Annotated in this window: 797 protein-coding genes, 9 tRNA genes and 2 riboswitches (2 of these 808 only partly in view); of the genes, 369 read left to right on the top strand and 437 right to left on the bottom strand. The window is 42.2% G+C overall.

The genetic code is table 11. From position 1 onward, the window contains the following. The 16 genes from metH to metK all read right to left on the bottom strand — a co-directional run. Positions 1–1,724: the 5' portion of a methionine synthase gene (gene metH, locus FG28_RS10830; protein ID WP_036382700.1), read on the bottom strand. It extends 994 nt beyond the left edge of the window; 1,724 of the gene's 2,718 nt are visible here — the first part of the coding sequence; the start codon lies at positions 1,722–1,724; its stop codon lies off the left edge, out of view. Positions 1,725–1,726: 2 nt separating this feature from the next. Continuing rightward, complete coding sequence (locus tag FG28_RS10825; protein WP_036382698.1) at positions 1,727–2,740, bottom strand: homocysteine S-methyltransferase family protein; 1,014 nt, start codon at positions 2,738–2,740, stop codon at positions 1,727–1,729. A gap of 73 nt (positions 2,741–2,813) precedes the next feature. Continuing rightward, positions 2,814–2,912: riboswitch (SAM riboswitch) on the bottom strand. Positions 2,913–3,026: 114 nt separating this feature from the next. Continuing rightward, complete coding sequence (locus FG28_RS10815) at positions 3,027–3,788, bottom strand: SDR family NAD(P)-dependent oxidoreductase (protein ID WP_036386484.1); 762 nt, start codon at positions 3,786–3,788, stop codon at positions 3,027–3,029. Positions 3,789–3,905: 117 nt separating this feature from the next. Next, positions 3,906–4,667, bottom strand: coding sequence for an SDR family oxidoreductase (locus tag FG28_RS10810; RefSeq protein ID WP_036382694.1), 762 nt, complete (start codon positions 4,665–4,667; stop codon positions 3,906–3,908). 18 nt (positions 4,668–4,685) lie between these two features. Next, positions 4,686–5,603 carry an AraC family transcriptional regulator gene (locus tag FG28_RS10805; RefSeq protein WP_036382692.1) on the bottom strand — a complete coding sequence of 306 codons (918 nt, stop codon included), beginning with the start codon at positions 5,601–5,603 and terminating at the stop codon, positions 4,686–4,688. A gap of 87 nt (positions 5,604–5,690) precedes the next feature. Beyond that, positions 5,691–6,752, bottom strand: a complete 1,062-nt coding sequence (locus tag FG28_RS10800) for an NAD(P)/FAD-dependent oxidoreductase (RefSeq protein WP_036382690.1) — start codon at positions 6,750–6,752, stop codon at positions 5,691–5,693. A 54-nt stretch (positions 6,753–6,806) separates the two neighbouring features. Then, on the bottom strand, positions 6,807–7,583 hold the full coding sequence (gene cobA, locus FG28_RS10795) for a uroporphyrinogen-III C-methyltransferase (protein ID WP_036382688.1): 777 nt from the start codon (positions 7,581–7,583) through the stop codon (positions 6,807–6,809). Next, positions 7,576–9,666 (bottom strand): HEPN domain-containing protein, encoded by a 2,091-nt coding sequence (locus tag FG28_RS10790; protein ID WP_036382686.1) that lies wholly within the window; start codon positions 9,664–9,666, stop codon positions 7,576–7,578. Before FG28_RS10790 ends, cobA begins: the two co-directional genes overlap by 8 nt. Positions 9,667–9,745: 79 nt before the next feature. Further along, positions 9,746–10,369, bottom strand: coding sequence for a phosphoadenosine phosphosulfate reductase family protein (locus FG28_RS10785; protein WP_036382684.1), 624 nt, complete (start codon positions 10,367–10,369; stop codon positions 9,746–9,748). A gap of 163 nt (positions 10,370–10,532) precedes the next feature. Further along, complete coding sequence (locus FG28_RS10780) at positions 10,533–10,943, bottom strand: Rrf2 family transcriptional regulator (protein WP_036382682.1); 411 nt, start codon at positions 10,941–10,943, stop codon at positions 10,533–10,535. Positions 10,944–11,001: 58 nt separating this feature from the next. Then, entirely contained in the window at positions 11,002–12,162 is a 1,161-nt protein-coding gene (locus FG28_RS10775; RefSeq protein ID WP_036382680.1) for a PLP-dependent aspartate aminotransferase family protein, read from the bottom strand. Between the two features lie 39 nt (positions 12,163–12,201). Continuing rightward, entirely contained in the window at positions 12,202–12,516 is a 315-nt protein-coding gene (locus FG28_RS10770; protein WP_036382678.1) for a GIY-YIG nuclease family protein, read from the bottom strand. 71 nt (positions 12,517–12,587) lie between these two features. Continuing rightward, on the bottom strand, positions 12,588–15,974 hold the full coding sequence (thrA, locus tag FG28_RS10765; protein WP_036382676.1) for a bifunctional aspartate kinase/homoserine dehydrogenase I: 3,387 nt from the start codon (positions 15,972–15,974) through the stop codon (positions 12,588–12,590). Positions 15,975–16,010: 36 nt separating this feature from the next. Continuing rightward, positions 16,011–17,285, bottom strand: a complete 1,275-nt coding sequence (locus FG28_RS10760; protein ID WP_036382674.1) for an O-acetylhomoserine aminocarboxypropyltransferase/cysteine synthase family protein — start codon at positions 17,283–17,285, stop codon at positions 16,011–16,013. Positions 17,286–17,401: 116 nt separating this feature from the next. Beyond that, positions 17,402–17,509: riboswitch (SAM riboswitch) on the bottom strand. Positions 17,510–17,606: 97 nt separating this feature from the next. Beyond that, on the bottom strand, positions 17,607–19,541 hold the full coding sequence (locus tag FG28_RS10755) for a CocE/NonD family hydrolase (RefSeq protein WP_036382672.1): 1,935 nt from the start codon (positions 19,539–19,541) through the stop codon (positions 17,607–17,609). Positions 19,542–19,753: 212 nt separating this feature from the next. Further along, complete coding sequence (metK, locus tag FG28_RS10750; protein WP_036382670.1) at positions 19,754–21,007, bottom strand: methionine adenosyltransferase; 1,254 nt, start codon at positions 21,005–21,007, stop codon at positions 19,754–19,756. Between the two features lie 305 nt (positions 21,008–21,312). On the opposite strand from metK, the gene FG28_RS10745 reads away from it, so the two are divergent. From FG28_RS10745 to FG28_RS10720, 6 genes are all read left to right on the top strand, one after another. Then, a complete protein-coding gene (locus FG28_RS10745) occupies positions 21,313–21,930 on the top strand; it encodes a deoxynucleoside kinase (RefSeq protein WP_036382668.1) in 618 nt (205 codons plus the stop codon). A gap of 98 nt (positions 21,931–22,028) precedes the next feature. Next, positions 22,029–23,069, top strand: a complete 1,041-nt coding sequence (locus tag FG28_RS10740; RefSeq protein ID WP_036382666.1) for a zinc-dependent alcohol dehydrogenase family protein — start codon at positions 22,029–22,031, stop codon at positions 23,067–23,069. Between the two features lie 18 nt (positions 23,070–23,087). Then, on the top strand, positions 23,088–24,353 hold the full coding sequence (locus FG28_RS10735) for a serine hydrolase (RefSeq protein ID WP_036382664.1): 1,266 nt from the start codon (positions 23,088–23,090) through the stop codon (positions 24,351–24,353). 122 nt (positions 24,354–24,475) lie between these two features. After that, positions 24,476–25,189 (top strand): energy transducer TonB, encoded by a 714-nt coding sequence (locus FG28_RS10730; RefSeq protein ID WP_036386482.1) that lies wholly within the window; start codon positions 24,476–24,478, stop codon positions 25,187–25,189. Between the two features lie 11 nt (positions 25,190–25,200). Continuing rightward, positions 25,201–25,842, top strand: a complete 642-nt coding sequence (locus FG28_RS10725; RefSeq protein ID WP_036382663.1) for a hypothetical protein — start codon at positions 25,201–25,203, stop codon at positions 25,840–25,842. Between the two features lie 133 nt (positions 25,843–25,975). Further along, positions 25,976–28,084, top strand: a complete 2,109-nt coding sequence (locus FG28_RS10720; protein WP_051947275.1) for a PQQ-binding-like beta-propeller repeat protein — start codon at positions 25,976–25,978, stop codon at positions 28,082–28,084. 70 nt (positions 28,085–28,154) lie between these two features. Here FG28_RS10720 and FG28_RS10715 read toward each other — a convergent pair whose 3' ends face one another. The 4 genes from FG28_RS10715 to FG28_RS10700 all read right to left on the bottom strand — a co-directional run bounded on the left by FG28_RS10715 (position 28,155) and on the right by FG28_RS10700 (position 34,906). Then, a complete protein-coding gene (locus tag FG28_RS10715; protein ID WP_036382658.1) occupies positions 28,155–30,545 on the bottom strand; it encodes a sodium-translocating pyrophosphatase in 2,391 nt (796 codons plus the stop codon). A gap of 113 nt (positions 30,546–30,658) precedes the next feature. Further along, positions 30,659–31,186 carry an inorganic diphosphatase gene (locus FG28_RS10710; protein WP_036382656.1) on the bottom strand — a complete coding sequence of 176 codons (528 nt, stop codon included), beginning with the start codon at positions 31,184–31,186 and terminating at the stop codon, positions 30,659–30,661. A gap of 74 nt (positions 31,187–31,260) precedes the next feature. Then, entirely contained in the window at positions 31,261–33,756 is a 2,496-nt protein-coding gene (locus tag FG28_RS10705) for a DUF5686 family protein (protein WP_036382655.1), read from the bottom strand. 157 nt (positions 33,757–33,913) lie between these two features. Then, positions 33,914–34,906: a pyruvate dehydrogenase complex E1 component subunit beta gene (locus FG28_RS10700; RefSeq protein ID WP_262491882.1), complete on the bottom strand. Its 993-nt coding sequence runs from the start codon at positions 34,904–34,906 to the stop codon at positions 33,914–33,916. A 156-nt stretch (positions 34,907–35,062) separates the two neighbouring features. Here FG28_RS10700 and FG28_RS10695 point away from each other — a divergent pair, with 156 nt between their 5' ends. The 14 genes from FG28_RS10695 to FG28_RS20140 all read left to right on the top strand — a co-directional run bounded on the left by FG28_RS10695 (position 35,063) and on the right by FG28_RS20140 (position 46,892). Next, on the top strand, positions 35,063–35,809 hold the full coding sequence (locus tag FG28_RS10695) for an electron transfer flavoprotein subunit beta/FixA family protein (protein WP_036382651.1): 747 nt from the start codon (positions 35,063–35,065) through the stop codon (positions 35,807–35,809). A 76-nt stretch (positions 35,810–35,885) separates the two neighbouring features. After that, positions 35,886–36,854: an electron transfer flavoprotein subunit alpha/FixB family protein gene (locus FG28_RS10690; protein WP_036382649.1), complete on the top strand. Its 969-nt coding sequence runs from the start codon at positions 35,886–35,888 to the stop codon at positions 36,852–36,854. Between the two features lie 89 nt (positions 36,855–36,943). Continuing rightward, the gene (locus tag FG28_RS10685) at positions 36,944–37,576 is read left to right on the top strand and encodes a bifunctional nuclease family protein (RefSeq protein ID WP_036382647.1); all 633 of its coding nucleotides are present in this window, start codon (positions 36,944–36,946) and stop codon (positions 37,574–37,576) included. A 9-nt stretch (positions 37,577–37,585) separates the two neighbouring features. Beyond that, entirely contained in the window at positions 37,586–39,046 is a 1,461-nt protein-coding gene (locus FG28_RS10680; protein WP_036382645.1) for a NupC/NupG family nucleoside CNT transporter, read from the top strand. Positions 39,047–39,123: 77 nt separating this feature from the next. Beyond that, positions 39,124–39,483 (top strand): four helix bundle protein, encoded by a 360-nt coding sequence (locus tag FG28_RS10675; protein ID WP_036382643.1) that lies wholly within the window; start codon positions 39,124–39,126, stop codon positions 39,481–39,483. A 43-nt stretch (positions 39,484–39,526) separates the two neighbouring features. Beyond that, a complete protein-coding gene (locus FG28_RS10670) occupies positions 39,527–40,351 on the top strand; it encodes a thymidylate synthase (RefSeq protein WP_036382641.1) in 825 nt (274 codons plus the stop codon). Between the two features lie 228 nt (positions 40,352–40,579). Continuing rightward, entirely contained in the window at positions 40,580–41,182 is a 603-nt protein-coding gene (locus FG28_RS10665) for a short chain dehydrogenase (protein WP_036382639.1), read from the top strand. A 181-nt stretch (positions 41,183–41,363) separates the two neighbouring features. Then, positions 41,364–42,134 carry a HEAT repeat domain-containing protein gene (locus FG28_RS10660; RefSeq protein ID WP_036382637.1) on the top strand — a complete coding sequence of 257 codons (771 nt, stop codon included), beginning with the start codon at positions 41,364–41,366 and terminating at the stop codon, positions 42,132–42,134. A gap of 62 nt (positions 42,135–42,196) precedes the next feature. Further along, complete coding sequence (locus tag FG28_RS10655) at positions 42,197–43,225, top strand: alpha/beta hydrolase (RefSeq protein ID WP_051947274.1); 1,029 nt, start codon at positions 42,197–42,199, stop codon at positions 43,223–43,225. Positions 43,226–43,318: 93 nt separating this feature from the next. After that, positions 43,319–44,002, top strand: a complete 684-nt coding sequence (locus FG28_RS10650; RefSeq protein ID WP_036382635.1) for a hypothetical protein — start codon at positions 43,319–43,321, stop codon at positions 44,000–44,002. A gap of 137 nt (positions 44,003–44,139) precedes the next feature. After that, positions 44,140–44,628 (top strand): hypothetical protein, encoded by a 489-nt coding sequence (locus FG28_RS10645; protein WP_156102259.1) that lies wholly within the window; start codon positions 44,140–44,142, stop codon positions 44,626–44,628. A 223-nt stretch (positions 44,629–44,851) separates the two neighbouring features. Next, complete coding sequence (locus FG28_RS10640) at positions 44,852–45,604, top strand: type 1 glutamine amidotransferase domain-containing protein (RefSeq protein WP_036382632.1); 753 nt, start codon at positions 44,852–44,854, stop codon at positions 45,602–45,604. 169 nt (positions 45,605–45,773) lie between these two features. Beyond that, a complete protein-coding gene (locus tag FG28_RS10635; RefSeq protein WP_036382631.1) occupies positions 45,774–45,995 on the top strand; it encodes a hypothetical protein in 222 nt (73 codons plus the stop codon). A gap of 9 nt (positions 45,996–46,004) precedes the next feature. Continuing rightward, positions 46,005–46,892 (top strand): hypothetical protein, encoded by an 888-nt coding sequence (locus tag FG28_RS20140; RefSeq protein ID WP_051947273.1) that lies wholly within the window; start codon positions 46,005–46,007, stop codon positions 46,890–46,892. A gap of 129 nt (positions 46,893–47,021) precedes the next feature. Here FG28_RS20140 and FG28_RS10625 read toward each other — a convergent pair whose 3' ends face one another. Continuing rightward, a complete protein-coding gene (locus tag FG28_RS10625) occupies positions 47,022–47,264 on the bottom strand; it encodes a hypothetical protein (protein WP_231562617.1) in 243 nt (80 codons plus the stop codon). Between the two features lie 89 nt (positions 47,265–47,353). Between FG28_RS10625 and FG28_RS10620 the strand changes: the two genes are divergently transcribed. The 8 genes from FG28_RS10620 to FG28_RS10585 all read left to right on the top strand — a co-directional run bounded on the left by FG28_RS10620 (position 47,354) and on the right by FG28_RS10585 (position 52,764). Beyond that, complete coding sequence (locus FG28_RS10620; RefSeq protein WP_036382629.1) at positions 47,354–47,572, top strand: helix-turn-helix domain-containing protein; 219 nt, start codon at positions 47,354–47,356, stop codon at positions 47,570–47,572. Positions 47,573–47,621: 49 nt separating this feature from the next. Further along, entirely contained in the window at positions 47,622–48,050 is a 429-nt protein-coding gene (locus FG28_RS10615; RefSeq protein WP_036382628.1) for a Dabb family protein, read from the top strand. A 144-nt stretch (positions 48,051–48,194) separates the two neighbouring features. Beyond that, on the top strand, positions 48,195–48,467 hold the full coding sequence (locus FG28_RS10610) for a DUF4242 domain-containing protein (RefSeq protein ID WP_036382626.1): 273 nt from the start codon (positions 48,195–48,197) through the stop codon (positions 48,465–48,467). A gap of 89 nt (positions 48,468–48,556) precedes the next feature. Beyond that, positions 48,557–49,048 (top strand): DinB family protein, encoded by a 492-nt coding sequence (locus tag FG28_RS10605; RefSeq protein WP_197062587.1) that lies wholly within the window; start codon positions 48,557–48,559, stop codon positions 49,046–49,048. Positions 49,049–49,232: 184 nt separating this feature from the next. Next, a complete protein-coding gene (locus FG28_RS10600; protein WP_036382623.1) occupies positions 49,233–49,595 on the top strand; it encodes a DUF2200 domain-containing protein in 363 nt (120 codons plus the stop codon). Between the two features lie 61 nt (positions 49,596–49,656). After that, entirely contained in the window at positions 49,657–50,532 is an 876-nt protein-coding gene (locus tag FG28_RS10595) for a DUF5694 domain-containing protein (RefSeq protein ID WP_036382622.1), read from the top strand. Positions 50,533–50,621: 89 nt separating this feature from the next. After that, positions 50,622–51,782 (top strand): ergothioneine biosynthesis protein EgtB, encoded by a 1,161-nt coding sequence (egtB, locus tag FG28_RS10590; protein WP_036382620.1) that lies wholly within the window; start codon positions 50,622–50,624, stop codon positions 51,780–51,782. Positions 51,783–51,798: 16 nt separating this feature from the next. Beyond that, a complete protein-coding gene (locus FG28_RS10585; RefSeq protein ID WP_036382618.1) occupies positions 51,799–52,764 on the top strand; it encodes an L-histidine N(alpha)-methyltransferase in 966 nt (321 codons plus the stop codon). A gap of 51 nt (positions 52,765–52,815) precedes the next feature. Here the strand turns inward: FG28_RS10585 and FG28_RS10580 are convergent, their stop codons facing one another. Together FG28_RS10580 and FG28_RS10575 are read right to left on the bottom strand one after the other, a co-directional pair. Then, positions 52,816–53,112 carry an isoamylase early set domain-containing protein gene (locus FG28_RS10580; protein WP_036382616.1) on the bottom strand — a complete coding sequence of 99 codons (297 nt, stop codon included), beginning with the start codon at positions 53,110–53,112 and terminating at the stop codon, positions 52,816–52,818. Between the two features lie 141 nt (positions 53,113–53,253). Then, entirely contained in the window at positions 53,254–54,348 is a 1,095-nt protein-coding gene (locus FG28_RS10575) for an aminotransferase class V-fold PLP-dependent enzyme (RefSeq protein WP_036382614.1), read from the bottom strand. Positions 54,349–54,402: 54 nt separating this feature from the next. Between FG28_RS10575 and FG28_RS10570 the strand changes: the two genes are divergently transcribed. After that, a complete protein-coding gene (locus FG28_RS10570) occupies positions 54,403–54,795 on the top strand; it encodes a 2TM domain-containing protein (RefSeq protein ID WP_036382612.1) in 393 nt (130 codons plus the stop codon). Next, positions 54,792–55,283 (top strand): dihydrofolate reductase, encoded by a 492-nt coding sequence (locus tag FG28_RS10565; protein ID WP_036382610.1) that lies wholly within the window; start codon positions 54,792–54,794, stop codon positions 55,281–55,283. The genes FG28_RS10570 and FG28_RS10565 overlap by 4 nt, the downstream gene beginning before the upstream one ends. A gap of 3 nt (positions 55,284–55,286) precedes the next feature. Here the strand turns inward: FG28_RS10565 and murI are convergent, their stop codons facing one another. The 8 genes from murI to FG28_RS10525 all read right to left on the bottom strand — a co-directional run bounded on the left by murI (position 55,287) and on the right by FG28_RS10525 (position 63,361). After that, positions 55,287–56,066, bottom strand: a complete 780-nt coding sequence (gene murI / locus FG28_RS10560; RefSeq protein WP_036382608.1) for a glutamate racemase — start codon at positions 56,064–56,066, stop codon at positions 55,287–55,289. 90 nt (positions 56,067–56,156) lie between these two features. After that, positions 56,157–56,666: an OmpH family outer membrane protein gene (locus tag FG28_RS10555; RefSeq protein ID WP_036382606.1), complete on the bottom strand. Its 510-nt coding sequence runs from the start codon at positions 56,664–56,666 to the stop codon at positions 56,157–56,159. A gap of 44 nt (positions 56,667–56,710) precedes the next feature. Next, complete coding sequence (locus FG28_RS10550; protein WP_036382604.1) at positions 56,711–57,544, bottom strand: OmpH family outer membrane protein; 834 nt, start codon at positions 57,542–57,544, stop codon at positions 56,711–56,713. Positions 57,545–57,639: 95 nt separating this feature from the next. Further along, positions 57,640–60,312 (bottom strand): outer membrane protein assembly factor BamA, encoded by a 2,673-nt coding sequence (bamA, locus tag FG28_RS10545; protein ID WP_036382602.1) that lies wholly within the window; start codon positions 60,310–60,312, stop codon positions 57,640–57,642. Then, positions 60,284–61,024 carry an isoprenyl transferase gene (locus FG28_RS10540; protein WP_036382600.1) on the bottom strand — a complete coding sequence of 247 codons (741 nt, stop codon included), beginning with the start codon at positions 61,022–61,024 and terminating at the stop codon, positions 60,284–60,286. The genes bamA and FG28_RS10540 overlap by 29 nt, the downstream gene beginning before the upstream one ends. 1 nt (position 61,025) lies before the next feature. Then, entirely contained in the window at positions 61,026–61,709 is a 684-nt protein-coding gene (locus tag FG28_RS10535) for a DUF6089 family protein (RefSeq protein ID WP_036382598.1), read from the bottom strand. 112 nt (positions 61,710–61,821) lie between these two features. Further along, positions 61,822–62,703, bottom strand: a complete 882-nt coding sequence (locus FG28_RS10530; RefSeq protein ID WP_036382596.1) for an NAD kinase — start codon at positions 62,701–62,703, stop codon at positions 61,822–61,824. 1 nt (position 62,704) lies between these two features. Then, complete coding sequence (locus tag FG28_RS10525; protein WP_036382594.1) at positions 62,705–63,361, bottom strand: CBS domain-containing protein; 657 nt, start codon at positions 63,359–63,361, stop codon at positions 62,705–62,707. Between the two features lie 86 nt (positions 63,362–63,447). On the opposite strand from FG28_RS10525, the gene FG28_RS10520 reads away from it, so the two are divergent. From FG28_RS10520 to clpX, 7 genes are all read left to right on the top strand, one after another. Further along, positions 63,448–64,164 carry a pyridoxine 5'-phosphate synthase gene (locus tag FG28_RS10520; RefSeq protein ID WP_036382592.1) on the top strand — a complete coding sequence of 239 codons (717 nt, stop codon included), beginning with the start codon at positions 63,448–63,450 and terminating at the stop codon, positions 64,162–64,164. Positions 64,165–64,167: 3 nt separating this feature from the next. Continuing rightward, the gene (locus FG28_RS10515; protein ID WP_036382590.1) at positions 64,168–64,938 is read left to right on the top strand and encodes an alpha/beta fold hydrolase; all 771 of its coding nucleotides are present in this window, start codon (positions 64,168–64,170) and stop codon (positions 64,936–64,938) included. A gap of 137 nt (positions 64,939–65,075) precedes the next feature. Beyond that, positions 65,076–66,590 (top strand): lipase, encoded by a 1,515-nt coding sequence (locus FG28_RS10510; RefSeq protein ID WP_036382588.1) that lies wholly within the window; start codon positions 65,076–65,078, stop codon positions 66,588–66,590. An 80-nt stretch (positions 66,591–66,670) separates the two neighbouring features. Then, a complete protein-coding gene (locus tag FG28_RS10505) occupies positions 66,671–67,015 on the top strand; it encodes a phage holin family protein (protein ID WP_036382586.1) in 345 nt (114 codons plus the stop codon). 100 nt (positions 67,016–67,115) lie between these two features. Then, on the top strand, positions 67,116–68,438 hold the full coding sequence (gene tig / locus FG28_RS10500; RefSeq protein WP_036382584.1) for a trigger factor: 1,323 nt from the start codon (positions 67,116–67,118) through the stop codon (positions 68,436–68,438). Positions 68,439–68,529: 91 nt separating this feature from the next. Further along, the gene (gene clpP, locus FG28_RS10495; RefSeq protein WP_036382582.1) at positions 68,530–69,210 is read left to right on the top strand and encodes an ATP-dependent Clp endopeptidase proteolytic subunit ClpP; all 681 of its coding nucleotides are present in this window, start codon (positions 68,530–68,532) and stop codon (positions 69,208–69,210) included. Positions 69,211–69,302: 92 nt separating this feature from the next. Further along, entirely contained in the window at positions 69,303–70,538 is a 1,236-nt protein-coding gene (clpX, locus tag FG28_RS10490; RefSeq protein ID WP_036382580.1) for an ATP-dependent Clp protease ATP-binding subunit ClpX, read from the top strand. A gap of 11 nt (positions 70,539–70,549) precedes the next feature. Here clpX and FG28_RS10485 read toward each other — a convergent pair whose 3' ends face one another. Together FG28_RS10485 and FG28_RS10480 are read right to left on the bottom strand one after the other, a co-directional pair. Further along, the gene (locus FG28_RS10485; RefSeq protein WP_036386475.1) at positions 70,550–71,089 is read right to left on the bottom strand and encodes a hypothetical protein; all 540 of its coding nucleotides are present in this window, start codon (positions 71,087–71,089) and stop codon (positions 70,550–70,552) included. Between the two features lie 218 nt (positions 71,090–71,307). Next, complete coding sequence (locus tag FG28_RS10480) at positions 71,308–72,816, bottom strand: GH3 auxin-responsive promoter family protein (protein WP_036382578.1); 1,509 nt, start codon at positions 72,814–72,816, stop codon at positions 71,308–71,310. Between the two features lie 96 nt (positions 72,817–72,912). Here FG28_RS10480 and FG28_RS10475 point away from each other — a divergent pair, with 96 nt between their 5' ends. The 3 genes from FG28_RS10475 (at position 72,913) to FG28_RS10465 (ending at position 75,958) form a co-directional block, all read left to right on the top strand. Next, complete coding sequence (locus FG28_RS10475) at positions 72,913–73,707, top strand: DUF2797 domain-containing protein (protein WP_036382575.1); 795 nt, start codon at positions 72,913–72,915, stop codon at positions 73,705–73,707. A 76-nt stretch (positions 73,708–73,783) separates the two neighbouring features. Then, positions 73,784–75,118 carry a YfcC family protein gene (locus FG28_RS10470; RefSeq protein ID WP_036382574.1) on the top strand — a complete coding sequence of 445 codons (1,335 nt, stop codon included), beginning with the start codon at positions 73,784–73,786 and terminating at the stop codon, positions 75,116–75,118. A 75-nt stretch (positions 75,119–75,193) separates the two neighbouring features. Continuing rightward, positions 75,194–75,958, top strand: coding sequence for a DUF6090 family protein (locus tag FG28_RS10465; protein WP_036382572.1), 765 nt, complete (start codon positions 75,194–75,196; stop codon positions 75,956–75,958). Positions 75,959–76,099: 141 nt separating this feature from the next. Here FG28_RS10465 and FG28_RS10460 read toward each other — a convergent pair whose 3' ends face one another. The 3 genes from FG28_RS10460 to sppA are packed head-to-tail and all read right to left on the bottom strand — an operon-like array spanning position 76,100 to position 81,291. After that, a complete protein-coding gene (locus tag FG28_RS10460) occupies positions 76,100–78,784 on the bottom strand; it encodes an AsmA family protein (protein WP_036382570.1) in 2,685 nt (894 codons plus the stop codon). A 36-nt stretch (positions 78,785–78,820) separates the two neighbouring features. Beyond that, positions 78,821–79,528 carry a queuosine precursor transporter gene (locus FG28_RS10455; protein ID WP_036382568.1) on the bottom strand — a complete coding sequence of 236 codons (708 nt, stop codon included), beginning with the start codon at positions 79,526–79,528 and terminating at the stop codon, positions 78,821–78,823. Positions 79,529–79,530: 2 nt separating this feature from the next. Beyond that, the gene (sppA, locus tag FG28_RS10450) at positions 79,531–81,291 is read right to left on the bottom strand and encodes a signal peptide peptidase SppA (RefSeq protein ID WP_036386474.1); all 1,761 of its coding nucleotides are present in this window, start codon (positions 81,289–81,291) and stop codon (positions 79,531–79,533) included. Between the two features lie 69 nt (positions 81,292–81,360). Here sppA and folK point away from each other — a divergent pair, with 69 nt between their 5' ends. Beyond that, positions 81,361–82,506, top strand: coding sequence for a 2-amino-4-hydroxy-6-hydroxymethyldihydropteridine diphosphokinase (gene folK / locus FG28_RS10445; RefSeq protein ID WP_036382566.1), 1,146 nt, complete (start codon positions 81,361–81,363; stop codon positions 82,504–82,506). A gap of 116 nt (positions 82,507–82,622) precedes the next feature. Here folK and FG28_RS10440 read toward each other — a convergent pair whose 3' ends face one another. Continuing rightward, positions 82,623–83,162: an RNA methyltransferase gene (locus FG28_RS10440; protein ID WP_036386473.1), complete on the bottom strand. Its 540-nt coding sequence runs from the start codon at positions 83,160–83,162 to the stop codon at positions 82,623–82,625. A gap of 148 nt (positions 83,163–83,310) precedes the next feature. Between FG28_RS10440 and mutS the strand changes: the two genes are divergently transcribed. Further along, the gene (gene mutS / locus FG28_RS10435) at positions 83,311–85,893 is read left to right on the top strand and encodes a DNA mismatch repair protein MutS (protein ID WP_036386472.1); all 2,583 of its coding nucleotides are present in this window, start codon (positions 83,311–83,313) and stop codon (positions 85,891–85,893) included. Here the strand turns inward: mutS and FG28_RS10430 are convergent. Then, entirely contained in the window at positions 85,890–88,334 is a 2,445-nt protein-coding gene (locus tag FG28_RS10430) for an outer membrane beta-barrel family protein (RefSeq protein ID WP_036382564.1), read from the bottom strand. The two genes, mutS and FG28_RS10430, sit on opposite strands and share 4 nt — an antisense overlap. Positions 88,335–88,545: 211 nt before the next feature. Here FG28_RS10430 and FG28_RS10425 point away from each other — a divergent pair, with 211 nt between their 5' ends. From FG28_RS10425 to FG28_RS10395, 7 genes are all read left to right on the top strand, one after another. Beyond that, positions 88,546–89,643 carry a sensor histidine kinase gene (locus FG28_RS10425; protein WP_051947271.1) on the top strand — a complete coding sequence of 366 codons (1,098 nt, stop codon included), beginning with the start codon at positions 88,546–88,548 and terminating at the stop codon, positions 89,641–89,643. Next, entirely contained in the window at positions 89,628–90,371 is a 744-nt protein-coding gene (locus tag FG28_RS10420) for a LytTR family DNA-binding domain-containing protein (protein ID WP_036382560.1), read from the top strand. The genes FG28_RS10425 and FG28_RS10420 overlap by 16 nt, the downstream gene beginning before the upstream one ends. 115 nt (positions 90,372–90,486) lie before the next feature. Continuing rightward, positions 90,487–90,559: transfer RNA gene (locus tag FG28_RS10415), tRNA-Gly, on the top strand. Between the two features lie 38 nt (positions 90,560–90,597). Further along, a tRNA-Leu gene (locus tag FG28_RS10410) sits at positions 90,598–90,682 on the top strand. A gap of 276 nt (positions 90,683–90,958) precedes the next feature. Next, positions 90,959–92,020, top strand: coding sequence for a pyridoxal-phosphate dependent enzyme (locus tag FG28_RS10405; RefSeq protein WP_036382558.1), 1,062 nt, complete (start codon positions 90,959–90,961; stop codon positions 92,018–92,020). A gap of 5 nt (positions 92,021–92,025) precedes the next feature. Next, positions 92,026–93,099, top strand: coding sequence for a DUF1611 domain-containing protein (locus tag FG28_RS10400; RefSeq protein ID WP_036382556.1), 1,074 nt, complete (start codon positions 92,026–92,028; stop codon positions 93,097–93,099). Then, on the top strand, positions 93,096–94,157 hold the full coding sequence (locus FG28_RS10395; protein WP_036382554.1) for a mandelate racemase/muconate lactonizing enzyme family protein: 1,062 nt from the start codon (positions 93,096–93,098) through the stop codon (positions 94,155–94,157). The genes FG28_RS10400 and FG28_RS10395 overlap by 4 nt, the downstream gene beginning before the upstream one ends. Before the next feature lie 5 nt (positions 94,158–94,162). Here the strand turns inward: FG28_RS10395 and FG28_RS10390 are convergent, their stop codons facing one another. The 5 genes from FG28_RS10390 to FG28_RS10370 all read right to left on the bottom strand — a co-directional run bounded on the left by FG28_RS10390 (position 94,163) and on the right by FG28_RS10370 (position 100,482). Further along, a complete protein-coding gene (locus FG28_RS10390) occupies positions 94,163–95,107 on the bottom strand; it encodes a TerC/Alx family metal homeostasis membrane protein (protein ID WP_036382552.1) in 945 nt (314 codons plus the stop codon). 99 nt (positions 95,108–95,206) lie between these two features. Next, complete coding sequence (locus FG28_RS10385) at positions 95,207–96,415, bottom strand: hypothetical protein (protein ID WP_036382550.1); 1,209 nt, start codon at positions 96,413–96,415, stop codon at positions 95,207–95,209. 119 nt (positions 96,416–96,534) lie between these two features. Beyond that, entirely contained in the window at positions 96,535–97,317 is a 783-nt protein-coding gene (locus tag FG28_RS10380) for an outer membrane lipoprotein-sorting protein (protein ID WP_036382548.1), read from the bottom strand. A gap of 27 nt (positions 97,318–97,344) precedes the next feature. After that, entirely contained in the window at positions 97,345–99,723 is a 2,379-nt protein-coding gene (locus tag FG28_RS10375; protein ID WP_036382546.1) for an RND family transporter, read from the bottom strand. A gap of 159 nt (positions 99,724–99,882) precedes the next feature. After that, positions 99,883–100,482: a TetR/AcrR family transcriptional regulator gene (locus FG28_RS10370; protein WP_036382545.1), complete on the bottom strand. Its 600-nt coding sequence runs from the start codon at positions 100,480–100,482 to the stop codon at positions 99,883–99,885. 236 nt (positions 100,483–100,718) lie between these two features. Between FG28_RS10370 and FG28_RS10365 the strand changes: the two genes are divergently transcribed. Beyond that, on the top strand, positions 100,719–101,972 hold the full coding sequence (locus tag FG28_RS10365; protein ID WP_036382544.1) for an NRAMP family divalent metal transporter: 1,254 nt from the start codon (positions 100,719–100,721) through the stop codon (positions 101,970–101,972). A gap of 7 nt (positions 101,973–101,979) precedes the next feature. Here FG28_RS10365 and FG28_RS10360 read toward each other — a convergent pair whose 3' ends face one another. The 7 genes from FG28_RS10360 to FG28_RS10325 all read right to left on the bottom strand — a co-directional run bounded on the left by FG28_RS10360 (position 101,980) and on the right by FG28_RS10325 (position 115,131). Next, entirely contained in the window at positions 101,980–103,923 is a 1,944-nt protein-coding gene (locus FG28_RS10360; protein ID WP_036382542.1) for an OmpA family protein, read from the bottom strand. A gap of 1 nt (position 103,924) precedes the next feature. Further along, entirely contained in the window at positions 103,925–104,920 is a 996-nt protein-coding gene (locus FG28_RS10355; RefSeq protein WP_036382541.1) for a type IX secretion system membrane protein PorP/SprF, read from the bottom strand. 1 nt (position 104,921) lies between these two features. Next, on the bottom strand, positions 104,922–110,510 hold the full coding sequence (locus FG28_RS20135; protein WP_197062586.1) for a Calx-beta domain-containing protein: 5,589 nt from the start codon (positions 110,508–110,510) through the stop codon (positions 104,922–104,924). A 183-nt stretch (positions 110,511–110,693) separates the two neighbouring features. Further along, positions 110,694–111,578 carry an ACP S-malonyltransferase gene (gene fabD / locus FG28_RS10340; RefSeq protein ID WP_036382540.1) on the bottom strand — a complete coding sequence of 295 codons (885 nt, stop codon included), beginning with the start codon at positions 111,576–111,578 and terminating at the stop codon, positions 110,694–110,696. An 81-nt stretch (positions 111,579–111,659) separates the two neighbouring features. After that, positions 111,660–112,175: a gamma carbonic anhydrase family protein gene (locus FG28_RS10335; RefSeq protein WP_036382539.1), complete on the bottom strand. Its 516-nt coding sequence runs from the start codon at positions 112,173–112,175 to the stop codon at positions 111,660–111,662. A gap of 8 nt (positions 112,176–112,183) precedes the next feature. After that, entirely contained in the window at positions 112,184–112,915 is a 732-nt protein-coding gene (locus FG28_RS10330; RefSeq protein ID WP_036382537.1) for a LytTR family DNA-binding domain-containing protein, read from the bottom strand. Next, complete coding sequence (locus FG28_RS10325) at positions 112,915–115,131, bottom strand: histidine kinase (protein WP_036382534.1); 2,217 nt, start codon at positions 115,129–115,131, stop codon at positions 112,915–112,917. Before FG28_RS10325 ends, FG28_RS10330 begins: the two co-directional genes overlap by 1 nt. Before the next feature lie 208 nt (positions 115,132–115,339). Here FG28_RS10325 and FG28_RS10320 point away from each other — a divergent pair, with 208 nt between their 5' ends. Beyond that, positions 115,340–116,509 carry a VWA domain-containing protein gene (locus FG28_RS10320; RefSeq protein ID WP_036382532.1) on the top strand — a complete coding sequence of 390 codons (1,170 nt, stop codon included), beginning with the start codon at positions 115,340–115,342 and terminating at the stop codon, positions 116,507–116,509. A gap of 58 nt (positions 116,510–116,567) precedes the next feature. On the opposite strand, the gene FG28_RS10315 is transcribed toward FG28_RS10320, so the two are convergent. Beyond that, complete coding sequence (locus tag FG28_RS10315) at positions 116,568–117,563, bottom strand: type IX secretion system membrane protein PorP/SprF (RefSeq protein ID WP_036382530.1); 996 nt, start codon at positions 117,561–117,563, stop codon at positions 116,568–116,570. A 126-nt stretch (positions 117,564–117,689) separates the two neighbouring features. Here FG28_RS10315 and FG28_RS10310 point away from each other — a divergent pair, with 126 nt between their 5' ends. From FG28_RS10310 to FG28_RS10295, 4 genes are all read left to right on the top strand, one after another. Then, positions 117,690–118,586 carry a NifU family protein gene (locus FG28_RS10310; protein ID WP_036386469.1) on the top strand — a complete coding sequence of 299 codons (897 nt, stop codon included), beginning with the start codon at positions 117,690–117,692 and terminating at the stop codon, positions 118,584–118,586. A 70-nt stretch (positions 118,587–118,656) separates the two neighbouring features. Next, positions 118,657–118,857 (top strand): dodecin family protein, encoded by a 201-nt coding sequence (locus FG28_RS10305; protein WP_036382528.1) that lies wholly within the window; start codon positions 118,657–118,659, stop codon positions 118,855–118,857. A gap of 65 nt (positions 118,858–118,922) precedes the next feature. Then, on the top strand, positions 118,923–121,037 hold the full coding sequence (locus FG28_RS10300) for a thioredoxin domain-containing protein (RefSeq protein WP_051947595.1): 2,115 nt from the start codon (positions 118,923–118,925) through the stop codon (positions 121,035–121,037). 79 nt (positions 121,038–121,116) lie between these two features. Beyond that, positions 121,117–121,944 (top strand): mechanosensitive ion channel family protein, encoded by an 828-nt coding sequence (locus FG28_RS10295; protein WP_036382526.1) that lies wholly within the window; start codon positions 121,117–121,119, stop codon positions 121,942–121,944. Here the strand turns inward: FG28_RS10295 and tsaB are convergent. The 17 genes from tsaB to cyoE all read right to left on the bottom strand — a co-directional run bounded on the left by tsaB (position 121,941) and on the right by cyoE (position 137,481). Next, positions 121,941–122,618 (bottom strand): tRNA (adenosine(37)-N6)-threonylcarbamoyltransferase complex dimerization subunit type 1 TsaB, encoded by a 678-nt coding sequence (tsaB, locus tag FG28_RS10290; RefSeq protein ID WP_036382524.1) that lies wholly within the window; start codon positions 122,616–122,618, stop codon positions 121,941–121,943. The genes FG28_RS10295 and tsaB overlap by 4 nt on opposite strands. Positions 122,619–122,769: 151 nt before the next feature. Then, positions 122,770–124,119, bottom strand: a complete 1,350-nt coding sequence (locus tag FG28_RS10285) for a TolC family protein (RefSeq protein WP_036382523.1) — start codon at positions 124,117–124,119, stop codon at positions 122,770–122,772. Between the two features lie 24 nt (positions 124,120–124,143). Then, positions 124,144–125,280 carry an efflux RND transporter periplasmic adaptor subunit gene (locus tag FG28_RS10280; RefSeq protein WP_036382521.1) on the bottom strand — a complete coding sequence of 379 codons (1,137 nt, stop codon included), beginning with the start codon at positions 125,278–125,280 and terminating at the stop codon, positions 124,144–124,146. Positions 125,281–125,303: 23 nt separating this feature from the next. Then, a complete protein-coding gene (locus tag FG28_RS10275) occupies positions 125,304–126,566 on the bottom strand; it encodes an ABC transporter permease (RefSeq protein ID WP_036382518.1) in 1,263 nt (420 codons plus the stop codon). Position 126,567: 1 nt separating this feature from the next. Then, a complete protein-coding gene (locus FG28_RS10270; RefSeq protein ID WP_036382516.1) occupies positions 126,568–127,797 on the bottom strand; it encodes an ABC transporter permease in 1,230 nt (409 codons plus the stop codon). After that, the gene (locus FG28_RS10265; RefSeq protein WP_036382514.1) at positions 127,790–128,491 is read right to left on the bottom strand and encodes an ABC transporter ATP-binding protein; all 702 of its coding nucleotides are present in this window, start codon (positions 128,489–128,491) and stop codon (positions 127,790–127,792) included. The genes FG28_RS10270 and FG28_RS10265 overlap by 8 nt, the downstream gene beginning before the upstream one ends. Before the next feature lie 101 nt (positions 128,492–128,592). After that, positions 128,593–129,702 carry an efflux RND transporter periplasmic adaptor subunit gene (locus FG28_RS10260; RefSeq protein ID WP_036382512.1) on the bottom strand — a complete coding sequence of 370 codons (1,110 nt, stop codon included), beginning with the start codon at positions 129,700–129,702 and terminating at the stop codon, positions 128,593–128,595. A gap of 28 nt (positions 129,703–129,730) precedes the next feature. Then, positions 129,731–130,987 carry an ABC transporter permease gene (locus FG28_RS10255; protein WP_036382510.1) on the bottom strand — a complete coding sequence of 419 codons (1,257 nt, stop codon included), beginning with the start codon at positions 130,985–130,987 and terminating at the stop codon, positions 129,731–129,733. A 14-nt stretch (positions 130,988–131,001) separates the two neighbouring features. Beyond that, positions 131,002–132,246, bottom strand: a complete 1,245-nt coding sequence (locus FG28_RS10250; protein ID WP_036382509.1) for an ABC transporter permease — start codon at positions 132,244–132,246, stop codon at positions 131,002–131,004. Positions 132,247–132,348: 102 nt separating this feature from the next. After that, the gene (locus tag FG28_RS10245) at positions 132,349–132,561 is read right to left on the bottom strand and encodes a hypothetical protein (RefSeq protein WP_036382507.1); all 213 of its coding nucleotides are present in this window, start codon (positions 132,559–132,561) and stop codon (positions 132,349–132,351) included. Between the two features lie 10 nt (positions 132,562–132,571). Further along, a complete protein-coding gene (locus FG28_RS10240; protein ID WP_036382505.1) occupies positions 132,572–133,099 on the bottom strand; it encodes a DUF420 domain-containing protein in 528 nt (175 codons plus the stop codon). Beyond that, complete coding sequence (locus tag FG28_RS10235) at positions 133,099–133,842, bottom strand: SCO family protein (RefSeq protein ID WP_036382504.1); 744 nt, start codon at positions 133,840–133,842, stop codon at positions 133,099–133,101. Before FG28_RS10235 ends, FG28_RS10240 begins: the two co-directional genes overlap by 1 nt. Continuing rightward, positions 133,823–134,455, bottom strand: a complete 633-nt coding sequence (locus FG28_RS10230) for a hypothetical protein (protein WP_036382502.1) — start codon at positions 134,453–134,455, stop codon at positions 133,823–133,825. Before FG28_RS10230 ends, FG28_RS10235 begins: the two co-directional genes overlap by 20 nt. Before the next feature lie 71 nt (positions 134,456–134,526). Continuing rightward, positions 134,527–134,910 carry a cytochrome C oxidase subunit IV family protein gene (locus tag FG28_RS10225; RefSeq protein ID WP_036382500.1) on the bottom strand — a complete coding sequence of 128 codons (384 nt, stop codon included), beginning with the start codon at positions 134,908–134,910 and terminating at the stop codon, positions 134,527–134,529. Between the two features lie 16 nt (positions 134,911–134,926). Continuing rightward, positions 134,927–135,901: a cytochrome c oxidase subunit 3 gene (locus tag FG28_RS10220; protein ID WP_036382498.1), complete on the bottom strand. Its 975-nt coding sequence runs from the start codon at positions 135,899–135,901 to the stop codon at positions 134,927–134,929. Between the two features lie 93 nt (positions 135,902–135,994). Then, entirely contained in the window at positions 135,995–136,576 is a 582-nt protein-coding gene (locus FG28_RS10215; RefSeq protein WP_036382495.1) for a cytochrome c oxidase subunit 3, read from the bottom strand. A 2-nt stretch (positions 136,577–136,578) separates the two neighbouring features. Continuing rightward, complete coding sequence (cyoE, locus tag FG28_RS10210) at positions 136,579–137,481, bottom strand: heme o synthase (protein ID WP_036382493.1); 903 nt, start codon at positions 137,479–137,481, stop codon at positions 136,579–136,581. A gap of 123 nt (positions 137,482–137,604) precedes the next feature. On the opposite strand from cyoE, the gene FG28_RS10205 reads away from it, so the two are divergent. Continuing rightward, positions 137,605–138,498: an MBL fold metallo-hydrolase gene (locus tag FG28_RS10205; RefSeq protein WP_036382491.1), complete on the top strand. Its 894-nt coding sequence runs from the start codon at positions 137,605–137,607 to the stop codon at positions 138,496–138,498. A 74-nt stretch (positions 138,499–138,572) separates the two neighbouring features. On the opposite strand, the gene FG28_RS10200 is transcribed toward FG28_RS10205, so the two are convergent. The 10 genes from FG28_RS10200 to ruvB all read right to left on the bottom strand — a co-directional run bounded on the left by FG28_RS10200 (position 138,573) and on the right by ruvB (position 154,976). After that, complete coding sequence (locus FG28_RS10200) at positions 138,573–139,277, bottom strand: energy transducer TonB (RefSeq protein ID WP_036382489.1); 705 nt, start codon at positions 139,275–139,277, stop codon at positions 138,573–138,575. 52 nt (positions 139,278–139,329) lie between these two features. After that, positions 139,330–139,680, bottom strand: coding sequence for a VanZ family protein (locus tag FG28_RS10195; RefSeq protein WP_051947269.1), 351 nt, complete (start codon positions 139,678–139,680; stop codon positions 139,330–139,332). Positions 139,681–139,729: 49 nt separating this feature from the next. Then, positions 139,730–140,110 (bottom strand): glycine cleavage system protein GcvH, encoded by a 381-nt coding sequence (gcvH, locus tag FG28_RS10190; RefSeq protein ID WP_036382488.1) that lies wholly within the window; start codon positions 140,108–140,110, stop codon positions 139,730–139,732. 104 nt (positions 140,111–140,214) lie between these two features. Further along, positions 140,215–147,363: a cell surface protein SprA gene (gene sprA / locus FG28_RS10185; protein WP_036382485.1), complete on the bottom strand. Its 7,149-nt coding sequence runs from the start codon at positions 147,361–147,363 to the stop codon at positions 140,215–140,217. 5 nt (positions 147,364–147,368) lie between these two features. Continuing rightward, entirely contained in the window at positions 147,369–147,950 is a 582-nt protein-coding gene (gene ruvA, locus FG28_RS10180; protein ID WP_036382483.1) for a Holliday junction branch migration protein RuvA, read from the bottom strand. Between the two features lie 33 nt (positions 147,951–147,983). Beyond that, positions 147,984–150,284: an NADP-dependent malic enzyme gene (locus tag FG28_RS10175; protein ID WP_036386463.1), complete on the bottom strand. Its 2,301-nt coding sequence runs from the start codon at positions 150,282–150,284 to the stop codon at positions 147,984–147,986. 126 nt (positions 150,285–150,410) lie between these two features. Beyond that, positions 150,411–152,084 (bottom strand): MFS transporter, encoded by a 1,674-nt coding sequence (locus FG28_RS20965; protein WP_081894324.1) that lies wholly within the window; start codon positions 152,082–152,084, stop codon positions 150,411–150,413. Positions 152,085–152,205: 121 nt separating this feature from the next. Next, a complete protein-coding gene (gene queG / locus FG28_RS10160) occupies positions 152,206–153,126 on the bottom strand; it encodes a tRNA epoxyqueuosine(34) reductase QueG (protein WP_036382482.1) in 921 nt (306 codons plus the stop codon). 137 nt (positions 153,127–153,263) lie between these two features. Further along, the gene (locus FG28_RS10155; RefSeq protein WP_036382480.1) at positions 153,264–153,854 is read right to left on the bottom strand and encodes a c-type cytochrome; all 591 of its coding nucleotides are present in this window, start codon (positions 153,852–153,854) and stop codon (positions 153,264–153,266) included. A gap of 99 nt (positions 153,855–153,953) precedes the next feature. Beyond that, a complete protein-coding gene (gene ruvB / locus FG28_RS10150) occupies positions 153,954–154,976 on the bottom strand; it encodes a Holliday junction branch migration DNA helicase RuvB (protein WP_036382478.1) in 1,023 nt (340 codons plus the stop codon). Positions 154,977–155,111: 135 nt separating this feature from the next. Here ruvB and FG28_RS10145 point away from each other — a divergent pair, with 135 nt between their 5' ends. Next, entirely contained in the window at positions 155,112–157,376 is a 2,265-nt protein-coding gene (locus FG28_RS10145; protein ID WP_036382477.1) for an acyl-CoA dehydrogenase, read from the top strand. Between the two features lies 1 nt (position 157,377). On the opposite strand, the gene FG28_RS10140 is transcribed toward FG28_RS10145, so the two are convergent. The 9 genes from FG28_RS10140 to FG28_RS10100 all read right to left on the bottom strand — a co-directional run bounded on the left by FG28_RS10140 (position 157,378) and on the right by FG28_RS10100 (position 170,035). Further along, the gene (locus FG28_RS10140; RefSeq protein WP_051947268.1) at positions 157,378–158,202 is read right to left on the bottom strand and encodes a GIN domain-containing protein; all 825 of its coding nucleotides are present in this window, start codon (positions 158,200–158,202) and stop codon (positions 157,378–157,380) included. A 124-nt stretch (positions 158,203–158,326) separates the two neighbouring features. After that, entirely contained in the window at positions 158,327–160,141 is a 1,815-nt protein-coding gene (locus FG28_RS10135) for a cbb3-type cytochrome c oxidase subunit I (protein ID WP_036382475.1), read from the bottom strand. Between the two features lie 42 nt (positions 160,142–160,183). Further along, positions 160,184–161,242: a cytochrome c oxidase subunit II gene (locus tag FG28_RS10130; protein WP_036382473.1), complete on the bottom strand. Its 1,059-nt coding sequence runs from the start codon at positions 161,240–161,242 to the stop codon at positions 160,184–160,186. Positions 161,243–161,270: 28 nt separating this feature from the next. After that, positions 161,271–162,626: a hypothetical protein gene (locus tag FG28_RS10125; RefSeq protein ID WP_036382471.1), complete on the bottom strand. Its 1,356-nt coding sequence runs from the start codon at positions 162,624–162,626 to the stop codon at positions 161,271–161,273. A gap of 17 nt (positions 162,627–162,643) precedes the next feature. Further along, positions 162,644–163,213, bottom strand: coding sequence for a c-type cytochrome (locus FG28_RS10120; RefSeq protein WP_036386455.1), 570 nt, complete (start codon positions 163,211–163,213; stop codon positions 162,644–162,646). Positions 163,214–163,217: 4 nt separating this feature from the next. Continuing rightward, a complete protein-coding gene (locus FG28_RS10115; protein WP_036382470.1) occupies positions 163,218–163,745 on the bottom strand; it encodes a DUF3341 domain-containing protein in 528 nt (175 codons plus the stop codon). A gap of 2 nt (positions 163,746–163,747) precedes the next feature. Continuing rightward, positions 163,748–165,466: an NrfD/PsrC family molybdoenzyme membrane anchor subunit gene (nrfD, locus tag FG28_RS10110; protein WP_081894320.1), complete on the bottom strand. Its 1,719-nt coding sequence runs from the start codon at positions 165,464–165,466 to the stop codon at positions 163,748–163,750. A gap of 31 nt (positions 165,467–165,497) precedes the next feature. Further along, positions 165,498–168,629, bottom strand: coding sequence for a TAT-variant-translocated molybdopterin oxidoreductase (locus tag FG28_RS10105; protein WP_036382468.1), 3,132 nt, complete (start codon positions 168,627–168,629; stop codon positions 165,498–165,500). A 32-nt stretch (positions 168,630–168,661) separates the two neighbouring features. After that, positions 168,662–170,035, bottom strand: a complete 1,374-nt coding sequence (locus tag FG28_RS10100) for a cytochrome c3 family protein (protein WP_036382466.1) — start codon at positions 170,033–170,035, stop codon at positions 168,662–168,664. Between the two features lie 233 nt (positions 170,036–170,268). On the opposite strand from FG28_RS10100, the gene FG28_RS10095 reads away from it, so the two are divergent. Next, complete coding sequence (locus FG28_RS10095) at positions 170,269–170,640, top strand: SPOR domain-containing protein (protein WP_036382465.1); 372 nt, start codon at positions 170,269–170,271, stop codon at positions 170,638–170,640. 57 nt (positions 170,641–170,697) lie between these two features. On the opposite strand, the gene infB is transcribed toward FG28_RS10095, so the two are convergent. Genes infB through rimP form a run of 3 tightly spaced genes read right to left on the bottom strand, consistent with a single transcriptional unit; the run spans position 170,698 to position 175,147 of the window. Next, positions 170,698–173,397: a translation initiation factor IF-2 gene (gene infB, locus FG28_RS10090; RefSeq protein ID WP_036382462.1), complete on the bottom strand. Its 2,700-nt coding sequence runs from the start codon at positions 173,395–173,397 to the stop codon at positions 170,698–170,700. Between the two features lie 42 nt (positions 173,398–173,439). Beyond that, positions 173,440–174,672, bottom strand: a complete 1,233-nt coding sequence (gene nusA, locus FG28_RS10085) for a transcription termination factor NusA (RefSeq protein WP_036382460.1) — start codon at positions 174,670–174,672, stop codon at positions 173,440–173,442. A 13-nt stretch (positions 174,673–174,685) separates the two neighbouring features. Continuing rightward, positions 174,686–175,147, bottom strand: coding sequence for a ribosome assembly cofactor RimP (rimP, locus tag FG28_RS10080; RefSeq protein WP_036382458.1), 462 nt, complete (start codon positions 175,145–175,147; stop codon positions 174,686–174,688). A 323-nt stretch (positions 175,148–175,470) separates the two neighbouring features. On the opposite strand from rimP, the gene FG28_RS20130 reads away from it, so the two are divergent. Then, a complete protein-coding gene (locus tag FG28_RS20130) occupies positions 175,471–178,902 on the top strand; it encodes a PA14 domain-containing protein (protein WP_051947267.1) in 3,432 nt (1,143 codons plus the stop codon). Between the two features lie 94 nt (positions 178,903–178,996). On the opposite strand, the gene FG28_RS10070 is transcribed toward FG28_RS20130, so the two are convergent. Then, the gene (locus tag FG28_RS10070) at positions 178,997–179,578 is read right to left on the bottom strand and encodes a TetR/AcrR family transcriptional regulator (RefSeq protein WP_036386449.1); all 582 of its coding nucleotides are present in this window, start codon (positions 179,576–179,578) and stop codon (positions 178,997–178,999) included. 81 nt (positions 179,579–179,659) lie between these two features. Continuing rightward, the gene (locus tag FG28_RS10065; RefSeq protein WP_036382457.1) at positions 179,660–180,418 is read right to left on the bottom strand and encodes an SDR family NAD(P)-dependent oxidoreductase; all 759 of its coding nucleotides are present in this window, start codon (positions 180,416–180,418) and stop codon (positions 179,660–179,662) included. 272 nt (positions 180,419–180,690) lie between these two features. Between FG28_RS10065 and FG28_RS10060 the strand changes: the two genes are divergently transcribed. The 3 genes from FG28_RS10060 to FG28_RS20125 are packed head-to-tail and all read left to right on the top strand — an operon-like array spanning position 180,691 to position 182,551. Then, complete coding sequence (locus tag FG28_RS10060) at positions 180,691–181,620, top strand: PD40 domain-containing protein (protein WP_051947593.1); 930 nt, start codon at positions 180,691–180,693, stop codon at positions 181,618–181,620. 32 nt (positions 181,621–181,652) lie between these two features. Continuing rightward, positions 181,653–181,991, top strand: coding sequence for a cupin domain-containing protein (locus FG28_RS10055; RefSeq protein WP_036382456.1), 339 nt, complete (start codon positions 181,653–181,655; stop codon positions 181,989–181,991). Between the two features lie 5 nt (positions 181,992–181,996). After that, positions 181,997–182,551: an SMI1/KNR4 family protein gene (locus FG28_RS20125; protein WP_051947266.1), complete on the top strand. Its 555-nt coding sequence runs from the start codon at positions 181,997–181,999 to the stop codon at positions 182,549–182,551. A 151-nt stretch (positions 182,552–182,702) separates the two neighbouring features. On the opposite strand, the gene FG28_RS10045 is transcribed toward FG28_RS20125, so the two are convergent. Further along, on the bottom strand, positions 182,703–183,275 hold the full coding sequence (locus FG28_RS10045) for a hypothetical protein (RefSeq protein WP_036382455.1): 573 nt from the start codon (positions 183,273–183,275) through the stop codon (positions 182,703–182,705). Between the two features lie 10 nt (positions 183,276–183,285). Next, positions 183,286–183,894 carry a hypothetical protein gene (locus FG28_RS10040; RefSeq protein ID WP_036382453.1) on the bottom strand — a complete coding sequence of 203 codons (609 nt, stop codon included), beginning with the start codon at positions 183,892–183,894 and terminating at the stop codon, positions 183,286–183,288. A gap of 224 nt (positions 183,895–184,118) precedes the next feature. Between FG28_RS10040 and FG28_RS10035 the strand changes: the two genes are divergently transcribed. Then, positions 184,119–184,667: a hypothetical protein gene (locus FG28_RS10035; RefSeq protein ID WP_156102258.1), complete on the top strand. Its 549-nt coding sequence runs from the start codon at positions 184,119–184,121 to the stop codon at positions 184,665–184,667. A gap of 145 nt (positions 184,668–184,812) precedes the next feature. Here the strand turns inward: FG28_RS10035 and FG28_RS10030 are convergent. Continuing rightward, positions 184,813–184,884 (bottom strand) — tRNA-Gln (locus tag FG28_RS10030). A gap of 169 nt (positions 184,885–185,053) precedes the next feature. Between FG28_RS10030 and FG28_RS10025 the strand changes: the two genes are divergently transcribed. Next, positions 185,054–188,386: a DUF2723 domain-containing protein gene (locus FG28_RS10025; RefSeq protein ID WP_036382450.1), complete on the top strand. Its 3,333-nt coding sequence runs from the start codon at positions 185,054–185,056 to the stop codon at positions 188,384–188,386. Between the two features lie 23 nt (positions 188,387–188,409). On the opposite strand, the gene FG28_RS10020 is transcribed toward FG28_RS10025, so the two are convergent. Beyond that, on the bottom strand, positions 188,410–188,706 hold the full coding sequence (locus tag FG28_RS10020) for a co-chaperone YbbN (protein WP_036382448.1): 297 nt from the start codon (positions 188,704–188,706) through the stop codon (positions 188,410–188,412). Between the two features lie 342 nt (positions 188,707–189,048). On the opposite strand from FG28_RS10020, the gene FG28_RS10015 reads away from it, so the two are divergent. The 3 genes from FG28_RS10015 (at position 189,049) to FG28_RS10005 (ending at position 191,888) form a co-directional block, all read left to right on the top strand. Then, the gene (locus tag FG28_RS10015; RefSeq protein ID WP_036382446.1) at positions 189,049–190,353 is read left to right on the top strand and encodes an OmpP1/FadL family transporter; all 1,305 of its coding nucleotides are present in this window, start codon (positions 189,049–189,051) and stop codon (positions 190,351–190,353) included. 203 nt (positions 190,354–190,556) lie between these two features. Next, positions 190,557–191,024, top strand: coding sequence for a CBS domain-containing protein (locus tag FG28_RS10010; protein WP_036382444.1), 468 nt, complete (start codon positions 190,557–190,559; stop codon positions 191,022–191,024). A gap of 201 nt (positions 191,025–191,225) precedes the next feature. Next, entirely contained in the window at positions 191,226–191,888 is a 663-nt protein-coding gene (locus FG28_RS10005) for an SAM-dependent methyltransferase (protein ID WP_051947265.1), read from the top strand. A 51-nt stretch (positions 191,889–191,939) separates the two neighbouring features. Here FG28_RS10005 and FG28_RS10000 read toward each other — a convergent pair whose 3' ends face one another. After that, on the bottom strand, positions 191,940–192,713 hold the full coding sequence (locus FG28_RS10000; protein ID WP_197062585.1) for an FkbM family methyltransferase: 774 nt from the start codon (positions 192,711–192,713) through the stop codon (positions 191,940–191,942). A 292-nt stretch (positions 192,714–193,005) separates the two neighbouring features. On the opposite strand from FG28_RS10000, the gene FG28_RS09995 reads away from it, so the two are divergent. Next, positions 193,006–195,405: a T9SS type B sorting domain-containing protein gene (locus tag FG28_RS09995; protein ID WP_036382440.1), complete on the top strand. Its 2,400-nt coding sequence runs from the start codon at positions 193,006–193,008 to the stop codon at positions 195,403–195,405. A gap of 16 nt (positions 195,406–195,421) precedes the next feature. On the opposite strand, the gene FG28_RS09990 is transcribed toward FG28_RS09995, so the two are convergent. Together FG28_RS09990 and FG28_RS09985 are read right to left on the bottom strand one after the other, a co-directional pair. Continuing rightward, positions 195,422–196,660, bottom strand: a complete 1,239-nt coding sequence (locus FG28_RS09990) for a metallophosphoesterase (RefSeq protein WP_036382438.1) — start codon at positions 196,658–196,660, stop codon at positions 195,422–195,424. Positions 196,661–196,714: 54 nt separating this feature from the next. Continuing rightward, the gene (locus tag FG28_RS09985) at positions 196,715–197,434 is read right to left on the bottom strand and encodes a copper homeostasis protein CutC (protein WP_036386441.1); all 720 of its coding nucleotides are present in this window, start codon (positions 197,432–197,434) and stop codon (positions 196,715–196,717) included. 41 nt (positions 197,435–197,475) lie between these two features. Between FG28_RS09985 and FG28_RS09980 the strand changes: the two genes are divergently transcribed. From FG28_RS09980 to FG28_RS09955, 6 genes are all read left to right on the top strand, one after another. Further along, positions 197,476–198,468 (top strand): isoaspartyl peptidase/L-asparaginase family protein, encoded by a 993-nt coding sequence (locus tag FG28_RS09980; RefSeq protein ID WP_036382437.1) that lies wholly within the window; start codon positions 197,476–197,478, stop codon positions 198,466–198,468. A gap of 224 nt (positions 198,469–198,692) precedes the next feature. Beyond that, positions 198,693–201,527 carry a DNA polymerase I gene (gene polA, locus FG28_RS09975; protein WP_036382436.1) on the top strand — a complete coding sequence of 945 codons (2,835 nt, stop codon included), beginning with the start codon at positions 198,693–198,695 and terminating at the stop codon, positions 201,525–201,527. Positions 201,528–201,579: 52 nt separating this feature from the next. Next, on the top strand, positions 201,580–202,590 hold the full coding sequence (locus tag FG28_RS09970; RefSeq protein ID WP_036382434.1) for a lipocalin family protein: 1,011 nt from the start codon (positions 201,580–201,582) through the stop codon (positions 202,588–202,590). A 22-nt stretch (positions 202,591–202,612) separates the two neighbouring features. After that, a complete protein-coding gene (locus FG28_RS09965) occupies positions 202,613–203,794 on the top strand; it encodes a nitrate/nitrite transporter (protein ID WP_036382431.1) in 1,182 nt (393 codons plus the stop codon). 209 nt (positions 203,795–204,003) lie between these two features. Then, positions 204,004–204,450 carry a DUF1572 family protein gene (locus tag FG28_RS09960; protein WP_036386440.1) on the top strand — a complete coding sequence of 149 codons (447 nt, stop codon included), beginning with the start codon at positions 204,004–204,006 and terminating at the stop codon, positions 204,448–204,450. Between the two features lie 132 nt (positions 204,451–204,582). Beyond that, positions 204,583–205,176 carry an SET domain-containing protein gene (locus FG28_RS09955; RefSeq protein WP_036382429.1) on the top strand — a complete coding sequence of 198 codons (594 nt, stop codon included), beginning with the start codon at positions 204,583–204,585 and terminating at the stop codon, positions 205,174–205,176. 74 nt (positions 205,177–205,250) lie between these two features. Here the strand turns inward: FG28_RS09955 and FG28_RS09950 are convergent, their stop codons facing one another. Then, on the bottom strand, positions 205,251–205,814 hold the full coding sequence (locus tag FG28_RS09950) for a hypothetical protein (RefSeq protein ID WP_036382427.1): 564 nt from the start codon (positions 205,812–205,814) through the stop codon (positions 205,251–205,253). Positions 205,815–206,023: 209 nt separating this feature from the next. Between FG28_RS09950 and FG28_RS09945 the strand changes: the two genes are divergently transcribed. After that, positions 206,024–206,773, top strand: a complete 750-nt coding sequence (locus FG28_RS09945) for a sulfite exporter TauE/SafE family protein (protein ID WP_036382425.1) — start codon at positions 206,024–206,026, stop codon at positions 206,771–206,773. Here FG28_RS09945 and FG28_RS09940 read toward each other — a convergent pair. Continuing rightward, positions 206,758–207,204, bottom strand: a complete 447-nt coding sequence (locus tag FG28_RS09940) for a MarR family winged helix-turn-helix transcriptional regulator (RefSeq protein ID WP_036382423.1) — start codon at positions 207,202–207,204, stop codon at positions 206,758–206,760. The genes FG28_RS09945 and FG28_RS09940 overlap by 16 nt on opposite strands. A 176-nt stretch (positions 207,205–207,380) precedes the next feature. On the opposite strand from FG28_RS09940, the gene hppD reads away from it, so the two are divergent. The 7 genes from hppD (at position 207,381) to hisC (ending at position 213,803) form a co-directional block, all read left to right on the top strand. Next, positions 207,381–208,514: a 4-hydroxyphenylpyruvate dioxygenase gene (gene hppD / locus FG28_RS09935; RefSeq protein WP_036382421.1), complete on the top strand. Its 1,134-nt coding sequence runs from the start codon at positions 207,381–207,383 to the stop codon at positions 208,512–208,514. Positions 208,515–208,576: 62 nt separating this feature from the next. Beyond that, positions 208,577–209,734: a homogentisate 1,2-dioxygenase gene (locus FG28_RS09930; RefSeq protein ID WP_036382419.1), complete on the top strand. Its 1,158-nt coding sequence runs from the start codon at positions 208,577–208,579 to the stop codon at positions 209,732–209,734. Positions 209,735–209,876: 142 nt separating this feature from the next. Further along, positions 209,877–211,097 carry a fumarylacetoacetase gene (gene fahA / locus FG28_RS09925; protein WP_036382417.1) on the top strand — a complete coding sequence of 407 codons (1,221 nt, stop codon included), beginning with the start codon at positions 209,877–209,879 and terminating at the stop codon, positions 211,095–211,097. Between the two features lie 120 nt (positions 211,098–211,217). Further along, the gene (locus tag FG28_RS09920) at positions 211,218–212,087 is read left to right on the top strand and encodes a flavin reductase family protein (RefSeq protein WP_036382415.1); all 870 of its coding nucleotides are present in this window, start codon (positions 211,218–211,220) and stop codon (positions 212,085–212,087) included. 85 nt (positions 212,088–212,172) lie between these two features. Next, positions 212,173–212,397, top strand: coding sequence for a type II toxin-antitoxin system ParD family antitoxin (locus FG28_RS09915; protein WP_036382413.1), 225 nt, complete (start codon positions 212,173–212,175; stop codon positions 212,395–212,397). Next, positions 212,394–212,690: a type II toxin-antitoxin system RelE/ParE family toxin gene (locus FG28_RS09910; protein WP_036382411.1), complete on the top strand. Its 297-nt coding sequence runs from the start codon at positions 212,394–212,396 to the stop codon at positions 212,688–212,690. The genes FG28_RS09915 and FG28_RS09910 overlap by 4 nt, the downstream gene beginning before the upstream one ends. A gap of 6 nt (positions 212,691–212,696) precedes the next feature. Continuing rightward, entirely contained in the window at positions 212,697–213,803 is a 1,107-nt protein-coding gene (gene hisC, locus FG28_RS09905) for a histidinol-phosphate transaminase (protein WP_036382409.1), read from the top strand. 201 nt (positions 213,804–214,004) lie between these two features. On the opposite strand, the gene FG28_RS09900 is transcribed toward hisC, so the two are convergent. Continuing rightward, entirely contained in the window at positions 214,005–216,563 is a 2,559-nt protein-coding gene (locus tag FG28_RS09900) for a DUF5916 domain-containing protein (protein WP_081894316.1), read from the bottom strand. Positions 216,564–216,926: 363 nt separating this feature from the next. On the opposite strand from FG28_RS09900, the gene rplM reads away from it, so the two are divergent. The 4 genes from rplM to tsf all read left to right on the top strand — a co-directional run bounded on the left by rplM (position 216,927) and on the right by tsf (position 220,055). Then, a complete protein-coding gene (gene rplM / locus FG28_RS09895) occupies positions 216,927–217,382 on the top strand; it encodes a 50S ribosomal protein L13 (RefSeq protein WP_036382407.1) in 456 nt (151 codons plus the stop codon). After that, positions 217,382–217,768: a 30S ribosomal protein S9 gene (gene rpsI, locus FG28_RS09890; protein ID WP_036382405.1), complete on the top strand. Its 387-nt coding sequence runs from the start codon at positions 217,382–217,384 to the stop codon at positions 217,766–217,768. The genes rplM and rpsI overlap by 1 nt, the downstream gene beginning before the upstream one ends. 210 nt (positions 217,769–217,978) lie before the next feature. Beyond that, positions 217,979–219,154, top strand: coding sequence for a 30S ribosomal protein S2 (gene rpsB / locus FG28_RS09885; protein WP_036382403.1), 1,176 nt, complete (start codon positions 217,979–217,981; stop codon positions 219,152–219,154). Between the two features lie 76 nt (positions 219,155–219,230). After that, complete coding sequence (gene tsf, locus FG28_RS09880) at positions 219,231–220,055, top strand: translation elongation factor Ts (protein ID WP_036382401.1); 825 nt, start codon at positions 219,231–219,233, stop codon at positions 220,053–220,055. 69 nt (positions 220,056–220,124) lie between these two features. Here the strand turns inward: tsf and FG28_RS09875 are convergent, their stop codons facing one another. The 4 genes from FG28_RS09875 to FG28_RS09860 form a co-directional block, all read right to left on the bottom strand. Next, a complete protein-coding gene (locus FG28_RS09875) occupies positions 220,125–220,931 on the bottom strand; it encodes a DUF4097 family beta strand repeat-containing protein (protein ID WP_036386437.1) in 807 nt (268 codons plus the stop codon). A gap of 4 nt (positions 220,932–220,935) precedes the next feature. Then, the gene (locus tag FG28_RS09870) at positions 220,936–221,799 is read right to left on the bottom strand and encodes a DUF4097 family beta strand repeat-containing protein (protein WP_156102255.1); all 864 of its coding nucleotides are present in this window, start codon (positions 221,797–221,799) and stop codon (positions 220,936–220,938) included. A 62-nt stretch (positions 221,800–221,861) separates the two neighbouring features. Further along, positions 221,862–222,659, bottom strand: coding sequence for a HEAT repeat domain-containing protein (locus FG28_RS20120; RefSeq protein ID WP_051947262.1), 798 nt, complete (start codon positions 222,657–222,659; stop codon positions 221,862–221,864). Further along, positions 222,656–223,210: an RNA polymerase sigma factor gene (locus FG28_RS09860; protein WP_156102254.1), complete on the bottom strand. Its 555-nt coding sequence runs from the start codon at positions 223,208–223,210 to the stop codon at positions 222,656–222,658. The genes FG28_RS20120 and FG28_RS09860 overlap by 4 nt, the downstream gene beginning before the upstream one ends. Before the next feature lie 161 nt (positions 223,211–223,371). Between FG28_RS09860 and pyrH the strand changes: the two genes are divergently transcribed. The 5 genes from pyrH (at position 223,372) to rpoN (ending at position 230,175) form a co-directional block, all read left to right on the top strand. Further along, the gene (pyrH, locus tag FG28_RS09855) at positions 223,372–224,079 is read left to right on the top strand and encodes a UMP kinase (protein ID WP_036382399.1); all 708 of its coding nucleotides are present in this window, start codon (positions 223,372–223,374) and stop codon (positions 224,077–224,079) included. A gap of 42 nt (positions 224,080–224,121) precedes the next feature. Beyond that, positions 224,122–224,676, top strand: coding sequence for a ribosome recycling factor (frr, locus tag FG28_RS09850; RefSeq protein ID WP_036382398.1), 555 nt, complete (start codon positions 224,122–224,124; stop codon positions 224,674–224,676). A 74-nt stretch (positions 224,677–224,750) separates the two neighbouring features. Next, positions 224,751–227,147 carry an RND family transporter gene (locus tag FG28_RS09845; protein ID WP_036382397.1) on the top strand — a complete coding sequence of 799 codons (2,397 nt, stop codon included), beginning with the start codon at positions 224,751–224,753 and terminating at the stop codon, positions 227,145–227,147. Between the two features lie 90 nt (positions 227,148–227,237). Next, positions 227,238–228,671, top strand: a complete 1,434-nt coding sequence (gene asnS, locus FG28_RS09840) for an asparagine--tRNA ligase (protein ID WP_036382395.1) — start codon at positions 227,238–227,240, stop codon at positions 228,669–228,671. A 46-nt stretch (positions 228,672–228,717) separates the two neighbouring features. Further along, the gene (gene rpoN, locus FG28_RS09835; RefSeq protein WP_036382392.1) at positions 228,718–230,175 is read left to right on the top strand and encodes an RNA polymerase factor sigma-54; all 1,458 of its coding nucleotides are present in this window, start codon (positions 228,718–228,720) and stop codon (positions 230,173–230,175) included. Here rpoN and FG28_RS20960 read toward each other — a convergent pair. After that, positions 230,172–230,372 (bottom strand): hypothetical protein, encoded by a 201-nt coding sequence (locus tag FG28_RS20960; protein ID WP_231562616.1) that lies wholly within the window; start codon positions 230,370–230,372, stop codon positions 230,172–230,174. The genes rpoN and FG28_RS20960 overlap by 4 nt on opposite strands. Positions 230,373–230,438: 66 nt before the next feature. Between FG28_RS20960 and FG28_RS20955 the strand changes: the two genes are divergently transcribed. Beyond that, positions 230,439–230,777 carry a hypothetical protein gene (locus FG28_RS20955; protein WP_231562615.1) on the top strand — a complete coding sequence of 113 codons (339 nt, stop codon included), beginning with the start codon at positions 230,439–230,441 and terminating at the stop codon, positions 230,775–230,777. Here FG28_RS20955 and FG28_RS09825 read toward each other — a convergent pair. The 10 genes from FG28_RS09825 to FG28_RS09780 all read right to left on the bottom strand — a co-directional run bounded on the left by FG28_RS09825 (position 230,772) and on the right by FG28_RS09780 (position 237,170). Then, the gene (locus FG28_RS09825) at positions 230,772–231,464 is read right to left on the bottom strand and encodes a porin family protein (RefSeq protein WP_036382388.1); all 693 of its coding nucleotides are present in this window, start codon (positions 231,462–231,464) and stop codon (positions 230,772–230,774) included. The two genes, FG28_RS20955 and FG28_RS09825, sit on opposite strands and share 6 nt — an antisense overlap. Positions 231,465–231,542: 78 nt before the next feature. Beyond that, the gene (locus FG28_RS09820) at positions 231,543–232,016 is read right to left on the bottom strand and encodes a biopolymer transporter ExbD (protein WP_036382386.1); all 474 of its coding nucleotides are present in this window, start codon (positions 232,014–232,016) and stop codon (positions 231,543–231,545) included. A gap of 12 nt (positions 232,017–232,028) precedes the next feature. Then, positions 232,029–232,649 carry a biopolymer transporter ExbD gene (locus FG28_RS09815; protein ID WP_036382384.1) on the bottom strand — a complete coding sequence of 207 codons (621 nt, stop codon included), beginning with the start codon at positions 232,647–232,649 and terminating at the stop codon, positions 232,029–232,031. Positions 232,650–232,814: 165 nt separating this feature from the next. Beyond that, positions 232,815–233,297, bottom strand: a complete 483-nt coding sequence (locus FG28_RS09810) for a biopolymer transporter ExbD (RefSeq protein WP_036382383.1) — start codon at positions 233,295–233,297, stop codon at positions 232,815–232,817. 14 nt (positions 233,298–233,311) lie between these two features. Beyond that, positions 233,312–233,917, bottom strand: a complete 606-nt coding sequence (locus FG28_RS09805; protein ID WP_036382381.1) for a biopolymer transporter ExbD — start codon at positions 233,915–233,917, stop codon at positions 233,312–233,314. Positions 233,918–233,930: 13 nt separating this feature from the next. Beyond that, positions 233,931–234,383: a hypothetical protein gene (locus FG28_RS09800; RefSeq protein ID WP_036382379.1), complete on the bottom strand. Its 453-nt coding sequence runs from the start codon at positions 234,381–234,383 to the stop codon at positions 233,931–233,933. A gap of 26 nt (positions 234,384–234,409) precedes the next feature. Further along, on the bottom strand, positions 234,410–235,135 hold the full coding sequence (locus FG28_RS09795) for a MotA/TolQ/ExbB proton channel family protein (protein WP_036382377.1): 726 nt from the start codon (positions 235,133–235,135) through the stop codon (positions 234,410–234,412). Positions 235,136–235,213: 78 nt separating this feature from the next. After that, a tRNA-Ser gene (locus tag FG28_RS09790) sits at positions 235,214–235,301 on the bottom strand. Positions 235,302–235,368: 67 nt separating this feature from the next. Further along, positions 235,369–236,400, bottom strand: a complete 1,032-nt coding sequence (locus tag FG28_RS09785) for an asparaginase (RefSeq protein WP_036382374.1) — start codon at positions 236,398–236,400, stop codon at positions 235,369–235,371. 2 nt (positions 236,401–236,402) lie between these two features. Then, positions 236,403–237,170: a TatD family hydrolase gene (locus FG28_RS09780; RefSeq protein WP_036382372.1), complete on the bottom strand. Its 768-nt coding sequence runs from the start codon at positions 237,168–237,170 to the stop codon at positions 236,403–236,405. 87 nt (positions 237,171–237,257) lie between these two features. Here FG28_RS09780 and FG28_RS09775 point away from each other — a divergent pair, with 87 nt between their 5' ends. Beyond that, positions 237,258–237,698 (top strand): retropepsin-like aspartic protease, encoded by a 441-nt coding sequence (locus tag FG28_RS09775; RefSeq protein ID WP_036386433.1) that lies wholly within the window; start codon positions 237,258–237,260, stop codon positions 237,696–237,698. A gap of 119 nt (positions 237,699–237,817) precedes the next feature. On the opposite strand, the gene odhB is transcribed toward FG28_RS09775, so the two are convergent. Further along, positions 237,818–239,038, bottom strand: coding sequence for a 2-oxoglutarate dehydrogenase complex dihydrolipoyllysine-residue succinyltransferase (odhB, locus tag FG28_RS09770; RefSeq protein WP_036382370.1), 1,221 nt, complete (start codon positions 239,036–239,038; stop codon positions 237,818–237,820). 22 nt (positions 239,039–239,060) lie between these two features. Then, positions 239,061–241,859 (bottom strand): 2-oxoglutarate dehydrogenase E1 component, encoded by a 2,799-nt coding sequence (locus tag FG28_RS09765; RefSeq protein ID WP_036382368.1) that lies wholly within the window; start codon positions 241,857–241,859, stop codon positions 239,061–239,063. Between the two features lie 209 nt (positions 241,860–242,068). On the opposite strand from FG28_RS09765, the gene FG28_RS09760 reads away from it, so the two are divergent. Next, positions 242,069–243,169, top strand: coding sequence for an acyltransferase family protein (locus FG28_RS09760; RefSeq protein WP_036382366.1), 1,101 nt, complete (start codon positions 242,069–242,071; stop codon positions 243,167–243,169). 8 nt (positions 243,170–243,177) lie between these two features. Here FG28_RS09760 and FG28_RS09755 read toward each other — a convergent pair whose 3' ends face one another. The 3 genes from FG28_RS09755 to FG28_RS09745 form a co-directional block, all read right to left on the bottom strand. Then, positions 243,178–243,534, bottom strand: a complete 357-nt coding sequence (locus tag FG28_RS09755; RefSeq protein ID WP_036382364.1) for a hypothetical protein — start codon at positions 243,532–243,534, stop codon at positions 243,178–243,180. A gap of 103 nt (positions 243,535–243,637) precedes the next feature. Further along, positions 243,638–244,654, bottom strand: coding sequence for a UDP-glucose 4-epimerase GalE (gene galE / locus FG28_RS09750; RefSeq protein ID WP_036382362.1), 1,017 nt, complete (start codon positions 244,652–244,654; stop codon positions 243,638–243,640). A gap of 2 nt (positions 244,655–244,656) precedes the next feature. After that, positions 244,657–245,811 (bottom strand): DegT/DnrJ/EryC1/StrS aminotransferase family protein, encoded by a 1,155-nt coding sequence (locus tag FG28_RS09745; protein WP_036382360.1) that lies wholly within the window; start codon positions 245,809–245,811, stop codon positions 244,657–244,659. A gap of 80 nt (positions 245,812–245,891) precedes the next feature. Between FG28_RS09745 and FG28_RS09740 the strand changes: the two genes are divergently transcribed. Both FG28_RS09740 and FG28_RS09735 read left to right on the top strand, forming a co-directional pair. Then, positions 245,892–247,136: a glycosyltransferase N-terminal domain-containing protein gene (locus tag FG28_RS09740; RefSeq protein ID WP_316930857.1), complete on the top strand. Its 1,245-nt coding sequence runs from the start codon at positions 245,892–245,894 to the stop codon at positions 247,134–247,136. Positions 247,137–247,168: 32 nt separating this feature from the next. Further along, on the top strand, positions 247,169–248,560 hold the full coding sequence (locus FG28_RS09735) for a sugar porter family MFS transporter (RefSeq protein WP_036382357.1): 1,392 nt from the start codon (positions 247,169–247,171) through the stop codon (positions 248,558–248,560). Between the two features lie 247 nt (positions 248,561–248,807). Here FG28_RS09735 and FG28_RS09730 read toward each other — a convergent pair whose 3' ends face one another. From FG28_RS09730 to FG28_RS09705, 6 genes are all read right to left on the bottom strand, one after another. Then, positions 248,808–249,437 (bottom strand): hypothetical protein, encoded by a 630-nt coding sequence (locus tag FG28_RS09730; protein ID WP_036382356.1) that lies wholly within the window; start codon positions 249,435–249,437, stop codon positions 248,808–248,810. Positions 249,438–249,477: 40 nt separating this feature from the next. After that, entirely contained in the window at positions 249,478–249,777 is a 300-nt protein-coding gene (locus FG28_RS09725; RefSeq protein ID WP_036382353.1) for an HPF/RaiA family ribosome-associated protein, read from the bottom strand. A gap of 77 nt (positions 249,778–249,854) precedes the next feature. Then, on the bottom strand, positions 249,855–251,174 hold the full coding sequence (locus FG28_RS09720; protein WP_036382351.1) for an ATP-dependent 6-phosphofructokinase: 1,320 nt from the start codon (positions 251,172–251,174) through the stop codon (positions 249,855–249,857). 12 nt (positions 251,175–251,186) lie between these two features. Further along, positions 251,187–252,803 (bottom strand): phosphoenolpyruvate carboxykinase (ATP), encoded by a 1,617-nt coding sequence (gene pckA, locus FG28_RS09715; RefSeq protein ID WP_036382348.1) that lies wholly within the window; start codon positions 252,801–252,803, stop codon positions 251,187–251,189. 18 nt (positions 252,804–252,821) lie between these two features. After that, complete coding sequence (locus FG28_RS09710) at positions 252,822–254,657, bottom strand: SLC13 family permease (protein ID WP_036382346.1); 1,836 nt, start codon at positions 254,655–254,657, stop codon at positions 252,822–252,824. Between the two features lie 28 nt (positions 254,658–254,685). Further along, entirely contained in the window at positions 254,686–255,477 is a 792-nt protein-coding gene (locus FG28_RS09705) for a universal stress protein (protein ID WP_036382345.1), read from the bottom strand. Positions 255,478–255,671: 194 nt separating this feature from the next. On the opposite strand from FG28_RS09705, the gene FG28_RS09700 reads away from it, so the two are divergent. Then, positions 255,672–256,628, top strand: a complete 957-nt coding sequence (locus FG28_RS09700) for an ROK family protein (protein ID WP_036382343.1) — start codon at positions 255,672–255,674, stop codon at positions 256,626–256,628. A gap of 153 nt (positions 256,629–256,781) precedes the next feature. Continuing rightward, complete coding sequence (locus tag FG28_RS09695) at positions 256,782–257,507, top strand: energy transducer TonB (RefSeq protein ID WP_036382341.1); 726 nt, start codon at positions 256,782–256,784, stop codon at positions 257,505–257,507. A gap of 57 nt (positions 257,508–257,564) precedes the next feature. Here FG28_RS09695 and FG28_RS09690 read toward each other — a convergent pair whose 3' ends face one another. After that, positions 257,565–258,740, bottom strand: coding sequence for a succinylglutamate desuccinylase/aspartoacylase family protein (locus FG28_RS09690; protein WP_036382339.1), 1,176 nt, complete (start codon positions 258,738–258,740; stop codon positions 257,565–257,567). A 2-nt stretch (positions 258,741–258,742) separates the two neighbouring features. Next, entirely contained in the window at positions 258,743–260,587 is a 1,845-nt protein-coding gene (locus tag FG28_RS09685; protein WP_036382337.1) for a CBS domain-containing protein, read from the bottom strand. Between the two features lie 160 nt (positions 260,588–260,747). Here FG28_RS09685 and hemN point away from each other — a divergent pair, with 160 nt between their 5' ends. Next, positions 260,748–262,106, top strand: coding sequence for an oxygen-independent coproporphyrinogen III oxidase (gene hemN, locus FG28_RS09680; RefSeq protein WP_036382335.1), 1,359 nt, complete (start codon positions 260,748–260,750; stop codon positions 262,104–262,106). Between the two features lie 16 nt (positions 262,107–262,122). Beyond that, positions 262,123–262,944 (top strand): universal stress protein, encoded by an 822-nt coding sequence (locus tag FG28_RS09675; RefSeq protein WP_036386431.1) that lies wholly within the window; start codon positions 262,123–262,125, stop codon positions 262,942–262,944. Between the two features lie 93 nt (positions 262,945–263,037). Here FG28_RS09675 and FG28_RS09670 read toward each other — a convergent pair whose 3' ends face one another. From FG28_RS09670 to FG28_RS09630, 9 genes are all read right to left on the bottom strand, one after another. After that, positions 263,038–264,306: an acetyl-CoA hydrolase/transferase family protein gene (locus tag FG28_RS09670; RefSeq protein WP_036382334.1), complete on the bottom strand. Its 1,269-nt coding sequence runs from the start codon at positions 264,304–264,306 to the stop codon at positions 263,038–263,040. A 13-nt stretch (positions 264,307–264,319) separates the two neighbouring features. Then, positions 264,320–265,030 carry a sulfite exporter TauE/SafE family protein gene (locus FG28_RS09665; protein WP_036382332.1) on the bottom strand — a complete coding sequence of 237 codons (711 nt, stop codon included), beginning with the start codon at positions 265,028–265,030 and terminating at the stop codon, positions 264,320–264,322. A gap of 2 nt (positions 265,031–265,032) precedes the next feature. Continuing rightward, positions 265,033–265,479, bottom strand: a complete 447-nt coding sequence (locus FG28_RS09660; protein WP_036382330.1) for a FixH family protein — start codon at positions 265,477–265,479, stop codon at positions 265,033–265,035. Positions 265,480–265,576: 97 nt separating this feature from the next. Continuing rightward, positions 265,577–266,986: a cytochrome c oxidase accessory protein CcoG gene (gene ccoG / locus FG28_RS09655; RefSeq protein ID WP_036382328.1), complete on the bottom strand. Its 1,410-nt coding sequence runs from the start codon at positions 266,984–266,986 to the stop codon at positions 265,577–265,579. A gap of 52 nt (positions 266,987–267,038) precedes the next feature. After that, entirely contained in the window at positions 267,039–267,998 is a 960-nt protein-coding gene (locus FG28_RS09650; RefSeq protein ID WP_036382326.1) for a cbb3-type cytochrome c oxidase N-terminal domain-containing protein, read from the bottom strand. A gap of 4 nt (positions 267,999–268,002) precedes the next feature. Beyond that, positions 268,003–268,191: a cytochrome c oxidase subunit IV gene (locus FG28_RS09645; protein WP_036382324.1), complete on the bottom strand. Its 189-nt coding sequence runs from the start codon at positions 268,189–268,191 to the stop codon at positions 268,003–268,005. 2 nt (positions 268,192–268,193) lie between these two features. Continuing rightward, the gene (gene ccoN / locus FG28_RS09640) at positions 268,194–270,395 is read right to left on the bottom strand and encodes a cytochrome-c oxidase, cbb3-type subunit I (RefSeq protein ID WP_036382322.1); all 2,202 of its coding nucleotides are present in this window, start codon (positions 270,393–270,395) and stop codon (positions 268,194–268,196) included. A 2-nt stretch (positions 270,396–270,397) separates the two neighbouring features. Then, the gene (gene ccoS, locus FG28_RS09635) at positions 270,398–270,607 is read right to left on the bottom strand and encodes a cbb3-type cytochrome oxidase assembly protein CcoS (RefSeq protein ID WP_036382321.1); all 210 of its coding nucleotides are present in this window, start codon (positions 270,605–270,607) and stop codon (positions 270,398–270,400) included. A 59-nt stretch (positions 270,608–270,666) separates the two neighbouring features. Further along, a complete protein-coding gene (locus tag FG28_RS09630) occupies positions 270,667–273,051 on the bottom strand; it encodes a heavy metal translocating P-type ATPase metal-binding domain-containing protein (RefSeq protein WP_036382320.1) in 2,385 nt (794 codons plus the stop codon). A gap of 119 nt (positions 273,052–273,170) precedes the next feature. Between FG28_RS09630 and FG28_RS09625 the strand changes: the two genes are divergently transcribed. The 3 genes from FG28_RS09625 (at position 273,171) to FG28_RS09615 (ending at position 275,836) form a co-directional block, all read left to right on the top strand. Then, entirely contained in the window at positions 273,171–273,860 is a 690-nt protein-coding gene (locus tag FG28_RS09625) for a Crp/Fnr family transcriptional regulator (protein WP_036382319.1), read from the top strand. A gap of 82 nt (positions 273,861–273,942) precedes the next feature. Beyond that, a complete protein-coding gene (locus tag FG28_RS09620; RefSeq protein ID WP_036382317.1) occupies positions 273,943–274,848 on the top strand; it encodes a universal stress protein in 906 nt (301 codons plus the stop codon). A 52-nt stretch (positions 274,849–274,900) separates the two neighbouring features. Further along, complete coding sequence (locus tag FG28_RS09615; RefSeq protein ID WP_036382315.1) at positions 274,901–275,836, top strand: threonine/serine dehydratase; 936 nt, start codon at positions 274,901–274,903, stop codon at positions 275,834–275,836. 36 nt (positions 275,837–275,872) lie between these two features. On the opposite strand, the gene FG28_RS20115 is transcribed toward FG28_RS09615, so the two are convergent. From FG28_RS20115 to FG28_RS09580, 7 genes are all read right to left on the bottom strand, one after another. Beyond that, entirely contained in the window at positions 275,873–277,324 is a 1,452-nt protein-coding gene (locus FG28_RS20115; RefSeq protein ID WP_051947261.1) for an ATP-binding protein, read from the bottom strand. Positions 277,325–277,533: 209 nt separating this feature from the next. Then, the gene (locus FG28_RS09605) at positions 277,534–277,923 is read right to left on the bottom strand and encodes a response regulator (RefSeq protein WP_036382313.1); all 390 of its coding nucleotides are present in this window, start codon (positions 277,921–277,923) and stop codon (positions 277,534–277,536) included. Positions 277,924–278,429: 506 nt separating this feature from the next. Then, positions 278,430–278,915 carry a hypothetical protein gene (locus FG28_RS09600; protein ID WP_156102253.1) on the bottom strand — a complete coding sequence of 162 codons (486 nt, stop codon included), beginning with the start codon at positions 278,913–278,915 and terminating at the stop codon, positions 278,430–278,432. Continuing rightward, on the bottom strand, positions 278,912–280,219 hold the full coding sequence (locus FG28_RS09595) for a sialidase family protein (protein WP_156102252.1): 1,308 nt from the start codon (positions 280,217–280,219) through the stop codon (positions 278,912–278,914). Before FG28_RS09595 ends, FG28_RS09600 begins: the two co-directional genes overlap by 4 nt. A 135-nt stretch (positions 280,220–280,354) precedes the next feature. Continuing rightward, a complete protein-coding gene (locus FG28_RS09590) occupies positions 280,355–281,815 on the bottom strand; it encodes an amidohydrolase family protein (protein WP_197062584.1) in 1,461 nt (486 codons plus the stop codon). Positions 281,816–281,820: 5 nt separating this feature from the next. Further along, positions 281,821–283,347, bottom strand: a complete 1,527-nt coding sequence (locus tag FG28_RS09585) for a serine hydrolase domain-containing protein (RefSeq protein WP_036382308.1) — start codon at positions 283,345–283,347, stop codon at positions 281,821–281,823. A gap of 100 nt (positions 283,348–283,447) precedes the next feature. Continuing rightward, the gene (locus FG28_RS09580; protein ID WP_036382306.1) at positions 283,448–284,296 is read right to left on the bottom strand and encodes a helix-turn-helix domain-containing protein; all 849 of its coding nucleotides are present in this window, start codon (positions 284,294–284,296) and stop codon (positions 283,448–283,450) included. A gap of 90 nt (positions 284,297–284,386) precedes the next feature. On the opposite strand from FG28_RS09580, the gene FG28_RS09575 reads away from it, so the two are divergent. The 3 genes from FG28_RS09575 to FG28_RS09565 all read left to right on the top strand — a co-directional run bounded on the left by FG28_RS09575 (position 284,387) and on the right by FG28_RS09565 (position 287,959). Next, complete coding sequence (locus FG28_RS09575; protein WP_036382304.1) at positions 284,387–285,190, top strand: hypothetical protein; 804 nt, start codon at positions 284,387–284,389, stop codon at positions 285,188–285,190. An 86-nt stretch (positions 285,191–285,276) separates the two neighbouring features. After that, positions 285,277–287,037: a hypothetical protein gene (locus tag FG28_RS09570; protein WP_051947260.1), complete on the top strand. Its 1,761-nt coding sequence runs from the start codon at positions 285,277–285,279 to the stop codon at positions 287,035–287,037. 25 nt (positions 287,038–287,062) lie between these two features. Then, positions 287,063–287,959: a hypothetical protein gene (locus FG28_RS09565; RefSeq protein WP_156102251.1), complete on the top strand. Its 897-nt coding sequence runs from the start codon at positions 287,063–287,065 to the stop codon at positions 287,957–287,959. 8 nt (positions 287,960–287,967) lie between these two features. On the opposite strand, the gene FG28_RS09560 is transcribed toward FG28_RS09565, so the two are convergent. The 20 genes from FG28_RS09560 to FG28_RS09465 all read right to left on the bottom strand — a co-directional run bounded on the left by FG28_RS09560 (position 287,968) and on the right by FG28_RS09465 (position 318,787). Next, entirely contained in the window at positions 287,968–288,639 is a 672-nt protein-coding gene (locus tag FG28_RS09560) for a bifunctional 4-hydroxy-2-oxoglutarate aldolase/2-dehydro-3-deoxy-phosphogluconate aldolase (RefSeq protein ID WP_036382300.1), read from the bottom strand. A 12-nt stretch (positions 288,640–288,651) separates the two neighbouring features. Beyond that, the gene (locus FG28_RS09555; protein WP_036382298.1) at positions 288,652–289,698 is read right to left on the bottom strand and encodes a sugar kinase; all 1,047 of its coding nucleotides are present in this window, start codon (positions 289,696–289,698) and stop codon (positions 288,652–288,654) included. Between the two features lie 125 nt (positions 289,699–289,823). Further along, entirely contained in the window at positions 289,824–290,933 is a 1,110-nt protein-coding gene (locus tag FG28_RS09550; protein WP_036382296.1) for a bile acid:sodium symporter family protein, read from the bottom strand. 19 nt (positions 290,934–290,952) lie between these two features. Continuing rightward, positions 290,953–292,233 carry a mandelate racemase/muconate lactonizing enzyme family protein gene (locus FG28_RS09545; protein ID WP_036382295.1) on the bottom strand — a complete coding sequence of 427 codons (1,281 nt, stop codon included), beginning with the start codon at positions 292,231–292,233 and terminating at the stop codon, positions 290,953–290,955. 16 nt (positions 292,234–292,249) lie between these two features. After that, positions 292,250–293,185 (bottom strand): RraA family protein, encoded by a 936-nt coding sequence (locus FG28_RS09540; RefSeq protein WP_036382293.1) that lies wholly within the window; start codon positions 293,183–293,185, stop codon positions 292,250–292,252. 67 nt (positions 293,186–293,252) lie between these two features. Beyond that, positions 293,253–293,699: a nuclear transport factor 2 family protein gene (locus FG28_RS09535; RefSeq protein ID WP_036386421.1), complete on the bottom strand. Its 447-nt coding sequence runs from the start codon at positions 293,697–293,699 to the stop codon at positions 293,253–293,255. A 5-nt stretch (positions 293,700–293,704) separates the two neighbouring features. Next, positions 293,705–294,658 carry an RraA family protein gene (locus FG28_RS09530; protein ID WP_036382291.1) on the bottom strand — a complete coding sequence of 318 codons (954 nt, stop codon included), beginning with the start codon at positions 294,656–294,658 and terminating at the stop codon, positions 293,705–293,707. A 115-nt stretch (positions 294,659–294,773) separates the two neighbouring features. After that, positions 294,774–296,273: a mandelate racemase/muconate lactonizing enzyme family protein gene (locus tag FG28_RS09525; RefSeq protein ID WP_036382289.1), complete on the bottom strand. Its 1,500-nt coding sequence runs from the start codon at positions 296,271–296,273 to the stop codon at positions 294,774–294,776. 31 nt (positions 296,274–296,304) lie between these two features. Continuing rightward, complete coding sequence (locus FG28_RS09520; protein ID WP_036382287.1) at positions 296,305–297,840, bottom strand: SusD/RagB family nutrient-binding outer membrane lipoprotein; 1,536 nt, start codon at positions 297,838–297,840, stop codon at positions 296,305–296,307. 10 nt (positions 297,841–297,850) lie between these two features. Next, positions 297,851–301,213, bottom strand: a complete 3,363-nt coding sequence (locus tag FG28_RS09515; protein ID WP_197062583.1) for a SusC/RagA family TonB-linked outer membrane protein — start codon at positions 301,211–301,213, stop codon at positions 297,851–297,853. A 273-nt stretch (positions 301,214–301,486) separates the two neighbouring features. Continuing rightward, a complete protein-coding gene (locus FG28_RS09510; RefSeq protein ID WP_197062582.1) occupies positions 301,487–302,596 on the bottom strand; it encodes a FecR family protein in 1,110 nt (369 codons plus the stop codon). A gap of 155 nt (positions 302,597–302,751) precedes the next feature. Beyond that, positions 302,752–303,285 carry a sigma-70 family RNA polymerase sigma factor gene (locus tag FG28_RS09505; protein ID WP_036382283.1) on the bottom strand — a complete coding sequence of 178 codons (534 nt, stop codon included), beginning with the start codon at positions 303,283–303,285 and terminating at the stop codon, positions 302,752–302,754. Positions 303,286–303,654: 369 nt separating this feature from the next. Further along, positions 303,655–304,920, bottom strand: coding sequence for a proline dehydrogenase family protein (locus FG28_RS09500; RefSeq protein WP_316930856.1), 1,266 nt, complete (start codon positions 304,918–304,920; stop codon positions 303,655–303,657). A 55-nt stretch (positions 304,921–304,975) separates the two neighbouring features. Next, positions 304,976–306,574, bottom strand: a complete 1,599-nt coding sequence (locus FG28_RS09495) for an amidohydrolase family protein (RefSeq protein WP_036382281.1) — start codon at positions 306,572–306,574, stop codon at positions 304,976–304,978. Between the two features lie 70 nt (positions 306,575–306,644). Then, a complete protein-coding gene (locus FG28_RS09490; RefSeq protein WP_394297347.1) occupies positions 306,645–308,132 on the bottom strand; it encodes a S10 family peptidase in 1,488 nt (495 codons plus the stop codon). A gap of 45 nt (positions 308,133–308,177) precedes the next feature. Then, a complete protein-coding gene (locus FG28_RS09485) occupies positions 308,178–310,514 on the bottom strand; it encodes a prolyl oligopeptidase family serine peptidase (protein WP_036386415.1) in 2,337 nt (778 codons plus the stop codon). Positions 310,515–310,765: 251 nt separating this feature from the next. After that, positions 310,766–312,184, bottom strand: coding sequence for a SusD/RagB family nutrient-binding outer membrane lipoprotein (locus tag FG28_RS09480; RefSeq protein ID WP_036382277.1), 1,419 nt, complete (start codon positions 312,182–312,184; stop codon positions 310,766–310,768). Between the two features lie 17 nt (positions 312,185–312,201). After that, positions 312,202–315,708, bottom strand: a complete 3,507-nt coding sequence (locus tag FG28_RS09475; RefSeq protein WP_231562614.1) for a SusC/RagA family TonB-linked outer membrane protein — start codon at positions 315,706–315,708, stop codon at positions 312,202–312,204. Positions 315,709–315,891: 183 nt separating this feature from the next. Next, positions 315,892–317,055, bottom strand: a complete 1,164-nt coding sequence (locus FG28_RS09470) for a FecR family protein (protein WP_051947257.1) — start codon at positions 317,053–317,055, stop codon at positions 315,892–315,894. A gap of 148 nt (positions 317,056–317,203) precedes the next feature. Further along, complete coding sequence (locus FG28_RS09465; protein ID WP_036382273.1) at positions 317,204–318,787, bottom strand: amidohydrolase family protein; 1,584 nt, start codon at positions 318,785–318,787, stop codon at positions 317,204–317,206. A gap of 468 nt (positions 318,788–319,255) precedes the next feature. Here FG28_RS09465 and FG28_RS09455 point away from each other — a divergent pair, with 468 nt between their 5' ends. The 4 genes from FG28_RS09455 (at position 319,256) to FG28_RS09445 (ending at position 322,739) form a co-directional block, all read left to right on the top strand. Continuing rightward, on the top strand, positions 319,256–319,798 hold the full coding sequence (locus FG28_RS09455) for an RNA polymerase sigma factor (protein WP_036382269.1): 543 nt from the start codon (positions 319,256–319,258) through the stop codon (positions 319,796–319,798). 241 nt (positions 319,799–320,039) lie between these two features. Then, positions 320,040–320,303, top strand: a complete 264-nt coding sequence (locus tag FG28_RS20785; RefSeq protein WP_197062581.1) for a hypothetical protein — start codon at positions 320,040–320,042, stop codon at positions 320,301–320,303. Between the two features lies 1 nt (position 320,304). Then, a complete protein-coding gene (locus FG28_RS09450; RefSeq protein ID WP_197062580.1) occupies positions 320,305–321,183 on the top strand; it encodes a DUF3179 domain-containing (seleno)protein in 879 nt (292 codons plus the stop codon). A gap of 341 nt (positions 321,184–321,524) precedes the next feature. Then, positions 321,525–322,739 (top strand): site-specific integrase, encoded by a 1,215-nt coding sequence (locus tag FG28_RS09445; RefSeq protein WP_036382267.1) that lies wholly within the window; start codon positions 321,525–321,527, stop codon positions 322,737–322,739. Positions 322,740–322,910: 171 nt separating this feature from the next. On the opposite strand, the gene FG28_RS09440 is transcribed toward FG28_RS09445, so the two are convergent. The 6 genes from FG28_RS09440 to FG28_RS09415 all read right to left on the bottom strand — a co-directional run bounded on the left by FG28_RS09440 (position 322,911) and on the right by FG28_RS09415 (position 331,249). Then, positions 322,911–324,584, bottom strand: coding sequence for a ribulokinase (locus FG28_RS09440; RefSeq protein WP_036382265.1), 1,674 nt, complete (start codon positions 324,582–324,584; stop codon positions 322,911–322,913). Between the two features lie 14 nt (positions 324,585–324,598). Then, the gene (gene fucP / locus FG28_RS09435; protein ID WP_051947256.1) at positions 324,599–325,894 is read right to left on the bottom strand and encodes an L-fucose:H+ symporter permease; all 1,296 of its coding nucleotides are present in this window, start codon (positions 325,892–325,894) and stop codon (positions 324,599–324,601) included. An 8-nt stretch (positions 325,895–325,902) separates the two neighbouring features. Further along, on the bottom strand, positions 325,903–327,681 hold the full coding sequence (locus tag FG28_RS09430) for an L-fucose isomerase (protein ID WP_036382263.1): 1,779 nt from the start codon (positions 327,679–327,681) through the stop codon (positions 325,903–325,905). A 12-nt stretch (positions 327,682–327,693) separates the two neighbouring features. Beyond that, on the bottom strand, positions 327,694–328,833 hold the full coding sequence (locus FG28_RS09425; protein WP_197062579.1) for a DUF6786 family protein: 1,140 nt from the start codon (positions 328,831–328,833) through the stop codon (positions 327,694–327,696). A 98-nt stretch (positions 328,834–328,931) separates the two neighbouring features. Further along, positions 328,932–330,089 (bottom strand): glycoside hydrolase family 172 protein, encoded by a 1,158-nt coding sequence (locus FG28_RS09420; protein WP_081894308.1) that lies wholly within the window; start codon positions 330,087–330,089, stop codon positions 328,932–328,934. Positions 330,090–330,241: 152 nt separating this feature from the next. Continuing rightward, positions 330,242–331,249 carry a LacI family DNA-binding transcriptional regulator gene (locus tag FG28_RS09415; RefSeq protein WP_036382257.1) on the bottom strand — a complete coding sequence of 336 codons (1,008 nt, stop codon included), beginning with the start codon at positions 331,247–331,249 and terminating at the stop codon, positions 330,242–330,244. A 415-nt stretch (positions 331,250–331,664) separates the two neighbouring features. Here FG28_RS09415 and FG28_RS09410 point away from each other — a divergent pair, with 415 nt between their 5' ends. The 6 genes from FG28_RS09410 (at position 331,665) to FG28_RS09385 (ending at position 346,137) form a co-directional block, all read left to right on the top strand. Next, complete coding sequence (locus FG28_RS09410; RefSeq protein ID WP_081894306.1) at positions 331,665–333,686, top strand: glycoside hydrolase family 97 protein; 2,022 nt, start codon at positions 331,665–331,667, stop codon at positions 333,684–333,686. Positions 333,687–334,209: 523 nt separating this feature from the next. Continuing rightward, entirely contained in the window at positions 334,210–337,299 is a 3,090-nt protein-coding gene (locus tag FG28_RS09405; protein WP_197062578.1) for a TonB-dependent receptor, read from the top strand. Between the two features lie 34 nt (positions 337,300–337,333). Further along, positions 337,334–339,193, top strand: coding sequence for a RagB/SusD family nutrient uptake outer membrane protein (locus FG28_RS09400; protein WP_197062577.1), 1,860 nt, complete (start codon positions 337,334–337,336; stop codon positions 339,191–339,193). A 240-nt stretch (positions 339,194–339,433) separates the two neighbouring features. Continuing rightward, positions 339,434–342,676, top strand: coding sequence for a VCBS repeat-containing protein (locus FG28_RS09395; RefSeq protein ID WP_197062576.1), 3,243 nt, complete (start codon positions 339,434–339,436; stop codon positions 342,674–342,676). A 65-nt stretch (positions 342,677–342,741) separates the two neighbouring features. Next, on the top strand, positions 342,742–343,914 hold the full coding sequence (locus FG28_RS09390) for a DUF4185 domain-containing protein (RefSeq protein ID WP_051947252.1): 1,173 nt from the start codon (positions 342,742–342,744) through the stop codon (positions 343,912–343,914). A 90-nt stretch (positions 343,915–344,004) separates the two neighbouring features. After that, positions 344,005–346,137: a pectate lyase gene (locus tag FG28_RS09385; RefSeq protein ID WP_231562613.1), complete on the top strand. Its 2,133-nt coding sequence runs from the start codon at positions 344,005–344,007 to the stop codon at positions 346,135–346,137. Between the two features lie 60 nt (positions 346,138–346,197). Here the strand turns inward: FG28_RS09385 and FG28_RS09380 are convergent, their stop codons facing one another. The 5 genes from FG28_RS09380 to FG28_RS09350 form a co-directional block, all read right to left on the bottom strand. Continuing rightward, positions 346,198–346,542: a LacI family DNA-binding transcriptional regulator gene (locus tag FG28_RS09380; RefSeq protein WP_231562612.1), complete on the bottom strand. Its 345-nt coding sequence runs from the start codon at positions 346,540–346,542 to the stop codon at positions 346,198–346,200. 333 nt (positions 346,543–346,875) lie between these two features. Beyond that, positions 346,876–347,931: a hypothetical protein gene (locus FG28_RS09375; RefSeq protein WP_156102250.1), complete on the bottom strand. Its 1,056-nt coding sequence runs from the start codon at positions 347,929–347,931 to the stop codon at positions 346,876–346,878. Between the two features lie 75 nt (positions 347,932–348,006). Next, positions 348,007–349,068, bottom strand: a complete 1,062-nt coding sequence (locus FG28_RS09370; RefSeq protein ID WP_197062575.1) for a glycoside hydrolase family 172 protein — start codon at positions 349,066–349,068, stop codon at positions 348,007–348,009. 1,257 nt (positions 349,069–350,325) lie between these two features. Further along, positions 350,326–350,796, bottom strand: coding sequence for a hypothetical protein (locus FG28_RS09355; protein WP_036382248.1), 471 nt, complete (start codon positions 350,794–350,796; stop codon positions 350,326–350,328). A gap of 272 nt (positions 350,797–351,068) precedes the next feature. Further along, the gene (locus tag FG28_RS09350; protein ID WP_036382246.1) at positions 351,069–351,518 is read right to left on the bottom strand and encodes a hypothetical protein; all 450 of its coding nucleotides are present in this window, start codon (positions 351,516–351,518) and stop codon (positions 351,069–351,071) included. A gap of 697 nt (positions 351,519–352,215) precedes the next feature. Between FG28_RS09350 and FG28_RS09345 the strand changes: the two genes are divergently transcribed. From FG28_RS09345 to FG28_RS09335, 3 genes are all read left to right on the top strand, one after another. After that, on the top strand, positions 352,216–352,584 hold the full coding sequence (locus FG28_RS09345) for a single-stranded DNA-binding protein (RefSeq protein WP_051947249.1): 369 nt from the start codon (positions 352,216–352,218) through the stop codon (positions 352,582–352,584). 37 nt (positions 352,585–352,621) lie between these two features. After that, entirely contained in the window at positions 352,622–353,071 is a 450-nt protein-coding gene (locus tag FG28_RS09340) for a RadC family protein (protein WP_036382244.1), read from the top strand. Between the two features lie 419 nt (positions 353,072–353,490). Further along, on the top strand, positions 353,491–353,877 hold the full coding sequence (locus FG28_RS09335) for a BfmA/BtgA family mobilization protein (protein ID WP_051947248.1): 387 nt from the start codon (positions 353,491–353,493) through the stop codon (positions 353,875–353,877). A gap of 11 nt (positions 353,878–353,888) precedes the next feature. On the opposite strand, the gene FG28_RS09330 is transcribed toward FG28_RS09335, so the two are convergent. Further along, positions 353,889–355,027, bottom strand: a protein-coding gene (locus FG28_RS09330) for an IS3 family transposase (protein ID WP_231562584.1) whose coding sequence is annotated in 2 segments (ribosomal slippage) — positions 353,889–354,766 and positions 354,766–355,027 — 1,140 coding nt in all. Because the reading frame shifts where the segments join, the coding sequence is not laid out codon by codon here. A gap of 82 nt (positions 355,028–355,109) precedes the next feature. On the opposite strand from FG28_RS09330, the gene FG28_RS09320 reads away from it, so the two are divergent. The 3 genes from FG28_RS09320 to FG28_RS09310 all read left to right on the top strand — a co-directional run bounded on the left by FG28_RS09320 (position 355,110) and on the right by FG28_RS09310 (position 357,216). Further along, the gene (locus FG28_RS09320; RefSeq protein WP_036382242.1) at positions 355,110–355,304 is read left to right on the top strand and encodes a hypothetical protein; all 195 of its coding nucleotides are present in this window, start codon (positions 355,110–355,112) and stop codon (positions 355,302–355,304) included. 231 nt (positions 355,305–355,535) lie between these two features. Continuing rightward, positions 355,536–356,012 (top strand): hypothetical protein, encoded by a 477-nt coding sequence (locus FG28_RS09315; RefSeq protein WP_036382240.1) that lies wholly within the window; start codon positions 355,536–355,538, stop codon positions 356,010–356,012. A 337-nt stretch (positions 356,013–356,349) separates the two neighbouring features. Continuing rightward, complete coding sequence (locus tag FG28_RS09310) at positions 356,350–357,216, top strand: hypothetical protein (RefSeq protein WP_197062574.1); 867 nt, start codon at positions 356,350–356,352, stop codon at positions 357,214–357,216. Positions 357,217–357,457: 241 nt separating this feature from the next. Here the strand turns inward: FG28_RS09310 and FG28_RS09305 are convergent. Beyond that, positions 357,458–357,539 (bottom strand) — tRNA-Leu (locus tag FG28_RS09305). Between the two features lie 171 nt (positions 357,540–357,710). Between FG28_RS09305 and FG28_RS09300 the strand changes: the two genes are divergently transcribed. Further along, positions 357,711–359,099 (top strand): dipeptidase, encoded by a 1,389-nt coding sequence (locus FG28_RS09300; protein WP_036382237.1) that lies wholly within the window; start codon positions 357,711–357,713, stop codon positions 359,097–359,099. On the opposite strand, the gene FG28_RS09295 is transcribed toward FG28_RS09300, so the two are convergent. After that, positions 359,096–359,674 (bottom strand): alkylphosphonate utilization protein, encoded by a 579-nt coding sequence (locus FG28_RS09295; protein ID WP_036382235.1) that lies wholly within the window; start codon positions 359,672–359,674, stop codon positions 359,096–359,098. The two genes, FG28_RS09300 and FG28_RS09295, sit on opposite strands and share 4 nt — an antisense overlap. A 122-nt stretch (positions 359,675–359,796) precedes the next feature. Next, complete coding sequence (locus tag FG28_RS09290; RefSeq protein WP_036382233.1) at positions 359,797–360,999, bottom strand: NAD(P)/FAD-dependent oxidoreductase; 1,203 nt, start codon at positions 360,997–360,999, stop codon at positions 359,797–359,799. A 198-nt stretch (positions 361,000–361,197) separates the two neighbouring features. Between FG28_RS09290 and FG28_RS09285 the strand changes: the two genes are divergently transcribed. Beyond that, positions 361,198–362,298, top strand: a complete 1,101-nt coding sequence (locus FG28_RS09285) for a DUF4407 domain-containing protein (RefSeq protein WP_036382231.1) — start codon at positions 361,198–361,200, stop codon at positions 362,296–362,298. On the opposite strand, the gene FG28_RS09280 is transcribed toward FG28_RS09285, so the two are convergent. Genes FG28_RS09280 through FG28_RS09255 form a run of 6 tightly spaced genes read right to left on the bottom strand, consistent with a single transcriptional unit; the run spans position 362,295 to position 366,556 of the window. Further along, entirely contained in the window at positions 362,295–364,064 is a 1,770-nt protein-coding gene (locus FG28_RS09280; RefSeq protein WP_036382230.1) for a DNA mismatch repair protein MutS, read from the bottom strand. The two genes, FG28_RS09285 and FG28_RS09280, sit on opposite strands and share 4 nt — an antisense overlap. Then, positions 364,065–364,430, bottom strand: a complete 366-nt coding sequence (locus FG28_RS09275; RefSeq protein WP_036382228.1) for an MmcQ/YjbR family DNA-binding protein — start codon at positions 364,428–364,430, stop codon at positions 364,065–364,067. It lies immediately after the preceding gene. Between the two features lie 2 nt (positions 364,431–364,432). After that, a complete protein-coding gene (locus FG28_RS09270) occupies positions 364,433–364,828 on the bottom strand; it encodes a Dabb family protein (protein ID WP_036382226.1) in 396 nt (131 codons plus the stop codon). 6 nt (positions 364,829–364,834) lie between these two features. Next, entirely contained in the window at positions 364,835–365,458 is a 624-nt protein-coding gene (locus FG28_RS09265; RefSeq protein ID WP_036382224.1) for a DUF4230 domain-containing protein, read from the bottom strand. Further along, positions 365,451–365,807 carry a DUF4260 domain-containing protein gene (locus FG28_RS09260; RefSeq protein ID WP_036382222.1) on the bottom strand — a complete coding sequence of 119 codons (357 nt, stop codon included), beginning with the start codon at positions 365,805–365,807 and terminating at the stop codon, positions 365,451–365,453. The genes FG28_RS09265 and FG28_RS09260 overlap by 8 nt, the downstream gene beginning before the upstream one ends. Beyond that, positions 365,804–366,556: a cyclase family protein gene (locus FG28_RS09255; RefSeq protein WP_036382221.1), complete on the bottom strand. Its 753-nt coding sequence runs from the start codon at positions 366,554–366,556 to the stop codon at positions 365,804–365,806. Before FG28_RS09255 ends, FG28_RS09260 begins: the two co-directional genes overlap by 4 nt. 259 nt (positions 366,557–366,815) lie before the next feature. Between FG28_RS09255 and FG28_RS09250 the strand changes: the two genes are divergently transcribed. Further along, positions 366,816–367,400: a hypothetical protein gene (locus FG28_RS09250; protein ID WP_036382220.1), complete on the top strand. Its 585-nt coding sequence runs from the start codon at positions 366,816–366,818 to the stop codon at positions 367,398–367,400. A 134-nt stretch (positions 367,401–367,534) separates the two neighbouring features. Here the strand turns inward: FG28_RS09250 and hemW are convergent, their stop codons facing one another. The 5 genes from hemW to FG28_RS09225 all read right to left on the bottom strand — a co-directional run bounded on the left by hemW (position 367,535) and on the right by FG28_RS09225 (position 372,544). Then, positions 367,535–368,680, bottom strand: coding sequence for a radical SAM family heme chaperone HemW (gene hemW, locus FG28_RS09245; RefSeq protein WP_036382219.1), 1,146 nt, complete (start codon positions 368,678–368,680; stop codon positions 367,535–367,537). 2 nt (positions 368,681–368,682) lie between these two features. Next, positions 368,683–369,234, bottom strand: coding sequence for a crossover junction endodeoxyribonuclease RuvC (ruvC, locus tag FG28_RS09240; protein WP_036382218.1), 552 nt, complete (start codon positions 369,232–369,234; stop codon positions 368,683–368,685). Positions 369,235–369,238: 4 nt separating this feature from the next. Continuing rightward, complete coding sequence (locus tag FG28_RS09235; protein ID WP_036382217.1) at positions 369,239–369,715, bottom strand: hypothetical protein; 477 nt, start codon at positions 369,713–369,715, stop codon at positions 369,239–369,241. A 115-nt stretch (positions 369,716–369,830) separates the two neighbouring features. Continuing rightward, on the bottom strand, positions 369,831–372,056 hold the full coding sequence (locus FG28_RS09230; protein ID WP_036382215.1) for a TonB-dependent receptor plug domain-containing protein: 2,226 nt from the start codon (positions 372,054–372,056) through the stop codon (positions 369,831–369,833). Between the two features lie 107 nt (positions 372,057–372,163). Then, on the bottom strand, positions 372,164–372,544 hold the full coding sequence (locus FG28_RS09225; protein WP_156102248.1) for a hypothetical protein: 381 nt from the start codon (positions 372,542–372,544) through the stop codon (positions 372,164–372,166). A 177-nt stretch (positions 372,545–372,721) separates the two neighbouring features. On the opposite strand from FG28_RS09225, the gene FG28_RS09220 reads away from it, so the two are divergent. Further along, positions 372,722–373,234: a DUF456 domain-containing protein gene (locus FG28_RS09220; RefSeq protein ID WP_036382211.1), complete on the top strand. Its 513-nt coding sequence runs from the start codon at positions 372,722–372,724 to the stop codon at positions 373,232–373,234. Here the strand turns inward: FG28_RS09220 and FG28_RS09215 are convergent. Together FG28_RS09215 and FG28_RS09210 are read right to left on the bottom strand one after the other, a co-directional pair. Next, positions 373,231–373,785, bottom strand: coding sequence for a nitroreductase (locus FG28_RS09215; protein ID WP_036382209.1), 555 nt, complete (start codon positions 373,783–373,785; stop codon positions 373,231–373,233). The genes FG28_RS09220 and FG28_RS09215 overlap by 4 nt on opposite strands. A gap of 48 nt (positions 373,786–373,833) precedes the next feature. Then, positions 373,834–374,721 carry a LysR family transcriptional regulator gene (locus FG28_RS09210; protein WP_036382207.1) on the bottom strand — a complete coding sequence of 296 codons (888 nt, stop codon included), beginning with the start codon at positions 374,719–374,721 and terminating at the stop codon, positions 373,834–373,836. 75 nt (positions 374,722–374,796) lie between these two features. On the opposite strand from FG28_RS09210, the gene hutH reads away from it, so the two are divergent. The 8 genes from hutH (at position 374,797) to FG28_RS09175 (ending at position 387,711) form a co-directional block, all read left to right on the top strand. After that, the gene (gene hutH / locus FG28_RS09205) at positions 374,797–376,374 is read left to right on the top strand and encodes a histidine ammonia-lyase (protein ID WP_036382206.1); all 1,578 of its coding nucleotides are present in this window, start codon (positions 374,797–374,799) and stop codon (positions 376,372–376,374) included. Position 376,375: 1 nt separating this feature from the next. Beyond that, positions 376,376–377,602: an imidazolonepropionase gene (hutI, locus tag FG28_RS09200; protein WP_036386391.1), complete on the top strand. Its 1,227-nt coding sequence runs from the start codon at positions 376,376–376,378 to the stop codon at positions 377,600–377,602. An 11-nt stretch (positions 377,603–377,613) separates the two neighbouring features. Next, positions 377,614–379,617, top strand: a complete 2,004-nt coding sequence (locus FG28_RS09195) for a urocanate hydratase (RefSeq protein WP_036382204.1) — start codon at positions 377,614–377,616, stop codon at positions 379,615–379,617. Between the two features lie 4 nt (positions 379,618–379,621). Continuing rightward, entirely contained in the window at positions 379,622–380,593 is a 972-nt protein-coding gene (gene hutG / locus FG28_RS09190; RefSeq protein ID WP_036382202.1) for a formimidoylglutamase, read from the top strand. Positions 380,594–380,688: 95 nt separating this feature from the next. Continuing rightward, complete coding sequence (locus FG28_RS20615) at positions 380,689–380,922, top strand: hypothetical protein (RefSeq protein WP_156102247.1); 234 nt, start codon at positions 380,689–380,691, stop codon at positions 380,920–380,922. A gap of 85 nt (positions 380,923–381,007) precedes the next feature. Beyond that, positions 381,008–382,222 (top strand): DNA polymerase IV, encoded by a 1,215-nt coding sequence (gene dinB / locus FG28_RS09185; RefSeq protein ID WP_036382200.1) that lies wholly within the window; start codon positions 381,008–381,010, stop codon positions 382,220–382,222. A 140-nt stretch (positions 382,223–382,362) separates the two neighbouring features. Further along, complete coding sequence (locus tag FG28_RS09180; protein ID WP_036382198.1) at positions 382,363–385,362, top strand: DNA polymerase III subunit alpha; 3,000 nt, start codon at positions 382,363–382,365, stop codon at positions 385,360–385,362. A 48-nt stretch (positions 385,363–385,410) separates the two neighbouring features. Next, positions 385,411–387,711 carry an FdhF/YdeP family oxidoreductase gene (locus FG28_RS09175; RefSeq protein WP_036386389.1) on the top strand — a complete coding sequence of 767 codons (2,301 nt, stop codon included), beginning with the start codon at positions 385,411–385,413 and terminating at the stop codon, positions 387,709–387,711. 3 nt (positions 387,712–387,714) lie between these two features. Here the strand turns inward: FG28_RS09175 and FG28_RS09170 are convergent, their stop codons facing one another. Then, complete coding sequence (locus FG28_RS09170) at positions 387,715–388,893, bottom strand: acyl-CoA dehydrogenase family protein (protein WP_036382196.1); 1,179 nt, start codon at positions 388,891–388,893, stop codon at positions 387,715–387,717. A 46-nt stretch (positions 388,894–388,939) separates the two neighbouring features. Next, positions 388,940–389,650: a tRNA1(Val) (adenine(37)-N6)-methyltransferase gene (locus FG28_RS09165; RefSeq protein ID WP_036382194.1), complete on the bottom strand. Its 711-nt coding sequence runs from the start codon at positions 389,648–389,650 to the stop codon at positions 388,940–388,942. 170 nt (positions 389,651–389,820) lie between these two features. On the opposite strand from FG28_RS09165, the gene FG28_RS09160 reads away from it, so the two are divergent. After that, entirely contained in the window at positions 389,821–390,393 is a 573-nt protein-coding gene (locus tag FG28_RS09160) for a hypothetical protein (RefSeq protein WP_036386387.1), read from the top strand. 60 nt (positions 390,394–390,453) lie between these two features. Here FG28_RS09160 and rimM read toward each other — a convergent pair whose 3' ends face one another. Both rimM and FG28_RS09150 read right to left on the bottom strand, forming a co-directional pair. Continuing rightward, positions 390,454–390,981 (bottom strand): ribosome maturation factor RimM, encoded by a 528-nt coding sequence (rimM, locus tag FG28_RS09155; protein WP_036382192.1) that lies wholly within the window; start codon positions 390,979–390,981, stop codon positions 390,454–390,456. 11 nt (positions 390,982–390,992) lie between these two features. Then, complete coding sequence (locus tag FG28_RS09150; RefSeq protein WP_036382190.1) at positions 390,993–391,574, bottom strand: 30S ribosomal protein S16; 582 nt, start codon at positions 391,572–391,574, stop codon at positions 390,993–390,995. Positions 391,575–391,871: 297 nt separating this feature from the next. Here FG28_RS09150 and FG28_RS09145 point away from each other — a divergent pair, with 297 nt between their 5' ends. From FG28_RS09145 to FG28_RS09120, 6 genes are all read left to right on the top strand, one after another. Continuing rightward, a complete protein-coding gene (locus FG28_RS09145) occupies positions 391,872–392,327 on the top strand; it encodes a PA2169 family four-helix-bundle protein (protein WP_036386384.1) in 456 nt (151 codons plus the stop codon). A 138-nt stretch (positions 392,328–392,465) separates the two neighbouring features. Then, a complete protein-coding gene (dnaE, locus tag FG28_RS09140) occupies positions 392,466–396,851 on the top strand; it encodes a DNA polymerase III subunit alpha (protein WP_036382188.1) in 4,386 nt (1,461 codons plus the stop codon). A gap of 103 nt (positions 396,852–396,954) precedes the next feature. After that, complete coding sequence (trxA, locus tag FG28_RS09135) at positions 396,955–397,272, top strand: thioredoxin (protein WP_036382186.1); 318 nt, start codon at positions 396,955–396,957, stop codon at positions 397,270–397,272. 80 nt (positions 397,273–397,352) lie between these two features. After that, positions 397,353–398,282, top strand: coding sequence for a DUF58 domain-containing protein (locus FG28_RS09130; RefSeq protein WP_036382184.1), 930 nt, complete (start codon positions 397,353–397,355; stop codon positions 398,280–398,282). A 126-nt stretch (positions 398,283–398,408) separates the two neighbouring features. Beyond that, positions 398,409–398,482 (top strand) — tRNA-Asp (locus FG28_RS09125). Between the two features lie 235 nt (positions 398,483–398,717). Continuing rightward, positions 398,718–399,227 carry a metallophosphoesterase gene (locus FG28_RS09120; protein WP_197062573.1) on the top strand — a complete coding sequence of 170 codons (510 nt, stop codon included), beginning with the start codon at positions 398,718–398,720 and terminating at the stop codon, positions 399,225–399,227. Here FG28_RS09120 and FG28_RS09115 read toward each other — a convergent pair. Both FG28_RS09115 and FG28_RS20780 read right to left on the bottom strand, forming a co-directional pair. Continuing rightward, a complete protein-coding gene (locus tag FG28_RS09115; RefSeq protein WP_231562676.1) occupies positions 399,206–399,997 on the bottom strand; it encodes an IS3 family transposase in 792 nt (263 codons plus the stop codon). The genes FG28_RS09120 and FG28_RS09115 overlap by 22 nt on opposite strands. A gap of 35 nt (positions 399,998–400,032) precedes the next feature. Further along, on the bottom strand, positions 400,033–400,299 hold the full coding sequence (locus FG28_RS20780; protein WP_036382181.1) for a transposase: 267 nt from the start codon (positions 400,297–400,299) through the stop codon (positions 400,033–400,035). Between FG28_RS20780 and FG28_RS21120 the strand changes: the two genes are divergently transcribed. Further along, the gene (locus tag FG28_RS21120; protein ID WP_197062571.1) at positions 400,252–400,680 is read left to right on the top strand and encodes a metallophosphoesterase; all 429 of its coding nucleotides are present in this window, start codon (positions 400,252–400,254) and stop codon (positions 400,678–400,680) included. The genes FG28_RS20780 and FG28_RS21120 overlap by 48 nt on opposite strands. A gap of 153 nt (positions 400,681–400,833) precedes the next feature. Here the strand turns inward: FG28_RS21120 and FG28_RS09105 are convergent, their stop codons facing one another. From FG28_RS09105 to FG28_RS09090, 4 genes are read right to left on the bottom strand one after another with little or no spacing between them, the layout of a single operon-like run. Next, entirely contained in the window at positions 400,834–401,364 is a 531-nt protein-coding gene (locus FG28_RS09105; protein ID WP_141673427.1) for a hypothetical protein, read from the bottom strand. Positions 401,365–401,388: 24 nt separating this feature from the next. Further along, the gene (locus tag FG28_RS09100) at positions 401,389–405,099 is read right to left on the bottom strand and encodes a hypothetical protein (RefSeq protein ID WP_036382176.1); all 3,711 of its coding nucleotides are present in this window, start codon (positions 405,097–405,099) and stop codon (positions 401,389–401,391) included. 29 nt (positions 405,100–405,128) lie between these two features. After that, positions 405,129–405,917, bottom strand: coding sequence for a nucleotidyl transferase AbiEii/AbiGii toxin family protein (locus tag FG28_RS09095; protein ID WP_036382173.1), 789 nt, complete (start codon positions 405,915–405,917; stop codon positions 405,129–405,131). Next, entirely contained in the window at positions 405,914–406,705 is a 792-nt protein-coding gene (locus FG28_RS09090; protein ID WP_036382170.1) for a type IV toxin-antitoxin system AbiEi family antitoxin, read from the bottom strand. Before FG28_RS09090 ends, FG28_RS09095 begins: the two co-directional genes overlap by 4 nt. Positions 406,706–406,944: 239 nt before the next feature. Here FG28_RS09090 and FG28_RS09085 point away from each other — a divergent pair, with 239 nt between their 5' ends. The 3 genes from FG28_RS09085 (at position 406,945) to FG28_RS09075 (ending at position 409,453) form a co-directional block, all read left to right on the top strand. Beyond that, the gene (locus tag FG28_RS09085) at positions 406,945–407,643 is read left to right on the top strand and encodes a hypothetical protein (protein WP_141673437.1); all 699 of its coding nucleotides are present in this window, start codon (positions 406,945–406,947) and stop codon (positions 407,641–407,643) included. A 121-nt stretch (positions 407,644–407,764) separates the two neighbouring features. Beyond that, complete coding sequence (locus FG28_RS09080; protein WP_036382166.1) at positions 407,765–408,400, top strand: transglutaminase family protein; 636 nt, start codon at positions 407,765–407,767, stop codon at positions 408,398–408,400. A gap of 348 nt (positions 408,401–408,748) precedes the next feature. Continuing rightward, positions 408,749–409,453, top strand: coding sequence for a sulfite exporter TauE/SafE family protein (locus FG28_RS09075; protein WP_177190035.1), 705 nt, complete (start codon positions 408,749–408,751; stop codon positions 409,451–409,453). Here FG28_RS09075 and FG28_RS09070 read toward each other — a convergent pair. From FG28_RS09070 to FG28_RS09010, 13 genes are all read right to left on the bottom strand, one after another. Further along, a complete protein-coding gene (locus FG28_RS09070) occupies positions 409,450–410,544 on the bottom strand; it encodes a hypothetical protein (RefSeq protein ID WP_036382160.1) in 1,095 nt (364 codons plus the stop codon). The two genes, FG28_RS09075 and FG28_RS09070, sit on opposite strands and share 4 nt — an antisense overlap. A 1-nt stretch (position 410,545) precedes the next feature. Then, complete coding sequence (hypE, locus tag FG28_RS09065; RefSeq protein ID WP_229702477.1) at positions 410,546–411,607, bottom strand: hydrogenase expression/formation protein HypE; 1,062 nt, start codon at positions 411,605–411,607, stop codon at positions 410,546–410,548. Positions 411,608–411,617: 10 nt separating this feature from the next. Then, entirely contained in the window at positions 411,618–412,712 is a 1,095-nt protein-coding gene (hypD, locus tag FG28_RS09060) for a hydrogenase formation protein HypD (protein WP_036382157.1), read from the bottom strand. 97 nt (positions 412,713–412,809) lie between these two features. Continuing rightward, the gene (locus tag FG28_RS09055) at positions 412,810–413,085 is read right to left on the bottom strand and encodes a HypC/HybG/HupF family hydrogenase formation chaperone (RefSeq protein ID WP_036382153.1); all 276 of its coding nucleotides are present in this window, start codon (positions 413,083–413,085) and stop codon (positions 412,810–412,812) included. Between the two features lie 3 nt (positions 413,086–413,088). Next, entirely contained in the window at positions 413,089–415,350 is a 2,262-nt protein-coding gene (gene hypF / locus FG28_RS09050; protein WP_036382150.1) for a carbamoyltransferase HypF, read from the bottom strand. A 7-nt stretch (positions 415,351–415,357) separates the two neighbouring features. Next, positions 415,358–416,056 carry a hydrogenase nickel incorporation protein HypB gene (gene hypB, locus FG28_RS09045; RefSeq protein WP_072878679.1) on the bottom strand — a complete coding sequence of 233 codons (699 nt, stop codon included), beginning with the start codon at positions 416,054–416,056 and terminating at the stop codon, positions 415,358–415,360. 31 nt (positions 416,057–416,087) lie between these two features. After that, positions 416,088–416,435 (bottom strand): hydrogenase maturation nickel metallochaperone HypA, encoded by a 348-nt coding sequence (locus FG28_RS09040; RefSeq protein ID WP_036382147.1) that lies wholly within the window; start codon positions 416,433–416,435, stop codon positions 416,088–416,090. A 7-nt stretch (positions 416,436–416,442) separates the two neighbouring features. Further along, positions 416,443–417,924 (bottom strand): hypothetical protein, encoded by a 1,482-nt coding sequence (locus FG28_RS09035; RefSeq protein ID WP_072877979.1) that lies wholly within the window; start codon positions 417,922–417,924, stop codon positions 416,443–416,445. After that, the gene (locus tag FG28_RS09030) at positions 417,899–418,156 is read right to left on the bottom strand and encodes a hypothetical protein (RefSeq protein WP_036382140.1); all 258 of its coding nucleotides are present in this window, start codon (positions 418,154–418,156) and stop codon (positions 417,899–417,901) included. The genes FG28_RS09035 and FG28_RS09030 overlap by 26 nt, the downstream gene beginning before the upstream one ends. Continuing rightward, the gene (locus tag FG28_RS09025; protein WP_051947244.1) at positions 418,153–418,473 is read right to left on the bottom strand and encodes a hypothetical protein; all 321 of its coding nucleotides are present in this window, start codon (positions 418,471–418,473) and stop codon (positions 418,153–418,155) included. Before FG28_RS09025 ends, FG28_RS09030 begins: the two co-directional genes overlap by 4 nt. Positions 418,474–418,481: 8 nt before the next feature. Next, on the bottom strand, positions 418,482–418,949 hold the full coding sequence (locus FG28_RS09020; RefSeq protein ID WP_036382137.1) for a hydrogenase maturation protease: 468 nt from the start codon (positions 418,947–418,949) through the stop codon (positions 418,482–418,484). Positions 418,950–419,028: 79 nt separating this feature from the next. Next, positions 419,029–420,621 (bottom strand): nickel-dependent hydrogenase large subunit, encoded by a 1,593-nt coding sequence (locus FG28_RS09015; RefSeq protein ID WP_036382135.1) that lies wholly within the window; start codon positions 420,619–420,621, stop codon positions 419,029–419,031. Positions 420,622–420,642: 21 nt separating this feature from the next. Beyond that, positions 420,643–421,605 carry a hydrogenase gene (locus FG28_RS09010; RefSeq protein ID WP_036382133.1) on the bottom strand — a complete coding sequence of 321 codons (963 nt, stop codon included), beginning with the start codon at positions 421,603–421,605 and terminating at the stop codon, positions 420,643–420,645. Positions 421,606–421,851: 246 nt separating this feature from the next. Here FG28_RS09010 and FG28_RS20455 point away from each other — a divergent pair, with 246 nt between their 5' ends. Both FG28_RS20455 and FG28_RS08995 read left to right on the top strand, forming a co-directional pair. Then, a complete protein-coding gene (locus FG28_RS20455; protein WP_081894298.1) occupies positions 421,852–422,727 on the top strand; it encodes a restriction endonuclease in 876 nt (291 codons plus the stop codon). Positions 422,728–422,810: 83 nt separating this feature from the next. Further along, a protein-coding gene (locus FG28_RS08995) for an IS3 family transposase (RefSeq protein WP_156102245.1) occupies positions 422,811–423,940 on the top strand; the annotation gives its coding sequence in 2 pieces (ribosomal slippage) (positions 422,811–423,072 and positions 423,072–423,940; 1,131 coding nt in all). A 62-nt stretch (positions 423,941–424,002) separates the two neighbouring features. Here FG28_RS08995 and FG28_RS08990 read toward each other — a convergent pair. Then, positions 424,003–424,401, bottom strand: a complete 399-nt coding sequence (locus FG28_RS08990; protein WP_036382123.1) for a hypothetical protein — start codon at positions 424,399–424,401, stop codon at positions 424,003–424,005. Between the two features lie 205 nt (positions 424,402–424,606). Between FG28_RS08990 and FG28_RS08985 the strand changes: the two genes are divergently transcribed. Both FG28_RS08985 and FG28_RS08980 read left to right on the top strand, forming a co-directional pair. Further along, on the top strand, positions 424,607–425,188 hold the full coding sequence (locus FG28_RS08985; RefSeq protein ID WP_036382120.1) for a GNAT family N-acetyltransferase: 582 nt from the start codon (positions 424,607–424,609) through the stop codon (positions 425,186–425,188). A 161-nt stretch (positions 425,189–425,349) separates the two neighbouring features. Then, positions 425,350–425,943, top strand: coding sequence for a GNAT family N-acetyltransferase (locus tag FG28_RS08980; protein ID WP_036382117.1), 594 nt, complete (start codon positions 425,350–425,352; stop codon positions 425,941–425,943). A 135-nt stretch (positions 425,944–426,078) separates the two neighbouring features. Here the strand turns inward: FG28_RS08980 and FG28_RS08975 are convergent, their stop codons facing one another. Beyond that, positions 426,079–426,357 (bottom strand): hypothetical protein, encoded by a 279-nt coding sequence (locus FG28_RS08975; protein WP_156102244.1) that lies wholly within the window; start codon positions 426,355–426,357, stop codon positions 426,079–426,081. A 110-nt stretch (positions 426,358–426,467) separates the two neighbouring features. Here FG28_RS08975 and FG28_RS08970 point away from each other — a divergent pair, with 110 nt between their 5' ends. After that, a complete protein-coding gene (locus FG28_RS08970) occupies positions 426,468–426,698 on the top strand; it encodes a helix-turn-helix domain-containing protein (RefSeq protein ID WP_036382112.1) in 231 nt (76 codons plus the stop codon). A 151-nt stretch (positions 426,699–426,849) separates the two neighbouring features. On the opposite strand, the gene FG28_RS08965 is transcribed toward FG28_RS08970, so the two are convergent. The 12 genes from FG28_RS08965 to FG28_RS08910 all read right to left on the bottom strand — a co-directional run bounded on the left by FG28_RS08965 (position 426,850) and on the right by FG28_RS08910 (position 439,908). Beyond that, positions 426,850–427,587 (bottom strand): PP2C family serine/threonine-protein phosphatase, encoded by a 738-nt coding sequence (locus tag FG28_RS08965; RefSeq protein ID WP_036386376.1) that lies wholly within the window; start codon positions 427,585–427,587, stop codon positions 426,850–426,852. 5 nt (positions 427,588–427,592) lie between these two features. Next, positions 427,593–430,364: a serine/threonine-protein kinase gene (locus FG28_RS08960; RefSeq protein WP_036382108.1), complete on the bottom strand. Its 2,772-nt coding sequence runs from the start codon at positions 430,362–430,364 to the stop codon at positions 427,593–427,595. A gap of 47 nt (positions 430,365–430,411) precedes the next feature. Further along, positions 430,412–431,185, bottom strand: a complete 774-nt coding sequence (locus tag FG28_RS20110) for a tetratricopeptide repeat protein (protein ID WP_051947243.1) — start codon at positions 431,183–431,185, stop codon at positions 430,412–430,414. A 177-nt stretch (positions 431,186–431,362) separates the two neighbouring features. Continuing rightward, complete coding sequence (locus tag FG28_RS08950; protein ID WP_036382105.1) at positions 431,363–431,881, bottom strand: hypothetical protein; 519 nt, start codon at positions 431,879–431,881, stop codon at positions 431,363–431,365. A 76-nt stretch (positions 431,882–431,957) separates the two neighbouring features. Further along, the gene (locus tag FG28_RS08945; protein WP_036382102.1) at positions 431,958–433,073 is read right to left on the bottom strand and encodes a hypothetical protein; all 1,116 of its coding nucleotides are present in this window, start codon (positions 433,071–433,073) and stop codon (positions 431,958–431,960) included. Positions 433,074–433,075: 2 nt separating this feature from the next. Next, complete coding sequence (locus FG28_RS08940; RefSeq protein ID WP_036382099.1) at positions 433,076–433,624, bottom strand: RNA polymerase sigma factor; 549 nt, start codon at positions 433,622–433,624, stop codon at positions 433,076–433,078. A 19-nt stretch (positions 433,625–433,643) separates the two neighbouring features. After that, positions 433,644–434,498, bottom strand: a complete 855-nt coding sequence (locus FG28_RS08935) for an LEA type 2 family protein (RefSeq protein WP_197062570.1) — start codon at positions 434,496–434,498, stop codon at positions 433,644–433,646. A gap of 10 nt (positions 434,499–434,508) precedes the next feature. Then, entirely contained in the window at positions 434,509–436,851 is a 2,343-nt protein-coding gene (locus FG28_RS08930; protein WP_197062569.1) for an FHA domain-containing protein, read from the bottom strand. Between the two features lie 13 nt (positions 436,852–436,864). Continuing rightward, positions 436,865–437,695 (bottom strand): M48 family metallopeptidase, encoded by an 831-nt coding sequence (locus FG28_RS08925; RefSeq protein ID WP_036382091.1) that lies wholly within the window; start codon positions 437,693–437,695, stop codon positions 436,865–436,867. 400 nt (positions 437,696–438,095) lie between these two features. Then, complete coding sequence (locus tag FG28_RS08920) at positions 438,096–439,142, bottom strand: relaxase/mobilization nuclease domain-containing protein (RefSeq protein ID WP_036382087.1); 1,047 nt, start codon at positions 439,140–439,142, stop codon at positions 438,096–438,098. Then, positions 439,123–439,479 (bottom strand): plasmid mobilization protein, encoded by a 357-nt coding sequence (locus FG28_RS08915; protein WP_036382084.1) that lies wholly within the window; start codon positions 439,477–439,479, stop codon positions 439,123–439,125. The genes FG28_RS08920 and FG28_RS08915 overlap by 20 nt, the downstream gene beginning before the upstream one ends. Before the next feature lie 138 nt (positions 439,480–439,617). Beyond that, the gene (locus FG28_RS08910; RefSeq protein WP_072877973.1) at positions 439,618–439,908 is read right to left on the bottom strand and encodes a helix-turn-helix domain-containing protein; all 291 of its coding nucleotides are present in this window, start codon (positions 439,906–439,908) and stop codon (positions 439,618–439,620) included. Between the two features lie 759 nt (positions 439,909–440,667). Here FG28_RS08910 and FG28_RS08905 point away from each other — a divergent pair. Next, the gene (locus FG28_RS08905; protein WP_036382079.1) at positions 440,668–441,258 is read left to right on the top strand and encodes a Crp/Fnr family transcriptional regulator; all 591 of its coding nucleotides are present in this window, start codon (positions 440,668–440,670) and stop codon (positions 441,256–441,258) included. Between the two features lie 83 nt (positions 441,259–441,341). On the opposite strand, the gene FG28_RS20605 is transcribed toward FG28_RS08905, so the two are convergent. After that, a complete protein-coding gene (locus FG28_RS20605) occupies positions 441,342–441,506 on the bottom strand; it encodes a hypothetical protein (RefSeq protein ID WP_156102242.1) in 165 nt (54 codons plus the stop codon). 143 nt (positions 441,507–441,649) lie between these two features. Here FG28_RS20605 and FG28_RS20100 point away from each other — a divergent pair, with 143 nt between their 5' ends. From FG28_RS20100 to FG28_RS20095, 4 genes are all read left to right on the top strand, one after another. Next, positions 441,650–442,633, top strand: a complete 984-nt coding sequence (locus FG28_RS20100; RefSeq protein WP_081894296.1) for a M20/M25/M40 family metallo-hydrolase — start codon at positions 441,650–441,652, stop codon at positions 442,631–442,633. 44 nt (positions 442,634–442,677) lie between these two features. Further along, complete coding sequence (locus tag FG28_RS08895; protein ID WP_231562611.1) at positions 442,678–443,262, top strand: hypothetical protein; 585 nt, start codon at positions 442,678–442,680, stop codon at positions 443,260–443,262. A 94-nt stretch (positions 443,263–443,356) separates the two neighbouring features. Beyond that, complete coding sequence (locus FG28_RS08890; RefSeq protein ID WP_036382076.1) at positions 443,357–444,337, top strand: hypothetical protein; 981 nt, start codon at positions 443,357–443,359, stop codon at positions 444,335–444,337. A gap of 161 nt (positions 444,338–444,498) precedes the next feature. Beyond that, positions 444,499–445,299 (top strand): nuclear transport factor 2 family protein, encoded by an 801-nt coding sequence (locus tag FG28_RS20095; protein WP_081894294.1) that lies wholly within the window; start codon positions 444,499–444,501, stop codon positions 445,297–445,299. 168 nt (positions 445,300–445,467) lie between these two features. Here the strand turns inward: FG28_RS20095 and FG28_RS08880 are convergent, their stop codons facing one another. The 4 genes from FG28_RS08880 to FG28_RS08865 form a co-directional block, all read right to left on the bottom strand. Continuing rightward, complete coding sequence (locus FG28_RS08880; RefSeq protein ID WP_081894292.1) at positions 445,468–446,169, bottom strand: DUF4386 domain-containing protein; 702 nt, start codon at positions 446,167–446,169, stop codon at positions 445,468–445,470. Continuing rightward, positions 446,162–446,575 (bottom strand): DUF6326 family protein, encoded by a 414-nt coding sequence (locus tag FG28_RS08875; RefSeq protein ID WP_036382072.1) that lies wholly within the window; start codon positions 446,573–446,575, stop codon positions 446,162–446,164. The genes FG28_RS08880 and FG28_RS08875 overlap by 8 nt, the downstream gene beginning before the upstream one ends. A 454-nt stretch (positions 446,576–447,029) precedes the next feature. Continuing rightward, a complete protein-coding gene (locus FG28_RS08870; protein ID WP_081894290.1) occupies positions 447,030–448,292 on the bottom strand; it encodes a site-specific integrase in 1,263 nt (420 codons plus the stop codon). Between the two features lie 239 nt (positions 448,293–448,531). Then, positions 448,532–450,751 carry a carbohydrate binding family 9 domain-containing protein gene (locus FG28_RS08865; protein ID WP_036382069.1) on the bottom strand — a complete coding sequence of 740 codons (2,220 nt, stop codon included), beginning with the start codon at positions 450,749–450,751 and terminating at the stop codon, positions 448,532–448,534. A gap of 253 nt (positions 450,752–451,004) precedes the next feature. On the opposite strand from FG28_RS08865, the gene FG28_RS08860 reads away from it, so the two are divergent. Genes FG28_RS08860 through FG28_RS20090 form a run of 6 tightly spaced genes read left to right on the top strand, consistent with a single transcriptional unit; the run spans position 451,005 to position 455,575 of the window. Beyond that, positions 451,005–452,108, top strand: coding sequence for a DUF2911 domain-containing protein (locus FG28_RS08860; RefSeq protein WP_036382067.1), 1,104 nt, complete (start codon positions 451,005–451,007; stop codon positions 452,106–452,108). A gap of 6 nt (positions 452,109–452,114) precedes the next feature. Continuing rightward, on the top strand, positions 452,115–452,465 hold the full coding sequence (locus FG28_RS08855) for a DHCW motif cupin fold protein (RefSeq protein ID WP_036382064.1): 351 nt from the start codon (positions 452,115–452,117) through the stop codon (positions 452,463–452,465). Between the two features lie 3 nt (positions 452,466–452,468). Next, a complete protein-coding gene (locus tag FG28_RS08850) occupies positions 452,469–453,236 on the top strand; it encodes a hypothetical protein (protein WP_197062568.1) in 768 nt (255 codons plus the stop codon). 57 nt (positions 453,237–453,293) lie between these two features. Next, positions 453,294–454,418 carry a serine hydrolase gene (locus FG28_RS08845; RefSeq protein ID WP_036382059.1) on the top strand — a complete coding sequence of 375 codons (1,125 nt, stop codon included), beginning with the start codon at positions 453,294–453,296 and terminating at the stop codon, positions 454,416–454,418. Positions 454,419–454,440: 22 nt separating this feature from the next. Then, a complete protein-coding gene (locus FG28_RS08840) occupies positions 454,441–454,911 on the top strand; it encodes a GNAT family N-acetyltransferase (protein WP_036382056.1) in 471 nt (156 codons plus the stop codon). 4 nt (positions 454,912–454,915) lie between these two features. Then, on the top strand, positions 454,916–455,575 hold the full coding sequence (locus FG28_RS20090; RefSeq protein ID WP_051947238.1) for a CPBP family intramembrane glutamic endopeptidase: 660 nt from the start codon (positions 454,916–454,918) through the stop codon (positions 455,573–455,575). A gap of 16 nt (positions 455,576–455,591) precedes the next feature. Here the strand turns inward: FG28_RS20090 and FG28_RS08830 are convergent, their stop codons facing one another. Both FG28_RS08830 and FG28_RS08825 read right to left on the bottom strand, forming a co-directional pair. Next, positions 455,592–456,581, bottom strand: coding sequence for a helix-turn-helix domain-containing protein (locus FG28_RS08830; RefSeq protein ID WP_036382053.1), 990 nt, complete (start codon positions 456,579–456,581; stop codon positions 455,592–455,594). 164 nt (positions 456,582–456,745) lie between these two features. Next, complete coding sequence (locus FG28_RS08825; protein ID WP_156102241.1) at positions 456,746–458,983, bottom strand: xanthine dehydrogenase family protein molybdopterin-binding subunit; 2,238 nt, start codon at positions 458,981–458,983, stop codon at positions 456,746–456,748. Positions 458,984–459,468: 485 nt separating this feature from the next. Between FG28_RS08825 and FG28_RS08820 the strand changes: the two genes are divergently transcribed. The 14 genes from FG28_RS08820 (at position 459,469) to FG28_RS08745 (ending at position 480,603) form a co-directional block, all read left to right on the top strand. Continuing rightward, positions 459,469–459,912 (top strand): GNAT family N-acetyltransferase, encoded by a 444-nt coding sequence (locus FG28_RS08820; RefSeq protein ID WP_051947237.1) that lies wholly within the window; start codon positions 459,469–459,471, stop codon positions 459,910–459,912. Between the two features lie 8 nt (positions 459,913–459,920). Beyond that, positions 459,921–460,118, top strand: a complete 198-nt coding sequence (gene rpsU / locus FG28_RS08815) for a 30S ribosomal protein S21 (protein ID WP_036382048.1) — start codon at positions 459,921–459,923, stop codon at positions 460,116–460,118. Between the two features lie 35 nt (positions 460,119–460,153). Then, positions 460,154–460,345: a hypothetical protein gene (locus FG28_RS08810; protein ID WP_036382046.1), complete on the top strand. Its 192-nt coding sequence runs from the start codon at positions 460,154–460,156 to the stop codon at positions 460,343–460,345. A gap of 29 nt (positions 460,346–460,374) precedes the next feature. Beyond that, positions 460,375–461,181 carry a pyrroline-5-carboxylate reductase gene (gene proC / locus FG28_RS08805; RefSeq protein WP_036382044.1) on the top strand — a complete coding sequence of 269 codons (807 nt, stop codon included), beginning with the start codon at positions 460,375–460,377 and terminating at the stop codon, positions 461,179–461,181. A 3-nt stretch (positions 461,182–461,184) separates the two neighbouring features. Beyond that, the gene (gene proB, locus FG28_RS08800) at positions 461,185–461,955 is read left to right on the top strand and encodes a glutamate 5-kinase (protein WP_036382042.1); all 771 of its coding nucleotides are present in this window, start codon (positions 461,185–461,187) and stop codon (positions 461,953–461,955) included. 13 nt (positions 461,956–461,968) lie between these two features. After that, positions 461,969–463,168 carry a glutamate-5-semialdehyde dehydrogenase gene (locus tag FG28_RS08795; RefSeq protein WP_036382040.1) on the top strand — a complete coding sequence of 400 codons (1,200 nt, stop codon included), beginning with the start codon at positions 461,969–461,971 and terminating at the stop codon, positions 463,166–463,168. A 167-nt stretch (positions 463,169–463,335) separates the two neighbouring features. Continuing rightward, positions 463,336–463,668: a YegP family protein gene (locus FG28_RS08790; protein WP_036382037.1), complete on the top strand. Its 333-nt coding sequence runs from the start codon at positions 463,336–463,338 to the stop codon at positions 463,666–463,668. A gap of 637 nt (positions 463,669–464,305) precedes the next feature. Further along, the gene (locus FG28_RS08785; protein ID WP_036386360.1) at positions 464,306–466,453 is read left to right on the top strand and encodes a DUF5723 family protein; all 2,148 of its coding nucleotides are present in this window, start codon (positions 464,306–464,308) and stop codon (positions 466,451–466,453) included. Between the two features lie 354 nt (positions 466,454–466,807). After that, on the top strand, positions 466,808–475,084 hold the full coding sequence (locus FG28_RS08780) for a T9SS type B sorting domain-containing protein (protein WP_156102240.1): 8,277 nt from the start codon (positions 466,808–466,810) through the stop codon (positions 475,082–475,084). 14 nt (positions 475,085–475,098) lie between these two features. Beyond that, a complete protein-coding gene (locus FG28_RS08775) occupies positions 475,099–476,043 on the top strand; it encodes a type IX secretion system membrane protein PorP/SprF (RefSeq protein ID WP_036382032.1) in 945 nt (314 codons plus the stop codon). A 23-nt stretch (positions 476,044–476,066) separates the two neighbouring features. Beyond that, on the top strand, positions 476,067–477,077 hold the full coding sequence (locus FG28_RS08770) for a dienelactone hydrolase family protein (protein ID WP_036382028.1): 1,011 nt from the start codon (positions 476,067–476,069) through the stop codon (positions 477,075–477,077). Positions 477,078–477,348: 271 nt separating this feature from the next. Beyond that, positions 477,349–477,741 (top strand): hypothetical protein, encoded by a 393-nt coding sequence (locus FG28_RS08760; protein ID WP_036382022.1) that lies wholly within the window; start codon positions 477,349–477,351, stop codon positions 477,739–477,741. A 300-nt stretch (positions 477,742–478,041) separates the two neighbouring features. Then, positions 478,042–478,710, top strand: a complete 669-nt coding sequence (locus FG28_RS08755; RefSeq protein WP_036382020.1) for a hypothetical protein — start codon at positions 478,042–478,044, stop codon at positions 478,708–478,710. Between the two features lie 1,140 nt (positions 478,711–479,850). Then, entirely contained in the window at positions 479,851–480,603 is a 753-nt protein-coding gene (locus FG28_RS08745) for a LytTR family DNA-binding domain-containing protein (protein ID WP_036382015.1), read from the top strand. Positions 480,604–480,627: 24 nt separating this feature from the next. Here the strand turns inward: FG28_RS08745 and FG28_RS08740 are convergent, their stop codons facing one another. The 22 genes from FG28_RS08740 to FG28_RS08635 all read right to left on the bottom strand — a co-directional run bounded on the left by FG28_RS08740 (position 480,628) and on the right by FG28_RS08635 (position 506,640). Beyond that, on the bottom strand, positions 480,628–481,224 hold the full coding sequence (locus tag FG28_RS08740) for a bifunctional precorrin-2 dehydrogenase/sirohydrochlorin ferrochelatase (RefSeq protein ID WP_036382012.1): 597 nt from the start codon (positions 481,222–481,224) through the stop codon (positions 480,628–480,630). A gap of 82 nt (positions 481,225–481,306) precedes the next feature. Next, positions 481,307–482,140 carry a GIN domain-containing protein gene (locus FG28_RS08735; protein ID WP_036382008.1) on the bottom strand — a complete coding sequence of 278 codons (834 nt, stop codon included), beginning with the start codon at positions 482,138–482,140 and terminating at the stop codon, positions 481,307–481,309. Positions 482,141–482,169: 29 nt separating this feature from the next. Then, positions 482,170–482,349 (bottom strand): hypothetical protein, encoded by a 180-nt coding sequence (locus tag FG28_RS08730; protein WP_036382005.1) that lies wholly within the window; start codon positions 482,347–482,349, stop codon positions 482,170–482,172. Further along, positions 482,339–482,998 (bottom strand): hypothetical protein, encoded by a 660-nt coding sequence (locus FG28_RS08725; RefSeq protein WP_156102239.1) that lies wholly within the window; start codon positions 482,996–482,998, stop codon positions 482,339–482,341. Before FG28_RS08725 ends, FG28_RS08730 begins: the two co-directional genes overlap by 11 nt. Before the next feature lie 88 nt (positions 482,999–483,086). Continuing rightward, complete coding sequence (locus FG28_RS08720) at positions 483,087–484,175, bottom strand: hypothetical protein (protein WP_036381999.1); 1,089 nt, start codon at positions 484,173–484,175, stop codon at positions 483,087–483,089. Then, a complete protein-coding gene (locus FG28_RS08715; RefSeq protein WP_036381997.1) occupies positions 484,156–484,701 on the bottom strand; it encodes a hypothetical protein in 546 nt (181 codons plus the stop codon). Before FG28_RS08715 ends, FG28_RS08720 begins: the two co-directional genes overlap by 20 nt. Beyond that, positions 484,698–485,237 carry an RNA polymerase sigma factor gene (locus FG28_RS08710; protein WP_036386358.1) on the bottom strand — a complete coding sequence of 180 codons (540 nt, stop codon included), beginning with the start codon at positions 485,235–485,237 and terminating at the stop codon, positions 484,698–484,700. The genes FG28_RS08715 and FG28_RS08710 overlap by 4 nt, the downstream gene beginning before the upstream one ends. 184 nt (positions 485,238–485,421) lie before the next feature. Continuing rightward, a complete protein-coding gene (locus FG28_RS08705) occupies positions 485,422–486,333 on the bottom strand; it encodes a type IX secretion system membrane protein PorP/SprF (protein ID WP_036381994.1) in 912 nt (303 codons plus the stop codon). Between the two features lie 34 nt (positions 486,334–486,367). After that, positions 486,368–490,510, bottom strand: a complete 4,143-nt coding sequence (locus FG28_RS08700; RefSeq protein WP_051947236.1) for a gliding motility-associated C-terminal domain-containing protein — start codon at positions 490,508–490,510, stop codon at positions 486,368–486,370. Positions 490,511–490,951: 441 nt separating this feature from the next. Beyond that, positions 490,952–491,314 carry an Ig-like domain-containing protein gene (locus FG28_RS08695; protein WP_036381992.1) on the bottom strand — a complete coding sequence of 121 codons (363 nt, stop codon included), beginning with the start codon at positions 491,312–491,314 and terminating at the stop codon, positions 490,952–490,954. 174 nt (positions 491,315–491,488) lie between these two features. Continuing rightward, on the bottom strand, positions 491,489–492,691 hold the full coding sequence (locus FG28_RS08690; RefSeq protein ID WP_036381990.1) for an ammonium transporter: 1,203 nt from the start codon (positions 492,689–492,691) through the stop codon (positions 491,489–491,491). 11 nt (positions 492,692–492,702) lie between these two features. Then, entirely contained in the window at positions 492,703–494,298 is a 1,596-nt protein-coding gene (gene glsA / locus FG28_RS08685; RefSeq protein WP_051947235.1) for a glutaminase A, read from the bottom strand. A gap of 282 nt (positions 494,299–494,580) precedes the next feature. Continuing rightward, positions 494,581–494,892, bottom strand: a complete 312-nt coding sequence (locus tag FG28_RS08680) for a hypothetical protein (RefSeq protein ID WP_036381987.1) — start codon at positions 494,890–494,892, stop codon at positions 494,581–494,583. A 282-nt stretch (positions 494,893–495,174) separates the two neighbouring features. Further along, on the bottom strand, positions 495,175–496,845 hold the full coding sequence (locus tag FG28_RS20085; RefSeq protein WP_081894288.1) for an alpha/beta fold hydrolase: 1,671 nt from the start codon (positions 496,843–496,845) through the stop codon (positions 495,175–495,177). 291 nt (positions 496,846–497,136) lie between these two features. Continuing rightward, positions 497,137–498,930: a ribonucleoside-diphosphate reductase subunit alpha gene (locus FG28_RS08670; protein WP_051947233.1), complete on the bottom strand. Its 1,794-nt coding sequence runs from the start codon at positions 498,928–498,930 to the stop codon at positions 497,137–497,139. A 3-nt stretch (positions 498,931–498,933) separates the two neighbouring features. Further along, positions 498,934–500,208, bottom strand: coding sequence for a ribonucleotide-diphosphate reductase subunit beta (locus FG28_RS08665; protein WP_036381985.1), 1,275 nt, complete (start codon positions 500,206–500,208; stop codon positions 498,934–498,936). Positions 500,209–500,531: 323 nt separating this feature from the next. Further along, positions 500,532–501,419, bottom strand: a complete 888-nt coding sequence (locus FG28_RS08655; protein ID WP_036381979.1) for a diacylglycerol kinase family protein — start codon at positions 501,417–501,419, stop codon at positions 500,532–500,534. Further along, positions 501,416–503,383, bottom strand: a complete 1,968-nt coding sequence (locus FG28_RS08650) for an LTA synthase family protein (protein WP_036381976.1) — start codon at positions 503,381–503,383, stop codon at positions 501,416–501,418. The genes FG28_RS08655 and FG28_RS08650 overlap by 4 nt, the downstream gene beginning before the upstream one ends. A gap of 55 nt (positions 503,384–503,438) precedes the next feature. After that, positions 503,439–504,929 (bottom strand): DUF3570 domain-containing protein, encoded by a 1,491-nt coding sequence (locus FG28_RS08645; RefSeq protein WP_036386347.1) that lies wholly within the window; start codon positions 504,927–504,929, stop codon positions 503,439–503,441. A 7-nt stretch (positions 504,930–504,936) separates the two neighbouring features. Next, positions 504,937–505,146: a DUF4266 domain-containing protein gene (locus FG28_RS20450; RefSeq protein ID WP_081894286.1), complete on the bottom strand. Its 210-nt coding sequence runs from the start codon at positions 505,144–505,146 to the stop codon at positions 504,937–504,939. Between the two features lie 8 nt (positions 505,147–505,154). Beyond that, positions 505,155–506,186, bottom strand: a complete 1,032-nt coding sequence (locus FG28_RS08640) for an FAD:protein FMN transferase (RefSeq protein WP_036381973.1) — start codon at positions 506,184–506,186, stop codon at positions 505,155–505,157. A gap of 10 nt (positions 506,187–506,196) precedes the next feature. Beyond that, positions 506,197–506,640, bottom strand: a complete 444-nt coding sequence (locus FG28_RS08635; protein WP_081894284.1) for a thioredoxin family protein — start codon at positions 506,638–506,640, stop codon at positions 506,197–506,199. Between the two features lie 107 nt (positions 506,641–506,747). Between FG28_RS08635 and FG28_RS08630 the strand changes: the two genes are divergently transcribed. From FG28_RS08630 to FG28_RS08610, 5 genes are all read left to right on the top strand, one after another. Beyond that, the gene (locus FG28_RS08630; protein ID WP_036381970.1) at positions 506,748–507,269 is read left to right on the top strand and encodes an RNA polymerase sigma factor; all 522 of its coding nucleotides are present in this window, start codon (positions 506,748–506,750) and stop codon (positions 507,267–507,269) included. 49 nt (positions 507,270–507,318) lie between these two features. Continuing rightward, a complete protein-coding gene (locus tag FG28_RS08625) occupies positions 507,319–508,230 on the top strand; it encodes a FecR family protein (RefSeq protein WP_036381967.1) in 912 nt (303 codons plus the stop codon). After that, entirely contained in the window at positions 508,231–510,798 is a 2,568-nt protein-coding gene (locus FG28_RS08620) for a TonB-dependent receptor plug domain-containing protein (protein ID WP_081894282.1), read from the top strand. A 150-nt stretch (positions 510,799–510,948) separates the two neighbouring features. Beyond that, positions 510,949–511,632 (top strand): DUF6799 domain-containing protein, encoded by a 684-nt coding sequence (locus tag FG28_RS08615; RefSeq protein WP_036386344.1) that lies wholly within the window; start codon positions 510,949–510,951, stop codon positions 511,630–511,632. Between the two features lie 69 nt (positions 511,633–511,701). Then, positions 511,702–512,592, top strand: a complete 891-nt coding sequence (locus tag FG28_RS08610; RefSeq protein ID WP_036381960.1) for a hypothetical protein — start codon at positions 511,702–511,704, stop codon at positions 512,590–512,592. A gap of 91 nt (positions 512,593–512,683) precedes the next feature. Here FG28_RS08610 and FG28_RS08605 read toward each other — a convergent pair whose 3' ends face one another. The 5 genes from FG28_RS08605 to FG28_RS08585 form a co-directional block, all read right to left on the bottom strand. Continuing rightward, positions 512,684–514,861 carry a TonB-dependent receptor gene (locus tag FG28_RS08605; RefSeq protein WP_036386343.1) on the bottom strand — a complete coding sequence of 726 codons (2,178 nt, stop codon included), beginning with the start codon at positions 514,859–514,861 and terminating at the stop codon, positions 512,684–512,686. A 67-nt stretch (positions 514,862–514,928) separates the two neighbouring features. Continuing rightward, entirely contained in the window at positions 514,929–515,255 is a 327-nt protein-coding gene (locus FG28_RS08600) for a hypothetical protein (protein ID WP_036381957.1), read from the bottom strand. Positions 515,256–515,450: 195 nt separating this feature from the next. Further along, the gene (locus FG28_RS08595) at positions 515,451–516,317 is read right to left on the bottom strand and encodes an RNA polymerase sigma factor RpoD/SigA (RefSeq protein WP_036381955.1); all 867 of its coding nucleotides are present in this window, start codon (positions 516,315–516,317) and stop codon (positions 515,451–515,453) included. Between the two features lie 12 nt (positions 516,318–516,329). Beyond that, complete coding sequence (locus FG28_RS08590; protein ID WP_036386341.1) at positions 516,330–517,067, bottom strand: NYN domain-containing protein; 738 nt, start codon at positions 517,065–517,067, stop codon at positions 516,330–516,332. A 4-nt stretch (positions 517,068–517,071) separates the two neighbouring features. Next, positions 517,072–517,266, bottom strand: coding sequence for a 30S ribosomal protein S21 (locus FG28_RS08585; protein WP_036381952.1), 195 nt, complete (start codon positions 517,264–517,266; stop codon positions 517,072–517,074). Positions 517,267–518,072: 806 nt separating this feature from the next. Here FG28_RS08585 and FG28_RS08580 point away from each other — a divergent pair. After that, positions 518,073–519,056 (top strand): acyl-CoA desaturase, encoded by a 984-nt coding sequence (locus FG28_RS08580; protein ID WP_231562673.1) that lies wholly within the window; start codon positions 518,073–518,075, stop codon positions 519,054–519,056. A gap of 56 nt (positions 519,057–519,112) precedes the next feature. After that, positions 519,113–519,310, top strand: coding sequence for a cold-shock protein (locus FG28_RS08575; RefSeq protein ID WP_036381949.1), 198 nt, complete (start codon positions 519,113–519,115; stop codon positions 519,308–519,310). A 353-nt stretch (positions 519,311–519,663) separates the two neighbouring features. On the opposite strand, the gene FG28_RS08570 is transcribed toward FG28_RS08575, so the two are convergent. From FG28_RS08570 to FG28_RS08555, 4 genes are all read right to left on the bottom strand, one after another. After that, positions 519,664–519,996, bottom strand: a complete 333-nt coding sequence (locus tag FG28_RS08570) for a cupin domain-containing protein (protein ID WP_036381947.1) — start codon at positions 519,994–519,996, stop codon at positions 519,664–519,666. 720 nt (positions 519,997–520,716) lie between these two features. Beyond that, positions 520,717–521,277, bottom strand: a complete 561-nt coding sequence (locus FG28_RS08565; RefSeq protein WP_081894278.1) for an AraC family transcriptional regulator — start codon at positions 521,275–521,277, stop codon at positions 520,717–520,719. Positions 521,278–521,337: 60 nt separating this feature from the next. Further along, positions 521,338–522,243, bottom strand: coding sequence for a cyclopropane-fatty-acyl-phospholipid synthase family protein (locus FG28_RS08560; RefSeq protein ID WP_036381942.1), 906 nt, complete (start codon positions 522,241–522,243; stop codon positions 521,338–521,340). 566 nt (positions 522,244–522,809) lie between these two features. Continuing rightward, positions 522,810–522,891 (bottom strand) — tRNA-Leu (locus FG28_RS08555). 167 nt (positions 522,892–523,058) lie between these two features. Here FG28_RS08555 and FG28_RS08550 point away from each other — a divergent pair. The 3 genes from FG28_RS08550 (at position 523,059) to pth (ending at position 525,399) form a co-directional block, all read left to right on the top strand. After that, positions 523,059–524,000 (top strand): ribose-phosphate pyrophosphokinase, encoded by a 942-nt coding sequence (locus FG28_RS08550; RefSeq protein ID WP_036381939.1) that lies wholly within the window; start codon positions 523,059–523,061, stop codon positions 523,998–524,000. A 19-nt stretch (positions 524,001–524,019) separates the two neighbouring features. Then, positions 524,020–524,679 (top strand): 50S ribosomal protein L25/general stress protein Ctc, encoded by a 660-nt coding sequence (locus FG28_RS08545; protein WP_036381936.1) that lies wholly within the window; start codon positions 524,020–524,022, stop codon positions 524,677–524,679. 87 nt (positions 524,680–524,766) lie between these two features. Continuing rightward, positions 524,767–525,399: an aminoacyl-tRNA hydrolase gene (gene pth, locus FG28_RS08540; protein WP_081894276.1), complete on the top strand. Its 633-nt coding sequence runs from the start codon at positions 524,767–524,769 to the stop codon at positions 525,397–525,399. Here pth and FG28_RS08535 read toward each other — a convergent pair whose 3' ends face one another. After that, entirely contained in the window at positions 525,400–526,086 is a 687-nt protein-coding gene (locus FG28_RS08535) for a hypothetical protein (protein WP_036381933.1), read from the bottom strand. After that, complete coding sequence (locus FG28_RS08530) at positions 526,083–529,880, bottom strand: reprolysin-like metallopeptidase (protein ID WP_036381931.1); 3,798 nt, start codon at positions 529,878–529,880, stop codon at positions 526,083–526,085. The genes FG28_RS08535 and FG28_RS08530 overlap by 4 nt, the downstream gene beginning before the upstream one ends. A 57-nt stretch (positions 529,881–529,937) precedes the next feature. Between FG28_RS08530 and FG28_RS08525 the strand changes: the two genes are divergently transcribed. After that, on the top strand, positions 529,938–530,867 hold the full coding sequence (locus FG28_RS08525) for a bifunctional riboflavin kinase/FAD synthetase (protein WP_036381929.1): 930 nt from the start codon (positions 529,938–529,940) through the stop codon (positions 530,865–530,867). Continuing rightward, positions 530,868–532,205, top strand: coding sequence for an HTTM domain-containing protein (locus FG28_RS08520; RefSeq protein ID WP_036381927.1), 1,338 nt, complete (start codon positions 530,868–530,870; stop codon positions 532,203–532,205). On the opposite strand, the gene FG28_RS08515 is transcribed toward FG28_RS08520, so the two are convergent. Continuing rightward, the gene (locus FG28_RS08515) at positions 532,202–532,582 is read right to left on the bottom strand and encodes a VOC family protein (protein WP_036381925.1); all 381 of its coding nucleotides are present in this window, start codon (positions 532,580–532,582) and stop codon (positions 532,202–532,204) included. The two genes, FG28_RS08520 and FG28_RS08515, sit on opposite strands and share 4 nt — an antisense overlap. A 93-nt stretch (positions 532,583–532,675) precedes the next feature. On the opposite strand from FG28_RS08515, the gene serS reads away from it, so the two are divergent. From serS to FG28_RS08430, 17 genes are all read left to right on the top strand, one after another. Beyond that, positions 532,676–533,947, top strand: coding sequence for a serine--tRNA ligase (gene serS / locus FG28_RS08510; RefSeq protein ID WP_036386337.1), 1,272 nt, complete (start codon positions 532,676–532,678; stop codon positions 533,945–533,947). 77 nt (positions 533,948–534,024) lie between these two features. Then, positions 534,025–535,812, top strand: coding sequence for a tetratricopeptide repeat protein (locus FG28_RS08505; RefSeq protein WP_036381922.1), 1,788 nt, complete (start codon positions 534,025–534,027; stop codon positions 535,810–535,812). A gap of 164 nt (positions 535,813–535,976) precedes the next feature. Beyond that, the gene (locus tag FG28_RS08500; protein ID WP_036386336.1) at positions 535,977–536,294 is read left to right on the top strand and encodes a DUF4286 family protein; all 318 of its coding nucleotides are present in this window, start codon (positions 535,977–535,979) and stop codon (positions 536,292–536,294) included. A gap of 4 nt (positions 536,295–536,298) precedes the next feature. Next, positions 536,299–536,607 (top strand): gamma-glutamylcyclotransferase family protein, encoded by a 309-nt coding sequence (locus FG28_RS08495; RefSeq protein WP_036381920.1) that lies wholly within the window; start codon positions 536,299–536,301, stop codon positions 536,605–536,607. Between the two features lie 18 nt (positions 536,608–536,625). Continuing rightward, the gene (rsmA, locus tag FG28_RS08490; RefSeq protein ID WP_036381917.1) at positions 536,626–537,498 is read left to right on the top strand and encodes a 16S rRNA (adenine(1518)-N(6)/adenine(1519)-N(6))-dimethyltransferase RsmA; all 873 of its coding nucleotides are present in this window, start codon (positions 536,626–536,628) and stop codon (positions 537,496–537,498) included. Continuing rightward, the gene (gene mgtE / locus FG28_RS08485) at positions 537,485–538,837 is read left to right on the top strand and encodes a magnesium transporter (RefSeq protein ID WP_036381913.1); all 1,353 of its coding nucleotides are present in this window, start codon (positions 537,485–537,487) and stop codon (positions 538,835–538,837) included. Before rsmA ends, mgtE begins: the two co-directional genes overlap by 14 nt. Positions 538,838–538,865: 28 nt before the next feature. Next, entirely contained in the window at positions 538,866–539,225 is a 360-nt protein-coding gene (locus FG28_RS08480) for a nuclear transport factor 2 family protein (protein WP_036381911.1), read from the top strand. Positions 539,226–539,235: 10 nt separating this feature from the next. Beyond that, a complete protein-coding gene (locus FG28_RS08475) occupies positions 539,236–539,601 on the top strand; it encodes a cupin domain-containing protein (protein ID WP_036381909.1) in 366 nt (121 codons plus the stop codon). Positions 539,602–539,619: 18 nt separating this feature from the next. Continuing rightward, a complete protein-coding gene (locus tag FG28_RS08470; RefSeq protein WP_036381905.1) occupies positions 539,620–540,552 on the top strand; it encodes a 2-hydroxyacid dehydrogenase in 933 nt (310 codons plus the stop codon). Positions 540,553–540,561: 9 nt separating this feature from the next. After that, entirely contained in the window at positions 540,562–540,978 is a 417-nt protein-coding gene (locus FG28_RS21095; protein WP_036381903.1) for a response regulator transcription factor, read from the top strand. Between the two features lie 98 nt (positions 540,979–541,076). Further along, positions 541,077–541,610, top strand: a complete 534-nt coding sequence (locus FG28_RS08460; RefSeq protein ID WP_036381898.1) for a DUF4199 domain-containing protein — start codon at positions 541,077–541,079, stop codon at positions 541,608–541,610. Next, the gene (locus FG28_RS08455) at positions 541,607–541,993 is read left to right on the top strand and encodes a VOC family protein (RefSeq protein WP_036381897.1); all 387 of its coding nucleotides are present in this window, start codon (positions 541,607–541,609) and stop codon (positions 541,991–541,993) included. Before FG28_RS08460 ends, FG28_RS08455 begins: the two co-directional genes overlap by 4 nt. 53 nt (positions 541,994–542,046) lie before the next feature. Next, the gene (locus tag FG28_RS08450) at positions 542,047–542,415 is read left to right on the top strand and encodes a TM2 domain-containing protein (protein WP_036381895.1); all 369 of its coding nucleotides are present in this window, start codon (positions 542,047–542,049) and stop codon (positions 542,413–542,415) included. Between the two features lie 97 nt (positions 542,416–542,512). After that, entirely contained in the window at positions 542,513–542,836 is a 324-nt protein-coding gene (locus FG28_RS08445) for a helix-turn-helix transcriptional regulator (protein ID WP_036381893.1), read from the top strand. A gap of 2 nt (positions 542,837–542,838) precedes the next feature. Further along, the gene (locus FG28_RS08440; RefSeq protein WP_036381891.1) at positions 542,839–543,333 is read left to right on the top strand and encodes a DUF6428 family protein; all 495 of its coding nucleotides are present in this window, start codon (positions 542,839–542,841) and stop codon (positions 543,331–543,333) included. A 9-nt stretch (positions 543,334–543,342) separates the two neighbouring features. Beyond that, complete coding sequence (locus FG28_RS08435; RefSeq protein ID WP_036381888.1) at positions 543,343–543,834, top strand: GNAT family N-acetyltransferase; 492 nt, start codon at positions 543,343–543,345, stop codon at positions 543,832–543,834. 13 nt (positions 543,835–543,847) lie between these two features. Then, positions 543,848–544,270, top strand: coding sequence for an arsenate reductase ArsC (locus FG28_RS08430; RefSeq protein ID WP_036381885.1), 423 nt, complete (start codon positions 543,848–543,850; stop codon positions 544,268–544,270). A gap of 14 nt (positions 544,271–544,284) precedes the next feature. Here FG28_RS08430 and FG28_RS08425 read toward each other — a convergent pair whose 3' ends face one another. The 4 genes from FG28_RS08425 to FG28_RS08410 form a co-directional block, all read right to left on the bottom strand. Further along, entirely contained in the window at positions 544,285–545,292 is a 1,008-nt protein-coding gene (locus FG28_RS08425) for a carboxypeptidase-like regulatory domain-containing protein (RefSeq protein WP_036381882.1), read from the bottom strand. Positions 545,293–545,309: 17 nt separating this feature from the next. Next, a complete protein-coding gene (locus FG28_RS08420) occupies positions 545,310–547,130 on the bottom strand; it encodes a lysophospholipid acyltransferase family protein (RefSeq protein WP_036381880.1) in 1,821 nt (606 codons plus the stop codon). A gap of 83 nt (positions 547,131–547,213) precedes the next feature. Further along, positions 547,214–548,464 (bottom strand): aspartate kinase, encoded by a 1,251-nt coding sequence (locus FG28_RS08415; RefSeq protein ID WP_036381878.1) that lies wholly within the window; start codon positions 548,462–548,464, stop codon positions 547,214–547,216. Between the two features lie 22 nt (positions 548,465–548,486). After that, a complete protein-coding gene (locus FG28_RS08410) occupies positions 548,487–548,969 on the bottom strand; it encodes a GNAT family N-acetyltransferase (RefSeq protein WP_036381875.1) in 483 nt (160 codons plus the stop codon). A gap of 110 nt (positions 548,970–549,079) precedes the next feature. Here FG28_RS08410 and fbp point away from each other — a divergent pair, with 110 nt between their 5' ends. After that, on the top strand, positions 549,080–550,093 hold the full coding sequence (fbp, locus tag FG28_RS08405) for a class 1 fructose-bisphosphatase (protein ID WP_036381873.1): 1,014 nt from the start codon (positions 549,080–549,082) through the stop codon (positions 550,091–550,093). On the opposite strand, the gene FG28_RS08400 is transcribed toward fbp, so the two are convergent. Next, entirely contained in the window at positions 550,090–550,518 is a 429-nt protein-coding gene (locus tag FG28_RS08400) for a TerB family tellurite resistance protein (RefSeq protein ID WP_036381869.1), read from the bottom strand. The genes fbp and FG28_RS08400 overlap by 4 nt on opposite strands. 105 nt (positions 550,519–550,623) lie before the next feature. On the opposite strand from FG28_RS08400, the gene FG28_RS08395 reads away from it, so the two are divergent. The 3 genes from FG28_RS08395 to mfd all read left to right on the top strand — a co-directional run bounded on the left by FG28_RS08395 (position 550,624) and on the right by mfd (position 557,307). Then, positions 550,624–553,095 carry a ligase-associated DNA damage response DEXH box helicase gene (locus FG28_RS08395; protein ID WP_036381866.1) on the top strand — a complete coding sequence of 824 codons (2,472 nt, stop codon included), beginning with the start codon at positions 550,624–550,626 and terminating at the stop codon, positions 553,093–553,095. Next, entirely contained in the window at positions 553,092–553,724 is a 633-nt protein-coding gene (gene pdeM, locus FG28_RS08390; RefSeq protein WP_036381863.1) for a ligase-associated DNA damage response endonuclease PdeM, read from the top strand. Before FG28_RS08395 ends, pdeM begins: the two co-directional genes overlap by 4 nt. Positions 553,725–553,932: 208 nt before the next feature. Further along, complete coding sequence (gene mfd / locus FG28_RS08385) at positions 553,933–557,307, top strand: transcription-repair coupling factor (RefSeq protein ID WP_036381861.1); 3,375 nt, start codon at positions 553,933–553,935, stop codon at positions 557,305–557,307. 172 nt (positions 557,308–557,479) lie between these two features. Here mfd and FG28_RS08380 read toward each other — a convergent pair whose 3' ends face one another. Further along, the gene (locus FG28_RS08380) at positions 557,480–558,637 is read right to left on the bottom strand and encodes a serine hydrolase (protein WP_036381859.1); all 1,158 of its coding nucleotides are present in this window, start codon (positions 558,635–558,637) and stop codon (positions 557,480–557,482) included. An 85-nt stretch (positions 558,638–558,722) separates the two neighbouring features. On the opposite strand from FG28_RS08380, the gene FG28_RS08375 reads away from it, so the two are divergent. Continuing rightward, positions 558,723–559,226 (top strand): VOC family protein, encoded by a 504-nt coding sequence (locus FG28_RS08375; RefSeq protein WP_036381856.1) that lies wholly within the window; start codon positions 558,723–558,725, stop codon positions 559,224–559,226. Here the strand turns inward: FG28_RS08375 and FG28_RS08370 are convergent. The 3 genes from FG28_RS08370 to FG28_RS08360 all read right to left on the bottom strand — a co-directional run bounded on the left by FG28_RS08370 (position 559,223) and on the right by FG28_RS08360 (position 562,349). After that, positions 559,223–561,199 carry a DUF3352 domain-containing protein gene (locus FG28_RS08370; protein WP_036381853.1) on the bottom strand — a complete coding sequence of 659 codons (1,977 nt, stop codon included), beginning with the start codon at positions 561,197–561,199 and terminating at the stop codon, positions 559,223–559,225. The genes FG28_RS08375 and FG28_RS08370 overlap by 4 nt on opposite strands. A 73-nt stretch (positions 561,200–561,272) precedes the next feature. After that, complete coding sequence (locus tag FG28_RS08365; protein WP_036381850.1) at positions 561,273–561,932, bottom strand: aspartate kinase; 660 nt, start codon at positions 561,930–561,932, stop codon at positions 561,273–561,275. A gap of 57 nt (positions 561,933–561,989) precedes the next feature. Beyond that, positions 561,990–562,349 (bottom strand): YraN family protein, encoded by a 360-nt coding sequence (locus tag FG28_RS08360; RefSeq protein ID WP_036381847.1) that lies wholly within the window; start codon positions 562,347–562,349, stop codon positions 561,990–561,992. A 170-nt stretch (positions 562,350–562,519) separates the two neighbouring features. Here FG28_RS08360 and FG28_RS08355 point away from each other — a divergent pair, with 170 nt between their 5' ends. The 6 genes from FG28_RS08355 to FG28_RS08330 all read left to right on the top strand — a co-directional run bounded on the left by FG28_RS08355 (position 562,520) and on the right by FG28_RS08330 (position 572,035). Then, entirely contained in the window at positions 562,520–564,031 is a 1,512-nt protein-coding gene (locus FG28_RS08355) for a DUF1800 family protein (protein WP_036381844.1), read from the top strand. Positions 564,032–564,041: 10 nt separating this feature from the next. Next, positions 564,042–565,766, top strand: a complete 1,725-nt coding sequence (locus tag FG28_RS08350) for a DUF1501 domain-containing protein (protein ID WP_036381842.1) — start codon at positions 564,042–564,044, stop codon at positions 565,764–565,766. A gap of 161 nt (positions 565,767–565,927) precedes the next feature. Beyond that, the gene (metG, locus tag FG28_RS08345) at positions 565,928–568,024 is read left to right on the top strand and encodes a methionine--tRNA ligase (RefSeq protein WP_036381839.1); all 2,097 of its coding nucleotides are present in this window, start codon (positions 565,928–565,930) and stop codon (positions 568,022–568,024) included. A 111-nt stretch (positions 568,025–568,135) separates the two neighbouring features. Next, a complete protein-coding gene (locus FG28_RS08340; protein WP_036381835.1) occupies positions 568,136–570,268 on the top strand; it encodes a Tex family protein in 2,133 nt (710 codons plus the stop codon). Beyond that, entirely contained in the window at positions 570,261–571,163 is a 903-nt protein-coding gene (locus FG28_RS08335) for a histone deacetylase (RefSeq protein WP_036381832.1), read from the top strand. Before FG28_RS08340 ends, FG28_RS08335 begins: the two co-directional genes overlap by 8 nt. Before the next feature lie 29 nt (positions 571,164–571,192). Then, positions 571,193–572,035, top strand: a complete 843-nt coding sequence (locus tag FG28_RS08330) for a phosphatase PAP2 family protein (RefSeq protein WP_036381828.1) — start codon at positions 571,193–571,195, stop codon at positions 572,033–572,035. A gap of 287 nt (positions 572,036–572,322) precedes the next feature. Here the strand turns inward: FG28_RS08330 and FG28_RS08325 are convergent, their stop codons facing one another. From FG28_RS08325 to FG28_RS08300, 6 genes are all read right to left on the bottom strand, one after another. Then, positions 572,323–572,766, bottom strand: a complete 444-nt coding sequence (locus FG28_RS08325; RefSeq protein ID WP_051947232.1) for a hypothetical protein — start codon at positions 572,764–572,766, stop codon at positions 572,323–572,325. A gap of 121 nt (positions 572,767–572,887) precedes the next feature. Then, the gene (locus tag FG28_RS08320; RefSeq protein WP_036381825.1) at positions 572,888–573,310 is read right to left on the bottom strand and encodes a hypothetical protein; all 423 of its coding nucleotides are present in this window, start codon (positions 573,308–573,310) and stop codon (positions 572,888–572,890) included. Positions 573,311–573,441: 131 nt separating this feature from the next. Next, positions 573,442–573,774 (bottom strand): single-stranded DNA-binding protein, encoded by a 333-nt coding sequence (locus tag FG28_RS08315; RefSeq protein WP_036386334.1) that lies wholly within the window; start codon positions 573,772–573,774, stop codon positions 573,442–573,444. Positions 573,775–573,930: 156 nt separating this feature from the next. Beyond that, the gene (locus FG28_RS20080; protein WP_197062566.1) at positions 573,931–576,126 is read right to left on the bottom strand and encodes a molybdopterin cofactor-binding domain-containing protein; all 2,196 of its coding nucleotides are present in this window, start codon (positions 576,124–576,126) and stop codon (positions 573,931–573,933) included. Next, positions 576,119–577,618: a CRTAC1 family protein gene (locus FG28_RS08305; RefSeq protein WP_081894268.1), complete on the bottom strand. Its 1,500-nt coding sequence runs from the start codon at positions 577,616–577,618 to the stop codon at positions 576,119–576,121. The genes FG28_RS20080 and FG28_RS08305 overlap by 8 nt, the downstream gene beginning before the upstream one ends. 106 nt (positions 577,619–577,724) lie before the next feature. Next, positions 577,725–578,486 carry a LytTR family DNA-binding domain-containing protein gene (locus tag FG28_RS08300; protein WP_036381820.1) on the bottom strand — a complete coding sequence of 254 codons (762 nt, stop codon included), beginning with the start codon at positions 578,484–578,486 and terminating at the stop codon, positions 577,725–577,727. 162 nt (positions 578,487–578,648) lie between these two features. Here FG28_RS08300 and FG28_RS08295 point away from each other — a divergent pair, with 162 nt between their 5' ends. From FG28_RS08295 to FG28_RS08280, 4 genes are all read left to right on the top strand, one after another. Beyond that, positions 578,649–578,873, top strand: a complete 225-nt coding sequence (locus FG28_RS08295; protein WP_036381817.1) for a hypothetical protein — start codon at positions 578,649–578,651, stop codon at positions 578,871–578,873. Between the two features lie 146 nt (positions 578,874–579,019). Next, the gene (locus FG28_RS08290; RefSeq protein ID WP_036381814.1) at positions 579,020–579,514 is read left to right on the top strand and encodes a Dps family protein; all 495 of its coding nucleotides are present in this window, start codon (positions 579,020–579,022) and stop codon (positions 579,512–579,514) included. A gap of 47 nt (positions 579,515–579,561) precedes the next feature. After that, positions 579,562–580,026, top strand: coding sequence for a hypothetical protein (locus tag FG28_RS08285; RefSeq protein WP_036381811.1), 465 nt, complete (start codon positions 579,562–579,564; stop codon positions 580,024–580,026). A 122-nt stretch (positions 580,027–580,148) separates the two neighbouring features. Next, a complete protein-coding gene (locus FG28_RS08280) occupies positions 580,149–580,751 on the top strand; it encodes a GNAT family N-acetyltransferase (RefSeq protein WP_036381809.1) in 603 nt (200 codons plus the stop codon). A gap of 13 nt (positions 580,752–580,764) precedes the next feature. Here the strand turns inward: FG28_RS08280 and FG28_RS08275 are convergent, their stop codons facing one another. After that, the gene (locus FG28_RS08275; RefSeq protein WP_036386332.1) at positions 580,765–581,901 is read right to left on the bottom strand and encodes a glycerate kinase; all 1,137 of its coding nucleotides are present in this window, start codon (positions 581,899–581,901) and stop codon (positions 580,765–580,767) included. A gap of 127 nt (positions 581,902–582,028) precedes the next feature. Between FG28_RS08275 and FG28_RS08270 the strand changes: the two genes are divergently transcribed. The 5 genes from FG28_RS08270 (at position 582,029) to FG28_RS08250 (ending at position 587,423) form a co-directional block, all read left to right on the top strand. After that, a complete protein-coding gene (locus FG28_RS08270; protein ID WP_036381807.1) occupies positions 582,029–582,730 on the top strand; it encodes an SIMPL domain-containing protein in 702 nt (233 codons plus the stop codon). Positions 582,731–582,767: 37 nt separating this feature from the next. Continuing rightward, a complete protein-coding gene (locus FG28_RS08265; protein WP_036381805.1) occupies positions 582,768–583,259 on the top strand; it encodes a DUF6265 family protein in 492 nt (163 codons plus the stop codon). Between the two features lie 79 nt (positions 583,260–583,338). Continuing rightward, positions 583,339–586,488 carry a glycosyl hydrolase gene (locus FG28_RS08260; RefSeq protein ID WP_036386330.1) on the top strand — a complete coding sequence of 1,050 codons (3,150 nt, stop codon included), beginning with the start codon at positions 583,339–583,341 and terminating at the stop codon, positions 586,486–586,488. Continuing rightward, entirely contained in the window at positions 586,488–587,060 is a 573-nt protein-coding gene (locus tag FG28_RS08255) for a pentapeptide repeat-containing protein (RefSeq protein WP_036381803.1), read from the top strand. The genes FG28_RS08260 and FG28_RS08255 overlap by 1 nt, the downstream gene beginning before the upstream one ends. 9 nt (positions 587,061–587,069) lie before the next feature. Then, positions 587,070–587,423, top strand: a complete 354-nt coding sequence (locus FG28_RS08250; protein WP_036381800.1) for a hypothetical protein — start codon at positions 587,070–587,072, stop codon at positions 587,421–587,423. Between the two features lie 10 nt (positions 587,424–587,433). On the opposite strand, the gene FG28_RS08245 is transcribed toward FG28_RS08250, so the two are convergent. After that, a complete protein-coding gene (locus FG28_RS08245) occupies positions 587,434–587,904 on the bottom strand; it encodes a CBS domain-containing protein (RefSeq protein ID WP_036386328.1) in 471 nt (156 codons plus the stop codon). Between the two features lie 122 nt (positions 587,905–588,026). Here FG28_RS08245 and FG28_RS08240 point away from each other — a divergent pair, with 122 nt between their 5' ends. From FG28_RS08240 to FG28_RS08230, 3 genes are all read left to right on the top strand, one after another. After that, positions 588,027–590,306, top strand: coding sequence for a M28 family peptidase (locus FG28_RS08240; protein WP_036381797.1), 2,280 nt, complete (start codon positions 588,027–588,029; stop codon positions 590,304–590,306). After that, a complete protein-coding gene (locus tag FG28_RS08235; RefSeq protein ID WP_036381794.1) occupies positions 590,299–591,108 on the top strand; it encodes an SDR family oxidoreductase in 810 nt (269 codons plus the stop codon). The genes FG28_RS08240 and FG28_RS08235 overlap by 8 nt, the downstream gene beginning before the upstream one ends. A 69-nt stretch (positions 591,109–591,177) precedes the next feature. After that, positions 591,178–591,882, top strand: coding sequence for a hypothetical protein (locus FG28_RS08230; protein WP_036381791.1), 705 nt, complete (start codon positions 591,178–591,180; stop codon positions 591,880–591,882). A gap of 3 nt (positions 591,883–591,885) precedes the next feature. On the opposite strand, the gene FG28_RS08225 is transcribed toward FG28_RS08230, so the two are convergent. Further along, positions 591,886–592,386 carry a nuclear transport factor 2 family protein gene (locus FG28_RS08225; RefSeq protein WP_036381787.1) on the bottom strand — a complete coding sequence of 167 codons (501 nt, stop codon included), beginning with the start codon at positions 592,384–592,386 and terminating at the stop codon, positions 591,886–591,888. Beyond that, positions 592,376–592,759 (bottom strand): hypothetical protein, encoded by a 384-nt coding sequence (locus FG28_RS08220; RefSeq protein ID WP_156102236.1) that lies wholly within the window; start codon positions 592,757–592,759, stop codon positions 592,376–592,378. Before FG28_RS08220 ends, FG28_RS08225 begins: the two co-directional genes overlap by 11 nt. A gap of 177 nt (positions 592,760–592,936) precedes the next feature. Here FG28_RS08220 and FG28_RS08215 point away from each other — a divergent pair, with 177 nt between their 5' ends. Next, on the top strand, positions 592,937–593,884 hold the full coding sequence (locus FG28_RS08215; protein WP_036381782.1) for an NAD-dependent epimerase/dehydratase family protein: 948 nt from the start codon (positions 592,937–592,939) through the stop codon (positions 593,882–593,884). A 1-nt stretch (position 593,885) separates the two neighbouring features. On the opposite strand, the gene FG28_RS08210 is transcribed toward FG28_RS08215, so the two are convergent. The 4 genes from FG28_RS08210 to FG28_RS08195 all read right to left on the bottom strand — a co-directional run bounded on the left by FG28_RS08210 (position 593,886) and on the right by FG28_RS08195 (position 595,820). Next, entirely contained in the window at positions 593,886–594,200 is a 315-nt protein-coding gene (locus FG28_RS08210; protein ID WP_036381778.1) for a hypothetical protein, read from the bottom strand. Between the two features lie 72 nt (positions 594,201–594,272). Continuing rightward, on the bottom strand, positions 594,273–594,701 hold the full coding sequence (gene moaC / locus FG28_RS08205; protein WP_036381776.1) for a cyclic pyranopterin monophosphate synthase MoaC: 429 nt from the start codon (positions 594,699–594,701) through the stop codon (positions 594,273–594,275). A 3-nt stretch (positions 594,702–594,704) separates the two neighbouring features. Next, a complete protein-coding gene (locus FG28_RS08200; protein WP_197062565.1) occupies positions 594,705–595,145 on the bottom strand; it encodes a molybdenum cofactor biosynthesis protein MoaE in 441 nt (146 codons plus the stop codon). A gap of 81 nt (positions 595,146–595,226) precedes the next feature. Further along, on the bottom strand, positions 595,227–595,820 hold the full coding sequence (locus tag FG28_RS08195) for an outer membrane beta-barrel protein (RefSeq protein WP_036381773.1): 594 nt from the start codon (positions 595,818–595,820) through the stop codon (positions 595,227–595,229). Between the two features lie 342 nt (positions 595,821–596,162). Here FG28_RS08195 and FG28_RS08190 point away from each other — a divergent pair, with 342 nt between their 5' ends. Beyond that, positions 596,163–597,065: a serine hydrolase gene (locus FG28_RS08190; protein WP_036381770.1), complete on the top strand. Its 903-nt coding sequence runs from the start codon at positions 596,163–596,165 to the stop codon at positions 597,063–597,065. A gap of 89 nt (positions 597,066–597,154) precedes the next feature. Further along, complete coding sequence (locus FG28_RS08185) at positions 597,155–599,890, top strand: hypothetical protein (RefSeq protein WP_156102235.1); 2,736 nt, start codon at positions 597,155–597,157, stop codon at positions 599,888–599,890. On the opposite strand, the gene FG28_RS08180 is transcribed toward FG28_RS08185, so the two are convergent. Both FG28_RS08180 and FG28_RS08175 read right to left on the bottom strand, forming a co-directional pair. Then, entirely contained in the window at positions 599,877–601,142 is a 1,266-nt protein-coding gene (locus tag FG28_RS08180; protein WP_036381768.1) for a serine hydrolase, read from the bottom strand. The genes FG28_RS08185 and FG28_RS08180 overlap by 14 nt on opposite strands. Then, positions 601,143–604,052, bottom strand: a complete 2,910-nt coding sequence (locus FG28_RS08175) for a PEP/pyruvate-binding domain-containing protein (RefSeq protein WP_036381765.1) — start codon at positions 604,050–604,052, stop codon at positions 601,143–601,145. A 408-nt stretch (positions 604,053–604,460) separates the two neighbouring features. Here FG28_RS08175 and FG28_RS08170 point away from each other — a divergent pair, with 408 nt between their 5' ends. Next, positions 604,461–606,653, top strand: coding sequence for a DUF5916 domain-containing protein (locus tag FG28_RS08170; protein ID WP_051947229.1), 2,193 nt, complete (start codon positions 604,461–604,463; stop codon positions 606,651–606,653). Here the strand turns inward: FG28_RS08170 and FG28_RS08165 are convergent. Genes FG28_RS08165 through FG28_RS08150 form a run of 4 tightly spaced genes read right to left on the bottom strand, consistent with a single transcriptional unit; the run spans position 606,650 to position 609,486 of the window. Next, positions 606,650–607,060 (bottom strand): hypothetical protein, encoded by a 411-nt coding sequence (locus FG28_RS08165; protein WP_036381763.1) that lies wholly within the window; start codon positions 607,058–607,060, stop codon positions 606,650–606,652. The two genes, FG28_RS08170 and FG28_RS08165, sit on opposite strands and share 4 nt — an antisense overlap. Positions 607,061–607,065: 5 nt before the next feature. Then, complete coding sequence (locus FG28_RS20775; RefSeq protein ID WP_051947228.1) at positions 607,066–607,935, bottom strand: hypothetical protein; 870 nt, start codon at positions 607,933–607,935, stop codon at positions 607,066–607,068. Further along, positions 607,932–608,489 carry a hypothetical protein gene (locus FG28_RS08155; protein WP_231562610.1) on the bottom strand — a complete coding sequence of 186 codons (558 nt, stop codon included), beginning with the start codon at positions 608,487–608,489 and terminating at the stop codon, positions 607,932–607,934. The genes FG28_RS20775 and FG28_RS08155 overlap by 4 nt, the downstream gene beginning before the upstream one ends. Beyond that, positions 608,476–609,486, bottom strand: coding sequence for an SMP-30/gluconolactonase/LRE family protein (locus tag FG28_RS08150; protein ID WP_036381758.1), 1,011 nt, complete (start codon positions 609,484–609,486; stop codon positions 608,476–608,478). Before FG28_RS08150 ends, FG28_RS08155 begins: the two co-directional genes overlap by 14 nt. Before the next feature lie 197 nt (positions 609,487–609,683). On the opposite strand from FG28_RS08150, the gene FG28_RS08145 reads away from it, so the two are divergent. Together FG28_RS08145 and FG28_RS08140 are read left to right on the top strand one after the other, a co-directional pair. Beyond that, entirely contained in the window at positions 609,684–610,736 is a 1,053-nt protein-coding gene (locus FG28_RS08145; protein ID WP_156102233.1) for a sensor histidine kinase, read from the top strand. After that, complete coding sequence (locus tag FG28_RS08140) at positions 610,729–611,442, top strand: LytTR family DNA-binding domain-containing protein (RefSeq protein ID WP_036381755.1); 714 nt, start codon at positions 610,729–610,731, stop codon at positions 611,440–611,442. Before FG28_RS08145 ends, FG28_RS08140 begins: the two co-directional genes overlap by 8 nt. A 204-nt stretch (positions 611,443–611,646) precedes the next feature. Here FG28_RS08140 and FG28_RS08135 read toward each other — a convergent pair whose 3' ends face one another. From FG28_RS08135 to FG28_RS08125, 3 genes are all read right to left on the bottom strand, one after another. Beyond that, positions 611,647–613,734, bottom strand: coding sequence for a carbohydrate binding family 9 domain-containing protein (locus FG28_RS08135; protein ID WP_197062564.1), 2,088 nt, complete (start codon positions 613,732–613,734; stop codon positions 611,647–611,649). Positions 613,735–613,809: 75 nt separating this feature from the next. Further along, positions 613,810–614,340 (bottom strand): cytochrome c, encoded by a 531-nt coding sequence (locus FG28_RS20070; RefSeq protein WP_051947226.1) that lies wholly within the window; start codon positions 614,338–614,340, stop codon positions 613,810–613,812. Between the two features lie 85 nt (positions 614,341–614,425). Next, positions 614,426–615,385: an AraC family transcriptional regulator gene (locus tag FG28_RS08125; RefSeq protein ID WP_036381751.1), complete on the bottom strand. Its 960-nt coding sequence runs from the start codon at positions 615,383–615,385 to the stop codon at positions 614,426–614,428. Positions 615,386–615,784: 399 nt separating this feature from the next. Between FG28_RS08125 and FG28_RS08120 the strand changes: the two genes are divergently transcribed. Both FG28_RS08120 and FG28_RS08115 read left to right on the top strand, forming a co-directional pair. Beyond that, the gene (locus tag FG28_RS08120; protein ID WP_036381747.1) at positions 615,785–617,305 is read left to right on the top strand and encodes a serine hydrolase; all 1,521 of its coding nucleotides are present in this window, start codon (positions 615,785–615,787) and stop codon (positions 617,303–617,305) included. A 16-nt stretch (positions 617,306–617,321) separates the two neighbouring features. Then, positions 617,322–618,191, top strand: coding sequence for a carboxypeptidase-like regulatory domain-containing protein (locus FG28_RS08115; protein ID WP_156102232.1), 870 nt, complete (start codon positions 617,322–617,324; stop codon positions 618,189–618,191). Between the two features lie 40 nt (positions 618,192–618,231). Here the strand turns inward: FG28_RS08115 and FG28_RS08110 are convergent, their stop codons facing one another. The 5 genes from FG28_RS08110 to FG28_RS08090 form a co-directional block, all read right to left on the bottom strand. Beyond that, positions 618,232–620,148, bottom strand: a complete 1,917-nt coding sequence (locus FG28_RS08110; protein ID WP_197062563.1) for an Ig-like domain-containing protein — start codon at positions 620,146–620,148, stop codon at positions 618,232–618,234. Positions 620,149–620,306: 158 nt separating this feature from the next. Further along, a complete protein-coding gene (locus FG28_RS08105) occupies positions 620,307–621,188 on the bottom strand; it encodes an AraC family transcriptional regulator (protein WP_036381740.1) in 882 nt (293 codons plus the stop codon). A 15-nt stretch (positions 621,189–621,203) separates the two neighbouring features. Then, positions 621,204–622,553, bottom strand: a complete 1,350-nt coding sequence (locus tag FG28_RS20065; protein WP_051947225.1) for a serine hydrolase — start codon at positions 622,551–622,553, stop codon at positions 621,204–621,206. 63 nt (positions 622,554–622,616) lie between these two features. Beyond that, positions 622,617–623,051: an anti-sigma factor gene (locus FG28_RS08095; protein ID WP_036381738.1), complete on the bottom strand. Its 435-nt coding sequence runs from the start codon at positions 623,049–623,051 to the stop codon at positions 622,617–622,619. Beyond that, positions 623,041–623,598: an RNA polymerase sigma factor gene (locus FG28_RS08090; RefSeq protein ID WP_036381736.1), complete on the bottom strand. Its 558-nt coding sequence runs from the start codon at positions 623,596–623,598 to the stop codon at positions 623,041–623,043. Before FG28_RS08090 ends, FG28_RS08095 begins: the two co-directional genes overlap by 11 nt. Positions 623,599–623,704: 106 nt before the next feature. On the opposite strand from FG28_RS08090, the gene FG28_RS08085 reads away from it, so the two are divergent. Then, positions 623,705–624,040, top strand: a complete 336-nt coding sequence (locus tag FG28_RS08085; RefSeq protein WP_156102231.1) for a DUF6249 domain-containing protein — start codon at positions 623,705–623,707, stop codon at positions 624,038–624,040. Between the two features lie 186 nt (positions 624,041–624,226). On the opposite strand, the gene FG28_RS08080 is transcribed toward FG28_RS08085, so the two are convergent. From FG28_RS08080 to FG28_RS08035, 11 genes are all read right to left on the bottom strand, one after another. Next, positions 624,227–624,298: transfer RNA gene (locus FG28_RS08080), tRNA-Arg, on the bottom strand. Between the two features lie 97 nt (positions 624,299–624,395). Beyond that, positions 624,396–624,803, bottom strand: coding sequence for a response regulator (locus tag FG28_RS08075; protein WP_036381730.1), 408 nt, complete (start codon positions 624,801–624,803; stop codon positions 624,396–624,398). Between the two features lie 103 nt (positions 624,804–624,906). Next, the gene (locus tag FG28_RS08070) at positions 624,907–625,320 is read right to left on the bottom strand and encodes a YeeE/YedE family protein (RefSeq protein WP_036381727.1); all 414 of its coding nucleotides are present in this window, start codon (positions 625,318–625,320) and stop codon (positions 624,907–624,909) included. Further along, on the bottom strand, positions 625,317–625,874 hold the full coding sequence (locus FG28_RS08065; protein ID WP_036386310.1) for a YeeE/YedE family protein: 558 nt from the start codon (positions 625,872–625,874) through the stop codon (positions 625,317–625,319). Before FG28_RS08065 ends, FG28_RS08070 begins: the two co-directional genes overlap by 4 nt. 64 nt (positions 625,875–625,938) lie before the next feature. Continuing rightward, complete coding sequence (locus FG28_RS08060; protein WP_036381725.1) at positions 625,939–626,124, bottom strand: DUF2892 domain-containing protein; 186 nt, start codon at positions 626,122–626,124, stop codon at positions 625,939–625,941. A gap of 10 nt (positions 626,125–626,134) precedes the next feature. After that, positions 626,135–626,440 (bottom strand): hypothetical protein, encoded by a 306-nt coding sequence (locus tag FG28_RS08055; protein WP_036381722.1) that lies wholly within the window; start codon positions 626,438–626,440, stop codon positions 626,135–626,137. A 1-nt stretch (position 626,441) separates the two neighbouring features. Beyond that, the gene (locus tag FG28_RS08050; protein WP_036381719.1) at positions 626,442–629,636 is read right to left on the bottom strand and encodes an efflux RND transporter permease subunit; all 3,195 of its coding nucleotides are present in this window, start codon (positions 629,634–629,636) and stop codon (positions 626,442–626,444) included. 16 nt (positions 629,637–629,652) lie between these two features. Continuing rightward, positions 629,653–630,741, bottom strand: coding sequence for an efflux RND transporter periplasmic adaptor subunit (locus FG28_RS08045; RefSeq protein ID WP_036381716.1), 1,089 nt, complete (start codon positions 630,739–630,741; stop codon positions 629,653–629,655). Between the two features lie 7 nt (positions 630,742–630,748). Next, positions 630,749–632,053 carry a TolC family protein gene (locus tag FG28_RS08040; protein WP_036381713.1) on the bottom strand — a complete coding sequence of 435 codons (1,305 nt, stop codon included), beginning with the start codon at positions 632,051–632,053 and terminating at the stop codon, positions 630,749–630,751. A gap of 360 nt (positions 632,054–632,413) precedes the next feature. Next, positions 632,414–632,542: a hypothetical protein gene (locus tag FG28_RS21045; RefSeq protein WP_262491873.1), complete on the bottom strand. Its 129-nt coding sequence runs from the start codon at positions 632,540–632,542 to the stop codon at positions 632,414–632,416. A gap of 159 nt (positions 632,543–632,701) precedes the next feature. Then, positions 632,702–632,908: a DUF2892 domain-containing protein gene (locus tag FG28_RS08035; protein WP_036386308.1), complete on the bottom strand. Its 207-nt coding sequence runs from the start codon at positions 632,906–632,908 to the stop codon at positions 632,702–632,704. Positions 632,909–633,098: 190 nt separating this feature from the next. Here FG28_RS08035 and FG28_RS08030 point away from each other — a divergent pair, with 190 nt between their 5' ends. From FG28_RS08030 to FG28_RS08020, 3 genes are read left to right on the top strand one after another with little or no spacing between them, the layout of a single operon-like run. After that, on the top strand, positions 633,099–634,319 hold the full coding sequence (locus FG28_RS08030) for a sulfite oxidase (RefSeq protein ID WP_036381710.1): 1,221 nt from the start codon (positions 633,099–633,101) through the stop codon (positions 634,317–634,319). 1 nt (position 634,320) lies between these two features. After that, the gene (locus FG28_RS08025; protein ID WP_036381707.1) at positions 634,321–634,773 is read left to right on the top strand and encodes a hypothetical protein; all 453 of its coding nucleotides are present in this window, start codon (positions 634,321–634,323) and stop codon (positions 634,771–634,773) included. 2 nt (positions 634,774–634,775) lie between these two features. Continuing rightward, positions 634,776–635,654, top strand: coding sequence for a sterol desaturase family protein (locus FG28_RS08020; RefSeq protein WP_036381704.1), 879 nt, complete (start codon positions 634,776–634,778; stop codon positions 635,652–635,654). Positions 635,655–635,665: 11 nt separating this feature from the next. Here FG28_RS08020 and FG28_RS08015 read toward each other — a convergent pair whose 3' ends face one another. The 13 genes from FG28_RS08015 to FG28_RS07955 all read right to left on the bottom strand — a co-directional run bounded on the left by FG28_RS08015 (position 635,666) and on the right by FG28_RS07955 (position 651,590). Further along, positions 635,666–636,259, bottom strand: a complete 594-nt coding sequence (locus FG28_RS08015) for a DUF3365 domain-containing protein (RefSeq protein WP_051947224.1) — start codon at positions 636,257–636,259, stop codon at positions 635,666–635,668. Further along, positions 636,259–636,528: a heavy-metal-associated domain-containing protein gene (locus tag FG28_RS08010; protein WP_036381701.1), complete on the bottom strand. Its 270-nt coding sequence runs from the start codon at positions 636,526–636,528 to the stop codon at positions 636,259–636,261. Before FG28_RS08010 ends, FG28_RS08015 begins: the two co-directional genes overlap by 1 nt. A gap of 16 nt (positions 636,529–636,544) precedes the next feature. Beyond that, positions 636,545–636,889: a rhodanese-like domain-containing protein gene (locus FG28_RS08005; protein ID WP_036381698.1), complete on the bottom strand. Its 345-nt coding sequence runs from the start codon at positions 636,887–636,889 to the stop codon at positions 636,545–636,547. Positions 636,890–636,981: 92 nt separating this feature from the next. Next, entirely contained in the window at positions 636,982–637,362 is a 381-nt protein-coding gene (locus FG28_RS08000; RefSeq protein ID WP_036381695.1) for a rhodanese-like domain-containing protein, read from the bottom strand. Positions 637,363–637,366: 4 nt separating this feature from the next. After that, a complete protein-coding gene (locus tag FG28_RS07995; protein WP_036381693.1) occupies positions 637,367–638,776 on the bottom strand; it encodes a rhodanese-like domain-containing protein in 1,410 nt (469 codons plus the stop codon). Between the two features lie 57 nt (positions 638,777–638,833). Then, complete coding sequence (locus tag FG28_RS07990; RefSeq protein ID WP_036381690.1) at positions 638,834–640,567, bottom strand: SulP family inorganic anion transporter; 1,734 nt, start codon at positions 640,565–640,567, stop codon at positions 638,834–638,836. Between the two features lie 63 nt (positions 640,568–640,630). Continuing rightward, entirely contained in the window at positions 640,631–641,263 is a 633-nt protein-coding gene (locus tag FG28_RS07985; RefSeq protein WP_036381687.1) for a Crp/Fnr family transcriptional regulator, read from the bottom strand. A 149-nt stretch (positions 641,264–641,412) separates the two neighbouring features. Beyond that, positions 641,413–642,498, bottom strand: a complete 1,086-nt coding sequence (locus FG28_RS07980) for an alkaline phosphatase family protein (protein ID WP_036381684.1) — start codon at positions 642,496–642,498, stop codon at positions 641,413–641,415. Then, the gene (locus tag FG28_RS07975) at positions 642,498–643,859 is read right to left on the bottom strand and encodes an aspartate aminotransferase family protein (RefSeq protein ID WP_051947223.1); all 1,362 of its coding nucleotides are present in this window, start codon (positions 643,857–643,859) and stop codon (positions 642,498–642,500) included. Before FG28_RS07975 ends, FG28_RS07980 begins: the two co-directional genes overlap by 1 nt. Continuing rightward, positions 643,837–645,081, bottom strand: coding sequence for a hypothetical protein (locus FG28_RS07970; RefSeq protein WP_231562609.1), 1,245 nt, complete (start codon positions 645,079–645,081; stop codon positions 643,837–643,839). The genes FG28_RS07975 and FG28_RS07970 overlap by 23 nt, the downstream gene beginning before the upstream one ends. A gap of 34 nt (positions 645,082–645,115) precedes the next feature. After that, a complete protein-coding gene (locus FG28_RS07965; protein WP_051947222.1) occupies positions 645,116–646,789 on the bottom strand; it encodes an alkaline phosphatase family protein in 1,674 nt (557 codons plus the stop codon). Positions 646,790–646,793: 4 nt separating this feature from the next. Continuing rightward, on the bottom strand, positions 646,794–648,257 hold the full coding sequence (locus tag FG28_RS07960) for a SusD/RagB family nutrient-binding outer membrane lipoprotein (protein WP_036381678.1): 1,464 nt from the start codon (positions 648,255–648,257) through the stop codon (positions 646,794–646,796). A 39-nt stretch (positions 648,258–648,296) separates the two neighbouring features. Further along, positions 648,297–651,590, bottom strand: a complete 3,294-nt coding sequence (locus tag FG28_RS07955; RefSeq protein WP_036381676.1) for a SusC/RagA family TonB-linked outer membrane protein — start codon at positions 651,588–651,590, stop codon at positions 648,297–648,299. A 285-nt stretch (positions 651,591–651,875) separates the two neighbouring features. Here FG28_RS07955 and FG28_RS07950 point away from each other — a divergent pair, with 285 nt between their 5' ends. Continuing rightward, a complete protein-coding gene (locus FG28_RS07950) occupies positions 651,876–652,442 on the top strand; it encodes an XRE family transcriptional regulator (protein WP_036381674.1) in 567 nt (188 codons plus the stop codon). On the opposite strand, the gene FG28_RS07945 is transcribed toward FG28_RS07950, so the two are convergent. The 4 genes from FG28_RS07945 to FG28_RS07930 all read right to left on the bottom strand — a co-directional run bounded on the left by FG28_RS07945 (position 652,443) and on the right by FG28_RS07930 (position 656,870). After that, positions 652,443–653,126 carry a phosphonatase-like hydrolase gene (locus tag FG28_RS07945; protein ID WP_036381671.1) on the bottom strand — a complete coding sequence of 228 codons (684 nt, stop codon included), beginning with the start codon at positions 653,124–653,126 and terminating at the stop codon, positions 652,443–652,445. A gap of 9 nt (positions 653,127–653,135) precedes the next feature. After that, the gene (locus FG28_RS07940; protein ID WP_036381669.1) at positions 653,136–654,293 is read right to left on the bottom strand and encodes a TIGR03364 family FAD-dependent oxidoreductase; all 1,158 of its coding nucleotides are present in this window, start codon (positions 654,291–654,293) and stop codon (positions 653,136–653,138) included. Beyond that, complete coding sequence (locus FG28_RS07935) at positions 654,283–655,563, bottom strand: DUF5690 family protein (RefSeq protein WP_081894266.1); 1,281 nt, start codon at positions 655,561–655,563, stop codon at positions 654,283–654,285. The genes FG28_RS07940 and FG28_RS07935 overlap by 11 nt, the downstream gene beginning before the upstream one ends. Positions 655,564–655,721: 158 nt before the next feature. Then, a complete protein-coding gene (locus FG28_RS07930; protein WP_081894264.1) occupies positions 655,722–656,870 on the bottom strand; it encodes a glycoside hydrolase family 43 protein in 1,149 nt (382 codons plus the stop codon). A 350-nt stretch (positions 656,871–657,220) separates the two neighbouring features. Between FG28_RS07930 and FG28_RS07925 the strand changes: the two genes are divergently transcribed. The 5 genes from FG28_RS07925 to FG28_RS07905 all read left to right on the top strand — a co-directional run bounded on the left by FG28_RS07925 (position 657,221) and on the right by FG28_RS07905 (position 670,939). After that, positions 657,221–660,289: a TonB-dependent receptor gene (locus tag FG28_RS07925; RefSeq protein WP_231562608.1), complete on the top strand. Its 3,069-nt coding sequence runs from the start codon at positions 657,221–657,223 to the stop codon at positions 660,287–660,289. A gap of 18 nt (positions 660,290–660,307) precedes the next feature. Beyond that, on the top strand, positions 660,308–662,218 hold the full coding sequence (locus tag FG28_RS07920) for a RagB/SusD family nutrient uptake outer membrane protein (RefSeq protein ID WP_036381663.1): 1,911 nt from the start codon (positions 660,308–660,310) through the stop codon (positions 662,216–662,218). A gap of 216 nt (positions 662,219–662,434) precedes the next feature. Then, positions 662,435–665,728 carry a VCBS repeat-containing protein gene (locus FG28_RS07915; RefSeq protein ID WP_036381660.1) on the top strand — a complete coding sequence of 1,098 codons (3,294 nt, stop codon included), beginning with the start codon at positions 662,435–662,437 and terminating at the stop codon, positions 665,726–665,728. Positions 665,729–666,010: 282 nt separating this feature from the next. After that, positions 666,011–667,522 carry a carbohydrate binding domain-containing protein gene (locus FG28_RS20060; RefSeq protein WP_051947221.1) on the top strand — a complete coding sequence of 504 codons (1,512 nt, stop codon included), beginning with the start codon at positions 666,011–666,013 and terminating at the stop codon, positions 667,520–667,522. A 126-nt stretch (positions 667,523–667,648) separates the two neighbouring features. Continuing rightward, positions 667,649–670,939, top strand: coding sequence for an FG-GAP-like repeat-containing protein (locus FG28_RS07905; protein WP_036381657.1), 3,291 nt, complete (start codon positions 667,649–667,651; stop codon positions 670,937–670,939). Here FG28_RS07905 and FG28_RS07900 read toward each other — a convergent pair. Together FG28_RS07900 and FG28_RS07895 are read right to left on the bottom strand one after the other, a co-directional pair. Next, the gene (locus FG28_RS07900) at positions 670,936–673,065 is read right to left on the bottom strand and encodes a CRTAC1 family protein (protein WP_197062562.1); all 2,130 of its coding nucleotides are present in this window, start codon (positions 673,063–673,065) and stop codon (positions 670,936–670,938) included. The genes FG28_RS07905 and FG28_RS07900 overlap by 4 nt on opposite strands. Positions 673,066–673,289: 224 nt before the next feature. Then, a complete protein-coding gene (locus tag FG28_RS07895) occupies positions 673,290–674,597 on the bottom strand; it encodes a glycoside hydrolase family 30 beta sandwich domain-containing protein (RefSeq protein ID WP_036381654.1) in 1,308 nt (435 codons plus the stop codon). 359 nt (positions 674,598–674,956) lie between these two features. Between FG28_RS07895 and galB the strand changes: the two genes are divergently transcribed. Continuing rightward, positions 674,957–677,683: a beta-galactosidase GalB gene (gene galB, locus FG28_RS07890; RefSeq protein ID WP_036386290.1), complete on the top strand. Its 2,727-nt coding sequence runs from the start codon at positions 674,957–674,959 to the stop codon at positions 677,681–677,683. Between the two features lie 12 nt (positions 677,684–677,695). Here the strand turns inward: galB and FG28_RS07885 are convergent, their stop codons facing one another. The 6 genes from FG28_RS07885 to FG28_RS07860 all read right to left on the bottom strand — a co-directional run bounded on the left by FG28_RS07885 (position 677,696) and on the right by FG28_RS07860 (position 687,358). Then, positions 677,696–679,237 carry a hypothetical protein gene (locus tag FG28_RS07885; RefSeq protein ID WP_036386289.1) on the bottom strand — a complete coding sequence of 514 codons (1,542 nt, stop codon included), beginning with the start codon at positions 679,235–679,237 and terminating at the stop codon, positions 677,696–677,698. Between the two features lies 1 nt (position 679,238). Beyond that, positions 679,239–681,923 carry a sialate O-acetylesterase gene (locus FG28_RS07880; RefSeq protein WP_036381653.1) on the bottom strand — a complete coding sequence of 895 codons (2,685 nt, stop codon included), beginning with the start codon at positions 681,921–681,923 and terminating at the stop codon, positions 679,239–679,241. An 86-nt stretch (positions 681,924–682,009) separates the two neighbouring features. Further along, positions 682,010–683,200: an endo-1,4-beta-xylanase gene (locus FG28_RS07875; protein WP_081894262.1), complete on the bottom strand. Its 1,191-nt coding sequence runs from the start codon at positions 683,198–683,200 to the stop codon at positions 682,010–682,012. Positions 683,201–683,230: 30 nt separating this feature from the next. Beyond that, a complete protein-coding gene (gene uxuA, locus FG28_RS07870) occupies positions 683,231–684,415 on the bottom strand; it encodes a mannonate dehydratase (RefSeq protein ID WP_036381650.1) in 1,185 nt (394 codons plus the stop codon). 17 nt (positions 684,416–684,432) lie between these two features. Further along, positions 684,433–685,173: an SDR family NAD(P)-dependent oxidoreductase gene (locus FG28_RS07865; RefSeq protein WP_036386285.1), complete on the bottom strand. Its 741-nt coding sequence runs from the start codon at positions 685,171–685,173 to the stop codon at positions 684,433–684,435. 16 nt (positions 685,174–685,189) lie between these two features. Continuing rightward, a complete protein-coding gene (locus FG28_RS07860; RefSeq protein ID WP_036381647.1) occupies positions 685,190–687,358 on the bottom strand; it encodes an alpha-glucuronidase family glycosyl hydrolase in 2,169 nt (722 codons plus the stop codon). A gap of 188 nt (positions 687,359–687,546) precedes the next feature. On the opposite strand from FG28_RS07860, the gene FG28_RS07855 reads away from it, so the two are divergent. From FG28_RS07855 to FG28_RS07835, 5 genes are read left to right on the top strand one after another with little or no spacing between them, the layout of a single operon-like run. Continuing rightward, positions 687,547–687,816, top strand: a complete 270-nt coding sequence (locus tag FG28_RS07855) for a hypothetical protein (RefSeq protein WP_036381644.1) — start codon at positions 687,547–687,549, stop codon at positions 687,814–687,816. A 17-nt stretch (positions 687,817–687,833) separates the two neighbouring features. Then, on the top strand, positions 687,834–689,264 hold the full coding sequence (gene uxaC, locus FG28_RS07850; protein ID WP_036381641.1) for a glucuronate isomerase: 1,431 nt from the start codon (positions 687,834–687,836) through the stop codon (positions 689,262–689,264). A 3-nt stretch (positions 689,265–689,267) separates the two neighbouring features. Further along, positions 689,268–690,242, top strand: a complete 975-nt coding sequence (locus FG28_RS07845; protein WP_036381638.1) for a TRAP transporter substrate-binding protein — start codon at positions 689,268–689,270, stop codon at positions 690,240–690,242. Next, positions 690,239–690,718, top strand: a complete 480-nt coding sequence (locus FG28_RS07840; protein ID WP_036381635.1) for a TRAP transporter small permease — start codon at positions 690,239–690,241, stop codon at positions 690,716–690,718. The genes FG28_RS07845 and FG28_RS07840 overlap by 4 nt, the downstream gene beginning before the upstream one ends. Then, entirely contained in the window at positions 690,708–691,994 is a 1,287-nt protein-coding gene (locus FG28_RS07835; RefSeq protein WP_036381632.1) for a TRAP transporter large permease, read from the top strand. The genes FG28_RS07840 and FG28_RS07835 overlap by 11 nt, the downstream gene beginning before the upstream one ends. On the opposite strand, the gene FG28_RS07830 is transcribed toward FG28_RS07835, so the two are convergent. After that, positions 691,980–693,029 carry a LacI family DNA-binding transcriptional regulator gene (locus tag FG28_RS07830; RefSeq protein ID WP_036381629.1) on the bottom strand — a complete coding sequence of 350 codons (1,050 nt, stop codon included), beginning with the start codon at positions 693,027–693,029 and terminating at the stop codon, positions 691,980–691,982. The two genes, FG28_RS07835 and FG28_RS07830, sit on opposite strands and share 15 nt — an antisense overlap. A 255-nt stretch (positions 693,030–693,284) precedes the next feature. Between FG28_RS07830 and FG28_RS07825 the strand changes: the two genes are divergently transcribed. The 3 genes from FG28_RS07825 to FG28_RS07815 are packed head-to-tail and all read left to right on the top strand — an operon-like array spanning position 693,285 to position 697,795. Continuing rightward, on the top strand, positions 693,285–694,769 hold the full coding sequence (locus FG28_RS07825; RefSeq protein ID WP_036381626.1) for a xylulokinase: 1,485 nt from the start codon (positions 693,285–693,287) through the stop codon (positions 694,767–694,769). Between the two features lie 13 nt (positions 694,770–694,782). After that, the gene (xylA, locus tag FG28_RS07820) at positions 694,783–696,108 is read left to right on the top strand and encodes a xylose isomerase (RefSeq protein ID WP_036381623.1); all 1,326 of its coding nucleotides are present in this window, start codon (positions 694,783–694,785) and stop codon (positions 696,106–696,108) included. Between the two features lie 34 nt (positions 696,109–696,142). Then, entirely contained in the window at positions 696,143–697,795 is a 1,653-nt protein-coding gene (locus FG28_RS07815; RefSeq protein WP_036381620.1) for a sodium:solute symporter, read from the top strand. Between the two features lie 70 nt (positions 697,796–697,865). On the opposite strand, the gene FG28_RS07810 is transcribed toward FG28_RS07815, so the two are convergent. The 3 genes from FG28_RS07810 to FG28_RS07800 all read right to left on the bottom strand — a co-directional run bounded on the left by FG28_RS07810 (position 697,866) and on the right by FG28_RS07800 (position 700,786). Next, positions 697,866–698,978 carry an endo-1,4-beta-xylanase gene (locus FG28_RS07810; protein ID WP_036386283.1) on the bottom strand — a complete coding sequence of 371 codons (1,113 nt, stop codon included), beginning with the start codon at positions 698,976–698,978 and terminating at the stop codon, positions 697,866–697,868. Positions 698,979–699,092: 114 nt separating this feature from the next. Then, positions 699,093–699,782, bottom strand: a complete 690-nt coding sequence (locus FG28_RS07805) for a LytTR family DNA-binding domain-containing protein (protein WP_036381617.1) — start codon at positions 699,780–699,782, stop codon at positions 699,093–699,095. A 5-nt stretch (positions 699,783–699,787) separates the two neighbouring features. Next, a complete protein-coding gene (locus FG28_RS07800; protein WP_036381614.1) occupies positions 699,788–700,786 on the bottom strand; it encodes a sensor histidine kinase in 999 nt (332 codons plus the stop codon). Positions 700,787–701,074: 288 nt separating this feature from the next. Here FG28_RS07800 and FG28_RS07795 point away from each other — a divergent pair, with 288 nt between their 5' ends. The 3 genes from FG28_RS07795 to FG28_RS07785 all read left to right on the top strand — a co-directional run bounded on the left by FG28_RS07795 (position 701,075) and on the right by FG28_RS07785 (position 704,276). Next, positions 701,075–701,635 carry a YceI family protein gene (locus tag FG28_RS07795; RefSeq protein WP_036381611.1) on the top strand — a complete coding sequence of 187 codons (561 nt, stop codon included), beginning with the start codon at positions 701,075–701,077 and terminating at the stop codon, positions 701,633–701,635. 101 nt (positions 701,636–701,736) lie between these two features. Next, on the top strand, positions 701,737–702,246 hold the full coding sequence (locus FG28_RS07790; RefSeq protein WP_036381608.1) for a PepSY domain-containing protein: 510 nt from the start codon (positions 701,737–701,739) through the stop codon (positions 702,244–702,246). 242 nt (positions 702,247–702,488) lie between these two features. Beyond that, on the top strand, positions 702,489–704,276 hold the full coding sequence (locus tag FG28_RS07785; RefSeq protein ID WP_036381605.1) for a carboxypeptidase-like regulatory domain-containing protein: 1,788 nt from the start codon (positions 702,489–702,491) through the stop codon (positions 704,274–704,276). Between the two features lie 45 nt (positions 704,277–704,321). Here the strand turns inward: FG28_RS07785 and FG28_RS07780 are convergent, their stop codons facing one another. Continuing rightward, on the bottom strand, positions 704,322–705,329 hold the full coding sequence (locus tag FG28_RS07780; RefSeq protein WP_036381602.1) for a DUF4421 family protein: 1,008 nt from the start codon (positions 705,327–705,329) through the stop codon (positions 704,322–704,324). Between the two features lie 423 nt (positions 705,330–705,752). Between FG28_RS07780 and FG28_RS07775 the strand changes: the two genes are divergently transcribed. Then, positions 705,753–707,078 (top strand): phage integrase SAM-like domain-containing protein, encoded by a 1,326-nt coding sequence (locus FG28_RS07775; RefSeq protein WP_036381599.1) that lies wholly within the window; start codon positions 705,753–705,755, stop codon positions 707,076–707,078. Between the two features lie 167 nt (positions 707,079–707,245). On the opposite strand, the gene FG28_RS07770 is transcribed toward FG28_RS07775, so the two are convergent. From FG28_RS07770 to FG28_RS07750, 4 genes are all read right to left on the bottom strand, one after another. Next, positions 707,246–707,461 carry a DUF6922 domain-containing protein gene (locus tag FG28_RS07770; RefSeq protein ID WP_036381596.1) on the bottom strand — a complete coding sequence of 72 codons (216 nt, stop codon included), beginning with the start codon at positions 707,459–707,461 and terminating at the stop codon, positions 707,246–707,248. 266 nt (positions 707,462–707,727) lie between these two features. Next, positions 707,728–708,033 (bottom strand): hypothetical protein, encoded by a 306-nt coding sequence (locus FG28_RS07765; RefSeq protein WP_036381593.1) that lies wholly within the window; start codon positions 708,031–708,033, stop codon positions 707,728–707,730. Next, positions 708,023–708,241 (bottom strand): addiction module protein, encoded by a 219-nt coding sequence (locus FG28_RS07760; protein ID WP_081894260.1) that lies wholly within the window; start codon positions 708,239–708,241, stop codon positions 708,023–708,025. Before FG28_RS07760 ends, FG28_RS07765 begins: the two co-directional genes overlap by 11 nt. Positions 708,242–708,822: 581 nt before the next feature. Further along, positions 708,823–709,338: a hypothetical protein gene (locus tag FG28_RS07750; RefSeq protein ID WP_156102228.1), complete on the bottom strand. Its 516-nt coding sequence runs from the start codon at positions 709,336–709,338 to the stop codon at positions 708,823–708,825. A 224-nt stretch (positions 709,339–709,562) separates the two neighbouring features. Between FG28_RS07750 and FG28_RS20055 the strand changes: the two genes are divergently transcribed. The 12 genes from FG28_RS20055 to FG28_RS20590 all read left to right on the top strand — a co-directional run bounded on the left by FG28_RS20055 (position 709,563) and on the right by FG28_RS20590 (position 724,437). After that, on the top strand, positions 709,563–712,739 hold the full coding sequence (locus FG28_RS20055; RefSeq protein ID WP_156102227.1) for a tetratricopeptide repeat protein: 3,177 nt from the start codon (positions 709,563–709,565) through the stop codon (positions 712,737–712,739). Positions 712,740–714,029: 1,290 nt separating this feature from the next. Beyond that, positions 714,030–716,942: a response regulator gene (locus FG28_RS07730; RefSeq protein ID WP_036381578.1), complete on the top strand. Its 2,913-nt coding sequence runs from the start codon at positions 714,030–714,032 to the stop codon at positions 716,940–716,942. A gap of 125 nt (positions 716,943–717,067) precedes the next feature. Then, the gene (locus tag FG28_RS20595; protein ID WP_156102226.1) at positions 717,068–717,232 is read left to right on the top strand and encodes a hypothetical protein; all 165 of its coding nucleotides are present in this window, start codon (positions 717,068–717,070) and stop codon (positions 717,230–717,232) included. A 7-nt stretch (positions 717,233–717,239) separates the two neighbouring features. After that, positions 717,240–717,674, top strand: a complete 435-nt coding sequence (locus FG28_RS07725) for a lipocalin family protein (RefSeq protein ID WP_036381576.1) — start codon at positions 717,240–717,242, stop codon at positions 717,672–717,674. Between the two features lie 42 nt (positions 717,675–717,716). Continuing rightward, positions 717,717–718,295, top strand: coding sequence for a lipocalin family protein (locus FG28_RS07720; protein ID WP_081894258.1), 579 nt, complete (start codon positions 717,717–717,719; stop codon positions 718,293–718,295). Positions 718,296–718,310: 15 nt separating this feature from the next. Then, positions 718,311–718,931: a hypothetical protein gene (locus FG28_RS07715; RefSeq protein ID WP_036381571.1), complete on the top strand. Its 621-nt coding sequence runs from the start codon at positions 718,311–718,313 to the stop codon at positions 718,929–718,931. Between the two features lie 4 nt (positions 718,932–718,935). Next, the gene (locus FG28_RS07710; RefSeq protein WP_036381569.1) at positions 718,936–720,345 is read left to right on the top strand and encodes a hypothetical protein; all 1,410 of its coding nucleotides are present in this window, start codon (positions 718,936–718,938) and stop codon (positions 720,343–720,345) included. A gap of 3 nt (positions 720,346–720,348) precedes the next feature. After that, positions 720,349–720,753, top strand: a complete 405-nt coding sequence (locus tag FG28_RS07705; RefSeq protein WP_036381566.1) for a hypothetical protein — start codon at positions 720,349–720,351, stop codon at positions 720,751–720,753. After that, complete coding sequence (locus tag FG28_RS20050; protein WP_051947217.1) at positions 720,753–722,492, top strand: OmpA family protein; 1,740 nt, start codon at positions 720,753–720,755, stop codon at positions 722,490–722,492. Before FG28_RS07705 ends, FG28_RS20050 begins: the two co-directional genes overlap by 1 nt. Positions 722,493–722,536: 44 nt before the next feature. Continuing rightward, entirely contained in the window at positions 722,537–723,223 is a 687-nt protein-coding gene (locus FG28_RS07695) for a hypothetical protein (RefSeq protein ID WP_036381563.1), read from the top strand. A gap of 106 nt (positions 723,224–723,329) precedes the next feature. Further along, a complete protein-coding gene (locus tag FG28_RS07690; protein ID WP_156102225.1) occupies positions 723,330–724,169 on the top strand; it encodes a hypothetical protein in 840 nt (279 codons plus the stop codon). A gap of 76 nt (positions 724,170–724,245) precedes the next feature. Next, positions 724,246–724,437, top strand: coding sequence for a DUF6922 domain-containing protein (locus tag FG28_RS20590; protein WP_156102224.1), 192 nt, complete (start codon positions 724,246–724,248; stop codon positions 724,435–724,437). 1,161 nt (positions 724,438–725,598) lie between these two features. Here the strand turns inward: FG28_RS20590 and FG28_RS07685 are convergent. Further along, on the bottom strand, positions 725,599–725,784 hold the full coding sequence (locus FG28_RS07685) for a hypothetical protein (RefSeq protein WP_036381557.1): 186 nt from the start codon (positions 725,782–725,784) through the stop codon (positions 725,599–725,601). A gap of 397 nt (positions 725,785–726,181) precedes the next feature. Here FG28_RS07685 and FG28_RS07680 point away from each other — a divergent pair, with 397 nt between their 5' ends. The 8 genes from FG28_RS07680 to FG28_RS07650 all read left to right on the top strand — a co-directional run bounded on the left by FG28_RS07680 (position 726,182) and on the right by FG28_RS07650 (position 736,555). Then, positions 726,182–727,948 carry an alkaline phosphatase gene (locus tag FG28_RS07680; RefSeq protein WP_036381554.1) on the top strand — a complete coding sequence of 589 codons (1,767 nt, stop codon included), beginning with the start codon at positions 726,182–726,184 and terminating at the stop codon, positions 727,946–727,948. A 253-nt stretch (positions 727,949–728,201) separates the two neighbouring features. Continuing rightward, positions 728,202–731,288 (top strand): TonB-dependent receptor, encoded by a 3,087-nt coding sequence (locus tag FG28_RS07675; RefSeq protein ID WP_036381551.1) that lies wholly within the window; start codon positions 728,202–728,204, stop codon positions 731,286–731,288. Positions 731,289–731,316: 28 nt separating this feature from the next. Next, entirely contained in the window at positions 731,317–733,062 is a 1,746-nt protein-coding gene (locus FG28_RS07670; protein WP_036381547.1) for a RagB/SusD family nutrient uptake outer membrane protein, read from the top strand. A gap of 92 nt (positions 733,063–733,154) precedes the next feature. Then, a complete protein-coding gene (locus FG28_RS07665) occupies positions 733,155–734,237 on the top strand; it encodes a phosphatidylinositol-specific phospholipase C1-like protein (protein WP_036381546.1) in 1,083 nt (360 codons plus the stop codon). A gap of 95 nt (positions 734,238–734,332) precedes the next feature. After that, positions 734,333–734,512 (top strand): hypothetical protein, encoded by a 180-nt coding sequence (locus tag FG28_RS07660; protein ID WP_036381544.1) that lies wholly within the window; start codon positions 734,333–734,335, stop codon positions 734,510–734,512. Between the two features lie 131 nt (positions 734,513–734,643). Beyond that, positions 734,644–735,042, top strand: coding sequence for a helix-turn-helix domain-containing protein (locus FG28_RS20945; protein WP_051947215.1), 399 nt, complete (start codon positions 734,644–734,646; stop codon positions 735,040–735,042). Further along, on the top strand, positions 735,018–735,494 hold the full coding sequence (locus tag FG28_RS20940) for a DDE-type integrase/transposase/recombinase (RefSeq protein ID WP_081894256.1): 477 nt from the start codon (positions 735,018–735,020) through the stop codon (positions 735,492–735,494). Before FG28_RS20945 ends, FG28_RS20940 begins: the two co-directional genes overlap by 25 nt. Before the next feature lie 845 nt (positions 735,495–736,339). Next, positions 736,340–736,555, top strand: a complete 216-nt coding sequence (locus FG28_RS07650) for a hypothetical protein (protein WP_036381541.1) — start codon at positions 736,340–736,342, stop codon at positions 736,553–736,555. 109 nt (positions 736,556–736,664) lie between these two features. Here FG28_RS07650 and FG28_RS07645 read toward each other — a convergent pair whose 3' ends face one another. Together FG28_RS07645 and FG28_RS20035 are read right to left on the bottom strand one after the other, a co-directional pair. Beyond that, positions 736,665–737,306 (bottom strand): response regulator transcription factor, encoded by a 642-nt coding sequence (locus tag FG28_RS07645; RefSeq protein ID WP_036381539.1) that lies wholly within the window; start codon positions 737,304–737,306, stop codon positions 736,665–736,667. Next, positions 737,296–740,727 carry a two-component regulator propeller domain-containing protein gene (locus tag FG28_RS20035; protein ID WP_051947213.1) on the bottom strand — a complete coding sequence of 1,144 codons (3,432 nt, stop codon included), beginning with the start codon at positions 740,725–740,727 and terminating at the stop codon, positions 737,296–737,298. The genes FG28_RS07645 and FG28_RS20035 overlap by 11 nt, the downstream gene beginning before the upstream one ends. Positions 740,728–740,941: 214 nt before the next feature. Between FG28_RS20035 and FG28_RS07635 the strand changes: the two genes are divergently transcribed. From FG28_RS07635 to FG28_RS07615, 5 genes are read left to right on the top strand one after another with little or no spacing between them, the layout of a single operon-like run. After that, positions 740,942–741,937, top strand: a complete 996-nt coding sequence (locus FG28_RS07635) for a hypothetical protein (protein ID WP_036381537.1) — start codon at positions 740,942–740,944, stop codon at positions 741,935–741,937. A gap of 59 nt (positions 741,938–741,996) precedes the next feature. Beyond that, positions 741,997–743,361: a fibronectin type III domain-containing protein gene (locus FG28_RS07630; protein WP_156102223.1), complete on the top strand. Its 1,365-nt coding sequence runs from the start codon at positions 741,997–741,999 to the stop codon at positions 743,359–743,361. Continuing rightward, on the top strand, positions 743,283–744,872 hold the full coding sequence (locus tag FG28_RS07625; protein ID WP_081894252.1) for a serine hydrolase: 1,590 nt from the start codon (positions 743,283–743,285) through the stop codon (positions 744,870–744,872). Before FG28_RS07630 ends, FG28_RS07625 begins: the two co-directional genes overlap by 79 nt. Then, complete coding sequence (locus tag FG28_RS07620) at positions 744,869–745,714, top strand: serine hydrolase (protein ID WP_036381528.1); 846 nt, start codon at positions 744,869–744,871, stop codon at positions 745,712–745,714. Before FG28_RS07625 ends, FG28_RS07620 begins: the two co-directional genes overlap by 4 nt. Beyond that, a complete protein-coding gene (locus FG28_RS07615; protein ID WP_156102222.1) occupies positions 745,680–746,279 on the top strand; it encodes a hypothetical protein in 600 nt (199 codons plus the stop codon). The genes FG28_RS07620 and FG28_RS07615 overlap by 35 nt, the downstream gene beginning before the upstream one ends. 17 nt (positions 746,280–746,296) lie before the next feature. On the opposite strand, the gene FG28_RS07610 is transcribed toward FG28_RS07615, so the two are convergent. From FG28_RS07610 to rseP, 4 genes are all read right to left on the bottom strand, one after another. Then, complete coding sequence (locus FG28_RS07610) at positions 746,297–746,566, bottom strand: hypothetical protein (protein WP_036381520.1); 270 nt, start codon at positions 746,564–746,566, stop codon at positions 746,297–746,299. Positions 746,567–746,568: 2 nt separating this feature from the next. Next, positions 746,569–746,838, bottom strand: a complete 270-nt coding sequence (locus FG28_RS07605) for a helix-turn-helix domain-containing protein (protein WP_036381517.1) — start codon at positions 746,836–746,838, stop codon at positions 746,569–746,571. A gap of 181 nt (positions 746,839–747,019) precedes the next feature. Beyond that, positions 747,020–747,093 (bottom strand) — tRNA-Asn (locus FG28_RS07600). 68 nt (positions 747,094–747,161) lie between these two features. Continuing rightward, positions 747,162–748,517: an RIP metalloprotease RseP gene (gene rseP, locus FG28_RS07595; RefSeq protein WP_036381515.1), complete on the bottom strand. Its 1,356-nt coding sequence runs from the start codon at positions 748,515–748,517 to the stop codon at positions 747,162–747,164. Positions 748,518–748,667: 150 nt separating this feature from the next. Between rseP and FG28_RS07590 the strand changes: the two genes are divergently transcribed. The 3 genes from FG28_RS07590 to feoB all read left to right on the top strand — a co-directional run bounded on the left by FG28_RS07590 (position 748,668) and on the right by feoB (position 751,890). Then, complete coding sequence (locus tag FG28_RS07590; RefSeq protein WP_036381512.1) at positions 748,668–749,342, top strand: SCO family protein; 675 nt, start codon at positions 748,668–748,670, stop codon at positions 749,340–749,342. A gap of 86 nt (positions 749,343–749,428) precedes the next feature. Further along, positions 749,429–749,671 carry a FeoA domain-containing protein gene (locus tag FG28_RS07585; RefSeq protein ID WP_036381510.1) on the top strand — a complete coding sequence of 81 codons (243 nt, stop codon included), beginning with the start codon at positions 749,429–749,431 and terminating at the stop codon, positions 749,669–749,671. Next, on the top strand, positions 749,668–751,890 hold the full coding sequence (gene feoB / locus FG28_RS07580; RefSeq protein WP_036381507.1) for a ferrous iron transport protein B: 2,223 nt from the start codon (positions 749,668–749,670) through the stop codon (positions 751,888–751,890). Before FG28_RS07585 ends, feoB begins: the two co-directional genes overlap by 4 nt. Positions 751,891–752,075: 185 nt before the next feature. Here feoB and FG28_RS07575 read toward each other — a convergent pair whose 3' ends face one another. From FG28_RS07575 to FG28_RS07560, 4 genes are read right to left on the bottom strand one after another with little or no spacing between them, the layout of a single operon-like run. Further along, the gene (locus FG28_RS07575; RefSeq protein WP_036381504.1) at positions 752,076–752,468 is read right to left on the bottom strand and encodes a DUF423 domain-containing protein; all 393 of its coding nucleotides are present in this window, start codon (positions 752,466–752,468) and stop codon (positions 752,076–752,078) included. Positions 752,469–752,483: 15 nt separating this feature from the next. After that, a complete protein-coding gene (locus tag FG28_RS07570; protein ID WP_036381501.1) occupies positions 752,484–752,891 on the bottom strand; it encodes a DUF2141 domain-containing protein in 408 nt (135 codons plus the stop codon). 22 nt (positions 752,892–752,913) lie between these two features. Continuing rightward, entirely contained in the window at positions 752,914–753,348 is a 435-nt protein-coding gene (locus FG28_RS07565; protein WP_036381498.1) for a hypothetical protein, read from the bottom strand. After that, positions 753,341–755,380, bottom strand: coding sequence for a S9 family peptidase (locus tag FG28_RS07560; RefSeq protein WP_036381495.1), 2,040 nt, complete (start codon positions 755,378–755,380; stop codon positions 753,341–753,343). Before FG28_RS07560 ends, FG28_RS07565 begins: the two co-directional genes overlap by 8 nt. Before the next feature lie 94 nt (positions 755,381–755,474). Between FG28_RS07560 and FG28_RS07555 the strand changes: the two genes are divergently transcribed. Then, positions 755,475–756,233 carry an SDR family NAD(P)-dependent oxidoreductase gene (locus FG28_RS07555; RefSeq protein ID WP_036381492.1) on the top strand — a complete coding sequence of 253 codons (759 nt, stop codon included), beginning with the start codon at positions 755,475–755,477 and terminating at the stop codon, positions 756,231–756,233. 3 nt (positions 756,234–756,236) lie between these two features. After that, entirely contained in the window at positions 756,237–756,710 is a 474-nt protein-coding gene (locus FG28_RS07550) for a hypothetical protein (protein WP_036381489.1), read from the top strand. A 9-nt stretch (positions 756,711–756,719) separates the two neighbouring features. On the opposite strand, the gene FG28_RS07545 is transcribed toward FG28_RS07550, so the two are convergent. Next, positions 756,720–757,961 carry a hypothetical protein gene (locus FG28_RS07545; protein WP_036381487.1) on the bottom strand — a complete coding sequence of 414 codons (1,242 nt, stop codon included), beginning with the start codon at positions 757,959–757,961 and terminating at the stop codon, positions 756,720–756,722. A gap of 162 nt (positions 757,962–758,123) precedes the next feature. On the opposite strand from FG28_RS07545, the gene FG28_RS07540 reads away from it, so the two are divergent. The 6 genes from FG28_RS07540 to FG28_RS07515 all read left to right on the top strand — a co-directional run bounded on the left by FG28_RS07540 (position 758,124) and on the right by FG28_RS07515 (position 770,451). Then, complete coding sequence (locus FG28_RS07540; RefSeq protein ID WP_036381484.1) at positions 758,124–759,302, top strand: hypothetical protein; 1,179 nt, start codon at positions 758,124–758,126, stop codon at positions 759,300–759,302. Between the two features lie 161 nt (positions 759,303–759,463). Further along, the gene (locus tag FG28_RS07535; RefSeq protein WP_036381481.1) at positions 759,464–762,589 is read left to right on the top strand and encodes a glycosyl hydrolase; all 3,126 of its coding nucleotides are present in this window, start codon (positions 759,464–759,466) and stop codon (positions 762,587–762,589) included. Positions 762,590–762,662: 73 nt separating this feature from the next. After that, the gene (locus FG28_RS07530; RefSeq protein ID WP_081894250.1) at positions 762,663–764,411 is read left to right on the top strand and encodes an alpha-glucosidase; all 1,749 of its coding nucleotides are present in this window, start codon (positions 762,663–762,665) and stop codon (positions 764,409–764,411) included. An 84-nt stretch (positions 764,412–764,495) separates the two neighbouring features. Then, the gene (locus tag FG28_RS07525) at positions 764,496–764,903 is read left to right on the top strand and encodes a hypothetical protein (RefSeq protein WP_036381480.1); all 408 of its coding nucleotides are present in this window, start codon (positions 764,496–764,498) and stop codon (positions 764,901–764,903) included. A 71-nt stretch (positions 764,904–764,974) separates the two neighbouring features. Continuing rightward, positions 764,975–769,321: a CusA/CzcA family heavy metal efflux RND transporter gene (locus FG28_RS07520; RefSeq protein ID WP_036381479.1), complete on the top strand. Its 4,347-nt coding sequence runs from the start codon at positions 764,975–764,977 to the stop codon at positions 769,319–769,321. Between the two features lie 2 nt (positions 769,322–769,323). Further along, entirely contained in the window at positions 769,324–770,451 is a 1,128-nt protein-coding gene (locus FG28_RS07515; protein ID WP_036381477.1) for an efflux RND transporter periplasmic adaptor subunit, read from the top strand. A 2-nt stretch (positions 770,452–770,453) separates the two neighbouring features. Here the strand turns inward: FG28_RS07515 and FG28_RS07510 are convergent, their stop codons facing one another. Both FG28_RS07510 and FG28_RS07505 read right to left on the bottom strand, forming a co-directional pair. Then, positions 770,454–771,275 (bottom strand): ZIP family metal transporter, encoded by an 822-nt coding sequence (locus tag FG28_RS07510; RefSeq protein ID WP_036381474.1) that lies wholly within the window; start codon positions 771,273–771,275, stop codon positions 770,454–770,456. Continuing rightward, on the bottom strand, positions 771,275–771,931 hold the full coding sequence (locus tag FG28_RS07505) for a metal-dependent transcriptional regulator (protein WP_036386274.1): 657 nt from the start codon (positions 771,929–771,931) through the stop codon (positions 771,275–771,277). Before FG28_RS07505 ends, FG28_RS07510 begins: the two co-directional genes overlap by 1 nt. 79 nt (positions 771,932–772,010) lie before the next feature. Here FG28_RS07505 and FG28_RS07500 point away from each other — a divergent pair, with 79 nt between their 5' ends. The 5 genes from FG28_RS07500 (at position 772,011) to FG28_RS07480 (ending at position 778,426) form a co-directional block, all read left to right on the top strand. Next, entirely contained in the window at positions 772,011–774,281 is a 2,271-nt protein-coding gene (locus tag FG28_RS07500) for a TonB-dependent receptor (protein WP_036381471.1), read from the top strand. 62 nt (positions 774,282–774,343) lie between these two features. Further along, the gene (locus tag FG28_RS07495) at positions 774,344–775,210 is read left to right on the top strand and encodes an inositol oxygenase family protein (protein ID WP_081894248.1); all 867 of its coding nucleotides are present in this window, start codon (positions 774,344–774,346) and stop codon (positions 775,208–775,210) included. Between the two features lie 3 nt (positions 775,211–775,213). Next, the gene (locus tag FG28_RS07490; protein ID WP_036381468.1) at positions 775,214–776,818 is read left to right on the top strand and encodes a solute:sodium symporter family transporter; all 1,605 of its coding nucleotides are present in this window, start codon (positions 775,214–775,216) and stop codon (positions 776,816–776,818) included. A 77-nt stretch (positions 776,819–776,895) separates the two neighbouring features. Continuing rightward, complete coding sequence (locus tag FG28_RS07485) at positions 776,896–777,249, top strand: nuclear transport factor 2 family protein (protein ID WP_036381465.1); 354 nt, start codon at positions 776,896–776,898, stop codon at positions 777,247–777,249. A 34-nt stretch (positions 777,250–777,283) separates the two neighbouring features. Then, entirely contained in the window at positions 777,284–778,426 is a 1,143-nt protein-coding gene (locus FG28_RS07480) for a lycopene cyclase family protein (protein ID WP_036381463.1), read from the top strand. On the opposite strand, the gene FG28_RS07475 is transcribed toward FG28_RS07480, so the two are convergent. Then, the gene (locus tag FG28_RS07475) at positions 778,423–779,406 is read right to left on the bottom strand and encodes a polyprenyl synthetase family protein (protein WP_036386270.1); all 984 of its coding nucleotides are present in this window, start codon (positions 779,404–779,406) and stop codon (positions 778,423–778,425) included. The two genes, FG28_RS07480 and FG28_RS07475, sit on opposite strands and share 4 nt — an antisense overlap. 170 nt (positions 779,407–779,576) lie before the next feature. Between FG28_RS07475 and FG28_RS07470 the strand changes: the two genes are divergently transcribed. From FG28_RS07470 to FG28_RS07445, 6 genes are all read left to right on the top strand, one after another. Continuing rightward, complete coding sequence (locus tag FG28_RS07470) at positions 779,577–780,122, top strand: RNA polymerase sigma factor (protein ID WP_036381460.1); 546 nt, start codon at positions 779,577–779,579, stop codon at positions 780,120–780,122. A 2-nt stretch (positions 780,123–780,124) separates the two neighbouring features. Further along, on the top strand, positions 780,125–780,550 hold the full coding sequence (locus FG28_RS20030; RefSeq protein WP_051947212.1) for a hypothetical protein: 426 nt from the start codon (positions 780,125–780,127) through the stop codon (positions 780,548–780,550). A gap of 221 nt (positions 780,551–780,771) precedes the next feature. Further along, positions 780,772–781,377: a TetR/AcrR family transcriptional regulator gene (locus FG28_RS07460; protein ID WP_036381458.1), complete on the top strand. Its 606-nt coding sequence runs from the start codon at positions 780,772–780,774 to the stop codon at positions 781,375–781,377. Continuing rightward, positions 781,378–782,709, top strand: a complete 1,332-nt coding sequence (locus FG28_RS07455; protein WP_036381455.1) for a TolC family protein — start codon at positions 781,378–781,380, stop codon at positions 782,707–782,709. A gap of 23 nt (positions 782,710–782,732) precedes the next feature. Further along, positions 782,733–783,917 carry an efflux RND transporter periplasmic adaptor subunit gene (locus tag FG28_RS07450; RefSeq protein WP_036381451.1) on the top strand — a complete coding sequence of 395 codons (1,185 nt, stop codon included), beginning with the start codon at positions 782,733–782,735 and terminating at the stop codon, positions 783,915–783,917. 9 nt (positions 783,918–783,926) lie between these two features. Continuing rightward, positions 783,927–787,421, top strand: a complete 3,495-nt coding sequence (locus tag FG28_RS07445; protein WP_036381448.1) for an efflux RND transporter permease subunit — start codon at positions 783,927–783,929, stop codon at positions 787,419–787,421. Between the two features lie 68 nt (positions 787,422–787,489). Here FG28_RS07445 and FG28_RS07440 read toward each other — a convergent pair whose 3' ends face one another. Continuing rightward, the gene (locus tag FG28_RS07440) at positions 787,490–787,840 is read right to left on the bottom strand and encodes a toxin-antitoxin system YwqK family antitoxin (RefSeq protein WP_036381445.1); all 351 of its coding nucleotides are present in this window, start codon (positions 787,838–787,840) and stop codon (positions 787,490–787,492) included. 378 nt (positions 787,841–788,218) lie between these two features. On the opposite strand from FG28_RS07440, the gene aspS reads away from it, so the two are divergent. From aspS to FG28_RS07420, 4 genes are all read left to right on the top strand, one after another. Further along, on the top strand, positions 788,219–789,967 hold the full coding sequence (aspS, locus tag FG28_RS07435) for an aspartate--tRNA ligase (protein ID WP_036381443.1): 1,749 nt from the start codon (positions 788,219–788,221) through the stop codon (positions 789,965–789,967). A 61-nt stretch (positions 789,968–790,028) separates the two neighbouring features. Next, on the top strand, positions 790,029–791,813 hold the full coding sequence (locus tag FG28_RS07430; protein WP_036381441.1) for a chloride channel protein: 1,785 nt from the start codon (positions 790,029–790,031) through the stop codon (positions 791,811–791,813). After that, complete coding sequence (locus FG28_RS07425; protein WP_036381439.1) at positions 791,810–792,073, top strand: hypothetical protein; 264 nt, start codon at positions 791,810–791,812, stop codon at positions 792,071–792,073. The genes FG28_RS07430 and FG28_RS07425 overlap by 4 nt, the downstream gene beginning before the upstream one ends. An 80-nt stretch (positions 792,074–792,153) precedes the next feature. Continuing rightward, positions 792,154–792,348: a cold-shock protein gene (locus tag FG28_RS07420; RefSeq protein ID WP_036381438.1), complete on the top strand. Its 195-nt coding sequence runs from the start codon at positions 792,154–792,156 to the stop codon at positions 792,346–792,348. Positions 792,349–792,402: 54 nt separating this feature from the next. Here FG28_RS07420 and FG28_RS07415 read toward each other — a convergent pair whose 3' ends face one another. Continuing rightward, positions 792,403–792,852 carry a nucleoside deaminase gene (locus tag FG28_RS07415; RefSeq protein WP_036381436.1) on the bottom strand — a complete coding sequence of 150 codons (450 nt, stop codon included), beginning with the start codon at positions 792,850–792,852 and terminating at the stop codon, positions 792,403–792,405. Between the two features lie 83 nt (positions 792,853–792,935). On the opposite strand from FG28_RS07415, the gene dxs reads away from it, so the two are divergent. Both dxs and FG28_RS07405 read left to right on the top strand, forming a co-directional pair. Further along, entirely contained in the window at positions 792,936–794,714 is a 1,779-nt protein-coding gene (gene dxs, locus FG28_RS07410; protein WP_036381433.1) for a 1-deoxy-D-xylulose-5-phosphate synthase, read from the top strand. After that, positions 794,705–795,769: a DUF3078 domain-containing protein gene (locus FG28_RS07405; protein ID WP_036381430.1), complete on the top strand. Its 1,065-nt coding sequence runs from the start codon at positions 794,705–794,707 to the stop codon at positions 795,767–795,769. The genes dxs and FG28_RS07405 overlap by 10 nt, the downstream gene beginning before the upstream one ends. On the opposite strand, the gene dgt is transcribed toward FG28_RS07405, so the two are convergent. After that, positions 795,766–797,124 (bottom strand): dGTP triphosphohydrolase, encoded by a 1,359-nt coding sequence (gene dgt / locus FG28_RS07400; RefSeq protein WP_036381427.1) that lies wholly within the window; start codon positions 797,122–797,124, stop codon positions 795,766–795,768. The two genes, FG28_RS07405 and dgt, sit on opposite strands and share 4 nt — an antisense overlap. A gap of 330 nt (positions 797,125–797,454) precedes the next feature. On the opposite strand from dgt, the gene FG28_RS07395 reads away from it, so the two are divergent. The 3 genes from FG28_RS07395 to FG28_RS07385 all read left to right on the top strand — a co-directional run bounded on the left by FG28_RS07395 (position 797,455) and on the right by FG28_RS07385 (position 801,749). Further along, positions 797,455–798,666 (top strand): porin, encoded by a 1,212-nt coding sequence (locus tag FG28_RS07395; RefSeq protein WP_081894246.1) that lies wholly within the window; start codon positions 797,455–797,457, stop codon positions 798,664–798,666. Positions 798,667–798,739: 73 nt separating this feature from the next. After that, positions 798,740–801,022: an inorganic phosphate transporter gene (locus FG28_RS07390; RefSeq protein ID WP_036381421.1), complete on the top strand. Its 2,283-nt coding sequence runs from the start codon at positions 798,740–798,742 to the stop codon at positions 801,020–801,022. Then, positions 801,012–801,749 carry a DUF6503 family protein gene (locus FG28_RS07385; protein WP_231562607.1) on the top strand — a complete coding sequence of 246 codons (738 nt, stop codon included), beginning with the start codon at positions 801,012–801,014 and terminating at the stop codon, positions 801,747–801,749. Before FG28_RS07390 ends, FG28_RS07385 begins: the two co-directional genes overlap by 11 nt. A 14-nt stretch (positions 801,750–801,763) precedes the next feature. Here the strand turns inward: FG28_RS07385 and nadD are convergent, their stop codons facing one another. From nadD to FG28_RS07355, 6 genes are all read right to left on the bottom strand, one after another. Then, positions 801,764–802,348 carry a nicotinate (nicotinamide) nucleotide adenylyltransferase gene (nadD, locus tag FG28_RS07380; RefSeq protein WP_036381415.1) on the bottom strand — a complete coding sequence of 195 codons (585 nt, stop codon included), beginning with the start codon at positions 802,346–802,348 and terminating at the stop codon, positions 801,764–801,766. 4 nt (positions 802,349–802,352) lie between these two features. Then, a complete protein-coding gene (gene gmk / locus FG28_RS07375) occupies positions 802,353–802,952 on the bottom strand; it encodes a guanylate kinase (RefSeq protein WP_036381412.1) in 600 nt (199 codons plus the stop codon). Further along, entirely contained in the window at positions 802,949–803,806 is an 858-nt protein-coding gene (locus tag FG28_RS07370; RefSeq protein WP_036381409.1) for a YicC/YloC family endoribonuclease, read from the bottom strand. Before FG28_RS07370 ends, gmk begins: the two co-directional genes overlap by 4 nt. An 85-nt stretch (positions 803,807–803,891) precedes the next feature. After that, a complete protein-coding gene (locus FG28_RS07365) occupies positions 803,892–804,650 on the bottom strand; it encodes a DUF1080 domain-containing protein (RefSeq protein ID WP_036381406.1) in 759 nt (252 codons plus the stop codon). Between the two features lies 1 nt (position 804,651). Beyond that, positions 804,652–805,401 (bottom strand): DUF1080 domain-containing protein, encoded by a 750-nt coding sequence (locus FG28_RS07360; protein ID WP_036381403.1) that lies wholly within the window; start codon positions 805,399–805,401, stop codon positions 804,652–804,654. Beyond that, positions 805,398–806,450, bottom strand: a complete 1,053-nt coding sequence (locus FG28_RS07355; RefSeq protein WP_036381400.1) for a sugar phosphate isomerase/epimerase — start codon at positions 806,448–806,450, stop codon at positions 805,398–805,400. Before FG28_RS07355 ends, FG28_RS07360 begins: the two co-directional genes overlap by 4 nt. A gap of 158 nt (positions 806,451–806,608) precedes the next feature. Between FG28_RS07355 and FG28_RS07350 the strand changes: the two genes are divergently transcribed. Further along, a complete protein-coding gene (locus FG28_RS07350; RefSeq protein ID WP_036381397.1) occupies positions 806,609–807,073 on the top strand; it encodes an ASCH domain-containing protein in 465 nt (154 codons plus the stop codon). A 52-nt stretch (positions 807,074–807,125) separates the two neighbouring features. Here FG28_RS07350 and FG28_RS07345 read toward each other — a convergent pair whose 3' ends face one another. From FG28_RS07345 to FG28_RS07325, 5 genes are read right to left on the bottom strand one after another with little or no spacing between them, the layout of a single operon-like run. Beyond that, a complete protein-coding gene (locus FG28_RS07345) occupies positions 807,126–808,262 on the bottom strand; it encodes a Gfo/Idh/MocA family protein (protein WP_036381395.1) in 1,137 nt (378 codons plus the stop codon). A 30-nt stretch (positions 808,263–808,292) separates the two neighbouring features. Further along, positions 808,293–809,465 (bottom strand): sugar MFS transporter, encoded by a 1,173-nt coding sequence (locus FG28_RS07340; protein WP_036381393.1) that lies wholly within the window; start codon positions 809,463–809,465, stop codon positions 808,293–808,295. Between the two features lie 22 nt (positions 809,466–809,487). Then, positions 809,488–810,717, bottom strand: a complete 1,230-nt coding sequence (locus tag FG28_RS07335; RefSeq protein ID WP_036381390.1) for a nucleoside permease — start codon at positions 810,715–810,717, stop codon at positions 809,488–809,490. A gap of 7 nt (positions 810,718–810,724) precedes the next feature. After that, positions 810,725–811,168: a DinB family protein gene (locus FG28_RS07330; protein WP_036381387.1), complete on the bottom strand. Its 444-nt coding sequence runs from the start codon at positions 811,166–811,168 to the stop codon at positions 810,725–810,727. Between the two features lie 25 nt (positions 811,169–811,193). After that, complete coding sequence (locus tag FG28_RS07325; RefSeq protein ID WP_036381384.1) at positions 811,194–812,189, bottom strand: sugar phosphate isomerase/epimerase; 996 nt, start codon at positions 812,187–812,189, stop codon at positions 811,194–811,196. A 136-nt stretch (positions 812,190–812,325) separates the two neighbouring features. Between FG28_RS07325 and FG28_RS07320 the strand changes: the two genes are divergently transcribed. Together FG28_RS07320 and FG28_RS07315 are read left to right on the top strand one after the other, a co-directional pair. Next, on the top strand, positions 812,326–814,044 hold the full coding sequence (locus tag FG28_RS07320; protein ID WP_036381381.1) for a GMC oxidoreductase: 1,719 nt from the start codon (positions 812,326–812,328) through the stop codon (positions 814,042–814,044). Next, positions 814,044–814,697: a gluconate 2-dehydrogenase subunit 3 family protein gene (locus FG28_RS07315; protein ID WP_036381378.1), complete on the top strand. Its 654-nt coding sequence runs from the start codon at positions 814,044–814,046 to the stop codon at positions 814,695–814,697. Before FG28_RS07320 ends, FG28_RS07315 begins: the two co-directional genes overlap by 1 nt. 114 nt (positions 814,698–814,811) lie before the next feature. Here FG28_RS07315 and FG28_RS07310 read toward each other — a convergent pair whose 3' ends face one another. The 3 genes from FG28_RS07310 to FG28_RS21040 form a co-directional block, all read right to left on the bottom strand. Continuing rightward, positions 814,812–817,283 carry a ribonucleoside-diphosphate reductase subunit alpha gene (locus FG28_RS07310; protein WP_036381374.1) on the bottom strand — a complete coding sequence of 824 codons (2,472 nt, stop codon included), beginning with the start codon at positions 817,281–817,283 and terminating at the stop codon, positions 814,812–814,814. A gap of 119 nt (positions 817,284–817,402) precedes the next feature. Further along, positions 817,403–818,389, bottom strand: a complete 987-nt coding sequence (locus FG28_RS07305; protein WP_036381371.1) for a ribonucleotide-diphosphate reductase subunit beta — start codon at positions 818,387–818,389, stop codon at positions 817,403–817,405. 485 nt (positions 818,390–818,874) lie between these two features. Further along, complete coding sequence (locus tag FG28_RS21040; protein WP_262491871.1) at positions 818,875–819,009, bottom strand: hypothetical protein; 135 nt, start codon at positions 819,007–819,009, stop codon at positions 818,875–818,877. A gap of 297 nt (positions 819,010–819,306) precedes the next feature. On the opposite strand from FG28_RS21040, the gene FG28_RS07300 reads away from it, so the two are divergent. Genes FG28_RS07300 through FG28_RS21090 form a run of 3 tightly spaced genes read left to right on the top strand, consistent with a single transcriptional unit; the run spans position 819,307 to position 822,023 of the window. Further along, complete coding sequence (locus tag FG28_RS07300; protein ID WP_036381368.1) at positions 819,307–820,041, top strand: LytTR family DNA-binding domain-containing protein; 735 nt, start codon at positions 819,307–819,309, stop codon at positions 820,039–820,041. A gap of 15 nt (positions 820,042–820,056) precedes the next feature. After that, positions 820,057–820,854: a tetratricopeptide repeat protein gene (locus tag FG28_RS20935; protein ID WP_231562606.1), complete on the top strand. Its 798-nt coding sequence runs from the start codon at positions 820,057–820,059 to the stop codon at positions 820,852–820,854. Between the two features lie 8 nt (positions 820,855–820,862). Further along, the gene (locus tag FG28_RS21090; RefSeq protein WP_316930879.1) at positions 820,863–822,023 is read left to right on the top strand and encodes a histidine kinase; all 1,161 of its coding nucleotides are present in this window, start codon (positions 820,863–820,865) and stop codon (positions 822,021–822,023) included. On the opposite strand, the gene FG28_RS07290 is transcribed toward FG28_RS21090, so the two are convergent. After that, complete coding sequence (locus FG28_RS07290; protein ID WP_036381365.1) at positions 822,013–822,585, bottom strand: DUF3109 family protein; 573 nt, start codon at positions 822,583–822,585, stop codon at positions 822,013–822,015. The two genes, FG28_RS21090 and FG28_RS07290, sit on opposite strands and share 11 nt — an antisense overlap. Before the next feature lie 121 nt (positions 822,586–822,706). Between FG28_RS07290 and FG28_RS07285 the strand changes: the two genes are divergently transcribed. Together FG28_RS07285 and FG28_RS07280 are read left to right on the top strand one after the other, a co-directional pair. Continuing rightward, a complete protein-coding gene (locus tag FG28_RS07285; RefSeq protein ID WP_036386266.1) occupies positions 822,707–823,288 on the top strand; it encodes a MarC family protein in 582 nt (193 codons plus the stop codon). Positions 823,289–823,297: 9 nt separating this feature from the next. Further along, positions 823,298–823,501 (top strand): hypothetical protein, encoded by a 204-nt coding sequence (locus FG28_RS07280; protein WP_036381362.1) that lies wholly within the window; start codon positions 823,298–823,300, stop codon positions 823,499–823,501. Here the strand turns inward: FG28_RS07280 and FG28_RS07275 are convergent. The 4 genes from FG28_RS07275 to FG28_RS07260 all read right to left on the bottom strand — a co-directional run bounded on the left by FG28_RS07275 (position 823,498) and on the right by FG28_RS07260 (position 827,093). After that, positions 823,498–825,126, bottom strand: a complete 1,629-nt coding sequence (locus tag FG28_RS07275; protein ID WP_036381359.1) for a S41 family peptidase — start codon at positions 825,124–825,126, stop codon at positions 823,498–823,500. The genes FG28_RS07280 and FG28_RS07275 overlap by 4 nt on opposite strands. A gap of 16 nt (positions 825,127–825,142) precedes the next feature. After that, positions 825,143–825,580, bottom strand: a complete 438-nt coding sequence (locus FG28_RS07270) for a dCMP deaminase family protein (RefSeq protein WP_036381356.1) — start codon at positions 825,578–825,580, stop codon at positions 825,143–825,145. 86 nt (positions 825,581–825,666) lie between these two features. Then, positions 825,667–826,251: a HupE/UreJ family protein gene (locus FG28_RS07265; RefSeq protein ID WP_036381354.1), complete on the bottom strand. Its 585-nt coding sequence runs from the start codon at positions 826,249–826,251 to the stop codon at positions 825,667–825,669. 104 nt (positions 826,252–826,355) lie between these two features. After that, a complete protein-coding gene (locus FG28_RS07260) occupies positions 826,356–827,093 on the bottom strand; it encodes a TerB family tellurite resistance protein (RefSeq protein WP_036381351.1) in 738 nt (245 codons plus the stop codon). Between the two features lie 124 nt (positions 827,094–827,217). Here FG28_RS07260 and FG28_RS07255 point away from each other — a divergent pair, with 124 nt between their 5' ends. The 5 genes from FG28_RS07255 (at position 827,218) to FG28_RS07235 (ending at position 832,174) form a co-directional block, all read left to right on the top strand. Next, positions 827,218–827,628: a BrxA/BrxB family bacilliredoxin gene (locus FG28_RS07255; RefSeq protein ID WP_036381348.1), complete on the top strand. Its 411-nt coding sequence runs from the start codon at positions 827,218–827,220 to the stop codon at positions 827,626–827,628. Between the two features lie 126 nt (positions 827,629–827,754). Then, positions 827,755–828,492, top strand: coding sequence for a 1-acyl-sn-glycerol-3-phosphate acyltransferase (locus FG28_RS07250; RefSeq protein WP_036381346.1), 738 nt, complete (start codon positions 827,755–827,757; stop codon positions 828,490–828,492). Then, on the top strand, positions 828,489–829,145 hold the full coding sequence (locus tag FG28_RS07245; protein ID WP_036381343.1) for an HD domain-containing protein: 657 nt from the start codon (positions 828,489–828,491) through the stop codon (positions 829,143–829,145). Before FG28_RS07250 ends, FG28_RS07245 begins: the two co-directional genes overlap by 4 nt. Before the next feature lie 57 nt (positions 829,146–829,202). Continuing rightward, positions 829,203–830,627: a Gfo/Idh/MocA family protein gene (locus tag FG28_RS07240; RefSeq protein WP_036386265.1), complete on the top strand. Its 1,425-nt coding sequence runs from the start codon at positions 829,203–829,205 to the stop codon at positions 830,625–830,627. Positions 830,628–830,704: 77 nt separating this feature from the next. Next, positions 830,705–832,174 carry a vanadium-dependent haloperoxidase gene (locus tag FG28_RS07235; protein ID WP_036381341.1) on the top strand — a complete coding sequence of 490 codons (1,470 nt, stop codon included), beginning with the start codon at positions 830,705–830,707 and terminating at the stop codon, positions 832,172–832,174. Between the two features lie 8 nt (positions 832,175–832,182). Here the strand turns inward: FG28_RS07235 and FG28_RS07230 are convergent, their stop codons facing one another. The 9 genes from FG28_RS07230 to FG28_RS07190 all read right to left on the bottom strand — a co-directional run bounded on the left by FG28_RS07230 (position 832,183) and on the right by FG28_RS07190 (position 846,120). Further along, a complete protein-coding gene (locus FG28_RS07230) occupies positions 832,183–833,433 on the bottom strand; it encodes an RNA polymerase sigma factor (RefSeq protein WP_036381338.1) in 1,251 nt (416 codons plus the stop codon). Between the two features lie 117 nt (positions 833,434–833,550). Next, complete coding sequence (locus FG28_RS07225) at positions 833,551–833,901, bottom strand: YciI family protein (RefSeq protein WP_036381336.1); 351 nt, start codon at positions 833,899–833,901, stop codon at positions 833,551–833,553. 207 nt (positions 833,902–834,108) lie between these two features. Beyond that, the gene (locus tag FG28_RS07220; protein ID WP_036381335.1) at positions 834,109–835,182 is read right to left on the bottom strand and encodes a PA0069 family radical SAM protein; all 1,074 of its coding nucleotides are present in this window, start codon (positions 835,180–835,182) and stop codon (positions 834,109–834,111) included. A gap of 79 nt (positions 835,183–835,261) precedes the next feature. After that, positions 835,262–836,812 (bottom strand): hypothetical protein, encoded by a 1,551-nt coding sequence (locus tag FG28_RS07215; protein ID WP_036386263.1) that lies wholly within the window; start codon positions 836,810–836,812, stop codon positions 835,262–835,264. A 26-nt stretch (positions 836,813–836,838) separates the two neighbouring features. Then, a complete protein-coding gene (locus FG28_RS07210; RefSeq protein WP_036381333.1) occupies positions 836,839–837,621 on the bottom strand; it encodes an enoyl-CoA hydratase/isomerase family protein in 783 nt (260 codons plus the stop codon). A gap of 71 nt (positions 837,622–837,692) precedes the next feature. Continuing rightward, positions 837,693–839,099 (bottom strand): PAS domain-containing sensor histidine kinase, encoded by a 1,407-nt coding sequence (locus tag FG28_RS07205; RefSeq protein WP_036381331.1) that lies wholly within the window; start codon positions 839,097–839,099, stop codon positions 837,693–837,695. 182 nt (positions 839,100–839,281) lie between these two features. Beyond that, positions 839,282–839,827: a CopD family protein gene (locus FG28_RS07200; RefSeq protein WP_036381328.1), complete on the bottom strand. Its 546-nt coding sequence runs from the start codon at positions 839,825–839,827 to the stop codon at positions 839,282–839,284. 17 nt (positions 839,828–839,844) lie between these two features. Further along, entirely contained in the window at positions 839,845–842,967 is a 3,123-nt protein-coding gene (locus tag FG28_RS07195) for a glycosyl hydrolase (protein ID WP_036381325.1), read from the bottom strand. Between the two features lie 18 nt (positions 842,968–842,985). Beyond that, positions 842,986–846,120, bottom strand: coding sequence for a glycosyl hydrolase (locus FG28_RS07190; RefSeq protein ID WP_036381322.1), 3,135 nt, complete (start codon positions 846,118–846,120; stop codon positions 842,986–842,988). A 104-nt stretch (positions 846,121–846,224) separates the two neighbouring features. On the opposite strand from FG28_RS07190, the gene FG28_RS07185 reads away from it, so the two are divergent. The 3 genes from FG28_RS07185 to FG28_RS07175 are packed head-to-tail and all read left to right on the top strand — an operon-like array spanning position 846,225 to position 848,983. After that, positions 846,225–847,019, top strand: a complete 795-nt coding sequence (locus FG28_RS07185) for a DUF1080 domain-containing protein (RefSeq protein WP_036381319.1) — start codon at positions 846,225–846,227, stop codon at positions 847,017–847,019. Positions 847,020–847,036: 17 nt separating this feature from the next. After that, on the top strand, positions 847,037–848,461 hold the full coding sequence (locus FG28_RS07180) for a Gfo/Idh/MocA family protein (protein WP_036381316.1): 1,425 nt from the start codon (positions 847,037–847,039) through the stop codon (positions 848,459–848,461). Positions 848,462–848,479: 18 nt separating this feature from the next. Continuing rightward, positions 848,480–848,983 (top strand): DinB family protein, encoded by a 504-nt coding sequence (locus FG28_RS07175; RefSeq protein WP_036381314.1) that lies wholly within the window; start codon positions 848,480–848,482, stop codon positions 848,981–848,983. 11 nt (positions 848,984–848,994) lie between these two features. On the opposite strand, the gene FG28_RS07170 is transcribed toward FG28_RS07175, so the two are convergent. Continuing rightward, positions 848,995–850,125: a DUF2891 domain-containing protein gene (locus tag FG28_RS07170; RefSeq protein WP_036381312.1), complete on the bottom strand. Its 1,131-nt coding sequence runs from the start codon at positions 850,123–850,125 to the stop codon at positions 848,995–848,997. A 121-nt stretch (positions 850,126–850,246) separates the two neighbouring features. Between FG28_RS07170 and FG28_RS07165 the strand changes: the two genes are divergently transcribed. From FG28_RS07165 to FG28_RS07155, 3 genes are all read left to right on the top strand, one after another. After that, positions 850,247–850,687, top strand: a complete 441-nt coding sequence (locus tag FG28_RS07165; protein ID WP_036381310.1) for a DUF4440 domain-containing protein — start codon at positions 850,247–850,249, stop codon at positions 850,685–850,687. Positions 850,688–850,720: 33 nt separating this feature from the next. Continuing rightward, positions 850,721–851,857 (top strand): SPFH domain-containing protein, encoded by a 1,137-nt coding sequence (locus tag FG28_RS07160; RefSeq protein WP_036381308.1) that lies wholly within the window; start codon positions 850,721–850,723, stop codon positions 851,855–851,857. A gap of 163 nt (positions 851,858–852,020) precedes the next feature. After that, positions 852,021–853,115 (top strand): hypothetical protein, encoded by a 1,095-nt coding sequence (locus tag FG28_RS07155; protein ID WP_036381306.1) that lies wholly within the window; start codon positions 852,021–852,023, stop codon positions 853,113–853,115. 115 nt (positions 853,116–853,230) lie between these two features. On the opposite strand, the gene FG28_RS07150 is transcribed toward FG28_RS07155, so the two are convergent. After that, positions 853,231–853,917 carry a helix-turn-helix transcriptional regulator gene (locus FG28_RS07150; protein WP_036381303.1) on the bottom strand — a complete coding sequence of 229 codons (687 nt, stop codon included), beginning with the start codon at positions 853,915–853,917 and terminating at the stop codon, positions 853,231–853,233. Positions 853,918–853,986: 69 nt separating this feature from the next. On the opposite strand from FG28_RS07150, the gene FG28_RS07145 reads away from it, so the two are divergent. From FG28_RS07145 to FG28_RS07100, 10 genes are all read left to right on the top strand, one after another. Then, positions 853,987–854,295: an antibiotic biosynthesis monooxygenase gene (locus FG28_RS07145; protein ID WP_036381300.1), complete on the top strand. Its 309-nt coding sequence runs from the start codon at positions 853,987–853,989 to the stop codon at positions 854,293–854,295. Positions 854,296–854,335: 40 nt separating this feature from the next. After that, positions 854,336–854,749 carry an amino acid-binding ACT domain-containing protein gene (locus tag FG28_RS07140; protein ID WP_036381297.1) on the top strand — a complete coding sequence of 138 codons (414 nt, stop codon included), beginning with the start codon at positions 854,336–854,338 and terminating at the stop codon, positions 854,747–854,749. Further along, positions 854,707–855,228: an OsmC family protein gene (locus FG28_RS07135; RefSeq protein ID WP_231562605.1), complete on the top strand. Its 522-nt coding sequence runs from the start codon at positions 854,707–854,709 to the stop codon at positions 855,226–855,228. The genes FG28_RS07140 and FG28_RS07135 overlap by 43 nt, the downstream gene beginning before the upstream one ends. An 88-nt stretch (positions 855,229–855,316) precedes the next feature. Further along, complete coding sequence (locus FG28_RS07130) at positions 855,317–856,219, top strand: glycoside hydrolase family 43 protein (protein WP_036381291.1); 903 nt, start codon at positions 855,317–855,319, stop codon at positions 856,217–856,219. Between the two features lie 130 nt (positions 856,220–856,349). Beyond that, on the top strand, positions 856,350–856,778 hold the full coding sequence (locus FG28_RS07125; RefSeq protein WP_036381288.1) for a MarR family winged helix-turn-helix transcriptional regulator: 429 nt from the start codon (positions 856,350–856,352) through the stop codon (positions 856,776–856,778). Positions 856,779–856,785: 7 nt separating this feature from the next. Then, the gene (locus FG28_RS07120; protein WP_036381285.1) at positions 856,786–857,280 is read left to right on the top strand and encodes a GNAT family N-acetyltransferase; all 495 of its coding nucleotides are present in this window, start codon (positions 856,786–856,788) and stop codon (positions 857,278–857,280) included. 182 nt (positions 857,281–857,462) lie between these two features. Next, entirely contained in the window at positions 857,463–857,861 is a 399-nt protein-coding gene (locus tag FG28_RS07115; protein WP_036381282.1) for an NUDIX domain-containing protein, read from the top strand. A gap of 135 nt (positions 857,862–857,996) precedes the next feature. Further along, positions 857,997–858,764 carry a LytTR family DNA-binding domain-containing protein gene (locus FG28_RS07110; protein ID WP_036381279.1) on the top strand — a complete coding sequence of 256 codons (768 nt, stop codon included), beginning with the start codon at positions 857,997–857,999 and terminating at the stop codon, positions 858,762–858,764. Positions 858,765–858,839: 75 nt separating this feature from the next. Further along, the gene (locus tag FG28_RS07105; RefSeq protein ID WP_156102221.1) at positions 858,840–859,301 is read left to right on the top strand and encodes a nuclear transport factor 2 family protein; all 462 of its coding nucleotides are present in this window, start codon (positions 858,840–858,842) and stop codon (positions 859,299–859,301) included. 61 nt (positions 859,302–859,362) lie between these two features. Continuing rightward, a complete protein-coding gene (locus tag FG28_RS07100) occupies positions 859,363–860,292 on the top strand; it encodes an SMP-30/gluconolactonase/LRE family protein (protein WP_036381273.1) in 930 nt (309 codons plus the stop codon). On the opposite strand, the gene FG28_RS07095 is transcribed toward FG28_RS07100, so the two are convergent. Then, positions 860,289–861,386, bottom strand: coding sequence for a lactonase family protein (locus FG28_RS07095; protein WP_036381270.1), 1,098 nt, complete (start codon positions 861,384–861,386; stop codon positions 860,289–860,291). The genes FG28_RS07100 and FG28_RS07095 overlap by 4 nt on opposite strands. Positions 861,387–861,605: 219 nt before the next feature. On the opposite strand from FG28_RS07095, the gene FG28_RS07090 reads away from it, so the two are divergent. Continuing rightward, on the top strand, positions 861,606–863,102 hold the full coding sequence (locus tag FG28_RS07090) for a hypothetical protein (RefSeq protein ID WP_036381267.1): 1,497 nt from the start codon (positions 861,606–861,608) through the stop codon (positions 863,100–863,102). Positions 863,103–863,122: 20 nt separating this feature from the next. On the opposite strand, the gene FG28_RS07085 is transcribed toward FG28_RS07090, so the two are convergent. Together FG28_RS07085 and hemH are read right to left on the bottom strand one after the other, a co-directional pair. Further along, a complete protein-coding gene (locus FG28_RS07085; RefSeq protein WP_036381264.1) occupies positions 863,123–864,502 on the bottom strand; it encodes an MATE family efflux transporter in 1,380 nt (459 codons plus the stop codon). A 105-nt stretch (positions 864,503–864,607) separates the two neighbouring features. After that, positions 864,608–865,654: a ferrochelatase gene (gene hemH, locus FG28_RS07080; RefSeq protein WP_036381261.1), complete on the bottom strand. Its 1,047-nt coding sequence runs from the start codon at positions 865,652–865,654 to the stop codon at positions 864,608–864,610. A gap of 153 nt (positions 865,655–865,807) precedes the next feature. Here hemH and FG28_RS07075 point away from each other — a divergent pair, with 153 nt between their 5' ends. The 3 genes from FG28_RS07075 (at position 865,808) to FG28_RS07065 (ending at position 869,127) form a co-directional block, all read left to right on the top strand. Continuing rightward, entirely contained in the window at positions 865,808–866,881 is a 1,074-nt protein-coding gene (locus FG28_RS07075) for a mechanosensitive ion channel family protein (RefSeq protein ID WP_036381258.1), read from the top strand. Between the two features lie 76 nt (positions 866,882–866,957). Next, positions 866,958–868,265, top strand: a complete 1,308-nt coding sequence (locus FG28_RS07070; protein ID WP_036381255.1) for a hypothetical protein — start codon at positions 866,958–866,960, stop codon at positions 868,263–868,265. Further along, positions 868,240–869,127 (top strand): N-acetylmuramoyl-L-alanine amidase-like domain-containing protein, encoded by an 888-nt coding sequence (locus tag FG28_RS07065; RefSeq protein ID WP_051947211.1) that lies wholly within the window; start codon positions 868,240–868,242, stop codon positions 869,125–869,127. The genes FG28_RS07070 and FG28_RS07065 overlap by 26 nt, the downstream gene beginning before the upstream one ends. On the opposite strand, the gene FG28_RS07060 is transcribed toward FG28_RS07065, so the two are convergent. Beyond that, entirely contained in the window at positions 869,113–869,874 is a 762-nt protein-coding gene (locus tag FG28_RS07060) for a ThuA domain-containing protein (RefSeq protein ID WP_036381252.1), read from the bottom strand. The two genes, FG28_RS07065 and FG28_RS07060, sit on opposite strands and share 15 nt — an antisense overlap. An 11-nt stretch (positions 869,875–869,885) precedes the next feature. Continuing rightward, positions 869,886–870,782, bottom strand: coding sequence for an AraC family transcriptional regulator (locus tag FG28_RS07055; RefSeq protein ID WP_036381249.1), 897 nt, complete (start codon positions 870,780–870,782; stop codon positions 869,886–869,888). Between the two features lie 192 nt (positions 870,783–870,974). On the opposite strand from FG28_RS07055, the gene hemA reads away from it, so the two are divergent. The 15 genes from hemA (at position 870,975) to FG28_RS06980 (ending at position 883,929) form a co-directional block, all read left to right on the top strand. Then, positions 870,975–872,231, top strand: coding sequence for a glutamyl-tRNA reductase (gene hemA, locus FG28_RS07050; RefSeq protein WP_036381247.1), 1,257 nt, complete (start codon positions 870,975–870,977; stop codon positions 872,229–872,231). Next, positions 872,228–873,154, top strand: coding sequence for a hydroxymethylbilane synthase (gene hemC, locus FG28_RS07045; RefSeq protein WP_036381244.1), 927 nt, complete (start codon positions 872,228–872,230; stop codon positions 873,152–873,154). Before hemA ends, hemC begins: the two co-directional genes overlap by 4 nt. Continuing rightward, positions 873,132–873,794: a uroporphyrinogen-III synthase gene (locus FG28_RS07040; protein ID WP_036381242.1), complete on the top strand. Its 663-nt coding sequence runs from the start codon at positions 873,132–873,134 to the stop codon at positions 873,792–873,794. Before hemC ends, FG28_RS07040 begins: the two co-directional genes overlap by 23 nt. Continuing rightward, entirely contained in the window at positions 873,791–874,816 is a 1,026-nt protein-coding gene (gene hemE / locus FG28_RS07035; RefSeq protein WP_036381239.1) for a uroporphyrinogen decarboxylase, read from the top strand. The genes FG28_RS07040 and hemE overlap by 4 nt, the downstream gene beginning before the upstream one ends. Further along, the gene (locus FG28_RS20025; protein WP_051947210.1) at positions 874,813–875,298 is read left to right on the top strand and encodes a DUF6973 domain-containing protein; all 486 of its coding nucleotides are present in this window, start codon (positions 874,813–874,815) and stop codon (positions 875,296–875,298) included. The genes hemE and FG28_RS20025 overlap by 4 nt, the downstream gene beginning before the upstream one ends. Positions 875,299–875,312: 14 nt before the next feature. Beyond that, positions 875,313–875,840, top strand: coding sequence for a GNAT family N-acetyltransferase (locus FG28_RS07025; RefSeq protein WP_036381236.1), 528 nt, complete (start codon positions 875,313–875,315; stop codon positions 875,838–875,840). Next, positions 875,830–876,732: an oxygen-dependent coproporphyrinogen oxidase gene (hemF, locus tag FG28_RS07020; protein WP_036381233.1), complete on the top strand. Its 903-nt coding sequence runs from the start codon at positions 875,830–875,832 to the stop codon at positions 876,730–876,732. The genes FG28_RS07025 and hemF overlap by 11 nt, the downstream gene beginning before the upstream one ends. A 28-nt stretch (positions 876,733–876,760) precedes the next feature. Then, positions 876,761–877,549, top strand: coding sequence for a PhzF family phenazine biosynthesis protein (locus FG28_RS07015; RefSeq protein ID WP_036381230.1), 789 nt, complete (start codon positions 876,761–876,763; stop codon positions 877,547–877,549). A 29-nt stretch (positions 877,550–877,578) separates the two neighbouring features. Continuing rightward, on the top strand, positions 877,579–878,568 hold the full coding sequence (gene hemB / locus FG28_RS07010) for a porphobilinogen synthase (RefSeq protein ID WP_036381228.1): 990 nt from the start codon (positions 877,579–877,581) through the stop codon (positions 878,566–878,568). Positions 878,569–878,581: 13 nt separating this feature from the next. Next, positions 878,582–879,883 carry a serine hydrolase gene (locus FG28_RS07005; protein WP_036381225.1) on the top strand — a complete coding sequence of 434 codons (1,302 nt, stop codon included), beginning with the start codon at positions 878,582–878,584 and terminating at the stop codon, positions 879,881–879,883. Between the two features lie 124 nt (positions 879,884–880,007). After that, positions 880,008–880,661, top strand: a complete 654-nt coding sequence (locus tag FG28_RS07000) for an Ig-like domain-containing protein (RefSeq protein ID WP_156102220.1) — start codon at positions 880,008–880,010, stop codon at positions 880,659–880,661. An 18-nt stretch (positions 880,662–880,679) separates the two neighbouring features. Beyond that, positions 880,680–881,537: a hypothetical protein gene (locus FG28_RS06995; protein WP_036381218.1), complete on the top strand. Its 858-nt coding sequence runs from the start codon at positions 880,680–880,682 to the stop codon at positions 881,535–881,537. A 77-nt stretch (positions 881,538–881,614) separates the two neighbouring features. After that, a complete protein-coding gene (locus FG28_RS06990) occupies positions 881,615–882,736 on the top strand; it encodes a CNNM domain-containing protein (protein ID WP_036381214.1) in 1,122 nt (373 codons plus the stop codon). Then, positions 882,736–883,206: a methylated-DNA--[protein]-cysteine S-methyltransferase gene (locus FG28_RS06985; protein WP_036381211.1), complete on the top strand. Its 471-nt coding sequence runs from the start codon at positions 882,736–882,738 to the stop codon at positions 883,204–883,206. Before FG28_RS06990 ends, FG28_RS06985 begins: the two co-directional genes overlap by 1 nt. Before the next feature lie 9 nt (positions 883,207–883,215). Beyond that, positions 883,216–883,929 carry a 3'-5' exonuclease gene (locus FG28_RS06980; protein WP_036381208.1) on the top strand — a complete coding sequence of 238 codons (714 nt, stop codon included), beginning with the start codon at positions 883,216–883,218 and terminating at the stop codon, positions 883,927–883,929. A gap of 124 nt (positions 883,930–884,053) precedes the next feature. Here FG28_RS06980 and FG28_RS06975 read toward each other — a convergent pair whose 3' ends face one another. Beyond that, positions 884,054–886,249 (bottom strand): S8 family serine peptidase, encoded by a 2,196-nt coding sequence (locus tag FG28_RS06975; RefSeq protein WP_036381205.1) that lies wholly within the window; start codon positions 886,247–886,249, stop codon positions 884,054–884,056. Between the two features lie 324 nt (positions 886,250–886,573). Here FG28_RS06975 and hflX point away from each other — a divergent pair, with 324 nt between their 5' ends. Further along, positions 886,574–887,785: a GTPase HflX gene (gene hflX, locus FG28_RS06970; RefSeq protein WP_036381203.1), complete on the top strand. Its 1,212-nt coding sequence runs from the start codon at positions 886,574–886,576 to the stop codon at positions 887,783–887,785. A gap of 110 nt (positions 887,786–887,895) precedes the next feature. On the opposite strand, the gene FG28_RS06965 is transcribed toward hflX, so the two are convergent. The 3 genes from FG28_RS06965 to FG28_RS06955 form a co-directional block, all read right to left on the bottom strand. Further along, positions 887,896–888,462 (bottom strand): porin family protein, encoded by a 567-nt coding sequence (locus tag FG28_RS06965; RefSeq protein ID WP_036386257.1) that lies wholly within the window; start codon positions 888,460–888,462, stop codon positions 887,896–887,898. A 136-nt stretch (positions 888,463–888,598) separates the two neighbouring features. Further along, positions 888,599–891,316, bottom strand: a complete 2,718-nt coding sequence (locus FG28_RS20020; protein ID WP_197062561.1) for an ATP-binding protein — start codon at positions 891,314–891,316, stop codon at positions 888,599–888,601. Between the two features lie 608 nt (positions 891,317–891,924). Further along, positions 891,925–892,857, bottom strand: coding sequence for a DUF3078 domain-containing protein (locus tag FG28_RS06955; RefSeq protein WP_036381200.1), 933 nt, complete (start codon positions 892,855–892,857; stop codon positions 891,925–891,927). A gap of 240 nt (positions 892,858–893,097) precedes the next feature. Between FG28_RS06955 and FG28_RS06950 the strand changes: the two genes are divergently transcribed. Beyond that, positions 893,098–894,654, top strand: a complete 1,557-nt coding sequence (locus tag FG28_RS06950) for an Ig-like domain-containing protein (RefSeq protein WP_081894243.1) — start codon at positions 893,098–893,100, stop codon at positions 894,652–894,654. 190 nt (positions 894,655–894,844) lie between these two features. Continuing rightward, on the top strand, positions 894,845–896,392 hold the full coding sequence (locus FG28_RS06945) for an IPT/TIG domain-containing protein (protein WP_036381195.1): 1,548 nt from the start codon (positions 894,845–894,847) through the stop codon (positions 896,390–896,392). 56 nt (positions 896,393–896,448) lie between these two features. Here FG28_RS06945 and FG28_RS06940 read toward each other — a convergent pair whose 3' ends face one another. From FG28_RS06940 to FG28_RS06895, 10 genes are all read right to left on the bottom strand, one after another. After that, positions 896,449–896,952: a DUF2480 family protein gene (locus tag FG28_RS06940; RefSeq protein WP_036381193.1), complete on the bottom strand. Its 504-nt coding sequence runs from the start codon at positions 896,950–896,952 to the stop codon at positions 896,449–896,451. Positions 896,953–897,021: 69 nt separating this feature from the next. Continuing rightward, positions 897,022–897,351 (bottom strand): SUF system Fe-S cluster assembly protein, encoded by a 330-nt coding sequence (locus tag FG28_RS06935; protein ID WP_036381191.1) that lies wholly within the window; start codon positions 897,349–897,351, stop codon positions 897,022–897,024. Positions 897,352–897,356: 5 nt separating this feature from the next. Continuing rightward, the gene (locus FG28_RS06930) at positions 897,357–897,779 is read right to left on the bottom strand and encodes a SufE family protein (RefSeq protein WP_036381188.1); all 423 of its coding nucleotides are present in this window, start codon (positions 897,777–897,779) and stop codon (positions 897,357–897,359) included. A 72-nt stretch (positions 897,780–897,851) separates the two neighbouring features. Further along, positions 897,852–899,078 (bottom strand): aminotransferase class V-fold PLP-dependent enzyme, encoded by a 1,227-nt coding sequence (locus tag FG28_RS06925; protein ID WP_036381185.1) that lies wholly within the window; start codon positions 899,076–899,078, stop codon positions 897,852–897,854. 26 nt (positions 899,079–899,104) lie between these two features. Next, positions 899,105–900,421 carry a Fe-S cluster assembly protein SufD gene (sufD, locus tag FG28_RS06920; RefSeq protein ID WP_036381182.1) on the bottom strand — a complete coding sequence of 439 codons (1,317 nt, stop codon included), beginning with the start codon at positions 900,419–900,421 and terminating at the stop codon, positions 899,105–899,107. An 81-nt stretch (positions 900,422–900,502) separates the two neighbouring features. Next, positions 900,503–901,255, bottom strand: coding sequence for a Fe-S cluster assembly ATPase SufC (gene sufC / locus FG28_RS06915; protein ID WP_036381179.1), 753 nt, complete (start codon positions 901,253–901,255; stop codon positions 900,503–900,505). 86 nt (positions 901,256–901,341) lie between these two features. After that, the gene (gene sufB / locus FG28_RS06910) at positions 901,342–902,787 is read right to left on the bottom strand and encodes a Fe-S cluster assembly protein SufB (RefSeq protein ID WP_036381177.1); all 1,446 of its coding nucleotides are present in this window, start codon (positions 902,785–902,787) and stop codon (positions 901,342–901,344) included. A gap of 39 nt (positions 902,788–902,826) precedes the next feature. Beyond that, positions 902,827–903,156, bottom strand: coding sequence for an iron-sulfur cluster assembly accessory protein (locus tag FG28_RS06905; RefSeq protein ID WP_036381175.1), 330 nt, complete (start codon positions 903,154–903,156; stop codon positions 902,827–902,829). A gap of 117 nt (positions 903,157–903,273) precedes the next feature. Beyond that, positions 903,274–904,617, bottom strand: coding sequence for a hypothetical protein (locus FG28_RS06900; RefSeq protein WP_036381172.1), 1,344 nt, complete (start codon positions 904,615–904,617; stop codon positions 903,274–903,276). Between the two features lie 3 nt (positions 904,618–904,620). Then, positions 904,621–905,886, bottom strand: coding sequence for a choice-of-anchor B family protein (locus FG28_RS06895; RefSeq protein ID WP_036381169.1), 1,266 nt, complete (start codon positions 905,884–905,886; stop codon positions 904,621–904,623). 69 nt (positions 905,887–905,955) lie between these two features. On the opposite strand from FG28_RS06895, the gene thiL reads away from it, so the two are divergent. Next, on the top strand, positions 905,956–907,002 hold the full coding sequence (gene thiL / locus FG28_RS06890) for a thiamine-phosphate kinase (RefSeq protein WP_036381166.1): 1,047 nt from the start codon (positions 905,956–905,958) through the stop codon (positions 907,000–907,002). A 121-nt stretch (positions 907,003–907,123) separates the two neighbouring features. Here the strand turns inward: thiL and FG28_RS06885 are convergent, their stop codons facing one another. Then, on the bottom strand, positions 907,124–907,378 hold the full coding sequence (locus FG28_RS06885) for a hypothetical protein (RefSeq protein ID WP_036386255.1): 255 nt from the start codon (positions 907,376–907,378) through the stop codon (positions 907,124–907,126). 264 nt (positions 907,379–907,642) lie between these two features. On the opposite strand from FG28_RS06885, the gene brnQ reads away from it, so the two are divergent. The 3 genes from brnQ (at position 907,643) to FG28_RS06870 (ending at position 910,751) form a co-directional block, all read left to right on the top strand. After that, positions 907,643–908,914, top strand: a complete 1,272-nt coding sequence (gene brnQ / locus FG28_RS06880; RefSeq protein WP_036381163.1) for a branched-chain amino acid transport system II carrier protein — start codon at positions 907,643–907,645, stop codon at positions 908,912–908,914. A gap of 246 nt (positions 908,915–909,160) precedes the next feature. Further along, complete coding sequence (locus FG28_RS06875) at positions 909,161–910,240, top strand: nickel-binding protein (RefSeq protein ID WP_197062560.1); 1,080 nt, start codon at positions 909,161–909,163, stop codon at positions 910,238–910,240. A gap of 136 nt (positions 910,241–910,376) precedes the next feature. Further along, positions 910,377–910,751, top strand: a complete 375-nt coding sequence (locus FG28_RS06870) for a group 1 truncated hemoglobin (protein ID WP_036381158.1) — start codon at positions 910,377–910,379, stop codon at positions 910,749–910,751. A 272-nt stretch (positions 910,752–911,023) separates the two neighbouring features. On the opposite strand, the gene FG28_RS06865 is transcribed toward FG28_RS06870, so the two are convergent. The 15 genes from FG28_RS06865 to FG28_RS06795 all read right to left on the bottom strand — a co-directional run. Beyond that, positions 911,024–911,692 carry an ankyrin repeat domain-containing protein gene (locus FG28_RS06865; RefSeq protein WP_197062559.1) on the bottom strand — a complete coding sequence of 223 codons (669 nt, stop codon included), beginning with the start codon at positions 911,690–911,692 and terminating at the stop codon, positions 911,024–911,026. A 67-nt stretch (positions 911,693–911,759) separates the two neighbouring features. Continuing rightward, complete coding sequence (locus FG28_RS06860) at positions 911,760–912,104, bottom strand: hypothetical protein (RefSeq protein ID WP_036381155.1); 345 nt, start codon at positions 912,102–912,104, stop codon at positions 911,760–911,762. Positions 912,105–912,120: 16 nt separating this feature from the next. Continuing rightward, positions 912,121–913,035, bottom strand: coding sequence for a ketopantoate reductase family protein (locus tag FG28_RS06855; RefSeq protein WP_036381153.1), 915 nt, complete (start codon positions 913,033–913,035; stop codon positions 912,121–912,123). Positions 913,036–913,108: 73 nt separating this feature from the next. Beyond that, positions 913,109–914,101, bottom strand: coding sequence for a GlxA family transcriptional regulator (locus tag FG28_RS06850; RefSeq protein ID WP_051947206.1), 993 nt, complete (start codon positions 914,099–914,101; stop codon positions 913,109–913,111). A 92-nt stretch (positions 914,102–914,193) separates the two neighbouring features. Continuing rightward, the gene (locus FG28_RS20015) at positions 914,194–915,438 is read right to left on the bottom strand and encodes a nuclear transport factor 2 family protein (protein ID WP_051947205.1); all 1,245 of its coding nucleotides are present in this window, start codon (positions 915,436–915,438) and stop codon (positions 914,194–914,196) included. Positions 915,439–915,704: 266 nt separating this feature from the next. Continuing rightward, positions 915,705–916,646 carry a proline dehydrogenase family protein gene (locus FG28_RS06840; protein WP_036381150.1) on the bottom strand — a complete coding sequence of 314 codons (942 nt, stop codon included), beginning with the start codon at positions 916,644–916,646 and terminating at the stop codon, positions 915,705–915,707. Between the two features lie 302 nt (positions 916,647–916,948). After that, the gene (locus FG28_RS06830) at positions 916,949–917,251 is read right to left on the bottom strand and encodes a helix-turn-helix transcriptional regulator (protein ID WP_036381147.1); all 303 of its coding nucleotides are present in this window, start codon (positions 917,249–917,251) and stop codon (positions 916,949–916,951) included. A 164-nt stretch (positions 917,252–917,415) separates the two neighbouring features. Then, a complete protein-coding gene (locus FG28_RS06825; RefSeq protein WP_036381145.1) occupies positions 917,416–918,234 on the bottom strand; it encodes an AraC family transcriptional regulator in 819 nt (272 codons plus the stop codon). A gap of 28 nt (positions 918,235–918,262) precedes the next feature. Next, positions 918,263–919,258 carry an SDR family NAD(P)-dependent oxidoreductase gene (locus FG28_RS06820; RefSeq protein WP_036381142.1) on the bottom strand — a complete coding sequence of 332 codons (996 nt, stop codon included), beginning with the start codon at positions 919,256–919,258 and terminating at the stop codon, positions 918,263–918,265. A gap of 122 nt (positions 919,259–919,380) precedes the next feature. Continuing rightward, positions 919,381–919,551: a hypothetical protein gene (locus FG28_RS20765; RefSeq protein ID WP_197062674.1), complete on the bottom strand. Its 171-nt coding sequence runs from the start codon at positions 919,549–919,551 to the stop codon at positions 919,381–919,383. A gap of 86 nt (positions 919,552–919,637) precedes the next feature. After that, complete coding sequence (locus tag FG28_RS06815) at positions 919,638–920,006, bottom strand: nuclear transport factor 2 family protein (RefSeq protein ID WP_036381139.1); 369 nt, start codon at positions 920,004–920,006, stop codon at positions 919,638–919,640. Between the two features lie 10 nt (positions 920,007–920,016). Beyond that, positions 920,017–920,760 carry an SDR family NAD(P)-dependent oxidoreductase gene (locus FG28_RS06810; RefSeq protein WP_036381136.1) on the bottom strand — a complete coding sequence of 248 codons (744 nt, stop codon included), beginning with the start codon at positions 920,758–920,760 and terminating at the stop codon, positions 920,017–920,019. Continuing rightward, positions 920,757–920,960, bottom strand: a complete 204-nt coding sequence (locus FG28_RS06805; RefSeq protein WP_036381134.1) for a 4-oxalocrotonate tautomerase family protein — start codon at positions 920,958–920,960, stop codon at positions 920,757–920,759. Before FG28_RS06805 ends, FG28_RS06810 begins: the two co-directional genes overlap by 4 nt. A 106-nt stretch (positions 920,961–921,066) precedes the next feature. Next, on the bottom strand, positions 921,067–921,627 hold the full coding sequence (locus FG28_RS06800; RefSeq protein WP_036381133.1) for a Crp/Fnr family transcriptional regulator: 561 nt from the start codon (positions 921,625–921,627) through the stop codon (positions 921,067–921,069). Continuing rightward, a protein-coding gene (locus FG28_RS06795; protein ID WP_036381131.1) for an aminopeptidase P family protein crosses the window boundary here: on the bottom strand, positions 921,627–922,746 show its 3' portion. The gene runs 173 nt beyond the window's last position; the window shows 1,120 of its 1,293 coding nt (coding positions 174–1,293); its start codon lies beyond the right edge, outside the window; it ends in the stop codon at positions 921,627–921,629. The genes FG28_RS06800 and FG28_RS06795 overlap by 1 nt, the downstream gene beginning before the upstream one ends.

Raw genomic sequence — 922,746 nt, 5'->3', positions numbered from 1 at the left:
TTTTGCTTACCACGCTTCAAAAACTTGTCCCGAAAACTCTCGTAATCCAGTTTGATGGATTTTTTATACTTGACAGAGGTTTCGTCCTGAAGCAAATCACCCACCACCGTCACCGCCCGGGAAGCATCGTTGACATGCACCACGGCTTGACTGTATTGTGGGTCAATTTTAACGGCTGTATGGGCCTTGCTCGTGGTAGCACCTCCAATCAACAGGGGCACATCAAAATTTTGACGCTCCATTTCCTTAGCCAAGAACACCATTTCATCCAAAGAGGGCGTGATCAATCCGCTCAGACCTATAATATCCACTTGCTCTTCCTTGGCCTTGTTGATGATTTTCTCTGGCGGTACCATCACCCCCAAATCCACAATTTCGTAATTGTTACAGGCCAATACTACACTCACGATATTCTTTCCGATATCGTGCACATCACCTTTTACGGTGGCCATTAAAATCTTGCCCGCCGGTTTGGATTTTTCATCTTTTGCTGCTTCAATAAAAGGCGTGAGATAGGCCACGGCCTTCTTCATCACTCTGGCCGATTTCACTACTTGGGGCAAAAACATTTTTCCGTCACCAAATAAATCTCCCACCACGTTCATTCCTGTCATGAGATTTCCTTCAATGACCTCAAGGGGTTTAGTTACATTTTGACGGGCTTCTTCAACATCTTCAATAATATATTGATCAATCCCCTTGACCAAGGCCCGGGTAATGCGATCTTGAAGTGGCTCTTCTCTCCAAGACAAATCAACCTTGCTTTCTTTTGCAGTTCCAACAACAGTCTCCGCGAATTCCAATAATCTTTCCGTAGCATCGTCCCGCCTATCCAACAGCACATCTTCCACATATTCCAATAAGTCCTTGGGAATGTCATCGTAGACCTCCAACATAGTAGGGTTTACGATGCCTATGTTCATCCCAGCTTTTATGGCATGGTACAAAAAAGCCGAGTTGATGGCTTCCCGTACAGGATTATTCCCCCTAAATGAAAAGGAAACATTGCTCACTCCACCGCTAACACTGCAATAGGGAAGATTTTCCTTTACCCAACGAGTCGCTTCAATAAAATCAACGGCATTGCGTCGGTGTTCTTCCATTCCCGTGGCCACGGGAAAAATATTCAGGTCGAAAATGATGTCTTCCGGAGGAAACTTCACCTTGTTGACCAAAACATCGTAGGATCGTTTTGCAATCTCAATCCGGCGTTCCAAGTTATCAGCCTGACCCACTTCGTCAAAAGCCATAACAATCACCGCAGCACCATAGCGCTTGATCAATTTGGCATGACGGATAAATTCTTCCTCTCCTTCTTTCAAGCTAATGGAATTCACCACGCATTTACCTTGCACTACTTGCAATCCAGCCTCAATAATTTCCCATTTGGAACTATCGATCATGATGGGCACACGGGCAATATCGGGCTCGGAAACGATCAAGTTCAAAAATTTGATCATGGCTTCCTTACCATCGATCAGGCCATCATCCATGTTCACGTCAATGATCTGGGCGCCACCGTCCACTTGATCTCGGGCAACATCCAAAGCTTCATCGAACTTTTCTTCTTTGATGAGCCTTAAAAATCGTTTAGATCCAGCCACATTGGTCCGCTCTCCCACATTGATGAAATTGCTTTCGGGGGTTATTACCAAGGGTTCCAGGCCACTCAAACGCAAAAAGCGTTGTTTGTTGTTCGTTATTTGTTGTTCGTTTATTTCCATGACTAAACCTTCGATAAACGATTAATGACCAACGGTCTAGGTTCATAATCTTTGACCACATCAGCAATGGCCTTTATGTGTTCTGGCGTTGTTCCACAACAACCGCCAACAATGTTTACCAAGCCTTTATCTACATATTCCTTAATCTGTGCGGCCATTTGCTCCGGGGTTTCATCGTATTCCCCAAAGGCATTTGGCAATCCCGCATTGGGATGCGCTGAAGTAGCAAATTCCGACTTTGCCGAAACCACCTCCAAATGGGGCACCAATTGTTTGGCTCCCAAAGCACAGTTGAAACCAACCGATAGTATGGGGATATGGGAAATGGAAATCAAAAAAGCCTCCGCCGTTTGCCCTGACAAGGTTCTTCCTGAAGCATCGGTAATGGTGCCGCTGACCATAACAGGTACTTCACTATTACGCTCGTCCTTTACTTCCTCAATGGCAAAAAGGGCCGCTTTGGCATTCAGGGTATCAAAAATGGTTTCTACCAATAAAATATCAACACCACCATCCAATAATGCTTCCACTTGCTGTTTGTAAGCAATGCGAAGTTCATCAAAAGAAATGGCACGGAAACCAGGGTCGTTCACATCTGGTGACATGCTGGCCGTTTTGTTGGTTGGACCAATGCTTCCAGCTACAAATCGCGGTTTGTTCGGATACTTCTTGGTAAATTCATCAGCCACTTGCTTTGCAATCTTGGCAGATTCAAAATTCAGTTCGTACACCAATTCTTCCATACCGTAATCTGCCATGGCAATGGTTGTACTTGAAAACGTATTGGTCTCGAGAATGTCCGCCCCAGCTTCCAAAAATTTCCGGTGAACTTCTTTCACGGCATTGGGTTGGGTCAAGGACAGCAAATCGTTGTTGCCCTGCAAATCGCTGGGCCAATCCTTAAACCGTTCACCCCTAAAATCATCTTCATTGAATTTATAGCGCTGTAACATGGTGCCCATGGCGCCATCCAGTACCAAAATCCGTTTCTTCAATATGTCTCCAATTTTTTCCATAGTACAATCTCCCTTAACAAGGGGTATGGTTATATCAAGAAAATGTGGAAAAATACGGTTGGAATGTATTCTTTTGTTATCCTTCCCAATAGGGTAGAATGTAGCACCTTCTCGAAGTCGAGGGTTGCTAAGGCTTCACAGGGTCCAGTCCCTCCACCTTTCTTGATAACCATTTCAAGTTTTACATGAACTGAGGTGCAAATTAACGGCACTCCAATATGAAAAGCAAAAAAAGAGCCGCTAATTTTCATTTTAGCGGCCCATTTGTAAGATATATAACAGAAGACTAAATCATCATGCCTCCTGAGACTTCAATACGTTGTGCATTGACCCATTTAGCATCATCAGTACATAGAAAAGCAACCACACCACCAACATCACTTGGAATACCCACACGGCCCAAGGCCGTAAAATTGGCAATGGCGGTTCTTTTGCCTTCATCATTTTTGTTGGTTCCTCCGCCAAAGTCCGTTTCAATGGCACCAGGTGCCACAACATTTGACCTGATTTTACGAGCTCCCAATTCTTTGGCTTGATATCGGGTAAGTGCCTCTACTGCCGCTTTCATGGAACCATATACGGCATATCCCGGGAATGAAAAACGGGCCAACCCACTGGAAATATTTACGATTCCCCCACCATCAGCAAGAGTTGGTAATAATTTTTGGGTGAGGAAAAACGTCCCTTTAAAATGAATGTCCACAAGGGCATCAAATTGTTCTTCAGTAGTTTCAGTGATAGGAGCATTGATTCCGATTCCGGCATTGTTGATCAAGAAATCTATCCTTTCTGCCCCAAAATGGGAGCTCACTACTTTTTTAACCTCATCCACAAATCCGTCAAAACTTTGGCTTTCAGCTACATCCAGTTGCAATGCGTAAGCTTTTTGACCTATTTTTTCGATTTCACTTACCGTTTTATCAGCTTCTTCTTTATTACTGCGGTAGGTCAGTAATATGTTCAATCCCTTTTGGGCCAAATTGATGGCCATGTCCTCGCCAAGTCCACGGCTACCACCCGTTACCAATGCTATTTTCTCTTTGCTCATTGTATTTGATTTTTGATTACGGAGCAAAACTAGCTCGACATGCTTGGGTTGGGTTGCAAGCATCAAACGGTTTTTTGTAAAAATCAAATAAAAGTAAAATTAGAAGGCCGTATCGAATCAAATCATGGCACCGCCAGTGACCTCAATGCGTTGTGCATTCACCCACTTGGCATCTTCAGTGCATAAAAAAGTAACGACACCACCAATGTCATCGGGCCGTCCCACACGACCCAAGGCAGTTCCTTGAATGATGAATCCTCGTTTTGTTTCATTGGTTTTGTTCTCTCCACCGCCAAAATCAGTCTCAATGGCGCCGGGCGCTACTGTATTGGCCGTAATTTTTCGAGGTGCCAATTCCTTGGCCAAATAGCGAGTAAAAACCTCAACGGCTCCTTTCATGGCGGTGTAGGCCGAAGCTGTTGGGAATGCGTACCGAACCAATCCGGATGAAATATTAATGATTCGTCCACCGTCATTGAGATAGGGAAGCGCTTTTTGCGTGAAGAAATAAACACCCTTTAAGTGAATATTGCACATCTCATCAAACTGCTCTTCCGTTGTGGTAGCAATGGGTTCATAAACCCCGGTTCCGGCATTATTAACTAAAAAATCGAAATTCGGGCTGCCCTTCTCCTTCTCCAAAACGTTGCCCAACTCCTTAAAAAAATCATCAAAGGTTTTGATTTTCAAGGTATCCAACTGTAGCGCACAGCCCCACTGACCTTGATTTTCAACTTGGGATACCACCTCATCCGCACTAGCTTTGTCGGTGTGATAGGTAATCACCACATCAATTCCTTTTTTAGCCAGATTAATGGCCATATCGGCGCCAAGACCCCTACTGCCACCAGTGACCAATGCTATTTTGCTGTCTGTCATTTTTCATTTTTTTGAAAGTCAAACCAATGCCTTGTTCCTGAAATTCAAAGGCGATAGTGATGCACGCTTTTTGAAGAAATTGGAAAAATGGGCCACTTCCTCAAAGCCTAGGCTAAATGCTATTTCCGAAATATTCCAATCTGTGTTGTTTAGGAGAATCTTGGCCTCTTCAAAGATTCTTGAATGGATAATCGCCGTGGTGGTACTCCCCGTAGTTTCTTTGAGCACCTTGTTCAAGTGATTGGCATGTACCGCCAATCGTTCCGCAAAATCGTTGGCCGTTTTCAATCCCAATTGTTGTGCCGGAGAATTTATTGGAAATTGACGTTCCAACAACTCAACGAACAAATCGGTAATTCTTGTTGCCGCGTTTTTCCCATTTTCAAGGGGCTCTGCTGGGTTCAATTTTTGGCCCAAGTGCAAGAGTTCGATCACATATGCCCGGATCAAATCAAATTTATACGGATAGTCTGAAGAAAGTTCCTTGTCTATTTTCTTGAACAACTGCTCCAATTCAGCGTAGTCTTCATCCGAAATAGTAAAAATAGGATAGCCTCCTGGTTGAAAAAGCGGCAAGTTGTCCAAAATCACCCCACTTTTGTCCTTGGATAAAAAAGTATCGGTGAACACACAGAAATACCCGGATTGATTACCATCCAGAGGGACATAACGGTACGGAATCTTCGGTGAAGCAAATAAAAGTGCTTTGTCCTCAATATGGATGGACTTATCGGCATACTCAGCTTTGTTCCTCCCATTGATCAAACTAATCTTAAAGTAGGATCGCTGATCGTAGCGCATTTCACCTTTGTCCAACTGTGTACGGTATTCATCAATCTTAAAAACATTGAAATGTCCCACATCCTTTCCAATATTGTCTGGAATGGGAAGGCTGAGCTTGCTGTAAAAATCGCGTAAGGTGAACAGACTCTGCATAAAATTGTAAAATTCAAATATAAAGCATAAAAAAACACCTTCCTAAATTGCTTCGGGAAGGTGTCTTGATCAGCATATGATTTTACACTAATTGATGCTTTGCACCACTTCTTTTTTGGCTTCTTTTTTGGAACCATCAAATCCTTCAACACCTCCAACTGTGGTATATTTCATCACATAACGCTTATCTGGGTTAATGATTTGGTAGGCAAACTGACACATTACCGCCGCCTCGTGGAATCCAGACAATATCAATTTTAGTTTTCCTGGATAGGTGTTTACGTCTCCAATGGCAAATACGCCAGGAATATTGGTCTGATAATCCTTGGCATTGTTCACCTTAATGGCGTTTTTCTCAATTTCCAAGCCCCAACTACCTATTGGGCCCAATTTTGGCGACAACCCAAACAATGGAATAAAGAAATCGGTCTCCACATAGGTTTGTTCCTTTTCTTCATCGTTGTATTTAATCACCACTGCGTGGAGCTCATCCTTACCATGGATTTCTTTTACTTCGGCTTCGGTAAATAACTGGATTTTGCCCAATTTGGCCAATTCCCGTGCCTTTTCCACGGAATCCAATGCTCCCCTGAACTCATTTCTCCTGTGCACTAAGGAAACTTCTGAAGCCACATCGGCCAAGAAAATGGCCCAATCCAAAGCAGAGTCACCTCCACCGGAAATCACCACTTTTTTGTCGCGGAATTGCTCTGGATCCTTAACCATGTATTCCACACCCTTACTTTCAAAGAGTCCAATATTGGGAATCATTGGTTTTCTGGGTTCAAAAGAACCCAATCCACCTGCAATGACCACTACAGGGGCATGGTGCTGCGTACCTTTGGTCGTAGTTACGATGAATGAGCCATCTTCCTGCTTTTCCAAAGTTTCAGCCCGTTCACCCAAAGTAAATCCTGGCTCAAAAGGTTTTATTTGTTCCATCAACTTATCTACCAAATCTCCAGCTAAAATCTCTGGATAAGCTGGAATGTCATAAATGGGCTTTTTGGGATAAATTTCTGAACATTGACCTCCAGGTTGCGCCAAAGCATCAATTAAATGGCATTTTAACTTTAACAATCCTGCTTCAAAAACGGTGAACAATCCTGTTGGTCCTGCTCCAATAATTAGTATGTCTGTTTTAATCATAATCTTACTTTTAATCGACACCCCTAAAGTCCCCTCAAGGGGACATTCAGGATTTTATACATTTTCAAACAATTTTTTTCCTTTGGTTTGATATTCTTTTTGAATATCCAATATATGTTGACGGTGGTTGACCACCTCTCCTATAATGATTATGGCAGGATTGGCCAACTGCTGCTCCTTTGCCTTGTACTCAATAGAAGCAACAGTACCAATTCCCACTTTTTCATTGTCCGTAGTACCATTTTGGATAATGGCTACAGGGGTATGTTGTTTTCCCTCTTCTTTGAAGAGTTCCATAATCTCTCCCAATTTTGACATCCCCATAAGGATGACCACCGTAGCGTTGGATTTTGCAGCCAAGGCCACATCTTTGGATAATTTATGCTCTTTTGTAGTGCCGGTTATTACCCAAAAACTTTCGGCTGCACCTCTTTTGGTCACAGGAATATGCTGTGCAGCAGGTACTGATACCGAAGATGAAATCCCAGGTACCACAGCCACTTCAATGCCATGATTTGCGGCAAACTCCATTTCTTCCGCTCCTCGACCGAATACAAAGGGGTCGCCACCTTTTAAGCGTACCACATGTACACCTTGGGAAGCTCTTTGAACAATCAATTCATTGATTTGCTCTTGTTGATATCGATAACATCCTTTTCGCTTGCCCACAAAAATATGTTCTGCATTGGGTGCATATTCCAATAAGGCTGGGTCCACCAGAGCATCATACAGCACAACATCCGCACTCTCCAAGGCTTTGATACCCTTTAGGGTAATCAATTCCAAATCCCCGGGGCCGGCCCCTACTACTGTTAATTTTCCGTTATGCATGTTCCAACTCCAATTTTCTATAGCTCTCCAAACGTTCCAAAACACTTTTGGCATCTTCCAAATAACTTTTGGCAAATGCTTCGGATGGTTCATTTTTATTCAGCTGAAGGGCCAAACTTTCAAAACTTCCATCAAATGATACTTTTCCAGATGATACATAAAGCTCATCAAAATCTTTAATGATGCTTGAATGGGTGTTGGTCTTCACTTTTTCCGCCGTCAACAAAGCTTTGGCAGAATTGACAATGGACTGGTAAGAATAGTAGATACTGGCCGCCCACTTTCCTTCCTTAAGGGCCTCCTCAGCATTTTCAATTTTTTCTTGGCTTTCCAAGAACAGGGTGGCCACCAAATCAACAATAACGCCGGCACATTCTCCAACACCAATCTCCTTTTTATATTTTTCCTCATTTCCCCAGTCGATAAAATCCTCAGGGGTAAGGTTGTCCACATCGGTAAGTGGTTTTAGGAAATCATAAAAATAGTGCTGACCTTGTTCCGCATAATACTCAGTGAAAGATGCTCCATTGCCATTGGCCTCGAAATCGTCCAAAATTAAACGTAATGCCTGAGGGCCTCTTTTACTTGGTATTTTAGCCACTTTATCGGCAAACACACCTTTACCGTCTCCTAAATTTCCTCCACCCAACAACACTTGCAGTGCAGGGGCCACCAATTTATCCTTGGTACGAACGGACATTCCTTGAAACCCAATATGGGCCATGTTGTGTTGCCCACAGGCATTCATGCACCCACTGATCTTAATGACCACATCAGGATTGTTGATGTACTGTGGATATTCTGCCTTGATCACGCGTTCCAACTCATCAGCAATTCCCGTACTGCTGGCAATTCCTAAATTACAGGTATCTGTTCCCGGACATGCGGTGATGTCCAAGGCCTTGTTATAGCCAGCTTCGGCGAAGCCCAAACGCTTTAATTCCTGATAGAAAAAAGGAACCAATTCCTCTTTTACGAAAGGAATCAATATGTTTTGTCTGAGGGACAAACGAATCTCTCCAGCCGCATAATCCTGTACCAATTTGGCCAGTTCACGAGCTTTATCGGTATAGAAATCACCCAAAAGCACCTTAATTCCGATGGCAACATAGCCTTCTTGTTTTTGGGGTACCAGATTGGTGGATTTCCATTGTTCGAAAGCTTCTTTGTCCTCAACGGTAACCTCGGGTATTTCCACCTCAGCTACCTTTATCTCTGGATAATTTTCTATGTTGATGGGATAAGTTTGATGTGGAATGGCTGTTTGCTCTTCTTCCAACAACTCTTTGAAGCCATCCAATCCGATATCCTTCAACAAAAACTTCATACGGGCCTTGGCACGACTTTTCCGTTCCCCATATCGGTCAAACACCCGGATTACTCCTTCCATCAACGGGATAATCTTGTCCGTTGGCAAAAAGCTGTACAGTTCGTCCGCATGGCGGGGCTGGGAGCCCAAACCACCGGCCAACATGACTTTAAAGCCTCTTTCCCCATTTTCAATCTTGGCAATAAAGCCCAAATCGTGCATGTAGGAAAGCCCGGTATCTTCATCACTGGCAGAAAAGGAAACCTTGAACTTCCGTCCCATTTCCTGTCCGATGGGGTTTCGCAAAAAATATTCAAATACGGCATGGGCGTAAGGGGAAACATCAAAAGGTTCGTTGACATCGATACCTGCTGTTTCACTGGCAGTAACATTTCTAACCGTATTTCCACAGGCTTCACGAATGGTTACCTCGTCTTTTTCCAATTGTGCCCACAGTTCTGGTGTACGTTCCAAATCCACATAGTGAATCTGAATATCCTGTCGAGTAGTGATATGCAAACGACCTCTTGAATATTCATCAGAAACATCACTTATACGCAGAAGCTGATTGGAGGTCACCTTACCATATGGCAATTTGATCCGCACCATTTGAACTCCGGGTTGTCGTTGTCCATAGACGCCTCGGGCCAAACGAAGACTTCTGAACTTTTCCTCGTCCACTTCACCGCCCTTAAACTGGCGGATTTTCTTTTCCAGTTCTATGATGTCCCTTTCAACTACGGGGTTTTCTATTTCTGTTCTAAAACTCTTCATATTTCTATTTTTCCTATATATTTAATAGGTTTAATAATGTCGTAAATCAATAAACACCCTTACTTATGGTTGGGCAATCTTATTGCAAATGGATTCCACATTCCCTGGTTTCCAAAGCTTTTACTGGATCAAAATAGGTGCTGTTCTTTGGTAGGTTATGTTCTTCCAAATACGCATCCAATTCGTCATCAGTCCAATAATAAAAAGGGCTTACTTTAAGGATACCGTCCTTGCTAAAACTCAAAATGTCTTTGGAACTCCTTAATTCTGTTTGGCGTATCCTAATATTGGTGAACCAAATATCCGGGTTATGTTCTGCCAAAGCTCTTCTAAACGGTTCCAGTTTAACAATGTCCGAGAACTCGGCATGCTCTGGTTGGTCAATTGTAGGGAACCCCAAACGATGCTCGGTATATGCTTTTGTCTCCCTTGGAACATAAGTGTTCAAATTGAGGTTGAGCAAAGAGGTCAGATACGAAGCATGCTCATAGGTTTCGGGCAAATTATAGCCCGTATCACACCAAACCACATTTATTCCCGGGTCTATAGTACTGAATGTATTGAGGAGCACCGCAGAGTATTTTCCAAAGCTGGTGGTAACAATTCTTTTTTGGGACAGTTGCAATGCCCAACTGATAATTTCCTCTGGAGGTATCCCCCTAAATTGCTTGTTATAGTAATCTAAATCTATATTGAGCGCCATATTATATAATGTCTATCGTTTTAGTAGGAATTTCAAAAATAGAATTAATTCTTGAAACAAAAAGCAAAATGAATCTTAAAATTACTTTTAGCCTATAGTTTTAATAGATTATAACAAATCAATCCTGTCTGTTAAAAAATCTGTACTGAAATCAATATATATTTTAGGATATTAAATCGGCCAAAGTATTGTTCCGATACACCTCCAGAGCGCTATCCCTAACTTGAAGCATTAATTTGTGGACAGAGCATTCGGTTTCATCCGGGCAGTCATCGCATTTTTCGTAGAAATTCAAGCTAACGCAGGGTACCATGGCTATAGGACCCTCCAAAACCCGCATCACAGCTGTCATGGGAATTTCATTGGGTTCCTTGATCAGGTAATAACCTCCTCCCTTCCCTTTTTTGGAACCCAGGAATCCATTTCGCCTGAGGGTGAGCAGAATACTTTCCAAAAACTTTTGGGAAATGTTCTCATGCTTGGCAATCTCAGCAATTTGAACAGGTTCCTTTGTTCCTACGGATGCGAGATAGGTAAGTGCTTTTAAACCATATTTTGTCTTCTTGGAGAGCATCCCACGAATATAGGGAAAATTAACAATCCGCCTTTAAAATATCGTAGGTTCCAAAATGCTATTCCAAAGCCTGCTCAATATCAGCAATAATATCTTTAATATGCTCCAGCCCTACTGAAACCCGAACCATTCCGTCTGAAATCCCCACAGATGCCCGATCTTCCTTGCTTAGTTTACTGTGTGTGGTGGATGCGGGGTGGGTAACAATGCTTCTGGAATCTCCCAAATTGGCTGAAAGTGATAACAATTCAATATTATCAAAGAATTTTCGTCCAGCTTCAAGACCACCTTTAACCTCAAAAGCCACTACACAACCGCCGGCTTTCATCTGTTTTTTGGCCAGTTCGTATTGGGGATGCGATTCTAAAAAGGGGTATTTTACCCATTCAATTTTATCATGGCCTTCCAAATAGGTGGCCAATTCCAGCGCATTGGCACAATGCCTGTCCACCCGAAGGGCCAGAGTCTCCAAACTTTTGGACAACACCCAGGCATTAAAAGGCGAAAGTGCAGGTCCGGTGATACGTGAAAAACGATATACTTTATCCACCAACTCGTTACTTCCGACGGTTATTCCGGCCAATACCCGACCTTGACCATCCATCAACTTTGTACCTGAATGGATGACCAAATCAGCTCCAAATTTTATGGGCTGCTGTAGATAGGGAGATGCAAAACAGTTGTCAATAATAAAAATAAGCCCGTGTTTTTTGGCAATGTTCCCCAAACGCTCCAAATCCAGTACATCAACACCCGGGTTGGTGGGCGATTCCACAAAAATAATTTTGGTGTTGGGAGTGATCAAACCTTCCACAATATCCAAATCATTGGCACCAAAGTAACTGGTGGTGATGTTCCATTTTGGAAAAAACTGGGTGAACAGTGTATGTGTAGATCCAAAAACACTTTTGCAGGACACAATATGGTCCCCACTCTCCAACAAGGCTGCAAAGGTAGAATAAACGGCTGCCATTCCCGAAGCAAAGGCAAAACCGTTTTCCGCTCCTTCCATTTTGCAGACCTTATCTATAAACTCTGACGAGTTGGGATTGGAGTACCTTGAATAAATATTCCTGTCTTTTTCCTCGGCAAAAGAAGCCCGCATATCCTCTGCATCCTCAAATACAAAACTGGAGGTCAAATACATGGGACTGGAGTGCTCCAAAAATTGGGTACGCTCCATTTGTGTTCGTATCGCTTCTGTTTCAAACTGTTTCATTATTCTTCTTGTTTGGTGGCTGAGCGTAGTCGAAGCCACTTATTTATTCTCTTTAAAGTATTTATAATTTGTTTCGTTCTTGCATTCGGCCAAATAGGGCAAAGTTTGAAATTCACCATTAATAAGCGCTTCTTTTTTCGCCTTGGACCAGCCTTGGATTTGTTTTTCCCGCTCAAAAGCGGTTGCTATACTTAAATACTCTTCAACATATACCAATTCTACAGGTAATCTCTTTTTGGTATGATTTGCCCCTCTACCATCTTGATGCTCCATAAACCGTTTATTCAAGTCTATCGTACTACCAGTATAATAACTTCCGTCCGAGCATTCCAATATGTACACATAACCTTTCATCTTAATTATTGTGGCTTCGACTACGCTCAGCCACCAAGTCTCTTAAATTCGGTAGCTGAGCGAAGTCGAAGCTATATCTTTTCTGCTATTCGTAATACATCACCAAATACCCCGCGTGCGGTAACTGCAGCACCCGCCCCCGCACCTTGGATCACCAAGGGGTTTTCTCCGTAGGATTCGGTATAAATCTCAATAATGGAATCTGAACCTTTTACCTGTCCCAAGGCACTTTCTTTCGGTACTGAAATCAACTTAACTTCCAAGATACCTTTATCCTGTTGCAAATCGCCATGTAGGTCTCCCACATATCTCAGCACATGACCTTCCGCTTGTTCGTTCTTGATTTTTGCGTAAACTTCATCCATCTCGCCAATACGAGCCGTAAAATCTTCAAATGATAGTGTGCGCAATTCCTCTGGAATCAGATTTTCTACCGAAATGTCCGAAAACTCGTTCTGAAGATCCAACTCACGGGCCAAAATCAACAATTTTCTGCCCACATCATTTCCAGACAAATCTTCTCTTGGGTCTGGCTCGGTAAATCCTTTTTCCATCGCTTCTTTTATGATGGATGAAAAAGAGGTTTCCGCTTCCGAAAATGTATTGAAAATATAACTCAAAGACCCAGAGAACACCCCTTTTATTCGGGTGATGTTCTCACCGGACAAGTGCAAAAGCTTAATGGTATCGATAAGGGGGAGCCCAGCACCAACATTGGTTTCGTACAGGTATTGTTTTTGGTTTTTATCCAAACATCTACGGATGGACTTGTACTTTTCAAAACTGAGGGTGTTTGCTATCTTGTTGGAAGAAACCAAATCAAAACCGTGCTTGATCAACGGTTCATAGTTTTCAACAAACGGTTTGCTCGCCGTGTTATCCACCGCGATCAGGTTTTCCAAATGATGGGTTTTGGCAAAGGCGATAATGTCCTCGATTTGATAAGGTTTTCCTTCCTTTTCCAGCCGTTTAGCCCAGTTGGACCCAATTCCCTTCGCATCCAAGAGCACCTTTTTGGAATTGGCAACGGCAAAGACCTTTAGGTCAATCCCTTTTCGGGCCTCAATATTTTTGTTGGAATTCAACAGCTGCTCAATCAAGGTGCCGCCCACATTACCATGTCCAAACAGCGCCAAGTTGATTTTCTTGGCTATTCCAAAAATCTGTCCATGAATCACATTAATGGCCTTGTGCAAATCCACATTTTTGACCACCATGCTCACATTTTTACCGGTCACAGTATTGTTGAAAAGCAAGGGAATCACCTGATTTTTCACCAAGGCGTTGAACGGTTTGTGAAAGCTGCTCAAATCCATCCCCACAATGGAAATCACGGAGACATCTTTCACCACGGTAATTTGGTTGATGTCGTGCGATGAATAATCGGTTTCAAACTCTTGGTCCAACACTTTTTTGGCTTTTTCTGCCTTGGAAGCATCCACCACCAAACCTATGCCTCGCTCCGAAGAACCTTGGGAAATAATTCCCACACTGATGCCATTTAGACCCAAGGCCCTAAAAATTCGGGCATCAATACCCACTTTGCCCAATAAGCCTCGGCCTTCCAAATTGATCAAGGCCATGTGGTCCAAAACGGACAAGGATTTGATACCTCCATTCTCTGTTCTAGGTCCAATCAAAGTCCCCTGACTGTCATCGTTAAAGGTGTTGCAGATACGCAAAGGGATGTTCTTTTCAATCAATGGGATGATTGTCTTGGCATGTAAGATGTTGGCCCCAAAATTGGCCAGCTCGTTGGCCTCGTCATAGGAGATGACATCAATCAGTTTCGCATCGGTTACCAAATCGGGATTTGCGGTGAAAATACCGTCCACATGGGTATAATTGATCAATTCCGAAGCATCCAAAAAGTTGGCCAAAAGCGCCGCAGAATAGTTGGTGCCATTCCTGCCCAACGTCGTTGTAACCCCTTCTTTGGTAGAGCCAATGAAACCCGTCACCACAGCAATGGTATCTGCATCCAGTTCGTGGAAACAACGTATTACATTTTCCTTGGAAATGCTTTGGTCCACCTCGGCATTGTTGTGGGCATCATCGGTTTTGATCAAACTTCTGGAATCTACCAAATGTGCTTTTAATCCCAATTGGTTCAACAGAGCTGTGACGGTTTTGCCCGAAATCAATTCCCCAAAAGACAATAGTTCATCCTTGGTTCGCAGACTATAATCGCCGGTTAATGAGACGCCACTCAATATCTTTTCTATGGCTTTAAGTTCGACTGAAAGGTCAACCCCATCAAAATCATTTTCTTGATAAATGGAAAACGCCTTTAAATCTTCAGATAAACTTTCCCCTTTCGCCGCCTTTTCCAACATATTTTCAAGCTGGTCCGTAGCCTTTCCACGGGCTGATACGACTACCGCAAAATGTTCATTGTTTTTAGCTCTCTTGTTTATGATCTTCAAGACACGCCCTATCCCTTCTCCATTGGCCAAGGATTTTCCGCCAAATTTTAGAATTTTGATGCGTTCATGTTTTCCATTTTTCTGAAAAACGGTTTCCAACAATTTTTCCAATTGCTCAAATTCCATCAAAAAGGCATCGTGCCCATGTACCGATTGCACCTCACCGTAGGTGACATTGGTATTGGCCTGGGCCAATCGCCTAAAGGTTTCCTTGTTTTCCTCGGCCGTGAAGAACAAATCGGAATTGACCCCAACAATATGGATCTTGGTCTCGCTATCCTGAAGGGCCTTGAAGGCATCCTCCCCATTTCGTGTTATATCGATGGTCTTCAATAGCTGGTTCATCAACTTGTAGGCAGACAATTGGAAGCGCTCCTGCAGTTTCTTCCCGTGGTGCATCAACCAACTTTCCACATTAAAGACCTGAAGCTCTTCATTGGTACTGCGCTTGAAACGTTCCTTAAAGGATTCAGGGGTCCGATAACACAACATGGCATGCATACGGGCATCATGAACGGGCTGTTTGGAATTCACCAAGAACTGCTCCTGAATCTGGCAGTTGGCAATCAACCAATCGGTGGACTTCCAATCGGAGGCCACTGGAATCAAATGTTCCGTGATTGCAGGATTCAACGCTGCCATCTCCCATGCAATTCCACCTCCCAAAGAACCGCCAATAATGGCGAACAATCGGTGAATTTGCAACTGTTCCAATCCCAAAAGGAAGATTCGGGCAATATCACCAGCCACAAAATCTTTGTAATTTTCAATAATAAAGCCATCGTAACCATTACCGGGAATGTTAAAGGACAAAATGGTATAGGTATCGGTATTTATACACTTACCCTCCCCTATCAAATCGGACCACCAGCCGTCCTCACCAGCCACATTGGAGTTTCCGGTTAGCGCATGGTTCACCAACACTATTGGTGCGGAATGCAAGGGTTGGCCAAAAAGTTGGTATGATAACTTAAGGTCTTGGCTAACACCACTTTGAGCAGTAAATTGTTCTATGTTCAGATGCTTCAGCATAGCTGTTCTACGTCATTAATCTATTAATCAAAACATTTAGATAGTGGCAAAAGCCTGCTCCAAATCTGCTTTTAAATCGGATAAATCCTCTAATCCTACCGAGAGGCGAATCAAATCCTTTGTCACCCCAGTAGACTCTTGGTCTTCATCACTCAATTGTTGATGGGTGGTACTTGCGGGATGGATAATCAAGGATTTGGTATCCCCAATATTGGCCAAAAGCGAGAAGATTTTGGTTTCATCAGCAATCTTTTTGGCTGATTCAAACCCTCCTTTTACTCCAAATGTAACAATACTACTTTGCCCTTTAGGTAAGTATTCATCAGCTAATTTCTTGTATTTACTAGATTCTAATCCCGGATAATTTACCCAAGTGACCTCATCCCTATCCTCCAGCCATTTTGCTAAGTCCAGGGCATTTTCACTGTGTTTTTTCATACGCACCTCCAAGGTTTCCAATCCTTGGATGATCTGGAACGCGTTGAACGGACTTAAACATGCACCATGATCACGCAGACCTTCTATCCGAACCTTTGCTATAAATGCGGCAGGCCCCAAAGCATCATGATAAACCAATCCATGATATCCAGGAGAGGGTGAAGTAAACTCTGGGAACTTTCCATTGGCCCAATCAAAAGTCCCAGCATCGATAATGGCACCGCCCAAGGCAGTTCCATTTCCGTTGATGTATTTGGTCAAAGAGTGAATGACAATATTTGCCCCATGCTCAATCGGGTTCAGCAATGCTGGGGACGCCACGGTATTATCCACAATAAATGGAACTTTTGCCGCTTTAGCTTCTTTGGAAATGGCCTTCAAATCCAATACATCCAATTTTGGATTTCCCAATGATTCTACAAAAAATGCTTTGGTATTTTCCTGAACAGCTTTTGCGAAATTGGCTGGGTCAGAAGGATCCACAAAGGTTGTAGTGATACCCAAACGAGGCAGGGTTACACTGAACAAGTTGTAAGTCCCGCCATACAAACTGTTGGAAGATACGATATGGTCTCCCGCTTTTAACAATACCAACAATGCGGTGTTAATCGCTCCGGTTCCTGAGGCAGTGACCACAGAAGCAATCCCACCTTCAAGGGCTGCCAAGCGCTGCTCCAAAATATCATTGGTGGGGTTGTTGATTCGGGTGTAAATGTTGCCAAACTCGGCCAATGAAAATAGATTGGCGGCATGGTCTGAATTGTTGAATACATAGGCGGTGCTCTGGTAAATCGGCACAGCTCTGGTCCCTCCATTTAAAGAAACATCGTGCCCTGCATGTAGGGCATTGGTTGAAAATTTTTGATCGCTCATGACTTTTGTTTGTTTAATTCGTACATCGATAAAATATAAAAGTCAAACCCTGTGGGCACGTCCCATAGGAATAATCAAAAAGTTATAAGAAAGTGAAATCGAAAAAATGTCGATTGTCGTTATCTATTCCCATATGGGATAGAATGTAGCACCTTCATGACACAAGGGGTCAAGGGTTGCTAAGGCTTCACAGGGTCTATTCCCTCCACCTTTCTTGATAACTATTCAATACGTGTTTGAACTTTGAGCGACAAATATACAGATGGAAAAATGGATTTTCCTAATCTTTTTGGAAAAATTCACAGAAGAACCATATTCCAACTATTTTAAAACCGAAAACTCAATATTGGAATCGGTAAACACCGTATGGGTCTGGGTTTTAAAATCCGATTCGTCCGCCTTAAAGATATTTTCTACATAAGTCTGCGGATTCAAATCAATCAACGGGAACCAAGTACTTTGTACCTGAACCTGTAATTTATGCCCTTTTTTAAAAGTATGGAAGACATCTTGGAGTTTGATGTTCACATCTGTTTTCTGATTGGGCGTAAAGGGTTCTGGATTGGAAAAGCTGTTCCGAAACCGACCTCGTAAAACTTCGCTGCGCACCATGAGGTGATAGTTGCTCATTCTGAGGTGGTCCTGCATCTCTTCATTGGTCTCCGCATCCGCTGGATGGACATCAATGATCTTTACAATCCAATCCGCGGCCGTACCTGTGGTAGCCACCTTTAAATGGGCCATGATATCACCCGCCAAAGTCAAATCCTCATCTAAAACATCCGTTTCATAAACTAAAACATCGGAACGACGGGCTGCAAAACGCTGGTCGTCGGTCATGTATTTTCTGGGGGTGAAAACCGTCTTCACATCTTCGGAATAAGGCACCGGCTTTTTAATATCACTTATAAATTGAATTGCTTCTACTCCCTTTTGTTCCGAGGTCAACTCTTGGTTTTCGGAAAGATACATGGTCTGTTTTGCCATATTTGCTGGCGGCCATGTATTGTATTTTTTCCATTCCTTTTTGCCAGTGTCAAAAACGTAGGCTTCGGGAAGACCAGAATTCATATCGCCATCCCCTTTCAAAAAATGGTTGAAGAACTTGGTCTCGATATTATCTTGGAAAAATTCAGCGATGGAGTCACCAAAATAGTAGTTGCCTACTAAGCTACGGCCATCCCTTTGAGACCAACGTCCATGGTCCCAGGGGCCAAAAACCATGGTGTTGTAGTTTCCATCGTTGTATTTCTCAATGTTTTTATAGGTTTCCAAAGGTCCGTACAAATCCTCGGCATCAAACCATCCGCCTACAATCATGGTGGCCACACTGCTCTTCACATCCTTCAAATGTTGAATAAGTCCACGGCTTTGCCATAGCTCGTCATAATTGGGGTGCTCTTTTAGCTCGTTCCAGAAAAAGTCATCGGTAACACCCTCGGGTCGCATTTTGGGTGTATCCGCTGTTTCATATTCGTAGAAATAGTCCAAATTTTTAAGCGGGCCAGCATCCAAAAAAAACTGATACTGGTCTTCCGTAGGAAGTTCAGGTAGCACATACCAAGCTGTATCAATAGGCTGGTCACCATTGGGGCGTGGGGTGCCAAAAAGGGAGGTGGCTCTAAAATAACTCAACAAATAGGCACCGTTATGGTGAAAATCATCAAAAAAGAAATCCCCTATACAGGCTTGTGGTGAAGCTGCTTTCAAAGCTGGATGCGCATCAACCGTGGCATAGGTAGCATAAAATCCAGGGTACGAAATACCCCAAACTCCAACTCTGCCATTGTTGTTCTCCACATTGTTCACCAACCATTCAATGGTATCGTAGGTGTCCGAGCTTTCGTCCACCTGATCATCCGAAGTCTTGTTGGGGATATAAGCCCGCATATTTTCATAGTGTCCCTCACTCAACCATCTTCCGCGAACATCTTGGTAAACAATGATGTTGCCCTCCTTCATCAAATTTTCGTTGGGACCGATCTGTGGCCTAAAATTCCCTTCGCCATAAGGCTGGGAACTATACGGAGTACGCTGCATGATTATGGGGTATTCTTGGGAGGTATCTTTTGGAGAATATATAGTGGTATGCAATTTTATACCATCTCTCATCTCAATATCAACTTCTTGTTTGGTATAGTGGTCAGCCACGTAAGTGTCAACAACCGCAACTTCGGTTTTTGTGACTTTTTTACAACTTAATACAACAAATGATAAACAAAGACCCAAGAACAGGATGCGAACTGAAGTTTTCATGCTTTCGAATTTTGATTGTCTAAAACTACTAAAGTTCGGGGGAGTATGCCAACAAAAAAAAGCCACCTTAAAGATATAGAAATGGGTCGTTCTGAATTCATTTCAGAATCTCATCATATCAACACAAAAAAACGACATGGGAACCTGAATCAAGTTCAGGTTGACGCTAGTCTACATTTTAAACTGTCTCGTATGGTATTTGGTGAAATAATTTAAAGTCCGAATGCCTCTTTCACTTGGTCCACCATATCCAGTTTTTCCCAAGTGAACAGTTCCACTTCTTTCCGGATTCTTCCATTATAGGGTGATTCGAATACCTTGGTCACCGTTTGCGGTTCTTTTCCCAAATGGCCGTAGGCTGCAGTTTCCAAATAAATAGGATTGCGAAGCTTTAACCGATCTTCAATGGCAAAAGGCCGCATATCAAAAAGTTCGGAAGCTTTTCTCGCGATTTCACCATCGGACATCCCCACATTTGATGTGCCATAAGTTTCTACAAAAAGGGACGTGGGTTCCACCACACCAATGGCATAACTCACCTGCACCAAAATCTCATCAGCGACCCCGGCTGCCACTAAATTTTTGGCTATATGCCGTGCGGCATAGGCAGCGCTTCGGTCTACTTTGCTAGGGTCTTTACCACTGAAAGCACCACCACCGTGGGCTCCTTTTCCACCGTAGGTGTCCACAATAATCTTTCGACCTGTTAGACCCGTATCCCCATGAGGACCACCGATTACAAATTTTCCGGTGGGATTGATATGGTATTTTATCTTATCATTAAAAAGTTTCTGAATGCTTTCGGGCAACAATTTTGTCACTTCAGGAATCAAAATTTCAATTACATCCTTTTTGATTTTGGCCAACATGGCATCATCACCGTCAAATTCATCATGCTGTGTTGATACCACTATAGTGTCAATTCGCTGCGGAATGTTATCATCGGAATATTCTATGGTGACCTGCGCTTTGGCATCGGGACGTAAATAGCTTATTTTATCACCTTGTCTTCGCAACTCGGCCAACACCTGAAGAATTTTGTGCGAAATATCCAAGGCCAAAGGCATATAGTTATCGGTTTCCTTAGTGGCGTACCCGAACATCATCCCCTGATCACCTGCGCCCTGTTCCTCCTTGCTGCCCCGATCTACACCTTGGTTGATTTCTTGTGATTGTTCATGAATCAATGAAATCACCCCGCAGGAATCACCACTGAATTTATATTCCCCTTTTGTGTAACCAATTTGATTGATCACATCACGGGCAATGCTTTGTAAATCCACATAGGTATGGCTCTTCACCTCACCCGCCAGCACCACTTGACCCGTGGTGACCAAGGTTTCACAAGCCACTTTGCTATCTGGGTCAAAGGCCAAAAAATTATCCAAAAGCGCATCACTGATCTGATCCGCAATTTTATCCGGGTGTCCTTCACTAACGGACTCTGAAGTAAACAAATATGCCATCGTTCTAAATTATTGGGATAAACTTGACCAATGCCGCAAAAAGAAGTTCCAAACCCTGTTGAAGAGATACCAAATAGCATTTGGCACGAACTGCTTTAGCATTTTTAGAGGTTGCAATCAGTCAAATCTGTCCTCATTTTGAAGGGCAAAAGTACATATTTGGAACATATTTTAAAACTTTGTTTTATCCCGATTGCCATTGTTCCATTTCAAAGAGTTTTTTTTCTTTGACTGGATATACTTTGTATATTGCGACACTCGTTAGCTTAATCATTAAACACCAACCACAAAAACACTAACACCCTATGCATATTGCGGTAGCAGGAAACATTGGCGCCGGAAAGACCACCCTGACCAACTTATTGGCAAAGCATTACAAATGGGAAGCCCATTTTGAAGATGTAGTGGACAATCCGTATTTGGATGATTTCTATACCCAGATGGCACGTTGGAGTTTCAACTTGCAGATCTACTTTTTGAACAGCCGCTATCGCCAAATCCTAAAAATCAGGGAAACGGGGAAGAATGTGATCCAGGATCGGACCATTTACGAGGATGCCCACATCTTTGCCCCCAACCTGCACGCCATGGGGTTGATGACCAACCGCGATTACGAAAATTACAAAGGGCTGTTTGAATTGATGGAAAGTTTGGTGCAACCGCCAGATCTCTTGATCTATTTGCGCAGTTCCATTCCCAATTTGGTGAACCAAATCCACAAGCGGGGGCGGGATTATGAAAATTCTATCTCCATTGACTACCTCAGCCGGTTGAACGAACGCTACGAAGCATGGGCCAACACTTATGAAAAGGGCAAGTTGCTAATCTTTGACGTGGATGACATCAATTTTGTGGATGAACCGGAAGATTTGGGCAAAGTGATCAACCGTATTGATGCGGAGATTCACGGGTTGTTTGAGTAATTTCAAACCAAAACCTCCCCTGTTACCATTTCCCCATCTTTATTCCATAGATATCGGTATATTTAATTGCTGATTAAATTTCCAGTGGTGATAAATTCATGAAAGCTTTAGTGTACGAAAACTTTGAAGGTGCCTTGCGCATTCAATCCGTGCCTGATCCCACACCCAGTGATTATGGTGTGGTGGTAAAAGTGGAAGCTACGGGACTCTGCTTAAGCGATTGGCACGGCTGGATGGGCCATGACCCCGACATTAAACTCCCCCATGTTCCCGGTCACGAGTTGGCGGGCACTGTGGCTGCCATCGGAAAAAATGTGGTGAACTTTAACATTGGAGACCGTGTTACCGTACCTTTTGTCTGCGGTTGTGGCACCTGTGGTGAATGCAAATCGGGCAACCACCAGGTGTGCGACCATCAATCCCAACCGGGTTTTACCCACTGGGGTTCCTTTGCCGAATATGTGGCCTTGGATTATGCCGACACCAATTTGGTGAAAATTCCCGACGAAATCACTTATGAAACTGCCGCTATTTTAGGCTGCCGATTTATAACTGCGTTTCGAGCTGTTGTGGAACAGGGCAAGGTCACTGGCGGACAATATGTGGCCGTGCACGGTTGTGGTGGCGTTGGACTTTCGGCCATTATGATTGCGAATGCGCTGGGAGCACATGTTATCGCGGTTGACATCAATGAAAATACCTTATCCCTTGCCAAAGCATTGGGAGCCATGGACACCATCAATGCCCAAAAAAGTGCTGATGTTGTTGCGGAGATAAAAGCATTGACCTTTGGTGGCGCACATGTATCGCTTGATGCCTTGGGAAATCCAACCACCTGCTTCAACTCCATTGCCAATCTTAAAAAAAGGGGCAAACATGTTCAGGTGGGGTTAATGGCAGGAGACCATAAACACCCAAAAATTCCTATGGATATGGTCATCGCCAATGAACTGGAAATTCTCGGAAGCCATGGCATGCAAGCTTTTAAATACCCAGAAATGCTAAAAATGATTCAACTGGGGAAACTCCAACCACAAAAATTGATAGAAAGAACCATCTCTCTGGAGAATGCCATCACTGCGCTTCCAAATATGCATAAATTTGAAAATAAAGGTGTACTGGTCATCAATTCATTTTAAATCAATAAACCCAACCACATGAAAACAAAACACTTCAACAAACTTCTACTTGCACTTGCCTTTTTGGCCTACATCAATCTTCCTGCCCAGCAGTTGGAAAAAGTTAATTCGGAAGATGTCGGCCTATCTTCGGAACGACTGAACCTACTTACCGAAACTTTTCAGGATTACGTGGATAATGAAAAACTTTCAGGAGCCGTTGTTCTTGTGGCCCGAAAAGGAAAAGTCGCCTATTTTGAATCCTTTGGAAAGAATGATGTGGAAAACAATGTACCAATGGCAAAGAATTCCATCTTTCGGATTGCTTCGCAGACCAAGGCCATTGTAAGTGTTGGGGCAATGATTCTCCAAGAAAGGGGCAAGCTGCTCATCACCGACCCCGTCGGAAAATATTTGCCCGCTTTTATGAAAACTAAGGTTGCTGTGGCAAAAGATGACGGTTCCTATGACATTGTTGATGCTGAACGACCTATAACTATTCGTGATTTGCTCACCCATACCTCTGGGGTTTCCTATGGCAACGGTATTGCCAAGGACCTGTGGGAAGAAGCCAACATCCAAGGTTGGTATTTTGCGGACAGGGACGAGCCCATTCAGGCTACCGTAAACCGCATGGCGGAACTTCCGTTTGAGTCACAACCCAGAGAAAAATTTGTTTATGGCTATAACACGGATATTCTCGGGGCATTGATTGAAGTGGCTTCGGGTGAACCTTTGGATGTCTTTCTTAAAAAGAACATCCTTGACCCCATTGGCATGACCGATACCCATTTCTATCTACCAAAAGATAAAAGAGAACGTTTGGCCACGGTGTATTCCACCACTGAAAATGGACTGGAACGCGCTCCCAATCCCGGTGGCATGGTTGGCCAAGGTGCTTATGTGGATGGGCCACGTAAAAGCTTCTCGGGGGGTGCCGGGTTTTTAAGTACGGCAATGGATTACGCCAAATTCTTGCAAATGATGCTCAACAAAGGAGAATTTAATGGTAATCGCATTATTTCACGAAAAACTGTGGAATTGATGACGACAAACCACCTGCCTTTTCCACTGAACGAAGGACAGGGCTTTGGATTGGGTTTTTCCACAGTGGAAGATTTGGGACTTCGTGGAACTTTGGGTTCCAAAGGTGAATTTGCTTGGGGCGGTGCCTACCATTCCACCTATTGGGCCGACCCCAAAGAGGAAATGCTGGTAGTGTATTTCACCCAATTGATTCCGGCGCGAAACATTGACGACCATGGTAAATTACGGGCTTTGGTATACCAAGCAATAACTGACTAACATACATTGAGGGTCATTCCCTCACCCAAACTGGCTGTTCCCTCATTGTGGGTTTCATTCAGTTGATTTTCAACCTAATTTTCAAATAATAACTCGCCCAAGTGGCCCAAAATTTGAAAATTATGGAACTCAAGAAAAATCCAAATCTGGAATTGAAACGGAACAACTCCCTTTATTTTTTTATTGGGATGGCGGTAATATTGCTCCTAGCCTATTTGGCTTTGGAATGGAAAACCTACTATCCAGTTTCAGAATGGGAAATTGGACAGATAGATCCTAAGGTATTGTCTGAAGAAGAACCTCCCATTACCATTCAAAAACTGAAGACCCCACTACCAAAAATCCAAACGCCACCAGTGATTGAAATCGTGCCCGATGACCCTGACATTATTGATACACCCATTAAATCAACAGAATCAGACCCAAATACTGAAATCCCATCGATTGATGATATAGAAGTTGCCAAGACGGATGAACCTGAGATAGTACCATGGATAACCATTGAAAACGCTCCTGTTTTTCCGGGGTGTGAGGTCATCTCCGATGAAGATGGAAAGAAAGCATGTTTTCAGCAGATGATGCAGAAACATATCCAAAAACACTTCCAATACCCTGAGCCAGCCCAAGAAATGGGCTTACAAGGTAGGGTCAATATAATTTTCACCATTCAAAAGGATGGTAGCATAGGTGATGTAAAAATGCGAGGACCCCATGAAATTTTGGAGACCGAAGCCGCTCGAATCATCTCCAAATTGCCCAAAATGATCCCTGGAAAGCAACGTGGAACACCTGTAAAAGTACCTTTTTCCATTCCTATTACTTTTAAGTTACAGTAAATCCAAAACTTATGAAAAAACTATTGCTGTTCCTATTATGCTTTGGAGTGCTCGACACATCATTTGGACAAACCTGTTTGGATGTGGGCTATAAATTACGCGGTTATTTTTATGTGGGCACAAGTCAAGTCGATACAACCGCATTGGGTGGCTACTACGCAGACAATAATACCCCTAAACCGATTAATTCGATGATGGAAAAGATATCAAGACCGAATGCATTCCAAGTTATTGTACAAACGGATTCCATTGTTACGTTTGTGGAGAAAGCGGCAGGGTTCAAGGTTTTCATTGTCAACACTTCCGATTCAATTGTGAAGCTTCCCGCGCAAGACAGCAGAATCTATCTTAAGCGTCAAGTTTTCTATAAAAATGAATGGCAAGACATCGAATATCTTCCGAGCAGTTGGTGTGGAAACAGTTATCATTCGGTTTTCATTGGTCCAAATGAATATTGGGACTTGGAGGCCCCTTGTATCAGGGGGGAAATTCAAGCCAAATTTCGGTTTCAATTGTTAGTCGATAATACTTCAACATTGTATGACGAGCCAAATATTTATTCGAATGAATTTAATGGGAGTTTCAACAAAAGTCAATTAATAAAGGAAGAAGGACATCAACCTATGGGGATTATGGACCCTTATGACAATTAGACCTTCCTTCGAATTTCAGCCTTTGAAAAACCACATCCGAGATGTGGTTTTTTCTCTTCAACTCAACACTGTCACCCAATTATTTGGCTATTTTTAGTAGTTTAGAAGGCACTACATTTTAAACCTAACAAACTTGAAAACGTTCCGATTTTTCCTATTGCTACCCCTAGGGCTATTTTTTTTTGGTTGTGAACTCTCAGAGGAGCAACCCAAAAAAGACTATACCACTTGGTCATCCTATCTGGGTGGTCCGGACCGAAACCACTACTCCACTTTGTCACAAATCAATAAGGAGAACGTAAAAAACCTTAAACTGGCATGGTCCTATTCCACGAGGGATAGCGGTCAAATGCAAATGAACCCCATTGTGGTTGATACCATCATGTACGGCGTTACCGCAGCACTTCGGGCCGTGGCCATCCATGCGGGAACTGGAAAAGAGTTATGGCGCTTCGGCGATTCCCTTCGGCTGAATTTATCCACCAGTAGGGGCGTTTCCTATTGGTCCAAAGACGATGACAAGCGAATTCTGTACACGGCCGGACCCAATCTGTATGCCATCAATGCCTTAACGGGCAAACCCATTTCCACTTTTGGTGATAACGGAAAAATTGACCTTCATACCGGCATGCCCAATTCGGCCAAAAATAAGTTTTTGATTTCCAACACCCCCGGAACCATTTACAAGGACCTAATTATTATGCCTATTCGCTTGGGTGAGGATGTAGGCTCTGCCCCGGGGAATGTTATGGCCTTTAATGTCATCACAGGTGATGTGGAATGGGTTTTTCACACAATCCCACATCCCAATGAACAAGGCTATGACACATGGAAAAACAAAAATGCATACAAAAGTGATATCGTTGGGGCGGCCAACAATTGGTCTGGAATGACCCTTGATGAAGAAACAGGAATAATTTATATTCCAACAGGTTCTGCTTCTCCAGATTTTTATGGAGGAAAACGAAATGGCTCCAACTTATTTGCCAATACCTTGTTGGCCTTAAATGCCAAGACTGGTGAGCGAATTTGGCATTTTCAATTGGTTCATCACGACATTTGGGACCGGGACCTCCCTGCTCCACCCAACCTCATTACTGTTAAAAGGGATGGAAAGAAGATAAAGGCCGTGGCCCAAGTTACCAAGCAAGGCTATGTTTATGTATTTGATCGCGCTACGGGTGAACCGCTTTTTGATATTGAGGAAGTTCCTGTCCCTGCTTCCACTTTGAATGGTGAGGAAGCATGGCCCACCCAACCCATTCCCGTAAAACCGAAGCCTTTTGCCAGATTGGCCAAAGATTTAACAGAGGCTGATATAAGTCCGTATGCGGAAAATAAAGAAGAACTTCAAGAGATCATACGCAATATGGATAAACGGGAATTTGCTCCTCCTAGCTTGGAACCCAATGTACTTTTTCCCGGGCTTGATGGTGCCGCAGAATGGGGAGGTACTGGTGCCGACCCAGAGGACGGTATCATTTATGTGAATTCCAATGAGATTCCATGGTACCTTCAGATGGTAGAAAATGAAGAAATAGCTGAAGATACGTCCTTGGGTGAAATCGTTTATAACAGGTACTGTGTGATCTGCCATCAGAAAGACCGAAAAGGAATGGCTTCCAGCGGTTATCCTTCCCTTATCAATATAAAAGAATCTAAGACCAAAATGGAAGTTTCCGAATTGATTGCCAACGGAAAAGGAATGATGACCGGGTTTCCTCAGATTCCCGAGGATGAAAAAGAGGCCTTGCTTCAATTTCTTTTTGATGAAAAAAGTGAGGCTGTCGCTGAAGGAACTTCACAAGGATACCCCTTGCCATATAAATTTAAAGGGTATTCCCGATTTCAGGACAATAAAGGTTTTCCGGCAATAAGCCCGCCTTGGGGAACCATGCATGCCATAGATTTGAATTCGGGTGACTTTTTATGGTCCATTACCTTGGGTGATATGCCCGAAGTAAGAGCAGAGGATGACCCCATTACGGGAAGTGCCAACTACGGAGGCCCTGTGGTCACTGAAAATGGACTCCTATTCATTGCTGGGACTGTGGATGGCCATTTAAGGGCTTTTGATAAAAATACCGGAGCATTACTTTGGAAATATAAATTACCTGCTCCCGCCTTTGCCACGCCTGCCATGTATGAGGTTGACGGCAAACAGTACATCGCCATTGCCTGTGGCGGTGAAAAATTGGGCACAAAACCGGGTGATCAAATTGTGGCATTTGCGTTGGAATAATGTTGATGCTGAAATAAAAAAACCACGCCAAGGCGTGGTTTTTTCAGCTTTTGATGTTTAAAAGCAAGCGCTAATTCTTTGCCTTAGCACTTTTATATTCTTCAATCATTTGCTCCAATTCTTCTTTGGAATTAGCTTCAAACTCTTTTACTTCATCCATTACTTCTCCATCATCCTCAAAGCTTGATGTTACGATAGCTTTGTAAGTTCCATCAGCCGTATTACTGATTTCCACGGTAAACTTTTTCTCGATGGTCTTGGTTTCCTTCATGCCTTCCTCAGAAATGGTGATAACGGTTCCATTTTCTTTAACCATGCTCAATTCATCTCCTGGTGATAAGCTTACCAAACTTGGCGCGATTACCAAGGCCACAACGGACATCAATTTCAACAAGATGTTCAAGGAAGGTCCAGAAGTATCTTTGAAAGGATCTCCAACCGTATCACCAACTACAGCAGCTTTATGGGCATCTGTACCCTTTCGACCATCGGCTTCGATCATTTTCTTTGCATTGTCCCATGCTCCACCGGCATTGGATTGGAAAATTGCCATCAACACTCCACAAGTGGTCACACCGGCCAGCAATCCGCCCAACATTTCCGCTTTTCCAATAAAGCCCACGGCAACAGGTACCGCTATGGCCAACAATCCTGGTAAAACCATTTCCTTGATAGAGGCTTTCGTGGAAATTTCTACACATTTTTGGTAATCGGCATGTCCATCAGCGGCATCAAAAATAGCTCTATCCTCGGTAGTTGCCTTAGACATGTCCGAATCATACTTTCTCATTACGGTCAAAGCAGCCTTCAGCTGTGGAATATCTTTAAATTGCCTACGGACTTCTTCTATCATGGCCATTGCGGCGCGTCCCACAGCATTCATTGATAAGGCTGAAAATACAAAAGGAAGCATTCCACCAATCAACAGACCGGCCATTACCTTCGGTTTTGAAACATCAATGGACGAAACGTGTGCAACCTGCATAAATGCGGCAAACAATGCCAAAGCGGTCAAAGCAGCCGAAGCAATGGCAAAACCCTTACCAATGGCTGCGGTCGTATTCCCAACGGCATCCAATTTATCGGTACGTTCACGAACTTCGTGTGGCAATTCTGCCATTTCTGCAATTCCGCCAGCGTTATCTGAAATGGGTCCATAGGCATCAACGGCCAATTGGATACCTGTATTTGCCAACATTCCCACGGCAGCAATCGCAATTCCGTAAAGGCCTGCAAAATGGTGCGAAACCAAAATAGCGATTGCAATCAACAAAATTGGAACCATGGTTGACATCATACCTACTCCAAGACCTGCAATAATATTTGTTGCGGCTCCAGTTTCTGATTGACGCACAATTGAACTCACTGGTTTAGTTCCAGTACCTGTGTAATATTCGGTTATTTTACCAACACCCAAACCGGCAACAAGACCTGCAATGGTTGCCCAAAAAATTCCCATTGCCCCGTATGGCAAGCCATCAACAGCTTCAGGAATCATGGCATTAATTATAAAATAAGAAGCGATAACCATTAAAATGGCCGAACCAAACTCACCAATATTCAAGGCGGTCTGTGGATTTCCTCCATCTTTTACTTTTACAAAGAAAGATCCAATGATTGACATGACGATACCAACAGCGGCCAATACCAATGGAAGATATACGGCACCCAATCCTTCAAAATCAGGGGTTATGATAAATGCTCCCAAAACCATTGTACCGATAATGGAGCCCACGTATGATTCAAAAAGGTCGGCACCCATACCTGCAACATCACCTACGTTATCTCCTACGTTATCAGCAATGGTTGCAGGGTTCAATGGATGATCTTCAGGTATTCCTGCTTCTACTTTTCCAACCAAATCTGCTCCTACATCAGCAGCTTTGGTATAAATACCGCCGCCAACACGGGCAAACAAGGCTATGGATGAAGCTCCCATGGAAAATCCTGTAAGTACGTTTAAGACCATTGATAAATTATCTGCACCTGGCCACATTTCCTGATACAACCAAAATAAGCTACTCAAACCAAGAACACCAAGACCAACAACACCAAGCCCCATAACAGCACCACCAGCAAAGGCTACTTCCAATGCTTTGCCCAAAGAGGTTCTAGCGGCATTTGTAGTTCTTACATTGGCTTTTGTGGCCACTTTCATTCCAATGAAACCAGCCAAAGCCGAACAAATGGCTCCAACAATAAAGGAAAAGGCAACCATACCGTTTGAACCTGCTTCATTGCTTCCTTTAAAGAACAATAAAACGGCTACGCAGATGACGAAAATGCTAAGAATCTTATATTCAGCCTTTAGAAATGACATTGCCCCATCCGCAATGTTCTTGGCAATTTTTGCCATCTTTTCATCCCCGACTTCCTGTTTAGAAATCCATACGTTCTTTACAATCACATACAGCAAGCCCAGAATACCAAATACGGGCAAAAATTTTATGATCAAATCCATAGTTTGTAGTTATTTAAGAATTTTTTAATGGCAGCTAATGTAGTAAAATACGAAGTAATAAAAAAAATGCGCTTTTGATTGTTAAAAGCGCATAAATTCTAGGCCTATGTTATCTATATGGTATAGGTTCGTTTCTTTTTGTGCTCACTTTCCTCATAGCGTTTCACACATTCGTGATAAATGGCTATGGCTTCATTGACATCGCCCCAACCGCCGGTATCGACCTTCTTTTTTTCCAAGTCTTTGTACACTTGAAAAAAGTGCTCTATTTCCTTTAATCTGTGTGGGTTGAGTTCACTAATATCATCCCTTTTGCTCCAAATGGGGTCCGAAACGGGCACACAAATCAATTTTTCGTCTGGCCCTTTTTCATCAGTCATGTGGAAGACCCCCACGGGCTTCACCTCGGCAACCACCATAGGATAGGTTGGCTCGGTACATAGGACCAAAACATCCAACGGATCCCCATCCAATGCGAGTGTTTCTGGAATAAAGCCATAATCACCGGGATACATCATGGAAGAAAAGAGGGTACGATCAAACCTGATCTTATGTAGTGTAAAATCGTATTCGTATTTGTTTCGGCTACCTTTTGGAATTTCAATCAATACATCAAAAGTAAGAGGTTCTTTTTTGGACATTTTTGAAGTTTTGTTTTTGCAAAAATAGCCCGTATTACTGGAATTGGGTAAGGAAATTGGTCTTTTTCCTTTAATTAAAAATTAAATCCGAAGGTTCCTGTAATCCCAAATGGTCGGGCATCTGGGTTATCCAAGTAGTTTCCCCTAAAATTGAAATCGATTCTAAAAATCTTGAAGATATTGCCCACTCCGAAGGAATACTCCCAATAAATTTGATCTTCTGGCGCCATAAGAGGGATATTGCTAGGTGCACTAAGGGCTTTATTTTCATCGGAGAGCTGCCCCCAGGCTCCACGTAATCCCACAATTTCCCTAAGGTTGAAGTTACGGAGCACTGGAATCCTTGAAAACAGCCTTCCATTAAAGTTATGCTCCAAGTGTACGGTGGCATACGTATCTGTCACGAACTCATAAAAATCTAAATTGGGGAAGGCATTGTACAACGAAAACAGAGTCTGGTTCCCGGGAATTACACTCAAAAGAGAAAGTGGTACCGCCCCAAAAGTCTTGCCCAATTCCACGCTACTGGTAAGTCGTCCAAAACCGCCTACCTGCCATGGTTGTCGGTATGAAAACTGGATTCGCTCGTAATCAAAATCACTTTCCAAAAAACCGTTGATACCTTTGGTATAGTTGAGCACTAGCGTGCTGTGGTCGTCGTTTATATTCACCCGTTCCACCCCATAGCCAATAGTTCGCCTGCCCGGTGTATAAATCAGCGTTGTATTGAGGTCAAATTGCCTTACTTCTGATGATATCCCGGTAGGGGATTCCAAATCAACATAATCCAAACTGAACGCATCGGGCAAGGCCGAACTCAATGTTCGGAATGACCCTCCCAAACTGATCCTAAAATTCTTGGCCGGTTCCATCTCAAAGTTAAGGGTAGACAGATTAATATTGGTCAAACGATTGTTCGAACCCACCGTTACCAATGAAGAGGAAGCAATACTTCGTCCCAAAACATCATTGGTACTGGTCAGACTAAGTCCCAATTGTTCAATGTCCCTCCGGTTTCCGCCAGAGACAATAAGACGGGTTTTTCTATCCAGCAGAAATTTCCCTGAAAACCCGTGCTTAAACTTTTGATCATCAAATCCATAGGCCATATAACCCTCCAAGCGCCAAGGATCGTTCTGACCAAAATAGGTCCGGGCTCCTCCCCTAAGCCGAATTCCTTCGGCATCATTGTAACCAAATGTGCTATAAATATCCCCAATGTCCAGGTTCCACTTGTCTATTTCAACATAGCCCGAACCCAAAATACTCACAATGTCATAATAGGTCCGGAACTTGGGTACGGTTTTTAGGGTATCAAGCAGTTTAAAAATCCCAGATTCATCATCATTAAGGGTTTCCAATCGGGCATTTTTCCAAAAGGTGCTGTCCCGTGCAAAGACCCTTGGGTCATAGGGGTCCGATTCCGACTTGTAAAACTCTTCGGGATGGTTGGTATTGAACTTGTAATTATCGAAGACCGTAGTTCGTTTTCCATACACTCCACGTGATTTTTCCTTTTTGGAAAAGGCAAAATCGCTCAGCATGTAATCTCTTTTCAATAGAAAAACCGAATCATTCACCACATCAAAATCCTGTTCAATATAGATCTCCTTTACCCAGTTGATGTTGGCACTTTTGGTGACCTGCATATTTATCTTCTTGATCGCAAAGGTGGAATCGTTTACCCAAAAATCCCCTTTAAAGGTAAGTTCGTTCTTTCGTCTGGGGTAATAGATGATGTTATAACACCATTTATTATCAATGAAAGTACTATCCGAAAGTACATAGTTATAGGTGTCGATCCCGGTTTTGGACAGTGGACTGGTAAAGCTTTTATCAAAAAACCGTAGGTAGTTGTCGTAAATATTGTAATCTGTATAGAGGTCTTCCACAAAAGCGGTTATGGCCTGGTTGCCTTCGAAACCGGAACTCTTGTTCCCTAATACATCTTCTTTTTCCTTGTTTATGGTGTTATCACCATAGACTCTGGAAAAGTTCTCGTTCAAGAAAAAAGGCAGGTAGGTTTTTCCGGTAACCCGGGAGGTATCCAAATCCTCGAACATAAATTCCAGTCCTTTGAACAACTTACTTTGAATTAGGGCACTGTCAATGGTATTGAGGTCAAACTCTATTTTTTCGTATTTGTCATACTCATATTGTCTGAACATCCGAACCCCGTTCTCCCGCTTTTTTTCCCAAATTTTCCGGAGAATATCTATGGCCGGATTGTCCTTTTTGGATTGTTTTCCCGTATACACCACCACTTCCTTTAATTGCTCCATGGATTCGGTCAGCACTATTTCCAGACCGTAGTTTACTTTTTGAGGTAAGGTCACTTCCATGGTCTCATAGCCTATAAAGGAAACGGTAACAGCTTCGTATGTCTCATCGGATTCCAGATAAAAACGTCCGTTATCGTTGGTGATCGTACCTTCAGATGAGTTTTTAAAAATGATATTGGCAAAGGCAACGGGCTCGCCCGATTCATCCAAAACAATGCCTCCAACCTTGGTTTGGGCAGAAAGAGCCAAAAAAGACAGGAAAAAGAATACGGCAAGGAATCTCTTCATGTTTTGATATATGGGACACTTGAAAAACCATGAGGTCTTTCTGTTTTACTTCGGTTAAATTTGACTAAAAGTAATTTTTTATCAAAAGCTGTTTCCTTAAAAAAGCCCCATCAACGAAAGTCGATGAGGCCCAAATACCTTACAAATATAACCAAGTTTATTTATATAAAACCTTTTTAACAGCTTTGATCACATCCTCGTGATTGGGCAACCATTCCGCCAAAAGCACCGGGGAATAGGGCGCAGGGGTATCTGCTGTGTTGAGTTTTACGATGGGTGCATCCAAATAATCGAATGCTTTATCCTGAACTTGATATATAATTTCGGTGGCCACATTGCCAAAAGGCCATGCTTCCTCCAAAATTACCATTCTATTGGTTTTCTTTACTGATGTAAGAATGGCGTCGTGATCCATGGGACGCACGGTACGCAAATCGATGATTTCACAGCTAATGCCTTCTTTCTCCAATTCATCGGCTGCTTTGTACGCTTCTTTAATAATCTTCCCAAAGGAAACAATGGTCACATCGGTGCCTTCTCTTTTGATATCGGCCACACCCAATGGAATGGTATACTCTCCTTCCGGAACTTCACCTTTGTCACCGTACATCTGCTCCGATTCCATAAAGATAACAGGGTCGTCATCACGAATGGCTGATTTCAACAAACCTTTGGCATCAGCAGGATTGGAGGGCACCACCACCTTTAATCCAGGACAGTTGGCGAACCAACTTTCAAAAGCTTGGGAGTGCGTTGCTGCCAATTGTCCAGCAGAAGCAGTAGGACCCCTAAAAACAATGGGGCATGGAAACTGACCAGCAGACATTTGCCTGATTTTAGCCGCATTGTTGATGATCTGATCTATTCCCACCAATGAGAAGTTGAAGGTCATAAATTCTATGATGGGTCTGTTACCGTTCATGGCAGAACCCACACCGATACCGGCAAATCCCAACTCAGAAATGGGGGTGTCCAAAACGCGTTCAGGTCCAAATTCATCCAACATTCCTTTTGAAGCTTTGTAGGCCCCATTGTATTCGGCCACTTCCTCTCCCATCAAATAAATGGTATCATCCCTTCGCATTTCCTCAGTCATCGCCTCTGCAATGGCTTCCCTAAACTGTAGTGTTTTCATTAACTGGTGATAAATAGATTCGTTAGTGTGCTTAAAAACGCAAGCAAAAATAGCAAAAACTACACGAACAATCCTTTGACTTCAATCAAAAAAAAGAACAAAATTTATTATGCATGCATAATAAATTTAGAATTTAATAGCTATCTTTGAAACCATAAACCTAAAGTATATATGAAGATTTTAGTTTGCATAAGCAACGTACCGGATACTACTTCCAAAATCAATTTTACGGAAGGCGATACTAAGTTTGACACCAATGGGGTGCAATTTGTTATAAATCCCAATGATGAGTTTGGACTGACGCGTGCCATGTGGTTCAAGGAAAAACAGGGCGCCGAGGTTCATGTGGCCACCGTGGGTGGTGCACAGACCGAGCCCACCATCCGAAAGGCATTGGCCATTGGTGCCGATGAGGCCATTCGGGTTAACGCCGAACCCACTGATGGTTTCTTCGTGGCCCAACAATTGGCCGAAGTGGTAAAAAATGGCAGTTACGACCTCATTATAGCGGGCAGGGAATCCATCGATTATAACGGGGGCATGGTTCCTGGCATCTTGGCCACTTTGTTGGATATGAACTTTGTAAATACCTGCATCAGTTTAGAGGTCGATGGCACAAACGCTACCGCCATTCGTGAGATTGATGGTGGAAAGGAAAAAATAAGCACTTCGTTGCCACTGGTGATCGGTGGCCAAAAAGGATTGGTTGAGGAAAGCGACCTTCGTATTCCCAACATGCGCGGCATAATGATGGCCCGAAAGAAGGCCTTAAATGTGGTTGAGCCTGTGGATGCATCCCAGCCTACCCAAGACCAAAAGTTTGAAAAACCGGCACCCAAAGGTCCAGTTAAATTAGTGGATGCGGACAATGTTGGGGAATTGGTCGATTTATTGCACAACGAAGCTAAAGTGATTTAATCAAAACTCAAATGCAAAGCACCAAATACCAAGCTTATGGAATTTGGGATTTGAAAAATTGAAATTTTAGAAAATTATGTCAGTACTAGTATATACCGAATCAGAAAAAGGAAAATTCAAAAAAAATGCTTTTGAAGTGGCTTCCTATGCCCATAAAGTGGCCCAAGACTTGGGAACCAGCGTTACCGCGGTTACTTTCAATGTGGAGGACAATGCATCACTGGGCGATTATGGAGTCTCCAAAGTTTTAAAAATATCCAACGACCAATTGGCCACCTTCAATGCCAAAGCCTATGCCAGTGCCTTAGCACAGGCCGCAGAAGCCGAAGGGGCCAAGGTCATTATTGTTAGTTCCAGTGCCGACAGCAAATTCTTGGCGCCCATCCTTACGGCAAAATTAAACGGAGGATATGTGCCCAACGTGGTGGCGGCCCCCGATAGCACCTCACCTTTTGTAGTGAAACGGACCGCTTTCAGTAACAAAGGGTTTGCCCATACCGAAATTACCGCCGATGTAAAGGTCATCGGGGTTTCCAACAACGCCTTTGGAGCTGTGGAGAACAACACCTCAGCAACGGTTGAGGATTTTAGTCCGTCTTTGGCAGATGATGCTTTCTCTACCAAGTCCATTGAAGTGGACAAAGTGGCTGGAAAGGTTTCCATTGCCGATGCTGACATTGTGGTTTCGGGAGGACGTGGACTCAAAGGTCCTGAGAATTGGGGCATGATCGAGGAATTGGCAAAAGTATTGGGAGCGGCAACGGCCTGCTCCAAGCCTGTCTCCGATATGGGGTGGCGTCCACACGGCGAACACGTGGGGCAAACCGGAAAACCCGTAGCCAGCAATTTGTACATTGCCATTGGTATCTCAGGGGCCATTCAACACTTGGCTGGGGTGAGTGCCTCTAAAACCAAAGTGGTCATCAACAACGACCCTGAGGCTCCTTTCTTTAAGGCCGCTGATTACGGAATTGTTGGGGATGCCTTTGAAGTAGTACCCAAACTCATCGAAAAATTAAAGGAATTTAAAGCCCAAAACGCTTAAATTTTGTTAATTTGCCCTTAACAAGGGGCTGTTCAGATAACGGTTAAAGCCACTTATTTGAACAGCCCTTTTTGGTTTAGGAGGAGATTATGAGCTTAGTACGGTTAAAAATAAAGGGAATATCATACAGTCAAACCCAGAATGGTGCTTACGCCCTTATTTTGAATGAGGTTGAAGGGGACAGAAAGCTTCCCATTGTTATAGGTGCATTTGAGGCGCAGTCCATTGCCATTGCATTGGAAAAAGAAATAAAACCGCCCAGACCCCTTACCCATGATTTGTTCAAGAATTTTGCGGACCGGTTTAAAATTGTGGTAAAGCAAGTCATTATCCATAAATTGGTGGATGGGGTATTTTATTCCAGCATCATCTGTGAGCGTGATAAGGAAGAGGAAATCATAGATGCACGCACCAGTGATGCCATTGCATTGGCGCTACGGTTTGATGCACCCATATTTACGTACAGGACCATTTTGGACAAAGCAGGAATCTTTCTCAAATTTTCTTCCAAAGAAGATGAAAATGAGGATGACGACAACAGTATAGTGGTTGATGAAATCCTTCAGGAAGGTGAAGCAGTAGAGATTGAATCCGGACCAGGTTCCCATGGCTATCGTGAAATGTCGCTGGAGGAGCTCCACAAAGAATTGGACAAGGCAGTGGCCAGCGAGGACTACGAAAAAGCTGCCAAATTACGGGACGAAATTTCCAAGCGTAAATAAATCAAATACATGGGGAAAAAGACCTTGAGTTTCCTGACACTAGTATTCGTTTGTACGGTTGCCCTCAGCCAAAATACACTCCCCACCGATTCCCTCAACACCGCCATTGGCACCACTATCATCAATGACATTTCGGTTCAGAATGCCCCAGAGATGATTCCCAACCAAGGATTTTCCGTCAACACCCTCTGGAGAGGCGCTTTGGGCATGGCCGTTTTAATTCTGATTTCTTTTTTGTTTAGTTCCAATAGAAGGGCCATCAATTGGAAAACCGTGGGCATTGGTCTTGCTCTTCAATTGTTGATTGCCATTGGTGTTCTCAAAGTCCCTTTTGTACAATATATTTTTGAAAAAATCGGCGAAGTCTTTGTCAGTATCCTTGATTTTACCCGGGCAGGAAGTCAATTCCTGTTTGAAGGGCTGGTCGTTGATATGGACACCTTCGGGTACATTTTTGCCTTTCAAGTATTGCCTACCATAATTTTCTTTTCCGCTTTGACTTCGGTGCTGTTCTATTTGGGCATCATTCAAAAAGTGGTAAAGGGCATGGCTTGGTTGCTATCCAAATCACTCGGAATATCCGGAGCGGAAAGTTTATCCGTGGCTGGAAATATTTTTTTGGGTCAGACGGAGGCCCCATTGCTCATCAAGGCCTATTTGGAAAAAATGAACAAGTCCGAAATCCTTTTGGTGATGATCGGGGGGATGGCCACTGTAGCCGGAGCTGTACTGGCCGCCTACATTGGATTTTTGGGCGGTGATGACCCTGTATTGCGTTTGGTCTTTGCAAAACACCTTTTGGCCGCTTCTGTGATGGCAGCACCAGGAGCCATTGTCATTTCAAAAATATTATATCCCCAGACTGAGGCTGTAAATACCGACGTAAAGGTGTCCTCAGAAAAAATTGGTGCCAACATCTTGGACGCCATTGCCAATGGTACCACCGAAGGTTTAAAGCTTGCCCTTAATGTGGGTGCTATGCTCTTGGTATTTGTCGCCTTTATTGCAATGATCAACGGTATTTTGGGCTGGTTGGGCGATTTGACCACTTTCAACAGCTGGATTGCCGCCAACTCCCCTTACGACAGCTTTTCGTTGGAAGCTATTTTGGGAACCATTTTCGCTCCACTGATGTGGCTCATCGGTGTGGCCAATGAAGATGTTATGCTTATGGGACAATTGCTCGGTATAAAGCTCGCCGCCAGTGAATTTGTGGGCTACATTCAATTGGCTGAACTGAAAGCTGTGACCAGTGATCTTCATTTTGCCTACAATAAATCAGTAATCATGGCCACCTATATGCTGTGTGGATTTGCCAACTTTGCTTCCATTGGTATACAGATTGGAGGAATCGGCTCCTTGGCACCCGGTCAGCGTAAAGTATTGTCAGAATTTGGCATGAAAGCCGTTTTGGGCGGTTCTTTGGCTTCTTTATTGTCTGCTACCATTGCGGGGATGATTTTAGGGTAGTAGGGTGAATGGTTAAAGGTATAAGCCGTTAACCAAAGTATATAAATCGACCTTGAGAATTAAAAGCGGTTATTGCTATGAGAAATTTTCGAGAGTTGAAGGTTTGGCAGGAAGCCAGAATTTTGGTTAAGCAAGTTTACCAAATAACAAAAGTACTTCCGAAGTCAGAAAAGTTTGGTTTAACGGCCCAAATCAATAGATGCGTAATCTCAGTTCCGGCCAATATAGCTGAAGGCTGTGCCAAATATTCCGATAAAGATTTTGTTCGATTTCTTCAAATCAGTTTAGGTTCTGCCTACGAGCTTGAAACCCATTTGCTACTTTGTGAAGATTTAGAGTTTGTTACAAGTGATGAAATCAGTATTGTTCTAGAAAAAACACAACGGTTACAAAAACGTATCTCATCGTTAATAAAATATAATAAGTCAAACCATTGACCTATTGCCCCTTTACGCATAACCCTTTAACTTTAACCCCACTATGAAACAATACCACGACCTTCTTAAACATGTGTTGGAACACGGAAACGCCAAGGGCGACCGCACCGGAACCGGAACTTTGAGCGTTTTTGGGTATCAGATGCGATTTGACCTCTCTGAGGGATTTCCAATGGTGACCACCAAAAAATTACACCTCAAATCCATCATCCATGAGTTGTTGTGGTTCTTAAAAGGGGACACGAACATTGAATACCTTCAAGAAAACGGAGTCCGAATCTGGAACGAATGGGCCGATGATAATGGTGATTTAGGCCCGGTTTATGGTCACCAATGGCGCAATTGGAACAGTGAGGAAATTGACCAAATCAAGGAAGTAGTGGAAACTTTAAAAACCAACCCCAACAGTCGTCGAATGTTGGTCTCTGCTTGGAATCCCAGTGTTTTGCCGGATACTTCAGTTTCCTTTGCACAAAATGTGGCCAATGGAAAGGCCGCACTCCCCCCCTGCCACGCCTTTTTTCAATTTTATGTGGCCGATGGCAAACTTTCATGCCAACTGTATCAACGTAGTGCCGATATCTTTTTGGGTGTACCGTTCAACATTGCCTCCTACGCATTGTTCACCCTAATGATGGCCCAAGTTTGCGGCTATTTACCCGGAGAATTTATCCACACTTTTGGAGATGCCCATATCTACAACAACCATTTGGAGCAAGTGCACCTGCAATTGGGTCGGGAACCACGCCCCTTGCCTACCATGAAACTAAACCCTGAGGCAAAAGACATTTTTGCCTTTACTTTTAACGATTTTGAGCTGTTGAACTACGACCCACACCCACACATCAAAGGGGTTGTAGCGGTCTAGAATTCTGATAAATCATTGCTTTAGTACTGGTTAAGACATTCAAATAGGTATTCCGCAATATTTATTTTTACATATCTAGAATTATAGATATATTTGTCTTGGACTTTTAATTAAACAATTCTATAATTCTCTATATATAAATATAATGGGATAACCTCAGCGTGAGTTCTATTTCATAAGTGATTACAGTTTTGGATTTCACGTTGGACACAACTTAAAGCAAATACTATGAAAATACTGATTATTGGAGGTGCTGGAACCATAGGAAGAGTCATTGTCTCTCACTTTTCACAGAACAATGAGGTTTTGGTAGCAGGAAGAACCAAGGGCGATGTTACGGTTGATATTGTTAATAGCCAATCTATAAAAGAAATGTTTGAAAAAATAGGAAAGGTTGATGCTATCCTATGTATTGCTGGAGAAGCCAAATGGGCCCCATTTGATCAACTCACCGAAGACGATTTTCATATTGGGCTAAACAGCAAATTAATGGGACAGGTAAATTTGGTAAGAATAGGGCAAAATTATTTAAACCCTGGGGGATCCTTAACATTGACCACGGGTATTTTGGCAGACGAGCCCGTCGTAAAAACAGCAAGTGCATCCATGGTCAATGGTGGAATACATAGTTTTGTAAAGGCCGTCGCTCTTGAAATTAAAAACGGCATCAGGGTCAACGTGGTTTCATCTGGAATGGTTGAGGATGCATACGATAAATACAAGGACTATTTTCCCGGACACAACCCCGTACCCATGAAAAAGGTGGTCAATGGGTATGTGAGAAGCGTTCTTGGCAAAGGAAATGGTGAAATTATTAGAGTTTATGAATGAGCATCTTTTGACAGTGATTGGCATAATTTACTGATTTCCATTACCCAACATTATATTTCCCATTTGGAAAATATGTTAAAAATTAAGTGGTATCTTCTTTGACCTCCATCATCTGTAACTTCATGGTTAGAGGTAAATCGATGATTTTGACTTCTTTGCGAACAAATTAGATAATCATTCTATGGGATTCTACGATTTATCAAAGGAAGAACGTGTTAAACGGGTTGAAAAAATCAAAAACAATATTCTATCCGACATTTCAGCGAACGAAGAAAATTATATTCTCGATTATTTTTCGGATGAGGATACCTACATCCGTAAAACAGCCTATTTATCCATTGGCAAACTGTTTAAGGCACACCCTAAACTTCAGTCCGCTATCATTGATAAGCTTAAAAATTTCATTGAATCAGATTCGGAAAAAGTCCGACAAACCACTATCAATGCGGCTGGGGAATTGGGAATAACCGACTTTGGCTTGGTCAGCAACTTTTTTGACCAAGGATTATTTGACCCCCATCATTCTGTAAGAAATGCAGTGATAGGATCTATTAAGAAAATGTCCGATAAAAACCCAATACCCACTTTAGAATGGGCCAAACGGTATCTTCATCACCCCAACAAGGAAATACGGCGAGAAATTTGTCACGGCATTGAGTTAAGAGGCCGAAAACACCCTCAAGACATTCTCCCATTGCTCAAAGAGTTGCAGTATGACCAAACCGCAAGGGTTAGAAATACCTTAATCCATGTGTTAGGTCAAATCGCCTATAAAAAAGGATGTTTGGAGACGGTAATAAAGGAACTCAATACTTGGGATAACCAAGAACTTGTGGAAAAGGCCATTGACGAGATTGTTGATGTACATGAACGCTACAAAAACTTTGCTGCCCTAACGCAACAAGAGGCCATCGTGTATATTGAAAAACATTATCGTCCTTTTGATACCTAACCCTATCTTTTTGTATTTCAATACTTTTACCTAATTTTTGAGAAATTTTTAAATAAAATAACGTGAAAAAATATACAAAACTACTGTTTGCTTTGTCGTGCTTTGCGTGCTTCTCCCAAGAAAAAAGTATCGATGAAGCCATGTATGTCAATATTGGAGGGATAGAGCAGTGGGTCACCATACAAGGAGACGATACAGAAAATCCCGTGGTCCTCTTCGTTCATGGCGGCCCAGGCAGCACCATGAGTCAATTTGAAAACAGCATGTTCAAAGGTTGGGAAAAGGAATTTGTTCTCGTGAATTGGGATCAACGGGGAGCCGGAAGGACCTATGGGAAAAACGCCCCTTCAGAAAATATCGAGGAGTTTTGGATGGAAAACCCGCTCACCGTGGAACTGATGGCGGAAGACGGTATAGCACTCACAAAATACCTTCTCAAATATCTAAACAAGGAGAAAATCATAGTGGTGGGTACGTCTTGGGGCTCCATTCTGGGCACCAAAATGGTTCATAAAAACCCGGAATTGTTCCAAGCGTATGTAGGACATTCACAATTTGTAAACTTTTCGGACAATATTTCCGCTGCCTATGAAAAAGTACAAGAGTTGGCCCAAAAAGAAAACGATACCGAAAATTTGGACATGCTCAACGCCATTGGCCCGCCACCGTACGAAAGCGCCAAAACGTTGGGGCAATTGCTACGGGTAATAAAAAAATACGAAGCCAAAAACTCCGCGGCCCCACCGAATGGTTGGTTCAACGTTGCTTCGGAGTATGACAATGAGGAAGATGCCAAGCATAGGTATGAAGGTGATGATTATTCCTTCATTCATTTTGCAGGCCATAAAAAACTTAACATAGCATCCATGGCAGCCGCTATTGATTTCAATACCAATGCGACCCACTTTGAAATTCCGGTGTACTACGTACAGGGAGAGGAGGACATTTTAACCTCAAAAGAAGTCAGTAAGCCCTATTTTGAAAAAATAGAAGCCCCAAAAAAGGATTATTTTCTGATACCCAATGCTGCCCATGGATTTAATGAAGCAGTAGTGGATAAACTGTACCAAATTTTGACCAAACACTTATAAGACAGTGCAAAAGGTGCTCACCATTAAAAATTTAGTGGTATCTTTTAAAAACAATCGTAATGATGCCAATTACGGATTATTAAATCCTAAAAAATGAAACGAATCATAGTCGCAGTTGCTTTAGCCGGAGTTTTAATTTCCTGTAATTCTTCTGGTAAAAACAAAAACGAAAACAGCGAAACCACAGCAACCGAAACCGTAAAGGACAGCACCGCAACACAAGCCAAAACCAACTACGTGGCCATTGATACAGAAGAAGCCTTGATTGCAACCTCCCTAATGGCCGCCCCTGAAGCAAGTCGGGCTGGATGCAAAGTTATTGGCTACAATATGGATGGGGAGTTTGTAACACTCCGGGAAGGGGATAACGAATTTATAGTACTTGCAGACGACCCTAAAAAATCGGGTTTCAATGCAGCGTGTTACCACAAAAGCCTGGAACCTTTTATGGCAAGAGGTCGGGAACTGCGTGCCGAGGGAAAAACAGGGCCCGAAATTTTCGATATTCGGGAGGAAGAGGCAAAATCAGGTCAATTGGATATGGGGATACCAGGGGCCACCCTTCACATCTATTATGGCCCCAATGATCGCTATGATCCTGAAACCCATAAAGTGGAAGGCGCAAAATACCGCTATGTCGTCTATTTACCCTTTGCCACTGCCGAATCCACAGGACTTCCCGAAAACCCGGTTGGACCCAACCATCCTTGGATCATGAATCCCGGAACGCATCGAGCTCACATTATGATCTCACCTTTGGCGGATGAGAAAGAATAGAGCACAAATCTTTCCGCAATACTTATACCTGACTTTACCTCTTTAATTGCCATACAGTAAGGTATTAAAGTCATCTTTTTGATTTGTTGTATTTTACACTTGCAACAAACATGTTTTGCACAATTAAACCGACCGACATGAAAAATTTAAAATTACATTTACCCCTACTGGTCCTAATGCTCAGTGTTCTCATTGGATGCGAAAAGGATAAAGAAACAGCGCCTGAAACAAAAACTCCCGACTCCGAATTAACGGCTCTGATAGCAAAACAAGTTGACAGTCTTTATGCGGTTTATGAGAGATTTGATTACGATTGGATTGAATTCTACGCTGACAACTATACTGCGATTTATCCCGATTCACCAATTCAACATCTAACCAAAGATTCCTTAAGAGCACAATGGGAGCAGATTTACGATAAATACGATGTGAAACTCATTGATCGTGGAAGACCCACCATCATACCGTCGGAAGATATGGCCATCTCGTATAACACCTTTAATGAAATATTCATCAATAAAGAAAGCTCAGATACCATTAAAAATGTGGGGACCTATATTATCAATTGGAAAAGACAACCGGATGATTCCTGGAAAATAGTGTTTGAAACTTTACAAAATCATTAACCCTGACAGCCACGGGATAATCATTGTCGGAACCACTTACCAATGCCTTTAAGTGTCTCCACCGCGCTTTGCACTTCCTTATGAGAAAAGGTGAAGACTAAATTTAGTGGTATCTTGTAATAGCGGCTAGCTCCAAATTGGACGTATATAAGCGTCGACATTAATTTAGAAAAACTGTAACATTCTCCTCCTTTGAGTGACCTACTGTAAAATCAATCAAAAAATGAAAAAAGGTTTCTTGGCCTTATGGGCATTATTAATTTTTATTTCCTGTAACAACGACAATGGTGAAAAGGGAAAAATATTGATTATCGTTTCAAATACAGAAGATATGGGTGACCCTGAAAAGCACTTTGCCGGGAACAATCTTTGGGAGGTAGCTCCCCCCTACCATATTTTTGTTTCCCACGGTTACCAAGTGGATTTTGTTTCGCCAACAGGTGGAAGAGTACCGTTTTCCATGGACACCCTAGGTATTAGTAGTTACACCATTAAGTATGAGAATTTTGGTAAGGTCGAAAATTCATTAACGCCCGATCAAGTGGACTATAAAAACTACAAAGCCGTTTTTATTGGTGGTGGGTACGGACCTTTATTTGATGTGGCCAACAATGAAGCTATATTGCCACTCATAGCCAAAATTTATGAAAATGGCGGCGTAGTGGGTGGTTGCGGACATGGACCCGGTGCTTTTGCAAATGTTAAGTTGAGCAATGGGAATTATATGGTTAAGGATGTGAAATTAACCGGGTTTCCGAATTCCACGGAGGTTACTAAAAGTTGGGCTGCTGAAGGAACGTTATTGCCCATCATGTTGGAGGATCAACTACGACAAAATGGAGCGTTGTTCCAGACCAAAAATGACCTGGCGGATAAACACGATGTGGTCATTGACGAGCGAATTGTAACGACCATGTTTCTTCCCTCCTCCACTTTAGTGGCCAAAGAAATGATAAATGAGATTGAAAAAAACTAATTTCTTAGCTACGTAACTACCGCAACCACTCCGCTTTACATCGCACTTCCCTACTGGAAAAGGTAATCACTGAAAATTTAGTGGTATCTTTTAACATCGTTTAGCGCCTAATTGAGGTGTATATAGATGTAAAACATATCTATATAAATAAGTTGCCAACAATTTTAAAATGACCGATAATAAAAAAATAGAAACTCTTGAGAAAGCAATTTCGAGTCTCGAAGTCTACAAAAAAGGCTTAAAGAAAGGAAATCTTCAAAGCTTTGAAAATTTAAAATCAAAAGTGCTTGGGGTTTTGACTGAAAATGAAAGAATAAGGTTTTCTCAAATCGAATTTTATTCAGAGCAAGATGACTTTGATGACATTATGAACGATGATTTACCATTTTAATTCAAACCAATGGCAATTGAAACAAATATTAGCGGGTTTGAACAAGCAAAAACACTTCTTTCAGATATCATTTTCAAATTAAAATCTGACAAGAAAAGTGAATCAGATTTACAGAAATTAAAACTACTTCAAGCTAGACATAACAATCCAGAGTTTGAAATGGAAATTGCGGAATTAATTTGTGGCGACAACAATAGTTTTCCTTATCGAAGTTCTTTTTTCCTAACAAAGTTTTTTAAAGATTTAGGATTTCCGTTTGAACACGATGGAACTACTAGAAGATTTTGGGTGAGAGATACTTTATTACTTCTAGATATTCACGACTTATCTTTAGTTTTCAGAAAAGGCCTTTTTAACAAAAGAGATTTTAAAAAGTATACGAAAGAGAACAAACTAGACTTTGATTCTGAATATCAAAAAGCTATTAAGGAATTTAAAGAAATACTTAATGATAGCTTGCAAATTGATGACGGTATGGATTTATCATACCTATTGGACTTAAATGTCAATGTTGAGTTACTTTTTGATAGAAAGACTAAAACTAATGACCAAGAATTGGACTCTCTAATAAACGAAGCCAAAGACAGGTTTTTTATTCCAAAAGACAAACAAATTGCTCTAGAAAAACTATGGGATGCTTTTGAGAGAATTAAAACCTATTTTGGTTCAAATAAGAAAAAATCATCTTCCGAATTAGTATCAATCGCATCTGATGGTTTCAATTTTGAAATCATAGAAAGTGAATTTAAGCTATTGACTAAAATTGGAAACGAATATAAAATACGACACCACGAAACAGACAAATTGGAAGTGTCAAAGTCGAAACATATTGACTATTTATTCTTTAGAATGTTATCATTAATCGACTTATGTATAAAAAGTATAAATGAAAAATAAAAACTATTGGCAGCAATGGCTATAAGTAATTGCTTGTTCTCGCCTACTTCTGAAAATCCTTGGGGATTTTCAGTTTTGTGTGTACCTGCCGGCAGGCAGGCTTGCTAAGTTTAACGCTAAACCACGCAACTACTCATAGCCGAAACCGTTACCCCGCAACCACTCTCCAATGCCCTTTAACGCCTCTACTACACTTTGCACTTCCCTACGGGAAAAGGTGTCTTCTTCCAAATAAAACAGCATCACCACCCCCAAGTCCAAAATTTTGGCCAGTTCTTCGGGTGAGCCATAGCTGTCCTTGACAACTCCTTTTAAATCTATTTTTGGTTGGCTTTTATTCGAATCACCCATCGTCACAACTAAATATGACATAAATATATCTTTTTATTTCAAATAGTCATAATATATTATGACGTTCTTTCTTTTTAATCTGTCCAATTTTGTTTTGTTAGTTCATTTTAATGTTGACAAAGCAAGAATTATCCATAAAAATTGGCAATCGAATTAAAGAACTCAGAAAGCAAAAGAACATTTCGCAAGCTGAGCTAGGAAGATTGTGTGGGCGGGACAAACAACATATAGAGCTTATTGAAAACCATAAAGTTTCTGCCAATGTTTTTACGCTCTACACCATTGCACTTGCACTTGAAGTTGAACTTAGCCAATTGTTCAAGTTTTAATTTTATCTTACCTTATTCCGCCATAAACCAATTTTAAAACCACATCCTTATGAAAAATCGTATCATCTCTATTTTTGCGGTAATTTTACTGTTTGGTTGTGGCCAAAAAACCCAAGAATCAACAAAAGAAGAAGTTGTGGAAAAGACTGAAGTAGCAACCGAAGCGGTTACCCAACCGCAATTGCGCCATGTGGTCCTGTTCAAATTTAAAGAGACCTCCTCTGAAGAAGATGTGGAAAAGGTAAAACAAGCCTTTAACGCACTGCCCTCTAAAATATCAGAGATCAAAGGCTACGAATGGGGCCTCAACAACAGCCCGGAAAATTTGAACAAAGAGCTTACCCATTGCTATTTATTGACCTTTACCAGTGAGGCAGATAGGGATGCCTACCTCATCCACCCAGACCATAAGGCTTTTGGAGAAGTGGCAGGCCCACATATTGCCGATGTGCTTGTAGTGGACTACTGGGCCAACTAATTTAGCTTTCATATCCATATAAAATCACCTACCGGAATTCTGCTAATCACCACTTTATTTAATACCTTTAAGTGGAGTCCAGAAACCACACAAAACGGGGCGTAACCCAAAAGCCAAACGAGTAGGAAACTAAATTGTAACGTCATGCCAAAATATGTCATTGAGCGGGAAATACCCGGTGCCGGTAATTTAACCGCTGAGCAGCTCAAAGGAGTATCACAGACTTCCTGTGGTGTTCTTCGCTACATGGGCCCAGAGATTCAATGGGTACAAAGCTATGTTACCGGAGACAAGATCTATTGCGTGTACATTTCCCCTAATAAGGAAATGGTGTTGGAACATGCCAAACAGGGAGGTTTCCCTGCCAATTTGGTCAGTGAGGTGGCCACCATTATAGACCCCACTACCGCTGAATAGGCCAATGCCACGATAGTTAATACTTAAAGTCACGACCAAATATTGGTACATGGCCAGATTGATTTATGGTCAAAATCACCCCGATAAATATGAGATATACGCCCCAAGACGGTTTTCCCTATTATTTTGAATTGGCCCAAGAGCAGGAACTCTCCGCACTTTTTGCATCAGTGAAGACCAATGCTTTGTTGGCGTCCATAGATGAAGAAAAAGCTGCGCATAGGTATGCTCCTGGTAAATGGAGCATTAAACAAATTGTAGGGCATATTACTGACCATGAGCGTATAAAAATGTTCCGTGCCTTTCAATTGAGTCGAAACCAAGAAGTGGAATTATGGGGGTATAATCAGGAGTCTTTGGTCAAAAACAGTCGATTTGATAAACTCACCCTGCAACAATTACTGACAGATTATGTGAATGTGAGGAAGGCCTCCCAAAGTTTTGTGGATACACTTTCCACCAATAAACTGCAACGAAAAGGGTGGGCTAAACAACATGAGGTTCGATTGGAAGACTTCCTAAAGTCGGTGATTGGACATGAAATTCATCATCTTAATATCATCAAAGAAAGGTATCTATAGCTACAACCCGACTGTAACAATCCCGAGGCGGCTAATCCAAAACAGAATGCTAATAGAGAAGTGCGGGTTTCCATATTTCGGATGAGCTTGTTGTGGATTATTGGACCAACTAAACCACATACGTTACGATAAACCCTAAGGTGAAATTTGTTACTTTTAATCAACTTTAGTTCAACGTTTTATCATGAAAGCCACACCAGAACACAATCAGCGAATCGCAAGAATGACCTTTGCATCGGTTTATCCCCATTATGTGACAAAAGTGGAAAAGAAAGGTCGAACAAAAGAGGAACTGCACCAAGTAATAACATGGTTGACCGGCTTTACGGAAAAGGACATCCAAAAATTGATTGATGAAAAAGTAACCTTTGAAACCTTCTTTGAAAAAGCTGATCTAAATCCCAATGCCCACCTCATAAAAGGAGTGATATGCGGTTATCGAATTGAAGAAATTGAAAACCCATTGACCCAACAAGTACGCTATTTGGACAAATTGGTAGATGAATTGGCCAAAGGCCGAAAAATGGAGAAAATCCTAAGATCCTAAAACATACCCTTTCAACTGTAACATATACTTTCTTGAAAGGTCTTTGTACAAAACAACTTCCATGATCAAAAAAATTCAATTTTCCCTGATTACGCTGCTTGTTTTTGCAAGCTGTACCTCCCCCACCGAAAAACCGGAAATTCAACAACCCGAAACCACAAAGCAAGCTTTGCTTGTGGGCACTTTCCACTATCACAACCCTGGTGCGGATGTGGCCAAAACCAAAAGTTTTGATGTCATGAGCGATGCCTCTCAGGCCCAGCTGGAGGTGATTTCAGAAAAAATAAAGGAGTTTAAGCCAGACCAAGTGTTGGTGGAATGGCCCTATGACCAGCAACAGGAACTGGATTCGTTGTACCAACTGTATTTGAAGGACAACTATTTTGCCAACGACAGCCTTTCCGACTTTTACCTAAAAAACGAAATCTTCCAGTTGGCATTCCGAGTCGCCAAAAAAGCAGGTTTAACCTCTGTGAAGGCCGTGGATTATCGCGATACCGATTTTCCTTTTGATAGTTTAATGACCGTTGCGGCCAAACAAAAGCAAATAGACCTGCAAAACTATTTTACAGATGGCATAGAGCGTTTTACACAAGAGTTTGATGAAAAAATTGAATCGGGAGCCTCTCTACTTGATATTACCTACTATCTCAATTCGGAGGAACTTAGAAACTTTAGCAACGAGCTACAGACCCAAGTGCCGCTCCTGGTAGGTGACCGGGATAATTTTGTTGGGGCGTACCTTGCTTCGGAATGGTATCGCCGAAATTTGTACATGTGGTCTTTGGCGCAAAAAGCCACTGAACCCAATGACAAACGGATAATGCTGCTTCTAGGTTCCAGCCATATTGCACTGATCAAGGATTTTATTGATACAAATGGGGATTGGAGTACAGTGGAATTAAAGGAAATTATGGAAAAGCGGTACAATCCTTAGCCTTTGTTCCCAGGTAAGGATTTCTTCAAAAAATCGACCGAAATAGCGTCAATTCAATAATCCTTATCTTTAAAGAGCAAACGTTTACCATGATTCTTACCGATTCCCTTTTGGATTTCTTTTTGGAAACCAGAAAACATTCCGAAACCATTTGCCAACCTTTGGAAATTGAAGACTATGTGGTGCAGCCCATTGTGGATGTGAGTCCACCCAAATGGCATTTGGGGCACACCACTTGGTTTTTTGAGGAATTCATTCTAAAACCGCATGCCAAGGGTTACCAACAGTTCAATGCCGATTTCTCGTTTGTCTTCAACAGCTACTACGAAACCGTGGGCAAACGGGTGGTCCGTTCGGATCGGGGGAATCTGTCGCGTCCCTCGGTGAAAAAAGTATACGAATATCGAAACTATGTCACCGAAGCCATCAAGGACTTCTTTTCGGAACCTCAGAGTGAAGAGCTCCAAAATGTTTTGGAAATTGGAATCCATCATGAAAAGCAGCATCAGGAACTCCTGCTCACGGACATCAAATATATTTTAGGAAACAATCCGCTTTTGCCCACTTATTCGGATGCATTTGAAGACCATCCGAAAGAGACGCACACCCAAGATTGGATTTCCATGGATGAAGGCGTGTATGAGGTTGGACATAATTCGCAGGAATTTTGCTACGACAATGAATTGGGAAGGCATAAAGTATATCTGCAACCCTATAAAATTTCCAACAAGTTGGTCACCAACGGGGAATTTATTGAATTTATTGAAGCCGGTGGCTACCAACGCTTTGAAATTTGGCATGCCGAAGGCTGGGATTGGGTGAACCAAAACAACATCAACGCGCCCCTATATTGGCATAAAATTGACGGTTCATGGTGGCATTATACCGCAAAGGGACTCCAAAAAGTGGATTTGGAAACCCCTGTGACCCACATCTCCTATTATGAGGCCTTTGCCTATGCCCAATGGAAAGGGTTTCGGTTGCCCACAGAGTTTGAATGGGAAGCTGCCCAACAGTTTTTTCCGTGGGGCAAGCGCTGGGAATGGACCGAAAGTGCCTACTTGCCCTACCCCAACTATACAAAACCCAATGGTGCCTTGGGTGAGTACAATGGGAAATTCATGGTGAGCCAGAAAGTGCTCCGTGGTGGTTCCGTGGCAACGCCCACAAAGCATACACGGCATACCTATCGTAATTTTTTCCATCCGCAGCTACGTTGGCAATTTACTGGATTAAGGTTGGCACAATAATCCCGACTTAACTGTTATGCGATCAAAAACCACCACATTTACATCCGTCTTTGAACAAGAGGTGTATGAAGGACTTACAGCCCATCCCAAATACCTATCCTCCAAATATTTTTACGACGAGGTAGGCGATAAACTTTTTCAGGACATCATGGCTATGCCTGAATATTACCTCACGGATTGTGAATTCAATATTCTGGAAGCGAACAAAGCCGAAATCGTTGACCTATTTTCTGGTGGTGGAGAACCATTCAGCCTATTTGAATTAGGGGCAGGTGATGGTAAAAAAACGAAGATTTTACTGCGGCATTTGGTGGAACGGAACCTTCCATTTGATTATAGGCCCATTGATATCAGCCAAAATGCATTGAATGAACTGGAAACCTCACTGCACAAAGAAATTCCGGAAGTGGTCATAAATCCGCTGCAGGGCACTTATTTTGATACGCTGCGCAACATTGGGGAGAGCAATGGACGGAGAAAAGTGATTTTGTTCCTAGGTTCCAATATTGGCAATCTGTTGCATCCACAGGCGGTGGAATTTCTCAAAAATATGAGGAGCGCCATCAACCCTGACGACCTTATTTTTATGGGATTCGACCAAAAGAAAAACCCGCAGACCATCTTAGATGCCTATAACGACAAAGCGGGAATTACCGAAGCCTTCAACAAGAACATCCTAACCCGTATCAACAAAGAAATGGGTGGTAATTTTGATCTAGACAAATTTTTACATTGGGAAGTCTATGACCCCCAAACTGGAACGGCGAAAAGCTATTTGGTTTCCAAAGAAAGACAAATGGCCCATATAGAAAGTTTGGATTTAGAAGTCCCGTTCAAACAATGGGAGACCATCCACACCGAAATTTCACAAAAATATGATGATGCCGTGGTAAAATGGTTGGCCGGAGAGGCTGGGCTAGAGATTGCCACCTCCTTTTCGGACCAGGAAGAAAACTACAAAAATTACGTGTTCACCAAATGAACCAAAACCGCCATTGAAGTTGGGGAGCTCCAATGACGATTGATTTTTTTTTTACACTTCCAGAACGGCGTTCTCGGTTCCGGCGTAATCGTTCCATTGAAAACGGTCTGCCTCTTCATCGTTGGTATAACTACCGTCAATAAGGTATCTGAATTCGTAGGTGTTCTCTTTGGGAAGTTCAAAGGTTCCTTTGAAAGTTCCGTTTTTTAGCTTCTTCAAAGTGCTCCCTTTAGGGTTCCAATTGTTAAAATCGCCCACTACGGCCACTTTGTCCGCCTCTTCTGCCGGAACGGTAAAAGTCACCTTGCAAACAGGCTTGCTTTTTAGGTATTGTTTTTTTATTGCCATGGTACTAAAAATTTTAATTCCGGTACAAAGCAATACATAAAACTGCTTATTTACAATTCGTTAAGTTCGATTTATCATATTGATAAAATGCGCCTAACAATTGGGTTACTTTTATCAATTTAATTCCATGTTTTTTACCAATTATCCTTTTGAGGCCCAACGCTTTAAAAGTGTTTCAACAACATCTATCTCCTCTTCTGTATTGTAAAAATGAAAGCTCAAACGTATACCCCCTCCCCGCGGTGAGGCGACTACATTTTCCTCCGTTAATTTATTGAACAGTTTCTCGTCTCCCTTTATATTGAATATGGTGCTGTGCTGCTTTCTTTCCAGTACACTTTGTTCCAAAAGTCCCAATTCTGAAAAAGCATTTTTTGCTTTGTTGGACAGTTTTTGTAAATGTGCCTGAATATCCTCCAAGCCGATCTCATCCAAAAAGTTGAGTGCAAATTCCAGGCTTCCAAAATTGAAGGAATCCAAATGACCCGGTTCCAAATATTTGCAAAATGGAATACTGTCCCTCTTGGACAGATCATTGTTCACGGAGCCATTACCGATACCTTTAAGTTCAAATTGGTCCATAACGGCATCTTTCACCAGAAAAAAGGCGTTACCATAACCGGCCAATAGCCATTTGTAGGTGCTCGTGCCTAAAATATCGAACCCAGATTTGTCAAAATTGAAGGTCTCCGTACCACAAAACTGGGTGCCATCACCAATAATCACTAGGTCGGGGAAATCATTTTTCAATTGCCTTATAAAATCAAGGTCTATTTTTAACCCGTTCACCCATTGCACCACGCTTAGAGCCAACACATCAATGCTTCCGGTTTTTACCTTTTTATAGATGTTTTCCTCCATGTGCTCATCGATGTCCACATACTCCCTATTGAAATTTCGGGTCTCAAAGGGCCAGTTTACGGAAGGGTAATCGTTTTGGAGCAATAAGACTTTTTTCTCCTTGGAAAGTCCTTCCAGAAGCATATTCATCCCCAAACTAAAATTGGGCACCAAGGCCACATTAGTTGGTTTGCAATGAAAAAAGTTACCAACGGTTTTCTTGATCTCAGGCATGTGGGCAAAGCCTTTGGCCTTCATTTCGCTACCACCAATAAGAAAATCAAGATCGTGGCCTTGTCGCCATTCCATTAAATCTTCACTCAAAAGGCCTGCAGAAGCTGTATTGGCATATAAACATTGATTTAGGACAGGAAATTTTTTTCTTAGACTTTGCATTGCAGAGGTTTTGGGAACAATTCAATTATCTTTGTTGTTAAAGATAGCCATTCCATGTTGTCCTTTGGTAAAAAGAAAAAGACAGAAATAGATTTAAAGCAGCACGAACTTCTGGAAAATGCCCAAAAGCGCATCAAACGGAAGAAACGACTGTTTTCCCATTTGGTCATTTTTTTGATTGGAAGCCTTTTTTTGGTACTGGCCAACAAAATCCTGAAGTACGGTGAAGCTTACGACTGGTCCATTTGGGTGATTATTTTCTGGGCATTTTTATTGGTCTTGCACACCTTTAACGTATTTGTAACCCACAAGTTCATGGGGCAGGATTGGGAACGCAAGCAGCGTGAACGTTTGGTGGAACAACAGAAAAAGCGCATTGCCGAAATCCAAAAAGAAATCGATACGGACTTTCCACTTTCCAAAATAAATAAAAAAAAAGAGCTGTGAAGCGACTGATTATTATAGCCGCTGCCGCAGAGAACAATGCTTTGGGGAAGGACAACGATTTGGTCTGGCACCTTCCCGATGATTTTAAGCGGTTTAAGGCCCTTACCACAGGCCATAAGATCATTATGGGCAGAAAGACGCTGGAAAGCTTTCCCAAGCCTTTACCAAACCGTGAGCATATTGTGGTTACCCGAGATAAAGACTACACGCCTAAGTTTCCGTGTACCATAGTACATTCTCTTGAAGATGCCATTGATTTGGTGGGTAATAATGAAACCGCTTTTATTATTGGTGGTGGTGAAATTTATAGGCAATCCATGTCTTTTGCCACTGATATGGAACTCACCCGGGTCCACGGCACTTTTGAAGCGGATACCTTTTTTCCTGAAATCAATCCCAATGAATGGGAGTTGGTGAAAGAGGAACATCATCCAAAAGATGATCGACACCAATACAGTTTTACCTATCTCACCTACACAAAAAAATAAGGCTCAGAAATCCAAATAGGAAATTTGGGCGTTGTCATCATCCACTAGGTTCCTCAAGACTTCAATACCTTTATTGGAACAAAACAGGTGTTCCCCAGGTTGGCCTTTGGTGTTCAATAGTTGGTTTTTCTCCAAAACCGCTTTGGTCTGCCGTGCCACGGCCTCACCAGAATCAATAATGCTGATATGGTCTGGAAGTATATCTTGTAACAAAGGGATTAAATACGGATAATGGGTGCAACCCAAGACCAAACAGTCGATATCCTGCTCCAACATGGGCCTTAAAAAGGAAAGGAGCAATCCGCGGGTAACCACCGAATTGATTTGACCGCTCTCAATGAGTTCCACTAAACCCTTTCCCTCTTGCTCCACCACTGTAATACCTTCAGCAAATAGCTTTGAGGTGTTGTGGAATAGACTACTGGATAAAGTACCCTGGGTGGCCAACACCCCAACCTTCTTGGTTTTTGTATGAAGTGCCGCGGGTTTAATGGCCGGTTCAATACCTATAAACGGAACGTTGTAATGCGTCCGTAAGTAATCAATGGCATTGGTTGTAGCGGTATTGCAGGCCACAACAATGAGCTTACAATCTTGCTGCAATAAGAATTCTGTGTTCTTTATGCTAAGCTGAAGGATTTCTTCTTTTGATTTTTCACCGTAGGGAGCGTTGGCACTATCGGCCAAATAGATGGTATTTTCATGGGGCAACATTTTTTTGATTTCCTTCCAAATGGAGGTGCCCCCAACACCTGAATCGAAAATGCCAATGGGTCCGTGCATATCCAAAAATAGATACTTAAAGTTTTATAAAAACAAAAAAACCGCTTTTCCTTTTAGAAAAAGCGGCTTATAAAATTTTATACATTGTGCTTAGAAGCCCAATTCCTGCTTAACAGCGGGCAATAAGTCCTTTCCTTTAGCTACGATCAAGCTCAAGCCCGGGCTGGCATCGATTACATAATCGAATCCTTGGGCTGCTGCCACTTTCTCAATGGCATTCTTTGCTTTTTCTGAAATAGGGGCGAACAATTCTTGTTGTTTCTTCTGCAATTCTTGCATAGCAGCTTGTTCGGCTTCTTGAATATTCCTTTCAAAACCTTGAAGCTCCAATGCTCTTTCTTCATTTTCCTCCTTGGTCTTGGCAGTGGCTTCGTTGGAGTATTGGGTATACTTATTTTTAAGTTCGGTCATGGAACTTTCAATGTCCGCTCTGTAAGTTTCCTGCAATTTTTTCAACTCGGCTTGGGCAGCCTTCATCTCCGGCATTTCAGACAATAGTTGCTGTACATTGACGTGTGCAACCTTGCTCTGTGCATTTACAAAACCCGTAGCCGCCACAAACAATACTAGGGCCACAGCGATTCTTTTTACATTTTTCATGATTCTACGTTACTATTTTGATGTTAAATTTAGTGCTCCACTATTTACTGTTGTATGGAATCCTTTTGTTGTTCTTGCGCTTTTTCACGCTCTTCCAATCTGGCTTTGCGTTTGGCCTCGCGCTCTTCCAATAATTTTTTTCTTCGCTCCTCGTAGGCTTTTTTGCGTTCTTCCCTGAGCCTTAACTGTTCGGCTCTTCTATCTTCCACTGCTTGGGCATTGGCCTGTTGAATGGAATCGGTTCTTTCTTGTCTTTCTCTTAGGGCATCACTGATTTCATCTTCTCCTTCTTCTTCTTCAATAAACTGCTCCAACCTATTTTGTTCTTCTTGTTTTCTGTTGGAGGCGCTTATTTTTCTAGTGCGTCCTATCTCTCTTAAAACCAAGTCACTAATATCGTGCCTTTTTTCGGAGTACAACATTACAACATCTGCTGATTTATCAAAAATAAAATCGTATCTTTTATTGCCTCCGATTTTTTGGACTTCATTGAACACTTGGTCCTGAATAGGCTGAATCAACAGCTTTTTTTGCAGCACCAAATCCCCTTGTGGACCAAAACGGTCTTGTTGATAGTCCAACATTTCCTTCTCCAAAATCTGAATTTCCTCTTCACGTTCGGTGATGAGTTCATCTGTCAATAGCACTTTTTCGGCCATTAAATCTTTTTTCATCTGCTCAATGACGCTTTGCTTCAGCTCAATCTCTTTCTTCCACTTTTGCGCCTTGGCTTCCAACTGCTCGGTGGCATCCCTATATTCTTCCACATTTTCTAGGATATATTCCATATCCACATATCCTATGCGCACTCCCCTTTGGGAAAAGCCATAAAAGGATGACATCAAAACAAGTAATGACAAAAGAACTTTGGTATTCATCTTTATCCGTTTTTACATAGAAAATATCGTGCCAAAATAACTAATTAATTTAAAATGAGCTATTTATAAATTACAAAGCGCCTATTTTCCTTTAATTAAAACTGCTGCCCGATGATGAAGTGCGTTTGCCAGCCACTTGGCCCTATTGATCCTGGTTGGGCATCTGTATCGAAACCGTAACCGAAATCAATTCCCAAGAGACCGAATGCCGGCATAAAAATACGCAGCCCCACTCCGGCAGATCTTTTTAATTCAAACGGATTAAACTCACTAAAATTGTTGAAAGCGTTCCCTGCCTCCAAAAAAGACAATGCATAAATGGATGCGGAAGGCTTAAGGGTTAGCGGATAGCGCAATTCCAAAGAGAATTTATTGTAAATGGTTCCCCCATCTCTTTCTAGGTTACCCGTAATTGGGTTGGTACTAAACGGCGTTAGGGAACTGTTTTCATAGCCTCTTAACTGAATTACATCCCTACCGTCCAAGGTAAAGTTTCCTAGACCATCACCTCCCACAAAGAAGCGTTCAAAGGGAACCGCTCCAATATCGTGGTTGTAAGCTCCAAGGAACCCAAATTCTGCATTGGTGCGCAATACCAGTTTGTCCACCAAATTGGTGTACCAATCTCCCTTAAATTTTATTTTGTAGAACTCCAATAGTTTAAAGCGCTCTTCCTCCATTTGTTCTAAATTGTCACTCAATTGCGCAAACTCCAATTGCTCGTCTATATCTGTTGGATTGGAACCAATTTCCAAAAGTCTTTCAGTGGTTGTCCTGATATCCTCTCTAATTTGCTTATAGTCCTTTGAACTGAAAAGCGAATACGGCGGTGTAAATTTGGCCGTAACCTCAAAATTAGATCCAGACATCGGGAATATCCTATTAGGTCCTTGGGAACTACGTGAAATCCCCAAAGTATAACTCAATGAATTTGAACTTCCATTACCAAAATTGAAAAGTCCATTACGATATTCCTTGAAATCATATAACTGATAGCTCAAGGCGTGGGAAACGGTAAAATAATCATCGGGCCACTGCACCCTTTTTGCCAATCCAGCCGAAACCCCGGTAATGGAAAACCCTCTGCTCTTGTCAACTTCAATTCTACCCCGACTACTAAAGTCGGTGGCAAATTGCTGGGTTCTTGAGAGTGAAAGATTAAAACGTACCGGTTTTTTACCCCCTAACCATGGTTCCGCAAAATTTAAACTGTACACACGGAAGGTTCTGCTGGCCTGTAAGCGAAGCGCAAAGGTTTGCCCGTCACCCATAGGAACTGGTTTGTAGGCCTCTCCATTAAAAATATTCTTTAATGAGAAGTTACTGAAGGAAAGCCCCAGGGTTCCAATAAAACCGCCACCACCAAAACCGCCTTGTAGCTCTATCTGGCTAGAGCCTGCTTCCACAAGGCTGTAATTTACGTCTACAGTTCCCTCATTTGGGTTGGGGTTTTGAATATCCGGTTTTATCTGCTCGGCATCAAAGAAGCCCAATTGTCCCAATTCCCTGATACTCCGTACCAAATCATCCTTGCTGTATTTTTGACCGGGCCTGGTGCGTAACTCCCTGAAAATTACGTGATCATTGGTTTTATCGTTCCCAGTTACGGTCACATGGTTCAGAAAGGTTTCTTTTCCTTCTATGATTCGGATTTCAAAATCTATAGTATCATTAACCGCAGATACCTCAACTGGGTTGATACTGGAAAACAAATACCCATTGTTCTGGTAAAGGTTCGTCAGGTCGTTGGCATCTGGTTTGGAGTCATCCGCTACCCGTTCCTTGAGCAATACGCCATTATACGTTTGTCCTTTTCGAATCCCCAGGACTTGGCTCAATTGCCTATCGGTGTATACTGTGTTCCCAACAAAATCAATGTCCCCAAAATAGTATTTGTCCCCTTCCTCGACCTTTATTTTTAAATCGATGTTCTTTTCATTGACTCGAACAAAAGTATCAGAGAGCACCCGGGCATCCCTGTATCCTCTTTCGGCATAGGTGTCCACCAAATTGGAAAGGTCTTCCTCATAGTCTTCTGCTATGTACTTGGACTTCTTCCAAAAACGGTAGAATTTTTTCTTTTTGGTGTTTTTGAGTGATTTTCTAAGTCGTTTGTTTGATAGCTTTTCGTTGCCCTCAAAAGTGATTTTTCGAATTTTTACCTTATCGCCCTTATTAACATTGATCACCATATTCTCCGTATTGGTGGCCGAAGTATCGGGCGCAGTGGCTATGTTCACTTTGGCATTGAGGTAGCCTTGCTTTTTATATTTGTTTTGAAGGTAGTTTCTGGTATTGGCAATCAAGCTTTCGGTAATTTTCTTGCCTTTTTTAAGGTCTGTATCGTTGATGATTTCCTCTACCTTACGCTTTTTAACCCCGTATACCGTTACATTGGCCAAGGTTGGACGTTCGGTGATGTTCAATTCCAAGAAGATCTTGTCGTCCTCAATCTTGGTGTAGTACATCTCCACATTGCTGAACAGTTCCAATCCCCACAATTTCTTGATCACAGCACTGATCTCATCACCGGGCACGGTAATGGGTTGACCCACACGAAGGCCCGTATAGGTTTTTACCGTCTGCTCATTATAACTTTGCAGACCAGTGACCGTAAGTCCTCCCAAAATATATTGCTTTCCGTCCTCAAAAGGGATATCCTGGGCAAAGCCCTGGCCGGAAAAAAGTAATAAGGGGAGAAGTAATTTAAGGTATGGTTTTATGCAGTTTTTTATACCTTTAATTGAGTTGTTCGCTAGTTTTTCCAAATCGTCGTTCTCTATTTTGGTAACTTAATATTGCCTCTACCAAATGATGCTCTCTAAAATCAGGCCAAAATACATCAATAAAATATAATTCGGCATAAGCAATTTGCCAGAGTAAAAAATTGCTTATCCTATGTTCACCACTGGTACGGATAAGCAAGTCCACATCTGGCAAGAAATGCGTGTAAAGATGTGTATTTATAACGGTTTCATCAATATTTTCGGGTGAAATTATATTATTTTTAACTTTGGTACTTATCTCTTTTACAGCGCTTTTTATCTCATCCCTAGAGCCATAGCTCAACGCCAACGTAAGGATCATACCGGTATTTTTTGATGTTTTTGAAATGACTTCGGAAAGTTCTTTCTGGGCTTTTTGGGGCAGGGAATCAATTTTGCCAATAGCCTTTAGTTTAATGTTGTTCTTGTTAAGAGTTTCCAACTCCTTGCGCAATGAGGCCACCAAAAGTTTCATCAAGGTCTGCACTTCCACTTTTGGTCGATTCCAGTTTTCTGTGGAAAAAGCATAGAGGGTTAAACATTGGATTTGCAGTTTGGCACAGTTCTCCACGGTGTTACGCACTGCCTCCACTCCATTTTCATGACCAAAGACACGGAGTTTGCCGCGTTGTTTGGCCCATCTGCCATTGCCGTCCATAATGATGGCAATGTGTTTTGGCAGTTTCTCTTTGTTAACCTCGTCTAGCGTGTGCATTTTATTGAAAACAATCCTGGCAGGGCTTGCGTCCAAAGGTATACGTTAATGTAAAACCTGTGAAAACATACCAGTCATCGCTCAATATATTGCCGAATCTAAATTGCTCAAAATTGGAACCCTCGGGGTTACTTGCGTCCAAATTGTCCGTAAATGTATACCTGGCTCCAATTTCGGCGCCAAGAATCAGGAATTGATTTAACCGATACTTTGCCCCAACCGTCATTGGAATTGCAAAACTACCTTCTTTTTGGTTAATATCCTGCACTTGAAGGGCATCAAAATACATAAAATCATACCTAAAGTAGGTAAAACCCGTGTAAAGATAGGGTGTGAAGGCCGGTCCGAGCTTATGAAGATTATACTCCACAAAGTTAAATTCCAACCCTAAAGAAGCCTCAAGGATGGAATTATCCATTACATAACCACGCTGTTGACGGGATTGCATGTGGGATTTTGCATCGTCTGCAGTAAAGTCGCCATACAAAACACTGGCTCGCCATGCATATCGTTTGCTCTTGTTCCATTTAAAGATTCCACCGAATGCCGGGCCGGATGGCAAGATGTAATTGGTCCTTCCCACATCCCCAATCATATTGACTCCACCAGCAAAGACTCCTATCTCATAGGTTTGCGCACTTACCTTGAGTATACAGCACAAAAAAATAGCCAAAACTATTCGCATACTATCCAAAAAATTTCATGTATTAAGAGTAAAGGAAGGTCAATACGTATACTGTTAAGATTGTTCTCCTTTGTTAAACAGTTTTTAGTGCCATTTATTGTTTGTGAACCGTTCAATTCCTCCGATCTTCCCCCCAGAGCAATTTGTTGCGAAGTGTTTTCCAAAAACTTTCCGATGTGTATTCAATCATCTTAATGGTAAAATTGGACTTTTTTATTTTGATTTCCTTGCCATTGGGAATATCGGCAATTCTTGAATCCAAGGAAACCAAATGGGTCTGTTCCCTTCCCGAAACCCGTAACCGTATTTCGGTATCGTCCGAAATGACCAAAGGCCGCGCGTTAAGATTATGTGGAGCAATCGGGGTAAGCACCAAAGCTTTGGCTGATGGGGCAATAACAGGTCCGCCACAACTCAACGAATAGCCGGTAGAGCCGGTCGGTGTGGAAACAATGAGACCATCAGACCAATACGATGTGAGATACTCATTGTTCAAATAGGTTTCAACGGTAATCATGGAGGTAGTATCCTTACGGCTTACGGTGACCTCGTTCAGGGCAAAATTGAGTCCCTTGAACTCATCCAAATCGGAATTGAGCTCCACCTCTACCAAGGTGCGCTCTTCAACGGTGTAGTGACCAGCCATAAACTCGGTGACCAGCTTGCGGACACTTTCTTTTTTAAAGGTGGATAAAAACCCAAGTCGGCCCGTATTTACTCCCACAATGGGAATTCCATAGTCCTTTATATAAGTGACCGCGCGCAACATGGTGCCGTCCCCACCAAAACTCACGAACATATCAAAGGTGGAATCCAATCCTTCGGATTGCGAAAAAGTACCTTTAAAAAGGTCTTTTGAAAAACCGGAAACCAATTGAACAAATTTTTGTTCGATGTAAACCTCAGCGGTTATCTTTTGCAGCTCATCCAAAAGTTCCAACATACAAGTTCTGTCCTCGTCCAGAAAAGTTTGACCGTAAATAGCGACCTTCATGTTAAACGTTAAGGTATTTTTCCAAATAATCAGACCGCTTTTTTAAATCCTCCAAAAACTGGTCGTCACTATTTCCAAAGACAATGGTGTAGTTGTATCGCCTAAAGGTCTGGGCCACTTCATTCAAGTTTTGGGCACCAATCTTCAAGGTAATTTCCACAATATCATTTTCCAATTTGGTAATAAAGGCTCCCAACAAACGAGCATTGTTGCTCTCCACTATTTGGGCGATCTCACTAAAGGAATAATCCTTGATTCCGATGGATATTACAAGAATGGCCCCCGGTTCCTTAAAAAAGGGAGTGTCTATGAACATGCCCACAATATCCTCTAGGTCGTAGTACCCTGTAATCACTTGGTTTTCATCCAAAATGGGCAAGATATTGGCTTCGTTTCTGGAGAACATCTCCAAAACATCCAACCAGGAAGTGTCCTTGGTCACAAAAAAACTTTCCATCTCAAACCGAAATTCCTCAATCTTCTTGTCCGGTTCAAAACAGGCAAGGTCATTTTCAGACAACAATCCCAAATAGCTGCCATTTTCCGTAATGGCCACATGGGAATAGGTAGTCTCTTCAAAAAATTGAATGACATCCTTCAAGGTCTCCGCTACCTCAAAAACGGGAATAGTGGTTATAATTTGGTTTTGAATCTGCATAGCATCGCTGTTAGGTGCAAAATACTAATTTTAAATCGCAAAAGGCATGCCTAATTCTTATTTTTGACAATCTAAAAAAGAACTTCATGACAAAGTTGAGTGTCAACATAAATAAACTGGCAACTTTACGAAATTCGAGGGGCGGCAATGTGCCCAACCTTATAACTTCAACCCAAGACATTGAGTCGTTTGGGGCACAGGGCATTACCATCCACCCAAGGCCAGATGAACGCCATATTCGCTACCAAGATGCCCGTGATTTAAAACAAGTGGTCACAACGGAATTCAATATTGAAGGTAATCCCATCCCCAACTTTATAGATTTAGTGCTAGAAGTAAGACCCACCCAAGTGACCTTGGTGCCCGATGCAGAGGATGCCATTACCTCCAATGCCGGTTGGGATACCCTAAAACACAAAGATTTTTTGGTGGATGTGATCAAAACTTTCAAGGAAAACGGCATTCGAACGTCCATATTTGTAGACCCTGACGTAGCCATGGTGGAAGGTGCTGCCGAAACTGGTACGGATAGAATTGAACTTTACACAGAAAGCTTTGCACATGGGTATGGTTTAGGCAAAAAAGAACAGAGCATTCAACCTTTTATTGATGCCGCCAATAGGGCACATGAGGTGGGTTTGGGCATCAATGCGGGACATGACCTAAGTTTGGACAACATTAAATTCTTTAAGGAGAACATTCCAAATTTATTGGAGGTGTCCATTGGGCACGCCCTTATCTGTGAGTCTATTTATTTGGGGATTGAAAACGTAATCAATATGTACCTACACCGACTAAAGTAACTTATGAAAGTATTGCATTCAAAAATAGTTGGAGAAGGAAAACCATTCATCATTCTACATGGATTTTTGGGCATGTCGGACAATTGGAAGACCCTGGGCACCCAATATTCGGAGAATGGTTTCCAAGTGCATTTGGTGGACCAGCGAAACCATGGTAAAAGTTTTCATTCTTCTGAATTCAATTATGATCTTTTGAGTGAAGATGTCATTAATTACATGAATCATCACAATATAGATTCCGCTTTTGTATTGGGACATTCCATGGGCGGGAAAACCGCAATGCAATTGGCCACTTCACATCCTGAGCGGGTCACTAAACTGATTGTGGCCGATATTGCTCCAAAGTTTTATCCGCCCCATCATCAATTTATATTTGATGGGCTCTCGCATTTGGATTTTGCTGTCATATCAGATCGCAGGGAAGCGGATGAAGAACTTTCAAAATACATCAAGGAGAGAGGAATTCGCCAGTTCTTATTGAAAAACCTCTATTGGGTTGAAAAAGAAAAATTGGGATTCCGTTTCAATTTTGAGGTACTCAAAGACCGAATGGAAGAGATAGGTGAGAATATTATCCCCAACGCTATCTATGAGGGCCCTACCCTTTTTGTCCGGGGAGACCGATCCGAATATATACAGCCCAGCGACTTTTCGGAAATCAAAAGACATTTTCCAAAAGCCGAAATTGAAACCGTGGATAAAGCCGGACATTGGCTTCACGCAGAAAATCCCAAACAGTTTTTTGAAAAGACCTTCAACTTTTTAAATTCATAAAATTTGACCCTTTTTATTATGCATGCATAATTTTTTTGCCCATTTTATTGCCTGTATAACAATTTTGACCTAGTTTTGGTTAACTCTGGTTTAACCATAAGTTTTAATCATGAACTAACTCAAAACAGATTTTGGATATGAAAAAGTTGTATGCCTTACTTCCCTTTTTAGGCCTATTCTTGATTGCATGTGAAGAAGATACTACCCCAATTGACGACACACCAGACCCCATTGAATACACTGCAGGAACAGCAGATTTCTCAAATTATGTTGCCGTAGGAAACTCCCTAACGGCAGGCTTTTCAGACAATGCCCTTTTTAGAGCAGGCCAAGAGGCCTCTTTTCCCAATATGCTGGCGGCTAATTTTGCGCTGGTGGGCGGAGGTGCATTTGAAATCCCCTATATGGCGGATAATCTGGGTGGAGCAACCATTGGTGGCGAAACAGACGCCAACATGGATGGCTCTCCGGATATCGGCAACCGATTGATTTTATCCTTTGCCGCTGGACCCGCTCCGGTCCCTGTGGCAGGACAGGGAAGCACTGAAATTACCAACAAACTCTCAGGGTCTTTTAACAATATGGGCGTTCCAGGTTCCAAAAGTTACGAGCTTCTGGCACCTGGCTATGGTAGCTTGGCAGGTTTGGCCGTAGGAGCCGCTAACCCATACTTTGTACGCTTTTCTTCCTCAGAAAGCGCTACTGTAATTGGAGATGCTGTTGCCCAAAGTCCTACATTTTTCTCGCTTTGGACGGGCGCGAACGATGTCCTTCTCTATGCCACTGGAGGTGGCACAGGAACGGACCAGACCGGAAACCTAGACCCAAGCAGCTATGCCAGAAATGATCTTACAGACCCCATGGTTTTTGCAGGCTCACTTGATGCTATACTCCAAGCTATGACCGCCAACGGGGCAGATGGCGTTATCGCCAATTTGCCAAACGTAACGGATATACCCTATTTTACAACGGTTCCACACAATCCTGTTCCCTTGGATGAGGCTACCGCTACGCTTTTGAACGGTGCCTACAATGCCTACAATCAAGGTTTGCTCCTTGCACAAAGTTTTAGTCTCATTACCGCTGATGAAGTGGCAAAAAGAACCATTTCCTTTTCCCCGGGAGAAGGAAACGCTGTTGTTATTTTGGATGAGGATTTAACCGATTTAACAGGGGTTGACCCCGGACTGATCAATATGCGACAAGCTACTGAAGAAGATTTATTGGTATTGACATCACGTACCTTTATCGGTACTTTGGCCAATCCTGCAGACCCAACTTCCATAAACGGGGTTGCAGTTCCACTGGCCGATAAATGGGTGTTGACCCCAGATGAGCAAGAACTTGTTGAAAATGCGTTGGCCGCCTACAATCAGACCATTGCTGGCTTGGCAACGGCTTATGATTTGGCTTTCGTTGATGCCAATGCATTGTTGAACGAATTAAAAACAGATGGTTTTCAACAAGCTGATGGAAGCATAGTCACCGCAACTTTTGCCACTGGAGGTGGATTCTCGCTAGATGGTGTGCACCCCTCACCAAGAGGTTATGCCATACTTGCCAACGCCTTTATTAAGGCCATAAACGAAAAATACGGTTCCAATTTACCTGGGGTAAACCCCTTGGATTATACTGGGCTGTACATTAACTAAACAACGTTTTATTTCATTATCTTAAAGGCACCGTTTGCAACGGTGCTTTTTTTATTTTAAAAAATCTAAAACATCACTTTATGAAACTGATCTTAAGACTTCTACTGAACGCACTTGCCGTTGTTGTGCTATCCTACATCCTTCCAGGGGTTGGTGTGGATTCCATGGTCACAGCTATTATAGTTGCGGTGGTATTGAGCCTCCTCAACTTCATTGTAAAACCAATCTTGGTAATCTTAACCCTTCCCATAACCATTGTTACCCTTGGGCTCTTTCTATTGATTATTAATGCAGTCATCATACTTATTGCCGCTAATGTCATTGATGGCTTTCAGGTAGTAAACATCTGGTGGGCCCTAATTTTTAGTCTTTTGCTGTCCTTTTTACAGTCCATCTTGCATTCAATTCTAAAGGAAGATGTCTAGAATGTATTTTAGTTTGACATTCAACGCTTTAAAAAGTTGCTGCCAAACCAAAAATGCATTACTTTTGCCACCCATTTTTGAATAGCAAATTAGGTAGGAGATGAACATTACTAAAGAACAGATTGACGATCTTAATGCAGTTGTAAAAGTCGCCATCAGTAAAGAGGACTATCAGGACAAAGTAGAAAAAATCCTGAAAGACTATAGAAAACAGGCCAATATCCCAGGATTCCGGAAAGGCCAAGTACCCATGGGGCTTATCAAAAAACAGTATGGAAAAGCTGTTTTGGTGGATGAGGTGAACAAACTATTGCAGGACAATCTGAACAAATACCTTACCGAGGAAAAATTGGACGTTCTTGGCAATCCACTACCCAAACAACAGGAAAACTTTGATTGGGACAACGAAAATCTGGACTTTGAGTTTGAATTGGGATTGGCACCCGACTTTGATGTTAACTTGAAGACCAAGAAAGCGGTTACCCAATATAAAATTGTAGCCGACAAAAAAATGATTGAGGAGCAAGTGGAACGCATCCAAAAACAATATGGCAAACTGGTTTCGAAAGAGGAAGTTGGCAAAAAAGACGAAGTAACTGGTTTCTTTGCCAATGAAGAAGAGGATATTGACCACAAGACCACCATTGAGATCAGCAATGTTAAAAGCAAAAAGGCCGTTGATGCCCTAGTTGGAAAAAAAGTGGGAGACTCCGTTACCCTTTCCACAAAAGGTCTTTTTAAAGAAGACTATCTTTTGTCCAGTGCTTTGGGAATTGCCCGTGACAAGGCGGACAAGTTGAATATCGATGTAACGTTCACCATTGAGGAAATCAATGAAAGGGAGCCTGCCAAACTGGACCAAGAATTGTTTGACAAGCTTTTTGGCGAAGGCAAGGTAACTTCAGAAAAAGAATTGAAAGATCGCATCAAGGAAGATTCCGAAAAACAGTTTGAGCAACAATCCGACCAGAAATTGTTGAACGATATCACAGAAAAACTTATTGATGATACCAAATTTGAGCTTCCAGCTGAATTCTTGAAAAAATGGATTCAGATCAGTGGTGAAAATGTACTTTCTGAGGATGAGGCCAAAGAAGAGTATGAAAAATCAGAAAAAGGACTTCGTTACCAACTTATTGAAGGTAAAATCATCCAAGAAAACAACCTTCAGGTACAATTTGATGAATTGAAGGAGTTTGCCAAAGGTTTCATCAAATCCCAAATGGCCCAATATGGCCACATGGATCCACAAGAAGAAGAACTGGAAAACATTGCCACACGGGTTTTGGGCAATCAAGATGAGGTAAAAAGACTATCGGAACAATTGATGAGCCAAAAACTGTTGGACCTTTACAAAGAGAAGGCCAATCTTAAGGTAAAAGAGGTCACTTATGATGACTTTGTCAAAGAGGCATATAGCTAGTCTTGGGCCAAAAGAAATATTAAGTATCTTTACGGTGCCGAAAAGCTAATTTTTCGGCACCTTTTTTTTAAGAAAAATTGAGAGAAATCCTATGGATTACGGTAAAGAATTCAAAAAATATGCTACCCAGCACCATGGCATAAACAGCATGTACTATGATAAGATCATGAGTACCATGTATCCCATGAACATGACCCCCAATATTATTGAGGAAAGACAGTTGAACGCCATAGCCATGGATGTTTTTTCCAGATTGATGATGGATCGCATTATCTTTTTGGGAACGGGCATCAATGACCAGGTAGCCAACATTGTACAGGCCCAATTATTGTTTCTGGAAAGTTCCGATGCCACAAAGGACATCCAAATATACATTAACTCTCCAGGGGGGAGTGTGTATGCCGGATTAGGCATTTATGATACTATGCAGTTCATAAAACCCGATGTGGCCACTATCTGTACCGGTATTGCAGCCTCTATGGCCGCGGTATTGCTTTGCGCTGGGGAAAAGGGAAAACGAAGTGGACTGACCCATTCACGGGTGATGATCCACCAACCTCTTTCTGGAGCGCAAGGCCAGGCCAGTGATATAGAAATTGCTGCCAAAGAGGTCATTAAGATCAAAGAGGAATTATATCAGATCATATCGAAACATTCGGGTCAATCTTACGACAAAGTGTACGATGACAGTGACCGTGATTACTGGATGAAGGCAGAAGAGGCCAAAAAATATGGTATGATCGATGAAATTTTGGTCAGGGAAAAATCGTAAAACAATTACAATTAATTACATATCAACTACTTGAATTAGAACAAATTCATTTTTTTTACGTTATTAGTGGTTGAATCATGAGCTAGAGATATATGGCAAAGGAAAACTTGGAATGTTCATTTTGTGGGAGAAAAAAGCCAGAGACCAATTTATTGATTGCAGGTCTTGATGCCCATATCTGTGACAGATGTATTGAACAAGCCCATAGCATTGTTGCTGAAGAGTCCAAACAATCTAAAAATCAAGATCTTTCTTCAGAGTTGGTACTCAAGAAACCCATAGAGATCAGGGATTTTCTGGACACTTTCGTAATCGGACAGGAACGCACCAAAAAAGTGATGTCCGTTGCAGTGTACAATCATTACAAAAGACTTTTGCAGCCCAAAAGCAAGGAAGACGATGTAGAGATTCAAAAAAGCAACATTATAATGGTTGGGCAAACAGGAACAGGAAAGACTCTGATTGCCAAAACCATAGCTCGAATGCTCAATGTTCCTTTGGCCATTGTGGATGCCACTGTGCTCACCGAAGCAGGTTATGTAGGAGAGGATGTGGAAAGTATCCTGACCCGATTGCTACAAGCCGCCGACTACAATTTGGAGAAAGCGGAAAGAGGGATTGTTTTTATTGATGAAATTGACAAGATTGCCCGCAAAAGCGATAACCCATCCATAACCCGTGATGTTTCCGGTGAAGGGGTTCAACAAGGTCTTCTTAAATTGTTGGAGGGAACCACCGTGAATGTTCCACCAAAAGGGGGACGTAAGCACCCCGATCAAAAATTCATCGAGGTCAACACAGAAAATATTCTTTTTGTGGCCGGGGGCGCCTTTGACGGTATTGAACGTATCATCACCAAACGTTTGAACATGCAGGCCGTGGGCTATGCTGCATCCAAAGCCGAGGATAAATTGGATAACCAGAACATCCTTCAATATATTATCCCAAAAGACCTAAAGGAATTTGGGCTTATTCCAGAAATCATTGGTAGGCTTCCTGTGCTTACGCACATGGATCCATTGGATGCCAAGACGTTGCGCGCCATCCTCACCGAGCCTAAAAATGCCATCATTAAGCAGTATGAAAAGCTTTTTGCCATGGACGACATCACCTTTACCATTACAGAGCAGGCTTTGAACTATATTGTTGAAAAGGCCGTGGAGTATAAACTGGGAGCTCGTGGACTTCGCTCACTCTGTGAGGCTGTTTTCACGGACGCCATGTATGAACTCCCTAGTAGTGATGAAAATGAATTCAAGGTCACCAAGGCTTATGCCGAGGAAAAACTCTCCTATGAGACCATCAAAAAATTAAAGGTAGTATCGTAGTATCCTAAACCTTAAACTGCCTTTTTGGTCACCTGCTCCAATAGTCCCAAACTAACTTGGGAGATGATTTTCTCATCAGAGTACAAGTGATGTCCAAAATTTGGGATAATGGTAAGGTCCACACCCAAGGATTTTGACCACTTGGCATCCGGTTTGAATTCATCCAACTCGCCATAAATCAAGTTTAATGATGTTTTTGGCTTTTGGTCTTCCAACCGTATTCTGGTGGCCGAAATAGCCGTCAGGGATTTCATGGGCAAACCTTTCAAAGCAGCCTTGTATGCTATGGTTCCTCCTGTGCTAAAAGCCAAATAGTGGCTGGGTACCGATTCTTTTTTGAGCAAATGGGCCACTGCGGTATCAATTCCTCCTTCCACAAAGGCCTTGTGGACGTTTTCTTCCGTGGATACGGGAACATCTATGTCCCCCAATTGTTGACAATCGTAAAAAACAATGTCATAGTACTGTTGCAAGTACCCAAAATAAGACGCTATCCAAAGGCCTCTTTTGGTTCCCCACATGTCTGAGATAACAACTAGTCTTTCTGCCATCATGTTATTGGTTTAGTGTTTATATAAAAGATTTGATAAGGGAAATTTCAGTAATAATGATAGAATCACCACTTTTTTTTGTTTAAAGGAAACGTTTGTTCGATAAAACGTTCAAACTTACGAAAACGTTTTCGTAAAACGTGATTTAAATGTACAAGTTGCGTATTAGTCTTTATAAATGACTGATTTTTAAGGTGTAAACAATACACTAACTGCAGTTAATTCATTTGAAGCAGCTCATCGATATAGTCCCGATTGTTGGACAATCTTGGGATCTTATGCTGCCCCCCTAATTTGTTCTTGGATTTTAACCAGTCGTGAAAAAGATTCTTTCGTGCTACATGTACTTTGGGCATTCTTAGGGTAATGTTGTTATAACGTTTGGCCTCATAATCAGAATTGAGCGATTTTAGCGCATTGTCCAAAAATTCCGTAAAATATGCCACGTCTTCTGGTGGTTTCCTAAATTCAATGATCCACTCATGCCCGCCCTTTTCGCTTCCGTTCATAAAAATGGGTGCAGCCGTATAATCCATGATTTCGGAATCGGTCTTCTGGCATATCTGTTTTAAGGCCTCCTCGGCATTTTCAATAATCAACTCCTCACCAAATACATTGATATGGTGCTTGGTCCTGCCCGTAATGCGAATTCGATAGGGGTTTTTTGAGGTAAAGCGAATGGTATCCCCAATTTTGTATCGCCACAATCCAGCGTTGGTGGTTATTACCATGGCATAGTTGACTCCGGTCTGCACTTCCCAAAGTGGGATAGCATCTTTTTCACCCCCTTGGGAATCCATGGGGATAAATTCATAAAAAATACCGTAATCCAACATCAATAATAATTCATCGGAATCATTCCTATCCTGAATTCCAAAAAAACCTTCCGAAGCATTATAGGTCTCGTAATAATTGAACCGTTTTCTGGGCAGCAACTTTTTATATTGATTCTTATACGGCGTAAAACTCACTCCCCCATGAAAATACACCTCCAAATTTTCCCAAATCTCAAAAAGGTGGTTCTTTCCGGTTTTTTCCAATACTTGGTTCAATAACACCAACATCCAAGAGGGAACTCCAGCCAAACTGGTCACGTTCTCACGGATGCTCTCCTCAATAATGGCCTCCAATTTGGACTCCCATTCACTCATCAAGGAAACTTTATTGCTAGGGGTGCTGCTATATTCCGCCCAAAGCGGCATATTATCAATCAAAATAGCGGAAAGATCGCCAAAAAAAGTGCCATTGTCCTCGTAGAGTTCCTTGCTCCCACCCAATCGAAGACTTTTTCCCGTGAATAATTGGGAATTTTCATTATTGTTCAGGTATAGGCACAACAAATCTTTACTCGATTTATAATGGCAATCCTCCAAGGCCTCCATGCTCACAGGAATAAACTTGCTCTTGGCATTGGTGGTACCGCTGCTTTTGGCAAACCACTTTATGGTCGTGGGCCAAAATAGGTTCTGCTCGCCCCTGCGGGTGCGCTCTATCAAGGGTGCAATATCTTCATAGCTTACTATGGGCACGCGGTTTCGGAACTCCTCGTATTTAGGGTTATCCTGAAAGCCATATTGCTTACCGATCATGGTGTCCTTTGAAAAATCCACCAAATGCCGCAACACCTCATCCTGAACGTCCAAAGGATACTTCAGAAAAAGCTCTATTTGATGATATCGCTTCCGTAAAAGCCAAGAAGCGATGGAATTGAATAATGGTATTGGCATTTTAGGTATATTTAACCAAGGAATTTAGTTTGGTGCAATAGCTAAAATAGCTTTTCTCGCATTCATTTTCAAATCGATAAAAACATTCATTCCAATATGCTATACGAAGGAGTCCTGCGCAAGATGCAAACTGAAAATGGGAAGCCCATCCAGTACTATTTGATCTTTGACACCGGTTTCCTGAATGTGAACCAAGCCTTGGACAAGGAACTCCAAATTGATTTTATCAAATACCAATGCCTTAATTGCGGGGAAGACAGACCAATATATCGACAGGGGTTCTGCAAAACCTGCTTCTACGAAACCCCACATGCCGGCGATTGGATCATGAAACCTGAGTTGAGTACGGCCCACTTGGACAAGGAAGACCGCGATTTGGAGTTTGAAAAGAAAATGCAATTGCAACCCCATATTGTGTATTTGGCCAACTCCAGTAATGTAAAAGTGGGGGTAACCCGAAAATCCCAGGTACCCACCCGATGGATAGATCAAGGTGCCCACGAGGCCATTGAAATTGTGGAAGTGCCCAACCGGTATTTGGCCGGAATCACCGAGGTTGCCCTAAAAGATCATGTGAGCGACAAGACCAGTTGGCAAAAAATGTTGAAAAATGATATTGAGGACCTGGACCTTATTGAATGGAGAGCCAAACTAAAGCCCTACATTCCGGAAGAAGCCGCCAACTATTTTATTGAGGATAATTCGGAGACCAATTTGGAGTTCCCGGTTTTGAAATACCCTGAAAAAGTAAAAAGCCTGAACCTGAGCAAAACGCCAAGTTACAAAGGGGTACTTAAGGGCATTAAAGGACAATATTTGATTTTTGAGGACAATACGGTTTTTAATGTTCGTGGTAGTGAAGGCTATTATGTAGGGATAGACATCCATTAAGACCTAAACCAGTCTTGACAGTAAAAAGGACCTCGGAAGGTCTTTGCTTTTAAATAACCAACCAAAACCAAACTGGATGAAAAAATTTCCCAATGCTTTCGTCATACTCATTGCTGTCATCATTTTTGCCTGGATTCTTACGTACGTTGTTCCGCAAGGAAGCTATCAACGCCTGATTGATGAGGTCACTGGAACAACAAAAGTCCTTAACGATTCCTACCAATCGGTCACTTCAGAACATCTTTCTGTATTGGATTTGATTCTCTCCATCCCAAGGGGAATCATTGGGCGGGCAGATGCCATTGTTCTTATCCTTTTGATAGGCGGATGTTTTTATGTTATAGAAAAAACGGGGGCACTTAACCAAGGATTGGTAAAACTAGTAAATGTTTTGGAAGGAAAGGAGACCTTGGCCCTAATCCTAGTTTCGGCCCTCTTTACCGCTGGAGGGGTAACCATTGGTATGCAGGAAGAAGTCATTGCCATGATTCCCATTTTGCTTTTGTTTGGAAAAAGTCTAGGGTACAACACATTTACTGTCATTTTAATGAGCTATGGGTCTACGGTGATTGGGAGCTCTTTTAGCCCATCAAATCCCTTTGCTGTCTTGATCGCTCAAAAAGAAGCTGGGCTTCCATTGCTTTCCGGAAGTGGGTTTAGACTTGTGGTCTTACTGGTGGTTTTTGTGACTTGGACAAGCTATCTCATTCGATATGCCAATAAGCACAGGATTGAGAAAATAAAAATGCCCTCAGCCCACGAATCCATGACCACCAGCAGCAAAATCATTTTGCTGCTGCTCTGTGGAACATTTTGTGGTGTCATCTACGGCCTCATCTATCTGGATTGGGGCTTTAACCAGATGTCTGCTTCCTTCTTTGCTTTGGGTATTGTGGCCGGTCTTATTGGCAAACTGGGCGTCAACGGTACTGGAGAAAACTATATTGAAGGGTTTAAGGAAATGATGTTTGCCAGTATCATTTTAGGGTTGGCCAATAGCATTTCATTGCTATTAAAAGAAGGTATGATTATGGATACCATTGTATATGGCCTTTTTGGGCCTTTAAAATACCTTTCGCCTTCGGTCTCTGCTGTCTCCATGATGGTTGCCCATTCATTTTTGCACTTCCCGGTACCCAGTTACTCGGGGCAAGCGGTGTTGACCATGCCTATTTTGGTCCCACTTTCCGATTTGATAGGACTTTCTCGACAGGTTTGTGTATTGGCCTATCAATATGGTGCTGTTATGGCTGATATGATCGTACCCACCAACGGCGCGCTGATGGCAGTTTTGGCTCTTTGCAATATTCCCTATAACAAATGGTTGAAATTTGCACTTAAACCTACATTACTCATTTTATTGATTGCTGCTATTGCTTTGATTACAGCCGTGGCCATAGATTACCAGTAGCCTTAATTCAAAGGGATGTTCAAAAAATAGTTAGATTAGTTTCCTAAAACCAGCTAGAATAACCACCGAACACTTATGTTAAAGCTCTTTAGAAAAGTTAGAAAACAACTGATTGCCGAAAAAAAATTCAGCAACTACCTCCTTTACGCCATTGGTGAAATTTTTCTGGTGGTCATCGGAATCTTAATTGCTCTGGCCATTGATAACGCCAACGACAACAGAATCAAACGAGAAAAAGAGCAGGTCTATCTTAAAGGTTTAAAGGAAGAATTTGAGACCAGTAAAATAAAACTCGAAGAATTAATTGGTTATAACAAAGATAGCTATGAAGCCGCTATTACTATTGTTGACCTCATGGACAAGCAGGAACCTCCTTCCGAAGAAAAGTTATCCGAATTGTTTGTTACTGCTTTTGCGTATGATATTTTCTTCAACCCTAACAATTCCCTGCTTAATGAAATGATCAACTCGGGTAGTCTCAAGGATATTTCCAACGACACCCTGCGGATTCAACTGACCAATTGGATTTCTTTCATTGATGATATTGCCAATCAAGAAAAAATGCTTGGCGAAGAACGCAATAATACCGTCAATGTGTTTCGGAATGAGGGCTATAGCATCCGTACCATATTGGATCATACCGGCATGTCCACAAAATTAGGAATTACCCCGAGCAAAAATCCTGTTAGTAATTTAGGTGCCTTGGAGTCCATTGCCTTTGAAAACAACATTCTATTGTTCATCATTACAAGTCAATCTACAGAAACGGAACATTACAATCCTTTGATGTATAGCTTGAATTCCATTTTGGAGACTATCAACAACGAGTTGGAACAATAAAAAAGAGGCTATCTGAAAAGTACAGAAACATGTCATTCTGAATTCATTTCAGAATCTCATAGCACTTAAATCAAAAGTTTATGTGAACCTGAAACAAGTTCAGGTTGACGAAAACCATCTTTTCAGACAACCTCTAATTTTTTAGTTCACCGTATCTTTTTTCTTGCCCAATAAACCACCCAGAATTTTCTTAGCAGCACTTTTCACAGGCTCTTCTTCGGTTTTGGTCGCAGTAGTGTCTTTCTCTTTATTTCCTCCCAGCAAACCACCGATAGCTTCCTTCACCCCATCGGACTTGGTGGAGGTGGAATCTTTTTCATCCTTTTTAAACACATCGGACAACAAATCCTTGGCTTTGTCCTTACCTTGGTTCACCAATTTTTGTTTTTGGATTTCCACCAACTGGGTCGTTAAGGTTTTCACCCCAGAAGTCAAATCCGTGGTCACGGTAGGATTGGTGTAATTCCCCCCAATGTTTGCAGTTACGGGAATGGTAAGGTCCTTAAGACTGTCATCATTCATTTGAGCGATAAGCTTGTTCACCTCAGCACCAAGGTATTTGGCTGGGACGTCCAAGGTAGCCTTGTACTGCATTTGCTTGTCAAAAGTGTGGCTGCCATCCACATTAATGGCGATGTCCTTATACTTTACGGTAAATGGTTTCACACTTACCTTACCATTATCAAAACTCAATGCTGTTTTCAAATCATTCAAATTGATGTCCTTGGTGTCCAAAAAGTTCAGCTTGCTATCCAATGCGGAAAGTAAAGGTGCTTTTTCTGTGGTCACCTTGGTAGAGAGCAGTTCGGCTAAGAGATTTCCCGAAATTGTGGTCAGATTCGGTGTAAAATCATCCTTCAAATTCCCAGAAATCTTTACGGTGGAATTCAATTTTCCCTGCAGCGCATTGGCCAACGGAGCCAAGGCTTGGAACATTTCCAAAGCGGCAAAGGATTCACTGATTCCAAAATTGCTCATGCCCAGATCCATATCAAAAGTAGAGGCTGCCCCTTTCGTGGAAACCGAACCCGTTAGTCCCAAAGTTCCCCCGAAAAGGTCCGAAGTCAAGTTTTTCACCGTGGCCGTTTCATCTTTGATGGTCAAGGTGCCTTTTACGTTTTTTAAGGTTAAATTATCATACAACACCGTGCCGGCGGCGGCCTCAATGGTGCAATCCAAAAAGGACGGAATCTTGATGCGTTCCTCCCCTCCTGAGGTTTGGGCCTCTCCATTTTCTGCTTCAGCAGTCTCTTCCATCATAAAATCGTTCAATGCAAAAGTGTTGGAGGTCAATGAAAAGTTCCCTTCCACATTTTCATTGTTGAACATGAATCCGAGTAAATTGGTGAGGGTTCCTTTAGCATCGAAGTCTGTATTTCCTGTTTTTCCTTTAAAGGAATCCAGGGTAACCGTGTTGGGATTAAAAGAGACCGCCGCCGTATTGATGGCCACTGGATTCTTCATCTCCTCCGAAGCATATTCAAAACCAGAAACAGATGCCTTACCCGTGGTTTTGGTTTTCTGATACTGTTTTTTCTCCAAGGATTCCATGTCAAAGGAAGTGGTGATATCAGCATTCAAAATTCCTTTAAGATTGTAATCATCTGGCACCGGATACGCTTTTGATATGTTGGCCAGATTGATACGTCCATCCATATCCGCATCTACCTTGGTGTTGCCCATTAAATCCCGAATTCTGGAGGTAAGGTTGAATTTATCCTGATCAATGGTAAACGAAAGTCGTTTGATGTCCACAAAAGTATCTTCCGTGATTCCGGTAGTATTGTTGATTTCGGTGTCGATGTACACATTTTGCACCGATTTGGGCAGATCCGGATACTTGAAAGAAGCATTTTCTGAGTTGATAGCAATATGAAAGGCTGGAATGTGTTCATCATCCACAATTCCTTTAAACGCACCACTGACCTCAAAATTACCTGTGGTCTGCACCGTTTCAATATTTTTGGAATAGGCTTCGGGAATCACCGCCAAAAAGTTCTTGAAATCTGAGGACGGTGTTTTAAAAGTGATGTCCACTTCTTGATTGTCCTCGTTGACCTTCACAAATCCATCAAATACCAAAGGTAATTGGTTGATCAGGGCTTTGTTCTCTAAAAAAGTGTATTTATTCTCTTTCAGGTCGATGCCGATGAGTGCATCCAAGGAAATCTTATTGTTGTTCAAATACTTGGTACTGTCCATCTCAAAGGAAACCAACGCATCGGTCAATGTCTTTAATTCCGATTGCTCCAAAGAAAGATCTCCCGTTCCGGAATGGTTCATTTCGTCAAGTGAAAAGCGCATCTTGCTAGATCGATCATCGTAGATAATTTCTGAATTGGTAATGGCATAGGAATCCATGTTCAGGGTAAAATTGTCGCTGGACTCTTCTGTGGTTTCAGGCGTAGTAGCAACATCATCCGCTTTAGCGATATCGTAATTGGCATTTTCGTTTTCATCCACCAAAATGTGCAGTTTTGCACGGTCAATGTTCAACTTTTGAATCACAATAGGCTCATCGGCTGATTTAAAAAGCTCTTTGATAGACATCGCAAGCTCAATATTCGAGGACGAGAACAAGGTATCTCCCTCAAAAGGAGCTTTATTTACCAAGGATAGGTTCGTAAGTTCCACATTGGCATTCGGGAAACTTTTGAGCAAGCTCAGGTTGGCATCCTCAAAATCCAATGTGGCATTGATGCTGTTGTTCACCTTGTTCTTAATGATTTCTTCAATCTTACCTTGAAGAAACAAAGGAATCGCAACAATTAGGGCAATAAGTACAAGTAGGGTTATTCCAGTAATCTTTAGGACTTTTTTCTTCATAAATAGATGTTTTACAACAAATTAAAGGAGAAGTTGTCAATCCAAAGCTATTTCTTCCCCTATTTTTAAGTTAAATCTTCTACGTATTAGATATACGAAAAGATAGAGTAATGGGGTGTCGAGAAGCGCAATAATTATCTTAAAAATAAAACCACTGATGACCAATCCGTAGAATTTATCCCAGGGTAATACTCCAAATATACATAATAGACTTACTACGGTAAGGGTGTCCACAAATTGTGAGGAAAAAGTGGAAAAGTTGTTACGGAGCCATAGCATTTTCCCCTTGGTGACCCGCTTCCAAAAGTGATAGATGGAAATATCGATATACTGTGCGGCCAAATACGCCAGCATGGAAGCCAGTACGCCCAACGGTGACAGTCCAAATACCTTGGTAAAGGTGATATCATCCACGGGTGATGAGGCAATTGCTGGTGAGTAATTGGCCAAAAGAATAATGCCCATAGAGAAAAATGAGGCAAAAATACCTGCGGTAACGACTTGATTGGCCTTTTTCTTTCCAAAGATTTCTGAAATAAGATCCGTGATCAAAAAGGTGATGGGATAGGGCAAAATCCCCACGGAAAGTTCAAAAAGGGGTGCCCCAAAAACCGTGGTATCCCCAAAAGGGTTCCAATAAAAGAATTTTTGGAAAATGAGATTAGATACTACCAAGGAGGTGATGAACAGCGCACCCATGTACAGATAAATGGAAAACGCTTTTTTTCTGTCGTTTTGCGTCATCCTTATTTAATGTTTAGCCTAAAGGGCATCTTGGCCTGTATTCCTTTTTGTTTGGACAACTGTTTGAACTCGGAGAACAACTGATAGGCCTCAGCTCCTATTTGTTCCTTAATGGCCTCCTCTCCTATTTTGGATTTTACACCACCCAAATCTTCCATAAACCGTTCAAAATCTGACTTGTACTTGGGGTATTTCCGGATGCTATACCCGTCCAATCCGGCCATTTCAGCGGCTGCGTTTATGGCATCGTCCAAGTTGCCCAACTCGTCCACCAAGCCATTGGCTTGGGCATCCACTCCACTCCATACCCTTCCTTGGGCAAGGACATCCACTTGGTCCACGCTCATGTTTCGCCCAGCGGCCACACGTTCCAAAAAGGTCTGGTAGGCTTCTTCAATACCTTCCTCAATAGTGTTCCTAAAGGTATCGCTCATAGGCTCAAACAGCGAGTAATCCACCGAGTTCTTATTGGTACCCACTTGTTCCGCATTGATACCGATGTTCCCTGCCAATTCATTTACATTGGGAATCGTTCCAAAAACACCAATAGACCCGGTAATTGTGGTAGGCTCGGCAAAAATTTTATCTCCCCCAACACCAATGTAATATCCCCCTGATGTTGCCATATTTCCAAAGGAAACCACCACAGGTTTTTCTTCCTTGGTCAATTCCATTTCACGCCAGATGATATCCGAAACCAAAGCGCTCCCTCCAGGAGAATCAACCCGTAATACAATGGCTTTTATGTTTTCATCGTCCTTAGCTTTACGCAAAGCATCCACCATTAACCCCTGACCAATATAATCCTTGCCCCCTTCTCCGTAAAAAATTTCACCTTGGGCATAGATCACTGCAATTTTATCCACTCCCGTATGAATTCGTTGGCGATTGGCGGTTAGGGCATAGTCCTCAAACCTAATGTAATTAAGATCTTCATTTTGATCAATATATACCTTTTCCCGAAGCAAGTCCTCATACTCATCAAAATGTAAATTTCCATCCACAAGTCCAGATGCCAAGGCATATTTTGGTGTTCGTCCGCCAAGGGTATCGGCAATCACATTCAAATTATCTGGTGTAATGTTGCGAGATGCGGAAACATCGTCAACAATCACGTTCCAAATAGAGGATATCAATTCTTGTATCTGCAAGCGATTTTCTTCACTCATGGTATTGGAAAGGAAAGGTTCCACCGCACTTTTATATTTTCCATGGCGAATCACCTCCATCTTCACCCCGGTTTTTTCCTGAAAATCCTTGAAATAGAGTACTTCTGTGGAAAGTCCTTTAAAGTCCATGGCCCCAACGGGGTTTAGGTAAACTTCGTCAGCCACACTGGCCAGGTAATAATCCTTTTGGGAATAAAAATCGGAATAGGCGTACACAAATTTGTCCGAGGATTTAAAATCCAACAATGCCTCCCGTATTTCGCGTGTCTGTGCAATGCCCGCTTGCAAAAAATTGGTGGTCAGGCTAATACCCTCAATATTGGAATCCTCTTTGGCAATCCTAATGGCGTGGACAACTTCGTCCAAACCGATTTCATTGTTCCAAAGGCCCAAAAACGGATCAGTATCATCCTTGCCCGTATAATCCACAACCACAGGCATAAAACCAAACTCCAAGATGGAGTTGCGCTTTACCACAACGCCATCATCCACATTACTCACCAAGGCGATGAAAATAAAGAACATGCCCACCAGTATTCCAAAGGCCATTAAACTTCCTAAAATGGAGGCCAAAAGGTTTCTCAAAAAATTCATCCAATAAAAATTTATTCCGTGCCAAAGATAACCATTGTTGCATTGTTTTGTTACTTTGTCCTTTTCATTATGGGCCAATCTCAACATGTATATCTTTCCCTGGGCAGCAATTTGGGAAATCGGCATGCCACACTCCAAAAGGCTATTTTTCGTATTGAAAAAAAGGTGGGCAAGGTTCTGTCTGTATCCAATGTATATGAAAATCCTGCAGTGGGGTTTGAGGGAGATGATTTTCTCAACATTTGCTTGGCTACCTTGACCAAACTCTCCCCAACAGATTTATTGGAGGCGATTTTGGAGATTGAAAGGCATTTTGGTAGAGATCGTTCCGGGGGCGAAGGCTTTAAATCCCGTACCTTGGACATAGACATCATTTTCTATGGGAAGGAAGTCATAGACCTCTCCCACCTGAAGATTCCCCACCCGCAAATGCAGCACCGGAACTTTGTACTGAAACCCCTGGCCAATATTGCTCCACAATTTTATCACCCTGTGCTGCAGAAGGACATTCGAAATCTATTGCAGGAATGCAAGGATCGTAGTAAAATGGAAAAGACCAAATACAAACTGTTCCGAAACCGGGCCGAGCTTTTTTCCAAATTACAGTTCATTGCCATTGAGGGTAACATTGGCGCTGGGAAGACCACCCTGTCCAAAATGATTGCTGAGGATTTTAATGCCAAATTGGTATTGGAACGCTTTGCAGACAACCCTTTTCTACCCAAATTTTATGAAGATCAGTCCCGCTATGCCTTTCCGTTGGAAATGTCCTTTTTAGCGGATCGCTACCAGCAGTTTACAGATGACACCTCACAGTTTGACCTGTTCAAAAACTTTATGGTGAGTGATTACGACATTTTTAAATCGCTCATTTTTGCGAAGATCACCTTACAGAACGATGAGTTTAATTTGTACCGAAAGGTTTTCAATTTCATGTACAAAGAGGTAAAAAAACCTGAGATTTACCTCTATCTCTATCAAAATACAGAGCGGTTGCTGCTAAATATCAAGAAACGGGGAAGGGATTACGAACAAAAGATTCCACCTGAATATTTGGAGAAAATTAACCGTGGTTATCTGGATTTTATCAAGGATCATCCCGAACAAAACAGTATAATTTTGGATATGAGCGAGTTAGATTTTGTAAACAATCCCAAAGATTATGAAACCATTTTAGAGCAGTTGGAAGACACTATTATTTTGGCTGATTTTTAAGAGAATTTTCACAAAATGTTTGGATATAACGAATGGTTTTATTTTATTAGAGCCCTCTAATCGAGGAACTAACTAACTCAAACTATATATCCAGCCCTGTTTTTACAGGGCTTTTTTTACTTTTTGGGGTTGCATTTGGTCCAGATGTCCCAAACCACTACACCCGCACTTACCGAGATATTCAACGAATGTTTAGTTCCAAACTGGGGAATCTCCACAACCACGTCACTGGCAGTGACCACTTCTTGGGAAACGCCTTTTACCTCATTTCCAAAAATCAAGGCGATGGTCTCTTTGGTATCAACCGTAAAATCATTGAGCATGATGGCGTTTTCGGCCTGTTCCACTGCCACGGTTCGAATACCACGTTGTTTTAGTTCCCCAACAAGTTCCAAAGTATCCTTTCGGTATTCCCATTCCACACTTTCCGTAGCACCCAAAGCCGTTTTCCGGATGTCTTTGTGCGGTGGTGTGGCCGCAATGCCGCAGAGATAGATTTTTTGGATCAGAAAGGCATCAGCTGTGCGAAACACGGAACCAATATTGTTCAAGCTTCGGATGTTGTCCAAAACGATAATAATGGGCGATTTATCCGTTTGCTTGAATGCCTCCACATCCAAGCGCTCCAATTCGCTATTTTCCAGTTTCCGGTTCATTTTTTTAACCATTGGGCCTAAAATATCAACAATCGTTCTGCGTGTATGGGGAAAACGATATATTCGTCTTCCTCCCATTTTGGGACAAAAGTAAAAGAATAAAATCGCTTTGGCAGCCAATAAAAAAACAAAGAAAGTAACCCCGTTGATGCAACAGTACAATGCCATCAAGACCAAACATCCTGATGCCTTGTTGTTGTTCCGTGTTGGGGATTTTTATGAAACTTTTGGGGACGATGCCGTGAAGGCCGCCAAGATTTTGGGCATCATCCTTACCCACCGAAATAATGGGGGCGATAAGACCGAACTGGCGGGATTCCCGCATCACTCCCTCAACACTTACCTGCCCAAATTGGTGAAGGCTGGTCAGCGGGTAGCCATTTGCGATCAATTGGAGGACCCCAAACAGACCAAAAGTATTGTAAAGCGAGGCGTAACGGAACTCGTAACACCTGGTGTAGCCCTTAATGATGACATCCTTTCCGCCAAGAGCAATAACTTTTTGTGTGCTGTCCATTTTGGACGAAATAAACTGGGGATTTCCTTCTTGGATATTTCCACAGGTGAATTTTTGACTTCGGAAGGTTCTTCGGAGCAAATGGACAAGCTGCTCCAAAATTTTGGACCGAATGAAGTCTTGGTTTCAAAAAGTCATAAAAAAGAATTTACTGAGCTTTTTGGCAACCAATTCCATAGCTTCTTTTTAGAGGATTGGATTTTTCAGGAGGACTATGCCGATGAAAGCTTGAACAGTCATTTTGGCACCAAAACCCTAAAAGGGTTTGGGATAGAACATTTAGCGCATGGCATTGTCGCTTCAGGAGCGGTACTGCATTATCTGTCGGAAACACAACACAGCCGGTTGCAGCATATCAACAAAATCCAACGCATTGCCGAAGAGGAATATGTGTGGATGGACCGATTTACCATCCGAAATCTGGAACTGTACCATTCGCCCCATCAAAATGCAGTGACCCTGCTAGACATTATTGATAAAACCCTGTCCCCCATGGGCGGGCGGTTGTTGAAACGATGGCTGGCGCTTCCGTTGAAAAATATCGAAAAAATCCAGCAACGCCATCAGGTGGTTTCTTATTTGAAGGATGCAACCGAGCAATTGGAAAAGACCCAACACTGGATCAAACAGATGGGCGACCTGGAGCGACTTATCTCCAAACTGGCCACGGGTAAAATCAACCCGAAGGAAGTCATCCAACTGAAAAATTCACTGGAAGCGATAATTCCCATTAAGCAATTGGCGCAAGAAAGTTCCAATGCTTCGTTGCAATCCATCGGTGAGCGATTGGATGCCTGCGATGCGCTTCGAAACAAAATCAAGGAAACACTAAACGAAGAAGCTCCGGTCAACCTTGCCAAAGGCAACACCATTGCTGAGGGCTACTCGGAGGAATTGGACGAACTCCGAAACCTCGCCTTTTCCGGGAAGGATTATCTCGATAAAATGCTGGAGCGCGAAACTGAAATTACGGGTATCACCTCGCTCAAAATTGCCTCCAACAATGTGTTCGGCTATTATATTGAGGTGCGCAACACCCATAAAGACAAAGTTCCCGACACTTGGATTCGCAAGCAGACCCTCGTCAATGCGGAACGCTATATTACCGAAGAGCTTAAGGAATACGAAGCTAAAATCTTAGGGGCAGAAGAACGCATTCACCTGCTGGAACAGCAATTGTTTGAGCAGTTGTTGGTCTGGATGCAGGAATACATTGCTCCTGTACAACAAAATGCCTATCTCATTGCTCAATTGGACTGCCTCTGCGGATTTGCCCAACTTGCTAAAGAAAACCACTACGTGGAACCTCTAATGGAGGAATCCACCCAATTGGACATCAAGGAGGGACGGCATCCGGTGATTGAAAAGCAATTGTCCCTGGGCGATAGTTATGTGACCAATGACGTACTTCTGAATCGGGAGGAACAGCAGATTATCATGATCACAGGGCCGAATATGAGTGGTAAATCGGCTTTGTTGCGGCAAACCGCCCTCATTGTACTCTTGGCCCAGATGGGCAGTTTGGTGCCTGCATCGGAAGCCAAAATTGGAGTGGTGGACAAGATTTTTACCCGGGTTGGAGCCAGCGACAATATTTCTATGGGGGAATCCACGTTTATGGTGGAAATGAACGAAACGGCCTCCATTCTCAACAACCTTTCTGAACGTAGTTTGGTATTATTGGATGAAATTGGTCGTGGAACCAGTACCTATGATGGGATTTCCATTGCGTGGGCCATTTCGGAATACCTGCATGAGCATCCAGCAAGGGCCAAAACCCTTTTTGCCACGCATTACCATGAGCTCAATGAAATGACCACGACCTTTCCGCGGATTAAAAACTACAATGTTTCGGTGAAGGAATTGGAAGATAACGTGCTTTTCCTAAGGAAACTTGTGCCCGGTGGTAGTGAGCATAGTTTTGGAATCCATGTGGCAAAAATGGCGGGAATGCCCCAACAGGTCATCCAAAAGGCAAACAAAATCCTTAAAAAGCTGGAAAAGTCGCATTCAAGCGAAGAGATGACAGGCAAATTGCAATCCTCACAAAACGAGATGCAGCTCAGCTTCTTTAATCTGGATGACCCATTACTAGAAGAAATCAAGGAAGAAATCTTGCATTTGGACATCGACACCCTTACTCCGGTGGAGGCTTTGATGAAGCTCAATGAAATCAAACGTTTGCTGAGCAAAAAGAAAAAAGCGACCTCCTAATCTACCCTGCGAAACTCTTCTTTTTCCAAATTTCGGGAGGATTTGTTGCCGTTACCACCAAAACTTCGGGTATAGGTAATCCTAAAAATCCGGGTAAATGCAGATTCATCGCGGTATCGCGAACGGGTATCAATATCAAAAACAATGGGGGCCATCCCGCTGATGTGCGTATCAATATCCAAGGATTTGAATAAGTCTGTAACACTAAACTGCAATGTACCCCAATTCTTTTTGAACTGTTTGGACAAGCCAAAATTGACCATCCCAAAGCCCTCAGTGAAGTTGGTGCCGTTATAATGGTCAAAATTGTACCATCCCGAAAATTCCATGTCCATCTCCCAGGGCAGTTGAAAGGTTTGTGTAAAATTCAGACTTTGGTAGAAATAGGTTTTTCCCTTAGGCTCTGGGTTATAGGAAATGTGATAATCCCGGATGGCCGAAGTTGTGGACAGATTCAGTTTGGCCCAACGAGCCCATTGCACGGGAAGGTTCAAGAATAAGTTCAAACTTTTTTGGTAATCTGCATTTTGGGGCGATACTACCAAGATATCGTTCTGCGGTGTGGAAGTCAACTGATAGCGAATAATCGGATTGGTCTCTTTTTGATAGGACAACCCTGCGCTGAAACCATTCTTTACATACTCCAATTGCAACGTGTTCGTGATGCTGGGCTTCAACAGCGGATTCCCCGTAAAAATGGCAGTGGGGTCATTGTAATATAAGCTGGTGACCAAATCGGAATAAACTGGCCTGCTAATACGCTTATGATAATTAAAGTTTACATTTTGATTTTCAGTCAGGGCATACTGATACGAAAATGAAGGGAAAAATTGCTGAATGACGAAGTCATCCTCCGCCGTGGTCAAAGTACGTTTCCAATCTTCATACCGTAGACCTGCATTGATTTTTGATTTTTCACCCAATGCAAGTCGAAACTGTCCATAGGCTGCCCATAATTTTTCCTCGCTTTCAATACGACTTTGGGAACGGGGATCCACTTCCCAGACCCCATCGAAATTGGTTTCAATTTTGCTGTCGTTGGTATTGGTGGAATAGCTACCCTTAACTCCAAATTCGGTCTCCAAATTGTCGCTGATCTTTAGCGCATAATCCACCTTGGCCACCCCCAATCGGATGGCGGATTCACTGGCACCCCGGTTCCCATCCGTAAAAACCTCATTTTCTGGAACGACAGGGTCGTCATTGGCATCAAAATACTCACTTTGGGTTAAGGCGGGACTGTCATTTTTATAGGTGAGGTACCCGATATCCACATTGATGTTTGAGCGTTCAGAAAACTTCCGGGTCACATAAAGCGATGAGATGAGATTGTTTTTTTGGGTGGTTCCCGAGGTAACCAAATGCGATCTAAAAAAATCCTGTCCTTCAATGGTTCTCCGGTTATTCACATCGGATATGGAGTGATTTTTCGCCAAGGAAAGGGAAAGCTCTCCTCCTATCTCCGTTTTGGAATCCAACTGATACCCCGAACCTAAATTAATAGTGTGGGAATTGTTGCTGTAATCAAAATAGGTGGAAAAATCGGTCTGGCTGAAGGCATCAAAAATAGGACTGTTACTGGTGCCCGAACCTTCAAAACCGTTTTTACCATGGTCATGGAATACCGAATATCCCAGATTAAACCGAAAATTTTCCCTGCCATATGCATAGTTCAAGGAGGTACTGGCCTTTTCACGATAGCCATACCCCAGACTTCCGCTAAAATTGAGTTGGTCGCCAGTATCCACATCATTTTTGAACACAATATTGATGATGCCCGCCCCACCATCGGCATCGTATTTGGCCGTGGGCGATGTAATCAGTTCCACTTTTTCAATGTTGTCCGCCAAGGTACTCTCCAAAAGAGCCATAACATCTTCCATGGACATCGGCATTCTTCGGCCATTGAACATGACCGTCACCCCACTTTGTCCATTCATGGTAAATTGATTGTTTCGTCGGTCCAAAATGACCCCCGGAACCCGTTCCAAAACCTGTAGGGCATTGCTCCCTTTGGTCATGACACTGCTCTGTACGTTGATTACCTGCCCTTCCGGGGTACGTTGAATAATATTTTTCTTTGCAGCCAAAACCACCTCATCCAACTCGTTGAACGCCTCTTCAAGGAATAATGTTCCTAAATTGTATACCTCAGATGATGAATTCACAGTGATAGGAGTATGGCTATCAGCATAGCCTAGATTGCTGATTCGAACCAAAAAATCACCTTCTTTTTCGGGAAGTAGGGAAAAATTGCCCTCATCATTAGTAATAGTCCCTGTAACCAAAGTGGTATCCACCGTTTGGTAGAGTACTACATTGGCAAAAGGCACTGGTTCACCATTACTGTCCATTATTTTACCTTGAATCTGCCCATGAACAAAGGTCATTCCCATTCCAAAGAGTAGAAAGAGAAACAGTTGGGCTTTAGCTTTTTTCATTTGGATTGTTTGAATGTTCTTCCAAATGAAGTTTGCTTTCAACCGTGACTAAAATGATATTGACAATGGGTTCCAAAAGATTGACAATGAGTCATAAACCTTTTTCTGTGTAAAATCAGGTCACTCATCAATTATTCAAGACCGAACGTCAATTTGCCGCGAACCCATCGGCAAAAACAATAACTTGTACTGTTATTGCATGACTATTTTGATGAATTACGACCGTTTTAAGGATTTTATATTAAAATACAAACTCTATCATATCCCCTTTTGGTTGGGGTATCATTTGGTGTGGCTCACCATTAATATTGGGAGTCTTTCAGAAGTTTATGACTATTTGCGATACAGTGATTCTTCGCCGAAATTTTACTTCTATGTAATCTTCCAGCTTATCGGAGTCTATTTTAATCTGTATTATCTTATCCCAAAGCTGCTCTATGTGGGGCGTTACTTCAGCTATGTTTTGGCCGTTCTGGGCACTATCTTGGTCTGTAATGCCTTTATCACTAGCGGCTATTTTTTTGCCACCTTGACCTCAGGAAAAACCTTGTTTGAACTCTTCGGGGTGTATCCCAATCAGGTTTCCAAAATCTATTTTGTTTGGGCTCTCCCTTCAACCGTGGCCAGTATGACCTTGGCCATGAGCATTAAATTGGGCAAGAATTGGCTTCAAACCGAAAAAAAGAGGCTTCGCTTGGAAAAAGAGCATCTAGAAACCGAGCTCAAGTACCTTAAATCGCAGATCAATCCCCACTTTTTGTTCAATACCATCAACTCGATTTTTGCCCTTATCCACAAAAATCCTGATCTGGCTTCGGAATCCTTGGCCAATTTTTCGGACATGCTTCGGTACCAACTCTACGAATGCAATGATGAAAAAATTGTGTTGGACAAGGAGTTGGATTTTATTGAGAATTTTGTCGATTTGGAAAAATTACGTTTGGACCAAGGACATACCACGATGCAGTTTGATATTCAAAACCATACCACCCAAAAGAAAACCATTGCTCCTTTTATCCTTATCCCGTTCATCGAAAATGCCTTTAAACACGTTTCCAAGGGAAAAGGGCAGCAAAATTTTATTCAAATGGAGTTGGAAGCCAATGACAGATTACTGCAATTGAACATTATCAATAGTAAAAGTGTAAATGGTCAACCTTCCAAGGATGTCTCGGAGTCAAGTGGCATTGGACTCAAAAACGTAAGTCGAAGGCTCAAATTGCTCTATCCCGAATCACACTCCTTAGCTATTGAAGACCAAAACGATAGGTTTTCCGTAATATTGAAATTGGAATGGCAGAAAAACTAAACTGCATAATTGTAGATGATGAGCCGTTGGCCAGAGGTATACTTGAAGAGTACATTCAAGTAGTGGACCATCTGGAACTGGTCTGTACTTCGGAAAATGCCTTGGAGTTGGACCAGCAGTTGGTACAACATGCTGTTGACTTAATATTTTTGGATATTCAAATGCCCTTTTTAACCGGTTTGGATTTCCTAAAGGTACGTTCGGACCTTCCCATGGTCATCATTACTACGGCCTATCCCAATTATGCCTTAGAAGGTTTTGCGTTCGATGTGATGGATTACCTGCTTAAACCCATCACCTTTAATCGGTTTTTTAAAGCAATAAGCAAGGCTTGCGAATACCACAGATTAAAGAATGGTACTGTGGAAACCACTGAGAAACCCAAGGAAGAGTCTTACTTTTTTGTAAAATGCGATGGTAAATATCAAAAAATAGTCCCTACAGAAATCCTTTTTGTAAAGGCCTTGGAAAACTATGTCCTTATCCAGACCATTGCAGATAAACATATGTCTTTAATGCCCTTAAAGATCGTTGAGGAAAATTTGGACCCATTGGAATTTGTGCGGGTACACAAGAGCTATATTGTGCCCATATCTAAAATACAGACCTTGGAAAACCATGAATTGGTTTTGGAACACGGTCACCAAATCCCCGTAAGCCGAAATTATCGGAAACTAGTACAAGAACGTGTACTCAAGGATAAAATCATGAAAAAAAAGGAGCCCTAAACCAAATGGTATAGAAATTTGGGGATGATCCATATTTTTCCGAAAACCCTTTACATTTTAAAGAAATGTTTTAAATTTGCATCCGCACTCGAAAAAAGTGTTGGTTCTTTAAAATGCGAAAATAGCTCAGTTGGTAGAGCATCACCTTGCCAAGGTGGAGGTCGCGGGTTCGAATCCCGTTTTTCGCTCAAAACGCTGCTTGCCAGCGTTTTTTTGTTTAAGTCCTGCTCGAGTGGTGGAATTGGTAGACACGCCGGACTTAAAATCCTGTGGGCATTTTGCCCGTGCGGGTTCAAGTCCCGCCTCGAGTACTTGATGCAAAAGCCGAATCTTTCGATTCGGCTTTTTTGTTTGTAAACGTTGCGGAAAGTTTCTTTTTGCAAGGTGAACAAACAAAAAAAACAGGCCGAATAGGCCTTTGGCATTTATTTCCAATAGTGCTCAACGGGACTCACCGAAGGTAATTCCCGCCTCGAGTACAAAAACCCCTGTTTTCACGGGGGTTTTTCTTTTGTATATAAATTTATTATTCCACTTTCCAAAAAATACTATAAAACAATACCTTTAGTCCATTCGAACAAGATGGTATGAATCTGATTGACGGTGTTAAAACAGCTGAACTTAAAGTCTCCTCCGAAACCAAGGAACTCAGTGCCTTTGTTAAGGACAAAAGCAAATCCTTGGTGGATCGGTTGGAAAGTTTTGAGGATATCATCAATATAGAGGTGGGCGATACCGCAATGACCCGGGCCAAATCTCTGGAACGCGAATTTGACATTCGTCAGCTTTACATCAAATATGAAGGGGACAATCCCTCGGGCACCCAAAAAGACCGAATTGCCTTTGCCCAAGTGTATGATGCCCTCAGACGTGGGTTCAGCACCATCAGCTTGGCTACTTGTGGAAATTATGGGGTTGCTGTGGCCCTGGCTGCGGATTTGGCAGGTTTGGAATGTATCATTGCCATTCCCTCCAGTTACCATACCGAACGTATCAAGGAAATGGAATCCCTCTCAGCCAACATCATGAGGATTGATGGAAGCTATGAGGATGTAGTGACCAAAGTAAGTGAAATGGCTGTGGAACACGAATGGTACGATGCCAATCCCGGAGGTGCAAACACGCCCCTTCAGATTGCCTCCTATGCCCAAATCGCCACCGAAATTGTGGACGACCTAGGCGACGCCCCTGAATACTGTGCTGTTCCCGTATCCAACGGAACACTCTTGGCAGGAATCTATCGAGGGTTTGCCAGCCTGTACAAACGGGGAAAAACCTCCAAGATTCCAAAAATGATCGCGGCCTCATCCACCCATAAAAATCCGATTATCCAATCGTTTAAAAAAGGGCTGGACCATTGTCAGGACCTTCAACCCGAGAAAGTAAAAGAGACCAAATACAATGAACCGCTCATCAATTGGCACAGCTTTGATGGGGAAGAAGCACTATACGCGTTGCTGCAATCCAAGGGTGAGGCATTCAACATCAGTGACAAAAAAATGCGGGATATGAGCACACTGTTGCTCAAAAAAGAAGGGCTACGGATTCTACCGGCTTCTACCGCTGGATTAATCGCTCTTTTGGAACTGGATGAAAAAATGAATTTTGAACCCAATCGGTTTGTTGCCGTGCTCACTGCCAAATATTGAAACTTATGAAAAAAATTGACGGAAAGGCTTTGGTGTATTGCGAAGGAGCGTTCAACACCCCCAACGGAAAAACAGCGCACGGACTCGTTCGCTTCACAGAAAGGTATAAGGTAGTCGGCGTTTTGGACAGTACCTATTTAGGTGAAGATGCCGGAAGGGTATTGGATGGTAAGCCTAACGGTATTCCCCTATTTTCAACCATTGAAGAAGCTGTCCAAACCTTATCCACCAACAATCTAACCCCAGATTATTTGGTCATTGGACTCGCACCAGATGGTGGACGTTTGCCAAAAATTGCCAAGGAAACTATTAAAAAAGCGTTGCAACTGGGCTGGAATGTGGACAGTGGCCTTCACGATTTCCTGACCAACGACCCAGAATTGGTACAACTGGCCAAGGAAAATAACTGTACGATCAGGGATGTTCGGAAAACCCCGGACCGGGATAAGCTTCATTTCTTTACTGGTGATATTGAACAGGTGGATTGCCTAAAATTGGCGGTTTTGGGAACAGATTCCGCTTTGGGCAAACGAACCACTTCGTGGTTTGTGGTGCATGGATTTCGAGATGCTGGATATAAAGCGGAAATGATTGGGACAGGACAAACCGCTTGGATGCAGGGCGCCAAATACAGTATGATCATGGACAGCTGTATCAATGATTTTGTATCGGGGGAGATTGAAAACGCCGTGGTCAGTGCCTATCGCAACGAAAAGCCAGATGTTATTGTCATTGAAGGACAAGGTAGTTTAATGAACCCTGCCTACCCCGGTGGATTTGAGATTTTGGCCGCAGGCCGACCTGACTACGTCATTCTACAACATGCCCCAAAACGGTTGGAATATGATGGCTTTCCAGGATACAAAATGCATTCCATCCAAGAGCAAATCAATGCCATTCAAGTGATTTCTGGGAAAGAAGTAATCGCCATAACTGTCAACCATGAGAATATGGAACCTTCTGAAATTCTTCCAGCCTGCAAAGCACTGGAAAATGAAACGGGGTTACCCACTTTTGATGTTTTGGCCCACGGTGCCCAAGACCTTATTGCGTTGCTCAAAACCAAGATAAAACCATGATCATCACCAATATTGGGTACGAACGCTTGGAACTGGAACTCCTGATTCCCTATACCATTGCTTATGAGGAAATTTCCAAAGCCACCAATTTTATCCTCAAAATTGAAACAGACGGACCTATCGTTGGATTTGGTTGTGCGGCCCCGGACATAACCGTTACCCATGAATCACCTGAGGATGTTGAGCATGACATTCAAAATAGCATCATCCCTATTTTAAAGGGAAAGAATCCTTTTATGGTTTCGCAGATTTTAGAGGAACTTTCACATCAACTTCCCCAAAAATCATCGGCATTGGCCATGGTTGACATGGCTCTCTTGGACATTTCCGCCAAGAAAATGCAAGTACCCCTCTATCAATTTTTGGGAGGGTATCGGCATGAAATCGCAACCAGTATTACCATTGGAATTCTTCCTTTGGAAGAAACCCTAAAACTGACCGAAGAATATGTAAGGCAAGGGTTTTTTATTCTAAAAATAAAGGGAGGGCTTTCCTTGGAAGAGGATATTGAAAAATTGCAAAAAATACGGGAACAGTTCCCCAAAATACAACTTCGGTTTGATGGTAACCAAGGCTACTCTGTTGATGAAACCGTGGCTTTTGATAATGCGGTAAAGGATGTGAACATTGAAATCTTGGAGCAACCTACAAAACCGTTACTCGACAAGTATCTAGGAGAGGTTAAAAACACGCTTGACCTGCCCATAATGGCGGATGAAAGTTTAAAATCCGTTAAGGATGCATTCCGATTGGCCAAAAATCAGCGAATTGATATGGTAAACATTAAACTGATGAAGGTTGGCGGCATACATGAAGGAATGCGCGTGAACACCATAGCCAAAGCGGCCCATTTGGAAGCCATGGTGGGTTGTTTGGATGAATGCAGTCTAGGTATCTCTGCGGGACTGCATTTTGCCTTGTCTCGATCTAACGTGAAATACGCTGATCTGGACGGCCATTTGGAATTTAAAAATGATCCTTTTTCGGATTTGCTCCAACTAAAGAATGGAATCCTAAAACCCAGCAAAAATTATGGGTTGGGACTTAAAGATTGGTAGTCCAATCAATTCTGGTATTCTTCTTTGTTTTTCAATGAAAATAGTACTCCCAAGCCTAAAGCCACTGCTATAAAAGTCAAAGAAACCCACTCGGGCAACTCAATATGATGGGAAAGTATCAATTTTATCCCAACAAAGAACAAAATAGCGGAAAGGCTATACTTTAAATATTTGAATCGCGATACCATGTGACTCAAAAAGAAATAGATGGACCGAAGGCCCATAACCGCCAAAATGTTGGAACTGAACACCAAAAATGTATCCGAAGTAATGCCCAATACAGCTGGGATACTGTCCAAAGCAAAAAGGATGTCCGTAAATTCAATCACCACCAAGGCCACTAAAAGCGGAGTGGCCATCAATACTTCATTCTTTCTGATGAAGAATTTTTGCGATTCAATGGTGTGCGAAACAGGAACGATCATGTTCACCCATCGAAACACAAGTGAATCTTTGGGATTAAAAACTTTTTGATGTGCCCGTAAGAGCCTTAATGCCGTGAATACCAGAAATCCACCAAAAATATAGGTGATCCAAAAAAACTTTTTCAGCAGGGCCACTCCCAGATAAATAGCGGTTATCCGAAACAGGATTGCCCCCACTATTCCCCAAAAAAGTACTCTATGCTGATATTTCTCTGGAATGGCAAAGGATGAGAAAATCACGGCAATGACAAAAATGTTGTCCATGCTCAACGACAATTCAACCAGATACCCCGTTATGTATTTGATTGTAGCATTCCAAGCGTTGAGGGCGTTGGGGTTTCCTATCCATCCATTTTTGTAGATAAAATACACCACTATTGAAAATCCTAGTCCCAAACCTATCCAAAACGTGCTCCAAACAGTGGCTTCCTTCAGTGAAATGGCATGAGCTTTTCTGTTGAGAACACCCAAATCAAAAGCCAATAAGAGTGCCACTACTGAAATAAAAATTATCCAAACGGTCATGAAGAAAAGAGATTATTCCAAAGGTACAAAGCTGTAAAAAACCTTTTAACATGCAACAATCATTAGGAAATAATTAAGGAATTGGCAAACCCATAGCTCTTAAAAGAATCTGGAAATGGTCAATCGTAAAAAGCTATCGTCACTAAAGTTTCCAAGAATCAATTCCTCTTCGGCGATGGAGCTAAAAATCCTACCTTCAACCTCAACCGTCCAATTGGACCCAAAACGTCTGGAAGCTTCCAAACTGAAAATTTTACTGCTGGACTCCAAGTCGGATATGCCTCCAATTAAAATTGAAGTATCCTGAATGTCGTTGAAAGCCAATCTGCTCCCAAAAAAGATATCATTTTGTAGGGCATTCAACGAAAGTTCATCCCTTTCATCATACAGATACTCCCCTAACAAACCTAGGTCCAGGCCATTTCCATCAATGTTACTGAAGGTATATTCCAGCCCAACAACCAAAGCGACAAAATCTTGGGCATCGGCATTCCTGTATATGGATTCGAACTTCCAAAGGAAAGCATCATGGGTAATCTGCAAATCCAATCCAGTTTGATTGATTACGGGGTAAAAGGGATTGATGTTTCCAAACTCATCAAACACAAACAAGGGTTCGCGGCCATTTCCATAGAAATGGGAAATCCCCACATCAAAGATTCCAAAATAGTGTTTCCATCGCAAGGCAACATCCTGCCGCCATTCCTCGGCACCACTCTCATAACCTATATCATCCTTATCGATAACCGTTCCAAACCGAAGTCTTCCCTTTTCTCCTGGAAAGGTACGTTTTCTGTGATAGGGCAGATAAAACACACTGAAGGTACCCAAACCATTGGTAATGTAATTAAACTGTACCATGGGCTGACCCAGTTTCTCTTCTCCGTCAAAGGTTTCCACGGCATCGGTCTGGTTAATGATATCCACCAAATGATTGCTTTCCGCCACGCCCCAATACACTTTTTTCAGGCCAATACTCAACTCCCAATTGTTCTTGGCTTTTTGGTAGTACAGCTCCCTAATATCCCAATGGGTACGTTCATCATCACGATCCAACCTAAAAAAACCAGTAAAGTTGATACTTTCATAACCATCGTTCCACTCTAGGGAATACTCTGGTCTGATTGCCATGGCCGGATAGTGATCCAACTGTTCCGGAAATTGTGCTTCCTCTAAAAAATATCGGTACTCTGCTTCCAGTTCCAGTTCAAAATCTTGGGTAAGGGTGTTATTGGATTCATCTTTTTGGGCCCAAACAAAGCCATGGCACAAAAGAATTGCAGTTACAATGAAAAAAAAGTTTTGCATGTAAAATATGGGTAAAGGTTGTTAGAAAAAAACCAGGGCATGGGCAAGCATAGCACACAACTTGTTAGACACAAATACTTGTCAAAAAAGAGAGTACATGCCCTGGATAAATTGTTTTATTAGCTTCCGGCACGTTTTAAGGCCACCTCTGTAAAATCTTCATCGGAAAGTTGTGTCCCAAAATCGTATTCGCTAAACTTTAACACGGTTTCCTTATTACTTTGATGGTTGACCATAGTGAAGGTCAATGCCCTCCAAAACTTGTTTTTGTACAGTTTGTAGTCATCATAGGTCAGCGTCTTTAAAAGGGCATCCTTTCTATCGTAAAACTCTATTTTCTCCAACCGATACCCTTTACCCTTGTTGTATATGGCAATTCTTCGGGTGTATCCTGATTTAGGGTCCACAGGATCCTGTTCCACAATCAACAAATCTCCTTCCTGCTTTAGGAACTTGTACTCATATTTTTCAACCTCTTGGGATGAAAGATCCTCATAGGCAAACTCGCTCCCCACAAAAGGTCCGGATTTGTTGTTGGAAGATATCCGCTTTACCCTTTTAATGGAGGGAAGATACAACCATTGGTCATCTGCCCCCACTTTGTGGGTAAACGTTAAGGTAGCTGTACCTTTTACGTCTTTTGGGCTTTCAAAAACAATGAGGGATTTATCTCCATCCTCGGTCAATTCCAAGGTTTGGGTCGTTAAAAAACGTTCACTGGTCTGCCCATTTTTGTTCTTCAAGGTCATTTTGAGTTCAACTACTGAACTTCCAAAACCCTCATCCGCCTTTTCAGCCTCTTGCGCAACTTGCAAGCCACGTTGTTCAGCAGTTTGTGCCGAAGCTGTAGACAGGGTAAAACCGAAAATCAATATTGAGATATTAGAATTTATTTTCTTCATGATACTATAATTAATTGTGTTTAATATTTATTTATCGAATTGTACTTGTGTCTGGGATTTTTGAGCAACCGCTTCCTTTTCCTTGCTGACCAAGACCAACAGAGCCGGAAGTAGAATAAAATCAATAATCAATGCCGCAATAATGATGATTACGGTTATCCTCGCCATATAGCTATTTAGTGCGAATGAGGAGGTGGAAAGAACCACAAACCCACACAATAACACTACGGTAGTGGTCACCAATGCTTTACCTACGGTTTCAAAGGCATAGATGATGGCTGCTCTGGCATCATACCCCAATTCCCTACGGGCGCGTAAAAATTTGCTCATAAAGTGAACGGTATCGTCCACGATAATCCCCAACGTCATTCCAAAAACAATGACCATCCCGGTGTTGATGGTTCCTTTTAGGAGATACCACAGCCCAAATCCCACCAAAACAGGAGCCACATTGGGGATGATGCTCAACAGTCCCAGTTTTACGTTCCTCAAGGCAATCATCAGCACTAAGGAAATCAGTAGAAGCGCAATAATATTCCCCTTGAACATACTTTCTGCCTGCCTGAAGCCCAACTTGGAGAACATAAGCGTTGGACTTACCCCAAGGGCATGCATGGGTTCCGGGGTGTTGTTTCGCAACCAACTTTCTGCCCTTTCAGCAAAAGCGATCATCTCTGCGCTGGAATTGTTCTGCAAAGTGACGGTCACCCGTGATTCGGATTTATCCACATTGATTTGATTGTTGAGGTCAAGTCCGAATGGCAACGACAACTCATAGAGCAGAAGATATTGTGCCGCCTCTTCCCTATCATTTGGCACTTTATAGCAACTTTCGTTATCACCATGCATGGAACGGTTCACGCGTCTTGCCACCTCGCTGAAGGCATTCACATGGACCACCTCGGGCTGTTTCTCCAACCAATCTTCAAATTCATTGAGTTTCTGAAGATATTCTGGGTTATTGATTCCTCCGCTTTCACCACTACCTACGGAAAACTCCACATTGTAGAAACCGGTCAGATTTTCATTGATGAAATCACTATCATTTCTAAACTGTACCGAAGTATCAAAATATTCCACAAACTCGTCGTTGAACACATTCTTGGTCGCCAAAAACGTGAGTATGGCTATGATTCCCACGGAAATCAAGGTGAGTTTTACCGGCTGCTTTACCACAAACATGCCCAATTTGGCATATCCGCCAATTTTTTCTTCTTTCTTCTGCACCACTTTCTTGGATTTCCAGATAGGAAATATGGCCATGAGCGCTGGCAAGGTGGTTGTTGAAAATAGAAAGGCCATGCACATTCCAAAGGCAACAATGTTCCCTAAGTCCCAGAATGGAGGCACGTCGCCATAATTCAGGGTCAAGAATCCGATAACGGTAGTTAAACTGGTGATAAAGACAGGCATGAAATTCAATCGCATAGATTCCACCAGGGCCGCTCTCTTTTCCATACCATCTTTGCGTACTTTTTGGAGGTAAGTAATAAGGATATGGATACTATCAGCAACTGCCAAGGTCAATATCATGGTAGGAAAAACGGATGAAGGCGGTGTCAGTTTAATCCCCGTCAAACCGATAAAACCTACTGCACTTACAATGGAAAACAGTACCACGATCAAGGTTGCGATGGTTGCAAATGCGTTGCGTGTCAGTACCAAGGTCACTATAACAACAATCAGCAACATAACCATGGTAAGCATTAGATCTTTCTGTGATGATTCAAAAAAAGCGGTGTTCAATGGAACCAATCCTGTGGTGTACACATCAAAATTTGGATGTTGCTCCTTAAACTTTGAGACCATATCGCGAGTGGCCACTGTAACTTCGGGAATCTCAGCTGCACTGTTTTCCCCGGGGAGCCTGACCGTAATATTGATGGCCGTAACACTTCCCGCTTCATTGATGATTCTATGAATCAGCAAAGGTTCCTTCAGTGCAATTTCCCGAATCTCCTTGATTTCGGCCTCTGTCTTGTTTGCCGAATCGTATGAAAGGTCATCCACATACAAATCATCTCCATTGGCACTGGTGTGCTGAAAGTTGGTCACGGCATCCACTCTAGAAGAATAGGGTGTGTTCCAAGCTTCAGCGGTCAACTCTTCTATGGCGACCAAATTATCTTTGGTAAAGACATCGCCATTTTTGGGAGCGAGTACAATAATAATATTATCGTCTTTTGTGTACTTTTCCTGAAGTGCATCAAAGGCTTCCAATTCTGGATTGGATTCACTGAAAAACACGTGATAATCCCCATCAAACTCCATTTTACCCTGAGATGCCAGCCCTACGGCCAACAAAATGGTAAGGAGTAGGACCGGCCATCTAAATTTGATGACAAAATTGGCCCAGTTCTTGGCAAATGCATTGGTTGCATTTTTGGTTTTCTTGATTGCGTTCATTTATTTCTAGGTTTAGTTTAATTGTTCGTTTCTATTTAGACAATTTCGGTTTGTTGTATGTGACATATTTTTAATTACTAACTGACTGGTCAACTATAAATTGATATTGAATTAACTTTGACTTAATTGACCAGTCAACTAGTATTTTGGTTAAAAAAATTATTTGAACATTATTTTTTGCACCATATTCAAGTAGTTATCTATCGGATAACTACTCTGCAATTCCTTCATGGTGGTCATTACACCTTTGCCTGCATCTTCAAAAAAGGCCACCATATCGGCGGCATTTAGGCTATCATCAATTTCTCCCTGTGCCTGTCCCTCTTCCACAACCTTCACAAGAAGCTCTTGTAGCCATTGTTCCTTGACAACAATAGCTTTTCTTATTTTTTCGCTATGCTCAGCCATTTCACTGCCAATGTTACAAGCCAAACATCCCATTTTACAATCAAGCTCATTTTTTAACTTGGATGCTCGGTGCTGGTGAAAACCTAAAAGTCGTTCCTTAGGCGACTTTGATGTATCCGAAAGTAACTCCTTTAGGGGCTCCATACAGGTTTCAAAATAGGTTTCAATGGCCTTTACTGTAAAGTCCTCCTTACTTTCAAAATAAAAATAAAAGGAGCCTTTAGGAACATCAGCAGCCTTTGCGATATCATTAACACTGGTGGCATTGTAACCTTTAGACCATAGAATCTCCATGCCCTTTTCAATAAGGGTATCCCTCTTAATTTCGCCTTTTAAAGTTTTGTGTTCCATACTTTGCGATGCAAATATATGACCAGTCGTCTAGTATGCAAAAGAAGTAAGCAAATTTAACATTCTTTATGGTTTATATCTCCCTCTCAACAACGTTTGCCTGCATAGGCAATATGCCCTTTATCAATCTTAAGCATTAGTTTATGAGAATTCTTTTATATCAGTTTACTGTGATGCAGCTTTTTACGGACTCCCATAAATGTACTATTTTTAGCGCCATGCACTATTGACCACTAATGACACAACTGAAAGCACTTCTAAAAGTCCTTGGTCCCGGTTTGCTCTTTGCCAGCATGGCCATTGGAACTTCCCACCTGGTGTTGTCCACTAAGGCCGGAGCACAATATGGATGGATCATGATTATTCCCATTGTACTGGCCAACCTTTTAAAATATCCATTTTTCGAGTTTGGGGTGCGATATACCACCGTTACCGAAAAAAGTTTGATACAAGGATATCTGAATTTGGGAAAAACCTATTTGTGGATCTATGCTTTCGTAACCTTAATCTCCACATTCACCATTTTAGCGGCTTTGTATGTGGTCACCGCCGGACTTTTTATGAACCTGTTCCAAATTTCGAGTATGGGTGCCGGTGGAATTGCCCTATGCCTTTTCATCTTTATCAGTTTACTCTTAATTATAGGGAAGTACCGATTTTTGGAAAACTCTTTAAAAGCGGTCATCACCATATTATTTGTGGCACTTTTGGTAACTACGGTACTGGTGATTCAAAAAGGACCCGTTCCCAATGCTGAATCGTACCAACGCCCCGAGATCTTCAATGAAGTCGGCATCCTATTTTTGATCGGGCTTATTGGTTGGATGCCCACTGCGGTGGAGGCTTCGGGCTGGGTAAGTATGTGGAGCATAGAAAATTTAAAGACCATGAAGGAAAAACCTTCTTTGAAATTGGCGCTGCAAGAATTTAATGTGGGGTATTTTTTAACAGCTATCTTGGCCGTTTTCTTTTTGATCATTGGTTGGCTGACCCTTTATGGCACAGGAACCGAACTCAGTGGCAGTGCTGTGGTATTTGCCGACCAATTGGTTACCCTGTTCACAGTACATATTGGGGATTGGGCTTACTTTTTCATCGCTATAGCAGCCTTTGCCACCATGTTCAGTACGTGTATGACCGCCCATGATGCCGTGTCACGGGTCAGTATTGATGTACTTGATAAATTGTACCCCAACAAAAGAGCTTTTAAGAGCAAGAATGCCTTTGCCATTACTGTGATCATCATGGCTGTAATCAACTGGTTGGTCATCACGGTTTTTAGTGCCAACATGGCCAATCTGGTCGCCTTGGCCACCTTTGTCTCTTTTGTATTGGCGCCTTTATTGGGATGGATGAACCTTAAGACGGTTATGGGCAAGGATATTCCCCTAGAACATAAGCCCAATTTTGGGCTGCGGATACTTACTTGGTGCGGAATGGTTTTCCTATCGCTGTTTGCCTTGTATTATTGTTGGATGATTTGGCGCTAGATTCAAATCAATCAAAAAGAATATTGTCATTAAGTACAACCACCAAAGATCGCTGATTTTGCTGATGGAGCATTTCAAGACAAAAAACACCATTGGTACAGTTGTTCAGAATCTTATCTTCTCCATACCCAACAGAATATAGGATGTTGGAAGAGGGAACCCCTTGTTCAATTAAATATTGTTTAATGGCATCGGAGCGACTCTGTGTCAACCTAAAGTTGGTGGAACTTCCCCCCCTACTATCGGTGTAGGTCTCTATCCGAAGCTGTGCCGATGGAAATCCTTTTATGAACTCCACCACCTTGTCCAGTTCAGCTTCAATCTCAGGTGTCAGTTGGGTACGGTTATTTCCAAAGAGGAATTTTTTCATTTTTACGACCATTTGGCCTTCTTTTTCTTCCACCAGATCATCGTAAAGGGATATGCCAATATCAAAATCCAAGGTTTCCTTTCCCTCCAAGTCACTTTGGGTAAAACGTTTGGTAAATTGGGAATACCGATCTTTACTGGATTCCAAGACCACTTCTTCCACCCAAGGGATTTCAATCCTATAATTGCCTTCCTCATCTGAATAGGTCACCGCCAAAAGTTCGCCGTTTACATCCCATAATTGAACAGCGACCTTATCCACAACTTCAGAGGTATTGTACGGTTTTACCACTTTTCCCCGGAAGGTGATTGTTTTCAGGCCGGGTTTTTCATCCAACTGAAATCCATAAATATCATCCTTGCCCTTGCCTCCCGGTCTATTTGAAGCAAAATAACCCAACAGACCTTCACCTTCATTACGCATGATCAAGCCAAAATCATCCTCCGTAGAATTAATGCCCTTGCCCAAATTGATGGGAATGCTGAAACTCTCGCCTTCCATGTTCGATTTGTACACATCCATCCCCCCATATCCATAGAACACATCCGAGGCAAAGTAAAAACTGCCTTCAAAGATGAAGGGTGCTATCTCGTTCCCCGGTGAATTGATTCGAGGGCCCAAATTAATGGGAGCCGACATCACCTGACCGCTATTGGTGTACACATAGTAGATATCGGTACCGCCATACCCGTTCTCAAAATTGGCCGAGAAATACAATTTTCCACTGGCCTCATCATAAAAGGGATAGTAAAAAGATGTGCTCAGGTCCTTTAATAATAATTGAAACGAATCTCCAATGACCTGCTTTCCTATCGCCAGGGCATTTTTTCCATTTGCGTCGAAAGCAAGTTCACCATCTTCCGTATTGGACAATACATAAAAAACACTCTCCAACCCTTCTGAATAATACGGAGTTGCCTTATGGTAGTTGGAGCTTGGCAGCTCTGCAAAGGTTTGAATATCCGAAATTTGCCCATCAGGCTGCAAACGGGCTCCATAAATATTAAAATAATCCTCGTTACCCGGTTCGTATCTATTCCCCTTCTGTCGTAACCGACCACTGGTGAACAAAAGTTGGTCTTTATAGAATGAAGGGGCAAAATCTGTCTGTGGACTATTTTCGGCCAAGTTAAAAATCTGATAATCCAAGCTGGATTCTTCAGCATTATTTCCCAACAGTTGCTGATTGAACTCCATATTTTCCATGAGCTCTTTTGGGAAACTAGAGGACATCGTGGTCAAAAAAGCGTTCTTTCGTTCCGTGTTGGATGTTTTTGAGATGCTTTGCAACATTTTGTTGAAATGGTGCCCACCCATCAAGGTGTCTTTTTTGTAGAGTTCCAAGTAGGCTTCCGATGCTTTCTCAAAATTATTGGTCTCAAAATACGAATCGGCCAAGTTCAAAAACTGCTGTTCGGACAAGGTTCCCTCGGTCATTTGCGCCTCATACGCCGTTATGGCCTGCGGGTATTTGTATTGAAAAAAGAAATCGTCTCCTTTGGACTTTTTCTGACCAAAGCAGAAAACCGTGCCCAAAAGGGCTGCCAAAAATGCTAGCTGAATTTTTTTTGCCTTGTTCATGTTAGAAAAATCTTGGGGAATCTATCTGCTTACCTTTATTGTTTGTTTTTTTGTTTTTATTCTTTGACTTGGATCCTCCAGAACCAAAGCCACCCCGACCAATATAAAATTTTAAAATGGCCTCATGCGAACCTCCGCTGTATTCTCCCAATAAATTGGTATTGTAATCGTATGAATAGCCAATAAACATGGCATTGGATATTTGAAAACCGGCCAGACCACTCACCGCATTGTCAAATCGGTAGGAAGCCCCAACGGTTAAAGCATCAATAAACTGGAAATTGGCCGATAGGTTCACATTTACCGGGGCTCCTTGCAGGTAATTTACCAAAAAAGCAGGTTTAAACTTGGTCTGGTCCGAAATCTGGAACACGTACCCTCCAATAATATTGAACTGCATATTGTCCTCCACAATGGTGGCCACTTCATCATTATAAAGGGCATTGGTTAAAAAATTGGGTACGGAAAGTCCCAAATACCAATCTTCTTCGTGGTACATAAAAAGCCCAGCCCCTACCGTTGGATAGAAGTTGGTGTATTCTCCACCTATAACCGATGGGTCTGAAGGGTTATTGATTGTACCTTTGGAATAATCAATATTCAACGAAGACCCCCCGGCATTGAGCCCGAATGACAGTTTGGTATCCTCCGATAGTTGTACTTGATAGGAATAGGCCACGTCAAAATAAGTTTGGGTGGAAGGCCCCAGTTGATCACTGACAATATTGATTCCCAATCCCATTTTTTCATTGCTGAAAGGAATGTTCGCCCCTGCTCTAATAGTGGTGGGTGCCCCCTCTATATCTACCCATTGTGCCCTGTATAGACCGATAATTTCAGGACTCTCCACGGTACCGGAATATGCCGCATTAAAACTCCCGATGTTGTACATGTACTGGGTATATTGAGGTTCTTTTTGGGCATGGGAAACACCTATGACCATTAGGACTACCGCTAGAACAATTCTGTATTTGGACAAATCTATTTTATCTGGCATTTTAGTTGTTCCTTACAATTTGAATCCAACCTTTCACTACTTCCGTACCATCGCCATTGAGGTCCAGAATATAGAAATAGGTTCCTTTGGGCAAATCGCCATTCTTTCCTGTTCCGTCCCATGAACTATCATAACCATCCATTTGGAAGACACTGTTTCCGTAGCGATCAAAAACCTCAAAAGTATTGCTTGAAAATTGTTCATGACCCACCAATATCAATCTGTCATTCTTGCCATCACCGTTAGGTGAAAATATATTGCAAATGGTTCCCGGGTCTTCACATTCACTTCGATTTACTTGAACAGAAACTGAGGCTGTATTGTTTGAGGCAACTCCATCTGCTGGAAAAGAAGATGTAATTGTTGCTGTGTTCTGAACTGATCCAGCCGTATTGACATTCACCGTGATTCTCAATGTTACTAATTCTGTTGTTGCTACCAATTCAGGAATGGACCATTCACCGGTAGTTTGATCATACGTTCCCAAGGAAGCATCGCTCGAAACAAATTCAAAGGCATCATCCAACATATCAGTTACCACAATGTCCAAGACCCTTGTCATGTCCACATTTTCCAAAGTGATGGTAAACGTAATCTGCTCGCCCAAAAGCGGTTCATCTTCATTTACCTGTTTTGTGATGGCCAAATCAATATCCATGGGGTTACAATCTGGTGTTAGGAATGGATCACAGGCATCCAAGGGATCAGTGGCATTTTCCGGAACCGCTGTTGTGCTGGGGTCGTCAACCACCAATACTTCCTCGCCATCGGTCAATCCATCGCCATCCGTATCGGGATTGTTAATGTTGGTTCCCAGAGTATTTTCTTCGGCATCGGTAAGCCCATCCCCATCAGTATCCACGTTACAAGCACTAACGGTTATGGTCACTTGTTCGGTATCATTGGTACAAGGCGCTACGGCTCCCGTTGTGGTATATTCAAATACATAGTCCCCTACAGGCAGACCATCAAAATCAACCGTATTATCGCCACCAATGGTCAATGTACCTCCTGAAGGGTCGGTAATAATGGCCCAAGTCCCGGCATCCGCACCGGTCAAGGTACCGTCCAAATCTATACTATTGGGGCCTCCATTGCCCACCATATTACAGGCTTCAGTATCAGTAGCAGTTCCTGCGGAAGGCGTATCGTTTATGGTAGCAACCACTTCCACCCGTTCCGATGCACAACCGCTGGCCGAAGCCTCCACATAATAGGAGGTTGTGGTTGCGATGGAAGGTGTGATAAACGTATTTCCAGTTGCCAATGCGGTTCCTCCTGTGGGGGCGGCATACCAATTTAAAACCCCATTGCTAGCCGTCGCCGACAAGGTCAATGAGCCTTCCCCGCAACGTTCGTCCCCTTCCGTATTGGTAATGGTGGGTGTTGGGAAAAGTTCCAAGGTAACCGTTAGTACCGGACTGGCACAACCATTTACCTCGTCATAAAAGAAACCAAAATAGGACGCAGGATTATTGACCATACTGCTACGATGCCCATCAGTTTGTAAAGGGTCTGGGTCGGTACTCCAAGTCAAAACACTTCCGGCAGGTGCTGTATTGGTCACATAATCGTTTAAATCTGCCATAACCTCGTCACAGAAAACCGTAGGTTGACTGGTATCCAAGGCCGGAGCTGAATCTCCTGCATCGCAAGGTAGGGAGCAATCTTCCACCGTAACCGTTAAATCCACACTCTGGTCAGTACACGGTGCTGTGGCCCCTGTGGTGGTATAGGTAAAAACGTAAGCACCTTCGGGTTGCCCATCAAAATCGACGCTATTATCACCATTAATGATAACGGACGCACCTCCTGGTGATGATGTCAGCGCCCAAGTTCCAGGATCGGCTCCTGTTAATGTATTATCCAAAAGCAATATGCTAACGCCATCACCCGAGTTGCTACATCTTGAAACATTGGTAGCCGTTCCGGGATCTGGAGTTGTATTTAGCGTTAATGTGATTTCCAAGGTTGGACTTGCACAATTGTTGACTGAATCATAAAAGAATCCATAGTACGTTCCCGGCGCAGTGGCGGTACTTCCGCCCAAGAAATCTCCTGTTACAGAAGTATCACTATTGGTACTCCAGCGCAACATGGCCCCAGAAGGTGCCACACTTGAGGTATAGGCATTTAAATCTTGGCTGACCACATCACAAAAAGCGGTGGGTGTACTATTACCCACAGGTGCAGTACTGCCTGCAAAGCAGGTTTCTTTTGCTACGGTATCCGTTACATCGGGACCATCACCATTGACATTCTCCAAATACACCGTAAGTGTAATGGTGCCATTGGACAATCCGCTTATATCTATATTGTCAATTTGGTCTGTGGGCGTCTGTACCGTTCCATTCCCTGTAACCGGGCTACCACCTCCACTACTGGTAAAGGAATAGTAGTAAAAAGCATCTACTTCTGCATTGCTAAAGGTAAAGCTTACATCTTCCTCATTGGTTTGGTCTATGGGATCTTGATCAATGTTTACTGAATATCCCGAAGGAAGTGTAGTAAGTTTTATAGCGGTATCCGTGGTTTCAGGGCCTTCGGTTCCTAAAATATTTGATACGGTGACTGTAAGTGTAATCAAACCATCGGGCAAGCTGCTTAAATCAATATTATTTACTGTTCGATTTGAAGTCAACACTGCCCCACTCCCGGTTACTTCGGCTACATTTCCATCGCCATCACTGGTAAACGTGTAATCGAAGGAAGTTAAAAAGGTGGGGGCTCCTGAGAATGAGAAACTCACATTATCTTGATTATCAGAATCAATAGGGTCATCATTAATGGTTACGGTATACCCAGATGGTTGCTCGTCATCTTCACTGGAAATGGTCACCGTGGCATTATCGGGTGTACCCACTGAATAGCCTGTACCTGAATCAAGGGTTACAATCACTGTCTCATCTAGTTCTGTAAGCCCATCGTCAATGGGAGTCACCAAAATTGTTTCCGACTGCTGCCCGTCAGGTATGCTGACACTTCCTGAAAGTGTATTGTAATCACTACCTGGGGTCGCATCTCCTGTAACTGTGTATCCTACTGTAATTGATGAGCCTGTGCTATTGACGGCGCCTAAGTTGACCGTAAACTGACCTGTATTGACCGGGCTCTCCGCCGCAGCCGCATCATTGGCTGTAATGGTAGCAACCGCACCGTCGTCGTTGGTGATCGTGCCCAGTCCAGTGCCATCGTTTATGTTTCCGTAGTTGCTCAGCACCACCGTGAAGTCCTCGTCGCCCTCAACGTCGGTGTCCCCGTTAACAACCACTGTGACCGTAGTGCTCGAAGTGCCAGCGGTGATCGTCCCGCTGCCGCCGGATATGGCCACGTAGTCCGTGCCCGCCGTGGCCGTGCCATCGGAGGTGTCAACGTCGAAGTCTATCTGTGAGGCTGCGTTACCGCCGCCGTCAACGCTCACCGTGAAGATGAAGTTGCTCGTGCCAGCGTTCCCCTCGACCTGGGTCACGTCGCTGATGCTGATCGCATCCGTATCGTCGTTGGTGATCGTGCCCAGTCCAGTGCCATCGTTTATGTTTCCGTAGTTGCTCAGCACCACCGTGAAGTCCTCGTCGCCCTCAACGTCGGTGTCCCCGTTAACAACCACTGTGACCGTAGTGCTCGAAGTGCCAGCGGTGATCGTCCCGCTGCCGCCGGATATGGCCACGTAGTCCGTGCCCGCCGTGGCCGTGCCATCGGAGGTGTCAACGTCGAAGTCTATCTGTGAGGCTGCGTTACCGCCGCCGTCAACGCTCACCGTGAAGATGAAGTTGCTCGTGCCAGCATTCCCCTCGACCTGGGTCACGTCGCTGATGCTGATCGCATCCGTATCGTCGTTGGTGATCGTGCCCAGTCCAGTGCCATCGTTTATGTTTCCGTAGTTGCTCAGCACCACCGTGAAGTCCTCGTCGCCCTCAACGTCGGTGTCCCCGTTAACAACCACTGTGACCGTAGTGCTCGAAGTGCCAGCGGTGATCGTCCCGCTGCCGCCGGATATGGCCACGTAGTCCGTGCCCGCCGTGGCCGTGCCATCGGAGGTGTCAACGTCGAAGTCTATCTGTGAGGCTGCGTTACCGCCGCCGTCAACGCTCACCGTGAAGATGAAGTTGCTCGTGCCAGCGTTCCCCTCGACCTGGGTCACGTCGCTGATGCTGATCGCATCCGTATCGTCGTTGGTGATCGTGCCCAGTCCAGTGCCATCGTTTATGTTTCCGTAGTTGCTCAGCACCACCGTGAAGTCCTCGTCGCCCTCAACGTCGGTGTCCCCGTTAACAACCACTGTGACCGTAGTGCTCGAAGTGCCAGCGGTGATCGTCCCGCTGCCGCCGGATATGGCCACGTAGTCCGTGCCCGCCGTGGCCGTGCCATTTGAGGTGTCAACATCGAAGTCTATCTGCGAGGCGGCGTTGCCCCCACCGTCAACACTGACGGTGAAGACAAAGTTGCTCGTGCCAGCGTTCCCCTCAACTTGGGTCACGTCGCTGATGCTGATCGCATCCGTATCGTCGTTGGTGATCGTGCCCAGCCCAGTGTCGTCGGTTATCGTCGCGTTGGTCGGGTTGCTCAGAACGACCGTGAAGTCCTCGTCGCCCTCAACATCGGTGTCACCGTTCACCACAACCGTGACCGTAGTGCTCGCAGTGCCAGCGGTGATCGTGCCGCTACCACCGGATATGGCCACGTAGTCCGTGCCCGCGATGGCAGTGCCATTTGAGGTGTCAACATCGAAGTCTATCTGCGAGGCGGCGTTGCCCCCACCGTCAACACTGACGGTGAAGACAAAGTTGCTCGTGCCAGCGTTCCCCTCGACCTGGGTCACGTCGCTGATGCTGATCGCATCCGTATCGTCGTTGGTGATCGTGCCCAGTCCAGTGCCATCGTTTATGTTTCCGTAGTTGCTCAGCACCACCGTGAAGTCCTCGTCGCCCTCAACGTCGGTGTCCCCGTTAACAACCACTGTGACCGTAGTGCTCGAAGTGCCAGCGGTGATCGTCCCGCTGCCGCCGGATATGGCCACGTAGTCCGTGCCCGCCGTGGCCGTGCCATTTGAGGTGTCAACATCGAAGTCTATCTGCGAGGCGGCGTTGCCCCCACCGTCAACACTGACGGTGAAGACAAAGTTGCTCGTGCCAGCGTTCCCCTCAACTTGGGTCACGTCGCTGATGCTGATCGCATCCGTATCGTCGTTGGTGATCGTGCCCAGCCCAGTGTCGTCGGTTATCGTCGCGTTGGTCGGGTTGCTCAGAACGACCGTGAAGTCCTCGTCGCCCTCAACATCGGTGTCACCGTTCACCACAACCGTGACCGTAGTGCTCGCAGTGCCAGCGGTGATCGTGCCGCTACCACCGGATATGGCCACGTAGTCCGTGCCCGCGATGGCAGTGCCATTTGAGGTGTCAACATCGAAGTCTATCTGCGAGGCGGCGTTGCCCCCACCGTCAACACTGACGGTGAAGACAAAGTTGCTCGTGCCAGCGTTCCCCTCAACTTGGGTCACGTCGTTGATGCTGATAGGATCTTGCCCAAAACTAGTTGCAACACCAAATAGCACAAAAGCTACAAAAAGGAGCATTCCTTTTCCAAAGCCCATAATAGATTGTGTTGAGGTTTTTTGATGGGAGGTTACCATTACCTGATCAATGCGTTTCAGTTTCGTTCGTAAATGCCACTTTAGGTTGGTTGATTGGGAATCTCAATATTACAAAAAACGCATTTAACCCCCATACCCAATCGGTTCAAATCTGTGTTTAATCGGATAAACGGCTACACGTATCTAGGAAACTTCTGCAGAACTGGTTTCAGAATTTGGATTGATTTTTTTTACCAAGCCTTGCAACACTTTGCCCGGGCCTACTTCCACAAAGGATTTGGCACCGTCTTTTACCATCTGTTGCACACTTTGCGTCCATTTAACGGGAGCTGTTAATTGCAGAATCAGATTCTTTTTGATTTCATCCGCATTGGAAACGGCAGTGGTGGTCACATTTTGATAAATGGGACAGCTGGGCTCACTAAATTGGGTAGCCTCAATGGCCGCGGCCAGTTCTTCACGGGCGGGTTCCATTAAAGGGGAATGAAAAGCCCCTCCCACAGGGAGCAACAAGGCTCTTCTTGCCCCGGCTTCCTTTAATTTTTCACAGGCGATGTTCACGGCATCCACTTCCCCCGAAATCACCAATTGACCGGGACAGTTGTAATTGGCCGGAACCACAATGCCTTCCACCTCTTCACAGATTTTCTCCACAACGGCATCGTCCAATCCCAAAACAGCTGCCATGGTGCTGGGTTTTATTTCGCATGCTTTTTGCATGGCCAGAGCACGTTGGGAAACCAATTTTAGGCCATCTTCAAAGTTTAGGGTACCGTTGGCCACCAAGGCGGAAAATTCCCCCAAGGAATGTCCTGCGACCATATCGGACTTAAAACTGTCGCCCAAAACCTTGCTTAGAACCACAGAATGCAGAAAAATGGCAGGCTGGGTCACTTTGGTCTGTTTTAAATCTTCGGGAGTGCCCTCAAACATGGTATCCGTAATGGAAAATCCTAAAATTTCGTTGGCCTGCTCGAAGAGTTCTTGCGCTTGGGAGTGATTTTCATAGAGATCTAATCCCATACCCACAAATTGTGCACCTTGTCCTGGAAAAATATATGCGTTCATAGTAGTCGAGTTTTTTGAGTGGCGTAAAAATAGGGATATTTTAGACTTTTAGTTGTTTGGACTACTTGGATTATTGGATTCTTAGTCTTCTTTGAACCAACTGGAATAGGTCACATAATTATTGGCAATACGATCTATCTCCCCCGAGCTCAATTCTGGACTGATATCCTTGATTTTTTTGGCGGGCATGCCCGCATAAATGCTGCCCGTCTCCACATGGGTGCCTTTGGTCACCACCGCTCCGGCCGCGATGATGGAATTGCTCTCCACCACACAATCGTCCATAATAATACTGCCCATGCCCACCAGAACATTGTCCTTGAGGGTACAGCCGTGCACAATGGCGTTGTGGCCTATGGAAACGTTATTGCCAATGTTGGTGGGTGATTTTTGATAGGTACAATGGATTACGGCACCATCCTGCACATTGACCTTGTTTCCCATTTTTATGTAATGTACATCGCCACGGATCACGGCATTGAACCATACACTGCATTGGTCGCCCATGGTTACTTCGCCCACAATGGTAGCGTTTTCAGCTATAAAACAGTCTTTTCCTATTTCTGGGGATTTCCCCCTGACGGGTTTGAGTATCATTTGATTTTTTATTGAAAATACGATAAAAGTTCAGCCTTTTTGGAAGCAGAAACAGACAGCTCCTTGCCATTGGAAAGGATTACACTGCCCCCTTTCCCTTTTTTGTACTTGACCACTTCGGCCACATTTACCAAATAGGATTTATGGATTCTGGCAAAAGCATACTGCTGGAGGGCCTCTTCAAAATACTTAAGGGTCTTGCTCACCACAATCTTCTTGTGCTCCAGATAGATTTCGGTATAATTATCGTCGGCTTTACAGAAAAAGATATCGCCCACTTCCAAAACCTGAAATCCATCTTGTTGTGGTAAGGTAATCTTTCCCTCCGCCTTCATCGAAGTAATTTTCAGCACCTGCCCTTCCAAGGCATTCTCTTTTTCCTTAATTACCCTTACATATTCCACCGCCTTCACCAATTCATCAATGTTAATGGGTTTCATTAAATAATAGGCGGCATGATGATTAAGGGCATCCATGGCATATTGGTTGTAGGCTGTGACAAAAATGGCCTCAAAGCTGCGGTCCGGAATCTTGTCCAACAGGTCGAATGCATTGCCAAAGGGCATTTCCACATCCAAAAAAACCACATCGGGTTGGTGCTTTTGAATCAGGGTAATTCCTTCTTCAATATGGGCCGCTTCACCCAACAACTTTATGTTTTCACAGTATTTGGCGAGATAATTCCGAAGGATCTCGCGGCTATTCGCCTCATCCTCAACTATGATTGCCTGTAGCTCCATTAGTCTCTTTTTAGCTTTAAGGTCACTTTGGTCCCGGTTTGGTCCTCATTTAGGTTTGAAATGGACACCTCCACCTTGTTTTTATACATGTCATTAAGGATTTGAATACGTTTTTTGATGTTTCCCATTCCTTTTGATTTTTGTTTCTTCTGATTCTGGGTCTTCAGTTCGGCTGACCTTTTCCTGCCAATGCCGTTATCGGCAATGGTAATTTCCAATAAATTTGGTGTAAGCTGCTGCAAGGCTATTTTCAGGAATCCTTTTTCTTCCTTGTACCGCAATCCGTGCCAAATGGCATTTTCTATGTAGGGTTGCAGCAACATGGGTGGAATTTGAAACGCATCCACATCCACCTGTTTATCCACCTCAATGTGGTAATCAAACTTATCCGAAAAACGAGAATGCTCCAATTTCACATACAGTTCCAGCAATTCCAATTCTTTGGAGAGCGGTATAAAATCTTCTTCTGAATTCTCCAACACACTGCGCATCAAAACCGAGAATTCGCTCAAAAATCGATTGGCGCTGCGCTCATCGTTCTTGGCAATATAGTTGTTCACCGAATTGAGCGCATTAAAGATAAAATGTGGGTTCATTTGGGTACGCAATGACTTCAATGCCAGAAGATTATTGGCCAGCTTCTGCTGCTTGCTGGTCCGATAGTATAGAAAAGCAGTCAGCGCGGTGAGGAGGATTCCAAAAATCAAGGAATAAATGATCCATTTTTGTCGCTTGCTGGTCTCCTCGAACAGTTGCTGTTCCGTAACCGCCAAACTGTACTTGCTTTGGGAAAGTTCGCGTTCTTGCTCCAAACTGGAAATCCGGTTTTGGGTGTTGGCAATCTCTCGATTGAATCGAGCGGCCTGCGAAATTTCCTGTTCTTTTCGGATATAGAGACTGTCTACCACAGCCACATAATCTTGATAGGATTCCAATGCCTTGGAGAAATCCCCTTTGTAGCGGTAGACTTCGGAGAGTTTTCGGGTGGCATCCTTTTGCACCACCAAATCGTCCTCTTGATCAGCTTCCACGATACTTTTTTCCAAATAGGGTATGGCTTCGTCCAATTTGTCCTGTGCGATATAGGCACTGGCGATCTTATAGTTGATACGCTGGGACGTAATGGTATCTGCCCCTGAAAATCCACGACTCTCTGTACTTACTTTGGACTGTGGCAGTTGCTGGAGTTCGTTCAAACTTTTTTTGCGCAATTGAATCTCATCCTCATACCGGTTCTTTTGATTGTAGAAATCCGCTACACGTTCACTTTCCTGAATTAATCGCTCCGGCGCGACCTGTCTTGAGAGGTTAAGGCTATTTTGATAAAAACCCTCTGCCTCGACCACCCTATTTTCACTGGCATAGGTTTCGGCTATTTTTGAATTTAAGTCGATGACTTTGGGCGATATTTGGTTCTTCTCGGCCACTTGAAGCCCTTCCCGATAAAAATCTTGGGCTTTTTTTGGATTGGATAGGCCTTTATGGGCATCACCCAATGCTTCATAAAGTTCAACACGCTGGTAGGGCACCATATTTTTTATGTCCAATAAAGGGGATAATGTGGACTCTGCATCTTCAAAATCCCCATTCAATATGTAGGCTTTTCCCAATAAGAGCCTTGTTTTGTTGGAAGGTCTGGCCGCAAGGGCATCCTTAAAATTGGCAATGGCCAGATCGTATTGTTTGTGGTACATATAGACTTCTCCCAAAGTGCTCAATGATTCGGACAGTTCGACTTTGTTGCCCAATGCGCCCAAAGGCTCCATGGACCGGGCAATAAAATCGATACTTTTTTCCAGGTTCGTTTTTTTGTAGCTATTGGCAGAGTCCAAAAATCGCCGATGGTCACTAATATCTGCTCTAGTACCAGAAACTGACCTTTTCTCTTTTCTTGCTGTTCTTGAAACGGCATATCCCTCTACCAAAACATCTACATCTTCATTGGACCGGATGCGATGCCGTACGGTTTCAAACTCAGGACTCTCAAAAATGAGCATGTCCCCAATGGCAGCTTTGATGGTAAACTCGCCCAATGCATCGGTTCTAGTATATCTGCCATGATCTGTGGAGACCTGCACCCCCGAAATTGGGGAGAAATTTTCCTTTCCCTTCACGGAGCCTTCAATTTCAATTTCATTCCGGGCATTGCCCACTTGGGCATGACCCATTGTTGAGATCACCAACAGAAGAAATAGTATGTGTGCTTTTTTGATCATTTACAAAGTAATACCAAGTAAACTTAGTTCATCCCAAGCGTATTAAAAAATGGTGTTGGCGCAAAAAATGGGCGAAAAATCCTCTTTTTTATGCTTTTACACATCCATTTGCGTCGCACACTCATTAAAGGTGACCGTTCCCTCATTTTGGATTTTTATTGAAAAATGTTGCTCCTACTTTTAGGGCATCATTGTAAAAAAAAGAATCATGAAATATTTGAAACATCTATTCGGAACAGTACTTTTTATAACGGTGGTAGGAACATCCTACGGCTGTAATCTTAAGATCAAAGAACCTGCGAACACCACCTTGATCGCAAAATCCATTGTTGAAAAACCAGCCAAGCAATATGTAAAGATCGCCCTGTTGCTGGACACCAGCAATAGCATGGACGGTCTTATCAATCAGGCCAAGGCCCAACTTTGGGACATTGTAAATGAATTTACCCATGCCAAATGCGGAAACGATAGCAGACCTTCACTTCAGATTGCCCTTTATGAATATGGAAACGACAACTTATCTTCCAGAGAAGGTTACATAAGACAGGTCCTAGGGTTCAGCAATGATTTGGATGAGATTTCCGAAAAATTGTTCTCCTTGACCACGAACGGTGGTGAAGAATATTGTGGTGAGGTAATCCAAACCTCTTTGAAGCAGTTGGATTGGGGCAAAAATGCCGATGACCTTAAGATGATTTTCATTGCTGGAAACGAGCCTTTCACCCAAGGTAAGCTGAACTATAAGGATGCGGCCTATAATGCCAAGGAAAAGGATGTCATTGTCAACACCATCTTCTGCGGCAATTACGAGCAAGGTATTTCCACAAAGTGGAAAAATGGCGCCACATTGACCGGAGGGGATTATATGGCCATTGACCATAACCGGCAAGTGGTGCATATTGCTACCCCATACGATGATGTCATCATCCGTTTGAACTCAAAATTGAACAACACCTATATTTCTTATGGAAGCTTGGGCAGACAAAAAAAGGCAATGCAAAGTGCACAGGACGGCAATGCTGCCGAAATGGAGGCCGCAGTAGCTGTAAAACGCTCGGTGAGCAAAAGTTCACGATTATACAAGAATTCGCAATGGGATTTGGTGGATGCGGTTGAGGAAGACGAGGAAATTATTTTGGAATTGAAAGAAGAAGAACTTCCTCCAGCGCTTAAAGGGAAATCTGAAAGCGAAATCAAGAACTATGTGAATGAGAAAAAAGCAGAGCGCGAAAAAATTCAAAAAGAAATCCAGGAACTGAATGCCAAACGTGAGGCCTATATTGCCGAACATCAAAAAGAAGAAACAGGGGAGTTGGAAAATGCCTTGCTGAGCGCGATTAAAACTCAGGCTTCCAAAAAGAACTATACTTGGGATTAGGCTTAAGTCATAGTGCTGAACAGTGAAAAATGGTCTATCCTAAACCGATAGGCCATTTTTAGTTATTGGCCGCCGGACAGTAACAGTCGTATCGTTTACCTTGATCACTTTGCCCAAAGTCATATCCCAAAGTAATCTGATGGAAACCACCATTATCAAAACGAATATCACCAGATTGGTAAGAATAATTATAAGAGAATAAAAACCGGTTCACATTTACACCGATAATTGGAGTGAACAACTGCAATCGCTGTTCCCCAAAACCACCGTTGGTCTGAAATTGGGCACCATCAAAACTTCTTCGGTACGACAATCCGGCCCAAATGGTCCCAAAACTTACATCTTTATACACTTTGGCATTCAAGTCGATGGTCTTTTCTTTGGTAAAATCGGTCATCTGGAACAAGATGGAAGGTTCAATTCGGGTGCTCCTTCCAAAAACATACCCTACGGACAATAAATACCTCCTTAAATTGTCAAATTCCGCAGCGGTATACAAATCTCGACCACTACCCAAAATATTCAAGATTGCGGCATGGGCATAAAATTCGAAAAGATTGTAGGATGCCCCTAGGTCAACATTAAAATAACTTGTGGTATTCTTTACCCCCGTAATCACCGGGTCGGGAATAACCGATCTAAACTCAGTTTCGTCCAAACTGCTCAATATCACCCCAGCACTCAAACCAAAGGACAATTGGTTCAGTGTCCTAAAATCCCCGGCCAATTGTAAGTGATGCGCATAAGTGGCCTTAAAACCGGTTTGGGAGTGATAGCCATTGGCATCATTGAAGATAATCCCGCCAACACCACTTCGTGAACCCACTCTGGAATTTATGTTGAACGTTTGCAAACTGGGCGCTTCATCCACATTAAACCATTGCTTTCTGGCCGTAAGGCGTATTTTGGTTCCCTCGGCAATACCCGCCATGGATGGATATACCAAATAATAGTTGTCCGCGAGATAATCAAAATAAACCGGGATACCTTCTTGTGCCTTGGCTGCTAGCCCAAAAAACAGGCTGATGATGATTGGGGTTAGGTAGCGTCTCATGTGACGATTTTGGGCTAAAATGAGGTTTAAATATAATTAAACATTAAAATAACGGTGGATACTGTACATTATTATATTTTTTGCAACACAACCTAACTATTGGTACTTTTGCAGGAAAGATTTGCCATGAAAGAATACAACATCACCATAGTTGCCACAAACAACCCAAAGATCATTAAATTGGAAGCCAACCATTTCTTGGTCAAGGGCAATTACGAATACAAAAACATAGATGAAGCCAAGGATTCTCCCTTGGCACAACAACTCTTCTATCTTCCATTTATTAAAACGGTCTACATTTCCGGAAACTTCATTGCTCTGGAGCGCTATGACATTGTAGAGTGGGATGATGTTAAGGATGAAGTGGCCCAACAATTGGTGGAATACCTTAATGCTGGGGAACCAGTGGTACATGAAGAATTGACCCAGAAAAAAGAGCCCGTCACCGTTTATGCGGAGGTAACGCCCAATCCAGCAGCGATGAAGTTTGTTAGCAACAAACGCCTTGTACCCACAACGTTCGAGTTTAAAAATATTGATGAGGCCAAAGATTCCCCTTTAGCGCGGGAACTTTTTCAATTTCCTTTTGTGAAAGAGGTCTTTTTTGATGAGAATTATGTTTCCGTCATAAAATACGAAGTTGCCGATTGGGAAGAAATCACCATGCAACTCCGCGAGTTTATCCGGGACTTTTTAGGGGATGGCAAGGAAGTAATTTCTGCTGAGGCCATTCAAAAAACAAAGGAAAATGCCGATCAAAATGCTGCCCGGACCCAGTATGATGACACTTCACAACAGATTATCGACATATTGGAAGAATACGTAAAGCCAGCGGTTGCCAGCGATGGTGGAAACATCATGTTCCAATCGTATGAAGAAGAGAGCCGAACGGTAAGTGTCATCCTTCAAGGTGCGTGCAGTGGTTGTCCTTCTTCCACCTTTACCCTTAAAAATGGTATCGAGACCATGTTGAAGAATATGATGGGGGACAAAATCCGGGAAGTTGTGGCGCTCAACGGCTGATTTTTAAGGTATTCTTACCACAATTGTGGTCAATTTTTGTTAAATTGAATAAATTTAAAAATCACTACCCATGGCAGTTTTAAAAGTAATTGAAGTATTAGCAAATTCCGATAAAAGTTGGGAAGATGCAACCAAAAATGCATTGGACCAGGCTACTAAATCGGTGAAGAATATTCGTTCCGTCTATATCAACGAGCAAAGTGCCACGGTTAAGGACGGAAAAATCGATAATTATAGAGTCAACGTTAAAATTACCTTTGAGGTGCAATAACCCTAAGGGCAATTTACCAAATAGCGCCCGAAATGGGCGCTTTTTTTATGTTCAAAAAGAATCCTATGCTAAAAAGAATCGCCATTGTATTGGTTTTACCCTTTTTCTTCTTTGGTTGTAAGCAAAAATCCGACAAAGTGACCCACAAACATACCAACGCCCTAATCAACGAGACCAGTCCGTACCTATTGCAACATGCCCACAATCCCGTGAATTGGGAAGCGTGGCACCCAGAAGTTTTGGAACGTGCCCAAAAAGAAGATAAACCCTTGCTCATCAGCATTGGTTACGCCGCCTGTCATTGGTGCCATGTCATGGAAAAGGAATGCTTTGAGGATGAAGAAGTGGCCCAACTAATGAACGAGAACTTCATCAACATTAAAATAGATCGTGAGGAGCGACCCGATGTGGACCAAATCTATATGGATGCCATCCAAATGATGTCCGGCAACGGTGGATGGCCCCTCAACATTGTGGCACTGCCCGATGGAAGACCATTCTGGGGCGCCACCTACGTTCCCAAAGATAATTGGATAAAATCCCTCCAACAACTTACAGAACTCTACAAAAACGACAAATCCAGGGTCACACAATATGCCGCTGACCTTGCCAATGGTATCCACGCCATCAATCTAGTTGAAAATGCTTCGGAATCTGATTTGTACAGTCTGGACCAATTGGATGCCGCAGTGAGTAACTGGTCGCAATATTTCGATTCTTTTTTGGGCGGATACAAACGTGCCCCAAAATTTATGATGCCCAACAATTGGGATTTTCTGCTGCACTATGCCACTGCAAACAACAAACCTGAGCTCTTGGAGCAGGTAAACACCACACTTCGAAGAATGGCCTACGGAGGTGTCTATGACCATGTGGGCGGGGGATTTTCCAGATATGCGGTGGACACGACATGGCATGTACCCCATTTTGAGAAAATGCTCTATGACAATGGGCAATTGGCCAGTCTGTACGCCAAAGCCTATGCTGTCACCAAAAATGAAATGTACAAAGAGGTGGTGGATGAGACCGTTGGTTTTGTACAAGAAGAACTTTGGGATGAAAACGGAGGTTTTTATTCGTCTTTGGATGCGGATAGCCTGAACGAAGAAGGCGAATTGGAAGAAGGCGCCTATTATGTCTGGACAAAGGAAGAATTAAAGCAGCTCTTAGCAGAGGATTATAGCATTTTTGAAGCGTATTTCAACATTAATTCCTATGGCTTGTGGGAAGAAGGGAATTATGTGCTCATCAAGGACAAACCGGATGAGGAAATTGCAGAAAAATTCAATATTTCGGTTGCAGAGCTGAAAACCAAAATGGACAATGCCTTGAATATCTTGAAAACTGAAAGGGAAAAACGTTCCAAACCCAGGTTGGATGATAAAATATTGACCTCCTGGAATGGATTGATGTTAAAGGGCTTGGTGGACGCTTATCGTTATTTGGGCAACGATACCTATCTGGAAATGGCCCTTAAAAATGCCAAATTCATTGAATCGGAAATGATCAAGGATGATTATTCGCTCTTTAGGAACCATAAAGAGGGGAAAAGTAGCATAAATGCCTTTTTAGAGGATTATGCTTCCGTAATTGAGGCGTATTTGGCCCTTTATGAGGTAACTTTTGATGAGAAATGGCTCAATCACTCCAAAAAATTGTTGGATTACACCAAGGTCCATTTTAAAGACAAGGAATCCGGCATGTTCTTCTTTACTTCGGATGAAGACCATTCGCTGATACGCAGAAGTATTGAAACCAGTGACAATGTTATTTCGGCCTCCAATTCCATCATGGCCAAAAACCTTCTCAAATTTCATAAACTGTATCCAAAAGAAGGTTATGGGGATATTGCCAAGCAAATGGTTCTAAATGTGCAAAAAGATTTTGACACCAGTGCACAAGGTTTTGCCAATTGGTTGCACGTGGTTTTGTATGAAAACCAAAACTTCTTTGAAATAGCCCTTGTCGGTGAGGATCATAAAGCCTTGGGCAAGAAAGTAGCCAGCAATTATCTGCCAAACAGCATTTTGGTGGGGTCCGAACAAGAAGGAAATCTTGAACTTTTGGAAAATAGACATGTTGATGGTGAAACTTTGGCCTATGTATGTATTGAAGGAACCTGCAAATTGCCCGTGACCACTTCAGAGGAGATTTTAGAGCAAATCAAATCCTTCAAATAAAGGTTAACATTTGTTTAAAAAGGGCATTCTTGAATATTATAAATTTTTCAATTAGGTTGTCGTGAAACAAAACATAATTATGGACGAAATTAAAAATTACCAAGAGTATATTGACAGAGGTGTTGAATTGGCCATTGGGGTTTTGCCCAATCTGGTTTTGGCTGTCCTTACCTTTTTCATTGGTTTGTGGATCATTCGGTTCATAAACAAACTCATCAGGCGGTTTTTTGAGAAAAAGGATTATGATGAAACCTTGGAAACCTTCTTGCAAAGCTTTTTCAGTATAGCATTAAAAGCATTGCTCTTTGTGCTTGTAATTACCCAATTGGGTGTAAAAACCTCATCCTTGGTAGCCATTGTAGGTGCTGCCGGTTTGGCCATTGGTCTGGCTTTACAGGGTTCCTTGGCCAATTTTGCCGGAGGGGTTCTCATTCTCATCTTTAAACCTTTTAAAGTTGGGGATTGGATATCGGCCCAAGGTGTGGATGGAACCGTGAAGGAAATCTCCATCTTCAACACCAAACTGAACACTTTTGGCAATCAAGTGGCCATTATTCCAAACGGACAATTATCCAACGGTAACATTGTCAACTACAACATGGAAAATAACCGAAGGGACAAGATTGATGTGGGCATTGGCTATGGTTCCAATATTAAGGAAGCCAAAGACATTCTGCTTCAAATCTGTGCGGAAAACGAAAATATCCTCAAAGAACCTGCCCCTGAAGTATATGTTGGTGCTTTGGCTGATAGTTCCGTGAACTTAACGTTGCGTTTTTGGGCTGCCAACGAAGTATTTTGGCCAGCGCACTTTTATGTAATCGAACAGGCAAAACTACGTTTTGATGCCGCTGGAATTGAGATTCCTTTCCCACAACGGGTTATGCACCAAGCTCCAAAAGATTAAGGCTTCTTTTTGGACTGAATCACGAAATCCTTGAGGTAATACGGTTCAAAATACGCTATATCTTCACACTGGCCCTTCTTGTACTTTTCAAAGGCAATAGGGGCCATTTCTTTTGCTGAAGGTACTATGGATGCATCAAACTGAAAATTGGAATGCCCTAAAACATCCTTACATTTTTCGGCACCGCTTCCCACTACATAAACTTTAGGCTCGGAAACGTAGTCAGCAAAGGAACTTTCATCAATGATTTCTGCACGCGTCTCCCGTATCTCTTTATACTGATGATTGAACACAGCGGAATATACCTCCATGCGCCGCGCATCCAAAACCGGAATAGCCAACTCTCCTTCCCCAAGTTGCACCTGGTGGGCCATACTTTCCAAGGTTGGAACGGAAATCAAAGGCAGATCCAACGAAAAACACAATCCCTTGGCCGCGGAAACACCAATACGAAGCCCAGTGTAGGAACCAGGTCCTTTACTGATAGCAATTGCATTTAGGTCCGAAAATGACAAAGAAACCTCATCCAAGGCTTCTTTGATAAATACGTGCAATTGTTCAGAATGGGAGTAGCTCACCGCATTGTTTTCCTTTAGGAAAATCACCTCATTTCCTTTGGAAATGCTTACAGAGCAATTGGTCGTTGCTGTTTCTAAATTGAGTATAATGGCCATAGCGGCCACAAAGATACTGGTTTGCCCCCAGCCGACTTAAAAAATATCCCTCTTCTTACGGAGCGTCACCCTGAACTTGGTTCAGGGTCTCATCTTACACTCCAAGAAGTGAGATGCTGAATCGAGTTCAGAATGACGTATTCAACATAATTTAGTTTAAAGAAATGGGCAAACCAAAGTAGAACTCCAATATTTTCAATCGGAAGATATAATCGTATTTGGTGCGAATTACATCGGCCTGTGCATTGTCTACCCTTGCTTGCGCTTGACTAAAATCGAAGGCGTTCATCAAGCCCACATCATAGCGCTCCTTGGCATATTCATAGGCCAATCGGCGTGCTTCCAATGTTTTTTCTGCAGCTTCATAGGCTTTTTCAAAGGTACTCACATCCACATACGCTTGTTGGATATTGGTTTCCAAGTCCAATTTGTTTTGTTCCAACTGCAATTTGGCCCTTTCCAAACTGATTTGGGAACGTTTTACATTGTTCTTGGTGCTCCATCCGTTAAAAATGGGCACATTTAACTGTGCTCCGTAAGAGATACCATCAAAAATCCAAAGTTGGTCCGTGAAATTGGGTGTGTACGGAACTCCATTTCCATCAGGAATCTGGGTTACATCTGAATATCTTGTTCCGTACTGAAAAAAGGCTGATAGTGTTGGGTAGTAGGCTCCTTTGGCAATTTTCAAGTCTTCCTCGGCCAATTCCACATTGGATTCAGAAAATTTGATGTCATTCCTGAATGACAACGCTTTGTCAAAAATTACTTTTGCGGAATTGTCCAAGATATCAGAAGGTGGAATCAAAAACTCCTCTTCGGCAATATCAAAATTTTCGTAATCTGTGATTTGAAGCAATTGGGCCAAATTTACTCGGGAAATCAATACCATTCCTTCACCATTTACAATTTGCTGTTGTTGGGTGGCAGCAGTAGCCTCTATCTCCAATAAATCTCCTCTGGGCACAACACCAGATTCCACCAATTCTTTGGTTCGGTTCAGGTCCTGCTCCGTAACCGCATATTGGGCTCTGAACGTCTTCAATTGTTCTTTGCTGGAAAGCACCTGTAAATAGGCATTGGCCACGCTCAACCGTATATCGTCCTTAAGGTCATCCAATCGATATTGATTGGCAATGGCGTTGATTTTGGCCCTACTCATCTGGTGAATGTTCCGTAAACCGTCAAAAAGGGTCACATTGGAGCTAAAACCGGCATTCACGTTGAACGCTGTACTGTTCGTGGGAAGGTTGTTGGTTGGATTAATGGAAAAACCCGTGTTGCTGGACATGGATGTTGATCCATTCAGATTGGGAAGCATATTCCCCAATGCATCCGATTTGTCAATCGTGGCGTTTTCCAAATCCAGTTCGTACTGTTCTATGGTCAAGTTGTTCTCCAGTGCATACTCCACACATTCTTGCAGGGTCCATTTGCGCATTTGTGCCAAGGAAGTACCCGCTACCAATAGCAGCAGCATTATGGTTATTTTATACTTCATTTTTATTTTGATTGATGATAATTATTATTCTGTCTCTGATTCATCCTCGCCTTTTTTAATAGGCTCTGTTTTATTCCAATGTTTGACTTTATCTTCTTTGGTTAATCCGGATATAATTTCAACATTTATCCCATCAGAGATACCTGTTTCAATATCCCTTCTTTCAAATTTTTGCTCTTCAACTGAACCGACGGCTACTTCGACATAGGGTTTATCCGTTTCCTTATCAAATTGCAATACAGCTTCTGGAATTACAAGGATGCTATCCTTTTTTTCCAAAACAATGGAAGCGTTGGCACTATACCCTGCACGGATGAACACATCTTCCTTTTCCTCCACATCACCTTCTATCTTAAATTGAACGGCACCTGTTTCCTCAATACCCTTTGGTGCAATAAACTTTAGATTAGCATCCAACTCCACATCTTCGACTGCTCCTAGACTTATTTTTAAAGGTGTTCCAACTTTAAGTTTGCCAACCTCTCCTTCATCTACCTTTCCTTCGAAAATCATTTTACCCAAATCTGCAATTGAAGCAATGGTCGTACCATCATTGAAGTTATTACTTTGAATTACCTGATCTCCTTCCTCAACTGGAATCTCTAAAATGGTACCGTCAACAGTAGCTCTAATATTGGTATTGGCACTTGAAGAACCACCGGCCGAACCCCTGCGGATAATCTGATAGTCCGCTCTGGCATTTTCCAATTCCTGTTGCGCCTGGTTATAAGTCAACTGTAGATTATTAAAATCCTGATTGGATATAACGCCTTTATCAAAAAGTGCCTTATTTCTATCATACTCAATTTTAGCATTATTAAGGGCCAACTCGGCATTCCGTACCCTACCACTAGCCTGATTCAACGATTGTTCGTTGGGAACCACCTTAATTACGGCAATGAGGTCACCCGCCTTAACTTTTGCCCCTTCTTCCAAATAAATCTTTTCTATAATTCCTGAAATTTGAGGTTTGATTTCAATTTCATCTTCTGGGACAACCTTACCAGTAGCAACTGTTTTCTTTTCAATGCTGGAAACAAACGGTTGACTGGTCTCATATGTAATAGCAGATTTACTGTTTGATTTAATAAAGAAAACAGCGGCCCAAAGTGCACCTAGCACCAATACTCCTATTAAAATATATTTTACGATTTTGTTCATTTTACGTATTTATTAAATGGTTGTCATTCTTCTCTTAATGCATCAATTGGTTTTATACTAACTGCACGTTGTGCCGGAATCAACCCGATCAATGTTCCAAGTACCACCATTATCAATAGTGCTCCCAGAACGTAAGGAATGGGCACTGTGGGATTGGTATATGGGAAATCCAAATCCTTGGTTAGGTTATTTATTATAGATAATACACCTGCGCCTAAAATTATACCCATGACACCTGCAACCATGGTTAGGAAAACAGATTCCAATATAATTTGGGAACGTACTTCTCTTGGAGTCGCTCCAAGAGCTCTTCTTACACCCAGCTCTTTGGTTCGCTCTTTTACTGATATCAGCAAGATATTTCCAATACCGATTACCCCAGCCAATATGGTTGCAATACCTACAATCAAGCTCAAAAATGTCATTCCCTTGGCAAAACCTGAAACTCTGGTGAACATCTCCCCCAAATTAAAGGAACCAAATGCCCTTTCGTCCTCTGGATTTACTCTATGAATGTTTCTAAGCAAAGTCTTTACATCTTTCTCCACTTGAACCACATCTACATCATCATAGGCGGCTATACAGAAATAATCCACATTGTCCCCTGTATTGTAAAGTTTCCTAAAGGTTGTGAAAGGAATAAAAATGGCAGCATCACTATCAAAACTTACACCTTGTGAAAGTTTATGAATTCCGACCACTTGAAAATAAACATCCCCAATTCTAATGAACTGACCAATGGGGTCTTCATCTTTTTCAAAAAGTTCCTGAACGTTTCGTTCTCCAATAACACAGATTTTCCTAGCTTGCTTAATATCTTCGTCATTAATGAACCTTCCTCCATCAAAAATTTGCTTCGTGGCTATTCTTGTATAAACGGGATAATCACCATTAATCGGATATGAACCAGACTTTTGCCCTCGTACTGTAAGTACGGGATCTGTACCAAAATTCCCTAAGGTAATCCTAGGTGCTACATTATTGATTTCGGGTATCCTGTTCTTCAGCTTGGCAACGTCTCCCAGTTTTAACTGCATAGGACGGCCTGTCTTAAACCCTTCATAAGGCATACTTGTACTTTGGCCCCAAACGAACATACTGTTCATGGAAACACTTTCGAAGACTTTTTCGAAACCATTATCCATTCCTTTGGCGGCTCCAGACAATGCTATATAAATAAAGATTCCCCATAATACACCCACAATGGTGATAATGGTCCTTGTCTTATTCTTGCTGATAGAACCGAATATTTCTTGCCAAGTATTTCTGTCGAAAATAAATCTCATCTTATTCGTCCCTTAATGCCACAATTGGTTTTATTCTAGCTGCCCTTCTGGCAGGTATGTATCCGGCCAATCCACCAAAGAAAATCAAAACAATGGTAGCAAATACGGCAGTTCCCATATTGATGAAAGGATTGGAAATAAAGTAATCCTTGAGGGTATCCCCGAGCGAACTCAACATAGCTACTCCTATAATCATTCCCAACACCCCGGATACCGTTGTTATAAATATCGACTCTAGAAGAATAGTACCAATCACAGCCTTAGGAGTAGCTCCCAATGCTTTTCTTATACCTATCTCTTTAGTGCGCTCCTTCACAACAAATACCATGATATTACTGATGCCAATAATACCTGCTATTATGGTACCAAATGCCACAAATGCCACAATTATCTGCAACACTCCGGCAAATTGTTGGTTTTGCTTTAGCTGATCGGCCACATTTCGAATAAAGAAACCGCCTTGATCACTTGGGTCAATAAATTTCTTTTCCCGGATAAAGTTTCCAAGCTTTCTCTCAAAAGCCATAGCCCCACTATATCCAATTTCGGGTTTAAACCCTATTACGATTTGATTTACCTTATCTGTATTCTTTTCTATTAATTGTCTTGTTGTATAGGGAATATAGATTCTTCGTTCCTCATCATCACCGGCATCATCTTGAAATACACCAATAACCTTAAAGGCACTACCGGTAATATCTATGTATTTGCCCAATGCATTTTCATTCTTGAACAAATCCTTTTCCACTAGTCTCCCTATTACTGCATATTTTGCCTTTTCTTTGACATCTTCCTGATTAAGATACCTACCTTTCATAATCATGGTCTTCTCCGCAAATTGGTAGGACTCACTAACTCCTCTAGTGGTATAATTATTAAATTCATTTTTATACTTAACCACTCCACTTCGGTCTACCCTAGGAGAAATATATTCTAAAAACAGGGGGAAAGATTCCTCGATATCGACCAAATCAGAATTATCAAATTCAATTTGCCTATTGGATTTATATCCTTTATAGGGTTTGGACGTTCTACCTGGAAAAACAAAAAAGGTATTGGTGGCATCGTCCTCAAAAAATTCGTTAAACGTATTTATGAGTCCATTCCCAAAACCATAGAGAACAACAAATATCAGGATACCCAAAGCCACCGTAAAACCAGAAAGAAAGGTCCTTAACTTGTTTTTCTGAATGGTTTCGAATATCTCTTTCCAGTTGTCCCTATTAAACATATTGGTTAGCCCTAACTTGTTCTACTTTTTTATCCTCCACAATCACACCATCCTTTAGGTGTACAATACGTTTACACATGTGGGCGATATCTTCTTCGTGGGTCACCACTAAAATGGTATTACCTTCATCGTTGATTTTCTGAATCAAGTCCATGACCTCATACGAAGTTGTGCTGTCCAAAGCACCCGTAGGTTCATCTGCTAATAGTACTTTGGGTTCGGCTGCCATGGCCCGAGCAATGGCCACCCGTTGTTTTTGCCCTCCAGATAATTCGCTCGGCAAATGATTGGCCCATGGTTTAAGACCAACCCGATCTAAATATTGCATGGCTTTCTCCTGACGCTCTTTTCGCGGCACTTTTTGGTAGTATAGTGGAAGTGCCACATTCTCCAGGGCACTTTTATAATTGATCAAATTGAAAGATTGAAAAACAAATCCTAAAAATTTATTTCGGTACTGTGCGGCTTTGGTTTCGCTAAGATTTTTAATTGGCACACCATCAAGCGTATAGGTTCCTTCATCGAGTTCATCTAACATTCCCAATATGTTCAACAAAGTTGATTTTCCAGATCCAGAAGATCCCATTATGGCCACAAGTTCACCTTCAGCTACGGTAAAGTTTATCCCTTTTAAAACGTGAAGGGAATTACTTCCCATTTTATAGGATTTATGAAGATCTTTGATTTCTATCATGGTTGGTAATGTTAGCTATCCTGCATTTGATTTCTGCTTGTAAGACATACAAGTTGTTAAATTGTTACAAGATTGTATTGAAATTTTATGTTAAATGATTATTAATTGGAGGGGTCCTCCTCAATCGCGTTCCAGACTTTTACCTTATCCTCTGCATTGATTCCAGATTTGACTTCGACATAAATACCGTCACTCACGCCAAGTTCCACATCCCTGCGTTCAAATTTTTGTTCAGAAGTTTCTACTTCCACAAAAGGCTTTTTGGTATCATCGTCAAATTGAATCAAAGCTTCCTTTACGGCCAAAACGCTATCTGCCCTTGCCAAAATAATCGAAGCGTTCGCACTAAGACCTGCCCTAATAAAAGTAGTGTCCAGTTTTTTAAGACTACCTTTGATTTCAAACTGAATGGCACCGTTTTCTTCTTTCCCTTTGGGAGCGATATAATCCAAAACCGCATCAAAAACCTTATTCTCGATGGCCCCAACCGTGATTTCCAAGGGTAAATCTTCTATTATTTTACCCACTTCAGATTCGTCCACCTTGCCTTCAAAAATCATTTTGTCAACATCTGCAATGGCCGCTATGGTAGTTCCTTCGTTGAAATTATTGGCTTCAATAACCTGGTTCCCCACCTCTACGGGAACTTCCAAGACCATACCGCTCACCGTGGCCCTGATCATGGTATTGGCGGCGTTGCTGAGACCACTTGTGGTTCCGGTCTGTACAATATCATAGCGTTTGTTGGCTGCACCGTATGCTTGTTTTGCTTGGTCGTAGGAGACTTGGGCCCGCTCCAAATCGGTTTTGGAGATAACCCCTTTGTTGAAAAGCGTTAACTGGCGTTCGTAATTTCTTTTTTGATCGTCCAGGTTGATTTTGGCCTCATCAATGGCATTCTTGGCATCATTTAACGCGGAAAGGTTAGGAACCACTTTTATTTTGGCTAGAAGGTCACCTGATTTTACGTAATCACCCCCCTCCACATAAATTTCTTCGATCACACCGGAAATATTGGGTTTGATCAATACTTCTTCCAACGGAAGAATACTACCTGTGGCCACTGCCTTTTTAACAATGGTCTGCTTGGATGGGGTTTCGGTCTCGTACACCACGGGATCTTCCGCATTTTTTGAGTACAAATAGTACATGGAGCCCCCGAATACAATAACGATGAGCAACAGGATGATAATGGTTACCGACTTTTTCATGTTTTTTTACCTTATTTTGATTGATATTTTATTCTGTCCGCAATGCTTCAATGGGCCGTACCCTGATGGCACTTTGGGCCGGAATAAACCCTGCCAAAAGTCCTGATATCATAAGAATGAGCAACGCCCCGCTTACAACCCCAACGCTTACACTGGGGTTCATGAACATATCTACAGGCCCCACACTGTCCAACAAGGAGTTGATTCCATAAATGACCAGGGAACCAAAAATAATCCCTACCATTCCTGAGATAATGGTCAAGAAAATGGATTCCATGAGTATCTGTTTTTTAATCGACCATGGTTGTTCACCCAAAGCCCTGCGTATGCCAATTTCCTTAGTGCGTTCCTTCACCACAATGAGCATAATATTACTCACCCCAATGATTCCCGAAAGCAGCACCATGAATCCCACAATGTAGGCCACTCCCTTTAAAGCCCCAAAAAGACTCTCCACCCGGTTGTACTGCTCGTAAAGGTCAAAATACCCTATGGCACGAGTATCCTCAGGGTGTACTTCATGCCTTTCCTTCATTACTTTGACAATCTTGTCCTTCAGTTGGGATATGGAACTTCCATCTTTTGCGGTAATGGCCATCCACCCTACATTTTCACCTCTATTAAACGCTTGGGAAAATGAGGTAAAGGGCACAAAAATTTCCTTCTGTCCTTCTTCACCATTTCCACTATTGTTCTTTTTATACGTTCCGATGACCATAAAATTGACCCCTTGAATCTTGATATAGGTGCCTAAAACCTCTTCATCTTGGTCATACAAATCATTTTTAACCCCTTGCCCAATAATGGCCACTTTTCGTTTATCCTGAATGTCATTGAAGTTTAAAAAGCGACCCGAGGTAACCGTCATAGGATCTTGGTTGATAATTTCCGGGTAATCCCCGTACACATTATAGGCTCCTGTTCTTATTCCACGAACTACGTTGTTAGATCCCCGAAATCCACCTAACTGGTTTCTGGGTGATATAAAGCGCATATTGGGAACATTATCCTGAATGGCCTGCACATCACTGATCTTAAATTCAAAACTTCTGCCTTTCGGCAACCCTTCGTAGGGTTTGGTGGTGGCCCTTGTCCACATAAACATGGTGTTGGTGGCTATATCCCCAAAATCTTGTTTAATGCCATTCTCGAGACCTTTGCCTGCAGCCAACAACACAATGAGGATAAAGATGCCCCAGCAGACCCCAAAAGCAGTAAATATGGTACGCCACACATTAGTGGTGAGCACTTCCAATATTTCGCGCCATCTGTCTCTATTGAACATGGTACAAACTTTTTTTATTCATCTCGCAATGATTCGATGACCTGGACCTTTGCCGCTCTCCAAGCGGGCACAAACCCCGCCAAAGTTCCTGCCAAAATCAAGACAAGAACGGTTGAAAAGGCCACATTAAAGTTCACGGATGGGTTCATAACATAATCTACCTCAATGTGTGGACCTACCAATTCCAATAAAGCCATACTAAAAATGAGCCCGCTAAAACCGGAAATGGCCGTCACAAAAATGGATTCGTGTAATATCATGGCAATAATAGACCAAGGTTTGGCTCCCAGTGCTTTTCTAATTCCAATTTCCCTGGTACGTTCTTTGACTACGATCAGCATAATATTGCTCACCCCCACTACTCCGGCAATAATGGTACAAATGCCCACGAACCAAAAAAACAGCTTAATATTGTTGGTGAGTCCGTAGTAGCGTTTGGCTTCTTCCAGGGCACTCCACACTTCAATGGCCCCTGTATCATCTGGAGCGATGGTATGGGCTTGTTGCAAATATTGCCTAAGATAATTTTTAAAGGTGATGGACTGTGCCACAGCCTCATCAAAATTTTCAACGGGTGGAAGCGTATACGACATATTGCTTACCCTATCCCCACCATTAAAGACACGCTGGGCGGTTGTAATTGGGATATAGATCACTTCCTCCTCGCGGTCTTCCATTTCATTGAATACACCAACAATCTTGAAGGGAATTCCCGAAATATCTATAAACTCCCCAAGAGGGGAATCCACTTCGGTAAAAACATCTTTCTTGATCTTATTGCCGATAATGGCCACTTTTCCCGTGGAGACCTCATCTTGATAATTGATAAATCGGCCTTCTACCATTGAGGCATTATCAATAAACTGAAAATCCGAACCTACCCCCTGAATGCCATACACCAAGGCTTCCTTACCATAGTTTACACTGACCCCGCCAACAAATATTCGAGCGGATTCATATTCAATGGTCTCATTGAACATGGCACTAGCCTTTTCAAAATTCTCGTTAACCAATTGAATTCGCCTACCTGGGTTTAGCCCTTTATACTCCTTTGAGGTAACACCTGGCCACACCCAAACACTGGTGGAGGCATCTTGCTTAAACTCATGCTCGATACCATTTCGCATGCCCTGCCCAAAACCCAATAAAATAACAAGGATGAATATGCCAGAGGCAACGGAGAGTCCGGTCAAAAAAGTTCGTAATTTGTTCTTTCGGATGGTATCGAATATTTCTTGCCACCTTTCAATATCGAACATAGGTCGGTGTTTTGATTGATGAAATACGCATGCGTACAATAATAGGACTTCATCACTTTGAGTTTGTTACACTTTTGGGAAAAGAATTTTTCTCAAAATATTTTACCCCCGCATCCTTCGATAAATAAAATAGAAGAGTCCTGCCACCAAAACATAGGGTATCGCCATAAGGTACACAATACCGTTGTTGATACCTTCTGCCGTACTTCCATCAGCTTCACTTTCCACTACTGCCCTGCACATGGCACATTGGGCATCCACAGTGAAGGGAAAAACCAACAGCAGTACAAATATCCAGAAAAGTTTAGCTTTCATAGGTTTTCCATTAATAGTAGGGCGAAATCATAATGTAAACGATAACACCAGTTACCGCTACATACAGCCAAATGGGAAAGGTATACTTGGCCCACATTCTGTGACTTTCAAAATCGTCCAGGTACACTTTGGAATAGGTGATCAAAACCAATGGAATTACCGAAATGGAAAGTACAATATGGGTCATTAAAATAAAGTAATAGACATATTTAATGTTCCCTTCGCCTCCATATAGAGTAGTTTCTGAAGTCATGTGATACGCCACATACATGACCAAAAACAAGGCTGATAAAAATATACATGTGGTCATTAATTTTTGGTGCAACGCTCTTCTGCCATTTCTAATGGCAACAACAGCTGCCACTAACAAAATAGCCGTAATACCGTTTATGGTTGCGTAAATGGGCGGTAAAAAACTTAACGGTTCCGAATTGGGTATTTTATACGCAAACAACAATGCCACAACCAAAGGGATTGCCACAGATATGGCCGTAATCCACTTATTGAATTTCTTCTCTCTAATAGAAATCTCTTCCATTATTCTGCAAGCAATTTTTTAATGTCCTCTTTTAGTATGGTTATTTGCTGCGCTTCACCATCAGCATTTACCCCTTGTTTTTCGGTAATTGTCCCTCTGTAGTAAATCAATGGGTTGCCGTGTTCATCTTCACGAGAACGAATATACCCATTTTTATCGATCAGTGCGAACATACCGGAGTGTTCAAAACCTCCCGGAGCGGCCTCATCTTCTTGGGCAAAGATATAGAAACCTTCTTGTGCCAAACCATATATCTCTTCTTGATCTCCCGTCATTAAATGCCAATCCTTATCGGTAATCCCATATTTATCTGCATATCTTTTTAGTACCGATGGGGTATCATATCTGGGGTTTATGGTAAAGGACGCCACGCCAAAATCTTCTTCATCCCTGAACGTGTCTTGAAGCTCCACCAAATTCTTTGTCATTATGGGGCAAATGGTGGGGCAGGTGGTAAAGAAGAATTCCACAACATACACCTTTCCAAGGTAGTCTTCATTGGTAACCATTGTACTGTCTTGGTTCAGGAATGAGAAATCGGGCACTTTGCGTTTTTGGCCTTGGTTCACCACAAAGCCTACCCCCTGTTGTTGCGGTCCCACGCTCATACGATCATTCTCCACAATGGTTCCACTCTTAACCCTTTTGGTAATCTCGTAGACCGCAAAAATTCCAAAAATAAGAATGATCGCTGACACCCAAATGTAGGTGCTCTTTTTCTTGTTATTTGCTCCTGTCGGCATTGTTCTTTTTTAAAGCGAGGCGATATTCCGCCAAAATTATTTTGACATCATCCTCCATTTTATTGTTCAGTTCTGCAACAGATGTGGTGTTGAATCCATATTTGGTGCCTTCATCTTCATCGTCCTTTCTTCCCCTGAGATTTTCATCTTTGTCTATGATGAACACGTAGGGCGTATACAAATCAGAATCCAAGGTGATGTCCGTGTTCAATCCCTCAAAAAAAGCGCGGATATCCGTTTCACTGCCATAGGCAAAGTTCCATTTGTGTACATCGGAGAGCTCACTGAGTTCCTCACGAAGGGGTTCCACCTGATCTTTGCTCGCCTCAGGAACAATCATCAACATTTGAAAGTCATGAAATTCACTGAAACGTTTGTAAATCTTTTGGTTTAGGTTGAAGGCATTGCCTTTTCTTTCCGCAATATTGTTCCCTAAAAAGCCTAAAATGGTAATTTTACCCTTTAATTTTGCCGAAGCATCCATTCGGGAAACATCAGGCACATTCTCGGTTAAAATAGGCAACTTTCCAAAGTTGTTGACCCCAGAGGCGAAAAAGAGATAGGCCACCAAAGGAAAGATGAACAGGATTATTAAAACAAAGACTTTTTTCATAGCATTCTAAACCCTACAAAAATAAAAAAAGACGGTTGGAAAACCGTCTTTTAGTGCTGTAAATACTTATTTTAGAAATTCCAAGACAGATAACCATCCTTAAAGACATTGTAAATGTAATCGGCTTCAAAAAGAAGGATGAATATTAAGTAACATATCAAGAAAATTGGGGTCCACACCACTGCTCTTCTCAATGAGCTCTTTTCATCGCGCATGTGCATGAAATCCCATGTAATGTAGTAAGCTTTTACTAAAGTGAGTGCGATAAAAATCCAGTTTAGGAGTTTCATCCCAATGAAGTAGTTGTGGGTCAAAACTCGTGGTTTTGTTATACCCAGCGCAACTTCTACTGCGGTTACAATGGTTAAGAAAATCAAAACGCCCCAAATTTTTTGGACATTTGACTTAAATTTTACCAGTCCTCTAAAAATCTCAAGTTTATGATCGTGTGCCATCTATCTAATCAATGTTTTATACCAAATAAAAGAATGTAAATACGAATACCCATACCAAATCCACAAAGTGCCAGTACAGACCTACTTTCTCCACCATTTCATAATGCCCCCTGCGCTCATAGGTGCCCAGAATGACGTTAAAAAAGATGATGATGTTGATCACCACTCCAGAGAATACGTGAAACCCGTGGAATCCTGTAATAAAGAAGAAGAAATCGGCAAAAAGTCGACTACCGTATTCGTTATGGATAAGGTTTGCGCCTTCCACCACTTGTGTGGCATCCAAAAGTTTGGTCAAGGATTCTTGTCGGTTCAACACCGTTTTTTCACCTTCTTCATCGATGGTCTCGGTACGGATAAGAATATTTGGTGTGGCTTTAAAGCCTTCCACAACTTCATTCAAGGAAAAGGAAGTTTTGTAGCCTTCTTGTTCGAACCAAATTCCTTCGCTTTTCAAATGTTTTACCCTTTCTTCGGGCAAGGCTGTAGCAAAATCGGCCAAAGCAGCTCTTTCACCAGTCTCAGCATTGACAAATTGCAGGATGCGACCTCCTTTGGTCTCTACCGCTCCATAATCACCTTTGATAAAGGTTGCCCATTCCCATGCCTGTGAGCCAACGAAAATGGCACCACCAATGATGGTAAGGAACATATATAGGATAACACTGTTCTGTTTCATTTTATGTCCGGCATCCACAGCCAATACCATGGTCACGGATGACATAATCAGAATAAAGGTCATGAAGGCCACATAGTACATGGGGTAGTTTCCATGGAAAAAGGGTACGTGGGTAAACACCTCATCGGCAATGGGCCAAGTTTCTATAAACTTGAACCTGGAGAAGCCATAAGACACCAAAAACCCAGAGAAGGTCAAGGCATCCGAGACTATAAAAAACCACATCATCAATTTTCCATAGCTAGCGCCGAGTGGTCTATTTCCGCCTCCCCAAACGCTGTCTTCTGTACCGGTAGTCACCGTTGTATCCATATAAAAAGGTCGTTTTAGTAAAACTTTCACAAATTTACACCTTTTGACGTATTCAAAAAGATAAACTTGAACGAAAACTGATTGAACAAAGATTTATTTCACGAAATACATAAATAGTATTAAATACACCCATAGAAAATCCAAAAAATGCCAAAAGGTAGCCCCCAGTTCCATCCCCAGCATATCGCCCGGCATATATTTTCCCCGTAATTGCTGCACCAACACCACCAAAAGTGATATCAATCCAGCTGCCACGTGGGCAATGTGCACTGCAGCAATCAAAAAAACATAGGACATTTTAATGCTACTGGTAGGTCCCGTAAAATAGTATCCGTTTTCCAGCATTTGTGAAAAGCCAAGAAACTGGAGCACAATAAAAGATATGCCCAACACCAAAGTGACCAACAAAAAGATAGTTCCCATTTTTTGGTCATTTCTTCCAACAAATTTTTTGGCCACAAAATAAGTGATGCTGCTCAAAATTATGATTGCAGTACTAATGAAAAAAGCTTGGGGCAATTCCAAATCACTGATCCAATCATCCCGTTTGCTACTGACAATGTAGGCACTGGTCCAGCCAGCAAACCCCATAATAAGGCTAACAATGCCAAACCACAGCATCATTTTCTTTGCCCTCTTGTTCTTTTCCTCTGCTGTTCCTTGGGTTAAATCCATTTTTATGAAATAAACTTATCTACTACGTATATTATTTGAATCAATGATATATAGGTAACACTGGCCAACATCAACCGCCTTGCTGTAACATTGTCCCGTTTCTCATATAGTCTGAACGCAAAAAACAGCATTGTCAACCCTGCCAGCAATACCAATATCGCCGCTACAACGGACAAATTCAGTCTTCCAGTAATGCCAAATGCAGGCATAACGGAAATGACAATCATCCAAACGGTATAGAGTATGATCTGCATGATGGTGCCTTTATCTTTTTTTCCGGTAGGCAGCATTTTAAAGCCGGCTCGCTTGTAATCTTCGTCCAACATCCAGCCCAACGCCCAAAAATGGGGAAACTGCCAAAAAAACTGAATCATAAAAAGGGTTCCGGGCTCAATCCCAAAATCGTCCGTGGCCGCCACCCAACCCAACATAAAAGGAATGGCCCCTGGAAAAGCACCCACAAAAACGGCCAGTGGGGTTTTCGTCTTTAACGGGGTATATACACTAGTATATAGAAATATGGAGATTGCCCCAAACATGGCTGTCTTTGGACTCAGGGCAAATAAGGACACCACACCCAGAACGGTCAATAGTATGGCGATGGTCAATGCGGTTCTTACCGACATTCGCCCTGAAGGTATGGGACGATTTTTGGTGCGGTTCATCAAGGCGTCCAGATCTTTTTCAATAATTTGATTAAAGGCATTGGAGGCTCCAACCATGCAATATCCACCAAACGTGAGCAATAATAAGGATACGGCATTAATTTGATAGGCACCCAGAAAATATCCAGCGATGGATGAAAAGACAACACTGACTGCCAACTTGGCCTTGGTAATCTCCTTGAAATCGGAAAAAATCAAGGAAAGGGAAGTATTTTTAACGGAACCTACGGCAGATTTCATCCACAAACATAATTGGCTGGCAAAGATAACGTCATCTAATTTCTTTTCCAACCTATTGATCGTCTTTGTGTTATTTTTGAAATATCCATACCTTAATTAATTCAACCGAAATAGATAAAAATTATGCGCTACTTCTTAAGTTTTTTGCTGTTTTTCCCTCTGCTGGCTCTTCATGCCCAGGATGAAGAAGTCATTATAACCATTGACACGCTCTCCCAAAAAACCTTTATGTTAACGGGAAATGGTGGAAATATTGGAATTTACCTCGGTCCTGAGCAAGTTTTTATGGTCGATGACCAATTTGCGCCACTGAGTGAAAAAATAAAAGCTGCCATTGCCACACTAACCGACAAACCCATCTCCTATTTACTGAACACCCACATGCATGGGGATCATACCGGTGGAAATGTGAATTTTAACACCGACGAAACTGTTTTGGTGGCACAAAATAACGTTCGAAAACGGCTTAAGATCGGTGGTGAAGAGAAATTGAAGGCCAATGAAATCACCGCACAAGAATATGAAAATACATTACCTGAAATCACTTTTTCCGAGGGCCTTACTTTTCACGATGGGGATGAAACTGTTATGGCCTTTCATGTGCACAATGCCCATACGGATGGAGATGCCATGATTTATTTTGTGAACGAAAATGTGTTGCACATGGGCGACACGTATTTTGCAGGACGTTATCCCTATATAGATTTGGGAAGTGGTGGAAGTATTGATGGCTACATTGCCGCACACAAAAAGGCTTTGCTTGTAATTGATGCCGAAACCAAAATAATCCCCGGTCATGGAAGACCTTCCAGCAAAGCTGAATTGGAGACTTATGTTCAAGTGCTTGAAGATATTAAAGACATCATTCAAAAGGAGATTACAGCAGGAAAATCCTTGGAAGAGGTAAAGAATAATGGCAACCTTACTTCCAAATATGATTCGGTTTATGGAAATGGGCACATTAATCCTGAGCGTATGCGGGAAACTGTATACAAGAGCTTAACAGGATCAAAATAGTACAATAAAAAAAGCCCTGACGTTTCCATCAGGGCTTTTTCCATTCCCGCCTCGACAGGAATTATGATCTCTTTCTACTGAAGCTTAAATGTAATTGGAATACTAAAAGGTACCTTAACTGCTCTACCTCTTTGTTTTCCTGGAGTCATTTTAGGCAATCTCTCAATAATTCGCAATGCCTCAGCTTCCAAATTTTTATCCGGTCCACGCATTCTAATGTTCCCGATGCTTCCATCTTTTTGGATAACGAAAATTACATTCACCCTACCTTGAACGCCCATTTCTTGGGCAATTTCAGGATACCGGAAGTTTTTACGGATGTGCTTCTGCATCATTTCCTGAAAACATGCTTTTTTATCGCTGGCCCCTTCGCAACCAGGAAAAACAGGTACATCCTCAATAACAGCAAATGGAACTGAAATATCTTCTTCAACCTCTTCTACTACCACTTCTTCAATTTCAACAACCTCTTCTTCCTGACTGGTTTCCGTGGATTCGATTACGGTTTCTTCCACCTCTTCCTCATCTTCAACAACTTCAATTACCTCAGGAGCTGCGGGTGGCGGTGGTGGCGGTGGAGTTTTTATTTGCTCGGTCATTGGCACTTCTTCGTCCAATTGGTCCTCAACGTTCAAGGCAATGTCATAATCGTTTGCCTTTTCATATTTTTTCCATTCCATGGCTCCATACACCAATGCCAAAACAGCAGCCAGCCCTACAACAAAATAGAGCGAACTGTTTCTTCCTACATCAGCTTTTGGATTCTTCTTTGGTTCCATCTTTTTGAATTTAGTGTTCGCTAATTTAATTATTAATTCGTTAAATAAGCAATTAAAATTTCCATTTTAACGGCCTTTCTTTGGAAAAAAGCCATCTAATAAGGCCAATTCCTACAAATGCTCCCATTACATTGGCGAAAACATCGCCCAATTCTGCCATTCGATCAACGGTAAGCGTATACTGTAAAGCCTCAATAAGTATGCCATACCCAACAGCCACAAGCAGAACATAAATAGTTGCTTTACTTAGTTCCAAATTGCCCTTGGTACGCTCCCTTACAAAAAAAGCTCCCAGAAACGAAAAAACCAAATAAAATATAAAATGGGTCATTTTATCGGCATAAGGAATATTCAAATTTCCGGTATCCAAATCAACCTCAGAAAAAGAAAATAAGCTGAGCATTGTTATGAACATCACCCAGCTTATAAATAATAAGGTATATCTATTTTTTTTAAGCACCGATCAATGCTTTGTAATCTGCATCACTCATTAAATCATCCACCTCAGAAGCGTCGCTCATTTTAATTTTGATCATCCACCCTTCACCATAAGGATCGGTATTTACCTTTTCCGGCTCGTCTTCCAAAGACTCATTGAACTCAATAATTTCTCCGCTTAGGGGTAAAAAAAGATCGGAAACGGTCTTAACGGCCTCCACGGTTCCAAAAACCTCTTCTTTGTCCAAGGTTTCATCCAAGGTTTCCACCTCTACATAAACAATATCGCCCAATTCACCTTGGGCAAAATCTGTAATTCCTACGGTTGCAATATCGCCGTCTATCTTGACCCATTCATGGTCCTTGGTGTACTTTAGTTCAGCTGGTATGTTCATTTGTCAAAGTTTGAAATTAGTCGATGGACAAATGTAACGGATTGCAGTTTGGTATTCAAACAAACTTTTCAATTATATCATGGAAAAATTAAAGCCCTTTTCCTCTAGTTCCCGAAGTTGTATCGTATCGTGAACCCTGTGTTGATCGTGGTTTGGGGAAATGCTGTTGAGACCGCAAATTTGGAGAAGGAATGATCGTAGAAGAAAAGCGCGTTCAGGCTTTTGCTCAAGGCATAATCCGCAGTGAACTTAACTGACATTAATTTTTGACCCGATGTAATCTGGTTGTTATCAATATCCAAATTTCGGATAATGGTGATGTTATCCCGTAGTGATAAATCGGCCTTTAAGTTTAGGTCTCCTTTTAAACGGGTCTTTTCGCCGCCAATATTGGTCACAAACTTCACATCCTTGAAGCGGTATCCCAATCCGAGTGTGTATTCCTTACCGTTGATTTCCGTGAGCAGATTGTTGTCAAAACTGAGGGATAGGGTTCTGTCGGTACGAACCTCGGCCAAGAAACTGAAAGAGTTGGCCATTTCAAAATCCACCCGCATCAATGGGTTGAACTGGTCCGTCAACACCACATTATTTATGATATTATCCGGTAACACATCTCCCGTTTCGGGGTCTGTAGTGGTATTCCGTTTTTCCAAATTCGTCTGGAATGAATTGATGCTATACGCCGCTCGATACCCATGACTCAATGAAAAACGCTTGAATTTTTTTCGGAACCATTTGTTTTTCATCAATCCCGTGTATTTAATGTTCCAATTGGGAATGGGGATTTGCCGAAAAGCATCCAAGTTCACCCGATTTACATCTTGACCCGTATACGCAGCAAAGAAGGCTGGCAGTAAGACCTCTTGCTGGGTCTTTCCATAGCGTTCCGGAAAGCCATCTTCATCCAAAGTGCCCGGATTTTCACCCCTATCGGAAACCAACCTGTTGGCAACGGTAATCCTGTTCTGCTTAAAGGTTTCGAAAGTTTCAGAATCAAACTCATCACTTTTTTTGAATACGGTTCCGATCATTAACGTAGAAATACTGAAATTACCAAAGGTATTCCCCAACAAGGTCTGGTATTCCAATTCGCCGCTGCCTATATCTTCTACTCTAAAGTTTTCTTGATAGCTGCTGGTCAATTGGCGATCTGCCGTTAAGTCGATGGTAATGTCTTGTGTAGGCTGCGCCGTAGCCGTAATGTTCAATTGTTTGGTGGAATTCTGCATGTATTGTGAATTGAACTCAGAAAAAGTGGTCAACCATCCCTTTCGGGCGGCTTCGTATCGCACATCGGCCTGACTTCCAAAAACAAAGCCCAAAGATGGACGGGTTGTCCCAATAAATCCAATGGATTGGGTATATCCCGGGAGCACTTTACCACGATTTTCGCTATAATTTACGTTCACCCGTTTTACCATGGTCAAAATATCCACCAAGGTATTAAAGCCTTTACTGGTTTTTTTGGGTGCGTTTCCATCTGTATCCTCGGCGGGGTTGCCTGCCTTATCCCTTCGGATTGCAGCTTGGGTTGTCGTAACCTTACCATCCCGCTTCTTCAACCCCAAAAAGTCATAGAAGCGCTGCATGCTCAAGTTGGCTGTTAGATTGTGGGTGCTGGCATTTTGCACGGTATTTATTTGTTCGCCAGGGTTCTCTGCTTGCACCACTTCATTTAATGCATCCCCACCACGCTGCCAGTCAAAATTGCTGGTATAGGTATATTGGGCATTGATGAAATCCAGGAACGGAAACTTGCTAAACGGCAGTTCGTAGTTCAACTGCATTTGTTGGGCATGTCTGTTGGGCTCGCCAATGTCAAAGAACCCATCCCATAGATCCAATGTTTCGTCAATACCCGAATCTGGGTCATCATCCATATTGAAATAATTACGGACGATGTTGTTGTTGGAGGCCGTCAAATTCAACCGCAAGGACTTACTCAGGCTATAATTCAAGGTGTATTGCCAATTGAACAGGTAGTTACGTTGTTGCAGCAACGGCAATTCCAAAGCTTCCACTCCAGGTTCCAATACATCCCTAAAACGCTGTTGGTTAAAAGAACGGATATAGTTTGCATTTAGGGACAAGCTGGTGGGCAGCACATTAAAGTTCAAATCCTTCAGCCATTTCCAATACTTGCTCATGAAAAGGGAATCTTTCTTGGCAAAAGGCGCTACCGGAGCCGGCTTAAAATTGTGATTGTACACAAATCCTGTGTTCACATTTTGATCGCGAAGGTCGGCTATCTCAAAATCCCTGTGATTGGTCTCGTTATAGGAATAGTTGAAGGTAAAGTTTTCAACATCAAAGAAGTTGGCTTCAGCTTCCTCACCTCTATTTTTTCGTACTCCGATCAGGTTGATACTGGTACGTTTGGTGTAATCCTCAGCTTGTTCCCTTATATCATCTTTAGTTGGCGTGCCATCCGTAGAAGTTTCTGGAGCCACAGCAATACGGTCTTCCAATTTAAGGTCGTCGTAAACTGGATCAAATTCGGGTGTGATCAAAGTTTCGGAAATTCCGTAATTGAACGGCAACTGAAGGTTCCATTTTTTGGGAAACAACTGTCCCACATTCACATTGGTGACCACATCATAGGAAATGGCATCTTCCCTAGATCGTTCATTGGGCATCTGGTCTATGGACCCAAACCCGGAAGTACTTTTGCTTCCTGTGGCCGATACGTTGGCAAAGTCGGCCATGTTGGCATCCAATGCTGCAATCGCGGCCCACCCCCCATTATTGTCCAATCCGGCCAAACGGAGTTCGTTGAACCACACTTCTCCCCTAGCTGGTAAATCATCAATGTTTTTTACCCCTACCATCATCCCACGGATACTTCCCAAGGATGGGTTACCCCGTATTCCAATTCGGATTCTTCCCAAAGTCCTCGGTGCAAATTCATCCACGGGAATCACCTCGCCATCCACTACTTCATAATAGTTGATTTGGTTCAGGGTCTGCTCCGCTATTCCTCGCGATTTTACCTTGTTCAGGTCGTCCAAAGCGATATCGATTTGGTTGACATCCGGCCAAATCTGGTCTGCTGAGGTCACATTGAAGGGCGTAAATTGAAGCGGTAGTTCTATTTGATAGAAATTTTCCGAAAAATCAGTTCCTATCCGAAGAAACCCGACCAAGGGCGTGTCATCATCGGAATAATCACCGCTCATAATTTTTTCAGCATGCATGAACATTTTTATCCGCTCGTACTGCCGCACATCAATATTCACATTTTTGAAGACCCCACGGGAATCCTCAGATTCCAAATTCTCAACCACAAAGGACAAGGACTGCTCATTTTGACGGATAATGGTATTGTTGTTGTTCAACTGCTCCCGAACCACTCCCGGAGGCAATACATACGGAATCGGCTGTCGTCCAAAATTTTCCTCAATGTTAACGGTGTTCACGTCCGTAACGGTACCGTCATCCGAAGGATCATTGTCCACCTCGGGCTGCAGTGATCTGGCATAGGTACGCCAATCGCCACGAACCAAATCCAAAGTGGCAAAACGTAAGACCACATCATCCGAGAATCCGGTCAGGTACATCCGCATAAAACTAATGGACCTAAAATCGGTTATCCCACCCACGGCATCGGTAAAATCACTCAACGGAATTTTATACTGAATCCACCTTCGGCTGAGTTGGGTCCCGTTGGGCAATGTTGGTGTAAGCCCTTCGCGAATATCCGTCACATACTCATCATCAATGGTGGTATTGGGCTTAATTTGAATGCGATACTCATAATAGCTGTTCACCGTGTTCATGGTCAAATCCCGATCAATATCCTCAACGTCCGGCAAGGTGGTAGAACCTCGATTGGTATTGGTAACGGCTACGGGTGAGTTTCCATCCGTATTGTTAAAATCTGAATAGCGCTGTAAAATGCCGCCATCCCTATTCAAATAATATTGATAGTTATCCAAGGCAGGGTCTTCCGCCGGACCGTTATAAATAGATTGTTCCGCTGCGTCATCCAAACCATCCAAGCCTACATCTTGCAAGGTTCTATTGGCCTCATCAGCATCAAAGGCATAGACCAAAGATTGGGTGGAAGGCACCTGTCCCCAAATGGTTTGTCTTGGCACTTCAGTATTGGTACTTGCGGGCAATCCGTTTTCGTACTGCTTACGGCCATCCCGTAGAATATCTTCAGAAATGTTCCCCAGATTCAACACCAACTCCCCTGCATTGGCATTGGTGGTCTGGCCATCCACATAAGGATCAAGTACCCAAAATTGCACAAATTCCACATTGGACTGTTCAAAATTGGTACTGCTGAGCGGACGCATAATTCCAGCCCATTTGGCATCTGGAGTTTCCGAATCAAAACTGGGATTGGCATTATAAGGTCCCTTTTGGTTGGGATAATACACAATATCCAAGGTGCTCTGTACCTGGGTCTGCCCTTGTGCAATATCTGTCTCTGTAAAGACCTCATCAATGAACACCCTACGAGTGGTGTTCAATGAAATATCGTTATCTGACAAACCTGAGGGTCTTTGATTGGTATAAAAAATAGGGTCGATGGTATACCAGGCCATTTTTGCCCGTTCGTAGCCCACATCAATATCGGTTCTGTCCTGTAAGAATTCCACTGGTGGACTTGCCAAGGTCCAACCCAATGACGAACGAATATCTATCAACGCTTGTGCCCCTTCAAAATCATCCAAATACGTGGTGGTTTCTCCCTGAAAATCTGCATTTTTCGGAGAGTTGGGCTTCAAAAACGCCACTTCACCCCTTAGGGATAAGTTGGATGGCACATCGGTATCAATGTTGGGCAACTTATTGGCCAACCGGGTCAAGAATGGAATCTCGGTACTAAAGTTTCCATTTAGACCAAAAATGGTATTGTTCACTGGCTCTATCCCGTAGTTGGATTTTTGCGTAAGGGGTCGCTCGTTCAAATTGAGAAGGGTTCCTCCCAAGACAAAATTCTCATTGAATTTATGTTCCACATTGACTCCTGTAAACCTTCGGGTCTGTTGTCCAAAAACAGCATTGTTTTCCACCGAAATATTGATGGGCGTATTGGAGGCTTGTAAACTGGGATCCAAAATTTGAACGGTTCCGGCCTGATAATTAACGGTATAATCAATTCCTTCCTGAAGTTGGCGCCCCCCAGCCGTTACCCTAACCGAACCTCTTGGCACGTTAAAAGCACCGATGGGAATACCATTATTCCCTTGGGATTTGTATCGACCTTTAATTTGGAAACGGTTCTTTTCAGCATCCTGCAAAGAAGCGGCCTTGGTTTTGGCATACATGTTCCGAAACACATAACGCTGTTGGTTTACATTATAGCCCTGATCATTTTCCACATCATAGGTTCCGCCACCCAATTGCTCAAACAAGTATTTACCAAAAGGCTCCACCTTGGTGAAAATAATCCGCCCCGATTGGGGGTCTACGGTAATGCCGGGCACATAATCAAAGAAGCCATCCCCGCCGGGCTGCACATCATTGTAAACATTAAGTCGGTCTAAGTTGAACACATTAATCAAAATCCTATCCTCCAAACCAGAAGGCCATCCTGCATTGGGGTCTACAGGAGTGATATAGTTTCTTGGTGTGGGGTCAGAATAGAGAATGTTCAGCTTAAAATCCTCCTCGCTTAATTGAAATGCTCCAGTGGAGTAAATATTTTTCATCATCAAGTCCCAAATAGGATCCTCCACATTGGTGATGTTACTCTTCAACAATTTTAGAATAAGGGTATTGTTCTCAATGATGGGATTTACACCTCCGGAAACCGTAGTGGCATCCACACCGCCGTTGGCAAATTCCCCAACTTGATAGACTTCTCCGTTGTAGGTATACTGGAAAGCAACCCCCAACACCTCATCATTGCTCAATCTTTGATTCAGGGAAATATATCCCAATTGCGAATCGAATTGGTAATCACGTCCCTGCTCCAACTTTCGTGCATTTTCCAAAATGGCATAATCAAAGCCTTGGTTTACGGAATACCCTGGAATATTGAAACCAGCTTCCACCGTAGCAATATCCCGGATGGATTGGGTCAGTGCTCCAGAACCAATCTGGTTGGGGTCATAATCATTGGCCGCATTCTGTGGAAGTTCTGTAGCCACTGCGGCAGGGTTAAAAAATCCTGCTGGATCGCCATTATTGATTCCTATTCGGGTTTTATCTGACAATGCTTCTCCCAAATCCTGAAGAGCTACCACGTTCCTTACGTTCAAGGTCTGCTGGTTACGGTTAGTGACCCATACCTCCAATCGGGTAATCTGTATCTGGCTTTGTATGAAGGGATAGTTTTGCAGGGCACGATCATAATTATCCCTAAAATAGTGCGCCAAGAAGAAGTGTTTGTCCTCGTCATAGTCCAATGCAGTAAGCGCAAACTCGTTTAAAGTTCCTCCACCTTGTGCCACAACGGTATTGTTTTGTGATCTTTGCTCAGAAAAAACGGCCGTAACTGTGGTTTTTCCAAATTGCAACTGGGTCTTTACCCCAAAAAGGCTTTGTGCCCCGGTGATCAGTGAACTGTTCAGGGGCATATTGACGTTACCGACCTCGATTTTTTGAAGAATATCGTCCTCGGTAGGGGTATATTCCAACTTGACCAGATTTTGGAAATCAAAGGTGGCTTCTGTATCATAGTTCGCCGTAACTTCGAGTCGCTCGCCTACTTTTCCCAACAAACTCAAACTGATTCGTTGGTCAAAATCGAAAGAAAGGTTTGTTCGGTTTCTGGGCGATAGCGCGGGATTGTCATTTTTTTGCCACAAAACACCCAAATCCATGGCTACAGAACCTTGGGGAATCACTTCAATGGTATTTCCACCAAAAATGGATTCAAAAAAGTTGCTGTTCACATAAAAGTTGGGCAGTAGATTTTTTCGAGCTTCTTCACTGCCCTCCTTTCGACCAGTAAAGGCATCTATTTTTTCCTTGAAATAAGATTTCATCCGTTCCTTCTCCACCAAATCATAGTATTGCTCCGGTGTAAGGATAAGTGGGTAGCTAACATTAAAATCCCCTATGCTCTCTGTGTAAATGTATTGGTTGGTATTGGGGTCGTAAGTGTATTTGGAAATGATGCTATCGGGGTTCTCCAATATCAAGCGTCCGAGCGCTACGCCGGTCTGTACAGAATCTTGCGTTTGCTCATTGGTGTCCTGACCCCTCATAGTGGTTACGGTCACGAAACAAGCAAACAAGAAAATGCACTTAAAACTTGATGGTTTAAGTATTGGTTTTGCCCCTCTTTTCAAACTTGTTACAAATTTTTCAGCGCCAGTTTTATAGTGTTCTCAACGCTAAGTGAAGGGTCTTGGGAAAGCACTTTGTCAACTACCTTTTCAGATTGTCTTCTGGTGAAACCAAGAACCTCTAAAGCAGATAACGCTTCTTCTTTACTTGTATTGTTTGATTGAGGGGAAACTTCTCCCATATCGTAGACTTTCAAAATCTTGTCCTTTAGGTCCAAGATTACACGCTGGGCCGTCTTGGCTCCTATTCCCTTGATGGCCTGAATGGAAGGTACATCACCATTGGCAATGGCATCCCTTACTTCGGTAGGTGAAAGTGAGGACAACATGGTTCTTGCGATGCTGGATCCCACTCCTGAAACTGAAATCAGCAACCTGAATATTTCCCGTTCTGATTTTTCAACAAAGCCGAACAGTGTGTGCGAATCTTCCTTGATCAGGAGATGGGTGTATAAGTGAATATTCTCTTCATCCCCCAACAAGGAAAATGTATGCAGTGAAATATGCAAAAAGTAACCCACCCCATTGCACTCCACAATGACATAGGTGGGGTTCTTTTCTACCAATTTTCCTCTTAAATGGTTGATCATTTCGTGAACTTCAGATTGCTTTTGATTTTGAAACTAGGATTCGGATTCCATCCGGGCTTTTCTTCTTTTTTCCCGTTCTTGGGCATCAATTACGGCCACTGCCGCCATATTCACCATTTCATCAACGCTGGCACCCAACTGAATAATGTGGGCCGCTCTGGGCAAACCTACCATAATTGGACCTATGGAATCCGCTTCATGCAATCCCTTGAGCAGTTTATAGGTTATGTTGGCCGATTCCAAATTAGGGAAAATCAAGGTATTTACTTTCTTCCCAGAAATTTTTGAGAACGGAAAATTGTTATTGCACAGTTCTTGACTCAAGGCAAAATCTGTCTGAATCTCTCCATCAACGACCAATTCCGGATTTTTCTCATGAAGAATCTTTACCGCTTCCCTAACCTTTTGGGCATGTGGGTGACCGGACGATCCAAAATTGGCATAGGACAACATGGCCATGACCGGACTAAAGCCAAAGGTCTTGGCTACATTGGCGGTCATTTGGGCTATTTCTGCCAGCTCTTCAGCATTTGGATCAATATTAATGGAGGTATCTGCCAAGAAAAGAGGTCCTCTTTCGGTAATCATAATGTTCACCGTGGATGCATTTTTCACGCCTTTGGCTCGGCCCAAAACTTCAAAAACAGGTTTTAAAACCCTTGGATAAGCTCTTGAATACCCGGAAATCATTCCATCGGCATCCCCTTCCTTGAGCATCATGGCCCCAAAATAGTTTCGCTTGCCCATACTAACTCGGGCACTATATTTGGTCTCTCCTTTTCGTTTTCTGGTTTCCCAAAACTTTAAGGCATATTTGGTCCGCATTTCGCTGGCCTCATCCGATCTTGGATCAATAATTGGCACCTCAGCATCAAAATCAAGGTCTTTCTTTAATTTCTCAATGGTTTCCTTATGACCTAGAAGTATAGGAATGGCGATACCTTCATCATGTACAATTTGGGCTGCTTTCAACACATCCAACAACTCAGCTTCTGCAAAAACAACTCGTTTTGGGTTTAACTTGGCCCGATTGTGCATCAACCGCACCACTTTATTATCGTTGCCCGATCTTTGGTAGAGTTCTTCCTCGTATTTATCCCAATCCTGAATGGGGAATTTGGCCACACCACTTTCCATAGCAGCCTTTGCCACTGCCGGTGGGATTTTTGTGATCAAACGTGGGTCAAATGGTTTTGGGATGATGTACTCCTTTCCAAAGGCCAAACGGGTAGTGTCATAGGCAATATTTACCTGCTCCGGCACGGATTCGCGTGTCAGGTCGGCCAAAGCACGAACCGCGGCCATTTTCATTTCTTCGTTGATCTTGGTCGCCCTAACATCCAAGGCTCCCCTAAAAATAAAGGGGAAACCAAGCACGTTGTTCACTTGGTTGGGATGGTCGGAACGCCCCGTGGCCATAATGACATCTTTTCGGGTTTTCAAGGCCAAATTGTAGTCGATTTCTGGGTTTGGGTTGGCCATGGCAAAGACTATCGGGTCATCGGCCATGGACTTGAGCATTTTTGGGGTCACAATATCGGCAATGGAAAGCCCGATGAACACATCAGCATCTTTCATGGCCTCTTCCAAGGTATCTATCTTCCTATCGGTGGCAAATTCTTTCTTCTCCTCACTCAAGCTTTCACGGTCACTCCGGATGACCCCCTTACTGTCCAGCATTACAATATTCTCTGCCTTCGCTCCAAAGGCCTTGTAGAGTTTTGTACAGGAAACTGCCGCAGCTCCGGCTCCACTGACCACTATTTTCACTTCATCAATCTTTTGATTGGTCAATTCCAAGGCATTCAGCAAAGCTGCCGCCGAAATAATGGCCGTTCCGTGCTGGTCGTCGTGCATTACGGGAATATCCAATTCCTCTTTAAGTCGACGTTCAATCTCAAAGGCTTCCGGAGCTTTGATATCTTCTAGGTTGATTCCTCCAAAAGTTGGGGCAATGGTCTTGACCGTTTCAATGAATTTGTCCACGTCTTCTGTGTCCAGCTCAATATCAATTCCATCGATATCCGCAAAAATCTTGAATAAAAGACTTTTCCCCTCCATAACTGGTTTTGAAGCTTCGGGTCCAATATTTCCCAGCCCCAAAACGGCGGTTCCATTTGAAATCACGGCCACGATGTTTCCCTTGGCGGTGTATTTGTAGACATCGTCCTTATTTTTTTCTATCTCCAAACAGGGCTCTGCCACCCCCGGCGAGTAGGCCAATGCCAAGTCTCTTTGCGTTGAATACGGTTTGGTCGGTACTATCTTTATCTTTCCCGGTTGCGGTTTTGCGTGATAAAGCAACGCTTCCCTTCTTTGTTTTTCCTTACTCATATAGTAGTTAATGAAAGGGTAAAGGTAGGGCATTCATTGGTTTTAAGGTAATACGATAGACACCAATTTTGATATAAAAGTTAAATGCAAAACAATAATGCCCACCCCTAATTGCCTTTCTACATTTTATGGTATTTCTGTATCCAGTTCAGAATCTCTTTTGTCTTTAGGGAGGTTAAGACGCATGGCCAATACGCCCGCTATGATAAAAAACACACCCCCAAACAAAATTGCATTGATGGCACTGTTGCCCATCCAATTCTTGATGATGGGACCAAAACTTACGGTTTGAATCAGCATGGGAATCACAATCATCATGTTTACAATACCCATATACACACCCCGCCGTTCTTCTGGAATTACTTTGGAAACCATGGCGTAGGGTATCCCCATCATGGCGGCCCAGCCAATTCCAAACAGCACCATGGGAGCCAATAGTAACCATTTGTCTGTAATAAAAGGCATGCTCAACATAGCCACACCTGTAAGGAACAAGCAGAGTACATACACCAATTTAGAACCAATCCGTGAAGCAATGGGCACCAAGGCCAAAGCCACCAACATGGTCACAAAATTGTACGTTCCGTTCATTAAACCTGCATGACCCAGTGCTTGTTCTGCCAAGGATTGAACCTGCTCTGCAAAGGACATATCTTCAGCACTGATCTGGGCTCCTTCCCTAAAGGAAGACATTATGGATTCAAAACGTTCATTATCTTCATTGGTGATACCAAATAAACTGCTACGCAACATGGGCGGCATAAATTGCCAGTAGACGAACAACGCGTACCATTGAAACAGATAGACTGCAGCCAATTTCCATAAAAACCCAGGCATAACCCCAATAGCTTCGGCAGCCTCAAGTAATGGATTTAAGGTCTCGCCCAATTTCTTGATGGTAGGGTTTTCTGTATTTTTCTTGATAATGCGGTACAGCATATACAACCATAAAAAAGCAAATACCAAAACAATGATCACCCATAGGTTAATATTATCCCATAGTGACGGATATACGCCACCCAATAAATAGCCCAAGGCAAGTGGTACAGAAAAAATAACAAAAAGCACACTCAATATCTGGATAATGGGTGCCGGTGTATTCTCATTCAGTTTTTTGATTTCTTCTAGCTCTTCAGGTATCGGTGGAATTTCTGGAGTTTTCCAAACAGACCACATCACGGTTCCAATGGAGGCCAAAGCACCCAAAAAGAAGGAGTAGTATACCCACGTTGGAATGGATGATACACTCTCAGCGGTAGTATCAAAAAGACCACTCCCTTCAACTGGGGTACTGAACCAATGTTGGAACATAAAGAGCGATAGGTTGGCCAAGGTAATCCCAGCTCCCACAAAAAGACTCTGCATTTGGTAACCAAAAGTCAACTGACTATCTGGAAGTTTGTCACCCACAAAGGCGCGGTAGGGTTCCATGGCCGTATTGTTACCTGCATCCAAAATCCATAAAAGCCCCACAGCAAACCACAATTCAGGGCTAAATGGGAAGGCGAACAAACATAAACTGGCCAAAATGGCCCCAATTAAAAAGAACGGTTTACGTCGTCCGCCCCATTTGGGAGACCACGTTTTATCGGATATGGCCCCAATAATGGGTTGAATCAGTAACCCGGTTACAGGACCAGCCAAATTCAAAAGGGGCAACTCGTCATGATGGGCTCCTAAAAAGGAAAAAATAGGACTAACAGCGGTTTGTTGTAGACCAAAACTGAATTGGATCCCGAAGAATCCAACGTTCATATTCCAGATTTGCCAAAAGCTCAACCTTGGTTTGGTAATCTTCATTATTGTGTGAGTTTAGTTAGTTTGCAATATGGGCATGGAATAAATACGAATTCCTCAATGAACCCGCCTTCAAGATAACATTTTTTCGCTATGCCTGTAAAACAATTCTTGGATGGCCGTCTTATTCTTTGATAAAATCAATATTGCGTTTTAGACCGGAGAGTTTAGTCCGTTTTACCGCTGAATCCTTAAATATTTTTTTGAATACATCCTCTGTGATTTCTTCCCAGTCCTTTTTGGTAAACGATAACAATTCTGGACTTGGATTGAACAGGGGTTCGTTATGGGGTTTTGAAAATCGGTTCCATGGGCATACATCTTGGCATACATCGCAACCGAACATCCATTCATCAAACTTTCCGTGGAATTCCGAAGGAATCTCATTCTTTAATTCAATGGTGAAATAGGAAATGCACTTGCTGCCATCCACCACATATGGCTCAACAATGGCTTCGGTAGGGCAGGCATCAATACAAGCAGTGCACGTACCACAGTGGTCCGTGACCGGGGTGTCATATTCCAGTTCCAAATCCACAATGAGTTCGGCTATAAAGTAAAAGGAGCCCACTTGTTGGGTCAAAAGGTTGCTGTGTTTTCCCATCCATCCGAGTCCACTTCGAGCGGCCCAAGCTTTGTCCAAAACCGGGGCTGAATCCACAAAAGCCCTTCCGTACACCTCCCCAATTTCTTCCTGGATAAACTGCAACAAACTTTTAAGCTTATCCTTTATCACAAAGTGATAATCCATCCCGTAGGCATATTTGGAAATCTTGTAGGAATCTGGATTTTGTTTTTCGGAAGGGTAGTAATTCAACAACAAGGAAATGACCGATTTTGAACCTTCCACCAACTTTGTGGGGTCCAAACGTTTGTCAAAATGGTTTTCCATGTACTGCATCTCCCCATGCCTATTCTGGTTGAGCCACTTTTCAAGTCGTGGTGCTTCTTCCTCAAGAAACTCTGCTTTAGAAACACCACAAGACAAAAAACCGAGGCGCTTGGCTTCGGTTTTTATCAGTCGGGTATTTGCTATCTTGGACACACGTCAAAAATACCTATTTTTTAAAATAGACGTGGGTCTTGACTGATGATGTTCTCTAAAAACTTAGTACATAAATACAAAACGGAGCAGTTGGCCCCGTTTGTTTTTTGATTGATTAATTATGTGAAAAACTACAACTATGAGGTTGGCGGCTGGTATCCCGGAACCACATTTTCAATAGGTTTGATTGACTTCAGATAGACAAAAATCGCCTCAATATCCTCATCCTTAAGGTTAGCATAGTTTGTAGGCATTGGTGGCATTATTGGTCGAGTATTATCCATTCCTTTAAACTTGGCCTCACGCAATACCTTGGTAAATTGCTCCAATGTCCAGTTGCCAATTCCTGTTCCATGTGGTGTTAAGTTTCCCGCGTAAGACGTTCCCCAAGGTCCCACGGCAGCTGTTAGATCTCCTTTAAAAAGAACCCACGGTCCAATAGGAACATTTTCAGGAACAGGGGGCATATCTTGGGAAGCATCATAGCCCATTAAATATTTTTCCATATCGAAGACCGGGCCTTTATCGGTCATTTTTTTTGGTGTATGGCAATCAGCGCAGCCCAAAACATCTACCATATATTTCCCATGCTCAACCAAATCCATGATAGGAATTTGATTTTCCACTATTTCCTCAAGGGACTTTTCCTTTTTCTGTTGACATGAAACAAGAAGGATAAATAGGCCCAATAAGCCTAAAATTTTAGCAAGTTTTCTTTGTTTTTTCATTGTTTTTGCGAATAAATCGCGGCAATGTTACAAACAAGAAAAACACGGAAATTCACAATTGTACAATTTGCTTTCCCAATTGTACAAAATGCTCAAATTTTAAAACAATTGATTTTGACCACCATCTTTTAACTTACCCAAATGCTTATAGGCCAATTCAGTCACCTCACGCCCTCTTGGGGTGCGCATGATAAACCCTTGTTGAATCAGGAAAGGCTCATAAACTTCCTCAATGGTCTCCGCACTTTCCGAAACCGCCGTGGCCAAGGTGGTGATCCCCACCGGGCCACCTTTGAACTTATCAATGATAGTCGTAAGAATTTTGTTGTCCATTTCATCCAGACCATGTGCATCCACATTCAAGGCTTTGAGGCTAAATTGGGAAATATCCAAATCGATGTTTCCATTCCCCTTGATCTGGGCAAAATCCCGTACCCTTCGCAACAATGCGTTACAGATTCGGGGGGTTCCCCTACTCCGTCCGGCAATTTCTATGGCAGCGTCCTGACTGATGGGCACTTTTAAAATTTCGGCACTTCGTTCCACGATGGTGGAAAGCAATTCGGTATTGTAGTATTCCAATCGACTTTGAATACCAAATCGTGCCCGCATGGGAGCGGTGAGCAATCCAGAGCGTGTGGTCGCGCCTATCAACGTAAATGGGCTTAGATTGATTTGCACGGTTCGGGCATTGGGGCCCGTCTCAATCATAATATCAATTTTGTAATCCTCCATGGCCGAGTAGAGATACTCTTCCACTATGGGACTCAGGCGATGGATTTCATCAATGAACAGCACATCCCGTTCCTCCAAATTGGTCAACAGTCCCGCCAAATCTCCTGGCTTATCCAACACCGGACCTGAGGTCACTTTTATACCTACCCCCAACTCATTGGCCAAAATATGGGCCAAGGTGGTCTTTCCCAATCCGGGAGGGCCGTGAAAGAGGGTATGGTCCAAGGCTTCTCCCCTTAAATTGGCTGCCTCCACAAACACTTTCAGGTTTTCCAATACCCGTGCTTGACCTGTAAAATCATCAAACGTAATGGGCCTGAGCGCTCTTTCAATGTCCAGCTCTTCTTGGGAAAAATTCTCGGCAGTTGGGTCTAAATGTTCATTCATCGCTTAACAAATATAGGTGAAAACCCCATGAGCCTGAAACCATTTTCCTTAAAATGAACTTGTGTACATCTCTTAAAAATCTATGCCTTACCTTAGTTATTCTGAAATTACAGGCTTTGCCTCAACCCTCAAATTATGGTTACCACTGAATATTCGTTGGGAATACTACAATACATCCCCTTTTTTTATGTCATTTGGTCCGATGACTTGTTGTCCGCTTCAGAAATTTCCGTTGTTGAAAACACCATTGAAAAGGACAATTCCCTGGACCCCAGTGAAAAAGAGCAACTTCGATATTGGCTTAACCGGGAAAATCCACCTTCGGATGATGAGCTAAAAACTTGGAAACACACCATTGCAAGCTCAGGGGTGAAACTGATTGAAAGTGATACCTATCCCCTTACCTCACTCAGTCAACGGGTGGCCCAAATGAATTCAGAAAATCTCGGTTTTAACGACCATCTGAAACACATCGAAATCAACTTGGGAATTCAACCCAATCATTACAACCATCTGTTTGAGGTTGACGTGGTGCATGAGAAAACTTCGGACCAGTATGATGCAAAGATATTGGATAGTCTTTTGAAAGGTCCCCATTCATTGGTGGTCGACGAATTCCGAAACTTCTTGGACCAGCCCATCTTCAAATGGGATATCCGAAGAAATAAAGAGGAATTCCGAGCCAAAGTTTTGAAGCAGGTTGAAGTTTTAGGCAAAAAGGGCCATGGCGCCATGGCTTACCCTCCTGAATATGGAGGAACTGGAAATATGCCAGCGTACGCGGCTATTTTTGAGCACTTGATGTTCGTAGAAGGTAGTCTTGCGGTAAAATTTGGGGTGCAATTTGGGCTTTTTGGAGGCAGTATTCAAAAATTGGGCACCAAAAGACACCACGACCAATACTTATCCGATGCCGGAACTACCAACCTATTGGGATGTTTCGCCATGACGGAAACTGGACACGGGTCCAATGTACGAGGCATCAAAACTACCGCTACGTATAATTCATCCACCGACTCCATTGTCATCCATACCCCTGGTAAAAATGACAACAAGGAATACATTGGTAATGCGCTACATTCCAAAATAGCGACAGTTTTTGCCCAATTGATTGTCAACGGAAAAAATGAAGGGGTGCATGCCATTCTGGTTCCCCTTCGAGATGAAAAGCATGAGCCACTTGAAGGCATCACCATTGTGGACAACGGCTACAAACTCGGTTTAAACGGGGTGGACAATGGAAAAATTTGGTTCAACAATGTTTCTGTCCCACGGGAAAATCTTTTGGATAAGTACGGCGAAATCAAACCAAATGGCGCGTATTATTCGTCCATAAAAAATCCGAGCAAACGCTTTTTTACCATGTTGGGTACATTGGTTGGGGGACGCATCTGTGTAGCGCGCGGGGCTTTAGGAGGTGCCAAAATGGCTCTGTCCATTGCAGTAAAGTACGCCTTAAACCGAAGACAGTTTAATGATAGTGTAAAGGTGCAAGAGGATTTGATTATGGACTACCCCACCCATCAACTACGATTGACCCCGGCTGTGGCGAGTGCCTATGTTTACCATGTTACTTTGGAAGAAATGATGAAACGCTACAGTGACGAATCAAAACCCGACAAACGGGTAATTGAAACCCAAGTGGCCGGATTGAAATCGGTAATCACTTGGTTTGCGAATGAAACTATCCAAGAGTGCCGGGAAGCGTGCGGCGGAAAAGGGTATTTATTGGAAAACCGGATTGCTGACCTAAAAGGCGATGTAGACATTTTTACCACTTTTGAAGGCGACAACACCGTGCTGTTACAATTGGCCGCCAAAGGTGTACTTTCGGATTTTAAAGCGGAATTCAACAGCGCTGGGTTTGCATCGGTACTCAAATTATTGCAAACGCAACTTTCGGACAAATTAACAGCTATCAATCCACTTTATTCCAATAAGGTTGATGCAGAGCACCTGTACAATCCAAAATTCCACAAACACGCCTTTAACTACCGAACCCGTAGATTGACATACACTTTAGCAATGCGCATTCGTAGTTACATCAAAAAAGGGATGCCCTCCTACCAAGCTTTTTTAAAGGTACAGACCCATTTACTGGCTTTGGGAAAGGCATACAGTGTGGAACTGGCCTATCAAATATTCAGTGATTTTTGTGCCAGCGTTCAGGATGACAAATACAAAAGTCTATTGGAAAAACTGGGAGCGCTCTATGCGTTGCATCAAATTCATTTGGATGCCCGATGGTATTTGGAACAAGGCTATATTAGTGGAACCAAATCCAAGGCCATTCGGCAACGGGTGGAACGGTTATCCACGGAATTACGTCCCCACATTGAGGTTCTGGTGGATGGTTTTGGCATTCCGGAGCATTGTTTGACCGCTCCTATCGCAAAATAGGTCACTCCTCTTTTTTAATGAGTTGAGCGGTATCCAAAAACTCCAAAATCGTGATTTTGGGTGTGCCATGCAGATAAACCCTGGACCTATCTTTGGCGCTAAGCACTAACTCGCTATGGGCATAAATATGGGCCGTTGGGTCGTCTTCCAGGGTTGCCTTTACCGTTCCGGCTTCCATGGTTTCCCCTTTGTATTTTGAATTGCCCACCAAACGTACTTGAATGGTACTCGAAGTTCCTTCCAGCGCAAGAGAAGCATTTTCCTCCAAATCTACCAAACTGGTTTCGTTTACGGCATAAATGTAGGCATCGGCCCTATTTCCAATGGTGATGTTCAGGGAATCCACGTCCACATTAAAATCGCCGTGACTGGTGTTTTCCAAATTAATGTCCATTACCGCTGCACTAGCCTTGATATCCAACCGGGTATTGTTGAATCCATCCACAAAGAGCTCATCACTCTGAATAACATCTTGGGTAACAATGCTGCCATCCTTTAGAGTAATCGCCCTGAGGTCAGTATAGGTCACGGTAATATCGAACTGCTTTTTAGCGGTGACATCATAATACGAGCTGATAACCAAGGTACCATCTTGAACTTCAAACTTAAGGATATCAATAAGGTTGTCATCTGCCACAATTTCATAGCCCGGCCCAAAGGACTTTTTCAGAACTATATCCAGATTGTCGTTTAGAATTATTGCATTGAAAGCGGGCAGCTCCTCATTGACCTCGGTCACAATCCGACTCCCTTTTATTCTGGGCTTTCGTTGCCCCAATACAATTATGGGAACTATAAGCAGTAGTACGACAAGTATTTTTTTCACGGTTCTTTTTTTGGGGTATTCCGCATTAAAGATATTACAATTACTGCTAACTATTGTGATTCAATCATATACCAAAAAAAAGCCCATCCTAAAGGATGGGCGGTATATTTTTATAAGATACTCCTTAATGATTGAGCTCTTCTTCGTTTTCTTGTAAGGGCACGTTCTGCGGCACAAAATCCTGACCGGCTATAATATACTCCCCATTTTCATAGGTCTTACTGTAATCATAAGCCCATCGGTATACATGGGGAATCTCACCGGGCCAGTTGCCATGCATGTGCTCCTGTGGCGCTGTCCATTCCAAGGTATTGGAGCTCCATGGGTTCTGTGGACCTCTTTTTCCGTAGAAAATGCTGGAGATAAAGTTGTATACAAATACCAACTGCGCCAATCCAGCTATGATAGCGAATACGGTCATCAAAACCTGAACGTTGGTCAATTCATCAAACATGGGGAAAGCCGTGTTTTGGTAGTAACGTCTTGGCACCCCTGCCATTCCCACAAAGTGCATTGGAAAGAACACCCCATAGGCACAAATTGCAGTAATCCAGAAGTGGACGTACCCCAAATTCTTGTTCATCATTCTACCTTGGAACATTTTAGGGAACCAGTGGTATACCCCAGCAAAAAGTCCGTACAAGGCTGAAATACCCATTACCAAGTGGAAGTGAGCCACTACAAAATAGGTGTCGTGTACGTTGATATCCAAAGTACTGTCACCCAAAATAATACCGGTTAAACCTCCTGAAATAAAGGTAGAAACCAAACCAATGGAAAATAACATGCCCGGGTTCAATTGCAGGTTACCTTTCCAGAGTGTAGTAATATAGTTGAACGCCTTAACCGCAGAGGGGATGGCAATCAACAAAGTTGTGAATGTAAATACGGAGCCCAAGAATGGGTTCATACCAGAGATGAACATGTGGTGACCCCATACAATGGTTGAAAGGAAAGCAATGGCCAAAATGGAGGCCACCATCGCCCTATATCCAAAGATAGGTTTCCGTGCATTGGTGGACATTACTTCGGAAGTAATACCCAATGCCGGCAATAATACGATATATACTTCGGGGTGCCCCAAGAACCAGAACAAATGCTCATACAATACGGGAGAACCACCTTGGTAGTGCAGCACTTCTCCTTGGATAAAGATATCCGAAAGGAAGAACGATGTTCCAAAGCTTCTGTCCATAATCAACAACAAGGCTGCTGAAAGTAGGACCGGGAACGAAATCACACCGATAACGGCTGTTACAAAAAAGGCCCAAATGGTCAATGGCAAACGCGTCATTGACATTCCTTTTGTCCTTAGGTTGATTACCGTTACGATATAGTTCAAAGAACCCAATAAAGAAGATGCAATGAATATGGCCATAGATACCAACCAAAGGGTCATACCAGCTCCAGAACCAGGTTGTGCCATGGGCAATGCGCTCAACGGAGGATAGATGGTCCAGCCAGCCGCTGCAGGTCCTGCCTCAACAAACAAGGAAATAACCATGATTACAGAGGATACGAAGAACAACCAATACGATACCATGTTCAAAAATCCTGACGCCATATCCCTGGCACCAATCTGCAATGGAATCAACAAGTTACTGAAGGTACCACTTAGACCAGCTGTCAATACAAAGAACACCATGATGGTACCGTGGATGGTTACCAACGCTAGATAAATATCGGCGTCCATTACACCATCAGGAGCCCACTTACCGAGCAAGGCCTCAAAAATGGGGAAGGATTCCCCTGGCCAAGCCAATTGCATTCTAAAGAGCAATGACATTGCAATACCGATGAATCCCATGATAAGACCCGTAATAAGGTACTGCTTGGATATCATCTTATGATCCTGACTAAAGATATACTTTGTGATAAAAGTCTCTTTATGATGATGTCCGTGATCGTCGTGTCCGTGTTCGTGTCCAGTAGCTGACATAATCTCTTCTAAATTTTATTTTGGTTCTTTTCCTAGCCTATATTATTCAGCAGGTGCAATAGTCTCTTCGAACGATACCTGCTCTGCCATCCATTTATTGAATTCCTCTTCGGTCTCAACCACTATTCTCATCTGCATGTTGTAGTGTGACTTTCCGCAAATTTTGTTGCAAAGTAGCACATAATCAAACTCCCAAGGTTCGGAGTTTGGCCTTCCCTCTGCAGCCCATTCAGCCCTAAGGGCATTGGTCCTTTTGACTTTATCCACCACATCGGGGTTTAACCGCATTTCTTCGGTCGTAACCGTTGGAGTGAACGAAAATTGTGTGATCATTCCGGGAACGCAGTTCATCTGTGCTCTAAAATGAGGCATATATGCTGAATGCAATACATCTTGCGACCGCATTTTAAAGTTCACTTTTCGGCCAACAGGAAGGTGCAATTCTTTTACGATGATATCATCCGCTGCATTGGGGTCCGATTCATCCAATCCCAAGACATTGGCTCTATCAATATCAATTAAACGAACGCTTGCATCGCCCAAAACATTATCATCTCCTCCATAGCGTGCGGTCCAATTGAATTGTTGGGCATAAAGCTCTACAATCAACGGATCGTCCTCATCATTCACATCCATGATATTGGTCCAGGTGTACAGTCCCCAAAGAATCAATCCTGCCAATACAATTACTGGAATAATGGTCCAGATAAATTCCAAACGGTCATTATCGGCAAAGAAAAGTGCTTTTCTTCCTTTTTCACCTCTGTATTTATAGGCGAAGTAGTGTAACAAGGCCTGAGTGATGAACTGAACAAAGAAAATGATCGCAAAGGATACCCACATCAATTGGTCGTAATCCCCACCATGGGCGGATGATGCTTCGGGAAGCAACATCTTGGAATATTTTGCAAAACTAAATATGGTGATCCCATAAATAAAAACCAGGAAACCAAACATAAGATAGCCGTTATTCTTATTGTCATTGTCATTTGCTATCTCAGCGTGCTCTGTTTTGAGTTGGGACAATTCAAAAATCTTGGTCATTTGCCAAATTGCAATTGCCACCAGTACTAAAACAGTCAAAGTTAATAATGCAGTCATCGTGTATCTATCTAAGACTTAAATCGTATTAATAATGAAAATGTCTACTTTCCTCAATAAATGGGTTGCGTTTTGGCAACAACGGAGCCTTGGTCAGTGTATTGAACACCCAGAACACAAACAATCCTCCAAAGAACAATATTCCACCTATTTCGGGCAATCCTATATACCATTGGTCTCCTACTGTGGCAGGCATCACCATATTAAACACATCCAAATAATGGCCAAACAACACTACTATACCGGCCATAACCACAAACCAGTTCACCCGCTTGTAATCACTGTTCATCAACACCAACAATGGGAAAATAAAGTTCATGACCAACATACCAAAGAATGGCAATTTATAGTCTTGGAAACGTGCAATATAGTATGTTACTTCTTCAGGAATATCTGCATACCAAATCAGCATGAACTGTGAGAACCACAAATAGGTCCAGAAAATACTGATCCCGAACATGAACTTGGCCAAATCGTGGATGTGGCTGTCGTTCACTACTTCCAAATAGCCTCTGGACTTTAGGTAAATGCTCACCATGGCAATAACGGTAATACCCGATACAAACATGCTGGCAAATACATACCATCCAAAAAGCGTACTGAACCAGTGTGGGTCCAAACTCATGATCCAATCCCAAGACATCATGGACTCGGTTACCAGATAAAATACCAAGAAACCGGCAGACCATCTAAAATTCTTTACAAAGTTTGAGTTGTCATCAGATTCGTCTTGAGCCAAGGACAATTTTCTGGAATATTCGCGGTAGAAAATCCAACCACCCAAGAAAATAGCGGCACGGATCAAGAAGAAGGTTGGGTTTAAAAAACCCGCTTTTCCCTGTAGCAATTCATCATGTGCCACGACTTCAGCATCCATCCAAACAAACATATGGTTCATGTGCAATACGGAAAGAACCAATATAACAAATACGATTATCCCTCCAGGAACAATGTAAGCGGTTATGCCCTCCATCACTCTAAACAACAATGGTGACCAACCGGCTTGGGCAGCTCGTTGAATGGCGTAAAAGGCCAAAACTCCAAGAGCTATCATGAAAAAGAAAAATGCAGCTACGTACAATGCGGCCCATGGTCTATTTTGCAATTGGTGCAACAAATGCTCATCATGCGAAGCGTCGTGACCTTCATCATGTGAAGCTTCTTCACCGTGGGCTGCAGCTTCACCGTGGCTTTGATCACCGCCATGATCTTCAACGGCCTCTGCATGACCACCACCGTGTCCATCGCCGTGAGCGGATGCCACTATAGCTTTAGCCTCTTCCACGGTTGAGGGTGCGGATACAAAACCTATTGCCAAGAAAATAAGCCCTAGCCCCATGGCTATGAAAGATCCTATTTTTAATCTGTTTGAAAAGGTATACATAGTTTCTTCTTATCCAATTATTTTGTTAGGTCTTCCTTTAATTTCATCACGTATTCGGACACCTGCCACATCTCTTCTTCATTCGCAAACTGAGAGGCGTAGGATCCCATGGAGTTCAATCCGTAATAGATGGTATGGTATGTGGTACCCACGGTAATGTTTCGAGCCACATCATCATAGCTGGGAACACCCAATATTTTTTCACGTTTTACCAAGTTGCCTTGTCCATCTCCCTTGGGTCCATGACAAACAGCACAGTAAATGGCGTACAATTCCGCACCTTTTACCATGTTATCCTCCATATCCAAGGAATCCAATGGGCTTGTGTTCAAACGTGCCAATTCTTTACCTTCTGGTGTATTTTCAAACTCATAGGGCATATACCCCCTGGAGATGGTCCCTTCAACAGGAAGCATGGCTGATGTTCCATCCGGGAACAACCCATTGTCTACACCTTGGTAGGTTTCATACCCCACCGGTTCGTACATGTTTGGCATATATTGGTAGTTGGGACTGTTTTTATCGGCGCAAGCCGCTACCAACAGTACCAAGACCAAGACAACACTTATTTTACCTAAATGCTTCATAGTTTTAAGACTCCTTTTCTGTAACATTTATTTCCACCGCACCTGTTTCCCACAACAAATCGGTTAGTTCCTTTTCATTATCGTGTACGCCAATTTCCATCAAAAAATGGTCATCGGTTGTACGCTTATCTGGGTTCTCCGCCTTTTTAAAGGGCCACATCTTACTTCTTAAGTAAAAAGTGATCACCATTAAGTGGGCTGCGAAGAAAACCGTCAACTCGAACATGATCGGCACAAAGGCGGGCATGTTCTCCAAATAGCTAAAGCTTGGCTTACCACCAATATCCTGGGGCCAATCCTCAATCATAATGTAGTTCATCATCACTATGGCAACGATCAATCCCAAACATCCATACATAAAAGAGGTGATGGCGATACGGGTATCTGCCAATCCCATGGCCTTGTCCAAACCGTGAACAGGGAATGGAGTGTACACTTCCTCAATATGATGGTGCTCTGCCCTCACTTTCTTTACGGCATGCATCAACACATCGTCATCATTGTAAAGCGCCTGAATAACTTTTGATGCCATAACTATTTCTTATCGTTTAATTTTTTTGCCTGACCTGCCCAATCATCACGTTGTGCCCTTCCAGGGAAGGAACCCGTGATGGAATCCAACAAATCGTATTCTTTTTCGGTCATTTTACTTACCTGAGCAAAAGTAAAGATGCCTATCTGGTTCAAGGTCTGCTCCATTTGTGGGCCGATACCTTTTACTTTTTTCAAATCGTCTGCAGTTTCTTTGTCCGCATCAAAGGTTCCTATGGAATCCAACAATGTGGCTACTTGCTTTTCATCCATTTTCTCCTTGGGAGCTTCTGCCCCTTTTTTGGTACCTCCTTTTGATGGCATTTCATAAAGCGGTTTTCCAGCTTCGCGAAGTTTCTTGTACTTCTCTCCTGATGCCTTTAAGATGGATTTTACTTCTGCCTGTGCAATTACAGGGAAGGTTCTGGAATACAATAGGAACAGCACAAAGAAGAATCCTATGGTTCCAATAAATATTCCGATATCTACAAAAGTTGGAGAGAACATTGTCCAAGACGATGGCAAGTAATCCCTGTGCAATGAGGTAACGATGATCACAAAACGCTCAAACCACATTCCTATATTCACCACAATAGAGATGAAGAAAGAGAACATGATACTGGTACGCAATTTTTTAAACCACATGAACTGTGGTGAGAACACGTTACAGGTCATCATGGACCAGTAAGCCCACCAATAAGGACCGGTAGCCCTGTTCAAGAAGGCGTATTGTTCGTATTCCACACCGGAATACCAAGCAATGAACAACTCCGTGATATAGGCACATCCCACGATGGAACCTGTGATCATGATCACGATGTTCATCAACTCAATATGCTGAACGGTGATATACGCTTCAAGATTGCACACTTTACGCATAATGATCAAAAGTGTGTTCACCATGGCAAATCCGGAGAAAATCGCACCTGCAACGAAGTATGGTGGGAAGATGGTAGTGTGCCATCCTGGAATTACCGAGGTAGCAAAGTCAAAGGATACGATGGTGTGTACGGAAAGTACCAACGGTGTTGCCAAACCGGCCAATACCAAGGAAACCTCCTCAAAACGTTGCCAGTCTTTGGCCCTACCTGTCCAACCGAAGCTCAACAGGCTGTATATTTTCTTTTGGAAGGGTTTTACCGCTCTATCGCGAATCATAGCGAAGTCAGGCAAAAGCCCTGTCCACCAGAATACCAGCGATACAGAAAGGTAAGTTGAAATCGCAAACACGTCCCAAAGCAATGGTGAGTTAAAGTTCACCCACAAGGAACCAAATTGGTTCGGGATGGGAAGTACCCAATACCCCAACCATGGACGACCCATGTGAATTACAGGGAACAGACCTGCTTGGATAACGGAGAAGATGGTCATCGCTTCCGCAGAACGGTTGATCGCCATTCTCCATTTCTGTCTGAAGAGCAACAATACCGCCGAAATCAGGGTTCCTGCGTGACCAATACCTACCCACCAAACAAAGTTTGTAATATCCCAGGCCCAGTTAACGGTTCGGTTAAGACCCCAAACCCCAATACCTGTGGAAATGGTATAAATAATACATCCTAGACCCCAAAGGAATGCTACCAAAGCAATGGAGAATACAATCCACCAGTGTTTGTTGGCCTTTCCCTCTACCGGAGCGGCTATATCCACGGATACATCGTGGTATCCTTTATCTCCAAGTACTAAGGGCTTTCGAATAGGTGCTTCGTAATGCGACGCCATAATTTATCTTCTAGTTACTTCTTATTATTGATTAAGCCTCGTCGGTGTTTCTTACCTTAACATGATAGAACACATTGGGTTTGGTCCCTACGTGCTCCAACAAGTGGTACATTCTATCATCTTCTTTCAACTTGGCCACCTTGCTTTCCTTATCGTTGATGTCCCCAAAGACCATGGCTCCACTGCTACAGGCAGCTGAACAAGCGGTCTGGAACTCACCATCCTTGATGACCCTTCCATCCCTTTTGGCATCCAAAATGGTTTTTTGGGTCATTTGGATACACATGGAGCATTTTTCCATCACCCCTCTGGATCGTACGTTCACATCTGGATTGATGACCATCTTGCCCAAATCATTGTTCATGTTGAAGTTGAACTCGTCATTGTCGCTGTACAAGAACCAGTTGAATCGACGTACTTTATAAGGACAGTTGTTGGCACAATATCTTGTACCTACACAACGGTTGTAAGCCATATGGTTTTGACCTTGTCTACTGTGCGATGTTGCCGCAACCGGACAAACGGTTTCACAAGGTGCGTGGTTACAGTGCTGACACATTACAGGTTGGAAAGCCACCTGAGGATTGGCTGATGGGTCTTCCATTTCGCGGAATCCTCCCAAAGAACCTTTATCACCCCAAAGACCTTCCATTCCCTCTTTCTTCTCATTATCTTGCTCAAAGGTCTCTTCAGAAGAATAGTATCTATCGATACGCAACCAGTGCATATCTCTTGAGCGACGGATTTCTTGCTTTCCGACCACAGGAACGTTGTTCTCGGCATGACATGCAATAACACATGCCCCACAACCCGTACAAGCGTTCAAATCGATGGACAAGTTAAAGTGGTGCCCAATGGAACGGTCAAAACTGTCCCAAAGGTCAGCATCGGGAGAGGTCACAGGAATTTCATTGTGGTTCAATGACACATGTGGCATCGGATTCCACTCTGCATGGTCCTTTGTATTGAAAATCTCCAAGGTGGTTTCCTTGATGATATCCCCTCTACCCATTAATGTTTTATGTTGTTGCACACAGGCAAACTCATGCTCACCCGCTGCCTTCTCTACAGTAACAGATTGCACATCGGAAAAATCTTTGTAAAGGGTGTAAGCGTTCACACCTGTCGCCATTTCATCCTGCATCCCGGCTTTCTTTCCATAACCAAAAGAAAGTCCAACAGTACCCACGGCCTGTCCAGGTTGAACGATCACAGGCACCTTCTCCAATACCTTTCCATCTACGGTAAGGTTGACATAACTTCCGTTAACACCACCATTTGCCACAGTGAAATTCTCCAAGTCCCACTTTTCAGCATCGGCCTTGGAAACGGTAACGTAGTTATCCCAAGAAACCCTAGAAATAGGATCGGGAAACTCTTGCAACCATGGGTTGTTGGCTTGTCGACCATCACCCATACCCACTTTGGAGTACAATACCATTTCGGTTCCTGCACTGGTAGAATTTACCAAAGAGCGGATTGCAGAAGCAATAGGAACAATACTGGGCTCCACCTCTTCTTCACCCCCTTCAGCAGCAATTACCGTAGGTTGTTCGTCACCTTCAGCCGATACAGCAGAAGGCACAAAAACACCATCTTGAAGTGCTTGATTCCAAGATTCTCCCTGGAGGATGTCTGCACTCCATGTTTCTTTGATGTAATCGTAGTATGTTTTTTCGCTGCCCATCCAAGTCAAAAGCGCTGACTGAAATTGTTTGGTATCAAACAACTCACGAATGGCGGGCTGCATTAAACTGTATTGTCCTTTTTTGAATTGCGCATCACCCCAAGATTCCAAATAATGGGATGCCGCAGCAACATATTGTGATGCTTGTGCCGTTTCATCATTATTGAAAGCAAAAGCAACAGAAAGTTCTACTTGTTCAAGTCCTGAAACAAATTCTTCAGCATTTGGAAGCGTATACACTGGATTAACCCCGGCCATGATCAAAGCTCCAACACGACCTGCATTCATATCGGCAACCAACTTGTTCACCTTGGCCACATCACCTTGACGTACATATCTGGGATTCTCAGCATCAAATGCTTCGCTGGCCAACAATTTGTTGATGGCCAACACCACAGTTTGCGCATGAACATCGTTCAATCCACTTACCACAACCGCTTTGCTTCCCGCTTTCCTAATTTGGGCCGCTACATGATCAACAGCCTCATCAACATCAGAAGTACCACCACCAACATTGCTTCCGTTCAACTTGCCATATAATTTGGCCAAAGCAATTTTTTGTTGGGTCGGGGTCATGGGGTAGCGCTTATCAGCATTCGCCCCGGTCAAAGACATATTGGACTCCAACTGGATATGCTTGGACATTTTTCCATGTTTGGGTACACGTCCCTTTGCATAACCACTGTCATAGCCTCCCCCTTGCCAATCTCCCAAGAAATCGGCTCCAAAAGAGACAATCAAATCTGCTTTTTCAAAATCGTAATCAGCCAAAGCGCGCTCACCATAAGCCGCATCAAAGGCATTTAGGGCAGCGTCTTCAGAAATGGCATCGTACACCACATGATTTACGTTTTCACCATATTCCGCTTTGAACTCGGCCATCAATTTATCGGTAGATGGACTGGCAAACGTCTGGGTCAACAACACCACTTGTTTGTTGCCCCCTTTTAAGCTACCCAATTTAGCCTTCACAGTAGCATCCAACACTTTCCATTCGATGGGCTCTCCGTTGGCCATCGGCCCTTGAACCCTCTTGCTATCATACAGTGTCAACACAGATGCTTGAACACGGGCATTGGCACCGCCATTCACTTTAGCATCAGTATTGTTTTCTATTTTGATGGGTCTTCCCTCACGGGTCTTCACCAAAATACTGGCAAAATCAAATCCATCTGCTATGGTAGTAGCGTAATAATTAGCAACCCCTGGAACTATGCGGTCTGGCTGGACCACATACGGAATGGATTTACGAACTGGACCCTCACAGGCCGCAATGGTTGCTGCTGCTGTGCTGAATCCAACATATTTCAAGAAATCCCTTCTATTGGTGCTTGAGGTCGACAGATTCTCCTTGTCGCCCAAGAACTCATCCACTGGAATCTCTTCGGTAAATTCGTTATTTCTTAGCGCCTCAACAATGGAATCGTTCGGATTTAACTCCGCTTCGCTCTTCCAATATTTTTTGTTTGATGCCATACGATATATCTGAGATTATCTTCTTTTAATTCTTAATAGTGACACTTACCACATTCTATTCCACCCATCATAGCAGCGGTCAATTCCTCAACCCCATACTTTTTGGACAATTCTTCATGAATTGCTTCATAGTAGGGATTGCCGGCAACCTGAACATTGGTTTCCCTGTGACAATTCACACACCAACCCATGGTCAATGGAGCAAACTGTTCCACAACTTCCATTTCTTCAATGGGACCGTGACAGGTTTGACATTCAATTCCAGCTACGGAAACGTGTTGCGAGTGGTTGAAATAGGCAAAATCCGGAAGGTTGTGTATCCTCACCCATTCCACAGGTTGGCTTTCGCCCGTATATTGTTGGTTCTCTTCATCCCACCCCACGGCTTTGTACAATTTCTTGATCTCTCCGGTATAGAATTCATTGGTATGCCCAGCAGCTATATCTTCAGCAGATGGCCCTTCTGGGTTTCCAGTATATTCGTAGATGGACTTGTGACAATTCATACAAACGTTCAATGAAGGAATGCCCGAAGTTTTTGATACCCTCGCGGAGGAGTGGCAATATTTACACTCAATCTTGTTATCCCCTGCGTGAATCTTGTGCGAGAAATGGATAGGTTGTACCGGAGCATATCCCTGATCAACACCAACCTGCATCATCCATCCATACGCAAAATAGGCACTTGCCAACAATAGGAAGATAACGCTCACCAAAACCAAGAACTGGTTCTGCGCAAAAGCTTTCCAAATTGGAATGCGTTTGGCCTTTTCTTTTTCCAGAACAACACCATTGGCCTCAGCAATACGGCGCAAGGTCTTGTTCACCAAAATCAGCATAATGACCAACAGGCCAAACACCAATGCCAACGCACCCAAAATCATTTCGTTGGATATTCCGCCGGATGAAGGCTGAGCTCCATCCCCACCTCCAGCAGGAGCAGCTGCTTGGGCCGGTGCAGGTGGAGGCGCTGCGGTATAGGCCAAAATATTGTCTATATCCTCGTTGGACAAGGTTGGAAAAGGCGTCATTGCCGCCTGATTGTACTCTGCATAAATTTTATTGGCATAGGCATCCCCTGATGAAATCATCCCTGGGCTGTTCTTGATCCATGCATAGAGCCATTCTTTGTCCAATCCTTCATCATCAGCAAGGCGCTGTTCCACATTGGCCAATGCAGGCCCAGTCATTTTGCGATCCAAGGCATGACATGCGGCACAGTTTTGATTGAAAAGCTGTTTTCCTTTTGCTGGATCACCCCCAGCGGTATCGGCAGCAGCCTCTTGGGTGGCAACCTCTGCAGCCGCGTCGGTAACTTCCTCCTGAGCATAAAATGAAGTGGAAAAAAGTAAAAGAGAAAAACCTAAAACTTTAGAAAATAGATGGCGGTATAAAACCTTTTTCATATTATCGAAATTTCTGTCGAAACCTTTGGTATGATTATTTCTATTGATATTGAGAGCAATAGCTTTTCATCTACCAAAATTGGTGACAAAAGTACGACATAGAGTCATTTTTTGAAATGTTAAGGTATTGATAACATCTAATTTATAAAGATTCTAAATAATAGGCAATTCGCTGGTTTAGAACTTAAAGAATTACATTTGTGAAAAACAGAATCAAAAAACATCAAAATCTCATGAAAACTCCCGTATTTGTTGTAATTCTGACAGGGTTGGCCCTGCAACTTTCAGCGCAGGAAGGTACGGTTGCCATCCAACAGGATCCTAGAATAGATCAATTGGTAAAATTGTATACCGAGGTCAATTCCAAAGCTGAATTTTACCAAATACAGGTTGGTTTTGGTAATTATAATAAGGCTCAGGAATTGAAGGACCAGGTGGATATTGATTTCCCGGGATGGTATTCCAAAATTGAGTTTGAATCTCCAACCTATAGGGTACGATTGGGCAAGTTTAGGACAAAATTGGAAGCGGAACGAAAGTACTTGGAAGTCCGAAAAAAATACCCGGATGCCATGCTCTTGAAACCCGAAGCTGATTCCAACTAATAAAAAATCCCGCAAGAGCGGGATTTTTTTATATCAATCAATAATTCATTGCTATCATTACAGTTTTTTCTTCACCGCAACTTCTTGGAAGGCTTCTACAATATCCCCTTCCCTGATGTCATTGTAATTTTTGATCTGTAGTCCACAATCGTACCCTTTGGATACTTCCTTCACATCATCCTTAAATCGTTTTAAGGAAGCCAGCTCCCCGGTATAGATAACCACACCGTCACGGATAAGCCTTACCTGCGAGTTTCTGAAAACCTTGCCGTTGGTGACCATACACCCTGCAATGGTTCCAATCTTGGAAATCTTAAAGGTCTCCCTGATTTCAGCGGTTCCTGTGATTTCTTCTTTAATTTCAGGCGAAAGCATTCCTTCCATCGCATCCTTCAGGTCATTGATCGCATCATAGATGATGGAGTACATTCTGATATCAATCTCTTCTTTGTCCGCAATGGCTCGGGCATTGCCCATAGGCCTAACATTAAATCCAATGATAATCGCATCTGAAGCACTGGCCAGCAACACATCAGATTCTGTAATGGCTCCAACACCTTTATGAATGATGTTTACTTGAATTTCATCTGTGGACAATTTTTGGAAGGAATCCGTTAAGGCTTCCACGGAACCATCCACATCACCTTTAAGAATAATGTTCAGTTCTTGGAAATCGCCCAAGGCAATCCTTCGGCCGATTTCATCCAGGGTAATATGTCGTTGTGTCCGTACAGATTGCTCTCGTTGCAATTGCGAACGCTTTGCTGCAATTTGTTTTGCCTCTCGTTCATCTTCAAGCACATTGAATCGGTCTCCTGCCTGAGGCGCACCATCCAATCCCAATATTGAGATTGGTGTGGAGGGACCCGCACTTTTTACACTTTTTCCGCGTTCATCCTGCATGGCCTTAACCTTACCGCTACAGGTTCCCGCCAATACGTAGTCTCCAATATTCAAGGTACCACTTTGCACCAAAATCGTGGAGACATAACCACGTCCCTTATCCAAAAAGGCTTCTACAACAGTACCCGCGGCCAATCTGTCTGGGTTTGCCTGCAATTCCAGCAATTCTGCCTCCAACAACACTTTTTCCAACAATTCCTTTACACCTTGACCCGTTTTGGCCGAAATATCATGGGACTGGATTTTACCTCCCCAATCTTCAACCAAAAGGTTCATTCCGGCTAGACCTTCTTTAATCTTATCAGGATTTGCTGTTTGTTTATCTACCTTGTTGATGGCGAATACAATAGGAACTCCTGCTGCCTGGGCGTGACTTATGGCCTCTTTAGTCTGAGGCATAATATCATCATCCGCAGCAATAACCACAATGGCTATATCCGTTACTTGTGCACCACGAGCCCGCATTGCGGTAAACGCCTCGTGGCCAGGAGTATCCAAAAAGGTAATCTTTTGTCCATCTTCCAAAGTAACCCCGTAGGCTCCAATGTGCTGGGTTATCCCCCCACTTTCACCTGCAATTACATTTTCTTCGCGGATATAATCCAACAAAGATGTTTTACCATGGTCAACGTGCCCCATTACCGTTACAATGGGCGCCCTTGGCTTCAAATCTTCCGGAGCATCCTCTTCTTCTTCGATGGTCTCCTCTATTTCTGTGGTAATGAACTCCACTTCGTACCCAAATTCATCTGCAACAATGGAGAGTGTTTCAGCATCCAAGCGTTGGTTCATGGTAACCATGATTCCCAAGGACATACATGCTGATATAATTTGGGTGGTGGATACATCCATTAGGGTGGCCAGTTCGTTTACGGTCACAAATTCGGTAACCTTTAGGATCTTGCTCTCCAACTCCTGTTGTTCCAGATCCTTTTCGGTCTGCTGACGGTGTTGGTCCCTTTTTTCCCTTCTGTACTTGGCCCCTTTTCCCTTACTGGATTTCCCTTGGAGTTTTTCCAAGGTTTCCCGCACTTGTTTTTGTACTTCTTCCTCAGTAGGCTCTACCTTGGGAGCTGAACTTCGCTGGCCCCTTCTTCCCTGTACACTTCCACCTCTGCTGGGACGTCCGTTGCCAGATTGGGGTCCATTTTTTACAATACGCTTTCTGCGCTTTTTTCTATCAGAACTGCTATCGGAAGAAGCACCACTAGATTTTTGCTGCTCTTCTTTCTTTTTCTTTGGTTTATTGAATTGGGAAAGATCAATTTTATCTCCGGTAATCTTGGGTCCGCTCAGTTTTTTGTACTGCGTCTTTATGGTACCGGATTCTACAGACTCTTCCTTTTCTTCAGGCTTATCTTCAGCTTTTGGCGTTTTGGTCTCCGCTACTTCTTTGGGCTTTGCCTCAGCTTTTGGGACTTCCGGTTCTTTGGCCTTTGGCTCCTCAACTTCTTCTTTTGGCTCCTCTGCTTTTGGGGCTTCTGGTTTTTTGTCCAAGTCGATTTTGCCCACAGTTTTTGGACCCGAAAGCTCTGCTTTAGCCTTGATCACTTGTTGTTCGGCATTCTTTTTCTCCCGTGCTAACCTGCGTTCTTCCTGCTCCTGTTCCATCTGGATCCTGATGGCTTCCTTCTCCTTGCGCTTTTCTTCACCAACCTCTTTGGAAGCTACCTTTTTGCTCTTATCCGTTTGAAACTCATCCAACAGGACTTGATACACCTCATCTGTGATCTTTGTTGTAGGGCGAGCCTCTACCTCATGCCCTACCGAGTTGAGATAGTCCACTGCCCGATCCAATGAAATGTTCAATTCCCTGAGAACTTTATTAAGTCGTATTGTTGGGTTTCCTGCCATAAATTGTCTTACTTGCCCTAAATTTCGCTGCTAATATATAGTTTAATCTTCAAACTCTTCCTTAAGGATGCGAACGACATCTTGGACGGTTTCCTCTTCCAAATCGGTTCGCTTCACCAAGTCGCTCACATCTTGTTCCAAAACGCTTCGTGCGGTATCCAATCCAATTTTCTTGAATTCATCGATCACCCAGCTTTCTATTTCATCTGAAAACTCGGTCAATTCCACATCTTCCTCAACGCCTTCACGGAACACATCTATTTCATAACCAGTCAATTGACCAGCCAATCGAATGTTATGCCCACCTCTACCAATAGCTTTGGAAACTTCCTCTGGCTTTAGGTAGACTTGAGCTGTTTTTTTCTCATCGTTCAGTTTAACCGATGATACCCTAGCCGGACTCAATGCCCGTGTCACCATCAATTGTGGATTGTTGGTCCAGTTGATGACATCGATATTTTCATTGCCCAATTCACGTACAATTCCATGGATACGGGATCCTTTCATTCCCACACATGCCCCTACGGGATCAATTCGATCATCATAGGAATCCACGGCCACTTTGGCTTTCTCACCAGGGATACGAACGGCTTTTTTAATTGTAATCAAACCATCGAACACCTCCGGGATTTCTTGGAAGAACAATTGCTCCAAGAAAATGGGTGAGGTTCGGGACATAATGATGGTGGGCTTATTTCCTTTCAATTCCACACTTTCAATAATCCCCCTAACATTATCCCCTTTTCTGAAAAAGTCAGATGGAATCTGCTTTTCCTTGGGAAGAATTATTTCGTTTCCTTCATCATCCAACAAAATTATGGCCTTGTGGCGTATATGGTGCACCTCAGCGGTGTAAATCTCACCTTCCAAGTCTTTAAATTGCTTGTAGATGGTGGTATTGTCATGCTCATGAATCTTGGAAATGAGGTTTTGGCGCAACGCCAAAATGGCCCTTCTTCCCAAATCTATCAATTTTACCTCTTCGGAAACATCCTCTCCAACTTCAAAGTCGGGCTCAATTTTTCTGGCCTCCGACAACGAGATTTCTTCATTGGGTTCTTCCACTTCACCATCTTCAACCACCACACGGTTTCTCCAAATCTCCAAATCCCCTTTATCTGGGTTAATGATGATATCAAAGTTATCATCAGAACCAAATTTTTTCTTGAGTGCATTTCGGAACACATCCTCCAAAATGGCCATAAGGGTCACCCTGTCAATAAACTTATCGTCCTTAAACTCCGAAAAGGATTCGATCAGCGCTAGGTTTTCCATTTTTGATCTACAATTAAAATTTTAATATCACTTTTGCTTGTTGTATGTCAGAAAATGCAATTTCCTGCTTCTTCTGTACGGTAACTTTTCCCTTACCCACCGGTTTGGGCTCGCGGGCCTTCCACTCCAAGGTAATACTATTTTCCGAGGTCTGAATCAAGGTGCCTTCCAATTCTTTGCCCCCGGTCTTGACCTTTAATTTTCTTCCAATATTCTTGTTGTACTGACGCGGCAATTGCAAAGGAGATGTGGCTCCAGCCGAGGTCACTTCCAAAGAAAAATCTTCTTCCTCGCGGTCTAGATTGTGCTCAATGGCCCTACTGATGTCCATACAATCCTGAAGATTGACGCCTGCATCACCGTCCAAAATCACCTTGATGTTGTTATCCCCGCCCACTGTAAGATCAATCAGAAACAAAGACGGATGCGCTTCCAAAGCCTTGTCCAACAACGACTTCACTTTCTCCTTAAACATAAGAATTCAGTAATAAAAGAGGGGACCTAAGTCCCCTCATGAATACTTTTATATCCGTTCAGTGGTGCAAATATACGATAATATATGTAGTCTATGCAAGCCGAGTTAAACAAAACGCGTTTTACCTCAGTATTTTAACGAATTTTTGCCTTACAGGGTTCTTCTGTGGCCTTATAGAGAGATAAATAACAAAGTATTTGGCAAATCCATGCTGTAGGAAACACTGGGAATCAAGAACTAAACATCCCTATTTCCCCATTTCACAACAATTATTTTCCTGAGCGTCTGTTGGCGGTAGTTTTGTATATTCAAAAAGCTGTTTCATGGGCACAACCTCTTTTGGCATACGAAAAACAAAAAGTTTATCGCCATTGCGTATTCTCTTTTTTATCTTCTTTTTGCTAGGTACTTTTTTATCCTTTTCCCAAACCACGATTTGGAGCGAAAACTTTAACAGCTACTCCAATGGAACGGAAAACGGAACGGCTTCTGGACCTTCTGCTACAGGATGGACGACAACATTAACTGGTGATGTTTGGGTACAGAGCAACCGTATCGTGGCAAACAATTTGGGCACTGAAGGTATCTGGCAGACCAATGCCATCAATATTTATGGATATACCAGTGTCAGCTTTAGTTTGGATGTGGCCACAATGTCTAACACTAGCCAATTTGAACAAGGCCAAGATTACTTCATTGGTGAATACCGTGTTGATGGTGCTGCTTCATGGACCGAGTTTGAAAATGCTTCAGGTGATACCAGTCCATCAGACCCGCTAAATTCATCATATACCGTAAACCTTCCATCCACGGGGTCTACCTTGGAAATCAGAATACGCTTTTACAACACCGCAAGTAACGAATATTACTACATAGACAATATAGAGGTACAAGGCACCCTTCCATTTTGTTCCGGTGAGGTGGATTTTGAATTTTATGATAGTGTTCCTTCTGGAAACTCTGTGGACAACATCCCAACAACTGGCGCTTTGAACACAGGAACATACACCAGTTTTGATGTGGATGCCCTTCAAAATCAGGAAGATCCGGGAGATACTGATAGTTTCAGCATTCGATATGATGGATATATCCAAATTAACACCGCGGGATCATACACCTTTTATACCTCCTCGGATGATGGGTCAAAACTCTATATTGATGGGATCCAAGTTGTGGACAATGATGGGCTTCATGGTACACAAGAAAGGTCGGGAAGCAGAACACTGACCTCTGGTTTGCACGATATTAGGGTTCTTTTCTTTGAAAATGGCGGAGGCGAAAGCTTAACGGTCCAATACCAGGGACCTTCTATCTCCAAACAAAACATTCCCTTTTCCGTGCTCTATTCCAATTGCAGTGCTCCTGTGGCCGATTTAGACGGTGATGGCATTGCCGATAGCGTTGATGTCGATGACGACAATGATGGTATTTTAGATACGGATGAATGCGGCGGATTAGGAGGTAATTATGTACAAACAGCAACAAACCTAAGACATTTCAGCAATGAAGGTAACGCGGAAGGAAGTCCTGGTACAACCTATGCGGCCAATCCCACCACCTATCCCGGTAATAGCTCACGGCTTTTACTGCAGTTCCCCGAAGTATTGCCCGTTGGCACCTCAGTAAGCATTTTCTTGGGGGCTGATCCTGCCGTAACGGACACCGATATGCAATTACAACGCTCATCTGCAGCTGGAGGTAATGATGGGTGGATTGCCAATGCCGATAATACCACTCCGGGCTCCATACGTGAAGTAACTTTTACAGTCAGTGGTAGTGGTTTGGAATACCTCCGTATAGAGGCCTACCAAACTGGAGCCAGAGTCTATGGTGCCACTTATGGCGGCGGTGTGGATTGTACTACTGTGGATACCGATAGTGATGGAATCCCCAACTACCAAGACCTGGATAGTGACAATGATGGAATCCCCGACAATGTGGAGGCTCAAACCTCTTTAGGGTATACGGCACCCTCTGGTAGTGATTCTGATAATGACGGCCTGGATAATGCTTACGAAACGGGAGGGATTTCTTATGTGGATACCGATGGCGATGGAACCCCTGATTTTATGGACACCGATAGTGATAATGATGGAACCAATGACACGAGCGAAGCGGCCTTAACCCTTTCAGGAACTGATAGTGACGGGGACGGTCTGGACAATGCCATAGATACCACCACAGGCTATGATGATCCGGGAGGGGATATTGACAATCCACTGAACACGACAGGAGGAACACTGATGTTACCCGATTCTGATGGTGATGTGGCTTCTGGCGGCGACTTGGATTTTAGGGATGACACTACGAATTCAGATCAACCACCCTCAATAACCGCTAGCGGAGATCAGACATTTTGCCCCGGCAATGCCATTGCCATAGTGGAAAGTGTTTCCATTGAAGACCCAGATGACACTACTTTGGATGCTGTTTACATCCAAATTACATCAAACTATGATGTTTCCGGTGATGTTTTGAACCTCACCGGAACCCATCCCAATATCTCTTCAAGTTGGGATGTTTCCGAAGGAAAGTTAACCTTGACCGGACCAACCACTTTGGCAGAGTTTGAAACTGCTATTGCTGCTGTGCAATTCCAAACCACGGCTACAGTGACTTCGGGGGATACCCGTTCATTTTCAATTGTTTTGAACGAGGCCAACTACCTTGCCTCTACGGGGCATTACTATGAATATGTGCCTTCATTGGGCATCACATGGACAAATGCACGTGATGCCGCTGCATTGCGAACCTTTTATGGATTACAGGGGTATTTGGCAACCATTTCCATTCAGGATGAATCCGATCTATTGGGATCACAGGCTCCCGGAGCGGGTTGGATCGGTGCCAGTGATGCCGCCTTGGAAGGCGATTGGTACTGGGTAACTGGACCTGAAGCTGGAACCTTGTTCTGGCGCGGTGACTCTGGCGGAACAGCCTTTGGCTATGAATTCTGGAATGGCGGAGAGCCCAACAATAGTGGGAATGAAGATTATGCCCACATTACCGCACCGGGTGTAGGTTTGCCCGGATCATGGAACGACCTTTCAAATACGGGAGCGGCCAGTGGAGATTACCAACCTAAAGGATATTTGGTGGAATATGGCGGGATGCCGGGAGACCCCTCCTATCCAGACCTAGCGGCCACCACAACCATTACGGTTGACCCAACAGACCCAACGGGCACAGCACCTTCATCGGTAACCGTATATTGCTCTGCCGATATTCCTGCTGCTGATGTTTCCAGTATTACCGATGAGGCGGACAATTGCGACCCCAGTCCTACAGTCACTTTTATCAGCGATGTAAGTGATGGGGGCACCAATCCTGAAACCATTACTAGGACGTATCGGATTACTGATGCCTCTGGGAATTCGTTGGATGTGTACCAGTTTATAACCGTAACACCTTTTACCATATCAGCCCAACCCAGCAATCAAAATGTAATTGTGGGCAACAATGGAACCTTTTCGGTGACCACCAATGGAGCCGATACCTACCAATGGGAAGTAAGCACCAATGGAGGCAGCTCTTTTGCGCCCATAGCTGATGGAGCCGAGTATTCCGGAACCCAAACAGACACCCTTACGGTAATTGGCCCAGATATGAATAAAAATGGTTACATCTATCGAGTGCAGGTATCCAATTCAGGATCTACCTGTGGGGATTTAACCTCCAATGAAGCGACATTGATCACGACCATTGGCACTGTGATCACCAACCGAAGAGTTACGTACCGGGTGAACAAAAACTGACCTAAACAAACAACCCATTACGTCAGCACCATTACGTTTTGGACGTTATTTAGCTGTATTTTATACCTATATAAGCACGTTAACCAACACAACATTAGGCAATCAAAGACAGGGCCACATCCACAGAATCTGTTAGTTCCTTTTTGTCTGTGTTGATTTTGGAAACAACCTGAATACCATTATATAGTATTAATAAGAAAGAGGCCAATGCCCTTAGGTCTTTACCTTCACTTATTTGGCCTTTCATCTGTCCCTTTTTAAGGTATTCATAAAATAGATTTTCAAAATCACGCCTATTGCTTGACAGGATTTCCAGACAACTTTCATTATTGGGAACCAGTTCTGTAGTATTGTTTACTGCAAAACACCCTTTTCTGTCGGTATCAAGCATAGCTTCGTCAATAGCTTTAGTAAAAAGTTTGGAAAACCCCTCTTTAACATTGGGTTGGTCTTGAAAAAGCTGACTAATTCTATCAATATTTTGTTTACGGTAAAGCGCAAAGGCTTTTTTAAAAAGTTGCTCCTTATCTCCAAAAGTATCGTACAGGCTTGCCCTGTTTATTCCCAAATGGGCTACCAATTCCTGTATGGAAGTTGCCGAATACCCTTGCTTCCAAAACAGATTCATTGCTTTGGTCAAGACTTCTTGTTCATCAAATAATTTTACTCTCGGCATACTACAAAATGTGGAAGCGTATGTATACGCTTCCACAAAAATATCCCATTGGAACATTCATTCCAAATATGGCAACAAAAATTACGCTGCAAATATTGGATTGATGTTCAGTCCTCCATCCACATTATATTCGGCTCCCGTAATAAAAGAAGCTTTGTCAGAAGCAAGGAAAGCGGCCACCTCTGCAATTTCCTCCGGTTGTCCGTACCTTTTTAAAGGAATCCGATTTTGCATCATTTCTCCCATTCCTTTTAATTGCTCTTCTGTCATTCCTGTTTTACTGAAAATAGGCGTGGCAATGGGTCCTGGGTTAAGCGCATTTACCCTGATTTTTCGTGGGGCCAATTCCGTGGCAGCCGCTCGGGTATACGAATTTAAGGCCGCTTTTGTAGCCCCATAAACCGCAGTGTTGGGCATTCCTGTGTACGCATTTATTGATGACAGGTTTATAATACTGCCGCCATCATTAAGAATAGGAAGAAATTTCTCGATGGTAAAAACAGCTCCTTTAAAATTAATGTCCAACAAGGTGTCAAACCCATCCTCTGAATTTTGCCCTACGGGCATGGGAATAAAAACACCTGCATTTACAAACAAAATATCGATTTTCCCAAATTCATCTTTAACCAGACCCACGGCCGCGTCTATAGCAGAAAGATCCAAAACATCCGCTACAATTCCCTTGACACCTAATTCTGCAGCTGCCGAATCAACTTTATCGGTTGAGCGTCCAGTGATGATTACAGTTGCGCCTTCCTCTTTTAGTTTTTTGGCCGTTGCGTAACCGATACCACTGTTTCCTCCGGTTATTACGGCTACTTTACCATTTAATGTACTCATTTGTTGTTGTTTTAAATTGTTTATATTGGAACGATTATTCCGCTACAAATGTATACATAACAGAACGAACATTCCAAATAAAATATGCTTTGCTATGGAAAATAAAAACGTGTGCCACTAACAAGGTGTACGTAAAATTGCGGGAGTCATCCTTGAACCAATAGGAATGTCATAAATTTGTGTTCACTGTGGATTTGAAAATAGCACTTGAAAATCTGCTGTTTTACATCTTTAAAACAACTTGTATTACGCAAAACTCTATTAGAAACATCATGCCACAAACCTTTAAAACACCTCACATTCAAAAAAATCACTCGGTTTTCCTTGCATTTACCGTATTGGTGCTCGTAAGTGCTTGCCGTACCAAAAACCAGAAAGCAAATGGCCATAATCCCTCTACGGAACCAAGCCTTTATTTGGGTCAAACCCCACCTGGAACAACACCAGAACCCTTTGCTCCCGGAATGGTGACCTCGGAAGATTGGGAGGTCAGTGGTGTTTTTACACCCGATTTAAAAGAATTTTATTTCATTCGACTTGATGCAGACAGGGAAAAACAGGAAATGGTGGCTTTTAAAAACAAGGATGGCCAATGGCATGAAACTGTGGTAGCTCCTCGTAGGGGGCAGCCCTTTTTCTCTTCAGATGGCAAGACCATGTATTTAAGCAGTCGGTACAGAAAGCGCACTGAAACTGGTGACTGGTCCAAAATGGAAACCCTTTCCTCCCCCTTTGATACCTTACCAACGATGCGTCTTTCCGTGTCGGACAAAGGGACATATTTTTTTGATGAGTTTAAACCGGATTTTACAGGTGATATTTGGTATTCACAATTGGTGGATGGAAAACACGAAGAACCAAAACGCCTTACCAAAACCATCAATAATGGGAAAAGCTTCCACCCTTTTATCGCTCCGGATGAGTCTTATCTTATATTTGATAGTGAAAGAGAAGATGGATTTGGCGATTCCGACATTTATATCAGCTTCCGTGAACAAGACGGTTCTTGGGGCGAACCCATTAATTTAGGGGGCCAAATAAACACGGAAGCCTGGGAAGCCTGTGCCAGTGTTACACCAGATGGGAAGTACCTATTTTTCAATAGAACTGTAGGACCCGTTAAACACGAAAATGATGATTATGAAAATGTGGATATTTTTTGGGTGGATACCGGAGTTATTGAAAACCTCAAGAATAAATAAAAGTTCCTTGACCACTCAGCCGAAAAAATTCAATGATCAACAAAGACAATTCACCTACCTATAAATGGGGAGATAACTGCCACAGTTGGGTTTTTGTGGATAACGAAAATCTTTCTGTAAAAATGGAATCAATGCCGAGTTGGACTAAAGAAAAACTTCATTTCCACTCAAAAGCACAGCAATTCTTTTTCATACTAAAAGGCATGGCCACGTTTTACATTTTGAATGAAGTAAAATCCGTTCCAGAAAACAGTGGAATCTTAATCGACCCTAAAACAGAACACTACATTGCAAATGAAACTGAAAACGATTTGGATTTTCTTGTAATTTCACAACCCAATACCAATAACGACAGAACAACCATTGCGTAATACCAATGAACACCTTTGAAAACATAAAAAAAGGAATCCCGAATACAATTACCCTGCCCATTGAATTGAAAAAACTATGCGAATGGACCGAACAACATGGGTATCCCATTAGCGGATGCTTTGAATTAAGGGCCGATGACGGGGAAACCATGCGATATTGGCTCGGCTTTAATGATGTATCCGATAGATTTGGCTTGTTTGGAGCTGGAGCTTCCGGTGATATTTATGCCTTTTGGTTAACAGATGATGGAAGTCAGAAAATAGTGCATTTAGGCTCCGAAGGAGACGCCATCTATATTCTCGCTGATAATTTTGTTGATTTCTTAAGGCTATTGGCCATTGGGTATGATGAAATTGGATTTGCCGACATGAACAAAACCGCTGAGGAATGGAATTTGGAAGTTGGCAATGCCAAAAACGAAGGAATTAATCCTAAATTCAGAGAGTGGGTGGAACAGGAATTTCAGGTAAAAGTACCCCGAAAAGGAAACGAGATAACCAATTTTAAGGATAAGGAATTCAACGATTGGATTGAAAGGCAACTCAAGAAATACTCCTAAAATTACCTTTCAGACCCAAAACCAAGAAGGCCAAAAAAAGTATATACCTAACTGTGACTTGGAGCATAATTTTTTCCGTTCAATAAGGCAATTCGCAGTTGAATTGGTCATCCAAACCGTATTTCAAGGCTATCTTAACAAAACAAGGGGATTAAATTTCCAACTTTGGGTGCAATTCCTTTACAGCATTGATCAGTTCCTGGCTATCTTTTCTACTTTTAAAAGCATCGCTTTGCAAAAGTTCTAATGCGGTATTGTAAAAGAAACCTTCCCCTTCCTTTTTTTGATTCTCTAGGGTCTCTAGATTCCCTAGTTTTGTTTTAAGTGCTCCAAAAACATAAATGAGCAACTCAGGAAAGTCGGGTCTATTCATTACTGTTTTATTGGATAACACTTTGAAAATAAGTTTAATAGGTCCAAACGGTTTTATTTTTTTTAAAAAAACAGCTTCCATTAACGGTTTACGTGCATAGTAGAAGTCACTATAAAGTTCATGTCGTTCACCCAATAATACTTCACAGGCTTCTGGAAAACTTACGGTGAGGTCCACCAATCTTTTTAAAATCCTGCCAAAACCAGCTCTTTTGGCCGCATCTTCATTCAAAAGAGCTTTTTCCATATGTGAGAAGAAAAACCCACCAACGTATTTTTGCCATATATCAAAACGATCAATGGCTCTATTGACCTTTTCTTCCCATGCTTGGTCATCTGAATTTGGTGTCAAGATTTCCAGATTACAGATCCATGAATTTTATATCCGTAACACCACAGTCTATCACATGTCCATAAAGTGTTGAATAATCCTTTCTTTCTAACATCAAAGGGTGCGCAAAAAGCTTCTCAAAATACTCGAAGTGAGTCAAATCTACAGGGCCCACCCTCTTTGCGGTTTCTTCCAAAACATAGGTCAGCACCTCTGAAAAATCCTCCCGCTGAAAAGCCGCATCGTTTGTCAATGCCTTGGCACAAAAGTCCATCGTAAACCAATGCAATTCATAGATATGATCATTAATTGTACTTTCATACCAAAGTGACCCAAAAACCTCAAGCGGTTCCTCTTCGTCATCAAGATCTTCCAGTGTAGATTCAAGATCATCCCCCAATACTTCTTCACAACAAGTTGGAAAACTTGGTGTTAGATCCATCAAGCCTTTTATAACCCTACCAAATCCGGGGCGCTGTGCGGCCTCCTCCTTTAAAAGTACCTTTTCCGTAAGTTCAGAAAGCAATGCAACATCCTCTTGTTTTTCAAAAATGTTCGCATTGGAAAAAATGGAAAACATTTCCTTTTCCCAAGTTTCGTTATCCGCGGTGTCGTTCAGATTGTCCCAGTTAATGTTCATAGTGTATTGTTTTTAATTTTTGATGCTGCATATTATTGAAACAGCTCTTCCTGAAGACGCGCCATTTGACCAAAGGCCAATTTGAATTGACGGATACAGATTTTTATCATTTATGGTGTTGTTAATACGGTTAAAATAATCTCTGGGGCAAGTGAGCAAACTATGTTTGATTTGAATTAAGTATCTTACCACCCGACACTTAGAAATGAAATAGAAATAGGCAAATGAAATCGCCAACAATACTTGATCATAAAATCCCTATATCTTTGGGGGCTTTGGCCTTGACCCTTGCCATGATAATTGGGGAGTATATTAACGGTGGTGTTGTTACCCATCATCTACTGGCCGATGACAATTTACCGGGCATTTCCAATTGGTGGGGCCTTGTGACCATTCCTTTGTTAACATGGGTAGTTATTACGCTTGTTCAAAAAAGACAAAGCAACATCGATATTATAGGTTCAAATTCCAAAAATGACACCAAAGGTATCTTGAACAGGTTTTTGGGTGCATTGATATTTGGGGTTTTGGTATCAGTGTTTTGGGAATTGGGACTTGAGAACATTCTTCAATACCTGATACTTTTACCTGTCCTCATTGCTTTTTTCCGACCCGTCTATCTACCCGAATGTCTTCTGGGATTTGTGTATGGGATGATGTACACTTTTGGTGGGATATTGCCCATACTGATAGGGTTGGTTTTAACCGTATTATGCTTTCTGGCGTATAAGGTAATCCGAAGAGGGGTGCTTTTTATAATCTCTAAAATTTGATGAAAGTCGCTGTAGCTTTTTGATTCCTACATATCAAAAATTAATTAACCCGTTGTTGGCACATCCACAATACAAAACGGCTATCATTTTCACCAGTTTATGGTATAAAAAAACCCCGTAAATTACGGGGTTATGAAGTTTCCTGTTGGCCTACAAGGACTCGAACCTTGAACGACTGAACCAAAATCAGCTGTGTTACCAATTACACCATAGGCCAGTACCACAATTGAGCGTGCAAATTTATAACAAACTTTGGTTTCGACAAATATTTTAGCAAGATTACACGCTAATTTTTGATCGTTTACTGTTAAAGCTTTTTCAAAAAGGGCTAACCTTCTCTCTGATATTTACTAAATTCGCCCCAACCTTGGTTAACAACCATCTCTATGTTTGCAAAAGACTTCAAAAAATGGGATACCATCCTCGGCTGGCTATCCTTTGCCATAGCCTTTATTGTTTACGCCCTAACCGTTGAACCCACCGGAAGTTTTTGGGATGCCGGGGAATACATTTCAACCTCAGCAAAACTACAGGTAGGTCACCCACCAGGCGCACCACTTTTGCAGATGATAGGTGCCTTTTTTGCCATGTTCGCCTTTGGGGACCCCTCAAAAATAGCACTCATGGTCAACGCCGTATCCGTGGTTTCCAGTGCTTTTGCTGTTCTGTTCACTTTTTGGACCATTACCAACTTGGTTCAAAAAATGATTGCCAAGGACAAATCCATCACCAATAGCAAGGCTATTGCCATTTTGGGAAGCGGTCTGGTCGGTGCCTTGGCCTTTACCTTTTCAGACAGTTTTTGGTTCAATGCCGTGGAGACTGAGGTGTACGCCATGGCCAGCCTTATCATGGCACTCTTACTTTGGTTGGGCTTAAAATGGACCGATAATCTGGACGACCCCAGAGGGCATCGGTGGCTTTTGCTTATTTGCTTTTTGGTAGGACTTACTTTTGGAATCCAATTTATGGGCTTCTTGGCCATTCCATCTATAGGGTTGTTGTACTACTTCAAAAAATATAAAAACACTTCTGTAAAGAATTTCCTTTTGGCCAATATCGTTGTAGTGGCCTTTCTCATATTGGTCTACAAGTTCTCACTCACCTATGTTTTAGAACTTTTTGGTTGGAGCGAGGTCTTTTTTATCAATGAAATTGGATTGCCCTTCAATTCAGGGACCATTATAATGGCACTACTTTTTATTGCAGCTTTTTACTTTGGATTGCGATACACCCGAAAACACAATTATTATTCGGCCAATACCATTGTGCTTTGTATGATGTTTGTTTTCCTCGGTTTTTCATCTTGGTTGATGCTGCCCATACGCGCCAATGCCAAAACGGTGGTCAATGAAAACAACCCTGCCGATGCCCGGGCACTTTTGGCCTATTACAATCGAGAACAATATCCCGGTGTGGAAAGCCCTTTCTATGGGGCTTACTATTCCGACACCTTTGCCCCTGCCGGAGAGGATATCGATGAAAGCCCTAAATATGAAAAGGACCTGAAGTTGGGGAAATATGTCATTGTAAATAACTACAAAGATGCATTGCAAGGCCCGAACGAAAAGCACGTGGGCTTGCTGCCCCGAATGTGGAGCGATCAGCATGCCGAAAATTACATGCGCTATTTTGGTCCTCTGGATTTCCGAATAAAATCAGAATACATTTCCAACAATGAGTTAAGGGATGCCGTTGGCCAATTTAAGACCGCGTATTCCCAAGGGGAGCTGGACACTGAACAATACATTCGGTTTTTACGTGAATTTGGGGAGTACATTGAAGTGGAACCCCCAACAGTATGGCAAAACATAAAATACCTTTTCGAATTTCAATTTGGGTATATGTACATGCGGTACTTTATGTGGAATTTTGTGGGCCGGCAAAATGATGTGCAAGGCAGATATGACGAAAACGGCCATTGGCTCAGTGGTATAGGTTTTATGGACAGTCTTAGATTGGGCAGCCAGAAAAACCTTCCGAGTGACTGGGAGAACAACAAAGGTCGAAACACCTATTTCTTTTTACCCTTGCTCTTGGGGATTATTGGCATTGTGTTCCAGATTTCAAAGAACCCAAAGCAATTTTGGGTGCTGTTCGTCTTTTTTATGTTTACAGGTCTTGCAATCCAATTTTACACCAACCCCTACATCTTCCAGCCTAGGGAACGGGATTATTCCCTTGTGGGATCCTTCTACATTTTCTGTATTTGGATCGGTATTGGGGTGTATGGCCTCTTTGATGAATTCAAAAAGCTAATTGCCCCCAAGATTGCCGCCCCGGCAATTGCAACCATTTGTCTTTTGGCCGTGCCCTTGTTGATGGGCTTCCAAAACTGGGACGATCATGACCGATCTGGTCGGTATACGGCACCAGCAACAGCTAAGGCTTATTTGGACTCTTGCCAAGAAGATGCAGGTGCCATTTTGTTCACCATTGGCGATAACGACACCTTCCCATTATGGTATGTTCAGGAAATTGAGCAGTACAGAACAGATGTCAGAATCGTGAACACCAGCCTTTTTGCAACGGATTGGTACATTGATCAAATGAAACGGAAGGCCTATGAGAGTGATCCAATCCCCTCTCAACTCACACACGACAAATACCGATTCGGTACTCGTGATGCCATTTATTATCGAGGCATTACGGACAACCGATGGAGCATTCAAGATTTTATGAATTGGGTGGGCAGCGATAAGCCCCAGACCAAGTTTGGGCATGTTTTGGAAAGTCAAGGGGCCGATATCAGCGAGTATCCCCAAAGCACTTTGGACATCATTTATTATCCCACCAATAAAATCCGTATTCCCGTCAATAAAAAGAACGTTTTGGAAAGCGGATTGGTCAAAGAAAAGGATTCTGCCTTAATCGTGGATTATATCGATATTGACCTTCCCAGCGTCTTGCCCAAAAACAGGATTTTAATGCTGGACCTTATTGCCAATAACGATTGGAAGCGTCCCATTTATTTTTCCGGAGGAAGTTTTGACAGCGCCGAATACATTTGGATGAAAGATTACCTTCAATTGGATGGTCTGGCCTATAAATTGGTTCCCATTAAGACCGAAAACCGAAACTCCTTTGAAATGGGCCGTATTGACAGTGATTTAATGTATGATGTTGTCAAAAACTGGGATTGGGGCAATTCTGGAAGCGAGGACATCTACCATGACCCCCAAACCCGTTCACAAGGATTATCGTTCCGAAGTAATTTGGCCCGTTTGATGGAACAACTCATCAGCGAAAATAAAATTGACAAGGCCAAGGACATCATCGATATTGCCATGACCAACATGCCAGTGGATTACTATGGATTCTATGCCTTTGTGGAACCTTTTGTGGATGGCTATTACAAAGTGGGCGAAACGGAAAAGGCCCGTGCCCTTTTTGAAAAACTCAAAAAGGTGTACCAAGAGCATTTGGAATATTACGCCAATGCCCCATTGGATGAACAATATGAAAAGATAGATGATATTTTGGCGGACATGCAGGCCTATCGCAGGAATATTGATATCCTAATTGAAAATCAGGATCAAGATTTGGCGGAGTCCGAGACCATTATCTTTAACGAATACATTGATAAATTCTCCCAATTTGTGGGCGAAGAAGAAGAGGTTTTGGAAGAACCCATCCTAGAACCCAATCCAGACTTGGAAGATTCCATTCCATTGGATACCATTGAAGCAGTACAGGACGGGGCGCAGATAGAACCCTAAAAAAAGCGAGGTAAAAACCTCGCTTATATATATTCGTTCAAAATGCCGATCAGCGTGTTGGCGTCCTGTTCGCCACTCTGCCGCCAAACCATTTCACCTTTTTTATAAATCATTAATGTGGGTAATCCCTTAATGCGGAGCGCTTGTGAAAGCTCTTTGTTCTTGTCCACATCTATTTTTATGACTTTTCCTTTATCGCCAAGAGCTGCCGCTACATCGCGCAAAACAGGGTGCATGGAAGTGGATTGTTCGTTCCACTCTGCATAAAAATCCAACAACACAGGGACTTTTAAATCTATGAGTTCGCCAAACTTTGACATGTATTCACTGGTTTACAGTCAAAAGTAAGAAAAATTGTTAAAGTTTTACGTCAAGTCAACGCTTTAGGATATTGACCCTCGTTAAATTCACGTTAAACCTTTCCCTTAACCTAAACCGTAAGGGTTTTAAATCAAAAGAAAGTCCATAAACAAATAAGGTATGCTTTTGTTTACAATCAATTGGATGAGTTAAGGCACTTAGACCTATAACATCTTCATACCATGACATTTATCATTCATTTTAGACTACTTTACCCCTAGGTTTACACTTGAAATAACACCACTGTATTTGACTGACCAAATAGCTATGAATCAGCCATTTCTAGTGTAAAATCTCAACTAATGAAAAATTTTATTTTTACCTTTTGCGCTCTTTTCATCAGCACAGCCACATTTTCACAAGCCGGCCATATTATGCAAGGTGTAGGCTCTGTAAACATGTCCATGGGTGGTGCTGCCACGGCCCAGCCATTGGATATTTCTGGCGCACTGCATTGGAACCCTGCCACTATTTCCGCCTTTGACGAGGACATCATTAAATTGGATATTGGATTGTTCTTTTCCTCACCGGAATTAAGCTCAACCGTTCCAGAATTTGATGGACAAGGTCAACCAACAGGCAATTTTTATAGCGGAACTACTGAAGATGACCGAGGCGTTTCTCCAATGCCTGCATTGGCGGCTGTATGGAGCAAACCGGACAGCAAGCATACTTTTGGGGCATCTGCATTTGGAATCAGTGGATTTGGGGTAACCTTCCCTGAAAGTATGACCAATCCCATAAACATGCCTCAGGCCAATGGCGGATTTGGAAGGATAGAATCAGATTATATGCTCTTCCAAATTGGATTGGCATGGGCCTATGAAATTACCGATCAATTTTCATTTGGTCTGCAACCTACATTTAACTATGCCGCTTTGGAATTAATGCCCAACCCAACAGCCAATCCCAACCAAGCTGGGTATCCTTCTACCAACAAAGCATCTGCTTTTGGATTTGGGGGGCAAATAGGGTTATTCTACAGCTCCAAAGTGGGCTTTAAGGCAGGGGTCTCCTATAAAACAACCCAATATTTTGGTGATTTTGAACTGGACAACACCTATTTGGATGGTTCGCAAAGCTCCAATAACTTCAACATGGACTATCCGGCCATTCTTTCCTTTGGGGTGGGTTACTCTTTGGGTACCATTGATTTTGCCTTGGATTATAGAATGGTAGATTATGAAAATACGGATGGCTTCTCTTCCGTTGGTTGGACCGAAACCGCTTCAGTGGCTGGATTTGGATGGGAAAACATCACTATTATTTCCACAGGAATCCAATACAAGGGAATTAACAAGTTCCCTATCCGTGTTGGATATACCTATAGCTCCAATCCCATAAACAGCGATGTTGCCTTCTTCAACATCCCGGCAACCGCCATCATCAAAAATGCTTTTCAAGTGGGGTTAAGCTACCAGGTAAGTGATAGATTCCAATTGGATATACTTTACCATTACGGCTCAAGTGGAGATGCCACTTCAGGCCCTGTTTTGAATCCAATGTTCATTCAAAACTCCCCACCTTATGGAGCTATTCCCAGTAGTGAGGTTTCTTATGAAATGACCACTTCCATGTTGGGCTTTGGAGCATCCTTAAAACTCTAAATTATTCAGGCATTTAGCCAAAACAAACGAAAAAGGCACTGATTAAAAATCAGTGCCTTTTTTTTGTCCAAATGAATTGACAACAACTTCGACCATGGTGAAGCAACAACTTGGTCAAAATTTTCAATGTTAATTCACACTGTTTAAATAGTTTAAGTCTCTGAATTTCAGTATATTTAATAGGGTGCATAAAATAAATCGTCATGGCTATTAAGAGTTACACCGGAAAAAGATTTAAGGAAACTCCAAAGGAAATATCACTCAGGGTAAGTGATTATATGACTAGAAACTTGATCACCTTTCGTCCAGAGCAATCTATTGAAGAGGTCATCGAAGCATTGATAAAACATAAGATTTCGGGAGGTCCTGTTGTTAACGAAGACAACGAACTTATAGGGATTATTTCAGAAGGGGACTGTATCAAGCACATTAGCGATAGTCGTTACTACAATATGCCCATGGAACGCAGCAAGGTTGGGCTTCGTATGATTAAAAATGTGGAAACCATTGATGGGAACATGAACATTTTTGATGCGGCCAAAAAATTCCTTGAAGTTAAAAGACGTCGTTTTCCTATTGTGCAAAATGGAAAACTTGTAGGTCAAATATCCCAAAAAGATATTCTAAAAGCAACCATGGCACTAAAATCTGAACATTGGAAATTGTTGTAAATCGCCCTCTATTATGGGTGAAGCATTTTAGGATAGTTTTTTCTTTGGTGTAATCACAGAAACTTCTGGCCAAATGCCATCAAAATTTCAATCTTTCGCCAAAAGCTTTGAATTAACAAGCTTGTTTCAAATGTTCTTATCAGCTATGCTTTTTTGTTTTTAAGGCTTAGATTTGCAATAACAAAAGTAATTTTCAAAAATTTGAATTCATTTCAAAAGTTCGTTCATAAAACTTTTAATTGCACCTCAATTGGACGCTTAATATTAGCCTATTATCTCTTACAAAAAAACCATTTATCTGTTTATGGTTGGAACAATAGTGTCAAGTCCAGAAAACCCATTGACAGGAACGGTGAAGCTCTTCCTTGGTTTACATATAGTTTCATTCATTTTCTGGAAAAAAGAATTGAAGATAACTTTAAGATTTTTGAATATGGAAGTGGAAATTCCACAATTTGGTTTTCTAGATTTGGATGTAAGGTCATTTCAATTGAGCACGACAAAAATTGGTATAACTTCATGTTCTCCAGCCTATCCAAAAACCCATTAATAGATTATAAATTTAGAGAGCTAGAATCAAACAAATATGTTGAAGAAATAACCAACTACACAAATGAATTTGATATAGTGGTCCTTGATGGTAGAGAGAGAGTTCAATGTTGTAAGAACTCACTTTTGGCTTTGAAAAAGGGAGGAGTAATTATATGGGACAACTCGGACAGACATGAATATGATGAAGGGTATAAATACCTTCTAGCAAATAATTTCAAAAGAATTGATTTTCAAGGATTAGGACCTATAAATTCCAGAGCTTGGTGTACCAGTGTTTTTTATAAAGAAAGAGAAAATTGTTTAGACATATAATATTTAAGCGATAAATACTTTTAAAACAACAAAACTGACTTTAAAAAATCCCTAACCTTCATTTGTTAAGTATTCTTTAATCATATCCAATTTCGAATCGGGAACACAGAAACAGTTCCTGACCCCATTATCCACCTCCCGCATCAGTGTTTCCGCCTCCTGCAAACCATTTTCGGTATGATTAAAAAAACGATAACCCAATCCTCCTAGAACCTGCTCTATTTCTGCCTCATTTCTGTTAAAAAGGGTCTCACAAACAATGATTGGCCTGTGCTTCAATATAGTTTGTTGACCTCCCTTCAGTATTTCCACTTCAGCTCCTTCTGTATCAATCTTTATCAAATCAATGGAATTCGCAGAACTCTCATAGTCATCAATCCGCAGGGACGGTATTTTCACTTTTTCTGAGGTTAAACTCTTCTTGGTTCCCATATTATGCTCCCCGGACAAGTTTAAGATAGAAGGAAATTTAGGGTTCACAATTTGATAGAACTCAATCTCACCATTAAAATTTGAGAGTGCCATCGGTTCAATCGTTATCCTATCCTCCAACCCATTTATTTTCAGGTTTTCAGTCATATATACCTTGGGGCCTACGGAAGGCTCAAAAGCAATTACCTTAAGATTGGGATTGGCCTTGCACCCTAAAATACTGTAGTAGCCAATGTTGGCCCCTATATCCCAAAACGACCCAACTTTCTTTACCAAATCAATGAAAATAGACGTGTACTCAAACTCCAACGGTTTTTTCCAAAACAACTCCCGGGTCAGATAACTGGTTTGATTGGTTTTAAGATAAAACGAAAGGTTTGAATCAATTTTCACTTTCAACAGCCCAGATGGATGGATCTTGAATTTTTTAGGCAATATCGGAGACAGAAGCTTGTTGATATTCCTAAGCAATGTATTTATGGCCGGCTGATATATGATAGAATGAAATAAACCCATTGGCGTGTACGTCTCGAAAATTTGACAAAATTATATTTTTTAAACTTAGCAACCCCATTCAATGTACATTCAATGGAGATTTAAAATCATTTTGTCTAAAATAAGTCGATTCGTTATTTTTTCTTATCAAAAGCATTTATTTTGCCCTAGCCATACTAGGATTTTTCTTATGATTAAAAATCAGTGTTTTGAAACCTTCGTTTCAATTCTAATTCTCCTAACATTCAATGTAGGGTTTTCACAGAACTATGATGTCAGTGATTATCAGAAGATCAATGAGACCAATGGTGGTTTTACAGGAACATTGAATGATTATGATTCATGGGGAATTGCCATTGACAACATAGGGGATTTGGATGGAAACGGCACAAACGACCTTGCGGTAGGAGCCTACACAGATGATGACGGTGGCTTTAATCGAGGTGCAGTTTGGATTCTTTTCTTAGATGCCAACAACCAAGTCATAAACAACACCAAAATTAGCGACACCAGTGGAAACTTCACAGGAGTCTTGGATAATGATGACCGATTTGGTGGTTCGGTTTCTTATTTGGGTGATTTAAATTCAGATGGCCTCATTGAGTTGGCCGTTGGAGCAGATTATGATGGTGATGGGGGATATTGGCATGGTGCGGTCTGGATACTCAGTCTAAATAATGACGGTACCGTAAACTCACATGTAAAAATCAGTGATACCCAAGGCGGATTCAATGGTTTTATTAACGGAGATGCCATTTTTGGAACTGATATGGAGGTCATTGGAGATTTAAACAATGATGGAATAACAGACTTGGCAGTAGGTTCAAGAAGGGATGCAGATGGGGGGTCAAGACGTGGTGCCGTGTGGATTCTTTTTATGAATGCCGACCTTACCGTAAACACTTCACAAAAAATCAGCGATACCCAAGGAGGGTTTACACCCCCATTGGACTTTGAAGACTATTTTGGCGGGTCTGTTCTAAATATAGGTGACCATGATGGTGATGGGGTAACCGATATCATCACAGGAGCCTACCGGGATGATGACCAACTGACCAACTCGGGTAGTTTCTATATTTTATATCTTAATACGGACGGAACCGTAAAGTCTTCACAAAAAGTTTCCAACACCTCGGGTGGACTTTCCCATCAGATTTCCGGAAATGCACTTTTTGGAGAATCCATAGATGGTATAAATGATATTGACAATGATGGCAGAAAAGAAATTTTGGTGGGTGCACTGGGTCACTTCAACCCTACCTTCTCCAGCCAAACAGGTGGATTCTATATGATAGAATTAAATGACAATGGAACCGTTTCCGAAGATTATTTTTATAGCTACGGAGAACATTGCTTTTCTGGTCTGTTGAATGGTGGCGATTATTTTGGCGGTGCCATTACATTATTAAATGGTGGTGAAAACCCAAAAATTGCGGTCAGTGCTTATCACGATAGTGAAAATGGCCCGGAAAGAGGAGCCGTTTGGATACTTGACCTGGGAGAGGTCACCTATTCCCTAGACAACTCAACGGACCCCTCTGGGTGCAACAGCTATGATGGTTCCTTCACAATTTCTGACCTTAATCCACAAAGGGACTATACGGTAACCTATGATTATCAAGGCAATACTATATCGGATTACTACCTCTCGGATGTAAATGGAATGATTCAAGTTGTGAATTTGGCCGCTGGCACCTATGACAATATTGTGGTGACCGAAAGTATAATTTCTTGTTCAGATGATCTTGGCTCCATTATATTGAATGGGTCTGAACTGGTGGATGCCCAACTGGATATTACCGAGCCTTCAGGATGTGGAATAAGTGATGGAGCAATTCTTATTCATAACCTTACTCCTGCCGAAGCTTACACGATTTCCTTTGAGACCCAATCCACATCCGTTTCAGAAGATTTGATTGCCGATTCCAGTGGAGAAATCTTTCTTAACGGCCTATCCGGCGGAAGTTATCAAAGCTTTTCCGTTGGAGAAGTTGGCGGTATTTGCCCCAATAATTTTGGCACCGTCTCACTCAATAATCCCAATTTTCAGTTTCAAGTAGCGGTCAACTCACCCAGTGCGTGCAATATACCGGATGGATCTATACAAATAATGGGATTATCGCCCAATACCCCTTACGATATCTCATATCACTTTAATAATGAAGTAATGACCGATGGGCATACTTCCAACGGTATGGGTGAAATTTTACTGACAACTTTACAAGGTGGTGGTTACGAAGACCTCACGGTATCAACAATTGATGAAAGTTGCTTTTTTTCCGTCCCCTATGTTGAACTGCTTTGTATAGAGGATAGCAACTTATGCTTTAGGGCCAAGAACTTTTTTACCCCAAATGGTGATGGGATAAATGATCAGTGGTTTTTGGAGTCTGAGAACGACTGCGAGTATTTCACAAAAATATTTGACCGATATGGAAAGTTGATTGCCGTTTTAACTCCAGAAAATCCTACTTGGGATGGAAGATACATGGGAAAACTTATGCCCGCGGATGATTATTGGTATAGTGTTGAATACACTTCAGGTTCCGATTCGACTATCTATCGGTTCCATTTTACTTTGAAGCGATAAATTATTTCAAAATATACTAGGCTTCGTCCAATCCCTTCTTCTTCAATGTAATCACAGAAACCTCTGGCCAGATGCCAAAACGCCCAGGATAACCAATAAATCCGAACCCACGGTTCACATTGATGAACTGATCTAACTCCTTGTAAATGCCCGCCCAATATTTGTAGCGCCATTTCACAGGGCTCCATTTTATCCATCCGGGAATCTCAACCCCAAACTGCATTCCATGGGTATGCCCACTCAAGGTCAAGTGAAAATGGTAATCATCGTGCAACACCACATCTTCCCAATGCGAGGGATCATGGCTCAGCAATATTTTAAAGTCATCTTTGTGGATACCTTCTTTGGCCTTTTGTAAATCCCCAGCCTTTTTAAATCCGCCACGGCCCCAGTTTTCTACACCTAGCAAGGCAATTTTCTGTCCATCTTTTTCCAAATAGCGATTGGTGTTCAACATCAAATCAAAACCCATCTCTCGCTGTATCATCTTCAGGTCTTCTAAATTTTGGGCCTTGGCCTCCTCGGTTTCCCAAGAAGCATAGTCCCCATAATCGTGGTTTCCTAAAATGGAATATATACCATCCTTGGCCTCCAAACGGGAAAAGACATCTTTCCAAGGTTTCATTTCATCGGACTTGTTATTGACCAAGTCCCCTGTGAAGAAAATTACATCACTTTGCTGCTCATTGATAAGGTCAACCCCATAGGTAACCTTGTTGTAATCGTCAAAACTACCGCTGTGCACATCAGAAATTTGTGTAATCTGATAGTTATGGAAGGCATCGGGCAAATCATCGAACTCAAGCTCGTATTTCAACACCTGATAATTGTATTTTCCACGGTACATACCATATAGCAAAGCCCCAAAAGGCAGGGCCGCCAAACCCAGGGCAATACCACTTACAAAACTTCTTCGGGAAGGAAAATACCCTGCATCGGGATTGGAAACCCCTACCAGTTTATTGTAACCAAAACCAATCAATCGTACAATATCCTCCAATAGAAGAAAGAATCCCAACACCAAAGCCAACAAAAAGAAAGCGGCAAAAATACTCCCGGCAATAGCTGCGGTGCCTTTAAAGCCATCTCCTGGGTCATAGGTGAGAACCTTAACGGTCAAAAAAATCAAGGCGCCCAAAAAAAGTGCAATGTAGGTCCAGTGCATCAATGGACTTTTGAACAATGTGCGGAATGCTTGAAAACCATAAACGGCCAGCACCACATACAAAATTGCCAAAACGATAAATCGGGACATAGAAATTTTTTACAAAATTAGTGCTAATATGCTATTGAGCAGGACTTTTTAATATTATTTAACGGCTTCAACAACAGATGTCAAGACAGCTAGATTGGAAAATGCCACCTGATCCTCCACCAAATGTTTTGCTGAATTCATGCTGATTTTCCCGGCAGTATCCACAGGATTGCCAAAAGTGGTTCCCGATAAATGGATGGCTCGGAGCCCAGCTTCCTTGAAATCTCTTGAATTGTTAGGGTTGATACCACCACCGGCCATGATTGCAATGGAGGTCTGGGACTGCCAATTTTTTAAAATTTCAACGGCATCTGCCGCCGAAGCACTACCCCCAGAAGTCAAAATGGTATCCACTCCTATTTCTTCAAGAACGGCCAAAGCTTTTTTCGGATGTTCCACCCAATCAAACGCCCTGTGAAAAGTAAAGTGCAAAGGCTTGACCAGTTTTACAAGTTCTTTGGTACGTTCCACATCAACCGAAAAATCGTTATGGAGCATTCCCGATACAATACCATCGACATTCAAATCATTGCATGTCTTAATATCGGCCTTCATCACCTCAAACTCTGTTTTGGAATAGTAAAAATGTCCGCTACGTGGGCGGATGAGCACATGGACCGGAATATCCAACCGCTCCTTCACCAGTTCTATCAAACCCACGGAAGGCGTAATGCCCCCCACACCAAGTTCGGAACAAAGTTCAATCCGGTCGGCACCGGCACTCTGGGCATTTAATGCAGATTCAAGGGAATTGGCACAAACTTCTACAAGCATATTGCTATATTTATCACCCTTAAAAGTAAACATCCCTTTCCGTGAAGCGACGCAAATTCCTTAAAAATTCCAGCCTAACCACGGTTGGAATCGTATCGGCCTCTGCCCTAACCTCCTGCAAGACCGAAAACAAAACTGAAGAAACGGTTGTGCCTCCAACGGAACCCATAAAGCCCATTGTGGTCTGTACATGGAACTTCCACAATGCCACCAGCAAGGCTTGGGAAGTGTTAAGCAAAGGTGGTAATGCATTGGATGCCGTGGAACAAGGTGTTATGGTGGAAGAAGCCGATGAAACCAATGAAACTGTAGGTAAAGGTGGCAGACCTGACCGTGATGGAAATGTTACGTTGGATGCCTGCATTATGGACAAAGACGGCAATTGTGGCTCGGTGGTCTACCTTCAGAACATAGTACATCCTGTTTCTGTGGCCCGGAAAGTGATGGAAGAAACACCACACATCTTACTAGCGGGCAAGGGCGCTGAAAAATTTGCCTATGAACAGGGCTTTGAAAAAGAAGACCTGTTGACCGAAAGTACGCGACAACAATACCAAGAGTGGTTGAAAACTTCAAAGTACGAGACCACCATCAACATAGAAAACCACGATACGATTGGTATGTTGGCCATTGACGCTAATGGTGATATTTCCGGGGCCTGTACTACCAGTGGAATGGCGTATAAAGTGGCTGGTAGAGTTGGCGATTCCCCCATTATTGGCGCAGGATTGTATGTGGATAATGAAGTTGGCGGTGCTACCGCTACTGGTGTGGGCGAGGAAGTCATCCGTACTGTTGGTAGTTTTTTGATCGTGGAACTGATGCGACAAGGAAAAAGCCCACAAGAAGCCTGTGAAGAAGGGGTAAAACGCATCATGAAGAAAAATGAAGGTCGGAAAGATTTCCAGATCGGCTTTTTGGCCATCAACAAAAATGGAGAAACCGGCGGATACTGCGTCCATCCGGGATTTACCTACCGAGAATACAGTGAAAAAGGGCACGAGAACCGACAAGTGAAGAGTTTTTACAGTTAGGTCAATGACATCTTCGCGCCTAGATTAAAGAACCAAGGTGTCTTGACTCTTGATTCTTGAACTTGACTCTTGATTCTTGAACTTGACACTTGGGTCTTTACGCTTGATACTTGTCCCTTGAACTTGACTCTTGAATTCTGTCTCATTTAAGCAGCAATTCGTACTTTTAAAACCTGCCCATTGAAAACTGTTAATTGATTATTGTTAATTGCTAACTGAACAACATGTCTGAACAAAAACGCCTTTTTCTCCTTGATGCCTACGCCCTAATTTTTCGTGGATACTATGCCTTGATCAAAAATCCACGGATCAATTCCAAAGGGATGGACACTTCCGCCATTATGGGCTTCATAAACTCCCTTTTTGATGTCATCAAACGCGAACAACCCGATCATTTGGCGGTGGCTTTCGACAAAGGAGGCAGTGTGGAACGTACCGAACTTTTTGAAGCCTACAAAGCCAATCGGGATGAAACCCCGGATGCAATCAAGATAGCCGTACCCTACATTCAACAGATTTTAAAAGCTATGAAAATTCCTATTGTGGAATTGGAAGGCTACGAGGCGGATGACCTCATCGGAACCATTGCCAAACAGGCTGAAAAGGAAAATTACAAGGTTTTTATGGTCACGCCCGACAAGGATTTTGGGCAGTTGGTCAGTGAAAATATCTTTATGTACCGACCCGCTCGAATGGGCAACGGTATTGAAATTTGGGGTATTCCCGAAGTGCAAAAACGCTTTGGGGTGAAACGTCCAGAGCAGGTGATCGACTACTTGGGAATGATGGGTGACGCCAGTGACAATATTCCCGGATTGCCCGGTGTGGGGGACAAGACCGCCAAAAAATTCTTGGAACAATTCGATTCCTTGGAAGGCTTGTTGAGCAACACGGACCAATTGAAGGGAAAAATGAAGGAAAAGGTGGAAGAAAATGCCGAGCTGGGTCGACTTTCCCGCCAATTGGCCGAAATAAAGACGGATTGCGACGTAAAATTCCATGCCGAAGACTACGAAATGTGTCCGCCCGATGCCGAAGAAGTACAGAAAATCTTTGAGGAACTGGAGTTTCGAAGATTGCGGGAACAATTCGTGAAAATATTTTCCGGCGAGGTGGAACCCACCACCCAAGTGACCAGCACCGAGACTGCCAAACAAGAGGCCAAAGTGGCCGGAAGTGGGCAGTTTACCCTGTTTGGAGGTGACCCTACCGAAGCTGCGGCCACTATCAAGGACGTAAGCGGCCGTAGGACCATCGCCGATGTTGAACATTTTTACCAAATGGTTCAGCCAGGGTTGGCCATGGAATTGTTTTTGAAAAATTTAATGAATCAGACCTCCGTCTGTTTTGATACTGAAACCACATCGATCAACCCTCTGGAAGCCGAATTGGTCGGCATTGCTTTTAGTTGGGAAACAGGCAAGGGCTTTTATGTTCCTTTTCCAGAGACAAAAAACGATGCCATGCCCCTTATTGAAAAGCTGCGCCCCTTCTTTGAAGCGGAGAACATTGAAAAGATTGGGCAGAACTTAAAGTACGACATCAAAGTAATGCTCAACTACGGCGTGGAGGTCAAAGGCAAGCTGTTCGATACCATGCTGGCACACTACCTCATCAACCCCGATATGCGCCACAATATGGACGTACTTTCGGAAACTTATCTCAATTACACTCCGGTTTCCATTACAGAACTCATCGGTAAAAAAGGAAAGAACCAGTTGAACATGCGTCAGGTGCCTTTGGAAAAACAAACGGAATATGCTGTGGAGGATGCCGATGTCACCTATCAATTGGCGCAAAAGTTCAGACCCGAGCTAAAGGAAGCCAAAACCGACAAACTTTTTGAAGAAATTGAAGTTCCGTTACTTCGTGTTTTGGCCGATATGGAACGGGAGGGTATCAATTTGGATAAAGAATATTTGAACGACCTCTCCACCGCACTGGAAAAAGACATCGCAGCGTTAGAAAAGAAAATTTACGAGCAAGCTGGGGAGGAATTTAATATTGCCTCACCCAAACAGTTGGGCGATATCCTTTTCGGTAAATTGAATTTGGTGGACAAACCCAAAAAGACCAAAACAGGGCAGTATTCCACTTCGGAGGATGTACTTTCCTACTTGGCCAAGGACCATGAAATCATTAAAAATGTATTGGACTACCGTGGATTGGCCAAACTAAAAAGTACCTACGTTGATGCGCTACCCAATGAGGTACAGGAAAAAACGGGTCGGGTGCACACAGACTATATGCAAACGGTAGCTGCTACAGGCCGATTGAGCAGCAACAATCCCAATTTGCAGAACATCCCCATCCGAACGGAGCGGGGTCGGCAGGTACGGAAGGCGTTTATCCCTCGGAATGAAAACTACGTTTTGCTCGCTGCGGATTATTCCCAGATTGAACTGCGCATCATTGCGGCCTTGAGTGAAGAGGACACCATGATTTCCGCTTTTAAACATGGAGAGGACATCCACGCTTCCACGGCATCCAAAGTATTTAATGTGCCTATTGAAGAAGTGACCCGAGAGCAACGGAGCAATGCCAAAACCGTCAATTTTGGGATTATATATGGGGTTTCCGCCTTTGGGTTGAGCAACCAAACAGACTTGAGCCGTACTGAGGCCAAGGAACTTATCGATACGTATTACAAGACCTATCCCAAATTGCGCAATTACATCAGTGAGCAGATAGATTTTGCCCGAGACCACGGCTATGTGCAGACCATTTTGGGCCGCCGCCGCTACTTAAAGGACATCAATGCAGGCAACCAAGTGGTTCGGGGGGCCGCGGAACGAAACGCCGTGAATGCGCCCATTCAAGGGAGTGCAGCGGACATCATAAAGATTGCGATGATCAATATCCATAAAAAGCTATCCGAAGGAAAGTACCAAACCAAAATGCTGTTGCAGGTACACGATGAATTGGTTTTTGATTGCTACAAACCCGAGTTGGAAGAGATGAAAAAACTCATTAAATCCGAAATGGAAAATGCTTATAAACTCTCCGTACCCTTGGATGTAGAAGTGGGCATTGGAGAGAATTGGCTGGAAGCGCATTAGATTATTAGCTTGTTAACCTGGTCAACGATTATTTGAATTTCATTTAAACAACATGAAAAAGTTAGTTTTTATAGTTTTTGTAATCGTCCTATTATTTTCTTGCCAAACTAAATCTAAAATTGAAGGAAACTGGGTCTTAGCCTATTATCAAACTATCAGTAACAAGGACACATTTAGGCTAAATGAGTGTCAATTTATTTCTATAGACAAGGATACATTAAGATATCTTAATTGTCAAAGGAGCAATGTTGGTGATACTCCCTTCCTATCTTCGGGTAAATATCAGAGGCAAGGAAACCAAATATATTTTAATAACGATATTGACAATTCTTTTAAAATCATTACTATCAACTCAGATAGTTTGGTTTTGGAAAACAATAACAACGATAACTCCTACACCTTTATTTATAAGAAGCTACCATCTCATTATAAAGGCTCTAATTGGAATCCATCAAATAAGAACTACCAATTTATAGGAAACAACGGAAAGGCCCATTTAGAATTCATAAACGATTCATTGATGTTAGAATATAATTTAAAGACAGAGTTATATGTCTCAAAGAAATGGTGGTTGGAAGAATTCGAAAATTACAACTTCCTTATTTTAAATCAAATTGATGCACTTCAGCCAATTTTAATTGACTCCATTGATAATGAATTTGTATACATCTCCACTTATGATACTAATGTTAACAACTATCTTCTAAAAAAGTTCCCGAAAAAAGACATTACAGCAAAAATTCGAGGGAACTGGAAACTATTAAAATCAGGTCTTCCTCCACCACCACCTGAAAGTTTAATTTTCCAGTTCGAAAAATTTCAGGTAATATCAGATTCCATATTTGCTGGTGATTCCAGAATTCCCTTTAAAGAAAAATGGATACAAACTGGAGATGGTAGAAACATCTTATTCCAAATAAAAAAATCAAAATATTGGAGACATTGGAAAATAATTAAGCTAAAGCAGGACACTTTAGTTTTGGATATGCCAGACATATTTGTACTGGATTCTCCAGGAATGCCTGATAGGATTAGGAGGATTAGAACTTATGTGAGAGATTGATTAATTCTATTTAAAGCCCATAATGAAACCCTCCAAAATCATACTCCCCATCATAGTGGTGTCCCAGTTTTGCTGCACATCGCTTTGGTTTGCTGGGAATGGGGTCATGCACAATCTCGTGGCCACTTTTGGGCTTAACGAAAGTGCCTTGGGGCATTTGACCTCGGCAGTGCAGTTTGGGTTTATTGTGGGCACCTTACTTTTTGCCTTTTTATCCATTGCGGATCGGTTTTCCCCATCCAAAGTATTTTTGTCCTGTGCGGTATTGGGAGCCCTATTCAATCTGGGGGTGATTTGGGAAGGGAATTCATTGGCAAGCATCCTCGTATTCCGATTTTGCACCGGTTTTTTTCTGGCAGGCATCTATCCCGTAGGGATGAAAATCGCTGCTGATTACTTTGAAAAGGGGCTCGGCAAATCCCTTGGCTATTTGGTGGGTGCATTGGTCGTCGGTACCGCATTCCCCCATTTATTAAAAGAGATGACCCATGCCTTTCCCTGGAAATCAGTTTTAGTGGGCACCTCATCGCTGGCCGTATTGGGCGGAGTATTGATGGTAAGCTTGATTCCCGATGGTCCTTATCGTAAACCAAGTCAAAAACTGCACTTATCCGCTTTTTTAACAGTATTCCAAAATGGCAAATTCCGTTCGGCAGCCTTTGGCTATTTCGGACACATGTGGGAACTATACGCCTTTTGGGCTTTTGTGCCCCTAATGCTAAAAACGTATGCCGCGGTGCACCCTGCTACCAACTTCAACATTCCGTTGCTGTCGTTTTTGATCATTGCCATCGGCGGATTGGCTTGCGTATTGGGCGGATATTTGGCACAGGCTCTAGATACCAAACGTGTTGCCATTATGGCGCTCCTTCTTTCCGGAATATGCTGTTTAATTTCACCATTGCTATTTGCCCAAACCTCGGGAATCATATTTGTAGCTTTTCTTCTTTTCTGGGGGATGGTGGTTATTGCAGACTCGCCCTTATTTTCCACATTGGTGGCCCAAAATGCAGTACCAGAGCTTAAGGGCACCGCCCTAACGATTGTAAACTGCGTGGGATTTGCCATTACCATTGTCAGCATTCAATTGCTTAATTTCCTTCTGACTTCAACCTCATCCCATAGCATTTATATGGTATTGGCCTTAGGTCCCATTTTGGGTTTATGGGCTTTATCGAAAAAAAGTAAAGCAGATTTTGAGTGAATTAATGATTCCACAAGACCCCTCTTTAATCCCTTTGGCCTATTAACTAAACCAAAGCTGTTTGAAATCGTTCAGTAGAGTTTTCCACAAGTAAGAATCGTATAGTGAACATAGAGAAGAAATGTACAGCTTCACCCAAAGTTTTTCAGTTTATGAAATTTTGGATAAACTTAAACGACTGAGTGGAGTATAAACCAAAAACCAATGATATGACCATTGCAGCATTACAATCGCTCTTTAAAAGAGATTTGGAAAAACTGAAAAATGAAGTGGAGCTTTATACTTCAGAAGAAAATCTTTGGCGGATCGACAAGTCCATTACCAATTCAGCTGGAAATTTATGCCTGCATATCATAGGAAACCTTAATGCCTTTATTGGGGCTGGATTGGCCAAAACTTCCTATATACGACAGCGCGATTTGGAGTTTTCCGCAAAAAATATTCCTAGAAAAACACTTATAAACCAACTGGAAGAAACTATCGCAACAGTTGAAACTGGACTAAATAATGTTACAGAGGAGCAATTAATAGGCGATTTTCCCATTGTAATTTGGGACAAACCTTCTAATATGGCGTTCATCTTGATCCATTTGGCAACCCACCTAAATTACCACCTTGGACAAGTAAACTATCACAGAAGATTGCTCGACAGCTAATACCGGCGCTTATATAGTTCACTGACATACAATAATTTACATTGATTCTTTAAGTCCATTTTGCACCTCTAAAATTTCCATCAACGGATCGAACAATTTTATACCTTCAACTAAAAATTCAAGAGGTATTAAATGATTCATCCCGATACAGAATTACGTTTTATCAGCAGCGAAATTGGTTATGGCGTGGTGGCCACCAAATTCATTCCCGCAGGAACCATAACTTGGGTGCTGGACCGTTTGGACCGCGAGTTCACCCCTTTGGAACTGCAGCAAATGGACCCCAATTACCAAAACATTTTGGATACCTACACCTTTCGTAACAACAAGGGCAACTACATCCTCTGTTGGGACAATGGCCGGTATGTGAACCATAGTTTCAACTCCAACTGCCTTACCACCGCCTACGATTTTGAGCTAGCCATCCGCGATATCCAACCGGGGGAACAACTCACGGATGATTACGGTTATCTAAACATCCCCCTGCCTTTCAGAGCAGCTGATGAGGGTACCCGCCGCAAAATTGTCTACCCAGACGACCTGCTGAAGTACTACAAAGTATGGGATAAAAAAATTGAGAAGGTGTTCGGGAATATTACCAAACTCCAACAGCCGCTACGTCCCTTGCTTACCGAAGGACTATGGGACCGAGTTGAGCGCATTGTTGCAGGAAAGGAGGAACTGGAATCCATCCTTACCAATTTTTATGATGAGAACAGCACATAATCCTTGTTGTGCAAATCCCAATAATAAAAAAGGCACCTCTAGAGGTGCCTTTTCCATTCCAATTCATAGCTATATTAATTCCCGAAACTGCTTGCCAATCGGGGTCTTGGGTTTTTGTTTCCTTTAAATAGGTCCAACAAGGGTTTAAAATGACTGCTCCATTGGTACGGTACAAAGTCAAACCACAATTTTACCTCCGGTGCTTCATTCCCTTCAATCTGAAGCCCGTTTTCAATGGTGAAATCCAAGCTGTCAAAGTGGTTGACCGACTCTTGCACGCCATCCCAGTATTTAAACTGATTGCCCTCCTTAGCCAAATAGAAGCGTAGCATGGTATACGTTCCTTCAGGTAGTGAAACCACATTTTTTGAACGTAAAAATTGTCCGGATGAAATCCCCTTGAAGGTCACTGTACTTTGGCCAGGGAAATCAGCAACAGTATGTTCATTGCCTTCCACATCAAATGCGGAAAACTTGGTGATGTTCAACATCATATTGGAAACATGAAGCTCTGTTGCAGCTTCGTTTTTCAAAATCAATTCTTGGACAGCCTTTTCTTTGTTCTCCATTTGATTCAATAAATCAAATGAGAAAGGTATGGTCTGCCACTTATTCGGATAAATTCTCTTTTTTTCCATAACACTGTATATTTAATTATACACTGCAAAGTTGGGGCTGTTTTCCTACCTGTGCGTCTATAAAATTCACCAGTTTCTATGCTGTATTGTCCTAGATACACATTTTAAGGTTTTTTTAAGGTTAAAATGTCACAAAAAAGCATTCCATAATTCAATCTGTCCATCAAATCCACTAAAAGCAGTACCTTTTCATTTTCTAAGGTTCCTTCATGAAGATCAACTACATCTTTTTAGTATTGGCCCTCCTTGCAGAAATCATAGGTACCATTGGCGGTTTTGGGTCATCAGTCTTTTTTGTGCCAATAGGCAATTTTTATTTTGATTTTTACTCGGTTCTTGGCATGACGGCTATTTTTCATTTGTCCAGTAACGTGAGCAAGATTTTCCTTTTTAAAAAAGGGTTGGACAAGAAGTTGCTGTTGTACATCGGTGCACCTTCAGTCTTGTTTGTGATCATTGGTGGGTTTCTTTCAAAAATTGTGGATGGACTTATGCTCACCATCGTTTTGGGGATCTTTTTGGTGGTTTTCAGCTTATTTTTCCTCATTAAAAGTGAAATTGTGGTGCTTCCCAATAAAAAGAATGCCATTATTGGCGGTACGCTTTCGGGTTTTTCGGCAGGGTTATTGGGCACCGGGGGCGCTATTCGTGGATTAACGATGGCCGCCTTTAATCTAGAGAAAAATGCCTTTATAGCCACTTCGGCTTTTATTGATTTTTTAATCGATTTTTCCCGAACCTTTGTCTATTATGAAAATGGGTATATCGGTAAACAAGAATTGACCTATCTCCCATTTCTGTTTGCCATTGGTTTGATAGGAACGTATTTAGGAAAACGGATTTTGAACTATATCCCGCAAGAGCGGTTCCGAAAATTGAGCTTACTTTTTGTGCTGCTCATTGGATTGGCCACCATTGTACAGCTTGCAGTAAAACATTGGGGTCAACTCGCCTCATAGTTTTCCCCCATCTGATCTAGAACCCGCAAAAAGGTCACAAATTCTTCGACTTCCATATTCTTTACGGCCAATTTTCGTAATTGAAGCGCTTTGGGCATCACCAAATCGATAACCTCTTGCCCTTCGGGGGTCAATTCCAATTTGAACCGTTTTTGATCTCCTTCAAAACGGGTCTTGCTTACCCAGCCCTTACGCTCCAACCCACCAATTACCCGTGATGTGGTGGCCCGATTTCGAAAATTGCTCTGCACAATATCACGTTGACTGGCTTCATCCCCCAATTCATAAATTCGATGCAAGATCACCCATTGCTCAATGGTCATCTCTACATTTAATTCTTCAAAGGCACGCAAATAGGCAAATTGGATTTTTCGAAGCACCAAATCCAAGTGCAGTCCTATCCCCTGTATTTCATCTATGTGATTGAGCATCTATAAACAGTTCCCACAAAAATAGGGATTCATTTTAGATCATATTCCATTGACTTACAGTCAACACTGCCAATTTTAACCTAAAATTTGGTTCAAAACACATGGAAATCATCGAAAAAAAGTTATTTTTGTTGCATTAGCAACAATATAAACGCACCACATAAAAATACACAAACATGGAAACAGCAACACTTCCAAAATCATCTGGCAAAGCTCAAGATTTTATGCCCATCAACGGCACAGATTATGTTGAGCTGTACGTAGGCAACTCAAAACAAGCAGCACATTTTTACAAGACCGCTTTTGGGTTTCAATCCTTGGCTTATGCCGGGTTGGAAACCGGTTTAAAAGATCGTGAAAGCTATGTGGTGGTCCAGGATAAAATTCGACTTGTGCTCACCTCTCCCTTAAAGAGCGGCACTGAAATCGGCAAACATATCGACACACATGGTGACGGTGTAAAAGTGGTTGCCCTTTGGGTGGATGATGCCACGTACGCCTACAATGCCGCTATGGAAAGAGGTGCCAAATCCTATATGGAACCCAAAGTGGAAGAGGATACGAAGGGAAAAGTTGTCCGTTCTGGAATCTACACCTACGGTGAGACGGTCCACATTTTTGTGGAACGAAAAGACTATAACGGTACATTTCTTCCGGGTTATAAAAAATGGGAAACCCCAGACTACAATCCCACCCCCACTGGACTTAAGTATGTAGACCACATGGTAGGCAATGTGGGTTGGAACAAAATGAATCATTGGGTGAATTTTTATGAAGATGTATTGGGTTTTAAAAACATCCTTTCGTTTGATGACAAAGACATTTCAACCGAATACACCGCGTTGATGAGCAAGGTGATGAGCAATGGAAACGGACGCATTAAATTCCCCATCAACGAGCCCGCTGAGGGCAAGAAAAAATCCCAGGTAGAGGAATATTTGGATTTTTACGAAGGCGAAGGCGTTCAGCATATCGCCGTAGCCACGGATGACATCATTAAAACCGTCCGTGATCTTAAAAGTCGAGGCGTGGAATTCCTGCGTGTACCCGACACCTATTATGATGTTGTTTCAGACCGTGTGGGAGAAATTGACGAGGATATTGCCCCCCTTAGAGAATTGGGCATCTTGGTAGATCGTGATGATGAAGGCTATCTGCTTCAGATATTCACTAGACCCGTAGAGCCCAGACCTACCATGTTCTTCGAAATTATCCAAAGAAAAGGTGCACAATCGTTTGGAAAAGGTAACTTTAAGGCACTGTTTGAAGCCATTGAACGCGAGCAAGAACTTCGAGGCACTTTGAATTAACATGTGATTCATAGTTTTTGAGCTTGAACTTGATTTTTGAATTTGAACTTTAATGTAACACCATGCCTATTTACCATAGACTTGGGAAAATTCCGCAAAAACGGCATACTCAATTTGAAAAGCCCAGCGGAGGACTCTACTATGAGCAACTTTTTGGAACCATTGGTTTTGATGGGATGTCTTCCCTGCTTTACCATATCCATCGCCCTACACAGGTGAAGGAAATTGGAAAAGCCTTGGATGTAAACCCAAAAATTGCGGTGGAGAAGAACATCACCAGCAGAAAATTGATTGGTTTTGATGTAAAACCCAAAGATGACTTTTTGGAGGCCCGTGAGCCCCTTTTGGTGAACAACGATGTGCATATTGGTTTGGCCGCTCCCAAAAAATCCGTTACGCACTACTTCTATAAAAATGCGGATGCCGATGAGATGCTCTTTATCCATAAAGGCTCAGGAACCCTAAAAACCTTTTTGGGAAATATTCCCTTTGAATATGGAGATTACCTCATCATTCCAAGGGGCATGATCTATCAGATTGAATTTGATACGGAGGACAACCGCATTCTATATGCTGAGTCCTTTCATCCGATTTATACCCCAAAACGATACCGAAATTGGTTTGGTCAGTTGTTGGAGCACTCCCCTTTCTGCGAGCGCGACTACAAACTACCACAAGATTTGGAAGCCCATGATGAGAAAGGCGCGTTTTTGATGAAAATTAAAAAGCAGGGCATGTTGCACCAACTCGTTTATGCCACGCATCCTTTTGATGTTGTGGGATGGGACGGTTACAATTTTCCCTATGGATTTTCAATCCATAATTTTGAACCTATTACCGGACGTGTGCACCAACCACCACCGGTGCACCAAACTTTTGAGACCGGTGCTTTTGTAATCTGTTCGTTCTGCCCACGATTGTACGATTACCATCCAAAGGCCATTCCGGCACCCTACAACCACTCCAATATCGATTCTGATGAAGTGCTGTATTATGTGGATGGGGATTTTATGAGTCGAACAGGAATTGGCCCAGGGTATATTTCCTTGCACCCAGCAGGAATTCCCCATGGACCACATCCCGGAACGTATGAGGCCAGTATCGGCAAAAAAGGGACAGAGGAGTTGGCCGTGATGATAGACACCTTCAAACCCTTAAAAATTACCGAAAACGCCCTTAAGATTGATGATGGTAACTATTACAAATCTTGGGTGGAGTAAAAAATTAAATCAATGTCATTTCGAAATGAGTTCCGATAATCATCGGAATGATTGAGAAATCTCAATATAGATTTCTCACATTCGTTCGAAATGACAAAGAAGAAATTGATTCCTGCCTTCGCAGGAATGAAAAATAAAATACATGATTATAAACATACCTGAAAATTCAGATTTTTCAATTCATAATATTCCCTTTGGGATTTTCTCCACTAAAGACAGAAGTCTTCGTGTAGGCGTCGCGGTGGGTGACCATATTTTGGACTTGGCCGCCGTTGCCGAACTGGATGTATTTGATTTCAATACTGCGGTTTTGGAAAAGGACACCCTAAATGAATTTATTTCCTTGGGAAAGGAAATCACATCCCGAGTTCGCAAAAAGATTCAGCACTGGCTCAAGGATGATACATCTGCCCTGGCCGGGAAACCTGAACTTTTTGTAAAACAATCCGATGCCCAGATGCACATGCCCATCCAGATTGGGGACTATACCGATTTTTACTCCAGCATAGAGCACGCTACCAATGTAGGTAAAATGTTCCGTGATCCGGAAAATGCGCTCTTGCCCAACTGGAAGCATATTCCCGTGGGGTATCACGGCAGGGCAAGCTCCATCATTGTGAGCGGGCAACCCATCCATAGGCCTAAGGGGCAAACCTTGCCTAAAGATGCCGAAGCCCCTGTTTTTGGTCCTACCCAGCGGTTGGACTTTGAGCTGGAAATGGGATTTGTCTGCGGAAAAGACACAAATTTGGGGGAATCCGTTTCCACTGCTGAGGCAGAGGATTATATTTTTGGTTTGGTGCTGTTTAATGATTGGTCGGCCCGTGATATCCAAAAATGGGAATACGTGCCGTTAGGCCCCTTTTTGGCGAAGAACTTTGCGTCCTCTATTTCTCCTTGGATCGTGACCTTGGAGGCTTTGGAACCTTTCCGGGTGGCAGGCCCCAAGCAAGAACCCAAAGTGCTCCCCTATTTGGAATATCCGGGAGAAAAAAATTACGATATCAACTTAGAAGTGGGCATTACCCCAGACGGAAGCGACGAGACCACTGTTTGCCATAGCAATTTTAAGCACATGTACTGGAACATGGCCCAGCAACTGGCCCATCATACGGTCAATGGTTGTAACATCAATGTGGGGGATGTGATGGCTTCCGGGACCATTTCCGGAAAGGATGAAAACAGCTATGGTTCCATGTTGGAATTGGCTTGGATGGGCACTAAACCCGTTAAAATGAAGGATGGTTCCGAACGAAAATTTATCCATGATGGGGATACGGTCACGCTTCGGGGTTACGCCAAAAATGGCGATATTCGGGTTGGATTTGGTGAGGTGACTACAAAAGTGTTGCCTGCTAAATAATCTGGTAGCTTCGACTTCGCTCAGCTACCGAATCTTAAGTGGTGACTGAGCGTAGTCGAAGTCACTTAGACTAAAAATAAGATAGATTCCCGCCTTCGTGGGAATGACATAACTGTAACGATGATCAAAACCATAGACCCATCCCAAGTATCCCAACCCGAACTTCATAGCATTCTATTGACGGCTGTGGCACCACGGCCCATCTGTTTTGCTAGTACGGTGGACAAGGAAGGAAACGTAAACCTGAGTCCATTCAGTTTTTTTAATGTGTTCAGTTCCAATCCGCCGGTGATGATATTTTCCCCTTCCCGGAGCGGTCGGGATAATTCCTTAAAACATACCCATGAAAATATTGTTGAAGTACCCGAAGTGGTCATCAATATTGTGAACCATGACATGGTGGAGCAGATGTCCCTTTCCAGTACGGCGTATGACAAAGGGGTGAACGAATTTGTAAAAGCCGGATTTACCCAAGTCCCCAGTGAAAAGGTAAAACCACCACGAGTGGGGGAAGCTCCTGTTTCGTTTGAGTGCTCCGTAATGGAGGTTATTGAATTGGCCCAAACGCCTGGAGCGGGTAATTTAATCATTGTAAAGGTGGAGCTTCTCCACGTGGATGATGCCTATTTTACGGATGGCATCCTCGATACCGAAAAATTGGATTTGGTAGGCCGTATGGGCGGCAATTGGTATATCCGAGCGATAAAAGAATCCCTGTTTGAAGTCCCAAAACCACTCCGCAGCCATGGTATTGGGGTAGATGCCTTGCCCAAGGGGATTCGGGAAAGCAAAATTCTCACAGGAAATAATCTGGGCCGCTTGGGGAACTTGGAAGGTGTTCCTTCTACGAAGGAAATTAAAGCGGTTATTGAAAAGGAAGGACTGCAAAATGCTTCCAAAACTGAATTACATACCCTGGCCCAACAACTATTGGAAGAGGGTGATACGGAAAAGGCAATGGCGTATTTGTTGTTTGCGGAGAGTTTGTGACTTTTAAATATGACTTCATTCTATGTCCATTTTTGCTAAATATAGATATATATTGTATTTTTGATTTATCAATAATTGATTAGGAATGAACATAAGTTTCACAAAAAAACAAGAAGAATACATCGCGAAACAAGTCGCGACTGGGGAATATCAAAACAATAGCGAGGTTATTCGTGACGCCTTACGTTTGCACAAAATTTACAGGGATAAAGTCATTGATGACCTTAGAAAGGAAATAGAAAAGGGTTGGAATGGGCCAGATAGTACCAGAACAATGGAAGATATTATTGCCTCAAAGAAAAATGCATGATAAACGGTTACGTTCTATCAGAAGAAGCGGACAATGATATTGAAGATATTTTTGAATACGGTCAACTCCAATTTGGCACCTCTCAGGCAATTGAATACTTAATTGGTCTGAACAATCATTTCAATGCAATTGCTGATAACCCACATATCGGGAAGGAAAGAAAAGAAATTAAGGACGGGCTTTTTAGTTTTCCTTATGCCTCCCATATCATATTTTATCGTAAAATGAGTGGATATGTACGTATAGTACGAGTGCTGTACGGAGGAAGGGATTTGATAAAATTCTTAACCTGAAGTTAAATGAAAAAAACCATCGAGTCTATTTTTAAATCCCATTTGGTACCCAAAGAGGTGTATAAAGGCGGGAAGAACATTCCAGCTTCCCTTAAAAAAATTTATAAACTTTCTTCGAACGAAAATCCGTTGGGCACCTCGCCCAAGGCCGTTGTTGCGATGAAAGCTGCGTTGGACAAAATAGATGTGTATCCCGATCAAACGGATATTCGTCTGCGTGAGGCTTTGGTAAAGGATTTTAATGAGCAACTATCTGCCGATCAATTTATCACGGGGAACAGCGGCTCTGAAGTCATTGATATGATTCTGCGGGCCTTTATCAATGAAGGGGATGAAGTCATCTATTCCAATCCCTGCTTTTTGCCCTATTCCGTTTTTTCGCGCTGGTATGGTGCCGAACAAATCGACATCAAATTAAAAGAACCCGATTATTCGCTGGATGTTGAAGGCATCTTGAATGCCATTACAGAACGGACCAAGATTATCTTTCTCACCAGCCCCAATAATCCTACAGGCACCTATATTCCAAAACCCGTTTTGGATGACTTTTTCAATCGAGTTCCCAAAAATATCGTTATCGTGTTTGATGAAGTCTATCGCCATTTTGCGGATGCCGAGGATTACGTCACTGCGCTACCTTATGTGCTGGAGGAACACAATGTAATCGGGCTTAACAGTTTTTCAAAAACCTATGGTTTGGCCGGACAACGTATTGGGTATTGCTATACCACGGCGACCATTGCCAACTACATCCGATTGATCCATAAACCATTTTTGCTACCCTTAACCTCCATTGAGGCGGCCATTGGAGCGTTGAACGATACCGAATTCATTGAAGAGACCGTCAAAACAGTTCTGGAAGGCAGAACTTTTATCGCCAAAGCTTTTGATGAGTTGGGCATTAAATACTGGCCCAGTCAGGCCAACTTTTTTATCATAGACCCTCCCTTACCTGAAATGGAGTTCACGGATAAACTTATGGATGAAGGAATCATGGTACGACCTGTTTCCCAATTTGGGGCACCGGGAATGGTACGCATCACCATTGGCAATCAAAAAGCGAATGAGGCTTTGGTGAATGCGCTTCGGAAAATAATGACAAATATAAAATAGTCATTTCTCTTTTTGAGACATCTCGATGACAAAGGCGTCATGCTGCATTTATTTCAGCATCCCATCCCTAATGGTAAAAGCATATGAGAACCTGAAACAAGTTCAGGTTGACCCGTACCATCCATAGATTCCGTATTTTACTTCGACTTCCTTCCTGTCCGGCAGGCGGGTGCTCAGCATCCGTAAGGAATAACACTTCCCTTAAAGCACAAATCGATACGTTGCCTTCAACAGAAAAATGTTCTGTGGTTTTTGCCCGAAAATATTGTCACCCAAACTGGGCAAAAGTCCGTTGGTGGGGTCGCCATCCCGGGACACATCCTGCGACCACACCAAGAATATCTCTGAGCCTGGAATATACTCCCACCTGATCACCAAATTGGAACGGAATTGTACAAAGGAGAAATCTGGATCATCAAAAGTAAAATCTTCAACGCCATTCATATCCTCATCCACTGAATATACTCCATCGGCCAATGAAATTTGTTCTGACCCGTAGCCCATGAACCTATCCTCAAATACTTTCTCGGTTGGATTGGTGATGTGCTTAAAATTGGAATATCGTCCGCGGGAAATAAAAGGTTGCCCCCAATACTGGATGGTTAAATTGGGATTTATGGTGTAATTCAGGCGAACCGACATGCTCAAGGTACGTTGGTCAATCTCACCATTAAGATATCGTGGCGAACCATTAACATCATCAAAATTATCAATGAACTGAAGTTTATCATTGTTGATTCGCAACGATGGAAATACCGAAACCCTTAAGGCATTTATGGGTTGGTAGTTAATCCCCCCTTCCATATAATACGATTTAAAGGAATTGTCCACAGCCTTTCTTCCATTATGGAAAAAGGCCAATTGGACTTTTTTCCGGTTATCGGTTTCAATATTGTTCCAAAAACTAACCCACTGTGACTGTCGTAATCTAGGCCCACCGCGGAGAGCAAAGTTGGAATAATCGACTACGGCATAGTTCAACCCTAAATTGGTGAACCAGTTCCCTTTCCAGTTTTGCCAACTATTGGTATTGAACTGTAGGTAGTTGTGATTGCCGCCAAAATCCCATGCTGTCCAGTGGTTGTAATTTATGCCCAGCTGCCTGAAGGTATTATCAGGTTTTAGAGTGCGATATCCAATCCAAGTGTAATGACGGATATCATCGGATTGCCGCTGAAAGCCGATGTCGTTAAGTTCGAGCTCCGGGGAGCGCCATGTGCCTCCACTTTCAAATCTAAAATTGCCTTTTCCCAGTTTTCCGATTTGGAGATTTCCGGCCGTTCCTGTCAAAGAGGTTCGGTTTGGGTCTACTTCCAAATAGTCGGCGTCTACCCGTTGGAACAAATGTGTAATGGACTCTTGAGTGTTCTGAATGGCTTCTTCACCTCCTGTTACATGACTAAAGGTGACATTCCCCCCAAAATACCAGTCCCTATTGTTCCATTGATGTTTAAAATCCACTCCACCCGTAAAAGCCGATTTATGGAGGAAGTTCAATTCCTCCGGAAGTTGTTCCCGATTGGTGGCCGTAAAAATCCCACCGATGTATGAATTACGTTCATTGAAATCTTTCTGAAGTCTTCCCACAAAATAATTGGTCAACGGCTCTACCATTTCTTTGCGTGGTCCTCCATTATCTGAAACAATAGTGGCCATTCGTTGGGCCGTAACACTTTCCAGCACACCAATGGCCCATCCATTTTTGGTCTTTCCACTGAATTTTGCGGCTCCAATGATGGGGGTATTGTCGGGTTGATCTACATATTCACCATCATCCGTATCTGGATACCCCTGTGGACTTCTTCCAATTCGCCGCGAGTAAAAAATATTGTCCGAACCGAAGGTATTCCCTGCTTCGGATTGCGACACATTGAAATCGAAAATGTTCTTATTCTCCACAAAAAAGGGACGCCGCTCTTGAAAGAAAATTTGGAATCCATCCAAAGCGATGGCGGAAGGGTCAGCATCCACTTGACCGAAATCGGGATTAACGGTCAAATCCAAGGTTAGGTCGTTGGTAATTCCAATTTTAGCGTCCAGTCCCACAGTGATATTACTCTCACTACCATCTTCAAAAGGGTTTCCCTCCTCCGGTTCATAGGTTTCGGTCTTGGCCACGGTATAGGGCTGTATTTCCAATTGGCGTTGCGGTTCAATGTTCTTGAGGCCATGCAATTCACCAAATTCACTGGTCCATCCCGCCACATCACGCGGAAGTCGCTGCCATACGGAGCGCTCTTCATTCCTAAAATAACGCCGCATAATCTGTAGGCCCCATACTTGGTCCTCAGCCCGCCCAAATTTAATTTGGCTAAGGGGTATGCGCATTTCGGCGGTCCATCCCTCTGCATCGGTATGGGTTTTTACATACCAAATGGGATTCCAACTGTCATCCTCATTGTTGCCATTGTTGGAACCAAGCACATCACCCTTTACCCCTGCTGCGGTGACAATGAATCCAAAAGAAGTCCGCTTATCGTGGTAACTGTCGATAAAAATTCCAATCCAATCGCCTTCAAAGCCATCACGTCTGGACAAACGTTTGACAATTTTATCTGGTTCTGTATCAAAACATCGAATACCCACATACAATGATTTTTGATCATACAGGATTTTAAAAGCCGACTGTTGACCAGGCGGTGTGTTCTCATCGGGACGTTGCTCAATGAAATCATCGCCCCACTGCACCAAATCCCAAGCAGGGTCATTCAACAGTCCATCAATAGTGGGAGCAGTTCCCGAACCCAAGGATTGGGTCATGTATATTTTTTTAGGTACTACATTGGTTGAATCCTGGGCGTGACTGATTGTTGAATCCTGGGCGTGACTGATTAGGGTGAATAAAGTGCAGGTGAGAAAAAGGCAGAATTGCTTCACTGGTTCGTTGTTGATTGATTGATGTAACTGATAGACCAGCGAAAATTGAAACTGTTACATCCATCATTTTTTTTAAGCTTTTTTTAACAGCGCAACTAAAGGCTTGGCCATTAATTTTGTCTGTTGTACGTGCAAATGAAAAAAGAGAAAAAATATTCCCAATCAACCGTTTGTAATTCAATCTAATAATTGTACATTTGCAGCCCGTTTATCGGGATAGGTTGTTAAATCAATATTTTTAGAGAAGTGGACACATTAAGTTATAAGACTATTTCCGCCAATAAAGCTACCGTTGACAAGCAATGGTTATTGGTTGATGCTGAAGGACAGACCTTGGGAAGATTGGCGTCAAAAGTAGCCAAGTTGCTTAGGGGAAAATACAAGACCAATTTTACTCCCCATGTAGATTGTGGTGACAATGTTGTGGTCATCAATGCCGAAAAAATAAATCTATCCGGCAATAAATGGGATGATAAAGAATACATTCGCTATACAGGTTATCCTGGTGGTCAGCGTTCCGCTACCGCCAAGGAAGTTTTGGCCAAACACCCAGAGCGTATCATTGAAAACTCTATAAAAGGTATGTTGCCCAAGAACAAATTGGGAGCCGATCTTTTTAGAAACTTAAAGGTATATGCCGGTGCAGAACACGGTCAAGAAGCACAAAAACCAAAAGCAATCAACTTAAACGACTACAAATAATGGAAGTGGTTCATAAGATAGGTAGAAGAAAAACTGCCGTGGCAAGAGTTTATGTTTCTGAAGGAAAAGGAAACATTACCATCAACAAAAGAAACTTAAACGAGTACTTTACCACAGGCACACTACAATATAAGGTAAAACAAGCCTTCACCTTGACTGATACTGAAGATGCTTACGACGTAAAAGTAAATGTTTACGGAGGTGGAATCACAGGTCAGGCAGAAGCTATTCGATTGGCATTGTCCAGGGCAATGTGCGAAATCGATGCTGAGAACAGAGCCGTTCTTAAACCAGAAGGTCTATTGACCAGAGATCCAAGAATGGTGGAACGAAAGAAATTCGGACAGAAGAAAGCCCGTAAGAAATTCCAGTTCTCCAAACGTTAATATTTCGGTGCTTTGGCACCACAATATAAAGTTCATTGAAAACCCTGAAACATTTTTCAGGGTTAAATTTTTAACCAAGTTGTCGTTGTTCCAAAAAGGAAAAACCATTCGACTTTTTGGAATTTAGTTTAGCATCTAAATGGGTTGGGCGAGCAGATTGCGACCACCACCCCATTGCTACTACAACGGAACGTAAACTAAGTACAAAAAATGGCAAGTAAAATTGAAGTAAAAGACTTATTGGAAGCAGGTGTGCATTTTGGACACCTAACACGAAAGTGGAACCCCAACATGGCTCCCTACATCTACATGGAGCGTAACGGTATCCACGTTATCAACCTTTACAAAACGGTAGCAAAGCTTGATGAGGCCAATGAGGCCCTTAAAAAAATTGCTGCTTCTGGACGAAAAATTCTTTTCGTAGCCACAAAAAAACAAGCTAAAGACATTGTTGCAGACAAAGTTTCTAAAGTGAACATGCCGTACATCACTGAAAGATGGCCCGGTGGTATGTTGACCAACTTCGTCACTATCCGTAAAGCGGTTAAGAAAATGGCTGCTATTGACCGTATGAAAAAAGACGGTACGTTCAATACGCTTTCCAAAAAGGAGCGTTTGCAAGTTGACCGTCTTCGTGCAAAATTGGACAAAAACTTGGGCTCTATCGCTGATATGACCCGTTTGCCCGGTGCTATATTTATTGTGGATACCATGCGTGAGCACATCGCCGTAAAAGAGGCCCAAAAATTGAACATTCCAATTTTTGCCATGGTCGATACCAACTCAGATCCAAGACCCATCGATTTTGTGATTCCTGCCAATGATGATGCTGGTAAATCCATCGAAGCCATCATGGAAGAAGTGACCAAAGCCGTTGCGGAAGGTTTGGCCGAGCGTAAAAACGACAAGCAGAACGATAAGGAAGACGAAGAGGAAGAAGTTGTAGCAAAAACTGTGGTTGCTGATGACGATGATGAAGATGTAGTTGAGAAAAAAGCACCAAAGAAAGCAAAGCCAGCTCCTAAGAAAGAGGAAAAACCGGCTGCTAAAAATGAAGAAAAAGCCGTAGAAAAGAAAGCGGAGAAGACAGAAAAACCTGCTGAACCTGCTAAAAAAGAGGAGCCTGCGAAAGCAGATGACTTGACCAAAGTTGAAGGCATTGGACCTAAAGCAGCAGAAGCTATTGTGAACAGTGGCATTGGAACTTATGCCGAATTGGCAAAAGCGGACCCTGAGAAAATCAAGGAAATCTTGACCGAGGCCAGCTCAAACTTGGCCCATTTAGATCCAACTTCTTGGCCAAAACAGGCCAAAATGGCCGCTGATGGCAAGTGGGATGAACTAAAAGAATGGCAAGACAACGCCAAAGGCGGAGTTGAAGCCTAAGATTGATTTAACATTGTCCTAAAACGAAACACCTTAATAGTGTTTTATTTTACATAAATTTTAAAAAGCATAAAAAATGGTAAAGATTACCGCCGCTGAGGTAAATAAATTAAGACAGACCACCGGAGCTGGAATGATGGATTGTAAAAAAGCTTTGGTTGAAGCTGAAGGTGATTTTGACAAAGCAATTGAGATCCTAAGAAAGAAAGGCCAGAAAGTTGCAGCCAATAGAGCCGATAGAGATTCTTCTGAAGGTGCTGCTATTGCAAAAGTAAATGACGATGCCACTCAAGGTGTTATCATCTCATTGAACTGTGAGACCGACTTTGTGGCCAAGAACGAAAGCTTTGTGAAATTGGCCAACGATTTGGCTGATTTGGCGTTGGGCTTTGACAGTAAAGATGATTTTCTTGCCGCTTCTTTCAATGGCATGACAGTAGCTGAAAAATTGACTGAGCAAACCGGTGTTATCGGCGAAAAAATCGAAATTGGCAGCTTTGAGAAGTTGAGCGCTCCCTTTGTTGGATCGTATATCCACGCAGGCAACAAAATTGCCACTTTAGTTGGATTGTCAGCCAATGTTGATGGTGCTGCTGAAGCTGCAAAAGATGTTGCAATGCAAGCTGCCGCCATGAATCCTGTTGCCCTTAACGAAGAAGGCGTTGATCAATCTGTTATTGATAAGGAGATTGAGATTGCAAAAGACCAATTGCGTCAAGAAGGTAAACCAGAGGAAATGTTGGACAACATTGCCAAAGGTAAGTTGAAGCGTTTCTTCAAGGACAATACTTTGGTAAATCAAGATTTCATCAAAGACAGCAAGCAGAGTGTTGCGCAATACGTAAAATCAGTAAACGCTGATTTGGCTGTTACCGGTTTTTCAAGGGTAGCTTTAGGATAAGCACTTAATACTATAATACATAAAAAAAGCACCTTAATTAAGGTGCTTTTTTGTTTTGGGCCATTCCGCTTATTTTGCTTTTATCAAAATATCGCCATTGAAGGTTTTAAACAACAATTCAGGACCACCACCATTGATCTTGCCCCTAACCCATTGTTCCATGGTTACTTTATAACTCCCTGAGCCTTGTCTTTTGTCTACTTCCGGTTTGCTTTCAATAAGGACCATATCAAAATCCGTGTACACATCGCCCATATCAGATTTTGCCTTGATATTGGCCTTTAGTGTTTTTGGGAAAATCACTTCCACATTCCCATTAAAACTACTGAAGACCATATTGGCAGAATTGTCAATGGTTTTAAAATCGACCTTAACAACCCCATTGGTGGTATCTGCGGAAACCGCTCCTTCTACATTATCAAGCGTGATGCTTCCATTTACATTGCTGATTTCCAAATCTCCGGTTACTCCGCTGACCTTAATGCTCCCATTGTTCACTGTGCTTAACTTTAATGAAAAGTTGTAGGGCACTTTAATTTCAAAATCCGTTTTTCGATTCCACACTTCATTGTCTATCTCCACCACATTATTGCTCTCCTCAGCACTAATGTTCAATCCTGAGCCACCAATGCGCTTCATTCCATTTTTGGTTGTGGAGGAATTATCACCATCCATCACCAAAACTTTTACAATAACTTCCTTGCCTTCATACCCAGTTACCGAGATGGAACCACTGATTTGATCGAGTTCTAATTTCCCGGCCTTGCCAGGGTTGCTCAAAGGCACCGTGAACAAGTCGATCTCTTTTTGTTGTCCTATTGCGAGGTTTGCTACCATTAGCAACATTACCATAACCATTGTTCTTATTGTTCTCATTGCCTTATATTTTTTTAATGAATACATCCCCATTCAAGGTTTCAATGTTGAAGTCCACCTGTCCGCTTCCTATTTGCACAACTGGTCTTGCTTCGAACTTATATTTTGGCCTACTTTCATCACCTTTATTCTTTGTGGTTTTAGTAAACCGTTTGTTAATATCAAAATCGGTATACATTTCCCCATTCATACTTTTAAATGATATATTGGCCGAAAGTGCTTGCTGATACGCTATGGTAATATCTCCATTTATGGTATGATACACGGATTCCTCCTTAGGGTTTTCCGCATAGGAAATATCCACAGGACCATTGATACAGCTCACCCAGGTCTTTCCAGAAATATTGTTGAGAGTGATGCCTCCATTGATATTTTCGGCCACAATGGATTTGCTTTGGATATTTTTTACATCAATGACACCGTTGTTGACCGTGCTCACATGAATCTGTACGGTATTGGGAACCTTCAAGTTGAAGGTCAGCGTATGCTCATAGGGAACATTCTGATTGTTATTGCACCAATTGTATTGAAGTCCATCAACTTTAAAATTGATATAAGGCGCATCTGGATGAAATATAATCCTATTGTCCTCTTGGATGATTTTCAACTGCAGCTCCTTTTTGCCCAATTCCAAGTCCTCCGAATTGTTTGCAGTGATTTTCCGTTCCACTTCCAAAATGACCTTGTTGCCTTGGTACCCCTCAACATTTACCGACCCGAATACATTCTTCACCACCACCGTATTATTGGTACTGTTGCTGAGTGGAAGTTCCTTTGTAATGGTCTCTTTAAATTCCTTTTGTTGTGCTTTTACACTTGGCGACCATGCCCACAGGCACAGACACGCCATCATAACTAACTGTTTCATCTTGTTAAAAATTTGACTGTTCGTAATTTGATTTTACCCTTTAGGGTAGATTGATAAATAAACTATATGATTGATTCTATACTACTCTCAATTTGTTTCTTAACGGTTGTGTCCAATTCTTTTTTCTTCAGCAACTGCTTGAAGGGTTCTATGGACGCTTTTTCTTGCAAGGCCACCATGAGGTTGGCCAAGGTTATCTGCAAAATGGGCGACTCCTGGTTTGGAATGGATTGTACCAACCCTTGGCGCACCACAGGATTGTCTATATAATTGGTCAAGGATTCAATGGCGGCCAACCGCACATTTACGTTGGAATCATTGTTTAAGGTCTGCAAAAGTGCCTGGATTACAATTTCATCAGCATTCTCAAATTTGTTGGCTTCACCCACGCCTTGCAGCCGTTGATTTGCAGATGGTTGTTCCAAGAGCGTCAACACCAATTTTTGGCGCACCTCTTCCGTTTCATTCTTGGAAACCGTGGTTTCAACGGTCTTAGGTTGATGTGGGGAACTCAAATAGTATCCAACACCCAAACCTAGGACCAACAGAAGAGTTCCATAGACCAATTGTGGCCTGAACACCGTTAAAATACCATCCCAAAAAGGCCTTTTGACTTCTTTCCTCCTTCCCTTTTCCATTTCATTGGAAAGCATGGTGAAGAAAGTCTCATCCATTTGGGGTGAAATTTCCGGAGCCTCAAGATTTCCCATCATTTCCCAGATGGCCAACAAGGCTTTGTATTGCTCGTTATATTCCGGGTTCCCGGCAAGAAACTGTTCAAAGCTCTTGGCCTCCTCACGAGACATGGTCCCGCTCATAAAATCCATTGCCCGTATTTCAAACTTTTCTTGGTCCATCATCTTGTTTCCAATTGTAAAAAAATGCTTCTTAAATCTTTTAGGGCCCTGTGTACCCTTACCTTGGCCGCTCCTTCCGTGCAACCCAAAATCTCCCCTATTTCATGGAACTTCAATTCCCGATATTTGCTCAACAGCAATATTTCCTTTTTGTCAGTGGGCAAAAGACTGAGTGCCTTTTTCACCAAAAATGCATTGCCCTGCTGCTCCAAGGCTTCATTAAGGTCATCTTCAGAACCCATATTGGCGTCTTCCGGAGAAACCCCTTGGGCCACTCTTTCCTTGCCCACTTTTTTGTGATGATCATAATTCACGTTTCTGGCCATACGGAACATCCAGGCAGCAAAAGAGCCTTCACCGGTATAGGATTTTCGGTATTTGAGCATGCGGACAAAAACGTTTTGTACCAAATCCTCACTGACCGATGGATTGTTGCCCAGATTGTAGAAAAATCCGAATAGCCTTTTCTTATGCCGTTCATAGAGCAAGCCCAACTTGTCCAAGTCCCCATCGCTTACTTGCATCATTAAGGTGTTATCGGTCAGGTTTTGCAATTCCTTGGTCTTTAGGTCTTCTGGAGGATATACCGTAGTTTTTAAAAAAGGTTACAGAATGTAGGGATTTTTTCCACAAAGCATTCCAAGTTCACGCTATTTTTCAGTGGTTTCCCATAAATAATTTTGATTATTTTTGTCCGAACTTCAAGACACCCTCAATGCAATACAAAAGAATTCTGTTAAAACTTAGTGGTGAAGCGCTCATGGGCGAAAAACAATACGGTATAGACGCCAAACGGTTGGCGGAATATGCAGAAGACATTAAAGCCGTGGTGGAGAAGGGTATTGAGGTGGCCATTGTTATTGGTGGTGGAAATATTTTCAGGGGCCTTGCCGGAACCAGCCAAGGGATGGATCGGGTACAGGGCGACCACATGGGCATGTTGGCCACCGTAATCAATGGTTTGGCACTTCAAAGTGCTTTGGAACATCAAGGGGTTGAGACACGTTTGCAGTCTGCCATCAAAATCAATGAAGTGGCCGAACCTTTTATAAGAAGAAGGGCAGTGCGTCACTTGGAAAAAGGAAGGGTTGTGATTTTTGGTGGAGGTACTGGTAATCCTTATTTTACTACTGACTCTGCTGCGGTGTTGCGGGCCATTGAAATTGGAGCGGATGTTATCCTAAAAGGCACCCGGGTCGATGGAATTTATACCTCCGATCCAGAAAAGGATAAAAACGCAACCAAGTTTGATTCGCTTTCTTTTAAGGAAGTGCTTTCAAAAGGACTTAAGGTTATGGATACCACAGCATTCACACTAAGTCAGGAAAATGAGCTGCCCATTGTTGTTTTTGATATGAACACTCGGGGCAACCTTATGAAAATAGTTTCCGGTGAAAATATCGGAACCGTTGTCAATATTTAGATTGGCATGCGCTTTGATTTTGGAATATAAACTTTAAAAATTATGGACGAAGAGGTTAAATTTATTCTGGACACCACCAAAGAAAGCATGGATGGAAGCATTTCCCACTTGGAAAAAGCCTTGATAAAAATCCGTGCTGGAAAAGCAAGTCCTATGATGCTCTCAACGGTAATGGTGGAGTACTATGGCTCTCAAACCCCACTATCACAAGTATCCAACATCAATACCCCAGACGCAAGGACCATCTCAGTGCAACCTTGGGAAAAAAGTCTTCTGGGAGAAATTGAAACCGCCATCATGAACGCCAATTTGGGCTTCAACCCAATGAACAATGGTGAAATGGTCATTATTAACGTACCTCCATTGACCGAGGAGCGAAGAATACAATTGGTCAAACAAGCCAAGGCAGAGGCCGAAGATGCCAAAGTAAGTGTTCGAAGCGCAAGACAGGAAGCCAATAAAGAACTTAAAGCATTGGATATTTCTGAAGATCTTTTGAACAATGCCGAAGTAGATGTGCAGGAACTCACCGATACGTACAGCAAAAAAATTGATGCTATTTTGGCCAACAAGGAGGCTGAAATCATGAAGGTATAAAACCCTAGATTGATTGTTGCCTTTTCTAGGAACACAACCGATCATTTTCTACCTTTGCGCCCAACAAAACCCAAATGGTAGCAAAGCTCACTAAAGGATTTTGGCCAAAGGTCGCACGTATTATTCTTCGCAATAGAATTTTAATTCTTTTTGCCATTGCCGGGTTCACCGTTTTTCTGGCCCTTCAGTGGAAAAACATGCAATTTTCCAATACCGAGGCCAACATTCTTCCTGATGACCACCCAGCCACCATCGAATACAATGCCTTTACCAAGGTTTTTGGCGAAGAAGGTAATGCCATTGTGATCGCTGTTCGGGATTCTGCCTTGTTTACCCCTACAAACTTCAACCGCTGGAACAAACTCAGCAAACAATTGGAAGCCTTTCCTGAAATTGATTTTGTGGTGTCCACGGACAACCTCAGGGTTTTGGTCAAGGACAATGAGGAGCAAGCTTTTGTTATGGAGCCCTTCATCAAAAGTCCTCCAAAGACCAAAAAAGAGGTGGATTCACTCAAAAACCATCTTTTCAACGAACTTCCATTTTATGACAATCTTGTCTACAATCCAAAAAGTGGTACCGTTCAGACCATTGCATATCTGGATAAAGATATTATGAACACCGAGGTGAGGAATCAGTTTATCCTGAACGACCTCGCCGATCTGATGAAAGGTTTTGAAGAAGAAACCCAGTTGGATGTCCACGTCTCTGGAATGCCCTACATCCGAACCTGGAACACCAAATCCATTGTGGATGAAATTGGAATTTTCATTGTCGCCGCTCTATTGGTCACTTCCTTGATATTCTTCTTTTTCTTTAGAAGTTTTAGGGCCACTTTAATCTCAATGTGTGTTGTGATCATTGGGGTGATGTGGGCTTTTGGTTTCTTGGGACTTTTGCAATATGAGATCACCATTCTAACCGCTTTGATTCCACCTTTGATCATTGTTATTGGAATTCCAAACTGCATATTTCTCATTAACAAGTACCAACAGGAAGTCAAAAAACACGGGAACCAAGCACTTTCCCTGCAACGGGTCATTTCCAAAATTGGGAATGCCACCTTAATGACCAATATTACCACAGCCTCCGGATTTGCAACGTTTATTATTTTGGACAGTGACCTGCTCAAGGAATTTGGTATTGTGGCCTCCATCAACATTGTGGGGATTTTTATCCTTTCCCTATTGATCATACCGATCATTTACAGTTTCATGCCACTTCCCAAAACGAAACACTTGAAGCATCTCAACAAAAAGTGGATCGACTTCTTTGTGAATCGAATGGAGACCATTGTCCGAAACCATAGAATAGCGGTCTATTTGGTTACGGTGGGTGTTCTGGTATTGAGCATTATTGGCATTTATCAAATAAAAATTACCGGGAGCCGGATTGAAGACCTCCCCAAAGACACGCATTTTTTTAAGGACATCCGTTTTTTTGAACAAGAATTTGACGGTATAATGCCCATGGAAATTGTGGTGGATACCGAACGAAAAAATGGGGTCATTAAACCCGCTACCCTAAAGCGCATGGATCAGTTGGGAACGGTTATCGATGAAATCCCAGAGCTTTCCAGACCTTTATCGGTTGTGGATCTGATTAAATATTCCAAGCAGGCTTTCTACAACGGCATCCCAAAATACTATCAATTGCCCACATCCCAAGAAAACACATTTATTATGAATGTGGCGCAAAAATCATCCAACGATGGTGACCTTCTAAAAAGTTTTGTGGACAGTACGGGACAAACTGCTCGCCTGACCACCTACATGCGTGATGTAAAAATAGACCGCATGGAGGAAATTGAAGAGGATGTGCAGCAGGCTATCAACAAATTTTTCCCTTCGGAGCGGTTCAAGGTTTTTATGACCGGAAAGGCTCTCCTCTTTTTAAAGGGCACCAAGTATTTGGTCAAAAATTTATTGCTCTCTTTGGCTTTGGCCATTGGGTTGATTTCCCTTTTTATGGCCTATTTGTTCCGTTCGTTCCGGATGGTCATCATATCATTGGTTCCCAACCTTCTCCCATTGGTAATCACAGCGGGGGTAATGGGATATTTGGGTGTGCCCATAAAGCCATCCACCATTTTGGTCTTTAGCATTGCATTCGGTATTTCGGTGGACGACACCATTCACTTTTTGGCCAAATACCGACAAGAATTGGCCGCCCATAAATGGCATATCAAAAGATCGGTTTATGCCGCGTTGCGTGAAACCGGGGTGAGTATGTTCTATACCTCCATTGTGCTTTTCTTTGGATTCTCGGTCTTTATCATCTCCAGTTTTGGAGGCACCAAAGCTTTGGGGGGATTGGTTTCTGCCACATTGCTTTTTGCCATGCTATCCAATTTAATTCTATTACCTTCCTTACTCCTTTCCTTGGAAAGAAGTATTGCCAACAAACAAGTCCTCAAAAAACCGCAAATCGATATTTTACCACAGGAAGAGGACAATATCAAGGACAAATAATCTGTGGAACTGCCATAAATATGGTGATTCCATTGCCCTCATTTTTTATCAAAAACCTATCTTTACCGCTTAAATTACGATAGCTTGACAATGAAATCTTATTCCATAAAAGAATTGCTGGAGAAGCAGCCCTTAGGAGAACCTGTTGAAGTGAATGGATGGGTAAAAACCTTTAGGAGTAACCGATTCATAGCCTTGAACGACGGTTCAACAATACACAATATACAATGCGTAGTGGATTTTGAGAATTTGGATGACACCATACTTAAAAAAATCTCTACCGGGGCCGCCCTAAAAATATCCGGTACGCTCGAAGAAAGTCAAGGAAAAGGACAAAGTGTAGAAATCCAGACTTCCGATATCTTTGTGCACGGTACCGCCGATCCAGAGACTTATCCGATTCAACCCAAAAAGCACTCTTTGGAATTTTTGCGGGAGAAAGCGCATCTTAGAGTTCGGACCAATACATTTTCCGCAGTTATGCGAGTACGTTCCGCACTGTCTTTCGCCATTCACAGTTATTTTCAACAAAATGGGTTTTACTACATGCATGCCCCCATCATTACAGGATCGGATGCCGAGGGTGCCGGGGAAATGTTCCGGGTGACCACTTTGGATGATAAAAAACCTCCGATGGACGAACAGGGCAATGTGGATTATTCCGAAGATTTCTTTGGAAAGGAGACCAACCTTACGGTTTCTGGTCAGTTGGAAGCCGAAACCTATGCCATGGGCTTGGGCAAGGTATATACCTTTGGCCCTACGTTTAGGGCGGAGAACTCAAACACCTCACGGCATTTGGCCGAATTTTGGATGATTGAGCCCGAAATGGCCTTTTTTGACTTGGACGCAAACATGGATTTGGCCGAAGATTTCATCAAGTGGATTATCCAATATGTATTGGACAACTGTACGGATGATCTTGAATTTTTGGAAAAGCGTTTGTTGGATGAGGAAAAAACCAAGCCCCAAAACGAGCGTTCCGAAATGAGCTTGACGGAAAAATTGAAATTTGTCGTTGAGAACAACTTTAAACGTGTTTCCTATACTGAGGCCATCGATATTTTACGGAACAGCAAACCCAACAAGAAGAAAAAATTCCAATATCCCATTGATGAATGGGGTGCCGACCTGCAAAGCGAGCATGAACGCTTTTTGGTGGAAAAACACTTTAAGTGCCCCGTTATCCTTTTTGATTATCCGGCCAACATCAAGGCATTTTACATGCGCTTGAACGAGGACGGAAAGACCGTTCGTGCCATGGACGTCCTTTTCCCGGGCATCGGTGAGATTGTGGGAGGATCCCAACGTGAAGAACGCTTGGATGTGCTTCAACAAAAAATAAAGGAATTGGACATAGATGAAAAAGAACTTTGGTGGTACTTGGACCTAAGACGGTTCGGTACGGCCGTACACAGCGGGTTCGGACTTGGTTTTGAGCGTATGGTGCAGTTTGCCACCGGTATGGGCAATATCAGGGACGTAATCCCCTACCCTAGAACACCGCAAAATGCGGAGTTTTAATTGGATTTCTTAAATTTATAAGAAGGACGATTGTAAATCAATCTGTATGCTGAAACAACATCTACAGTTTAAGCTTTCCCAAAAACTGTCTCCTCAGCAGATTCAGCTTATGAAGCTAATTCAATTGCCCACACAGGCTTTTGAACAGCGACTGAAGCAGGAGCTCGAGGACAACCCTGCTCTTGAAAGTGGAAAGGCGGAGAGCGAGACTTTGGATGATACCTACGAGGACACCTACGATGATTCTGCAGATAACGAGACCATTTCTGCGGAGGATATCAACATTGATGATTATCTAAGTGATGACGAAGTCCCCGATTACCGGACACAGACCAGCAACTACAGTCCAGATGATGATGAAAAGAGCATTCCATACGCAGCGGGTATTTCCTTTAACCAATATCTGATCAACCAACTCAACACCGTGTATTTGGATGATGAGCAATGGGCCATTGCCGAATTTTTGGTGGGAAGTGTGGATGAGAGCGGTTACATCCGAAGACCTATTGCGGACATTATGGATGATCTGGCCTTCACCCAAAACATTTATGTTGAAGAGGAAAAGATCAAATCTGTACTCAAGGTGGTCCAAGAGTTGGATCCCCCTGGGGTCGGTGCAAGATCATTGGATGAATGCCTGATCATCCAATTAAAAAGAAAAGAACAAAAACCTTCCGTTGAGCTGGCCATAAACATTTTGGAGAAGTCCTTTGACCAATTTACCAAGAAACACTATGCCAAGCTTATTCAGAAGCACCACATCAGTGAAGAAGAACTTAAAGAGGCCATTTCGGAAATTGAAAAACTGAACCCAAAACCTGGGGGGTCTTACTCGGGCAACACCCGAATCATTGAACATATTGTCCCCGATTTTTCCATTAAAATTGTGGATGGGGAGCTTGACCTTACCTTAAATGGCAGAAACGCACCGGAATTGCACGTTTCCAAGGAATATAGCAATATGTTGCAGGGGTACAAAAATGCCAAGGAAAAGTCCAAATCGCAAAAGGACACCGTGCTCTTCATCAAGCAAAAGTTGGATGCCGCCAAATGGTTCATCGATGCCATAAAACAACGTCAACAGACTTTGTACATTACCATGAACGCCATCATGAACTATCAAAAAGAGTACTTTATGACGGGGGATGAGCGGAAATTACGGCCTATGATCTTAAAGGACATAGCTGACGAAATCGACATGGATGTCTCCACAGTATCCCGGGTAGCCAACAGCAAGTATGTTGACACCCCTTATGGCACAAAACTCATAAAGGATTACTTCTCCGAGGCCATGAAAAATGAGCAAGGTGAGGATGTGTCCACAAAAGAGATCAAGAAAATATTGGAAACCGTAATTAAAGATGAGGAAAAGCGAAAACCTTTAACGGATGATAAGCTGGCAAAAATTCTCAAAGAGCGTGGTTACCCCATTGCCAGGAGAACCGTGGCCAAATACCGGGAACAATTGGGAATTCCCGTGGCCAGGCTAAGAAAGGAGATCTAATGCGCCATTTCTTCAACATTGTATCCTACCTCTTCCACCCATTGTTCATTCCCATTGGAGGTACCATCCTCTATTTTATAATCGCTCCGTACAGTACCCTTGAGATGCAGAGTGGCAACATTCTTCCCATTTTTATCTTGACCGTAATTATCCCTATCATCTTTTTTCTGATCCTGAAGAATCTTGGCGTGATACATTCCATTTTTTTACCCACCTTGGAAGAACGCAAATACCCGCTTTACATCAGTTGTATTTTATTTTTGATGATACTGTACAAAGTCATCCCAAATAATTACGTACACGAGCTGTTTTACTTTTTTACGGGACTTTTAACGGCCACTGCCACTGCACTTATTCTTCTTTTCTTAAAGTTTAAGACCAGCATGCACCTTTTGGGGATGGGCAGTATATTAATGTTTATGATTGGGCTCAGCATTCATTTTGAGGTCAATATTACACTTGCCATTAGCCTATTTGTGCTTTTTACGGGATTGGTAACTACATCTCGATTGTATCTTAAAGCCCATAACAAGGCCGAGCTATTCATTGGGTTCCTGATCGGTTGCTGCTCCCAATTGATTATTTTGAAGTATTGGCTATAGGATATAGAAAATTACCCCAATACGCAAAACATTCAAATCCAATGGTTCCCCAGTCTGTAGACTTGTACCCTCTTTCAATAGGGGGTTTAGGCTGTAATAGGCATGGATGTTCCAAGTGTTATAGCCAAAACTGAGGATAAGGCCGTATTGAAATTCTTGGATATTGGGATTGGAAAATGCGGTGGTGCCGCTATCTGTCACTGTACGGGATCTCCCTGAAAAGACATAGCCCAATTTGGCCCCGGCATAAATTCGCCAAAACCTGTATTCTTCAGCGGTGGAAGTTCTCCATCTAAATTCAAAAGGAACTTCAAGGGAATGTGTTTCCAACTTACTTCTGTTGAACTCGGATGTGTTACGCACTTCGTATGCAATAGCATTGCCAACTTCAGATGCAACAATACTGCTGTAATAAGAATTCACAGCGTACCCCAAACCAAGCCCCACACCAAAGTTTCTTCTGGCATTCAAGGGAATATCCTTGATAAAACCTGCCTGTAGATTATAGGACAAATTTCGCTGGACAGCATCAGAAGGTTTGTTCAGCAACACATTATACCCAAAACCAATGTAAAATTGGTCTTCGAGGTATTTTGAATCAACAGGCACCTCCTCCTCTACTTCTTGGGAAAACAGCCATGGCAAACTGAATGCACTGAAAATAAAATAAATAAAAAAATGTCTCATTAAACTTGTACCAAAAATAAGAAACAATCCAAATTACACATTTGGATTGTCTCAAACTTAATGTAAGCCACTTATTTCTCAGTTTTCCAAAGAATTGCCTTGGTACGTGGTATAATTGACCTTAAGAGCATTGATTTTTTGAAGCTCTTGCTTAATGTCTGAAACGATACCGACGTTTACATTCTTGTCCACTTTTAAGGAAACCGTGACCAAATTTCTAATGGCATCCGGTTTTTTTGCCAATTCAGCCAGCACATAGGAACCAACTTCATTTACATTTGCCAACCTATTGTCTAGCTGGATTTTTGGTTCACTTCCAAATGTTTTAGCCAGTTCAGAGGAAGGTTTTCCAACAAAAATTTCGATTACCCTATCCTTTTTCTCCAACTTCTTTACTTCATCTGCTTTGGGTAAATTATTGTCCACCAAAAGCGGATTGGTTTTAATTGTGGTTACCGTCATAAAAAAGAACAGTATCATAAAAACAATATCAGGTAAAGATGCAGTTGAAATAGCCGGTATTTCCTTCTTGGATTCTCTTGTATTTCTCATATCACAATCGTTTTAGCCTTTTATATTTGTTTCTGCCTCTATAAGTTTCATCGGAAACATTTGTCGTATTTGTTCAATATTCTTTTTTAAAGAAGCCTTTACTTCCACAGGTGTTTCGGGAGCATAATATGCCTCTTCCATGCTTACATAATCTTGGTTGAAAAGCCTGTTTGCCTCTCTATTTCTAAGTGTGTTGTAAGCTGACGTAAGTTCGTTTTGTACACTAACGTACATACCATAGGATGCTTCCCGGTCACTGTTAAAAGAGATTATGGCCTTATCAGGATTTTCTGAGGATTCCATATTTCGCTCTCCTTGACAATAATCACAAAATCCATCGCTACTGGGCAAACTGGCTCCATTATCCAAAAATGAAATAGCAGCGGCTTGCAAATCGTTGAGCTGCATAATTCCATCCTCAACAAAAAGCTCGTTGTTCTTATTTAGGGACACTCTAAAAATGTTACGCTCAGCTATAGGAAGAGGAGGCGTGGTATTATCGGGAGGTAATTTTCGGTCCAGGCCAACATCGGTTTCTATTGATGTGGCGACCAAGAAAAAAATCAATAACAAGAAGGCTATGTCAGCCATTGACCCAGCGTTGACTTCTGGGATTTTTCTGTCTCTGTCCATAATGTAATGTTTTGTTGGAATTAATACTACTATTAACCTCGAGGTTAATGAGGTAAATACAACAACTATTCCAAAAACATTTTCGGACGCAACAGTGCTTAATAAAACAAAAAACGCCCCAAATAGAAGTATTTGGAGCGTTTCCCACTAAATCTAAGCTATTGCCTACTGTAGATTGTTAAAAGCATTTCCTTCATAGGTCGTATAATTGACCTTGAGGGCATTCACCTTTCGCAATTCTTGTTTAATATCGGTGATAAGACCCATATTGGCATTCTTATCAACTTTAAGAGCAGTAGTCAATACGTTTTGAAGTTCTTGAGGTTTTTTTGCGCGCTCAGCCAAAATATATGAACCGACTTCTTCTACTTTGGCAAACTTATCGTTCAACTGAATCCTTGGTTCCGTTCCGAATACTTTTTGGTATTCCTGGGTGGGTTTTCCAACATAGATATAGATTACACGATCCTTCTTCTCCAATTTCTTTATTTCACTAGCATTGGGAAGTGTATTTTCCACCAACAACGAACTATCTTTCATAGTGGTCACTGTCATAAAAAAGAACAATAACATAAATACAATATCTGGCAGCGAAGCTGTAGATACTGCAGGTAAATCACCGTCCTTCTTTTTTGTAAACTTAGCCATACTAATCTCTAGTTTTAATTGGTTGATGTTTCTGCTTCTGAAAGCTTCTGAGGAAACATATCTTGAACACGCTTTACTTTATCCTTTAGGTCATCTCGTACAGATGATGGTGTTTCAGGGTTCAAGTACTCTGCTTCCATTTTGGTAAAATCCCTGCCATACAATCTTTGTGCTTCACGGTTACGAAGATCATTGTACGCGCCAACCAATTCATTCTGAACGGTAATATAGGTGCTGTACTTGGTCTCCCTATCGTTCTTCAAAGAAATAATGGCCTTTGAAGGATTATCTGAAGAGGCCGGATCCTTTTTTCCTTTACAATACGAACAAGTCCCATCGGCATTGTTTTCAAGAAATGATACAGCGGCTTCTCTCAGGTTTTCCAATTTCATTAGGTTATCCTCAACAAGCAATTGTCCATTTTTATTGATGTTTACCGTAAAAATGTTCTTTTGCTTAATGATCACATCTTCTTCTGGCGGCTCAATGGGCGGTAGCATACGATCCAATCCTGCATCTGTTTCAATGGTGGTGGTCACCAAGAAAAAGATAAGCAGTAGGAACGCAATGTCCGCCATGGAACCGGCATTTACTTCCGGAGCTCCTTTTCTTCTAGGCATAATTCAACTTTTATTACTTAACAAACATTTTCTTCAAACCTGGTAAAACCATAAGAAGAACAGCAATCACTGTAAGGATGAAGAAAACGTTCAATCCCATTCCTATGTTTTTAACAGTACCTACAGTTGTTTTAAGATCTGAAGAGGTTCTGTCCTCAAAAACTTTTACAACAGCCTCTGCCTCTTCTGTTGAGGAAAGTCCATAGGATATAGCAACTATAATGGCCAATCCACCAAGAGCAAAAAGGGCCTTTTTTATACTTCCGGGTGTGGTAAACAGCTTTGCAAGTCCAAAAAACAATGCAGCCACAACCGCAATGGCCAACAAAATGTACATGATCACAAACATAAAGTTCATGGCACCACTGTTGATGGCATCTGGATCATCTTGTGATGGCAAAGAGAACCAAAGAAAGGCCGCTATCAACCCGATGACTATAAGTACTATTTTAATTATCTTATTCATGATTCTCGATAGTTTTTAATTCGTAATTACTTCTTGTGGGCTGCCAACATATCAATCAAGGCAATGGAAGAATCTTCCATGTCGTTTACGATACTATCGATTTTAGCAATGATATAGTTATAGAAAATCTGAAGGATAATCGCAACGATCAAACCGAATACCGTTGTCAATAACGCTACCTGAATATCACCAGCGATCAAAGAGGCACTCAAGTTACCAACCGCAGCAATTTTCTGGAAGGCCTGAATCATACCGATTACCGTACCCATGAACCCAAGCATGGGCGCAATGGCGATAAACAACGACAACCAGGAAACGTTCTTCTCCAACTGTCCCATTTGCACACCTCCGTAGGCAACAACAGCTTTTTCAGCAGACTCCAATCCCTCTCCCGCTCTATCCAAACCTTGGTAGTAAATGGAGGCAACAGGTCCTTTGGTATTTCTACAAACTTCTTTGGCAGCTTCAACTCCACCGGAAGCCAAGGCATCTTCTACCTGTTGCTTCAACTTAGCGGTATTGGTGGTTGCCAAATTCAAATAAATTATTCTTTCTATGGCAACTGCCAAGCCCAAAATCAAACACAGAAGCACAATTCCCATAAAGGCAGGACCTCCTTGGATAAATTGTTCTTTCAATACTTGGGTGAAAGGCGTACTGGCTGCTTCTTCTTGCAACATTGCTGCAGATGCAGTGGTAGTTCCCAAAACAAACATTCCGGCAGCAGCCAGAGTAAAGGATACTTTTTTCATTTTTCTTAAACTTAAATTTAGTTAGTTAATAATGTTAAAGATATAAAATTTTTGTTACTGTAAAATTAAAATACCTAGCAGAGAGGAAGGGATTCGAACCCTCGATACACTTTTGGTGTATACACACTTTCCAGGCGTGCGCCTTCGACCACTCGGCCACCTCTCTAAATCCTACAATTAGGCCGACCAATAAACAAAAAAATAATCAGTTATAGAAATTTGACGCGTTAATTTTACACCATTTCACCACGAAGTGGTGTCTCAAAAATTGTCTTGAACAATTTATCGGGAACCCCAGTCCCCAATAGGTACATCGCTTTGGTTATGGCCGCTTCGGTTGTAATATCCTTTCCGTTAATAAGTTGCATCTCTTTCAGCTTTTCACTGGTTTCATAGTGCCCCATGGAAACACTCCCGCCAGAGCATTGGGTAACGTTTACAATGTGTAATTTTCTTTGAATAGCATTTTTTAACGCTTCCAAAAACCAATCATCCATGGGAGCGTTCCCTGCTCCATACGTTTCCAAAACCAATGCCTTTAATCCGGGAATGCTCAAGACCGATTGCAATACCTCTTGATTTAAACCGGGAAATAATTTTAAGATGGCCACATGATTGTCCATCTTTTTATGCACTTGAAGCTTTTTGTTTCGCAATGGCCGTTTCAACAAGTTTGGGTAGTGCACCTTTAAATGCACCCCCGATTCCACCAAAGGTGGATGGTTGAGCGAAGCGAAAGCCTCAAAATGTTCCGCATTGATTTTGGTGGTACGGTTGCCACGGTAGAGCTTGTACTCAAAATACAAACCCACTTCCTGAACCACGGGCTTCCCCTTTTCTTGAAGCGATGCTATCTCTATGGAAGTGATTAAATTTTCCTTGGCATCCGTCCGTAAATCCCCGATGGGTAATTGTGATCCCGTAAAAATGACAGGCTTGGCCAAATTTTCCAGCATAAAGCTCAAAGCCGAAGCAGAATAACTCATCGTGTCGCTCCCATGAAGCACCACAAACCCATCAAACGCGTCATAGTTCTCGTCAATAAGCGATGCAATCAAAGCCCAGTATTTCGGATTCATTTTGGAAGAATCAATCGGTTCCGTAAAAGACACTCCTTTCAACACACAATCCAACTGATTCAACTCTGGAATATTCTTGGTGAGCTCCCTAAAATTGAAAGCTCGAAGCGCACCGGTTTTGTAATCCTTTACCATCCCGATGGTACCTCCGGTATAAATCAGTAGTATGTTGGTTTTCTTTTTCATGGTCAGATTCCGAATATTTCCTTCGAATTTTTCGTGGTTATTTCCGCGATGTCCTCCTTAGGTATATTATATATGGTAGAAAGCTTTTCCAACACCCTGGTAATGTATGCGCTTTCATTGCGTTTTCCGCGGTGTGGTGCCGGGGCCAAATACGGGGAATCGGTTTCAAGCACAATATGCCTTAGGTCGATTTGATCCAAAAACTGGTCAATTTTACCATTTTTAAAAGTGACCACTCCACCAATGCCCAGTTTCATATTATAGGATAGGGCTTTATGGGCCTGTTCCAAGGTTCCGGTGAAGCAATGAAAAATTCCGAAGAGGTCATCGTCTTTTTCCTTTTCCAAAACCGCAAAAATTTCATCAAAGGCATCCCTACAATGGATCACAATGGGCAATTGGTGCTTTTTTGCCAAGCGAATCTGATACACAAAAGCCTCCTGCTGTTGCTTTAAAAAAGTCTTGTCCCAATACAGGTCAATACCGATTTCACCCACCGCATAAAACTTTCGTTTGGTGAGCCATTCTTCCACTTGGGCCAATTCCTCTTTAAAACTTTCCTTGACGTGGGTGGGATGCAGCCCCATCATCAAAAACACATTTTTGGGATAATTGGACTCCAAGTCCAACATGGCCTGGGTATAGGTGGAATCTATGGCTGGAATAAAAAAGCGTTCCACCCCGGCATCCAAGGCACGTTGCATCATTTCCTTTTGGTCCTGCTCAAAGGCTTCACTATATAAATGGGTGTGGGTATCGGTAATAATCATATCGCAAAAATAGGCTTATCTTAGATGTCCCAAAAGTTTGTTTCTGATTATACACCCCTAAAGTCCCCTCAAGGGGACAGTTTACATATGGCATCACTCAAAAAATTCCTTAAATCCAAAAACTACATCAAAATACCTTTGGTATTGACCGAGACCAATCATTTTGAACTGACCGCTACCATCAATGGCGTGACGGGCAAGTTTATTTTGGATACCGGCGCCTCCAACACCTGCGTGGGGATGGACAAAATCGATTTTTTTAAGATGCTTTCTGAAACTTCAGAAATTAAAGCCGCAGGAGCAGGCGCTACTGAAATGGAAACCTTGGTCTCCACCAAGAACAAAATCCGGATTGGCGATTGGAAAAAGAGTCGACAGAAAATTGTGCTTTTTGACCTCTCCCATGTGAATGAGGCGCTTACCTCGCACAATGCACTACCCGTTGATGGGATTATTGGGGCCGATATCCTCAAAAAAGGGAAAGCCGTTATCGACTACAATAAAAAAAGCCTCTACTTAAAAAAGTAAAGGCTTTTTTTCAGTTAGTTTTCACATCCCCCTACCCCCTTCAAAGGGGGAATTACCCTTCATTTCCAATTGGAGCTGCCCCCTTGAGGGGACTTTAGGGGTGTTTTTATAAATTCTGGTTATAGTTCCAATGCTTTTTTCACGTTGCCGTCCATCAACAATTCTTCTGGACTTTCCAATGCTTCTTTTACAGCCACCAAGAATCCCACAGATTCTTTTCCGTCAATAATTCGGTGGTCATACGAAAGTGCTACATACATTACAGGTGCAATGGCAATGGCTCCATCCCGAACAATGGCACGCTCCACGATATTGTGCATTCCCAAAATTCCACTTTGTGGTGGATTAATAATCGGTGTGGACAACATGGAACCGAACACCCCGCCATTGGTAATGGTAAAGGTACCGCCTGTCATTTCATCCACAGTAATCTCACCTTCCCTGGCACGGATGGCCAAACGTTTTACTTCGGATTCGATACCTCTGAACGTAAGGTTCTCTGCATTTCGGATAACAGGAACCATTAAACCTTTTGGTCCCGAAACCGCAATACTGATATCACAGAATTCGTAGGTGATCATTTCCTTGCCATCGATCATGGAGTTTACCGCAGGATACATTTGCAAAGCACGGATGACCGCTTTGGTGAAGAAGGACATAAAGCCCAGACTCACCCCATGCTTCTCTTTGAACTCTTCTTTGTACTGACTACGCAATTCAAAGATGGCAGACATGTCCACTTCGTTAAAAGTGGTCAACATAGCGGTTTCGTTCTTGGCGGCCACCAAACGCTCCGCCACTTTTCTACGTAGCATGGACAGTTTGGAACGGCTCTCTCCTCGATTTCCTCCGGTGGGTGTTCCCATGGATGGAACGGCTTTCACAGCATCATCCTTGGTAATACGGCCATCTCTTCCAGATCCAGAAACGGATGAAGGCTCAATTCCTTTTTCATCCAATATTTTCTTGGCCGCGGGAGAAGGTGTTCCCGAAGCATAGGTTTCCTTTTTAGGCTCCTCCTTCTTGGGCGCTTCTTTTTTAGGTTCTTCCTTTTTGGGCTCCTCTTTTTTATCGGATGCACCAGATGAACCCTCGGGTTTTTCAGCACTTGTGTCGATCAGACATACCACTTCACCAACGGCTACAGCATCCCCAACCTCAGCTTTAAGGGTTATGATACCACTTTCCTCAGCCGGAAGTTCCAATGTTGCCTTGTCCGAGTCCACCTCGGCTATGGCCTGATCCTTCTCTACATAATCACCGTCCTCAACCAACCACTCGGCTATTTCAACCTCTGTAATGGATTCCCCGGGTGAGGGAACTTTCATTTCTAAAACCATTCTGTTATAGTTTATACTTGTATTATCTTATTTGCATATTGTCCTTGCTCTTGTCAAAAACGTAGTCCAACACTTGGGCATGACGTCTTTTTGAACGCACCGCACTACCAGCCGCGGGAGCTCCATAGAATCTTCGGGATGCCACTCTAAACTGTTTGGCCTCATCCAAGTGCATCAACATGTGGCTCCATGCCCCCATGTTTCTAGGTTCTTCCTGGGCCCACACAATATCGTCGGAGTTCTTGTATTTTTTGATGATGCTCCGCATTTCTTTCGCTGGCAAAGGGAACAACTGCTCCACACGTACCAAAGCTACATCATCCCGTTCAAGTTCTTCCCGCTTCTCCAAAAGATCATAGTAGAATTTCCCGGTACAGAAAACCAAAGTTTTTACTTTGGCTGCTTTGGCGTCGGCATCATCAATCACCATTTGGAAACTTCCGTTGGCCATTTCTTCTTTTGTGGACACCACTTTGGGGTGCCTCAACAAGCTTTTAGGCGTAAACACCACCAATGGCTTACGGAACTTGGCCTTCATCTGTCTGCGGAACAAGTGAAACAAGTTGGCCGGAGTAGTCACATCCGCAACGAACATATTGTCCTTGGCACAGAGTTGCAGGTATCTTTCCATACGGGCTGAAGAGTGTTCCGCTCCTTGTCCTTCGTAGCCATGGGGTAACAACAGCACCAAGCCGTTCTGGAGTTTCCATTTATCCTCAGCGGCTGATAGATACTGATCTATTATGATTTGGGCTCCGTTGCTGAAGTCCCCAAACTGCGCCTCCCAGATGGTAAGGGTATTGGGACTTGCCATGGCGTAGCCGTAATCAAATCCCATTACTGCGTATTCCGATAGCAAGGAGTTATAGATATGGAACTTACCATTTTGGTTGTCTCCCATCTCGTTCAACAATACCACTTCTTCCTCGTGCATTTCGGTTTTAATGACGGCATGCCTGTGCGAGAAGGTCCCCCTTTCCACATCTTGACCTGTCATTCGAACATCGTAACCTTCCTCGATCAAAGATCCATAGGCCAACAATTCGCCCATGGCCCAATCCAATTTGTTATCCTTGAAGTACATGTCATTACGAGCCTCTACCAAACGAACCAATTTTCTTAGGAACTTTTTATCCTCAGGAAGTTTGGTTATGCTCTTGGCCACCTCATCCAACTTTTTAAGGTCGTAGGTAGTGTCCATGGGTTTTAGCATGGCTTCTTCCGTAACTTGCTCAAATCCCTCCCATTCATCTTGCATGAAAGGGGTTATTCTGGTCTTCTCGATTTTACGGGAATCCAAAAGATCCTCCTCCAAATCGTTCTTATATTTTTCTTCGAGTTCTTTTACATAGTTCTCGTCAATCACGCCTTCAGCAATCAACTTTTCGGCATAAATATCGCGTGGATTCTTATGCTTGGAAATAGACTTATATAAAAGGGGCTGGGTAAACTTGGGCTCATCTCCTTCATTGTGACCGTACTTTCTATAGCCCAACAAATCCAAGAAAATGTCTCGCTTGTAGCGCATTCTGTATTCCAAGGCGAAGGTTGTGGCATGCACTACGGCCTCGGCATCATCCGCATTTACATGCAATACGGGCGAAAGGGTCACTTTACCCACATCAGTACAATAAGTAGACGATCTTGCATCCAAATAGTTGGTCGTAAACCCGATTTGGTTATTCACCACAATATGAATGGTACCTCCTGTGGTATATCCTTCCAAACGTGCCATTTGAATTGTTTCGTAAACGACCCCCTGGGCAGCAAAAGCGGCATCGCCATGAATCAAAATTGGCAACACCTCCGATATTTCATCACTATGGTCTCGATCTTGCTTGGCTCTTGAAATCCCCTCAACAATGGAGTTCACCGTTTCCAAATGCGATGGGTTCGGGGCAATGTTCATATTGACCATTTTCCCAGAGTCGGTCTCGCGTTTTGAGGTCCATCCCAAGTGATACTTTACGTCGCCATCAAAGATGGTTTCTTCGTAATCCTTGCCATCAAACTCGCTAAAAATATCCTTTGGCGATTTTCCAAAAATGTTGGTGAGCACGTTCAAACGTCCCCTATGGGCCATACCTACCACAAATTGTTTCACACCTTTGTCAGCGGCTTTTTCAACAATGACATCCAAAGCAGGAATCAAGGATTCCCCGCCTTCCAACGAAAATCGTTTTTGGCCCACATATTTGGTGTGCAAAAAGCTTTCAAAAGAAACAGCTTCGTTCAATTTTCTGAGGATGTTCTTCTTTTCATCGGCTGTGTAATTTGGGTGATTGTCATTTACATTGAGCCAATCCTGAATCCATTGAATACGTTCTGGAGTACGGATGTACATATATTCGACCCCAATGGAATCACAATAAATCCGCTCCAAATGAGCAATAATTTCTTTAAGGGAGGTAGATCCAATACCGAGAATTTTACCGGCATCAAAAACGGTGTCCATATCTTCTTGGGCCAGTCCAAAATTGGCAATGTCCAAAGTTGGCTCATATTGTCTTCGATCACGTACTGGATTGGTTTTGGTAAACAAGTGACCGCGGGAACGGTACCCATCTATCAAACGGATGACCTGAAACTCCTTTTGCAAGGTCTCGGGCATTTCAACTTTCCTTCCATTGGAAAGCACTGCCATTCCGTTCTTCCCGGATTCTATCCCCAAGTCCTCCAAAGAACCCTCCAAACCGAAATCAAACCCCTGAAAAAAAGCCCTCCAACTGGGCTCAACACTATCTGGGTTCGTTAGGTATTTATCATACAGCTCCGCAAAAAAAGAGGTATGCGCAGCATTTAAAAATGAATATTTGTCCATTATTCCTGTTTTTCCAAAACTTTATGGAAAATTTTGTCAAAAATACGGGTTTTGCCTTTTATATAAGAGCGTTTTAACCAAATTATTGTCTTAAAAAAAGATGATTTCACAACTAAGGGGTCGAATCCATCTTAAAACAACAATAATGGAATTATATGTCAATTTTCTAAAAAAAGCATACCTTGGTTTCCTAGCGAAAAGAACCAACCATGTCCGCATTAAAAAACCGATACCTCTCTTTGGATGTCTTTAGGGGACTGGACGTTGCCCTAATGATCATTGTAAACTCACCAGGAAATGGGAAAACTACCTTTTCACCCCTGCTCCATGCCGAATGGAACGGCTTTACACTGACTGATTTGGTTTTCCCCACTTTCTTGTTTGTTGTAGGGAACTCCATGAGCTTTAGCATGAAAAAGTACGAGCAAATGGGAAACTCGGCCTTTTTTAAGAAGGTCTTGAAACGTTTTGCCATCATCTTCTTGCTCGGATTTTTGATGTATTGGTATCCGTTTTTTGAAAACGGTCAGCTAAAGCCTTTGGCCGAGACCCGGATTTTTGGAGTATTGCAACGCATTGCCCTTTGCTACCTGTTTGCCGCTATCCTTTTGCATTATGTGAAGGCAAAAACGGCAATTATTTTCAGCATTGCGGCATTGGTATTTTATCATATTATATTGATTGCATTTGGTGACCTTACCCTTACTGGAAATGCTGTATTGAAACTGGACACTTGGCTCATTGGTCCCGATCACATGTACCATGGGGAAGGCATTGCTTTTGATCCCGAGGGACTGCTCAGCACCCTGCCCGCCATTGTAAATGTGGTAGCGGGATATCTTACAGGGAAATTCATTCAAAAAAATGGGCGAAATTTTGAAACTGTGGCCAAGCTGCTAATGATGGGCTTTGCCCTTGTGGTGGCCGGATTGGCATGGGACCTTCTCTTACCCATCAACAAAAAATTGTGGACAAGCTCCTTTGTATTGCTTACAAGCGGCATCGATCTGTTTGCAATAGCTGTCCTAGTCTACATTTTGGATATGAAAAAGACCAAAGGCTGGTCCTACTTTTTTGAGGTATTTGGAAAGAATACGCTATTCATTTACCTGCTTTCCGAATTATTTGTGATCAGCTTGTTCTCTATAAATGTGGATGGCGGTTCACTATACCGATGGATTGCAGACAACATATTCATTTCCGTAGCTGGTGGCTATATGGGTTCCCTTTTGTTTGCCCTATGGATTGTACTCACCTGTTGGCTGGTGGGCTATTTTATGGACAAAAAAGGAATCTACGTGAAAGTGTAACGTTTCTTTTAAGAGCTGTATTTGTTCTTGAACCATACTTTTTGCCATTCCCTTTTCAGTAATAAAAAAGAAACTTCGGCAGCAATGTCCACTGCATCAGCCGGTGCAATTTTACGCACCTCAGTTTCGGGGATGTCCACCACATATAAAAGATTGAGGTATTGCTCAAACTTTTCTATTATAAGGACATAAACTTTTTCATGCAGGACGGTCTTTAATTCGTCAGGAGAAATATCCTCAGAAAGTTTAATGGGAACATTGGCCAAATCAAAATCCTTCTTCAGCTGGAGCAACAATTTTTTGTAGAGCTGTTCCTTTTGGGCTACTTCAAGCAATTCCAAGCTGTTGGTAAAGTTTGATATCATATTTAATTTACGAGCAAACCTGCATCAAAAGATTGGGAAACATTTCACTTATCCGCCCTTTATTGTTACAAACACCACCAAATAAAGGACCGTATATTTGCCATCAACTTCTAACCTTACATTCCCATTCCCAAGCCGATTTCACAGCATCATCCAATGTAGATTCCGCTTTCCATCCAAGGACCTTATTCGCTTTCGTGGTATCTGCATACGCCTGGGTGATATCCCCAGGTCTTCTATCCACAATCTTATAGTTTAATTTCTTTCCTGACACGCGTTCAAAACTATGGATCACCTCCAATACCGAGCTACCTGTTCCAGTTCCAAGGTTAAAAACCTCATAATTGTCTTCATTTTTGTCATTGAGCAGACGCTGTAATGCTTTTACGTGGGCTTTTGCCAAATCCACCACATGGATGTAATCCCGAATACAGGTGCCATCCGGTGTTGGATAATCATCACCAAAAACCGACAGCTGTTCGCGTAATCCAACCCCGGTTTGGGTAATAAAGGGCACCAAATTTTGTGGTACACCCAAAGGAAGCTCACCTATTTGGGCACTTGGGTGCGCTCCAATAGGATTGAAATATCTCAGCGCAATGGCCTTAAGGCCAGGGGTTACTTTGCACGTATCCCTGATAATCTCCTCACCTACTTGTTTTGTATTTCCGTATGGTGATTCGGCAGGTTTTACGGGAGCGTCTTCGGTAATCGGCATTTCATCTGCTTGGCCATATACCGTGCATGAACTACTGAAAATAAAGCTGGCTCCCCCCTTTTTCTTTAACTCTTGAAGGATGTAGACCAAAACCCCAAGGTTGTTCTCATAATACAACAAAGGTTTTTCCACACTTTCCCCTACAGCTTTGGATGCCGCAAAATGGATAACCCCAGCAACATCGCTATGCTTTTTAAAGAATTTTTGGACTTTTGATTTCTCTCGAAGGTCTAATTCTTCAAAAATGGGGCGTATTCCAGTGATTGCCTCAATACCATCCAGAACATCGATGGATGAATTGGAAAGGTTATCGATGATCACCACTTCAAACCCTTTGTTTTGCAATTCAACAACGGTATGGGAACCGATAAAACCCAATCCTCCCGTGACAAGTATTTTCATTTTTATTTGTTTACAAAATCAATAACCAAGTTGGCAATAAATTGAATCTGTTCATCATCCAATTCAGTGTGCATGGGGAGCGATATCACTTCTTGCACCAATTGATTGGTTACCGGAAAGTCCTCTTCATTGTAACGGTCATCCGCATACGCCTTTTGCTTGTGCAACGGAACTGGATAATAGACACCACAAGGAACGTTGTTGTCTTGTAAATGTTGCGCTAACCCATCCCTTTTGCCATTCAATATTTTTAGGGTATACTGGTGAAAGACATGGCAATCACAAGTGCTATTGCCACCTTCACAGACACATGTAATCTTTGGCACCACAATATTGGACTGTCCTTCAAATGCCCTGCTGTATTTTGATGCAGCCTCCCATCGCTTTTTGTTGTACATGTCCAATTTTGGAAGTTTTGCCCTTAACACGGCAGCTTGAATGGAATCCAAACGGGAGTTTACCCCTACCACATCATGGTAATATCGTTTGTACATGCCGTGGTTTACCATCCCGCGAATGATATGGGCCAAATCATCATCATTCGTAAAAATGGCCCCACCATCTCCATAACAACCTAAATTTTTGGAAGGAAAAAAGGATGTTGACGCCACATGACCAATGGTTCCGGCTTTCTGTTTTTTTCCACTGGAGGAGGTGTAGGTTGCCCCAATGGCTTGGGCATTGTCCTCTATTACATAAAGATTGTGCTTTTCTGCCAGCTCCATAATGGCATCCATATTGGCACATTGCCCAAACAGGTGCACGGGAACAATAGCCTTGGTCTTGGGGGTAATGGCCTTTTCAATGGCCTTTATATCTATATTGAAGGTGTCCGGTTCCACATCCACCAAAACTGGGGTCAAATTCAGCAGAGCAATGACCTCAACGGTAGCAGCAAAAGTAAAATCGGCAGTAATTACCTCATCGCCAGGTTGCAACCCAAGACCCATCATACAAATTTGAAGGGCATCCGTACCATTGGCACAGGGAATAACGTGTTTCACACCCAAATATTCCTCCAGTTCACTTTGGAAAGCATGTACGTGCGGTCCGTTGATGAATGCCGAAGAGTCCAAAATCTCGGCAATGGAATCGTTCACCTCATTTTTTATGCCTTCATATTGACCTTTAAGGTCAACCATCTGTATTTTTTTCATCCGAATAAATTATGCCCGCAAAATTAAGAAATAAAGATGCCATAATGCCCTATTGCCGAAAGAATGTAATTTAGCGAAATATGATGTTGTTGCGTTTTGTCTATACCATTTTGATTAAGCTGTCCTGGTACGGCTTAAAAGTGATTGCTCTTTTTAATCCCAAGATAAAATTGTTTGTTTTAGGACGAAAGAAAACCTTCGCTGAACTGGAAGCAAAGCTTCCAACCGGCAGCAAGTCCATTTGGATGCACGTTGCCTCTTTGGGTGAGTTTGAACAAGGGCTGCCCATACTTGAAAAGCTCAAGACCTTTTATCCCGATCATAAAATTGTCCTTACGTTTTTCTCACCATCTGGGTATGAGGTAAAGAAAAATACACCCATAGCCGACGCCGTGGTATATCTTCCCATGGACACGCCTTCCAATGCAAAACGTTTTTTGGATAAGATCAATCCAGAGCTGGCCATCTTTATCAAATATGAGATCTGGCCCAACTATCTATATCAGCTAGAACACAGAAATATCGCGACTTTATTGGTATCAGCCAGATTCTCCAAAAGACAAATTTTCTTTAAACCTTTAGGCGGTTTTATGCGTAACAGCCTTAAGGCCGTATCCCATTTTTTTGTTCAGGATGAGCGTTCAAAAACATTGCTGGAATCCATCGGTCACAATAATGCAACCATAAGTGGAGACACCCGTTTTGATCGCGTATCTGAGATTTTGAACCAAGACAACCATCTGGATTTCGTGTCGAAATTTAAAGGAGACCATTTCTGTTTGGTGGCTGGGAGCACTTGGCCAGAGGATGAGAAAATTCTGATTGATTTTATCAACAGCACCCAGCATTCCATCAAATTTGTTATTGCTCCGCATCAAATAAAACCAGCCCACATTGACGATATCACCTCCGCCATAACCAAAAAGTCAATATGCTTTACCCAATGGGGTGATGAAAATTTATCGCAATTTGATGTCCTTATTGTTGACACGATAGGGCTACTTACCAAAATTTACAGCTATGCTGATGTTGCCTATGTGGGGGGTGGTTTTGCCACGGGATTGCACAACACCTTGGAACCTGCCGTATTTGGCATCCCTGTGATTATTGGTCCAAATTTTAAAGGGTTCAAAGAAGCTGAGGACCTTGTGGCACAAAATGGTATTTTGCCTGTCCACAACCAAGAAAACTTCAATGATTTGGTGAATGGTTTTATAGCTGACCCCAAATCTGTAGGAAAAACAGGAAAAATCAACTCAAGCTACATAACTGATAATTTGGGAGCTACTTCTTTGGTGATGAAACACATCAAGCAAATTCTTTAAAATTTGGTTAGCTTTAGCAAAATTAAGCCAATATGGACAAGCGTATTTTAAGAATTTCTTTGACTGCCGCCCTAGCGGGTTTTTTGTTTGGTTTTGATACCGTGGTCATTTCAGGGGCCAACCAGCCCATTAAAGAGCTGTGGGGAACCAACTGGTTTTTGGGTGATTCCATTTTTACCTTCCACGGAATCTTCATCATGTCCATGGCACTTTGGGGCACGGTTCTGGGATCGCTTACAGGTGGTATTCCCACAGACCGTCTGGGAAGAAAGAAGACGCTTTTTTGGATTGGTGTACTCTATTTTGCATCGGCGGTTGGTTCGGCATTGGCACCCGAAGCCTATAGTTTTTCTTTTTTTAGATTTATTGGCGGGGTTGGGGTTGGAGCCTCTTCGGTAGCTGCTCCCGTGTACATTTCGGAAATTTCAACGGCTGAAAATCGAGGAAGGTTGACCGCCATGTACCAGTTCAATATTGTTTTCGGGATTTTAATTGCCTTTATCTCAAATTATTTGATCGGGGTCATTTTTGATGAAAGCATAGCTTGGCGCTGGATGTTGGGCATTGAAGGATTACCTGCATTGATCTACACCTTTCTCGTCTTTAAAATTCCACATAGTCCTAGATGGTTATTGCTGAAGAACCGGGAAGATTCCGTCGTCATACAATCGCTTACTTTACTTGGTATTGATACGGAAAAAGCGACGGTCCACCTTACCAAAATAAAAGTGGCCCTGCATGAAACCACGGAAAAACATAAGGAAAATCTTTTTTCGGGCAAGTATAACAAAGCATTGGTACTGGCATTTTTGATTGCCTTTTTCAATCAGCTATCCGGAATCAATTTTGTGCTTTACTACGCACCCGAAATTTTGGAAAGAGCAGGTCTTGCAACCGGTGAGTCACTTTTTAGTTCCATTTCCATTGGAATAATTAATCTGATTTTCACTTTTGTGGGTATTTCCCTCATAGACAAATTGGGCCGCAAGCAATTGATGTACATAGGTTCCATTGGCTATATTATAAGTTTGGCCATGGTGGGTTGGTGCTTTTATTCAGGGGCAAGTTCGGTGCTGTTGCTCATATTCATATTGATTTTTATTGCCTCACATGCCATAGGACAAGGGGCTGTAATTTGGGTTTTCATTTCAGAGATATTCCCCAACAAGGTCCGTTCTTATGGACAGTCTTGGGGTACGGGCACCCACTGGGTGTTTGCGGCGTTAATCACATTATTGACACCAACTTTTCTGGATTCGGAAATCGGAATATTTAAGGATAACCCTTGGCCCATTTTTATCTTTTTTGCCTTTATGATGGTATTGCAGTTGCTCTGGGTCATCTTTTTGATGCCCGAAACCAAAGGGATAAGTTTAGAGGAATTGGGCAAAATGCTGAGTGGTAAAAAAGGGAAGACCAGCTAATTCTGCCGGTACTCTAAGAATTCAACCTTTAATCGAATAACCCTTTGAAAGTTAGGGGCAATAACTGAATAATTCCGTAAATTAGAAGAAATTACACTATTATGGCAGATGAAATTTCTTTTGGGAATAAACTTATGGTTGGGTTTCTACGGATAATGGTCTTTGTGCTGATTGTTATTTTAATTGCGATACCCGTTTGTATTTTGTTGGACTTTCTTGGCGTTTTGGAAGCCATAGGTCTATCTTCCTAGTAAAAAATGATTTCCTGTTCCCCCATTTTGTCCGTTACCAATTTAATGTAGGTGTCGATCGTCTTATCAACCTTTACCGTCTCTGCGACATCAAGGTCACCTCTCCAGATCAATTCCATTTCCTTTCCATCACAAATGCAGTATAAGGAGGTTTCTACATGGTATATATTGAATGAATCATAGGACTCAGGATCGTAATAAATATCTTGATGCTCCAAATAGTCCGTACTGAAACGCATGAACATCCTATCAATATTGTGCACCTTTTCTTTTAATGTTCTCTTGCTCTCTGTTCCCACCACCTTGGTGAACAGAATGGCGTCAAAATCCTTGTCCAACAACTGTTGTTCCACTAGGGCAAGTTCTTCTTCAGATCGTTGGGATGATGTAAACTCAACATCAAAAACATCTATGCTGCGCATGGCTTCAACCTTTTTTGCTTCCAATTTATCGACCAATCTGGTCTCAAACTCCATGCGTATATTCTCATCCTGAGCCAACCCAACCACAAGTACCTTATGGGCATCAAAAAGCACGATATCTGGATTTTTCCATGTGCTTACAAGCTTGGTACTGGAACAACCCATGAGGAGTAAAATACCGATGACCAGAATTTTTGCTTTCATTGGAATGGATTTAAAACTTCATGCGCAGCAAAGATATATTTTAATATGTTGAAAATGTTTCCTGTCTTTTCTCCAACTGTCTTCTTAAATCTTCAATAGTTTCAGCCATGGACTTTTCAAAATCATCGGTATTGGATTTTGCGAAAATTCGTGGGCCGGGGGCACTCAGTTCAATCTCACACACCTTTCCTTCTCCCGTTCTATCATTTTCTTGCTTAAAAAGCACATTGGCCTTGATCAACCAACTATATTTTTTCTCCAAACCTTCCAGTTTTTTCATTAAAAGTTCAGTTAATGATTCACTGGTTTTCATTTTTTGATATTGAACATGTACTTCCATGATAATTGTTTTGATTTATTTCAAAGCTATGATAGGAAAACAGCAAATTAAATGACAAATATCAGCTTAGAATTGCATTATTGTCCCAATGAGAAAGGTTGACCTGTACTCTGCAGTACCGAAAACCAAAACTCCCCTTCCAAGTCAATCTTTTTTCGTTTTTTGGTCACTTCTGCTATGGGCACATACACATACTTATTGTTCACCTTGCTGGCCACAAATTTGGTCTTTCCTGCCATGGCGCCATGTACCGCATGATACGCCAAACGGCTACAGTACACACTATCACTGGAGTTGGCCGGGGCACTCCTGACAATGTAGCTGGGATCAATGTATTTTATGGTAACCGATTTACCTTTAAAATACTCCCCTATCTTCTCCTTCAGGAATAGACCAATATCCTCATGTTTTATGTTGCCCGAAGCATCCTTAATTCCTCGTTTCTCTGTAAACAGTTGCTGACCCGCGCCTTCGGCCACCACAATTACGGCATGTTTTTTCTGCTCCAGACGTCGTTCCAAAACCTTTAGGAACCCTTCATCTCCATCCAAGGTAAAATCCATTTCTGGAATAAGCACAAAGTTTACCACAGGCATGGCCAAAGCGGCAGAAGCGGCGATGAATCCACTGTCCCTGCCCATCAATTTTATTATTGTGATACCGTTATAGGCCCCTGTTGCTTCGTTATGGGCGTCCCTAAGGATGGGACTGGCCACATCAAATGCAGTTTCATACCCAAAGGATTCATCAATCAGGTCAATATCGTTGTCAATGGTCTTCGGAATCCCCACCACACTGATCTTTGAATTGCGTTTCATGATTTCCTCCCCAATGGCATTGACCCCTTTTAAGGTTCCATCGCCACCAATTGCAAAAAGCATGTCAATGTTGTTGTTTTCCAATGTGTCCACCATCACTGAAACATCTTGGGCGCCCCGGGAAGACCCCAGAAAGGTTCCCCCAAATTGATGAATATCCTTCACCTTGTCGGGCGTCAACTCCACAAACTCATGTCCTTTTTCCGGATTGAGCCCTTCGTACCCGTAGGGTACGCCTATTATCCGCTTTACACCATAGAAATAATGCAACGCCATAACCACACCACGAATTACATTGTTGATTCCCGGACATAATCCACCACAGGTAACAATGGCCGCAGAAGACTTTCCAGGCTCAAAAAAGATATCCTGTCTGGGCCCTGCTTTTTCTAAACAAAGCGGTTCTTCACCGGTTTGGAGACACTGATTGTAACGTTCCATGGACAAATCAAAAACGAACCTGTCCGTGTCTCGGATGAAGTTAAAAATCTTATCTCCCTTAACCTTGCTCAACTGTAGGGGCGAGTTGAATCTGGCAGGTCCTAAATTTTCTATTTGAAATTGGTTTTTGCTATCCACTTTGCTTTGTTCTTAAAAATGTTCGGTCAAGCTGTGATGTGAGTCAATCAATGGTCCTCCATTTAGGATTTCTTCTGAAGCTTCACTCGCAAACTTATCAAAATTTAAATGGAATGAATGTGCCAATTGAATGGCCTTGCTTACATAGGCTCCTTTTTGCAACCAAGTGTTCATGGGATCCAACAACTCCGATGGTACACCTGGGCAATACTTTGGCATGTGCAACCCAAAGATAGGGTGAACCTCGTAATCCACCTCATCCAATTTTCCTTCCAGAATGGCCGAAATCATAGCGCGGGTGTATTTGAGTTTTATTCGCGAGCCTACGCCATAAGGTCCACCACTCCATCCGGTATTGATCAACCAGACATTTACGCCGGCCGCTCTCATTTTATCACTCAACATTTCAGCATATACGGTAGGATGTAATGGCATGAAAGGCTCTCCAAAACATGCGGAGAAAGATGGTACCGGCTCATTGATTCCTGCCTCTGTTCCAGCTACCTTGGCTGTATATCCTGAGATAAAATGGTATGCGGCCTGACCCGGCGTCAGTTTTGACACTGGAGGCAATACGCCAAAAGCGTCACAGGTGAGAAAAAATATATTTTTTGGGTTCGATGCATACGAAGGCACCTGAATATTATCGATATGATCAATAGGATAGCTCACACGTGTATTTTGGGTGATGCTGCTATCAAAATAGTCCACTTCTTTGGTTCCTTTCTTAAAGACTACATTTTCCAAAAGTGCGCCAGGACGAATGGCCCGATAAATATCAGGTTCCTTTTCCTCGGTAAGGTCAATCACTTTTGCGTAGCACCCCCCTTCAAAATTGAAAATGGTGTCCTCCTTGGTCCAGCCGTGTTCATCATCACCAATCAATTTGCGGTCTGGGTCTGCGGACAGCGTAGTTTTTCCAGTTCCGGAAAGTCCAAAGAAGATTGCGGTATCCCCTGCTTCACCAACATTGGCAGAACAATGCATGGGCAACACCTCTTTTTCAATGGGAAGGATTAAATTGAGGGCAGAGAAAATACCTTTTTTCATTTCACCTGTATAGGCAGAACCTCCTACCAAGGCAATCTTTTTGGTGAAATTCAATATGGAGAAATTACCGCTGAGGATTCCCACTTCTGAAGGGTTGGGTGCTTCATATCCAGGGGCACAAAGCACCAACCACTCCTCCTCAAAGTTTTCCAGTTCACTTTCGTCCAGTCGTAAAAACATATTTTTAATGAAGTAGTTGGACCAAGGATATTCGGTGATGGTCCGCACATTCATTCGGTATTTTGGTTCAGCACAAACGTAGGCATCGCGCACATAGACTTCCTTGCCACTAAGATATTTTACCACTTCAGCATGGAGCTTATCAAAGTTTTCCGGGGATATGGGTTTATTTATTCTACCCCACCATACCTTGTCTTTGGTATAGTCATCCTTAACCAAAAATCGGTCTTTTGGGGAGCGCCCTGTAAATTTTCCAGTTTTTACACATAAGGTGCCATTCTCGGTCTCCACGCCCATTCCCTTTTCCACCGTTATTTTTTGAAGTGTTTCGGCATCAAGGTTCCAATGTGCCGTAACATCCTTTAATCCGTATTTGCCTAAATCTTTGGTAGTGCTCATATCTGTTGTTTTTATAGGTTAGAAGCTCCATATCCATGGAACCAATAATAGTGTTGCCAAAAAGAACAGGAGAAGCAAAGGTCCTCCTACTTTTAGATAATCCGAAAATTTATATCCCCCTGCGGCCATCACCATAGCATTTGTAGTGGTGCCCACCGGGGTTAAAAAAGCTGTTGAGGCACTCACGGCCACCGCTATCATAAACGGTTTTGGTGACACTCCCAACGTCATTGACGCCATAATAGCGATTGGTGCCATTAAAACCGCCGTGGCCGAATTATTGATGGCCTGACTGAACGCAGCCGTCAATAAAAATATACCCGCCAATAAGGCCGATGGGTGTATGGCTCCCAAACTCTCCACCAAACTGTTTGCGGCCAATTGGGCCACGCCTGTTTTCTGCAAGGCCAATCCCATGGGAATCATGGCTGCAATCATTACCACGCTGGTCCAGCTGATACCCTTGTATGCTTTTGATATGGGTACACAGCCTGTCAACATCATAATTCCGGCGCAGATTAAAGCGGCTATTGCTCCTGGAAGCACATTGAGCACCAAAAGCAATACCATCAATACAAGAGTGCCCAGCGCGATATAGCTTTTGGGCGTCAACACATCCACATTTTTGGCCAGTGCCTCGGGGCTTCCCGAAATCACCAAATTTTCATACATCGATGTGAGACCCTCAATATTGTCCCATTGTCCCCGAATGATAAAGGCGTCGCCAGCTTCAATTTTTATTCTCCCGCCTAAAGGACGGTTATGTCTTGAAGCAGCCAACAACTGGATTCCGGTCTGACTTAAATAATGCCCCAATGGAATGGTCTTCCCCACAAAAACAGAGTTTGGGGTAATGATCATTTCGGCCATACCCACTTCTTGATTGATCAATTCTCTTTTGAGGGTATCTTTTTCCGGTTTCCAAGGAACTACCCCCAAATGAAATTTCAACACCAGTTTATCCACATCCTCGGCCTCTCCCTTTACTGTGATGATGTCGTGGTAGCGCATTTCGGTATCTGGTCCCGGCATTTCTACAAACTGGTGTATGCCTTGAAGTGGATTGGGGTGCCTTCTTTTTAATCGCATTATGGAAACTTTATGAGCTTCCTCAAAATCCCAATCGCCCATATTGGTATTTATCAATTGGGACATGGATCTAATTCGCAGGCGATACATATTGTCTCCAATACTATAGTTCTTGATCCACTTATGCATCTCCTGATCAATGGCCATAGGCCTATTATCCGTTCGGTGGTTGGGAAGCAATTTATGTCCCAAATACCGAAAATAGAGTATGGAAATGATTAATAACGGAACACCGATCAGTCCAAATTCAAAGAACGAAAACCCTGAAATGCCATTTTCCTCCAGCGCATTGCTTACGATAATATTGGGAGGTGTACCCGTTAGGGTCAACAACCCTCCCGTATTCGACCCAAAGGCCACCGGTATCAATAATTTTGATGGCAATGTGCCCGCATTCCAAGCAGCGGTTACCGTTACCGGCAATAAAGCGGCCACCGTACCAGTATTGCTCACAAAACCAGAGAGCAAACTGGAGCCCAAGGTTATGATGACCAATAACTTGGGCACACTTTTTTTTGCCCACTTCACAAACCACTGACCTGCAACCGCTGTCCAACCTGTTCTGGAAAGCCCTTCTCCAATGATGAACAAGGCTGCGATCATAATGACCGTTGGATTGCTAAACCCCGACAAGGTTTCACCAATATTCAACACCCCGGCCAAATAAAGTGAGAGCATCGCCATTAGGGCCACCACATCTGGGGGGAACTTCCCCCAAACAAACAGTATGATCGTAATACCCAATATTACCAGCAGTGGCAGCATGCTTTCTTATTGAATGGGGGTTATAGTATTAGTCCAACGCCAGGACCGGAATCTCTGAATGCAACGTTAACAGTTTGGTTAAACGGCCTTCGGACGGAGTGCTCTTTTCAGTATGGTTTCTGGGCAAAATGGCCAACATATCAATGTTCTTTTCATTGATGTAGTCCAAAATACCTTCTTCCACATCTTCATTTTTGTTGAAGGCGTGCTCCACATAAAAATGCTCCAAATAATATTCCAACAAATTCTCTGTGCTGTCTACTACAGAGTCCTCGGCATAAACAGATTCCTTATAAATGGTTAAAACATGGACTTTGGAGTCAAACGTACGGGCAATGTCCAAGAGGGTAGTAAGTACCTCTTTGTCGTCAATTTTTTCACCGCCCATCACCAAAGCAATGTCCTTGGGTTCTTTTATGCTGCATCCATAAGGGATGGATATCACAGGGCAATTGGCATCGAGCACCAATCTAGAGGTATTGGTAATGGCCTCATCGGTGATTTTGTCTCCCATGGTGCCCATCATGATCAGATCTGCATTGCTTTCCTCTTCCACTTTTAAGATCGTACTGATCAAGTCTCCGGTAGCTGTTTGAAAATCAGGTTCAACCTTGAATCTTACGTTGAAGGATTCCACCACTTTTGTAAAATCTTTCTTCAATTCATCTTCTTCCGCCTTGCTGGTTGGCATTACACCCACGTATAGGGCCAAAATGGCGATGGGTCTATCTGAACCCACAAAATTGGCCACGTACTCCAATGCATTCAAAGAGGCTTCTGAAAAATCGAAAGGGACTACTATTTTTTTTATATTGCTCATACCTCAAATTTTAAATTATTCAAAACTTTCATTTCAAAAGTAGAGTCGTCCTGCGACCTAAAATATGACAGAAGTCAGGTTTCTAACTTTTGAACCATATTAACAAAAAATCTCCCTATTTAAAAGCCTTCGGAGTTATTTTTTGAAATCATAATGGTTATATTTAAAAACAACAAAAGCATACTAGTTTAACTATGGATATTGTAATAGGTGTGGATATTGGTGGAACCAAAACCAAGATAGGGCTGGTTGACCAAAACGGGGAATGTCTTGAAAAAACTTTTTTTAGGACTAGGGACTTCCCAAACCTGAACGATTATTTGGACCAGATCAAGAGCAAATCGGACGAGCTCGTCCAAAAAATGGGAAATAAGGTCACTGTTTTGGGATGTGGCATTGGAGCTCCAAATGCCTCCAGTAAAAACGGTACCATAGAAAATGCCAGTAATTTAGTATGGAAAGAAAGTGTGCCGATCCTTAAAAAATTACAGGAACGCATGCCCATGCCCATGCGCATTATGAACGATGCAAGTGCTGCAGCCCTTGGCGAAATGCTCTTTGGTGGCGCCAAAAAAATGAAAGACTTTATAGTTATCACCTTGGGCACCGGTTTTGGTGCAGGAATAGTAGCCAATGGCCAATTGATAGATGGGTACGATGGTTTTGCTGGGGAGCTGGGTCATGTGGACATGACCTTGGGTGATGGCAGATTGACCGGGCTTGGGGTAAGGGGCGGACTGGAAGCCTATGTATCCGCCACAGGTTTAAAACGCACCATTTTGTATATGATGAGCAAGTATACGGTGGACAGTAGGTTTAGAAGTGTGGCCTATATCGACCTCCACGGTGAGGATATCACCAAAGCAGCCGAAGAAGGTGATGAGATTGCCCTAAAGGCGTTTGATTATACCGCTAAAATAATGGGATTGGCCTTGGCCAACTTTACGGCATTTACTCAGCCTGAAGCTTTTATTTTAATGGGCGGGCTAACCAATAGTGGAAAATGGATCATGGAACCCTTGGAAAAATATTTCAATGCAAACCTTCTGGAAGTCTATAAGGGTAAAGTAAAACTGATGTATTCTGAAATGGAGGGCAAAACGGCGGCAATTTGCGGTGCTGCTGCACTGATATGGGAAACCCAAAAATAAGATTGATTCCACAGAACTCAATACATTTTTTATAGAGTACTCCTCGCAAAGAAGCTGTCTTTCAATGAGTAACATGTATTTTCAAACCTGATTATTATCATGTTTTTTGGTTAATGACCTAACTATCTTTATCACAATTAAATAGTAAAAGTCATGAAACCAAAAAAGAACCCAAACGCAGAAATAGGCCGCAATAGCAGTCTTTATTTCATGATAGGCCTTACCTCGGTCTTGTTCCTTACATGGCAATCATTGGAAGTGAGATTTTATGAAGAGGAATCCAAGGTTTCAGAAGTTGTTGAAATTATGGATGACCTTAAGGAAGATGTGCCAGTTACAGAAATGTTGCGTACTACTCCACCGCCCCCTCCACCATCTGCACCGGATGTGATAGAAATTGTAGAGGATGTTGAAGAGGTTGAAGAAACTGTTATTGAAAGTACAGAGAGTAGTCAAGAAACCTATATTGAAGATGCTATTGTAAGTGTGGAAGATGTGGAGGTTGAAGAGGTTGAGGAAGATATTGCCGTACCCTTTGCAGTGATTGAATATGTCCCTGTTTTTCCTGGATGCGAGGTTTATGAAACCCAGGCAGAGCGCAAAGCTTGCTTTAATAAAAAAGTACAAGAGCATATTAAGCAAAACTTCAGTTACCCCCCAGCCGCATTGGAAATGCAAATTTCTGGAAGGGTCTATGTGCAGTTTGTGATAGATTCTAAAGGCCATGTTAGCAACATCGAAAAGAGAGGTCCGGATCGTTTATTGGAAGAAGAGGCTGTCAGAATCATTGCCTCATTGCCAAATGTAAAACCTGGAGAACAGCGTGGAAAGGCCGTAAGTGTCAAATACAGTATTCCCATTAACTTTATAGTGGAATAATTTTAAACCCAAAACACAAGGAAAGAGGCTCAATGAATTTTGAGCCTCTTTTTTTATCTAGAACCAATCGGTGTTTTTATATTCATTGTTTCTGGAGGCAATTTCCCTGCTTTTGACCACCAAATGGGTCTCGTCAAACTGTCTGGCCCTGTACCCTAATAAGTGGAAAATTGATTTCGCCATAAAACGGGCAACTCTTTGATCCACGATGAGGGTATCTTTTTTGTCCGACTTCCATTGTACCCCGGGCAATTTCACCAACAAATGATCAACCTTGAAACGTCTCAACTCCTTTGATAACCATAACAAAAACTCAGGGATGGGCCTGATAAAATAAAACCCCTCTCCCCCTTGATCTTGGTACAAGGGCATAAAAATCTGCTTAGCTTTTTTAGTTTTTATCACCTCACCATTGCTGATGGCGATATCTGTTCCCTTAGGTATCTTTTGAAAGTTCACGAATCCAGGAAACATTTTAAATTTGTCCTCTGGCCCAATGGTATGCTGATGGTAGATTTCGTAGAACTTATGGCTTCCATCATCAAAGTTATTCCCATCATTTTTTAAAGTAGGGGCCGCATTGGTCAGTTGAAGGGTAAACGCAATAAAATCGATACAATTTTCCACAGCTTTCCCGTCATTGTGCTGACCACTTTCAAAACCCAACGACACGTAGCCCAATTCATTGATGTAACTCAATAGAGCTCCCTCGAGGTATTCTTCGATCCCCAAAATAATGGGCAATGGGTAGTTTGATGCATATTTTCGGTTCAACAAACTGTCATTCAATACAATAAACGGTGTTGTGTCACTGGAAGTGGTATGTAAATCAATAAAATAGAAGGGAGGGCTTCCCTTTTCCAATATTTCGTGGAGCACACTATACAGTGATTTCAACTCCTCTTCCTCTTCATTGTTCGTATGCTTTTGGGACAATATGTTTTTTATCCGTTCCGGAAACCAAATGCGGTTTAAATCCACCGTTTGAAATCTAACACGCCTGTTCAATGCCCCAAGGTTTCCTGCAACTGCATAGATCTCACCTGAAAGGGCAATATTGTTTGACCTCAACTTCTTAAAAACCTGTTTTAGGGCAACCACCCCTGCGGGTTCATTGCCATGAATCCCTGCAAAGAAAACCACTGTTGGCCCATTGGCATTTCCCTTCAGGTGATCAATTATTCGTTGAACTTTTGCAGTATCCTTCAAGTCAATATTTTGTACTTCTAACATGTTCACAGGTCAACTTTGCTGATGATTCCCACCACATTGGAGTCCACGCAGACCGGTAAGCACCCTATTTGGTGTTCCTTCATTATTTTTTTGGCCATGGGAATTTCGGTTTTGGGCTGTACCGTTATTACATTTTTTATCATAATATCGGACACTCTAGCTCCATTTGTGTCTATTTGCCCCAATTTCTCTATATGGCTCCAGGTCAACAAGCCCACCAACTCACCTTTGGTGTTCTCAACGGGCAGATGATGGATGTTGTTCCACTGCATGATGGAGATGGCCAAGTTGGCAAAATCATCCTCATACAATTTCATGAGCCTTGTGGACATAATTTGACCGACCCATTTAAAAGATTCTTTTTTCTTGGCAATTTCCTTGATGGAAGACCATTCATGTACAGGTTTATTGGTTTTCTGATTGGCATACATTGCCTTGGTCAACTGTACCAACGCACTGTCTTGTTTCATCTGTTTCCTGAGTTCCCTGTAATTCCGGATTTGCCATTCGGCTCCCGTGCCCAAACGAACCCTGGTCTCTACTATGCCCAATAGATTTTGAATGTCCCCATCGTCAATGTTTGCCTTTTTCAACCCTTTGTATGCAATGGGCAACAGTTCTCCCAACACCAATTTTTTAAGGGTTATGGGCATGCCCAACCATGTAAAAACGGTTTGCCTTCCATTCATGGCAGATTTTATAAAATTGAGTTTGGCCTCCCTAAAGTCCATGATAGTGGGTATATTATCAAACTTTTTGGGGCGTCCCAGCATCAATCCCACCCAAAAGGCAAAATTGGCCATTTGATCGGTTATGGACGGTCCCGAAGGAATGTACCGGTTCTCAATACGCAGATGCGGTTTTCCATTACCCACCCCATAACAGGGTCTGTTCCAGCGGTACACCGTGCTATTGAAAAGGTTCAATGCCTCGAGTTTTGGAATATTTCCTTCTTTCAAAATTTCAAGGGAGTTTTTCTCAATGGGTTTGGTCAGAACAATGCGATGGGTGGAAATATCTTCCTTAAAGATTTGAACCACCGATTCTTCTTGCCATCGTTCCCCAAAGAAAACCCGGGCCACTTGTTCCTTCACCGCATTGGTCCATTTACGGGTGTCCAGACTTTGCTGAAAAAGGGCAATACGGGTTTCTTTCCAAAGTTCCTTGCCCAATAGCAGAGGGGAGTTGCAGGAAGCCCCCAAAACCGGTCCCGCTATGGCCTGTGCCCAATTATAACTCTTTATAAAGTCATCGGGCCTTACCTGTAAATGAAGTTGAAAGCTGGTATTGCAGGCTTCAAAAAGTACGGAGTCATGGTGCAATGATAATTCATCCACTCCCTTGATTCTGAGGGTGAAATCATCACCACGCCATGCTTTTAGAACATCATTTATCCTATAATAACGGGGAATGGGGGTCATAAAATCCATCCCTAGCTCATCTTTGGAAATTGTAGGTAGAATCCCGGTCAACAAGACCTTGGCCCCGTGCTTTGCTGCATGGGTTTTGGCCTTTTCCAACAATGCGTTCAGCTGTTTCTCAACCGTTGAAAAACAATTACCTCCAAGTTTCACTGGGTCTAGGTTTGCCTCTAGGTTGTAACTGGCCAGTTCGGTTGTAAAATGTGGATCGTTAATATCCCTGATGACATCCAAGGACAGGGGAGCTGGCCTATATTCACGGTTGATAAGGCACATTTCCTGCTCGGCGCCTATTCGCTGTATATCATCCTCGATCAAGCCGTCCATCATCATTAATTCCAGGGCTCTTATGTCTTCAATTAAATGCTGAACGAACGCTTTGCGCTCTTCCTCATCAAACTTGCTTTCAACGATATGCTCTCCCATCACTAAGGAAATTGAACTTTTATCAATGTTAAAGCTACGAAGTGCCAGAGGGCAAAAAAATGACAGTTATCATATATTGATTTGTACTAGACTGACATTTATCATGTTTTATACTGAACCCTGCCATTAATTTTGGTCATGTAATATAATGGTATGAGTTATGTGTGGATTAGTACAGAAATATAATGTGCCGGGTCCTAGGTACACCAGTTATCCAACGGTTCCGTATTGGGATTTGGACAATTTTTCAGGCAAACGCTGGAAATCTACTGTATTGAAAGCCTTTCAGGAAAATCCCAAAGAAGGTATAAGCCTATATATCCATCTTCCTTTTTGCGAGAGCATGTGCACGTTTTGTGGCTGCCACAAGCGCATCACCAAAAGGCATGAGTTGGAGCTTCCCTACATTAACAGTGTTTTAAAGGAATGGAATCTCTATGTTGACCTATTGGGCACCAAACCCATCATCAAAGAACTCCATTTAGGTGGCGGAACACCCACTTTTTTTTCTCCGGAACACTTAAAAATATTGATTGAAGGAATTCTTCTTCAGGGCAAAAAGGCAGAAGATGCCCAATTCAGTTTTGAAGGACATCCCAACAATACAACCAAAGCGCATCTTCAGGCCCTTTTTGATGTAGGGTTCAGAAGGGTCTGTTACGGTGTGCAAGACTATAATATGACCGTTCAAAGGGCCATCAACCGGGTTCAGCCCTTTGAAAACGTAAAAAACGTGACCGAATGGGCCAGGGAAATAGGTTACACCTCCGTGGGCCATGATATTATCTATGGGCTACCATTTCAGGATTGTGCCCATGTGGAAGAAACCATTAAAAAGACCAACGCCCTGCGCCCGGACCGTATAGCATTTTATAGCTACGCCCACGTGCCTTGGCTCAAGGGAAACGGACAGCGGGGTTACAAGGAAAGTGACCTTCCTTCCTCCGTGGTGAAAAAAGCACAATACGAAATGGGCAAGAGCATGTTGACGGATTTTGGATATAAAGATGTGGGCATGGACCATTTTGCCCTTCCATCAGATGACCTGTATACCGCATTGACCCATGGTACCCTACACCGAAACTTTATGGGGTATACCCCATCCAAGACCAAATTAATGATAGGTCTTGGTGTATCCAGCATCAGTGATAGTTGGTATGGATTTGCCCAAAACGTAAAAAGTCTGGAAGAATATGAACATTTGGTTTCGCACGGAGTTATCCCTATTTTTAGGGGACATATCCTTAACCAAGAGGACGAAATCATAAGAAAGCACATTCTTAACCTTATGTGCCGATTTGAAACTTCTTGGGAAATGGAAGAAGCTAAGGTGGTCGATTTTCAAAGTATCATCGAAAACCTATCTGAAATGGAATCTGATGGCTTGGTGGAGATTGGGGAAAATAAGATTTCAGTGACCGAAAAAGGCAGACCTTTTGTGAGGAACATCAGTATGGCCTTTGACTTAAAACTACACCGGAAGAAACCGGAAACCCGAATATTCTCCATGACCGTTTAACCTAAAAATGAAACAAATGAAAAGTATAGTTGTACCTGTAGATTTTTCAGAACAATCTGAAAATGCCCTAAAAGTGGCCGCATCACTGGCCAAAGAAAACAATGCCGAGTTGTTGGTGCTGCACATGTTGGAGCTTTCACCGGCAATTATGAGCGAATCGGGCTATGTATCCCAAGAACAAGTGGTCCATTTGATCAAGATCGGGGAAAAACGATTTGCCGATTTTTTGGACAAACCCTATTTAAAGGATGTCAATATTGTTCCCGTTATTAAACATTACAAAGTGTTCAGTGAGGTGAACGAAGTTGCCGAAAAACACAATGCAGATCTTATTGTAATGGGCTCCCACGGCACCGATGGGCTCCAAGAAATCTTTATAGGGTCCAATACCGAGCGCGTTGTTCGTACCTCTGATGTTCCCGTATTGGTCATTAAAGGCGAAATGAATGGGTTTAAACCCAAAAACTTTGTCTTTGCCTGTGATTTTTCGGAAGAAAATATTTCAGCCCTCAAAAAAGCCATGGAAATGGCCAAACTTCTTAAGGCCAAATTACAATTGGTATATGTGAACACCCCGGGAGATGAATTTTTAAGTACCGATGATGCCTACGAAAAAATCTCAAAGTTTTTGGATACGGCCAAACTTGGTGTGGCAGTGGAAATCTATAATGACTACACTGTTGAAAAAGGAGTCCTCAATTATTGTGATAAGGTCATGGCCGATATCATTGGCATACCCACACACGGTAGAAGGGGATTGTCCCATTTTTTCATGGGAAGTATAGGTGAGGATATTGCCAATCATTCCAATATCCCCGTAATGACCTTTAAAATTTAATGGGTTGCATTTTTGATTGGTTTCGTGCAATTCAAAAAAAGGGGAGTCAGCATAAACTGGCTCCCTTTTTTAGTTCTTTATCCAAGGAAAAGCTTATCCGTGAAATCGGTTATACGCCTCCTTTTCCAAGGTCTCCCTATGGTCTGGGTGTGCAATGGATATCAAGGCTTTGGCCCGCTGTTGTAGATTTTTTCCAAATAGATTCACCACGCCGTATTCTGTGGCCACGTAGTGCATGTGGGCACGCGTGGTGGTCACCCCAGCGCCTTGCTTTAAAAAGGGCACTATTTTGGAAACTCCTTTCTTTGTGCTGGATGACATGGCTATGATGGGCTTGCCTCCCGGTGAAAGTGAGGCTCCCCGCATAAAATCCATTTGGCCACCAACTCCAGAGAACTGGTATCCACCAATGGTATCTGCACATACCTGACCAGTAAGGTCAATTTCTATGGCACTGTTTATAGCTGTTGCCTTTGGGTTCCTTCGGATTCTGGCAGTGTCGTTGGTATATCCAGAGTCCCTAAAATCGCATATGGGATTATCGTCTATAAAATCATACAGTTTTCGGGAACCTACCGCAAAGCAGCTCACAATTTTACCACGTTTTACCGCTTTTTCTTTTCCATTGATAACCCCGCTTTCTATCAAAGGCAATACGCCATCCGAAAACATTTCGGTATGGATGCCCAGGTTTTTATGGTTTCCCAAGTTGGACAGTACCGCATTGGGTATGTTTCCTATTCCCATTTGCAAAGTGGCGCCATCTTCTATCAATGAGGCCACATGCCTACCGATTTCGTGTTCCACTTCCGATATTTCGGTGGGTTCGTGCTCGTGAATGGGCCTATTTACCTCTATGGCAAATTCAATCTCATCCACATGCACAATCCCGGTGCCATGGGTTCGGGGTACTTTAGGATTTATCTGGGCGACAATTTTTTTGGCGGTACGTACCGCGGGCAATGCCACATCAACCGAAACTCCCAAAGAACAATACCCGTGTTTATCCGGTGGTGAGACTTGGACAAAAGCTATATCCAATGGAAGGTATTCGTCAGCAAACAACCAAGGTATTTCACTCAAAAAAACCGGGATATAGTCGCCCATATACGTATTGACAAAGGGCCTTACGTTACCTCCAACAAAACATGAATTCAGGGTAAAAGCTTCACAAAACGGCTTTCTCGTGTACTTTGCATCCCCTTCGGTGTGGATGGAAATTATCTCCACGTTTTTAAGTTCATCGTGCCGCTCGCAAAGGGCATCGATCAATTCATTTGGGGTCATGGCCGCTCCTTGGAAGAAGACCCGGTCTCCTGATTTAACAATTCCTACTGCTTCTTCCGCTGATGTTATTTTCATTATGGATTGATTTTTAAGGTTGATGGCATTCTATGGTCGCCATTACGGAATTTGTGGGAGCAGATTTTGGGGAAACATAAGGTATGCCCAATCCCAGTCCACGTACAATAAACAATATGCCTATAATGACCACAAATACCGGTATCAATTTTTTTATTCTAGATTTAATGGATGTACTCAACATTCCTTTGGAATACACCACCAAAGACATGAGGGGAACCGTTCCCAGGCCAAAAATCATCATGTAAAGCCCCCCTTCCAATGCATTTCCCATGGCTATGGCGCCCAACAGGGCCATATAGACCAAACCGCAGGGCAAAAACCCGTTCAAAAAGCCAATGGTCAAAAACGTATCGGGTGTTTTTTTCTTGAGTTCAGCCCCAAGTTTGGATTTTACCTTGCCAATAATTGAGTAAATGGGCGACAACAGCCTATGTCCGTTCAGGTATTTTCCCGGAATGAGCACCAAAACAATCATAAGTACACCAATACCGATGGAAAGCTTCTGTTGAATTCCGAACAAGGACAATCCCTTGCCCAAAAGTCCAAATAGCACACCAATAATGCCATAGGCCAGTAACCTTCCGAAATGGTAAATGGACAGTTGTGCGGTCTTTTTAACACCATTGTTTTGATCTAAGGGCAACATAAAGGCTATTGGCCCGCACATGCCCAAGCAATGCAGACTTCCCAAAAGACCCAGAACCAATGCGGAGGTCAACATATTCAGTACACCAATTTTTCTTTATGTAAAAAGGAATTACCTTCGTACTTCCAGCTTATGGAAATGTCCCAGCGACCGTCTACCAAGCGATTGTCAGGTATGAGCAAATGTGTTTTGGATAAACTTATAGGAAAGTCTGTATCCAAATGCTTGTTAGACGGTCTGTATAGGGACACTGTTCCACTTATTTTTTTGGGGTCGAAACGCTCTGGAAAATAAATCACCAAGCCTTCACCCGTTCTTTCAACCTTTAGGTTGGCATTCATTTCCGTTGCTGTCTTTGATGCGTCTATCTCCTGCTGATAGGATAGTTCTTTCTTATAATATTGCTCGGTTACCAAATCGTGGTTGGCCCTATCATCTGTACTCATCCTGAAGACGAAGTATAAAATAAAGGTTATAAACCCTATAAACGCCAATACAATTCCCGTTCCCCAATTAATCTTCATTTTTTTATTGTTTTAAACTTAATTATAAAGCAATCTTGTTTGTTTTAACTATCAGCCTGCATCTCACTACTCACAGCTCAAATCTCACATCTAATGTCTAATTATAGCTTCTTGGTGCCAAAAACTGGGTCACCGTGGTCTCTATAAGTTTATCCCCACTATACACCCCTATTTTTAATTTGTCCTTATCGCCATTCAATGCTGAGGCGTTTATTTCTATGAACAGGGTTCCTTCGGTCAATTCTTCAGCTGGAACGGTAAATGTATCTTGGGAAACCATTTTAATCTCTCCGTTGTGCGACATCAACCCAAAAGACACATTTTCAATATCCTTGGTGGTCTTGTTCACCAATTTATAGGTGTACACATTACTGATGATGTTGTTCTCCTTACGCTCGTACAATTGCCCGGGCAATCGCAAAATATTGGCCTCAACTTCATTCCGCAAAAACAACATTCCAATAAGGATACCGGTCAACACAACCAAAACTGCCGTATAGCCCTTCATACGGGGCGTAAACTTAAATTTGGCTTTTTTGGTAATTTCGTCCTCACTTGCATAACGGATCAACCCCCTGGGCCTATCGATGCTATCCATGATATGGTCGCACTCATCAATACAAGCAGTACAGTTTACGCACTCCAATTGGGTTCCATTACGAATGTCAATTCCCGTAGGGCAAACATTTACGCACTGGAAGCAATCAATACAATCCCCATGTCCTAGAGCATCCCTGTCTTCATTTTTTCTAAATTTTTTACGGCCATTTTCTCCTTCTCCCCGTTTGTGGTCGTAGGCCACCACAATGGATTTATTATCCAAAAGCACCCCTTGCAATCGTCCATACGGACAGGCAATGATACATACCTGTTCCCGGAACCATGCAAAGATGAAATAAAAGACCCCTGTAAAAATCAGTAATGGAACCATGGTTCCCAAATGGGCCATGGGGCCATCAATAACATACTGAATCAATTTGTCACTGCCAATCAAATAGGCCAAAAAGACATTGGCTATCAGAAATGAAATAATGAAAAAGATAATCCACTTCAATACTCTTTTTCCAATCTTTTTTCCTGTCCAAGGTGCTTTGGCCAATCGCATTTGAGCACCTCTGTCCCCATCAATCCAATATTCAATCCTACGGAAGACCATTTCCAAGAAAATGGTCTGGGGACACATCCAACCACAAAAAATACGACCATAGGCAACCGTAAAAAGTGCAATGAAAATCACGCCTATGATCATGGAAACGACCACTAAGTGAAAATCCTGGGGCCAAAACGGAAGTCCAAAGATATTGAAACGGCGCTCCAGCACATTGAACATTAAAAATTGGTGCCCATTGATCTTAACGAAAGGGGCTGCTATCAAGAAAATGAGTAGAAAGTAACTAACATATTTTCTATACTCATAGTAGCGCCCACTGGGCTTCTTTGGAAAAATCCAATTCCGCTTTCCTTCTTGTGTGATCGTGCCTATGGAATCCCTAAAATTCTCTTCCATCGAATGTATAATTTATCGATTCATTATTCTACCATAGACGTCCCTAAAAGGGCTAATTCATGGCAACATCTGTTGAATCTGAAGCTTGTTCTGCGGGTGGCGTTTCAGATTCTGTTCCGTTGGTGTCCTCAGGAGCATTTGGATCCACCCATATTTCTCCTTCAGGTGCTTTTGGATTGGCAGGTGCGGTACCTCCCAATGAGATAACATAGCTGGCCACCTGTGCAATTTCGGCAGGTTTAAAACTCTGTTTCCAGGCGACCATCCCTTTTCCGTCTCGACCCCCTTCGGAAATTGTGGTGAAGACATTTTTGATGCCTCCTCCCAAAATCCAGTATTCATCGGTTAGGTTTGGGCCTATACCACCGCCGCCATCTGCCATATGACAAACCACACAATTGGTTTGGAAGATTTTCTCGCCCGCGCTCAAATCGGCTGGATCGGATAAAAATTCGACCGTGCTGGCATCCACCAAATCCTTGGCTGTTTTTTTGTATTCCTCAATAGCTGCTTGTGCCGCGGCAACCTCCTGTTCATATTCCAGTTCTTGGTCGTAATCTCCAATGACATGGAACCTTACCAGATACACCACTGCAAACACAATTGTCGCATAGAAAAGGTAAACCCACCAAGGCGGCAATACATTGTCCAACTCTCGGATACCATCGTAATTGTGGTCCAGGACAATTTCGCCCTCACGCTCAATGGAGCGGCTCTTGGTCAATTTTTTCATAAGGTTTTTGGCCCATGTCCATTCTAATTTCTTGTTTTTGGCTTCCAGGTAACGTTCCTTGCCTTCTTCGGAAAGGGTTTGGAACATAATGTTCTCAATGGAACCTAAAATCAGTTCTATGGCAATAAGAATCATCAGCACCAACAGCATAAAAAACTGGGTGATGGGATATTCAATTATTGCGGGTTTGTCCCCGGAGTCTATAAAGAATTCCATCAATCCGAAGATCAAAAAGAATAAAACCGGGACTCGTATCCACCATGGTGTTTTTGTGCTCATAATATTATAGTTTGTTTTGTTGATCTTCGTTATCCAAGGGCAGTTCGGACATCTCCTTTATATGTTCTTTGGTGGCGGTAACTACCCACCAGAACAAGAGAACAAAAAACACAAAGAAGATGAGGAGTGAAACCATGGGGTAGTTGGCTATCCCATCAATGGTTTCCATATGTTCTTTTACAAATTTCAACATGGCTATTTGTTTTGAGATATAGTTTCTTCTGTTCCTTCAATTTTGATATCGGTACCCAATCGCTGCAGATAGGCTATCAGGGCCACGATTTCACGATCTCGCATTTCCACAAAATCCAATCCGTTTTCCTCAGCATACTTTTTATCCGCTTCATAGGTTCTCTCGAATTCTGGGTCTGTGTAAAGGTTCTTTTCTATTTGTGCTGCCTGTTCTGCCATGGATTGAGGAGCATTGGCAATGTCTTCTTCTGTATAAGGCACTCCAAGTTTAACCATTGTCTCCATTTTGGCCTGAACATCGCTTCGGTCGTGCTCGTCCGTTACCAACCATTCATACGATGGCATAATGGAGCCTGCCGAGGTACTTTGTGGATCGTACATATGGTTCAGGTGCCAGCTATCGGAATATTTCCCTCCAACCCGTAATAAATCTGGGCCAGTACGTTTACTACCCCACAAGAAGGGGTGGTCGTACACAAATTCCCCTGCCTTGGCGTACTCACCATAACGCTCCACCTCACTTCGGAACGGTCGAATCATTTGTGAGTGACAGCCCACGCAACCTTCCCTGATATATAGGTCTCGTCCTTCCAGTTCCAATGGTGTATACGGTTTAACACTTGTTATGGTCGGGATGTTGGATTTTACCAAAATGGTGGGCACAATCTGAATGATTCCTCCGATCAAAATGGCAATGGTGGCCAAGATGGTCAACTGCACTGGTTTTCTTTCCAACCAATTGTGGAAAGTTTCGCCAGCTACTCTTCTTTTCGCAACACGTTCCAATGCTGGAGCTTCTGCTGCTTCATCTTCAACCTTGCTACCTGATCTAATGGTTCTTACCACATTATACAGCAGCACGAACATACCCAAGATGTACAACGAACCTCCAATGGCCCGCATCCAGTACATGGGGATGATTTGGGTAACGGTTTCCAAGAAGTTACCATATACCAAAGTTCCATCCGGGTTAAATTCTTTCCACATCAAGGCTTGGGTAAATCCAGCTACGTACATGGGCAGGGCATACAATACAATACCCAAGGTTCCGATCCAGAAGTGGAAGTTGGCCAATCCTTTGGAATACAAATTTGTTTTGAACATTCGGGGCACCAACCAATAGATCATACCAAAGGTCAAGAACCCGTTCCAGGCCAATGCACCTACGTGCACGTGGGCAATGATCCAGTCACTAAAGTGTGCAATGGCATTTACGTTCTTCAAGGAAAGCATAGGGCCTTCAAACGTGGCCATACCATAACCTGTAATGGCAACTACCATAAATTTTAATGTAGCATCGGTGCGTACCTTGTCCCACACCCCGCGAAGGGTCAACAATCCGTTGATCATACCACCCCAAGATGGTGCTATCAACATTACGGAGAATACCACTCCTAGGTTCTGTGCCCAATCTGGCAAGGCAGAATACAACAAGTGGTGGGGACCTGCCCAGATATAAATGAATATCAGCGACCAGAAGTGGACGATGGACAGTCTATAGGAATAAATGGGCCTGTTCGCCGCTTTGGGAACAAAGTAGTACATCAACCCCAAGAAAGGCGTGGTCAAGAAAAACGCAACCGCATTGTGACCGTACCACCATTGTACCAAAGCATCTTGTACACCAGCATAAACTGAGTAACTCTTCAATGCGGTCACTGGCAACTCCAAGCTATTGAAGATGTGCAACACGGCTACGGTTACAAATGTGGCAAGGTAGAACCAAATGGCCACATATAGGTGCCGTTGCCTTCTTTTTAAGATGGTACCGATCATGTTCCAGCCAAAAACTACCCAAACCACTGCAATGGCCAAATCTATCGGCCATTCCAATTCTGCGTATTCTTTGGATGTTGTATACCCCAAGGGCAAAGTCAAGGCTGCGGCGACAATGATCAATTGCCAGCCCCAAAAGTTGATGTTGCTCAGGACATCACTGAACATTCTTGCTTTCAATAAACGTTGCAGCGAGTAATACACCCCTGCAAAAATGGCGTTACCCACAAATGCGAAGATCACGGCATTGGTATGCAGTGGACGCAAACGTCCAAAGCTTAACCAAGAAATACCTTCGGTAACATTGGGGAACAAAAACATAAAGGCCAACAAGAGACCTACTGACATACCCACCACGCCCCATAGAATAGTGGCGTATAGGAACTTTTGCACGATTTTGTTATCGTAGCGGAACTGTTGTATTTCCATATTTATTGGTTTGTACTTTTAGTTTGTTTGATTTCCTTTTTATTTAGGTTCGATTTATCCTTGTCCTTGACCACCTCATCCTCAAACAACATTCTTACCGATGGGGTATAGGTATCGTCGTATTGTCCGCTTTTTACCGAAAAAACAAAGGCTACAAAAAAGACCACGGCCACCGTTATGCTTATGGCCAACAACACATAAATAACACTCATACCTGCCTGAATTTAGGGGTAAAACTACTGTGATGGTATTCCTCAAAAAATGACATATATCAGCTTTCTAAAGTTTTTAATTCCTTTCCTAGATAATTTGTTGCCAGGGTGGTGAACACCACAATACTAATGGAACTCAATGGCATTAAAATAGCGGCTATCACGGGCTGCAATTGGCCTGTAATGGCAAAATACAGTCCTACGACATTGTAGCAGAGCGACAACAAAAAACTCATTTTTATAACGCTCATGGACCTCTTGGACAGTTTTATGAATTTTGGCAACTTTTGTAATTTGCTGGCGTCCAAAATGCCGTCACAAGCTGGCGAAAACACGTTGATGTTCTCCGAAACTGCCAAGCCCACATCGCTTTGGGCCAAGGCGCCTGCATCGTTCAATCCATCGCCCACCATCAAAACTTTGTGCTTTTCCTGCAGATTTTTGATGTATTCCAACTTATCCTCCGGCCTTTGGTCAAATAGCATCTTTGTTTTTTCAGGAAGTACTTTTTGCAACTGTTCTTTTTCCCCATCGTTATCGCCCGAAAGAATGCCAAGTTCCAAATCGCTCGATAGTTCATCAAATATTTGGCTCATCCCCTCCCGATACGTATTCTTGAACACAAATCTTCCTTTTATGTCTTCATCTGCACTCACATAGACCGAAGTGTTCATTAAGGCATTAGCCTTACTTTCCCCAACGTAGGAAGCCGACCCCACTTTTATGGAATGTTGGTTGTATTTCCCTTCAATGCCTTTTCCTGTATGTTCTTGGAACTCTTCCAGGGTCATGATGGCATTCGACTTTAAAATAGTGTAGAGCGAGCGGCTTAAGGGGTGGTTGGAGGCCCTTAAGGTTGTTTTTAAAAGTGCCGTTTCTTCCTCCGTAAGTTCCATACCTTCATAATGGATGGTATCTTTTTGATTGGTGGTGAGCGTTCCCGTTTTATCAAAAATAGCGGTATCAATTTTTGACAAGCGTTCAATTACATTGGTGTTCTTCAGGTAGAATTTATGCTTTCCAAAAATGCGAAGCATATTCCCCAAAGTAAAGGGGGCCGCTAAAGCAATGGCACAAGGACAGGCAATAATCAATACCGAAGTGAACACATTGAGGGCCAAGCTCGGGTCAAAAATCAACCAAAAAACAGTGGCCAGTGTAGCAATGCTCAACACGGCAATGGTAAATCGTTTACCAATACTATCGGTAAGGGTCTGGAACTGGCTGGCTTTGTCTTTTGAAAAGATGGAGTTGCCCCACAGTTGGGTTAGATAGCTTTGGGATACGGATTTTAACACCTCAACTTCCAAAACTCCTGAAAGTTGTTTGCCGCCCGCAAACAGTTTTTCTCCCGATTCCTTAAATACGGCTTCGGACTCGCCCGTTACAAAACTGTAATCGATTTCAGCGGTTCCTTTGATGAGGATACAATCCACGGGAATGATCTCGTAGCTACGGATCAGCACCCTGTCCCCTACCTCAATATTGTAAATCTGAACATTTTCCTCCTCCCCGTTTTTCTTCAGGCGGGTAACGGCTATCGGAAAATAGGATTTGTAATCCCTTTCAAAGGAAAGATAAGCGTATGTTTTTTGTTGAAAGAATTTCCCCAACAACAGAAAGAACACCAAGCCCGTGAGGCTATCAAAAAAACCAGAGCCCAAATCAAACACAATGTCTGCCGTGCTCCGTAAAAAGAGGACCAATATTCCCAAGGCGATGGGCACATCAATATTCAACAGTTTGGAGCGGATGCCCTTATAAGCGGAAATAAAATAATCTTGCGAAGCATAGAATACCACGGGCAGGGAAAAGGCGAACATCAACCAACGGAAAACGTGCTTGTACTGGTCCAGCCAAAATTCCTCGACCTCAAAATACTCAGGAAACGAAAACAGCATCACATTGCCAAAGGCAAAACCAGCCACACCCAATTTGTATATTAAGGAACGGTCCACCTTTTTCCCTTTCTTGTTGTACTCCTCCAAAGAGATATAGGGCTCGTACCCGATGCTTCCCAACAAAAGCACCAGCGCCTTTAAGGAAAAATCTTCTGTTTTGTATGTAACCCTTATGGTCTTTTTGGGAAAGTCGACTTGTGAAACTTTAATGGCCGAATGCAGTTTGTTCAGGTTTTCCAGCACCCAGATACAGGAACTGCAATGGATGGTAGGAATGCTTAGACTTACCACCTGCACACCGTCTTCATTAAATTCCAAGAGCTGTTGTACAATTTCTTGGTTGTCCAAAAAATCGTATTTCTGACGGATTTCATTCGGCGTTGTTCCTGCCTTACCTTCTATTTCGTAATAGGTGGACAGTCCGTTCGACGTAAAAATCTCGTAAACGGTCTTGCAACCATTACAACAAAAATCCTTATCATCAAACTGAACAGTGCCTTTACCACACTCGTCCCCACAATGATAACAGGTTAGGTCTGTCATTTCACATTTGCTTTACCTGATGCAAATTTGTAATACTCTTCTTCTTAAAAATATGATATTTATCAGTAAATTATAAATGTTGAACCCTTAAGTTTGTCTTATCAGGTAAACTAATCATTATGGAAAGCAGATGTGAAAATTGTATAATCCGGCAGTTTAACTCGCTACGCGCCATGAGCAAGGAGGAACTGAAAAAAGTCTCCGACTCCAAAACCACCAAGACCATAAAGAAAGGGCAACCCCTTTTTGAGGAAGGCGATAAGCTCAATGGTGTTTATTGTGTTCGTAACGGCGTTTCCAAGCTTTCCAAACTCAGTGCCAACGGTAAGGACCAAATTGTAAAATTGGCCACCAAAGGAGAAGTAATGGGGCAACGTTCTGTTATATCTGACGAGTGCACCAATCTTTCCGCCATTGCAGTAAGTGACATGGAAGTTTGCTTTATCCCCAAAGAAAGCATAAACCACACCTTGCAATCCAATCCCAACTTTACCCTGGAGGTACTTCGTCACATGGCCCATGATCTTAAGGAGGCTGATGATGTCATAGTCAATATTTCACAGAAAACGGTAAAACAGCGCATTGCAGAGGCCTTTCTTTACCTCAAAAACAACTTTGGTGAAGATGAGGATGGCTTTTTGTCCCTAACACTATCCAGAGAAGATATTTCCAATGTGGTGGGCACTGCTACGGAATCTGCCATCAGGATCATATCTGAGTTCAAGAAAAAAGGACTTATCCACACTTCAGGGAAAAAAATAGGCATCAAGGATGAGCGCAAACTTATGGAGCTCGTTGAAGGCTTTTGAGATTTGATTTTCAAAAGCTGACAATTGTCATAGAATCCCCTTAGCCATAACGGTAATTTTATTGCATCTTAATCCTAGTCCGATGCAAAAGATTTTAATACCTACGGATTTTTCGGAAAATGCATGGAATGCCATTGATTACGCCATGCAGTTGTTCCGTAACAGGCGTTGTACCTTTTATTTGCTCAACACCTATACCCCAGTAATTCCCAGTAGCAGATTTATGGCCAAAATGATTGATGGCGAGCGTATTGTAGATGCGGTAAGGGACTCATCAGAAAGGGGGCTAAAGAAAACGGTGGACCGTATCAAGAGCAAATATGGGAACCCAAACCATAGTTTTGAGACGATTTCCTCATTTAACCTACTGGTTGAAGAAGTCAAGGACCTTGTGGATTCCATAGGAATCCATCTGGTGGTTACGGGCACCAAGGGGGCTTCAGGCATTGATGAGGTCTTTATGGGCAGCAATACGGTGCGTATCATAAAAAACACTAAAAAATGTCCTGTTTTGGCCATCCCATTCAACTATGATTACACCACGCCATCTGAAATTGCCTTTGCTACCGACTTTACTCGGTTTTATACCACATCTGAATTGATGCCGTTGATAGAAATGGCCAAAATGTTCAATTCATCCATACGCATTGTACATGTGCAATATGGGATAAAGGCCCTTTCCGAGCTGCAACAGTTCAACCTAAACATGTTACGGAGGTATCTAAAAGGTGTTGAACATTACGTACATACGGTTTCTGAGATCAATTCAGTGTCGCAAACTTTGGAAATCTTCTCCAAAGAACTGGATATCCATTTGTTGGCTTTGTTGAACTATCAGCACAGTTATATGGAAAAAATGACACGGGAGCCCATCATTAAACGAGCAGCATTTCACACCCAAATACCATTGTTGGTGATTCCTGAGCTGGGCATGGAAGGGGTTTCTCCCGGTTCAGATGAAGAAGTGGAAGAACAGGCTTATCAATAGCAATAAATAGCATTTGGGTCCCTATCTTTATGCCATATAGCAAAAGGCTTTCATGGACAAACAATTGCTGATCGAATGCCATAGGCGGATAAAACCATTTATCCACCACACTCCTGTTTTAACCTCCCGCCTCATTGATGAAATGGTGGGCGCCCCACTCTTTTTTAAGTGCGAAAATTTTCAACGGATGGGAGCTTTTAAGATGCGTGGCGCCGCCAATGCCATTATGCAGCTTTCCGAAAAACAAAAACAAAATGGGGTGGTGACCCATTCCTCAGGGAATTTTGCGCAAGCCCTGTCTTTGGCCGCACACAGTCTTGGGGTGAAGGCTTACATTGTAATGCCCCATTCGGCACCCCAGGTAAAGAAAAATGCAGTAAGAGGGTATGGGGGTCAAATCATTGAATGTGAGCCTACACTGGAAGCTCGTGAGCTAGCGTCAAAACAGATTGAAGAAAAATATGGGGCCACTTTTATCCACCCTTCCAATGACACTACCGTTATCCTTGGACAGGGTACCGCATGTAAGGAACTGTTGGAATCCCATCCTAATTTGGATTATGTGGTGGCCCCAGTTGGTGGCGGTGGATTGATTGCCGGAACCGCGCTTGCCGCACATTACTTTGGAAATCAATGTAAAACCATTGGGGGCGAACCGTTTGAGGCTGACGATGCTTACCGTTCCTTGCAAAGTGGACAAATTGAGCGCAATTCTACAGCAAATACCATAGCTGATGGTCTTAAAACCCAATTGGGGGATAGAAACTTTCCCATCATCCAAAAACATGTGGAGGAAATAATTCGGGTAACAGAAAAGGAAATAGTTTCAGCCATGCGATTGATTTGGGAACGACTGAAGATTGTCTGTGAGCCTTCCAGTGCCGTTGCCTTGGCAGCTGTTTTAAAAACAAAGGAGAAATTTACCCAAAAAAAGGTAGGCATCTTAATCTCTGGGGGTAATGTTGATCTGGACCATTTGCCTTTCTAACCTAAAAATCCAGGAGCTCAGGGTATTGTAGACGAATTATTTTTGAAATTGGATGGTGAAGGTAGTTCCCACGCCTATTTCACTCTGTACTGATATTTTACCTTCCATGGCCTCTATCTGGGTCTTGACCAAGTACAGCCCCAACCCTTTTCCCGAGGTCTCACCGCTGAGCCTACCGTACATATTAAAAATCTTTCTTTCCCTTTCCGGGGTTAGCTCCATTCCAATTCCATTGTCCTTAATATGGATCAATATGGCGTCATCTGTGGTCAGGGTTGAAATTTCAATAATGGGCCTTACATCTTCCTTTGCATAGTTGATGGCATTTAGAATAAGGTTATATAAAATATTGACAAAATAACTTTTGAGGCCTAAAATGGAATCCGCTTGGGAAAAATCCGTTTTTATATCTGCATTGGTCTTCTCCATTTCCTCAGAAAGTAGTCCATCCACATCTTTCATCACCTCCGCCAATCTAATGTCTCGGAATCTTTCCTTATCTGTATTTCTCATTGACAAAGAAAGATTGAGGTCTTTTATGGTATGGTCCAATGCCTCTGTAGTAATCTCAATTTTCTTTACAATGTCATCATTCATCTCATCCTTGCCCCATTCGTATATTTTTGACAACATCAAGAGATTTGAGATGGGCCCCCTAAGGTTATGGGAAATAATCCGTACAAAATTCTGAAGCTCATTGTTCTGTTGTACAATCTGTTCATTGGACTGTACATCCTTGGTCACGTCTTGTGTAGTGCCAGACATGCGATAAGGTTTGTTTTTTACATCATAATAGGCCCTACCTTTTTGATGAACGTATTTAACTTCACCATTATTGATTACGATTCTATGGACAATGTCGTGCAACTCGTTCTTTCGTATGCATCGCTCAACATCTTCATTGAAAGCTTTCCTATCTTCTGGATGAATAATTTCCATTAAAGCCTCATAGGTAGCTTCAAACTCGCCGGGAACCTGTCCAAAAATGTTAAAAAGTTGATTGGACCATGTTATTTTGTTCTTTAACATATCCCAGTTCCAATGGCCTACATTGGCTATTTCCTGAACTTCATCATACCTCGTCTCAATATCTTCAAGCCTATGGATGTTATCAACTTCATTGGTAATGTCCTTTTGCCAAATACAGCACCCCATCACTTTACCGGATATATCAATAAATGGTTGAAACGCAAATTCATGCACGCGAAAAGAACCATTCTTGACCAAGGTGTGCTTTGCAGTTGTAGCATAGTGGTTCAATGCCCTCTCACAGCCTTTCCCACAAACACTAAAGAACCAGCTCTTGTTATATATATCCCTTAGATCTTCGCCTTTTTCGGGGGCTCTACCAAATTCTTCCTTGAACTTGTGTTCAAACATTTGGTTGAAAGTGGTCAACTGGAACTCCTTATCCATGGTCCAGACAACATCACTGCTGTCTTCAAAAATTTCAATTGCATCTTGAATGCGAACCTGCTTTTTTTTCACCTTTCTAAACTTTTTAAAAAGTTCATATAGTTAATTATAAAGGGGGAACAACGCATCGACGAGATATTACAACACAAGGGCTTCTTGTCAAAACCTTTGGCAGAAAACCATAGGTTTCAACAAAAACTCCATTGCAGGGCAACATCAATAAACCAAAAACAAATGTAATGGATAAGTTTTGGATAGCTCAAGCAAAGATTACTTAAAACTTAGGAGTATGAACCTTGCAGAAATTCCTCCAAATGCTCAATCTGCAATGGCTTTGTAATAAATTCCTTTACGTATTTATCGTATTTTTTGGCTTCTTCCCTATCCTCATCCGATTCTGACGATGTAACGAGCAAGACTTTGTTGGTTTCCGGAAAATCTTCAAGCATCATGAATTCCAGGAATTCAAATCCGCTCATTTCCGGCATGTTTATATCAAGAAGAATCAATGTTTTAACGTTTGGGTCATCCCTAAACCTCAAATCATCAAGTGCCAATTCGGGGTTGGTAAAGCTTTTAAGTTTATCCTCCATTCCCATTCTTCTGAAATGGATTGCATTCACGGTGTTAACAAGGTCCTCATCATCGACCAAATAAATTTCCTTGTACATATTAAGTTGAGTTGGTTTTAAGCTTATCGCTACATTAAATATATGTTAAATATTCGACAAAATTGATTAATGTCAATTAAAAGAAACTTCATTTCTAAGTATTTATTGTAAATAATTAATAGTACTGCCTTTTTTATTTTAAAAAGTGACTTTTTTCTTACTTTTTAAAATAAAAATATTATTTCGGTTGTGAAATTCCAGCCATGGGAATTGGTCATAATGTAGCAGATAACCATCAATTTTGGGTAAAGAGTTCTTCAAAAACACCTTGGCTACATTTTTGTAAGCTTGTCTAAATGAAGAAAATATTAGTATGACTGGGCATCCTGATTAAGCGGCTTAAGCACTAATTAGGCGCTGAATTACCAATAAAATGCCCACCTATTCCAATATAGATGGGCAATCAGCAATCAACCAATCAACCAACCAAGAGTTTGATTGTTAGAAGAAATATAGAACTAGGGGACTCTTTAAAATTGTATTTATTGGACACTTACCTCTCGGGGCTAATTTTTCCTGTAGAAATCAATCCGAAGGTCATCCATAATCCATTCACCTTCAATTTTAGAGTAATATTCCCAAAAATGGTGTTCCCTGTTTTCAACATGGAGCACAATCTTTTTACCCTTCTCAAAAAAAACAACCTGATAGCCTTGATCAACTTTTTCTGGAGCCCCTTTTAAAATATGCGGCCCCATATCCACATTGTAAAGTCCTACACTAAGCATCTGCTTCCCTTTAGTGTCGTATCCAAAAAAGCCCACCTGTTCAATATTGGAATTGGAAAAAGTTTCTCGGAACATGAACAACTGCCCATCAAAATAAGATTCTGAAATCCGTTCCCCCTTTCTGATCAGTGCTTGGGACGAGGGCTTGGTCATTTCCCATGTAAACGAACCAGACATTTGGGACACCAAAGCCTTTAAATCCATTTGTTGGGCTCTGGCAATACAACAGCTCGCCCCAAGAAAGAATAGAGCAAGTGGTTTCATATGATTTTGACATTACAGGTCTGAAGTTGAAACATTCCAGTTCTACTGTCGCTCCAAATCAATTGAAAGCTACCATCTGGTTTGGACGTAAGCCCTAGATAATGCCCTCCCCCAATAAACTTATTGCCCACATCGCCATTGGCTTCGGTTCTTGGGTTGGAACTGACCTCCGTTATTCGAACAGGACGTTGAAAACTCTCCCCGCCATCCATAGAAATGGAGAAATAAACATCGTATGATTTTTGGTCATCCGAATGTTGGCCATCCATCCACGATATGCCAACTACCCCATTTGTGTTCACCGTTACACTGGGAACATTGGCCTTGCTTGGTCTTCCATTGTCAAAAAGGTCAATTCTTTTTTCTTGGGTCCATGTTCTACCTTCATCCTTGGAATAATTCAACCAAACGCCTTGACTGCCTGATCCATTGGCCACAGCCCTGACAAAATAAACCCTATTGGTAAATTTTGATTGGGCACCAACATCAGAAGCCATTCTGGCATAACCCCGTCCCAGTTTCGGGTTGTTGGAAACCACATACCGTTCTGACATTTTTTGGGTTTCTGGCTGATAGACATTGACCCAAATCTTTCCCTGACCGTGCATGGTGGGAACCACTACCCGGCCATTGGTAAGCACAGCTGGCTCACAAAAATTTAGCCGTCTTCCTTTACCATCAATGGAGGCTACTTCGCTGAAACCTTTATTTTTTTTGGATTCGTACAACACCACATCCGCTCCCATGTTCGCATTGAATTGAACCGTAGTCAAGTAAAATACATCTTTGTATCCCACTAACTTTGTACCATCATGTCCATGGCCCAATCCAGAAAGCACCTCCTCTGATGAATTCCAGTTTTCCCCGCCATCATTTGAACTAAAAACAACCATCGGAAATTGACCACGAAAACTTTTCGGAGTTCCCAACCAACTTAGGGCTGCCTTTCCATTGGACAATAACGCTACCCATGGGTCATAGCCCCAATAATCATGGGCAGTCTCTTTCCATGTTACACCTCCATCCTTGGAAACAAAACTGGACAACCTACAACTTTCATAAGGACTGTTTTTGTCCGTAACAACCATGGCTGCAGCAAGAAGATGGTTAGTATCATTGGGATGGGAAGCAATTGTGGGTTCCACCAATGGATAGTACTTAAATTGGGAGGGTACGGCAATATTCTTCCCTGGCAATACATTCTTTGAAGTGTCCAACTTGACAAATCCAGGTGCATTTTGGGCCATTCCTATATGTAAAAACAAGATAAAAAGGAGATTGCTGGCAAAAGTATTTTTTTTCATGACTGTGGAAATTGTGTTGGCACAACTTACCAACCCAGCAAGACTACAAATTGTATAATTTAGACATTAACCCTTCATTAACAGCAGCTTACTTTCTTGTTCTGATATTGAAAAATAGATTTTAAAAGGAACCGGTTAACCTTTCCAGGGGTATGAATTCTCCATCTTGATAGAATTCTTGATCTCGGCGATTTTGGTAGAATCAATAACTTGCCCATCCCTGATAACCAAATTGATTTTCCTAACATTGTTGATGTCTTCCAAGGGATTTCCATTCAGCACCACCAAATCGGCAATTTTTCCTGTGGATACCGTTCCATATTTTTCTTGAATGTCAAAAAACAGGGCTGGATTCAGGGTAGCTGTTTTCAATGCTTCCGCAGGAGTCAATCCTGCATTGGTAAAAGCTTCCAATTCGTTATGGACCCCTACCCCGGGGTGGCACAACGGATTTGCACCTACATCCGTACCTGCCAAAAGCATAATTCCCTTCTGGTTCATCTGTTTAACCATGTCCAAATACAATCGATACAAACGTTTTTTGATATCGATATAACCTGGTTTATCCCGGTTCTGAAGGTGGTCGTTATGCTCAGGAGTCCAATAGGCCTTCAAATAGGGAGGGAGATATGCTACTAAGTTACCATCCTTGGATAGCTCATCTTCATACCATGCATTTTTGTACCACATGCTCAAAGTGGGGCAATGCCAGATATTATATTTTTTGAAAATACCATACAAGGAATCTGATTTGGAATTACTGAATGTACTCAGCCTAAAATCATTGAGTTGATTGGAACGCTCAATGCGGTCATCGATCGCCTGAAGAGATGCCATAAATTCTTCGGTTGGGGTATCAGCGCATTCCTTGAGGATTTCCAAGAGGTGCTCCTGACTTTTCATTCCGGTTTTAGCCGCTTCGGATGGTGGTACAGTGTAGGGTACGTGGCCCACAAACGGAAAACCATTTTCATTGGAGTAGGCACTCACGGCCAAATAGGTTTCGCGTGGCAACAAGGAATAAATTTTAAGAAAGTCCACCCCTTCTGCAATCAATGAATCCACCACTTTTTTTGCGTCTTCGGGCGAATTAATGCCCACCGAACCATCCCACATGGGGTTGGGACCATCCAATAAGGGGCCACAGGCATAGATTTTCGGGGCCAGTAACTTCCCATCTTTGTACAACTCACGCCATCTCTGGACCAATTTGATATCTCCGCCCATATCACGGATGCCCGTTACCCCATTCACTACAAACAAGGGCATCAATCGGTCTTTTTCTTGCTGTTCCGGGTTCATTCGCCACACCTCAGGGTCATCTGGGTGGGCATGCATATCCCATAATCCGGGAATCATATACTTCCCTTTAGCATCAATCACAGTACGTGCTTCATAGTTTACTTTCCCATCCGCAGCTCGAATATCCAAGATTTTATTCCCTTGAAGCAACACATTCTGATTGGAAACCAATTCCCCGGTCTCCACATCCACCACATGTACATCCTCAACCAAAACAGTTCCGGAAAGTGTTTCCTTTTTTTCACATGATATCAGCAGAAAACCTAAAAAGGCAGCAAAAAACAGTTTCTTCATGAGACTTAACTTGAGTGATCGGTAATCATGTACCATTCGCCATTGATTTTTTTCATGTTGACGGAAAACCATCCTTGTGAAAGTTCTTCCCTATCGGGAAACTTTAAATTGAAACGCCCGGTCACAAAATACAGGTTGGCACTCAACCGCCTTGTATTGATATGGTCAAAATACAATTTGCCCATCCGCTCTTTGGGAAAGTACTTTTTATAACCCCCAATAATATTTTCATAACCGTAGGTTATGCCTCCTCTTGAAGCGGTTTGTATAGGGTCCGTTTTGGAGTAGGCTTCCATGTAACATTCAATATCAGAATTGTTCCAACAATTCTCCTGCTTTTTGAAATTCTCCCGTATGCTATGGTCATCGATTCGGTCCAAATAGCCCTCTATAATTTGTTCCAAGTCATATAAAAACTGCTGTAGATAGGCATAGGCTCCATCATCATTTACTTGAATGGCCAGGGCATATTGGCGATTTTGGGAATACTCCACATGCGACACATATCCCGGAAAGAACCCAGAATGCCCATAACGGGTATCGTTCATTTTGCTCCAAACAAAAGTGCCGAGTCCATACCCGTGATCAAAAGCTTGTCCTGTGGACATGCTCACCGCTTTCTTCAACTTTGCCTTGATATCTTCATTCAGATAATCCCCTTCATGGATAAACTTCACCATTTGGGTCAAATCTTTTGGATTGCTGACGAAACCACCTCCGGCCCATTCAAAGGATGGATCTAAAACCATGTTTCCGTTTTCATCCAAAACTTTTTTTGGGAGACCAAAAGGATTGTTGGGGCCCACATATCCTTGTGCCAAACCTTCAATTCGGTTGTTCTGTAAAGGAACCGTCAAATTCAAATCCAAGGAATCTAAAATTTGCTCCTGAATTAAATCGTAAAAATCACGACCGGTTATTTGCTCCACAATCAATCCTAGCAGGATATAATTCGTATCGGAATAGGCCCAACCCTGTCCCACCGGGTGCACCGCTTCCTTGTTCGCTATGGATTGAATGCAATCCAAAGGGGCTCGCTTCTTTTTTGGATCTTGTATAAAATCCTCCAAAAATTCAGGTTGAAACAGATGCCTTGGCAAACCCGAGGTGTGGTTCAAAAGGTTCATAATTTTAATATCCGCATGATTGGGGAAGGTGGAATACCAGTCTGTATCTCCCAAATAGAAGGAAACCTTATCGTCCAAATCCAGTTTATCCTCCTGAATTAGTTTTAGGGTTATTGCAGCAAAGAAAATTTTCCCCACACTACCAGCTGGCATTTTGCTATCGGGCCTCATGGGAATTTTTTCTTCGGTATCGGAAAATCCCGAAGCCAAGGTAATGTGGTGCGATTCATCCAACCAGAGGGAAAACGTAACCCCGGGAAGTTGATTCTCTTGAACAATTGAATTCAATTTATCCTGAAGCTCAGATTCCAGTTCAGCATAAAATTCTTGCGCCCGAACCAACGTCTGGAAACACAAAAAAACAATAAATACCGTGAATATCCGCTTATTTCGGTTTCCCATCATGTTTGGTAGATTGCTGCTGTGTTATTTATCTCTTAAATATAGCTCAAAAGGCAAATCTACTCGGGAGCACACCCTCAAAATTGTAAAAATTAGACAGGAATCAGTTCCAACGTTGTGCAATGATATTCATGAGGGCCTCCTCGGAGGTTGATAGTTTTTTACCGAAAAAATCTTTGGGTGTTAAAGAAGAAAGTGATTTAAACTCCCGTATGAAATGGGATTGGTCAAAAAAGCCCACCTCATTGCCCAATTGGGTAAGGTTTAAATCCGTCAATTGACCACGTAGATGTATGGTGGCATTGAATCGGATAATGCGAATATAGGTTTTGGGAGCGATACCCATATAAAATTGAAATAAACGCTCCATCTTTTTGTAATTGATGTTAAAATGCGCCGCTAAAGTGTTAGACCGTATCTCTCCCTTTTTTGCTTTAATGTGTTCCACTAGGGAAGAAAAGAGCAAATAATCCGGTTCCGAATTCAATCTGGAAATTCGCTTTAGTAGAAACGTCTCCACCACCTTAATCTTACCCTTAACGTACGGTTGCTCAAAGACCTGTTCCTCCAATTCCTTCAAATCCTTGTCGGCCAGACCGTCCAATTCAACAAAAAGGTTTTTGAGTTCCTTGTAGCTATAATCCAAAAACAAAGGCAATCCTTCTGGGTTGATCTTGATTCCAAAGGAAGTAGTTTTGCCCGGGGAATAGTAATAATTGACCGGTTTGGTCTTTTGTCCGAACAAGCTGGTACGTCTCAAGGTGATGGGCGGGCCTTCTGTGGAGGTATTCCTTCGGATAGAATTCTGGGAATCTATAAATAACAGCCCAAAGGTTCCATCGGGCACCACTATATCTGTAATATCCTCATACACCAAGGACGTATCCACCGTGAAATAACTGTCGATATACCTTGAAAAAAATTGGTCTGGATAGTATTCTTTAAAATACATGGTCGCTATTGATTATGTCTTACAGGTGTCCAAAAAGTACAATTTGTTACCTAACGCCCTCCTTAATTTTGACATTTTTAACACGAGCTTATGAGAAGTGCCCTAAAAATGCCGAAAAGCTATATCCAAATTTTGGGTGTTGTTTTGATTTCCTGCTGCATGATTTTATGCAAAAACAAGAAAGAAAAATCTAAGGAAGAAAATCCCATTACTTCAGCGGAAGCCTTAATCGATTTTATCAAAACTCAAAAAAGTGAAGACCAAATTGCAGAATTCACTTTTGTTCAAGAGACCATTTTCTTCAATGAAGCGGGGCAGTCTCAAGATACTTCAACCTGGCACGAAGCTATTCGCTATCCCACAGAATTCCGAATAGATTTTGGTGACCCAAAAAACCGAAATGCCAATATTAATCGCAACGACAGCATCTATGTATTCCGAAGTGATTCCTTGGTACATAGCGGTCCGGAAATTCAGGAATTCTTGATTTTGGAAGGTGGACTCTTCCATTATTCCACTGCAGAGACCATGGAACGGCTCGAAAGTTTAGGAATTGACACCTCAGTCTTCAGCACTTCGACCTACAAAGGAAAACCTGTTTACATTTTGGGATCCACCCCCAGTGATACCGGCAAGCCACAAATTTGGATGGATGCCGAAGAACTTTATGTGGTCCGAAGGTTCAGTCAAGGGAAACAAGGGGAGCTTTACGAGGTAAAATATGATGACTTTAAAAATATTGAAGGGCATTGGATTGAGACTTGGATTGAGTTCCATGTGGATGGACACCTCATTCAAACGGAGCGGTACAACGATATTGACCTTCACCCAAATCTAGACGACAAGGTTTTCGACCCCAAGGCCTTTGGAACATACTACTGGTTCAAAAACTAAACTCATGAAAAAAAAACGTAGCACTCCTTCTTTTACTTCAGGCTTTTTGTTTTTCACTCACAGCCCAAAATGAATATAAATACACCATGGATTTGGTCGATGTGGAAAACGATCAAGTGAAAATGGAACTCATTCCTCCAAAAATTAAAAAGAACAAAATCAGGTTTTACTTTGCCAAAATCATTCCAGGCACCTATCAGATTTATGATTTTGGTCGATTTATCTCCAATTTCAAAGCTATGGATGATGCCGGAAATGCACTGGAGGTGGTTCGAGAAGACATCAACACCTTTACAATTTCCAACGCCAAGAACTTGGCTAAAATCACCTACACCATAGATGATACATATGATTCTGAGGAAGGAAAGGTGGTTTCCCGAATGTCGGGAACCAATATTGATGATGGGGTAAACTTTGTAGTGAACGGACATGGCTTTTACGGATACTTTGAGGGCATGAAATTCATGGATTATGAGATCAAAGTATTAAAACCTAAAGGTTTTAGGGGAGCTTCCGCCCAAAATCCGATGACCAATACGGACGAATACGAAGTTTATAAAATGCCCAGCTTCAATTTTGTGGTGGACACGCCGATGATGTTCAGCAAACTGGATGATACTGTCCTAAAAGTAGCCGACACCGATGTGCTGATAGCTGTACATTCCCCCACAGGTAATGTAACCTCCGGTTATTTAGCGGACAATCTGGAAAAGCTGCTTGACGCCCAGAAAAATTATATGGGGGGACAGCTTCCGGTAGATAAATATGCATTTGTCATGTATTTTATGAAATCTGGGGAATTTGGGGGAACAGGCGCATTGGAGCACAATTATTCATCGCTCTATGCCTTACCGGATTTACCCCAAGAACAGATTCTTCAACCTATTTTGAACATCTCGGCCCATGAGTTTTTTCATATCATTACGCCATTGAACATCCATTCCAAGGAAATCCAATATTTCGATTTTAACCACCCCGAAATGTCCAAACACCTTTGGATGTATGAGGGTGTTACCGAATATTTTGCCCATCATGCCCAATTGGCTGGCGGATTGATTTCCATGGAAGAATTCTTGACCGAAATGGCAAACAAAATCACCACTTCCAAAAGCGAATTCAACGACACATTGCCTTTTACGGAATTGAGTAAAGGCTGTTTGGACCAATACAGGGATGAATATCCGAATGTATATCAAAAAGGAGCGCTCATTGGTCTGTGTCTGGATATTTACCTTCGAAAATATTCCCAGGGAAAAATGGGATTGATCGACCTCATGAACCGATTGGCTGAAAAATATGGGAACGAGCAGCCGTTTAAGGATAATAGATTGTTCAAAGAAATCGCATCTATCAGCTATCCAGAACTCAAGTCTTTTTTCGAAACCTATGTTTCTGGTGAAAATCCATTGCCCCTATCAACTGTTTTAAGGGAAATTGGGGTAACCTACAAGGCTCCTGAGCCCTATATGGGATTCAGTTTTGGCAACGCCGCCCTGGGTTATAATCCAGAGACGAAAAGAATTTATATTGCCGACATTGGAAGTACAAACGATTTTGGAAAAAAGATGGGGTATCAAATGGGTGATGAACTGCTGAGAATAAATGGCGAGGACATGCCCCAATCTGGATTCCATACCTATTTCCAAGATCTTGTAAAAACCTTCAAGGAAGGCAATACATTGTCTGTGGAAGTTTTGCGCAAAGGCGAAACAATCCAGTTGGCCACACCTATGGAAAGAGTGGAGCTTACGCGCCCTGCTGAGCTCACACTAAATCCTGATGCCACACCGGCCCAATTGGAACTTAGGAATTTGTGGAATAAGGGTGCGAACTCATCCATTAAATAACGAAGTGCTTACGAAAAGCCACTATATGGGCACGGTATTATTAGGGATGTTCCTATTTTCCATGATATCCTGTAAAAAACTGAGTCCTTTAAATCCATTGGGCCAATATCAAGAAGGCATCCATATTTTTGAGGAAGGGTTAATTTCCACTCAAGAAAACCAAGAGGGTCTTTCCTATATATCCCCTCAAAAGGATGTTATTATTTTTACGCGTAGCGATAAAAACTACGAGCAATCTGGACTCTATATCTCAAAATTTTTTAAGGGTCAATGGACCGTCCCAATTAAGGTAAACCTTACCGAAAGTTCGTATGAAGCTGGTATTGCTTTTAGTCCCGATAAATCCAAAGCCTTCTTTACCAATAAATTTAAAATCAAGGAAGAGGATAGTACAAACCTTTGGAATATTTGGGAAATTGGGCTTGATGGAGATTATGGATTTAAGAAAGAAACAGCCAAGCCTCTGAAAGACCCTATCAATTCCAAAAATCAAGACTGTTGTCTGACCATGAATTCTAATGGAGACGTTTATTTTTCATCCAATAGGGATGGCACTTGGGACATTTATAGTGCAGATTATGTAAACCATTCCTTTGAAAATATCGAAAAACTAGATTATCCCATAAATACCAATGAGAGTGGTGAATGGCCCAGTCATGTCAACCGGGCCAATTCTGTTTTATGGTTCAGTTCCATCCGAAAAAGCGGTTTGGGAGGCGATGATATTTACGTATCGCACAAAAGAAACGACATTTGGCAAGAGCCTATTCTTTTGAGCGATTCCATTAACTCTAAATTCTATGAAGACAGTGCTTTTACCACTTCGGATAGCACTTATTTTTTCTTTTCAAGTGGAAAATCCTTCAAAGAAATCAATGGAATGAACAATATCTATGTCTCAAAAATTCATCTTGAAAAATAAATCCCAAATCAGCCTTTCCTGATTTTGGCTATAAGGGCCAATGTTTCCCGTACATTCTTTTCCAATCCATCAAAATCTCCATTTTGGATGATGTCCTTGCTGATGAGTTGTGAGCCCAACCCCACACAGGCCACTCCCGCACCGAACCAGCCTTTTAGGTTATCCTTATCAGTGGTCACACCTCCGGTGGGCATGATACTGGTCCATGGTTGGGGACCCTTTATGGCCTTTACAAACCCTGGGCCATAGACCGAGCCGGGGAACAGTTTCACAATCTCTGCGCCGAGCTCCTCCGCCCTTGCAATTTCCGTCAAAGAGCCACAGCCCGGACTATAGGGCACCTTCCTGCGGTTGCACACCATTGCCACGTCCTCCCGTAGGGAGGCGGTCACCACAAAGTTGGCCCCCAACTGCATGTACAGTGATGCCGCTGCGGCATCGGTCACCGATCCCACGCCCATCATCATCCCGGGGAGTTCCTTCAGTGCATATTTGTTGAGCTCCGTGAACACCTCATGGGCAAAGTCGCCCCGAGAGGTGAATTCCATCAGTCGGGCGCCACCATCATAACAGGCCTTCAAGACCTTCTTTCCCACCTCAACATCGGGGTGGTAGAACAAGGGGACCATCCCGGTCTCGAACATTGCGTTTATTACTTCTATCCGTGTATATCTTGCCATTTTCTTCTGTTTTTATCGTGATACCCTCCCGGAGGCATCGCCCCCCATCAGTTTTTCGACTTCGGATACCGTCACCAAGTTGGCATCCCCAACAATGGTGTGCTTCAAACAGGAAGCGGCCACCGCAAAGTCCAGTGCATTTTGGTCGTCCTGAGGATATTTTATCAATCCATAGATGAGCCCCCCCATAAAGGAGTCACCCCCGCCCACACGGTCCACGATGTGGGTGATCTGGTACTCCCTTGATTTGTACAGTTCCTTTCCGTCATACAGCACTCCAGCCCAGGTGTTGTGCGAGGCCGAAAGCGAACCACGAAGGGTGGTGATCACCTTCTTGGCGTTCGGGAACCTTTGCATCATCTGTTTGCAGACCGAGAGAAAGGCCTCTGCCTTCACGTGTTCCCCTTGGGTGGTGATGTCCAGACCCTCCGGCTTGATTCCAAAATGTTTTTCGGCATCCTCCTCGTTGCCCAGAACGATATCGCAATAAGAGGTGAGCTCGCTCATGATCTCCTCCCGTTTGGCATCGTCGCAGTACTTCCACAGCTTGGCCCTGTAGTTGAGGTCCGTTGATATGGTCACGCCCATCTTTCGGGCCACCTTTACGGCCTCTATGCAGGCATCCGCCGCCCCTTGCGAGATGGCCGGGGTGATCCCCGTCCAATGGAACCACTCTGCCCCGTCAAAGACCTTTTTCCAGTCCACCATCCCGGGGCCGATCTCCGCCATGGCCGAATGGGCCCTGTCGTAGACCACCTTGCTCCCGCGGCTCACCGCTCCGGTTTCCAAAAAGTAGATGCCCAAACGGTCCCCTCCGAACACTATCTGGTCCGTTCCAACATTTCTTTTGCGCATCTCCATCAAAGCGCATTCACCTATATCGTTCTTGGGAAGGCGGGTCACAAAGTCCACCGGAACACCATAATTGGCCAGGGAGACCGCAACGTTCGATTCGCCACCTCCGTACACTACATCAAAACTGTTCGCCTGTGAAAACCTCAAAAAGCCGGGAGGTGCCAAGCGAAGCATGATCTCACCGAAGGTCACTACTTTTTTCATATTGTATTTATTTTGAATCGTTATATAAAAATGTCATTGTCCCATCTTTTATGGAAAAAAGAAGAACGTGCTTCAAATGTAGCACGTTCTTCACTGGATAACTAAACTAACTCAAACAACTATTTTTATTCTTGTGCTGTTTCCAAGGTTGATGCCTTCTCATCTTTAGGTGAATTTTTGTGCCAATGGGACGCCAATATGGATCCCGTGATGTTCATCATAGGGCCAAATACCGCTGGGGCCAAGCCTACAGTGGCCACCTTGCCCATTTCATTGGCAAGGCCTGAAGCCAGTCCTGCATTTTGCATTCCAACCTCAAAGGCAATGGTTCTGCACGAACGCTCATCGAGCCTGAAAATCCTACATCCCCAATAACCAAAGAAGTAACCGCAAATGTTATGGATAAGTCCCACCAAAATGAGCACCGCCCCCATAGTCAACAGGTTGTCACGACCTGCTGCTGTAATAATGGTGATGATCAAGGCGATTCCTCCCATGGAAACCAATGGCATGGCCTTGTCCACCCATTCTGTTTTTCCGTGAAAAAGTTTGTTGAAAATTAGTCCGCCTGCAATAGGTAAAATAGTGATTTTGATAATACTCCACATCATACCCCATAGATCAATGGGGATTAATTGACCGCCAAATGTCTTCATTAAAATAGGTGTCACAAAAGGTGCCAAGAGTGTGGCCACAGTGGTCAGGGTGACCGAAAGGGCCAAATTGGCCTTCCCGATATACGCCATCACGTTAGAGGCCAAACCGCTAGGCGAAGAACCGATTAAAATAACACCTGCAGCTATCTCGGGTGGAAATTTGAACAAGAACACCAAGGTTGCCCCAACCAAGGGCATTATGGTGAACTGGCAAACCAACCCAATGAATACTGCTCTTGGACTTTTAACCACTTCCCCAAAATCCTTTAGGCTCATTGTGGTCCCCATCCCGAACATTATAATCTGTAATAGGGGCACAATAAGGGCATTCAACTCAAAACCACCCAGACTAGTAAACATTTTGGGATAGGTCATTGCCATGGTCACCCCTGCAAAAATGAGGAGGGCAAACGAAAAACCCTTTGTGACATGATGCCCCCTAAACCCAAATGACAATGCCAGAAAAAAGAAAGTGAGTAAAATCCCAAAAGTGGAATACTGGCCGGTAAAATAAAAATAGGCTGTAGCCACGGCCAATATTGCTGCCACCCCAAGAATATATTTATATATTGACTTCACAAATCTGGTTTTTCAATTTTTATTCGAAAAATGGTATGCCCTCTGGAGCATATTTCTTCATCGCTTCTTCATTAATGTCCACACCAATGCCGGGTTTTTCCGATACCGTTACAAAACTGTCTTTTACCCAATCGGCCTCGTCGTATGTCACTATTTCCTTGAACATAGGGTCTGTATGGAAATAGGACTGCCATTCCATTAAATGGAAGTTAGGCACACTGGCACAAACGTGCGCACATGCCATTGCTCCCAAGAAGGAAGCCACCATATGGGGTGAAAACGGCACATAATACAAGTTGGCTAGGTTGGCAATACGCTGGCCTTCGCCAAGCCCACCACATTTTTGTAGGTCGGGCATAACAATATCAACTCCATTGTCCAATAATTGCTTGAAGCCATGACCAAGGTAAACGTTTTCGCCTGCCGAAATGGGAGTACTTGTTTCTTCACATAAAGTCTTGAAAGCATCAAAATTCTCAGCGGGTATGGGCTCCTCCAACCACGTTAGGTTAAGGTCTTCCACTTTTTTGGCAATCGTTTGGGCGGTTACGTGGTCGTAACGTCCGTGCATATCTACACATAGGTCTATTTTAGGGCCAACAGCCTCCCTTACCGCCGCAAGCTGGTTATACATCCTTGAAATCTCACCAGGGCTGGCAGTCCAATTATATCGATCGTATTTGTCGGGATCGCTGGCATAATCCAAATCGAATTTTAAGGCATTAAACCCCCAGTTCTTGATGGCATCGGTGGCCGCCGTTGCAAAATCTTCTGGGGAGGGAAAACGAACGCGATAAAGGGCCGTATCACAGTATACGCGAACTTTATCACGGAATTTGCCTCCTAAAAGTTTATAAACGGGTAAGTCCAGCGCTTTACCCGCCAAATCCCATAATGCCGTCTCAATGGCTGACAGCACTGCAACATAGGTGCCTGATTGCCCACCTCCAAAATGACCGGCTCTGCGGATATCCTCAAAAATTTTATGCACATTGAACGGGCTTTGGTCTCTTAAAAAATAGCCCATTCGTTTCACCAAATGATAGGTGCCTGGTACAGCATCCACACCTTCTCCACATCCATAAATTCCTTGGTTGGTATGTATTTTTACGAACAGTCCACTACCTCTACGAATGAAACCGCACTTTACATCGGTTATTTTTAAGTCTGAGGGTGCAGAAAGCTTTGGGTTTTTGTCCATCGCCTGCACATATTCATTACCATAGGTGCTGGACACCATTCCCAAACCGGCAGTTGCCAATGCTGATTTTGTGATAAATGATCTTCTTGAATTTTTCACTTTGTATCGTTTTTAATTACCAGGTTCTGTTTTTTAATATTTCTTGAATTTGTTCTTTTGGCACAGGAAGTTCATCGATATGATCGTTGAGCCATTTGCTGAAATCCTTTTCAATCTCTTCCGCCCATCGGGTATCAATTTGACCCGCAGTATATTTTCCTTCTCGAATACGTTGGTGTCCGAACATATCGCGTAGACGCACAATTTCGGAAGTGGTCACCACTTTTTCTGCCAAATGCGGCGGAATAAAGACCACAACGCCCAACTTGCCCAAGACCACATCCCCTGGCATAACGGTCACCTTTCTGATCAGTGTAGGTTGGTTGATTCCTATGATCATGGTATTCAAATCTCCGGGAGGATTATGGTGGGATGCGTCATAACTTGTATAAAAAGAGGTGAAATCGCCTATTTCCATGAGGCCTTCCACATCTCTAAGTGCACCATCATATACTATCCCATTACCGGAATTTGCATAAATGGCATTCCCCACATTATCTCCAATGGTTGGTCCGTCTCTGTCTGCTCCAAACTGATTGGCAACATATACATCACCTTTAACCAAGAGATCCACAGGCCAAGTATTCTGTCCGCGTTTACCTTGGGCTTTTCCTCTATCGTCAATGGCTTTCCAAACTGCAGGTCGCCCAGGCATGAATGTGGCGGTTAGCGCACGCCCTACCAAAACGCTATCAGGGTTGATGAGCTTCCAGTCTTCAGCAATTTGATACCTGTACCCAGCATTTTTCATCACTGCCCAAGCCTCTTCAATACTAACGGATTTCATCCGTTCCAAGATAGCATCGGAAACCTTGGGTCTCCCGTCCTCAAATCGTTCACCCTTCCATTCCGGGGTTAAGAAAATCAGTTCTTCTTTGGATATTTGTTGGGCAAGAACCTGTCCCACCATTCCAAAGAGAAACAGCATAACAAATACTCCTCTTTTAAACATAGTTTACATTTAGTTAGTTTATATCCAGTTTATTATCCTTAAAATTCTATATCCAGTTCTTTTCTTTTTAGAGTTTATAGGCTTGTCTAGCCAATAAAACCACTTCGTTGTTTTCGTTTTTCTGAAACACCATGATGATTCCAATCCTAACCTTTGCTGGATTTCCAGCATTGGTAGCATCGGCAGAAAGTATATGACGAACGATCCCTGTATTATCAGAAATGGTAACACTCTGATCTTCATTGGTGATGGAAACAAATCGGAAAGGTCCGTTCATTACATCATCAATAAATTCTTGCTTATCTTGGATGTTTCCGCTGGAATGTCCGTAGGTTAGATTGGATGCCGTAATGGAAGATAAGGTTTCAGAATCCCTATCGATCAATGCTTGATCTAATTCTCCCAAAGCTTCTAGAACCGCTTGTTGGTCCAATGTTCCATTTGCATCTTGCGAAGTGCAGGAAACAACGAGGCCAATTACCAATACGGCAAGGATGTTCCGAAATACGTTCATATTTATCATGGTTGGTAATATCTACTGTTCGCGATATAATCGTTCAGTTCTTTTCTGGTCATTGGCAGTTTGGCATCTGGGTAGTTTTTCAACCAGTTCAAGAAATCAGCTTTGATTTCGTCTGTCCAGCGCGTATCTATTTGTCCTGCGGTGTATGTTTTTTCACGAAGTCTTTGGAAACCAAATTCATCACGTAAGGCCACTACTTCAGAAGAAATTACCAATTGGGACAACAAGTGCGAAGGAATGAAGATAGTTCCATGACGGTTGGCCAAGACCACATCGCCCGGTAAAACGGTAGCGCGACCAATGCGAATAGGTGCATTGATGGTGGTTAGCATTTGTTCCATTAAATAGGAAGGGTCTTCATCCCTGTACCAACCATTAAATCCTTCTATTTCCAAAAGTCCACCGAGGTCGCGAATACCTCCATCGAAAACTACACCATTCTTGGAATTGGCGTAAATGGCATTACCAAGGTTGGACCCGATAAGTGTTCCGTCTATGATTCTTCCATAGCCATCGGCCACATATACATCGCCATTCACCAATATTTCTATGGGCCATGAGTTACTGCCTCCAATGGTATCCCGTTTTTCTTTGGCACCCTGGAGTTTTACGTATTCTTTTAGGTCGGGTCTAAGGGGAACGTATTGTGCGGTTACCACACGACCTGTCATAACTCCCTCAGGGTGGATAATCTTCCAACCTCCCTCGTATTGATTGTTGTAACCATGTTGGCGCAAATAGCCCCAAGCTTCTTCTATTCGTATCTTTTTTAGTCTTTGTAGAAGGGCATCTGACACTCTTGGTCTTCCATCTTCAAAGCGCTCACCTTCCCATTCACTGGTAAGGGCCTTAATATAATCTGGTGATGAAGCGACCCTTTGAGCTTTACCATTGACCGTTGCCATTAAGCAGATCAATAACACCATCATTTTTACTTGAATGTATTTCATATCTAATTTTAGATTGGTTTACAAAATTTTTAATGTCGGCCCAAGACCTCCAAAGCATAATCCCAGGCCGACTTTTAAAAAAAACTAAACAACTTAAGTAACTTTTATTGAGCTACTAACTATAAGTCCTATCGTGCGATCTAAGTTCGTTCCATTCGTCCGTAGACTTAAAGAAGCTCTTATCTCTTGGATCTAAATGTTCTTTTACCACATCCTCATTCAACTCAATACCCAAACCTGGGGCGGTCAATGGAACCGTGGCAAATCCTTTATCGATCATTTTAAATCCTCCAACGGTAGTCACCAAATCTTCCCACCAAGGCAAATCCACGGAGTGGTGCTCCAATGCCAAGAAATTCTGGGTCGCCGCCGCACAGTGTACGTTGGACATAAACGAAACTGGTGTGCCTGCTTGGTGCATGGCCATTCCTATTCCAAATTCCTCAGCATAATCACCGATTCTCTTTGTTTCCAAAAGGCCTCCGGATGATGCTAAGTCAGGATGCACAATGTCTACCGACCTGTTATGGATGATAGGCTTAAAGTTTTCCAAGAAATGGATATCCTCACCTGTGGTGGTTGGCGTTTCCAAAGCTTCGGAGATGGTTCTCCACTGCTCTGTGTATTGCCATGGCACCATATCTTCCAACCAAGCCAGTCTGTATTTATCCAGTGCTTTTCCTAATCGAATTCCATTGTTTAAATCGAAATGCCCGTAGTGGTCGGTGGAAATTGGAACTTCCCAACCTACCATATCTCTGACTTCGGCCACTCGTTGTGCCAACATATCCAAACCTTTTTCAGTAATTTGGATTTGTGTAAAGGGATGCGCGGTGTTACCATAGGACATATAGTTTCTGGCATCGCCCCACTGGGATAAACGCCCGTTATCATCCCTCCAGAATTTGTCATTTACCAAGGTCCCTGAATCTGGTGGAAGTGACGAAATGGCCACATCCATTTTTAACCAGGTATATCCTTGGGTTTTCATTCTAAATTCGATCAACTTTTTTTGTTCCTCAGGACTTCTGGCTTGAGGTGTATCAGCATAAAGTCTTACCATATCACGATACCTACCACCCAAAAGCTGCCATGCCGGAACATTATAGGCCTTACCACAGATATCCCATAGTGCCATTTCAACAGCACAGACACCTCCCGCTTGACGGGCTGGTCCACCAAACTGCTTGATGCTCTTGAATATCTTTTCAACGTTACAAGGGTTTTTTCCTAGAATTCGGCTCTTTAGGAAGAGGGCATACCGCACGTCGGCGGCATCCCTTACTTCTCCAAGACCATATATACCTTGGTTGGTTTCAATTTTAATGATGGCCGTACCCCCCATAACATTGGTGAGGGCGTATCTCATATCCGTGATCTTAAGATCGGACGGAGCGGACATCCTGCTCACCTTAGAGGTGGTCTGGGCAATGGTATCTTCAATACCAAGGCCCATCATACCGGTCATGGCAATACCCCCCAAAGCCGTCTTCTTCAAAAAATTCCTTCTATCGTCGGCTGTTTTTGGGTTATCAATTTCTGCCTGCCTTGCCAAGCCATACTCTTTTTCCTCTTTCTTGCTTTTAGCAATGATTTGTTTTAATACTGATTTCATGCTTTTAGTTCTATGTTATAATGGTTAATTATTAGTCTACATCCCACCAAACCTTGGTATCCAAGTTGTCTGGTCCCATTCTGGAAACCGCTTCTTGAAGGTTTGCCTGATTTACGGCTATTTCTGCGGTAGGATACGTTAACCTATTGATGAAATCACCAGTAATGTCCTGAGCTGGGTATGGATTAGGGGTTAAATCTGGATAGCCAGACCTCCTAAAGTTGGCGAACAGCTCTGGTCCATTCAAGAAGGAAGCCACCCAATATTGGGTATTGATATCCTCAACAGCACTGGCCATGTTAAATGGATGGGCCGCTACATAGGCATCAATATCAGCTCCGGCAATGGCCACACTTTCACCGTAGGCCGCTACCTGTTCCATGTGTCCTCTAATTCCATTCTCATAAAACTCGGCTGCATCACCGGTTACCCATCCATTTACTGCTGCTTCAGCCAACAACAGTTGGGTTTGGGCATAAGTACATAGGAACATTGGGGCAGCCTGTGTTCCATACGTGAATCTATCCAATTGGGAAAAGTCATAGAAACTGGCCAATCCCAAATTGGAAGCAACCGCACCAATAGTACTGTTATCGTACCCCATAGGCATTCCAACCTGATCTGCAGGATCTTTTGATCCAATTTCCACAACTTGGTCCGGTCCAGAAGCTGCACCTATATATCGAATGGCCAGTGAAGCCAGTCTAGGGTCATCATTGGAGCTTAGATAATCCACAAATACATCGGTCAAATAAAAGTTGTTGGCCTCTGTTCCATTGAAGGTAAAACTATATGGATTACTAAAGTTATTGTCGTGTCTAATCACAAAGTTATCATCGTTGGACTCCATAACGCCTCCATTAAACCCACTTTGAACAGCTTGCTGGGCCATGGCGGCATCTACATTGGAGAGCCTCATACCAACCCTTACCAAAAGGGAGTTGGCCAATTTTCTCCACTGATCCAAATCACCCCCATACAAAGCTTCACCGGTTTCAGCAGGTGCCGAACCGCTAAGGGCGTCCCTTGCCTCGGTCAACTCTGTGATCAAATCTGGATAAATCTGCTCTTGAGGATCGTACTTTGGCAGAACTACTTGCTCGGACAGGCCTTTACCAGCCTCAAAATATGGGATTTCTCCATATTCATCGGTAAGGACCATAAAAGCATAGGCTTCTAAAATACGGGCCATTTGTAACAGGTTGGAACGGTCAGACTCTGAACTACTGAGCTGAAAGATTACATCGCTTGTGTGCTTAATGACATTTTGATAGTAATCATCCCATTGGTTACCTGTATTGTTTCTATTGTCCTGGTTGTAGTTGGCCCCAGAAACAAATCCTGAGTTTGGGGTCACTATCTGTTGAACAATTGCTTCATCATAATAGATATTGGTTCCACTAGGAAAGGAAAGCCCAACTATTGCATTGTTCAATAGAAACACGGGGTCTATACTTTCACTGGTTGGATCTACGGTATTTGTATTGAGTTCATCAAAATTATTCTCGCATCCCAATAGACCTATCAGGATTACAAAAATTATGATTCTATTCCCTATATTTTTCATGATGTCTTATTTAAAATTTGACGTTAAGGTTAAACCCGATACTTCTTGTGGTCGGTACACCTGTGGATTCCAGTCCAGAAACGTTATCGGAACTGAAGCTAAAGGAATCAGGGTCAATATTGGGAACCCATTTTTTAAGCATTGCCACATTGTTCGCGATCAAGCTCAAGGTCACCCCTTGCACAGGAGAATCCTCAGGGATGAATTTCCTGAAATCATACCCTAGGGTAACTTGTCTCAATTTCCAGTATCCGGAATTGTACACAATGGGTTCAATCAACTGCTGCGAACGCACAACTTCCCAATAGGTTTGTGACTCGGTTGCAACAGTATTAGGTTGTCCTGCCTGGTTTACACCCTCACCAACAACTCCAGTTTCTCTTCCAGGAAGGGTTATTTTATGAAGACCGTGTCTAACAGCGTTAAAGTTGGTACCTGAAATCATCTTACCTCCTAGTTTAAAGTCAATCAAAAAGGATAAGTTGAAATCCTTGTACCGTACGGTATTGGTAATACCTCCGACCCATTTGGGCAGTGCACTACCATAGAATTTGATCTCATCTGATCTAAGTGGTCTACCATCATCAGCGAATACCTGTCTTCCCTGATCATCGAACTTATAGCCAAAACCGGCCAATTGTCCGATCTCCTCACCAACAACTTGGTATAGGAACCCATTGAATATATGGTTCCCCACCAAAATGCTCTCTCCCTCTTCATCACTCAGAAGGCTGATCACTTTGGTCTTGTTATAAGAAGCATTGAAATTAAAGTCCCATCGTAAATCATCGTTACGGATTGGTGTTAAGTTCAATAACATTTCAATACCATCACTTCTACTTTCACCACTGTTGATCAACTGACTTATAAATCCAGAAGAGTTGGAAATCTGAGCTGGAATGATCTGATCTATTGTGGTCTTGCGATACACGGCCAAATCCAATCCTACACGGTTATCGAACATTCTTAAATCGACACCTATTTCCGTTTCCTTTACCCGCATTGGGCGTAGATCGGGATTAGGAAGTGTTGAGGTATTGGCACCGGCCACTGGCTTGGGAGACCCATCTGGTCCTGGGAAAAAGTTGGCGTTAATGTCATAGAACAACGCATCAGCATAAGGATTTACATCCGTATCACTTCCCACTTCGGCATAAGCAGCTCTAAATTTACCAAGTGTCAACCATTCCGCACTGTCCCCCAACAGATTGGAGAAGAGTACGCTACCGGAAACAGAAGGATATAAGATACTTCTATTTGCTTCGGAAAGTGTTGAGAACCAATCGTTACGAGCCGTACCACTTAAAAAGTAGGTATCCTTATAGGATAGATCAACAGCTCCGTACAAAGAATTAATTCCTCTTTCAGACAAAGCGTACGTTGGGTTTTTCACCCTACCGTTCTGTACAGTGTACAAATCACGAATTACGAAATCGGTTACATCAACGCGGTTTAAATCTTGTCTTCTTCGCATCTGGTTTCCACCAACATTGTAACCCACTGCAAAATCTTCATTCACATCAACATTACCAGAAAGAAGGAAGTCAACGTTGGTTTCCCTATACCTTCTTGCCGTTTGTGTAAAGGTTCCATTAAAGAACGGAGCCGGAGCAGATGGTCTTGAAGCTTGACCAGTTGGATACCCATTGTACTGCTGGGAACGTGACCAGTAATCTTGTCCTACCCGAACCTGACCAATAAGCCATGGGGCAATCTCATACCGCGCCAAAACGTTTCCAAATATTCTATCTCTTCTAATTTCATTGAACTGCTCAGAAAGTGTGAAATAGGGATTGGTACGGTTTCTAAACCTACTGTACACAAACTCATTACCATCAGCATTGAACTTTTTCTCATTCAATAAATCCAAAGGCATAGAGTTGGCCATGTTGTACAGCGCTACAGAAATTGTGTTATCCTGCTGACCTACGTTGGGTGGATTTATGTTTTTCTCGTACGAATAATTAATGTGGGATTCAATAGAAAGTTTGTCTGACAAATCATAGTTTGCTCCAAAGTTTACCGTTTTCCTATTGAACTCATTGTTTGGGGTAATACCCTTACTACCCAGGTTGGAAAGCGAAAGGTTAAAACCACCTTTTTCAGACCCATTTGAAATGGATATGGAATGGGTAATATCTGTACCATTTCTGTAAAACTTCTTTATTCTGTCCCGTACCGGAACATAAGGAACCTCAACACCATCAAAAAGGACTTGTGTCATTCCGGGTTGAAAACGTTCACCAAAAGACCACTGTCCAGAGGTTGGGTTGGCAGATGTTGGCCTAACTCCATTTTCACCTTGTCCATATTCATATTGGTAATCTGTAAAATCCAAAGGTGTATGGTCCGTAATGTTAATGTTATAGGTGACCCCTAATCCTTGCTGGCGCCCACGGGATTTTGTGGTGATCATAATAACACCGTCTTTTGCCCTAGATCCATAAAGCGCAGCACCTGTGGCGCCTTTAAGGATGGTCATACTTTCTATGTCATCTGGGTTGATACTGGAGAAACCATCACCCCCATCAGAATATACACCACCACTGTTGGTACCTACTTCAGAACTGGCACTACCAGGACTGGTACCAAAAGAGGTATTATCAATTGGCACACCGTTTACAACAATCAGTGGGTTATTGGTTCCCGAAATTGAAGATTGACCTCGAATCCTAACTTTTGATGAACCACCAGGTCCAGAGCTCAATGAGGAAATATTTACACCGGCTACTTTACCTTGAAGGGTGTTCATGAAGTTGGATGATCTGTTCACATTGACCTCCTCAGCATCAACTTGGGCAATGGAATACCCCAATTTCTTGGTCTCTTGCTTAATCCCCAATGCAGTTACGACTACTTCATTCAAGCTCTGGGTATCTTCTTGCAATACAATATCTAGGGAGGTAGATCCACCCACGGTAACTTCTCTTCTTGCAAATCCGATGGAACTGACCACCAAAACGGCATTAGAACCCTGTACCGTAATTTGGTAATTTCCATCAAAGTCGGCAGCCACACCATTGGTGGTGCCTTTTTCTACCACGGATGCCCCAGGTATTGGTACCCCATTGGAGTCTGTGACCGTACCAGAAATTGTAGCTTGCAAATCGCTTTCAGAAAGAGGCGAAAGACTTGCCTCCATTGGAGCTACATCGATTGCGTTCTTAGTTTTTAAAACAATTTGTTGTTTGTTAAAAAGATAAGAAATGTTTGTTCCCTGGAAGAGTTTGTCCAGTATTTCCGTAATCAATTTTTGGTCTACATTAATAGAGACCTTTCTGTGAGCATTTACTTTTCTGTTGTCATAAAAGAACTTGAATTCTGAGACAGACTCAATTTGTTCGAACACCTGCGCAATCTCTACATTTTCCATGTCCAAACTAAGTTTGGTCTTCTGGGAGTAGGAATTTGCATGTGTCGAGAAAAAAGAAACTATCAAAAAAAGTACAGTTAGTTTCACTGTCAGCGACAAGTTGTTAGTTAGACAAGGCAGAGTGCTCTTGATGTAATTTTTCATACCTTTGTAATGTTTTTAGTTAACTTAATTTTTTGAGTTAATAATCTCAATCGGGCAGGTGTTGCAGCATCTCCCGATTTTTTTTATGTGCATTTATTTCATAGGCGTATAATTTTGGTTTTTGGTTATTTATTCTAAAATGGTTATTTGATCTTTTTCAATAAAGTAGTCAAAGTCGGTCTCGGCAACGAATGTGTTGAGCACCTCTTCAATAGTCTCCACATCAAAAGTGGCAGTGAATACCCGGTTTTCCAGCTCTTTGTTCTTATTTTGGATGGACACTCCGTAATGCCTTTCCAGCTTTTTCATAATATCCTTGAATCGCATGCCCCTAAGAACAAGTTTTCCTTGCATCCAACTGGTATACAATTCGGTATCAACTTCTTCCATCTTTGCCGATTTGGAATCTTTGTCCCAATGGGCAATATGCCCCGGCTCCAACAATACTGATGAAGAATTGGCATTTTTCTCGTCCTCCGTCACGTTCAACTGCACGGAACCTTCCACCAATACGGTATTGATATTGGTTTCTTCAGGGTAGGCATTTACATTGAACTTTGTCCCTAGAACCTGAACATCCATATTTCCACTGGTCACCACAAACGGATGCTCCTTGTCTTCGGAAACTTCAAAAAAGGCTTCACCTTCCAAAAACACTTGTCTTTTTTTACCTGGAATAAAATTTACGGGATAACGAAGGGAAGACCCCGCATTGAGATACACATGCGAGTTATCCGATAAAACAATATCAAACCGTCTTCCATTGGGCACGGACAATGTATTATAGACCAGTTCACCCAAGTTTTCTTTTCCGGAATAATCCAGTTGATCACCATTTCTCTCCCCTATTCGGTTACCATCCTTGTCCAACAGCTGTTCCTGTTTCTTTTCGGAAGAGAGCTTAATTTTTTCTCCATTGTCAAAAACAATCACAATGCCTTCATCCTCAATTTTTTCATTTGCAATGGCATCGGGCGCATTATTGTAGTTCCAATACGCATATCCTGCCATAAGGGCAATGAGTAGAACAGCGGCATATTTATAGGTTGACCGTATGATGTGTTTGACACGGCTTTGTTTCTTCCTCGCCAAATGTTTTTCCAAAACTTTTTCCCAAGCAGCATGGACTTCCAATGTTGCTAAACCGGAAATATCGCCTCCTTTCCTGTAAAAAGTTTCTATGTTTTGATAAATGTTCTGATTTTCTTCAGAGGCCAACAGCCACTCACTGAGTTTCATTTTTTCGGACTCATCGAGTTTTGAAGTAAGTTTTTTATAAATCAGCGAAGCGACTTCCATAGGCTTAAATGACTAAGTGGTATTTCCACCATTTACCTATATAATTACAAAATTGGAAAAACGGGTAGTGCAGAATTGTTAAAATGTCAATTTTTTTAACTAAAAAAAACAACAATCACAATAATGAGGTCAAAAAAATACGAACTACTAAGATTGTGACGAAGAATTTTGAAGGCCTTTTTTAGGTGATATTTCACTGTGTTTGTGGAAATTCCGAGAACATCTGCGGTATTTTTATATTGAAGTCCCTCAATCACACAAAGCTCAAAAACCCTTTTGCTTTGTTCGGGCAAAATATTGAGTGCTTTTTGCACCTCAACCTGAGCTTCCCTATCAATAAGTTCCTGTTCGTAAGAAGTATCGTACAAGCTCACCGTTTCATCCAATCGACGGACTTTTTGTCCCGATTTAATTTTTAAGAGACTCGCATTCTTAATGGAAACCCTAATATAAGATGGAAGGTTTTCAATGGTGTGCACATCTTTTCGGGTCAAAAGTTTGACCATGATGTCTTGCACCACATCCTCGGCTTCTGGCATACTATGAAGGAATGAGAATGAAAGAACACACCATTCCTGATAGTGCTTAATGAATATTCCTCTTATGGTATCTTCGGTTTGATTCTTCATTGATCTTAAAAATACATCTGTACTGACCGGGGTTATTTACATTGAAGAATGCATAAAAATAAGCGCGATTATTTTAAAAAAACCACTCTAATATATTCAAATATTTTTGATTTCATAAAATTTACTTAAAAAAGAGTATGCTTAATGTTAATTTAACCACATACTCAATTTTAATGAATATCAGTAATATAAGGGATGCAAGTCAGGTTCTTGAAGAATTTCTGGGGCAGATCGAACCTTCATGAATTTCACATATTATGTGAGTAATGTGACACTGCCGCATATAGTTTATGCAAACGATTCCGTAAATCAAGGAAAGAATTGCTATGAATCGCCCCCAAACAAAAAGATAAACGAATCCATTATGGGCTACTCTCTTTCGTTTTTTCTACGAAGCAGTTCTTTTTTGATAAAGAAGAGTTCCCGGGAAGTCTGTGAACCAACGGAAGTATTCTCCTCGGCCCTCCTAAACAAATAAGGAACAACTTCCCTTACCGGGCCAAAGGGAACATACTTAGCCGTATTATAGCCACTATTGGCCAGATTAAAGCTTATATGGTCACTCATTCCATAAAGTTGACCAAACCAAATTCGTTCATCATCCTTGGAGATACCTTCCTCTTTTAAACTGTGGGAAAGTTTTTGGCAGCTCATCTCATTATGGGAGCCGGCGAAAATATCAAACACATCCAAATGGTTCAGGCAAAAATGTATTCCCTCATCAAAATTAATATCCGTGGCACGCTTGTCCTCACATATAGGGCTTATGTAACCCTTTTTAAAAGCGCGCTCCCTTTCTTTTTCCATATAGGCGCCGCGCACCAATTTTACACCAACACGGATGTTGTTCTTTTGCCCAAATGAATACATTCGTTGTAAATAAGACAATCGATCCCATCGGTACATTTGTACCGTATTGAAAACCACGGTCCGCTCCGTGTTGTATTTAACCATCATCTCTTCCACCAATGTATCAATGGTATCCTGTATCCAGGATTCTTCGGCATCAACCATAATCTTTAGGAAGTTGGTATTGGCAACCGCACTGCAAACGGCATCGAATCTTTTCTGGATTCTCTCCCACTCCAATGCTTCATCTGAATTCAAGTCGATTTGGGTTGAAACTTTCTCATAGATTTTGAACCGCCCCATCCCGGTAGGTTTAAAAACCAGAAAAGGAACCTCCGGTGAACCATCTCCATACTTACAGATTTTGAGCATGGTCTCCAAAGTGCCATCAAAAAAATTCTCCGTTTCCTTACCCTCTATGGAATAGTCCAAAATAGAGTGAACGCCTCCATTCTGAAACAAGCTATTGACAGTACCTTCACATTGCACAATGGTTTCACCTCCGCAGAATTGTTCAAAAACCGTTTGTTTTAAAATGGGTTCTATGGGAAACCCAATACGTAGCAGAAAATTTGTTATGGATTTGGCCAAATTGGTGAGCCAAGCCTTTTTTACAACAGAAAATAGCCATTCTGCCTTTTTTAATTGCGTAGTTGATTTTGATGAAAATGCTATTTGGGTGTTTTCAAAATTCAGCGTGTTCTGCATAGCAATCTTAAAATTGTTCCTGGGAACATATATATCGACAAGTGAAGTGACATTCATGAACAAGAACACAAATGCCACTTTTATGTCGACGATTTAGTGTTAGTTTGGTTTAAGTTTGAAGGAGGTCCGATACTTATTTTGACCCTTTCAGTCCAGGTTGAATAATTTTATACCCTTCTTCCGCTTTGGCTTTTTCTACCATGGCCTTTACATCTGAAAGCAATTTTTTGGCATCGTAAATTATTCCATCCTTTATGGTGTATTTTACACCTCCGGCACGGATTACCTTATTGTCATCAGTAAGCTTAATGGTACCGGTGCCGTACAAACTTTGCAAATTGGCCACTGGATTTTCCTCAACAATTACAAAATCGGCCAGTTTACCGGGTTCTATTGTTCCTATTTCATCATCCATTCCTAAAGATTCCGCCCCATTTAAAGTAGCTGCTTTGATCACTTCCAGTGGATGGAATCCTGCTTCGCGCAATAGTTCCATCTCTCGGGGATAGGCAAAACCGTAGAGTTCATAAATAAATCCAGCATCTGTACCAATAGTGACCCGTCCACCACGGTTTTTGTATTCGTTGATAAACGTCATCCAAAGCTCATAGTTCTTTTTCCATGTAACTTCTTTTTCTGTTCCCCACGTATGCCAGTACGATCCATGTGATTGTCTGCTCGGTGCATAAAATTCCCAAAGTGAAGGCAAGGTGTATTCTTCATGCCATTCGGCCCTACGCGCCCGGGTCAAGTCCCTATTGGCTTCATAAATGACCATGGTCGGGGAGAGTGTGAAATCAAGTTCGAGCAACTCGTTCATTACACTGTTCCATTTATCTGAAAATGGGGGTGCAGACTGTGCCCATAGCTGACCTGCCTCACCAAAACGGTCCTGCTCATTTTGATAATTGTAGTCCAAGGAATAATCCTGTACGGTTCTATCGTAAAACAAGGCTTCGGGAAGTCCATACCAGTGTTCCATGGCCGTAAGCCCTGCCCTGGCACTGTTCAACACGTTCCATTCACCCACATAGGTTTGGGCGTGGTGCATCTTTGATCGCAATCCCAATTTTTTGTTTTCTTCTAGCGCCGCTTGCATAATTTTGGGCGGTGCGCCAAAGAACTTAATGCCATCCGCACCACTTTTGGCATTTTCACGCACCCATTCCCTAGCCTGTTCTGGGGTTGAGATCGGTGTTTCCGAGCCGGCTCCAAAAAAGGTAAAGGCCTTTATTCTTGGAGCGGTAATTTTATTGCTGGCACTCCTTTTCTTTTGATCCAATGTCCAATCCAACCCATTTCCACTTCCAGGATCGGCAATTGTGGTAATTCCGTGGCCCATCCATAGTTTAAAAACATATTCTGCGGTTGTACCTTGAGCTTTTCCTCCGATATGGGCATGGGTGTCCACAAAGCCAGGCAAGATGTACATCCCTTCTGCTTGGAGCTCTTTACCACCCGGTTTTAATTTTGGACGTTTTGCTTCATTGATTTTAACCCCGGGATACCCCACAGTTTTAACATCAACAATACGATTGTTCTCCACAACAATGTCCACTGGTCCAATGGGTGGTGCCAAGTTTCCATTGATCATGGTGGCACCTCGAATGATTAGTTGGGACCATGGCCCCTCACCTTCTGTCCTTTCGGGAGCTTTTTCAATTTGTCCAAAACCACTTTGAAATAGCAATAGGCACAAAAGTGATAGGAAACCCTTTTTTACAATTTTCATATAACCTCTATTTTAGTTTTGTATAATTTAAGTCAAGATACAACCTACTTTTCTTGCATTTGTCCTTGAATCATCTTTTATATTGGGCGGGCTGGCCCTCAGCAGGAATGGTCTTCGCAATGAACTCACGGATATGCTCATTGGCATTCTCCAAATCTTCTTTTCTAAGGTACATCATGTGACCGCTTCGGTATCCTCTCCAGCTCATCCGATCTTTCAACCTGCCGTTCAAATCTATTTGCCAAAGATTGTATTTGGAGTTGAAGTAATCCGTACCCCCATCATAATAACCGGACTGAACCATTACATGTAAATAGGGGTTCTGCGACATAGCTTGACGTAAATTGTCGCCAGTATTGTTATCACTTCTGTCCCACGGCCTTACTGGACCGAACATATTGTAGTGTAGATCTGTATCGTATTTAAGAACATTTTTTATATAATAATTAATGGCTGGGGTGAAAGAATGCAGCCAAGTGGTCAACTCTGGAGAATAATCAGGTCGCTCTCCAGCGTTTTCCTTATCCAATCCCAAATATCTGGAATCGAGTCTACCAATGGTATGACCCTCATCCCTAAGCAATTCTTTCCAGAAAAAACGTTTAGGAATTCTGAGGTTATGTTCCAAAATAACTTTTTCGGACAATCCTGTATACCGCGCTAATCGACTCGCTGTTGCCTTACGCTCTGCTTCTGAAATGGAACCTCCTTTGGCCATAATAGGAATGAGTTCGTCCAATGTGTACTTTTCAACCTCTGGTAGCAAATCGGTCAAATCCTTGGATTGAAGATCCGACGGTAGTTTTTTGTGAAACCAGGCCGCTGCAGAATAATATGGAACATAACTGGCCGGTTCCACTGCTGTTCCACGTTCAATCCCCAAACCGGTGGGTGAAACCAAAATGACTCCGTTCAAATACATCCAATGGGAGTTTTGAAGTTCCAACGAAAGCCCTGAAACACGGGGTGTACCGTAACTCTCCCCTATCAAATATTTTGGGGATTCCCAACGATTTTGACGGGTAACAAAGGTGTTGATCCAGGTTGCCAAATACTCAATATCGGGGTTTACACCAAAAAATCGTTTTGATACTTCTTTGCTGTCCATGCTATCAATAGCCCTTGAGTATGCTGTATTTACCGGATTGACGTAAACGATATCCGCTACATCCAAAATAGAATAGGGATTGTCTTTGATTCCGTAGGGTTGAACAGGGTATCCTTCATCATCAATGGACAGGATTTTGGGTCCTGTATAGGCAATGTGCATCCAAACTGATGCTGAACCAGGACCTCCATTGAAGGAAATGACCAATGGTCTTTTTGCCCTATTGCTGACTCCTGTTCTCTCATAATAAGTAAAAAAGAGACCCGCTATAATTTTTCCCTTTTCGTCCCATACGGGTTGCTTTCCAGTAATGGCTTTATATTTTACCGGTGTTCCCTTTATGGTCACCTGACCATAGGTAGTGACGGTGGAATCCATATCGGTATTCAGTTGTTGCCCCTGTAAAGGAAAAACAAGGCACATCAGGACAATTGCTAAAATTCGATTCATTTTCATGTGATTTAAGTATTATTCAGTTTTTATGAAGTCTTGATATTATTCAATCAGAGTGTCTTCAAACAGTTTTAAAATTCGCTTGTATTGATCCGTCCAACTGGCAGGCTCCACAAAATTATGGTCCTCCAAAGGGTAGACCGCAAGTTCCCAATCCTCTTTGCCCAGCTCAATAAGCCTTTGGGTAAGCCTAACTATATCCTGAAAATTGACATTGACATCAACAATACCATGTGTCATCAACAGATTTCCTTTTAAGCCGTCCGCGAAATAAATGGGGGAACTTCGTTTATAGGCTTTTTCATCTGTCAAGGGTTCATTAAGGATGTTGGAAGTATAGCCTTGATTGTAATGCGCCCAATCCGTAACTGAACGCAAAGCCGCACCAGACTTAAACACATCTGGTTCAGTGAAAAGGGCCATCAAGGTTAAAAAACCGCCATAAGACCCACCATACAATCCAATGTAATTGGGATTCACTCCATACTTTTCAATCAGAAGTTGGGCTCCGTCCGTAACATCGGAGAGGTCTTTTCCTCCCATGTGGCGGTAAATTCCCGTTCTAACGTCCCTTCCGTAACCAGAACTGGCCGTATAGTCTACATTAATGACCGTAAAACCTTTGTCCACCAACAGATTGTTGAACATATATTCCCTGAAATGATAGCTCCACCAATAATGTACATTTTGCAGGTAACCATTGGAATGTACAAACACCACTGCAGGTTTATTGGGAAGGGGGGTTTTTGGAACTAGGACCTGCGCATAAGTATCCACCCCATACCTGTTCTTGAAGGTGATCATCTCCGGTGTTTTCCATTCATAGGCATTAAAAGCTTCCGAAGTGGTCTTGGTAATCTGTTTTGCCGTTGCGCCAGGCTTATTTTCTTGTAAATATAACTCCCATGGCTGGGTAGTTGTTGAGTGTTTTATGGCCAACCATTTTTCATCTGGAGATAGGGTTGCTTCATTTCCGCCGCGCAAAGAGGTCAGTTGAACCCTATTACCGCCCCCAACTGGCATTTTGTAAAAATGTGTGATTCCAGGATGCTCAACGTTAGCAGTGAAATAGAAGGATTTTTTGTCGTTGGAAAGCTGCAAGGTCTGTACTTCATACTTTCCAGAGGTCAATTGTTTCCGCTCGCCATTCGAAATTTTAAGGGTATACAAATGGGAATATCCGGTTTCCTCACTCTGGAAATAGATGGTGTTGTCATTAATCCAACCCATCTCCGGGGTTCGGTACCTCCGTCCCACACCGGGTCCCCCGATCCAGGCTTCATCATGCTGATGGTCCAAGAGGGATAGGTTTCCATTGGTAGGGTCAAGCTGCATAATCCAACGGTCCTTGTTGTCCATCGATACTACATTCACAATGGCGGTGGAACGGTTTGGAGTCCAAATGGGTTGTCCAATATGTACTTCCCGATCTTTGTTTTCTCGCTTGCGTTGTGCCAGTTGGTCCGGATATTCTTTTAAATATTCGGGGATGCTCTTAATAGCCGGAATATCATGTGTTGAAATCCCATAAATGGTATCCCGTTCCAAATCATAAATTTTGGTAGTGTAAGTGGGCATATAGGACCCTACTTTGGTTCTACCGTAAATGTCTTCGGTATATCCAGAGCGGGTCACATAATTGGGAACGATAATGTTTCTGCTGTGCTTGGGTTGGTCGGCCACGTTAAAAACCACATATCGTAAAGTGGGGTCTGCATTAATGCTGGATATTGAGCCTGAATTGGGTAGATAATAAGGGCTTGGTTTTTTTGAGTTCTTTGAATCCTCCCCGTTCTTTTTAAAAATGTCAAAGATGACCATTTGGTCCTCTTCCAACCATTGATCTTGGCTGTTTATGCTATCTTTTTTGTTTGGATGGAATGTGAAATTGGTCAATTGTCTCAATCCTTGCCCTGTAACAGAAATAGTATATAGGTTTTGGCCTTTTTGGAATATGACAGAAGTTTCATCATGGTTAAAAACAGGATTACTTTCTTCCGCAACAGTACCCATCAATAGTATTTCTGTCCCGGTCTTTATATTCTTGATGAAGATATCCCCATTTCTCTCAAACAGGGCTTTTTTAAGATCTTTTGAATAGGAAACTTGTCTTTTTTGAAGCATAAGCTTCAATTCTTCTGAGATTGGACCGAGTTTTAGGTCTGATGTGGAAATTTTATACGTTGCATTCTGTTTTTCCCCCATGGGTCTCCAAGTAAAAAACAATTGCGCACTGTTTTCATCCCATTGAATATCTTCTGGAACTTTGCCCAGATAGACCGAATCAGACATTATCTTTTCAACGGACAACACCTCATTTTTCTGTGCATGAAGTATGAAACACCCAAGAACAGAAAAAATAACCGATAGTCTCTTCATTGGAATTTTGAAATCAATCGTCATAAAGCACCGTTACAAAATAAAGTTCTGCCTGAAACCATCGTCAAAACATTTCATTCATTATTTAAAACCCAAATAGGAATCGGATTCAAAAAAATTCATGAGGTAGCTTTGTGAAGGGCAAAAGACAATTGCACATAACAACTATACTTTTGCCCTTTCACTCTAGCTAACTCAAACTAAACCACAATTATTAAAAACAAACTACTATTGAACAAAGTCTTATACGTTTAGTTTACATCCCAAAATAGCTTGGTCGTCAGTAAATCGCCACCAACAGAGGCCGCTGCACTTTCATAATTTTCCCTGTTTAGGGTCTGTTCTGAAATTGGGTATACATTCCTAACCGGTACAGTGGGGACAAATGACTGCGGCGGAGCTTCAAGAATGGGATAATCCAATCTTCTGTATTCTGTCCATGCTTCCAATCCTTGGTTGAATAGTGCCACCCATTTTTGCATTCCAATTTTTTCCTGCCAAGTTCCAGGAGCAGTGGCATAAGCCACTTCTGGATTAGCCAAGTAGGTATCCGCGCTATCTCCTAGACCGTAATAATCAAATGAAGCACGAATGGCTGCCTCGTAATGACCAGCGGCATCCGTTACACCACCCAGTCCACGCTCGGCAGCTTCTGCCAAAAGGAATTCAATAGTTGCATAATCCAAAAGGATTACCGCAGTTGTGGGCTCATAGAACAGTGTGCCAAATCTGGAAAAGTCAAAATAGGACACTGTCAATCCTGAAGGAGATCCTAGATATACCCCATCGGTTCCATCCACTTCTTGGAAGAAAACGGTTCTTCTAGGATCATCTAGATTGTTCATATAATCCACAAATGGCTCAGCTCCAACCAGGTCACGTCTGTTCCCCACGGCTATATCCACATAAAGATCTGAAGTGTTGGGTTGTGAAGCCAACATATCAATTTCTGCTACATCTTCATTTGAGGTAAAGACATTGGGCAAAGCCGCAGTTATGGCCTGTGTGCCAAGAGTGGCATCGGCATCTATAACACGCATCCCCATTTGAAAAAGCAAGGAGCTTCCAAACTTTTTCCAACTGGACACATTTCCATCATAGACAATATCCTGATCCCAAGCTCCTTGTGCTTCATTCAAGTTTCCAATGGCAGCGGTCAATCTTGCAATCAAATCTGCATAAATGGCTTCATCCTGATCAAATGCCGGTGAAATGATATCAACATCCAACGCCTGTGAGTAAGGAATGTCTCCAAAGGATTCTACAAGCTTGGCATAAGTATAGACCGTGGCAATCTCAAGAATTGCCAATTTGTTTGTACTTGTTGACAGTTCACTTTCTTCCGTCTCAATGATCTGTCTACTCTGTTGAAGATTGTTTAAGACGCCCATATAGACATCATCCCAAGTAAAGCTCACATAGTATGTGGTTCCTTCATTGTAGGTAACCGAAGACATCTGCTGAACAAACAATCTGGAAATGTCCCATGGACTTCCGGTAGCACCGTAAGTTACAGTACTCAATCTATCAGACAGGTTTTTCATCGCATTATTGAAAAAGGTCTCGGCTGGAGCTTCCGTAGCATTTTTGATGTCCACGTTCATATCTTCCAAATCCCCTGAGCACGAGAAAAACAGTGTTATTACTAGTATGATATAATAGTTTTTCATTTTCTACTTTTTTTGGTTTAGAATTGAACTTGAAGGTTAACACCTAAATTTTTAACGGTTGGCAAAACCCCATTTTGGGAACCTTGCAAGTTACCTGAGCTTAAGCCCGCCTCTGGGTCCGCATAGGGTAGGTTCTTGTGGATGATCCATAAATTAGAAGCCACCACTCCAAATCTAAGTGCTTGGATACTGAGTTTTTCCATAAATGGCATTTTTGGAAAATTGTAGTTTAAAGCAACTTCTCTTAGCTTCACATAAGATGCATCATACACAAAATAAGCCCTTGGGGCCATAATGCTTCCTGTGGCATTTCTGTATGAATCCATCGCTGTTCTAACGGTGTTGGGAGATCCGTCTGGCGCAACACCATCCAAAATGATACCACCACCATTTGCCAATGAGTTACGAATAGGGTTACCCAAGTCGTTAAGACCCACAGACCACTTATAAAGACCTGATCTGTTCCCCGTGTTTATATCATTGGAATAAACATCTCCACCGCTTTGAATATCGATCAAGAAACTAAGGTTAAAGTTTTTGTACTTAAGGGAGTTGGTAATACCCGCAGTCCAATCTGGTGTAATATTTCCGATTACATTATTGGAGGTAGTGGTTCTCTCAAAAGTTCCTGTATCTTGATTGATAAGGCGTTTTCCGTCAACATAGATGAAATCTGTTCCCTGGATGGTTCCGTAGGGTTCTCCAACAGTTGCGTTTATGGTCACCCCATTCACCGAACCCAATTGCAGATTGCTACCGCCTTCAAACAGCGACAACACCTTACTTTGGTTCTTCGCCCAGTTTAGGTTGACTTTCCATTGAAAATCGCCTTCGGGTATAATGTTACCATCAAGGGCAACTTCTATACCTTTGTTCTCAATTTCCCCAGCATTTACAAATTTGGAAGAGTATCCTGTTGCGGTTGATATAGCAACGGGAATAATTTGATCTTTGGAATTGGTCTTATACAATGAAAGATCCATTCCAACTCTGTTGCTTAAAAAGCGCATCTCCAAACCTGCTTCAACACTCACGGTTTTCTCTGGCAACAAATTTTGATTGTTCTTGGTATCGTTGGTTCCGTAAAGTGGAACCGATCCAAATGGAGTTGGTTTGTCCAATACATCCACCAAACTGTTGGCAGGTGCTGAACTACCCACCTCTGCATAGTTTAACCGGAACTTTCCAAAACTCAACCAGCTGCTATCCATTAAACTGGAGAACACAAAACTGGAGGATACAGATGGATAGAAGTATGTACTATTTTCAGAAGGCAAGGTTGATGAGTGATCAAATCTACCGGTAACATCCAAGTAAAGGAAGTTGTCATACCCAAAAGATGCCAATCCATAGAAACCGTCCACACCCACTTTTTCAACATTCTCAACTGGAGCTGCGGGTTGGCTAAGCGAGTTGGATAGGGAGAAAAGGTTTTTCAATACCAATCCTCCATTGGTCTCAGCTGCAATAGAGCTAAGGTGTGTTCTACGAATGTTGGTTCCAAGAACCCCACTGATGTTAAGTTTTTCGGTGATGTTCTTGTTGAAGTTCAACATAAGGTCATAGTTCTCCTCATCATAGTTGATATTTCTTCTATAATATCTTCCCACGGCTCCAGCTGTACCTTGTTCGTTTCTTTCCTCTTGTTCAAAGGAATAGGTGTCCAAGGAAACCCGTCCTTCAATATTCAACCAATCGGTGAACTCATATTTTACGGAAACGTTTCCAAATATCCGGCTACGGGTATCGTTTTGATAGTTTTCATATACTACCCAATATGGGTTGTCTATGGTACCCCCCATAAAAGGATCAACATTAAGCCCAGTATTGAAGTAGGCATCCTTAAGTTCTTGAACACCTACGTTCATAGCCCAATATTTACGCATGGAAGAGATTACGTTTTGGGCATTGGAACCTGTTTCGTTACCTGTTCTGTTTCTGCCAAGTGCGTCAGTCAATATGTAATTGGCACTACCAGATACAGACAATTTATCGCTTACATCAAAGGCTGCATTGATTGAAATATTATCCCTGGTAAGGTTACTATTGGGCATAATACCATCTTGTTCAAACCGGGTATAGGCAATCCTATAATTTGCTGAATCACTTCCGCCGGCAACAGCTACACTATTGGTAATGGTCACAGGAGTTTCAAAGAAGGATATTAATTTGTCCTTTGGTGCTTCCCACGGGGTAGGCTGCAAATAGGTAGGGGAACCTTCATAGAAAGAATCCCACTGATACACCATTAAATTGGAGTTAAATGGGGCTCCATACGATCCATAGGCCGTTGATGGCGTAACCAAGTCGATTTCACCGTCTCCGTTGGCATCGGTATCCACAAAAAAGCTATCACCAGTACTTCCATATACCGCTCCGTAACCGGTACCGTATTCATATTGGAATTCTGGCCATGTTGACTTGTCTATCCAACCCACTGTTACATTGGAATTGATTGTCACGGTTGGTTTTCGCTTTGCACCAGAACCAGATTTTGTAGTGATGATCACCGCTCCATTTGTAGCCCGTGAACCATATAGCGCTGTTGCAGCTGCACCTTTTAGCACGTTGATGGATTCAATATCGTTAGGGTTGATGTCCGAAGCCATATTCCCATAATCAAAACCACCTGATCCACTTTGCTGGTCAGATGTGTTGAAGTTTGAGTTACTCACTGGCACACCATCTACCACAAATAGGGCCTGATTGTTCCCGGTCAAGGATGTACTACCCCTGATCACAACGTTACTGGATCCTCCTAAGTTGGTATTGTTCTTGATCTGCACACCGGCAATCTTACCAGAAAGTGCATTGACCACGTTATCGGTCGGGGTCCTGTTAACCTCTTCGCCATCCACCTCTTGTGTGGCATATCCCAAAGATTTTTTCTCACGCGAAATCCCCAAGGCCGTAACTACAACCTCGTTCAATTGCTGTGAATTCTCTTCAAGCGTTACATTAATGGTACTTTGGTTGGCCACTGGAACTTCTGTGGTCAAAAAACCAATATAGGAAATCACAAGAGTTGCATCTCCTGGCACTTCTAAGGTAAAGTTTCCATCAAAATCGGTTTGGGTACCGTTCATGGTTCCTTTCTCCACAACGTTGGCCCCTGGTAAAGGTTGGCCCTGAATATCCACCACTGTTCCCGTAACCAATTGCTGCATTGGCCCGATTAATTCGAGACGATCGCGAACGGCCTGTGGATTTGTGGAAGTTCCCTCGTTCTTGCTCTTTAACAGGATAACCTGCCGTCCTTTTATCTTATAGGTAATGTCTGTACCTCTAAAAAGAACATCAAGAACTTCGGAGATTTTTTTCTTTTCAAGTTTTAAGGTCACTTTTCTTTCAAGGCGAACTTGTTTTCCCTCGAATAGAAATCTGTATTCGGAAATAGCTTCAATTTGCTCAAAGGCTTGTTCAACACTTACCTTTTCCAAGTTTAAGGTCAATAATTCTTCAGCTGAGCTAGGGTTGGCTTGAATCTCAAAAAACGAAACAAATAAAATTGCGATAAGTTTCATTTTTAGGTCGATTTTAGGTAACCTCCAGAATGGTAAATTTCTGGTTGTAGTTTTTTTCATAATTTTGAGTTGATTTAAATCGTTGTCCTTACAATGTTTAATTCACAATTCATAACCATCGGGGAATGTTGCCGCATTTCCCGATTTTTTTTATGAATCTTTTTTACTAGAAGAGGGTTTATTTCATTGGCTTTCTGATTTGGTTAATATTCGTATATGTTGGTCGGTTATTTTATAATCAAGTGGGTGAATTTCCTTTATGGCCTTCAGCACATCTTCTATACTTTCTATATTAGCGTTAAAAGTGGCGGTAAGTACCTTTTCGGCAAGAGCTGTGTTGGTGTTCTCAATGATGACATTATACTTTCGCTCCAATCTCTTGGCCATGCTCTGGAAGGTTGTGTTCCTAAAAATGAGCTCTCCTTTGATCCAGCCTGTGTAAAGCTCCGTGTCCACCTCCTCCATTTTGGCAGAACGTTCATTTTTGTTCCATGAACCCATTGTTCCAGGGGTAAGCACCATGTTTTCCTGTGGTTGCAATGTATTGGTCATGCTTACCGAGCCTTCAACCAAAACTGTGGTTATCTCAGCATCATCTTTATAGGAAGATAGATTAAACTCCGTTCCCAGCACTTGTACGGCTACGTCGTCCGCATTCACGACAAATGGATGGGCCTTATCCTTTGCAACTTTAAAATAGGCTTCCCCTTCAATGAACACTTCCCTTTTTTGGCCGTGTAAAAATTTTACTGGATATTTTAATTTGGTCCCCGAATTTAGATGTACCAACGTTCCATCCGAAAGCTCAACGTCGAACATTTTTCCATTTGGGACCTCCAGTTCGTTATACACCAGCTCATCTATATTTGAATCTGCACGGTAATGGAGGATATTGCCTTGCTGTTCCGCAATGACCTCACCTGAATTGGAAAGAATTGACCGGCTATCGGATTGATCGATCATCTTAACCCCATTCTTTTCCATGATCAGTAGGATGGACCCATCGGAAATTGCGGGCTGCGGCTCCAACGTTTTTTCAGTCTGAAAAAAGTAGGTAAGCGCAAAAATTCCAATAAAGATAGCAGCATACTTTACAACAGATTTCCATAAAGGAACAACATCCCGTTCAGCTTCCTCATCTTCAAGTTTGTCCTTGAGCTCTTTTAATTCCTTATCGGTATTCAGCTCAGAGATAAATTCCAATGCTTCTTCCACCAAACCATTATGAAACAAGGTTTTGATGATGTCCTTTTCTTCCTCTGAAACATCCTTCAAATAATGCAAATCCAGCTTACCGGACGCTTTAATTGATTCCAGAACTCCCCTCAATCTTTCTTCTTTGGACATATTTGAATCGTTGTTACATAATAATGTTGTGGCTTTTGCAAAACAGGGTGACAAAAATTTCAACTTTTTGCCATTTGCACCTGATCAGGTGCAAATGGCGTATAGTCAATCAACCAACAACTTCCTGATATAAAATACCTTTAGAAGGCTACTTTCCTTCTCTTTCTTTCTTTTGTTTGTTCACCATTTCTTCCACATCGGAAAGCAATTTTTTGGCATCGTAAACAATGCCATCCTTTATGGTGTACTCAATGCCTCCTACTCGTTCCACTTTGGCAGTTTCATCATTCAAACGAACAGCACCTGTTGCATAGAGTACTTTTAGGTTCTGCAATGGATTTTCATCCACAATGATCATATCGGCCAATAAACCTTCACGAATTACACCGTACTCAATGGGTTTTTTCAGGGGCTTGAAGATTTCTTCGGCACCATGCATGGTAGCAGACCGAATTACTTCCAATGGGTGGAAACCGGCTTCCTGCAACATCTCAAGTTCCAAAATGGTACCAAATCCATACAATTGGTAGATAAATCCAGAATCGGATCCTACGGTGACTTTACCTCCCATATTCTTGTATTGGTTCAAGAACTTCATCCATACTTCGTAATACTTTTTCCAAGCCACCTCGTCCTCTGTGGTCCAATCGAACCAATACGCGCCATGGCTTGTACGACTGGGTGAAAAGAAATCCATCAATGAAGGCAAGGTATATTTCTCATGCCAGTCCGCATTTCTGGCTCTCATTACATCCCTTCCCGCAGAATAGATGGTCATGGTAGGGTTAATGTAAAAATCCAACTCCAAAAACTCATCCAATAGGGCGTTCCATTTTTCACCACCGGGCTTCACCAAGTTCCATTGACGTGCCACTTGGCCAAATCGGTGTTGCTCATCTCCATAATTAATGTCCACTGGCCATGGTTGTACATCATTGTTCTCATACATGGATTCAAACAATCCATAAAAGTGGGTCATGCTCGTCAATCCAATTCTTGCCGCATCTAAGGCGTTCATTTGGGCCACACCACTTTGACCAAGGTGGGCCGTACTACCCATTCCCAATGAATTGGCCTCCTCCAATACTGCTTTCATAATTTCTGGGCGATGCGAACCTAGTTTTAACCCGTCCACACCCTTTTTCTTGGCATAGCGGACCCATTCCCGGGCATCTTCGGGGGTAAGGATTTTCTTGCCTTCCCACTCTTTTCCAGTTCCAATACGGTGAAATGAAACCATTCTAGGGGCCACAATCTCATTTTTAGCACTTCTTTCGCGCTCTTTAAGGGACCATTCCAAGTCACCAAAAGGCACTCCCCTAACCGTGGTAATCCCGTTGGCCATCCACAATTTATATACATACTCTGCTTCTGGGGCCTTAGGTTTTCCCCCTGTATGCACATGAAGATCAATAATACCGGGCATTACGTATTTGCCAGTGGCATCAATTTCTTTGGTATTGCCTGTTCCAATTTTAGGTCGTTTTGATTCATCTATAGGTACTTTTGGGGCACCTACCCTGGCAACATCCACAATTTTGTTGTTCTCTATTACAATGTCAACGGGACCGGCCGGTGGTCCCCCGGTTCCATCTATCAATGTGGCCCCTCTGATTATAAGTCGGTTAAACGGGCCTTCACCTTCTCCTGCTTTACGGTCAGGTGCGCCAATCGTTTGGGCTACCACCAACAGGGGCAGCATCATTAATGTGGTAAGTAAAAAACGCTTCATAAAAAAAGTTTTAAAAAATGATGATTAAAAGATACTTGATTTTTAGTTGGTTAAAATATTGGGGGAGACCACAACAACATTTGGACTTTCTTCAGGTCCATTTATTTAAAACCTAACCTATTAAGGAGGACACTTCTGGTTCCCTTCGAATTCAACAGACTTCCAACACCTTTCTGTTTTGGTGTTTCCAAACATTTGGAGCTGTAACTTTGGTGCGGGCTTTTTTCTTTCAAAGCAGCATTAAAAGTATAATCCGGAAGTAATTGTAAGAAGTTTCCGCTATTGGAAAGAGTGGTTCTAAAATCTTTCACATTCACATAGAATTAAGTTTTCAATTATATGTTGTGAAAATTCTTAATAAGGGTGACAAAGCGTAGTTTTTTTTTTGAAACAATAATTTTTTATCTTAATCCGCCAAACACTTAACATTTTCTTGATATTATAATAAATTTAAGTGTTCAAAGTGATATGAAGAAAGTGTCCCCCGCCAGAAAAGACAGTTTTGATTTCCTTTTTAAGGAACATTATGAGCTGTTGTGTCTAGTGTCCTTTGCCATCTTAAAAGATAAGGATAAGGCCAAGGATGTTGTTCAAGATTTTTTTATCTCTTATTGGCAAAAACACAATTCACTTTCCTTAAAAGTTTCCTTTAAAGCGTATGCGATCAAGGCCGTTAAAAATCTTAGTCTGCTTGCTGTCAAAAAGGAAGTCAAGGAAAAGTCCATGATCAAGGATATCCCCATTCCTGAATTTGAGGTCCAGAAACTTTTGGACAAGGAAAAAACCCAGAAGAAAATATTCGAAATTTTAAACCAATTGCCTGCAAAACGTAGGGAAATTTTCATCTCCTCCGTTCTGGAAGGTCATACCTATAGCGAAATAGCCCATGCCAGTGGTATATCCATAAACACAGTAAAAACACAGATTAAAAGATCCTACGCTTTCTTAAGGTCGCATCTTAAAGAAGATTTGTTTACTTTTTTGGGTTTCATGCTTCTGATTTTTTCATGAGAGAATCCAACCTTCCCAGCTCCTTCTCTGAGTAAACGATTACAGTAATTTAAATTGAACATGCCAAAAATCTGGGAGCCACCAATATGGAAACCTATGATACGCAACTAATCTCCGCAATATTTTGTATGTTTAATCGGTACGTGGGCCGACTTACCTACTGATTGTAATTTCTACATCAATAGTAAAAACAGCATGCCAAAGAAGATTATGCCCATTACCACCCAAAAAACTGACCAAGATGAAAAAGTGGTTCTACATTGGTGCCATTGGAATGATACTTTTTGAAGTACTGAACGTGTACTTCATAATGCCCATGCCCGGGAGCCAGGAAATGGAAAGTATTGATTTGGCTTACTTTCTCCATACTTGGCGTTGGGCTTTCCGTGTAGGCTTTGTACTCTTGATGATTATCGGAGCTTACCATGCCTATTCTTCCAGACGCTGGTTGATGTTGACCCTACTTATTAGCCTGTTTGGCCGTAGGATTCATGTTCAATTTTAAAATGGCTGCAGACAAAATGTTCTACCAACCTGGACAATTAACTCTTGCCGATTCCGTATCCAATACCATACCCTTGAACAAACTGGTTTTGGGCATACAAATCAATAATGAGGCCAAGGCCTATCCGATACAGCTCATTGCCTACCACCACCAAGTGCTCGATACCCTTGGGGGAAAGCCCATCATGGTGACCTATTGTTCCGTTTGTCGAACTGGACGCATTTTTGAACCTGTGGTCAATGGTACCCCTGAAACGTTCCGATTGGTAGGTATGGATCATTTCAACGCCATGTTCGAGGACCAAACTACCGGCAGTTGGTGGCGACAGGTCAGTGGGGAAGCAATTGCTGGTCCATTGAAGGGTAGTACCCTGCCCGAACTCAAGAGCGAACAGTCTAGCTTAAAACAGTGGCTGGAACGTTATCCCAACAGTTTGGTAATGCAACGGGATTCTACCTTTAACGAAGAGTATGACGATTTGGATGACTATGATTTTGGTATTGAACGAGGCGACCTCACCCGAACGGACACACTCTCCTGGAAGGAAAAATCTTGGGTAGTGGGAATTGAAATTGGAGAGGACAGTAAAGTAGTTGACTGGAACCAGCTTAAAGAAGAGCGGGTCATAAATCTTGAGCTTGGTGGAAGACCAATTCTGTTGGCACTGGCACAAGATACCCTGAGCTTCTTTGCCCATGAACGGCCGGACAACACTGTTTTCAACATACACAACGATACTCTTATGGGCAAGCACAAATACACTATATGGGGCGAACCTATTGAAGATTCCATACCTCCCTTAAAAAAGATAAATGCCTATCAGGAATTTTGGCATAGCTGGCGCACATTTCATCCTAATATGGAACAAAACCCGTTATAAAAGATTCATCCTAGAAAACCAAACTAAGGTTATATCCCAATAAAAAAGCCTCTCAAGTTGAGAGGCTTTGTACTTTCTGTGCGGGTGAAGGGAGTCGAACCCCCACGCCTTGCGGCACTAGATCCTAAGTCATTATTATCTTGCAACAAACTAAGTCAAATCAGTTGATTTATAATTAGTTACATAATTTTTGATTTCAATTGGACATATGCAAAACCATACGAAATCAATCAATGTTGTACCTATGTTGTACCAAAAATGTTTTGAATTTTAAGTACATTTACTAGAGCACTACTAGACAAGTGTGCCACTCCTGATTTGACTTTCCCAACAGGAGGATAATGGCGACAAGTATACAAATTATCTTAAGAAAGAAGCCCAATAAGCTGGGAGAATATCCATTGGCCATGAGGATTACAAAAAATCGTAAATCCTCCTACAAACATATCGGGCCGCGCATCAAAAAAGAGTATTGGGATGAAACCGAGAAAAGGATTAGAAAGACCCATCCAAACTCGAAGGAATTGAACAGACTTATAAAAGTCAAGCTGAAAGAAGCCAAAAAGGAGATGGTCACCATACAGGCCAAAGGAAGGGACAACACGGTCCATTCAATAAAAAAGGAAATCTTCCAGCCCACTAAACATCTTAGCTTTTTTGAATTTGCCCAAGAACATTTAGATGAAGCTGAATTAATGGGAAAACATGGTAGATATATCTCTGAAACGGCCTATACAAAATACATTTTAAGCTTCTACAAAACCAAAGACCTAACCTTTAAAGATATTGATGAACGTTTTTTGAAAAGACTGAAAATCTTTCTTAAAAAGAAACATTCCTTGAAAGAGGTCAGTGTCATGAACGTATTAGTTTATATCCGGTTACTTTATAACAAGGCCATAAAGGAAGGAGTTGTAAAAAGAAAATTATATCCCTTTGGAGCAGGTAAGGTAAAAATCAAATTTCCCGAAAGTGAAAAAATTGGACTTACCGTTGAAGAGATTTTAAAAATTGAAGGTCTAGAGGGTTTGTCAGAACTCGAAATACATGCTAGAAACGTATGGCTTTATTGTTTTTATTTGGCGGGAATCAGGGTCTCTGATGCCCTGAGGACAAGATGGAGTGATATAAAAGATGGCAGGCTCCAATATCGTATGGGTAAAAATTCAAAACTTCTCAGCTTGAAAATTCCACTAAAGGTTTATCCCATTTTGGATCACTATAAAAGATACAAAAACGGTTCCAACGACTTCATTTTTCCGGAATTGAAAGGTGTTGACCTAAAGGACTCAAAAAAGTTATACAAAAGAATAAGGAACGGGAATGCAAAACTGAATATCAGATTAAAAGCCATTGCGGAGAAAGCACAAATTGACAAAAAGCTTACAATGCACATAGCCAGACACAGTTTTGGCAATATTGCAGGTGACAGCATACATCCCTTAATGCTCCAAAAACTTTATAGGCATAGCGACCTGAAAACCACAATAAACTATCAATCAAATTTCATCCACAAAGAGGCTGATGACGCTTTGATTAAGGTAATCAACTTCTGATGGCAGAGCCATAACCCGAAGGTCGCTGGTTCGAGTCCAGTCCCATCTCAAGAAGCTATCTTCACATCCTTCCTGTATCACCTCTCAAGGTATTGATTTTCAGAATCCATCAATTCAATAATTCAAATCTTAAAGACCCTCCAACATCCCTTGCTTGTGACCAATGACTTTCTACTCTTTATTTAATATCCTCTCTTGAAAGACTCCCTGTTTTTTATATACATTGTATCTTCTTTTGTGAGTCTCCACCCTATCAGATTCGGGCATAAAGCTCTTATCATAACCTTTCCCCATTTTTGTCATAGCTTCTTCCACATCATTGTGAATGTTTCCCACCACGGACGCGAACATACAAGCACCCATAGCACAGGTTTGTTCCGAGTTGTGAACCTTAACCGGTAGGTTCAATACATTGGACATCATTTGCATTACATAGTCTGATTTTCTTGCCACTCCTCCCAAAGCAATAACTCCTTTTAATGAGATATTATTTTTCTCAAAATGGTCCACAATAATTTTGGCCCCAAAACACGTACTTTCCACAAGTGCCCTATATATTCTGGCGGCATCACTTCCTAAATTAAGATTGAGTAACGTTCCTTTTACATAGGGGTTGGCATCTGGTGTTCTTCTACCGTTGAACCAATCAATGGCCATTTCTGAATTTTCTTCCAGAGGAAGATTAGAGGCTTCCTTCCCTAGTTGCTCCAATAGTTGATGGGTTATTTCTTGTTCTAGTTCGGCCTTTATGCCCAGGTCCATGGATTTATTGCGAATTGCCTTTAACCCTGTTGAGACCAAGAGTTCCTGAAACCACGCATATACATCGCCAAAAGCGGACTGTCCAGCTTCAAGACCAACCATTCCGGGAACAATGGAGTCCCGTACTTGACCACATATTCCTCTAACCATGGCTATATCATCACTTGTAGGCACTACCATCATATCACAGGTAGATGTGCCCATGACTTTACTGAGATAAAAGGGTTCAATCTGTCCCCCAACTGCTCCAACATGGGCATCCAAAGCACCTACGCCTATCAAAACATTAGTGGAGAGCCCAAGTCTTTTGGCCCATTCTTGTGATAGGTTCCCAACAGATTTATCTGAATTAAAGGTTGTAGTAAAAAGAGGATGTTCCAAGTTCTCCAACACAGGGGCCAAAGTGGTAAAGAATTCTTTTGGGGGCAAACCTCCATGTTCATCTGCCCAAAGGGCCTTGTGTCCTGCAGCGCAAACCCCTCTCTTTATTTTTTTGGCATCATTGCCACCGGTCAACAAAAATGGTATCCAATCACAATGTTCAACCCAGGTGAAGCAGGATTTGGCGACATCCTTATCTACTCTTAATACATACAGTAATTTAGCCCAGAACCATTCTGACGAGTAAATGCCCCCTGAATATTTGAGATAATCCTGATCAAAATTAGTAGCATGAGTATTGATTTCGTCAGCTTCCTTCATGGCACTGTGGTCCTTCCATAAAATGAACATGGCATTGGGATTATGCTCAAATTTTTGTTGCAACGCCAAAGGTTGCCCCGTTTTATCAACTGCCACAGGTGTAGAGCCAGTAGTATCCACCGAAATGGCCCTGACTTTTTCTACAATGTCAGCTCCCACTTGTTCTGCGACACTGGAGACGGTATGTTCCAGGCCCTCGATATAATCCAATGGATGTTGCCTAAATTGATTCAGTACTGCATCACAATACATCCCTTTTTTCCATCTTGGATACTCAAATTCGGAGAAAGCCATTTCATCTCCATTATGTGCGTTTACCAAAAGTGCCCTCACCGATCCTGTGCCAAAATCAACACCGATCACATAATCATCGCTTGCCATAGGTGTTCCTCTATTTAGTTTGTAGTTTCGTTAAGTTGAAGGTTCTTTTGTACTCTGGAATAAAGAGCTACCACAAGAAAACAAACCAAGGGTACATAAAACGAAACGTTGATGCTTCCGAAGCCATCAGAAACGATACCTTGCACACTTGTGAGAACAGCACCACCCAAAATGGCCATAATCAGTCCTGATCCTCCTATTTTTGAATCATTGCCCAATTTCTGCATTCCCAATCCATAAATCGTCGGGAACATTAAAGACATGCATCCCGATGCCAGAATTAGTGCAGTTACACCGACCATTCCAGAGCCATAGATAACTGTCAACGTACAAATTACTCCCAACACCGAGGCAATAAACAATAACCTTCTTGGAGCAACATATTTCATTAAGGCTGTAAAGACAAACCTTGAACTAGAAAACAGTATTATGGATGCCAAATAGTAAACAGAGGCATCATCTTCACTTTTGCTCAACTCTTGCATTGCATAACGAATGGTATAGGACCAAAGCCCTATTTGGGCACCCATATAAAAAAATTGTGCCGTTACCGCCCAGCAATAATTCCGATTGCCCAAAAGTCTCTTTATAGAACCCAAAATGTCCATTTTTTTCACTTTATCCTTTGCCATAGGCATCTTTGTTACCTTTACCAATATCCAGATGACCAGCAAGAAAAAGGCCACCCCAACATAAGTGCCCATAACCGATGTCAACTCCTCAGATTGAATTGCTTTTAGTTCCTGCGGTGCCATGGATGCCCTTTCATCGGCGTCCAATAGGTTTAAATTGGAAAGGATGAAAATCTTGCTGAGCAATATTCCGGTAATACTTCCAATGGGATTGAAAGATTGGGCTAAATTGAGTCTTCTTGTTGCCGTTTCCTCAGGCCCCATCGATATGATATAGGGATTGGCCGCAGTTTCCAAAATGGAGAGTCCACCAGCTAAAATGAAAAGTGCAGCCAAAAAATGACCATACACCATACTGATGCTGGCTGGATAAAAAAGAAGGGCACCTATTATAAATAGTCCCAGACCCACTAGAACTCCTGTTTTGTATGAATACTTCTTGACAAGAATGGCCGCTGGCAAAGCCAGCAAAAAGTATGATCCATAGAAGGCCATCTGAATCCATGAGGTCTGAAAATCGGTCATGCTCATAATACGCTTGAACGCTGCTAAAAGCGTATCTGTCATATTATTGGCCAGTCCCCACAAAAAGAATAAGCTGGTAATGAGAATAAAGGGCCATTTATTACCTGGCATGGTAACGGGGATATTTTTCTCCAAACTTTTTTTACTTTTCATTTGCCCGCCTATTTCATTCCGTATATCGGTCCATAATTCTTGCAGGCCCTATAGTCGGAACCTTCTTTGTCCATTCCCTGTGCATTCCATGCTGATGGTCTAAAGATTCGCTCTTCCTCAACATTGTGCATACAAACAGGAATACGAAGTATTGAGGCCATGGTAATAAGGTCGTGCCCAATGTGTCCATAACTGATGGCCCCGTGGTTGGATCCCCAGTTGTTCATCACTGAATACACATTGGCAAATGCCCCTTTTCCCGTTGTCTTGGGAACAAACCAGGTTGTTGGCCAAGTACGGTCCGTTCTTTCGTCCAAGGTTTTATGGACATGTTCTGGTAAGTCAATGGAGTGGCCCTCTGCTATCTGAAGTACGGGGCCCAAACCTTTAATAAGGTTCAATCTGCACATGGTAACGGGCATCCCCCCTTTTGTAAGAAAGTTTGATGAGAAACCACCTCCCCGAAAATATCCAAGATTGGCCGGGTACCATGTGGTTGCCTTTAGGCAAGCATCCACTTCATTTTGGTCTATCTCCCAAAATGATTTCATTACAGGCTTTCCATCTTTACTTTGTTGACCTGTACCGTCCAAGGTGGCGGACCCTGAGTTTATCAGGTGGATGAAGCCTTCCGATGCTATTCCATCGGGCTGCCATCCAGTAACCCTTTTGACTGCGCTGGGACTCCAATAGGTACGAACATCGGCAAATATCTGTGCCGTATTGGTCAATAAATAATTGAATAACATGGAAACACCGTTAAGAGCATCGTTTTCAGTGGCCACCATATAGGGCGCCCTGATTCCGTTCCAATCAAAGGAGGAGTTCAGTATAGCTTCTGAAAAGTCCCCGTTTGGTAGAAAATCAGTCCATTGTCGTTGCCCTTGGAAACCCGAGACCAAGGCATCGTGGCCATGAGATTCCTCCCCATACCCAATCTTCTTCAATTTTGGATTGCCTTCCATCAAATCCCGGATAATAAGGGTCATCTTCACCACAAACTCCCAATCCTCTTCCTTTTGTTCGGTGCTCCTCTGTTTTTCTTTCTCGTTGAAATCTTGACCTTCACGACAGTTATTCTTGGTCCACTCCAGTGCTTTTGCAAACTCTTCCTTGTCGTAGATTTCATGTTCAATACGTCGGAGTACCTCTGAGGAGTCCACATATTCGTTACGCATGCCCAAATAGTCCTGAAAAAAGTCAGGGTCTATCATGGAACCGGCTATCCCCATGGAAACGCTTCCAATGGCCAAGTAGCTACGGTTTTTCATTAAGGCTACCGCCATTCCTGCTCTGGCAAATGACAAGAGTTTCTTTTTCACATCTTCAGTGATCTGGCTGTCATCAAGATCTTGGACATCTTCGCCATATATCCCAAAGGCAGGAAGACCTTTTTGGTTGTGTGCGGCCAAGGTTGCCGCCAGATATACCGCACCTGGTCGTTCGGTACCATTGAAACCCCAAATAGCTTTTGGAAGTTGTGGATCCATATCCATGGTCTCGGTCCCATAGCACCAGCAGGGTGTAACAGACAGCGACACCCCAACATTTTGGGCACTAAAAAACGCTCCACATTCCACAGCTTCCTTTACACCGCCAATACAAAAGTCTGGAATGATACATTCCACTGGGCTACCGTCCGGATACTTCAGCTGCTCACTGAAAAGCTTGGCGACGTTCTTGGCCATGTTCATGGTAGTTGCCTCTAAGGACTCCCTTACTCCACCTAGCCTTCCATCTATAATTGGACGGATACCTATTTTTGGATAATTGTTTTTCTTGGTCATTCTAATATGTTACTATAAAAAATTTGTTATTAGCTCTAGAGTAGTTCCAAATACTTCTTCTACAATCTGTTCTAGATTTTCTTTCTTTCCAGTTAAGTGAAAAACCGTATGGTTATGGGAAAGCGATTCATTGGGTTTAATAAATGCAGCCGGGGACACACTTTCCAACTCATAAAATGGACCCATTTGGGAACCATCCTCCAATGGACCGTCATTGTATGCATTGACAGCGTCACCCAAAAAAGGTTCTCCTTCCAGATTCCACTCTTGATTAAGATAAGTGGCATCGGAATCCACATCGAAAAGGGTTATGGTCAAAACATTATTGTGTGCATCATAGCTTCCGGCCATGGAAGTGGCTCTCTGGGGTGGTATGCCCAGTTTACCTCTGGATTTGCCATCAGCTTTGAAGAACAAAATACCGTCATCATAGCCAATTCTATCCTCAGCAATTTCTCCAAAATAGTCGGTAGTGGCAATAGGCCCCGCACCTTCCTTTTTATACGGAATGAAAATAGTTGTTTCTTCTGATGGCGGGAACATATCCAATATCCAGATACAGGGAGCCCCAGTACTCTTCGTCCATTCAAAATCACCAATATTGGTGATAGTGTTCTTTGTTTTATACCCCACTGATTTGACTCCCTTTGTCTGTACTCCGAGCAATTCTTCCATATGTTCGGCACTCAAAATTTTGACTATTCGTTGGGCACGGATATTGAGTTTATGACCCGCATAGTTTTCAATCTCCATGGTTCTTTCGAAGGCTACGGAAGTTTCACTCTCTTCGGTTACATCCCAATCTTCACTATCAATTGGGGGTGGGGTTTTCCAATTTTCAAATATCATGTCCGTCCCTGGTTTGAAGAAAAGGGAAAAAGCATTTCCTTCAGGCCCCAACCACAATCTACTCTCCCCTCCAAATGCATTCATGTGTGGGTCGTTCTTTCCAAATGCATCATAGTTGATCCATCCCATACTCCTTCCTTCATTACCAGATACACTGGAAGTAAATACCTTGGCCTGATATTTACCCGACACCGCCACTGAGGCGTTCTCTGATTTCAATATAATGAGATTGGAATCCCATTTTTTAAGAAAATCTATATCATAACCAAAAGAGCCTTCCATAAAAGTATCATCTTTGTCCATGGTCTCAGTCTTTGAATCTTTTTTACCGTGATCTTTACAGGATACCGTAATCAAAAAAGTGATTGCTATTGCAAAAAACAGTTGCCTTTTTAACATGACTAATTCACTTCAAGTTCGTTTTTGGCTGGAAGCGCTGGGAATTTGGCATGGGGTTCGGCTTGATACCAAAACACAACTGAACTTATATCGGATTTTTGCTGTAAATACCTATGATCGCTGCGCCATCCCAAGTCTTGAATGGTAACCTTTAGGTCCTTATCAAACCTTATAGGGTCTTGAATGTGCCAACGGTAAAGTCCAAAACGCTGTTGGGAATCATATAGTCCATCTGGCCTAATAATTTGGTGTAGACCCGCATAGGGGGTGGAGTAATTCTCATACTCCCTTTTTCTTTTGTTTTCAAAATTGTATGAACCCAAAAAGTAGTCTTCGGTTCCTGTCCCCGCTATGGTCGGAAACTTTTTATCCCCATCCATGAAAAACTTGATTTCACCTTCACCCCACCAACCTCGGTTGTTGACCTGCCAAGCCATATAGGTACCCACATAATGACCTTTTCCCTTTATTCCATCCACTAAGGTATAGAGAGCACCTTCGGTAGGATTGCTTCTTCTAAACTGGGCATGAAAATAGGCAGCATCGTCCGGAACATCGGTTAAGGTATAGTCTATCTGATAATAGAGGTACATTTCCTCTGTACCAATGTTTTCCATTGTAATCCTACAATTTTTTCGGAAAGGCATGGGCCAATAAGAGTTGAACGCACTACCTGGGTTGACGGTAATAGGCAATGAATTTAAAGGAGTATACTCACCCCAGCCCATTCCAAAGAAATCCCCTACGGGAACCTCAACAGAAGGCTCTTTTTCGCCATCCCAATAGAATCGAAGAATAGAGAATCGCCAATTTCCTGTTGGAGTCATCCAAATATGCTGAATGGCACCCTCATCATCTATATCAGCAAGAGTGAAAGTTTCTCCCGGAGCAATCTTTACGGACGGACTAACTTTCCAGCCTTGTCCCAATTCTCGGGCCGCGTGGCTTCCTGTTCCATTTCCCAACTCGGCCATGCCTCCTTTGCCTTTCTCCCCAGTGAAATTTTCCGGGCTAATGGATCGTGTTTTTGCATCTGATAAGGTAAAAATGTTTCCCAGATTGGATCCCAGCCCATTCGTGGTCTGAGCATACGTAGAACCTAAATGGAAACAAAACATAGCAACTAGTGATATCAGGACAAAACCTCTTCTTTTTTTCATACTATATATAATTTTTCAGTTAAATAAATCACTGTGGCCCTTCGACCATCTTACCGTTCAAATATACTATTTAAACGTTTAAACAAAAATATAAAATGTATTATTTTTATTTTTTACTCCATTAAATTGTTTTTTTATTCAAAAAATTGTCATTAATTACTGGAATTCCCAATTACAAGCTTAGCATTCAATTTTACCTTGTCTGTCTTGGCATTTGAGTCCTTTATGTGGTTTAAAAGAACGGTTACCGCCATTTTGGCTAAATCAGATAATGGTTGTTTTACGTAGGTCAATGGGCAATAAAAGAAGTGAAATACCTCACTTTCGTCAAAAACAATAACTGCGACATCATCTGGAACTTGAAGTTTCAATTCATCAAGATACTTGAGACCAATTACTCCCAAGGTGTTGGTCGCAAAAAAAATGGCATCCACCGGTTCGTTTCCTTTGACCAAATTTTCAATGGCTTTAGGCATGTTCTCCACAATCTTATCAAAGGCAACCTCCTGTAACAAGGATGTATCATAAACCCCATCACCTAGGGCGTCCTTATGTCCCTTTATCCGTTCTTTCATGTGATACAATTCTGTGGAATAGGCAATCATACCTATTCGCTTTTTTCCATTATCCATCAACTTTTTGGTGGCGTCAAAAGCCGCCTGATAATTATCAATGGCCACATAGTTGGTTTCAATGTTGGGAAAATAGCGGTCAATAAGTACAAATGGAATGTTTTGCTCTTTCAAGAGCTCAATCTGGCTTTCCGAGCCTTCAGTTGGAGTAATGATAAATCCATCAACTTGTCTGTTCAATAAAAACTTGATCAAATCATGAGATTTGGTCGCCTTCTCATCAGAACTTCCAAAAATGACCGTATATCCATATTTCTTAGCTTCATCTTCCACAATTCTTGCAATTTGTGCGAAAAATGGGTTTGAAATATCAGCCACAATCAACCCAATGGTCTGACTTTTACCACTTTGAAGGCTCTTAGCTATTTGATTGGGTCTATAATTCAGCCTTTTGGCTATTTCTTTAATTCTATCAGATACCTCTTGGCTTACACCACTGTTTTCTTGTTTTGAAAGGACATATGAAACCGTGGCAATGGAAACACCCGCTTCTTTTGCAATATCTTTAAGGGACGTCTTTTTTTTCATGGGCGGATGTGTCTTAAACGTTTAAATATAATTTGAATTGCAAAGTATCAATAAGAACACATGATACCAAATTTTTTTTGCTTTCAACATGCATTTGCATTCACCAGATCTATCCTACAAAATAGGAAAAGTTCTGAAACTGATACACCATTCTATTGTACTCCAAACGAATAGTAAAGTTAGCACAATATCCAATTAAAAATAGATGCGAACCTTTTTGTTCAGTTAAACCGATGATATAAACCTCTTTCATACCAATAACCAAGTTTCCATTATATTGAAAATCATTTTAACAGATATATTTTTCAACCTAATGGATTTCTTATTATGTTTGATAATTTAAACGTTTAAATAAATCTAAGACCAATTCATCTTGGATGCGAAATGTAAATGACTCAACCAAAAATTAATACCAATGGCATATTTTTTTAACATCAAAAAAAACTTTTTGGAATTATGTTTCCGTAACCGCTGTGCCCTACTCTTTTTTTGTTTAACCCCAGCCCTAAATGCGCAGAAAAAGGTACAGCTATCCTCCCCAAATAGCATTGTCCATTTTAGCTTAAAAATTACCGAAAAAGCTCCCAAATATAGCATCTCTTATAAAGGCACTACGCTCATTGATGATTCCAATCTCGGGTTCCAGTTTGAAGAAGGTGGATATTTTACGTCCCATCTGAAAATGGGAAAGCCCCAATACAATTCAATTGATGAAACTTACGAACTCGTGGTGGGAAAAAATAAAAAGGTAAGGAATGAATACCGGGAAGTACGGATTCCACTCGTTGAAAACAATGCACCAAACCGAACCATTATTCTGGCCGTAAGGGCTTTTAATGATGGTATCGCATTTCGTTATGAGTTTCCTAAGCAAGAAGCATGGAAGTCTTATGGGCTTTTGGACGAATTGACCTCCTTCAAAATTGTAGGCAAACCAACCGTACGAACGCTATTTTGGGACTCATATACCAATACCCATGAGGGGTTTTACAATAAATTACCTTATGATTCCATACCGAAAGATACTTTAATGGACATGCCCTTTTTGCTTGAATTTCCCAAAAAAACGTTTATGGCGATAACAGAAGCCAACCTTAGGAATTATGCGGGAATGTATCTCATGAAACAGAATGAAAATTTAACGTGTCAGCTCTCCCCACTCCCAGGACAATCAGAAGTTAAAGTAAGGGCCGCTCTTCCCCACCAAACGCCCTGGAGAGTTATGATGATAAGTGACCGAATCGGCACATTATTGGAATCAAATATCCTTACAAACTTAAACGAGCCTTCAAAAATTAAGGATGTATCTTGGATCAAACCCGGAAAGACATCATTCCATTGGTGGAACGGGGACATTGTCCCGGATACTACATTTGCCCCTGGGGTCAATTTTGAGACCAATAAATATTATATTGACTTCTGTGCCGCCAACAACATTGACTATCATGCGGTCATTGGCTATGGTGGTTTTGCATGGTATTCCAGCAATGCTCCAGGTTATGGAGCGGTCGGCTCACAAACCGACGTTACTATACCAGTTCCTAGTCTAGATATGGAAAGGGTGTGCAATTACGCTAAAGAAAAAGGGGTTGGCATCCATGTTTGGGTACACTGGCAAGCGATTTATCCAAATCTAGAGAAAGCTTTTTCCAAATTTGAGGAATGGGGAATAAATGGTATGATGGTTGATTTCATGGATCGCGATGATCAAGAAATGGTATTGATTCAGGAAGAGATTCTTCAAAAGGCTGCCGAGCACAAACTCTACATTCAATTTCATGGTAGCTTTAAACCTACTGGACTTCATCGCACCTACCCCAACGAATTTACCCGTGAGGGTGCTCGCAACTATGAATACAACAAATGGGAGCCTGAACCCATAACTGCTGACCATGATTTGGATATTGTTTTCACCAGATTATTGGCCGGCAGCACAGATTATCACCTTGGCGGGTTCCGAGCGGTGCCTAAATCTGATTTCAAGACGCAATTTACACGCCCGTTGGTTGTAGTTACCAGATGTCATATGCTGGCCATGTATGTGGTCTTGGAAAGCTATTTAGCCTCAATATGTGATTATCCGGATGCCTATCTAGGGGAACCCGGGTTTGATTTCCTTAAAAAAATACCCACCAATTGGGACGAAACCAAAATATTGGATGCCAAAGTGGATGAATATGTTACCACGGCTAGAAAAAAAGGTAATCAATGGTTCGTGGGAAGCCTTAACAACAGTAAAGCCAGAATCATCAATGTTAATTTAGGGTTTCTGGAAAAAGGGAACTATTGGGCGGAAATCTACACAGATGGAAAGGAGGCTCATCTGGACCCAAACCAACTAGATAAGGAAAAGAAACAAGTTAATGCCAACGATGTTTTGGAAATCCAGTTGGCTGCCAGCGGTGGAATGGTAATACGATTAACCAAAGTCCATTAAACCTGCCCTTAACCAATGTAAGGTAACATGAAGCCAATGTTTTTCCTGTCCGGTACCAAATCCCCTTCAAACCGAATTACAATTTGGCATGGAGGTCTGATAAGTATCCCCTAAATACAATAATAGTGGTGAAATCTGACATGACAGGAAAAATTATATGTTTCACCAACTGAAGGGGTCTATAAACGAAGGAAAGGATGGACTGTACCAGCGAAAAATTAAATGATGGCTTACTTCTATCCCATTAACATCATTTTCTATCAACTTTACAGTAATTGTATGTCTTTTCTGATGAATTGATAATTTTAACAAAATTTTTTTGTTAAAATAAATATATACCTATACATTTGATTTAATTACTTAAACGTTTAATATAAATTTACTTAAACGATTAAATAAACATATTGATTAAGCAAGCACTTTAGCTGTTTAACCTTTAGGGCAGGAGATTTTTTAAACCAATGAACGACCAGCACATTAAATAACCTTCATGATTAATCAAACTAATAATAACTATGTAAAAATGAAAAACCTCAATTTTAAACAATGCTATTATAGGTTGATCTCATTCAATTCAGATTATAGATTGAGATTGTCCCTTTTACTTTTTCTTGTTTCGGTGTTCACCATCCAAGCAAATAACTTCAAGTCCAAAAAAGGACATTTTTTTGAGAACTCCCAGTCGCAAATCAGTGGAACGGTTTATGACAACAACGGCTCTGTTTTGCCGGGTGCCAACATTATTGAAAAAGGTACAACCAATGGCGTCCAGTCAGATTTTGATGGAAATTTCACCATTACTGTTTCTGAACCTAACACCACACTCATTGTATCCTACATTGGCTTTAGATCCAAGGAAATAACCGTCAATAGTCAAACCAATCTGATCATTACCCTGGAAGAGGATACAGCTGCGCTTGACGAAGTAGTTGTCATTGGCTATGGAACCCAAACCAAGCGTGACCTTACTGGAGCGGTATCTACTCTAAAAGCTGAGGGCATTGTCAGTATTCCTACCCAATCCCTCCAAGATGCATTTCAAGGAAAAATAGCAGGGGTTCAAGTAACTCCTCAAAATGGACGTCCTGGTTCCCAGCCTATAGTAAGGATTCGAGGTGTAGGAACACTGAATAATGCCTCTCCACTATATGTAGTTGACGGGCTTCTTTTGGATGACATTTCCTTTTTGCCTCCAGAGAATGTTGAATCGCTCCAAGTACTCAAAGATGCTTCTGCAACTGCCATATATGGGTCGAGAGGGGCCAATGGTGTTATCGTTGTCTCCACCAAGAATGGGTCTTCCAGTACTTCAGAAATATATGCTCGATCATATTATGGCGTACAAACAGTTGTGGACAAGATAGGTATGGCCAATGCAACCGAATTTGCCACCTTGGCCAACGAATCTGCAACCAATGAGGGAAGAGCACCCATTTTTGCAGATCCAAGCCAATATGGTGAGGGCTTTAATTGGGAGGATTGGCTAATTCAGGACGGGGCTCCTATTCAAAGTCATTACGTATCCGCAAGTGGGGGTGGTGATAAATCCAATTATTTCATTAGCACAAACTATTTTAAACAAGATGGGCTTATCAGAAGGTCAGACTTTGAACGCATAAGTTTTAGGGTTGCCAACGAGTATTTTATTTCAGATAAAATTACGGCAGGTCAAAATCTAAACCTAACTTTTACTGACTCACAAGAAGAAGGTGAAGGTAGAGGAGTCAATAGTTTGATTAATTTAACCCTGCAGGCAGACCCTACATTGGAGCCCTATAATCCGGATGGAACCTTTACCAATACCTCCACTAATGGAGGCACGGTAAATCCAGCAGCCTCAGTGGCATTCAATAACAATGAAAATAAAAGTTTCCGAGCGACGGGAAATGCCTATCTTAAGTTTGATTTTTTAAAGAACTTCAATTTTAAGACCAGCTTTGGCATCGACTATTTTCGAGGAGAGCGTAAGTTCTTTATACCTGCCCATTTTATAACACCGATACAGATGCTACAGGATAGTCGTCTTACAGTATCTAGGGGCCAACATAACAATTGGTTGAATGAAAACCTGCTCCAATACAAGAATTCATTTGGTGAACACAACGTTGATCTATTGGCAGGGGTAACATTTCAGGAGTTTACTTCCGAAAACTTATCCGGCACACGGTTGAACCTTCCAGCCTCCCAATTAAACCCCTCATCAGACCTACTTTATCTCGATGCCGGAGAGACCGAAGGGCAGACCAACTCGAACAATTCATTTTCATGGGGCATATTGTCATATTTGGCACGTGCCAATTATAGATATAAGGATCGCTACTTATTTACAGCGACTTTTAGACGTGACGGTTCTTCGAGATTTTCCAGCAAGAACAGATGGGGCGATTTTCCATCCATTGCTGCTGGATGGGTGATTTCCAACGAACCCTTTATGAAAACCGATGCCATCAGCTATTTAAAACTAAGGGGGAGTTGGGGTATCATTGGAAATGATAAAATAGACACTGGAGCCGCCTTCCCTACAGTTGCTTCAAACTTAAATGCAGTCTTTGGACAAAACCAGTCTATTTATCCCGGTGCCGCTTTGGTGGAGCTTGCCAATGAAGAATTAAAATGGGAAGAAACCGAACAAATTGATGTAGGTTTGGAATTTGGGTTCTTCAACAACCATCTGAGCGCAGAGGTAGACTGGTACCGAAGGGAAACCAGCGATATCTTGGTCAGGGTGCCAATACCAAACTCCGTGGGTGTACCCATTGCTCCTGTTGTAAATGCTGCTGCAGTTGTCAACAAAGGGTTTGAATTCAATCTCAATTGGAACAATGATGCTCCAGAATTTAAGTATAATATTGGACTGAACCTAACCACGGTTGATAACGAAGTTCTCTCCCTGGGAGGTGGATTGGAAGAGATTTTTGCCGGTGGTGTTCGTAATATAGGTTCGTCCACGCGAACCATTGTGGGTCAAGAAATTGGCGCCTTTTATGGTTGGAAGCAAGAGGGAATCTTTCAAGACCAAGAAGAAATCAACTCATCAGCCATTAGGGGCGGTGAGCAGCCTGGCGACATCAAAATTGTCGATATAAACGAGGATGGGATAATCAATGAAGATGACAAGACAACTCTAGGATCACCCATACCGGACATCTATTATGGTTTGAACTTCTCAGCTAACTTTAAGAATTTTGACTTTTCGCTGAACATTGACGGTCAAGCGGGGAACAAAGTATTGTACTCAAGAACGGCCGAAAGAGGATTTGCAATATTTAACTATGAAAAATTCTTTTTGGATCGATGGACAGGTCCTGGAACATCCAATACCGAACCTAGAATAACTGAGGCTGGACACAACTATGCCGTTTTGGATAGATTTCTTGAAGACGGAGACTTTATAAGGTTGCGAAATATCCAAATAGGGTATACCCTTCCGCTGGAATCATCCGTTTTTAATAGAATAAGATTCTACGTAAGCACTACGAACCTTTTAACCATTACAGATTATCCCGGATACACTCCGCAAATTGGCGGTGAGTCAGTAATCGCAAATGGTATTGACAATGGAACATATCCCGTGGGATCTGTAAGTACACTTGGAGTTGAAATTAGTTTCTAAAAAATCTTAAAAAATGCAACGAAAAAATATATTCATGAAACAGTTCTACATTGTGTTCGCCACAATGGTTACTATACTAGCCGTAGGTTGTACCAAGGATTTACTTGAAAAACCTCCACGAGGGGAACGTACGCTGTCCAATTTTTTCCTTACAGAAGATGATGCCGTACAAGCGACAAATGCAACTTATGAGCAAATGGTAAATTTTGACCGGGCTGATGGCTTTTGGAGCAGTGTACATTACATCTGGTATCTAGGCATGACGGATATCGCCTCTGACGATTCAAATAAGGGGACCGAACCAACGGACGGAACCGATGTTGGTAGAATAGACGACCTGAACTATGACCCAGCAGAAGGTGTTTTCAATGGTTTATGGGAATGGTATTATCAAATTATTTATCGTGCCAACTCAGCCATAGAAAATATTCCCAATATTGAAATGGATGAAGGGATGAAGACCCGATTAATCGGGGAGAACAAATTTATCCGAGCTTATTCGTACTTTTTTCTGGTTCGGTCTTACGGCGGTGTGCCTTTAATCACTGCCCCTTCTGCCATTGGAGAGTTTGAACAACCTAGAGCAGAGGTCTCGGCAGTATATGATCAAATTGAAAGTGACCTCAATGATGCCATTGCGGCACTTCCCCTAAAATCGGAATATGAGCTCAATGATTTGGGCAGGGCCACAAAAGGAGCTGCGCAAGGGTTACTTGCCAAGGTCCACATGTTCCAAAATGAGTACCAGGAAGCTGAAAATCTTGCACTGGAGGTAATCAATTCAGGTGAATATTCCCTGACACCTGATTACAGCCAAATCTTTGTTCCCGAAGGGGAAAACAATGTTGAATCCATCTTTGAAATACAAGCATTGGCCGCAAGCGATTTCTCTGGAGGAACAACTTTCAGTAACCCTCAAGGTGTTCGTGGTGGTCTTAATTTGGGATGGGGCTTTAACAGTTCAGAAAGAGATCTTTTGGACAGTTATGAGCCTGGTGATAACCGGATGCAGTCAACCGTTCTCTTTGTCCATGAGACTACACCTTATGGACCAGCAGCCGCTGTGACGGACAATCCGTTTATGATTGATGAACGATATAACCAAAAAGCCTTTACACCACTGGAAAATACGGGAGGCAATCTCAACAGCGGAACCAATATCCGTAGGCTTCGGTACTCTGATATTTTGCTCACAGCGGCGGAGGCGGCCTTTCAAAACGGAAAAGTTGCAGATGCACAGATGTACGTTAATATGGTGAGGGCTAGAGCTAGAAACGGACAATCGGCAACTTTGGGGATCATTCCGGAAGCATTGGACGGAGTAGTGGCCAATGCGGTTGGAATGCCTGGAATTACAGGAAGTCCATTCGTGAGATATGTCGGACCCTCTGGACCCTCTTTTGACGCAGGGATACAACCCATTGAATGGGAACTCGTTGAATCCAACTCTATACTTCTGGTAAACAACCTGGATGTGATCAAGTCAATTGATGGTGTATCAGTTTCTACGATGTCCGAATACAGGACCCAGATGGAATCTTTGTCCCCAGGCTCATCGGTTCCCGTGGTTGTGGACAGAATCACGGAAACGTATAGTGGCGGCTCAAAGAGCACAAACGTACAGACGCTAAATCTTTCCATCACCACCGAAGAATTACTGCCGGACATAACTTCATCTGGCCAACAATTATTGGAGGCCATTTGGCATGAGAGAAGGGTGGAACTGGCCATGGAACAGCATCGTCTGTTCGATATAAGGAGACAAGGCCGTGCTGGCGAACTATTAAGGGCACAAGGAAAGGATTTTATAGATGGACAACACGAACTTTTTCCCATTCCTAGAAATGAACTCAACTTAAACCCATTGTTAGAGCAGAACCCGGGTTACAACTAAAATTTCAATATGCTCACAAATCAAATTTCAGGAATCAAGAGAAGGTTGCCGAAATATAGACTAGACCTCATATTATTGAGGTCTAGTCCTATTAAACAAACAGGTAAAGGGTAAAATAATTTACGCAATTGCCCTCCATATTATTTATCAATACTAACCATGAACACAGATATGTTATCTTTTTGGGAATTACCAAAAGCCAAACCTCATAGGAATAACATATACAAATGTTCTATAATTTTGTATGTTCTTATCTTGGGGTGCACTGAATCCGAGGAATTCTTGACCAAGAAAGGAACCCCTGGGTTTCAATTATTAACCCTCCAAGAAACGGGGATTACATTTAACAATCAAATCAAAGAAACACAGCAAAAAAATCATCTATTCTATAGCCAAATCTATAATGGAGCAGGTGTAGCCATCGGAGATATTAACAATGACGGTTTATCCGATGTCTTTTTCTCCGGCAATATGGTCAACGATCAACTGTACTTGAACGAAGGCAGTTTCAAGTTTAAGAATATCACGCAAACAGCAGGAATCGGGTCAAATCCTGGTTGGTCCATGGGAGTAACCATGGCCGATGTAAATTCCGACGGTTATCTTGATATTTATATTAGCAGAAATGGGGATTCCATGAATCCAGATGATCGGGCAAATCTGTTATATATCAATAATAAAGATCTCAGCTTCACCGAATCTGCACAAGTTTACGGATTGGCCGATAAGGGGTTCTCAACCCAAGCGATTTTCTTTGATATGGATAATGATGGTGATCTTGATATGTATCAGGTAAACCAGCCTCCTGACCCTAGATTGTTTTTACGCTATAAAATTCCAAGGTCAAGAGCGGTCTATCATCGGGATAAATTATATAGAAACGATGGCGGAAAATATAAAGAAATTTCTCAAAAAGCTACCCTATCGCAGTCACTGACCCATGGGCTTGGTGTTGTAGCAAGTGACTTTAACAATGATGGATGGACGGACCTGTATGTGAGCAACGACTACGATGAACCAGACTTTATGTACTACAATAATGGGGATGGCACTTTCAGCAATGTGATTGACCAAAAATTAAGGCACATTTCAAGGTTCAGTATGGGTGTTGATGCCGGAGACGTTAACAACGACGGTCATACCGATCTGATAACCTTGGATATGGCCGCTGAAGACCATTATAGATCAAAGACCAATATGGGCTCCATGAACCCAAAAGAATTCTTCCAGCTTGTGGAATGGGGCAAGCATCGGCAATACATGTTCAATACCTTGCAGATAAATTCCGGTGAGGGAAATTTCTACGATGTTGGAAATTTAGCCGGGATGGCAAAGACAGATTGGAGTTGGTCAGGATTGCTCGTGGACCTTGATAATGATGGCCTTAGGGACATTGTAGTCTCCAATGGGATTAAAAAGGACATCCGTAACAATGACTTTTTAAACAAGGTCAGCAAAAAGATTGAAAAAGGCCCCTTAAATCTTTTGGAAGCCAGCAAAGATGCCCCTTCCGTTCCCCTTCCCAATTACATTTTTAAAAACGAAGGGAGATTCCGCTTCAAAAAAGAGTCAAAAGAATGGGGCTTTGATCAATCCGGGTTTACCACTGGAATCGCTTATGGTGATTTGGACAACGATGGTGATATGGATATAATTACAAACAACATTGATGCCCCCGCATTTGTATACAGAAACACAACGGGTGGAAATTTCTTGAAGTTGTATTTTGAGGGACCGAGAGACAATTTGTTTGGTTATGGTGCCAAAGCACTCCTCTACCATAGTGGCCAATTCCAAAGTGCAGAGAATTATGTTTCAAGGGGTTACCTATCCTCTATGGAACCTAGCATCCTATTTGGTTTGGGAAATGAAAAGAAAATTGAAAGATTAGAGGTCCTATGGCCAGATGGCAAACGTAACATAATTGAAGACCCAATGCCCAACACCTCAATTGTGGTACGGCATAAAAATGCTGAAACCAACAAAGTAAAGGAAAGAGTCAAGTCCAAAATGTTTTCTGGCATAAATCCAACTTCCATCGGATTAAGGTTCGTCCATAAGGAAAATGAGTACAACGACTTTCAGGAAGAGACACTTTTACCGCACCGGTTATCCGAGAACGGCCCCTTTTCTGCCATTGCCGACATAAATGGTGATGGGCTTGAAGATGTCTTCATCGGTGGTGCCAGTGGACAATCAGGAAGGTTGTTCATCCAAAAAGAGGATGGCTCTTTTGCCCTGAACCCCTCACAGCCATGGGAAATGGAGAAAGAATCTGAAGATCTCGGGTGCATTTTCCTAGATGTGGATGGCGATAACGACATGGACCTTTTCATTGCGAGCGGTGGAAACGAGTTCAGTCAGGGTTCCAAATTATTGGAAGACAGAGTGTATATCAATAATGGAGTGGGCACATTTCATCATGACAGGGATATACTTCCAGAAAAATATGTAAGCAGCCAATGTGCAAGGGCTTCTGATATTGACAAAGACGGCGATCTGGATCTGCTGGTGGGAACCCGCCTCGTTCCCGGCCGATATCCACATCCGGCAAGTAGTCACCTTTTTATAAACGAGGATGGAAAATATATAGACAAGACCACTGAAATTGCACCTGCCCTAGCCAATATAGGGTTGGTCTCAGATGCTACCTTTTCTGATATTGATGGCGATGGGGACATGGACATTCTTCTAGTAGGTGAATGGATGAACATTATACTTCTTGAAAATAGCAACGGTCACTTCGTGGACAATTCCGAGAAATGGGGTCTACAAAAAACAAAAGGGATATGGTGGTCCATTACTGCGGCGGATATCGATAACGACGGGGATGAAGATTTTGTAGTCGGTAATCTTGGGCTGAATAATAAATTTAAACCTACCAAAGCCCAACCTTTACGAATCTATGCCGACGATTTTGACAAAAATGGCACCAATGACATTGTGTTGGCCAAAGAATACAAAGACGCCTATGTTCCCTTACGGGGACGTGAATGTATGAGCAACCAAATGCCCTATATAGCTAACAAGTTCAAGGATTACCACAGTTATGCCTCATCTAAACTTACCGATATATTACCAGAAGAAAGAATTGGGAGCGCCGTACTTCATGAGATTCAAAGTTTGGAGAGTATTATTTTAATTAATACTGGAGATAAATTCATTCAAAAGCCGCTACCGACAGAGGCCCAAATATTTCCCATCAAATCATCCCTGACCGGCGATTTCAACAACGATGGGCATATGGACATTTTAGTCGTGGGAAATCACTATGGTGTAGAAGTCGAAACCATTAGGTATGATTCTGGATTGGGCTGTCTATTATTGGGGGATGGTTCTTCCAACTTTACCCCTATAGCACCAACAAAATCAGGAATCAACATCCCAAAGGACAGTAGACATATCAATTTGGTCCATCGATTATCGGGTGACCTTATATTGATCACGAACAACAATGATTCTCTTCAAATATATCAAAGGTAGAGCTTTTCGGATGGTTGACCCAAAAAGTATTTCCATGTATAATGCCATAAAGCAAAATTGAAATCATGATGTACAAAAATTTGATAAAGTCTTTATTGAAATCAGTTCTCTTGGTATTTTTCTTTTTAGGGCACAAAGCTCCTTGCAATGGTCAGGAACAGGGTATGAAACAATCCATTTCTGATAGTGTGCAACCCAACTCGAACAAGCGTTTAAAGGTAGTGTATTGCGAACGCCTTGCTAGGGTTACAGGAGCTTCCTTAAAGGACGAAGTATTGGCAAATCCGAACATGACACATCAAAAATATAATGTGGGCGGTACCGATTTGGGTATTTTTTGGAAAATGGACAATGGTAAGGTAGGATCTTTCTTTGGGGATACCTACGGAAGTGATTTTAAGGCCTCACCTAGAGGAGGTCCCAGTGGGGGATCATGGCGTTCCAATGTATTGGCTTTCTCCACAGATTCCATTTTGGAAGATGGCTTGACTTTTTCCACAATGTTGGCCAACTCCAAAGGTCACGCAAAGGAAGTAATACTAAGCGCCCATGACACTATAGGTACAGGAGATTGGACCTCCATTCCTACCGCGGCCATTAGCATTGCTGGCACAGAATATGTGCATTATATGAACGTCAGGTCATGGGATGCTCCAGGCGAATGGACCACCAATCATTCATCCATCTACAAATCAAATGATGAAGGCCATTCGTGGTCCAAGGTGAAAGGTGTCCATTTTAAGTGTGATAGCAAATTTGCCCAAATGGCATTTGCTAAAAAAAATGGCATGATTTATATGATAGGTACTAAATCTGGAAGAAAGGGCCCTGCTTATTTGGCCAAAGTGAGCGAGGAAAATTTCCCCAATCTCTCAAAGTTTGAGTATTTAGGGATGAAAAAGAAATGGGTCAAAGGGGATGATACAATGGCTGCCCCAATTTTTCCAGCACCCGTTGGTGAAATTTCGCTGATTTACAATGAAAAATTTAAACTTTGGATCACCCTATATACCAGGCATTCAAACAAAGATCAAAAAGTGGTTATGCGCACTGCCGAACATATCAATGGTGTGTGGTCTGAGGAAAAAATCATCGCAGACCCTGAAACCTATCCAATAATGTATGGATCATTTATGCATCCCAAAAGTATTACGGGAAGTGATATTTACTTTACCATGTCCATGTGGCAACCCTACAATGTTTTTCTGATGAAAGCATCCTTGGAACTTGAAAACTAAATTGCAAACACTCTAACAAATAGGAGACACAACTTATCTATGATTTTATATATCAGTCAATTTTATACCTTATTTAAGCGAACAAGTACCTTGATTCAGATAAAACCCATATTGCTCTCAGTTTTGGTTTTGGCTGGCTGTCAATCAAACAATCAAGATCCCTTTTTGGATATTGGTCGCACTGAGGCACCGTCTCTCTTTAAAAATTTGATAGAAAATATTGAGATAGAATCTTTGGGAGGAATAAATCCAAAAACAGGACTTGATATCATTGACAGCAGCACAATCCGAATCAATATAAATTTTACGGTCGATGAGCTTTTGAACGATGACGATTGGAAAGTTACCATTCGGCCATCGTTCCAACCAGATTTTCACTGGTCTCCCCATTTGACACCCACAGACAGCCATATTGTTCCCCAACATGTCTTTAGGGCACCGGCCATGATTATGACCGAAAAAGTGAACAATCAAAGATTGGCGGTTTTCCCTGAATTACGGTCAATTGCCGCATCCGGTCCCAAATGGTATATGGATTTGAATGCGGAAAACAACGAAATGATTTTAGGTTGGAGTAAATCAAAAGTTCAAGAACATGTTCTCTATGTCAAAGAGGGTGGTACCGTTTACAAGCCCGATGTCTATAATTTTTCATTTTATATAAAAGCAAGTAACACGTTGGACCAGACTAAGAACCCATGGCGGGATATCTTGGCCTTCTATTGGGATTCATTTGGTGAAAAACTATACAAAAAAAGGGAGCCCTTGGGAACTATAGATTTGGAAAAATATGTGGATCACACCTATCAATGGGCCTTTCAAGATTGGAAGGGTGTGGTATGGCAGGAATTCGAACTTAAGGGCAAAAAAGTTGGCGCACCCACTTTTATTGTAAATGTGAGTCAAAGCCCAAACTATGAAAAACCTCCTTTCGAGAGGGAATTCAAATCCATTTGGAACCAAGCATGGTTTAGTTCTTTGCGTTCCGCATCTGGCCTTTTCCGCTACGCAAAAAGAAAAAGAGATACCCTATTGATGGAAAAAGCCATCATGACCAAGGAATTGGCTTTGTTGTTCCCCCAAGAAAACGGTTTTTTCCCAGGAATAATCGCAACCAAAATGAAAGATACAACTGTTGAAGGAAGTACATTTCGTAAGTCCAAGGGATGGGATACCCACTATTTTGGAAACTCCAACCGTAATCCATTTATGAACCCTACACAAATTGAGGGTATTCATTGGGGCAATCCCGATGATTCCCCTTACCATATTTTGGACATGAGTTGGACAGCGAACCAAATGCTATTATGGTATATGGACCTGGAAAAGGATCCAAGATTGCTCGACTATGCCATAACCTATGCCGAGCAGCTCTTGGAACTACAAGATAAAAAAGGGTACTTTCCCGGATGGATTTCAGTAAGAACTCATGAGCCCATGGGAATTCTGGACCAATCACCCGAAACGGCCATGTCAGCTACATTTTTGTTCAATGCCTATAAAACCACCAAGAATACAAAATACAGGGATGCTGCACTAAAAGCAATTGATATACTCATCAAAGAAGTTGTACCAGTTGGAAGATGGGAAGACTTTGAAACATATTGGTCATGCTCCAGTTATGGAAACATTGACCTGGTCAACAAAAAAATTGGACGGAACAACATGTTCAAACAAAACAATTTATCCACTTTCTGGACTTCTGAGGCACTTTATGAGGCATTTCAAATTACAGGACAACAAAAATACTTGGATCATGGACAAGTTGTATTGGATGAATTGCTAATGACACAAGCCACATGGCAACCTCCCTATATGTATGTAAAAACCTTTGGAGGTTTTGGTGTTATGAATGCCGATGCAGAATGGAACGATGCTAGACAGAGCCTGTTCGCCGAACTGATCATTAAGTATGGAAAGGAATTGGGGTCCAAAGAGTATGTGCAACGTGGGCTTGCGGCACTTAGAGCCTCTTTTGTGATGATGTATTGCCCGGAGAACCCGCAGACCAAGACACAGTGGGAGTCCAAACACCCCCATTTTGGGAAAGAGGACTATGGATTTACGATGGAAAATTATGGCCATAATGGTACTACTTCAAAAGATGGCCTAGGCATTGGAGATTTTACCATTTACGATTGGGGCAATGGGGCTGCTTCAGAAGCGTATGGCCGTATCAGGGATCATTATGGAACTGATTTTATGATAGATAAAAACCCTTGATTGAAAAAAATATAAGTGCCTTTATTAAAATGTGCTAACTGATAATCGGCACAATCAGTACTATTCAAACCGTAATAGAACCAATCTTGTTCTTGATTGATTCTTGCGATTTGGGAATCCCGTATTCAGGACATTGTTGTGAGCACTGTCCCTTTCATATTCAGATTGGGAAAGATCTATGATCTCATTAAGCAATTTTTGACATTTTTCTTCTTTCCATTTAGGTATGGAAATGTTTAAAACCTGCTTTCCCTTTCCTTTTAAACTTTGGGCAATCTCATTTGGAGTATAGTTATAGAATTGCGCAGCTCTTTTGATCTGAACCTTGGTTGCCTCACTTATTTCCGGGCTATCATTAAGTGCCTTGGAGATGGTTGACGCTGAACACCCCAATAACTTGGCCATTTCCTTTAATGTAATACTGCACATCATTAACTAAAACTTTCTAAATGAACTCTCTGTTGACATCATACTTCCAAAAGGAAAATTTCAACAGAAACAAATTGAACAAGAGAAGTCTTTACTAACATGCAGAAAGCTGGTTTCCCAAAAATAAATTGGTTGAAACGTATTTATCAAGAAAGTAATGCTTAAAAGCGTAAACTTTCAAAAGGGAAAACCAACTTTGCATGCCTAACTAACTCAAACAACTAAATAAACTTACTTTTAATGCCCTGCTTTTCCATAAAATTCATTGCGCAGCAAGGTCATGTTATTTTGTGCGGAACATTCATATTCTTATTTTTCAATTGAACCAATAAAGGTTTCTGGGTCCAAAGGGCTGACCCCAAAATAAAATACAGATCCATTTTTAAAGGGTTCTTTCAATTCAAAATTTTCATATGAAATCCCTCCAGGGATTGGTGATTCACTGGCCCAATAGGCATATCTTCCATTCACCAATCCATTTAAATTGGGACTGGGGTTTAGTTTTTTCCAATATTGGGTAGCCTTCTGTCCCTTGTATTTCCAATGTTCTTTTGTATCCGAGGAATATGTAACAGCAGTAGGGTCATCCTCATTGGGTGCCGCTACAAAATAAACTGACCCATTCTTATCCTCCAACATATTGCTTACCGAGGTATAATCATGTGGGGTAAAATTGCTGTCCCTATAATCCGGCCACAATACCCATGATGATTTTATGCCATCTTTGAGATATAAATTTCTTAACCTTGCAAAGTTTCCCATGGTTGCGGTAAGTATAAAATTATCCAATGGGGCCGACTCCTCGGCAGTATAGGATGTAAGTTCAATCTCATAAGGGCTATCTTCATAAAACCGGACCCGGACATATACTTTGGCACCAGAATCAAATTCTTCTGAATGAACATAAAGTGTTAGGGCCTCCCTCCCATTGACCTGCTCTATTACCCCCGATGCACAATCTTGAACAGATCGAGGTTCAATGGCATCGGCTCTATTTGCACTCCAAAACCGCTTTCCCCTAACATTGTCAAGTGTACTGGGCTCCAATTCCGAGAAACCTCTTGAATCACCACCAGATATAATGGGTTCCAAGGCAATGAAGTTTATCATCTTCAACGAATCTGTACTTAGATTCAGGTAAGGCGCATATACACGCAAAAGTCCACGTGGCCCACCTGTCGGTGCAAGACCAATTCTGATACCGTCATGGTGTCCCCAGACAGGTATGCAGTCTCCTCCGTCAGCATTGGGCGTTATCCAATTATGTGAGTAGGTCTCTTGAGCATCTCCATCATTGGCCTTCTCATTCTTTGAGTTACAGGAATTCACAGATATGGCCAAGAGCGTCATACAAAATACCGGCATAGTGGTTTTTAATAATCTAGCAAATAAATTCAAAGTCAATATTTTTATAATTTCTATGGTTACCATAAATCTTTATTAGTTTTTACCAAAAGTTGGTCCCTCTGTATTTTTGACATTTGGTAAACGTTCTTTAACCTCGGGTAATTTTGGGAAAGGCATATGAGGTTCTGTCTGGTACCAATAGCCCACCGTATAATAATTATCAGACCTATGGTTGGCATGTCCATGCTCTATGGTCATTTTAATCGACTTGGTAAATGTTACCGGTGACTCATCATGAAAACGATAAACGGTCCACTGCGCCCCCCTATCATCACCACCGTTCAACGGGTTGCCATAGCTGTCATAAGCAAATTCAGGCTTATCATTGCCAAAAGGATTGATTCCGCATCCACCATAACACCAAGCTCCGAGATAATAATCTTCCGCTCCGGTTCCTTTAATCTGTGCATCCTCTGCACCATCTATGAATATCATTTCATCTCCTTCTCCCCACCAATCACCTTGATTTTGGATGATACTATGGGTTACACCAAGAAAATGTCCTTTTCCTTTAGCTTCCATAATCATGTAATTCCCTTCGCCTTTAGGATTTTTATGATTGTTGACAATAGAATCGCTATTACGTTCCCAATCATTTGTCCATCCGTCTGTTGGGGTTTCCTGCCTGTATTGTGCATGGAAATAAAGGGTTTCATCTGGCAAGGATTTATGTTTCTCCCAGTCGATGTTATAATAAAATGCACCTATGGCCTCATCTCCTTCATTGGTAATGGTAATTTTTGCAGATTTTTTAAAGGGCATAGGAAAATAGGCATTGAGTGCCCTTTGCGAACCCACAGAAGTAAATTTAGACTCATACAAATTGTATTTCCCCAAACCAAGCCCAAAAAAGTCCCCTATAGGAGTTTCAACACTTGGGTTGTTTTCACCATCCCAATAAATCCTGAGAACTATTTTTTTAAGATGATAGTATTCCCCACTCGCTATAGTAACCCAAATATGCTTGATAATTCCAGGCCCAATTACATCTCCTATAGTTCGAGTCTCTCCAGGCTTGATCTTGTTTTTCCAATTTCCATCGTCGTTAGCTCCAGTTACATCATAACTGGAAATACGTTGTATTGTATAATCCATAGGCATCCATAATGCCCCTTCCTCTTTTTGCTGAGAAAAAAGCGGATAAGTACACACCAAAAGGAGGATTGTTTGGATGTAAAAGGTTGTCTTCGAAATGCACATTCTATTCATAATAATTTATATTTCTGTTTGTTTAATCTCCAATAAAATTTTGAACCAATAACATAAATCCAATACTTTCTTTGACATAATAAAAAATGATTCTTTTTAGGAACCCATGTCTTTGGAACAAGCCGTACAAAATGCCAAAGTACAAGTTAAACGTTTAAGTATTTTTCAAAACTTAATTACTTGTAAAAGTAACAAAAATTATAATACCGCAATATTTAAACGTTTAAATTTATCAAAAAAACGTCTTTTTGGATTTATTTTTAAATTATATGTAGTTATGGTTTGCGTGAGAATTTTACAAAAAAGTAAAATGCAGTATAAGAATATAGCTTGCAAAAATCAAGACCTTCATCTTTGTTCTGAAAGGGTCGCTTAGTGGTATACTAAAGGTAGGTTACTCCCTTGAGAACCAAGGAAATTTCGGTGCCATCACATAGATGGGAAGAACTATTGAACAGGGAAGTCCTCGTTACAGGGTACGGTACATCTATAGCTCAAGGAATATCCTTGAATGTATATTCACTTCATATTCTTTCGTATTATAACTCAAAAATAAACGTACCCGTATTTTGGCAAAATATACCCTAAATAGCATAAAATAAGGAGTTAGGTTGAACTCAAACTTTTATGCTTTCGATGATTTTCCAAGTCATTAGTACGGTGGGAAATGAATAGGTACTGAATTGCCGACCTTTTAATAATAGAAATGATAGGGCTAACTTGATTTAAAGACCTATGATTTTCTCTTATTATTCAATTTTTAGTTCTCCGTTTGCATATTGTCGAAGTAACACTTTTGCTTCTTTCGATTTGCTTTCAGATAAAGTATTAAATGTCACGGTGCCATTCTGAATATACTCCGTCAATAAATCAACACTTTCCTCTAGTGTTATTAATCCTTTATCTTTTAGATAAGAAAAAAATCTTTGAAATTTCGTGTAACTGACATCATGCATTTTTCTTTTGTTTAAATTTTGGCTAATAATACTCAAAAGGGAATTGCCCGTAGGAAGACCTTTCCTGTAATGATAGGCTTAATTTAAGTAAAAGGCTTCAATGAATTATAACGCTGTTTTTCTTTAATTCTATTTAATTTTTCTTGATACTCTTCATCGCAAATAATTCCTTTTGCTTTTAAATTATCTAATTCCGAGACCAATTTCTCGTATTCTCTTTTTTTAGCTTTTCCTCTTTTCTAGATGCATTTTTTCTTACTGCTTGTTCTTTTTTCTCAACGAATTCCGACTCGGAGATAATGTCATTTCGCCTTAAAACATCCAGATTTTTTAGTGGGTTGGTTTTGTTTTCATAATATGACGCAATAAAAAATAATATAATAATTGCCGCAGAAGTCCCACCTCCCACAGTTAATATTTTATTTCTCTTCTTTACCCTGTGCGATGTAATTAACCCTACATAATTTGCATCCATGGGAAAGGCAGATGCTCCTCTATAATCTTCATTTGCATATTTTCTGTACTCGGTGATTGGAAACTGTCCGTTTTCAAACCTCTCAATAAGTGATTTGGCATTCATCTCATTCTTTCCAAAAAAGAACAAGGAAGTCCCGAGAACAACAATAAGTAGTAAAAGAATATATTGACCCAGTTTCATGGTTTTTTCAATTAACTAGGGCTTACAAAATTGCATAGTATGGTTTCTCTAATCGACAAATATTATGAATACTTTTAGCCAAGCTATGTCAATAAGTAAAAGGAGTTGGAATTTCAATCGGGAAATTCAGTAGTTTTTGCAAATTAACGCTGTTGTGGCATGTTATTGATATCCTTTAAATAATTCAATCGCTTTTAAGTATTTAATTCCGCCACTCAAAGTTTGGTCACGTAAAAAGCCATTCAAGTCTGGGTGATTTTCCTCAACCCAACTTACAAATTCATCTCTGCGTTTAATAAATTTTTCGACGTTGAAGGATACAGAAGTTCGTTCAACACTATTCTATCACCATCAAATAATATTGTCTCATTCATTATTATAGGTTGGTCGTGTAGAAAAGAAATTCTCTTATCAATTTTTGAAATCTTGGCTTTGACAATATCGTCATCTTTTTCGATTTTGAGGATTTCATAGGTCGGTTGGAAAACAGAGTCCCATTTCACCCATTCAGCGTATTTATTTTGGACATATTTTTGTTCGTATCCATCATCAATGGTTGTAAACTCTTCCGTAATTAATCCAGTCACTTTTGAGTGATTTGAATTGTCAATCGCAACATAAAACTTTTTCGCTATTTCAATTTTGTCTGTTTCTTTTTCAGCTTTTTCACATGATATATATGTGATTGTTGAAAGTAATAACAGTACTATTATTTTTTTCATTCCTTTTTTGGTTGGGTTAATCAGCTACAACATATTAATATGATTGTAATATACATCTATATACTTAATTGGAATGAATAGATGCAATTGAAGATATGATACCGGCGACCTTTAACCAAGCTTTCTTAAAACAGTAATCTTGAATTCTTTCTCATACCTAAAACATGGGGATTTACGCTCTGACCAAAACTTGTTTAAAAGTTTCTTATCCGTCTTCCAACACAAAGCTTTCTTGGAGCTTTGTGGGAATACTTTAAATGGTATTTGGTAGTGGTCAAATTTTAAGGGGTCCTTAATAAAAGAAGCCCTTTGTTGTTTTCCGGGTCATCGTAAAACAGGGTTGTGCCCAGGGACTTCCAATCAGGACACCTTCGTCCACAGTCGCTTAACTTTCCGTACGCTCCCTTGCCAATGGGTCAGATGGCATTCCCAAGGGCTCCAATGGAACCTGTCAAGGCCAAGACAGGTTTTGTTCGCAAATAGGGATTCCCCTGCCTTGAAAACCTCAAGGTTTTGCTATGTTGCGGAGCCTCCCGATTTCCGTCCAAAAGCCTTGACAGAACCCCCTTCTTTTATTGTGCGATGCACGTAAGAAGCAAACAAACACCCCCTTAAAATTTGGGAACAATTGAACAAAGTATAAGGAGGATTTATTAATCCTGTCTGCCGACAGGCAGGCATTTAAATGCTTTTTATCATGAGTACATTAAGAAACAAAGTGCAGTTGATCGGAAATATGGGACAAGATCCCGTGATCACCGATCTTGAAAACGGAAAACGCGTGGCACGTGTGAACTTGGCCACCAACGAGCACTACAGGAACAAACAAGGGGAACGGGTGACCAATACCGAATGGCACACCCTTATCGGATGGGGAAAGCTGGCCGACATCATCAAAGAATTTGTGGACAAGGGCAAAGAGATTGCCGTAGATGGAAAATTGACCTCCCGTTCCTATGAGGACAAGGAAGGGAACAGACGTTATGTGACCGAAGTGGTCTTAAGTGAGATTTATTGTTGGGAGATAACAACGATTGATCGGGTCAGGGGTGCCCATGGGAAATAGGCGTCCCTTTCTTTATCTATCCATAATTAAGAGTAAAATGGAACATAGAGTCAACGAAATACGAATCAGTTACCATGAGAAACCCAGCACCTTGAAATCCCTCTCGATCACCAATTCCAATGATGTGGGGAGATTGTTGTTCGAGAACTGGGATACCGATACCATAGGATTGCACGAGACGTTCAAGATCCTATTGCTCAACCAATCCAATAAGGTCAAAGGGATCTATCCCTTGTCCATTGGAGGTATCACAGGAACCTTGGTGGATATACGAATCCTTTTTGCAATTATCCTAAAGACCCTTTCCGTGGGGATAATCCTTACCCATAACCATCCCTCTGGGCAGTTGAGGGCAAGTGAACAGGACAGGCAATTGACCCAAAAGATCAAACAGGCTGCACAGCTTTTTGATGTAAAGGTCTTGGACCATATCATCTTGGCACCCGATGGAAGCTATTTCAGTTTTGCCGATCATGGTTTGATGTGATCCATATGGAAATGGCAAAAAACAATGGATGCCAAAACCGGCCATAACGACCCAATCATTATGATTGGGTTTTTCTATGTTCAATAGATTGAATTCCATACCTTTAAAAACAGTTATGAACAATACCCGAAGTACGGCAATCCCATTGATTTGACTTTCCTGAAGTCCGTACCATTCGATTTGACTTTTAAATAGGAAGCAACTGGTTTTTAAACCATGTTGTGCGATTCATTTTTGTCCCTGCGGGACGAAAAGGTAGAGCAAGAGGATAGCGCGCAAGCGCGGCGCTATTGATTCATTTTCCTTCGGAAAAGCACTGTTCATAAGGGTTCTTGGAATCTAAAGGAATTTGAGCTCCAATGGTTTTTGGTGAAAAAATGGACTGGGCCCAGTAAAATCAAGGAATTTTTGGTGAAAAAATGGATAAAGGATACGAAAAAGAACGGTTCGCGGCCATGAAGGTCAAAGTCTCAGTGGCAAGGAAATTCAGGAGTTTTTCCAAACGGCAAGGGAAGTCACAGACCATGACCTTGTTGGCCATGGTGGAATTCTTTGAACACAATGGGATCTCACCTGATGAACGGATGCACGAGACCATAGCAAGCCTGAAATATTTGATCAAAAGACGTTTCAATTCAATGGTGGCTATCATGCGAAGTATCGAAAAGGAGCAGACTTTGCCAACTGTAAGTATGATTCAGGCGCTCTTTGAACAGGAACTGGAAACGGAGGTGGGCGAAGAATGGGAAGGTGATTTCGAATTTTTTGAGAAGCAACTGACGGAGATAAATACCCCAACCGTGTAGCCTTACCCCTTTTAGGACATCGCTAAATTCATAAAATTATCATTAATGTTGTCTGTTTCGGGGAAGAATTCTTCCCCGAAACGTTTCTTGTATTCCCTGGGCGGCATATCCCCGATGGATGAATGGGGATGCCTTGTATTGTAATCCTCCATCCATTTTTGGGTCAGTGCCCTTACTTGGTGGAGGTCGTTGAACCAATAGGCATCGAGCACATCCTCCCTGTAAAACCTGTTCAGGCGTTCCATATATCCGTTCTGCATGGGCTTGCCGGGCTGGATGAACTGCAGCTCGACACGTTTGGCCTTGCACCATTGTGATAGGGCCTTGGATATGAACTCCGGACCGTTGTCGCAGCGTATGGTCTTTGGCAGGCCTATTTCCTCCTCCAGTTGTGATAAGGTCTCCACTACCCTTATCGCCGGATAGTTCAGCCCCACGTCCATGGCCAGTGCCTCCCGGTTGCAGTCGTCCATCACATTGAACACCCTTATCTTCCTTCCATCGGACAGCACATCGGCCATAAAGTCCATGCTCCAGACCTCGTTGAGCTCCATCGGGGCCCCCAGTGGGTTCTTTGTCCTTGCAGGAAGCCTCTTCTTGTGCTTCCTCCTGAGTTTTAGGTTCATGGACCTGTAGACCCTCAACACCCGTTTCCTGTTCCAGTTGCGGCCTTCGCGACGCAAACGCTTGTAATACACCTCGAATCCCCTTGTCGGCAGCTCTTCGGCCAGCCTGGAAAGGGCATCGACGACCTCGGTGTCGTCCCTCCTGCTATGGTAGTACCACATCGACCGGGCAAGGTCCAGTACCCCACAGGAACGCGATACACATACAGAATAGGCCTCCTGGAGATATTTGGCGCGCTGCTTCTTGTCGGAAGGCCCTAGAACTTTTTTGACAGTACGTCCTTGAGCATACGGATGTCAAGACTGGCATCGGCGTACATCTGCTTGAGTTTGCGGTTCTCCTCCTCGAGTTCCTTCAAGCGCTTCATATGCGCAACTTCCATGCCCCCGTACTTCTTCCTCCAATAATAAAAAGTGCTGGTGTCAATCCCCATCTCACGGGATATGTCACCCACCTTGCGGCCCTGTTCGTTCTCTTTCAGTGCCTTGATGATCTGGCTCTCGGTAAACTTGCTTTTTTTCATGTGACAGTTAAAATTTAAAGTTAGAAAATCTGAATTTTAAACTGTCCTATTTTTAGGGAAGGCTACAACCGATCCGGAGCTATTGGATAAAGAGACCACAGTTCCCAAAATCCGGTATGTCCGATTGGAGGAACGAATGGAAGAGCTGAAGGAGGATTTCGCCTATGTGTTGGACCATGTATCGGAATACCATAACCGCTTCGGTAAGGATTACCTTAAATTGGATCTAAATCCTGGGGCCATCGAAAAATACCGAACAAAACTCAAGAATATGTAAAAAGGGATTTCGCCACTTCACAAGAAAAACCGGGAAAGAATTACAGTGTTTTTCTTTACAAAGTATTCAGGATATGCATAAACATAACAGTGTTTTAGCACTTTTAAAAGGTATTCAAATTTTATTAGATAGATGAACAAAGTTTAGATTTTATATCTTCATCAGTGTCAAGACTTACAGGTTCATGAAGAGCGTGGTTGTAAATTAGCTTATAACAGCATAAAACAGAAAATGGATAGTCCATATTTAAGAGTCAATCAAGAACCAAAATCCTTTCAATCAGAGCTGCAAAAGATAAAAGATAGTCAGAGGATAGGGATTTATAAACTATATTATTTTGAAAATGGGCATCCCAAAGTAATACCACGTCTTTTTAATAATGACAAAAACGGGATTCTGTACATAGGAATGACCGAGGTGCCATTGGTTAAAAGAGTATCCAATCTTCAAAAAGCACTTTTTGACAACTCCAATGTAGATGGATCAGGGCCCGTATCTTCCGGTCATACTCAAATGGGAAGGAAATATTATCGAATTCGAAATAAGATTAATATTCAAGACCTCTTCATCCAAATATTTCCCAATGATTTTCCCAAGAAATCGGAATCTATAGAATTGGAAAAATATGTTAGTGAGTTTGCTGAGTTACCTCCCTTAAATGGCCAATACGGTTCATTTGACCCGGAGGATTGGTCAATATTTTCTTAAGTCAATATTGATTATCAAAAGAACAATTATTTGAACTAATAGAACTTCTATTTATTTAGAAGTTTTTCCATATAATTAATCTTGTCCTTTTCAGCTTGAAGAAGACGTGTAGATACCCCGATCTTTAGGACAGTTTCTCTACAAAACTAATATAATTATCAAGCTGCTCTCTTGAATAGATCAATGGGTCTTTCATAGTCGATGGACTGGTGTCTTCTTTCATGGTTGTAATATTCAAAGTACTCTGCCAATAACAGATAAAAAACTTAGTGACATCAAACTCTGTTTGAGGTTAGAAGAGAATATAATAGATCCGTACTTGAGCAAATACAATGCCTTGAAAAACGAAATCAAAAACAATCCTTCCTTGCCGCTATCGGTCCCAACGAGAATGTACAAACCAGATATTTTGATCCAAAATGCTAAATCCGATCTTGAAACTTCAAACTTCAATCCCAGCTATCAGTACAAGGATATAATCTATACCACGAAAGGGGTTTTAAACATAGAGGTTTCAAAACAGATGGTTCCCAGGGCACTTCGGTTCATGAATGCATTGATCAAGTTACTCCACAAGAGAGGCCATGATATAGTTGTCGAAGAATATATAACCTATGCTATCATATTTGACGAAAAAATCAATATAAAGTGTCGTGAAAAATCAAAAAGGGTTATGGTCAAAAAAGAGAGATGGACAAATTATGAATACCACCCAAGTGGCATTTTAAAGTTTAAGATGGATGCTGATTACTCTGCAACAAAGAAATGGACGGACAATAAAAATGAACTTTTGGAAGAACAGCTCGTCAAAATTCTGACTAAATTGGAATTGACTGCCAAGGAGCTGAAAAAAGAAAGAATTGAAAGAGAGGAACGGCGTAAACGATACTTGGAAGAACAAAAAATAGAACAGCAGCTTCAAGCACTAAGAGACAAAGAATTGAAAGCCATGAAGTCACTTTTCAAGGACATGAAAAGACATGAAATGACAACCCGGCTCAGAAGTTATATCCAAGATTTTAAAAGGTATCATGAATCCAAGGGTGAACTGACCGAAGAAATTTTAAAATGGCTGGAGTGGGCGAATGAAAAAATTGAATGGTTCGATCCGATGATAGAAAAAGAAATACTCCTTTTAAAAGGTATCAAACGAAACTCTTTTATTGAAAGTCAAGAAAAACATTCAAGCATGTTCTATCCCTGATCAAAGGATAAATAGAAACTTCTGGGAAAGAAAGGATTGGTGGTCAAAATAGATTTTTAAAATGACCGATATTATGCCAAAAAATATGACCTGAATTACTTTTAATCCCAATTGTTTTCAATTGAAAAAAAATCTAGTGCAGGGGGCGCAAATGAGCAAATGTTGTACCTATGTTGTACCCGAACAAAAAAAGCTCCCCAAAATTGAAGAGCTTTTCCTTGAAATTATTTAAATGAAAAAGTGCGGGTGAAGGGAGTCGAACCCCCACGCCTTGCGGCACCAGATCCTAAGTCTGGCGTGTCTACCAATTCCACCACACCCGCTTTTTCAATATTTTATGAACTTTTCCTTGTCTAGATCCTAAGTCTAGCGTGTCTACCAGTTCCACCACACCCGCAAAATGGAGTGCAAATATAAATCAATTTTCCGATTTGCAAACCGGCCTACTTTAAAAACTTGTTTTTTGTACTTTTAGTATCCTTTTTAAAACATATATGGAACACATAAACGACTACATCAACACCCACAAAGACCGATTCATAAACGAGCTAATCGAACTTCTAAAAATCCCCTCCATAAGTGCAGACCCCGCCTATTCGGCAGCTGTTTTGGAAACGGCTAAAGCTGTGAAAAAATCACTGGACGATGCAGGTTGCGACAATACCGAAATCTGCGAGACCAAAGGATATCCCGTGGTGTACGGAGACAAAATAATTGACCCTAATTTACCTACGGTTTTGGTCTATGGCCATTATGATGTGCAACCTCCAGACCCAATGAATCTTTGGGATTCACCACCTTTTGAGCCTGTCATCAAGAAAACCGATTTACACCCGGATGGGGCCATTTTTGCACGGGGTGCCTGTGACGACAAAGGTCAGTTTTTTATGCACGTAAAGGCCGTGGAGTTCATGATCAAGAACAACCAGCTTCCTTGCAACGTAAAATTCATGATTGAGGGTGAAGAGGAAGTAGGAAGCGATAGCTTGGAGGATTTCCTAAAAGAAAACAGCGAAAAACTCAAAAACGATATCATTTTGATTTCCGATACGGGGATGATTTCCAATGACACCCCCTCCATTACTACAGGACTACGAGGATTGAGTTATGTACAAGTGGAAGTGACCGGTGCCAACCGGGACCTTCATTCGGGGATTTACGGAGGTGCTGCACCTAATCCTATTAACATATTGGCAAAAATGATTGCTTCGCTTCATGATGAGAACAACCATATTACCATTCCTGGGTTTTATGATAAGGTTGAAATCATTTCTGATGAGGAACGCGCAGAAATGGCCAAAGCTCCTTTCAACCTGGAAGCGTATAAAAAAGCTTTGGATATTGACGATGTTCATGGTGAAAAAGGCTACACCACCACCGAACGTTTTGGAATTCGACCCACCTTGGACGTGAACGGGATTTGGGGCGGCTATACCGGTGAAGGTGCCAAAACCGTCATTGCGAGTAAAGCCTACGCCAAAATTTCAATGCGATTGGTTCCCAACCAAGATTGGCATGAAATCACGGACCTATTTACCAAACATTTTATGGCTATCGCTCCAAAAAGTGTGAAAGTAAAGGTTACCCCTCATCATGGTGGTCAGGCGTATGTAACCCCTATTGACAGTGATGGGTATCAAGCTGCTTCCAAAGCCATGGAAACTACCTTTGGAAAAACTCCGGTACCACAACGAACAGGAGGAAGCATTCCCATTGTGGCGCTTTTTGAAAAAGTTTTTGACAGCAAGACCATTCTCTTGGGATTTGGATTGGACAGCGACGCCATCCACTCCCCCAATGAACATTTTGGGGTCTGGAATTTCTTAAAGGGCATTGAGACCATACCCTATTTCTACAAATATTATATGGAGATGAAGTCTTAGGTCTTCTTCACGTACTGGGTAAGAATCACAATTTGTTGACCATCCACCTTGCCCTCAATATATTCAGCATTCTCGCGATCCAGGGAAATTCGTCGTACTGCGGTTCCCTGTTTTGCGACCATACTGGAGCCTTTTACTTTTAAATCTTTGATCAAAACAACATTATCGCCATTTTCCAAAATGGCGCCGTTGGCATCCCTGTGGATTACTTTCTCGCTTTCTGCCTCACCTTCGCCAGTAGCTTTCGCCCAAGCTAGGGTCTCCTCACCCAAATACATCATATCCAAAAGGTCTTGTGGCCATCCTTCGGATTTCAATCGATGGAGCATACGCCAGGCGACAACCTTTACTGCATCGTGCTCGCTCCACATACTATCATTTAAACAACGCCAATGATTGGCATCCACTTCATCCGGATTTTCAATTTGGGTTTTACAGGTAGCACACACCAAAATGCTTCCATCCAACCCTCCCGTGGAAACTGGCGGCACCTCGTAGATGTCCAACCCTTCTGTTGCGCTGCACAGTTCACATCTTGCGCCACTTCGTTCCTGCAAATCTTCCAGTAATCCCATTATTGTTTTTTTAAGCGATGCAAACTTAGAACTTTTCAAATAATACTTAGTCTGATAAAAGGTCTAAAAAGAAAAAATCCACTCACATACATGAGTGGATTTCATAAAAACCACAACAACTCTCAAGGCAATTGAGAATACCCGTGTCTGGTCTTCCATAGGAAGTATTTTTCAAAAAGCACCTTTGAAAAATCGTAGAACACATTGGGTATCATAATTGCAAAGTTTCTAGGTTTAAAGAGGTGGTCGCTAACAATAATCACCTCTTTTTTACCAGCATCCATCACGCAGATACCAGGAATTTTTCCCCATGCTTTTGTTTTCAGTTTTTCTTTTCCATTGGTGACCCGAACAATATTTTCGGCTACAATTTTGCCGGTCTCATCAGATGGATATCCTGTTTTGGGGCCAGAAAATGGCACTTTTCCAGGTTTGAAGGGCAATTTTACATCCACAGCGATTCCTGCGGACCAAATGTTGGGGTATTTTAAATGTCTGTAGTCATCTCCCACGGGTAAATACCCAGCTGGTGTCGCCATAAGTTCTGTGGAGTTCACTACAAAGTCCACACCTACGAATGGGGGCATCAACATAGTAAAATCACTAGCCAATTCTTCGCCTGAAGTCAATATGACCTTATCTTTTGTCACTTCTTTCACTCCCACTTCGGTATGGTAGTGAATGTTGAACATTTTCATAAAGGATTTAAGCATGGTCTCACCACCAGTGATGCCATCAATCCCAAAGTGTCCCAAGAAGGTTTCGGGAGTAATCCAATGAAGGTCAACTTTCTTCCTAATCTTTTGTTCCCTCAACCATTTTTCCACATTAAAGAGGAATTCATAAGCGGCACCCATGCAACCCGCATTTTGGGTGGCACCGATAACAATGGGACCTGGGTTTTTCTTGAATTCTTCCAAAGCTTTTCTGGTTTTCATAGCACCATTGGGGGTGCCAATGTAATGTGCAAATTCGGCTACGCCGGGAGCCACATCGTATTTTACCTTAGGTCCGGTGGCTATCACTAAATGGTCATAGGCATAATTCCCTTTTGTGGTATAGACCATTTGTTCATTGGGGTCTACCCGTAAAGCTTCCGCTTGAACGAAATCGACCCCTTTCTTTTCCAAAATGGTGTCTTTTCTAAAAGAAATATCCTTGATCTCCCTTCTGCCAAAGGGCACCCAGATCAGTGAGGGAACAAATAGAAATAAGGGAGATTTGTCAATGACAATCACCTTGTGTTCTTTTTTCCCTTTTCGTTTGATTTCCAAAGCGGCGGTCATTCCTGCGAAATTTCCACCAATTACTACTGTTGTTGTCATGGCCTTTGAATTTATTACTGTGAAATTACACCATCCATTCACCAAAAACAGTAACCTAAGTCACATATAATCAAGACATAGCCTCATCGTTAAACATTCCCTAAAATAGAGAGCAAACCCATGATTTATAAGCCAATTATGTAACAAAATCTGCAAAATCGCGTTCTAATATTCTATCAATCAAATCAGAACACTATAATGCTACAACGATTTTTCATCTTCTGTTCAGGGGCTGACACCCTTATTCTTAAAACGTGTTCCAACGGGGAACGCAACAAATACGCTGGTATTGGCGCTACGGTTTTCTTTACCGCCGTTATGGCTTTCATTGCCAGTGGCTATGCCTTGTACACCGTTTTTGACAACCTCTTTACGGCTATCTTTTTTGGACTTATTTGGGGATTGTTGATTTTTAATTTGGACCGATATATCGTATCCACCATTAAGAAACGTGATAATTTTAAAAGTGAATTGCTACAGGCAGCTCCACGAATTGTACTGGCCATCATCATTGCTTTGGTGATTTCCAAACCGTTGGAAATGAAGATTTTTGAAAAGGAAATCAATCAGGTGTTGTTGGAAGAAAAAAACGCCATGACCTTGAACAATAAGGAACAATTGGCCTTGCAATACACCCCAAAGATTGAAAGTCTCAATCAAGATATTACTAGTCTGAAAAATGAAATAGCTACCAAAGAAGCGGAAACAAATGCCCTCTACGATACCTATATTTCTGAAGCAGAAGGAACCGCTGGAACGGGTCTATTGGGTAAAGGTCCTGTATATAAGGAAAAGCGAGAAAAGCATGATGCTTATCTGGCCGAACTGAACACCTTAAAGGAAACCAATGCCACCAAAATTGAAGGGCTCGAATCCCAAATTGCGGCGTTGGAAACGGATTACAACACGGCCGTAACCAATTCCCAGCCTATTATTGATGGATTTGATGGGCTCATGGCCCGCATCAATGCACTGGGTAAACTGCCTTGGTTTCCTTCCTTCTTTATCTTTTTATTGTTCTTGGCGATTGAAACCGCTCCTATTATTGCCAAGTTGTTGGCACCAAAAGGAGAGTACGACTATAAATTTGAGGAGCAGGAAAGTGTAGTGGCCACATGGGTGACCCAAAAAGTGGCACAACGCAAACTCTTGATGGCCACCGATGGGGAAATCAATACGCAAATCTATGCCGATATCAAGAGCGAGGAAGAACTCTATCGCTACAAAAAGGAAAAGGCGGAAGAGTTGCTTCGGCTACAAGCCGATTCCTTCCACAACGTGCAAGTAAAGGGACTCTAGTCCACAATCCCCATATTTTTTAATAGGAAAGAGGCATTCATATTTTGGCAAACCCCTTCTTTGAACTTATAATCAAAGAACAGCTCCCCATTGATAATCTGGGCATCAAAATAGTGGTTCTCCACTTGGGGAAGTTTATCTGCAAGGGTGCAAAGGCTTAAATCGTGGGTGGCCACCATGCCCGTTGACCCATTTTTCACCAAACGTTCTATAAATTTTTTAGAACCTTCGGCCTTATCCACACTGTTGGTTCCTTTTAAGATTTCGTCCAAAATGACGAAACCGTCCCCTTTTTCCAACTCTTCTACAATATATTTTAAGCGTTTCAGCTCTGCATAAAAATAGGAGGTCTCATCGGTCAGTGAATCCGAAGAACGCATACTCGTCAACAAGCGAACAGGAGCATATTTTACTTCCTTTCCTTTTACGGGCAAACCCATATTTGCCATGACTATCTGTAGGCCAACGGCCCGTAAAAAGGTACTTTTCCCGGCCATATTGGCCCCGGTAACGATACAAAAACGACCCTTTCCTATCTCAAAATCGTTCAATACGTTCTTTTTGGAATCTACCAAGGGGTGGCCCACTTCCTTTCCACTCAAAACCGCATCACCCTGAACCAAGTTAGAATAGGTATGATCTGGATGATTAAAAGCATAGGTACCCAAGGTAACGTAGGCATCAAACTGGGCAATGGCCGAAAACCATTCCTCAACCTCATCCCCGTATTTTTCAATCCAAGACTCCACTTTATAAGCAAAGTATAAACTCCAAAGGAAAAAACCTTGACCGATAAGCAACACCAAAAGGTTGTTTTGCTGTTCAAAGTTGTCCATCCGTCGACTAAAGTTTTTCAATATTTTTGACGTCTTCGTGCCTTCGACCTCCAGCTTTTTTTGAAGGTCCTGCAAGAGTTCCGATTTGAAATTTTGTCCTTCCAGTTCAGAAATCAAGCACTGGTGTTGCTGCATGGTTTCTTGCGCTTCGGACACTTGAACCGCAAACTTGAGAATGCTTTTGGAAAAACGACCGATAATCCCAAAACCCAAAAAGTACCAGAGTACCACCAAACTATTGGGTACCAAACTAAAAACGCTCAAAAAAATCAACAAAACAGAAATCAATGCAAAAATGAGGGTTACCATCCCTGTCCACTTTGGTGTGAACGAAACATGGTTTTTCATCCAATTGGAAACCAAATCAGGTGAAATCCTGGGCTTAGTTTCGCCAGCCAAAGCGGAAAAATGTTGTCGCCATTCGGGCAATTGGGCCAATTCTTGAATCGCTTCTTGTTTTTTGGTAATATCCTTCGGATATCCGTCCAATAAAAGGCTCGAAAAAACTTTCCTGCCCTGAACCAATGTCGTTCGGTTGGTATATTGATAAAAGGAACCCCGCCCGAACAAATCCAAATCTTGCGCATAAGGATGGTCGGGTTGTAAAAATTCTCTTCCGTCTGGTAAATGGTGATAACGGCGGGCCAAGATTTCCAGTTCTTTTGTATTGATGTCAATCAAGCGTTGTACATATGCCTTATACCGCTTTACATTGATAAAACGAATAATCAGAAATATGAACAACCCAACGCCTAAGGGCAGCAGTACAAAAATTGCCTCCGTTCCCCAAAAGAAGTAAGTCCCAAAGGCCAATGCCACAAATATGGACAACCGTAACGTGGCCAGCAACCCCAATCGCTTTTTTACCTGCTGAAGTTCCTGCTGATGTTTATCTCTTTGGGATGTGTAAAAATGCTGTAAATCCACCATCTAATCTCTGCCCATATTTTGCAATTCCTGCTGTAGTTTTTTGGTAAGTCCAGCCACCACAAGTTCGTAGGAATGGTCCACCAGTTCCAGAATCAATTTAGCAGGAAGGTTTTCCAAGAAAAGGGTATTCCAATGGGTTTTGCTCATGTGGTAACCCGGAATAATCGTCCCATCGTATTCCTCACGCAGTTCCACGGCACGTTCTGGGTCACATTTTAAATTGCACTGTGGAGGGAGTCGTTCCAAGGATACCAAGGCGAACATTTTTCCCATCACTTTAAACACCAACGTATTTGCATCAAAGGGGAACTCCTCCGTCACCCCCTTTTTTGTGAGGCAATATTCACGAAGTTCCTCAACATTCATGGCTAGATACCTTGCGAATCGTACACAATGACCTTTTCCCAAAGATCTTTACATTCCTCAATAAAAACAAGGTGCGGTGGTTCTGTTTGGTAAGCTGCTTGATCTTCGGCTGACTCAAATGACACGATGAGTGCATAAGTGAACGAATCATCCACTACATCCCGAACTGCTTTGGGTGGTTTTCCAATATATTGGGTCTTGGCGTATTGCGAATTGTCCAGAAACTTTCTTAGGGAAGCTTCAAACTTGTCCCTGTCGGCCTCGCTATCTGGGTTTTTGAACCAGAAATAAACGGTATGCGCAAATGCGTCGTCAAAGTTTTTCATGTCATTTTTGATTTGTACACAACTGGAGGAAACTATTCCCACCAAAAATAGAATAATGATTCTTGTTTTCATGTTTGTTTATTGTTCTATAAATTGTTTTTCTCGATTTGAAATTTCCAAGGCAGAATAATCCAAGGTCCAACCAATGGTCTCCACAATTTTTTCCACCACCAAAACGGCTTGCAAGGCTTCTTTACGTGCTGTTTCCATTAAACCACTTTCAGGGATTTTCTGTTTGATGTGTTCCTTGGCCTCCTGATTCAATTTGGTGAGGTCGTTTGGTGAAAAGCTGTTGAACAGTCCGTTCTTGATATCATAAAACTGAAGGTCGGGCTCAATGGACAACACTTCCGGCACTGGAAAATTACGCAATACGATTCTTTTATTCTGGATATCGGCGGATAAATCCAGTTTCCCTAGATCATATCCAATATGTGCCTTGGCCTTCACTACAATCAGTGCCTTTTTCTTGCTGCGCAAAAGGCTCATAAAACTGTCCTTAGTGTTTTCGTAATGATAGATTTCAGCAAAATCGCCTTCCACCGAAACCAATTTGCAGACACTGCGAATCTTGTCCAACAACACTGTGGATTGCTGTTCGGTGATTTCTCTGCTCTTCTTTTTACGGAACAGGGAGTACACCCAATACATGAGTATTGCCCCTAATATTACACCGAGAATGGTATCAACTATTTCACCCATGATTACCTATTTCACCCAAGTGGGTAAACTTAAATCCTTTGTCATATTTTAGTCCATAACCCAAGGCTCTATCCAATGCCGAATGCGAAAACAGGATGATTCCTAGGAGTTGGCATAAAGGTATTGAAAAGTAGATACCCATGAGGTACACCACCAAGGCAACTCCTTTGTGATGGAACAGATTATAGGAAAATGCCCCGATCTTATTACCAAAAAGGTAGCCAAGCATCCCAATATCAGGCGTCAGGAGCAACACCAAAAACCACCACCAGGCATAGGGCGTTAAACTGAACAGGTAGATGCCTAAACCGAACATCATGAGTTCCTCAAGCTTAAGAATTACTTTCATTTTTCCAGGATTTTATACAAAACTGGGCGACTGGGACTGGCATCATTTTCGAATGGCGCCACCTGAAGGTCTAAAAAGTAGGTACCGTCCACCACTTTGTTGGGTACGTAAATAAATTCTGTGATCGTGGCTTTTTCCCGAGGTTTGCCTTTGCTATTCCAAAAGGCATTGTGACACAGAAGTGCACCTGCATCCCGTTCTTTGTCCACCGAAGGCAAATCTACCAGCAAGTGTTTCACCCCTTTTTTCACCAAGTACTTCGCGGCTTTTTCCATTAAATACGGTGGATTGGTATCGGAGTAGTTGTGGGAGCGTTTGTCCTTGAGATTGGGCAAAGTCCGAATGACAACTGCTTCCCGTTTTTTGTTGCCCAAGGCGTATTTGAGTTGCTTTTCGGAAATGACAAAGTCTTCGCCTTCCTGCTCAGGGGCCACAGTGATGACCTCAGCCAAAAAGAAGAACTGCTTTAGTTTCTTGTTGACGGAATGAAATGCTTCTGTAATATGCCCCAAACACTCTGTATGCGTAACATGGCTATGTGGATTGAACCAAATATCATTGAAATTGGTGGACGCGCCCTCGGTCACCTTTCCCGTAAAACCATCTTGTTTGTGGGGGGAGATTTTCGGTGGGTCCAAGTACCAGGCATTCACACCTCTATCTCCATCTTGGAGCGGTATGGAGATATCAAGGGGTTTGGACAAATCAATTTTATAGTTTCTGGAATTGTGTTTTATGGTGGCTATCATTCAATCGTAACTTAAAACAGTAATTAAATCAATTCATTTGATAAATGCAATTAATTGTTGGCTTGAGTGAAAGCTTAAAAGAATTTTGATTCACTGGAAGCCATGTTTAATAAACTTAGAAGGCATGCTGGTCTAATACTGCGTTGATTTTTTGTTCCAAAAACCATAATTTTATTCCTATCTGTCGACAGGCAGGCATCGTTGGTTATAAATCGTTAATACGGATTTATGTCTCTGTGGTTAGATTCAATTTAAAATTATGAAAAATGAAGTGCGACAATGGGCCCTTTTCACATCTATTACAGGAATCATATCAATTGGATGTTATTTTTTAGCAATACTTATACCCTTAAAGGGATTCTTCTGGCACTTAAACAGTTTTAGTATTGGAGTATTACTGGGTGTTTCACTATTCGGTTTAAGCAAGATTTTCACACAGTCCATATTTTCAATAGTAGGAGGATTATTGTCGCTTCTCGGCGGAATATTTATGTCTTATATGTTAATCCTTCAGCATGGGTTAAGTGCTTACAACAATTCTGGTTCAAGTAGTAATGGGATACAAGCATTCAACTACATACAATTATCAACTGATATTGCTTTTGATTTTTTCATAGGTATAGGTTTGATATTTCTGTGCGTACAAATGATACGTGAAGGAAAAATTTGGTTGATAGTAGGACTAATTGGATTTGTGCTACAACCAATGCAAATAGTCTTTAATCTAATAACTTTTCCAATTAATCCACACGAAAAAGGCCTTTTGGATATAGGTCCATTTGCAGCTCTTTGGCTTGTTATGATTTATTTATTGTCTGGAAGAGTTTATTTAAATAAAAAATAAATCTCACAGACACTAAAATGAATATGCGAGCTGAGTCATCTGAAAAGTCGATGCAAAATAGGAGACTCTTCCTGCTTCGAGCAAATGGGTTACACACTCATTTTGGTTTAACTATAAGCACACACCCTCCAACGCTACTCCAAGAAAAACAAATCACTGGCAATGCCATCTGCCAAAAACTTTCCTTTTTTGGTGGTGAGCAGTTTTCCATCTTCCAGAAAAAGTAAACCCTGCTCCAAAAATTTATGGGACTGTTGGTTCAGGTACTTTGCGTATTTTGCACCGAATTCGGCTGCTATCCGTTCCAAAGAAACGCCCCAAATGGTTCTGAGACCGGTCATCACATACTCGTTGTAGCGGTCTGTTTGGGTCAAGGTTTCGGTTTCATTGGGAAGTTCGTCTGCTTCTATAGATTTGATGTATTTAATGTTGTTCCGAATGTTCCAGCTTCGGTTGCTGCCATCAAAGGAATGGGCCGATGGGCCAATGCCCAAATAGGTTTTCCCCAACCAATAAGAAGTATTGTTTTGGGAAAAGAAACCCGGTTTTCCAAAGTTGGAAATCTCATAATTGATGAATCCGCTCGCTTCCAGCATATCCATCAGCATATTAAACTGTTCTTGGGCCTGTTCGTCATCCACATTGGGGACCACGCCTCTTTCAATGAACTTTTTAAGGGCTGTTTTGGGTTCTACGGTCAACGCATAGCTCGAGATATGGGGCAGATTAAAATCCAACGCTTTTTGGATATTGGACTTCCACCGTTCATGATCTAGACCGGGTATTCCATAAATCAAATCGATGGAGATATTGTCAAAGTATTTTGCGGCTTCCCGAATACAGTTTTCGGCTTCGTGGGCATTGTGCGCCCGGTTCATCAAACGAAGATCTTCTTCAAAAAACGATTGTATTCCAATGCTTAATCGATTAATCCCCGTCTTTTTGTATTCCGAAAGGAGAACTCTCGACTGCGCTCGAGATGACACCAAATCATCCGGGTTAGCTTCCAAGGTGATTTCTGGTTGGTCAATTACGTTGTAATGGTCATACACTGTTTGAATCAGCCGCTCAATCTCTTCAATTTCCAAGATGGATGGCGTTCCTCCCCCAAAATAAATGGTTTCCACTAGCTCATTGGGCAGCTCCTCTTTGCGTAGTTCTATCTCTTTGATAAGTGCATCCACCATGGCCTCCTTTTTTCCCAATTGTGTGGAAAAATGAAAATCGCAATAATGGCAAGCTTGTTTGCAAAACGGCACGTGAATGTAGACTCCAGACATGGTCAGCGAAGTTTATCCGGATTCTGTTTAACAAAAGCTTCCCAACCCGAATAGCTTTTACCCACTTCTACCTTTCCATCATTATAAAAATGACAAACGGCAGCGGCGAGTCCGTCTGTGCTGTCCAAATTTTTGGGGAGGGTTTTCAGCTTCAGCAGGCTTTGCAGCATTTTGGCCACTTGTTCCTTGCTGGCATTTCCATTTCCGGTAATGGCCATCTTGATTTTCTTGGGCATGTATTCCGTAATCGGCACCTGCCTAGATAAGCCCGCGGCCATGGCCACGCCTTGTGCCCGGCCCAATTTTAACATGGATTGCACATTTTTTCCGTAAAAAGGCGCCTCAATGGCGATTTCATCGGGATGGTAGGTATCAATCAATTCCAGTGTACGCTCAAAAATAAGTTTAAGTTTGGTGTAGGGGTCCTCATATTTTCGGAGCATCAACTCGTTCATCTGCACAAAGTGCATTTGCTTATTGACCACCTTTATGATGCCAAAACCCATAACGGTTGTTCCTGGGTCTATCCCTAAAATGATTTTCTCTGTTGCCAAATCGCTAATTGGTGTTTAGTACCAGCGGTAACCGAAACCGGAGGCTCACCGGATTTCCCCGTTTTATGGCCGGTGCCACTGTGGTAAGGTCGTTCAGTAGTTCGGATACTTTGGTGTTAAAATCGGCTATCTCATTCAGGACGGAGGTTTTTTCCTCCACATGCAACACAGAAATAAAACCATGTTCATCAATCACAAAGTCAATGTATACAGTATCGTTTAAATCCTGGTTTACCTGAAATTCCAGGCTGTCCAAGGCGTTGGAAAAAGAGTCCAACATCACGTTTTGAAAACACTCACGCTGGGCCTGTTTGGTGGCCGTTTCGTCGCATCCATCAAAATGGGGATATTGGTCCACATCGTTCCAATCTATGGCCAAAAGTTCTTCATTGACCAATTTTTGGGTCTTGTCTTCCTTTGACATAAAAAGTTCGCAGGAAACCAGCAAGCCAAATAAGGATAACAACATGTACTTCCGCATAACAGCCCCGAGAATTTGGCTGAAATTACAATTTTTTAGTGAAGAAAGGTAAATGCAAAGAGGCCTGAAATATTTTCAAACCTCTTGCCATACCAATAAACACAACCAAAAACCACTAAAAGGCAATTGTAACCTTTCCTCGTAAATAAAAAGGTGTTCCTGGGGTAAAATGAATTTCCTCAAACGAATTCGGTTCGTTGAACAAACGGCTTTCTGTGGCAAATTGGGTTTCATTCCATTCCGTGTTGAACAGGTTTTCCAAGATAAGTCCAAAGGTCCAGTTGTTGACACTATAGTTGAGAGCGGCATCGGTCACAAAATAGCCTTCGGCTACAATTGAATTGTCCTCGTTGGCAGGTCTGTCATCGATATACCTGTAGTTCAATCCTCCCGAAAGGCCTTGGTCGCCACCTAAAGTCACTCCACCCGTCATCGTGAAATCAGGTGCCAAAGGAATATAATCCTCCCCATCGGCCTCCTCGGTGCTACGGGCATGGGTGTAGTTGGCATCGGTATATAGGTAAAGCCAATCCAAAGGTTGGTACCTTGCCCCTACCTCAAGCCCCATTCTTCTGGTTTTTCCACTGGGTTCCACAATACCTGCATCGCCAACGTACACAAACTCTTGATCTAAGAACAAGGTCCATAAGGTGGTATTCAAGACCAATCTGTTCGCTGGTTTTATAATGGTTCCCAAATCCATTCCGTAGGCAGCTGGCAGAATCTCTTCACCTCCGTTTGCTATGACCACGCGGGTGTCGTTGGAATGAAAACCGATACCTGTCTTCAAGAAAAACTGGGTGTTCTCGCTTGGACTATAAATAGTATTGAACTTGGGGCTAAACGCCACTTTTTCCTCGCTACGGCTATCGTACTGCTCGCTCATCTTGTTGATGTAATCGAACCTGAAGTAGTCCAAACGAACGGTAGGCTCAAACGTAAATTTACCCGATTTGAACTCTGCCCCTGCAAAAGCGGACCCATTTACCTCACCCACATCGCCATAGGCCAAACGCTCCAACAATTCCTGACGATTCAACGTGCGGGACAATTGGTTGTCGTCCACATTATCATACCTAAAACCGATTCCTCCATGGTACTTGAATCCCATTTCGCCCAAACTGGCCGAATTGTTCTGAAAAACCGTCTTGGCACCAGCCATCAATCGGTCCTCAAACTGCCTGATTTGATCACCGTTTAAAGGGTCTTCCAAGAAAAAAGTGAAGTTAGAGTATAGCTCAAAATCGTAATGGGAAACAAAAGCCATGGTATTGAGCGATTTTCCCGTATCCAAGTTTTTATTATGGTTCAAAACGAAGTTGATTCTGCTCGTTTGGCCGCCTTCGGTGTCATCGATAGCGCCAAAACGACTGATCAACCCTTGGTCAACCGCTCGTTGTGGTATTTGCCCCGATGCATCCCACTTGCTGGAAAAGTGTGAAGCTGTCAACAAGAGTTCCTGATCTCCGGGTAACGCATAGCGGTACCTGCCTAAAATATTGATTCGATTGAAGTTCTGCGGCGAATCAAACGGACCATCCGTTAAATACAGTTCGGAAGCCAAGTAAGCATTGCTATTCTGGTTATCCATCACATTGAACATCCCCACAAACCTACGGGCACCAAATTGTCCTACTTCGGTGGAGAGCATGCTTTTATCCAAGCTTTTTCTCAGCCTTAAATTCACATAACCGGCGGTATTGAAGTTTCCTTGGTCTGCATAATAGGGGCCTTTTCCAAAGTTTACATTTTCTATGGTTTCTGGAATCACAAAGTGAAGATCTGCGTAACCTTGACCATGGGCATGCGATACCATGTTCACGGGCATGCCGTCCACATTGATGGCCACATCGGTTCCGTGGTCAACATCGAAACCTCGTAGGAATATCTGCTCGGCCTTTCCCCCACCAGCGTGCTGGCCAATAATCAGGCCGGGGACTTTTCTTAATATCTCCTGTGATGATTTAACGGGATTGGTTTTCACATCCACATCCACCACTCGGCTCAAAGCATCCACTTCGGATACCAAAACCACTTGATCTAAAGAAATGGAACTCTCTTCAAGAACAATGGTAATCGGATTCTGTAGATTTGTCTCATTCATCACTCTGGTCAGCGTTGCATATCCCAATCTGGAAAAGTAAATCGTGTCGTTTACCGAAGTCCTATCCAGAACAAAATGCCCTGTTCCATCGGTATGGCTATGTTGACCACTGGTCTTGTTAAAAATTCCAGCATCCTCTATTGGGGAACCGTCTTCATCCACCAGTTTTCCCCTCATGTTTTGCGCAGCAATAGTGCCCATGAACAGCATGGACAATGCCGCCATAAAATATTTCATGTCGTTGTCTTTAAAATTTAATTTGTGTAAATAAGTCTGAACAATAGGAGCACTAGACCAGTTCCAAAAGATTGAAACCCGTTCACAAAAATCGGCCTAGCCCATTTTCAGCTATGCTCGGGAGGAGGCGTGGTTACACCTTGGCACCAAAAAGAAGTTAAGTTTTGGTACGCCCAATGGTTGTTAACAACTGGCACCGTATAAATTTGCGTTGTAATTTTGCCTTCTTCAACGAAATGTTTGTCCAATTTTAAACTGATTTCATCCTTGGATTCCTGTTCATCAGGTTGATTCGCTTCCAACAATTCCTTCAAGGCTTCCAAGGCTTCGTGGGAGTGGCCGGCCATGGCTTCTAAAGAAGAATAATAATCAATGGCTTCGTGATTTGAGGCAAAACCATGGTGATGCGTTTTTGTGGCAAATATGTGTGATACCTCATGCAAGGTTTCCAACACCAGCCCATTAAAAAGTCCGAGTACATAAAACAAACACATTGTTGTACATCCAATTCGGACGAACTTTGATTTGATATGTGTTTTATTTGGTTTCACGACCTTTAATTAATCGGTTTCAAATTTACCTACGTAATTTTTAAGGATAGGGTTTTATTTGGATTTTGATTGTAACAATTGTCGGTTACATTTGTCTAACAAGAAAACACAACCATGGACATTGCATTACTCATTTTGGGATTTCTGCTGATGCTAGTTGGCATACTGGGTAGTTTTTTGCCTGTATTGCCAGGTCCGCCCATAAGCTGGGTAGGACTGTTGTTGCTCTATTTGACCAAAGCGGTACCCGACAACTGGTGGGTCCTTGCGATCACCTTTGTCATTGCCATCACCATTACAGTTTTGGATTATGTGATTCCAGCCATGGGCACTAAAAAGTTTGGGGGTAGCAAAGCGGGCATGTGGGGTACCATCGTTGGATTATTGGTTGCCATATTTTTTCCCGTTTTTGGTCCATTCGGAATCATCATTTGGCCATTTATTGGGGCCTTGGTCGGTGAGTTGTTGAACAAGGCCAACAAAGAAACCGCCCTTAAGGCGGCTTTTGGTTCATTTTTAGGTTTTTTGACGGGAACTTTTATGAAGTTTGTCGTAACAGCTTTATATGCCATTTTTTACGTTTACATCACCATCAAGTACGCGGGCGACCTATTTACGTTTAGTTAGTCAAACCATTCCACTTTATCAGCAATGGGTGTTCTTGCAGATGGTATAACCTCACCATCAAAATAACCCATATAGAAAAAGCCCAGGCATTTTTCGCCTTCTTTCAATTCGAAGAATTCATCCATATATGTTATGAGTCCAGGCGAAGACCAATAACTGCCAATGCCCAGTTCGGTGCAGCACAACCACATATTTTGGACGGCCATGGCTACAGAAGCAATTTCCTCCCATTCCGGCAAACTTTCTTTTGGGTCGCGTTGCATGCAGATGGCGATTACTGCTCCAGAATTGGATGGATTAAATTGCAGTTTTTTGATTTTCATCTGTTTTGGACTTGGGTCAGTTTCCTCATATTTATTGGAAAGGAAAATCCCCAATTCATGTTTCTTCTCCCCAGTTAATACCTTAAAACGCCATGGTTCTGTTTTTTTATGGGTAGGCGCCAAATTGGCCGCTTCCAAAATCTTTTCCAAAGTTTCTTTGGCGATGGGCTTATCAATATATTGTGGAGGAAAAATACTTCTTCGTTCCTTGATCAAATCAAAAATCATAATGTCCTATTAAGTTGAATTCCAAAGTTACGCTCCAAATGGTTCCTATCATAATTTCTGAAGCAAGTCCATGCATTTTTGAAGCGCAGGATTTCTATTATCCGTTTTCCAGACCATGCTCAACACCGCACGTTGTTTTATTTTTTTCATTTCGATGAATTTTACTTTCATCTGAAATCCATGCTGAAGCGTCGTCGGCACAATCGCAATCCCCAGCTTATTTTCTACTAGCTTAAAAATGGTCTGTGCATGCACCGATTTATGGGAAACATTCGGAACAAATCCACTATCCTCACAAATACTGAGCACCGTATCGTAGTACATGGGACTGTAATCTTGGGAAAAAAGGATAAAATCCTCCTCCGCCACTTGATTGATGTTCTTAAAATTGGCTTCATCCAAAGGATGGTCTCCAGGCAGCACCAATGAAAAGGTGTCCTCAAAAACAGGTCTCACATCCAATCCTTTGGGTACTCGGGACAATCGTACAAAGCCCAAATCCAATCGATCCGCCAAAATCGCATTGATTTGCGCTCGATTGGACAGCTCCTCCAAGGTGGTATGGACTGTTGGAAACTTTTCCTTCAGTCCCAACAATAAATTCGGCACTACATTTTGCATGGCCGAACCCAAAAAGCCAATACGAACCTCCCCCAATTGTCCTTCTCCAATCAGTTTTACTTGTTTTTTAGTCTGCTCCAGATGGTTCAGTATAAACTCCACCTCCTTTTTTAAAAACTCCCCTGCAGGAGTCAAGCTCACCTTTTTCTTGTCCCTCACAAAAAGTTGGGTGCCCAATATTTCTTCCATCTGTTTGATTTGTGTACTCAAACCGGGTTGAGAAATGAACAACTTTTCGGCGGCTTTTCTATAGTGCAGTTCTTCGGCCACCGCCAAAAAATAGATGAAATGTCTAAGCTCTATCTGATAATTCATACTTATTGATTGTTACAAAAATAAGTATTGGTAATTATTAAACCTAACTCGTAATTTTATTCAAAAGAAAAACACATGGCGATAGACCGAACATTTCATTTTGGCGAAGACCATTTAACCGCAAGCATAGCTTTAGGTTTGGCCCATGACACCATAAAAGGGGTTTTCTCCGATGAATGCCTTAAAAAAGTCAATGCGAGTTCCCAACGTGTTCAGCACATTGTGGAAAAAGGCGATACGGTGTATGGAATCAACACTGGTTTTGGTCCTTTGTGCAACACCAAAATTTCCAAAGCGGACACCAAAATTCTACAATCCAACATATTACAGAGCCATAGTGTAGGCGTGGGCGAACCTATTTCCAACGAATTGGCTAAAATCATGTTGATTCTTAAAATCCATGCCTTGGCAAAGGGATTTTCCGGAATTGCTGAAACCACTTTGCAACGCATGCTTTGGCATTTGGATAACGATGCCGTTCCCGTGGTTCCTTCCCAAGGTTCAGTAGGAGCTTCTGGGGATTTGGCTCCGCTTTCCCATCTATTTTTACCCTTAATAGGTTTAGGGAAAGTAGCATATCGAGGTAAGACTATCCCGACGCAAGAACTTTTTAAACAAAAAGGATTAAAACCGTTGGAATTGGGCCCGAAGGAAGGGCTAGCATTAATCAATGGAACTCAATTTATCGCCGCCCATGGCGTGATGGTGGTTCACAAATTACAGTATTGCCTGCGCCATGCGGATATCATCGGTGCTATGATGCTCGAAGGACTACAAGGCTCCATGAAGCCCTTTTTTGAAGAATTGCACGAACTACGTCCCTTTAAGGGCAACCAACATGTGGCCGGCAGAATCCGAACACTCCTTCAAGGTTCTGAAATTTTGGAAGATCATATCGATTGCGAACGGGTTCAGGACCCCTACTCGCTGCGCTGTATGCCACAAGTGCACGGAGCATCTCGCAATGCTTGGCTACACCTAAAAGAATTATTGGAAATCGAACTCAATTCGGTTACGGACAACCCTGTTATCATAAACGATGAATTGACCATCAGCGGTGGAAATTTCCACGGACAACCCTTGGCCATGGCCTTGGATTATGCTGCTTTGGCCGCTTCGGAAATCGGAAACATCTCCGACCGACGCATCTATCTGGCCCTCGAAGGCAACAGTCCGGGTGTTCCCAAATTGTTGATGAACGATACGGGCATCAATTCGGGCTATATGATTTTACAGTATACTTCGGCCGCTTTAGCCAGTGAAAACAAAAGTTTGTGTTTCCCAGCTAGTGCCGATAGCATTCCCACTTCGTTGGGACAGGAAGACCATGTGAGCATGGGGTCCATCAGTGGTAGAAAGGCACTCAACATTATTGGGAATGTAGAGAAAATCCTTGCGATTGAACTATTGACCTCAGCGCAAGCTTTCGAGTACAGAAAACCCTTAAAATCAGGTATTGTGTTAGATGAAATCCATACATTCCTCAGAACCAAGGTTGCTTTTGCCGAGAACGACCGAGTATTTGCAGATGATATCGAAAAAGGAATCGAAATCATTCAAAACGGGGAAATCATTGATTTGGTAGACCGTGTAATGGATGAAAAACAATTGAAGTGGAACACCCCACACCTTGATGAATTTGAAACATATTAACATGAACAGACCACTACTAATAGGGCCTTTTACGCAATTACTCCCAATGACAGGACTCCCCTTAAAAGGAGCGCTCAAAGATGAGCAACTTAGCATCGTTGAAAATGGGGGCATTTTGGTTTCCGAAGGAAAAATTCTCAAAGTCGGTGTTTTTGATGAGTTGAAATCTGACAATGTCGACATTCACCATATCGAAGGAAACCATGTTTGCCTACCTGGCTTTGTGGACTCCCATACCCATATTTGTTTTGGAGGAACCCGTGCCCGCGATTACGCCTACCGAAATGCTGGAAAAACCTATTTGGAGATTGCCAAAGCCGGTGGAGGCATTTGGGATACGGTGACCCAGACCCGAAAGGCATCACAAGAAGAATTGGTTGAGGGAATTATCTCCAGAAGTAAAAAACATCTTAGAAATGGTATTACCACCATCGAAGTAAAAAGTGGTTATGGCCTTTCTGTGGATGAAGAATTGAAAATGCTACGCGCCATCAAACAGGCCAACGAAACCACAAATGCAACTTTGGTGTCAACTTGTTTGGCGGCCCACATGAAACCCAAAGATTGGAATCACGACAAGGATTATTTGGATGTAGTCATAAATGAATTGTTCCCAATTATCAAAACCGAAAACCTGACCAATCGCGTGGATGCCTTTGTGGAAGAAAGTGCCTTTTCCCCGGTGGAAATCAAACCGTATTTTCAAAAAGCAAAGGAAATGGGTTTCGACATCACCGTACACGCCGACCAATTCACCACGGGCGGCAGTCAAGTAGCGGTGGATTTTGATGCGGTAAGTGCCGACCATTTGGAAGCCAGCACCGAAAAAGAAATTCAATTGCTGGCCAAGAGCAACACCATTGCCACTGCATTGCCTGGGGCATCCATCGGTTTAGGTTGTGCCTATACTCCTGCCCGCAAAATTTTGGACGCCGGTGGCGCATTGTCCATTGCCAGCGACCACAATCCAGGGTCCGCTCCCATGGGCGACCTATTGACCCAAGCCAGTATTTTGGGAACTTTTGAGAAACTGTCCAATACCGAAGTCTTGGCAGGTATCACTTCCAGAGCCGCAGCGGCTTTGCGTTTGACAGACCGAGGAAAATTGGAAGAAGGAGCGCAAGCAGACTTTGTGGTTTTTCCAACGGATAGCTATCAAGAAATCACCTACCATCAAGGGCAACTAAAGCCAAGCGAAGTTTGGAAAAAAGGAATGCCCATTCATTAAAACATTGCATCATGACTGAATTTCAGCAACAGATACTACAAGGAATCCCTGAGCACCTTCCTCCCAAAAAAGGTTACCCAAAAAATGGCAATCCAGCTCCAAAACGAAAGGATATCCTCTCCAAAGAAGAGAAAAAATTGGCCGTACAGAATGCACTGCGTTATTTTCCCGAGGCTTGGCACCAAGAACTCGCCCCGGAATTTGCAGAGGAGCTAAAAACCTATGGTCGTATCTACATGCATCGGTTTAAGCCCGATTATGAGATGTATGCACGACCCATTTCGGAATATCCTGCAAAAACACATCAAGCGGCGGCCATCATGCTCATGATCCAAAATAATTTGGACCCTGCCGTGGCACAACATCCCGAGGAACTCATTACCTACGGGGGCAATGGCGCAGTATTTCAAAATTGGGCGCAGTACCTGCTCACCCTAAAATATTTGGCGGAAATGACCGATGAGCAGACCTTGAACATGTATTCAGGTCACCCAATGGGACTGTTTCCATCCTCCAAAGAAGCACCAAGAGTTGTCGTCACCAACGGCATGATGATTCCCAACTATTCCAAACCTGATGATTGGGAACGCTTCAATGCGCTTGGTGTGACACAATACGGACAAATGACGGCAGGTTCCTACATGTACATTGGTCCGCAGGGAATTGTTCATGGAACTGCCATTACAGTAATGAATGCTTTCAGAAAAGTTTTGGACAAAGACGAATCCCCGGAAGGCAAGATTTTTTTAACTGCTGGATTGGGAGGCATGAGCGGTGCCCAACCCAAGGCCGGAAATATCGCAGGGGGCATTACTATCTGTGCAGAAGTCAACTCCGAAGCGGCCAAAAAACGCCACAACCAAGGTTGGGTGGATGAACTTTTGGTGGATTTGGACCTACTGGTCGTTCGCACCAAAGAGGCTGTTGAAAACAAAGAAGTAGTTTCCTTGGCGTACATCGGCAATGTGGTGGATGTTTGGGAACGCTTTTACGAAGAGGATATTTTTATTCATTTGGGATCCGACCAAACCTCGTTACACAATCCTTGGGCAGGAGGTTATTATCCCGTTGGACTTTCCTTTGAAGAATCCAATATCTTGATGGTGGAAAATCCCGAAGCCTTTAAAGAAAAAGTACAGGAATCACTCCAAAGACAAATCAACGCCATCAACAAGCACACCGCAAAGGGCACCTATTTTTTTGATTATGGCAATGCCTTTTTGTTGGAAGTCTCCCGTGCGGGTGGCGATGTGATGGCCGAAAATAATATCGATTTCAGGTATCCGTCCTATGTGCAGGATATTTTGGGACCTATGTGTTTTGATTATGGTTTTGGCCCATTTAGATGGGTCTGTACTTCAGGCGACCCAAAAGACCTTCAAAAAACAGATGCCATTGCCCTTGAGGTGATGAAAAAGATAAAATCCGAAGCTCCGGAAGAAATCCAACAACAGATGCAGGACAATATCAAATGGATTTCGGAAGCGGACCAGAACAAATTGGTAGTAGGTTCCCAAGCTCGAATCCTTTATGCCGATGCCGAGGGCCGTAGCAAAATTGCCGAAGCTTTCAACACGGCCATTGCCAAGGGAGAAATCAGTGCTCCCGTAGTGTTGGGGCGTGATCATCATGATGTAAGTGGAACAGATTCTCCTTTTCGAGAAACCAGCAACATTTACGATGGCAGTAAGTTCACCGCCGATATGGCTATTCAAAATGTGATTGGTGATAGTTTTAGAGGAGCCACTTGGGTTTCCATCCACAATGGTGGAGGCGTTGGCTGGGGAGAAGTAATCAACGGAGGGTTTGGTATGGTGCTCGATGGTTCAAAAGAAGCCTCTAATCGATTGAAGAAAATGCTATTTTTTGATGTGAACAACGGCATTTCCCGAAGAAGCTGGGCACGAAACAAAGGAGCCCGCTTTGCCATTGAACGAGAAATGGAACGCTCCCCCAATTTAAAGGTAACTTTGCCTTATCTTGTAGATTCAGATATTTTAGACGATCTTTTTTAACGTGATGAAACACTATGAACCCCCGAAAAAGAATCTCTGGACCGGAAGGATTTCCAACAAGTGGTTGTATCTCCACGAAAAGGTACATTGCACACCCTTGGACGAACTTCCCGAAGCACAGAAAAAATCCATTGCCCTTTTGGGCTATGCCTGCGACGAAGGCGTACGCCGAAACCAAGGCCGTGTCGGTGCCGTGGAAGGTCCTGATGCGATCAAAAGCAGTTTTGCCAAAATGCCCAATCATTTGGGGAGCAATGTCCTTTTGCACGATGTGGGTTCGATTGCTTGTGCCAATAGCGATATGGAATCTGCACAAGAACAACTTGCGGAATCAGTCACATTCCTTTTACAGAAAAAACAGTTCCCTATCGTCTTGGGTGGCGGACATGATATGGCCTACGGCCACTACAACGGCATAAAAACCTATTTGGATGCCAAGAAAGAGGGACAGACCATCGGTATCATCAATTTTGATGCACATTTTGATTTGCGTAAGAACACGGAGCAGAGCAATTCGGGCACCCCATTTTACCAGATAGCCAAGGACTGTGAAAAAGAGGGCATCGATTTTAAATACCTCTGCCTCGGTATCCGAAAGGATGCCAATGACCGAAACCTCTTCCAAATGGCCAAGGACCTTGACGTAATTTATGTGATGTCCGAAACCTTTCAGGTCACTTTTTTGGAAGAAATCACCACTTTTATCAATGCGTTTACCAAAAATGTGGACCATGTGTATGTGACCATTGATTTGGACGGATTTTCATCGGCCTTTGCCCCTGGGGTAAGTGCTGCTTCTCCCATGGGTTTTACCCCCCATATTGTACTGGAATGTTTGAAGACCATCGTAAACTCGGGAAAACTCATCAGTATGGACATCGCAGAGATGAATCCCAAATACGACATTGATGGGCAAACGGCAAAACTGGCCGCTTCGCTGGTGCACCATGTGGCGCATAGCATTTCTGGAAGTTGATGGTGCTTTGATTTGTCATTCTGACCAAAGCGAAGAATCTTTAGCGTTAATAAGGGTAGTTTGACACGAATTGCTCGAATTCCCACTAATATTTTATGAACTGTCACCTCGAGCGGAGTCGAGAGGTCTCATTGCGACTTAATTCATATGGTGATTCCGCTCTACAACGGAATTTGTTCGACCTCTCGGTCCCACAAACAAAAAAAGCCTTCCAAAAGGAAAGCCTTTCATTGGCGAGCATCAATTTGATGCTTCAACCTGATTCCAATCATCGCGACTGGAATCCAACACAACGGAACAAAGATATGATGATTTTTCGGAAAAAATAGCAGCCAGCGTTGTTGATATTTATTTTGTGGAATATTTCCATTTTATAGGAATATTTCCATAATTTAGCTTTCCTTCAGCTAAACAATGGAAAAGACGATTTTGCATTTGGACTTGGATACATTTTATGTATCTGTGGAGCGCATCATCAATACAGAGCTTAAGAACAAGCCCTTATTGGTGGGCGGCACAAGCGACCGTGGTGTGGTGGCCGCTTGTAGCTACGAGACCCGTGGATTTGGCGTTCATTCGGGCATGCCCATGAAAATGGCCAAGGAACTCTGTCCAGAAGCCGTAGTCATCCGCGGCAATGCGGGCACTTACAGCAAGTATTCGGATGTGGTCACGGAAATCATCAAGGAACATGTGCCCGTTTTCGAAAAATCGAGCATTGATGAGTTTTACGCCGATCTATCGGGCATGGACCGCTTTTTTGGCTGTTACAAATACGCCACGGAAATGCGCCAAAAGATCATTCGGGAAACGGGACTGCCCATTTCGTTCGGGCTATCGGTGAACAAAGTGGTTTCCAAAGTGGCTACCAACGAGGCCAAGCCCAACAATCAACTTAAAATCGATTTTGGGCTGGAAAAGCCTTTTTTGGCCCCATTGTCTATTAAAAAGATTCCTATGGTGGGCGATAAAACCTATCAAACCCTTAGAAATTTAGGGATACGGCGGATAAAGACCATCCAAGACATGCCCATGGACATTATGCAACGGGTTTTGGGGGTAAACGGCCAAGTCATCTGGAAAAGGGCCAACGGTATTGATAACACCCCCGTTATTCCCTTCCATGACCGAAAGTCCATTTCCACCGAACGAACTTTTGACCGTGACACCATCGATGTCATCAAATTGAAGGGCATCTTGCTGGCCATGACCGAGAACTTGGCCTACCAATTGCGCCGTGGCGATAAGTTGACGGCCTGCATTGCTGTAAAAATTCGGTATTCCGATTTTAACACCTATTCCAAGCAGCTTCGTATTCCGTATACGAGTGCCGACCATGTACTCATTCCAAAGATTTTGGATTTGTTCAACAGTCTGTACAATAAACGGATGTTGGTGCGACTCATCGGGATTCGATTCAGTCATCTGGTCTCGGGCAATTACCAAATCAACCTTTTTGAGGATACGGAAGAGACCTTGAACCTCTACCATGCCATGGATCATGTGCGCAACCGATTTGGTGCTCGGAGTGTGCTGCGTGCCTCCGCCATGGGTGCCAAGACCATTGGGAGCATGCACAACCCTTTTGATGGTCAACCACCAGTAGTTTTGGCGCATCGGAAACAGTGAACAATGAGCAATTTCCAATAAGCAATAACCAAATGTCACCTCAAGCGCAGTCGAGAGGGGCTTTTTACATGCCGGTCTCGCATCTCGACTCCGCTCGATATGACAGCTCAACCTCATAACTGATAACTGAAAATTGACAATTGTATCTAAACTGCCATTCATATTACAGTCTACGGTTCGGGACCTTCTCGGAGGTAGAGCTATTGCAATTGGCCCAGCAAAACCATGTGACCCAGTTGGTGCTCACCGACATCAACAACACGTCCGCATGCTTAAATTTTGTTCGAAAAGCACCAGAATTTGGGGTCAGACCTATCTTGGGCATCGATTTTAGGAATGGTGTCAGTCCTTGCTTTATTGGGATTGCCCAAAACAATGAGGGGTATATGGAACTCAACAAATTTCTATCACACCACCTCCATCACCAATTGAAAATTCCACAGAGGGCTCCTGCTTTTAAAAATGCCATGGTCATCTATCCTTTTGAGCAAGTTCTGCTGCATGATTTGGACAATTTTTCGGAGCAGGAGTTTGTTGGGGTTTCCATCAAAGATCTTCGCAGATTGCCTTTTTCCATATTGATCAACCTAAAGCACAAATTGGTGGTGCAACAGCCTGTTACCTTTCGGAACAAGCAAGATTTTAATGCCCATAGATTACTCCGGGCCATAGACAACAATGTTTTGTTGAGCAGGCTCTCCAAAGAGGAAGAAGCCAATGAGGATGAAAAGATGTATCCCATCCAAAATTTGGCGGCGGCCTTCTCCGAATTTTCCTTTATTCTGGAGAATACTGAAAAATTGCTCAGCAGTTGTAGCATCCATTTCGATTTTTCCAAGGGAAGAAAACCCCAAAACCTTAAAACCTATTTGGGAAGTGTGGAAGAAGATGAACGGCTCTTGGAGAAACTCTGCACCGAAGGCCTTCCGTATCGCTATAAAGAAATGGATGATTCCATTAAAACCCGCTTGGAAAAAGAATTACAGCTCATCAAAAAAATGGGTTTTGTCTCCTATTTTTTAATCAACTGGGACATTGTTTCCGAAGCACGCCGAAGAGGATTCTATTATGTGGGCCGTGGCAGCGGCGCCAACAGCATTGTGGCCTATTTGCTTCGCATTACCGATGTGGACCCCATGGAGCTCGACCTCTATTTTGAACGTTTCATCAACCTCTACCGGGCCAATCCGCCTGATTTTGACATCGATTTTTCATGGAAGGACCGCCCCGCCATGACCGAATATATTTTTGAACGCTTTGAACACGTAGCCCTGCTCGGAACCTATGTTACTTTTAAGGAACGGGGTGTTATTCGGGAGTTGGGTAAAGTCTTTGGCCTCCCTCCCCATGAGATTGATTTTCTTTCAGAAGGCAGATACAATTATGATGAACTGGACAGCATTTCCAAATTGGTCCTTAAGTACGGAGCGCTCTTAAGGGGCAAACCCAACTATTTGAGCATTCATGCGGGGGGAATCCTCATCAGTGAAAAGCCATTGCATTGGTTTTCGGCCACCCATCTGCCCCCAAAAGGATTTGCCACCACCCAATACGATATGGTCATCGCCGAAGATGTCGGCCTGTACAAATTTGACATTTTGGGTCAGCGTGGATTGGGGAAAATAAAAGAAGCCTTGGAGATTGTCGCTTATAATCAACCCGAAAAATATAAGGAAATTGACATCCATGACATCCAAGGGTTTAAGGCGGATAGCACCATCAACAACCTCATTAAAACTGCCCAATGCATGGGTTGTTTTTATGTGGAATCGCCTGCCATGCGCATGTTACTCAAAAAACTGGAAGTGGACAATTACCTGGGGTTGGTGGCAGCAAGCTCTATTATTCGGCCCGGAGTGGCCAAAAGTGGCATGATGCGGGAATACATCCTTCGTCACCGACACCAGGGAAGGGCCGAGGAAAAAGCCCATCCCGTGATGTTGGACATTATGCCGGACACCTATGGCGTTATGGTTTATCAGGAAGATGTCATTAAAGTGGCCCATCATTTTGCGGATTTGGACTTGGGTGAGGCCGATGTCCTCCGCAGGGGAATGAGCGGTAAATTCCGCTCGCGGGAAGAATTCCAAAAAGTGAAGGACAAATTCATCTCGAACTGTCGAAAAAAGGGCTATTCGGATACGCTCATTTTTGAGGTGTGGAACCAAGTGGCCAGTTTTGCAGGCTATGCCTTTGCCAAGGGGCACTCTGCCTCGTACGCTGTGGAGAGTTACCAAAGCCTGTTCCTGAGAGCCTACTATCCTTTGGAGTATTCTGTGGCCGTACTCAACAATGGTGGAGGGTTTTATCGCTCTGAGTTTTACATTCACGACGCCCGCATGATGGGTGCCACCATACACCCGCCTTGCATCAATAACAGTGTGGCGGTCAACCGAATTTATGGGAGTCACATTTATTTGGGAATGATGTATCTCCGTGATTTGGAGAGCCGGGTCATGGAGCGCATTATTAAAGAACGATACAAAAATGGAGCGTTTACCTCCTTGGAAGATTTTCTGGACCGTGTCTTTATTTCGATGGAACAACTGGCTATCCTTATTCGAATTGATGCCTTCCGTTTTACGGAAATCAATAAACATGAACTGCTCTGGAAAGCCCACTTGATGTTGTCCAAAAATGACCGATTGGAGCACCCGAAGCTTTTTCCGCCCCGTCACCATGGGTTTCAAATTCCAAAATTGCACACCACCGCTCTCGAAGCAGCCTTTGACCAGCTGGAACTCTTGGGTTTTTGCTTGCGCAGTCCTTTTGACCTATTGGCAGAACCCCCAAAAAACAGCAACGGACAGAAAGACTTGCATCGCTACCTCAATAAGCATATCGACATTTATGGCTATCTGGTCACGGTAAAGAATACGTCCACGCACAACGGTAAACGCATGCACTTTGCCACTTTGGTGGATCAACATGGCGAAGTGTTCGACACAGTGCTTTTCCCTCCCGTTGCCGCCAAGTATTTTTTTAGGGGCAAGGGCATCTACCGATTCTATGGCAAGGTGGTGGAAGAGTTTGGTTTTCTGAGCATTGAAGTCATCAAAATGCAAAAAGAAAGCTATATCCCCGACCCCAGATATGCCGATATGAAGACCAGCAAAAAACTATTTGGTTCGAACAAGTGAGTGGAATGCCGTACCTTAGAAAGAGCAATAAGCAAATCCTTAAGGTCCATGGAAAACAAGATAAAGCGCAACATATCCCTAACCGGAAACATTAAATTTACCGGACTGCGCTTAAAAGAACCTATGCAGACCTCAGCAGGTCTTTTGGGAATAAAGGAAGCATTACGGCACAGTTTTAAGGAAATGGGCATAGCCCGTTCCATGCGAAGCTTGTTGGAAATGAACCAAGAAGACGGTTTTCGTTGCCCCAGTTGTGCTTGGCCCGTACCCGAACACCCCTCAAAAATTGCAGAGTACTGCGAAAATGGAGCCAAGGCTTTGGCTGATGAGGCCACTACAGAACATATTGGAGCGGATTTTTTTGCCACGCATTCGGTAGAAGAATTATCCCAATTGAGTGATTATGAACTGAACAAACTGGGAAGGGTCGTGGAGCCATTGGTCTTGAAGCCGAACAGCATCCACTACGAGTCCATTTCGTGGCAAGATGCTTTTGAATTGATCTCCGATGAACTTCACAAACTGAAAGACCCCAATGAAGCCATTTTTTACACCTCGGGCCGATCTAGCAACGAAGCGGCCTTTCTCTACGGTATGTTTGTTCGTGCCTTTGGCACCAACAATATGCCCGACTGCTCCAATATGTGCCATGAATCATCCGGGGTGGCCCTTTCCGAAACTTTGGGCATTGGAAAAGGTTCCGTTAAACTGGATGATCTGTACGGAGCGGAAGTGGTTCTGGTGGTCGGTCAAAATCCTGGCACCAATCACCCACGAATGTTATCTGCACTGGAAAAGTGCAAGAAGAACGGGGGCAAGGTCATCAGCATAAATCCATTGGCCGAAACGGGTATGGTCCGATTTAAGAACCCCCAAAGTGTTTCGGATATGTTGGGCAGCGGGCAAGCCATTGCCGATATTCATTTACCTGTGAAAATCAATGAGGATATTGCCTTGGCCAAACTGATCGTAAAAAAACTGGTTGCCCTCAATGCCAAAAATTCCAATATTCTTGATCATGAGTTTATTGTTGAATTTGTTGATGGTTATGACGATCTATTGAAGGATCTGGAACGCTACGACATGGAAAGTTTGCAACGAAGGACCGGCGTTTCCATGCGAAAAATTGACAAAACCGTTCAGTTGCTGGCCGAGAATTCCAAGATTGTAATCTGTTGGGCCATGGGCATTACCCAACATAAAAATGCGGTGGAATGCATTAAGGAATATGTAAATATCTTGTTGTTGAAGGGTGCTGTGGGCAAACCCTTTGCAGGAACCTGTCCTGTTCGTGGCCACAGCAATGTGCAAGGTGACCGAAGTGTGGGCATTATGCATTATGTGAACAAAGGCTTGAACAATAGAATTCGGGAACACCTCAATTTTGATCCCCCTACTGAAAAGGGATATGATACCGTTGAGGCCATTGAGGCCATGCACGAAAAAAGAGCAAAGGTTTTTACCTGCTTGGGCGGTAACTTTTTAATGGCTGCTTCGGATACAAAATATACTGCGGAGGCTCTTCAAAATTGTGATTTAACGGTTCAAATCAGTACTAAATTAAACCGAAGTCATTTAGTTACGGGCAAAACAGCGCTATTATTGCCCACTTTTGGACGTTCTGAAAAAGATGAGAAAAACGGAAAGCTCCAGTTTTTGACCATGGAAAGCAGTACGGGGAAAGTGCGTCAAAGTAGGGGGTTGCTGAAGCCTGCATCGAAACAAATTAAAAGTGAACCAGAAATCATTTCGCTATTGGCCCATACGTATTTTAGAGGCAATCATTCCATGAATTGGTATACCTTGGGACAGGATTACAACCTCATCCGAGCTTTAATCGACAAAACGGTAAAAGGGTTTGAAAACACCAGCGAACAATCCAAAGGATTTGGGTACTATTTGCCCAACAATGTCCGCAAGCGTGATTTTAGGATGCTTCCCAATGGCATGGCTCAATTATCGATTACCACTTTGCCGGACCACCAACTCCAATCCAATGAACTGCTATTGATGACAATCCGCTCCCATGACCAGTTCAACACCACCATTTATGGATTGAATGACCGCTATAGAGGTATTTACAACGAACGCAGGGTAGTGTTTATGAACGAAGCGGATATGGCAAATCGTAAATTGAAGAAATTGGATATTGTGAACTTGCACAGCAATTATGATGGGATTCAACGCACAGCCGAACAATTTTTGGTAATTCCGTATGAGATCCCCAAAGGGAACATGGCTGCCTATTTCCCGGAAACCAATTTGCTGGTCCCTTACAATCACTTTGCGGATAAGAGTCAGACCCCTATCAGCAAATCCATCAAAGTGACAGTGGAAAAAGTTGGCTAAAGTCTATTTAAACGCTGGAATACCCGTAATATCTGCACCAGTAATCAACAGATGGATATCGTGGGTGCCTTCGTAAGTGATCACACTTTCCAAGTTCATCATGTGCCTCATAATGCTGTATTCCCCGGTAATGCCCATACCTCCCAAGACTTGTCGTGCTTCGCGAGCAATTTTCAAAGCCATATCCACATTATTCCGTTTGGCCATGGAAATCTGCGCTGTAGTGGCTTTGCCCTCATTCTTTAACTGTCCCAATCGGAAAGCCAACAACTGTGCCTTGGTGATTTCGGTAATCATTTCGGCCAACTTCTTTTGTTGCAATTGATAGGCTGCAATGGGTTTTCCAAACTGAATCCTTTCTTTGGCATATCGAAGTGCGGTATCATAACAATCCATGGCCGCACCTATTGCGCCCCATGCAATCCCATATCGAGCGGAATCTAAACAACCCAATGGTGCACCCAGTCCACTTTTACCGGGCAGTAGGTTTTCTTTTGGAACTTTTACATTGTCAAAAATCAATTCTCCCGTGGCCGAAGCACGCAACGACCATTTGTTATGGGTCTCGGGAGTGGAAAATCCTTCCATACCCCGTTCCACAATAAGTCCATGGATTCGACCTTCTTCATTTTTGGCCCATACTACTGCTACATCGGCAAAAGGTGAATTGGAAATCCAAAGTTTGGCGCCATTTAGAACATAATGGTCTCCCATATCCTTGAACTTGGTTTCCATGCCTCCGGGATTGGAACCATGATTGGGCTCTGTCAATCCAAAACAGCCCATCCATTCTCCTGTGGCGAGTTTGGGCAGGTATTTTTTCCGCTGCTCCTCTGTTCCATAAGCAAAAATGGGATACATCACCAAAGAAGATTGCACAGACGCTGTGGAACGAACACCACTATCACCACGTTCAATTTCTTGCATGATCAATCCATAGCTGATTTGATCCAAGCCTGCACCACCATACTCTTCAGGAATGTAGGGGCCAAAAGCACCGATTTCGGCCAAACCACCAATGATTTGTTTAGGGAATTCTGCCTTTTGGGCATATTCTTCGATAATGGGTGAAATATCTCGCTTTACCCATTGGCGGGCAGCATCGCGTACCAGTTTATGTTCCTCGGAAAGAAGATCATCTAGATTGTAGTAATCTGGGGCTTCAAATAAATCGGGCTTCATCAATAGAAATTTTATTTGCCAAATATAACATTTAGTCCATTCAATGTTACATTTTTAAATAAAATGCTTGTGTCAATTCAATGTATTCCTTTGTGTATTGATGTCGCTCCTCTTCAATGATCAAACTATCTACAAGCGGTTCTTTTTTTGAAAACCCCAACTCCAATAAACTTCGTTTAACCTCTGCCCTTGGATTGCCCTTCACCCTAGTGATTCGGTTTAGGAACAAGCCAACACGTTTAGCCAAGTCGATGAAACTGTCTTCCTCTTTAAAAGGAACAATTACAGCAAAAACACCATCACCACCCAACAGTTTGGAAACGCCTTCCACCAATTCTTTAAACGGCAACGAACTGTTTTGCCTAGCCTTATCGCGTGATTCATCCCCGCTGGCCACTTCTTCTCCGAAAAAAGGTGGATTGGAAACAATTAAATCATATTTCTCGTCCATTTCATCCACAAACTCATCGAACCCGGCATGATAACAGAACAGTCGGTCTGCCCATGGCGATGCTTCAAAATTGGCCACACATTGTTCGTAGGCGTTCTCGTCCAATTCAATGGCATCGATGGTTTCTGCTGTTGATCTTTGGGCGAGTTGCAAAGCAATCAATCCGGTACCCGCTCCAATATCCAAAATAGCATTGGGTTGATGCCCCAAAGAGGTCCAAGCTCCTAATAATACCCCATCGGTGCCCACTTTCATGGCACATTGATCTTGGTGGACAGTGAATTGTTTAAAGACAAATGGTTTCATAGTCCAAATGTACTTATATATGGTATACGTCTTTACCTCACCAACTCAACTCAAGCATTCATAAAGTCAAATAGCCCATCCATTAGATTTGGATATTTCCAACCTTGTATATGGGTTACTTTCGGCACTTAATTGAAATAAAATCAAATTACCAATTAAACATTTTTATTATGAAAAAACTTTTTTATGCCTTCCTTGTAATGGCATCTCTGGTACAATGGGCACATGCACAGGAGCAGAACAAATTTCGCGTAGGACTTGACTTTGGGTATGTAATGCCTGATGGTGGAGGTGGAATTTTACTAGCCATTGAGCCCAAGTATAATATAGCGGACAATATGAACATTGGTCTACGTTTTGAATCTGCTGCCATGGCCAAGAATGTTGGTGCAACCGAAGCTGACCTCACTGCAAGTGTATCCTATTCAGGTACTTTTGATTACTATTTTCATAATGGAAGTTCTTCCTTTGCACCATTTATCGGTGGTGGAGTTGGCTACAGCTCTCTTGGCAATCTTAGCTCCAGTGTAGAAGTAGAAGGCGTCCAAGCATCTGTAGATTTAGAGGTTGATGGAAAATTTGGCGGTCTTGTTAGAGCTGGTTTTGAAGCTGGAAAATTTAGGCTGGCCGCTACCTACAATCTTATAGGCAAATCCGATCTTGGCGATGGCGCCGAAGTCAAAAACTCCTATTTTGGTATTTCCCTTGGTTTCTACCTCGGTGGTGGTAAGTGGAAAAAATAGAATCTTTCTGTTTTACTAAAAAAGGAAGCCCAAAAGCTTCCTTTTTTTATTCCAAACCATTTAGTTTAAATATAGATCCACCAACCCCTCTGGGGTTTTTACATGTATGGTCTTGTTTTTCCGGTCCACTTTGGTGATAATGTCATCGCTAATGGGAATCAACAGTTCCTTCCCATCTTTTTTGACTTCAAAAAGATCCTGTGAAGCACTATCGTTTACGGATTGTATGATTCCGATATCCCCATGAACCTCATCCATGAGGGTAAACCCGATTACTTCGTGAAAATAAAACTTGTCACCACTCAATTTGGGCAACATGGAAAGGGGCAGGTATAATTCGGAACCTATGATTTTATCCGCGGAAGCTTCATCCTTCACCTCTTCAAAATCGATACGGAGCAAAGCCGATTTATGAAGTCGGCAGCGGTCAATAAAAAATGGAACCAGATTTTGCCCTAATTGAACAAAAACGGATTCCATGTTTTCGTAGATTTCAGGTTCGTCGGTATCCAATTTCACCAATACCTCACCCTTAAAACTGTATTTTGATACGACTTTGCCCAGGTAGAAGCAATCTTCCTTGCGCATTGTCCGTAATCTTACTCTTCTTCTTTGGAAGCTTCTTCGGCCGCAGGGGCCTCTTCAGCCTCGGCAGTGGCCTCCTCAGCAGGAGCTTCTTCGGTAGCAGCAGCTTCAGTGGCTTCTTCTGCAGCTTCCTCAGCTACTTCCTCTTCAGCAGTAGCAGCTGCGATTCGTTTTTCGTTGGCTTCTTTCTCAGCTTTCAATGCTTCTGCCCTGGCTTCTGCTTCAGCTTTGCTCAAACCATCTTTTTTGGCCTGAACGGCAGCTTCTTTTTCTTCCAACCAAGCTTTGAACTTTTCTTCAACTTGTTCTTCGGTAAGGGCTCCTTTGGCAACCCCGCCCAACAAGTGGTGTTTCAGCAAAACTCCTTTATACGAAAGAATGGCTCTAGCGGTATCCGTTGGTTGTGCACCATTTTGCATCCATTTTACGGAACTATCTACATCCAATTCAATGGTCGCAGGATTGGTATTGGGATTGTAGATGCCCAATTTTTCCAAAAATTTACCATCTCTTTTTGCTCTGGAATCTGCGGCAACCACCCAATAAAATGGTTTACCTTTTTTACCGTGTCTCTGAAGTCTAATTCTAACTGGCATATCACATTAATTTGTAGGGTGCCCGACCCTGGTTATTAATTCTTTCACTTTAAAATGTCATTTCCGAGAAATCGGAAAATCTTCGCTTTTTGTTTTAGCGGGTGCAAATATACATTTATTTGTTTATTACACAGCTATTAACACACAAAAAAGTTAAACTGTTTTAACAAAGGTCGCAAATCCCGTTAAACCCATCTTAAACCTTTCTAACTGTTTGGATTTGGGTCGATTTCCTGTATCTTCTATATAGACGTTGTCGAAAGTCGACAGCCAATAACATAAATGAAGATGAAACCCATGAAGTACACCGTAGAAATGTCGAACAAATTGAACGAACTATTGGAAAAAACCTATGATGCTGAAAAAGGCTTTAGACAAGCGGCTGAAAAGGTAGATAATAAAACCATTAAAGAATTTTTTGAAAACAGCGCAAATCAGCGCTATAATTTTGGAAAAGAGCTAAAAGCAGAAATCATCTCTTTTGGACAAGCGCCCGATAAAGGTGGAAGCGCCAAAGGAACACTGCACCGCTCTTGGATTGACTTTAAGGCATTGATTTCTTCCAATACCGAAGAGGCCATGCTTGAAGAGGTGCTTAGAGGCGAAAAAGAGGCTATTGCCACTTACAATGATATTTTACAGGACAAAGATTTTGTATTGCCGCCATCCACTGAAAGTTTGCTGATGCGCCACAGAAACGCGATTCGGAAAACCTTGGAGACCGCTAATATTTTTGAAGCTGCAGTCTCCTAATAACAGGTTTTAAACAAAAAAAGAAAAGCTGGGAATTTCCCGGCTTTTTTTAGTTGATAAGTCGTAAAAACTCTATTTTTCCAAAACGGCCTTCTTCCGTACTTTTATTCATTGCTTTTTTGACCTACAATTGAATCTATGTACTTAATCTTTGATACGGAAACCACAGGACTCCCCAAGCGTTGGGATGCTCCCATTACCGATACCGACAACTGGCCAAGATGTGTTCAGATTGCATGGCAACTGCACGATGAACTCGGTAGTTTGGTGGAACATCAAGATTTTCTTATTCAACCGGATGGGTTCAATATTCCCTATGAATCCGAACAGATACATGGTATTTCCACGGCCTTGGCCGAGCAAAATGGTGTGCCGTTGGCAACCGTTCTCGAAGCCTTCAACAAAGCATTGGAACGAACCAAGTTCGTGGTAGGTCAAAATGTAGATTTCGACATCAATATTATGGGGTGCGAATTCCACCGCGAAACCATGGAAAGTCCATTGACCCAACTCCCTGTTTTGGATACCTGTACGGAGCATACGGCAGAACTTTGCAAGATTCCCGGAGGGCGGGGCGGTAAATTCAAGCTGCCTACCCTTACCGAGTTGCACGAATTTCTGTTTGGTGAAGCCTTTGCGGAAGCGCATAACGCAACAGCTGATGTGGAAGCTACCACCCGTTGTTTCTTGGAACTGGTTCGAAAAAAACAGTTTACCAAAGAGCAACTGGACGTACAACCCGATTATTTTGAACGGTTTACCGAAGCCAATCCGCAAGAGATCCAGCTCATTGGATTAAAGCACATCAATCTAAAAAAAGCTTCCAAGAAGATAGCCGATGCACTTTGGGCTCAGGATACCGGGGATATCTCGCAGGAAGAAATCCAAGAGAACATTGAAACCCTTGAGGACGCTCCGTTTGCCCATTTGCACAACCATTCCCAATTTTCGGTGCTACAGTCCACCATCAACATCAAGGATTTGGTAAAGGCCACTGCCCAAAACGGAATGCCCGCTGTTGCTTTAACAGACCATGCCAATATGATGGGCGCGTTTCACTTTGTGAAAGAAGTCATGGCGCACAATAAATCGGTCAAGGATAAGAATGCCGAGTTGGAGGAGAAAGGAGAACAACCCACCGAAAAAGAGATCATTCCCATTGTAGGTTGCGAATTCTTCGTTTGTGAGGACCACACCAATAAAAACGTAAAGGATTACGGCCATCAAATTGTATTACTGGCCAAAAATAAAAATGGGTACCGCAACTTGGCAAAAATGTCCTCCATTGCTTATACCAATGGCTTCTATTATGTGCCCCGTATAGACAAAAAAGTGGTGGAGCAGTACAAAGAAGATGTCATTGCCCTAACCGGAAATCTATATGGTGAAGTGCCCAGCAAAATATTGAACGTAGGTGAAAAACAAGCCGAGGAAGCCCTTTTATGGTGGAAAGAGCAGTTTGGGGATGGCCTTTACATTGAAATGATGCGCCACGGTCAAGAAGATGAAGACCGTGTGAATCAGGTTTTGTTACAATTCGCCAAGGATCACAATGTTAAGTTGGTGGCCACCAACAATACCTATTATTGTGATAAAAAGGATGCAGAAGCGCATGACATTTTGCTCTGCGTAAAAGATGGAGAGAAGCAGGCCACGCCCATAGGTCGAGGTCGGGGATACCGTTATGGATTGCCCAATCAGGAATACTACTTCAAGTCTTCGGACGAGATGAAGGAACTCTTTAAAGATGTTCCCGAAGCCATTCTCAACATCAAGGAAATCATTGATAAAATCGAGCCGTATGATCTCGCCAGTGATATTCTCCTGCCCAAGTTCACCATTCCCGATGAATTCAAGGTCAAGGAAGATGACGAAGACGGGGGCAAGCGCGGTGAGAATGCCTATTTACGCCACATCACCTACGAAGGTGCTAAAAGGCGTTATGAAGAAATTACACCAGAAATTAGTGAGCGCATCGATTTTGAATTGGAGACCATCAAAAACTCTGGCTATCCGGGATATTTTTTGATTGTGGAAGATTTTATCCGCGAAGCGAGGAACATGGACGTATCCGTTGGTCCAGGTCGGGGTTCTGCTGCGGGGTCGGTGGTCGCCTATTGTTTGGGCATTACCAATATTGACCCACTCAAATACGACCTCCTTTTTGAGCGTTTCTTGAATCCGGATAGGGTATCCATGCCCGATATTGACATTGACTTTGACGATGAAGGTCGAAGCAGGGTCATGGATTATGTAATCAAAAAATATGGTTCGAATCAGGTAGCGCAGATTATTACGTACGGTACCATGGCGGCCAAATCCTCCATCAGGGATACGGCACGGGTTCTAGATCTTCCATTGGGTGATGCCGACCGTATTGCCAAGCTTATCCCCAATATGTCCAAATTGAACAAGATTTTTGGGGTTGAGGAAGCTGATTTGCGAAAGAGATTCCGTTCCGATGAACTTGAAAAAGTCAATGAACTGTTGAACATCTCCGAAGGGGATGATCTCGAAGGGCAGACCGTAAAGATGGCCCGGGTGCTTGAAGGCTCGCTCCGAAATACAGGAATCCACGCTTGCGGGGTCATCATCACCCCAGATGACATCACCAATTTCGTCCCTGTGTCCACCGCAAAGGATTCCGACCTATACGTGACCCAGTTCGACAACTCTGTGGTTGAAAGTGCCGGGCTTCTTAAAATGGATTTCTTGGGGTTAAAAACACTGACCCTCATCAAGGACACGGTGAAAATTGTCAAGGCCAGAACCGGAATAGATTTGGTTCCCGATGATTTTCCATTGGATGATGAGAAAACATACGAGCTTTTCCAGCGTGGGGATACGGTAGGAATATTCCAGTACGAATCGCCGGGGATGCAAAAGCACATGAAAAACCTTAAACCTACGGTTTTTGATGACCTCATCGCTATGAATGCATTGTATCGTCCAGGGCCGATGGAATATATCCCCAGCTTTATTGCGCGGAAACACGGCGAGGAAGAAATCACCTATGATCTTCCAGATATGGAGGAATACTTGAAGGAAACGTATGGGATTACGGTGTACCAAGAGCAGGTGATGTTGCTTTCCCAAAAATTGGCAGGATTCTCCAAAGGTGATGCGGATGTGCTTCGGAAAGCGATGGGTAAGAAGATTTTTGCCCTGCTACAAAAATTAAAACCACAATTCTTGGATGGTGGCGAAAAGAATGGGCATCCAAGAGACGTGTTAGAGAAAATTTGGAAGGACTGGGAAGCTTTCGCATCCTACGCTTTCAACAAGAGTCACTCTACCTGTTATGCTTATATCGCTTACCAAACTGCCTATTTGAAGGCCCACTACCCTGCTGAATATATGGCGGCAGTGCTTTCCAATAATATGAACGACATCAAGCAGGTGACGTTCTTTATGGAAGAATGTAAGCGGATGGGCTTGGAAGTACTCGGCCCAGATGTCAACGAATCCTATTACAAATTTGCCGTGAACAAAGACAATGCGGTACGTTTTGGGATGGGTGCCATTAAAGGTGTGGGACGTTCTGCTGTGGAGACCATTGTAGAAAACAGAAAGAAAGACGGTCCGTACAAGTCTGTTTTTGATTTGGCCAAACGAGTGGATTTACGGGCTGCCAACAAAAAAGCATTCGAAAACCTTGCCTTGGCCGGAGGGTTCGATTCCTTTACGGATACACATCGTGCACAGTATTTTCATCATGATGGGGACGATATCACCTTTTTGGAAAAAGCGATTAAATATGGAGCGAAATTCCAGGAGAATGAGAATTCGTCACAAGTAAGTCTTTTCGGAGATGCCAGTGAAGTACAGATTCCAGAGCCTATCGTTCCACCTTGTGAGGATTGGGGCACCATGGAAAAACTCCGAAGAGAAAAAGAGGTGGTGGGGATTTACATTTCAGGCCATCCTTTGGATGATTTCAAAAAAGAGATTACCGCATTTTGCAATACCAGCGTTTCGGCCTTTACGGAATTGGAACCTTACGTCAATCGAGAACTTTCAGTTGCAGGGGTCATTACGGATGTGCAGCACCGGATTTCCAAAAATGGCAAAGGTTGGGGACTCTTCACCTTGGAAGATTATACGGATTCCCATGAATTTCGGATTTTTGGAGAGGAGTACCTCAAGTTTCGCCATTTTTTAATGATCAACTCGTTTGTATACGTGAAAGCTTTTGTGCGTGAGGGATGGGTTAACCGGGAAACCGGTAAAAAAGGAGAGCCCCGATTGCAGTTCAATGACTTTAAACAGCTTCAGGATGTGATGGATGCCTATGCACGTAAGCTTACCATAAAATTGGATGTGGCTCGTTTGCAAGAGCAACGCATTCAAACCCTCAAAGACACCTTGCGGTCATTCAAGGGAGAACATCCGCTCAACTTTGTGGTATATGAAATGCAGGATGAAATAAAACTCAAACTGTCCAGCAGAAAACAGAAGGTGAAAATCAGTAGTGAATTGCTATCGGCCTTGGAAGCCCATGAGATTCACTATAAGTTAAACTAGCCCATATAGGTTACGCTGATGGCACAATAATTAAAACGAATGCCCTGTGCGTAAGGTACATGGGCAATATTTGACTAACTTTGCGAATATTAAAATAAATAAGATGGCACTAGAAATAACAGATGCAACTTTTGACGAAGTAGTTTTAAAAAGCGACAAACCTGTCGTAGTAGACTTTTGGGCGGCTTGGTGCGGACCCTGTAGAATGGTAGGTCCGATCATTGAGGAAGTAAGCCAGGAATACGAAGGCAAGGCCGTTGTTGGTAAAGTGGATGTTGACGCAAATCAGCAATTTGCCGCAAAATATGGGGTGCGTAATATCCCTACCGTATTGGTCTTTAAAAATGGAGAGATTGTGAACCGTCAAGTAGGTGTATCTCCCAAGAAAGTTTATACAGATGCTATAGAGGCCGCTCTGTAACACCGTTTGAATACCGATTTTAAAAAAGGTTTGGCAATCGCCAAGCCTTTTTTGTTTTATCTTGAAGCCATAATCAGTATATGGACATACGGTCTGAACTTCATAAAGCGCAACTTTTCCAAAATCTGGAGCTATTGGCCAACCAGATTGTGGAAGGTTTTATCAGTGGTATTCACAAAAGTCCGTTTCATGGCTTTTCGGCGGAATTTGCAGAGCATAAAATTTACAATGCTGGCGAAAGTACCAAACACATCGATTGGAAACTGTATGCGAAAACCGACCGGCTTTATACAAAACGTTACGAGGACGAGACCAACTTACGGTGCCACATGATTTTGGACAACTCGGCCTCCATGTACTACCCTGATGTGAAAAAGCTCTCTATTGACAACCTCAACAAGATTGGTTTTGGGGTGTTATCCATTGCCGCTTTAATGCAAATCCTGAAAAAGCAGCGGGATGCAGTGGGATTGAGCATTTATTCCGATACCTATAACTTTCATGCCGGCGAAAAAAACAGCGAGCGTCATTTTCAGATGTTGTACTCCAAACTGAATGAGGTGTCGGAAACCAAAAGTACTTCGCAAACCACCAAAACATATACATTTCTGCATCAGATTGCGGAAAAAATCCATCGCCGGAGTCTTATTTTCTTGTTTTCGGACATGTTCCAGACCGAAACGGAAGAAGCCCAACTCTTTGACGCCCTCCGTCATTTAAAATACAACAAACACGCCGTGGTCCTTTTTCATTTGCTTGATGAAAAACACGAACTGGGTTTTGACTTTGAAAACACTCCAAAGCGCTATGTGGATGTGGAGACCGGGGAGCATATCGATTTATATGCGGATAACATTAAAAAGGCCTACTCCAAAAAAGTGCGGGAATATCAAGAAAGTTTGCAGTTAAAATGCGCTCAATATAGAATTAAATATGTGGGTGTGGATGTGCGGCAAAACTTCTCTCAAGTACTGAATACATTTATGATTGAACGACAGAAATTTGCTTAGGTATTTATTTTAAAAAAATGTTTTGTTGAATCCGAAATGAGAATGTATATTTGCACTCGCTTTAAAAAAGCAAATGAACAAGATTTGAATCCCGCTGTTGCAGGAGTCTAGTAAGATAAAATCATTGGTCTGGTAGTTCAGTTGGTTAGAATACCTGCCTGTCACGCAGGGGGTCGCGGGTTCGAGTCCCGTCCAGACCGCAAAAAGCTTCGAGAAATCGGAGCTTTTTTGTTTATATGCCATTGATTTTTAATAGGTTATAAATTAATTGAAAAATCATATTTCTTATAGCGTGCCGCATTCGTGCCGCATTTTTAATGCTTTTTTACTTCTTTGCGGCATTTTACACAAACCTATTTCACAAAAAGAAGGTTATGTAAAACTGTATAAAACGAATATATCTTCTTACTTTACTACCTCATAAAATCTCGTGAATTGAGAATACAATACTGCTCAGATTTGCATTTAGAGTTCCCGCATAATAAAAGTTGGTTGGCCGAATACCCTTTGATGCCAACCGCTGAAACTCTAATTATTGCCGGAGATACCCATTACCTAGGGCCTGAATATGCGAAACTTGATTTTTTCAAATGGGCATCTGACAACTATAAACGTACGTTTGTAATATCCGGCAATCATGAATATTATGGTGGCTATGATTTGTCTTTACATCAAAAGCCTTTTAAATGGGAAATTCAAAGGAATGTCTTCTTATTGAACAATCATGTTGAGATAATAGAAGACATTAGTTTTCTTTTTTCTACATTTTGGAGCCACATATATCCTGAAAATGAAAAATTTGTATCCAGTGGAGTCAATGATTTTTATAAAATCATGATTAATCAGAGACGGCTTACAGTTGATGATTTTAACATGAAGACTTACCCCTTTTCGTACAGCGGTAAATTAAACAAAATGTTTTTTCAAAGGGGCATGCCCCTTTGAAAAACCTCTAAAAATTCTTTCGGGCTGCTTCTCCCTAGTGACTTGTGGGGATGGAACCGATTGTATTCCTCCCTGAAGCGTTCCGTTTCCATATTTACTTCCTCGATGTCCCTGAACAAATGGGCGTCCAGTACATCTTCCCGATAGGTTCTGTTGAACCTTTCGATGAAACCGTTCTGGCTCGGCTTGCCGGGTTGTATATATTTTATCTCGATATCCTCCACTTCACAATAGTTTACAAAGACCCTGGATATAAATTCAGGGCCGTTGTCCACCCGTATGGCAAAGGGCTTGCCATGGATCTCTATGGCCTCCCTCAGATACTCCACCACCCGTATTCCCGGCATGGAGAAGTTTCCTTTCATACAAAGTGCCTCACGGTTGAAATCGTCCATCACGTTGAAGACCCTGAAGCTCCTTCCCGTAATAAGGCTGTCGGACATGAAGTCCGCGCTCCATACCTCCCTTGGTGCATCGGGCACCTCCAACGGCTCTTTTATCCTTTTGGGCAAACGTTTCCTGGTCTTTCTCCTGAGCTGCATGCCCAAGAGGCGATAGATCCTCAAAACCCGTTTGCGGTTCCATTTATGGCCCTGTTTGCGGATACGGTTGTAGAGCCAGTCGAAGCCCCTGTTGGGCTTGGCCTCGGCCAGTTCCGTAAGCTTGTCGATGACTTCCGTATCGTCGCGGCGGCTCCGATAGTACCACATCGAACGGCAGAGGCATACTATCGTACAGGCCCTGGCAATGCTCAGGCCCGTTTCATTGATGATGTCCTTGGCCAGTTCTCTACGCTCACAGGGCCTCAGAGCTTTTTTTCGATGATGTCCTTTAGAATTCGATGATCTAAGCTCAAGTCGGCGTACATGGCCTTAAGCCTTCTGTTTTCTTCCTGTAGCGATTTTAGCTCCTTGAGCTGCTGGGTGTCCATACCACCGTATTTGCGCTTCCAACTGTAAAAAGTAGCTGTGGTGATACCCTTGTCGCGACAGATGTCGGTGACCTTCATACCCGAATCGTACTGTTGCAACATCGCAACGATCTGTGTTTCTGTGAATCTGCTCTTCTTCATGATATAAAAATAGTTGATTTTTATACTGTCCGAAAAGCAGGGAAGCCTTCAAACAAGCTTCATAACGAAGCCTACACTTTCATTAGGGAAAATCTAAAACCTCTGAATGACAAAACTGTAGTTGTAACTCACCATCTGCCCACACCATTATGCAATTCCCCTGAATTTGAAGGTAGCCCCATTAACAATGCTTTTGTTGTGGATACAACTGATTTTATAACTAAATCCGATATTGATTATTGGATATATGGCCATATCCATAGAAATATTGGCAACGGCACAATGTTAGGAGACACTACAATGGTATGCAATCAATTGGGATACGTTCACATGAATGAGCACTATAATTTTTCAAGGGATAGTTTTATTGAAATTGCATGATGAAGTAAAATTCGCTTTCATACCAAGAGACATGATTCATATAAAATACGTATGATATGCGCTAAATTTTATAGTGTTTCGAAACTGTTTTTGTGTTCTAACTGATTAAATTTATTCTTGCATTTAAACTTAAAAAAACTAGCTAGAAGGTAATCATAAACAATAATTGTCAATTTCTTCCAAAATTTGATTTAGCATGTATCCATCTATTAATGATAAATCCAATTCTGTGGCAAAAGTACATAAGAAGTTATTTAGTTCTTGTACAGTTTCTTGTCTCAAATTGCTATTATTAGGTTCATAAATTTTATAGGCCAATTCCCTGCTAAACTTTTTATCGTATTCACTTTCGGAGTATGTGTCATCATCATATTCCAATTCATCTAAGTAGTGTAAATACCTTTGGTTCAATACCCAAAAGTATAAAGCGGTACGTTCTTCTTTTTTGAGATTATCAATAAAGTTTTCCAACTGTTCCAAAAGCTCAAATTCAAGTTCCATAGGTTTAGCATCAATGCCATAAAAATTAAGTCTTTGGATCAAGCCAGTAATTCTTTTGGTATTTTGCTTTAATTCAAAACAAAATGTCATCAATAACTTACGGAATACTATTTTTTTGACATAGTCAATCGTAACTTCATTGATTTCTTTTGTAACCAATAATTTATCCTCTACTGTAATCAAAGCTTTGCTTGTACGGTATTTAGTTTAGATTCCCCAATCTTTGAGGAACTCGTCTTTTCTCTCTCTTTCAATATATGTTTTACACAAGTATATTTTTCTTTCCAACTCGTTAATGAAATCCAGGGCCCCAGTATTGTTCTTCTTTTGGAGATATTCTTTGTACTTCTCGTATTCTGAGATTTTATATTTGAGCCTCGGGACTCTACTGCCAGAAAAAGTACTACTCAATACAACAAAATCAAGTTTTTGAAAGGTATTAAAATCGATGCCTTTATCTAAGATTAGGTCCAAGAACTCGAATCGGTGTTCATTAAAAAGAGATACTACTATATTAAAAACAGTGTAAACACCTTGTTTATCAGTAGTTTTCTTTAAATAGCCTCTAAGAAAATTTATATGTCTCTCTCTTTTGTCAATAAAAATATTGGTTATGTTATCTGGGTTGTCAGAAATCCTATGATATGGATTTGAATAGTTCAGTATTTTGGTAAATACCTCCTCATAGTTTTCAAGTTCCCAAAGTTTTTTGAAATCATTTTCCAATAATGAACTTTTTGATAAATAGCTTGAATCTTTGAAATGCAAATCCATTAGGCTTATTACGTAATCAGGGTCTTTTTCCAATATGATTTTTAGAACCTCAAGTGAATAGTCGAAATGCCTTTCGGTTTCGTCAAGAATTAGATAGAGATCTTTAACTACGCTCAATTTATCATAGAACAACCTAGGTTGTGTGTTACATATATAGATAAAAAATGTGTTCGGAACGAAAATTTGCCCTTGTCCTGCTCTGAACAAAAGTATGTCTAATACCTCTCCATAAGTCTTATACGTATCTTCAATAAAAGGTGATAATCTTTTAAGTAGCTCTTCAAGAAACCAGAAATATGTAATTTTCTTATTCTTCAAGTATTTCTTGAAAAATTCAAAATCCTCTTCAATAAGATATTTTGATGAAATAGAAGCCTGTAAGTTTGGCAAGTATGCGATATAAATATTTTTCGATAGTAGAGCTCTAAACTGAAAAATCTTTTCCCTGTTCAGTCGAAGCCTTGTGAAATAGTCCATATGAATTTCACTCGCATAATCAGACCTAACAATCTTTTTGAATAATTCCAAGAACAAGTCAAAGTTTCGATTACCAACAACTCTAAGCAGTCTTGATACTGATTGGGAAAGCATATATGCTCTTTCATTATGAAATTCCCTATTCTTATAAATTACATTTAAGTCATTCACAATCTTCATGTAATCTGACCTTGTAAAATCCTTGGTATATCTAGCTATTTGATTTACCTTGTATTTCTCATAATCATCATGCCCTAACCTCCTTTCTTTTCTTTCACTTTTAGTATCGGTCAATTTTTGATAAAGCTTGTAAGCTCGATTTTTCAGATTTTTCAATAGTTTACGTTCATTGCTAACCTGAATCCAGTTTAACCTGTCTACATAAGTTGCCAGTATAGCATTATCAATAAAATCATTAAAGTTTAGCTTCAGTTCATAAAACTCTAGAAGAAGAGTTTTGTCAAATTCAATGACAGGTAAGGATCTATTATGATATTCTAGGTTGGTTGAATATTCTTGAATGCATTTTTGACAGTGGAATTTCAGTTCTGCTCTTTCGTAACTCTCAAAAATAAACTTCCATAGTTTTTCTCTGAATACTCTTTGCTCCTCACTTAAGACAACATTATAATTCCCAATAAGTATTTGGTTGCCAATGCTGTGATTGGATTGATAATTATCTCGCAGAAAGGTTGGAGCAATAAAGAGAATAATTTTTGAATAAAAATCACGGTCATCCTGAATTCTTTCGTACAAAAAGTCAAAAAGACATATTTGCTGAAAATATCCCTGTTGGTAGCTATATCTATCCATAGATATTCTTTCAGTAAAAGACTTTAACAATTTGTGAAATCTCAATTCAGATTTCAAACCATACTCAGTGATAATTTTTAAGGCTAAAAGGAACTGTTCTTTTCCTAAATATTGAAATCTTATTAGGATTTCAATAGTCTTGTCTCCAATAGTATCAGAGTGTCTTTCGTTGAAGATTTTAAAAGTGTAATCGTTTGGATTATCTCCTTTAATCTCTTTTGTTTTTTTATCAAAATAACTAAGAGACTCATGGGGAATGTAGTAGTAAAAATCATCAATAAAGGAAATAGCAAGTTCTTTAGTTTTGATTTTTTGCCAACCTTCTTTAATATCATTTGAAATAAGTTCCCCAATCAATTCGAGACTAAAATTATTTATTTGCTCCTTAAGGATATGCCCAAGTGAGAACCTTCCGTGTTTATCTATGTATGCATCAATTAATTTGGAAAATGATATTTCTTGTTCTTTAAGAAATACTAAATACAATATGTATTCTCCTAAAATTTGGTCAGCAACCTTATAGATCCTCTCAAATTCATCAGCAATTTCAAGATTATATAAAATCCTAAGATTCTCCTCAAGTGTCAGTTTCGAAACTGAAAAATACTTTTCAATTTCACCGACTTGTGTTTCGTTTTCGAGATTAATGGTTTTAAAAAAAGACAATAGGCCTGCAACAGCTAAAAGGCTTCTATTTTCAAACGAATCAATACTTTCTTTCACCGAAGAAAAGTAGGTTTCCAGAATTTGTGATGGATTATTTAGCTTTTCCAATTCACCACTTTGGCCAGCAATAACAGCCATAATCGCAAGTCGGGGATTGCCTTTTGAGATATTGAATATTCTTTCGGCATAGTAATCACTTATATTATATTCATCAGACTGTAAAATCTTTCCTAGCTCATCTCTTGCAAATGGCTTGAGTTCAATAAGCACAAAATCATCAAGGAATTTTTGAACTTCCCCTTTAACATAATTTCGTACCGTCAAAATGATTTTTATCCGTCCTTTGTTTACTCTTTTTCGTTGAAAATTTAATATCTGTATTAGATTATCCTTGAGCTTGTTGGCATCGTCCAGCACCAATAAATAGTCTTTTTCAGGTAAAAGGAATATTTGTAAATCCTGCCAAATGTCTAGGTTTCCGTTAGCCCTTATATATTTTAAATCATAGTTTTTGTTCTCGCTTAAAAATAGTTTTGTCAGCTCTATCGATAGTTTTGTTTTACCTGTTCCTGCATACCCGGAGATTAGTAGAATGTCTTTCTCTTTGAGGTTATTTAATCCTTCTTCAATTTCTGTTTCTCTATTAAAAAACTCATTGGATAAAGGAGTTGCAAATTTTGACTTCTCATAATCTTCAACAAACTCAGATACCTCTAGAATTTGGGCTGTATCTATAGGTATATCTAATTTTCTTGCAAGAGAAGGATAGTTTTGGCTTATTTCGTTTGCTAAAATCCTTATGTCAACAACCTCCAAGCGACAATCTTCAGAATAAGCTGAGAGACATGTTTTAAGTTCCTCGTGCTTAACTGTATCATGGACTCCATTGAACATCAAGACAACCTTAATGATTTTTTCCTTCGGCACATCATTTTGAGAGAAACAATGGCTGATGTCACTTTTGAGCTTGGTAAGAATATCTCCAGTTTTGGTAGTTATTTCTACAAAAAGGTAATAATCACCGACCGGGATAAATGTGTCAGGGGTGCCTTTTCTGGATTTGTCCTTTCCCACAACAAGACCTGTAGGGTAAACAAAAGAATATTTGAAATTTAAGTATTGACGGCAAAGAACGGCAAAATCGTCTCCATTGATTGTAGTTAGTTTATGTTCTATTTGGGTTACCATAATAAACGACAGTTTTTTTAATCATCTCCTTATAGCTTTCCAATCAGATTCTCTTTTAACCACTCAAAAGCTAGCTCTTGGTCATATCCAATTCCTAATCTTAATAACCCCTCCATATCCCCAGTGAAATTAATATCATTTTCTTTTTCTTCAATGTTGATCAAGAATTCCTTTTGACTTGGTGGTTTCCCTGTGGAAAAAATCATATACTCCTTAAAACATTGAATAATGGATTCCGTGTCCAAGCTCATGTGCAAGTGCGAATAATCCAAATCAAAAAGATCCCTGCCTTTACTACGTTGGTATAAAGCTCGAAGTTTTGTCCCTAACAATTCATTTAGGTTATAAGTACGTATTCGAGCTTCCCCCGAAAACCATCGATTTTTGATTTCAAAAGGAAGCTCAATCCAATCCAACACATTGAAATGTTCCTTGCAATTGATTTCCAACTTCAATCGTCTTCTCGTATTTCCATATTCTGAGGCAAATCGGTATAATGCCTTGGCACCATGCCCCCTTACTTCTGTCCGTCTGGGCTCTTCGAAAAAGTCAATTATTTCTCCCAATCGCTGCATGATTGGCTTGATAGGACCCGGTTTTATCTGTACCAAATCAATATCCTCTGAATACCTTGGTGCTGGATTTAAATAGAGTTTGTGCAAGGCCGTGCCACCCCTAAAGGCCAAATTTTCTTTAAGAAAATCATCGGAAAAAATGACTACCAATGTTCGGCTGATAATCAAATCTTGCTCAATCTGGTCGAATGATTTCCATGGTGCATGTTCTTGCCATTCCACTATGTAGGGTCTTGGTATCATATATCGCTTTCAAGGGCTAAGTTCACATCAACTTTCCATTTGTTATCTACCGCACCTGGTTTGATTTTATCCGATGTATTCAACAGTACAGGGTAAAAACCATGCCTTTCCAAATACACAATAAGTGGCTCAAGCAAATCATTTTTTGGGTTTACATAATCCATCAAAAAACCCAATCGTTGTAAAACACTTTTATGCGGATACCATTGCAATAAGGAATTCATTTCACTTCCTTCAACTTCTTCTAAAAGTTCCTCAATATTTGCCAACATTCTGTTTATTCCTCCTAGCTTTCTTTGATGGTATATTAAATCCACAATGGTCAGTAATGGATCTGAAACATTAAAATAACCAGCATCAGATCTTTTTTGGACAATATTGGCCTGAGGCCAGTTAGAGGTAAGAAAAAAGTTTATGGCTATATTCTTTTTATGAATATCCAACATTCTAGTACCTTCGGTGATTATATATTCAGTCTGTGCTTGTTGATGGGCCGCTCCATGTAATTGTGCTGCCGAGTATAATCCAATGTAATAGGGTTTGCCCAAGTGTACAAATAGTTTATTGACATAAAGCTCCAATGGTATAACACTCAGCTTTGAATACCTTGGTGGTATAATAAGGTAGAACCCTTTTCTTAAGGCAATGATTTCTCCTTTCTCGGATAAATAGGCCAAATCCGTTGCAACAGCATTTGCGTCCTTCCCTGAATAAGCCATATATTCATCTCGGGAGAAGGAATATTCTTCCACTGACAATCTACTTTTGATAAAATCGGCGAGCTGCATTTAGTAAATTTAGAAGAATATTAGTAATTATTGCTATTATTCTCCTTTTTTTACTAAAAATTCTCTAGAGTTTTTACAATAGTCTGATTCCTTATATTGTATATTAAAGTTCAAAAAACGATTGATGAACTGTTTCTTTTAGGAGAAAAATACCAAAGGATATGATTTTGAAGTTCAATAATCTCATTTTCTGTATAGTTTTTTTCTCTTGTTTGGTTTCAAGTGCTCAAAAACTTTCTATGGAATTAAAGGGTAAAGTAGAAAGCAATACTACGGACGTCTCGGATGTTCATGTAATAAACACCCGGAAAAATCAAGCCACAATTACAAATCAATATGGGTACTTCAGAATTAAGGCAAGTGTTAACGATACATTGTGGTTTTCGGCAATCCAATTTGACAAATCATTTTTGGTAGTTGATGACAAGATTATAGAAAGTGAATTAGTAACTGTGGCTTTGGAGGAGTCCCTAACTGAATTAGATGAAGTTGTAGTAACACCGTATAACTTATCGGGGAATCTCCATATGGACATTCAGTCCATGAAATTTAAACCCACTGTAAGTTCTACCTCCTTACGACTGCCAAACGCAGAAGTTAAACCATTATCCTTAAATGAAAGAAAACTTTTCTTAGCTATGCAGGAGCAACTGCTGCACAGGCTTATCGATGAAATAACGGGTCACAACAAAAAGTTGAGAAATTCTGTTTCCGTGGACAAACTAGAAAAAGAGATTCAGACGATAAGGAATTCTTATCCGGATTCCCTCTATAAAGAAAGACTAAAAATACCATCAGAAAAGATAGATGATTTCATATATTATTGCGCTGTGGATACAATTTTCAACTCTACCGTTCAAAGTCGGGATAAACTCAAAATCTGGAGTTTTCTTGAAAGAAAAAGTTTGGCCTACCGAAAAAACAATTATCTGGATTAACTTTATTACAATAACAAAAGGCTGAGCGGGCGTAAGGTTCATGAAAAATAAAAAGTATGGTAAATCATACACTATTGAAAAGTACAATCAAAGGATTTTGAAAGTAATTATTGAGTGACAAATGGATTTTCTATCCCAGACATACTATTTTGATTTCGAATCAGATGAAATTCAGGAGTTCGTCCGTGATTTTAAAGACGATTCCCTTTTGCCAAAAGAGAAAGCCAAACTATTATATGTTAAGGTAAGAGATTCATTTAGATACGATCCCTATTTTTTAAGTTTTTCAAAGGAGCATTTTAAAGCCAGTAACCTTGTGAAGCAAAAAAAGGGTCATTGTATAGATAAATCCATCATTCTAATTGCCGGGTTACGCTCCTTGGGAATACCGGCAAGAATCCGTTTGGCAAAAGTCAAGAACCATATAGCAATAGACAGGCTTACCGAAAAGTTCGGAACTAATGAATTGACTCCACATGGCATGGTAGATCTTTTATTGGAAGAGAAATGGTTGAAGGCCTCACCGGCATTTAATCGGTCATTGTGCAAAATGTGCAATGTTCAGCCCTTGGATTTTGATGGCGAAAATGATTCAATATTCCAAGAGTACAATAATGAGGGAAAAGAATTTATGGAATATCTTGAAGACTACGGCCATTTTGAGGATGTTCCTTTGGATTTCATGGAGGCGAATGCCAGAGAACATTATCCGCATATTTTTGGGAATGATAAAAATAAAAAGGAGTTTTGGTTATAATCACTCTGTCAAAAGTTCAATAAAACGATTATTTTGAGGTAGCATAATTCCGCAACTTTGTTTAACTCTACAGTCAGCGATTAGTTCCGTAAAAGGTTAATTCCCGATACTACTAAAAAGAACGGAAAATGGAACTGAATCTTAAAGTTTGCCCAACTTCTCTGAGCTTTCCCCTAAAACGGCCGATTAATAGGACCATAATTATGATTTATAACGGCCTAGGATTTTCACTTTAAAGAGCTAAATAATGAAATGTATATTTTGTAACAACGTAGAGCGAATTGAAAAGCGTATCAGAAACAATTTTGACAAGAAATTTCACTACATTGTTCTTTTGTAAATCGAATGATGAGCTTTCCTTTACTTGCCGGTATTGCAGCTTCAATATTACATGTGGTTTCAGGACCAGACCATTTGGCTGCGGTTACCCCTTTGGCGATTGAAACGAGACGAAAAGTCTGGAAAATAGGTTTGTTCTGGGGTTTTGGACATCTGACCGGAATGCTTTTGATAGGGTTGCTTTTTCTCCTATTTCGGCAATACATTCCAATAGAGAAAATATCGGAACATAGTGAACAGCTAGTTGGCGCCGTTTTAATTGTCGTGGGACTCTGGGCATTATACAGTATTTTCGGCAAAAGAAAAAACCACAAACATCCGCATGTGCACAATGCGGAAGAGCCCTATATTCATATACACGAACATGAGCATGACAAAAACATGCTAAACCATGGTCACGCTCATAGCAAAAAGGTTAAGCAAAATCAATGGACTTCTTTTGGGATTGGGGTTTTACATGGACTCGCAGGAATAGCACATTTTGTTTTACTCCTTCCGGTATTGGGATTTGAAAATAAATTTGATAGTATTCAATACATCATTGGCTTCGGATTAGGAACACTATTGGCTATGACGATTTATACATTCTTACTTGGACAATTAGCGAGGTACTCCAAAAAACAAAACAGTAAATCTCTTTTTAAAATGGTGCGCTTATCGGGAGGAGTTTTCGCAATTGCTATAGGTGTTTACTGGCTGTATCTTAGTCTTTAGAGCTTTAAATCCGTTATCACTACCCGATGATTTCCAGTATCGGCAATGATTAGTTTATTTTCTTTTGTAGTTATTGAAAAAGGCCAATACAAGGAGCTTGAAGTTCCCATCAAGGTTTCTTTATTTTCGCTTCCTGTTTTAAAATCTCGTTTCCCAATGACCGCTGTTGCTTCGGGATTGTTTTTCGTTGGGATTTTATCAAACCATAATACTCTACTATTCCCAGTATCATTTACTAGTATCCCGTCTTTATAGAAACAAGCATCATATATCCAGTTTAACGATTTTGAAGAGGGAAACAAGCCAAACTGATTTTGTCCACAAGCATCAAAATCGGCTTGTCCAATAATACTATCCGCTGGTTTTGAAAATGCTTTGTCAGCATCATTCCAAACTAATGAACGGTAGAATTGAGTGTCGGCTACGACCATTTGTCTTTTGGCATTTACCTTAACGGAATAGGGCCAAATGGGTTCATGATTTTCATAATCCCTGTTCGTGAAATCCGGTTTTCCTATGACTTCATCCGCCGGAGCAAAATTGGTCATTGGAATCCCGTCATAGAACAATATCCTCCGATTCCCTGTATCTGCTATCCAAAGGCTTTCTCCATCTGAGAAAACTCCGTACGGCCAGTTTAAGGTTTGTGCAGAAGGGTCGTTTCCAATACCCGAAACGTTGGGTTGATTTGATTCAAAATCGGGCTGCCCCAACACTACATCCGCTGGCTGCCCATTTTGAGTGGGTAACGAATGCCAAATAAGCACGCGATGGTTCCAAGCATCTGCAACGATAACGATAGTGCCATTGCTCCATATTCCCGATGGATAATGTAATGTACTTGCAGTTGCAATTCCACCCGCATTACGACCCGTTTCTGTGGCATCGACCTGACCCAAAACAATATCGGGTTCTTGATATTCTGTCTTGGGAATTTCATTCCAGATAAAAATGCGATTACGCCCCGTATCGGAAACAAAGAGTTTATTCTCCATAGTAAAAACTCCTCTTGGAGCCAAGAATGGCATTTCCTCGGAACCTTTAAAAACATAAGAATCGGTAACATGTTTGCCTAGCGTTTCAAAATTCATATTAACAAATTCTAGGCAATTGTTCTCCGGGAAGCATACTTATAACCCTCTTACCTCCTATTGCACTTTCCATAATGACTTGTTTGGGATGTTCCGCAACGACGCTTCCTATAATACGAGCATTTTGACCATTCTCATCTTCTTGCAAAGCAGTCAAAACGGCATCTGCTACAGACTCAGATACGAAAGCAATAAAGAGTCCTTCGTTTGCTACGTATAAAGGGTCCAAGCCTAATAATTCGCAGGCACTTGCCACCTGTTCATCCATAGGAAAATCTCTTTGAAACAAGTCGATACCTATTTCAGAAGATTGTGCAATTTCTTTCAATACTGTTGCAACACCACCCCGTGTCGGGTCAGTCAATAAATGAATACTTTCTCCAAACAGCTCAATCAATCGTAGTATGGTATGATTTAGATTGGTGGTATCACTCTTGATTTCAGAGCCGAATTCTAAACCTTCACGAACCGACATGATAGCCATTCCGTGAGATGCAACATTTCCACTAATAATTATTTTGTCTCCTACGGATATATTTTTTACGCGGATATTTGCTTTGGGATGAATAGGTCCGACACCTGAAGTGTTCACGAAAATTTTGTCGCCCTTACCCTTTTCAACCACTTTAGTATCGCCAGTAACGATTTGCACGCCTGCTTTTTCACAAGCGAATTTGATGGCTACCAGAATATCCCAAAATTCTTTTACTGGAAGTCCTTCCTCAATGATAAAACTTAACGAGAGATATTTGGGCGTAGCCCCGCACATTGCCAGATCATTGACCGTTCCGTTTACGGCCAACTCTCCAATATTTCCCCCGGGGAAAAATATGGGAGACACTAAAAAGCTATCTGTAGAAAAAGCCGTTTTGCCATGCAACTCTAAAAATGCACCATCATGGCGTTCGTCGAGGATATCGTTTTTCAGCAGATCAAAAACACCACTATCTAAAAGTCTGTTGGTTAGTACTCCGCCACTTCCATGCCCTAAAGTGATGACATCAAAGTCAAGTTTAGGCATGGGGCATTGCAGCTGCACGCGTATTTTGTTGTTCTCCGGCATTTGGTTTCGATTAAGCTTCAACTAGTCCGGAAAAGTGATAATAGGCAGCACAAGCCCCTTCACTACTGACCATGGGCGCACCAAGTGGATTTGTAGGTTTACACGCTTTACCAAATTGAGAGCACTCAAAAGGCTTTTTGATTCCCTTCATAACCTGACCTGAAATACAGTCTGGGTTTTCAGGTGCCTCTTCAATCGTGACACTAAATTTTTTTGTAGCATCAAACGCTGCATATTTCTCACGAACGGCATAGCCGCTATCAGGAATTTCCCCAATACCCCGCCACATCTGATGTCTAACTTCAAAAACTTCATCAATGACTTTTTGAGCATCACGATTACCTTCCTCCCGAACGATTCTAGCGTATTGATTTTCAACTTCAGACTTACTTTGCTCTAATTGACGGATAACCATCAAAATACCTTGCAGCACATCTAAAGGTTCAAAACCCGTAACCACGATCGGCACTTTATATTTGGCCGATATTGGATGATACTCCGTATTGCCCATTATGGTACATACATGACCAGCAGCCAAAAAGCCATCTATTTTACTTTCCTCATCATCGATTACCGCTTTTATTGCTGGTGGCACCAAGACATGCGATGCCAAAATAGAATAGTTTTTTACGCCTCTACGATGCGCGTGCACTACCGACAAGGCATTTGCCGGAGCCGTTGTTTCAAAGCCAACGGCAAAGAAAACAACTTCTTTATCCGGATTGTCTTCGGCAATTTTTACAGCCTCTAAGGGAGAATATAAAATCCGTACATCGGCTCCTTCTGCTTTTGCTTCAAGCAAACTTTTTTGAGAACCAGGCACTCTCAGCATATCTCCAAAGGAGCAAAGAATCACTCCTTTGTCTGAGGCGAGATACACCGCTTTATCGATTAAATTCAAAGGAGTCACACAAACGGGGCACCCGGGTCCATGAATCATAGTAACCGAATCCGGTAACATTTCAATGATACCATTTTTCACAAGGCTATGTGTTTGCCCACCACAAACTTCCATAATCGACCAAGGTCTAGAAACGGTGTTCTTTATTTCTTCCAAATATTTTTTTGCGAGTTCAGGGTCGCGGTATTCAGACATGTATTTCATCTGTAGATTTTTATTTTTATTAATTGGTCAGATGTAATTCGCTCAATTTGCAAATTGAATGTAATGTTTGTAATGGATCATTTCACGGCAAACGGTTTTAATTAGTTTTTGGCAAATATTCATCTACATCGGTAAGGTCTCCCAGTTCCCCAATCTCTTCCAGATACTTAAACGTTTTTTGCGCTTCTTCTTCATCTACTTTGCTGATGGCAACACCAACGTGTACCAATACATAATCGTCAATATCGGCATCAGGCAGCATTTCTAAACTGGCCTCTTTGGTTATACCGCCAAATAACACTTTAGCCATGCGCACCTTGCCATCATACTGCATTTCAATACTCTTGATTTTACCTGGAATCGCTAAACACATAATTTACTTTTTAATATGCTGATAATAAGATAACTGACCGAACGAAATATTCTCATCGTTACTAGACAATATACGATTAAATTTTAACTTTATTCCCGAATTTTCAGCTAGTTTTATAAGCTTTTCGATGAGTACAGCATTTTGAAAAACCCCGCCACTACAAGCAATACAACTAAAATTATGCTGCTTTGCTATATTAAAAATCACGCGCGCTAGCGTATGAATAAAACTATTCGCAATTCTTGGAATTGAGAAACCATCTACCATAGCTTGATGAATATTTTGAATAATTGTTTTTGTTGGAATGTTTTCAAATACTACCCCTGCTAAAAAATCAACTTCATCATTTCCAACATACATTCTTGCTTGATTTTCTAATAGCATTGCAGCCTCACCTTCATAGCTAGTCACATCTATTATACCCAACAAGGATGCAACCGCGTCAAACAAGCGTCCTACCGATGATGTTTTCAATGGGTTGTTCTCCAACATTTTTAAATAGACTTTCCATTCCGTTTCGGAAAACTTCTTCCTGGCAATTTCCTTTTCTGCATTGGGAAGTATACTGAGAAAGGACAATCTTGGTTCTTTCGCCATTTTATCAGCAGCCAACCAATCATAATATTCAAAGTGAATCAGCCGTTCCATTTCGTGATTTTGATACGTAAAGGACTCGCCTCCCCATATCATATTGTCTTCTCCAAACCCAGTTCCATCCCAAACTAGACCTAGTATTTTTTCTTTGGAATCAAATAAATCGTGTTCGCCTAAAACACTTGCAAAATGGGCTTTGTGATGTTGTATGGAGATATATTCCGCATTCCATTTTTCAGCCAACTCCCTTCCCAAAATGCTACTTTGATATTGTGGATGGGCATCTATCAAAATTACTTCCGGTTGTGTTTGAAACAACTTTTCAAATTGTCCAATACTATTCTGAAATCTTTCGGAAACATCATAGCTATCCAGATTTCCAAGATAAGGACTCATATAGGTATGCGAATTAGGCACAAACGTAAACGTGCTCTTTAAATGGGCACCCATGGCCAGTATCTTTTCGTTTCCCGAAGGTGTCATATTCAGAAAGTTGGGAGCTAATCCACGAGAACGTCGAAGTGTAATTTGATGTTCATCAGTAAACCGAAATACAGAATCATCCTGAGGAAAAGTAACTTCTAAATCGTGATGCAGGAAATAATCAGCCACTCCAGATAGTTTTTGAATTGCTTCTGATTCTTTCGAGATAATCGGGGAGCCATGAACATTTCCACTCGTGGCGATGATCGGAGTACCAAGTTCATCCATCAAAACCGTGAGCAAAGCTGATGATGGTAACATAACACCGAATTGATTCAATCCTGGAGCGATACCATCTTGTTCCAAGTCAGGAATAGACTTCTTCGGGTTCAAAATAACTATGGGAGCTACAGATGAAGTAAGTGCATTTTCTTCTGTAGCACTTAGGTTAAAGTCTTTTTTGATTCTTTCCAAGGATGGATAGAGCAAGGCAAAAGGTTTCGCAGGGCGTTGCTTTTTTTCACGTAAACGTTCTATCGCCGACTTATTATTGGCATCGCAACATAGCAGATAACCATTTGTGTTTTTAAGTGCCAGGATGCTTCCTTTTCGGATGAAGTCGGATGTTTTCTTAACTAGCTCCTTATGGTCTCCATCAAATTGCCTCCCGTCATAATCTTGCAGTTTTAATTGAATCCCACAATCGGCGCAGCCATTCGTTTGCGAATGAAATCGCCTGTCATCAGGATTGATATATTCCGATTGACAAGTAGCACACATTTTAAAGGCAGAAACCGTTGTATTTGACCTCTCAAAAGGAAATTTTGTGGTCGCCGCAAATCTTGGGCCGCAGTTGGTGCATGTGGTAAAAGCATACCCATATCGCCGATTGCTTTTATCCCTAATTTCAGCTTTGCATGATTCGCAAATAGAAAAATCTGGGGTTAACGGAATGTTGGTTTGATGCTTTGCTTCTGAAGGAATTATCTTGAAGCCATCGAATTCTTGAAACGGAATTTCGGAAATCTTATGTGATTGAATGATAGAAATTGATGGAGCATTTTCTAGTAGTTGAACCAGAAAATTAGTTGCTTTTTCTTCGGAGGCATTGATGTGAATTAGTACTCCGTCTTGATTATTGCAAACCGAACCCCTCAATTGAAATTGTTTAGATAAACTATACACAAAAGGACGGAAACCCACCCCTTGTACTTGACCAGAAATAGTAATTTCAAAGGTTTTTTGCATTTAGCCATTATCCTTTCTTCCGTTCAATTTTCTCCAGTAACCAATCACACCAAGCATCTATTCCCTCTCCGTTCGTAGACGAAACTTGTAACACTTCTATTTCATGGTTTACCTCTCGCGCATCCTTGATTACGGCTTCTACTGAGAAAGGCACGTAAGGCAATAAATCGGCTTTTGAAACGACCATCATATCGCTGGTCAAAAACATTTTAGGATACTTTTTGGGCTTGTCATCACCTTCTGTTGTTGCCATTAAGGTAACGCGATAGTCTTCACCCAAATCGAAAGAAGCCGGACAAACCAAATTGCCCACATTTTCTATGAACAATAAATCAATATTCTCCAAGTCGAATTGGTCTAAAACCTGATGCACCATTTGAGCTTCCAGATGGCAAATACCTCCCGTTACTATCTGCAGGGCATGTATGCCGGTCTCCCGAATACGCTCTGCATCACGTTCCGTTTCTAAATCTCCGACCATCACGGCCATTGTTATTTTATCCTTTAGTTTTTCTGCGGTTTTCTGCATTAAGGTGGTCTTACCACTACCTGCTGATGAGGTTATGTTGATTAAAAGAGTATTGGTTTTAGCCATTTCCTTTTTAATAATATCCGCTACAAAATCATTTGCTTTGAGCAAATTGATATTAGTGTTCTCGCATTGCACAGTTCCTCGTGCCGCCTTTGTTGATTTATCTACGCTCATCGTTTTTTTGTGTTTATAAAGACCTAATGGTCTAGTCATCAAATTCTATTTTGTGAATCAACATTTCCTCCCCTTCGATTACATTTTTACTTGGTCGTTCGCAATTTTCGCATAGAAACCTGTAATTCTCCACATTGGTAACATGATCGCAAACTTCACATTGAATTTTCAATTGTGTCGATTCTATTTTCAAAGCAACGTTCTGAAATCTGCCATCCCTTAAATGATAAACATCATATGCGTTGTGTAGCAAACGCGGTTCTATGTTCGAAAGGATTCCCACTTTCAGGTGAATTGCTTTCATCTTCTGGAGTTTCTCAGCTTCAAACTCTTGTTCCAAAGTCGCAATAATGCTATTTACGATAGATGTTTCGTGCATAACCCTCCTAAATTAAACTTTTTACTTTTTCCAATTCTTGGAGATGCTTCTCAGCTTGTTCTAGTATACCAGCATCTGTCACCAAAGTTTTCACTTCCTCGGCTTTTTCCTTCATTTCTTCATATTTTTTCAACTCCTCCTCACTAGTTTCGTTATGTGTAAGCCATCCCAATTCCAATTGATTCATCAAGGTCAAAGCACGTTCAAAGGGATATGCTTCTGCCGTTCTCACCTCAAGCGCTTCCTCAAACAGACCAGCTGCTTTTTCAAGATTGTCATGAATTTTTGCTGGAGGAAAATGCATTAACGCTGTCGCATAATTATGACTTGCCATTGCATTTTCATACGGATACTTATCTTTTGTATAAAAAGCCAGAACTTCTTTGAAGGATGATGCACAAAAGGCCGTCCACATTGGTTTCTCGTCAGCACCTACCGGAATTTCAGAATAAATTAACGCCAGATTGTGATGTACATCTGCAAATTTCTGAGGATGTGTATCTCGCTTGAACACTTTCAATACATCCTGAAAAGCATTAATGGCTGCTTTATAATATTGAGGACTTCCATTCTTTGACCAAGTATATAATAGAATCGCTTTTTTGAATCCGGCCTCTCCCAAGAACTCCGGAATATCTTCTTCTTTAAAATATTGAATCGCTCTATTAATAAGTTCTTTGGATGCAACAAAGTCTCCCTTAAAATTGGCAATTTCTGTTGCATCGACCAACAACATTCCTGCCTGTATTTTCAGGTCTTTTGCTTCGAATTGAGCAATGGCCTTTAACTGCAGTTCATGAACTTCTTCTAACATTTGACTATCATAAGGCACTTGTAATTGTGCCATTAAAATTCCCGCTAAATGGGTATTCATTGCATTTTTGGCATCTTCTGAAATGGCAATTTCGAATTGTTCTTGCGCCAGTTGTTTTGCCTCCTGCAATTCACCAGAATCGAGAAGTAAATTTAGGTAGTGTTTAGCCGTAAATACCTTGACTTCATCATTTTCAGCTTTGGAAAGTGCTTCAGAAAACTCTTTTTTAAGTCCCTCATTGTTTTTGGGGTTTTCTACGACACCATAATAACTTAGAACTGCACTGTTGTGCGGCGATGTATTGTAACAAAAATCTACCATGTCAGGCGAAATCTCATAACCGAATTGCAAATGTGTTGCAATCAAAAGGTGGTGGTATAGCGGATGTTCTTCAGAAACAAACTCAAAGGCCTTTTGATGATTTCCAAGCTTATAGAAAACCAAGGCCAGTAGATTTTGCCTGTTAAATGGAGTCGCAGGAAATATATAAGGCGGTTCCAAATCATACCAATCTAAAGGAACTGTAATTTCATCCGATGCTACCACCAAGGTTTTCAGGTCATCTATAGTTTCAGCGTCCTCGGTTATGCCAACCAACTCATCCAATCTATCTACCGATGCAATCGCCTTCTGAACCTTTAGGATGGCATCAGTTGTTGTTAATATCGTAAGCATCTTTGTCTACTTTTTGTGTACCTCGTGGGTCTTTTGCAGCTGTTTGCTGTATATTTCTACCATAGATTTCAGCGAGTCGTTCCGAACGGTAATCACCGATAACTTGAACCAAAACCTCGTTAGGGTCTTGGGTATTTATAAATATGAGCGAAACCTCCCAACGTCCTTTTACAGGGGTAACCTTGTACTGCACCTCGGCATCTATTAGCCAGTCGTTTTTTGGTTTTGTCATGAGATACTCACCTTTATCAAATTCGTTTTTTCAATGATTTCATAATCCAAATCCCTGTCAGTCATATCTAAATCATTGTCTATCAATATCTCTCGAATAGCTAGGGTTTTATCACCTTTTAAATTACGTGATTTCAATAGAAACTGAGTCGGTTTGTACATTTTAACGAACCATTGACTCGAAACAGGAGTGATTAAAACCTTACTCTGCTCTTCCACATAGGTGACATACGCGTAATGAATGTCTCCGAAGATGGGTTGAATCAATTCATTGTCCAAATAAATATGTGAAGTCTTCAGGGTGATTTTAGCACTCACGTAGATATCTATAAATTTAATTCTTCCAAAATATGTTGTACGACTTTATCACCTGCTTCCTTCACCACGTCACTCAAATCAACTTCTAGCTTGGTATTTTCAATCGCCACTAAATACACTTGAATATCTTCTGGATACTCATCTTGTAATATTTTTTTCGTGTACGATAAAGCCTGGTCCCATTTCATTCCATGGAGAAAAACCATCGGGTCATCTTGAGGTGCTTTCATTACTTCTTCCGCTGGGACTTTAAACAAAGTACCCACAGGTTCATTGCTATTCAGAACTGCATCTGCCAAAATAATCTTATCATGGCCTTTTAAACCAAAAAGTACTTCAAAGGCAGCTGTACCCATATCGATAATGCTTATGTCGTCAGAATCGGGAAGTTTTTCCCGCAACTGTTCTATTACATAAATGCCTACTGCATCATCGCTGCGCACCGGATTTCCAAATCCCATTATTGCCGTTTTCATCTATTTTTCTTTCTATTAAAGTAAAAAACTTTCCCGAGGTCACCCTCAGGAAAGTCTCAAAAAAACTACATGTCAGAAGTTATAATTTGAATCTTGATAGCTCAACGCCACTTTGCGCATCATGGGCATGTACCGTACATACCAAACATGAATCGAAAGAGCGCGCTACAATACCTACTTCTACTGGATCTAATGGGTCTTCGATCGTTGTGCCCAAAAGAGCGGTCTCAATAGGTCCTGGATTATCATTACCATCTTGCGGACCAACATTCCAAGTTGTTGGGGCCATAACTTGATAGTTTTTGATAACACCATCTTTAATTTCAATCCAATGTGCTAAGGCTCCTCTTGCTGCTTCCGTAGCACCAAAACCTTTGCCGTCTTTCTCAACAGGTTTGGTGTAGAACTCACCATCTAAATCAATTTCAGATAACCATTGTTCAATGAATTTATAGATTCTAGGAGCTTCATGAACTCTAGCAAGAACTCTAGTGAATACGCTAGGCCCTAGCTTTTTCATGATATCACCAAATAAAGGATCTCTAATTTGATGTTCCTTATTATTTGGGTTAGCGTTCATAATCACCCTAGCCAACGGACCAGCTTCAGCAGCATGTCCGTCATAACGCGGAGCTTTTGCCCAGCTATATTGATTATCAAAGTCACTATCATGCAATGTCTGCGATTTCATAGGTGTCGGAAGCGGTTCATCCCAAGGGTGAAGCCCATCTTCTTGGTCTTTATACCACGAATGCTTAACGTGCTCGCTCACTTTCATGTGGTCAAACTCATGATAATTTTCACCATCAAAGAATCCACTTGAGCTAATTAAGGCGTCATTTCTACCTTCAATAGTTGGATTATTATATCTGTCTTTATGCAAGTATGTTCCTGTTGCTAAGAATTTACCAACACCTTGACCGAATTTATCCAAACCAAATTCGATACCCGCACGAATCAACAATCCCAGATCACTATTCTTTTGAGATTCATTTTCTTCGACCCACGCCAACATGTCGTCCCAAGATTTGATTTCCATATAACGCTCGATAGAGCAACCTAACCAAATCGGTTCTAACCAATCGTTTTTAAATTGTGCGAGTATAGCATGAGCTCTGGTAATATCCTTTAAGGTAGGAGCGCACATCACCCCACCCGGCACCATGTAACTTGAGTGGGGCCATTGACCACCGAACAAGGCATAAATCTGAACTGGCAGTCCACTTGCCGTCAATCCCTTTTGAAAGGTTTCTCCGACATAGGCGGACCAGCGTTTTACCACTTCCTTATATAAAGGTTTATCGGCATACTTTTTATTAGCTAAATCCGTGGCGAAAATCGCATAATACCATCTTGGGATACTTTGAAGGGTTTCCGAAGCCTGACCAATCGCTCTCAACAAAAGAGCATTTGGGGTTAGCTTTGTTCCCCAAGCAGTATCTAATGCCGAGGATGCACAATATAGGTGCGACCCTCCACAAATACCACAAATTCTAGGAGTAACAATGAGTCCCGATTGTGGATCCTTGCCTGCCATGATTTTCTCAAAACCCCTGAACATCGCTGCTTGCGTATGGGCGCGTGTGACTTTGCCGTTGTCAATATAGACCTTCACATCCAAATCGCCCTCAACACGACCAACGGGAGATATATTTAATTCTGTTACTGACATTTTTATTCTTTTTCGTTGCTATTATTTTGAACCTTCCTGAACCCTATGGTTTGTAGGTAATACTTTCTGGAAACCGGCCTCTAAATAGTAAGCCAATTTGTTCCTACCCTCTGGGACTTCTTTAGGAAATGTACCCATGTACTTCATGGTCTTAAAAACACTACCTTTCATAAGGTCGTGATGTGGAAAGCCAGGTTCGGTACAGCCCAAACAAGGATGATTAGCTCGGGTTTTACTAGATTGTCTGTTCCACAATATATTGTTACAACTCGCTCTTGTCATTGGGCCTCTACATCCAACCTCGTAAAAGAGGCATCCGTTACCCCTTTGGCCAAATCCACCATCGACTTTTTGTGCAAAGTTGACTACGTTGGTACAACCTGTCTGAACAAAGTCGGTAAAAAACGTTTTTGGCCTGTGGTAATCATCAATAAGCACATCGCCTATCCTTCCCACAGAAATCGCGACAAGAATTTGAGTAATCCAATCTGGGTGCGCAGGGCAACCTGGTATATTTATTACTGGCAAACCACCTTTTGAAACATAGTCAGGGCCCAAGAACCCACCCTTGTTCTTTTTATGGAATTGCATTCCAGTAGATTCACTAGGGTTTGGCGGAACTGCAGGTATGCCTCCCCATGTTGCGCAATCGCCAATAGCGACGACATAGCCCGCAACTTCTGAGAGTTCCTTAATCCAGTCCTTCATCGGACGGTCAGCGAATAAGTTCATGGTTCCTGTGTTATCCGGGCCTTGAATTATCGAGCCTTCAAAAACAAGAATATCCATCTGCACTTTTCCTGCGAGGATATCCTTTAATAGGTCTTGAACTTGGTCCCCAATCTGTAAACCGGTTGTTGGGTGCCATAAAATGTTTAGCCCGAAATCGGTAATAAGTTCTACCACCGTTGGTTCTTCGGCGTTCAAAAAGGACATTGTGTTGCCACTACATGCACCTCCTTGTAACCATAGTACATTTGCCATAAGTCATTTGATATTTATTTTAAAAGTAATGAAAATAAGAATATGATTCTTATTTAACAAAATTTTTAGAGTATTTTGCGTTATTTGGAATATATCTTAATTATTCATGACAACCTCTTAAAATAAAAAGTCTGTAAGCTAATTTAATTTCAGATGAACTAATTGAGTTTCATGAAAGGAACCTTATTCGGAACTAAGATTTCTTATCGTTATCTTCACTACATAAAAGAAAAGTTCAAATAAACGATGATTCTAGATTATTCTCATACTCAGGAGAGGAGACTTCATTATCGACTTGCATCGACTGAACCTGATTATGTTCAAGGGACTTTGTACAATACGAGAACGGGATGGTGCCCCTATGACAATAAATCTACTGAGCTTGTCTTTGATGGCTTTGACCCGTTAGATTCCCCACACGGAGGAGGAGAAAATCTAAAAATTTGGTCTTGTGACTCTTGTGGATATTGGCAATCAAGTAGGACCTCAACTTGGTGGAACGATTTAGCAACACTTGAAGGTCAAAATCTAATTGAAAAGCATTCAATGCTTAGGCATTTTGATATTGACTCAGTAAATATTCCTATATCTACGTTACGTAATTACCTAAAGTCAAAGCCAAATCTTATTTATAGGGTTGCACCAAAAAGCATGGAGCTGCTGGTAAAATCTGTATTTTCTGATTTTTTTGAATGTAATGTTTATCACTGTGGGCAATCCAATGATGGCGGTGTCGATCTATATTTTGTACAATCAAATAAGCCGATTTTTGTACAGGTTAAAAGACGTGAAACCCCGAACAAAACCGAACCTGTCAACACCATCCGAGACTTTTTGGGGGCGATGATGCTAAAGGAGGCCAAAAAAGGATATTTTGTGTCAACTGCAAAGAAGTTTTCAAAAGAAGCTCATAATGCTGCCAAAAAAGCCGAAACATTGGGACTTGTGGAAACATATGACTTGATAAACTATCATCGTTTTTTTGAAATTCTCAATTTAGTTCATAAAGAGAATACCCCTCCATGGAAAAAATACATCGAAGACTATTATGACCTTGTTGAATATAGAAACAAAAATAGATTCAAACTGAAATATCCACTTCGGGAAAATCCAAAATCATAATTTACCCCGAAGATCAAGTGTAAGCTCCCCTTAAAACCGAACTGTTTAAAAGTAGAATAATAATCTTAATTTTAAACAGCATTATGAGGAAGAGCAAATTTTCACCAACACAGATCGCAAAGATTTTAAAAGAGTTTGACAACGGCAAGTCCGTTGCCGAGATAACCCGTGACCATGGGGTCAGCTCCGCCGCATTTTACAAGTGGCGTTCGAAGTACGCCGGTATGAGCGGGAAGGAGCTCAAGCGCATCAAGGAGCTCGAGGAGGAGAACCGCAAGCTCAAGCAGATGTACGCCACTCTGGCCCTGGATCACCAAATGGCCAAGGAGGTCATCGAAAAAAAGCTCTGAGGCCCTGCCGCAAGCGCAGCATTGGCAAAGATCTTGCCCATTACGGCATCAGCAGGGCGTGCCGTGTCCTTAACATGAGCAAGAGCGTTTACTATTACAGTCCGTTGCCAAAGGATGACGGGGAGATCGAGAAGGCCTTGCGGGAAAAGGCCAGGGAACATCCGGAGGAGGGTTTCTGGATGGCCTATCACCGTTTGAGGGCAGAGGGAATGCCATGGAACCATAAGCGCGTCCACCGTGTCTACAGGGCACTGGGACTGCCCTTGAGAAGAAAGGCGAAGAAACGCCTTCCGGCACGTGTGAAAGAGCCTTTGGAGGTCCCGGCGGAGGCCGACCACACCTGGAGCATGGATTTTGTCACCGACGTCCTGGAGAACAAACGCCGTTTCAGGGCACTGAACATCATGGACGATTACAACAGGGAGGCACTGCACATCGAAGTGGATTTTTCCCTGACCAGCAACCGTGTGGTCTGGGTGTTGAACCATCTGATCAACAGAAGGGGAAAGCCCAAGCGCATACGCATGGACAACGGTCCTGAGTTCATCGCTAAGCTAACGTCCCAATGGAGCAAGATGCACGGAATAGAGTTCAAATATATACAACCGGGAAAACCGACCCAGAACGCATTTGTGGAAAGGTTCAACGGCAGTTTTAGGAGGGGGACCCTCAACAGGTTCATCTTTGAGGACATCGACCAAGTAAGGGAACAGGCACGGATTTGGATGAACGATTACAACAATTACAGGCCACACAAGGCCCTTGGATATGTGTCCCCTAAACAATATCTGGAACTCAATTCCTTGTGCGGTACCGCACAAGGAATTAAAAACGATAACTTTGATGAAGTTTTAGAAAAATAAGCAGTTCTATCTAAGGGAAGTCTACACAAGTTTAAAACTTAAGGTATAATCAAACGATATTTTTATTTGACCAATTCATAACCATAACCTGGACCATCACATGGAAGATAGCCTCCATTGAAAATTTCCCTATCATTCAAAACAGACATCCATTCCTTAAGGGAATTTCCACAACTCTGTATAAGATAACTTCCTTTTTCATAGTTCAGTTCGAAATAATCTATGCCATCCGATTCAATCAAAGTATAACTACCCGTGGCGATGCTAGTACTATCAACAAAAACTCTCCTTTTGATAAAAGTGCTGTCCAGTGAAAACTCGACAAACTCATTGAACTCCAAATCCTCCTTTTTGATAATTTTTCCGGACATCCCTGCATTTATGAACTGGAGTTCAAAAAGCATTGTCTCCTCTCCCATGAATCCTTCATCATCATGGCCACAAGACAAAAAAGCTCCCATAGAAATTATCGAAAATAATATATTTGGTATTTTCATAACTAAAGAAATGTTGAGGTATCAAATAATAGATACTTCATGCCATGAAAAGTTGCTTTTCCCAATTCAAGTATCAAAGAAAACAACCGAACTACACAATCAAATAGTTTTAAACTCTAGGTGTCACATACAATAATATTGGAACTAGAATTAACCCAAGAAGTTCATAATGATAAAATCTAAGATTTTTACGGATGGTTTCTGTTTGGAAACAGATGAAATCAAACTAAGACCCTCAAAAATGGAGGACTTGGAAGCATTTCTGTCAATAAGCTCCCCTCCGATATGGACACATATGTCACAGGACTTGGAAAATCCATCAGACTGGGAAAAATTCCTATCCCAAACCATTTCAGATAGAGAAAATCAAATCAAACAGGAATTTGCCATCATCCTAAAAGAAGAAGACCGAATTATCGGGGCCACGAGCATCAGTCAAATTTCGGAAGTGGACAATAAGGTTGAAATTGGACTTACATGGATTTCGGAAAAATATCAGGGAAAAGGTATAAATCAAAAAGTAAAAGGTATACTCCTTACTTTTTTGTTCGAGGAACTAAAAATCAACAAAGTAGAATTTAGGACTCGTGGTGATAACCTAAAATCGCAACGGGCACTTAATAAAATTGGTGCTACAAAAGAGGGAGTGTTAAGAGAGCTCATATTCCGCAATGGAAAATATATTGATGTTGTATATTTTGGGATTTTGGCCTCTGAATGGAAAAATATAAAAAGGAGAGGAGCACTTTAATATAATTAGAAGCACTTATAGAAAACCATTCGAGACCAATTTGAAACTCTCAAACAAATAATAAGGAAATGAAATCTGTAAGATTAAGTCCAAAATCAAGTATGGATCAAGCTTCTTCAAGAAAAACTAAATTAAATAATATTACCATTAACGAGCCATAAATGAACCCAGATATTTTAAACACAGACATAGTACTTGAAAATGAAAGAGTATTACTCGTACCCTTTGAAAATTCAAGAAACCAAGAATTAAAAGAAATAATCTTCGAAAAGAGAATTTGGGAATTTATGGGTATGCACATTAACGATGAAGAGGATTTTCAAACTTATTTATCAAGCACAATCAACGACAAGCTTAACGGAATATGTTACCCCTTTTTAATAATAGATAAAATTAACAATTGTGTTGCTGGCAGTACCCGCTATGGATATTTAAATCCTATCAGCGAAAAATGCGAGATTGGATGGACGTGGTACGGTATCAATTTTCAAGGAACTGGTCTGAACAAAGCATGTAAGTATGAATTATTGAACTTTGGATTTGAAAATATCGGATTTAGAAGAATCCAGTTCAGTGCTGATCAGGAAAATTTAAGGTCACAACGTGCCATTGAAAAACTCGGGGCAAAAAAAGAAGGGGTCTTTAGAAACAATTATATTGCCCCGAATGGCGAAAGTAGAAACGATGTTTATTTCAGCATAATAAAAGAAGAATGGAATGAAATCAAAATTGCAGAATTCGCAGAGTTCTTATAATCCTAAAAACGGGAAAAAGTAGGTTAGTTGTTATCTTAATATCAAATAGCCGACATCTTATAACCTTATTTTTTCGCAGTTTTTCCAATAAACTTAATAGTAAAATTCAAGTTTTATTTTCTTCTTAAAACAAGCTTAGCGCCTATCCTTAAATCCACTTCTTACGATTCTACCTACTTTTTGGCAGAGATTTAAATGAAGTTTCTTAAAAGTTGTCTCATCTATTTCTATGACTTCAGACCATTCATCGTAACCGGATAGGTTTTTGACCTTGCCTTCAATTACTTTGAAAACCATAAAATCCGAGTTTTCGGACTCTATCAATGTTTCCATCGAAACTTGGAAAAGGTCTTTGGCTTCCATATTGGAACAAAACACATATTTTATAAAATCATCTGAAGACTGAAATGGCATAACTTTATTTGTATGTCTCTATAAGGCTATAAACTAACAACAAATATAATGAAAATTTCACGCTATATATGACGTAATATGTGTCCGCCGTTTTCTGCAACTTTCCGCCCATGCAGAAAGCCAATTATATAGAGGAGAGGAAAGCTATCGCTGACCGTATCAAAGAACTTAGAATCAAAAGTGGATATACCAGTTATGAAGCTTTTGCGGTTGAGAATGGTCTCCCACGCAAAAACTATTGGCGTATGGAGACAGGCGAGAACTTTACCATTAATACTCTAATTAGGATTCTCAAAATTCATGACATTAGCTTAGAAGATTTTTTTAAAGGCATCAAATGAGTTCCTTATTTCTCAAAAGCCTTTTTAATTCTTTATATCTTCCCATCTTGAATGAAATCCCCAAATGAGATAATGACCATTAATTGGAAACGCCGGACATAGTATACTACTTCAATTGTAAAGGGGAGGATGTTTTTACACGTTCCAGAATTTAACCCATTCTAATGATATACATAGAGTAATTGTCTTTGGTATCGTCTTTGGCATTTTCCATGATTTCCGATTTGATTTCCTGCACGGATGCTTTGCCTCTGAACCATAAAGAAATCCTTTCTTCATCAAGGTGCTCCAAAATGCCATCGGTACAAAGAAAGAAAAAATCATCTTTCTTGATATCCGTAATAACATGTTGGTCAACTCTTGTTGAATTTACTCCGTTTACCGCTCTAGTAATAATATTCCGTTTGGGATGTGTTTGTGCCTCTTCTTCGGTAATTTCCCCCATATCCACCATTCCCTGTACCACAGAGTGGTCTTTGGTTTGAAAAAGGATCTCTCCATCCCGTATGTGGTATACCCTACTATCTCCGACCCAACCGACCAATGCCTTTTCTTCTGCATCTGAAATCAGTAAAAAAGTGAACGTAGTGGCCATGCCCTTCGCTTCGGGATGGGTTTCGAGATATGTGCCCAAATTTTGTTCGACACTTTGTAGGGCCAAAGGTAAATATGTTTCATCTTCAATATACTCCACTGGATTTTCAGAGAGATACTTGGAAAATCCTTGACAGGTCAAAGAAGAGGCCACTTCGCCCTTGGCCTGCCCTCCAACACCGTCGCATACCATGAACAAGCGGGAATCCTCTGTTGGTGTTCCAGGGTATATGGCATCCTCGTTTGACTCTCTTAGGCCTATTTCATTACAATACACTGGTAGGTGGATCTTCATTTTCTTCAATACCGTTTAGCGATAACATCACAGGCATTTTTATACCCCTTCTCACAGGATTTTTGGTACCAAGTTTTTGCCAAATAGGTGTTTTTGACCGTTCCAATGCCACTTTGGTAACAAGAGGCCAGATTGTACATGCCAACCCTGTCCCCGTTTGTTGCGGACTTTTTATATAGTTCAAAGGCCTTGTCCAAGTTTTTCGGACCTCCCAGACCCCTGTCGTGCATATAGCCGAGATAACTTTGGGCACTGGCATGATCTCGGTCAGCCGCTATTTGGAACCATTTTCTGGCCGCATAGTAATATTTTCCATTGTAATACATCACGGCCACTCTATATTGGCTGTGCAGGTCCCCTTGTTCTGCTGCTTTCAAATACCATTGTGTGGCCTTTGCTTTTTTGTCCTTGCCCAACTTAAGGTCGTAATAAAGATCGCCCAATTTTTTTTGTGCCTGGAGATGCCCTTTGGTCGCTGCCTTGAGATACTTTCTTTCGGCTTCAAGATAATCTACCGGTCCAGCTGCCCCGGTTTCCGCCATGTAGCCCAACATATAGTCCGCAGTACTCATGTCCTGGGTCGCTGCCCGGAGAAAAAATTCCTTGGCCTTGATGAGATCTTTCTTTTTTCCTTTCCCGTCATAATGCAACCTTCCCAGAGCGTACAAGGCGGAACTTTGATTTTGCTTTGCTGCAAGCTCATAGTATACTATCGCTTCCGATACGTTCGGGGTCCCATCCGCTTCCCCGTACTCAAGAATCTTACCGGTCATGTACTGGGAATGTGCATACCCTTTATCAGCGGCCCGTTGGTACCAATCTCTGGCAAGTTTCACATCCTTTTCCACCCCCCATCCATCATAGTACAAAAGACCCATATTGTGCATACCGAAGGTGTTTCCTTTATCAGCGGCCAATTGGAACCAGTTTTTGGCCTCTAGGTAGTTCTTCTCATTGAAATATAAAGTGCCCAATTCATTTTGAGCCCCCAAATGTCCTTTATCGGCAGCTTTGGTCAACCATTGGACCGACTTTATACGATCTTTTTTGGCCAATACACCATTTTTATAGAATATACCTAAGTTGAACTGGGACAGGAGGTCACCGTTCTCGGCAGCAATTGTATATTGTTCCAGGGCCTTAACGGTATCCCTGGGGACGTATTGGCCGAACCTGTACATGTTGGCCATGCCCCGATATCCCGAATACCTTCCGATGGACGTGCATTTCTCATATCCTTCAAATGCTTCCTTATAGTTCTTTTCTGACACATTGAGGATCGCCAGGTTTTCGATGGCCGCTGGGTGGCCTTTGCTGGAGGCTTTTTCATAGTACAGTTTTGCCTTGCTTGCGTCCTTTTCCATTACATAGCCGAAATAGTGCATCAATCCCCTTAGGTTGTTTGCCTCTGGGTTGCCGTCATCACTCAAGGCCACAATGCTGCTCTTTGCCTTTTCATAGAATTTCTTGGCCTGGACCGTGTCCCTGTCCACACCAAGATTGTTTTGATAGGCCCATCCATGGTTAAAGTTTGCCAGGTCATATCCATCATCAATGGCCCTATCGGCATATTCAAACCCTTTTTCATAATCAACGTCGGTTCCATAACCATTTTGGTTGAACCTTGACAGAAAATAAAAGGCCTCCCCAGACCCATAGTCTGATGCCTTTTCATAGGCTTCATAGGCTTCTTTGAATTTTCCTTCTTTGTATAGGTTCCAGCCGTCTGCCAACAACGCATTTATCTTGGTGGAGCGATAAAAGGCATATCCCCCATACCCGGCACCCAAGATTAAGACAGTGGCCAACAAAACGGGCCAGACTTTTTTCTTTTTTTTGGGTTTGGCTTTCGGTGTGGAAAATTGTGTTTCATTTCCTCCCAAGAACACGGTGCCACTTTCATTGCTCTCTCCATTAATATCCCGGATGAAGTCGGATACGGAAGCATATCGGTCCGAAGCATTTTTCTGCAAACAAGTCTTTATGCAATTCTTAAATCTTTCGGGTACCTCGGAATAATCGGGATCTTCTCCAACGATACCATCCCGAATGAGTTCATAATCCTTCTTGTCATGCCCAAAAGGTAACTTTCCGGTCAATATTTTGTAGAACATAATGCCAAGTGCCCAAATATCGGTACGTTCGCTTATATCCCCATTCAGCCCGAATTTCTTTTTAAAGAATTGCTCAGGCGCCATGTAGTGTGGAGTTCCGACACCTTCGGTCATGGACTGTTGAATGGTCTTGTCGGATAGAATGTCCTGACTGATCCCAAAATCGGTCACCTTGGGCACTTTGTTTCCTTTGCGGTCCTTGGAAAATAGTACGTTCCCAGGTTTTAAATCCCTGTGGACAATGCCCTGTTTGTGCAGATAATCCACCGCTTGGGCTACCTCCACGATAATGTTCTTTCCTTCTTCCAAAGAGAGCTTTCGGTGTATCGCTTGGCCCAAGGTTCCTTCCCCGGCATACTCCATGATCAACACAGGATAATTCACGTTTCTGCCCATGGCATCCGTATGGGTAATGTATTCCAGACCATAATAGGTGATGAGGTGCGTATGGGATAACCCGTCTATTTTGGAAAACTCCTGTTCCAAACTGTATTTTTTCTGTCCGGTGCTCCCAGACGTACCTCTTGAAACAGCTTCTTTGTAAATTTTAAGGGCCACATACCTTCCTTCGGCATTGAGGTCTTTGGCCCTGAATACTTCGGCAAATCCACCTTCAGCTATGAGGTCTTTTTCTGGATCCCACTGGTAATGTGATAGTGTCATGATGGTCGGCGTAGTTGAATTTGGTTACTGTTTGGTGTTGATTTTAATTAACTGACCTGTTGTATATGGGTCACCATTTTGCATGCGTTGGCATGTCCCTGATCGCAGGCCTTTTTGTACCACGCTTCAGCCTTGGCCATATCCTTTGAAACATCCTCTCCGTTATAATAAAGGCTTCCAAGGGTTACATTGGCATCTACATACCCCAATTTGGAGGCCTTTTTCAGCAATTCCATGGCCTTGTCCACATTCTTCTTGGTACCCTGGGCCGAGAGGTACATGATACCAAGGTTGAAAACGGCAGGACCGTATTCCTTTATTGCCGATTTTTCAAAATAGCGCATGGCCTTTGGGTAATTTACCGGAGTGTTTTTGCCGAAATAATATTTACACCCTTGGGCAAAAAGGGCTTCTTTATTCTTTGGGAAGAACCAAATTATGGCCAGAACGGCAAGCAGTATCCATAGGGCATATCCCCATAACCATTCGGTGAATTCTATTTTATAGGGCGGAAGGGGGGTGGGTAAAGCTCCGCTGGCCTGGAATTTTTTTATCTGCTCTTCATCAAGGTCATAATAGGTATTGATACTTCCTTTTACCCCCAAAACATAACCATCGTCCGTCATGTAGACTCCCATAAAAATATACAGGGAAGTTGTTTTGTGGGCAAGATAAAGGTCTTCGCCATTGGCACCTTTAATATCTACATCAGTAATTTTTTGGATTCGTTCGCTTTTTCCAAAAAGTCCTCCGATACGTCTTGCGGATGCAAGGTTGGGAACCAAGGAGAGCAAGGCAATCAGTAGTAGTAATTTTTTCATTTTGTAATGAAGTGTTAAGGTTGAAATTAGTGATATATCTTCTTGTACCTGAACCTATTCGACAGTCAGCATTAAAAATAGGTATATGAAAGTTTTTATACCAACATTTTTAGACCTTGGTGTCAAATATGTTTGGGATTTATGAAATAGCCATATCGTGGCTGGGTTATTTACGGATTATTCAGTCTCTGTTGGCAGTCTAACCGCAATCTTGTTTTCTCCCATGGAGGTTACCTGAAAAGGGGCCCTTGCATTTTGGGGTATCTCTTGCCAAATGGTATCCGCATTTTGTTTGGATTCAATTTGGATGGTAACAACTCCATTCGAAAAGGTTTTGGAAGTTTTTTTCGTTCCATTTTTCTTTGAGAGTTCATGGTACAGGTTTTCTACATTTTTGTCCCCATAGGTAACAGTAGCTATGGAAATCAATATTGTGTTCTTGTTTTTTTCCTTCTTGGAGCCGAACAAAATGCTCCCCACTTTTTCAACGGTTTCCTTGGCACCTTCAATGGTGCTGTCAATGCCCTCCACTGTTTGGTCAATGTCTTTGTTGGTTTCCTGGACAGTTTGGCCCACTTGATCTACTCGTTCCGCTGCTCCCCGGTTTCCTCTTTTTGTGGCATCTGGATTTTGGGCATTTACAAAACCACAGAACAAACCGATTAGAAGAATTGTGTGTACTTTTTTGGATGTCATTTTTAATCGTTTTGGTTATACTTTCTATGGGTATATAACCGCAGATTGGTGATGTCATCTTTTTTTTTGATTTTTTCTAAAAAATTATTTCGTAAACACCTTTCGGAAAGGATGGCCGGTCCATGAACATACGGGTTTCATTGTTTTTGGTAAAATCGATTTGTTCTAGTGAGGTGGTTTCAGTAGCGTCAATGTTTAAGGGATATAGTTCATTTTTATGAATAAGGTAATGGGAGTTCCCTTCGCTTTTTGAAACAACTATAACCGTAATGGAATCAATATTCATGCTGGCATCAATGACCAACTGTTTTTTTTCATTCTGTTCCAAAAAGAAATAATTTTTATCCATGGATGAGTTCTCCGTAAGTGAAACGGTAAAACCGGAATAGGGCTGCGAATTTGCAATGAGGGGCATGACTTTCACTTGCACGCTCTCATCCTGTAAATCCCCAAAAGTGTATCCTTCTTGGACTTCTTTCAATGGATTTATGGTTGATGAAGTGGCCAGATTGAACAATTTACTCCCATATTTTAAATAATAGTTGCCTTTTTGATCTTTGCCCATTTGTAACTGAAGGCCTGAAATCCCTGAATCCCCATATAAGACCAGTTCTTGGCCATTAAAAGTATAGGTTAGCGATGAGGGCTGCCTAACCAGACGTATGGATTCCGATGGAAGTGATTTTCCATTGGAGAAAGCAAGTTGTGTTTCGTCTTGCGGGCTGCCATCCAATTCATCTTCTGGCAGTTCTTCTTTCTCTGTAACTTGGGTGTTGTTCTTTTTCAAAATGAGACTATCCACTGGCTGCGTTCGAACGGAGTCCACATCAACCACGTTGGGGGTGTCATTGCCAATAGGGTCGTTACCAGTTGATCTGAAGACGTAGAACAGGGTTCCCAACACAATACAGGCTGCCACGGCCCCACTGTAAATGATCAGTCTGCGGTATAGCCCTTTGGGCTTTTGCTCTCCAGACGCCCTATATTCGGCATACAAAAGGTCTAGCTTGGCCCTTAGTTTTTGGTCCTCCTTTGATTCAATGCCCGTGTAGATCTGTTTAAAGACCTCAAGCTCCTTTGCAAATTCTTTGTCTTCAGCTAACAGTCGTTCCACCTCACTTTTTTCATCGTCATTAAGATGGCCGGTCAGGTGTTTGTCAATCAAATCAATATGTCTCAATTCTTCCCTCATGGCTATTTTAAACGGATTATGACATCATAGGAGACTTCGCCCCTTAGCTTTTGAAGACACCGTAATTTCTGTTGGCTGGCGGAACGGGCACTGGAGTAATTGAATCTTTCGGCTATGTCCTCCATGCGCATCCCCAAAAATATGGTTGCCTCCAAAACAGATTTACAGGGTTCTCCGACCTTTGCTAGAGCTTTTTCAAGGTATTCCCGGAGGTTTGGGCCCTTTCGGGTGATTTCTGGGTTTATGGATTCATAGATGCCTACCTCACTCTGCCGGTTTTCATATTTTTTTCTTCGATTGAGCTGGTTGAGCCACTGTCGCTTTGAAATTTCGAACAGATAGGTGCTTATTTTGCTTCGGAGTTCATAGTTCCCTGCCATTACATTTTTATAGAACACGATGATTGCCTCCTGAAAAACATCCAAAGCGTCATCTTCATTACCGTTATTCTGTTCCACCCAACTTTTTACCATGCCGATGTGTTGGTACAGTTGCTGCAGACAATTCTCGTTCCCTTTCTTTAATTGATCTATTAGTTCTTGGTCGGTCATCAATGTTTTTCTGAAATGGCTATAATCCTATTTCCACACGGTCCTTTATGGGCACATTGAATTCGTACTCCTGAATTTTTATTTGGGCCTCGCCTAAAATAGTGAAATTCGCTTTTTGGTCGGTCAGCCAAGAGAACTTCATCTGTTTTAAAATATCAAAATTGCTCAAGGTAACATCAATGGGAATGGTAGTGGATTTTAGTGCTTCTTGGTAAAATGGTTCATCCATGGTCCACTCTGCCACTTTCCCTTTGTTTTCATCCAAATAGAATTCAAGTTTCATGGTATTGATGGTATAGGCAATGGGCAATCTGTTCAGGGTCTCAACACCTAATTTTAACCGTGTTTTGCTCAGTGAGGGCAATTTATTGCTGGAAATGGACCGAATTTTAAAATTATTGCCGTAATCCAAATTTTTGCTGATTTCCTCCAAAATGGCCTTTTTGGTATTCAGATGTATCTTGTCATCCAAGGCAATGGTGAAGGAATTCAGCAGAAAGCTCACCTTTCCATTACCCCTGAGGGCGAATTCGGTGGAATCCGATGCCAATAATTCAGGATAAAAGGCATTAAGACTTTTGAGTGCTATCTCGCAGGTTACCGGTATTCGTATGGTATCCTTGGCGGCCAGACTCATTTGTTCGTTTAAAAACCCTTTTCCTACCAAAGAATCCTTATAAAAAATCTCCATACTGGATTGCCTCAGTTTTGTTTTTACATTGTTGGGGTTGTATACCACGTAATCCAATCCCACCACCAATGCATCTTCCGTGAGTCCTTTAATGGTAACATGGTCTATGGCAACAAATTCTGGTTTTTTGCTACATGAGGTAAACAAAAGAAGTACTCCAAATACTAGTGTTATTTTTTTCATGGTGGTGGTTTTAAATACTGTCCTTCTTTTTAAGTGAAACATAGATCAAGACATAGAACATAACATTGAGTGCTGCGATGACCACCACGTTCATATCAAAACTGTTGAAAACCTCACCGATCAACGTTCCATCATCCACCAATTTTTCATTGTACAGGTCGAGGAGTTGCACTGCTGAGGTTGAGGCGGTCTGCGTACCCACTTCGGGTGCAGGTAATGGCACAGAGGTCAAAACGGCTTGAACGGAGTCTGGATTGAATTCAGAAGTAGGGGAGGCATCGTCCTGTAATCGGGCAAAGCCCTCGGTTCCCCATCGGCCCAAAGTGAAAAAGCTCAAGATTTCCACTAAGGTATTGTTGATTTTTGTCATTACCCCGGCCAACATGATCTGTGGCATCAGTGCAATGGGCACTACGGTCATTACTTTCTCTGTGGTATTGAAGGCTGATGAAAGCCACAATCCAATCAGGGAGGCAGAAACCGAAATATAGAACATGAACAGGATGCTCTGGCCAAAAGGACGTAGGTACACTTCCTCAAAACCTTCATAGGTGTTTAATTTGAAATTGAGGTAGATGATGCTCACAAACAATACGGTCTGCACCAGGGCGATCAAGGAAAGTACCAGCCATTTGGAAAGGATGTAGGTATTGATGTTCAGGTTGAACATTCGCTCCCTTTTGTATACCGTAAGCTCACCAACAATCTCTTTTGCGGCATTGCTCACCCCAAACCAAACGGCAGAAATGGCCATCAAGAACATGACCCCAATCTGAAATTTGTTGAATACCAAGCATACCAATCCCGCAATGATCACGGGTTGTGCCAATAACAGGGCCAAATTTCCCTTGTCATTGAGTTTGATGTTGAAATATCTTGAAACCAACCAATACAATTGTAGCCAGTACGAGTCGGGTTTTTCTTTTTTTACGTCTGGGTTGTTAACGGCCTTATACCCAACTTTGCCAGGTTTTTGGTAATAGGAGGTTACCGTGCCGATATCACTCATTTTACTGTAGACCTCTACAATGTTCTGGGCTTCAAAATGGGAAGTCAATAGGCTGGCCGGGCCTTGAAATACCTTGTGCCCCTGAACACCCAAAAATATGGCTTGGTCCACATAGTTGAGGTCTTCCGGTTTGTGGGTCACCATTACAATCGTGGTTCCAGAGTGGGCCAATTTTTTAAGGCTCTTCAGAAAACTTTCAATGGTCTCGGGATCTAGGGGAGAAGTGGGTTCGTCCAAAAACAGAATGGTGGGCTCGGTCAAAAGTTCAACTGCAATGGACACACGTTTGCGCTGTCCACCAGAGAGATTCCCCACTTTTATGGTCCTGATGTCCTTTTCCTTGTCTTGGTCCAAATTGAGGTCCTTGATGACCTTATCAATCCTTTGGTTGATCTCTGATACGGCAGTATCATCCGGCAAACGTAGCTTTGCCGCGTAGAACAAGGTTTTGTATACCGTCAATTCTTTGTGGATGATATCGTCTTGGGGGACATAACCGATTTTCTTTTTGATGAGGCTGAAATTCTCGGCCAATGACAATCCATGGATGAATACTTCCCCCGCCGTGGCCGGATTCTCCCCGTTCAAACATTTCAACAAGGTGGATTTTCCACACCCTGATGGTCCCATCAATGCCACAAAAGTGGAATGGGGAATGTTCAGGGACATGGCCTGTAATCCAATCTTGTTGTTCGGATATTTTTTTTGAATTGCCAATGCTCTTATGGCACTGCTTTCTTTCCTTAGGTCCTTGGCCCCGTCTTTAAGGGTAATGGTGTAAAATGATATGGTGACCGTATCACTGTCCTTGAACTTGGCCTTGGATTTCAACTCCTTTCCATTGAGATAGGTCTTATTGGTGGAGCCGAGGTCCTCGATCCAAAATTCACCCTGCGAATAGGAAATTATTGCATGTTCCCGGGTCACCGTGGGATCATCCAAAACAATGTCATTATTCTCGAGTCTACCAATTTTATAAGCCCCTTTGGATACGATTTTCTGTTTGAAGCCTTTGAACTCCTTTTGGGGTTCCGAGGATTTTGGAGCCTTTTCTTTTTGACCTTCAGCGGCTACTTTTAGTTTTTGTGATGCTATGGTAAAAACGTCATCAGGTAAGATCTTGACCCATGTATTTGGGGTGATCGGCTGTTGCCCAACCATGGTCCCATTGGAGCTTTCAAGGTCCATGATGTAGATTCCGTCCATCCTTGCTTCAATTTGGGCATGTTTTCTGGAAGCAAGTCGGCTGTCTATCTCAACATGGGCACCATGGCCTTTTCTCCCAATGGTGATAATTTCATTTTTAGGCAGGGGAATGGACTGTCCGTTCCAGATGAGGTGCATTTCCGGTATCATTTTATTGGTCGATATAGGATTGGATGCATTTTTTGCGATGTTCCGCAAAAGGATGCGTAGAAGTCAATTTTGTAAGGAGATCTTGCTTTTGGTAGCGTTCCAATTTTTTGAAGAAATCCGCAAATCGGTTCACATCATATCCGGCGGCCTTGGCCAATTCAAACCCGACCTTGTCGGCTTCATATTCATCAATTTGGTCAAATGGGGGGGAAAGGGTCCTATTGATCTTATTGGCGATATCGGTGAAACCTTCCATACGGGTCATTCCCTCAAGGTCTGTGGAGAGCGTAAGTTTGGTTACTTTCCTTTGGGTGTGGAGTTTGTCCTCATGGGCCACTTCATGTCCTATGATGAACGCCAATTCATCATAAGAATCAATGAAATTGAGCAAGCCCGTGGTAATGTATAGGTAACCGCCCAAGGTGGCAAAGGCATTTATTTCCTCGGATTTAAGGATGCTTATTCGGTAGGATACATCCTTTCGGGACACATTTTTAACGATACGTTGAAGTATTTCTTCAACTTTTGGTTTGGCAAAATGGTTGTTGTCCAATTGGCCAAGGGTAACATACCTGTTGTACATATCCCTTCCAATATTCTTTTTGGAATCACTGGAAATATTCAGTGCAAAATCCAACCAATTGTTTTCCATTTGTTTATAAAAAAATGCGGGGCCATCAAAGGCATGGCCACAATCCTGAAGGACGGCTGCATGTTCAATTTTTGCGGTGTAGTCAGATAGGGCATCTTCCAATTTTTCAACGGAGATTTCCTGTGCCAAGGAAACCTGTAAAAAGCAACAGAAGAAAGTGGCGGATAGTGTGTGTCTCATGATGTTTTTAGTGTATATAACCAAAAATAACAAATGTCATCTTTTTAAGTCAAGGTTTTCGGTTTTATAAACTTTTGTCACTGAGACACCCCAAAAAAAGAACAGGGAAGCAGTTTATTAACTGTGATTTTGTTTCCAAAAAGGAATCAAAGAAAGATACTTTAAATCCATTGAAGAAGATTTGATTTATATCTTTAAGAGATAATGACCATTAATCAATGGATATGCCTGACAGAGTTGAAAAAATCCTACTTTAAAATTTCACATCCAAAAATTCAGTAAAAAAATAATAGTAGTTAGTAATCATAGAAGAACATTAGTAATAATTGCTATTATTATTCTTTCTTTTTCACTAAACATTCTGGCTTTGACTTTTTTGAATCATTCATACTATTGACCATTACAGTCTCCGTCCTTTTCCTTTTCGTCTTTTCTTCCTAAATCGTATCTTATCGTCAAGTTCCAGTTTAAAAGAATTCCATTGATTGTCATCGGTTTGATGTGATTTCAATCCAATTGCTTCAACGTTTCCCATATCACTTTTTGATTGTTCAATAGTTTTGATAGTCTGTCCAGTAACACTAAATGTCTTTCCTGCAATTGGTGTTGATGCCCTTCTAAATTCTTTAAAAGCGCTATCACTTCTTCGTTCTGTGCTATTATTTTCGAGAATAACTGCACGGTCTCTGTCTTGTTCATAATCGATTCGTTTGATGATATTGTTCCATGAAAATTGTCGCCCAAGGGTGCTTCCTTTGTATATAATGCTATTGTACCTAATGGAGATTCCTGTTACCCGTCCAGTACTTTTGCTTATGTTGAACTTGGGAGTTATTTTCATTTTAACCAACTCTTTAATGAATTCCGTTACATTATTTGATTTTAAGATGGCATTTTCAAGATGCTGTTGAAGCATAAGTTTTAATGGTGGCTCTCCTGTTCTAAAAGCCTTTTGAATCTCTTTATGAGTAAGTGTTACCTTTTCTACCAATTCTAAATCACTTAGCTGAGATAGTCCATACTTAAGTTCAAGTTTCCGAACCAGATGCTCGCTTCGTTCGTAATCTTTACTGTCGCTGACCACTTCCCCGGAAAACTTTACACGATTAGCCACAATATGGATGTGTTCGTGTTCTTGGTCGCAATGTCGATACATGATATACTGATTGTCATCGAAACCCATGCCTTTCAGATAATCCATTCCCAAAGATGTGAATTGCCCATCACTTAACCTATCATCATAGGGCAGGTTCAATGAAACATGATACACCGCTTTGCCAAGTCGAGGTCGAAGTTGTCTGACCAAATTGAACTCCTGGGTCATATCTATGATCCTTCCATAGGTAAGATTGGTGTCCAACAGATGGCCTTTCCCCTGTTCTATCTTCTTTTCATTGTAGGCCAACACCCCATAGAAATCCTTTCCTTTAATCTGCTTGGCAATCACTCTTTACAATATTTGATTTTAGCATGTCCAAAATATTCTTTAATTCTGCTAGTTGATTAATTAACATTGGGGGATGTTTCATTCCCAGATGTACCTTTTTAGTGAGTTGGTTAATATTATTCCCGATACGGCCCAACTCAATGAAAAGTTGTCTGTCCTCAAGCAATATTCTTTTTCTTGGCAGTGCTTTTCCCGTTACCCTTTTCCTTATATAATCGGGAATCGTAATTCCCAGCGTACTTGCATTTTGGGATAGTATCAGGTATTCGTCCACCGTCATTCTCACGTTTACCCGAATAGCCTTTAATTCTCGTATTTTCTTTTTTGGTCTTGCCATATTTTAGGGGTTTGGGGAGATTCCCCAACAAGCCATGCGAACAGAGTGAGCAGTTTTTGCTTGCAAAAACATGGCTTGCTTCAAGATCTCCGATATAAAGTCCATTTTCTGTTTTGTCTTTGGTTCATCAATTTGTTTCTAAGAAGAGATTCCCCTTAACCGATTGATAAGTTCATTGATGTCATTGGGATGGAACAGGACACGTCCCCCAATAGGTATCTTTTTGAGCAGCCCTTTTTCCATCCAGGAATAGATGGTCGGTCTGGTCACTTTGAATTTTTTGACCAAATCGGCAATCGTCAACATTTCATTTTCAGTTTGATTTTCATTCTCCTCATCCTTCAGTTTTGGAGCTAAATTGTTTTTAAGAGATTCTACAGGAACATATTCCTTTAATCCACCGTCGTCCATGATAAATATGCGCTTCATATTACTGGTATTTGTTGATTTACTTTATTGAACAAACCTAGCAACATTGAACAGCATTTAACCCGTTTGCCATACATCAGTTTATGTACGGCAAATCAAGAAACATTCAAAATAAATTTGTATGGGAATTGAGGTCGAATCTAAGACAGGGATGGTAACCCCCCGAGGGGACTTACCTATTTGATTCCTTCTAAGGTGTTGCCAAAAACAATGTTTTTGGCAACTGCTATAAAAATATGAGTAGGGAGAAAAAGAATTCAGTTTACGCTAACACTCGGACAATCTCTAGCCATTGTCTTCTTTCTCCCTTTCCACAAATATTTTACAAAAATTTCAAGCTACTTTAAATACAATTATTTAAATAAATGTATAATCATACAAATGTATATATCATTAAATATTTATTTGTTTAAGGCCAGGTATAGAGTTCTTCTGGTGAATCAAGCAAGATTTTGTTTTTATGTTGCAAGTCCAAAAATCAAAACTTCAATAATATGGGCGCATATTTGCAAACATCAAAAATACAAATCCAACAAATTGAATATTATTTATCTATTATTTTTAAATTACACATTGTAATATCTTATAATTATTTGATTATATATTAAGTTTAAATTCTTTAAATTATATTAATTGTATGGAGGTGTCTTGTGTGGTACACTTAAGTATATAATTGTCTTAAATAAATATAAATTCGCTACAGGCTGAACGTAACTCCGTTCAGCCATACATTGGCAACAAGCTAAAGAAACATCCTGAATGGAACAAGAGTTTAAGGTTTATATCAAATCTTACTTAGAACAATTTCCAGATTTGAGCTCGGAGGAACTAACTTTCATTTCCTCATATCTTATTATAGAAAAGTATGGAAAAAAAGAATTTTTATTTAAAAGTGGAGAGGTTCAAAAGGAAGTGGGATTTGTTTGCAAGGGACTTTTGAGAAGATACTACGTCAATGAAAAAGGAAACAAAATAACAACGGGTTTTATAAATGAAAACAACTATGCCACAGATTATCCGGCATTCATAAGGCAAAAACCATCAAAGTATTTTATCGAATGTCTTGAGCCATCGGTAATCATAAAATTGCCCTATGATAAAATTCAAGAAGGGTACCGTAAATTTAAAACCAGTGAAAGGTATGGTAGATTAATAGCCGAATATGTTTTGACCGTGCAAACCGACAGGGTGGAAAGTCTTTTATTTGAAACAGCTGAAGAGCGTTACTTGAATTTTATAGACCAAAACCCAGACCTTGTAAACAGAATTAGTTTAACGCATTTAGCAACGTACTTGGGTATAGAACGACAATCATTGAGCAGAATACGGAGTAAGATCGCCAAAAAATGATTTTGTCACAAATGTGTCAGGTAGAAAAGCCGATCATGTTTCATTTTTGCAATAGTTAGTTCCATAATATTGTAAAAATGACTTCAAATAATCAAATAACCAAAATAGCCATAATCATTCAATTCCTCTTTTTTGGACTCGTTTCCTGTGGCCAAAATACAAAGGTTGAATCTTCCATACATTTGAAAGTCCAAGAGCGAACCGACAAAATTTTCGATAGCCTTGTAAAATTTCGCAGGGACTTTCATATCAATCCCGAAGTGTCAGGAAAAGAGAAGAGAACTTCCAAAAAGATTGCAGAATACTTGTTGTCCTTGGGCCTTGAAGTTAAAACAGGTATAGGTGGCTATGGGGTAGTAGGAATCCTAAGGACTAAAAAAAGGGGAAACGGATCGCTTGGAGGGCCGATATAGATGCCCTTGCTTCCGACCATCCCGATATTGTCGATTTTTCATCAAAGATTAAAGGTGTAAGACATATTTGTGGACACGATGTACATGCAACTATTGGACTTGGGATAGCTAATGTCCTAACAAGTTTAAAAGAAAGTCTTACTGGAACTATTTACTTTATCTTTCAACCATCAGAAGAAAATTTGGCAGGGGCAAAAGCTATGCTTGATGATGGCTTGCTCAATATTATAGATCCCGAAGAAATTTATGCTTTACACATTGCACCTATGTCTGAGGGGATTATTACTACCAAAGCAAGAAACCCTTATGCAGACTATAAGGGAATTCAAATTACCCTAAAAAACACAAAGGAGAGAACGGCTCTTATTAAATTTACGAAAAAGCTCTTTTTACAACTTCAAAATGTTTCACCTGAGAGTAAATTCTGGGACAATAAAAATCTATTGGACCCCAACATAGGATTGGGAAATCCAAATACCATATTTAAGGATTATATTACTGTTAATTCAAATATTGCTGTTAAAGAAGGTGAAGATAAGATTACAATAAGGGCCTATCTAAGTGCTGAAAAGGAAACTCAATTAGACTCTCTTTTAAGTCAAATAAAAAAGAAGTTTAAAGAATCGGACTATTCAGATCAATTTTTAGATAGTTCATTTTATTATGAGACAGCGCTAGTGCTTAATGATGAACGATTAACTTTATTGACCATACCTACAATAAGTAAAATTTACGGAAATGAACACGTTCTCCCCCTCTATGGAGCTATACCTGACGGACGTGCGGATGATTTTGCACTGTTTCAACGTGAAATTCCAGGAGTCTATTTTTTATTGGGTGCATCAAATTTTGAAAAAGGAATAGTTTCCATGCCTCATTCGCCGAATTTTGCTGTTGATGAAAGTTGTATGAAAACGGGGGTCAACTACTTTACATCAATGATAATAGAGAGACTTAAGTGATAAGGCCGGTTGCCTACGTTGTATAACCGAAAATAATAAAGACCATGATAAAATGGATTGATAACATTCCTTTTTGGGTATATATAGATGTATTTTATACCCATATGATCAAGTTAACAACAATAATTAAACACCATATGAAATATTTTCTTTGCGCAATAATTTTCTTGACCACTTCAATTAGTTCCATAGCTCAGGGAAAAACCGATGTTACCGTTAAATCCATTAACGGAATTATCGATGAACTACTTGATCAAATAACCATCGAAAAGGGCGAGAAAATGGATACAATAGCGATTAGGAACTTATTTCATCCATCGGCCATATTTACAGTTGCTGATGTTACAAATGCTGAAACCGTATCACTTAATGATTTCCTCATCCTCTTGAAAGATCCTTACTATGAACAAGGATATCTTGAAAAAGAAATTCATAAAGTTGTTGATCAATACAATGGAATTGCCCAAGTATTCCAGACTTTTTATGGCAAGGACTCTGAGGGAGTTGAAGAAAAAGGGATAAACAGCTATCAATTAACATATTATGGCGGTCGGTGGTGGATAGTCAGTCTCTTATGGACCATAGAATCCAAAAGTGCCGGAATACCTGTAAAATATGGTGGGGAATAAGTGAAGAAGTTGCTGAGTTGACCACTAAACCACGCAACACCCATAGCCGAAACCGTTGACAACCATTTAACCAAAAAATACAATCTCCTGTTTGATGAAAAAATTTTCCCTAACCCTTATTCTAATAGGCCATTTTTTAGTTTCCACTAAGAGTAATGCCCAAGAAAACTACATGAACTACCATTCGAAAGTAATTGAATGTGAAGAGCTAATTGTTGAAGGAAAATACACTTCTGCAATTAATAAATTTGATTCTCTTTTCAATCAATTTAATTTCTTATTTCTAAGAGATATCAAAGTTGCTACTGAACTCAGCGCATATGATAACGATTATAAATCAGGGTTGAATTTTGTAAGGCTGGGAATCAAGGCTGGTTGGTCATTGGAAAGCATCAACAAGAATAAAAATTTGCAATCTTTAAGGGAACAACCGGAATGGGCCAAACTCATGTCAACATATGATTCCCTTCACAAAACCTACCTATCCAAAATAAACTTTCAGGTAAAAGAACAAGTCCATGAAATGTTCAAAAAAGACCAGAAAAAAGCATTTGGGGCATTACTTAGAATTGGACAAAAGGCCAAAAGGAGGTATTCTCAAAAAAAGTTTGCTCCTCATAGCGAACAACAACTTGAGAAACTGGAGCAAATTTTAAATGAGTACGGTTATCCAGGTGAACGACTTATTGGGAATAACCTATGGGGCTCGGTGATTTTAAGCCATCACAATTCAATATCAGTGAACTACAATTCGAATGACACTTTATATGCTCTATTAAGGCCAAAATTATTGAATGCCTTGAAACAAGGTGAGATATCCCCATATGAATTAGCTCAAATAGAAGACTGGAGAATTGCTGGTTTACATGATCATAAGTTGACAACCTATGGATTTCTTGGAGCCATTCCAGACGATACAGTTCTTGAAACTGTAAATAAGAATAGAGCCAATATTGGATTAAGAAGCATTGACCTTAGGAATGAATTGATAGATGTTGAAAATGAAACAGGAATGGACCTACACCTACCCAAAGGATGGCAGAATGGAAAAATAACGGTTGCCAACAGGCGCTAAAATGAATTCGTAAACTAGGTTATTTAATAATGATAAGTATGAATATAAAGTTCAGTACTCCGATCAACTGAGGCGTTTACTCATTTTAGCTAAACGCTGCCACACATTTGGAACTGTAACAATTAATAAAAAACTCAATCTTTAAAAAAATCATTTTAAAGATGAAAAATCTTTTATGCCTGATTACAGCTCTGATTATATTAACTTCTTGTAATTCTAAAAAAGAAGAGACGGTAATAGATACAGCATTACCAGAAGGGGAACAGGTAAGCGAACTTTTCAGCACAATAGCTACAATGGATAGTTTATATTTTTCAGCTCAAAACGTATGTGATTTAGAAAAATATGCCTACTACTTATCAGAAGATTTTGAGTTCTTTCACGATAAGGCAGGGTTGACTCCATCCAAGGAAAAGGAAATGATGGACATGGCCATTTTTTGTGGGGAAGAACAAAGGACAAGACAACCTTTAAGAAGGGAGTTGACCAAAGGTTCTCTACAAGTATACCCAATGGATAATTATGGTGCTCTTGAGTTTTGTGACCATGTTTTCTATTTGCAAATCAATGATGGTACGGAAAAGGTTGTAGGTTCTGGAAAAATGACTGCATTATGGAAGCTTGAAAATAACGAATGGAAATTGGCACGAATAATAAGCTACGACCACCAACCAATTGCCAAAGTTGAATTGAAAACTGAAATCCTGGACAAATATGTAGGTGATTACATGCTTCCCGACAGAATAGTAAATATCAAGAGAGAAGAAAAGTTCCTTAGAGCGACCGATGTGAATGATGGAAAGCCAGGTTGGAACACACTCCTATTTCCCGAATCGGAGAATTCTTTCTACTTTAACTATGAGAATGTTGTCTATGAATTTATTGATTCTGGAGCCCAAATTGGAACCTTGAACATTTATGAAAACGGTAAACTTATTGAGGAAGCAAAAAGAAAAAATTAAAACGGGTGGCAACTGTACAAATACTATCCAGATGGGATTTACCAATTCACACGGATATATTGACCTTTCAATTATCTAAATCTTTTTAGTTAGAAGGTACATTTAGTTATTTCTAATAACAATACTTCAATGCGAGATACCGAAATTTTGAAATGAAAACATCATGTGTCATTTTTTTGCAAACTTAACGGTGTTCGTACCCATGATCAACAGCCACAAGCATGTTCCTATTTCCCCTATGGATGCGGGTAGGGCAACAATGGTGGAAAAAACGGTTTTTGAAAAACCTGGATACAGGAAGCCTCCAAAAAAAGTGATGAGATAGCCAAAACAACCCAACATGAGCAATATTCCCAACAATTTGGGTAGAAATACCGACCTGTAGACCAAGTAACCGAAAGGTAACAGCCAAAGCCCCCAGAATATCTGTAGCAGTTCGGTTCCATTGCTATACTGTTCCAAGTAGAACATCACTTGGTACGCAAGATCGTTACCTTTTTGAGGTTCAGGGGTTTCAAGTAAGCTTAATATGGTGAACTTGTTCAGGATGTTGACAAATGAAATGGGTACGCTAAGTATGGCCAGCAGTGCCATGAGCAATGCGGCATTCTTGTCGACCTCTTTTAACAGGCGGTACAGTGCCAAGGGCAAAAGTATAAAAATGATAAAAGAACAAATGGCGGCAACGATGCCCAGTTTAAACAGCATTTCTTTCCGTTCGAGGTTTTCCAACGTCCTTGTTGCATTGTCCCAATCCACGATCTGGGAGGGGACATAAACAAGATAGGCCAAACCGCAGATTACCAGCAATAGATAGAGCAGTCCTGCCAGCCTCGCTTTTTTATTTCTTGTTGAGATTTGGCTATCCATTGTCTTTGGGTTTTGGCCATTTTATGGCATACCGGACAATCAGAAATGTCAAGATGCTCTCCACAAATGCCAGGAAAACATAGAAGCTATACCACTCCGTCAAAGAATTGATTCCGATGAACAACATCATTATGGTAAAGACAGCCCCAAAAATAATGTTCATAGTTCGGTTGACCTTGGGAGGTAGTAGGACGGATGCGGCAACCATGACCGAGGGAACGACAAGGATGATGGACGCCACCAGCAACTTGACAGGGTTGTCCAAAATATTTTTACCGATCAAGAGACTGTCCACCTTGCCGGGTGTGTACAGCTCAAAATAATCACCGTAGATATAACAAAATGTTGTGGACGCCCATAAAGCGGCCAGTTTTAGTTTGATGTTCACTTTTGGGTTTTCAAGCATAATTGGTCAAATTTTATCACTGATCTCTATCAACAATGACGTAAATTAATTATAAATGGTTGCCTGTAACTTGTTGAAATGCTAATTTTTTTTCAGAATAACATTTGGGATTATCCAGAGTTGCTTCTCCCAAATCTTAATAAGATCACGCTTCGTCTCTGGGGAGCAAAAGAATTTGCAGTAATGGATTAACAATTGGGTATTGTTATCCAGCAATGGTAAAAATTAAAAATAGACCCCTATGCTAACTAACCTTTAAGATGTAAATCTTCAACCAAAAGTAGACTGATTCTGGTCAAAAGTTAAGTTTAAATCTGTTTGAACAACAAACACAAATTTTGTGTTAATCCAAGTATTTTTTAATTATGTGAAAATCAACAAAAAGTATATATCATTAAATATTTATTTAATGACAGTATGAAGTTCCTCTAAAGGGTAAAGTAAGATTTTATTTTTATGCAATTCCCCACGCCTCTTTCAATTTTTGGGCGGCCTCATAATTTGAAATTTTGAGATAACGACGGAAAGCCTTTTCTGATTTATGGCCAGAAATCTTCATGATGAGTTGCACATCGATGCCATTTAGGTAAGCATTGGTACAAAAGGAACGCCTACAGGTATGGGAACTTATCAATTTATATTTTTCCAAAAGTTGCGCTTCTTTTATAGTTCCCCGTTTATGTTCAATCTCTACTTTTTGGTGAAGTTTGGCTGAATCCCCAAGTTCCTTTATGCGCCTGTTGAAAGTGAATGAATCAATATCAGGTGCATATCCATCATATCTTCTCAAAATGCTCTTGACTTGGGAACGAAGTGGCACTACAATTCGGCCAGAAGTCTTCTTTTGTCGGATATTCAAAAACCCATTATCATCCAAATACTCAGGTCGAATCCTCGAAATATCGGAAAACCGAAGCCCTGTCAAACACCCAATTACAAAGAAGTCTTTTACTTTCTCCAATTCTTTATCGGCTTTACAATCAACGGCTGCAATTGACTGAATTTCATCATCGGATAGATAGATATGGTCCACTTCTTCTTGAACTACCTTGAATGCCGAAAGATCTATGGGCTTGATACGGTTTCTACGCATACGGTCATTTAAGAAGGCCTTTAAGTTTTTCACCAACTTGCCTATCGTGTTGTTCTTCATTCCGACACCTCCATTTTTTAATGGGGCATGGTACGCTAGGTAGTCCGTCCATTCTTGGTAGAAATGATAATCAAAAGCATTGAAATCGATGATGATTCCCGAAAATTCCTGGAAACCCTCCAAATGCTTTTTAAGTGAATTGTAATCCTTGATGACATCTTTGACCACCTTGCTCTTTTTGCTTTCCAGATAATGGTCAAATTCAGTAAAAAAGTCTTGGACAGGTTTTGAATTGATGGACGGTTCACCTTCTTCAAATTGTTTCTTGAACATCTTTTTTGAAAGTGGCCTTCCTTGATTTCGATAGCTGGAAACAATTTGATTGGCCAAGCTGTCCATTTGGGTAAGTTGAACAAATTCGGAAGCGACTTCTTTCGATTTTTTCAAGAATGATTTCTCTGGGCTCCAATATTTCGGTTGGATTTCTATTCCTGTATCGATTTGGATTCTCGAATTACGATTTTCATAATATCTTAATTTGATACTATGGGTTCCATTTTGATTGGATTTATCCGGTATGTAGAATTTATAATTGTACATCAGCGTGCCGCATTCGTGCCGCATTTTTCACGAAAAGTAGTGTTTTATGATGTAAAATAAAAACTAATATATATTTAATTATTTGATAATCAATAAAATAATGTAAGTTAATGAAATGTTAAATATTAGGGGCAGCATCCCGTCCAGACCGCAAAAAGCTCCGATTTCTCGGAGCTTTTTTGTTTTCTAAGACCAAAGTTTTGGCGATAATGTTCCTATTTGTGGGTATATAATGACCCACAAAAGAGTTTGATTAAATTGAATTACAGACCAAATCTATAGGTTGCCTTTAGGATGATAGATCTATTGGCCAGCCCAAAATTATTTGCGGTATCATTGTTTTGATTAAAAATCAAGAATATATCCGATAAGGAAGAATACCGCCATTGCAATCTTGAAAAAACACTGAAGTTGTTGTTTTGTGTGTTGTACTGAACCGTATTGTTGACAAACAATTTGTTGGTAAGGCTAAGTAATCCATTAAATTTAACCAAGTTAAACTCTCTTTCTCCATAAGTTCCAGGTAGGCTTACCTTGTCATAAGAATAGGCAATATTGAAATTACCCCAGAACCCAAAGCGCATATTGGCAGTAATGGAGGCTGACGTAATATGTCCATTATAAAACTCGCCATAGGATAGTTCCGTATTATAGGTAAAATGTTTTCTGATATCTGAGTCATAGGATATATTTCCACTCCAAAAACCATAATTCTCAGCGGGAAGTGGGTCAAAATCTCCACCCAACAAGGCCGTCTCATATCTTAGGTTTACCTCCCTCCTATTTGCCCAGATTGCAAGAAGAGCAGTGTTCTTAAAAAAGAACTCGTACGATAGATTATTGTCACTTTCATTCAAACTGCCATCCATATTGTAGTACATATTATGCCATGACCCTATTGCTTGCTTCGTTAGGATATGGTCTTCCCTTTTTGGAAAAAATTTATAATTGGCCCAAGGGTTCAGTAAATAATATCCAAGTTTTACCAATTCATTCCTGTTGGGGTCAAAGCTGCTTTGCCTGGGGACAAATCCCAGCTCTGCCCTATAACCATCTTCCACCACATCAATCAACCAGCCTGTTCCCAACCTTCTATTGATATAATTGCCCTTTATGCCATAGTAAGCTCCTTTTTGCCCCTCATCGGTTACCGTGGAATGGTACTTTATGTTCGTATTGAAATTTCCCTTTTCTGAAATAAAAGTGAACTCTGCGCCATAGTTTCTATTGAAGTCATTTATGGTATCGTTTCCCGTTTCCTGTCTATTGATGAACAAGGCCTTTAGTTGTGATCGTTTCAATACTTTTTGGTTAACCGCAGCAACGGTATAGTTCTGACCATCTACGCCTCCCTCAGCTTTGGTCTGAATGTTCATTGCCCCTATTCGTGTATTGCCCGTTATGTTCCCGGTAACCCTGGTGCCGTATACAATAGGTATATTTTTACCATCTTTAAGACCGATGCGCCTAGAAAAGAAGGGTTGTACGTCATAACTCCCAAAATTGGTGAATAGGTCTGCATTCTCTATAAAAAACTCACGCCGTTCGGGCAACGAAATATCAAACCGGGTAATATTGACCACTTCTTGATCAATGTCCGCGTTGGAAAAATCAGGATTTATGGTAATGTTGGCATTCAAGGATTTGGTAATGCCCACCCTCAGGTCCAAACCAGTGTCTATTTCGGTTTGGGTGGAAGTATCATCATCTAAGTTGTTCTTTAGGGAAGATACTGTTGAATAGGGCTTCACAAAGACCGTCTTCCCTTTAACTTCCGGGATTTTACCCCATACCAAGGAGCCCATGTAGTTTACATCGAATCCGCTGAAATTGACTGCAAATGGAGTCCAGGTATAATACATGTTTTCAACTTTGTCTCCTCTTAAAAGGCCAATTCCCCATTCCAGATTATTTGCATTATATCGAATACTGGTAAAGGGAATCTCCATTTCGGCCAACCAATAATCTTCATACTGTTTTACCGAAGAAAACCATTTTTCATCCCAAGTGTATGAAAACTTTGTATTCGCTACTTCAACAACAAGGCTGCCTTCAACCTCAGCACCTCCTGCGTTGACACCAAAAAAATAACCACTTTGCTTTTCATTGATGGGATCTATGGCAATGGAAAAAGAATCGCTTCCCCAATGTCCATTATCTGAATCCCTATCTAGAGATTGGACTATGCGCTTTCCTTCGTCATAACATTTCGCCAAAATGTAAAGTGAGGTTCCACTGTAGGCCAATTTGACCTCAGTTTTGTTTTTAGCAGTTCCGCTATCCAAGGGGTCATGATTATAAAACGTATCGATTATGGGTATGGCTTCCCATTCGTTTGGTCCTTCTATACCATCAATGGTTATTGGGTTACCAACTTCGGACATTTGGTATCTATACCGATCTCGGGTGGATTGCGAGGACTGCGCAAAGGACCATAACGAAAAAAGAATAAAGATTGACGTGAAAACAGGCTGTGATTTCATAATATCTTTGTTTCCATAACTTTACATTTCTACCCGAGGAAGATCATCGTGATTATTTGAATCAAGACATATTTTAAGAATACTTTCACTTTCTTGATCGTTGATCGGTTTGGATGTTCTTGAAGTCAGAAATCTTTGGAAATAATGAATAGGGAAGACCAATAGCCCGGAGTGTTCTTTTTAATATCCATATTTCAGGAATCAAGAGATTTTTGAGCTGTGCTTGATTTAGTTTTACAAAAATTAATCCCTTATGAATCGCAGTAAATTGTTGTTTCCTATTTTTCTGTTCTTGATTGTTTCAAGCACAAACGCACAGTTTCATACCCTAAAAATTCCAAAACCCAGCAATGAGGTAATTGAAACCCAAACCTTGGGTGTAACCGATATTACCATAAGCTATGGAAGTCCATCCGTAAACGAAAGAAATATTTGGGAAGACCCCAATGTAATTCCTCAAAATGGAGACCCCATTGCTTGGCGTGCTGGAGCCAATATGAATACCACCATTACTTTCTCTACGAATGTATCCATTGAAGGCAGTCCGTTAAAAGCAGGAACGTATGGTTTTCATATCATTCCCAAAGGAGAGACCTATACTTTGCTTTTTGCCCATAACAACAATCAGTGGGGAAGTTATTACCTGGATACCGAAAAAGATATTACCCTTACCGTGGATGTAACCGCTGAATCATGTCCCTTTTCCGAAAAATTGGATTATGAATTTTTGGATTGGAAAGAAAATGAGGTAAAAATTGGACTGGAATGGGCCGATAAAAGAATTCCCTTTACGGTCTCCGTAGACCTCAACAAGACTGTTGTGGAGAGTCTTCGCAGTGAATTAAGGGGAATCAACACCTACCACTGGGAAGCATGGAATGATGCCGCCAACTGGTGTCTTGCCCACGATACCAATCTTGAAGAGGCTTTGGAGTGGGCCAATAGATCCATCAACGGTGGTTTTCATGGATTTGCCGCAAACAGAAACTTTACCAATGTGGGTACCAAAAGTGCTTTGCTAAAGAGGTTGGGACGAACTGGGGAATACACAGCCACTGTGAACGAACTCAAAACCATGGACTATTCCGAAAACCAAGCGTTCCAATTTGGCAGAAATCTTTTATCACAGAAAGAATATCAATTGGCTTTGGAGTTTGCTGCGGAAGCGAACAAAAAATATGCAAACTCTTGGATTTTGACAATCAATGAAGGGTTGGCCCAATACTTTGTGGGCAATACCAAAAAAGCGGTAAAAAACATAAAATCTGCCATTGCTTTGGCACCACAACAATTTCACGATCGTTTTAATACGGTCATTGAGGAAATGCAAGCGGGCACCTATCAGATACCTTTTTAAATCAATATGAAAAAAGAAGATATCCCCTTTCAGGCAATTGACTGGAATGGAATTCCAAAAACCGAACATGTAGGAGAAGCCGGAATCGCAATTTGGCAAACACTGCAATATAGTGGACTAAGAATTAGGGTTGTAGAATTGTCCAAAAACTATATTGCCGACCATTGGTGCGAAAAAGGGCACATTGTGCATTGCCTAGAGGGGACATTGGTGAGCGAATTAAAAAATGGTGAAAAATTCTGGCTTACTGCAGGGATGACGTATGTTGTCTCTAATGGGTTAAGCTCCCATCTGACCATATCAGGGATTGGAGCCAAACTATTGGTCATAGATGGAGACTTTTTAAAAACACAATAAATAATGATGAAGAAAATAAAATGGTTATTTCGCTTTGGCTTTTATGGCATAACCTGTCTTTTTTTTTTCAGTTGTGGTTCTTCAACGCCTCCAAACATCAAGAAATGGGCAGGCAAGGAGATAAATATGTCCCTACTGTCATCCAAAAACAGCTATTTCCATATGTTGGACTCAGCACAGAACAAAGTGGGGTCAATGACCTTTGTCACCTATTATGATGGACCATTATTTGTGGCAAGGGACACCTCTCTTTTTGATGATGGCAGCGTTTATGAAACCGCCGAATTTGTGTTGGACACAGCAACAATGAAAACTATTGGAACTAAAATTGACCTTTTAATTGGTGAATCAACCAAGCTGAATGTCAACCTAAATCAGGTTGATAATCGATTGCAAGGCTACTACAATGTGACCAGGGATACCGTATTCAATGAAAAAAAACTGGACACCATCATTCTTCATGATATTTTTAGAAGCGAGATTTTTATGGCGCTTAATGCCGTTGCCCTAAAAACTGAAGATACTTTGGCCCTAAAGGTATTTGTGCCCACCAGTATGCTTGTTTCCGATGTCATCATCTATAAAATTGGAGAGGAAAAAATTGAGGTACCCTATTTTCAAAACACCATAGATTCGGATGTTCTATCAGTAGAATCGGATGGGGGAATGCCGGACAACATTGTTTATATAGCCAAAAACAAACAGCGGGATATTGTTAGAATAGTGATTCCAAATCAAAAACTAACATTGAACCTTCACAATTTGCAGTAATTTTTTTATTCCTTTTTGTGCTGTGAACTGGAAGACTTTACAACGAATGGAACAATTATGGGTTTTAAAACACTATATAAAATTACCTTTCTGACATTGTTGTTTACCGTGGTCATATGTCTTGTTTGCTGTAGTCAAGACAAAGTCACGGACAATCCTATACCCAATGATTTTGAAAACTCTTTTTTATCTGCTCATCAGCAAAATTTTGATACCCTTAAATTACAAAGTCTGGTGACCAAAATCAGAAATGGTCAATTTGGAAATGTACACAGTTTGCTCATTTCGAGAAATAATCAAATAGTACTGGAAGAATATTTTAATGGGTATGACAAAACTGAGTTGCACCGATTGTTTTCGGTTACCAAAAGTTTTACTTCTGCCCTCATCGGTATTGCCATTGATAAAGGATTCATTGAAAACTTAGATGAAAAAATACTGAACTACTTTCCCGAATACAGTACTATAGCCAACCTAACCGAAGAAAAAGAAAATATGACCTTGGAACATGTTCTATCCATGAGTGCCGGGTATGAGTGGGATGAATTCTCCTATCCGTACGGCAACCCCAACAATTCTGCCACCATGCTTTGGAACAGTAATGATATGATCAAATACGTACTGGATCTACCTTTGGTATATGACCCTGGAACCCAATTTACCTATAACAGTGGCTGCAGCATTCTTCTGTCGGGGGTCATACAGAACAAAACTGGCAAGTCCGCAGAAGACTATGCGGCTTCAAACTTATTTTCCAAAATTGGCATTCAAAATTGGGAATGGACCAGTGGCGCAAATCGTCTTACATGGACTTCTGGAGAGCTCTATTTAAGGTCTCTGGATATGTTAAGATTTGGTCAGTTGTACTTAAACAAAGGTAATTGGGAAGGAACTCAAGTGGTTTCGGAAAATTGGATTAAAAATTCAACCACAAAAAAAATTAAAAACACAGAGTACAATGATTATGGATATCATTGGTGGGTATATGCAAGCGAACATTATGTTTATGATAATATAGAAACCCAAGACATTTATTATGCCATAGGCTATGGTGGCCAGTTTATTTGGATAATTCCGCATTTGGATTTGGTGGTGGTTTCCACTGCTGGCAATGGATCCATTACCAGAAAATCTGAGCCTATGCTTTGGTGGGATATTTTACCTTCAATTAAGGGCAGTTGATAATATCATAATTTAGTGACACATGACAATTGATTCATACACAGAACAAAACAAAGGTGATTTTGAAAAAATCTGGGTAGATTGGTTAACGAACACCATGGGGGTTCGTCCTCAAGAAGAAGATCTTTTGGAAGTTCAAAATCCTGTTGAACACTATATCAAAACTGGAGGGATGGCATACTATGCAAATAGGGATGGGCATTGTATGGGTATAGTAGCAGTCAAAAAATTGAACAAAACCGATTACGAGTTCTGCAAGCTTGTGGTGGCCAAACAGGCCCAAGGCATGGGAATAGGCAAAAAATTGGTGCGAAAATGCATTGGATTTGCGAGAGAGCAAGGTGGTCAACATCTGTACCTCCAAACCTTTAACAAATTGGAAATTGCCCTTAAGATGTATCGATCTATGGGGTTCACAAATGCCCCTGCCCCCAAAGGAATGTTTGTAGTAAAACGAACAGAAATAATCATGAAGAAATCATTACAATCCTAACCATATGAAAATAAAAAAAGTACTGCTACTCGTAGAAATTTTAATTTTTGTTCTCTTCGTCTTTTTAGATGCAAAAGGCTATCTCCTCATTTCACAAACACTTTATATCGTCCCATTTATTTGGATTGTTCTAAGACTTAAAAAGGAGAAGTTTTCGTCCATTGGATGGAATTTCAAGGGTATTGACCTAAAAAAAGCCATAATCATTGGCATTGGATTGGGCATTGCCCTTGAACTTTTCGCCACCTATGTCACCACTCCCCTGTTGAGTAATTATTTTAATACGGAGCCCGACCTTAGCGATTTGAAAAGCATTCACGGTAACCTGACCATATTACTCCTGTTCACCATTTTGTCTTGGATTTTAGGCGCAATTGGGGAAGAGATTTGCTTTAGGGGATTTTTAATGAACAGGCTAGCCAATGTATTTGGAAATGGCAACGCCGCCTGGATAGTAGCTTTGATTCTGTCCAGCATCCTATTTGGATGGGGACATACGGAACAAGGAATCACTGGATGGATTCAAGAAGGCTTGAGCGGTCTCTTTTTAGGAATCATTTTTCTAAAATGGAACAAAAATCTGACCATTCCCATGATTGCCCATGGAGTATCCAACACTTTGGCTTTTATATTAATTTATTTGGGGGAATATCCAGGAGTTTAAAATTAGAAATAAGGCCCTAATAGTGCACCAAATGCTTTTTCTGAAATTCCTTGGGGCTCATATTGGTTTCCCGTTTAAAAGCGGCATAAAACGTTGAAGGTGTATTAAATCCTACCTCATAGGCCAGAGCCTCAATTTTAATACTCCCATTGTTGATAAGGATTTTCTTTATTTCCTCAATTCGGAAATAATTGATGGCTTCTGGAAACCTTTTCCCATAGAGTTTCTTAATCGCTTCAGAAACAAGATAGGTTGGAACCTCTTGATTCTTGGAGAACTCAGATAACGTAAGAGCCTGCTCCATATAGATCTTGTCTTTTTCAAAAGCATTCTTGATTTTTTCCACCACACTTTGGGGAAGTTTTTTGGAAACAGGTTTTGTAAAAACCACTTGCGATTTCAAGGCGGAAATAAAAAGATAATAAATAACCAAGGATGCTACCCCAGTTCCAATAGCGTACTTTAAGACATCAGGGGTTAAATGTTGTGTAACAAACGATAATCCAATCACGCAGACACCTACCAAAACCTGTAGGTTCCACTTTCTAACACCCTTATTGTGATAGTCGGTCCTAAAATGCATGATGAAGGCAATAGCCAAATAGACAAATAGTAATGCCGTAACGCTTTTGTACAATATAACTATATGACCCAAATGAGTAAGAAAACAAGCGATTACACCCAAAAATGGAACAATAAAGTGAACAAAATCGGATTTGGAGCCCTCTCCCTTTTTCCCAAATGAACGGATGTATAGGAACACTAATGGACCAATGGATGAAAGGCCTAAATACCCCATGGCCAGACCTGCCGAGATAACATCAATAAAAATGAAATATGCAATTGACTTTGCAATGCGAAACCCAATAGCTATGAACAGAAATCCTAGAAGACTGTTTTTAAATCGATCTTTTTTCTTTACAAACAAAAAATAGGAAGCGAAATAAAAGCTGGTTGCTACAGCAATTCCCGAAAAAATACCTAAGAGGATTATACCGGTGTCCATTATATTAACATTGAGTTCCAATATGTAAATCTAAAGATTCAATGTATTATTCTATGGGAAAATTAACAAGGTTTAACATTCACATACGTGATTTGCCCAGAATACTAAATTATCAGGTTACACTATCCTGAAATCATGCAATAATTCCATCCAGACTTCAAAAATCAGAGGAAAGGCTGGTCGTACAGTCGCTTTCCAGTGGCCTTGTACATGGCATTGGCCAATGCGGGGAATACAGGTGGAAATGCCGGCTCACCCAATCCGGTTGGATCAATTTGATTCTCCACAAAATGGACTTCAATTTCCTTGGGGGCCTCCATCATCCGAATCATTCGGTAACGGTCAAAGTTTTGTTTATCAGGTTTGCCATCCTTGAAGGTCAAGGAGCCAAACATAGCATTTCCAATTCCATCCACAATGGCACCTTCCAACAAGTTGGTCGCTGCATCTGGATTGACCACAATGCCACAATCCACGGCACAATATACTTTTTGGACTTGGGGTTGACCGTCGTTCATGACCAAATCCAAAACTTGGGCCGCATAGGTATTGTGACAAAAATACGCTGCCACTCCACGGAATACCTCTGGCTTTTCTTCGCCCCAGTTGGACTTATCCCTAACCAGTTCCAAAACACCTTTATAGCGAGCTGGGTCATAATCGTTGTTTTCCCCAACGGGATTGTTTTCGGCACGGGTCAACAACTCCAATCTAAACGCAATAGGGTCTTTTCCCATTTCCTCTGCAAGTTCATCCAAAAAAGATTGCTCGGCACAGGCCATAAAATTGGAGCTTGGCGCCCTAAAAGAACCAACCGTGATATTGGAAGGAATCACCCAATCCTCTGCCAAATAGTGATCTACCGTTCCCGCTGGAAAACGATTCTCATACAATGGACTTTCCGGGATTCCTCCAGCGTTGATATGCAATCCCATCAAATTATTGTTGGCATCCAAGGCAGCCTTGTAGGTGGCTCGATAGGTAGGCCGATAAATTCCAGAGGTCATATCGTCCTCTCGGGTATATATCAATTTTACGGGTGCTTTCATACGTTGGGAAACGATTCCCGCCTCAACCAACCAATGGGCGTAGGACCTTCTACCATAACCACCCCCCAATCGGGTCATTTGAATGTCGATGTTTTCCAATGGTATTCCCAAACGTGCCGAAAGTGTCTTTTCTGTAAATTCCGGTTTCTGGAGTGGTCCGGCAAGTTCTGCGCGCTCCTCAGTTACATCAGCAAAAAAGTTCATAGGTTCCATGCAGTTGTGTGCCAGAAAAGGGGCGGTATAGGAACGCTCCAACACTTGGGATGCATTGCGCAATGCGCTTTCAGGGTTACCGTCTTTTCTTAGAAGATATCCTTTTTGCAGGGACATTTCTTTCTTTTTCCGTTCATGTTCGGAAGTGCTTTCCAGTCCCGCTGGGAAATGTAAAGTTTGCTCCGTTCCAAACCGATCTCTTGTGACCGTTCTTTCTGGGTTGGGTTCCCATTCCATGTTAGGTTCAAGTGCTTTCTTGGCAGTCATCACCTCCCAGGTGGATTCACCTACCACCACAACCAAATCAATAAATGAGTTGGTATCAAAAAACTGCCATTTGTAATCTTCTGTATAAGTCTTAATGGAAAACACATCTCTGATTCCGGGCATCCCTTTAATGGAGGAAGCATCAAAACTCTTTAATTTTAATCCAAATGCAGGTGGATGTATTACCATGGCCATCAACATTCCTTCCTTTTGAAAGTCCATGCCGAACAGGGGTTTGCCCGTCACGATCTTTTTTGCATCCACATTTTTTTTGGATGTACCAATGATGGTAAACTCTTCTATTTCTTTTAAAGGAACCGTTTCCGGAACTGCAACTTTTGAAGCTGCCGTTGCCAATTCGCCATACCCTGCTTTTTTGCCACTTACTGAATGGAATAATTCTCCTTTTTTGGCGGTTATCTCCTCAATGGGCACCTCCCAAAGCTCTGAGGCGGCTTGCATCAACATATATTTTGCTGAGGCTCCTGCCTGCCTAAGACGTTCCCAGCTTTGACGAATGGCCTGACTTCCCCCAATAAATTGACGGGTATACCTATCGGTATCCAGTGGGGCTTGTTCCACCACAACACGTTCCCAATCCGCATCCAGTTCATCAGCAACAATCATTGGCATTGACGTCTTTACGTTCTGCCCTCCTTCTGGGTTGGGCGACATTATGGTCACCATACCATTTTCAGCTATTTTGATATAACCGTTGACCTCAACCCAATTTTCGGGAACAACTTCTGCCATCGCCTTGGTTTTATCCTTACAGGATAGCATCCAACTAAAGCCCAATAGCATTCCACCACCTGCCAAGGTTGAAGATTTTAAAAATAAGCGTCTATCCATTTGGGTTTCCATGGCTATTATTGTTGAAGTTAAACTTTGATGAAAGAATCGATTTAGCGTTTGTAATTCCTTTAAAATTACGAATTTGATTCAACATCAATGCCTTAAACTAATTTGGAAAACTAATTTTATGGCCCTTTTTTACGAAGTTCACCAAAAGTTTTCCCTTACCTATACTAAGTGCCCTATCAAGAAAATATGTAGTGTCCAAAACGTTATAAAAAATATAAAACCCAGTAAAATTGGGATTTACGGCCTATTTGACTTATCTTTGCAACGATGAAAATCAAGCTCCACGAGAGAAAAAACTGTAGGATCCTTAGTTTTACCTATCTGGTATTTCGTAACCAACCGGATAAATTCATCCCACCTACTATTTAATTCAAACCTTTGACCGAGGTTTCTCTTGCAATGCGCAATCTTGGAAAGTAATTCTTTTCGGGATATGGCAAAAATCCCAATTTGTAACCAAAAACAATACTATCATTTTATCGCAAAACATAAGCATGGTAATCAAGACCTACGATGCCTATACCCGGCTTTCCACCATGGAAGCGACACGGTTCACCAACTTTCTTTTTGAACACCAAGAAGGGAGAAGAGCCACTAAAAAGGCCATACGAAAGGCCATTCAATACTCCACCAAGGAGATACCCGGTTTAGGTGGTTATGTGTTCTCCATGGAGGACAAGGACAACATTCTTGCTTTGGCCGTAGTGAACAAAACCGGCATGGGGGATTATATCCCTGAAAACTTTATGGTCTTCTTTGTGGTGCACCGAGAGTTCAGGAACCAAGGAATTGAGGAAAAGCTCTTGGACTATACACTACAATATTGCAAAGGAGATGTAGCCATTCATATTACAAGCGAAAATCAATGCCCGAACAAACAATTTTTTGAAAAATACGGGTTTGGAGAAACCCACACAGAAATGAGATTGAACCGATAAAACAATATATGCTCAAAATCGAAGTAAAACCAGGCGAAAACATAGAAAGAGCCCTAAAGCGATACAAAAGAAAATATAGAAACACCAAGCGTTTGGATCAAATCCGAGATCGCCAGGAATACACCAAAAAATCAGTAGAACGAAGAAGAACAATTAAAAAAGCTCAATACAAAGCTAAATACCTTAACGAAAAAGAAAACGAATAGACATCTATTTTAACAACAACACCATTAACAACAAAATGAAACTTTCAAAGATTAAAAGGGAAACCAAGTATGAAAAACGTTATAGCGTTAAAATGGGGGAACTTACCACCCAGGTCACGTACATAAAGCGGTACATTTTGGGAATCCCTACACGTACATTGCATAAGTACAGGGAAACCTACTATGGTAAAGTAAAAGACTGCAAGGATTGTAACATATCCATCTAAATTTTATATAAACTTTTTTAATCCAAACAATGAAAGTATTGGTAATTGGTGCAGGTAACATGGGGCTTACCTATGCCACAGGTATGTCCAAATCCAAACTGTTGAAGAAACGCAACATTATGGTGCTGGACAAATCAAAAGAAAAATTGGAAGAAGTGGGCAAAATTGCGCATTTTGATGCCATAGACCGCCTAGAGGACTGTGTACCCCAAGCAGATATCATATTCTTGGCCGTTAAGCCCTATCATGCCGAAGATCTATTCAAACGCATGAAGAATTTGGTGAAACCGGAACAGCTGTTCATTTCCATCATGGCCGGGGTCACCATAAAATATATTCAAGATGCCTTGGGCATTACCAAAGTGGTCAGGGCCATGCCCAATCTTCCAGCACAAGTGGGAAAAGGACTCACTAGCTATGTTTCGGCGGAAGAAGTCTCCCGTTTGGAACTTTTTATGGTGGAAGGCCTGTTGGACACCACTGGAAAATCGCTTCGGGTAAAAAATGAAAACTTTATTGATGCTTCCACAGGAATTTCAGGAAGTGGACCGGCCTATGTCTTCTACTTTATGCAGAGCATGATGGACGCTGCCCTACAAATGGGCTTTTCCGAAAATGTGTCCAAAGTATTGGTGAGTCAAACTTTTACCGGTGCGGTGGAACTGTTCAACCAGAACAACCTTACCCCAGATTCATGGATGGAGCGTGTAGCCTCTAAAGGTGGTACCACAAGAGCTGCCCTGGATTCCATGCAGGACAATAACGTAAGTGAAATGATAAAGGAAGCTGCCTATGCAGCCTTTAATCGTGCCGTAGAACTCGGCGAAGAATACTAAAACATGTATAAAGAACTAGTGGTCATAAAGGTAGGAACCAATGTTATGACCAATAAAGACAACAGAATTGTAAGACCCGTGCTCAAAAAACTGGTAAAACAGGTTGCGGAGTTGTACGAACGTGATATTATGACCATTTTGGTCTCCTCTGGGTCCGTAATTGCCGGAAAAGAAGTGTTGGGTAAAGCCAATATCAAGGACAAGACCCAACGAAGGCAGGTATATTCCGCCATTGGACAACCCCGAATGATGAGGTTGTACTATAACATCTTTAGGGACTATGGCATGAAGTGTGCCCAGGTTCTTCCCACAAAACGGGATTTTAACCCGGGTATGCACCGCGACAATATGATCAATTGTATTGAAGGACTTCTATCTGAAGGTGTGGTGCCCATTGCCAATGAGGATGATGCAGTATCCGTGGCCATGTCCATGTTTTCAGACAATGATGAGCTGGCCACCTTGATCGCACAGCTTATGAATGCCGATAAATTGATTCTCATGACAGACATTGATGGACTATACGACGGACATCCCGAAAATGAAGAATCAAAAGTTATTGGTACAGTAGCACCCAAAGAGGATTTGGACAAGTACATTGAAGAAGGCAACAAGGCCGAAGGCGAAGGCCGAGGTGGGATGGGCTCCAAATTGAGCTATGCCCAAATGGCCGCAGCGGACAACATTCCGTCATACATTGTGAATGGGAAAAGAGAAAATGTAATACTAGATATTGTAGAAGGAAAACAAGTAGGGACCAAAGTTTCCCTATAAAAAAATGAGAACTATGAAATTATTGAATACAGACATAAAAAATAAAGTTTTGGCCGATATGGAGCGGATTCTGGATGAGAATCGCGAGGAACTCCTTAAGGCCAATCAAAAAGATTTGGATGCATTCAACCGGGACGATCAGGCACTTTACGATCGTTTGGTAGTCGACCAGAAAAAGGTGGACCTAATGATCCAGTCCGTAAAAGAGGTTCGATTGCAAGAAGACCCCGTAAACCAAGAGATTTCCACCAAGAATTTGGACAATGGACTTAAAATCATCAATAAAACGGCTCCTTTTGGGACCATTATGATCATTTATGAGTCTCGACCCGATGTTACCGTGGAAGCTGCTGTTTTGGCCTTCAAGGCCAACAATAAAATCCTATTGAAAGGTGGAAAAGAAGCCTATCACAGCAATAAAGTATTGGTGAAGTTCTGGCATCAGGCCTTGGCCGAAAATAAGCTGCCTACGGATTTTATCCAGTTTTTGGAAATGGATCGAACCCAGACCCAAGAATTTTTGAAAAATCCAGACCAAGACCTGGATTTGATTGTCCCTAGAGGGGGTGAAAGGCTTATCGCCTTTGTAAAGGAACACGCCAAATGCGCCGTTCTGATAAGCGGTAGGGGAAATAACTTCCTATATGTTCACAAAGAGGCAGATTGGAAAAAGAGCTTAGAAGTTATTGTAAACGCCAAGACCCATAAAATTTCGGCCTGTAATGCCTTGGATAAAATTTTGGTGGATTCGGGCATTGAAGGTTATGAGGACAAATTGAAAGAGCTGAAGCAACTTTTGACCGACAAAGGCGTATCCATCTTGGTGGATGAAAAAGTAAAAACCGTCTTGACCGAAGAAGAGATCATTCCCAATGCATCAGTTTGGCAAGAGGAGTTCTTGGCCATGAAATGTGTCATTGGTTCTGTAGCCGGATTGGACGAGGCCATTGAAAAAATAAACAAAAACTCTGGCGGTCATTCGGCCACCATCATGACCCAAAACGATAGTGTTGCCCAAACCTTTATGGAAAATGTGGATTGTGCCGCAGTGTACCAAAATGCTTCCACTAGATTTACAGATGGCGGGCAAATGGGTGTCGGTGCCGAGCTGGCCATCAGTACGGACAAACTCCATCATCGCGGACCACTTGGATTGAATGAACTGGTTACCAACAAATACTACGTATTTGGTAATGGTCAAGTAAGAGTATAGCAGAAAAACAACACACCCTTTTAATTGAACAAGGCGTTGGGATTTGGTTTCCAGCGCCTTTTTTGTGCAGATGTAAAATGGATTAATTATAAAAAAGGTAATTTTTGCTTCAATTATTGGTCATTTTTTAAGAAAATATCTAGATTTAGTACTCTAAACATATTACCATGGGAAAATTTGAGATTAATACAGATAAATCTGGCAAGTTCAGGTTTAATTTAAAAGCTGGAAACGGCCAAGTAATTTTAAGCAGTCAGGGATACACCACCAAAGCTGCCTGCGACAATGGCATAGAGTCTGTGCGAAAACATTCGCAGGACGATGGAAATTTTGAAAGAAACACAGCAAAGGATGGAAGTCCATACTTTAACCTAAAAGCATCAAACGGACAGGTTATTGGGAACAGCGAAATGTATTCCAGCGAATCGGCCATGGAAAATGGTATTGCTTCTGTAAAGAAAAATGCCCCAGATGCCTCGGTTGAAGAGATTTCTTCCTAGCCAAATAATATTTGAATACCAAAAAGGCAGCTCAAATGAGCTGCCTTTTTTATTTCATGACTAGGTATAATCCCAATATTTATACCGCTCCATTTTTTAAACCACCAAACCAAATAGCCCATTCGTTAGCTGAAATGGGGCATCCATAAGCTGATCCACCAATAAAATATAAATACAACCTATGTTTGTTGTGCAATTACGCGTTAAATCATATTGAAAAGCAAGATCAATTTTAACGCATGCACATATAGCAATGCACTTTTTTAGACTGTTGGTCATAAAAGTGTTTAGTTTAGTTGAGGTTTCCGTTACGCCAAGGAATCAGAGTGGTTCCTTGGTTGTAATGGTTTTTTATTTTCACCCCTACCTGTCACTCCACCTGTAAAGATTTGCAGCTTTAGAATAGAGAAACCATTACTATTTTTCAATTATTGATTTATAAGCTTTTTCCCACACAATAAACAGTCTTTCACCTTCACTCTAAAAACTGCGGTGAACCCAGCTTTTTGTTTTATCAATTGAAAGGGAGCGTTCGTTCATTCCAATAAAATTACCTGACATATTTCTTTTCTCTTTGTACAAGCTTATCCGCAAAAATTTAGCTGTAAATCAACTTTATACCAAAAAAATATCAAAAATGAATTTAAGAATAGTATTGATGGGAATCTTACTCATCGTGACAGCCGGCATAAGCCATGCCCAATCCTATATTGGTTTGTTAGAGGATAATTACAATGGGGTTCATGGCATTCTCTCAAATCCAGCCAATATTGCAGATTCTAGACTAAAAACCGACATTAACCTATTTGGGGCCAGTTCGTTTGTTGGGAACAACTATGTTGGTTTTAATCTTGATGATGCTTTCAGTGATTTTAGTAAAGCATTTGACAACGCGGCGACCTTTCCTTCCGAGGACAACTTTATAGGATGGAATATTGATGTACTTGGCCCTTCCGTAATGCTCAGTCTCAGCAAAAAGCATTCATTTTCCTTTTTTACCAGGGCTAGGGCTTTTTTCAATGTAAATGAGGTAAACGGAGAACTTCTGGACAAAGAAGGTGGATTTGACGAATCTGAAGATTTCTTTTTGGATGAAGGTGATATCTCGGGTTCCTTTAATATATGGGCCGAAATTGGAGCAACCTATGCACGGGTTCTCTTGGACAATAAAGAACATTTTATAAAAGGTGGACTTTCCTTAAAATATATTCAGGGAATGGGGAATGTTTACATATATGGATCTGATATTACTGTAGGTTATGATTCCAACACAGGTCAAGTGACTACTACCGGACTGTTCAATTATGGGAATACCGATAGTCTTGATGATGAGGGCAATGGTGGTGATTTCTTTGATTTTAATGGTGGTGCCGGCATTGGTACAGATATAGGATTTGTTTATGAATGGAGGCCAGAACATGCCAAATACACCAAAACCGATGTTAACGGAAATCCTGTTGTGGACCGAGGTGCCAATAAGTACAAGTTTAAATTCGGTGCTTCGATCACAGATATCGGTAAAATTAATGATGTAAGCGGTGTTGATCGGTTCTATGACCTAAATGAAACCCAAGACAAGAGTAACTTTGATGGCGATGTTTTGGAAGAAGCGCTTTTGGACAATTTTCACCTGATATCCGAAACCGAATCCGTAAGCGTTACTTTGCCCACGGCACTCCACACCAATGTAGACTGGAATATCAATTCCAAATTATATCTCAACCTAAATGCAGATATGCCCCTTACATCCAAAGAAAAAATAAACACCAATAGAGTGTTGAACCAATTTAGGCTTACTCCCAGATTTGAGAGTACTTGGCTCGGAATTTATTCCCCTTTTAGTATTCTTGAGGGAGCAGGGTTCCAATGGGGTGCCGGGCTTAGGTTGGGACCAATATACTTAGGGTCTGGATCCATCATTTCAGCAATGGCCGGCAAGAACACAAAAGCCATTGATCTATATGCTGGTCTTAAAATTCCTGTGTATCAAAATAGGTTGAAAGACAAGGACAACGATGGTATAATTAACCAAGAGGATCAGTGCCCCGAGGTTGCTGGCCCGATTGAAAACAAAGGTTGCCCCTGGAAAGACACCGATGGCGATGGCATTTTGGACAAAGACGATGACTGTCCCAATGAAGCAGGTCCGGCAGAAAACAAAGGTTGCCCCTGGAAAGATACCGATGGTGATGGCGTATTGGACAAAGACGATGACTGCCCTAACGAAGCAGGTCTAGAGGAATACAATGGTTGCCCGGATGCGGATGAAGATGGAATCATAGACAATGATGATCGTTGTCCAAACACCCCAGGAAGTATAGAACACAAAGGTTGCCCTGATACCGATGGTGACACCCTTGCGGATATTGATGATGAATGCCCCAATATAGCAGGCCCAGTGAGCAACAAGGGATGTCCTGAAGTAACACAAGAGGTTCAAAAACAATTGAACGATTATGCCCGCACCATACTCTTTGATACCGGAAAGGTCACTATTAAGCCTGAGTCAGTATCAACGATGGTGGATATTATCCAAATATTGAATGAATACCCCAATGCTAAGTTTACTGTTGAAGGCCATACCGATAGTGTGGGAAGCAACGAAAGCAACCAAAGACTGTCGGAGGCCAGAGCAAATTCGGTCAGGGATTTCTTAATCAATGAAGGCATAACCTCAGACAGGCTGTCCGCAATTGGATATGGCGAGGAAAAACCTATAGCGTCAAATGCTACCAGAATTGGAAGACAACAGAACCGAAGAGTGGAAATCAACCTGATCAAATAGCTATCCTGTCCATAATTCAATTAAGAATGTAAGGTTTGGTGTAACTCGTGTATTCTTAAAAAGCAGTGATAGTTTGCCGCCAAGAAAATTTCTTGGCGGTTTTTTTATGGTTTTCAGTACTCCAAAGACCCCTCCATACATTAAGAATGAACAGCAGTACCCCTTCCCTATAAGCCCAGAAATATTCCATTTTGAGTTTTGCCCCGTAAATCCATTTATGCTTTTCGTCAATTCTAACCTTACATAGGTTAATTGGCCACTATATATATAAGATAGGTGTGGTACTTTAAATCTTATGTTAACATAAAGCCTTGTATTTCTTCCCAAGAATAGAGGGCAAAAACCTACTTGCTTATGACTAAATTTTTACACTCTATCAATTATTTGCTCCCCAATAATTTGGTCAACCTCTTCTGTTTGTCTTATGGTCGAACAATTAAATCGTTATTATGTCTATCAATATTTATCACTGGATTCCAATTATCCGCCCAAGAGGTAGACAATTGGTATTCTGCCGACAGGGCAATTAATACACCCTCTACTTTCCCAGGAGCACTAGATGAATTTACACCATACGCTCCTGCCGATGGTACACCAGTCAACGTATGGTATGAATTGGTGGATTTCGACATTAATTTTAGGCAAGATGCCATGAAGCATCCCAACCCGCTCAATTATGACCAACCCTGGCAAAATTACCCCAACCATGGCTTTGAACATCCGGGTGCCCCAGGATTTTTAACCCCGACCGGAACAATACCGGACGTACCAACATTGCGAAGAGATGTCTGGAACTTTAACCCTGCTGTGGAGTTTGATGGTTCTGGAACAGGCGACGCACTTTATTTCCGCTCACATGCAAGGGATGATATAATGGTTTATGTTGTCTTTGCTACAACTGGGGCTGGCAATACGGCAGAAACCCAAAGCTTGCTGTTCGGTGGAGATATCGATTCACATATAAGCTACCTCACCAACCTTTCTTTAGGAGTTTCCAGTAACAATAGTTTTTCAGTAGGTAGAACATGGGATACAGGTACATTTTTTCAAGCAGGTGGAATTGATTTATTGGAACGGCCTACTATTGGAGGTTTTATAAGGCAAACCGCTGTGAATCAAGAAACTCTGACAACCCGAGTAAACGGACTTGTGGATCCAAACATCAACGGCTTGGTTAGAAATGATGTAACGGCAGATGAGTCTTTGTTCTACTACAACAGAATGGGGAAACACTTCAACGATACCGACCCAGGAGGTGGTTCGGACCCAAGTAATCTTTCAGGTTTCATTGCAGAAGTAATGTTGGTGGATGGCGTTGCAGATGCCAATCATATTCAAAGATTGGAAAGCTATTTGGCTATAAAATATGGCATTACACTCAATTCATCCGGAACCTTGGGCAGTGTTACCGGAAATGATTCCTACGACTATCTAGCTGCTGATGGAACAACAATATGGGCTTTCGATACCACATACCGATATGATATCGCTGGTTTAGGAAAAGACAGGTTTTTAGATAGTGGTGCCAATAGATTAAGATACAACTTGTACCAGCGTATCTCAAAAAGTGTCAATACAGAGGCTATCGTTACAATGTCCACCAACTCAGATTTCGCTTCGGACAATTTAAATGATGGTAGAACTCCTATTGATGCTTCTCTTTCAACTTCTCCGCTTGAACATAATTATTTGATTTGGGGTAATGACCACGCTAGCCTAAATGTAACCAATGTAGAGTTACCTAATCCAAATACCACCGTTACCGAAAGAATTTCTAGGGAATGGCGCGTGCAAAAAACGTTTTCAGTTGGGGTTACCCCTATTGATAATGTCAGCATAAGGGTTGACATGTCCGGTTCAGATATGATTCTTACGGATCCTTGTGCTATCTATTTAATGATAGATACCGATGGCATTGCTCCTGCAGATGGAGATTTCACAACTGGCCCCATTACTTATATCAATGCTACAAGCGTAATTGGCACAGATGTCTTTTTTGATGGTGTTACTTTTGAACATCAAGATGTGTTCACTATTGGTTATGGTGATTTAATCCCTCCCACGGCAAGTAATGTTACTGAGCAAGTATGCGATACGGCCCCGGCTCCAGATCCAAACGTCATCACCGATGAAGCAGATAATTGTGCTGTTGCCTCAGTGGTGCTTATAAATGATGTATCAGATGGATTATCCAACCCAGAGACCATCACACGTACCTATAGAGTAACAGATACCTCAGGTAATTTTATTGATGTAACACACACCATTGAAGTATATACCACACCCGATGCCGGTACCCCCACCGATCTAGACATCTGTGAGGGCGACCTTACCAAATACAACCTGAACTCACAGCTGGCAGGAGAGGACAGCGGCGGCACATGGACCGACGTGAACGATGCCTTCGGCAACGGGGCCAACTCCGTGATCGCGGACCCTACCAACATGGACTTCTCCACAGTATTCCCCGGAAGTTATGACTTCACCTATACTGTAACAGCAACGGCACCTTGTATCGACGCCACTGCAACGGTAACAGTTACCATAGTTCCCGACCCTAACGTGGATGCGGGCTCAGATGAGGAAATATGCGAGGGTGATGTTTATGACCTCGCCACTTCAACCATAATACCTAGCGAGTCAGAAACCGCCTCTATATCATGGTCCACATCTGGAGATGGGTCGTTCTCCAACAATTTACTACTCGCACCCATCTACACTCCTGGGCCCAACGACATCATGGTAGGATCGGTAGTACTCACCCTCACCGGAACGGGCAACGGACCTTGCCCCGATGTACAGGATCAAATGACACTGACCATAACGCCTGCGCCAATTGTGGATGCAGGGTCAGATGAGTCAATCTGTGAGGGTGATGTTCACAATCTCGCTACTTCAACAACTGTACCCAGTGAGTCCAGCACCAGCTCCCTATTGTGGTCCACATCTGGGGACGGCTCATTCAATGACCCCAATACCTTGCTCCCAATCTATACCCCTGGGGCCAATGATATCGCCAACGGATTCGTAATGCTAACACTAACTGCTAGTGGTAATGGTTCCTGTCCAGACACGCAGGACCAAATGACATTGACCATAGATCAACTACCCTCCGCTGATGCCCATGAACCCTCGGCACAGATAGCGTTCGAGGTGTGCGGGCTTACCCACTCCGTCGATGCCTTGGCAGCCATCGGAACTGGTGTATGGACCAACGAATCCCCCATTGTCGGGAACGCCACCTTCACCGACCCCAGCAACGAGACCACCGATGTCTCGGTTGACACTTACGGGAACTACATATTTAGGTGGACCGACGTGAACGGGAGCTGCTCCGACTTCGACGAGATAAGCGTCACCTTTTATGAAGATCCCACACCCGCCAATGCAGGACCGGACATTGTACAGTGTAATAACGGAATCTTCAATATGGCTGCCAACACGCCCCTGGTAGGTATTGGGACATGGTCTGAAGTCGGAGGACCTTCCGGAATAGCAATAACCAACCCGAGCGACCCCTTGACAACAATAACGGGACTCTCAGCCGGAAGCTTTGCAACACTCAGGTGGACCATTTCAAACGGTACGTGTACCAACTCGTCAGATGATTTAATAATTACCAATGACCTACAGCCCTCGGCTGATGCCCACGAACCTTCCTTACAAAATGTATTCGAGGAGTGCGGGCTCACACACAATGTTGATGCGCTTGCGGCCGTAGGCACAGGAGAATGGACCATGGAGAGCGGACCAGGTGCCCTCTCCTTCGGCACAAACGCTAATGACCCCGACCAAACTTTCACCGTCAATGCCTACGGAACCTATACCTTCAGGTGGACCGACGTGAACGGGAGCTGCTCCGACCTTGACGAGATAACCGTCACCTTTTATGAAGATCCCACACCCGCCAATGCAGGACCTGACATCTTACAATGTGACAACAGCACCTTCTTCATGGCCGCCAATGCGCCTTTGGTGGGCACGGGAATCTGGACCCAAATTGCAGGTCCTGCTGTCGCAATAGACGACCCCTCTAGTCCCATAACTGGTGTCTCAGGACCACCTGTGGGATCATCCGTCACACTAAGATGGACTATATCAAACGGGGCCTGTGTCCCATCCTCGGACGATGTTGTGATTACTAACAACACACAACCAACCATCGGTGTGGATGTCTCCTCTGACCCCACTACCTGTGGTGGCAGTGATGGTAGCATGGACCTTCTGTTCACCAACGTACCAGATGGTATTTACACTATTGTGCACGATAGCGGGAGCTTCCCAAATGTTAGTGTATCATCCGGTGGCGCAACCATCGGCGGACTTCCTGCAGGCAACTATAATAATTTGAGGATAACTGTAAACGGATGTACCTCCACTCCAAACCCTAGTGTCTCTCTAATATCTCCAGGAGCTCCGGATATAGACCCCATATCTGACATCACCGCATGTGACTCCTATACCTTACCCAACATTACAGGAACCAACCTTACAGGTAATGAAGCCTATTTCACAGATCCAGGAGGTACCGGAATGAAGTATCTTCCAAGCGAAAGCATTACTACCTCGGGCACCTACTATATCTACGATGAAAATGGAGTTTGCTTCGATGAGGAATCCTTCACAATCACCATAGACCAGATGCCTATAGCAGATGCCCACGAACCCTCTGCACAGATAGCATTCGAGGAGTGCGGGCTCTCTCACTCTGTTGATGCCGTGGCGGCCATCGGCACCGGTACATGGACCAACGAGACCCCCCTTGTCGGGACCGCCACCTTCGCCGATCCCAACGACGAGACCACCGACATCACCGTGGACGCCCCGGGCACCTACACCTTCAGGTGGACCGACGTGAACGGGAGCTGCTCCGACTTCGACGAGATAAGCGTCACCTTCGACGCACAGCCCACAGCCGACGCGGGCACAGGCGGGACCGTCTGTAACATCGCCAATGCATTTGCCACCACTGCCGTGGCGGCCATCGGCACCGGTACATGGACCAACGAGACCCCCCTTGTCGGGACCGCCACCTTCGCCGATCCCAACGACGAGACCACCGACATCACCGTGGACGCCCCGGGCACCTACACCTTCAGGTGGACCGACGTGAACGGGAGCTGCTCCGACTTCGACGAGATAAGCGTCACCTTCGACGCACAGCCCACAGCCGACGCGGGCACAGGCGGGACCGTCTGTAACATCGCCAATGCATTTGCCACCACTGCCGTGGCGGCCATCGGCACCGGTACATGGACCAACGAGACCCCCCTTGTCGGGACCGCCACCTTCGCCGATCCCAACGACGAGACCACCGACATCACCGTGGACGCCCCGGGCACCTACACCTTCAGGTGGACCGACGTGAACGGGAGCTGCTCCGACTTCGACGAGATAAGCGTCACCTTCGACGCACAGCCCACAGCCGACGCGGGCACAGGCGGGACCGTCTGTAACATCGCCAATGCATTTGCCACCACTGCCGTGGCGGCCATCGGCACCGGTACATGGACCAACGAGACCCCCCTTGTCGGGACCGCCACCTTCGCCGATCCCAACGACGAGACCACCGACATCACCGTGGACGCCCCGGGCACCTACACCTTCAGGTGGACCGACGTGAACGGGAGCTGCTCCGACTTCGACGAGATAAGCGTCACCTTCGACGCACAGCCCACAGCCGACGCGGGCACAGGCGGGACCGTCTGTAACATCGCCAATGCATTTGCCACCACTGCCGTGGCGGCCATCGGCACCGGTACATGGACCAACGAGACCCCCCTTGTCGGGACCGCCACCTTCGCCGATCCCAACGACGAGACCACCGACATCACCGTGGACGCCCCGGGCACCTACACCTTCAGGTGGACCGACGTGAACGGGAGCTGCTCCGACTTCGACGAGATAAGCGTCACCTTCGACGCACAGCCCACAGCCGACGCGGGCACAGGCGGGACCGTCTGTAACATCGCCAATGCATTTGCCACCACTGCCGTGGCGGCCATCGGCACCGGTACATGGACCAACGAGACCCCCCTTGTCGGGACCGCCACCTTCGCCGATCCCAACGACGAGACCACCGACATCACCGTGGACGCCCCGGGCACCTACACCTTCAGGTGGACCGACGTGAACGGGAGCTGCTCCGACTTCGACGAGATAAGCGTCACCTTCGACGCACAGCCCACAGCCGACGCGGGCACAGGCGGGACCGTCTGTAACATCGCCAATGCATTTGCCACCACTGCCGTGGCGGCCATCGGCACCGGTACATGGACCAACGAGACCCCCCTTGTCGGGACCGCCACCTTCGCCGATCCCAACGACGAGACCACCGACATCACCGTGGACGCCCCGGGCACCTACACCTTCAGGTGGACCGACGTGAACGGGAGCTGCTCCGACTTCGACGAGATAAGCGTCACCTTCGACGCACAGCCCACAGCCGACGCGGGCACAGGCGGGACCGTCTGTAACATCGCCAATGCATTTGCCACCACTGCCGTGGCGGCCATCGGCACCGGTACATGGACCAACGAGACCCCCCTTGTCGGGACCGCCACCTTCGCCGATCCCAACGACGAGACCACCGACATCACCGTGGACGCCCCGGGCACCTACACCTTCAGGTGGACCGACGTGAACGGGAGCTGCTCCGACTTCGACGAGATAAGCGTCACCTTCGACGCACAGCCCACAGCCGACGCGGGCACAGGCGGGACCGTCTGTAACATCGCCAATGCATTTGCCACCACTGCCGTGGCGGCCATCGGCACCGGTACATGGACCAACGAGACCCCCCTTGTCGGGACCGCCACCTTCGCCGATCCCAACGACGAGACCACCGACATCACCGTGGACGCCCCGGGCACCTACACCTTCAGGTGGACCGACGTGAACGGGAGCTGCTCCGACTTCGACGAGATAAGCGTCACCTTCGACGCACAGCCCACAGCCGACGCGGGCACAGGCGGGACCGTCTGTAACATCGCCAATGCATTTGCCACCACTGCCGTGGCGGCCATCGGCACCGGTACATGGACCAACGAGACCCCCCTTGTCGGGACCGCCACCTTCGCCGATCCCAACGACGAGACCACCGACATCACCGTGGACGCCCCGGGCACCTACACCTTCAGGTGGACCGACGTGAACGGGAGCTGCTCCGACTTCGACGAGATAAGCGTCACCTTCGACGCACAGCCCACAGCCGACGCGGGCACAGGCGGGACCGTCTGTAACATCGCCAATGCATTTGCCACCACTGCCGTGGCGGCCATCGGCACCGGTACATGGACCAACGAGACCCCCCTTGTCGGGACCGCCACCTTCGCCGATCCCAACGACGAGACCACCGACATCACCGTGGACGCCCCGGGCACCTACACCTTCAGGTGGACCGACGTGAACGGGAGCTGCTCCGACTTCGACGAGATAAGCGTCACCTTCGACGCACAGCCCACAGCCGACGCGGGCACAGATGTGGAGGCATGTGACTCCTATACCCTGCCGGCACTCATAACGGGCAACTATTTCACAGGGCCCGGTGGGACAGGCACACCGCTTTCTGAAGGAAGTATAATTACTTCGTCACAAACGATATATGTATTTAATTCTGGAAATGGAATTTGTCCAGATGCTGAAGAAAGTTTTGAGGTGACTATAATTGGATTTAGTGTTACCACAACTGTTCAAAATGAGACATGTTGGGAAAGCAATGATGGTTCTGTTTCGGTCGCTATTGGTAATGCGGTTTTCCCCATAACAGTTCAATTGAGCAATATGGAACCTATAGTTTTCAATACAGATTCATTTTCTATAGATGGTTTAGCACCAGGGAATTATGAAATGAGCGTAATCGATGCCACAGGCTGTCAAACCAATACGAACTTTGACATTCAATCTGGAGGACCAAACCTTGGGGGTAGTGTTGATGTGACATATTTGTGTGGCACCGACCTTCCATCAAACACCATTGCTGTAAGCCTGTTTGACCCAACAGTTGGTAATGATGTGCTCTATGCCTTGGACTCTACTGACCCCAATGATTTTATCCTAAGTCCAGATTTTGGAAATATCAGTGATGGGAATCACAGTCTATTCATAATGCACAACAATGGCTGCCTTGCGGAGATTCCTTTTGATGTTGAAAACTTTGAGCAATTAGAGCTGACACTAACCAGTGAATATGTAAATCAAATCACTGCAAATGTTATTGGAGGAATGGCTCCTTACACCTATTACTTTGACAACAACAGTGGAACTTCTTCCAACACATATACCATTGATCGAAGTGGAACCTTCACGGTAAGAGTCTTGGACAGTATTGGTTGTGAAGTTCTGCAAAGCATAACAATGAACTTAGTGGATATAACAATCCCTGACTTCTTTACTCCAAACAATGATTTGCAATATGATACTTGGGCACCGAGAAATACCGAACTGTTCCCCGATGTTGAAACTTACATTTTTGATAGATACGGAAGGAAAATTCAGATTCTGGGTCCAACAGATGAGTGGAACGGGGAATACGAATCCAATCCAATGCCTTCTGGGGATTACTGGTATGTTGTAAAGCTAAATGATGGGTCTGGACGCGAATTCGTTGGGCACTTTACATTGTATAGATAAAATTTAATTGATAAATGAAGAGAGTTGTTGTTTTCTTGATATGTATGAATTTATTCCTTGTGAAAGGACAGGAATTGACCATACCCCAATTGTCACAATACTTGTCTGACAACCCATTTTTAATGTCCCCATCCTTTGCTGGAATAGGAAACTATGTAAAGGTGAGAATGAACGGGGTTACCCAGTGGGTGGGTATCAAGGATGCTCCTGACACCCAATCCTTGTCAGCAGATGTACGATTGGGAAACAGGTCCGGGATTGGAATGGTAATATACAATGACTCCAATGGTGAAACTAAACAACGTGGTGGAAAAGTCTCATTTGCACATCACCTAACCATTAATAAATATGATGATCATTATTTCTCCTTTGCCCTATCTTTTAACCTCAACCAGTTTAGAATAGATATTGAAAACTTTGACCCCAATGGCGATTCGGGCATTATAAACGATCGGTCTTCGAGCAATCCAAATTTTGATATTGGCACCTTATATAGAAAGGGAGGTTTTTATTTGAGCCTCAATGCTTCAAATATCTTAAATAAGGACATCGAAAAGTTCAACCCGGTTTTTGAACCCAATACGCTACGGAATTACTATCTATATTCCGGATATACCTATCGAAGGAGCAGAAGGGCCGATTTTGAGATTGAACCTTCAATATTCTTCCAGTATTTTGAAAATGACCAGCGTTCTGTGACCGATGTTAACACCAAATTCAAATGGTATGATTTTGTTGACTATTACTATGCTGGATTTACCTATCGGTTTTTAAATGATCAACTCGGATCCCCTCTTTATGTGGCTCCCATTATAGGGCTAAAAAAAGGAGATTTTTACTTTGGCTATTCGTATCAGGTAATCATGAACGAACTATTGGGGTATTCAAAAGGCACCCACGTAATAACCTTAGGCATAGATCTTTTCCAAGGCATTTCAAACTGCACTTGTACTTATTAAACAATTAAAAAAACTATTCTACTATGAAACAAAACCCAAAAACATCCAAAAAACTTAACCTACTTGCTTTTTTTGGTATTCTAATCTTTTTCTCTTCCTGTAGTAATGATAGGGATGTTTTCCCATTGGTTACTGAAGTCGGAGAAGTTGAAATTACCGCCTCCACCACAGATACCATTGTAACTATTGTGGTAAACAACATGAAAGTCCCTGTTTATCTCTCAATTCCAGAGGGTTGTAACCATGAGAGCCATCCTGCCGTAGTGGTCATGCATGGATCTTATGGTCTATGGTACCAGAACAATCCAGATAGCAAAGTTATGTCTGGCCAATTTACAGAATGGCAAAATATTCTAGCCCAAAACTGTATTGTTGGGGCATTTGTGGACAGCTACACCGGAAGAGGAGTGACCACGAGAACGGAAAAATGGAGGGAACTCCCAGATAACATTCGTATCAGTGCCCAATTTATAAGGCCTAGGGATGCCAATGCCGCTCTTACCCTGTTGAAAAACTTAAAATATGAGGATGGGAGTGCCGTTGTTCGAAAAGAGGACATTGCCCTTTTAGGGTTTTCTGATGGAGCTACAGCCGTAGCCTCCACTTTGATCGATTTAGATAAAGTTCCAAAAGATTTTGAGTGGACCCAAAGTGAAGATGGTAATGAGTATGATGCTTCAGACGGAATATTGCCTCCCCAACCCAAACCTGAAGTAGGTTTTGCCGGGGGCGTATTTTATTATGGAGGTTCCGTAGGGTTTAACTACTGGGGAAAACACCCTTGTGGTTCCGAGGCCATGGAAGGAAATGTCTTTTACCCGTATGCTCCAATGCTCTACCAGATACCTGCTAATGACGTTCTCACAGAAAATACATTGTGCCTTATAGACATCCTCAAAGAAAAAGGTGCTCCCGTTCAAATGGAATATTATGAAGGTGCATCACATGGCTTTGATTATGATGACATTCCTGAAAGTGACCTAGCGAGGCAACGTACCATCAATTGGTTGAAAGATTTATTGAACATGAACTGACCTCTATCAAATAATCAAAAAAATTTCATGGACAATATCTAGCATTGTTTCCTATTGCCCCATAAGGAACAATACACATCAACCTTCTACAAAAGTTCCCAAGAACCACAAGGCCCAAAGCGCCAAAACTGTCCATGAGAAAGTTAATGTCCTTAAAAACATCTAGGTCATTCTTTAATGCAGTTTGGGAACTCAAAACCTTCATCCTCAAAACAAAAAAAGTATAAGTCCCATTAAGGGATAGAATCAGAATACCTAAACAATAATTGAAATGAGAGAAAGCTTTCTTGAAAAATGGATTTTGGATTTAGTAAAATCTGAATACGAACAAGGAAATATCCCTAAAAAGGCAACATACCGGTTAAGGGAGCGAATGGACGATTTTATAGAGGTTACCATTGAATGGATGGATAAAGAAAAAAACCACTACAAGATTGTTTACAATGCTAGGTCATTTGGCAAACATAAAACAGAGAAAAACTCTGAAATTACCGATGACCCCAATTCCATATTTGAACTTGAGAACTACTATACTTTGGAGATACACACTTATTTAAACCATATAAAAAGGAACTACAGTTCAAGAAAAATTGCCAATTATGATGTGATGAACGTTGTTGGGCAATTGGAACATTCAGATGAAAATTCAGATATAGAAACATGAAAATCAAATATATCTACAACTAGTTGGATTGGCCTGTTTTTTACGTGCTCAATACTTAAAAGGTAAACAACAAGCCAGTTGATTTTAAATGGGGATATCCTGAATCCTAAAATGGCTTGGATTAGAATAAAAATTACCAATATGTGCACTTAATCTATAAAAACACGCACTTTATCGCATGGAAATTATTTGTCAATTGAGAATGCCCATCCATCCATTCCTTGACCAAATATCGTCCTACAATTTGTTACTTGTTGCTAGGTTTAAACGTTCCCAAAGTTTCCAAATAAAAAAAGAATTATGCAACTGTTTACGATTATATGGACGTTGGTTTGTGCAGCAATAATTATAGGATACCCCATTTATCTTTTTAATAGATCATCTTCCGCAACGGAAAATGATAGTGCGCATTCCGGGCCATTGCCGTGCAATACTGTAGAACTGTTATCCTTTGATATAACGCACCAGCTACCAGGTTGGTCGTTTACAATTGATGTTCCACAAATTACAGAGGAGGTACTATACAATAATCCAATTCTTTTTTATTTAGAGTCCGAAGATACCTGCCTAAAACTTCCATTTAATAATGGCATTTTAGGGTATTCCGCAAGCGTGTATAAAAATGTTGGAAAAGTATATGTCACATTCAAATCTCTTAGTGATGGGGTTTCCAACTTTTACATTCCAGCCTGGCATCTGAGCAAACTGAAAATACTTATCATAAAATCACGGGATAAAAGGATTTATGGTGACTGGGGAGCAAAACCAAACAAATCTCCCATACATAAAGGTCTTATAAAGGCAGGTATCAACATCAATGATTATGAAGATATTCTAGGGTATTTCAGCAATATAGCAGCAATAGACTTTAAGGGACATTTTGTAGCCCCAATGCCCAAAAGGAAAGAACAAAAAGTTAAAGTGCCTTCGCTGGAATCTCAAGATCAAAAGTTATGTTCCACCGCTTAACCTACTTGTTGAAATTTTAGTGTTCATGTACGTAAAAAGTGGGATTCCTGAAAAGGGTCTCACTTTTTATAAAATTTCCATAAACCCATAAAGGCAATTTATAAACCCAAAACCCATTTACGTCAACTTACCCCAATAAGTTAAGACGAACCCAAGTAGTTTTATTCAAAATAAAGTGCATAAATGAAGTCAAAACGAAAAAAAACTATAGGGCTGCACACAGACAACCATGTCATTATCTTCAGTTCTGGCGATGAAGATAGTGCAGCCCAACATCTATACTTTTCTTTTGGATCAAATCAAACTTGCACATCCACACTGCAAAAAACAACTCACCATGAGTATCTTTTTAGTAACGCTGATAGCTAGTATGGGGTTATGCTGCGCACGGTAATATTAAGAAAAGAAAGTGGTGAGTTATATCTATTTTAATAATGTTCATTTCAATCAAAAACCTCTATATCATGACAACCTCTCCATAATTTATCCAAATTAATCCAGTATTTCTAAGGCATAACGCACCCTTCCCTCCCCCAAATCCCTACAGGACACCAATTGCTGTTAGATAATGCCAAGTCATGCAGCCTATACCAATCATGTCTGTATTTGACTTACATAGAATGATTTATTCCAGTAAAACAATTTAATTATTACCGGTAACGACCCTATAAGTAACTACTGAAAATCTTTTGGAAAGACTATTAATTGACCGCAAATGGAAAAATTTCCATAACTTAATCTGATTGCTTTTTTCAGCAATGAGGACAAAGTACAGATGCCAATATAAGAAGACAGGAATATTTCTCTTAGTCTAAAAATATAAAAAAATACTATTCTTTCAAATTTTATAAGAAAAATACTTCATTGTTGCGTGAAATGGTTTTAGGAGTCATTATCCTTTTTTTGGATTTAACTTATATGATGCCGCTTGGAGCAGGTATGAAGTATAACATTTGTAATGTTGATGCATACAGTGTTGGGATGCATACAATAAACAACCCCCCTACAAAGCTTACAATGTTTATCCGACCAACAATGGCCCAAAGGAAATACAAGGATGACACCAAATTTGGTGTCAACCGAAAAATCACTTGAAATGAGAATTACCACAAAATTAATAACCCATCAAAAAACAACCACATGATTTTGAAAGTAGTAATCATAGAAGACGAAAAGCATAGTAGGGAAACTCTACGGTCCATGCTTGAAGAGTTTTGTCAAGATGTCAAAGTAATTGCCACCGCCAGTTCTGTAAAAGAAGCTGTTAAAGTACTTTCCATTTATAGCCCAGACGTTGTTTTTCTGGATATTGAATTGCAGCCCGGCTTAGGGTTCGATGTTCTGGAGCAAATAAAGGAGCCCAGTTTTGAAATCATATTTACAACAGCCTTTGAAAAATATGCCATTAAAGCCATAAAGTTCAGTTCTTTGGACTATCTATTAAAACCTGTAGATCTGGATGAATTACAAGATGCCGTTGAAAAAGCCAGAACCCGAATGGACACCAACGTCTATCGCCAACAGATAGATACGCTTATGCAAAGTCTGTCCAGCGGGACCAACAAACAGGAAAAAATCTGTCTTGCCACCACCGCCGGGATGGAATTTATTGCCATTGAAGACATTATCCTTTGCAAAGCCGATGGTTCCTATACCTGTTTTGTTCTCAAGAACAATAGCACATTGCTGGTGAGCAAGCACTTAAAAGAATATGAAAATCTATTGGCCGATCAACAATTTATGCGAGTGCACAACAGCTATCTGATCAACCTGAACGAAGTAAAAAAATACATAAAGTCAGATGGTGGGTATATCATCATGAGCAATGATATGCATGTAAGCATTTCTCCAAGAAAAAAAGACGACCTTATCTATGCCATGAAACGTTTGTAAAATTTCCAATTCAAAAAAATAGGTCTATTGCTCGTCTTTTTTGGATTTTGAATCCAGTAGCCCTTTTGTAAATTCATTCAAGGCTTCCACCTTTTCTTCAAAATTGCCTTTGAGTGTATCCCGATAGGTATTTAGGTTTTTCACCAAATCATCTATATTCTCCGGAAGAACATCCTCAAAAAACTGTCGGAGTCGCTTGGCTGTGGTCGGTGATTTTCCATTTGTGGATATGGCTACTTTTACATTTCCCTTGGTCACAATTCCACCCATGTAAAAATCACAGTACGGAGGATTATCAGCAACGTTTACTAAAATACTACGTTCACGACAATCATGGTATACTTGCTCATTAACCTCCACCTTGTCCGTGCAGGCTACTACAATATGCTTCCCCTTTAAAAAGCTTTCTTGATATTCAGCATACGTGATTTCGGCGGAGTGCTTTTGGGCCAACGCCAAGGTTTCCGGCAGAAACTCAGGGGCCACCATTTGTACTTGGGCATTGGGGCTGGATTTCAGCAAAAAGGTCAACTTTTCCAAACCTACATTGCCTCCGCCAACAATGAGCACATTCAAATTGGATACCTTTAAAAAAATCGGATAGAGCTCATTCTTTTCCATGGAATTTTGCTTTTGCTCCTTCAAAGGTATTGGTTTTCAGGCAAGCTATCCCATTCTTTAAGGAATCATTAAAACGATGCCTTTACTTTTTAATGACCTTACCCCCACTGGATAAAACCTGCCGCACTATTTGGGCATCACCTTTATAGTACAGCCTACCATCTGAACTCGCAACTACATCAATAGTCTCAAAAACCGTTAAATAGGCCTCAGCATCGGAGGAGAGTTCAACCTCAAGGTCATTTACATGTAGCCCATATCCTTTCAACTCGGCATCCGAGGATAATGCAGTATCCATGTGATCTACATCACCTACTAAATCCATTGTAGCATCAGCGGAAAGTCGAACTATGGCATTTTCAATAGTAGCTTCGCCATCCAGATAAGCACTTGACGATAGATCAAAGTACGCATTTGTAGTTTCTAGATAGAGTTCCGCGTCACTATCCGACTCTGCCCGAAGTTCAAAATCATCAGCCACAATATCCCCTATAAAGTGCCCATCAGAACTCAAGTCAATATAAACACTGCTCGAATGAAGTGGGCTTTCCAAGAATATCGCGGCATCCGAAGACGCCTTGAACCATGAAATATTGCTTGTGGTGATGTAAAGGTTCAAGGTCTCCCTACCCTTGACCCTTATGTTGTTTTCCAACTTCACGACCAATTTGTTTCCTTCCATGTACACATCCATTCTGTTGAAAAGATTGTCATTGGCCTTAATTTCCACGCGCTCCTCCGTTTCCGAAAAAGTGACATAGGCATTAAAATCCGTTGCTACCTGTAGTGCGGTAATATTTTCAAAATCGTAGTTTCTTGTGGATACTTCCTCGGAAACCCAAACCGTTTCCTGTACACATGAAGTTGCCACTAACCCCATCGCCAAGGCGACAAAGGCATGTTTAAAAGTTTTCATGCTATTCGTTTTTTGATGTAAAATAATTGTTAGGAACCCAATTCCCGTTCCAATTGCAATACGGGCATCCAATGAAAATTAATGGCAGACCATTCGTCCATTTCCACGGCTTCGGCACTTCTTAAAAATACGGTCCCATTTTGGGTGAAGACATGACTGGCCAGGATTCCTTTATTGATTGACTGTTCGTTTTTTGATTTAAAGGCCATTGTTCAAATGTTTTTTATACCGATTCCTTCCCATGTTGAACACACCTACTTTTAGCCCAATTCCACCCGAAAACCCATTAATGTTTCGCAACGGACTATCTTCCAATTCCAGCCTGCTTGAAAAGCGGTATTTTACGCCTGCTTCCAGTTGCAAATATCTGGATATGTTGAAAAGTAAACTCACCCCGGGTTCTGCCACAAAAACGGCATAAATATCATCCTCATTGGGATCGTCCACTGGATCGTCAAAGTTATTGGCCAAATAACCCACTCCCCCTGCTCCGATCAATAAGGGAAAAGAAAGGTTAACTGTTGACTTGCTAAAAAGAATGGGCTCCAAATGTATTCCTCCGTAGCCCCCAATCAAGTCCTCATTTAGCGTTCTTGGATTGTCTTGTTCGGAGTACAGAAAAACCCCGGAAAAACCAACCTCGAACTGTCGGTTGGCCACGTAGGCTACTTTGAGGCCTCCTAAATAGGTAGATTTGCCCCTCATTTCCCCGTAATATGTGGTAAGGCCCAAGTATACACCGTGCACTACATTCTTACGGTCATTAAATTCAATGTAATCCGTATTGTCCTGTGTTTGCTGGCCCCACGCCAAACACCCAAATAACAATAGCGGAAGTAAAGGTTTGAGTTGTATCATTTTTCGTTTTTTGATTTTCATTCTAAAGACATTCAAAATTTGAAAGGGTTGCACTGGAATTAATTTTTTTCTGATTTTTTATAAAAAATCAATCCGTCAGCACAATCACCCCTTTGATTCCATTGATGGAAAAACTCCCCCGATTACCCGTTCCATACTTGGCCGTAATATCCCTGATTTTGCTCCCTTCATTGGTAACATGGGTGTTGATGTTGGCAAAGGTCTTTGGAACCCGCAAAAGTCCTTGTTCCAAAGTGGCCTTAAAATCAAATGCCAAGCCTGTAATATTTATATTGATTTCAGAGGATTCCTGCACAATATTGATGTCTGCGTCGGGTTTCACTATCTTTTGAATGTCCACCTCCGCTATCCTTAGTGTGAGGAACAACTCATTTGTTACACTGGCAATGTCCGCATTCGAGAATTTAAAATCGCCGCGTAATGCATCAATCGACTCCAGTTCTACCTCATCCTTACTGGAGTAGAGTTCCAAGTCTGAAATTGCCCCTAACCGAATATCACTGCCACTACTTATTATTTTCAACTTTTGGGCACTTTCCACATCTATGGTTCCGTTGTCCATCTTTATGTTTCCATAGCCCAGATTTCGGGCATGGAACTTTCCAAAACGCATGTCCACTTTAGCCGTTGAGATGTTTCCATTAATGTAGATATCACCATGTTGTACATCGGTTTCCAAATCCCCCTTCCAGGAATCTATGATGATGTCCCCAAACTTATTGGTGATGTTGAGCTCGGCATTGACGGGTAGGTACACCTCATAATCAATCTGTACGTTGGACTTGTCAAAATCAAACGGATTGGCCTTGCTAAAATATTTCGCAAAAATATTGGCATCGCGGTCCTTGATTTCCGAAATAAACTGGATGAAATTACCCGCTTGAACAGCTTTGGGTTGAATCCGATCCAACAATTTCTCAGCGCTTTCATCCTTCCTGTGGTTCACTTCAATTGAGATGGAAACCTTTACTTGGTTTCTTTCCCATCCATTAATGGTCACATTCCCATACTTGTTTTCTATATGGACCTTGCCCGTAGGAGAAAGATCATAAGTCTTGTCCCATCGCTTGCTCCGCTCACTTTGAGCAAAGACCGTCAAAGTACACAGCAACAGACCCACTGTCGCCCATGTGTTTTTATAAAATGTACCCTTCATAATCCATTTCTTTTTTGGACGCATTGATCTGTCTCAATAAATTTTCAATCAGTTCAATGCGCTTTTTATAATTTGCCACAATGGCCTCCAAAACCCGCTCATTGTCCAAGTTATTTCGCATTTCCAATTTTAGTTGTTGATATTCCCTATCCAGTTCGTCCATAAAAGACAGAAACTCTTCTTTGTCATCAGCCGATAATTTGGGATGGTTTTTCACCAATTGTACCTGTTGATATACCAAATGCTGGTAGTGCATGTCTATTTCCAAGAGCTCCTCATTGGCATAGGCATCCATTTTCTGGATGGGATTGTTCAAGGTGAAAAATGTCATCACAGATAGCCCCAATAGCAAAACAATGGAAGCTGCGGCCCATAGCTTTCTAGATTTCCAAAGCACAATTACCTTAGGTTCCGGTTTCTCATCCAGTTGGGAAGCGATTCCTTGCCACAATTTGTCCTTGTCCACTTTGTGAACATCAAAGGCCTGTTTGTTTTCCCTAATATGTTTTTCAAAATTGTCCATCATAGTTCATTTACAATTTGAATGAGTTTCTTTTTAGCACGATGATATTGCGATTTTGAGGTGGAGGTGGTAATTCCCATAATTTCTCCGATTTCTACATGATCGTACCCTTCAATCAAGTAGAGCGTGATGATCTGTCGGTATCCTTCCGGAAGTTGTGCTAGACCAACTTTTATCTTTTCAATTTCAAATTGGTCAGGTTCTGCTTCCTTTTCTTCTTCCAAAAACTCTCCTTCATTTTCCATGGAAGAGAACAGCAAACGTTTTGTTTTTAGGTGATTGATGCTCTTGTTGATCACAATCCGTTTCAACCAAGCCCCAAACGTGCTCTCAAACCTGAAGGAATCCAATTTTTTAAAAGCCTCTACAAAACTCTCTTGGATAATGTCCTCCGCATCCTCCCGAATGGTCAACAAACGCATGGCAACATTGAACATGGCATCCACATACAATCCATACAACTGGTATTGTGCGTTGCGGTTCCCCTCTTTACTCTGCTCCACCAAAGCTTGGTGCGTAAAACGTACGTTTGCTTCCAAAAATTCCGGACGGTTATTCAAATACGGCTAAAAATAATCCTATTTCATTCTATCTCAATGACAAACTAAAAATGAAAAGGTTGCACCATGCTGAATTTTTTTCAAAAAAAAACCTTCAACTACGGTTGAAGGCTTGCCTGCATAAGGTTATGTTGCTATTTGGTTTTCGTTTTCTGCACTGAAATCATTGCGATTCCGATGCTTTATTCAACTCCTTGAATTGGTATCGTAAAAATATTTCGTGCGAACCTCCAGTATAGTTTGCCAAGTTGGAGGTGGTAAGATCATACGCGTATCCTGCATTTAGGTTTGGCGTAATTTGAAGCCCAAGCAGGGTTGAAAAGGAATCGTCCCATCTATAGGCCACCCCAAATGTGAAAGTCTCCCTGAGCACTGCATTCACCGAAACATCGGCAATGATTGGTGCACCAGGAACCCATTTTACAAAAAAGCTGGGCCGTAGTACAATTTCTGGTGTAAGATCAAGGAACTTCCCTCCAATAAAGTAGTAGTGCAAGCGTTCCGCGGCTATCTCTTGTTCCTCTCCATCATAATGTTTCTGTGAAAAGAAATTGGGTATCGCAAAACCCAAATAACTATCCTTGGCCTGATAATATAGTCCCGCCCCAATAGTAGGGAAAAATTTGCTCTTTACATTATTTTGAAAGGCCACATCAGGATTCTGGGTAAGTCCTTTGGAGAAATCCACATCAAACAATCGGCCTCCCAATTTCATTCCAAATGACAGTTTTCGGTTGGTACTATCCAATTGAATGGTGTACGATACATTACCGTCCACAAATATTTCAGAAGAAGGCCCGAGGGCATCGTGGGCCAAAATCCCTCCCACACCAAGCTTGTTTTCCAACGGAGTGTCCACGGCCAAAACCTGCGTATTGGGCGCTCCGTTTACCCCAAGCCATTGGGAACGGTGCATCAACAGAGCGGTAAGATACCCTTGAGAGCCCGCATAAGCAGGATTCACACTCATGGTGTTGTACATATATTGGGTGAACTGTGGGTCTTGCTGTGCAGAAACCATGCAGCATCCCAAGAGTAAAACCATCAGATAGGTATGCCCCATTCGTTTTTTCATTCGCGATATGTTTTTAACGCAGTTCATCCCCTTTCTATCGATTTATATACAGCCAATCTGTTCTGGGTTCGGAACCATCCCCCAAATCCAACACATAATAATAGGTGCCAACCGGCAATTGGTCTTCTTTTTGCACAACGGCACGCCCATTGGGTGTTCCGTCCCAATCATTGTTGTATCCACGTTTTTGGTAAATCACGGTTCCCCATCGGTTATACACCTGAAGTTCATTTCCAGGGTATCTGGAAATACAATCAATGGTAAAGAAGTCGTTGACCCCGTCCCCATTGGGTGAAAATTCATTATACACCACCAAGCAAGTGGGCTGTACAAAAGCTTCAGCCGAATCGTTGTCAGAATTAGTATCCAACTGATCTACGAAAGCCAAGCTTGCTGTGTTCAAATAATCTTCAAAATCCAAAACAGCAACGGTTACATCGAGTTGAGCTGTTTCAGAAACCTGTAGCGTGTCCAGTTCCCAAAAACCTTCACTAGCATCATATTGTCCCACAGTAGCCGAAGACGAAATCAACCTGTACCCATTTGGCAATTGTTCTTCGATACCGATATTTGTTGCGGGAACATCTCCTTGGTTGGTCACCGTAATAGAGAAAACAACCTCATCACCAATATTGGGCTCCATTCTATCCACTATTTTTGTAATGGCCAAATCCGTGGTTTGCGGTATCACAAAGGCACTGGCCTCATCGTCATCTTCAATGCCATCTGACAAGTCGTCTGTTGCTGTACCTTCAATGGGATTACTATCCGGGTCTGTAAAATTACTTGCCGTTATCTCGGCCACATTAAGATATTCATCAGCCTGTCCCGTAGGGATATTTACCACGGCCAAAAGTTCCAGGGTTTCTGCATTCTGATTGAAAATAGTTCGGTTAACATTCCACAATCCAGTATTTGGGTTATACACCCCAGCGGTGGCTGTATGCGATTGATAGGTATAGCCTTCTGGCAATACATCGGTGACCACTACACCAGTGGCGTCGGTAGGTCCATCATTGGCAACACTTATGGTGAATCTGACGACATCACCTACATTTGGCGAGACATTATCCACAATTTTGGTCAACGACAAATCTGCCAAACCAAAGGGAACTGGAACAACAGTAGCTTGGTCATCTTCTGAAGACACATTATTGTTGGGTGTGGAATCAGGATCATAGGTGTCCAATGCGATCAATTCGGCCGTATTCCGGTAGTCCCCATTGGGAAGTACCACGGCTGTAATTTGAAGCGTTTCGGATGCACCGCTATTTAGGCTCGATACATCCCATGAACCTACAAGTTCATCGTAGGTTCCTGCTGAAGGCGTGGCAGTTGTAAAGCTGTATCCCGTAGCCAACAAATCTTCCACAACCAAACTTGTGGCGTTATTAGGCCCAGCATTGTTGAGGGTTATCGTAAACACAATCTGATCTCCAGCAGCCGGACTTAGATTGTCCGCTGTGTTGGTGACTGAAATATCCGTGACGTGCCTTGGTGTGGTGGCTTGTTCATCTTGGTCATCCTCGGTTGGATCATTGTTGCCCGGTGAGGAATCGGGGTCGGGTATCACGGAATTCACCAACTCGGCCCTGTTCAGGTAATCTCCTGAAGCATTCACCTGAACCACCATGTTCAAAACAGCATTGCTTCCAGCAGTTAAGTTGCCTACGTTCCAAAGTCCCGAATTAACATCATAAAACCCTCCCGAGTCATCAGAAACATAGGCGTAACCCGAGGGCAATACATCCTCAACCATCAATGCAAAGGCATCGCTTGGACCTTCATTGGTCAAGGTTAGGGTGAACGTTACATTATCGGAAACATCTGGGAATTCATTATCTACCGTTTTACTGAGGGTTATATCCGCAGCGGGGATAGGAATGGTTCCGGCACTATCTTGATCATTCTCAAATACATTGTTGTTATTGGGGATTGAATTGGGATCATCATTGCTGGATGCAACCACTTCGGTAACATTAAAGTAGTCCCCAGTTGGATTTACGGTGGCCACAATGTTCAAGGTCTCAGTTACCCCATCTGGTATAACATTGTTCAACTCCCATATTCCGGTAGTAGGATTATACGTCCCGGCTGTCCTGCTATTGGATACATAGGTATATCCTGAGGGCAACAAGTCCATGACCTGAACCCCGGTGACGTTGCTGGGCCCAAGGTTGGTAAGATTGATGCTAAAAATGACAACCTCCCCCACAAAAGGGCTCAAATTGTCCACAGATTTTCGCAAAAGTAGGTCCGATATAGGAAGTGGGACCGGTGTTACAGTTTGTTGATCATCTTCTGTTTCACTATTGTTTCCGGGAGTTGAGTCGGTATCAGTTTCTGTCAATCCCGTAAGTTCTGCAGTATTGGCATAATTTCCACTGGACAATATATCGGCCGTTATGGTCAGCGTTTCCGAAGCACCGCTGGCCAAACTTCCAATGGTCCAAGACCCATTAACACTGTTGTAGGTGCCTGTGGTGGTATTGGCGCTGACCAAGCGATAGCCTGAAGCTAATACATCTGTAACCACAAGGTTGGTAGCGTCACTTGGCCCATCATTATTTATGGTAACGGTAAAAATTGCCTGATCGCCCACATTTGGAATTAAATCATCCACGGTCTTGGTCACCGAAATGTCAACTACTGGATCGGGAATGACCACCACTTCATCCTGATCGTCTTCCCCCGAAACATTGTTGTTTGGGGTTGAATCGGAGTCAAACTGGTCATGGCCTGTAATCTCAGCTATGTTGGTATAGTCACCTGAAGGATTCACGTTGGCGAGGATGCTGAGACTTGTTGTGCTTCCATTGGCCAAGGTTCCCACATCCCAAATACCGCTTACCTCATCATAATCCCCACCTCCATTATCAGAAACATACGTAAATCCAGATGGCAACACATCCGTGACCTCTACCGAGGTTGCATCACTGGGACCGGCATTGGAAACCGTTAGCGTGAACATGACGTTATCACTCACTAGCGGTGGAGCCTTGTCGATTACCTTGGTCAACGAAAGGTCGACAACATCAACAGGGGTAACCGACACATCGCCTTGGTCATCTTCGGAAGAGACCCCATTGCCCGGTGTAGAGTCCAAATCGTAGGCATCGGACTGCCATACTTGGGACGTATTGGTGTGATTTCCCGTATCATTTACAGTAACATTGATTGTAAGCGTCTCCGAAGCCCCGTTGGCCAGAGTACCAATATCCCAAAATGCAGTTCCCGCATTATAGGTTCCGGCAGTGGCGGTGTAGGATACAAAACTGTAGCCGGATTGTAATTGGTCTACCACCCGAACATTGGTGGCATTATCTGGTCCATCGTTGGTTACAAATATTTCAAAACTTATTTCCTCACCTACATAAGGATTGGTATTTCCTCCCACTATGGTTTTGGTAAGGGACAAATCGGCTTGTTGGGGTGCTACGGTTATTGCATCTTCATCATCTTCACTTTGGTCCCCATCATCATTATTAGGGGTACTGTCATAATCAAATTGGCCACTAGCGGTCACTTCAGCAATATGGGTAAACTCACCAAGAGTGCCCGTTGGTGTCAAAATTGTTGCTTCAAAAGTGAGAACGGTTGTATTGGTTCCCAATGGGACTGAAAGTCCGGTCCAGGTAACCTTATCGGTAACAAAGCTGAACGTACCTCCATTATTGATTGCTGTTATACTTCCAAAACCAGAAGGAACCAAGTCTTCAACGGAAACCCCAGTTGCATCAATATCTCCCAAATTGCTTAGATTGATGGTAAAGGTGACCACATCACCCACATCCGGCGAAGTATTACTAGCCAATATCTCCAACTCCAAGTCTACTCCCACGATAGTAACTTCAACAGTGTCTGATGCGGTGGTGCATGATCCGCCAGAAACGGTCCATCTAAATTCATACGTTCCGGGAACTGTCCCTTGTACTTCAGTCACGGGGTCCGTAGCATCCACAAAATTTACCACGGATGGACCCAAAACCTGTGTCCATACACCCGAATTGGGCGCTGGGGGCGTTGCATTCAAAAAAACAGGAGTCAGGTGTGCTACGGTAATATCAGAACCGGCATCCACGGGACATTGAGCATTCCCAACTTGCACTAAGGTCAGCGCAAACAAAAAAGCCAAAATAAAATTGGTTTTGTACTGGCTTGGTTGGGGTTTGTTCATAGTTTAGAGGATGAGGCTATACTTACGGAGTAAGACTAACCCAAACATATCAACAACAAGGGACAAAAAGGAAGTTATGTTGTATTACACCGATCATTTGTTGTGAAACATCGGATAAACGATGGAAAACAGGGGCTATTTTTAACATTTTAAAAGGAAATATAAAAAACTATTGACCACACAATAAGCCACGCCCCCAAACAACAAAAAGAACTGGCGGCATAACCACCAGCTCTTTTCTTGCCAAATAAACACAGTCACAACAATGTTTCCCACCGAACGTCAAGGAACAATTATGCAGACCTGCTTTCTGGGCTTAACCACTACTTAACTAACACTAATTCAAGCTTTTTTAAAAATTTAGGCAAGTAATATGATGCCTAAAACTACCAGCAAAAAGAGCCGGATTATTTCAACTATTTTCATTTTATAAAATTTGGGTTATTCTACCTGTAGCACTACGCTATCCGAGATTTGCAGATTTTCTTCGGATATGGCAAAAATGGTAACCTCTCCCTTTTTAATACCTGTTACCATGCCCGATTTATCAGCTACTGCGACATTGGGATTACCCGTACCCCAGAATACATTGAGGTTATTAATATCAGCTGGAGTGACCACTGTGTTCAACTGAACCGTTCCTCCGATGTTCAATTTACTTTCTTCCGTAAATATTTCCACTTCTTGAACAGCTATTCCCTGTATTGCTTTGTTATCATCCTTGGAGCATCCCAAAAACACAAGCAAGAACACTAGACATAGCTCCGACAAGGTTATTCTTTTCAATTGCAATTTACTTCCCATCTTCAAATATTTTTTTGTGATTTAATTCTTGATTCTTTGAGTTCTTGGAAGGGTTGATGACTATTCCACCAACCCTTCTTAACCAAAAACTACAGTCAAAGTCAACTGGGCCTTACACAGCGTAAAACCAAACCAACAAAGCAGTGTAAGGGACCCCAGTATTTTTTAAGGTATTTATGAAAAGCTCTTTTCGTCATGATAAGCTGCATCTATACCCCTGATTTCAACATCAGCCGCTACCCTAGTGCCACGGGTCAACAGTTTGGTGATTTTATATATGACGAAGGTCCCTACCAAGGAAAAGAGTATGGTAACCAACACCGCTACGAGCTGCACCATCACTTGCTGGGGATTCCCATAAAAAAGTCCTGCCTCCCCATTAATTTCTGGATTTGCAAAAAGTCCAGTGGCAATGGAGCCCCAAATACCCACCAATCCATGAATTCCAAAAGCATCCAGGGTATCATCATAATTGAAGGCTTTCTTTAAGTACACTACACCAACAAATCCCAGCATTCCCGATACCAAACCAATGATCAAAGCGCCATCCACACCAACATAACCTGCAGCTGGCGTTATACCCACTAGTCCAGATATGGCTCCCGAGGCAAGGCCCAAAATGGTAGGTTTCTGTTTTCTTTTCCATTCAAAAGCCATCCAAGCCAATGCACCTGCACAGGCTGCTATATTGGTCACCAAAAAGGCATTGGCCGCTATACCATCAGCAGCTAATTGGCTTCCTGCGTTGAACCCAAACCAACCAAACCAAAGCAAGGCAGAGCCCAACACGGTCAATTTGGTGGAGGATGGGTCAATCTCCACATGTTCCTTACGTTTTCCCAAAATGAGGGCCAAAACCAGACCTGCCACACCTGCATTCACATGAATGACCGTGCCTCCAGCAAAATCTAGCTCTCCCAAATAGCTCAAAAGGCCATCGCCCCAAATCATCCGTACCAAAGGAGCGTAAACAAATAGTACCCACAGTGTTGAGAAAATTATCCAACTATTAAATTTTAATCGCCCTATCACTGATCCCGAAATAATAGCCACAGCAATTGCAGCAAACACCCCCTGAAAGGCCACAAAAGCCAATTCAGGAATGGAGCCCATAAGTTGTGAGGGGGCTATGTTTTTTAAAAAAAGGGCTTCGATTGAACCAAAAATCGGGTGCCCCTCTGGGCCAAAGGCAATGCTATACCCTACAGCTACCCAAGCCAGTGTAGCCACACAAAAGGCAACATAACTCATTCCAACGGTATTGATTACGTTCTTCTTGTTGGAAAGTCCCCCATAAAAAAGGGCCAGTCCTGCGGGTGTCATTAGCATTACAAGTGCCGTGGCTATTAATACCCATGCTGTATCTCCAGTATCCATATCTGTTTTTTTTAATTGTTAGCTACCGCTGCCAGTACATTAGCCTTACCATTTCTTTTGATTTTTATGGCTTGCTCCAGCATGGCTTTTATTTCCTTATTCTTAAATCTTGTAGCGTCATTCAAGGGGGTGTTGCCCCATCGATCTTTTGGAGAAAGATGCACTCCATTTCCAATGAGATGTTTGACTACCTCTACTTGATTTTCACATGCAGCCAAATGCAGTGGGGTACGTCCATCATAATCAGCAGTATTGGGACTAACCCCTTCCGCTTGCAAACGATAAATCTCATCCATGTCGCCAAAACTTGCCGCTCGAATTAGTTCCATCACTTTGGAAGCCATGAGCTCATTTTGTTTTCTTCTTGGATTGATTTTCTTGCAATGACCGGTTAAGGAGTCGTATTGGTGAAAACTGAAGCGTTCCACAAGACGTTTACAGAATTCCACTCCTCTTACGGTATTTCCTACTTGGTCCAGTCTCGGTGACCAAATGCTGATGCCCATTAAATTGGGAATGACCAACATCAAAGCTCCAGAAACCCCACTTTTGGCGGGAAGACCAATCTTAAAAGCGAACTCCCCCGAGAAATCGTACATGCCGCAACTCAACATTAACGACAGGCAGTTTTGCACCGTTGATGATTTAAAAATTCCTTTCCCTGTCAATGGATTGGTCCCTGCATTGGCCAAGGTCGCTGCTGCCACCGATAAATCATTTGTGCAGGATTCTATAGAGCAGCATTGAAAATAAAATTCCAAGGTCTCGGTGAGGTTTGTCTTTTCGGGAAAGGCATTCTTTTCCCGCATGAAATACGCAAGTGCAAAGTTTCTGTCCGCCGTTTGGCGTTCCGACAGGTAGACAGCGTTGTTGAAGCTTACAGGTTTATCCCCACACAAGGCTTGCCATGTTTTGCTGACTTTATCAAAACGATCCGCTGTATTATTTTCCCTATCGATGAGAGAGCAACTCATCATGGCCCCTGCATTGATCATAGGGTTGTGTGGAAGCCCCTTTGAGTTCAACGCCAATTCATTAAAGGATTGTCCGCTGGGTTCCCTACCAACATGGCAATGTACTTTGTACTCCCCAAGTTCTTCCAAGGCCAAGCAATAATTAATGGGCTTGCAAGAGGATTGCAAGCAAAAATTGACTTTGGAATCGCCAAAGGAAAACCGCTGCCCATCCACCGTACAAATGGAAACCGCAAAATGATCGGGATTTACCCTAGCCAGTTGTGGAATATAATCTGCTACTTTCCCATCCGTGTTTTTAAGGGTTTCCTGAAAAATGTCTTCCACTTCCTTACAGAAAAATTCAAAGTCGGGAATCACCAAGTTTTCTGTCAGTGATTTTTTTATCAGTGCATTTTGCTTCAGGATTTCATTGAACTCCGATGAGCTTATGGTTGGACTTTTTCGCTTCTCTTGTTCCTTTACTCTAAAAATATTGAGCAACTCTTGAATTCTTGGGTCATCAGATAAGATTCCGGTGCGAGCCAATTTGTCCAGAAATTTATCAGACTCAATGGATTTCTTCTTTCCATGATCCAATATGCGAAAAAGGGAGTCTGCCGCATGATTATCAATCTGCGTTGTACTAATCATAACAAGTTGATTTTAATGTTCTTAGGAAAAAGAGAGGGCCACCTTTTATGGCCCTTCATTAGCGAATTCTATATGATAGTATACAAAACTTAAGGGATGCGATGTTCACATTAAATAGTGATACTATCAAAAGTTGAAGAGCGGTCTAACTATGGGTCTATACCTTCTCTTGGCGCTCCATCCATACCCAAGGGCAGGCTGCTGTTTCTGTTTAAATGCATTACGCTTTTCCGGTCTCATGTGTTCGTTTTTTGATGATTTTTTGATTGATAAATAAACTCCTTACCTCGTATAATCCTCGAAGTAATTGTCCCTTTCCGGGCGCACATTTTTGGCCATGGGTCCTTGAAGACTTTTGCGTTCCACAAAAACTATAGGCTGCAATTCGCATTCATCTTTCCAAGGTTTTCTGTTCTTGGCCAAAGGCCCCGTAAGTTTTTCGTGCTTTTTGATCATAATGGGCGTGCTGGGCTTTGGGTCTTTCCAAGGCTTACGGTTCTTGGCCAAAGGCCCTGTTTCTTGAATGTGCTGCGCATGCATACATCCTATGGTAAAAAGCGCAAATGCAATTGTTGTAAAAATTTGTTTTTTCATGACATTTGTTATTTCTGATTTTTAGCGAGGCAAAGATATGTTGAGAGAAACCCTTGGAATTAGAACAAATCCGCCGAATTAGATAACTTTTCCGACAAGATGCCAGCACAAACCCGTCAGACTATAACATTTCCGACATTTTAGGCCTTAAATGCCTTGTTTTCAATTACAAACAAATTTTGAAGATTTAGGTAAATCACTATCTGGGAAGACCAAAAAAGGATAAAATGCATCAAATAGTCCGTTGTAGAAATCTAAAAGAATGAATATGAAAAATATGGCCTAAGCGTACTCCTGAAGAAAAGTGGATGGGCTTTTTCCAAATTCCTTTTTAAAGGATTTGGAAAAATAGGAAGGATTGGAAAATCCGGTTTGATAGGCAATTTCCGCCACATTGTGCCTGTTTTCCAGCATCAACTCTTTTGCCCGGTGCAACCGGACCGATGAAATTAGTTGGATTGGGGATTTATTGGTTACCGCTTTGAGCTTTCGTTGCAATTGACGTTCACTCACTCCTATTTCCCTGCACAGCATTTCCACCCCGAACAATTCATCACTCAGATGGGATTCTATAATCTCCAGAACATTTTCCAAAAAAGAATCATTCACGGGAAGTTGATGTTGGTGAAAGCCATCCAGATACCCATCAGATATCAAATCATCGGTAACAGCAAAGAGCATGTGTGGTTCTCCCGATCTTGGTTCCAGGATAGTTTTGTTCTGTTTGAAGTTCAGCCCGGCCCCAGACAACAGATATTTCACCGTTTGGGTAATCAATATTTGATTTGGCTTAGCCTGTTCCAGAATTGACTCCACAAAGCGTTCGGTCTCCGCACTTACAAAGTGGGCTTCATCAACAGCCCCCTCTTTAATATGAATCCCCACAGACATTTGGGCATTCATGCTTTTTACGGTATCAAACAGGTTCATATAACAATGAACTGCTTTGCTGGGTCCCTCAAAAGTGGCAAAGAAGGTTCTCCCATCGCACTGAATCACCTTTCCACGATATTGGGCAACAAATTGGGCTATAAGTTCTTGTTGCTCTGGTTTGGCCCGTTCCTCAGCAAAAATTCGGGCAGCGGCTATGGTAAAGAGTTGTTGGTCATATACGCCTTTAGGCTTTAGGTTCAATATGAAATTTCTGATTTCTTTGAGCACCTCTTCCGTATTACCCACCCAAAACAAATGGTCGTCACCTTGCAGCTCAACAAATTTAGCTCCTGATATGCGCTCTGCTATGAACTTCCCTTCCTCAATCTTCACATCAACATCATTGGTTCGCTGAAGAATCAGTGACGGAACTTTAATGGAACCCAAAATATTGATGATATCCACCTCTGTATTCATTTTGGTAAGCACCAAAGCAGCGCTTGGACTAGCCCCTGAACGAAAGTAGTTGGCCAGCCAATCCATGAAATCTTTGTCGTTTGCCTTTGATGGGGCCAATGTCTCCAAGTTCATTTCCCCACTGCCCCAACAATTCTCGATCATATCATACACCCTTTGGCGTTCTTCGTTGGTAGGTGCCCAAGGATAGTTTTGAGCATACTTTCGCTTGGCAAATATTCCAAAGGTGATCAACGAAATAATGCGGTTGGGATAGGTTGCGGCAAACAGCGCAGACACGGAACCTCCCTCGGAATGTCCGAACAAAATAGCCTTTTCAGAGCCAACAGCGTCCATCACGGCCCTAATATCGTCCATCCGTTCCTCCAAAGTGGAAAGTTCCACTATACGATCGGAAAGACCTGTTCCTCTTTTATCGAACAAAATAACTCGGGCTATTTTTCCCAATTCCTGTAAAAAATCCACTAGTTCTGGACAAGCCCACATCAAATCAATATTGGAAACCCATCCGGGAATGTAAACCATGTCTACAGTACCTGAACCAAAAACTTGGTACGCAATATTGATGCGCCCACTTTTGGTATATTGTGTAACTGGTTTCATGCGAGGTTGAGGTTGCTATTTCTTGTTGTTTACCTTCCCCAGAAGGGTATGCTGCAGATTCTTTTGCCGGAAACAAAAGTAATGCTACAGCTATTTTACGATCAAATCCAGCCCATTGGACTATCTCCCAGGCGATTCTTGTTCCACAAAAATAGAAACTGCTTTGAATCAATGGGCATACAACGTTAAGATTAACAATTGTTTGGGCTATACCCAACAAAAAACAACCCCCAAACCATGTGGTCGGGGGTTAATTAAAGTTAGGTTGGTACTAGTTTGAGCTAGTTTACATTATGCCTCGCAACTGGCACATTCCTTCTTTTGCTTGAATTTTTGGGCCGCATTCATACTGTGTTGATAGTACAGCGATTTTAACCCCAATTTCCAAGCTGTTACGTGTATTTTGTTGATTTCCTTGGTAGGCATGTCCGGATGAACAATAATATTCACCGATTGCCCTTGGTCAATATGGTTCTGTCTGTTGGCCGCTTGGTATACAATATCCAATTGGTCCAACTCCGAATAGGTTTTGAAGACGGATTTCTCTTCCTCGGTTAAGAAGTCCAGATGTTGAACAGATCCATCCATATCGCGAATGCTTTTCCAAACCTCTGGGTTATTTTGACCTTTTTCTTCCAGCAAATCCATCAAATACGGATTCTTGATGGTCACTTTGATCTTAGCAATATCTTTAACATAACAATTGGACCAAATCGGTTCAATTCCTTGGGATACCTGACCTAAAATAAAAGCTGAGGAAGTGGTTGGTGCAATGGCATTTAGGGTTGCATTGCGTCTTCCATAGCCCTTTAAAACTTCAGGCTCTCCAAAGCGTTCCGCCAGTTCTGCAGAAGCTTTGTAGGAGCGTTCCTTGATTCCTTTGAATATTTCACTGTTCAGGTTATAGGCTTCTTGGCTATCAAAGGCCAATCTTTTGGATTGCAACAGGGAATGCCATCCCAAAGCACCCAATCCCAAAGCTCTGTTCTCCTTGGCAAAATTATAAGCTCGTTCCATAAACAGGAAGGTCTGTCTGTCATCACGATCGGATGAATCCCGATAGGCTTCCAGTTTTTCCACAAACTCCGTGATCACGGCATCCAAGAAATAGACCATGGTCTCCACCGCATCGGTATTTTTCCATTTATCGTAATGCAACACATTGATACTGGACAATACGCATACAAAGGACCAATTATCATTGGAGGGCAACATGATTTCGGTACAAAGGTTACTGGCGTGAATGCGGTGTTCTTTGTCCTTATACACATCGGCGGCTCCATTATTGGCATTGTCGGAAAAGAACACATACGGATAGCCCATTTCTCCCCTACGTTGCAACACCTTGGCCCAAATAGTTCTTTTGTCCGTATCACCATCAATCATTTCCTGCATCCATTGATTGGTAACGGTAACGCCATGGGTCAGTTGTTGAATGGGGTTCCCTTCGGTTCCGATTTCCAAAAATTCCATAATGTCCTTATGGTCTATGGGCAAGTACGGCGAAAAGCGACCACGACGAACGGAACCTTGGCTCACCACATCTACCATGGACTCAAACAACTGCATAATGTGTACCGCTCCAGAAGCCTGCCCGTTATTTTTTACAGGGGCTCCCCTGTGCCTAATTTTTCCAAAATAGCCCGAAGTACCTCCCCCCAGCTTGGACATCATGCCCACTTCGGATTGGGTGTACAGGATATTCCCCATATCATCATCAATATGGGAGCCGAAACAGCTGATGGGCAACCCACGTTTTTTCCCAAAGTTGGACCAAACCGGTGATGCCAAAGAGAAAAAACCCTCCGACATATAGTTATAAAACTTATCGGAATACCCTGGAATCTGCAAAATCTGTTCAGCCCGGTCTGCTATCTCCCGAATCCGCCCTTCTGGGGTAACGCCATCGGTCAAATAGCCCGAGGCCAAGAATTGACGGCTGTATTCATTGAGCCATTCAAATCCTGAGCTTTCTTCTTTTTCCTTGAGTTGTGCCAAGGCACTTTTTCGTGCATTTACAAGTTCTTGGCTTTTGTTTTCTTGTTTTACGTCTTCAATTTGGGGGGATTGGGCTTTGTTCTCCATAATTTAAAAAAGGTCGTCGCTGGTTATACTTTGTGTTCTTTTGCTATAGTTGATGGATCGTTTTACAAAAAAGTCGCCATGTTTGGTTCCGATAATTTCATCATCAAACCACTCGGTTTGCTCCAATAGTTTTTGGTCCACCTCAAACACTTTGGCAATGCCTATGCTCTCCAAAGAGTTATTGAAACGGTTCTTAATGAATTCGTTTACCACAGTTTTCGGCAAGAAATCCAATTCGCCCTCCTCAAAAATCCAGTCCACAATTTTGCTCTCGGCCTCAAACGCATTTTCACATATTTCCTGAATCATGGCTTTGTAGTCATCGTCAAACCACTCTGGATGTTCTTTTTTGATGATATTGATGACATCTATTCCAAAATCGCCGTGAATCTGTTCTTCTTTTGAGGTGGCTTCCACCACATTGGAAATCCCCTTAAGCACATTTTTGTGCTTGTTGAAGGCCATAATGATCAAAAATTGGGAAAAGAGGGACACGTGCTCTATAAAAAGAGAAAAGAGCAAAATAGATTCCGCATATTCCTTGTTGTTCTCGCTTTTGGCATTTTTAAGGGCCGTTTCCAAATACTGCACCCGCTTCATGATCACAGGTTTTTTCTTAAGGTTCTCAAACTCTTGGTTCAATCCCAAAATTTCAAGCAAGTGCGAATACGCATCATGGTGGCGTACCTCACTTTCGGCAAAAGTGGCTCCCACCGAACCAATTTCAGGTTTGGGCATACGGTGGTAGATATCGCCCCAAAACGTTTTTACCGCCACCTCAATTTGGGAGATGGCCAACATGGTGTTTTTAATGGCACTTCTTTCCGCATCCGAAAGTCCAGATTTAAAATCCTGAATGTCGCTGGTGAAATTAAATTCGGTGTGAATCCAATAGGAATGGCGAATGGCGGGCACATATTCATACAGCTGCGGGTACTCGTAAGGCTTTAGGTTGATACGCTTTTCAAAAATATCCGTCTCACGCATTTGCGCCCTTTTGTTCCTGTAAATAATGTAGGCTTTGGCCACGTCGTGGAACTCACTGTTCATCAGCACATTCTCAACAACGTCCTGAACTTCCTCTACCGTGGGAACATAGTGTTCATCTTGTTCTTTTCGTTCCAATAATGCTTTTTCAACATTATTGGCAATGTTCTGGGCATCTTCCATTTGACCATGGTCCACGGCTGTCATGGCTTTTAGGATTGCGTTGGTGATTTTGTGCAAGTCGAAGGGCTGTGTACTAAAATCCCTTTTAGTAATGTGAGAAATGTGCATGAGAAAAAGTGTTTGGATTTGTCCTATGTGAACTGAATGTAAAATTCATGTTTTCTTTACTTTGATTTTACATGACCTCTTTTTGGTTCTCAACAGTTTTATCAACATTGGAATTTTTGAGGTTGAAAAAATCATCGGAACAAACGTAAAATCTAGGCTCCGGAAAAAATCTGACAAGTGTCATCAAGCCAAAACATTTATCCACAGGGTTATCAACACAGCCATTTCAAAAGACTGCGCATTCACAAATAAGTATTTGTTTTTCAATGATTTAAGAAGTGTGCCTTTTCAGGTTTAGGCTAGTAAGAAAAGAAGATATGATTTTAAGGCACCAATACTTGAAGCGCTTTTTCTTCAATTTTGACGACCACTTCGGCGTCATCAAGATTGTGGAGTTCCCCATCAGCTTGCATGAGATGATGCGCATAGGAATCCTCAAAAGCCAGCTTGAGTTCCTTCACTTTGAAATATTGGATTTTCTTCAGATACTGATTCAATCGCAGTAGAATAAAAAGTCCCACAAGCAACATTTCGCCCTTGCTCAAAGTATCAATAATGACCACATCCAACAAGCCATCTTGTAAAGATGCCATTCGCGTAAGGGAGATGTCATAACCCATCACTTTGGAATTGGAAACAAAAAACATAAAGGGATTTGTATTAAAACTTTTGCCGTTCATTTCAACCTTGATGCGTTCATTACTATTGAAATCCTTCATCGATTTGAACACCGCTTTCAGGTAGGCCCAAAATCTTCGCTGCTGGGAAGCATTGTAGTTGGAGATGACCTTTGCATCAAAACCAATCCCCATATTGCTGAAAAAAGGTTTCCCATTGACCATGGCCACATCTATTCGGTTGGTTTCCCCTTGCTTTATGGTTTCCAGTGCCTTTTTTAGATTTCGGGGAATTTTGAGGCTCTCGGCCAGCCCATTTCCCGAGCCCATGGGCACAATTCCCAACTGTACTTTAGAATGCACCAGACAGGTAGCCACCTCATTGATGGTCCCATCTCCTCCGCAGGCCACAATAATCTGAGCTCCTTGTAGCATGGAAGCTTTTGCCAGTTCTGTGGCATGTCCGGGATAGTTGGAAACTTTAATACACACATCAAAGTATTCTGGCTCAAAATAATGAGATAACAAGGCTTCGTCGATGGTACAGTCGCCTTTTCCAGCAATGGGGTTTACAATAAAATGGACGCTTTTCACAGGTTTGCTTTTAAATCAAGTCCGCCATTATTGTACAGGTGATCGGCGAGTTGATAATACGAAATGGTCTCTGTTAAAAATGAAGTGTCCATCGGCTCCTTCGTCAAACTATTATCCTTTTGATCCCAGTTATATTGATTGGCAGTCTTGCCATCGCCCAACACCATTAATTCGTGGTCTTTTAATAAGCCCAGTTTCCTGTAATTGCCTACAAAAGCTCTTTGGTCATCGGGTTGCATACTGAATACATCTCGCCCAAAAAAATTGTTATTATAGTTCCAGCCCAATAATGAAAAGAGGGTGGGCATTACATCAATCTGGGAACACTGTTGGGTAACCTTATAACCTTTGCCTCCATTAAGATTTACAATTAGGGCTGGAATGTGGTAGTTATGCACATCCAATTCCCACCTTCCAGCACTGCTGGCGCAGTGATCTGCCATAATCACAAAAACAGAATTGTTGTACCACGGTTTGGTCCTGGCCTGTTTCAAAAATTGCCCAATGGCGAAATCGGTGTACTTTACGGCTCCACTCCGTCCCGAACCTGAAGGAATATCAATTTTATCCGCTGGGTAGGTATAGGGTTTATGGTTAGACGTGGTCATGATAAAATCAAAAAAGGGCTTGCCCTGCATTGCAGATTTGTCCGCTTCCTTTAAAACTTTATTAAAAATATCCTCATCACAAACGCCCCAAGCATTTTCAAAAGTGACCTCATCATCTTCGATGTTTTTACGCGAGGTGACTATTTCACCAGATGGTAAGAATCCACGCCCTCGATCCACAATATCAAACCCATTACCGCTGAAGAATTTGTCCATATTGTCAAAATACCCATCGCCGCCATAAAAGAAAGTTCTATCGTATCCCTTTTCTTTAAAAATCTCACCAATGGTGAACAGGTTTTGATTATGCTTGCGCTTAACAATGCTCCTACCCGGAGTTGGGGGAACACTCAAGGTAATGGCTTCCATACCTCGCACAGTACGGGTACCGGTGGCATACAAGTTGGAGAAATAGGTCTCCGCCTGGGCGATAGAGTCCAAATTTGGGGTCAGTTGGTTTTCATTTCCGAAGATGCCTAAGTAGTCGGCACTTAAACTTTCAACACAAATCAAGATGATATTCGGCTTTTTTTCAACACCTCCCTTTACGGCCCGAAGAATATCGTCTTGGGGATGAAGTAGACTGTCCAAAGGGCCACTAATCTCCTCTTGCACCTTATCAAGGGCTTCCTTTTCTGAAATGGTTTTGTAAAAATCGGTATAGCTGAGTTCATTGTTCCGAAACGCTGCGAAGAAGGAATAAATTCCCGCTTTGGACAGTTCATTATTGTATCTGTTTTCTGAGATTTCAGCGGAATCGTTTTCAATGGAAGCGGTATAAAACGACATTACCAAAATGGCCGCCAAAAAAGGAACCAACTTCACTTGAAATCCATCATTTGCCGAAAATGCTTTTTTGAAAAACCCCTTACGTGCGAAAAGCCAAACCGTAGCCAAGACTAAAATGACCATGCCACCAATCAAGAGTGGCAAGGGATAGGATTCGTTGATATTCTTCACTACTTCGTAGGTGTAGATAAGATAATCCACCGCTATGAAATTGAACCGCCTTTGAAATTCGTCCCAAAAGGTGATTTCCGCAAAAAAGGAAAAGTAGATACTCAGTAGCCCTGAGGATAATCCAAAGTAAACCAAAACCTTATCCGCCACTGAACCATAAAACCGTTTGGGAAAGAGCAAAAAATACAGGGATGCCACCACATAGAAAAAGGAGACCGTTCCCAAATCAAAGAACAATCCCACAAAAAATATCTTCAATAACCCAAGTAGCGAATGGTCCACTTCTGAGAAATCCATGGCCAAAAATGACAGCCGCATCAAAAACGAAAGTGCCAAAAATAGAAGTGCAAAGGCATTGATCAGGGCGTAACGCGAAGGAAATAATTTTAACTTCATGGGTATTCCAATTAATTCAATATATAAATGAGCTTTGTTTTTAAAAGCTTACTCTCTAATTCATTTCAAATTTGAATCCCAGACCAAAATAGTTGGCCTTTAGGCCAGTGGTCCGGTGATAGTTGTTATACTTTACATCAATGCTCTTTAAGCCAAATCCCAAAGTCTTGAACTGGGTGAAAATGTCCGTGTAAGTGACTCCAAACCCAACCTGATGGGCGTCGTATGCTGAAAGATCATAGTCCGAAGTGTAATATTGATTGGTTGACAAATGCTCATCAAACGGCGCGAAATAGTCTATCTGGGTCTGGGTGTAATAGCGATAGGATGGATAAAGAGTAAATTTCTGGGCAATCTTCACCGGAAGCTCCACACTTGCAGTATGGGACCTCAACCCCCAGTCATCAAAATAGTAGCGATAATAGGTGCGTACGGTCAGAATTTCATTGATGTACTGGTTCAAACGGATGCCCACCGGTATCTTGAAACGGTTGTCGGGCAGGCGTTCCATATCATCGGCCAACATGAACACATCCCTGTTCTGTGCAGAGGTGTAAAAGGGAATACTGGCGGGATTTCCAATAAAATAGTTGGGTACGTCCGCAAAATAGACCCTTTGCATGGGATTGGAAAGCCATCCCTGTTGTTGCACCAAATCGGCGAAGATTGAAATTTGAGTGTTCTTGCCCAATATCTGCGACAAAGAAACCGATAGTGCAAAACTGTTCCTTTTCTTATCAGAAATCAAACTGAAACCATCCACAGGTCGCCATGTATTTGCACTCTGTTTATCGGTAAGAACCCCATTCCTATTCCAAATATCCACCTCAGAGAAGAATCCGGCGTTCAGATTCCCATCCACTTCCAGATAGCTATCCAACTCAGTAGGATATCTGGGATTCCACTGGTCCAAGAACACACTTCCCTTGACACTTAGTTCCGTATTTTTTTCATTGAAAAGTCGCGTATAGCCCCCACCAAAACCAATGGAGGTGTAGTCATACTCCGTGGCAAAAGACACATTGGCGCTCACAATCTGGTCACGATCGTCCGAACTGTGAGAATATCCAATGTTAACACTTCCCCAGGTATCTTGGCGGGATGCGCCTGAAGAGGCCACCCAAGGACTTCCAATGGCCCCGGTATAGCTTCCTCCATTGTTATCATCATCCTCTTCGTCGTCGTCATCTCCGCCACCGCCTCCACTACCACTGGAAGCTCCACTTAACCCCCCTGAACCGGTCACATCAAACGGGTTTAAATTGCTGGAAGAAGCAGAGGTGTACGTAGAGATGCCCACATCCACACTCAACACATCGTCATCATTTAATGGAACGCTTACCACAATGGATGGTGCTACATCGGTAAGCTTTTCGTTACCGATACCTCCAGTGACGGAAGCATTGTTTCCGGTCTGTTCGTAATAGCTGGAAAGGATATCCACTTCGGTGGTTTCCAAGACCCGTTTTTTATAGGAATTGACATTCTCCTGCTGGGCCGCCCCAAAAATGGGGATGCATAAAAGTATCAACCAAAATCTGTTCATATTCCTGCTAATTACAACCACAACCCCCACCAGTTTTTCCACCGTTTCCACCAGAAGCGCCTTCGCGGTACACCTGATAACTCGTCTCGAATTTTGCCAGTTTTTTATCAGCCAAAACCATGTCTGGGTCATTGATGTTGACTTTTTCATACTCATGGAGCACTGCACAGGACGACAGGCTTGACAAACAATAGAGGGCAATTAAAATCTTCTTCATAATTGGATTTATCTACTTTGGGTTTCCACCGCTTTAAGGGCAATATTTTTGGAGGTGATGATTTGATTATTGTCGTCCACCAGTATGCACTCCACCCCCTTTAATTGATTCACGAAGTCCAAGCCGGTATTCACTCCCATCACAAAAATTGAAGTGGCCAGCGCATCGGCCAATTCCGCATTTGCGGTAAAAATGGTCGCGCTGCGTACCCCTTTGCTGGGATGCCCTGTTCTTGGGTCGATGATATGGGTATAGCGTTCTCCGTTTAGGATGATGAACTTTTCATAATTACCCGATGTTACCACTGCTTGGTCCTTTACCGGCAACCAAGAGAACACCTTCTCCTTGTTGAGCGGGTTCACGATGGCTACCATCCAATCCTTACCGTCGGGCTGGGTGCCCCAAGCATTGAGATCACCAGAAGCATTAATGATTCCGGAAGTGACACCATTCTTCAGCAATAAGGCCTTGGCCCTATCCGCGGCATATCCTTTTCCAATGGCACCAAACCCGATTTTCATGCCTTCTTTCTTCAGGAATACGGTACCCTTTTCTTGATCCAACACAATGTTTTGGTAGCCCACTTTGGCTACCGACTGTCTTATGGCTTCTTCGGATGGCATTTCCATAACAGAACCGTCAAATTTCCAGATGCGGTCCATGGAAGCATAGCTGATATCAAAGGCCCCCTGGGTCAATTTTGAAATTTTGATGGCCCTTTCAATCAGATTGAGAAGTTCGCGGTCCACTTTCACCGGAGCCACCCCAGCATTTTGATTGATTTTGGACGTCTGCGAATTGGCATCCCAAGAAGAAATTAAGCGTTCAATGCGTGAAATTTCAGCAATGGCCATGTCCAAATAAGCATCACCTTGGGTTTGATTTTCGGCAACCACGGTCAAATCAAACCGGCTGCCCATCAATTTCAGGGTCCGCTGAAAGACTTGAAGTTGACCGGCAGTATCTGTTTCTTGGGAATACCCAGAAATCACAAAAAGGAAAAGGGCGGTATTCAATAAGAATTGATTTATCCTGGGCATCTTCAGATTATTAGAATGCGTTCAACTTGTTGAAATAGGCTTTTGGGGTAGTTTTTTCATAGGCGGTCTCGCCCAACACCTTTCCCGATGCATCCAACACCACCACAAAAGGGAAGTATCCATTAGGATTATATTTAGAGGCCAACATTTTGTTGTGCTCCTCTTGCGCTTCGGGCAATCTGTTTTTTTGTTTTCTGGGGAAATCGGCCTTGAGCATCACAAAATGGTCCTTGGCCAGATTTTGGAATTCTGCGGTACTCCAAACCTCACGATCTAGCTTAATGCAAGGCGCACACCAGTCAGACCCTTGAAAGACCAAAACAATATGGTTATCCTTCTTTTGGGCCAAGTCCTTGGCCTTTTCAAAATTGGTTTGCCACTCTTGGGCGGTGAGGTTCTGTATGAGTAAAAAACAGCCCATAAAGAAGGCTGTCAACCATTTTTTACAATGCATAGTTCAGATGTTACAATTCTTTTTCATTACTAAGACAGGCAAAAAACCATACACCCTATTTTTTCTAATTATTTTTGTTTGAAAAGCAGTTTCGCCCTAATCAGCACATGACAGAGGAAGAACCATCCATTTGCGCGCAAAAAATCTACGACCGAATATTCCGCACACATTATGAGGCGGTGACGCGATATGTCTATTATAAATGTGGGGACCTGCAACAGGCGGAGGACATTGTACAGAATGTTTTTGTGAAGCTTTGGAAATTGTGTGCCACCGTTTCTTTTTCCAAAGTGAAGGCATACCTCTACCGTGCGGCCAACAATGCATTTCTCAATGAAAAAGAGCATGAGAAAATTGTCTTGAAGCATTTGAGAAAGGTGAATCCTTCCGTGGATTATGAAAGTCCTGAATATTTAATGGAGATGGAGGAATTCCATGAAAAATTGAAATCCGCCATTGCCTCCTTGCCACCAAAAGAACGGGAAGTGTATTTATTGAGCCGAATAGAAAAGAAAACCTATTCTGAAATTGCCGAAATAACTGGGGTCGGTGTAAAGGCCATAGAACGAAGAATGAGCAAAGCTTTGCTTCAACTCCGTGAGGTTTTGGGAAAAGATTTAAAATTTTAATAGGGTGAAAGAGGAATCAACTGTCATTTAAATAAGAGCAATTGTGCCTATGGATGAAAATTACGCCAATGAAGATTTTTTGACCCGATGGATAGCCGGAGCGTTGACTCCAGAGGAGTTGGCAGGGTTCGAGGCATCTGATGTCTACAGGCAACTTATGGCCATTGACAATACGGCCCAGTCCCTAAATGGTCCTGAGATTGATGTGGAAAAGGCATTGGCATTGGTGACCGAAAAGAACAAAAATGTCCAAAAAGAACCAAAAGTAAGACGGCTTTGGTGGGTGGCCGCCGTCGCATCCATTGCTTTGTTGTTTGCAGGGTATACCTATTTCTACGGATATAAAACCTATTCCACTGGTATTGGCGAAAATGAGACCGTACTTCTTGCCGATGGCTCCCTAATTGAGCTAAATGCCAACTCCAAATTATCTTACAAGCGATTTGGTTGGGAAGAAGACCGTATTGTGGATTTTGAAGGGGAAGCCTTTTTTGATGTGCAACCGAGCGGAAATTTTACCGTCAATACCCGTAAAGGAACCATTGCCGTATTGGGCACCCAATTCAACATACGGGACCGAAAGGATTTTAAAGTGCAATGCTATGAAGGTGTCATTGTCTTTACCCCATTAACCCAGTCCAACCCCACCGAACTCTCGCAGGGAATGGCACTTGAAATCAAAGAAGGTCAATTACAGCAGACAGAATTTTCAGCAGATGCCCCCGATTGGAAAAAAGGGTATTCATCTTTTATGGAACAGCCTTTTTCTGAAGTTCTGGAGGAGCTATCGGTTCAATTTCCCGTTACTTTTGAGTTGAATTCGGTTCAAATTGACCGTCTCTTTACCGGAAGATTTACGCACAAAAACCTTGAAAATGCCCTTAAAACCACCATGGAACCCATGGGCATCACATATCATATTTCCGCAGACAAAAGAATTGTTACCTTGTCTGGCGAATAGATGAGGCAAATTGGTATCCTATTTTTAGTGTTCCTATTGGGCATGTGCATGACCTATGCCCAAGAAAATCTATTTTATGGATTTGAGAATACCCCGCTAAAAGACGTCATTGGCCAATTGGAAGCGGACACCCAACTCAGTTTTTCCTTTGCGGAGGATATGGTCAATAAGAAAACGGTTACGGTTCAGGTGGACGGACTCACTTTGATTGAACTTCTTGCCGTACTCGAAGCACAAACAGGACTTCATTTCGAAAAAATTGAAGGACAGCCCCAGGTGATTATCACGCCCATTTCCAATCCAAACCGAATCTGCATTTCTTTATTGGACCGAGAAACGCTGTTGCCCATTACGGAAAATCAGGTCGTAGTCGACTCAACCTTGGTGCTCGAAACCAATCCAAAAGGGTTCCTTCAATTTGAACATACAGGAAAGTCGCACTACCTGCTCCAAGTTTCGGGTTATGGTGCTGTGAGTGTTCAACCGACAGAGAATTGCACTGCATTTTATCTTTCACCTGTCTACAAACAACTCCAAGAAGTGGTGGTTACCTCGTACATTACCACGGGGATTGACCGGAACAGAGATGGTTCCATTACCCTCACCCAAAAACCCTTGGGACCCATTCCCGGGCAAACCACTCCAGATATATTGCAAAGCATCCAAATGATTCCTGGGGTTTCCAGCTTGGATGAATCGGCATCGGGGATTCAAATCCATGGAGGAACTTCGGATCAAAATTTGGTGCTGTTCGACCATATTCGGGTCTTCAATTCAGGGTATTTGTACGGCATGTTCTCAAGATTCAATCCGTACGCCACTGAAAAGGCGCTAATCTATAAAACAGGCACCAGTGCAATTTATGGAGACCGGGTTTCTGGGGTCATCGACATCACTACCAATGACAAAGTCGCCCAAAAGGTTTCCGGAGGGATTGGGATTGATGGATTGAGTGCGGATGGCTATCTAAAAATTCCCATGTCCCAAAAATCATCACTATCTCTATTTGCCAGAAATGCCTATTTGGATGTGTTTGAAGGACCCACCTATGAAGCGTATGAACGGAAAATTTTCAACAATACCGGTGCCATAACTGATAGCCGTGGCAACCCGTTGAATGTGAACACGGATGATGATTACACCTACGAGAGTAGTGACAATGACTTTCGGTTTTATGACTTAAATGCCAAGTATGTATATCAACCTTCCCCAAAGGACAAGATTGCCATTAGTGCGCTGATGACCCGAAACCGCACCCAATTCTCCTTTATGAATGATGGAGAAACCAAAAAAGATTCGCTTACTACTGGAAATGGCGGGGTTAGTGCCAACTGGACGCATCATACCTCCCCAACCCAAACGGAAGAAATCACCGCCTACTTTTCATCTTACGATTCCTATTACAAAAACGAAGAGCTGTACGAAAATGACTTGGAGGAAACCAATATCAGAGGTAACAAAATCAGTGATTTTGGCTTGGAATTGAAGTCAGACAGAATGTTTAAGAACAATGACCAGTTGACTTTTGGGTACCAACTCTCCAATACCAATTTGGAAATAGACTTAAGCGCCACATCCAATGTTGAGCCGGAAAATAATATAAGTCTACCAGTGAATGAGAGTAATTTTAAAAATGTACTGTTTGGGGAATATACCATCACCAAAGCCAGTTCGGGTATTTATAAATTAGGGCTTCGGGCGGTGCATTATGGTAGTTTGGGAAATATTTACTTGGAACCCCGCTTGAATTTGGAACTTCCCATCTCCAAATCGACACGGATTCGGGCTGGGTTGGAGAGACGCAACCAACCTATTTCGCAGTTAATTGAATTCAACCAAACCGAACTTCGGCTGGACAACAACATTTGGCGTCTTTCAGACGATGTCAATTTTCCACTTTTACAAGGTAACCAGATTTCAGCAGGTCTTCTTTATGACAAAAAGGGATGGACTCTGGATGCAGAGCTTTTTCACAAGCGTCTTACCGGGCTCACCACCTACAGCCAAGGTTTCAATCTTCCCCAGCCAGAACTCAGTGAGGGCAAAAGTCGCATTTTGGGAATGGACCTGCTTATTAAAAAGCGCTTCCGAAACTATCGATTTTGGATGGGCTACTCCTTCAATGATGTCAATTTTACTTTTGATGCAGTTCAAGAAGGCAGCTTTTCTGGAAACAACGACATCACCCATAGTTTTCGAATATCCAATAGCCTACAATTGAAAGGTTTTCAATTATCATTGGGGTGGCAATACCGCACGGGCCTACCAGTTACCCTCATCAAAAGCTATGACGAGGAGACCCAACAAGTGAGTTTTGGCTCCTTAAATGCAGGGCGATTACCCGATTTTCACCGATTGGATGCTTCGGTAGTCTATCAGTTTGGATTGAGAGAAAGCAATTCCCTAATGCAACTGGGCTTCTCAGTACTTAACATTTACGATCGTATTGTACCCCTTTCCATCATTCACCGAACCTCCCAACAAAATGGTGAACTAATTTTAGAGCAAGTGATCCATAGGCATTCGCTGGGTTTCACTCCAAACCTCACGGTAAGGGTCTTTTTTTAGGCTTATTGTATCCTGTCCATTATGTAACATTTGTTACCTAAAAATTCGCCAAACCCCTTTATTTTAAAGGCTTTTCATGACTTTTGTCATTGTGCCCCCTTTTTAATGGTTTTACTTTTATCCCTGATAATTTATTTAAATACGAGTACCATGAAAAAATTAGTTTTACTGGCGTTGGCCGTTCTTGGAACAGCTACGCTGATGGCGCAGGACAGGGATAGGGACAGGGTCCAAGATCCCGATCAAGATCGAGACCGTTTAATGTTGGTCGATGGTGACGTGCTCCAAATTCGTGACCGCGATCAAATCCATTTACAGGACCCCATTACCCTAAATGACGGAACAGTTGTGAATCCCAATGGTTCTTATTTGACCCGAGATCGTGATAGACTTCGATTAAAAGATGGGGAATGTTTGGACAATGATGGCATTAAATACCGAAACGAGTATCAATATCGGTATAAAATCATGCAGAACGACATGGGACTTACCAATGCGCAGATCCAACAAAGAAACCAAAACAGGTTCCACGTGATGCTCATTGATGGCGAATTGTATCAAATTAGGACCCAATCCCAAAATCGTTTGCAACAACGGTTAGAATTGGCCAATGGCGGAAGTATTGACCCAAATGGCACCTACATGAACCAAGATCGTCAGCAAATGCGACTTCAAAATGGGGAATGTTTGAACCTTGCTGGGGAAAAATTCATGAACACCTATCAACATCGAAAAATGATGCTTCAAAAAAACATGAAGAACATCAAAAACATGAAGAACAAAAAAGGTGTTAAGCCCAATGCTATCCAAAAGAAAAAAGGGATAAGCGGGTAATGGGTTTGCAATAAAGATCTGGCCCCAACCAGCTGGAGCCAGATCTCATATACATTGAATTTTAGCACCATGAAACGTTTGTTGCCCATATTGCTGATGTTGGCCTGTACAGTCACTGAACTCCATGCCCAGAAAACCACTAAGGAAAGTTCAAACACTGAGGAATCCTATTTTTTGGTGGATTTGAGTTATATGAACGACGCCCTTTTTATGGGTAGACGTGACTCTATTGCGGCACCTTATATTCTGCCATCCATCGGTTATTATGACAAATCCGGATTGTTTTTGGATGTATCTGCATCCTACCTTACCCGTTCAGATGAGCAGCGGGTGGACCTGTTTTTTACCACTGCTGGGTTTTTGTTCGATTCCAACAAATGGAGCGGTGGCGCTTCGGGAACTGCCTATTTTTACAATGAGGATAGCTATAATGTGCAGTCTGAGGTCGTGGCCGACATCACGGGGATACTGAGCTATGATTTAAAGGCCGTGGAACTATCGGTGTACGTGAGCAGTTACTTCAATAAAAATAGCTCACCTGACATTTTCATGGGCTTGTTGATGGACCATACCTTCTATGCGTTCAACCGGTCATTATTGATAACCCCTAGGGCATCTGTGTTTGCCGGGTCACAATATTTTTATCAGGAATACTACAGCACCAGCCGTTTGGGAAACCGAAAAGGTCAGGGCAAAGGTGCCGGAAGCACTGAACCCATAGAGACCACCACGGTTGAAATTGCGGAGGCTTCAGAATTCAACCTGTTGAACTTAGAATTGAGCATCCCACTACAATACCATCACAACCATTTCATTTTTTCATTTACTCCGGTATGGGCATTCCCCCAGAGCAGTGCCACCCTGACAACCGAAGATGGTGTTTTTGAAGAGGAATTGGAGAGTGTATTCTATTGGTCGGCGGGAATTAGTTATTGGTTCATTGCCAAGAAAAGAAAATAACAAAGGTCACACGCTTTGTGTAAATTGAATTCCATGGTTTAAAGAGTAGGATGCCAAGAAAATAATTTCTTAGCATCCTGTTTTGGAAAAACTATATCTTGATCTTAAATCCACCATTGATCACGAAACCATCAACAGGGGCGTAAATGTCCAAAAACTGGGGATCACTGATATTTCCTGTATAGATTGTGCCAAACCTAGTTTGTCGGGTGTCCAAAAAATTCTCAAAGTTCAAGAAGACCGAAAATTTTTCCCCGAGCTTCTTTTCACTCATCAGCCCAACGATCCAATAGGATTCGCCTGTTTCACCGTTGCCCAATTGCTGTGGACTGTAATAATAGGCTTCAAGACCAACCCAGAGATTATCTTCCTTTTCAAACATCAGCACATTGTTCAATCGGTGCTTGGCCACCAATGGAAAGTCTGAGACCGTCCCATTTTCATGTTGTTTCACATTGGCGTGGGTATACCCAGTGAACAGTTTAAAATCCCCATATTTTATCTTGAGGTTGACCTCAGCACCGCGCGTGTCCACATACCCCCCGTATTGTAGGAATTCATAGAATCCGTTTCCATTCGGTACCAGTGTCATGGGGTCATTGATCTTAGTATAGAAAAGTAGCGTATTGATGGACATTGTCATCCCCGACAGGGGGACCCATTTATAGTTCACATCAAAATTACCGCCCAAGGAGCGTTCCAGATCAGCTTCATCCGTATTGATGGGCAGTACGTTACGGAACTGCAGTCGTTCCGCATCCTCTGTAAATACAGTGGGGGTCTTATACCCTAAGCCGCCTCCAAATCGAAAGGTCAATGCACTATTGGGCTCGTAGAGCACGGACAGTCTGGGGAGTGCCATGGCCCCATAATTGGAATGAAAGTCGGCCCGAAACCCGGTTTCTACGGAAAAGGTTTCACCAATAGGCCATACATTTTGTGCGAACAGTCCAAAAATCTGGTAGGACTGGTCCAAGGCTTCGGTCTGATCTTCCCGGGTATCGTTAAAATATTCTGTCCACAGATTGGCGCCAAAGACCCATTCCACATCATCTTCCGAACTGGTTGAAAAGTTAAGTTCACTGAAGGACGAGCGTTGGTATCCCGAAAAGGTAAAGTCCGGGATTTGTATGGTACGGTCATAAAAACTGAAACTGTTCTTGACCTCAAATCGGTTGCGGTCATTAAAGGCATGTTTGAATCCCAATTGGGTGGAGACCCTTTCGGTTTCGTTGGATTCAAAATAGGGGTCCGCCACAGCATCACCCTTGACATAGTCCATGTTTCCCCCAAGACGGTCCTCCCAAATGGCATTGATGCCCAACAGCAGTTCTGTGCCTTCGTTAAGATACCAATACAGTTTTGGGTTCAGGGTAAAGCGGTCAAACTCGGGAATGGCCGTCAATCCAATATCTGCAGGATCGTAAGGCGTTCCAAGATTATACGAAGCGAATACCGTTGTTCCCACTTTGTTGAACTTCTCCGAATAGAAACCACTAAGATCCAGACCAAGGGCAGAGGTTCCGTTGGCCATAAAGCTGAGTTCAGGCTCATCTTGAGGGGTCTTGGAAATGAGGTTTACCAGCCCAGCGATGGCACCTCCACCATACAAAGTGGAACTCGAGCCCTTGATGACCTCCACCTGTTTCAGGTCCAAAGGTGCGATCTGCATGAGACTGAGCCCACTGGCAAACCCAGAATATAGGGGAAACCCATCCCGAAGGAGTTGGGTATACTTCCCATCCAAGCCTTGTATACGGATACTGGAGTTGTAGCTGGTGGCCGAGGTCTGTTGGGTTCGGATTCCTGTGCTTTCATTGAGCAGCATTCGAATGTCCCCCGGTTTCATGTTTCCCTTTTCAGAGAGTTCCTCCCCTGCGATGACCTCAACCCGTGTAGGGATGTCCTCAATGGTTCGGCTGCTCCTAGTGGATACCAGGGTAATCTCTTCCATCTCTTCGGTCTGTGGTATCAGGGAAATGGTCCGTACCTGACGATCATCATCCAAGGGAAAGGTAAGGGTTTGTTCCAAGGTGGCATAACCAAGATAGCTTAACCGCAATTGGAACGTTCCATTGGGAATATCTTCTATTTTTATTTTTCCCTCTTCGTTGGATATGGCCCCTTTGTCCAACGATGCCAAAACTGCTGTGACCCCAATCATGGGTTCACCACTTAAAGAGTCTTTGACCACAATGTTTAGGGTGTTCTGCGCAAGAGTGGATGCCATCCCAAAAACGGACAGCACCAAAAACAATCGTAATTTCATTTGTTGGGTTTTTGAAGTATTTTGAACCTTGACCATAAAGCCAAGTGTGTGTTTTGTCTACAATAGGCTATACTCCAAAAGTGCGAGGGGGTTTTAGGGAAAAGAAATATACTTCCTTGGGCAAAAGTTCAAGATAAGTCATTGGTGGCGTTTCCTTATCAACCTCCAGGTAGATGAAATCCACTGCTTCATCCCTAATGGTAAACCCAGGACATCTGCCACAGGTATAAAAAGGGGAACAAGGCGAATCCTCGCTAAGCGGAGGCTCATCTGAATCGTCGTGTCCACTTTGGCCCACCAATAATTCTTCGGAACAAGAATCGGTCTCCTGGCAACATGGATACGATGAAAGCAGAATCGTAAGCAATGATAAAATGACCGCCAAAACTTTCATGCCCCAAAAATATGAAATTTAAAGGAGTGGTTTAGTCTTTGTAAAACGTGAAGCCGAACATTCGTATTCCATACCTGTTTCCAACAAAAAAAACCTTCCAGTAAATACCAACGGGGTTTTCAAGTGCCTTGGAGAGTTTCCACGTTGAATGGCCATTAACAGCTTATATTCGTTATTCGTTTCTGCAAAAAATATTTATTCCAAATACTGCTTCAGAAATTCAATTTTGGAGGAGTTTCTTAACTTGGCCAAAGCTGTTACTTTTATTTGTCGCACTCTTTCTTTGGTTAAACCTAAATGAAAAGCAATTTCTTCCAATCCCATGGAATCTTCCACTCCTATTCCAAAAATCATTTTGATCACAAAGGCTTCGCGATACGATAGAATATCCAAAACACCATCAATCTCCATTTGTAATGAATGGTTGATTAACTTTTGTTCTGGACTACCAAACTCATCGGAGCGCATTGTGTCGTGCAAACTCAATCCTCCATCACCAATTTTTAATGGTTCATCCATGGAAAGAGGCCAAGAAGAGTGCTTTAAGCATATTTGGATTTCTGAAAGTGAGAAATCTATCTGTTCGGATATTTCTTCTGCAGTGGGTGGTCTTTGATGAACTTGTTCAAAATGAGAGGTGACCTTCTTTATTTTGTTGATTACATTTATTTTGTTCAAGGGCAATCTCACCATTCTTGATTTTTCCGTAAGTGCCTGTATGATTCCTTGACGTATCCACCATACAGCATATGAAATAAACTTGAAACCACGTGTTTCATCAAATTTGGATGCTGCTCTGACAAGCCCAACATTTCCCTCGTTAATGAGATCATGCAAATTGAGTCCCCTTGATTGGTATTGTTTCGCCACAGACACCACAAATCGTAAATTGGCCGAGACCAGTTTTTCCAGAGCCTCGTTGTCCCCTTGCCTTATGCGAACTGCCAGATTAACCTCTTCCTCTTCAGTAATCATTGGAATACGGCTTATATCACTGAGGTATTTGTTCAAGGAAAGGGTATCCCTTGCTGTTATTTGCTTTGATATGGTAAGAGATCTCATAGGTTATGTTTTTCATTGGGTCATTGTCCTTACATAAATCAGGTTCCCGTTGCCCTTTGGATTTTTTCTGGACCCTATTTCAATTTGACCTATGGATTTTACCAAAGGTGTAAGTTTTCGAAACCCGTAGTTTCTTGCATCAAAATTGGGCTGTTTCTTTTGCAACAAAGTCCCCACCTCGCCCAAGAAGGCCCAACCTTCTTCATCCTCCACATCTGCTATAGTGGAAAGGATAAGGTCAACAACCTTAGGTGTGATTTTATCGACCTTGTTTTTATCGTTTTTTTCTGGGGCGTTGGACTCCCCTACATGGGTCTTATTTAGTATTTCAAGGTATATGAACTTGTCGCAAGAAACGATAAAGGGATCTGGGGTCTTTCGTTCTCCAATACCAAAGACTGTCATCCCGGCCTCTCTTAGCCGAATGGCCAATCTGGTAAAATCACTGTCACTGGAAACCAGGGAAAAACCATTTACTTTTCCGGAATACAGTATATCCATTGCATCAATGATCATGGCACTGTCCGTTGAATTCTTGCCCGTGGTATACCCATATTGTTGTACAGGGGTAATGGCATTTTTTAGTAGGACATCCTTCCATTTTGTCAAACTTGGCTTTGTCCAATCGCCATAAATCCTTTTAATACTTGGATTTCCATATTTGGCAATCTCTTCCAACATTTCCTTGACATATTTGGAGGGGATATTGTCGCCATCTATTAGGACGGCCAGGTTTAGATCTTTGTCCATAAAATCACTCCTCATTCTTTTTCAAATATTCATTCTTATGAATCGCTTTTTTCAGATTCTCTCTCTTCTCCTCGGATTTTTTGGTAAACTCTTGGTTCTCCCTGATACGTTTCAACTGTTGGGTGTTCCTCACCTTGTTCCTGTACCTTTTTAAGGCCCTTTCTATGTTCTCGCCTGGAACTAACTTTATGATTAGCATATATTTTCTTTTTAGTACTAATTATTAAATACTGCCATTTAAGGGATATGATGGTCCCATGGCATATACAACTTTGGACTTTAGGCCTGTCTGGCCTTTAAAACGCTACTATTGGTTCAAGCAAAAAATAACTAAGAAGTGGCCCCTTGTGAATTTGGAAATAGGTAAAGGAGAGGGCGATCTTTTTATTTAAGGATTGGAGCAATCATCGTCCATTATCCGTGATGCGCTGTAAAGGAAAGGATTTAAATTGGAACTTAACTTGTTTGTCCTGTTTATTTTGCAATAAGGAATGGTCCTAACTTCCCACTGCGCATTCATTTTTCTTATTCCAATTGGCATTGAAATGGTAATTCATCCTTTACTCCTTAAACTACTTATTCTCAACAATTAACACAGTATTGGGTAATACTGCCCAGATAAATGGTAAATTTGTGATGTTAAAATTCAGAAAGCCCAAGTCAATTTAGTCTTCGCGGATCCTCAATTCATTTTCAGCTCTCTTCTTTTTAATTTATAACGTAGTCAAATATTTTAAGCCAAACGTTAAGGATGTTGACGCCTGTGTGGATTTGGACTGTTATGTAATGGTCCCCATATTTGGATAAATCTTCAACATGCCCAAGCCAATTGCGCTTATTCATTATCCTTTATATCACATGCGTGAACAAGACCGAACCGCAATAAACGACATTAACAAGCCAAAGTTTTCAAAAAATTCAAATTCTGATTTTTCAAAAACGTTGAGAAACAGGGTCAGTACATATTTTAAAACAAACAATATTAGTAGACATGCCAACAAAAGTATGGTTGTGAAGACCATGGTCATGCTCTCCGTTTTTTTTACCCCCTTAATTTTCATAAATATTGGAACAATCACCACTCCCTTATTGCTATTTGGTTTTTATATAATTAGCGGAATAGGAATGGCCGGAATAGGAATGGGCATTATGCACGACGCCATCCATGGATCTTACTCCAAAAATCAAAAAGTGAACAAATATCTTGGATACACCATGAACCTTATAGGTGGCAATGCCGCTGTTTGGAAAATCCAACACAATGTACTCCATCATACCTATACCAACATAGAAGGGGCAGACGATGACATTAACGCTCCTTTTTTCCTTAGGTTCTCCCCACATGCCAAAAAAAATGGCCTGCATAGATTCCAATACTTGTATGTATGGTTCTTTTATGGGCTATCTACTGTCTCTTGGATAACCACCAAAGATTTCATAAGACTTGATCGGTATCGGAAAATGGGATTTTTCGACAAAAAGAATGGTTACAGAAATGCGCTTCTGAAGATTATTGGATGGAAGTTGATATACTTTTCGTATGCCTTGGTCATACCCTTGTTGGTTGTACCTCTGGCCCCATGGATCATTATCCTGGCCTTTCTGAGCATGCACTTTGTTACGGGCCTGTTGATCAGTATCGTATTTCAGGTGGCCCACATTATGCCGAACACGGAATTCCCACTGCCCAATGAAGATGGGGTAATTTCAAGTGATTGGGCAGACCACCAACTGGCCACAACAACTAATTTTTCTCCCAAGAGCAGAATATTTTCATGGCTCATTGGTGGGTTGAACTATCAGGTGGAGCATCATCTATTGCCCAATGTCTGCCATGTACATTACAGAAAAATATCTGGCATCGTAGCGGATACTGCAAAGGAATATGGGATACCTTATAACACAAAAAGAACATTTATCACAGCTATCATAGACCATGTTGGGGTATTACGGAAGTTAGGCAAAGCACAACCTATTCTTACCGGATAGATGGGTGATGATAAGGAACAAACATTAAATAGAATATTAATAGTAAACATAAAGTAATGCAAGAAGGAACAGTAAAATTTTTTAATGAAGCAAAGGGCTTTGGCTTTATTCAGCCCAACGACTCCAATGATGATGTGTTTGTGCACCAAAGTGGTCTCGTGGATAAAATCCGTGAAAACGATAAGGTGAAATTTACAATGGAAAGGGGTCAGAAGGGCATGAACGCCGTGAATGTAGAATTATTGATCAATTAGATTCCATAATCCAAGAACCAACAAAAACCATCTTGAAAAGATGGTTTTTTTATGGGCAATTGTCCCGTTCTCACCATAAACCAAGATACCTTGTTCCATCTTATTTTCTGTTAATCTTTTATTATAGATAGACCACTTATGTATGGCCTTAGCTCACTATCAAAATAAAGTAACTCATTTGCCATAGAATCATTCTGAATGGTGCAGTGATATATTTTACGAACGTACAATCGTACAACAAGAATGACAGAGGGCCTTACCTTTGCGCAAACAAGATCTCCTTTTTTATATTTTTTTATTATGTAATTCTTTTTCACTGGATACGCTTTTGTACAGATGGAATATATATGGGGTCATTCATTTTTTATAGTGACACATAGCATCTTGAACTTGTGATTTGCTTCAAAAGAGCATGGTGTGGATGCAGGGATGATTATGGAATCTCCTCTCCCCATAAAAGTGGAATTCCCGTTTATGACAACCTCGGCCTTTCCTTCAATGATATGGATGAATCGAATAAAGGGCGATTCATTATGGGACAAAACCTTGCCGAAATCAAATGCAAATGCTTGAATGATAGAGCTTTCCTGAACACTAATATTCTTTACCACAATGGCATTGGAATTGAATTCCAACATATCCGCTAGGTTAAATGTCTTGGATTCCTCAAATTCACCCTTGTCCATAATCAAATAATATAAATTTGGTATCTTCCACCTATTCCGACCTATTTTTGGCATTCCGCTTGGCTTTTTTGGCTGCCTTTTTTTCTTTAGGGGTTTTTGAGGGTGGTGTTTTTCCTGACTTTTTCTTTCCTTCTTTTTCCTTTGACATCGTGTGTTTATTTAAATTGTAATTGCTTCATGGTAGTGTGTTGGCCAGTACCAGCATTGCTATAAACAAAATGAAAAGTATGGCACATTTTCTCACAACTGAATGATTATTGTTGGCTTAGAATAACAAGTATGGTTGGGGTAATGGTCGTAAAATGTTCTTTTGGGCGAGAGACATGTAATCCCAAGAAAAAAGAGCAGTGTTTTTTAGTTCCTGCTCTTTTTTGGGCTTCTAAAAATTTAAAAGCACGTATCACCAAATTAAATTGCTTCAAAGCATATGCGCTAACATTGCTTTAAAGATTATTTTCAATTCTTTTTAATTCGAATCAACCCAGGTACTAAACTTCTGTTCAATTCACTTTCTTCTCCATATTTTAATCGCAAGCCTTCAATAATCGGATTGGAAAAACTGATAAGTTTTCCTAGAATTCCTTTAACCGATATATCTTTTTTAAATATGTCCATAGTATGGTTTATTATCCCACTGATTATTAAGTTACCAGCAATGAACAAAGGTGCATAAGAATAAGGTGAAGTCTGCTACATAAATAATTACAAACTTTACATATATCACAGGTTTTCCAAGTTTTGCGTCCTTTTTGCCTTTAAACTTTTATAATAGGAGGGCGTAAGACCCGTGACTTTTTTAAATTGATTGGAGAGATGTGCGGAACTGCTATAATGGAGTTTATATGCTATTTGGGTAAGATTGAGCTCGTCATATAAAAGCAACTCTTTTACTCTTTCAATTTTATGTCTAATGATATAATGCTGTATGGTGATTCCTTTCACTTCAGAAAAAGTGTTGGACAAATATGTGTAGTCATATCCCAATTTTTCGCTCAGATACCCAGAGTAATTGGTTTTTGGGATTTCATCAGTATGATGGATCATTTCAATGATTACATTCTTAATTTTTTCAATTAATATGCTCTTCTTATCATCCAATAATTCCAATCCAGACCTCAGTAGATTAGTTTTGAGTTGGATCCGCTTTTCAGGAGCAATTTCCCCCATAGTTTCAACCATGCCCAGATTCAATGTAGCATAACCCAACCCCAACTTTGTCAGCTCTTCCTTTACCAACATTTTACAGCGAAGACTGACCATGTATTTTATATATAATTTCATTCATTCATGTTCAATGGCCTTGCTCAATGGTGAAGTTTTGATCAAAAAACTTCTGATTGCCTAAATTTTCTCAAATACCAATCGATAATGGTCCATTATTTCCTTTTCAAAGCATATTTTGTTTGGGCTGATTTTAAAGACGGCCACTTGATGCCTAAACTCTTTGTCCATTATGTATTTGGGAACCAAGGATAGATAGAGCCAATATTTTTTTAGGTTGAACTTCCTGAACTTCTTTCGCCATTGGCTTATCGTCTCGATATAGTCCAATCTTCCACTACTTTGCGAGATCAATTTAAAATTTGGTTCTGCATTTCGTATTACCATTTCTGGGCCGTAGGGCAGCCATGAACCCGGAAACTCCTTGACCATCAATGCCATGACATGGGCCGCAGAGCCTTTTTTGGCATTGACATCCATTTCTTCATACTCAATCATATTTTTACTGAAAGTCATCGTTTGCATATAGAACCTGCCTCCTTTTGGCAACAAATCTGCCACGATTTTAAAGAAGTCACTGTACACTTTTTCTTGTTTACCTTCTTTCCATTCCTCAATGGAGCAAAAATGTTCCAAACCTCCTATGCAAGATATGGCATCAAACATTCCAAAGTCTTCCGGTACTACATAGCGACAATCCTTTACAATGACCTTCATTCCATTTTTCTGACAGGCTTCGGCTTGTCCCTCAGATAAGGTCAGGCCCGTACAAATGGCACCCCTATCTTGGGAAGCATATTTGATAAAGGGTCCCCAGCCACAGGCCATGTCCAATACTTTGCTTCCATATTTAACGTGTATGCTATCCGCTATAAACCGATGTTTTTCCCTTTGTGCATCCTCCAAGGACATTGAAAAATCGCCATCATATTTGGCGCCACTGTAATCAGCGGTTTCACCCATGCTCAAACGGAATATCTCGTCTATAGTGGTGTACGTAAAATCCAAATCTGCTTTTTCTGCCATTCTGTTAGTTTTAGGTTTAACTGCTCATTTCCGCAGCACATTAGTTTTAGGTATTGTGCTCTCAAGTCAAGTTGTGGATGTCACTTTTATGCTAAAACACCAAACCCTATAAAGGAAACATCATTTTGTTTTGATTCCCGTACCCTGAAGAATTGTGAAGTATTGGTAAATAGATGTGCAAAAAACCTTTTCTCTATTTGGCAATATGATATTTGTAAGTTTTTAGAAAAGGGTTTGAACAAAATATCTTCGTATAAAGATAATCATTAAACTGCTCTCTCTAACCACATATCATGGGAACATTCAAAATATTCAGCATTAATTGACATTAAATATTACAGCCGTAATTTTGCACCGCTTATGCTGAAATAATACTTAGATTTTACTGCCAATTATTGACTTGTTATGGGGTTAGGACATTTCGAAGATTTGTGGCCAAATTTATTCGTAATGCTGGACGGATTCTGAAATTTTAGATTAGTGATTTTATCATTTTTCACCTCTATAGCGTCACTTTTACATCACTTCAAAAAAGAAAAAACCCCTGTGCTTACAGGGGTTTTCAGTACCTTGGGTGGGAATCGAACCCACACTCCCGAAAGAACTGGATTTTGAATCCAGCGCGTCTACCAATTCCGCCACCAAGGCATAAGCAATTACTGTGGCTTATTTTAATTGCGGATGCAAAGCTAAAAAATAATTTCATTTACCACCAAAAAATACTTTGTTTATTCCTTTAGCAACCCGAATTAATTTTTAAATTTGCACCTCTTTATAAAAAAGCGCTTCAAAAAGCTAGTTAACAAGAGTTTGCAATGGCATATCAAGTTCCCGAGCCCAAAATTTTTGCTTGTACGCAAAGTGTTGATCTTGGCAAGAAGATAGCGGCTTCTTACGGTGCTGATTTGGGAAAGATTCAATTTTCCAGATACAGTGACGGGGAGTTTCAGCCTTCTTTCGAAGAATCCATACGTGGTGCACGCATTTTTATCATTGGGTCCACGAACCCAAGCTCGGAGAACCTTATGGAAATGCTATTGATGCTTGATGCCGCCAAACGGGCTTCTGCCAGACATATTACGGCAGTTATGCCCTACTTCGGTTGGGCCCGTCAAGACAGAAAGGATAAACCCCGTGTGCCCATTGCTGCAAAATTGGTCGCCAAGATGTTGGAGACCGCCGGTGCCACACGGATCATTACCATGGACCTCCACGCGGATCAGATTCAAGGGTTCTTTGAAAAACCAGTGGACCATCTTTTTGCATCGACCTTGTTCCTGCCTTATTTGAAAGCGTTGAACTTGGACAATCTTTGCATTGCCTCCCCGGATATGGGTGGTTCCAAAAGAGCTTACGCCTATTCCAAGGCTTTGGAATGTGATGTGGTTATCTGTTACAAGCAACGCGCCAAGGCCAATGTAATTTCACATATGGAACTCATTGGTGACGTACAGGGAAAAAACGTGGTTTTGGTAGATGATATGGTGGATACCGCAGGTACCTTGACCAAAGCAGCTGACCTGATGATGGAAAGAGGGGCTGAAAGCGTTAGAGCTGTTACCACCCACGGATTGTTGTCCGGTAAAGCCTATGAACGAATAGAGAAATCAAAGTTGTCGGAATTGATCGTTACCGATTCCATTCCCATCGACGAGACCAAGAAAAAAATAAAGGTATTGAGTTGTGCCGACCTTTTTGCAGATGTCATGCATAGGGTACACCATAACACCTCAATATCATCAAAATTTTTAATGTAAATCAATTTAATATTTTACAATGAAGTCAATTACTATCAAAGGATCCCAAAGAGAAAGCGTGGGCAAGGTATCTACCAAGGCCCTACGTAATGCTGGAAAGGTCCCTTGCGTGCTGTACGGAGGGGATAAGCCATTGCACTTTTCAGCTGATGAAATCTCGTTCAGAGATTTAGTGTACACCCCCAACGCACACACAGTTGTGATTGAGTTGGAAAGTGGTGAAAAATTGAGTGCCGTTTTGCAGGATATTCAGTTTCATCCCGTAACCGATAAAATCCTTCACATCGATTTCTATCAATTGTTTGAGGATAAACCTGTTACCATGAACATCCCTGTTCGTTTGGAAGGAAATTCCCCAGGGGTACGTAACGGTGGTCGTTTACTGTTTAGAAAGCGTAAACTTGCCATTAAGGCATTGCCTGATCTACTTCCTGATTTTATCACAGTAGACATCTCCAAACTTAGAATTGGCGGTACTATTGCAGTAGAAACCGTGTTGAATGATGATTATACCATTTTACACCCAGAAAGTACGGCCATTGTACAGGTGAAAGCTTCAAGAACTTCCATTGATGATGAGCTTGAGGATGAAGATGAAGAAACAGAAGAAGGTGCTGAAGTTGCTGCTGAAGGCGGAGCCGAAGGTGGTGAGGCCCCAGAAGCTGAAGCTACAGAATAGTTTTAGAGTATTATTAAAAAAGCATCCCGGTTTTACAACACTGTAAAATTTGGGATGCTTTTGTATTTTTAGGCAAAATGGTTCCTAATGTTGTTTCAACTAATAAAAAACCTATTTGGTTCCCAAAAAACACTACTACAAGAAACTGACCTTATGAAAAAATTCCTTGTTGTTGGCCTTGGAAACATCGGTTCTGAATATGAAGAAACCCGACATAATGTTGGGTTCAAGGTGTTGGATTTCTTGGCCGAAGAAGAAAGCTTCACCTTTGAAAGCGCCAAATTAGGTTCAATAGCTTCCTTTAAATTTAAAGGGAGAAGCGTGCTATGTCTAAAACCATCCACCTACATGAATTTAAGTGGGAAGGCTGTAAAATATTGGATGGAAAAGGAGAGTATTGCTTTGGATAATGTGCTTATCATCACTGACGATATCAATCTGCCTTTTGGTACCATTCGGTTAAAGACCAAGGGAAGCGATGGTGGTCACAATGGTCTAAAGGATATCCAAAATACTTTGCAGACTACTCAATACCATCGTTTTCGATTTGGTGTGGGGTCCGAATTCAGCAAAGGGAGACAAGTGGACTATGTTTTGGGGCAATGGACCCCGGAAGAGGCCAAAGCACTCCCCGAACGCTTTAAAAAATCCACGGAACTTATCCGTTCTTTTGTCTTTGCCGGGGTAAAAAACACCATGAACCACTTCAACGGTACCTAATCAGAATACCTTGAAGTCGAACACTCCAGAATCGGAGCTGTTTCCTTCCAAATCAGTTGTAATGATTCTCCAATAATATATAGTGTCAGAATTTACGCTGACGGAAAGCTCCATGGTTTCAGAATCAAGAGCTCCCAATGATGTTGTTGGTGGATTTTCATCGGAAAAAAATACTTCAAACGAAGCAATGTCATTGTCCACATCCGCGCCCTGCCATTCCAAAAGAACCTCATTGGCCAAATCTTTTTGAACGGTAGCTCCAGAAATTGGATTCACCAACTGTGCTGGAAAGGGGGCATAGGTGGTTTCGGAGCCTGCATTGTAGAACAACCATGTTTCACTTGTTGCGGTTTGATCGGAATTGGAACTGATGGATGTAACCGACCATGAAAAGGGAGTGCCTTTGGCAATGGACAAGCTGGCCGATGTTGCTGCCGTGGATATTGTCTGGGGAACATTCGTGTCCAAATTAACCACACTCAAGCTATACCTATCCGTGTTGGAAGAAGCCATCCACTGGAAGGTCACCTGGCTTAATGTCTCATTGATACTGACCCCGGTGGTGCATTCCGAATTTTCTTCTGGAAAGACCAGCGCAGCCCCTTCCGGAACCGGTGGTGGGTCGTCATTGCCCCCGCACGAAACCAATAAGGCCAAGATGGACACTATTGCTAAATTCCGAATCATCTTTTTATAAATTTAAACATTTCCTTTACGCCTGCTTTTTCAATACCCAGATAATAGATTCCTTTGGACAAGGAAGACAAATCCAACTCAAGATTATTCCCATTGACCGATTTGGAGTCTGTTCTGACCAAACGCCCATCCGCAGTAAAAATTTGGATGTCCACATTTCCCTTGTACCCATTCAAATACACTTCTGTAACGGAATCTACAGGGTTAGGTGAAAGAACAGGACGGGAGGAGTAAAACACGGTTTTTTCAACTACCCCTTGACAGGGGAGGTTGGAGTACACTCGCAACACATTTTTTCCTTCTGCCAGTTGAAGTTGGAGCTTGGAATTTTCGGTTTGTATCACCAGTCCATTGAGTTCTACGTTGTAGAAGCCGGCCCCACTTAACGTAACATCCAAGATTTCTGCATTTGTAATGGCTTCCACATCCAAAATATCTGGTTCTGTAATGCTGATGTCAAAACACGTTTCTTGGTAGGTGACCAGCCCATTGGTACCTGTAATACACAAGGAATAATCTCCAGCTCCCAGATTTAGGAACGTATGTTCATCCGTGAAGTCCACGGTAGATGGCGTTCCACCACCGTCCAATACTGCTGTATAAGTTATGGAAGTATCAAATGGGGTTATGGTTATGGCGCCATTGTTGCTACTTCTACAGGTTTCACTTTGAATTACTATTGCAAAATTGTCCGAAGGAAATCGGTACACCGGGCAACCATTTGTGTCCACTTCCACTCCTTTTGGCGTGCCCAGACATAGATCATCGCCATCGTCAAAAACCCCATCTTCGTCTTCATCTGGTCTGTAGGTCCCTTCCACGCACACATCCATGGAAAAAGCGACCAAAGCACCACCGTCACTTGCAGCGGTATCTTTGATTTCCAGTATCCATTCTCCCAAAATGGATTCCCCATTAAGTGACGCTAAAGACCCCAATGGGCTGACTGTTCCCGTAATTGCCGGATTTCCGGAGCATGTAATCGGAGCGCCATCATCATCAAAAATGGCGTTGATGTTGTTCAAGCTCCCACAGGTATTGGAAACAAGGGCAACACGGGTCCCGGCCGGTGAGATTAAATTAATGACCAGATCCTCCAAAAATGTATGGTCAACCTCCAAACTCACATTGATATCGGAAATGGGAAGATCTTCAAAAAAATGTATTGAGCTTGTGACTGTTGGTGTTGCTATGGAAGAAATCTCCAAAGGGAGGCCATTTCGAGGTTCTGCGCTTTTACAATCCACCTGAATGGTGGTAAAACTAAATGGCGTACCAAAAGTTCCTGTTCCGCAATCGTTGCTTGGCCGGACTCTCCAAAAATACTCGGTCTGTTCGTCCAATCCGTTTACTTGGTAAAATGTAAAAGGCACTGTGGCCGATGAGACAACATCGGTGAACCCAACATCCGTAGCCACTTCAACATCATAATTTGAATATAAAGGATTGGTCTCCCAGCTCAATTGCGGGTTCAACGTGGTGGCTATTTGCATATTTGCAGGTGACACGAGGACAGCATCAGCAAAAGTCGCATCCTCAATAGTGAGGGAGATCGTAACATTCTTTGTTATTGATGCGGAAGTAGCCGTAACCATAATATCGTACACCCCTGCTGCAACAGCATTGGTATTTGAAATTGTCAAGTCCACTGCAGTATCATCAGCACTGGCTTGCGTTGGAGAAAATGATGCTGACAGACCCGCAGGAACATCAGCGGAAAAAGTTGATGTTTCACTGAACCCGCCAAACGTTTGGTAGGTAAAGGGAATAACTATATCGCTAGGTTGACATACGGTAAAGGAAAGCTCTTGAAAGTTCAAGACCACCTCTGATTGCTCAATGGTAAAGTCAGAGGCATTGATGGCAAAAAATACATTGTCACTGGCCTTTACCATAATCCGAGCCGTATTGGTAACATCTCCCGGGATAAGCACCACTTCAGAACCATCGTTGAGGGTATCATCGGCCAAAGTGATGGGAAAGCTCATCCCACCATCCAACGAAAGAAAAATATCAACGGTTTGCGCATCAATGGGTGTGCTATTGGTATTGGCCACATCCCAAGTAATTTCTTGTGCAGAGCCCGCCTGATAGGTTTCATTGGAGGCTTGCGATGTTACCACAAAAGGACCTGCTTTCTTAAAGACATTTACATCGAGCACATCGGAAACCACTTGTCCACCTCCTGAGGCATTGTCCCGAACCGTACAGGCAAAACTCAAGGTCCGTTCAATATCGGAAACAGTTTCCCAAGCATCGTTTTCCAATGGGTTTACTTGGGTCAAGTTCCCTTGGACTACTTCGCTCAATCTTGGAAAATACCGCGCTGGGTCTGTGCTGGGCGGCAGTGATCTAAAATTGGCTCCACTGGGGTTGGTGGGTCCAAAAGTGCTGGTGGTGACCACTCCATCGTTTATTTGTTCCCAAGTATAAGTCAGCACATCACCCACGTCTGGGTCGGTTGCTATCCCTTCCAATACAAATGCGGTTCCTCTTGGAATATTGTAATCCCCTACCGGTGTTAATACAGGTGGCGAATTGGTCTGGGCGGTGGTTTGGGCACAGGCTACGGATTGTAGGTAATTCGATATTTGAAATATGCTGATAAAATGGAAGTAATCATCCCCATTGGGTGCCACATTGTTACCCGGAACAATTCCAGCATAACCCATTATGGTACTCCCACTTGCAGGTTCTGTTTGTACCCCCGTTCCTTCGGACTCGAATGACCAGGTATGGTTGGCCCCAAATTGATGTCCCAACTCGTGGGCCACATAATCCAGATCAAAAACATCACCTTCCGGTTCAAAAGAGGCAGAGAACCCACTTCCTTTTTGATTGTCGGCACAAACAGCACCTATAAACCCTGCATTACCGTTGTTCTGCTCAGGATCATCCACACGATGAAATAAATGCCCAACATCATAATTGGCTTCACCAATAGTTGACGTAAGTGTAGTTTGCACTTGTGAATTAAGACTACCATTATACGGGTCGGTATTGGGGTCTGTGAAGATGACCAAGTCATTATTCGCAATCAACTCCAACGTAACACCCAAATCCGTTTCAAAAATCTCATTTATCCGTGTTAGGGTTGTATTGATTGCTGCCAGGGCATCCGCTACCGTACCCCCATGATATCCCGTATATTCTCCGGTTGCCGAAACGGCAATCCGGAACTTTCTGAGCAACTGGTCATCCACCAAGGGCACAATGGTTTTGCCCGTGCCTCCACCTGACATTGTTTTATCCTGCAATAGTACTTCGGTCTTGCACAGAAAGCTGTTCTCCAACTCTGAACGCTCTCCCTTGTTGTACAACACATACGAATTGTCATCATTCAACACAGGTTCCAAAAAGGCTATTTTTTGATTTTTCAAATCAACCACCATACTTTCAATGCCTTTATGGGAACTACTGAGTTTTATTTTGTGTTTTCCGTCCAAGCTAACCCCTGTAAAAGACTTTATCTGGGGGTATTTTGCCGACAATTCAGGATGAAGAACAGGAGTTTCCTTAAGTGCAAAGGGAATCACGTTTCCGTCACTGTCTGGCAGGTATATGGTATGTTTTGCATTTTTGGAAGTTGAAAATCCTTGTAGCTTCTCGGTAAATAGGTTTTTGTCCAAAGAAAAAAGGGCTTGTGCCTTTCCCATATCCTTGATGGAGGCACTCTTTAGACTGGATTGTTTGGGGATGGATTTCCAATACGCTTGCTGCCCATAGGTACAAAAGCAGCTAAAAAATATGGTTATTGAAAAAACAAGATGTAATTTAGCTTTCATACATATGTAGGGCGTCAGTCAATTTCAAAAATAAGCCTTTTTTTATTTCTTGATTAGGTGGAAACAATCCAAGACATTTCTCTTTTTAAGCATCTTACAAATCAAACCGTAATTACCATCGGTACTTTTGATGGTGTCCATATGGGCCATCGTAAGATATTGGAACGCCTCATAAATAATGCCAAAAACACCGGATTAAAATCCACGGTACTCACTTTTTTCCCCCATCCCAGGATGGTATTACAGAAAGATACGGACATAAAACTTTTGAATACCATTGAGGAAAAAACCCAGATCATGGAAGGTTTGGGGCTGGATTATTTGGTAATTCACCCATTTACCAAGGCATTTTCACGACTTTCAGCAACTGACTTCGTTCGCGATATTTTGGTCAATAGCCTCAAGGCCAAAAAGATTATTATTGGCTACGATCACAGGTTTGGACGCAACAGAAATGCCAATATCCAAGATCTCATCGCATTTGGAAATGCATTGGATTTTGAAGTGGAAGAAATCCCAGCACAGGAAATCGACGATGTCTCCGTGAGTTCCACCAAAATCAGAAATGCCCTTATGGAAGGCGATGTGGCAACGGCCAACAGCTACTTAAGTTATGCCTATATGCTCACCGGCACCATTAAAAAGGGGAAGGGCTTGGGCAAACAGTTTGGCTTTCCCACAGCAAACCTCCACATTCCAGAAAATTATAAGCTCATTCCAAAAAATGGAGCTTATGTGGTTAAAAGCACGCTTAATGGGAAGAAGTATTTTGGGATGATGAACATTGGGTTCAATCCAACGGTGTCCGGTACCGAAAAAAGCATAGAGGTCAATTTTTTTGAGTTTGATGGCAACCTTTACGACCAAAAAATACAGGTCAAGATCTTACACCGCATTCGCGATGAGCACAAGTTCAACTCTGTTGAAGAATTGCGGGAACAATTGAAAAAAGACAAGAATTTTTCGCTGGACCTAATCTCCAAATAGATGCTGAATCGGTTTCTTTTTAAGAAGATAGACAACGCCCAACTTGTTGTTTTCCGGATTTTCTATGGGCTCTTGGTCAGTGCGGAATGTTATGGAGCCATCGCCACGGGATGGGTCCGCAGAACCCTTGTTGAGCCCCAGTTCACCTTTAGTTTTATAGGTTTTGAGTGGCTCCAGCCCTTACCCGGGAACGGCATGTACATTTATTTTGCCATTATGGGCACCTTGGGAATCTTAATAACCCTCGGCTATAAATACCGGTTCAGCGCACTTGCCTTTGCATTTATGTGGGCAGCGGTGTATCTGATGCAGAAAACCTCATACAACAACCACTACTATCTGTTAATGCTCCTCGCTTTCATCATGGCTTTTTTACCCGCAAACAGGGATGCTTCATTGGATGCCAAACTGAACCCAAATCTACGCTCTCATACCATGCCCAACTGGGTACGATGGACCATTATTCTGCAATTGTTCATTGTGTACACCTATGCCTCCGTGGCCAAATTGTATGGGGATTGGCTGGATTTCAGCATCATTGAAATCTTAATGAACAGCAAGAGCGATTATTTTTTGGTGGGAGAGCTGCTCCAACAGAAATGGGTGCACAAAATCATTGCTTTTTTCGGGATTTTATTTGATTTGCTCATTGTTCCCGCCCTACTTTGGAAACCAACACGAAAGATTGCCTTTGGTTTGGCCATATTCTTTCACCTGTTCAATAGCTACGTGTTTAGGATTGGGATTTTCCCATATCTATCCCTGGCATTTACCGTTTTCTTTTTTGAGCCACAAACGATTCGAAATATCTTTCTGAAAACCAAAAACATTGTGGTAGAAAAAGTCTTGACGATACCAAAGAACAGAAATCTGATCCTAGGGATTTTAGGGATTTATTTTATAATCCAACTGGTGCTTCCGTTGCGCCATTATGCTTTTAAAGATGATGTACTGTGGACCGAGGAAGGCCACAGATTGAGTTGGCGTATGATGCTCAGAAGTCGTTCGGGGACCATCCGCTACCGTGTCATCAACAAGGAAACCGATAAAGTCAATTTTATTGATTTGGACGACTATCTCACCAAAAAGCAACGGAGAAAAGTTGCCTGTTACCCCGATTTTGCATGGCAATTTGCCCAACGGTTAAAAAGGGAATATGCCAAAAAAGGCAAGGACATTCAGGTCTTTGTCACCAACAAGGTAAAAATAAACAGCGGTGAATACTACGATTTTATCGACCCAAAAGTAGACCTGGCCAGCGTCCCCTGGAAACACTTTGCCCACAATGACTGGATTTTGCCCAGTCAATCAGTAGATTCAACAAAAACCGGTGATTAAAAAGGATTGGCTCTTTGACACAATTGCAAGGGCATGCCCCACGGATCACGAAGCATCACAATATGGCTTCCATCTTCCAAGTTCACCTCCAACTCGAAAGTTGCACCATTTTCCACCAAGCGTTTTTTGTCCTGTTCAGCATTTTGGGATACAAAAGCAACGTGGAAACTCAATGAGTTTTCTTTGGAAAAATCAGTGACTGGGGCATCGGTGCGTTGGTAAAACTCGATAACCACACGCCCTGTACTATCTTCCAAAAAGGTCATAAAAGGAGGGGTTTTATCAGCCACACGTGCCTTTAGACCCATATTTGACGTATACCATTCAACAACCGAAACTGCATCAGCCACATTCACTGCAAAGTGCTCAAAAATCATACTAGACTATTTAATTCAACATCGCAAAGGTAATTGTTTCCCATGTAGTGTAAGATGGGTAAATTCCCTAAATTTGCCGCTCAAAATAAGGCCATGCTTCAATTACAGACCATTAGGGAAAATAAGGAGAACATCATCACCGCTTTAAAAAAGCGAAATATCGATGCCTCCCCCATGCTATCAAAAGTCATTGAGTTGGATGAAAAAAGACGTTCCATCCAAACCGAACTGGACAATACCTTGGCCGAATCCAACAAACTTTCAAAAGAAATTGGTATACTTTTCAAATCTGGAAAAGCACAGGAAGCCAATGCTTTAAAGGAAAAAACCTCGGGATTGAAGGAAGCTTCAAAGCAATTGGGTGATGACCTAAATGCCACAACTGCCGCTTTGCAGGAAGAGTTGTACCTCATTCCCAACATTCCGCATGAGTCTGTCCCCTCCGGAAGCACTGAGGAGGACAACGAAGAAGTTTTTCGTGAAGGTGATGTCCCCACATTGACCGAAAAGGCATTGCCCCACTGGGAACTGGCCAAAAAATATGACATCATTGATTTTGAACTTGGGGTTAAAATCACAGGAGCAGGTTTCCCCGTTTACAAAGGAAAAGGCGCCCGTTTGCAGCGTGCGTTGATTGCTTATTTCTTGGACAAAAACACCGAAGCTGGCTACACCGAAATGCAGGTTCCGCTTATGGTGAATGAAGCATCTGGTTACGGAACGGGTCAATTACCAGACAAAGAAGGCCAAATGTACCATGTTCAGGAAGACAATCTGTATTTGATCCCCACTGCCGAAGTACCCGTGACCAACTTGCACCGAGACGATATTTTGGCCGAAAGTGATTTTCCCATCAAATATACCGGTTACACGCCTTGTTTTAGGAGGGAGGCTGGAAGTTACGGAGCCCATGTCCGTGGCCTGAACCGCTTGCACCAATTTGACAAGGTTGAGATTGTGCGCATGGAACACCCCAACAACTCTTACCAAGCTTTGGATGAGATGGTGGAGCACGTGAAAAATATTCTTCGTGAATTGAAATTGCCGTATCGTATTCTTCGGCTTTGTGGTGGTGATTTGGGCTTTACCTCTGCCCTAACTTATGATTTTGAGGTGTTTTCAACGGCCCAAGACCGATGGCTGGAAATCAGTTCTGTTTCCAATTTTGAAACCTTTCAAGCCAACCGATTAAAACTTCGTTTTAAGGATGAAAATGGGAAAAGTCAATTGGCACATACCTTAAACGGAAGCGCTTTGGCCTTGCCACGGGTTGTGGCAGGAATTTTGGAGAACTATCAAACCGATACCGACATCAAAATCCCCGAGGTTTTGGTTCCCTACTGCGGTTTTGATACGATTGACTAGGGATTTCATCGATTTATTTGGATTCACTTAACAGAATCCCCCGCTTTTCTGCGTTATATTTGAAATAAAATGTGCTATTGCGATACTTTTTATTTCTCATATCGTGCCTTTGCCTACTGACCTACTCCCATGCCCAGGAAGACTTTCTGGCCAAGCAGTACTTCAATGATGGGGATTATGAAAAAGCGGTGATCTTCTATGCAAAATTGGTGGAACAAAACCCAAGACGCACCGATTATTCCGAAGGACTGGTAGCCTGCTACCAACAATTGGAACGGTACGAAGATGCAGAGAGTTTCCTGCTGGAGAAAATTGACGACCCCTACGCTTTTCCCACGTTTTTTATTGAATTGGGCTATAATTACACGCTCCAAAACCAAGCGGACCGAGCTAGCGAATACTACGACAAGGCCATTCAAAAGATTGATGAAAACCCCAATTATGGATACAGTGTGGGTTATCGGTTTCAAAAATATGCCCTCCTCGATTATGCCGTGAAAGCCTATTCAAAAGCTATGGCATTGAAGCCTGAATTGAACTACGATTTTCAGTTGGCCCGAATTTATGGGGAACAGGGCGATATTGAAAAAATGTACCAGTCCTACCTGAATCTCATTTGGCAAGGTCGCACCTCTCGTTCCAACGTACTCCGAAATATCGACGATTTTATTTCCGAAGACCCGGCAGATACCAACAACATCTTACTCCGTAAAGTGCTGCTCCAAAATGCACAGAAAAACCCAGACATTCTTTGGAACGAATTGTTGAGTTGGCTCTTTGTTCAACAAAAACAATACAACAGTGCCTTCAGTCAAGAAAAGGCCATTTTTAAGCGGACCGATGAAAACACTATGGACCGCTTGGAGAATTTGGGTGAGATTGCCTTGGAGGACAATGACCTTGAAAATGCCACAGCCATTTTTGAATATATCGTTGACAATGCAAGCGAACCTAGAACCAAACTCAATGCCCAACTCAATCTCATTGATATTGCGTTGCTGAATCCTACAGAAAAGACATTGGATGAAGTGGAAAAAAAGTTTCAGGATTTGGAGGCTGAGTATGGAAACCAAAGTAGAACGCTTCAACTCCAGATTGCCTATGCCAATTTCCTCACGTTTAAAAGAGAGCGTCCAGAACCTGCTATTGCTTTGCTCAAGGAAAGTTTGGAACTCCCCATGAACCGCATGGCAGTGGCATATGTAAAGTTGGCTTTGGGCGATATTCTGGTGTACGACCAAAAATTCAATCAGGCGTTAATTAATTTCACGCAAGTACAAAAAAGCCTCAAAAATGATGTTTTGGGTCAAAATGCACGCTTTAAAGTGGCCCAAACCAGTTTTTACAAAGGTGATTTTGATTGGGCCCTTACCCAATTGAAGGTGCTCCGGGGTTCCACCTCACAGTTAATTGCCAACGATGCCATGCAGTTGAGCCTATTGATTTCGGATAACTCCTTGGAAGATTCCACAAAGACCGCATTAAAAAAATACGCCCGTGCCGACTTGATGGCCTATCAAAATAAAAAAAAGGAGGCCATTGCAGTTTTGGAAGACATTTTACAAAATCATAAAGGTGAGAAAATTGAGGATGAAGCTCTTTTAAAACAGGCAGAACTTTTGGAAGCTCAAAAGGATTATGAAAGCGCCGAATTCAACTATAAAAAAATTGTGGAGTTCTATTCGGATGGGATTTTGGCCGATGATGCCCATTTTGCCTTGGGCGAACTCTACCGAAATATCCTGAACGAGCCCGAAAAAGCCAAAAGTCATTACGAGAAGATCATCTACAACTACCAGGACAGTTATTACTTTCCCCAGGCACGTAAGAATTTTAGAAGGCTCCGCGGTGATGCCATTAATTGATTACAGTGTCATTCCCGTGCAAACGGGAATCTCATCATCAGCATTCACCAAATAGATTTCTCGATTGTTCCGGCTGGGTATCGATATTCATTTTGAAATGACTTGTTTTACCTATCGAATTGTCAAAAAATACATTAATTTTCACCCTTCCAAACCAAAGGCAGATGCTCATTTACAACGTTACCATCAACATCGATGAAAGTGTCCATGATGAATGGCTTACATGGATGCGGGACAAACATATTCCTGATATGTTGAAAACGGGACGGTTCTCCCATGCTAAAATGGTCAAGGTTTTGGTCGAAGAAGAAATGGGAGGCGTCACCTATTCGATTCAGTATACCACGCCAGACCGAAAAACTTTGGAATGTTACTACCAGTTTGATGCTGAACGACTGCGGGAAGAAGCCCAAAACAAATTTCCCAATAAATTCGTGGCGTTCAGGACCGAACTTGAAGTCATCAATCAACAAATACCCTAACAGTTTGGAATATCTTTTTACCTACGGCACCTTACAGGATCTTCAGGTACAGGAGTATATTTTTGGACGCATTTTGGACGGAAAATCCGATTTTCTATTTGGCTTTAAGCGATTTGAAAATGCGGTGTATGGTCGTTACCCTTTGGTACTCCATACCCAAAATGGTGAAGATAAGGTGGAGGGCATGGTGTATGAAGTATCCATGGCAGACCTGAAAAAAGCCGATATCTACGAAACCAGCGCGTACAAACGGGAAAAATTCCATTTGGAATCTGGGGTTGTGGCCTGGGTCTATATCGAAAATTCCCAGTAACTTGCAAAAAAACCCCCTGTGTCCAAAAAGAACAAAAGAAAGCTGGGTAACGGCAAAGCTGGAAAGGCTAAAAACGGACAGGAAGATGGTACTGTAAAAGCCAAGAAACACTTAGGCCAGCACTTTCTAAAAGACGAGGCCATTGCCCAAAAAATAGCCGACACCCTCTCCATGGACGGATATTCCAATGTCTTGGAAATTGGACCGGGCATGGGTGTGCTCACCAAATATCTGCTCATGAGGGGCATAGATTTGGTGGCCATGGACTTGGATGAGGAATCCATTGTGTACCTGAACCACAGTTTTCCCTTGGAACATCCTGAAATATTCAAAAAAACTAATGGCCTCAATGTCATTGAGGCGGATTTCCTAAAATTCGATTTACAGGAACTCTACGGAGATGAGCAATTTGCCATCACCGGAAACTTTCCTTATAACATTTCCAGTCAGATTGTCTTTAAAATGTTGGAAATGCGAAAACAGGTGCCAGAGTTTTCCGGAATGTTCCAAAAAGAGGTGGCCCAACGTATCTGTGAAGGCCCTGGAAGCAAAACGTATGGTATACTCTCCGTATTGGTTCAGGCGTATTATAAGGCTGAATATTTGTTCAGCGTTCCCCCCGGGGTATTCAACCCACCACCAAAGGTGGATTCTGGGGTACTACGGTTGATTCGGAAAAAAGAGCTCAACCTGCCCTGTGACGAACGCCTCTTCTTTAAAGTGGTGAAAACAGCGTTCAACCAACGGCGGAAGACCCTTCGCAATAGTCTTAAAACCTTCAATCTCTCCAATAATCTAAAAGAAGATACTATCTTTGACCAGCGCCCGGAACAGCTCAGTGTGGCAGATTTTGTAACGTTGACCCAAAAGATAGCCGATGACCCCGTTTAAACTTACAGACGAGCTTTTAGAAGACATCCGACAACTGATCGCTGATCAAAAGAACAGTAGTCTACAGTCGATGATGCAAGAATTCCACTATGCGGATATCGCAGAAATTGCGGACGAGCTCAATGTGGAGGAGGCCACCTATCTCATCAAACTTTTGGACAGTGAAAAGACTTCGGACATCCTGGCGGAAATGCACGAGGATATTCGGGAAGCCGTTCTGAAGAACCTCACCGCCAAAGAAATTGCAGATGAGCTGTCCGAATTGGATACCGATGATGCCGCAGACATCATCAACGAACTTCCAAAGGAACTCGTTCAGGAGGTTATATCCGAGATAGAGGATAGAGATCACGCCAAGGACATTGTGGACCTTTTGCGTTATGACGATGATTCGGCTGGGGGGCTCATGGCCAAGGAGTTGGTAAAGGTCAATGAAAATTGGACCGTGACCACCTGCGTCAAGGAGATGCGGGCCCAGGCCGAAAATGTGACCCGGGTCCACTCCATTTATGTGGTGGATGATGAGGGAAAGCTTAAAGGTAGGTTATCCTTAAAGGATTTGCTCACAACCTCTGCTAAAACACATATTAAAGATGTTTATATATCCAAGGTCGATGCCGTAAATGTCAACGAAAAAGGGGAAGAAGTAGCCAAGATCATGTCCAAATACGATTTGGAGGCCATTCCCGTTGTGGACGAAATTGGAAGATTGGTTGGCCGCATCACCATTGATGATATTGTGGACGTAATCCGTGAGGAAGCTGACAGGGATTATCAAATGGCGGCCGGTATCTCTCAAGGCGTGGAAGCCGATGACAGTATTTGGGAACTGACACGTGCCCGATTGCCTTGGCTCATATTGGGGTTAATGGGTGGACTAGGTGCCGCTGCCATAATGGGAGGATTTGAAGAAATGATTTCCAAGCATGCCGTCCTGTTTTTCTTCACCCCATTGATAGCCGCCATGGCCGGTAATGTAGGCGTGCAATCCAGTGCCATTATTGTTCAAGGACTTGCCAACGACGACCTTAAGGGAAGCGTAAGCAATCGTCTTTTAAAAGAAATGCTGTTGGCGCTCTTAAATGGATTTATTCTCGCCATTTTACTCATGTTGTTCACTTGGATTTGGAAAGGGGCTTTTGCCACAGCCCTGGCCATATCACTCTCCCTAGTGGTTGTCATCGTTGTCGCCGGGTTAATCGGCACATTTATCCCTTTGTTCCTTCATAAAAGAAACATTGATCCCGCCATTGCTACCGGTCCTTTTATAACCACCAGCAATGACATTTTTGGAATCTTAATTTATTTTTGGATTGCCAAAATGATTTTGGGGATATAATTCATCACAATAAATCCATTTAGTAAATATGGGACCAAAACAAGTTGTTGAACATTGGGTCAAAATCTTCAACCAAGGTGATGCAGCTGAAATAGCTAAACTTTACCATTCCGATGCTATCAACCATCAAGTGACCAACGATCCTGTTGTTGGCAAAGATGCCATTTACAATATGTTCAAATGTGAATTTGAGACTGCCGACATGGTCTGTATTGTGGAAAACATCTTTGAGGATGGGCAATGGGCCATTTTGGAATGGAAAGATCTTTTGGGCCTAAGAGGCTGCGGTTTCTTTCACATTGTTGATGGAAAAATCAAATTCCAACGGGGCTATTGGGACAAATTATCATTTTTACGCATGCACAATCTACCTATCCCAACAAATTAATTTTATTGTCATGAAATCCATCAATCTAAAACAAAAACATTCTGAATTTACCCAACAATGGCACCCACACCAAATTGCCGTGGTGGATGAGATGCAAGTACTCTTGGCCAAACTTGAAGGGGAATTTGTGTGGCATGCCCATGAGCATGAAGATGAACTCTTCCAAGTGATCAAAGGAACCTTGTATATGCAATTTCGGGATCGTACCGAAGTGGTTAACGAAGGTGAAATTATAGTAGTGCCCAAAGGAGTGGAACACAATCCCATCACCAAAGATGGTGAAGAGGTCCATGTTCTCCTGTTCGAAAAACTTACTACTGCCCATACCGGAGCGGTGCAACATGAAAAAACACAGACCCATTACCCAAAAATCTAGGAGTTGTATATTTGACGCATGAAAGTTCTCCACCTGGACACCAACCATCCCCTTTTGCTAGAGCAATTTGCCCAATTAGGGTTTGAAAACCATGAAGACTACACTTCAACCAAAGAAGCGATTGAAAAAACCATTGATCAATACGATGGGATAATCATCCGTAGCAGGTTTACCATAGACCAACAGTTTTTGGACAAGGCCACCAACTTAAAATTCATTGGCAGGGTAGGTGCTGGATTGGAAAATATAGACACCCAATACGCCAAGGAAAAAGGTATTTTTTTGGCTTCTGCCCCGGAAGGAAACCGAAATGCCGTAGGCGAGCATACCTTGGGCATGTTGTTGTCGCTTCTGAACAAATTAGCCAAGGCCAACCGCGAGGTCAAGAAAGGGAAATGGGACCGTGAAGGTAACCGAGGGGTTGAACTGGATGGGAAAACTGTGGGAATCATTGGCTATGGAAATATGGGCAAGGCCTTTGCCAAAAAACTAAAGGGTTTTGATGTAGAGGTCATCTGTTACGATATTGTAGGTGGCGTTGGCGATGAAAATGCCCGGCAAGTCGGCATCATGGAATTTCAACAAAAATCAGATGTGGTGAGCCTACATGTCCCCCAAACCGAACTCACCATTGGCATGATCACTTCGGAATTCATCAATGGTTTTCATAAACCGTTCTGGTTGTTGAACACCGCCCGGGGAAAATGTGTGGTCACCAAAGATTTGGTCACGGCCTTAAAATCAGGAAAAATATTGGGCGCAGGATTGGATGTGTTGGAATATGAGAAAAAGTCGTTTGAAAACATGTTCATTCAAAAACCCAAAGCATTTAAATATCTCCGAAAGGCCAAAAACGTAATTCTCACTCCCCATGTGGCGGGATGGACCGTGGAAAGCAATGAAAAATTGGCCCAGACCATTGTTAATAAGGTCAAAGCAAGATTTTGCTAATTTTAGTGGGTGAAAAAGACCATTTTTGTTTTTTCTGCCTTGATTGTTGCACTGCTTGTTCTCTTTCAACTGAGCAAATATGCCTATATGTCCGGTGATATTTCTATTGAAATCATCATTGCAATAATCGCCGTGGTTTTTTTCTTTATTGGTATCTATATCAACAAGAAAACGCAGAGAAAAAAGGAAATCCCCAATACTGCCATCAATCCAAAAAAGATAAAGCAGCTCGGAATTAGTGAGCGTGAATATGAAGTATTGGTACAGATTTCCAAAGGACTGTCCAACAAGGAAATTGCCGAGACACTTTTTGTCTCGGAAAGTACTGTTAAAACTCATGTTTCCAACCTTTTGGTAAAACTGGATGCCAAGCGTCGTACGCAGGCCATTCAAAAAGCAAAAGACCTCCAAATTTTGGGTATTTAGCTCAGTTTAAGATCAATACTTCCTTATTTGGTACTTTAGTATGAGCTATTCCTTTGACTCAACTCCTACTTTTGAGTCAATCTTTTAACGCATTTACCATGAAAAAAACTGTTTTCAAATTTGGGCTGTATGGATCCATAACCATTTGTGTACTATTTCTTCTAAGTTGGTTTGTTTTAGACGACCTTCCCTATTTTTCCCAAGAAGTTTTGGGGTATATCTCCATGATTGTATCCTTGGGCTTTGTCTTTTTTGGTATTAAACAGTATAGGGACATAGAAAATGACGGTAAGGTAAGTTTCAAAAAAGCACTTCTAATTGGGATTTTGATCAGTTTAATTACTGCCCTTGCTTTTGGGATTCTTGATGTTTTTTATACTGAAGTGCTCAACCCAGAGTTTACGACCGAGTATTACAACCACAGCGTTGAGACCCTAAAGGCATCTCTCCCTGCTGATGAATTTGAAGCAAAATTGGCAGAAATGGAATCACAAAAGGAACTTTTTTCCAATCCACTATTTTCCTTTGTGGTGATGGCTCTGACCGTCTTTGTAATTGGATTTATCATTTCGCTGCTTTCCGCATTGGTCTTGCAGAGAAAATTAGCTAACAACCATAAACCAAAATCATGAAAAATAGAGTAACCGGAATTGGTGGTTTTTTCTTTAAAACGAAGGACCCGAACAAAATCAAGGAATGGTACAAAACCCATCTAGGATTGAACACGGATCAATATGGGTGCACCTTTTGGTGGAAAGATAAGCAAGGTAATGACTGTTCCACCCAATGGGGTCCGTTTAAGGAAGATACAACATATTTTCAACCTAGTGATAAGCAATTTATGATGAACTTTAGGGTAGAAAACCTTGTGGAACTCCTTGAGGAATTGAAAAAAGAAGGGGTCACCGTGGTTGGTGATATTGAGGAATACGACTACGGAAAATTTGGATGGATCATGGATCCGGAGGGAAACAAATTGGAGCTCTGGGAACCTGTTGATAAAGCATTTCTATAGCTATTAAATTATTTATTACATTTAGATATCGTTTAACCAACACATTAAAAACCATGTCTGAAGAAAAGAAAGACTTAGGAGATCAAGCAGAAGAAGCTGGAAAAGACTTCAAAGAAGAAGCAAAAAAAACCGCTGACGAATTTACAGAAGGACTCAAAGGCGCCGGGGGTGACAACAAGAAAATCCTTGCAGGTATTCTAGCAATTGTACTTGGTGGATTTGGTATACATAAATTCATTTTAGGGTACAATAAAGAGGGCATTATTTTACTGGTAATCACCATTATACTAGGTGCTGTTACTTGTGGTATAGCCGCCTCAGCTACATGGATCATAGGTTTGATAGAAGGAATCATCTATTTGACCAAATCTGATGAGGAGTTTTACAACACCTATCAAGTGGGCAAAAAACCTTGGTTCTAAAAAAAATAGGCCAGAAAATCCCCTTCTGGCTTTTTTATTTGCTCCTATCATCGTAATATTGCAATATTAATTTATATTTGCATTCAAAATAAAAACTATGGGAGCTTCCAAAACATATATGTTTTCACCAACCCACAATGAATTGGCCCATGTTGCCAAGGTTTTGGCTCATCCTGCCCGCGTTGCCATTTTGGAATACATCAGCAAGCAGGATGCCTGTATCTGTAATGATCTGGTGGATGTCATCGGTCTTGCCCAACCTACCATATCGCAACATTTGAATGAAATCAAAAAAATTGGACTCCTAAAAGGAACTTTTGAAGGGAAAAACCTTTGTTATTGTATCAACCAAGAACGGTGGGAAGAATTACAGCATTCCTTCCATACGTTCTTTTCAAATATTAATCGTAATTGCTGTTAACTATGAAAACATCAGAATTTCTATCCGTATTAAAACAACATCAAGACAAAAGCTTGCTTTTTGAGTACGCTCCAGAAAAGTTCGTTGGGGCCAACTATCATATTACCGAAGTAAAAAACATCACCATAGATTCTGTGGATTGCGGTGCTGGGACCGACTTTTGGAAAGAGACCATTGTTCAACTTTGGGAAAGTCCAAAAGAAAAGGGCAAAAGAGATTACATGTCAGTTTACAAAGCATTGGCCATACTCAATAAAGTAGACCACATTAAACCCATGGTGCAAGACGCTGAAATTAAATTTGAGTACAGCAATGAAGACTTTCATACTGCTCAACTTTTTGTTGATGATTATGCGCTGGACAACCAATCCTTAATTGTAAAACTGTCAGTTGAAAAAACAGATTGCAAGGCCAAGGAAACTTGTGGTGTGGACCCCAAAGCTGAAGTTAAGGAAGAAACCTCTACATGCTGTTCTCCAGAATCTGGATGTTGCTAAACCACAACTATGGTAATCCGCAGTATGCAGGCCTCCGATTGGGAGCAAGTGTGCCAAATCTATACTGAAGGTATAGCCACCGGCTTTGCGACATTCGAAACCACCGCACCCACGTATGAGAGCTGGGATAATGCGCATATTTCCTCTTGCCGATTGGTCGCAGAGGAAGAAGGCACCATTTTAGGTTGGGCCGCCCTTTCTCCCGTTTCCAGCAGATGTGTATATGGGGGAGTTGGTGAAGTAAGCGTATACATTGGTGCCAACAGTCGTGGAAAAGGTGTTGGAAAACTGCTTTTGGAAAAGCTCATTGAAGAAAGTGAAAATACCGGATTTTGGACGATACAATCCGGTGTTTTTCCTGAAAATAAAGCCAGTATAAAACTGCATGAAAAAGTAGGTTTTCGCTATATTGGCAAGCGTGAACGCGTGGGTAAAATACATGGTGTTTGGAAGGACAACCTGTTATTTGAAAAGCGCAGTAACAATGTTGGGATAGACTAAACATCAAATCAAAATGAAAAACATATTGGTGCTTTGCACAGGAAACTCGTGCCGAAGCCAAATGGCACATGGGTATTTAGAGCATTTTCAAAGCAAACTGGCCAATATTTATAGTGCCGGTATTGAAACCCATGGGCTCAACCCCTTGGCGGTTTCGGTCATGAAAGAAGATAAGGTTGACATTTCACACCATACCTCCAATCATGTAGATGAATATGCGGACATTGAGTGGGATTATATCATTACGGTATGTGACCATGCCAAGGAGCACTGTCCATTTATCCCGGCCAAAAATGCCAGGCGCCTTCATCAAAATTTTGTCGACCCATCAAAGGTACAGGGTTCAGAGCAGGAAATTCATGAAGCATTTGTAAGTACCCGGGATGAAATAAAAGAATTTTGTCATGATTTTGTTCGGGAAGAACTTATGGATTAATAGAGTTACCGCTTCTAAAAGCCATAATCCATAGGGAGCATATCCCCAATTCTGTAGCTGGACATGTGCCCCCCAAAAACTAGACTTTCAAAGGGTGTGTAATTACCGTATCTGTCCATAATATAGGTGGTGTCCACTTCATTTATTTTGAGGGTTGACCTATAATTACTCCTTTTCTTATGATAGATTACGAATTGATCTCCGTAAAACCGAACCTCACGTAAATCTCCTAATGAGTCTCCATTTTTCTTGATGAAATCAGATATTTCCACACTCTTATACCTCTTTTTCAACCTGAAATTTTGATTTTCAACATCACCGTACCAACATGCCCGAATAAAATGCCTTGGGGAACCTAAATAAGCCCGCTGTCTTCTGCCCTCAATTTTGGAGTCTCCATTAGAAGTATCATAAAAACGGGTAGTTCCATCAAAAAGCGTATGGTATATGTTGTCTATTCGTTTAAGACTTTTTGATTTGAAGAAAATTTTAAACTCCTCAATATTAAAATGAACAAGATATCCCAAGTATTCATTTTGGACAACCACAGGTTTGTCGCTATAGGCTGAAAGGGTATTGTCTTCGGAATTGAAATAAAGGCGAACATCCTCCTCATTCACAATTTCACAGGCACGACCTCCCTGTGTATCTCCCAAGAACTCCAATTTAAAGACTTCCATTTTATCCTTTCTAGTAAAAGGATCCGAAGTAAGTACCACTTCTTCCAAGCTTTCAACTTCTTCCTCCAATGCAATAGTAAGTACAGCTTCCCTAGGCAAGTTTGGTATTTTTTGGGTCACGTAACCTAAATGACTGATGACAAGAGTGGCCTTGTTTTGATAAGGAAGTTGTATCCTAAAACTTCCATCTTCATCAGTCATGGTTCCAACGGAACTGCCATCATAATATACAGACACCCCAAAAATGGGCTCTTCGGTCTTTGCGTCAAAAATAACTCCTTTAACTTCTTGGGATTGAATTTGCAGTATAAAAAAAAGAAATAGCAATACAGATAATCTCATAGCAAGCATTTACTTTCTTAATTCCCATTGGTGGTCACGGTCCCTTCGGCCATTTTACGCTCCAACTCTGCCTGAAACTCCTCCATAACGGGCTTAACGGTGTCTTCGGGCAGGTCTGCAATTCTAATGTACATTAAGCCATCCACAGAATTGTTGAAAAGCGGATCTACATTGAATGCCACTACTTTTGCATTCTGTTTGATGTATTTTTTGATCAAAACAGGCAATCGCAAGCTTCCGGGTTCCACCTCACTGATCAATTTGTCGAACTTATTGAGGTCGGCCTGGGTCTCGTCAAACACAAATTCCTTGTCGGCATCCTTTAGTTGTACCTTGAACTCCTTTTTGGGACGAATGTACTGGGCCACATAGGGATCCCAATAATTGGATTTCATAAACTCGATCATCAAGGATTTGGAAAAATTGGAGAACTGGTTACTGATGCTCACGCCCCCAATTAAATATTTATGCTCTGGATGTCTCAGTGTCGTGTGTACAATGCCCTTCCACAACAAGAACAAAGGCATGGGTTTTTGTTGATATTCCTTTACGATATAAGCCCTGCCCATTTCAATGGATTGTTCCATCATTCCGTAAAGTTCCGGTTCAAAACGGAACAAATCCTGAAGGTAAAACCCATCTATCCCATATTTTTTGAAGATTTCCGAACCCAACCCCATTCTGTAGGCCCCTACAATGGTCTTCGCATCGTCGTCCCATAAAAAAAGGTGGTGGTAATACGAATCAAACTTGTCCAGATCAATAGCATTATTGGTGCCTTCACCCACTTCCCGAAATGTAACCTCCCGTTGCCTTCCAATCTCATTTAAGCAAAAAGGAATGTCTTTCTGTTGCGCCAAATAGACCTCGTAATTTTTGCTCTGCAACACCCTGCAGTCCTTTTCGCGTAATCGTTCTATTTCGCCTTCCAATACTTTTGTACTAACCTGTGTAGCTATTTTTTTGGGAGGTTTTGGAATTTTTAAACTGGTGGGCACCTTGTCAATCAAGCGTTCCTTTTCAAACACATTCGCCAAGAGGTAGGTTTTCTTTCGAAGTAATTCTGTGAAAGATTCCAAAGTCTCCTCTTCATTTTGTGTATTTACCGAAATGGGCTGGCCAATTCTCACTTTAATGGGCCTTCTACTCTGTGATGTCAATTCTGAGGGCAGCTTGGCCGTTCTAAACACATCGTTTATTTTGGAAAGCGTATAAAAAAGTCTGCTGTTGCGGGCATGGAAATAAATGGGCACCACGGGAACCTCAGCCTTACGTATCAACTTAATGGCTGCTTCCTCCCAAGGCCTGTCCACCACCAGTTTGCCATCCCGGTAGGTAGACACTTCACCAGCAGGGAAAATTCCCAGCGGGTGACCTTCCTTCAAGTGTGCCAATGCGCTTTTAAATCCCATAATGCTGCTCTTGGCATCTTTATGGTTTTCAAAAGGATTTACCGGCATGATGTAAGGCCTTAAAGGCTCAATACGGTGCAATAAAAAATTGGCGATGATTTTAAAATCAGGGCGCTCTTTTGACAATAATTTGAGCAACAAAACCCCATCAATTCCTCCAAGTGGGTGGTTGCTGATGGTGATGTATGGCCCAGTTTTTGGCAATCGTTTCAAATCCTCTTCCGGAATCTCAAAGTCTATTTCGTAATGTTCCAGAATGGCATCCAAAAATTCCGGTCCGGGGAGTTCTTTGTTTTTGTTGTAGAATCGATTTATTGTGGTAATCTTGGTGGCCACCATTAAAAGCCATCCCACAAAAGTGCCCAAGAATCCATACTTATCCAGGTGAATCACCTTAGCCACTTCTTTCGCAGAAACCAACCCCATGAGCTATCTTTATTGTTTAGATATACGTAAAGATAGAAAAATACGGTAATTGACCTCTTCTATAAAAAGTAGGGGACTAAACCCTATTTTACAACGAGCTGTACGGTTTCCTTGCCACGCTGCTCCACTAGTACGGATTTGCCATTTTGAAGGGATTTTACCGCATTGTCATCAAAATGCCGGATGGTGTAGAGTGAAACATCTTCATGGCAGACCACCTTGAATTTTCGTTTGAGTACTTCCAACATGGGCTGAAGACCATTAAACTTATTGTCCAAGCACACCGAAAAACTAATGGCTGAGTTCTGGATCATATCCACTTTTAGGCGATGGTCGTGGAACAATTTAAAAATCTCGCTGATGTTGTCCTCCACGATGAATGAAAAATCCAGTGAGGAAAGTTTCAACAGCACTTGGTTCTTCTTTACAATGAAACAAGGAGTTTTGGGAACGATCCCCACTCCTTTACCCACAGTTGTGCCCATATCCTTTGGGTTGAGAAACGATTTTACATGCAGGGGAATTTCTTTTCGCTGTAAAGGTTGGAGTGTCTTAGGGTGAATCACAGACGCTCCATAAAACGCCAATTCTATGGCTTCTCTATAGGAAATTTGCTCCAACAATTGGGTCTCTTTGAAGTTTCGTGGGTCCGCATTCAAAACACCGGGAACATCCTTCCAAATGGTAACCGACTCGGCATTGAGGCAATAAGCCAATATAGCAGCCGTGTAATCAGAACCTTCCCTGCCCAAAGTTGTGGTGAAGTTATTATCGTCACTGCCCAAAAACCCTTGGGTAATGTTCAACTTTGACATATCTACCCTAGCGGATACCTCGGCCTGGGTTCGCTCCCAATTTATTAGGGCATCGCGGTAATTGTTATCGGTTTTGATCAACTGACGGACATCCAACCACGTATTGGACAAACCAATTTCGTTCAGATAAGCACTGATAATTGTGGTGGATAGCAATTCCCCATAACCTACAACCTGATCATAGACAAAGGCATATTTAGGAGATTTATTCCATGTTAAAAAGCCTTTCACTTCTTCAAAAAGCAGCTTTACTTTCTCGTAGATGGGATGCTTGGCATTTTCAAACAAATCGGACAAGATGCCGTCATGGTAATCTATGACCTCCTGAAGGGCCGCTGTAATGGAATTTTTATCCTTGAAATACGATTCCACCACTTTTTCCATGGCATTGGTGGTCTTGCCCATGGCCGAAATCACCACCAAGGTATCCTCATGGCCCACTTCTTGCAACACCCGTACCACATTTCTAACTGCATTGGCATCTTTTACAGATGCGCCACCAAACTTAAATACTCTCATTCAGTATATCTTCTTGTAAAAATTAGTTTAAACTCTCCATATAATTTTTGATGCCTTGTTCGTCCATTTGAACCACATCCCAATCTCTAAGTACCTTAGCTCCTTTTTTCTCGTAGAATTCAATGGCCGGATCATTCCAATCCAAAACTTCCCATTGAATTCTCCTAACACCTAGATCATGACCATACGTTATCACTTTATCCAGCAATGCCGTTCCAAGCCCACTGCCACGCATTCGCTCAGCAACAATAAGATCTTCCAGATGGATTGCAGGACCTTTCCATGTGGAATATCTGGGATATACCAAGGCAATTCCTACGATTTCTTCGCCCACTTCCGCCACAAAACAATGGAATTGCTTTTGTTCTCCAAAACCGTCTCTTTCCAAGTCCTCTTTTGAGATAACCACAGCATCAGGTTCCTTTTCAAAATGGGCCAGTTCTTGCACCAGTGCCAACACCTGGGCCATATCTTCCTTCCTTGCATCTCTGATCACGTATTCCATAATTGTTACAAATAAAACTCAAAGTTATAAATATCTAAAACTTTAGCGGTACGAAATCGTTTTAGATTCACAAAATGCCCGATATTTGTCCGTAAATAAAACAGTATTCCATGTCTGATAAGCAGCGACTCACCATGGGCGAATTTATCATCGCCAACCAAGAATCATTTCAATATACCTCCGGAGAACTCTCCAGACTGCTCAACGGAATCCGCTTAGCCGCCAAAGTAGTAAACCATGAGGTAAACAAAGCGGGTCTTGTTGACATTATTGGTGCGGCTGGTGACACGAATATTCAAGGAGAAGATCAACAAAAATTGGATGTGTTGGCCAATGAGAAATTTATTCAGACTTTAAAGAATCGAGAAATTGTTTGCGGGATAGCCTCAGAAGAAGAAGACGATTTTATCAGCATCAACAGTTTTGACAAACAACACCAGAACAAATACGTGGTGCTCATTGACCCTTTGGATGGCTCATCCAATATTGATGTTAACGTATCGGTTGGAACCATTTTTTCCATTTACAGGAGGGTAACACCGGTAGGCACTCCAGTTACCTTGGAAGATTTTTTGCAACCGGGCAAAAATCAGATTGCCGCGGGTTACATCATTTACGGAACCTCCACTATGTATGTCTATACCACGGGACATGGCGTAAACGGATTTACGTTGAACCCTGCTCTTGGTACGTTTTACCTTTCCCATCCAAACATGCAGTTTCCCGAAACCGGTAAAATTTACTCCGTGAACGAGGGGAATTACATCCATTTTCCTCAAGGGGTGAAGGACTATATCAAATATTGCCAAAAAGAAGAAGGAGATAGACCTTATACTTCCAGATACATTGGCTCTTTGGTTTCCGATTTTCATAGAAATATGATCAAAGGAGGGATTTATATGTACCCCAAAAGCAGTATGGCACAAAATGGAAAACTACGACTATTGTATGAGTGTAACCCCATGGCGTTTTTGGCTGAACAAGCCAACGGAAAAGCTAGCGATGGGTTTCGCCGGATAATGGACATACAGCCCACTGAACTGCATGAACGCGTTCCTTTTTTCTGCGGAAGTAAAAAAATGGTGGAAAAAGCGGAAGAGTTTATGGCAAATGCCCAATCTTAATCTTCTCGTATCACAATTCTGTGGTAATCCTCAAAATCGATTTTCCCCGTGAAAATCGCAATGGACTTATCAATGATCTGTGAAGCCGTTTTAGGGGGAAACCCTAGTCCTATGGCATATTTTTCAACAATCCTTCGCTCCTCATCATCAATCTCGTGGTCCGAAAAAATAATCTGGAAAAATTCGAAAAGCCTCTTATAGCGTTTTTCACCACTATGCGGAGTTTCAATGGGGTATTTGTTCTCCTTTTTCATGACCTCTTTGAATTCATCCTCAGAAATGTTCAGTTTAAAGGCAAACTTTTCCAAAATGGCTCTTTCCTTGGGGTTAATTTCCCCATCAATAGCGGCCAAAGTGGCCAAAGTGGCAAAGTGGGCCAAGTTTTTCCTGTGGTCTCCGTGCTCGTAAAGATCTAGAATCGGCATATCTCAAATTTTGTGGCACAAATATAAATCTTATCGCAAAAAAAGCAGGTAAAATAGCACCAAAAGAAATTCGTACTTTTCAATTTGTTGTATCATCACCTAACAATGTCTCTAAAAGAGCCTGAACTTTTCCGAATTGCCGAAAACTGGTTCCATCAACAAAGCTGGGAGCCCTTCCCGTTTCAAAAAGAGACCTGGAATGCCTTTTTGGATGGAAAACATGGCCTTTTGAACGCTCCTACCGGAAGTGGGAAAACCTATGCACTTTGGTTTCCCATTGTGTTGAACTACATCCAAAACCATCCCCAATACAAAACCAAACACAAAAAAGGCTTAAAAGCCATTTGGATAACCCCACTCCGAGCCCTTTCCCAAGAAATTAAACAATCCGCCGAACGGATTACCCAAGATTTGGAGACCCAGATGACCGTGGGCGTTCGTACTGGAGATACTTCGACCAAAGAGCGGGCCCGGCAGAAAACCACCATGCCCGACCTGTTGATCACTACACCTGAAAGTTTACAATTGTTGCTTTCCTCAAAAGGGTATGCCAAGCTTTTTAAGGACTGTTCCGCCATAGTGGTGGACGAATGGCACGAGCTTTTGGGAACCAAACGTGGGGTTCAGATGGAACTGGGACTATCCCGATTAAAAACGGTTTGCACCGACTTGCGGATTTGGGGCATCTCGGCCACCATTGGCAACTTGGAACAGGCCCGAGAGGTATTGTTAGGGCCTTCCTCCAAGGAATTGGAAAACTCGGTCTTGGTCAAGGCCAACCTCAACAAGAAAATTACGGTCAAAAGTATCATTCCAAAGGAAATGGAAACCTTCCCCTGGCGGGGTCATTTGGGATTGCATTTGTTGGACGAAGTGGTTCCCATCATTAACAATAGCAAGACTACTTTACTTTTTACCAATACTCGAAGTCAATGCGAAATCTGGTTCCAAAAAATCTTGGAAAAACATCCCGAATTTGCCGGGGAAATTGCCATGCACCACGGCAGCATCAATAAAGAAACCCGACTCTGGGTGGAACAGGCCATCAGAAATGAAAGTTTGAAGGCCGTGGTCTGCACTTCAAGCTTGGATTTAGGCGTGGACTTTGCCCCAGTGGAGACTGTGGTACAGATTGGTGGACCCAAGGGCGTTGCCCGATTTTTACAACGGGCGGGACGAAGTGGGCATCGTCCCGGAAAGAAAAGTGTCATTTATTTTTTGCCCACCCATGCCATGGAACTCATTGAGGCCTCAGCTATGCAAAAGGCGGTTTTGAACAGTGCTGTGGAAGACCGTATTCCCTATCTCAATAGTTTTGATGTGCTGATTCAATACCTGACTACTTTGGCGGTCTCCGATGGGTTTCTTCCCGAAGAAATCTATCCTGAAATTAAACAGACGTTTTGCTATCAGGCCATAAGTGATGAACAATGGCAATGGCTTCTCAATTTTTTGGTGATGGGTAGTCAAAGCTTGAAAAGCTACGACGAATACAAAAAAGTGGAGGTGGAAGAAGATGGCAGGTTTAAGGTGAACAGCAGGGCCGTTGCCATGCGTCACCGGTTTCAAATTGGGACCATTGTGGGCGATGCTACCATTCATGTTCGCTACCAAAAAGGAGGGTACATCGGTTCCATTGAGGAGTATTTCATCTCCAAATTGAGTCCCGGGGATGTCTTCACTTTTGCAGGGAGGAACTTGGAATTCATTCGGATAAAGGGCATGGCTGCCCATGTGCGGAATTCGTCAAAACGCACCAACAAAGTGCCCAGTTGGATGGGTGGCCGACTCAGTTTTTCAGCAAAAATGTCGGAACTCCTTCGACAAGAATTATATACCGCCGAAACACCCTTTTCAAAGCAATCCAAGGAAATTCAATCTTTGGCTCCCATGTTTGCAAAGCAACGGGAAGAAAGTAGTGTCCCACTCCCCCATCAATTTTTGATTGAGACGTTTGAGACCAACGATGGTCACCACCATATCTTTTATCCTTTTGAGGGGAGGGCCATCCACGAGGGCATGAGCAGCTTATTGGCCTATCGCATTAGTTTGTTGACTCCCATCACCTGCTCACTTGCTTTTAATGATTATGGTTTTGAGTTACTGTCGGACAAACCTATCGATATTCAAGCCATTTTGGACAACAATCTGTTCACTGCGGAGTTTATGCTCTCGGACCTTCAAAAAAGTTTGAATTCCAACGAAATGGCACGACGAAAGTTCCGAGATATTGCCGTAATCAGTGGGATGGTATTTACGGGCTACCCGGAAAAAGGGGTGAAAATGAAACACCTGCAGAGCAGTTCTGAGCTTTTGTTTGATGTGTTCAAGGATTTTGAGGACGACAATCTTCTCTACCAACAAGCCTTTACGGAGACTTTTGAGCATCAACTGGAAGAAGGTCGTTTGCGTTTGGCCTTGGAACGCATCACCCAACAAGAGATTGTTTGGAAACAATGCCAACACCCAACTCCGTTTTCATTTCCCATCATCACCGATAGGCTGCGGGAAAAATTGTCCAATGAAAAACTGGCGGACCGCATCAAACGAATGACGGCTAAACTGAACAGAAGATGACCCAAGCCATCCACATAAAAAAGCAAGAATTCCAGCTTCACCCTTTGGGCGGACTGTTTTGGAAGGAACGTTCCATGCTGCTCATCAGCGATGTGCACCTGGGCAAAGTGTCTCACTTTCGCAAGTTCGGAGCAGCTGTGCCAAGGAAGGCCATCCATAAAAATTATGTGCTGCTCGATAGGATTGTGGGTGATTTTCAACCCTTTCAAATCTGTTTTTTGGGTGACCTCTTTCATTCTTCCTTAAATAAAGAATGGGAATTGTTTGAAAATTGGGTGGCCAAGACACCGGCCGAGATTATCTTGGTATCGGGCAACCACGATATCATTGACCCTGAAAAATACGGACAACTCAAAATTGAAATTTTTCCAGAGCTCATCATCGATGATTTTCTATTGACACACCATCCGGAGGAACGCAAGAATCTTTTTACCCTCTGTGGACACATTCACCCCGCTGTAAAACTGCATGGATTTGGGCGACAGAAACTTAGACTTCCTTGTTTTTTTAAAAGCAAAAGCCAGATGATTTTGCCCGCTTTTGGAGAATTTACCGGCACCCATACCCTAAATCCTTCAAAAGATGATGAAGTCTATGCCATCGTAGAAGATATTGTTGTAAAAGTTTAAATTTCCAAAAATGCCCCTTCGACTCCGCTGAGGGTCCTGCACTAATAAGATAAAAATTTCATTCCGTTCGGATGCTGAGCGAAGTCGAAGCAAGACACGGAAACCCATTTGAGCGAGATGCTGAAACAAGTTCAGCATGACGGCTAAAAATTAAAAAAACATTTTTCATAAAAGCATTTCACTTTATCTTTGCCACAAAGTTTTTGGATTGACCAAAACCCCCATTTCCCATCTTTTTGCACAGTCTCCACCTCTTAGGAAACTGCAGGATACTATTGCCCAATCCCAAAATAACAAGGCCAAGATTAATCTTAAAGGATTGGTGGGTTCCTCCCTATCCTTTGTGGTTTCAGAAGCATTTGGTTCGGCGGACACCCCTTTTTTATTGATTTTCAATGACAAAGAGGAAGCTGCCTATCATCTCAATGATTTGGAACAGTTGATTGGTGAAAACGATGTGCTTTTCTATCCGGGAAGCTACCGAAGACCCTATCAAATTGAGGAAACCGACAATGCCAATGTGTTGTTACGGGCCGAAGTGCTGAACCGCATCAATTCCCGAAAAAAACCAGCGATTATCGTTACTTATCCCGATGCATTGTTTGAAAAGGTGGTGACCCGTAAGGAGCTGGACAAAAACACGCTCAAAATAAAATTGGAGGACACCCTTTCCCTTGATTTTTTGAACGAAGTCCTCTTTGAATACCAATTCAAACGCGTGGATTTTGTAACGGAACCCGGGGAGTTTTCAGTTCGCGGGGGTATTGTGGACGTGTTTTCCTTTTCGCATGATGAACCCTATCGTATCGAATTTTTTGGGGACGAAGTGGATAGTATCCGAACCTTTGATGTAGAAACACAGCTTTCCACGGATAAGGTGAAGAAAATCACCATCATCCCAAATGTGGAAAACAAGTTTTTGCAGGAATCTCGAGAAAATTTTCTCAAATACATATCACCTAAAACCGTAGTCTTTGCCAAAAATCCCGCTTTGATTTATGACCGGATTGATTCGTTTTTTGCAAAAGCTGAAGAAAGCTTTACCAAACTCAGCAAGGAAATCAAACACGCCGAACCCAAAGAACTTTTTGTGGATTCAGCTTTGCTGAAATTGCACTTGGATGATTTTTCATTGGTTGAAATCAATAGTACTAAAAATGACATCTCGACTGCGCTCAATGTGACATTCAATACCAAACCCCAACCCTCTTTCAACAAAAAATTTGATCTGCTCATTGACAACCTCAACGAAAATCGCGAAGCAGGTTTTACCAACTATATTTTCTGCTCCACTGAGCAACAGGCCAAGCGTTTTCATGATATTTTTGATGAAGTGGACCAAACCGTACATTACCAAACTTTGGTTTTTCCGCTCTACCAAGGCTTCATCGATCATGACTTAAAACTGGCTTGCTATACCGACCACCAAATCTTTGAGCGCTACCATAAATTCCATTTAAAAAATGGCTACGCCAAAAAACAGGCCATCACCCTGAAGGAACTCAACAAACTGGAAATAGGCGACTATGTGACCCACATTGATCATGGAATCGGGAAGTTTGGTGGGTTGCAAAAAATTGATGTGGAGGGTAAAAAGCAAGAGGCCATAAAATTAATCTATGGCGACCGTGATATTTTATATGTGAGCATCCACTCTCTTCACAAAATTTCTAAATACAACGGAAAGGATGGTGCTCCACCCAAAATCTATAAACTGGGTTCCGCCGCTTGGAAAAAGTTGAAGCAAAAGACCAAGAGTCGGGTTAAGAAAATTGCTTTTGATCTCATTCAGGTGTATGCCAAAAGACGATTGGAAAAAGGGTTTCAATATGCACCAGATAGTTATCTCCAGCACGAGTTGGAGGCTTCTTTCATTTATGAGGACACCCTAGATCAGGAAAAATCCACCCAAGATGTAAAAAAGGACATGGAAAGCGAACGCCCCATGGACCGCCTTATTTGTGGGGATGTGGGCTTCGGAAAAACCGAGGTTGCCATCCGAGCGGCATTTAAGGCTGTGGACAATGGCAAACAGGTGGCTGTTTTGGTACCCACCACCATTTTGGCCTTTCAGCATAACCGAACTTTCAAGGAGCGCCTGAAAGACATGCCGGTCACCGTGGAATACCTCAATCGGTTTAGGACCACAAAAGAAAAAAAAGAAACTTTGGAGGGATTGGCAAGTGGCAAAGTCGATATCATCATTGGGACGCACCAATTGGTGAACAAAAATGTGAAGTTCAAGGATTTGGGACTGCTTATTGTGGATGAAGAGCAAAAATTTGGAGTTTCGGTAAAGGAAAAACTGCGTTCCATCAAGGAAAATGTGGATGTGCTTACCTTGACCGCCACACCCATCCCCCGTACGCTTCAATTTAGTTTGATGGCGGCGCGTGACTTATCCGTCATCAACACCCCACCACCCAACCGCTACCCTATCGAGAGTCAGGTCATCGGATTCAATGAAGAGATTATCCGGGATGCCATTTCCTATGAAATTCAACGTGGCGGACAAGTGTTCTTTATTCATAATCGCATTGAGAACATCAAGGAAGTAGCCGGGATGATCCAACGCCTGGTGCCCGATGCCAAAATTGGTATTGGCCATGGGCAGATGGAGGGCAAAAAATTGGAACAGCTCATGCTCGCCTTTATGAATGGGGAGTTTGATGTGTTGGTCTCCACCACCATTGTAGAAAGTGGTTTGGATGTGACCAACGCCAACACCATTTTTATCCATAATGCCAATAATTTTGGGTTGAGCGACCTTCACCAAATGCGTGGCCGTGTGGGCCGAAGTAATAAAAAGGCCTTCTGCTATTTCATAACCCCGCCTTACGAAGTCATGACCTCGGATGCCCGGAAACGTATTGAGGCTTTGGAGCAATTCACGGATTTGGGAAGTGGATTCAACATAGCCATGAAGGATTTGGAAATCCGTGGTGCAGGCGATTTGTTGGGTGGCGAGCAGAGTGGGTTTATCAACGAAATTGGGTTTGAGACCTATCAAAAAATATTGGCGGAGGCCATTGAAGAACTCAAAGAGAATGAATTCAAAGATTTGTATGATGAAGTGGAATCCGGAAAGGAAAAAACCTATGTAAAAGAGCTTCAATTGGACACTGATTTTGAATTGCTCTTCCCAGACGACTATATCAACAACATAACCGAACGCCTCAATCTGTATACACAACTCAATGAAGTGAAGGATGAGGAAGGGCTTCAAAAATACGAAGCGGAATTAGTGGATCGCTTTGGCGAACTCCCTGAAGAGGCCGAAGACTTGCTCAATTCTGTGCGAATAAAATGGATTGCCACCCATATTGGATTGGAAAAAGTGGTATTGAAAAAGGGCAAGTTTATCGGGTACTTTATTGCCGACCAGCAGTCCGGTTTCTACCAAAGCCCTGCTTTTACCCAAGTGCTGCAATATGTGCAAAGCCATCCCCAACAGGCCAAACTCAAGGAAAAACAGACCCGGAACGGGCTTCGGTTGCTATTAGTGTTTGACCGTGTCACCAGCGTGGAAAGGGCGTTGCAGGTTTTGGAACCTTTTTCCCAAGCAACTGTACCTTCCAACTAAATCAAAAGAAGGGATTTCTAACACTTACTTCGTTCGGTTCGAAATGACAATATCCCTACAAGTCATTTCTGCATAGCATGGTGATAAGAATTCCACAGCAACACGTCATGCTGAACTTGTTTCAGCATCCCATCATAAAGAATGAGATTCCGTCTCAAACACGGAATACCAATCAAAATGCCTCATACACCTGCTTGACAAACGCTCCTATTTGTGAAGGTTCCAACCAACGGGTCACAATAAGCAATCCACTTTTCTGGTCCACTACAATAAAATTGCCGCCAAATCCGGCTGCATAAAACACATGCTCGGGTACGTCCTCCCAATGGCGAGGGCCTTTTTGGTTCAACCACCACATATACCCATAATTCACATTGGGCACCGAAGGTTGTGTCGCTTTTTTGATCCAGCTCTCACTTATCAATTGTTGGTCTTTCCATTTTCCATTGTTGAGGAACAACAAACCAAAACGGGCCATATCCCCGGTAGCGATAAACAGTCCTGCTCCCGAGTGTCCTCCTCCCGTTACGGATTTCATTTTTAACCCATCTATCACCGTCCAAGCATGGTCATACCCATACCACCGCCAGGTGGGTGTAGCGCCAATGTTGTCCATAATCTGTTCTTTCAAGACCATAGGTAAAGGCTTTCGCCAAACATGGGTCAAAGCATAGGCCAATACATTTACCCTAACATCGTTGTACTCCATAACGGTACCGGGTTCGTTAAGCGTTCTGAATTTCCAATCATCCAGGCCTCCTTCACTTGGTGGGCGATCGGCCCAATCCTTACCGCCCCAAAGTTCCCCAGACCAATCCGAGTTTTGCTGTAACAAATGCTCCCACGTTATTTTGGAGTTGTGGGCGCCATCAAACGTGCCATCCCAAACATAATCGCCTACCTTATCCTTTACATTTTGAATCAATCCTTGGTCTTCGGCCAATGCTGCCACGGTGGACAAAAAGCTTTTGGTGACGCTAAAAGTCATATCAACCCGCTTGGTATCGCCCCATGAGGCTATCAAATATCCATCCTTAATGATCATTCCTGCAGGACCGCCTCGTTTTTTGGTGGGTCCCAAAATTTCATGAAACGGTTCTCTTTTGAATCCTTCCAAAATGGCTTGTCGCAAATCTCTGGAACCGGAATATTCATTGTTTTTGGCAAAGTCAATGGCTGTGTTCAGTTGTGATGCATTGTATTTAAACTGATTTTTTTCAGCCGTTTTCCATGTTTCATATCGAGTTGGAAAATACACCTCCTGGGCCACCAAAGAATTCCAACCAAAAACGAACAAGAGAAGAGATGAAAGTCGTAAAAATTGCTTCATGGAAATATGCTTTTATATTGACTGAAGGTAACAATTGTTATTGAAACCGTCCCAATGGCTACCTTTGTATTTCAGCTTTTCAATTATGGATAAACTACCCAAATATTCAGTTCCGGCCAAAACCCGAATTGGCCATGTGCACCTCAAAGTTTCCAATTTGCAACGCGCCTTGGACTTTTATTGTAATCTTTTGGGATTTGAGGTTACCCAAACTTATGGCGACCAAGCGGCTTTTATTTCGGCAGGCGGATACCACCACCATATTGGATTGAACACTTGGTACAGCAAAGATGCACCACCAGCTCCGCAGCGAGCTGCCGGACTTTTTCATACGGCCATTTTGTATCCTACCCGGAAGGATTTGGCTGAAATCCTCAACCGATTATTGGAAGCAAACTATTCCTTGACGGGCGTGGCCGACCATGGTGTTTCCGAAGCATTGTATCTTAATGACCCTGATGAAAATGGGGTGGAGCTCTATTGGGACCGACCCCAGGAAGAATGGCCCAAAAAAGAAGATGGCTCTTTGGACATGTTCACTAAATCCTTGGATTTGAATGACCTCTTGGCGGAATTGAAAAAGGATTAGAATCGTTTTCTCAAGACCATTTTGCCTTCGGCATCATAGTACCGCCAAGTGCCGACTTGTTCATCATTTCGGAAACGGCCGGTAATTTTTTCGGTACCATCAGCATAGTATTCGGTATAGCGACCGTGTTTTAACCCATCTTTCAGGTCCACTTCAAATCGCAAGGAACCATTGGCGTAATTTCTGCTGAAGGATTTTGCATTGAGGTCAGTGGGATAAATGGGTCTGAGGTCAAAAACAGCATCCGTGATCTCTGTGGAATATTGGGTGTTAGGATTTGGGATTTGAACCTTGTCCTCAAACTGTGCATTTTTCTTTACCTCCTCCACTTCTTGATAGTTGAGCACCAAGCGACTTTCAAACAAATTATCCTCAGGGGTAAGTTGAAATCCAACTTGGGGAAAGCAGATGATAAAATCTTTGTTCTTACGCATTTTTTGTTTCGTACTTGCATCGGCCAAGGCATACATATTATTGTAGAGCACGGGAATATTACTGTAAACGAATACGGCTGACTCTGATTCAAAACGGTCATTGAACTTTCTAAATTCCTCGGAAGTGGACAGGGTTTCGCCCGCCACTACATCATCAATTATACTCTTTAACGTGTTGGGGTTGTCACTAAAAATGACATAATCTTTAATTAGGGTAAAGTAGGGTTTGTCAAATTCCTCAAATCTGTTTCCCAATAAAATTTTAAAAAAGCCCTTTATGGATAGAAAATTGATCTCATGGTCCTTATAGTTGACCGCTTTGAACTTAACTGGGGTCTTCTTTCGGATTTGGTCCAACACAAAATCCAAATTTTCTTTTGCCTTTTCAACATCGTTGGCCTTTAAGACCAATGCCATATCATTCTTTCCTTTGGAGATATGGGACTGAATCTGCAATAGGGCCACCTCATCGCCAATCCAACTGACAAAGTTTTCCTTTACATCAACTTTCAAAAACTTTTCCACCTTCTCAATCCCTGCTTGATAGTTTTCAAATTGTTTGGGGTCGTTCTGTTGAACCATTTCAAAATTCTTGTAGAACTCGGCAAAACTATCAAACCCATAACTTACATAAAGTGCGGTACGTTTGGGCGCAATTAAGGGAACGGTTCGCTCCGCGGTTCCCGACTTTTGAAGCGCTTCCAAATAATTTTCGTTTACGGAACTGATATTGGTAAACCCATTGGCGACCAAAGTGCTGTTTTTGTCCAAATCAAAATAAAACCCGGAGAACAGAAAATTTTCACTGGCCCGCTTTACCCAATCCGACGGCCGGTCTGTAAACCGTTTGATGTAGTCATCAATATAATTGTACTGCACGTACATTCGGAACAAATCCTCGTGCCCCACCTTTTGGTTGATTTCAATAAAATTAAGGTTACGTCCAATGACCGGTTCTTGGTACTGATCAATGGAAGCTTCTACCAAGGTATGGGTGTAGGACGCCACGAGCTGATTTTTGATAAAAGACAGATGCATGGTTTCCTTGCTTTTACGATCATGCACCTCCAAAATCTCATGGTCGTGGTAATTGCGTTTGCTCAACACATAATCTTCATTAAGCAGCGTGTTGAGATAACTTTTGAGGAGCTGCAATTTGGCGATGCGCTTTAAATCCAACACATAAAAAATACCATAATCCTTGGGTGATATCATGTGAATGGAGATAAAAAGGGACCGTCCATCAAAAAACTCAAACAGATTGTGGTTGTTTTGGAAGACGGTATCCACCTTTTGGATATTCTCGGTCAGCTCTGCAAAGTAGTCGTTCTTTTGAAGGTGGTGCCACGCCTCACTTTCGCTGATTTTCTTCCAGCTTTCCACTGGTTGTTCCGATTCCACGACAAAAACAGCATCCTTCGGAATAAGGTAAATGGATTGCAGATTGGTCTTTGGAGAAAGGATAAAAATGTAGGCCAAATAGCACAGGTAGAGCACCAAAAGGGCCAACAATCCGAAAAAGATTCTTTTTTTGGTCATTCTTCCAAAAGTGTCTTTTTCTAAAACGGCTTTATTGTCATTTTAGTTTAAGACACTGCAAAAGAAGGACGTACTACAACAATTTAAGGTCTTTAATGGTCTTAAAGGCAACATCCACTTGTTCCTCGTTCACCAAAATGGTAAACTCATTGGTGGTAGAAATTACTTCATATAACACAATGCCCTCCCAGGCCAAGCGTTGGAAAATGAAGTAGTAAATACCGGGAACGGATACGTTTTCTGCCGGAAGTTTCACCGTTATGGAAGACAATCCTTCTGCTTTTTGCGTGCAACGTTCGTGTTTAAAGTATTTTTCAACCACACCATCCATAATATTGCTGATCACAATATTGATTTCGTTCACCCCTCTGGAAGACGTATAAAAAACATCCTGATTTTCATTGACTTCTTCCAGCAATCGGGCCTGTTGCTGCAAAATGGTATCCGAAGCCAAAAAGGTATAATCCGTTAAGTTGGATCGTACCGTAATCTCACCAATATTCTTGAGCACCTTTACAATTCTGTGTGTAGCCCTAAACTCCAAATCATCTGAGAGGCGTTTGAGTGCCATGACAATGGCCCCATCCTTTACATCTTTGCCCAGTGCTTCAGCAATTTCGGGCTTTATTTGTCGGGAAAGCGAGGTGAGGTTTATAATGCCTTGGGCAAGAGCCGTTTGTAAAAAGGGCTTCTTTTTAATGTAATGCTCAACTACTGCAGAAATTGTTTTCATTCTTGTTTGGTTTGATTTGGTACAAAAATAACATATTGTTACAAAACAAACAAATGGTTAGAAAAAATAAAAAGCATCTTCCAAGTGGTCAATTTCAAAACTTGCTCCTTTTTGGACAACGGTGATTACATCAAAACGCACCTCAACGTCCAAATCCATTTCTTGGACATAGTGGTCGGCGGCCATGACTAAAAGTTTCTTTTTTTTGGAGTTGATTGTAGTGGAAATATCCTCTAAAAACCCCATTTTTCGTGACTTTACCTCAACAATGGCCAATACATTTCCTTGCCTAGCTATGATATCAATTTCAGCCTTTTGATAGCGATAATTTTGAGCACAAATCTCATAACCACTATTCAACAAAAACGCTACGGCCAGTGCTTCACCTTGCTTTCCAAATTCATTATGTTCTCCCATAGATTTGGAAAAATATTAAAAAAACCATGCAGTTCATCGAAAAAATTGGTAGTTCACAGTGATTAAAGCGTTTAGATTGTAATTTGTTGGCTGAATTGAACCACGCCCAACGTTAGCTAAACATATAGTTGCCCCAAAACTATGTACCTAAATTAACGCCAGACATTGCTATGGAATACTTCATCAATTGTAATTCCTCAACGTTGGCGCCGTATACAATTCCTTTGGATGAGTTGCGTGCCGCCCACTTGTACCGGAGGCTTGGTTTCAGTGCCTCAGTACAGACAATTAACGCTGCCGTTGGACAAACAGCAGGAACTTTAGTAGATAATTTAATAGACCAAGCCCTTGCGGCTCCAGTTATTCCCCCGCCAGCTTGGGCAGATTGGAACGATTCCAATTATCCCGCCGATGACGATTTGGCCCGGGAAATAAGACGTGCCCAATTGGAGGAATTCACAACAGCCTATGGGAACGCTCTCATGGACAACAGTGTCCGAGATCGTTTGAGTTTCTTTTGGAGCAACCATTTTGTGACCGAGTTGGATGTCTACAACTGTAACTCGTTCTTGTATTACTACATAAACTGTCTGCAGCGTAATGCCCTTGGAAATTTCAAGACTTTTGTCCATGAAATTGGACTTACCAGTGCCATGCTCTATTATCTGGATGGAGTCCGTAACCGGGGAGACAACCCTAACGAAAACTACGCGCGTGAACTTTATGAGCTCTTCACTTTGGGAGAAGGTAATGGGTATACAGAGAATGATATTATAGAAACCGCAAAGGCTATATCTGGATATACTGAGCGAGGCGAGGAAGGTTGTACCCAAGTGACCTTTAACCCAGAAGATTTTAATACAGGGAGCAAAACCATTTTAGGGCAAACAGGCAATTGGAACTATGACGATGTAATTGATATTCTCTTTAACGAAAGAGCCAATGAGATCGCTGGTTTCATCTGCATGAAACTATACGAATATTACGTACACCCAGACTCATCGGGTGAAGAAGGTGGCAATGCCCAAGACATCATTGCGGGAATGGCACAAACCTTTATTGCCAATAATTTTGAAATCGCCCCGGTCATACGTCAATTATTGAAGAGCCAACACTTTTTTGATGATACCGCCATTGGTGTAATCATAAAAAGTCCTTTTGACCTGTATTTTCATTTGGTCAAAGAAACGGGATTCAGTTACGATGATAATACCATTATAAATTTGATAGATTCTGCTGGGCTTATTGGTCAGGAGCTTTTTGACCCCTATGATGTTGCCGGTTGGCAACGTGATCGCCAGTGGATCAATTCCAATTTCATTATTGGGCGATGGTTGACTTCCGAAGTGTTCTTGGAGCGCTTTTTTCAAGCTGACCCAGAACAGTTCAGGACATTGGCCATGGATGCCGTTGGTGCTGCGGACAGCAATACCAGCAACCCAGAAATCGTGGTTAGGGCTTTGGTGAACAAGTTTACACCAAAAGGCCTGTTGACGGACGCTGATTTTGAAAAGGCCATGGACGCCTTCAAAATTGATGATGTGCCGGAGAATTATTACTCCCCGGATTATATCCCGGGCGGATTAAGCCTATGGATGCTGGCAGTGAGCATGGAAGCACCTACCCAAGTGTATGTGCTTTTGCGTCATTTGTCCAGAGAACCTGAATTTCAACTTAAATAACCCCATCATCATGTGCGATAATCACCACAACCACCATAAATCACCATACAAAGGCCTAGAACACGAAGGCCACGATTTGGAACACAAAAACTGGAGCAGACGGTCCTTTATCCAAGCTTTGGGTATTGCCGGTTCTGGATCCATGTTCTTGGGAAGCAACTTTATTTCGGCTTCTGCCCCATCACCCTTAACAGCTGCTATTGCCGCTGCCGAAACTGACAATATTTTGATTCTAATCCGCTTGTCGGGAGGAAATGATGGATTAAGTACAGTTATCCCTATACAACAATATGATACTTATGCCAATGCAAGGCCAAACATTTACATTCCTGAAAGTAAAGTCCTAAAACTTACCGATGATTTTGGTGTCCCTACCTACATGAGCTCCCTGGAATCCCTTTGGGGAGAAGGTCAATTCAAGGCCGTACACGGCGTAGGGTATGAAAACCAAAGTCTGTCCCATTTTACCGGGTCCGATATATTTGCCAATACCGATTTGAATACCACAGGCTTCACCGGTGAGCCCACAGGTTGGATGGGTAGGCATTTTGAAAACATCTACCCCGATTATTTGATCAATCCACCCGAAGCTCCGGCTGCCATTCAAATTGGAAACTTGTCCAATTTGGTTTTCCAAGGAGAAGAGACCAATTATGCCTTTGTGACCAATAACGTGGATCAATTGGAGCAAATTGCAGAAACAGGGTTGTTTTACGACATTGAAACAGCACCGTTTGATGATTGTATGTATGGCGATCAATTGCGCTTCTTGAGGGGTGTGGCCAATACCACTTACGAGTATGCCGGAAAAATACACGAAGCCTATGAGCGAGGCGATGCCTTGAGGTGTGTCGAATATCAGGATAATGGTTTCGCAAGACAATTGTCGCTTTTGGCTAAATTGATTAAAGGAGGTCTTGGCACTAAAGTCTATATGATTTCCATGGGTGGGTTTGACACTCACGGCAACCAGCCTATTGTTCACGAGCAATTAATGTCCAACCTATCCATAGCCATCAACAATTTCTATGATGATTTGGCCTGTACTGAACAAGATGATAAGGTGTTGAGTATGACTTTTTCTGAGTTTGGCCGTAGAATTTTTGAAAATGGTTCCAACGGTACCGATCACGGAAAAGCGGCTCCTACCCTATTCTTTGGATCAGGTCTTAGTGGAAGCGCCTTTGTGGGAGACCACCCATCCTTGGACAATCCCAACAGTCGAGGAAATTTGGAGTACACTATGGATTTTAGGGACCTCTACGGAACCGTATTGGCTGAATGGCTATGTGTACCGCGAACCGCAGTTGAGCAACATTTATTGGGATACCAATACAGGGCCATAGACCTTGGTTTCAACTGTAGCGGTGAAGAGTTTGATGACATTGCCATGGATAACGATCCACCAACATTTCCGGAAACGCCGCCTAGTGAAGATGGTATGACACCAGATCCAGAATTGGTGAATAACATCGAACACACACCCTATTATCCACCTACATCGCCACGGATGCCCCACATCCATTTGGATATGCCATTTGCCGCCCATGTTGATATTGAACTCTTCAACATTTTGGGACAAAAAGTAGGTACCGTTTTTAATGAAATGCTATTGGAAGGCGTCACCGAAATCAATATTAGGGAACGTGTGCGGGACAGCTTGTCCACCGGAAAATACATCTATCGAATATCGGTAGCGGACCAACGCATGAGCAAATCCGTAATGATCATGTAAACAAGCGGAACATCTATATCATCCATTTCGGGAAACCTCTGATAGTGCGTCACCTCACCCCAATTTAGGGAGGCACAATTTGGAGGTTTTCTTTTTAAATCAAATCCAGTTTTAAGCTTCTTGTAAAATGAGTATTTTTGAGGCTTAATTCAAATTTGTACATGTCTCAGCCAACAGCTCCTTCAAGATATACCATTACTTCTGCACTGCCCTATACCAACGGACCAATCCACATAGGCCATTTGGCTGGTGTTTATGTTCCTGCGGACATTTATGTTCGTTATTTGCGGTTAAAGGGGCACGATGTGGCATTTGTCTGCGGAAGCGATGAGCATGGGGTTGCCATCTCCATGAAGGCCAAAAAAGAAGGGGTCACACCAAAAGAAATTATTGATAAGTACCACAACATCATAAAAAAGTCGTTTGCAGACTTTGGAATCTCTTTTGACAACTATTCCAGGACTTCAGCAAAGGTGCACCATGAAACGGCTTCAGATTTTTTTAAAAAGCTTTACGATCAAGGCGATTTTATTGAAGAAGAAACCGAACAATTGTATGACGAAGAGGCACAGCAGTTCCTAGCCGACAGATTTGTAGTGGGGACCTGCCCCAAGTGTGGTCATGGGGAAGCCTATGGCGATCAGTGTGAAAATTGTGGGTCTTCCTTGAATGCAACGGATCTCATCAACCCAAAATCCACCATAACCGGAGGCGTTCCCGTCCTTAAAAAGACCAAACATTGGTTTTTGCCGTTGGACCGTTACGAAGACTTTTTACGGAAATGGATTCTGGAAAGTCACAAATCCGATTGGAAACCCAATGTTTATGGACAATGCAAATCTTGGATAGATGAAGGCCTAAAACCCCGCGCGGTTACACGCGATTTGGATTGGGGGATTCCCGTACCCGTGGAAGGTGGTGAAGGAAAAGTTCTCTACGTGTGGTTTGATGCCCCTATTGGCTATATTTCGTCCACCAAAGAATGGGCAGAGCGGGAAGGAAAGGATTGGAAACCATATTGGATGGACAAAAACACCAAACTGGTCCACTTTATTGGCAAAGACAACATTGTTTTCCATTGCATCATCTTCCCAAGTATGCTTAAGGCGCATGGCGATTTTGTTTTGCCTGAAAACGTTCCGGCCAACGAGTTTTTGAACTTGGAAGGCAACAAACTTTCCACCTCCAAAAACTGGGCAGTTTGGTTGCATGAATATTTGAAGGAATTCCCGGATATGCAAGATGTGCTCCGCTATGCGCTCACGGCCAATGCGCCAGAGACCAAAGACAACGATTTTACTTGGAAGGATTTTCAATCGCGGAACAACAACGAACTTGTGGCCATCTTTGGCAACTTTGTAAACCGTGTGACTGTCTTGACCCATAAATATTATGATGGAATCGTGCCAAGTCCCAATGCATTGGAGGCAGTTGATAAAGAAACACTGGAAGCCTTAAAAGGCTACCCTGAAATCCTGTCAAACTCATTGGAGCGCTATCGTTTCCGAGAAGGAAGTCAGGAATTGATGAATTTAGCGCGATTGGGGAATAAATATCTAGCTGATGCCGAGCCTTGGAAACTTATCAAAACCGATGAGGAACGGGTAAAGACCATTATGTACGTAGCGCTTCAGATTGCTACGGGTCTTGCCATTCTCAGTGAGCCCTTTTTACCGTTCACTTCAGCAAAGCTTAAAAAAATACTGCGTCATGCTGAACTTGATTCAGCATCTCATTGGAATGATGTGTCAACCTCTAATGAACTTTTACCTGCCGGTCATTTAATCAACAAAAGTGAACTCCTTTTCCGAAAAATTGAAGATACCGAGATTCAACAGCAATTGGACAAACTGGAAGCCACCAAAAAAACCAATGCTTCTGCAACAAACAACACTGATTCAATGGAAAAAGAGATTACACCACAAAAAGAAACCATTACCTACGATGATTTCAGCAAACTCGACATGCGAGTGGGCACCATTGTTGAAGCTGAAAAAATGCCGAAGGCCGATAAGCTCCTGGTTTTGAAAGTGGATACTGGTCTGGATACCCGAACCATTGTTTCAGGGATTGCCAAAAGCTTTGAACCCGAAGAAATTGTGGGCAAAAAAGTGACCGTTTTGGTCAATTTGGCCCCAAGAAAGCTACGCGGTGTGGAAAGTGAGGGCATGATCTTAATGACGGAAAACAAAGACGGAAAAATAGTGTTCCTGAATCCAGATGAGGATGGTGTTGGGAATGGGGAAGTTATAAGTTAATTGATATCCAAAGAAACTGTAAGGTTGAGCGCAGTCCAGACCCACTTTAAAAAAATTTGGATTGTAAGACTTCTCGACTGCGCTCGAAGTGACAACTACTAAACAAACAAAATGCAACTTGTCCCCTACATTGTAAGCCATACTCAACTTTCCGAAAAAAGTGTTGAAAATACCGTAGCCTTGTTAAATGAAGATTGTACCGTTCCCTTCATTGCGCGTTACAGAAAAGAACGTACTGGCAATCTGGACGAGGTTCAAATTGGTGAAATAGTAAAGTTGAAAGAGCAGTTTGAAGCTCTGGAAAAGAGAAAGGCGGCCATTATCAAGGCAGTCGAGGAGCAGGGAGCCCTCACACCCGAGTTGCAGGCAAAGTTTCAAAACTGTACCGACCTCACCACTTTGGAAGACCTATACCTTCCCTTCAAAAAAAGTAAAAAGACCAAAGCGGAAACTGCACGAAAAAATGGTCTGGAGCCGCTGGCCAAAACCATCATGTCGCAACGAAGCGATGAAATCGAGTTCATTGCCTCAAAATACCTCACCAAAGATGTGGTTAATGAAGATGATGCATTGGAAGGGGCCCGTCATATTATTGCGGAATGGATCAATGAACGTACAGATATTCGGAATCAGCTTCGTAATCAGTTGGAACGACATGCCCTAATCACCACCAAAGTCGTAAAGACCAAGAAGGAGGATGAAAAAGCTCAAAAATTTCGGGATTATTTTGATTGGAGTGAACCATTGAACCGTTGTCCTTCGCATCGATTTTTGGCCATTATGCGTGCCGAAAAAGAGGGGTTTATCCGGGTTAAAATTGAAATTGATGATGAGAGGGCGTTGGACGCAATTGAAAAACGGGTTGTCAAATCCAACAACGCTTGTGCCGAACAAATTGAAATGGCCATTGCGGATGCCTACAAGCGACTTTTGTTTCCCTCCCTATCCAATGAACTTTTAAAAACAGCCAAAGAAAAAGCGGATGCAGCTGCCATTCAGGTGTTTTCCAAAAACTTAAAACAATTGCTCCTTGGTGCACCCCTGGGCGAAAAACGTATTTTGGCCATTGACCCCGGCTTTAGAACGGGCTGTAAACTAGTCTGCTTGGACGAGCAGGGCGATTTGAAACACAACGAGACCATATATCCCCATCCACCACAGCGTGATAGCTCAGGAGCCATTAAGAAAATCAGCTCCTTGGTCGACGCCTATAAAATTGAGGCAATCGCCATTGGTAACGGAACGGCTTCTCGTGAAACGGAGCAATTGGTAAAACGCATTTCGTTTAAAAATCCCATTGAGGTCTTTGTGGTCAGTGAAGCTGGCGCTTCCATTTATTCCGCTTCCAAGATTGCGCGTGAAGAATTTCCCAACTATGATGTTACGGTTCGTGGTGCGGTTTCGATTGGTAGGCGATTGGCGGACCCTTTGGCCGAACTGGTGAAAATTGATGCCAAATCCATTGGTGTGGGGCAATACCAGCATGATGTGGACCAGACCCAATTAAAATCATCACTGGACACGGTGGTGGAAAGTTGTGTAAACTCCGTTGGAGTGAACATCAATACGGCAAGTGTTCCCCTTTTGAGTTACGTATCGGGAATTGGACCAAAATTGGCCGAGAATATCGTTGCTTTTCGAAACGAAAATGGAGCTTTTGTAAGCAGGGAGCAGATTAAAAAGGTCCCTCGACTCGGGGGAAAGGCTTTTGAACAAAGTGCAGGATTTTTGCGTATCAAAGACGGTGAGAATCCCTTGGATGACTCTGCTGTCCATCCAGAGAGTTATGATATCGTAAAAAAGATGGTGAAAGACCAAGGTGTGCCTTTAAAAGAAATTGTGGGCAACAAATCAGTATTGCAACGGATTGACCTAAAATCCTATTGCACGGAAACCATCGGCCTTCCAACTTTGAAAGACATTTTAGGTGAATTGGAAAAGCCGGGATTAGACCGTAGGGAAAAAGCAAAGGTGTTTACGTTCAATCAAAATATAAAGGAAATAACGGACTTGCATCAAGGGCAATTATTGCCGGGCATTGTCAACAACATTACCAATTTTGGGTGTTTTGTGGATATTGGAATCAAGGAAAGTGGCCTTATCCACATTTCCAACCTATCGGATACCTTTGTAAAAGATGTCAACGAACATGTAAGCCTTCACCAGCAGGTAGTGGTCAAGGTTCTTGATGTTGATGTACCTCGAAAACGAATTCAGTTAGCATTGCATAAACAAGATGCTTAAAATAGCCTACCATTCCATTTACAAACATCATTTACCCAATGGGCACCGATTCCCCATGATGAAGTATGATTTGCTGCCCCAGCAATTGCTTCATGAGGGCACCTGTGCTGCAGCGAATTTTTTCCAACCAGACTTTCCTGATGATTCCCATATTTTGGAGGCCCATGATGCCAATTACTATCATAACCTGGTGAATCTTGAACTCACGCCAAGTGCAGCCCGAAAAATTGGGTTTCCCTTAAGCAAGGAATTGGTGCAACGGGAGCGCATCATTGCTGATGGAACCATCAAGGGGTGCGAGTTTGCTTTGGAGCACGGCATTGCCATGAACATTGCCGGGGGTACGCATCATGCCTATTCCAATCGTGGCGAGGCGTTTTGTATGTTGAATGACCAAGCCATCGGCGCCCGTTACCTTCAAGGTAAAGGTTTGGCAAACACCATTTTAATAATTGATTTGGATGTGCACCAAGGCAATGGTACCGCGGAAATCTTTAAGACCGACCATTCTGTTTTTACATTTTCCATGCACGGCAAGGGTAATTATCCGTTTAAAAAGGAAACTTCGGACTTGGATGTTGCTTTGGACAAAGGCACCACAGATCAGGAATATCTTTCCATCCTTAAAAAGACCCTTCCGGAATTATTGGAAAAGGTGGAACCAGATTTCATCTTTTATCTGAGTGGGGTGGATGTATTGGCTTCGGACAAACTGGGCACCTTGGCCCTAACTTTGGAAGGATGCAAGGAACGTGACCGTTTTGTTTTACAAACATGTTTCGATGTCCAAATTCCAATGCAATGTAGCATGGGCGGTGGATATTCACCAGATATAAAGATTATCGTAGAAGCGCATGCCAATACTTTTCGATTGGCACAGGATATTTATGCGTAATTTTATCGACTATTTAGTTTTCAACCTTCATGAAATTATTGAAATACCTTCTTGCACTACTTGTAGTTGTGCCACTTGGCGCTCAGGAACTACAAACTGAAAAGGGAAAAAACCTTTGGAACAACTTTACGTATGACGTTGGCAATATGTTTGGCGGGGTTTGTTATTCCTATTCCCGACCGTTTCATTGGAAAGGAAACGATTGGGCCAACTTTGGCTATTTGGCCGGTGGCACCTTGCTTCTTTTTACTGTAGACGATCAACTCAATGATTGGAAAAATGGATTTCGGGAAGATGTTCCCGATTTTGTAATGGATTATGGCCATGAGTATGGAAGTCCTGAAAACAACTACATGCTGACTGGCGGAGTTTATTTGGCGGGACTTTTCACCAAAAATGAAAAATTGCGACGAACCGGGGTGCTGCTTATTTCCTCAGCAACGGCTGGCGGCTTTTTACAACAGGTAAGCAAACGTATTATTGGGAGGGCACGACCAAAAAGTGGTGCAAGCTCTTCCACATTCGACCCGTTTCACTTGGATAGGGTCTATGACTATGATTCATTTCCATCTGGACATGCCATGTTGGCCTTTAGCAATGCCTATGCCATTGCGAAACAATTTAAAAGTCCCTGGGTGAAAATAGGTCTCTATACCGTGGGTTCCATTCCGGGATTGGTGCGGGTCATGGATGATTTTCATTGGGTTTCTGATGTAGCCTTCAGTACAGTGTTGAGCATTTTTATTGTGGAATCCATCGACAAATATTTGGATTCCAAATACAATGAAAAGTACAATAGCCAAAACCCTAAAAATGTAAGTTGGAACCTTTCTTTCGGGCCCAGCACAATGGGGGTATCACTTCATTTTTAACCGATTGGAATTACAATTGTGTTAATTTCTTATTTAGATTTAATTAAAATAGTTAGATTTGTCCCATCTCTATTTGTGATGGGAAAGAAGAAGGAAAAAAAGAAACTCAAAAAAGCATTGCTGAAAGAATTGTCATCCCATGGCAATCTAAAATCAAAATGCTGTGAGAAATACAAGAAAAGGGAAAGCAAACGGTGCAAAAAATGTCCTTGCTTTGACCTTTTAAAGAAAGTTGCATAAAAAACGCTCCTTAAAGGAGCGTTTTTTATGGATATGATAGTCTTCGTCTAGAAAATTCCGACCCTAAGGCTTGGGGTTCCAACACGTATACCTGTTCTTATGGTACTTCTCCTGCTAGGATAATGGTATTCTTGGTAGCTGTAATAAAAAGACGCATGGTGATAGTAGTGATCACTATGGTAACAACGATGGCTACAGTGCCTTGCATGTTCTGCATATGCATCCCTTTTCCCTTTCATATAGGCTTTGTACGCTTCCTTATCCCGTTTTTTTAAATCTTTCTCATACTGCTTTTGGTCACCCCAAAAGTCTTCCTCGTCACTTTCATTCTCCATAGCTAAGGACTGCTCATACGCTGCATCTTCCTTGGCCCGTTGCTCGTAATACGAGAGTTTATCTTGCGCTGCATTTTCTTTTCCTCCTTCTTGAGCAAATGACTGCGTTGTACATGTAAAAGTGAACAGGGCTATTAAAAAACCGAAATACTTCATCTTGTAAAATTTTAATTCAAATTTCCTTTTCATGATTACCTACGAGATAATCGTGCGTTCAGTTTTATAACAACTTGAAATGAAAATACCCTAATTGACAGCTAATTCTAAAGTGCAATATTTATTTAAAATCGCTTAGATTTTTCCTGGAATTTGTAACGGAGAGTGACCGCCCATACAAGGAATCTCTGGAGGCTTCCAACAGAAAAGAGGAAACTTCTCTTCTGTATAAATCGCCATGCATACATTCCTTTTGGCATTGTTGGATATGTTGGATATAGGATGGTCCCTTGTTGCTGATATACACCTGATAGGCCTTGGGATTTTTTTGTAGGAGCAATTGCTCAAAGTTCTTCTGATCGTCCCAATAGTCCTGTTCGTCTTTTTCATTGGAAAACCGAAGTTCTCGTTCATAGGCTGCATCGCGTTGTGCCAACCTTTCATAAAATTGAAGATCATACACAGTGGTATCAAGCTCTTGGGCCAAAGAGATGGGTCCGGAGCCAAGGACAAAAATCAATATAAGGGCTTTAACGGTTTTCATAGCAATCTCTCTTCATTAGACGAACAACCACCCCAATAGTTACCTTGTTCTATATTAAATTATTGCAAAAACAGATCAAACAAAAAGAAAGGGGACAAATTGCCCCCTTTTCCGATAATCTGTATGGGATGCTATTTCCCCAACATCAACATTTCGTTGCACTTAACTTCCGTGATATAGCGCTTTTCTCCTTCTTTGGTCTCATAGGAACGGGACATTAACTTGCCTTCAATCATCACTTCTTTGCCTTTGGTAAGGTAATTTTCCGCGATTTCAGCCAGTTTCCCCCAAGCTACAACGTTATGCCATTGGGTATCGGTTACTTTTTCGCCTTCCGAGTTTTTGTAGGTTTCATTGGTAGCGATTGAAAATTTGGCCAGTTTATTGCCGTTTTCCATAGTAATGATTTCTGGGTCATTTCCCAAGTTTCCAATCAACTGTACTTTGTTTTTAAGTGAATTCATAATAATAGATTTAAGGATTAAACAGTTAACACCATCGAACTTGTAATTCGACAGGGCAAACATAGAATCAACAAAAACCACAAATCGGTTTTAAAACATTTGTTTTCGTTTGTAATCGGATGTAAATGATTGGAAAAAGATATAGGTGCCTAATAACTAACTATTTTTTAATTGATTTTGAATGGGAAGCTTTCGGATGCGAATCCCCGATGCATCATAAATGGCATTCGTCAAAGCTGGAGCGGCAGGAGGCAATGGGGGTTCTCCCAATCCTCTTGGTGGCAGGTCATTTGCAATGAAATCCACGTGCATTTCTGGGACCTCCTTCATACGCATCCAAGGGTAATCATGAAAATTAGATTGTTCTGTGGCACCATCCAGAATGGTAATTTCACCATACAGTGCTGCGCAAAGCCCTTCTAAGATTCCTCCAACCACCTGCGCCTTAGCTCCAGATGGATTGACCACTATACCACAATCCACCACAGCATCCACACGTAAAATTTTTAAATCCCCGTCTTCAGTGACCTCAACGGTGACCACTTCTGCTATAAATGAACCAGAATTCTTGGCTGCAGCAAAACCTCTCCCTTGGCCCTTGGGCAAGGGTTCATCCCAACGACTGTTTTTTCTGACTTGCTCCACTGCGGCAATCAAACGGCCAACATCGTATTCATAGTCCCCAACAACGGGAACCATGCGAGCTGGACCTACAAAATCAAGAAAATAATCAATGGGGTCTTTTTGGTTCAAAACAGCCAGCTCGTTCAAAAAACTTTGTGTTGTAAATACGTTGGCCGACTGGGCAACCGCACGCCACTGCCCCAGTGGAACATCGCTCAATACATGGCCGTATTCAAATTGAAGATCAGTAACAAATCCGGCAGGAAATTCATATTCATCAATTTCGGTTCCGGCGGCGTCTCCCTCCCTGCCCAAAGATGTAACCCTTGAGGCATTGGCCAAAATATGTTGCCATCCCACTACTTTTCCATTTCCATCCATTGCTGCGGTCAATTTTTGGACACTTGCCGGGCGATACCAATCGTGTTTAATGTCTTCCTCCCTTGTCCAAGTCAGTTTCACAGGTTTTCCCATTTTTTTTGAAAGCACTGCGGCATCCATGGCGTAATCCACATAGTATCTTCTTCCAAATCCACCACCAATGCGTGGCAGATGAATTTTAATTTGTTCTGGTTTTAAACCAAAAAGTTTAATCAGTCCTTGTTCCAAAGCCTCTGGATTTTGGGTCGGTGCCCATACTTCACAAAGGTCTTCCCTAAAATCGACCGTGCAGTTCATGGGCTCCATGGTCACATGGGCCAAAAAAGGGAGTTCATAGGTTTGTTCCCATACTGAAACCGCATTCTTTTTTACGGTATTAAAATCTCCATCTTTCCGTACCATGGTAGTATGGTCCAGTTGTTCTCTAAATCGGTTTAATAGTTCTTCCGAGTTTTCTTTTCTGGAATAGGAATTGTCCCATTTTATGTTCAGTTTTTCCGCAGCTTTGAATGCTGTCCAAGTGGTACGGGCAATAACAGCCACTCCATTCACAAAATTGGGACTGTTGGGGCCCAACAACCTCCCTCCGTACTCTGCATTATGTAACGCTATCACATCCACGACTCCCTCCATAGCCCCAGTTGCGGTATCATCAAAACTTTCAACACTACCCTCATGTACAGGGTTTTTTACCACTGTGGCATATACCATTCCCGGAAGTTTAATATCGATGGAAAATTTAGCACTGCCATCCACCAATTCCTTCGAATCTACATGAGGAAGGCTTTGACCCACAATAGTGTAGGCATCTGAAGGTTTGAAGGTCACCTCCTCTGGTAGCTCCATTTGCGAAGCTTCTGCCACCAATTCCCCAAAGGGAATACTATTTCCGGTTTCTATATGGGTTACCTTACCATCTTGTGTTTTGAATTCAATCGCTGGTTTTTGTATCCTATTGGCAGCAACATCAATAAGAACGTTTCTAACCTTGGCTCCCGCAGTACGCATCATATCCCAATTTAGAATCACAGCATAGCTGCCACCGGCCCATTGTTCGTCATACATTTTGTTGTAATCGCCTTGAACCACCTTTACCTTGTTCCAATCCGCTCCCAGCTCCTCGGCCAGAATCATAGGTAAAGCTGTTTTAATCCCTTGTCCTATTTCGGGGTTTTTGGCGATGAGGGTCACCCAACCCTCTGTATCAATTTCGATGAGGGGTAATAGTGGATAATTAACCGCAGGCTCATTGGGCATACAGGAATGAAAATGCAACCCCAATACCAAAGCACCACTTGCCGATGCGGTCAACTGCATAAAATTTCTTCTGTTCAATGTGTTATTCATGATTTCGTTTTTTGATTTCTTTCCCTTCGACAACTTCATAAATGTGATTGGCTTCCAAATTTGTTGCCGTTTGTTGTATACCTGAAGGCCACTCAATCTGGATTTTTTGGATTTTCGAATCATCCAGGCCAAAATGAATCTCAGATGCGTTTTCACTACCATAACCCGTTTCGCGAATGAAATAGCGTGTCAAGACTGTTCCATCATCCAAAGTTAGTTTGGCCCAACTTCCAATGCCGTAGGTATTTGATTCTTCTCCATGCAATTGGAAGACAACCCAATTTTTTATTGGATTAAGGTTGATGTAGCAATCGTTGTGTTCTGCCTCCCCTCCCCAATTGCATACATAGAGGTCCAAATCACCATCCCTATCCAAATCTCCCGAAACTGTTCCCGCCGAAATATGGCCTTCAATGGCGGGCAATGTGTTATATACGCGTTGCATGGAAAAATCCTTTCTACCCAAAAAGAGGAAATTCTGAATCTCTGGATAACCTTCCGTACCATTGGCCACATAGAGGTCTAACCAACCATCATTATTAAAATCACCCCATGTCTGCCCCTTTGATGGACGATGGATTTCATAGGCCATTTCTTTATTTGATTTTGTAAACTGCCCCTTTCCTGAATTTTCATAGAGTGCATTCTCATCGGATACAGAAACATTGGAGACATAGACATCCAAATCACCATCATAATCATAATCCACCAACGAAATGCCATAAGTGGCGTTCTCCTCTTCAACGTGCACGCCATTGGTTTCCTCCACAAATCCACCTTGTGCTGTTCCCAAATAGAGATAGTTTCTATGTTTTTGAGTCACTTGGCCTTGTTGGTCCTTCACCACAAAATTGGCCACATAAAGGTCCCATATCCCATCTCCATTGATATCTCCCCAAGCACATGACCGTCCATCACCTTTATTAGAGAGCCATGGCCCTTTGGACAGTCGGGTGAACATGCCTTTCCCAGTATTGACATATAAATTATCGGGTTCGCCATCACGATTCACCACGAACACATCCATATCGCCATCCAAATCAAAATCGCACCAGCACGCTCCGGGAGAATTGGTTATATCGTTGGTTAAGTCCCCAGCTTCCATTGGTGTGAAACTGCCCTCTCCATCATTCAGATACAGGAGGTTTTGAGTCCCAAACTGTGTTGTAAAAAAGATATCCAGGTCGTGGTCATTATCCACATCCACAGTGTGGACAGATTCGCTCCAAGCCTGAATATTGTTGTCTGAAATAGCTTTTCCACTAAACTGATTTCCTTGATTGAGATAAATGGTATTGCCCAAAAGTTGGGTAGAATCCACTTGATTGGCAATGACCAAATCCAGATAACCATTCCCATCCAAATCGGCAATGGACACTCCTCTTGAGCCTTGCGGAAGACCCTCCAGGTGCAATTTCTTGAATTGCACCTCTTGGGCAGTGGATATACAAAATGTACACATCAGTAATAAAAACAGCAGTGCGTATTTCATTTATTCAGGGTATTTGATGGGAGAAATCCCTACCCTAAACTATCCAATAAAAGTGATGCCAATAGGCATTTGCAGCGAACGGTAAGAATTTTGATAGTGAATGGTGCTAGTGCGTCCGTTCCTTGAAAAAATGTAAAATCTCCTTTGAGAAGCTACGACTTACTTTGTGGGCACTGCCATCCTTTAAAATCAGTTCGTACCCTTGGGATGTATTGCCCGCCAATTCAGAAACATAATTGACATTGACAATGGTGGACCGATGAATTTTTCGGAACATTTTGGCGGGCAGAATGTGGTGGAATTCCTTGAGCGGCTTTCGCATCACAAAATCACCTAAAGTAGTAGAGATTTTAGTGTAATAGTTTTCCGAAGTCAGGGAATGTATCTGCTGGGGTTCAACAAAATACGTCTTGCCGCCTCGGGTGAGCTCCAACAAAATAGGATTTTCAGGCTCATCCCTAGGCTCCTGTCTTGACCATAATTTATCGATCACAAACCAAAGCAATCCAAAATCTATCAGTGTCCAAAAAATAAAGAAATAGCGATAAACCCCAAATCGAGATTCGGGAAAATCCAGATAGGGGCTAAAGTTTGCGCTGATCGTAAAAAACCATCCAAAATGGCAGGCAATCCACACTAGCCCTACAAAAAACCCAATCCATTTGCCATACTTTTTGGAAAGTGTCTTCTTGCTTACGCTCTTCAATAGGTAAAACCCAAGCACCCACGCCATCCAAATGACCAATTGCCATGCAAAAACGGACCAGAGGGGTATCTGATCCCGGGAGGAATATTCCCGCCAATGGATCAACACGGCAAGAAGGGTGGCAATGATTGTGAGTATTCCTAAAAAGTTCTTGGTTTTCATGAGAACAAGATGGCAATAGCATTTAATTTACTCCTTTACCATCAGCATAAAGTTATTAAATAGTCCTAATTCACAAATGCAACCCCGGCAATTCAAAAAATGCGTCTGCGATGTGACTTTATCCTACCCATAGGTGTCCCAGTTAAAAACCAAAATAGCTCAATGCCCATCCGAAGTATCAATAAATACAAGGTCATTAAACGATTTAGTCTTGGAAAACGAATGTATGACATTGAGGATGTGATCTACATTCAGGAACATGACCCAAAAAATCAAGAACCCCAAAAAGTATTCAATTGTACCAAGGAATACGTGACCGATATTTCTTCAGACATGTATCTTTCCTTAAACAACACGTTCATTGTCCAAAGTATCAACAATTCGTAAACTGGACTTTTCCTCACCAATTGCGTAGGTTTTTTGACTAGCCAAAAACCCTCTAAAATTGTTTTGCATCAATATTTCCATCGAATGAATCAATACTTGCTCTAAATGATAGGTATATTAATTATGAACGAAAAAACATAACAAAGATGGAAGCTGTAAAAGCAAAAAATAAAACATTTAAAAAAATTGGATTTACCTATTTGGAAACCGCAGAAATCGTGGTGGCCCTGAACACCGTATTGGCCAATTATCAGGTTTTCTACAACAAGCTCAGAAACTTTCATTGGAATGTAGAAGGCCCGGACTTTTATGAGCTTCACGAGGAATTTGAAAATGAATACAATACCGTGAAGGAAAATATTGATGTTGTGGCTGAACGAATCCGTGTTTTTGGGGTTCAGAGCAATTTCTCGCTAAAGAGAACATTGGAACTTTCAAAAATCAAGGAACAGGAAAAGAATTTGTCTGCCCTGGAAATGGTACGAGAGGTACTTAAGGATTATGAAATTATCCACGACAGTCTACTGGACGGAGTAAATGCCTCATTGGACACCGGTGATGTGGCCACTGAAAAAATGCTGACCGATTTCATTACCGAACTCGAAAAAAAACATTGGATGTTCACCTCCTATCTAAAATAGGAAGCAATCCAAAAACAAAACTATTTATAAACCTTAAAAAACACACTATGAAAACTATATTGACACTATTTTCATTCTTAACCCTCACCGCCTTTGTAGGATATGGGCAAGACGGGGTCATGAATGCCACTCAAGAACTTAAAACCTATACCGTATCGGAAAATGGAAAAGAAAAAGAATTTAGCGTAAAAGTGATGGAGCACAGAAATTATGCTATGAAACTGAATAAAAAAGATAAAGGAATGGTCAATCAAGACCGAAAATCAGTTCCTGCATTCGTTACAAAATTAATCGCAATTGATTATGATATGGACACTGCTTATGACAGTTATACGATGTTAAAGTATAAAGGTTCCGATAAAAACGCTTTTGAAATGTCACCTACGGATGAAGGCTTTGAAATTAGAGTAGATGACCGAAAAATGCGCTACAATGTCTTGGATGATATGTACTACATCAAAGACAAAAACAAGGATTTCTTTATCATCGAAGAATTTACAGCCACACCATAACATCAACCAAATTCAATCAAAGTTCGTTTTTTGATTGATTGGAGGGTCGGGAGAAATCCCGGCTTTTTTTATTGCCCAAATCGAACCATTTACAATTATATTTGAACCACAAAACACAACCTATGAAACCTTGGCTACTTCCTATTACCCTTGAAGGGGAGCTAGTGCGGCTTGAGCCCATGCAGAAATCACATAAAGTGGACTTGGTCTTTGCCGCTTCCGATGGTAAACTTTGGGAATTGTGGTACACCACAGTTCCTTCACCGCCAAATATGAATTCCTATATGGACACGGCCCTTTTGGAACAGCAAACTGGCCATTCTTTGCCCTTTACGGTGATTGACAAAAAAACCAATAAAATTATTGGCAGTACACGTTACATGAATTCGGACTCCAAAAACAGAAGGGTGGAAATTGGGTCGACTTGGTATGCACAACGCGCACAGCGCACAGGTATCAATACCGAATGCAAATACCTTTTGCTGAAGTATGCCTTTGAAACTCTAAACTGTATTGCGGTTGAGTTTAGAACCCATTACCACAACTTCCCCTCCAGAAATGCCATATTACGGCTAGGGGCCAAACAGGATGGAATTCTTAGAAATCATCGGATTGATGAACAACAAAATCTTCGAGACACGGTGGTTTTTTCCATTTTGGACAGTGAATGGAAAACGGTGAAAACCGCCTTGCAGTTTAAAATGAAACGGGGAGCATCTAAATAAGGTAAGCTACCAATCAAGCTTTGCTTTGCTTCAACACACGGGCAAAATTATAACTGGCCAGTTCCAAATTTTTGAAACTTTTCGCCTTGGCTTCGTCCAAATTTCCTACTTGATTTAAGATAGAAACGGCATAATCCAAGCCCATTTTTTGCATTTCTTCAATAGTCACATTTACCGAACCACAAAACGCCGCTATGGGAACTCCTTTCATTTTTGCTGATTGAATGACTCCTGCAATTGTTTTTCCAGAAAAGGTTTGCCCATCCAGTTGCCCTTCGCCGGTAATGATCCAATCCGTATCGGTTAAAGCTTCATCAAAATTGGCCAATTGCATCACCAAATCCACACCAGAGACCAATTTGGCTTTTAAAAAAACCACTGCTCCGGTACCCATGCCACCCGCGGCTCCGGCACCCGGAATTTGTTGCACATCAATCCCAAATGTGGATTGAAGAACCTGAGCGAAATGTTCCAAACCTTTATCCAGTTGTTCCACTTCCTCGGGGGAAGCTCCTTTTTGGGGACCATATATTTTGGCTGCGCCATTTTCCCCGTACAATGGATTGTTGACATCACAGGCCACCTGAATATTCACTCCATTCAGTTTTTTATGCACATTTTCACTTCGGATTTCTTGCACGCGAGACAAATTCTTTCCCACAGGTTCCAAGCTTTCCCCATTCGCATCCAAAAACTCGTAGCCCAAAGCCGTTGCCATGCCCATACCCCCATCGTTGGTGGCGCTTCCTCCAATTCCAAGAACAATGTTTTGGGCACCCTTTTCCAAAGCGTCCACTATCATTTCTCCCGTTCCCAAAGAGGTGGTGTGCATACAGTTCATTTCTGCCTTGGTCAATAATTTATATCCCGAGGCCTCTGACATTTCAATAAAGGCCGTTTTCTTGTCATTGGAAAGCAGATAATCGGTTTTTATTTTTCGGAACAAGGGGTCTGTGACCTCCAAAGAAACGGAATGGGCATTGAGATAATGGGCCACCACCTCAATAGTACCATCACCACCATCGGCCAAGGGTCTTTTTAGTATTTCCGCTTGGGGAAAGACCTTTTTGATACCGCTTTCCACCGCGTCGCAGAACTCATGTCCGGTCAACGAACCCTTATACTTATCTGGAGCCAAAACAAATTTCATTCCTACAATGTACTCAAAAATTGAAGAAACTATAGGTTTTTGAACGTCTGGACTTTTCATGTAAATAAAACGGCACAGGTTTTGCTTCCAAGGGGGAAGTATATACCTTTAATCAAAAAATAAAATCATGAAAAAAGTAATCATTCCTATAATCACGCTTCTATTTTCAACGGCCCTATTTGCACAATCCAAAAGCTTTTTGGATGTTCCCTATCTGGAAACTTCCGCGCAAGTGGACACCTTGGTAACCCCCGATAAAATCTACCTCAACATCACCATTCAGGAAAAGGATTCCAAGGGACGTGTTTCTGTTGAGGAACAAGAAAACAAGATGGCACAACGGCTAAAAGCTTTGGGAATCGATTTGGATAAACAATTGGTGATAAAGGACCTCAGCAGCAATTTTGAAAAGTATTTTCTACGCGGAAAAGAAGTGCTCAAGAGCAAACAATACTCCCTTTTGGTCTATAGCGGAAAGCAGGCCGCCGAGGTCATGGTCGCCCTGGAACAATTGGATATTGCCAATGCCTTTTTGGAAAAAACCGAATATTCCAAAATGGATGAATTGGAACTGGAGTTGAAAGCGAGAGCCGTGAAAAAAGCCAAACAAAAAGCGGACGCCCTTACCAAACCGCTTGGACAGAAGGTAGGTTTGGCCATTCATATTATGGACAACTCACAGCCGTATTACCCGAGATACAATCAAGCTCCTATGATGGAAATGAAAGCGGTTTCTGCGGATATGGGCCAAGCTCAACCGTTGGACATTGATTTTGAAAAAATCAAGGTGGAGACCACGGTCAATGTAAAGTTTGCGTTGTCCAATTAATCTGGTTCAAATCGTCTTTTACTAAACAACTGATACCATGAGAACAATACTGATCATTTTGCTGTTTCAGGTAGGAATGATTTCCGCACAAGAAACCTTGCAGTTGTCCGAAGGACAAACTTCACCCAATGCCACATTGGAAGATGTTTCCTGGATTTCAGGACATTGGCAAGGTGAGGCTTTTGGCGGTCTGGCCGAAGAAATTTGGAGTGAACCCATGGGCGGTTCCATGATGTTCGTCTTCCGGTTGGTGGCCGATAATCAAGTTTCTTTTTATGAAGTAGGACATATTCAAGAGGTGGACAATTCCATCATCTTGCAACTGAAGCATTTTGACAAGAATTTGAGAGGCTGGGAGGAGAAAAATGAAACTGTGGATTTCCGATTGGTGAAAATCGAAAAGAACAAAGCCTATTTTGAGGGTTTCACCATAGAGAAAGTGAGCGAGGACCAACTAAACATGTGGGTTCTTATTGAATCAAAAGATTCATCCGAAGAAGTACTTTTTGCGTATAAACGGGTCAAGTAAATAAATTTTAAGCGCGTTCAAGGGGTACACAGAATAGTTTTGAATTAGTATCTTTAACAGACTAACTAATTCAATGCTCGTGAAAATCAAACTACTACTTCTATGTGCCATTTTATTGGCCATTGCTCCCTCACATGCCCAAAGGCGAAAAAACAAATCCGAAACCTCTACAAGAATCGTCAATGACTCCCTATTTCCAGGGATAAAATGGCGAAACATCGGTCCCTTTCGTGGAGGGCGAAGCGTCACTTCCACCGGAGTTGTGGGTCAGCTCCATACCTATTACATGGGGACCACCGGAGGTGGCATCTGGAAAACCACGGATGACGGACTCAATTGGAACAATATTTCAGATGGACAGCTGAAAACCGGAACGGTTGGGGATATCGCTGTATCAGAAAGCAACCCTAATTTGGTGTTGGTCGGTATGGGAGAACACCCTGCCCGTGGCGTTATGACCAGTATGGGAGATGGCGTTTACAAATCTACCGATGCTGGAAAAACATGGAAACACATTGGGTTGGATGAAACTCGTCATATTTCGGATGTTATCATAGACCCCACCAACCCCAATATTTTATTTGTTGCTGCCCAAGGTGCCCAATACGGTCCATCGGAACAACGCGGTATTTATCGGTCCACCAACGGTGGAGAAACATGGGAGCAAGTACTTTTTGTGGATGAAAACACTGGAGCTTCCTCCCTTTCCATGGATATGAACAACCCTTTGATTCTTTATGCGGCTATGTGGCAACACCGAAGATATCCTTGGACCATGGAATCCGGTGGTGCTTCCTCCGGTCTGTACAAATCCACCGATGGTGGTACAACGTGGAAAAAACTGGAGAAGGGGCTTCCCAAGGAATTCGGCAAATCGGGAATTTCTGTCTCAAGAGCCAATTCCGATGTGGTTTACGCTGTACTTGAAGCGGAAGGTGAAAAAGGCGGCGTCTACAAAAGTGTTGATGCTGGTAAAACTTGGCAACAAACGAGCAAAGACCGCATCAATATTGCACGTTCTTGGTATTACATGGAAATCTTTGCCGACACCCAAGACGAAAATATCGTTTACGTACTTAACGCCCCTGTGACCAAGTCCATAGATGGCGGTAAGACCTTCACCCCTGTTCCAACGCCGCACGGTGATAACCACGATTTGTGGATACATCCAGAAAACAACCAAGTAATGATCAACTCCAACGACGGTGGGTCCAACATTTCCAATAACGGTGGCAAAAGTTGGAGTACACAACAAAATCAGGCTACATCACAGTTTTATCGGGTAATCACGGATAATTTGGTGCCCTATAATGTGTACGGGGGTCAACAGGACAACTCAGCCATCGGCATTGCCAGTAGAACCAATGATGATGGCATCGACTGGAAAGATTGGTACGATGTTGCAGGTTGTGAAAGTGCTTATTTGGCCTTTGACCCAGACAATCCCGAAGTGGTGTATGGCGGTTGTTACCAAGGCATCATTGAAAAATGGGTGAGAGCTTCCCGTGAGCTAAAACCCATTAAGGAATACCCTGAGCTAGGCCTGAGCAAGGTGCCAAAAGAATTTAAATTCCGGTACAATTGGAACGCGCCCATCATCAGTTCGCCACATGACCACAATACCATTTACCACGCCGGAAATGTGGTCTTCAAAACTCAAGATGGTGGTATTAGCTGGGAGGTGGTCAGTCCAGATTTAACCCGAAATGATAAAAGCAAACAAGGCCCTGGAGGTGGTCCCTACACCAATGAAGCCGCAGGAGGCGAAAACTACAATACGCTCATGTATTTGGTGGAATCTCCACATGAAAGGGGTGTGCTCTATGCAGGTTCAGATGACGGATTGGTGCATATCACCAAAGATGGTGGCGAAAATTGGGAAAATATTACGCCGCCCAATCTTCAAGAAAGTATTATCAATAGTATTGAGGTTTCCCCACATGACCCTGCCACAGCCTATATGGTGGCTATGCGGTACAAGTTCATGGATTTGACCCCTTATGTTTTCAAAACTTCGGATTATGGCCAAACGTGGACCAAAATCACTAATGGTATTGAAGGAAAACACACTTTTCCAAGAGTTGTTCGGGAGGACAAAAAACAAAAAGGATTGCTTTATGCCGGTACAGAAACTGGATTGTATGTTTCCTTAAATGATGGACAATTATGGCAACCTCTACAGTTGAATCTTCCCATTGTCCCCATTAATGATTTGGTCATTTACGACAATGATCTTGTGGCGGCCACTGCGGGACGCTCTTTTTGGATTTTGGATGATTTGGGTGCCATTCAGAGTAGCCTTACACAAGAGCGAACTTTCAGTATCGTTACCCCAAAAGACACCTACCGAATTTTTGGAGGTAGTTCCGATAAACCTGTTCCGGGATTGGGTCAAAACCCAAAATCTGGAGTTACGTTTGACTATTATTTACCTAAAAAATTGGATTCCACAGAACTGAAACTGGAAGTACTTTCAGGAGGAAAAGTCATTAAAACCATTACCAATCAAAAGCCAGAAGACTTCAAGACTTGGCCTGGCGGACCTCCAAAACCTGATGTTTTGCCTTCCAAAAAAGGATACAACCGATTTACGTGGGACTTTACAAAAGATGCCATCCCTTCGGTAGACCAAGTGTTTGTGTATGGAGATTATGCAGGTTCTCGAGTGGCTCCAGGCACATACACACTTCGCCTTTCTATGGAGGGTGAAACTGTGGAGACCAATGCCGTTGTTTTGGCAAATCCCAGCATAGAAGCAAGTCCTGCCGACTACGCAGAGCAGCAATCCGTATTGACAACGATTGAAGCAACCTTAAAGGGCATGCACCAGGCTGTAAACCAAATGCGCGGTGCCAAGACCCAGTTAAAACAGTATGAAAATTTGCTCAAAGACCGTGAAGACGCCAAGGAATTGCTGAAAAACGGCAAAAAATTACTGGAGCGCATCACTACGTGGGAAGAAAAGCTGATTCAGCCCCAGCAAAAGACCTTTCAGGACGTCATCAATTTCAAGAACCAGCTCAATGCGGAATTCATGCATTTAAAAGGGTTTGTGGATGTGGCGGACCCCAAGGTGACCGACGGTGCCAAAGAGCGGCTTAAAGACCTATTGGCCCAATGGAAAACCTATGAAGATGAAAAGAATGCCATAGTGGGCAGTGGTATGGAGGAGTACAACCAAATGTTCAAGTCCTTGGAAATTCCAGCTATAATATTAACCGATGAGTAATGGCTGAGTCCTTTTGGATAGACCAAGAATTTGTAAAACAGGATTACATACAGAACAAATTGCCCAAGGGCGATTATGAGAACTGTCATTTTGTGGATTGTACGTTTGGCAAAGGATTTCTTGACAATCAAAATTTTGTGGAATGTTCTTTTGAAGGATGTGATTTCACCAACACCAACATTGCCCATACCATCTTTAACAATGTCACTTTTGTGGAATGTAAGATGGTTGGGCTACAGTTTGAAACGAGCAATCCTTTGTTATCTACTTTCCATTTTAAAGGGTGCAATCTTTCGGTAGCCTCATTTTATGGAATGGACCTCCCCCAAACCCCTTTTGAGGATTGCAAATTGCATCAGGTTGATTTCACACAAACAAAATTAAAAGGGTGCTCCTTTTCAGGATCGGATTTAAAGGATGCTACTTTTGACGATACGGATTTGGAGCAAGCTGATTTCAGCTCAGCTGTGAATTTCAATATCGACCCGTCCGTCAATCACCTCAAAAAAAGCAAGTTCAGCAAAGATGGGTTGATCGGTTTGCTAAAAAAATATGATATTGTGGTCACCTAATCTTATATCATGGCCGAAAGACAATGTTTGGAATGTGGCGCAAAACTGCTGGGACGGGTGGACCAAAAATACTGCTCGGACCATTGCCGCAATGCTTACAACAACCGTCTCAATAAAGACAGCAAAAACCTGGTCCGGAACATCAACAACAAACTCAGAAAGAACTATCGCATTTTGGACAGTTTTCCTTTAAAAGATGGCAAAACCACCACCACAAAAATGCGGTTGATGGACAAAGGCTTCGATTTTGAGTACATCACCAACCTATACACCACCAAAAAAGGCAGCACTTACTATTTTGTATATGATCTTGGATATTTACCGCTGGACAATGATTATTATATGATTGTGAAACGGGAATAACAGAAAAAAACTACTTCCAATTATGGGAACAGAGTTTTAATGCTGCTATCACAATATCCTTGCGACTGATCTGCCCTACAAGGATATCGTTTTTCATTACAGGCAAACGCCTTCTGTTGTGCCTGTCAAAAACCCCTGCAGCATCAAAAATACTCATATCATGGGGAATGGTCTCCACGTTTTTGGTCATGAAACGCTCTACGCTTTTGTCCAAAATGGGTTGATTAAAGTACCTGCTCTCCGAAATCTGTTTCATACAGTCCGCTTCAGATACAATTCCAACCAAAAACCCATTGCCATCCAACACGGGCCCACCGGAAATATGGTACTTGGCAAAAGCTTCCATAACTTCCAAAATGGACTGTTCAGGAGTAAACGTAACCAACTTTTTGGTCATATAGTCCTCTACCAAAATAGGAGCATTGTATTTTTTCTTGGACTCCTCTTTGGAACGCACGCCTTGAAAACTTTTGATAGCCATAAGGTTAATATTTAGAGTTGAACAATAAATATAAACTTTTTTAGAGAATTGTCTAATTTTTAACGTTAAAATGTACGAACCTTTCATAAATTCATACATTTATATACCAACAAGACCAAATCATGAAATTCTCAAAAACCCTCGCTCTCCTACTCCTATTTTTTGCAGTGTATTGGAGTTACAAATCCTTGATGCCCTCCTATTCCCCAGATGAGGATACGGTTCAGGAGCACTTTTCCACGGATAGGGCGTTGTTCCATGTTAAAAATATCTCCATTGAACCCCACGCTGTAGGATTTTCAGGCCACGCCCGGGTTAGAGCTTACATCATTGCGGAACTCAAAAAAATGGGACTGGAAACCATTACTCAAGAAGGATATACGGCTGGCGATTGGGGCAATTTGAGCAAAGCCACCAATATCTTGGCCCGAATAAAAGGCTCAGATGATGGAAAAGCACTTTTATTGCTTTCACATTACGATAGTAACCCACACTCTTCCTACGGGGCAAGTGATGCCGGAAGTGGCGTAGCTACCATCTTAGAGGGCGTCAGAGCGTTTTTGGCTGAAAACAAGACCCCTAAAAATGATATCATCATCCTTATTACCGATGCAGAGGAATTGGGACTCAACGGTGCTGACCTTTTTGTGAACAACCATCCTTGGGCCAAAGATGTGGGGCTCGTCCTAAATTTTGAAGCTCGCGGTAGTGGAGGGCCCAGCTACATGCTCATTGAGACCAATCGTGGAAATGGGAAATTGATCAAAGAATTCACAGAGGCCAATCCAATATATCCAGTGGCCAATTCCTTGGCCTATAGTATTTACAAAATGCTGCCCAATGACACAGATTTGACCGTTTTTAGGGAGGATGGCGATATTGAGGGTTTCAATTTTGCTTTTATCGATGATCATTTCGATTATCATACCGCTTTGGACAATTATGAACGGTTGGACAGAACTTCCTTAGCACACCAAGGCAGTTATTTGATGCCCCTCTTGCACTATTTTTCAGATACAAATCTAGGCAATTTGAAAAGCTTGGATGACTACATATATTTTAACCTGCCATTTTTTAGGCTGGTTTCCTATCCATTTGATTGGATTTGGCCCATGTTCGGTATTGTGGTTTTGCTCTTTGTGTTGCTGCTTTTTGATGGATTTCGGAAGAAAAAACTCCAACTAAAGGATACTTTCAAAGGTTTTGTCCCCTTATTGCTCACACTGGCCATCAATGGTATTGTTGGCTATTTCTGTTGGAACATTATCACCTGGTGGTATCCTGGTTTTAAAGACATGCTACATGGGTTCACCTACAACGGACATACCTACATTGTGGTCTATGTGCTATTTTCCTTGGCTGTCTGTTTCTGGATGTACCATCAGTTCCGAAAAACCAGCACACCTAACCTGTTGGTCGCCCCAACTTTTGTTTGGCTGATCATCTCTGGGCTAGTGGCCTACTATTTGCCCGGTGCCAGCTTTTTCGTAATTCCTTTGTTTGGATTGTTGGCCGCTTTTATGGTCACCATCAACCAAGAAGAACCCAATCCTTTTTTGTTGGTGTTTTTGGCACTGCCTGCCATTTTTATGTATTCCCCGTTCATAAAAATGTTTCCCGTAGGGCTGGGATTGAAAATGATGATTGCCACCACTCTGTTCACAACCTTGTTGTTCTTTTTGGCACTGCCCTTTTTCAGCAAACTAAAGAATAAGAATACTCTTGCTTATTTGTCTTTGTTCCTGTTCTTTGCGTTCGGTATTTCGAGCCATATCAGCTCCGACTTTAATGAGGAACGACCCAAACCCAGTAGCTTGCTCTATGTGTACAATGCCGATGAAAACTCTGCCATTTGGGCAACCTATGATCATAGTCCGATTGGATGGAACAACCAATTTTTAGGGGACCAAAAAAGGGAACCTGGGCCTGATGAGTACAAAACCTTATCCAGTAAATATGCCACAAAGCTTACCTATATTGCCGAGGCTCCAAAAAAAGATATTACACTTCCTTGGATAGACACCGTAAAGGACACCATTATTGGTGAAAATCGTATTCTTGAGGTCTGTGTCACCCCAAAACGGAATGTCAATCGCTTGGATGTATATACCAATTCGGTCCCTCTGAACATCGCTAAAGTAAACCGCATTCCATTATCCGAGGACTTTTTACAAAAACGGAGGAACAGATTGGTCACCCATTACATCACAAATAATGAATATACCGAACTGGAACTAAGTTTCCCAAAAGATTCAGTATTGGAATTGTCTTTTTACGAAGCATCCAATGACCTCCTCTCCCATAAAGATTTTAGCATTCCCAAAAGACCAAAAACCAGTATCCCCATGCCTTTTGTTCTAAATGATGCTATATTGACCATAAAAACCATAAAGTTTGAGTGAAAAAATTGGTGTATTGGGTTGTGGGTGGCTGGGGATGCCCTTGGCAAAACGAATTGTTCAGGATTCATACGAGGTCTTCGGAACCACCACCTCTGAAGACAAGCTGAAACAACTCCAAAAAGAAGGAATACGGCCTTTTCAAATAACATTGACACCCACTGCCATCCAAGGCGCTATTCAAGACTTTTTATCCCATATTGATGTATTGATCATCAACGTTCCACCTCGATTACGGGGTAAGAACACCGAAAGCTTTGTGGATAAAATGGTGTTGTTGCATTCCGAAATCAAAAAAAATGGGTTGACCAAGGTGATTTTTGTAAGCAGCACTTCAGTGTATGGTGATTTGGAAGGGGAAATCAACGAACTGACACCTCCAAAACCTACTACCGAATCTGGGAAACAGTTGATCGAGAGTGAACAACTTTTTTGGAATGACTCTGAACTCTCTTGCACCATCATCCGATTTGGCGGCCTCATTGGTCCTGATCGCCACCCTGTGACAATGTTGTCCAAAAAAACACATCTTACCAACGGCAACGACCCAGTCAATCTCATCCATCTGGAAGATTGTATCCACATGATTCTTACAATTTTGGAAAACCAATATTGGGGTGAAATCTTTAACGGTGTAAATCCGTTTCATCCCAACAAGAGCGATTATTACCTTTCCGAAGCAACAAAAAGGGGGCTTCCTACACCCAACTACGCCACCGATTTATCCAAAAGCAAGGCCAAAGTAATCATAAGTCAGAATTTTTTGGACAAAGGGTATGCATTCACCACCTCCATTATATCCTGATACTTATGGGATTATTAACAGGATGATATAAATAATTTTTTTAGTTTTGGCGCACTAAATTGAAGATGAATGAAAAAGACACTATTCGTATTGCTGATGCTTATCGGCTTTAGTGGAATTTCCCAGACCAAAAACGAACTTTTAGAGCACTACAAGGCCTATTACCAAGAAATGCGCATGCAAGGCGACGTTACAGGCGTTATTGGGGCATTGACACACTTGAATGTGCTTTCCCCTTCCAAAGAACGTCAAGACACCTTGGCCTTTGTTTATATGAACAACAGCCAACACATGCAGGCCTTGAACACTATAGGTATTGAGAAAAACGAAGCAGATTCCGATCTTGCCGTTCAGGTAAAGGCGGTTTCCTTGAAGGCCCTGAACCAACCTAAAAGGGCATTGGAGCACTTTGAGATTTTGTACAAAAGAGACCCTTCAGCGTACTTGGCCTATGAATTGGCCGATTTAAAAATCCAGACGGGTGACAATGCAGGAGCAATGTCCAATATTGAATATGGAATTGCCAATTCCCAAGATGACATGAAATATGCCTTTTATGAAAGGCAACAACCTTACGAAGTTGCCTTAAAAGCCGCTTTTTATCACTTGAAGGGATTGGTCACGTACAATATGGACAAGAATAATATTGATGGTGCCATTGCTTCCATAGATGAAGCATTAAAAATCGACCCTAATTTTAACTTGGCCAGTTTGAGCAAACAAGCTTTGCAATCCCGCAAGGAAAAACCTGAGGGAGAGGGTGGGGAAAAATAAGAATCACTGTTTCTTTTTCAACGCAAGGAGCAATTCATCATCGCTCTTTTCCTTGATTTGAATAAGTTCGCCCACATTTTCATTGGGCACTGCAATTGAAAGTACATAATGGGCAATTTTCCATTGCCCATTTTCTTTTTTGAGTACTCCTGACCCCCTGCAAATCTTCATCTGGGTATCCAGCAATTCATCAAACCATGCAAAATCTTTGGTTTTGTTGATGTAGATATTCCGTTGTACCGAAGTAAAACTCCAAGTTTTGCCCCCATCAAAATAAGGCTTGGAAAATGCCTTGAATTCGTTGTTCTGCCAATTCTCCGTCGCATCGGTTCCAATAAAAACGGCATCATTGGTCATCTTCCCAAAGTAGGCCTCAAAATCAGCATTGGCCGCGGCCAAATGCCAGCCATCCAAAACCATGCTTATTTTTTCCTTTTCAGTATCTTGAGCCATCGCCCCAAGAGCCCAAAAAAGTCCTAAAACAAGTAAAACCCTATTCTTCATCCAATATCAATTTTTTATCCAGTTGACTGTTTACAATCACGTTGAATTGTTTACGCATGGCATTGTACGCTTCAAGCATTTCAATGGTGGGTTCTGTGGTTTCCTGGTTTTCCAAAACACTGGCCTTGACCTTGTAGATATACGTCTTTAAAACCCTTTGCCTGCTCTTTACCTGAAAGACATCAAACAATTCAGGATAGGTGCCCTCTGCCAGTTGTTTTTCCTTTTCAATGAGATCATCAATGGCCAATATAAGGTCTTCATTGTTCGTGGCCTTGTAGAGCACGTCCATACTTGCGGCAAAATTCATGAACTCCTTCCACGTCTCCACTATTTTGGTGGCTTCGGGGTTTATGGCAAGCTTCGGGGGCATTTTTTGATACTGAAAACCAAGCTCCGTATTTTGGGTTTCCTGAGCATTATCCTTATTTTTTTTACACCCTAAAAGAATCAAAAAAATAACCAGTAAGCCTAACAATTTTCGCATAGGCGAATGTACAAATTTAATAAAGGGTATCTTTGCCCATAAACGCAATTAACTTCAATTTAAATGCAAAAACCCATTCTCATTATTGGCGCATGTGGCCAAATTGGAACTGAACTTACCATTGAACTACGGAACAAGTACGGCTCTGAAAAAGTGGTTGCCAGTGACATTAGAGAGGGAAGCGATGCTTTGATGGCCTCTGGCCCGTTTGAGTTGTTGGATGCCACCAATTATGCCGCCATAGAGGATGTGGTCATGCATTATGAGATTGATGAAGTGTATTTAATGGCCGCCATGCTCAGTGCCACTGCGGAAAAATTCCCCATGCGCGCCTGGAACCTGAACATGAATTCCTTGTTCAATGTATTGAATTTGGCCAAGGAAAGTAAAATCACCAAAATATTTTGGCCCTCCAGCATTGCTGTTTTTGGGCCGAACACACCCAAAGAAAACACCGCTCAAAGTACCATCATGGAACCCAGTACGGTTTATGGGATAAGCAAACAATCCGGGGAACGTTGGTGCGAATATTATTTTAAAAAATTTGGGGTGGATGTGCGAAGCGTGCGTTATCCCGGTTTGATCAGTTGGAAGACCATGCCCGGTGGCGGCACCACGGATTATGCCGTTGAGATTTATCACGAAGCGCTAAAAAAAGGAGCATATCAATCTTTTTTGGATAAAGACACCAAATTGCCCATGATGTATATGGACGATGCTATTCGCGCTACCATTCAACTTATGGAAAGTCCTGCCGAACAACTTACAGTTCGCTCTTCCTACAATTTGGGAAGTATGAGCTTCACTCCGGATGATGTAGCCAAAAGCATCAAAAAACATATTCCTGGTTTTAAAATCAGCTATGCCCCTGATTTTAGACAGAAAATAGCGGATTCTTGGCCTAGCAGCATTGACGATACACAAGCCAAAAACGATTGGGGCTGGAAACCTGAGTTTGATCTAGATCAAACCACATCGGAAATGCTTAGTAATTTGAAAAAAGAGGGGTAGGTTATTCCTCTTCCGAGTCTGAAAAGTCCTCATCATCGTCATCTGGGAGTTTGCCCAAATCCTCAGTATCAAGGTCATCATCGTCGTCATCATCGTCAAAATTGGCCATGGTGTGCTCCAACTTGGAGCTGATCTTTACCAGGTATTTGGTGTCGTCTGTAGAAACCTCAACAGCTTCAATCAACTCACCTCTTAGGTTTCTAAAGTTGATGACATCATTATCGCCATAGCCATCGGGATATTTATCCACCAGCAACTTTAGCACTTCGGGGGTCAATTTTTTATAATCGACAATTACACGTCTGAGGTTATTCATAGCAATGGGATTATCGTCTGATTAATCTAAAATTAGAATAAAAGTATTTGCTGCAAAAAAAAAATGAAAAAATTATTGCATTCCAATATCAGATTTGCCCCCAGTTTTTTTGAGCAACTTTATGTGGTGTATCTCCACACCCTTGTCAATGGGCTTGAGCATATCATACATAGTTAGGGCAACCACACTGGCCCCATGCATAGCCTCGACTTCCACCCCGGTCTTGTAAAACGTCTTAACGGTAATCAGGATTTTGATTTCCAGGCCCTGCATTTCGTATTCAATGCCGCAATATTCCACAGGCAGTGGATGACAATCGGGCAACAAATCCGAGGTCTTCTTTACTCCTAAAAAACCAGCTGCCTTGCTCATGGAAAGCACATCACCTTTGGGTACGGCTCCATTTTTAACGGCTTCGATGGTGGCCATATCACTGACCTTGACCACCGCTTGGGCTACTGCTGTTCTATGGGTGGATTGCTTTTGTGTAATATCTACCATAGGCTATGTATTGACTTTCCATTGATAGGAATCATCTTCAAAAAGTTCCTTGCCAAAAATCGGTACCGAAGCTTTGAATTCTTCCACCACAAATTCAATGGCTTCAAAAGCCACTCGTCTGTGAGGCGATGAAACAAACACAAAAAGGCAAATTTCCCCTGCCTTTACCCTTCCCAAGCTTTGATAGATATGCATACAGGTGATGTTGAACCTTGAAAAGGCATCTTCCCTGAGTTCGTGGCATTTTAGGTTGGCCATGCTTTCATAGGCGGTATACTCGATGGCTGAAACGGTTTTTCCTTCTATTTCATCGGCCCGTACTTGGCCCAGAAAGATATCATGCGCACCAATTTGCGTCTTGGATTGGTGTTTTGCAATGGAATTGGCTATAAAATCTGGAGAAATGGCCCCTTCCTTAAATACATTTTTGATTTTGGTCTCCATACAGCAAGTTTTGCACTAAGGTAAGGAAGAATGCGAAAAGTGAATTATCAAATGGTTGGACTTATTCTTTGTCGGTAACCTTTAAAACTTATATCCAATACCGAACTTGAGTCGATTGACATTGAACCCAATAGTTTCTTCAAACAAAGTGTTTTCAACAAACAACCTGATATATTGAAAATAAGTTTGAATAAACAAACTATTTGTAAGGTCGTAACTTGCGCCAAAGTTTATATTGAATCCGTTTACGGAATCTCTTGTGGTGGAAACACCCGAGGGAAACTCAACATTCGGAGTAAACTCATCTCTCCCGGTAGTAACATAAAAGGTTTGAGTAGTATAACCAAGCCCCAAAGCCAAACGAAATTTATTGGCCGCACTTAAGGTATGTTCTATAAAAACATTTAAATGATGGGTATAATAAGTTCTCTTTTCTGAGTCTGGCGAATAATATGTGTAGAGCGACCCTTGCATCAAATCCATGGAATAGGACCCTCCAAGACTGACTGATTCATTGTTCAAGAAGCGGTATTTTAATCTAGCATTCGCAATTCCATCCAGTGCTGAATTTCCGTCACTGAGTTCCAAAGGATAGTTGATGTCCAAGCTAAACTTTTTTTGGGCCGATACTTGAACGCTGATAGCTATCAGTAGAATTGGTAAAATTCCTTTCATTTTATATTAGTTAAGTTTTAATCGTGTGGCAAGTTGACTGTAATTTCTTTGTGCAATGAATTTATGGGAGTAAACCCCAACCACAAAATCCAATCGACTAAAGGTTAAATTTGATGGAGTTAATGTAAAACAAGTGATAACCTATAAACCTTTGTTCGGTTTTTGACAGTCATTTAAAGCTTAAAATAAGTTGGGAAGGCCATCCTTTAACATTTTAATTTCAAATTATGCTGATAATGCGCATAATTACTCATGATTTCATTCTAGCAAAAAAAATATTTTTAACATGTTGTGCGTTATTGGATTATATACTTTTGACTAATTTTTATTTGGCATATTTTAATGAGGAATATCCTACTTACCATTCTCGTTTTCGCCTTTTGCTTGTCCAGTCAAGGGCAACAAACCCTGCCATTGACCCTTGCAAACGAAAAAATTAAGCCACTGACAAAATTGGTGGATACTTCCCTCCAAGCCAATCTTGAGGAAGAGATTCTTAGCAATCAAATCTGGTCTGATTTAATTTCCCAAAAGAAAATGGCCATTGGCATTGTGGATTTGAGCAATCCTGAAAAAGTCAAGTTTGCGCGAATCAATGGCAACCATATGATGTACGCTGCCAGTCTCCCAAAAATTGCCATTCTACTTTCTGCGATGGATGCCATTGAAAAGGGCGAACTTATAGAAACTTCTGAAGTAAAAAAAGATATGCGGCTGATGATCAGTAAATCGGACAATGCCGCTTCAACCCGTATGATTGACCGAATTGGCTACGCCAAAATTGAATCGGTGATGACAGACCCCAAATATGCTTTTTATGATGAGGGCAATGGTGGGGGCTTATGGGTAGGAAAACGTTATGGTGGTGGAGGCGATACCAATAGGGAACCGTTGAAACAGCTCAGTCATGCTGCTTCGGTTACCCAGGTGTGCCGCTTTTATTACTTGCTCGCCAATGGAAAGCTTGTCAATGAAAAAAGATCCAAGCAGATGTTGAACATCATGGAAAATCCGGAGCTTCATCACAAATTTGTGAATACACTGGAAAAAATAGCACCAACCGCACGCCTTTTTCGGAAATCTGGGTCTTGGAAAACCTACCACTCCGACTCCATTTTGGTTTGGGGAAGAGATTCAAATCGTAGATACATTTTAGTGGCCCTTATTGATGATCCCGATGGGGAGCAAATCATCCGAAATCTGGTAAAACCAGTGGAAAAAGTTTTGAAAAAAACCGAAATTTAGACATTGGATAGCATCTCGGACCAATGATCTACAGATTAGCAAACAATTTTTTTGACATTAGAAAAGGGGAATACAAAATTTCCCTTTTTATGTTTTGTTACATCTTTCTGGTAATCTCGGTGCTGTTGATCATAAAGCCGACCATCAATGCACTTTTTCTTTCTGAACTAGGTGCCGAAAAACTTTCCGTGGCCTATGTGCTGGTGGCGGTCACCGCTGTCTTAAGCTCTCTGTTCTACACACGAGTTCTGACCAAGTTTGGGCTGAATCATATTATAAAAACCACATTGACAACCTCAATTGCGGTCCTATTGGTTTTGGGAGGTCTCTTGAAATTGGGGCTGATGAATATTTATTTGCTCTTCTTTTTCTACATCTGGGTGGCAATTTACGCCGTATTGTCTGCCTCCCAATTTTGGGTCTTGGCCAATTTGGTTTTCAATGTCAGGGATGCAAAACGACTTTTCGGTTTTATAGGTTCAGGAGCTATTCTAGGTGGAATTTTTGGAGGTTACCTCACCTCCATTTTTGCACCACTTCTTGGAAATGAGGCCATGATTTTTATTGCCGCTCTCTTGTTATTTGGCTGTTTTCCGTTACTCAGGTTTATTTGGAAGCTTCGGGTGAACAAATTGGATGAGTTTAAACAGAAAAAACGAATTGCATTGACGGATGGCCACCCCTATAAATTGATCAAAAAATCCCGTCACCTTACCTATATGGCCTTGACCGTGGCCGTTGGGGTCTTGGTGGCCAAATTGGTGGATTACCTCTTCAGTGATTTTGCTGCCAAATCCATTGAAGATCCAGAGGAACTTACCTCATTTCTCGCTTTTTGGTTCTCCACCTTCAATTTATTGTCGCTTGCGGTGCAGCTTTTCCTCACCCATCGCATAGTGGGTATCTGGGGGGTTGGTTTTTCCTTGATTTTATTGCCTTTGGGCATTCTTTTTGGCGCTGTTTTTTTCTTGATACTGCCCGAACTTTCTGCAATTGTGGCCATCAAGGCCATGGATGGGGTGCTGAAACAATCCATCAATAAAAGCGCTTCGGAATTACTGGCTCTCCCATTGCCCTTCGAGCTGAAAAACCGGACAAAATCCTTTATCGATGTGGTGGTGGACAGCATTGCCACCGGTGTTGCAGGCTTACTGCTCATCTTCTTTGTCAATGGACTTGATCTTGGGACCACGAGCATCACCCTATTGATTATTGGTTCGGTTCTAGTTTGGATATTTTTTGTAGGGGTTTTGCGCAAAGAATACTACGCCACCTTCAAAAAAAATTTGGAAAATGCTGCGGCCAAAACAGCCATTGCTTCATCCGCAAAGGTGAAGAAAGTATCCGTGGTCGAGGGAATGAAGAACGTTTTTTCAGGTGGAAGCGAAGAGCAGCTCCTTTTTATGCTGAACAAATTGATGGAAATCAATGACAGGAGGTTTTCTGATGATGTTCTGAGATTATTGCAACATCCCTCCCTAAAGGTAAAAGCTGCAGCCATGCGTAACCTCTATTTTCTGAACAGTGCCACCATGGTCGTAAACATTAATGAGCTTTTGGGGTATGAAGATGAAGAATTGACCTTGGCCACTTTTGAGTATTTGTTGCTTCACGCGGACCAACATGGGGAATATGTTTTTGACCAGTTTCTGGACGCGGATAGCCCACTGATTCGGGATACGGCCCTTTATTGTTTGGCACGGGAAAGTGCCGGAAACATGGCCTTAAAATCCAGGCATGGTTTGGCCGAAAGACTGGAAAAGCGGTTGGCGCAAAAAGAGATTCCCATAAATTCACTTGTGTTGAAAACCATAGGTGCCGCAGGATATCCACAGCACTATCCCGTGATCATGGAGAACCTTGGCAGTAAAGATGGCAGTCTAAAAGAAGCTGCCATCATCGCCGCCGGTATCAGCATGCGGCCCATGTTCATCAACAACTTATTGCACTTACTTCCCCATAAACCAATGCGCCCTTTGGTAATTGAGGCGCTGAACAACTATGGCCCTGGAATTCTGCCCATTTTGGTGTCACATGTAAAAAATCGGACTATAAATCTTGAAATTTGCCGTTTTGTACCCTTAGTGATAAAGTCCTTTATGTCCAAAGAAGCTGTCCACTCCCTGTTTCAGCTTTTTGATGATGTTGACCTTAGTATTCGATTGGAAGTGGTCCGGGCCCTTAGCGATATCCGAAAAGAACGACCTACTTTACGGTTCAATCGGTTTAAAATAGTGTCTAAGATTTTTGAGGAGTGCAAATTGTACCACCAAACGCTTTCGGCCATGCATACCCAGATTATTATCTCCTACCGAAACCGGAAAAAATCGGGAGCAAACATTGACGCTGAGGAAAGGGATGCCCGCTCGTCCTTATTGGAGTTATTGGAACGAAGACTGGATTCAGGCTTGGAGCGGATATTTAAACTCTTGGGATTAAAATATGTGCAGGAAGATGTGCAAAATGCCTATTTGGGGCTTTTGAGCCCAAAGGAAGAATCGCGTAACAAAGCCATTGAGTTTTTGGACAACCTGCTTACGGGCAACCTCAAACAAAAGTTACTACCGATTATTGAGGAAGCCACCATGGATTTTTCTTCGGAAGAAGCCATCCAAAAAATCAAACATAGCATCCCGAGCGAGATGGAGTGTTTTGAGCAATTGCTAAATGTACCCGATATAAACCTAAAACTGGCCGTAATATACCTTATCGGAAAACAAAAAGACAGTCGCTTTAAACCCCTCTTGGAACGGTTTACAACCGATGAAAACCAAAAAATCAAAGATTTTGCCCTTAAAGCATTCGAAGAAATCAGCCCTTCCTAACGATTTTGTCGATGGCTGAGGCCAAATACATATGGTCCGAAGCTGAATTTTTCCGTAGCACATTGGTCATCAGTACCACCATATACCTGCAATTATCAGGATGCTCTACAATGATTACGGAGTTCATAAAGTTTTGCACATTGCCCATATACTTTCCGCATTCCTCCCCTTTGCTGCGGTCACATTTATATAGGCTCCCCGATTTAAAATAAACGGCTGCCTCTTTCAATGCAGGGGATTGCGCGTAACGAATCCGCCGATCAGTCATGTACATCAAGCGTTTCATCTCCAGACTACTCGCCTCATCGATTACTTTGCCCTGCTCCAACTGCACCAAAAACTTCATGAGTCCGTAAGGCGTGCCAATGCTACCTCCCTTGTCTCCCACGTAGGTGTTGGCCCCATTCGTGAAAAAACTGCCCAACCTCCATTCATCAGCAGTGATTCCCAAATCACGAAGTGGAAGATTGACCACATCATTGGCCAAATCGGTCAACTCCTTTTTTGGGGTTTCCTTGAAATAGGCTGTGGCCTCCTCTTCGGTCAGTTCAGGATATTTCACCCCGAACGCAGTCATCAAAAGCGCCTCCCGCCAAACGACACTGGCCGCTCCGTTGTTGCTCACCGAAAGCATGTGGTCCGCCCATTCATACAAACTGAATACATCACTGGCAATCACCTGGCGTTTGACCAAAGTGTTCTTCTCCACATTGAAAATAGGAATGGTATGCTCATCAGTCAAGCCCCACACCCCAGCTCTTACCACTTTGTTTTTCAGCAATTGAGTGCGAAGCTCAAAGGAATCGGGGTAAATTTTGGCCAATTGTTCAAAAAGTGCCACAAGCACGGCTAATTTACCCACACTACCCGGCTGATACCCCAAGGTCTTGTTCCGTTCGGCATACCGGACGCTATCGGGATCCGAAATATCCAAAATGGTCAGGGAATAACTTTTGTCCAAACCTCGAAACAGTGTTCCAATTTCCTTTTGAAAGGATTCATCCACCGTAAAAAAGCTTCCCACGCTATCGTCTTTTCTAGTGAGTAAGTTCAATTGGATATCCTCCCACGATTTTTTGGCACCTTCGGGAAGTGGAGAAGAGGTTTCCTTCAACTCCCCATTCTTGATCATTTCCAGCCGTTTGAGTCGCTTTATTCCGGTGCGTTCATACCCATCGATGGGGTATTCCACAAATTCAGTGAATCCTAATCCCATCAAACCTAAAATTCCTAAAGCAAGTATCTTTCTCATCTACAATTTTTTAGATAGTGAAATACGTCTGGCAAGGTCAATCTTTGGGGTGATGGATTCCAAATACGTGGAACCCAATGCCCTTTTATTCTCCACAAATGGCCTAATCTGGAACAACCACAGCTTATTGTCCCTAAAGCCCAACTCCACATCGTAAGCCCCTTGGTAATCCGAATCGGTTTCTTTGGGAACCCGCTCTCGAATGGTATGGGCCAAATCCCGAATTTCATTGATGTTCCGTTCGTTAAGCACACGGTCTTGAAAAGTGGCCTTCTTCTTCTCCGTGCCTCCCGTTTTGGGCAGACTGTTGTAGAAACGTTCACGGGCAGGTGCCAACAAGGTATAGCCTCCTTCATCTTTAATGAGGTATTGTTCCGCAGCCTGACCATCAACCGCGCCACCGGCACCTCGGCTAAATGCCACGGTAAGGTCGTTCTCCGTTCCCGAACTGATTCCCTTGGTAATCAAAACGCCAGAATAGTCCACATCCACACTCGGAATCACCAAAATGGACGGAAACACATTCTCCGGGTTCAATAAATATTTTTGACGCCATTTAAAACTTCGTTCGGTATACGGAGAGGCCCAAACGTCTTTGATGCCTTCCAAGATTTTGGTTTTATCCACCGAATTGAAAATGGTAAGGTTCAATCCTGCACCCGTGAAATCCTTTAGATCCTCCATGTTAGTATCACTGCGAAGGAAAACGGGAACATTTCCCAGTTCGGAACCCAAAACTTCTTTGAAACCTTCTTCCAATTGCGTTATAAAAGTGTCTTGCAAGGGCATTTTTTTAATGGCTTCCCGTAAGGTTTCCAATTGGCGTAATTGATAGTTTTCCACCTCTTTTTCGGATATGCCCGAAGCCAACATGCGATTGGCCTCTTGGAACATTTTAGTCAAAAACTGCCAGTACGAACCCTCTTGACCAGGCATGTTTTGGTCCATGTGTGTCCTGAAAATTCCGAAGGGGATCACCAAACCTTCCACCACATTCTCCGGGAACATTTTTTTGAGCTGACCCAAATTTGCAGCTTTGGGACCACACAATTTCCCGGAATCATCCGCGACCACGGTTCGCATATCCAAAACCTTGTTTTCATCCAACCGTATCTGCGCAATTGGCACCTCAATGCGTTCTTCTTTACGTTCCTTTTTGGCGAAAAGCGTCAATTCCTCCGAAGTCATTTGGTTTTCGGGTTTAAGGATGATGTTTCCCTTTTTGGAAACCGCATAAAACACCCTTGTGCCATCGTACTTTTGAAGGTCTTGTAGATTTTGGTCAGATAATGCTGCATTGGGAATTCCCAAGTTTCGGGCCAACAGCTGCACATGGGAAACCATATTTCCTTCGGCTACAGTAGCAATACCGGCAACGGGTTTTAAATCGGATGGAGGACGTTGAAACACATAGATTTTGTCCGATGAAACTTCTATGTCATCCGAACTGCCGCCCACAACCACTAATTCTCCAAACGCATATCCAGGGTTTAATCCTCGTATCGTACTTTGGTTCTGTAAGTCCATCACTTTGTTCGTCAATTGGGATTCTGTGGAAATGAGATTCCCCAGCTCCCCCACACTTTGCCCCAAATGTAGTGCCACCGACCCACGAATCTTATCATCTACAAAACCAGCAGTGAGCGGTTCAAAAGCAACATATTCCTTTACGATACCATCGTAATTGGCCTTGACCATGGCGGCACTCCACTCCACCGCAGACCTTGCCCGGTTTAATATTTCGGTTAATTCACCCAGTGACCGCTCCTGAGCTTCATAATTGGTAAGATCACTTGACAGTTGGTCCCATTCCCATTGCTCCAAGTAGCCCGAACCGGTAACGGCCATGCCTAAGTAACAGATTTTATGCAGGAGTTCCTTCAAGGTTTCAGCTTGATAGTCGGGCGAACTTTTGAATACAATTTCTTCCAATTTCAGGGAAACATCCAGCAACTGGAGCCTTGCCATAGGTCTTTTCTCCTCCAAAATACCGGCACGGATATCGAACAAGAGCTGCGAAGCTTGTTCCAATAATAATTTTGGACTGCCCATTAATGCTGAATTGGAAGCAAAACTTTCAATTTTTTTCCCTAAATCAGTTCCTTTAGTCAAGGGAGCCATTTTGGGAAGCGCAGAAATGTCCACAGGCTTATGAAATTCCTTCATGGTGGCCACCAACTCATCCAATTTTTTGGAAATATCCGCAGTCAACTTAGTGCTGTTCGCTTGCTTGAACCGCACCACTTTTTGAACATCGCTTTCTTCCGGTTGGCTGTGGATCTTCACTCGTAAATCCATAAAAGGCAGGTACAGATCAGATATCACTTTGGATTCGCTCCGCATCTGTTGGGCCACATTGTCATCCCCATTGTGGGGAATATCCTTAAGGGATTGACGCACCAGAAAATACTCATTCTTCAAAACCTCATTTTTCGCCAAGAGCCATTTGTAAAATTCGATGCCCCATGCTTCCTCGTCTTCCGCTTGGATGGCTCCCCGGTAAAATTGCCCTTTTTGATTGATCCAACCGTTGTCTACGCTCTTCAGGTATTTGTCAAGTTGGTACTGTTTCAGTCGGGAGTGATCATTTTCGGCATCCCAAAAGGGTTCTTGATCAGTATATGCCAAAATCTGGCCCAGATATATGTGATTGGATTTCCCCAAAGCCACGACCTCCTCTTTATAACGGGCATGCTGAACCCCGGGGCCAATCTCATCGGGACAGGGGTCCTTGGGAGCGCGAATACTTCCATCGGCACAGAACCAACGGATATCCCTATAGGGGCCTCGAATGTCATTTTTATATTTCTGGATTAGTGCGGCAATGTCATTTGTCTCGACTTTTTGAGCCTGAATTGGATATGGCAGCGCCAAAACAAAGCATAAAACAATCTTGCAAAAACGTTCCATAGCAATCACGTTTTAGGATGGGTTCTTCACAACAAAGGGAAAATCCTTTGTAGTAAATATATTCAAATAACATCAGAAATTGTTATTTGTTCATCAGTCTTGATGAAGGTGTTCTCCAAGTGAAGTATAGTAGCTCCTGCAAGAACCGAACTTTTTTCTCCGAGCCTCAGTTTTACTGGGACTACCACTTTTTGATTTCAAAATGTTGACGATTTGTGAACTTTTATTATTGATTTGACTTTGGTCACATCAAAAATACCTCCAGTCACAGGCGGCCATGGGCCACCAAATATTTTATAATGTACCAAAAGCTTAAGAACACATAAAAAACAAGTTGGTTCGTGTAAAAACCAAAATTATATTGTTAAATGTATTCATCTTCAAGGTCTTAATGATAAAAGTCTTTTCATGACCTTCAGGTTAGTATACATTTTGTTGCTTATTTCATCATTGCACCTAAATGGACAACAGCAGTTCAACCTAAAAAGAATCGACTCCAAAATTACAATCGATGGTGCTTTGGATGAGTCTGTTTGGCAAAATTTGGAAAAAACTACGCCTTTTCTCAATCAATGGCCAAAGGACACTGGTGAAGCTGATTCGCAAACCGAGGTTCGCATGGCCTATGATGATGTGTTTTTATATGTAGGCATCACATGCCATGAAAAGAACAATCAACATATAATTCGAACGTTAAAACGGGACCAAGATGATGAACATTTTGGCAGTGATGGCATTGGCATTGTTCTAGACCCCTTCAATCAAAGGACCAATGGTTTTTTCTTTGGCGTAAATGCGGGTGGAGCTCAATTTGAAGGATTGATCAGTGTGGAGGGCAATGAATCATATATCAATGAAAATTGGGACAATAAATGGTTCTCTGAGATTTCTTTGGGCAATAATGTTTGGTATGTTGAAATGGCCATACCCTTTAGAACATTGAGGTACGATACTTCCAACAGGGTCTGGGGTTTGAACTTTGTGAGAAATGACATGAAGAACAACTACTACTCTTCGTGGAACAGGGTGCCCCTGAATTTAAATACGATTAATCTGGGATATACCGGAGAGCTGTTATGGGATTCAAATCCGCCTAAGGCCAAAAAAGGAAACATTAACCTTTTGCCCTATATGGCTGGAGGAATTGCTAGGGACCATGAGTTGCAAGGTACGGAGCAGTACAGTTTTGAAGTGGGTTTGGATGCAAAGTTGGCCATTTCTTCATCCTTGAATTTAGACCTGACCCTTAATCCTGATTTTTCCACTGTGGATGTGGATCAACAAATAACCAACCTTACCCGCTTTGCGCTATTCTTTCCGGAAAGAAGAGGCTTTTTTCTAGAGAACAGTGATCTGTTCACCTCTTTTGGAAAGGAAGACATCACCCCTTTCTTTTCCAGAAGAATCGGACTTGCCAATGGACAGCCCACGCCCATTCAATACGGAGCGCGAATATCCGGGAACCTATCCAATAAGCTTCGGGTGGGGGTAATGGATGTGCAAACGGGAAAAACGGACAATGCAAATGCCCAGAATTACTTTGTTTCTTCTTTTTCACAGCGTTTTGGCAAAAGATCAACCTTGGATGCACTTTTGGTGAATCGACAGCGAACCACTCAAAATTCAGACTCTACACAGGCTGCTTATAATAGAGTTTTGGCATTGGAGTATAATTTTTTGGATGAAACGGGAAAATGGAGTGCCAATTTGGGAATGCACAAATCTTTCAATCCCGGCGAGTTCGAGGAGGAATATTACTATACTGCCACCGTTCGGTTCAACAATAAAAATATATTGACCCGGTTGTCTGGGGACAGGGTAGGTGAAAATTACATCACAGATGTGGGCTTTGTGCCAAGACTGAACAACTTTGATGCTGAGAACGAGGTATTTGTGAAGCTGGGATATTATCAATTGTCGCATCTTTTCGTATATAATTTCCTCCCGGGACATAAGACTTCAAAATACAACCTTCACGGGCCACGCGTTTCCACTCGGGCCTTTTTGAACATGGATGGATCACTGAACTCATCAATAGCGGGCTTCTATTACTTTTTTGATTTTAAGAATCAGAATGCATTGGAGTTGAGTTATGTGAACGAGAAGAACGATTTGCCTTTTGATTCCTTTATTGTGGGTAACATTCCTTTTTCGAAAGGCTACTATTCATACGATAGGGTCGGTTTTTGGGGTCGTCTGGATCCAAGGAAACAATTTTCTGGAAGCTTGGGTGCAGAATATGGGAGCTTTTATAGTGGCAACAGATTGTACATTGAGGCGGAGACCAATATTCGTTTCCAGCCTTGGGGCAATTTTATCTTGCGTTATAATTTTAATGATGTACGGTTGCCTTCAAATCTGGACAGTGCACAATTGCACCTTTTTGGGCTTACCTCGGAAATATCGTTTTCAAATACCATGTTCTGGACCACTTTCCTTCAATACAACACCCAACAGGACAACATTAATATCAATAGTCGGTTTCAGTGGCGCTTTTTGCCCATGTCCGATCTTTTTGTGGTCTATACCGAAAACTATTTCCCAGAAAGCTTGGCAATCAAGAACCGGGGTATAGTGTTAAAATTCACCTACTGGCTTTAATGGGAATGTTCTTTAACGGATGTTACCCTGCTTTTGGACAAAAACCTGGGATAATTGAAGCCAAGCCAAATCCCAATAATCAGTGAAGCACCTGCCAATATATCAAACCAGATGGGGTCACCTGTTTTGCCGGTTAAAATAAGGTAGGTCATTTCCACCGTAACAAGCACGGTAATGCCCCATGGTACGGTATTGATCTTATTACGGATGATCAATCTGGCAACAATGCCGGCCAAAATTGCCGCAATGAAGGTCGCCAATCCGCCAAGTGCAATCTCGCTAATGGGCGAAGAATTATAGCTGATTCCATCAAAAAGAACTTCTTGGGCTATGGTCGCGAAGATGATCAGGGCAATTTCGCCGCCAATAATCGCCAATACAATTCGGAAAATGTTTTTTGAATTCATGACATCTAAATTTTTGTTGCGTTGACTGTTGTATCGGGTGTGCGGAGCGTCAAAGAAGTAACCGTATTGTCTTGAGCCGTGAAAGTTACGGTGACGGAAGGAGAACCATTATAAATATACAAATTGTCCTTTGTTTTAAGTAATGCGCCACCGAAGCCCCCAATTGGACCCAAGGTCATTTTATCCCTCATATTAAGTGAAATTGTGAACCCATCTTTTTCGCCCTCACCATATTTGTAGTCCCCTAAAAACTTTTTTTGTTCTTGCTTGGTTTCGTCCATATAGGTTTCTCCACCGGCATCCCCCAAGGATTCCAAATAATCAATGGTTTTTTTGAGATTATCCATTTCTGTGTAGGTCATTTTATCGTTCATTCGCTCCCCGTAATATGCATGGTCCAATAAGCTTATGCCATGTGGGCCCATGGTTCTTTGTATGCCCGGGTAAAATTCGACCATTGATTTTACAACATCATGGACACCCATCATCGCGAAGGTAAAAATGGTGGGCCTGGCCCCTTTTTGGATTAGGTATTGCACAATGTCCCTACGTCCAACGTGGGAAGCTGCCCCAATGGCCGACTCGAAATCCCCAAAACGCCATTCCCAAACAGATCGAGCAAGCTCTGGTCTTTTATCCACAAGCTCCTTTACACGTTCTAGATTGGAATGCGATTTCCCCACTACCTCCGATACGATTTCGGGATCGATGTTGGGAAAGTGTTTGGGAACAATCTCAGTAGTTGTGCCGAAATGTTGACTTTGGGTTTTCTCACCTGCCGAGGCCAACGGGGACAATGATAGGCCCACCAATCCCAAAGCGGATGTTCTTATGACCGTCCTCCTGCCTTTTGACATGTTTTCTGAAGTCTTCATGATTGTTCTTTTTTTGTTGGGTGATTAAACGTCCAAATCGCATCTGGTTGTTTGACCCACTTTTGGGACTGCTTATCAAAAATTTGGCTTTTGGTAAGTAGGGTGGAATCATTTAAGAAAATATGGGTGTTCTTATGCATCTGGGGTGCTCCATTGGAATAGGTCATTATAAAACGTGACTCCCGCGTCAGAGAATCAGGGAAATAGGAGGTGCCCCTTGCACTGCCATATTCACCTTGTTGATTAAAAATGATGGTGTCCTTTTCTGCAACACGATATTCTTTAATATTCCAAAAGGAAATGGTGTCCCCGGTTTTTGTAAAGCCTAAAATTTCTCCCCTTAAAGTGTCGCCTTCCTGTAATTCAAACTTCATAATGAACGATTGCATTGCAATGGTCGTATCACTTGGAAGGTGCACCCATAAACCTTTATTTTTTGAAAGTTTTTCAAAAAATTGATGGGCGTTTTCCAGGGGTTCTTTTTTTACTGATTTTGTGCATGAAAGGATCATTATCAAAACCATTCCCAACATGGGGTTCTTAATACTCATCATCCAAATGTACTTTCAGTATGACAGGTTCGTATAATTTGTGCATGGGGAACAGCCCATTTTCATTATATCTTCCGAATTGGGCATTTGCGATATAGTAAAATACATTTTTTACGAGTTCTCCCGTTGTTGGGGTATCCATCATAGGATGTTCTATTTCCAGCGGTTCGGATTTAATAATTTTTCTCCCGCTTTCATCGAGGAACAACCTAGTCACTGTATTGATGTCAGGTTGCACACCTACGAGTGAGTTTTTATAATAGTACAGGCCGTCAATACTTTCTCTTCTGGATATATTTAAACCATCTGGCACTTCCAGCGGACTTATCTGACCAGAGTTTATATTAATGAGAGCAATACCTTCGGAATGGGCTACATATAATTTTTCTCCGTTCTCAGAAAAAGCAATGCCATTTGGGTATTTTATCATATTTGATTCGTACACTTTTTCTAAAATTCCACTGCCATTCTTGATTCGATACAAGGCATGATCCTTAAACATATGGGTCACATAAACATCACCATTGGGAGCAATGGCGATATCGTTGAAAAAATGAACCTCCCCAGGCAAATCGAAAACAAACTTTCCAAGCAAGATGCCCTTGTCCAAATCAAACTTGAAAACTCCTGCAGGACGACCTTCCACATCATCCTTTAAGGTATAGCCCTCAAAATTGTCCCCGCCAGAGCTGCATACCCATAAAATCCTACGTTCAACGTCTATTTTTATGCCGATGACCATCCACATGCCATACTGATCTGCGGTTACAAAATCACTGAGCTCACCATTTTTATGGAGCTTTACAACCTTGCCCTTTCTTGTGCTACCAATAAAGAAGTTCCCGCCTGTGGGGTCGTAAGCAATACTTTCTGGAATCAAATCCTTTTCAGGAACCGTGAATGCAATGTGGCTTTTATTGTACGGTTCAAAAGTATCTTGGGCAAGGCTCGGAACCATTCCCAGTAGGTAAACACCAAATACGAATGCATACTTTTTCATTGGAGAACATTGTCTTATTGATTCTTATAAATGTAGTTGGATCAAGGAGGTCAGATTTATCTATTATATATGTTGATTGATATTTTATGTATACGACACACTTTCTTATGCAAAGTATTTTAGATAATTTATAGGGGTGTTCGCATAAAAAGTATCAAGCATGGTGACAAAAAGAGTTAAGTTTAAACTCTTATCAAGTGGAGGTGAACTTTAAATATATTTTATACCACATCCTATTCTGGGTGGTCATTATGTTGGCCTTTGCGGTTTCCGAGTGGGGATATCGGCAATCCATACAGGAGGCCATTATTTTTGAATTGCTTTTCCTGCCTTCAAGATTGGTTGCAGTCTATATAAACTGGTTTGTTTTAATTCCAAAGATTCTTTACAACAATAAAATCCTGGGCTATTTTGGTGTGTTGCTCTTGGTCATAGCGATTTTGGCCATTGCCCACCGCTATTTTGTATTGTATTGGGGGTACCCAAATTATTTTCCCCAGTGGGTCGATGCCTCGAGAGATCGGGTCTACGACCTGCCCAGATTGGCTCAAAATGCACTAATAATTGTATCTCCCGTTGCATTTACAACCGGCTTTAAATTATTCTCGGATTGGTTTAAACAACGTAAGGAAACGGAAATGCTCAGGGAGGAAAAGAGAGACGCAGAGCTTAAGTTTTTAAAATCGCAGATAAATCCCCATTTCTTGTTCAATACCTTGAACAGTATTTATGGCTTGGCCCTTGAAAGCTCAAAAAAAACGCCGGGCCTGATCTTAAAGTTATCGGATATTTTGAGCTATACCTTATATGAGTCTGGAATGGGCAAAGTACCACTAGAAAAGGAAATACAGCTTATAAAGAATATTATTTCTTTGGAACAGGAACGCTTTGGGAAACGGTTGGATATCTCCTTCGTTGTTAAAGGTGACACCAAGAACATACAAATACCGCCACTGCTTTTAATCCCTTTGGTGGAAAACGCCTTTAAGCATGGTATACAAAACGAAGTAAAAAAAGGATGGATAAACATTGATTTATTCACCCAAGTAGATATACTGAGGTTTCATATTTCCAATAGTATGCCATCCGGTATGAAAAAGGAGAACAATATTGACGGGCTAGGCCTTAAAAATATAAGTAGGCGACTAGAATTGTTGTTTGAAAACAGACACCTGCTTAAAATAGAGGAGAATCAAGATACATTTTCTGTGCATATGGAAATTAACTTTAACCCAAAAACAGATGCTTAAGTGTTTGATTATTGATGATGAGCCCATAGCGCAAAATATCATTCGCGGGTATTTGGACGATACGCCCGGTCTTGTTCTCATGGGTATTTGCGATAATGCCATCGAAGCTATTGAAATACTCGAAAACAAAGAGGTGGATATCATTTTCCTGGATATTGAAATGCCCAAGCTCTCAGGTCTTGCCTTTTTAAAGACCTTGGAAAAAACACCAGAAACAATCATCACAACGGCTTACAGGGAATTTGCTGTTGAAGGTTTTGAATTGAGCGTTGCCGACTATTTACTGAAGCCTTATTCGTTTGAAAGGTTTTTAAAGGCTGTTAACAAGGTCAAAAAAAGGATTGAAGCAGAGAAAAGCTTGGGCACGGGTAGCAATGTTGCGGAACAGACCTACACATATTTCAAATCAGGCAGAAAAAATGTAAAGGTCATGTACAGCGATATAGTATTTATTGAGGGCCTGAGCAATTATGTAAAGATTCATCAGGTGGATGATAAAATATTGGTGGTTTATGAGAGACTTTCACACCTCCAGAAAGTCTTGCCCTACCAAAGGTTTGTACGAATCCATAAGTCCTACATCATCTCATTGGAGAAAATAATAAAATACGGCGTGGACTCTGTGGAAGTTGGCGAAAAAGAACTTACCATAGGCAAAAGCTACAAAGAAAGGTTTTTGTCAAAAATTAAAAACTTCAATCCATGATTTTTTAAAGCCTCTCCAATGACTCTTTATCTTCAATAATAAAATGTATCGGTTAAAACTCAAAAGGTTAATAGTAAAGGAACACAGCGACAGTGAACCTGTTTAACTACCATGCTAACAAAATTATCCTACAGAAAACATTTTGATAGATTTTTTTGTTTTCTAACTAAATATGGGGGAAATGCTTCAGAAATTTCAATTAAATCAAAGCGAGAACCAATGAGTAAACTTGAGGGCTATAAAATGCTCATTGAGTGGGTTGTCTTCAATGCCAGTTACTTTGGAAAAGACAAGAAAAAAATCCGACAAAGGTGAATATCTGTATTGAAGCCTTGCATATCCACTGAATATGTCTTGTTGTGTATTTAGTTGTAGTACACTATTTATGAAGAGCTTATTGGTTAGGCTTAAATTAATTTCATTTATCAACAAATCCAGATTTGAATCACCAAATTGGTTTGGAAAGTCCAAAATATTCTTTTCATAGGCCAAATTAATATTGCCATAGGGTTGGAGTCTATATCCAACTTTCACATTTCCGGAGGTGATCTTCCCGTTATAAAAGCTTCCGGCTGCTGCAGACAAATCAATCAAAAATTTACTGTTCCTATTGGATTTGTACCCAAGGTCCATGTTATTAAAGCGGTAACCTCCTATGGGCAATGGTTCCTCTGGAGAGATGCTAAAGGGCACAAGTAAGTTAACATCCGCATGGGATAGTGTTAAACCCAACGTAGAAGTGTTTCTCCAATTTGCGGAAAGTGTCACTTCCGAGTTCCACTCATTAAAACTATCGTTTGAGTCAAGATAAACGCTGTTAAAAACATTGAAGCCCAAAGAAACTAATTTTGAGCCTTCCTTTGTCTTGTACCATGTGTACGAACTACTATTGGTAAGGCTTTTATAGCTTAGGCGCACCTCTTCTCCAGTAACAGGGTTGAACTGTATCAGCCGACCTATAAATCCCATATCCGCGTAATAATCCTTTTTCATGGACTGGAAGTATGTTGTGGATCTCATAGATCTGCCCGATATACCAAGTAATCCGTAATACGTGAAATTTTCTTTGTTTATTGTCTTTTTAAAAGAATGGATGTAACCGGCCCATCCTGAAATTGTTCCGGAATCATTTGAATAGTAAAATTCACCTCCAAGATTTCTACCATACGGGTCCTCCGAATCTCCATTCATTTCCTGCCTATTTAGGAAAATTGCCTTGAACAAAGACCTTTTCATTATTCGATGGTTAACCGTAAGTGCCATATAATTTTGACCCGTCTCACTAACGCTACTTTTGGAATGGACATCCATAAATCCTATTCTAAATTTTGGGTTGAGGTTTCCCGTAAGCCTTATACCGCCATAAATGGGAATTGGATTTCCCTCTGGATCAAGGCCTATCCGCCTTGAAAAGAAGGGTTGGTCTGGAAAAATTCCAAATTCATTGAAAACATCAGCATTTTCTAGAAAGAATGGTCGTCTTTCTGGAAAAAAAACACTGAACCTGGTTAGGTTGACCACCTGTCTATCAACCTCAACTTGTGAGAAATCAGGATTGGCGGTAAAATCCACATTAAGCGTTGACGCTACCGTAAATTTACCGTCCAGACCCAGATCAAAATCATAGTTGTCGTCATCATTGTGCCTGTAATTTGTGGCTAGATAAGGGTTTAATGAAAAATTATGCCCTTCCTGTGGTAGGTTCCCACCGAATTCCATGGTTTTCACATATCCCAAATCCCATTCGCTGAACTGGATGGGCATGGCGGACAAAGAATGGATTTCATTTTTAGAATTTATGGCCCTAATGATATTAAAGCCCCAATTGTTAAGGTCTTTATCAAATTTTATGGATCTAAAAGGTATGGCTATCTCAACATCATAATGATTGGAATATCGTTTAGTTCCAGAAATCCATTTTTGATCCCATGACAGATCCACCGACCCTTGTGCCACCAATCCATCAGATCTTGCATTAAAAGCGTTGACCCAGAATAGATAACCATTCGTCTTTTTGTTCAAAGGATCAAGGACAATCCCCACGCCATCACTTTCCAACACCGGGGCGTCTCTTTTTTGCAATTGAACTACGGGATTAGAGTCAAAATGGCATTTTATAAAAAGATATATGTTTTCCTCATCATACTTAAGCCAAACCTCCGTTCTATCTTTTGGTGCTTTGTCGGTTAAGGGAAACTTAACAGAGAGGTTTTCAATATGTGGCATTTTATCGTAGACCAATGTATCCAAAATGCCATCTACTTGTATTTTTTCGTTCTTAGATGGGTTCAAGGTAAAACAACAGTTTTGTTGAAAACCAAAAAAAAGAAACAAGCCTAAAAGCAAACTCATAGCATTAATACGGTTTTATTTTCTCATCTTATATTCAAAGAATAAGACCAGGATTGAGAGTAATGCCAAAACCCCAAGACCCCACCAGACCTTTGAGAATTTTTTATGTGCAATTAATTCTTCATCCTGATTTGATCCAAAATTGAAATACTCATCATAATCCTTGGTTTCGGAGACTTTTTTTATATAACCCATGAGGTTCCAGACTTCATCTTCGGAAAATTCATGGACAGGCATAATGGTCTTATCATAAGCATTGAATATATCGATTGCCAACGCATCACCCTGTGCCACCATTTGTTGGGAATTTGTAATAAAGCCATGCAACCATGCATAATCATAAAAACGATAGACATAGGCCAATGGAGGTCCTATTTGCTCTTCAAATATGTTATGGCACTGAGTGCAATGTTTTTCAAAAAGTTTCTTGCCGTTTTTCAGAGAGACATCATCTGTTGGAATCATTTCCTCGGGAATGGAAGGGAACTCTTGGGACACTGAAAGAACCGAGAAAAACAAGCAAAAACATGCCAACAGGTAACGCATTTGGAAAAGTTTTTGCCCAAGTAAAGTATGGAAATCAACAAAACAAAGGAGAAGTTTAACTTATGGGTAAAGAAAAGGGATAGTTTTACCTTTTAATCTTTTCACGGTACAATGCAGGTGAGGTGCCTGTATACTTTTTAAAATTATTATTAAAAGAAACCTTGTTGTTAAAACCACTTTCCATGGCCACTGCCAAGACTTTTAAATCTGAATTTCTTAAAAGTTTTTTTGAATGATCTACCCTGAAATGATTTATCAATGATTTAAAATTATCGTACTCACTGCATCGAATCACTTCTGACAATTGCGCATCGGAAATATTTAGATCACGTGCCAAATCAATGATTCGATAATCAGAATCCAAATATTTTTGGCTCTTTTTCAAATATAGAAGGGTTCTTTCTAAAATAATATTGTGTTCGGGTGTTTGCTTTTGAGCTCTTGTGCGAAATTTTGATTTAATAAGATATTGGTGCCCAGAGACATAGAAGAAGCAGGATATGATAAGTGCAGTACCATAATCAACAATCCAGGTCAAAAATCCCAAGTATGACAATAGCCAAAAGACAACCATATAAACAATAAAGGCCATAAGTGCATAGGACATCAGTCTAGAACCCAGGGACCCGATTCCCTTTGAGGCAAAGACCAAAAAAACTGAGTTTAGGAATATCGAAACCACGCCTACATAGTTCCCCGTCTTTTGGAAGAAATCTGTTATTAAAAGTCCACTAATTAAGTAAACCCCAAAGACAATGAATGCAATATGGGTAAGTTTTTTTACTTTTTTCATGTCCATGGAAGCCAAAAGCAATGGTCCCAGCAATATGCTGAAATCAGGCGAATTGTTGCTCCATACAGAACCAATCAGGCCCTTTTCTCCGAGCCAAAAAAGTACCCAAGTAATCAATACAACACTAAAAACAAGGTAATAGGCGGCCACCTTCCAATCCTTAAGTTTATAGTATAGCAGAGCGGCTAGAAAAAAACCTTGGAAGGCTATTCCGAAGAACAAAAAGTCTATTATGATAGAATCAAAAAGCATGATTGTTGTTATTCGAAATTTAAAATGGCAAGCACCTCTGAATAAATGAGAAGGCTATTTACTTCTAAAGTTAGCATAAGAAGATAAATCCGGTCAAATCTAAGCTATATTATTTATCCCTAAACTATCCGTAGTTTGGTTTTACAGCTCCCCAAGTTTCATTCAAACAATGGAAAATCTATTGGTCTTTTGACAAGACAAAGGATTCCTTTTCATGGGCAAGGCTATATAACCCATATGGTATATACATTCTCAGCAATGACCACAGGAAACTATTACCTTAAAATTTCTCTAGAACATAAAACGCAGAAATAAGTTGTAAATACGCAATATTTGACAAGTCATTAAATCAAATTTTCCCGTTTTTCGAGTTTGTTCATCAATCAAATCTCTTAAATCATGAAAAACTGTTTTCTACTCCTTTTTTTTCTAATCAATTCAACTTTTTCCTATCCCCAACGTGGAGATACAAAGCATCTATCACTTGCCATGGATTCAATGATAGAAAGGCTGGACAGCACTTTCAACAGTCAGTTTGGAATGGGCATTGTTGTTGTGAAAAATGATAAAATTATATACGAAAAATACAAAGGTTTTGCAGATGTTGAGAACCTAGAAAAGGTTGCCGAAGGCACTGAATTCTATTTATCCTCAATTACAAAATCATTTACAGCAATGGCCGCTTTGCTGCTGCACGAGAAGGGCAAATTGGATTTGGACAAGCGACTGACCCAGTACTTTAATGACATCAAATTTGAGGGGGTTCCTTATGCGGACAGTATAAACATTCGGCACCTTTTGTCCCATACATCAGGTATTTCAAATGACTACCTTGCTGATCGCAAGGCCTATTATGGGAATTACACACATGGGGTTTTGTTGAAACTGCTTTCCAAATTCACAACAACCAACGCTGTTGGTTTGGGAAATTTTGACTACGATAATCTTGGGTATAATATTCTGGAACTTATCATTGAAAGAGAGCTGGGGCAAGATTGGAAAGAGGTTGTCACTGACGAAGTATTGAAACCAATTGGTATGGATGAAACCTTTACTTCCTTGAGTGCATTAATGAATCACCAAATCCCTGTTGCACAACCTCATTATCAATCCAACATTTCTGGTGCTTTGGAGAAATTGGAAATTAAAAAGAATGACAAAATGCTTCATGCCGCAGGGGGAAACTATAGCACGGTAAAGGATATGGCCAAATGGTTGATTGTTCAATTGAACGAAGGGAAAATCAATGGCAAACAAGCCATTCCGGCTCATTTGATCAAGCTTAGCCATACACCACAGGCTTTTCAGGAGCTGACCTATATTGATATCGATAGATATGGCTATGGCTATGGATGGAATTTGGGTGTTAATATTGAGAAAGATACCATTATACATCATTTTGGTGGATTTCCCGGTTACCATTCAGAAGTTTGGCTCCAGCCTGAAAATGATATTGGGGTGGCGGTAATGGTGAATGAAGGGAGTGGCATTGGCATTGTCACTTCTTATCTGCTCTCTTCTTATGCCATTGATTATTTCTTACATCCTGAGGGTATTGATGAAAAATACGAAAACCAATTAGCGGCTTACTCACAAATGGCCATGGAAAATTTTGAATCCATGGCAAAAGAGAAAGAAAAACGCTCTGAACGTCAATGGAAATTGGAATTGCCCAATCAAATGTATGTTGGTACTTACACTAGCGAAGAGTTGGGTTCAATTCAAATAGCGTTTAGTGATAGTAAAGGGTTTCAGGTAACCCATGGTCTTATAAAAAGCAAGACTGTAGAACCTTACACTTTAGAAAACTCCATGAGAGTTGACATACTGGAAAACGGGTCAGTTTTCAAATTCAACATTAAGGATGGAAAGGTCAAGAGTCTCGTTCAAGAGGATGTTGTTTACATAAAAGAATACTAATCTTAACCATTGCATTTTGAAATCACTTGTTTGTGGATTGCTCTATCTTGCCATAATGCACTCTTACTCCCAATTCGTTGTAAGTGGTATAGTTTTGGACGGCAAGGACAGTCGGCCGATACCCTATGTAAATATCGGAATTGAGAATACTCTTATAGGTACTGCTTCATTCGAAAACGGTGTTTTTAATTTGGAAATTCCGAATGATAACATCAAGGATTCCTTGGTTTTTTCAGCCCTTGGTTACCAAAGAAAAAAAATAAGTGTCCTTGTCCTTGGAGACAAGGATAGCATTACCCTTGAAGCTCAAAATACGAATCTTGATGAAGTAGTGGTGTCATTCAAAAAACAGAAGCTTCCAACCATAATTGATGGTCTCACCAAGCCCAACTATGGCTTTTTGGGAATATACTGGGACGGCAAATACATTTCCAGACCAGATGGGGGTTCTGCCATGGCCATACTCCTCAATAAGAAATCTCAAAAAATATTTCTTAAACATGCACAATTGTTCATCCACAACAATCGCCTACCCACCTTTGATCTAAGGGTAAGAATCATGAATGTCAAAGATGGCAAGCCGCACCATGATGTCTATCAAAAAAACATCCTTGTTAGCTCCACTAAAAAAAAGGGTGGATTAGTTATTGACCTCCGTGAATATCAAATCGTGTTGACAGAACCTTTCTTTTTGGTTTTTGAATGGATCACTTCGGAGGAAAATTCAAAAAAATTGAGCGATAAAGATATTGACCAACAAATAACCGCCTTTTCTGTTCGGGACATTCAGGAATATGTCGGATATGAAAGAAAATCGAGTATGTCTTCATGGGAACAATCCAAAAAAGTGGTGGTTGCCAATGTTTCTTACGCATTGTTGAATTGACTAAAATCCAAGATCAAGATTCTTTCAAAAAGAATCAATATCAATGTGAATGTATATCCAACAGACTTGGTTTGTACACAGACATTGAACCCTTGTTGGCCAGATTGTCCAATTGCTGTTGTAAAAAGTCACGAGTGTAGATCTTGCCCCTTACCATTATCATGTTGGGAGACCGTAAGGTTTCCAAATCATTTATTGGGTTGGCATCAAGTAATACCAAGTCTGCCCTGTATCCCGGTTTTATTTCTCCAAAATCTTCAGAATTTCTAGAGTCTCTTTTGATAAATTCGGCAAAATTCAGGGTGCCAATTCTCAGAATGTCCGCATTGCTTATTCCTATTTCCTTTAATAATCTAATCTCTTCATGGATAGAATAGCCAGCGGGAAGACCAATGATTAGGGGTGAATCCGTTCCCAGTAATAATTTGATTCCGGCATTGTGAAACTTTGGCACATAATTTTTCTGGAATGTCAATCCCCCATCCAATGAACCCGGTTGATTATAGCTTCCATTGAACTGTCCGTCCCAAATATTTTTATAGGTGGGGTTTGTGTATTCATATCCAGGTCTCATTTTCAGCTCATCATATCCAGATTGGTTGGCACCCCAAATTTTTGAAATAGCCTCGTAGGTGGATAAGGTTCCGGTAACAAATGCCTGGGCATCCAAGGTATTTGAAATAGCCTCATCAATAAGCTCCTGAGAGGTATTTCCTTGGAAATGTGCATATAGATATTCCTCTGCATGGGCTATCATTCTCTGACCTTTTTGCAATACGGATGTCATTCCCAAATTAACATTGGCATGACCAATGACCTCCAAACCATAATTTTCACCTTCGGAAAGCAATGCATCAAAGGCACTGGCGGGCACCCTGCTATATGCTTTAATAAAATCATATTCCCTCCATTCATAGACAATTTGGCGGGCTTCCGCAGCATTGTTGGCAACCCTTCCACCGTCCTCTGGCCCCCGCACCATAATGGATGGATAGAAATTGGGACCGTCAAGGCTCCCCAAAAGAATACTGTTTTTCCAGTCCAATGCAGGTGATTCTGCAGGGGTAGCCGCTGCAGAATTACCCATATCTACAACCGAGGTCACTGAATTAGCCAAATATTGGTAAAAATCAGACTCAAAAAATACATGTGCGTGGGCATCGCCAAGACCGGGCATCACATATTTTCCTGTACCGTCAATGACCATTGCATCCACTGGGAACTCGTTGGTTCCAGTTGCAGAGATGCTTTCAATTTTTTCATTGACCACAAACACATCTTGAGAGGAAATAATGGCACCGCTGCAAACATCAACAATATTGACGTTTTCAAAAATAGTTGAGCCTGCTTCGAAACCTTCCAGAACACTAAAACTAGTTTCACCCGAGACTTCATTTGAGCTTGCCGTAAATGTGACATCACCCGTATCCAAAATGGTCACTAAACCATTTTCGTCAATACTTGCCACCATATCATCAGAGGAACTCCAAGTATACTCCGTATTTTCAAATGCATTGCCATTTTGGTCAAACGCCATGGCCACAAGTTTAAATTCCTCTGTAACACCCAAAACAGCTTGGGATATCGATGACGACACTTCAATTTTTGAAAGTGAAGCAGCAGGTAGGACAGTAATGTCTTTACTACCAGAAACAGAACCCGAAGTGGCCGTAATGGTTATTTGCCCAGAACCAACAAAGGTCACCAGACCATTGGAATCTACAGTGGCCTTTGTCTCATCTGAGGAAGACCAAACGATTTCATTTACGCCAACGGTTTCATTGTTTTGATCAAAACCTTCCGCAGTAAACTGTAGGGTGGTTAAAGTGCTCCCTAACAATATCTGGCCAAAAGGTGATGAAACTTCAATTTTTGATAGGGCAGACTGTTCTTCCTCAGAGGAATTATCATTGCTGCATGCCCATAAAACATATATTCCTCCTAATATAATTGCCATGCGCCAGAAGAGCTTATCAGTTGAAATTACCATTACCGTACATTTAACTTTCAGTAATCAATTTATCCAGCTCAAGCATAAATAACTTGTCAAATATTGCTTATTGCCAAGGCATTATGATTTTTACGGGAAGAGTTACTTCATGGGGGTTCTTCGGTTCACTCCAACCTACTGGGATAAATTCCAAAAACCTGTTTAAATTGTTTGCTAAAACTGGCAAGACTGGGGTAACCAAATTTGAATGCTGTCTCCTTTATGCTGCATTCCTTTTGATACTGAAGCTCATTTTTTGCTTGCTTCATTTTTTCAAGAATAAAATACCTATTTGGTGTAATGCCATATACTTCTTTGAAACTTCGTATGAGCTGATATTTAGACATACAACTTGCCTTTGCCAGGCTGTCCAGACTAAATTTTTCATGGATATTTGACATCAAGTAGTCCATGGTCAGGCTTACCCTTCTGTATATCTCCTTGCGGGTACTGAACTTTAATCTGTCTACTCTATTGATTTGGTCCTGGATTACTTTTTGGGAAACCAATAGATCATGGGCCAGTTCAAAGTAATACTCTGCTGGAATTATGATATCCGGATTTACCATGATTCGAGATCTTAGAAGCTCCAGCGCAGGAATGTTCCTATTCGACACATGATCATAAAAATTTATACTTTCTTCTGATTGGTCAAAGGGCTCATCCAATAAATAATCTGCACTTGTCATTAAATTTTGCTTACAATCTTTAATGATATGCTGAGTAAGGAAAACGGAGAATGCCTCACTGGATTCCGCTCTGTTTATGACATGCGATTTGTCATTCACAATGAGCATCTTGCCCGCCGTAACTTTTTTTTCATCACCGTTTACGATGTATTTTTCCGCTCCCCTGAACATAAATTTTATAGAAAAATTGGATTCGTATTCCACGGGAGTATATTCTGGTCGGGCTATCTTAGAATGATAAATTTCATTCCCATATTTGTATGGGAAATCATATATGTCATCTGTTATGCGGGTAATATGGTTTTTATAGGTTAACATGAATAGCTTTCAAGCTTATTTAAAAAGTCTCAATTCATCCCGGGTCAAGGTGCTGTTGGGTTCTTCTATGCCCGAGCTCTCCATCGTCGCAGTTACATTCAAATCTTCCACCCAACAGCGGTTCTTTCCGATAGGGTACATTAGAAAATCAGCAATTTTGGTTTTCAATACAAGCTGTCCACCCACCATTTCAATGTCAATATTTCGTGCAATATTGTTTCTGTACCTACCGACCCAATTTTGAAAATCAACTATATCAGAACTATTGGTATAGCTTTGGTTCCAAACCACATTTCTGGTTTCAATGTCATCTTGTTCTTTTGCCGTTTTGGCTTCAAGAATGCGGTTCATCAGTTCAAATTCTGCTCCATTGGGCACTTCAGGACCCAAATAGGTATTGGCCCGAAATACCATGACCATATCTAATTCGGGTGCAATCACTATGCTCTGTACTCCTGTACCATTAGCATAAAAAACCTGGGAACCATTCTCTAAATGCGTGGTCCACCATAGAAATCCATATCCTGCACCCTTCCACGGGGTCATTTTTTTTGTTGTACTTTGGGAAACCCATGACTCAGAAATCAATTGCTCATTTTTCCATTTTCCATTTCTTAGGTAAAGCAATCCAAACCTAGCCATATCCCTTGAGCTCATTTTAAAGAGATAGGCTGGTACGGGAATATTTTTTTCATAGAAATATTTGAAATCCAAGGTGGACCTAAAATCCTGCATACCGATTTTATCCGCTATCTTATTTTTAAAATCAGTAGCCATTGAACTTTGGGAAATATGGTCATAGAGCGCGCCCAACACATTGAAATCCCAATTATTGTAGTACCAAGTAGTACCCGGAAAATTGCTTTCTCTTTCAGGCTTATTTTTTGTCCAGACTTCGGGTTCGTAAGCCGCTGGCAAGTATATGCCGGATGATGAGGTCAATAAATCCCTTATGGTTGCTTTTTTTTCAAGTTCGGTCAAACCTTCGACCCCTTGAATCGAAAATCTATCTATCCTATCCTTAATACTCAGTCTTTTTTCTGCTACTGCCATTCCCAACAAGGCACTCAGAAAGCTTTTTCGTATGCTTGCTGATCTAAATCTTCTGGTATTGTCTCCCCAGTTAACCAAGATTTTTCCTTTATAAAGCACCAAAACTGCGGCGGCATTGATGGAATCGAAATGCTTTTTGGCAGCTGAAAGTTTTTCAACATTATAGCCCAACTGAAATGGATCTGTATATGCCTCCCAGTCCTCACCCGGAAAGTACAGGGACTCTTTTTTTGGCTCTTTGTTTTCTTGTGCTAGGGATGTTATGGCGGAAAAAACAGCCGTAATAATTATAAGAAAATTTGTACGTCGCATCTCTGTTGAATTTAAATGTTCAACTAGAAGACGATTTTCCGTGGTAGTTTGGTTACAATTTTTCTAGTGTTCCAATTTTTTTTGATCGAAATATTTCGTCATCAATACGAGAAAAATAACTGGAATACCATACCAGATAATTGAACTGTAATATGGGGTAATATCCATTGTAAACGAGTCCATAATCCAGATCAATGCACCAACCAATACCAATAAAGAAAGATAAAGGGCCACTTTGAATGTGGACACCCATAACTTTTCCACTTTCTCTTTTCGCCGTACCACTTTATCAACAATTTTTGTAGCAAAGCCTTTAGGTGGATGCGGAAAATCCATGTTTTGAAAGAATTTCTCATCCTTAATCAGGAGATTGTATTTTTCTTTGCACTGATCGCATCCCGATAAGTGATTCTCAATGGATTCTTTATTGTCAGCGGTTAACTCATTGTGAAAATAGTCCCAAAGATTTTCTTCTGATGGATGCATTTTAAAAATCATTTAAAAGGGTTTTAAGTTTATTTTTCAGCTTTTCCCTACCACGCATCAGTTTTATTTTCACGTTGCTTTTCGTAAGTCCCAAAGCATTGGAAATTTCTTCTGTTGTCATATTTTCCATGTAGAATAAAATAAATATGGAGGAATCTGGGTCTCCGAGTTCATGAATCAGATTAAGGATAAGTTCTCTTTTCTTGTCCTGATCCATTTTGTCTTCAATGGAAATGCTTTTATCTTGAATGTGATTTTTTTCATCAATACGATCTAAATAACGCTTTTTCTTACGTCTAGCATCAATGGAGGAATTGTAGGCCATGCGAATTACCCAAGCCCTAAATTTTTTGGGATCCTCCAATTTTTTCAGCTTTTCAAAAGCTTTCAAAAGAACATCTTGGGCCACTTCTTGGGCCAGAGGCTCATTCTTAAGGATTCCCACGCATATCCCAAAAACTGCTTTTTGATGCCTATCCACCAAATTATTGCATGCCATAGCGTCTCCATTTTTCAAAAAACGGATGATATCCCTAGCGTCTTGTTCATAGATTGACATTGTTTGAAAGACGTTTTTTTGTGAGCCGGTGGTTACAACTTTAAATGAATATATTAATTTGTAACCAGAGAGGTTCTTTCTACCGTCTTATAAAAAAAATATGATCATGAACGCTGTACTAATAGTTTTAGGGATCCTATGTATTGTTATACTTATAGTTTCAATTATTTACATAACTACCAACATAAGGCACAAAGAAAGAATCGCTTTACTCGAAGCAAACAAGGATCCTAAACTTTTTGAAGATCGGATAGGCAAACTTGCACCTTTAAAGTGGGGTTTCTTACTTATTGGAGCCGGTCTTGGTTTTTTTTCAGCCTTTATGCTGGACAATTTTGTTTTCAATGCAGTAAACGACACTGAGGCTATTTATCCTTCCATGGTATTTGTTTGTGGAGGATTGGGATTGGTACTGTTTTACAAATTCTTTGGTAAAGATTAACCAGTTCCTCAATGAGATTGTTATTTATGTGTAACCGCAAACAAAATGACTGTTTTTAATTGAGGTCATGGAAAAGCAATGTATGAATTGGTGGCCTAAAAAATACTAGTCGAGATGAAAATCGACATCAAGGCGAGCGAAACCAAGTTTCGTACTGCGAGCAGGAAGCATTTAGAAGTTAAAAAGTAGCCCCGGCAAGAATCGAACTTGCATCTAAAGTTTAGGAAACTTCTATTCTATCCATTGAACTACGGGGCCATTCCCAAAAATGGACTGCAAAAATAGTTTTTTTTAAAAACTTTATGCAACCGTGGGAATCAATTTAGGTTGTTTTCCACAATGAATTAAGATGTAATCAAACAATACGCTTTTTCTCCTCTTCTTTCAAAATCTTTTCCAGATAGGAACGAGACAAGGGTTTGTCCACATAACCAGAAATCAATTCGTTGGTCTTGGCAATAGTGCGATCTTTGGCATTGGTAAATGCAGAAAGTACATATACACTAGGTAGCTTGTGGCCTTTGAATAGATTTCGAAGATTCTCAAGAAAATCCCAACCGTTCATCCCGTCCATTACCAGGTCCAAGAAAATAATATCTGGAAGTTTATTGTTTTTTTCCACAGAACCAAAACAAGCTTGTATCCCTTCTTCTCCGCTGGAACAGGTAACAATATCAAAATCGCCATGGGATTGTTGTATGCAGTATCGAGTCGCAAACTGCGACACCAAATCATCGTCTATTATAAACGTGGTTAGCTTCATGTAGGGACAATTACGTAAGGTTTGGGACAGCCAAAGCTAGAGGCTTGCACCCAACAAACCATTCAAATTCGTTGTTTTGCCCAAATATCCCGTTCAATCAACCTTAATGGGGCAGTTTGTCCCTTAAAACACCATAGACAAATGCACCTAAAATGGCTCCAACAAGCACAATACTTATAGGCCAAAACCCTGCTCCCACCAAAACATAGATGGGTCCGGGACAGGCACCAGCCAGTGCCCAACCCAATCCAAACAAGGTTCCACCCAAAATATATCGGGTAAACGATTTTTCCTTGTCCAGAATATTGATTGTTTCTCCTGAAAACGATTTGATCTTGGACTTCTTTATCCAGAAGACCAAAGCTATCCCAACTGCCAATGCAGAGCCAATAATACCGTACATGTGAAAGGAATCAAACTGGAACATTTCATAGATCCTGAACCATGAAGCGGCTTCCGATTTGTAAAGTACAATCCCCAAAAAGGTTCCCAAGATAATGTAGGCTATATTCTTCATACCTTAAAAATTAAAGGGAACAATAGATGAACCATGATCAATCCGCCAATAAAAAACCCGATGACCGCGATTAAGGAAGGTCGCTGTAAATTACTCAACCCAGAAATGGCATGTCCAGAGGTGCATCCGCCAGCATAGCGCGTTCCGAAGCCCACCAAAAAACCGGCGATCAGAAGTATGATCCAAACTTTGGGTTCCGTAAGCGACTCCAAACTAAAAAGTTCTGTGGGCAAATAGGCTTTTCCCGCACTATCGAATCCCAAATCTTGCAATTTGACTACAGTTTTAGGTGAAATATTGACTGCGGGATTGGGCGACAACCAATGTGCTCCCAAAAACCCGCCAATGACAGAGCCTAGAACCACCAATAGGTTCCATCGTTTGGATTTTACATCGACTTTGAAGTAATCCGAAAACCTTCCTGCGCCTCCGATTGAACAAAAAGTCTCCAGGTTGGAGGACATTCCAAAACGTTTGCCCATTAAAATGAGCAGGGCCATGATCAGGGCAATGAGCGGGCCCGATACATACCAAGGCCAAGTTTGATAGAGCATATCTTCAATTTTCAACAAAATTGAAGAAAAAGCCCCAAATAAAAAACTCGGCCTTTAGTATGCGTTATTCGGAAACTCCGAACTTTTTAAGGATATCCTCCAACAAACACCATTTGGTCAATGATGATTGTAACAGGTTGGCCCCAACAAATGCGGTAAACCAAAGCCAATTTTGATTTACATAAATAGCAAGAATCAAACTTATCAAGATAAACGTTCCTGCAATTCCTCTAACTACTCTATTTCTCATTTCTTGATTTTTAAACGGTTCTTTCAATGGGTATTTCCACAGCCCTTATGGGGTTGGTGGTTTCACTCTCCTTGTTGAATTGTTTCAAGAGTTTGAACAATTCTGTCACTTTCTCCTCTTCTGTGAAGGAAAAGAACATATTGGATGCCGCCCCGCCTTTTTCGCTGGGAAACCAACTGCTGGTGTACATCAATGGTGCAGCACTTTTGTACCCATCAATATCAGATTCACTAAAACTTTCCACGCCTGCCTTTTTAAAAAGTTTAAAGACCTCGCTTTTATACTCTTCGACCGTGGTAACAATGATCATTTTCATCCTAGTTGTAATTTTTACGTTCAATCATATAATACACCAATGGTACCACCAATAGTGTCAAAATGGTGGACACTATGGTTCCTCCCATAAGTGAAATGGCCAATCCCTGAAAAATAGGGTCGAACAAGATCACAAAAGCCCCAATAACAACGGTTCCCGCCGTCAACAAAATGGGTGTGGTACGCACGGCACCGGCCTCTATCACGGCTTGCTTAAGGGGAACTCCCTCGTCCAACCTTAGGTTGACAAAGTCGATAAGCAAAACCGAGTTCCGAACCATAATACCTGCCAAGGCGATCATACCAATAAAGGAGGTTGCGGTAAAGAATGCCCCAAGCAACCAGTGTCCCAAAACAATTCCGATCAATGAAAGTGGTATGGCCACCATCATCACCACAGGGGCCTTAAAGTTCTGGAACCAACCCACGATGAGCATGTAAATAATCACGATCACGCCCATGAAGGCAATACCCAAATCACGGAACACCTCCAAGGTAATCTGCCATTCACCATCCCATTTTACGGTATAGTCATCTTCAAACTGGGGCTGCTCCATATAGAGTTCGTTGATGGCATAGCCTTGTGGTAGCTCCAATTGGTTCAATTTGTTCGTCATGCCCAAAATGGCATATACCGGGCTTTCCAGTTCGCCTGCCATATCGGACATCACATAGACCACTCTTTTTTGATTTTTTCTGTAGATGCTTTTCGCTTTGATATCTTCTTTCACAGAAACCAAATCTCCAACAGAAACCATGGTGCCTTGCTGTGATTTTACTTTAAGCTGTTTGATCTCATCGAGGGTGGATTTATTCTTTTCACTTATGGAGAGTACGATGCCAATCTGATCAAAAGCATCTTCACGATATATATGGGATACGGGCTGTTCACGGAAAGCCATGGCCATTGCCTGAACAATTTGTTGAGGGGTAACTCCATAAAGCATGGCTTTCTCCTTGTCCACCACAAAATCGTACTCCACCTGATCGTCCTCTACCATCCAATCCACATCCACAACATCGGTGGTATTGTTGAGGATGCCCTTTACCTTATCGGCCAAATCAATCTGCTTTTCGTAATCGGGTCCATAAATCTCAGCTACAATGGTTGACAATACAGGAGGCCCTGGTGGCACCTCAACAATTTTGATGTTGGCATTGTACTTTTTACCCAATTCTTGAATCTTGGGTCTAAGCAATTTGGCAATATCATGGCTTTGTTCGCTCCTATCATGTTTGTCTACTAGGTTGACCTGGATATCGGCCATATTGCTACCTCCACGAAGGTCGTAATGCCTTACCAAACCATTGAAGGTTATCGGCGCGGAGGTACCCACATAACTCTGATAGTTGACCACTTCAGGTCTAGTGGAGAGATATGCCCCTATTTCTTTGGTTACTGCAGATGTTCTTTCCAACGTAGTGCCTTCGGGAAGGTCGATAACCACTTGGAATTCGTTCTTATTATCAAAAGGCAGCATTTTTACGGCAACCGATTTGGTGAAGAACATACCAACAGAGGCAAATAACAATACCACTGTGATTCCCAAGAACAACCATCTTTTTTTACCGCTCTCGATTAATGGTTTTTCAAATTTCTCGTAAGCTTTGTAAATAAAGGTGTCCTGAATTTCAACCGCTTCTTTTTCCTTTTTCTTCTTTTTGTCTTTTTCTCTCAAAAAGATGTAGCCCAAATACGGAGTAATGGTCAATGCAACAAACAAGGACAACAACATCGCAATTGATGCTCCAATAGGCATTGGGGACATGTAAGGCCCCATCAAACCAGATACAAATGCCATCGGCAATACGGATGCGATTACCGTAAATGTCGCCAAAATGGTCGGGTTCCCTACCTCATTGATGGCGTAGATAGCAGCATCTTTGAAGGGTAATCGTTTCATTTTAAAATGACGGTGCATGTTCTCCGCAATAATGATGGAGTCATCCACCACAATACCTGTTACGAACACCAAAGCGAACAAGGTAATCCGGTTCAAAGTGTAATCCAGCATATAGTAGCTGAGCAAGGTCAATGCGAACGTGATGGGCACTGAAAGGAACACCACCAATCCGCCCCGCCATCCCATGGCCAACATCACCACAAAGGTTACGGCAATGATGGCACCCATCAAGTGCATCAATAGTTCAGATACTTTTTGTGAAGCAGTTTCACCATAGTTACGGGTTACCTCGACCTTAACTTCGTCTGGAATCAATGTGGTTTTTAAGTAATCTACTTTTTCCAACACCACATCGGCAATTTTCATCGCATCGGCCCCTTTACGTTTGGCAATGGAAATGGTTACCGCTGGGTATTCCGATTTGAAAGTTTCTGCCTTTTCGCTAGCTGCACCGAAACCAAGGGAAACATAGTTTTTGGGCAATTCCGGCCCATCCAAAACGGTGGCCACTTGCTTTAAATAGATGGGCTGACCTTGTTTCGTCCCAACGATGAGGTTTTCCAAGTCCTCTTTACTTTCCAAAAAGTTTCCTGTACTGATATGGAACTCCGTGTCATTGGAAAGGAAGTTGCCGGCATCCATCTGCTGGTTGTTGGCCTGAATCGTTTGGGCAACTGCCAACATATCAATACCGGATTCGGCCATTTTATCCTTGTCCACGACCACACGGAGTTGGGGACTACGCCCTCCTATCTTTTTGGTAATGGACACCCCGTTCACTTTTTCAATTTCGTTGATAAGCTCTCCAGAAATCTGCCTCAACTGGAAGTCATTGTACTCCTCGCTCCAAAGTGTCAAGGCCAGCATAGGTACATCATCAATGGCACGGGTTTTTACCAAGGGCATGGTCACTCCCGCTGGCATTTGATCCATGTGCTTATTGATCTCGTCGTACAAACGCACCAATGATCTTTCAATATCCTCTCCCACATAGAACTGTACAATGGCCATCCCCTGCTCTTGCATGGAAGTGGTGTACACATATTCTACACCTTTAATGTTCGATATAATTTTTTCAAGTGGTTTGGTAATCCTGGATTCCACCTCGGTTGGGCTCGCGCCTGGATATCCCACAAAAATATCCGCCATGGGCACATCTATCTGTGGCTCCTCTTCCCTAGGGATAAGGAAGGAACTGTACACTCCAATGACCATAAATACGATCATTAGGAGCACCGTTAGTTTGGAGCTGATAAACCCTTTGGCTATTTTTCCTGCAAGTCCGTTTTTCATCGCTACCTTTTTTGGGTTATTGAATGCTTACTTTGGCTCCGTTATAGAGCTTTCCTTCGGCCGATACGATGTATTGATCTCCTTTGGACAAGCCTGATAACACTTCAACTTCATCTCCAAAATTCTCGCCCAACCGCAACCAACGCAACAAGGCCACGTTATCCTGGCCCAAAGTATACACGCCGGTTAGTTGGCCCTTATGCACCAAGGCTTTGGACGGAACGGTAACAACTGTTTTACCATCGCTCTCGTTTTCCGCCTCGAGCCTAACGGTGGCATACATACCTGACAAAATTTTGGCGTCTGTTTTATCCAATACTACCTTCATCACATATTGTCCGCCTGTATTTTGTGCAGATGCACTCAACTCGGACACTTTTCCAGTAATCGTAGTATCCAATGCTTTTACCAAAATGTGGGCATTGGTTCCCACTTTAATGGCAGAAATGTTGTTCTCGGCCACTTTGGCCTCTACCTCAAATCCTCCTGGGGATTCAACGGACACCAACGGAACGCCAGGGTTGGCCATATCACCTTTATCGATGTAGGTATTGGTAACCACTCCGCTAAAGGGAGCCCTAATGTTGGCATAGGCAAACTGGGAGTTCACTTCATTCTTCATTTGATTTGCAGCTTCCAATCTGGCCTTGGCCATTTCGTAACGGGCGGTCATATCATCCAACTCCTTTTGTGAGGCGCTGTTTTCGTTGAAAAGGTTTTGAAATCTTTCATAGTCTTTCTTGGCATTGTTAAAAGCCACCTGTGCCTCGGTAATGGAGGCTTCCACTTGTGCTTTTTTGGCTCGTAGGTCCACGTTGTTGATGGAAATCAGCAAATCTCCCTTGTTTACTTTCTGACCTATTTTTACGGGAAGTGATTCCACGTGGCCCATTATTCTAGTACTCAAGGTGGCGCTGTTCACGGCCTTTATTTGACCACTTCCTGCCAAAATGGTAGAACTATCGCCCATGTCCACGTCGGCAACAGTTACTGGAACTGCTTCCGTGTTGTCCACAGTCTGTTTTTCGTCACTTCCACACCCTATTAGAAGGAATCCCAAGGAGGCGGTCAGTATGAAGCTTTTATATATCGTTGTGTTTTTCATCTTGCAATTATTCTTTGGTTAAAAATGTTAATAAGGATTGTGCTTGATTGTATTCAAAAATGGTCTGATAATAGGCCAATTGCTTTTCGGCATAGGTGGCTTCGGCCATTAATAGGTCGGTTGTTTTTTCCAAGCCCTCTTTGAACCTGTTGGTACGTATCCTCAATGATTCTTCGGATTGCTCCATAGCCAATTTTGAGGTTTGGAGCCTGCTTTCGGCATCTTCGACCATCCGCTTGGTGCGTTGAAGCTCCATAGTACTTTTGGCGACGTATTGTTCGTATTCTTGTTTCGCTTTTTCATAACTTGTTTTGCTCTTTCCTGCTTTGGCGAAGCGTTGGGATCCTTTAAAAACATCCCAGCTTAAACTTGCCCCGATAATGTATCCTTTGGCATCGGCCTGAAAAATTTGGTCATCGTACATTTCATAGCTGGCGAAGGCATTCAACTTTGGCAAGAAGGTCATGTTATCGGCCTTCATATTTGCCTTGTACGCTTCGGACACCAAATCCATGGCTTTTACATCTGCCCTATTTTCCAAAGTGACCTCAACGGTTTCACCAAGATTGTCGGGTACCAATTCCTCTGACGGTTCATAGACCACGTCTCCCTGTTCGTTCATTAAAAAAGCCAAATAATCGGATGCGTTCTTCACATTGCTCTTGGCCGTTTTCAATTGATTGGAAACCTCGGTGACCCGAACTTTTACTTCCAACAGATCCGCTTTTTGGAGCAGCCCTTGGTCGTAACTGTTCTGTGCCATGTTCAAATTGGCATTTGCGGCCTCAAAAGCTTTTTGCAGCACTGCCACAGCTCTGTGGGCCAATTGCAATTGCCCGTAGGCCTTTTGGGCTTCAAAATTCAGGTAGTCCCTGGTTCGCATCGCTTGGAGTTCCTTGGCCTCCATGGTAGTCTTGGCCGCTTTACGTTGGTAAAATCCGTCCAAATTGATCAAGGGTTGTTCCACCGATACTTTGGTGGCATAGTTCTGGATCTGGTCGGGGTCGTTCAACAGGGCAGGATTAAAATCCGCCTGGGTCAAAATCTCTTGGTTCAGTTTGGAACCAAAAGCCATTAATGGGTTTGTGGTTGCCATTCCCGTATGCGACACGGCAACTTGTGGCAAAAAAATGGAATTGGAGAACCTATAGTCATATTTCGCCATTTGGGCTTCCTGCTCGGAAACCTTTATGCTGGCATTGGACTCTTGCACCTTTGTCAATACCTCTTCCAGAGAAATATTGATAGGGTCTTGGGCTAACAACTGCCCCTGAGCCCACAATAGAATTGATAGTATTAATATCCGTTTCATCTACGTATGTAATTTGAAGCAAAAATAGATTTGGCAATACACCTGCACAGTAACCTTGGTTACCGAGAAAATTTCAAAGAAGAAATACCGTAATACAAAGACATCCTAACAAAGTTAAGTCCGCATTCAGCTGTGTAACAATGATGAAAGTCAGTGTTTAAGTAATCGTGGGTTTTGAGAACGAAAAATGAAGGCAGCCAGCTTAGGAGTACATATAATGGTTACCGCCAAAAAGGAAGTTAATTCATATCAGGGCAATATCCATGTTTGGATTTCACCATAACAAACGAAATGGATTTAACATAAAAACAAATCATCCTATGCTAAATCCATTTCTTCTTAAATATGTGTGTGGTTAGTTTATTTTTTTCCGCTGTTCATCAAGGCCAGAACGGCCACTACAAGAACAACGACCACAAGGACAAATACGCCTATCATCCAGATGCCGTTCTCCCATGATACCAATGGAATATGTGTAAGTGCTTTCACAATGTATTGGTTTTAATTTGAGTCAAATTTAATGGGCCGCACTTCATGAAAATATGATATTCCTCAGGAAAGCTGTTTTTACCATTCTGGTTTTTGGGTGTTTAAGATAAAAAAAGCCGCTCTGAAGAGCGGCTTTATCCATCAACCAACTAAAAAACCCTAATCTTTGACCTTACAGGTACTTACTCCAAAAAGGGTGTACAAAGGACAAAAACTAATAAAGCTTGTCAACAAAAATATTATTGCCAGCGTCAACAGCACATATGCCAGTGTTCCGGTAATCATATTAAAATAATACAGTGCCCCAACACCAAGTGCCAGGATAATCCGAATTATGCGGTCTGCCCCGCCCATGTTTTTTTTCATGATTGTGAGTTTATATGTTCTTCCAATTGAACCCGTGAAGCGACCAAAGTGATGCGGAGGAAACAGGTAAAAACCAATTTCTGCCATTTTGTGAACTTCACCCCTAAAGCTACATTATACTAGCAAGCCTTTTGGTAACTTGGGTTACATAGCATTAGTTATTTTTACGATACATTTAATCCTTTATTTTATGGACAGAAGGGAATTTACTTTTGGAATGTCTTTGGCAACCATGGCCAGCATCTTGGGCGTGGACATTGTTTATGGTGGCCTAATGCCAAAAGGGTATCAACCTCTAGGGTTTCAAGACCCTGACCCATTTAAACTATTCAACAAAGACAGGGAAATGGTTGTGCTCAACGACAAACCTTGGAATATGGAAGCCCAAGCCCATTTGTTGAATGACAAAATCACGCCAAATAAATTCATGTTCATTCGGAATAACGGTCGAATTCCCGAGGATATCGATGCTTCAACATGGACGTTGACCTTGGATGGCGAATCCATCAAAACCAAGAAAACCTATTCACTGGCCGATCTCAAAAGCAAATTCCAGCATCATACCTATCAATTGACCTTGGAATGTGGTGGAAATGGACGAAGTGAATTCAATCCACCTGCAAAGGGCAACCAATGGACCGTGGGTGCGGTTTCCTGCGCCGAATGGACTGGGGTGCGGCTTCGTGATGTTCTTGAAGACGCTGGTATCAATGCTGATGCCATATATATTGGATATCATGCCGCCGACACCCATTTGAGTGGCGACCCCAACAAAGAGCCCATCTCCAGGGGAGTTCCCATGGACAAAGCACTGCAGGACGAAACCTTATTGGCCTTTGCCATGAATGGTGCGGCTATTCCATTGGCCCATGGCTATCCATTACGGTTGGTTTGTGGGGGATGGCCCGCTTCCACTTCTGGAAAATGGATCAATCGGATCAGTGTCCGGAACAAGGTGCATGATGGTGAAAAAATGGGCGGTACTTCGTACCGTGTTCCTTGTGAAACGGTAGCGCCGGGCAGCGAAGTTCCAGAATCCAACATGTGCATCATAGAATCCATGCCGGTGAAATCCTTGATTACCTATCCCAAAAGTGGAGCGTTGATCAAAGCAGGACAAAAATTGAACATCAACGGGCATGCGTGGGCCGGTGAGTTGGAGGTCTCAAAAATGGAATATTCCATCGATTTTGGCAGCACATGGCACAACTGCTCCCTTGAAAAACCTACAAATCGATTGGCTTGGCAACATTTTAAGGCTACGGTTTCCTTTCCAAAAAAAGGATATTATGAGGTTTGGGCAAGAGCCACTGACTCCAACAGAAAAAGTCAACCTATGGTATTGCCCGGCTGGAACCCTAAAGGCTATCTCAACAATGCTTGTCACCGAATCGCTGTGAAAATTGTGTAGCATGAAGGACAAGTTTCAAAAACAGGTAAGTGCCTTTTCCAAAGTCCTTCTTTCTTTTTTAGTATTGATCTTGGTACTGTTCGGAGGATTGTACTACTGGGCCAACCATAAACCAGATCCCAAGATTGAGGAGGTTCCCGTGGAAGATTCCAACGAAGATTACGACAAAGTTGAAAACGGCATTCATGTGGCCACCGGATTTGTGGATGATGAAGGTATGGAAGCCACCATTCAAAATTGTACCAGTTGCCATTCCGCAAAACTGGTCACCCAGAACAGGATGAGCCGGGAAGGATGGAAAGCCACCATAACATGGATGCAGGAAACCCAAAATCTCTGGGATTTGGGTGCCAATGAAGAATTGATTTTGACGTATTTGTCCAAAAATTATGCGCCCACTGCGAAAGGTCGGCGGCGAAACTTGGAGCATATTGAATGGTATGAGCTTAAATAGCTATTATGGAATACATTGATGCTTTTACAAATGGTTTTTTGGGAATGGTGAGATGGACCTGGAAGTCCATTGTGTTTGAAGTGCCTTGGTATACCAATTATTTTTGGGGGTTGATTGCCATTTCGCTCTTTGTTTGGAGTATGGAAATTCTCTTTCCATGGCGAAAGGAACAGTCGATTTTTAGAAAGGATTTTTGGTTGGATGCATTTTACATGTTCTTCAACTTCTTCATTTTTGCCATTGTCATAAGTGGCATTTATAAAGTCCTTGAAGTACTTTTTGCGGATTTGGGCATCACTTCAAAAAGTCTGTCCATAGTAGATGTAACCCTTTGGCCGCAATGGGTACAGCTTTTGGTTTTCTTTATTATTCTTGATTTTGTGCAGTGGTTCACCCATGTACTTCTGCACCGTGTACCAGCTTTTTGGGAGTTTCATAAAGTACACCACAGTGTGAAGGAAATGGGGTTTGCAGCACACCTCAGGTTCCATTGGATGGAGAACATCCTCTACAAGCCTTTGAAAACGGTGGGAGTAATGATTCTTGGGGGATTTGAGCCCGAACAGGCCTATATTGTACATTTTGCCGCCATCGCCATCGGACATTTTAACCATGCCAACATAAAACTGACTTGGGGACCGCTAAAATACATCTTGAACAATCCGGTGATGCATTTGTACCATCATGCGTACAATCTCCCAGATGGACGTCGGTATGGGATGAATTATGGGATAAGTCTGAGCCTTTGGGATTATATCTTCCGCACCAACTATATTCCCGAAAGTGGCGGTAAAATTGAACTGGGTTTTCCGGGGGATGAAAAGCTTCCGAAGGGATTTTGGGGACAATTGGTCTATGGCTTTAAAAAGCCAAAGAAATAGGTTCTCAAAAATTATTTTGAAGGGTCAGAAGCTTCAAACACAATACTCCAAATACCACGGACCTCATCAATTCCATATCCCGTTGCCTCATCTTCAGGGTACAGCTCGGATAAATGCTCCACTACTTCCGGAGTAATATTTTGATTGGGTGTTCCATGACAATTCAAACACAATGCATTGGTAACAATGGGATAATAAAAATGGACCTGCCCGTCTTTTTCTTGTACTATCGGCACAATGGAGTCCCCCGCAGCAATTTGCTTTTTAAACGTATTGATATGTGCCAATTCGGTAGCATTGGCCTTGTTCAAAGGATTACGGGTCTTGTCTGATACCCGCTTAATTCTTGCATCATACTGTATTGCCATACTGTCAGTCAGTGGATAGGCCCGTTCATTGCAAAACACAACCGCCTCTGCAACACCCTTGTCCTGAATGGTCCCTTTTAGGTTTTTCCCCAATACTTTTTGGGTCTCTTGAGCGTACCTCATTCCAATTTCCTCGTAATTGGGTTTATCAGATTGTACAGTATCTGATTCCTTTTTACCCTCTTTACAAGAAAACAAGAGTAGCATAGTTGCCATGGAAATGACAATTGATTTCATCACAGGCTCATTTTTCCGTTGGTACAACTTACAAAAGATTTTGCATTTGGGAGCATTCCGTTTTCATCATCAATTTTGGGATAGCCCAATTGTCGTAGGACCTGTTTAGCAAAGGAAGCGACATCGGCGCCTTGGTCTTCAAAGCTAACCGATGCGCTTTCCTTTTCCACAATCACACTTTGTATACCTTCCATTTCCGAAAGTTTATTGGAAATGGTCTTGGCACAACCACTACATGTAAGGTTTTGCACTTGCAAAGTGGTTTTCATTTCTTTGTTAATTGACTTAGTAGCTCCATGTTCTGTAACCCCCACGAAGGTCGTACACCTCCGTAAATCCCATTTCCACCAACCTTCTTGCCGCCTTTTGACTTCTATTACCAGATTGACAATAGAGGTAAACAGGCTTTTCTTTCTTCATTTTAGAAAAGGCGGACTCGAACGCTGAGCCTTGAAAAAAATCTATGTTATTAGCCCCTTTTATATGACCCGACATAAATTCGGCGTGGGTACGCACATCCACCAATTGAACTTTGCCTTTGGAAATGGCATTTTTATACTCCTCCCTATCCAAAATCTTTATGGTATCTGGAAGGTTTTGTTCTCCGAACAAAAAACTTAGTATCGACATATTACCCTCAGTTTTATGTAGCTAATGTAAGTCGGATACTTTGGCTGTTCAGTAACGCGGGTTACATAAGAAAAAATTCTTGTATCTATTGACTAGTCCTTGGAGCTCCAATCCGTATACCCGCCCGTGTAATCATAAATCTGGGTGAATCCCTTGCTCTTTAAAAGCTCTGCAGCACGATTGCTCCTCCCCCCCATTTTGCAGTACAGATAAACGGGTTTGTTCTTATCCAATGTTTCTATTTGGTTTAGAAAACCTTCATCGTTGATGTTAAAATTGACCGCATCATCAATATGCCCCTGACTGTATTCCATGGGAGTGCGAACATCAACCAATTGTACGTCTTTTCCAATGACTTCGGATTGAACCGTGGCCTTATCTATTTTTTTGATGAACGGTTTTTGCTGTGATTGACATGAAAAGACCCACAAGACCGTAAAGCCCATGAGGGCCAATCGTATAATTTTTTGCATGATATTATTTCAAAGTTGTTGGACATACATAATCGGTCATGGGAATACCGGCATCTTTCATAGCGCTGAACCCTGAATCCACATCTACCAAATTGTGGATGCCTCTACTTTTTAAAATGGAAGCTGCAATCATACTCCTATACCCTCCTGCACAATGGATGTAAAAGGTTTCCTTATCTGGAAATTCAGCCAAATGATCATTCAGGTAATCCAATGGGGTCAAGTTGGCATCCACCGCATGTTCGGCATTGTATTCTGATTCTTTTCTAACATCGAATACGGGCACTTTTTGCTCCATGAGTTGTTTCAATTCCTTGGCATGGACACTTTTTACCGTATCCACTTCCTTGCCCGCTTTTTTCCAAGCTTCAATGCCACCTTTCAAATAACCCAAAGTGGCATCAAAACCAACCCGTGAAAGACGCGTCACGGTTTCTTCCTCCCTGCCTTCTGGGGTCACCAGAAGAATAGGCTGTTTTACATCAGCGATCAGGGCACCTACCCATGGGGCAAAACTTCCATCCAACCCAATAAAAATGGATCTGGGGATATGGCCTTTTGCAAAATCATCTTGATGTCGCACATCCAACACCACTGCTCCAGTTTCATTGGCTGCCACTTCAAAAGCATCGGGGTTTAGAGCCTGGGTTCCGCGTTCCAATATCTCATCAATGTCCTCGTAGCCTTCCTTGTTCATTTTTACATTTAAAGGGAAGTATTGCGGCGGTGGAAGGAGTCCCTCGGTCACTTCTTCAATAAACTCTTCACGAGTCATGTCTGCCCGTAGGGCATAGTTCATCTTTTTTTGATTGCCCAAGGTGTCCACGGTTTCCTTCATCATGTTTTTTCCGCATGCTGATCCAGCTCCGTGGGCCGGATAAACGATAACGTCATCCGCCAGGGGCATTATTTTGTTTCGAAGACTATCAAATAAGGTTCCTGCCAATTCCTCTTGGGTCATATGAGCAGCCTTCTGGGCCAAATCCGGTCTTCCGACATCTCCCAAGAACAAGGTATCTCCACTAAAAATGGCATGGTCCTTCCCATTTTCATCCTTTAAAAGATAGGTGGAACTTTCCATGGTGTGCCCGGGAGTGTGCAGTACTTTTATAGTGACTTCCCCCAACTTAAATTCTTGACCGTCCTCCGCAATAATGGCATCAAAAGACGGTTGGGCGGTTGGCCCATACACAATGGGTGCCCCAGTTTCTTTGGACAAGGTTATGTGCCCACTCACAAAATCCGCATGGAAATGGGTTTCAAAAATATATTTGATGGTAGCTCCATTCTTTTCAGCTCTTTTTATGTAGGGTTTTACTTCCCGTAAGGGATCAATGATAGCCGCTTCGCCATCACTTTCTATGTAGTAGGCCCCTTGGGCCAAGCATCCTGTATATATCTGTTCAATCTTCATGTGATAATGGTTTTTATCAAAAATAATTTTGTGCACCCTAAATTTCAGTGACTAAAGTTACAAACTCTTAGTTTTGGATTGTAGTGATATCCGTTCCTGTATTTCACTTCTTCCTTTTTGATTGGTGCAATAGTCCACAGCCTCAAACGTCTGCACAAAAAGGTTTTGTCGTCCAATGCAATCAATCAGTCCGCTGTTGTGGAAAATGTCGCGTGTGGGTCCAATGGCTCCGGTTATGATGAATTGAATTCCTTTTTCTTTTAAATCGTTCACAATACGCTCCAACATCACCGCTGCACTACTATCAATGTAATTGATGGCCTCGGCATTGAGAATGACATATTTTAGGGTAGGTCCTTTTTTCTGAATCTGTTTGTACAGTTCCTTTTTGAAGTAATCCTTGTTGCCAAAATACAATTGGGCATCAAACCGAATGATAAGCTTGTCATCGTCCACCTGAACTTCTTCAGGAAACCTACTTACATTTTTGAAGTAGTCTGTTCCTTTGATTCTACCCAAAACCGCAATATGTGGATTGGAAATACGATATACCAACAACATAAGGGAAAGCAAAACGCCCAACAGAATCCCCTCGATCAAACCAATGGATAGGGTCATCAAAAATGTGGCTGCCAACAATAAGAATTCATCCTTTCGGTTTTTCCACAGCATTATGGGATATGTAAGATCGATCAATCCAAAAACGGATACGATGATGATGGCCCCCAAGGCCGCTGTGGGTAAATTGTGAAACAGTGGTGTAAGAAACAACAAGGTTCCTGCAATGAGGAGGGCACTAAAAATCAAGGCCATGCCCGTTTTTGCTCCGAATTGGTCATTAACGGCTGTTCTTGAAAAGCTTCCCGATACTGAAAACGATTGAAAAAATGATGCGGCTATATTGGACATCCCCAAGGCACGAAGTTCCTGATTGGCATCCAACTCATACTCGGGGTGTTTTTCTTCCACGGTCTTTGCAATGGAAATGGATTCCATAAACCCAAATAATGCCACCGTGATGGCAATGGGAAGCAACTGCCCCAGTCTATCCATCTGGATTTCGGGAACCTGAAATGAAGGAAGCCCACTGGGAATTTCTCCTACAACACCAATGCCTTTGGACTCCAGTCCAAAAAAGAAAACCGCTAAAATACCAAGGATAATCACCAACAAAGGGGTTGGTATTTTTTTGCTGATTTTGTTCATGCCGAGAATGAAAATTATGGCCACAACGCCCAGGGCCAATGCATATGGATTGATCTGTCCCAAACTTTCAAAAATATTGCCGACAAGCACATGGATTTTACTGGATTGGGCAACATCGGTTCCCAAAATATGTTTTAATTGCCCCAATCCTATCAAAATAGCAGCTGCAGAGGTAAACCCACTAATGACCGGTTTGGACAAAAAGTTGACAAAGAAGCCCATCTTCAGCAAGCCCAGCAGTAATTGAATGCTTCCTATCAACAATGTCAAAAAAAGTACGGTTGCAATATAACTTTCAATACCTGTGAGTTGCAGTGCCCCTACACCAGCAGCCACCAACAAGGAATCCATGGCCACGGGCCCCACCCCCAATTGCCTAGATGTTCCTGTAAGTGCATAAACAACCTGTGGAACCAAAGCAGCATAAAGTCCATAAATGGGAGGCATTCCCGCAATCATGGCGTAGGCCATTCCTTGGGGTACCAACATGACTCCCACGGTTACCCCTGCAATTAAATCTCCATATAAGTGGGAGCGATTGTAGGTGGTCATCCAAGATAAAAAAGGGAAAAACCGTTTGAGCATGCGATGAACTTTAGGCAAAAATACAGAGCAAAAAAATGACCTTGGGTAACCTAGGGCACATACCTACAAATCCAAAACTTGGATATAGCTTCTGTGCAGGGCCACTTTTTTCATTTTCTCGAGCTTCTTCAACAATCTGGAAATTACAACCCGTGAGGTATGCAGATCATACGCTATCTCTTGGTGCGTATTGCGTATTTTGTTGTCGTTGGTGACCTCAACTTTCTTTTTTAGGTATTCCACCAACCGTTGGTCCAAATTTTTGAATGCAATGCTGTCCACGGTCTGCAAGAGTTCGTTCAGGCGGTTGTGATAGCTTTCAAAAACATAGTTGCGCCAACCTTTGTACTTGCCCATCCATTCTTCCATTTTCTGAACAGGCACCATTATTATCACAGTATCGGTCTCCGCAATGGCCCTGATCTCACTCTGGGTCTGTCCCATGCAGCAGGCCATGGTCACCGAACAGGTCTCACCCTGTTCCAAATAGTACAACAAAAGTTCATCACCATCTTCATCTTCACGCAAAACCTTGATTGCACCGGAAATCAACAGTGGTATGCTCCTAATATAGTTTCCAATGTCCATTATGATTTCACCCGCTGGCACTTCAACCAATTTTCCCACTTCATTGATCTCATCAATAAGGGGTTGTTCAAAATACGTGCTGAATGTTTCTAAAAGCTCTTGTTTCATAGGTTTAAAATACCCTTCTAAGGTACATATTTTGAAAAGAACATTCTGGAAGCATCCATACTATAAAACAAAAAAACCCGCATCATAAATGCGGGTTTCGAGCAAACTTACTTAAACTAAGATACCTGATATGAAATCTGCTTAAGTTCTTATAATTTCATTGGAGAACCTTTCATCTTCTTAGGAATGGAAAGTCCCATTTCTTGTAAAACGGTGGGTGCTATCTGGTTGGAATATAATTGCTCCTCCTCATGTACTTCCCCCATGGGCGCCACCCCTTTTCCGAAGGTGACAAACCAAACTCCTCCTGCCCCCTCAATGCCGCTGCCATGGCTTTTCCATGTTTTAAGGGGTTGGGTTCCCCTTCCATGATCTGTTGTTAATAAAAAGATGGTTTGATCTTTATAAAACTCGTCCTGTTGGGTAAACTCCCACAGTTCTTTGATCATGGCATCGGTGCGTTGAGCCGCTTGCAGGTAAAAATCATAAAAGCCGCCATGGGCAAAATCATCTGTTTCACCGTAAGAAATGTAGAGCAGCTTGGGATGGTTCTTTTTCATTTCTTCCAAAGCGTAGTTGTGGGTGAACACATCCAAACGAACCGATTCCCAAATAATGGGTGCCTGTCGCTGGATATCATTGAGCATTTTTTCCCTTTCAGTAAGGTCGTCACCAGTGGCTTTTTCATACCCCGCATTTACGGGCACACCCGAACGTTCTTCATTTACGATGTACGGGAAGACATCCCAACTGCCAAAAGCGGCCACTTTTCCTTTTCCCTCGGAAGTATTGTTGAACAGCTCCAAAATGGTGGTATTGGGATTTGGAATTTTGTCATTACTGGTGATTCTGGCATCATCCGCAGCTCCGGTCAAAATCTCATTGTAGCCTGGATATGAAAACCACATGGTATTGGTTAGATTGACTTTACTGCCCAAAGTTCTGTTTCCGTGCAATTGCCCCATTGATGCGACTTCGCTCCAGAAAAATGGCATCAACGTCTCCCTTCTTTCCTTTGGGGTATCTCGCCAAAACGTCTTTTTGAGCGAAGCTGTATCCTGAACGTAGTCCTCATTGGCCACCAAAAGCGAGTCGGCCCCCATGAACAATTCCTGCCAACGGAACCCATCAAGAGTGATCAAGATAACTTTGGTATCGTTTTTTTCTTGGCATTGGGCGGCCACCATGACTCCCAAATAGCAAATAATGCACAGTATTCTTTTAAAATTTTTCATTAGGCTATCGTGTTTGTTTTTAAAAATGCTTGGTTCAATATTTCGAGTGCCTTGTCCAGTTCTTCTCGGGTAATCGTCAATGGAGGCGACAATTGCAGCACATTTCCTTTGGAAACTTTAAAGCTCAACCCCTGTTTTAGGCATTCGTACATGATTTCTTCCGCTTCGGCAACTGCTTTTTCCTTGGTAGTCCTATTCGTGACCAATTCTATGCCCCATAAAAGGCCAATGCCACGTACATCTCCTATCAGCGAATATTTTCGGTGCAATTTGTAGAGCGCTGCCTTCATATAAGCTTCGTCCGCTTTTACTTTTTCCAACAAGTTTTCTTCTTCGATGACCTCCAAAACGGTCAATCCTGCTACGGCACCCAACGGACTTTTTTCGTGGGTGTAATGGCCCAAGGATATGTGACCGAACTCATTGTACTCTTCACGAGTGACAATGGCAGCTTGCGGCATGATTCCGCCTCCCAAGCCCTTTCCCAAGCAGAGAATATCCGGTTCAATGCCAAATTCTTCAAAAGCGAACATTTTTCCGGTTCTTCCCAAGGCGATGGGAATTTCATCCAAAATCAAGAGCACGCCATGTTTGGTGCAGAGGGATCTAGCTCCCTTCCAGAATTTTTTTGAAGGAATCTGCACATCGGTATTTCGGATGGTCTCTGCCAAAAAGGCTCCAACCTGATTGTCTTTGGACAACACATACTCCAAATATTCCAGAGCCTTATCCTCATTTCCCTCAAAAATACCACGATAGGTAATCGGGGGCGGAATACGTTCCACACCGGGCATCAAAGGTCCCATATGCTCCTTAAATACGGATTCGCCCCCCACACTGACAGCGTCGAGCGAAGCGCCATGAAAAGAATCCCAAAATGAAACCACCTTGTGTTTTCCCGTTACGGCCCTGGCCAATTTCAATGCTATTCCAATCGCTGAACTGCCATTAGGGGTGAGCAATATTCGGTTGAGTCCTGCAGGAGTTAACGAGGTGAGCTTTTCCGCAAATTGAATGGCTACTTCGTTTGTATATCTTCTCGTGGAAAAAGTAAGCCCTTGGAGTTGTTCGGTCAATCGACTTACCAATTTTGGGTGGGAAAAACCGATTTGGTGGACATTATTGCCATGGAAGTCGAGGTATTTTTTCCCAGAAACGCTTTGAATGTATGATCCTTCACAACGCTTCAGCACATCCAAACAAGGGGTTGACATGGATTGATGCATAAAATATTTGGCATCTTTTTCCAATAGATCTTTGGTACGTCCGTCAATATCCTCCATCCATTCACCTCTGGCAGATGTAAGGTTGATATCCCCTTCAACAATGAATTCTTGCTTATCTTGCTTTGTATGGTCCATGTTTTGTTCGTATTTCCCGTTCTTCGGATGTATCGTTCAACACATAAATATCGTAGTTGTTTCCGTGATTATACACCCGAACCACAATATGTCCTTCCTGACTTTTGTACTGATCCAACCTTCCTCCGATTACATCTTTAGTGCCTTGCAACATTATGGTTGAAAAAATATCCCGCTCGCCAGGGTACAATGTTTTTGAAGTGATCCTTCGCAACACTTCTTCTCCCGGATGGTCCGCGGTCCAATTTTGCTGGATCCAAACCCGCGGACGAATGGTTCGGACATAATAAGGGTTTTGGGAATCCCGATTTCCATGATGATTGAGTGTTGCCACATCAACAGGGCCAATTATCGGTGCTACGTAGGATTCCAAACTGTGGATATCGGTTTGACCCAATCCATCAATCCCAGAAATATCACCTCCGGTGTAGTAATTGAACTTACCATAATCGATTCGGATTCCGTCGCTCAATGGGTTCTCTCCCGGATATTCACCAGCTTGAAAAAGAGCGTGGGTGTTTGTGTCTTCACCCGTCCAAATGACTCCATTGGAAAAGAGGTTCTGAACGGAAAATTCAGGATAAATGTTTGGCGTATTTTTTAGTACAATTTGGTCCGTGTGTCCCACTTTCAAAGCTTCATTTTCCAATCCTACTTTTTTGGATTGAAAAGTGATGAATTTCCAATATTCTTTCAAGGTGGGAATCATGCCGTAGGCATCGTTGGAAAAGCGTGCCTCAGACTGCACGTTCGCATCCTTTAAATTGATAGGAAATTCGAACCCTCTGTCAATTAATTTTTTAATGGGAATCAAAGTTCCCACCTCCATAATTCCAGTGAGTTGATAACCGCCCGGAGCTATTTTCCGAAGGGAATCCATCTCTCCAAAGTGATCATCATGATAATGCGTGATCAGGGCATAATCCAACTGCCGTTTTTGATTCTTTGGGATGAATTGATCTATGTAATCCACAATCCATTCCGGAGCAGATTTAGACCGATTGGGAAGCAATTTTGCATTTCTACTCGAGGTTGTTCTTGGATGTGTTTCGGACATATCTCCAGCATCCACCAGCAAGGTCGTGCCATCAGGAAAAACCATAAAGGCAGCATCTCCCCTGCCGGTATTGATATGGTGAATGTCCAAAAAGCCGGGCTCCCATTCAGGAAGTTGTTGCCCATGTCCCCCCATTCCCATCAAGGTCAGGGCAAGGACAAACAAACTGTTTTTTTTGAGGTCACAGCACATGGGTTATTTATTTTTCACGATACAGTAAATTCGCCGGGATTATTTGTTTGGGTATGTTGGACCCTTGGAATTTTACATCCAAATGAAAGCCGCCACCGCCATTAAAAAATTCAACCCGAACCAACCGACGTCCCTTTTGCAACTCCACCACTTCTCCAATTTCCTTTACGCCGTGATCGCCATCATTGTCCACTACCAATTTTCCATCTATATACAGCTTGCTGCCATCATCGCTGTTGGTAAAAAATCGATATTGGCCACTTTCAGGAACCTCAAGATAGCTTTCAAAAACCAAAGCCACCTGCTCGGTTTGGACATCTTCTGTAATGGCCTGTTTTGGGGAAAATTCGGTGACAAATCCTTCTTTAACGGGTTTTAAAGTTGAAAAATCCGGGAGTTTTTCCATTTTCTCACTATAAAATACTTGATACTTAACTGGGTCTTCCTTGGTTTTGGCAACTATTCTATAGTTCGCTTCGGCGATGGTACTGGCCAATTTCCCTTCGTGAAAAACACCTGCTTTCAGCACCGAAGTTTCCTTGAGATAAAAGGTATCTTGGTAAATTGTGCTACTTTCCAAAGTGGGCACTTCGCTTCCCAGAACATAACGAATCTCCCCTGATCCATTTGGATTTTGCATCACCACAGCTACAGAATCAGCTTTAAAAACACCCCCGGCAGGTTCATAGTAACCCGCATCAGGAAGAATCTTCGGTTGGGCAATCTGTTCTTTTCGCCTATAGGTCAAGTTGGGTTTTTCATTACCGATAAAAGCTCCTTTTATGGGTCTTCCAATCCATGCTTGTGGGGTATGGAGCCCCATGGCGTAGGCCACCGTTGGGGCATTGTCATATTGGTATACCGTTTCTTCAATCTGGTAGCCCTTTTTGATGCCCGCTCCAAATAGAATGAAAGGAATCTCCATTTCGGCCAGGCTTTCGCCTCCGTGTCCAAAACCCAATCCACCATGATCGGCGGAAACAATAAACAGGGTCTTTTCAAAAATTCCAGCTTCTTTGGTGGCATTGACGATTTCCGCAATCAGGGAATCGGCTTTTTCAACCGATTTGTAATATTCCGGACTACCATGCCCCATGCCATGCCCGGCATGATCTACATGGTCCAAATGGATAAACGTGAATTTTGGGGTGTGTTCCTTGATGTAGTTTACTGCTTCTTGCGTGGTATTGTCCTCATGGTCCCCATCAATATCGAAGTCGACGTCCTCCTTTTCAAACAAGCGGCCAAATCCATCCCAATCATAAATGGCACCTACGTGGGCATCGGGCTGTTGATCATGGAAAAGGGCAAAAATGGTTGGAAACATCCCATTTTTGGTTGCCACCACTGGAGGCATAACATGATCATGTTTCTCCCACCCATTGGAGGTAATCCCGTGCTGTTCCGTATCAGCTCCCGTGATCATGCTGGCCCAATTGGGGCTGGAGCTTGAAGGTAAAACGGAACGGGCATGCATGGTAGCGGCTCCATTTTTGACCATGGAATCCAGCATTGAGGTATTTGCATTTTGAATCCCGTTCGGACTCATGCCATCGACACCAATTATAACGACATGCTCTATGCCTTGGATGGTTCCTTGTTCCTTGGAAGCACAAGACCACAGGAACAAAATTCCCGTGGTCATGGCTATAAACTTTATTACTTTTTTTTGAAATGACATTGCATTAGTTTTCCCACCAAACTTTAATGGTAATCTGGTCTCCACCTATTCTTTGTACGGCTTCATTGTAGTTGGCACTGTTTAAGGATTCCTCTTCACTTGGATACTCAAACCTGCTTGGGTATACATCGTAGAAAGCATCAGGACCAGGCTCAATCGTATTTGGGAATCCAGTTCTCTTGAACTCAATAAACCCTTGGTAATCGGTATAGAACAAGGCCACGTATTTCTGCTTAATAATAGTCTCCAAAGTGTTATCGAAAGCAACTTCAACCCTAGTAAGATAATCGGCAGGCAAGGCCACATCCCAATAGTCAAAATTGGCTTCTATACCCATTTCGTAATATTCTTGGGCATTGGCAGTTATCCATCCTCTCTGCGCTGCTTCAGCAAAAATGAATGCAACTTCAGAAAATTGCATTAAACGTGCTTGGTTGTTGTTGGGCTGGAAATAGAAGTAATCAATATTGAATTTTGACAAAAAGGCATCCCCTCCTTTGTACTCGTAGGCAGGTCCGTCCACGATACCATTTTGCATTCCCTCAATCGCCGGAGTCCCATTTTCCACAGAATTTGCGGTTGGGTCAGCGAAAAAATCCAGTCGTGGGTCATTAAAGCTTTGCAACAACTGTACAAAGTGTTCAGAGATTCTATATTCGTTGTACGAACCAACCCGATACACAGATTCTTCGGTCACAGGATGCGCATCTGGATTGGCTGCCAAAAACTGCAACACAGCGTTGTCCTCATTGGATTCCATCACGGGATTGCTGCTTGGGTTATTGAATATTCCAGCAATTACGGATTGGGAAGTGGATGCATCCACCTCGCTTAAACGCAATGCCAAACGAAGACGCAATGAGTTGGCAAATTTCCGCCACATCGCCAAATCTCCATCAAATAACAAGTCACCCTTTACCAAACCAAGATTAGAACCTGATAGAATGGTATTGGCACGTTCCAATTGCACCAACATATCGGCATAAATAACCTGTTGGGTATCGTAGACTGGGGTATAATTGGGTTCCTCATCCACAGCTTGGTTGACCTCGCTGTATGGAATATCCCCATACATATCTGTCAATATGCTGAACATCCAAGTCTGCATGATCAGTGAAACAGCTTCGTAACTTGGCAATTCATTTTCAATGGCGATTTTCTCCAATTCTTTGGCATCCCTGATGGCCAAATAGTGAGTGTCCCATGTTCCTCCTTGATCTCCCCAGTCGAACAGGTCAAAAGAGGTAAATACAATACGGGCTCCATACTGTCCCATTAGGTTTCCTTCACTCCAAGCATCTCCAACCACTCTTCTGATGGAGTTTCTCTGGAAGTTGGTCAACAACAGCTCTGGATTTTTGCTGATGCTCAATGCCACATCAGGGTTCTCATTTGAAACATCAAATTTATCACACGAGCTTATGACACCCATGATTATGATTCCAATGATTATGATTTGTTTTTTCATTTTTCTATTTGTTATCACGTTCGTTTATTCAACTTTGGATTACAGTCTTAGGCTAACTGCCATTCCTATACTTCTGGTGGTGGGCACGGTTGCATTTTCAACACCTGGAACATAGGAACCTCCTCCAAAGGATAATAGTTCTGGGTCGCCATGGTTAAAATCTTTGGCCCACAACCAAAGGTTGGTACCGATCAAAGAAAAGCTGAAGTCCTGAACTCCCATTTTATCCACAACTTTTCTTGGAAGTGCATAGGTCAACTTTGCTTCACGGAGTTTTATGAAAGTGGCATCGTAGATTCCTTCCGTCTCATTATCTCTTCGGTAACGGTTATTGTGGTAGGCATTTGCGGGAACAATTACATCATTTTCTGTATAGCCGGTCAGGTTTCCTTCCACATCAAAAACTCCTTTAACACCATCACCGATGACACCATCTGAATGTGCTCCACCATAATCCAATCCTGAATCAAGAATGCCTGGGTGTGGTCCACCAAATTCTGGTGAACGTCCCCAAAGTGTTTCCACCACATTACCGGATGTTGCGGCAATCAATCGGGTTCTAGACAAGAGTTCACCACCCTGTCTCCAATCGAAAAGGAAATTCAAGGAGAAGTTCTTGTAGGTAATGGTGTTGTTCCATCCCAAGGTGAAATCTGGGTTGAAGTTTCCAAGCTTCCTTAGGGTATTATCTTGTTGGACCAAACCTTCGTTGAAGAACACCTCTCCATAATAAGGGCTACTCTCATCTTGAACGGTTACCAAACCGGTTCCCCACATATCGCCCAAGGAGCCACCTTTTTCCGCAATCAAGGTAATCCCATTTCCTCCGTAGGAGTATCTGTCAACGCCATCGGCCAGTTCCAAAATCTCGTTTCTGTTGAGACCGAAATTGAACATAGTGTTCCAGCTAAAATTATCAGTGCTTACGGGGGTAGCATCCAACATCAATTCCACTCCGTAGTTTTTAATCTTACCAGCATTGATGGTTCTGGAAGTCTTACCAGAGGTTGTGGCCAAATCAATATCCAGAATCTGGTTCTTGGAAATAGTGTTATAATAGGTAAAGTCGATTCCTATTTTGTTGTTGAACAATCGTAAATCCGTTCCGATTTCGTAGGAAGTCTGAATTTCAGGCTTAAGATTGGCGTTGGCCAAATTATTGGAAGGCGACGCAGTTGGGTTGCTCCCTACAGGAGTTCCCAAGGCAAAGAAGTTATTCAATCCGTATGGGTTGGTGTCATTACCAACCTGTGCCCATCCAGCTCGTAGTTTGGCAAAGGAAAGTACATCACTGTCTATATTAAACATATCCGTTACCAACATACTCAAGGAAGCAGATGGGTAGAAATAAGAGTTGTTCTCTTTGGGCAAGGTGGAGGACCAGTCGTTACGTGCGGTCAAGTCCAAAAATATCTGGTCTTTCCATCCCAATTGGGCAAAACCGTATAGGGAATTAATTTGTTTCTCAGGTCGGGATACAGTTTGTACCAAAGGACCATCTGCATTAGTGAAAGAATAGATTCCAGGCAACAACAACTTATTGGCCATTAAAGCATTAAAATGGTTTTTCTGCACCATTCTGTTTCCACCAAAGTTCGCATTTACGCTGAAGTCTTCACCAATTTGCTGATCATAGCTTAACAAGAAATCCAAATTGGTCTCTTGGAAATTGATTTTGTCCTCTCTATACTGCCCATTGGGGAAACGTTGTGTGGAATAAGCTCTTTTGATAAAGCGATACTCCGAGAAGAAATCGCGACCACCCCTTACCATGAATTTAAAGTTGTCCGATAATTTATAGGTAGCCGAAAGGTTCCCAATAATCCTATCCTTGGCCAACCCATTGGTATTTTCATACATGGTGAAGTAAGGGTTGTCATGATAGTTGTAATTGTAATTGAACTGTTGAAAACCTTCAAGACCATCTTGCCAATAATCTCTTAGTCCTTTTACATCCACTTGTTGTCCCCACCAGATAAATAGGTACATGACAGATTCGGTACCGTAGCCATTCACGTGACGGTTATCAGAATCTGTTCTGATGTAGTTTACTTTGGAGTTTACGGTAAGTCTATCTGTAAGATCATACGTTCCAGAAAGTGAGATTGTATTTCTTCTGATATCGGTGTTGGGAAGAATTCCTTCGTTATCCAAGTTGGTATAACTTACCCTGTAGTTCCCTTTTTCATTTCCTCCATAAAAGGAAATATTGTTGGTTAACGTTCTTCCCGTCTGAACAAAATTTTCAACCGGATCTCCTGGGTCTACAAAAGGAGTTGGATTGATTGCTCCTCTTCGGGACAAATCAACACCAGATGATCCCAATATAAAATCCAATCCATGCACATCACCACCTCGCAAGCCGTTAGCGGTTGGAGAATCGTGTTGAGCCCTAAGGGTTCCATCCAATAACGGACCCCAAGATTCATCCACTCCATCAAAAGTTCCGTTTCCGTAACCATCTACAAACTGGAAGTCAAAGTTTTTACCTTGTCCATATACTCTTTGGTACTCAGGTCCTTTCAACATACTTTCAAAGGTCATTTTGGAGTTGACCGAAATACCCATCCCTTTTCTGGATCGTCCAGATTTTGTGGTAATGATTACCGCTCCGTTGGCAGCACGTGAGCCATAAAGTGCGGTTGCGTTTGCACCTTTTAATACAGAAACTGATTCAATATCATCTGGGTTTACTTCGGCTGCCCCGTTACCGTAATCCAAGTTCATGTTGCTGGCACCACCCAACGTATTGGTTCGGGTGTCTGTAGAATTATTGATCGGAATACCATCTACCACAAATAGGGGTTGGTTGTCTCCTTGCATGGAACTGTATCCCCTGATTACCACGGATGAAGATTGCCCTGGACCAGTTCCGTTGGTTACTACCTGAACACCCGCAGCTCTACCCGAAAGGGTACTTACAAAGTTGGTACTGGTGGATTGGGACACTTCATCGCCCCCTACCTTTTCAACGGCATACCCCAGTGTTTTCTCATCACGGGTAATGTTCAAAGCGGTAACCACCACCTCATCCAATTGCTGCGAATCGGGTTGCAACATAATGGTAGCTGTGGTTTGTCCTGTCGTATTAAATTCTTGGGAAATGTACCCAATATAGGAAACCACCAAAACCGCACTTTCTTGGGAAAGTTCAATTTCAAAGTTTCCGTCAAAATCTGCAGCCACCCCTGAGGTGCTGCCTTTTACAACAACCGATGCCCCGGGCAGCGGTACGCTGTTTTCATCCACCACCGTTCCCGAAAATGTGGTTTGGGAATAGCTCATTATACTTACGGTAAATGCAAGTAAAAATGCTACGATTGATTTTTTCATTTGTTGAGTATTTGTAAATATTGGTTAATTATTTATCAACAAATATCCAATAAGACCGTTAAGCCATGCCTTTATACAGATTAAAAAAATGATACGGAAAGGTTAAAAGAATCAGTGATATGTTATGTAAACATTATTTACAAATATTCAATTTTTATACTATCTTGCATGGAATGAATATTTTAATATGTCATTGTTTAACAGTTGATTAAAGGATTTTTTGAGTATTTATGAATAGGGAAGAAATATTATAAATACTAAACAACAAGATCCAGTGGAAAAATTATGGAAGACTATTTAATAGGTATCGGCAAGCGAATCAAGGATATACGAAAGAACAATAAAAAAACCATCAGCGACGTTGCCATCCAAGCTGGGGTTACGGCCGGACTGATTTCCCGCATTGAAAATGGCAGAACCATCCCTTCCCTCCCTGTATTCTTAAAAATTGTAGGGGCCTTGGAAACCGAGATGCCCGATTTCTTTGATGGTATGCCGAAAGTAAACGGACACAATTTCTTGGTATCCCGAAAAGCCGACCAGACCATCATTGAAAAAGAAGACGAAGCCGTCGGTTTCACCTACAACTACATTTTTGGTAAGCAATTGAACTCTGTAGGGTTTGAAAGTGTGTTGCTGGAAGTGTTGCCCAATTCCAAACGGGACAAAGTGGTTACGGATGCTTTTGAATTCAAATACATTCTTACCGGGGAGTGCTATTATGAAATTGGCGACCAAGAAGTGCTCTTAAAAGAGGGAGATTCCATTTTTTTTGATGGCAGAATTCCCCATGTTCCCATAAACAAGGGGAAAGTACCCTCAAAAATGTTGGTAGTTTACTTTTTTATCTGATTAGGAAAAAAGTATCCCTTCCAATGCATCCAAAGTATTCAGGATAAGGGTTGGGTTGGCCTTTTCCAATTGCTCTCTGGTCTGTGCCCCGGTCAACACCCCAACGGTAATTCCACAGTTGGCATTTTTGCCTTCTTCAATATCTATTTGGGAATCGCCTGCTTTCAATACGTGTTCAGGGTCTGTGATGTTGAACAATTCCATGGCCTTATCAATCATTTCTGAGGAAGGTCTTCCAATCTCGACATCATCCGCAGTGACCAAACCATCAATCTGCTCGCCTACTTTCCATCCCAATTTATCCAATAGGGATTGTGCTGTTTTAAAATCATAGCCCGTATTCAGTACCACTTTTACACCATGGGCTCGCAACACTTTAAAAAGCTCTTCGACCCCATCATACGAAGTCACCTCCAGATTGGCATAAGCTTCTTTCAGCATTTCCTTAAAATCAGCATGTACCGCTTTGGCATCCACTTCAAAATCGCGATTAGCTTTGGTCTCTTCCAGAATATCCGCGATTGCCTTATATTTTTCCTTGCCCGCCCCAAATTCTAGCACGGTATCCAATGAAACCTCAACTCCTGCTTTGGCCAATGCGGCCCGCACCGTTTTGTACACCACGTTGTCTTCATTTACCGTGGTACCGGCCATATCAAAAACTGCAAGTTTTATATCTTTCATTCTTGTTTATTATCTATTAAATATTGTAGCAATGTTCTTTTTTGAAAATCCAGCACTTCCCGTCATTCCTTTTCCTCCTATGCCAGTCACAATATGAATATGTTCATCTATGGTCTTTTTGAAAAGGTCACTGGATTTGCATTGTGAATACATTCCATACCATCTGCGTTGGATTTCATAGGTGGGCAGTTTTATGATTTTCTTCGCCTCCTTTACCATAAAATTGTCAATATCCATATCCAAATCATAACCTAGGTCTTCCATCCTATCCACATCGGCGTATTGGTGGGAGTCCCCTAAAATGACCGACCCATCCACCGCTTGCTTGAACAAAATATGCACTCCCCATTTCTTCTCCAGACTGTCTTGGGGTTCATTCCTTTTGATTTTGGAATATGAAGGGCATTCATGGAACGCCTCATATCTTCTGATGGACCATCCTGTAAGGATGGACCCTTTTAAGGCATAGTTTTCCTGAGGTTTGGTCTGCATCATCTGCAGTTTGGAAATTTCCAAATCACTGGTGGCAAATAATTCGGGATACAAGGTTTTAAAATCACTTCCGTTGCAGATGATCACCTTGCTCGCCTGAAGCACTTCTCCGCCGGCGCTCAATACTTCAACATAGCTTGCTTTTCTTTCGCAGGAAACAACCGTGAAATTGGTCTTCATTGCGAGTCCTTTTTCCTGCACCAGGTACTCCTGAAGTCGATGAATCATGGTACTGGGTTCAACGGTAACTTCCTGTGGAAAGAAAAGTCCTGCTGTAACATACGTACGTCGAAGTCCAGGATAACGTTCCAAACACTCACTTTTAGTCAACATTTTGGATTCGTAGTCATTATTATTGTTGATGGCCCTGAGCTCCACCAACAATCGCTCTTCTTCCTCATTTGATGCCAAATACACGGTTCCATTTTGACGAACACTAATATCAAACTTGGATTGGATGTCTTGGTAGATCTGTAGGCTTCTTCTTCCAAACTTCTGCCATTTCGAATTCATTCCGGATGGCACCACCTGGCCAAAATTTTGTGTCGTGGCCCCTTGGGGATACGCATTTTTTTCCACCAAACACACCTTCAACCCAAGTTCCAGAGCATGAAAAGCATGGAAAGTCCCCAAAATACCCCCACCTACTATGACGGCATCGTATTTATTGTCCATAGTTAAACTGCTGTTTACGATTTTCAGATTTGTGCCTTGCCCAAAAGTGAAAGAACAAGACCACGGAGACGATAATTCCAATCAATGCCACGGCATAGGTTCCATAGACGAAAAAGTTGAGCCAGGAAAGATTAGCCTGGCCAAAATTTTTGTAAACCAGTACCAGTATGCTTCCAACGTAGCCAAATGCATCTGCAATGTAGATAAGGAAACCGGAATTTCCCTTTATTTTGAAGGCAGCAATAAATCGGTCAAAGAAAAGACAGTTGAACGGAACATAACAGATGTATAATCCAAAACCTGTGCAGACCATCCAAAGAAAAGAATCCAGTATTCCTATTTGGAACATGAGGGTAGATAATCCTAAGACCACGGTGCCCAAGATCAAAAGTAAATGGTACGTGAGCAGTGCCTTAAGGTTGTTCTTGATGTAAAAGATGGAACCAATGATCAGCAATACACTGATAGCAATAATAATTTCTGAAGTGGAGAACACAGAAATATCGCCTTCATAGCCAATGCTATCCCAAAGTTCTCGAGCAAAATTGTCTCGAAAATCCCGGAATGCGGTAAGGAAGGTGTAGAAAATCACCACTAAAAGCAATGGGAAAAAGAATTTTTTGATGAGTTGTTTTCGATCAGCGCCAGTCATTGGGACGCGTTCGGTACGCAATTCTTTATCGGTATCGGTGGGTGGTGGTATCTTTTGTAATAGGAATGAAGACATCAACAACGGTGCTATGAATAAAGCCCCTGTGACGGAGGGCATCCAAAATTCGGTTACGCCCCAGTAGTTCATCACATAAAGTCCCACAGATTTTACCACGCCACTGGACACAATAAAGCTAGCGCAAAGGGCCACACCCAAAATGTCTGTAAACCGCCGCCCTTCAATATAGGAGAACACAATTCCCCATATCATTCCCAATGGGATCCCGTTCAAGAACATAAAAACAATATTGTAGGGAGCGGACACCCATGCAAAGAAAAAAAGGGCCACTTCGGCCAAAAGAATCAATGAAATCAATAATAGTAACCTACGGTTGGGTTTCAACTCGGAAATCACCTTGATTCCAATAAATTTTGAAAACGCATATCCCAAGACCTGGGCAATAATGAGAAGTATCTTGTAGTCGACACCGATGTAGCTCAGTCCTTCAAAAGTGGCTACGGTAAAAGGTTTGCGAAAAGCGTACATGCAAAAATAGGTGCCAAAAGCAGCGAGGGAGGCATGGAGAACAAAAACTAGACTTGACTGCTTTTTGGACATGGAGTTGGAAACCAAAATGTTTACAAATACTAAATTAATATTTCAAATTACTCAAATTTATAAGAATTTACCTATCCATTTCAGATTAAATAATTGTTAGCAAAAAATTATGCCCTCAATTGAGGGCATAATCATGATTATTGAGATAAAATTAATTCCTACTGATTAGGTTCCACATACGCATTGATACGTTCTATGGTTCCATCTGGGTTATGCGTAAGTTCTGTCATTTTTACGCTACGCAAATGGGTTTGCCCACCAGACATGGAACTGTCGTGGAAGAACAACCACCATTTTCCCTGATACTCCACAATGGAGTGATGGTTGGTCCATCCCAAAACGGGATCAAGGATAACTCCTTGGTAGGTAAAGGGTCCATAAGGATTATCCCCAATGGCGTAGGCAATATTGTGGGTATCTCCAGTTGAATAGGAGAGATAATATTTTCCATTGTATTTGTGCACCCAAGCTGCCTCAAAAAACCTACGATCGTTGTCTCCGGTTGTAATAGGTTCTCCATTTTCATCCAAAATAACTGCATCTTTGGGCTCTTCGGCAAAGCTAACCATATCATCTGCCATAAGAGCAACTTTAGGAGAAAGGGCCGGCGCATCATCAGCTGGATAATTATCTTCTCCCAGATATTCATTGTTCCTCCATTTTTGGAGCTGTCCGCCCCAAATTCCACCAAAGTACATATAATACTTTCCGTCTGTATCTTCAAAGATAGAGGGATCCATACTATAGCTTCCTTCAATAGGTTGATCCATGGCTTCAAAAGGTCCAACTGGGTTTTCACTTTTGGCCACACCTATACGAAAAACATCCTCTTTGTCCTTTACGGGAAAGTATAGAAAGTATTCATCGTCCTTCTTGGCTGCATCTGGAGCCCACATTTGTCTTCCAGCCCAAGGCACGTCTTTAATATGAAGGGCCAATCCATGATCGGTGACCTCTCCACCAACACTGTCCATAGAGAAAACATGGTAATCTTCCATGTTAAAATGACTTCCAAGATCATCTTGGGGAATTCCGGATTCAAAATCATGGGATGGGTAAACAAACAACTTCCCCTCAAAAACATGTGCCGATGGATCTGCGGTATACAGTTCAGACGTTAAAGTGTAAACTGTATCGGGTGTTGTGCCAATGGTATCGGTTACGCTATCGATTTCATTACTTATTTCGGTTGAAGATTGTTTTTGGCGTTTGCATCCAATTGTGCCCAAAACAAATAAAGATGACAAAAAACAAGGGATAACACCTCTGTTTAAATAATTTTTTCGTGTATTGATTGTGCTTTTCATAAGGTAAAGGAAAGGTTAATTTGTTAAAAATAAACATTCTTCTGTAAAAACAATCGTTTGCTTACAAAATCATAAATTCTTACTTTATTGATTATCAAACTATTGATTAAAACACGTAATTGAAATTAAATAATTTTAACATAGAATGTCAAAAAAATTAACGCAACCGATTGCGTGAACAAATATATTATGTATATTTATCACATTCTAAATATTATGCGCTCTTTTTTGACATAATAGGATTAATTAACTGAACAAAATCAAAACTTAGTAACATGACTAAACAATCCTTATTTGTTTTTACAAATAGCAAATGGTCATCACCCTTGCATTTGTACTTAACAAGCTTTTTGTTATTTGTTTTTTGCACTACGGCTTTAGCGCAGAACACTATTGCGGTTTCAGGTACCGTAACAGATGAATCGGGCGCACCTATTCCCGGGGCAAGCATTATTGTACAGAACACGACAAATGGAACAACAACAGACTTTGACGGGAACTACGCAATCGAGGCTGCCTCCAATGCCACCCTCGAGTTTCGTTATCTTGGATTCGTTACTCAAACGATTGCAATTAACGGAAGATCAACATTGAACATTCAAATGGCGGAAGATACCCAGCAATTATCTGAGGTCGTGGTAATTGGTTACGGTACGCAAAACAAGGAATCTGTAACGGGTTCGGTAGTTTCCATTAAGGGTGACAATTTAAATGAGGTACAATCAGCCAACTTCCAACAAGCGCTTCAAGGTAGGGCCGCTGGGGTTAACATTTCCACAACCAGTTCAAGACCTGGGGCTGCTCCACAAATACGTATACGTGGTACGCGTTCCCTTTCAGCAGACAATGACCCTTTGATAGTTCTCAATGGTATCCCCTTTTCCGGCGGACTTAGTGATATCAATCCTAATGACATTGAAAGTCTTGATATATTAAAGGATGCATCAGCTACGGCCATTTACGGGTCTAGAGGTGCTAACGGGGTTATCTTGATAACCACAAAGTCGGGAACCAAAGGACAGAAGGCTACAATCACATACAATACCTATTATGCAGCAAAAGAAGTGTTTGCAAAATTCCCAATGATGAATGCAGCCCAGCTCATACAATTGCGTGCTGATGTTGCAGCCAATAATGGGGGAACTCCGCTTTTTGGTTTGGCAGGCGATGAATACTTGGGCAATGATACGGACTGGCAAGACCTGTTGTATGGAACTGGTCTACAAACCGCGCATGACATTAGCGTTCAAGGAGGTACCGAAAACGGTTCTTACAATGTTGGATTGGGGTATTTTAAAGAAACGTCCGTAGTTCCCGGAGATTCTTTTGATAGATATTCTTTAAGAGTGCAGCTCGATCAAAATGTAGGGAAATTATTCCGTTTTGGTGTAAATTCAGTTACCAATTTCAATAAGACAAGTAGTATTATTGGCATTTACCAGACGCTGGCTGCATCACCGCTTTTAAGCCCCTATGATTCTGATGGGAATTTTTTGGAGTCGGTCCGTCTGCAAACGCAAGCTGATGATGCATGGATTCCTACTAGAAATGAAATTAGTCGAATTGGAAAAGGTAGGGTAAACGAGCAGCTCGACTTTGGTACGTACAATAACATCTATGGTGAATTGCAAATTCCTTGGATCGACGGATTGAAATACCGTCTTAACGTAGGTTTGAATTTCCGTTCGTCCAGAGATGGTAACTTTACCGGGCAAGGGGTATTTAATTACAACCCCATCAACCCTTCTTCTGCAAGCTATAATTCTACAATCCAAAGAGATTATGTAATTGAAAACCAATTACTTTATGATAAGACATTTGGTAAACATCAAGTAAATTTTGTTGGATTGTTCTCCGCACAAAACACCGAATTTGACAATATAGGTTTAGGTGCGCGGAATATTCCCAACGAGGCCTCTTTATGGTATGCTTTAGATGATGATGCCATCCTTGCCGAAGATGTTACGAGTTTCGGCACTGGTTATTCGGCCACTGGATTGTTATCCTATATGGCCAGGGTCTTATATCAGTATGACAACCGTTATTTACTTACTGCCACAGTACGTTCCGATGGTTCATCCCGATTGGCCCCAGGCCGTAAATGGGTTACGTATCCTGCGGTGTCCCTAGGGTGGAATATTGGTAATGAAGCATTTATGGATAGCGTTGATTGGGTAAACCTGCTCAAACTACGAGCTGGTTATGGTGAAACCTCGAACCAAGCCATCGATCCTTACTCAGTTCAAGGGAATTTAAATTCAGTCAACTACAATTTTGGGAGTACATTCGCTACCGGTTATTTTGTGGATGGGCTGCCCAACCCAAACTTAGGATGGGAGTTTTCAGAGACCTATAACTACGGTCTTGACTTTGGATTGTTCAATAATCGCCTATCAGGTAGCGTTGAATACTATATTACCAAGACCAATGATATCTTATTGGGTCTTGGGCTTCCAAGCACGGCGGGTGTAGGTAGCGTAACCAGCAATATTGGTAATAGCGAGAACAAAGGTCTTGAAATAGCCCTTAATGGTACTATTTTTGACAATCCGGATGGATTTTCTTGGGATGTTGGCGTTAACGTGTATACAAATAAAAACGAAATAACCTCATTGGCCTCAGGTCAGGATAGGGATGAAGGAAACCTTTGGTTTGTTGGATCCCCAATCAATGTGATCTTCGACTATGAACGGCTCGGACTTTGGAATCAGACCGACCCAGGTTTTGAATATTTAGACCAATTTGAACCAGGGGGCAATGAAGGTATGATTAGGGTACGATATACTGGAGAGTTCAATGCGGATGGGTCGCCTGTTAGGGCTATAGGCTCCGATGATAGAATTGTGCAAGATCCCCAACCTGATTTTTTAGGTGGTTTTAACACACGCTTGGCCTATAAGGATTTTGATTTAAGTATAGTAGGCGCTTTCCAAAGTGGCGGTATTCTTGTAAGCACGTTACATTCATCCAACGGCTACCTAAATTTACTTACTGGTAGAAGAAATAACATTGATGTTGACTATTGGACGCCAACCAATACCGATGCTAAATATCCTGCCCCTGGAGGGATACAAAGTGGTGATAACCCAAAATACGGAAGTACATTGGGTTATTTTGACGGATCCTACTTAAAGGTACGCGCAATGACTTTGGGCTATAATTTTGATCAAGATTTCATAAGGGATTCTTGGTTTAAGAGTCTTCGTCTTTATGCTACTGTACAGAACCCTTTTGTTCTATTTTCACCATTTCATGATGAATCTGGCTTAGACCCAGAGACCAACTCAGGGGTCAATGACCAAGGACAGCGTCAAAACGTAGCTACTGAAACAAATAACATCTCGACGGGAATACCAACGGTTGGTTACAATGTTCCAACGACACGAAACTTTATGCTAGGATTAAACGTAACATTTTAAAAAAATATCATGAGAAAGATGAAAAGAAAAAGTATATCACTAGCAATCTTAACGATTGCATTGTGTATAGGTTCTTGTACAAAAGACATCATAGAAGAGGAGCCAAGAGGTGTGTTCACTCCAGAGTTTTTCTCAACTGAACTTGGTGTTCAAGGTGGTTTGACATATTTGTACCAGAATTTAAGAAACGTATATGGGTTCGCCTATTTTTTAAACTTGGGAGAAACAGGAACAGACGAATATTGTGCTGCCCAAAGTGCCGATAACAACTTTTTTGATTTGGACCTAGCTGGTGAGGGTAATCTAAACTCGCAAAGTGGTTTTTCAATCGGTACGCCTTGGGGCAATGCCTTCCCTGCCATTAACACGGCCAGTGGAATTATTGAAAATGCAGCGGCTGTAGGCCTGGATGAATCTCTAATTGCAGAGGCCAAATTTTTTCGAGCTTTCAACTATTTCATGTTGGTGCAAACCTATGGTGGTGTACCATTGGATTTAGGTGCCGGGGAATTGGCTTTTAATACTTCCGTAGCTAGAACTTCAGTACGTAATACGGTGCCCGAGGTATATACGAGAGCTATTTTTCCCGATTTACTTGATGCGGTCGATGATTTGCCTGAAAGTCCTCGATTAACGGGCACGGTAACCAAGAATGTAGCCCGATTGATTTTGGCAAAAGCCTACTTAACCTATGGATGGTGGTTAGAAAATCCGAATGGTATTCCCACCTATCCAGATGCACAAAGAAATGATCCTGATGGCAATGGCCCGTCCTATTATTTTCAACAAGCCTATAATTATGCTGTTCAAGGTATAAATAACCCTGGGCCTTATCGTTTGCTTGACTATTTTTATGATGTACATGTCGCTACAAATGATCGTCATGAGGAAATGATGCTCTATGCCGACCGTACAGAAGAAAGTCAAATCTATAACGGCGCGGATTTAGGATTTAGTGGAACTGATAATCCCGCCAATACAGCGGTTTGGATGGTAACTTCCAATTACACTACCATTAGTGTTGATGGTGTGGCCGCAGTACAACGTGAGGCTGCCCAAAGCTATGGAAGACCATGGACACGTATGGCTCCTACCATTGGTGCACTAACAGAAACGTTTACCAATAAGGATATGGATTCCCGATACGATGGTACTTTTGTTACCAGCTATCGAGGAAACTGGGACAAAGGAGGAGACCCTTCACCAACCTTAACAGCAGCTAATGGGTTGGAAATAGAACCAGGTGATGCGGTTATTTCATTCTTGGATGAGTATGACCCTGCTGTTGACTACAGCGTAAATGGTGGTAATATTGGGGGTGGAGAAATTCCTGGAAGATCGGATTATGTCATCAATTTAAATGAAATAAACAGAAGATTTTATCCTGGTTTATGGAAGCTCGGAACCTATCGTACTGACAACGAAGGTGGTTTGGGCTCGCCCAATGGAGCACTGACACGCCCATTTCCAATAGCCAAGTATTCTGAATTTTACCTTGTAGCAGCCGAAGCCGCTGTAAAAGGGGCTTCGGGAGCTTTCACTGCCCGAAGTTTGGTCAATGTGCTTCGTGCCCGTGCCGGTATGTGGCGTTTTGATAATGGCGAGCAGCAAGAACGTATCGAAGACAATAGTGCCGCTATGATGGCCGCAACACCAGCTGTCATTGATATAGACTATATTTTGGCCGAGCGATCCCGCGAGTACTTTGGAGAAGGTATGCGATGGTATGATTTGGTCCGCACCCAAAAATGGACAGAATATTCAAGTTCGTATGAAATTGCTGGGAATGATGCCACGGACCACAGTCCTACAACAACAAATAGGACCATTGAGCCTTTTCATTACTTAAGACCTATACCACAAGACCAAATAGATGATTTGAATATGACCGAGGCCGAAAAAGACGCCTATCAAAATCCCGGTTATTAAGAAAATAAGTAACCTTCATATAATTAGTTTGAGTTAGTTAAGTTGCGTAAGAAAGAGGCTATCCAGAAAGATAGCCTCTTTTATTATATTGGGCACTGATAACCAATAACATAGATAAAGTATAATAGTCCCGGTTAAATACCTCTTTTGGGAACAAAACATAATCTTTTTTTACTCAAAATCACTATATTAAATAGTATTCGAACTAGCATTTAAATGAAAAATAGATTTGGACTTATATCGTTAGTTTTGTTTTTTGTTTTTTTATTCTCCTGCAATCACGAAAATAAAATCAGAAATAAAAAAGCTGGTGGTGATACACTTTTTACATTACTTAACAATGAGCAGACCAATGTTCATTTCAAGAATTCAATAACAGAAACGGCAGATTTTAACGTTTTAAACTATTACTATTCCTACAATGGAGGTGGTGTGGCCGTTGGCGATGTCAATAATGATGGCCTTGAGGACATCTATTTTACGTCCAACCAACAGTCCAATAAATTATACCTGAACAAAGGCGGATTTACCTTTGAGGATGTTACCGTTGCAGCCAACGTGTCGGATGCGGAAGGATGGACCACAGGAACAACCATGATCGATATCAACAATGACGGATGGATGGATATTTACGTATGCAAATCTGCTTCGCTGAACAACAATCTACTCCGCAGGAACAAGCTTTTTGTCAATCAAAAGGATGGAACTTTTAAAGAAGAGGCCGAAAAATGGGGACTGGATGATGATGGGTTTTCAACCCAATCCTATTTTTTTGATTACGATAAAGATGGTGATTTGGACATGTATCTCATCAATCACAGGGTCGATTTTTTGAACTCCATCAATCTAGAGGTCATTTTAAACGATCAGAATTTTTATCCCCAGACCTCTGACCACCTCTATAGAAATGACGGCAATAGGTTTACCGATGTTACCATCAATAGTGGAATCATGAACAAAGAATTCAGCCTTAGTGCAGCCATTGGTGACTACAACAATGACGGCTGGCTGGATGTCTTCGTGGCCAACGATTTCATCACTCCGGATAAACTTTACATCAATAATAAAAATGGTACATTTTCCAATCAAATAGATCAACGGCTAAAACACATTTCATACAGTAGTATGGGTTCTGATATTGCTGATATCAACAATGATCTTTTACCGGACTTGATGGTCTTGGACATGTCTGCCGAGGACCACAGCAGAGGCAAACAGAACATGCCCAGTATGAACACTGACGGGTTTTGGTATATTGTTAGGTCTGGTTACCATTTTCCGTATATGTCCAATATGCTCAATTTGAATAATGGAAACGGATATTTTAGTGATATTGGGCAATTGGCGGGTGTATCCAAAACCGATTGGAGCTGGGGGCCTCTTTTAGCTGACTTTGATTGCGATGGCCTCAAGGACATCTTCATTACCAACGGTATTAAACGCGAAATTGCTAACCAAGACTTTGGTAATTTCTTGGACAACCAGCAAGATTCCATCAAAAATATGTCCATTCAGCAAATTTTGGACAGAATGCCCTCCGAAAAGCTTCAGAACTATGCCTTTAAAAATGATGGGGATTTGGCATTCTCCAAAGCAACCTCGATTTGGGGTTTTAATCAAACCGTAAATTCCAATGGTGCCGCTTATGGGGATTTGGATAATGACGGCGATTTGGATTTGGTCATGAACAATCTGGATGATGAGGCCAGCATTTACCAAAACAATGCAAGCAATAACTTTTTATCAATTAAATTAGTTGGAAATGAGCGTAATATCAATGCCATAGGAGCCAAGGTGAAGGTGTATACCGATAAGACCTCCCAATACCAAGAGTTGTTCCTGTCCAGGGGATATCAATCCTCTGTTTCTCCTACTTTAAATTTTGGACTTGGGAATGAAACCAATATCAAAAGGATAGAGATAATTTGGGATAATGGGCGTATGACGGTGGATGAAAATGTTGCAGCAAACCAGACACTAATCTTCAACCAAAAAGATTCAAAACCCAAAACCCCTGAATACCAGTATACATTTTCAAATAATTTTAGCAGGGTAAATCCTGAGGAATTAGGTATTGGGTACAGGCACCAGGAAAATGAGTTTAATGATTTTTCGAAACAAGTTCTGTTGCCCCAAAAACAATCCGAAAAAGGACCCGCATTTGCAAAAGCCGATATCAATAATGATGGCTTGGATGACTTATTTTTAGGCGGGGCGTTCAATCAACCCGCTCAAGTTTATCTTCAAAATACAAATGGCACATTTGATAGATTGGACCAATCAGTTTTTGAAAACGACAAAAGTTATGAAGATATCGGCGCACACTTTTTTGATGCCGATAACGATCAAGATCTCGATTTGTATATAGCTAGTGGGGGGTATGAATTGGATGAGCTCGACCCCCTCCTCCAAGATAGATTGTACCTGAATGATGGAAATGGAAACTTTACACGTTCAAACAACCTGCCACGACTGATTTCAAATACCAAAGCCATTGCCTCGTTTGATTATGACGCCGATGGGGATTGGGATTTGTTTGTGGGAGGTAATGTTGTCCCTGGTAAATATCCATTGCCTTCTGCTTCCTATATTTTGGAAAACACAGGTTCTCAGTTTATCGATGTAACGCAAACGGTTGCCCCTGAGTTCAAAAATCTAGGGATTATTAATGATTTTCTGTTCTCTGATTACGATCAAGATGGTGACAAGGATTTGGTTATTGCCGGTGAGTGGATGCCCATAACCATTTTCAGCAACACCAATGGCCTTTTTACGAGAACGGAACTAAAAGATTTTGAGGATACCAGTGGTTGGTGGAACACCATTGCCGAAATTGACTTTGACCAAGATGGCGACCTCGATTACTTTGTAGGGAATTTAGGTGGTAATAATAAGTTTCATCCATCCCCCGAAAAACCACTTCATGTTTATGGCACCAATCTGGGCGATGATAGCAATTATGATATGTTCCTCAGTAAAAATTACCAAGGTCAATTAGTGCCGGTCAGGGGTAAGGAATGCTCCACCCAACAAAACCCGTTTGTAAGTGAAAAGATAAAATCCTACAAGGAATTTGCCAATTCCACTTTACAAGATATTTATGGAAGGGAAGTGCTGGAAGATTCATACCATAAACAAGTGAATGAGTTTGAATCGGTTTATCTTGAAAATAACGGGAATGGAAACTTTACAATACGGCACTTGCCCAAATATGCCCAATTGGGACCTACCATATCTTTTGTATTTGTTGATGTAAACGGAGATGGAAACATGGATGTTATTGGAGCTGGTGCCATACATGAAACTGAAGTAGAAACCGTACGCTACGATGCAAACATTGGTTATGTCCTTTTAGGGGATTCCAAAGGCGGCTTTAAGCCATACAAAGACGTAAGTTTTTATAATGACCTGAATGCCAAAAGCATGGAGCTAGTTAATGTTAAAAATGAGTCGTATGTCATCATTGCGAACAATAACCGACAACTGACTATTTTTCGAATCAATTCTTGAAAAAAGCCAATTCACCGAAAAAAAGAGAATATTTAAGAAAAAAAACTACGCAATCGATTGCATCATAATGTTTATTATGTATATTTACCATATTGAGATTTTTGCTCATACTTTTTTGTTATAATCAGATTAATTAACCATGCTAATTTAAAACTTCACAACATGACCAAATATATCTTCAGATGCTTCCATAGCAGTAATCGTTTGGATTACTGATTTCAGTAACTCTTGTATAACCCACATAATTGAACATAACATAAACTAACTAAAAAAACGAAAATCATGTCAAAAGCCTTAAAATACGTAGGTAATTTTCTAGCCGTCGTTGCAATCGTTTTTGCCTTAAGTTGCGAAGAAGACGATTCCACTCCAGTGGTAACTGTGACTAGCGTTGCGTCAGAAAATTTTTATCCCGGTGATCAAGTTACCATGGAAGGGAGCAATTTTGGTGCAGTTCTATTTGTATTTTTAGAAAACAACCAAATTCCCTTTCAATTAGATGGAGAAATATTAACTTTTACGTTGCCTTCAAATGCAGCTATTGGTAGCGGAAAAGTTACGTTGGTAATGCCTGATGGGTACATAGTAGAACGCAACATTGAAGTAGTTCCAAGACCATTTCCAATTATTACAGCACTATCAACCAATGCCGCACCGGAAGGAGGAGAAGTAACAATTGCAGGAACCTCTTTGGATAATCTTCAGTCGGTGACCATTGGGGAGATTGAAGCAAGTGTGGTTTCGTCAACTGCTACGGAATTGACAATTACTGTTCCAGCAGGTCTTGAGGAAAATTTAGATGCTCCCATCACAGTTGTTACCTCTGGAGGAGAAGCTACAGCACCTGGAAAATTTTATGTTGGTGAAAATTTACTTTTAAATGGCGGTTTTGAACTAGGTGATGGTGATGATTTTACCAATTGGTCCAAATTTAATGGTGGTGATGGTATGACAGCTACTACCACCTCTGGTGAAGCCTATTATGGTAGATCCCTACGTGCCGTGGGGGCTGGTGGAGACGCTTGGAGAACTCAGTTGGCAAGTGATGCCGCTCCAACGCAAGTTGATGTGGAATATACCTTATCCATGTGGATAAAAGCACAACCAGGAACGCCTGGAGATGGTGGAAATATTAGATTCTCAACCAATCCGGATGCGCTCTATAGCGGTAATTATGATATCACCACGGAGTGGCAGCAGATTGAGTGGGTATTTACCGCCAATACCAACCCAGCTAGGGCAGTATTAGACCTTGGTGTTATAGCCGATGCTGTATATTTTGTGGACAACGTAACCTTGGTCGCCACAGGTCTTTCAGGACCACAGCCTACGGAAATTTTGCTCAACGGAGGGTTTGAAGAAGGAGATGGAGATGACTTCACCAACTGGAGTAAATTCAATGGTGCCGATTTACTGACCGCTACAACAGAGGCCGATGAAGTCCGGAGTGGTGAAAGAGCACTTAGGGCCGTAGGATTTGGCGGGGATGCCTGGCGAACCCAGTTGGCAAGTGACGCTGTTGCTACCGTAGATGGTGTGGAATATACGGCAAGCCTATGGATTAAAGCTGCAGTAGGCCCAGGAAATGGTGGTGTTATAAGAATGTCAACAACAGGTAACGGGGATGCCCAATACCAAGGAGATGTAACCGTAACAACAGAATGGCAAAAAGTGGAATGGATATTCACCGCGAATAGCACACAAACCGGTATTGTGTTGGACCTCGGAGCTACTCTAGATGCCGTTTATTTTGTTGATGATGTAAGTCTTTTGGCTCCGCCTGAAGATGAATAGCATTAAACGCACGTAGTATTGAATTTAAAGAAAGTGAATCTTATCCGTATTACATAGTATACGTAACAATTGTAAAGGCTGTCAAATGACAGCCTTTTCTTTTATATTTAATAAAAGTATCTCCAAATGGCATGGATATCTAAAAATTGGTTTTATATATTCCTTTGTGCAGTAGTGACTAGCTGCAATGACTCCGGTGTCAAAAAGAAAAAAACTTCAAACGCCACCACCCTATTTTCATTGGTTCCAAGCACACAAACAGGGATTAATTTTAAAAATACGGTTAAGCAAGACATCGATTTTAATTACATCGAATATGTATATGCCTTCAATGGAGGGGGATTGGCCATAGGCGACATCAACAATGATGGCCTAGAGGATATCTATTTTACATCAAACCAAAACTCCAATAAGCTTTACCTAAATCAGGGTGATTTTACATTTGTAGATGGAACAAAAAATGCCGGTCTGGAAGATAGCGAAGGATGGTCCACTGGCGTAACCATGGTAGACATCAATAATGATGGTTGGTTGGATATTTACGTATGCAAATCCGCATCGTTACGAAATGATGCACTGCGAAGAAACAAGCTTTTCATCAACCAAAAAGATGGGACTTTTAAAAATGAAGCCAAAAAATGGGGGTTGGACCAGAATGGTTTTTCCATTCAATCGTATTTTTTTGATTATGACAAGGATGGAGACTTGGATATGTATTTGGTGAACCATCGCCCTGATTTTGATCAAAGTAATAGGATTGAGAATAGAGAAGAAAGAGAATACTTCAGGGAAACCTCGGACCATTTGTTTAGAAATGATGGCAATACGTTTGTTGATGTGACGCTTCAAGCAAAAATTCAGAACAAAGAATGGGGGTTGAGTGCTTCCATTGGTGATTTCAACAACGATGGGTGGCTGGATATCTACGTGGCCAATGATTTTATCAACCCAGATTATTTGTATATAAATAATCAAGACGGAACTTTTTCAGACCAAATAAATACCCGGTTCAAGCACATTCCCTACAACAGCATGGGGTCTGATTATGCCGATATCAACAACGATCTTTTACCAGATTTAGTGGTGTTGGACATGCTTGCCGAAGATCACAGGCGTGGTAAAGAAAATATGGCATCCATGAACACCCAAGGCTTTTGGAACATGGTGGAAGCAGGTTATCCCCATTCCTATATGGCCAATACGCTTCAATTGAACAATGGCAATGGTTCTTTTAGTGATATAGGCCAATTGGCAGGCATCTCAAAAACAGATTGGAGCTGGGCGCCCTTAATTGCCGATTTTGATAACGATGGTTATAAAGACATTTTTGTTTCCAACGGAATAGAACGGGAACTGGGCAACCAAGATTATAAAAAAGAATCCGTTCGGCAACAAAAAGAGAAGGGCGCCATGACGGTTCAAGAGATGATGAGCATTATGCCCTCTGAAAAAATTGCCAACTATATCTACAGAAATAATGGGGATTTTACCTTTGAAAAAATGATAGAAAGATGGGGATTGGACAAAAAAATAAACACCAATGGGGTTGCCTATGCCGATTTGGACAATGATGGTGACCTGGATTTGGTCATGAACAATATGTCCGATGAGGCGACTGTATACAAAAACAATTCAACCAATAACTACATCAACATTAAACTCATTGGCGCTGAAAACAATGTAAAGGCAGTTGGTGCCAAGGTCAAAGTCTATTCCAAGGAAAAAACACAGTATCAAGAACTGTTTCCATCCCGGGGATACCAATCTTCCATGGGATATCAGCTGAATTTTGGTCTGGGTGATGAAGAAATGATTAACCGCATTGAAGTCACTTGGGGGGATAATTCGGTATTAGCAATGGACAATGTCAAGGCTAATCAGACGCTTATTTTCGATAAAAAAGATTTCAAGTTTGATGGTGTTACACCGGAAAAAGTTTCTCGAAATTTTACCGGAGTTGACCCAAGCAGTTTAGAAATAACCTACCATCACCAGGAGAACAGTTTTAATGACTTTGATTTACAGACCTTGCTCCCACAAAAACAGTCCCAAAAAGGTCCCGCAATAGCAGTTGCTGATGTCAATGGGGATGGACTGGAGGACTTTTATGTAGGAGGTGCATTGGACCAAGCTGGGGAAACGTATATTCAAACTCCAGATGGAAAATTCAAAAAGGCCAATGAATCTTTGTTTTTAAGGGAGCGCAAATACGAAGATGTCACTGCGCTGTTCTTTGATGCTGATGGCGATGGCGATTTGGACTTGTATGTGGGCAGCGGCGGTTACGAAGTTGGAGAAAACAATAGGTTGCTTCAAGACAGGATATACACAAACGATGGAAAAGGTAACTTTTCAACATCCAATAAGCTCCCCAAGATGTTAGGGGTTACCAAAGCTGTTGTGGCCCATGATATTGATAGAGATGGCGACTTGGACTTAGTAGTAGGTGGACAGGTAATTCCCGGAAAATATCCGCTCTCATCCAAGACCTATGTGCTCAAAAATGAAAATGGCCGCTATATGGATGCAACGGAAGAACTGGCTCCAGAACTTTCGGAGATAGGCATTGTGAACAATTTACTGTTTACGGATTATGACGGGGACGGGGATCAAGATTTAGCGGTTGTTGGGGAGTGGTTTCCCATTACCTTTTTTAACAACCAAAGCGGAAAATTTACCAAAGCATCCCTTACAACATTAAATGACACTGAGGGCTGGTGGAACACCATTACAGAAGTGGATTTGGACAAGGATGGTAAGATGGATTATCTGGTGGGGAATCTAGGCGATAACAACAAGTTCCATCCTACCAAAGAAAAGGCGCTCCACATCTATTCTACCAATTTTGATGCCGATGGAAAATACGATATGGTATTGAGCAAGGAATACAAAGGGAATCTGGTTCCGGTTCGGGGCAAGGAATGTTCCACGGAACAAAACCCTTTTGTCAGCGAAAAAATCCAGACGTATAAAGAGTTCGCCAATTCTACCCTGATTGATATTTACGGAGAGGAGGAGTTGAATGCCGCCTACCACAAACAAGCACATGAGTTTGGCAGTGTTTATTTAAAAAACAAGGGCAATGGCTCATTTGAAGTGCAAAAGCTCCCTACAACGGCTCAATTTGGGCCAACCATGGCCTTTGAAGTGACCGATATAAACCAAGATGGCCATTTAGATGTTTTAGGTGTTGGAAACATTTACGAGGCAGAAGTGGAAACCATTCGCTACGATGCCAACACCGGTTATATCCTTCTTGGTGATTCCAAAGGAAATCTGGTTCCCTACACGGACAATAGCTTTTTTACCCAGGGTAACGTCAAGGACATGAAAAAAATAACCATTGGTGGAGAAGGGTGCTTTTTGATTGCCAATAATGATGAAACGTTGACCATTTTTAAAAGGAACAAGGGTTAGTGGTGTTGATGTTCAGCCATTTTTCTCTTGAATGAAAATGCCGGAAGATTGTGTTTTTGAATTTCTCCACCCTCAACAATTTGTATCGTTTGGTTCACCTCCACATTGTTGAAAATAGAAACCGGCCTTGTATGATGCGGCCATTTGATCTCCAATTGTTTGATAACCTCGGCTTGCCCCAAACCAATTTCAGCCATTAAACTATTGCCCCCAAAACTCGCTCCGGAATCAACCGTGTTATAAATTTTGCGTTCTTTTGAACCTTCTTTAATGGTAATGATTATTTTGGCTCCAATCGCAGACCGATTGCTTTGCTTCCCCTCCAACACAATATTGATCCAATTGTTGGTGTTGCCCATGGGATTTTCAAAAAGTAGGTTTCGAAACACGTCGCCTTCCACTGCCCCGCCCATAACCGCGTAAATATCTTGGTCGCCATCCATATCCATATCCCCAAAACCAATGGCATGCCCTTTTTGAATATGCCCAAAACCACCACTGTAGGTGACATCTTCAAAATTTTCACCATTCACATTGCGGTACATTTTGTTGGGTACGATGGAGAAGAAATCAGGATCTCCCGTTGCCAAATAAAAGTCTAAAAAGCCATCATTGTCCAAGTCGCCAAAATTACAGCCCATAGTGGCGATGGGTTCCGTCAGGTTGGCTTTTATGGAGACTTCTGTAAAGGTGTTATCCCCATTATTCTGATATAATAGTGGTCGATATTCGGAGGTGTTGGTCTTGAGATTTCTAAGCAGCATTTCGGACGGCAATACTTCGGAAGAAGAATACCCTGAAACAAAAATATCTTCAAAACCATCATTATTATAATCGAAAAACCAGGTGGGAAAACTCAATTTTGGTTCTGCAACGCCAGCATTTTCATTTGCAATTTTGAAGGAAGGTTTCCCTCTTTCTTTTGTGGTGTTGATATACAAGGTGTTTAAGCCATCATAATCGGATAAATACAGATCGGGATATAAATCATTGTTTACATCACCACTGGCCACTCCTTTAAAAAAGCCCGGCACAGTAATCCCCGCTTCTTTGGCAATATTTTGGAAGGTTCCGTCCCCATTGTTCAAAAACAGTTCACAAAAGCTTTGTTTCGCTTCGGACCATTCGTTGGCAATGAATAAATCGAGCCAACCATCCAGATTGACATCGGTCCAAACGGCGGTCTGTGTCGGGTTAAGGGAATATACTCCAGCGGCCTTGGTCACATCGGTAAAAGTGCCGTCGCCATTATTTCGCATCAAAGAGTTCGGAATACTTCCAAAAATGGACAACCATGCACCTCTTAAGATCATAAAATCCATAAGGCCGTCATTGTCGTAATCGGCGTGTCTTAAATTCAGACCACCCGTAACGCCTTTCAGTCCGGCCTCGATGGTTTTGTCTGAAAAACCTCCCATTCCATCATTCTCAAAATATTTGATTTGGTCATTCAGTCCCCAGGAAGATGCAATGATGTCCAAATAGCCATCACCATTAAAATCATCCACACAAGTACCTCCTGATAGTTGGTTAACATCCACTCCCAAATCCATGGCTATATCCGTAAAGTGCGGAATATTTGCGGAATTGGAAAAGTGCGACTCTGGAATTCTAAATTTCCTTGGAACTTTTTCAGGATACTGACCCAAGGTCATATTGGCTATATTCAACAAATATTGACACTCCAAATCATTCGGGTTGATGGCAAGTAATTCATTTAGCAAAACAATGGATTGCTGTGCCCCATCTTTTAAAACATGTTGCGCTTTGGGACTAATGGGAATGATACACGATTCATTGGTGTGATTTGCAATGCAATTGTCCTGCTCAGCTTTGCGCATGTAGGCAATGGCCAATTGTTTTTTAAGATAATAGACCAACTCTTCCTTTGACTCTACATTATTGCTCTCAACAACTTGCAGAACGCGGTTTAAATTCGCTATGGATTCATCTGTTTTCCCGGCGTTCAACAACTCCAAACCATAGGTGAGCATTAGATTTAATTGTTCATTTCCCCGAGTTGACTGGATTCTTTTCCCAAGAATGGATGCTTTTTGATTGTTGAAGATGTAGGGAACGCTTTCCACTTCCATGGCTTCAATTCTTTGCCGGATGTCGTTGATCATCTCCTGAGTCGTATTCTTACTATTTTCAGGAACACGATTGGTTTCAACATTAGTCTTAGAAGGATTATTTTTCTCGGAGTTGACGCAACTGAAACATAGCAACGTTATAAAAGCTAAAACTTGAAAAGCATGGCTTTTGAAGATATAAAGAATCTGTATGTACATTACCAAACCAACTTTTTTCATTGCTATTAATCATCCTTAATTTACTAATATTCCATATATTAGTCAGTGACAAAAGTTGTAATACTATTGGGGGGCAATACATACAAAAATGCATCTATGCTTGATTCAATGTCAACCGTTTCTTGAACCTCAAGGTTTTTGGCACCACTGGTAATGTATGGGGTAACGCTGGTGCTGGTCGTTCCTGTAATCACGAACTGCTGTTCCTTGTTTTGGTCTGATTCGTTTATGGCTACAATAACCGTTTTTCCGTCACCAGAGTAGGCACTTACAGATACATCAGTTTGAGGGCTTTCATCAGCATCGATTCTTGTATAACCAGGTCGAATGAATTTTGAAAAGTTTGCCATTACATACCCTCGCTTGGTGACAACTCCGTTTCCTGTACCTTCTTCCCCATCGCCAATAAAACCATAATACCGTTTGCCGTACCACCAGATGTACGCACTGTATTGACCTATTACCATGCTGTTATGAATTTCTTTCCCGACCAGCAGGGCATCTGGCCATAAATTTGCACTTCTATCACTGGTCGTGTAATGCTCGGTCATCCAGAGCTCTTTTCCTTTTTCCAACGCCAAAGGATAAGGGTAATCTTGAACTTGTGTCCCGTAAATGTGTCCACCTACAATATCAACGTTGTCTACTGCTTGCGGATCGTTTAGCATTAAATCTGTATGCTCATGCCTAAATTGAAATGATTCTGGGGATATGACTTTGGTATTGGTAATAAGTTGTCCATAGTCCCGGACAAAATCCCGCACTTGGGCAGCTGTCCAATCACAAGACTCATAACTTACCTGATAGTCTCCTTCATTTTGAATACCGATTGCCTCAAGAGCAACACCATTAGTTTCCATATACGCCGCAAAATCATTTAAATAATTGGCATAGTCCTCATAAGACTCTGGTTTTAATGATCCACTGACCAAGTCGTTATTGGTTTTCATTTCGGCTGGTGGGCTCCAAGGTGTGGCCATAATTTTGGCTCCTCTGGCTGCAGCCAGTTGTGCGTGTTCCAACTCAATATCTCTTGCAAAATCATCAGTAGCCACCCGAATTCTCAAAATTGATAGGCCTATTTGTCCCTCTCCCGTTCCAAATAATTTATCCATATCCGAAGCGCCCAGTGGACTATCCAGTCTAAAAACTGTTGCAGCACCAAAACCGCTTATGTTTTGTTCAACCTCTGTCGGAGAAATTATAGAAGCATCTAACTGTAAAACGGTAGGGTCCGTTGGATCGGGTACTAGTGTAGGTCCTCCAACCTCATTGGTGTCGTTGCTACTACAATTAATATTTAGGATAACAATTAAGATTGTTATGAGCTCTTTAATTTTTCGCATCTTCTTGTTTAGTTTTCGTGTTCGAATCAAAAATTACCCTCGGTAATCTGATCAGATTTGGGCAATGATTTTCGTAAGATTAGTGATTTTAAATTGATCCTCAAAAAAATTATGCAACCGATTGCATTTACAGAATATTGTGTATCTTTAAATCATTTAAATAAATAGAAGAGATATTCTCAAAAAATGCACTCAATAGTTGCATTTGAAATATAAAAGAATTCAACGCATAGTTGACGAAGTTGTAATTTCGGCGAGGACCGCTTTGCTTTTGGCAGGCGGTTTTCTTATTCAAAAATCATCAACTTTTATTCATTATCTTGAGGAAGCAGCACATGATTCATACTCAATTCCAAAAAATGATTCAAAGAACAAATCATTATTTCGTAACAATAGCGCTCTTATTTCTTGCAGCCTGCAATCCAAATCCTGCAACAAAAACAATCCAAAAAACCAGGGAGCATATTTCAATCAATCAAGATTGGAGATTTTTTAAATATGAATCTTCTACAGTTGCTGATGATTTATATTATGACGTCCGTCCAGAAGTAACCAATGTTAACGACTCAAAAGCCGCCGATACACCTGCAACGGAAGCAGAAAAATTAAAAGCATCAGAAAAAGTATTGAAACCATATATTTTACCAACTGCAAATGCTTTTATTAAGGATAAATCCACTCATCACATAAGGCCTGAGGGAAATCCTGGCATGGATTTTCCGTTTGTGCAAAGCGCTTTTAATGACGATGACTGGGAGAAAGTTACCATCCCCCACGATTGGGCCATAAAAGGGCCTTTTCAAGAAGGTGATACTGCCGAAGTCACTGGTGGAATGGGACGTTTACCGAGTAATGGCGTAGCTTGGTATCGCAAAAAAATTGACATTACAAACACTGATAAAAATAAGTCCGTTTTTTTAGATGTAGATGGAATCATGTCATACGCCATGGTTTGGTTAAATGGGAATTTAGTGGGCGGTTGGCCATACGGATATAATTCATGGCGGCTGGATTTAACGCCTTATCTTAATTTTGAAGGCGATAATCAATTGGCTATTCGTGTGGATAATCCCAACCATTCTGCGCGTTGGTATCCAGGAGCGGGCATTTATCGCAATATTTGGTTGACCAAAACCAATAAAGTGCATATAGCACATTGGGGAACAACCGTTTCAACCCACAATGTTTCAGAGGATTCTGCGACAGTGGATTTTTCTGTTTCCGTGGACAATGATTCTGAAACAAGTGCCGAAATTGATGTGGTTACCAAAATTTATGCTTTGGAGGATAGTGTATCGGTGGTTGCATTGCTGCCAAAAGAGACTTTGACAATAGCTTCGGGAAAATCAAAAAAAATATCTGGCAATACAACCATTAAAAATCCCAAACTATGGGGCCCACCTCCAACACAAACACCAAACTTATATAAAGCCATTACGACAATTTCAAAAAATGGAAAAGTCATCGATTCATACGATACCTCTTTTGGACTTCGCTCATTGGAGTTCGACCCAAATCAAGGCATTCTGGTAAATGGTGAGTTAGTTAAAATAAAAGGGGTCAATGAACATCACGATTTGGGCGCATTGGGTGCTGCATTTAATGTTCGAGCCGCAGAACGCAAATTGGAGATCTTGAAAGAAATGGGGTGTAATGCCATCCGAATGGCTCATAATCCACCAGCACCGGAATTGTTGGATTTATGTGATGAAATGGGTTTTTTGGTCATTGATGAAGTTTTCGATTCTTGGGAACGTAAAAAAACGCCGCACGATTTTCATTTAATTTTTCCAGATTGGTATGAAGCCGATGCACGGGCCATGGTACGTCGCGATAAAAATCACCCATCCATAATCATTTGGAGTTACGGCAATGAAGTAGGCGAGCAATACACTGATGAAGAGGGCGCTGATATAGGAAGGAAATTAGTTGAAGTAATCAAAGATGAAGACCCCACACGTTTAACGACAAGCGCCATGAATTGGGCAAAATCCGATATGCCGTTTCCAACGGTGATGGATGTGATCAGCTTCAATTATCAAGGTGAGGGTATCCGACAAGACCCAGTTTTCGACAAGGTTACAAATCGCATAAAAACAAAGCCACAATATGGACCTTTCCATGAAAAATTTCCCGATAAAGTGATTTTGAGCAGCGAAACAGCTTCTGCAGCCAGTAGTCGAGGAATCTATTTGTTTCCCGTAACGGATAAAACAAGTGCCCCAATGTTAAACGGAAATGGCAAGGATGATCGTATTTCACAAGTAAGTGCCTATGAGCTGTATGCAGTGGATTTTGGATCCTCTGCCGATAAGGTTTTTGCTTCACTCGATAAACATCCTTATTCGGCCGGAGAGTTTGTTTGGACCGGATTTGATTATCTGGGAGAACCCACCCCATACTATAATTGTAGAAGCTCGTACAATGGCATTATTGATTTGGCAGGTTTTCCCAAAGATAGGTACTACCTGTACCAAGCCCGTTGGCGACCCAACCTGCCCATGGTGCATATTTTACCCCACTGGAACTGGCCCGACCGGGTTGGCAAGGTTACGCCAGTGCATATCTTCACTTCTGGCGATGAGGTAGAATTGTTTCTAAATGGTAAATCACTTGGAAAAAGGAAAAAAGGGGAATTTGAATACCGGTTACGATGGGATGATGTACTATATCAACCAGGGGAACTAAAGGCAGTTTCCTATAAAAACGGTAAGGTTTGGGCTGAGGAAATTGTAAAAACTACCGGTGTTCCAACAAAACTAGAAGCAGAGGTAGACAGAAATACCATTAATTCCGATGGCTTGGATTTGGCCTACATAACTGTAAGGGTGCTGGATGAAGACGGAAATTTTGTGGCCAATGCTGAAAATGAAATTGAATTTACCGTTGATGGTCCGGGAGCGTTAATAGCAACCGATAATGGAAACCCATGCGATATGACCGAGTTTCCTTCACCCAAAAGAAATGCCTTTAGCGGATTGGCATTGGGAATTGTAAGATCAAAAGATGGACAACCCGGAGTAATTAAAATAACGGCGGCCTCCAGCGGTTTGGAATTGGCTACCGTTGAAATTGAGAGTAAATAAATTTATTCCCGTTTAGCGGGGTGCTTTCTGATACTCCAAGAATTTATTGGCCCAAGGGATAAAATATTTCATGTTGGGCCAATCCGTATGTCCGCCATCATGCTGGCGCCACGCCAATTCCCCATCCAGCATATCGGTGTTGTGAGGCGGCATTTCTTCCTTTAAATAATCGTTGGAAACGCCAAGATCCTTTGCGCCCAATAATTTGAAAACTTCACCGGCCGCTATAGTAGCCATATAACTTCCTTTTTGGTCCAACCAATGGGCATCTCCTTGCTCGGGAATGCCATAGCTAATAAATGTGGGCCTTGGTGCACAGAGTGCAATCAACTCATGGGAATCAACAGGTAAATCGCATCCTGTTTTACTTCCAAAAGTGGACTTGGCGGCGGCATATTTCATATAATTCCCTGACATCCAGTGTGATGCACCCATTCCTGCCAAGTTCTCAACGGATTCGCCATACGAACGTCGATGTAGTGTTACACCACCCTTACCTGATGACCCAATCAAACCTGTAGCAAAGCGTTGGTCAAAGGCCATGGTGACCAAAGCGGCCTTCCCATAACGAGATACGCCTTCAATACCCACTTTTTTGGCATCAACCATGGCATCGGTTTCCAAGTAATCCAGAACTCGACTGGCTCCCCATCCCCAAGCACGCAACGCTCCCCATTCATCGCGTTTACGGGGTTGCCCTTTGTTGACCAAGCCAATGATCCCTTGGGTAAGCCCGGCAGAATTATCGGCTTGTATGCTCGATGGGTCAAGTGTGACATAACCCCAACCTGCATTCAGCAATTGTTCTGTTGAGGGAAGATCACCTTCAGGTAAAGGTTCCCAGAAATTTGGACCAGGCAGTCTTGTAATGGGACTATATGCTGGGTATTTATCGAATATCGCTTTTAATTTAGGGTCGTGCTTGACCATCAACTCCTTAAAAGAAGCATTGAGGGTTTCCATATCCTCTTCCGAAGGTTGTGCAGGGGCAGGAAACGAAGGTCGCCCGAACATAATCAAAACGGGCACTGGCCCCTCAACATTGGCAGGAACCACCAATATAGCATTAATGTCCACATTGATGGAAGAATAGGAACTATTGTCCACATGACCCACCAATTGTTTTACCACAACAGGTGTTCTACGGACAAATTCTTTGTCCTCCACCTTTACGGTCCAAGTAACATCTGGAATGTTTTTGGGCGATCTACCATATACCTCACGTTCAAAGTCCTCAACTAGCTCTGGTCGGCGTATAGTCCACCAATCCTCCGCATCCTTGACTTTTTTGCCCTTATTGGTCACCAATATCTCAGGCAATTCTGGGCATGGATCCGCTTTTGACTGATCATAGTTGGCCGCATTCTCGGCAGACTGATCAGGAGTTCGGCCACGCCTTAATTCCGTGATGCCCAACTGTTCCATCATGTCTTCATGGTTTATTCTTCCATATCTGTTTATGCTATCCCGCTCTTCAGGAGATAAAAAGAATTGTGCATTTCCGTAAAAGCCGGTCAACACACAAATAAATATGATACAATGTGATGCTTTCATTTTAGTTTGTTTTTGTCTTGGATTGATATGCTTTAACATTTTTTGCCACATCAATGAGTGGTGCGGTCCAAACTTCGTTATCGTGTTGTTTTAAATATTCCAGCAGTTGTTTATGAGCCGGGAGCGAAACATTCATGGAGTGCTCACCCCCCACGCCATGAAAAAGAAAGATAAGCAGGGAGTTAGTCTCCACTGCTTTCTTCACCATGTCAATCATCTCATCTCCAGTGGCATCCACTATGGCATAGCTATCCATATTAAAAAGGTCCACCTCATCAATGGTATGCATTTCCGAGCGCACGGCCCGTGCCGCCACCAAATCATCTTTTAGTTCATCAATGAAAAAATCATCTCCATTTACCGTGAAATCACCGCAGGTGTAGGCAAAGGTTCTATCCTTTTTGCCGTCCAAAGCTTCCAATAGGGTGTTGTTGATCTTGATTTCATCCACCAAACGTTGAACGGTATACGTGGCCATATCATAATCCGGTTTTACCCATGGCCTGCTCTCTTTACCAATACAGGGATGAAAAATGGTGTGGTTGGCCAGCTCGTGGCCATTCCATGTAATCCGTTTCCAATCGTTCAGTCGATTTCTGAAGGCTTCCGAAAAAGTGGATACATAGAAAGTCCCTTTTAAATTCAGGGAATCCAGTAAAGGAACCACATTGTCCAAATGAACATTCAAGGCATCATCATACGTAAGGATGACCGCCGCTTTTTTGCCTTGCCAAGGCAATTGGTTCAGTTCCTCATTATCAAAATTTTGAAATGGCGATGCTGGCAAACCTTCCTTATTGTAGAGATTGGCACCTCTGGGATTATCGGCCCAAGCATAGCGGACATAAGCCGGACGGGGAACTTCATCGCTTTCAACCACAACCGTGTTTCCAACAATTTGGGCATCGGCCCACACAAATTCTTGGTCCTGCCCTGCAATTTCAAATCGGTGCAACGGTTCTCCATCACTGGAAACCAATCCGCTTCCTACAGAATCAAAATGCAGTACAATTTTATCCCCTTGGATTTCTGAGGACTTGAAAATAGGTCCTGAATGCACAACATCTTCACCATAGGCCAATTTTAAGGCTCCCAAAGCCAATCTTTTTCCTACCCCTTCCTTGTTTAAGGGATGAATATCGTTCCATTCCCCTAAATCGATGATGACGGCCATGGCCGTATTGGGAACCGAAAGTGTCTTGAACTGCGAAAATCGGAGTTCGGCCCAATTACTTTCAGTGGGAAGGTAATCCACATCCTGAAAGTTGGCCAATTGCACCCATAGAAAAGGGCCATTGGGTTTGTTGAATTTTTCTCGCCAATCCTTAATGAGTGCCGGAAGATAATCGGCATAGGCTTTTGGTCGACCTGTATTGGATTCGCCTTGATACCACAACATCCCCTTAATGGACATGTTGGTCAATGGGGCAATCATGGCATTGTAGAGTGCCGTAGGTTGGTTCTGGGCCCAAAATGGATTGTAGCCCCCTCCTCTCCGGCCCCTTCGAATAGGTTTAAAGACTTCTCCCACTTTGTACTGCCATTCTCCTTTTAGGTCAACGCTGATACCATTGGCTATGAGTTCATAATTTTTGTCGGGGACAAAGCCTCCTTTTCCACCAGAATTAGTGACCCGAACTACAACAAGATTCTTGCCTTTCTTTAACAAACCTTCGGGAACCGTATATCGTCTGGGTGGATATTGATAGGTGATATTTCCGATTTTGGTACCGTTGACATATACCTCATCGGCATCCACAATTCGACCCATAAAAAGTTTGGCTTCAACCCCGGCCAGCGCATCAGGGATTTCCAATTCCCTGCGAAACCACACTACGCCGTTCAAGTCTCTTAACCCTTGGTCTTCCCAATATCCTGGAATGTAGTAGTTATTCCAACCTTTAGGTTGATATTCATTTTCATACCATTTAATAGGCCCGGTTAGACCCTCATCCTTAATTTCAGGCTGCTCATCTGGAGCAGGAGGTCTTGTGGTAAATTGTCTAGAATAATTTTCATCTTTATTTCTTTGGATGGTTGCCAAATCACTCGGAAACTCCTTAAAACCATCTTCACTGATCCAAGACTCGATGGGCGTACCTCCTACACTCGAATTGATAATTCCGATAGGAACTCCGTATTTTTTATAAAGGTCTTTGGCGAAGAAAAAGGTCACCGCTCCCATTGGCATGATATCTCCCGCCACAGCTGGTTTCCATTCTCCAGCGGGCAAATCTTTTTCCGGTCCAGCTACGCTGGAAAGGGTTGGAATAAAGAAATTCCGAATTTCAGGATAGTTGGCGTTGGCCACTTCATCGGGGTATTTTTCCTTGACTCGCTCCATGGGCGTCACCATGTTTGACTGCCCAGCTCCGAGCCAGACATCTCCAAAAAGAACATCATTTACGGAGACCTCATTTTTTCCTTTAAATTTTATGGTGTAGGGTCCACCAGCTTTTTGTGGTTTTAGTTGAATTGCCCAATCACCATGCTGGTCGGCAGTAGTACTGTATTTCTTGCCTTTTAGGAACATTTCCACTTTCTCATTGGGAGATGCCCATCCCCAAATCCTTATTTTTTCATCGCGCTGCAACACTGCACCGTCGCTTATCAGTCTAGGAAGTTTAATCTGGGCATTTCCTACAATTGCAAACAGTAAACCTGCAACCAGTAATACATTTTTCATAATGTTCTTTTATAATCAACAAAAAAAACCATGATGAAGTTTTGGGCATTTTCCATCATGGTTTTTAGTATTTCATCCTTAGTGGTTTACTCTGGATTTTCTCCGTTAAGACCTGCAACCAACCCTCTGTGGGAAATCTTCGTGTTAAAATCATTATCATAGAGCAAGGGCCAATCCGAACCTCCATCATACAACCAGCTGTCCTGATCTCGAAAACCCCATAAAGTCAAACCAAATTGCTGTGCCGAAGGCACAATAGTGCTATAATAATACCCTGCTCTTTGATATTGGAATTCTTGGGCCATGGCTCTTTCTTCCGTGAATTCTGTGATGTCATCCCCGTAGTTTACTTTTACATCCAACTCCGATATGTGCACCAATAGACCAGTGTCCGATATGGCTTGGATGGAAATAGGTAAATCTGAAGAGGGCCAATCATGGTTCAGGTGCATCTGCATTCCAATACCGTCAATTGGGATGGAATTGGTTATAAAATTATTCACCATTCCGATAATGGCATTTCTTTTATCCACCTGCCCTGCAATATTGTAGTCGTTATAGAAAAGTTTTACATCTGGGTCGGCCTCCCTGGCCCATTGAAAAGCCTTCTCATGGAAATCGTTTCCTATGCGTTGGGTAAAAAGTGAGTTTCTTACGGAAGCTCCATCAAAATACTCATTGACGATATCCCAAGAAGTCACTATGGGGTTTCCACTATCATCTTCCGCTTCGGCAAAATGGGCCACCGTAGCTTTCACATAGCCTTCCACTTGGGCTTCAAACTCCTCATCGGTGCCGGCAAAGTCGTTCAACCAATTGGGGATTGACGAATGCCATATCAACGCATGCCCGTGTACCCTAAACCCATTTTCCTTGGCATAGGCCACAATGGCATCACCATCACTAAAATCATAAGTGTCCGGACCCGTGAACATGTTGGCCATCTTCATGTCATTTTCCGCAGTAATGCTATTGTATTCAGCATTCAGAATCTGCTTGAAGCTTGTATTATTGGCTGATGTGGATGCCAATTTACTAGCGGAAACAATATTCCCGATGGGAAAACTGGCTATCTCCTTCAGGTCTTCGGTAGCAGTATACAAAAATGGGTCTTCGGTAGGCACATCATCATCCGTGGTTGAACCATCATCATCAGTAGTCCCCGAATCAGGATTTTCCGTGGGACCACCAACCTGAGGGCCAGTTGAACCACTATCGGAACTGCATCCCGTTATCACCGCAAAAATCACTATCATTAAAATCTTAATTGTCTTCATTTTCTTTCTGTTTAGCTTTTCTTTTTTCTGTTATTTTTCAATTTGTGCCTGTTGTAACTTATAGGACAACCCCAACTCCAGCCCACGTATTTCTGCCAATCCCTTAAGCCTACCAATCAAGGAATATCCTGGGTATTTTTCTACCTTCTCAAACGAGTGCAGAAAGCCATGGTCGGGTCGCATGGGAAGTTCTTTATTGTTTTTTTGCATCAACATTAATAGCTTCTCCACAATGGCTTCCATAGGATTATCGCCATTAAGGTGTTCCGATTCCCTGAAACGTTTGCCTTCTTCCCGTTTTACATTTCTGAGATGCAAAAAGTGTATACGATCTCCGTTTTCTTCTATGATTCGAAGAAGATCATTGTTTGGATTTGCACCTAAAGAACCTGTGCAAAAACAGAGTCCATTGGCATTTATGGGCACCCCAGCTAAAATTTCTTTAAGATCATTTTCAGTGGATACTACCCTGGGCAATCCCAGTACAGAAAATGGTGGGTCGTCTGGGTGAATGGCCAATTGAACCCCTAACTTTTCAGCCACCGGAGCTACTTCCGACAAAAAATGAATTAGGTTTTTTCTAAGGTCTTCATCGTTGATTCCTTTATAGTCATCCAACAATTCCAGTACTTTTTCCTTGGTGAAGCTTTCATCACTTCCCGGAAGGCCCAACAGTACATTCCTATACAATTTTTGTTGAGCGGCTTCATCCAGACTATTGCCATATACGATGGCCGCTTTCAATTTTTCTTTGCTGTAGTCCTCTTCCGCTCCAGGTCTTTGTAACAGAAAAACATCAAAATAGATAAAGGCTCGTTCATCAAATAAAAGTGCTTTTGTCCCATCGATATTCTGATAGGCATGGTCCGTGCGAACCCAATCCAAAATGGGCATAAAATTGTAAGCGACCACTTTTAGACCACATTCAGCAATGTTCTCTAAACTCTTTTTATAGTTGGCGATATATTTTTGGTAATCGCCCCCTCCTCGTTTGATGTCTTCATGAACTGGCAAGCTCTCAATCACAGTCCACTCCATTCCTTCATCACGAATCATCTGCTGTCTTTCTTTGATGTCTTTCACCTCCCAAACCTCCCCAACGGGTATTTGGTGTAGAGCCGTAACAATTCCTAATGCACCACATTGCCGAATATCGGCCAATGTAATGGCATCATGAGGGCCATACCAGCGCATGGTCTGTTGCATTTTAATCATATCGTTGGCATTTAGACTTAAAATCCAATACTGTTTCCTCCATCTACGGGCAATACTGTCCCGGTCACAAATTTGGCCTCGTCCAAAGCAAAGAAATAAGCCGCATCGGCAATATCCTCAGGCATTCCCATTTTTCCCATAGGGGTCCTTGAAAAGACTTTTTCTTTTCGAGGGGGGTCTGAGTCGAGTGCCTTAGCCGTCATTTTGGTCTTTATAAAACCGGGTGCGATACAGTTGGTTCTAATGTTATATTGGGCTAAATCCACCGCCATGGCCCTAGTCATTCCCTCAATGGCCGTTTTACTGGCCGAATAGGCAATTACCTTGGGCATACCGTATTGGGCAGCCATGGAACTGATGTTCACAATGCTACCACCACCGGTCTCCTTCATTTTTTTGACCACTTCACGGCTTATTGCAAAAACGCTGAACACATTGGTTCGGATTATCTGTTCGAACTCTGCATCTGTTACATCGATAAAGTCTTTCTTTAGATTGATTCCGGCATTGTTCACCAAAACATCAATATGTCCTTCTTTTTTAAAAATATCCTCGACCATTTCAGGAATCCCTTCAAGATGGGTCAAATCAAAGATTATGGGAACAGCATTTTCCCCAATTTGTTCACATGCTTCTTCTGTTCGATTTTTTGTCCTGCCTATGATGTAGGTTTTTATTCCATTGTCGCAAAACTTTTTTGCGGTGGCAAAACCCAATCCCGAATTCCCTCCGGTTACTATGGCTACTTTTTTATCCATTAATTTGTTTATAAGGTTAGTTCCATCTGGGCCGGATACCCGGCGCATAAGGAAATTTTAACGATTTATAATATTCCAAGGTATGCTCGGGGGCTTCCATTTCTTTGGGAAAGTCCATTTTTGAAAAGGTCTGGAAATAACTCATACAAGCATCTTTCCACCATATGGCTTCTTTGAGCTGTATGTTGAGCAACATGGAAACCTGATGATGGCGGTCTTTATCTACGTAGGGCTCCATAGCCTTCCAGGTCTTGATCATATCCCGAACTTGATCTACGCCTTCTTGATATTTCAACCCCAGGCCATCCCAAAGGGTCCTTCCATTTTTTAAGGTGTAGTCCCATGGCAAATGGTGAAACCACAATAAGTATTCTTCCGGACAGGTTTCCAAGTCTGTGAACATTTTTTCCACTTCTGGAGCGTATTGCGATAGGGCGTCACTACCTGTTTTTGTTCGATTAAACCCAACCCCATCATCATCTGCTTTGTGGTAATACACCGGGTTCCATTCCGGTCTTGATAGATTGCCTACCCAGGGTCCAGGACCGTAATGGTGTCCTGTATCAAAAATATGGTGCAACCCAAGCGGGTTCATATAATTGACCACAGCTTCCCTGGATTCGATCATCATCTGTTTTACGAGTTCCACAAATTTATCATTATTGCCAAAGGTGACACGGAGCCATTCATCGGCAATAGTTTCAGAATCCATGTAAGGATCCCAAGCCAATCGCCCAAATCCATACCAATCTGCCTGACCGAAAGGGTGCCCTGTCCAATTTATGTCGGTACCCACATTGGATACCCCGGCCATTCCGGAAAGTTTTTTATTGTCCAAGGAACCATCTATTACCTTGGCCACTAAGGATCCTTTTCCCTTCCGATAGGTATCTGATTTCAATACTTCTTCAAAAAGTTTGGGCAGAAATACCAAATGGGTTGCAAACCCCAAATACTCTTTGGTAATTTGAAATTCCATCATCAATGGTGTATTGGGCATGGCTCCAAACATGGGATGAAAAGGTTCTCTAGGCTGAAAATCTATTGCTCCATTTTTTACCTGAAGCAACACGTTATCCTTGAATTTGCCATCTTCTGGAATAAATTCGGAATAGGCTTGTTTTGCTCTGTCCGTCGGATCATGCTCAGAATAGACAAACGCACGCCAGATTACCAATCCACCATAGGGCTCTAATGCATCGGCCATAAGGTTGGCGCCATCCAAGTGGCTTCTTCCATAGTTTTGGGGACCAGGCTGCCCTTCGGAATTCGCCTTTACCAAAAACCCACCAAAATCCGGAATCATGGTATAAATTTCCTTGGTCTTGTCTTTCCACCACTGAATGACATTTGGGTCAAGCGGATCGGCGGTTTCCAATCCTCCAATTTCAATGGGTGCGGAGAACCTAGCGGTTAGATACACCTTAATGCCATATGGTCGAAAAACCTCAGCCAAGGCTTTTACCTTTTCCAAATAGTGTGGTGTCAATATCAATGCATTGGCATTTACATTGGTAAGCACCGTTCCATTGATTCCCACTGAGGCATTTGCCCGGGCATAATCTATATATCGTTGGTCAATGTAACCCGGCAACGTGTGCCAGTTCCAAATGGAAAAACCAGCATAACCACGCTCCACGCTCCTGTCCATATTGTCCCAATGATTTAACACCCTAATGTCCACTTTAGGCATTTCCATTATATCAATGTCCGTTAATGGGGTATGGGTCTGCAATAGTCTTAGAAAGTGAAAGGTGCCATAAAGCAGTCCAATATCTCCTTTAGAGGAAACCACAACATAGGATTTGTCTTTGAGTTGAGCAGTTTTTATGACATATCCTTCTTCGGTAAGCCCCTCTGCTGTAACGATAGTCTTAAAATCTTGTGGCAAGTCATCATATTTTGCAACGATTAGTGCATTGCCTGTTCCATTATACTTTTGGAAGATCACTTCGGTATCCAACAATCCACCAAACCCCATCTGCAATTCTTTTTTAATGGCCAAATGGGTATCACTGTCTCCTTCCAGATAAATTGTCTGAAGGTTGGAGCGATATTCATTGCGTAGGTCCTCATCTGCAATCTTGTTGTAATTTAGCCAAAGTTCGTATCCATTTGACATTGAAAAGGATGTGGCCGAAACCAAAAAGAAAATACCAAAAAAATACCTTACTTTTAACTTCATGGACTGTCTCATAATTTAGAAATTGACAAAAAAAAATCGATTAATTGCTTAATCAATCAATTGCACCGAGTAAAATAAGTAAAAAATTCATAGATTAACAAAATGTTTAACGCAATCGATTGCAAAAATCGATATTTTTACGAAATTTGAAGCTCTTTTAGTAAAACCATAGTAATCAAAATCAAATCATGAAGTTTTTCAAATTAGTGTTCGGGACCCTCTTTACCTATTTTGTGGCATTCAAAAAAACATTTGGCCAAGCACCAGCTGAGTTCTCGTCTACAAAAGAAGCAACTTCCATCCACGATTTTCCATTCTACATTACCATTATCATTCAACGCTTGGGTATACTCCCTATTGAATGGCGGAACAAAACACTGTTGCAATTTTTCTTTAAGCCATTGGTCTGTGGACCACAAAAAAGAGTATTGGAACCATTAACCTTAATTAACGAATAACGAGAGAAAAACATAGCATGAAAAAATTTATCCATGATGACTTTTTGTTGGAAACCGATTATGCCAGAACGCTTTATCATGACTATGCAAAGAACCAACCTATCATAGATTATCACTGTCACCTTCCTCCCAATGAACTGGCCGAGGACAAAAAGTTTGACAACATTACCAAACTTTGGATAGAGGGCGACCATTATAAATGGAGGGCCATGCGTGCACTGGGCATCCCTGAACAATTTATCACAGGAAAGGCCACTGATGAAGAAAAGTTCAAAAAATGGGCTGAAACCGTACCCTACACGCTAAGAAATCCTTTGTATCATTGGACCCATTTAGAGTTAAGCCGTTATTTTGGGATAGAAGAACTCTTAATCCCAGAAAATGCAGGTAAAATATATGAAAAGTGTAATTCAGAATTGAAAAAAACCACTTTCTCATCACGCAATTTGGTCAATAGAATGAATGTTGAAGTGGTATGTACTACAGACGACCCGTTGGATGATCTTTCCCATCATATAAAACTGTCAGGGTCTGATTACCCTGTGAAAGTGCTTCCCACGTTTCGTCCAGATGGTTTAATAGATATTGAAAAGGTTGATTTTACAGATTATTTGTCCGCGCTTTCCAAAATGACCGACATTTCCATTACCGATTTCGAATCGTTGGGCAAGGCCATCCAAAAAAGAGTGGATTACTTTCATGAAAATGGCTGTAGACTTTCCGATCATGGCCTTCCCCATGCGTATGGCTTTGCCTACACAGAAAAAGAAGTCAATGAAATCCTTTCCAAAAGATTAGATGAAAAATCGATTTCCCAAACAGAAATCCGACAGTACAAATCTGCAATCCTTCATCTGTTGGGGCAATTATACGCCGAAAAAAACTGGGTGATGCAACTCCATTTAGGACCTATTAGGGATACCAACAAGGCCATTCTGACAAAAATTGGTATCAATGCGGGTGTTGACAGTATTGGCGATTATCCCCAAGCGGAACAGTTGGCCAGTTTCTTAAATAGACTGAACAATAGTGGCGGTTTGCCCAAGACCATCCTCTATAATTCCAATCCTTCAGATAATGAGGTTTTTGCTACAATGGCTGGCAATTTTACGGGAGAGGAAATAAAAAGTAAGGTCCAATTTGGCGCTGCTTGGTGGTTTCTGGATCAAAAGGATGGCATAAAGGACCAGCTGGATGCCACCTCCAATATGGGGTTGTTGAGTTGTTCTGTGGGAATGCTCACGGACAGTAGAAGCTTTCTATCATTTCCAAGACATGAATACTACAGAAGGGTACTCTGTAATATGTTGGGCAATGACATTAAAGCTGGACTAATCCCTAATGACATGAAATGGATTGGAAAAATCGTTCAGGACATTACCTACAACAATGCCAAAGAATTTTTTCAGTTCCCCAGTTTGGTGGAAAACCTTACCTTGAAAGGGTAAGTTATGAACATCAGAATAATTTTCATATGCTCATTGTTGCTGCTTTCCTGTGAACCAGATAAAAAAGCGGCCAACTCCATAAAATTGGCCCATGGCCTTGGGGTTACCCACCCTGTTCACGAAGCCATGGTCTATATGGCCGACTTAGTGGCCAAAAAATCGGACGGAAAATTAACGCTCGAGATATACCCAAGCAGCCAGTTGGGTTCCGAAAAGCAATGCTTGGAACTCCTCCAAATAGGCAGTTTGGGCATGACCAAGGTTTCCGCCGCCGTTATGGAAAATTTCTCCCCAGATTTACGAGTGCTCGGGTATCCATATCTTTTCCGGGACGATGAACATCGATTTAAAGTATATGATGGGGCCATTGGAAAACAACTCCTTTCAGGTTCTGAAAAATATTGGTTGAAGGGATTGACCTACTTTGATGCCGGAAATCGTTCGTTCTACACCAAAAACACTCCTATTGATAAGCCTGAAGATTTGCAGGGATTAAAAGTCAGGGTAATGCAAAGTCCCACGGCCATAGAAATGGTCAAAACATTTGGGGGCTCCCCTACTCCCATCTCTTGGGGAGAATTGTACACTGCCCTTCAACAGGGAGTGGTGGACGGTGCCGAGAACAACTTGCCGAGTTTTTATTCCTCAAAACATTATGAGGTATGCAAATTTCTGTCTTTGGACGAACATACCTCCGTACCCGATATTTTGGCCATAAGCACCATTGTTTGGGACAAATTGAAAGATTCCGAAAAAAAATGGATCACGGAAGCCGCCGAAGAGGCTACAGTATATCAACATAAACTCTGGAAGGAGGCAGAGCAGGAGGCCTTGGAGGAAGTGGAAAAGGCTGGTGTTGAAGTTTCATATCCGGACAAATCCCTTTTTGAGGAGAAATCGGAGTCCATGCTCAAAGCCTTGAAAGAAAAGGATGAGCACCTGTATCAGCTCGCGCAGCAAATAAAAAAAGTAAAATGACAAAAAACCGGATAGATCTTTTTTTGGAATGGACTCTTGCCATTTTGTTGGGTACCATGGTGATAGATGTTTTCTGGGGCGTAATTACGCGGTACATTTTGGATAGCCAAAGTTCATGGACCGATGAGCTGGCTCGATTTCTACTGATTTGGTTAAGTATTTTGGGCGCTGCCTATGCCTCTGGTAAGAAACTGCATATAGCCATTGATCTTTTGCCCAAATACCTCAACGATCGCAATAAGAAAATACTTGACATCATTACTACCTCCATTGTGCTGTTATTTGCCATTGCTGTCTTTTTGGTTGGCGGTCTGCGCTATGTCTATATTTCCTTCGCTTTAGGGCAAACATCCCCAGCATTAAAACTTCCCATAGGGGTTGTTTATATAGTGATGCCCATTGCTGGACTTTTTGTCTCATACTACAAAATATTGGACCTACAAACCACCTTTAAAAACTTGAAAAATGGAAATTAGCATTCTCATTTTGAGCTTTCTGGTTCTAATTTCACTACGGGTTCCCGTGGCTTGGTGCCTGGGGATTTCATCCTTGCTTACCCTTGTTGTAAGTGTGGACACCTTTCCCGCATTGACCACTATTGCACAACGCATAGTCACTGGACTTGACAGCTTTTCCATTCTGGCCATTCCTTTCTTTATTTTAGCCGGACATATCATGAACAAAGGAGGTATTGCCGAACGGTTGATCGATTTTGCCAAAGCTCTCGTAGGTTCTCTTCCGGGAGGGCTGGCCCACGTGAACATTGTTGCCGCCATGCTGTTTGGGGCCATTGCTGGATCAGCTGGGGCAGCCGCTGCAGCAATAGGTGGTTTTATGTCAGATAAAATGGAAGAGTCTGGTTATGACAAAGGTTTTGGTGTCGCGGTAAATGTTACCTCTGCAACTACAGGGTTGGTCATTCCGCCTAGTAATGTATTCATTATCTACTCTGTGGCCAGTGGAGGGGTAAGCATTGGCGCTTTGTTTTTGGCGGGTTATTTACCCGGAATTCTTACTGGACTTTTACTCATGGTTGTTGCCTATATATGGGCCAAGCGAAAAGGGTACCCAACCGCGGATAGGAGCTCCCTTAAGAACGTATTCAGCACATTTGTGAAAGCCTTGCCAAGCCTTTTTTTATTAGTAGTGGTCATAGGTGGAATTGTCGCTGGAATCTTCACGGCCACTGAAGCATCATCAGTCGCCGTTCTATATTGCTTGGCGTTGGCTGCCATCTATAAAGAAGTTTCCTTTAAAAATATCAGGCCAATCTTAGTGGAATCGTCTTCCACTATAGCCATTGTTATGTTGTTGATTGCCATGTCCATGGCGATGTCCTGGGTGCTCTCTTATGAAAATATCCCGCAAGCCATGACCGATGCGTTACTGGGCCTGAGCGATAACAAAATTATGGTCTTGATTCTCATTAATATTATATTGTTGGTGGTTGGAATATTTATGGATATGACCCCTGCTGTCCTCATTTTCACCCCAATCTTTCTTCCAGTTACCACCGCATTAGGTATTGATCCGGTTCATTTTGGAATCATCATGGTTTTAAACCTTTGCATTGGATTGTGCACACCTCCAGTGGGATCGGTTCTTTTTATTGGGATTGGAGTGGCACGAACCTCCATTCAAAAGGTTGTACGCCCACTTTTACCTTTGTTCTTGGCCATGATCATTGCACTGATTCTGGTAAGTATTTTCCCAGAATTGAGTCTCTGGCTACCCAGATTATTTGGCTTTTAGGCTAGGGACTTTCTTCAAAGAGGAATCCCTTACGATAATTTCCGTGCCCAGAACCGTTATTTCAGAGAGATCGGTATCATAATTTTGACCCGAATGATCTAGGATGCGTCTTGCAGATATGGCACCCATTTTAGCGGCAGGATGTGATACGGTTGAAAGTGAGGGCTGCACAATGGAAGCAATTGGGTCGTCGTTGAATCCTATTACGGCAAGATCATGAGGGACATCCACTCCCATTTTCTTTGCACACATAATGGCGCTCACTGCAGCTGTATCATTGGCCGAAAATATGCCATCAGGTGGGTTTTTCATTTTAAGAAGTTTTTTGGTGGCTTTGTTTCCTTCCTCAAAACTCAATGTTTTAAAATGAATGATAAGGTCTTCCTCAACAGGCAGGTCATATTCCTTTAGAGCATCCAAGTATCCCTTTTTCCGCTCTTCGTAAATATTTCTGTGCTGTGCTCCGGCAAAATGCGCAATCCGTTTGCATCCCTGTTCAATTAAATGCTTGGTTGCCGAATAACCTGCTGTGTAATTGTCAATAACAACTTTATAGGAATTGAAATTGTCTGGGACCCTATCCACAAAAACGGTGGGTATTCCCTTATCTATAAATTTTTGGAAGTGCCCCATATCAACAGTTTCCATGGAAAGGGAAACCACAAGACCGGTAATGCGGCTATCGTATAGTGCATTACAATTACTGACCTCGTTTTCATACTTATCATTGGACTGGCTTATCAACACATTGTACCCAGCTTTCCGGGCGGTTTCTTCAATACCACTGATCAAGGAAGCCATAAAAGGTCTGTTTATCCGGGAAATAAGCACCCCAATGGTATTACTTTTATTGTTTCTGAGTCCTGCAGCCAAATTATTGGGACGATATCCCATTTCCTCAGCAGCTTCTTTAATCAACTTTATGGTCTTCTTACTGATACTCTTATGGTTGTTCAAAGCTCTTGAAATAGTCGAGGGAGAGTAGTTCAATTCTTTGGCGAGATCGTAGATGGTAACCTCCTTTTTAATCTTCATCTGTCATAATGCGGTTAGGTCGTCCAAGTCCAAGAATGGAAACGGACCTGAATTTCAAGTTACTAAATTAACTTTTAGTTTCCTTTTTAGAGTATTATTTTTCCAATTGTTAGTGCCATACTTATACTAACAGAAAAAAATGATTTGTTAAAAAACCACAATCTACACTAAATTATTTAAAGAAATAAATTTACGCAATCGATTCCGTTACCTATATTTGAAAAATTGTATCAAAAAATTACTCAATTTCGATTTATGCACTGGATAGGTTTCGATATTGGTAGTTCCTCCATCAAAGCAGCCCTCATCAATGCCGATGATGGCAGCGTACTGGACATTGCACAATATCCCAAAAAGGAAATGCCCATTATATCAATCAACCTAGGTTGGGGAGAACAGGACCCCGAGCTTTGGTGGAAGCATTTATGTGCCGCCACCCAAGAGTTGATTTCCAATAACAACATTTCCAAAAATAACATTAAAGGTATAGGAATATCGTACCAAATGCATGGATTGGTCACGGTTGATAAAAACCTTCAACCCTTAAGGCCTTCCATTATTTGGTGCGACAGCCGCGCCGTGGAAATTGGCGAGCAATTGTTTCAGGCTTCTGGAAAAGATAAATGTGTGGAGCATCTGCTGAATTCTCCCGGAAATTTCACGCTTTCAAAATTAAAATGGGTAAAGGATAATGAGCCGGATACCTTTAAAAAAATCCACAAATTCATGCTGCCGGGCGATTATATCGCACTAAAACTATCTGGGTCTTGTGTTACCACCCCTTCTGGACTTTCAGAAGGAATTATGTGGGACTTTAAAGAAAACGATGTGGCTTCATGGCTTTTGGAAGACGCTGGTATTGATCCTGCCTTAATTCCTAAGATACGTCCTTCTTTTTCTCAGCAAGGCATTGTCTCAAAACAAGGAGCCCAGGAATCAGGACTACCCGAAGGGATTCCCATTATGTACCGTGCCGGCGACCAGCCTAACAACGCTTTGGCACTCAATGTCATGGAACCTGGTGAAATTGCTGCTACTGGAGGTACTTCCGGCGTAGTCTATGCCATCTCGGGCCAAAAAAATACACAAGAGCATACGCGAATCAACAGTTTTGCCCATGTAAACCATACTGGAGACGATACCAGAATTGGCAAACTCCTGTGCATCAATGGTACGGGCATTCAATATAGCTGGGTCAGAAACGAATTGACCAACGCGCTTTCATACAACAGCATGAACGAACAAGCTGAATCTGTTCCTATTGGTTCAGAAGGATTAAATATTCTACCTTTTGGAAACGGTGCTGAACGCATGCTGAACAATAGCAACAAAGGGTCTCGAATTTTAAACCTCAACTTTAATGTGCACAAAGCACCGCATATTTTTAGGGCTGCATTGGAAGGCATTGCCTTCTCTTTTGTGTACGGCATGGAAATTCTTAAAAATGATGGAGTTGATATAGCCTCCATCAAGGCTGGAAACGATAATTTGTTTCGGGCTGGAATTTTTTCGAGGACCATCGCCACACTGACCAATAGTAGAATCGATATTGTAGAGACCACTGGAGCTGTAGGAGCTGCACGAGCAGCCGCCTTTGCGTTTGGAGATTTTAAAAGTATTGGCGAAGCAACCGAGACAGATGCTGTACAATTGACCTATCAGCCTGATGACCCAATGGAAAAATATCGCGAAGCTTACGATGAATGGAAAAAACAATTAGAAGAATATATTGACAATTGAATAACTTAAAACTATGATTACGAAAGGAGACAAGGAGTATTTTAAAGGTATAGGGAAAATATCTTTTGAAGGAAAAGGATCGGACAATCCCCTATCATTTAAATATTACGATGAGAACAAAGTGGTCGGTGGAAAGACCATGAAAGAGCATTTCAGATTTGCCATTGCGTATTGGCATACCTTCACCGGAGTTGGAGGCGACCCTTTTGGAGCGCCCACCCAAGAATTTCCATGGTTGACGAGTACAGATCCCATCCAGCAGGCCAAGGACAAAATGGATGCCGCTTTTGAATTTATTACCAAAATAGGTGCTCCTTACTATTGTTTTCATGATTTTGATTTGATTGCCGAAGGCGGTACGCTGGCAGAATCTGAAAAAAGACTGCAAATCATCACCGATTATGCCAAAGAAAAAATGGCAGCCTCTGGGGTAAAACTTCTTTGGGGCACAGCCAATTGCTTCAGCAATCCAAGGTATATGAACGGTGCGGCCACCAATCCAGATTTTGATGTTGTTGCCTACGCTGGTGCCCAGGTGAAAAATGCATTGGATGCGACTATAAAATTGGGCGGTGAAAATTATGTCTTTTGGGGCGGTCGTGAAGGGTATATGTCCCTTTTGAACACCAATATGGGTCGTGAACAGGACCACATGGCCCGATTCCTTCATATGGCCAAAGATTATGCAAGAAAACAAGGATTCAAAGGAACCTTCTTTATCGAGCCAAAACCCATGGAGCCCACAAAGCACCAATATGATTTTGACTCAGCAACTGTATTGGGCTTCTTGACTAAGTATGATCTTTTGGATGATTTTAAATTGAACATTGAGGTGAACCACGCTACTTTGGCGCAACATACTTTTGAGCATGAGCTTCAGGTTGCCGCTGATAACAACTTGTTGGGAAGTATTGATGCCAACCGTGGAGATTACCAAAACGGATGGGATACCGATCAGTTCCCAGTGGATGTATACGAGCTTACACAGGCCATGTTGGTCATACTTCAAGCAGGAGGCTTCCAAGGAGGCGGTATCAACTTCGATGCAAAAATCCGAAGAAACTCAACCGATCTTGATGATATCTTCCATGCGCATATTGGCGGAATGGACACTTTTGCAAGGGCTCTGTTGGCAGCAAATGACGTATTGGAAAATTCCAATTATATTAGTCTCCGTAAAGAGCGATATAGTTCATTCGATTCCGGCACCGGAAAAGCGTTTGAGGATGGTACGTTGACATTGGAAGACCTTCACGGTCATGCGTCTGCAAACCAAGACATTAAAAAGCGCAGTGGTAAGCAGGAACTGTTTGAGAACATTATCAATCAGTACATCTAATAAAAATCACTAAGCAAACTAACAACAATTAATTATGGAATCAGTTTTAGAGAGGCCGGATTGGATCGTCCTAGGCATCTACTTTTTGGCACTTATTGGAGTGGCCGTTTGGGTGGTCGCCCAAAAGAACAAAGATACCGAGGACTACTTTTTGGCTGGTAGAAACGTGGGATGGTTCGTTATCGGCGCCTCAATTTTTGCATCGAACATTGGTTCGGAGCACGTAGTGGGGTTGGCCGGTACGGGATTTGAATCGGGCACACCCATGGCCCATTATGAGCTACATGCTTGGATTGTATTATTGCTCGGTTGGTTGTTCCTACCGTTCTACATTCGAAGTGGGGCCTTTACCATGCCCGAGTTTCTCGAAAAACGATTTGATAGTAAATCCCGTTGGTTTTTGTCCATTTTCTCATTGGTCGCCTATGTTTTGACCAAGGTTTCGGTAACCATCTATGCCGGTGGTATTGTGGTTTCCGAACTTTTGGGGATTCCGTTTTGGTACGGAGCCATTGGAGTGGTGGTCTTTACCGGAATCTACACGATCATCGGTGGGATGAAAGCGGTAATCTATACCGAAACCCTTCAGACCATTATTCTTATTCTAGGTTCATTGATCATTACCTATTTGGGCCTTAAAGAAGTAGGTGGATGGAGCCAACTCCATGAAACTGTAACCGCGGTAAGTCCAGATCATTTTAACATGTGGCGCCCCATGAGCGACCCAGATTTTCCGTGGACCGGACTATTGTTCGGTGGTACCATCGTGGGGATTTGGTATTGGTGTACGGATCAGTACATAGTACAACGTACCCTTGCCGCCAATAATATTAAAATTGGTAGACGAGGAGCCATTTTTGGAGCCTATCTAAAATTGATGCCCATTTTAATTTTCTTGATTCCCGGTATTATTGCCTTTGCATTGACCGTACAAAACCCAGAGGTTTTTAGTGTAGAACGCGCGGACAGGGCTTTCCCAATGTTGGTTAAAACACTTCTTCCAGTTGGATTGAAAGGTTTGGTGGCCGGTGGACTTATGGCTGCTCTGATGAGCTCATTGGCCTCTGTGTTCAATTCCTGTTCCACAATTTTCACCATTGATATCTATAAAAAATTGCGCCCAGAAAAAACAGAGCGTCAATTATTGACCATAGGTAAAGTGGCAACCGGATTTATTGTTGTACTGGGCATCATTTGGATTCCTATTATGGATAAAATTGGGGGTGGGGTCATGTATCAATACCTTCAAAATGTGCAATCTTATATTGCTCCACCAGTGACCACTGTTTTCCTTTTGGGTATTATTTGGAAACGAGTCAATTCCAAAGCGGCCATTACAACGCTTCTGGCCGGTCTAGTATTATTGATACTCCGTTTGGGCTCAGAAATCTATTATCAACCACAGATTGCAGCTGGTGAAGATGTATCTGGCTTTATGTTTGCCTTTGCTACAGTTAATTTTGCCCACATGGCAATTTTCATGTTCATATTTTCGGTAGCACTATGTATTGCGGTAACCTTGGCCACAGCGCCACCAAATTATGCTTTGATCAAAGGTTTGTCCTTTGGTACTTTATCTGCCGAAGATCGTACTGCAACCAAAGGAAGCTACAGTACCATAGATGTAGTGCTCTCCGTATTATTGGTAGTCATTGTAATTGCGATTCTATCGTACTTTACAGGGTAGTCAATTGCGGTTACATATAATAATAAAAGCCCAGAAACAATCTGGGCTTTTTTATATTCTTTTCGTTTTTTCACTCCTCGAAGTCTATTACTTTGTAATAGGCTTTTTTGGGTTGCAATTTTTCATCGAACAGTAACGGATAATTTTTTCGTCCCCGTACCGGAAAATTATCCAACCACGAATAACGGTCAGAGATATTCCAAAAAGTCACGCTGGTAAGTGTATCCTCATAATCCCTAAAAACCCTGAACAGCATATCGTATTGTTTGATTTGTTTCTGCTCCTGCTCTGGTTTAAAGGCATCATCCTCATCTTTTGGCAAGGGATCTCTCCTACTATGTTCTTTGTGGTATACGGAAACATCCAGTTCGGTTATCTGGACTTCAACACCTAAAGAAGCGTACTTTTCTATGGCGTCCCTTAATTCCTGCTCTGTGGGTTCATAAATAGAAAAGTGACCTTGAATGCCCACCCCATGAATTGGCACCCCAGCATCTTGGATCATTTTTACCAACTTATAGATTTTGTCCCTTTTTATGGGATGTACAGCACTATAGTCGTTATAAAACAGTTTAAGGTCAGGGTCGGCTTCATGGGCATATTCAAATGCCTTGATGATAAAATCCTCCCCACAGATCTGGTACCACGGAGAATCTCTTAAAAATTCATCTTCCTTGTCCGATATTGCTTCATTGACCACATCCCAAGCATATATCTTTCCCTTGTACCGCTTTACTACAGTAGTGATATGGTCTTTTAAACGTTGGAGCAACACTTCCTTGCTCACCTGATCTCCATTTTTATCTTTGAAAATCCAATCACCGGCTTGGTTGTGCCAACATAGGGCATGCCCCCGCAATTTTAGGTTATGTTCTACGGCAAAGTCGGCAACTTGGTCCGCATATTCCCAATTATACCGATTCTCTTCTGGATGGATTGGTCCCATTTTCATAACATTTTCCGGTGTCATGCTGTTAAAATGCTTTAAGATCAGCTCGGCACTTTCTCCTTCCAAGGCTCTAGGCGAAACTGCCACCCCAACAGGAAAATGGTCCTTATAATAATCCTTAAGGCCCTTTTCTGATGCTTCTTCTTGGGAATACCCAAGAAATACCGTCGATACTGCCGCTAATACCATTAACAAAAAGTATTTAAGCTTGCTGCTGTCTGATTTTGTGTTCATTTGTAAAATTTTAAGTACAATAGATTGATTATCAGTGATTGTGCCAAATATAATCAAAAGCCAAACAATCGATTGCATTGTGGAGGGTCTTTATGATAAAAACACAATTGCTCTTTACCCCAAGATATTTTTCAGAAAGTGGTCTTTGTAGGCACGGCCCAACGGTATTTTTGAGCCGTCAATAAGATAAACCAAGTTTCCTGATATACGGTCTATCTTTTTGGTGTTCACAATATGTGACTTGTGGACTTGGAAAAAATGGGGTGGCCCTAAAATATCCACCCAATGCCGTAAGGGTTCATTGGAAAGTACCTTTCTTTTTTCGGTACGGATTTCTGTGTAATCGGAATCAGAAGAAATGGCCAAAATATCGTTGACAGACACTTTAATGTGCTCGTGACTGGACTTGACATAGATCTCACTGATTTGATTGGATGTAACGGCTTCTTCCTGTTCTTGTTTCATGCTGGCTTTATTTACCGCCTGAAGAAAACGTTGAAAAGAGAACGGTTTCAGCAAATAATCCACTACGTTGAGGTCATATCCTTCCAGAGCATATTCCGAAAAAGCAGTGGTGAGAATTACATGGGGCGCATCTGGTATACTTTTTAAAAACTCAATGCCATTGATTTTGGGTAAGTGGATGTCCAAAAACATTAAGTCCACAGGTTTTGAGTTCAAAAACTCCATGGCCTGTAACCCGTCAGAGAATATCCCGACCAACTCAAGGTGATTGACATCTTCTATGAACTTTTGAAGAATTCGTTGGGCAGGGGGTTGATCTTCAACAATGATACATCTCATATTCCTTATGCTTTTTCAAGTTCCAGCCTTAGGTATACAATATAAGAGTTGTTTTCCTCACTTATCTCCAACTTGTGCTTATTGGGATATAAAAGTTCCAATCGTTTTTGCACGTTCCTTAGTCCTATTCCTTTTGCAATGGTGTCCAGACTAGGTACGGCCTCAAAGTTGTTCTTACAGTTAAACTCCAAGACGGAGTCGGTCATTTTTACAGAAATATCTATTTCAATATTGGAAGATTGCCCAGATTGACTGTGCTTAAAGGCATTTTCTATAAACACAATCAATATAAGTGGTGCAATCTTGTAGCCTGGTTTTATGTTGACCGTTTCAAAATTAACATCCCCCCTGTTCTCAATCTGTAATTTATACAAGCGAATAAAGTTGTCCAGTTGTTCAATTTCCTTTTTTAGGGGAACAAACTGTTCTTTGGATTCGTACAACATGTACCGGAGCACTCCGCTCATTTCCAATATAATCTCTGGTGTTTTGGGCGAATTCTGAAGTGCATAAGAGTACAGGTTGTTCAGGTTATTGAACAAAAAATGAGGGTTGATCTGCGAACGTAAAAATTGCAGTTCACTTTCTTGAATCGTGGACTGTAGCTCGTCAATTTCGGCTTGTTTCTGCAGGGCATCCCAACCAAACTTACAACCCGAAAGTATGGTCATTACAGGTAAAATACCCAAAAGGGAGGCATATACCCCTGGGAACCCATTTCCCCTTCTGGTGTTTGGAAACATTAGGGGTTCCAGAACCAATTCCTCTATCGCAATCACGGTCGTGACCACTGCGAAGAATGCTACAAAAAATTGCCAATATTTTTTTTTATAAAGGTATCTTGGCATTAAGAAATAAGTGATTACCACTGTGGCCACACTATAATACAAAAGAAATATGGCCCTGTCCACATTAATGGCCTCCCTGTTCTTATCAAAAGAGAAGAACAACAGCACAATTATGTGAAGTACAATTTGAAAAAGAAGTTCCTTTCTAGAAATCAATTCGTTCCAATTAAATCAAGAATCAAAACTAGCGATAAAAAAGGTCTGGAAAAAAACTGTTTCGCCAACAACAAAGTTAACCCCATGAACAACACCTTAACTATAGTTTTCTACAAACCAGTTGATTAGGGGTCAACCTGAGTCGTTCACAGAAAATTGTTTAAAGTTCAACTCTATTTTACCATATTGATCTTCATCTTTTTAAAAATTAAAGTTTCTAAATAAATTATGATACTTTAACGCTTGAAACGAATTAAACAATCACTAACACCTAAATTTAAACACATCATGAAAAAAATAACTTTGACTTTGGCACTATTACTAGGTTTGGCCGTCACTGCACAGTCCACATGGAAATCTGATCCAGCGCACTCCAAAGTAGGTTTTGCCATAACCCACTTAATGATCTCTGAAGTTGAAGGCCATTTTGGAGATTTTGATATCACCGCAACGGCTACAGATACTTTTGAGGATGCCGAATTCATGGTTGACATTAAAACAACCAGCATAGATACCGACAACTCCAGAAGGGACGATCATCTACGAAGTGATGACTTTTTTGCCGCAGAGAAACATCCATCCATTACCTTTAAAACTACTGGCTATGAGAAAACCGGGGACAAGACCTTTATGCTGACCGGTGATTTAACCATGCATGGTACTACCAAGCCCGTTACCTTAGAGGGAAAAGTGAACGGTGTCATAACGGACCAAAGAAGCCAAAAATTAAAGGCCGGTCTTAAAATCACGGGCACAGTGAATAGGTTGGAATTTGGTGTGGGTGGTGACACCCCAACTTTGGGTGATGATGTAGATATTACCATAAACCTAGAGATGGCACAACAATAAAACTACTATTAGAAAAAGAGAATAAGAAAGGACCAAATTACCTTATGGGTTTTTGGTCCTGATTCTTTTGATACATTTATTTAGGGCCTCAAAGTAAAATTATGGGAAGAAAATCAGAAAATACATTCCGGGAAATCCACAGGTACCTTGGATTCTTTTTGGCGGGCATTATGGCCGTTTATGCCATAAGCGGCATCGTGCTCACCTTTAGGAACACCGATTATATGAAGAGTGAAGTCCAGATACAGGCTACCTTGGAGCCCAATCTCGAAGAAGAGGCTCTGGGTGCCGCTTTGCGAAAAAGAGGATTTAAGGTCGATAAAACCGAAAGCGGCCTGATGTATTTTAATGGGGGGACCTATAACATAAAGACCGGGGAAACTACTTATACTGAAAAACGCCTGCCTAAGCTTTTGGACAATATGAACAAATTGCACAAAATGCACTCGGGGCACCCTTTGTTCTGGCTGGGTATTTTCTTTGGGGTTGCCCTTTTGTTCTTTGCGGTATCGGCCTTCTTTATGTTCCGGCCCAAGGCTCCCATCTACAAAAACGGACTGTATTTTGCAGCAGCAGGTTTTTTGCTAACGGTGATACTCTTGTTTGTTTAAAAGTCTCTATTTCTTTCCTACAACAAAAAGCCGCCAAAATTGGTGGTTTTTACGATTTGGTCCATTCTGCTTTGCATAAAAACTCATTGAAAAATAGCACTTTGGACCAATTTTTGATACTTTTTACATGCCCGCTGATAAAATAATATTATCTTGTGGGTAGACATAGACGTTACAATCTTTGTCAGAAAAATTCCCCCGTTGTAAAAAACACAATTTGTAAACACAAAAATCCAACGGTATTGAAAGCAATTGCCACAACCAGTATTTTTCTTCTCTTTTTGACATTTTCCTACGGGCAAAAAAACATTCATGGGAAAGTTACCAATCTAGGAAATCCGTTACAGGATGTTCACATTGCCAATCTTTCTTCGGGAGACAACATTGGTTCTGACCAAAACGGTATGTATGAAATCATGGCCAAGCCCAAAGAGGAACTCCGGTTCACCTATGTTGGGATGGACACCATCTCTGTTATCGTAGAAGATGTCACCAAAATCCTCAATATCCAAATGAAGATACGAGTGGAAGAACTGGATGAGGTTACGGTGTCGAAAAAAGTATTGAAAGGCCAGAGAGAATTGGAATTGGAGTACGATTCCAATCCCAATATCATCAAATCTGCCTTCGGGTACTTAAACAAAGAAACGGCTAGCTACTCACTTCGTATAATCGATGAGGATGAGTTTGATCTAGCTCCCAGCCTTGATTTTGTAATCACTGGAAGATTTGCAGGGGTAGCTGCTAAATGCGATCCCACAACTGATGAATTAAAAGTGTTCATGCGGTCCCGAGGCAGCCTAATAAGGCCTTCAAACATAATCCAAAGCCTTTCTTTGAACAAAGGCTCATCCTCTCCTGGCTTATCTAGAGGGCAAGCTGTTTTTGATGTGGACGGTGTTGTATTGACTCGTATAAAATGCAGTACTCTGTGGGGCAACCTTCGGAGAGTTGCTTTTATTCCGTCCTATGCCGGGTTAGCGCGATATGGGCACTTGGGCATAAACGGGGTCGTCGTCATCAATACCAAAACAGGAACGGTCATCCCAAAAGAAGGAGAAGGCTTACCCTATGATCGGGCAAAACTGCGAAACAATTATCTCACCGAAGATTTAGTAGATGCTGAGGGAGTCGGTGCTTCTTTGCCTGGTTATCTCACAGAACTCAAGGAAAGTGGGTCACCTGAAGCTGCTCGGACCGTATTTGAAAACAATAAGCGTAAATACGCCAATCACGCCTTCTTTTATCTCGATTCCTACCGATACTTTTATGATAAGGATGAAGCATTCGCCAATACCATCTATGACGAATATGTTGAATTGAACGATAACAATCCAGTGCTACTGAAGGCCATGGCCTATGTGTTGGAAGCGCAGGGCCAGCAGGAAAAGGCACATGCGCTCTACAAACAGGTGTACAAGCTTCGGCCTGAATATGCCCAGAGCTTTATTGATATGGCCAACAGTTACCGCAATCTGGACAAACCTGAGTCAGCCGCATCGCTCTATGCACGGCATTCTTATCTTTTGGAGGAAGGCCTGTTGCCCAAAGACAGTATGGAGCTTGCCGCAATCATGCAACGGGAGGTGGACAACCTCTTTGATTTGGACAACGGCTCCCTGAAAATCAAAAAGCGAAAGAAAGATTTTGATGAACGTAGCACGCGTTTGGTCTTTGATTGGAACGATTCTGAAGCAGAATTCGACCTACAGTTTGTAAATCCTGACAACCAATATTTTGAGTGGAAACATACCCTAGCTGAAATGCCGAATAGAATCCGCTCAGAAAAGGAATTGGGTTACGCCATGGCAGATTTTCTTCTAGACAATGAATTGTTGGGCACCTGGAAAATCAATGCCACCTATCATGGTAACAAGCAGGTCACGCCTACTTATATAAAAGCCACTATTTATAGAAATTACGGCAGCAAACTGCAAAGCAAGGAAGTCAAGGTATTTAAATTGGGTATGAAAGGCGTGAACCAACACCTATTTACACTAAGGATTCCTTCGGAAGTGGTTCATAATTAAAGACAGTATCGCTCTGAAATATCTTGAAAATCATTACGAATATCCTCAAAAAAGATTTTTCAACTTTTCGGGTGTTTCAAATCGGTATCCAATATAAAAAAGGCCATGCCATAAATTATTGGATATGGTATTATCGCTTTCATCCTTGTAGGTATAGCCATTAAAACTACCCCTAATTCCCATGTAGAGTTGGTCTGTATTGTACCCCAATTGGAGTCCCCCGCCGTAATCGGAAACAAAATAGGTGTTTTTATCAACCACACCATCCAACGTATATTTGGATGTTTTGGGTCCAATACCTGCACGTGCGTAGGGTGCAATGTTAACTTTTGGCGATACCACATAGTTGTAATAATATCCAAGATCCGCGCGTAAATCAACCTGATTTTCTTTACCGTAGGACCCACTTTCAAAAGTGTTGGCCAACTTTGTAAAATTATAACGTAATGCGGGTATAAAGCTTCCACTGCTCGTTAATTGCCATTCTTGTCGGTTAAGCAAAGACCTAAGCGAAAATTTTTCATTTAGGACAAAGCCTGTATACCCTCCCCATTCAATGCTTTTTAAATCTGGGAATTGTAAATAAGGGTCTGTACCTTCCTGCCACAGTGGTACAAAATCTTCGGTATTTTCTACATAAAATCCCTTCATCCTTCTAAAAAAGACATTTTGCACAAATCTTCCGGGAAACATATTCACCTGATATTCCGTAAAGGAGCTATCCCCTTTTAGTTCATCATCATCATTTCCTGATAAAAATCCCGGGGAAAACCCAAAACTTAAATTCAAGAATTTGTAGTTCAACCGCAGTGTAAGCTTTACATCATTGTTGGTAACCAAGTGAAAATTTTCAGTGTCAGGACCGCTCACAATAAATTCATCTATATCCGTACTTAAATCAACACCGTAAGCAAGTTTATCGGTATAGGAGATGATATTGGAATCTACAGCTTCCTGTCCATAAATTTGAGTGAAAACCATTACGTTTAAGGCAAAGGCAAACAAAAGACCAACAAATATCTTAACAGGAGGACAGCGGTTTATTCCTTGCATTTGGTCAATGTTTGATTTACAAGTATTTATGGAAATAAGGTACAAAAAATTGGTTTTTAACCTTAGCTAGGTAAACGATTTTTCATACGAATAAAACTTTGTTTAAATCAATGAAGGAGAGAGTTGCGCCGTAACTGTTTTTAGAATAAACCCATGCTGTCCCTTACATTCATCACAAACTTCTCGCCCACCCCAAACAACAAAGAGCCACACTTTCGTGCAGCTCTTTTATTTTTGCTCCCCCTCTTGGGCTCGAACCAAGGACCCTCTGATTAACAGTCAGTTAATATATGGTTTTGTGTGAATTTATATATTTTCAACTATTTGTTTTTCAGTAGTTTTTATTAATTTTAAGTCCATATAAAACCATTTCAATCCAAAAAAAGCACGCCGAAAGCACGCCACTGAAATCCTTATAACAATATGGCCACAATCAAGATTACCTTTGATAAACGAGCAGACCACACAACTAAAGATAAAAAATTCCCATTGGTTCTTCGTATAGGGCATGTCAGAAAAACTAGGGACATCCCTTTCAATATACATTTAAAGGAAACCCAGTATGATTTTTCAACTGGGATAATAACTGGAATACTAAATGCTTCAAGGCATACCAAGCGTACACGGAAGATTTATTCAGATGTAGACTTATGGATGGATGAGAATGCAGGTGAAATTAAAAATTGGGAAATAAGTCGTTTAAAATCTGAAATCGAGCAAAGGTTTTTCAAAAAATCCCCTTCCCGCTCCATACTAAACCATGGTGCAATATACTTGAATCGCCTTCGCCTTGAGGAGCGCTACTCAACTGCCAGTTCCTATGAGGACGCACTTAAAGCATTAGTCAAATTTCGAAAAAATCTAAAGGGACAGGATGATACACTTCCAATCAGAACTCTTTATAAAATGGAGGACAAAAAATTAAGGGTGCTGGAAGATTTTTCGGAGTTGGATATGGAAATAAAAGCTATGGACTATGCTTTCCTAAAAGATTTCAAAGCGTATATGAGCAATCGATATAGATCACGAAATACTCCCTCCATCCATCTTAGGAGTCTACAGGCCATAATGAACGATGCAGGAAAAACTTATTCCGATTTAAAAGACCATAACCCGCTATCAAACATAAAGAAACAAAGCCATGAAAATGCTCCTGACCCATTAAGTTTGGGAGATATTATGGCCATTCGCAAATTGAAACTAAAACCACAAACCCCTATTTGGCACACGCGCAACTATTTATTGTTCATGTTCAATAACATGGGCATGAACCATTATGACATGGCAACAATAAAACGATATCAGTTTGAGGACAATCGCATAAAGTACTATAGAAAAAAGACACACTATGAGGGTGATTACTTTAGTGTTTTACAAAATGAAGAAGCTCTAAGAATCATTGGATTCTATTTGAACGGACAAAAGGAAGATGAGTATCTTTTCCCTATTATCCCGGAAGACACCACTCCGGAAAGAATGCATAAAGTCAATAACGGAAAAGTGAAAATTTTTAACAAGTACGCAGCTAAAATTGCTGCACTTGCTAGAATAGAAAAAAAAATTACTACCTATACCCTTCGGGATACATGGACAAATATCGGCTTGGACATGGGTATCGATATCCGAAAAATCTCATCGGGACTTGGACATTCCAGTGTTCAGGTAACTGAAAAACACTATGGTAAAAGTGTTTCCGAGAAAATATTGGATGAAATCAATGCCAAGATCACAAAAGTTCAAAGCCCTTGACCAAAATCACTTTGGGAAGTACAAACCCCTACAGCTGTAATCGTCACTATTTAATCACACAGTTAGGGAGTACTTAAAATTGTCAGCCATGCTTTCAAGCACTAAAACCATATCCCTAAAGCGGCTTTTTTTGTTCATTGATTGGGACAGCTACATTTCGTGTGCCTTTAAATTGAAATCGTTTTATAGAAATTAAGGGTCTTTTTTGAGCCTCCTTTGGTCTTTTCCAATGCCGAGATAATCTCCCTTTGCGAATATGTCAATTTAATAAGCCCAATTTCCAGATCCGTACCTCGTTCGGGCATCCTTACAATGATAAAGTCCCTATCCTTTTTGATATCCAATAGGTTAATGTCCACTTCCCAAAAGGTAGCAGGGCTCAATTGATCTTTGTTGAGCCTTTGCCTTTCAATATCTTATAATCCTAACAAAAATTTACTGGTTTTTTAAGTGTTTGGCAATCCTGCTGCTCTGATTGAACATTGATTTTCTCATTTTTCTTTTCTCTCCCTTTCCACAAAAGAGCACCCAAAAGGTGTCAAAATCCCTAACTGTAATTCAAATAACGTTGGGTCGTCGTAGGAAAGTCAGTCTTCAGGCAAGAAAAAAGAGGCTGGTTGTCCCTTTGTTCCTTGTTCAGTGTTCCATATTATTTCTCTTTCAATCTTTTAAACCATTTCCTTGGGCTTCTGGACTGATGGAAAACGGAAATTCCCGTAATCATGTCATCCTCGATCATATAATGGATCCCATAGGGAAAACGCCTGATGAACTTTATCCGGACACCCCTGTATCTGACCTGATAACCAAGGGGTGTGTTCAATATATCTGCATATCCTTCCTCCAGGCAAAGTTCAAAATCTACAGATAGACCCTTACGGATATCCTCATACTGTAGAATCGCCTCTGCAATATCCTGATCGGCAGCTTCAAGGATCTGGAACCTATAGGTCATTCCTCAATTTGGCATTTCGTTTTCTTGATTCCTCCAGGGAATAATACTTGGCACCTCCGCTCTTATGGTGGTCGATACGACTATCGAGTTCCGTTTTCATTTCATCGCTCAACTCTATGGAGTCCTTGTCCTCAATCGAGTCCCAAATGTCCTGAGCGATCAAAATACGCTTGGCCACTGGCATTTTTTTAATATCCTGAATATCCATAACCTGATGTTTTATTGTCCTGTTTTCCCTTCATCCGTTGCCATGCTATCCGTACTTACCTGTAAAAATAATCCCCTGGATGCATTTGGAAATTTAGTGAGCTCCCCTTTTTGGGGATGTCGGAAACCTCTTTGACAGCCAAATACTTGACAATAATCCAAAGTTAAGCAATTAATGTTTTGGATACTTGTGAACGTTTCTGTGTTCTTTGGCTCTTTTATTTATGCTTCATTGTTTCTTAAAAGCAGGGTGCTTGCTGATTCCCCAAAAAGGATTGCTGAAAAAAGGTCTGCAATCCAGTTAACTAAAAAAAATTACCCTAATAAAGATCACATGGCGGGACAGGTGGATTTCACCCGTGGTATTACTGTTTTGTCCAAAGTATCCGCCAGTGGATTCGACAACATCCAAATCCATTGTAATTGTAGTTATACGTTGTTACCAACATATTTAATATACATCTTTCTATCTCACAAGTGAGCACAAATCAATGTCATTGGCAATTGTCTATTCGAATTTTTGAGAATTTCCTTAATGAGAAAGAAGAATGCCATAGCTGTATCCAACAACCGAAAATTCAATCAGTCTTTTATCAAGCTTAGCTCGACTTCGGCCGGATCGGGTGTCCCGTTCCCGTCAAAATCAAATTCTGCGGGGCCTCCGATGGATAGGTTGTTTCCCGAGCTAAGCTGAACCCTGAAATATTCCCAATCATCCGGGGCATCCCCATCAAAACGCACCACCAAAAGATCTTCATCAAAACAGAAATCCCCTGATGAAACATCACTTGGCCCACCGGATTCGGCAATATTGAGGGTGAACCCTCCATTGGATTGGATGGACAGGGTGACCGTTCCCCCTTCTTCCACAACATCCACTGTTTCTATGGGATCGGTGATCGTAAAAAAAATGGCGCTCGTTGCCACCCAGTTCCCTGACATATCGGCAATGGACAGATTGGTTCCCTGCAAGGAGCAGTCCGGACCCTCCTCCTCATCACTACATTGGTACAAAGGGACCAAGGCCAATATACATACGGACAAATACAATGGAAGTCTCAATTGTTCAATAGCGGAAAAATACTTAGGTTTTTTCATTTCTTTAGTTTTTTGATGTTGTTGGAACGATGGGGCATACATCCCATCACTTTGAATCTTAAAAGTATGCCATGGAGGAACGGGGCATTGCTACGGATGTTCCAATTTCTGATGCTCAGGTTACATCCATATGCCTCATTTCCAACAGAATCAATGTGAATATTTTATGAAAGACGGATTTTACCGCTATCTTAGTGGAAGTGCCTGCGACCAATCCGACCAATATGAAAAAACTTGCCCTTTTAGGTTTTATGGGTCTTTTTTGTTGGGTTGCCCATGCCCAGCTACGATCGGAGGTGGATAGCCTGACCCGGATATTGGAAAAGATCCGAAATCAGGATACCACGACCGTTGGGCTGCTGTTGGATATCGCCAACACGTATAGGGGCATCAATCTTGACACTTCCCATCTGTACGCTAAAAAGGCTTTCGATGTGGCGTCAAGCATTGGTTACACCTATGGCATGGCATCTGCCGATAAGATCAAGGGCACCTATTTTTTATACTCCGGTGCCATGGACAGCAGTGTCTTCTACTATCAAAAGGGCCAAGAGCTGTTTCAGGAATTGGGGGATTTGGACGGGATACACGATATCAACTACAATTTGGGCCTACTACATGCATCCATAGCCGAATATGACAAGGCCATTTCCTTTTACAAAAAGGACTTTACCTACAGAAATAAAATTGGGGACACCTTGGGCATAGCCGATGGCTATCTGAACATGGGTGCCGTGTATCTGTACAAAGGGGACAATCAAAATGCATACAAAAATTTTACCGCCTCCATCCCTTACTTTGAAGCGGCAGGGGATCATTTGTCCGTTGCCAAGGTAAATTTCAACTTGGGCACCATACAATGGAACTACAGCAATTACGATTTGGCCCTGAACGATTTTTTTGCATCCCTCACTGTCTTTGAGGAGGAGGGCGACCACTATCTTTTGGCCAGTTGTCTTGAAAATATCGCAGGGGTTTACGAGAACCTGGGGAACTATGAAAATGCCCTTGAGTATTATCGGGCCTCCCTCCATCATGGCGAGGAGGTCGGGGATGCCAGGCTTACGGCCTCCAATTACCACAGTTTAGGGGTGGTCATGGACAAACACGCACAACAGGATTCGGCTCTGTACTATTTTGACAAAAGCCTCAAACTGTCCCAGGAAGGGAACTTCAAGGACTTGATAAGCCAGAATTACCACAGTTTGGGGGTATGGCACGCAAAGGGGGATCCTTCGAAGGGAATCTCATTTCTCAACAAGAGCATTGCACTGAAAAGATCCATTACATCGGACAATTACAACATAGCCACCTCCCTTTATGAACTGGGCACCGTTTATCTCGACCAAGGCCAGTTTTCCAAAGCTCGGGAAAGTCTTGAAGAGGGGTGGCAAGTTGCATCCCTGACCGATTCCAAAGAAATGAAAAGTCGGTTGTCCCATGCCCTGTACGGACTGTATAAAAAGATGAGGGATCAGACCAGGACACTTACTTACCTTGAACAATACCAGGCATTCAAGGACAGCATTTTTGATGACGAGACGAACAAAAACATTGTCGCAAGGGAGATACAATATGAAACGGCCAAAAAAGACCGACAAATCGAATTGTTGACCACAGAGAGGGAACTGAAGCAAGCAGAAATGGCCACACAAGAGGCGATGATAAAACAGAAAACGACCCAAAGAAACCTACTTTTGGGCGGAATCGCCTCAATGCTCATTATTTCGTTGCTCCTGTTCAGAAACTACCAGGTAAAGCTGCGTACCAAGGAAGTGGTCAATAAAAAGCAACGGGAGTTTGTGGAGCTGCGGTCACGATTTTTTGCCAATGTCTCCCATGAATTCCGAACCCCGCTCACCTTGATCTTGGGACCGCTAAAGGATTTGTTGGCATCCAAAAAGGAAGATGCAGGGCATCAACAGAGCTATGAGTTGATGAAAAGAAATGGTGAAAAGCTATTGGGCCTTGTGAACCAGTTGTTGGATTTGGCCAAGCTTGAAGCCGGTGCTTTGCCCCTGCAGATTGCTGAAGGGGATCTAAAGACTTCGTTGAAAACGATAACGGCCGCTTTCAGTTCCTGGGCCGACTATCGGAATGTCATTTTCAATATAAATATCGCCAAGGAAATTGAAACTGGGTGGTATGATGGTGATGCACTAGAAAAAATCATCAACAACCTATTGTCAAATGCTTTTAAGTTTACGCCTGAGGGAGGGGAAATCCATTTTAACGCCTCATTGGTCAACACAAACAAAAATGAGGAAGGGCAATCCCTAAAAATTGAGGTAGAGGATACCGGAAAGGGAATTGCCAGTTCCGAATTGGACAAGGTTTTTGACCGGTTCCACCAAGTGGAGGGCACCCAACAAGGGACAGGAACCGGAACAGGTATCGGCCTTGCCCTGGTAAAGGAACTGGTGGAATTGCACCATGGTAACGTCTCTGTTGTCAGCGAAATGGCAAAGGGCACGATATTTACGGTAATCTTGCCCATTGCCAAAGAACAGTTTGGTTCAAGTGAAATAGCCCTGCAAGGCCTACAGAAGCCGGACACAAAAAAAAGTGCGCCATCTGTTCCGGCAAAGGTTATGAAACTAATCGATACGACACAGGCCCTTAATAAAGACTTGCCGCTCATTCTTATTGTGGAGGACAATGATGATGTAAGATTTTATATAAAACAACATCTTGGCAAAGCATACCATATAAAAGATGCCATCAGCGGGAACGAAGGTTTTAAAGTGGCACAAAAGACCATTCCAGATCTGATCATCAGTGATGTGATGATGCCAGGGATGGACGGGTTATCGTTGTGCAAAAAACTGAAAACGGATGAAAGGACCAGCCACATTCCTGTAATATTGCTTACTGCCCTTGCCTCCCAAGCCTCAAAAGTGGAAGGGATCGAGACCGGGGCAGATGATTATATCATAAAACCTTTTGACAGGAAAGAACTCGTCGCCCGTGTAAAAAACCGTATCGACCAACGTCGGCTTTTACGGGAAAAATACAGCCGACAACTGACCTTGGAACCCAAGCTTTTGGCAGTTACCTCGACCGATGAACATTTTTTGGAAAGGATATTGCGGATAGTGGAACAGCATTTGGATGATTCCACATTCGGTGTCGGGGATCTTGCCAGGGAAACGGGGATGAGCCGTACACAACTGTTCCGAAAGATGAGGGCATTGATAGATCAATCACCTCAGGACTTCATCAGGGATTTCCGATTGAAACGGGCCGCACAATTGCTCAAGGGAAGGGCTGGGAACGTATCCGAAATAGCGTACCAAGTAGGGTTCAACAATTTGTCTTACTTTACAAAACGGTTTAAAGAGCTCTTTGGCAATACCCCTTCGGAATACTATCAGGGAAAATCGAAAGATGGTACTCCTTGACCCCCATTCCTTGGACCAACTTAATTTTCTAGATTCTTTACTTGAACTTTGGTAGGATTGGTCATTTCAGAGGGATAGCTTATCACTAGAATAATTTACACTAGGGCTTTCTTATTTTCTGCATTTATAGTGATTCCTGTAAATCTATTTTTTTATGCCCTACCCTCATTTGTTTTGATATATTATTTAATGGAACAAAACAATGTGCCAGTTCCAATCTTTAATGAAATGTAGTGGTTAGCTCAAGAGTTTGTATGATATTGTTATTAAAACAACCAAAAGGTGACGGGGAATTTGAGGTATTGTCGCCCAAATAAAACCGATCATATCGGAACTGTCCAACAAAACACCTCAGAAGTAGTCGGAGATACCTCATTCCACGTGGCCTATATTATTTGATCGAATCGGATATTCGTCCACAGACATCCTGACGTTCACCTGAATGCCTATATCTTTTTTGTTCTTGCCATAACCTGCGGGGTTTGGGGAATATGTCCAACAAGTTTGCAAACAAAGTGCGCAGGGTTTTTGTTAGCAAAAACACAACTTGCTCCGTGACCATCCATCAACAATTTGGCAAACCTATAATGTATGTAATGTTTGTCTGGGCTTTGCCATACATGGGCTTTTGTACGGCAAATCATTGGGGAGTCTTTTCAGAAGAGAAAAATCAAAAACCGTACTGAACTTGAACTTAGTATTTCAATGGAAAGGAAGAAGAACGGCCGATTTGTTTTCTCCAAATCGATTTTAATGCGTGTATGGGCCAAAAATGGGAACGGAGAAAAGTACATTTTCACGTATATATATCTAAAGAATTAAATGTACGATCATACAAATCAATAAATATTTATTTGTGTCTTGCAATTGCCACAGCTATCGTTTGGCAGAACCACCGTAGAATCCAAGAAAACATCCAACTTTTCTTCCTTCTCCCTTTCCACAAAAGGGCACCCGAAGGGTGCTGGAACATGGGGCAAGAAACCAATATTTTTGCGGACTGGAACCATCTTGATCAATTAATGGTTTTTAGTATTCCTCCTCTTTAAAAAATATCAGGTGTCACTCCAACAAAACAGGTGATGATTTAACTGTCATTAAAACTGTTCGAGAAATTAAATAATCAACAATTCCGCAATCATTTTTTAAAAGAGAGGAATACAGGGCAACCGAAAATTTGCCCTTACATCGCGGCATGGATTAAATTATGTAACTTTAGAATGTTACCATGATACCCAGTTCCCCCTGTTAAAATATTGTACTATTGGTTATCCTAAACTTCCATTCAAAATGAAAAAGTTGTTGGTTACCTTATTGTTCTTTCCTGTTCTGGTTTTTGCCCAAACCGAAAGTCAGATTGATTCACTGGAAGAAATTTATTTTTCTTCTGGACTTGAAGACAAACTAAATGTAGCGGACAAATTGTTTGAACTCTACATCTACAATAGTCCTGAAAAAGTAAGACCGGAATTAAAAAAACTATTGGAGGAATCCAACCGTGCGAAAAACATAAAAGGGGTAGTTAATGTCTATAAAAATTATATGACCCTCTACAATGTACAATCCAAATTTGACAGCACCATTTTTTATGGGAACAAAGCGCTGGAACTTATTCCCAAGACAATGGATTCATTATTGTACAGTACCGTTAATCAAAATCTTATTTGGTCGTACTCCATTTTGGGGGATTTCAAAAAAGCTGAGCAGCTTTCAATCCAAGATTTGGGAATATCCAAGAAAATCAACAACTGGGACGTACTTTCAAAATCGTATTTTGGGTTGGGCAACACCTATTTCTACCAAAATAAATTCCCAGAGGCAATAGATGCATACATAAAGGTCGATTCCATATTGGACATTCACGATCCATACCAAAAGACCTTGGTGAACAACAACATTAATATTGCCCAGCTCCTCATCATTCAAAAGGATTTTGAAAAGGCTTCAGTCTATATCGATAAAGCAGAAAAAGTTTCCGAGCACAATGGGCATGACTATGGCTTGGCAACCGTAAATCTATATAGGGGCATCATTGAAAAGGAAAAGGGCAATCCACAAAAAGGAATCGATTATTTGTTGAAAGCCAAAGACTTTTTGGAGACATTTGAAAGCGAGTATGATCTCGCGGAAATATATTATTATTTGGGCGACTGTTATTTTGAACTAAAAGATTTTAAAAGTGCTGAGCTGTACCATAACAAAAGTCTGCCATTGCAAAAAAAGGTCCAAAATCCCTTGGGAATTGCCAACTCAAACCTAACACTTGGTAAAATTGATTTGGAGAATGGAAACCCTCCAAATGCCCAATCAAAATTCATCACCGCACTCAATATTTATAATGAGTTGAACGACCCCAATGTAATAGAGCATAAAGGAGAGGTCTACAGATTGCTCAGTTCAACCTATGAATCCCAAAAATCGTTTGAACTTGCACTTCAGCAACTAAAAAACCACTTATCCGTAAAGGATACCCTGATAAAAAACAGAAATAGAAGTATGTTTCAAGAACTGGAAGCCAAGTACCAGACCGAAAAGAAAGAACAGGAAATAGCCCTGCTCTCTGCCCGGAACAAACTCTCTGAACAACGCAGGAAAAATCAAAAAATCCTATATATTGGGCTCTTGGGGCTGTTTTTTGCCATTGTGAGCCTTTTGTTTTATGGATATAGGAACAAGCTAAGGACGGCCGAAAGGATAAAGGAACTCGACACGCTCAAATCCCGTTTCTTTGCCAACGTCTCCCACGAATTTAGGACCCCATTGAGCTTGATCAAGAGTCCAGTGCAGCAATTAAGGTCCATCTCGGATGGAACGAACCAAAAACAATTGGACCTGATCGACAGCAATGCCGATCGGATGTTGGAACTTGTGGACCAGCTATTGGAACTCTCAAAAATAGAGGGAGGCCAATTGAAGATCATCTTGAAAAGGGGCAATGTTTCCTCTTTTTTAAATGCCCTTTTGGAGCCGTTTCAGTTTAGGGCCAAAGAAGAAGGGGTCCCATTCGAAGTTAATGTACAGGTTTCAGAGGAGCCTCATTACTTCGATAGGGACATACTTACAAAAATCGTTGTCAATTTACTTTCCAATGCCTTTAAATATAGGGAAGGTGGGCCTGTTTCCTTTGTTTCAAGGATACACAATGAAAGACTTGTGTTGGAAATTGAAAACCACAATGGTCAAGTGAAAGAGAAAGATCTGCCCAAATTTTTTGAGCGCTTTTACCAAAAAGATGGCACTGCAGTGGGTTTTGGAATTGGGCTGGCCCTCGTGAAGAATCTGGTCACAATTTGTGAAGGTTCCATCCATGCGGGTTTGGATAAGGGGAAAGTGATAATCTCCGTTGAAATGCCGTTGAAAAAGGATTTGAAAGATGCCATTTTGATAGAGGAAAACAATGATTCACATTCCGACCAACAGGTACAGGCCATTGAAATTGAAAGTGATGAGGTTCCTGTTTTGCTCATTGCGGACGATCATCCGGATATTCGCACCGTGCTCAAGGATGTTTTCAAGGAAGATTTCACCATACTCGAAGCCAGTAATGGAGAGGAAGCTTTTAAACTTGCCCAAAAGGAAATTCCCGATATGGTCATTTCAGATGTCATGATGCCCAAAAAGGACGGGTATGCTCTGGTAAAGGCATTGAAGGAAGATGAACTCACGTCTTCTGTTCCGATAGTGCTGCTCACCGCCAAAGCAGGGGATGAAGCCCGATTGAAGAGTCTACAAACCCACGCCGATGGGTATCTTACCAAGCCCTTCAACCACAAAATTGTAAAGGCTACGGTTCATCAACTCCTCCATGAACGCAAAAAACTACAGGAAAGGTATAGCCGTGAACTCATTTTAAGACCAGTTGACATTGCCATCAATACAGCCGATGAAAGATTTATACAACGATTGGAAACCGTTATGGACGCCGAATTGACCAATCCCGATTTTACCACCGATGAGTTTGCTTCACGGATGAACCTGAGCCGGATGCAATTGCATAGAAAGCTAAAATCCCTATTTGGGGTTTCCGCCACGGAGTTTGTCCGTAATGAACGATTGAAAGCAGCCACGGAACTTCTGAAAAACCCTAAACTCTCCATTGCCGAGGTGGCCTATAGTTCAGGTTTCAATGAGGCGACCTATTTCTCCAAATGTTTTAAGGACATTTACGGTCTTTCCCCATCCGACTTTAGGAAGACTACCTGATTTCCCTTATTTCCTAATCCCATAGCATGCCCTTTTAAAGGGAGCATTCCCTATGTTACATATACCCATGGTATCTGTTACATAGTTACATGATGCTGTCCAAAGCATCCCATAGCTTTGGAACAATGAAGTCACGCAACGGCAAACCCCTGCACTATAGAGGGGAAATGGACCATCTCCCTAATACCAGGATCTATTTGAACATAAAGTATTTGGAGAAGGGCCATTATGAACTGAACATCATCAACAAACATAAGTTGATCAAGAAGATACATTTCAACAAAAAGTAAACACATCATGAAAACAAACAGCATCAAATATGTAAGCATCCTAAGTATCGCATTGCTCATTTTTAGCTGCGGGAAAGACGATGACGGTAACAAACCACAACCCGAACCAACGGTAGCGGAGTTGATGATTTCTGAAAATTGGTATCTCGAAAGCTTTGGCGATTTTGTCCTGGGCGACTGCGACAGACAGAGTATTTACAATTTTACAATGGAAGGGGGACTTGTATTGGAAGCCTATGGTTATGACGGCGAATTTAATTGCAATTTTCTAGGTAACAGCAACTACACTTGGCAATTGCTTTCCGATACAGAATTTATTCTAACCGAAGATGGTGAAGATTTGATGTGTGAAATCATCACATTAACAGAAAATGAATTCGTGTTTGATGTAGGAGAAGATTCGTTTACCTATGTTTTGGACAAAAACCCGGGTGATGGATAATACTCGGGATGCAGTCGCAGTAAACAGAAAAAACATTAGACTATGAAAACACAACAAATTTTAACAGCATTTTTACTGGCATTAGCCTTTATGGCACCATTTCAGCAGACTGAGGCCCAGTTCCTTAAAAAATTGGGCAAAAAAGCCAAAGAAGGTGCTGAACGTGGAGTGGAACGGACCGTGGAGCGCAAGGCGGAACAAAAAGCTGAAGAGAGTACGGAAAAAGCCATTGAAACCGTTTTTGGCGTTCCCAAAAGTGTGATGGACAAAAAAGAAACTAACGAAGGGAATGATCTTGAGGGCACTTGGTACTATGAATCCCTAGAAGGAGTGCCCGGATACGAAAACCTGAACGATTGTGGCAAGAAATCCAGCATCACCTATTCGGCCAACAACTATCATGTCCAGTTTTATGATAATGACTGTAATCTTCTTACCGATAGTGGGGGCACTTTTGAGTTGGAGGACAACATCATGAAAGTTACTGCCGAGGCAAAGGATGAGATGAGCACAACCAAGATAACCACCACTCAGACCATTATGGAACAAACCCAAAACCGCTTGGTCATGAAAGATGATATGACCGGGGCAGTGGTGACATTGGTAAGGGAAAAGGAATAATCAATCTAAATCAGTATGGAAACCAAAAAGATTTCAATCATTTTTTTTGCAGTAATGCTCTTCATGGCCTGCGGGCAGTCAAACAAAAAAGAAGGGGAGGCCAGTTCAGAAGGCAATGTGGAAACCACCGCCAAGAGTAAAGTAGATACAAATGGAATTCGCCTTGAGCAACATGGGGATTACACCAACCTTTATGCCTCCAGCTCCCAATGTAAGTTAACGGCTGAAGAAGTGGCCACCCTGTACGGTATTACCGTTGCGGACATGAAGGAGACCTCCAATGGTCCCAGTGGTCAAGGATATTTATGCAGTTACAATCTAACGCTCAGGGATGGCAATCAATCCGTTTTTGGCTTGACATTCTTTCAGAAACCCATGTCCGATGTACAATCGGAAATCTCAAGTTGGTTGTCGGGTTCTTATGAGAAAAAGTTTTTAAGGATAAGCAATTCTGGCGATCACTATATCTGGAAACACCCCAATCAGGGTTATTTCATCCTTCAAAATCCAAACTACGCCAATGGAATCCAAATCCGGTATAGAACCATGTTCAAGGTGGACAAGACCCAAAGCGAATATCTGGAACAAAAAGGTATTCAGACAATTGATTACTTAATCGAAAAATACAAGAACTAATATCATGAAACAGATAAAGATCATATTATTGTTCGGTTTTCTCTCCCTGGGATGCCTTCAAGCATTTGCCCAGCCCTATACCTTGGACAAAGCCATAAAACCTATTGAATTGATGCTTTCGGAAGATACCCGAGATGGACATAAAGGGGAGAAAGGGATGGTGTTCTTCAATCGAATGACTGATTCCACCATGTATCACTTTGTGACCGGGCATTCCATGTTCCAGTTTTTGGATGTTTTGGTCACCAGTTTGGATGGAAGCCCTTTGGAGGTCAGTTTGAACCAAGACATTTGGAACGATGAATACAATAAAAAAAGCACAGGTTCTTCCCCGGACGGCATGGTCCGGTTTCAACTCCGGGCAGAGGGCAAGTTTGGCATCAAAATAGAGACGGACAATCCCACCAACTCACTTTACAACATTGCCGTGCTGGCAAGTCCAGAAGAAAAGAGTTATCTGGGCAGTGCCTTTAGAAAAATCAAACCGAGTGAGATGAAATCAGGAGGTGATGCAACGGTCAATACAAGTACAGGGGCCGTGTCATCAGATGGAAATGGCAACAGCGACAAAGGTGGTGGTACTTGGCTCTACATTGCGTTGGGCGTAGCACTTCTGGTCATTGGGGTGCTTGCTGGAAAACTAATGGGCAAAAAGGGAAAGAACACTACAATGCTATTGCTCTTCATCTTCTTGGTTCCCCTTGGCGCAATAGCCCAAAATTATTGGGAGGGAAATGTCATGACCATGGAGCAATTTGAAAATTGGAAAACTCAGTTCGAGCATGATCAAGATATGTTGAAAACCGAGTTGGAAGTGCTCAAAAGCGAAAGGGCCGGTATGAAAAAGGGAATTGAAAACCTAAACAAGACCCTTTCCAATATACGGTCCACATGGGCAACGGTTAAAAATCTGTACAGCTCATATACCGGATTGAGTTCGTGTATCAATTCCACGCCCCCGGCCGGTGCACCTAGTATTCCATCCATCTGTACCGAAATCTCAATGGGCGAAGATGGTAAAATATTGGAGGATGAGGACGAGGGCTGCGCGAGCTGTTTTGTGGAAGCTCGGCAGAAGTTCAATGAGAGACGCTATCTTTTTGAACGTTTGGCCACCATCTACAAATGCACTAAAAAATTTACCAATGCGGCCATAGCCTTTGGAGACAATGCCTCTGGAGTGCATGGTGTGGCAGGTTTGGCCTGGCAGGGCGAACGCATCAAAATACTAAAATCGGTAGAAGACCTTGAGAAAGCATACGATAACAAATATGCCGAAATGCTACAAGATCTGGCCGATGCCATGATGGAACTTAACGTATGCGAGGCCAAATACGGCGTGGAGGATTGGTACGACCGTTTTGGCTATATGTATTTTGAATTTATGAAAGAGAAGTACGCAAGAAAAGACTGAGTTATGAAACCTTTTGTGCCAACACTGATATTTGTTTTTTGCGTGACCCTATGGTCCGGCTGCAAAACCCAGTCTGTGGGAACGGTCATTTTCAACACCAACACGGACATTGTTGGTTCTTGGGAAGGATGCGATGGACGTGTGGTAACCTTCACCAAGGAGGAAAATGGCGAGATATATGGTAGATACACCCAATTGGGTGGACTTAAAAAATACAACTTCTCCCAAGACGAAATAGGGTATCAAGTGGTGAAACAAAGTTTGGGAACTTACACAGGATCGGTAAAATGGCGTAGTACCACAGGTGCTGAGACCTGGAAAAAAGTGACCATCACGATTGAGGGAGACACTTACCAGGATAACAGCTCGGATGGTTGCAGCAAAAGCATGAAACGCATTATACAGTGATGGAAAGATGGATCTACATAGCGATGGTCTTGGTGGTCTTTAATTTTTCATGTAAAGATCAAGAACAGGGCAAAAAGGCCAAACAATCCGATGAAACAGAAACAGGAGCATCGAATACCGAAATCACCAACAGTGAAGAAAAAGGCAATAGTCTTTCGGATTTGAACCTGGAAGATATGTTCAAAGGGGATGTGGATATTGATGGTGCGGCCATGGTCTTTTCCCAAATGATGGGAACGGTCTCCGTTGAGAAAAAAAGGCTCATCCAAGCCGATATTGACTCCTTAAAAAGCCTTTTGGAACAGCATCCCAATTTAAGCCAAGCCATCGCCATTGAAAAAAACACGGTGGATGTGGACTTTTCAAAATTTTTAGCGGCTGTATCCGAAATGGAGGCAAAAGACCTCAATACCCTAAACGCCATACTCCCCAAGATTACAAGTTTAGGGGGTACTCATTCTGGGAGGCCGGATCATCCGTTTGTCGGCACTTTTTTTGAGCAGGACCTCAAGGAAGTTTCCAGTGGAAGCATACAAAAAAGAGTGGAGAACAAAAGATTGTACCAAAATCTCAGGGATGCCAGTCCAGAGGAGGCCAAACAACAATTGGCCGATCATTATGGCATTGACCTTGAAGAAGTAGAACTTTTAAATAGCATTGAAAAGCAATCTGGCATCCTGAATGAGAAGCAGGCCCAAAATCTTTCCAATCCTGTTTATAGCAATGCAGTGGAGATGGCACTCGAGGACCCGAATACATCTTCAAACTTTAAGGCATTGATAAAAGAAAACAAGGAAATGCAAAAGCGAAGTGCGGACAAGTTCCTAAAAAAATCATCCAGTGCCCGGGAAGCCTTTTACAAGCTTAATCCAGGATGGTACTCGGAGACTTCGGATGAAATCGGGAATACCTATGCCGATACTCGAAACAATCAAATATATCTGCCATTGGGCAAGCGTTCCTTTGCGGATGCGGTTGTTGATTTTGACCCTGGAAATGGCGGTCAATATCCAGAGGGTGCCCTTAACGAGCCTGATTTGACCGTGGAACTTGCCCGGCTCAATCAAGCCAAGCCGGAAATGTGCAGCATTGGATTAAAAGGAGTGCTTACGTTGCAATTCTTGGACAATGCCATTACTGATGTGAATGGCCCAGATCTTTATGTATTTGAAGCGGGTGCCATAGAACCTACGGTTCTGGAGCTGTCCAAAGATGGAAATAATTGGATTGAGGTAGGCAAGATCGAGGGGGGTACGGCCATGGTGGATATCCATGACTTTGTAAAACCAGGAGAAACCTTTACCTACGTTCGCCTGACCGATTTGGAAACAAGAAGTGGTGTTCCCGGTGCGGATGTGGATGCCGTGGCAGCCATTGGAGGTGCGCTTCGGTTGAATCTGGACAGTTCGGTATTGTTTGAATTTGGGAAGTACCACCTAAGACCGGAAGCAGAGACATTGCTTGTGGAACTGATTCCACAGATAGAGCGTATGGGCAAAGGAACCATTGTGCTGGAGGGCCACACGGACAACGTGGGCAGTGCCCAAGCCAATAAACAACTTTCCGAACAACGGGCCAATAGCGTTAGTACCCTATTGAAAAATTTGATGAAAGCTTCGGCGGACCATTTTAGTTGGGAAATAAAGGGTCTTGGAGATACCCAACCCATAGCGCCCAACGACAGTGATGAAAACCGGCAAAAAAATCGTAGGGTAGAACTGCTGGTATTGCCTAAATAGGCCGGTAGAGGACTGAAATAGTATAAATCAAAAAATCAGAAAAAATGAAAACTTGGATTACCACAGTAATGCTATTGTTTGCTTTGACCATTTTTGGGCAGGGCGATTGCAGTACATATTACCCTTTTGGTGAGGGTACTGTCTCCGAATTTGAATCTTATGACAGAAAGGGCAAGTTGGAGGCCAAAATGAAGTATACCGTGGGCAATGTATCCCAAACGGGAGGGGCCACAACGGCAACGATCAATTCAGAGTTATTTGACAAGAAAGGACAGGTCATTATGACAAACGAGTTTGATATGAGATGTGACGGTTCCACGGTGACCATGGACTTTAAATCGTTGATGAACTCTGCAAGGATGCAACAGTTTCAAAATGGGGACGCAACGATCATCGGCACCAATGTGGAGATTCCCAATACACTGACACCTGGACAGACTCTGGCAGATGCTTCGGTTAACATTACTATGGACATGGGGGCCATGAAAATGAACATGGAGACCCGGATAACCGATAGAAAGGTAATTGGCATGGAAACCATTACAACTCCAGCAGGCACATTTAAGTGCGTGGCCATTACACAGACCTCACAGGTTAAAATGATGGTGGCCAACCAAAAAGGGATTCAAAAAACATGGCTGGCAGAGGGTGTGGGCATGGTAAAGAATGAATATTACAATGCCAACGGAAAATTGCAGGGTACCACGGTGTTAACGGCATTCTCAAAATAATATCATCAAGGTACGGTTCCCATGGAAAGGGAACATCGCTAGACATTAACCATTAAAAAACCTATTCACCCCTGATAGGTATTCCTTTTTAGGACAGGGGCTAATTATGAAGACTCTAGAAATACTCATTGTACTAATGCTGCTCCTTGGCCCATGTTTGGGTCAGGCCCAGTTTGTGCCCAAAAAACCGACTACCACCACGGTTAAGAAGCCCATAAAGAAGCCCTCTGAGGTAAGGGCAATTCCTGCCAATACACAAAAGGCGGTAGTACAGCTTAAGGAGACCAAAGGTTGTAAGCCATTGGCGGCTGCCAAGGTCAACACCATTCTCACCAAGGTCCTTGGCCATACACTTAGCATTAAGTTAGACAGGGAAGATTCGTATATCCGTTTTAACGGCCAAACACAAAGGTTGTCAATTTCCGATTACAAGGTTAAAAAGCCAGCCCATGATTGGGTGTATTTCATGAATAATGTAAACTCAACCAAAGCTGTTGCTACCTTTGATGAGCAGAACAGAAGGTTTTATCTGAAGATTACCTTTGAAGGGGATCGTAGCGAGATAAAAGGAAAATGCCCGGGGTGTATAAACCGATATGAGGACAGTCGCGCCCCTGATATCAACTGGATGGGAAATCGGGAGCTTATTATTGAATTAAAGCCCATTGTCCACAACAATTCCATTGCGTTCGAAGCCACAGGTACCGAATTGAAGGGACATTTTACCATAAACGGCCCCGTACAGGCTTTTTTACCCGGTCTTACCACCTATTTTGAACGGCAGATCATGAGTGCCGTTGAAGCCCAAGCCAAACGCTTGATGAACACTACTGGGGTAAAGAATATGATGGCCGATACATTCCGGGGTACGGTAAACACCTTGGGACTTGGAAATATTGACACCGTGGAGACTGGCGACAACAATTTGTATATTTGTAATGATTGAAAATAAACGGGTTAAATTGTAAATGTTGTCAATTGGAATCAAAGGCTTGGAAAAATAAAGTCTCAATAAAGATTATTTGAACGCTACTACCTTTTGGGATATGGACCTGAACCTGTTGGATGCTGAAAAGGACAGGGATTTTATCATAGTAAGGGTGCTTGAACGCGGTACGGACCTAGAAATCGGGCTTATCGAATCGGTATATTCTCAAAGGGAGATCATTTTCGGCACTGGAGAAGACCATGGGAGTATCGAAAAAGACCATTAACTTTTATAAAACAATCTCAATTTGAAAGCGATTTGGGAGGGACAAAGAAAGTTGCTTTGGGAGTTGATGGAATCGAAATTCCTTCTCGCCCTTTTGCTTCGGTCATTGCACTTTCAATGGCATTGAACCCTATTTTCGTTATATGGAACGATCATTTTCTGGGGGTATTGACCAATTTAAATCTTCTTGAGGTATGGAAAAGTCCGTAGCCTAGGAACAAAAATTTGTTTTAGAGAAGAAATAAGAAAGCCCCCCGATTCCTCGGAAGCCATGTCCTTACCAGCGAGGACTGGATTCGAACCAACGACCTTAGGGTTATTGTCCCAACCCTTTAGAAATTTCAAAGGCAGTTTCACACAGGACTAAATGATAAAGGAAAGTCCCTTGTCGTTTAGGAGACTCAATTTTCTGTTCTTTGTTACAGCCTTGTTCCAGTATCGACTCTGTAGCCGATATCATATCCTCTCTTTTTCAAAGGGCGAAAAAGTATTCCAAGAACATTGCGACCACATCCATTTTCAATATTAAGTGATTGAAATTATACGATTATTTAGGGAACACTAGGGAATCCAAGGAAATATCCAACCCTTTCCGCTTTTTCTCTTTCCACAAAAAACACCCAACGGGGTGCCTCCTCTGATGACAAAAATGCAATGGTTCATTAGAGGGCACAGATTAATTTAATTCGGATGTAAGGGGTTCTTTTGGGTACAGCGGAACACGATAGGATGGAAAATAAGAATCTGGTTTTGCTGTCCTGTTTGGGTTTTTACAACTTCAGGGGATAATTATGGAGGCAATTTCAAGTAAAGCTAGTTGAAATGGACTTAGGTTCAAAGTTCTTGTTCAATCAGTTTCCTTTCTAAGGTATTTCAAAATCCACGATAAAGTTTTAAGAGAGTTGTTTTGAACAGATGTTATTGGATATGATATATACTTATGATACTGCATTCAATCTATGAAACGATCTAAAAACCGATTTGAAGGTCTATAGTACGGATTGGTCTGTACAGTTAAGTTGCAAGTGTTGGATAGGATGATCAGGGCTTGGATTGATTATAACCCCATTCCTCTATCCTTTCTCCTTGCAGGGGTGTTCTTTTGTGAGGTGACCTTTAACCCGATTTGCACGGCAAGTTCCCTGGCCTTGGTTTCCCATAGTCAGGTCACATTGACAAAAGTTGTATAGATCTTAGGAGAGTTTTCGGTAAGCATGATCTGATTTTCTCCCATGGACAGATCCTTGACATTGTTGAAGTTTATCAAACGACCAAGGTCATTGACCAGGTCATTCGCCACTTCGAATCCTTCCTTGTCGAAAATGTTCCTGTAACATCGTAATGACATGCGGTGCAAATTTGACGCTACAAAACAGTTCTGTTAAGGACAGTGGTGGCTGGGGTGTTGATTTTGTTCAGGGAGGCAATAATCTATCCCAATCGGGTAATACCTATTCCAACAACGCATCGGGAGATGTTGCTTCTAATTAGATACAATGTCAGGCATAATAGGCAGTCTGAAAAAAGTATTTTTATGAAATGTTTTGCTATTTCGCAATCAATTTGCGTTTTGCCAATGTGGCCGACTTTTTCTGGCTATCAATTTAAACTTAACTTGACATTAAGTTAAAACTAACTTCTGAAAATATCATCAATTTTGACATCATTGATGATTTTAAGTTAGTTTGAGTTAGTTTAATGACCGGTACATTCTTGTGCCGGTTATTCTTTTTAATCACCTTCCCATGAAAAGCAAAAAATATTTTACGCCTCTATTTCTGTTTCTCACATTTTTATGGGTAAATGGACAAGATCCTGCTGTTCATTCACATAACGATTATCTGCAAGATGTGCCATTTTGGAAAGCCATATCTGCAGGTGTGTTGTCGGTGGAATCTGATGTTTTTTTAATGGGTGGAAAGCTGATGGTAGCACATGAAAAAGAGCATATTATAGAGGATAGAACCCTTGAAAGCTTATACTTAAAGCCAATAAATGAATTTTTGCAGTTGAACCTGATTCCCAATAAAAAATTGCAATTGCTTATTGATTTAAAATCTGAGGCATATACAACCTTGGATGCGATTGTGAAGGAATTAAAAAAGTATCCCACAATCATAAACAACAAGAATATCTCAATTGTAATTTCCGGAAACCGACCAAAAGTTGAAGATTATAGTAATTACCCTCATTTTATTCTTTTTGACTATCAAGATCTGCGTCCCATAAAAAATAAGGAGCTATTGGATAAAATCGGATTGATTAGCCTGAGTTTTCGAAATTTTTCTGATTGGAATGGCTTGGGAAGATTAACAAAACACGATTTGGTTCTTGTGGACAGCGTTGTTGAAAAAGCCCATTCCTTTAAAAAGCCTTTTCGGTTTTGGGCTACACCGGATTCTAAAACCTCATGGAAGGCAATGGCGGATCTAGGTGTAAATTTTATCAATACAGACCGCCCCTTTGAGTGTGTTCAATATGTGAATTCATTGTCACAACGGGTTTATGTGAATCAAGAAAAACACGAACCCTATCTGCCAAATTTTGAGAATGATGGGTCTGATGAGGTGCCTAAAAACATTATTCTTATGATTGGCGATGGAAATGGGTTGGCTCAAATATCGGCTACGGCATTGGCAAATGGAGGTTCTCTTAGCTTAACACAGCTTAAAAACATTGGTTTTTCGAAAACACAATCGGCCGATGATTTTACGACCGATTCTGCTGCTGGAGCAACAGCTATGGCTACCGGTACAAAAACTGCAAATAGGGCTATTGGGGTTGATTTGAATGGTAAAAAAGTCCCGAATGTCATGGAACTTTTGCAAGCGAAAAATTTTACGACGGCAATTGTAACCACTGATGAAATTTCAGGGGCTACACCCGCTTCCTTTTTCGCCCATCAAATCGAACGCTCTATGAGCGAGGAAATCTTACATGATTTGGAAACAAGCAAATTGGATTTTTTTGTTGCAACAGGAAATCAAGATAAAGTTAGCGGACAAGAATATTTAGGTTTTAAAATCGCAGATAACTTGAAGATGCTTGAAACTTCTGAAACCAATAAGATGGCCTATTTCTTTCCAAAAGAAAATACTGTCCTACCAATTCAAGATGCTGTTCGTTCGATATTGAATAAATTTCAGAAAAGTCAAACTCCCTTTTTTCTAATGGTAGAGGGAGCAAAAATTGATTCCTACGGGCATGCCAACAAAATAGATGGTATTATTGATGAAAGTATTGCCTTTGACAAAGCTGTTTCAGAAGCCCTGCGTTTTGCTGACGATGTTAAAAACACTTTGGTCATTATTACCGCAGATCATGAAACGGGAGGCTTGACCATACCGCAAGGCAATGTAAAAGACAAAGAGGTTGAAGCAGATTTTACAACGAATGACCATACAGGCATTTTTGTTCCCGTATTTGCTTACGGCCCACAATCGCAATTGTTTCGCGGAGTATACGAAAACACCGAAATACATCATAAAATATTAGAAGCTTTGGGGTTATAAAGCCAAGTTCCTTATTCAACTGTAGATGAACCAGACCCATTGGTTTGTTTAGGGCAAATACCACTTTACGTAAAAATTACATAGACTTAAAATTGGTGCTTTCCAGTTGTTTTTTAGTTGATGCAATCCTAAAATATTGTTAACAATGCGCTTCTACATATAGACTATTTTTGGGCAAAAATAAAAAAGAGCCTGCGGCAACAGGCTCTTAAAAAAAGCATCGAAAAACTCAGCGTAATCCAATACTTAAACTATGTATTCGAAAATTTTATTATCTAAAATCATCTGTGCGTCAGCTTGGATGATATGTACTGTTGCCTACGGCGGCAGTTCCTTAAACCGACCAAATAAAAATACAGAAAAAGAATTTTATAGCACTAAAAACGTTTCCGCTTCTATTTTAGTGTTTGAACAGCAAACGGTAACCGGTATCGTTGTCGACGAAACAGGGGCGCCTTTGCCCGGAGCATCTGTTTTGGAAAAAGGCACCTCAAATGGTACCACAACTGATTTTGATGGCAATTTTGAAATAGAGGTTGCTGCTAATGCTACAATTCAGATATCCTATATAGGATACACCACCAAAGAAGTTTCCGTAAACGGACAATCTAGAATTGAAATTCAATTAGATGCTGACGCAACCCAGCTTGAAGATGTGGTTGTCGTGGGTTATGGAACCCAAAAAAGGTCTGATATAACAGGTGCCATTGCTTCAGTAAAAAGCGAGGACTTTAACAAGGGTGTGGTCACAAACCCTGGCGAACTTTTACAAGGTAAAATGGCTGGGGTAAACATTGCTGCAAATAGCGGTGAACCTGGAGCTTCACAAAATGTGATTATCAGGGGTATCGGTAGTTTGCGATCTGGTACCCAGCCGCTATATGTTGTTGATGGATTTCTGTTGGATAATTCATCCAATGGAGTGGCGACAAATCCTTTGAACTTTCTCAATCCAAGCGATATAGAAAGTATTGATGTCTTGAAGGATGCAAGTGCGACTGCAGTTTATGGTTCTAGAGCATCAAATGGTGTTATCGTAATTACCACTAAAAGAGGAAGAGTTGGAAGAACAGAAGTGAACTTTACTTTGTCCACCGCCGCAGCTTCTATGTCAAATACAATCGACGTTTTCACCGCAGATGAGTTCAGAAATCAAGTAGTGGCTACTGGTGGTTCTTTAGAAGATTATGGCGGCAGTACAGATTGGCAAGAAGAACTTTCGCAAACGGGTATTACAAAAAATATAAATGTATCAATGAGTGGGGCCAACAGTGAAAAATTCTCATACTTCGCTTCTTTCGGTTACCAAGATCAAGAAGGTATTTTGAAGAATAGTGATTTAGAGCGCTATTCAGGCAAATTAAATATGAATCAAAAAGCCTTTAATGGCAAGGTGAATATTGATTATAATTTAACCGCGACCCGTACTGAAAATTTACGACCAGATATAGGATCCACTATCAGTGATATGTTGGGTCTTAATCCTACAGTCCCCGCCTACACCAATGGCGTGCCAACCTTGTTGAACACCAACGCACTAAACCCTATTACCCGATATAACATCTTTAGCGACAAAGCTGCCAACAATCGAATTTTGGCCAGTATTTCTCCTTCTGTTGAAATTGTAAAAGGACTTACCTATAAATTGAATTATGGTATTGATTATTCTGAAACCCATAGGGATAGACAGTATAAGCCTTATACTTTGGTGGTAAATGAATCCGATATTTCAAACGGTGATGTAGTAACCATTCTTAGTGCAAACTCCAATCAACTGACCGAAAACACCCTAACATACAACTGGAATCAAGATGTGCATAATCTTACAATTTTGGCAGGTCATTCATATCAAAAATTTATGGATGAGGTCAGGCAGTTTTCATATCGTGGCTTTGCCGATAACAACGTTGATCCAATTTACCAAGATCAAACAAGTTCAGCACAGTATCCAACCACTGTTAGTTCATCGGCTGTCAAAAATGAACTTCAATCCTATTTCGGCAGGGTAAACTATTCTTATGATGATAGATATTTGCTTACTGCAACTGTTCGTGCAGATGGATCTTCAAAGTTTGGTAAGAACAGAAAGTACGGCTATTTCCCCTCTTTTGCACTTGGTTGGAATGTGAGCAATGAAAAATTTATGGAAAGTTCGGTGTTCGATAATTTAAAGTTACGCATCAGCTGGGGCCAAACTGGTAATCAGGAAATTCCTTCTAAAATTACCCAGGCCAGTTATTCCGAAGATAGATTGTTGACTGGGGCAGGTAGCCTTAGCACTTATCCTATTGATACGGATTCCAACTCTATAGATGGTTACCCTTACGGTATTGTCTATACTCGATTGGCCAATCCAGATTTACAGTGGGAGGTTTCTACAGCAGTTAATGTGGGTGTCGATTTTGCCCTTCAGGACTATCGATTATCAGGTTCCTTGGACTATTTCAACAAGCAATCCTCAAACATATTATTGGAAGTGGTACCTGCTGACCCTGTTGAGCCTACGGCAACGTATTGGGACAATATAGATGATATGAAAATTCAAAACAACGGTATTGAATTGACTTTGGATTATAACAGTGATACATCAAGTGATTTCTCATACAATATTGGAGGTAACATCACCTACATTCAGAATAAAGTAAAAAATTCACCCTACACGGTACTTACAACAGGTGCGGCTCAGGGTTCGGGTCAAACGGGTGCTACCATTAACGGTTACATAAATGATGAACCTATCGGCGCTTTTTATATGTTTCAATTTGAAGGTATAGGAGATGATGGACTAAATGTGTTCAAAGATGTTAATGGAGATGGTGCCATTTTAGATGATGACCGAACCGTTGTCGGAAGCGCAATACCAAAATTGATTTACGCTTACTACATCAACCTAAAATACAAGGCCTTTGATTTGGGATTGAATTTTAACGGTGTGGCAGGTAACAAAATATATAACCACACAAAAATGTCGCTTTTTACAAAAGCACAATTATCAAGATCAGTCAATACTACAGATTTTGCCGTTCAATATCCCAATGAATCTACCAGTAATGCCAATACGGTTTCTACACGTTATTTGGAAGATGGTTCATTCCTAAGGTTGAACAACGCAACACTTGGTTATAATTTGAGTGCGGAGAAGTTGGGCCTTGAAGATGTCGTTCAAAACATTAGACTTTCCGTAACTGGTCAAAATTTATTTACGATTACAGATTATTCTGGATTTGACCCCGAAGTCAATACAGGTTCAACCTCTGCCGGTATCCAAACATTCGGGGTGGATTATTTTACCTATCCCAAGGCAAGAACCTTTTTAGTGGGCCTTAATCTAACCTTTTAATCAACTAGCGATTTTAAAATAGTATAAGATGAAAAATAAAATTTTTAGTAAAAAGCTTTCCATAATAGTTTTCCTGTTCGCTTTTCTGGGCTGTACAGATTTGGAAGAAGAAGTTCTTGATGAGTCTCTAACCGGTACCGGAGAGGCTGAGGTCGTGAGTGGCTCAATTGCACCGGTATATGGCATACTTCGTTATGTATGGTTTCATACGGTGAATTTTGGCCTTCAAGAAGTGGCTTCCGATGAGGCTATCCTTCCTTACAGAGGTGGTACCGATTGGTACGATGGAGGAAAATTTATCGCTGTCCATCAACATCTGATGACACCCAGCAACAGTTTGGTGGGAGATTCTTGGACCAATATCGCCTTGGGCATATCAAGAGCGGTAATTGCCAAGGAAAGGTTGCAGCCAGAAGCCGAAGGTGGTAATGCACAAGCCGCTGATGCGCTTAACGAAATGATTGCCATGAAGGCATATCTCAACATGTTGATGCTTGATAACTGGGGCTTGGTTTTTAAGAAGGAAAGTTCTGATGAGATTTCCGAAATCTTAAGGGGGCAAGAGGCCATCGACTATATTGAAAGCGAGCTTTTATCTGTTGTCGATGTTATCAATACCAATAAAGGTCCGGCTAGATTGACGCAAGATGCGGTTAGAACATTATTGGCACGTTTGTATTTAAATGCTGCAGTTTATCGTGATCCTTATGGTACGCCTGATTTTAGACAAGAAGATATGGATAAGGTAATTCAATACACCAACGACATCATTGCAGGACCATATACATTGTCTGCCGAATATTTTGAATTGTTCAATGATGACAATCATAACAATCCCGAGCTGATTTTTGCACTTGACCAAAGAGGTGTTCTTGAAACAGAGCATAGCCGTTGGGCATATTGGTCCATGTCGGGTGACCAAGTGCCAAGACCAGAAGTGCCCAGTTCAAGAGGTACCGATGCTGTTGCGGCAACGCCTGATTTTTACCAAACTTGGGTAGATGCCTATGGCGATGTTGATCCTGCCGAGGCAGATGCTAGATTTTTTCAAGAAAACACCATTATTCCTGAAGGTTTACAAGATTTGAGCGGGGTGAATCCAACCAATGATGAAGACCACTTTTACTGTGTTGAAGCGGAAGATTTTCAAGTAGATAGAGGCATCATTCGTGGTATTATCTGGGGACCTCGAAAAGATGAAAGCGGTAATATTATGACCTGTGATGATGGTACCGTTAGAATTTATCCTGTAATCAATAGACGAACTAGTGGAGCTGATATTCGTTATGTTGACCACAATTTACAAGTAGATTTTACTGCGGAAGGAAGCCTGCACAACACGGGACATCGTTTCTCGAAATATCAGTTTAGCAGTACATCGACCAACTGCTGTTCTTACAGCAGTGTTGATGTGGTATTGATGCGTTTGGGGGAGATTTATTTGATGCGTGCTGAGGCCAAACTGAGAAAAGGTGATAATGCTGGTGCATTGGCCGATATCAATACGCTTAGAGCTTCCAGGTCTGCTCGACCAGAGCAAACTCCTGAAGCTTTGACATCGATTGACATCGAGAGTTTATATCGTGAAACTGGATTTGAATTGTATTGGGAAGGTTTCAGAAGAAATTATCAAATACGTTTTAGCAAATACGAAGATAGCTGGACAGAAAAGACCGATAGCGATGTAAACAAAAGATTGTTCCCGATTCCGCAAAGAGCGATTGATGGAGCTTCCAGTGAAGAAGGCTTTTTAGAGCAGAATCCTGGATATTAAAACAAAACATCAAGGGCAAGAAATGATTTCTTGCCCTTGATTATTAAAATACAGATTGATTAAACTCTGTACAACGTTTAAATAATATCTCAATGAAAACTATACCTGCACTTTTGTTTTTGGTCATGCTTACGTTTTTTTTCAAAAGGCTTTCAGATGATGTGAGTGCCACCGATGAAGTTAAGTTGAACGACATTCAGGTTATAGGAAGTCATAACAGCTACAAAATTGGGATTGACAAACCACTCTTTGAATATTTGTTGGAGCAATATCCTGCGTTGACTTCTTTGGAATACGAACATATTCCCCTTTCCGAACAATTGGATTTAGGTTTGCGTAGTTTGGAGTTAGATGTGTATGCTGACCCCGAAGGTGGGTACTTTTCCAATCCCAAGGGTTTGGAAGTTGTCAGGGAAAAAGGAGCGAAGCCAAAACCTTTTGATGAGATGCAAAAATTGCAAGAGCCAGGGCTAAAAGTATTCCACATTCAAGAAATTGATTTTAGAAGTCATCAATTATTGTTTAAAGATGCATTGGTGGAATTGAAAAGATGGTCAGAAGCCAATCAGGGACATACCCCAATAATAATTACCCTAAACGCAAAGGACAGTGAAATAAAGGATACGAGAAAGCCATTTCCGTTTACAGGTGAAACGTTGCGAAGCATTGATGTGGAAATACGGGAAATTTTCGAAGAAAATGATTTGGTAACCCCAGACATGATTCGTGGCAATCATGGGACTTTAGAAGAAGCAATATTGATCGATGGCTGGCCAGTCTTATCAAACGTAAAAAATTGTTTCTTATTTGTTTTGGACGAAGGCGAAGAAAAAACAAACCGATATTTGGAACAATTTCCATTGTTGAAAGGAGCAGTGTTATTTGTAAACGAAAAAGAAGGCAACCCCAACGCAGCCTTTAGAGTCATAAATGACCCCGTTAAAAATTTTGATAAAATCAAAGATTTGGTTTCGAAGGGTTATATGATTCGTACCCGTGCAGATGCAGACACGAAAGAAGCGAGGGAAAACGACTATACTAGGTTTGAAAAGGCCAAAGCCTCGGGAGCACAAGTAATCACTACCGATTATTATTTGCCCAGCACTTTTTTTGAATCGGATTTTAAAATTGGGTTCGAAGGCGGGGTTTATGAAAGGGGCAGGAACCAAGAATGAGGATTGGAATCGTTCTTTTTCTCCTTCCTTTATTCTTCTCGGTTAGCTGCAAAACAGAAAAACTTTCAAAGCCAAGCGAAATAAAAATCGCTTTTATGACCGACGTTCATTTTGCGGACGTGTATCCAGCTATTGAAGACCATAATTTTGAAGGATTCACATCAATAGAAAGTGGAAAGAACGCTTTAATAAGAACAATGGATGCCCAGTTGCATTCCACCCGCCTGTTCAATGAAAATTATTTTGACTTGTTGCCGCTTTGGACGGTGCAGTAAGCTGGAAACGCCGGACATAGTATACCACCTTCGTCGGGCCAAAGTGAGCATAGCTGGCCGGTGAAAGTGAGCCACTTTTGGACCTGATCTGTCTGTAATGTGCCAAAGGTCTTTTCTTGTGAAAAAGGACCATGGCGAACAAGCAGATAGACATGCGAAAAATAAAACGGATATTCAAGCTCCACACCTCAGGTGTGAGCAAACGGCGGATAAGCCAGCAGTTGGGCATCTCCCGCAACACGGTGGCCAAGTACATCGATTTCTTCAAGTGTTACCGCCTGACGGCCTATGAGGTGGAGAAGATGACCCTGGAGGAACTGCACGGCCTCTTCAAGGCCGACCAAAGGCCAAAGAGCCCAAAACTGGTGGAGCTCCAGCGTTACTTTCCCTACTTTGACAAGGAAATACGGAAGACCGGGGTGACCCGACAGTTGCTCTGGGAGGAATATTATGCCAAGCATCCCGATGGCTTCAAGCTCTCACAGTTCAAGTACTGGTACGCCGAATGGCAAAAGGAGACCCCCCCGTGATGCGGATGGAGCACAAGGCCGGCGACAAGCTTTTCATCGATTTTACGGGCAAGAAGCTCACCATTGTCGACAGGGACACCGGGGAGCTCAAGGAACTGGAAGTGTTCGTCTGCATATTGGGCAGCAGCCAGTATACCTACGTGGAGGCCTGTGCCAGCCAGAAGCTCGAGGACTTCATCCGCTGCACCGAGAATGCACTGTGGTTCTACCGCGGAGTGCCGAGGGCGCTGGTGCCCGACAACCTTAAGTCGGCCGTTCCCAAGAGCAGCCGCTATGAACCAAAGGTCAACGAGGTGTTCGCCGACTTTGCCGAGCACTACGAAACGGCGGTCCTTCCCACACGAACCTATAGGCCAAGGGACACCCATGGGTGCTTTTTGTGGAAAGGGAGAAAGAAGAAAGATTCGCAAAGTTCTTTGAATTTACTTATGCTCCTTTTTAAAATCATATAATTTCAAAAATGCATGGGAATGTAATATCCTTGATTATTTTTTACCCTTTGAAAAAGTGGGACATGATATTAATTACGAGTCGATTTTCTACCAAACACAATCCAAGGAAAGACATAAATATGATCAGGGAACAAAATCCCTGCATGATAACAAAGGGAACCTTGGGTGTAAACCTGACCTAGGATTATTGAAAAATGTGTAAACTTGTTATAGTATCAACCGCTTTGAGTGACAACTTTTTTCAGAACAAGACACAAACTCATACAATTATACGATCATACATTTATACATTCAAATGATCATTTGGCTAAAAATATCTAATGGAAAGTGGATGTAACCTGAGGAACGTGAACAGTAATAATTAAGATTAATGTCATGTTTTGGGAATGATATTTCCTTCTCTACTTTTGGTCCGTACATGCTAAATATCGGTTTGGACAAGACAAATTGGGCAAAGCTGAAAAACCCTAGTTTATCTCTGGCAAAATTCTTAACCCACTATAAATGGCCCGGTCAACCACCATTACTCAAAGAAAGGGAGAGTTTTCCATGATGGGCCATACCCAAGAGTCCCTTTGGTAGGTTAAATTAAAGTTATGTTACAATGGACTGAACTATGTGGATAGGTAACTATTGACCGTTTTTCCTCCCTTTCCATAGAAATTCATTGCTGTGATTCCATCCAATTATTGCTTTCCCATTCCAAAATTTACTAGATGGCTTTGCCGTATATTGAGCCATGTACGACAAAACCCTTGCAAACAATCCATAGGCCATAGGTTTGTGGTATAGTTGATCGGAGGTCACTAAGCAAGCTATGTTTTTGCTAGCAAAAACTGGTCACTTTGTTCGCAAGCTTGTTGGGGAGGATCCCCAAACCCCTAAGATATGGCAAGACCAAAAAGGCCATCACAGCAAGTTTCAGGATAACCGATAGCAAGTCTGTCTTTGTCGGTGGACAGGCTACGAGGAATTCTGCTGATCAATTGACGAAATATTCTCCGAAAGCAGACAATGATATAGGGCACATCCAGGCTCATGACGGAAGGGCAAGTGACTAAATGAGCATTATAGGGAATCCATGGTCTCCAATGGGGATTGACCCGCCAAAAAGATAAGAGGGTCAATTAACCTTAACTTCATCGGTCTATCCCTCTTGTTTTGGCCACACTAATCTATCAATCCCTCTCGAAGTGCCTTGCCAATGGCCTCGCCCTGGGATCGGACGTGGAGTTTGTCGTACACTTTTTTAATGTGGGAACGAACCGTCTCCAAGCTTATGCAAAGATGGTCGGCCACCATTTTATAGCTGTTCCCTTTGGAAAGTGATACCAGGACGTCGATTTCCCTTGGGGAGAGATTATAGTCCCCTGCTGTTTTTTGGATCCCCTTTTTGGTAATGTCGCCGATGATCAATCTCGCTATGGCCGGGCTCATGGGGGCACCGCCCTCCATAACATCCTGGATGGCCGTGACCAAGCGTTCCGATATATGCTTTTTGAGCAGATAACCGTTGGCCCCGGCGTGCAGGGCCTGATAAACACGGGGGCTGTCATCAAAAACCGTTATCATGAGGATTTTCACATTCAAGTTGAACGTCCGTATTTTTTTTACTGCCTCTATGCCATTGAGGCCGGGCAGATCGATGTCCATCAGCACGACATCGGGCCTTAGTTTTTCCATATCGGCCTCAATGCCGTCGCACAAGGGAAAGTCCCCGACAACGGAAAATCCTTTTTCCCGGGACAAAAGCCCTACAAGGCTTTCCCGTAGGTTATCGTTATCCTCGTACATTAAAACGTCAACGCCCATGATCGTCGGTTTTTGGTGATCGGTCGGGAAACACTTTTGTAATGGGCAATGTCAAACAGACACTGACACCATTGCCGTTTCCTGTCTCTATTTTCAGGTTTCCCTTTATTTCTTGCGCACGGGTCGAGATGTTCCTTAGGCCGTTGCCCGTTCTGGCAGTATTGGGGTCATAGCCTTTCCCATTGTCCTTGATGCACATTCCTATGATGTTTCCATTCTCCTCGAAGGTGATCGTTATGTTGGATGCCCCGCTGTGTCTCACCGCATTGTTCAATGTTTCCTTGGCTATCAAATAGATGTTCTTGCGCTGTTCGGGATCCATCTTTATGTTTTCGGCATTGTTGGCCTCGGCAATGTCCAATCGCATTCCTGTGGGTTCCGTCACATCGGCGGCATACTCCTTTATCCGATAGATCACCTGGTCCAAACTGTCGTTTGCCGGATTGACCACCCATACCAGGTCGCCCATTTTTTCCATGATGCCGGAAGTGCGCCTGTGTATTTGGTCGAACTGTTTTTGGAAACTGGGGCTGTCCTTGGTGTCCTGGCTTGCCATTTTGCTGATGATCTGAATACTGGTAAGGGTGGAACCCATCTCATCATGGAGGTCACGCGCCATTTTGCCCCGTAATTCTTCTTCGATCAGGTATTTTGATATCCTTTCAGAGCAGATATCCGCTATTTTTTCGAGCAGATCCAAGTGATAGAACTTATAGAAGTTCTTTTCAGGATGTTCGGAATCCAATATGGCAAACACCTTTCCGTCGATCCAAATGGGTACGGTAATTTCCGAAAGTGCCTTTTCACTGTCCGGGATATACCGTGGGTCCTTTTCGGTATCCGCGATGCGTTCCGGTCTCCCGGTTTTTGCCACACTGCCCACGATTCCTTCCCCTATAGGGATTTCCATAATGTTGATTATTTTTTTTCCGTAGGGGTTTTTGATCCCAAAAGCCGCTTTCTGTACCAATACTTTTCGCTCACGGTCCACCAGATATACGATGGCATCGACAAAGCCCAGGTTCTGTACACAGTTTCGGGCGGTATCCCATAAAATGTCATCCACGGTATGCTGTCCATATAACGAAGTTGCAAAAACGTTCAGCATTTTTTCAATCCGCAATTTTTCTTGGTTGGAAGTAATGAACTTATAGAAAAGGATACCTGCCAAAAGGATGAGTGCGGCAATAAACCACCATCTTTGCCAAAAGGGTGGGACAATGGTGAAAGTAACAACATCTTTTGAAGTGTGCCATTCGTCTTTCATTGAGGAGGCAGCCACCTGAAATCGGTACTTGTCAGGGGGCAAATTCCAAAGGAACAATCGTTTTTGATTTCCAAGATGGAACCAAGGACCATCTTTTGTTAGCCGATATCTGTACTCAAGGTTTTCAGGCATGCCATAATAAGCGGTCGTAAAATCGATTTCCACGTTTCTGTAGGGGTATTTCAAGCTGAAGGAACTGTCAACCGTTTTGATAACTGTCCCTTGTTCTGGAATCCTCACGTTCTGGATAATGGGCCTGAGCACTGGAGCGGTATAATCTACCTTTTCCGGAAAAAAGTGATTGATGCCGTTCGTGCCCCCTATGAAAACCTGGCCCGAACGGGTCGTTAAGTAGCTGTTGCGGTTAAAAAAACCGCCGTGGACATTATCGGCATGTCCAAAAGTGGTCAGCATTTTTCCTTTGTGATCGTAACTGTGCAGTTCACTATAGGATACCAGCCAGAGCTGTCCGTCCCTATCACCAAAAAGGGAGTTGATGCCATGGTCCGAAAGTTCAGGTATTGTTTTTTCCAGCAAGGGCAGGTTATTCTTGACACTAAAAAAGTACACCCCTTTGACCGTACCGAGATAATAGCCGCCCCCGTGCTCCAACATGGACAATAGCTTGGTGTTTTCGAACCCCTCGACGATATGGAATTTAAGGTTATGGGATGCATCCAGGCAGTACAGACCATTGAAAGTACCTATAAAAATATTTCCAAAAGAATCTTCGTAGGCGAACCTCACATTGTCCCCGGCTCCCGGGAAATCAATTTCCTTTACCTTTCGGGATCCCTTTTCAATATGATAGGCCCCATTTTCGGCCACGGCCACATGGTTGCCGTTTTTCAGGGTGATGATTTGGTTAAAGAAGGCCCGTTCGGTCTTTTGACGTAATTTTTCCCCTATTTCCGAATCCTCGAACACCGGTCTATGGAACACCTTGGTCCCGGGATTGTAGTACCACAGCCCTTTATTGGTCTGACCGATGATGATATCGGGACCATCCCGGGCAAGTCCCCTAATGGAAGGATGGTTCAATCGGTCCTTGGCACCTTCCACGGCAGGCATGGTGACAAAGGTATTGTCGTCCAAATCCCAATATGTAAGTCCATTGATGGTGGCCAGCCACAGATTGCCCCTTTCATCTTCTAGAAAACTGCGCACATCACCGGAAAAAGTGCCTGTCCGGCCGTTGAGAAAATGTATTTGGTACGGGGTGTCGTTGAAGTACAGTAGGCTGCTCTCGGTTCCCGCCCAAATGTTGCCGTCCGGTGCCCTGTACAGGGCCTGGTAGCGTTGCTGCGGGAATGCCTCTCCCTGCAGTTCGAGCGGCACGGGCCTTATGGTCCCTGCACGTCCATCCAACAAGAACAACCCATCAAGGGAAGCCAGATAGTACAGATCGTTTCCTGCAGGGGCAGCATCCATCACAAAAAAAGACTGGTTGCCATCGGGCAGCACAAGCCGCTTCTTCTCGCCAGAGGAGAAATTATAGAGCCATGACTTTGTTTCCCAGGTGCTTACAATGACCTCCTCCCCGGAGAGTGCGATGACGTTCCGTATCTGGGGGAAATGCCGATGGGCCTTTTTTCCCTTCCGCAGGGAATGTCTCCATACCGTGTCGGACACACCATAAAAGACCATATCGCCATAGAGGGAAATGCGTTCCTGCCCAATGGTGGGAACTTGGCCTGTGTCTTGGAAAATATTCTTTTGACAAACAAAAGATCTTTGTTCCTCCCTGTAGCGGTATAGGCCATTTTTGCTCACATAATAGGGTGTCCCCGTAGGGGGTGCCAACAGCAATTTATCGAGGTCCGCGCCTTCTTGGATCCCAACTTCAACAAATCCATTGACGGATGTGTCAAAGAAGAACACGCCTTCGTCCCCCGACACCCAGATGGTTCCCTGGGCATCACTGATGAGTGAATGCACATCGACCCCCTCAAAGTACGTATCCAGATGTTCCCCGTCAAACCGTTGTACCGTTCGTTCATTGAACGACCAATCATTCAACAGCCATATAAAATTATTGTTGTCGCCAACAATTTTCCTGAAACCAAAATTGAACCCTGTCTCTTTGGTGTAGAGCCGAACGGGGTGTGCCCTGGACTGCGCCATGGCAATGGGCACGGCACAAAAACTTGCCATGAGCAAGATTGCACTGGTCAAAATCCTTGTAAGGCACATTGGTCCGTCCATCCTATCCCAAGGTTACATTTTGAAAATCAATGGTGTACCAAAGATAGCGAAAGGAACGGTGGCCTAAAATCACATATATATGGTATTGTGCCGGTCCAAGGAGCTCACGAAATTTGAAACTGTCAAACCTCAAGATGCTCTTATCCGTAAAAATTGGAATACCATGAAAACAACGATCGTCCCCAAAGGGGGTGGACTTTTTATATTGGCCCTGCTTGCGATGGCCTGTAACAGCAGTGACGATGGTCCGACACAGGTGCCCAGCGTACCCATCGGCCTCACGGCAGAGCCTGGCAATGGACGGATTGTCCTCATCTGGGAGGCCAACATCGAAACAGACCTCTCCCATTATAACATTTACCAGGGGACTTCTGCGGATGACCTTGAAAAAGTGGATGAAGAAGGTGATACATCCTATGAAGCCAAAGACCTTTCCAACGGTACCCCCTATTATTTTGCCATCGCTGCCGAAAACATCAATGGGGGTGCCTCGGCAAAAAGCCGTGTGGTAAGTGCTGCCCCTGAAGCCAACTGCAAAATTGTTTCAATGCTTGGGGATAACGGCACAGTGACCAACATCACCTATGATGGTGAAGGAAAAATCGTGTCCCTTGCCAATGGGGACGTACAACGCACTTATGTGCATACCGGCAATACCATTGTTGCCAGCGAAATTGTCCAAGGGAACTTTAGCTCTAAGACCATCATTTCGTTAAATGAAAGTGGACTGCCGACAGATATCCTCATAGAGCTGGATGAAGCAGGCACGAATTGGATTAACCAAGCCTTTGGGTACAACGGGGCCTACATAAGCCAAGCGGTCCAGACCGATCCATCGGGAGGACCATCGGTAGTGGTATTATACGAGTGGGAAGGCGGAAACCTTGTTTCACAGACCAATGGAAACGATACCACCGTGCTTGAATACTTTGAGGAACACGACCTGCAACAAGGCGATTTTTTAAATCTACAATATTATTTAACGTTCGGTCACTACCCTCTGTACCAAAATCAAAATTTGATAAAAAGTATCGATTATGGGAATGGAAGTGTGTTTGTCTTCGATTATGCTTTTGATGGTGACGGTAACATAAGTACCATTACCCAAACTTCCAATTCAGGCACCGTCAATTTCAACCTACAGTACCAGTGTGACTGACATCGATTGAAGCCTTGTTTGTGAAGGGCCATATAAACTCACATAAAAAAATAAAAAAAATGATGATTCCACGAAAATGCACCCCCTTGTTTTTTACAGTGTCCCTACTGATAAGCTGTAGCGGTGACGACAAGGGCAACGGACCCGATCCGACACAGGTGCCCACCGTGCCCACAGGCCTGTCGGCTGAGCCCGGGGACGAACGGGCCACCCTATCTTGGAATGCCAATACGGAGACCACCTTGTCACATTATAACATTTACCAGGGGTCTTCTGCGGATGAACTCGTGAAAGTGGATGAAGAAAACGATACATCCTATGAAGCCCATAACCTGACCAATGGTACCACCTATTATTTTGCCATCGATGCAGAAACCACCAATGGGGACGTTTCGGGGTTAACCGCCACAGTAAGTGCTGTTCCGGTATCCGCATCGGCAACGGTATATGTTGCGGGCCATGAAGGCAACGGGGCAAACCAAGTGGCAAAACTGTGGGTAAACGGAATACCACAAATCCTTTCGGAAATCCCGAACGACACCTACGCACTTTCAGTTTTTGTAGCTGGTGAGAATGTATATGTGGCGGGACGGGAAAGTACCGCGGGAGTGAACAGTAAGGCCACGCTATGGGTCAACGGTTCGCCACAATACCTTACGGATGGTTCGACCCCTTCCAGTGCGAATTCTGTCTTTGTGGATGATGGTAATGTTTATGTAGCAGGCTTTGAGGTAAACAGTGAAAATATATCTGTTGCCATGTTATGGAAAAATGGTGAACCACACCCACTTACCAATGGGCAAGATGCAGCAATGGCTTTTTCGGTATTTGTCGATGGCAATAAGGTTTATGTTGCAGGATCTGAAAACAAAGACTATCCGGTCGGTTCCGAAAACGAGGGGACTTCATACCCCGAAGCCAAGTTATGGGAAATGGCACCGAACGGAGCGATACAGGCCGAAACCCTAAGTACGGATTTTAGTGTGGCCTATTCGGTATTTGTGGATAATGGCGATGTGTATATCGCTGGGTACAGGCAGGCTGAAATTGGCACAGATTTTTTGGCCAGGCTATGGAAAAATGGTGTGGGACAAGCCTTTTTGAACCAACAGGACAATGGTGTGGGAAGAGCGGTATCTGTGGATGGTGGCGACATCTATGTGGCCGGGAACGAAAACCTTCCCGGAACGTATATGGAGGCAAAGCTGTGGAAAAGCAATACCGTACATTTTTCATCGGAAAACCTTATAAGTAGTGGCTCCAGCAGTTCCGAGGCATTTTCCGTGTTTGTGGACAATGGCGATGTATATGTAGCAGGAAGGGCAAACGCAACCAAGGCCACCCTATGGAAAAATGGTACGCCACATTTTCTTACGGACGGACAATACCCTGCCATTGCATGGTCAGTGTTTGTAAAGCATTGATCAACAGCATGAATTATTTGAGTTTGGTGTATCTTACGATAAATAAACCAATAGGGGGCAATAAAATGTTGACCAATGGCCCATTTAAAACAACGGCTATCTGCCTGATCACGATCATCCTTTGTACCTGCCAACCGGATAAAGATCGTGGCAAAGATAACACCCCGGAATACATGCATACATTGACGGGCAAGATCGATTCTATAGGACATGCCTTCATCGACCAGTACAAAACAATGGGCTTGTCGATAGCTGTGGCAAAACAGGGTGAAACCATTTACAGCAACGGGTTTGGATTCATTGATTCTACCAAAACAAAGGTGGTAACGCACGATAACATTTTCTTGTTGGCATCCGTTTCAAAGTTGCTCTGTGCAACGATGGTGATGAAACTGGTGGAGGAAAACAAACTGTCCTTGGAAACTTCCTTGGATAAACTTTTGCCCGACTTCCCCAATAAAGAACAGGCAAAAAGGATCAAGCTCAAACAACTGCTCGACCATACGGCCGGATTAAAGGACTATGCCAGTGTTCTTGACAGTGTGTATAGGGCATCGGGCATAGCCCCCACCCTTAAGGATCATTATGCCTTTTTTCAGGACCGTTCCCTCGACTTCGGGCCATCCACCCATTTTAACTACTCCAATTCCGGGTATGTACTGATGGCAGAGATCATTGAAAGGGTGACAGGCAACACCTTTGAAGCGGAACTCGACCGGATCATCAATATGCCTACTGGACTCAATTTCAAATTGATAAAGGATAGGATAACGGACCCAAAGTTGACCTCCGTGTTTGAACTTGAAGGTTCAAAATTCAACTTTCGATCCCATTGGACGTGGATAAAAGGTGATGGTGGACTCACTTCAACCGCTGAAGAACTGGCCCGTTTTCCTTTTTCCTGGTCCGACGGGACCATCATCTCTCGGGAATCATTTCACAAAATGTGTGTTCCCACGAGGTTGAAGGACGGTATTTCAACTGGCTATGGCATTGGAGTGAGAACAGGGAAGTTTGAGGGAGAACCCGTGGTGGGGCACACAGGTGGCAACAAGACCGGATTGGCGGCTTTGCTGTACTTCCCTGAAAAAGGGACCAGTGTTGTTGTTTTTGTAAACACCGACAATACAAACACAGATGCACTGTACATTGCAGGGTACGTTGCTTTGGAAGTCCTTGGCAAATCGTTTCCGGATCTAAGGAAAATGGAAGTCAAAATGGAAGACCTGTCCCGGTTCACGGGGGATTATCAAGCCACGGACAGTTATACTTATGGCCCGGGCAAGATGTCTATCGTGAAATACGAAAACGATCCCAACCTATACCGAAAAAGGACAAACAGCAACTACAAGGGCCAGAAACTTTATTACTTGGGCAACAATGAATTTGGTTACGAAACACATCCTATGGACCGTATTGTATTTCAGATGGATGATATCGGTAACGTAATTGCCTACAACGATTTCTGGAACGGGTTAAAAAAGGGAGGTCTGTACCGAAAGCAAGAATGAAAAAATTAGCTGTTCTTTTTTTGATCTGGTTTTCATTGTTGTGCTGTAAACGAGACACGGTACAGGAATTGATCGAGCCTAGGGTCGACATAGTAAAAATAGATGCCATGGTCGATCATTTGATTTTCGACAAGGACATTCCCGGGGCATCCGTCGGGATATCGATAAAGGACAGCATCGTCTATCGTAAAGGATTTGGATTTACGGACACGACCAAGGTTGAACAAATACATCCAAAGTCCATCTTTCCCATAGCATCCATAACAAAACTTATTACCGCAATCGGAATTTTGAAGTTACAGGAAGAAGGCAGGCTCTCGATAGAACATCCGATCACCCAGTATTTTCCTGAGCTTCCCAAATCGTATTCAAAAATCAAGATCAAGAACCTGCTCAACCATACTTCCGGGCTGACCTTGATGACCGAACTTGCCGATAGTTTGCGACAATACAAAGGGATTGATATACGCAATGAAAAAATATTTGACTATTTGACCCCCCAAAGAATGAATTCCCCACCCAATGAGGTTTGGGCCTATAATAACACTCCAGGATATCTGTTGCTATCCTTGCTTATTGAAAGGGTTGTCCAAATGGATTATGGTGGGTTCCTGCACAACTATTTTTCTGTTCCACTTGGGCTCAAAAATTTCGGGCTTTGCTCGTCAGGACAGTTCAGCAATGGATACAGCCTTACGTTTCTTATGGACAATCCCATGGCCAGGTACCTGGATGGCTCAAAAATCTTTGAACAGTTGAAGGGACAAGGGGGAATCTGTGCCTCGGCGGAAAGATTTGTTGGCCATTATGATAGCTTTGCAAAATGGAGAGCTCATATCTAAAATGAACTATGAATTGATGCAATCGGAAACCATATTGTCCAACGGGTTGAAAATTCCCTATGGTCTGGGTACAAGAATGGGGTTTTCGGGCAGCCATTTTAAAATGGGGCACACTGGCGGGGCATTTACCGATTTTGCGGCGGTGTTCCATTATCCAAAGGAGAATATGTCCATAGTGGTACTTACCAATGCCGAACCCAGCAATGCCCCGATGATAGCGGAACAGATTGCCAATGAAATATTTGGCATGGAAGCTCCGAAGAGGGTTGAACCCAATGGTCGTCGTGTACTGTATGAAGGCACCTTTCAATGGGGAACGGGCACGATAACCTATGACTTTGACGAAAGGGGGACCTTATGGGAGTCGATAGATCATGGGACCGGTGAGGTTGACAGCCTGGATTACCACTACATCGGGAAGAACAGGTTCTACAACCAAAAGCATGGCTCGGAAATCGAATTTCTGATCGAAGACAATGAGGCCGTAAGCATTCTTTCCTATAGCTCCGGGCTGTTTTCGGATGTTGAAATAGCCGTTAAACGTTCTTTCCAGATATTGGATTAAATAGCTTCACTATACATTTAAAGACTTAAATCTTCCCCTCGGGATTTGTCTCTTCCCTTTTTGGAAACATCCGTTTGATTCTTGTCGGTTGAATTTTCCTGTTGTTTGCCCTTGGAAAGTTTTGCTTCGTCGATATATTGTTGCATCCCCAAATGCATGGGGTTTGAGGACATGGTCTTTTCTTGGTTCTGGAATATGTGGGATTTCAGGTCCAGTTCCTTGGCCAAGCGGTATCCCAGATTAAAGGCCTGTTTGAACTTTGTGTCGATCTTGATGTCTTTTTCCATGTCTAAAAGGTTTCTCTGGCATGTTTCTCGATATATTCGGTTATGGAGTCCCTGTCGTAAAGTATAATCTTCTTTTGGGGTTGGGAGAACCTAATCTTCCCCTCATCCCTCAATTTTTGAAGGGTAGTGGTGGATTTTATCTTTAGGATGGACATGGCCTCCTCCCCGTCGATCCATTTCTCCGTCTTGTCCTGCCTATTGGATTCAATGTGTTCGATCACCTTTTCGAACAGGGCATAAAAAGCTTCCTCTTGGACACAGATTACTTGCATGACAGCTAATTGGTAGGAATGATTTTACACCAATATTAAGGCTTTTTGGTTTTCTTGACAATTTAAAGTTTGGAAACTGGAATACTTTTCTCAAAATTAAATCAGCCAAAAAAGCACGCCGAAAGCACGCCGTCAAAAAGAAAAAGCGGTTATGAAATTTCATAACCGCTTGATTTTGAAGCTCCCCCTCTTGGGCTCGAACCAAGGACCCTCTGATTAACAGTCAGATGCTCTAACCAACTGAGCTAAGGAGGAATTTTTATCCTAAGCGGGTGCAAATATATGTGTTTCTTTAAAACACTACAAGCAAAAAATTCGCTTTTCTATTTAAAAAGCCATTTATACAAATCGTTGCCATTGGCAAACAACAACAACGCAATCAATAAAAAGAACCCGATCATCTGGGCATACTCCAAAAACTTATCGCTTGGTTTGCGTCCGGTGATCATTTCGTAGAGCAAGAACATCACATGTCCTCCATCCAAAGCAGGGATGGGCAAAATGTTCATAAAGGCCAAAATAATGGAGATCAACGCAGTTGTGGACCAAAAAGCGGCCCAATTCCAAGTACCGGGAAACATACTTCCAATCGCGGCAAAACCACCAACGCCTTTATAGGCTCCCGTCTGCGGATTAAAAATCTTTTTAAGCTGCTTCACGTAGCTAGACAAGGTGGTCACTCCCTTATTTATCCCTGCGGGAATGGCCTCCATAAAGGAATATTTTTGGGTCTTGATTTCAAAAAAACCATCCTCTTGAAGGTCTTGCATGGTATACCCCCCTACTTCCAAGCCCAATTTTCCTTCATCATTCACTTTGGCCATTACATTGGCTCGGGATCCATCTTCACGCTTTACGACCACATCAACGTCATTACCCTTATTTGCTTCCAAAAGGTCCATCACTTGATCCCTATAGATGGCCTCTGTGCCGTTTATGGAGAGAAACTCATCCTTGCGTTGAAATCCTGCTGTTTTGTTGTGGGAGCTTTTGGGAATTTTGTTTACCACAAAAGGTACCCTAAAGCTCAAAAATCGAATCTTATCCTCATCTTCCAGCAAGGTGGCAATGAAATCAATTGGGATTTCCTTTTCAATTTGTTGGCCATCACGTTCAATAGTAATGTTGTTTCCATTGATGAGTTCCACAAAAACATTGTCGAAAGATTCAATTTCATTGCCATCAACGGCCAGTATCTTATCTCCTGTCTGTATGCCCAGCTCATCACCAATTTCCTTTTCGGTCACCCAAACACCATCACGCAAACTGTCCATGGGAATGTACTGATCACCATAGGCATAGGCCATCCCGATATAAATGATAACGGCCAGAACAAAATTTACGGTTACCCCTCCCAACATAATGATCAGTCGTTGCCAGGCCGGTTTGCTCCGGAATTCCCAAGGCTTGGGCTCTTCTTTCATCTGTTCGGTATCCATGCTCTCATCGATCATCCCGGAAATCTTTACATAACCTCCCAGAGGCAACCATCCAATTCCATATACGGTCTCCCCTATTTTCTTTTTGAAAAGGGAAAATTTTACATCAAAGAACAAATAGAATTTTTCAACCCTTGTCTTAAAGATCTTTGCTGGAATAAAATGCCCCAGCTCGTGCAGAACAATGAGCAAGGATAGGCTTAAAAAGAATTGTATAGTCTGTATCAATATGGGACTCATCAGCAGTCATTTGTTAAAACGCACAAAAGTAAACTTTTACAAAGTCATAAAAAAACCACAAAACCTAGGCTTCTGCGTTTTAAGAAAGTTTTGGCAACAAAACTTCGTTTTTCGCTTGATGGATCTTCCCGGTGACCGTAATTTTGTAGTGTGAAAACGTTTTTTGCCAAATACAAGCTTTTTGGAATTGTCTTACTGTGTTTATCAGCTGTAATCATCTATTTGTTCTACAATGCCCTGCAACCCAAAAAGATGCTTCCAGTGTACCAGCCTTCCATGGTAGACCCCACTTTGGTGGACAGTACGCTGCACTATAAAAAGAAATATCACCGTATTGCGGATTTCAAATTCACCAACCAAAACGGGAAAACCATCACGCAGGACGATTATAAGGACAAAATTTATGTGGCCGATTTCTTCTTTACCACTTGCCCCACCATATGTCCTATTATGACCAAAAACATGGCAAAGGTACAAGATGCCATTTTAGACGACGATGAAGTCCTTTTGCTCTCCCATTCAGTTACCCCAGTAATAGATTCCGTGCCTCAATTAAAAAAATATGCATTGGAAAAAGGGGTCATCGACAGCAAATGGAACTTGGTGACGGGTGATAAAAAACAGATTTATGAAATGGCAAGAAAGTCGTATCTGGCCGTTAAAACCGATGGAGACGGTGGTCCATACGACATGATCCATACCGAGAATTTCATTTTGGTGGACAAAGAACGAAGGATCAGGGGGTTTTACGATGGCACCGATCCCGAAGAAATCAATAAATTGTTGGAAGACCTCAAAATCCTTAAGGACAGTTATACGGAATAGACCAAACCTTTCTTACCTTTTAAGGATTCTGTTTTGTCTTTTTTACTTATTTTTGCCCTTAATTAAATTCAATCTAAATAAGTTTAGTGGCAACGGTAGCGGATTTGGTATACGGACAAAAGGGAATCATAAAGGATTTTTCGGAACACGTTCTTCCCATAAAACTGTTGGAACTGGGTTGTTTGCCCGGCAACAGCGTTGAACTGGTTCAAATTGCCCCACTAAAAGATCCCATTTACATCAATTTAAGCGGAAGTCACATTGCCATTAGACGATCTTTGGCGCAACTTATTGAGCTGGACATTGTTGAAGACACCTCTAGCCTATGAGTAAAAACATAAACGTTGCCCTGGTCGGTAATCCCAATACAGGAAAAACCTCAGTTTTCAATCAATTGACCGGCCTAAAACAAAAGGTGGGCAATTACCCCGGTATTACTGTTGAAAAAAAGGAAGGTATCTGCAAATTGCCCAGAGGGGTTAAGGCCCATATTCTTGATCTTCCTGGCACGTACAGTCTCAATACCACCTCATTGGACGAAAGTGTCGTAGTAGAATTGCTCCTGAACAAAAATGATAAGGATTATCCTGATGTTGCCGTGGTCATCAGTGATGTGGAAAACCTAAAAAGGAACCTCCTCCTTTTTACGCAGATCAAAGACCTTCGCATACCCACCATTTTGGTCATCAATATGTCCGATCGTATGTCGCGCAAGGGCATCTCCATAGATATTGAGGCCATGCAGCAAAAACTCGATACCAAAATTGCATTGGTCAGTACCCGAAAAGAAGTCGGCATAAATCGTATCAAAGAACTCATAGCTGACTACAAAAATCTGTCCACCGCCCCCAACGTAAATACGTCAAGAATCGCTCCTGAGTATTTTGACCGATTACAAAAAACCTTTCCAAAGGAAGATCTCTACAAATTATGGTTGGTCATCACCCAAGATGTTAACTTTATGCCCATAGAGAAAAAACAGATTGAGGATGCCACTTCCTTTTTCACCAAATCCAAAGAAGAACTTAAAAAACTACAGCATAAAGAAACGGTGTTGCGCTATCAGTTCATCAACAACACCTTAAAGGAAACCTACAAGGTTGACATAATGGCCGCCAAAGGCCTACGTGCATCCATAGACAAGATTCTTACCCATAAAATATTTGGATATGTGATTTTCTTCGCTATCCTACTGCTTATTTTTCAGGCCATTTTTGAGTGGAGTTCCTATCCCATGGATTTTATTGATGAACAGTTTGCCAATGCCAGTGAATGGATCAAGGGCACATTGCCGCCTGGGGTTTTCACTGATCTTTTGGCCGAAGGAATCCTTGCCGGTATCGGAGGCATTGTGATCTTTATCCCTCAAATTGCCTTTTTGTTCCTGTTCATCTCGCTGTTGGAAGAATCCGGATACATGAGCCGGGTGGTATTTTTAATGGATAGATTGATGCGTCCCTTTGGATTGAGTGGAAAAAGTGTTGTCCCCTTAATATCTGGAAATGCATGTGCTATACCTGCTATAATGGCCACCAGAACCATAGAAAATTGGAAGGAAAGGCTCATCACCATTTTGGTGACACCTTTTACAACATGCTCGGCACGGTTGCCCGTTTATTTGATCTTGATTGCCCTTGTTATCCCGGAAGGCTCTTTATTAGGGTTGAGTTATCAAGCATTGACCTTGATGCTTTTGTATCTCATTGGATTTGGAATGGCACTTTTTTCGGCTATGGTCCTCAATAAGATATTGAAGATTAAAAGTCGGTCTCTTTTTATGGTGGAAATGCCCACCTACCGATTGCCACTCATCAAGAATGTGGCTTATACTGTTCTGGAAAAGACCAAAAGTTTTGTGTTCGGAGCGGGTAAGATCATTTTGGCGATTTCCATTGTACTTTGGTTTTTGGGCTCCAACGGATATTCTGATGATTTCAGGAATGCAGAGCGCATTGTTACAGAACGGATTGAGGAGCAAGGCTTGACCACCTACAGTAAAAATTATATTCAGAACCACGTCAATTCTTATGTACAAGACGCGGAATCAGAAAACAGGGATATAAACTCCAGACAAGTACAAGATTCCATTCAGGCCATTACTAGCGATTTAACGGAAAGGGCAATGGCCCAAGAGATTGCCAGTTATAAATTGGAACATTCCTATATTGGACAGGCCGGAAAAGCATTTGAGCCCTTGGTAAGACCCTTGGGTTACGACTGGAAAATTGGCATTGCCGTCCTCACCTCTTTTGCAGCCCGAGAAGTCTTTGTGGGAACTTTGGCCACTATCTACAGCGTAGGCAGCGATGAGGAGGAGACCATAAAAAATAGAATGGCCGCAGAATTGGATGCCTCTGGAAGACCATTGTTCAATCTCGCCTCTGGAATCTCTTTGATGCTGTTTTATGCCTTTGCCATGCAATGTATGAGCACCTTGGCCATAGTAAAACGGGAGACCAATTCTTGGAAATGGCCCATGTTACAACTGGCATTTATGAGTGTTTTTGCGTACCTTGTAGCTTTAGCTGCTTATCAAATCCTTAGCTAATGGAAACGACACAGCACATACTGGTCTATATCACTTTAGCCGTAGCCATAGGTTATCTGGTTTGGAAGTTTGTCTTACCCAAATCCTTGATTTTCGGTAAAAGGAAAGATTCCAAATCCTGTGGACAGGATAACTGTGGGTGTGGTTGATACTTGTTCGTTTCCCTTCCTTAAAAAATTCTTTGATCAGAGCAATGAACCAATAAACGAATAGAACAACAAGGCCCATCCAACAACCAAGAGTAGTCCTCCAATTGGAGTAATGGGTCCCAAGAACTTAAGTTTTTCCCCTTTGGCTGCACTTAAGCACAAAGCGTAAATGCTAAAGGAAAACAAAAGTGTCCCAAAAATAAAGCAATGGGCAATGGCCGAATCCAAAGGTTGGTCAAAACCGAGGTTAAAGCCCAGAACCAACAATACAATGGCATGGTACATTTGATATTTGACCCCTGTCTCAAAACTATGGAGCAGTTCAGGGGTCAACTTCTTTTTTAAGGCATGTGCACCAAAAGCACCAAAAATAACGGCCAACAAACCGTAAATGGCTCCCATAAGCTGTGTTAAAAATATAGTTCCCATAATTTTTGGTTTTGGTTAAAGATTAATACTGATCTCATAATCCGAGGTTACCCGAAAGGCACACTCTTTATATCTGGGCGGGCCAAAAGTTTTCATCTTCGCCCGGGAAAAAGCTACTTTTTCCTTTGGAATGCCCAGCCAATTGGTATCCAATTTGCCATTTCCGTTTTCGTCATGGAATACGGCCAAAGCATATTCCCCAATTGGTATATCCACTATTTGCATGGTGACTATACCTTCATGGGCCGGGGCTGTTCCTGTTTTCAGGACTCCATCAAAAGACAAAAAAGTTTCATCCGAATCGTAAACGGCCACTTTTACATGTCCACTTGCAGAATCTACATTCTTGACATGTACTAAAATTGTATTCTGTGCGAAAAGGGACAAGGGCAACAACAAAATCCCGAAAAAACTCATTTTCATGGCTAGGAAGTTTTACTAAAAACTACTTTGACGTTTCGAGGTTGTCTTGCATTTTGGATTGCAAAATAGCATATATTTTTTGGGTCTCCAGACTATCCTGCATATTAAAATATATTTTAAGTGTATCGTGGTGCACCAGTTTTATCTTTTGTTGTCGTAAATCGTCTACAAAAACATAGATCTTGGTGTGGTGAATGGAATCCTTGAACACGCCTTTTTCCTTGGCCAACCAAGAAAATCCGGAAGAGCGTTCCATTTCTGGCAGTTTCTCCACAAACAGGATACTGTCCATATCTTTTATGGGGATACTTTGTCGATAGATCCCAGAGAAAATCTTGAATTCTCCCTCTTCAACTTTATACCAGTTTTTGTAGTGGGCAACAAAGGCCAGCAAGCAGACAATCAGCGTGAGCACAATGAGCACATTCCACAGCCAATGTCTTTTCTTCTTATTCATTTTCTTTATCGGTTCTAAACTTATCGAACCAAGCAATGGTATGGGCCACTTTGGTCATTAGGTTGCTTGGTTTGTTGGCGATACCATGGCCCGCGCCGGGAATCTCAACCAAAACAGTTTCAATTTTCCGAAGCTTTAGGGCATGATATAACTGTTTGGCCTCACTGGGAGGTGTCCGCAAATCGTTCATGCCCACCATCACCATGGTTGGGGTCTGTACATTACCAACGAGGGAAATGGGTGAAAATTTCCAATACCCTTCAAAATTTTCCCAAGGTTGCCCTGGATATCGGTTTTCGGCATAGTAAAAATAATTGTCCGCCGTCAAGGTTTTACTGATCCAGTTCATAACAGGTTTGGCTACTACGGCGGCCTCAAAACGGTTGTTCTTTCCAATAATCCAAGCCGACATAATTCCACCAGCACTACCTCCGGTCACAAAAAGTTGGTCTTCATGGGCAATCCCTTTTTGGATGCAAAAATCCACCCCATCCATTACGTCGTTATAATCCTCTCCCGGGTAATTGTTGTACAGCAAGTTGGCAAACTCCTCACCGTAACTGGTACTCCCCCTTGGATTTGGATAGAAGACAATATATCCCGCCGATGCATACAACTGCATTTCAATGGAAAATCGGTCACCATAATTGGCTATGGGGCCTCCATGGTTTTCTACCATAAAGGGATATTTTTTGTTCGGATCATAATTGGGCGGATAGACGACCCATCCCTGAATATCGCGTCCATCCACAGAAGATTTGTACCAAATCTCCTCTACTTTGCCTAAATCCCTGTAATTGAGCAGTGCATTGTTCAGACTGGTGATTCTGTTTGGATTCTTGGATTTTGATTTTAGGATGGCCAAATCTGCCGGATATTCAGGTCGCGTTTGGGTATAGGCAATACTGCCATCGCTTGAAACACTGTATGAACCTCCAGAATATGGCCTGCCCAAAGTAGTGCCTCCCACATTATCTACGAGTTTTGCGGCTTTTCCATCTAGGGAAATCAGTCCAACCTTCCCATTTCCTTTATCATCATAATACACATACACGCCATCGCTTTTAGAGTTCCATTGAATGTCTGAAACTGATCTATCCAACCCTTGAGAAATGACATGTTGATTGCTTCCATCCACATTCATGATATGTAATTGACGTGTTTGAAAGGTTTGTACCTTATCTTCAAAACTTACATAAGCAATATATTTCCCATCTGGTGAAACCTGCGGTTCCTGATTGGGACCATTGCGGTCCGTCAAGGCTTCAATGTTTCCCGATTCCACTTCCACGGAATAAATCTCACTGTTTCTGAAACGGTATTCCCAATCCTCCACCCTATTGGCCGAAAAATAGATTTTTGAGCCATCCTTGGCCCATGACAAAGTGCCTCGGTGATGCCAATCTCCCGAAGTAACCTGACGTGGAGCTCCGCCATTTGCCGGAACCACAAAAATATGGTTGAATCCGGGGGTAATATATCCACGCCCATCTGCTTCATGATACAAACGATCGGTAATTCGTGGTGCTTCTTCCCATTTTGCGCCTTTGGGTTTTGCTGGAATTTTGGCAATAACAGGTGGGGCTTGTGGCACATTCATCGAGAAAGCCAATTGCTTTCCGTCTGTTGACCACGTCAAGGAACTTGGACTGAACGGCAGTTGTGTCAGTCTGGCCACCTTGCCGGTGCCCACCCAATACATATAAATTTCAGAGCCTTCATCCGTACTACTGGTAAAGGCAATGCGGTCTCCGCTTGGAGACCATCTTGGATTGTTTTCATTTACTTCCCTGCTGGTAAGTTTTTGGTTTTGACTGCCATCAGTTTTGATCAACCAAAGGTTGCCTGCAGAGCCATCTTTCATGATATCAAAACCCATTCTTTGATACACCACCCAATCGCCATTGGGAGAAATCTGAGGGTCCGAAACATATTGAAGATCAAAAATATCTAGATAGGAAAATTCCTTTTTTTGTGCTAAAGTGAACTGAAATATTGTTCCAAGGAGTAGTAAAAGAAATTGTTTGCGCATTGTTCTGGTTTTTTGAAGATTTTAAAAGTAATGCAATTCCATTTAGGATTCAAGACGATACTTTCCTATTATCTTTGAAAATCAATTTTGGATTATGGATTTTACCAATAAAAATGTTTTGATCACAGGAGCTTCCCGTGGCATTGGAAAGGCGGCCGCCATTGCTTTTGCACAAAAAGGGGCCAAAGTGGGCCTTAATTACAGAAGCAATGATGAAGCTGCCGAACTCACTTTAAAAGAATTGTCTGGAGAAGGACATCAACTTTTTAAACGGGACATTTCCCATAAAGAAGAAACCCAAGCCTTGATTAACGACTTTGTTAAAGCCTATGACCATCTGGATGTATTGGTAAACAATGCAGGGATTTCCATTTTTCACGAGATTGATTCGGTGGATTTTGACCATTGGACCGAGGCATGGGAAAAGACCTTTGAGACCAACCTATTTGCAGCGGCCAACCTTTGTTACTGGACGGCCAAAACCATGATGAAAACAGGGGGTGGACATATTGTAAATGTTTCCTCTCGGGGTGCTTTCCGAGGTGAACCCACCAAACCTGCGTATGGAGCCAGCAAAGCTGCCCTCAATTCCATGAGTCAGTCTTTGGCCAAAAAATTGGCGCCGCACAATATCTATGTGGGAGTCGTGGCCCCTGGATTTACCGAAACGGAAATGGCAGCCAAAACCCTTACCCCTGAAGAACGTGAAAACCTGCTTCGTGAATCTCCTTTTAAGCGAATGGCCCAACCTGAGGAAGTGGCACACGCCATTTTATTTTTAGCATCGGATGGAGCGGCCTACTCTTCTGGGACCATCATTGATGTGAATGGCGCATCATACCTAAGAAGTTAGAATATGAAAGCTGCCACAGTTGCCCAGTTAAAAAAAGAACTCCAATTCAAGTCGCAAGAAGAAGTGATGCAGCTCTGTCTGCGCTTGGCGCGATTCAAAAAAGAAAACAAGGAACTCCTCACCTATTTGCTTTTTGAATCCGATAGCGAGGAAGGCTATATTGAAACCGTAAAGGAAGAGATTGATGAAATGTTCGGGGACATCAACATTAACAGTTACTTCTACATTAAAAAGAGTGTTCGGAAAATCCTTCGAACGATTAAAAAGTACATTCGCTATTCGGGCAATAAGGCCACTGAGGTGGAACTGTTGCTCTACTTCTGTGAAAAACTGAAGTCGTTTCGGCCATCCATACAACGAAATACTACGCTCAAAAATTTATACCACCGGCAGTTGGGTTTTATTGAAAAGAAAATACCAGCGCTGCATGCAGACCTTCAGCATGATTATTCGATAATTTTGGAGGAATTACGTTGAAGTAAACTGTTACAAAGTGTCCGCACTTGAAGTATAAAATACACTTGCTGAGCTTTTCAACTCTACATTTTGTATGGCCCCAGAACCTTCAAAATGGAGCGTGATTCCTTTTATTTTGAAAGGAGTTTCAGGAACCGCCATTTGGTGCACCCCTTTTCCATTGATCAAAACTTCCAGGGTATCTTCTTTTGAAACCAATTCAAGATCAACAAAGTTGGCAAAGTCCACCCCAAAATCAGAAAAATCGTTCTTTTTGCCGCTTATGGTCTCGTCAAAAGCCAATACATTCAAATTGGAAGAGCATCCTTTTTTAGCCAACGGAATTCCAATGGCACCACCATCATACAATACATAAAGCTGAACCTCTTGACAACCGTTCAAGCCTTGTTCTAAGGTGTTTTTGACTTCCATGGAGAGTTCAAAATCATCCGTATAGATTTCACCAAAATCCTTGACAAGGTACAAGCTGAAACCAACACTGGTGGTTTTTAAGTCAATGCCATATTGAGCCAAAACCTCTGGGGTTATGGAAAGTTGTTGACCCTGATGGATTTCCTCTTTCTTGAGATAAATTGGAAGTGAATCCCGTTCGATCAACCCCAACCAATCCTTGGTTTGTATAAAAACATCATTCTCTTTTACAATGGTCCCATCCACCACCAATTTTGATTTAAAAAATCCTGGGCGATAATATATGCTGGTCGCTACACTGTCCAGTCTATTGATGGCCACCCGTTTGGTTTTATCCCAACTTTGTTGGATTTCAATTTTTGCAAGGTCATCGGCTGCGGAGGCATCGTACTCAAAGACCACGGAATTGGGAATTTCGTCACTGACAGGCCTGCTTTTAAACTTAAATTCTGATGCATCAACGTTTTTTCGGGTGGTCACGGCTCCAAAAATCGTAGCCAAGACCGCAATTCCCATTAACACTAAAATAAGGGTAGGTAGTTGAAAGGTTTTTATCTTACCCCCCACGGAAGTTAAAGTTGCTTTGGAAGGGGAATTGCCTACAAACTCGCGCCAATTTTTATACCCAATGTATTCCGAAAGAATATCCAAAGTCGCTGAGCTTGGGTTGGCCACTAGCTCTGCCCTGCCCCAGATTCTTTTTAAGGTGGTAACGCTCAATCGCTTCTTGGTGCCATCAAAAATAAGATCGTTCAATTCCTCAAAATCCTTATTGCTCCAATCCGAGCCACTGCCCCAGCCCAAGCGCTCTTCAATTTGCGCTACTAAACTATCAATCATATGGCGTTTCGATTTTTCCATAAATCTAAAAAGCATGTACTGGGCAACCTACTCTGAACAGGATTAATCCAGATTGAACAACTAACCGTGGGGATTTGGATAGTAGCACCATTTACTTTTACCCGAAATCAAATGTACTTGTAAAATTCAAATCATTAAAAAATGGACACATCATTAAAAAAACTGACATTGGGCATCTTGCTTCTTGTTCTTGGCTTTACTTCTTACGCACAAACTTCAAAACAACAAAAACCTCTCGAATTTCCATTTACGGAAAAGTATTGGTCACCCATAACGGATAATGTGGAATTCGTCACTTACAAATCAGTAAAAGCCGTCAAAAGTAAAGATGACAATCCCTTGTATATTCTTTTGATGGATTTTGATTTTGCCACTGGCACCATTGAGTTTGATGTTGAACTCAAGGGACAGGGATTTCCTGGAATCACATTTCATGTGGACAAGGATACCGTAAATTCGGAAACCTTCTACCTCCGTTATTTTGGTAAATCGGAACCTATTCGCAGAACCAACATGCAGTATGCAGCCATTATGGACAAAGTTAACCTTTGGGACCTCACCGACGACTATCAAGCGGCTACACAGCTTTATGAGAACCGGTGGAACCATGTTAAACTGGTTATTTCAGAAAATCAGTTGAGGGCTTATGTCAACGATATGCAAAATGCAGCCTTATGGGTGCCAGCTCTGGAGGGATTGACAAAATCGGGCAGCATTGGTCTTTCCGGCAATGTTATTTACGCCAACATGGTGGTTACGCCTAATGCTATTGAGGGTATCCCTTCTTCCGCAGGCTACGACCCCACCTCAAACGATTCTCGCTACTTACGAAACTGGTGGATCACTGAACCTGTTGATTTTCCTTTCGGAAAAGACTTGATGAAACAAATTTCTGTGAGTCCCGGTGTTGCCATTGATCCCACTTTATTGGATAGTACGGCCGTTTGGAAACCCATAAAAGCCGAACACCGGGCCATGGTAAACCTTACCAAAAAATATGGCAGTACCGAAAGTGGCGAACGCAAACTGGCATGGTTAAAAACCACTATTAGTTCGGATAAGGTTCAACAGAAAAAACTCAATTTTGGCTTTAGTGACGAGGTTTGGGTCTTTATCAACGGGCAGCCTTTGTACGTGGACAAAAACTACTATGGTTCCCCAGGCATGAAAGAACCCCGCGGAAGGTGTACCATTGAAAACACCACCGTTACTATTCCGCTACAAGAAGGTGAAAATGAAATCTTAATAGGGTTGACCAACTACTTTTACGGATGGGGCATCATTGCCCGTTGGGAAAATAATGATGGCCTAAGTTTCTAATTCGCAAACTATCTTGAAAAGGTCAATGTGAAACCATACGCGTTGGCCTTTTTTCTTTTGGCATAGGATTCCTTACGCTTTGATCATCCCTGGAATTTAAGCACAATCGATTCAAAAAGATTCAGTAAATTGGGGTTTGACTAACGACTCAATTTTACATGATGAAATTTCAACCCACCTCAACGAGGATTCAGGTACTGTTCACCTGTGTTCTCTCAATTCTATTTTTCCAAATACAAAATGCCCAAAATACCGTAGCTGTCGATACCAGTTTTTACAGCGGTTTTGAATGGCGGAACATCGGGCCCAATCGAGGGGGACGATCTTTAGGTTGTGCCGGAAGCCCTTCCCGACCCAACGAATATTATTTTGGGGCCACAGGAGGTGGACTCTGGAAAACCATTGATGGCGGAAACAACTGGACTTGTGTGACTGATGGACAAATCACAAGTTCCTCAGTAGGTGCCGTCGCCGTTGCCGAGACCAATCCAGATGTGGTCTACATCGGGATGGGTGAGACCCAATTACGGGGAAGCATTACCCAAGGCGATGGGGTTTACAAAACTACCGATGGCGGCAAAACATGGACTCATTTAGGACTTGAAGAAACCCAGGCCATTTCAAGGGTTCGTGTGGACCCAACCAATGAGAATATTGTATATGTTGCTGCACTAGGACATCCCTATGGAGATAATGAAGAGCGCGGGGTTTTCAAAAGTACCGATGGTGGAAAAACTTGGAAAAAAGTATTGTACGTCAGTCCCAAAGCCGGTGCTGCAGATTTAATCATTGACCGAAACAACCCCAATGTGTTGTACGCGAGCACTTGGCAAGTGTACCGTAAAGCATGGAAAATGTGGGGCGGTGGACCCGATTGTAAACTGTGGAAATCCACAGATGGCGGTGAAACTTGGACCGACCTTACCCAAAATCCCGGGATGCCCAAAGGGCCTATCGGAAAAATTGGGGTTACGGTATCACCAGTAGATTCCAACCGAGTTTGGGCTGTAGTAGAAGCCAATGAAGGGGGTGTTTTTAGGTCCGATGATGCTGGAAAGACCTGGGAACAAACCAACAACGAACGTAAGTTGAGACAACGGGCCTTTTACTATTCCCGTATTTATGCCGACCCAAAGGATAAGGATATCGTTTATGGGCTGAATGTGGATTTCTATAAATCAACCGATGGCGGCAAAACCTTTGATATTGAAATTGAAGTCCCACATGGAGACAACCATGATCTGTGGATTGATCCCAATAATCCAGACAGAATGGTAAGCTCCAACGATGGCGGTGGAACAGTGAGCATTAATGGAGGAAAAACCTGGACCGAGGAAGATTACCCTACCTCGCAATTTTATCATGTAATGGCCACAAGCGATGTTCCCTATCATGTAGTGGGTGCCCAGCAAGATAATTCCACTTTGGCCATGCCCAGCGAAGGATGGGATTTTATGCAGGCCCGAGGGCCCAACCACGGTTGGTATTATGCTGTAGGGGGTGGTGAAAGTGGATGGATTACACAAAGCCCCACCAACCCAGACATCTTCTATGCAGGAAGTCAGGGTGCACTGCTCACAAGATATGACCGAAGCAATGGACAGATCAGGGATATTCAAGTGTATCCGAGATTCTTTTCTGGGGAGCCCGCCAGTGCCCTTCCAGAACGTTGGCAATGGACTTTCCCCATCATGTTTGCACCAAAGGACCCGAATGTAATGTACACCTGTTCGCAGCACATTTGGAAAACCACCAATGATGGACAAACGTGGGAGAAAATCAGTCCGGACCTTACCTATGCCGACCCCGAAACTTTAGGAAAAACAGGTGGGGTGATCACCAATGACATGAACGGACCGGAGATTTATGCCACAGTTTTTGCGTTGGCTCCATCCAATCATGATATTAACACCATTTGGGCGGGATCAGATGATGGAAAAATCCATATCACCCTAGATGGAGGCGAAAACTGGGAGGATATCACCCCAGCAGACCTTCCAAAATATTCAAGAGTGAGCATTATTGAGGAGTCTGTTCATAATCCTGGCACCTTGTATGTAGCTGCCAACCGATATCAAGTAGATGACCGCGAGCCATACGTCTTCAAAACACACGATTACGGTAAAACATGGACCAAGATCATCAATGGAATAGCCCCGGGGCATTTTGCCCGTGCCATTCGCGAAGATCATGAACGGGAAGGTTTGCTCTTTTTGGCTACGGAACATGGGGTCTATTTTTCCATCAACGATGGAGACGACTGGCAATCCCTTCAATTGAACTTGCCCGATACACCCATTCGGGATTTGGTCATCAAGGACAACGATGTGGTGTTGGGCTCACACGGTAGAGGTTTCTGGATTTTGGACGACATTCAACCCTTCCGGGAATATTCTGAAGCATTGCTTACCCAAAAGCAAACACTTTTTAAGCCCACAGATGCCATTCGAGGTATTTATGATGCCACGTTCCAGTATCATCTTCAGGAGCAGGTGGACACCATTACCTTTGAAGTTTTAGATGCCAATGATAATTTAATTGATTCCTTCGGAGGAAATCAACCTAAATATGAGGAAGAAGGAGGCTCTTCATGGTGGGGAGGCAGTGACAGTACCAAACCCACTACGGCGAAAGGCTTGAACAGCTTTACTTGGAACCTTCGGTATCCTGGGCCTACCACATTTGATGGAATTATCATCTGGGGAGCCAAGGCAGATAGAGGTCCCATTGCTCCACTTGGCACCTATAAAATCAGGATGAAAGTGGGAGATGATGAAGTGGCCACTACACCTTTCAGCATCACAATGGACCCTAACTTAAAAGGGGTAACTGCAGCCGATCTTCAAGAACAGTTTGAGTTGGCTTCGAAAATTACGGAAAAGGCAACCATCGCCAATGAAGCGGTCATTAAGATCCGGGAAATCAGAAAACAATTGGATAGTTTGGGCAAAGGTATTTCCAGTAGACAATTTAAAAAGTTGTCCGAGGATTTTTTGGGTACTTTAACCGAGATTGAAGAAGATTTGTATCAAACCAAAAACCAATCGGGCCAGGATCCACTGAACTTTCCCATAAAGTTAAATAATAGGCTCAATGCCCTTCAGCGAAGTATCGAAACCGGTGATGCAAAACCAACGGATGCGGCTTATAAGGTCTATGATGAACTTTCAAAAGAGCTTGATATGCACATGGCCAAATTGAATGAGGCTTTGGACAAGCAATTGCCAAAAATCAGGGCCATTATGGAAAAAAATAACATTGTTTTGCCCATGAACATTAAGCAATAAAGTTTGGGGCTAGCATCGATTTTTGCTGGTCCCAAAATGTGCTATCTTTAAAGGAAGCCATAAAATTAACACGATGGGACAGACTTGGTTCAACTCCGTAGCATGCATTCTTGCCATACTGTTCGCGGTGAGCGCATGCAAAGACAGCTCAACACAAAACGATGCTATGCCCTCACAAGATCAAAAATGGTGGAAAGAGGCCATTGTCTACCAAATTTATCCGAGGAGTTTCAAGGATTCGGACGGCGATGGTGTTGGTGACTTACAGGGCATTATTCAAAAGCTGGACTACGTCCAAAGTCTTGGTGTAACCGCCGTTTGGCTCAATCCCATTTATACCTCTCCCAATGCAGACAATGGCTACGATGTCAGTGACTATCGAAATATTATGGAAGAGTTCGGTACCATGTCAGATTTTGACCAAATGCTGGACGGCATGCACCAAAGGGGGATTAAACTGGTCATGGATATTGTGGTCAACCACAGCAGCAATGAACACGAATGGTTCAAACAATCCCGAAGTTCACGAGACAATCCCTATCGGGATTATTACCACTGGTGGCCCGCCGAAAAGGGTGAGCCCCCCTATCGCTACAGTTTGTTCGATGCAAAAGGAGACGCTTGGCAATTCGATTCGCTGACCAATGCCTATTACCTGCACTACTTTGCCAAACAACAGCCTGACCTCAACTGGTCCAACCCAAAAGTGCGTCAAGAGGTTTATGATATCATGAAGTTCTGGGCCGAAAAGGGGGTGGATGGATTTCGCTTGGATGCGTTTCAGTTTGCGGCCAAGGATACCACTTATCCAAAGTTTCCGGATGGTTTTGAGAAAGATTTCATTCAATTCTACGCCATGCAGGATGGAATACACGACTATTTGAAAGAGATGAACCAAGAGGTTTTCAGCAAATATGATGTTATGAGTGTTGCTGAAGGTGCCGGTAGAAATTTTGAGGATGCCCATAAACTGGTAGACCAAAACCGGAATGAGCTTAATATGGCCTATGCTTTTGAAGGGGTGGATATCCCAAAATACGAAGGGTATGATTTGGCTACCATAAAAGAGGTCTTCACCAAATGGGACCAAGAATTTGCCAACGATGGTTGGCTTTCCATTTTTTTGGCCAACCATGACCAAGCACGAATGGTGAGTCGTTGGGGAAACGACAGTGAAGAATACCGGGATGTATCCGCCAAACTATTGAACACCTTCCTTTTGAGCATGCGTGGTACACCATACTGCTATTATAGCGATGAGTTGGGAATGACCAATATTGATTTTGATAGTATTTCACAATATCAGGATATAGCCGCAATCAATGGGTACCAAAAAGCACTTTCTGAAGGGGAGGATATGGAACTTTTCATGAAGCGGTTGAATTTCACCTCTCGTGACAATGGACGGACACCCATGCAATGGGATGGTTCTGAACATGCAGGTTTTACAAAAGGAACACCATGGCTTCCTGTGAATGACAATTATGTCTACATCAACGTGGAAGATGAAAACTCCAGCCCAAACTCCGTACTAAACCATTTTAGAAAAATGACGGAACTCCGAAAGAAAAACCCAGCCCTCATATATGGCGCATATGAACTTGTTGCAGCAGAACATCCAACTATTTATGCCTATACAAGGGTTTTGGAGGATGAAAAAGTGCTCGTTCTGTTAAACTTTTCAGAAGAAACCTCAGAAATAAAACTCAAAGATGACCAGGACAACCATTCAATAATGATCAATAATTATCCCAATATTGAATTCTTTGAAAATTCCGTAAAAATGAAACCGTATCAGGCTATAGTTTTAAATATCCAGTAGTGATTCCTGTAAAATCAGATTAATTCTAAATTAATCCCAGTCATTTATCTTACAGCGTATTATTCGTAATTTTACAATGTCAGGATGAATAAACTAGTTACCATAGGTACGGCAGTTCTCATTTTGCTTCAGAGCGTCAACATCCATTTTAAGGACTTGGTGGAACTGGGGCAACTGGTGGAGCATTACCAATTCCATAACGAGGAATATGGTGATAATTTTATGGTTTTTGTTTCAAAACATTATGGCGAGTTAAAAGCTTCCCACAGCGAGAAGCACCAAGAAGAAGAAAAAGACCATGAGAAACTCCCCTTTCAACATCAACAAACATCTTGTGCTCAACCCTTGGTTTTTGTGCTAGGGTCGGATAATTTTATCAATTCGCGCTCTGAGATTCCTGTTACCACCAAAGCTAATTTTCACTATCAAATGTCCTACTCCCTGGTTTGGGGAGATGGCCCTTTCCAGCCGCCCAAAACGCATAATTCATAGTATTTCAGCGCCGCTGAACACTTTCGGCAAGCCTTATTCTATTTTAATAATGCTATCATTTTCTATGAATCATGTTTTCAAAAATTATCAACTTTAGTCTAAAGAACAAGTTCATTGTTCTTCTGTTTACAGCGGCCATAACCCTTGTTGGATTATACTCGCTGTCACATATACCCATTGGGGCCGTTCCCGATGTAACCAACAACCAAGTACAGGTATTGACCACTTCCAATAGCTTGTCCACCCAGGACATGGAAAAGTTTATCACCTACCCTGTGGAACTTGAAATGGCCAACCTCCCGGGGGTCAAGGAAATCCGTTCGGTGTCCAAGTTTGGCCTTTCAGTGGTCACCATTGTTTTTGAGGACGATATGGGCACCTATTTGCCCAGACAACTTATCGCCGAAAAAATAAAGTCAGCTTCTAGCCGAATTCCCGAAGGCTTTGGAAGTCCGGAAATGGGTCCCATCACCACCGGGCTGGGTGAAATCTATCAATACGTTTTGGATGTGGAGCCCGAGTACAAAGGCCAGTACGATGCAACAGAACTCCGGACCATCCAGGATTGGATCGTAAAACGTCAGCTTTCCGGAATTCCCGGTGTAGTGGAGGTCAACACTTGGGGAGGGCGACTCAAACAATATGAAGTAGCCATTCAGACCCAAAAGTTGAATGCCTTTAACATCACCGCAAGGGAGGTTTTCACCGCTTTGGAAAAAAACAACAGTGTTACCGGTGGGGGTTACATCGAAAAAGTGAACCAAGCTTATTTTATTCGAGGCGAAGGCTTGGTCGGCAGCCTTAAAGACATAGAAAACATCGTGGTCACGACTAGAAATAGCATTCCCATTTATATAAAGGATATAGCCAAAGTCGGATTTGGCAGTGCACCCCGGTTCGGAGCCATCACTGGCAATGGCGAAGGGGAAAAAGTACTCGGCCAGATCATGATGCTCAAAGATGCCGATTCCAAACGCGTTATCGAAGCGGTCAAAGAAAGAGTGGCTTCCATTTCCAAATCCTTGCCCGAAGGGGTCTACATAAATCCCTTTTTGGATCGCAGCGAACTCATTGGAAGAACCACCTTTACCGTGACCGAAAACCTTGTCTTGGGTTGTTTGATCGTGATTTTTGTGGTGGTATTGCTGCTCGGAAACTGGCGGTCAGGTCTTGTAGTGGCATCGGTAATTCCACTCTGCTTGTTGTTCGCCCTTACCTTGATGAACATTTTTGGGGTAGATGCCAATTTGTTGAGTCTTGGTGCGATTGACTTTGGAATTATAATAGACGGAGCGGTTATCATTGTGGAATACATTGCATTCCAAATCACCCAGAAACAAACTGAAATAGCCAATTTGGGTAAACGTGAAGCGCAATTGTTCAAAGACGATATTACCTTAAAAGGAGCCACAAAAATGATGAACTCGGCCGTATTTGGGCAGCTCATCATTCTGATTGTTTTCATCCCGATTCTATCGCTCAGCGGCGTGGAAGGCAAAATGTTCAAACCCATGGCGCTTACCTTCAGTTTTGCGTTGTTAGGAGCCATTTTACTTTGTTTCACCTATGTGCCTGTAGCATCAGCAATGTTTTTAAAACCTACCAAGGAATCATCCAAAAACATCTCTACCCGTTTGGTCAATTGGATCAACAAACAATATGAGCCGGTCATCGAATGGGCCATGAGCAGTAAAAAACTGGTGCTCTCCATTGCGGCCGCACTATTGGTAGGGGCCATTTTGCTGTTCTCGACCATGGGGGGCGAATTCGTTCCTACCTTGGACGAAGGGGATTTCGTAATTCAGCCCGTACTTAAAACAGGAACATCGTTGGCCAAGACCGTTGAGACCACTACAAAAATTGAACAGATATTGTTAGATCAGTTCCCAGAGGTAAAACAGGTGGTAAGCCGTATTGGTGCTGCAGAAGTCCCCACCGACCCCATGTCAATGGAAGAGAGTGATGTGATTATTTCACTTTATCCCAAAGACGAATGGGTCTCAGCTGAAACCAAGGACAAACTGGCCGATAAGTTTAAGGAAGCTTTGGCCGTAATTCCGGGCATGGAAGTGGAATTTACCCAGCCCATTGAAATGCGTTTCAACGAGTTGATCACTGGGGTGCGTGCCGATATTGCCATCAAGATTTTTGGTGAAAATTTGGAAATATTGAACCGAAAGGCCAACGAGATCAAAAATCTTATCCAAGACGTGGAAGGAGCTTCGGACATTATTGTTGAAAAAGTGGAAGGTCTCCCTCAGATGAATGTTTCTTTTGATCGTGCAAAAATAGCCCGCCATGGGCTCAATATTGCCGACTTGAACGAAATGATCGCCATGGGATTTGCAGGTAAAATTGTAGGAAGTGTTTTTGAAGGTGAGCGACAGTTCGATATGGTAGTTCGATTGGATGCGGAAAATCGACAAGATATCTCCAATCTCAGAAACCTTTATGTGGATATTCCCAGTGGAGGCAAAATTCCAATGAGCGAACTTGCCGAGATTACCTATCAAAAAGGTGCGGCAAAAATTTCGCGAGATGATACCAAAAGACGCATCGTTGTGGGAATCAATGTTAGGAACCGAGACCTGCAATCTGTGGTGGACGATGTACAACTCCTGATAGATGAACATATACAATTGCCCCCGGGGTACACCATTACCTACGGTGGCCAGTTCGAGAACCTTCAAAATGCAAAAGCAAGGTTACTGATTGCTGTGCCTATTGCTTTATTACTCATCTTTATCATGCTCTATTTTGCCTTTGGCTCGGTAAAAGAAGCTTTGCTTATTTTTTCCGCTATTCCACTTTCTGCTGTGGGAGGTGTACTCCTGCTATGGCTAAGGGATATGCCCTTTAGTATATCGGCTGGGGTTGGGTTTATCGCCCTATTCGGTATCGCGGTGTTGAACGGAATTGTATTGATCGAGCATTTCAAAGAACTCAAAGGAAAAGATTTTGATTCCATGGAGGACCTTATCAAACAAGGGACAAAGGATAGGCTCCGTGCTGTGTTGTTGACCGCTTCAGCCGCTGCTTTGGGATTTTTGCCCATGGCAGTGTCCACCAATGCGGGCGCTGAAGTACAAAGACCTTTGGCAACCGTTGTAATTGGTGGATTGGTTACGGCAACCATGCTCACCTTGGTGGTATTGCCTGTTTTGTATGCGTATACCCACAACATTAAATTCCGTGGAATGAGAAAAAGAAGGAGAGCACGTAAATTGAACAAAAACGCGCTCACCATACTATTGCTTTTGGTAAGTGTTTCAGGGTTCTCCCAAACCAAATTGAACCTTGAAGATTTGATGGCACTTTCATTGGAAAACAACAAAGGCATCCAAGCAGGTTCGTTACTAGTGGACCAAGCGGAAACTCTTAAGGGAACCGCTTTTGAATTTGATAAAACAGACATTTATTACCAGTATGATGAAAATAACTTGGCATTGAACGGAGAGCCACTCAAGGTTTTTGGGGCACAACAACAATTTGAGTTCCCTACGGTGTATGGGGCCAAGAACAAGCTGCAAAAATCAAATTATGAGCTGCAGAAATCATCGTTTGAGATACAGAAGAAGCAACTCTACCAATCACTGAGCAATGCGTACTATCAATATCAGACATTGAACCAAAAAGCTAAGCTTTACGGAACCTTGGATAGCATTTATAGTACGTTTGCCCATGCAGCCAACAGACGTTTTGAGCTTGGGGAGACCAATTACCTGGAAAAAGTCACCGCTACGGCCAAGCAACGCCAAATTGCAAATACCTATTCCAAAATAAAACAGCAGATTTTGACTTCGTATGGTCAGATTGTGAGTTTGGTACAAAGTGAGGACACCTTGCAAATTGTGGATGAAAAACCCGAAAAGCTTAAGGTACTGAATGCCCAAGGGATGTTGGACACGGAAACCTCATTTTTGGATAACCGTCAAGCGCTGAGCAATGCCCAAAAGAGTTTGGAAGAAAATAGATTGTTGCCCGACCTTAACCTTGAATACTTCCAAGGAACCAATAGTGGATTGGGAACATCCTTGTACGGTATTCAATTAGGTGTTCGCATTCCAGTTTTCTTCTTTGGGCACAGTAGCAAGGTTAAATCGTCCAAGATACAGGCCAAGATCACGGAGATGGAGAACACCGAAATCACCGTTGCCATGAACCAACGCTATAAAACGCTGTTGGGACAACTGGAGCAGCAGGCCAAGGAACTCTCCTATTACGAGGAAGAAGGCGGTCTATTGTCCGATCAAATTTTGAAAGCTGCCTCAGGGAACTTTCAAAATGGGGAAATCGACTTTTTCCAATACATACAAAGTTTGGAAAACGCCTACGATATCCAGCTCAATTATTTGGATGTGCTCAACCAATACAATCAAACTGTAATCGCCATTAATTACTTGACAATAACATTATAAAAATGAAACATATACTTCAATTAGCCGTTGTTTTCCTTCTGTTGATGGGCTGCGGCAATAAGAACAGTGGAGCATCCGCTTCCGAAGAACAAGGAGAAGAAACAGGAATCACGGTCACACAAGATCAATTCAACACCAATGATCTAGTGATTGGTCCTATGGAGAAAAGAACTTTCCCGAAAATGGTGGAAACCTCTGGAATGATCGATGTCCCGCCGGAAAATCGGGCCAGCGTTACGGCGTTTATGGGCGGTTTTGTGAAACAGACATCGCTTTTGGTTGGTGATCAAGTGAAAAAAGGACAGCTTTTGGTGGTCTTGGAAAACCAAGAATTTGTGAAAATGCAACAGGAGTATCTCGAGGTATTCAACCAGTTGGATTACTTAAAAGCAGAGTTCGAAAGAAACCAGACCCTTTTTGAGGAGAAAATCGCCTCGCAAAAGAACTTTCTCCAAGCCAAGAGCAATTACGAAACGGCCAAGGCACGCTACCAAGGTTTGAGGGAACAACTACAAATGCTCAATATTTCACCCAACAAAGTAGAGCAGGGCACTATTTCATCACAAGCGGCTATTTATGCCCCTATCTCGGGCAGTGTTACCAAAATGAATGTGGCCAAAGGAAGTTATGTTTCGCCTGCTACCCAAATTTTGGAAATCGTGGACAATGAACACGTACACTTGGAACTGACTGTTTTTGAAAAGGATATTTTGAAAGTAAAAAAAGGACAAAAAATCCAGTTCAAAATTCCAGAAGCTTCTGCCGAAGCATTTGACGGTGAAGTCTACTTGGTGGGCACATCCATTGACGATGCCAAACGAACCATAAAAGTACACGGACACTTGGAACATGAGGAAGATGCAAATTTTCTTCCCGGAATGTTTGTAGATGCCATGATCATGACAGATACCACCAAAACTTGGTCATTGCCCGATGAGGCCGTAATTGAATCCGAGGGCAACCATTATGTGCTTAAATTGATCGAGGAAAAGGACGGAGGTTATTCCTTTGAAAGGGTAGCCGTAAAGCAAGGCGGCACCTATGGTGGGTATACCGAAATCTTATCAACTGGACTGAACGAAACGGACCAGTTTTTGACCAAGGGTGTCTTTGATCTGATCGGGGGATAAATTTATCCCAGACCCACATCCAAGGTCATCATAATAATAAATCCACCGATAAAGCCCATTGTGGCGATATCGGTGTATTTGTCTTGTTGCGTTTCTGGAATCACTTCCTCAACCACCACAAAGATCATAGCTCCGGCAGCAAACGAAAGTGCGTAAGGAAGAATAGGCTCAAATGTCAATACGGCCCAAGCTCCCAAAACACCTGCAATGGGTTCCACAAGGGCAGAGGCTTGACCGTACATCCAACTTTTTCTTCGGCTGAGACCATGCCTGCGCATGGGTACCGCAACGGCAAAACCTTCTGGAAAGTTTTGCAACCCAATACCCAAGGCCAGAGCAACGGCACCACCAATTGTGGCACCTTCAAAACCTGAGGCCACACCTCCAAACAGAACGCCCACGGCCAATCCTTCGGGAATATTGTGCAAGGTAATGGCCAAAACCAATAGCGTGGTGCGGTGCCAAGGGGTCTTTACTCCCTCTGCTTCGTCCATTTTAAAATTGATATGCACGTGGGGCAAAATCTTATCAAGTCCAAAAATAAAGGCAGCACCCATTAAAAACCCAACAGCTGCCGGAATCACTTTAACAAAACCTTCACCAGGGCTCATTTCAATTCCAGGCGCCAACAAACTCCAAAAACTGGCAGCAACCATGACACCTCCTGTAAAGCCCAACATTCCATCCATCAAGGCGCGATTCGGGCTTTTGAATAAAAAAACCAAGCCTGCCCCCGCAGCGGTCAGTCCCCATGTAAAGAGCGTCGCGTACAATGCGGCCAATACGGGGTCTATTTCTTGAAAAAATTGAATCACTTGATCCATCAGTCGTTCTTTTTTACGTAAAGGTTAGCTGCAATTTGATGTGATATTCGCATTTCCTTGCCATCCAATTGAATGCGAAGGGAATTATCAAAATCTTCTTTGTCAATTACTTGGATCGTGTTGCCCAAGGCAATATTGTTCTTGTCCAAAAACTTAAGAAAGGGCACGGAAGAATCTTTTACCCCAACACATATTCCTTTGGAGTTGATGGGCATTTCGCTGAGCAACTTTTCATCACGCTCCTGAAATTTTCCATCCTTGGTGGGTATGGGGTCGCCATGCGGGTCGTATTTGGGAAAATCAAGAAGCTCATCGAGCTTATCGATCAATTTTTCACTTTTGATGTGCTCCAACTGTTCAGCCACCTCATGCACCTCATCCCAAGTAAAATCCAATTTTTCCACCAAGAAAACTTCCCACAATCGGTGCTTTCTAATAATGGACAAGGCTGTTTTTATTCCAGCATTGGTTAAAGAAACGCCTTGATATCGGACATAATCCACCAATCCCTTTTCCGATAATTTCTTGGCCATATCGGTCACGGAAGATGGTTTTGTTTCCATCTGTTCCGCAATGGCGTTGGTGGTTATCAACTCAGAATCGCCACCTCCCAAATGAAAAATGGTCTTCAAATAGTTTTCTTCTGATCGGGTCATCAAAAAATATTTTTTCAAAAATACATTTTTATTTAACAAAATCTATTTTTAGATTTGTCTAAATTTAATTTTATACTAGTTGAAATCAAGCTGTAAACATATTGTACTTTTAGGGGTGGCTTTGATAAGCGGTTGTTGTTTTGCCCAAACAGTATCTTTGAATGGGAAAGTAACCGACAACGGGGAACCATTGCCCTTGGCAAACGTGGTGTTGAAAAGCACCGAAATTGGAACCGCCACGGATATTGATGGTGCATTTGAATTGACCAATATTCAACCAGGAGATTATGTGCTGTTAGTGACTTCATTGGGATATCAACGGTATCAAACCAAGATCAGTCTGGGAGCAGGAGCGCATAAAAGCATCAGCATACAACTGGAACCCACTGCACAAAGTTTAGATGAAACCGTGGTAACGGGAACCCTGAAACCTGTTAGCCGATTGGAAAGTCCGGTTCCTGTGGAAGTCTACTCCCCTACTTTTTTCAAAAAGAATCCTACGGCGAGTGTCTTTGACGCCCTCCAAAATGTGAACGGAGTGCGACCACAGATTAACTGCAATGTGTGCAATACAGGAGACATTCATATCAACGGACTGGAAGGACCCTACACTTTGGTTCTTATTGATGGGATGCCCATTGTAAGTGGATTGGGGACCGTGTACGGTTTAACAGGGATTCCAAATTCCCTTATTGAGCAAATTGAAATTGTAAAAGGTCCTGCTTCCTCACTTTATGGAAGCGAAGCGGTGGGCGGCTTAATCAACATCATCACCAAAAATGCTTTGAGCGCTCCAGAATTTTTTGCTGATGGCTTTGCCACCGGTTGGGGCGAATACAATTTGGATGTAGGCAGTAAAATAGCTGTCGGAGATAAAACAAACCTGCTTTTGGGTATCAACTACTTCAATTATGATGTTCCCGTGGACAATAACGGTGATAATTTTACCGATTTGACCCTTCAGGACCGCATCTCCATTTTTCAAAAATGGGATTTTGAACGAAACGATAACCGACTGCTCTCTTTGGCTGGACGCTTTTTTTATGAGGACCGCTGGGGCGGAGAAATGCAATGGACACCGGAGCATCGTGGTGGGGATGAGGTTTATGGAGAAAGTATTTATACCCGTCGATGGGAGGTTTTGGGGAAATACCAATTGCCGATGGAAGAAAAGTTTCTCCTTTCGTTTTCCTATAATGATCATAATCAAAACTCAGTGTACGGCGATACGGAGTATTTGGCAGACCAGCGCATTGGTTTTGCACAATTGACTTGGGACAAAACTTTGGGTCAACATGATTTGTTATTCGGAAGTGCCATTCGCTACAACTATTACGATGACAACACACCCGCGACCACTGAGGCCGATAATATTTGGATTCCCAGTGTATTTGCTCAAGATGAGTTCGCTTTCGCGCCTAAACACTCTTTTTTGGCAGGATTACGGTATGATTATGACCAACGGCACGGCACTATTCTAACACCACGAGCTGCTTACAAATGGAAAATCTCGGACAATGATATTTTTCGGGTGAACGCGGGTACTGGATTTCGAGTTGTGAACTTGTTTACCGAAGAACATGCAGCCCTCACAGGCGCAAGGGAGGTGGTCATTGCCGAAGAATTAAAACCCGAACGCTCCGTAAATGTCAACCTTAACTATTTGAAGAAAATATATAGCGACAACGGCACCTTTATCAGTTTGGATGCTTCTGCCTTTTATACCCGGTTTTCTAATGTGATCTTGCCCGATTATGAGACCAACCCCAACCAGATCATATATGATAATTTAGATGGAAAATCCGTTTCACAAGGTATCAGCGCCAATTTGGACATTGCTTTTCCGAGTAGTTTTAAAATTATGGCGGGAGCCACTTGGCAAGATGTAAGCAGCACCGAAAATGGTGTGACCCAACAACAAATCCTTACTGAGAGCATTACTGCCACTTGGAACCTTTCTTATACCTTTCGCAGTTTGGATTTGACCATGGATTATACCGGAAATTTATATGGACCAATGCGATTGCCCCTTTTGGGTGAACTGGACCCGAGACAGGAATATTCCCCCACTTGGAGTATCCAGAACATCCAGTTTACGTACAAAGGACTGAACAATTTTGAGGTGTACGGAGGAATAAAAAACCTATTGGATTGGACCCCGAACCGCGGTAATCCCTTTATTATTGCCCGAGCCAATGATCCGTTTGATAAAGAAGTGACTTTTGATAGCAATGGTAATGCTGTGGCCACTCCAGATAACCCCTACGCACTCACCTTTGACCCGACTTATGTTTATGGCCCCAACCAAGGTATACGAGGTTTTTTTGGGCTGAGGTATACCGTGTTTTAGTTTCAAAACCAAAAAAACACTACTTTTAAAGTAAAAGGGCGCACACCCTTAATTTGCATAAAATGAAACTAAACCCAGAACAAAAGAAAGAAGCCCATGATATGATGGAGCTTTGGGAAGGTGATTTGTTGGAACGTTATCCCGAAAAACCGAGTAAGTCTAAACAAGAATTCCGAAACTACGACGACCCTGCTCGGGATACCGTAAAGGAATTTTATCGGATGAACCATACGTACCAGACCTATGATTTTGTCTTGGAAAAGGAAAAGGAATTCCTCTCGCTTGATCGTCGTGAAATGGGCCTTTGGGATGCCGTGGAGTATTTAAACACCTTAGTGGACGACTCTGACCCCGACATTGATTTGGACCAAACCCAACACCTTTTGCAAACTTCGGAGGCCATTCGTGCTGATGGTCAACCAGATTGGTTTGTGTTGACAGGGTTCCTGCACGATTTGGGCAAGGTTCTGTGTTTGTTCGGTGAGCCACAATGGGCCGTGGTGGGCGATACCTTCCCAGTGGGTTGCCAATTTTCGGACAAAATTGTCTATCCAGAATTCTTTACGGCCAATCCCGATATCAACAATGAACAATACAACACCAAGTTGGGTGTGTACAAGGAAAACTGTGGGTTGCGCAATGTGCACATGTCTTGGGGTCACGATGAGTACCTCTACCATGTAATGAAGGATTATCTGCCCGAAGAAGGGCTTTATATGATTCGATACCACAGCTTTTATGCACAACACAAGGAACATGCTTATGATCATTTGATGGATAAACACGACCATGAAATGTTCAAGTGGGTGAACAAATTCAACCCCTATGACCTGTACACCAAGGCGCCTGTGCGGCCCAATGTAAAGGAACTTCGACCCTATTATGAGGATTTAGCCGCCAAATATCTGCCCGATACAATTCGGTTTTAGTGGATGGTACAATTCATCAGTTTTTTTGTGTTTACAGCCTTCGTGGCTGCCTATTCCAGCTGGAAGTTAAGAAAGGACAAACTTTCTACTCAAGATGGTTACTTTTTAGGGGGACGTAGCCTAACCGGAATCGTTATAGCAGGTTCCTTGCTCTTGACCAACATTTCTACCGAGCATTTGGTGGGCATGAACGGCGATGCCTATAAACATGGGGGCATTATCATTGCTTGGGAGGTCACATCGGCTTTGGCTTTGGTAGCTGCAGCTCTGTATTTTGCGCCTCGCTATCTGAAAATGGGACTTACCACCATCCCTGAATTTTTGGAAAAACGTTTTGACGGTCTCACCCGAACCATCATTGCATTTTTGTTGATCATATCCTTTGTTTCCACACTTTTACCCATCGTACTCTATTCTGGGGCCATCAGTATTGAACAGATTTTTGATATTTCCGGGCTACTGGGCATTACCCAAAACGAAGGGCTTTGGTTAACGGTAGTGACCGTGGGTTGCATTGGTGCTGTCTATGCAATTTTCGGTGGATTAAAAATGGTGGCGTATACCGATACCATAAATGGTTTTGGCCTATTGATTGCGGGAATTTCCATTCCTGTTTTGGCGCTCTGGAGTATTGGAGATGGACATATTTTTGAAGGTTTGCGAATGGTTTTTGAAAAAGCTCCTGAGAAATTCAATGTCATTAGCAATGAGGTTTCCATGGGCGAAGGTTCCCGAGATGCCATTATGCCTTTTGGCGTATTGTTTACCGGATTGATCATCAACCAACTCTATTTTTGGACCATGCATCAATCCATTATTCAACGGGCTTTAGGAGCCGTGAATTTAAAAGAGGCCCAAAAAGGGTTGCTGTATACGGGATTGTTAAAAATCTTGGTCCCTCTGATCATTGTTCTCCCGGGCATCATTGCCTATTACTATTTCAACGATACGTTCTATGACCAAAAAGAGCTGGTATATCCCAGTTTGGTGAAAAAAGTGCTTCCCTTTTGGATGACCGGTTTTTTTGTGGCCGTGTTAATGGGCGCCATTTTAAGTACCTTCAACAGTGCTTTGAACAGTGCGGCCACCATCTTTAGTTTGGGTATCTATAAAAGATATGTGAACAAAAACGCCAGTGAAAAACGATTGGTCCTCATGGGAAAAACCACATCCGCCTTATTGGCCCTATTTGCCATAGGAATCGCCCCATTCATTGCCCATGCCCCCCGAGGGCTCTACCAGTTGTTGCAACAGCTCAATGGCATCTTTTTTATTCCCATGGCCACCGTGATTCTGGCCGGATTCTTTCTACCAAAGGTTTCCGCAAAAGGAGCCAAAGTAGGATTGTTGTTTGGATTAGTCTTCTACATTGTTACCAATTTTATCTTTCAGGTTGATATGCACTACGTGCATATTTGGGGGATTGAGTTCGTCTTGAACATTGGGGTGATGTTATTGGTATCACGCTGGTCTCCGAGAGTCAATACTTTTAGCATCACGGATATTGGTGTGGTTGATGTTACCCAATGGAAATACGCAAAAGCGTTCAGCCTGTTTTTAGTATTGGCCACTTTGGCTGTGTACATTTTATTGGGCAACGTGGGATAGCTCGTAGGAATGCATAATTCCCAACAAATCCAAGACATTTGATCTCCTATTCTTAACTTTGGTCATATTTCAATCCAATGAACTCAAAAGAATTGATATCGGATTGGTTCCGCAAATGGGAAACAGGGGATTTTTACAACCTCCCCGTAACAGATAACTTTAAACATACCAGCCCTTTTGGAACCATCAATGGAAAAAAGGCGTACCTCAACCTGGTGGAACAAAACAGAGACAAGTTTTTGGGCTACCAATTCAAACTCCATGATGCGCTTTATGGCAACAACAATGCCTGCGTTCGGTACACTGGAACCCAAGGGGATTTTAGCTTGGAGGTCAGTGAATGGTACTATATGAAAGGCGGATTAATTAAAGAAATTGTGGCTTACTATCACATTGGTGAGATTGCTGAAGACCGAAAACTTTCCCAATAGTGCGCTACTATCTCCCTTTATGTATTTTTGAGGCATGTCCCACTACGACTATATCATTTTAGGAGCCGGAGCTGCTGGTCTATTATTAGCGGACGCCTTGGGCAAGGACGAACACTTTGTCTCTAAATCCATCTTGATCTTGGATAGGGACGACAAATCCCAAAATGATCGTACCTGGTGTTTTTGGGAACGTGGCAAAGGCGAATTCGATGAGTTGATCCACAAAACTTGGGATAAGATTTATATAGGCGGCCAACAATTTCAAAAATCAACTTCCATTGCGCCATACACCTACAAAATGCTCCGTGGCATTGACTTCTACAACCACTTTTTACCAAAGGTAAAAGCCTATCCCAACATTACTTGGGTGCAGAAAGAAGTGCAACATATTGAAGAGCGGGAAAATGAGGTTTTGGTAACCACTTCCTCCCAAAGATATACGGGACAAACGGTATTTTCCAGCCTCTATGACCCTTCCATCCATCTAAAGCAGAGGAAATTTCCAGTTTTGCAACAACACTTTATTGGGTGGCAAATAAAAACCAAACGGTCGGTTTTTAAACCGGAGGAGGCCACATTTATGGACTTTTCTGTGCCTCAAAAGGGCAACACCCGCTTTATGTATGTGCTTCCTTTTTCAAGTAATGAAGCTTTAGTGGAATACACCTTGTTTTCGGAAGAACTTTTGGAAAAAAAAGAATATGAGGAAGCCCTCAAAACATATATCCATAAAAAGTACAACGATACTCCTTACGTCATCCAAGAAACGGAGTTTGGGAGCATTCCCATGACCTGCTATCCATTTCATCTACATAATACCGATGGAGTTTTTCATATCGGAATTGCGGGCGGATGGGCTAAACCAAGCACAGGTTATACGTTTTATAATACCAGCCGACAAGTCCCAAAATTGGTAGAGCACCTAAAAGCGGGCAAGCCATTGTCCAAGTTCCGTAAAAAAAGCAGGTTTCAATTCTACGATATGCTTTTGCTCGATATTTTGTACGAGAACAATCACTTGGGACACGACATTTTTGAATCGATGTTCAAAAGAAGAAAGGCTTCGCTGATCCTAAAATTCCTGGAGAACGAAACCAATTTGTGGGAAGAGCTTCAGATTGTCATGGCACCAAAGCCAATGCCTTTTATTAAAGCACTTTTCAAACGGATTTTCTAAACCGTTCGATTCATCAATGCCTCACCAAAGGTTTTTAAAAGTTGCTTTCTGGCTGCTGGCAAGTCTAAAGTGTCCAATACATCAAAAGCTGTTTGGGTATACCTCTCAATGGCCTTTTTGGTTTCATCCACAGCACCACTTTCCATGAAAATTGTTTTCGCAGCTTCAATTTTAGCATCTGCATCCTCTGGTTTTATGGAATATAAATGCAACAAGCCCTCTTGATCGTCTTTTAAGGCTTTTTCCAACGATTTTAGGTACAAATATGTCTTTTTGTTCTCCATAATATCGCCCCCAACCTGCTTACCAAAGGTCTTGGGGTCGCCAAAAGCGTCTAAATAGTCATCCTGCAATTGAAAAGCAATGCCCAGATTACGTCCAAATTCGTAAATGGCTTCGGCTTCTTTTTGTGGAGCGTTGGCCACAAGAGCTCCCATCTTCATGGCGGCTGCCACCAAAACGGAGGTCTTGTATTCAATCATTTTAATGTATTCTGGAATGGTCACATCGTCACGGGTCTCAAAATCCACATCGTATTGCTGCCCTTCACACACTTCAAGGGCCGTTTTGCTGAACAGTTTTGTGAGCTTTTTATACGTTTCGGCTGGGTAGCTTTCTAAAAATTGATACGCTAAAATCAGCATGGCATCCCCGGAAAGAATCCCCGTATTTACATCCCATTTTTCATGTACCGTAGTTTTTCCACGTCGTAGAGGGGCATCATCCATAATGTCATCATGTACCAACGAAAAGTTATGGAACATTTCTATGGCCAGTGCGGCATCCAGGGCATCTTCCATTTTTCCGCCAAAGGCCTCGGCCGTCATCAAGGTGAGTATGGGTCGCATCCGCTTACCACCCAACCCTAGTATGTATTGAACGGGTTGGTAGAGGTTCTTAGGCTCCCCCAATTGGATTTTTGCCTCGAGATACGTAACAAACTGCCCCCTATACTGACTAATGATATCGATATCTGCCATAGTGCCAAAAATACATGCAAAAAACCAAAAAACAGTACAATCCAATAATTCCTTGGAAAACATAAGCATCCAACGGCGTAAACGCTCATCCTAAAAAAAATGCCCTAAAAATGCAATAGATTTAAAAAGTTTCGTCTTTACAAATGAAGAAAGCAACCAGTTCTTTTTGAATGGCCGCCAAGACAGAAAACAGAAATAACCTAACCACATTTTTCAATGAAGAATATCATTCATTGAGAGCATATGTGCAGTCCAAGATCCGGGATACCTCGGAACGTGATGCAGAGGACATTGTGCAGGACGTGGCGTTACGGGTGTTTTCCAAGGCCGATGACATTCTGCCCATCAATAATATTGGGGGGTTTGTTTACAGTGCCATCAGAAATAGGATCATTGATATTATGCGTGGTAGGAAGGAGCACAAATACTCCAGTGATGATATTGATCGCCAATGGCAAGAATTTGCGGAGTTGTTTTACGGCGATGCGGACAATTCCTATTCCCCAGAATTGGAAAAAGCCCTAAAAAATGCTGTAACAGAATTGAAACCAGCGTATAGGGACATCATCATCGCCATTGATTTTGAAGGCTATACCTATAAAGAAATAGCATCGAGAACCGGTATTCCAACGGGCACCTTGATGTCAAGGAGACATCGTGCCATGTCATTGTTATTACAAAATCTAGAAAATATAAAAGAATTAAAAAGTATGTAGTTATGGAACATTCAAAAGACTTCGAGAAAAGAGTGGAAAAAAAAGTGGAGCACTATGTAAAAAAGGTGGTCAAAGTAATAGCCATGGTCATTTTGGGGGCCATTCTGTTTTTACTGGCCAATTATCTGCTCATGTGGTTGTGGAATTGGCTTATGCCGGAAGTCTTCGGACTATCCACCATAACCTACTGGCAAGCCTTGGGTATTTTTATACTAGCTAAGCTTTTGTTTGGATTTGGAGGTGGCGGTGGAAAAAACAAGGGCAAATCCAGTCACAAAAAGAAATTTAAAGCAACACATGGGTGTAGCACCATGCGAAGGGATTTTGATCAGTGGAAACACTACGAGCAATTCTGGAAAGAAGAAGGTGCGGAAGCCTATAAGAACTACGTGGAACGAATCAAAAACAACAATCATGATACCGAGTAAAAAGAACATCATTCAAGAACGCTATAAGCGTCAGCACAGATCCTTTTTCTGGAGTTTACGATCCAAAACAACAATCCAATCCAAAAAAGATTTCCATTATCGTCATTATATCGTTGGTTGGTCCCATTGAAAATAATGGTTTAGGCCTTCGTTAAATAATTGTAAAACCTTGGAAACTTTTTTTGTTTTTAAAGTTTCCTGCGTTATTTTTGCCGCTCATTATGAGGGAAAAGATAATACAAAAGGCAACGGAGCTGTTCTTAAACTTGGGTTTTAAGAGTGTGACCATGGACGATTTGGCTAATGAGATGGGGATTTCCAAAAAGACAATCTACTCCCATTTCAAGAACAAGACAGAGCTTGTGGAGGAATGCACCTCCAATCTGTTCTGTGTTATTTCAGGTGGCATAAACGAGATTATTGCACAACAAAAGAACCCCATCGAGGAACTCTATGAGATCAAAAAGTTTGTGATGTTGCATTTAAAGGACGAAAAATCATCCCCCCAATACCAATTGCAAAAATATTATCCCAAACTGAGCCGCACCTTAAAGCAGCGACAGTATGAGGTAATGTTGGGCTGCGTCAAGGACAATGTAAACCGCGGTATGGAAATGGGGATTTACCGTGATAACCTTAATGCTGAATTTATATCCCGAATCTATTTTTGTGGGGCTACCTGCATTAAGGACAACGAACTTTTTCCCATGCAGCTCTTCTCAATGCCCCAGCTCATGGACTATTATCTGGAATACCACCTCAGGGGCATTGTTACCCCAAAGGGACGGAAAATACTAAACTCAATCATCAATTCAAATCAAGAATAAATGCGAACAACCCTAATCAGTTTATTTTTACTATTGCCGTGGCTCTCATCAGCACAGGACTCCATTCCAAGTTTCAGTCTTGACGAGGCCATCCAGTATGCTTTAGAGCATAATTATAGCTCCATAAATGCATCCAGGGATTTAGTGGATGCCCAAAAACAAAAATGGGAGACCATTGCAACCGGGCTGCCCCAAATTTCAGGAGCCATCAGTTATCAAAATCAATTAAAGCAGCCGGTATCCCAGATTCCTGCCGAATTTTTTGGCGGTGAACCGGGAACCTATCAAGAAGTGGTCTTTGGCCAACCACAATCCGCTTCGGCTTCGGCCACGTTAAAACAGCAAATTTTTGATGGGTCGTACATTGTGGGCGTACAGGCCACCAAGACCTTTTTGGACTACAGCCAGAACAACAAGGAGAAAACCAATCTCGATGTTAGAAAAGCTGTGGTAGAGGCCTATGGCAATGTGCTCTTGGCACAGGAAAGTGTTTTGATCTCGGAGAAGAACAAAGCAACTTTGGAGAAAAACCTGTATGAAACCCGACGAATCTATGAAAACGGTCTGGGTGATGAAGAAAGTGTGGACCAATTGCAGATCACGCTTTCCTCTGTGGACAACCAATTGAAGAATGCCCAACGTTTGGAAAAAATTACCCTACAGATGCTCAATTTGGTCTTGGGACTTCCAACGGAATCTCCAACGGTATTGACCGAGGACCTCGATGTACTTACCCAAAAACAAATTGATTTGGGATTGTTGGATACCGATTTCAACATTGAAAACAATGTGGACTATAAATTGGCCACTAACCTTACCGAGCAGCGCTATTTTGAGTTGAAGCTTGCAAAAAGTAGAGCATTGCCAACCCTCAATGCCTTTGTCAACTACGGAGGAAATTCCTTTAGTGACAGTTTTAATTTCTTGAGCAGTGGGCAGCAATGGTTTGGTTCATCAGTATTGGGTGTGGACCTGAGCATTCCCATTTTTAGTTCCTTTGGACGAAGTGCCAGTACCCAGCGAGCCAAAATAGCCCTGGAAAAAGCCAAGACCCAATTGACCGAGGCACAAGAACAGATTCGGCTTCAGTTGGAAAGCGCCAAAAGCGATTACATATTGGCCGTTGAACAATATGGTACCTCAAAGGAAAACCTTGAACTGGCCGAACGCATTGAAAACAAAAATCAAATTAAATATTCCGAAGGTTTGGCCACCAGCTTTGAATTGCGGCAGGCCCAGACCCAATTGTATACCAGTCAACAAGAATACTTACAATCCATGGTGGACGTCATCAACAAGAAAACCGAATTGGAAACTATACTAAATCAATAACAATTAAAAAACAACATATCATCATGAAAAACATCCTATATATATTTTTGACAGCTGTAGTTTTGGCTTCTTGTGGAGGAGGAGGTAAAAATACAGTTGAGGGCGTTCTGGAAAGCAAAAATCTAGAGGCCATACGAGCCAAACGTAATTCCCTTACCGAAGAATTGAAAGCCTTGGAAGGGCAGGTTAAGCAATTAGACGAAGCCATTGCAGAATTGGATGATAATTCCAAACTACCATTGGTCTCCGCCTTAACCGTACAACCCGAAGAATTCCATCACTATTTAGAATTGCAAGGTGACGTTATGACGGACCAAAACGTTCTGATTTACCCAGAAATGGCCGGAACACTTTATCGCGTGTACGTAAAAGAAGGGGATAAAGTCAGCAAAGGACAGGTTCTTGCTTCCATTGATGATGGTGGACTTTCCAGTCAACTGGCACAGTTACGGACCCAAGCAGAGTTGAGTAAGACCACTTTTGAGCGTCAAAAGAGACTTTGGGAACAAAACATCGGTTCCGAAATCCAGTTCCTACAGGCCAAGACCAACTATGAGGCCCAACAAAGCGCTGTAAAGCAGTTGGAAAGCCAAGTGGCCAAATCCACTATACGGGCTCCCTTTTCGGGAATCATCGACGATGTAATCAAAGATCAAGGTACCGTGGTGAGTCCAGGGCCAGGATCGGAGATTTTCAGGATTGTGAACCTGTCGGACATGTACATCGATGTGGAAGTGCCCGAAGCGCACCTACCCAATGTAACCCCGGGCAAAATGGTGGATGCTTACTTTCCAGTGTTGGGCGAAACGGTCTCGACCAAAGTACGCCAAACCGGAAACTTCATTAACCCCAGCAATCGCTCTTTTATAGCAGAAATTCCTGTGCCCAATACCAATGGACACATAAAACCCAATTTAACGGCGCAGGTAAAAATCAATGATTATACCAATGAAAATGCCATTCTTATTCCGCAAAGCGTTGTTTCGGAAAATGCGGAAGGGGAGCAATACGTATATATCGTTGCCGAAGAAAACGGGGAGGTAATTGCCAAAAAATCAATCATAACACCAGGCAAGACCCAGGGCGATTTTCTTGAGGTCCTTGAAGGAATTTCAGCAGGAAGCCAAGTGATCGTAGAGGGTGCCCGAAGTATACGTGACGGGCAAACTATTAAAGTGTTGGATACAACAGCAACTGCAAAAAACTAATTAACCAAAATGGAAAAAGCCAAAAAGAACGCAAATAAAGAATTTCGCCTTTCGTCATGGGCCATAGACAACCCGTCTGTGATCTATGTGATGATCGGCCTGTTCTTCATCATAGGTCTGTCTTCCTATTTTTCCATGCCTCGGGAAGATTTTCCTGAAGTGGAAGAGACCAAAATATATGTGAGCACGGCCTATCCCGGCAATACGGCCGAGGATATGGAGCGATTGATTACCGACCCGTTGGAAGATGTGCTCAAGAATATCAGCAACGTGGTTGAAATCACCTCAACTTCACAAGAAGATTACTCCATGATCATTGTGGAGTTCGATGAGGAAATCACTGTTGAAAACGCAAAACAAAAAGTAAAGGACGAGGTCGATACCGAAAAAGCGGGTGAAGATTGGCCCATTTTTAATGGAGCCAAGGTAGAGCCCAATGTTTTTGATCTAAACTTGGCGGAATCTTTTCCAATTATGAACGTAAACCTTACAGGGGATTATCCTGTTGAAAGATTAAAAGAGTTTGCCGAGTATTTGGAAGATGAGATCGAAGATTTGCCTCAAATCAAGGAGGTAGATATTCGCGGTGCCCAAGAAAAGGAAGTTGAGGTAGCTGTCGACGTCTATAAAATGATGGCTTCCCGAGTGAATTTTGAAGATGTGATCTCTGCCATCTCCAATGGAAATATGACCATGTCCGCAGGTAACTTGATTACCAGTGGCCAACGAAGGACCATTCGCATATTGGGTGAAGTTGAGGAACCGTCAGAATTGGAAAATTTCGTGGTAAAATCAGAGAACGGGGCTGTTTATCTTCGAGATATTGCAACCGTTTCCTTCACTGAGGAAGACAAGACCACCTATGCCAGGGAACATGGTTCGCCAGTGGTAATGCTCGACATTAAAAAAAGGTCGGGTAAAAACACTATTGAAGCATCTGACCGTATTCGTGAATTGGTGAAAGAGGCCAAGGAAAATTACTTTCCCAAAGACCTCACGGTTACTATTGCCAATGATTCTTCCAGCAGGACCTTGAACCAAGTGGATGATCTGGTGAACAACATCATTTTCGGGATTATCCTGGTTGTAACCGTGTTGATGTTCTTCTTGGGCTTTAGAAATGCCCTTTTCGTTGGATTTGCCATCCCCATGTCCATGTTCATGTCCTTTATGATCCTTACGGCATTGGGCTACACCCTGAACACCATGATTCTCTTCGGATTGATTATGGGATTAGGTATGTTGGTGGACAACGGGGTCGTTGTGGTTGAAAACGTATACCGACTCATGGAGCAAGAGGGCATGTCCCGAAAAGAGGCCGCCAAAAAAGGGATTGGGGAAATTGCCATTCCCATTATTATATCAACTGCCACCACAGTTGCTGCGTTTGTTCCTTTGGGCACATGGCCGGGCATTATGGGTGAGTTTATGATTTTCTTCCCCATTACCCTGTCGGTAGTACTTGGATCCTCATTGTTCGTGGCTATTTTCATGAACTCCATGCTGGTCTCGCAGTTTATGCAGATTGGCGAAAAAGAATTGACCAAAAAGCAATTGATTCGGCTTAGTATAATTTTAGGCGGTTTTGGTCTATTCATTTTTCTAGTGGGAGGACCCGTTCGTGGATTGGGCACCCTAATGATTGTTGTTGGCATCATGTTCTGGGTCTACAAATATTTCTTGAAACCATGGGCACGACGGTTCCAGACCAACAGTTTGGTCCAGTTGGAGAACTTTTATGAGCGTCAGTTAAAAAAGGCACTAAGAGGCAAGAATGTCTATTGGTATTTTGGGCTGACTTCCCTCCTGTTGATCTTATCCTTTGTTTTCTTTGGAATGTCTTTGGGAACACAACGAACAAAAGTGGAGTTCTTTCCAGACAATACCCCCAATGAGATTTATGTCTACATAGAATATCCTCAGGGAACAGACATAGACAAGACCAATGCAATCACCAAAGACATCGAGGAAAGAGTCTATGGGGTCACTGGAAGGAGTAAATACAATAAAGGGGATTTCAACTATTTGGTGCAATCCAGTGTGTCTCAAGTGGGTAAAGGTGCGGAAAACCCCTTTACCGAAGGAGGCTCCGCAGCCGAAATGCCCCATCGTGGAAAGATTACACTCTCCATGCGGGAATTCAAATATAGAGATGGTCTAGACACCGAGGAGCTACGCCAGCAGATTCAGGATACGCTGTCTGGAGTATACCCCGGTGTGACCATTTCGGTTGAAAAAGATGCCGTTGGCCCACCAGCGGGATACCCCATCAATATTGAAATTGAGGGGCAGAACTATGATACCTTGATAAATACTGCCGAGCGGATGCGCAACTTCATCAACAGTAAAAATATTGCTGGTATTGAAGAGCTGAAAATTGATGTGAACAAGAGCAAGCCCGGCATGCAGGTTGAAGTTGATAGGGCCAAAGCAGGAGAACTGGGCGTTTCCGTGGCACAAGTTGGCCAGCAATTGCGCAGATCCATTTTTGGGGACAAAGCTGGTATTTACAAAAAAGATGGTGAGGATTATGACATCAATGTCCGTTTTAATGAAGACCTGCGCTACAACACCAGTGCCCTGTTCAACCAGAACATTATTTTTAGGGATGCCTCCAATGGCCAAATAAAGGAAATACCCGTTTCTGCGGTGGCCCATCAGAAGAATACCTCTTCCTTTAGTGCCATTAAACATGTGGACACTAAAAGGGTGGTAACGGTGTATTCTGCCTTAAAACCAGGTTTTACGGATGCTGCGGCTATTGTTACTGAGATTCAGGATGAAATGCAGGAGTTCAAAGAGCTCCCCCAAGGGGTTAAAATTGATTACACGGGTCAGATTGAGGAACAAAACAAGCAAATGTCCTTTTTAATGGGTGCGTTCTTTTCTGGATTAGGGTTGATCATGCTTATTTTGATTTTCCAGTTTGGAGGTGTTTCCAAACCAGCCATAATTATGATGGCCATATTCCTAAGTTTTATAGGGGTATTTGGCGGATTGATAATCACCGGATGGCCCTTTGTGATTATGATGACCATGATGGGAATCATTTCCTTGGCGGGAATAGTGGTGAACAATGGCGTAGTATTACTGGATTACGCCCAAATTCTTATTGATCGTAAAAAAGTGGAACTCGGTATTTCGGATGATGAACTGTTGAACCGGGAAGATGTTACCAGTGTTATAATCAAAGCGGGTAAGGCTCGTTTACGTCCGGTAATCTTAACAGCCATTACAACAGTTTTGGGCTTGATTCCTTTGGCCATAGGGTTGAACATTAATTTTGTAAAATTGTTCTCCGATTTTGACCCACAAGTTTATATGGGAGGTGACAATGTTATCTTTTGGGGACCATTGGCCTGGACCGTTATTTTTGGTTTGATTGTGGCCACATTTTTAACATTGATCATAGTACCCATACTATTTAATATCAGCTACAGGCTTAAAATTAGGATTCAAAGCTGGAAGGCTAAACACAATACTCCAGAAGTAGTGACTGAGTAACAGTGTATAAATACAAATAAAAAAGCCCCGACCAATGGTCGGGGCTTTTTCTTAATTACAGTATGGTCTTAATTGTCAATTGAAACAACTTCAGACTGGTTCCAGTTTTTTACATTAACAATACGATTGTCCGTAAAATCCACTTCTCTTAACATATCACCTTCCCAAAAGAACCACTTGCCAACTCTTGTACCGTTTTCATACGTGCCAGAGGCGAGTTTTTTTCCATTTACATCATACATCAGCCATTCGCCGTGTAGTTTACCTTTCATTAAATAGCCTGTTTGTGCTATTTCACCGTTTTCGTGAAAATATGTAGCTTTTACCATTTTCCCCACTTTTTCCAAAGTCGGTTCGGTACCTTGCGGATACATGCAAACCGAAAACATCACTGCCAAAATAAATATTGCTTTCTTCATAGTTTATGGGTTTTTAATACATTCTTTATCAATCAATAACGAAACAAATGTATTTAAATTTTACATTAAATAAATATTAATGTAACAATTAATTTACATTAACTTAACATTAAAATCACAAAACACTGTAAATCAGAATTTTAATTTGATTGAGTCTAGGAACATTAAATACATTTTATCGACAAAATCGACCTATTTCCAGTAGATAGTAACTCTAATGTAAATTTAAAGTTAAGAAAAAGTTAGATAAACATCATCCAATAAAATCATAAAGTTTAGGCGCAACTAGCTAAAATAATAGCACCCCGACAGAAAATCTCCCATATCTAACCAAACATTTCGGTATTCCTATTAAATTTGCCCTCCAGAACGAATAAGATGTATAGAAGCACTACTTGCGGGGCCTTACGAGCTTCGCATATCGGGTCAGAAGTTGAATTGAGCGGCTGGGTCCACAAAGTACGGGACAAAGGTTTTGTGGTATGGGTTGATTTACGTGATCGCTACGGCATAACCCAGTTGGTTTTTGATGCAGAACGAACCGCCCATGAACTCTTGGAAAAAGCCCGCGAACTTGGCAGGGAAACCGTTATCCAAACCAAAGGGCAGGTAATTGAACGGACCTCCAAAAACCCAAACATCCCTACGGGGGGAATTGAGGTGCTGGTCAGTGAACTCACCATTCTTAACAAATCCCTTCTGCCTCCGTTCACTATTGAGGATGAGACTGACGGCGGCGAGGATATTCGAATGAAATATCGCTATCTAGACATCAGAAGAAATCCAGTAAAGAACAACCTCATCTTTAGGTCCAAAGTAACCATGGAGGTTAGAAAATACCTTTCTGACCAAGGCTTTATTGATGTGGAAACACCCTATTTGATCAAATCCACCCCCGAAGGTGCCCGTGACTTTGTCGTACCCAGTAGAATGAATGAGGGCCAATTTTATGCCCTGCCCCAATCACCCCAGACCTTTAAGCAATTGCTCATGGTGGGTGGAATGGACAAATACTTCCAGATTGTAAAGTGTTTTAGAGATGAGGATTTGCGAGCCGACCGACAGCCCGAATTTACCCAGATAGACTGCGAAATGGCTTTTGTGGAGCAAGAGGACATCCTCAATACGTTTGAGGGCCTTACCAAACATCTGTTGAAAGAAATCAAAGGAGTGGAGGTGGAAAAATTTCCAAGAATGACCTTTGATGATGCTATGCGACTCTATGGAAACGATAAACCCGACATCCGTTTTGGGATGCAGTTCGGAGAACTAAATGCTGTAGCCCAGCACAAGGACTTTAATGTCTTCAACACCGCCGAATTAGTAGTAGGAATTGCCGTTCCAGGTGCTGCCGCATATACCAGAAAAGAAATTGATGCGCTGGTGGATTGGGTAAAGCGACCCCAAGTGGGCGCCAAGGGCATGGTCTATGTAAAATGTAACGAAGATGGCAGCTACAAATCTTCAGCGGATAAATTCTACGACCAGGAAGATTTGGCCAAATGGGCCAATGTGACCGGAGCCAAAGCGGGAGACCTTATTTGTGTGCTTTCCGGAAAGACCAATGAAACCAGAACACAGCTCAGTGCACTTCGAATGGAACTGGCAACCCGACTCGGTCTCAGAAAACCAGATGAGTTTGCCCCGCTTTGGGTAGTGGATTTTCCATTATTGGAATTGGATGAGGAAACTGGGGACTATCATGCCATGCACCATCCATTTACATCACCAAAACCCGGTCAGTTGGAGCTTTTGGAGACCGACCCCGGTGCTGTGAAGGCCAATGCCTACGATTTGGTGCTCAACGGAAATGAGATTGGTGGAGGTTCCATCCGTATTCATGATAAACAGGTACAAGCCACCATGTTTAAACATTTGGGCTTTACACCTGAGGAGGCTAAGGCCCAGTTCGGATTTTTGATGGATGCCTTTCAATATGGTGCTCCGCCCCATGGAGGAATAGCCTTTGGTTTGGACCGATTGGTAGCTATTTTGGGTGGACAGGAAACGATTCGTGACTTTATTGCTTTCCCAAAAAACAATAGCGGACGTGATGTTATGATTGATGCCCCTGCTCCTGTTGATGATGAACAATTAAAAGAACTTCATTTAAAGTTAGATCTTTAAAAGTATGTCAATCCCGCCAAGAGCGGGATTTTTTAATACATTTAAGTGTATCATTGACCCCATGCTCAATAATAGGAAAAAATTACTGACCCGTTTTTTGAAATGGCGATATAAAAATATCTCCAACAAGACCTTTGTCCACCTTATGAGCTTGGTCGTTGGATTTTTAGCAGGATTGGTGGCGGTTACCTTGAAAAACTTCACCTACTTCATTGAGTCCTTATTAAAAATGGGAATCATTTTTTCAGAGAATCAATTGTATTTCATTCTTCCAACCATAGGGCTGACCTTTGTTTTTCTCTATGTGAAGTTTGTTCAGAAAAAGCCGCTTCAACATGCGGTGTCGTCCATTATCTTTTCACTTTCCAAAAAAGGGGGACTACTGGGGGTCAAGGACATTTACACTCCTTTGATAACAGCTCCGCTGACTGTTGGATTTGGGGGTTCTGTGGGACTGTTGGGGCCTGCAGTAAAATCTGGTTCTGCCATAAGCTCCAACTTAAGCCGATTGTTTCATATTGATACAAAAACACGATCCCTTTTGGTGGCCTGTGCCTCGGCAGGAGCCATTTCATCCATATTTCAATCGCCCATTGCGGCCATAATTTTTGCGGTGGAGGTCTTTACCTTGGATTTGACCATGCTCTCCATGCTTCCGTTGTTGTTGGCTTCAATTTCAGGGGTGCTTACCTCCTATTTCTTTTTGGGAAACGAAGTTCTTTTTAGCTTTTCATTATCCGAAGGATTTCAATTAAATGATACCCCCTTCTATATTTTATTGGGTGTGGGAACCGCTTTTGCTTCCATCTATTTTACCAAGATGTATTTTGCAATCCTTACTTTCTTTAAACGCTTTAAAAGTCCAAAATACAAGCTCTTGGTCGGCGGCATTGCCATTGGGATCATGCTCTATGCTATTCCACCGCTATATGGTGAAGGTTTTGGATTTATCAACAGTTTGTTGGAGGGCAACCACTTAAAAGCATTGGGCAAAACTCCTTTTGATGCTTATATCGGCAACATCTGGGTAGTCATCGCCCTTTTGTTCGGAATCACCATTTTCAAGGCTATTGCCATGACCACTACCTTTGCTGCCGGCGGGGCTGGTGGAATTTTTATTCCTACCATGGTCATGGGAAGTGCACTGGGTAATGTAGTGGCCAAGGTCATCAACAATCTGGGACTTGGTTTTTCGGTATCCGAAAGTAATTTTACCCTTATTGGCATGGCTGGTTTAATTGCCGGGGTTATCCACGCCCCCTTGACCGCCATTTTCTTGATTGCCGAAATCACAGGAGGCTACCAACTTTTTGTTCCCCTTATGATTACAGCGTCCATTTCATATCTAACAACAAAAAATGCCTTGGATTATACCATTTACACCAAGGAATTGGCCAAAATAGGCGCTTTGCTCTCCCACAACAAGGATCAAATGGTATTGGGGCTCATGGAAATTGAGGATGTTATCGAGAAAAACTTCAAGTCCGTTCATCCCAATATGTCCTTGGGCGAAATGCTGCACCAATCCGTATCCAAGTCCAAACGAAATATTTTCCCAGTTTTGGATGACGACAAAAAATTGATGGGCATTATTGTCCTGGACGATATTCGACAATTCATGTTCGACACAGAACTTTATGATACCGTCTATGTAAAAAATCTGATGCACGCCCCTCCCGAACACATTTTTTATGGCAAGGACACCATGAAACAGGTAATGAAAAAATTTCAGGACAGTGGTGCCTGGAACCTGCCCGTCATTAAAGATGGAAAATATGAGGGGTTCATATCAAAATCAAAACTATTAACGGCCTATCGAAGAAAATTGATCAATTATACCCAATGAAAATCAAGTTCAAACATATTATTGTCCTTATAACACTCCTTTCCTTTTCTTCAATCGTATATGGTTTTTCCTTAGGCGAAGAAGAAACTGCTTCGGCCCAAAAATACATTGGTTTGGGCACTGTGGGGCTTTTTTTGGTGGCCATGCCCCTATTCCTCTACAAAGAAAGTAAGCGGAAAAACATGAAAGATTACATGCTCAACAAAGACAATATTAAGAAAATGCGAGATAAAGCGGGCAAAAATACTGGAAATCAATAATTTTCTAAGATTTAATACTATATTCACCCAAAGCGTCATAAAAAAGTATACTTTAGTATTTTAACAAATTATTTTTTTTAATGACCGGTACAGTAAAATTTTTTAATGGATCCAAAGGTTATGGGTTCATTACCAACGACGAAACAGGAAAAGACATCTTTGTTCATGTAACCGCATTGAACGGAGTGGAATTGAACGAAGGCGACAAAGTAGAATACGTAGAAGAAGAAGGAAGAAAAGGAAGAGTTGCTGCCCAAGTGCAGGTAATCGGATAACAATATTTTATTTTGATTTTGACCAACCCTCGGCTTTATCCGGGGGTTTTTTATTTAGTTCAAGTTTCTACGCTGTATAAAGAACCGCTTCAATAATTCCGCAGCCTCATTTTCCAAAACTCCCCCTACAATCTCTGTTTTTGGATGTAAATGTCCGCCCATCACACTAAAGCCACGTTCCAAATCCGCCGCCCCGTACACTACTCTGGAAATCTGGCTCCAATATAAGGCGCCCGCACACATTTGGCAGGGCTCCAGCGTAACATAAAGTGTGCACCCCTGAAGGTACTTTCCACCTAAAAAATTGGCCGCCGCCGTAATGGCCTGCATTTCGGCATGGGCCGTAACATCCTTTAATAACTCGGTAAGATTATGGGCCCTCCCAATAATTCGGTTATTCACAACAATGACCGCCCCAACGGGCACTTCGCCATTCTCAAAGGCAATTTCGGCCTCTTGCAGGGCCTTCTTCATAAAATAAGTGTCGTCAAACGGATTTTTCACAATTATTTGTAAAGATTTTTTGAGATGGCTAAGCTACACATAAAATAATTTTACCGATTATAGGTACTTTTGTTTTTTAATCATTGGAAAAGCTTTTAACACATATCAGTTCCCCGAAAGACCTCAAAAAACTATCGTTGGATGAGTTGCCCAAACTTGCCCAAGAACTTCGGGAGTTTATCATTGACATTGTATCTACCAAAGAGGGGCACTTGGGAGCCAGTTTAGGGGTTGTGGAACTCACCATTGCCCTGCATTATGTTTTTGATGCTTCCGAGGATAAACTCATTTGGGATGTGGGCCACCAAGCCTATGGCCATAAAATCTTAACGGGCAGAAAAGAGATTTTTGACACCAACCGACAATTGGGAGGCATTAGCGGTTTTCCAAAAAGAAGCGAAAGCGAATATGACGACTTTGGAACCGGACATAGTTCAACGGCCATATCGGCTATTTTGGGAATGGCCATGGCCTCAAAATTAAATGGGGAACTTTCCAAACAACATATAGCCGTTGTGGGTGATGCCTCCATCGCCAGCGGAATGGCCTTTGAAGGGCTTAACCATCTTGGGGTTACGGATGTGAACGCCCTTATTGTCCTTAACGACAACGCCATTGGTATTGACCCCAGTGTGGGCGCCCTAAAAAAATATCTTACCAATGTAAAAAAAGGTACTGCCAAGGATGAAAATATTTTTGAGTGCTTAAACCTGAAGTATTCGGGACCTATGGACGGGCATGATGTAAAAGCTTTGGTCAGTGAATTGCAACGATTGAAACATGTAGAAGGTCCCAAACTTCTTCATGTTATTACCACCAAGGGAAAAGGACTTAAGAAAGCAGAGGAAGACCAAGTTATCTACCATGCACCGGGCAAATTTGATAAAGTTACGGGGGAGCGGCTCAAAAAAAGCCAAGTGGCAGAACCGCCAAAATACCAAGATGTGTTTGGGCTTACTTTGGTGGAACTTGCTGAAAAAAACAAAAAAATAGTGGGTATCACTCCTGCCATGCCCACAGGAAGTTCCTTAAAATATATGATGGACAAAATGCCCGATCGCGCATTTGATGTGGGTATTGCCGAGCAACACGCTGTTACTTTAGCAGCTGGAATGGCAACACAGGGACTTGTCCCTTTTTGCAATATCTATTCCACCTTTTTGCAGCGGGCCTATGATCAAGTAATCCACGATGTGGCCCTACAAAACCTTCCGGTTATCTTTTGTTTGGATCGCGCCGGCTTGGTAGGCCAGGACGGACCAACTCATCACGGGGTTTTTGATATGGCCTATTTGCGATGCATCCCCAACCTTACCCTATTCGCTCCCATGAATGAAATGGAACTCAGAAATATCATGTACACTGCCCAAATGGGATTGAAAGGACCCATTGCCATCAGATATCCAAGAGGACGTGGGGTGACTTTGGATTGGAAAAATAATTTTGAGCTTATTGAAATAGGCACTGCTCGTTGTTTGCGTAAAGGCTCCAAAATAGCCATCCTTACCATGGGCCATATTGGAAATGAAATTGTTCGGGTATTGGAAACTTTAGATAACCCTGAAGCCATTGGCCATTTTGATATGCGTTTTGTTAAACCTTTGGATAAAGAAACCCTCCGCGTCATTTTTAAAAAATACGATCACATCATTACGGTGGAAGATGGCTGCAAAATAGGTGGCTTTGGTTCTGCGGTGCTCGAATTTGCTAATGAGGAGCAATGGACAAAAACCGTTAAAATTTTTGGCATTCAAGATCAGTTTGTTGAACAGGGAACAATACCCGAGACACACCAACTGGCTGGTATAGATTTTGATAACCTACATTCCTATATAAAATCAACCTTAGACCAATGCGATTAAACTTTTTACTAATTCTGTTCTTTGCCGTTTTGCTATCAGCCAAGGCACAAGTTGCCCCTTATAAGGTGTTTGAGCTTAAATCTGATAGTACAGATTATGTTTTTAAGGTGATACGCATTAAAGATGTTAAACTAAAGTATGTGACAAGGGGAGCAAAACTCACCGACCCCAGAGCTGTTTTAAACCGCATAAGACCAGTACGAAAGTGGTATAGGCGTTTTGAGCCGACCTCATTTTGGGAGAAGACCAATGAATTTGGATTGAACATCAACGAGGTTTCTTTTGTGAATTGGAATGCAGGGGGCGATAACTCTGTTTCGGCCTTGGCAAGTATGCGATTTAAGCGTAATTATAAGTTTAGATACTTAAATTGGAACAATGAAGCCATATTTAGATATGGGCTCAACGCGCAGGAAGGCCGGAAACTTAGAAAAACAGATGATCAAATAAGGCTTTCATCCACCATAAGTTTTAGAAAGGATACCCTTACCAATTGGTATTATTCCGTCAAGACCAATTTCAATACACAGTTTTCCAATGGTTTTAAATACCCAGATAGGGACAATCCCATTTCCAGGTTTATGTCCCCAGGATATCTTTTTGTTGGTATGGGTACATCATATATTCCTCCAGAAGACAAGTTCAACCTATATATTTCCCCTGCCACCATGAAATCCACCTTTGTTTTGGATGAAGCCCTTTCAAATCAGGGTTCTTTCGGTGTAGAAGAAGGTGAACAGCTGTTCTTGGAACTTGGTTTTCTTGTTACCAACACTTGGGAAAAAGAAATTATACGGAACGTATTCATGAACCACAGAATAAACCTGTACACGGATTACATTAGAAGTTTTGGAAATATTGATGTGGACTGGGAGATGAACTTCAACCTAAAGGTCAATGACCACATCAACGCCAATATTGGCACACACCTTATCTATGATGATGACATTAAGTTTGACGAAGTGGTGGCAGATGATGGCACGGTGGTAGACCCTGGAATACCAAGAATTCAATTTAAGCAATTATTGGGCGTGGGGCTGCTCTTCAGTTTCTAGATTTTCCGCCCCGTTAATTTATCATGGATGTGCACCGCAGCACTGTCCGATAAACTGGCCACAAAACAACTGGTGTCCAACAAGATTTTGTAGATCGAGGTGTCCGCATTCCTGTAATTTTCGGGCAAGCTTTTGATCAGCAAGCGATCATAATTACTGGCATTCCCTTCTTTAGTATTGATCAATGCCGTAGTGTAGATGTCCAGCAAATCTGAAATTATTCGATAACCTGCCAACTCTTTATCCACCACCTCTGTGGATTGATATATTTTTTCAACGCTAAGTTTTATGATATCCTCTACCTGCGCCTGATACTTTCCTTTGTCCAATAAAGCTGAATCAAATTCCCCTTTAAGAATTTTCGTTTCGTTCTGCACAAAGACATCAACGGCGTCCCTAATCAAGGTGTTGATGGCCAATGCCCGCAAATAGCTCAATCGGTCACTGGAATGGGTCATGGCATTGTACTTTTTGGTGTTGATGTTTTCCCGCACCAAATTGATCAAGTACTCCAATGCATATTCCTCTGGAATAAGTCCCAAATTAATCCCGTCCTCAAAATCTATGATGGTGTAACAAATATCATCCGCAGCTTCCACCAAATAGGTCAAGGGGTGCCTAAAAAATCCATTCCCGGGATTGGAGGGGTTGGGTGCCAAGCCTATTTCTTCCACAACTTCCCTAAAGAAATCCTTTTCCGATTGAAAAAAACCAAATTTTTTATCCGCTATGTGCTTGGATGGTTTTTTAGGCAATGAAGCCTTAGGGTATTTCATAAAAGCGCCTAACGTGGCGTAGCTCAACCGTAGCCCTCCGGGAACCCCTTCCCTAGCCTCGGTCAACAATTTGAATCCATTGGCATTTCCCTCAAAATCCACCAAATCTTGGTATTCCTCTGGGGATAGTGATGCTTTGTAGCTTTTACCGTTTCCTTGTTTGTAATAATTGCCAATGGCCTTTTCCCCGCTATGGCCAAAAGGAGGATTGCCAATATCATGGGCCAGGGCCGCAGCGGCCACTATGGCCCCAAAATCGTTGAAGTGATAGCCATGGACATCAGCCAAATACGGATATTTGGACAAAATTTGTTGTCCAGCAGTCCTTCCCAAACTCCGGCCCACAACGGAAACCTCTAAACTGTGGGTAAGCCTGGTGTGCACAAAATCCTTGTTGGAACCTACGCTTATGGGCATGGGTACCACTTGGGTCTTGTCTTGAAGGCTTCTAAATGCCGAGGAAAAAATGATGCGGTCATAATCCACCTCAAAGCCCAAACGGGTCTCTTCCTGTTCCTTGCGGAGCCGTTTATAGGTGTCTCCTTGTCGTTTTAAGGAAAGTAGCTGTTCCCATTCCATTCGCAGTCAATTTGAAGCGCAATATACGATCAACCTTTATCAACTCAAAAGAAAGAAAGAGTATCACCGCTATCTTCCACAATATTAGAAGTTTTAATGATTACTTAAACTTAACATTACGGTTAAGAAATATCCAGCAACCACTTTTGGGGTCTATTTAAGGATTTCTTTACGGATATTAGTTTTTGTCGACTATTCTTCGAAATCCTAGGGGCTACCTTTTCAGGTAGCCCTTTTTTTTTGTCGATAATACTTCCTTAAAATAACATAAAAGAAACGTTATCTTAACATTGGATGCTGTTCTTTGCGGCGACAAAAACTAGTACCGTAATGAATTTCAAAAAGTTAGCCCTTTATGGGTTTTTCTTTATTTTTCTTTGTGTGCCTTTTTCTTATTCACAGGAACTTCAAACTTCAACTTTTGGCAACGGCTTACTGAACCTTATTGGCAAGGACAGTACTTGGTCTGCAAAGGTAGGAGCAAGAATGCAACTTTTATCCATTTCAAGCTGGAGCAAGGATGATGAAGGGTATGGAAATCCAGAGCAAAACTTCTTGGTCCGTAGGGCACGATTAAAATTTGATGGTTTCGTCCATTCACCAAAATTGCAATACAAAATTGAGATTGGGCTCTCCAACCGCGATGTTTCGGGGGGGTCCCAGTTCACCAGAAATACACCCAGATATATTTTGGACGCGGTGGTTAAATGGAACTTCTATCAAAATTTTGTACTCTGGTTTGGACAAACCAAACTACCGGGCAATATAGAAAGGGTCATTTCATCCGCAAATTTGCAACAGGTAGACCGCTCCCTACTCAATAGTAGGTTCAACATTGATCGCGACATGGGGTTTCAGTTAAGGCACCATTTTATATTGGGCAAGAAGATGTTGGTACGGGAAAAATTTGCCTTCTCACAAGGCGAGGGCAGAAATATTACCGAAGGCAATCTGGGCGGTCACCAATATACCACCCGATTGGAATTACTGCCATTTGGCAAGTTTGCTTCAAAAGGGGATTACGTTGGGGCCGACCTTCAAAGGGAAAAAACCGTGAAACTGATGCTCGGTGCTACCTATGATATTAACAAAGATGCCGTGAAAACCAGAAGTAATATGGGCAGTTATATGTTCAATGATGTGGGGCTGTACCAAACAGATATATCCACTGCATTTGTAGATTTTATGTTGAAATACAATGGATTCTCATTTATGGGCGAATACGCCAATCGTGATGCGGACAGTCCCATTGCACTAAATTCGGATGGCACCGAAACCGGGGATGTGGTACAGGTTGGTAATGGGCTAAACCTGCAAACCGGATATCTTTTTAAAAATAATTGGGAGGTTTCCGGACGGTTTACAAATATTCACTTAAATGAAGCGATAACAGGAAAGGAACGTGAACAACAATATACTTTGGGAGTTTCAAAATATATGGTAGGACATAAATTAAAGGTGCAAACCGATTTAAGTTACTTAACTTTAAACAATGGCGTTGATGAATTGATGTGGCGTTTACAAATGGAGGTTCACCTTTAAAAGATAACCTTAACATAACTTATGCATTGGTCATTATCAAGATATTTGAACAATTTTTTCTGAAGTATTAACTATGGATAATATTTACCTCGTAATAATGGTTGCCCTGGCAGTTTTGGCCATTACCGATTTGGTCGTAGGTGTCAGCAATGATGCCGTAAATTTCCTTAATTCTGCACTGGGATCAAAAGCTATTTCCTTTAAAACTATAATGATAGTGGCCAGTATTGGTATTGCCTTGGGTGCAATGTCATCCAGTGGTATGATGGAAGTGGCCCGAAAAGGTATTTTTAACCCTTCTGAATTCGTTTTTGCAGAGATCATGATCATTTTCATGGCCGTAATGATAACAGATGTACTGCTGTTGGATTTTTTCAACACACTGGGCATGCCCACCTCCACTACGGTTTCCATCGTTTTTGAATTATTGGGAGCGGCCGTGGCCATGGCGTTGATAAAGGTTTCTGGCACCGGAGGTGGATTTGAAGCCTTGGGAAGCTATATCAATACAGGCAAGGCCACCGAAATTATTTTGGGAATCTTGCTGTCCGTCGCCATTGCATTTACTATTGGGGCGGTTGTTCAATTTTTATCCCGACTATTGATTTCCTTCCGGTTCAATGAGCAACCCAAATGGATTGGTTCCGTTTTTGGTGGATTAGCCATTACCGCAATCATCCATTTTATCTTGGTAAAAGGATTAAAGAGTGCCAACTTGTTTGATGGAGCGCTAACCGAGATTGCCAACACACAACCTGAGCTTTTTTTACTGGGTAATTTTATCTTTTGGGTGATTGTTTCTTTGGTACTTACCACCACTTTTAAACTTAACATCTATAAAATCATCATTACTTTGGGAACATTTGCATTGGCCATGGCCTTTGCTGGCAACGATTTGGTAAACTTTATAGGTGTGCCCATTGCTGCATGGCAATCCTTTCAGGATTGGCAGGCTTCTGGCGTGGCAGCTTCTGAATATTCCATGAGTGGACTGACTGCGGCTGTTCACACGCCCACTTATTTACTGTTGATTTCTGGAATCGTGATGATCATAACCCTTTGGTTGTCCACCAAGGCACGTTACGTAACTGAAACTGAAATCAACCTTGCCCGTGAAGGGGAAGGGGAAGAACGCTTTCAACCCAATTTTCTTTCACGCCAAATTGTAAAGTTCTCAATGACAGCATTTGACAGTTTGGGCAATGCCGTTCCGAATGGACTTAGGAGTCGGGTTTTGGGAAGACTCACCAAACCCAACCAATATGTTCCAAAAGGCAAGGTACAGGATTTACCAGCTTTTGATATGGTAAGGGCTTCTGTTAACCTAATGGTGGCCAGTGTACTTATTTCTGTGGCCACATCCATGAAATTACCTTTGTCCACCACCTACGTCACTTTTATGGTAGCTATGGGAAGTTCGTTGGCTGATAGGGCATGGGGTTCGGAAAGTGCCGTATACCGGGTAGCCGGTGTACTCAATGTAATCGGAGGTTGGTTCTTTACGGCCATTTCCGCTTTTGTAGCTGCCGCCACTATTGCGTATTTACTTCACATTGGCGGTTTTATAGCTCTTCTGGCACTTTTGTTCTTTGCCGGGGTTCTTTTGGTCAGAAATTATTTGAGCCATACCCGTAAAAAAGTGGAAACCAAGGTTGAGGACATTTTAAGAAAGGCCGAGAGTAGTTCCATACAAGGGGTCATTGAAGAAAGTGCCACTAACATCGCCAGCGTTGTAAAAAGAAGCAATAAGATATATACCGGTGCCATCAATGGACTGGCCAAGCACGATCTTGAAGCCTTGAAAAAGAACAACAAGGGGATTAAAAAGCTGTCCAAGGAAGTGGATGGTCTCAAAAACAACCTGTATTACTTCATCAAAAATTTGGATGAATCCAGTGTGGGAGGGGCCAGTAATTTTTATATCACCTTATTGGGCGTTCTCCAGGATTTTACCCAATCCTTGGAGTACATTTCCAAAGTAAGCTATACCCATGTGCGCAATAATCACAAAAAGTTGAAGTACAACCAAATTAAAGAGCTTAAGGATCTAGACCATCTTCTGGAGGGTTTGTTCGGCAAGACCACTGAAACTTTCAGTAAAAAATCTTTTGAGAATATTGCCAGCATCTTAAATGACAAGGACCAATATTTTGATTTGATTTCGGACAAAGTGGAAAAACAGGTGGCCCGGACCAGAACCGAAGAAACCAGTCCAAAGAATACCACGTTGTACTTTTCATTGCTCACGGAGAGCAAGGATATGGTAAAAGCCACCATAAAACTATTGGAGCTCTATTATTCTGAGCATGACAGTACCGTGGAGCCCGCGCGTATAGAGAAGCAGAATGACAAGTAGATTGCTTACTTTTGTTTCTATGCGCTACTTTATTTTATTGTTGGCCCTATGCCTTGGCAACCTTTCACTGGCCCAGGGTATTACCGCCGAACAGCTTTTGGACAAAACCATTGCGTTTCACGACCCGAACGGGAATTGGAAAACCTTTGATGGCGAGTTCAAGGTACTTATGAGAAGTCCCAACTCCAGTGACCGGTTGAGTACCATTGCCATTAATATTCCAAAACAACAGTTCAATCTCTTGGTGAAGAAGGATGGTGATTCCTATACTTATACCTTTGACAAAGGAAACTGTTCAACAACACTCAATGGCTCGACGGAAATAAGTGAAGAACATCGAAAGAACTACAGGCTCACTTGTGAGCGTGGAGAGATGATGAAAAACTATTACACCTACCTCTATGGACTCCCCATGAAACTGAAGGACCCTGGAACCCTTTTGGAGGATAAAGTGCAAAAGAAGACCTTTAAAGGAAAGGAATATTTGGTGTTGAAGGTCTCTTACGATAAGAATGTGGGCAGCGACGTCTGGTATTTCTATTTTGACCCGAATACCTATGCCATGGAAGTGTATCAATTTTACCATGACGAAAGCAAAAATGATGGGGAATACATCCTTTTGGAAGGCTTGGAGGAAATAAACGGTATTAAAATGCCCAAAACACGGGCGTGGTACATGAACAAGGACAACAAATACTTGGGAACTGATATTTTGACGAAGTCTTAGTCAAAAGAACTTACCTACCTATAAAAATTCATTTCATCCATATATTTCCAAACGGTATAAGGAAGTAAAGGTCTTATGTTTTTCCCCTTTTTATGTTCCTCTCGAATAAATGTGGATGAAATCTCCATTATGGGTGCGTTGACCTTAGCAATTTTTGGATGACCCTCGAACCGGTGTTCTATTTTTCCCTCAGAAATTCTGGGATACACATATATGGAATAATGTTCCAAGATGGTTTCATAATTTTTCCACTTGTGGAAACTTTTCAGGTTATCCTCTCCCATAATCAGTGAAAATTGATGGCCTTTCCCATAGCTCTCATCCAAGTGCACCAAGGTGTTAATGGTATAATTGGGCTGCGGTAGATCAAACTCAATCTTACTGGGCTTTAATTTGGGGTAATCCTGTACCGCCTCAAACACCATTTGGTAGCGATGATGGTCGTCCAACAAAGATTGTTTGGTCTTGAAAGGGCTTTGTGGGGTAATAACAAACCAAACTTCATCCAAATCTGAGAATTCCACCAGATGATTGGCTATCACCAAATGGCCAATGTGAATAGGGTTGAATGTTCCAAAGAAGAGCCCTACCTTTTTCATGGTGCTAATCTTCTTTTGAGTCCGGGGTTTTGGTGCCAACGAAATCGGCCACCAAGGCGTGGGCTTCCTTTAGGGCGACATCCAAATCATAGTTTTTAATGATTTTATCGAACTGGGGAGCCGTGGCCAATTCCACGGATGCTTTTGCAATTCGCATGTTGATTTTATCGTCGCTTTCGGTGCTGCGCTTCTTCAACCGGATTTTTAACTCATCCACACTGGGCGGTTTCACAAAAACGGCCAAAGTCTCCTCTGGAAACTTCTTTTTGATTCGGAGCCCCCCGGAAACATCAATATCAAAAATCACATTTTTTCCTTCGGCCCAAAGGCGTTCCACCTCACTTTTTAGGGTGCCATAAAAGTTATCGCGATACACTTCTTCCCACTCCAGAAAATCGCCCTGTTTAATGTGCTTTTTAAACTCGGAAATGGACATAAAGTAATAGTTTACCCCATTCTTTTCCTTTCCCCTTCGCGGTCTGGAAGTGGCCGAAATGGAAAAGGCCAGATTCAGTTCGGGCTGGTCCAGCAAATACTTGACAATGGTAGTTTTTCCACTACCCGAAGGTGCCGAAAAAATAATAAGTTTACCACCCTTTGTCATAGTACATTGAGCATTTGTTCCTTGATTTTTTCCAATTCATCCTTCATCTGCACCACCAATTGCTGCATGGGCGCGTAATTGGCTTTTGAACCGATGGTATTGATCTCCCGACCTATTTCCTGGGCAATGAACCCTAATTTTTTCCCATTGGAGTCATCGGATTTCAAGGTGGTTTCAAAATAATTCAAGTGATTGGCCAAGCGTACTTTCTCTTCAGTAACATCGTACTTCTCCAAATAGTAGATCAACTCCTGTTCAAACCGGTTTTCATCCAGTTCAACCTTAAGATCGGCCACGGCCTTTTCCAAGCGTTCCCGTACTGTGGCCAAACGTTCTGGGTCCATGGCATTGACCTCATCGAGCAGCGAGGTCAATTTTTTCAGGCGTTCTACAAAATCCTGCTCCAACACCTTCCCCTCTTCGCTCCTAAATGCTGATATTTCAGAAAGGGCCTGTTTCATAGACTCTTTTATGGCCTCATACTCGGTTTCATCAATATCGTCCTTGTCTGTTTTAAGGGTGTCGGGCATACGTAATGCCAATTCAAGCAACTTTAAGTCATCGCCTTTGGCAATTTGTGCCAATTGTTCCATGTAATTTTTAACCACACCCTTATTGACCTCGGCTGTGGTTTCTTCTCCCGTAATCTCCACATAAAGCCCCAAGTCCACCTTGCCGCGCACCAGCACATCAGCTATCATTTTACGAAGCTCCAATTCCTTTTCGCGATACGATTGTGGAATTCTGGCATTGATATCCAAACTTTTACTGTTGAGGGATTTGAGCTCTACAGTAATTTTCTTGGATGGAAGCTGCGCCACATGCTTCCCAAAACCGGTCATGGATTGAATCATATAGAAATAGATATTTAGCCAAAGGTAACCAAAATAGCTTTTGGCCCCTTGACCTTCATGAAAGTGGAATTATAAGGCTAGAAAATTAATCCAGTTCCCGTACCCAAATGTTTCTAAAGCTTACCCGACTGTTATCGCCATGGTCTTGAAGTCGAAGCGGTCCATCTCCATGAATCGGGTTCTTGGGCCAACCAATGTAGGGTGTTGTCCCTTTGATTTCCACATGATCCTGGATAAGCACACCATTATGAATCACCGTAAGCGTTCCGGACTTGATTTTTTGACCTTTCTCAAACACGGGCGCATGATAAATGATATCATAGGTGTTCCACTCCCCTGTTGGAACTGAAGCCATCGCCAATGGGGTGTGTTGTTTGTAAATGGAGCCAACCTGACCGTTCACGTAAGTGTCATTATTATTGTTGTCCAAAACTTGTACTTCGTACAATCCCGAAAGAAAGACACCGCTATTGCCCCTACTTTGATTTTCACCCTGTATTTCGGCAGGGGACTTCCATTCAATATGAAGTTGAATACTGCCAAAATTTTGTTTGGTCTGGATGTCTCCGGTTCTGTTTTTTACCGTCATGCTACCATCCTTGTTCACCGTCCATTTGGCGGAAGTACTATCGTTTGTACTAATCCATTGATCCAAATCAGTTCCATCAAAAAGAACAATGGCATCGCTAGGTGGTGCGCCATCTTTTCCTGGCGTTACAACAGGTACAACAGGTTCATAGAACTCGGTTTGTTCCGGTTTGGTGGGTTCTTCCTCTAGTTGGGCAAAACCATTAGCGGCGATCAATACCAACAAAACCAATAGAATACTTCTTAGCTTTTGCATCTTATAATTCTTTTATCTTAATATTTCTGTAACCGATTACAATGGGTTCCCCATGGTGTTGTAACGCGATTTTTCCTGTTTTAAAATTGCCGAACCCTTCCCAGTCGGCAAACTTGGATTTGGAGACCATTTCTTCCCAAGCTTCTCCATTTACTGGAAATTCAGCAACTGTGTTGTCGTTCAAAACTACACTGCCCTCGTTGGTTTCATGATTTATGGCAATCACCATACGATTCCACTCCCCAACTGATTTTACGGCAGTCGAATCCGTAGGAATCATGTCGTACAAAGCACCTGCCTGGCGGGTTGGACCGTTTTTTCCGTCGGGGTGACCAATATTATCCAAAACTTGAATTTCTGGGCCCGTATTATAGGGTTCTCCATACTTTTCATCTTCCACCACACCCCACATGACCCCACTGTTGGCTCCTTCGGTCACCATCCACTCTAAGGAAAGTTCAAAGTTGGTGTATTCCTCATCGGTGACAAGGTTATAGTGTTTCCCATCGGATTCATCCAAAGAAGGATCAAAAATCATGGCGCCATCTTCCAACTTCCAGGGTGCACCTACCTCTCCACCGTTGTAAATATGCCATCCGTCAAACGATGAACCATCAAACAAAACAGTCCATTCCGGTTCTTGAACAATCTCCATTTCCTCTTGTTCCGTTTCTTCAGATGCATTTTCCTTGGACTTTTCTTTGCAGGCGAAAACCAAGATTAAAACAGTCAATAAAATTGATTTTCTCATAGTCCCAGTATGTTTTTGAGTTTTTCTGAATCAATGTCGGCCCCAGCAAAATCATCAAAGGTTTTTTGGGTGGCCTCTATAATATGATCCTGAATGAACTTGGCGCCTTCACGTGCTCCCTGTTCTGGACTTTTAATACAACATTCCCATTCCATCACGGCCCAAACATCGCATCCGTATTGGGTTAATTTGGAGAAAATGGTCTTAAAGTCGATTTGACCATCACCCAACGAACGGTAACGTCCGGCTCTGTCGCCCCAATCGTTATAGCCTCCAAAGGCACCTTTCTTCCCAGTGGGGTTAAACTCGGAATCCTTCACGTGGAACGATTTGATGAACTCATGGTAAAAATCGATGTACTCAATGTAATCCAATTGTTGAAGAACGAAGTGACTTGGGTCGTAAAGAATGTTTACCCTTTTGTGATTGCCGGTAGCTTTTAAAAAGCGCTCAAAGGTATCCCCATCGTGAAGATCCTCTCCCGGGTGGATTTCGTAGCATACATCCACACCTTCTTCATCAAAATGGTTCAGGATGGGCATCCATCTTTTGGCCAACTCCTCAAAACCCATTTCCACCAATCCTGGTGGTCTTTGGGGCCAAGGGTGCATGGTATGCCAAAGTAAGGCGCCAGAAAATGTGGCATGGGCATTTAATCCCAATCTTCTACTTGCGGTTGCAGCCTTTTTTACAGTATCAATGGCCCATTGGGTCCGCTCTTTGGGTTTTCCATGAAGTGCTTCCGGTGCAAAATTGTCAAACATGATGTCATAGGCTGGATGGACTGCTACCAATTGTCCCTGTAAGTGTGTGGACAATTCTGTGATCTCAAGGCCATAGGAGTTTATTTTTCCCTTGAGTTCGTCACAGTAATCCTGACTTTCTGCAGCTTTGTCCAAATCGATGAGGAACGATTCCCATGTTGGTATTTGAATTCCTTTATAGCCAAGGCCAGAGGCCCATTTGCATAATCCGTCCAAAGAATTGAACGGAGGTTGACTGTCTACAAATTGTGCCAAAAATACAGCCGGTCCTTTGATAGTTTTCATTTAATTTGGTTTTATGAATCGACAAATCCGCAAAATTTTGCGATTTATCCTCTATATTTAAAAAATTTCTATGATATTTTTATTCCCCATGTAGAAAACATAAATATAGGAATTCGCCAACAATTAAAGCAACATAAAGTTTTTTAAAATACCTGCTTATGGAAAATGCATCTGCCCGGAATCTGTGGGGCGACTTTTTGGACGCCCATTTGGAGTTTGCTTCAAAAGATGCTCCCAAAGTCATTCGTTTTTACGATAGTGAAGAAGATGCGAATGCCTGTGTCGATTTAATTTGTAAAGAAACCAAAAGAGCGGTTTCCCATTCCCTGATGGGGTTGCAACAACGAAAGGAGCCATTGCCTAAAATCGGAGAGTTTTCCGTGGTTACCGATTGGGAGGGAAATGCCAAGTGCATTATACGGACCTCTTCGGTAAAATTGGTGCCATTTTTTGCCGTTCGTGAAGAACAGGCCCGATTGGAAGGTGAGGGCGATAAAAGCCTGGAGTATTGGAAAAAGAAACATTGGTCCTATTTCTCCCGTGAACTTGCCGAATTTGGTAAGATTCCCCGAGAAAGTATGATCGTGGTGTTTCAGGGAATTGAACTGCTTTTTAAACGATAAAAAAATGGCCGCTAGTTGCGGCCATTTTTCTTTTGTATCAAGGTAAAATGCATCAATCCATGTCTACCCAAACGTTGCCTTGCTTGTGCGAGGCCACCGTACTTTCAATGAAATTAAGTCCTCGGACACCATCCAGCATGGTAGGGAATTCCCCATCATTATACTTTTCTCCCCGAATCGCCCTTGCAGCCCCCAGATAGATATTGGCCATGGCATCAAAGATACCTTCCGGGTGTCCGGGAGGCAACTTGGTACCATCCAAGGAAAGTTCAGAGTTATAGGCATGTCCTGGCTTGTAGATCTGTACAGGCTCTGTATCGCTCATTTTATAGAGGAAATTGGGTTTTTCCTGCTCCCATCTAAAAGCACCTTTTTCACCATAAATGGCAATGGCCAGACCATTTTCCTCACCAGTGGCCACCTGACTTGCCCTGATTACCCCTTTTACATTCTTGTCCATACGAATGAGGACGGTTCCATCCACATCCATAACATTGTCATCATACATGTAGTTGAAATCGCATAACAGGGATTTTATCTGAAGTCCAGTGGTAAACTCGATCATATTAAAGGCGTGCACCCCAATATCTCCCATACAAGAACTGATTCCCGCTTTTTTGGGGTCCAATCGCCAGACGGAAGACCGTTTTTCCTTATCGTGGATAATGGCATTGATCCATCCTTGGTAATATCTAGCATCCACTTTGTGAATCTTGCCCAAGGCTCCTGCCTTGATCATTTCCCGCATTTGACGCACCATGGGGTAACCGGTATACGTATGCGTCACAGCGAACACCTTTCCGGATTTGGCCAAAAGATCCTGTAAAATCTTGGCTTCTTCGTAAGTGGTGGTCATTGGCTTTTCACAAATGACGTGAAACCCTTTCTCCAATAGTTTTTTCGCCATTGGAAAATGCAGGAAGTTTGGTGTTAAGATGGAACAAACCTGAATTCGCTCATCTTCAGGAAGCTTTAATTCCTCTTCTACCAATGTATCAAAATCCTTATAGATACGGTTGGTTGGAACATCAATCTCCTTTGCAAAATTTATGTTGTCCTCAAAATTTGGGTTGAAGACCGCCCCTACGATTTCATAGTTGTCATTAATGAAGGAGGCTACTCTGTGCAATACTCCAATGAGGGAGTCTCCGCCGCCTCCAAGAATTCCAAGTCTGATTTTTTTTGGCATAAATCTTAATTTTTACTCTATTATTGAAACTTACTCTTCTGTCTGAACTTTTTTTCCTCGCATAAATATATACAATCCAATAAAGGCCACAATCAATATGGCAGGTAAGGCTGACATAGTACGAAGAGCTTCATGTGCACTGGCGTTATCCATAAGGTTCCCCATGATGGGTAGTACTATCGATACAGAAAGCATTCCGGCCGCTCCCATTATGGACAATCCCAAAGCACCGGTTTCTGGCAGGTATTCTGCAACAAAACCGAGCATGGTCGGCCAGAAAAAAGTGACCCCTATTGCAAATACCCCTGCGGCCAAAAATGTTGCAGAGCCACTTGTTATGGTCAACAACCAAAGGCCTATAAATGTAAATATTGCAGAAAAGAGGAGCATACCTGACGGTTGTAATTTATGAATGACCTGACCTGCGAAAGCTCTACCCAAGGCCATAATTCCGTTGATAAAGACAAGCACCAATAGTGGTATGGTACCTGATTCCTTTAACAAGGATTCTATACGTTGTGTGGTACCCAATTCTGATGCGGCCGTAAGCATCATACAAAGTACCATAAAAATGAAGAGGGGCTTACCAATACTTGATAGCATTTTGTTATTGGTAACCCCAAGGGCCACACGTTCGGTAACCGGAAATTTTTGTCCAAAAAATAGTATCGCATAGATAATCAATGGGATAAATAGCGTACCTACCATTATTTGCCAGCTAAGACCCATTACATCCATGACCAGCCATCCTACAACGCCTCCTATTGCAATGCCGCCAGGAAACCACACGTGGAAACGGTTCAACATTTTGGTCTTGCTTTTAGGATACATTGATGCAATCATAGGATTCAGTGCCGCCTCAACAAAACCATTACCAATGCCTACAAACAAAGTGGCGATGAAAAGTGAGGTCATATCATTGGCCAAAATAGTCCAGACAATACCAATAGCATGGGTAATGAATGCAATCCATGTGATTTTTTTAATTCCCAAAAAATCTACCAAAGGGCCGCCCAAAAGCATTGCCAAGGTAAATCCCCAAAAGGCAGGAGTAAAGGCATAGCCTATTTGTTCCAGGGTAAGTCCAACCCCTTCGGGTCCAAAAACGGTCTCCAGTCGTGCTCTTATGGCAAAAGTCATTGCTGTTACCAACAAGGCTACACAGGATGCTATAAAAAGTCTATTCTTGTTTACTTGTTCCATTAGGTCTAATTTATTCAGTTAATTATTGTTTGTATGATACTTTTTCGTTTTTAAAGAAAATCAGGAAAATAAGGGCCACGCCCAGCGCAAAAATAGCAGGGAAGCTCCATATTTTTGTCCAACTGTGTTGGTTTTCTCCTATTATGTTGGCATCCGTAATTTGTCCGGCCACCCAAAATCCTATCAGCATACCCACACCATAAGTGGCCAAAGTAATGAGCCCTTGCGCTGCACTTTTGTATTTGTCGCCAGCCTTTGAATCGGTATAAATTTGACCTGATACAAAGAAAAAGTCGTAGCAAATACCGTGGAGTGCAATGCCTATCAGTAGCATAAAGGCCATTTCACCGGCATTGCCATAGGCAAACAACAAATATCGTATAGTCCAGGCCAACATCCCAGCCATAATTGTCTTTTTAAATCCAAATTTTGTGAAAAAATAAGGTAACAGCAGCATAAAAAGCACTTCGGAGGCTTGGCCGATGGTCATTTTCCCGGTGGGATTATCCATTCCGATTTCAGATAAGAAGGGGTTGGCGTTTTGGTAATAAAATGCCAATGGAATACAGATCAAGACTGAAGAAATAAAGAAAATCAAGAAGTTTCTATCCTTCAACAGTTTCAAGGCATCAAGCCCCAACATTTCAGAAATGCTTACTTTCTCATTTCTGTCCACTCTGGGAGGGGTCTTGGGCAGGGTAAAACTGAACAATCCCAATACGGCGGATGCCAAAGCTACCATTAGGAAGGTGTTCTTTAACATTCCGGATTGTATCCCTTCGGGAGAATCCCAAAGAAACACGTAGCTGATTACAAGTCCAGCCACAATCCAGCCAATGGTACCAAAAACCCGAATGGGGGAAAACTCTTTTGCAGGGTCTTTCATTTGATTGAAGGAAATAGAGTTCACTAGAGCAAGTGTAGGCATATACAGAATCATATAGCCCAACACATACGGATAGAAAAGCGCAAACTCTGTAGTTTGGTACATTTGATACATCAGCAAGGCTCCCATGAGATGGAGCATACCCAAAATTCGTTCCGCATTAAAGTATCTGTCCGCAATCAATCCAATAATAAAAGGGGCAATAATGGCTCCCCAAGACTGGGTTGAAAATGCTTGTGCCATTTGACCACCAGTAGCATTCAAATTGTTTCCCAGAAAGGTACCCAAAGTCACAAACCAACCTCCCCAAATGAAGAACTCCAAGAACATCATAAACGAAAGCTGGAACTTTATTTTTGCGCCCATAGAGAGATTACCTTTTATAAAATATATAGTCCAAAGGTTCTGGAGTGATACCGGAATCCCTTAAATCCATTAAAATTTGACCACGGTGGTGGGTAGAATGGTTCACTACGTGAAAAAGGATATCCTTTAGTTCGTTGCCAAAGGTTCTCCCCTGGCTGTTTTCGTATTCCACCCTTTTGTAAAGGTCATCCGCATTGGTAATGATCTCAAACGAAGTCCTTTGGTTTTCATAGTGGATGTCCTCCCAGTTTTCAAAGGGATGTTCCTGCCAAACCGTATACGTTGTTGGTGCCCCCAAAATCCGTTGGTTCCATATATGATGGGCATTTAAGATATGACTAAAAAGGCGTGCACAGTTCTCCGGGATTTTATCCTGGGAACCACACTGTGCAATCAATTTTTTGTTGCAGTAGAAATTATAGTCGAAGAGTTGTTGTAAAAATCCCTTCATAGAGCCTTTAACTTATTGAGGTGGGTCAAAGAAGTTCTTCCAATAATCTTTTTGTGGCCAATATACCTTCTTCCTCGCTCAGTTCGTTCCCTTCATATTCAACATCAATAAATCCCGTATAACCCGAATCTTTAACAATCTTGATCATTCTGGCAAAGTCGATGGTGGTCTCCTTGCCTTCTTCATCAAAACCATAGGATTTGGCACTGACCCCTTTGGCATAGGGCATCAATTCCTCAACTCCTTTGTATCGATCATATTCCTCAACACATTTGGATTCGTAATAATCCCCTGCCTCCCTTTTGATGCAGAAATTGCCAAAATCTGGCAATGTACCACAATTCTCCATACCCACTTGTTCAATGACTTCTGCCAACAATGCTGCGTTTGATGAAGGGCCACCATGGTTTTCAACAATTACATTGATATTCTTGTCTTTGGCATAGGTAGCCAATTGCGTAAGTCCATCAATGGAAGCTGGTACCCATACCTCAGGGTCTTGGGTTCCATTTAAATTCACTCGAATTGAGTGACAGCCCAAAGCTGCAGCAGCATCAACCCATTTGTGGTGGTTTTCTGCGGCTTCTTTACGTTCATTCTCATCTTCTGCCGCCAAATCTCCCTGTCCATCTACCATGATCAGTAGGTTCTCAAGACCATATTTCTCACTCTCGGCCTTGCTTTTTTCAACAAAAGTTTTCATGGCAGCTTCCGAAAAATTGTCCTTTTCCAACTCGGGATAATACAACTGGCTTACGTACTCCAATCCTTCAAAACCCCATTCGTTGGCCATTTCGGCAAACTTGTAGGGATCAACCCCATCTTCTCTGATCATTCTGTTGATGGACCATTGGGCCAAGGAAAGTTTATAGGAAGGTTCTGTTGTTTCAGCCACAACTTCCTCGGACGCTTGATTATCAGAGGTTTCTTTTTTCTGATTCTGCTTGCAGGAATAAAATGCTGACACTAAAATTACCATTACGGCCAAAAAGCCGTTTTGAAAAACATTCTTTTTGTTCATAAATTCAAACTATCGATTTTCTTATAGAATCCAAAAACTACAACGTTATAGTAGAGAATTCTCAATAAACATAGGGATTAAATGTAGAAAATTAATTTAATAATTAATACATTTAGCAAATAAACAATCCGAATAAATGAGTAAATTTTATTACAACGAGGAGCAGGAATCATATGATGCCATTGTAGTAGGAACAGGCATTAGTGGTGGTTGGGCTGCAAAGGAGCTATGTGAGAACGGCCTAAAGACCCTCGTCTTGGAACGTGGTCCCATGGTAAAACACAGAGAAGACTATCCTACAGCTAATTCAGACCCTTGGGATTTCCCCCATAATGGTGAATTGCCAAGAGAAAAAGCGGCCAGACAAGAAAAACAGGCCAGAACTGGATATACGGTGAAAGCACCACACAATTTTTGGTTTGTGGATGATATTGACCATCCTTATAATGAAACAAAACGATTTGATTGGATGCGCGGCTACCATGTAGGTGGACGTTCCATTATGTGGGGTCGTCATAGCTACCGCTGGAGTGATATTGATTTTGGTGCCAATAAAAATGATGGTATTGCCGTGGATTGGCCAGTTCGCTATAAAGATATTGCCCCTTGGTATGACAAGGTTGAGAGTTATATTGGAGTTACCGGTGAAACTTTGGGACTCCCCCAACTTCCGGATGGTATTTTTGAACCCATGATGGAACTCAACTGTGTGGAGAACCATGTAAAGGAAAAAGTGGCCGAGCATTTTGATGGTCGCGTGATTACTGCAGGAAGAGTGGCCCACATCAATAGTGACAAACAATTTGATGGTGACGGACGTGTGCGTTGCCAGTTTAGGAACCGTTGTATCAGAGGATGTCCTTTTGGAGCCTACTTCAGTAGCGTTTCCTCTACCTTACCTGCTGCGGAAAGAACCGGGAATATGACATTGCGCCCAGATTCCATTGTTCATGAAGTAATTTATGATCCAAATACCAAAAAAGCAACTGGGGTAAAAGTCATTGACCGTGAGACCAAAGAAGAATTTGAGTTCAAGGCCAAGGTAATTTTCCTTTGCGCCTCTGCCCTAGCTTCAACTTCCATATTGATGCAATCCAAATCTGATCGCTTTGAAAATGGATTGGGTAACGACTCCGACCAATTGGGAAGAAACATCATGGACCATCATTTAGGTGTTGGTGCTTCAGGTAAGTTTGATGGCTTTGACGACAAATATTATAAGGGAAGAAAACCCAATGGGGTCTATGTTCCTCGATTTAGAAACTTGGGTGGTAGTTCCAATACCGACAGGTTTATTAGAGGGTATGGCTATCAAGGTGGTGCCGGAAGGGACAACTGGGAAGAAACCGTAGCTGAACTTTCGTATGGAAAAGACCTAAAAGAAGCTATTCTTAAACCAGGAGGCTGGTCTTTTGGTATGGGTGGATTTGGCGAGGTGCTACCTTATGAAGATAACCGAATGACGATGGATTATGATAAATTGGATCAATGGGGCTTACCTACGGTTACTTTTGATGCTGAGTTCAAGGAAAACGAGTGGAACATGAGAGAAGACATGAAAGAACAGGCCGTGGAAATGCTTACCAAAGCTGGACTTAGGGATGTTGAACCTTATGATAACCCCGGAGCTTTAGGACTTGGCATCCACGAAATGGGAACCGCTCGTATGGGACGTGATCCAAAAACCTCTGTATTGAATGGGTACAATCAGGTTCATGCCTGTAAAAATGTCTATGTTACTGATGGAGCTTTCATGACATCTGCGAGCTGCGTGAATCCTTCATTGACCTATATGGCATTTACTGCAAGAGCTGCAAACCATGCCGCTCAAGAACTTAAAAAAGGAAATATATAATGGAAAGAAGATCTGCACTTAAAAATATGGGGATGGCCTTTGGATATGCCGTGGCCACTCCAACACTATTGGGATTACTCCAAAGCTGTAAGGATAAACCTGCGTATGCAGAATGGGTGCCTTCCTTTTTGAGCCAAGACCAAGGATATGCACTTGCACAGACCTTGGATATCATCTTACCAAAAACGGATACGCCCTCTGCAACAGAAATGAACCTTCATGTGTTCTTTGATTCTTTTATGGATGAGGTATTACCTAAAGAGCAATTGGATTTTGTAAAGTTGAGAATGGACAAATTTTTTGACAAGGTCCTATCCGATTCTGGCAAACAGTCTTTAACAGATGTGGAAGCTGCCGATATAGAGCCTGTTTTAAAGACATACTTGGCCAAACGCACACCGGAGCAAGAAGAAATCCATACAGAGGCCATTGACAGCTATATGGAAGCTGTAATGAATGGTGGCCAAGGCGATATTGATGATGACATTGCCCGTTTTTCATTTGCCAACGATTTAAGGGATATGGCCATTTTTGCTTATAAAAATTCTGAATATGTAGGGGAAGAGGTATTGGCCTATGCACCTATTCCAGGTGAATACATTCCATGTGACGATGTAACTACATTGACCGACGGCAAAGCTTGGTCACTGTAATTTTGTTCTCCATTTTGAAATGAAAATACCTCGGATGGTTCTAAGTGGGGTGAACGTTCTCCGAGGTACTAATCAATAAACACTATCACACATACTGATAAAGCTCAGTACAAGCTACGATCCGCACATCAAGCAATCATCGTCTGCTTGACCTTCCTTGGCGCGTGCGATCATCTCTTTCATCTCTTCTGGCGTCATAGGTTGTATGTCCACTTCTTGTTGACTGGCATCTGTAGCTTCTACTTTTAAAGCCTCAGCTTTAGTTGCCGATGTTATTTCAGATTCCACCACAACAGCAACAGGCTCTTCTTTCTTTTTGGAATTATCCAAAGTAAATTTAATGGCGTCCACTGCTGCCTTGGTCCTGAGGTAATACATACCTGTTTTGAGACCACTCTTCCAAGCATAGAAATGCATCGATGTAAGCTTGGAATAGTTGGCATTTTCCATAAAGAGGTTCAACGATTGGCTTTGATCTATGAAATAACCCCGTTGACGGCTCATATCAATGATGTCCTTCATACTGAGCTCCCAAACCGTCTTGTAGAGTTCTTTGATTTCCTGCGGAATCACATCGATATGTTGAATGGAACCGTTGGCACGCATCAACTCTTGTTTCAGGTTTTCGTTCCATAGGCCCAATCGGACCAAATCTTCCAAAAGGTGTTTGTTCACTACAATGAACTCTCCAGACAATACCCTACGGGTATAAATGTTGGAAGTATAAGGCTCAAAACATTCATTGTTCCCCAAAATCTGTGACGTGGAAGCAGTTGGCATTGGAGCGACCAACAAAGAGTTCCTGACCCCGTTCTTTTTTACTTCCTTTCTGAGTTTTTCCCAATCCCATCTTCCGGAAAGTTCTTGGTCTTTGATACCCCAAAGATTGTGCTGAAATTCTCCTTTTGAAATGGGCGATCCCTCATAGCTGGAATAGGTTCCTTCCTCCTTGGCCATTTCCATGGAAGCGGTAACCGCAGCATAATATAGGGTCTCAAAAATATCCTGGTTCAATTTTTTGGCCTCATCACTCGTGAAAGGCATGCGCAACATAATGAAAGTATCGGCCAATCCCTGCACCCCCAGACCAATAGGTCGGTGCCTCATGTTGGAGTTTCTGGCTTCTTCCACCGGATAGAAATTACGGTCAATTACCTTGTTCAGGTTTTTGGTCACTCGCTTTGTTACCCGGAAAAGTTCCTTGTGGTCAAATTCCCCATTTTTGATGAACATGGGTAACGCAATGGAGGCTAAGTTACATACCGCCACCTCATCGGGAGAAGTGTATTCCAAGATTTCAGTACACAAATTGGAAGAACGGATGGTACCCAAGTTCTTTTGGTTGCTTTTGCGGTTGGCTGCATCCTTGTAGAGCATATATGGGGTTCCCGTCTCTATCTGTGACTCCAATATTTTCTCCCAAAGATCGCGTGCTTTAATGGTCTTGCGTCCTTTTCCCTCAGCTTCATACTGAGTATACAACTTTTCAAACTCATCACTGTGGTTGCTGAACAGTCCTGGGCATTCATTGGGGCACATCAAGGTCCATTCGCCATCGGCTTCTACCCGTTTCATAAACAAGTCCGGAATCCACATGGCGTAGAACAAATCGCGGGCGCGCATTTCCTCTTTACCGTGGTTTTTCTTCAAATCCAAAAAGTCGAAAATATCAGCATGCCAAGGCTCCACATAAATGGCGAAGCTCCCTTTTCTTTTTCCACCACCTTGGTCCACATAGCGCGCTGTGTCATTATAAACGCGAAGCATGGGCACAATTCCATTTGACGTTCCATTGGTTCCTGCGATGTAGGAACCTGTTGCTCTTATGTTGTGGATTGAAAGTCCAATTCCTCCTGCAGATTGGGAAATTTTGGCGGTTTGCTTCAAGGTGTCGTAGATCCCATCGATACTGTCATCCTTCATCGCAAGCAGGAAACAGGAAGACATCTGTGGTTTTGGTGTTCCTGAGTTGAAGAGTGTGGGTGTAGCATGAGTGAAGAACTTTTTGGACATCAACTCATAAGTCTCTATGGCAGATTCCATGTCATTCAAATGGATACCAACGGCCACACGCATGAGCATGTGCTGGGGACGCTCCGCAATTTTGCCATTGATTTTAAGCAAATAGGAACGTTCCAAGGTTTTAAAACCGAAATAATCGTAGCCAAAATCCCGGTTGTAAATAATGGTAGAATCCAAGGTTTCGGCATTCTCGGAAACCACCTTGTACACCTCATCAGAAAGCAGTGGTGCTTTTTTACCGGTTCTTGGATTCACATATTCGTAGAGGTCCTTCATCGTTTCGGAGAAGGATTTTTTTGTGTTTTTGTGCAGGTTGGAAACGGAGATACGCGCCGCCAATTTTGCATAATCGGGATGGGTAGTGGTCATGGTGGCTGCGATTTCGGCTGCCAAATTATCCAGCTCGGATGTGGTAACCCCATCGTACAATCCCTCAATAACCCGCATGGCCACCTTTACCGGGTCCACCAGGGGATTGAGTCCATAACAAAGTTTTCTAACTCGGGCCGTAATCTTGTCGAACATGATCGGCTCCTTTCTTCCATCTCTTTTTACTACATACATGGCGCTACGAATATTTTAGGGTTATTGTTGGTTCTTATTGAATGTTAAAAATTTAACATTTTGTGTTAAGTGCATGAAAACTTCCGGGGCTATCGGAAGTCAACAAACAATTTGGTTACTTAAAAATCTGCGTCGAAACTGATTTTTTGCGAATCAGAATCTTTCTCCTTGTTCAAAACACCGGCCTTTTGATATTCAGACACGCGTTTTTCAAAGAAATTGGTCTTCCCTTGGAGGGAAATCATATCCATAAAATCAAATGGATTGGTGGCATTGTACACTTTCTCGCATTGCAACTCAACCAACAATCGGTCAGTTACAAACTCCAGGTATTGGGTCATTAATTTGGCGTTCATTCCAATGAGGCTCACGGGAAGTGACTCTGTAATGAACTCTCTTTCTATGTTCAATGCATCAACTATAATTTCCTTGATACGCTCCTTGGACACTTTGTTTTGCAAATGGTTGTTGTGCAAGTGCACAGCATAATCGCAATGCATTCCTTCGTCCCGTGAAATCAACTCATTGGAAAACGTGAGTCCAGGCATCAATCCTCTTTTCTTCAGCCAAAAGATGGAACAGAAGGCGCCGGAGAAGAAAATCCCTTCCACTGCGGCAAAGGCAATCAATCTTTCGGCGAAACTTGGTGATTCTATCCATTTTAAGGCCCAATCAGCTTTCTTTTTAATGGCAGGAAAATTTTCAATGGCCTTGAAGAGCACACTCTTTTCCTTTTCCTCCTTCACATAGGTGTCTATGAGCAATGAGTAGGTTTCAGAGTGGATGTTCTCCATCATAATTTGGAAACCGTAGAAGAATTTGGCCTCAGAGTACTGAACTTCATTGACAAAGTTTTCGGCCAGATTTTCATTTACAATTCCATCCGAAGCGGCAAAAAAGGCCAAAATATGTTTGATGAAGTAACGTTCGTCATCGTTCAACTTGGTGTTCCAATCCGATAAATCCTGATGCAGATCGATTTCCTCGGCAGTCCAAAAACAAGCCTCTTGCTTCTTATACCAATCCCACAAATCGTGGTGTTTAATGGGAAAAATTACAAATCTATCTTTGTTTTCTTGTAATATGGGCTCAATTGCTTCTGACATAATCGCTTGTTAAAATTTACAATCTGGAAGGAGATTTCCATGTGAATAGGGACTAACAAAGATTCAAAATTGTTGGTAGATTGTAAAGTATGTATTCGCGAAACGGGGTTAAAGTTTTTAACACTGACTGTTGAAATCTAGTGTGGCGGTTACCCTTGCTGGCCTCGGCCAAACCTGTCCTTTGATAACTTTTACGTTGGAATTTTCCACAAACAAAAAAAGACCAAAAAGTATATTGCAACATACTAATTGGTCTTACTGCTTATGAACTGCGGTTAGTGCCATAATTCAATGATATTACCAAACGTACGGCCTCTTCAGGTTATGCCATTGGATCCATTTAATTCCAGGTAGTTCCCCCGAAACCCAAAATCAAACATTAAACCAAGGTTCCTCTGAAGATTTTTCTTTGCAAGCGGTTTCTATAATCAAGAGAATTGGTTGCTTTGGCCGTACTATTTATTGGTAATAATATTTATGAACGTTTATCTGGGAGCATGGTGGCCCTCTACGGCCACACTATCCCAATTTTGCTGTACTTCCATGTCCTTACTTTCCGAAACAGCGGCAAAAATCAAGGCCATTATTAAAATTATGAACAGTACAAAACACTTTTTCATATTAATTTTGATATTAGATGAATACCCCAATTTTTGACAGTGCCAAGATAGATAACAATGGTCCTGTATCCTTGTTGGTATGTATAAACGGTTGGCTTTTTTGTATAATTGGTTTGTTGATTTTGAGCATTGAGATTCCTTTTTGCCCTCAATAAGGGGGCGTTCATCAAAAAAGGAAGCCCTTTTCACTTGATTTGGCATTTTTGACCAGTTATACGTGTTACTAGTCCATCAACACATAATTTTAAGAAGCATAAACAGAATAATCCTAAATTTGAAATACCTATTATTGTTTATATGCTAGAAGCGGTTATTGTAGATGACGAAATCAAGGCATTGCAGAGTTTGAGTTGGGAGTTGACCAACTTGAGCGATGAGGTGGACATTATTGCATCGTTCACCGATGCGCACGAGGCCTTGGACTATCTGGAACAAAATACTCCGGACTGTCTCTTCTTGGATATAGAAATGCCAGCCATGGACGGTTTCCAGTTCATCAAAAACTTAAAGAACAAGGATTTTCCGGTGGTCATCACCACAGCATACAACCAATACGCCCTTCAGGCCTTAAAGAATGAGGCCATTGATTATTTGCTCAAACCCATTGACACCGATGACCTTGAGCTGACCATTGCCAAGATAAAAAAATATAACGCCAAGAATTTGACCGTGAATCGGTTAGAGAAAATATTGTTGAATTTCAATGCTGAATCGCACAGCAAAAAAATCACGATAAATACCGATGGAAAATTGGTGTTCCTGAACAGTGATGATATTCTTTATGCTGAATCTGATGGGAATTACAGTACCATTTTCCTGAGCGATGGTCAAAAAATATTACTTACCAAAAAGTTAAAGGAAGTAAATACCCTCTTGCCAGACAATAGCTTTTTTAGGATTCACAACTCCTACATCATCAACCTGAACAAAATAAAGGAATTCCTAAAGACCGATGGATACGTTGTGTTGGAATCCAATCATAAAATCCCAGTCTCGAGGCAAAAAAAATCCGACTTTCTGGATATGTTATAACGTCCCAATATACCTGTGCTTACAATTGAGATCAAACACATCAAAAACCTAGGTCCACTGCGAAAGGCAATCTTATGCCCACTACTGGTATTGCTTGGCTTTCACATGGCCCGTGCCCAAGAAATCCCAGATGATTTTAAAGAAAAGGCCGAGCGATTGGTTGAACTCATGCCCAAAACCTATCTCTCCCTGGACACCGAACTCAAGGAAGAAAAACAGGATACCACCCTTCTACGCTATTTTGCCAATCTGGCCAGAGAAAACAACTATTTGGAAGGGGAAGCTTATGCGCTAGACCAACTAGGAACAAAATACAGGAACATTTCCCAATTTAAAAAAGCTGCCGACCTTCATGAACAGGCCCTTGAACTTTCGGAAAAGGCAAACAACACAGAACTAAAGGTTCTTAGCTTGAATATGCTAGGGGTGGTTTATCGCCGCACCGATGCCATTAAAACTGCATTGGACTACAACCAAAAAGCCTTGGAAATAGCAGAGGAGGTTGAAAACCCATCACATCATATCAAAAGGAGCATCAATGTGTCCTTGAACAGTATTGGAAACCTATATCAAACCTTGGAACAGCATGATTTGGCCATCATGCAGTTTAAGAGAGCCCTGAAGCTGGAAGAAGAACTGGGCAACAAATTGGGGCTTGCCATAAACCACCAAAACATTGGGATTGTTTGGAGCAAAAGGGAGATTTGGAGGGTGCATTGGAAAACTACCGGAAATCCCTGGCCTATAATGAGGAAATCGGTTCAGATTATGGGCGTGTCATCTGCAAGAACAGCTTGGCCCAGGTCTATTTAAAACAGGATATGCCCTATGCCGCACTTGTGCTGCTGGAACCCCTTCATAAAGAATCCAAAGATATAGGTGATTTTTTTATTACCTCGTCCATTTTTATAAATACAGGTTGGGCGTATACAAAAGTAGGAGAGTTTGACAAGGCTGATCAGTTTATCCAAGAAGGATTGGAAATGGCTCAAAACCACAACATGCCCAGTAATGTTGTTGCCGGATACCAAAAGCTTTCCGACCTTGAACGGGAAAGGGGAAATTTTAAAGAGGCTTACGCCTATTTTAAAAAGGCTTCTGAGTTTGAAAAGGAAATCTCCAGTGCTACCAATTTAAGGTACATGAACGATGTTATTGTACGATATGAGGCAGAAAAAAAGAACAACCAAATCTCTGTTCTGGCCAAAGAAAATGAAATTGTGCGCCTACGATTAAAGAAAAACCAGACCACCTTATTGGTAAGTGCCTTGATTGTGGGGCTGGTGGCCTCCATTCTTTACATTTTGTACCGACAGTACCAAAACAAGAATGAAAAAAGGGTGCTTTCCTTGGAACAAAACATGCTCCGCAGCCAGATGAACCCCCATTTTTTGTTCAACTCATTGAACTCCATCAAGCTTTACATCATCAACAATGAGCAAAAAAATGCAGTTCACTATCTGAACAAATTTTCAAAGTTGGTGCGTAAAATACTGGAGGCTTCGTCCCAGCGGGAAATTACCTTGGCGGAAGAACTGGAGACCATTGAATTGTATATGAACATTGAGAACATCCGGTTTTCCAATGAAATCGATTTTAAAATCACTGTGGATGAAAATCTCTGCCCCTCCAATATAAAAATCCCTTCATTGGCCTTACAGCCCTTCCTTGAAAATTCCCTTTGGCATGGACTTTCTCCCAAGGAAGGCAAGAAGATGATTCATTTGAACGTAAAACGAAAGAGTCAGAACCACGTTTCCATTGAAATTGAGGACAATGGTGTGGGTAGGGGAGCCGCCGAGGCCAATAAAGAAAACAGAGTGCTGAAACGAAAATCAGTCGGTATCCGAATCACCAAGGAGCGATTGGCCAATTTCTCAAAAGATTACCAGAACAAATTTGATGTGGATATTGTGGACTTGTTCAATACGGATGGCAGCCCAAAGGGAACCAAGGTGATCTTGGACATCCCTACGATTTAGCATGGCCCACGGCCACTTCCTCCAATTCTTCGTACCATTTCTTTCCAAATTTCCGAATTAGGGCGTCTTTTACAAACTTGTAAACGGGCACTTTTAATTCTTTTCCCAAACTACAAGCAGGATCACATATTTCCCATTTATGGTAGTTTACCGCGGTAAACTCGGAATATTCACGGGTACGGACAGGATACAGGTGGCAAGAAACGGGCTTTCGCCATTTTACCGCACCATCTTCCCAAGCGGCTTCAATGCCACATTTGGCGATCCCTTCCTCAGAAAAAATAACGTAGGCACATTCACTGTTTTTTACCAAGGGGGTTTCCCATTCTCCATCTTCCCCTTTTACAAAAGTCCCTTGCTCTTCAATGGCCTTAATGCCCTCAGGCCTTAGATAGGGCTTTACTTTTTCGTAAATATTTATCAGAATATCGGTTTCCGCATCCTCCACTGGTGCCCCATATTCCCCTCCAACACAACAAGCACCTTTGCACGCATTTAGGTTGCATACAAAATCGTTTTCCAGAATCTCTTCGGACACTATGGTTTTACCTATCTGAAACATCTGTTTCCCTTCTTTTGGGGCAAAGGTAATCCAAAACAAAAAAATTGATGTTTTCCCAACATTTTATATCATCCAAAAGTCGTTTTAAGACGTACATTTGCAGACCAAAAAAAGCAACGTGATGAATTTGAATTTTAAGGAAATTGCAACTGCCAGTATGATCCTTTTTGCGGTAATTGATATTGTGGGCAGTATTCCCATAATTATATCCTTGCGCAGCAAAGTGGGCCATATTCAGTCTGAAAAAGCTTCCATTGTGGCGGCCTGTATAATGGTGGCCTTTCTTTTTGTTGGGGAACGAATCCTTTCGCTAATCGGTATAGATGTCAACTCTTTTGCTGTGGCGGGTTCCTTTATCATCTTCTTTTTGGCCATTGAAATGATCTTGGGCATTACCCTTTACAAAGATGATGAGCCTGAAAGTGCCTCCATAGTTCCCATTGCTTTTCCACTGATTGCCGGAGCGGGCACCATGACCTCACTCTTGGCCCTTAGAGCGGAATATCATGTGGAAAACATTATTGTTGCCATTATCCTAAATATTATCTTTGTATATATTGTGCTTAAATCAAGCGCCAAAATTGAGCGGGTCTTGGGGAAAATAGGCCTCAGTATTATTAGAAAAGTATTCGGTGTAATACTCTTGGCCATTGCCGTAAAGCTTTTTGCAGCCAACATCAACCAGCTCTTTGAGCATCTATAAAGCCATACCATGAATAAAACATTCAGCATTATCCTTATTATTCTGGCCTTGGCTCTTATTGGCTACAATGTAACATTGGTAGATTTTGAAAATCCCTTTGAAGGGGATAGTACCGTAGCTTTGATAGGGATAGTGGCCTCATTGTGCGCCATTGTACTCTTGCTGATTTTTATGACCTCAAAAAAAATACAGAAAAAGCTGAACAAGGATTAATTGTGCATCCCGATTATACCTTCTGAAGACCGTTCTATGACAGCGGCGTCAATATCCTTTACCTTTTTGAGCATGGAATCGTACTCTCCCTTGATTTGGGCCGAAAGGTTGGGTGAGTACAGTTGTTCGGCTATGTTCGCTTTTATAAAAGCTTTTATCTTGTCTTCCTGAGCATAAAAGTCTAGTTTGACCTTTCGGTTCAGTACAAACTCAATGAACTCATCAAAAAGGATGTCGTCCACTCGGTATTCATCCAAAAACTGATTTCGGGTATAGTCCGCATAGCGGGTTCGGTCCTTTTCCAAATGTTCAAAAACAAATCGGGAAAAAAACTGATAGGTATCATCCATGCTCTCAATAGCCTCCTCCTCGTTACTTCCAATGGGAACAAAAACATCAGGAATAATTCCGCCACCGCCATAGACCACTTTTCCTTTGGGCGTTACAAACTTTAGGGAATCCGCTACTTTAATGCTATCTGCAGAAATAAGCTCTCCACTGACGTACCGTTCCATGAACTTCTGATAGTAATCCCGATTCCCATTTTTGTACGATTTTTGAATGGAACGCCCCGTCGGCGTATAATATCTTGAAACGGTCAGGCGCACGGCCGAACCATCACCCAAATCCATCTCGCGCTGTACCAATCCTTTTCCAAAGGAACGCCTTCCCACAATGGTGCCAATATCATTATCTTGTAGGGCTCCAGCAATAATCTCACTGGCCGAAGCGGAACGTTCATTGATCAAAACATAGACCGGTTTGTTCTCAAAATCGCCTTTGTTGGTAGCGTATGCTTTTTTAACACGCCCTTTTTTGTTTTTGGTGAACAAAATCAGCTTATCATCTTCCAAAAACTCATCGGCCAATTTTTCGGCGATGCCCAAATAACCCCCAGGATTGTCACGCAGGTCCAAGACCAATTTCTCAGCTCCCCTAATTTTGAGCTTTTTCAGGGCATCCTTGAATTCATCAAAGGTGGACTCTGCAAATCGATTTATTTTGATGTAGCCCATATCTTTGGTAAGCATGTAATAGGCATCCACACTTTTAATTGGCACATGATCACGAATGACAGTGATGTCCAAAATCTTGTTTTCGGACTTTCGGAATACTTTTAAATCGACTTTAGTACCAACTTTGCCCTTTAATTTGGAGACTAAATCGTCATTTGGGATTCTGCGCCCAAAAAGAGTATCATTATTTGCGGATAGAATACGGTCTCCCGGTTTTATCCCACTGATATAACTAGGTCCATTTTTTATGGTTCTAATAACAGTGATGGTATCCTTGTATTTGTAGAAGCTAACCCCTATTCCCACAAAATCGCCTTTCATGCTTTCAGAGACCTCTTCCATTTCACTCTTAGGAATATAGACGGAATGAGGGTCCAGTTTTCCCAAAATATTGTTCACGGTAACATCCACGATGCTATCGGTATCAATATCATCCACATATTCGTAGTCGATATAATCAATAAGTCGATTGAGTTTGTCTTTTTTGGAATTGGTGGAAAACAGTTTTTCAGGGCCGTCATTAAAATGAAGCTTACCTCCTATAAAAATCCCAATAGCTACGGCTAGAGCTAGCAATGTGGGCCAAATATATCCTTTGATTTTCTTCATAATAGCAATGGTTTTTTTAGACCATTTCTTCCAAAACGGGCAAATGAACGGTCTCTACTCCTGCCCTTTCCAAGAACTTCAGACCTGAATCATCCTTGTAGGCCGTTTGGTATACCACACGTTTTATGCCAGCTTGATGCACCAGCTTACTGCATTCCCTGCATGGGGATAAGGTAATGTACAAAGTGGACCCTTCGCAGGACTGTGTGGATGAGGCTACTTTTAGGATTGCATTGGCCTCAGCATGGAGCACATACCACTTGGTGTACCCTTCATCATCCTCACAAAAATTTTCAAATCCGGTAGGTGTTCCGTTGTATCCGTCGGATATAATCATCCGATCTTTAACAATAATGGCGCCCACCTGTCTTCTTTTACAATAGGAGAGTTTGCCCCATTCTTGGGCCATTCTTAGATACGCTTTGTCGTATTTTTCTTGTTTACTCTCCTTCATATAGCACTAAATCCGCGGATAATGAAATAAATATACCTGCTTTGGAAGACCCTTACAACCTTATTCGATTAAATTTAACGAAGCCTCTAGTTGGGAAACGTTGCAATGAGCAAGGGTATTGTGATAGCGATGATCAAAATTGAGGTCACCGCAATAAAAATGGGTCTTTTAACTTTTAGTAGGTCCAACATCACAAAAGCCAGGGTCAAAATAATCAGGATAATGGTCACTTGCGAAAGCTCTATTCCAGTAGCAAAACCCAACAAAGGTGTGATTTTGTCCTCTTCCTCTGCCATCAACATCTTAAAGTAGTTTGAAAAGCCAAAACCGTGAATCAATCCAAAAAATGCCGTGGCCAGAACGTGCAAATACAATCCCACCTGCATGGCTTCCCGAAACACATAAGCAAAATTGAAAAGTGCCGTCAACAAAATAGTGACTGGAATCAAGAATTCAATGAGTTCCACATCCACAGTAAAGACCTCATAGACGGACAGGGCCAATGAAGTGCAATGAGCAATAGTGAATATGGTCGCCAAAATTACAACTCGCTTCCAATTCTTAAAGGTAAACGGGACTGCTAAAGCGGATAAAAACAGGATATGGTCATACGCGCCAAAATCCAACACGTGGTTCAGCCCTAGTTTCACATAAAACAAAAATTCTTGCATCCTATTTGTTGTTTATGGTTTAGAATTCATGATTTATAGTCTTGGTTTTGAGGTGTACACCATCCAACAACTCCTAACTCCTAACTCCTAACTCCTAACTAAAACTATGAAATTCCCCTTTCTTTTTGGATAATCTCATAAGCCTTCTGCACTTCCTTGAATTTTTCCTCAGCCCCTTTCTTAATGGCCTCATTTTTGGTAACAACACGGTCCGGATGATATTTCTTGGCCATATTGCGATAGGCTTTCTTTACTTCCTCGTCTGTGGCATTTTTGTCAATTTCCAAAATCTTATAAGAATTATCCGTGGACTTGATGAACATGGCCATGATACTGTCAAAATCATGTCGGCCCACACGCAAATACCCCGCGATTTCCCGTAATTTGTTAAGTTCGGCCTTGCTCACCTGCCCATCAGCCTGGGCTATGCCAAACAAAAAGTGCAACAATTGCAAACGAACCTCATACCGGGTGCGCTGCACCATATATTCACAAATGCGCTGGGAAGATATTTCCCGCTTTTTAATAACGTCATTGAACGTCCTAAAAATGGCATTGGCCTTTTCCTTGCCATACGTACTCAAAAAGTACTGTCGCACATAATCCAACTCCCGTTGGTTCACCTGCCCATCGGCCTTGATAACGATGGAACAGAGCGAAAGCAAGTTCAGTTCAAAATCGGCAGGGGAAGCCCGTTGCCGCGTATAATCTTGAAACACGGTTTTAGGGCCGCCTCCGGACCCTCCAAGGTTGTCCAAAAAACTACCTACTATGAATCCCAAAATGGCTCCTGGAAACCGGAATAAAAAATAGCCGAGAAAGGCGGCCACCCATTTAATCATCCTTCAAAAAATTTAAAGCCCAAATATAGGGCTTTGCAAAGGAATCAATACCATAAGCAATGTTAAGGGTCATGGTATAAACCCGACAAAAACGTATCTTTGTAACCTAATTAAAAAGAAGCCTATGTATCCTGAAGAATTGGTAAAACCTATGCGAGCAGACTTGGCCACCGCCGGGTTTGAAGAACTATATACAAGTGAAGCCGTTGAAAATGCACTTAAACAAGATGGAACCACACTGGTTGTGGTCAATTCAGTTTGTGGATGTGCAGCTGCCAACGCCAGACCAGCAGCCAAACTGAGCCTGCAAAACAGCAAAAAACCAGACCACTTGGTCACTGTGTTTGCCGGAGTGGACACCGAAGCGGTGAACACGGCAAGAAACCACATGGTGCCTTTTCCACCATCATCGCCAAGTATGGCCCTCTTTAAAGATGGCGAATTGGTGCACATGATCGAAAGACACCATATTGAGGGAAGACCTGCGGAGCTTATCGCAGAAAACTTAATGGAAGCCTATAACGAGTTCTGTTAACCCTTCCCCGATTTAAAAAATTAAGCCACCCTTAAGGGTGGTTTTTTGTTTTTCAGCATTAAAAAAGTTGGCTATGCTTTATTTTAGTCCCAAATTTCGTTCACCTAAATCCACAATTCGCCAAGGATGCCAAAATTGCTTTCATACCCTTTGACCGTACTTTTTTTCATTTGCTTTGGATTGGTGCTGGTCATTTTTCATCCCATACAATGGTTTTGTTTGAAGGTCTTTGGGTATGATGCGCACAAACGAAGCGTTTCCATCCTTAATTGGTTCATTATGCGATGTACCAACGTGCTCGGTACCCGATATACATTTGAAAACCAGCAAACCATCCCAACCGATAGACCGCTGATCATTGTTACCAATCACCAGAGCATGTACGATATTCCTCCTTTGATTTGGTATATGCGAAAGTACCATCCCAAGTTTGTCAGTAAAATTGAATTGGGCAAAGGTATTCCCAGTGTATCCTTTAATTTGAGACACAGTGGTTCCGCCCTCATAGATCGTAAAGACCCGAAGCAAAGCATTGCTGAACTCCAAAAATTGGGCAAATACATTGAAACGAACAGTCGTAGTGCCGTAATTTTTCCGGAAGGTACCCGCAGCCGGAACGGAGTACCCAAACCTTTCCGTACAACGGGATTGAAAGTGTTGATGAAAAATGCACCTTCCGCATTGATTGTACCTATCAGTATAAATAATTCATGGAAGTTGCTGCGCTACGGAAAATTTCCCATGGGATTAGGTAACCATCTTACATTTAAAGTCCATCCTCCAGTGGAGATTGAAGGTGATGTGGAAGCATTGATAGCCCAAGTTGAAAAGCAGATTGTTTCAGGAATATCTCTTTCAAAATGAATCAGGATATATTGGTACAGCATACCGTCAATTTTGTAAAGGAAACACTTCTAAATGCTGAAGGTGGCCATGATTGGTTTCATATTGAAAGGGTTTTCAATACAACAAAATTGATTTCCGAGCATGAAAAAGTGGATGTACTGGTAGTGCAATTGGCAGCACTGTTGCACGACATTGCCGACCCAAAATTTCATAATGGTGATGAAACCGTGGGACCTAAAATGGCCCGGGATTTTCTAATTTCCCAAAAAGTGAACAACCCTATCATTGATCATGTGGTCAGCATTATCCGAAACATGTCCTTTAAAAACAGTTTGGACACTAATTCCCAAATTTTTTCATCAAAAGAACTGCAGGTGGTGCAAGATGCCGACCGATTGGATGCCATGGGTGCCATTGGTATTGCAAGGGCATTTAATTATGGTGGATTTAAAAACAGACCTCTGTATGACCCCAATATTCCTCCCAATCTTCACATGACCAAAGAGGAGTACAAAAACTCGCAGGCACCGACCATCAATCATTTTTATGAAAAACTCCTTTTATTAAATGAAAAAATGAACACAGAAACTGGCAAAAAAATGGCCCAAGAGCGGCATCAATTCATGTTGGACTACCTAAAACAGTTTTACAAGGAGTGGGAAGGAGAATAGTCTTTGACCTCGAGTTGATTTTTGTATCTTGGAGAACTATTCAAACTAAACAACAAAATGCAAAGAAGAAAATTCATTAAAAATGCGGCAGCTGCTTCCGCTGTTTTTTCAATTGTTCCAAGCCATGTTTTGGGAAAGACCCATGTTCCTCCAAGTGATACTTTATATGTAGGTGCATTTGGCGTAGGTGGAAGAGGTGAAAGTGTAATTCGCGGACTTAACGAGACGGGCAAGGTAAAATTTGTATCGTTCTGTGATGTGGATGACCGCCGTGCCCAACCCACCTACGAACTTTTTCCCGATGTTAAACGATATAAGGATTTTAGAAAGGTCTTCGATGCACACCTAAACGACATAGATGCCATAATGGTAGCCACTCCCGATCACATGCATGCCACAATTGCTTTACCCTTTATGCGGGAGAAAAAACATGCCTATGTAGAAAAACCATTGACCCATAACATTTATGAGGCCCGATTAATGACCAAAGTTGCCCAAGAAAATGGAATTGTTACCCAAATGGGAAACCAAGGTGCTTCAAGTGATGGCAGTCGCATTGCACGGGAATGGGTAGAATCTGGAATTATTGGAAAAGTACATACCATAGATTGCTGGACCAACCGCCCCGTATGGCCTCAGGGTGTCCCAGTTCCTGCTAAAAAACAAAGAGTCCCTCGGGAATTGGATTGGGACACTTGGCTAGGGCCTGCCGCAATGCGGGATTACAATGAAGCTTATCTGCCATTCAAATGGCGGGGTTGGTGGGATTTTGGCACCGGTGCTTTGGGCGATATGGGGTGCCATATCATGGAAACGCCCTTCAGTGTTCTTGATTTGGGCTATCCGACAGAAGCGGAAGCCAGCTGTACAACCGTTTGGGTAGGTGATTTTGTGGAAGCTGATTATAGTCCTTCCTGCCCTCCATCCTCAAAAATCCATTTGAAGTTTGAGCATGAAGAACATGGAGACATTGCCCTTAACTGGTACGATGGTGGAATTAAACCTGACCTTCCAGATGAATTAAAGGATGGTGAAACCATTGGTGATAGTGGTGGCGGAACCATTATGTATGGTGAAAAAGGTACACTTATTTGCGATACTTATTCCAGAAACGCGCGTTTACTTCCTTCGGAAATGATGGATTTGTATAAAACTCCCTCACCAAAATATCCACGAGTTCCAGGAAGTGTGGGCGGACATATGGCCAATTTTGTGGATGGCTGTTTGAACGGCACCCCAACATCTTCCAATTTTGAAAAAGCTGGACGATTGACAGAAACTGTACTTATGGGGAATTTAGCCGTTAAAGCTTACCAATACAAAGTATTGAAAGAAGGTAAAAAAGTAGGTGATTGGGAGCCTTTTGAGTACCCTGGCAGACGCAAACTGTTCTGGGATGGGGACAATATGAAAATCACCAATTATGAAAAAGCAAACGAGTGGGTCACCCGCGAATATCGCAAAGGTTGGGAATTGGCCTAATATTTTTTAGTTTTATGGCTGGCATTTAAGGTATTAAACCCATATATTCGCCCGCCTTATTAGATTAAACGTTAAATATGAAAAGAGCAATCTTACTGCTATTTGTTGTAGCAACATTACTGAACTGCAAACAAAAAATGCAACAATCAAGCGATGCTGCCATGGAGCCCAAAGGTGCTGACAACATTGCCTACCAATGGAGTGAAATGGCCATTATCGCAACAGCAAACGACACTGAAATGTTTAAGCCAAGACCTACCATCACCTCAAGATTTTTGGGCTTGATTTTTGTTTCCATTTTCGATGCTTGGTCTAGATATGATGAAAAGGCCATTCCTGTATACCTTGATGGCGTGGAAAGGCGCCCATCGGATGAGCGGACGCTCAAAAACAAGGAAATTGCCGTTAGTTATGCCGCCTACAGGGCCATGAACGAATATTATTATTCAGACAAGGAGCTTTTTACCAATTTTATGGTAGAATTGGGCCTAGATCCCAACAACGAATCTTTGGACCCAACCACTCCCGAAGGCATTGGAAACCTTGCTGCCAAGGCAGTCATCGAAGCTAGAAAAGGCGACGGTGCCAACCAATATGGCGAGGAAGAAGGTTCCAATGGTGAACCCTATTTCGATTACACCGGTTACGAACCCGTCAACCCCGTAGATCAAAATAATGATCCCAATCGTTGGCAGCCCAAGTATTTTTCTGATGGAAAAGGCGGAAAGTTTGCTCCGGGATGCCTAACCCCATTTTGGGACAAAGTAAAACCCGTTTCATTGAAATCTGGCGATCAGTTCCGTCCAGGACCTCCTCCAAAAATAGGGTCCAAACAATTGGAAGAAGAGGTAAAAGAGGTAATCGAGATGCAGGCCAACCTCACCGATGAGCAAAAAGCTTTGGTCGAGTTCATGCGAGATGGCCCACAATCTGTGCAACAAGCTGGACACTGGTTAAAATTTGCCCAAGAGGTTTCCATAAGGGATGATCATACCTTGGACGAAGACGTAAAAATGTTCTTCTACAACCAAGTTGTGGCCATGGATGCCTTCATCGCATCATGGGATAGTAAAATGTACTATGATTTTGCAAGACCCTACGCCTTGGTTCACGAATACTATGACCAACAAAAGATAAAGGCTTGGGGAGGTGTTGGAAAAGGTATGATAGAGATGGATGGCAACCAGTGGAGACCTTATTCCCCAGACACTTTTTTATGTCCGCCTTTCCCGAGTTATACCTCAGGACATAGTACAATCAGTGGTGGCTGCGCTGAAGCCCTAAAACTTTGGACCGGAAGCGATGAGTTTGGATCGGAAGTGGAGCTTGTGGCAGGATACCTTACGGAACCTGAAAATTTGGGGGACACTGTCACCTTAAAATTTCCAACATTTACCAAAACTGCAGAAATGGCAGGTATTTCAAGGGTTCTGGGTGGATATCACATCCAATCTGATAATATAGCCGGTTTGGAACTGGGTCGTGATGTGGCCCACGAAGCATGGAAATTCTATAAAAAGCATATTGGGGAAGAAGAACAGATGTAAAGCCAGCTTTAGTTGAGGTTCATCTTCTTTTGGTAGTGCCTTTTAACGAGTTCATTTTCGCTGAGGGCAATGGCCTTCTTTAGGGATGCTTGTTGTTTTTTAGGCCGATTCAACTCTGATTGAAGCTCTGCTCTAATGGCATGGTACAACCCTTGATTCTCAAAACCACCTCGTTTTCCAAGCACTTCTAGTTCAGCTAGGCCTTTTTTAGCGCCATGTTGCTTGGCAAAAGGGATAATACGGTTTAAGGCCACCATTGGCGAATAATACAATTTTAATTGTACATCGTATAAATAAAGGATGCTTTTCCAATCGGTTTCTGCAAAACTTTTGGCGATACTATGATAATATGAACGTGCCGCTTCCAAATGATAATCCGAAGGCGTTCGATCTTGTGTCCCAGCATTTTCCAAATGTTGAATACCGATGGAAATCAACTCTTGGTTGTATTTGGAACGATCCTGATGCTCCAAGGTCACCAATTCTCCCACTTTATCCAATCGAGCATCAAACCGTGAGGCATGGAAACACATCAAGGCAATCAGGGCATTTAGGTTAGGGTGCTTGCAGTACTTATTGTCTTGGAGCAAAAGCGCCAAACGTAAAGCTTCATAACAGATGTCCCTTTTAATGATCTGTAATCCAGAAGTGGCCGCATATCCTTCAGTAAATAACAGATAGATAACCCGAAGTATCTGGAATAAACGGGATTGCAATCCCATTTGCACAGGAATTTTCAATAGCTGTACCTCTTTCCTGAACTTTTTCTTGGCCCTGGTAAACGACTTGGCTACAGCTTCTTCCTTTTTCATTAAAGCCTCTGCCAATTCTTTGTTGCTGAAGCCCCCCATTAATTTTAAACTCAAAATAATCTGATGTTCCTCCGATAGAGCTGGATGGCAACAGGCAAAGATCATTTTTAATTGACTGTCTGAAATGGTCTGGTCCAAAGCAGGGTCCGAAGCATGGCCAACTTCACTCTTTGGATACAATTCCCCTACCTCTTTATATTCCAGTTTTTTGGCTCTTCTCAACAGGTCGATCATCCTATTGCTCGCTACCCGATAGAGCCAAGCAGTGGGGTTATCTGGAATGGATTGATAGGCCCAAACCTGCATTGCCTTCACAAAGGTGTCTTGTGTAGCATCCTCAACCTGCTCCAGATACGATGCCCCAAATTTATGGGTCAACAGTGCCACTACCTTTCCATATTCCGTCCGGAAAAGATGCTCAACGGTATTCTTGTGGTCTTGCGGCATAAGTAATTTTGCTGGGGCTCTTAAAATGTCATTTCGAGTGAAACGAGAAATCTATAGTACGTTAATGAAGCGTTTTAGATTTCTCACATTCGTTCGAAATGACATCAGATTAAAAAATCAATGTTCCAAGGACAGGATTTCCCGTACTTCAACAAAGGCACCTTCATAATCAAAAATGGGGCATCCTTTGGAGATCTCAACAGCCTCATCAATGTTCTTGGCTGAAACAATGAGGTAGCCTCCCACCATCTCAGCACCTTCGGCAAAGGGTCCATTTGTGACCACTTCTCCACGTTTGTGCACTACTTTTCCATCCTTTTCCAAAGGAAGCCCGTCCAAAAGCTGTCCTTTTTCCTTTAGACCGCCCATCCATTCGCCCCAAACCTGCATGTGGGATTGTTGTTGTTCTTTTGATAGTTTGGCATAAGCTTCATTGCCGCCCCTGAACAAATACAAAAAATTACTCATCTGTTTACTTTTTAATGTCCACCCAAAGTGAACGGTTACACATTGTTTTCATCCATAAGACGAAAGATGCAACATGGATTGGACTAGCTTTTTAAATTTATTTAAAAAAATTGATTTGTCGATAAAAGCAAATACAAGCATTTCTATCCAGACACGAATTGCACCAATGCGCACGAATGGCATTAGGTTCATTTGAAACTTGCATAATCAAAACAATTTCATCTGTCCATCTTTATATTGTTGATGAAGCTCTTTGTTCAACCCCGGGAAGCTTTTGTCCTTAAAATACAACTGTTTGGCCAATTTGGCCATATCGTGGATTTGGGTGGCAATTTTTCCTTCACCCCGGTTACGAAGTCCGAAACGATTGTCGTTGATGGTACCTCCATGACAGTCTTGGATTAGATGCAACACTTTTTCGGCCCGATCGGGCATGGCCTTTTTGATCCAATCAGTGAAAATTTGTCCAATGGCCCCATTGAGTCGTACCACGGTAAACCCAAAAGAAAGTGCCCCATGTTCCGATACCGTTTTCGCCAATTCCAACAACTCATGGCTGTTGATCCCCGGAATCATGGGGGCCAACATGGCATTGACGGGAATGTTGTTTTCTGAAAGAACTTTAATGGCTTTCAATCTTTTTTGAAGGGAAGCCGTTCGGGGTTCCAACTTTCGCCTGGTTTTTTCAGATAATGAAGTGATCGAAATATTCACCCCTACCAATTGATGTGCATTCAATTCCTTCAAAACATCCAAATCGCGAAGAATCAAGGCATTTTTGGTAATGATCCCTACGGGATGCCGATACTTTAGGAAGACCTGGAGACATTTTCGGGTGATTTCAAACTCCTTTTCGGCAGGTTGATAGCAGTCGGTATTACCCGAAAGTACAATGGTCTGTGCCTTCCAATTCTTGTGTCTGATCTTGGCTTCCAACAACTCGGGAGCCGCTTTTTTTACCAAAATCTTGCGTTCAAAATCCAATCCAGCACTGTAGCCCCAATACTCATGGGCATTACGGGCATAACAATAGATACATCCATGCTCACAGCCTTGGTATGGGTTCATGGAATACCACATCCCCACATCTGGACTATCCACTTTATTGACAATGGTTTTTGGAAAAATTGGGATGTATTGGGTTTTGTTGTTCTCAGCTTCCTCGCCTTCCAAGCGACAAAATTCCAAAAAATCCTCCCGCATCTCATACACATGCTTCAGAAACTTGTTGGGTGTGTTTTGCTGTGCTCCCCTTCCTTTGAGAAAATTCTTGGATTCCATAAAATTGGATTTATTCCAAATTTAAGGATTATATCCAATATACGATTGTGCTAAATTCTATTTAACGTTTATGAAAACTTTAGTTGAAGTCTACCTTGACCAACTGTTTTTTACTGCCCCTTTTGGCATAGAAAAGCATGTTGTCCTCTTGCTCATTCTTTAACGGTTTGGAAACCATTAATGGCAATCGGGCTTCTTGTTGGTCGATGATCTTTTCGTAGTCCATTTTCCCATTTTCATCCAAAGAAATTAGAAATACGTTTCTATTTCGGCTCAATCCTTGTTTGAAAATCAAGCGTTCATTGTTGATCAACTGCGGGTTCTCAGCAGCCGTACAGATAAAGAAATAGGTCTTTCCATCTTTGCAGTACGAACTATAGGATGCATAAGCACCATCACCTTGCGTAACTTCGGTTTTATTGATATTTCTGGCCCATTCCATATTTCCATTGGAGTCCAACTTAACACTTACTATGTCATTGTAGTGATACCGCTCAATCTTAACCCGTTGCCCGGCTCCGGTAACTTCAAGTCCAGAGGTGACAAAGTATTCTTCTGCGTTGAAAAAGATATCCTCTTCAGTTGTTATCTCCACTCCCTTAAAAACTAAATTTTTGATGTCCTTATCCTGATCCCGTCCAAATTTGTCTTCCATAAATTGCTGGGAAAAGGGGTTGTATTTTCGGCTATTTACTTCTAATGTGGTTGGGTCAACATCAAAATAAGCGATGCCGTTGTACCGATTATCCTTTCTATCTGCATAAAACCCTATACAGACCAGTCTGTTGTCAAGTATAATGGGATATAAGGCTTCCGGGTACTTTCCGGGATCTACAAAAGATTGGGTCTTGTTTCCATTTTGGGAAATCTGAATCAATTCATATTGGAATTTTCGTTCATCAACCTGAAAACGCCTCTTTTTAAAATAGGCTTTTCCAACTATATAGACCGTTTGCAGATCACGAGTAATGGCTATATTTTCAAAGGCATAGTTCTTTTCCTCAATCTCATCTGAAAAGTCGTACTCAAACCTTTTGCGCAAGGCGGTATCATATAAATGGATGATGTGCTTATTGCTCTTTCCTTTTTTGTGATGGGTACTTATAATGAAACCTGTTTTATCTTCATTAAAAAGAACGGCCGTAGAGAATCCGTTGGAAAAATTACGGTTGTAAAAGTTTTTCCCCACTGGGTCATTTACTTCTTCGGAAGCAATGGACAACAGTTTTTCTGACCTAAAATTAAAGGCGATAATGGGGCTGGTATGAACCCAATATTCATATTGACCTCGATCGTAGTTATAATTGAGAAATAGCAGGTTCAACTGTCCATTTTTTAGGAAGCCATCTACAAAATCCAAACCCTTAAGCTTGTAATTGTATTCGGATACCAGTTCCAAATCCTTGTTATAATGTTCAATAAGGTAGCCTTTGGGCCTTAAAATGAGGCCTTGGTAATAGGCCCTTACCAAAATGTAGCCTCCGGTGCCATCTTCATCCAAGGTTAATAAGTTTGAATACCTGTAGCGGTCATTAAATTTCTCGCCAAAATCATAAGAAACGGGCATTTTTTGGGCACTGGAGAGTACCCCAATCAATAGGAAGCAAAGTAAAAGTATTTGTTTTTTCATCAGGTCTGGCTTGGTTAAGCCAATGGTCATGAACCGGGAAAGTCTGCCTTGCGCTTTTCCAAAAAGGCCGATGTTCCTTCCTTGAAATCATCGGTGCCAAAACAATGGCCAAAGGCATCAATCTCCACGGCATAGCCATCAGCATCATACTTAAAACCAGCATTTACGGCTTTTATTGCGTGTTTTATGGCCACAGTGGAATTATTCGATATCCTGCTCGCTATTTTAACGCATAATGGCAACAGCTCTTCAGGTGAAACCACATGGTTCACCAGTCCGTAGACAAATGCCTTATCCGCATCGATCATTCCTGCAGTCATGATCATTTCCATAGCCCTTCCCTTTCCAATAAGTTGAGGCAAACGTTGTGTACCTCCATAGCCAGGGATTACACCTAAAGACACCTCGGGCAGTCCCATGCGGGCATTGCTACTTGCCACCCGAAAATGACAAGCCATGGCCAGTTCCAAACCGCCACCAAGCGCAAAACCATTAATAGCGGCTATAACAGGTGTAGTGAGACCCTCTATTAGGTTGAAGAGGTTTTTTTGCCCCATTGCGGACAATTGTCGGCCTTCCTTTACCGAAAAATGGGCAAACTCTGAAATATCAGCTCCGGCCACAAAGGCTTTTTCCCCACTACCTGTTATGATGATGACCTTGGTGTCATCGTCATCATCCAATTCTTTAAAAGCCACATGAAGCTCCTCAATGGTTCTTTTGTTGAGGGCATTCATTTTCTCAGGCCGATTAATGGTGATGGTGGCTATGCTATTCTCTTCTTCTATGTAAATGTTTTCGTAATTCATAAATACAGTTTAAATGGGTCTCGACATCCTAGCCATCCGTCAGGCGGACGCTCAACCTGAAATTATTGTTCCTACTCTTTAGGAAATCGTATGGAGAAGACGGTTCCCTTCCCCTCTTTTGAAGTAAAAGTAATGGTTCCTCCATAGTTTTCCACAATGTTTTTCACCATTCCCAAGCCAAGCCCCGTACCGCTGGATTTTGTGGTGAACTTGGGTTCAAAAACCCGGTGTTTGAACTCATCTGAAATACCAATTCCGTTGTCCGCTACCGAAATTTTTACTTGCTGTCCTTCGGTGGCCACAGTGACCAAAATACGGGGAGATTCCACTTCGGGAACAGCTTGAATGGCATTTTTAACCAAATTCGTTATGACCCGAATGAGTTGTGTACGGTCCAACTTGGCAATGATTTCTTCTTCATCTGCAATAAAGTGGATGTAGTCCTCATTGAAAATTTCCAAGGCCAGTTTTACAATTTTCACCACGTTAAAGGTCTCGTTCTGCTGTGCAGGCATATTGGCAAAGCTGGAAAAGGCCGTGGCAATGTTGCTCATAGTGTCTATCTGTTGGATCAGGGTCTTAGAAAACTCCTTTACCTTAGACTGGATGGAGGGGTCATTGGGGTCGAATTTACGTTCAAAGTTTTGTACGGTCAACCGCAAAGGGGTCAATGGGTTCTTGATTTCATGAGCCACTTGTTTGGCCATTTCACGCCAAGCTTGTTCCCGCTCACTCCGGGCCAGTTTCACCGCACTTTCTTCGAGTTCATCAATCATTCGGTTGTAGGAATCCACCAATTTGCCAATTTCCTCGCTGGGATTTTTAATATAAATCTTTTCATTTTGCAAGGTCAGATTGGTCCTGTTCATTTTATCGGAAACCGTCTGCAGGGAACGCGTTATATATTTTGAAATAAAATAGGCCAAAAGAATGGCTGAGAGCAACATGAGCAAATACACGCCTCCCAACCGTAACAAAAATTCCTTTAGCTCATGATTGTTAAAGGAATTGTCCTCAAAATAAGGGAGGTTCATAATGCCGATGGGCTTAAATTTTGGGTCGTTGATGTAGGTGTAGGAAGCTTGATAGTTGTCGCCAGCGGCATGTTGTTCCTCCACATATCTTTTTTCTCCACTATCCCTGAGAAAATTGAGCACTTTGGCGTCCAAACAATTGGTAATGGAATCGGCTTCAAAACTGGGCCGGGAACTTTTGATCAGATTTCCGTCAAGGTCGTAGATGTTGAAGTTTACGTTTTGGACATCGGCAATTTTATAGATCTCATCTTTGAAAATAAGGCCCAAATTTTCTGCATTCACCGGATAGGTAGTTTCCCTGAGTGTATAGGAAATGCTTTGGATAACTTGTTCCTCCTTGCGCTCCAATCGGTTTTCATGGTAATCCCTCGCCTGCTCGTTGTATTGATAAATGGTAACCCCTGCTATTAAGACGGATGCAATGACCACCAGTAAGATCATGGCGAAAAAAATCCGGGATCGTAAGGAGAGTTTACTGAACAAGCTTAGCTGATTTGAGATAAAATTACACAATTATCAAGCCAAATGAAGGCAAGGGCAAATTCAAGTTCAAGTCTCAAGTTTAAAAATGGGTTCCTAATAATTTAACTGAACTTGCGCTTGAGCTTGACACTTGAACTTTTTTACGCATTCGGGTTTTTATCCTGTATGCGTTTGTACAGTCGAATGCCGAGCATCAAGAGTATAGCCAACACAACCATTCCGATAACCCCATAGATCCAATTGAACGCATTCTTGAGAATCACCAAAAACACAACGGCAAACAGAATGAGTGTGGCCACTTCGTTCCATATCCGCATGGATCTTGAGGTATACTTGACCTCATCCCGCTGTAATTGTTTAAAGATTTGATGACACTTCAAATGATACCCGAACAAAAGCACCACAAAAGCGAGTTTAACGTGCATCCAAGGTTGTTGCAACCATCCTGGCATCAAAATCAACAACCAAATCGCAAAGACGGTACACAAAATCGCCGAAGGCCACGTAATGATATACCACAACCGTTTGGTCATTAATTTCAACTGACCGCTCAGAATTTCCTTATCGGGTGATGGCTTTTGCGTTGCCTCAATATGGTATATGAACAGTCTGGGAATGTAAAACAATCCCGCAAACCACGTCACCACAAAAATCAAGTGCAACGATTTAATATATGCGTACAGCAATACTCTCTGTTTTAATTCTACATGCGGATGGCACCCACACCATTTTCCCAAAGCTTTTTGTTGTAATTGGGAATGTCGGTGTTCATCAAAGTTAGGGCACGTTGCCGTAATCCCACCCATTGGGCATCCAATTCTTTCTTTCTATCCTTTGAGGGTTGATTGATTTTCGGCAAAGCACTGTTGCTATGGTTCGCCAAGAACAAGTATTCGGCGGTAAACTTATTGGGGAAATTCTCCACATCATCATACGCCTGCGATTTGCGCTGCACCATATCTTCGTCCCATGCCTTTAGCTTTGCCAAAAGCGCTTTTCCATCATCTTTAAGGGATTTATTTTCCAAATCCTCCAAAAGCTCCTTTAATTGTCCCTGAACCTTGTACAGTGTGTTGACTTTTTGATGCATGTCGGTGAGCTTGGCTTCCACATCGGTCATAAACGCATCGTGTTCCTTGTAATTTTCCGGTGTTACATCCACATTTGGAGTAGGTACTACAGTGCCTTGAGCGGTGACTGTTTCCCCTTCAACTTTTAGACGGATCGTATAGCTCCCCGGTGGGACTTTATGTCCTGTAAAATCGGCTTCAATATACACATTTGGAATTCCAGGGACTATTGGGGCTTTTAAATCCCAGACAAAGCGGTTCAATCCTCTATCGGTCCCCAAAACCGGTGCTGGAGGTGCACCTCCCCCGTGATGCGGCACATAATTCTCATCCTTTTTGGAAGTAAAGCTGCGCACAATTTTACCTTCCCCATTTAAGATGTCCATGGTAATTTCCGTGCTGTCCATCGCCTTGGGCAGATTGTAATAGATGACCATGCCATTAGCTGGGTTGACCCCTTCATACGGATTGGTGCCTTGGACTTCTTTTGAACTACTATTGAGTGGACTTCCCCAAAAACCATGAATTGCATCTTCAGGCGAATACAATTTCAATGCATTTGGATTTGATGTGTATTGTGCCAGGGTTGTGATGTTGTCCAAAATCCAAAATGATCGTCCGGATGTGGCAACGATCAAATCCCCTTTATGAACTTTTAAATCGGTGATGGGCGCCTTAGGCAAATTCAATTGCATTTGCTCCCAATTTTTGCCATCGTTCCAAGAAATGTAAAGCCCTTTTTCCGTACCTGCATAAAGAAGACCTTTGCGTTCTTGATCTTCGCGAACCGCCCGCGTAAACGAACCATATGGAATCCCAGAACTGATATTGGTCCATGTTTTTCCGTAGTCGGCGCTCTTGTATAATGCTGGGGTATGGTCATTGAATTTATAGCGAGTTGTGGCAATATAGACCGTGGCAGGGTCGTGCGGCGATACCTCAATGGCATTAACCAAACATTCCTGAAGCCCTTTTGGGGTGATATTTTCCCAAGTCTCTCCGCCATTTCGAGTTACGTGGACCAAACCATCATCACTACCCGTATAGAGCACTCCTTTTTCAAGGGGTGATTCAATGATGTACGCCAAAGTGCCATAGTTCTCAGCACCTACGGCCTCATTGGTATACGGTCCGCCACCTTTTCCTTGAAGTTCGTCTTGATCGCGAGTCAAGTCGGGAGAGATTTCTTCCCAAGTCATTCCATTATCTCTGGTACGCAGTACCAATTGGGCACCGTGATAAAATGTTCCGGGTTCATGTTTGGACCAGATGATGGGTGCATTCCAGTTGTAGAGGTATTTCATGTCGCGTGCATCGCGACCCAAATACTGGATGGGTGCCGCCATAACGTTGGTGGATAGTTTCGATTCCATATCCAACAACTCAATGGTTCCCAAATAGCTGCCGCCCATCACGTATCGAGGATTATCCGGGTCGAACCCTAAAAAAGCACTTTCACCACCGGCTGAATAATGCCAATCTTCTTGGTTAATGCTCCATCGACCTACCGAAAGACTGGCTATTTTAACCGAGGTATTATCCTGCTGCCCGCCATAAATGTTGTATGGGAAAAGATTATCGGTATTGATGCGATAAAACTGTGCCGTGGGCATATTATCCTGACGCGTCCAGTTCTCCCCATAGTTAAAGGTAATGGTAGCGCCACCATCATCGGCCATGACCATGTTTTTGGAATCCTTCGGATTGATCCAAAGATCATGGGTGTCTCCATGGGGCACCTCAATGGTCTCCCATGTTTTTCCGCCATCTTCAGACCGAAACATTTCAGCACTCAACACATAAACGGTATCCTCGTCATTGGGGTCTGTAAACACTTCAATATAATACCAAGCACGTTGCACCAACCGATTATCGCCACTGACCATACTCCACGTTTTTCCAGCATCATTGGACACAAAAAGTCCGCCTTTATCCGCATTGGAATCGCTTTCAATAATGGCATATACTTTATTGGAATTCGCTGGACTGACAGCAATCCCCATCTTTCCTTTTTCTTTGGGAAGTCCTTCGGTCAATGCTGTCCAGGAATCGCCCCCATCGGTGGTTTTATACAATCCACTGCCTTCCCCTCCGCTGATTACGATATTAGGTTTACGCTGATGCTCCCACATGGCGGCGTACAATACCAAAGGATTGTTGGCATCCATAGAAAGTTCAACGGCTCCGGTTCCTTCATCCACAAAAAGGATATTTTTCCAAGTCTTGCCTCCATCGGTGGACCGATACACTCCCCGTTCTTTGTTGGGACCGTATAATGCCCCCTGCGCGGCAACATATACAATATCGGGGTTGGTAGGATGGATAACTATTCGGGAAATATGTTGTGTTTTTTCCAGCCCAAGTTTAATCCAGGTCTTTCCTGCATCATTGGATTTGTACACCCCGTCTCCATAGGAAGTCATTACCCCGCGCGGTGGATGTTCTCCCATTCCACAGTAGATGATGTTTGGACTTGATTCCGATACCGCAACAGCTCCCACGGAGCCCATTTCAAAAAAGCCATCGGAGATATTGTCCCAACGTTGTCCGGCATTGGTGGTTTTCCAAAGTCCACCTCCAGTGGTGCCCATATAATAGGTCAATGGGTCCCCCACTACACCACTTGCCGTTACAGAACGACCGCCCCTAAACGGACCGATGTTCCTAAACTTCATGGGTTTAAAATAGTCGTTTGCGGTCTGGGCGAAGGCCAAGGTTCCACAGAGTGCACAGAGTAGAAATAATCCTTTTTTCATGGTTGAAAGTTTTTATCCTTAATCCTCTATGCTCAAATACTCCAATCCCAAGCTGTTGAACTCGTCATTGAACGCTTGGATTTCATCATCCACCAAGGCATCAAAAGCTGTTAATTGGGTCTTGATCTTGCCCGAAAGTTCATTTTTCACGGCCATGTCCTGCTCCGTTGGAGGGAAATCATCAATGGAAACCAAACTGTTCAAATGCGCTAATTTGTTTGTCAATCGTATGGGGAAGTTCAGAGGGTCTTGGTTACTTCTGTTCTTGGTCTGATACAATGCCTTTTCGATCTCACCGAATTCCTCTTTCATCTTTTTCGCTTTTTCAACCAAAGCTTCAGTGGCGGGATTATCCTTGTACTGTTTTACGAAGGCATCCAATTTGGTGTTGATGTCCCTAATCTTTTGAATGGACTTGTGCGCCTTATCCACGGTTTCATTGATATCTGAAATGAAGTCGTACTGCTTTTGCATATCGGCCACAGAAACCTCAGCTCTTGGATCGGGAAGAATCTTAAAGTCTTGGGATTGATCACTACCGTTCACATTCAAGTGGACTTTGTAGGAACCGGGAACTGCTTTGGCGCCATCGAGATTGGCCCACCATAAAATCATGCCATCCAACAGTTTTGCGCCTTTACCTCGCGTATCCCAAACATGGGTGTTGCCCCCCCTTTTAACCGTCAGTTTTTTATCCTTATCGGCTGATTTATTGCTGTACGAAGCCAAAGTATCACCCGACATGGAGGTATAGGTAAGGACAATACTATCCTTTTCGGCAGCATCCTTCAGGTAAAAATGGGTCACTACACCGTTGGGGTGGTTTTGACCTTCGGTCAGTGAGGGTTTTTCTGCCGCTGTTCCTTTGGTACGATAGCTATCTTTTGGATGGTACAAAATAGCATCCGCTGATTTTTTGGCTGCATCCAACTGGTGCAACACAGTAAGATCATCGATGATGTACAAGCTTCTACCCTGAGTGGCCACAATCAAATTATCATCTTTAATGGTCAAATCTGTGATGGGCACAATAGGCAAATTCATCTGGAATTTTTCCCAACGCTGTCCGTCATTGAAGGAAATGTACATGCCTGTTTCCGTTCCGGCATACAACAATCCTTTTCTCTTGGGGTCCTCACGAACCACACGGGTAAAATGTTCGTCTTCGATACCGTTGGTAATCTTGGTCCATGTTTTTCCGTAATCGGTAGTCTTGTAAAGATACGGCGCAAAATCACCCAACTTATATCGTGTAGCGGCCACATAGCAAGTGCCTTCATCAAAAGCGGAAGGTTCCACACTGTTAATCATGTTCCATTCGGGCATATTGGGTGGGGTCACATTTTCCCAAGTTTCTCCACCGTCCTTGGTCACATGAATCAAACCGTCATCACTACCCACCCAAAGCAAGCCTTCTTTTAAAGGGCTTTCGTTGGCAGCAAAAATGGTGCAGTAGTATTCCACACTGGTGTTATCTTGAGTGATGGGTCCTCCGCTGGACACCAATTTGGTAGGGTCATTTCGGGTAAGGTCATCACTTAGCAATTCCCAACTCTGACCTTCATTGGTGCTCAAATGCACATGATTGGAGAAGGTATATAGCTTTTTAGGGTCATGTTTGCTGAAAATGATGGGGAAATTCCATTGGAAACGGTATTTCATGCCTTCGGCGCCATAGCCCATGGGATTGTCTGGCCAAACATTGACCCCTCTAGTCGTATTGGTTTCATGGTTGACGCGTGTTAATAATCCACCATAACTTCCTCCGTACACAATATCATCATTGGCAGGGTCAACGGCAATATGAGCCGATTCACCTCCGGCGGTTTCCTCCCAATCATCTTCACCAATGGAACCATCATCACTCCTGTGGTTGATACGCAAAGTTGAATTGTCCTGTTGTGCCACGTAAATGCGATACGGAAAAGCATTGTCTGTAGTGACACGATAAAATTGCGCCGTAGGCTGGTTGTAATAGGTGCTCCAAGTTTCGCCACCATCATAACTGATTTGGGCGCCACCATCATCTCCCATGATCATGCGTTGGGAATTTTCAGGAGCTATCCATAAATCATGGTGGTCGCCGTGTGGAGCATTGAAGGTGCTGAACGTTTTGCCGCCATCGGTACTTTTGTGATACGCAACGTTAAGGACATACACCACATCTTCATCTTCTGAATCAGCATAGACACGGGTATAGTACCATGCACGCTGACGGATTTTGCGTTCCTCATTGACCAAGGTCCATTTTTTTCCGCCATCTTCAGAGCGATATAAGCCTCCTTTTTCCTTGTTCTCCACAATGGCCCAAACTCTGTTACTATTTTTGGGTGAAACGGATACTCCAATGATTCCCAACGTATCTTTCGGGAAACCTTCATTCTTTGAAATTTCGGTCCAAGTTTCACCACTGTCGGTACTTTTCCAAAGCGCAGAACCATCACCTCCACTGCTCAAACTATAGGGCGTTCGCTGCACCCTCCAAGTGGCCGCATACAAAATTCTGGGGTTGTTGGGGTCAAATGTCAGGTCTACGGCACCCGCTTGGTCATTCACAAAAAGTACTTGCTTCCACGACTTTCCGCCGTCATTACTCTTATATACTCCTCTTTCTTTGGTTGGTTTGTAGATGTCACCAAGAACTGCGGCATACACCGTATTGTAATCGGTTGGGTGCACCCGAATTCTGGGTACATGCCTGCTTTTTTCAAGTCCAGCTTCCTGCCAAGTGGCACCACCATCCTCAGTTTTCCAAACCCCATATCCACTTGAAACGTTTCCGCGAACGGTCACCTCTCCGCCACCAACATAAATGACATTGGGGTCGCTTTGGGCCACCTCAACAGCACCAATACTTCCACCAAAATAACCATCGGAAATATTACTCCAAGTACGGCCACCATTGGTGGTTTTCCAAACACCTCCGCCCGTAGCACCAAAATAGAACAGGTTGGGTTCTCCGGGCACTCCGGTCACTGCTGCAGAACGTCCGCCACGGAACGGACCTATCAATCGATATTCCAAGCTGGAATAAAGCTCTTTTGGATATTCTGGAGCGGTTTGTGTTTTCTTTTTTCGTTGGGATTGAACTGGGGCAATGCATAATGCTACGGTAAGCACGAGCATACCGATTTTGAGAAAGCTAGTCTTCATTTTTAAAGTGTTGAATTAGTCGGCCTTAAATGTAATGAAAATGGGAGAAAAAAGGTTATCAATATTTTGTACTTTAACCAACCAGAAAAATCATTTACCATACAATGCAAAATTATTTCAAGCTTCTAATCCTTGTTATTGCCCTTGCAACTGCCTGTAAAAACAAACCTAAAAATGAAGATGGCCCTAAAATGGCCGAAACGCCCGAAAAGGTCACTTCAGAATGGAAGTATCTTTTTGATGGAACCAGTTTAGAAGGTTGGCGAGGATATAATATGGATTCCCTTCCTCCTGGTTGGACCATAAAGGACAGTACACTCTCTTTTGATACCGAGTTGGGCCTCGAGCAGGATTATACCGGCGGAAAAGACATTTTATACGGAGCAGAAGAGTTTGACAATTTTGAGCTGTATTTGGAATGGAAAATCCCCGAAGGTGGAAACAGTGGTATTCTTTATCATGTGAAGGAGGGTTATGATGGTCCTCCGGAAGTAGCTCCAGAATATCAGCTTATTGATGATGAAAACTATGCCAATATCCATGATTTGGTGGGATACAACTCGCAATTTGGTGCAGAACACCCTGAGTTGCTTCAAGATTGGCAGAAAACAGGAGCGGATTACGCCATGCACGTAGCGGATGAATCCCAAAAACAATTGAATCCGGTAATGGAGTGGAACTCTTCCAAAATCGTTTTTACTCCTGAAAAAGTGGAACACTGGCTCAATGGCAAAAAGCTATTGGAATTTGTGCCTTGGTCCGAAGATTGGAAAGCCAAAAAGAATTCCGGGAAATGGGACAATGCCCCCGATTATGGCAAGTTCAAAACAGGGTATATTGCCCTGCAGGACCACTCCAGCCCCATCTGGTTCCGCAATATTAAAATCAAAAAACTATAACTGACTAACAACGTAGCATGAACAAACGAGAGTTTATCAAAAAAAGCAGTGTCGGTGTTTTGGGCCTGGCACTCGCACCATCCCTTTTGAAAAATTTAGATCCACAGCAAAAACTTCGTACAGCCCACATTGGTGTGGGGAATATGGGAAATGAAGATCTTAAGGCCATTTCTTCGCACCCACAAGTGGAAGTCACGGCTCTTTGTGATGTGGATGCAGTTAATTTGGCAGCTGCCCACAAATTACACCCCGGTGCACGGGTATTTTTCGATTATAGGGCCATGCTTGAAGAAATGGGTGATGAAATTGATGCTGTCATCGTTTCAACCCCAGATCATACCCATGCCCCTGCTTCTTTGATGGCCATGGAGATGAACAAACCGGTATATTGCCAAAAACCATTGACGCATTATGTCTCCGAGTCCCGAGCCATGAAAAAAATGGCCGCCGATAAAGGACTGGTGACCCAAATGGGGATTCAAGTACACTCGTTTTACGATTACAAATTGGCTACACTTTTGATTCAATCTGGTATCATTGGAAAAGTGCATACCGTTCACGCATGGTCGCCAAAAAATTGGGGTTTTGATGGTAAGGCGCCCGAAGGGGAAGATCCTGTTCCAGCGCAGTTGGATTGGAACCTGTGGTTGGGAACTTCTGCAGAACGGCCTTATAAAGATGGGTATTACCATCCTGGCAATTGGAGAAAGTTAGTCGATTACGGTTGTGGTACTTTGGGTGATATGGGGGTCCATATTTTCGATACGCCTTATAATGCCTTGGCGTTGGATGTGCCCAACACCATCACTACGGAATGCCGACCTCCCAGTGGCTATGGCTATCCCGAAAAAAATACAGTCACCTATGAATTCCCGCAAACGCCCTATACCACAAAAACCTTAAAATGGGTTTGGTACGATGGCCCAGGTGCGCCAACCCTCAGCGAAGACCTTATGTTGCCAGGTATGGAAATGAAAGAAAAGGTGAAATCGGATGACAAAAGTGTAGCGGACAAAATTTCGTTGGATGCAGGTGTTGCCGGTGAAAATGAATTGCCAGAACAAGGCGCCATGTTCGTTGGGGAAAAAGGACGACTCTTGTTACCCCACTTTATGCAGTTGCCCAAGAAAATCAGGAAAGGAAAATATGTGGACATCTCCAAAGAGATTGCCAAGCTTTCAGAAGAACATAATTTGGGCGAACCCATCCGTAATTATGAAACGGAAGGCCCCAAACATTACCATCAATTTGTGGATGCTTGTTTGGGCAAGGGAGAAACTACTGCTCCTTTTGATTATGCCGCTCGATTAACCGAAACCATTTTGTTGGGCACCATCGCAGGACGATTCCCCGGAGAAACCTTGCATTGGGATTCAGAAACCGCAAAATTCAAGGAAGAAAAAGCGAACAAATATTTGTCCGGGGATTATCGGGATTTTTAATAAGTAAAAACCATTTTTATGTCAGCTCCCCAAGAATATTGGTTGAGTGGTCCAATTCCTGATGTGCCTGCACTGTTGCAACCCGCGGCCCATGCTTTGCTGCAATCTGTACGGGAAGTCAAAAAGTATTTAGCTGATTTCCCTGAAGAAAAACTTTGGGAAAAGCCGTTTGGAAGAGCTTCGGTTGGATTTCACTTACGGCATTTGACGGGCGTACTGGACCGATTACTAACCTATGCCAAGGAACAAACTTTAACCGAGGAACAGTTTCATTTTCTAAAAAATGAAGCCAACGGACAAAACGCCCCCAATGCACAACCATTGATTTCAGATTTTGAGAATAAAGTCAACGAGGCGTTGGACTATTTTAAAACCATCCCAGAATCCAGCCTTACCGAAACCCGATATGTTGGTCGTGAAAAATTGCCCACAACAGTAATTGGCCTGCTTTTTCATGCCGCTGAACATAGTCAGAGACATGTGGGGCAATTGTTGGTAACGGTGAGTGTTTTAAAAAACTAGTTTTATCCTACCTACTGCTCTCCCAACCCATAAATCGCAAAGGTGCCCAGCCAGTGGCCTCCTTCATAATTATCGCCAATAAGGTTTGGGAAAGAATAAGCCAAATGTTCATGGGCCAATGGTGTTAAATGTCCGTATTCCTTTGGATATTGATTGGCCAATCCAAACAGCACCCAAGCCCTGCTAAAGTTCAATCCATCCAAATGCACCAACTGGCCATCCTCACGGTCACCGACCAAGGCCACGGCCAAATCAAAATCAGGTTGCCGTAAACTGGGTAGGAACTGTTCCATCCACTTTAAAAATTCCTCTTTGCCCAAAATGCGTCGCATTAAATCCATCTCTTCAAAACAAGGGGAAAGAAAATCGGCACCACTGGGCTCCCAAGTCAGGGGACAATCGTCATCATTTTTATAAAAATCCAATGCCCGTTGCTTAATGGCTTCCTGCAAAGCAGTGTTGTTCAGGGTTTGGGCATAATCCCAAGCAAAGGCCAATGCAAAAGCAGTATTGGTGTGGGTCCCCACCCGAACTGGATATTGCAATTTGGGCAGGTAATCAATGAATTTTTGGGCAATCAGCTCCGTCAAAGGTTGTAGGTTGGTTTCCAGTTCCCGGGCTAGTGGGTCATCCCAAGTATGCAATTCCTCGGCCAGTTTCAACAGCCAGCCCCAACCGTAGGTGCGCTCGTAATTTTTGTTGTGTTCGCCCTCAAAATATTTCACCTCCCCAGCAATGTTCTCTGGAGTGATGTTTTCTGAAAGTATTTTTCGCATTCTTTCCGCTTCCCCAACATTTGGAAACTCCTTCAGCAAACGCACCATGGACCAATTGCCATGCACCGAGGAATGCCAATCAAAACAGCCATAAAATGCAGGATGCAACGCTTGGGGCTCTCCCAAATCTTCTTTACTGCCCAAGGTGTGTCCCAACTTGTTTGGGTATTCCTTTTGCACACATTCCAACGGAAGTGTGGCCAAGCTATTGGCCTGCTCCAAGGTCAATGTAATTTTTTCGGCTACGGTAGATTCAACCGCAACTGCTTTTTCAGTTCCTTTTGATTTTTCACTGACTTCTCCACATGACACAAAAAGAAGCAATGTGACTGTGACAATGAGGGGGATTCTGGCTTGAAATTTCATCGGTTATTTCGTTTTTATCCGTTTGGCAAAAGCCAATGTAACAAAACCCCTTGATTTTATACTAATCCATCGGAAGCTAAGTTCGTTTTTCATAGATTTAAGGCTCCAAAGTTAAACTGACATGAAAAAGTTCTCTTATCTGATTTTGTTGTTTTCCATCACCTGCTTTTCCCAAGCTCCGGATGAGGCCAAGGACAAAGCTGATATTGTAAAGGTACTGTCCGTACAGCAAGATGCTTGGAACGATTATGATATTGACACCTTTATGGAAACCCATTGGAAATCGGAGGAACTTACCTTTTACGGAAGTGCTGGCGTGGTAAAAGGGTGGCAAAGTACCAAGGACCGATACAAGAAAAGTTATCCGTCAAAAGACCATTTTGGTCATCTTGAACTGACCTCAAATGAGATTTCCAAAGTCTATGAGGATGCCTATATGGTCATGGGGAAGTACAATCTGACCCGGACCGTTGGAGATATGCATGGCATTTTTATGCTTGTCCTAAAACGAATTGATGGCGAATGGAAAATCATTGCGGACACCTCTTGCGAGGTAAAATAACTGAATCGAAGAATCATTAAAAACACTATAACCATGGATATTTTTGGAAAAATCAAAGAGAAGCTCAGTAACGAGTTTATTGACATTATTGAGTGGCTTGACTATACCGATGACACCATTGCACATCGGTTTGAACGCTACCAAAACGAAATCAAGAATGGGGCAAAGTTGATTGTCCGTGAAGGACAGACCGCTGTGTTCATCAACGAGGGACAATTGGCCGATGTCTTTGAACCGGGCACCTATGACCTTACTACTCAAAACCTTCCTATTTTATCCACATTGAAGGGTTGGAAATACGGGTTCAATTCGCCTTTTAAAGCGGAGGTTTATTTTGTAAACACCCATTTGTTCACCGATGAAAAATGGGGCACCAAAAGTCCCATTACCTTAAGTGATGACCGATTTGGATTGGTGGAAATACGAGCCTTCGGCACCTACGCGTTTAAAATTTCCGATGCAGGGAAGTTCATCATCGACATCGTGGGAACCGATAGCAATTTCACCAATTTTGAAATCAACGAGCACCTAAAAAGTTTGATTGCTACACGATTCACCAACACGGTCGGTCAGGCCAATCTGCCCATTGAACTCTATGCGGCCAATACCACTGAACTTTCGGAAACCTGTCGTGAAGTCATGGCCCCCGAGTTTCAGAGCGTGGGTATTTCCTTGGAGAAATTCTATATTGAAAATGTCTCCATGCCCGAAGACCTCAAGAAGGAAATCTTTGAGTACAGCCGAATCGATAAATTGGATTTGGATAAATTGACCAAGTTCAAAACCGCCAAGGCCATTGAAGCAGCCGCCCAAAATGAAGGTGGTACCGCAGGGGCAGGAATGGGAATGGGAATGGGCTTTGTTTTGGCCCAGCAAATGGGGGGCATGATGAATCCCCAAGCCGGAGGTGGAACCATGCAAGGGCAGCCTGCAGCGGCACAAACCCCTCCACCCATGCCCACACCGACCCAGTATTTTTACGCCGTCAACGGCACACAACACGGCCCCGTATCATTTGAGCAACTGCAAGCCCTCTTCGCGGGAAGAACAATCAATCGAGATAGTTTGGTCTGGAAACAAGGCATGGCGGCATGGACACCGTTGAAAGAAGTGGAAGAACTGAAATCATTCTTGGGCGGCAATACCCCTCCGCCATTACCGGGACAATAATTTTCATTTTGTCATTCTGAATCCGCCAAAGGGGGATGAAGAATCTCTCGATGCCAACAAAAATGATTGAGATACTTCGCTTCGCTCAGTATGACAAATAGGAATCCAAAATATGAGATGCTCGCCCCTGTCCACCGACAGGTAGGTTCGCGCGAATTGCAACATGGAAGAAGCCGTTAAAAAAACAGAACTCAAAAAAGCCTGTGTCAACTGTGGTGCCGAACTTAAATACAAGCCCGGCACCACGAAGATCAGTTGTGAGTACTGTGGGCATGAGGAAACCATCAAATTGGATGAAAAGGGGTTTGAGGAGTTGGAACTGTACCCCTACCTACAGGAAATGGGTGCGCAACGGCACAGTGAGGAAATTTCCATGTTGCACTGCAAAAACTGTGGCGCCAATCAACATGTAGAGGAAAACTACAAATCGCTTCACTGCGTCTATTGCGGTATGCCCTTAATACTAGAGGATGCCTATAAGGAAAATTGGATTCTGCCTGGGGCGGTGCTTCCTTTTCAAATTGACCAGAAAGCTTCGTTTGCCATTTTTAAGAAATGGGTGAAACGGCTGTGGTTTGCACCAAACAAATTGCAAAAAGCTGCCTTGGACCCTCAATTTACGAAAGGACTCTATTTACCGTATTGGACTTTTGATGCGCAACTTGCGGCCACCTACACTGGTCAGCGTGGCGAATATTATTATGAAACCCGAAGGGTACGCAACGCCAATGGTAAAATGGTAACACAACGCGTTCGAAAAACACGATGGTACCCTGCCGCTGGAAAAGTTTCGGGGTTTGTTGATGATACCTTAATCAAGGCTTCACAACAAAAATCAGGGCGCATTCCCCAAAAAATTGCGCAATGGAACTTAAAGCTATTGCAGCCTTTTGACAGTAGTTTTCTATCCGGTTTTGTAACCGAAAAATACACCATTCCGCTTCAAGAAGGACATCTGCATTCCAAGGAAATGGCTCGCGATATTGCGGAGCGTTGGTGCCGACAGGACATTGGTGGAGATACCCAACGGGTCACCAGTATGGATATGCAACTCTCCGAAGAGACTTTTAAGCACATATTATTGCCCGTATATGTGAGTGCCTATCGGTATCGAGGTAAGGAATATAATTTTTTCATCAATGGGGAAAATGGACAGATTTCGGGCACACGACCCTATAGTTTCTGGAAGATTTTCTTTGCAGTACTCCTTGGGTTGGTTTTTGTGGCAATAATTATTTTCATAGCTCAGCAAAGCTGATACTTTGACCGTATTGGTTTACAAATCCCATTAGATGAATAAAAAGTGGATGGCCTGTATTAACGGAGTTAAAAGAATTTTTGTGGAAAAAGGAAAAGATCGAAATTGGATGAAGTCACTCTATAGAAACCCCAAGAAATTTGCTGAGCGCTTGTCTCCCTTTTGATGTAATTACCAACTCTCTCGAAAACTTAACCTTCCGGAACCAATCATCCTTTATTGTATAGTCCAAGAAAACGGCTCCTAGCTGACCTGCCAAATGTGGGCGGCGTTCAGACCAATCCAAACATTGCCGTGTCAACGGACGACGGCTTTTGGCCAAATCATTTTCCGTAATATCGAAATTTATAAGCCAATCCCAACCTTCCTTTGATACCTGATAGGAATCTTCCGATTTCATCAAATATCCATTGCTAACCATGGCCTCAGTAACGGTCACACCCACATAGCCCGCGAGATGGTCGTAGCAGGTTCTGCAATATTCAACATTCTTTTTCTGTTTGGGAATTTCCGAATCGATAGGGTTTTTATCGTCAACCAAGTTAGACAAAGCCTCAACGGCATATGCTACATTATCGTTGGCAAATGAGTAGTATCTGTGTCTTCCCTGTGTATCAACTTTCAGAATATTCCCATTGAGCAACTTTGACAGATGATTGCTTGCAGATGTAGGAGACACATCGGCGGACAATGCCAATTCGGTAGATGTATACGCTCTTCCGTCTAACAATTTCCATAACATTCTTGCCCTAACAGGTTCACAGATTAAAGCTGCCACAAGGACAAAATCATCGCTATCCATTGTTCATTATTAAATGAAGTGTAAATATAACCAATGCATCAAATTTGTAGAAACTTTACTGATTAGAAAATGATAGCAGTTTTATTTGAAGCATTTGTTACCAACGGCAAATGGGAAGATTATCTTGAACTGGCTTCAAAACTTAAAACAGAATTAAACCAAATTGAAGGTTTTATTGCTGTAGAGAGATTTCAAAGTCTGACCAATCCCGAAAAAGTTCTTTCGCTTTCGCTCTGGAAGGATGAAGTCGGAATAATGGAATGGCACTGTAATGAGAACCATCAGGAGGCCCAATTTGTTGGGAGAACCAAAATATTTAAGGATTACAACATTAAAATAGCCAGTATAGACAGGGAATACAGCAAGAAAGACAGGTAATTCTCCTCTAAAACCCATGTAAAAAGAAAACATTGAAAATATGAGAGATATTGAAGTAATATTAGAAAACAAGCCCGGACAACTTGCATTGATGGGAGAAGTGTTAGGGAAAAAAAATATTAGTCTGGAGGGCGGTGGGGTCTTCCTTGGAAAAGATCATGGCATTGCCCATTTTCTGGTTAAGGATGCTGACAATGCTAAATTGGAACTTGAACGTGTTGGCATAGAGGTTAGACAAATCAGTCAGGTGATAATCCAAAAACTGAGACAAGATATACCCGGTCAACTAGGGATGTTCTGTAGAGAACTGGCTGAAGCGAACGTAAATATTTTGACACAATATAGTGACCATGACAATCAGCTGATTGTTGTTGTGGACAATTATGAAAAAGGGAAGCAAATTTCAGAGGAATGGATGAAAAAAATGTGGAACGACGACGATTACATAATATGAAAAAGTACCATCACTATTCTGCTACAATAAATTGGACTGGTAACAAGGGCAAGGGAACTCCAAATTATCGAGATTTTGAAAGAAGCCATGTTATAACGGTCAAGGACAAGCCTGAAATCCTGGGTTCATCGGACCCTACTTTCAGAGGTGAGAAAAACAAGTATAATCCTGAAGAACTGTTGGTAGCATCCCTAGCCTCCTGTCATATGCTGTGGTATTTGCACTTATGCGCAATAAGTGGTGTAAACGTATTGGAATATTCGGACAATGCCACTGGTCTCATGATGGTATCAAAAGATGGCGGCGGACGATTCTCAAAAGTTGAGCTTAATCCGACTGTAAAAGTTGCTGAAAAGTCAATGGAAAATAAAGCCATGGAGCTCCATAAAAAAGCGAATGAGCTTTGTTTCATTGCAAACTCGGTAAACTTTAAAGTGGTCCACAATCCAAAATGTATTTTTAGGCAGCCCATAAGATAAAAAAAGGAACCACAATAATAGCTGCTATCATTGCGAAGCATAATTGTGGATACTGTAAGAAAAATGATTTCAAGATATTGAATGGAAAATGCAAAAAAATGTAAAGATGATATGTAATAATCCCATCATCAGGCATAAATATACTGCTGATCCAACGGCATTGGTCTACGACGATACATTGTATCTGTACACCTGTCATGACGAAGCACCAATAGGTACGGAGAAATATGTTATTCGAGAATGGTTGTGTTTTTCATCTTCCAATCTAGTCGAATGGAATGAGCATCCAGTTCCCCTAAAATCTTTAGATTTTAAATGGTCAAGTGGTAAGGCCTATGCATCGAATGTAATTCATCACAAAGGAACATTTTATTGGTATGTTGCCATAGAGCACGCCATCACAAATGAATCCGCAATTGGTGTGGCAAAATCCTTAAGTCCCAAAGGTCATTTTAAAGATGCAAGAGGTTCTGCGATCATAACACTCGATATGCTACCTTTCACAGATAACAAAAAGGCCAATCTTGACCCAAGTGTGATTATAGATAATGATGGCCAACCTTATATTTTTTGGGGAAACAAGACATGCTACTTTGCCAAACTAAAGGAGAATATGATAGAACTGGAAGGCAAGATCGGAATTTTGGATTTACCGGAATTTGAAGAGGGGATCCATATACATAAACATAATAGCTGGTATTACCTTTCCTATGGTCATCAGATGCCAGAAAAAGTTGCTTATGCCATGAGTAGGAATATCCAAGGGCCATGGGAATTTAAGGGCATATTAAATGAACTTGCAGGCAACTGTAAAACCAACCGTCCCGCGATTTTGGATTTTAAAGGCAAATCTTACTTCTTTTACCACAATGGTGGGTTAAAAGATGGAGGAAGTCATAGACGTTCTGTCTGTGTTGATTATTTATATTACAATCCCGACGGTACATTAAAACGAGTGGTGATGACTTCTGAAGGTGTAGGGCAGGTATAGAATACCTTAAAGACAAATATTGATAAGGAAAATTCGAAGTAGAACCCTGGCCATGTCTTTATAAATGCATATGGATATATGGCTTTGATAAAATACTTGCTTAAAGCAAGTATTTTATTATCTTTACATCATGAAAAAAGATACCATACAAAAAATAAGAGAATTCAATCGTTTTTATACCGGGATAATCGGTCTGACAAATAATCATATTTTGCAAAGCCAGTATTCCCTTTCAGAGGTTAGGGTAATGTTTGAAATCTATTACAAACCGACCATTACAGCAAGACAAATAAAAGAAATCGTTCAAATCGATGAAGGCTATTTAAGTCGGTTAATCTCAAAACTGGTAAAACACGGCATCATTGTTAAAGCAAAGTCTAAGAACGACAAAAGGGAATATTCTCTTACACTTACCTTAAAAGGAAAAGAAACATTTCTAAAACTCAACGAAAGGTCTTCAGACAGTATTTCGGGAATTATTGGTCATCTCGACACTAATGAACAGGAAGAATTGGTAAGCCTTTTCGAAAAAGTAATGAACTTATTAGTCAAAAAGTAAATCAGTGATGAATTTGAACGATACACATATCAGGACAAACATTAAGCCTGGTGACCTGGGTTTTGTAATGTACCGTCATGGCAAACTATATGGTGAAGAATATAATTATGGTGTTTCATTTGAAACTTATGTCGGAGCAGGTTTGCATGAGTTTTATGAAAATTACAACCCTGATCTGGATAGAGCTTGGATATGTGAATATGAAGAAAAGATTGTGGGTTTTCTTTTGTTGATGCACAGGAAAAACCATACTGCACAACTCCGCTATTTTTATCTTGAGCATGAATTTAGAGGCATTGGATTGGGAAAGAAACTAATGTCACTTTTCATGGATTTCCTTCAAGAAAAAAAATATCGATCTTGTTATCTATGGACTACCCATGAATTGTTATCTGCAGCCTCACTTTACAAAAGGCATGGATTCATATTGACAAAAGAAAAGGAAACAACAAGTTTTGGAAAATTGATAAAAGAACAACGCTACGATTTATCAAAAATATAGTGTATTTTAAATATGATCCAAAATGGGTAAGGAGTGCTCACAAGAAACAAAAATATGCATGAAAATGGATAATAAATCAGCTAACTGCCATCATTTAGCAAAGATAACAGCGGGGAGATTACTATATCCAAACTTGAAAACATAAGAAAAGCATTGCACCACATTCTCCATAATAACCTAAAATGAAAGAAATTGATAAAATCGCATTTATTGAAACCAAGAATGGACAAATTTTAAGCACAAAATCTAAAGGAAAAACCAAATACTATATCCCTGGTGGAAAAAGAGAGCCTGGAGAGACTGATGAAGAAACACTTATAAGGGAAATTTTAGAAGAATTAAGTGTAAAAATCAAAAAAGAAACGATTGAATATGTTGGAACATTCATTGCTCAATCAGATGGGGCAAAAGAAGGTGTTTTAGTCAAAATGACCTGCTACAGGGCTGAATACAATGGGATTTTACATCCGTCAAGTGAGATTGAAGAAATAAAATGGCTGAACTATAAGGATTTGGATATCATATCCGAGGTGGATAAAAAAATATTCAGATTTCTCAAAAAAATTGGGGAACTGGAATAAAATGGATATTGTCCTAATTCCTAGAATCTTTCTTCCAGAAAAATAGCGGTATACAAGAAAGTGCAAGCTCGATAGTTCAAAAAAATGATGGTTAGCAGGCTAACAGCCAACTACTTTTTCCCTTAAATTTATCCTATGCCCAAACTTATTTCCCTAATAAGCCTCTTTGTATTGCTCAACATGGGCATTGGCCGCATGTTTCAGGCAAGTTTGGGGATTCCTTGTTTTTCTGAATTGAGTATTCTAGCCGTTACCAGTTTTGTTTTTTGGACCGCTTCTGCAAAGCAAATCAAAGTATGGGCCCAAAAATGGTCTTTTAACCCCCATTCCAAATCCCTATTGATTCAGGGAGGGTTGGGATTATCGGCCTCAGCATTGAATATCATTGTGGGACAGGTATTGGTCGTTTTTTTAATGACCACGGTGTACCAGTGCACTTCGCCCAGCTTCAATTTGCTGAATGCGGGACTAACCAACAATATTGCCGTAAACTTGCTCTGCTATTTCTTTCTCTTGTTCCATTTTGTTGGAACTGAATCAAAATCAACCCCAAACGCATCCGAAAAAGCTACGCAAATAAAAGTAAGCAAGAAGGGAATGCAATTTATACTTCATCCCTATGAAATCATGTATGTGGAAACCAGTAATAATTGTATTGTACTGCATACTGAAAAAGGGAAGTTTGTAAAATATCAAAGTCTACGTTCTTTCCAAAAACAGGTTTGTCCCAAAAATTTTAAGCGAGTGCACCGTTCCTATTTGGTAAATCGCTTTTTTATGGACCATTTCCAAAAGAACAAAAATGGAGATGGGGTCCTTCATTTAAAAAATGGAACCGAACTTAAATTCAGTCGGATGTATTTTAAGGATTTCATCGATTCTGACTCCGCGACTCACGCCTAATTTTCCGCGGCTCACCTAGCCTATTGTTGACCACATCCTTTTTACGGTTAGTTTTGAAACATCAAAAAAAGAAATGTGAATCGCTATTTCAGTATCCTTGCCACTATGACGTTGCTATCCTGTGGAGTAGAAACAAAATCCACAGAATCCACCCCAATCATTTTAGAACAAGACCAAGCTTTGCTGCGGCATTTGAAAGAAGTGGATTGGCCCAAGGCCTATCGGGAGCAAGACACGGTTTTACTTGGTTCCATCTTGGGAGATGATTTTCAAATGATCGATGCCGATGGAAACTGGTCCAACAAAGCCCAAGAATTGGAATGGATAAAGGCGCATTCCAGCCCCCACGATTCCTTCTTCTTTGAAATAAAACGCTTGGATATTCTACCCAATGGCACAGCAATGATTTGTGGAACGGGACACATCTTCAAGGACTCCACCAAGACCATTTACCAGTCCAGCAATGTAGTGGTAAAACGCAATGGGCAATGGAAGGCCATTGCATCGCATGTGTCAGGGATTCAGCAGGTGGAATGAAATTCTAAAAATCAAAATTTGAGCCGTAATATTTAGTATTTTCCGCATTCAATCGTCAATCATGCGAATCGTCTTTTTATTGGCCTTATTTATTTCATGCGTTAATCCTGAAAAACCAATTGAACTCCATTTTGAGAAAGATTTGATTCCCGAAGGAATTGCCATCGACCCAGTTTTACAAAAGGTGTACTTAAACAGTTTAAAAAGTGCCAAGATTGTCCGTTGCAATTTGGATGGAAGCAATCCTGAGGAATTTCTTTCCAGTCATCAATACGGATATCTTTCGGGTTTTGGGATGACCATTAAAGGAGACACGCTCTATGCATTGGGAAATGGGTTGTCCAAGGAAAATAATACCTCCATCTTGCTTTTGTTGGATATATATTTAGGAGAACTCATCCAATCCTACCCGCTGGACAATGGAAATTTTGTGTTTTTGAATGACATTGCCGTGAATTCCAAAGGGACCGTTTACATTACGGATTCAGAAAGTAGTGACATTTACACCATTAATCCGAACACAAATCAATTGGAGGTCTTTTTCTCCAATAATGAAGTGAAACATTCCAATGGCATTGCTATTTCCAATAATGAGCAATATCTATATCTGGCCACCTACACGAGTGGTATTCGGGTTTTGGACATTGCCAACAAGAAACTGATTAACCAACCCAATGCTTTTAAGGGCATTGATGGGATGAAATTTTATCAAAACCATCTTATTGGGATAGTCAATGCAAAACGAGACCTTTCTCAAAATGGAATCTTTCAATTTAGGTTGAATGAAGAGGGTTCCGAAATTCTATCGGAAACCAAAATTTCAGAATTTGAACAATCCTCGGACATCCCTACAACTTTCGCAATTAATAGAAATCACATGTATTTTGTGGCAGATTCCCAGTTGGATAATTTTGACCAAGGTAACAATACTATTGTCAATCCAACTACGTTGGAAAATTACCGGTTGGTGAAAAGGAAGCTCTCCTTTTAATCCAAGAACTCCAAGCAAATAGGGTTGGGCACCTCAACTTCACTTAAATAAGTCAAAATTCCCGCCTCCTTATCCCTTTTGAACACCACAACATTGCTGCTACTTTTATTGGCCACCAACAAAAATTCTTCTGTGGGATCCAAAGCAAAATTTCGGGGCCAATCACCATGAACGGGTTGCCTTCCTACCAAGGTCAATTCCCCGGAGGCAGGGTCCACGGCAAAAATAACGATGGTGTTCTCCCCTCTGTTGGAGCCGTACAAAAACTTTCCGTCGGATGATAAGTGAATATCGGCACAGGCATTCCTGCCTTCATAGGTTGGGTCTAAGGTTTCCACTACTTGGATTTCTTGGTAAGCTCCGTTGGAATCTTTCTCAAAAACCGATATGGTGGCATTTAGTTCGTTGATTACATACAATTTCCCATTTTGTCCAAATGTAAAATGGCGGGGGCCTGCACCGTTGGCAAATGACAAAGAGGGTTGGTCTCCGGGCACAAATTTATTACCATCCAATTTATAGCGTTTAACCGCATCCAAACCCAAGTCGGCCACAAAAACACCTTCTTCGGTAAATTGTGCCATGTGGGCATGTGGCGTTTTTGTGGTGTCCAAAACTTTATGGTCTATGATCTGTGGGGCTTCCCCAAAAGATCCATCTTCTTTTAATTTGTAAAGGGCCACATTGCCTCCTACATAATTGGAAACCGCCAAGCGCCCATCTCCAGAAAGCGATACATGGCAAGGGCCAGGACCTCCAGTGCCTATACTATTTTGTGGTTCCAAGACGCCATCTTTTAGTTTGAAAGCGGTGACTCCTCCCCCTAGACTATCAAAATCTGAGGTTTCCTGAACTGCATACAGATGTTGTTTGTCCTTGGAAATGGTCAAAAAAGAGGGGTTGGGTAACTCGGCCGCCAATTTCATGGAATCCAAACTGCCTGTTTCGGCATTGAATTGAAGTGAATAAATGCCTTCACTGGCTCCATTGGTATAGGTTCCTACAAATAGAGTATACATTTCTTTTTGTTCGGTTTTTTGGCCACAGGCCATTGTTAAAATAGTTATTAGACTTAATACAAGTGTTTTTTTCATGGTTTGGTATAATCAAGGCCCCTAAAATAACGAAATCTCTGGTTACACGATTAAAATCAATCTATCTGCTTAAAATTTATCTCTCCTGCCTGTTTATTGATCTTGGAACCATAAAATTGCAATCATTGGACAAATATTGGTTCAAAAGGGCTATTGGTCAAATGAGCTAGCCAAAATTGGGGCTGATTTGGGATTTTTGGTAAAAGCGATGAAACGCCCATGACAAAATCCGAAAAATACTTTAAGGATTCCTTTTTTGAGGAATTGACCAAAACAACAGAGAAAACCAATATCGGCCATGAAGTTGTAAAAAACGTGGAAACCTTGTTTGGCCATTCCATTTCTGAATCGACACAAGCGGTGCTGCAATTTCTTCAAGATTATAAATCCGGTGCTGGGTTTGGAGACTATTTTACCACTGATTTGGCATTGCCAGAAAACCAAACGAACAATACTTTTAAATGGCTTCTTTCGCATGGAAAAATTGAAGTACTGGCCCAAGCCTTTACCAACTCGGTTATGATTGGCGCTGATTCAGGTGGTCAGCAATATTATATAAATCTTGACCTTAAATACCCTGAAGTGTTTCTTCATAATTCTGGTGTACTGGATATGAAATTCTTGGCAGATTCTCCAGAATCGTTTGCCTATCTGAATCTTATTTACCAAGACTTCATGCTTTTCGCCCATGACCACCAAATAGCTATTGAATCCATAATTGATGGGGAACTGCCAGATAGCCCTGAGATTTCTTTTTTTCAAGAAGAGCTGAAACTGTTATCGGGAAAAATCAATCTTGCCAATGATAGTGATGTATACAGTAACTATCAAGAAATATGTAATGGGTTGAACGGCACTGAACTGATTGCAACATCTTCCACAAACGCGATGGATGCGTATGACAACGCTTTTTGGATCATGCGCCTGTTGACCAACAATTTTGAAACTCCTCCTGCTGATATAAGATCCATCCCTGAAACAAATACAGAAAGCCTTGAAAATGGTGCTGAACTGCTCTATTGGCTTTGGCACTACTATTTTATTGGAGAAGACAACGCTTTGAATAATTTGTGCAACCGATGCAAAAACCACCCGGCCAAAATTGTCAGAGATACTGTTTCGGTTGTTGATATACTTCTTAAAAAGCCTAACGAACTCACCGAATTGAACTATTTACGTTTACAACGAGATTTGTTGGTCAATGGGAATGTGCCCCCCATTTTTGAAAAGGAAATTGACGCCGCTTTCCTGAAGCCACACAAACAGGATGATTACACAATCAGTTCCACCAAAAAAATGCTGCTGAAGAATCTTGATGATTATAGGGCTTGGGACCAATTAGCCTATGCCTATAACACCTTAAAGGTCTGGGAAAAGGCTCAAATAGCAGCAGAAAAGTCCTTGGCTTTCAATCCCAATTCTTACTATGCTTGGTTGCAGCACGGCATTGCTCTTCATGAACAAAAACATTATGAGGGAGCTTTGGCATCTTATGACCGTGCCTTATGCTTTAATGGACATCCAAATTTATGGACCAATAAAATTCTGGCCCTATTGGAGAGCGATAAATTCTCTGAAGCAACTGGTCATTTGGTACATCAAAGAATAAAAGTTGATACAGCGTATGAGTTTGTTTCCAACTATCAAGAGAGTTCCATTAAACTAGAAGAGGTCGAGACTTTGCTTGTAAAGCTGTTGGCCAATCACATCGCCTAGTATTCTGTTTTTATGCCTATTTATTTAGATAGCTTAAGCCTGACTTCTCGGGCCAAATATATTCCGGTTACCACAGTGGAAAGAGTATCTGCAATGGGAAACGATAACCATACTCCGGTTTCTTCCATAAAATGAGGCAATATGAGTATCAAAGGAATAAAAAAGAAGCCCTGCCGGGTCAAGGTCAGCAATAAGGCCGGAATTGCTTTCCCCACTGCTTGAAAATAAGCGGCCCCTATCAGTTGTAAAGCAATAATGGGCGTGGCGGCAAATACCAATCGCATGGCAAACGGAGCATGCTGTAGGACAAAAACGTTTGTTGCCAGTTCTTTTTCAGAAAGTTCAGGTCGATTACTTAAAAACAAAGAAGCGATTTCTCCAGGAAATACCATGAGAATCACAAAAACAATGGTTGCCACCAGAGCTGCATATTTTACGGCCGTATAGATAGATTCCTTTACCCGATCATACTTTTCGGCCCCATAATTGAACCCCGCAATGGGCAAGAAACCTTGTGTAACCCCAAAGACCGGAAACAGGGCAAACATCAACATTCTGCCGATAATGGCGTAAACCGCCACCATGGCCTCTCCCCCCAAATTGAAAAGGATGTTGTTCATAAGCAAATAGGTAATGCTGGTCACGGCCTGTCTGGCCAAGGTCACAAAACCAAGCGAACCTATCTCTCTCAAAATAGGCATATCGAGCCCAAAATGGGGTAGGCTTATCTTTAATTCTGAGTTATTGGAGAGGAAAAAATACAGGATATATGCAAAGCACATCAAATAGCCAACCGTTGTGGCCCAAGCCGCGCCGTGCATTCCCCAATCGAACACATAAATGAAAATGTAATCCATGAGCAGGTTGCCCACCGAAGGGATGATCATGGCAATCATGGCAAACTTGGGTTTCCCCTCGGCCCGGATGACTGTGTTTCCCATCATACAGAGTGCTAAAAAGGGTACACCGTAGAGAATGATGGTGTAATAAATCTTTGCTGGGTCAAAAATTGCCCCCTTGCCACCAAAAGCCGGAATAAGGCTATCTACGTAGTAGAGCCCCAAAGCGACCATGGAAATGGTAACAATCAAGGTCAATGTTATTTGATTACCAAAGGTTTTAAGGGCCTTATCCCTATTATTGGCCCCCAACGCACGGGAAATGATACTGGAACCCCCAATACCGATGGCCATGCCCAGGGCTGCAATAAAAAACGAAACGGGAAGTACCACATTAATGGCGGCTATGGCGATGGAACCAATCCAATTTCCCACGAAAATAGAATCCACCAACACATTGAGCGACATCACCAAAATACCAATGGAAGCCGGGACGGCCTGTTTGATGAGCAATTTTCCGATGGGTTCTACCCCAAGTTCTTCAGAGGTTACTTTGGCCATGCCAATGCTTGTGCTTTGAGAGTGAAATCTGTATGCAGTATGGTGTCCCCAAAACTACAATACCTTTATCAAATTCGCTTTGCTGTTTTTTAGTTTTTTGGTTTCCTACTGAACCCTAGTTTCAGGAAGTTTTCCATTTTCTTGCCATTCCTTGATCCACGCTGCCATTAATCCAGCCCAGTCGTCTCTGTCGTTTAAACAGGCTATGTGGATATAATCTTCTCCTCCCGCTTCTTCAAATTGATGTTTCCCTTCCATCGCTATTTCTTCCAAAGTCTCCAAGCAATCACTCACAAATGCTGGGGTGATCACCGCCAATCGTTTTTTTCCTTCTTGGGCCAAGCGTTCAAATTCTTCGTCGGTAAATGGTTGCAACCATGGGTCGCTCCCCAATCTGGATTGGAACGATGAACTGACTTTGGCGTCATCCAAATCCAACGCTTTCTTCACCAGTTCCGTGGTATCCAAGCACTGATGCTTATAGCAAGTATGATGTGCAACGGAGTTCGTCTTGCAACATTGCCCATCTATTTTGCAGTGGAATTTGGTGGGGTCCGATTTTTTAATGTGTCGCTCCGGAATCCCATGATAGGAAAACAAGATATGGTCATATTCAAAACCTTTCAATCCTTCCGCAATACTTTTTGAGAGCACTTTCACATACTCTGGATTGCTATAGAAAGCGGGCAAGGTGGTCAGGTGCATCTCAGGGAAGTGTTCTTGTTGTGCTTCCATGGCCTTAACTACTACCGTTTCATAGGAAGACATGGCATAGTGGGGATACAAAGGCACAAGCAGCACCTCATCCACCCCTTTTTTTTGTAATTCTTTAAGGGCACTTTTAATGGTCATTGACCCATAGCGCATACCCAAAGCAATGGGAAGATCGGTCTTTTGGCGTACTTTTTCCGTGAAACGTTCTGAAATGACAATGAGCGGAGAGCCTTCATCCCACCAAATTTTGGCATAGGCTTCCGCAGAGCGCTTAGGGCGTGTATTTAGAATGATTCCCCTAACAATAATGTTCCTAAGGACTGGATTCACGTCTATAACACGCTCATCCATCAAAAATTCATCTAAATAGGGTTTAACATCTTTAGGGGTGGGGCTATCGGGTGAGCCCAAATTGACCAATAAAACTCCTTTTGGCACAGCTTTTTTGTTTTAGAGTTCAAAAATACAACTTGACTCTGACTTTGTATTTTCCCTTTCAAAATACTTTCTTATGGAGAAATAATGAAATTCAATCCAAAAACGGAGAGTACTATTCCTTGATGTATAGTTTTCTCCCCTATTTTTGTTACTATGGAGTCCTTTTACGACAACGTTTCAAAAGAATCACTGATTTATTTAGGGATTACCCTTTTCTGCCTGGTCTTTGTATATTGGGCCATATCCATCCTGTTGAAACGTTTGGGCAAAAACCCGAAATACCTCTTGCCCGATGGTTCCTTTAAAAAATTGGCGCTACCGTTGATCTTGATTTTTGTCTCCGTCATCCTACGGATTAATGCCCTGCGCAACGTTTTAAGTCTTGAGGAATCGGAGTATTGGTTTAAAAAGTCAAGTACCCTCTTGTTTATCTTTGCCATGACCTGGCTGGTAATCGCTCTTTTGAAGATTGTAAAACAGGTCATCCTTAGAAACTATGATGTAGGTGAAACGGATAATCTAAAGGCCCGAAAAATCTATACCCAATTTACCATCTTGGAACGCATTATCATCTTTGTTGTCATTCTTCTGGCTCTTGGTTTAGCCTTGATGAGTTTTCAAGAAATTCGAGAATTAGGTATAAGTATTTTTGCTTCAGCCGGTGTGGCGGGTATTATCATTGGTTTTTCGGCCCAAAAACTTATCGGAACCATATTGGCCGGCATCCAAATTGCCATAGCCCAGCCCATAAAACTGGACGATGTGGTGATCGTGGAAGGGGAATGGGGCCGTATTGAAGAAATTACCCTGACCTATGTGGTGGTAGCCATTTGGGACAAACGCCGATTGATCGTACCCACGCCCTATTTTATAGAGAAACCTTTTCAAAACTGGACTAAGACCTCATCCGCTATTTTGGGAACTGTTTTTTTATATGTGGATTACAACGTCCCTTTTGATAAGTTACGGGAAGAATTAACCCAAATCTTGAACAACACCAAGTTGTGGGATGGTGAGGTCAATGTGCTACAAGTCACCGAGTCTAAGCCCAATTATGTGGAGGTACGTGCCTTAATGAGTGCTAAGGATTCACCTACTGCTTGGGATTTACGAGTTCATGTTCGGGAAAAATTGATTGTATACTTGCAAGAAAATTATCCTGAAAGCATTGCACGTACAACAAGGTTGACGATTGAACATAAAGATGAAAATCAAAACGGCTCATAAATTCAATACAGCTTTTCAATTTATCAGAAATTTCTTCGTTTTTTTAATTGGACGTCTATCTTAAAAAACTGTCAAGATGAAAAACTTAAAACCAATGTTATTGGGATTCCTTTTCATTTTTTATGGATGCTCAAAAGATGAATCTGAAGAACCTAATCCCGATCCAACAGGTGATGAAGAACCAGAAATGGTAACCTACTTTACTTTCGAAGTTGCTCTATCCACAGCAGAAACTGACAATTGGATTATTATTCATGATAAAGATGGCGAACTATTGGATTACAGAGAATTTGAAGCAGGGGACTCATTAATTTTTGATATTCAAGAAAAGAAATTACCTGACAACTTAACAATAAGTTTGTTCACTTATGACAATAGTTCTTTTGGGAATATGAGACATACTATTAAATCTTATCCTGAAATACAAATTGGCTCCAATTGGAATTTTGGACCTTATCCAGAATATGATCCTGTTACATTTAGAGATCAAACAGGAAGTTTTGACATCTCTGTTAATAATGCAGTTTCACCTAGATATGAAACATTTTCGGACAAAGATGGTCACATCTATACAAAACAAGGTCTTGATAACGGTGTTAAAGATCAGGTTTCTCATCTTGATGTAAGATTAAATGAGTATAATAATATATTTTATACTTTCTATGACTCAGATAATGAATCGAAGTATTTTTTTATTGAAGACATTTCAGATGAAGATATCATAGAAGTAGACTACTCTGAATTTAATTTTTATGATTATTATCTTGAGGTAGATATTCCAATTTCAAACCCTGTAGCCTATAACTTATATGTAGTTGTTCAAGCATTTGAGGATAATCAGTCGTATTCAATTGGAGGTGGAATTTATACTACATTAATAGATACCAGTGCACTAGCACCTAATCCTATAAAAATTGGATATTTGGATTTGTATAGTAGATATAGAACACGATTTAGTTTTGGAAGTGACGTTTATGAGTATGATTATGAAAAATATGGGGTCAAACCAGAGAATATAAGTATACCAAAAAATGCCTCGTTTACAATAGCCGACCAGTCCTTTTCTAATTATCAATTTATAACAAACCTCGATTATCAAATGAAAGATGTTCAATGGGAAGTAAAAGAAGGTGTGCCTCTTGTTAATAGAATTCAAACAACATGGAACGTTATTTCTTCTCCTTATTTTTCTGGGACTATTGGTGAAATTCCTGAAGAAATACAACAGACTTACCCTAATTTAAGGGTTGGTAATTTAAATTTGATCTCAACTTCTTTGCATTTGGATTTTCTTTCTTATCCTGATTTAATACATCAAGAGTTTATTGAGCCCGAACTAAAAGCAATTTATGATTCACATGAAATTTTTAGATTTTACCATTAAAAATCTATTTAACCCTATTGTTAGTCTACTCATCGTTTTGGCGATATCATCTTTTGCATTTGCCCAACAAATCACATGTTCTCCTGAGGACAAGTCTCTTTTTGAATCCAAAATGGATGAACTTCAAGAAATCCAGGCATCCAATTTGGGAGATACACTTGTGCAGGTAGGAAGGTCGTTTATGGGAACAGCGTATGTGGAAAAGACCCTTGAAGTTGGGGAAACAGAAACCCTTGTTGTGAATTTTTCGGGATTGGATTGCACCACTTTTGTTGAAAATGTGCTGGCTTTTGGATTAATGCTCAAGAACGAGCAAGAAACTTTTAATGCATTTGCAGAAAATTTAAAAACCATTCGGTATAGGGATGGTATTTTAAAAAGCTATCCTTCACGTTTACATTATTTTACGGAGTGGATTCGAAACAATCAGAAGAAGGGTTTGGTCAAGGATATCACCTCGGAATTGGGTGGTGTGTTACTAAACAAACCTATCAATTTTATGGGAACACATCGTTCACTCTATCCTTTTTTAACGAATGATGAAAATTTTGAAGCCATGCTTCAAGTGGAAAAGGAACTGGCCCACGAAGAGCTTTGTTATTTGCCACAAGATCAGATTGAAAGTAAAGAGCACCTGATCCAATCGGGAGATATTATCGCGTTGGCCACCTCTATAAAAGGCCTGGATGTGACCCACACTGGCATCGCCATCCATCAACCTGATGGAAGATTGCATTTGCTCCACGCATCAAGCAAAAATGGGGAAGTGGAAATTTCAGAATTGCCCCTAGCAGATTATCTCAAAAACATCAAAAGCAATATCGGGATCATTGTGGCTAGACCCACCTTACTTTCGTTTTAGGCACCATTCGATGGCCCCTAATAAATGTTGTCTAAAATTGGGCTCATCAAAGGATTCATTGGTATGCCCCCCTCCGGTGTAAAAGGATCTACCGCCATCAAATTCGTGGTACCAGGCAATAGGGTGGTTGGCTCCATTGGTCCCTCCCTCATAAGTGGTTTCATCCAAGTTCATCAATACGGTTACATTTGGGTTTAGATCCTTGAAGTTGTACCATTCATCATTGCGGGACCATACATCTGGAAGATGGGATGTTGAAGGATGCGATTTATCCACCACCTTAATTTTTGCACTTCGCACATTGGGGTTGTTGGGATGGTTCACAAAATATCCTCCTACCAACGTACCATACCAGGGCCAATCAAATTCCGTATCAGATGCTGCATGAATTCCCAAATAAGCCCCACCATTTTTTATATAACTTTCAAAGGCTCGCTGTTGTTGGTCGTTCAGCACATCCAAGGTTGTGCTCAAAAAAACCACCAATTTGTAGTTGGCCAGATTCTGTGGTGTAAAATCCTCCGAGGATTCTGTCTGCAGTGCAATGAACCCGTTTTTCCGGCCCAATTCCCGCAACGTTTGCACCCCTTTTTCAATGGACTGGTGCCGGTATCCCACAGTTTTGGTAAAAACCATCACCAGTTCGGGCATTTTTACACTATCGGTTTCTGTGGTTTTGGGCGTGTCTTGTCCAAAAGTTGTAACCACCAAGCAAATTGCCAGTAAGGATGAAAAAAGAAATCTCATTGTCTTGATTTTTATGTGTTTGAAGTTAAATATTTTTTTGGCGTTGTACCGTATTTCTTTTTAAAAGAAGTGATAAAATGGCTGGCCGTGCTATAGCCCACTTTTAACCCTACCTCATTGACATTGTGTTTTCCCGTTTCCAGCATTTTCCGGGCATATTCCATCTTGTAATCGAACAAAAAACCATAGACCGAATCACCATAAATCTGCTTGAATCCTTCTTTCAACTTTTTCAAGCTCAACCCTATTTCGGCAGAAAGTTCGGCCAAGGTAGGCGGTTCGGCCATCCGGGAAATCATGATTTCCTTGGCCATTTTAATCCGGCGAACATTATCTTCATCGGCCAAAAAGGGGCATTGTTCCAAATCGGCCTCCTCGGTTTTGTTGAAATAGAGTGAGATAAGTTCATAAACCTTGCCTTTGACGTACAGTTTTTTAATGGAGGGATGCAGGTTGTAATTCATCAACTGGCTCAACACCACCGCAATGGCCGGTGACACCACTTCTTGGGAATAGTATTTTTTTTCCTGATTTTCCCCACTTAAAAATGGGATGTAATCGGCCTCATTGGAAAATAGGGAATGAAATTTACGAATGGTCATGACCACGGAAAGTAGCCATGAGTTTGGGGAGACGGTTAGGTTAAGGGGTAGATCCTTTTGGGTATTGTAGAGCAACAATGAGTTTTCCTCGGTAACTTCTAACTGGTAATGTCCTTCATTGAAGTTGAACAGGGATCTACCTTTCAAACAAAAATGAAATTGGATAAAGGAACTGTCAATATCCCGTTCAATCATCTGAAAATCCTTTGTATCGTTCTGAATTTTAAGGATATAAAATCCATCTTCCACCAAAATCTCATCATAGGAACCTTTGGCGATATTTTCAATAGCTATATTTGGTTTCATTTCATTCAATTTTCAATTTAGAATCACTCTAAATTGTGTTTTAGACCTTCTAATTAATCAATAATAATAACGTTTCCCCTGATTTTCATCAAAAATAACACATAAAATGATAGTAGCGATTATTTATAGTTCCTCTAGCGTTATTTTTTGACCTATAAGCCTGTTATTTTTGTGCTGCGATTTATATCCTTTATGAGGGACTACCATATTTCAAAACATAATTCCTTCTACGCCATTGGGTTGAGTTACAAGAAGGCGGATGCAGAGGTTAGAGGAAAGTTCAGTCTGGATGTTCCTGCCATTGACCATATTTTGGACAAGGCCAAGGAAATAGGAATTGACGGCCTATTGGCCATTTCTACTTGCAACAGAACCGAACTTTATGGTTTTGCACAACATCCCTACCAACTTATCAAATTGCTTTGCGACGAGACACATGGTACTGTTGAAGAATTTCAAGAGGTGGCCTATGTATACAAAAACCACGATGCCATTTCGCACATGTTTAAAGTAGGCACGGGCCTGGACAGTCAGATTTTGGGTGATTTTGAAATCATCAGTCAAATTAAACAAGGGTTTTATCGGGCCAAAAAACAAGACATGGCCAATCCGTTTCTGGAACGTTTATGCAATTCGGTCATTCAGGCCAGCAAGCGCATCAAAAACGAAACGGAACTTTCTTCAGGTGCCACATCCGTAGCCTTTGCTTCGGTAAAATATATTTTGGACAACGTTGAAGATATTTCCAATAAGAATATCCTATTGTTCGGAACCGGAAAAATTGGCAGGAATACCTGTGAGAACCTAATCAAGCATTCCAACAATTCTCACATTACATTGATCAACAGAACCAGGGAAAAGGCGGAGGACATTGCTGGCAAATTTCATTTAACGGTAAAAGATTATGGTGATCTGCAAACGGAAATCCGGAAGGCCGATATTTTGGTCGTGGCCACAGGAGCTCAATTGCCAACGGTTTCCAAAGTGTTGATCTATTCCAAAAAACCATTGTTGATCTTGGATTTGTCCGTTCCCAAAAATGTGTCGGATGATGTAAAGGAACTGGACAACGTGACCTTGGTTCATTTGGATCAGCTTTCACAGATTACAGATGAGACTTTGGCCAAAAGAAAAGAATACGTTCCCAAAGCAGAAGCCATCATCGAAAAAGTAAAAAAGGACTTCCTAAAATGGTTGGAAACCCGAAAGTTTGCCCCAGTGATCAATGCCCTCAAGGACAAACTGAACACCATGAAGACCGAGGAAATCGATTTTCAGACCAAAAAGATTGAAGGTTTTGACCAAATTCAGGCAGAGATCATCTCAGACCGAATCATTCAAAAAATCACCAAGCAGTTTGCCAATCATCTTAAGAGTAACGAGGTAGACACCGATGACAGTCTAGAACTGATCCAAAAAGTCTTTCAGCTAGAAGTACATTCCAAATGAGCAAAATCATCCGCATTGGAACCCGCGACAGCGAACTGGCGATGTGGCAAGCGACCACCGTACAACAAAAGCTGGAAGAAATCGGGAACGATACCGTTTTAGTGCCCACTAAATCCCTTGGAGATCAAGTGTTGGACAAACCGCTTTATGAGCTCGGGGTAACGGGAATTTTCACCAAAGCTCTAGATGTTGCTTTACTCAAAGGAGATATTGATATTGCCGTACACTCCATGAAAGATGTACCTACCCAACTGCCAAAAGGAATTGTGCAAGCGGCCGTATTGGAGCGCGCGGTAACACATGATATTTTGGTTCACAAGGGTTCCGGATTTTTGGAATCCAACCAACCTGCTACTATTGCAACAGGAAGTTTGCGAAGAAAAGCACAATGGCTAAACAAATATCCCAACCATAAAGTGGTGGATTTAAGAGGAAATGTGAACACCAGGCTTATTAAGTTGATTGAAAACGATTGGCAAGGCGCCATTTTTGCCCAAGCTGGATTGGAAAGAATCAAATTGTTGCCCAAAGATGCCATTCAGTTGGATTGGATGATTCCTGCTCCTGCCCAAGGTGCTATGTTGGTGGTTGCCAAAGAAGAGGACGAATTTACCAGAGAGGCATTGGCAAAGCTCAATCATTCAGAAACTGAAATCGCTACTACCATTGAACGTGAGTTTTTGCGCACTTTGGAAGGTGGATGTACCGCCCCAATTGGCGCCCTGGCTCAAGTGAAAGACGAATCCGTTTATTTTGAAGGAGTGGTTTTCTCCTTGGATGGAAAACAAAAAATCGACATCAAAAAAGAAGTAAAACTTTCAGATGCCCCCGGATTGGGTAAAGCATGTGCCGAAGAAGTCTTGCAAAAAGGCGGCGATAAATTGATGCAAGAAATCAGAAATGAAAACAGTGCTCTCCACTAAAATATTAACCCCTTCACAAAAGGAACTTTTTCTGAATTCTGGTTTGGGTTTGGTGGAATACGATGCCCTAAAAATTGATTTCCTGAATGTGGAAATCCCATTGAATTATAGCAACTACATTTTCACTAGCAAAAATGCCGTAAAAGCATTTTTAAATCAGGTTAAGCCATCGAACTTGTCCAAATTCAATGTGTTTTGCGTGGGAGAGAAGACCAAAATACTTTTGAAGGAAAATGGTTTAAATGTGGTAAAAATGGCCGAAAATGCTTTAGAATTGGGTAAAAACATTTTAAAAAACCATAAAAACGAGCATTTTTTGTTTTTATGTGGAAATAAAAGAAGAGATGAACTTCCAGCATTGTTGACCCAAAACGACATTGAATTTAAGGAGGTTGAAGTATACCGTACCGAGCTAAATCCAAAAGCATTTCAAAGGGATTTCGATGGTATTCTGTTCTTCAGCCCAAGTGGAATCAGAAGCTATCTTTTGGAAAACACCCTAGGGAACAGCACATTGTTTTGTATTGGGAAAACTACAGCCACCGAAGCTCAAAAACATTCAAAACATATTGTTACAGCCAACAAACCAACAGTTGAAAATGTGTTGGTGCAGGCAATTAATTATTTCAAAAATTTATGATAAAAAACGACTTGTTCCTAAAAGCATTAAAAGGCGAAACCGTTGAACGCCCACCCGTATGGATGATGCGACAAGCGGGACGCTATTTGCCCGAGTTTATGGAACTCCGTAAAAAATACGACTTTTTCACACGATGCCAAACCCCTGAATTGGCTTCGGAAATTACCATACAGCCCATTCGCCGCTATGGCATGGATGCTGCTATTTTGTTCAGCGATATTTTGGTGATTCCCCAGGCCATGGACATTGAGGTTGAAATGAAACCCAACTTTGGCCCCTACTTGCCGAACCCTATCCGTTCGCAAACCGATTTGGACAAGGTAGTTGTCCCTGATATTCAAGATACTTTGGGTTACGTAATGGATGCTATTACCATCACCAAGGAAAAATTGAATGATGAAATTCCCTTGATCGGGTTTGCAGGTTCTCCGTGGACACTTCTTTGCTATTGCGTGGAAGGTCAAGGCAGCAAGAGTTTTGACAAGGCCAGAGGATTCTGTTTTACCGAACCCAAGGCTGCACACGAATTGCTGCAAAAGATAACAGACACCACCATTGCATACCTTAAGGCCAAGGTGAAGGCTGGTGTGAATGCCGTCCAGGTTTTTGATTCATGGGGTGGTATGTTGTCTCCACGGGATTATCAAGAATTTTCGTGGAAATACATTCAGCAAATCGTGGATGCATTGAAAGACGAAGCTCCCGTAATCGTTTTTGGAAAAGGGTGCTGGTTCGCTCTTAAGGAAATGGCCAACTCCGGGGCTTCGGCCGTAGGGGTCGATTGGACCTGTTCCGCTCAAAATGCACGATACTTAACGGGAGGCAAGGTTACCCTTCAAGGTAATTTTGACCCTGCCCGCTTACTTTCGCCACCAGAGAAAATCAAGGAAATGGTCACACAGATGATCCGTGACTTTGGTAAGGACAAATATATTGTGAACCTTGGCCACGGAATTTTACCCAATATTCCTGTGGAAAATGCAAAAGCATTTATAGATGCGGTAAAAGAATATAAGGAGTGAACCTTATTGCAGTAGTAAAGCGGGTCGATTTTAAAAATATGCTGAAAGGTGTTTTTATTGGTTTGAGTCGTCCACACCTTATACTCCCAACCATTAATGCCACCAAGGATTGCATAACCATTTCGACCAAAAACTATGGTAAGTTGCACCATAAAAATGGTCCTGCCAATGCATTTAGACACGCTTTTTGGAATTATTTGATTGCGAAACGCTGTCATAACTGGCACAGAAATGAGGAAGCCGTTTTAGCTTGGGCAAAAAAAGTAACCGATTGGCATGAGGATTCATTTCCGAACAAAAAATTGCCAAAGGAAATGGATTTGCATAATAACGAAGTTGGGCGTTTCATCTTTGCCCAAAACACGGAAAAGTCCGAGCAGGAAGTCCTTGAGCTGTTGAAGAATATGACTTTGGAGTCCATTAAAATCGACGAGAACTCAACACTTTCCGAACATAAAGACCGAATGGTACATACTTTATAACAACAAAAAGGGAAATGTCAGAAGCTGTCAAAATAAATTACCTTTCGGAATCTGATGCAGAAGACCTGTACCTCATGATGACCTCCAATGCCGATATATTCAAACGCTTTTTCCCAAGTACGTTGTCCCAAAATGAATCCGTTGAAAATTCCCAAATCTATATTTCCAAAAAAAAGAAAGAAATTCAGACTAAATCAGAGTTTGCCTTTGCTATCAGAAATATAGACGGAGTTGTCATTGGTCTAGTGATTTTGAAGGATATAAAACTCGATTCGGGTGAAGGCGAATTGGCCTATTGTCTGGATAAAGCCGAACAAGGAAAGGGAATCGTTTCAAAATCCGTAAAATTTGTTTCAGAATTCGCTTTTAACGAACTGAACCTCAAAAAACTAAAAATTTTCGCGCACAAGAGTAATTTAGCAAGCATCAGAGTTGCAGAAAAAACAGGCTTTCGATGGATAAAAACGATATCAAAAGCTTATCAAGCTCCAAATGAGGCCTATCTTGATATGGAACTTTACGAATTAGATTATGAAGGATAAGTTTTACCAATACATTCAACAATTACAGGATACCATTACCTCCAAACTCGAAGAATTGGACGGAACCACCAAGTTCCAACAAGATCTCTGGGAACGTGAAGAAGGCGGGGGCGGTAGAACACGTGTCATTGAAAATGGTTCCGTTTTTGAAAAAGGAGGCGTCAATATTTCCAAAGTCCACGGGCCATTGCCCAAAAGCATGCAAAACTATTTTGGCGTGGAAGACGTTGATTTCTTCGCCTGTGGTTTGAGCTTGGTCATTCACCCCAAAAGTCCAATGGTTCCTACCGTACATGCCAACTGGCGTTATTTTGAGATGTATGATAAGGACGGCAACATCGTGGACCAATGGTTCGGTGGCGGACAGGACCTCACTCCCTATTATTTGTTCGAGGAAGATGCTTCACATTTTCATACGATTTGCAAAAAGGCTTGTGATGCCCATAACACAATATTCTATCCGTCCTACAAAAAGAAATGCGACGAATACTTCTGGAATGCGCATCGGAATGAGGCCCGTGGCATAGGCGGGTTGTTTTTTGATTATTGCAAGAAAACCGCGGAAACCAGCATGGAAGATTGGTACAATTTTGTCACCGAAGTTGGAGATAGTTTTTTGGATGCCTACGCTCCTATTGTTGAAAAAAGAAAAGACCTTCCCTATTCCCAAGAACAACGGGATTGGCAAGAAATTCGAAGAGGCCGTTATGTCGAGTTCAATTTGGTTCACGATAAGGGCACCCTTTTTGGTCTCAAAACCAACGGCCGTATCGAGAGTATTTTGATGAGTCTTCCCCCGCACGTACAATGGCGATACGACCATCATCCCGAAAAAGGAAGTGAAGAAGAAAAATTGATAGCAGTACTGCAAAACCCTAAAAATTGGGTTTAATCCGTAGTTTTGCTCTGAAACCAATTCTATGAGACAGAAAATTTACCAAATAGATGCATTTACCAACCAACCTTTTGGCGGAAACCCTGCTGCAGTCTGCATTTTGAATTCGTGGTTGAGTCCAGAATTGATGCAAAAAATTGCACAAGAGAACAATTTGGCCGAAACCGCTTTTGCTGTCAAAAAGGATGGGCAATTTGAAATTCGATGGTTTACGCCAGAAATAGAAGTGGACCTTTGCGGGCACGCCACCTTGGCTACAGCATTTGTACTCTTCCATTTTTATGAACTGGAAAAAGATACCATTCAGTTTTATTCGAGCCGAAGTGGAGAATTGACCGTGAGTAAGGCAGACAATGGTTGGCTAACTCTCGATTTCCCTACAGACCGTTTGATTGCCATTCAAAATATTGAGGAATTGGACAGCACAATCGGACAAGCCCCAATAAAAACCTTGAAGGGCAAAACAGACTATATGATGGTCTACCGCTCCCAAAAAGAAATTGAGGCCATTGAACCCAACCATCATTTGTTGGCGCAATTGGATGTTCGCGGGGTTATCGTTACCGCACCAGGGGAAGAGGTGGATTTTGTTTCACGCTTTTTTGCGCCTGCCTGTGGCATTCCCGAAGATCCCGTTACAGGTTCCGCCCACACCTCGTTATCTCCGTATTGGGCTGAGGTGCTGAACAAAAATAAATTGACGGCCAAACAACTATCCAAACGAGGAGGTGACCTGGTCTGTGAATATTTGGGCGAACGCGTTAAAATTTCAGGTAAAGCTGTGCTTTATTTAACAGGAGAAATCGATATATAAATAAAAACATCGCTGAAAACTTAAAAGACATGTATCCATTAATACGAAACAGAAGACTTCGCGCGTCCGAATCTATCAGAAGATTGGTTCGGGAAACTACTTTATCTCCAGATGACTTTCTCGTCCCTCTTTTTGTGGTAGAAGGCAAAGCCGTCAAAGAGGAGATTGCCTCTATGCCCAACTACTTTAGGTTGAGTTTGGACAATCTTGAAAAAGAGGTAAAGGAACTTTGGAAAATGGGATTGTGTTCCGTGCTTCTTTTCGTGAAGGTCGATGACAAACTGAAGGATAACAAAGGAACCGAGGCCCTAAACCCCAATGGTCTGATGCAGCGTGCCATAAAAACCGTAAAAAATGCTTGTCCACAAATGTTGGTGATGACCGATGTGGCCCTTGACCCATTTTCTTCCTATGGGCATGATGGCATTGTGGCCGAGGGGCAAATCCTGAATGATGAAACTGCTGAAGTCTTGGCTGAAATGAGCTTATCCCATGCCAAAGCTGGTGCTGATTTTGTGGCACCCAGCGATATGATGGATGGTAGAATCCTGACCATTCGTGAAGCTTTGGAAGATGAAGGGTTCATCAATACAGGAATTATGGCCTATTCCGCTAAATATGCCAGTGCCTTTTACGGACCTTTCCGTGATGCCCTCGATTCAGCACCTGTTGATATCGCCAATGTACCGAAGGACAAGAAAACCTATCAAATGGATTATGCCAATCGGTATGAAGCTATTAAAGAAACCCAAATGGACATTGATGAAGGGGCTGATATCGTTATGGTGAAACCCGGTTTGTGCTATTTGGACATTGTTCGGGAAATTAAAAATGAAGTCGAAGTGCCTGTTGCAGTCTACCAAGTTTCTGGAGAGTATGCCATGGTAAAAGCCGCCGCCGAAAAAGGTTGGTTGGACCACGATGCGGTGATGTTGGAACAATTGACCGCCATCAAAAGAGCAGGTGCGGATATCATTGCCAGTTATTTTGCCAAGGATTTTGTTAGAACATTAGGATAGCCCCTTTCTTTTCATGAAGAAACTTTTTATTGCATCTTCCTTTTTATTTGTTTTTTTCCAAATTGGGTTTGCCCAGCACGAGCTCATCCACGCCTACCCTTCCAAATTGGGCTTGGACAGCACTTTGATATACCAAAAAGTGGATTCTATCGTGGAAATGGGCATTGATAGTTTGGCATTTCCAGGAGCGCAACTGTTGGTCGCCAAAAACGATACCGTAATTTTCCATAAAGCGTATGGTTTCCATAGCTATGACAGCCTCCAACCTGTTGCCCTGAACGATTTGTACGATTTGGCATCCGTCACCAAAATTTTAGGGCCGCTCCCTGCTTTGATGAAGTTGGTGGATGAAGGGAAGGTCGATTTGGACAAACCCTTCAGCACCTATTGGAAACCTTGGAGACGCCGAAAGGACAAAAAAGACCTCACGCTTCGGGAGATTTTGGCGCATCAAGCAGGTTTAGTGCCCTACATCGTATTTTTACAAAAAGTTCTTCGGAAAAATGGTAAAATCAAAAGGAGGTTTATACATGATTCATCCGATAAACGATTTCAAGGACAAGTCTATGATGGGCTTTACATCAATGATCGTTTTGAACGAAAGATGAACCGAATCATCAATCGGTCCAAAGTTACCGATGAAAAGAAATATGTGTATTCAGGACTGTCTTTTTTGATTTTCCCCAGTTTGATTGAGCAACTCACGGGAACCGACTACCAAATCTATTTGGATGAAAATTTTTATCAACCTTTAGGTTGTCATACCTTGGGATATCTGCCCAAAGAAAACAATTATGTGAATGCCATTGTTCCCACCGAAGTGGATTCTCTTTTTAGAAAAAACTTGGTAAAAGGTTGGGTACACGATGAAAATGCATCGCTAAAAGGTGGTGTTTCAGGCAATGCGGGATTGTTCGGCACAGCGGATGATCTGGCGAAACTGATGCTCTTCTATCAAAATTATGGCAATATGGATGGCCAACAGCTTATTTCAGCTGAAATCGTAAAAGAATTCACCAAAGTGCAATACCCTCAAAACGAAAACCGAAGAGGATTAGGATTTGACAAGCCCTTGCTCAACAACACAGAACTCCCGTTGGAAGAAGCCTACCCCTCTCCTTTGGCAAGTCCCAAAAGTTTTGGACATTCCGGCTTTACGGGCACTTTTGTTTGGGCCGACCCCGAAAATAAATTGGTCTTTATCTTTCTTTCCAATAGGGTATATCCGTCACGGGACCATAGAAATCTGTATGACCTTAACATCAGAACCGCCTTGATGGATGTTTTCTACAAGGCCCGGTTCACAAATCCATAAGGATTTTACCTTTTTTTAAAAGATTTTGTAAGCTTTACCGCCGTTGCTTAACTAATAGAAGGTATTCGACAAAAAATTTGCTTAAATGTCTTCTATTTTTTTAAAGCCCCATTTCATTTGGGTTATGGCTACTTTCTTATGTCTAGGATGTATTGGAGAGGATTATGTGGATGATTTTGTGGAACCTACCCTTCGCATCACCAATCCCATTTCCAACTTGCAGACGTCGGCCATGCATTCGTACAAGGCCACCTATCTTAATAGCATTGGTCAACCTGAAAATGTACCAATTACATGGGTCAGTTCCAATGCATCCATTGTCACGATCAACGAACTGGGAATTGCAACCGCCGTAGCGGAAGGAGAGGCCACCATCACCGCATCCGCACTCATCGATGGCAATTCGATTGTTGCCAAAAATGTGATTCGTATCTCCACAATTGCCATGGAGAGTGGCGAAGAATCCAGCAAAAGTGGAACCATAGCCACAACCAGTGGGTACAGTTTGGAAGGAAGCTTTACATTGGAAGCCAACGGGACCGACCTCATACTCTCCATAAGCAGCGACTATGTGGCCTCATCCAGTCTTCCCGGACTCTATCTATATCTTACCAACAACCCTAACTCCATCAATGGAGCCCTAGAAGTAGGCCCCGTTACCGTATTTGTGGGCGCACATTCCTACACCATTAAAAACACCGGCATCAATAACTATCAATTTCTCTTGTATTGGTGCAAGCCTTTTAGTGTTAAAGTGGCTGAAGGACAGATCTACTAACATAACACCCAGAAACCCATGAAAAAATTTCACCTCCTTCTACTCGGATTTTTTGTGTTTTCCCATTTGTGTTTCGGACAATGGACCCGCGAAAAAGGCAATGGTTATTACAAATTGTCTGCATGGTACCTTGAAGCGGACCAGCACTATACTGATACGGGGGCAATTGAGCCCAATGCCACACGAGGGCAGTTCAATGTAAATCTCTACGCCGAATATGGTCTTACCAACCGTTGGAACGTGGTTGGCTATGTTCCTTTTTTCGCACGGACCTATCAAAATGATATTTTTTCAAGAACCACAGGAGAACTCATTTCCGAAGGCGAATCGGTCAATAGTATTGGCGACATTGATTTGGGGGTTGCCTATGGGTTGATTCAGAAAGAAAAATTGGCCATGTCCGTAACAGTACTATTTGGACTTCCCACAGGAAATGATTCCGGAGGGAGTGATGGCAGCTACCAAAATGGGGACGGCGAATTCAATCAAATGCTTCGGATAGCAGCAGGCTCTCCGTTCACTGTTGCCAACTTTCCATCCTATGCCAAAGCGTACACAGGCTATAATAACCGCACCCAAAATTTCTCTGATGAATTGCGGTTTGGAGCGGAGTTGGGCATGCAATTTTTCAATAGACTTTGGGTTGCCGGAAAACTGGATGTGATTCAATCCCTTAAAAACGGAAGTTTAAGTGCCCAAAACAATCAGGGAAGCATCTTCGCCAATAATGTCGAATTTGTGGGCTTGGGTGCTGAAGTTGCCTATTACATAAGTCCAAAACTTGGAGTATCGGCCAACTATGGAGGGGCCTTGGATGGTCGCATTATATATGCTGACCCTTCCTTCTCCTTGGGAGTTTTCTTGGATATTAAGTAATTCATTTACAAAATGAGACCCTCCAACCTATTGAGGGTATGGAATTTTAGCTACATTTGAATCAATACTATTGATTCATGGGACTACTACTATTCTACGCCCTTATTTCCATTTTTTTCTCCTTTTTGTGCTCCATCTTGGAAGCCGTGTTGTTGAGTATTACCCCAACCTTCATCAACGTAAAAAAACAGGAGGGCAAAGACTACGGTGCCATTCTGGAATCTTTGAAGAAAGACGTGGACAAACCATTGATTGCCATTCTTACCCTTAATACCATTGCTCACACCGTAGGTGCTATTTTGGTAGGGGTGCAGGCCAAGGTTGCTTATGCCGAACTGTATGGCACAACGGAACGGACTGTTTTGGGGTTTCAGTTTACAGAAGATTTAATGGTAGGTATTGTATCTACCCTAATGACCATTTTAATTTTGGTCGCTTCAGAGATTATTCCCAAGACCATTGGGGCCACCTACTGGAAACAGCTGGCCAACTTTACAGCTAAGGCGCTTACCGTAATGGTCTTTGTGCTAAAATGGACGGGGTTATTGTGGTTGTTACAGCTTTTTACCAAACTGATTGGAAAGAAAGGACACGATGGCAGTGTGTTGAGTCGGGAAGATTTTACTGCCATGACAGACATTGCCCATGAAGAAGGTGTTTTTCAGGAATCAGAATCCAAAGTCATCAAGAACCTTTTAAAATTTGATGAAATCCTGGCGAAAGATGTAATGACTCCCAGAACGGTGATGAAAATTGCATCGGAGGACAGAACCATCCACGATTTCTTTGAAGCCAATCAACCGCTTCGCTTTTCAAGAATTCCATTATATAAAGACCGAATGGACAACATTACCGGTTTCTTTTTAAAGGATGAACTCATGGAGGCCATCATCAATAAAAGAGGTTCACAAAAGCTTTCAACATTAAAAAGGGAAATACTCGTATCCAACCGAAGTATTCCCATTCCAGAGCTTTTTGAAAAATTTGTTGAGAAAAAAGAACAGATTTCCTTGGTCGTTGACGAGTATGGATCAGTAAGTGGGTTGGTGACCATGGAAGATGTTATTGAAACCTTGCTGGGTCTGGAGATTATGGATGAAAGTGATAACGTAGAAGACCTTCAAATGCTCGCCAGACAGAACTGGGAGACCCGTGCGAAGCGATTGGGAATTATTGAAGGTAAGCGTAAACTAAGATAGTGGAAATTGCTTATTTACAAACACCTATAGGTATAGCTGAGTTTCAAGGGGATGAAGATGGACTTGCATCAGTATCCGTATTGGATGATGAAAAACCTATCGGTATAATTCCTGAGGTGTTGGAAGATGCGGTTTATCAATTTAGGGAATATTTTGAAGGTTCCCGGCAGCAATTCGACCTCAAACTCAACCCATCCGGAACCGATTTTCAAAAAAAGGTTTGGGATGCCCTGCTTAAAATTCCTTTTGGAAAAACCATTTCTTATTTGGAACTTTCCAAACAACTGGGCGATGTAAAGGCCATACGTGCAGTAGCCTCGGCCAATGGTAAAAATCCGCTCTGGATCGTGGTTCCCTGCCATCGCGTTATTGGGAGCAACGGAGACCTCACTGGATATGCAGGTGGACTGCATAGAAAAAAATGGTTGTTGGAACATGAGAGCCCTGCCAAGCAGACCACTCTCTTTTAATATTTTACCATGCTTTACAAACTTAACCTGGAACATATCCTCTTTTTGGATATCGAAACCGTGCCCCAGAAACCAAGCTTTGTCGATTTGGACGAAGTTGCCCAAACCCTGTGGGAACAAAAATCCCAATATCAACGAAAAGAAGATTTTACCGCCGAGGAGTTTTACGAACGTGCCGGCATTTGGGCTGAATTTGGGAAAATTGTTTGCATCTCAGTGGGCTATTTTACCCACAAAGGCGATGTTCGGAGTTTTAGGGTCACCTCATTTCACGGTGAGGAAATCCATATCCTAAATCAATTTAAACAGTTGCTGAAAGACCATTTCAGTCAGACCAAACACCTACTTTGTGCGCATAACGGCAAGGAGTTCGACTTTCCCTACATTGCCCGCCGAATGGTCATCAATGGCATCAACCTGCCCTACAAATTGGACCTTTTTGGTAAGAAGCCATGGGAAGTACCACACTTGGACACCATGGAACTCTGGAAATTTGGGGACTACAAGCACTACACTTCCCTAAAACTCTTGGCGCATGTGCTTGGGATTCCATCGCCTAAAGAAGATATGGACGGCAGCATGGTGAAGGACGTATACTATCAGGAAAAGGATTTGGACCGAATCATTTCGTATTGTGAATTGGACGTGGTCACCACGGCCCAAGTTTTTCTTCGCTTGCGGAATGAAGAGCTTTTATCGGATGAGGAAATCAAGAGTGTTTGAACTTTTAAGGAGTTGACACGAATTCCACTAATAGCTCGAATACTATTATCTCAAATTACGACTCCAACATCCGGTACCCAACATCTTGTCTCTTGATTTTCTTGGGCTTGCACTTGAACTTGTATCAGTTCTTATAAAACTTTGTACTTCTAGCACCTCCATGATCCTGCACCAGCAACACATACAACCCGGAAGCAAGAGAAGAAACATTGATGGTATCCTCAACCTTTCCTTTTTTGATTACATTACCCGAAGTAGTGATGATGGAGTACTGAGCATCTGGTGATAGTTCGGCCTCTATAGACAAATAATTCACCGCTGGATTTGGGTAAACAGACACTTCAAAATCCTGGGCATAGCTCAAGGGTTCGTAAACCAAAGCTTCCGTTTCTTGACCATTGAATTCAAACTGAAATACATCTGAAAACTCCGATACAGCATTCTCGGTACAAATGGAGCGCACTTGTACTTCGTACACGGTGCCCATTTCTAAATTGGAAAGATCAAAACTGTTTTCCCATGTTAATTCATTACTCCAAGCCTCCTCAGAAACAGCTTTATATTGCACTTCAAAAAGCGTTTCTGTGGCTTCGGACCAAGTTATGGTTGAACCTGCGTCGGTGGATGTCACTAATTCGATATCCGAAGGGATTTCAATGGAACATTGGGAAACCTGAGCCCCGGAAACAATCAAGGAAAAATCTTGGAAACCATTTGTTAAGTTTCCTTTGTGGGAAACGGTAACCGTATATACTCCACTCGCATTTTCAATTTCCACTCGTTCATAAGGGTCTACGGAGTTGTCTCCACGAGTTGCAGCATCATTTGCTTTTGCAGGATCTAATCGCCAAGGGTAATAGATTCCTCCAGCCTTGGTGATTCTGATATCCAAATCATTCCTTAAAGCAGGAGTTGTACTGTTCATCTCTCCCCTATTGATGTACTCCCCTTCTGGGTCCGTCCACGAAAGTGACGCTACCAGGGGTTCGGAACCATTCGCCACAACTGTAAATGAATAGGTCTCACCTTCGGTTAGGCTTTTTTCATCAATCAAAGTAGTGTACTCTTTGTTTTGAAGTAGCTCAGCAGCAGCTTTGGCGTTCATTACGCCCCATCCCATTTTGTAATCGGGACCCTGGGCATCCACATCATCCGCAGTGTGCAAGGCAAGACCTTTAAGTGTTGCAGCTTTCATGTAAGAACCAAAAAGTTCTTCATGATATTGTTGAAGCAACAAAAGCGAACCGGTAACTCCTGGGGCCGCCATGGAAGTTCCTGAGGAAATCTGGTAGCTTGTATTGGTTTCGGAACTGGTGGAAAGGATGTTGGAACCATCCCCGGCCAAATCTGGCTTTATGCGTCCGTCATCCATGGGTCCAAAACTACTGTAACCTGCAACCGTGGCTGAGTTCAATTCGCCTTTACTCCCAATTTCCGTATTGGCCCCTGCAATGGTAAGTCCATTTTTGGTGGTCGTGAATCCCAATAACAAATCAAAACCATCCGCTGTTTTCCCAAAATTAGGGGTGGCATTGTCAAAGGATTTTTGATTGTTACCCGCTGCGGTCACCATTAAATAATAGGGTGCGTTGAACATGATGCGGTCCCAATCTTGGGCTACCTTAATGTAAGCGCCAAAATACCAGTCAGGAACCCGGTCCGACAAAATTCCGTAGGAATGATTGCTCAACAAAAGTCCATTTGCAGCAGCTTCGGCAACCTCAATCTTGTCCCGGGTCCAATCATGCGTCAACGCTTGTGCTCCGTACGCTACCCCTTTGGCACTTGCTTGAATTCCTGAAGATATTAAGTTACCGGTCACCAAAGTGGCGTGTAGACTAATTTCATCTGTATTGTCCGCATTCGTGGCACGGGAATCAAATTCTTGATGTGTGGGCAATGCCGCTCCAGCATCCCAAATTCCAACTTCCATGCCGCTTCCATCCAAACCTAAATTTAAAAGCCCATCTGCATATAGCGTGTGTGCTCGTGCCGTTTGGGTAGAAGGATCATTTAGCGTGGTATAAAAAAGCAGGGTGCCATCAGTTCCGATGTCTTTTAGTTCAATTTCAGAACCATTACCGGATTTTTCAGCTCTATCCAAACCCTTCGCTTTAAGGATTTGTTCTATTTTTTGATTTTTAGCATGATGCTCTTCTTCCATTGTAGCAATAATGGAAGCCATTTTACCTTGATTATATGTAGATTTAATGTGTTCTTTTGCGTTTTTGGACTGACCAGTCGCAGCACAAATGCCCAAAACCACAAAGAAAATGGAAAAGATTTTTGCCTTAGCCCCTGTAGGAAATCTGTAGTCCATAGTAAGTTTAGGTAAGATTTGGATTACGAATATATTTCTGAACCCTCAAATCATCGATAAAAAACAGGGTTTTTTCGATGAAATGCACCTTCTTTTTCCTAAACCTGTTGTGAAAATTCACTTTTTTGTTGTGTGCTATTTTTCCTTCATTTGAATTTTACCTCAATTTAATGGCTTTATTGTGTTCTATCACTGGCTAAATCCGGAGCACAATCGGTATAATTCTAGAAACAATACTGCTTTTCGCAGCGAATAAGCCATAAAACCCTCATGTAAAAAATCAGCTTTCAAAACATTGCTTAGATTTGCACTTTAATTGATGCTATGCTAGAAAAGAAGACCATAGAGTACGAAAAAGCCGTGCTCATTGGGGTTATCAACCAAAGTCAAGATGAAGAGAAGGTAACCGAGTATTTGGACGAACTGGAATTCTTGACCTATACCGCAGGGGGTGAGGTTGAAAAACGGTTTGTGCAACGCGTGGAGGTGCCCAATCCCAAGACTTATATTGGTACTGGAAAAATGGAAGAGGTACGGCAATATGTGACGGAACATGAAATTGGTTCTGTCATCTTTGATGATGAACTCACCCCGGCCCAGCAGAACAACATCGAAAAAATACTGCGCTGTAAGATTTTGGACCGTACAGGTCTTATCCTCGATATTTTTGCCCAACGTGCCCAGACCAGTTATGCCCGTACCCAGGTGGAATTGGCCCAGTACGAATATCTTTTACCCCGTTTAACCGGCCTTTGGACACACTTGGAACGGCAACGCGGGGGTATTGGAATGCGGGGTCCCGGTGAAACGGAGATTGAAACGGATAGGCGTATCGTTCGTGACCGGATTGCGCTGCTTAAGAAAAAGTTGGTAAAAATAGACCGCCAAATGGAGACCCAACGAGGCAACCGGGGAGCTTTGGTGAGGGTTGCCCTCATAGGATATACCAACGTGGGAAAATCCACCTTGATGAACGTCATAAGTAAAAGTGATGTGTTTGCCGAAAACAAGCTCTTTGCCACCTTGGACACCACGGTTCGGAAAGTGGTCATTGGCAACTTGCCTTTTTTATTGAGTGATACGGTAGGATTCATCCGAAAGCTGCCTACACAATTGGTGGAAAGTTTTAAAAGTACCTTGGATGAGGTCCGCGAAGCCGATTTGTTGTTGCACGTGGTTGACATATCGCACCCCAACTTTGAAGAACACATTGCCTCAGTGAACCAAATTTTGGATGAAATCAAGAGTTCGGACAAGAAAACTATCATGATCTTCAATAAGATTGACAAGTACAAGCCCGAAACCATTACTGAGGATGATTTGGTCACAGAGCGAACCACAGCTCATTTTACCATTGAGGATTGGAAAAATACCTGGTTTAATAAAATTGGGAATCGTGCCATTTTCATCTCGGCTCTCAACAAAGAAAACCTGGACGAATTTAGAAAGCGTGTCTACGATGAAGTCAGGGACATCCATGTAACACGCTTTCCGTACAATAACTTTTTATATCCAGAGCACTTGGATGAGTATTGATGCAATACTACGGTCAGTTGGTACCTTCCTCCCATATTGAATCGAAGCAAGCATCTTTTTACCTCTTCAAAATTTTGTGTGACCCTGGTTCATAGCTTACATATCCCGTATCAAAAGAAATAACCAATGGATATTTGGATGACCCGGTTCTTGATCTTGTCGGGGTCTTCGCTGATATCGTTGATGTCAGAACCGAAAAAGTATCGAGCGCCAAAATTGATTCCGTTCTCCAATTTGTAGCCCAACCCCAGTGCAAAACCAATATCTGTTGATTTTGTATTGTCCTTAATGTCAATGGTTTCCCCATCATCTTCAACCTCAGCCTTCAATAAAATCCCAATTTGTGGCCCTCCTTCAATACTAAGGTTATCCACCACATAGTATTTGGCCATAATGGGAAGGGTCAAATAATTTAGAATTACTTGCTCGTCATCATCCGATTCATCTTTGACCCCCTGAGAAGAGAACAACAATTCGGGTTGAATGGAAAAATCATCTGTTAGCGAAATTTCTGCAACACCTCCCAAATGAAAGGAAGTCCGCGTTGCCGGATCAGCCAAATCTGGCTGAATGGTTGATAAATTGAGCCCTGCCTTGGCCCCAAAGGTTACATCTTGCGCGCGCACCATTGAAAAAGGCAACACCAAGACTGTTGTAATAAGAATCAGTTTTTTCATCATCATATGTTTTACGATTAAAAATGGCGGGGTACTTTGGAATCAATCCAAAACTAGCCGTTCGGGTCAATTTAAGCTGACAGTGGAGTGCCAGATACTGACAGTAGAGTGCCAGTAACTGGTTTAAGGGAACAAATCAGTAAGATGAAGGGGAAACACCGAACATTTCCTTAAAGCATTTGGCAAAATAGGACAGGTTATTGAACCCAACTTGATAAGCCACTTGAGTAACGGTATCTGCTTCTTGTGAGAGTAATTGGGCAGCCCTTTTTAGTCTGAAATTCCGCAGTAATTCCCCAGGGGACTCATTAGTGAGTGCTTTGAGTTTTCGGTGCAGTTGCGTTTTGCTCATGGCCAAGGTTTCCTGCATTTGCGGAACACCAAACTCAGCATTGGAATGTTCCTTTTCCAACAGGTCCAGTACCCTTTCCAGAAATTTTTTGTCCAATGAGGTAGTGGTCACCTTTGCTGGGTCAACCACAGGATTATTAGTGCCAAAATGGTTCCTGAGCCGTTTCCGTTGTGTTATCAGGTTCTTGATGCGCACCATAAGTTCTTTCGCATCAAAGGGTTTGGTCAAATAATCATCGGCTCCCGTTTCCAGTCCCTCAATTTTATTTTCGATTCCTGCCCGGGCCGTGAGCATAATTACGGGGATATGGCTGGTCCGTACATCGGTCTTTAGTTTTTTACAGAGCTCAATCCCATCCATTTTTGGCATCATCAAGTCCGTAATAATAAGGTCTGGAACCTTGGCTATGGCCATTCCCAATCCTTTTTCGCCATTGATGGCTTCCAAAACCCGATATTCCTTTACCAATTGACCCTTTATGAACTGCCGCATGTCCTCGTTGTCCTCAATCAAGAGGATTTCGGAGAGATTCCGTTTATCCGTTCGGGCAAGTTGAAAAGGTTTGGGCGGTTCCGTTTTTACATCGACAGCACCATTATCAGAAACCAAATGCCGTGTCTTAATCCGTTCCAAAGGCAACTGCACCTTAAAAAAGGTGCCTTTCCCTGCTTCGCTGGAAACGGTAATGGTCCCATCCATCAACTCAATAAGATCTTTGGAGAGGGACAGCCCAATGCCGGATCCACCACTTTCCTTGGTTGAACTGTAGTCCACCTGATAAAATCGGTCAAAAATAAAAGGCAGCTTGTCTTCAGAAATGCCTTTTCCGGAATCGGACACCTGAATGGTCAGTTCATCATTTTGATAATGGGCCGCAAAAGCAACCATTTCACCGTCCTCACTAAATTTAAAGGCATTGCTCAAAAGATTGTAGACCACCTTTTCCAATTTGTCCCGATCATAGGCCGCCCAAAGAGTTTCCTTCGGAATCCGTACCCGATAGTCCATATGCCGTTGTGCCGCATGTGAGTTGAAGGAGGATGCCGCGGCCCGGAGGCATTTGTAGACATCCCCTTCGGTGGGCTCCAATTGCAGTTTGCCCTGATCTATTTTGGAAAGCTCCAACAATTGGTTCACCAAACCCAGCACTTTATTGGTGTTTCGCCGGATCATTTTGATTTCTTCCCGTCCCAATTGTTCATCCGGATTTTGTTCCAAATGTTCTATAGGTCCCTTGATCAAAGTAAGGGGCGTTCGGAATTCATGGGATATATTGGCAAAAAAATTGGATTTGAGTTCATCCAATTTATGCAGCTCTTTATTGGATTTCTGCTTGATTCGATATTGATTGTAAAGCAATAAAGCGAGTAAAAAAGCCAGTGTCGCAAAAACAATGATTACGTTGCGTTCCTTTATGCGCTGTGTCAATTGCAGGTCTTGAAGTTCTTTTTCAGAAGCGAGTAAGGCAATTTCTTTGGTCTTTTGTTCATTCTGATATTTGGCCTCAATGTCGTTGGTAATGGTGGCCAAGTTCTTATTGTACAAACTATCTGAAAACTCCTGTTCCTTCACTGCATAACGATAGGCTTCGGGATAATTCCCCATTTCAGCATGGGCCTTGGAGAGGTGCTTGTACAAATCCGTGACCATCTCAATGTCACTCAGTGCCTGTGTACCACTCAATATTTTTTCACCAAGCATTATGCTGCGGGGATATTCCTTTTTGGAGAATGCTAGAACCATCTGATTGTGTTCCACATGGGAAATCAACTTTTGATCCCCCACTTTATCAGCGATGTTATACGCTTGTTGAAAAGCCTGTTCAGCCTTGTCAAAAACCTGGGTGTCCTTATAAATAAGCCCAATGTTGTTCAACGCTCTCCCCGCTCCCAAATCATCTCCCTGTTCTTCTTTAAAAGCTAGAGCTCGGTTCGCATATTCAAGCGCTTTTTCATAATCCTTGATGTCCCTATATGCCGCGGACAAATTGGAAAGGCAGGCAGAAATTCCCGGTACAAAATCCAGAGCTTCCACAAGGTTCAGTGCCAAGGTATAGTGCTCAATGGATTTATTATATTGCTTTTGCACCCTGTAGATGCCTCCCAAATGATTGTGGATACGCGCCTCCCGCTGCTGATCCTTAAGTTCTTTGGCCAAAGGCAGTCCCCCAACAAAATAAGCCGTTGACTCTTCCAGCAAATCTTGTTGCCATTTCAACCAACCAAATTCTATTTGGGTGTCCAAAATCATGGTTTGATTGTCTTCTGAAACAAAGCCATCCATAGCTTCTTGGAGAAAGATTTCGGCCTCTGCATATTTGCCCATCCCGGTCAAGGCAAAACTCTTGGTCCGTTTGGCACGTGTCAATTTATAGGGCAAACCCAGTTTTTTGGCAAGCATGGCCGCTGAATCTGCATATTGAAAAGTGGTTTGGACATCTTTACGCAGTAAATCCCAAGCTACATCCAAATAGGCCTGTACCTTAGTGCTGTCCTCTTTCATGGTTGGCAATTTGGGCAAAAGGGAATCCAGCCTCGATTGTGGATACAGACTCATCGAAACCAGAAATAGGGTTATGAAACAGCGCAATGTCACCTTTAAATGTAAGAAATAAGGTCTTAATATATTGTCTTTGTTGCTATTACCATTTTTTGATTCGTGTCTAACATAGCACACAGCAAGAATACCTTTTGTAATGGCCAAGAACTAACATTGGGGTTCCAAATGCTGACATGCAAGAATCAAAAGCTATTATTTTGGTTGAGGTCAAGGTGTTTTATTTATCGATGAACCGCCTGAAGATGTCTCGCCACCACATATTTTGAACAGTTCACAACAAAAATTTAGGGTATAACCACAGAAAAACTACTTTCAAACTGTTTTTAAGCCTTTAGTGTCTTACTCTTATCTTATGATCTTAACCTACTTTGACCATGGACTTAAAAACAGGTAAAAATCATATTGCACCCCACAAGAACGCCCTCAGGTTTGAGGGCGTTTTTTGTTAGATTACTGATAGTTTATCTATCACATTTCGACTGCGCTCAATGTAACATACCGTAGTTCTTTTGCGTTATTCCTACCTACAGCAGGCAGGCGTGTAAAACAAATTAAAACTTATAACTCAATCCCAAGGTCCAGTACGTTTGTAATTCATTGTCAATGGTATCAAATGTGGCGGTTGGGTCTGGAGTGGGTGCGTTGTTGACAATGTAGTTTAAGGTTTCCTGTTTGTTGTTTCTCAGACCAAAATCAAAACCAACCCCAATCATTTTCCATAATGTATATGAGAATGAGTTGGTCCAGGTCCAGTTGCTCAAATCACCACTCTTATAACTTTGGAATAAGGAAAGGTTACTCTTAAAATTGACAGCTCCTATTTTTTTGGTGTAATCGGCCAAAATCTTGGCACCCATGGAAGACTCAAAAATGGTATCCTCACTACTGAACACAAAGTTGTAGTTCAACGGGTGCATGACCACTACCAAATCCGTAATCGGTGTCCACGTGGCACCAATGCCCAAATCCAAGTACCCGGGATCATTAAAGTTGCTCAAAATGGTGGTTCTGTATTCCGCCAGAGCAGAAATGGCAAATTTTTCACTCACCTTTCTACCATAAAGCGAAGAAATATTGAACACATCCGTAGCCTGCCTGAAGCTATCATCATCAGTGGGGTCATCCTTATCATCCAGCTTCACCCAAGTAAGATTAAGGTTGGCCGCATTTCTCCAAAAGAACTTCTTTTCCTGCAAATTGGCATAAGCATTTACCGTAAAACCAATGTTTCCTGAAGAGTTATTGGGAATGCCTTGGGCAAACCAATTGTTAAAATTGGAGAGGCTCCCGCCAATAGTACCAAAAGCCCCTATTTTCCAACCTGGAAGAGCATCCAATTGGGCCTGAAGCGCATCAACCCGACCTTGAATGGCTGCAATAGAATCTTTTTTTGGAGCCATCTCAGCTTTGATTTCTTCAGCGGTCTGTGCCTGCGCTGAAACAAAAGCAAAGAACATCCCTGCAGTTATAAGTATTTTTTTCATAGTATGAGGTTTAGAGTTTAGACCCCAAAAGTAAGAAATGTCACCATTTTATAGACCTAAAAAAACCAATCCTGGAGAGAAAGCCCTGTGACGATAAATGCCGATTTCACTCAGAAAAATCCTTCGCGCTTTTATTCAAAAGCATCATCCATAAACCCATACATGGTATAGGTAAGATCACCTCCTTGAAACATATAATAATGCCCCATCTTGCTTTGTATTAACCCAAAAAAAAGAAAAATGAAAATTAGAAATCTTTTCTGGGGAGTTTTTGCCATGGTCGCCCTATGGTCATGCGGTCCCGACGAACCGGGCTCTGTCTATTTGAATACCCCTCCTGTAATTAATGATCAAAGCTTTAGTGCAAGGGAAGACATCAGCGACACGGACATCATAGAAACAGTAAGAGCTGATGATGTGGAAAATCACAAAATCACTTTTAGCATCCATAAAGATGATTCTGATCTTTTCGAAATTTCATTATTAGGCGATTTAAGTCTAAAACAAGGAAAAAATCTTGATTTTGAATCCGTCGAAGAACATACCATCATCGTAAGGGCCCACGATGGTATTGTGGGTAAATATGCGAACGTTACCATTACCGTTGAAGATGTGGAGCCTGAGCCAGATTCCCCTACCGTTGTTCTCCAAAAGGAATTGCTGGAACTGTTCGTAGGGGACACCGAAATCCTCACTGCGGCCACTACAAATGCTGATGGACTTACCGTTAGTTGGACCTCGGACAATGAGACAGTGGCCACCGTGGACCAAGATGGAAACGTTACTGCAGTAAGTGTAGGTACGGCCACAATCACCGCCTCTTTGGCCCAGTCCTCTTCAAATGCCACTGTAACGGTTGTTCCCAATGTGTATGTAGCTGGTTTTGACCTTTCTGGGAATAATGTTGTTGCTGTTTTATGGAAGAATGGCGAAGCGCATAATCTTACCGATGGAACCAACAACGCAAGGGCACATTCAGTCTTTGTGGACGACAACGGAATAGTTCACGTAGTTGGTTATGAATTCGTCAATGGAGTTAAAGTTGCCATGTTATGGGAACCAGACGGTGAAAATATTAAGGCCACCATACTTTCCAACCCAGCAAATGAAGCTGAAGCGCAATCCATTTTTATTAACGAAAATGGGACTAGCTTTGTGGCAGGTTATGAGCTCCACAATGGTACAAGGGATGCTATGTTATGGATAGACCAAATGGCCAATATAGTTTCTGATGGTTCCAGTAACGCATACGCCTATGATGTGTATGTAGATGGCACTGATGTTTATGTTGTGGGAAGTCAATCCATTAATGGAACCAAGGCGGCCATACTGTGGTTCAACGACCAAGTCGTTGGCTTAACTGATGGTTCTACCCAAGCCCAAGCTAATTCTGTATTTGTACAAAATGGAAATACCTATGTAGCTGGCGAACAAGATATTGCTGGCTTTAAGGCACTACTTTGGGATAGTAGTCAACCCAATCCCGTAGCGCTTACCAATATTAATGAAGGTACGGCACTATCTGTAACAGGAAATGGAACGGATATCTTTGTCGCCGGTGCACAGACAAATGCCCAAAATCAATCATTCGCCACCTTGTGGACAAATGGTTCACCGACCGCATTGGCCGATGGTGGAATGGGTCCTTCATCAGCTCGTTCTGTATTCTTATATGACTCAGATGTCTATTTGGCTGGATATCAGATTGAAAATGGAGTTTATATGGCAAAACTTTGGGTGAATGGTGTGCAAACTGACCTTGGAGCTGGATTTGGAACCTCTGTTTTTGTAAAATAATATAACCATTAATCACCGAAACAAAAGAAATCCCGACCATGGTCGGGATTTTTGATTTACGAAGGGTTTGTCCTACATAGCAAAACGTTATAATCAGTTACGTCAACCCAAACAGGGCATACATAAATTCACTTCCCTCTATACCCTTTATTTACAGTTAATTGGATTACTTAACCATAAAAGTCCAATCATGAAAAAAATTGCGTTTTTAGCATCAATCGTGTTTTGTATGGGACTGACCATCCTTTCCTGTTCAAAAGAAAATGGCCCCAATGAACCCACGCAACAAGGGCCTAAAATCAACAGCTTTAGTCCTACTGAAGGAATTGTGGGTACCACTATTTGGATTCAGGGATCAAATTTTGGCGCCACCAAAGCCGCCAACACCGTAAAGATTGGAAATATCACAGCAACGGTCACCAGTACCTCGGCCACTGAAATCTTTATCACAGTCCCCGAAGGAGCCGTCTCAGGGAACATTAGTGTTACCGTTGGTGGAAAAACAGATACGGGAGGTACTTTTACGGTGACCGAAGAAAAAGCGATTGATGGTGGGATTGCCCTTAATAAAAATATAGTGGACCTATTTAGCTTGGACACCGAGACACTAGCATTCACACTTACAGGTGATGTTAGCGCCAACGATATTGTTTGGAGTTCGGATGATGAAAGTGTGGTTATTGTGGATGAAAACGGCACAATTACTGGTGTTTCAGAAGGAAGCACCTTTATCAATGCTTTTATAAGCGAAGAGGTAAGCACTAATTGTATTGTAAACGTAAGCCCAAGTGTTTTTGCCGTGGGATATGAGGAAATTAATGGTATAGCCGTTGCTAAAATTTGGAAAAATGGAGTTGCTACAAATTTAACCGATGGTACTGCATTTGGTGCGGCAACATCGGTATTCGTGGATGGAAGTGATATTTACGCATGCGGCATTGTGTTAGGTGAAAATGATATCCCTACTGCCCAAGTTTGGAAAAACGGAGAACATTTATACACCCTTACAGATTCGAGCAACTTTGGTGTGGCGCATTCAATTTATGTTTTTGAAGGAAATATTTATGTGGTAGGTAGTGAAACCAATGAAAATGATACTGCTATAGCCAACATTTGGAAAAATGGAAGTTTATTTGGTGCCTTAACGGATGATAGTGTAGAAGGGGCCCTAGCGTCTGAAATATTTGTCAACGCCACTGGCATTTATACTGCAGGTTATGAGGAGAGTGTACAACATGAAAATGGAACCCCAAAATTATGGGAAGATAATACACAAATTGATTTGACCGATGAAACGTATCACGGTAGAGCATATTCGGTTTATGCGGTAGGTTCAGATATCTATGTGGCAGGTTATGAGGAAAATGACAACGGAATTTGGGTCGCCAAGTATTGGAAAAATGGAATGGTCACAAATTTGTCTGATGGTTCACAAAATGCAGATGCTCAATCAATATTCGTTATGGGTCAAGATGTTTATGTAGCTGGCAGCTATTATGAAGGTCAAGAAACATTCCAACAAGCGGTAGTTTGGAAAAATGGGACACCAACTAACATGGGTTCCATGGGTTCTGGTGCTTCCTCAGTATACGTTTATGATGAAGATGTTTATGTGGGAGGTTTAGAACTTCTAGGTGAAAATTTATATGCCGTTGTTTGGAAAAATGGAAATCCTCTGGAACTTGAACTTACAGAAGGAGCTGGGGATTCAACTGTCCTTTCTATTTTTATTAGGTAAAATTGAATCTAAAATATCATTTTTAGTAAAAAACCCGTATGCATGCATACGGGTTTTTATTTTTTCTTAAAAAGCGGAACCGAAGAACACGCCTCACCGTACATGATACTTTTGGCCACGGGCTGTATTTTTTCTATGGCCATAAGATAGGCGTTCTCAGGAACAGGTTTTTTGGAGCATCCTTTTATGATCACGGGCTTGTCTGCATATGGAGATACGTCCAAGTTTTCCAGAATGGTTTGGTAAAGTACTGTTTCCAAATCTTCCAAACTTCCTACCACCACTTTGTTGGCATAAGGGGTCAATTTGGAGGCGACCAACATAAAGGCCCAACCGGGAACAATGGCATCAGTTGAGCACTGCAATGCCACATAACTATCTTGGTAATCAGACCAGTTGTGATCATCCACATGGTTTCTGAACTCCTTTTCTCGTAAAATGATACCTTCCAGCAACCAATCTTTTATATCAAGTACCTTTCGCTCTCCTTTGGGATATAATTCTTCCAAGTCAAAAGTGACCAGTTTGCTTTGGGCTACTCTGTTTGTGATTTCACTCATCAGATTTGAGTATTGAGATTTGAGTATTGAGAAATTTTGTGTACTCAATACTGAATTCTAACATCTAATTTAAAGCAATCCCAGCTCCAATTTCGCTTCCTCGCTCATCAGTTCTTGGGTCCATGGAGGATCAAAAGTGATTTCTACTTCAACGTCCTTTAATTCGTCCAACGATTTTACCTTTTCTTCTACTTCAGCCGGTAAACTTTCCGCTACTGGACAATTGGGCGATGTTAAGGTCATTAAAATCTTGACATCATAATCCTCATTCACGAACACATCGTAAATCAAGCCTAATTCATATATGTCCACAGGAATCTCTGGGTCATAAATGGTCTTGAGGACCTTTACAATTTTCTCTCCCAATTCTTGGGTATCTATGGTGGTTTCTTCGCTCATCTTTTTTAATTTAATTGTGTTTGGTAAGCCACCGCGTACAGTTTCAATTGCTTTACCATACTCACCAATCCGTTTGCACGGGTTGGTGATAAATGCTCCTTTAATCCAATTTCATCAATAAAACTTGTATCAGCATCAATAATGTCCTGCGGTCTCTGATTGCTGAATGCCCGTATTAAAATGGCAATGATTCCTTTGGTGATGATGGCGTCACTATCCGCAGTGAACACCAACTTGTCGCCATCCAATTCGGCATGCACCCAAACCTTGCTCTGGCAACCTTTTATGAGATTGTCATCAACTTTATATTGTTCCTCGATCAAGGGAAGGGATTTTCCCAGTTCAATCATGTATTCGTAACGCTGCATCCAGTCATCAAACATGGAGAACTCGTCAATAATCTCTTCCTGTATTTCTTGTATGGTCATGCGTCAAGTTTATTCAAAAGTACAATTCGGAAAGATGCGTATCAAGTCTTTAAGACAAAGATAACGAATCGGCTATTCCAACATGCTTTTGGCTCGTTTTACGCCTGCTACCAGTTTGTCCACTTCTTCCTTAGTATTGTAAAAACTGAAACTGGCCCTCACTGTACCCGGAATCTTATAAAAATCCATAATGGGTTGGGCGCAATGGTGCCCGGTTCGAACCGCAATACCCAATTTGTCTAAAATAGTGCCAATATCGTACGGATGAATGCCTTCTATATTGAAGGATATGACGGAAGTTTTGTGCTTGGCATTGCCATAAATGCGCAACCCATCAATGCTCAGCAATTGCTCGGTGGCATAGTGTACGAGTTCATCCTCATATTGGGTAATGGCCTCAAAACCGATGCTGTTCAAATAATCCAACGCGGCACCAAAAGCAATCCCGCCACAGATGTTTGGCGTACCCGCTTCAAACTTATGCGGTAAATCGGCGTAGGTGGTCTTTTCAAAAGTGACCTCAGCGATCATTTCGCCTCCACCTTGGTAGGGCGGTAATTTCTTCAACCATTCTTCTTTACCGTACAGCATACCTACACCGGTTGGACCACACATTTTATGGGCCGAAACCACATAAAAATCCACATTCAACGCTTGCAAGTCTGGTTTAATATGGGCAGCGGCCTGAGCACCGTCGATTAAAACTGCGGCACCTACGTTGTGGGCAGCCTCTATAATTTCCTCAATAGGGTTGATGGTGCCCAAGGCGTTGGAAACATGGTTGCAGAACACGAACTTGGTCTTTTCGGATAACAGCTTGTGGTATTCTTCCATGATCAGTTCACCCTCCATATTCATCGGAATTACCTTAAGGCTCGCCCCAGTGCGCTCGCACAACATTTGCCACGGCACAATATTGGAATGATGTTCCATGGCTGATACCACTACCTCATCCCCTTTCTTTAAAAATGAAGTGAATCCCGTGGCCACCAAATTAATACCATGCGTGGTGCCTGAGGTAAAAATGACCTCTTGTGATTTCGCAATATTGAAATGTGCCTGGATTTTCTTTCGGGCCACTTCATAAGCATCCGTGGCTTCTTGCGAAAGGCTGTGTACCCCTCTGTGGATATTGGCATTGTAGCTTTGATAATACGCCACAATCATATCTATGACCTGCTGCGGTGTTTGCGAAGTTGCTGCATTGTCCAGATACACCAAAGGCTGCCCATTAACCTTTCGGTTGAGGATTGGGAAGTCCTTTCTAATGGTAGCAATATCTAGTGAAGTTTGTATCATGAAAATCCCGTTATGCATTGCAATGCTTACAGCTCAAACCCAACACGAACGCCAAGCTTGTTGGCGATAATCTTGTTGATTCGAACCTTTAATTCTGGAATTCGAACGCTTTCCAACACATTGTTGGCAAAGGCATACATCAACAAAGCGGTAGCCTCTTTTTTGGGAATTCCCCTTGATCTTAGGTAGAACAAAGCTTCTTCATCCAACTGGCCAATGGTACATCCGTGGGAGCATTTTACATCATCCGCAAAAATCTCCAATTGGGGTTTTGAGTTAATAGTGGCCTTATCACTGATCAAAATATTGTTGTTTTGTTGGAAGGCATCTGTTTTCTGGGCAATCTTGTCCACAACGATCTTTCCGTTGAAGACGCCTGTAGATCGCTCCCCGAAAATTCCTTTATAATCTTGATGGCTTTCACAATTGGGCTGGGCATGGTGCACCAAGGTGTGATGGTCCACATGCTGTTTTTCGCCCAAAATGGTCACGCCTTTCAAAGTAGAATCAATACGTTCCCCGTCTTGATAGAAGTTCAAATTGTTTCGGGTCAATTTTCCACCAAAGGAAAAGGTATGCACCCGAACCACACTGCTATCTTTTTGTGAAATATAGGTGTTGTCCACCAAGGAAGCGTTGTTATTATCATTTTGCACCTTGTAGTAGTCCACAATGGCATCTTTGGCCGCAAAAATCTCGGTCACGGAATTGGTGAACACCTCATTGTCCGTTAAACTTTGGTGGCGTTCAATAATTTGCACTTCGGCATTTTGCTCCGCAACGATCAAGTTTCTGGGTTGGAGCATCAAAGCTGACTCATTGCCCGTGGCCAAATGCAGAATTTGGATGGGCTTTTTGGGCATTTTATTCTTTGGAATATAGATATAGGCCCCTTCCTTGCAAAAAGCGGTATTCAATGTAGTCAAGGACTCCTCTTTTGATGCCGCTTTATTAAAATACACATCGAGCACCTGACGGAACATGGGTTTGCTGAAAGCGGAACTCATCAGGCAAACATCAACCCCATCATGGGTGGTTTCCGATAGGTATGAACTATAAACGCCATCTACAAAAACAATTTTGTAGGTGTCTATCTCGTGCAAAAAGTACTTCTTGATGTCCTTGTATTCCAGGGTATTCTCCTGTTTCGGGAAAATACTGAAGTCCACCTTTTGCAAACTGTTCAACGAGGTATATTTCCAAGCTTCCTCCTTTTTAGAGGGAAACCCTTTTTCCTCAAAGTTCTTTATGGCCTCCGAACGAACCTCGTGGACTGGGTGTTCCAAATCCAAGGTGTTCTCAAAAGCCAAAAAAGATGAGAGTAATTTATCTTTTAAATCCATGCTTTATTCAGTTGTCAGTTGTCAGTTGTCAGTTTCCAACAGTGTGAAATCTGATGTCTGACATCTGAAATCATATATCTTTTATACCGCAGCTTCTTGCTTTAACCAATCGTATCCTTTTTCCTCCAATTCCAAAGCCAAATCCTTGGTGCCGGATTTTACGATTTTACCATCATGCAATACGTGCACATAATCTGGAACGATGTATTCCAACAAACGCTGATAGTGGGTAATTAGGATGATGGCGTTGTCCTTGCTGCGCAATTTGTTCACACCATTGGCCACAATACGTAGGGCATCAATGTCCAATCCAGAATCGGTTTCATCCAAAATGGCCAATTTGGGTTCCATCATGGCCATCTGGAAGATTTCGTTTCGTTTTTTCTCACCACCCGAAAACCCTTCGTTCAGGGAACGGGACAAGAATTTGCGGTCAATGTCCAACAATTGTGATTTCTCCCGAATCAATTTCAGCATTTCATTGGCAGGCATATCTTCCATACCCCTTGCTTTTCGTGATTCGTTGATGGCCGTTTTGATAAAGTTGGTCACCGACACCCCAGGAATTTCCACAGGGTATTGGAAGGATAGGAAGATTCCTTTGTGGGCTCTTTCCTCAGGAGCCATTTCTTCCAAATCCTCACCTTCCAAAGAAATACTTCCTTTCTTTATCTCGAATTCTTCCTTGCCAGCAATGACCTCGGCCAAGGTACTTTTCCCGGAGCCATTGGGCCCCATAATGGCGTGTACCTCTCCTGCATTGACCTCAAGATTGATTCCCTTCAGGATTTTTTTATCGTCTACGCTAGCGTGTAAATTGTTAATCTTTAGCATTATCAAAAAGTTGTATTCTTAATTTGAATTATATGATTTCGGCTACGCTCAATCAACCTTTAACCGATAGCTGAGCGAAGTCGAAGCTATCCTACTGAACCTTCAAGGCTGATTTCCAATAATTTTTGGGCCTCCACTGCAAACTCCATAGGAAGTTTGTTCAATACCTCCTTGCTAAAACCGTTTACAATCAATGCAATGGCTTTTTCCGTATCGATACCCCTTTGATTGCAATAGAAGATTTGGTCCTCACCAATTTTACTGGTGGTGGCCTCGTGTTCTATTTGTGCAGTCTTATTTTTTACTTCTATGTATGGAAAAGTATGTGCCCCACATTCATTTCCCATCAACAAGGAATCGCACTGTGAAAAGTTCCGTGCATTTTCTGCCCTACTGTTCACCTGTACCAATCCTCTGTAACTGTTTTGGGATTTTCCTGCTGAAATACCTTTTGAGATAATGGTGCTTCGGGTGTTTTTTCCCAAGTGGATCATTTTTGTGCCGGTGTCAGCTTGCTGAAAGTTATTCGTCACGGCAATGGAGTAAAACTCCCCAATGGAGTTGTTCCCTTTCAAAATACAGGATGGGTACTTCCAGGTTACCGCGGAACCTGTTTCCACCTGTGTCCAAGAAATCTTGGCGTTATTTTCGCAAAGCCCCCTTTTGGTCACAAAATTGTATACACCACCTTTGCCTTCTTTGTTTCCGGGGAACCAGTTCTGTACGGTTGAATATTTTATTTCAGCATTATCCAATGCAATGAGCTCTACCACGGCTGCGTGCAATTGGTTCTCATCACGAGTGGGGGCGGTACAGCCTTCCAAATAGCTCACGTAGCTACCTTCTTCGGCAATGACCAAGGTCCGCTCAAACTGACCGGTTCCGGCCTGATTTATTCGGAAATAGGTGGATAGTTCCATGGGACATCTAACTCCTTTTGGGATGTAGCAAAATGAACCATCAGAAAAGACCGCAGAGTTCAATGCCGCATAAAAGTTGTCTTTTTGTGGCACTACCGTACCGATATATTTTTTCACCAACTCTGGGTGTTCTTTTATGGCTTCTGAAATGGAGCAGAAAATAATGCCCTTTTCAGCCAAGGTCTTTTTGAACGTAGTGGCCACCGAAACGGAGTCCATAACGATGTCCACAGCCACCCCGGCCAATTTCTTTTGCTCATCCAATGAAATCCCCAGTTTTTTGAACGTATCCAACAATTCTGGATCTACTTCGTCCAAACTATTGTACTTGGGTTTTTTGTTAGGGGCGGAATAATAGGAAATATCCTGAAAATCGGGCTTATTGTATCTCACATTGGCCCACTCCGGTTCCTTCATTTGCTCCCATGCCCTAAAAGCTTCCAAACGCCAGGCCGTCATCCAATCCGGTTCTTCCTTCTTTTTGGAAATGGCAATAACGATGTCCTCGTTCAACCCCTTGGGCAGGGTATCCGATTCTATATCTGTGTAGAAACCATATTCATATTCCTTGGTTTCCAGTTCTTTTTTTAATTCTTCCTCAGTATACGCCATATCTTATAAGTTAGCCATTCAAAGGCTCAAAGTCAAAAATTATAGTGAAAAACTCTCCCCACAACCGCAGGTGCGCTGTGCATTGGGGTTGTTAAAGACAAAGCCTTTCCCGTTCAACCCTCCTGAATATTCCAATGTGGTGCCCACGAGGTACAAAAAGCTCTTTTTATCTACAATAATGCGCACGGCATTATCTTCAAAAACCTTATCGGTATCAGCAGCTGTCTTATCAAATTTTAATTCATAGGACAAACCGCTGCAACCTCCACTTTTTACGCCTACACGCACAAAATCGGTGCTTGCGTCATACCCTTCCTCGGTCATTAGCGACACCACTTTCTGCTTAGCTGTCTCTGAAACTTTGATCATCTTAACTGGATTTGTTCTAAATAGCCCACAAATATACTGTATCTGTAGGGTTTTACCATGGTTCCTAACATTATAATAACGAATATGTTCATAGGGGTTTTCTATGGAACAGGATGGCTATTTCAGTTTAATGACCACGAGGTCGGTCATTCCCTTGGGGTCAAGGTCCAAAAAGTCGCTGCTGGCCGCTTCTCCGACCATAACAACCGAGCCATCTTCACAATGGACAACATCAAAACCGAAGTCCAATCCAGAACCTCCGAAGGATTTTTGATAGGTCAAATTTCCTTCATTATCCGTTTTGATGAACCACAGGTCGTTCTCACCTTGATTTTCAGTAGAATCACCGTCCGTGCTTTTAGAGTTTCCAGCGATTACAAAACCGCCGTCCAAGGTCAAGTCAAGACCTTTGGCATCATCGAATTCGGTTCCCCCGTATGTTTTTTCCCAAAGCAGGTTTCCATTATCGTCAATTTTAATGAGCCATACATCGGACTCTCCATGATTTTTGGAAACATCGGTATCGGTGCTAAAGGTATGCCCCAACACAGCATAGGCGCCGTCTGGTGTCTTTTTGATGTCATACGAAACTTCAATGCCCGTCCCGCCAAAGGATTTTTCCCATACTAAGTTTCCCCCTGCATCCACTTTGACCACCCAAAAATCGTAACTGCCCTTGGTGTTGGACACATCATAATCATCACTTTCTGAAAAGCCGGCCATAACAAATCCGCCATCATCTGCTTGAACCACAGCATGGGCACGATCGTTGTTGGTTCCGCCAAAATAGCGTCGCCACTGTAAATTGCCATCGGCATCCAGTTTGGTGCCCCAAAATTCCCCCACTCCGTGTCTGGTGAGCGAGCTTATTCCTTTTCCAAAATTCCCCTCGCCATTGGATAGGGTCACATCCAAAAACCCGGCAAAAAAGAAACCGCCATCTGCGGTCTGAATCACATCATAGGAATGATCGTGTCCAGCAAATCCAAAGCTCTGTTCCCATAAAATGTTGCCTGTTGCATCCAATCGAAGAATCCAATTATCATGGAAGCCTTCATTATTGCTGCCATCACCATCATCACTCATCGCATAGCCCACTAGGGCATAGCCCCCATCTGCAGTTTGAATCACGGACTGACCCAAATCTTCCTTGCTGCCCCCATAGGTTTTATTCCATTGCATAGTACCCTCGGCATCCATTTTTAGCAACCAATAGTCGCTGACGCCCATGGTCTTATCTGTTATATCTCCATCTGTGCTGTTGGTGTACCCCAAAATGGCATAACCTCCATCCATAGTTTGAATAATAGATTGCCCAGCTTCCTCACCAGAACCCCCAAAACTTTTAATCCATTCCACTTCACCCAAAAAGGGGGCTTCCATTTCTGGGGTCGAAGAAGCATCATCATTCGAACATGACCAAAAGCAAATCAGTAAGATGAAATACCCGAACTTTCTCATGGCTTAATTGGATTTTTGAACCACAAAAAACCCAGCTTGGGTATCGGAAATGATAATTTTTCCACTTTCAAAATACGGGTAAACACTCCAAACTCCATCAAAACCAGGTACGTTATTGGAAGGATGGGTGTCAAAAAATCCGGTTTCGGTAATCGTTTCTGAATCAATACCTGAAATATCCAAGACTCGCACCCCTGCCGAATAGTTGGCCAAGAAAAACTCATCCCCTTTTACATAGCCATTATGGTCGGTTGCGGAGGTTGGTCCTATGTAGGTCGTATGCAACACAGGATTGTCCAAATCGGTCATATCAAAAACCAAGGTTCTGGAATCGAAACCAAAATTGATCTCATCGGTTTCATCTCCCAAAATGTAATAGCGGTGATCATCGGTGAACCACCCTTGATGGGTATATCCTCGGTTTGCGTAACTGAGTGTCCCTATTTCGGTAGGGTTGGTTTTGTCGGTTATATCGGCAATGACTATCTGCGTTTCATTGGCGCCAATAAAAATTTCACGACCCGAATAATCGGTATCAGGCCCATTATAGGTAATTACTTGGGCGTCATGCGTGTACCCGTTTGCGCCATAACCCCCCACCCTAATAGGGCTGGTCGGGGTTTGGATGTTAATAAAATGTACCCCGCCATTAAAGTCATCGTTTCGGGCCGTTCCCACAGGATAGGCAAAGCCCATTTCTTCATTGATCACAATGTTATGTGCATTTCCAATGCCGATAAAACGGGCATCAGCTATAAAGACTTCCGGTGGATCCGTAACGTCTCGTAGTTTTGTGAGGTCGAAAACTTGCATCCCGTGATCTGTAGCCTCGGACACAATAAAGGCATAATCGTTGTAGACTTTGATGTCTCGCCAAATACTGGATTCAGTGGCTGTGGGGAGTTTTCCCAAATAGACTGGATTTTCGGCATCGGTGATATCCACAAAGGCGGTGCCATTGTCCAAACCGATCAAAGCATATTCATTACCTGTGGAAGTGTCCGTCCAACCCCAAATATCGTTAGCGGCATTTGCGTTAAAGGCATTGAGACGCATTTGAAAGAGCATATCGTATCCTTGGCAGGGGTAAACGGTGGCCACTCCAGCTTCACATGGGGCAAAGCCAAGATAAATTGCGCCATCGCCAATATCCGGGGCCTCGTTCTCCGTTCCTGTTCCATCACCTTTTGGCAAATCACCACCATTGTCACTTGAACATCCCACTAAAAACAAAATCGCCAAAAAGGGCAGTAAGGCTTTTATTCCCATGACATAGCAATATTAAGTTTGTTTTCTTTTAAAGATACAATTTAAAATTATCCTGTTTACTTTTGCCCCATGCTAGAAGATAAAAATCCACAACGAACTTCGCTTGAAGAATTGGGAGAGTTTGGCCTGATTGAACACCTCACCCAGAACTTTGAATTGCATCAACCTTCCTCTAAAATGGGTATTGGGGATGATGCCGCTGTATTGGATTTTAAAGAGAAAAAAACTGTAGTTTCCACAGACATGTTGGTTGAAGGGATACATTTTGACCTCAGCTACACCCCCTTGAAGCACTTGGGTTACAAATCGGTCATGGTGAACCTATCGGATATTTACGCCATGAATGCCATGGCCACTCAGGTGACGGTTTCCCTGGCCGTTTCCAACCGTTTTCCCTTGGAAGCCTTGGAAGAATTTTATGAAGGAGTTGCCGCTGCCTGTAAACTTTACCATGTGGATTTGGTTGGGGGCGACACCACCTCTTCCAACAAGGGTATGATCATCAGTGTTACGGCCCTGGGCATGGCAGAGGAAAAGGATATTGTTTACCGAAGTGGTGGCAAACCTAATGACCTTTTGGTAGTCACAGGAGATTTGGGGGGTGCGTATTTGGGACTTCAGGTGTTGGAGCGCGAAAAAGAAGTCTTCAAAGTGAACCCCGAGAATCAACCAGATCTGGAGCCATATTCCTATATCGTAGAACGTCAACTAAAGCCCGAGGCACGCAAAGACATTGTGGAACTATTGCAAAAACTGGAGGTTAAACCTACTTCCATGATCGACATTAGCGATGGTTTGTCCTCGGAGATTCTCCATCTCTGCAAACGAAGTGATGTGGGCTGTAATCTTTTTGAGGATAAAATTCCACTCGACCCAACGGTCATTTCAACCTCCGAGGAATTTCAAATGGACAGCACCATGATCGCTTTGGGCGGTGGTGAGGATTACGAATTGTTGTTTACCATTGATCAGGCGGATTTCCCAAAAATCAAAGCCAATCCCAATTTGACCGTCATTGGACACATGACCCAAAAGAGCGAAGGTGCACATCTGATTACCCGCGCCGAAACCAAGATACCCCTTACGGCCCAAGGTTGGAATTCCTTTAACGGATAAGCACAAAAAATCCCGAAACTCAAGGGTATCCACTTCATGGTCTTGGGGCACGCGACCTGTATAGCAGTAGGTACTTACTTAAGTTCGGGATAAACCGTAAAAACTTCTTTAGGACAAAAGGTTACGCCACGCGCTGAACCAATTTTGTCCTTCGTTTTCTGTACATGTCTTCTAAAGTGTTGTTGATTTCCTGCATTTGGGGGGTCAACACAGAAAGTTTACCACTAACATCTGTGGTAACTTGCTTTTGACAATGAATGCACTTGTATTCTTTAATGTGTTGTGTCACTTTTTTGGAAACCACATAATGGTGTCCAAATACGTTGCAGAATAAAGAAGAAATTTTGCTGCCATGGTGGGTGGTAGAAGTTTTCATAAGCCAGTTGTGTTTTGGGGAGCATCCATGCGATTTGGGGATCGTTAAAAATGCCTTGTTGAATGAATAGTAATTTTTGGTTATACGTTTGGTTTTAGGTGAATGGTTTTCTTTTTCAACGAATGTTGATAACTTTTTATTTTGCTCAGATTTTTTGAAAGACTTTTTTTCGATGAAATACACTATAATCGTCAAAAAGTCAATTATTTTCGTTGAACTGCGCTTTCGAAATATACTACATTGCATGATAATTATCAACACCTTATGAACAAAAAAAAGTTAACAATTACCGCGTTTGCCCTTTTTTCCCTTTTTTTTGGTGCTGGCAATCTCATCCTTCCACCTCTTCTGGGATTTAAATCAGGCAACTCTTGGTGGTTGGTTACGGTGGGATTTTGTCTGTCAGCGGTGTTGATTCCTTTACTGGGCATTTTGGCCCATGCAAGGCTTCAAGGCACCTTGTTCGATTTCGCCAAAAAGGTATCCCCAACTTTCAGTTTGGTGTATTGTTTTTTAATCTATGGCATTGCCATTGCCTTGCCCTCTCCGAGAACGGCATCGGTTACCCATGAGATGGCCGTTCAACCCATCTGGAATTCTCCCTCCATAGTAACCAGTCTTATATACTTTAGCCTAGTCTTCGTATTTGCCATCAATCGGTCAAAGGTTTTGGATGTGGTGGGCAAGTTGCTCACTCCCGGTATCCTTCTTATTCTTTTGCTGATTGTGATTACCGCCATAGGTACTTTGGATTTTGATTTTTCTACTTCGACCCTAAGACATCCGTTCAGTGATGGTATTTTGGAAGGCTACCAAACCTTCGATGCCATCGGAGCTGTGGTGGTAGGGGCGGTCATTATTGTTTCCATCAATATTAAGGATAAGACCGCCAGTTACGCAGCCAAAAAAGACCTCATTAGAAAAGCGGGATTTTGGGCCGGTTTGGGATTGTTCTTGGTCTATGCCGGACTCATTTTAACCGGGGCTTTGTTCAGCGATATTTTTGCAGATGATATTTCCCGAACCGCCCTTTTAAGTGGTATCAGTACCGAAACCTTGGGCAGCACCGCCACGCTATTTTTGAGCCTTCTGGTGAGCTTGGCCTGTTTTACCACCGCCGTTGGGATTATAACGGGAACCTCCGATTTTATCAAAGCACGGTTCAACGATTCCAATCTGGCCTATCGGGTTACCGCCTTGCTCGGATGTGTGCTGGGCGTACTCATTGGGCAGTTTAATGTAGGGTATATTATCGCGGTGGCCCTGCCAGCGCTCATGTTCATTTACCCCATTACCATTGTTTTGATTCTGTTGAACGTACTCCCCTATAAGTTGGCTTCGCCAACGGTCTTCAAGTGGGTAGTCATCACTACCATTGTATTTAGTATTCCTGATTTTTTAGGCACTCTTGGTGTTGCGTTGACTTCAGAACATTATCCTGAATGGTTGCCGTTGACCCAATATCAATTGGGATGGGTGTTACCTGCTCTGGTGGCTTTTGTGGTGGGGAATGTGGTGCAGAAGTGGGTGGAGTGATTTGGTGACTTCACTTATCGACTCAGCTATGAGTAGTTGCGTGGGTTAGTACGAACTTTAGCAAATATATACCAATCTGTAAATTCTGCAGGATTTTCAGAACTAGGCAAGAACCAGCAATTACTTATTGCCATTGTTGGCATATCGTTATTTTGATTTAATCGATTTTTGAGGATAATCAAATAAACACAGATTTAATAAGCTTATATTGTCTATTCATTCAAAGAAGTACCTATGCCAATATACATGGATCGTCATGATGTATCTCAAGAAGTAACTGCCGAAAGTGTTGCACGATTACATCAAGAAGACCTAAAGATTCAGCACAAGTACAATTGCCGTGGGTTAACATATTGGTTTGATGATAAGCGAAAAACCGCATTCTGTTTGGTAGAAGCTCCAAATGCCGAGTCTGTCAACAAAATGCACAAGCATGCACACGGTGAGTTGTCTCATTCAATTATTGAGGTAGATGCAAGTCTTATTGAATCATTTCTTGGAAGAATGCAAGATCCTGATGTAAAGCCTGGGGCTGAACTGAACATAATTGACGAACCCGCATTTCGTTTTTTACTATCGGTTCGAATACAAATCGGGCAGTTAAACAATAAACAAGATAAAGGTTTAGCATCAACCATAAGAGACTATATGCATAAGGTCATAGAAGTGGTCAATGATAAGCAAGGAACACTTGTACGGAAAGGTAGCCGTAACCTGCTGGCCTCTTTAACAACTGCCCAACACGCTGTGCATTGTGGACTAGTACTTCACGAGACATTCGGAAATGTATATCCCCATCTCAGTTTGAGTATAGGTTTGGATGCGGGGCTACCAGTGGAGAGCAATAAATCCATATTTGAAGAAACCATCCAAACTTCAAGGAGATTATGTGAAATGGAAAGAGGATTTTCGGTGTCGCCTGTGGTGCTGAAATTGTATCAGGATGAACAATCAGATACCGATCTCAATTCAATGGAATTTACCAAGATTAGTGTGGTTGAGATGATTTTCTTTAATAAGCTCTTTGATTTTCTGGAGGCCAATTTTTCACATGCTAAATTAAGAATTGATGCATTTGCCTCCAGCCTTGGATACAGTAGGTCTCAAGCTTATAGAAATAGTGTGGGTTTGTTAGGTTTTTCACCAAACGTATACTTCAATAAATATAGGTTGGAAAAATCATTGGATAAACTGGACAGTGGGATGAATACCGTATCCGAAACGGCTTTTTTATGTGGCTTTTCCAGCTCCTCATATTATTCAAAGTGCTTTCGTAGCATGTATGGAATATCTCCCAAAGATTATATGACGGCCATTCACTCATAAAGAGGCCAACACTAGCATATTGCTGTTTTTGGTCAAAATTTACATTCTTTTGGTTTGATAGTGTTAGTACAGCTTTAAGACAAAAGGTACATTTGATATTAAATGTATTCTTAAATAAGTAAATAAATCCAAAATTATGTCAGAGTCATTATTCGAACGATTAGGTGCAGAAAAAGGAATTGTGAAAATTGTAGATGATGTGGTTGAAGCACATATGAACAACCCGGTGATTTCCGCTAGGTTTTCTCCCTATTTAGAGCAGCCAGAAAATTTGGCGAAGATTAAAACGCATACCGTTAATTTCTTTACAGCTGGAAGCGGTGGACCGCAGGTTTATACTGGTAGGGATATGGAAACAACCCACCGAGGAATGAACATAAGTGCTGCAGAATATATGGAGACGATGGATGATATTTTCATGGTACTTGATAAACACGGGAAAAATGCCCAAACTAAAAAAGATGTACTCGAAATCCTTTGGTCATTAAAAGGCATGATAATAGGTAAGTAAACCTTTGCCTACAAATAATCCAAGCTCTAAAGACAATCAGTTTCAAGCCTTTTCCCCTTTATATAAAATGTATGCCAACGTTATAAGAAATGATTCGTTTTAATACTTCGGCTGCGCTCAGCACAAAGTGAATTATATTGACCGATAAGTGAAGTTAGCATTTTCGGGCTTAAAAATCCACAAGGAATTGATGTGTTGTGGTATCTGAAACACAAAAACGCCCTGCTATTTGACCATACGGCCCAACTAAAATCCGCTAACCTAAAACGACATCAGTTTTGATGCTCCAACAGATAAGCTTCCACCAATCCATGCCCTTCCCGGTTGGCAATGCTGAGAGCCGTATCGCCATTGTCCATTTTAAGACTAAGGTCGGCCCCGTGCCCCACCAATAATTTTACAAGCTCTAAATTACCCCGATGCACCGCGGAATGCAATGCGGTTACATTTTGCATTTGAGAGGCATTCACATCCACTCCTTTTTCCAATAAGATTTTACAGAGTTCAACATTTTCCTTGGCTACGGCGGAATGCACTGCATTGACTCTGGTTGGGTTGGTAGCGGCGAGATTTGGGTCGGCTCCCTTGTCCAATAATAAAACAGCAATGTCGGTCTGATCAAAAAAAGCGGCAAGGGACAGTGGGGCAAATCCATCTTTGGAATGGGTGTTGGCCCAATCGGCATCGGACTTGTTCAAATACTGTGCAACGATTTCTTTTTTCCCTGCGACTATAGCTTCGTGAAATGAGAATGAAGTCTTCCGCAAAGCGGCCTCGGCAAAGGCATCCTTAAAACCACTATAAGCCACGAGCATAAATCCAGAGCTTCCGTTTTCATCTTCCAGATTTATAACTTCAGGGTGGTTTTTAATTAGCGCTAAAGCTTGATCCGCATCCCTATTTTGGATGTGGGTTTTGAGGAGTTCTATTAGTTTGTCCATTGTAACATCTTCCATAATAGACTGAAAAATACCACTTTAATTCCATTTACTTTTAAATAAACAAAAGCTAGTGTCCGAAAAATGTTCGTGCCAAAACGAGTGCCAAACCGATCAGATAAAGTGTGGTGAAAATGAGCTTGTTGTTCTTGGCCAGCCAATTGGGCAGAAAAATATCAAAATTGTCTTTGGTGGAATCGGAGTACTTTCGAGCCAAAATGGTCAACGGACAGAACATTTTAAAAATCAAAAGTACCACTCCTTCTAGAATCACCAATGCAATGCCTACCCAGGTATAAGTGTTGATTTTTCCTGTAATTCCGGAAAACAACACATAGAAAATTACACCCACAAAAAACACCCAAATAAGCGTGTGCAGTAGCTTTATCCAAAATAGGGTATTCTGGTTGCCCATTTGTTCAGCGTATTGTTTAGCGATGTAATTCCGATTTCATTTTTATGAGTTCCCCCAGCAATCGCGTCTCTTTCACCTTGTTAGAGAGGTTCATCGAGTGTGCCATGCGGTAAATCTCAAAATTCAGAGTGTCTATTTCGGTTTCTCTCTTATTATTGATATCCTGAAGGGTGGAAATGAGCTGCCCATCGGACATGCGGCTGATCATCAACACTTGGTCTTCCAGTTCGGAAGTGCCTAGGTCAACTCCCTTTTTATTGGCAATCAAGGCGCATTCCACAATGACCCTTTGTGCTATGGCGAACACTTCCTTGTTGCGATGAAATATGCCATTATCAACTTCCAAAAGGGGGCAAATGGAATTGAACACGCAATTGGCAATGGCTTTTTTCCAGATGATGCGTTGAATGTTTTTTTCGGTAATAAACCTAAAGTTGGGACTGTCCAATGCATTAACAATGTTTCCCAAAGTGGTCTTCGTTTGCCGAATTACACCAATGGGCGATGGGGCCACTGGTTTATAGCTAATAGTATTGGCCGAACCATTTTGACTGGTCATAAAAAGTACACAGCGGTAGATTTCTGGAAAATCCTTTTCCAAAAAGGGTTGTTCCACCCCCAACCCATTCTGGAGAAGTATCATAGGTGAATCTCCGATTTTTGGTTCCAGTTTTTCGGACAAGACCTTGTTCCCAAATGATTTACTCGTGAGTACCACAAGTCCATCCAGTTGGGTGTGGTTGGTCAGGGTACTCACTGTAATTTCAGCTTCAAGTCTAGGACCCTCTTTGAGGTCCACCTTAATTTTTTGGTTGTGCGAAGTGCCGTCATCCAAATGACCACGGATCAACTCCACCTGTTTACCCTCCTGATGCAGAGATACAGCCAATGCCTTTCCCACGGCACCCGCTCCAATGATGTAGATTTTCATGGTATTAAAGGTACCAAGATTGGGTTTATTATTAGGGATGTTTTGTTAGGAGTTTGAAAGTGGGTTCAATAGACTATGGCTTCGTGTCCTCATTCGAATAAATCAATGAAAACTTTCGTCTGTACGCTATCGGGTTTAACCCAGTATCGGCCTTGAACAATTTGTGGAAAGAGCTCACATCTTCATACCCCACTTTCCAAGTGATTTCATTAAAGGACAGCTTTAGGGATTCCAGCATTTTCTTTGCGGTTTCAATCCTAATTTTTTGAAGGTATTTTAAAGGTGTGTATCCCGTGGCTTTTTTAAATCGTCGCTCCAAGGTTTTCTTGCTGAGGTTGCTCAGCAATTCCAACTTTTTATTGTCGATTTCCTCCGTATAATTTTCTTCCAGCCATTCCTGAATATGCACTACTTCTCGGTCTCCATGGTTCTTGGGGGTTTGGTACATTTGATAAGGAGTTTGTATACGCCTCCCGGAATCCACTAGAAACACTTTGGAACAGCTCGTGGAAAGTTCCTTGGAGCCAAATTTTTGAACAATGAACAAGGCTAAGTTAAAGTACGCGGTAACCCCCGCTGCAGAAATAATGTTGCCCTCATCAACGATTATATGTTCTGGTTGTAACCGCACTTCCTTATATTTTGATTGGAATTTTTCCTTTAATGCCCAATGGGTGGTTGCTTTTTTTCCGTTGAGCACCCCAGCCTCCGCAAGAAAAAAATTCCCATTGCAGGCAGCGGCCAGTTTAGATCCTTTTCTAAAACAGCTTCTAATTAGCTCAATACTTTTCGCTTCTTGTTCAAGCGTGGATTCTTCATTCCCGACAAATCCAGGAATATAAAGAAGGTCATATCCCCGGGTGGTCCTCAGCTTATGGCTTGGGTGAATGGTCAACCCATTGAAACATTCTACCGGTTGATTGTCCATGGTAAAAATTTCCACGGCAAACAAAGGGTCTCTTTCCTGAGCAAGAAGCTGGGCGTTGGCCAACGAAAGAATGTCTGCTACTCCATAGAGCATGGACGCCGTACAGTTTTGATACGCAAGTATTCCAATTTTTTGCATCGTGTTCCCAATTTATACTGTTGAATGGGAAGCCGTCTTTAACCCATAAGACAGCTTCCCATTTTCATGGATTATATCAGTACATCAAAGTACTATTCCTGCTTGCCCAATTCGGCTTCCACCGTAACTCCCCTAAAATTCTCAAATAAATGTATAAAATCCTTTTTCGTTTCACCGTTTATGCCTCTTTCATCCATCGCCTTGCGCATCACTCCCATAAACGATTCCCATTGTGCCTGAGTAATTTCCAGTCCTTGGTGGATTTCGTTCAATGGTTTACCCAAATAAATGGTAGGGCCTTGCAATGTGCTCGACAATTTATCGATGATGAGTTGCCTTTGTCTCATTTTTGTGGCCATGGAATGCCCAATGAACAAATGCTGAAGATCAGGATGCCCAGCCACTTGGGGAAATGCATGGTCCACATAAGCGGCTATGCCATCATACCCGCCCAATCGTTTGTAAAGTGATTGTTTGAACATTCCGTTATCATGGGCCATTTTCTCCGGAACCTCCTGAAGCACATCCCAATGTTCCACAATTTTACCCTTTTCCAATCGGAACAAATCAAAAAACGCAGTGGGTTTCCCTCCGTTTTCCCCAAACTTTCCTTCGGAAAGAGCAAACACAAAATTTCCTTGTCCAATGAGGTAATGAATCCTGTTTATCTCAACAGTGATGCCCTGTTTTTGCAGGCCTGTGATTCCCTGCACAAAACCATCCAAGCCATTATCCACGAATGGATTGTGCTGGATAATATCAGTATCGTAGAACTTCTGAATCGTTTCCGGTTTCAAATCCCCATCTATCAATACAGTTTCCACAAACGATTTTACAATAGCCTTGTTTACATCCGTTTTGTCCAATGCTGTGATTTGTGTCTCCCCATCAAACATGCTATTGCCGCTAACGGTCTTCTCTGGATGGTCCATGATACCGCTCCAGTGTTCCGCTGCCAAACCTTCCTTAAATCTGAAAATCTCGAACATAGCCTTCCGGTTGGGCCAATGTGCTTCATGGTGCAGGACCACATAATCCCCCTCCTCTATTATCCGAACCGTATTTAATTTGGGAGCGGGAATCTCTCGGTTCTTAATTTTGGTCAACAGCATTTTCAAGCCCTTTCTCCCATTGGGGACAACTGGGGTGTGTTGAATGTAGTTTTCTGTGACCAATGCAGCGGCGTTGTCCGCCTCCGCATTTTGGACTGCTTGATTGATTGCCAGTGCAATTTCCTTGTTGTTCATCTTATTTTTCTTTTTAATTGATTCATACTGTTGTGCATCACCTACCATTGCGTTTAACAGCAATGCACCTATTAAGAGTAAATGCTTCATAACTCTGATTTTAAATGAATTGATGACACAAAATTAGAAGGAGGACCTGCCTTTGTCATTTGTCCCAAAAGACAATTTATTGGTGGTTTGGGACAGGTTTGTTAAAAAGAAAACAGGGCGAAGGAAGCCATGTTGGTGGATGTCGTTGGTTTCAAATCACGGGATTGTCCTGTGCCTATTGCCCAACAAATATTGGCTTGAACCCTTCACCCATTGAAGAATGTTTTTGCTGTTTACCACTAATTTTACCGCCCTATGGTCAAGGTTCAATTGAGAATATCGTTCAATGCCCGAAACAGGTACAATGGATATTCCGCAATTCTATTGCATAGATAGAGGTACCATTCTTTACCATAAACAAGGTATAGCTTGGTTGGATAACCTTGTTCCTTTAATGCAATAAGTTGTTCTGTTTGGATGCCATATAAACTTTCAAACTCATAGAGGCTTTTGTCCGGGTTGTGTTGCTGAATCAATTTGATGGCCTCTTGCTGAATTTTGGAATGATGTGTTGCAATGGAGCATTTGTGATTTTGGGATAACAACTGGTCTACATAATACAAATATCTTTCATCCAATGCATCACCTCTTGGAATAGAAAGGTGCTTTGGGGTTTCAAAAGCTCCTTTTACCATTCGTATCCTTCCATTTTCCTTACTCAACTCCTTAAAATCATCCTGGGTGCGGTGTAAGTAGGCCTGCAGGGTAATTGAAGCATTTTTATAGGCCTCGGCCGTTGATTTATAGATATCGATGATGGCATCCGTTATTTCAACACCTTCGGCGCTAATGGTAACTTCAATGTTATTTTTTTCAGCCTGCCCCACTATGGATTTTATGTTGTTTAAACATAATTCATGTGAAACTGCCAAGCCTATATGGGAAAGGTCCAGGGAGACTGTTGAATTGAGTTTTTGATTTTTTATCTCATCCACAATCCTAAGGAATTCATGGGTAGCCTCATTGGCTTCGTCCGCTGTGAGCGTGTTTTCGCCCATATACTCCATGGAGCATTTAAATCCACTTCCATTCTGATGTTTAACCTTATGTATGGTCTCATCAAGTGTTTCTCCTCCAATGTATCTGTCGGCTGCCTTTTTAATTGTTCTATATAGTGCTTCATTGGATAGGATATATTCTTTTGCCTCATGGCTTAAGGCTGCCTTTCGTAAAGCAGCAGACCCCATACGAAGTAATTCTTGTTCCATCTTTAGATTGTATTGTGTTTGTTTTTTAAGATTGTTGATATATGGATAAGCCCAATGAAGAGCCAAACGATATTGACCGAACTGGAAGGGTATGCGCCATAATAAATAGTATTTATCATCAACGATAGGCTACCAGTTATATTTAGGAGTTGGTACAGTAAGGTTTGGGCATTGATTGGGTTTTTACTGTTTAACCAATAAGCAGTCACTAGCAGTATTGAGCTGGTCCAACCCAATAAATCAATAATTAAATCTATCATATTTAAATATATCGATTTGTAGTTTCAAATGAATAAAAAAAGTTATAACTCGTTCTTCAATGTGTTTATATAGTTGCGTATTTCATCTTCGTTTCGTCTGTAATACGTCCATTTGCCATGTCTGGTGGCTATCAATAAATCAACCCTGTGCATCATGGTCAAATAATGGGAAATGGTGGATTGTGACAATCCTGTTTTATCCTGAATATGGCAAACACAGACACCATCACTAAAATCTGGGACATTTACCTGTGGCGGAAAGTTCTCCTCTGGTTTTTTGAGCCAGTTAAGAATGTCTATTCGCACCTGGTTTGATAATACTTTGTTTACTTCTAACATATCCATGGCGCAAATGTAACACAACAAATCGAGATATATCGATTTAATTTGTGTTTATTGAAAAAGGCGATGTAGCCCCAATAATAAAAATCTCCATGTTCCGACGCTACCAAGATTGGGGTAGGTATGGACAGTCTATTTCTAACTAGATGTTTGAGGAGCAAGGTTAATTATTTTGTTTTATTAACGAGTTCTGACGGTGTCAGTCCAAAATGCCTTTTAAAAGCATAGGAAAAGTGCGATAGGTTTTCAAAACCCGTTTCCAAATAGACCTCAACAGGCTTCCGATTTTGGTTGGAAAGTTGGTAGTGGGCCAGCTCCAGTCGCTTTTGGGTCAACCATCGCTGTGGGGTCATGTTGAATGTTTTATTAAAATCCCTTTTAAAAGTTGTCAAGCTTCTTCCAGTCAAATAACTGAACTTCTCCAAGGGCATATTGAACATGAAGTTCTTCTCCATAAAATCAGTCAAATTGATTTTATATGGGTCTTCAAAATTGGCCAAAAGGTTGTCAATGTTCTTATCTATTCTTCTGAGAATGGAAATGGCCTCCGTAATTTTCAGGGATGCGATTTCCTCCGGAAAAATTTCATCTTTCATATCAAAATACGGAATCAGGGAAGCCAAACAACTTTCCAACAACGGATGGTTTTTAAATCGCAAGATTTTTGCAGGAACCGTAGCTTTTGGCTCTACCTCCAATGGAGCATAAAATGTTCTGAGCTTGTCCACGGTCAAGTGCATCACTACGGATTTATGCAGCAACCCATCCTTTGGATAATTGATGATGGTCGCCAATTGATTTCTTGGAATCAGAAAAATGTCTCCTGCTTTAAAAACATGGCTTTCATCTGCCTGAATAATCTTGGTCTCCCCCGAAATGAACCACACAAGCATATGGTGATCAAACACCGCCTCGGTTTTAAACAACCTATCGTCATACGAAGAGAGCTTTATATCCGGGGTTATGTATTTAAGTTGAAATTCCATAGGCTCGTGCAGCATAAAATTACATAGATCAGTCCACTTGAAAATGTACTCCAGTCAATTCTTCGCTCAACTTCCAAAGGCGTTGCGCGCTGACCTCATCCAAAGAATAGGGATGTACACCACTTCCTTTTGACAAATCCAAGCTCAACGGGGCAATCTCCACATCTTCGCAATACACGCCTCCCATTGAATTCAGTGTTGGGCTTGTGGCACACCAAACTGTTGTGGCCGCACCTTGGGGAATGGTCTTTAACGAAGCTGCGACTTCGGGCAATAGGTTCCCGTCTGCATCGCAAAACCCCATTTGCTGAAACAGTTCCAATGGAGCTTCTCGTGCAAGTTCCGTTCCTCCAATGGAGCCGGGATGCAATGAAAAAACCCTAACATTATGCCTCTCCGCCCGATGGTCCATTTCCATTGAGAATAAATTGAGTGCTGTTTTGGATTGGCCATATGCCTGAAGAGTTTCATAAGTGCGATTTTCAAAATTAGGGTCTTCAAAGTCAAACGGGGCAAAATGATGTCCTTGTGAAGAAATATTCACCACTCTTGCCCCATTAGCTTTTTTCAATGATGGCCACAATCTTGCTGTCAGCTCAAAAACAGATAAATAATTGGTTGCGAGTTGGGACTCAATTCCTCTGCTATCCCTTCGTAACGGCACCCACATAATGCCTGCATTGTTGATTAGCAAATGTAGCGACCTGTCAGAAGTCAAAAACTTTTCGGCAAAGGCATTCACGGATTCAGGGTGCATTAAATCCATGGTTTCCAGTTCCACGTTTTCAATGCCTTGTAGATTTTTCTTGGCCTTATTAATATCCCGTGCTGGAACAATGACGGTCGCTCCAGCCGCTGCAAGAGTTTTGGTGGTTTCCAGTCCAATCCCTGTATTGCCACCGGTCACTATGGCGATTTTCCCGGAAAGATCGATTCCTTTAATTACTTCTGATGTGGTCGACTTGGCATCAAACCCAGAACCTATTGATTTTTGAAGTATGCCTTGATCATTGTTTCGTCTCATTTTTTATGGTTTTATTTGAGACAAAACTAGTTGGGAAAAACACTGTGAACTTTGTTCAAACGTCCATAGTTACTTTGTTCAAAAGGTCACTTATATGTTGATCTTGTGATAAGTACCAAAACTTATCCAGAACCCCGTTTCTTTTTATTATAATAATAAATGACATATGCGATTGCCGCCAAGATCACAAAAGGGAGATAGCTGCCAATGACCACGCCAATTTCGTACGCACTGTCCGGGGCTTCTTCCATTTTTTTCTGGATGTCCGGTTGTTGAAGTATAGCAAACAGCATGCTCAAAGGTACAATTTAAAAGAGTGAAGCGGTTCAGATAATTCTCCAAACCGCTCCAATCCTAACAGTACATCTAAAATCAACAATTAGTCAATATGAGTAAAAACCTTATTTACAATTTTCCACTCTCCTGCTATTTTGGCCAAGGATAGATAATCGTAATAATTGTATCCCGAGAACGGCACATGCAGTTTTACCATGGCCACCTTTCCCAAAATATCGATGCCGATTATGCCCATTCTACATTCCTCTCCCAAGGACTTTGGGCTTTGTCGGTTCATAACACCTTCAATATAGGCTGATTTACTTTTTAAGTAATCCTCTCCTTTGATGTCGCCATACAAAAAAGTGTTTTCGTGAAAACACTTTTCCAGTTTTTCCCCATCTCCCTCAAAGATTCCTTCAAAGTAATTTAAAATCAGTTGCTCTATGTCTTCTCTATTTTCTTTGAACATAACAATCGTTTTAAATGGCATGGCCCACAGTGTGTCCACCGGCCACATTAATGGTCTCGCCTGTTATAAATTCCGCAGAAGCCAAATAGTAGGCAGCCTCTGCTATTTCCAGTGCTTCACCAATCCGGTTTAACAGATGTAATCCGGCTAGGCTGTCCGCATCTTCCACCCCAATTTTACCTTGAAGGGGACTTCTGATGATTCCCGGGGCAATGGTATTTACCCGAATCTTCTGCTTGCCAAATTCAGCTGCGAGTTGTCTTGTCAACGCATGGATGGCACCTTTACTCGTCAAGGGAGCGGTTGCTGGAAACCCATCAATGGCATGGTCCACCAAAACGGTTCCAATATTGATAATGGCTCCGCCACCCTGCTCAATCATGTGGGGTATCGCCTCTTGAGAAGTAATGTAAGTTCCCAATAGGTTCACCTTCCAAAATGCTTCCAAGTCGGCCTCATTTACATCAAGAAAAGGCTTGGGGGCAAAAATCCCAGCATTGTTGATCAACACATCAATGGACCCGAATTTTTCCAAGGCGGTCTCCGCTAATTTTTTTCCGGTTTCCCTTATGCTGATGTCCCCAACAACATACGCGGCATTGTCCGGTGATCCCAACGACTGGAATGTCATTTCCAAATTTGATGCGTTAGAGGAGTTCATGACCACATTACTGCCTCTTTCCAAAAAATAGCGGGCGGTTTCCTTTCCCAATCCTGTGGACGCCCCTGTTATAATCACTGTCTTGTTTTTCATGCACTTTGTTTTTTTGCTTCTGAATACTGTTTCCCATCATACCCCCAATTGTCAATGGGGACCTCATCAATTACAATATGGGTGGTTTTCGGATTTTTGTTGAGCACGTCCACCAACAATTGGGTAACGCCCTCAATCAATTTCCGTTTTTGGGCTGGGGTTACCTGCTCATCGGTAACCTTAATGTTTACGTATGGCATTTTTTCTCTATTTAAAATTACCCTACAAAGGTGCGGTGGGATAAATAGCTGAGGAAGGACCTATATCACAGATTTGGTGTGATGTAGGTCACAAAATATAGTCAGTCTAGGATTGTAATCGGCTCAAGGTCTCTCGCGACACCCCTAAATAAGCTGCGATGAGTTTTTTGGGAACCCGTTGAAACAACTGCGGATATTGTTCCAAAAGAAGATCATAGCGCTCTTTGGCCGAATTTTTTAGGAGGGAAAGAATCCTGTTTTGGAGCGCAATTCTTCCAAATTTGCTTTTTTTGGCCCAAAAGCGTTCCATCTTGTGCATTTGGGCCGTTAGTTTTTCCCTATTTTCAAAGGTAATATACAGGAGTTCACTGTCCTCAATACAGTCTATTGAAATTTTTGAAGGGATGTGTTTGATGAAGGATTCGTAATCAGTGATCCACCAGTTTTCCATGCCAAATTGAAGAATGTGTTCTTTTCCCTCATCATCCAAAAAATAACTTTTGAGACATCCTTTTAGAATCCAATATTCCTTGTCCACCAAATCGCCCTCTTGGACAATGTACTGATGTTTTCGTTTTTGGATGGGTTCAAAATGGCTCAAAACCATATCGAATTCCTCATCGGTCAATGCAATCAGTTCTTCAATATGTTTTCGTAGCGGATGCATTAGGCATTCATCAACTCCTCAATCTCTTCAATCTCAATAGGAATGTTGCGCATCAGGTTGAAGGGTTCCCCCGTTTCCTGAATGACCACATCATCCTCCAAACGAATGCCCATACCTTCATCTGGAATGTAAATTCCAGGTTCCACGGTAAAGACCATGTTGGGTTTCATGGGCGTTTTTAATTCTCCATAATCATGGGTGTTTAATCCAATATGATGGCTGGTGCCGTGCATAAAGTATTTTTTATAGGCAGGCCAATCTGGATTTTCGTTCTGGACATCAGCTTTATCCAAAAGTCCCAAACCAATCAGTTCTGAGGTCATGATTTTACCAACTTCCTTATGAAATTCAGCCCAAATAACGCCAGGCACCAACATTTTGGTAGCTTCATTTTTTACCCGAAGTACAGCACTGTACACTTCTTTATGTCTATCCGTAAATCTGCCGTTGGCAGGAATGGTCCGGGTCATGTCCGAAGAATAATTGGCATATTCGGCAGCCAAATCCAATAAGATCATATCACCATCTTTTACCTGTTGGTTGTTTTCCAAATAGTGGAGTACATTGGCATTGTTCCCAGCTGCAATGATGGGTGCATAGGCATATCCTTTGGAACGGTTCCGAACAAATTCATGCAAAAACTCAGCCTCAATTTCGTATTCCCAAACCCCTGGCTTTACAAATTCAAGAATTCTTCGGAAGCCCTTTTCGGTAATATCGCAAGCGGTCTGCATGATAGCAATTTCCTCGGGTTCCTTAATTCCCCGAATTTGTTGCAAAATGGGATTGCTCTTGGCCCATTGGTGGGCAGGAAAATCCTTTTTACATTTTTCAATAAAACGATCTTCACGAGTCTGGGTCTCCACCGCTTGGCGGTAGTGCTCATTGGTGTTGAAATAAATGGTATCCGCCTCGGTCATCAAATCAAAAAGGACCTTGTCAAAATCTGTGAGCCAGTACACAGTTTCAATGCCTGATACTTCCGTGGCTTTTTCCTTGGTAAGTTTGGCACCTTCCCAAACCGCAATATGGTCATTGGTCTCCCTAACGAACAATATTTCACGGTGCTTGGGATCCATGGCATCCGGAAACAACAACAAAATGGTTTCCTCTTGATCG

This window comes from Muricauda sp. MAR_2010_75 (assembly GCF_000745185.1).
In the GTDB taxonomy this organism is placed as follows: Bacteria; Bacteroidota; Bacteroidia; order Flavobacteriales; family Flavobacteriaceae; genus Flagellimonas.
This window is presented reverse-complemented; position numbering and strand designations above follow the sequence as displayed.

What these genes read in the sequence shown, in the direction of transcription:
- FG28_RS10825 (WP_036382698.1), bottom strand. Translation starts at nt 2,740, where the DNA reads ATGGAAAAAATTGGAGACATATTGAAGAAACGGATTTTGGTACTGGAT.
- FG28_RS10815 (WP_036386484.1), bottom strand. Translation starts at nt 3,788, where the DNA reads ATGAGCAAAGAGAAAATAGCATTGGTAACGGGTGGTAGCCGTGGACTT.
- FG28_RS10810 (WP_036382694.1), bottom strand. Translation starts at nt 4,667, where the DNA reads ATGACAGACAGCAAAATAGCATTGGTCACTGGTGGCAGTAGGGGTCTT.
- FG28_RS10805 (WP_036382692.1), bottom strand. Translation starts at nt 5,603, where the DNA reads ATGCAGAGTCTGTTCACCTTACGCGATTTTTACAGCAAGCTCAGCCTT.
- FG28_RS10800 (WP_036382690.1), bottom strand. Translation starts at nt 6,752, where the DNA reads ATGATTAAAACAGACATACTAATTATTGGAGCAGGACCAACAGGATTG.
- cobA (WP_036382688.1), bottom strand. Translation starts at nt 7,583, where the DNA reads ATGCATAACGGAAAATTAACAGTAGTAGGGGCCGGCCCCGGGGATTTG.
- FG28_RS10790 (WP_036382686.1), bottom strand. Translation starts at nt 9,666, where the DNA reads ATGAAGAGTTTTAGAACAGAAATAGAAAACCCCGTAGTTGAAAGGGAC.
- FG28_RS10785 (WP_036382684.1), bottom strand. Translation starts at nt 10,369, where the DNA reads ATGGCGCTCAATATAGATTTAGATTACTATAACAAGCAATTTAGGGGG.
- FG28_RS10780 (WP_036382682.1), bottom strand. Translation starts at nt 10,943, where the DNA reads ATGCTCTCCAAGAAGACAAAATATGGTTTAAAAGCACTTACCTATCTC.
- FG28_RS10775 (WP_036382680.1), bottom strand. Translation starts at nt 12,162, where the DNA reads ATGAAACAGTTTGAAACAGAAGCGATACGAACACAAATGGAGCGTACC.
- FG28_RS10770 (WP_036382678.1), bottom strand. Translation starts at nt 12,516, where the DNA reads ATGAAAGGTTATGTGTACATATTGGAATGCTCGGACGGAAGTTATTAT.
- thrA (WP_036382676.1), bottom strand. Translation starts at nt 15,974, where the DNA reads ATGCTGAAGCATCTGAACATAGAACAATTTACTGCTCAAAGTGGTGTT.
- FG28_RS10760 (WP_036382674.1), bottom strand. Translation starts at nt 17,285, where the DNA reads ATGAGCGATCAAAAATTTTCAACCAATGCCCTACATGCAGGGCACGAT.
- FG28_RS10755 (WP_036382672.1), bottom strand. Translation starts at nt 19,541, where the DNA reads ATGAAAACTTCAGTTCGCATCCTGTTCTTGGGTCTTTGTTTATCATTT.
- metK (WP_036382670.1), bottom strand. Translation starts at nt 21,007, where the DNA reads ATGGCATATTTGTTTACTTCAGAGTCCGTTAGTGAAGGACACCCGGAT.
- FG28_RS10745 (WP_036382668.1), top strand. Translation starts at nt 21,313, where the DNA reads ATGCATATTGCGGTAGCAGGAAACATTGGCGCCGGAAAGACCACCCTG.
- FG28_RS10740 (WP_036382666.1), top strand. Translation starts at nt 22,029, where the DNA reads ATGAAAGCTTTAGTGTACGAAAACTTTGAAGGTGCCTTGCGCATTCAA.
- FG28_RS10735 (WP_036382664.1), top strand. Translation starts at nt 23,088, where the DNA reads ATGAAAACAAAACACTTCAACAAACTTCTACTTGCACTTGCCTTTTTG.
- FG28_RS10730 (WP_036386482.1), top strand. Translation starts at nt 24,476, where the DNA reads ATGGAACTCAAGAAAAATCCAAATCTGGAATTGAAACGGAACAACTCC.
- FG28_RS10725 (WP_036382663.1), top strand. Translation starts at nt 25,201, where the DNA reads ATGAAAAAACTATTGCTGTTCCTATTATGCTTTGGAGTGCTCGACACA.
- FG28_RS10715 (WP_036382658.1), bottom strand. Translation starts at nt 30,545, where the DNA reads ATGGATTTGATCATAAAATTTTTGCCCGTATTTGGTATTCTGGGCTTG.
- FG28_RS10710 (WP_036382656.1), bottom strand. Translation starts at nt 31,186, where the DNA reads ATGTCCAAAAAAGAACCTCTTACTTTTGATGTATTGATTGAAATTCCA.
- FG28_RS10705 (WP_036382655.1), bottom strand. Translation starts at nt 33,756, where the DNA reads ATGAAGAGATTCCTTGCCGTATTCTTTTTCCTGTCTTTTTTGGCTCTT.
- FG28_RS10695 (WP_036382651.1), top strand. Translation starts at nt 35,063, where the DNA reads ATGAAGATTTTAGTTTGCATAAGCAACGTACCGGATACTACTTCCAAA.
- FG28_RS10690 (WP_036382649.1), top strand. Translation starts at nt 35,886, where the DNA reads ATGTCAGTACTAGTATATACCGAATCAGAAAAAGGAAAATTCAAAAAA.
- FG28_RS10685 (WP_036382647.1), top strand. Translation starts at nt 36,944, where the DNA reads ATGAGCTTAGTACGGTTAAAAATAAAGGGAATATCATACAGTCAAACC.
- FG28_RS10680 (WP_036382645.1), top strand. Translation starts at nt 37,586, where the DNA reads ATGGGGAAAAAGACCTTGAGTTTCCTGACACTAGTATTCGTTTGTACG.
- FG28_RS10675 (WP_036382643.1), top strand. Translation starts at nt 39,124, where the DNA reads ATGAGAAATTTTCGAGAGTTGAAGGTTTGGCAGGAAGCCAGAATTTTG.
- FG28_RS10670 (WP_036382641.1), top strand. Translation starts at nt 39,527, where the DNA reads ATGAAACAATACCACGACCTTCTTAAACATGTGTTGGAACACGGAAAC.
- FG28_RS10665 (WP_036382639.1), top strand. Translation starts at nt 40,580, where the DNA reads ATGAAAATACTGATTATTGGAGGTGCTGGAACCATAGGAAGAGTCATT.
- FG28_RS10660 (WP_036382637.1), top strand. Translation starts at nt 41,364, where the DNA reads ATGGGATTCTACGATTTATCAAAGGAAGAACGTGTTAAACGGGTTGAA.
- FG28_RS10650 (WP_036382635.1), top strand. Translation starts at nt 43,319, where the DNA reads ATGAAACGAATCATAGTCGCAGTTGCTTTAGCCGGAGTTTTAATTTCC.
- FG28_RS10645 (WP_156102259.1), top strand. Translation starts at nt 44,140, where the DNA reads ATGAAAAATTTAAAATTACATTTACCCCTACTGGTCCTAATGCTCAGT.
- FG28_RS10640 (WP_036382632.1), top strand. Translation starts at nt 44,852, where the DNA reads ATGAAAAAAGGTTTCTTGGCCTTATGGGCATTATTAATTTTTATTTCC.
- FG28_RS10635 (WP_036382631.1), top strand. Translation starts at nt 45,774, where the DNA reads ATGACCGATAATAAAAAAATAGAAACTCTTGAGAAAGCAATTTCGAGT.
- FG28_RS20140 (WP_051947273.1), top strand. Translation starts at nt 46,005, where the DNA reads ATGGCAATTGAAACAAATATTAGCGGGTTTGAACAAGCAAAAACACTT.
- FG28_RS10625 (WP_231562617.1), bottom strand. Translation starts at nt 47,264, where the DNA reads ATGTCATATTTAGTTGTGACGATGGGTGATTCGAATAAAAGCCAACCA.
- FG28_RS10620 (WP_036382629.1), top strand. Translation starts at nt 47,354, where the DNA reads ATGTTGACAAAGCAAGAATTATCCATAAAAATTGGCAATCGAATTAAA.
- FG28_RS10615 (WP_036382628.1), top strand. Translation starts at nt 47,622, where the DNA reads ATGAAAAATCGTATCATCTCTATTTTTGCGGTAATTTTACTGTTTGGT.
- FG28_RS10610 (WP_036382626.1), top strand. Translation starts at nt 48,195, where the DNA reads ATGCCAAAATATGTCATTGAGCGGGAAATACCCGGTGCCGGTAATTTA.
- FG28_RS10605 (WP_197062587.1), top strand. Translation starts at nt 48,557, where the DNA reads ATGAGATATACGCCCCAAGACGGTTTTCCCTATTATTTTGAATTGGCC.
- FG28_RS10600 (WP_036382623.1), top strand. Translation starts at nt 49,233, where the DNA reads ATGAAAGCCACACCAGAACACAATCAGCGAATCGCAAGAATGACCTTT.
- FG28_RS10595 (WP_036382622.1), top strand. Translation starts at nt 49,657, where the DNA reads ATGATCAAAAAAATTCAATTTTCCCTGATTACGCTGCTTGTTTTTGCA.
- egtB (WP_036382620.1), top strand. Translation starts at nt 50,622, where the DNA reads ATGATTCTTACCGATTCCCTTTTGGATTTCTTTTTGGAAACCAGAAAA.
- FG28_RS10585 (WP_036382618.1), top strand. Translation starts at nt 51,799, where the DNA reads ATGCGATCAAAAACCACCACATTTACATCCGTCTTTGAACAAGAGGTG.
- FG28_RS10580 (WP_036382616.1), bottom strand. Translation starts at nt 53,112, where the DNA reads ATGGCAATAAAAAAACAATACCTAAAAAGCAAGCCTGTTTGCAAGGTG.
- FG28_RS10575 (WP_036382614.1), bottom strand. Translation starts at nt 54,348, where the DNA reads ATGCAAAGTCTAAGAAAAAAATTTCCTGTCCTAAATCAATGTTTATAT.
- FG28_RS10570 (WP_036382612.1), top strand. Translation starts at nt 54,403, where the DNA reads ATGTTGTCCTTTGGTAAAAAGAAAAAGACAGAAATAGATTTAAAGCAG.
- murI (WP_036382608.1), bottom strand. Translation starts at nt 56,066, where the DNA reads ATGCACGGACCCATTGGCATTTTCGATTCAGGTGTTGGGGGCACCTCC.
- FG28_RS10555 (WP_036382606.1), bottom strand. Translation starts at nt 56,666, where the DNA reads ATGAAAAATGTAAAAAGAATCGCTGTGGCCCTAGTATTGTTTGTGGCG.
- FG28_RS10550 (WP_036382604.1), bottom strand. Translation starts at nt 57,544, where the DNA reads ATGAATACCAAAGTTCTTTTGTCATTACTTGTTTTGATGTCATCCTTT.
- FG28_RS10540 (WP_036382600.1), bottom strand. Translation starts at nt 61,024, where the DNA reads ATGCACACGCTAGACGAGGTTAACAAAGAGAAACTGCCAAAACACATT.
- FG28_RS10535 (WP_036382598.1), bottom strand. Translation starts at nt 61,709, where the DNA reads ATGCGAATAGTTTTGGCTATTTTTTTGTGCTGTATACTCAAGGTAAGT.
- FG28_RS10530 (WP_036382596.1), bottom strand. Translation starts at nt 62,703, where the DNA reads ATGAAGGTCGCTATTTACGGTCAAACTTTTCTGGACGAGGACAGAACT.
- FG28_RS10525 (WP_036382594.1), bottom strand. Translation starts at nt 63,361, where the DNA reads ATGCAGATTCAAAACCAAATTATAACCACTATTCCCGTTTTTGAGGTA.
- FG28_RS10520 (WP_036382592.1), top strand. Translation starts at nt 63,448, where the DNA reads ATGACAAAGTTGAGTGTCAACATAAATAAACTGGCAACTTTACGAAAT.
- FG28_RS10515 (WP_036382590.1), top strand. Translation starts at nt 64,168, where the DNA reads ATGAAAGTATTGCATTCAAAAATAGTTGGAGAAGGAAAACCATTCATC.
- FG28_RS10510 (WP_036382588.1), top strand. Translation starts at nt 65,076, where the DNA reads ATGAAAAAGTTGTATGCCTTACTTCCCTTTTTAGGCCTATTCTTGATT.
- FG28_RS10505 (WP_036382586.1), top strand. Translation starts at nt 66,671, where the DNA reads ATGAAACTGATCTTAAGACTTCTACTGAACGCACTTGCCGTTGTTGTG.
- tig (WP_036382584.1), top strand. Translation starts at nt 67,116, where the DNA reads ATGAACATTACTAAAGAACAGATTGACGATCTTAATGCAGTTGTAAAA.
- clpP (WP_036382582.1), top strand. Translation starts at nt 68,530, where the DNA reads ATGGATTACGGTAAAGAATTCAAAAAATATGCTACCCAGCACCATGGC.
- clpX (WP_036382580.1), top strand. Translation starts at nt 69,303, where the DNA reads ATGGCAAAGGAAAACTTGGAATGTTCATTTTGTGGGAGAAAAAAGCCA.
- FG28_RS10485 (WP_036386475.1), bottom strand. Translation starts at nt 71,089, where the DNA reads ATGGCAGAAAGACTAGTTGTTATCTCAGACATGTGGGGAACCAAAAGA.
- FG28_RS10480 (WP_036382578.1), bottom strand. Translation starts at nt 72,816, where the DNA reads ATGCCAATACCATTATTCAATTCCATCGCTTCTTGGCTTTTACGGAAG.
- FG28_RS10475 (WP_036382575.1), top strand. Translation starts at nt 72,913, where the DNA reads ATGCTATACGAAGGAGTCCTGCGCAAGATGCAAACTGAAAATGGGAAG.
- FG28_RS10470 (WP_036382574.1), top strand. Translation starts at nt 73,784, where the DNA reads ATGAAAAAATTTCCCAATGCTTTCGTCATACTCATTGCTGTCATCATT.
- FG28_RS10465 (WP_036382572.1), top strand. Translation starts at nt 75,194, where the DNA reads ATGTTAAAGCTCTTTAGAAAAGTTAGAAAACAACTGATTGCCGAAAAA.
- FG28_RS10460 (WP_036382570.1), bottom strand. Translation starts at nt 78,784, where the DNA reads ATGAAGAAAAAAGTCCTAAAGATTACTGGAATAACCCTACTTGTACTT.
- FG28_RS10455 (WP_036382568.1), bottom strand. Translation starts at nt 79,528, where the DNA reads ATGACGCAAAACGACAGAAAAAAAGCGTTTTCCATTTATCTGTACATG.
- sppA (WP_036386474.1), bottom strand. Translation starts at nt 81,291, where the DNA reads ATGAATTTTTTGAGAAACCTTTTGGCCTCCATTTTAGGAAGTTTAATG.
- folK (WP_036382566.1), top strand. Translation starts at nt 81,361, where the DNA reads ATGGGCCAATCTCAACATGTATATCTTTCCCTGGGCAGCAATTTGGGA.
- FG28_RS10440 (WP_036386473.1), bottom strand. Translation starts at nt 83,162, where the DNA reads ATGAACCGGAAACTGGAAAATAGCGAATTGGAGCGCTTGGATGTGGAG.
- mutS (WP_036386472.1), top strand. Translation starts at nt 83,311, where the DNA reads ATGCAACAGTACAATGCCATCAAGACCAAACATCCTGATGCCTTGTTG.
- FG28_RS10430 (WP_036382564.1), bottom strand. Translation starts at nt 88,334, where the DNA reads ATGAAAAAAGCTAAAGCCCAACTGTTTCTCTTTCTACTCTTTGGAATG.
- FG28_RS10425 (WP_051947271.1), top strand. Translation starts at nt 88,546, where the DNA reads ATGAATTACGACCGTTTTAAGGATTTTATATTAAAATACAAACTCTAT.
- FG28_RS10420 (WP_036382560.1), top strand. Translation starts at nt 89,628, where the DNA reads ATGGCAGAAAAACTAAACTGCATAATTGTAGATGATGAGCCGTTGGCC.
- FG28_RS10405 (WP_036382558.1), top strand. Translation starts at nt 90,959, where the DNA reads ATGAATCTGATTGACGGTGTTAAAACAGCTGAACTTAAAGTCTCCTCC.
- FG28_RS10400 (WP_036382556.1), top strand. Translation starts at nt 92,026, where the DNA reads ATGAAAAAAATTGACGGAAAGGCTTTGGTGTATTGCGAAGGAGCGTTC.
- FG28_RS10395 (WP_036382554.1), top strand. Translation starts at nt 93,096, where the DNA reads ATGATCATCACCAATATTGGGTACGAACGCTTGGAACTGGAACTCCTG.
- FG28_RS10390 (WP_036382552.1), bottom strand. Translation starts at nt 95,107, where the DNA reads ATGACCGTTTGGATAATTTTTATTTCAGTAGTGGCACTCTTATTGGCT.
- FG28_RS10385 (WP_036382550.1), bottom strand. Translation starts at nt 96,415, where the DNA reads ATGCAAAACTTTTTTTTCATTGTAACTGCAATTCTTTTGTGCCATGGC.
- FG28_RS10380 (WP_036382548.1), bottom strand. Translation starts at nt 97,317, where the DNA reads ATGAAGAAAATAAATTCTAATATCTCAATATTGATTTTCGGTTTTACC.
- FG28_RS10375 (WP_036382546.1), bottom strand. Translation starts at nt 99,723, where the DNA reads ATGAACGCAATCAAGAAAACCAAAAATGCAACCAATGCATTTGCCAAG.
- FG28_RS10370 (WP_036382545.1), bottom strand. Translation starts at nt 100,482, where the DNA reads ATGGAACACAAAACTTTAAAAGGCGAAATTAAGAGGGATACCCTTATT.
- FG28_RS10365 (WP_036382544.1), top strand. Translation starts at nt 100,719, where the DNA reads ATGACACAACTGAAAGCACTTCTAAAAGTCCTTGGTCCCGGTTTGCTC.
- FG28_RS10360 (WP_036382542.1), bottom strand. Translation starts at nt 103,923, where the DNA reads ATGAACAAGGCAAAAAAAATTCAGCTAGCATTTTTGGCAGCCCTTTTG.
- FG28_RS10355 (WP_036382541.1), bottom strand. Translation starts at nt 104,920, where the DNA reads ATGCCAGATAAAATAGATTTGTCCAAATACAGAATTGTTCTAGCGGTA.
- FG28_RS20135 (WP_197062586.1), bottom strand. Translation starts at nt 110,510, where the DNA reads ATGGGCTTTGGAAAAGGAATGCTCCTTTTTGTAGCTTTTGTGCTATTT.
- fabD (WP_036382540.1), bottom strand. Translation starts at nt 111,578, where the DNA reads ATGAACGCATATATTTTTCCAGGACAAGGTGCACAATTTGTGGGTATG.
- FG28_RS10335 (WP_036382539.1), bottom strand. Translation starts at nt 112,175, where the DNA reads ATGATACTCAAACCCGTCAGGGGGAAATCCCCAGAAATAGGAAAAGAC.
- FG28_RS10330 (WP_036382537.1), bottom strand. Translation starts at nt 112,915, where the DNA reads ATGGAGCTACAGGCAATCATAGTTGAGGATGAGGCGAATAGCCGCGAG.
- FG28_RS10325 (WP_036382534.1), bottom strand. Translation starts at nt 115,131, where the DNA reads ATGATCAAAAAAGCACACATACTATTTCTTCTGTTGGTGATCTCAACA.
- FG28_RS10320 (WP_036382532.1), top strand. Translation starts at nt 115,340, where the DNA reads ATGAAATATTTGAAACATCTATTCGGAACAGTACTTTTTATAACGGTG.
- FG28_RS10315 (WP_036382530.1), bottom strand. Translation starts at nt 117,563, where the DNA reads ATGAGACGCTACCTAACCCCAATCATCATCAGCCTGTTTTTTGGGCTA.
- FG28_RS10310 (WP_036386469.1), top strand. Translation starts at nt 117,690, where the DNA reads ATGAAAGAATACAACATCACCATAGTTGCCACAAACAACCCAAAGATC.
- FG28_RS10305 (WP_036382528.1), top strand. Translation starts at nt 118,657, where the DNA reads ATGGCAGTTTTAAAAGTAATTGAAGTATTAGCAAATTCCGATAAAAGT.
- FG28_RS10300 (WP_051947595.1), top strand. Translation starts at nt 118,923, where the DNA reads ATGCTAAAAAGAATCGCCATTGTATTGGTTTTACCCTTTTTCTTCTTT.
- FG28_RS10295 (WP_036382526.1), top strand. Translation starts at nt 121,117, where the DNA reads ATGGACGAAATTAAAAATTACCAAGAGTATATTGACAGAGGTGTTGAA.
- tsaB (WP_036382524.1), bottom strand. Translation starts at nt 122,618, where the DNA reads ATGGCCATTATACTCAATTTAGAAACAGCAACGACCAATTGCTCTGTA.
- FG28_RS10285 (WP_036382523.1), bottom strand. Translation starts at nt 124,119, where the DNA reads ATGAAGTATAAAATAACCATAATGCTGCTGCTATTGGTAGCGGGTACT.
- FG28_RS10280 (WP_036382521.1), bottom strand. Translation starts at nt 125,280, where the DNA reads ATGAACAAAATCGTAAAATATATTTTAATAGGAGTATTGGTGCTAGGT.
- FG28_RS10275 (WP_036382518.1), bottom strand. Translation starts at nt 126,566, where the DNA reads ATGAGATTTATTTTCGACAGAAATACTTGGCAAGAAATATTCGGTTCT.
- FG28_RS10270 (WP_036382516.1), bottom strand. Translation starts at nt 127,797, where the DNA reads ATGTTTAATAGGGACAACTGGAAAGAGATATTCGAAACCATTCAGAAA.
- FG28_RS10265 (WP_036382514.1), bottom strand. Translation starts at nt 128,491, where the DNA reads ATGATAGAAATCAAAGATCTTCATAAATCCTATAAAATGGGAAGTAAT.
- FG28_RS10260 (WP_036382512.1), bottom strand. Translation starts at nt 129,702, where the DNA reads ATGAAAAAGTCGGTAACCATTATCATCCTGTTGCTCATCGTTATTGTA.
- FG28_RS10255 (WP_036382510.1), bottom strand. Translation starts at nt 130,987, where the DNA reads ATGTTCAATAGAGACAGATGGCGCGAAATATTGGAAGTGCTCACCACT.
- FG28_RS10250 (WP_036382509.1), bottom strand. Translation starts at nt 132,246, where the DNA reads ATGTTCGATATTGAAAGGTGGCAAGAAATATTCGATACCATCCGAAAG.
- FG28_RS10245 (WP_036382507.1), bottom strand. Translation starts at nt 132,561, where the DNA reads ATGAAAGCTAAACTTTTCTGGATATTTGTACTGCTGTTGGTTTTTCCC.
- FG28_RS10240 (WP_036382505.1), bottom strand. Translation starts at nt 133,099, where the DNA reads ATGGAAGAGATTTCTATTAGAGAGAAGAAATTCAATAAGTGGATTACG.
- FG28_RS10235 (WP_036382504.1), bottom strand. Translation starts at nt 133,842, where the DNA reads ATGCCGACAGGAGCAAATAACAAGAAAAAGAGCACCTACATTTGGGTG.
- FG28_RS10230 (WP_036382502.1), bottom strand. Translation starts at nt 134,455, where the DNA reads ATGAAAAAAGTCTTTGTTTTAATAATCCTGTTCATCTTTCCTTTGGTG.
- FG28_RS10225 (WP_036382500.1), bottom strand. Translation starts at nt 134,910, where the DNA reads ATGGCACACGATCATAAACTTGAGATTTTTAGAGGACTGGTAAAATTT.
- FG28_RS10220 (WP_036382498.1), bottom strand. Translation starts at nt 135,901, where the DNA reads ATGGATACAACGGTGACTACCGGTACAGAAGACAGCGTTTGGGGAGGC.
- FG28_RS10215 (WP_036382495.1), bottom strand. Translation starts at nt 136,576, where the DNA reads ATGGATTTAACCCAAGGAACAGCAGAGGAAAAGAACAAGAGGGCAAAG.
- cyoE (WP_036382493.1), bottom strand. Translation starts at nt 137,481, where the DNA reads ATGAAATCTGCCGTAGGTTCCGTTAAAAATACTTCCCTTTCCTTGATT.
- FG28_RS10205 (WP_036382491.1), top strand. Translation starts at nt 137,605, where the DNA reads ATGCGCTACTTCTTAAGTTTTTTGCTGTTTTTCCCTCTGCTGGCTCTT.
- FG28_RS10200 (WP_036382489.1), bottom strand. Translation starts at nt 139,277, where the DNA reads ATGGAACCAAAGAAGAATCCAAAAGCTGATGTAGGAAGAAACAGTTCG.
- FG28_RS10195 (WP_051947269.1), bottom strand. Translation starts at nt 139,680, where the DNA reads ATGCTCAGCTTATTTTCTTTTTCTGAGGTTGATTTGGATACCGGAAAT.
- gcvH (WP_036382488.1), bottom strand. Translation starts at nt 140,110, where the DNA reads ATGAACATACCAGCTGAACTAAAGTACACCAAGGACCATGAATGGGTC.
- ruvA (WP_036382483.1), bottom strand. Translation starts at nt 147,950, where the DNA reads ATGATCAACCATTTAAGAGGAAAATTGGTAGAAAAGAACCCCACCTAT.
- FG28_RS10175 (WP_036386463.1), bottom strand. Translation starts at nt 150,284, where the DNA reads ATGAGTAAGGAAAAACAAAGAAGGGAAGCGTTGCTTTATCACGCAAAA.
- FG28_RS20965 (WP_081894324.1), bottom strand. Translation starts at nt 152,084, where the DNA reads ATGAAGATTACCAAACCAAGGTTGAGCTTTTGGCAAATCTGGAATATG.
- FG28_RS10155 (WP_036382480.1), bottom strand. Translation starts at nt 153,854, where the DNA reads ATGAAAAAACAAAGAAAACTTGCTAAAATTTTAGGCTTATTGGGCCTA.
- ruvB (WP_036382478.1), bottom strand. Translation starts at nt 154,976, where the DNA reads ATGAATGAACATTTAGACCCAACTGCCGAGAATTTTTCCCAAGAAGAG.
- FG28_RS10145 (WP_036382477.1), top strand. Translation starts at nt 155,112, where the DNA reads ATGGTTACCACTGAATATTCGTTGGGAATACTACAATACATCCCCTTT.
- FG28_RS10135 (WP_036382475.1), bottom strand. Translation starts at nt 160,141, where the DNA reads ATGTCAGCTACTGGACACGAACACGGACACGACGATCACGGACATCAT.
- FG28_RS10130 (WP_036382473.1), bottom strand. Translation starts at nt 161,242, where the DNA reads ATGACTGCATTATTAACTTTGACTGTTTTAGTACTGGTGGCAATTGCA.
- FG28_RS10125 (WP_036382471.1), bottom strand. Translation starts at nt 162,626, where the DNA reads ATGTATACCTTTTCAAACAGATTAAAAATAGGATCTTTCATAGCCATG.
- FG28_RS10120 (WP_036386455.1), bottom strand. Translation starts at nt 163,213, where the DNA reads ATGAAGCATTTAGGTAAAATAAGTGTTGTCTTGGTCTTGGTACTGTTG.
- FG28_RS10115 (WP_036382470.1), bottom strand. Translation starts at nt 163,745, where the DNA reads ATGGCATCAAAAGTTATTCAGGCGCTTTACAATGATGACGATGTGTTG.
- nrfD (WP_081894320.1), bottom strand. Translation starts at nt 165,466, where the DNA reads ATGGCGTCGCATTACGAAGCACCTATTCGAAAGCCCTTAGTACTTGGA.
- FG28_RS10105 (WP_036382468.1), bottom strand. Translation starts at nt 168,629, where the DNA reads ATGGCATCAAACAAAAAATATTGGAAGAGCGAAGCGGAGTTAAATCCG.
- FG28_RS10100 (WP_036382466.1), bottom strand. Translation starts at nt 170,035, where the DNA reads ATGAAAAAGGTTTTATACCGCCATCTATTTTCTAAAGTTTTAGGTTTT.
- FG28_RS10095 (WP_036382465.1), top strand. Translation starts at nt 170,269, where the DNA reads ATGAAAACTCCCGTATTTGTTGTAATTCTGACAGGGTTGGCCCTGCAA.
- infB (WP_036382462.1), bottom strand. Translation starts at nt 173,397, where the DNA reads ATGGCAGGAAACCCAACAATACGACTTAATAAAGTTCTCAGGGAATTG.
- nusA (WP_036382460.1), bottom strand. Translation starts at nt 174,672, where the DNA reads ATGGAAAACCTAGCGCTGATCGAATCCTTTTCGGAGTTTAAGGACGAT.
- rimP (WP_036382458.1), bottom strand. Translation starts at nt 175,147, where the DNA reads ATGTTTAAGGAGAAAGTGAAGTCGTTGTTGGACAAGGCTTTGGAAGCG.
- FG28_RS20130 (WP_051947267.1), top strand. Translation starts at nt 175,471, where the DNA reads ATGGGCACAACCTCTTTTGGCATACGAAAAACAAAAAGTTTATCGCCA.
- FG28_RS10070 (WP_036386449.1), bottom strand. Translation starts at nt 179,578, where the DNA reads ATGCCGAGAGTAAAATTATTTGATGAACAAGAAGTCTTGACCAAAGCA.
- FG28_RS10065 (WP_036382457.1), bottom strand. Translation starts at nt 180,418, where the DNA reads ATGAGTACATTAAATGGTAAAGTAGCCGTAATAACCGGAGGAAACAGT.
- FG28_RS10060 (WP_051947593.1), top strand. Translation starts at nt 180,691, where the DNA reads ATGCCACAAACCTTTAAAACACCTCACATTCAAAAAAATCACTCGGTT.
- FG28_RS10055 (WP_036382456.1), top strand. Translation starts at nt 181,653, where the DNA reads ATGATCAACAAAGACAATTCACCTACCTATAAATGGGGAGATAACTGC.
- FG28_RS20125 (WP_051947266.1), top strand. Translation starts at nt 181,997, where the DNA reads ATGAACACCTTTGAAAACATAAAAAAAGGAATCCCGAATACAATTACC.
- FG28_RS10040 (WP_036382453.1), bottom strand. Translation starts at nt 183,894, where the DNA reads ATGAACATTAACTGGGACAATCTGAACGACACCGCGGATAACGAAACT.
- FG28_RS10035 (WP_156102258.1), top strand. Translation starts at nt 184,119, where the DNA reads ATGAAATCGCCAACAATACTTGATCATAAAATCCCTATATCTTTGGGG.
- FG28_RS10025 (WP_036382450.1), top strand. Translation starts at nt 185,054, where the DNA reads ATGTTTGCAAAAGACTTCAAAAAATGGGATACCATCCTCGGCTGGCTA.
- FG28_RS10020 (WP_036382448.1), bottom strand. Translation starts at nt 188,706, where the DNA reads ATGTCAAAGTTTGGCGAACTCATAGATTTAAAAGTCCCTGTGTTGTTG.
- FG28_RS10015 (WP_036382446.1), top strand. Translation starts at nt 189,049, where the DNA reads ATGAAAAATTTTATTTTTACCTTTTGCGCTCTTTTCATCAGCACAGCC.
- FG28_RS10010 (WP_036382444.1), top strand. Translation starts at nt 190,557, where the DNA reads ATGGCTATTAAGAGTTACACCGGAAAAAGATTTAAGGAAACTCCAAAG.
- FG28_RS09995 (WP_036382440.1), top strand. Translation starts at nt 193,006, where the DNA reads ATGATTAAAAATCAGTGTTTTGAAACCTTCGTTTCAATTCTAATTCTC.
- FG28_RS09990 (WP_036382438.1), bottom strand. Translation starts at nt 196,660, where the DNA reads ATGTCCCGATTTATCGTTTTGGCAATTTTGTATGTGGTGCTGGCCGTT.
- FG28_RS09985 (WP_036386441.1), bottom strand. Translation starts at nt 197,434, where the DNA reads ATGCTTGTAGAAGTTTGTGCCAATTCCCTTGAATCTGCATTAAATGCC.
- polA (WP_036382436.1), top strand. Translation starts at nt 198,693, where the DNA reads ATGTCTGAACAAAAACGCCTTTTTCTCCTTGATGCCTACGCCCTAATT.
- FG28_RS09970 (WP_036382434.1), top strand. Translation starts at nt 201,580, where the DNA reads ATGAAAAAGTTAGTTTTTATAGTTTTTGTAATCGTCCTATTATTTTCT.
- FG28_RS09965 (WP_036382431.1), top strand. Translation starts at nt 202,613, where the DNA reads ATGAAACCCTCCAAAATCATACTCCCCATCATAGTGGTGTCCCAGTTT.
- FG28_RS09960 (WP_036386440.1), top strand. Translation starts at nt 204,004, where the DNA reads ATGACCATTGCAGCATTACAATCGCTCTTTAAAAGAGATTTGGAAAAA.
- FG28_RS09955 (WP_036382429.1), top strand. Translation starts at nt 204,583, where the DNA reads ATGATTCATCCCGATACAGAATTACGTTTTATCAGCAGCGAAATTGGT.
- FG28_RS09950 (WP_036382427.1), bottom strand. Translation starts at nt 205,814, where the DNA reads ATGGAAAAAAAGAGAATTTATCCGAATAAGTGGCAGACCATACCTTTC.
- FG28_RS09945 (WP_036382425.1), top strand. Translation starts at nt 206,024, where the DNA reads ATGAAGATCAACTACATCTTTTTAGTATTGGCCCTCCTTGCAGAAATC.
- FG28_RS09940 (WP_036382423.1), bottom strand. Translation starts at nt 207,204, where the DNA reads ATGCTCAATCACATAGATGAAATACAGGGGATAGGACTGCACTTGGAT.
- hppD (WP_036382421.1), top strand. Translation starts at nt 207,381, where the DNA reads ATGGAAACAGCAACACTTCCAAAATCATCTGGCAAAGCTCAAGATTTT.
- FG28_RS09930 (WP_036382419.1), top strand. Translation starts at nt 208,577, where the DNA reads ATGCCTATTTACCATAGACTTGGGAAAATTCCGCAAAAACGGCATACT.
- fahA (WP_036382417.1), top strand. Translation starts at nt 209,877, where the DNA reads ATGATTATAAACATACCTGAAAATTCAGATTTTTCAATTCATAATATT.
- FG28_RS09920 (WP_036382415.1), top strand. Translation starts at nt 211,218, where the DNA reads ATGATCAAAACCATAGACCCATCCCAAGTATCCCAACCCGAACTTCAT.
- FG28_RS09915 (WP_036382413.1), top strand. Translation starts at nt 212,173, where the DNA reads ATGAACATAAGTTTCACAAAAAAACAAGAAGAATACATCGCGAAACAA.
- FG28_RS09910 (WP_036382411.1), top strand. Translation starts at nt 212,394, where the DNA reads ATGATAAACGGTTACGTTCTATCAGAAGAAGCGGACAATGATATTGAA.
- hisC (WP_036382409.1), top strand. Translation starts at nt 212,697, where the DNA reads ATGAAAAAAACCATCGAGTCTATTTTTAAATCCCATTTGGTACCCAAA.
- FG28_RS09900 (WP_081894316.1), bottom strand. Translation starts at nt 216,563, where the DNA reads ATGACCCAATCCTTGGGTTCGGGAACTGCTCCCACTATTGATGGACTG.
- rpsI (WP_036382405.1), top strand. Translation starts at nt 217,382, where the DNA reads ATGGAAGTGGTTCATAAGATAGGTAGAAGAAAAACTGCCGTGGCAAGA.
- rpsB (WP_036382403.1), top strand. Translation starts at nt 217,979, where the DNA reads ATGGCAAGTAAAATTGAAGTAAAAGACTTATTGGAAGCAGGTGTGCAT.
- tsf (WP_036382401.1), top strand. Translation starts at nt 219,231, where the DNA reads ATGGTAAAGATTACCGCCGCTGAGGTAAATAAATTAAGACAGACCACC.
- FG28_RS09875 (WP_036386437.1), bottom strand. Translation starts at nt 220,931, where the DNA reads ATGAGAACAATAAGAACAATGGTTATGGTAATGTTGCTAATGGTAGCA.
- FG28_RS09870 (WP_156102255.1), bottom strand. Translation starts at nt 221,799, where the DNA reads ATGAAACAGTTAGTTATGATGGCGTGTCTGTGCCTGTGGGCATGGTCG.
- FG28_RS20120 (WP_051947262.1), bottom strand. Translation starts at nt 222,659, where the DNA reads ATGATGGACCAAGAAAAGTTTGAAATACGGGCAATGGATTTTATGAGC.
- pyrH (WP_036382399.1), top strand. Translation starts at nt 223,372, where the DNA reads ATGCAATACAAAAGAATTCTGTTAAAACTTAGTGGTGAAGCGCTCATG.
- frr (WP_036382398.1), top strand. Translation starts at nt 224,122, where the DNA reads ATGGACGAAGAGGTTAAATTTATTCTGGACACCACCAAAGAAAGCATG.
- FG28_RS09845 (WP_036382397.1), top strand. Translation starts at nt 224,751, where the DNA reads ATGGTAGCAAAGCTCACTAAAGGATTTTGGCCAAAGGTCGCACGTATT.
- asnS (WP_036382395.1), top strand. Translation starts at nt 227,238, where the DNA reads ATGAAATCTTATTCCATAAAAGAATTGCTGGAGAAGCAGCCCTTAGGA.
- rpoN (WP_036382392.1), top strand. Translation starts at nt 228,718, where the DNA reads ATGCTGAAACAACATCTACAGTTTAAGCTTTCCCAAAAACTGTCTCCT.
- FG28_RS20960 (WP_231562616.1), bottom strand. Translation starts at nt 230,372, where the DNA reads ATGTATCACGCCAAGATTCTTCAGGATCAGAAAAAAGATGATAGGGAT.
- FG28_RS20955 (WP_231562615.1), top strand. Translation starts at nt 230,439, where the DNA reads ATGATACTGTACAAAGTCATCCCAAATAATTACGTACACGAGCTGTTT.
- FG28_RS09825 (WP_036382388.1), bottom strand. Translation starts at nt 231,464, where the DNA reads ATGAGACATTTTTTTATTTATTTTATTTTCAGTGCATTCAGTTTGCCA.
- FG28_RS09820 (WP_036382386.1), bottom strand. Translation starts at nt 232,016, where the DNA reads ATGAGAAATACAAGAGAATCCAAGAAGGAAATACCGGCTATTTCAACT.
- FG28_RS09815 (WP_036382384.1), bottom strand. Translation starts at nt 232,649, where the DNA reads ATGGACAGAGACAGAAAAATCCCAGAAGTCAACGCTGGGTCAATGGCT.
- FG28_RS09810 (WP_036382383.1), bottom strand. Translation starts at nt 233,297, where the DNA reads ATGGCTAAGTTTACAAAAAAGAAGGACGGTGATTTACCTGCAGTATCT.
- FG28_RS09805 (WP_036382381.1), bottom strand. Translation starts at nt 233,917, where the DNA reads ATGCCTAGAAGAAAAGGAGCTCCGGAAGTAAATGCCGGTTCCATGGCG.
- FG28_RS09800 (WP_036382379.1), bottom strand. Translation starts at nt 234,383, where the DNA reads ATGAATAAGATAATTAAAATAGTACTTATAGTCATCGGGTTGATAGCG.
- FG28_RS09795 (WP_036382377.1), bottom strand. Translation starts at nt 235,135, where the DNA reads ATGAAAAAAGTATCCTTTACTCTGGCTGCTGCCGGAATGTTTGTTTTG.
- FG28_RS09785 (WP_036382374.1), bottom strand. Translation starts at nt 236,400, where the DNA reads ATGAAAAAGAAAACCAACATACTACTGATTTATACCGGAGGTACCATC.
- FG28_RS09780 (WP_036382372.1), bottom strand. Translation starts at nt 237,170, where the DNA reads ATGATTATTACCGATACCCACACCCATTTATATAGTGAAGCCTTTGAG.
- FG28_RS09775 (WP_036386433.1), top strand. Translation starts at nt 237,258, where the DNA reads ATGGCATCACTCAAAAAATTCCTTAAATCCAAAAACTACATCAAAATA.
- odhB (WP_036382370.1), bottom strand. Translation starts at nt 239,038, where the DNA reads ATGGTTTTAGAAATGAAAGTTCCCTCACCCGGGGAATCCATTACAGAG.
- FG28_RS09765 (WP_036382368.1), bottom strand. Translation starts at nt 241,859, where the DNA reads ATGGACAAATATTCATTTTTAAATGCTGCGCATACCTCTTTTTTTGCG.
- FG28_RS09760 (WP_036382366.1), top strand. Translation starts at nt 242,069, where the DNA reads ATGTCCGCATTAAAAAACCGATACCTCTCTTTGGATGTCTTTAGGGGA.
- FG28_RS09755 (WP_036382364.1), bottom strand. Translation starts at nt 243,534, where the DNA reads ATGATATCAAACTTTACCAACAGCTTGGAATTGCTTGAAGTAGCCCAA.
- galE (WP_036382362.1), bottom strand. Translation starts at nt 244,654, where the DNA reads ATGAAAATACTTGTCACGGGAGGATTGGGTTTTATCGGTTCCCATACC.
- FG28_RS09745 (WP_036382360.1), bottom strand. Translation starts at nt 245,811, where the DNA reads ATGAAAAAAATACAGATGGTTGACCTTAAAGGTCAATATGAAGGCATA.
- FG28_RS09740 (WP_316930857.1), top strand. Translation starts at nt 245,892, where the DNA reads ATGATGTTGTTGCGTTTTGTCTATACCATTTTGATTAAGCTGTCCTGG.
- FG28_RS09735 (WP_036382357.1), top strand. Translation starts at nt 247,169, where the DNA reads ATGGACAAGCGTATTTTAAGAATTTCTTTGACTGCCGCCCTAGCGGGT.
- FG28_RS09730 (WP_036382356.1), bottom strand. Translation starts at nt 249,437, where the DNA reads ATGAAAGCAAAAATTCTGGTCATCGGTATTTTACTCCTCATGGGTTGT.
- FG28_RS09725 (WP_036382353.1), bottom strand. Translation starts at nt 249,777, where the DNA reads ATGGAAGTACATGTTCAATATCAAAAAATGAAAACCAGTGAATCATTA.
- pckA (WP_036382348.1), bottom strand. Translation starts at nt 252,803, where the DNA reads ATGAGCACTACCAAAGATTTAGGCAAATACGGATTAAAGGATGTTACG.
- FG28_RS09710 (WP_036382346.1), bottom strand. Translation starts at nt 254,657, where the DNA reads ATGCTGCCACTGCTGGTAATATTGGGTATTACGATCATACTGTTTGTT.
- FG28_RS09705 (WP_036382345.1), bottom strand. Translation starts at nt 255,477, where the DNA reads ATGAGCAATATAAAAAAAATAGTAGTCCCTTTCGATTTTTCAGAAGCC.
- FG28_RS09700 (WP_036382343.1), top strand. Translation starts at nt 255,672, where the DNA reads ATGGATATTGTAATAGGTGTGGATATTGGTGGAACCAAAACCAAGATA.
- FG28_RS09695 (WP_036382341.1), top strand. Translation starts at nt 256,782, where the DNA reads ATGAAACCAAAAAAGAACCCAAACGCAGAAATAGGCCGCAATAGCAGT.
- FG28_RS09690 (WP_036382339.1), bottom strand. Translation starts at nt 258,740, where the DNA reads ATGTTAGAAGTACAAAATATTGACTTGAAGGATACTGCAAAAGTTCAA.
- FG28_RS09685 (WP_036382337.1), bottom strand. Translation starts at nt 260,587, where the DNA reads ATGGGAGAGCATATCGTTGAAAGCAAGTTTGATGAGGAAGAGCGCAAA.
- hemN (WP_036382335.1), top strand. Translation starts at nt 260,748, where the DNA reads ATGTGTGGATTAGTACAGAAATATAATGTGCCGGGTCCTAGGTACACC.
- FG28_RS09675 (WP_036386431.1), top strand. Translation starts at nt 262,123, where the DNA reads ATGAAAAGTATAGTTGTACCTGTAGATTTTTCAGAACAATCTGAAAAT.
- FG28_RS09670 (WP_036382334.1), bottom strand. Translation starts at nt 264,306, where the DNA reads ATGAAAATAACATCAGCGGAAGAAGCAGTAGGAATTGTTAAATCAGGA.
- FG28_RS09665 (WP_036382332.1), bottom strand. Translation starts at nt 265,030, where the DNA reads ATGTTGACCTCCGCATTGGTTCTGGGTCTTTTGGGAAGTCTGCATTGC.
- FG28_RS09660 (WP_036382330.1), bottom strand. Translation starts at nt 265,479, where the DNA reads ATGAAGATTAATTGGGGAACGGGAATTGTATTGGCGTTTATAGGGTTT.
- ccoG (WP_036382328.1), bottom strand. Translation starts at nt 266,986, where the DNA reads ATGGAAGAGAATTTTAGGGATTCCATAGGCACGATCACACAAGAAGGA.
- FG28_RS09650 (WP_036382326.1), bottom strand. Translation starts at nt 267,998, where the DNA reads ATGAGCACAAAAACACCATGGTGGATACGAGTCCCGGTTTTATTCTTT.
- FG28_RS09645 (WP_036382324.1), bottom strand. Translation starts at nt 268,191, where the DNA reads ATGTTGAAATTTGTAAAAGAACATATGGAAACCATTGATGGGATAGCC.
- ccoN (WP_036382322.1), bottom strand. Translation starts at nt 270,395, where the DNA reads ATGGAAATACAACAGTTCCGCTACGATAACAAAATCGTGCAAAAGTTC.
- ccoS (WP_036382321.1), bottom strand. Translation starts at nt 270,607, where the DNA reads ATGAGTGTTATTTATGTGTTGTTGGCCATAAGCATAACGGTGGCCGTG.
- FG28_RS09630 (WP_036382320.1), bottom strand. Translation starts at nt 273,051, where the DNA reads ATGACAGACCTAACCTGTTATCATTGTGGGGACGAGTGTGGTAAAGGC.
- FG28_RS09625 (WP_036382319.1), top strand. Translation starts at nt 273,171, where the DNA reads ATGGAAAGCAGATGTGAAAATTGTATAATCCGGCAGTTTAACTCGCTA.
- FG28_RS09620 (WP_036382317.1), top strand. Translation starts at nt 273,943, where the DNA reads ATGCAAAAGATTTTAATACCTACGGATTTTTCGGAAAATGCATGGAAT.
- FG28_RS09615 (WP_036382315.1), top strand. Translation starts at nt 274,901, where the DNA reads ATGGACAAACAATTGCTGATCGAATGCCATAGGCGGATAAAACCATTT.
- FG28_RS09605 (WP_036382313.1), bottom strand. Translation starts at nt 277,923, where the DNA reads ATGTACAAGGAAATTTATTTGGTCGATGATGAGGACCTTGTTAACACC.
- FG28_RS09600 (WP_156102253.1), bottom strand. Translation starts at nt 278,915, where the DNA reads ATGAAACCACTTGCTCTATTCTTTCTTGGGGCGAGCTGTTGTATTGCC.
- FG28_RS09595 (WP_156102252.1), bottom strand. Translation starts at nt 280,219, where the DNA reads ATGAAAAAAAATACTTTTGCCAGCAATCTCCTTTTTATCTTGTTTTTA.
- FG28_RS09590 (WP_197062584.1), bottom strand. Translation starts at nt 281,815, where the DNA reads ATGAAGAAACTGTTTTTTGCTGCCTTTTTAGGTTTTCTGCTGATATCA.
- FG28_RS09585 (WP_036382308.1), bottom strand. Translation starts at nt 283,347, where the DNA reads ATGATGGGAAACCGAAATAAGCGGATATTCACGGTATTTATTGTTTTT.
- FG28_RS09580 (WP_036382306.1), bottom strand. Translation starts at nt 284,296, where the DNA reads ATGTATTTTAAAGAATACTATCCAGACCAATTTTTTTCAAGGTATATC.
- FG28_RS09575 (WP_036382304.1), top strand. Translation starts at nt 284,387, where the DNA reads ATGAGAAGTGCCCTAAAAATGCCGAAAAGCTATATCCAAATTTTGGGT.
- FG28_RS09570 (WP_051947260.1), top strand. Translation starts at nt 285,277, where the DNA reads ATGGATTTGGTCGATGTGGAAAACGATCAAGTGAAAATGGAACTCATT.
- FG28_RS09565 (WP_156102251.1), top strand. Translation starts at nt 287,063, where the DNA reads ATGGGCACGGTATTATTAGGGATGTTCCTATTTTCCATGATATCCTGT.
- FG28_RS09560 (WP_036382300.1), bottom strand. Translation starts at nt 288,639, where the DNA reads ATGGCAAGATATACACGGATAGAAGTAATAAACGCAATGTTCGAGACC.
- FG28_RS09555 (WP_036382298.1), bottom strand. Translation starts at nt 289,698, where the DNA reads ATGAAAAAAGTAGTGACCTTCGGTGAGATCATGCTTCGCTTGGCACCT.
- FG28_RS09540 (WP_036382293.1), bottom strand. Translation starts at nt 293,185, where the DNA reads ATGTTTAAAAGAGGAGTATTTGTTATGCTGTTTCTCTTTGGAATGGTG.
- FG28_RS09535 (WP_036386421.1), bottom strand. Translation starts at nt 293,699, where the DNA reads ATGAACGTATTTCGGAACATCCTTGCCGTATTGGTAATTGGCCTCGTT.
- FG28_RS09530 (WP_036382291.1), bottom strand. Translation starts at nt 294,658, where the DNA reads ATGAAATACATTCAAGTAAAAATGATGGTGTTATTGATCTGCTTAATG.
- FG28_RS09525 (WP_036382289.1), bottom strand. Translation starts at nt 296,273, where the DNA reads ATGAAATCAGTATTAAAACAAATCATTGCTAAAAGCAAGAAAGAGGAA.
- FG28_RS09520 (WP_036382287.1), bottom strand. Translation starts at nt 297,840, where the DNA reads ATGAAAAATATAGGGAATAGAATCATAATTTTTGTAATCCTGATAGGT.
- FG28_RS09515 (WP_197062583.1), bottom strand. Translation starts at nt 301,213, where the DNA reads ATGGAAAATGTAGAGATTGCGCAGGTGTTCGAACAAATTGAGTCTGTC.
- FG28_RS09510 (WP_197062582.1), bottom strand. Translation starts at nt 302,596, where the DNA reads ATGAAACTCAGTGAGTGGCTGTTGGCCTCTGAAGAAAATCAGAACATT.
- FG28_RS09505 (WP_036382283.1), bottom strand. Translation starts at nt 303,285, where the DNA reads ATGAAGAATCAAACCGAAGATACCATAAGAGGAATATTCATTAAGCAC.
- FG28_RS09495 (WP_036382281.1), bottom strand. Translation starts at nt 306,574, where the DNA reads ATGAAAATTGTAAAAAAGGGTTTCCTATCACTTTTGTGCCTATTGCTA.
- FG28_RS09490 (WP_394297347.1), bottom strand. Translation starts at nt 308,132, where the DNA reads ATGAATCGAATTTTAGCAATTGTCCTGATGTGCCTTGTTTTTCCTTTA.
- FG28_RS09485 (WP_036386415.1), bottom strand. Translation starts at nt 310,514, where the DNA reads ATGAAGAGACTATCGGTTATTTTTTCTGTTCTTGGGTGTTTCATACTT.
- FG28_RS09480 (WP_036382277.1), bottom strand. Translation starts at nt 312,184, where the DNA reads ATGAAAAACTATTATATCATACTAGTAATAACACTGTTTTTCTCGTGC.
- FG28_RS09475 (WP_231562614.1), bottom strand. Translation starts at nt 315,708, where the DNA reads ATGAAACTTATCGCAATTTTATTTGTTTCGTTTTTTGAGATTCAAGCC.
- FG28_RS09470 (WP_051947257.1), bottom strand. Translation starts at nt 317,055, where the DNA reads ATGTCCAAAGAAGAAAGATTGAGGGGAGTTCTGGAATCAATTAAAGCG.
- FG28_RS09465 (WP_036382273.1), bottom strand. Translation starts at nt 318,787, where the DNA reads ATGAAGCGTTTTTTACTTACCACATTAATGATGCTGCCCCTGTTGGTG.
- FG28_RS09455 (WP_036382269.1), top strand. Translation starts at nt 319,256, where the DNA reads ATGAAGAAAGTGTCCCCCGCCAGAAAAGACAGTTTTGATTTCCTTTTT.
- FG28_RS20785 (WP_197062581.1), top strand. Translation starts at nt 320,040, where the DNA reads ATGAAAAAGTGGTTCTACATTGGTGCCATTGGAATGATACTTTTTGAA.
- FG28_RS09450 (WP_197062580.1), top strand. Translation starts at nt 320,305, where the DNA reads ATGGCTGCAGACAAAATGTTCTACCAACCTGGACAATTAACTCTTGCC.
- FG28_RS09445 (WP_036382267.1), top strand. Translation starts at nt 321,525, where the DNA reads ATGGCGACAAGTATACAAATTATCTTAAGAAAGAAGCCCAATAAGCTG.
- FG28_RS09440 (WP_036382265.1), bottom strand. Translation starts at nt 324,584, where the DNA reads ATGGCAAGCGATGATTATGTGATCGGTGTTGATTTTGGCACAGGATCG.
- fucP (WP_051947256.1), bottom strand. Translation starts at nt 325,894, where the DNA reads ATGAAAAGTAAAAAAAGTTTGGAGAAAAATATCCCCGTTACCATGCCA.
- FG28_RS09430 (WP_036382263.1), bottom strand. Translation starts at nt 327,681, where the DNA reads ATGACCAAGAAAAACAATTATCCAAAAATAGGTATCCGTCCAATTATA.
- FG28_RS09425 (WP_197062579.1), bottom strand. Translation starts at nt 328,833, where the DNA reads ATGGACAAAGATGATACTTTTATGGAAGGCTCTTTTGGTTATGATATA.
- FG28_RS09420 (WP_081894308.1), bottom strand. Translation starts at nt 330,089, where the DNA reads ATGAAAAAAAGAAGAGGTTTTGTCCTGATATCACTAGTTGCTATGTTT.
- FG28_RS09415 (WP_036382257.1), bottom strand. Translation starts at nt 331,249, where the DNA reads ATGAAAAAAAAGACGTCCCTTAAAGATATTGCAAAAGAAGCGGGTGTT.
- FG28_RS09410 (WP_081894306.1), top strand. Translation starts at nt 331,665, where the DNA reads ATGGCATATTTTTTTAACATCAAAAAAAACTTTTTGGAATTATGTTTC.
- FG28_RS09405 (WP_197062578.1), top strand. Translation starts at nt 334,210, where the DNA reads ATGAAAAACCTCAATTTTAAACAATGCTATTATAGGTTGATCTCATTC.
- FG28_RS09400 (WP_197062577.1), top strand. Translation starts at nt 337,334, where the DNA reads ATGAAACAGTTCTACATTGTGTTCGCCACAATGGTTACTATACTAGCC.
- FG28_RS09390 (WP_051947252.1), top strand. Translation starts at nt 342,742, where the DNA reads ATGATGTACAAAAATTTGATAAAGTCTTTATTGAAATCAGTTCTCTTG.
- FG28_RS09380 (WP_231562612.1), bottom strand. Translation starts at nt 346,542, where the DNA reads ATGGCCAAGTTATTGGGGTGTTCAGCGTCAACCATCTCCAAGGCACTT.
- FG28_RS09375 (WP_156102250.1), bottom strand. Translation starts at nt 347,931, where the DNA reads ATGCCGGTATTTTGTATGACGCTCTTGGCCATATCTGTGAATTCCTGT.
- FG28_RS09370 (WP_197062575.1), bottom strand. Translation starts at nt 349,068, where the DNA reads ATGGATTATACAATACAACGTATTTCCAGTTATGATGTAACTGGAGCT.
- FG28_RS09355 (WP_036382248.1), bottom strand. Translation starts at nt 350,796, where the DNA reads ATGAAACTGGGTCAATATATTCTTTTACTACTTATTGTTGTTCTCGGG.
- FG28_RS09350 (WP_036382246.1), bottom strand. Translation starts at nt 351,518, where the DNA reads ATGAAAAAAATAATAGTACTGTTATTACTTTCAACAATCACATATATA.
- FG28_RS09345 (WP_051947249.1), top strand. Translation starts at nt 352,216, where the DNA reads ATGAGTACATTAAGAAACAAAGTGCAGTTGATCGGAAATATGGGACAA.
- FG28_RS09340 (WP_036382244.1), top strand. Translation starts at nt 352,622, where the DNA reads ATGGAACATAGAGTCAACGAAATACGAATCAGTTACCATGAGAAACCC.
- FG28_RS09335 (WP_051947248.1), top strand. Translation starts at nt 353,491, where the DNA reads ATGGATAAAGGATACGAAAAAGAACGGTTCGCGGCCATGAAGGTCAAA.
- FG28_RS09315 (WP_036382240.1), top strand. Translation starts at nt 355,536, where the DNA reads ATGGATAGTCCATATTTAAGAGTCAATCAAGAACCAAAATCCTTTCAA.
- FG28_RS09300 (WP_036382237.1), top strand. Translation starts at nt 357,711, where the DNA reads ATGGAACACATAAACGACTACATCAACACCCACAAAGACCGATTCATA.
- FG28_RS09295 (WP_036382235.1), bottom strand. Translation starts at nt 359,674, where the DNA reads ATGGGATTACTGGAAGATTTGCAGGAACGAAGTGGCGCAAGATGTGAA.
- FG28_RS09290 (WP_036382233.1), bottom strand. Translation starts at nt 360,999, where the DNA reads ATGACAACAACAGTAGTAATTGGTGGAAATTTCGCAGGAATGACCGCC.
- FG28_RS09285 (WP_036382231.1), top strand. Translation starts at nt 361,198, where the DNA reads ATGCTACAACGATTTTTCATCTTCTGTTCAGGGGCTGACACCCTTATT.
- FG28_RS09280 (WP_036382230.1), bottom strand. Translation starts at nt 364,064, where the DNA reads ATGGTGGATTTACAGCATTTTTACACATCCCAAAGAGATAAACATCAG.
- FG28_RS09275 (WP_036382228.1), bottom strand. Translation starts at nt 364,430, where the DNA reads ATGAATGTTGAGGAACTTCGTGAATATTGCCTCACAAAAAAGGGGGTG.
- FG28_RS09270 (WP_036382226.1), bottom strand. Translation starts at nt 364,828, where the DNA reads ATGAAAACAAGAATCATTATTCTATTTTTGGTGGGAATAGTTTCCTCC.
- FG28_RS09265 (WP_036382224.1), bottom strand. Translation starts at nt 365,458, where the DNA reads ATGGGTGAAATAGTTGATACCATTCTCGGTGTAATATTAGGGGCAATA.
- FG28_RS09260 (WP_036382222.1), bottom strand. Translation starts at nt 365,807, where the DNA reads ATGAAAGTAATTCTTAAGCTTGAGGAACTCATGATGTTCGGTTTAGGC.
- FG28_RS09255 (WP_036382221.1), bottom strand. Translation starts at nt 366,556, where the DNA reads ATGATAGCCACCATAAAACACAATTCCAGAAACTATAAAATTGATTTG.
- FG28_RS09250 (WP_036382220.1), top strand. Translation starts at nt 366,816, where the DNA reads ATGAAAAATGAAGTGCGACAATGGGCCCTTTTCACATCTATTACAGGA.
- hemW (WP_036382219.1), bottom strand. Translation starts at nt 368,680, where the DNA reads ATGTCTGGAGTCTACATTCACGTGCCGTTTTGCAAACAAGCTTGCCAT.
- FG28_RS09235 (WP_036382217.1), bottom strand. Translation starts at nt 369,715, where the DNA reads ATGCGGAAGTACATGTTGTTATCCTTATTTGGCTTGCTGGTTTCCTGC.
- FG28_RS09230 (WP_036382215.1), bottom strand. Translation starts at nt 372,056, where the DNA reads ATGAAATATTTTATGGCGGCATTGTCCATGCTGTTCATGGGCACTATT.
- FG28_RS09220 (WP_036382211.1), top strand. Translation starts at nt 372,722, where the DNA reads ATGGACATTGCATTACTCATTTTGGGATTTCTGCTGATGCTAGTTGGC.
- FG28_RS09215 (WP_036382209.1), bottom strand. Translation starts at nt 373,785, where the DNA reads ATGATTTTTGATTTGATCAAGGAACGAAGAAGTATTTTTCCTCCACAA.
- FG28_RS09210 (WP_036382207.1), bottom strand. Translation starts at nt 374,721, where the DNA reads ATGAATTATCAGATAGAGCTTAGACATTTCATCTATTTTTTGGCGGTG.
- hutH (WP_036382206.1), top strand. Translation starts at nt 374,797, where the DNA reads ATGGCGATAGACCGAACATTTCATTTTGGCGAAGACCATTTAACCGCA.
- hutI (WP_036386391.1), top strand. Translation starts at nt 376,376, where the DNA reads ATGAACAGACCACTACTAATAGGGCCTTTTACGCAATTACTCCCAATG.
- FG28_RS09195 (WP_036382204.1), top strand. Translation starts at nt 377,614, where the DNA reads ATGACTGAATTTCAGCAACAGATACTACAAGGAATCCCTGAGCACCTT.
- hutG (WP_036382202.1), top strand. Translation starts at nt 379,622, where the DNA reads ATGAAACACTATGAACCCCCGAAAAAGAATCTCTGGACCGGAAGGATT.
- FG28_RS20615 (WP_156102247.1), top strand. Translation starts at nt 380,689, where the DNA reads ATGAACTGTCACCTCGAGCGGAGTCGAGAGGTCTCATTGCGACTTAAT.
- dinB (WP_036382200.1), top strand. Translation starts at nt 381,008, where the DNA reads ATGGAAAAGACGATTTTGCATTTGGACTTGGATACATTTTATGTATCT.
- FG28_RS09175 (WP_036386389.1), top strand. Translation starts at nt 385,411, where the DNA reads ATGGAAAACAAGATAAAGCGCAACATATCCCTAACCGGAAACATTAAA.
- FG28_RS09170 (WP_036382196.1), bottom strand. Translation starts at nt 388,893, where the DNA reads ATGAAGCCCGATTTATTTGAAGCCCCAGATTACTACAATCTAGATGAT.
- FG28_RS09165 (WP_036382194.1), bottom strand. Translation starts at nt 389,650, where the DNA reads ATGAAACCATTTGTCTTTAAACAATTCACTGTCCACCAAGATCAATGT.
- FG28_RS09160 (WP_036386387.1), top strand. Translation starts at nt 389,821, where the DNA reads ATGAAAAAACTTTTTTATGCCTTCCTTGTAATGGCATCTCTGGTACAA.
- rimM (WP_036382192.1), bottom strand. Translation starts at nt 390,981, where the DNA reads ATGCGCAAGGAAGATTGCTTCTACCTGGGCAAAGTCGTATCAAAATAC.
- FG28_RS09150 (WP_036382190.1), bottom strand. Translation starts at nt 391,574, where the DNA reads ATGCCAGTTAGAATTAGACTTCAGAGACACGGTAAAAAAGGTAAACCA.
- FG28_RS09145 (WP_036386384.1), top strand. Translation starts at nt 391,872, where the DNA reads ATGAAGTACACCGTAGAAATGTCGAACAAATTGAACGAACTATTGGAA.
- dnaE (WP_036382188.1), top strand. Translation starts at nt 392,466, where the DNA reads ATGTACTTAATCTTTGATACGGAAACCACAGGACTCCCCAAGCGTTGG.
- trxA (WP_036382186.1), top strand. Translation starts at nt 396,955, where the DNA reads ATGGCACTAGAAATAACAGATGCAACTTTTGACGAAGTAGTTTTAAAA.
- FG28_RS09130 (WP_036382184.1), top strand. Translation starts at nt 397,353, where the DNA reads ATGGACATACGGTCTGAACTTCATAAAGCGCAACTTTTCCAAAATCTG.
- FG28_RS20780 (WP_036382181.1), bottom strand. Translation starts at nt 400,299, where the DNA reads ATGAAGAAGAGCAGATTCACAGAAACACAGATCGTTGCGATGTTGCAA.
- FG28_RS09100 (WP_036382176.1), bottom strand. Translation starts at nt 405,099, where the DNA reads ATGGTAACCCAAATAGAACATAAACTAACTACAATCAATGGAGACGAT.
- FG28_RS09095 (WP_036382173.1), bottom strand. Translation starts at nt 405,917, where the DNA reads ATGATACCAAGACCCTACATAGTGGAATGGCAAGAACATGCACCATGG.
- FG28_RS09090 (WP_036382170.1), bottom strand. Translation starts at nt 406,705, where the DNA reads ATGCAGCTCGCCGATTTTATCAAAAGTAGATTGTCAGTGGAAGAATAT.
- FG28_RS09085 (WP_141673437.1), top strand. Translation starts at nt 406,945, where the DNA reads ATGGAATTAAAGGGTAAAGTAGAAAGCAATACTACGGACGTCTCGGAT.
- FG28_RS09080 (WP_036382166.1), top strand. Translation starts at nt 407,765, where the DNA reads ATGGATTTTCTATCCCAGACATACTATTTTGATTTCGAATCAGATGAA.
- FG28_RS09075 (WP_177190035.1), top strand. Translation starts at nt 408,749, where the DNA reads ATGAGCTTTCCTTTACTTGCCGGTATTGCAGCTTCAATATTACATGTG.
- FG28_RS09070 (WP_036382160.1), bottom strand. Translation starts at nt 410,544, where the DNA reads ATGAATTTTGAAACGCTAGGCAAACATGTTACCGATTCTTATGTTTTT.
- hypE (WP_229702477.1), bottom strand. Translation starts at nt 411,607, where the DNA reads ATGCCGGAGAACAACAAAATACGCGTGCAGCTGCAATGCCCCATGCCT.
- hypD (WP_036382157.1), bottom strand. Translation starts at nt 412,712, where the DNA reads ATGAAATACATGTCTGAATACCGCGACCCTGAACTCGCAAAAAAATAT.
- FG28_RS09055 (WP_036382153.1), bottom strand. Translation starts at nt 413,085, where the DNA reads ATGTGTTTAGCGATTCCAGGTAAAATCAAGAGTATTGAAATGCAGTAT.
- hypF (WP_036382150.1), bottom strand. Translation starts at nt 415,350, where the DNA reads ATGCAAAAAACCTTTGAAATTACTATTTCTGGTCAAGTACAAGGGGTG.
- hypB (WP_072878679.1), bottom strand. Translation starts at nt 416,056, where the DNA reads ATGAGCGTAGATAAATCAACAAAGGCGGCACGAGGAACTGTGCAATGC.
- FG28_RS09040 (WP_036382147.1), bottom strand. Translation starts at nt 416,435, where the DNA reads ATGCACGAAACATCTATCGTAAATAGCATTATTGCGACTTTGGAACAA.
- FG28_RS09035 (WP_072877979.1), bottom strand. Translation starts at nt 417,924, where the DNA reads ATGCTTACGATATTAACAACAACTGATGCCATCCTAAAGGTTCAGAAG.
- FG28_RS09030 (WP_036382140.1), bottom strand. Translation starts at nt 418,156, where the DNA reads ATGACAAAACCAAAAAACGACTGGCTAATAGATGCCGAGGTGCAGTAC.
- FG28_RS09020 (WP_036382137.1), bottom strand. Translation starts at nt 418,949, where the DNA reads ATGAAAACGGCAATAATGGGATTTGGAAATCCGGTGCGCAGCGATGAT.
- FG28_RS09015 (WP_036382135.1), bottom strand. Translation starts at nt 420,621, where the DNA reads ATGTCAGTAACAGAATTAAATATATCTCCCGTTGGTCGTGTTGAGGGC.
- FG28_RS09010 (WP_036382133.1), bottom strand. Translation starts at nt 421,605, where the DNA reads ATGGCAAATGTACTATGGTTACAAGGAGGTGCATGTAGTGGCAACACA.
- FG28_RS20455 (WP_081894298.1), top strand. Translation starts at nt 421,852, where the DNA reads ATGATTCTAGATTATTCTCATACTCAGGAGAGGAGACTTCATTATCGA.
- FG28_RS08990 (WP_036382123.1), bottom strand. Translation starts at nt 424,401, where the DNA reads ATGGGAGCTTTTTTGTCTTGTGGCCATGATGATGAAGGATTCATGGGA.
- FG28_RS08985 (WP_036382120.1), top strand. Translation starts at nt 424,607, where the DNA reads ATGATAAAATCTAAGATTTTTACGGATGGTTTCTGTTTGGAAACAGAT.
- FG28_RS08980 (WP_036382117.1), top strand. Translation starts at nt 425,350, where the DNA reads ATGAACCCAGATATTTTAAACACAGACATAGTACTTGAAAATGAAAGA.
- FG28_RS08975 (WP_156102244.1), bottom strand. Translation starts at nt 426,357, where the DNA reads ATGCCATTTCAGTCTTCAGATGATTTTATAAAATATGTGTTTTGTTCC.
- FG28_RS08970 (WP_036382112.1), top strand. Translation starts at nt 426,468, where the DNA reads ATGCAGAAAGCCAATTATATAGAGGAGAGGAAAGCTATCGCTGACCGT.
- FG28_RS08965 (WP_036386376.1), bottom strand. Translation starts at nt 427,587, where the DNA reads ATGAAGATCCACCTACCAGTGTATTGTAATGAAATAGGCCTAAGAGAG.
- FG28_RS08960 (WP_036382108.1), bottom strand. Translation starts at nt 430,364, where the DNA reads ATGACACTATCACATTACCAGTGGGATCCAGAAAAAGACCTCATAGCT.
- FG28_RS20110 (WP_051947243.1), bottom strand. Translation starts at nt 431,185, where the DNA reads ATGAAAAAATTACTACTACTGATTGCCTTGCTCTCCTTGGTTCCCAAC.
- FG28_RS08950 (WP_036382105.1), bottom strand. Translation starts at nt 431,881, where the DNA reads ATGACATCCAAAAAAGTACACACAATTCTTCTAATCGGTTTGTTCTGT.
- FG28_RS08945 (WP_036382102.1), bottom strand. Translation starts at nt 433,073, where the DNA reads ATGAGGGAAGAATTGAGACATATTGATTTGATTGACAAACACCTGACC.
- FG28_RS08940 (WP_036382099.1), bottom strand. Translation starts at nt 433,624, where the DNA reads ATGACCGACCAAGAACTAATAGATCAATTAAAGAAAGGGAACGAGAAT.
- FG28_RS08935 (WP_197062570.1), bottom strand. Translation starts at nt 434,498, where the DNA reads ATGAAAAAAATAACACTAGTATTTGGAGTACTTCTTTTGTTTACCTCA.
- FG28_RS08930 (WP_197062569.1), bottom strand. Translation starts at nt 436,851, where the DNA reads ATGCACCTCATCTGGAACGGACAGTCCATTCCCCTGCCTAAAAATGAA.
- FG28_RS08925 (WP_036382091.1), bottom strand. Translation starts at nt 437,695, where the DNA reads ATGAGACACACACTATCCGCCACTTTCTTCTGTTGCTTTTTACAGGTT.
- FG28_RS08915 (WP_036382084.1), bottom strand. Translation starts at nt 439,479, where the DNA reads ATGGCAAGACCAAAAAAGAAAATACGAGAATTAAAGGCTATTCGGGTA.
- FG28_RS08910 (WP_072877973.1), bottom strand. Translation starts at nt 439,908, where the DNA reads ATGAAGCGCATATTTATCATGGACGACGGTGGATTAAAGGAATATGTT.
- FG28_RS08905 (WP_036382079.1), top strand. Translation starts at nt 440,668, where the DNA reads ATGGAACAAGAGTTTAAGGTTTATATCAAATCTTACTTAGAACAATTT.
- FG28_RS20605 (WP_156102242.1), bottom strand. Translation starts at nt 441,506, where the DNA reads ATGAAAGTCCCTGCGAAATTTTACAAGGCTATCGAAAATTTTGTCGGT.
- FG28_RS08895 (WP_231562611.1), top strand. Translation starts at nt 442,678, where the DNA reads ATGATAAAATGGATTGATAACATTCCTTTTTGGGTATATATAGATGTA.
- FG28_RS08890 (WP_036382076.1), top strand. Translation starts at nt 443,357, where the DNA reads ATGAAAAAATTTTCCCTAACCCTTATTCTAATAGGCCATTTTTTAGTT.
- FG28_RS20095 (WP_081894294.1), top strand. Translation starts at nt 444,499, where the DNA reads ATGAAAAATCTTTTATGCCTGATTACAGCTCTGATTATATTAACTTCT.
- FG28_RS08880 (WP_081894292.1), bottom strand. Translation starts at nt 446,169, where the DNA reads ATGGATAGCCAAATCTCAACAAGAAATAAAAAAGCGAGGCTGGCAGGA.
- FG28_RS08875 (WP_036382072.1), bottom strand. Translation starts at nt 446,575, where the DNA reads ATGCTTGAAAACCCAAAAGTGAACATCAAACTAAAACTGGCCGCTTTA.
- FG28_RS08870 (WP_081894290.1), bottom strand. Translation starts at nt 448,292, where the DNA reads ATGCGGCACGAATGCGGCACGCTGATGTACAATTATAAATTCTACATA.
- FG28_RS08865 (WP_036382069.1), bottom strand. Translation starts at nt 450,751, where the DNA reads ATGAAATCACAGCCTGTTTTCACGTCAATCTTTATTCTTTTTTCGTTA.
- FG28_RS08860 (WP_036382067.1), top strand. Translation starts at nt 451,005, where the DNA reads ATGAATCGCAGTAAATTGTTGTTTCCTATTTTTCTGTTCTTGATTGTT.
- FG28_RS08855 (WP_036382064.1), top strand. Translation starts at nt 452,115, where the DNA reads ATGAAAAAAGAAGATATCCCCTTTCAGGCAATTGACTGGAATGGAATT.
- FG28_RS08850 (WP_197062568.1), top strand. Translation starts at nt 452,469, where the DNA reads ATGATGAAGAAAATAAAATGGTTATTTCGCTTTGGCTTTTATGGCATA.
- FG28_RS08845 (WP_036382059.1), top strand. Translation starts at nt 453,294, where the DNA reads ATGGGTTTTAAAACACTATATAAAATTACCTTTCTGACATTGTTGTTT.
- FG28_RS08840 (WP_036382056.1), top strand. Translation starts at nt 454,441, where the DNA reads ATGACAATTGATTCATACACAGAACAAAACAAAGGTGATTTTGAAAAA.
- FG28_RS20090 (WP_051947238.1), top strand. Translation starts at nt 454,916, where the DNA reads ATGAAAATAAAAAAAGTACTGCTACTCGTAGAAATTTTAATTTTTGTT.
- FG28_RS08830 (WP_036382053.1), bottom strand. Translation starts at nt 456,581, where the DNA reads ATGGACACCGGTATAATCCTCTTAGGTATTTTTTCGGGAATTGCTGTA.
- FG28_RS08820 (WP_051947237.1), top strand. Translation starts at nt 459,469, where the DNA reads ATGGTAATCAAGACCTACGATGCCTATACCCGGCTTTCCACCATGGAA.
- rpsU (WP_036382048.1), top strand. Translation starts at nt 459,921, where the DNA reads ATGCTCAAAATCGAAGTAAAACCAGGCGAAAACATAGAAAGAGCCCTA.
- FG28_RS08810 (WP_036382046.1), top strand. Translation starts at nt 460,154, where the DNA reads ATGAAACTTTCAAAGATTAAAAGGGAAACCAAGTATGAAAAACGTTAT.
- proC (WP_036382044.1), top strand. Translation starts at nt 460,375, where the DNA reads ATGAAAGTATTGGTAATTGGTGCAGGTAACATGGGGCTTACCTATGCC.
- proB (WP_036382042.1), top strand. Translation starts at nt 461,185, where the DNA reads ATGTATAAAGAACTAGTGGTCATAAAGGTAGGAACCAATGTTATGACC.
- FG28_RS08795 (WP_036382040.1), top strand. Translation starts at nt 461,969, where the DNA reads ATGAAATTATTGAATACAGACATAAAAAATAAAGTTTTGGCCGATATG.
- FG28_RS08790 (WP_036382037.1), top strand. Translation starts at nt 463,336, where the DNA reads ATGGGAAAATTTGAGATTAATACAGATAAATCTGGCAAGTTCAGGTTT.
- FG28_RS08785 (WP_036386360.1), top strand. Translation starts at nt 464,306, where the DNA reads ATGAATTTAAGAATAGTATTGATGGGAATCTTACTCATCGTGACAGCC.
- FG28_RS08780 (WP_156102240.1), top strand. Translation starts at nt 466,808, where the DNA reads ATGACTAAATTTTTACACTCTATCAATTATTTGCTCCCCAATAATTTG.
- FG28_RS08775 (WP_036382032.1), top strand. Translation starts at nt 475,099, where the DNA reads ATGAAGAGAGTTGTTGTTTTCTTGATATGTATGAATTTATTCCTTGTG.
- FG28_RS08770 (WP_036382028.1), top strand. Translation starts at nt 476,067, where the DNA reads ATGAAACAAAACCCAAAAACATCCAAAAAACTTAACCTACTTGCTTTT.
- FG28_RS08760 (WP_036382022.1), top strand. Translation starts at nt 477,349, where the DNA reads ATGAGAGAAAGCTTTCTTGAAAAATGGATTTTGGATTTAGTAAAATCT.
- FG28_RS08755 (WP_036382020.1), top strand. Translation starts at nt 478,042, where the DNA reads ATGCAACTGTTTACGATTATATGGACGTTGGTTTGTGCAGCAATAATT.
- FG28_RS08745 (WP_036382015.1), top strand. Translation starts at nt 479,851, where the DNA reads ATGATTTTGAAAGTAGTAATCATAGAAGACGAAAAGCATAGTAGGGAA.
- FG28_RS08740 (WP_036382012.1), bottom strand. Translation starts at nt 481,224, where the DNA reads ATGGAAAAGAATGAGCTCTATCCGATTTTTTTAAAGGTATCCAATTTG.
- FG28_RS08735 (WP_036382008.1), bottom strand. Translation starts at nt 482,140, where the DNA reads ATGAAAACTTTTAAACATGCCTTTGTCGCCTTGGCGATGGGGTTAGTG.
- FG28_RS08730 (WP_036382005.1), bottom strand. Translation starts at nt 482,349, where the DNA reads ATGGCCTTTAAATCAAAAAACGAACAGTCAATCAATAAAGGAATCCTG.
- FG28_RS08725 (WP_156102239.1), bottom strand. Translation starts at nt 482,998, where the DNA reads ATGATACAACTCAAACCTTTACTTCCGCTATTGTTATTTGGGTGTTTG.
- FG28_RS08720 (WP_036381999.1), bottom strand. Translation starts at nt 484,175, where the DNA reads ATGAAGGGTACATTTTATAAAAACACATGGGCGACAGTGGGTCTGTTG.
- FG28_RS08715 (WP_036381997.1), bottom strand. Translation starts at nt 484,701, where the DNA reads ATGATGGACAATTTTGAAAAACATATTAGGGAAAACAAACAGGCCTTT.
- FG28_RS08705 (WP_036381994.1), bottom strand. Translation starts at nt 486,333, where the DNA reads ATGAAAAAACGAATGGGGCATACCTATCTGATGGTTTTACTCTTGGGA.
- FG28_RS08700 (WP_051947236.1), bottom strand. Translation starts at nt 490,510, where the DNA reads ATGAACAAACCCCAACCAAGCCAGTACAAAACCAATTTTATTTTGGCT.
- FG28_RS08695 (WP_036381992.1), bottom strand. Translation starts at nt 491,314, where the DNA reads ATGGGAAGTAAATTGCAATTGAAAAGAATAACCTTGTCGGAGCTATGT.
- FG28_RS08690 (WP_036381990.1), bottom strand. Translation starts at nt 492,691, where the DNA reads ATGGATACTGGAGATACAGCATGGGTATTAATAGCCACGGCACTTGTA.
- glsA (WP_051947235.1), bottom strand. Translation starts at nt 494,298, where the DNA reads ATGATTAGTACAACGCAGATTGATAATCATGCGGCAGACTCCCTTTTT.
- FG28_RS08680 (WP_036381987.1), bottom strand. Translation starts at nt 494,892, where the DNA reads ATGAAAAAACAAATTTTTACAACAATTGCATTTGCGCTTTTTACCATA.
- FG28_RS20085 (WP_081894288.1), bottom strand. Translation starts at nt 496,845, where the DNA reads ATGAAACCAGTTACACAATATACCAAAAGTGGGCGCATCAATATTGCG.
- FG28_RS08670 (WP_051947233.1), bottom strand. Translation starts at nt 498,930, where the DNA reads ATGGAGAACAAAGCCCAATCCCCCCAAATTGAAGACGTAAAACAAGAA.
- FG28_RS08665 (WP_036381985.1), bottom strand. Translation starts at nt 500,208, where the DNA reads ATGCACATTTCTCACATTACTAAAAGGGATTTTAGTACACAGCCCTTC.
- FG28_RS08650 (WP_036381976.1), bottom strand. Translation starts at nt 503,383, where the DNA reads ATGAAGTTAAAATTATTTCCTTCGCGTTACGCCCTGATCAATGCCTTT.
- FG28_RS08645 (WP_036386347.1), bottom strand. Translation starts at nt 504,929, where the DNA reads ATGAACAGATTTTGGTTGATACTTTTATGCATCCCCATTTTTGGGGCG.
- FG28_RS20450 (WP_081894286.1), bottom strand. Translation starts at nt 505,146, where the DNA reads ATGAAGAAGATTTTAATTGCCCTCTATTGTTTGTCAAGCCTGTCGTCC.
- FG28_RS08640 (WP_036381973.1), bottom strand. Translation starts at nt 506,186, where the DNA reads ATGCCCAGGATAAATCAATTCTTATTGAATACCGCCCTTTTCCTTTTT.
- FG28_RS08635 (WP_081894284.1), bottom strand. Translation starts at nt 506,640, where the DNA reads ATGCATTGTAAAAAATGGTTGACAGCCTTCTTTATGGGCTGTTTTTTA.
- FG28_RS08630 (WP_036381970.1), top strand. Translation starts at nt 506,748, where the DNA reads ATGACAGAGGAAGAACCATCCATTTGCGCGCAAAAAATCTACGACCGA.
- FG28_RS08625 (WP_036381967.1), top strand. Translation starts at nt 507,319, where the DNA reads ATGGATGAAAATTACGCCAATGAAGATTTTTTGACCCGATGGATAGCC.
- FG28_RS08620 (WP_081894282.1), top strand. Translation starts at nt 508,231, where the DNA reads ATGAGGCAAATTGGTATCCTATTTTTAGTGTTCCTATTGGGCATGTGC.
- FG28_RS08615 (WP_036386344.1), top strand. Translation starts at nt 510,949, where the DNA reads ATGAAAAAATTAGTTTTACTGGCGTTGGCCGTTCTTGGAACAGCTACG.
- FG28_RS08610 (WP_036381960.1), top strand. Translation starts at nt 511,702, where the DNA reads ATGAAACGTTTGTTGCCCATATTGCTGATGTTGGCCTGTACAGTCACT.
- FG28_RS08605 (WP_036386343.1), bottom strand. Translation starts at nt 514,861, where the DNA reads ATGAAATTACGATTGTTTTTGGTGCTGTCCGTTTTTGGGATGGCATCC.
- FG28_RS08600 (WP_036381957.1), bottom strand. Translation starts at nt 515,255, where the DNA reads ATGAAAGTTTTGGCGGTCATTTTATCATTGCTTACGATTCTGCTTTCA.
- FG28_RS08595 (WP_036381955.1), bottom strand. Translation starts at nt 516,317, where the DNA reads ATGAGATCTCTTACCATATCAAAGCAAATAACAGCAAGGGATACCCTT.
- FG28_RS08590 (WP_036386341.1), bottom strand. Translation starts at nt 517,067, where the DNA reads ATGGACAAAGATCTAAACCTGGCCGTCCTAATAGATGGCGACAATATC.
- FG28_RS08585 (WP_036381952.1), bottom strand. Translation starts at nt 517,266, where the DNA reads ATGCTAATCATAAAGTTAGTTCCAGGCGAGAACATAGAAAGGGCCTTA.
- FG28_RS08580 (WP_231562673.1), top strand. Translation starts at nt 518,073, where the DNA reads ATGGTTGTGAAGACCATGGTCATGCTCTCCGTTTTTTTTACCCCCTTA.
- FG28_RS08575 (WP_036381949.1), top strand. Translation starts at nt 519,113, where the DNA reads ATGCAAGAAGGAACAGTAAAATTTTTTAATGAAGCAAAGGGCTTTGGC.
- FG28_RS08570 (WP_036381947.1), bottom strand. Translation starts at nt 519,996, where the DNA reads ATGGACAAGGGTGAATTTGAGGAATCCAAGACATTTAACCTAGCGGAT.
- FG28_RS08565 (WP_081894278.1), bottom strand. Translation starts at nt 521,277, where the DNA reads ATGAAATTATATATAAAATACATGGTCAGTCTTCGCTGTAAAATGTTG.
- FG28_RS08560 (WP_036381942.1), bottom strand. Translation starts at nt 522,243, where the DNA reads ATGGCAGAAAAAGCAGATTTGGATTTTACGTACACCACTATAGACGAG.
- FG28_RS08550 (WP_036381939.1), top strand. Translation starts at nt 523,059, where the DNA reads ATGGCATATCAAGTTCCCGAGCCCAAAATTTTTGCTTGTACGCAAAGT.
- FG28_RS08545 (WP_036381936.1), top strand. Translation starts at nt 524,020, where the DNA reads ATGAAGTCAATTACTATCAAAGGATCCCAAAGAGAAAGCGTGGGCAAG.
- pth (WP_081894276.1), top strand. Translation starts at nt 524,767, where the DNA reads ATGTTGTTTCAACTAATAAAAAACCTATTTGGTTCCCAAAAAACACTA.
- FG28_RS08535 (WP_036381933.1), bottom strand. Translation starts at nt 526,086, where the DNA reads ATGATTCGGAATTTAGCAATAGTGTCCATCTTGGCCTTATTGGTTTCG.
- FG28_RS08530 (WP_036381931.1), bottom strand. Translation starts at nt 529,880, where the DNA reads ATGAAAGCTAAATTACATCTTGTTTTTTCAATAACCATATTTTTTAGC.
- FG28_RS08520 (WP_036381927.1), top strand. Translation starts at nt 530,868, where the DNA reads ATGCTGAATCGGTTTCTTTTTAAGAAGATAGACAACGCCCAACTTGTT.
- FG28_RS08515 (WP_036381925.1), bottom strand. Translation starts at nt 532,582, where the DNA reads ATGATTTTTGAGCACTTTGCAGTGAATGTGGCTGATGCAGTTTCGGTT.
- serS (WP_036386337.1), top strand. Translation starts at nt 532,676, where the DNA reads ATGCTTCAATTACAGACCATTAGGGAAAATAAGGAGAACATCATCACC.
- FG28_RS08500 (WP_036386336.1), top strand. Translation starts at nt 535,977, where the DNA reads ATGCTCATTTACAACGTTACCATCAACATCGATGAAAGTGTCCATGAT.
- mgtE (WP_036381913.1), top strand. Translation starts at nt 537,485, where the DNA reads ATGACCCCGTTTAAACTTACAGACGAGCTTTTAGAAGACATCCGACAA.
- FG28_RS08480 (WP_036381911.1), top strand. Translation starts at nt 538,866, where the DNA reads ATGGGACCAAAACAAGTTGTTGAACATTGGGTCAAAATCTTCAACCAA.
- FG28_RS08475 (WP_036381909.1), top strand. Translation starts at nt 539,236, where the DNA reads ATGAAATCCATCAATCTAAAACAAAAACATTCTGAATTTACCCAACAA.
- FG28_RS08470 (WP_036381905.1), top strand. Translation starts at nt 539,620, where the DNA reads ATGAAAGTTCTCCACCTGGACACCAACCATCCCCTTTTGCTAGAGCAA.
- FG28_RS08460 (WP_036381898.1), top strand. Translation starts at nt 541,077, where the DNA reads ATGAAAAAAACTGTTTTCAAATTTGGGCTGTATGGATCCATAACCATT.
- FG28_RS08455 (WP_036381897.1), top strand. Translation starts at nt 541,607, where the DNA reads ATGAAAAATAGAGTAACCGGAATTGGTGGTTTTTTCTTTAAAACGAAG.
- FG28_RS08450 (WP_036381895.1), top strand. Translation starts at nt 542,047, where the DNA reads ATGTCTGAAGAAAAGAAAGACTTAGGAGATCAAGCAGAAGAAGCTGGA.
- FG28_RS08445 (WP_036381893.1), top strand. Translation starts at nt 542,513, where the DNA reads ATGGGAGCTTCCAAAACATATATGTTTTCACCAACCCACAATGAATTG.
- FG28_RS08440 (WP_036381891.1), top strand. Translation starts at nt 542,839, where the DNA reads ATGAAAACATCAGAATTTCTATCCGTATTAAAACAACATCAAGACAAA.
- FG28_RS08435 (WP_036381888.1), top strand. Translation starts at nt 543,343, where the DNA reads ATGGTAATCCGCAGTATGCAGGCCTCCGATTGGGAGCAAGTGTGCCAA.
- FG28_RS08430 (WP_036381885.1), top strand. Translation starts at nt 543,848, where the DNA reads ATGAAAAACATATTGGTGCTTTGCACAGGAAACTCGTGCCGAAGCCAA.
- FG28_RS08425 (WP_036381882.1), bottom strand. Translation starts at nt 545,292, where the DNA reads ATGAGATTATCTGTATTGCTATTTCTTTTTTTTATACTGCAAATTCAA.
- FG28_RS08420 (WP_036381880.1), bottom strand. Translation starts at nt 547,130, where the DNA reads ATGGGGTTGGTTTCTGCGAAAGAAGTGGCTAAGGTGATTCACCTGGAT.
- FG28_RS08415 (WP_036381878.1), bottom strand. Translation starts at nt 548,464, where the DNA reads ATGAGAGTATTTAAGTTTGGTGGCGCATCTGTAAAAGATGCCAATGCA.
- FG28_RS08410 (WP_036381875.1), bottom strand. Translation starts at nt 548,969, where the DNA reads ATGGAATACGTGATCAGAGATGCAAGGAAGGAAGATATGGCCCAGGTG.
- fbp (WP_036381873.1), top strand. Translation starts at nt 549,080, where the DNA reads ATGTCTGATAAGCAGCGACTCACCATGGGCGAATTTATCATCGCCAAC.
- FG28_RS08400 (WP_036381869.1), bottom strand. Translation starts at nt 550,518, where the DNA reads ATGCCGATTCTAGATCTTTACGAGCACGGAGACCACAGGAAAAACTTG.
- FG28_RS08395 (WP_036381866.1), top strand. Translation starts at nt 550,624, where the DNA reads ATGTCTCTAAAAGAGCCTGAACTTTTCCGAATTGCCGAAAACTGGTTC.
- pdeM (WP_036381863.1), top strand. Translation starts at nt 553,092, where the DNA reads ATGACCCAAGCCATCCACATAAAAAAGCAAGAATTCCAGCTTCACCCT.
- FG28_RS08380 (WP_036381859.1), bottom strand. Translation starts at nt 558,637, where the DNA reads ATGAAGCAATTTTTACGACTTTCATCTCTTCTCTTGTTCGTTTTTGGT.
- FG28_RS08375 (WP_036381856.1), top strand. Translation starts at nt 558,723, where the DNA reads ATGGATAAACTACCCAAATATTCAGTTCCGGCCAAAACCCGAATTGGC.
- FG28_RS08370 (WP_036381853.1), bottom strand. Translation starts at nt 561,199, where the DNA reads ATGACCAAAAAAAGAATCTTTTTCGGATTGTTGGCCCTTTTGGTGCTC.
- FG28_RS08365 (WP_036381850.1), bottom strand. Translation starts at nt 561,932, where the DNA reads ATGAAAACAATTTCTGCAGTAGTTGAGCATTACATTAAAAAGAAGCCC.
- FG28_RS08360 (WP_036381847.1), bottom strand. Translation starts at nt 562,349, where the DNA reads ATGGGAGAACATAATGAATTTGGAAAGCAAGGTGAAGCACTGGCCGTA.
- FG28_RS08355 (WP_036381844.1), top strand. Translation starts at nt 562,520, where the DNA reads ATGGAATACTTCATCAATTGTAATTCCTCAACGTTGGCGCCGTATACA.
- FG28_RS08350 (WP_036381842.1), top strand. Translation starts at nt 564,042, where the DNA reads ATGTGCGATAATCACCACAACCACCATAAATCACCATACAAAGGCCTA.
- metG (WP_036381839.1), top strand. Translation starts at nt 565,928, where the DNA reads ATGTCTCAGCCAACAGCTCCTTCAAGATATACCATTACTTCTGCACTG.
- FG28_RS08340 (WP_036381835.1), top strand. Translation starts at nt 568,136, where the DNA reads ATGCAACTTGTCCCCTACATTGTAAGCCATACTCAACTTTCCGAAAAA.
- FG28_RS08335 (WP_036381832.1), top strand. Translation starts at nt 570,261, where the DNA reads ATGCTTAAAATAGCCTACCATTCCATTTACAAACATCATTTACCCAAT.
- FG28_RS08330 (WP_036381828.1), top strand. Translation starts at nt 571,193, where the DNA reads ATGAAATTATTGAAATACCTTCTTGCACTACTTGTAGTTGTGCCACTT.
- FG28_RS08325 (WP_051947232.1), bottom strand. Translation starts at nt 572,766, where the DNA reads ATGAAGTATTTCGGTTTTTTAATAGCCCTGTTCACTTTTACATGTACA.
- FG28_RS08320 (WP_036381825.1), bottom strand. Translation starts at nt 573,310, where the DNA reads ATGAAAACCGTTAAAGCCCTTATATTGATTTTTGTCCTTGGCTCCGGA.
- FG28_RS08315 (WP_036386334.1), bottom strand. Translation starts at nt 573,774, where the DNA reads ATGAATTCACTTAAAAACAAAGTACAGTTGATTGGAAACTTGGGAAAT.
- FG28_RS20080 (WP_197062566.1), bottom strand. Translation starts at nt 576,126, where the DNA reads ATGAATAACACATTGAACAGAAGAAATTTTATGCAGTTGACCGCATCG.
- FG28_RS08305 (WP_081894268.1), bottom strand. Translation starts at nt 577,618, where the DNA reads ATGAAATACGCACTGCTGTTTTTATTACTGATGTGTACATTTTGTATA.
- FG28_RS08300 (WP_036381820.1), bottom strand. Translation starts at nt 578,486, where the DNA reads ATGAAAACCAAGAACTTTTTAGGAATACTCACAATCATTGCCACCCTT.
- FG28_RS08295 (WP_036381817.1), top strand. Translation starts at nt 578,649, where the DNA reads ATGCCCATCCGAAGTATCAATAAATACAAGGTCATTAAACGATTTAGT.
- FG28_RS08290 (WP_036381814.1), top strand. Translation starts at nt 579,020, where the DNA reads ATGGAAGCTGTAAAAGCAAAAAATAAAACATTTAAAAAAATTGGATTT.
- FG28_RS08285 (WP_036381811.1), top strand. Translation starts at nt 579,562, where the DNA reads ATGAAAACTATATTGACACTATTTTCATTCTTAACCCTCACCGCCTTT.
- FG28_RS08280 (WP_036381809.1), top strand. Translation starts at nt 580,149, where the DNA reads ATGAAACCTTGGCTACTTCCTATTACCCTTGAAGGGGAGCTAGTGCGG.
- FG28_RS08275 (WP_036386332.1), bottom strand. Translation starts at nt 581,901, where the DNA reads ATGAAATTTGTTTTGGCTCCAGATAAGTATAAGGGTTCGTTGACCGGA.
- FG28_RS08270 (WP_036381807.1), top strand. Translation starts at nt 582,029, where the DNA reads ATGAAAAAAGTAATCATTCCTATAATCACGCTTCTATTTTCAACGGCC.
- FG28_RS08265 (WP_036381805.1), top strand. Translation starts at nt 582,768, where the DNA reads ATGAGAACAATACTGATCATTTTGCTGTTTCAGGTAGGAATGATTTCC.
- FG28_RS08255 (WP_036381803.1), top strand. Translation starts at nt 586,488, where the DNA reads ATGGCTGAGTCCTTTTGGATAGACCAAGAATTTGTAAAACAGGATTAC.
- FG28_RS08250 (WP_036381800.1), top strand. Translation starts at nt 587,070, where the DNA reads ATGGCCGAAAGACAATGTTTGGAATGTGGCGCAAAACTGCTGGGACGG.
- FG28_RS08245 (WP_036386328.1), bottom strand. Translation starts at nt 587,904, where the DNA reads ATGGCTATCAAAAGTTTTCAAGGCGTGCGTTCCAAAGAGGAGTCCAAG.
- FG28_RS08240 (WP_036381797.1), top strand. Translation starts at nt 588,027, where the DNA reads ATGAAATTCTCAAAAACCCTCGCTCTCCTACTCCTATTTTTTGCAGTG.
- FG28_RS08230 (WP_036381791.1), top strand. Translation starts at nt 591,178, where the DNA reads ATGAAAAAGACACTATTCGTATTGCTGATGCTTATCGGCTTTAGTGGA.
- FG28_RS08225 (WP_036381787.1), bottom strand. Translation starts at nt 592,386, where the DNA reads ATGAAGAATAGGGTTTTACTTGTTTTAGGACTTTTTTGGGCTCTTGGG.
- FG28_RS08220 (WP_156102236.1), bottom strand. Translation starts at nt 592,759, where the DNA reads ATGCCCCCGAAGCTTGCCATAAACCCCGAAGCCACCAAAATAGTGGAG.
- FG28_RS08215 (WP_036381782.1), top strand. Translation starts at nt 592,937, where the DNA reads ATGCAAAAACCCATTCTCATTATTGGCGCATGTGGCCAAATTGGAACT.
- FG28_RS08210 (WP_036381778.1), bottom strand. Translation starts at nt 594,200, where the DNA reads ATGAATAACCTCAGACGTGTAATTGTCGATTATAAAAAATTGACCCCC.
- moaC (WP_036381776.1), bottom strand. Translation starts at nt 594,701, where the DNA reads ATGGTAGATATTACACAAAAGCAATCCACCCATAGAACAGCAGTAGCC.
- FG28_RS08200 (WP_197062565.1), bottom strand. Translation starts at nt 595,145, where the DNA reads ATGGAGACCAAAATCAAAAATGTATTTAAGGAAGGGGCCATTTCTCCA.
- FG28_RS08195 (WP_036381773.1), bottom strand. Translation starts at nt 595,820, where the DNA reads ATGAAAGGAATTTTACCAATTCTACTGATAGCTATCAGCGTTCAAGTA.
- FG28_RS08190 (WP_036381770.1), top strand. Translation starts at nt 596,163, where the DNA reads ATGAGGAATATCCTACTTACCATTCTCGTTTTCGCCTTTTGCTTGTCC.
- FG28_RS08185 (WP_156102235.1), top strand. Translation starts at nt 597,155, where the DNA reads ATGTTTTGTTACATCTTTCTGGTAATCTCGGTGCTGTTGATCATAAAG.
- FG28_RS08180 (WP_036381768.1), bottom strand. Translation starts at nt 601,142, where the DNA reads ATGAGAAAGATACTTGCTTTAGGAATTTTAGGTTTGATGGGATTAGGA.
- FG28_RS08175 (WP_036381765.1), bottom strand. Translation starts at nt 604,052, where the DNA reads ATGGAACGTTTTTGCAAGATTGTTTTATGCTTTGTTTTGGCGCTGCCA.
- FG28_RS08170 (WP_051947229.1), top strand. Translation starts at nt 604,461, where the DNA reads ATGACCTTCAGGTTAGTATACATTTTGTTGCTTATTTCATCATTGCAC.
- FG28_RS08165 (WP_036381763.1), bottom strand. Translation starts at nt 607,060, where the DNA reads ATGAATTCAAAAAACATTTTCCGAATTGTATTGGCGATTATTGGCGGC.
- FG28_RS20775 (WP_051947228.1), bottom strand. Translation starts at nt 607,935, where the DNA reads ATGAAGACTTCAGAAAACATGTCAAAAGGCAGGAGGACGGTCATAAGA.
- FG28_RS08155 (WP_231562610.1), bottom strand. Translation starts at nt 608,489, where the DNA reads ATGATGAGTATTAAGAACCCCATGTTGGGAATGGTTTTGATAATGATC.
- FG28_RS08150 (WP_036381758.1), bottom strand. Translation starts at nt 609,486, where the DNA reads ATGAAAAAGTATGCATTCGTATTTGGTGTTTACCTACTGGGAATGGTT.
- FG28_RS08140 (WP_036381755.1), top strand. Translation starts at nt 610,729, where the DNA reads ATGCTTAAGTGTTTGATTATTGATGATGAGCCCATAGCGCAAAATATC.
- FG28_RS20070 (WP_051947226.1), bottom strand. Translation starts at nt 614,340, where the DNA reads ATGCGTTACCTGTTGGCATGTTTTTGCTTGTTTTTCTCGGTTCTTTCA.
- FG28_RS08125 (WP_036381751.1), bottom strand. Translation starts at nt 615,385, where the DNA reads ATGCTTTTTGATTCTATCATAATAGACTTTTTGTTCTTCGGAATAGCC.
- FG28_RS08120 (WP_036381747.1), top strand. Translation starts at nt 615,785, where the DNA reads ATGAAAAACTGTTTTCTACTCCTTTTTTTTCTAATCAATTCAACTTTT.
- FG28_RS08110 (WP_197062563.1), bottom strand. Translation starts at nt 620,148, where the DNA reads ATGGCAATTATATTAGGAGGAATATATGTTTTATGGGCATGCAGCAAT.
- FG28_RS08105 (WP_036381740.1), bottom strand. Translation starts at nt 621,188, where the DNA reads ATGTTAACCTATAAAAACCATATTACCCGCATAACAGATGACATATAT.
- FG28_RS20065 (WP_051947225.1), bottom strand. Translation starts at nt 622,553, where the DNA reads ATGCGACGTACAAATTTTCTTATAATTATTACGGCTGTTTTTTCCGCC.
- FG28_RS08095 (WP_036381738.1), bottom strand. Translation starts at nt 623,051, where the DNA reads ATGATTTTTAAAATGCATCCATCAGAAGAAAATCTTTGGGACTATTTT.
- FG28_RS08090 (WP_036381736.1), bottom strand. Translation starts at nt 623,598, where the DNA reads ATGTCAATCTATGAACAAGACGCTAGGGATATCATCCGTTTTTTGAAA.
- FG28_RS08085 (WP_156102231.1), top strand. Translation starts at nt 623,705, where the DNA reads ATGAACGCTGTACTAATAGTTTTAGGGATCCTATGTATTGTTATACTT.
- FG28_RS08075 (WP_036381730.1), bottom strand. Translation starts at nt 624,803, where the DNA reads ATGAAGCTAACCACGTTTATAATAGACGATGATTTGGTGTCGCAGTTT.
- FG28_RS08070 (WP_036381727.1), bottom strand. Translation starts at nt 625,320, where the DNA reads ATGAAGAATATAGCCTACATTATCTTGGGAACCTTTTTGGGGATTGTA.
- FG28_RS08065 (WP_036386310.1), bottom strand. Translation starts at nt 625,874, where the DNA reads ATGCTCTATCAAACTTGGCCTTGGTATGTATCGGGCCCGCTCATTGCC.
- FG28_RS08060 (WP_036381725.1), bottom strand. Translation starts at nt 626,124, where the DNA reads ATGAGAAATAGAGTAGTTAGAGGAATTGCAGGAACGTTTATCTTGATA.
- FG28_RS08055 (WP_036381722.1), bottom strand. Translation starts at nt 626,440, where the DNA reads ATGAAAATGATCATTGTTACCACGGTCGAAGAGTATAAAAGCGAGGTC.
- FG28_RS08050 (WP_036381719.1), bottom strand. Translation starts at nt 629,636, where the DNA reads ATGAAAAACGGACTTGCAGGAAAAATAGCCAAAGGGTTTATCAGCTCC.
- FG28_RS08045 (WP_036381716.1), bottom strand. Translation starts at nt 630,741, where the DNA reads ATGAAAAACACAACGATATATAAAAGCTTCATACTGACCGCCTCCTTG.
- FG28_RS08040 (WP_036381713.1), bottom strand. Translation starts at nt 632,053, where the DNA reads ATGAAACGGATATTAATACTATCAATTCTATTGTGGGCTCAGGGGCAG.
- FG28_RS08035 (WP_036386308.1), bottom strand. Translation starts at nt 632,908, where the DNA reads ATGAAAAAAAACATGGGCGGGGCAGACCGCATAATTCGGATTATCCTG.
- FG28_RS08030 (WP_036381710.1), top strand. Translation starts at nt 633,099, where the DNA reads ATGGACAGAAGGGAATTTACTTTTGGAATGTCTTTGGCAACCATGGCC.
- FG28_RS08025 (WP_036381707.1), top strand. Translation starts at nt 634,321, where the DNA reads ATGAAGGACAAGTTTCAAAAACAGGTAAGTGCCTTTTCCAAAGTCCTT.
- FG28_RS08015 (WP_051947224.1), bottom strand. Translation starts at nt 636,259, where the DNA reads ATGAAATCAATTGTCATTTCCATGGCAACTATGCTACTCTTGTTTTCT.
- FG28_RS08010 (WP_036381701.1), bottom strand. Translation starts at nt 636,528, where the DNA reads ATGAAAACCACTTTGCAAGTGCAAAACCTTACATGTAGTGGTTGTGCC.
- FG28_RS08005 (WP_036381698.1), bottom strand. Translation starts at nt 636,889, where the DNA reads ATGTCGATACTAAGTTTTTTGTTCGGAGAACAAAACCTTCCAGATACC.
- FG28_RS08000 (WP_036381695.1), bottom strand. Translation starts at nt 637,362, where the DNA reads ATGCAAAAAATTATACGATTGGCCCTCATGGGCTTTACGGTCTTGTGG.
- FG28_RS07995 (WP_036381693.1), bottom strand. Translation starts at nt 638,776, where the DNA reads ATGAAGATTGAACAGATATATACAGGATGCTTGGCCCAAGGGGCCTAC.
- FG28_RS07990 (WP_036381690.1), bottom strand. Translation starts at nt 640,567, where the DNA reads ATGCTCAAACGGTTTTTCCCTTTTTTATCTTGGATGACCACCTACAAT.
- FG28_RS07985 (WP_036381687.1), bottom strand. Translation starts at nt 641,263, where the DNA reads ATGAAACAAGAGCTTTTAGAAACATTCAGCACGTATTTTGAACAACCC.
- FG28_RS07980 (WP_036381684.1), bottom strand. Translation starts at nt 642,498, where the DNA reads ATGAAAAATTTTAAAAGAATACTGTGCATTATTTGCTATTTGGGAGTC.
- FG28_RS07975 (WP_051947223.1), bottom strand. Translation starts at nt 643,859, where the DNA reads ATGGACCATACAAAGCAAGATAAGCAAGAATTCATTGTTGAAGGGGAT.
- FG28_RS07965 (WP_051947222.1), bottom strand. Translation starts at nt 646,789, where the DNA reads ATGTCATTTCAAAAAAAAGTAATAAAGTTTATAGCCATGACCACGGGA.
- FG28_RS07960 (WP_036381678.1), bottom strand. Translation starts at nt 648,257, where the DNA reads ATGAAAAAACAAATCATAATCATTGGAATCATAATCATGGGTGTCATA.
- FG28_RS07955 (WP_036381676.1), bottom strand. Translation starts at nt 651,590, where the DNA reads ATGAAAAAATCAATCGTAGCATTTTTACTTGCATTTACCGTAAGTATA.
- FG28_RS07950 (WP_036381674.1), top strand. Translation starts at nt 651,876, where the DNA reads ATGGAAGACTATTTAATAGGTATCGGCAAGCGAATCAAGGATATACGA.
- FG28_RS07945 (WP_036381671.1), bottom strand. Translation starts at nt 653,126, where the DNA reads ATGAAAGATATAAAACTTGCAGTTTTTGATATGGCCGGTACCACGGTA.
- FG28_RS07940 (WP_036381669.1), bottom strand. Translation starts at nt 654,293, where the DNA reads ATGGACAATAAATACGATGCCGTCATAGTAGGTGGGGGTATTTTGGGG.
- FG28_RS07935 (WP_081894266.1), bottom strand. Translation starts at nt 655,563, where the DNA reads ATGTCCAAAAAGCAGTCAAGTCTAGTTTTTGTTCTCCATGCCTCCCTC.
- FG28_RS07930 (WP_081894264.1), bottom strand. Translation starts at nt 656,870, where the DNA reads ATGAAAAGCACAATCAATACACGAAAAAATTATTTAAACAGAGGTGTT.
- FG28_RS07920 (WP_036381663.1), top strand. Translation starts at nt 660,308, where the DNA reads ATGAAAAGAAAAAGTATATCACTAGCAATCTTAACGATTGCATTGTGT.
- FG28_RS07915 (WP_036381660.1), top strand. Translation starts at nt 662,435, where the DNA reads ATGAAAAATAGATTTGGACTTATATCGTTAGTTTTGTTTTTTGTTTTT.
- FG28_RS20060 (WP_051947221.1), top strand. Translation starts at nt 666,011, where the DNA reads ATGTCAAAAGCCTTAAAATACGTAGGTAATTTTCTAGCCGTCGTTGCA.
- FG28_RS07905 (WP_036381657.1), top strand. Translation starts at nt 667,649, where the DNA reads ATGGCATGGATATCTAAAAATTGGTTTTATATATTCCTTTGTGCAGTA.
- FG28_RS07900 (WP_197062562.1), bottom strand. Translation starts at nt 673,065, where the DNA reads ATGATCAACGACATCCGGCAAAGAATTGAAGCCATGGAAGTGGAAAGC.
- FG28_RS07895 (WP_036381654.1), bottom strand. Translation starts at nt 674,597, where the DNA reads ATGCGAAAAATTAAAGAGCTCATAACAATCTTAATTGTTATCCTAAAT.
- galB (WP_036386290.1), top strand. Translation starts at nt 674,957, where the DNA reads ATGATTCAAAGAACAAATCATTATTTCGTAACAATAGCGCTCTTATTT.
- FG28_RS07885 (WP_036386289.1), bottom strand. Translation starts at nt 679,237, where the DNA reads ATGAAAGCATCACATTGTATCATATTTATTTGTGTGTTGACCGGCTTT.
- FG28_RS07880 (WP_036381653.1), bottom strand. Translation starts at nt 681,923, where the DNA reads ATGAAAAATGTATTACTGGTTGCAGGTTTACTGTTTGCAATTGTAGGA.
- FG28_RS07875 (WP_081894262.1), bottom strand. Translation starts at nt 683,200, where the DNA reads ATGAAGACAATTAAGATTTTAATGATAGTGATTTTTGCGGTGATAACG.
- uxuA (WP_036381650.1), bottom strand. Translation starts at nt 684,415, where the DNA reads ATGATTAAAATGCAACAGACCATGCGCTGGTATGGCCCTCATGATGCC.
- FG28_RS07865 (WP_036386285.1), bottom strand. Translation starts at nt 685,173, where the DNA reads ATGGATAAAAAAGTAGCCATAGTAACCGGAGGGAATTCGGGATTGGGT.
- FG28_RS07860 (WP_036381647.1), bottom strand. Translation starts at nt 687,358, where the DNA reads ATGAAGTTAAAAGTAAGGTATTTTTTTGGTATTTTCTTTTTGGTTTCG.
- FG28_RS07855 (WP_036381644.1), top strand. Translation starts at nt 687,547, where the DNA reads ATGAAGTTTTTCAAATTAGTGTTCGGGACCCTCTTTACCTATTTTGTG.
- uxaC (WP_036381641.1), top strand. Translation starts at nt 687,834, where the DNA reads ATGAAAAAATTTATCCATGATGACTTTTTGTTGGAAACCGATTATGCC.
- FG28_RS07845 (WP_036381638.1), top strand. Translation starts at nt 689,268, where the DNA reads ATGAACATCAGAATAATTTTCATATGCTCATTGTTGCTGCTTTCCTGT.
- FG28_RS07840 (WP_036381635.1), top strand. Translation starts at nt 690,239, where the DNA reads ATGACAAAAAACCGGATAGATCTTTTTTTGGAATGGACTCTTGCCATT.
- FG28_RS07835 (WP_036381632.1), top strand. Translation starts at nt 690,708, where the DNA reads ATGGAAATTAGCATTCTCATTTTGAGCTTTCTGGTTCTAATTTCACTA.
- FG28_RS07830 (WP_036381629.1), bottom strand. Translation starts at nt 693,029, where the DNA reads ATGAAGATTAAAAAGGAGGTTACCATCTACGATCTCGCCAAAGAATTG.
- FG28_RS07825 (WP_036381626.1), top strand. Translation starts at nt 693,285, where the DNA reads ATGCACTGGATAGGTTTCGATATTGGTAGTTCCTCCATCAAAGCAGCC.
- xylA (WP_036381623.1), top strand. Translation starts at nt 694,783, where the DNA reads ATGATTACGAAAGGAGACAAGGAGTATTTTAAAGGTATAGGGAAAATA.
- FG28_RS07815 (WP_036381620.1), top strand. Translation starts at nt 696,143, where the DNA reads ATGGAATCAGTTTTAGAGAGGCCGGATTGGATCGTCCTAGGCATCTAC.
- FG28_RS07810 (WP_036386283.1), bottom strand. Translation starts at nt 698,978, where the DNA reads ATGAACACAAAATCAGACAGCAGCAAGCTTAAATACTTTTTGTTAATG.
- FG28_RS07805 (WP_036381617.1), bottom strand. Translation starts at nt 699,782, where the DNA reads ATGAGATGTATCATTGTTGAAGATCAACCCCCTGCCCAACGAATTCTT.
- FG28_RS07795 (WP_036381611.1), top strand. Translation starts at nt 701,075, where the DNA reads ATGAAAAAAATAACTTTGACTTTGGCACTATTACTAGGTTTGGCCGTC.
- FG28_RS07790 (WP_036381608.1), top strand. Translation starts at nt 701,737, where the DNA reads ATGGGAAGAAAATCAGAAAATACATTCCGGGAAATCCACAGGTACCTT.
- FG28_RS07780 (WP_036381602.1), bottom strand. Translation starts at nt 705,329, where the DNA reads ATGCAAGGAATAAACCGCTGTCCTCCTGTTAAGATATTTGTTGGTCTT.
- FG28_RS07775 (WP_036381599.1), top strand. Translation starts at nt 705,753, where the DNA reads ATGGCCACAATCAAGATTACCTTTGATAAACGAGCAGACCACACAACT.
- FG28_RS07765 (WP_036381593.1), bottom strand. Translation starts at nt 708,033, where the DNA reads ATGACCTATAGGTTCCAGATCCTTGAAGCTGCCGATCAGGATATTGCA.
- FG28_RS07760 (WP_081894260.1), bottom strand. Translation starts at nt 708,241, where the DNA reads ATGGATATTCAGGATATTAAAAAAATGCCAGTGGCCAAGCGTATTTTG.
- FG28_RS07750 (WP_156102228.1), bottom strand. Translation starts at nt 709,338, where the DNA reads ATGAAAAAACCTAAGTATTTTTCCGCTATTGAACAATTGAGACTTCCA.
- FG28_RS20055 (WP_156102227.1), top strand. Translation starts at nt 709,563, where the DNA reads ATGAAAAAACTTGCCCTTTTAGGTTTTATGGGTCTTTTTTGTTGGGTT.
- FG28_RS07730 (WP_036381578.1), top strand. Translation starts at nt 714,030, where the DNA reads ATGAAAAAGTTGTTGGTTACCTTATTGTTCTTTCCTGTTCTGGTTTTT.
- FG28_RS20595 (WP_156102226.1), top strand. Translation starts at nt 717,068, where the DNA reads ATGAAGTCACGCAACGGCAAACCCCTGCACTATAGAGGGGAAATGGAC.
- FG28_RS07725 (WP_036381576.1), top strand. Translation starts at nt 717,240, where the DNA reads ATGAAAACAAACAGCATCAAATATGTAAGCATCCTAAGTATCGCATTG.
- FG28_RS07720 (WP_081894258.1), top strand. Translation starts at nt 717,717, where the DNA reads ATGAAAACACAACAAATTTTAACAGCATTTTTACTGGCATTAGCCTTT.
- FG28_RS07715 (WP_036381571.1), top strand. Translation starts at nt 718,311, where the DNA reads ATGGAAACCAAAAAGATTTCAATCATTTTTTTTGCAGTAATGCTCTTC.
- FG28_RS07710 (WP_036381569.1), top strand. Translation starts at nt 718,936, where the DNA reads ATGAAACAGATAAAGATCATATTATTGTTCGGTTTTCTCTCCCTGGGA.
- FG28_RS07705 (WP_036381566.1), top strand. Translation starts at nt 720,349, where the DNA reads ATGAAACCTTTTGTGCCAACACTGATATTTGTTTTTTGCGTGACCCTA.
- FG28_RS20050 (WP_051947217.1), top strand. Translation starts at nt 720,753, where the DNA reads ATGGAAAGATGGATCTACATAGCGATGGTCTTGGTGGTCTTTAATTTT.
- FG28_RS07695 (WP_036381563.1), top strand. Translation starts at nt 722,537, where the DNA reads ATGAAAACTTGGATTACCACAGTAATGCTATTGTTTGCTTTGACCATT.
- FG28_RS07690 (WP_156102225.1), top strand. Translation starts at nt 723,330, where the DNA reads ATGAAGACTCTAGAAATACTCATTGTACTAATGCTGCTCCTTGGCCCA.
- FG28_RS07685 (WP_036381557.1), bottom strand. Translation starts at nt 725,784, where the DNA reads ATGTCATTACGATGTTACAGGAACATTTTCGACAAGGAAGGATTCGAA.
- FG28_RS07680 (WP_036381554.1), top strand. Translation starts at nt 726,182, where the DNA reads ATGAAAAGCAAAAAATATTTTACGCCTCTATTTCTGTTTCTCACATTT.
- FG28_RS07675 (WP_036381551.1), top strand. Translation starts at nt 728,202, where the DNA reads ATGTATTCGAAAATTTTATTATCTAAAATCATCTGTGCGTCAGCTTGG.
- FG28_RS07670 (WP_036381547.1), top strand. Translation starts at nt 731,317, where the DNA reads ATGAAAAATAAAATTTTTAGTAAAAAGCTTTCCATAATAGTTTTCCTG.
- FG28_RS07665 (WP_036381546.1), top strand. Translation starts at nt 733,155, where the DNA reads ATGAAAACTATACCTGCACTTTTGTTTTTGGTCATGCTTACGTTTTTT.
- FG28_RS07660 (WP_036381544.1), top strand. Translation starts at nt 734,333, where the DNA reads ATGACCGACGTTCATTTTGCGGACGTGTATCCAGCTATTGAAGACCAT.
- FG28_RS20945 (WP_051947215.1), top strand. Translation starts at nt 734,644, where the DNA reads ATGGCGAACAAGCAGATAGACATGCGAAAAATAAAACGGATATTCAAG.
- FG28_RS20940 (WP_081894256.1), top strand. Translation starts at nt 735,018, where the DNA reads ATGGCAAAAGGAGACCCCCCCGTGATGCGGATGGAGCACAAGGCCGGC.
- FG28_RS07645 (WP_036381539.1), bottom strand. Translation starts at nt 737,306, where the DNA reads ATGGGCGTTGACGTTTTAATGTACGAGGATAACGATAACCTACGGGAA.
- FG28_RS20035 (WP_051947213.1), bottom strand. Translation starts at nt 740,727, where the DNA reads ATGGCAAGTTTTTGTGCCGTGCCCATTGCCATGGCGCAGTCCAGGGCA.
- FG28_RS07635 (WP_036381537.1), top strand. Translation starts at nt 740,942, where the DNA reads ATGAAAACAACGATCGTCCCCAAAGGGGGTGGACTTTTTATATTGGCC.
- FG28_RS07630 (WP_156102223.1), top strand. Translation starts at nt 741,997, where the DNA reads ATGATGATTCCACGAAAATGCACCCCCTTGTTTTTTACAGTGTCCCTA.
- FG28_RS07625 (WP_081894252.1), top strand. Translation starts at nt 743,283, where the DNA reads ATGGAAAAATGGTACGCCACATTTTCTTACGGACGGACAATACCCTGC.
- FG28_RS07620 (WP_036381528.1), top strand. Translation starts at nt 744,869, where the DNA reads ATGAAAAAATTAGCTGTTCTTTTTTTGATCTGGTTTTCATTGTTGTGC.
- FG28_RS07615 (WP_156102222.1), top strand. Translation starts at nt 745,680, where the DNA reads ATGATAGCTTTGCAAAATGGAGAGCTCATATCTAAAATGAACTATGAA.
- FG28_RS07610 (WP_036381520.1), bottom strand. Translation starts at nt 746,566, where the DNA reads ATGGAAAAAGACATCAAGATCGACACAAAGTTCAAACAGGCCTTTAAT.
- FG28_RS07605 (WP_036381517.1), bottom strand. Translation starts at nt 746,838, where the DNA reads ATGCAAGTAATCTGTGTCCAAGAGGAAGCTTTTTATGCCCTGTTCGAA.
- rseP (WP_036381515.1), bottom strand. Translation starts at nt 748,517, where the DNA reads ATGAGTCCCATATTGATACAGACTATACAATTCTTTTTAAGCCTATCC.
- feoB (WP_036381507.1), top strand. Translation starts at nt 749,668, where the DNA reads ATGAGTAAAAACATAAACGTTGCCCTGGTCGGTAATCCCAATACAGGA.
- FG28_RS07575 (WP_036381504.1), bottom strand. Translation starts at nt 752,468, where the DNA reads ATGGGAACTATATTTTTAACACAGCTTATGGGAGCCATTTACGGTTTG.
- FG28_RS07570 (WP_036381501.1), bottom strand. Translation starts at nt 752,891, where the DNA reads ATGAAAATGAGTTTTTTCGGGATTTTGTTGTTGCCCTTGTCCCTTTTC.
- FG28_RS07565 (WP_036381498.1), bottom strand. Translation starts at nt 753,348, where the DNA reads ATGAATAAGAAGAAAAGACATTGGCTGTGGAATGTGCTCATTGTGCTC.
- FG28_RS07560 (WP_036381495.1), bottom strand. Translation starts at nt 755,380, where the DNA reads ATGCGCAAACAATTTCTTTTACTACTCCTTGGAACAATATTTCAGTTC.
- FG28_RS07555 (WP_036381492.1), top strand. Translation starts at nt 755,475, where the DNA reads ATGGATTTTACCAATAAAAATGTTTTGATCACAGGAGCTTCCCGTGGC.
- FG28_RS07550 (WP_036381489.1), top strand. Translation starts at nt 756,237, where the DNA reads ATGAAAGCTGCCACAGTTGCCCAGTTAAAAAAAGAACTCCAATTCAAG.
- FG28_RS07545 (WP_036381487.1), bottom strand. Translation starts at nt 757,961, where the DNA reads ATGATTGATAGTTTAGTAGCGCAAATTGAAGAGCGCTTGGGCTGGGGC.
- FG28_RS07540 (WP_036381484.1), top strand. Translation starts at nt 758,124, where the DNA reads ATGGACACATCATTAAAAAAACTGACATTGGGCATCTTGCTTCTTGTT.
- FG28_RS07535 (WP_036381481.1), top strand. Translation starts at nt 759,464, where the DNA reads ATGAAATTTCAACCCACCTCAACGAGGATTCAGGTACTGTTCACCTGT.
- FG28_RS07530 (WP_081894250.1), top strand. Translation starts at nt 762,663, where the DNA reads ATGGGACAGACTTGGTTCAACTCCGTAGCATGCATTCTTGCCATACTG.
- FG28_RS07525 (WP_036381480.1), top strand. Translation starts at nt 764,496, where the DNA reads ATGAATAAACTAGTTACCATAGGTACGGCAGTTCTCATTTTGCTTCAG.
- FG28_RS07520 (WP_036381479.1), top strand. Translation starts at nt 764,975, where the DNA reads ATGTTTTCAAAAATTATCAACTTTAGTCTAAAGAACAAGTTCATTGTT.
- FG28_RS07515 (WP_036381477.1), top strand. Translation starts at nt 769,324, where the DNA reads ATGAAACATATACTTCAATTAGCCGTTGTTTTCCTTCTGTTGATGGGC.
- FG28_RS07510 (WP_036381474.1), bottom strand. Translation starts at nt 771,275, where the DNA reads ATGGATCAAGTGATTCAATTTTTTCAAGAAATAGACCCCGTATTGGCC.
- FG28_RS07505 (WP_036386274.1), bottom strand. Translation starts at nt 771,931, where the DNA reads ATGACCCGATCAGAAGAAAACTATTTGAAGACCATTTTTCATTTGGGA.
- FG28_RS07495 (WP_081894248.1), top strand. Translation starts at nt 774,344, where the DNA reads ATGAAACTAAACCCAGAACAAAAGAAAGAAGCCCATGATATGATGGAG.
- FG28_RS07490 (WP_036381468.1), top strand. Translation starts at nt 775,214, where the DNA reads ATGGTACAATTCATCAGTTTTTTTGTGTTTACAGCCTTCGTGGCTGCC.
- FG28_RS07485 (WP_036381465.1), top strand. Translation starts at nt 776,896, where the DNA reads ATGAACTCAAAAGAATTGATATCGGATTGGTTCCGCAAATGGGAAACA.
- FG28_RS07480 (WP_036381463.1), top strand. Translation starts at nt 777,284, where the DNA reads ATGTCCCACTACGACTATATCATTTTAGGAGCCGGAGCTGCTGGTCTA.
- FG28_RS07475 (WP_036386270.1), bottom strand. Translation starts at nt 779,406, where the DNA reads ATGGCAGATATCGATATCATTAGTCAGTATAGGGGGCAGTTTGTTACG.
- FG28_RS07470 (WP_036381460.1), top strand. Translation starts at nt 779,577, where the DNA reads ATGGCCGCCAAGACAGAAAACAGAAATAACCTAACCACATTTTTCAAT.
- FG28_RS20030 (WP_051947212.1), top strand. Translation starts at nt 780,125, where the DNA reads ATGGAACATTCAAAAGACTTCGAGAAAAGAGTGGAAAAAAAAGTGGAG.
- FG28_RS07460 (WP_036381458.1), top strand. Translation starts at nt 780,772, where the DNA reads ATGAGGGAAAAGATAATACAAAAGGCAACGGAGCTGTTCTTAAACTTG.
- FG28_RS07455 (WP_036381455.1), top strand. Translation starts at nt 781,378, where the DNA reads ATGCGAACAACCCTAATCAGTTTATTTTTACTATTGCCGTGGCTCTCA.
- FG28_RS07450 (WP_036381451.1), top strand. Translation starts at nt 782,733, where the DNA reads ATGAAAAACATCCTATATATATTTTTGACAGCTGTAGTTTTGGCTTCT.
- FG28_RS07445 (WP_036381448.1), top strand. Translation starts at nt 783,927, where the DNA reads ATGGAAAAAGCCAAAAAGAACGCAAATAAAGAATTTCGCCTTTCGTCA.
- FG28_RS07440 (WP_036381445.1), bottom strand. Translation starts at nt 787,840, where the DNA reads ATGAAGAAAGCAATATTTATTTTGGCAGTGATGTTTTCGGTTTGCATG.
- aspS (WP_036381443.1), top strand. Translation starts at nt 788,219, where the DNA reads ATGTATAGAAGCACTACTTGCGGGGCCTTACGAGCTTCGCATATCGGG.
- FG28_RS07430 (WP_036381441.1), top strand. Translation starts at nt 790,029, where the DNA reads ATGCTCAATAATAGGAAAAAATTACTGACCCGTTTTTTGAAATGGCGA.
- FG28_RS07425 (WP_036381439.1), top strand. Translation starts at nt 791,810, where the DNA reads ATGAAAATCAAGTTCAAACATATTATTGTCCTTATAACACTCCTTTCC.
- FG28_RS07420 (WP_036381438.1), top strand. Translation starts at nt 792,154, where the DNA reads ATGACCGGTACAGTAAAATTTTTTAATGGATCCAAAGGTTATGGGTTC.
- FG28_RS07405 (WP_036381430.1), top strand. Translation starts at nt 794,705, where the DNA reads ATGCGATTAAACTTTTTACTAATTCTGTTCTTTGCCGTTTTGCTATCA.
- dgt (WP_036381427.1), bottom strand. Translation starts at nt 797,124, where the DNA reads ATGGAATGGGAACAGCTACTTTCCTTAAAACGACAAGGAGACACCTAT.
- FG28_RS07395 (WP_081894246.1), top strand. Translation starts at nt 797,455, where the DNA reads ATGAATTTCAAAAAGTTAGCCCTTTATGGGTTTTTCTTTATTTTTCTT.
- FG28_RS07390 (WP_036381421.1), top strand. Translation starts at nt 798,740, where the DNA reads ATGGATAATATTTACCTCGTAATAATGGTTGCCCTGGCAGTTTTGGCC.
- FG28_RS07385 (WP_231562607.1), top strand. Translation starts at nt 801,012, where the DNA reads ATGACAAGTAGATTGCTTACTTTTGTTTCTATGCGCTACTTTATTTTA.
- nadD (WP_036381415.1), bottom strand. Translation starts at nt 802,348, where the DNA reads ATGAAAAAGGTAGGGCTCTTCTTTGGAACATTCAACCCTATTCACATT.
- gmk (WP_036381412.1), bottom strand. Translation starts at nt 802,952, where the DNA reads ATGACAAAGGGTGGTAAACTTATTATTTTTTCGGCACCTTCGGGTAGT.
- FG28_RS07370 (WP_036381409.1), bottom strand. Translation starts at nt 803,806, where the DNA reads ATGATTCAATCCATGACCGGTTTTGGGAAGCATGTGGCGCAGCTTCCA.
- FG28_RS07365 (WP_036381406.1), bottom strand. Translation starts at nt 804,650, where the DNA reads ATGCAAAAGCTAAGAAGTATTCTATTGGTTTTGTTGGTATTGATCGCC.
- FG28_RS07360 (WP_036381403.1), bottom strand. Translation starts at nt 805,401, where the DNA reads ATGAGAAAATCAATTTTATTGACTGTTTTAATCTTGGTTTTCGCCTGC.
- FG28_RS07355 (WP_036381400.1), bottom strand. Translation starts at nt 806,450, where the DNA reads ATGAAAACTATCAAAGGACCGGCTGTATTTTTGGCACAATTTGTAGAC.
- FG28_RS07350 (WP_036381397.1), top strand. Translation starts at nt 806,609, where the DNA reads ATGGAAAATGCATCTGCCCGGAATCTGTGGGGCGACTTTTTGGACGCC.
- FG28_RS07345 (WP_036381395.1), bottom strand. Translation starts at nt 808,262, where the DNA reads ATGCCAAAAAAAATCAGACTTGGAATTCTTGGAGGCGGCGGAGACTCC.
- FG28_RS07340 (WP_036381393.1), bottom strand. Translation starts at nt 809,465, where the DNA reads ATGGAACAAGTAAACAAGAATAGACTTTTTATAGCATCCTGTGTAGCC.
- FG28_RS07335 (WP_036381390.1), bottom strand. Translation starts at nt 810,717, where the DNA reads ATGGGCGCAAAAATAAAGTTCCAGCTTTCGTTTATGATGTTCTTGGAG.
- FG28_RS07330 (WP_036381387.1), bottom strand. Translation starts at nt 811,168, where the DNA reads ATGAAGGGATTTTTACAACAACTCTTCGACTATAATTTCTACTGCAAC.
- FG28_RS07325 (WP_036381384.1), bottom strand. Translation starts at nt 812,189, where the DNA reads ATGAACAAAAAGAATGTTTTTCAAAACGGCTTTTTGGCCGTAATGGTA.
- FG28_RS07320 (WP_036381381.1), top strand. Translation starts at nt 812,326, where the DNA reads ATGAGTAAATTTTATTACAACGAGGAGCAGGAATCATATGATGCCATT.
- FG28_RS07315 (WP_036381378.1), top strand. Translation starts at nt 814,044, where the DNA reads ATGGAAAGAAGATCTGCACTTAAAAATATGGGGATGGCCTTTGGATAT.
- FG28_RS07310 (WP_036381374.1), bottom strand. Translation starts at nt 817,283, where the DNA reads ATGTATGTAGTAAAAAGAGATGGAAGAAAGGAGCCGATCATGTTCGAC.
- FG28_RS07305 (WP_036381371.1), bottom strand. Translation starts at nt 818,389, where the DNA reads ATGTCAGAAGCAATTGAGCCCATATTACAAGAAAACAAAGATAGATTT.
- FG28_RS21040 (WP_262491871.1), bottom strand. Translation starts at nt 819,009, where the DNA reads ATGAAAAAGTGTTTTGTACTGTTCATAATTTTAATAATGGCCTTGATT.
- FG28_RS07300 (WP_036381368.1), top strand. Translation starts at nt 819,307, where the DNA reads ATGCTAGAAGCGGTTATTGTAGATGACGAAATCAAGGCATTGCAGAGT.
- FG28_RS21090 (WP_316930879.1), top strand. Translation starts at nt 820,863, where the DNA reads ATGCCCTATGCCGCACTTGTGCTGCTGGAACCCCTTCATAAAGAATCC.
- FG28_RS07290 (WP_036381365.1), bottom strand. Translation starts at nt 822,585, where the DNA reads ATGTTTCAGATAGGTAAAACCATAGTGTCCGAAGAGATTCTGGAAAAC.
- FG28_RS07285 (WP_036386266.1), top strand. Translation starts at nt 822,707, where the DNA reads ATGAATTTGAATTTTAAGGAAATTGCAACTGCCAGTATGATCCTTTTT.
- FG28_RS07280 (WP_036381362.1), top strand. Translation starts at nt 823,298, where the DNA reads ATGAATAAAACATTCAGCATTATCCTTATTATTCTGGCCTTGGCTCTT.
- FG28_RS07275 (WP_036381359.1), bottom strand. Translation starts at nt 825,126, where the DNA reads ATGAAGAAAATCAAAGGATATATTTGGCCCACATTGCTAGCTCTAGCC.
- FG28_RS07270 (WP_036381356.1), bottom strand. Translation starts at nt 825,580, where the DNA reads ATGAAGGAGAGTAAACAAGAAAAATACGACAAAGCGTATCTAAGAATG.
- FG28_RS07265 (WP_036381354.1), bottom strand. Translation starts at nt 826,251, where the DNA reads ATGCAAGAATTTTTGTTTTATGTGAAACTAGGGCTGAACCACGTGTTG.
- FG28_RS07260 (WP_036381351.1), bottom strand. Translation starts at nt 827,093, where the DNA reads ATGATTAAATGGGTGGCCGCCTTTCTCGGCTATTTTTTATTCCGGTTT.
- FG28_RS07255 (WP_036381348.1), top strand. Translation starts at nt 827,218, where the DNA reads ATGTATCCTGAAGAATTGGTAAAACCTATGCGAGCAGACTTGGCCACC.
- FG28_RS07250 (WP_036381346.1), top strand. Translation starts at nt 827,755, where the DNA reads ATGCCAAAATTGCTTTCATACCCTTTGACCGTACTTTTTTTCATTTGC.
- FG28_RS07245 (WP_036381343.1), top strand. Translation starts at nt 828,489, where the DNA reads ATGAATCAGGATATATTGGTACAGCATACCGTCAATTTTGTAAAGGAA.
- FG28_RS07240 (WP_036386265.1), top strand. Translation starts at nt 829,203, where the DNA reads ATGCAAAGAAGAAAATTCATTAAAAATGCGGCAGCTGCTTCCGCTGTT.
- FG28_RS07235 (WP_036381341.1), top strand. Translation starts at nt 830,705, where the DNA reads ATGAAAAGAGCAATCTTACTGCTATTTGTTGTAGCAACATTACTGAAC.
- FG28_RS07230 (WP_036381338.1), bottom strand. Translation starts at nt 833,433, where the DNA reads ATGCCGCAAGACCACAAGAATACCGTTGAGCATCTTTTCCGGACGGAA.
- FG28_RS07225 (WP_036381336.1), bottom strand. Translation starts at nt 833,901, where the DNA reads ATGAGTAATTTTTTGTATTTGTTCAGGGGCGGCAATGAAGCTTATGCC.
- FG28_RS07220 (WP_036381335.1), bottom strand. Translation starts at nt 835,182, where the DNA reads ATGGAATCCAAGAATTTTCTCAAAGGAAGGGGAGCACAGCAAAACACA.
- FG28_RS07215 (WP_036386263.1), bottom strand. Translation starts at nt 836,812, where the DNA reads ATGAAAAAACAAATACTTTTACTTTGCTTCCTATTGATTGGGGTACTC.
- FG28_RS07210 (WP_036381333.1), bottom strand. Translation starts at nt 837,621, where the DNA reads ATGAATTACGAAAACATTTACATAGAAGAAGAGAATAGCATAGCCACC.
- FG28_RS07205 (WP_036381331.1), bottom strand. Translation starts at nt 839,099, where the DNA reads ATGATCTTACTGGTGGTCATTGCATCCGTCTTAATAGCAGGGGTTACC.
- FG28_RS07195 (WP_036381325.1), bottom strand. Translation starts at nt 842,967, where the DNA reads ATGAAAAAAGGATTATTTCTACTCTGTGCACTCTGTGGAACCTTGGCC.
- FG28_RS07190 (WP_036381322.1), bottom strand. Translation starts at nt 846,120, where the DNA reads ATGAAGACTAGCTTTCTCAAAATCGGTATGCTCGTGCTTACCGTAGCA.
- FG28_RS07185 (WP_036381319.1), top strand. Translation starts at nt 846,225, where the DNA reads ATGCAAAATTATTTCAAGCTTCTAATCCTTGTTATTGCCCTTGCAACT.
- FG28_RS07180 (WP_036381316.1), top strand. Translation starts at nt 847,037, where the DNA reads ATGAACAAACGAGAGTTTATCAAAAAAAGCAGTGTCGGTGTTTTGGGC.
- FG28_RS07175 (WP_036381314.1), top strand. Translation starts at nt 848,480, where the DNA reads ATGTCAGCTCCCCAAGAATATTGGTTGAGTGGTCCAATTCCTGATGTG.
- FG28_RS07170 (WP_036381312.1), bottom strand. Translation starts at nt 850,125, where the DNA reads ATGAAATTTCAAGCCAGAATCCCCCTCATTGTCACAGTCACATTGCTT.
- FG28_RS07165 (WP_036381310.1), top strand. Translation starts at nt 850,247, where the DNA reads ATGAAAAAGTTCTCTTATCTGATTTTGTTGTTTTCCATCACCTGCTTT.
- FG28_RS07160 (WP_036381308.1), top strand. Translation starts at nt 850,721, where the DNA reads ATGGATATTTTTGGAAAAATCAAAGAGAAGCTCAGTAACGAGTTTATT.
- FG28_RS07155 (WP_036381306.1), top strand. Translation starts at nt 852,021, where the DNA reads ATGGAAGAAGCCGTTAAAAAAACAGAACTCAAAAAAGCCTGTGTCAAC.
- FG28_RS07150 (WP_036381303.1), bottom strand. Translation starts at nt 853,917, where the DNA reads ATGGATAGCGATGATTTTGTCCTTGTGGCAGCTTTAATCTGTGAACCT.
- FG28_RS07145 (WP_036381300.1), top strand. Translation starts at nt 853,987, where the DNA reads ATGATAGCAGTTTTATTTGAAGCATTTGTTACCAACGGCAAATGGGAA.
- FG28_RS07140 (WP_036381297.1), top strand. Translation starts at nt 854,336, where the DNA reads ATGAGAGATATTGAAGTAATATTAGAAAACAAGCCCGGACAACTTGCA.
- FG28_RS07135 (WP_231562605.1), top strand. Translation starts at nt 854,707, where the DNA reads ATGGATGAAAAAAATGTGGAACGACGACGATTACATAATATGAAAAAG.
- FG28_RS07130 (WP_036381291.1), top strand. Translation starts at nt 855,317, where the DNA reads ATGCAAAAAAATGTAAAGATGATATGTAATAATCCCATCATCAGGCAT.
- FG28_RS07125 (WP_036381288.1), top strand. Translation starts at nt 856,350, where the DNA reads ATGAAAAAAGATACCATACAAAAAATAAGAGAATTCAATCGTTTTTAT.
- FG28_RS07120 (WP_036381285.1), top strand. Translation starts at nt 856,786, where the DNA reads ATGAATTTGAACGATACACATATCAGGACAAACATTAAGCCTGGTGAC.
- FG28_RS07115 (WP_036381282.1), top strand. Translation starts at nt 857,463, where the DNA reads ATGAAAGAAATTGATAAAATCGCATTTATTGAAACCAAGAATGGACAA.
- FG28_RS07110 (WP_036381279.1), top strand. Translation starts at nt 857,997, where the DNA reads ATGCCCAAACTTATTTCCCTAATAAGCCTCTTTGTATTGCTCAACATG.
- FG28_RS07100 (WP_036381273.1), top strand. Translation starts at nt 859,363, where the DNA reads ATGCGAATCGTCTTTTTATTGGCCTTATTTATTTCATGCGTTAATCCT.
- FG28_RS07095 (WP_036381270.1), bottom strand. Translation starts at nt 861,386, where the DNA reads ATGAAAAAAACACTTGTATTAAGTCTAATAACTATTTTAACAATGGCC.
- FG28_RS07090 (WP_036381267.1), top strand. Translation starts at nt 861,606, where the DNA reads ATGACAAAATCCGAAAAATACTTTAAGGATTCCTTTTTTGAGGAATTG.
- FG28_RS07085 (WP_036381264.1), bottom strand. Translation starts at nt 864,502, where the DNA reads ATGGCCAAAGTAACCTCTGAAGAACTTGGGGTAGAACCCATCGGAAAA.
- FG28_RS07075 (WP_036381258.1), top strand. Translation starts at nt 865,808, where the DNA reads ATGGAGTCCTTTTACGACAACGTTTCAAAAGAATCACTGATTTATTTA.
- FG28_RS07070 (WP_036381255.1), top strand. Translation starts at nt 866,958, where the DNA reads ATGAAAAACTTAAAACCAATGTTATTGGGATTCCTTTTCATTTTTTAT.
- FG28_RS07065 (WP_051947211.1), top strand. Translation starts at nt 868,240, where the DNA reads ATGAAATTTTTAGATTTTACCATTAAAAATCTATTTAACCCTATTGTT.
- FG28_RS07060 (WP_036381252.1), bottom strand. Translation starts at nt 869,874, where the DNA reads ATGAGATTTCTTTTTTCATCCTTACTGGCAATTTGCTTGGTGGTTACA.
- FG28_RS07055 (WP_036381249.1), bottom strand. Translation starts at nt 870,782, where the DNA reads ATGAAACCAAATATAGCTATTGAAAATATCGCCAAAGGTTCCTATGAT.
- hemA (WP_036381247.1), top strand. Translation starts at nt 870,975, where the DNA reads ATGAGGGACTACCATATTTCAAAACATAATTCCTTCTACGCCATTGGG.
- hemC (WP_036381244.1), top strand. Translation starts at nt 872,228, where the DNA reads ATGAGCAAAATCATCCGCATTGGAACCCGCGACAGCGAACTGGCGATG.
- FG28_RS07040 (WP_036381242.1), top strand. Translation starts at nt 873,132, where the DNA reads ATGAAAACAGTGCTCTCCACTAAAATATTAACCCCTTCACAAAAGGAA.
- hemE (WP_036381239.1), top strand. Translation starts at nt 873,791, where the DNA reads ATGATAAAAAACGACTTGTTCCTAAAAGCATTAAAAGGCGAAACCGTT.
- FG28_RS07025 (WP_036381236.1), top strand. Translation starts at nt 875,313, where the DNA reads ATGTCAGAAGCTGTCAAAATAAATTACCTTTCGGAATCTGATGCAGAA.
- hemF (WP_036381233.1), top strand. Translation starts at nt 875,830, where the DNA reads ATGAAGGATAAGTTTTACCAATACATTCAACAATTACAGGATACCATT.
- FG28_RS07015 (WP_036381230.1), top strand. Translation starts at nt 876,761, where the DNA reads ATGAGACAGAAAATTTACCAAATAGATGCATTTACCAACCAACCTTTT.
- hemB (WP_036381228.1), top strand. Translation starts at nt 877,579, where the DNA reads ATGTATCCATTAATACGAAACAGAAGACTTCGCGCGTCCGAATCTATC.
- FG28_RS07005 (WP_036381225.1), top strand. Translation starts at nt 878,582, where the DNA reads ATGAAGAAACTTTTTATTGCATCTTCCTTTTTATTTGTTTTTTTCCAA.
- FG28_RS07000 (WP_156102220.1), top strand. Translation starts at nt 880,008, where the DNA reads ATGGCTACTTTCTTATGTCTAGGATGTATTGGAGAGGATTATGTGGAT.
- FG28_RS06995 (WP_036381218.1), top strand. Translation starts at nt 880,680, where the DNA reads ATGAAAAAATTTCACCTCCTTCTACTCGGATTTTTTGTGTTTTCCCAT.
- FG28_RS06990 (WP_036381214.1), top strand. Translation starts at nt 881,615, where the DNA reads ATGGGACTACTACTATTCTACGCCCTTATTTCCATTTTTTTCTCCTTT.
- FG28_RS06980 (WP_036381208.1), top strand. Translation starts at nt 883,216, where the DNA reads ATGCTTTACAAACTTAACCTGGAACATATCCTCTTTTTGGATATCGAA.
- FG28_RS06975 (WP_036381205.1), bottom strand. Translation starts at nt 886,249, where the DNA reads ATGGACTACAGATTTCCTACAGGGGCTAAGGCAAAAATCTTTTCCATT.
- hflX (WP_036381203.1), top strand. Translation starts at nt 886,574, where the DNA reads ATGCTAGAAAAGAAGACCATAGAGTACGAAAAAGCCGTGCTCATTGGG.
- FG28_RS06965 (WP_036386257.1), bottom strand. Translation starts at nt 888,462, where the DNA reads ATGAAAAAACTGATTCTTATTACAACAGTCTTGGTGTTGCCTTTTTCA.
- FG28_RS20020 (WP_197062561.1), bottom strand. Translation starts at nt 891,316, where the DNA reads ATGAAAGAGGACAGCACTAAGGTACAGGCCTATTTGGATGTAGCTTGG.
- FG28_RS06955 (WP_036381200.1), bottom strand. Translation starts at nt 892,857, where the DNA reads ATGAAAAAAATACTTATAACTGCAGGGATGTTCTTTGCTTTTGTTTCA.
- FG28_RS06950 (WP_081894243.1), top strand. Translation starts at nt 893,098, where the DNA reads ATGAAAATTAGAAATCTTTTCTGGGGAGTTTTTGCCATGGTCGCCCTA.
- FG28_RS06945 (WP_036381195.1), top strand. Translation starts at nt 894,845, where the DNA reads ATGAAAAAAATTGCGTTTTTAGCATCAATCGTGTTTTGTATGGGACTG.
- FG28_RS06940 (WP_036381193.1), bottom strand. Translation starts at nt 896,952, where the DNA reads ATGAGTGAAATCACAAACAGAGTAGCCCAAAGCAAACTGGTCACTTTT.
- FG28_RS06935 (WP_036381191.1), bottom strand. Translation starts at nt 897,351, where the DNA reads ATGAGCGAAGAAACCACCATAGATACCCAAGAATTGGGAGAGAAAATT.
- FG28_RS06930 (WP_036381188.1), bottom strand. Translation starts at nt 897,779, where the DNA reads ATGACCATACAAGAAATACAGGAAGAGATTATTGACGAGTTCTCCATG.
- FG28_RS06925 (WP_036381185.1), bottom strand. Translation starts at nt 899,078, where the DNA reads ATGATACAAACTTCACTAGATATTGCTACCATTAGAAAGGACTTCCCA.
- sufD (WP_036381182.1), bottom strand. Translation starts at nt 900,421, where the DNA reads ATGGATTTAAAAGATAAATTACTCTCATCTTTTTTGGCTTTTGAGAAC.
- sufC (WP_036381179.1), bottom strand. Translation starts at nt 901,255, where the DNA reads ATGCTAAAGATTAACAATTTACACGCTAGCGTAGACGATAAAAAAATC.
- sufB (WP_036381177.1), bottom strand. Translation starts at nt 902,787, where the DNA reads ATGGCGTATACTGAGGAAGAATTAAAAAAAGAACTGGAAACCAAGGAA.
- FG28_RS06905 (WP_036381175.1), bottom strand. Translation starts at nt 903,156, where the DNA reads ATGATCAAAGTTTCAGAGACAGCTAAGCAGAAAGTGGTGTCGCTAATG.
- FG28_RS06900 (WP_036381172.1), bottom strand. Translation starts at nt 904,617, where the DNA reads ATGAGAAAGTTCGGGTATTTCATCTTACTGATTTGCTTTTGGTCATGT.
- FG28_RS06895 (WP_036381169.1), bottom strand. Translation starts at nt 905,886, where the DNA reads ATGGGAATAAAAGCCTTACTGCCCTTTTTGGCGATTTTGTTTTTAGTG.
- thiL (WP_036381166.1), top strand. Translation starts at nt 905,956, where the DNA reads ATGCTAGAAGATAAAAATCCACAACGAACTTCGCTTGAAGAATTGGGA.
- FG28_RS06885 (WP_036386255.1), bottom strand. Translation starts at nt 907,378, where the DNA reads ATGAAAACTTCTACCACCCACCATGGCAGCAAAATTTCTTCTTTATTC.
- brnQ (WP_036381163.1), top strand. Translation starts at nt 907,643, where the DNA reads ATGAACAAAAAAAAGTTAACAATTACCGCGTTTGCCCTTTTTTCCCTT.
- FG28_RS06875 (WP_197062560.1), top strand. Translation starts at nt 909,161, where the DNA reads ATGGATCGTCATGATGTATCTCAAGAAGTAACTGCCGAAAGTGTTGCA.
- FG28_RS06870 (WP_036381158.1), top strand. Translation starts at nt 910,377, where the DNA reads ATGTCAGAGTCATTATTCGAACGATTAGGTGCAGAAAAAGGAATTGTG.
- FG28_RS06865 (WP_197062559.1), bottom strand. Translation starts at nt 911,692, where the DNA reads ATGGACAAACTAATAGAACTCCTCAAAACCCACATCCAAAATAGGGAT.
- FG28_RS06860 (WP_036381155.1), bottom strand. Translation starts at nt 912,104, where the DNA reads ATGGGCAACCAGAATACCCTATTTTGGATAAAGCTACTGCACACGCTT.
- FG28_RS06855 (WP_036381153.1), bottom strand. Translation starts at nt 913,035, where the DNA reads ATGAAAATCTACATCATTGGAGCGGGTGCCGTGGGAAAGGCATTGGCT.
- FG28_RS06850 (WP_051947206.1), bottom strand. Translation starts at nt 914,101, where the DNA reads ATGCAAAAAATTGGAATACTTGCGTATCAAAACTGTACGGCGTCCATG.
- FG28_RS20015 (WP_051947205.1), bottom strand. Translation starts at nt 915,438, where the DNA reads ATGAAGCATTTACTCTTAATAGGTGCATTGCTGTTAAACGCAATGGTA.
- FG28_RS06840 (WP_036381150.1), bottom strand. Translation starts at nt 916,646, where the DNA reads ATGGAACAAGAATTACTTCGTATGGGGTCTGCTGCTTTACGAAAGGCA.
- FG28_RS06830 (WP_036381147.1), bottom strand. Translation starts at nt 917,251, where the DNA reads ATGGATATGTTAGAAGTAAACAAAGTATTATCAAACCAGGTGCGAATA.
- FG28_RS06825 (WP_036381145.1), bottom strand. Translation starts at nt 918,234, where the DNA reads ATGGAATTTCAACTTAAATACATAACCCCGGATATAAAGCTCTCTTCG.
- FG28_RS06820 (WP_036381142.1), bottom strand. Translation starts at nt 919,258, where the DNA reads ATGAGACGAAACAATGATCAAGGCATACTTCAAAAATCAATAGGTTCT.
- FG28_RS20765 (WP_197062674.1), bottom strand. Translation starts at nt 919,551, where the DNA reads ATGCTGTTTGCTATACTTCAACAACCGGACATCCAGAAAAAAATGGAA.
- FG28_RS06815 (WP_036381139.1), bottom strand. Translation starts at nt 920,006, where the DNA reads ATGTTCAAAGAAAATAGAGAAGACATAGAGCAACTGATTTTAAATTAC.
- FG28_RS06810 (WP_036381136.1), bottom strand. Translation starts at nt 920,760, where the DNA reads ATGAAAAACAAGACAGTGATTATAACAGGGGCGTCCACAGGATTGGGA.
- FG28_RS06805 (WP_036381134.1), bottom strand. Translation starts at nt 920,960, where the DNA reads ATGCCATACGTAAACATTAAGGTTACCGATGAGCAGGTAACCCCAGCC.
- FG28_RS06800 (WP_036381133.1), bottom strand. Translation starts at nt 921,627, where the DNA reads ATGCATCCGCTACGAAAACATATTGAAGAACTGATTGCATTGACCGAT.